This is a genomic window from Streptomyces sp. 2-1 (assembly GCF_048564895.1).
GTDB lineage: Bacteria > Actinomycetota > Actinomycetes > Streptomycetales > Streptomycetaceae > Streptomyces > Streptomyces phaeochromogenes.
Genome location: NZ_CP183383.1, coordinates 8,350,180 through 9,272,925 on the forward strand (window position 1 = coordinate 8,350,180; position 922,746 = coordinate 9,272,925).

General features: G+C 70.3%; 768 protein-coding genes, 2 tRNA genes, 10 pseudogenes and 1 riboswitch (2 of these 781 cut by a window edge). Of the genes and pseudogenes, 421 read left to right on the plus strand and 359 right to left on the minus strand.

Annotated elements, in window-relative coordinates:
• The 17 genes from ACN20J_RS36790 to ACN20J_RS36870 form a co-directional block, all read right to left on the minus strand.
• On the minus strand, nucleotides 1-275 hold the beginning of the coding sequence (locus ACN20J_RS36790; protein WP_266761180.1) for a hypothetical protein. The gene continues 1,228 nt to the left of window position 1, outside the view; 275 of the gene's 1,503 nt are visible here — the first part of the coding sequence; the start codon lies at nucleotides 273-275; its stop codon lies off the left edge, out of view.
• Between the two features lie 292 nt (nucleotides 276-567).
• Entirely contained in the window at nucleotides 568-1,407 is an 840-nt protein-coding gene (locus ACN20J_RS36795) for an SAM-dependent methyltransferase (protein ID WP_266761182.1), read from the minus strand.
• A gap of 1,080 nt (nucleotides 1,408-2,487) precedes the next feature.
• Nucleotides 2,488-3,279 (minus strand): 3-deoxy-manno-octulosonate cytidylyltransferase, encoded by a 792-nt coding sequence (locus tag ACN20J_RS36800; RefSeq protein ID WP_266761184.1) that lies wholly within the window; start codon nucleotides 3,277-3,279, stop codon nucleotides 2,488-2,490.
• Nucleotides 3,280-3,303: 24 nt separating this feature from the next.
• Nucleotides 3,304-3,870, minus strand: a complete 567-nt coding sequence (locus ACN20J_RS36805; protein ID WP_266761186.1) for an NUDIX hydrolase — start codon at nucleotides 3,868-3,870, stop codon at nucleotides 3,304-3,306.
• 4 nt (nucleotides 3,871-3,874) lie between these two features.
• Complete coding sequence (locus ACN20J_RS36810) at nucleotides 3,875-4,996, minus strand: adenosylhomocysteinase (protein ID WP_266761188.1); 1,122 nt, start codon at nucleotides 4,994-4,996, stop codon at nucleotides 3,875-3,877.
• A 28-nt stretch (nucleotides 4,997-5,024) separates the two neighbouring features.
• Complete coding sequence (locus tag ACN20J_RS36815) at nucleotides 5,025-6,023, minus strand: NAD-dependent epimerase/dehydratase family protein (protein ID WP_266761190.1); 999 nt, start codon at nucleotides 6,021-6,023, stop codon at nucleotides 5,025-5,027.
• Nucleotides 6,024-6,048: 25 nt separating this feature from the next.
• Complete coding sequence (locus tag ACN20J_RS36820; RefSeq protein WP_266761192.1) at nucleotides 6,049-6,888, minus strand: phosphotransferase; 840 nt, start codon at nucleotides 6,886-6,888, stop codon at nucleotides 6,049-6,051.
• Nucleotides 6,885-7,541, minus strand: a complete 657-nt coding sequence (locus ACN20J_RS36825) for a histidine phosphatase family protein (RefSeq protein ID WP_266761194.1) — start codon at nucleotides 7,539-7,541, stop codon at nucleotides 6,885-6,887. The genes ACN20J_RS36820 and ACN20J_RS36825 overlap by 4 nt, the downstream gene beginning before the upstream one ends.
• Nucleotides 7,538-8,296 (minus strand): phosphotransferase, encoded by a 759-nt coding sequence (locus ACN20J_RS36830; RefSeq protein ID WP_266761196.1) that lies wholly within the window; start codon nucleotides 8,294-8,296, stop codon nucleotides 7,538-7,540. Before ACN20J_RS36830 ends, ACN20J_RS36825 begins: the two co-directional genes overlap by 4 nt.
• The gene (locus ACN20J_RS36835; RefSeq protein WP_266761198.1) at nucleotides 8,293-9,135 is read right to left on the minus strand and encodes a class I SAM-dependent methyltransferase; all 843 of its coding nucleotides are present in this window, start codon (nucleotides 9,133-9,135) and stop codon (nucleotides 8,293-8,295) included. Before ACN20J_RS36835 ends, ACN20J_RS36830 begins: the two co-directional genes overlap by 4 nt.
• Nucleotides 9,136-9,166: 31 nt before the next feature.
• Nucleotides 9,167-9,679 carry a topology modulation protein gene (locus tag ACN20J_RS36840; RefSeq protein WP_266761200.1) on the minus strand — a complete coding sequence of 171 codons (513 nt, stop codon included), beginning with the start codon at nucleotides 9,677-9,679 and terminating at the stop codon, nucleotides 9,167-9,169.
• A 96-nt stretch (nucleotides 9,680-9,775) separates the two neighbouring features.
• Entirely contained in the window at nucleotides 9,776-10,840 is a 1,065-nt protein-coding gene (locus ACN20J_RS36845) for a glycosyltransferase family protein (protein ID WP_266761202.1), read from the minus strand.
• Nucleotides 10,825-12,543, minus strand: a complete 1,719-nt coding sequence (locus ACN20J_RS36850) for a carbamoyltransferase (protein ID WP_266761204.1) — start codon at nucleotides 12,541-12,543, stop codon at nucleotides 10,825-10,827. Before ACN20J_RS36850 ends, ACN20J_RS36845 begins: the two co-directional genes overlap by 16 nt.
• An 8-nt stretch (nucleotides 12,544-12,551) precedes the next feature.
• Nucleotides 12,552-13,508, minus strand: coding sequence for a thymidylate synthase (locus ACN20J_RS36855; RefSeq protein WP_266761205.1), 957 nt, complete (start codon nucleotides 13,506-13,508; stop codon nucleotides 12,552-12,554).
• On the minus strand, nucleotides 13,505-15,280 hold the full coding sequence (locus ACN20J_RS36860; protein ID WP_266761206.1) for a hypothetical protein: 1,776 nt from the start codon (nucleotides 15,278-15,280) through the stop codon (nucleotides 13,505-13,507). The genes ACN20J_RS36855 and ACN20J_RS36860 overlap by 4 nt, the downstream gene beginning before the upstream one ends.
• A 92-nt stretch (nucleotides 15,281-15,372) precedes the next feature.
• On the minus strand, nucleotides 15,373-16,056 hold the full coding sequence (locus tag ACN20J_RS36865) for an HAD family hydrolase (RefSeq protein ID WP_266761208.1): 684 nt from the start codon (nucleotides 16,054-16,056) through the stop codon (nucleotides 15,373-15,375).
• On the minus strand, nucleotides 16,056-16,859 hold the full coding sequence (locus tag ACN20J_RS36870; RefSeq protein WP_266761210.1) for a TauD/TfdA family dioxygenase: 804 nt from the start codon (nucleotides 16,857-16,859) through the stop codon (nucleotides 16,056-16,058). Before ACN20J_RS36870 ends, ACN20J_RS36865 begins: the two co-directional genes overlap by 1 nt.
• 201 nt (nucleotides 16,860-17,060) lie before the next feature.
• Here ACN20J_RS36870 and ACN20J_RS36875 point away from each other — a divergent pair, with 201 nt between their 5' ends.
• The 6 genes and pseudogenes from ACN20J_RS36875 (at nucleotide 17,061) to ACN20J_RS36900 (ending at nucleotide 21,723) form a co-directional block, all read left to right on the plus strand.
• Nucleotides 17,061-17,495, plus strand: coding sequence for an NUDIX hydrolase (locus ACN20J_RS36875; RefSeq protein WP_266761212.1), 435 nt, complete (start codon nucleotides 17,061-17,063; stop codon nucleotides 17,493-17,495).
• Nucleotides 17,496-18,698 carry a helix-turn-helix domain-containing protein gene (locus tag ACN20J_RS36880; protein ID WP_266761214.1) on the plus strand — a complete coding sequence of 401 codons (1,203 nt, stop codon included), beginning with the start codon at nucleotides 17,496-17,498 and terminating at the stop codon, nucleotides 18,696-18,698.
• Between the two features lie 210 nt (nucleotides 18,699-18,908).
• A pseudogene (locus ACN20J_RS36885) lies at nucleotides 18,909-19,088 on the plus strand (helix-turn-helix transcriptional regulator); the annotation flags it as partial.
• A gap of 105 nt (nucleotides 19,089-19,193) precedes the next feature.
• Complete coding sequence (locus tag ACN20J_RS36890; RefSeq protein ID WP_266761293.1) at nucleotides 19,194-20,069, plus strand: transcriptional regulator; 876 nt, start codon at nucleotides 19,194-19,196, stop codon at nucleotides 20,067-20,069.
• A gap of 17 nt (nucleotides 20,070-20,086) precedes the next feature.
• The gene (locus tag ACN20J_RS36895) at nucleotides 20,087-20,809 is read left to right on the plus strand and encodes a 5-formyltetrahydrofolate cyclo-ligase (RefSeq protein WP_266761216.1); all 723 of its coding nucleotides are present in this window, start codon (nucleotides 20,087-20,089) and stop codon (nucleotides 20,807-20,809) included.
• 539 nt (nucleotides 20,810-21,348) lie between these two features.
• Nucleotides 21,349-21,723: a hypothetical protein gene (locus tag ACN20J_RS36900; protein ID WP_266761218.1), complete on the plus strand. Its 375-nt coding sequence runs from the start codon at nucleotides 21,349-21,351 to the stop codon at nucleotides 21,721-21,723.
• Nucleotides 21,724-22,387: 664 nt separating this feature from the next.
• On the opposite strand, the gene ACN20J_RS36905 is transcribed toward ACN20J_RS36900, so the two are convergent.
• Complete coding sequence (locus tag ACN20J_RS36905) at nucleotides 22,388-22,561, minus strand: hypothetical protein (protein ID WP_266761220.1); 174 nt, start codon at nucleotides 22,559-22,561, stop codon at nucleotides 22,388-22,390.
• Nucleotides 22,562-23,064: 503 nt separating this feature from the next.
• Here ACN20J_RS36905 and ACN20J_RS36910 point away from each other — a divergent pair.
• The 9 genes from ACN20J_RS36910 (at nucleotide 23,065) to ACN20J_RS36950 (ending at nucleotide 29,295) form a co-directional block, all read left to right on the plus strand.
• On the plus strand, nucleotides 23,065-23,589 hold the full coding sequence (locus ACN20J_RS36910) for an SAF domain-containing protein (protein ID WP_266761222.1): 525 nt from the start codon (nucleotides 23,065-23,067) through the stop codon (nucleotides 23,587-23,589).
• A gap of 209 nt (nucleotides 23,590-23,798) precedes the next feature.
• Nucleotides 23,799-24,416, plus strand: coding sequence for a hypothetical protein (locus ACN20J_RS36915; RefSeq protein WP_266761224.1), 618 nt, complete (start codon nucleotides 23,799-23,801; stop codon nucleotides 24,414-24,416).
• Complete coding sequence (locus ACN20J_RS36920; protein ID WP_266761226.1) at nucleotides 24,413-25,846, plus strand: CpaF family protein; 1,434 nt, start codon at nucleotides 24,413-24,415, stop codon at nucleotides 25,844-25,846. Before ACN20J_RS36915 ends, ACN20J_RS36920 begins: the two co-directional genes overlap by 4 nt.
• Complete coding sequence (locus tag ACN20J_RS36925; protein ID WP_266761228.1) at nucleotides 25,843-26,748, plus strand: type II secretion system F family protein; 906 nt, start codon at nucleotides 25,843-25,845, stop codon at nucleotides 26,746-26,748. The genes ACN20J_RS36920 and ACN20J_RS36925 overlap by 4 nt, the downstream gene beginning before the upstream one ends.
• Complete coding sequence (locus tag ACN20J_RS36930; RefSeq protein WP_266761231.1) at nucleotides 26,749-27,642, plus strand: type II secretion system F family protein; 894 nt, start codon at nucleotides 26,749-26,751, stop codon at nucleotides 27,640-27,642.
• Nucleotides 27,643-27,681: 39 nt separating this feature from the next.
• Nucleotides 27,682-27,870: a hypothetical protein gene (locus ACN20J_RS36935; RefSeq protein WP_266761233.1), complete on the plus strand. Its 189-nt coding sequence runs from the start codon at nucleotides 27,682-27,684 to the stop codon at nucleotides 27,868-27,870.
• A 10-nt stretch (nucleotides 27,871-27,880) separates the two neighbouring features.
• Complete coding sequence (locus tag ACN20J_RS36940; protein ID WP_266761235.1) at nucleotides 27,881-28,348, plus strand: TadE/TadG family type IV pilus assembly protein; 468 nt, start codon at nucleotides 27,881-27,883, stop codon at nucleotides 28,346-28,348.
• Nucleotides 28,345-28,836, plus strand: coding sequence for a TadE/TadG family type IV pilus assembly protein (locus ACN20J_RS36945; protein ID WP_266761238.1), 492 nt, complete (start codon nucleotides 28,345-28,347; stop codon nucleotides 28,834-28,836). Before ACN20J_RS36940 ends, ACN20J_RS36945 begins: the two co-directional genes overlap by 4 nt.
• A gap of 6 nt (nucleotides 28,837-28,842) precedes the next feature.
• A complete protein-coding gene (locus ACN20J_RS36950) occupies nucleotides 28,843-29,295 on the plus strand; it encodes a pilus assembly protein TadG-related protein (RefSeq protein ID WP_266761240.1) in 453 nt (150 codons plus the stop codon).
• Nucleotides 29,296-30,648: 1,353 nt separating this feature from the next.
• Here ACN20J_RS36950 and ACN20J_RS36955 read toward each other — a convergent pair.
• Entirely contained in the window at nucleotides 30,649-30,927 is a 279-nt protein-coding gene (locus ACN20J_RS36955) for a hypothetical protein (protein ID WP_266761242.1), read from the minus strand.
• Nucleotides 30,928-31,575: 648 nt separating this feature from the next.
• Between ACN20J_RS36955 and ACN20J_RS36960 the strand changes: the two genes are divergently transcribed.
• Complete coding sequence (locus ACN20J_RS36960) at nucleotides 31,576-32,358, plus strand: AfsR/SARP family transcriptional regulator (protein WP_266761244.1); 783 nt, start codon at nucleotides 31,576-31,578, stop codon at nucleotides 32,356-32,358.
• Nucleotides 32,359-32,434: 76 nt separating this feature from the next.
• On the opposite strand, the gene ACN20J_RS36965 is transcribed toward ACN20J_RS36960, so the two are convergent.
• The 4 genes from ACN20J_RS36965 to ACN20J_RS36980 all read right to left on the minus strand — a co-directional run bounded on the left by ACN20J_RS36965 (nucleotide 32,435) and on the right by ACN20J_RS36980 (nucleotide 35,426).
• Nucleotides 32,435-32,845: a winged helix-turn-helix transcriptional regulator gene (locus ACN20J_RS36965; protein WP_353963677.1), complete on the minus strand. Its 411-nt coding sequence runs from the start codon at nucleotides 32,843-32,845 to the stop codon at nucleotides 32,435-32,437.
• A gap of 614 nt (nucleotides 32,846-33,459) precedes the next feature.
• Nucleotides 33,460-34,260 (minus strand): SAM-dependent methyltransferase, encoded by an 801-nt coding sequence (locus ACN20J_RS36970; RefSeq protein ID WP_266761246.1) that lies wholly within the window; start codon nucleotides 34,258-34,260, stop codon nucleotides 33,460-33,462.
• Nucleotides 34,261-34,335: 75 nt separating this feature from the next.
• The gene (locus tag ACN20J_RS36975) at nucleotides 34,336-34,566 is read right to left on the minus strand and encodes a DUF397 domain-containing protein (RefSeq protein ID WP_266761248.1); all 231 of its coding nucleotides are present in this window, start codon (nucleotides 34,564-34,566) and stop codon (nucleotides 34,336-34,338) included.
• Complete coding sequence (locus ACN20J_RS36980) at nucleotides 34,563-35,426, minus strand: helix-turn-helix domain-containing protein (RefSeq protein WP_266761250.1); 864 nt, start codon at nucleotides 35,424-35,426, stop codon at nucleotides 34,563-34,565. The genes ACN20J_RS36975 and ACN20J_RS36980 overlap by 4 nt, the downstream gene beginning before the upstream one ends.
• Nucleotides 35,427-35,834: 408 nt before the next feature.
• Between ACN20J_RS36980 and ACN20J_RS36985 the strand changes: the two genes are divergently transcribed.
• Nucleotides 35,835-36,290 (plus strand): ATP-binding protein, encoded by a 456-nt coding sequence (locus ACN20J_RS36985; RefSeq protein WP_266761252.1) that lies wholly within the window; start codon nucleotides 35,835-35,837, stop codon nucleotides 36,288-36,290.
• 97 nt (nucleotides 36,291-36,387) lie between these two features.
• On the opposite strand, the gene ACN20J_RS36990 is transcribed toward ACN20J_RS36985, so the two are convergent.
• Nucleotides 36,388-36,951, minus strand: coding sequence for a flavoprotein (locus tag ACN20J_RS36990; RefSeq protein WP_266761254.1), 564 nt, complete (start codon nucleotides 36,949-36,951; stop codon nucleotides 36,388-36,390).
• A 214-nt stretch (nucleotides 36,952-37,165) separates the two neighbouring features.
• On the opposite strand from ACN20J_RS36990, the gene ACN20J_RS36995 reads away from it, so the two are divergent.
• Both ACN20J_RS36995 and ACN20J_RS37000 read left to right on the plus strand, forming a co-directional pair.
• A complete protein-coding gene (locus ACN20J_RS36995; RefSeq protein WP_266761256.1) occupies nucleotides 37,166-38,278 on the plus strand; it encodes a hypothetical protein in 1,113 nt (370 codons plus the stop codon).
• 147 nt (nucleotides 38,279-38,425) lie between these two features.
• Nucleotides 38,426-39,229: a winged helix-turn-helix transcriptional regulator gene (locus tag ACN20J_RS37000; RefSeq protein ID WP_419667587.1), complete on the plus strand. Its 804-nt coding sequence runs from the start codon at nucleotides 38,426-38,428 to the stop codon at nucleotides 39,227-39,229.
• A 163-nt stretch (nucleotides 39,230-39,392) separates the two neighbouring features.
• Here ACN20J_RS37000 and ACN20J_RS37005 read toward each other — a convergent pair whose 3' ends face one another.
• From ACN20J_RS37005 to ACN20J_RS37015, 3 genes are all read right to left on the minus strand, one after another.
• Nucleotides 39,393-39,806 carry a hypothetical protein gene (locus tag ACN20J_RS37005; protein ID WP_266761260.1) on the minus strand — a complete coding sequence of 138 codons (414 nt, stop codon included), beginning with the start codon at nucleotides 39,804-39,806 and terminating at the stop codon, nucleotides 39,393-39,395.
• Nucleotides 39,799-40,467 carry a hypothetical protein gene (locus tag ACN20J_RS37010; RefSeq protein ID WP_266761262.1) on the minus strand — a complete coding sequence of 223 codons (669 nt, stop codon included), beginning with the start codon at nucleotides 40,465-40,467 and terminating at the stop codon, nucleotides 39,799-39,801. The genes ACN20J_RS37005 and ACN20J_RS37010 overlap by 8 nt, the downstream gene beginning before the upstream one ends.
• A 508-nt stretch (nucleotides 40,468-40,975) precedes the next feature.
• Nucleotides 40,976-41,107, minus strand: a complete 132-nt coding sequence (locus ACN20J_RS37015; protein ID WP_266761295.1) for a hypothetical protein — start codon at nucleotides 41,105-41,107, stop codon at nucleotides 40,976-40,978.
• Between the two features lie 609 nt (nucleotides 41,108-41,716).
• Between ACN20J_RS37015 and ACN20J_RS37020 the strand changes: the two genes are divergently transcribed.
• The 13 genes from ACN20J_RS37020 to ACN20J_RS37080 all read left to right on the plus strand — a co-directional run bounded on the left by ACN20J_RS37020 (nucleotide 41,717) and on the right by ACN20J_RS37080 (nucleotide 50,904).
• The gene (locus ACN20J_RS37020; protein ID WP_266763139.1) at nucleotides 41,717-42,535 is read left to right on the plus strand and encodes a hypothetical protein; all 819 of its coding nucleotides are present in this window, start codon (nucleotides 41,717-41,719) and stop codon (nucleotides 42,533-42,535) included.
• 725 nt (nucleotides 42,536-43,260) lie between these two features.
• Complete coding sequence (locus ACN20J_RS37025; RefSeq protein ID WP_266763137.1) at nucleotides 43,261-43,635, plus strand: hypothetical protein; 375 nt, start codon at nucleotides 43,261-43,263, stop codon at nucleotides 43,633-43,635.
• A 75-nt stretch (nucleotides 43,636-43,710) separates the two neighbouring features.
• Complete coding sequence (locus ACN20J_RS37030) at nucleotides 43,711-44,091, plus strand: hypothetical protein (RefSeq protein ID WP_266763135.1); 381 nt, start codon at nucleotides 43,711-43,713, stop codon at nucleotides 44,089-44,091.
• A gap of 94 nt (nucleotides 44,092-44,185) precedes the next feature.
• Entirely contained in the window at nucleotides 44,186-44,608 is a 423-nt protein-coding gene (locus tag ACN20J_RS37035; RefSeq protein ID WP_364185253.1) for a hypothetical protein, read from the plus strand.
• Between the two features lie 692 nt (nucleotides 44,609-45,300).
• Nucleotides 45,301-45,699, plus strand: coding sequence for a hypothetical protein (locus tag ACN20J_RS37040; RefSeq protein ID WP_266763131.1), 399 nt, complete (start codon nucleotides 45,301-45,303; stop codon nucleotides 45,697-45,699).
• A gap of 94 nt (nucleotides 45,700-45,793) precedes the next feature.
• Entirely contained in the window at nucleotides 45,794-46,099 is a 306-nt protein-coding gene (locus ACN20J_RS37045; RefSeq protein ID WP_266763129.1) for a hypothetical protein, read from the plus strand.
• 166 nt (nucleotides 46,100-46,265) lie between these two features.
• On the plus strand, nucleotides 46,266-46,514 hold the full coding sequence (locus tag ACN20J_RS37050) for a hypothetical protein (protein ID WP_266763127.1): 249 nt from the start codon (nucleotides 46,266-46,268) through the stop codon (nucleotides 46,512-46,514).
• Nucleotides 46,511-46,954: a hypothetical protein gene (locus tag ACN20J_RS37055; protein WP_266763126.1), complete on the plus strand. Its 444-nt coding sequence runs from the start codon at nucleotides 46,511-46,513 to the stop codon at nucleotides 46,952-46,954. The genes ACN20J_RS37050 and ACN20J_RS37055 overlap by 4 nt, the downstream gene beginning before the upstream one ends.
• A gap of 200 nt (nucleotides 46,955-47,154) precedes the next feature.
• On the plus strand, nucleotides 47,155-47,469 hold the full coding sequence (locus ACN20J_RS37060; protein ID WP_266763124.1) for a hypothetical protein: 315 nt from the start codon (nucleotides 47,155-47,157) through the stop codon (nucleotides 47,467-47,469).
• Nucleotides 47,470-47,671: 202 nt separating this feature from the next.
• On the plus strand, nucleotides 47,672-48,151 hold the full coding sequence (locus ACN20J_RS37065; RefSeq protein WP_266763122.1) for a hypothetical protein: 480 nt from the start codon (nucleotides 47,672-47,674) through the stop codon (nucleotides 48,149-48,151).
• 478 nt (nucleotides 48,152-48,629) lie between these two features.
• Entirely contained in the window at nucleotides 48,630-49,241 is a 612-nt protein-coding gene (locus ACN20J_RS37070) for a DUF7178 family protein (protein WP_266763119.1), read from the plus strand.
• A 283-nt stretch (nucleotides 49,242-49,524) separates the two neighbouring features.
• Nucleotides 49,525-49,600, plus strand: a tRNA-Ile gene (locus ACN20J_RS37075).
• 110 nt (nucleotides 49,601-49,710) lie between these two features.
• Nucleotides 49,711-50,904, plus strand: a complete 1,194-nt coding sequence (locus ACN20J_RS37080) for a DUF932 domain-containing protein (RefSeq protein WP_266763117.1) — start codon at nucleotides 49,711-49,713, stop codon at nucleotides 50,902-50,904.
• A gap of 17 nt (nucleotides 50,905-50,921) precedes the next feature.
• Here the strand turns inward: ACN20J_RS37080 and ACN20J_RS37085 are convergent, their stop codons facing one another.
• The gene (locus ACN20J_RS37085; protein ID WP_266763115.1) at nucleotides 50,922-51,113 is read right to left on the minus strand and encodes a hypothetical protein; all 192 of its coding nucleotides are present in this window, start codon (nucleotides 51,111-51,113) and stop codon (nucleotides 50,922-50,924) included.
• A gap of 316 nt (nucleotides 51,114-51,429) precedes the next feature.
• Here ACN20J_RS37085 and ACN20J_RS37090 point away from each other — a divergent pair, with 316 nt between their 5' ends.
• The 9 genes from ACN20J_RS37090 to ACN20J_RS37130 all read left to right on the plus strand — a co-directional run bounded on the left by ACN20J_RS37090 (nucleotide 51,430) and on the right by ACN20J_RS37130 (nucleotide 61,429).
• Nucleotides 51,430-52,116 carry a hypothetical protein gene (locus ACN20J_RS37090; RefSeq protein WP_266763113.1) on the plus strand — a complete coding sequence of 229 codons (687 nt, stop codon included), beginning with the start codon at nucleotides 51,430-51,432 and terminating at the stop codon, nucleotides 52,114-52,116.
• 594 nt (nucleotides 52,117-52,710) lie between these two features.
• Complete coding sequence (locus ACN20J_RS37095) at nucleotides 52,711-53,607, plus strand: hypothetical protein (protein WP_266763111.1); 897 nt, start codon at nucleotides 52,711-52,713, stop codon at nucleotides 53,605-53,607.
• A gap of 228 nt (nucleotides 53,608-53,835) precedes the next feature.
• Entirely contained in the window at nucleotides 53,836-54,315 is a 480-nt protein-coding gene (locus ACN20J_RS37100; protein WP_266763109.1) for a hypothetical protein, read from the plus strand.
• A 69-nt stretch (nucleotides 54,316-54,384) separates the two neighbouring features.
• The gene (locus ACN20J_RS37105; protein ID WP_266763107.1) at nucleotides 54,385-54,624 is read left to right on the plus strand and encodes a hypothetical protein; all 240 of its coding nucleotides are present in this window, start codon (nucleotides 54,385-54,387) and stop codon (nucleotides 54,622-54,624) included.
• Nucleotides 54,614-55,129, plus strand: a complete 516-nt coding sequence (locus tag ACN20J_RS37110; RefSeq protein ID WP_266763105.1) for a hypothetical protein — start codon at nucleotides 54,614-54,616, stop codon at nucleotides 55,127-55,129. Before ACN20J_RS37105 ends, ACN20J_RS37110 begins: the two co-directional genes overlap by 11 nt.
• Nucleotides 55,130-55,873: 744 nt before the next feature.
• Nucleotides 55,874-56,146, plus strand: a complete 273-nt coding sequence (locus tag ACN20J_RS37115) for a hypothetical protein (protein WP_266763103.1) — start codon at nucleotides 55,874-55,876, stop codon at nucleotides 56,144-56,146.
• Nucleotides 56,143-56,715, plus strand: coding sequence for an RNA polymerase sigma factor (locus tag ACN20J_RS37120; RefSeq protein ID WP_266763101.1), 573 nt, complete (start codon nucleotides 56,143-56,145; stop codon nucleotides 56,713-56,715). The genes ACN20J_RS37115 and ACN20J_RS37120 overlap by 4 nt, the downstream gene beginning before the upstream one ends.
• Nucleotides 56,712-59,855 carry an ATP-binding protein gene (locus ACN20J_RS37125; RefSeq protein ID WP_419667588.1) on the plus strand — a complete coding sequence of 1,048 codons (3,144 nt, stop codon included), beginning with the start codon at nucleotides 56,712-56,714 and terminating at the stop codon, nucleotides 59,853-59,855. Before ACN20J_RS37120 ends, ACN20J_RS37125 begins: the two co-directional genes overlap by 4 nt.
• 404 nt (nucleotides 59,856-60,259) lie before the next feature.
• The gene (locus ACN20J_RS37130) at nucleotides 60,260-61,429 is read left to right on the plus strand and encodes a hypothetical protein (protein WP_266754031.1); all 1,170 of its coding nucleotides are present in this window, start codon (nucleotides 60,260-60,262) and stop codon (nucleotides 61,427-61,429) included.
• A 199-nt stretch (nucleotides 61,430-61,628) separates the two neighbouring features.
• Here the strand turns inward: ACN20J_RS37130 and ACN20J_RS37135 are convergent, their stop codons facing one another.
• Both ACN20J_RS37135 and ACN20J_RS37140 read right to left on the minus strand, forming a co-directional pair.
• Nucleotides 61,629-61,841 carry a hypothetical protein gene (locus ACN20J_RS37135; RefSeq protein WP_266754030.1) on the minus strand — a complete coding sequence of 71 codons (213 nt, stop codon included), beginning with the start codon at nucleotides 61,839-61,841 and terminating at the stop codon, nucleotides 61,629-61,631.
• 69 nt (nucleotides 61,842-61,910) lie between these two features.
• On the minus strand, nucleotides 61,911-62,285 hold the full coding sequence (locus ACN20J_RS37140) for a DUF6233 domain-containing protein (RefSeq protein ID WP_266754029.1): 375 nt from the start codon (nucleotides 62,283-62,285) through the stop codon (nucleotides 61,911-61,913).
• A 92-nt stretch (nucleotides 62,286-62,377) separates the two neighbouring features.
• Here ACN20J_RS37140 and ACN20J_RS37145 point away from each other — a divergent pair, with 92 nt between their 5' ends.
• Together ACN20J_RS37145 and ACN20J_RS37150 are read left to right on the plus strand one after the other, a co-directional pair.
• Nucleotides 62,378-63,400, plus strand: a complete 1,023-nt coding sequence (locus tag ACN20J_RS37145; protein ID WP_266754028.1) for a DNA polymerase Y family protein — start codon at nucleotides 62,378-62,380, stop codon at nucleotides 63,398-63,400.
• A gap of 34 nt (nucleotides 63,401-63,434) precedes the next feature.
• Entirely contained in the window at nucleotides 63,435-63,884 is a 450-nt protein-coding gene (locus tag ACN20J_RS37150) for a DUF6292 family protein (protein ID WP_266754027.1), read from the plus strand.
• Nucleotides 63,885-64,039: 155 nt separating this feature from the next.
• Here the strand turns inward: ACN20J_RS37150 and ACN20J_RS37155 are convergent, their stop codons facing one another.
• From ACN20J_RS37155 to ACN20J_RS37180, 6 genes are all read right to left on the minus strand, one after another.
• Nucleotides 64,040-64,978 (minus strand): NlpC/P60 family protein, encoded by a 939-nt coding sequence (locus tag ACN20J_RS37155; RefSeq protein ID WP_266754026.1) that lies wholly within the window; start codon nucleotides 64,976-64,978, stop codon nucleotides 64,040-64,042.
• 6 nt (nucleotides 64,979-64,984) lie between these two features.
• Complete coding sequence (locus ACN20J_RS37160; protein WP_419667589.1) at nucleotides 64,985-66,031, minus strand: replication-relaxation family protein; 1,047 nt, start codon at nucleotides 66,029-66,031, stop codon at nucleotides 64,985-64,987.
• Between the two features lie 87 nt (nucleotides 66,032-66,118).
• Nucleotides 66,119-68,614: a TraM recognition domain-containing protein gene (locus ACN20J_RS37165; RefSeq protein ID WP_266754024.1), complete on the minus strand. Its 2,496-nt coding sequence runs from the start codon at nucleotides 68,612-68,614 to the stop codon at nucleotides 66,119-66,121.
• 36 nt (nucleotides 68,615-68,650) lie between these two features.
• Nucleotides 68,651-69,502, minus strand: coding sequence for a GP88 family protein (locus ACN20J_RS37170; protein ID WP_266754023.1), 852 nt, complete (start codon nucleotides 69,500-69,502; stop codon nucleotides 68,651-68,653).
• A 95-nt stretch (nucleotides 69,503-69,597) separates the two neighbouring features.
• Nucleotides 69,598-71,463: a VirB4 family type IV secretion system protein gene (locus ACN20J_RS37175; protein WP_266754022.1), complete on the minus strand. Its 1,866-nt coding sequence runs from the start codon at nucleotides 71,461-71,463 to the stop codon at nucleotides 69,598-69,600.
• A 35-nt stretch (nucleotides 71,464-71,498) separates the two neighbouring features.
• Entirely contained in the window at nucleotides 71,499-72,614 is a 1,116-nt protein-coding gene (locus ACN20J_RS37180) for a PrgI family protein (RefSeq protein WP_266754021.1), read from the minus strand.
• Between the two features lie 644 nt (nucleotides 72,615-73,258).
• On the opposite strand from ACN20J_RS37180, the gene ACN20J_RS37185 reads away from it, so the two are divergent.
• Nucleotides 73,259-73,792 (plus strand): hypothetical protein, encoded by a 534-nt coding sequence (locus ACN20J_RS37185; protein WP_266754020.1) that lies wholly within the window; start codon nucleotides 73,259-73,261, stop codon nucleotides 73,790-73,792.
• Nucleotides 73,793-74,060: 268 nt separating this feature from the next.
• A complete protein-coding gene (locus ACN20J_RS37190) occupies nucleotides 74,061-74,225 on the plus strand; it encodes a hypothetical protein (RefSeq protein ID WP_266754019.1) in 165 nt (54 codons plus the stop codon).
• Nucleotides 74,226-74,556: 331 nt separating this feature from the next.
• Here ACN20J_RS37190 and ACN20J_RS37195 read toward each other — a convergent pair whose 3' ends face one another.
• The gene (locus tag ACN20J_RS37195; protein WP_266754018.1) at nucleotides 74,557-74,865 is read right to left on the minus strand and encodes a pilin; all 309 of its coding nucleotides are present in this window, start codon (nucleotides 74,863-74,865) and stop codon (nucleotides 74,557-74,559) included.
• Nucleotides 74,866-74,996: 131 nt separating this feature from the next.
• On the minus strand, nucleotides 74,997-75,680 hold the full coding sequence (locus ACN20J_RS37200; RefSeq protein ID WP_266754017.1) for a hypothetical protein: 684 nt from the start codon (nucleotides 75,678-75,680) through the stop codon (nucleotides 74,997-74,999).
• A 1,852-nt stretch (nucleotides 75,681-77,532) separates the two neighbouring features.
• On the opposite strand from ACN20J_RS37200, the gene ACN20J_RS37205 reads away from it, so the two are divergent.
• From ACN20J_RS37205 to ACN20J_RS37220, 4 genes are all read left to right on the plus strand, one after another.
• Nucleotides 77,533-77,733 (plus strand): helix-turn-helix transcriptional regulator, encoded by a 201-nt coding sequence (locus ACN20J_RS37205; RefSeq protein WP_407706824.1) that lies wholly within the window; start codon nucleotides 77,533-77,535, stop codon nucleotides 77,731-77,733.
• Between the two features lie 42 nt (nucleotides 77,734-77,775).
• Nucleotides 77,776-79,086, plus strand: a complete 1,311-nt coding sequence (locus ACN20J_RS37210) for a site-specific integrase (RefSeq protein WP_266754016.1) — start codon at nucleotides 77,776-77,778, stop codon at nucleotides 79,084-79,086.
• A 248-nt stretch (nucleotides 79,087-79,334) separates the two neighbouring features.
• Complete coding sequence (locus ACN20J_RS37215; RefSeq protein ID WP_361920528.1) at nucleotides 79,335-80,816, plus strand: 3' terminal RNA ribose 2'-O-methyltransferase Hen1; 1,482 nt, start codon at nucleotides 79,335-79,337, stop codon at nucleotides 80,814-80,816.
• Nucleotides 80,813-83,356: a polynucleotide kinase-phosphatase gene (locus tag ACN20J_RS37220; protein ID WP_419667590.1), complete on the plus strand. Its 2,544-nt coding sequence runs from the start codon at nucleotides 80,813-80,815 to the stop codon at nucleotides 83,354-83,356. The genes ACN20J_RS37215 and ACN20J_RS37220 overlap by 4 nt, the downstream gene beginning before the upstream one ends.
• 76 nt (nucleotides 83,357-83,432) lie before the next feature.
• Here ACN20J_RS37220 and ACN20J_RS37225 read toward each other — a convergent pair whose 3' ends face one another.
• Together ACN20J_RS37225 and ACN20J_RS37230 are read right to left on the minus strand one after the other, a co-directional pair.
• Nucleotides 83,433-84,326: an NAD(+)/NADH kinase gene (locus ACN20J_RS37225; protein ID WP_189841212.1), complete on the minus strand. Its 894-nt coding sequence runs from the start codon at nucleotides 84,324-84,326 to the stop codon at nucleotides 83,433-83,435.
• Nucleotides 84,323-85,459 (minus strand): SPFH domain-containing protein, encoded by a 1,137-nt coding sequence (locus ACN20J_RS37230; protein WP_189841213.1) that lies wholly within the window; start codon nucleotides 85,457-85,459, stop codon nucleotides 84,323-84,325. Before ACN20J_RS37230 ends, ACN20J_RS37225 begins: the two co-directional genes overlap by 4 nt.
• Nucleotides 85,460-85,599: 140 nt before the next feature.
• Here ACN20J_RS37230 and ACN20J_RS37235 point away from each other — a divergent pair, with 140 nt between their 5' ends.
• Nucleotides 85,600-86,826: an arginine deiminase gene (locus tag ACN20J_RS37235; protein ID WP_189841214.1), complete on the plus strand. Its 1,227-nt coding sequence runs from the start codon at nucleotides 85,600-85,602 to the stop codon at nucleotides 86,824-86,826.
• A 155-nt stretch (nucleotides 86,827-86,981) separates the two neighbouring features.
• Nucleotides 86,982-87,989 carry an ornithine carbamoyltransferase gene (gene argF / locus ACN20J_RS37240; protein ID WP_189841215.1) on the plus strand — a complete coding sequence of 336 codons (1,008 nt, stop codon included), beginning with the start codon at nucleotides 86,982-86,984 and terminating at the stop codon, nucleotides 87,987-87,989.
• A gap of 45 nt (nucleotides 87,990-88,034) precedes the next feature.
• Here argF and ACN20J_RS37245 read toward each other — a convergent pair whose 3' ends face one another.
• The 9 genes from ACN20J_RS37245 to ACN20J_RS37285 all read right to left on the minus strand — a co-directional run bounded on the left by ACN20J_RS37245 (nucleotide 88,035) and on the right by ACN20J_RS37285 (nucleotide 95,575).
• Nucleotides 88,035-88,487 (minus strand): ATP-binding protein, encoded by a 453-nt coding sequence (locus ACN20J_RS37245; RefSeq protein ID WP_189841216.1) that lies wholly within the window; start codon nucleotides 88,485-88,487, stop codon nucleotides 88,035-88,037.
• 297 nt (nucleotides 88,488-88,784) lie between these two features.
• The gene (locus ACN20J_RS37250) at nucleotides 88,785-90,050 is read right to left on the minus strand and encodes a sulfate adenylyltransferase subunit 1 (protein WP_419667591.1); all 1,266 of its coding nucleotides are present in this window, start codon (nucleotides 90,048-90,050) and stop codon (nucleotides 88,785-88,787) included.
• Between the two features lie 2 nt (nucleotides 90,051-90,052).
• Nucleotides 90,053-90,931, minus strand: a complete 879-nt coding sequence (gene cysD, locus ACN20J_RS37255) for a sulfate adenylyltransferase subunit CysD (protein WP_419669021.1) — start codon at nucleotides 90,929-90,931, stop codon at nucleotides 90,053-90,055.
• A gap of 104 nt (nucleotides 90,932-91,035) precedes the next feature.
• Nucleotides 91,036-91,608 (minus strand): adenylyl-sulfate kinase, encoded by a 573-nt coding sequence (cysC, locus tag ACN20J_RS37260; RefSeq protein ID WP_189841217.1) that lies wholly within the window; start codon nucleotides 91,606-91,608, stop codon nucleotides 91,036-91,038.
• Nucleotides 91,605-92,879: a glycosyltransferase family 4 protein gene (locus tag ACN20J_RS37265; RefSeq protein WP_361993574.1), complete on the minus strand. Its 1,275-nt coding sequence runs from the start codon at nucleotides 92,877-92,879 to the stop codon at nucleotides 91,605-91,607. The genes cysC (ACN20J_RS37260) and ACN20J_RS37265 overlap by 4 nt, the downstream gene beginning before the upstream one ends.
• Complete coding sequence (locus ACN20J_RS37270) at nucleotides 92,876-93,319, minus strand: hypothetical protein (RefSeq protein WP_419667592.1); 444 nt, start codon at nucleotides 93,317-93,319, stop codon at nucleotides 92,876-92,878. Before ACN20J_RS37270 ends, ACN20J_RS37265 begins: the two co-directional genes overlap by 4 nt.
• Entirely contained in the window at nucleotides 93,316-94,209 is an 894-nt protein-coding gene (locus tag ACN20J_RS37275) for a sulfotransferase family protein (protein ID WP_419667593.1), read from the minus strand. Before ACN20J_RS37275 ends, ACN20J_RS37270 begins: the two co-directional genes overlap by 4 nt.
• An 83-nt stretch (nucleotides 94,210-94,292) precedes the next feature.
• The gene (locus ACN20J_RS37280; protein ID WP_190226879.1) at nucleotides 94,293-95,135 is read right to left on the minus strand and encodes a PaaX family transcriptional regulator C-terminal domain-containing protein; all 843 of its coding nucleotides are present in this window, start codon (nucleotides 95,133-95,135) and stop codon (nucleotides 94,293-94,295) included.
• A 227-nt stretch (nucleotides 95,136-95,362) separates the two neighbouring features.
• Entirely contained in the window at nucleotides 95,363-95,575 is a 213-nt protein-coding gene (locus ACN20J_RS37285; protein WP_055615133.1) for a DUF5999 family protein, read from the minus strand.
• Between the two features lie 235 nt (nucleotides 95,576-95,810).
• Here ACN20J_RS37285 and ACN20J_RS37290 point away from each other — a divergent pair, with 235 nt between their 5' ends.
• Complete coding sequence (locus ACN20J_RS37290) at nucleotides 95,811-96,263, plus strand: DUF6299 family protein (RefSeq protein WP_361920518.1); 453 nt, start codon at nucleotides 95,811-95,813, stop codon at nucleotides 96,261-96,263.
• An 83-nt stretch (nucleotides 96,264-96,346) separates the two neighbouring features.
• Here the strand turns inward: ACN20J_RS37290 and ACN20J_RS37295 are convergent, their stop codons facing one another.
• Entirely contained in the window at nucleotides 96,347-98,161 is a 1,815-nt protein-coding gene (locus ACN20J_RS37295; RefSeq protein WP_419667594.1) for a hypothetical protein, read from the minus strand.
• A 344-nt stretch (nucleotides 98,162-98,505) separates the two neighbouring features.
• Between ACN20J_RS37295 and ACN20J_RS37300 the strand changes: the two genes are divergently transcribed.
• The 8 genes from ACN20J_RS37300 (at nucleotide 98,506) to ACN20J_RS37335 (ending at nucleotide 108,801) form a co-directional block, all read left to right on the plus strand.
• Nucleotides 98,506-99,594, plus strand: a complete 1,089-nt coding sequence (locus ACN20J_RS37300) for a LacI family DNA-binding transcriptional regulator (protein WP_419667595.1) — start codon at nucleotides 98,506-98,508, stop codon at nucleotides 99,592-99,594.
• Between the two features lie 130 nt (nucleotides 99,595-99,724).
• Nucleotides 99,725-101,062: an ABC transporter substrate-binding protein gene (locus tag ACN20J_RS37305; protein WP_419667596.1), complete on the plus strand. Its 1,338-nt coding sequence runs from the start codon at nucleotides 99,725-99,727 to the stop codon at nucleotides 101,060-101,062.
• Between the two features lie 92 nt (nucleotides 101,063-101,154).
• Nucleotides 101,155-102,123 (plus strand): carbohydrate ABC transporter permease, encoded by a 969-nt coding sequence (locus ACN20J_RS37310; protein ID WP_189841226.1) that lies wholly within the window; start codon nucleotides 101,155-101,157, stop codon nucleotides 102,121-102,123.
• Nucleotides 102,120-103,043 carry a carbohydrate ABC transporter permease gene (locus ACN20J_RS37315; RefSeq protein WP_362297212.1) on the plus strand — a complete coding sequence of 308 codons (924 nt, stop codon included), beginning with the start codon at nucleotides 102,120-102,122 and terminating at the stop codon, nucleotides 103,041-103,043. Before ACN20J_RS37310 ends, ACN20J_RS37315 begins: the two co-directional genes overlap by 4 nt.
• 133 nt (nucleotides 103,044-103,176) lie before the next feature.
• Nucleotides 103,177-104,157: a hydroxyacid dehydrogenase gene (locus tag ACN20J_RS37320; RefSeq protein WP_419669022.1), complete on the plus strand. Its 981-nt coding sequence runs from the start codon at nucleotides 103,177-103,179 to the stop codon at nucleotides 104,155-104,157.
• Nucleotides 104,158-104,271: 114 nt separating this feature from the next.
• Nucleotides 104,272-106,233 carry a DUF2264 domain-containing protein gene (locus ACN20J_RS37325; RefSeq protein ID WP_419667597.1) on the plus strand — a complete coding sequence of 654 codons (1,962 nt, stop codon included), beginning with the start codon at nucleotides 104,272-104,274 and terminating at the stop codon, nucleotides 106,231-106,233.
• Nucleotides 106,230-107,000 (plus strand): sugar phosphate isomerase/epimerase family protein, encoded by a 771-nt coding sequence (locus ACN20J_RS37330; protein WP_419667598.1) that lies wholly within the window; start codon nucleotides 106,230-106,232, stop codon nucleotides 106,998-107,000. Before ACN20J_RS37325 ends, ACN20J_RS37330 begins: the two co-directional genes overlap by 4 nt.
• A gap of 619 nt (nucleotides 107,001-107,619) precedes the next feature.
• Nucleotides 107,620-108,801 (plus strand): aminotransferase class V-fold PLP-dependent enzyme, encoded by a 1,182-nt coding sequence (locus tag ACN20J_RS37335; protein WP_419667599.1) that lies wholly within the window; start codon nucleotides 107,620-107,622, stop codon nucleotides 108,799-108,801.
• Here the strand turns inward: ACN20J_RS37335 and ACN20J_RS37340 are convergent.
• Together ACN20J_RS37340 and ACN20J_RS37345 are read right to left on the minus strand one after the other, a co-directional pair.
• Nucleotides 108,732-110,279: an MFS transporter gene (locus tag ACN20J_RS37340; protein ID WP_419667600.1), complete on the minus strand. Its 1,548-nt coding sequence runs from the start codon at nucleotides 110,277-110,279 to the stop codon at nucleotides 108,732-108,734. The genes ACN20J_RS37335 and ACN20J_RS37340 overlap by 70 nt on opposite strands.
• A gap of 58 nt (nucleotides 110,280-110,337) precedes the next feature.
• Nucleotides 110,338-110,883, minus strand: coding sequence for a TetR/AcrR family transcriptional regulator (locus ACN20J_RS37345; protein ID WP_361920509.1), 546 nt, complete (start codon nucleotides 110,881-110,883; stop codon nucleotides 110,338-110,340).
• 159 nt (nucleotides 110,884-111,042) lie between these two features.
• Between ACN20J_RS37345 and ACN20J_RS37350 the strand changes: the two genes are divergently transcribed.
• On the plus strand, nucleotides 111,043-111,915 hold the full coding sequence (locus tag ACN20J_RS37350) for a SigB/SigF/SigG family RNA polymerase sigma factor (protein WP_189841232.1): 873 nt from the start codon (nucleotides 111,043-111,045) through the stop codon (nucleotides 111,913-111,915).
• A gap of 62 nt (nucleotides 111,916-111,977) precedes the next feature.
• Complete coding sequence (locus ACN20J_RS37355; protein ID WP_189841233.1) at nucleotides 111,978-112,409, plus strand: hypothetical protein; 432 nt, start codon at nucleotides 111,978-111,980, stop codon at nucleotides 112,407-112,409.
• A gap of 80 nt (nucleotides 112,410-112,489) precedes the next feature.
• Here ACN20J_RS37355 and ACN20J_RS37360 read toward each other — a convergent pair whose 3' ends face one another.
• Together ACN20J_RS37360 and ACN20J_RS37365 are read right to left on the minus strand one after the other, a co-directional pair.
• Complete coding sequence (locus tag ACN20J_RS37360) at nucleotides 112,490-113,143, minus strand: hypothetical protein (protein WP_189841234.1); 654 nt, start codon at nucleotides 113,141-113,143, stop codon at nucleotides 112,490-112,492.
• Entirely contained in the window at nucleotides 113,140-113,601 is a 462-nt protein-coding gene (locus ACN20J_RS37365; protein WP_190226888.1) for a hypothetical protein, read from the minus strand. The genes ACN20J_RS37360 and ACN20J_RS37365 overlap by 4 nt, the downstream gene beginning before the upstream one ends.
• Nucleotides 113,602-113,777: 176 nt before the next feature.
• On the opposite strand from ACN20J_RS37365, the gene ACN20J_RS37370 reads away from it, so the two are divergent.
• The 3 genes from ACN20J_RS37370 to ACN20J_RS37380 are packed head-to-tail and all read left to right on the plus strand — an operon-like array spanning nucleotide 113,778 to nucleotide 118,803.
• Nucleotides 113,778-117,470, plus strand: a complete 3,693-nt coding sequence (locus ACN20J_RS37370; RefSeq protein WP_419669023.1) for a CHAT domain-containing protein — start codon at nucleotides 113,778-113,780, stop codon at nucleotides 117,468-117,470.
• A complete protein-coding gene (locus tag ACN20J_RS37375; RefSeq protein WP_419667601.1) occupies nucleotides 117,467-118,132 on the plus strand; it encodes a hypothetical protein in 666 nt (221 codons plus the stop codon). The genes ACN20J_RS37370 and ACN20J_RS37375 overlap by 4 nt, the downstream gene beginning before the upstream one ends.
• A complete protein-coding gene (locus ACN20J_RS37380) occupies nucleotides 118,132-118,803 on the plus strand; it encodes an RES family NAD+ phosphorylase (protein WP_392785458.1) in 672 nt (223 codons plus the stop codon). Before ACN20J_RS37375 ends, ACN20J_RS37380 begins: the two co-directional genes overlap by 1 nt.
• Nucleotides 118,804-118,842: 39 nt before the next feature.
• On the opposite strand, the gene ACN20J_RS37385 is transcribed toward ACN20J_RS37380, so the two are convergent.
• The 4 genes from ACN20J_RS37385 to ACN20J_RS37400 form a co-directional block, all read right to left on the minus strand.
• Nucleotides 118,843-119,607, minus strand: a complete 765-nt coding sequence (locus ACN20J_RS37385) for an FHA domain-containing protein (RefSeq protein WP_419667602.1) — start codon at nucleotides 119,605-119,607, stop codon at nucleotides 118,843-118,845.
• Nucleotides 119,604-121,673, minus strand: a complete 2,070-nt coding sequence (locus ACN20J_RS37390; RefSeq protein ID WP_419667603.1) for an AAA family ATPase — start codon at nucleotides 121,671-121,673, stop codon at nucleotides 119,604-119,606. The genes ACN20J_RS37385 and ACN20J_RS37390 overlap by 4 nt, the downstream gene beginning before the upstream one ends.
• A 125-nt stretch (nucleotides 121,674-121,798) precedes the next feature.
• A complete protein-coding gene (locus ACN20J_RS37395) occupies nucleotides 121,799-123,451 on the minus strand; it encodes a hypothetical protein (protein WP_419667604.1) in 1,653 nt (550 codons plus the stop codon).
• Nucleotides 123,448-125,850 carry a protein kinase domain-containing protein gene (locus tag ACN20J_RS37400; protein ID WP_419667605.1) on the minus strand — a complete coding sequence of 801 codons (2,403 nt, stop codon included), beginning with the start codon at nucleotides 125,848-125,850 and terminating at the stop codon, nucleotides 123,448-123,450. The genes ACN20J_RS37395 and ACN20J_RS37400 overlap by 4 nt, the downstream gene beginning before the upstream one ends.
• Before the next feature lie 286 nt (nucleotides 125,851-126,136).
• Here ACN20J_RS37400 and ACN20J_RS37405 point away from each other — a divergent pair, with 286 nt between their 5' ends.
• Complete coding sequence (locus ACN20J_RS37405) at nucleotides 126,137-127,330, plus strand: macro domain-containing protein (RefSeq protein WP_361993515.1); 1,194 nt, start codon at nucleotides 126,137-126,139, stop codon at nucleotides 127,328-127,330.
• Between the two features lie 7 nt (nucleotides 127,331-127,337).
• Here ACN20J_RS37405 and ACN20J_RS37410 read toward each other — a convergent pair whose 3' ends face one another.
• Nucleotides 127,338-128,045 carry a 4Fe-4S single cluster domain-containing protein gene (locus ACN20J_RS37410; RefSeq protein ID WP_419667606.1) on the minus strand — a complete coding sequence of 236 codons (708 nt, stop codon included), beginning with the start codon at nucleotides 128,043-128,045 and terminating at the stop codon, nucleotides 127,338-127,340.
• Between the two features lie 294 nt (nucleotides 128,046-128,339).
• Between ACN20J_RS37410 and ACN20J_RS37415 the strand changes: the two genes are divergently transcribed.
• The 3 genes from ACN20J_RS37415 to ACN20J_RS37425 all read left to right on the plus strand — a co-directional run bounded on the left by ACN20J_RS37415 (nucleotide 128,340) and on the right by ACN20J_RS37425 (nucleotide 131,483).
• On the plus strand, nucleotides 128,340-128,969 hold the full coding sequence (locus ACN20J_RS37415) for a hypothetical protein (protein ID WP_190226897.1): 630 nt from the start codon (nucleotides 128,340-128,342) through the stop codon (nucleotides 128,967-128,969).
• A 218-nt stretch (nucleotides 128,970-129,187) separates the two neighbouring features.
• Nucleotides 129,188-129,931 carry a hypothetical protein gene (locus ACN20J_RS37420; protein ID WP_419667607.1) on the plus strand — a complete coding sequence of 248 codons (744 nt, stop codon included), beginning with the start codon at nucleotides 129,188-129,190 and terminating at the stop codon, nucleotides 129,929-129,931.
• Entirely contained in the window at nucleotides 129,909-131,483 is a 1,575-nt protein-coding gene (locus tag ACN20J_RS37425) for a hypothetical protein (protein ID WP_419667608.1), read from the plus strand. The genes ACN20J_RS37420 and ACN20J_RS37425 overlap by 23 nt, the downstream gene beginning before the upstream one ends.
• A gap of 107 nt (nucleotides 131,484-131,590) precedes the next feature.
• Here the strand turns inward: ACN20J_RS37425 and ACN20J_RS37430 are convergent, their stop codons facing one another.
• Entirely contained in the window at nucleotides 131,591-133,120 is a 1,530-nt protein-coding gene (locus ACN20J_RS37430; RefSeq protein ID WP_143638371.1) for a helix-turn-helix domain-containing protein, read from the minus strand.
• A gap of 63 nt (nucleotides 133,121-133,183) precedes the next feature.
• Nucleotides 133,184-133,387 carry a DUF4236 domain-containing protein gene (locus ACN20J_RS37435; RefSeq protein WP_055614328.1) on the minus strand — a complete coding sequence of 68 codons (204 nt, stop codon included), beginning with the start codon at nucleotides 133,385-133,387 and terminating at the stop codon, nucleotides 133,184-133,186.
• A gap of 390 nt (nucleotides 133,388-133,777) precedes the next feature.
• Between ACN20J_RS37435 and acnA the strand changes: the two genes are divergently transcribed.
• Complete coding sequence (gene acnA, locus ACN20J_RS37440) at nucleotides 133,778-136,495, plus strand: aconitate hydratase AcnA (RefSeq protein WP_419667609.1); 2,718 nt, start codon at nucleotides 133,778-133,780, stop codon at nucleotides 136,493-136,495.
• A 144-nt stretch (nucleotides 136,496-136,639) separates the two neighbouring features.
• Here acnA and ACN20J_RS37445 read toward each other — a convergent pair whose 3' ends face one another.
• Together ACN20J_RS37445 and ACN20J_RS37450 are read right to left on the minus strand one after the other, a co-directional pair.
• Complete coding sequence (locus tag ACN20J_RS37445) at nucleotides 136,640-137,656, minus strand: response regulator transcription factor (RefSeq protein ID WP_419667610.1); 1,017 nt, start codon at nucleotides 137,654-137,656, stop codon at nucleotides 136,640-136,642.
• A 59-nt stretch (nucleotides 137,657-137,715) separates the two neighbouring features.
• On the minus strand, nucleotides 137,716-141,399 hold the full coding sequence (locus tag ACN20J_RS37450) for a S8 family peptidase (protein ID WP_190226901.1): 3,684 nt from the start codon (nucleotides 141,397-141,399) through the stop codon (nucleotides 137,716-137,718).
• Nucleotides 141,400-141,658: 259 nt separating this feature from the next.
• Here ACN20J_RS37450 and ACN20J_RS37455 point away from each other — a divergent pair, with 259 nt between their 5' ends.
• The 5 genes from ACN20J_RS37455 (at nucleotide 141,659) to ACN20J_RS37475 (ending at nucleotide 150,311) form a co-directional block, all read left to right on the plus strand.
• Complete coding sequence (locus ACN20J_RS37455; RefSeq protein ID WP_190226902.1) at nucleotides 141,659-142,090, plus strand: hypothetical protein; 432 nt, start codon at nucleotides 141,659-141,661, stop codon at nucleotides 142,088-142,090.
• Nucleotides 142,087-143,799 carry a sensor histidine kinase gene (locus ACN20J_RS37460; RefSeq protein ID WP_419667611.1) on the plus strand — a complete coding sequence of 571 codons (1,713 nt, stop codon included), beginning with the start codon at nucleotides 142,087-142,089 and terminating at the stop codon, nucleotides 143,797-143,799. The genes ACN20J_RS37455 and ACN20J_RS37460 overlap by 4 nt, the downstream gene beginning before the upstream one ends.
• 293 nt (nucleotides 143,800-144,092) lie before the next feature.
• Nucleotides 144,093-145,193 carry a lytic polysaccharide monooxygenase auxiliary activity family 9 protein gene (locus ACN20J_RS37465; protein WP_189841253.1) on the plus strand — a complete coding sequence of 367 codons (1,101 nt, stop codon included), beginning with the start codon at nucleotides 144,093-144,095 and terminating at the stop codon, nucleotides 145,191-145,193.
• Nucleotides 145,194-145,556: 363 nt separating this feature from the next.
• Nucleotides 145,557-148,850 (plus strand): GH92 family glycosyl hydrolase, encoded by a 3,294-nt coding sequence (locus tag ACN20J_RS37470; protein WP_419667612.1) that lies wholly within the window; start codon nucleotides 145,557-145,559, stop codon nucleotides 148,848-148,850.
• Between the two features lie 96 nt (nucleotides 148,851-148,946).
• Nucleotides 148,947-150,311: a hypothetical protein gene (locus ACN20J_RS37475; RefSeq protein WP_419667613.1), complete on the plus strand. Its 1,365-nt coding sequence runs from the start codon at nucleotides 148,947-148,949 to the stop codon at nucleotides 150,309-150,311.
• A 46-nt stretch (nucleotides 150,312-150,357) separates the two neighbouring features.
• Here ACN20J_RS37475 and ACN20J_RS37480 read toward each other — a convergent pair whose 3' ends face one another.
• Nucleotides 150,358-154,197, minus strand: a complete 3,840-nt coding sequence (locus ACN20J_RS37480) for a GH92 family glycosyl hydrolase (protein ID WP_419667614.1) — start codon at nucleotides 154,195-154,197, stop codon at nucleotides 150,358-150,360.
• 515 nt (nucleotides 154,198-154,712) lie between these two features.
• Here ACN20J_RS37480 and ngcE point away from each other — a divergent pair.
• The 9 genes from ngcE to ACN20J_RS37525 all read left to right on the plus strand — a co-directional run bounded on the left by ngcE (nucleotide 154,713) and on the right by ACN20J_RS37525 (nucleotide 166,913).
• On the plus strand, nucleotides 154,713-156,158 hold the full coding sequence (gene ngcE, locus ACN20J_RS37485; protein ID WP_189841256.1) for an N-acetylglucosamine/diacetylchitobiose ABC transporter substrate-binding protein: 1,446 nt from the start codon (nucleotides 154,713-154,715) through the stop codon (nucleotides 156,156-156,158).
• Between the two features lie 94 nt (nucleotides 156,159-156,252).
• Nucleotides 156,253-157,182, plus strand: a complete 930-nt coding sequence (locus ACN20J_RS37490; protein WP_055614335.1) for a carbohydrate ABC transporter permease — start codon at nucleotides 156,253-156,255, stop codon at nucleotides 157,180-157,182.
• Between the two features lie 37 nt (nucleotides 157,183-157,219).
• Nucleotides 157,220-158,140 carry a carbohydrate ABC transporter permease gene (locus tag ACN20J_RS37495; protein ID WP_189841258.1) on the plus strand — a complete coding sequence of 307 codons (921 nt, stop codon included), beginning with the start codon at nucleotides 157,220-157,222 and terminating at the stop codon, nucleotides 158,138-158,140.
• Between the two features lie 195 nt (nucleotides 158,141-158,335).
• Nucleotides 158,336-159,535 carry an ROK family transcriptional regulator gene (locus ACN20J_RS37500; protein ID WP_055614337.1) on the plus strand — a complete coding sequence of 400 codons (1,200 nt, stop codon included), beginning with the start codon at nucleotides 158,336-158,338 and terminating at the stop codon, nucleotides 159,533-159,535.
• A gap of 133 nt (nucleotides 159,536-159,668) precedes the next feature.
• Complete coding sequence (locus ACN20J_RS37505) at nucleotides 159,669-160,772, plus strand: substrate-binding domain-containing protein (protein ID WP_189841367.1); 1,104 nt, start codon at nucleotides 159,669-159,671, stop codon at nucleotides 160,770-160,772.
• Between the two features lie 219 nt (nucleotides 160,773-160,991).
• Entirely contained in the window at nucleotides 160,992-161,783 is a 792-nt protein-coding gene (locus ACN20J_RS37510) for an ATP-binding cassette domain-containing protein (RefSeq protein ID WP_189841259.1), read from the plus strand.
• Entirely contained in the window at nucleotides 161,780-163,072 is a 1,293-nt protein-coding gene (locus ACN20J_RS37515) for a sugar ABC transporter permease (protein WP_189841260.1), read from the plus strand. Before ACN20J_RS37510 ends, ACN20J_RS37515 begins: the two co-directional genes overlap by 4 nt.
• A gap of 238 nt (nucleotides 163,073-163,310) precedes the next feature.
• On the plus strand, nucleotides 163,311-165,230 hold the full coding sequence (gene dxs / locus ACN20J_RS37520) for a 1-deoxy-D-xylulose-5-phosphate synthase (RefSeq protein WP_189841261.1): 1,920 nt from the start codon (nucleotides 163,311-163,313) through the stop codon (nucleotides 165,228-165,230).
• A gap of 159 nt (nucleotides 165,231-165,389) precedes the next feature.
• Entirely contained in the window at nucleotides 165,390-166,913 is a 1,524-nt protein-coding gene (locus tag ACN20J_RS37525; RefSeq protein ID WP_361920489.1) for an amino acid permease, read from the plus strand.
• 236 nt (nucleotides 166,914-167,149) lie between these two features.
• Here ACN20J_RS37525 and ACN20J_RS37530 read toward each other — a convergent pair whose 3' ends face one another.
• On the minus strand, nucleotides 167,150-167,524 hold the full coding sequence (locus ACN20J_RS37530; protein WP_189841263.1) for an NTP pyrophosphohydrolase: 375 nt from the start codon (nucleotides 167,522-167,524) through the stop codon (nucleotides 167,150-167,152).
• A gap of 69 nt (nucleotides 167,525-167,593) precedes the next feature.
• Here ACN20J_RS37530 and ACN20J_RS37535 point away from each other — a divergent pair, with 69 nt between their 5' ends.
• Nucleotides 167,594-168,613, plus strand: a complete 1,020-nt coding sequence (locus ACN20J_RS37535) for a hypothetical protein (protein WP_189841368.1) — start codon at nucleotides 167,594-167,596, stop codon at nucleotides 168,611-168,613.
• A gap of 271 nt (nucleotides 168,614-168,884) precedes the next feature.
• On the opposite strand, the gene ACN20J_RS37540 is transcribed toward ACN20J_RS37535, so the two are convergent.
• The 4 genes from ACN20J_RS37540 to ACN20J_RS37555 form a co-directional block, all read right to left on the minus strand.
• The gene (locus ACN20J_RS37540) at nucleotides 168,885-171,011 is read right to left on the minus strand and encodes a 3-hydroxyacyl-CoA dehydrogenase NAD-binding domain-containing protein (RefSeq protein WP_419667615.1); all 2,127 of its coding nucleotides are present in this window, start codon (nucleotides 171,009-171,011) and stop codon (nucleotides 168,885-168,887) included.
• The gene (locus ACN20J_RS37545) at nucleotides 171,008-172,234 is read right to left on the minus strand and encodes a thiolase family protein (RefSeq protein ID WP_055616739.1); all 1,227 of its coding nucleotides are present in this window, start codon (nucleotides 172,232-172,234) and stop codon (nucleotides 171,008-171,010) included. Before ACN20J_RS37545 ends, ACN20J_RS37540 begins: the two co-directional genes overlap by 4 nt.
• Before the next feature lie 277 nt (nucleotides 172,235-172,511).
• Nucleotides 172,512-173,552 carry a LacI family DNA-binding transcriptional regulator gene (locus tag ACN20J_RS37550; RefSeq protein WP_189841265.1) on the minus strand — a complete coding sequence of 347 codons (1,041 nt, stop codon included), beginning with the start codon at nucleotides 173,550-173,552 and terminating at the stop codon, nucleotides 172,512-172,514.
• A complete protein-coding gene (locus ACN20J_RS37555) occupies nucleotides 173,549-175,975 on the minus strand; it encodes a glycoside hydrolase family 2 protein (RefSeq protein ID WP_419667616.1) in 2,427 nt (808 codons plus the stop codon). The genes ACN20J_RS37550 and ACN20J_RS37555 overlap by 4 nt, the downstream gene beginning before the upstream one ends.
• 160 nt (nucleotides 175,976-176,135) lie before the next feature.
• On the opposite strand from ACN20J_RS37555, the gene ACN20J_RS37560 reads away from it, so the two are divergent.
• Genes ACN20J_RS37560 through ACN20J_RS37570 form a run of 3 tightly spaced genes read left to right on the plus strand, consistent with a single transcriptional unit; the run spans nucleotide 176,136 to nucleotide 179,238 of the window.
• The gene (locus ACN20J_RS37560) at nucleotides 176,136-177,452 is read left to right on the plus strand and encodes an ABC transporter substrate-binding protein (RefSeq protein WP_419667617.1); all 1,317 of its coding nucleotides are present in this window, start codon (nucleotides 176,136-176,138) and stop codon (nucleotides 177,450-177,452) included.
• Nucleotides 177,452-178,402: a carbohydrate ABC transporter permease gene (locus ACN20J_RS37565; protein WP_189841268.1), complete on the plus strand. Its 951-nt coding sequence runs from the start codon at nucleotides 177,452-177,454 to the stop codon at nucleotides 178,400-178,402. The genes ACN20J_RS37560 and ACN20J_RS37565 overlap by 1 nt, the downstream gene beginning before the upstream one ends.
• A 5-nt stretch (nucleotides 178,403-178,407) precedes the next feature.
• Nucleotides 178,408-179,238 carry a carbohydrate ABC transporter permease gene (locus ACN20J_RS37570; RefSeq protein WP_361993637.1) on the plus strand — a complete coding sequence of 277 codons (831 nt, stop codon included), beginning with the start codon at nucleotides 178,408-178,410 and terminating at the stop codon, nucleotides 179,236-179,238.
• 44 nt (nucleotides 179,239-179,282) lie between these two features.
• Here the strand turns inward: ACN20J_RS37570 and ACN20J_RS37575 are convergent, their stop codons facing one another.
• On the minus strand, nucleotides 179,283-180,569 hold the full coding sequence (locus tag ACN20J_RS37575; RefSeq protein WP_189841269.1) for a ribonuclease D: 1,287 nt from the start codon (nucleotides 180,567-180,569) through the stop codon (nucleotides 179,283-179,285).
• Nucleotides 180,570-180,685: 116 nt separating this feature from the next.
• Nucleotides 180,686-181,348, minus strand: coding sequence for a response regulator transcription factor (locus tag ACN20J_RS37580; RefSeq protein ID WP_055616736.1), 663 nt, complete (start codon nucleotides 181,346-181,348; stop codon nucleotides 180,686-180,688).
• Nucleotides 181,349-181,803: 455 nt separating this feature from the next.
• On the opposite strand from ACN20J_RS37580, the gene ACN20J_RS37585 reads away from it, so the two are divergent.
• Together ACN20J_RS37585 and hemE are read left to right on the plus strand one after the other, a co-directional pair.
• Nucleotides 181,804-182,430, plus strand: a complete 627-nt coding sequence (locus tag ACN20J_RS37585) for a DUF3000 domain-containing protein (RefSeq protein WP_055616735.1) — start codon at nucleotides 181,804-181,806, stop codon at nucleotides 182,428-182,430.
• 99 nt (nucleotides 182,431-182,529) lie between these two features.
• Complete coding sequence (gene hemE / locus ACN20J_RS37590; protein ID WP_189841270.1) at nucleotides 182,530-183,597, plus strand: uroporphyrinogen decarboxylase; 1,068 nt, start codon at nucleotides 182,530-182,532, stop codon at nucleotides 183,595-183,597.
• Between the two features lie 7 nt (nucleotides 183,598-183,604).
• On the opposite strand, the gene ACN20J_RS37595 is transcribed toward hemE, so the two are convergent.
• Nucleotides 183,605-184,423: a rhomboid family intramembrane serine protease gene (locus ACN20J_RS37595; protein WP_189841271.1), complete on the minus strand. Its 819-nt coding sequence runs from the start codon at nucleotides 184,421-184,423 to the stop codon at nucleotides 183,605-183,607.
• 103 nt (nucleotides 184,424-184,526) lie between these two features.
• Here ACN20J_RS37595 and ACN20J_RS37600 point away from each other — a divergent pair, with 103 nt between their 5' ends.
• A complete protein-coding gene (locus ACN20J_RS37600) occupies nucleotides 184,527-184,874 on the plus strand; it encodes a hypothetical protein (protein WP_189841272.1) in 348 nt (115 codons plus the stop codon).
• A 79-nt stretch (nucleotides 184,875-184,953) separates the two neighbouring features.
• On the opposite strand, the gene ACN20J_RS37605 is transcribed toward ACN20J_RS37600, so the two are convergent.
• Together ACN20J_RS37605 and ACN20J_RS37610 are read right to left on the minus strand one after the other, a co-directional pair.
• Nucleotides 184,954-186,357 (minus strand): FAD-dependent oxidoreductase, encoded by a 1,404-nt coding sequence (locus ACN20J_RS37605; RefSeq protein ID WP_419667618.1) that lies wholly within the window; start codon nucleotides 186,355-186,357, stop codon nucleotides 184,954-184,956.
• 67 nt (nucleotides 186,358-186,424) lie between these two features.
• On the minus strand, nucleotides 186,425-187,414 hold the full coding sequence (locus ACN20J_RS37610; protein ID WP_189841274.1) for a DUF4349 domain-containing protein: 990 nt from the start codon (nucleotides 187,412-187,414) through the stop codon (nucleotides 186,425-186,427).
• Between the two features lie 183 nt (nucleotides 187,415-187,597).
• Between ACN20J_RS37610 and hemG the strand changes: the two genes are divergently transcribed.
• Together hemG and hemQ are read left to right on the plus strand one after the other, a co-directional pair.
• The gene (gene hemG, locus ACN20J_RS37615) at nucleotides 187,598-189,082 is read left to right on the plus strand and encodes a protoporphyrinogen oxidase (protein ID WP_419667619.1); all 1,485 of its coding nucleotides are present in this window, start codon (nucleotides 187,598-187,600) and stop codon (nucleotides 189,080-189,082) included.
• 4 nt (nucleotides 189,083-189,086) lie between these two features.
• Nucleotides 189,087-189,818: a hydrogen peroxide-dependent heme synthase gene (gene hemQ, locus ACN20J_RS37620; RefSeq protein WP_055616729.1), complete on the plus strand. Its 732-nt coding sequence runs from the start codon at nucleotides 189,087-189,089 to the stop codon at nucleotides 189,816-189,818.
• Nucleotides 189,819-189,857: 39 nt separating this feature from the next.
• On the opposite strand, the gene ACN20J_RS37625 is transcribed toward hemQ, so the two are convergent.
• The 14 genes from ACN20J_RS37625 to ACN20J_RS37690 all read right to left on the minus strand — a co-directional run bounded on the left by ACN20J_RS37625 (nucleotide 189,858) and on the right by ACN20J_RS37690 (nucleotide 207,043).
• A complete protein-coding gene (locus ACN20J_RS37625; protein WP_419667620.1) occupies nucleotides 189,858-191,432 on the minus strand; it encodes an alpha/beta hydrolase in 1,575 nt (524 codons plus the stop codon).
• A 129-nt stretch (nucleotides 191,433-191,561) separates the two neighbouring features.
• Nucleotides 191,562-192,338, minus strand: coding sequence for a TIGR04222 domain-containing membrane protein (locus ACN20J_RS37630; RefSeq protein ID WP_189841277.1), 777 nt, complete (start codon nucleotides 192,336-192,338; stop codon nucleotides 191,562-191,564).
• 103 nt (nucleotides 192,339-192,441) lie between these two features.
• On the minus strand, nucleotides 192,442-193,314 hold the full coding sequence (locus ACN20J_RS37635; RefSeq protein ID WP_190226924.1) for a DUF4142 domain-containing protein: 873 nt from the start codon (nucleotides 193,312-193,314) through the stop codon (nucleotides 192,442-192,444).
• A gap of 423 nt (nucleotides 193,315-193,737) precedes the next feature.
• A complete protein-coding gene (locus ACN20J_RS37640) occupies nucleotides 193,738-195,153 on the minus strand; it encodes a DUF692 family multinuclear iron-containing protein (protein ID WP_419667621.1) in 1,416 nt (471 codons plus the stop codon).
• Nucleotides 195,154-195,340: 187 nt separating this feature from the next.
• Nucleotides 195,341-196,150, minus strand: coding sequence for a DUF4142 domain-containing protein (locus ACN20J_RS37645; RefSeq protein ID WP_361901141.1), 810 nt, complete (start codon nucleotides 196,148-196,150; stop codon nucleotides 195,341-195,343).
• 186 nt (nucleotides 196,151-196,336) lie between these two features.
• On the minus strand, nucleotides 196,337-197,533 hold the full coding sequence (locus ACN20J_RS37650) for a glycoside hydrolase family 64 protein (RefSeq protein ID WP_373310737.1): 1,197 nt from the start codon (nucleotides 197,531-197,533) through the stop codon (nucleotides 196,337-196,339).
• Between the two features lie 267 nt (nucleotides 197,534-197,800).
• Complete coding sequence (locus ACN20J_RS37655; RefSeq protein ID WP_419667622.1) at nucleotides 197,801-199,360, minus strand: amidohydrolase family protein; 1,560 nt, start codon at nucleotides 199,358-199,360, stop codon at nucleotides 197,801-197,803.
• Entirely contained in the window at nucleotides 199,357-200,010 is a 654-nt protein-coding gene (locus ACN20J_RS37660; RefSeq protein ID WP_246574876.1) for an FMN-binding negative transcriptional regulator, read from the minus strand. Before ACN20J_RS37660 ends, ACN20J_RS37655 begins: the two co-directional genes overlap by 4 nt.
• A gap of 18 nt (nucleotides 200,011-200,028) precedes the next feature.
• Nucleotides 200,029-201,057, minus strand: coding sequence for an ABC transporter ATP-binding protein (locus tag ACN20J_RS37665; protein WP_419667623.1), 1,029 nt, complete (start codon nucleotides 201,055-201,057; stop codon nucleotides 200,029-200,031).
• Nucleotides 201,047-202,084, minus strand: a complete 1,038-nt coding sequence (locus ACN20J_RS37670; RefSeq protein ID WP_246574877.1) for an ABC transporter ATP-binding protein — start codon at nucleotides 202,082-202,084, stop codon at nucleotides 201,047-201,049. The genes ACN20J_RS37665 and ACN20J_RS37670 overlap by 11 nt, the downstream gene beginning before the upstream one ends.
• A 7-nt stretch (nucleotides 202,085-202,091) precedes the next feature.
• Nucleotides 202,092-203,006: an ABC transporter permease gene (locus ACN20J_RS37675; RefSeq protein ID WP_364183345.1), complete on the minus strand. Its 915-nt coding sequence runs from the start codon at nucleotides 203,004-203,006 to the stop codon at nucleotides 202,092-202,094.
• Complete coding sequence (locus tag ACN20J_RS37680; protein ID WP_189841284.1) at nucleotides 202,999-203,922, minus strand: ABC transporter permease; 924 nt, start codon at nucleotides 203,920-203,922, stop codon at nucleotides 202,999-203,001. Before ACN20J_RS37680 ends, ACN20J_RS37675 begins: the two co-directional genes overlap by 8 nt.
• Nucleotides 203,919-205,355 (minus strand): M14 family zinc carboxypeptidase, encoded by a 1,437-nt coding sequence (locus tag ACN20J_RS37685; protein ID WP_419667624.1) that lies wholly within the window; start codon nucleotides 205,353-205,355, stop codon nucleotides 203,919-203,921. The genes ACN20J_RS37680 and ACN20J_RS37685 overlap by 4 nt, the downstream gene beginning before the upstream one ends.
• An 83-nt stretch (nucleotides 205,356-205,438) precedes the next feature.
• Nucleotides 205,439-207,043, minus strand: a complete 1,605-nt coding sequence (locus ACN20J_RS37690; protein ID WP_419667625.1) for a peptide ABC transporter substrate-binding protein — start codon at nucleotides 207,041-207,043, stop codon at nucleotides 205,439-205,441.
• A 316-nt stretch (nucleotides 207,044-207,359) separates the two neighbouring features.
• Between ACN20J_RS37690 and ACN20J_RS37695 the strand changes: the two are divergent.
• Both ACN20J_RS37695 and ACN20J_RS37700 read left to right on the plus strand, forming a co-directional pair.
• Nucleotides 207,360-207,506: pseudogene (locus ACN20J_RS37695) on the plus strand (MarR family transcriptional regulator); the annotation flags it as partial.
• 177 nt (nucleotides 207,507-207,683) lie between these two features.
• Nucleotides 207,684-208,140, plus strand: a pseudogene (locus tag ACN20J_RS37700) (transposase); the annotation flags it as partial.
• Between the two features lie 147 nt (nucleotides 208,141-208,287).
• Here ACN20J_RS37700 and ACN20J_RS37705 read toward each other — a convergent pair.
• The 5 genes from ACN20J_RS37705 to ACN20J_RS37725 all read right to left on the minus strand — a co-directional run bounded on the left by ACN20J_RS37705 (nucleotide 208,288) and on the right by ACN20J_RS37725 (nucleotide 214,541).
• The gene (locus tag ACN20J_RS37705; protein WP_419667626.1) at nucleotides 208,288-209,715 is read right to left on the minus strand and encodes a cellulose binding domain-containing protein; all 1,428 of its coding nucleotides are present in this window, start codon (nucleotides 209,713-209,715) and stop codon (nucleotides 208,288-208,290) included.
• Nucleotides 209,716-209,762: 47 nt separating this feature from the next.
• The gene (locus ACN20J_RS37710; RefSeq protein ID WP_419667627.1) at nucleotides 209,763-211,298 is read right to left on the minus strand and encodes a beta-N-acetylhexosaminidase; all 1,536 of its coding nucleotides are present in this window, start codon (nucleotides 211,296-211,298) and stop codon (nucleotides 209,763-209,765) included.
• A 66-nt stretch (nucleotides 211,299-211,364) separates the two neighbouring features.
• Nucleotides 211,365-212,207, minus strand: coding sequence for a carbohydrate ABC transporter permease (locus ACN20J_RS37715; protein ID WP_190226932.1), 843 nt, complete (start codon nucleotides 212,205-212,207; stop codon nucleotides 211,365-211,367).
• Nucleotides 212,204-213,193: a carbohydrate ABC transporter permease gene (locus tag ACN20J_RS37720; protein WP_419667628.1), complete on the minus strand. Its 990-nt coding sequence runs from the start codon at nucleotides 213,191-213,193 to the stop codon at nucleotides 212,204-212,206. The genes ACN20J_RS37715 and ACN20J_RS37720 overlap by 4 nt, the downstream gene beginning before the upstream one ends.
• Before the next feature lie 79 nt (nucleotides 213,194-213,272).
• Complete coding sequence (locus ACN20J_RS37725; protein WP_419667629.1) at nucleotides 213,273-214,541, minus strand: extracellular solute-binding protein; 1,269 nt, start codon at nucleotides 214,539-214,541, stop codon at nucleotides 213,273-213,275.
• Between the two features lie 261 nt (nucleotides 214,542-214,802).
• Between ACN20J_RS37725 and ACN20J_RS37730 the strand changes: the two genes are divergently transcribed.
• Nucleotides 214,803-215,642 carry a GntR family transcriptional regulator gene (locus ACN20J_RS37730; protein ID WP_189841291.1) on the plus strand — a complete coding sequence of 280 codons (840 nt, stop codon included), beginning with the start codon at nucleotides 214,803-214,805 and terminating at the stop codon, nucleotides 215,640-215,642.
• 25 nt (nucleotides 215,643-215,667) lie between these two features.
• On the opposite strand, the gene ACN20J_RS37735 is transcribed toward ACN20J_RS37730, so the two are convergent.
• On the minus strand, nucleotides 215,668-217,278 hold the full coding sequence (locus ACN20J_RS37735) for an MFS transporter (RefSeq protein WP_419667630.1): 1,611 nt from the start codon (nucleotides 217,276-217,278) through the stop codon (nucleotides 215,668-215,670).
• A 156-nt stretch (nucleotides 217,279-217,434) separates the two neighbouring features.
• Between ACN20J_RS37735 and ACN20J_RS37740 the strand changes: the two genes are divergently transcribed.
• Both ACN20J_RS37740 and ACN20J_RS37745 read left to right on the plus strand, forming a co-directional pair.
• Nucleotides 217,435-218,052 (plus strand): helix-turn-helix domain-containing protein, encoded by a 618-nt coding sequence (locus ACN20J_RS37740; protein WP_361901154.1) that lies wholly within the window; start codon nucleotides 217,435-217,437, stop codon nucleotides 218,050-218,052.
• 116 nt (nucleotides 218,053-218,168) lie between these two features.
• Entirely contained in the window at nucleotides 218,169-219,029 is an 861-nt protein-coding gene (locus tag ACN20J_RS37745) for a class I SAM-dependent methyltransferase (protein WP_419667631.1), read from the plus strand.
• A 29-nt stretch (nucleotides 219,030-219,058) separates the two neighbouring features.
• Here ACN20J_RS37745 and ACN20J_RS37750 read toward each other — a convergent pair whose 3' ends face one another.
• Nucleotides 219,059-219,802: a peptidyl-tRNA hydrolase gene (locus ACN20J_RS37750; protein WP_419669024.1), complete on the minus strand. Its 744-nt coding sequence runs from the start codon at nucleotides 219,800-219,802 to the stop codon at nucleotides 219,059-219,061.
• A 170-nt stretch (nucleotides 219,803-219,972) separates the two neighbouring features.
• On the opposite strand from ACN20J_RS37750, the gene ACN20J_RS37755 reads away from it, so the two are divergent.
• A complete protein-coding gene (locus ACN20J_RS37755; RefSeq protein ID WP_419667632.1) occupies nucleotides 219,973-220,938 on the plus strand; it encodes an ABC transporter ATP-binding protein in 966 nt (321 codons plus the stop codon).
• Nucleotides 220,935-221,603, plus strand: a complete 669-nt coding sequence (locus ACN20J_RS37760; protein WP_246574880.1) for an ABC transporter — start codon at nucleotides 220,935-220,937, stop codon at nucleotides 221,601-221,603. Before ACN20J_RS37755 ends, ACN20J_RS37760 begins: the two co-directional genes overlap by 4 nt.
• Nucleotides 221,604-221,626: 23 nt before the next feature.
• Here the strand turns inward: ACN20J_RS37760 and ACN20J_RS37765 are convergent, their stop codons facing one another.
• The 8 genes from ACN20J_RS37765 to zapE form a co-directional block, all read right to left on the minus strand.
• Complete coding sequence (locus ACN20J_RS37765) at nucleotides 221,627-221,812, minus strand: hypothetical protein (protein WP_189841295.1); 186 nt, start codon at nucleotides 221,810-221,812, stop codon at nucleotides 221,627-221,629.
• 25 nt (nucleotides 221,813-221,837) lie between these two features.
• Complete coding sequence (locus ACN20J_RS37770) at nucleotides 221,838-222,698, minus strand: aldo/keto reductase (protein WP_190226938.1); 861 nt, start codon at nucleotides 222,696-222,698, stop codon at nucleotides 221,838-221,840.
• A 202-nt stretch (nucleotides 222,699-222,900) separates the two neighbouring features.
• Nucleotides 222,901-224,298: a PhoX family protein gene (locus ACN20J_RS37775; RefSeq protein WP_189841297.1), complete on the minus strand. Its 1,398-nt coding sequence runs from the start codon at nucleotides 224,296-224,298 to the stop codon at nucleotides 222,901-222,903.
• Nucleotides 224,299-224,395: 97 nt separating this feature from the next.
• Nucleotides 224,396-225,211 carry a slipin family protein gene (locus tag ACN20J_RS37780; RefSeq protein WP_189841298.1) on the minus strand — a complete coding sequence of 272 codons (816 nt, stop codon included), beginning with the start codon at nucleotides 225,209-225,211 and terminating at the stop codon, nucleotides 224,396-224,398.
• A gap of 137 nt (nucleotides 225,212-225,348) precedes the next feature.
• Entirely contained in the window at nucleotides 225,349-226,800 is a 1,452-nt protein-coding gene (locus ACN20J_RS37785; protein WP_419667633.1) for a SulP family inorganic anion transporter, read from the minus strand.
• A 50-nt stretch (nucleotides 226,801-226,850) separates the two neighbouring features.
• Nucleotides 226,851-227,441: a carbonic anhydrase gene (locus tag ACN20J_RS37790; RefSeq protein WP_189841300.1), complete on the minus strand. Its 591-nt coding sequence runs from the start codon at nucleotides 227,439-227,441 to the stop codon at nucleotides 226,851-226,853.
• Between the two features lie 156 nt (nucleotides 227,442-227,597).
• Complete coding sequence (locus tag ACN20J_RS37795; RefSeq protein WP_189841301.1) at nucleotides 227,598-227,972, minus strand: hypothetical protein; 375 nt, start codon at nucleotides 227,970-227,972, stop codon at nucleotides 227,598-227,600.
• 214 nt (nucleotides 227,973-228,186) lie between these two features.
• Nucleotides 228,187-229,296, minus strand: coding sequence for a cell division protein ZapE (gene zapE, locus ACN20J_RS37800; RefSeq protein ID WP_189841302.1), 1,110 nt, complete (start codon nucleotides 229,294-229,296; stop codon nucleotides 228,187-228,189).
• A 215-nt stretch (nucleotides 229,297-229,511) separates the two neighbouring features.
• On the opposite strand from zapE, the gene ACN20J_RS37805 reads away from it, so the two are divergent.
• The 4 genes from ACN20J_RS37805 (at nucleotide 229,512) to msrB (ending at nucleotide 232,935) form a co-directional block, all read left to right on the plus strand.
• A complete protein-coding gene (locus tag ACN20J_RS37805) occupies nucleotides 229,512-230,339 on the plus strand; it encodes a pyrimidine reductase family protein (protein WP_362302081.1) in 828 nt (275 codons plus the stop codon).
• Nucleotides 230,340-230,473: 134 nt separating this feature from the next.
• Complete coding sequence (locus tag ACN20J_RS37810) at nucleotides 230,474-230,947, plus strand: indole-3-glycerol phosphate synthase (protein ID WP_190226942.1); 474 nt, start codon at nucleotides 230,474-230,476, stop codon at nucleotides 230,945-230,947.
• Nucleotides 230,948-231,110: 163 nt separating this feature from the next.
• Nucleotides 231,111-232,499, plus strand: a complete 1,389-nt coding sequence (murC, locus tag ACN20J_RS37815) for a UDP-N-acetylmuramate--L-alanine ligase (RefSeq protein ID WP_361901162.1) — start codon at nucleotides 231,111-231,113, stop codon at nucleotides 232,497-232,499.
• A gap of 28 nt (nucleotides 232,500-232,527) precedes the next feature.
• Nucleotides 232,528-232,935: a peptide-methionine (R)-S-oxide reductase MsrB gene (gene msrB / locus ACN20J_RS37820; protein ID WP_055617598.1), complete on the plus strand. Its 408-nt coding sequence runs from the start codon at nucleotides 232,528-232,530 to the stop codon at nucleotides 232,933-232,935.
• Between the two features lie 90 nt (nucleotides 232,936-233,025).
• Here the strand turns inward: msrB and ACN20J_RS37825 are convergent, their stop codons facing one another.
• The 10 genes from ACN20J_RS37825 to ACN20J_RS37870 form a co-directional block, all read right to left on the minus strand.
• Complete coding sequence (locus tag ACN20J_RS37825; protein WP_419667634.1) at nucleotides 233,026-236,805, minus strand: hypothetical protein; 3,780 nt, start codon at nucleotides 236,803-236,805, stop codon at nucleotides 233,026-233,028.
• Nucleotides 236,802-238,577: a TIR domain-containing protein gene (locus ACN20J_RS37830; protein WP_419667635.1), complete on the minus strand. Its 1,776-nt coding sequence runs from the start codon at nucleotides 238,575-238,577 to the stop codon at nucleotides 236,802-236,804. The genes ACN20J_RS37825 and ACN20J_RS37830 overlap by 4 nt, the downstream gene beginning before the upstream one ends.
• Nucleotides 238,574-240,460, minus strand: a complete 1,887-nt coding sequence (locus ACN20J_RS37835) for a hypothetical protein (RefSeq protein WP_419667636.1) — start codon at nucleotides 240,458-240,460, stop codon at nucleotides 238,574-238,576. The genes ACN20J_RS37830 and ACN20J_RS37835 overlap by 4 nt, the downstream gene beginning before the upstream one ends.
• A gap of 88 nt (nucleotides 240,461-240,548) precedes the next feature.
• Nucleotides 240,549-240,836 carry a hypothetical protein gene (locus ACN20J_RS37840; RefSeq protein WP_189841309.1) on the minus strand — a complete coding sequence of 96 codons (288 nt, stop codon included), beginning with the start codon at nucleotides 240,834-240,836 and terminating at the stop codon, nucleotides 240,549-240,551.
• A complete protein-coding gene (locus tag ACN20J_RS37845) occupies nucleotides 240,817-242,367 on the minus strand; it encodes a hypothetical protein (RefSeq protein WP_419667637.1) in 1,551 nt (516 codons plus the stop codon). Before ACN20J_RS37845 ends, ACN20J_RS37840 begins: the two co-directional genes overlap by 20 nt.
• Entirely contained in the window at nucleotides 242,364-243,869 is a 1,506-nt protein-coding gene (locus ACN20J_RS37850) for a hypothetical protein (protein ID WP_419667638.1), read from the minus strand. The genes ACN20J_RS37845 and ACN20J_RS37850 overlap by 4 nt, the downstream gene beginning before the upstream one ends.
• Entirely contained in the window at nucleotides 243,850-245,955 is a 2,106-nt protein-coding gene (locus tag ACN20J_RS37855) for an Hsp70 family protein (protein WP_419667639.1), read from the minus strand. The genes ACN20J_RS37850 and ACN20J_RS37855 overlap by 20 nt, the downstream gene beginning before the upstream one ends.
• 17 nt (nucleotides 245,956-245,972) lie before the next feature.
• Complete coding sequence (locus ACN20J_RS37860; RefSeq protein ID WP_055611531.1) at nucleotides 245,973-246,419, minus strand: hypothetical protein; 447 nt, start codon at nucleotides 246,417-246,419, stop codon at nucleotides 245,973-245,975.
• A gap of 265 nt (nucleotides 246,420-246,684) precedes the next feature.
• Nucleotides 246,685-247,182, minus strand: coding sequence for a hypothetical protein (locus ACN20J_RS37865; RefSeq protein WP_419667640.1), 498 nt, complete (start codon nucleotides 247,180-247,182; stop codon nucleotides 246,685-246,687).
• A 91-nt stretch (nucleotides 247,183-247,273) separates the two neighbouring features.
• Nucleotides 247,274-247,786 (minus strand): RipA family octameric membrane protein, encoded by a 513-nt coding sequence (locus tag ACN20J_RS37870; protein ID WP_107102323.1) that lies wholly within the window; start codon nucleotides 247,784-247,786, stop codon nucleotides 247,274-247,276.
• 66 nt (nucleotides 247,787-247,852) lie between these two features.
• On the opposite strand from ACN20J_RS37870, the gene ACN20J_RS37875 reads away from it, so the two are divergent.
• Nucleotides 247,853-248,308 carry an RpiB/LacA/LacB family sugar-phosphate isomerase gene (locus ACN20J_RS37875; RefSeq protein ID WP_362302106.1) on the plus strand — a complete coding sequence of 152 codons (456 nt, stop codon included), beginning with the start codon at nucleotides 247,853-247,855 and terminating at the stop codon, nucleotides 248,306-248,308.
• 48 nt (nucleotides 248,309-248,356) lie between these two features.
• Here the strand turns inward: ACN20J_RS37875 and ACN20J_RS37880 are convergent, their stop codons facing one another.
• The 11 genes from ACN20J_RS37880 to ACN20J_RS37930 all read right to left on the minus strand — a co-directional run bounded on the left by ACN20J_RS37880 (nucleotide 248,357) and on the right by ACN20J_RS37930 (nucleotide 261,685).
• Nucleotides 248,357-249,403, minus strand: a complete 1,047-nt coding sequence (locus tag ACN20J_RS37880) for a lysylphosphatidylglycerol synthase transmembrane domain-containing protein (RefSeq protein WP_419667641.1) — start codon at nucleotides 249,401-249,403, stop codon at nucleotides 248,357-248,359.
• 416 nt (nucleotides 249,404-249,819) lie between these two features.
• The gene (locus ACN20J_RS37885) at nucleotides 249,820-250,434 is read right to left on the minus strand and encodes a GTP-binding protein (protein ID WP_189841316.1); all 615 of its coding nucleotides are present in this window, start codon (nucleotides 250,432-250,434) and stop codon (nucleotides 249,820-249,822) included.
• A complete protein-coding gene (locus ACN20J_RS37890) occupies nucleotides 250,421-250,777 on the minus strand; it encodes a DUF742 domain-containing protein (RefSeq protein ID WP_189841317.1) in 357 nt (118 codons plus the stop codon). Before ACN20J_RS37890 ends, ACN20J_RS37885 begins: the two co-directional genes overlap by 14 nt.
• Nucleotide 250,778: 1 nt before the next feature.
• Nucleotides 250,779-251,207, minus strand: coding sequence for a roadblock/LC7 domain-containing protein (locus ACN20J_RS37895; protein ID WP_055617928.1), 429 nt, complete (start codon nucleotides 251,205-251,207; stop codon nucleotides 250,779-250,781).
• An 11-nt stretch (nucleotides 251,208-251,218) separates the two neighbouring features.
• The gene (locus tag ACN20J_RS37900) at nucleotides 251,219-253,690 is read right to left on the minus strand and encodes a nitrate- and nitrite sensing domain-containing protein (RefSeq protein ID WP_419667642.1); all 2,472 of its coding nucleotides are present in this window, start codon (nucleotides 253,688-253,690) and stop codon (nucleotides 251,219-251,221) included.
• A 226-nt stretch (nucleotides 253,691-253,916) separates the two neighbouring features.
• Nucleotides 253,917-254,945, minus strand: coding sequence for a substrate-binding domain-containing protein (locus tag ACN20J_RS37905; protein ID WP_190226954.1), 1,029 nt, complete (start codon nucleotides 254,943-254,945; stop codon nucleotides 253,917-253,919).
• 195 nt (nucleotides 254,946-255,140) lie between these two features.
• Nucleotides 255,141-256,085, minus strand: a complete 945-nt coding sequence (locus ACN20J_RS37910; protein WP_246574948.1) for an ROK family protein — start codon at nucleotides 256,083-256,085, stop codon at nucleotides 255,141-255,143.
• A gap of 104 nt (nucleotides 256,086-256,189) precedes the next feature.
• The gene (locus tag ACN20J_RS37915; RefSeq protein WP_190226956.1) at nucleotides 256,190-258,016 is read right to left on the minus strand and encodes a dipeptide ABC transporter ATP-binding protein; all 1,827 of its coding nucleotides are present in this window, start codon (nucleotides 258,014-258,016) and stop codon (nucleotides 256,190-256,192) included.
• Nucleotides 258,016-258,900 (minus strand): ABC transporter permease, encoded by an 885-nt coding sequence (locus ACN20J_RS37920; RefSeq protein WP_419667643.1) that lies wholly within the window; start codon nucleotides 258,898-258,900, stop codon nucleotides 258,016-258,018. Before ACN20J_RS37920 ends, ACN20J_RS37915 begins: the two co-directional genes overlap by 1 nt.
• The gene (locus ACN20J_RS37925) at nucleotides 258,897-259,856 is read right to left on the minus strand and encodes an ABC transporter permease (protein ID WP_361993382.1); all 960 of its coding nucleotides are present in this window, start codon (nucleotides 259,854-259,856) and stop codon (nucleotides 258,897-258,899) included. The genes ACN20J_RS37920 and ACN20J_RS37925 overlap by 4 nt, the downstream gene beginning before the upstream one ends.
• A gap of 35 nt (nucleotides 259,857-259,891) precedes the next feature.
• Entirely contained in the window at nucleotides 259,892-261,685 is a 1,794-nt protein-coding gene (locus tag ACN20J_RS37930; RefSeq protein WP_419667644.1) for a peptide ABC transporter substrate-binding protein, read from the minus strand.
• A 241-nt stretch (nucleotides 261,686-261,926) separates the two neighbouring features.
• On the opposite strand from ACN20J_RS37930, the gene ACN20J_RS37935 reads away from it, so the two are divergent.
• Together ACN20J_RS37935 and ACN20J_RS37940 are read left to right on the plus strand one after the other, a co-directional pair.
• The gene (locus ACN20J_RS37935) at nucleotides 261,927-263,132 is read left to right on the plus strand and encodes an ROK family transcriptional regulator (protein WP_189841325.1); all 1,206 of its coding nucleotides are present in this window, start codon (nucleotides 261,927-261,929) and stop codon (nucleotides 263,130-263,132) included.
• An 84-nt stretch (nucleotides 263,133-263,216) separates the two neighbouring features.
• Nucleotides 263,217-264,722, plus strand: coding sequence for a M81 family metallopeptidase (locus ACN20J_RS37940; protein ID WP_189841326.1), 1,506 nt, complete (start codon nucleotides 263,217-263,219; stop codon nucleotides 264,720-264,722).
• A gap of 68 nt (nucleotides 264,723-264,790) precedes the next feature.
• Here the strand turns inward: ACN20J_RS37940 and ACN20J_RS37945 are convergent, their stop codons facing one another.
• The 3 genes from ACN20J_RS37945 to ACN20J_RS37955 all read right to left on the minus strand — a co-directional run bounded on the left by ACN20J_RS37945 (nucleotide 264,791) and on the right by ACN20J_RS37955 (nucleotide 266,856).
• A complete protein-coding gene (locus ACN20J_RS37945) occupies nucleotides 264,791-265,606 on the minus strand; it encodes an SAM-dependent methyltransferase (protein ID WP_055617299.1) in 816 nt (271 codons plus the stop codon).
• A gap of 121 nt (nucleotides 265,607-265,727) precedes the next feature.
• Nucleotides 265,728-265,940, minus strand: a complete 213-nt coding sequence (locus tag ACN20J_RS37950; protein ID WP_055617307.1) for a DUF397 domain-containing protein — start codon at nucleotides 265,938-265,940, stop codon at nucleotides 265,728-265,730.
• Nucleotides 265,941-265,980: 40 nt separating this feature from the next.
• Nucleotides 265,981-266,856, minus strand: coding sequence for a helix-turn-helix domain-containing protein (locus ACN20J_RS37955; protein WP_189841327.1), 876 nt, complete (start codon nucleotides 266,854-266,856; stop codon nucleotides 265,981-265,983).
• A gap of 307 nt (nucleotides 266,857-267,163) precedes the next feature.
• On the opposite strand from ACN20J_RS37955, the gene ACN20J_RS37960 reads away from it, so the two are divergent.
• From ACN20J_RS37960 to ACN20J_RS37975, 4 genes are all read left to right on the plus strand, one after another.
• Nucleotides 267,164-267,826 carry an ATP-binding protein gene (locus ACN20J_RS37960; protein ID WP_055617297.1) on the plus strand — a complete coding sequence of 221 codons (663 nt, stop codon included), beginning with the start codon at nucleotides 267,164-267,166 and terminating at the stop codon, nucleotides 267,824-267,826.
• Entirely contained in the window at nucleotides 267,804-268,283 is a 480-nt protein-coding gene (locus ACN20J_RS37965) for a hypothetical protein (protein WP_189841328.1), read from the plus strand. The genes ACN20J_RS37960 and ACN20J_RS37965 overlap by 23 nt, the downstream gene beginning before the upstream one ends.
• Nucleotides 268,284-268,420: 137 nt before the next feature.
• Nucleotides 268,421-269,173, plus strand: a complete 753-nt coding sequence (locus tag ACN20J_RS37970; RefSeq protein WP_189841329.1) for a hypothetical protein — start codon at nucleotides 268,421-268,423, stop codon at nucleotides 269,171-269,173.
• Nucleotides 269,137-269,853 (plus strand): DUF1775 domain-containing protein, encoded by a 717-nt coding sequence (locus ACN20J_RS37975; protein WP_189841330.1) that lies wholly within the window; start codon nucleotides 269,137-269,139, stop codon nucleotides 269,851-269,853. Before ACN20J_RS37970 ends, ACN20J_RS37975 begins: the two co-directional genes overlap by 37 nt.
• A gap of 137 nt (nucleotides 269,854-269,990) precedes the next feature.
• Here ACN20J_RS37975 and ACN20J_RS37980 read toward each other — a convergent pair whose 3' ends face one another.
• Together ACN20J_RS37980 and ACN20J_RS37985 are read right to left on the minus strand one after the other, a co-directional pair.
• The gene (locus ACN20J_RS37980; protein ID WP_189841331.1) at nucleotides 269,991-270,443 is read right to left on the minus strand and encodes a MarR family winged helix-turn-helix transcriptional regulator; all 453 of its coding nucleotides are present in this window, start codon (nucleotides 270,441-270,443) and stop codon (nucleotides 269,991-269,993) included.
• Between the two features lie 133 nt (nucleotides 270,444-270,576).
• Nucleotides 270,577-271,638: a zinc-dependent alcohol dehydrogenase gene (locus tag ACN20J_RS37985; protein WP_361920374.1), complete on the minus strand. Its 1,062-nt coding sequence runs from the start codon at nucleotides 271,636-271,638 to the stop codon at nucleotides 270,577-270,579.
• Between the two features lie 145 nt (nucleotides 271,639-271,783).
• Here ACN20J_RS37985 and ACN20J_RS37990 point away from each other — a divergent pair, with 145 nt between their 5' ends.
• The 8 genes from ACN20J_RS37990 to ACN20J_RS38025 all read left to right on the plus strand — a co-directional run bounded on the left by ACN20J_RS37990 (nucleotide 271,784) and on the right by ACN20J_RS38025 (nucleotide 280,873).
• Nucleotides 271,784-272,326: a MarR family winged helix-turn-helix transcriptional regulator gene (locus ACN20J_RS37990; protein WP_361920376.1), complete on the plus strand. Its 543-nt coding sequence runs from the start codon at nucleotides 271,784-271,786 to the stop codon at nucleotides 272,324-272,326.
• A gap of 290 nt (nucleotides 272,327-272,616) precedes the next feature.
• A complete protein-coding gene (locus ACN20J_RS37995) occupies nucleotides 272,617-273,318 on the plus strand; it encodes a response regulator transcription factor (protein WP_419669025.1) in 702 nt (233 codons plus the stop codon).
• Between the two features lie 351 nt (nucleotides 273,319-273,669).
• Nucleotides 273,670-274,914 carry a cytochrome P450 gene (locus ACN20J_RS38000; RefSeq protein ID WP_419667645.1) on the plus strand — a complete coding sequence of 415 codons (1,245 nt, stop codon included), beginning with the start codon at nucleotides 273,670-273,672 and terminating at the stop codon, nucleotides 274,912-274,914.
• Nucleotides 274,915-274,972: 58 nt separating this feature from the next.
• Entirely contained in the window at nucleotides 274,973-275,170 is a 198-nt protein-coding gene (locus tag ACN20J_RS38005; RefSeq protein ID WP_189841334.1) for a ferredoxin, read from the plus strand.
• A complete protein-coding gene (locus ACN20J_RS38010) occupies nucleotides 275,167-276,387 on the plus strand; it encodes an NAD(P)/FAD-dependent oxidoreductase (RefSeq protein ID WP_419667646.1) in 1,221 nt (406 codons plus the stop codon). The genes ACN20J_RS38005 and ACN20J_RS38010 overlap by 4 nt, the downstream gene beginning before the upstream one ends.
• 58 nt (nucleotides 276,388-276,445) lie before the next feature.
• Nucleotides 276,446-277,288, plus strand: a complete 843-nt coding sequence (locus tag ACN20J_RS38015) for an SDR family oxidoreductase (protein ID WP_419667647.1) — start codon at nucleotides 276,446-276,448, stop codon at nucleotides 277,286-277,288.
• Nucleotides 277,289-277,334: 46 nt separating this feature from the next.
• Nucleotides 277,335-279,164 (plus strand): flavin-containing monooxygenase, encoded by a 1,830-nt coding sequence (locus ACN20J_RS38020; RefSeq protein ID WP_419667648.1) that lies wholly within the window; start codon nucleotides 277,335-277,337, stop codon nucleotides 279,162-279,164.
• Between the two features lie 83 nt (nucleotides 279,165-279,247).
• Complete coding sequence (locus ACN20J_RS38025) at nucleotides 279,248-280,873, plus strand: hypothetical protein (protein ID WP_419667649.1); 1,626 nt, start codon at nucleotides 279,248-279,250, stop codon at nucleotides 280,871-280,873.
• Nucleotides 280,874-280,941: 68 nt separating this feature from the next.
• Here ACN20J_RS38025 and ACN20J_RS38030 read toward each other — a convergent pair whose 3' ends face one another.
• Complete coding sequence (locus ACN20J_RS38030; RefSeq protein WP_189841339.1) at nucleotides 280,942-281,622, minus strand: TetR/AcrR family transcriptional regulator; 681 nt, start codon at nucleotides 281,620-281,622, stop codon at nucleotides 280,942-280,944.
• Nucleotides 281,623-281,812: 190 nt separating this feature from the next.
• Between ACN20J_RS38030 and ACN20J_RS38035 the strand changes: the two genes are divergently transcribed.
• Entirely contained in the window at nucleotides 281,813-283,606 is a 1,794-nt protein-coding gene (locus ACN20J_RS38035; protein ID WP_362302151.1) for an ABC transporter ATP-binding protein, read from the plus strand.
• A 66-nt stretch (nucleotides 283,607-283,672) separates the two neighbouring features.
• Here ACN20J_RS38035 and ACN20J_RS38040 read toward each other — a convergent pair whose 3' ends face one another.
• Nucleotides 283,673-284,740 (minus strand): ABC transporter substrate-binding protein, encoded by a 1,068-nt coding sequence (locus ACN20J_RS38040; RefSeq protein WP_419667650.1) that lies wholly within the window; start codon nucleotides 284,738-284,740, stop codon nucleotides 283,673-283,675.
• Between the two features lie 434 nt (nucleotides 284,741-285,174).
• Between ACN20J_RS38040 and ACN20J_RS38045 the strand changes: the two genes are divergently transcribed.
• Nucleotides 285,175-286,977 carry a S8 family peptidase gene (locus ACN20J_RS38045; protein ID WP_419667651.1) on the plus strand — a complete coding sequence of 601 codons (1,803 nt, stop codon included), beginning with the start codon at nucleotides 285,175-285,177 and terminating at the stop codon, nucleotides 286,975-286,977.
• A gap of 224 nt (nucleotides 286,978-287,201) precedes the next feature.
• Entirely contained in the window at nucleotides 287,202-287,879 is a 678-nt protein-coding gene (locus ACN20J_RS38050; protein ID WP_189841343.1) for an AIM24 family protein, read from the plus strand.
• Nucleotides 287,880-287,986: 107 nt separating this feature from the next.
• Here ACN20J_RS38050 and ACN20J_RS38055 read toward each other — a convergent pair whose 3' ends face one another.
• From ACN20J_RS38055 to ACN20J_RS38065, 3 genes are all read right to left on the minus strand, one after another.
• Nucleotides 287,987-289,459, minus strand: a complete 1,473-nt coding sequence (locus tag ACN20J_RS38055) for a hypothetical protein (RefSeq protein ID WP_189841344.1) — start codon at nucleotides 289,457-289,459, stop codon at nucleotides 287,987-287,989.
• 32 nt (nucleotides 289,460-289,491) lie between these two features.
• The gene (locus ACN20J_RS38060; protein ID WP_189841345.1) at nucleotides 289,492-290,049 is read right to left on the minus strand and encodes a hypothetical protein; all 558 of its coding nucleotides are present in this window, start codon (nucleotides 290,047-290,049) and stop codon (nucleotides 289,492-289,494) included.
• Nucleotides 290,050-290,157: 108 nt separating this feature from the next.
• The gene (locus ACN20J_RS38065; protein WP_419669026.1) at nucleotides 290,158-291,423 is read right to left on the minus strand and encodes a cytochrome P450; all 1,266 of its coding nucleotides are present in this window, start codon (nucleotides 291,421-291,423) and stop codon (nucleotides 290,158-290,160) included.
• 219 nt (nucleotides 291,424-291,642) lie between these two features.
• Between ACN20J_RS38065 and ACN20J_RS38070 the strand changes: the two genes are divergently transcribed.
• From ACN20J_RS38070 to ACN20J_RS38105, 8 genes are all read left to right on the plus strand, one after another.
• Entirely contained in the window at nucleotides 291,643-292,632 is a 990-nt protein-coding gene (locus ACN20J_RS38070) for an ABC transporter substrate-binding protein (protein ID WP_419667652.1), read from the plus strand.
• 23 nt (nucleotides 292,633-292,655) lie between these two features.
• Complete coding sequence (locus ACN20J_RS38075) at nucleotides 292,656-293,444, plus strand: ABC transporter permease (RefSeq protein ID WP_259333673.1); 789 nt, start codon at nucleotides 292,656-292,658, stop codon at nucleotides 293,442-293,444.
• Between the two features lie 258 nt (nucleotides 293,445-293,702).
• The gene (locus tag ACN20J_RS38080; RefSeq protein WP_419667653.1) at nucleotides 293,703-294,494 is read left to right on the plus strand and encodes an ABC transporter permease; all 792 of its coding nucleotides are present in this window, start codon (nucleotides 293,703-293,705) and stop codon (nucleotides 294,492-294,494) included.
• Entirely contained in the window at nucleotides 294,491-296,188 is a 1,698-nt protein-coding gene (mdlC, locus tag ACN20J_RS38085; protein WP_419667654.1) for a benzoylformate decarboxylase, read from the plus strand. The genes ACN20J_RS38080 and mdlC overlap by 4 nt, the downstream gene beginning before the upstream one ends.
• A 9-nt stretch (nucleotides 296,189-296,197) precedes the next feature.
• Nucleotides 296,198-296,944, plus strand: a complete 747-nt coding sequence (locus ACN20J_RS38090) for an ABC transporter ATP-binding protein (protein ID WP_189845548.1) — start codon at nucleotides 296,198-296,200, stop codon at nucleotides 296,942-296,944.
• 356 nt (nucleotides 296,945-297,300) lie between these two features.
• Entirely contained in the window at nucleotides 297,301-299,487 is a 2,187-nt protein-coding gene (gene cyc2 / locus ACN20J_RS38095) for a germacradienol/geosmin synthase Cyc2 (RefSeq protein WP_189845547.1), read from the plus strand.
• A 141-nt stretch (nucleotides 299,488-299,628) separates the two neighbouring features.
• Nucleotides 299,629-301,515, plus strand: coding sequence for an O-aminophenol oxidase PhsA (phsA, locus tag ACN20J_RS38100; protein WP_419667655.1), 1,887 nt, complete (start codon nucleotides 299,629-299,631; stop codon nucleotides 301,513-301,515).
• 249 nt (nucleotides 301,516-301,764) lie between these two features.
• On the plus strand, nucleotides 301,765-302,451 hold the full coding sequence (locus ACN20J_RS38105) for a PDZ domain-containing protein (RefSeq protein ID WP_419667656.1): 687 nt from the start codon (nucleotides 301,765-301,767) through the stop codon (nucleotides 302,449-302,451).
• A gap of 12 nt (nucleotides 302,452-302,463) precedes the next feature.
• Here ACN20J_RS38105 and ACN20J_RS38110 read toward each other — a convergent pair whose 3' ends face one another.
• Nucleotides 302,464-303,216: a phosphodiesterase gene (locus ACN20J_RS38110; protein ID WP_419667657.1), complete on the minus strand. Its 753-nt coding sequence runs from the start codon at nucleotides 303,214-303,216 to the stop codon at nucleotides 302,464-302,466.
• A 130-nt stretch (nucleotides 303,217-303,346) separates the two neighbouring features.
• Between ACN20J_RS38110 and ACN20J_RS38115 the strand changes: the two genes are divergently transcribed.
• The 3 genes from ACN20J_RS38115 (at nucleotide 303,347) to ACN20J_RS38125 (ending at nucleotide 306,178) form a co-directional block, all read left to right on the plus strand.
• Nucleotides 303,347-303,970: a LysE family translocator gene (locus ACN20J_RS38115; protein ID WP_190226982.1), complete on the plus strand. Its 624-nt coding sequence runs from the start codon at nucleotides 303,347-303,349 to the stop codon at nucleotides 303,968-303,970.
• 109 nt (nucleotides 303,971-304,079) lie between these two features.
• Entirely contained in the window at nucleotides 304,080-305,204 is a 1,125-nt protein-coding gene (locus ACN20J_RS38120; protein WP_419667658.1) for an aminopeptidase P family protein, read from the plus strand.
• Between the two features lie 44 nt (nucleotides 305,205-305,248).
• Complete coding sequence (locus tag ACN20J_RS38125) at nucleotides 305,249-306,178, plus strand: aminoglycoside phosphotransferase family protein (protein ID WP_189845541.1); 930 nt, start codon at nucleotides 305,249-305,251, stop codon at nucleotides 306,176-306,178.
• Nucleotides 306,179-306,300: 122 nt separating this feature from the next.
• Here the strand turns inward: ACN20J_RS38125 and treZ are convergent, their stop codons facing one another.
• A complete protein-coding gene (treZ, locus tag ACN20J_RS38130) occupies nucleotides 306,301-308,046 on the minus strand; it encodes a malto-oligosyltrehalose trehalohydrolase (protein WP_419667659.1) in 1,746 nt (581 codons plus the stop codon).
• A 543-nt stretch (nucleotides 308,047-308,589) separates the two neighbouring features.
• On the opposite strand from treZ, the gene ACN20J_RS38135 reads away from it, so the two are divergent.
• From ACN20J_RS38135 to ACN20J_RS38145, 3 genes are all read left to right on the plus strand, one after another.
• Nucleotides 308,590-309,147, plus strand: coding sequence for a DUF1707 and FHA domain-containing protein (locus ACN20J_RS38135; protein ID WP_189845539.1), 558 nt, complete (start codon nucleotides 308,590-308,592; stop codon nucleotides 309,145-309,147).
• A 163-nt stretch (nucleotides 309,148-309,310) separates the two neighbouring features.
• Nucleotides 309,311-310,714 (plus strand): M14 family zinc carboxypeptidase, encoded by a 1,404-nt coding sequence (locus ACN20J_RS38140; RefSeq protein ID WP_419667660.1) that lies wholly within the window; start codon nucleotides 309,311-309,313, stop codon nucleotides 310,712-310,714.
• Nucleotides 310,715-310,756: 42 nt separating this feature from the next.
• On the plus strand, nucleotides 310,757-311,182 hold the full coding sequence (locus ACN20J_RS38145) for an SSI family serine proteinase inhibitor (RefSeq protein WP_419667661.1): 426 nt from the start codon (nucleotides 310,757-310,759) through the stop codon (nucleotides 311,180-311,182).
• 95 nt (nucleotides 311,183-311,277) lie between these two features.
• Here the strand turns inward: ACN20J_RS38145 and ACN20J_RS38150 are convergent, their stop codons facing one another.
• The 3 genes from ACN20J_RS38150 to glgX all read right to left on the minus strand — a co-directional run bounded on the left by ACN20J_RS38150 (nucleotide 311,278) and on the right by glgX (nucleotide 317,435).
• Complete coding sequence (locus tag ACN20J_RS38150) at nucleotides 311,278-312,528, minus strand: M14 family zinc carboxypeptidase (RefSeq protein WP_189845537.1); 1,251 nt, start codon at nucleotides 312,526-312,528, stop codon at nucleotides 311,278-311,280.
• A gap of 192 nt (nucleotides 312,529-312,720) precedes the next feature.
• Nucleotides 312,721-315,126, minus strand: coding sequence for a malto-oligosyltrehalose synthase (gene treY / locus ACN20J_RS38155; RefSeq protein ID WP_419667662.1), 2,406 nt, complete (start codon nucleotides 315,124-315,126; stop codon nucleotides 312,721-312,723).
• A gap of 185 nt (nucleotides 315,127-315,311) precedes the next feature.
• Nucleotides 315,312-317,435, minus strand: coding sequence for a glycogen debranching protein GlgX (gene glgX / locus ACN20J_RS38160; RefSeq protein WP_361922305.1), 2,124 nt, complete (start codon nucleotides 317,433-317,435; stop codon nucleotides 315,312-315,314).
• 179 nt (nucleotides 317,436-317,614) lie between these two features.
• Here glgX and ACN20J_RS38165 point away from each other — a divergent pair, with 179 nt between their 5' ends.
• The 4 genes from ACN20J_RS38165 (at nucleotide 317,615) to ACN20J_RS38180 (ending at nucleotide 322,077) form a co-directional block, all read left to right on the plus strand.
• Nucleotides 317,615-318,430 carry a Tat pathway signal sequence domain protein gene (locus ACN20J_RS38165; protein WP_189845534.1) on the plus strand — a complete coding sequence of 272 codons (816 nt, stop codon included), beginning with the start codon at nucleotides 317,615-317,617 and terminating at the stop codon, nucleotides 318,428-318,430.
• 101 nt (nucleotides 318,431-318,531) lie between these two features.
• Nucleotides 318,532-319,851, plus strand: coding sequence for a copper amine oxidase (locus ACN20J_RS38170; protein ID WP_189845533.1), 1,320 nt, complete (start codon nucleotides 318,532-318,534; stop codon nucleotides 319,849-319,851).
• Between the two features lie 102 nt (nucleotides 319,852-319,953).
• On the plus strand, nucleotides 319,954-321,186 hold the full coding sequence (locus ACN20J_RS38175) for an SAV2148 family HEPN domain-containing protein (protein ID WP_055616093.1): 1,233 nt from the start codon (nucleotides 319,954-319,956) through the stop codon (nucleotides 321,184-321,186).
• Nucleotides 321,187-321,348: 162 nt separating this feature from the next.
• Complete coding sequence (locus ACN20J_RS38180; RefSeq protein ID WP_189845532.1) at nucleotides 321,349-322,077, plus strand: 3'-5' exonuclease; 729 nt, start codon at nucleotides 321,349-321,351, stop codon at nucleotides 322,075-322,077.
• A 9-nt stretch (nucleotides 322,078-322,086) separates the two neighbouring features.
• Here the strand turns inward: ACN20J_RS38180 and ACN20J_RS38185 are convergent, their stop codons facing one another.
• Nucleotides 322,087-323,091: a DMT family transporter gene (locus ACN20J_RS38185; protein WP_419667663.1), complete on the minus strand. Its 1,005-nt coding sequence runs from the start codon at nucleotides 323,089-323,091 to the stop codon at nucleotides 322,087-322,089.
• A 126-nt stretch (nucleotides 323,092-323,217) separates the two neighbouring features.
• Between ACN20J_RS38185 and ACN20J_RS38190 the strand changes: the two genes are divergently transcribed.
• Entirely contained in the window at nucleotides 323,218-324,120 is a 903-nt protein-coding gene (locus tag ACN20J_RS38190) for a LysR family transcriptional regulator (protein WP_419667664.1), read from the plus strand.
• Nucleotides 324,121-324,179: 59 nt separating this feature from the next.
• Here the strand turns inward: ACN20J_RS38190 and ACN20J_RS38195 are convergent, their stop codons facing one another.
• Nucleotides 324,180-325,031 (minus strand): phosphotransferase enzyme family protein, encoded by an 852-nt coding sequence (locus ACN20J_RS38195; protein WP_419667665.1) that lies wholly within the window; start codon nucleotides 325,029-325,031, stop codon nucleotides 324,180-324,182.
• A gap of 211 nt (nucleotides 325,032-325,242) precedes the next feature.
• On the opposite strand from ACN20J_RS38195, the gene ACN20J_RS38200 reads away from it, so the two are divergent.
• The 6 genes from ACN20J_RS38200 to ACN20J_RS38225 all read left to right on the plus strand — a co-directional run bounded on the left by ACN20J_RS38200 (nucleotide 325,243) and on the right by ACN20J_RS38225 (nucleotide 332,231).
• Nucleotides 325,243-326,208 (plus strand): carbohydrate ABC transporter permease, encoded by a 966-nt coding sequence (locus ACN20J_RS38200; protein ID WP_419667666.1) that lies wholly within the window; start codon nucleotides 325,243-325,245, stop codon nucleotides 326,206-326,208.
• Entirely contained in the window at nucleotides 326,205-327,038 is an 834-nt protein-coding gene (locus ACN20J_RS38205; protein WP_419667667.1) for a carbohydrate ABC transporter permease, read from the plus strand. The genes ACN20J_RS38200 and ACN20J_RS38205 overlap by 4 nt, the downstream gene beginning before the upstream one ends.
• Before the next feature lie 5 nt (nucleotides 327,039-327,043).
• Entirely contained in the window at nucleotides 327,044-328,339 is a 1,296-nt protein-coding gene (locus ACN20J_RS38210; RefSeq protein WP_419667668.1) for an ABC transporter substrate-binding protein, read from the plus strand.
• 490 nt (nucleotides 328,340-328,829) lie between these two features.
• A complete protein-coding gene (gene erm, locus ACN20J_RS38215; protein ID WP_361922292.1) occupies nucleotides 328,830-329,612 on the plus strand; it encodes an ErmE/ErmH/ErmO/ErmR family 23S rRNA (adenine(2058)-N(6))-methyltransferase in 783 nt (260 codons plus the stop codon).
• Complete coding sequence (mgt, locus tag ACN20J_RS38220; RefSeq protein ID WP_361922290.1) at nucleotides 329,609-330,892, plus strand: macrolide-inactivating glycosyltransferase; 1,284 nt, start codon at nucleotides 329,609-329,611, stop codon at nucleotides 330,890-330,892. Before erm ends, mgt begins: the two co-directional genes overlap by 4 nt.
• Nucleotides 330,893-331,223: 331 nt before the next feature.
• Complete coding sequence (locus tag ACN20J_RS38225) at nucleotides 331,224-332,231, plus strand: CDP-alcohol phosphatidyltransferase family protein (protein ID WP_364183147.1); 1,008 nt, start codon at nucleotides 331,224-331,226, stop codon at nucleotides 332,229-332,231.
• A 76-nt stretch (nucleotides 332,232-332,307) separates the two neighbouring features.
• Here the strand turns inward: ACN20J_RS38225 and ACN20J_RS38230 are convergent, their stop codons facing one another.
• Nucleotides 332,308-334,605: an MMPL family transporter gene (locus ACN20J_RS38230; RefSeq protein ID WP_419667669.1), complete on the minus strand. Its 2,298-nt coding sequence runs from the start codon at nucleotides 334,603-334,605 to the stop codon at nucleotides 332,308-332,310.
• A 474-nt stretch (nucleotides 334,606-335,079) separates the two neighbouring features.
• Here ACN20J_RS38230 and ACN20J_RS38235 point away from each other — a divergent pair, with 474 nt between their 5' ends.
• Together ACN20J_RS38235 and ACN20J_RS38240 are read left to right on the plus strand one after the other, a co-directional pair.
• Nucleotides 335,080-335,637 carry a DUF1697 domain-containing protein gene (locus ACN20J_RS38235; RefSeq protein ID WP_419667670.1) on the plus strand — a complete coding sequence of 186 codons (558 nt, stop codon included), beginning with the start codon at nucleotides 335,080-335,082 and terminating at the stop codon, nucleotides 335,635-335,637.
• Nucleotides 335,630-336,013, plus strand: coding sequence for a nuclear transport factor 2 family protein (locus ACN20J_RS38240; protein WP_361903714.1), 384 nt, complete (start codon nucleotides 335,630-335,632; stop codon nucleotides 336,011-336,013). The genes ACN20J_RS38235 and ACN20J_RS38240 overlap by 8 nt, the downstream gene beginning before the upstream one ends.
• On the opposite strand, the gene ACN20J_RS38245 is transcribed toward ACN20J_RS38240, so the two are convergent.
• Complete coding sequence (locus ACN20J_RS38245) at nucleotides 335,985-336,884, minus strand: transglutaminase-like domain-containing protein (protein WP_189845520.1); 900 nt, start codon at nucleotides 336,882-336,884, stop codon at nucleotides 335,985-335,987. The two genes, ACN20J_RS38240 and ACN20J_RS38245, sit on opposite strands and share 29 nt — an antisense overlap.
• A 64-nt stretch (nucleotides 336,885-336,948) precedes the next feature.
• Nucleotides 336,949-337,748 (minus strand): annotated as a pseudogene (locus ACN20J_RS38250) (aldo/keto reductase).
• A gap of 107 nt (nucleotides 337,749-337,855) precedes the next feature.
• Between ACN20J_RS38250 and ACN20J_RS38255 the strand changes: the two are divergent.
• The 3 genes from ACN20J_RS38255 to ACN20J_RS38265 all read left to right on the plus strand — a co-directional run bounded on the left by ACN20J_RS38255 (nucleotide 337,856) and on the right by ACN20J_RS38265 (nucleotide 340,468).
• A complete protein-coding gene (locus ACN20J_RS38255; protein ID WP_189845518.1) occupies nucleotides 337,856-338,893 on the plus strand; it encodes a ketopantoate reductase family protein in 1,038 nt (345 codons plus the stop codon).
• 79 nt (nucleotides 338,894-338,972) lie between these two features.
• Nucleotides 338,973-339,560, plus strand: coding sequence for a TIGR03086 family metal-binding protein (locus ACN20J_RS38260; protein ID WP_419669027.1), 588 nt, complete (start codon nucleotides 338,973-338,975; stop codon nucleotides 339,558-339,560).
• Nucleotides 339,561-339,835: 275 nt separating this feature from the next.
• Entirely contained in the window at nucleotides 339,836-340,468 is a 633-nt protein-coding gene (locus tag ACN20J_RS38265; RefSeq protein ID WP_364188760.1) for an SMI1/KNR4 family protein, read from the plus strand.
• A gap of 6 nt (nucleotides 340,469-340,474) precedes the next feature.
• On the opposite strand, the gene ACN20J_RS38270 is transcribed toward ACN20J_RS38265, so the two are convergent.
• From ACN20J_RS38270 to ACN20J_RS38365, 20 genes are all read right to left on the minus strand, one after another.
• The gene (locus ACN20J_RS38270; RefSeq protein WP_419667671.1) at nucleotides 340,475-341,212 is read right to left on the minus strand and encodes a sirohydrochlorin chelatase; all 738 of its coding nucleotides are present in this window, start codon (nucleotides 341,210-341,212) and stop codon (nucleotides 340,475-340,477) included.
• A gap of 6 nt (nucleotides 341,213-341,218) precedes the next feature.
• Entirely contained in the window at nucleotides 341,219-342,109 is an 891-nt protein-coding gene (locus tag ACN20J_RS38275; RefSeq protein ID WP_189845515.1) for an ABC transporter permease, read from the minus strand.
• Entirely contained in the window at nucleotides 342,096-342,884 is a 789-nt protein-coding gene (locus ACN20J_RS38280) for an ABC transporter ATP-binding protein (protein WP_419665116.1), read from the minus strand. The genes ACN20J_RS38275 and ACN20J_RS38280 overlap by 14 nt, the downstream gene beginning before the upstream one ends.
• A gap of 50 nt (nucleotides 342,885-342,934) precedes the next feature.
• Nucleotides 342,935-344,041, minus strand: coding sequence for an aliphatic sulfonate ABC transporter substrate-binding protein (locus ACN20J_RS38285; protein WP_419667672.1), 1,107 nt, complete (start codon nucleotides 344,039-344,041; stop codon nucleotides 342,935-342,937).
• 230 nt (nucleotides 344,042-344,271) lie between these two features.
• A complete protein-coding gene (locus ACN20J_RS38290; RefSeq protein WP_055616315.1) occupies nucleotides 344,272-345,627 on the minus strand; it encodes a sulfate adenylyltransferase subunit 1 in 1,356 nt (451 codons plus the stop codon).
• A gap of 2 nt (nucleotides 345,628-345,629) precedes the next feature.
• Nucleotides 345,630-346,571 carry a sulfate adenylyltransferase subunit CysD gene (gene cysD / locus ACN20J_RS38295; RefSeq protein WP_190227007.1) on the minus strand — a complete coding sequence of 314 codons (942 nt, stop codon included), beginning with the start codon at nucleotides 346,569-346,571 and terminating at the stop codon, nucleotides 345,630-345,632.
• The gene (cysC, locus tag ACN20J_RS38300) at nucleotides 346,568-347,125 is read right to left on the minus strand and encodes an adenylyl-sulfate kinase (RefSeq protein ID WP_361915254.1); all 558 of its coding nucleotides are present in this window, start codon (nucleotides 347,123-347,125) and stop codon (nucleotides 346,568-346,570) included. Before cysC (ACN20J_RS38300) ends, cysD (ACN20J_RS38295) begins: the two co-directional genes overlap by 4 nt.
• A 2-nt stretch (nucleotides 347,126-347,127) precedes the next feature.
• Nucleotides 347,128-347,883 carry a phosphoadenylyl-sulfate reductase gene (locus ACN20J_RS38305; protein ID WP_419667673.1) on the minus strand — a complete coding sequence of 252 codons (756 nt, stop codon included), beginning with the start codon at nucleotides 347,881-347,883 and terminating at the stop codon, nucleotides 347,128-347,130.
• A complete protein-coding gene (locus ACN20J_RS38310; protein ID WP_055616311.1) occupies nucleotides 347,880-348,059 on the minus strand; it encodes a hypothetical protein in 180 nt (59 codons plus the stop codon). Before ACN20J_RS38310 ends, ACN20J_RS38305 begins: the two co-directional genes overlap by 4 nt.
• Entirely contained in the window at nucleotides 348,056-349,753 is a 1,698-nt protein-coding gene (locus ACN20J_RS38315; protein ID WP_190227009.1) for a nitrite/sulfite reductase, read from the minus strand. Before ACN20J_RS38315 ends, ACN20J_RS38310 begins: the two co-directional genes overlap by 4 nt.
• A gap of 147 nt (nucleotides 349,754-349,900) precedes the next feature.
• Nucleotides 349,901-349,984: a putative leader peptide gene (locus ACN20J_RS38320; RefSeq protein ID WP_313904670.1), complete on the minus strand. Its 84-nt coding sequence runs from the start codon at nucleotides 349,982-349,984 to the stop codon at nucleotides 349,901-349,903.
• Nucleotides 349,985-350,123: 139 nt separating this feature from the next.
• Complete coding sequence (locus tag ACN20J_RS38325; protein ID WP_189840677.1) at nucleotides 350,124-350,693, minus strand: GNAT family N-acetyltransferase; 570 nt, start codon at nucleotides 350,691-350,693, stop codon at nucleotides 350,124-350,126.
• Nucleotides 350,694-350,771: 78 nt separating this feature from the next.
• Nucleotides 350,772-352,175, minus strand: a complete 1,404-nt coding sequence (locus tag ACN20J_RS38330) for a hypothetical protein (protein WP_419667674.1) — start codon at nucleotides 352,173-352,175, stop codon at nucleotides 350,772-350,774.
• A gap of 215 nt (nucleotides 352,176-352,390) precedes the next feature.
• Nucleotides 352,391-353,677, minus strand: a complete 1,287-nt coding sequence (locus ACN20J_RS38335; RefSeq protein ID WP_419667675.1) for a GAF domain-containing protein — start codon at nucleotides 353,675-353,677, stop codon at nucleotides 352,391-352,393.
• Nucleotides 353,678-353,999: 322 nt separating this feature from the next.
• The gene (locus tag ACN20J_RS38340; protein WP_361991044.1) at nucleotides 354,000-355,634 is read right to left on the minus strand and encodes an acyl-CoA dehydrogenase family protein; all 1,635 of its coding nucleotides are present in this window, start codon (nucleotides 355,632-355,634) and stop codon (nucleotides 354,000-354,002) included.
• Nucleotides 355,635-355,719: 85 nt separating this feature from the next.
• Complete coding sequence (gene sbnA / locus ACN20J_RS38345) at nucleotides 355,720-356,709, minus strand: 2,3-diaminopropionate biosynthesis protein SbnA (protein WP_189840681.1); 990 nt, start codon at nucleotides 356,707-356,709, stop codon at nucleotides 355,720-355,722.
• A 62-nt stretch (nucleotides 356,710-356,771) separates the two neighbouring features.
• Nucleotides 356,772-357,842 carry a 2,3-diaminopropionate biosynthesis protein SbnB gene (sbnB, locus tag ACN20J_RS38350; RefSeq protein WP_190227012.1) on the minus strand — a complete coding sequence of 357 codons (1,071 nt, stop codon included), beginning with the start codon at nucleotides 357,840-357,842 and terminating at the stop codon, nucleotides 356,772-356,774.
• Nucleotides 357,839-358,843: a TauD/TfdA family dioxygenase gene (locus tag ACN20J_RS38355; RefSeq protein WP_246574885.1), complete on the minus strand. Its 1,005-nt coding sequence runs from the start codon at nucleotides 358,841-358,843 to the stop codon at nucleotides 357,839-357,841. The genes sbnB and ACN20J_RS38355 overlap by 4 nt, the downstream gene beginning before the upstream one ends.
• 120 nt (nucleotides 358,844-358,963) lie before the next feature.
• A complete protein-coding gene (locus tag ACN20J_RS38360; protein WP_419667676.1) occupies nucleotides 358,964-361,294 on the minus strand; it encodes a non-ribosomal peptide synthetase in 2,331 nt (776 codons plus the stop codon).
• Between the two features lie 83 nt (nucleotides 361,295-361,377).
• On the minus strand, nucleotides 361,378-363,873 hold the full coding sequence (locus ACN20J_RS38365) for a Pls/PosA family non-ribosomal peptide synthetase (RefSeq protein ID WP_190227013.1): 2,496 nt from the start codon (nucleotides 363,871-363,873) through the stop codon (nucleotides 361,378-361,380).
• Nucleotides 363,874-364,675: 802 nt separating this feature from the next.
• Here ACN20J_RS38365 and ACN20J_RS38370 point away from each other — a divergent pair.
• Nucleotides 364,676-365,833: a YihY/virulence factor BrkB family protein gene (locus tag ACN20J_RS38370; protein WP_189840684.1), complete on the plus strand. Its 1,158-nt coding sequence runs from the start codon at nucleotides 364,676-364,678 to the stop codon at nucleotides 365,831-365,833.
• 79 nt (nucleotides 365,834-365,912) lie between these two features.
• Here ACN20J_RS38370 and ACN20J_RS38375 read toward each other — a convergent pair whose 3' ends face one another.
• Entirely contained in the window at nucleotides 365,913-366,749 is an 837-nt protein-coding gene (locus ACN20J_RS38375; protein ID WP_189840685.1) for an NAD(P)H-binding protein, read from the minus strand.
• An 80-nt stretch (nucleotides 366,750-366,829) separates the two neighbouring features.
• Here ACN20J_RS38375 and ACN20J_RS38380 point away from each other — a divergent pair, with 80 nt between their 5' ends.
• Both ACN20J_RS38380 and ACN20J_RS38385 read left to right on the plus strand, forming a co-directional pair.
• Nucleotides 366,830-367,765 carry an AraC family transcriptional regulator gene (locus ACN20J_RS38380; protein WP_189840686.1) on the plus strand — a complete coding sequence of 312 codons (936 nt, stop codon included), beginning with the start codon at nucleotides 366,830-366,832 and terminating at the stop codon, nucleotides 367,763-367,765.
• Between the two features lie 10 nt (nucleotides 367,766-367,775).
• On the plus strand, nucleotides 367,776-368,510 hold the full coding sequence (locus ACN20J_RS38385; RefSeq protein WP_419667677.1) for a helix-turn-helix domain-containing protein: 735 nt from the start codon (nucleotides 367,776-367,778) through the stop codon (nucleotides 368,508-368,510).
• A 102-nt stretch (nucleotides 368,511-368,612) separates the two neighbouring features.
• Here ACN20J_RS38385 and ACN20J_RS38390 read toward each other — a convergent pair whose 3' ends face one another.
• Both ACN20J_RS38390 and ACN20J_RS38395 read right to left on the minus strand, forming a co-directional pair.
• A complete protein-coding gene (locus ACN20J_RS38390) occupies nucleotides 368,613-369,014 on the minus strand; it encodes a VOC family protein (protein ID WP_190227015.1) in 402 nt (133 codons plus the stop codon).
• A gap of 93 nt (nucleotides 369,015-369,107) precedes the next feature.
• Nucleotides 369,108-369,971 (minus strand): LysR family transcriptional regulator, encoded by an 864-nt coding sequence (locus ACN20J_RS38395; RefSeq protein WP_419667678.1) that lies wholly within the window; start codon nucleotides 369,969-369,971, stop codon nucleotides 369,108-369,110.
• A gap of 93 nt (nucleotides 369,972-370,064) precedes the next feature.
• On the opposite strand from ACN20J_RS38395, the gene ACN20J_RS38400 reads away from it, so the two are divergent.
• On the plus strand, nucleotides 370,065-370,805 hold the full coding sequence (locus tag ACN20J_RS38400; RefSeq protein ID WP_419667679.1) for an SDR family oxidoreductase: 741 nt from the start codon (nucleotides 370,065-370,067) through the stop codon (nucleotides 370,803-370,805).
• On the opposite strand, the gene ACN20J_RS38405 is transcribed toward ACN20J_RS38400, so the two are convergent.
• Nucleotides 370,792-372,180, minus strand: coding sequence for an amino acid permease (locus ACN20J_RS38405; protein ID WP_190227016.1), 1,389 nt, complete (start codon nucleotides 372,178-372,180; stop codon nucleotides 370,792-370,794). The genes ACN20J_RS38400 and ACN20J_RS38405 overlap by 14 nt on opposite strands.
• Nucleotides 372,181-372,366: 186 nt before the next feature.
• Between ACN20J_RS38405 and mmuM the strand changes: the two genes are divergently transcribed.
• Nucleotides 372,367-373,323: a homocysteine S-methyltransferase gene (mmuM, locus tag ACN20J_RS38410; RefSeq protein ID WP_190227017.1), complete on the plus strand. Its 957-nt coding sequence runs from the start codon at nucleotides 372,367-372,369 to the stop codon at nucleotides 373,321-373,323.
• A gap of 29 nt (nucleotides 373,324-373,352) precedes the next feature.
• Here the strand turns inward: mmuM and ACN20J_RS38415 are convergent, their stop codons facing one another.
• Complete coding sequence (locus tag ACN20J_RS38415) at nucleotides 373,353-374,456, minus strand: LacI family DNA-binding transcriptional regulator (RefSeq protein ID WP_190227018.1); 1,104 nt, start codon at nucleotides 374,454-374,456, stop codon at nucleotides 373,353-373,355.
• A gap of 368 nt (nucleotides 374,457-374,824) precedes the next feature.
• Between ACN20J_RS38415 and ACN20J_RS38420 the strand changes: the two genes are divergently transcribed.
• Nucleotides 374,825-376,402 carry a carboxylesterase/lipase family protein gene (locus ACN20J_RS38420; RefSeq protein ID WP_419667680.1) on the plus strand — a complete coding sequence of 526 codons (1,578 nt, stop codon included), beginning with the start codon at nucleotides 374,825-374,827 and terminating at the stop codon, nucleotides 376,400-376,402.
• 22 nt (nucleotides 376,403-376,424) lie between these two features.
• On the opposite strand, the gene ACN20J_RS38425 is transcribed toward ACN20J_RS38420, so the two are convergent.
• The 3 genes from ACN20J_RS38425 to ACN20J_RS38435 form a co-directional block, all read right to left on the minus strand.
• On the minus strand, nucleotides 376,425-377,102 hold the full coding sequence (locus ACN20J_RS38425) for a ThuA domain-containing protein (RefSeq protein WP_419667681.1): 678 nt from the start codon (nucleotides 377,100-377,102) through the stop codon (nucleotides 376,425-376,427).
• 91 nt (nucleotides 377,103-377,193) lie between these two features.
• The gene (locus ACN20J_RS38430) at nucleotides 377,194-377,886 is read right to left on the minus strand and encodes a hypothetical protein (RefSeq protein ID WP_308437151.1); all 693 of its coding nucleotides are present in this window, start codon (nucleotides 377,884-377,886) and stop codon (nucleotides 377,194-377,196) included.
• A 101-nt stretch (nucleotides 377,887-377,987) separates the two neighbouring features.
• Nucleotides 377,988-379,160 (minus strand): endonuclease/exonuclease/phosphatase family protein, encoded by a 1,173-nt coding sequence (locus tag ACN20J_RS38435; RefSeq protein WP_189840696.1) that lies wholly within the window; start codon nucleotides 379,158-379,160, stop codon nucleotides 377,988-377,990.
• A gap of 164 nt (nucleotides 379,161-379,324) precedes the next feature.
• On the opposite strand from ACN20J_RS38435, the gene ACN20J_RS38440 reads away from it, so the two are divergent.
• Together ACN20J_RS38440 and ACN20J_RS38445 are read left to right on the plus strand one after the other, a co-directional pair.
• Nucleotides 379,325-380,068 (plus strand): response regulator transcription factor, encoded by a 744-nt coding sequence (locus tag ACN20J_RS38440; protein WP_189840697.1) that lies wholly within the window; start codon nucleotides 379,325-379,327, stop codon nucleotides 380,066-380,068.
• Nucleotides 380,061-381,167, plus strand: a complete 1,107-nt coding sequence (locus tag ACN20J_RS38445) for a sensor histidine kinase (protein WP_189840698.1) — start codon at nucleotides 380,061-380,063, stop codon at nucleotides 381,165-381,167. Before ACN20J_RS38440 ends, ACN20J_RS38445 begins: the two co-directional genes overlap by 8 nt.
• Before the next feature lie 14 nt (nucleotides 381,168-381,181).
• On the opposite strand, the gene thrS is transcribed toward ACN20J_RS38445, so the two are convergent.
• Nucleotides 381,182-382,453, minus strand: coding sequence for a threonine--tRNA ligase (thrS, locus tag ACN20J_RS38450; RefSeq protein ID WP_419667682.1), 1,272 nt, complete (start codon nucleotides 382,451-382,453; stop codon nucleotides 381,182-381,184).
• Nucleotides 382,454-382,735: 282 nt separating this feature from the next.
• On the opposite strand from thrS, the gene ACN20J_RS38455 reads away from it, so the two are divergent.
• Entirely contained in the window at nucleotides 382,736-383,863 is a 1,128-nt protein-coding gene (locus ACN20J_RS38455) for an aminoglycoside phosphotransferase (RefSeq protein WP_419667683.1), read from the plus strand.
• Nucleotides 383,864-383,929: 66 nt separating this feature from the next.
• Here ACN20J_RS38455 and ACN20J_RS38460 read toward each other — a convergent pair whose 3' ends face one another.
• Nucleotides 383,930-386,020: an autotransporter gene (locus ACN20J_RS38460; protein ID WP_419669028.1), complete on the minus strand. Its 2,091-nt coding sequence runs from the start codon at nucleotides 386,018-386,020 to the stop codon at nucleotides 383,930-383,932.
• A 269-nt stretch (nucleotides 386,021-386,289) separates the two neighbouring features.
• On the opposite strand from ACN20J_RS38460, the gene ACN20J_RS38465 reads away from it, so the two are divergent.
• The 4 genes from ACN20J_RS38465 to ACN20J_RS38480 all read left to right on the plus strand — a co-directional run bounded on the left by ACN20J_RS38465 (nucleotide 386,290) and on the right by ACN20J_RS38480 (nucleotide 391,702).
• Nucleotides 386,290-387,387 carry a family 43 glycosylhydrolase gene (locus ACN20J_RS38465; RefSeq protein WP_419667684.1) on the plus strand — a complete coding sequence of 366 codons (1,098 nt, stop codon included), beginning with the start codon at nucleotides 386,290-386,292 and terminating at the stop codon, nucleotides 387,385-387,387.
• Between the two features lies 1 nt (nucleotide 387,388).
• Nucleotides 387,389-388,801: an RICIN domain-containing protein gene (locus ACN20J_RS38470; RefSeq protein WP_419667685.1), complete on the plus strand. Its 1,413-nt coding sequence runs from the start codon at nucleotides 387,389-387,391 to the stop codon at nucleotides 388,799-388,801.
• Nucleotides 388,802-388,819: 18 nt separating this feature from the next.
• Nucleotides 388,820-389,863, plus strand: a complete 1,044-nt coding sequence (locus ACN20J_RS38475) for a rhamnogalacturonan acetylesterase (protein ID WP_189840703.1) — start codon at nucleotides 388,820-388,822, stop codon at nucleotides 389,861-389,863.
• An 84-nt stretch (nucleotides 389,864-389,947) separates the two neighbouring features.
• Nucleotides 389,948-391,702, plus strand: coding sequence for a DUF2264 domain-containing protein (locus ACN20J_RS38480; protein ID WP_419667686.1), 1,755 nt, complete (start codon nucleotides 389,948-389,950; stop codon nucleotides 391,700-391,702).
• 9 nt (nucleotides 391,703-391,711) lie between these two features.
• Here ACN20J_RS38480 and ACN20J_RS38485 read toward each other — a convergent pair whose 3' ends face one another.
• Entirely contained in the window at nucleotides 391,712-392,134 is a 423-nt protein-coding gene (locus ACN20J_RS38485) for a hypothetical protein (RefSeq protein ID WP_189840705.1), read from the minus strand.
• 282 nt (nucleotides 392,135-392,416) lie between these two features.
• Here ACN20J_RS38485 and ACN20J_RS38490 point away from each other — a divergent pair, with 282 nt between their 5' ends.
• The 3 genes from ACN20J_RS38490 (at nucleotide 392,417) to ACN20J_RS38500 (ending at nucleotide 394,188) form a co-directional block, all read left to right on the plus strand.
• Nucleotides 392,417-392,839 carry a hypothetical protein gene (locus tag ACN20J_RS38490; protein ID WP_419669029.1) on the plus strand — a complete coding sequence of 141 codons (423 nt, stop codon included), beginning with the start codon at nucleotides 392,417-392,419 and terminating at the stop codon, nucleotides 392,837-392,839.
• On the plus strand, nucleotides 392,836-393,687 hold the full coding sequence (locus tag ACN20J_RS38495; protein ID WP_419667687.1) for an isocitrate lyase/PEP mutase family protein: 852 nt from the start codon (nucleotides 392,836-392,838) through the stop codon (nucleotides 393,685-393,687). The genes ACN20J_RS38490 and ACN20J_RS38495 overlap by 4 nt, the downstream gene beginning before the upstream one ends.
• 78 nt (nucleotides 393,688-393,765) lie before the next feature.
• The gene (locus ACN20J_RS38500; RefSeq protein WP_190227032.1) at nucleotides 393,766-394,188 is read left to right on the plus strand and encodes an NUDIX hydrolase; all 423 of its coding nucleotides are present in this window, start codon (nucleotides 393,766-393,768) and stop codon (nucleotides 394,186-394,188) included.
• Here the strand turns inward: ACN20J_RS38500 and ACN20J_RS38505 are convergent.
• The 4 genes from ACN20J_RS38505 to ACN20J_RS38520 all read right to left on the minus strand — a co-directional run bounded on the left by ACN20J_RS38505 (nucleotide 394,175) and on the right by ACN20J_RS38520 (nucleotide 398,129).
• Complete coding sequence (locus ACN20J_RS38505) at nucleotides 394,175-394,900, minus strand: hypothetical protein (RefSeq protein WP_419667688.1); 726 nt, start codon at nucleotides 394,898-394,900, stop codon at nucleotides 394,175-394,177. The two genes, ACN20J_RS38500 and ACN20J_RS38505, sit on opposite strands and share 14 nt — an antisense overlap.
• A gap of 16 nt (nucleotides 394,901-394,916) precedes the next feature.
• Complete coding sequence (locus ACN20J_RS38510) at nucleotides 394,917-396,311, minus strand: hypothetical protein (RefSeq protein WP_259333596.1); 1,395 nt, start codon at nucleotides 396,309-396,311, stop codon at nucleotides 394,917-394,919.
• Nucleotides 396,312-396,456: 145 nt separating this feature from the next.
• Entirely contained in the window at nucleotides 396,457-397,050 is a 594-nt protein-coding gene (locus ACN20J_RS38515) for a TetR/AcrR family transcriptional regulator (RefSeq protein WP_361915279.1), read from the minus strand.
• A gap of 125 nt (nucleotides 397,051-397,175) precedes the next feature.
• Nucleotides 397,176-398,129, minus strand: a complete 954-nt coding sequence (locus ACN20J_RS38520; protein ID WP_419667689.1) for an alpha/beta hydrolase — start codon at nucleotides 398,127-398,129, stop codon at nucleotides 397,176-397,178.
• A 216-nt stretch (nucleotides 398,130-398,345) separates the two neighbouring features.
• Here ACN20J_RS38520 and ACN20J_RS38525 point away from each other — a divergent pair, with 216 nt between their 5' ends.
• Nucleotides 398,346-399,218: a helix-turn-helix domain-containing protein gene (locus ACN20J_RS38525; protein WP_419667690.1), complete on the plus strand. Its 873-nt coding sequence runs from the start codon at nucleotides 398,346-398,348 to the stop codon at nucleotides 399,216-399,218.
• 56 nt (nucleotides 399,219-399,274) lie between these two features.
• Here the strand turns inward: ACN20J_RS38525 and ACN20J_RS38530 are convergent, their stop codons facing one another.
• Nucleotides 399,275-399,766, minus strand: a complete 492-nt coding sequence (locus ACN20J_RS38530; RefSeq protein ID WP_419667691.1) for an FBP domain-containing protein — start codon at nucleotides 399,764-399,766, stop codon at nucleotides 399,275-399,277.
• A gap of 71 nt (nucleotides 399,767-399,837) precedes the next feature.
• Here ACN20J_RS38530 and ACN20J_RS38535 point away from each other — a divergent pair, with 71 nt between their 5' ends.
• The 4 genes and pseudogenes from ACN20J_RS38535 (at nucleotide 399,838) to ACN20J_RS38550 (ending at nucleotide 408,596) form a co-directional block, all read left to right on the plus strand.
• The gene (locus ACN20J_RS38535) at nucleotides 399,838-400,407 is read left to right on the plus strand and encodes a TetR/AcrR family transcriptional regulator (protein WP_189840712.1); all 570 of its coding nucleotides are present in this window, start codon (nucleotides 399,838-399,840) and stop codon (nucleotides 400,405-400,407) included.
• A 34-nt stretch (nucleotides 400,408-400,441) separates the two neighbouring features.
• Nucleotides 400,442-401,620 (plus strand): GDSL-type esterase/lipase family protein, encoded by a 1,179-nt coding sequence (locus ACN20J_RS38540; protein WP_419667692.1) that lies wholly within the window; start codon nucleotides 400,442-400,444, stop codon nucleotides 401,618-401,620.
• Nucleotides 401,621-401,920: 300 nt separating this feature from the next.
• A pseudogene (locus tag ACN20J_RS38545) lies at nucleotides 401,921-408,125 on the plus strand (DNRLRE domain-containing protein).
• 105 nt (nucleotides 408,126-408,230) lie between these two features.
• A complete protein-coding gene (locus tag ACN20J_RS38550) occupies nucleotides 408,231-408,596 on the plus strand; it encodes a hypothetical protein (protein WP_189840714.1) in 366 nt (121 codons plus the stop codon).
• Nucleotides 408,597-408,727: 131 nt separating this feature from the next.
• Here the strand turns inward: ACN20J_RS38550 and ACN20J_RS38555 are convergent, their stop codons facing one another.
• Nucleotides 408,728-410,053, minus strand: a complete 1,326-nt coding sequence (locus ACN20J_RS38555; protein WP_419667693.1) for a jacalin-like lectin — start codon at nucleotides 410,051-410,053, stop codon at nucleotides 408,728-408,730.
• 299 nt (nucleotides 410,054-410,352) lie between these two features.
• Between ACN20J_RS38555 and ACN20J_RS38560 the strand changes: the two genes are divergently transcribed.
• Together ACN20J_RS38560 and ACN20J_RS38565 are read left to right on the plus strand one after the other, a co-directional pair.
• Entirely contained in the window at nucleotides 410,353-412,065 is a 1,713-nt protein-coding gene (locus ACN20J_RS38560) for a PHP domain-containing protein (RefSeq protein WP_190227039.1), read from the plus strand.
• Complete coding sequence (locus ACN20J_RS38565; RefSeq protein ID WP_189840717.1) at nucleotides 412,062-412,562, plus strand: hypothetical protein; 501 nt, start codon at nucleotides 412,062-412,064, stop codon at nucleotides 412,560-412,562. The genes ACN20J_RS38560 and ACN20J_RS38565 overlap by 4 nt, the downstream gene beginning before the upstream one ends.
• Here ACN20J_RS38565 and ACN20J_RS38570 read toward each other — a convergent pair.
• Both ACN20J_RS38570 and ACN20J_RS38575 read right to left on the minus strand, forming a co-directional pair.
• A complete protein-coding gene (locus tag ACN20J_RS38570) occupies nucleotides 412,537-412,740 on the minus strand; it encodes a DUF397 domain-containing protein (RefSeq protein WP_055613112.1) in 204 nt (67 codons plus the stop codon). The two genes, ACN20J_RS38565 and ACN20J_RS38570, sit on opposite strands and share 26 nt — an antisense overlap.
• Complete coding sequence (locus ACN20J_RS38575; RefSeq protein WP_055613138.1) at nucleotides 412,737-413,573, minus strand: helix-turn-helix domain-containing protein; 837 nt, start codon at nucleotides 413,571-413,573, stop codon at nucleotides 412,737-412,739. The genes ACN20J_RS38570 and ACN20J_RS38575 overlap by 4 nt, the downstream gene beginning before the upstream one ends.
• A gap of 113 nt (nucleotides 413,574-413,686) precedes the next feature.
• Here ACN20J_RS38575 and ACN20J_RS38580 point away from each other — a divergent pair, with 113 nt between their 5' ends.
• Nucleotides 413,687-414,127: an ATP-binding protein gene (locus ACN20J_RS38580; RefSeq protein WP_190227043.1), complete on the plus strand. Its 441-nt coding sequence runs from the start codon at nucleotides 413,687-413,689 to the stop codon at nucleotides 414,125-414,127.
• Between the two features lie 306 nt (nucleotides 414,128-414,433).
• Complete coding sequence (locus ACN20J_RS38585; protein ID WP_419667694.1) at nucleotides 414,434-415,285, plus strand: helix-turn-helix domain-containing protein; 852 nt, start codon at nucleotides 414,434-414,436, stop codon at nucleotides 415,283-415,285.
• Between the two features lie 49 nt (nucleotides 415,286-415,334).
• Here the strand turns inward: ACN20J_RS38585 and ACN20J_RS38590 are convergent, their stop codons facing one another.
• Nucleotides 415,335-415,718, minus strand: coding sequence for a hypothetical protein (locus ACN20J_RS38590; protein ID WP_419667695.1), 384 nt, complete (start codon nucleotides 415,716-415,718; stop codon nucleotides 415,335-415,337).
• A gap of 198 nt (nucleotides 415,719-415,916) precedes the next feature.
• Here ACN20J_RS38590 and ACN20J_RS38595 point away from each other — a divergent pair, with 198 nt between their 5' ends.
• On the plus strand, nucleotides 415,917-416,303 hold the full coding sequence (locus tag ACN20J_RS38595) for a peptidase inhibitor family I36 protein (protein WP_361894894.1): 387 nt from the start codon (nucleotides 415,917-415,919) through the stop codon (nucleotides 416,301-416,303).
• Nucleotides 416,304-416,432: 129 nt separating this feature from the next.
• Here the strand turns inward: ACN20J_RS38595 and ACN20J_RS38600 are convergent, their stop codons facing one another.
• The 9 genes from ACN20J_RS38600 to ACN20J_RS38640 all read right to left on the minus strand — a co-directional run bounded on the left by ACN20J_RS38600 (nucleotide 416,433) and on the right by ACN20J_RS38640 (nucleotide 428,015).
• Nucleotides 416,433-417,233, minus strand: a complete 801-nt coding sequence (locus ACN20J_RS38600; protein ID WP_055613107.1) for an ABC transporter permease — start codon at nucleotides 417,231-417,233, stop codon at nucleotides 416,433-416,435.
• Nucleotide 417,234: 1 nt separating this feature from the next.
• Complete coding sequence (locus ACN20J_RS38605) at nucleotides 417,235-418,038, minus strand: ABC-2 family transporter protein (RefSeq protein WP_055613106.1); 804 nt, start codon at nucleotides 418,036-418,038, stop codon at nucleotides 417,235-417,237.
• A gap of 2 nt (nucleotides 418,039-418,040) precedes the next feature.
• Complete coding sequence (locus tag ACN20J_RS38610; protein ID WP_361894903.1) at nucleotides 418,041-419,036, minus strand: ABC transporter ATP-binding protein; 996 nt, start codon at nucleotides 419,034-419,036, stop codon at nucleotides 418,041-418,043.
• An 84-nt stretch (nucleotides 419,037-419,120) separates the two neighbouring features.
• Complete coding sequence (locus ACN20J_RS38615) at nucleotides 419,121-422,003, minus strand: glycoside hydrolase family 2 TIM barrel-domain containing protein (RefSeq protein WP_419667696.1); 2,883 nt, start codon at nucleotides 422,001-422,003, stop codon at nucleotides 419,121-419,123.
• 12 nt (nucleotides 422,004-422,015) lie between these two features.
• Nucleotides 422,016-422,834: a carbohydrate ABC transporter permease gene (locus ACN20J_RS38620; RefSeq protein WP_419669030.1), complete on the minus strand. Its 819-nt coding sequence runs from the start codon at nucleotides 422,832-422,834 to the stop codon at nucleotides 422,016-422,018.
• A gap of 74 nt (nucleotides 422,835-422,908) precedes the next feature.
• Nucleotides 422,909-423,871, minus strand: a complete 963-nt coding sequence (locus tag ACN20J_RS38625) for a carbohydrate ABC transporter permease (RefSeq protein ID WP_419667697.1) — start codon at nucleotides 423,869-423,871, stop codon at nucleotides 422,909-422,911.
• Between the two features lie 23 nt (nucleotides 423,872-423,894).
• A complete protein-coding gene (locus ACN20J_RS38630) occupies nucleotides 423,895-425,160 on the minus strand; it encodes an ABC transporter substrate-binding protein (RefSeq protein WP_189840727.1) in 1,266 nt (421 codons plus the stop codon).
• A gap of 168 nt (nucleotides 425,161-425,328) precedes the next feature.
• Nucleotides 425,329-426,630 (minus strand): ROK family transcriptional regulator, encoded by a 1,302-nt coding sequence (locus ACN20J_RS38635; RefSeq protein ID WP_419667698.1) that lies wholly within the window; start codon nucleotides 426,628-426,630, stop codon nucleotides 425,329-425,331.
• A 140-nt stretch (nucleotides 426,631-426,770) separates the two neighbouring features.
• Nucleotides 426,771-428,015 (minus strand): FAD-binding protein, encoded by a 1,245-nt coding sequence (locus tag ACN20J_RS38640; RefSeq protein WP_419667699.1) that lies wholly within the window; start codon nucleotides 428,013-428,015, stop codon nucleotides 426,771-426,773.
• A gap of 248 nt (nucleotides 428,016-428,263) precedes the next feature.
• Between ACN20J_RS38640 and ACN20J_RS38645 the strand changes: the two genes are divergently transcribed.
• The 7 genes from ACN20J_RS38645 (at nucleotide 428,264) to ACN20J_RS38675 (ending at nucleotide 440,265) form a co-directional block, all read left to right on the plus strand.
• The gene (locus ACN20J_RS38645; protein WP_190227051.1) at nucleotides 428,264-429,271 is read left to right on the plus strand and encodes a hydroxyacid dehydrogenase; all 1,008 of its coding nucleotides are present in this window, start codon (nucleotides 428,264-428,266) and stop codon (nucleotides 429,269-429,271) included.
• Nucleotides 429,268-430,899 carry a GH39 family glycosyl hydrolase gene (locus ACN20J_RS38650; RefSeq protein WP_190227052.1) on the plus strand — a complete coding sequence of 544 codons (1,632 nt, stop codon included), beginning with the start codon at nucleotides 429,268-429,270 and terminating at the stop codon, nucleotides 430,897-430,899. Before ACN20J_RS38645 ends, ACN20J_RS38650 begins: the two co-directional genes overlap by 4 nt.
• A 36-nt stretch (nucleotides 430,900-430,935) precedes the next feature.
• On the plus strand, nucleotides 430,936-432,000 hold the full coding sequence (locus tag ACN20J_RS38655) for a LacI family DNA-binding transcriptional regulator (RefSeq protein ID WP_372505462.1): 1,065 nt from the start codon (nucleotides 430,936-430,938) through the stop codon (nucleotides 431,998-432,000).
• Between the two features lie 446 nt (nucleotides 432,001-432,446).
• Nucleotides 432,447-433,787, plus strand: a complete 1,341-nt coding sequence (locus ACN20J_RS38660; RefSeq protein ID WP_419667700.1) for an ABC transporter substrate-binding protein — start codon at nucleotides 432,447-432,449, stop codon at nucleotides 433,785-433,787.
• A gap of 3 nt (nucleotides 433,788-433,790) precedes the next feature.
• Entirely contained in the window at nucleotides 433,791-434,723 is a 933-nt protein-coding gene (locus ACN20J_RS38665) for a carbohydrate ABC transporter permease (RefSeq protein ID WP_246574889.1), read from the plus strand.
• Nucleotides 434,720-435,655: a carbohydrate ABC transporter permease gene (locus ACN20J_RS38670; RefSeq protein WP_419667701.1), complete on the plus strand. Its 936-nt coding sequence runs from the start codon at nucleotides 434,720-434,722 to the stop codon at nucleotides 435,653-435,655. Before ACN20J_RS38665 ends, ACN20J_RS38670 begins: the two co-directional genes overlap by 4 nt.
• A 128-nt stretch (nucleotides 435,656-435,783) precedes the next feature.
• Nucleotides 435,784-440,265, plus strand: coding sequence for a Tat pathway signal protein (locus tag ACN20J_RS38675; protein WP_419667702.1), 4,482 nt, complete (start codon nucleotides 435,784-435,786; stop codon nucleotides 440,263-440,265).
• A 47-nt stretch (nucleotides 440,266-440,312) separates the two neighbouring features.
• Here the strand turns inward: ACN20J_RS38675 and ACN20J_RS38680 are convergent, their stop codons facing one another.
• Nucleotides 440,313-441,098 carry an alpha/beta fold hydrolase gene (locus ACN20J_RS38680; RefSeq protein WP_419667703.1) on the minus strand — a complete coding sequence of 262 codons (786 nt, stop codon included), beginning with the start codon at nucleotides 441,096-441,098 and terminating at the stop codon, nucleotides 440,313-440,315.
• Between the two features lie 122 nt (nucleotides 441,099-441,220).
• On the opposite strand from ACN20J_RS38680, the gene ACN20J_RS38685 reads away from it, so the two are divergent.
• From ACN20J_RS38685 to ACN20J_RS38705, 5 genes are all read left to right on the plus strand, one after another.
• A complete protein-coding gene (locus ACN20J_RS38685; protein WP_189840736.1) occupies nucleotides 441,221-442,552 on the plus strand; it encodes a radical SAM protein in 1,332 nt (443 codons plus the stop codon).
• Between the two features lie 275 nt (nucleotides 442,553-442,827).
• The gene (locus ACN20J_RS38690; RefSeq protein WP_189840737.1) at nucleotides 442,828-444,354 is read left to right on the plus strand and encodes a cellulose-binding domain-containing protein; all 1,527 of its coding nucleotides are present in this window, start codon (nucleotides 442,828-442,830) and stop codon (nucleotides 444,352-444,354) included.
• 265 nt (nucleotides 444,355-444,619) lie between these two features.
• On the plus strand, nucleotides 444,620-445,732 hold the full coding sequence (rsgA, locus tag ACN20J_RS38695; protein ID WP_190227057.1) for a ribosome small subunit-dependent GTPase A: 1,113 nt from the start codon (nucleotides 444,620-444,622) through the stop codon (nucleotides 445,730-445,732).
• Nucleotides 445,733-446,262: 530 nt separating this feature from the next.
• Nucleotides 446,263-447,675: a DNA-3-methyladenine glycosylase 2 family protein gene (locus ACN20J_RS38700; RefSeq protein ID WP_419669031.1), complete on the plus strand. Its 1,413-nt coding sequence runs from the start codon at nucleotides 446,263-446,265 to the stop codon at nucleotides 447,673-447,675.
• Entirely contained in the window at nucleotides 447,672-448,154 is a 483-nt protein-coding gene (locus ACN20J_RS38705; protein ID WP_364188949.1) for a methylated-DNA--[protein]-cysteine S-methyltransferase, read from the plus strand. Before ACN20J_RS38700 ends, ACN20J_RS38705 begins: the two co-directional genes overlap by 4 nt.
• A gap of 29 nt (nucleotides 448,155-448,183) precedes the next feature.
• Here the strand turns inward: ACN20J_RS38705 and ACN20J_RS38710 are convergent, their stop codons facing one another.
• Entirely contained in the window at nucleotides 448,184-448,555 is a 372-nt protein-coding gene (locus ACN20J_RS38710) for a PPOX class F420-dependent oxidoreductase (RefSeq protein ID WP_055618573.1), read from the minus strand.
• A 128-nt stretch (nucleotides 448,556-448,683) separates the two neighbouring features.
• Between ACN20J_RS38710 and ACN20J_RS38715 the strand changes: the two genes are divergently transcribed.
• A complete protein-coding gene (locus ACN20J_RS38715) occupies nucleotides 448,684-449,883 on the plus strand; it encodes an SGNH/GDSL hydrolase family protein (RefSeq protein WP_419667704.1) in 1,200 nt (399 codons plus the stop codon).
• 1 nt (nucleotide 449,884) lies between these two features.
• On the opposite strand, the gene ACN20J_RS38720 is transcribed toward ACN20J_RS38715, so the two are convergent.
• The 3 genes from ACN20J_RS38720 to ACN20J_RS38730 all read right to left on the minus strand — a co-directional run bounded on the left by ACN20J_RS38720 (nucleotide 449,885) and on the right by ACN20J_RS38730 (nucleotide 453,964).
• Complete coding sequence (locus tag ACN20J_RS38720; RefSeq protein ID WP_419667705.1) at nucleotides 449,885-452,233, minus strand: glycosyl hydrolase family 95 catalytic domain-containing protein; 2,349 nt, start codon at nucleotides 452,231-452,233, stop codon at nucleotides 449,885-449,887.
• Between the two features lie 201 nt (nucleotides 452,234-452,434).
• Entirely contained in the window at nucleotides 452,435-452,920 is a 486-nt protein-coding gene (locus ACN20J_RS38725; protein WP_419667706.1) for a DUF456 domain-containing protein, read from the minus strand.
• A gap of 36 nt (nucleotides 452,921-452,956) precedes the next feature.
• The gene (locus tag ACN20J_RS38730; protein WP_189840744.1) at nucleotides 452,957-453,964 is read right to left on the minus strand and encodes a helix-turn-helix transcriptional regulator; all 1,008 of its coding nucleotides are present in this window, start codon (nucleotides 453,962-453,964) and stop codon (nucleotides 452,957-452,959) included.
• 476 nt (nucleotides 453,965-454,440) lie between these two features.
• On the opposite strand from ACN20J_RS38730, the gene ACN20J_RS38735 reads away from it, so the two are divergent.
• Together ACN20J_RS38735 and ACN20J_RS38740 are read left to right on the plus strand one after the other, a co-directional pair.
• A complete protein-coding gene (locus ACN20J_RS38735; protein WP_419667707.1) occupies nucleotides 454,441-456,255 on the plus strand; it encodes a protein phosphatase 2C domain-containing protein in 1,815 nt (604 codons plus the stop codon).
• A gap of 120 nt (nucleotides 456,256-456,375) precedes the next feature.
• Nucleotides 456,376-458,118: a pyruvate dehydrogenase gene (locus tag ACN20J_RS38740; protein ID WP_189840746.1), complete on the plus strand. Its 1,743-nt coding sequence runs from the start codon at nucleotides 456,376-456,378 to the stop codon at nucleotides 458,116-458,118.
• A 24-nt stretch (nucleotides 458,119-458,142) separates the two neighbouring features.
• On the opposite strand, the gene ACN20J_RS38745 is transcribed toward ACN20J_RS38740, so the two are convergent.
• Nucleotides 458,143-459,603: a helix-turn-helix domain-containing protein gene (locus ACN20J_RS38745; protein ID WP_190227064.1), complete on the minus strand. Its 1,461-nt coding sequence runs from the start codon at nucleotides 459,601-459,603 to the stop codon at nucleotides 458,143-458,145.
• 320 nt (nucleotides 459,604-459,923) lie between these two features.
• Between ACN20J_RS38745 and ACN20J_RS38750 the strand changes: the two genes are divergently transcribed.
• From ACN20J_RS38750 to ACN20J_RS38760, 3 genes are all read left to right on the plus strand, one after another.
• Nucleotides 459,924-460,544 (plus strand): hypothetical protein, encoded by a 621-nt coding sequence (locus tag ACN20J_RS38750; RefSeq protein ID WP_190227065.1) that lies wholly within the window; start codon nucleotides 459,924-459,926, stop codon nucleotides 460,542-460,544.
• Between the two features lie 211 nt (nucleotides 460,545-460,755).
• A complete protein-coding gene (locus ACN20J_RS38755; RefSeq protein WP_189840749.1) occupies nucleotides 460,756-461,568 on the plus strand; it encodes a serine/threonine protein kinase in 813 nt (270 codons plus the stop codon).
• Between the two features lie 59 nt (nucleotides 461,569-461,627).
• Entirely contained in the window at nucleotides 461,628-463,157 is a 1,530-nt protein-coding gene (locus tag ACN20J_RS38760) for a serine/threonine-protein kinase (protein ID WP_190227066.1), read from the plus strand.
• A gap of 62 nt (nucleotides 463,158-463,219) precedes the next feature.
• On the opposite strand, the gene ACN20J_RS38765 is transcribed toward ACN20J_RS38760, so the two are convergent.
• A complete protein-coding gene (locus ACN20J_RS38765; protein ID WP_419667708.1) occupies nucleotides 463,220-464,422 on the minus strand; it encodes a hypothetical protein in 1,203 nt (400 codons plus the stop codon).
• Between the two features lie 689 nt (nucleotides 464,423-465,111).
• On the opposite strand from ACN20J_RS38765, the gene ACN20J_RS38770 reads away from it, so the two are divergent.
• The gene (locus ACN20J_RS38770) at nucleotides 465,112-465,612 is read left to right on the plus strand and encodes an ATP-binding protein (RefSeq protein ID WP_361990903.1); all 501 of its coding nucleotides are present in this window, start codon (nucleotides 465,112-465,114) and stop codon (nucleotides 465,610-465,612) included.
• Nucleotides 465,613-465,754: 142 nt separating this feature from the next.
• Here the strand turns inward: ACN20J_RS38770 and ACN20J_RS38775 are convergent, their stop codons facing one another.
• Both ACN20J_RS38775 and ACN20J_RS38780 read right to left on the minus strand, forming a co-directional pair.
• Entirely contained in the window at nucleotides 465,755-466,792 is a 1,038-nt protein-coding gene (locus tag ACN20J_RS38775; protein WP_055615044.1) for a DUF2637 domain-containing protein, read from the minus strand.
• A gap of 326 nt (nucleotides 466,793-467,118) precedes the next feature.
• Nucleotides 467,119-468,000, minus strand: coding sequence for a (2Fe-2S)-binding protein (locus tag ACN20J_RS38780; protein WP_361915086.1), 882 nt, complete (start codon nucleotides 467,998-468,000; stop codon nucleotides 467,119-467,121).
• A 697-nt stretch (nucleotides 468,001-468,697) separates the two neighbouring features.
• Here ACN20J_RS38780 and ACN20J_RS38785 point away from each other — a divergent pair.
• The gene (locus tag ACN20J_RS38785; RefSeq protein WP_419667709.1) at nucleotides 468,698-469,486 is read left to right on the plus strand and encodes a GntR family transcriptional regulator; all 789 of its coding nucleotides are present in this window, start codon (nucleotides 468,698-468,700) and stop codon (nucleotides 469,484-469,486) included.
• Nucleotides 469,487-469,545: 59 nt separating this feature from the next.
• Here the strand turns inward: ACN20J_RS38785 and ACN20J_RS38790 are convergent, their stop codons facing one another.
• Together ACN20J_RS38790 and ACN20J_RS38795 are read right to left on the minus strand one after the other, a co-directional pair.
• Complete coding sequence (locus tag ACN20J_RS38790; protein WP_189840753.1) at nucleotides 469,546-470,319, minus strand: hypothetical protein; 774 nt, start codon at nucleotides 470,317-470,319, stop codon at nucleotides 469,546-469,548.
• A gap of 164 nt (nucleotides 470,320-470,483) precedes the next feature.
• Complete coding sequence (locus tag ACN20J_RS38795) at nucleotides 470,484-472,190, minus strand: PucR family transcriptional regulator (RefSeq protein WP_190227068.1); 1,707 nt, start codon at nucleotides 472,188-472,190, stop codon at nucleotides 470,484-470,486.
• A gap of 429 nt (nucleotides 472,191-472,619) precedes the next feature.
• Here ACN20J_RS38795 and ACN20J_RS38800 point away from each other — a divergent pair, with 429 nt between their 5' ends.
• The 5 genes from ACN20J_RS38800 to ACN20J_RS38820 all read left to right on the plus strand — a co-directional run bounded on the left by ACN20J_RS38800 (nucleotide 472,620) and on the right by ACN20J_RS38820 (nucleotide 479,415).
• A complete protein-coding gene (locus ACN20J_RS38800; protein WP_190227069.1) occupies nucleotides 472,620-473,510 on the plus strand; it encodes an FAD binding domain-containing protein in 891 nt (296 codons plus the stop codon).
• Nucleotides 473,510-474,094 (plus strand): (2Fe-2S)-binding protein, encoded by a 585-nt coding sequence (locus ACN20J_RS38805; RefSeq protein WP_190227070.1) that lies wholly within the window; start codon nucleotides 473,510-473,512, stop codon nucleotides 474,092-474,094. The genes ACN20J_RS38800 and ACN20J_RS38805 overlap by 1 nt, the downstream gene beginning before the upstream one ends.
• Nucleotides 474,095-474,096: 2 nt before the next feature.
• Entirely contained in the window at nucleotides 474,097-476,496 is a 2,400-nt protein-coding gene (locus ACN20J_RS38810; protein ID WP_190227071.1) for a xanthine dehydrogenase family protein molybdopterin-binding subunit, read from the plus strand.
• Nucleotides 476,497-476,734: 238 nt separating this feature from the next.
• Nucleotides 476,735-478,192, plus strand: coding sequence for an NCS2 family permease (locus tag ACN20J_RS38815; protein WP_189840758.1), 1,458 nt, complete (start codon nucleotides 476,735-476,737; stop codon nucleotides 478,190-478,192).
• A 59-nt stretch (nucleotides 478,193-478,251) separates the two neighbouring features.
• The gene (locus ACN20J_RS38820; protein ID WP_189840759.1) at nucleotides 478,252-479,415 is read left to right on the plus strand and encodes an XdhC family protein; all 1,164 of its coding nucleotides are present in this window, start codon (nucleotides 478,252-478,254) and stop codon (nucleotides 479,413-479,415) included.
• Nucleotides 479,416-479,554: 139 nt separating this feature from the next.
• Here the strand turns inward: ACN20J_RS38820 and ACN20J_RS38825 are convergent, their stop codons facing one another.
• Nucleotides 479,555-480,214, minus strand: a complete 660-nt coding sequence (locus tag ACN20J_RS38825; protein WP_189840760.1) for an ATP-dependent endonuclease — start codon at nucleotides 480,212-480,214, stop codon at nucleotides 479,555-479,557.
• A gap of 201 nt (nucleotides 480,215-480,415) precedes the next feature.
• Nucleotides 480,416-480,856, minus strand: a complete 441-nt coding sequence (locus ACN20J_RS38830) for an SRPBCC family protein (protein WP_246574891.1) — start codon at nucleotides 480,854-480,856, stop codon at nucleotides 480,416-480,418.
• 253 nt (nucleotides 480,857-481,109) lie between these two features.
• On the opposite strand from ACN20J_RS38830, the gene ACN20J_RS38835 reads away from it, so the two are divergent.
• The 4 genes from ACN20J_RS38835 (at nucleotide 481,110) to ACN20J_RS38850 (ending at nucleotide 485,558) form a co-directional block, all read left to right on the plus strand.
• Nucleotides 481,110-481,685 carry a TetR family transcriptional regulator gene (locus tag ACN20J_RS38835; RefSeq protein WP_419667710.1) on the plus strand — a complete coding sequence of 192 codons (576 nt, stop codon included), beginning with the start codon at nucleotides 481,110-481,112 and terminating at the stop codon, nucleotides 481,683-481,685.
• 141 nt (nucleotides 481,686-481,826) lie between these two features.
• Nucleotides 481,827-482,438, plus strand: a complete 612-nt coding sequence (locus ACN20J_RS38840; protein ID WP_189840764.1) for a (2Fe-2S)-binding protein — start codon at nucleotides 481,827-481,829, stop codon at nucleotides 482,436-482,438.
• Between the two features lie 4 nt (nucleotides 482,439-482,442).
• Nucleotides 482,443-483,417, plus strand: coding sequence for an FAD binding domain-containing protein (locus ACN20J_RS38845; RefSeq protein WP_189840765.1), 975 nt, complete (start codon nucleotides 482,443-482,445; stop codon nucleotides 483,415-483,417).
• The gene (locus tag ACN20J_RS38850; protein WP_419667711.1) at nucleotides 483,417-485,558 is read left to right on the plus strand and encodes a xanthine dehydrogenase family protein molybdopterin-binding subunit; all 2,142 of its coding nucleotides are present in this window, start codon (nucleotides 483,417-483,419) and stop codon (nucleotides 485,556-485,558) included. The genes ACN20J_RS38845 and ACN20J_RS38850 overlap by 1 nt, the downstream gene beginning before the upstream one ends.
• Before the next feature lie 268 nt (nucleotides 485,559-485,826).
• On the opposite strand, the gene ACN20J_RS38855 is transcribed toward ACN20J_RS38850, so the two are convergent.
• The gene (locus tag ACN20J_RS38855; RefSeq protein WP_190227078.1) at nucleotides 485,827-487,296 is read right to left on the minus strand and encodes a Gfo/Idh/MocA family protein; all 1,470 of its coding nucleotides are present in this window, start codon (nucleotides 487,294-487,296) and stop codon (nucleotides 485,827-485,829) included.
• A gap of 66 nt (nucleotides 487,297-487,362) precedes the next feature.
• On the opposite strand from ACN20J_RS38855, the gene ACN20J_RS38860 reads away from it, so the two are divergent.
• The 12 genes from ACN20J_RS38860 (at nucleotide 487,363) to ACN20J_RS38915 (ending at nucleotide 498,570) form a co-directional block, all read left to right on the plus strand.
• A complete protein-coding gene (locus ACN20J_RS38860; RefSeq protein ID WP_419667712.1) occupies nucleotides 487,363-488,694 on the plus strand; it encodes an ABC transporter substrate-binding protein in 1,332 nt (443 codons plus the stop codon).
• A complete protein-coding gene (locus ACN20J_RS38865; protein WP_190227080.1) occupies nucleotides 488,691-489,632 on the plus strand; it encodes a carbohydrate ABC transporter permease in 942 nt (313 codons plus the stop codon). The genes ACN20J_RS38860 and ACN20J_RS38865 overlap by 4 nt, the downstream gene beginning before the upstream one ends.
• Nucleotides 489,633-489,717: 85 nt before the next feature.
• Nucleotides 489,718-490,494: a carbohydrate ABC transporter permease gene (locus ACN20J_RS38870; RefSeq protein WP_419667713.1), complete on the plus strand. Its 777-nt coding sequence runs from the start codon at nucleotides 489,718-489,720 to the stop codon at nucleotides 490,492-490,494.
• Entirely contained in the window at nucleotides 490,491-491,099 is a 609-nt protein-coding gene (locus ACN20J_RS38875) for a hypothetical protein (protein ID WP_419667714.1), read from the plus strand. Before ACN20J_RS38870 ends, ACN20J_RS38875 begins: the two co-directional genes overlap by 4 nt.
• Before the next feature lie 185 nt (nucleotides 491,100-491,284).
• Nucleotides 491,285-491,533 carry a hypothetical protein gene (locus ACN20J_RS38880; protein ID WP_190227083.1) on the plus strand — a complete coding sequence of 83 codons (249 nt, stop codon included), beginning with the start codon at nucleotides 491,285-491,287 and terminating at the stop codon, nucleotides 491,531-491,533.
• Nucleotides 491,530-493,797: a heavy metal translocating P-type ATPase gene (locus ACN20J_RS38885; RefSeq protein WP_419667715.1), complete on the plus strand. Its 2,268-nt coding sequence runs from the start codon at nucleotides 491,530-491,532 to the stop codon at nucleotides 493,795-493,797. Before ACN20J_RS38880 ends, ACN20J_RS38885 begins: the two co-directional genes overlap by 4 nt.
• Entirely contained in the window at nucleotides 493,794-494,333 is a 540-nt protein-coding gene (locus tag ACN20J_RS38890) for a copper chaperone PCu(A)C (RefSeq protein WP_419667716.1), read from the plus strand. The genes ACN20J_RS38885 and ACN20J_RS38890 overlap by 4 nt, the downstream gene beginning before the upstream one ends.
• 40 nt (nucleotides 494,334-494,373) lie before the next feature.
• A complete protein-coding gene (locus ACN20J_RS38895) occupies nucleotides 494,374-495,123 on the plus strand; it encodes a hypothetical protein (RefSeq protein ID WP_190227086.1) in 750 nt (249 codons plus the stop codon).
• A gap of 187 nt (nucleotides 495,124-495,310) precedes the next feature.
• Complete coding sequence (locus ACN20J_RS38900) at nucleotides 495,311-495,964, plus strand: sigma-70 family RNA polymerase sigma factor (RefSeq protein WP_190227087.1); 654 nt, start codon at nucleotides 495,311-495,313, stop codon at nucleotides 495,962-495,964.
• Nucleotides 495,965-496,120: 156 nt separating this feature from the next.
• On the plus strand, nucleotides 496,121-497,524 hold the full coding sequence (locus ACN20J_RS38905; RefSeq protein ID WP_419667717.1) for an MBL fold metallo-hydrolase: 1,404 nt from the start codon (nucleotides 496,121-496,123) through the stop codon (nucleotides 497,522-497,524).
• Nucleotides 497,525-497,686: 162 nt separating this feature from the next.
• A complete protein-coding gene (locus ACN20J_RS38910) occupies nucleotides 497,687-497,827 on the plus strand; it encodes a hypothetical protein (protein WP_419667718.1) in 141 nt (46 codons plus the stop codon).
• The gene (locus ACN20J_RS38915; protein ID WP_419667719.1) at nucleotides 497,824-498,570 is read left to right on the plus strand and encodes a sulfite exporter TauE/SafE family protein; all 747 of its coding nucleotides are present in this window, start codon (nucleotides 497,824-497,826) and stop codon (nucleotides 498,568-498,570) included. Before ACN20J_RS38910 ends, ACN20J_RS38915 begins: the two co-directional genes overlap by 4 nt.
• Nucleotides 498,571-498,705: 135 nt before the next feature.
• Here the strand turns inward: ACN20J_RS38915 and ACN20J_RS38920 are convergent, their stop codons facing one another.
• Nucleotides 498,706-499,509: a DUF2993 domain-containing protein gene (locus ACN20J_RS38920; protein ID WP_419667720.1), complete on the minus strand. Its 804-nt coding sequence runs from the start codon at nucleotides 499,507-499,509 to the stop codon at nucleotides 498,706-498,708.
• Nucleotides 499,510-499,567: 58 nt separating this feature from the next.
• A complete protein-coding gene (locus ACN20J_RS38925; protein ID WP_189840782.1) occupies nucleotides 499,568-500,212 on the minus strand; it encodes a TetR/AcrR family transcriptional regulator in 645 nt (214 codons plus the stop codon).
• 199 nt (nucleotides 500,213-500,411) lie between these two features.
• On the opposite strand from ACN20J_RS38925, the gene ACN20J_RS38930 reads away from it, so the two are divergent.
• Nucleotides 500,412-502,016 carry an MFS transporter gene (locus ACN20J_RS38930; RefSeq protein WP_419667721.1) on the plus strand — a complete coding sequence of 535 codons (1,605 nt, stop codon included), beginning with the start codon at nucleotides 500,412-500,414 and terminating at the stop codon, nucleotides 502,014-502,016.
• A gap of 145 nt (nucleotides 502,017-502,161) precedes the next feature.
• Here the strand turns inward: ACN20J_RS38930 and ACN20J_RS38935 are convergent, their stop codons facing one another.
• The 4 genes from ACN20J_RS38935 to ACN20J_RS38950 all read right to left on the minus strand — a co-directional run bounded on the left by ACN20J_RS38935 (nucleotide 502,162) and on the right by ACN20J_RS38950 (nucleotide 508,128).
• Nucleotides 502,162-504,177: an acetoacetate--CoA ligase gene (locus tag ACN20J_RS38935; protein ID WP_419667722.1), complete on the minus strand. Its 2,016-nt coding sequence runs from the start codon at nucleotides 504,175-504,177 to the stop codon at nucleotides 502,162-502,164.
• Nucleotides 504,174-505,877 carry a bifunctional 3-(3-hydroxy-phenyl)propionate/3-hydroxycinnamic acid hydroxylase gene (locus tag ACN20J_RS38940; RefSeq protein WP_419667723.1) on the minus strand — a complete coding sequence of 568 codons (1,704 nt, stop codon included), beginning with the start codon at nucleotides 505,875-505,877 and terminating at the stop codon, nucleotides 504,174-504,176. Before ACN20J_RS38940 ends, ACN20J_RS38935 begins: the two co-directional genes overlap by 4 nt.
• A 103-nt stretch (nucleotides 505,878-505,980) precedes the next feature.
• A complete protein-coding gene (locus ACN20J_RS38945; RefSeq protein ID WP_419667724.1) occupies nucleotides 505,981-506,931 on the minus strand; it encodes a fumarylacetoacetate hydrolase family protein in 951 nt (316 codons plus the stop codon).
• A 69-nt stretch (nucleotides 506,932-507,000) separates the two neighbouring features.
• Nucleotides 507,001-508,128: a VOC family protein gene (locus tag ACN20J_RS38950; RefSeq protein ID WP_419667725.1), complete on the minus strand. Its 1,128-nt coding sequence runs from the start codon at nucleotides 508,126-508,128 to the stop codon at nucleotides 507,001-507,003.
• A gap of 147 nt (nucleotides 508,129-508,275) precedes the next feature.
• On the opposite strand from ACN20J_RS38950, the gene ACN20J_RS38955 reads away from it, so the two are divergent.
• From ACN20J_RS38955 to bla, 3 genes are all read left to right on the plus strand, one after another.
• Nucleotides 508,276-508,911, plus strand: coding sequence for a TetR/AcrR family transcriptional regulator (locus ACN20J_RS38955; RefSeq protein WP_189840788.1), 636 nt, complete (start codon nucleotides 508,276-508,278; stop codon nucleotides 508,909-508,911).
• A gap of 91 nt (nucleotides 508,912-509,002) precedes the next feature.
• Nucleotides 509,003-509,656, plus strand: coding sequence for a TetR/AcrR family transcriptional regulator (locus ACN20J_RS38960; RefSeq protein WP_189840789.1), 654 nt, complete (start codon nucleotides 509,003-509,005; stop codon nucleotides 509,654-509,656).
• Between the two features lie 225 nt (nucleotides 509,657-509,881).
• A complete protein-coding gene (bla, locus tag ACN20J_RS38965; protein WP_419669032.1) occupies nucleotides 509,882-510,757 on the plus strand; it encodes a class A beta-lactamase in 876 nt (291 codons plus the stop codon).
• A 70-nt stretch (nucleotides 510,758-510,827) separates the two neighbouring features.
• On the opposite strand, the gene metE is transcribed toward bla, so the two are convergent.
• Nucleotides 510,828-513,149 carry a 5-methyltetrahydropteroyltriglutamate--homocysteine S-methyltransferase gene (gene metE / locus ACN20J_RS38970; RefSeq protein WP_419667726.1) on the minus strand — a complete coding sequence of 774 codons (2,322 nt, stop codon included), beginning with the start codon at nucleotides 513,147-513,149 and terminating at the stop codon, nucleotides 510,828-510,830.
• 161 nt (nucleotides 513,150-513,310) lie between these two features.
• A riboswitch (cobalamin riboswitch) is annotated at nucleotides 513,311-513,535 on the minus strand.
• A 68-nt stretch (nucleotides 513,536-513,603) separates the two neighbouring features.
• Between metE and ACN20J_RS38975 the strand changes: the two are divergent.
• A pseudogene (locus tag ACN20J_RS38975) lies at nucleotides 513,604-513,774 on the plus strand (short-chain fatty acyl-CoA regulator family protein); the annotation flags it as partial.
• Between the two features lie 41 nt (nucleotides 513,775-513,815).
• Here ACN20J_RS38975 and meaB read toward each other — a convergent pair.
• From meaB to ACN20J_RS39000, 5 genes are all read right to left on the minus strand, one after another.
• Nucleotides 513,816-514,802 (minus strand): methylmalonyl Co-A mutase-associated GTPase MeaB, encoded by a 987-nt coding sequence (gene meaB / locus ACN20J_RS38980; RefSeq protein WP_419667727.1) that lies wholly within the window; start codon nucleotides 514,800-514,802, stop codon nucleotides 513,816-513,818.
• Between the two features lie 5 nt (nucleotides 514,803-514,807).
• A complete protein-coding gene (gene scpA, locus ACN20J_RS38985; RefSeq protein ID WP_364189057.1) occupies nucleotides 514,808-516,994 on the minus strand; it encodes a methylmalonyl-CoA mutase in 2,187 nt (728 codons plus the stop codon).
• Nucleotides 516,994-518,799, minus strand: a complete 1,806-nt coding sequence (locus tag ACN20J_RS38990) for a methylmalonyl-CoA mutase family protein (protein ID WP_419667728.1) — start codon at nucleotides 518,797-518,799, stop codon at nucleotides 516,994-516,996. The genes scpA and ACN20J_RS38990 overlap by 1 nt, the downstream gene beginning before the upstream one ends.
• 145 nt (nucleotides 518,800-518,944) lie before the next feature.
• On the minus strand, nucleotides 518,945-520,225 hold the full coding sequence (locus tag ACN20J_RS38995) for a M20 family metallo-hydrolase (protein WP_419667729.1): 1,281 nt from the start codon (nucleotides 520,223-520,225) through the stop codon (nucleotides 518,945-518,947).
• Between the two features lie 52 nt (nucleotides 520,226-520,277).
• Nucleotides 520,278-521,615 (minus strand): MFS transporter, encoded by a 1,338-nt coding sequence (locus ACN20J_RS39000; protein ID WP_419667730.1) that lies wholly within the window; start codon nucleotides 521,613-521,615, stop codon nucleotides 520,278-520,280.
• Between the two features lie 149 nt (nucleotides 521,616-521,764).
• Between ACN20J_RS39000 and ACN20J_RS39005 the strand changes: the two genes are divergently transcribed.
• Entirely contained in the window at nucleotides 521,765-522,922 is a 1,158-nt protein-coding gene (locus tag ACN20J_RS39005; protein ID WP_419667731.1) for a PucR family transcriptional regulator, read from the plus strand.
• Nucleotides 522,923-523,172: 250 nt separating this feature from the next.
• Here ACN20J_RS39005 and ACN20J_RS39010 read toward each other — a convergent pair whose 3' ends face one another.
• The 3 genes from ACN20J_RS39010 to ACN20J_RS39020 form a co-directional block, all read right to left on the minus strand.
• Entirely contained in the window at nucleotides 523,173-523,808 is a 636-nt protein-coding gene (locus tag ACN20J_RS39010) for a PepSY domain-containing protein (RefSeq protein WP_419667732.1), read from the minus strand.
• Nucleotides 523,809-523,942: 134 nt separating this feature from the next.
• Nucleotides 523,943-525,286, minus strand: coding sequence for a sensor histidine kinase (locus tag ACN20J_RS39015; RefSeq protein WP_419667733.1), 1,344 nt, complete (start codon nucleotides 525,284-525,286; stop codon nucleotides 523,943-523,945).
• Complete coding sequence (locus tag ACN20J_RS39020; protein WP_189840799.1) at nucleotides 525,283-525,978, minus strand: response regulator transcription factor; 696 nt, start codon at nucleotides 525,976-525,978, stop codon at nucleotides 525,283-525,285. The genes ACN20J_RS39015 and ACN20J_RS39020 overlap by 4 nt, the downstream gene beginning before the upstream one ends.
• A gap of 103 nt (nucleotides 525,979-526,081) precedes the next feature.
• Here ACN20J_RS39020 and ACN20J_RS39025 point away from each other — a divergent pair, with 103 nt between their 5' ends.
• On the plus strand, nucleotides 526,082-526,621 hold the full coding sequence (locus tag ACN20J_RS39025; RefSeq protein ID WP_419667734.1) for a hypothetical protein: 540 nt from the start codon (nucleotides 526,082-526,084) through the stop codon (nucleotides 526,619-526,621).
• A gap of 19 nt (nucleotides 526,622-526,640) precedes the next feature.
• On the opposite strand, the gene ACN20J_RS39030 is transcribed toward ACN20J_RS39025, so the two are convergent.
• Both ACN20J_RS39030 and ACN20J_RS39035 read right to left on the minus strand, forming a co-directional pair.
• Complete coding sequence (locus tag ACN20J_RS39030) at nucleotides 526,641-527,870, minus strand: MFS transporter (protein WP_419667735.1); 1,230 nt, start codon at nucleotides 527,868-527,870, stop codon at nucleotides 526,641-526,643.
• Nucleotides 527,871-528,140: 270 nt separating this feature from the next.
• Nucleotides 528,141-529,310, minus strand: a complete 1,170-nt coding sequence (locus ACN20J_RS39035) for a magnesium and cobalt transport protein CorA (RefSeq protein WP_190227108.1) — start codon at nucleotides 529,308-529,310, stop codon at nucleotides 528,141-528,143.
• A 176-nt stretch (nucleotides 529,311-529,486) separates the two neighbouring features.
• On the opposite strand from ACN20J_RS39035, the gene ACN20J_RS39040 reads away from it, so the two are divergent.
• Complete coding sequence (locus tag ACN20J_RS39040; protein ID WP_419667736.1) at nucleotides 529,487-530,605, plus strand: winged helix DNA-binding domain-containing protein; 1,119 nt, start codon at nucleotides 529,487-529,489, stop codon at nucleotides 530,603-530,605.
• 58 nt (nucleotides 530,606-530,663) lie between these two features.
• On the opposite strand, the gene ACN20J_RS39045 is transcribed toward ACN20J_RS39040, so the two are convergent.
• From ACN20J_RS39045 to ACN20J_RS39060, 4 genes are all read right to left on the minus strand, one after another.
• A complete protein-coding gene (locus ACN20J_RS39045; protein WP_359847989.1) occupies nucleotides 530,664-531,311 on the minus strand; it encodes a LysE family translocator in 648 nt (215 codons plus the stop codon).
• Nucleotides 531,312-531,536: 225 nt separating this feature from the next.
• Nucleotides 531,537-532,328 carry a S1 family peptidase gene (locus ACN20J_RS39050; RefSeq protein WP_419667737.1) on the minus strand — a complete coding sequence of 264 codons (792 nt, stop codon included), beginning with the start codon at nucleotides 532,326-532,328 and terminating at the stop codon, nucleotides 531,537-531,539.
• A 590-nt stretch (nucleotides 532,329-532,918) separates the two neighbouring features.
• On the minus strand, nucleotides 532,919-535,771 hold the full coding sequence (locus tag ACN20J_RS39055) for a helix-turn-helix transcriptional regulator (protein ID WP_419667738.1): 2,853 nt from the start codon (nucleotides 535,769-535,771) through the stop codon (nucleotides 532,919-532,921).
• 178 nt (nucleotides 535,772-535,949) lie between these two features.
• Nucleotides 535,950-536,753: a response regulator transcription factor gene (locus ACN20J_RS39060; RefSeq protein WP_419669033.1), complete on the minus strand. Its 804-nt coding sequence runs from the start codon at nucleotides 536,751-536,753 to the stop codon at nucleotides 535,950-535,952.
• Between the two features lie 158 nt (nucleotides 536,754-536,911).
• On the opposite strand from ACN20J_RS39060, the gene ACN20J_RS39065 reads away from it, so the two are divergent.
• On the plus strand, nucleotides 536,912-538,597 hold the full coding sequence (locus ACN20J_RS39065; RefSeq protein ID WP_419667739.1) for an AMP-binding protein: 1,686 nt from the start codon (nucleotides 536,912-536,914) through the stop codon (nucleotides 538,595-538,597).
• On the plus strand, nucleotides 538,594-540,234 hold the full coding sequence (locus ACN20J_RS39070; protein ID WP_419667740.1) for an AMP-binding protein: 1,641 nt from the start codon (nucleotides 538,594-538,596) through the stop codon (nucleotides 540,232-540,234). The genes ACN20J_RS39065 and ACN20J_RS39070 overlap by 4 nt, the downstream gene beginning before the upstream one ends.
• A gap of 20 nt (nucleotides 540,235-540,254) precedes the next feature.
• Here ACN20J_RS39070 and ACN20J_RS39075 read toward each other — a convergent pair whose 3' ends face one another.
• Nucleotides 540,255-540,803 carry a GNAT family N-acetyltransferase gene (locus tag ACN20J_RS39075; RefSeq protein ID WP_419667741.1) on the minus strand — a complete coding sequence of 183 codons (549 nt, stop codon included), beginning with the start codon at nucleotides 540,801-540,803 and terminating at the stop codon, nucleotides 540,255-540,257.
• A 30-nt stretch (nucleotides 540,804-540,833) separates the two neighbouring features.
• Complete coding sequence (locus ACN20J_RS39080) at nucleotides 540,834-541,778, minus strand: hypothetical protein (RefSeq protein WP_189840809.1); 945 nt, start codon at nucleotides 541,776-541,778, stop codon at nucleotides 540,834-540,836.
• A 331-nt stretch (nucleotides 541,779-542,109) separates the two neighbouring features.
• Between ACN20J_RS39080 and gcl the strand changes: the two genes are divergently transcribed.
• Nucleotides 542,110-543,894: a glyoxylate carboligase gene (gene gcl / locus ACN20J_RS39085; protein WP_419667742.1), complete on the plus strand. Its 1,785-nt coding sequence runs from the start codon at nucleotides 542,110-542,112 to the stop codon at nucleotides 543,892-543,894.
• A 483-nt stretch (nucleotides 543,895-544,377) separates the two neighbouring features.
• Here the strand turns inward: gcl and ACN20J_RS39090 are convergent, their stop codons facing one another.
• The 4 genes from ACN20J_RS39090 to ACN20J_RS39105 all read right to left on the minus strand — a co-directional run bounded on the left by ACN20J_RS39090 (nucleotide 544,378) and on the right by ACN20J_RS39105 (nucleotide 548,451).
• Nucleotides 544,378-544,605, minus strand: a complete 228-nt coding sequence (locus ACN20J_RS39090; RefSeq protein ID WP_190227116.1) for a hypothetical protein — start codon at nucleotides 544,603-544,605, stop codon at nucleotides 544,378-544,380.
• A gap of 365 nt (nucleotides 544,606-544,970) precedes the next feature.
• Nucleotides 544,971-546,428 (minus strand): catalase, encoded by a 1,458-nt coding sequence (locus tag ACN20J_RS39095; protein ID WP_419667743.1) that lies wholly within the window; start codon nucleotides 546,426-546,428, stop codon nucleotides 544,971-544,973.
• 227 nt (nucleotides 546,429-546,655) lie between these two features.
• Nucleotides 546,656-547,549, minus strand: coding sequence for a 2-hydroxy-3-oxopropionate reductase (locus ACN20J_RS39100; RefSeq protein ID WP_419667744.1), 894 nt, complete (start codon nucleotides 547,547-547,549; stop codon nucleotides 546,656-546,658).
• Between the two features lie 44 nt (nucleotides 547,550-547,593).
• Nucleotides 547,594-548,451, minus strand: a complete 858-nt coding sequence (locus ACN20J_RS39105) for a TIM barrel protein (RefSeq protein WP_189840814.1) — start codon at nucleotides 548,449-548,451, stop codon at nucleotides 547,594-547,596.
• 289 nt (nucleotides 548,452-548,740) lie between these two features.
• Between ACN20J_RS39105 and ACN20J_RS39110 the strand changes: the two genes are divergently transcribed.
• From ACN20J_RS39110 to ACN20J_RS39140, 7 genes are all read left to right on the plus strand, one after another.
• Entirely contained in the window at nucleotides 548,741-548,992 is a 252-nt protein-coding gene (locus ACN20J_RS39110) for a hypothetical protein (protein WP_055614882.1), read from the plus strand.
• On the plus strand, nucleotides 548,989-549,357 hold the full coding sequence (locus ACN20J_RS39115) for a helix-turn-helix domain-containing protein (protein WP_143641961.1): 369 nt from the start codon (nucleotides 548,989-548,991) through the stop codon (nucleotides 549,355-549,357). The genes ACN20J_RS39110 and ACN20J_RS39115 overlap by 4 nt, the downstream gene beginning before the upstream one ends.
• A gap of 250 nt (nucleotides 549,358-549,607) precedes the next feature.
• Nucleotides 549,608-550,126: a 2-oxo-4-hydroxy-4-carboxy-5-ureidoimidazoline decarboxylase gene (gene uraD / locus ACN20J_RS39120; RefSeq protein WP_189840815.1), complete on the plus strand. Its 519-nt coding sequence runs from the start codon at nucleotides 549,608-549,610 to the stop codon at nucleotides 550,124-550,126.
• Complete coding sequence (gene uraH / locus ACN20J_RS39125; protein WP_189840816.1) at nucleotides 550,123-550,533, plus strand: hydroxyisourate hydrolase; 411 nt, start codon at nucleotides 550,123-550,125, stop codon at nucleotides 550,531-550,533. The genes uraD and uraH overlap by 4 nt, the downstream gene beginning before the upstream one ends.
• A gap of 4 nt (nucleotides 550,534-550,537) precedes the next feature.
• Nucleotides 550,538-551,485 (plus strand): factor-independent urate hydroxylase, encoded by a 948-nt coding sequence (gene pucL, locus ACN20J_RS39130; protein ID WP_189840817.1) that lies wholly within the window; start codon nucleotides 550,538-550,540, stop codon nucleotides 551,483-551,485.
• A 129-nt stretch (nucleotides 551,486-551,614) separates the two neighbouring features.
• Entirely contained in the window at nucleotides 551,615-552,994 is a 1,380-nt protein-coding gene (locus ACN20J_RS39135) for an 8-oxoguanine deaminase (protein WP_189840818.1), read from the plus strand.
• Nucleotides 552,995-553,339: 345 nt separating this feature from the next.
• Nucleotides 553,340-554,662 (plus strand): nucleobase:cation symporter-2 family protein, encoded by a 1,323-nt coding sequence (locus ACN20J_RS39140; RefSeq protein WP_259333624.1) that lies wholly within the window; start codon nucleotides 553,340-553,342, stop codon nucleotides 554,660-554,662.
• Nucleotides 554,663-554,757: 95 nt separating this feature from the next.
• Here the strand turns inward: ACN20J_RS39140 and ACN20J_RS39145 are convergent, their stop codons facing one another.
• The 3 genes from ACN20J_RS39145 to ACN20J_RS39155 form a co-directional block, all read right to left on the minus strand.
• On the minus strand, nucleotides 554,758-555,573 hold the full coding sequence (locus ACN20J_RS39145; protein WP_419667745.1) for a chitosanase: 816 nt from the start codon (nucleotides 555,571-555,573) through the stop codon (nucleotides 554,758-554,760).
• A gap of 149 nt (nucleotides 555,574-555,722) precedes the next feature.
• A complete protein-coding gene (locus ACN20J_RS39150; RefSeq protein WP_189840820.1) occupies nucleotides 555,723-557,993 on the minus strand; it encodes an alpha-N-acetylglucosaminidase in 2,271 nt (756 codons plus the stop codon).
• Between the two features lie 473 nt (nucleotides 557,994-558,466).
• Complete coding sequence (locus tag ACN20J_RS39155) at nucleotides 558,467-559,318, minus strand: helix-turn-helix domain-containing protein (protein ID WP_189840821.1); 852 nt, start codon at nucleotides 559,316-559,318, stop codon at nucleotides 558,467-558,469.
• 96 nt (nucleotides 559,319-559,414) lie between these two features.
• Between ACN20J_RS39155 and ACN20J_RS39160 the strand changes: the two genes are divergently transcribed.
• Complete coding sequence (locus ACN20J_RS39160; RefSeq protein ID WP_373310709.1) at nucleotides 559,415-560,323, plus strand: NAD(P)H-binding protein; 909 nt, start codon at nucleotides 559,415-559,417, stop codon at nucleotides 560,321-560,323.
• 71 nt (nucleotides 560,324-560,394) lie between these two features.
• On the opposite strand, the gene ACN20J_RS39165 is transcribed toward ACN20J_RS39160, so the two are convergent.
• A complete protein-coding gene (locus tag ACN20J_RS39165) occupies nucleotides 560,395-561,906 on the minus strand; it encodes an MFS transporter (RefSeq protein WP_259333601.1) in 1,512 nt (503 codons plus the stop codon).
• 102 nt (nucleotides 561,907-562,008) lie between these two features.
• Here ACN20J_RS39165 and ACN20J_RS39170 point away from each other — a divergent pair, with 102 nt between their 5' ends.
• Entirely contained in the window at nucleotides 562,009-562,413 is a 405-nt protein-coding gene (locus ACN20J_RS39170; protein WP_189840822.1) for a winged helix-turn-helix transcriptional regulator, read from the plus strand.
• A gap of 109 nt (nucleotides 562,414-562,522) precedes the next feature.
• Here the strand turns inward: ACN20J_RS39170 and ACN20J_RS39175 are convergent, their stop codons facing one another.
• The 3 genes from ACN20J_RS39175 to ACN20J_RS39185 form a co-directional block, all read right to left on the minus strand.
• Complete coding sequence (locus ACN20J_RS39175) at nucleotides 562,523-562,945, minus strand: acyl-CoA thioesterase (RefSeq protein WP_189840823.1); 423 nt, start codon at nucleotides 562,943-562,945, stop codon at nucleotides 562,523-562,525.
• Nucleotides 562,946-563,090: 145 nt separating this feature from the next.
• Nucleotides 563,091-563,741, minus strand: a complete 651-nt coding sequence (locus ACN20J_RS39180) for a hypothetical protein (protein WP_189840824.1) — start codon at nucleotides 563,739-563,741, stop codon at nucleotides 563,091-563,093.
• Nucleotides 563,742-563,878: 137 nt separating this feature from the next.
• Nucleotides 563,879-565,087 (minus strand): pyridoxal phosphate-dependent aminotransferase, encoded by a 1,209-nt coding sequence (locus tag ACN20J_RS39185; protein WP_055616123.1) that lies wholly within the window; start codon nucleotides 565,085-565,087, stop codon nucleotides 563,879-563,881.
• Nucleotides 565,088-565,174: 87 nt separating this feature from the next.
• Here ACN20J_RS39185 and ACN20J_RS39190 point away from each other — a divergent pair, with 87 nt between their 5' ends.
• On the plus strand, nucleotides 565,175-565,807 hold the full coding sequence (locus ACN20J_RS39190) for a winged helix-turn-helix transcriptional regulator (protein ID WP_189840825.1): 633 nt from the start codon (nucleotides 565,175-565,177) through the stop codon (nucleotides 565,805-565,807).
• A 106-nt stretch (nucleotides 565,808-565,913) separates the two neighbouring features.
• Here ACN20J_RS39190 and ACN20J_RS39195 read toward each other — a convergent pair whose 3' ends face one another.
• The 3 genes from ACN20J_RS39195 to ACN20J_RS39205 all read right to left on the minus strand — a co-directional run bounded on the left by ACN20J_RS39195 (nucleotide 565,914) and on the right by ACN20J_RS39205 (nucleotide 569,692).
• On the minus strand, nucleotides 565,914-566,798 hold the full coding sequence (locus ACN20J_RS39195) for a hypothetical protein (RefSeq protein WP_419667746.1): 885 nt from the start codon (nucleotides 566,796-566,798) through the stop codon (nucleotides 565,914-565,916).
• A complete protein-coding gene (locus ACN20J_RS39200) occupies nucleotides 566,798-568,078 on the minus strand; it encodes a VWA domain-containing protein (protein ID WP_266753524.1) in 1,281 nt (426 codons plus the stop codon). The genes ACN20J_RS39195 and ACN20J_RS39200 overlap by 1 nt, the downstream gene beginning before the upstream one ends.
• A 93-nt stretch (nucleotides 568,079-568,171) precedes the next feature.
• On the minus strand, nucleotides 568,172-569,692 hold the full coding sequence (locus ACN20J_RS39205; RefSeq protein ID WP_419667747.1) for an IucA/IucC family protein: 1,521 nt from the start codon (nucleotides 569,690-569,692) through the stop codon (nucleotides 568,172-568,174).
• A gap of 101 nt (nucleotides 569,693-569,793) precedes the next feature.
• On the opposite strand from ACN20J_RS39205, the gene ACN20J_RS39210 reads away from it, so the two are divergent.
• A complete protein-coding gene (locus ACN20J_RS39210; RefSeq protein WP_419667748.1) occupies nucleotides 569,794-571,347 on the plus strand; it encodes an IucA/IucC family protein in 1,554 nt (517 codons plus the stop codon).
• Between the two features lies 1 nt (nucleotide 571,348).
• On the opposite strand, the gene ACN20J_RS39215 is transcribed toward ACN20J_RS39210, so the two are convergent.
• Both ACN20J_RS39215 and ACN20J_RS39220 read right to left on the minus strand, forming a co-directional pair.
• Nucleotides 571,349-572,110, minus strand: a complete 762-nt coding sequence (locus ACN20J_RS39215) for a dienelactone hydrolase family protein (RefSeq protein WP_419667749.1) — start codon at nucleotides 572,108-572,110, stop codon at nucleotides 571,349-571,351.
• Between the two features lie 74 nt (nucleotides 572,111-572,184).
• Entirely contained in the window at nucleotides 572,185-572,808 is a 624-nt protein-coding gene (locus ACN20J_RS39220; protein ID WP_419667750.1) for a hypothetical protein, read from the minus strand.
• A gap of 317 nt (nucleotides 572,809-573,125) precedes the next feature.
• Here ACN20J_RS39220 and ACN20J_RS39225 point away from each other — a divergent pair, with 317 nt between their 5' ends.
• Nucleotides 573,126-576,182, plus strand: a complete 3,057-nt coding sequence (locus tag ACN20J_RS39225; protein WP_419667751.1) for a helix-turn-helix transcriptional regulator — start codon at nucleotides 573,126-573,128, stop codon at nucleotides 576,180-576,182.
• Between the two features lie 133 nt (nucleotides 576,183-576,315).
• On the opposite strand, the gene ACN20J_RS39230 is transcribed toward ACN20J_RS39225, so the two are convergent.
• Both ACN20J_RS39230 and ACN20J_RS39235 read right to left on the minus strand, forming a co-directional pair.
• A complete protein-coding gene (locus tag ACN20J_RS39230) occupies nucleotides 576,316-576,804 on the minus strand; it encodes a calcium-binding protein (protein ID WP_419669034.1) in 489 nt (162 codons plus the stop codon).
• Nucleotides 576,771-577,148, minus strand: a complete 378-nt coding sequence (locus tag ACN20J_RS39235) for a hypothetical protein (protein WP_419667752.1) — start codon at nucleotides 577,146-577,148, stop codon at nucleotides 576,771-576,773. The genes ACN20J_RS39230 and ACN20J_RS39235 overlap by 34 nt, the downstream gene beginning before the upstream one ends.
• A gap of 248 nt (nucleotides 577,149-577,396) precedes the next feature.
• Here ACN20J_RS39235 and ACN20J_RS39240 point away from each other — a divergent pair, with 248 nt between their 5' ends.
• Entirely contained in the window at nucleotides 577,397-578,311 is a 915-nt protein-coding gene (locus tag ACN20J_RS39240) for a HipA family kinase (protein WP_361895176.1), read from the plus strand.
• Nucleotides 578,312-578,388: 77 nt separating this feature from the next.
• Nucleotides 578,389-578,670 (plus strand): SelT/SelW/SelH family protein, encoded by a 282-nt coding sequence (locus ACN20J_RS39245; protein WP_189841019.1) that lies wholly within the window; start codon nucleotides 578,389-578,391, stop codon nucleotides 578,668-578,670.
• A gap of 21 nt (nucleotides 578,671-578,691) precedes the next feature.
• Here the strand turns inward: ACN20J_RS39245 and aceB are convergent, their stop codons facing one another.
• Together aceB and ACN20J_RS39255 are read right to left on the minus strand one after the other, a co-directional pair.
• Complete coding sequence (gene aceB / locus ACN20J_RS39250; RefSeq protein WP_361990736.1) at nucleotides 578,692-580,326, minus strand: malate synthase A; 1,635 nt, start codon at nucleotides 580,324-580,326, stop codon at nucleotides 578,692-578,694.
• A 202-nt stretch (nucleotides 580,327-580,528) separates the two neighbouring features.
• Nucleotides 580,529-581,128: a nucleotidyltransferase family protein gene (locus ACN20J_RS39255; RefSeq protein ID WP_190227134.1), complete on the minus strand. Its 600-nt coding sequence runs from the start codon at nucleotides 581,126-581,128 to the stop codon at nucleotides 580,529-580,531.
• 224 nt (nucleotides 581,129-581,352) lie between these two features.
• Here ACN20J_RS39255 and ACN20J_RS39260 point away from each other — a divergent pair, with 224 nt between their 5' ends.
• The gene (locus ACN20J_RS39260) at nucleotides 581,353-581,667 is read left to right on the plus strand and encodes a DUF5955 family protein (RefSeq protein WP_189840836.1); all 315 of its coding nucleotides are present in this window, start codon (nucleotides 581,353-581,355) and stop codon (nucleotides 581,665-581,667) included.
• A gap of 82 nt (nucleotides 581,668-581,749) precedes the next feature.
• Here the strand turns inward: ACN20J_RS39260 and ACN20J_RS39265 are convergent, their stop codons facing one another.
• Entirely contained in the window at nucleotides 581,750-582,550 is an 801-nt protein-coding gene (locus ACN20J_RS39265) for an IclR family transcriptional regulator (protein ID WP_189840837.1), read from the minus strand.
• A 296-nt stretch (nucleotides 582,551-582,846) separates the two neighbouring features.
• Here ACN20J_RS39265 and allB point away from each other — a divergent pair, with 296 nt between their 5' ends.
• Nucleotides 582,847-584,196, plus strand: coding sequence for an allantoinase AllB (gene allB / locus ACN20J_RS39270; RefSeq protein ID WP_419667753.1), 1,350 nt, complete (start codon nucleotides 582,847-582,849; stop codon nucleotides 584,194-584,196).
• 138 nt (nucleotides 584,197-584,334) lie between these two features.
• Nucleotides 584,335-585,465 (plus strand): allantoicase, encoded by a 1,131-nt coding sequence (alc, locus tag ACN20J_RS39275; protein ID WP_419669035.1) that lies wholly within the window; start codon nucleotides 584,335-584,337, stop codon nucleotides 585,463-585,465.
• A gap of 406 nt (nucleotides 585,466-585,871) precedes the next feature.
• Here the strand turns inward: alc and ACN20J_RS39280 are convergent, their stop codons facing one another.
• Nucleotides 585,872-586,621 carry an SDR family oxidoreductase gene (locus ACN20J_RS39280; RefSeq protein ID WP_419667754.1) on the minus strand — a complete coding sequence of 250 codons (750 nt, stop codon included), beginning with the start codon at nucleotides 586,619-586,621 and terminating at the stop codon, nucleotides 585,872-585,874.
• A 155-nt stretch (nucleotides 586,622-586,776) separates the two neighbouring features.
• On the opposite strand from ACN20J_RS39280, the gene ACN20J_RS39285 reads away from it, so the two are divergent.
• Both ACN20J_RS39285 and ACN20J_RS39290 read left to right on the plus strand, forming a co-directional pair.
• Nucleotides 586,777-587,619, plus strand: coding sequence for an AIM24 family protein (locus tag ACN20J_RS39285; RefSeq protein ID WP_419667755.1), 843 nt, complete (start codon nucleotides 586,777-586,779; stop codon nucleotides 587,617-587,619).
• Between the two features lie 161 nt (nucleotides 587,620-587,780).
• Nucleotides 587,781-588,410: a dihydrofolate reductase family protein gene (locus ACN20J_RS39290; protein WP_419667756.1), complete on the plus strand. Its 630-nt coding sequence runs from the start codon at nucleotides 587,781-587,783 to the stop codon at nucleotides 588,408-588,410.
• 417 nt (nucleotides 588,411-588,827) lie between these two features.
• On the opposite strand, the pseudogene ACN20J_RS39295 reads toward ACN20J_RS39290, so the two are convergent.
• A pseudogene (locus tag ACN20J_RS39295) lies at nucleotides 588,828-589,549 on the minus strand (DUF3626 domain-containing protein); the annotation flags it as partial.
• Nucleotides 589,550-590,089: 540 nt separating this feature from the next.
• Nucleotides 590,090-590,485, minus strand: a complete 396-nt coding sequence (locus ACN20J_RS39300; RefSeq protein ID WP_419667757.1) for a ribonuclease domain-containing protein — start codon at nucleotides 590,483-590,485, stop codon at nucleotides 590,090-590,092.
• Nucleotides 590,486-590,691: 206 nt separating this feature from the next.
• Here ACN20J_RS39300 and ACN20J_RS39305 point away from each other — a divergent pair, with 206 nt between their 5' ends.
• Complete coding sequence (locus tag ACN20J_RS39305; protein ID WP_362305748.1) at nucleotides 590,692-591,420, plus strand: DsbA family protein; 729 nt, start codon at nucleotides 590,692-590,694, stop codon at nucleotides 591,418-591,420.
• Between the two features lie 30 nt (nucleotides 591,421-591,450).
• On the opposite strand, the gene ACN20J_RS39310 is transcribed toward ACN20J_RS39305, so the two are convergent.
• The 3 genes from ACN20J_RS39310 to ACN20J_RS39320 form a co-directional block, all read right to left on the minus strand.
• Nucleotides 591,451-594,198 (minus strand): caspase, EACC1-associated type, encoded by a 2,748-nt coding sequence (locus ACN20J_RS39310; RefSeq protein ID WP_419667758.1) that lies wholly within the window; start codon nucleotides 594,196-594,198, stop codon nucleotides 591,451-591,453.
• A 5-nt stretch (nucleotides 594,199-594,203) separates the two neighbouring features.
• Complete coding sequence (locus ACN20J_RS39315) at nucleotides 594,204-594,566, minus strand: effector-associated constant component EACC1 (RefSeq protein ID WP_419667759.1); 363 nt, start codon at nucleotides 594,564-594,566, stop codon at nucleotides 594,204-594,206.
• Between the two features lie 616 nt (nucleotides 594,567-595,182).
• Entirely contained in the window at nucleotides 595,183-595,386 is a 204-nt protein-coding gene (locus tag ACN20J_RS39320; RefSeq protein WP_189840843.1) for a hypothetical protein, read from the minus strand.
• A gap of 179 nt (nucleotides 595,387-595,565) precedes the next feature.
• On the opposite strand from ACN20J_RS39320, the gene ACN20J_RS39325 reads away from it, so the two are divergent.
• The 3 genes from ACN20J_RS39325 to ACN20J_RS39335 all read left to right on the plus strand — a co-directional run bounded on the left by ACN20J_RS39325 (nucleotide 595,566) and on the right by ACN20J_RS39335 (nucleotide 598,852).
• Nucleotides 595,566-596,822 carry a sensor histidine kinase gene (locus tag ACN20J_RS39325; protein ID WP_419667760.1) on the plus strand — a complete coding sequence of 419 codons (1,257 nt, stop codon included), beginning with the start codon at nucleotides 595,566-595,568 and terminating at the stop codon, nucleotides 596,820-596,822.
• 129 nt (nucleotides 596,823-596,951) lie between these two features.
• A complete protein-coding gene (locus ACN20J_RS39330) occupies nucleotides 596,952-597,623 on the plus strand; it encodes a response regulator (RefSeq protein WP_419667761.1) in 672 nt (223 codons plus the stop codon).
• Between the two features lie 41 nt (nucleotides 597,624-597,664).
• The gene (locus ACN20J_RS39335) at nucleotides 597,665-598,852 is read left to right on the plus strand and encodes a cytochrome P450 family protein (RefSeq protein ID WP_419667762.1); all 1,188 of its coding nucleotides are present in this window, start codon (nucleotides 597,665-597,667) and stop codon (nucleotides 598,850-598,852) included.
• A gap of 261 nt (nucleotides 598,853-599,113) precedes the next feature.
• On the opposite strand, the gene ACN20J_RS39340 is transcribed toward ACN20J_RS39335, so the two are convergent.
• Nucleotides 599,114-600,127 (minus strand): Gfo/Idh/MocA family oxidoreductase, encoded by a 1,014-nt coding sequence (locus tag ACN20J_RS39340; protein ID WP_189840847.1) that lies wholly within the window; start codon nucleotides 600,125-600,127, stop codon nucleotides 599,114-599,116.
• A gap of 129 nt (nucleotides 600,128-600,256) precedes the next feature.
• Here ACN20J_RS39340 and ACN20J_RS39345 point away from each other — a divergent pair, with 129 nt between their 5' ends.
• From ACN20J_RS39345 to ACN20J_RS39395, 11 genes are all read left to right on the plus strand, one after another.
• Nucleotides 600,257-600,994, plus strand: a complete 738-nt coding sequence (locus ACN20J_RS39345) for a GntR family transcriptional regulator (RefSeq protein ID WP_361901914.1) — start codon at nucleotides 600,257-600,259, stop codon at nucleotides 600,992-600,994.
• A gap of 188 nt (nucleotides 600,995-601,182) precedes the next feature.
• Entirely contained in the window at nucleotides 601,183-602,187 is a 1,005-nt protein-coding gene (locus tag ACN20J_RS39350) for a sugar ABC transporter substrate-binding protein (RefSeq protein WP_419667763.1), read from the plus strand.
• Nucleotides 602,184-603,221: an ABC transporter permease gene (locus ACN20J_RS39355; RefSeq protein ID WP_419667764.1), complete on the plus strand. Its 1,038-nt coding sequence runs from the start codon at nucleotides 602,184-602,186 to the stop codon at nucleotides 603,219-603,221. Before ACN20J_RS39350 ends, ACN20J_RS39355 begins: the two co-directional genes overlap by 4 nt.
• Nucleotides 603,218-604,051 carry an ATP-binding cassette domain-containing protein gene (locus ACN20J_RS39360; protein ID WP_419667765.1) on the plus strand — a complete coding sequence of 278 codons (834 nt, stop codon included), beginning with the start codon at nucleotides 603,218-603,220 and terminating at the stop codon, nucleotides 604,049-604,051. Before ACN20J_RS39355 ends, ACN20J_RS39360 begins: the two co-directional genes overlap by 4 nt.
• Nucleotides 604,052-604,187: 136 nt before the next feature.
• Nucleotides 604,188-605,372 (plus strand): ROK family glucokinase, encoded by a 1,185-nt coding sequence (locus tag ACN20J_RS39365; RefSeq protein WP_055617781.1) that lies wholly within the window; start codon nucleotides 604,188-604,190, stop codon nucleotides 605,370-605,372.
• A complete protein-coding gene (locus ACN20J_RS39370; protein WP_361920722.1) occupies nucleotides 605,369-605,950 on the plus strand; it encodes a sugar kinase in 582 nt (193 codons plus the stop codon). The genes ACN20J_RS39365 and ACN20J_RS39370 overlap by 4 nt, the downstream gene beginning before the upstream one ends.
• A 109-nt stretch (nucleotides 605,951-606,059) precedes the next feature.
• Nucleotides 606,060-608,906 (plus strand): SNF2-related protein, encoded by a 2,847-nt coding sequence (locus tag ACN20J_RS39375; RefSeq protein ID WP_419667766.1) that lies wholly within the window; start codon nucleotides 606,060-606,062, stop codon nucleotides 608,904-608,906.
• A 1,304-nt stretch (nucleotides 608,907-610,210) separates the two neighbouring features.
• Nucleotides 610,211-612,109, plus strand: a complete 1,899-nt coding sequence (locus tag ACN20J_RS39380) for an SWIM zinc finger family protein (protein WP_419667767.1) — start codon at nucleotides 610,211-610,213, stop codon at nucleotides 612,107-612,109.
• 179 nt (nucleotides 612,110-612,288) lie between these two features.
• Nucleotides 612,289-613,578 carry a 4-carboxymuconolactone decarboxylase gene (pcaC, locus tag ACN20J_RS39385; protein WP_361999224.1) on the plus strand — a complete coding sequence of 430 codons (1,290 nt, stop codon included), beginning with the start codon at nucleotides 612,289-612,291 and terminating at the stop codon, nucleotides 613,576-613,578.
• 155 nt (nucleotides 613,579-613,733) lie between these two features.
• On the plus strand, nucleotides 613,734-614,369 hold the full coding sequence (locus tag ACN20J_RS39390) for an MBL fold metallo-hydrolase (protein WP_419667768.1): 636 nt from the start codon (nucleotides 613,734-613,736) through the stop codon (nucleotides 614,367-614,369).
• A gap of 30 nt (nucleotides 614,370-614,399) precedes the next feature.
• Complete coding sequence (locus tag ACN20J_RS39395) at nucleotides 614,400-615,179, plus strand: exodeoxyribonuclease III (RefSeq protein WP_189840854.1); 780 nt, start codon at nucleotides 614,400-614,402, stop codon at nucleotides 615,177-615,179.
• A gap of 82 nt (nucleotides 615,180-615,261) precedes the next feature.
• On the opposite strand, the gene ACN20J_RS39400 is transcribed toward ACN20J_RS39395, so the two are convergent.
• Nucleotides 615,262-617,079: an SGNH/GDSL hydrolase family protein gene (locus tag ACN20J_RS39400; RefSeq protein ID WP_419667769.1), complete on the minus strand. Its 1,818-nt coding sequence runs from the start codon at nucleotides 617,077-617,079 to the stop codon at nucleotides 615,262-615,264.
• A 209-nt stretch (nucleotides 617,080-617,288) separates the two neighbouring features.
• On the opposite strand from ACN20J_RS39400, the gene ACN20J_RS39405 reads away from it, so the two are divergent.
• The 3 genes from ACN20J_RS39405 to ACN20J_RS39415 all read left to right on the plus strand — a co-directional run bounded on the left by ACN20J_RS39405 (nucleotide 617,289) and on the right by ACN20J_RS39415 (nucleotide 618,838).
• Nucleotides 617,289-617,729: a DUF6278 family protein gene (locus ACN20J_RS39405; protein ID WP_189840856.1), complete on the plus strand. Its 441-nt coding sequence runs from the start codon at nucleotides 617,289-617,291 to the stop codon at nucleotides 617,727-617,729.
• Between the two features lie 127 nt (nucleotides 617,730-617,856).
• Nucleotides 617,857-618,600: an amino acid ABC transporter ATP-binding protein gene (locus ACN20J_RS39410; RefSeq protein WP_189840857.1), complete on the plus strand. Its 744-nt coding sequence runs from the start codon at nucleotides 617,857-617,859 to the stop codon at nucleotides 618,598-618,600.
• Nucleotides 618,601-618,616: 16 nt separating this feature from the next.
• Entirely contained in the window at nucleotides 618,617-618,838 is a 222-nt protein-coding gene (locus ACN20J_RS39415) for a hypothetical protein (RefSeq protein WP_190227141.1), read from the plus strand.
• A gap of 35 nt (nucleotides 618,839-618,873) precedes the next feature.
• On the opposite strand, the gene ACN20J_RS39420 is transcribed toward ACN20J_RS39415, so the two are convergent.
• Nucleotides 618,874-620,442, minus strand: coding sequence for an alpha/beta fold hydrolase (locus ACN20J_RS39420; protein ID WP_419667770.1), 1,569 nt, complete (start codon nucleotides 620,440-620,442; stop codon nucleotides 618,874-618,876).
• Between the two features lie 117 nt (nucleotides 620,443-620,559).
• Entirely contained in the window at nucleotides 620,560-621,309 is a 750-nt protein-coding gene (locus ACN20J_RS39425) for a hypothetical protein (RefSeq protein ID WP_189840860.1), read from the minus strand.
• 103 nt (nucleotides 621,310-621,412) lie between these two features.
• Here ACN20J_RS39425 and ggt point away from each other — a divergent pair, with 103 nt between their 5' ends.
• The gene (ggt, locus tag ACN20J_RS39430) at nucleotides 621,413-623,221 is read left to right on the plus strand and encodes a gamma-glutamyltransferase (RefSeq protein ID WP_419667771.1); all 1,809 of its coding nucleotides are present in this window, start codon (nucleotides 621,413-621,415) and stop codon (nucleotides 623,219-623,221) included.
• Between the two features lie 64 nt (nucleotides 623,222-623,285).
• On the opposite strand, the gene map is transcribed toward ggt, so the two are convergent.
• The gene (gene map / locus ACN20J_RS39435; RefSeq protein ID WP_189840862.1) at nucleotides 623,286-624,053 is read right to left on the minus strand and encodes a type I methionyl aminopeptidase; all 768 of its coding nucleotides are present in this window, start codon (nucleotides 624,051-624,053) and stop codon (nucleotides 623,286-623,288) included.
• An 83-nt stretch (nucleotides 624,054-624,136) separates the two neighbouring features.
• Here map and ACN20J_RS39440 point away from each other — a divergent pair, with 83 nt between their 5' ends.
• The 9 genes from ACN20J_RS39440 to ACN20J_RS39480 all read left to right on the plus strand — a co-directional run bounded on the left by ACN20J_RS39440 (nucleotide 624,137) and on the right by ACN20J_RS39480 (nucleotide 635,639).
• Entirely contained in the window at nucleotides 624,137-624,388 is a 252-nt protein-coding gene (locus ACN20J_RS39440; protein WP_055614860.1) for a helix-turn-helix domain-containing protein, read from the plus strand.
• Nucleotides 624,389-624,579: 191 nt separating this feature from the next.
• Entirely contained in the window at nucleotides 624,580-626,151 is a 1,572-nt protein-coding gene (locus ACN20J_RS39445) for a hypothetical protein (RefSeq protein ID WP_190227144.1), read from the plus strand.
• Between the two features lie 296 nt (nucleotides 626,152-626,447).
• Nucleotides 626,448-627,290, plus strand: a complete 843-nt coding sequence (locus ACN20J_RS39450) for a nitrilase-related carbon-nitrogen hydrolase (RefSeq protein WP_361999178.1) — start codon at nucleotides 626,448-626,450, stop codon at nucleotides 627,288-627,290.
• Nucleotides 627,287-628,612 carry an aspartate aminotransferase family protein gene (locus ACN20J_RS39455; RefSeq protein ID WP_259333610.1) on the plus strand — a complete coding sequence of 442 codons (1,326 nt, stop codon included), beginning with the start codon at nucleotides 627,287-627,289 and terminating at the stop codon, nucleotides 628,610-628,612. The genes ACN20J_RS39450 and ACN20J_RS39455 overlap by 4 nt, the downstream gene beginning before the upstream one ends.
• A gap of 53 nt (nucleotides 628,613-628,665) precedes the next feature.
• Nucleotides 628,666-630,243 carry a PucR family transcriptional regulator gene (locus ACN20J_RS39460; protein ID WP_419667773.1) on the plus strand — a complete coding sequence of 526 codons (1,578 nt, stop codon included), beginning with the start codon at nucleotides 628,666-628,668 and terminating at the stop codon, nucleotides 630,241-630,243.
• Between the two features lie 180 nt (nucleotides 630,244-630,423).
• A complete protein-coding gene (locus ACN20J_RS39465; RefSeq protein WP_419667774.1) occupies nucleotides 630,424-631,266 on the plus strand; it encodes a nitrilase-related carbon-nitrogen hydrolase in 843 nt (280 codons plus the stop codon).
• 136 nt (nucleotides 631,267-631,402) lie between these two features.
• Nucleotides 631,403-632,806 carry a dihydropyrimidinase gene (gene hydA, locus ACN20J_RS39470; protein ID WP_189840866.1) on the plus strand — a complete coding sequence of 468 codons (1,404 nt, stop codon included), beginning with the start codon at nucleotides 631,403-631,405 and terminating at the stop codon, nucleotides 632,804-632,806.
• 11 nt (nucleotides 632,807-632,817) lie between these two features.
• On the plus strand, nucleotides 632,818-633,837 hold the full coding sequence (locus ACN20J_RS39475) for a TIGR03842 family LLM class F420-dependent oxidoreductase (protein ID WP_189840867.1): 1,020 nt from the start codon (nucleotides 632,818-632,820) through the stop codon (nucleotides 633,835-633,837).
• A gap of 215 nt (nucleotides 633,838-634,052) precedes the next feature.
• Entirely contained in the window at nucleotides 634,053-635,639 is a 1,587-nt protein-coding gene (locus ACN20J_RS39480) for an NCS1 family nucleobase:cation symporter-1 (RefSeq protein ID WP_190227147.1), read from the plus strand.
• A 28-nt stretch (nucleotides 635,640-635,667) separates the two neighbouring features.
• Here ACN20J_RS39480 and ACN20J_RS39485 read toward each other — a convergent pair whose 3' ends face one another.
• Both ACN20J_RS39485 and ACN20J_RS39490 read right to left on the minus strand, forming a co-directional pair.
• Nucleotides 635,668-636,330: a hypothetical protein gene (locus ACN20J_RS39485; protein ID WP_189840869.1), complete on the minus strand. Its 663-nt coding sequence runs from the start codon at nucleotides 636,328-636,330 to the stop codon at nucleotides 635,668-635,670.
• A 111-nt stretch (nucleotides 636,331-636,441) separates the two neighbouring features.
• A complete protein-coding gene (locus tag ACN20J_RS39490) occupies nucleotides 636,442-637,467 on the minus strand; it encodes a carboxymuconolactone decarboxylase family protein (protein ID WP_419669036.1) in 1,026 nt (341 codons plus the stop codon).
• Between the two features lie 194 nt (nucleotides 637,468-637,661).
• Between ACN20J_RS39490 and ACN20J_RS39495 the strand changes: the two genes are divergently transcribed.
• The 11 genes from ACN20J_RS39495 (at nucleotide 637,662) to ACN20J_RS39545 (ending at nucleotide 660,467) form a co-directional block, all read left to right on the plus strand.
• Nucleotides 637,662-638,762, plus strand: coding sequence for a sensor histidine kinase (locus ACN20J_RS39495; RefSeq protein ID WP_419667775.1), 1,101 nt, complete (start codon nucleotides 637,662-637,664; stop codon nucleotides 638,760-638,762).
• Between the two features lie 5 nt (nucleotides 638,763-638,767).
• A complete protein-coding gene (locus tag ACN20J_RS39500; protein ID WP_419669037.1) occupies nucleotides 638,768-639,436 on the plus strand; it encodes a response regulator in 669 nt (222 codons plus the stop codon).
• A 79-nt stretch (nucleotides 639,437-639,515) separates the two neighbouring features.
• Complete coding sequence (locus tag ACN20J_RS39505) at nucleotides 639,516-640,157, plus strand: DUF4232 domain-containing protein (RefSeq protein WP_361999170.1); 642 nt, start codon at nucleotides 639,516-639,518, stop codon at nucleotides 640,155-640,157.
• A gap of 90 nt (nucleotides 640,158-640,247) precedes the next feature.
• Nucleotides 640,248-642,299 carry a gamma-glutamyltransferase family protein gene (locus ACN20J_RS39510; RefSeq protein ID WP_419667776.1) on the plus strand — a complete coding sequence of 684 codons (2,052 nt, stop codon included), beginning with the start codon at nucleotides 640,248-640,250 and terminating at the stop codon, nucleotides 642,297-642,299.
• A 154-nt stretch (nucleotides 642,300-642,453) separates the two neighbouring features.
• On the plus strand, nucleotides 642,454-643,299 hold the full coding sequence (locus tag ACN20J_RS39515) for an inositol monophosphatase family protein (RefSeq protein ID WP_190227152.1): 846 nt from the start codon (nucleotides 642,454-642,456) through the stop codon (nucleotides 643,297-643,299).
• A gap of 134 nt (nucleotides 643,300-643,433) precedes the next feature.
• Entirely contained in the window at nucleotides 643,434-644,843 is a 1,410-nt protein-coding gene (locus ACN20J_RS39520) for a phytoene desaturase family protein (protein ID WP_189841027.1), read from the plus strand.
• Complete coding sequence (locus ACN20J_RS39525; protein WP_189840874.1) at nucleotides 644,840-645,349, plus strand: O-acetyl-ADP-ribose deacetylase; 510 nt, start codon at nucleotides 644,840-644,842, stop codon at nucleotides 645,347-645,349. The genes ACN20J_RS39520 and ACN20J_RS39525 overlap by 4 nt, the downstream gene beginning before the upstream one ends.
• A gap of 286 nt (nucleotides 645,350-645,635) precedes the next feature.
• Entirely contained in the window at nucleotides 645,636-649,565 is a 3,930-nt protein-coding gene (locus tag ACN20J_RS39530) for a glycoside hydrolase family 2 TIM barrel-domain containing protein (protein WP_419667777.1), read from the plus strand.
• Nucleotides 649,566-649,734: 169 nt separating this feature from the next.
• Nucleotides 649,735-658,344, plus strand: coding sequence for a type I polyketide synthase (locus tag ACN20J_RS39535; protein WP_419667778.1), 8,610 nt, complete (start codon nucleotides 649,735-649,737; stop codon nucleotides 658,342-658,344).
• 126 nt (nucleotides 658,345-658,470) lie between these two features.
• A complete protein-coding gene (locus ACN20J_RS39540; RefSeq protein ID WP_419669038.1) occupies nucleotides 658,471-659,955 on the plus strand; it encodes an AlkA N-terminal domain-containing protein in 1,485 nt (494 codons plus the stop codon).
• Between the two features lie 20 nt (nucleotides 659,956-659,975).
• Nucleotides 659,976-660,467 (plus strand): methylated-DNA--[protein]-cysteine S-methyltransferase, encoded by a 492-nt coding sequence (locus ACN20J_RS39545; protein WP_419667779.1) that lies wholly within the window; start codon nucleotides 659,976-659,978, stop codon nucleotides 660,465-660,467.
• A 53-nt stretch (nucleotides 660,468-660,520) separates the two neighbouring features.
• Here the strand turns inward: ACN20J_RS39545 and ACN20J_RS39550 are convergent, their stop codons facing one another.
• From ACN20J_RS39550 to ACN20J_RS39580, 7 genes are all read right to left on the minus strand, one after another.
• Entirely contained in the window at nucleotides 660,521-661,246 is a 726-nt protein-coding gene (locus tag ACN20J_RS39550) for an SIR2 family NAD-dependent protein deacylase (protein ID WP_361901810.1), read from the minus strand.
• 109 nt (nucleotides 661,247-661,355) lie between these two features.
• The gene (locus ACN20J_RS39555; protein ID WP_419667780.1) at nucleotides 661,356-664,796 is read right to left on the minus strand and encodes an SAV_2336 N-terminal domain-related protein; all 3,441 of its coding nucleotides are present in this window, start codon (nucleotides 664,794-664,796) and stop codon (nucleotides 661,356-661,358) included.
• On the minus strand, nucleotides 664,797-665,747 hold the full coding sequence (locus tag ACN20J_RS39560) for an AAA family ATPase (protein WP_361999149.1): 951 nt from the start codon (nucleotides 665,745-665,747) through the stop codon (nucleotides 664,797-664,799). It abuts the gene before it with no gap.
• Nucleotides 665,744-667,966: a trypsin-like peptidase domain-containing protein gene (locus ACN20J_RS39565; RefSeq protein ID WP_362305682.1), complete on the minus strand. Its 2,223-nt coding sequence runs from the start codon at nucleotides 667,964-667,966 to the stop codon at nucleotides 665,744-665,746. Before ACN20J_RS39565 ends, ACN20J_RS39560 begins: the two co-directional genes overlap by 4 nt.
• Nucleotides 667,963-668,349, minus strand: coding sequence for a CU044_2847 family protein (locus ACN20J_RS39570; RefSeq protein ID WP_189840883.1), 387 nt, complete (start codon nucleotides 668,347-668,349; stop codon nucleotides 667,963-667,965). Before ACN20J_RS39570 ends, ACN20J_RS39565 begins: the two co-directional genes overlap by 4 nt.
• Before the next feature lie 59 nt (nucleotides 668,350-668,408).
• Nucleotides 668,409-668,900 (minus strand): NUDIX domain-containing protein, encoded by a 492-nt coding sequence (locus tag ACN20J_RS39575; protein WP_190227160.1) that lies wholly within the window; start codon nucleotides 668,898-668,900, stop codon nucleotides 668,409-668,411.
• Nucleotides 668,901-668,957: 57 nt separating this feature from the next.
• A complete protein-coding gene (locus tag ACN20J_RS39580) occupies nucleotides 668,958-670,052 on the minus strand; it encodes an ADP-ribosylglycohydrolase family protein (RefSeq protein ID WP_419667781.1) in 1,095 nt (364 codons plus the stop codon).
• 138 nt (nucleotides 670,053-670,190) lie between these two features.
• Here ACN20J_RS39580 and ACN20J_RS39585 point away from each other — a divergent pair, with 138 nt between their 5' ends.
• Together ACN20J_RS39585 and ACN20J_RS39590 are read left to right on the plus strand one after the other, a co-directional pair.
• Entirely contained in the window at nucleotides 670,191-670,445 is a 255-nt protein-coding gene (locus ACN20J_RS39585) for a hypothetical protein (RefSeq protein WP_055618550.1), read from the plus strand.
• Nucleotides 670,446-670,611: 166 nt separating this feature from the next.
• On the plus strand, nucleotides 670,612-671,733 hold the full coding sequence (locus ACN20J_RS39590) for a glycerate kinase (protein ID WP_189841028.1): 1,122 nt from the start codon (nucleotides 670,612-670,614) through the stop codon (nucleotides 671,731-671,733).
• Nucleotides 671,734-672,254: 521 nt separating this feature from the next.
• On the opposite strand, the gene ACN20J_RS39595 is transcribed toward ACN20J_RS39590, so the two are convergent.
• On the minus strand, nucleotides 672,255-673,451 hold the full coding sequence (locus ACN20J_RS39595) for a PucR family transcriptional regulator (RefSeq protein WP_419667782.1): 1,197 nt from the start codon (nucleotides 673,449-673,451) through the stop codon (nucleotides 672,255-672,257).
• Nucleotides 673,452-673,630: 179 nt separating this feature from the next.
• On the opposite strand from ACN20J_RS39595, the gene ACN20J_RS39600 reads away from it, so the two are divergent.
• The 5 genes from ACN20J_RS39600 (at nucleotide 673,631) to ACN20J_RS39620 (ending at nucleotide 678,779) form a co-directional block, all read left to right on the plus strand.
• Nucleotides 673,631-674,455 (plus strand): ABC transporter ATP-binding protein, encoded by an 825-nt coding sequence (locus tag ACN20J_RS39600; protein WP_361905237.1) that lies wholly within the window; start codon nucleotides 673,631-673,633, stop codon nucleotides 674,453-674,455.
• 257 nt (nucleotides 674,456-674,712) lie between these two features.
• Nucleotides 674,713-675,501, plus strand: a complete 789-nt coding sequence (locus tag ACN20J_RS39605; protein ID WP_189841029.1) for an ABC transporter ATP-binding protein — start codon at nucleotides 674,713-674,715, stop codon at nucleotides 675,499-675,501.
• The gene (locus ACN20J_RS39610) at nucleotides 675,498-676,388 is read left to right on the plus strand and encodes a branched-chain amino acid ABC transporter permease (protein ID WP_189840888.1); all 891 of its coding nucleotides are present in this window, start codon (nucleotides 675,498-675,500) and stop codon (nucleotides 676,386-676,388) included. Before ACN20J_RS39605 ends, ACN20J_RS39610 begins: the two co-directional genes overlap by 4 nt.
• Nucleotides 676,381-677,514 carry a branched-chain amino acid ABC transporter permease gene (locus ACN20J_RS39615; protein WP_419667783.1) on the plus strand — a complete coding sequence of 378 codons (1,134 nt, stop codon included), beginning with the start codon at nucleotides 676,381-676,383 and terminating at the stop codon, nucleotides 677,512-677,514. Before ACN20J_RS39610 ends, ACN20J_RS39615 begins: the two co-directional genes overlap by 8 nt.
• Nucleotides 677,511-678,779 (plus strand): ABC transporter substrate-binding protein, encoded by a 1,269-nt coding sequence (locus ACN20J_RS39620; RefSeq protein WP_419667784.1) that lies wholly within the window; start codon nucleotides 677,511-677,513, stop codon nucleotides 678,777-678,779. Before ACN20J_RS39615 ends, ACN20J_RS39620 begins: the two co-directional genes overlap by 4 nt.
• Nucleotides 678,780-678,892: 113 nt before the next feature.
• Here the strand turns inward: ACN20J_RS39620 and pssA are convergent, their stop codons facing one another.
• The 9 genes from pssA to ACN20J_RS39665 all read right to left on the minus strand — a co-directional run bounded on the left by pssA (nucleotide 678,893) and on the right by ACN20J_RS39665 (nucleotide 689,883).
• Nucleotides 678,893-679,711, minus strand: a complete 819-nt coding sequence (gene pssA, locus ACN20J_RS39625; protein WP_055612055.1) for a CDP-diacylglycerol--serine O-phosphatidyltransferase — start codon at nucleotides 679,709-679,711, stop codon at nucleotides 678,893-678,895.
• Between the two features lie 22 nt (nucleotides 679,712-679,733).
• The gene (locus tag ACN20J_RS39630) at nucleotides 679,734-680,390 is read right to left on the minus strand and encodes a phosphatidylserine decarboxylase (protein ID WP_055612050.1); all 657 of its coding nucleotides are present in this window, start codon (nucleotides 680,388-680,390) and stop codon (nucleotides 679,734-679,736) included.
• A 169-nt stretch (nucleotides 680,391-680,559) separates the two neighbouring features.
• Entirely contained in the window at nucleotides 680,560-681,765 is a 1,206-nt protein-coding gene (locus tag ACN20J_RS39635) for an acyl-CoA dehydrogenase family protein (RefSeq protein WP_055612051.1), read from the minus strand.
• A gap of 2 nt (nucleotides 681,766-681,767) precedes the next feature.
• Nucleotides 681,768-682,280, minus strand: a complete 513-nt coding sequence (locus ACN20J_RS39640; RefSeq protein ID WP_043687845.1) for a MaoC family dehydratase — start codon at nucleotides 682,278-682,280, stop codon at nucleotides 681,768-681,770.
• 4 nt (nucleotides 682,281-682,284) lie between these two features.
• Complete coding sequence (locus ACN20J_RS39645; protein ID WP_055612052.1) at nucleotides 682,285-683,250, minus strand: HpcH/HpaI aldolase/citrate lyase family protein; 966 nt, start codon at nucleotides 683,248-683,250, stop codon at nucleotides 682,285-682,287.
• Complete coding sequence (locus ACN20J_RS39650) at nucleotides 683,247-685,295, minus strand: protein meaA (protein ID WP_419667785.1); 2,049 nt, start codon at nucleotides 685,293-685,295, stop codon at nucleotides 683,247-683,249. The genes ACN20J_RS39645 and ACN20J_RS39650 overlap by 4 nt, the downstream gene beginning before the upstream one ends.
• A 9-nt stretch (nucleotides 685,296-685,304) precedes the next feature.
• The gene (gene ccrA / locus ACN20J_RS39655) at nucleotides 685,305-686,642 is read right to left on the minus strand and encodes a crotonyl-CoA carboxylase/reductase (protein ID WP_190227166.1); all 1,338 of its coding nucleotides are present in this window, start codon (nucleotides 686,640-686,642) and stop codon (nucleotides 685,305-685,307) included.
• A gap of 433 nt (nucleotides 686,643-687,075) precedes the next feature.
• On the minus strand, nucleotides 687,076-687,891 hold the full coding sequence (locus ACN20J_RS39660; RefSeq protein ID WP_189841030.1) for a TetR family transcriptional regulator: 816 nt from the start codon (nucleotides 687,889-687,891) through the stop codon (nucleotides 687,076-687,078).
• Nucleotides 687,892-688,065: 174 nt separating this feature from the next.
• The gene (locus ACN20J_RS39665; protein WP_189840892.1) at nucleotides 688,066-689,883 is read right to left on the minus strand and encodes a 3-hydroxyacyl-CoA dehydrogenase family protein; all 1,818 of its coding nucleotides are present in this window, start codon (nucleotides 689,881-689,883) and stop codon (nucleotides 688,066-688,068) included.
• A 357-nt stretch (nucleotides 689,884-690,240) separates the two neighbouring features.
• Between ACN20J_RS39665 and ACN20J_RS39670 the strand changes: the two genes are divergently transcribed.
• Nucleotides 690,241-690,834 carry an adenylosuccinate lyase gene (locus ACN20J_RS39670; RefSeq protein WP_189840893.1) on the plus strand — a complete coding sequence of 198 codons (594 nt, stop codon included), beginning with the start codon at nucleotides 690,241-690,243 and terminating at the stop codon, nucleotides 690,832-690,834.
• Nucleotides 690,835-691,142: 308 nt separating this feature from the next.
• Here ACN20J_RS39670 and ACN20J_RS39675 read toward each other — a convergent pair whose 3' ends face one another.
• Nucleotides 691,143-691,772: a response regulator gene (locus tag ACN20J_RS39675; RefSeq protein ID WP_189840894.1), complete on the minus strand. Its 630-nt coding sequence runs from the start codon at nucleotides 691,770-691,772 to the stop codon at nucleotides 691,143-691,145.
• Nucleotides 691,773-692,161: 389 nt separating this feature from the next.
• Here ACN20J_RS39675 and ACN20J_RS39680 point away from each other — a divergent pair, with 389 nt between their 5' ends.
• A complete protein-coding gene (locus ACN20J_RS39680; RefSeq protein ID WP_189840895.1) occupies nucleotides 692,162-693,178 on the plus strand; it encodes an ATP-binding protein in 1,017 nt (338 codons plus the stop codon).
• Here ACN20J_RS39680 and ACN20J_RS39685 read toward each other — a convergent pair.
• From ACN20J_RS39685 to ACN20J_RS39700, 4 genes are all read right to left on the minus strand, one after another.
• Entirely contained in the window at nucleotides 693,151-693,714 is a 564-nt protein-coding gene (locus tag ACN20J_RS39685) for an N-acetyltransferase family protein (protein WP_419667786.1), read from the minus strand. The genes ACN20J_RS39680 and ACN20J_RS39685 overlap by 28 nt on opposite strands.
• Nucleotides 693,715-693,841: 127 nt before the next feature.
• Nucleotides 693,842-694,240, minus strand: coding sequence for a RidA family protein (locus ACN20J_RS39690; protein WP_189840896.1), 399 nt, complete (start codon nucleotides 694,238-694,240; stop codon nucleotides 693,842-693,844).
• Between the two features lie 65 nt (nucleotides 694,241-694,305).
• Nucleotides 694,306-695,892 (minus strand): alpha/beta hydrolase, encoded by a 1,587-nt coding sequence (locus tag ACN20J_RS39695; protein ID WP_419667787.1) that lies wholly within the window; start codon nucleotides 695,890-695,892, stop codon nucleotides 694,306-694,308.
• A 282-nt stretch (nucleotides 695,893-696,174) separates the two neighbouring features.
• Nucleotides 696,175-697,209 carry an Rv2578c family radical SAM protein gene (locus ACN20J_RS39700; protein WP_189840898.1) on the minus strand — a complete coding sequence of 345 codons (1,035 nt, stop codon included), beginning with the start codon at nucleotides 697,207-697,209 and terminating at the stop codon, nucleotides 696,175-696,177.
• Nucleotides 697,210-697,393: 184 nt separating this feature from the next.
• On the opposite strand from ACN20J_RS39700, the gene ACN20J_RS39705 reads away from it, so the two are divergent.
• From ACN20J_RS39705 to ACN20J_RS39795, 19 genes are all read left to right on the plus strand, one after another.
• Nucleotides 697,394-697,837 (plus strand): SRPBCC family protein, encoded by a 444-nt coding sequence (locus tag ACN20J_RS39705; RefSeq protein WP_189840899.1) that lies wholly within the window; start codon nucleotides 697,394-697,396, stop codon nucleotides 697,835-697,837.
• Nucleotides 697,838-698,080: 243 nt separating this feature from the next.
• Nucleotides 698,081-700,477, plus strand: a complete 2,397-nt coding sequence (locus ACN20J_RS39710; RefSeq protein ID WP_189840900.1) for an MFS transporter — start codon at nucleotides 698,081-698,083, stop codon at nucleotides 700,475-700,477.
• 205 nt (nucleotides 700,478-700,682) lie between these two features.
• Nucleotides 700,683-703,136 (plus strand): SpoIIE family protein phosphatase, encoded by a 2,454-nt coding sequence (locus tag ACN20J_RS39715; RefSeq protein ID WP_189840901.1) that lies wholly within the window; start codon nucleotides 700,683-700,685, stop codon nucleotides 703,134-703,136.
• Between the two features lie 187 nt (nucleotides 703,137-703,323).
• The gene (locus ACN20J_RS39720) at nucleotides 703,324-704,046 is read left to right on the plus strand and encodes a class I SAM-dependent methyltransferase (RefSeq protein ID WP_189840902.1); all 723 of its coding nucleotides are present in this window, start codon (nucleotides 703,324-703,326) and stop codon (nucleotides 704,044-704,046) included.
• A gap of 183 nt (nucleotides 704,047-704,229) precedes the next feature.
• Entirely contained in the window at nucleotides 704,230-705,408 is a 1,179-nt protein-coding gene (locus tag ACN20J_RS39725; protein WP_189840903.1) for an NAD(P)/FAD-dependent oxidoreductase, read from the plus strand.
• On the plus strand, nucleotides 705,405-705,713 hold the full coding sequence (locus tag ACN20J_RS39730; protein WP_189840904.1) for a (2Fe-2S)-binding protein: 309 nt from the start codon (nucleotides 705,405-705,407) through the stop codon (nucleotides 705,711-705,713). Before ACN20J_RS39725 ends, ACN20J_RS39730 begins: the two co-directional genes overlap by 4 nt.
• Nucleotides 705,706-707,121, plus strand: a complete 1,416-nt coding sequence (locus tag ACN20J_RS39735) for an FAD-dependent oxidoreductase (protein WP_419667788.1) — start codon at nucleotides 705,706-705,708, stop codon at nucleotides 707,119-707,121. The genes ACN20J_RS39730 and ACN20J_RS39735 overlap by 8 nt, the downstream gene beginning before the upstream one ends.
• A 50-nt stretch (nucleotides 707,122-707,171) precedes the next feature.
• Nucleotides 707,172-708,077, plus strand: coding sequence for a dihydrodipicolinate synthase family protein (locus tag ACN20J_RS39740; RefSeq protein ID WP_189840906.1), 906 nt, complete (start codon nucleotides 707,172-707,174; stop codon nucleotides 708,075-708,077).
• A 94-nt stretch (nucleotides 708,078-708,171) separates the two neighbouring features.
• On the plus strand, nucleotides 708,172-709,173 hold the full coding sequence (locus ACN20J_RS39745; RefSeq protein WP_419667789.1) for a proline racemase family protein: 1,002 nt from the start codon (nucleotides 708,172-708,174) through the stop codon (nucleotides 709,171-709,173).
• 29 nt (nucleotides 709,174-709,202) lie between these two features.
• On the plus strand, nucleotides 709,203-709,880 hold the full coding sequence (locus ACN20J_RS39750; protein ID WP_361990330.1) for a GntR family transcriptional regulator: 678 nt from the start codon (nucleotides 709,203-709,205) through the stop codon (nucleotides 709,878-709,880).
• Nucleotides 709,881-709,971: 91 nt separating this feature from the next.
• Entirely contained in the window at nucleotides 709,972-711,786 is a 1,815-nt protein-coding gene (locus ACN20J_RS39755) for an immune inhibitor A domain-containing protein (RefSeq protein ID WP_419667790.1), read from the plus strand.
• Nucleotides 711,787-711,832: 46 nt separating this feature from the next.
• Nucleotides 711,833-712,669 (plus strand): M55 family metallopeptidase, encoded by an 837-nt coding sequence (locus tag ACN20J_RS39760; RefSeq protein WP_189840910.1) that lies wholly within the window; start codon nucleotides 711,833-711,835, stop codon nucleotides 712,667-712,669.
• Nucleotides 712,662-714,017, plus strand: a complete 1,356-nt coding sequence (locus ACN20J_RS39765) for a M20/M25/M40 family metallo-hydrolase (RefSeq protein WP_419667791.1) — start codon at nucleotides 712,662-712,664, stop codon at nucleotides 714,015-714,017. Before ACN20J_RS39760 ends, ACN20J_RS39765 begins: the two co-directional genes overlap by 8 nt.
• Nucleotides 714,018-714,024: 7 nt before the next feature.
• Nucleotides 714,025-716,004 carry a prolyl oligopeptidase family serine peptidase gene (locus ACN20J_RS39770; RefSeq protein WP_419667792.1) on the plus strand — a complete coding sequence of 660 codons (1,980 nt, stop codon included), beginning with the start codon at nucleotides 714,025-714,027 and terminating at the stop codon, nucleotides 716,002-716,004.
• Entirely contained in the window at nucleotides 716,001-716,924 is a 924-nt protein-coding gene (locus tag ACN20J_RS39775) for a S66 peptidase family protein (RefSeq protein WP_189840913.1), read from the plus strand. Before ACN20J_RS39770 ends, ACN20J_RS39775 begins: the two co-directional genes overlap by 4 nt.
• A 164-nt stretch (nucleotides 716,925-717,088) precedes the next feature.
• Entirely contained in the window at nucleotides 717,089-717,337 is a 249-nt protein-coding gene (locus ACN20J_RS39780; RefSeq protein WP_055617466.1) for a DUF1049 domain-containing protein, read from the plus strand.
• Between the two features lie 21 nt (nucleotides 717,338-717,358).
• Complete coding sequence (locus ACN20J_RS39785) at nucleotides 717,359-717,904, plus strand: GNAT family N-acetyltransferase (protein WP_189840914.1); 546 nt, start codon at nucleotides 717,359-717,361, stop codon at nucleotides 717,902-717,904.
• A 5-nt stretch (nucleotides 717,905-717,909) separates the two neighbouring features.
• On the plus strand, nucleotides 717,910-718,809 hold the full coding sequence (locus ACN20J_RS39790) for an arginase family protein (RefSeq protein ID WP_419669039.1): 900 nt from the start codon (nucleotides 717,910-717,912) through the stop codon (nucleotides 718,807-718,809).
• 40 nt (nucleotides 718,810-718,849) lie between these two features.
• Nucleotides 718,850-720,835: a DUF5107 domain-containing protein gene (locus ACN20J_RS39795; RefSeq protein ID WP_189840915.1), complete on the plus strand. Its 1,986-nt coding sequence runs from the start codon at nucleotides 718,850-718,852 to the stop codon at nucleotides 720,833-720,835.
• 22 nt (nucleotides 720,836-720,857) lie between these two features.
• Here the strand turns inward: ACN20J_RS39795 and ACN20J_RS39800 are convergent, their stop codons facing one another.
• On the minus strand, nucleotides 720,858-721,211 hold the full coding sequence (locus ACN20J_RS39800) for a VOC family protein (protein WP_189840916.1): 354 nt from the start codon (nucleotides 721,209-721,211) through the stop codon (nucleotides 720,858-720,860).
• A 147-nt stretch (nucleotides 721,212-721,358) separates the two neighbouring features.
• Between ACN20J_RS39800 and ACN20J_RS39805 the strand changes: the two genes are divergently transcribed.
• The 14 genes from ACN20J_RS39805 (at nucleotide 721,359) to ACN20J_RS39870 (ending at nucleotide 732,102) form a co-directional block, all read left to right on the plus strand.
• On the plus strand, nucleotides 721,359-721,937 hold the full coding sequence (locus tag ACN20J_RS39805; protein WP_189840917.1) for a phage holin family protein: 579 nt from the start codon (nucleotides 721,359-721,361) through the stop codon (nucleotides 721,935-721,937).
• A 291-nt stretch (nucleotides 721,938-722,228) separates the two neighbouring features.
• Nucleotides 722,229-723,698, plus strand: a complete 1,470-nt coding sequence (locus ACN20J_RS39810) for an NAD(P)/FAD-dependent oxidoreductase (protein ID WP_419667793.1) — start codon at nucleotides 722,229-722,231, stop codon at nucleotides 723,696-723,698.
• Nucleotides 723,695-725,542 (plus strand): transketolase, encoded by a 1,848-nt coding sequence (locus ACN20J_RS39815; protein WP_419667794.1) that lies wholly within the window; start codon nucleotides 723,695-723,697, stop codon nucleotides 725,540-725,542. Before ACN20J_RS39810 ends, ACN20J_RS39815 begins: the two co-directional genes overlap by 4 nt.
• 80 nt (nucleotides 725,543-725,622) lie before the next feature.
• Entirely contained in the window at nucleotides 725,623-726,552 is a 930-nt protein-coding gene (gene ligD / locus ACN20J_RS39820; RefSeq protein ID WP_189840920.1) for a non-homologous end-joining DNA ligase, read from the plus strand.
• A gap of 94 nt (nucleotides 726,553-726,646) precedes the next feature.
• The gene (locus tag ACN20J_RS39825; RefSeq protein WP_189840921.1) at nucleotides 726,647-727,003 is read left to right on the plus strand and encodes a gas vesicle protein; all 357 of its coding nucleotides are present in this window, start codon (nucleotides 726,647-726,649) and stop codon (nucleotides 727,001-727,003) included.
• Nucleotides 727,004-727,066: 63 nt separating this feature from the next.
• A complete protein-coding gene (locus ACN20J_RS39830; protein ID WP_189840922.1) occupies nucleotides 727,067-727,492 on the plus strand; it encodes a gas vesicle structural protein GvpA in 426 nt (141 codons plus the stop codon).
• Complete coding sequence (locus ACN20J_RS39835; RefSeq protein WP_190227186.1) at nucleotides 727,489-728,238, plus strand: GvpL/GvpF family gas vesicle protein; 750 nt, start codon at nucleotides 727,489-727,491, stop codon at nucleotides 728,236-728,238. The genes ACN20J_RS39830 and ACN20J_RS39835 overlap by 4 nt, the downstream gene beginning before the upstream one ends.
• Nucleotides 728,239-728,272: 34 nt before the next feature.
• Nucleotides 728,273-728,539 (plus strand): gas vesicle protein GvpG, encoded by a 267-nt coding sequence (locus ACN20J_RS39840; RefSeq protein ID WP_055615382.1) that lies wholly within the window; start codon nucleotides 728,273-728,275, stop codon nucleotides 728,537-728,539.
• Entirely contained in the window at nucleotides 728,536-729,261 is a 726-nt protein-coding gene (locus ACN20J_RS39845; protein ID WP_419667795.1) for a DNA primase, read from the plus strand. The genes ACN20J_RS39840 and ACN20J_RS39845 overlap by 4 nt, the downstream gene beginning before the upstream one ends.
• On the plus strand, nucleotides 729,254-730,417 hold the full coding sequence (locus ACN20J_RS39850; RefSeq protein WP_362298045.1) for an SRPBCC family protein: 1,164 nt from the start codon (nucleotides 729,254-729,256) through the stop codon (nucleotides 730,415-730,417). The genes ACN20J_RS39845 and ACN20J_RS39850 overlap by 8 nt, the downstream gene beginning before the upstream one ends.
• Nucleotides 730,414-730,776, plus strand: coding sequence for a gas vesicle protein (locus ACN20J_RS39855; protein ID WP_189840926.1), 363 nt, complete (start codon nucleotides 730,414-730,416; stop codon nucleotides 730,774-730,776). The genes ACN20J_RS39850 and ACN20J_RS39855 overlap by 4 nt, the downstream gene beginning before the upstream one ends.
• A complete protein-coding gene (locus ACN20J_RS39860) occupies nucleotides 730,773-731,600 on the plus strand; it encodes a GvpL/GvpF family gas vesicle protein (protein WP_190227189.1) in 828 nt (275 codons plus the stop codon). Before ACN20J_RS39855 ends, ACN20J_RS39860 begins: the two co-directional genes overlap by 4 nt.
• Entirely contained in the window at nucleotides 731,597-731,785 is a 189-nt protein-coding gene (locus ACN20J_RS39865) for a gas vesicle protein (protein WP_055615377.1), read from the plus strand. Before ACN20J_RS39860 ends, ACN20J_RS39865 begins: the two co-directional genes overlap by 4 nt.
• Before the next feature lie 5 nt (nucleotides 731,786-731,790).
• Entirely contained in the window at nucleotides 731,791-732,102 is a 312-nt protein-coding gene (locus ACN20J_RS39870) for a gas vesicle protein K (RefSeq protein WP_246574959.1), read from the plus strand.
• Between the two features lie 32 nt (nucleotides 732,103-732,134).
• On the opposite strand, the gene ACN20J_RS39875 is transcribed toward ACN20J_RS39870, so the two are convergent.
• The 3 genes from ACN20J_RS39875 to ACN20J_RS39885 form a co-directional block, all read right to left on the minus strand.
• On the minus strand, nucleotides 732,135-732,305 hold the full coding sequence (locus ACN20J_RS39875) for a hydrophobic protein (RefSeq protein ID WP_189840928.1): 171 nt from the start codon (nucleotides 732,303-732,305) through the stop codon (nucleotides 732,135-732,137).
• Nucleotides 732,306-732,348: 43 nt separating this feature from the next.
• Entirely contained in the window at nucleotides 732,349-733,164 is an 816-nt protein-coding gene (locus tag ACN20J_RS39880) for a class I SAM-dependent methyltransferase (RefSeq protein WP_419667796.1), read from the minus strand.
• Between the two features lie 167 nt (nucleotides 733,165-733,331).
• Entirely contained in the window at nucleotides 733,332-734,825 is a 1,494-nt protein-coding gene (locus ACN20J_RS39885; protein ID WP_419667797.1) for a bifunctional phosphatase PAP2/diacylglycerol kinase family protein, read from the minus strand.
• A gap of 201 nt (nucleotides 734,826-735,026) precedes the next feature.
• Here ACN20J_RS39885 and ACN20J_RS39890 point away from each other — a divergent pair, with 201 nt between their 5' ends.
• Nucleotides 735,027-736,646 carry an ABC-F family ATP-binding cassette domain-containing protein gene (locus ACN20J_RS39890; protein WP_419667798.1) on the plus strand — a complete coding sequence of 540 codons (1,620 nt, stop codon included), beginning with the start codon at nucleotides 735,027-735,029 and terminating at the stop codon, nucleotides 736,644-736,646.
• 130 nt (nucleotides 736,647-736,776) lie between these two features.
• On the plus strand, nucleotides 736,777-737,013 hold the full coding sequence (locus ACN20J_RS39895) for a DUF6158 family protein (RefSeq protein WP_189840931.1): 237 nt from the start codon (nucleotides 736,777-736,779) through the stop codon (nucleotides 737,011-737,013).
• 92 nt (nucleotides 737,014-737,105) lie between these two features.
• Here ACN20J_RS39895 and ACN20J_RS39900 read toward each other — a convergent pair whose 3' ends face one another.
• From ACN20J_RS39900 to ACN20J_RS39910, 3 genes are all read right to left on the minus strand, one after another.
• On the minus strand, nucleotides 737,106-737,645 hold the full coding sequence (locus ACN20J_RS39900; RefSeq protein WP_419667799.1) for a type 1 glutamine amidotransferase domain-containing protein: 540 nt from the start codon (nucleotides 737,643-737,645) through the stop codon (nucleotides 737,106-737,108).
• Between the two features lie 58 nt (nucleotides 737,646-737,703).
• Nucleotides 737,704-738,144, minus strand: coding sequence for a CBS domain-containing protein (locus ACN20J_RS39905; RefSeq protein WP_189840933.1), 441 nt, complete (start codon nucleotides 738,142-738,144; stop codon nucleotides 737,704-737,706).
• An 85-nt stretch (nucleotides 738,145-738,229) separates the two neighbouring features.
• Nucleotides 738,230-738,649, minus strand: coding sequence for a DUF2795 domain-containing protein (locus ACN20J_RS39910; RefSeq protein WP_419667800.1), 420 nt, complete (start codon nucleotides 738,647-738,649; stop codon nucleotides 738,230-738,232).
• Between the two features lie 184 nt (nucleotides 738,650-738,833).
• Between ACN20J_RS39910 and ACN20J_RS39915 the strand changes: the two genes are divergently transcribed.
• Both ACN20J_RS39915 and ACN20J_RS39920 read left to right on the plus strand, forming a co-directional pair.
• Nucleotides 738,834-738,998, plus strand: a complete 165-nt coding sequence (locus tag ACN20J_RS39915; RefSeq protein ID WP_189841045.1) for a hypothetical protein — start codon at nucleotides 738,834-738,836, stop codon at nucleotides 738,996-738,998.
• Nucleotides 738,999-739,186: 188 nt separating this feature from the next.
• Nucleotides 739,187-739,978 (plus strand): RNA polymerase sigma factor SigF, encoded by a 792-nt coding sequence (locus tag ACN20J_RS39920; protein ID WP_190227193.1) that lies wholly within the window; start codon nucleotides 739,187-739,189, stop codon nucleotides 739,976-739,978.
• 86 nt (nucleotides 739,979-740,064) lie between these two features.
• Here ACN20J_RS39920 and ACN20J_RS39925 read toward each other — a convergent pair whose 3' ends face one another.
• Nucleotides 740,065-741,195, minus strand: a complete 1,131-nt coding sequence (locus tag ACN20J_RS39925) for a PAS domain-containing protein (protein WP_419667801.1) — start codon at nucleotides 741,193-741,195, stop codon at nucleotides 740,065-740,067.
• A 111-nt stretch (nucleotides 741,196-741,306) separates the two neighbouring features.
• Between ACN20J_RS39925 and ACN20J_RS39930 the strand changes: the two genes are divergently transcribed.
• From ACN20J_RS39930 to ACN20J_RS39945, 4 genes are all read left to right on the plus strand, one after another.
• Entirely contained in the window at nucleotides 741,307-742,023 is a 717-nt protein-coding gene (locus ACN20J_RS39930; protein ID WP_189840937.1) for an ANTAR domain-containing response regulator, read from the plus strand.
• A 184-nt stretch (nucleotides 742,024-742,207) separates the two neighbouring features.
• The gene (locus tag ACN20J_RS39935; RefSeq protein WP_419667802.1) at nucleotides 742,208-742,951 is read left to right on the plus strand and encodes a hypothetical protein; all 744 of its coding nucleotides are present in this window, start codon (nucleotides 742,208-742,210) and stop codon (nucleotides 742,949-742,951) included.
• A 174-nt stretch (nucleotides 742,952-743,125) separates the two neighbouring features.
• Complete coding sequence (locus ACN20J_RS39940) at nucleotides 743,126-744,367, plus strand: aminotransferase class I/II-fold pyridoxal phosphate-dependent enzyme (protein ID WP_361990381.1); 1,242 nt, start codon at nucleotides 743,126-743,128, stop codon at nucleotides 744,365-744,367.
• Nucleotides 744,364-745,461, plus strand: a complete 1,098-nt coding sequence (locus tag ACN20J_RS39945; RefSeq protein ID WP_419667803.1) for an MBL fold metallo-hydrolase — start codon at nucleotides 744,364-744,366, stop codon at nucleotides 745,459-745,461. The genes ACN20J_RS39940 and ACN20J_RS39945 overlap by 4 nt, the downstream gene beginning before the upstream one ends.
• A gap of 13 nt (nucleotides 745,462-745,474) precedes the next feature.
• Here ACN20J_RS39945 and ACN20J_RS39950 read toward each other — a convergent pair whose 3' ends face one another.
• Both ACN20J_RS39950 and ACN20J_RS39955 read right to left on the minus strand, forming a co-directional pair.
• Nucleotides 745,475-746,101, minus strand: a complete 627-nt coding sequence (locus ACN20J_RS39950; protein WP_189840940.1) for a DedA family protein — start codon at nucleotides 746,099-746,101, stop codon at nucleotides 745,475-745,477.
• Between the two features lie 68 nt (nucleotides 746,102-746,169).
• A pseudogene (locus ACN20J_RS39955) lies at nucleotides 746,170-746,937 on the minus strand (MBL fold metallo-hydrolase); the annotation flags it as partial.
• Nucleotides 746,938-747,022: 85 nt separating this feature from the next.
• Between ACN20J_RS39955 and ACN20J_RS39960 the strand changes: the two are divergent.
• The 7 genes from ACN20J_RS39960 to dnaK all read left to right on the plus strand — a co-directional run bounded on the left by ACN20J_RS39960 (nucleotide 747,023) and on the right by dnaK (nucleotide 756,996).
• A complete protein-coding gene (locus ACN20J_RS39960; protein ID WP_143640931.1) occupies nucleotides 747,023-747,448 on the plus strand; it encodes a hypothetical protein in 426 nt (141 codons plus the stop codon).
• Nucleotides 747,449-747,622: 174 nt separating this feature from the next.
• Nucleotides 747,623-749,704: a phage holin family protein gene (locus ACN20J_RS39965; RefSeq protein WP_419667804.1), complete on the plus strand. Its 2,082-nt coding sequence runs from the start codon at nucleotides 747,623-747,625 to the stop codon at nucleotides 749,702-749,704.
• Nucleotides 749,705-749,828: 124 nt separating this feature from the next.
• On the plus strand, nucleotides 749,829-750,890 hold the full coding sequence (locus ACN20J_RS39970; RefSeq protein WP_189840942.1) for an ATP-binding protein: 1,062 nt from the start codon (nucleotides 749,829-749,831) through the stop codon (nucleotides 750,888-750,890).
• Nucleotides 750,891-751,140: 250 nt separating this feature from the next.
• Complete coding sequence (locus tag ACN20J_RS39975) at nucleotides 751,141-752,946, plus strand: DUF2201 family putative metallopeptidase (protein WP_419669041.1); 1,806 nt, start codon at nucleotides 751,141-751,143, stop codon at nucleotides 752,944-752,946.
• A gap of 64 nt (nucleotides 752,947-753,010) precedes the next feature.
• Nucleotides 753,011-753,439, plus strand: a complete 429-nt coding sequence (locus ACN20J_RS39980) for an OsmC family peroxiredoxin (protein ID WP_189840944.1) — start codon at nucleotides 753,011-753,013, stop codon at nucleotides 753,437-753,439.
• 244 nt (nucleotides 753,440-753,683) lie between these two features.
• A complete protein-coding gene (locus ACN20J_RS39985; protein WP_419667805.1) occupies nucleotides 753,684-754,898 on the plus strand; it encodes an esterase-like activity of phytase family protein in 1,215 nt (404 codons plus the stop codon).
• A 184-nt stretch (nucleotides 754,899-755,082) separates the two neighbouring features.
• A complete protein-coding gene (gene dnaK, locus ACN20J_RS39990) occupies nucleotides 755,083-756,996 on the plus strand; it encodes a molecular chaperone DnaK (RefSeq protein ID WP_419667806.1) in 1,914 nt (637 codons plus the stop codon).
• Nucleotides 756,997-757,238: 242 nt separating this feature from the next.
• Here the strand turns inward: dnaK and ACN20J_RS39995 are convergent, their stop codons facing one another.
• A complete protein-coding gene (locus ACN20J_RS39995; RefSeq protein ID WP_189840947.1) occupies nucleotides 757,239-758,102 on the minus strand; it encodes a helix-turn-helix domain-containing protein in 864 nt (287 codons plus the stop codon).
• Between the two features lie 213 nt (nucleotides 758,103-758,315).
• Here ACN20J_RS39995 and ACN20J_RS40000 point away from each other — a divergent pair, with 213 nt between their 5' ends.
• Nucleotides 758,316-758,750, plus strand: a complete 435-nt coding sequence (locus ACN20J_RS40000) for a hypothetical protein (RefSeq protein ID WP_419667807.1) — start codon at nucleotides 758,316-758,318, stop codon at nucleotides 758,748-758,750.
• Here ACN20J_RS40000 and ACN20J_RS40005 read toward each other — a convergent pair.
• Nucleotides 758,732-759,646: a helix-turn-helix domain-containing protein gene (locus tag ACN20J_RS40005; protein WP_189840949.1), complete on the minus strand. Its 915-nt coding sequence runs from the start codon at nucleotides 759,644-759,646 to the stop codon at nucleotides 758,732-758,734. The genes ACN20J_RS40000 and ACN20J_RS40005 overlap by 19 nt on opposite strands.
• A gap of 155 nt (nucleotides 759,647-759,801) precedes the next feature.
• On the opposite strand from ACN20J_RS40005, the gene ACN20J_RS40010 reads away from it, so the two are divergent.
• Entirely contained in the window at nucleotides 759,802-760,107 is a 306-nt protein-coding gene (locus ACN20J_RS40010; protein WP_189840950.1) for a 4a-hydroxytetrahydrobiopterin dehydratase, read from the plus strand.
• Between the two features lie 8 nt (nucleotides 760,108-760,115).
• On the plus strand, nucleotides 760,116-760,874 hold the full coding sequence (locus ACN20J_RS40015) for a class I SAM-dependent methyltransferase (RefSeq protein ID WP_419667808.1): 759 nt from the start codon (nucleotides 760,116-760,118) through the stop codon (nucleotides 760,872-760,874).
• On the opposite strand, the gene ACN20J_RS40020 is transcribed toward ACN20J_RS40015, so the two are convergent.
• Complete coding sequence (locus ACN20J_RS40020; RefSeq protein ID WP_419667809.1) at nucleotides 760,813-761,319, minus strand: hypothetical protein; 507 nt, start codon at nucleotides 761,317-761,319, stop codon at nucleotides 760,813-760,815. The genes ACN20J_RS40015 and ACN20J_RS40020 overlap by 62 nt on opposite strands.
• Entirely contained in the window at nucleotides 761,316-761,894 is a 579-nt protein-coding gene (locus ACN20J_RS40025) for a hypothetical protein (RefSeq protein WP_419667810.1), read from the minus strand. The genes ACN20J_RS40020 and ACN20J_RS40025 overlap by 4 nt, the downstream gene beginning before the upstream one ends.
• Before the next feature lie 63 nt (nucleotides 761,895-761,957).
• Between ACN20J_RS40025 and ACN20J_RS40030 the strand changes: the two genes are divergently transcribed.
• On the plus strand, nucleotides 761,958-762,947 hold the full coding sequence (locus ACN20J_RS40030) for a helix-turn-helix transcriptional regulator (RefSeq protein ID WP_419667811.1): 990 nt from the start codon (nucleotides 761,958-761,960) through the stop codon (nucleotides 762,945-762,947).
• 91 nt (nucleotides 762,948-763,038) lie between these two features.
• On the plus strand, nucleotides 763,039-764,913 hold the full coding sequence (locus ACN20J_RS40035; RefSeq protein WP_419667812.1) for a rhamnogalacturonan lyase: 1,875 nt from the start codon (nucleotides 763,039-763,041) through the stop codon (nucleotides 764,911-764,913).
• 129 nt (nucleotides 764,914-765,042) lie between these two features.
• On the opposite strand, the gene ACN20J_RS40040 is transcribed toward ACN20J_RS40035, so the two are convergent.
• The 3 genes from ACN20J_RS40040 to ACN20J_RS40050 form a co-directional block, all read right to left on the minus strand.
• Complete coding sequence (locus ACN20J_RS40040) at nucleotides 765,043-765,504, minus strand: hypothetical protein (protein ID WP_419667813.1); 462 nt, start codon at nucleotides 765,502-765,504, stop codon at nucleotides 765,043-765,045.
• Between the two features lie 92 nt (nucleotides 765,505-765,596).
• Nucleotides 765,597-768,269 (minus strand): cellulose binding domain-containing protein, encoded by a 2,673-nt coding sequence (locus ACN20J_RS40045; RefSeq protein ID WP_419667814.1) that lies wholly within the window; start codon nucleotides 768,267-768,269, stop codon nucleotides 765,597-765,599.
• Between the two features lie 227 nt (nucleotides 768,270-768,496).
• Nucleotides 768,497-771,412, minus strand: coding sequence for a glycoside hydrolase family 48 protein (locus tag ACN20J_RS40050; protein ID WP_361918593.1), 2,916 nt, complete (start codon nucleotides 771,410-771,412; stop codon nucleotides 768,497-768,499).
• 481 nt (nucleotides 771,413-771,893) lie between these two features.
• Between ACN20J_RS40050 and ACN20J_RS40055 the strand changes: the two genes are divergently transcribed.
• The 3 genes from ACN20J_RS40055 to ACN20J_RS40065 all read left to right on the plus strand — a co-directional run bounded on the left by ACN20J_RS40055 (nucleotide 771,894) and on the right by ACN20J_RS40065 (nucleotide 775,455).
• A complete protein-coding gene (locus tag ACN20J_RS40055; protein WP_419667815.1) occupies nucleotides 771,894-773,606 on the plus strand; it encodes a glycoside hydrolase family 6 protein in 1,713 nt (570 codons plus the stop codon).
• A 148-nt stretch (nucleotides 773,607-773,754) separates the two neighbouring features.
• Nucleotides 773,755-774,663, plus strand: a complete 909-nt coding sequence (locus ACN20J_RS40060) for a class I SAM-dependent methyltransferase (protein ID WP_189840958.1) — start codon at nucleotides 773,755-773,757, stop codon at nucleotides 774,661-774,663.
• A gap of 90 nt (nucleotides 774,664-774,753) precedes the next feature.
• Nucleotides 774,754-775,455, plus strand: coding sequence for an SDR family oxidoreductase (locus ACN20J_RS40065; RefSeq protein WP_189840959.1), 702 nt, complete (start codon nucleotides 774,754-774,756; stop codon nucleotides 775,453-775,455).
• Nucleotides 775,456-775,530: 75 nt separating this feature from the next.
• Here the strand turns inward: ACN20J_RS40065 and ACN20J_RS40070 are convergent, their stop codons facing one another.
• Nucleotides 775,531-776,235, minus strand: a complete 705-nt coding sequence (locus tag ACN20J_RS40070; protein WP_419667816.1) for a glycoside hydrolase family 75 protein — start codon at nucleotides 776,233-776,235, stop codon at nucleotides 775,531-775,533.
• A gap of 347 nt (nucleotides 776,236-776,582) precedes the next feature.
• The gene (locus tag ACN20J_RS40075; protein ID WP_190227634.1) at nucleotides 776,583-777,371 is read right to left on the minus strand and encodes an aldo/keto reductase; all 789 of its coding nucleotides are present in this window, start codon (nucleotides 777,369-777,371) and stop codon (nucleotides 776,583-776,585) included.
• A 289-nt stretch (nucleotides 777,372-777,660) separates the two neighbouring features.
• On the opposite strand from ACN20J_RS40075, the gene ACN20J_RS40080 reads away from it, so the two are divergent.
• Entirely contained in the window at nucleotides 777,661-778,449 is a 789-nt protein-coding gene (locus ACN20J_RS40080) for a heparin lyase I family protein (RefSeq protein WP_190227210.1), read from the plus strand.
• A gap of 30 nt (nucleotides 778,450-778,479) precedes the next feature.
• Here the strand turns inward: ACN20J_RS40080 and ACN20J_RS40085 are convergent, their stop codons facing one another.
• The 5 genes from ACN20J_RS40085 to ACN20J_RS40105 form a co-directional block, all read right to left on the minus strand.
• The gene (locus ACN20J_RS40085) at nucleotides 778,480-779,313 is read right to left on the minus strand and encodes an ABC transporter ATP-binding protein (RefSeq protein ID WP_419667817.1); all 834 of its coding nucleotides are present in this window, start codon (nucleotides 779,311-779,313) and stop codon (nucleotides 778,480-778,482) included.
• Complete coding sequence (locus ACN20J_RS40090; RefSeq protein ID WP_419667818.1) at nucleotides 779,310-782,219, minus strand: ABC transporter permease subunit; 2,910 nt, start codon at nucleotides 782,217-782,219, stop codon at nucleotides 779,310-779,312. The genes ACN20J_RS40085 and ACN20J_RS40090 overlap by 4 nt, the downstream gene beginning before the upstream one ends.
• Before the next feature lie 86 nt (nucleotides 782,220-782,305).
• On the minus strand, nucleotides 782,306-783,562 hold the full coding sequence (locus tag ACN20J_RS40095; RefSeq protein WP_419667819.1) for an ABC transporter substrate-binding protein: 1,257 nt from the start codon (nucleotides 783,560-783,562) through the stop codon (nucleotides 782,306-782,308).
• A gap of 109 nt (nucleotides 783,563-783,671) precedes the next feature.
• Nucleotides 783,672-785,498 (minus strand): AMP-dependent synthetase/ligase, encoded by a 1,827-nt coding sequence (locus ACN20J_RS40100; protein WP_189840965.1) that lies wholly within the window; start codon nucleotides 785,496-785,498, stop codon nucleotides 783,672-783,674.
• Nucleotides 785,499-785,719: 221 nt separating this feature from the next.
• Nucleotides 785,720-787,216: an MFS transporter gene (locus tag ACN20J_RS40105; RefSeq protein ID WP_419669042.1), complete on the minus strand. Its 1,497-nt coding sequence runs from the start codon at nucleotides 787,214-787,216 to the stop codon at nucleotides 785,720-785,722.
• 160 nt (nucleotides 787,217-787,376) lie between these two features.
• On the opposite strand from ACN20J_RS40105, the gene ACN20J_RS40110 reads away from it, so the two are divergent.
• Nucleotides 787,377-788,351: an Lrp/AsnC family transcriptional regulator gene (locus tag ACN20J_RS40110; RefSeq protein ID WP_364189914.1), complete on the plus strand. Its 975-nt coding sequence runs from the start codon at nucleotides 787,377-787,379 to the stop codon at nucleotides 788,349-788,351.
• Between the two features lie 98 nt (nucleotides 788,352-788,449).
• Here ACN20J_RS40110 and ACN20J_RS40115 read toward each other — a convergent pair whose 3' ends face one another.
• Nucleotides 788,450-789,319, minus strand: coding sequence for a LysR substrate-binding domain-containing protein (locus tag ACN20J_RS40115; protein ID WP_189840968.1), 870 nt, complete (start codon nucleotides 789,317-789,319; stop codon nucleotides 788,450-788,452).
• 160 nt (nucleotides 789,320-789,479) lie between these two features.
• Between ACN20J_RS40115 and ACN20J_RS40120 the strand changes: the two genes are divergently transcribed.
• Nucleotides 789,480-790,523, plus strand: a complete 1,044-nt coding sequence (locus tag ACN20J_RS40120) for a bile acid:sodium symporter family protein (RefSeq protein WP_419667820.1) — start codon at nucleotides 789,480-789,482, stop codon at nucleotides 790,521-790,523.
• Here the strand turns inward: ACN20J_RS40120 and ACN20J_RS40125 are convergent.
• The 4 genes from ACN20J_RS40125 to ACN20J_RS40140 form a co-directional block, all read right to left on the minus strand.
• Nucleotides 790,462-791,697 (minus strand): DUF4185 domain-containing protein, encoded by a 1,236-nt coding sequence (locus ACN20J_RS40125; RefSeq protein WP_419667821.1) that lies wholly within the window; start codon nucleotides 791,695-791,697, stop codon nucleotides 790,462-790,464. The genes ACN20J_RS40120 and ACN20J_RS40125 overlap by 62 nt on opposite strands.
• Before the next feature lie 10 nt (nucleotides 791,698-791,707).
• Entirely contained in the window at nucleotides 791,708-793,711 is a 2,004-nt protein-coding gene (locus tag ACN20J_RS40130) for an exo-alpha-sialidase (protein ID WP_419667822.1), read from the minus strand.
• A 329-nt stretch (nucleotides 793,712-794,040) separates the two neighbouring features.
• Complete coding sequence (locus ACN20J_RS40135) at nucleotides 794,041-794,802, minus strand: collagen-like protein (protein WP_419667823.1); 762 nt, start codon at nucleotides 794,800-794,802, stop codon at nucleotides 794,041-794,043.
• Nucleotides 794,799-795,071: a hypothetical protein gene (locus ACN20J_RS40140; protein WP_055616762.1), complete on the minus strand. Its 273-nt coding sequence runs from the start codon at nucleotides 795,069-795,071 to the stop codon at nucleotides 794,799-794,801. The genes ACN20J_RS40135 and ACN20J_RS40140 overlap by 4 nt, the downstream gene beginning before the upstream one ends.
• Nucleotides 795,072-795,329: 258 nt before the next feature.
• On the opposite strand from ACN20J_RS40140, the gene ACN20J_RS40145 reads away from it, so the two are divergent.
• Nucleotides 795,330-795,857 (plus strand): isochorismatase family protein, encoded by a 528-nt coding sequence (locus tag ACN20J_RS40145; protein ID WP_361892735.1) that lies wholly within the window; start codon nucleotides 795,330-795,332, stop codon nucleotides 795,855-795,857.
• Nucleotides 795,858-796,014: 157 nt separating this feature from the next.
• On the opposite strand, the gene fdhD is transcribed toward ACN20J_RS40145, so the two are convergent.
• From fdhD to ACN20J_RS40170, 5 genes are read right to left on the minus strand one after another with little or no spacing between them, the layout of a single operon-like run.
• Nucleotides 796,015-796,878 carry a formate dehydrogenase accessory sulfurtransferase FdhD gene (gene fdhD / locus ACN20J_RS40150; protein ID WP_361892538.1) on the minus strand — a complete coding sequence of 288 codons (864 nt, stop codon included), beginning with the start codon at nucleotides 796,876-796,878 and terminating at the stop codon, nucleotides 796,015-796,017.
• Between the two features lie 7 nt (nucleotides 796,879-796,885).
• Nucleotides 796,886-797,746 (minus strand): 2Fe-2S iron-sulfur cluster-binding protein, encoded by an 861-nt coding sequence (locus ACN20J_RS40155; RefSeq protein ID WP_189840974.1) that lies wholly within the window; start codon nucleotides 797,744-797,746, stop codon nucleotides 796,886-796,888.
• The gene (locus ACN20J_RS40160; protein ID WP_419669043.1) at nucleotides 797,743-799,575 is read right to left on the minus strand and encodes an NAD(P)H-dependent oxidoreductase subunit E; all 1,833 of its coding nucleotides are present in this window, start codon (nucleotides 799,573-799,575) and stop codon (nucleotides 797,743-797,745) included. Before ACN20J_RS40160 ends, ACN20J_RS40155 begins: the two co-directional genes overlap by 4 nt.
• A 6-nt stretch (nucleotides 799,576-799,581) precedes the next feature.
• Nucleotides 799,582-801,507: a molybdopterin oxidoreductase family protein gene (locus ACN20J_RS40165; RefSeq protein ID WP_419667824.1), complete on the minus strand. Its 1,926-nt coding sequence runs from the start codon at nucleotides 801,505-801,507 to the stop codon at nucleotides 799,582-799,584.
• 57 nt (nucleotides 801,508-801,564) lie between these two features.
• A complete protein-coding gene (locus ACN20J_RS40170) occupies nucleotides 801,565-802,536 on the minus strand; it encodes a 2-dehydropantoate 2-reductase (protein WP_419667825.1) in 972 nt (323 codons plus the stop codon).
• A gap of 361 nt (nucleotides 802,537-802,897) precedes the next feature.
• Here ACN20J_RS40170 and ACN20J_RS40175 point away from each other — a divergent pair, with 361 nt between their 5' ends.
• The 4 genes from ACN20J_RS40175 (at nucleotide 802,898) to ACN20J_RS40190 (ending at nucleotide 806,272) form a co-directional block, all read left to right on the plus strand.
• A complete protein-coding gene (locus ACN20J_RS40175; protein ID WP_361918639.1) occupies nucleotides 802,898-804,229 on the plus strand; it encodes an OFA family MFS transporter in 1,332 nt (443 codons plus the stop codon).
• Entirely contained in the window at nucleotides 804,201-804,347 is a 147-nt protein-coding gene (locus ACN20J_RS40180; protein ID WP_419667826.1) for an MFS transporter small subunit, read from the plus strand. Before ACN20J_RS40175 ends, ACN20J_RS40180 begins: the two co-directional genes overlap by 29 nt.
• Before the next feature lie 136 nt (nucleotides 804,348-804,483).
• Entirely contained in the window at nucleotides 804,484-805,422 is a 939-nt protein-coding gene (locus tag ACN20J_RS40185) for a beta-ketoacyl-ACP synthase III (protein ID WP_190227215.1), read from the plus strand.
• Between the two features lie 172 nt (nucleotides 805,423-805,594).
• A complete protein-coding gene (locus ACN20J_RS40190) occupies nucleotides 805,595-806,272 on the plus strand; it encodes a GntR family transcriptional regulator (protein WP_143640890.1) in 678 nt (225 codons plus the stop codon).
• A gap of 69 nt (nucleotides 806,273-806,341) precedes the next feature.
• Here the strand turns inward: ACN20J_RS40190 and ACN20J_RS40195 are convergent, their stop codons facing one another.
• Nucleotides 806,342-807,166: an NAD(P)H-binding protein gene (locus ACN20J_RS40195; RefSeq protein ID WP_419667827.1), complete on the minus strand. Its 825-nt coding sequence runs from the start codon at nucleotides 807,164-807,166 to the stop codon at nucleotides 806,342-806,344.
• A gap of 229 nt (nucleotides 807,167-807,395) precedes the next feature.
• Between ACN20J_RS40195 and ACN20J_RS40200 the strand changes: the two genes are divergently transcribed.
• From ACN20J_RS40200 to ACN20J_RS40275, 16 genes are all read left to right on the plus strand, one after another.
• Nucleotides 807,396-808,577 (plus strand): ROK family transcriptional regulator, encoded by a 1,182-nt coding sequence (locus tag ACN20J_RS40200; RefSeq protein ID WP_189841044.1) that lies wholly within the window; start codon nucleotides 807,396-807,398, stop codon nucleotides 808,575-808,577.
• A 189-nt stretch (nucleotides 808,578-808,766) separates the two neighbouring features.
• Nucleotides 808,767-810,284 carry a sugar ABC transporter ATP-binding protein gene (locus ACN20J_RS40205; RefSeq protein ID WP_419667828.1) on the plus strand — a complete coding sequence of 506 codons (1,518 nt, stop codon included), beginning with the start codon at nucleotides 808,767-808,769 and terminating at the stop codon, nucleotides 810,282-810,284.
• Nucleotides 810,281-811,300, plus strand: coding sequence for an ABC transporter permease (locus ACN20J_RS40210; RefSeq protein WP_055616775.1), 1,020 nt, complete (start codon nucleotides 810,281-810,283; stop codon nucleotides 811,298-811,300). The genes ACN20J_RS40205 and ACN20J_RS40210 overlap by 4 nt, the downstream gene beginning before the upstream one ends.
• A gap of 14 nt (nucleotides 811,301-811,314) precedes the next feature.
• Nucleotides 811,315-812,352 carry a substrate-binding domain-containing protein gene (locus ACN20J_RS40215; RefSeq protein WP_055616776.1) on the plus strand — a complete coding sequence of 346 codons (1,038 nt, stop codon included), beginning with the start codon at nucleotides 811,315-811,317 and terminating at the stop codon, nucleotides 812,350-812,352.
• Nucleotides 812,353-812,483: 131 nt separating this feature from the next.
• Nucleotides 812,484-813,704 (plus strand): Gfo/Idh/MocA family protein, encoded by a 1,221-nt coding sequence (locus ACN20J_RS40220; protein WP_190227218.1) that lies wholly within the window; start codon nucleotides 812,484-812,486, stop codon nucleotides 813,702-813,704.
• A gap of 13 nt (nucleotides 813,705-813,717) precedes the next feature.
• Nucleotides 813,718-814,722, plus strand: a complete 1,005-nt coding sequence (locus tag ACN20J_RS40225) for a sugar phosphate isomerase/epimerase family protein (RefSeq protein WP_361918647.1) — start codon at nucleotides 813,718-813,720, stop codon at nucleotides 814,720-814,722.
• A gap of 93 nt (nucleotides 814,723-814,815) precedes the next feature.
• A complete protein-coding gene (locus tag ACN20J_RS40230) occupies nucleotides 814,816-817,335 on the plus strand; it encodes a PQQ-dependent sugar dehydrogenase (RefSeq protein WP_419667829.1) in 2,520 nt (839 codons plus the stop codon).
• Nucleotides 817,336-817,347: 12 nt separating this feature from the next.
• A complete protein-coding gene (locus ACN20J_RS40235) occupies nucleotides 817,348-818,754 on the plus strand; it encodes a ThuA domain-containing protein (RefSeq protein ID WP_419667830.1) in 1,407 nt (468 codons plus the stop codon).
• 184 nt (nucleotides 818,755-818,938) lie between these two features.
• Nucleotides 818,939-820,159: an inositol-3-phosphate synthase gene (locus ACN20J_RS40240; RefSeq protein ID WP_419667832.1), complete on the plus strand. Its 1,221-nt coding sequence runs from the start codon at nucleotides 818,939-818,941 to the stop codon at nucleotides 820,157-820,159.
• Nucleotides 820,156-821,475: an SCO3242 family prenyltransferase gene (locus ACN20J_RS40245; protein ID WP_419667833.1), complete on the plus strand. Its 1,320-nt coding sequence runs from the start codon at nucleotides 820,156-820,158 to the stop codon at nucleotides 821,473-821,475. The genes ACN20J_RS40240 and ACN20J_RS40245 overlap by 4 nt, the downstream gene beginning before the upstream one ends.
• Nucleotides 821,472-822,482 carry a sugar phosphate isomerase/epimerase family protein gene (locus ACN20J_RS40250; protein ID WP_419667834.1) on the plus strand — a complete coding sequence of 337 codons (1,011 nt, stop codon included), beginning with the start codon at nucleotides 821,472-821,474 and terminating at the stop codon, nucleotides 822,480-822,482. Before ACN20J_RS40245 ends, ACN20J_RS40250 begins: the two co-directional genes overlap by 4 nt.
• Nucleotides 822,479-823,177, plus strand: a complete 699-nt coding sequence (locus ACN20J_RS40255) for an EboA domain-containing protein (RefSeq protein WP_419667835.1) — start codon at nucleotides 822,479-822,481, stop codon at nucleotides 823,175-823,177. Before ACN20J_RS40250 ends, ACN20J_RS40255 begins: the two co-directional genes overlap by 4 nt.
• Nucleotides 823,177-824,088 carry a TatD family hydrolase gene (locus ACN20J_RS40260; protein ID WP_189840991.1) on the plus strand — a complete coding sequence of 304 codons (912 nt, stop codon included), beginning with the start codon at nucleotides 823,177-823,179 and terminating at the stop codon, nucleotides 824,086-824,088. The genes ACN20J_RS40255 and ACN20J_RS40260 overlap by 1 nt, the downstream gene beginning before the upstream one ends.
• 3 nt (nucleotides 824,089-824,091) lie before the next feature.
• On the plus strand, nucleotides 824,092-825,261 hold the full coding sequence (eboE, locus tag ACN20J_RS40265; protein ID WP_189840992.1) for a metabolite traffic protein EboE: 1,170 nt from the start codon (nucleotides 824,092-824,094) through the stop codon (nucleotides 825,259-825,261).
• Nucleotides 825,258-826,682 carry a nucleotide pyrophosphatase/phosphodiesterase family protein gene (locus ACN20J_RS40270; RefSeq protein WP_190227226.1) on the plus strand — a complete coding sequence of 475 codons (1,425 nt, stop codon included), beginning with the start codon at nucleotides 825,258-825,260 and terminating at the stop codon, nucleotides 826,680-826,682. The genes eboE and ACN20J_RS40270 overlap by 4 nt, the downstream gene beginning before the upstream one ends.
• A 176-nt stretch (nucleotides 826,683-826,858) precedes the next feature.
• Nucleotides 826,859-828,028 (plus strand): sugar phosphate isomerase/epimerase family protein, encoded by a 1,170-nt coding sequence (locus ACN20J_RS40275; protein WP_419667837.1) that lies wholly within the window; start codon nucleotides 826,859-826,861, stop codon nucleotides 828,026-828,028.
• 197 nt (nucleotides 828,029-828,225) lie between these two features.
• Here ACN20J_RS40275 and ACN20J_RS40280 read toward each other — a convergent pair whose 3' ends face one another.
• The 4 genes from ACN20J_RS40280 to ACN20J_RS40295 all read right to left on the minus strand — a co-directional run bounded on the left by ACN20J_RS40280 (nucleotide 828,226) and on the right by ACN20J_RS40295 (nucleotide 834,889).
• Complete coding sequence (locus tag ACN20J_RS40280) at nucleotides 828,226-829,614, minus strand: OFA family MFS transporter (RefSeq protein ID WP_189840995.1); 1,389 nt, start codon at nucleotides 829,612-829,614, stop codon at nucleotides 828,226-828,228.
• Nucleotides 829,615-829,779: 165 nt separating this feature from the next.
• Entirely contained in the window at nucleotides 829,780-831,912 is a 2,133-nt protein-coding gene (locus tag ACN20J_RS40285) for an acetate--CoA ligase family protein (RefSeq protein WP_419667838.1), read from the minus strand.
• 3 nt (nucleotides 831,913-831,915) lie between these two features.
• On the minus strand, nucleotides 831,916-833,193 hold the full coding sequence (gene frc, locus ACN20J_RS40290) for a formyl-CoA transferase (RefSeq protein WP_361892480.1): 1,278 nt from the start codon (nucleotides 833,191-833,193) through the stop codon (nucleotides 831,916-831,918).
• Nucleotides 833,194-833,203: 10 nt separating this feature from the next.
• Entirely contained in the window at nucleotides 833,204-834,889 is a 1,686-nt protein-coding gene (locus ACN20J_RS40295) for a thiamine pyrophosphate-binding protein (protein WP_189840998.1), read from the minus strand.
• A gap of 187 nt (nucleotides 834,890-835,076) precedes the next feature.
• On the opposite strand from ACN20J_RS40295, the gene sucC reads away from it, so the two are divergent.
• The 3 genes from sucC (at nucleotide 835,077) to ACN20J_RS40310 (ending at nucleotide 838,832) form a co-directional block, all read left to right on the plus strand.
• Nucleotides 835,077-836,207, plus strand: a complete 1,131-nt coding sequence (gene sucC / locus ACN20J_RS40300) for an ADP-forming succinate--CoA ligase subunit beta (RefSeq protein ID WP_419667839.1) — start codon at nucleotides 835,077-835,079, stop codon at nucleotides 836,205-836,207.
• 11 nt (nucleotides 836,208-836,218) lie between these two features.
• Nucleotides 836,219-837,103 carry a succinate--CoA ligase subunit alpha gene (gene sucD / locus ACN20J_RS40305; RefSeq protein WP_190227230.1) on the plus strand — a complete coding sequence of 295 codons (885 nt, stop codon included), beginning with the start codon at nucleotides 836,219-836,221 and terminating at the stop codon, nucleotides 837,101-837,103.
• Nucleotides 837,104-837,290: 187 nt separating this feature from the next.
• Nucleotides 837,291-838,832: an aldehyde dehydrogenase family protein gene (locus tag ACN20J_RS40310; protein WP_419667840.1), complete on the plus strand. Its 1,542-nt coding sequence runs from the start codon at nucleotides 837,291-837,293 to the stop codon at nucleotides 838,830-838,832.
• Nucleotides 838,833-838,909: 77 nt separating this feature from the next.
• Here the strand turns inward: ACN20J_RS40310 and ACN20J_RS40315 are convergent, their stop codons facing one another.
• Nucleotides 838,910-840,325: a DUF2254 domain-containing protein gene (locus ACN20J_RS40315; protein ID WP_419667841.1), complete on the minus strand. Its 1,416-nt coding sequence runs from the start codon at nucleotides 840,323-840,325 to the stop codon at nucleotides 838,910-838,912.
• Nucleotides 840,326-840,466: 141 nt separating this feature from the next.
• Between ACN20J_RS40315 and ACN20J_RS40320 the strand changes: the two genes are divergently transcribed.
• Nucleotides 840,467-840,551, plus strand: a tRNA-Leu gene (locus tag ACN20J_RS40320).
• A gap of 407 nt (nucleotides 840,552-840,958) precedes the next feature.
• On the opposite strand, the gene ACN20J_RS40325 is transcribed toward ACN20J_RS40320, so the two are convergent.
• Entirely contained in the window at nucleotides 840,959-842,179 is a 1,221-nt protein-coding gene (locus ACN20J_RS40325) for a metallophosphoesterase (RefSeq protein ID WP_419667842.1), read from the minus strand.
• Nucleotides 842,180-842,516: 337 nt separating this feature from the next.
• Here ACN20J_RS40325 and ACN20J_RS40330 point away from each other — a divergent pair.
• From ACN20J_RS40330 to ACN20J_RS40340, 3 genes and pseudogenes are all read left to right on the plus strand, one after another.
• Nucleotides 842,517-842,777: pseudogene (locus tag ACN20J_RS40330) on the plus strand (pyridoxamine 5'-phosphate oxidase); the annotation flags it as partial.
• Nucleotides 842,768-842,869: pseudogene (locus ACN20J_RS40335) on the plus strand (aminopeptidase); the annotation flags it as partial. The pseudogenes ACN20J_RS40330 and ACN20J_RS40335, both read left to right, overlap by 10 nt.
• Before the next feature lie 48 nt (nucleotides 842,870-842,917).
• On the plus strand, nucleotides 842,918-843,184 hold the full coding sequence (locus tag ACN20J_RS40340; RefSeq protein WP_419667843.1) for a hypothetical protein: 267 nt from the start codon (nucleotides 842,918-842,920) through the stop codon (nucleotides 843,182-843,184).
• Nucleotides 843,185-843,414: 230 nt separating this feature from the next.
• Here ACN20J_RS40340 and ACN20J_RS40345 read toward each other — a convergent pair whose 3' ends face one another.
• The 7 genes from ACN20J_RS40345 to ACN20J_RS40375 form a co-directional block, all read right to left on the minus strand.
• Nucleotides 843,415-844,146: an alpha/beta fold hydrolase gene (locus ACN20J_RS40345; protein ID WP_419667844.1), complete on the minus strand. Its 732-nt coding sequence runs from the start codon at nucleotides 844,144-844,146 to the stop codon at nucleotides 843,415-843,417.
• 455 nt (nucleotides 844,147-844,601) lie between these two features.
• Nucleotides 844,602-845,282: a hypothetical protein gene (locus ACN20J_RS40350; protein WP_361990521.1), complete on the minus strand. Its 681-nt coding sequence runs from the start codon at nucleotides 845,280-845,282 to the stop codon at nucleotides 844,602-844,604.
• A 234-nt stretch (nucleotides 845,283-845,516) separates the two neighbouring features.
• Complete coding sequence (locus ACN20J_RS40355) at nucleotides 845,517-845,993, minus strand: DUF4333 domain-containing protein (protein ID WP_419667845.1); 477 nt, start codon at nucleotides 845,991-845,993, stop codon at nucleotides 845,517-845,519.
• 197 nt (nucleotides 845,994-846,190) lie between these two features.
• Complete coding sequence (locus ACN20J_RS40360; RefSeq protein ID WP_190227238.1) at nucleotides 846,191-846,634, minus strand: peptidoglycan-binding domain-containing protein; 444 nt, start codon at nucleotides 846,632-846,634, stop codon at nucleotides 846,191-846,193.
• A 100-nt stretch (nucleotides 846,635-846,734) separates the two neighbouring features.
• Entirely contained in the window at nucleotides 846,735-847,499 is a 765-nt protein-coding gene (locus tag ACN20J_RS40365; RefSeq protein ID WP_419667846.1) for a hypothetical protein, read from the minus strand.
• Nucleotides 847,500-847,660: 161 nt separating this feature from the next.
• On the minus strand, nucleotides 847,661-848,227 hold the full coding sequence (locus tag ACN20J_RS40370; protein WP_419667847.1) for a hypothetical protein: 567 nt from the start codon (nucleotides 848,225-848,227) through the stop codon (nucleotides 847,661-847,663).
• Nucleotides 848,206-848,673, minus strand: coding sequence for a peptidoglycan-binding domain-containing protein (locus ACN20J_RS40375; RefSeq protein WP_419667848.1), 468 nt, complete (start codon nucleotides 848,671-848,673; stop codon nucleotides 848,206-848,208). Before ACN20J_RS40375 ends, ACN20J_RS40370 begins: the two co-directional genes overlap by 22 nt.
• A gap of 261 nt (nucleotides 848,674-848,934) precedes the next feature.
• Here ACN20J_RS40375 and ACN20J_RS40380 point away from each other — a divergent pair, with 261 nt between their 5' ends.
• Nucleotides 848,935-851,370 carry a sensor histidine kinase gene (locus ACN20J_RS40380; RefSeq protein ID WP_419667849.1) on the plus strand — a complete coding sequence of 812 codons (2,436 nt, stop codon included), beginning with the start codon at nucleotides 848,935-848,937 and terminating at the stop codon, nucleotides 851,368-851,370.
• Complete coding sequence (locus tag ACN20J_RS40385; protein ID WP_190227241.1) at nucleotides 851,367-852,023, plus strand: response regulator transcription factor; 657 nt, start codon at nucleotides 851,367-851,369, stop codon at nucleotides 852,021-852,023. The genes ACN20J_RS40380 and ACN20J_RS40385 overlap by 4 nt, the downstream gene beginning before the upstream one ends.
• Nucleotides 852,024-852,055: 32 nt before the next feature.
• Here the strand turns inward: ACN20J_RS40385 and ACN20J_RS40390 are convergent, their stop codons facing one another.
• Together ACN20J_RS40390 and ACN20J_RS40395 are read right to left on the minus strand one after the other, a co-directional pair.
• Nucleotides 852,056-852,829, minus strand: a complete 774-nt coding sequence (locus ACN20J_RS40390) for a hypothetical protein (protein ID WP_419667850.1) — start codon at nucleotides 852,827-852,829, stop codon at nucleotides 852,056-852,058.
• Nucleotides 852,830-853,069: 240 nt separating this feature from the next.
• Nucleotides 853,070-856,519 (minus strand): CARDB domain-containing protein, encoded by a 3,450-nt coding sequence (locus ACN20J_RS40395; RefSeq protein ID WP_419667851.1) that lies wholly within the window; start codon nucleotides 856,517-856,519, stop codon nucleotides 853,070-853,072.
• A gap of 510 nt (nucleotides 856,520-857,029) precedes the next feature.
• Here ACN20J_RS40395 and ACN20J_RS40400 point away from each other — a divergent pair.
• The 6 genes from ACN20J_RS40400 to ACN20J_RS40425 all read left to right on the plus strand — a co-directional run bounded on the left by ACN20J_RS40400 (nucleotide 857,030) and on the right by ACN20J_RS40425 (nucleotide 867,853).
• Nucleotides 857,030-861,313 (plus strand): discoidin domain-containing protein, encoded by a 4,284-nt coding sequence (locus ACN20J_RS40400; RefSeq protein WP_419667852.1) that lies wholly within the window; start codon nucleotides 857,030-857,032, stop codon nucleotides 861,311-861,313.
• 100 nt (nucleotides 861,314-861,413) lie between these two features.
• Nucleotides 861,414-862,424 (plus strand): LacI family DNA-binding transcriptional regulator, encoded by a 1,011-nt coding sequence (locus ACN20J_RS40405; protein WP_189839711.1) that lies wholly within the window; start codon nucleotides 861,414-861,416, stop codon nucleotides 862,422-862,424.
• Between the two features lie 221 nt (nucleotides 862,425-862,645).
• On the plus strand, nucleotides 862,646-864,064 hold the full coding sequence (locus ACN20J_RS40410) for an ABC transporter substrate-binding protein (RefSeq protein WP_361922066.1): 1,419 nt from the start codon (nucleotides 862,646-862,648) through the stop codon (nucleotides 864,062-864,064).
• A gap of 146 nt (nucleotides 864,065-864,210) precedes the next feature.
• A complete protein-coding gene (locus ACN20J_RS40415; RefSeq protein ID WP_361892429.1) occupies nucleotides 864,211-865,173 on the plus strand; it encodes a carbohydrate ABC transporter permease in 963 nt (320 codons plus the stop codon).
• A 19-nt stretch (nucleotides 865,174-865,192) separates the two neighbouring features.
• Entirely contained in the window at nucleotides 865,193-866,068 is an 876-nt protein-coding gene (locus ACN20J_RS40420) for a carbohydrate ABC transporter permease (RefSeq protein WP_361990549.1), read from the plus strand.
• A 168-nt stretch (nucleotides 866,069-866,236) separates the two neighbouring features.
• Nucleotides 866,237-867,853, plus strand: a complete 1,617-nt coding sequence (locus tag ACN20J_RS40425; RefSeq protein ID WP_419667853.1) for a glycoside hydrolase family 13 protein — start codon at nucleotides 866,237-866,239, stop codon at nucleotides 867,851-867,853.
• A 63-nt stretch (nucleotides 867,854-867,916) separates the two neighbouring features.
• Here the strand turns inward: ACN20J_RS40425 and ACN20J_RS40430 are convergent, their stop codons facing one another.
• From ACN20J_RS40430 to ACN20J_RS40445, 4 genes are all read right to left on the minus strand, one after another.
• Nucleotides 867,917-868,408, minus strand: coding sequence for a nucleotidyltransferase domain-containing protein (locus ACN20J_RS40430; RefSeq protein WP_361892732.1), 492 nt, complete (start codon nucleotides 868,406-868,408; stop codon nucleotides 867,917-867,919).
• Between the two features lie 114 nt (nucleotides 868,409-868,522).
• Nucleotides 868,523-868,891 (minus strand): low affinity iron permease family protein, encoded by a 369-nt coding sequence (locus ACN20J_RS40435; RefSeq protein ID WP_190227248.1) that lies wholly within the window; start codon nucleotides 868,889-868,891, stop codon nucleotides 868,523-868,525.
• A gap of 165 nt (nucleotides 868,892-869,056) precedes the next feature.
• Nucleotides 869,057-870,124: a D-2-hydroxyacid dehydrogenase gene (locus ACN20J_RS40440; RefSeq protein WP_419667854.1), complete on the minus strand. Its 1,068-nt coding sequence runs from the start codon at nucleotides 870,122-870,124 to the stop codon at nucleotides 869,057-869,059.
• Entirely contained in the window at nucleotides 870,124-870,759 is a 636-nt protein-coding gene (locus tag ACN20J_RS40445) for an RraA family protein (protein WP_190227250.1), read from the minus strand. Before ACN20J_RS40445 ends, ACN20J_RS40440 begins: the two co-directional genes overlap by 1 nt.
• 561 nt (nucleotides 870,760-871,320) lie before the next feature.
• Here ACN20J_RS40445 and ACN20J_RS40450 point away from each other — a divergent pair.
• From ACN20J_RS40450 to ACN20J_RS40480, 7 genes are all read left to right on the plus strand, one after another.
• Nucleotides 871,321-872,700, plus strand: a complete 1,380-nt coding sequence (locus tag ACN20J_RS40450; protein WP_190227251.1) for an MFS transporter — start codon at nucleotides 871,321-871,323, stop codon at nucleotides 872,698-872,700.
• A gap of 23 nt (nucleotides 872,701-872,723) precedes the next feature.
• Nucleotides 872,724-873,530 (plus strand): LamB/YcsF family protein, encoded by an 807-nt coding sequence (locus tag ACN20J_RS40455; RefSeq protein WP_190227252.1) that lies wholly within the window; start codon nucleotides 872,724-872,726, stop codon nucleotides 873,528-873,530.
• 22 nt (nucleotides 873,531-873,552) lie between these two features.
• Nucleotides 873,553-874,284 (plus strand): 5-oxoprolinase subunit B family protein, encoded by a 732-nt coding sequence (locus tag ACN20J_RS40460; protein ID WP_419667855.1) that lies wholly within the window; start codon nucleotides 873,553-873,555, stop codon nucleotides 874,282-874,284.
• Nucleotides 874,281-875,336 carry a biotin-dependent carboxyltransferase family protein gene (locus tag ACN20J_RS40465; protein ID WP_419667856.1) on the plus strand — a complete coding sequence of 352 codons (1,056 nt, stop codon included), beginning with the start codon at nucleotides 874,281-874,283 and terminating at the stop codon, nucleotides 875,334-875,336. Before ACN20J_RS40460 ends, ACN20J_RS40465 begins: the two co-directional genes overlap by 4 nt.
• A gap of 75 nt (nucleotides 875,337-875,411) precedes the next feature.
• Complete coding sequence (locus tag ACN20J_RS40470; RefSeq protein ID WP_190227254.1) at nucleotides 875,412-876,209, plus strand: SDR family oxidoreductase; 798 nt, start codon at nucleotides 875,412-875,414, stop codon at nucleotides 876,207-876,209.
• 118 nt (nucleotides 876,210-876,327) lie between these two features.
• On the plus strand, nucleotides 876,328-877,497 hold the full coding sequence (locus ACN20J_RS40475; protein WP_419667857.1) for a pyridoxal phosphate-dependent aminotransferase: 1,170 nt from the start codon (nucleotides 876,328-876,330) through the stop codon (nucleotides 877,495-877,497).
• 32 nt (nucleotides 877,498-877,529) lie between these two features.
• Nucleotides 877,530-878,114: a TetR/AcrR family transcriptional regulator gene (locus tag ACN20J_RS40480; protein WP_361990570.1), complete on the plus strand. Its 585-nt coding sequence runs from the start codon at nucleotides 877,530-877,532 to the stop codon at nucleotides 878,112-878,114.
• A 102-nt stretch (nucleotides 878,115-878,216) separates the two neighbouring features.
• Here the strand turns inward: ACN20J_RS40480 and ACN20J_RS40485 are convergent, their stop codons facing one another.
• Complete coding sequence (locus tag ACN20J_RS40485; RefSeq protein ID WP_189839698.1) at nucleotides 878,217-879,242, minus strand: LacI family DNA-binding transcriptional regulator; 1,026 nt, start codon at nucleotides 879,240-879,242, stop codon at nucleotides 878,217-878,219.
• Nucleotides 879,243-879,578: 336 nt separating this feature from the next.
• Here ACN20J_RS40485 and ACN20J_RS40490 point away from each other — a divergent pair, with 336 nt between their 5' ends.
• The 5 genes from ACN20J_RS40490 to ACN20J_RS40510 all read left to right on the plus strand — a co-directional run bounded on the left by ACN20J_RS40490 (nucleotide 879,579) and on the right by ACN20J_RS40510 (nucleotide 885,704).
• Entirely contained in the window at nucleotides 879,579-880,952 is a 1,374-nt protein-coding gene (locus tag ACN20J_RS40490; protein ID WP_190227258.1) for an ABC transporter substrate-binding protein, read from the plus strand.
• A gap of 124 nt (nucleotides 880,953-881,076) precedes the next feature.
• Nucleotides 881,077-881,985, plus strand: coding sequence for a carbohydrate ABC transporter permease (locus ACN20J_RS40495; protein ID WP_189839696.1), 909 nt, complete (start codon nucleotides 881,077-881,079; stop codon nucleotides 881,983-881,985).
• A gap of 2 nt (nucleotides 881,986-881,987) precedes the next feature.
• The gene (locus tag ACN20J_RS40500; RefSeq protein ID WP_419667858.1) at nucleotides 881,988-882,878 is read left to right on the plus strand and encodes a carbohydrate ABC transporter permease; all 891 of its coding nucleotides are present in this window, start codon (nucleotides 881,988-881,990) and stop codon (nucleotides 882,876-882,878) included.
• A 52-nt stretch (nucleotides 882,879-882,930) separates the two neighbouring features.
• Entirely contained in the window at nucleotides 882,931-884,448 is a 1,518-nt protein-coding gene (locus ACN20J_RS40505) for an alpha-N-arabinofuranosidase (RefSeq protein ID WP_419667859.1), read from the plus strand.
• A gap of 59 nt (nucleotides 884,449-884,507) precedes the next feature.
• Nucleotides 884,508-885,704 carry a sialidase family protein gene (locus ACN20J_RS40510; protein ID WP_419667860.1) on the plus strand — a complete coding sequence of 399 codons (1,197 nt, stop codon included), beginning with the start codon at nucleotides 884,508-884,510 and terminating at the stop codon, nucleotides 885,702-885,704.
• 76 nt (nucleotides 885,705-885,780) lie between these two features.
• Here the strand turns inward: ACN20J_RS40510 and ACN20J_RS40515 are convergent, their stop codons facing one another.
• Complete coding sequence (locus ACN20J_RS40515) at nucleotides 885,781-886,785, minus strand: NADP-dependent oxidoreductase (RefSeq protein WP_419667861.1); 1,005 nt, start codon at nucleotides 886,783-886,785, stop codon at nucleotides 885,781-885,783.
• Between the two features lie 202 nt (nucleotides 886,786-886,987).
• Here ACN20J_RS40515 and ACN20J_RS40520 point away from each other — a divergent pair, with 202 nt between their 5' ends.
• A complete protein-coding gene (locus tag ACN20J_RS40520; RefSeq protein WP_419667862.1) occupies nucleotides 886,988-887,803 on the plus strand; it encodes an oxidoreductase in 816 nt (271 codons plus the stop codon).
• 78 nt (nucleotides 887,804-887,881) lie between these two features.
• Complete coding sequence (locus ACN20J_RS40525) at nucleotides 887,882-888,748, plus strand: alpha/beta fold hydrolase (RefSeq protein WP_361922096.1); 867 nt, start codon at nucleotides 887,882-887,884, stop codon at nucleotides 888,746-888,748.
• 37 nt (nucleotides 888,749-888,785) lie between these two features.
• Here ACN20J_RS40525 and ACN20J_RS40530 read toward each other — a convergent pair whose 3' ends face one another.
• Both ACN20J_RS40530 and ACN20J_RS40535 read right to left on the minus strand, forming a co-directional pair.
• Nucleotides 888,786-889,358: a TetR/AcrR family transcriptional regulator gene (locus ACN20J_RS40530; RefSeq protein WP_189839689.1), complete on the minus strand. Its 573-nt coding sequence runs from the start codon at nucleotides 889,356-889,358 to the stop codon at nucleotides 888,786-888,788.
• 123 nt (nucleotides 889,359-889,481) lie between these two features.
• Complete coding sequence (locus ACN20J_RS40535) at nucleotides 889,482-889,967, minus strand: carboxymuconolactone decarboxylase family protein (RefSeq protein WP_189839688.1); 486 nt, start codon at nucleotides 889,965-889,967, stop codon at nucleotides 889,482-889,484.
• A 195-nt stretch (nucleotides 889,968-890,162) separates the two neighbouring features.
• On the opposite strand from ACN20J_RS40535, the gene ACN20J_RS40540 reads away from it, so the two are divergent.
• Nucleotides 890,163-891,101, plus strand: a complete 939-nt coding sequence (locus ACN20J_RS40540) for an RNA polymerase sigma-70 factor (RefSeq protein WP_419667863.1) — start codon at nucleotides 890,163-890,165, stop codon at nucleotides 891,099-891,101.
• A gap of 96 nt (nucleotides 891,102-891,197) precedes the next feature.
• Here the strand turns inward: ACN20J_RS40540 and ACN20J_RS40545 are convergent, their stop codons facing one another.
• The gene (locus ACN20J_RS40545) at nucleotides 891,198-891,665 is read right to left on the minus strand and encodes a winged helix-turn-helix transcriptional regulator (RefSeq protein WP_189839686.1); all 468 of its coding nucleotides are present in this window, start codon (nucleotides 891,663-891,665) and stop codon (nucleotides 891,198-891,200) included.
• 93 nt (nucleotides 891,666-891,758) lie between these two features.
• On the opposite strand from ACN20J_RS40545, the gene ACN20J_RS40550 reads away from it, so the two are divergent.
• Nucleotides 891,759-892,259, plus strand: coding sequence for a PaaI family thioesterase (locus tag ACN20J_RS40550; RefSeq protein ID WP_189839685.1), 501 nt, complete (start codon nucleotides 891,759-891,761; stop codon nucleotides 892,257-892,259).
• An 82-nt stretch (nucleotides 892,260-892,341) separates the two neighbouring features.
• On the opposite strand, the gene ACN20J_RS40555 is transcribed toward ACN20J_RS40550, so the two are convergent.
• A complete protein-coding gene (locus ACN20J_RS40555) occupies nucleotides 892,342-893,214 on the minus strand; it encodes an SDR family oxidoreductase (protein ID WP_419667864.1) in 873 nt (290 codons plus the stop codon).
• A 90-nt stretch (nucleotides 893,215-893,304) separates the two neighbouring features.
• Between ACN20J_RS40555 and ACN20J_RS40560 the strand changes: the two genes are divergently transcribed.
• From ACN20J_RS40560 to ACN20J_RS40570, 3 genes are all read left to right on the plus strand, one after another.
• Nucleotides 893,305-894,099 carry a TetR/AcrR family transcriptional regulator gene (locus ACN20J_RS40560; RefSeq protein WP_419667865.1) on the plus strand — a complete coding sequence of 265 codons (795 nt, stop codon included), beginning with the start codon at nucleotides 893,305-893,307 and terminating at the stop codon, nucleotides 894,097-894,099.
• A 295-nt stretch (nucleotides 894,100-894,394) separates the two neighbouring features.
• Nucleotides 894,395-895,789: an amidohydrolase family protein gene (locus ACN20J_RS40565; protein ID WP_190227270.1), complete on the plus strand. Its 1,395-nt coding sequence runs from the start codon at nucleotides 894,395-894,397 to the stop codon at nucleotides 895,787-895,789.
• Nucleotides 895,790-895,943: 154 nt separating this feature from the next.
• Nucleotides 895,944-897,242, plus strand: coding sequence for an MFS transporter (locus tag ACN20J_RS40570; RefSeq protein ID WP_419667866.1), 1,299 nt, complete (start codon nucleotides 895,944-895,946; stop codon nucleotides 897,240-897,242).
• A gap of 195 nt (nucleotides 897,243-897,437) precedes the next feature.
• On the opposite strand, the gene ACN20J_RS40575 is transcribed toward ACN20J_RS40570, so the two are convergent.
• Nucleotides 897,438-898,217: an Atu4866 domain-containing protein gene (locus ACN20J_RS40575; protein ID WP_419667867.1), complete on the minus strand. Its 780-nt coding sequence runs from the start codon at nucleotides 898,215-898,217 to the stop codon at nucleotides 897,438-897,440.
• 471 nt (nucleotides 898,218-898,688) lie between these two features.
• Here ACN20J_RS40575 and ACN20J_RS40580 point away from each other — a divergent pair, with 471 nt between their 5' ends.
• Both ACN20J_RS40580 and ACN20J_RS40585 read left to right on the plus strand, forming a co-directional pair.
• A complete protein-coding gene (locus tag ACN20J_RS40580; protein WP_419667868.1) occupies nucleotides 898,689-899,213 on the plus strand; it encodes a GNAT family N-acetyltransferase in 525 nt (174 codons plus the stop codon).
• A gap of 482 nt (nucleotides 899,214-899,695) precedes the next feature.
• Nucleotides 899,696-902,602 (plus strand): MGH1-like glycoside hydrolase domain-containing protein, encoded by a 2,907-nt coding sequence (locus ACN20J_RS40585; RefSeq protein ID WP_419667869.1) that lies wholly within the window; start codon nucleotides 899,696-899,698, stop codon nucleotides 902,600-902,602.
• A gap of 80 nt (nucleotides 902,603-902,682) precedes the next feature.
• Here the strand turns inward: ACN20J_RS40585 and ACN20J_RS40590 are convergent, their stop codons facing one another.
• The 7 genes from ACN20J_RS40590 to ACN20J_RS40620 form a co-directional block, all read right to left on the minus strand.
• Nucleotides 902,683-903,018: a hypothetical protein gene (locus ACN20J_RS40590; protein ID WP_419667870.1), complete on the minus strand. Its 336-nt coding sequence runs from the start codon at nucleotides 903,016-903,018 to the stop codon at nucleotides 902,683-902,685.
• A 102-nt stretch (nucleotides 903,019-903,120) separates the two neighbouring features.
• Entirely contained in the window at nucleotides 903,121-905,067 is a 1,947-nt protein-coding gene (locus ACN20J_RS40595; RefSeq protein WP_419667871.1) for a glycoside hydrolase family 9 protein, read from the minus strand.
• Nucleotides 905,064-906,410, minus strand: coding sequence for a sensor histidine kinase (locus ACN20J_RS40600; protein ID WP_419667872.1), 1,347 nt, complete (start codon nucleotides 906,408-906,410; stop codon nucleotides 905,064-905,066). Before ACN20J_RS40600 ends, ACN20J_RS40595 begins: the two co-directional genes overlap by 4 nt.
• Nucleotides 906,411-906,475: 65 nt before the next feature.
• Nucleotides 906,476-907,147, minus strand: coding sequence for a winged helix-turn-helix domain-containing protein (locus ACN20J_RS40605; protein ID WP_419667873.1), 672 nt, complete (start codon nucleotides 907,145-907,147; stop codon nucleotides 906,476-906,478).
• 152 nt (nucleotides 907,148-907,299) lie between these two features.
• Nucleotides 907,300-908,082, minus strand: coding sequence for an SDR family oxidoreductase (locus ACN20J_RS40610; RefSeq protein ID WP_213089858.1), 783 nt, complete (start codon nucleotides 908,080-908,082; stop codon nucleotides 907,300-907,302).
• 108 nt (nucleotides 908,083-908,190) lie between these two features.
• Nucleotides 908,191-909,030 (minus strand): SDR family NAD(P)-dependent oxidoreductase, encoded by an 840-nt coding sequence (locus tag ACN20J_RS40615; RefSeq protein WP_361990620.1) that lies wholly within the window; start codon nucleotides 909,028-909,030, stop codon nucleotides 908,191-908,193.
• Nucleotides 909,031-909,167: 137 nt separating this feature from the next.
• Complete coding sequence (locus tag ACN20J_RS40620; protein ID WP_419667874.1) at nucleotides 909,168-910,043, minus strand: helix-turn-helix transcriptional regulator; 876 nt, start codon at nucleotides 910,041-910,043, stop codon at nucleotides 909,168-909,170.
• A 187-nt stretch (nucleotides 910,044-910,230) separates the two neighbouring features.
• Here ACN20J_RS40620 and ACN20J_RS40625 point away from each other — a divergent pair, with 187 nt between their 5' ends.
• Both ACN20J_RS40625 and ACN20J_RS40630 read left to right on the plus strand, forming a co-directional pair.
• The gene (locus ACN20J_RS40625) at nucleotides 910,231-911,103 is read left to right on the plus strand and encodes a helix-turn-helix transcriptional regulator (RefSeq protein WP_419667875.1); all 873 of its coding nucleotides are present in this window, start codon (nucleotides 910,231-910,233) and stop codon (nucleotides 911,101-911,103) included.
• A 184-nt stretch (nucleotides 911,104-911,287) separates the two neighbouring features.
• Nucleotides 911,288-911,854 carry a flavin reductase family protein gene (locus tag ACN20J_RS40630; RefSeq protein WP_419667876.1) on the plus strand — a complete coding sequence of 189 codons (567 nt, stop codon included), beginning with the start codon at nucleotides 911,288-911,290 and terminating at the stop codon, nucleotides 911,852-911,854.
• Here ACN20J_RS40630 and ACN20J_RS40635 read toward each other — a convergent pair.
• The gene (locus tag ACN20J_RS40635) at nucleotides 911,847-912,716 is read right to left on the minus strand and encodes a DUF2236 domain-containing protein (RefSeq protein ID WP_419667877.1); all 870 of its coding nucleotides are present in this window, start codon (nucleotides 912,714-912,716) and stop codon (nucleotides 911,847-911,849) included. The genes ACN20J_RS40630 and ACN20J_RS40635 overlap by 8 nt on opposite strands.
• A gap of 320 nt (nucleotides 912,717-913,036) precedes the next feature.
• On the opposite strand from ACN20J_RS40635, the gene ACN20J_RS40640 reads away from it, so the two are divergent.
• From ACN20J_RS40640 to ACN20J_RS40655, 4 genes are all read left to right on the plus strand, one after another.
• Nucleotides 913,037-913,294, plus strand: coding sequence for a hypothetical protein (locus tag ACN20J_RS40640; protein WP_189839670.1), 258 nt, complete (start codon nucleotides 913,037-913,039; stop codon nucleotides 913,292-913,294).
• 193 nt (nucleotides 913,295-913,487) lie between these two features.
• A complete protein-coding gene (locus tag ACN20J_RS40645) occupies nucleotides 913,488-913,970 on the plus strand; it encodes a molybdopterin-dependent oxidoreductase (protein ID WP_419667878.1) in 483 nt (160 codons plus the stop codon).
• Nucleotides 913,971-914,092: 122 nt separating this feature from the next.
• Nucleotides 914,093-915,022 carry a LysR substrate-binding domain-containing protein gene (locus tag ACN20J_RS40650; protein WP_419667879.1) on the plus strand — a complete coding sequence of 310 codons (930 nt, stop codon included), beginning with the start codon at nucleotides 914,093-914,095 and terminating at the stop codon, nucleotides 915,020-915,022.
• 130 nt (nucleotides 915,023-915,152) lie between these two features.
• Complete coding sequence (locus tag ACN20J_RS40655; RefSeq protein ID WP_189839667.1) at nucleotides 915,153-916,313, plus strand: NAD-dependent formate dehydrogenase; 1,161 nt, start codon at nucleotides 915,153-915,155, stop codon at nucleotides 916,311-916,313.
• A 77-nt stretch (nucleotides 916,314-916,390) separates the two neighbouring features.
• Here ACN20J_RS40655 and ACN20J_RS40660 read toward each other — a convergent pair whose 3' ends face one another.
• The 4 genes from ACN20J_RS40660 to ACN20J_RS40675 all read right to left on the minus strand — a co-directional run bounded on the left by ACN20J_RS40660 (nucleotide 916,391) and on the right by ACN20J_RS40675 (nucleotide 921,197).
• Entirely contained in the window at nucleotides 916,391-916,783 is a 393-nt protein-coding gene (locus ACN20J_RS40660) for a TOBE domain-containing protein (RefSeq protein WP_055613660.1), read from the minus strand.
• A gap of 18 nt (nucleotides 916,784-916,801) precedes the next feature.
• Nucleotides 916,802-919,207 (minus strand): excinuclease ABC subunit UvrA, encoded by a 2,406-nt coding sequence (locus tag ACN20J_RS40665; RefSeq protein WP_361921319.1) that lies wholly within the window; start codon nucleotides 919,205-919,207, stop codon nucleotides 916,802-916,804.
• Between the two features lie 185 nt (nucleotides 919,208-919,392).
• On the minus strand, nucleotides 919,393-919,908 hold the full coding sequence (locus ACN20J_RS40670; protein ID WP_189839665.1) for a pyridoxamine 5'-phosphate oxidase family protein: 516 nt from the start codon (nucleotides 919,906-919,908) through the stop codon (nucleotides 919,393-919,395).
• 236 nt (nucleotides 919,909-920,144) lie between these two features.
• The gene (locus tag ACN20J_RS40675; protein ID WP_361892309.1) at nucleotides 920,145-921,197 is read right to left on the minus strand and encodes a LacI family DNA-binding transcriptional regulator; all 1,053 of its coding nucleotides are present in this window, start codon (nucleotides 921,195-921,197) and stop codon (nucleotides 920,145-920,147) included.
• 260 nt (nucleotides 921,198-921,457) lie between these two features.
• Here ACN20J_RS40675 and ACN20J_RS40680 point away from each other — a divergent pair, with 260 nt between their 5' ends.
• The gene (locus ACN20J_RS40680; protein ID WP_190227286.1) at nucleotides 921,458-922,240 is read left to right on the plus strand and encodes a TIM barrel protein; all 783 of its coding nucleotides are present in this window, start codon (nucleotides 921,458-921,460) and stop codon (nucleotides 922,238-922,240) included.
• Nucleotides 922,241-922,366: 126 nt separating this feature from the next.
• Nucleotides 922,367-922,746, plus strand: the 5' portion of a protein-coding gene (locus ACN20J_RS40685; protein WP_419667880.1) for a Gfo/Idh/MocA family oxidoreductase. Its footprint extends 658 nt past the window's final position; 380 of the gene's 1,038 nt are visible here — the first part of the coding sequence; the start codon lies at nucleotides 922,367-922,369; the stop codon falls past the right edge of the window.

Genomic DNA, 922,746 nt, shown 5'->3' on the forward strand with positions numbered 1-922,746 from the left:
ACGAGTTCTCGCTCCGGTGCCGGCCCGAGGATTTCCTTGACGGTGTAGCCCAGCCAGAATTCGATGACCACTGCGGCTTCACCGCGCGGTTCTTGTGTACCAGACAGCCACCGCTGAAACGTGGTTTTGGTGACAGTCCTCACCCTGGCCAGACGTGGATTCTCATAGTGCTTTGCCGCCCGAGCGCCTGCATTGGCAAGCTGAGCCACGAAAACTTCGTAGCGCAGCCATCCTCGCTTTTCCAGCACGGCGTAGAGGAGCGTCGGGCGACGCATGACTCTCTTCTCCTTTGAATTATGAAGTGCTCGGGGCGATTTAAACGGCGATACCGGGATGGTCCCTACTATCGAGCCGAGGCTGTCGTCGGACGGCCTCTGGGCGCGTAGGGGATCGTCTGTGGCGAGTACATCAAGGCACTTCTACCGATCCCCAGTACAACTCTCACGATGTTGAGGTCGAGGACGGCGCTGGCGTTGCCCAGCTCTGAGCATGCGTTGATCATTGGGCGTGTGGATCGCGTGATGGGCGCGGCGATGCGCACCTTCCGGTCTCTGCGGTGGCGGGCGCTCATCGGCCGCTCTCCTTCCAGGCCATGCCCACGTACGACGCAGCCTCCTCGCCAACCGGGTGCTCCAGCGTCATTTCCTGAGGGGCTGCCAGGCCGGGTGCAGACAGTGCCCAGCCGTCGAACAAAGGCATGACCTCGTCGCGTGACCGCAGGTAGAGCGGGCAGCCAGCCTTTGCCATGAACTTGGCGGCTTTGCGTATCGGTTTTCCAGCGAAGTCTGCGGTCGCGTGGGTGATCACCAGGGCGCTGCCGGGTGCCGCGATCTCCTTGTATTGGTTGATGAGCACGGCCACGGGGTGAGCGGGAGTGTCTCTGATGTGGTGCAGTACGGACCCGAACAGCAGGATGACCGGCTCGTGCCAGTTGATTGTCTTCAGCACTTCAGGAGATGCCAGGACGGTTTGCGCGTCGCATACGTCCGCCTCCAAGTGCTCCAGGACAGCGGGTGCGGGGGCCTGGAGCAGCGCGCGACCATGGGCGTGGACAGTACGGTCTCTGTCGATGCAGACCACTCGTGCGTCTGGCTGGACGCGGGTGATCACCTCGACGGGCGAGGGGCGGTGAGGCAGCCCGCATCCGAAGTCGATGAGCTGTCGGACTCCGGCGATGGCCAGTGCCTGGATCATGGCTAGGACGTACTGCCGCTCGTAGTGAAAGGCATCCGTCAAGAACGGCGCCTTGGCGTTCATGCGTTCAGCCAACTCACGATCGCGCTCGTAGTAGTCACGCCCGCCGAGCAGATAGTTCTGGATCCGCGCGCTGGAGGTCCAAGCGGGAGAGTCGGTTGGGGCCGTCGAGCCGGAAGAGTGCGCCGGCACGGCCGCGTGGTCAAAGAGCATGGGAGGCCGTCTCGCTGTAGAGGGCGGTCATGGGAGGGAGGCACCAAAACGGACCGTTGGGCCTGCGGGACCAGAGCGGGTGCCTGGTCTCGGTCGCCACCGGCCCCAAGCGCTTCGGCGCTGGTTCACCGCGAGCCCACCCCTGCCTGGTGCTCTCCCCAGGAACAGAGCAGAGTTCGCATTGCCCCCACGTGTAGAAGGTGAGCCTGCCGCGCAAGAAGGTCACGGCGCGCGGCGTCGCGTCGTCAGTATGGATTCGCTTTCCGGTCTCGGCGTCCTGCGGGATGTCGCTGTGGAGCTTGTGCAACTGGAATTCCGGGTCCATGGGTCCGGCGAGGAACTGAGCACCCGAATGCAGGTAGTTCTGCGGATCGGTCATCGTTCCCGAGCCCCGGGGTGCCTCGTGAGGATCGACGTTCCACGCCGGCCCGGCCGGTCGGAGGGAGGTCAAATTGTGGTGCATCCATCCTCCTGATCTTCGATCGCGGATCCGGGTCACATTGCGGGAGAGATTTGCCGTGGTGCCGAGTGCACGTCGGAGGTAGCGATGTGGCGACCGTAGCGGCCACTCGGCGGACGAGTGGAACAGAATGTTCCAACTCGTTCAGAGATCCGCGACCTTGTACTTGGCGGACAGCGCGCCGTGTTGGCGTGCACGTATTCGGGAGTCAGTCTGAGGCGTCCGAACGATCCTCGGGCGCGTACCATCGTCGTGGTCCATCGTCTGACGCGCCGCAAGCCGGTTCTCAAGGGCTGCGAGGCAACATCGGGGCGTGCGCTTACGGTCATCACAACCACATCACCTCGCGATGTGAAGCGGGTCGCGTGGTACGCGAGTGGACCCTACGTCTATCGGCCCACTCCGTTCCGATTGCAAGGTGCGAACGTGGACCAACTTCAGAGTAGGATCGCCCAGTTGACCTATTCTTTACCGTGCGTCGCCCAGGCATCCGGATCCTTGCGGTGCACGTGGAGATCGTTCGTAGGGTTCGCGGCTTGGATCGGTGACTGATCGATGATCAGTATGGGGTTCCTTCGATGCTCTTGGTTGGCGATGGTTCTTGCTGCCTCGCTGAAGTGTCAATCACTGCTGCTGAGCGAAGTGAACTCTCCAGAGCCTTCCAGTAAAATCTCGTGGGCCCTCTTGAGATCCATTGGGGTGTCCACGGAGAGTCCACTCTCGGCGGACGGAACCATTCGCACCTGGTGGCCGTGCTCGATGAGTCGAAGCATTTCTATTCCCTCCGTCCGTTCAAGAGGCCCTCGACCGCATTGCCGAAAGATGTCAAGCCCTCGTCTCGTGAAGCCATAAAGGCCAAGCTGCCGCAAGTAGGTTGGGTACTCGTCTCGCGGGTATGGGATCGGCTGTCGGGAGAACATCAAGGCGCGGCCGCACTCGCCGATGACGACTTTGACGACGTTGTGGTCAAGTGCCGATGCAGCGTCGCTCAGCTTCGAGTACGCGTTGACCGCCACAAATTGATCGTCTAGGTGGGCGAGTGCTTCGGATACGGCGTCGATGGCGGCAGGGGTGATGAAGGGCTCGTCCCCTTGGACGTTGATATATGCGTCGGCCTCGAAGTGTTCTGCACATTGTGCGACACGGTCTGTCCCCGTGGGCTGGTCACTAGTCATCACGCAGCGGATTCCAAGCTGGTGGCAGGCGGCTTCTATGCGTTTGTCGTCGGTTGCAACGATCGCGTCGGCAATGAACCTTGCGTTTGTGCACTGTTGATGGACGTGCCACAGCAAGGGCATGTCGTCCAGAAGTGCCAGGGGCTTGCCGGGAAACCGTGAGGCTCCCCACCGACAGGGGATGATGGCGATGTGCCGGAGTCCTGCCGGGTGCGGTATCGCTGCGGTGGCAGCCATCGCGGTCTCCTTGCGATTGACGACTCAGGTGTGTGTGGTGGGTGTGAGGAGAGCGAGCTTGGCTCGAAGAGCCGGCGCGGCTGTCTGCTCAGCGGGTCGCCATTCGTAGCCTGTGGTCTCCTCCGAGCAATGGACCACTTGGTGCGTAGCGACGAGGCGAAAGACGAAGCGGAAGTCGATGTGCACATGGCCTGGTTCACCCTTGACCGGATTCGCGCCGATGCCGTGCACGTCGATGTCGAGCGGGACTGTCTCGAATCCGGGTAAGGGGGCGAGGGCCTCTCTGGGGATGCCGACTTCTTCGAAGAGTTCCCTCAATGCTGCGCTGGGGAGGTCCTGATCGCAGGGCTCGTTGTGTCCGCCCGGCGCTAGCGTCTTCCTTGTCGCTTTGTGGTGGATGTGCAGCACTGCGTTGTTCTGGTCGAGGACCACGGCGCTGCATGTCACATGGGCGGGCAGGGTTGCCCGATTGGTTGGGTCATCCGGGCCATCGAGGGCCTCGAAGAGGAGGGCGATTCCTGCCCGCTCGCCTGGGTTGCGGGCCAAGTACGCATCGGTGGTGTGGCGGATGTGGGATCGGGATGGGGGCATTTGATCACCTTGCGAAGTGGTCGAGCCAAACTGTTGCGATGGCGTCGCGGTCGGTTGCGGGGAGCTCGTGGAGTCCGGAGTCATAACGGTTGCCGCTGAGAGCGGCAGTGGCCGCGAGGATCTCGGCCTGGACGAGATGTATGTAGGAGCCGACGGCTGCCCCGTGCACGAAGTTGACAGCTCCGCCGTCGGCGAGCATGTAGAAGTAATGGCCGGTGGTCTCGTAGCGAGTCATCTGTTGCTCGACGGGAGTGCGCCGGTAGAGGCCGTCGAGGGAGCCGAGGTCGAGTTCGTCCTCGGAGGAGGTCACCGAGGCGACGTACGCGCCGTTGCGAAGGGCCTCGAAGTCGCGTTGCCGGAGTGCCATGTTGCCCGTGGCGCAGAGGACGAGTTCGGCGTCGCGGATCGCCTCTGCGCAGGACGCGGTTGCCCAGAAGCCTTGGGAGAGGGCTTGCACTCGTTTGACTGGATCTCGGTCGTACACGGTGACCCGCAGGTCATGGGCGCGCAGCGTCTGAGCAATGGCACGGCCGACCTTGCCGAAACCGATCACCACGGCGCCGCGGCTGGTGAGAATGTCTCCTCGGCTCCGCACCAGGGCGTCGGTCGAGAACACAATGGACCGGCCCACGAGGTGGTCCTCGCAGTCCTTCAGCGGGGAACGAGCCACGGAGATGACGGGGCAACGCAGTTGATCGAGTGCCGCATACCGCTGGTGTCCGTTCTCGGTGTCCTCGACAACACCTCGGATCCGGCCAGAGAACTTGTCGACGAGGATGTCGAGGCTGGGGGCGAAGTAGCCGCCGATGTCGAGTAGTACAACGTCTCGGCCGGGCACCGTGGTTTCAAGGTAGTCGAGGGCGCTGGTCGCGTCGGAGAACAGATCGCGGCTGAGATCGTGGACGGGGTAGGCGTGGCGGACTTCGGACAGTGCCGACTCTCTGACGGACCTGGGTTTGGGCAGTACGGCTGCGACCGTAGAGATGCGGGCCATCGCGGCGAGGAACGCGGGTCGTTCGGGGAGTAGGTGGGTGATGATCAGGGAGCTGATCTCGCCGTCTGTGGGGAATTGCTCGGTGATCCGGCGGAAGTAGGCTTGCAGCCGTGCTTTTTCGGGGCTCTCCACAGCAACTCCAGGACGGTCGTGAACGGGGTCAGGCGGCTGCGTTGTCGTAGGCGGACTGCGTCATAGTCCGCATTTGGGCGCGTAGGCCGTCGTGTAGATCGACTGCCGGACACCAGCCGAGGAGCTCGTTGGCACGGCGAGGATCGGCCCTGGTGACGGGTACGTCGCCGCCAAGTGCTTTGTCCGTGTGAATCTGGATGTCACGGCCGACCAAGCTCTCAGCGATGTTGATCACTTCCAGCAGGGAGACGTTGGAGCCGCCGCCCACGTTGATGATGCCCTGGGCATTGGGTGCAGCCGCGGTGGCCGCAGTCGCAGCGACCGCGTCGTCGATGTAGGTGAAATCCCGTCGCTGGTGCCCATCCCCGTACAGACGCAGCGGCTGTCCGGTGAGGGCGGCCTTGAGAGCGCGGTGAGCGAACATGTCGGAGCGCTGTCTCGGGCCATACACGCTGAAGTACCGCAAGGCGACCACGCTGATGGGACGGTCGCCCCGGGCGGCGTGAGCCAGACAGAGCTGCTCCTCGGCGAGCTTCGTGACCGCGTAGGGCGAAGCCGGCCGAGGCACGTCGTTCTCGCCGCTTGGGCCACCGCTGGTCGATCCGTAGATGCTGGAGGAGGACGCGACGACCAGTTGGGGCACATTCAAGCGCGTAGCGGCCTCGATCAGGCGCTGGGTGGCGAGGATATTGGAGCCCACGTAGTCGTTGAACTGCGGTCCCCACGATGGCCGTACGCCAGGAACCCCTGCCAGGTGGAATATGACGTCCGCGTCGAAGAGAACCGGGTCGATCGCGCAGGTGAGCAGATCGGCGGTGATGTGCATGTACTTCGGAAACCCGTGGAGGGACGCGAGGTTGGTGCCGGCAGTCTGATCGGTAGCGGGGTTGCGTCTGTCGACGCCGACCACGGTCGCGCCAGACTCCAGCAGCGCCTGGGCGAGGTGGGAGCCGATGAAGCCGGCGACGCCGGTCACCACGGCGCGCCGTGGGGTTTCGGTGACCAGGGAAGAAGGGCGTTCTGACACTGGATGCTCCTGGGTTCGGGGGCGGTTACTTCAGCCGGGAAAGGACGCTCCCGCCGTGGGCACGGAGGGCGATGTCGTCTTGCTCATGGCCGCGGACGAGCGCGGTGGCGGCCTCGATCGCGCCGAAGAGCTCCAGCAGTTGCTGCTCGGTCCCGGTCAGTTGAGCCCCATAGCCGTCGAAGAACGCCTCGCGTAGGTGGGGCATGGCCTGCCAGCGGCGGTACTCAAGCCGGGCGAAGTCCCGGACACGGGCATCCCGGCGTGTGTGCTCGAAGTCGCAGATCCAGAACCGCCCGGTAGCTACGAGCCAGTTTCTGGGCTGGTAGTCGAGATGGCAGATCGAGCTGTCCATGGAGCTGTCCGCCAGTCTGGTCGCGGAGTGAAGGAGCCATCGGCGCTCGCTCGTCGAGATGAGGTCGGCTTGGTCGGCCTTGGCAGTCCAGGAGCGGAGGCGCTGCGCCAGTTCCGAGCCGATCGCATTGCTGGTGCCCATCGAATTGGCGCGGTGGAGCGTGCCCAACACGAGTCCCGCAGCGTGGTGCGCTCGCTCCTCCTCGGCCGTGTCATGTTCCACGGCTGCGGCGCAGTCCCCGGGGAGGGCAGTGAACAGGAGCGTGTACGTGGAGTCCTGTCGGCCGATCAGCTGGGCGGTGTAGCCGCGGAGGAGTTGCTGCCACATCAGATAGGCCTGGGCCTCCTGGGCGTACCGGTCGTGCCGGGTGTGCTGTTTGGCGAGGTATGCCTGTCCACGGGTGTCCACGAGGCGCAGGAGACGCGGCGGAAGGGTGGGATCGGGGACGATCCGGATCGCTCCGACTGTCTTGCGCGCAAGTTCGAGACGCGGGTCGTCGAGTGCGGTGATCACGATGTAGTCCGCGGTGTCGGAACAGCCAAGTGGGCAGTGTCGTTGTGGCAGTTGAGCATCCATCGGCGCTGGCCGAACCGGTTGTGATGGTGTTGCCAGCGGGTGACGGACGCGTGGTCCACGGTGAATCCCGCAGGCATGCCCAGAGGGATCGCAAGCAGCAAGGTGTGCGCGACAATCACAGTCTCGCCGTGGGCGGCGACGAGAACGCGCTCGCCCTCGTACTGCTCGATGAGTTCGTGGAGGAAGGCGCCCGCGCGCTGCAGGTAGCCGTTCCAGGTGTCGGAGCCCGCCGCCCAAGGGGTGTCGGGATGGGCGTGCGGTCCGCCGCTGGCCGCTGTTTTCACCTCGGGCCAGGGCCTACCGTCGGCTGCACCGTGGATGGGGCCGTCGAGACCGGTCTCGGTGCGCAACGGTAGCCGCAGGGTCTGAGAGAGGATCTCGCCTGTCTGGTGTAGACGCAAGCGGGGGCCGGCGCAGAGCGCGGTGAACGGCTGGTCCCGGTGTTCGGCGGCCAGGCGAGCAGCGGCCTTCTCGACCTGTAGATAGCCGGCATCAGTGAGGCCGGTGCAGGTGGCAGGGCCACCGACGACACCGTCGACGTTGCATTGGGCTTCACCGTGACGGAGGAAGACGAGTTCGGTGGTGATCACGACAGGTCCTTGATGCGATCGGAGGGACGGGGGCGGCCGTAGCCGTGGCGTCCTACGTACGGGGCAGTCAGAACGGCGTGTAGAGCGAGGAAGTCGTCGAGGCAGTCGCGGTTCGTCGTACCGAGTTGTCCGTCGTGGCACGCGGCGGCTTCGTTGTAAGCGGCCAGGGCCTTGCCGACGCTCTCCTCGGGAAGCGGTCCGTACGTCAGGAGCAGTGACGTGATGAGCTTGGCCAGGTCGTACGCGAACGGGGCCAGCGTGAGGTCGTCGGGGTCGACGGCGAAGACCGTGTCGTCCTCGGTTATCAGGAAGTTCCTCAGGTTGCTGTCCTTGTAGAAGGCGGCTGGTCCCTCGGCCGTCGTCCTCAAGAGGGTCAGCATCGCGATCAGTGCGCTGTGAGTCGGGAGATAGCCCTGTCGGTGGCGCTGGCGCAGTGCTGCTTCACGTGGGTGGAGGTAATCGTCGAGACTCGCCCCGTCGCCGAAGTGGTGGGGCGTTTCCACATTGGCCTGGTGGAGATCGCTGACCCATGCGGCGCCGTGGGCGTCGCCCAGCAGTCCGGCCAGCGTTGTCAGGTCCTCCGCTGCGGCGTGACGGCCCTGGATCCGTTCGACCGTGAGACTGGTCGGGCCGATCACCCTCAGCGTCGGCTGCCTCAACGGCTTCGCATGAGCAGCGAGCCATGCATAGTGCTGTGCCGCGGCGGCGGCCTGCTCCGCGGTGCCGTAGAACTTGGTGAAGTAGGTGATCGTCACGGCCTGCCTCCCCGGGGCCCGGCGACCACGTACGTGATCGTGGAGTTGGTAGCGATCGGCCGATCCGGGAGGAATTCGTGCAGCGTCGCGGCGAGTGCGGCCGGCTTCCCGTACAGGCCGGGGGAGAGGTCGTACTTCGGATTGGTGGCCAGGTATTCCGCGATGTGGTCGTGCCCGTCGAACGTGAAGCTGTGCTCCTCGTGCTCGGTCGTAATGACGTCGAGTGACAGCTTCACCAGATCGGCGAGGTTGCGGCTGTGCGCGGAGACGTAGAGGCTCTCGTGGTGCGCGGCCCGGGCGTCGAGGCCGGAGGTCGCGACCAAGGTGTCCAGCTCCCGGTAACTGTCGCGACTCTTCGTGATGAGCACAGCTAAGCCCTCAGGTGCGAGGACACGGGCGATCTCTGCGATGACGTTCTCTGGACGGGGCGAGTGGTAGAGGCAGAAGGCAGCGACGGCCAGATCACATGCGGCGCTTGCCACGGGCAGCTGGTGGAAGTCTCCCTGGAGGAAGCTCACCCCTACGTCTGGGATGCGGCCGACTCGTCGGCGGGCCTGGGCGACGAGTGCTGGGGCCGCGTCCAGGCCGACGAGGCGGACCGGGCGGAGTCGCTCAGAGAGAACCTGGCTGCTCGTTCCGCGGCCACAACCGATATCCACGACGAGACCGAGGTTCTGGGCATGCCGGTGGTGCACCTTCACCAGCTGGACCATGACGTCGGGTACCGGCCGACCTGCGGTCTTGGCCCGCATCAACGCGCTTGACCGGCCGGCCAGCCGAGACGGATCACCGTACAGGTCGGCCTGACGGGCAGGATCTAGGAACGGGTTGTCGCTCATGCCGCCCACCCCACTCGGGGGCGAGGCTGGCTCAGCTGTGCTTGCCGGCGGCCTTCCGCAACCAGCTCCGCGTCTGCCGCCGGTTGGCCAGCAGCACCACTTCGGCTCGGCCGGCGGCGAACTGCTCGATCTTGGACATGACGCGAGGACGCATCTTCCTCCGGTACGTCGCCACGTACTTGATCACACCCCAGTGGATGCGGTTGTGTACGCCGTTCCCCTTGTGTCCAGCTCCGTGCCGGATCTGCCGAGAGAAGATCCCAAAGAGCGCCGCAATGGTCGACACGTCCATCAGGACCACCGTGTCGCACGCTTCGAGCCGGATCTGCAGGGTCGAGTTGTAGTTGCCGTCGATCACCCAACTCGGCTGCGCGACAAGTTCGCGCTGCAGCTCGGCGAACTTCTCCTTCGGCAGCTCGCTCCATTCGTCGTCGTAGAACGCGGCGTCCAGATGCGTCACCGGGGCATCCAAGATCTTCCCCAGCTCGCGCGCGACGTAGGACTTGCCGCTGCCTCCGCAGCCGACGATGGCGACCTTCCTCATGGTGCTCCACTCTAGGCGTGCTCAGGTGTCCGGACGGCTCGGCCGCCGGATCGCCTACGGATGACCCAGGCTCGGTGGCCTGGAGGGTCTGTTGCATCAGGCAGCTCCTTGCCGTGCCGTGTCAGTACTCGTGACCATCTCGAAGACGGCTTCCAGCGCATCGACTTGCCGACTGAGGCGAAAGAGATCCAGGTGGTTGAGACAGGTTGCGATCAGCTGTGCGTGCTGCTCGGTGCCGGCGATCGCTTGGAGGTGTCTGATCCTCTGGATCACCTGGCGGCCGGAGTGCACGATCAGGCCCTCGGGCACGAACCGGTTGACGTGGCGGATGTCGGAAGGAGCCAGTGGAAGGCAGCCGGCGAGCACCGCCTCGAAGATCCGCTGCGTCATCTGGCCGGACGTGGCGTATCGCTCCGGCAGCAGGAGCACGGTGGCCAGGGAACGGCTGTACAGATGCTTCACCTGTTCGAAGGGGATCCTTCCCAGGAAGGTGACGTGCGGCCAGCGGCTGGTTCGGGTCCATTTGCCGCCGACCTGGTGCTCGACGCACGCGGCGGCCGGGCTGACGAAGCGGTCGAAGGGCTCGTCACGGTCGTACTGGTTGCCGGCATAGCCGAGTGCGATGTCGCGTGGCTGAGTGGATAGGGCGATTGGATCTGCCTGTGCCAGAAGCCGGTCGTCGACGGGGAAGAGCAGTCGGTGGGCGTCTTGCGTGGGTTCCAAGGCCGCTTCGCACACGGCGGTCTTCGGGGCTCGGCGCCATGGGCTTTCGAGGCGCAGCTGCCGGTCCTTGTCCCAGATCACGGTGGGCAAGCCGCGCTGCGTCGAGTAGTGCTTGAGGAGATCGGCTTGGCGGTGCAAGTCGCAGGCGTGACCTTCCGTGCCGCATTGGGTCGTGTTGCGCCTCTCGATCGGCCAGCGCCATTCCAGGAAGAGGATGTCGATGTCAGGGAAGCCGCCGTCGAAGGCGTACGCGTCCCGAAGGTCTTCGCCGGCTTCGAGAAGATCGCGGTTGGACTGCAGGAAGACGACTTCGTGCCCGCGGTCGATGAGGGCGTTGATCAGCGGGAGGCGATGGCTGCGACCCCCGTCGGGAGTGTCGGTGATGCCGTTGCCGAGGAAGCCCCAAAAGCTGTACCCGATCCTCATCTTGTGACCCACCGGCCTTCCAACAGCAGGGCATCCAGCCCGGAGTTGGCGAGGCAGTCGATGGCCATGGCCGGGGTGCCGCAGATGGGCTTGCCCTTGACGTTGAGCGAGGTGTTGATCAGAACCGGGACACCGGTGCGGCGGGCGAAGGCTCGGAGGACCTCGTGCATGAACGGGTTCTGGGATGAGGTGACCGTCTGCAGACGCGAGGTGCCGTTGGCGTGGATGACGGCCGGTATGTGCTTGCGGGCGTTGTCTGTCACCCCGGAGGCCAAGGACATGTACGGCGCCTCCTGGCCGAGGGTGAAGAACTCTTCCGCGCGCTCGGCCAGGACCATGGGCGCGAAGGGCCGGAACGGCTCGCGGAACTTCACAGCATCGTTGAGCCGCTCCACGACGCCAGGCTGCAAAGGGGAGGCGAGGATCGAGCGGTTCCCCAGCGCGCGAGGGCCGGCCTCCACACGTCCCTGGAACACGCCGACAATCAGGCCGTGGGCGAGCTGGTCGGCGAGGAACTCCGCGACTTCAATGCTCAGGGTCTTCTGTTGGAGCCCCGGGTAGGGAGTGAGGTCGAGAGCTTGATCCGGGTAGGACGGCCCGAGGTAACAGGCGCGGGCGACCCCGGCCACGGGCTTCTGGCTACCGCTGTCGGTGTGCACAGCGACAGCGGCACCGATCGCGGTGCCGGCGTCGCCCGGCGCAGGCGGCACAAAGACCTCGTCGAAGATGTTTCCTTCGACGATCCGACCGATGCTCACGCAGTTCAGGGCCACTCCACCACCTACACATAGGTGTCGTGAGCCTGTGATCATCCGCGCACGCCGTGCCAGGTGCAGCATTACCTGCTCGGTGCGCTCCTGGAGCGCGGCGGCCAGGTCTTGGTGGACGTCCTGGAGAGGCTCGCTCAGGTGCCGCTCGGGGCAGGTCTCATCGATGAAGCGCCGAGAGGTTCGCGGGTAGCCGGAGGCGAGGACGCGTGGTGGGAAGTAGACGGGATCCACGGCGAAGCCCGTGGACGTCGTGGGAACAGCTCGGGCGAAGAGGTGTCGAAAGCGTGCTGGGTCGCCGAGAGCGGCGAGCGCCATGACGGTGCCCTCTTCGTCGCCGCGGTGCCAACCGAGGTGCTCGGTGACCGCCCCGTACACGTACCCCAGTGAGGCGGGGTCCTTGATCGATTCCACCGTGCGGATGATCGGGCGTGCGTCACGGTGAGCATGGGCGATAGTCGTGGTCTGGCGTTCGCCGAGACTGTCTACGACGAGCACCGCGGACTCGTTCCATCCGGAGGCGGCGAAGGCCGTCAGTTGATGGGCCCGATGATGCGGAATGGACGAGATGCCGGCTCCGGGGAAACTCCGGCCCAGTGCCTGGAGCCGTCGTTGAGTGCGGACGGCGACTCTCGCAAATCCAGCTGCCCTCGGCAGCGCTCGGTTACGTGTGGTCGCTGAGACCGCCAGGCCCAGTGCGGCCGGGGATTCCAAGAGATATTGGATGGGCCGGAAGTTGTACGCGACCGCGTCTACGTCGCCCGAGGCGAGCCCGGCCTCGTCGAGCAGCCAGTCGATGGCACGGCGGGGGTACTCATGGGTGTGCTTCTCCTGGGAGAGGCGCTCTTCCTCCACGAAACCGATCAGCTCCCCGTCGACCAGGAGTGCGGCGGCGGAGTCGTGGGTGTAGGAGCACAGGCCGAGGATGACGGAGGGGACGTGGTCCATGGCTGACGTCACCTCGTTCTGGCCGACGCGGGAGCGACCGAAGCCTTGTTGCGGCGAGCCAGTTCGCCGTACCAGCCGATCAACGCCTGGCCGAGTGGCCCGGCGATGGTGTCCGCCGCACGCCACGCTTGTTCGCGCAGCCCGCTCTTCCACAGCCGGTAGCTCCGCATCGTCTCTGCCATGGCGTCCCAGCCCGGGTGTCCGGTCGCGGCTCCGACTTCGACCTGGGAGAGGAGGTGGTCGAAGCCCTCCCACGGCGTGGTGAGTTCGGGCATGAGCGGGCTCGCGGTGATCTCGGTGAGCTCCTCGGCCTGGTTGATGTGGTGCTCGTAGATGTGCAGGGAGCTGACGTGGTGGTGGAAGTCGCCGAGATCCGCGTCGAGCCAGCCGGCGACCAGCTCGTGCAGGGTCGTGTAGAAGAACAGGTCGTACGGCAGCCCGATCCACACGTCCTGGCCGCGCATGCTCGTCGACATGTGTAGTCGGCCGGCGCGCAGGTGGAAGGAGAAGCCGAGGGTGCAGGGGACATCCTTGTGCCCGGCGGCATCCTGCGCCGGGTCGTAGAGCTGGATCACGGCTCGGCGAGAGTCGGGATCCGCCTTGAGGATCTCGACGACACGGTGGAGCTGATCCACATTCCCCGCCCAGTTCCGCATCCGTGGCCCGTACGCACCGCGGAGGACGCCTTCGTCGGCGAACTCCCGCAGCTTCGCGTTGTAGTCGAAGATCCAGGGAGCGTCCGAGCCGGATAGGTGCCAGACGGTCTCGCCCGCCGAGAACGCGGGGTTCAGGATCCGTGCAGGCGGCGCGTAGAGCAGCCGCGCCCGGGGCTGTGTCAGCCGCATGTGGACGTCGAGGACTTCACGGGTTGCCATGCCGCGGGGGCTGACTCTTTCGCCACTCTTGGCCAAGGTAGTGGCGCCGGTGAAGAGTTCGGCAACGGTGTCGGCGGTCAGGTTCGTCATCGGACAGGGACTCCCTCGCCCTGCGGCAGGCCAGGTGCGGTGCCGGGGGCATCGTGGCGGGTGTGGTCAAGCTGCGCGGCGTCGGTGCTGGCTCGTCCGACGATCAGCTGGGCGATTTCGGTGGCGCTGTTTCCACGCCACCGGCACACGGCGTCTGCCGCCGCTTGCGTGTGGGGTGGCTGCGGTGTGCGCAGTGCTGTCAGTGCGTCGGCGATGTCTTCGGCAGTGCTGCAGCGGCGTGCGATTCCGTGCTCGGCGAGTCTGAGCGTGCGTTCCCCGGGCAGACCGATCTCAAGAACCGGGATGTTGAGAAGTACGGCCTCGATGCCGCAGGTCGAGTGGGCGCTCGCCAGAGCGTCGGCGCCCGCGAGGCAGCCACGTGCTCCCACTCGGCGGTCGGCAACGGCCACGAGAGTCCTGCCGTTTCGTTGGGGCAGATCGTCGAAGACGTCGGTGCTCTGAACGGGGTGGGGCGTGATAACGAGTCCCCAGTCTTCTTCGACCCCCTCCAACCCGTCCAAGAGGAGCTCGGCTTGAGCCTGGAGGCGGTCAGGACCGAATGGCTGGCAAGCCCACACGAGGATGCGCTCAGGTCTGCGGCCGAGCCCCGTGGCCAGCAGCTTCTTGAGGTATTGCCGCTGCGGTTCACGCCTCAGTCCCGCGAGGGCGTCAAAGCGGGGTTGGCCCAAGACGTGCACCTCGGCGTCGGGATGGCGAGCCCACGCATTCGCCAGGACAGCATCGCGTTCGCCCATGACGACGATGTGGCGGCTGTGCAGAGCTGGCCACGCCACCGTCTCCTCTGTCCACGCGCCGTGCTGGAGGTGCACCGTGCTGATCCCGCGGCGTTCGGACGCGTGTACGGCCAGCGCGCCCAGTGGACTGGTGTCGTTGCTGACGATCACGGTGTGCGGGCGCGTGGAGTCGAGAACCCCCTCGAACCACCGCTCCACCATGGTCGTGGCCTGCCACGACGGCTGTGTGCATCCGCCGGCCATCGCTAGGAGTGCAGATGCCAGTTGCTCCACTCGTCGCAGTCGAACAGAGTGCGCGCCCAATCGGACTGTGGGTTCGGCCTCCTCGATCTCCTTGTCATCTAGAGACGGAGTCGAAGGGCCTCCAGAAACCGCGAACGCTTCAGCTGGAACCGGAAGCAGACTGATGCCGTCGGCCGTCGGGGCGGAGCACTGTTCCGTCGGATCGGTTGCCAGGTCGACGAGGACGCTTCGGTGTCCATCGCGAGCCAGTTCCTCCAGCACTGGTAAGAGGGACTGCCAATGCCGCGATGACCAGGACAGGGCTACGACCTCGGTCTTCGGGTGGATCTCGGACGTTGAGTCTGGGAACGGCTTGGCTTCCGGACTATGAGCTGAGAGCTTCCGCAGCCGAGCGGACTGCATGGGGTTGTACGGGGCCGATGCGCCCAGGATGTAGGCAACGCCGGACCAGGTGACTGTGTAGGGCCTGTATTCTCGCGAGCTCCTTTGCCGTACGTCGATCATCCCTTCGTACGGAGCGAGAGTCATGCGACCAGGAGCCTCGGCAAAGGGCGGCCAGGCATTGAGCGCCATCAGGTTGCGTACGAGCTGGGTGACGAGGCGCCGCACAGGAACGTGATGCACGTACAGCCAACTCGCGCCGCCAGGTGTCACTGCCCGATGGGCGCTGTACTGCTCCAGCGCCGACATCATGCTTTCGACGTGTGTGTTCAGCTCCTGCCGATCAAGTGGCAGAGCTTCAAGGCCGCTGGTGGTGATGTGTTCGGAGCGCACGCTAGCGAGGGCTCCTTCGCCGACGAGCGCCCAGATGGTTCCTCCATCGCCTTGGGTGCGTACAACCCCTAACCTGCTGTGCTTTGAAGCGCTCACAGCAGGCTCCCTGGTACGAAGGGAGCCGACTTGTTGCTCACGTCGAGCAGCTGCAGGAGATCACTGGGGGAGTGCGCGATTGCGGGCGTCGGAGTGCCAGGCCGCCCATATCCCCATCCGGCGTGGACGTACGGGACCCCGGCTCGACGGGCTGCCTCATGGTCGACCTCCATGTCCCCCACGTACGTCCCACATGCGGGGTCGGCGGCGAGATCAACCAGGGCGAGGAGGAGTGGATCCGGTGCCGGCTTGCCTCGCCCCGGTCCCCCAGGCGTGCGGACAGTGGCGAACGGGCAGCCAAGCTGGGCTATGAGTGGCGCGGCACGATTCAGCGGCTTGGACGTCACGATCCCGAGGCGCCAGTCAGCGGCAGCGAAGGCGTGCAGTACCTCCGTCATGCCGTTGAAGTGACGGGCCAGGTGAGAGGCAGCCTGCGACGCCTGCGAGTACGTCTCGTGAACCCGGCCAGCATCGGCGATTCCGAGCCGAGCCATGATGTCGTCGAAGGGACGGCCCAGGTGCTGCTCGTACGCCTCGAACGGCACGTCGATGCCGTGGGCCCTCGTGACCGAGTGCCATGCCTCTTCCATCACCGGTCGTGTGTCGACGAGAACGCCGTCCAGGTCGAGGAGCAGCACACGCTGCCGCACGGCTCCGTCATCCATGCTCGTGGGTGACATCAGACAGTCTCACTGGTCCTGGGCAGGAGCACGCCTGTGGAGTCCGGGGCAAAGCCCGCGGACAGGGAGATGCGGGGCTCGCCGAGCGCACGCAGATAGAGCCGGTCGCCGGAGAAGCCGTGACGGGCATGCAGCCAGCGTTGGTTGTTCACGATGTACCCCTGTCCGGTGCTGAGACGCAGTCGGCGTTGGCAGCCTGCGATCGCCCGGCGGAGCGTGGGGAGGTACGGCTGAACCATCGGGCTCCACCGAGCCAAACCGTCCTGCCGCAGTCGGATCGACACCCGCCCGTCGGCGTGGACGGTGAAGACCTGGGAGGCATGACCGGCCCCGGCGCCGTAGTACGCCGTGCGAGGTTTGGCGAGCATGAGGGCTGCCTCGCGGCCGTCACCGGACAGGCTGCCGAGTACGTCACGTCCATCGGCCAGGAGAACATCGCCCCCCTCGGCCGCGGGCCGCAGACAGACGAAGAACACCAAGCGCGGCGGATCCGGGACGCTGGCACGGTCGGTGTGTGCCTCCAACTCACCGCTGCCCAAGCCGGCGAATCCGGCGCGGTGGGCGTGAGCGCCGGTGTCGTGGATAGGGGTGAGGCCATCGGGTCCGCTGTGGGGATGGGACGTGATGGTCATGAACTGGGAGGCACAGGCACGGACCTCGGACCGGGACATGAGCCCGTCGACCGTGACCAGGCCGCTCTCGCGAAGCCGCTCAGCGATCGAGTCGGCAGCGTGTGGGGCCCGAACGTCGACGTAGTGGGACGCGAAGAGGGTCGCGGATCGTGTGGGGGCAGCAGCGGGCATCGCCGTACTCCTTCGAACGAGGTTGGTGAGGTCAGACTGGGAAGTCGCGGCCAGCGGGGTAAAGCGACTGATTGTCGACTCGGGCAATTCGCCCAGCTCGGCGGTGTGTTGCGGGAGCCGTGCTACGTTCCGAAAGCACGGCTCGCACACCGCAGGACGAGGACCGCGATGACGCATACACCGCCCCTTTGGCCCGTCTCCGTGAAGGGCGTTGCTCTCGATGCACAGGACCGAGTCCTGCTCCTGAAGAACGAGCGCGATGAGTGGGAGCTGCCCGGTGGGCGCCTGGAGATCGGTAGTTCGGGCGGGGCCGTACCAACCGACGCCAGCCCTGAATCGGCAGTGGAGCGGGAGATTCAGGAAGAGACCGGCTGGGAGGTGAAGGCCGGCCCGCTGATCGAGGGCGGCGTGTGGATCTACGAGCCCATCCCTGGTCGCAAGGTTCTGATCGTCACGTACGGCTGCACCGTGCTCACCCCTGACCAGACGCCGATCGTCAGCCACGAGCACAAGCAGCTCGGCATGTTCACCGCGGACGAAGTGACGGGGTTGAACATGCCCGAGGGCTACAAGCAGGCCATCGCCCTTTGGTACCGCCGCGACACCGCTGACCTGGACGACTACGAGCGGATGTAGATGACGATGGTCAGGGGAGAGATCGCGAAGAACGGAGACGGACGCCGACTGCTCGTGCCCCGGCCAGCGACACACCACGTGCAGTGGCACTGGGCCACCCCGCAGGCGGAACTTGTCCTCGCCGCAGGCGACTTGGCGAGCATCCTGCGCTTCTACCGCCGTGTGCACCGTCTGAACCAGACTGAACTCGGCGATCTCCTGGGCTACGACAAGACGTACATCTCCGCGCTCGAACTTGGAAAGCGCGCCCTGGATGATGTCGGCTCCCGGCGTCGCGTCTGCGAGTGCCTGCGCCTGCCACCGCACATCCTCGGTGTCACCGACATTGCTGACACCGATCACCGGGCGATGCTGCAATTCGGCGAGTCCACCGTGCGGCTTGCTGAAATTGCCCGCCAGTCCGGCCACGCAGCCGAGGCCGTCTCGGAACTGTGGCCCCTGGTCGCCCGTCTCGAAGCCCGCGTCGAGGAGGGGCACACGGAGCGGGATGTCCTTCACCTGCTCGCTCGCGCGCGCGTGGGTCTGGGCGTGGCGCTCGGCAACGTACTGCCGGAGGAACGGCTTAGCACCGCAGCGCGCTGGACAGCCAAGAGCCTGGATCTGGTCGAGCACTTCGAGGACCCGGCCTTGACCTCGTACGCGCTGCGCATGCACGGCAACGAGCTGCGCAAGGCACGCCTGCGGGGTGCTGCTGTGGAGCGTTTGTGCCGAGCGGTGGCCGTGGCTCCGGATGACGACGCACGTGCGGCCGCGCTTGCGCTGCTGGCCCGTGCGGCAGGCACGCTCGGCAACAGACAGTTGTTCGACAGCGTGATGCGCGAGAACGCTGACCTGCTGTCCTCCGTGGAGCACACCAGCCTGTTCAATCCGTTCTCTCTGCATGAGATCCGGCTGCGCGGCCTGGTTGCCACCGGCCGCACGGGCACCGCGATACGGCTGGTGGAGCAGAGTCCGACACCGACGACGGCCGTGGCACCGCAATGGCGTGTGATTGAACTCGTGACGGTCGCGCACGTGCAGCTGCTCGCCGACGACCGTAAGGGGGCCGCCGAATCCCTGGACACCGCCGTCGGGGAGGCGGTGATGCAGCGCCTTCCCCACCAGCTCCAACGGATCATGCGTACTGCCGGGATCCAACTGCCCGAGACCCGTGAGGCCGCCGCGCATGCACTGGACCGGATGCGCAGCGAGATGGCCGCCTAACTGCTCACCTTTTGGGGAGGCAGAAGCGAGTGTGTCCTGAACCATCGCTCGTGACCCTTCGCTGCGGGAGTACAGAACTCCACACAACCGAGCCAACTCCTGTGTTCCCAGGGCAGAATTGATGCGTCGGTGATGCATCCATGTGGCACCGGTGGGCGTGACCTGGACGTGTTCCCGTGCGAGTCAGAGAAGGAATTTGGGGGTCAGGTCATGGCACGCAGGCGGCCGAGACTTGCCGAGCGGCGCCAAGCCGTGGGCCTCACACAGGAAGCGCTTGCCGAGCGGCTGGACGTGGACCGCTCCACGGTCGTGCGCTGGGAGGCCGGCAACGTGGCCCCACAGCCATGGATGCGACCTCGAATTGCTGCCGAACTCAAGGTCAGCGCCGACCAATTGAACGACCTGCTCCATAGACCTGGTCCTGGGAGCTCTCATGCCACCGGGTACAAACGGATTCTCGATCAGGCCCACACTGACCTCAATAGCGTGGCTGGGTTGCGCAACGAGTTCGACGGGCTGGCCTCCCGGTACGACCAAGACCCCTCGGCCAGCCTCGTCGCCAAGGGCGGCGAGCAGCTGAACGTGATCACCTTCATGGCGCGGAGCGCTCCACGCGGGCGGGTCGAACGCGAGCTGCTCTCCCTGCAGGCTGACGCCTACACCCTCATGGGCCAACTCGTCTGGGATGCCTCACAGCGACGCGATCACGTGACGGCACGCAGCTACTACGACCTGAGCGTCACGCTTGCTCGACATCTACGGGACCAGAGGCTCGAAGGGCACGCCCTCCTACGGACCAGCTACGTCGCCCTCTACGGAGCCCAGGATCCACGTGCGGGTCTGGATCTCGCACTCCAAGCTGCTGACACCGCTCGCTCGACCAGCCCGGCCGTCACAGGACTCGCCCTCCTCCACGCCGGAGAGGCGCACGCCATGCTCGGCGAGGCGAAGTACTGCGAGCAGGCCCTCGAAGACGCCCAACGACAGCTGGAGCGATCAGACAGCATGGACGCCTCAGCCGATCTCGTATCCTCCACTCAGTTCGGCCGCCTCGCCGGATCCTGCTACTTGTCCCTCGGACAGTATCGACGCTCCCAGCACCTCCTGGAGACGACGGCCGCGGAACTGCATGATCGGCGAAAGTCCCGCGCAATCGTGTTGGGCAACCTCACGCTCGCCTACATCCGTCAACGCGAGGTCGACGCCGCCGTGAGCACGCTTATCGATGCCATCGCGGAGCTGGAACAGACCCGAGGTGGTGGAGGGCTGAACGTAGTGTTCAGCGCAGCCCGGGAACTGCGGCCCTGGCGGCAGGAGCCGACCGTCGCCGACGTCCATGACCGGCTGTTTGCGCTCATGGCAACGACGTAAGTGTGAGGAGAACCTGATTGTCCGCGACGCATGACGAGGCCAAGGAACGCGTAAGGGCTCAGGTTTGGGACGCCCTCGACGCGGCTGACGCGGTTTACGACGTCACAGCCCACGGCCGTATCCCCAACTTCAAAGGCTCCGAGGGTGCTGCCAACCGCCTAGCCGCACTCGATGCTTGGAAGCGCGCCAAGGTCGTCAAGGCGGTGCCGGACAAGGCCCAGCTCCCCGTGCGCGCCCGCGCTCTGGCGGAGGGCAAGCTCGTCTACATGGCCGTTCCGAAACTGGCCACGGCCAAGCCCTTCTACGTCCTTGACCCGGCCGTGTTGGAGGTGCCGCCACACGAGGCCGCGACCAGCCGCGTTGCGGCGACCGTCGCGCCCACCGCTGACGTTGACGCGCTCCGCCCCGTCGATGTGGTAGTACTCGGCAGCGTTGCGGTCAACCGCACTGGCGCCCGTATCGGCAAGGGAGCCGGGTACTCCGACATCGAGTTCGCACTGCTCACTGAAGCGGGGCTCGTGAATGCGGAGACCCTTGTGGTCACCACCGTCCACTCTCTGCAAGTGATCGATGTCCCGATTCCGACGACGGAACATGACGTGAACGTCGACCTGATCGTCACGCCCGACGAGGTCATCACCTGCACCACGCCGCACCGGCCCACGGGCATCTTCTGGGAGCGTCTCGACGTGGCGAAGATCGCCGCGATTCCAGCCCTGCAGGCGAGGAGGGGACTCTGAGGACGTCCAGCGGCTGGCAGGTGTCGCGCGAGGTCGCGGGGCCGGTGCCGAGCAACTAGAACAGCGACTTGTTCAACCCAATTACGCGACTGCGAACGCTGTTGCACCTCTGGGCTGCACTGGTAGGCGTGGGGATTCGAGAGCCTAGTTCGCACTTCAGAGTAAAGAATCAGTCAAGTGGTCGGTCTCACCTTGAAGTTAGTTCGTGTTCGCACCTTGCAGTAGGAACGAATGAGGGCTGTAGACCTGGAGTCCGCCCAGAATCGGGGCGGTTGGATCTGCATCGTTCGCGGGGTGATGTGACCATGGTGGTTGTACCGGCGTACTCATGCGTCGGCTGGCGGGCTGCCGGAACGGCCTGTAGCGCTGTAGCGCTGCTGTTGATCGCGAGCTGTAGCGCATCTGGTACGGCGAGTTCGGATCCCTCCCGGGTTGACAGAGCGGCTGTCTCTCCCGAGAGCAGGGCGATCTCTCCTCCGGGGTCTTCTGCGGCCCCGGCAGATGTCTCCCGGGCGCGGGCCAGGGCAGCGTATGTGGCTATGTGGCAGGACATGGCGGAAGCGGGGAAGACTGCGGACTGGAGGTCTCCGAAGCTGGCGGTGCACGCCACCGGCGATGCGTTGTCGGTGATGTCCCGCGTCCTGTACGCGGATCATCTCAACGGGCTCGTCAGCAAGGGTGCGCCGAAGAACTCTCCCGAGGTGACCTCGGTGGCCCCGTCGGCTCGGCCGACCACCGTGCTGATCGAGGACTGCGGAGACTCGACGGACTGGTTGCAGTACACGAAGGACACCGGCAAGCTCGCGGACGACAAGCCTGGCGGCCGACGTGCAATCACCGCTGAGGTTAAGCAACAGGCCGACGGCTTGTGGAAGGTGACACGCTTCGCGGTCGACGGGCTGGGATCATGCTGAGGCGACCAGCGGTGATCTTCGGTCTGTCGCTCGTCGTAGCGGTCGGGGGCGCGGGGACCGCGGTGGCTGGGGACCCATGGGGAGCAGCGGAGTGCTCCCAGAATCCGCTTCCAGGATGCGAGCTCGGCGCGGGGTCGGGTGGCCATGACCGTGCACCTCGGCCCGACAACGGCGGGCCTTCCTCGGGCAGCGGCAGTTCGGGTGGCAGTGGAAGCAGCCGCGGGGGCCAGGAAAGGCCGAAGAGCCGGAACCCGGATCTGAATCTGGCGGTCTGCTCCTATCAGCGCAGCGACTACCAGTCCCCGCCGACGGCGGTGCAAGCCGCGTACGTTGACCGGTCGGCCGGTGGCGTGGCGGTGGCCCAGGCGGCTCATTTCCCGAATGCGCGGGGCTCGGTGGTGCCGGCGGCGGATTCGCAGCCGGGGGAGTCCGGGGCGTGGTACGTGTACAAATGCACTGCCGGAGGGGTACGGGATGCCCTGTACCGGCCTCCTGTGTGGATTCCGGACGGGCCAGAGCAAGATGCTGAGGCTCCTCAGCCGACTCCGGCCCAGCTGGCGCAGACGGCACGTAACCAGTTGCGGTTGCCGTCGCCACAGATTGAGACGAACCCGGCGGGCGACCAACTGGTCAGCCTGCCGACCTGGTTGTGGCTGGACCGCAGTCAGTGGCATGCGGTGTCGGCCACGGCATCGGTGCCCGGGGTCTCGGTGACAGCCGTGGCCCGCCCGACGTTGGTGGTGTGGACGATGGGCGACGGCAGCTCGGTGACGTGCAACGGCCCTGGGACGCCGTACGGAACCGCTGGGCCGAGGGCTTCGGCTTCGGACAGGCCCAAGGGCGCTTCGCCGGATTGCGGCCATACCTACCGCTCGTCTTCGGCTGGGCAGCCGGACAGTGCGTATCCCGTATCGGCGACAGTGCACTGGACGGTGACCTGGGCAGGCGCTGGTCAGAGCGGCGTCTTCCCCGATCTGACGACCACGTCGACAGCGGCCTTCCGGGTCGCGGAGAGCCAGGCGCTGAACAACGGCGGATGACGCCGATGCCTCTTCCCCCTGGGATCCAGTGGGAAGAGGGGCTAACCCCCTAGGTGAATCCCGATCGCCGCGTCGTTTGGCGCGGTGCTGAGAAGTCCTGTCCCGGAGGAGGCCGTTGATGGGTACCCGTGCGCCCACACACTCAGATCTTGAGGTTGAGGGAGGTGGATCTTCGACTGGTCGGTGGACTGGTCGTCGCGATGACCAGAAGCCTGCTCGGGTGAGGGGTGTGTCGCGGCGCCGTAGCCTGCCGTACCTGTTGCTGGGTGTCCTCCTGGTCCTTGGCTGTGCGACCGGAGGCGTGGTGGTAGCCACGCAGCTCGGCCACCGAGAGGCCGTACTGGTCCTGGCCCGCCCCGTCACCGTAGGCCAGGAGCTGTCCGCGCAGGACGTGCGCGAGGTGAGTATCTCGGTGGACAGCAGCCTCGCGGTGATTCCCGCGCGCTCGCGGTCAGAGGTTCAGGGACGCGCCTTTGCCTACTCCCTGCCGGCGGGGACCCTGCTGACGCGGCACATACTGGGCGACGCGCGGATTCCTCCGCCCGGGCAGGCGGTGGCTGCGGTGGGGCTGAAGGTCGGCCAGTATCCCTCCGATCTGCAGGCAGGAAGCCGTGTCACGGTGGTGGCCGCGGCGAGTGACACATCCACCGGCTCCACGGCGTCCCGCTCCTCGGCATGGGATGCGACGGTGACGGGTGTCCACTCCAGTGCCAACGATCAAGTTGCTGCGGTGTCGCTGCAGATGGCCCGGGATGACGCGCGCCAGCTGGCCGCGGCGCCTGCCGGGCAGATCAGTGTCGTCGTGGTGCATGGAGGTGTGAGGTGACGCTGGTGGCACTGTGCAGTTTGAAGGGTTCCCCGGGGGTGACCACAGCAGCGCTGGGCCTGGCGGCACGGTGGCCTGCTGGAGAGCTTCCAGTAGTGGTGGAGTGCGATGCGGCCGGAGGCGACCTGCTCGCTCGCTTCCGCTTAGAGACTTCCCCGGGATTGGTGAGTCTGGCGGCTGCAGTGCGTCGAGGTGCGGGCCCCGGGCTGGTGTGGCAGCACACCCAGCGGCTGCCCGGCGGTCTACCGGTCGTGGCCGGCCCGGCCGGGGTGGAGCAGGCGCGCGCCGCGCTGACACAGATCACCAGCGCCGGTGCGGCAGTGCTCCGGCGCGCCGCGGACCGTCCCGGCACCGTGGTGGTTGCCGACTGCGGACAGGTCGGTCCGGGCGCCGCAACCCTGGGCATCCTTCACGCCGCGGATGTGGTGCTCCTGCTGGCCCGTTCACGCGATGACGACTTGTCCCATGTGGTCGCCAACCTGGATGCAGCTGCCCGTTGGTCGCGGCATGCCACCTTTGTGCTGGTCGGCGGTGGATATCCGACTGGCGAGGTCGCCTCGACGCTGGGCGTCGAGGTGATCGGCCGGCTTCCGGAGGACCGCCACGGTGCGGCGGTGCTGGGTGGAAGGCCCGGACGGCGTTCTGCACCGGCTCAATCACCACTGGGTCGGGCACTGGCCCGTATCGCTGCATTGGCTGCCTCCCGTGCCGCGACTACGCACCGGTGGAAGGAAGGGGTAGCGGAGCTCTCGGGAGCAGACCCCAGCATCCCGTCCGCCGGGAGGAACAGCAGTCTGCACAACTCTTGGGAAGGGGTGTCGCGATGAGCGAGCCGGGAAGGAGGCGCGTCTCGCTTCCCTACGGCGGAGTGATTCCCCCGCAGGAACCGGCACGGCGGGTGCCTGTGGCCGGGGGCGACGGCGCCGACATGGAGATCGGTTCCCCCGCGGAGTGGTTGCGACGCCGATTGCGACACGAGCTGCCGGCGCGGCTGACGGAACAGATCCACGCCAACGAAGCCGAGGGGCGTGGGCCGATGACGGAATCGCAACGCCGGGCACGGGTGGAGAAGATCCTCTCGGATGTCGCGGAGGAGCACGCCCAGGAGATGCTCAACCATGGCCAGAGTGTGGTGGCGCCAGACGTTGAGCAATTCGTCATCGCCTCCGTGCTGAATGAGGTGCTTGGACTGGGCGGTCTGGAACCTTTGCTGAGTGATCCGCAAATCGAAAACATCAATGTCAACGGCAGCCGGGTCTTTGTCCGATATGCAGACGGCCGCCGCAAGCAACTGCCGCCCGTGGTCGCCTCGGATGCCGACCTTGTCCAGCTCATTCGCCAATTGGCGGCACGCTCCGGGGTAGAGGAGCGCCGGTTCGACCGGGGTAGTCCGGGAGTGAACTTCCAACTGCCTGGCGGAGAGCGGGCGTTCGCGGTGATGGCGGTCACCGCCCGCCCAGCATTAGCGATCCGCCGGCACCGGTTTCAGCGCGCCACGCTTGCTGAACTATGCGAGAACGGCACTATCGACCCGGGACTTGAGTCCTTGCTCGGCGCCATGGTTCGTGCGCGAAAGAACATCCTGGTCACCGGTGGGACGGTGATGGGCAAGACCACTCTGCTGCGTGCCCTGGCCTCTCAGATCCCCGCGTGGGAACGGCTGATCACCATTGAGGACGTCTACGAACTCGGCCTCGGGTCAGACGCCGAGGCACACCCGGACGTGGTAGCCATGCAGGCGCGTGAGGCAAACATCGAAGGCAAGGCGGCGATCAGCCAGGCAGAGCTGGTGCGATGGGCCCTGCGCATGTCACCGGACCGGGTGATTGTCGGCGAGGTCCGCGGACCCGAAGTAATCCCGATGTGCAACGCCATGTCCCAGGGCAACGACGGCTCAATGGGCACTCTGCACGCCTCGACCAGCCGGGGTGCGTTCACCAAGCTGGCTGCCTATGCCGTCCAGGGCCCCGAACGATTGCCGCTGGAGGCTACCAACCTCTTGGTGGCCTCGGCGCTGGACTTCGTGGTCCACCTGGACCGGCCGCGCGCAGACCACGCCAAGCGCGTCGTGTCCTCCATTCGCGAGGTCGTCGACGCCGACGACAAGCAGATCGTCTCCAATGAAGTCTTCCGGCCCGGCCCGGACGGTGGCGCCGTTCCCGGAGTGCCGCTGCGCACCGAGACCCTGGAGGACCTGGCTGCTGCGGGCTACGACCCCGACGAGGCAGAGCGTGGGCAGAGGCGGTGGCAGGAGTGAACGAATACGTTGCCCTGCTCGGGCTGCTCGGACTGGGCGTTGGCGCCGGCCTGCTTGTCCTGGTGCGAGCCTGGTACGCCCCAGGTCGGGAGGTCTGGTCGATGTCGAGCAGGCGCGGCCTGCGGGATGTGCGCCGCCGAGATCACATCGTGCGCTGGCTGGCTGGCGCGAGCGCAACAGGCCTGCTGGTCGGGGCGATCACGGGCTGGGTGGTCGGAGGTCTGCTGGCGGCGATGGCCGTTTGGAGCCTGCCACGGATCCTTAGCGGCACGACCATCAAGACCGAGACTGCCCGTATCGAAGGCATCGCCGGGTGGACCGAGATGCTCCGCGACACTCTGGCCGCCGCGGCCGGCCTCGAACAGACCATCATGGCGACCGCCCACACCACCCCGAAGTCCATCCGGTCGCAGGTGCAGGGACTCGCTGTCCGCTTGGCGAGCGGCAAACGCCTCACCGCGTCACTCCGGCGGCTGGCGGACGACTTAGCCGACCCGATGGCCGACATGGTGATCGCTGCGCTGATGCTCGCCTCGGAGCACCAGGCCCGCCAACTCGCCCCACTGCTGGGGGAACTTGCGGCGACTGCCCGCGCCCAGGTCGAGATGCGCCAACGGATCGAGGCCAGCCGCGCCCGCACTCAAACCACCCTGCGGGTCGTGGTGATCACCACGCTCTCTTTCGCCAGCGGTCTGATCCTTCTCAACCCCGAATTCCTCGCCCCATACGACACCGTGACCGGGCAACTGGTCCTGCTCTCTATCGGAGCGTTGTTCACGGCCGCATTCGCCTGGCTGCGCCGGATGGCCCGCATTGAGGAGCCCGAACGCTTCTTCACAGGCTTCGAAGCCGCCACCAGCATGTCGGGAGCCTCCGCATTCACTCACCAGGAGGAGGCCTGAGTGATCACGTTGATGCTCCTGGCAGCCGGTGCAGGGATGGGGCTGTGGGCGCTGACGGTATGGCTGTTCCCGCCCAGAACTCCGCTGGCTGCCCTGATCTCCCGCCTGCAATCCCGGCCCGCACCACCCCCGATCCTCGTCACCAGTGACAGCGGCTGGGCCGCACGATTCGGCAGCCCCTTCAGCAGCCTGCTGCGCGACCTGGGCCTGCCCAGCCATGCACTGGGCCAGGACCTGGCCATCGTTGGCCGCTCAGTCGAAACCCACCTGGCGGAGAAGGCGGCGGTCGGTATCACGGGACTGCTGCTGCCTGCAGCCGTCGAGCTGGCGCTGGCTTTGGGTGGCCGCCCCCTTCCCTGGGCCGTACCCCTGGGTGGCTCCCTGCTCCTGGCGGTAGGCGGCTTCCTCCTGCCGGACATGACAGTACGGGCGGAGGCTGAACGGCGCCGGACCGCGTTCCGCCACGCGCTCAGCGCGTACTTGAATCTGATCCACATACTGCTCGCTGGGGGCGCCGGCGTGGACGGAGCTCTCACCGACGCGGCCGGCATCGGACAGGGCTGGTCCTTCCAGCAGCTGCGCCGTGCACTGGACACCGCACGCCTCACCCGCACTTCCCCCTGGACGGCGCTCGGACAGCTCGGCGAGGAACTGCAAGTCAGCGAGCTGACTGAGCTGGCCGCTTCCTTGTCCTTGGCCGGCACAGAAGGCGCCCAAGTACGCGCGTCGTTGGCTGCCAAGGCCACAGCCATGCGTCACCGCAACGGCGCTGAGGCGGAGGGAGACGCCAACGCGGCCACCGAGCGAATGGCTTTGCCCGGCATGCTCATGGCCTTTGGCTTCGTCCTCTTCGTCTTTTATCCCGCTCTCGCCCAGATAACTGCCGCCCTCTGAAAGGTCCGTGGGTCCGGCGAATACCGAAAGGAAACAGCCGTGTCTCTGTTCACATCGATCTGGTCCAGAACAGCCAACGTGCTGCAAAGCCATGCGTACAACGACCGAGGGGGTGTGACGCCGGAGCTTGTCATCTGGACAGCCTTCCTCGCCGGGCTCGCGCTGACGGTGACCGGGCTGTTCGGCCCGCAGATTCTGGCCGCCGCCCGCAACATCACCTTCAAGTAGGAGTACCTCCATGGTGCTCACCACAGACAGACAGAGTCGGGGACACCCCCTGACTCGTCCCTGCGTCGATGTACGCCTGCTGAGGCGGCTCTGCCGAGAGGACCGCGGCACCGTCACCGTGGAGATGGTCTACATCATTCCTGCCCTCTTCACTCTCGTGATGCTCCTCGCTCAGGCCACGCTCTGGTGGCACGCTGTCCACATTGCTCAGGCCACCACGGCTCACGCCCTGGCGGCCACGCGGGTCGAGGACGGCACCGCCGCGGACGGGCAGAACCAGGCGCAACGCGTACTCGACCAACTCGGCCGCGGCCCGCTGCGCGGGGTGCACGTCAATGTCACCCGCGGCGCCGAACGCGCCGACGTCCGCATCACCGGTACCGCCAGCAGTGTCATCCCTTTCCTGCATCTGCCAGTCCGCGCCCACGCAGCTGGCCCGGTCGAGCGGTTCCGCGCTGTCGCTGAGGTTGCGCCGTGAAGTGGTCTAGATGCTCACCCCACACACGCTCAGCAGCGTGTGAGCACGACCGCTGCGAGCGCACCAGGCCGCTGCGTGAAGCCGGGTCTGCCACGCTCGAACTGGTACTGAGCATCCCTGTGTTGATCTTGATGCTCGCGTTTCTGAGCTATTCCGGACGGATGCCCGGGGCTCGACTTCAGATCGAGGATGCGGCACATCAAGCGGCCCGCGCCGCCACCGTGAGCCGTAGCCCGTCAGCCGCCGCCGCGAACGCACGCTCCACCGCAGAGGCGGCCTTGAGTCAGGCTGGGGTGACCTGCCGCCCCGTCACCGTCACCGTCAGCGGCACCTTGCAACCCGGCTCCACTGCGAGCGTCGCCGTCTCCTGCACCGTCGACCTGCACGACCTGGCCTTGCTGCGTGTGCCCGGCACCACCACGCTCACCGCACGCTACGCCTCGCCGGTAGACCTCCACCGCAGCATCACTAACACCGCTGGAGGGTGACCGTTCGTGAGCCGACTCGCCGGTATCGCTGTCCGCCTACGCGTCCGAATCCGCGATGACGACGGTCAAGTGAACGCCTTCATCGTCGTCTTCGCCGTCGCCGTAGTGATGTTCGCTGGCCTGGTCCTGGACGGCGGCCTCGCTCTCGCAACGAAGGTCCGCGCCCTCGGCGAGGCCCAGGAAGCGGCCCGGGCCGGTGCCCAGGCCCTCGACCTGGCCGCTTACCGCGACCACAACATCGTTCGCCTCGTGCCGGACCGGGCTCGTACTCGGGCTCAGGAGTATCTCGCCGCCACCGACGACTCGGGCACAGTCGCAGTCACCGCGGACACGGTGACTGTGACTGTCACGGTTCAGCAGCGCACCCAACTGCTCGGCGTGCTCGGCATGGACTCCCTGACCGTGACCGGTACCGGTACCGCGCACCCCGTCCGCGGTGTCAATGCTCCCGAGCCCTGAGAAGGTCCAGCGATGGCCGCCCGCCACCCCGCACCTCGCCGTCTGCGGCTGATCCGGAGACGCACCGGACTGCTGCGAAGAAGCGCTCTGTTGCTACGTGGCCTGGTCGCCGTGATAGCCCTCACCACCCTGCTTGTGGGCATCCCCTGGGGGCTGATGAACTACATCGGCTGGCCGTTGCCCGGCCACATCCCCACCTGGTCCGATGCCCGAGCCACGTTGCTGGCTCCCATGAGTGTCCACTTCCTGCTGAACGCCTTAGCCTGCATCCTCTGGCCGGTCTGGGGGCTTTTCGCCCTCGATCTCGTTCGCGCCGCCGCGGCCGAGGTGCGCGCCGGTTCTCGATCCGCCCCACCTCACACCGGTCCACTCCAAGCGGCGGCAACAGTGCTCGTTGGGGCGATCGTCGTTTCTCTGCTGTCGATGCGCCCAATGGCACCCCCGCTCGCCGGCGTTCCCTCTGCTGCGGTGCGCGTGGTCCAGCCAGCCACCGTTCCACGGAGCGGACCTGCTCAGGAAGCCACGACAGTCAGCGAGTTCGACGCCGATGCGGCCGAACGTGGGCTGCAGCGCCCGACCGCGACTGTGGTGGTACGCCCCCCACGTGACGGCATCCACGACAGTTTGTGGCGCATCGCCGACCGCACCCTTGGAGACGGCCGCCGCTGGCCGCAGATCTATGGCCTCAACCGGGGACGAACACAGCGCGACGGACACGCTCTGACGAACCCCAACCTGATCCATCCCGGTTGGGTCCTCACCCTGCCCAGCCGCCCACCTCACGTCGGTCCTCCCCGCCACCAGGGCGAGCCCCCCAGCAGCGCGACGCCGTCCCCCTCAACGTCACCAAGCACGAGCACGGCCCCGAGCACACCTGCAGCCCCCGAAACAGATGGGCCGACCGCCACCCCGAGTGCTCCCTCGTACGGTTTCCCCACCCATGCCCCACAAGAAGGACCGAACCCCGGGATGAATCTGCCCACGGGCGCTTTCTTGAGCGCCGGGCTGGCGGCCCTCGTGGCAGGAATCGTGATGACAGTGAGGCGGCGGCGTAGACTCCGCTACCGGCCTGGCAGCGGTGACCGCAGCGATCTGGCCACTGCCCCTGTGGTACGGGCCCTGCTCCGCGACCGTGACCAGGCAGCCACCCCAGATGCCGACCACAGCGCCGACGCAGGGGGAACGGCGTCCGACGGCGCGTTCAGCGCACCCACAGCCGCCGAAGTGCCGCCGACGCTGTCTGCCAAGCACCAGGCCATCGGCGTCAGGGACGGCCAAGCCTTAGCCTGGGATCTCGCCCGAACGCGAGGCCTCGGCCTTGTCGGACCCGGCGCCTATGGCGCCATCCGTGCGCTACTGGTCGCCTTGCTCGCCGAAAGCCATCAGCCCGCCGCCCGACACGTAGAGATACTTGTCCCGGCTTCCGATGCGCGCCAGTTGTTCGGGCAGAGCTTCACTGACGAGCGAAGCCCGGACAGCTTGCGGATCGTAGCCGACCTGGACGCCGCGCTGGACACCTTGGAGCGCGAACTCCTCAGCCGTGCGCGACTCGCGCCCGAACCAACGCACGTCGGTGACAGCGATAGCACGCCCCACGCTGAACTGCTGCTCGTGGCAACGCCCGGTGTGCATGCCGAACGTCGGCTGCAGGCGATCCTGGACAATGGAGCCGCTCTCGGATTGGCCGGAGTGCTCCTTGGACAGTGGCGTCCTGGAGGAACCGTACGCGTGCGACAGGATGGCACCGTTGCGGCCGCCAGCGCGTCCGTCGCCGACAGGCTCGCTGCTGCCAGATTGTTCACCCTGCCGGCAAGCGACGGTCAGGCCCTGCTCGATCTTCTTCGTGACGCTGAACCGGCGCCGCAGACTTCAGCCTCACGCGTCCGAACGACGACAGCCCCGCCTGCCCCTGAACCCGAACTGCCGGGTTCGAAGGGCAGCTCAGGCATTCCCAGTCCAGCACAGATGCCACGCAGGCGCCTCCCGCAGAGCCCCGTGGCCAGTCGTGAACCGCCGCCGGGCGACGCTTCCGGCCAGACAGTGACCGACAGCGCCGAACGCCATGAACAGGGTCGAACCCAACCCAATCTACGAGGGCGACTCTCCCCGTCCAAAGAGCCTGCCGAGCAGGTGTTGGGTACCCCCGCTGTCTCCCGGGGTTCTGATGACGCACCCGTCAATCGCCGAGATCTGCCGCACCCTGAAACACGAACAACTACCCACTCCGGGGCCACCGCAGCACAGCCATCGGGACGGAACACGCCCATCGGATCACAGCCGTTGAGGCTGACCGTCCTGGGCAGGATGCGACTGACGCATCGGCAACACGACGGAGACAAGCATGCCGACCTCAGCGCCGCACTAGCTCCAAAGCAGCGCGAAGTCCTGGCTTACCTCGCAGCCCACAAGGATGGAGCTCGACGAGAATCGCTAACCACCACGATCTGGCCGGACGCTCCCAAGGATCGCCCCTACAACAGCTTCCACGCCACGCTGAGCCAACTGCGCCGAGCGCTGCGGACTGCCACCCACGGTGCACACAGCGACATCACCATCCACTCCGATGGCCACTACGCCCTTGACCGAAACCTGATCACGGTCGACCTATGGCAGCTCAGCGATGCCCTGCGGACAAGCCGCCACGCCAGCGACGACGAGCAGCGCCGCGCCGAGGTCGAACACGTCGTCGATCTCTACTCCGGCGACTTCGCCGCTGACCTCAGCGCCGAGTGGCTCGAAGGACCCCGCGAATCCCTCCGTCGCGACGTCTTGGATGCTGTGAGCGCCCTGGTACGAATCCTGCGCGGTGAACCCGAGCAGGCACTGGCTCTGTTGGAACGTGTTCGCGTCCTCGCCCCCTACAACGAGGCCATCTACCGCGACATTGCCCGCTTCCAAGTCCACCTTGGGCAACAAGACGCCGTCGCCCGTACGTTCGCCCTTCTCACAACCAAGCTCGCTGAGATCGACGAGCAGCCGAGTGAGGAGACTTCGGCTCTGTACGACCTACTCCAACGCTCGCGGTCGGCAGACCAGGGGACAAGCGATAGGAGGACCAGGTAACGGGTTCGCCTGCCGTACGAAGCCGTCCCGGTGACCCCGCCGGTAGCCGACGGGGTCACGAGGACGTCACCGGTCCTCAGCGGTTTGTGCCGTCCTCGGCATGCCGCCGTTGTCGAGCACGGTGCACAAGGTCAGTGTGGGTTTCGGCCCATGTGGCTAGCGGTGCCATTGCAGCGAGCAGCTCCCTTGCTGCGGGCGACAACTCGTAGGTCGCGTGATAGGGAAAGTTGATCTCCCGGTGACGTGTTATCAGCTCTCCCTGCTCAAGTCGTCGCAGTGTCCGGTTTAGAGGACTGTCCTGCAGCCAGCGGTGCCTCCTGCCAGGCCAGCCTGTATCGCTGTCTTGCGCACGGATGGAATCAAGGAGACTCGTGTACTGCATCGGCCCTCGATGAAGAGTTACGAGAACATCCCAAGCCCATTCGCCACTTACCAAATGGCGAATATCATGGACGCGTCGCACGAAACGACTGTCGCCCGGTGTCATGGCGGATAGCGGTGGCTGAGCGCGCTCGCCACCGTCACAGGTGGATGTTTCTTGATCACGATGGAAGTCGTGTCGCGACCCGCTGCTTATGTCATCGGGCACGGAAATCTCCCTCTGACGTCTCCCGTTGCCCCGGATCGCGCTGGCTGCAGGCTTGGTTGGGGCCTTCGTGAGCGCGGAATGGCCTGCGGGCGCCTCGAAAAGTGTAGGGCGGAGCACCCTGTCCCCGATGTGCGGATTAGAGTGTTGCCCTCCGGTCCTGGGCGCCTGTATTCAGCGCATGGATGATCGATTCGCGGTTTCAACGTTTCGCGCCGAGTGAAACCCTCATGGAGGGTGCGGGCGACAGGCATGGCACGACGAACTCCTTCTCCGACGGTGAGGTTCCGTGCCTGTTGCTGGCCAAAGCACCGACCATTGGCTGGCCAACTGGCTCAGCAACAGGAAAGTGAACCTGCGGGCAGTAACACTGCCTCTGGCATACACCAACGCACCGACGTAACTTCAAGGTCAGTACTCGGAGTTGACGCGTAGGAAAGTTGGTCGCAGCCGACAGGGACACCTCTGCGCTGACCACGTTGCCATGCAGGAAGCCTGCAACGGCAGCTGAAACTTCACACCTTGCGGGCAACTCCCACATACAGTGGCTGCTGGTCGCGAATTTGCATCTCAGAGTCGGGATGCCAGTGCGTAGAAATCACCACACCGGGGTCACATAGTTCGAGCCCTTCGAAGAACGAGGAAACCTCGCTGTGTGACCTGGCCCTGACTGGGGTTCCGCCCTGTCGGTAGATGGTGTCGATTTTTTCCCAGGTTTCAGGGTCGAATTCCCAGGGATGGGAAAGTATGAGGTAGCTGCCGGGAATCATCGGCTCTAGTAGCGTCCTGACGATTTGGTAGGGGTTCTGCTCGTCGATCACGAACTGCAACAGCGCGACTAGCGACAGCGCGATCGGCTGCTCAAAGTCGAGATGCTCTCTCGCGTACGAAATGATGGCTTCGGGCTCTCGGACGTCAGCATCTGCATACGCAGTGCTTCCTTCAGGCGTGCTCTGGAGAAGGGCCTCGGCGTGTCGGAGGACGATAGGGTCATTGTCTGCATACACCACGCGAGCGCTCGGCGTGATTTGCTGGACGATCTGATGCAGGTTCGGCTCCGTGGGGATACCGGTCCCTATGTCGAGGAATTGCTGGATTCCGCGGTTGGTGAGGAAACGGGCAGCGCGATGCATGAACTCTCGGTTGGCTCGTGCCGTTTCCTTGACGCCAGGGAAAATCTTGAGGATATCGGAGGCTGCTTCCCAGTCGGCGGGATAGTTGTCGTTGCCTCCGAGGAAGTAGTCGTACAGGCGGGCCGAGTGGGGTTTACTGGTGTCGATGTCTTCTGCGTTGAATCCGGTGTCCGCGTCTTTCACTTCAGTCCTCCGCTGCCGCATTGCGGCGTGGTAGTGAAGTTCTAGGTGGTTTCGGATGGCAGTCTGGATCAGGTTTCAAGCCAGGAGGAAGTCCGCTGCCCCGGCTTTGATCCCCGTGATGAATTCGGCGATATCTGACGATGCATAGATAAGGGCCGGGCCGTCAGGGTCCGTGGACTGCCTGAGAGCAACGCGTCCGCCGTCAAGCTTCTTCGCTTGGACACAGTTGCCACCGTTGGTGCCGCTCCAGGGTTTGCGCCAGCCTTCAGTTCCCAAGTCCTTGTCAGCGTTTATGGCGTGCTTCATTGGTCTAGCTCCTTGCGGATGTCTTCCAGGAATTTTCTGGTACGTCCCTTGGACATTGCTTGGGCACTCATCCGGTCCAGGACCGCACGGTGCTGTGCAACTTCGTCCCGATCCTCGCTGTACGTAGCACCGGTGAGGGTGTCGGTACATACGACGTCGGGGAAATCCTCCATCGGGAGACGGAAGTGTGTGAAAGGCCCGAACGCGCCCGGGTGGAGTCCAGCCGAGAACGCCAGCACCTGGAGAGTTACGTTCGGAAGGTCCATCGCCTCGATCAGGCGATCGACTTGGGCCTTCATGACCTCGGGCTCGCCGGCTGGGCGTCGAAGCATGAGCTCGTCCAAGATGATCCACAGTTGCGGCGGATCCGGCCGGGTCAACAGCCCCTGGCGCTCCATGCGCAGGGCTACGCGCCGCTTCAGTTCGTCGGATGTCGGGTGAGGTCGATTCAGACGCAGTACGGCCCGGGCGTAGTCCTCAGTCTGCAGAAGACCTGGGACAACATGGATTTCGTAGCCGCGGATCTGGCTCGCCGCGTCCTCCAGGCTGACGTGCACCGCAAACCACTTCGGCAGTGCGTCTCGGTAACTCTGCCACCAGCCGGGCTCGTTGGCCTCGTCCGTTAAGGCGCGAAACTCCCGTACCTCACCCTGCTCAACGCCGTAGAGCTCCAGCATCGCTTTGACCGCCGGCCACTTCAAGGCGATCTTGGCCTGCTCCATCCTGGTGACCGTGGACTGAGCCAAGCGCAGCTCATCACCGACGTCTTGCGCCGAAAACCCCTTGGCTCGCCGCAACTCCTGTAGCCGTCTGCCGAGCACGAGCAACAGGTACTTCGGGGCAGACCGCGGTGCGCTCACGTCGCATGCCTCCTCGTGTGCCCGTTCGCGAAGAAGTTTGCCATGAGCCTCGCATGACGGACAGAGCGCACAACCAAACTCTGCATCATGCAAAGTGAGGGGTTGCCAAGTTACGGATGAGGCGCGCATAGTGACGACGTGACCAAGCTCACCCGTGATCGACGGCAGGCGCTGGCCCTAGGTGGCCGGGGCGCCATGCCACCGGGTGGCCCGCCCCGGATGCTGCGCGCTGTGTGTCTCGTATGCGCCATGTCACTCTGCGCCCGCCAGCCTCAAACCCGTGGTTCACGTTGCGAGTTCGTGCTCACTGGGTGCCGGCACTCATCGATTCTCCGAGGACTCAGGTACCGACCCGGCCCTCGTGTTGCACGGTCGCCTCTGGCATCCGCCCCACGTTAGGAATCAGCCGTGGCTTTGACCGACGCCACCTCAACCACAGGCCCACCTCCCGCTCTTGGCAGCAGTGCACGCCGAGCCACCTTCGTCCTGTCGGCTGACGTCAGGGCCGTCGGTGAAGCCCGTTGCCGTGTGCTGGAGCACCTCAGTTCCTGGGGCGTCAATCGCGACGGCTGTGACATAGCGGTACTCGTGGTGAGCGAGCTGTTCACCAATTCCGTGGTTCACACAGCCAGTCGGATGATCACGTGCCATCTGGGTGCCACACCAGACAAGCTGCTGATCCAGGTGACGGACGAGGGCAGCTGCGAGTCCGCCCCCACGCCACAGAGAGCCAGTCTCCACGACGAAGCAGGCCGTGGGTTAATGCTCGTCAAAGCTGTGTCGAGGCGCTGGGGCGTAAGTCCAACCGAGGACGGTGACGGCCGGACTGCATGGGCGGAGTTACCGGCCCAGGTACGAGCGTGAAGGGCCCCTGGGTGACATGTGTGCCTCCCACGTTTCACGGCGTGACCGCCAGTTGGCTCCCCACGGGAGCGCTGGACGCCGCCGTGGTGTCTATTCCTCAACTCATGGCGTCGTCGCGTCGTACGGCGGCCAGCTCTTGATGGACCTCGTTCCAAGGGAAGGCCTTTGCGCCAGGCCGCCCCGACGCAGGCACGGGCAAGGTGTCTTGGTTGAGGATGAAGGTGACACCTTCGCCGCGCAGACTCTCGACGCTCCTCTGGAAAGGGAGCCGCCGCGCCAACACCCTGTTGGGCCAGGGCACCGCGATCACCCGCATGCCGGCGCCGATGGCTTCGTTCAGCAGGCCGAGCGCCAGCGTGTCCGAAATGCCGAGGGCCAACTTGTTGATTGTGTTGAAGGTCGCGGGTGCGATCAAAAAGACATCAGCCGACGGCAGCACATCGGGGTCGTTCGGCTGTTTGTAGTCGTACCGAACGGGGTGTCCGGTCAACTCGTGCAGTCGAGCTACATCGAGGAAATCCAGCCCCTTGGGTGTGGCAATCACACACACATCCCAATGATCGGCCACGGCCCGCTCCACCAGAGACGGCAGGTTCTCAGCCGGGTATCCGCCGCACGCCACGACGTACAGCACCGGCCTCTTGCCCTCCGTGCCACCCACGTTGCGTTCCCTGCTCTCCTCGAAGCGATGATCGCACCCAGTCACCTGCTGCGCGCCTCGCAAGTTCGGGCGACAGGCAGTGGGCCCAGATTGTGCCATGGGGGTGACTGCCATGCCGGAGCCGGCCGGTGACGATCTCGCCAGACTGATCGGAGAGCGGGTGGAGCGGCAGCGACGGAGGCGGGGGCTCTCGCGGAGCCAGCTTTCCCAGCTGGTGAACCGCACCGAGCGGTGGATGGGCTTTCTGGAGCAGGAAGGGCGAGGAGCACTGCGCCTGGACAATCTCATCGATTTAGCCCGGGCTATGCGGATCGACGATCTGAGTGCTCTCGTTGGTCGTCGTTTCACCGCTACGGCACTTGAGGTGCCGGAGCACCCGGCGGTCTCGGAGATCCGTCACGCGCTAACGCATTCACTTCTGGATCCAGTTTCGGATGCGCAGCGTTGTTCGCCAGCGCATTTGGAGTTCCGGATCCGGCATGCCTGGGACGCCTGGCATGTTTCGCGGACTCAGAACACTCAACTCGGCCTTCTACTTCCCGATCTCCTTCGCGATACCACAGCACTGACTCGGGCAACTACCGGCGCCCGACGTCGAATGGCGTACGCGATCGCGACGCGGGTTTACCTCATCGGTCAACGCTTCGCCTACGGTGTGCGAGCGCTAAACTTGGCCGTCCAATTCACCGACCGTGCTTTGCTGGCCGCAGACATGTCGGACGATCCCCGGCTCATGGCCCTAGCCGGATGGGGATCGGCTATGACCTCTCTAACGGCACAGGAACCTCTCGAAGCAGAGCAGACTGCTCTCGCTGCGTTGCGTCATGTCGCACGCCCTGCCTCGACCAGCGACGCATCAGTCCGCGGAGCCCTTCTGTTGTTCGCTGCCATGGGCGCCGCCGGCGACCGCCGAACAGTAGATGCCTGGCACCACTGGGAAGAAGCTGAGCGAGTCGCGACAGAGATCGGCAGACACGTAGATGTAGAAACGATGTTCAGCGCCGTAAATGTTGGAATTTACGCAGTAGCAGTGAATATGGAATGTGGCAGGACGTCCAACGCGGTTACCAGTGCCGCCGATTTGGACCCGAAGAGGATGCCCTCAAGTAATCGTCGGGCAACCCACTTTATTGACCTAGCGCGCACCTATGACAAGGCTGGCGATCGCGATGCGGCCCGGAGGGCGCTCCTGGACTCAGTGGAGGCTTCGACGGAAACAATCGTTTTTAACCCGGACGGAAGACGACTCGTCGCGAGCCTCGCTAGGGCTGGGATGGCTCCCAACGATGAGCTTGTCAATTTAGCAGACCTTCTAGGCTTGTTGTGAACACCAGCTGTCAGCTTCGCATCACCTATGGGAGCTGAAGCCTAGTCATTTCCTTTTCGTGAAAAACGCTTTGCGTGACCTTGAGCGAGTCGATACGGAGGTGCTTTCTCGATGGATGCGGAATTACGGCAGCTGCGGGGGACTGGCATGTCTCTTGAGCTACTCCGTAATCGTTGGACCTACCCGGTCCTCGTCGCCCTCCGAAGCGGCCCTCTCCGATCAGCCCAACTGCTTGACCTCATCAATGAAGGCAACGCGCGCAATGTGGATCTGGTGGGTGCCCGTGTTCTGCACGAGAGGACGCTCGTCACGACTCTGCACCGGATGGAGGCGGAAGGGCTCATCCTCCGCAAGATCGAAGTCTTAGCGAGTGGTGTCGCTCCATGGGAGTTGACCTTGATGAGTCGGGGGCTGCTCAATGCCATGGGCGGTATCGCCTCATGGGCACGCGACCATGTTGATCACCTCACCACTACGGTGCGGAAGCACCGAGGACTGCCTCAAGAGGAGGTTGATCCTGCAACTTCCGGGCTGCCTCCTCGGAGGCCGGAGCAAGACTACTGGCGCGGCGTTGGCATGGCCCTGGTGATCCTGCGTCTCAGATGGAGCTTTGCGGTTCTCTGCCAAATGAGCAGAGGGCCGCAGCACCCTACAGGCATCGCTGCCGCGATCAATGCAGGCATCGCAAGAAACCGAGACATCACGGGAAACCGAGCCCTTTCAGAGAAGGTTCTGTGGGACACCCTGCACCGGCTCGTCGACGGGGGCCTGATCAATCACCAGCCCCGTGCCGGCCAGTTCGCTTCGACCGCACGATGCACCCTCACCGCGTCCGGCTACGCCTTCCTCGCGGCCTTGGCCCCCGTTGGCACCTGGGCATCCAAGCATGAAGAGCACCTCACGGCGATCGTTCGCAGGCGCCGCGGCCTTGACGATTTCCGCGGACCTTAGGACGGTCGAAGGTATGGGTTGTCCCACAGCCTTTGGCCGCCGGTTCCCGAAGCCCTGCCTCACTTCGGAGCAGTTGCAACTCGTCGGTCCCTGACAGCCGACTGCCACGGGTTCCGCCTGGCTTTCAGCCAGCAAGCTTGCCAGCCGTCGCTGCGGGGGCAGGTCACTGAAGGGGAGGGGGGCCGCCAGGCTGCGAGATCACACCTAGGGTAGACCCGGCGGCCTTGAGGTCCGTCTTACCCGCCTTCCGTGTGATGAATAGCTTCATGATTGCAAAAACGCTCGGACCTAGCATGATGCCAGCCATCCAATAATCGTGGATCGCCCCAAAGTAGATCGCACTCCCCACGGACGCTGCCGAGACACCGAACGCCGCAATCAGCCCCATGACATCCAGACGATTTCGATTCTTCTCCTGCACCATCCGAAGTTCATGGTCGGCCGTCACGCGATCGTTCCAGAACTGTAGCGCCAACTTGAGATGCGATGGAGGTAGATCCTTCCAAGCATTCATTGTGGCAATTACGTCGTCGTCGCTGCGGTACCGAAGCAGGTCATCCCCGTCATGCTCAGCCACGGCGGCCTCCACTAGGGATACCCGCACCAGAGTCAGGAACTCCCCCGTCGCCCTCGTCAGGCGGCCCGGTAATTCCCGGTGGAGGAGGTCCGATCAATCGGAACACTTCCATAACACTGGAAGCCGTATAATTCATTGCATGACGGGATTCGGGATGAGTCGGATCGGGTGCGACTCTCTCCCCCTCAAGCAACTCACTTAGTTGCTCAATGCCTTCTTCTGTCTCTTCGTTCTCGATCTCCGATTGGGCAGCAGTTAAACGTTGTTGATAGCCTGCTGGGTCAGCGTTGAGGTATTCGCGGTATTCCGCCCTAGTCCTGGCATCGTTCGGATCTGCATTGCTGTCCTCCCATCTCCACTCCCACTTCTCATTTATCGAGAGACCAGAGGGCATGGCGGACCACAAGGGGGCCTCGGTAAGAGGCTCCCAGACTCCATCACGTCTCAGTCTGTACTCTCTGTATTCGCCACGGTAATTCCCCAAAATCCTGACATTCGCCCGCTTCTCGCGCCTGCGGTGCAACTCAAAGGAGATCAAAGAGGTTAGCATCCCGGCGAAAAGAAGTGCAGCGATCAGGTTCACCTGCCAGCGAATTCCTGTGAGCTGCGCCAACTTGACAACGCCGATGCCGATAACGGAACCCGTTGACGCGATTGCCAAGAACATAGGCCGTGATCGGCTCTCACTCGCACGCCGCGACACCCTAGAGGCCCCCCGAAAGATCATTATCCCACTCCCCGCGCACGCGTGTTCTGACGCATCTGCAGTCTGCGAAGCGACGCCCGCCCGAGAGTACTGCCAGCGAGCACAGTTCGGCACGACTACGTGACAGATCCTTGCGCGCCCAGCATTGATCAACCTCAAGCCCCCCAACTAGACCTTGGCCACGGCATGACGCAAACGGCGTGATCAAGCCTGATTGATCTTGGCTCCGGGAGCTCCAAGGATCACACTAGACAAAAGCTCTCCCGAGTGTAGAGGGGGTCTTTCGTCATCTCGGAACTCAGGCGCTTCTCGAACGCTTCCACTATCGCTTCGGCAAGTTGGTCCGCGCTGGTGCAGGGGGTTTCCCGCTTCCGCAGCAAGGTCAGGCCTTGTCGGCCCATCGCCTCCTCGAACAGTGGGAGTTGCCGCATCTGCGGGCCACGCAGGGCCGCGTGCAGGCGTGTTAGGTCTGCACGGAGCCGAAAAGTTCCAACGGCAGGAGTTGCCAGGCGACGCCCTGGTGAAGGACGTCGAAGCAGTAGTTGACCTGTACGTCGACGGTGCTGCTCGATTGGGAGGTTGCGGTATCGGCCACGAATATGCACCGGGATGATGCCGCCGGCGCCCTGGTAGCCCCCGTCTGCCCAGCAGGTCAAGCCAGTCTCGGCGAGTGCGTCGATGATCCGTAGCAAGCAAGATCCCGACTGCCGAACGTCTTCGCCAATAGGGGTTCCAATTTGAGTTCCAATACATCTCCCAATACATCTTCCTGCTAGGCCGGTAGCCCCCGCGCCTCTCCTTGGCGCAGGTGGTCGTGTTCTTGGCTCCTTCCAGGGATGTGCGCAACTGAGGGGGGGATAGGCATATCAACAGACGGAACGGTGAGTGGGGGCTGGCAGCGGATATGACGTGATGGAGTTTTAATTGATGTCTTGCATTGGCCTCATATTCATTACCCTTTCGCTCTATTCGGTTCTTGTCTTTTCTCTTTTGCTTGCCTTGTATTGAATGGCGGGCTATTTCCTTCCCCTCGCTTGGGTGGCCTCCTGTTTCTCTGTGATATTGATTTACTCGCCGGTCTGAGGGTCTGGCAAATGATAGGGAAATGTTCGCGGTGAGCCTTGAATTGAGGCGGAAATGCGCGAGAATGGAAGAGTAGGGACGCGATACAAAGGGTACGCGTCACGGTTGATCGGAGAGGATCGTGAACGATCTTCCCGCCAAGGGAATGCAGGCGAATAAGCCTGTGGGGGACGTCACGGCAGAGGATGTGAAGCGGGTGACGTCAGAGGACTTCACGGAATTACAGAGGATCGCGCGCGGATACTGCCGCACGGTCGATTCCACCCGGTCCCGCAAGCGGATGGACGGAAGCGCCACTGTGGCGCGTAGTGGGTCCGCACTGTACGGAACCGATGACGTAAGCGATGACGTCACTCAGGATGCAGTTTTGATCTTCGCGAAGCGGCTGCGCGAGATCATCGCAACCTGCGAGATCTCGGCTGTCTGGGTGGAAAACCGCGAAGCGTGCGCATGGCAGTATGTCCGCAGGGACGGGGAAACGATCATTGTGACCCGTAAGACCCTTCAATACTGGGCAGTCCGTGATGCTGCCGCGCGCAACGGGTACAGGCTGGACGTCAAACCGGAGTCGGTGGACGCTACTCCGGGCGCACAGATCACGCGCGGAATCCCGCACGCGGACAAGCTGTCCACGCTGGCAGTAACACCGTATCTGTCAGGACAGAGCGAAACGATTTTCCGGTCTGCGTGGGGTGACGGACGCGAATTCCCGGTTTTGAGCACGATTCTGGACATCGCGAAGCAAGCGGACGATCTCGGCCGTACCAGCGTGCTCGGACGGACCGCGCAAGAGCTGTACGGCGGGCCGCGTCACTCGTCGTCCAAGGTGCAGCGCACGCGTGACGCTGGGGTCAAGGAATGGCATGCATTGACGGCATCTCTTGACGCCGTGCGCGACGAACTGATCTACCGCAGTACCGAGCCGCCGCCCACCGCCTGACAGTGGGCAACCGTAACGGGTCTCCGGGCTTGAAAGCCCGGAGACCCTTCGCGTTGTCCTAAGCGGCAATCGTGGGCGGTATTGGGGGGCGGGGGGAGCCGCGTCCCGTACATGAGTGGCGACGTGCTACGACAGCAACTGATCGGCGCAACACCCGTGTGACTCCTTGGGTGCCGGACGGGCGGTAGGTTCGCCGTTTGGCCGTTTCCTTGCCTGTCGGAAGAATATTGAAATTATTCTCCATGATCGGTATTCGGGCGGTCCTGCGTCCCGTATATAGGTGAGAGTGCGTTACGGCGGAAGCCAAACGTGTGAATGCCAGTCTGCGGTTTCCCGGTCGCTTCTGGACGGGGAAACGGCAGATATAGTGGCTCTTGGCCGGAGCGGACAGCGAATACGTGTGTCCGCACCCAATGGGCCGCACCGTTTCACGCCTCAAAAGGGTCTCGAAAATTCTCTCCGTGATCGGTAATCGGAGAGTTTTGTGGCCCGTATTTAGGTGAGAGAGAAATTCGGTGCACGGTCAATGGTCTAGATTCCGCACCGTCCGCTCTCGGCGCGCATGTCTCGCCAAGGGTCACGCTTGATCGGCGATCAGGCGTTTCAGAATGGCGTATTTATGTGGGCGTTGCGTGCCAGTCCGGGACCCCGGAAATCCAGTGGCACGCTACTCCGTGCCGGTTTGGTGAGTTCGCCTATTCCTGGTCAGACGGGGAGAACTGATCATGAACGAAACTGCACTGGTCACCAGCGACTTAATCGACCTGTATGACGCTGTGTTTACGCACGGCGGCTTCACGGTCCGGTTCAACGCTGATGAAACCCTGACCCCGGCAGCATCGGGGTTTGCCGTGTCCGCGACCGACGAACAGTGGTCCGTCCCGTCCGCCGTGCCGTTTGCGGACTTCGCGGCGGCCATCGAGCGACTGCACGCCCTGTACCCCACCGCCAACGCCATGGGGGGATGGGTGGACGGCCAGCGGTTGTACCTGGACCCGGTCGAGATCATCGACGACCTGGCCAAGGCGGAGTTCCTCGGTCGTCTGCGGAATCAGATCGCGATCTACGATCTATCCGCCTCCGAAGAGATCAGGCTCTGAGCCTGCCCGTGATCAACGGTGCCTGCATGGGCCGTTGTTCGCGGGCAGGTCCAGAACCGATCTGGGGAGGCGGTCATGAAACTTGTCTCACGCGCCACCGGCCAGGAGGTCACTCCCGGCTCGACGCTGCACATGCAATCCGGCTCGGCTGCCGGACGGGCATGGCGCTTTGAGCACATCGTCGAGCGGCCGGACGGCAATCATCACGTGCACGTGACCCGCTTGAGCGGGAAGTTGGGGCGCACACCCCGGCAGTACCACCCCGATGTATTCGGGTGCGACATCACGATCGAGATCACCTGGCGCCAGAGCGTCCGCAACGCGGCGCATCACGCGTGGACCAAGGTCGACGACTACCTGCTGGCGGGGGCGTTTGCGCTGGTCCCGCTCGCGTTCTTCGAGCAGTACCACTTGGCCGAAACGATCACGTCGGCCTTGGGGTTCGGAGGTCACTGAGCTGCCGGAGCATCGGGCGCATCCCACCGGGGTGCGCCCGCTTGCTCTTACAGATGAGAGCACGTTCGTGCTGGCGGCATGCCGGTCCGGACGCATGGCCGAGGGCTTGAGGAGAGAGGACATGGAGGCTCAGCGAGTTGCCGACTTGATCAACCAGGTCAGTTTCCGCCCCGGATGGGAGTTCCGGGCGGACGTGATGGGTGAGGGAGTGCCGTATGTGATCGTCCAAGTACTCATCGAGACCGTCAACTCCGACCGCGAACAGGCGCTTCAGGGGTATCCCGAGCAGATCCTGCTCGTCCCTTCGGCGATCATCGACGCTGGCGACTACATGATCCCGGACGACCTGTACGCGGCCATGATGCAGTGGATCATCGACTTGGAGATCCACGAATGCCGCGAATTCTTCAGGGTCGGGCCGGACAAGGACGCCCCCTACCATCCTCATCGCCAAGACGGACAGAGGGCGTGGGACGAGATGACGGGCGCTCCGGTCAGCGAGTGGCTCCGATTGTGAGTCGTATCCCTGATCGCGTGTGGCAGGTGATCGGCTGGCTTGCCCTCAGCTGCGTCGTTCTGGTGAACGTGTCCCCAGGTCTCTTCGGCGTCCGCTGAGTCCCGCCCAGGCCCCGCCGCTGCAGTCGAGTGACCCCTTGCTTGAACCGAGACTCCCGTACCCCCTCAACTCCCCCCACCGCGGAGGGGGTACGGGGCCAGACTGGGGACGCTGCTCGCAGGGCAGCGTCCCCAGAGCTTGCACGGCACCAACGACATCCGTGACTTTGCGTTGTGGCCCAGGGCTCTGGTGGCCGCACTCGCCCTGACCAGCTCGCACACGTCGGGCCAGCGCCTCGGCGGTCTCTGCCGCCAGACAGGCTGGCGGAGTTCTCCGACTCTGGTCACCCATCCCACGGAGGAGACCCCCCAGGCGTCGCCTGCGAGGATGCCGCCGCGCAGCACTTGAGTCTCGGACACGGTGCCTGACGCCTTGGTGGCCCCCTCAATCCCGGTCTTGGAGAGGACAGGACCATGCCCAGGTTTGCCACCCAATCGTGGTCAGTGCGGAGAGCACTGGCTGCACGCGAGCCGTTCAACACCTAGGGTGCATTCCGCGCCACCAACGAGCGCAGCTACTGCGTAGGGCTGCTTCCGGAGCCGTGGGCCGACCGGTACCGTGCGGAGGCCGATGCCGGACGCATTGTCTACCAGGTGTACAGCTACAGCACCCCCATCGCGTGGGTGCTGGACGACGACACGGTCGTCATTCCGCACGTGCGCTACTCGCCTACCACCACCTCCCATCAGGGACTGCTGTACGCGCTGGACAAGGCCCCCGACACCTTTCCACAGGACGCTTCGTGCGAGCCTGCGGTCGCCTTCACTCAAGCGCCCGGCAGCTGGGACTGGCCTCGCGCCGACAGACACCCCGCAGGCGGAGAGGGTCGAAACGGTCGCGGCTGGGTATCGCGCCTCGACCGGTCGCAGAAGCCCGCTCGTGTGGACTTCGCGCCGGTGCGGATGGAGTACAGCGAGAGCTACAGCGTCCGCCAGGGCTGGGCCACTTCGTATGATGCTGGTCCTGCGTCCGGCGTGAAGCAGTCAGCGTGATCATGAGCTACACAATCGAGATCACCCGCCCCGTCGTGAGCTACCGCACTCGGCCAGGGTCACCCCGACCGGGGGCCAGTGCGGCAGCGTATGGATGGACGGTGATTCCCGTTCGATCGAGCGGCCGTTTACGACCTGCGAGACGTACGACGAGTACGACTCGGAATGGTGGGAGGGCGACATGCTCTCCTGGGGCGTCGGCAAGATCGACCGGACCGGAGTGACCGAGCCGTCTGCCTACCCCATCGGCGATGCCATACCCGAACACGCCTGGCTCGGCGGCCGGTTCGAGGGTCCCTACGAGGGCGACGGCAACGTCACCGAGAGATGCGTACGGCTCACCGGCGACTGGTCTCCGCAGCAGCGGGCGGAGGCCTTCCGCGCGGTCAGCCGCGTCTGACCCCCTCGGTCGGGTCCCGACACAGCGCGCTCAACGCGCTGAGGGACACAGACTCCCGCACCCCCTCAACTCCCCCGCTCCGGAGGGGGTGCGGGGCCATGCCAGGAGCGCCGCCATTCGGGCGGCGCCCCTGGCCCATCCATGGTCTGAAGGCGAGGACGAGATCGTGAACGCAGAGGAGATGACCGAGGTCAGGGTCGAGATGACGGTGACCGAAAAGGTGACGTACAACTTCCTGGTCAGCGTGGAAGTCCCCGCAGGCGTGGCCAATGCCCCGGAAGCCCTGACGGAACATCTCGCCGAAAACGAAGATCTGTGGCTCGACGATTTACCGATCACCGGCGGCATCAATGTCTCTCTGGCCGTGAACGAGCGAGACGTAGAGGGAGTCAGACTGCTTGACGAGGCGACGTGATCACTGTGACAGCGTTCGCCACGTTGGCGCCGGAGCGGTTCGAATCGCCTCTGCACGAACTGCCACAGGAGGAGTGGTCCGAGGAACCCCGGGACTACACCGTCACCGTGGCCGGACCAGAGCGCTACGACGGTGAGCAGCCCTTCACGTACGTGGTGCGGGACCACACCACCGAGCAGGCCTGGATCCAGGCCTTGACCTGGCACATGCGGGAGAACCAGACCCTAGATGCCCACGTGATCGCTGCCGAATCGCATACAGGGCTCCCGCCCACCGACACCGGATACCACTGGAACGACCGTCGGCCGGAAGCGCAGCACGCCGAGCTGATCAAGGTAGTCGAGCAGGCCCGGGACCTGATTGGCCCGTACGAGGCAGCCATCGCCCGTTTCCGCATTGAGGATGGCGACGACATCGTTCCCGAGTCGTTCGGCCCGTAGGACGAAACCTGCGCGGACTTCGCCCCAGGACGCCCTGGACCTGGTGAGCAGCCTCGTCACAGCGGCATGGGTCGTCACACCCCGCTGAGTAGGCGGGCCGGCGAACTGACGCAGCGTGTGTGATCACGGTTCGAGCCGCAGCCCGAACTCCGCTTCACAGCATCACTCATTGAGCCCGTCGCTGACCAAGGAGATAACGCATGCCACAGAACTCACCGACCACGACGCTAGAACAGTTCACCGTCTGGGACATTGCCCGCGCCGCCGCTGCGAAATTCGACGGGCAGTGGAGTACTGAACCCGGCCCCTGGTGGGTCAGCAGCAAGGTCGAGGACACCGCGGGCCACTCATTCACCGTAGGTGTGGATGACGAAGGAATCCTTTACGTCTGTCCCGAGGGCTACGTGTTCGACAGGAATACCGCCTTCATGTATCGCCTGACCAAGGAAGGCGGTCTCGCTGTGGCCGCTGAAGCGGTAGCTGACGCCATCCGCAAGCTCCTCCCTCTCACTTGACTGTCCGCGCTCGGCCCGGGGGTCCATCCGCTGGGCCGAGCGTCCAGGGGAGCGGACCTCATTCCCCTGTCGGTCGAGCAGGCAACGGCCCGGCAGTCCCGCAGAAGGGCAGGACAGATCAGCCGATGCTGCCAGCGCGTGGCAGCCGTAGGCCGCGCGCACGCCTCGAACCGCGTCCATCTGCCACCCGGAGGTATTCGCCGTGACCATTGCCAGCAGGGCAGCATCTGCCAACGACTACGTGCGGCGACACTCCACCCATCCACTGATATCCCGGCGGAAGGCTGCAGACATCGCCCGGGCGGCCGTACGCCTGGCCGCCTTGCTGGGCATCGACCCGGTGCACGTACAACCAGACCGCCGCTGGAGCTCCCTGTCTCTGCCGCTGGTTCCCCTCACTCTGCATGCGAGTGACCCGGATGACCCGCAGCAGATCTACAACTTCTCCTACAGCGATCCGCTCTACGACAGCGAGCCGTTCTACCTGCTTGGCCCTTGCCCGGCCTGTGAAGCCACGGTGCCGCTCGCCGAGATCCGTAGCTTGGCGGACCTCGGGGTCTTCATCGCCGACGGCCCGGCTCCCCTGCCCGACAACGGGATTCTGCCCAGCAGCTACCCAGACGAATTTGACCGGAACCCTTCCCATTCCTCCACCTGCCCGTTTTGGGATTCAGAGGGATAAGCCCGAATCGGTTGACAATTCTCCTCTCAAGATCGGTACTTGGGAACTTTCCGGAACCGTATTTGACTGAGCGGTGGCGCAAGGCCGTACGGAGAATAGGCGCCTGCGAACCTTCGTGTGGCAGGCAATCCGCTTCCGAAAACCACATCTCCGAGCGTGGACTGAGCCGACGTGCTCGCCGATCCCGTGCCGGGAATTAGCCATGCCGCGTTCCTGTCCGGGACGACCGCGTCCCCGTCCGCTCAGCCGGCGGGTGGTGCAGTCCCATGCCTCACACGCGGAACTTCCCCGCAGCAATCGCTCCCGTACCCCGGACGTCGGTTCATCGCCGCAGTCTCGCCGGAGGGCAGCAGTTCATCCCGGCAAGCCATGCCATCGCCGGGCCCCAGGGGCGCCGGGAGGCGTGGCCGGTCACGATCCGCCGGGCGCTGACGAGGACGCCCGATCTCACCCCACTCGCCTCGGAGGGAGGCACGTCATGATCTCTGTCGATGCGTCGGAGGAGACGCGTGAGCACTACGTACGCAACATCATCGCTATGTGGCGGGCCGCCACTCCGGAGCAAATGCAGCGTGGACGTACGTGGTACTGCACCGCTCACGACCTGGCATCGCTGATCACCAACGGCGACGCACGCACCGGTGCCGGTGTGATTGCTGCCCTGTCCGCGAACAAGTCCTGGTCGGAGAACAGCCGGTTAGCCCGTCAGGCATACGAAACCGGCGTTCCCTCCGGCCACTTTCAAGACGCGCTCACCAAGGTCGCCAAGATTATGGCGGGGGCAGACCCTGCGGAAGTGCTGCCCATGGAGCGTAAGACAGGAATGTTCTTCCGTTGCATCGCCAACCCGTCCGACCCCGATGCGGTAGTGATCGACCGTCACGCTCACGATGTCGCGGTGGGCGACACCTACGGACAACGTGACCGGGGCCTGGGAAGCGCTCGTCGGTACGCGCTGCTGGCGCACTGCTACCGCGAGGCCGCTCTGCGGCTAGGCGAACTGCCCAGCACGGTGCAGTCCGTCACCTGGGTCGTCCACACCGAACGCATCGCGGGCACCAGCACGCGCGGTCCCCGCCGGGCCCCGTGATTGGCCCCACCACCCGCTGCTCCGCACGTGACACGCCGAGCCTGGTATGGCCGGTTGGGTCCGAGGCGCCACGCAGTAGCGCTCTGGGCTCAAGGTGCCCGAAAGTCGGTGGCCGTATTTCGCTGAAGATCGGTATTCGGAGGCTTTCCTGCACCGTATCTAGGTGACCCTTCGGTGCTCAATTCCGCGCAGCGGTTACTGCTCGGCTCAGTAAAGGAAGAGCGCCGACAATGCCATTTTCACTTCCGCGCTCCGCACTTCTGCGGTGCGCGGTTACCTGCTCGGTTGCGTAGCTCAGTTGGTAGAGCGCCGGTCTTATAAGCCGTTGAGGTCGCTGGGTTCGAGTCCCGCCGCAACCACCCGAGAATCGGGATCTGCTTCTGGCGCACTGCCCACATCCGCCTGGCCAGGGGCGTTGAGGTGACACTCGGCAACCACATTCTCCAGTAGATCATGAAGGAGTCGAACCATGACGACTGACGTCAACACCGCGTTCGCGCAGGAGAAGGCGGCCCAGATCGAGGATTTACGCGAGGAGGCGCGGACGTTCCAGGAGCGCATCGATCGGGGCGAGATCGCCCCGATCGGCGGCGACCGCTACCGCGTCCTCACCGGCTGGGACGAAGGTGAGACTCTCACCGTGCGACGCAACACCGAGGGCCGGATCGAGCTGATCCTCGCCCAGCACGGGCTGGATACCACCACAGGCGGGGCCGCCCTCTACACAACCACCCCGGCCTGGCACGGCCTGGGTGCCGTGATCCCTGGCGGGACCACAGACATCGACGAAGTACTGAAGCTGGCTCGGATCGACTGGGAGGTCAACAAACAGCCCGTGCTGTACAAGTGGGACGACGCCATCCGCGACGCCGCCGACCGCTACGTCACCCTCCGCACGGACACAGGCGACGCCCTCGGCACCGTGGGCGAGCGGTACGAGGTCTTCCAGAATCGGCGTGTTTTCGAGTTCCTTCAGGACCTGGTGCAGCGCTATGACACGGTCTGGGAGTCGGCCGGCGCGCTGCGCGGCGGCCGGAAGGTCTTCGTTACCGTGCAGATCCCCCACTCGATCGTGATTGACCGCGGCGGTTTGAACGACGAGGTTGCCCTCTACCTCGCGGCGATCAACTCCCACGACGGGACGTCCTCGGCCGAGTCCGTCATCACGCCTTGGCGGATCGAGTGCGGCAACACTGAACGCTTCGCGACCCGGGACGCCGTGCACCGCTGGGGTATCCGGCACACCAAGGGTGGCCTGTCGGCTCTGGAAGAGGCCCGCCGCACGCTCGGCCTGACGCTCGACTACGCGAAGGCATTCGAGGTCGAGGAGAACCAACTCGTCCGCACTGATCTGCTCATCGACGACTTCCACAAGATGATCGACAGCCTGTGGACAGTCGACGAGGACGCCACCGACCGGCAGAAAAGCTTTGCACAGCAACGGCACGACGAGTTGGAAGGCATGTTCCACGAAGGGGCCCGGAAGCTGGGACACACCGCGTACGCGGCCGAGCGGACCATCACCGACTTCCTGGACCACCGGATGGGGGTCGTGCCCCGCAACCTCTCCGAGGACCTGGCGCGTGCACAGCGGTCGCTGGAGGGAACGAACGACGACCTGAAGTCGAAGGCCCACCGCAAGTTGCTGCTCCTGACGCAGTGACACCCCGCCCACCAGCCTCAGCGGGCCCGGCGCACACCCGATCCGTCTCGATCAAGAAGGGAGAAACCATGCTCGAAGAGCAGCAGATCGAGACCACCTTGATCGGCGAGATCGCTGATCACTTCGCCGTCTGCGGCGACGACCACGGCGCCCATGCCGGCCTGGAGATCGACCACGCCGACCAGCGGCAGGGAGAAACTGTCATCCACGGCTACGACCGAGAATCCCAGACCCGCTTCACAGCGACAGCCCACGTACACGTGACCCCGGAGCCTGCAGGCACCGCCCCGCTCTTCCCGCGGGAACACGAGGAACGGCAACGGTCCGTGGCGGACCCCTGCGTCAGTTGATCAGGACTCCGATGGTGGCTCCGATTGCATGCCATGCCGATGGTCGCGTCCTCTCTCAGCCGTTCGCATGGCCGAAGCGGCATCCCGTCGTGTGCAGGTTCACTGAAGGCCAGTCTCTGTGAGTGGGCGCAGGGGCTGGTCCTCTGGTGTGCCTACATAAGGAGGGGTTTCCCCGATGGAACTCCGTATCGACAAGTGGATCAAGGCACCCACGTCTGCTGAGGAACTCACCGAGTACATCGGCAAGCACATGGTGGCGCACATCCTCACTGCCGAGCCTCCGAACGACACTGCCGGGGGGCAGCTCATCGGCATCGACCCCGAGAAGAAGACGGCGTCGCTGCGCCGCTACGACAACGGCGAGGTGAGGGAATTCCGCTGGAGCACGACGCACTTCCGCTACACCACCTTCATCGAGTCACCCTTCACCGATCTGACGGTGGGGGAGGAGCGACGGTTCGAGTGGTTCGAGGACTCCAGGGGGATGCCCGTGGAGACTCCGGTGACCTTCACCGGCACGGTTCGACGGAGGACGCCGGAGGTCGCCTACCTGTGGGTTGCCGACCCTGAGTACCGGGCCGGCGGCTGGCAGGCCGAGATCAAGGCCGAGAACGCCGACCGTCACGCGCTGCGCCCTCTGAAACCTTCAGCAGAGCTCCGAACCGAGCATTGCATGGAGCCAGGGAGGATCGCCATTACCGACCTCAAACGGCATGATCCCGGATCACCAGCGGGTGCGTGCGCGGACTGTAACAAGCCACTCACTTGGGACCGTTCCGGCCAGCGAGCCCACGATGAATGGGGCGAGTACATCTGCTCAGCCACCCTCAGAACCCACCGGATCAGCGGGGGAAGCGTGTAGCACACCCCGACGCAGACGCGTGCCTCTCCTCATCGCCACGCCCCTCGCGAAACAAGATCGGCGCGAGGTCGGCTAATCGAGGCTGGCCGCGCCCCGTATTCCCACGAACGGCAACCGGGGAGCGATCGAGAACCTCATCGTCGACGTTGCAGGAGCTGGGGGACGCTGGACGTCGCACGGTTCTTGAGCCCGAAGTCGGGCGGCGTCGTGACTGTTGCCCGACAGGCCGGGCTAGACCCGATCGATCTGGTGGCTCGCGAGAACGCGACGCTCATCTGGCACCTCCGGCACGCACGAATTCAGTCGGGCCAGCGCAACACGTTCTCGGGCTCCGAGGCGAGGACAAAGCGTCGACCTTCGTACTCACCCCTACCGCGCCTACGAGCTTGCGCTCTGCGAGCCAAAGGCGGCGACGCCAGGCAGGTTGCTCACCACTCACACTGCCAACGCTCGCCTTCCGAGGTGTCGCCCCTGCTGACGGACTGAGATGAGCTGGGTCCTTCAGAAGAACTCGCGCGCCGGCTGAGCCCGGTCAGTCGTCCGCAAGACCTTGAAGTCATCCACGTACTCATTGACTGCGCACAGGAGACCAACATGGCGTACACCAAACAGCCCTCCATACGACACGACCTGCACCGTGAAATCGCGGGCACCATCGGCCTGCTCACCGACGAGCAGGACTTCACTGCAATGCGGCGCTACCGCACCTTCCAGTTCGAAGACCACGAGTCCTATCTACGGCAGGTGGAATCCCTGCTCCGGACCCGCGCATATGAAGGCAGCCACACTGCCGTCGCACTCTTCGACCCCGAGGAGTACGCCGAGTTCTGCGCCGAGGGCGGCCTCGACCCCGACGCCCCGGCCAGTCGCACCCGCTTCACCGCCGAACTCGCCTCCACTGGCCCCACCCTCTTCTATGAGGGACAGCCCCTCACCGAACTCGTCCCTGAACTCGTTGACAACGCTGTCCGCGAGGCCACTTGGGAGTATGCGTCCACCGTTCTTTCCGGCATAGACCCCTGTGCCAACTGCGGAGAAGACATCGGCAGGGCCGCCTTCGACCGCGCCTCGGAGCTGCTCCTGTGCATCCTCGATGCCGCGAGTACCGGCGAGTACCACCTCGTGTGCAGCGTCTCTGCCGAGCCCGAAACTCTCGTTGCCGTCCTGCATGCCGACTACAACGTCGAGGGCGGCAGCACACGACTCGACGAGACCGAAGCGCTGGAATTCACCACGGTCCTTGCCCTCGGCATCGCGACACACAGCGCCGGAGGCGTCGTAATGCGTACCAGCGCTCCCGGCACGAGTGACCGCGTCTACGGCTGGCGACTGCGTGGAGACGGGCTCCAGCCCCTTACCGCGGCCGAGGTGTTCGACGCCTACTGCACCGACGCCGAATCAGGAGACATCGTCTCCCCGGAATCAGGTGTCGACTACACCGCGCCACCCGACCTCGGCGATGAGGGGCAGGCGGGCGGACACACGCACTGAACGCGCGAGAGCCGCACCGCCTGCAGACGGAGCGCCCGTTGGATCATCCCGGCCGGCCGAGACCCTCGGGTTCGACCAGGACGGGCACTTGTCCACTGCCCTGCTGGGGGTTCATTGCGCGGCCGACCACTCGACCCTGCCCCGCCAGGCTCGCCTGTGATCTATACCGGCAGTACCGGCGCCGAGTGAGCCAACCCATCACCCCATCGCCACGGGAAGGAGAGCGCTGTGGACCCATTCGTGTTGCACGAGGAAGCGGCCCGTGCCTGGCTGACTGAACTCGTCGTCGCCTACGAAGTCGACGCGAGCTTTGGCGGCGACGCCTCTGTCCACAGCGCTGACTCCCCGCCGATCGGGATGGCCTGGGACCCCCAGCAACTGGGCGAGGAGGACGGAGTGTCCCTCCTGGTCAAGGCCGCCCAGGGCACTGGCATGGTCGGCAGGCCGGAGGGGATGACCGTCACCTTCGAGTTCGTGGGTGACGACGACGAGGGCGTCTACCGGTGGCTGCTGGACATCGTGGACCCTAGTCCGTTGAAGGTCGCGACACTGAGCGAGTCGATGGCGGTGCTGGGAGAACCGGATCTCCACCGGGCGGGGATCGAGGCCGCCGTCGCTATCCTGCGGGAGGCCGTCCAGGCAGCCAATCACCTTGTCCATCAATTGTCGGACTACGTCGAGGCCAGCATCGAGCGAGGCGGCAACTGACCTGCAGCGCCGGGCTCCACAAGCATCCCGAATGCGGGAGACTGCCAGGGGAGCCTGGAGGTAAGGACCGTGAAGATCGATTTGGCTCAAGCACGAGCCACAGTGAAAGAACTGGCCGAAGAGCTGGAAGCGCTGGACGGGACGGAAGTGATTCCAAGGCCGAGTCGCGCAGCACGTCGCCAGAACAGCCACACCAGCCGCACGCTGCTGCGACTGGCCCACCTCGGTGATCGCGTTTCCGTGGAAATCATGGGGGTTTACCACGACTTCAAGCTCCGGGACAGTCCGCCGGAGGAAAGTGACCACTGACGTGAACCAGGACAGCGAGAGCCTGCTGTTCGACGTTGTCGGCCGACTGGAGCGGGCGATCCTTGAGCGAAACTGCCCGGCGATGGTGGCGTTGCAAGGCGACCGGACTCTCGTGGTGTCCGACTACGACTACCTGCGCGATGAGCCCACCGCCGTGGCGTTCGAGCAACGCGCTGCCGAGAAAGCCCAGGAGATCCACATCTCCCGCTTCGTCTTCGCCGTCCCGCAGGTCTGGATCGACACGGGCGACAGCGTCCAGGCGCGCGCGGTGTCCAACCACTCACTGCGCGAGGGCGAACGGGAAGTGATCGCCTGGATGAGCTACGACACCCACGACGGCGTGGACTACGGATACGTTCCGTACGTTCGCCGACCCAATGGCGAGCCGATTTTCGCCGACCCTGAAGTCTTCTCCGCTGCCGTCCGGCCCCGTGAACAAGCGCCGGGCTGGACCCTGTTGCGCGCTCTGATGCAGGACGGCGCCGACCCGACTGACAGTACATAGCCGCCCGGACCCCTGCACGTCAGGCGGGCGATAGTCCACCCGTGAGACGCGGCACCCGAGGACAACCCTTCGCTTTCGTGAGCCTCCTTGCAGCCCGCAGCGGCGAGGGGGCTCATGTGTGCCCGGCCGAGGTCCGGATCAGCCGGGAATGACCCCGAGCTCAGTGTCCGGGTTGCAGTGCGTGCAGGGACTGGGCGGGTGGAGGTTGTCGTGGGCTCCCCTTCACGCTGATACACGGGAGGTGCGCGAGGTGGCCAGCAGGCGCAGCCAGGCGACTGGCGCCATCGCGCACGGGGGTGCGGGTGGGCGGCCGCGCCGAGGCTGTCGATGCCGTTCAGCCGCAGGCTAAGCAGTCCGAGCAGGGCGCGGGTGAGGGGGCAATCACCTGGATCGCGACACCCCTGTCGCATATTTCCTATCAGCGGCAGCGTGACGCGATATTGGGGCATGCCTGATTGCTGTACCTCATAGGTAATCCTCCCGGGGGAGTGAAAGCTGGCCACGCTGAACCCTCAAGGGTGCGGTACTCGGCTCTGATTCTGCGTGTTGTGATAGTAGGCCATGCTTCCGTGGACGCGTAGCACCACTAACTACCGCAGTTGCCCGTCAGATGTGGGGACTCACTATCTACGTCAGCATATGCGTTCGAATTTGATTGCACCCCGGGGTGAACCCTGCCGTAGCGCGTTCGCATGGCCGTTGACGTCGGCTAAACACTTCTGGTGGGGCGAGAGATGAACAGGCATGAACGCCATTACAACCCTGGTACAGGAGTGGGCAGTTGAGGGGGCAGGCTTCGTGCGGCACGTGTTGCCGTGGCAGTCCGCCTGCTGCGTCTTACTCATCGTTGGAGTGATGAAATCCCTTTCGGAGAGGTCGCGCCGCAAAACCCTGCTGGCCATCACCACGCAGGCGCCGCCCGGCACCGTAGTGACGCAGGAGCGTGGTGTGGGAGGCCCGAAAATGTTCATTCAGGTCGGAGTCGGTGCAGTGTCGATTTTGGAGCGGGACTCATGACGCCCCAAATCCCGCCGAAATACTGGGATGAGATTGCGGTCCGGTACAAACAGTTCCGCGACGGCATGGTCAAGTTCGCGGAACGGCTGCTTGGCAGCGATCGCCATATGGCTCACGACCTGGTTCAGGAGACATTCAAGGCCGCTGCCTTGCAGTGGGACACGGTGCGCACACGTAGCGAAAGCATTCAGCGGGCGTGGTTGTACCGGGTACTGAAGAACAAGGTATTCGACCACTGGGGAGCAGCCAGACGCTATGGAGAGAGCGTCAGCGGCCGGGACATGGTGACCGACCTGGATACGCCGCGGACCGCTATCTCCAATCTCCTTTTGCAGAAGTGTTGGAAGGTCATCGACAACATGCCTTGCGCCCAGCGACGGGTAGCACTCTTGAAATGGCAGGGCGGATGGACCAACCGTGAGATCGGCGCACACTTGGACATCGCTTCGAGCACAGTACGGGTCCATCTGAGAAACGCGCGGAACACTCTGGTCGCGGGACTGGGGGACGAGGTCGTCTTCCCATCCGAATGGAGGGACGACGATCCAGGAGAGGAGGCAGCAGGATGAGGAACGCCCACGACTGGCCAGACGTGCCCAACTCCCCGTCGACGTCCAGCCTGTCCGTCCGGGCCGACGACCTTCTCAAGCAACTCGACCGCATCGTGGATGCGCAGGTTCCGACGCAGGCTGCTGCTGAAGGCTTGAATGAGTTGAGGGAGTGGATGGCCGAGGAGAAGCCGTCCCCTCAGGAGCAATTCGAGCAGTCGGCGCTGCTTCCCGGGGATCAGCGACATGAAGCGGTTGGACACTTGGTGCATGAGCTGCGGCAACCCGCCACCGGGAACATCCTGTTGCTGGAGCGCCATCGTGAATTCCGCGCGATCGACGAAGCATTGGTGGAGCTGGGCAGAACCACCGACGGTGTGCGACGGCCGCGGCACACCGGGCTGCTCGCCTTCACCGGCTCGGCCGGGCTGGGCAAGACGGCGCTCATGACGGAGGCACGCGCCCGCGCCGTGGCCCACGGATTCACGGTGTTCTCGGGCAAGGGCGGAGAGAAGGAGCAGGAATTCGCCTTCCACGTGGTGCGACAGCTGGTGCAGCCCGCCCTGGCCGCGATGGACGAGCCCGAGCGGCGGGCCTTCCTGGGCAGTTGGTACGACATCGTCGCCGCCGCACTCGGACTCAAGGCACCAGACCCCGCTCGGGCACCGGACCCGACCGGGGTACGCGACGGACTCGACTGGGTCATGACGCGTCTCACGATGATGAAGGCGCCCGTCATCCTGCTCCTGGACGACATGCACTGGGCCGATGTCGAGTCCCTGAACTGGCTCGCCTCCTTCGCCCCACGGGCCGACGACCTCCCGCTGCTGATCGTCGCCGCCTACCGGCCCGACGAACTGCCGAACGAGGCGGCGGCCTTCCGTACCCTCGTCGAACGCCACCGGAACCGCCCCTACTCCCTCGCACCGCTCACGTGCACGGGCGTGGCACGCATCGTCAGGGACAAGCTGGGTCAAGGAGCCGAGGACGAGTTCTGCGAGGAGTGCTGGACGGCCACCGGCGGAAGCCCGTTCGAGGCCGTCGAGCTCGCCATCCGACTGGGCGAGCGCCGTATGAAGGGCACACCGGACGAGTTGCCCGCGATGCGCGACATCGCCTCGGCGATGAAGGGGCCCGGGCTGCTCGACCGGCTGCACCGGCTCGGCACGACCACCGTCCGCTTCGCGTGGGCCGCGGCCGTCCTCGGTACGTCCATCTCGCCGGAACTCGCCGCCACCATCGCGGTGGTCGGCAGCGAGGAAGCCGCCGAGGCGACCGAGAAGTTGCGCACCGCCCGGATCCTGAAGAACGCCCCAGGTCAGGGAGGCGGCCTGGAGTTCGTACACCCCCTGATCGCCACGGCGGTCTACCGGGACATCTCCGCGAGTCTGCGGGCCGGGCTGCACAACGCGGCGGCCGAGGCGGTCCACGCCGCGGGGTTCGGGCCCACCGCCGCTTCCCGGCATCTGCTGGAAGTCCCCGGCGAGGGCAGGCCCGAGGCGGTCGCATGCCTTCGGGAGGCCGCCCGCGAGTACCTCTGTGCCGGGGCCCCGGAGGCCGCCCGGCGCGTCCTGACCCGGGCCCTGCAGGAGCCGCCCCTCCCCGAGGACCGGGCGGCACTCCTCCACGAACTCGCCTGCTCGACCTCCCTGATCGAACCCACGGCCACCGTCAGCCACCTCCGGGCAGCTTTGGCCGAGCCCGGAGTCGACCCCGATCTGCGCGCCTCCATCGTGCATCGGCTGACCCAGGCGCTGGCCCACCTCGACCGGGTGGCCGAGGCCGCGGCCGTGGCCGCCGACGAGGCCCAGCAAGCCACCAATCCACGTATCCGACTGCGCATGCAGGCCGACCACTTCGCATGGAGCGCGTTCCGCACCGACGAGCCCGACTCGGCCGCCCGCTCGCGAAGGCTGGCACGGCTGGCCGAGCGGCTGACCGGCCGTGGTCTGGAGGAGCGGTACATCCTGGGCCTGCGCGCCTGGGACGCCATGATGCGCGGTGAGCCACGGCAGACCGTCCTCGAATGCGCCGAGGAGTCCCTGCGGGGCGGGCTGAGCTGGACCGCCGAGAACCGGGGCTTCGAGCTGCCCGTTTCCGTCGCCCTCGTCTTCATGTACTGCGACCAGCCACGACGGGCCGAGGAACTGTTCACCGAGGGGATCGCCGAGTGCGAGGCCAAAGGCTGGCGCGGCTCCCACCTGGCTGTCGGACAAGCCCTCTTGGCCTACATCCGCTACCGTCGCGGCTGCCTCACCGAGGCGGAGGAACTCGTACGTGAGGGACTGCGCACCGCCGAACGGGTGGAAGGAGCGGTGCCCGCCCAGTGGTTCGCCATCGGCATCCTCATCCAGACCCTCCTCGCCCGCGGCCGGACCGGAGAAGCGCGGCAGCTCGCCGACTTCTACCACTACGGCGAGGTGGTCCCGAACGCCGTCATCTACCCGGATCCCCGCACGGTGTACGCCGAACTACTCCTGGCCGAGGGCAGGCACTCCGAGGCCGAACACCTGTTGTCCGCGGTAGGCGAATGGCTGGAGTCACGATCCTGGCGCAACCCGACCTGGTGCCCCTGGCAACTGAATCTCGCGTCCGCCGTCGCCCACACCGCTCCCGACCGGGCGATCCGTCTCGCCCAGGACGCCGTCAAGCGGGCCCGGCACTTCGGTGCGGCCTCCGCGATCGGCCAGGCGCTCCACACCGAGGCCGAGGTGACGGGCGGACCCGCGGCGCTCGACATGTACGCGGAGGCTGTCGACCACCTGGAGCGGTCTCCCGCCTCGTACGAGCTGGCCCGGGTCCTGGTCGGATACGGCGCCGCCCTGTCCCGGAACGGTCAACTGCAAGAAGCTGCGGACCGCCTCTACCTGGGTCTGGAGGCCGCTGTTCACTGTGGCGCCGAGGCGCTGGCCGACCAGGCCAGAGAGGAACTCTCGGCGGCCGGACTGCGGCCGCTGCGTCGCGCGCAGAGAGACACACTCACCGCTCATGAACGACGCGTTGCCGAAATGACGGCTCAAGGTCTCCCAGCAGGGGTGGTCGCGAAGGCATTGCGCATCACCGAACAGGGTGTGAAGCGACTGCTCTCTTCCGTCTACCGCAAGATCGGCACCGACAGCACCGGTCTCGCCAGAGACCTCAATGCTCTCTCCCGCTTGTAACACTGCCGCGCAGCGCGCGTCAGCCCCATGGGCGGTTCCGAAGCCGAGCGCCGCGCGACTGGTGCCCGTAGTCCGAGCCGGTCGACCCACTCACTCAGCGGTCCCCTCTCGCCGGACGCGGGACTGGTGGGCGCCGGAGATTGCCGCCCGCATTCCGTCGGGGAACTGAGCACAGCCGCCGTCCCGGATGCCGATCCCCGAAATCGAAACGGGCACCCGTACTCGGCGTTGGCCGGACTTTCTCACACAGGCTCCTCACCTGCGGCCGTGGGATCCCCTCGTCACCGGGGCCGTCTGGGCGATTGAGGCGACCTTCCCGGAGCTGTCGGCGTGTGGTTGATCTTGAGAGGTGGGGAACGTGGCTTGCTTCCCAGGGGTGATCGCCCCCCTGACGAAGGAGCAGCATGTCCTGGAGACCGTTCGCAGCCGCGTCCGTGCGCGCTGATTCCACCTCCCCCTCCCGGCATCGTGGTCTTCGGGCCGCTGCGGTGGCGCTGGCCCTGACCGGTTCGCTGATGCCGCTGGGCATGGATGCCCCGGCCCGGGCGGCCGTAGAGAACAAGAAGGAGTTCCTGACGCCGGGCAAATACAACTGGCAGGTACCGGGTGGGGCTACGCAGGTCGTCGTCAACATCTATGGGGCCGGTGGCGGTGGTGGCGGCGGTGGCGGTGGGGCCGCCGGAGCGGGCGGCGGTGGCGGCGGTGGCGGTGGCCGGGTCGCCCTGCACAAGAACGCGGGCGGCGGAGGCGGAGGAGGCGGCGGCGGTGCTGGCGGTGCCCACCTGGAGTGCCTGCTCCAGACGAGTGTCAGATCCCTGACCGTCGTCGTCGGGAGGGGCGGCGCCGGTGCGGGCGGAGGAGCCGGCGGTATGGCGGGGGAGACCTGGGGCGAGGGCGGCAGTGGAACGCCCCTGGTTCCCGGTGGCGGCAGCAACGGGAAGAGCGGCGAAGCGGGACGGACGGCCACCGACACGCGGTCCACCGGGGAGTCCTCCTTTGTGAACAGGCTTGAGGCCAGAGGTGGCTCGGTCGGCAAGCCCGGCGCCGGTGGGCGCAGTGGCAGTGGCGGTGGAGGTGGCTACGGCGGGGAGAAGAGCGGGGGCGCCGGCGGGGGCGGCGGCGGTGCGACCGGCACCGGGCAGGGCGGGGGTGGCGGGGAGGGGCGCAACACCATCTACAACTACTTCGACTGCAAGAGCGCGTGGACGAGGGAGTACGGCCCCAACGGCAGCACTGGTGGTGTGGGGGCGGTCGGCGAGGCCGGGGAGGCCGGGAATCGGGGGCAAGGGATTCAGAACGGCAGGACGACTGGCGGCAGCGGCGGCAGCGGAGGTGCGGGCGGGGTGCCCGGCAAGGGCGCGGTGGCAACGTACGGCGCGGGTGGCGCCGGCGGCACTGGTGGCCGCGGCGGCTACGGCGGTTCTGGCGGTAGGGGAGGCTGCTACGACAACAACGCGGGAGCGGCGGCCGGTGACTGCATGGACGGTTCCACCGGCAGCTACGGCTCGGCGGGCGACAAGGGCAGCACAGGCGCCCAGGGCGCCGGCGGAGCCGTCATCATCACCTGGTCCTGAGAGCTGACCGACACCTCGGCCGGGGCCGGCCGGGCCGGACACTAGACCGGACCGGCGGCCCCGCAATCTTGCTCGCTGAACTTTCCCACGCGCTTCAAGGGCCGACCGTCTGAGGATCGAGAGCAGGGGTGGGGGAACCACGGGTTCTCATCAACCCCGGCCAGGGGCCGCCTCCCGGCAGTGGCGCTGATCGAAGGGGTCAGCTCGCCGGTGTGCGGGTGTTGTTGAAGCGGACGCCGGTGCCCCAGTTCTCCCGGGCGGTGGTCATGCACCAGTGGCACAGGGGCAGGCCTCCGCTGCCGTATCTGTGGGTGCTGCGCTGGCAGCCGGAGCAGGGTCCGACCAGGCTGCTGGAGCAGGTGAAGGTGGACGGGTCCGGCTCGCTGATCGGCGGCGGGAAAGAACTGGTCATCAGGGGCAGCCTGTTCTGGGGGAGGGGCGGGTGCGGTGCGGTGAACGTGACCGGAGGGGGCCGGGCCGGTCAGTGCATGGCTGTGGAGAGGGCCGGTCGGGCGGGTAAGTCGAGGATGTCCAGGGCGGTGTCGGGCTGGCAATGACTGCAGGCCCGTACTCCTGACGCGAGGAGCCGGCGGGCTTCGTCACGGCCGATCGGGCGCCGTCGTTTGCCCGCGGCGTAGCAGCCGCCCACGTGGACCTCGGCGGGCGGCCGTCCGTCACCTATGCCGAGCTCGACGAACCACTCGGGCTCCGCAGGCCGGACCTGCCGCCCGTGCTGCTGCTCGGCTTCCCGCTGCTGAAGGGCGGCGATCTTGTCGTCTATGCGCTGCAGCCACATGGCGTGCCAGACCCTCAGTGCGTTCAGTCGTCCCAGGTCAGGGGGTAGGTCGTCAAGCATGGTCCGTCCCGGGGATCTTCGACTGTAGGGACTGCATCTCTCGCGTGTTCGAATACTAGTTCGATACGGTGAGTCTAGTGGAGGTGGGTGCCATGGCGGCGGAAGCGCAGATGCGGGTGTCGGGAGATCAGCGGGTGTCGAGTGTGATGCATGTGCGCTGCCCGGACCGGCTGCGGGAGGACGTCTTCCGGCAGGTCCTGGAACTGCTCGCGGAGTTTTCCCCGGTCGTTCAGGCGCTGCCCCCGACGGCGGCCCTGGCGGAGCTGCGAGGTTCCCTTCGGTACCACGGCACCAGTACCCGGTATTTGGGAGAGGTGCTGCGGATACGGACCCTCTCCCGCCTGGGTGTCGACGTGCGTGTGGGCATCGGCCCGACGATCACGGTCGCGGCCACCGCCTCCGGCCAGATCGACGCCCCCGGCGGCGTCCTCGCCGTCGACCCCGACCAGGTCGTTGACTGGCTCGCTCCGCTGCCCGTCGAAGCCCTCCACGGCATCGGCCCGAAGCAGGCAGTGGCGCTGCGCGAGTTCGGCGTCCATTGCGTGGGCCTGCTCGCCGCGGTCCCGCCGGCCACCGTGCAGCGCCTGCTCGGCGGACGTGCCGGACGGATGGCCGCCGACCGAGCCCGCGGTATCGACCCCCGCCCCGTCGCTCCGCGCGCACTGCCTGCCACCACAACCGTGCGGCATAGCTTCGCCCAACACACCCTGGACGGCGCCGTGGTCCGCGCGGCCCTGCTCGACCTCGTCGTGCAGCTCGCCTACCAGCTGCGCCACCGCGGCCAGGTTGCCCGCGGCCTGACCTTGGTACTGCGGTTCGCCGGCGGGACGTCGTGGGAGAAGACGCGCCGTCTGCCGGAGGCCTCCGCGCACGACGACGACCTGCGCACGATGGCGTACCGGCTCATCGATGCCGCGGGTCTCCAGCGCGGCCGCCTGGCCGGACTGGTCCTCAGGGGTGAGGATCTGGTCGACGCGGATCAGGTTGCCCTGCAGATCAGCCTCGACCGCGTCCGCGAGAACCGTCTGGTCGCCGAAGCGGCCAGCGATCGCATCCGCGCGAAGTTCGGGCCCGGCGCGATCGGCCCGGCCGCCACATTCCTGCGCGTCTCATGACCCGGCATCCGGCCCGCAGGTGGAGGTGAGAGGGATGCTGCTCGATCCGCCCGGATGGCCAGGCTGTGCTCAAGGCCTGCCGCACTGGCCCTACCTCCAGGCCGTCGACCAAGCGCTCACCGATCGCGGGATCCCGCCGGGCGCGGTCTGCCTGGACCGGGCTGGCCGCGCACACGGCGACACCATGTCCATGGACCTGAGCTGGGACGTCAGCCGCACCGCCGGTCCGGGAGGCCTACGGTTCCACTGGGATGAGGACACCGGCTGGTCCTACGCCACGGTCCGCCTCATTCGCGACAGCGCGCTCCCACGCCGCCCCCTGGCCCCGCTCCACCGGGTGTTCGCGGTACCGGAGGCGGTAGCGGACACGGCGGAGAGCCTGGTGCGGTCCTGGCGTACACCCACCGGCGAGTACGGCGCGGAGTGGGACCAGGCCCGCGATGTGCGCATTGCGATCGACGCATTCCGGCAGTCGGCCCGTTAGCCAGCGACGCTGGCGGCCTTCTACTAGCGGTGGTGCTTGAGGGCCGGCATCGCCGCGTAATCGTTGGTGGCCATGGAAGCAAGGTTGGGCAGGTGTCGGCGGCCGTCGCACGAAAGGGTGGGTGTGCTGAAGAGGCAGTCGCAGGGCTGGCGAACTTAGGCTGGTCTGGTAGCGCCCGCGTAGTCGTCTCCCTGGTATCGGTACGGCTCGATCCTGATGGGTTTTCCGGGGCGGGGCGCATCGATCATCTGTCCGCCTCCGATGTAGAGGCCCACGTGGTGGATGCCACCGTGGGGACTGCCGTAGAAGACGAGATCTCCTGGCTTGGGCTGCTGCCCGGTGGGGACGCGGGGTCCGGCGTCGAATTGCTCCTGGGCGGTACGGGGCAGGGTGATTCCGGCTGCGGTGTAGGCGGCTTTGGTCAGGCCGGAGCAGTCGAATCCGGTGTCGCCGGTGCCGGGTCCGTTTCCGCCCCACTCATAGGGGAGTCCGAGCTGGCCTTGGGCGTAGTTGATCGCTTGCAGAGCAGCGGCAGTCGTGGCTGTGTCTGCACCGAAGCCTGCGCCGCTGGCGTATGCCTGGGCCTGAGTGAGGATTTTCGAGACGTACCAGTCGGCGTGGTTGTACGCGTAGATGGCGTCGGGGACGTTGCGGCCGTCGCGGGCGCCGGAGTCGCACAGGTATGCGGCGGCGGTGTAGATGGCGTCGTGGGCGTTGTATGGCGAGGGGGGAGTGGCTCCGCCCTTCGGTGGCGGATGCTTGGCGACGACACTCTGGAAGGTGGGTGGCAGGAACTGCATGGGGCCGCGGGCCCCGGCGTAGTTGGCGCCGTCGGTTACGCCAGGGAGCGTAGAGCGTCCGTGATCCGACTCAGCCTTGCCGACGGCGGCCAGGACGGACCAGTCCAGGCCGGGGCAGGTAGTGGCGGCGTCCACGTACAGGGCGAGGTAGCCGGACGGGATGTCGGCGAGTGCGGCCCTGCTGGGCTCGGTGCCGTTGCTGCCGAAAGCGGACAGCAGGCCGCCGGCCCCGGCGCTGGCGAGGACGGCAATCAGCAGCAGGAGTGCCAGGGCTGCGGCAGCGATCTTTCCCATTACCGATCACCGCTGTGGGCGACGGTCTGACGGGCCGGGTGGTAGCGGGGAAAGCGGGAGGAGGTCGCTGGCCACGGTACCGCTGGCCTGTGCGGGGTCATTTGAAGGATTACCCAGCGGCGACAGATACGGCCAGGCACGGGTCAGTTCGGCGAGACGGAGGCGCCGGGTGGAGGGCTGCCGGACGTCCAGTGGCTGCCAGCGGGCCGCCACGGGATCGTTGTCCTGGCCGTCGAGGAAGTCCGCGCTAGAGGTGGCCACCGGCACCAGCGCGGGGTCGTCGAGGTTTGCGCTGGCGGCTGTCAGGGCGCGGCGGACGGGGGCTTCCCGACGGGCAGTTGGCACCCAGACCAGGACGGGCGTGGTGATCCCGGTGGTGGCGGCCAGCTTGGCGTAGCCGGCGAGTTTGCGACCGAGGCGGTCCGGGCGTTCGGTGCCGAAGTCGAACTCCAGGAACCACTCGAACGCGCACGGCGTGGGGCTGTGTTCGTGCCAGAGGCCGTAGGCGTCGGGGCGGACGATATCGCCGAAGTGCCTGGCGCAGCGGGTCTCGGACCACCAGGCGGTGAGCTGGCCGGTGGTGTCCGGGTGGCGGGAGCGGGTGATGAGGGCGCTGAAGAAGCCGTTAGTGCCAACGGTGTGGGCCAGGTGCAGGGAGTAGGCGATGCCGGTCGCCCGGTCGTGCCGGTAGTTCAGGTCGCGCAGCTCAAGACCGTCCTCGCGAGCCAGCATGGAGGCTCCGGCGACATCGAGGACGTAGTGCATGGGGGCGGTGCCGTAGGTGACGAAGGGCTGGAACCGGTCGATCAGCCGCCACCGGTACAGCCGTAGCAGCCGCAGGTTGGCGGCCCGGACGGACGGCCAGGCCATTTCGACGATCTGGTGGGTGGTCAGGACTCGGTGTTCGTAGAACATGCGGGCCAGCCACCGGTCCCGCTCGGTGAGGCGGGTGGCGAGCTGGGCGACGTAGCCGCTGCTGATGGCGGTGCGATGGCTGGGGCGCTGGGGCTGGTGCCCGCGCAAGGAGCGCTGAGGTGTGGGATTGGTGATCAAGACGGTGCACCTCCGGAGAGAGGAGGGAACGGGTCGTGGAGTGGTGGCCGCCGCCCGTCGGGGGAGCCGAGCGGGAATCCGTGATGCTCAGGTGGGGCGGCGTGGGTCCGCCGCCTGCTCACCGGTCGCCGTGCGGGTCGAGGCCGGTCGGGGGCGGGCGTTGCGGCGGGCGGCGGCGCGGATTTGCTTGGCGCGGCCTGGGATCGCTGGCGGGAGAGGTTCAGTGATGGCGGTGAAGGCGGGGGCTTCGGCGCCGTGCAGCACGGGGCGGAGGACGGCGTGGAAGGCGTCGAGGTTCGACAGATCGTGCGCGGTCACCCGGGGTTCGGTGTGGCGGGCCAGGTGGCGGGCGTCTTCGGGCGAGGCGTTGAAGAAGATCTTGGTGCGGGCGTTGGTGCTGATGCCCTCCTCCAGTTCCTTGGGCAGCTGCCGCAGGTACTGGTGGGCGAGCGTCATCGACAGCCGGTAGCCGCGGGCCTCGGCGAGCATGTCCTCCAGCGCGTAGGGGAGGTTGAGGAAGTTGTGTGCCTCATCCAGGTACAACCCGGCGTCTTGGCGGCGGCTCTGGGTGATGTGGGCGCGGCGGGTGGCGGCCTGCCAGGTGCGGGCGACCACGATGGAGCCCATGAGGTGGGCGGTCTCGGTGCCCAGGGCGTCCTTGGCGATGCGGACCAGGCAGATACCCCCGTCAAGTACGGCGTCCATGTCGACGGTGGAGGTCCCTCCGGCGAGGGCGGCGCGGACGAAGGGGCGCAGCAGGAAACCGCGGAGCTTGTTCATCAAGGGCGCGGTCACCTGGGCACGGGCCGGGCCCGATAGGGCGTCGTACCAGGACCAGAAGCCCCGCAGGATGTCGTCATTGATCTGGTCGACGGCCCGCTGCCGAAATGAGGAGACTGCCAGCAGTTTGGGCAGGTCGGTCAGGACGGGAGTGCCGCCCTGCGCCCGCAGGGTGAGCAGCCCGGCGCGCAGGATGTCGTCGGTGCGCGGTCCCCAGGAGGAGGCGTAGACGCGGGAGAAGACCGACACCAGGTTGTCGACCGTGCGGGCCACGTCGTCGCCTTCGAGGGGATTGAGGATGGGTGGGTGGGACTTGCTGTCGGCGTCGAAGAGGACCACTTTGTCCGCAAGTTCTTCAGGCAGCCGCATTAGCACGTCGGTGATCAGGTCGCCCTTGGGGTCGATAGCCACCAGGCCGCGTCCGGCCTCGGCGTCGGCGAGGATCATCCGCGCCATGAGTTCGGACTTGCCGGAGCCGGTGGCGCCGAGGATGTGTAGGTGGTGGCGGGCGTCCGGCACGCGCAGGCCGACGGGGCGGGGGTGGCCGGTGTCGGTCAGCCCGATGGGCCGGACGGCCGGGCCGGTGGTGGCGACACCGGGCGGGGGTGGCACCGCGCGGGCGCCGGCACGTTGCAGACCGGGAATTGCTTCGTCCCACGGCAGGTGTGCCACCGCAGCCAGCTCCGGGATGGAGAGCAAGTCCCCTGGGCCCAGACGGCGTTCGGTGGTGTACGCCGCCGGACGGCGGAGCCTGGCGCGGCGATAGTAGTTGTGCTCGGTGAAGGCGGAGAACGCACTGGCAATGGCGTGGCCCCGGCCGCGCAGCCGCTCGCGGACTGCAGCGCGCCGCTCCGAACTCGCATCGGCGGGCACGGTCGCGGTGATCGCGTAGCGGATGCGGCTTTCATAGGGGGCGCCGCGCTGCTTTGCGACGATCACCTTGTCCTCGGCGGATGCCTCCAAAGCCGTTTGGCGGTCCGGTACCGGGGCGGTGCGGCGGGACCGCGGAGGATGGTAGCCCGGGGTGAGCACGTCGAGCAGGCGACTGATGGGGTGGACAGAGTGTCCGGCGCGTGCCCGCCGCGCTGCCCGGCGGGCCTTGGCGATCCGCCGCCCTGTGACGGGCCGGGCCAGAACCTGGACTACCGCCTGTTCGCCGGCGCCGAGACCGACCGGCGCGCCGAGCAGGGCGCGGATCGGGTCGGCGGGGAAGGTGGTGCGGATCGGCAGGGCCTCGGGCCGGGCCAGACGCAGCTCGCCCCCGGCGGTTTCGGCGTGCGGTCCGGCGCTCAGGGTGGGTGGCGCTGCGGGAGCAGTGCGGGCGCCGGGCCAGGCGGCCTCGATCGCGCGCTCGACCATGCCGGGCGGAACAACTCCGGGGACCCACAAGCGAATGCGGATGGTCTCGCGGTCGAAGGAGTACTCCCATGCCAGGTGTGGCTGGCCGGTCAGGCGGCGGCGCCAGGCGGGCCGCAGCAGCCCCAGCAGGTTCGCCCAGAGCGCTTCGGCGCCCGCCGGGTCGGCGGTGGGCGGTGGCAGCACGATGACGATCCGGGCGTCGGCATTCAGCATGCGGCGGCACCGGCGTCGCCACCACCAGCGTGCCCAGCCGAGTCCGGCGGCTGCGAACGCCAATGCGGGACCCGCGACGGGCCCCCAGATGGTGCCCCACTGGGCCACGTCGGTCAGTACGGCGCGCAGGGTGCCGCCGGGATCGCGCAGATAGGTGCCCAGCGGGGAGTCGGGACCGGACGGGGACGCAAGGAGGGCCGCCGGGGATGGCGGGAGGTGGCCGAGGAGCATGGCAAGGTCTCCAGAAGCGAGATCGCGAAGAGGACGTCAGGCGGCACGGCCGGGCCGCCTGACGGCGGGCACTTGGCCGGGTCCGGTCGACGCCGAGGGCCTGGGCTGGGTGTCGTCCGGCACGAGCCGCGGGCCGTCGCGCTGACGGCCGTGGGCGCGGCGTTCGGCGTCCACTTCGGCCTGCCAGGAGCGGAACGTGCGGCCGCCCAACCGTTTGAGGAAATGCGGGATGCGGTTGGCGGGAATGCCCACCAGGCGCGGGCCGAGGACGGCCAACAGGTCGCTGGCCTCCTGCGAATGCCATCCCGCGGCGGCGATGGCCTCTTCGTCGGGGAAGACATCCGCCACGCGGTCACGCTCGATGTCCAGCTTCGCGTCCTGAGTTCCGCCGAAGCTGTAGACCCAGAGGAAATTGGCCGGTGGGTCAGGCTCCACCAGAGCCCGGAAGCGGGCGACTTCCTTGGTGTAGGCGTAGAAATTCGTCTCCGGCTGGGCACGGATGACCCGCAGCCACGCCAGCAGGTAGGGGTCGGATAGGAAGTCACCCGAGTCGTGGATCCTCACCCAGGTTCCGCGGAATTTCCGCCTCCCGAGTTCGGAGGACATCGCCTCTTCCCAACCGGGTAGGTCGTCGAGGATGAAGCGAAGGTTGGCATGATGCTTGGCTTTCACCGTGGGCCAGGTGTACGTGCCGTGCCGCGCGTAGCAAACGTCACGGCAAATCCCGGCCGATGGGCAGGTGTTGTAGGTCTTCCCGTCCGGAAAGCGGCCGGCCCAAGCGGGCAGCGTCCAGTTCCAGGCGCCGATCGCGCGCATTTCACGGTTCTGGGTCAGCAGCCGTGCGGGCCGTCGGGGAACGAGAGTGGGCACCGATGCGTGAGACGACATGGATGGCCTCTCAGAAGAAGATCGGCTGAGACGCGACGGCCCCCTCTGTGTAGAGACCGGGCGCGCAAGTCGCAGGAGTGGTGATGGGGGACCGTTCAGTAGGCGTCGAGATCGACCTCGTTGCCGGAGACGGCGTCATAGGCGTCGTCAGGGGAATCGGCCGCTTCGGGATCCAGGAACGGGCCCTCGGCAGACGCAGCCTTGGTGTTGTCCGCATAGGCGGCCAGTTCTGCCGGATTCGTGGTCACCAGGTAGTGCTCCGTCGGCGAGGCCACGGATGCGAACGCGACCCGCTGGGTTCCGGCGGATAGCAGCCCTTGGCCGCGGTCGGCGGTCAGCAGGAACTGCCGCTCGCCCTCGGACAGATCGAACGTCCGAGTGATCTCGCCGATGGCCTGGGGTGCCTGACGCAGCAGGATCTGGGTCGCTGCGTTGGCCACGACCGCTTTACCCAAGTCGGAGCCGAGCACGTCACCGGTGTCCTGGGTAGCCACGGTCAGCCCGGCCCAGTGCTTGCGGGACGCCTTGGCCATCCGGAACAGGAACTGTGCCCCGGCGGGTTCCTTCATCAGGAGCCATGCCTCGTCCACGGTCACCAGCCGCGGTCGGCGCAGCGCCGGATTGGACACCCGCCGCCAGACCGCGTCCAGCGTCAACAGAGTCCCGATGCTTTTGAGCTCGTCCGGCAGGTCGCGCAGGGAGAACACCACCAGATGTCCGTCCGGCCGGGTGGTGGTGGGCCCGGCGAACAGCCCGGAGAACGCGCCGCTGGTGAAGGGGTGCAGCCGGGCCGACAAGTCCGTCGCGGTCTGGTCCTTCGAGGTGTGCAAGGTGGTGGTGAGGTCGGCCAGTAGTGGGGCGGGCCGGGTCCAGGTGCGTGTGTCCGCGGTGATGCCGGCCTGCTGGTACGTCGCGGCGATTGCTTGGTCCAGCACCGCCCTCTCCGCCGGTGCGAGCTGCGAGCCGAGCAGCACGGCCAGGACGGTGTGCAGAAACAGGGCGCGCCGGACCAGGGCGTCCTTGGGCGCGGTGCGGCGTCCGTCGGGCCGGGTGTGGATGGGCAGATCGAAGGGGTTGAGCCGGACGTCCTCGGCACCGAGATGCACATAGGTGCCGCCGACTGCGCGGGCGAGCCGGGCGTATTCGTCCTCGGGATCGATGACATAGTTCTCGATCCCGCGGTAAAGCGAGCGCAGCAGCTCCAGCTTGACCAGATAGGACTTGCCGGCTCCGGAACGGCCCAGGACGACGGAGTTGTGGTTGTCCAGGGCGAAGCGGTCCCAGTGGACCAGCCCTTGACTGCCGACGTTGTAGCCGTAGAGCACGCCGGACGGGGCGGCGACCGAGGTGGGATCGGGTGGGGGAAGGTCGGGGCTGGTGAACGGGAACGCGGCGGACAGCGCGGCGGTATCGAAGGTGCGGCGCATCGTCACCAGGTCGAGGCCCATCGGCAGGCAGGTGACCCAGCCCTGGAGGCTGCGGTATGTGGTGGGTTTGGCATCCAGCAGCAGGCTGGCGGCGAGCGCGCGTACCGCGGCGGCCTCGTTGGCCAACTCCTCGCGACTTACAGCGTGGACGGTCAGATACAGGCCGAGCCGGTAGAGCTTGCCCTCGCCACGGGCGACCCGGGCGGACAGGTCGTACGCGTCCTCGGTGGCCGCCTCCACCTGCGGGTCGATGAGTCGGCCGTGATCCTGTGTGTGGCGGCGGCCGGATTCGAGCTTGGCGAGTTGCCGCTTGAGCCGGTTGGCGGCCGTGACCGGGTCGATCGGCTCGATGTGCAGGCTGACGTCGACCCGGCCGGGGTAGGTCAGCAGCGGCTGTAGCCACCCGGGATGCACCTCGCGCGGGTAGCCGGTGATCGCGAAGGAGGCCACCCACTCATCCCCGACCGCCAGATGCCGCGGCGCGACAGCCAGGGAGTCCGGGGCAAACGCCCCGGCGTCTCCGGCAGGTGGCACGAATGCCGAGTGTTCCGTGTGCGTGCGGGAGCGGTTCACAGCGTGTCCCTGCCTTCGCGCTGGTCCCAGGACAGGGAGTCGTCCTGGGCGCTGGGCCAGTCCTCCTCGGTCGCAGCGGCGGTGGTGATGACGTCGTCGGCGCCGGCGAGCGTGGAGGTCGGCGGCAGAAGGCTGTCTGGGTTGCAAGCGGCGGCCAGCACGGCGGTGGCCTGCCCAGCGTCCAGCGGGGTGACGACGACACCGACGGGACCCAGGAGTTCGACGGCCTCGCCGATTCGGCGGACCAGGCGGGTTTCGGCGGCGCGCCGGACAGCATGATCTCCGACCCGGCCGCCAGACGGGGCGTTCCTGCGGTGGGCGAAAGCAGCCCAGGGTGAGCCGCCGCTCAAGGTGTCGGCAGGAGCGCCCGGACCGAGTGGCTCACGCAGGACGAGCAGGACCTGGCGGCACAACAGATTGCTGCTCTGGCCGAGTTGTGCAAGGTAGTCGGCGTGTTCGTGGGCGGCGGCTTCCAACGCCGGGTGCGGCAGCGACGGGGCGCGCTGGTGCAACTCGCCGATCTGCGCGGAAAGATCGAGGCGTTCGGTACGGATGAGGACCTGGACGGGGGCGGTGAGCGAGTGCAGGTACCGGCCGAACGTGGTCACCAGGGAGTCCTGTTCAGCCGGGGTGCGCAGAGCGAAGTTGACGGTGCTGCACACCGCCGCCACCGCGACCCCGTCACTGCCGAGGTCGATCACACCGGTCTCGCTCACGCCTTCGGCGGGCAACCGGAGCGCGGCTGGATCCACGCTGCTGGTCGGCGGCTCGGGTTCGGTGGCCTGCCGGGCGAGCCAGGCCGGTGCCGGATGGATGCCTTCGGGGGCGGCGACCTGGTGGCGCGGTGTCATGCGCTGGCGCAGGGCGGCGAGCATCAGCCGGTCCAGCGCCAGCCCGTCGCGCTTGCCCAGCGCTAGGAAGGCGGCGGTGGCCCCGATGGGGACCGCGGGGATCAGGAACACCGGCAGGGGCACGAATGCGCGAGAGAGGGACCACAGGCCGTACAGCACGATGCCGGTGACGGCCAGGATCATCAGCTGGCGGGCGGTCAGGTTGGCCAGGAGGGTGTCCTCGCGATCGACGTCGGCAGGGATGCGCACGGGCTGGGTCACGACGAGTCACCTCCTGAGCGTGTGCCGCCGGCACGGCGCCGGGGTGGGGAGCGCCTCGCGGGCGGGGGAGTAGACGATGGGGAGCTGAAGACGGCCGGAGGCGCGGAGCCCGTGCGCGGGTGCCGCGTCGAGGTGGTTCGGGACTCGGGAACCGCCGGCCGGAAGGAGACGGGTGCGGGTGGCCGTGTTGTCTGCCGGGGCGGGATGTAAGGCTGTGAAGTGGGCTGCTGGAACCGCGGCCGGGCCGGAACCGCGGACCTGCCTGCTGTCCTGAGCGGTTGAGTGGGGCCGTTGCTGCTCGGCGCCAGGAAGACCGGTGGGCCCGGCGGTCGAGCTGGCCGTGACAGCGGCGCGGCTGGCCCGACCGGGGAACCGCCAGGCCGGGGGCCTCCGGGAGCCCGGAACTCCGGCATTGGCGGCGGGCCGCTGGCTGGGCCGGTCGGCTGGTTCCGCTCGGGAACCATGGGAATCGGCTGGAGGAACTGCGGTGGCCCCGGGGAGCGCTGCGGGCCGCCCGTTGCCCGCCCTGGTCCGGCCGGTGAGTGATTCCCGCCGCCTCGGCGGCCCGCACCGCCAGAGGACGGTCCTGGGCCGGACGACCGGGGAGAGCGCGATGCTCCTGCGGAACCTGCGGAGGGCGGTGTGTGGCGCGCAACCCTACGGCCAGCGGCGCCCGTTCCACCTCCACCGCGCAGCAGCCCGAGCGTCTTGTACATCACGAAACCGCGGGCGACACTGCCGACGAACGAGCGTCCGCTGCCGAAGCGGATCGATCCCAGAATCCAGAACGGGATCTTGAAGACGACGTACATCAACGCCAGCGTGACCAGCACGTTGACCAGACCGTTGTCGTTGAGCCCGAACAAGCCGCCGGAGCCGAACCCGCCCGGGGTCAAGAACACTCGCACTCCCGTGATCAGGGCCAGGGACTGCACGACCTGGATGGCGAGCACGCCGCCGAAGGCTTTCCACCACCAGCGGGCGATGCCGTCGGTTTGCGGCAAGGTGTGGCAGATCAACGCCAAGGGCGCGGAGACGATCAGAATGATCGTCAAGGCCACACGGACGACGAAGGTCAGCAGCAAGGCGACCAGGACCCCGATGGCTACGAGCCACATCAAGACGAGGAAGATGCTCCCGCTGTCGGAATTGAAGGAGTTGAGCACGAAGTCCCGTAGAGCGGGTCCTGCGGTATCGGTGTTGGCTCCGCCGCCCATGGCGGCATGGGAGAGTGCGTTGGCCAGGTCGACGGCCTTGCCTGCGAGGAACAGTGACAGTGCGGCAGCGAGGAATCCCAGGGGAATCCGTGGCGCCATTTCCTTGATCGAGTAGCGGGTCTGCACTGTCTCGTGACTCATAACCACGACTCCGGCGATCATGATCAGTAGGGCGTAGCAGGCGAGGGCGATCTGCCAGGAGTTCGTCCACAGCTCGCCGACGCGCGGCATGGACGCGGGACTGGGCGTCGTCAGCAACGTGTCGCTGAGCAGTTCCAACAGTGGATTGAGCGCGAACTTGATCACCGATTTGAAGAAGCCCGTGATCGCGCTGCTGATGCCCTTGGCGATCCAGCCGGATATCCCGCCGGTGCCGTCGCCATCGGGAACCTGAGCCGGGGGCGTGGGGCCCGCCGTCGGCACCGGGGATGCTGACGCACCGGGCTGAGGGATGCAGTCCGGCGCCGAACACGAAGGCTCTGTCGCCGAGGGCGTCGGCGTGGGCTCGGCGGAGGCCGTTGGGGCCGGCGCCGGGCCTGGGCTCGGGCTCGGGTCGGCGTAGGCGGAAACCACCGAGGCGAGCACCGCCAACGCCACGATGCCGAGTACCAAGGCGCGGCGCCAGCTCCGCCACCGGCCGCGGCGGTTCTGATGCTCCGCCCGCTCGGCCCGGGGTCGGCCCGAGACAGCCGGACCCGGGAGCCGGTGTGGCAGGGCGGTGGCCATCAGGCCCCCACGATCCCTTTGAGGACCTCGACCACGAGCGGGGCCAGCGCAGCAAGCCCGTATCCCCAACCAGCGCTCTTGAAAGCGGTCTTGGCCTTCTCGACCTCACCCGGGTCGCCGTTAGCCATGACGTAGCGCACGCCGCCCAGCGACAAGAAGACCGTAGCCAGACCGGCCAGAATGCCCATGATCCAGTCACGGATGTTGTCCAGTACGGCATCGACCGACTCCGCCAGCGCCAGAACCTGGACTGGCTCGGCGGCGGCGTGTGCCCTAGTGACGACCACGCCGAGCACCAGCAGAGTCAAGCCGACGAGCAGCAGTCCTCGGCGTAACCCGGGGCTGCGGAAGCGGGACCGGGGTTCGTGGGCTGCCGCGCAGTTGGCGGCTCGGGCACGTCGAGAGGTGGGGGAGATCAGGCACATCGTGACACCTCCGATCACACGTCGGGCGCGAGCGCGGGTGTGGATTCCCCGCGTTCGAGAAGGCCGGAATCGGGGCTTGGATTGGACACCGCCGCTGCGGATTTCTGCGGCGGTCGCGTTCGGTCTCCCCGGGACAGCGGAGTGACACTGGGTAACCGCCGGGTGGTGCGGAGGGTCGGGGCTGCCGGAGCCAGAGCACTGACGGCCTGGGAGGCGACTGGATCATCCGGGTCGGTGGTTGCGGCCTGCTCGCGCAGGAACGCGACCAAGCGCCGCTCGGCGCGCCAGCGCGCCTTGTAGGTGGCTTCGGGGGTCATGCGGTTGCGGTCGGCCCAGTCGGCGACGAGGGTGTCTTCCAGTCGGGTGGCACCGATCAGGTCCGCTTCGGTCCGGGTCAGGACCGACTGCCGGACTGCCTCCGCCAGAACCAGGTCGGGGTGACCCCAAGGGGCCTTCGGCGGCGTGGACCGAAACGCCCCGGCCATGGGCATGGGGGCGTCCAGTGCCTCACACAGTGCCGCGAACCCAGCGCGGTAGGCGGCCCACCGCAGTCGCACCAGGACCCGTGGCCGGTCTAGGTCGATCGTCGCGAGGGCCCCGAGGAATCCGGAAAGTACCTCGGCATGTACGTCGAACACGTCGTCGGGGAACCGGGCGGCTAGCCACCCAGCGACCCCGGCCAGTGCAGGCAGCGCCATGCCGGCACACGCCAGCGTCCACGTAGCCCCATGCTCCCTGGACTGCCGCACCAAGTGAGCCCAGACCTCGTCGCGTGTACGCCGAGGACAGCGACGCCGCAGCATGCGGTCCCGCAGTTCGTCGAGGGGGACAGGCCGGTTGGGCAGTCCTGAGTAGCCTCGCCCGTCCACGGACAGGGGTTCCGGTCCCGTCACCAGCAGTAGGAAGCAGTTCCGTGCGGTATCCAGTGGCAGCGGCTGTCCCAAGGCACGGGTGCGTTGGGCATGATGCCTGTCGGGCATGTCAGGGACTCCTTCACGAGGCGGGAGAATGACGCCTCAAGGAAGGCAGACAGCCGACAAGAAAAGGCCAAGACGGCGGCAAGGTGACTTGTTGCGAAGGCTGTTGTCCTACTAGCGATTCCTTATTCAGCTTCCAACGACGTTGGTGCTTTGGTCTTGGCAGGACGTGGATGAATCTCTTCTGGGACGGAGCCGCAGGAGCGGTTTAGTAGCTCCTGACCTGCACTCTTAGTCATCCCGTAGTACCGCAGTGCCGGGCCACGCAGAAACATGACTTCAATTTTATGCGAACCGTCGTCGGCCGGGCCGCATTGTCCATCCCGCGTTGCTTCGGAATAGCTGCGCATTGAAGAAGAACGGCTTCTCGTCGCCAGGTCCGACCGTGGATGAACACTCCCACGAGCTTAGCGAGGGAACAGGCCCCACATCGCGGTGTCCAAAAGAGCTGCATATCCCGGCCTTTTGCGGTAGCAGCACACGAGTTGGCCCATCGACCTAGGAGAGTGGGCATGACACCACGACCGCGCCGGCCGCACGCGCGGCCCCGGCGTTCCCACCCGCACCGGCGCCCGGAGCTCTCAGGTTCGGTCTGGGCGGTTGCCCAGCGCTCCGCCCATCCTGATGCCCGACTGATCGAACCGCGTTGGATCGAGATGATCAACCGAACCGTTTTCATCTGCATCCGGGCCAGGCACTGCCTACCGATCCTTGCCCCTCCCAATGCCGACTCGGCCGGACCTAGCCCCCGGGCCAGCGGCGGTCCGTTGCCCGTTCCGACCGAAGCAGTCGGGTCCGCGAGCCGACTCCTCCGGACCATCGAGGTCCTCAGCGACCCCCTGGACACCGCCAATAGAAGTGCCGAGGACGCGCTGCTGTTCCTTGCCCAGTCGGTACCCGGATCGCCCTCAGAGTCCGTCGATGGCCCACGGACCGACTCTCGGCGACCCAAGCCCGGTCGGGGTCCGACCGCAGGCGGCGTCGACCGGTACGACGGGGCCATCGTTCCCGTGGGCTCGCGTCACTCGGACTGGCTTCTCGACGTTCGATGGGAAGACTTGCTGGCGCCACGAGGAGACTTGGTTGTTACCCATAGTGACAACCAGCAGGGCTGGTTGGCCAACCCGAGTGGCCTCGCGCCAGGCGCCGTCTGGAACGCCCGGCAGCTTCTGAGTGTCCGTGTGGCATTGCTCAAGATTCCCCGGCGCGGCGGCACCGTGACACGTGAGCCGGGGCCGTTGTCTGAACTCCCCTCGGCCGGCGCCCCGCCGGCGTCAGTGCCGAGGCACGCGCGTGCATCCGCGTCCGTGAACACGGCGAAACTCGCTGGAGACCCCACGCCTGGGTTCGTCGTCGAGGACAAGGAACGGTCCTCAAGAAGTGCAGATGCCCCCGGCGATACGGACTCTCGATACTTCAACTCGGGTCTTCCCGCGTCGATTCCGAACGTAACGAGGCTGCCGGGAAGCTTGTGCGACACCTCCCCATGGGGCGATGTGGCCAGCTTCGGTACCGCCCCATCGCTATGGCTCCTTGCCGCGGATGGATGGCTATCGCGTTGCGGAGTTCTGCGATGACGGAGTCCACAAGGCGGGACCACTGGCTGACCGCCCAGGAGGCTGCCGACCGTCTCCGCATCTCGCGCAAGACGCTCTACAACTGGGCGAGCACGTGGGAGGTGGAGCGGCGAGGTCCGGAGCCACTCCGCCTGGGCGGCAGAGCTCTGCGCTATCGGGCGTCCGACGTTGAACGGTGCGTAGAGGCAAGGCAGTAGGGGGCGCTGAGATGTCCCACGCGATTTCTAGGAGGTTTCCACATGGCGAAAGAGGAGGTGTACGACCGCTGGCACAAGTCCCGGCCGAAGAAGGGCGAGCCGGAGTGCTCGGAGCACCCGGGCTTTGTTCCGAGTGCTGACCACGGATGTGAACTGCGATGGCAGGCGCGCTGGAGGGACAAGGACGGCCGTCAGCGGTCGAAGAACTTCCCGAAGAACAGGAAACAGGCCGCTGCCGCCTTTCAGCGTGGTCAGCGCTCAGCAGTCGAGGAGGGCAGGGATCCCGCTCCATACCGCAGTCGGAGGAAGAGGAGTGGAATACCAACCATCGGCGAATACGCGGAGACGTTCCTGTCCAGGCACGAGGGCCGCCCGGGCACCATCCACGCCTACGAATCGCGCCTCCGCGCTCAGATCGTTCCAGTGCTGGGAAATCGCCAAGTGGATGAGGTGAAACGTGGTGACTATCGTGACTTCTTCACCAGGCTGAAGAAAGACGGGATGCCGGACATCACTCGGAGCGCAGTGAAGAAGACGTTGTCTGTGATGCTGGCGATGGCAGTGGAGGATGGCTATCTGGAGGGCAACCCGGTGGCTGGCATTCGCCTTCCTCAGGGAGGCAATAGAGGTGCGCGCCTTACGTGGAAACATGTGGTTGCTCTGTCGGAGGAGATTTATCCTCGATACGAATTGCTCATCTGGTACGGAGCTCTGCAGGCTCTCCGCTCCATGGAAGCAGTCGCCGTACGCCGAGACGACATGGAAGCTGTTCCCGGCAGGCTGGCGGTGGTGGAGCAGCGGCAGCAGGGGAAGACCGCACCCCTGAAGACGACCGCCAGTGAAGCCTCACTCACAGTCGGGTCCTTCCTGCTCGACAAGTACCAGGAACACATAGCGCGTTGGCGGGCGCCGCTGAAGGCTGCCGAGTTGCGGAAGCGGGAACGTCGAGGTCGGCCTCCCATCCCGCAGGAGTACTCCCATCTGGTCACTCTGACCAAATGGTGGACACCGGTGCGCGAAAGCACCCTGTGTTACGCATTCAATCAAGCGAAGGAACGGGTCCGAGCGCGGGGAGTAGACGTGCCGCAGGAGGCCACGTTCCGGGATCTGAGGCACTTCGCTGACGCGATCCTGATCGCTTCCGGGGTGGAGCCGCGCAAGGTCCAAGCCCGCATGCGCCATGCCCACCTGGCGGAGACGCTGGACACCTACGGCTACCTGGTTTGGGAGGTTGACTGGGAGAACGCTCCCGCCTCATTCGAAGAACTGTACGGAATTCCGGTGCCTCCCGGCCTGCCGGAGTCCGCCCTAGTACCAGCGGCCGAGCGGAGGTTGTGCCGTGAAAATACATGACTTTGTCCTCGTCGTCCGCTGTACGTTGTGCTGGCGCATCGAAGGAGAGGCGTTGCGTGGGCGGCTCACCGTGGCTCGGCGTTCTCACCGCTACGAGGTCGTGGAAGGGCCAGGAGCAGTGATCGCCGAGGCGCTCTCTCTCACCGCTGAGGTTCACAGGTGCCCGGCTGGTGTGCACGCGTTGTGCACGCGGGTTCTTCAGCCCATGTTTTTCCGCAGATCAGAAGATGTCTTGAGGTATTTTCACAGTGTTCCTGACGATCAGTACCACCGGCACCCCAGAGCGCCCCGCGACCGACCTCGGTTTCCTGCTGCACAAGCATCCCGACAAGGCGCAAGCGTTCTCCACCTCCTACGGCAAGGCGCATGTCGTCTACCCCGAGGCGAGCGTGGAGCGCTGCACGGCGGCGCTGTTGCTGGAGGTCGACGCGGTGGCACTGGTCCGGCGCGGCAAGGGCAAGGGCCGCGGCGGGGCCCCGGACGCGGCCCTCGCGCAGTACGTCAACGACCGGCCGTACGCCGCCTCGTCCCTGCTCGCCGTGGCGCTGAGCAGCGTGTTCTCCAGCGCGATGAAGGGCACCTGCCAGGCGAAGCCCGAGCTGCCCGCGCGTCCGCTGCCCCTGCGCGTCGAGGTGCCCGCACTGCCGGCCCGTGGCGGCGCCGATCTCGTACGGGCGCTGTTCGAGCCGCTCGGCTGGACGGTGAGTGCCGAACCCGTGGCGCTGGACACCGAGTTCCCCGAGTGGGGCGACTCGCGGTACGTGAGCCTCGTACTGGAGGGTGAGCAGCGGCTGGCCGACGCGCTGCGGCATCTGTACGTCCTGCTGCCGGTGCTCGACGACGCCAAGCACTACTGGGTGTCGTCCGACGAGGTCGACAAGCTGCTGCGGGCCGGGGAGGGCTGGCTGCCGGACCACCCGGAGCAGAAGCTGATCACCAGCCGCTATCTGTCCCGCCGTTGGTCGCTGACCCGGCAGGCCATGGAGCGTCTCGAACTCGTACGGCTCGCCGAGACGGACGACAGCGCGGTCGAGGAGATCGACAACGCCGTCGACGAGCAGACGGACACGGAGGAGAAGCCGGTACCGCTCGCCGTCCAGCGGCGGGACGCGATCGTCGGCGCGCTGAAGGCCACCGATGCCGCGAAGGTCCTCGATCTGGGCTGCGGGCAGGGCCAGTTGGTGCAGGAGCTGCTCAAGGACACGCGGTTCACCGAGATCGTCGGGGTCGATGTCTCGATGCGCGCCCTGACCATCGCCTCCCGGCGGCTCAAGCTGGACCGGATGGGAGAGCGGCAGTCCGAGCGCGTCAAGCTCGTCCAGGGCTCGCTGGCCTACACGGACAAGCGGCTCAAGGGGTACGACGCCGCCGTGCTGAGCGAGGTCATCGAGCACCTCGATCTGCCGCGGCTGCCCGCCCTGGAGTACGCGGTGTTCGGCTCGGCGCGCCCCAGGACCGTCATCGTGACGACGCCGAACGTCGAGTACAACGTCCGCTGGGAGACCCTCCCCGCCGGCCATGTCCGGCACGGCGACCACCGCTTCGAGTGGACGCGTGAGGAGTTCCGCGGCTGGGCGGGGACGGTGGCCGAACGGCACGGGTACGGAGTGGAGTTCGTGCCGGTCGGGCCCGACGACCCCGAGGTCGGACCGCCCACTCAGATGGCCGTCTTCACGGTGGGCGCCCAGAACACGAAGGACCAGAACACGAAGGAGGAGAAGGCCGCATGACCAGCACCGACAACAAGGTTCGTTCCCTGCCCGTCACCGACCTGTCCCTCGTCGTGCTGATCGGCGCGTCCGGTTCGGGCAAGTCCACCTTCGCCCGTAGGCACTTCAAGCCGACCGAGGTGATCTCGTCGGACTTCTGCCGGGGCCTCGTCGCCGACGACGAGAACGACCAGAGCGCCAGCGGCGACGCCTTCGACGTCCTGCACTACATCGCGGGCAAGCGGCTCGCGGCGGGTCGGCGCACGGTCGTCGACGCGACCAACGTGCAGCAGGAGAGCCGCAAGCAGCTCGTCGAGCTCGCCAGGAAGTACGACGTGCTGCCCATCGCCGTCGTGCTCGACGTGCCCGAGGAGGTGTGCGCCGAACGCAACTCCTCCCGCACCGACCGCGCCGACATGCCGCGCCGCGTCATCCAGCGCCACACCCGCGAACTCCGCCGCTCTCTGCGCCACTTGGAGCGCGAGGGGTTCAGGAAGGTGCACGTCCTGCGGGGCGTCGAGGAGATCGAGAGCGCCGAGGTCCGCACCGAGAAGCGGTTCAACGACCTGACCCACCTCACGGGACCGTTCGACATCATCGGCGACATCCACGGCTGCGCCTCCGAACTGGAGTCGCTGCTCGGCAAGTTGGGCTACGCGGACGGCGTGCACCCCGAGGGCCGTACGGCCGTGTTCGTCGGCGACCTCGTGGACCGCGGCCCCGACACCCCGGGCGTCCTGCGCCGGGTGATGTCCATGGTCGGCTCGGGCGCCGCCCTGTGCGTGCCGGGCAACCACGAGAACAAGTACGGCCGTTACCTCAAGGGCCGCAAGGTCCAGCACACCCACGGCCTCGCCGAGACCATCGAGCAGATGGAGGGCGAGAGCGACGAATTCAAGGGCCGGGTACGGGAGTTCGTGGACGGCCTCGTCAGCCACTACGTCCTCGACGGCGGCAGGCTCGTCGTCTGCCACGCCGGACTGCCCGAGAAGTACCACGGTCGTACGTCGGGCCGGGTGCGCTCGCACGCGCTGTACGGCGAAACCACCGGCGAGACCGACGAGTTCGGGCTGCCGGTGCGCTACCCGTGGGCCGAGGACTACCGGGGCAGGGCGGCCGTGGTCTACGGCCACACCCCGGTCCCGGAGGCCACCTGGCTGAACAACACCATCTGCCTGGACACCGGTGCCGTGTTCGGCGGCAAGCTCACCGCGCTGCGCTGGCCGGAGCGCGAACTCGTCGACGTACCGGCCGAGCGGGTCTGGTACGAGCCGGTCAAGCCGCTGGCCTCCGAGGCACCCGGCGGACACGAGGGGCGTCCGCTGGACCTCGCGGACGTGCATGGCCGCCGGGTCGTCGAGACCCGGCACGCCGGACGTGTCTCCGTACGCGAGGAGAACGCTGCCGCGGCGCTGGAGGTCATGAGCCGCTTCGCCGTGGACCCGCGGCTGATGCCGTATCTGCCGCCGACCATGGCGCCCACCGCCACCTCCAAGGTGGAGGGCTACCTGGAGCACCCGGTCGAGGCGTTCGAGCAGTACCGGGCCGACGGGGTCGCGCGGGTCGTGTGCGAGGAGAAGCACATGGGTTCGCGGGCGGTGGCGCTGGTGTGCCGGGACGAGGAGACCGCGCGCGAGCGGTTCGGCGCGAACGGGGTGTCGGGCGCGCTCTACACCCGCACCGGGCGCCCCTTCTTCGACGACTCCGCCGTCACCGAGGAGGTCCTCGGTCGGGTGCGGGCCGCCGTCACCGAGGCGGGTCTGTGGGAGGAGCTGGAGACGGACTGGGTGCTGCTCGACGCCGAGCTGCTGCCCTGGTCGCTCAAGGCCTCCGGGCTGCTGCGCTCGCAGTACGCCGCGGTGGGTGCGGCGGCCGGAGCCGTCTTCCCGGGAGCGGTGGCCGCGCTCGAAGGGGCGGCGGCGCGTGGTGTCGACGTCCAGGACCTGCTGGTCAAGCAGCGGGAACGGGCCGTCGACGCCGCCTCCTTCACCGACGCGTACCGGCGCTACTGCTGGACCACGTCCGGGCTCGACGGTGTCCGGCTCGCGCCCTTCCAGATCCTCGCCGTGCGCGGGCGGAGCCTCGCGGCTCTGCCGCACGAGGAGCAGCTCTCTCTGATCGACCGGCTGGTGGCGGACGACGCGTCCGGGCTTCTGCAGACCACCCGGCGCCTCTTCGTCGACACGGGTGATCCCGAGTCGGTGCGGGCCGGGGTCGACTGGTGGCTGGAGATGACCGGCCGCGGGGGCGAGGGCATGGTCGTCAAGCCCGACGGGGCCGTGGTGCGGGGCGGGAACGGGCGGCTGGTCCAGCCCGGGATCAAGTGCCGGGGGCGGGAGTACCTGCGGATCATCTACGGTCCCGAGTACACCCGGCCCGAGAACCTCGACCGTCTGCGTGGCCGCTTCCTCAACCACAAGCGGTCGCTGGCGCTGCGGGAGTACGCCCTGGGGCTGGAGGCCCTTGACCGGCTCGCCGAGGGGGAGCCGCTGTGGCGGGTGCACGAGGCTGTGTTCGGGGTGCTGGCGCTGGAGTCGGAACCGGTGGATCCGCGGTTGTAGGCATCAGCCGACGGTGGGGAGGCGGCGGGACGGCCTCCCCACCGGAAGCGCCGGAAGCGCCGGAAGTCCCGGCGTCTCAGCCCACCAACCGCAACCGTTCCCCGCACACCCCCACCCGCACGGTCTGCCCCCAGGTCAGCTCCACCGCATCCCCCTCCATCCCGTCCCCGAACGCGATCAGCCGTTCGGACTCGACGGTGAGGCTGAGGCGGGACGAGGCCGCGAGTTGGCCGGCGACCCGGGACGTGCCGGTCGCCGGTGACGGCCATGCCTCGCGGACGAACCACACCAGGCGGTCCTCCGTGGGGCGTGGCAGGGGCAGGGAGCTGCCCCGTTCCTGCCACACCGACCGGATCCATCCGGTCGCCCCGGTACCGGTTCCCACCAGCACCCCGGAGGATGCCTGGGCCTCGACGACATCCCCGTCGCCCTCCAGGCCCAGGCGGTATCTGGCCGTCTGATGTCCGACGGCGCCGAGATAGATCTCGTTGAGCGCGACCAGCCGCTGCGTGTCGTCGGCGACGGCCTCGACCATGGTGAGTTCGTCGACGGCGCTGGTGAGGACCGCCGGGAGCAGCGTCGGCACGTCCTTCGGCCGGTGCCGGACCAGGACACCGGGGTTGCGGCCGGGGTCGGCGTCGATGCCCAACACCGGCTGGCCGGTGAGGTACTTGGCGACGTTCGCCACCAGACCGTCCTGGCCGACCACGACCACCACGTCCTCCGGCGCGAACAGGAAACGGTCCAAGTCACGCCGTTCGACCAGCGTCTGACGCCAGGTCAGGGGAATCGCCGAGGTGACGTCGGTCAGTGCGCGCCGGGTTCGGTGATGGCGTTCGGCGATCTCCGCGATGTCCCGGCCGCGAGAGGAGAGGAAGAACGCGGCCTGCCCGTGCGTGCCGTGGTGGGCCACCAACTCGGTGTACTCCGTGGTCCGGTGGACCACCACGATCCGCGGTGCGAGACTCACGCCCGCTCTCCGGTCCCGAACCTGGCGAGCAGCCCGGTGAGCACGTCCGGCGACACCGTCACGCTCTCGATGTTCGGCAGGTTCTCCGCGAGCCGCGTCCCGGTGAGGGCGTGCAGGGTCGCCACGTCCACCTCGCCGTGCACCCGCAGCCACGCGGCCTGGGCCTGCGCCCGTGCCTCGCCCACCTCGCGCGCACCCTCGGCCTCCGCGCGAGCGAGCCGAACGGACCGGGCGGCCTCGGCATCGGCCAGTTTCACGGTGCGCGCCGCCTCGGCGTCGGTGAGCTTGACCGACCGCTCCGCTTCCGCCTCCGCCAGCTTGACCGACCGCTCGGCCTCCGCCTGGGCCAGCCGTACCGTCCGGGCCGCCTCCGCACCCGCCCGTACCGCGTCCGCAGCCGCGTGCTCCTCCGCCTCGCGACGGGCGTTCGTACCGCGCTGGTCGACCAACTGCTCCTCGCGGCGGGCGAGTTCGATCTGACTGTCCAGTTCGTTCTCGGCGATGGCCCGCTCCCGCTCGACGGCCACGGCCCGGCGCTCGTACGTGGCCCGGTCGGCCTCCTGCTGGATCAGTTCCCGGGCCGGCATGCGCAGGGCGCGCTCCACCTCGGGCTCCGGGCGCAGTGCCACCACGCGCACCGCGACCACCTCGATACCGGTGGCCGGCAGGCGGGGCTCCGCGCCCAGGCCGACGGCGACGCGCTCGCGGACCGCCGCCACCCCGTCGACCAGGGCCGCCGAGAGCGTCGTACGGGCGAGGACGTCGAGTGCGTGCTGCTGGGCCGTCTCCGTGAGGAGCGTGCCCAGCTGTTCCAGCGGCGCACCACGCCACACTCCGGTGTCCGGGTCGATGGAGAAGTCCAGCCGGGCGGCGGCGAGTGCCGGGTCGCTGACCCGGTAGGTGACCGTCGCCTGCACCGCCACGTCCTGGAAGTCGGACGTACGGGCGTGGAAGGTCATCGCCAACTCCCGGTCGTCGACCGGGACTTCGGAGAGTGCCGCGGTGAGCGCGCGGAACCAGAAGCTGAGTCCCGGCCCGTCGTGCAGCAGCTTGGTGCCCCGGTGGTGCCGGACGTGTGCCGTCGGCGCGCCGCGCAGATGGCGCCAGCCCAGGCGCCGGGTGATGTCGGCCATGTGTGTGCGACCCCCTCCATGTTTTTCGTCAGTGCGACGATAATCATCGCCCTCCCTAATCGTCAAGAGGACGAGAACAAGAAATCGCGGAAACGGTCGACCGGGGGGTGAAGACGGTCACCGGTGGTCAGGATGGAGGCATGGGATTCCATGTCGACTCCGAAGCCGGGCGGCTGCGCCGCGTCATCCTGCACCGGCCGGATCTAGAGCTCAAAAGGCTCACCCCCAGCAACAAGGACGCCCTGCTCTTCGACGACGTGCTGTGGGTGCGCAGGGCCCGCGCGGAGCACGACGGTTTCGCCGACGTGCTCCGCGACCGCGGAGTCACCGTCCATCTCTTCGGCGACCTGCTGACAGAGGCCCTGGCGATCCCGGCGGCCAGATCGCTCGTCCTGGACAGGGTCTTCGACGAGAAGGAGTACGGGCCGCTGGCCACCGACCACCTCAGAGCCTCCTTCGAGGCGCTGCCCGCGGGCGAGCTGGCGGAGGCGCTGGTCGGCGGGATGACCAAGCGGGAGTTCCTGGAGGCGCACCCGGAGCCGACCTCCGTGCGCTTCCACGTCATGGAACTCGACGACTTCCTCCTCGGTCCCCTCCCCAACCACCTCTTCACCCGCGACACCTCCGCCTGGATCTACGACGGCGTTTCCATCAACGCCATGCGCTGGCCCGCCCGCCAGCGCGAGACCGTGCACTTCGAGGCGATCTACCGGCACCATCCGCTGTTCCAGGACGAGGCGTTCCACGTGTGGTCCGAGGGGCAGGCCGACTACCCGTCCACCATCGAGGGCGGGGACGTCCTCGTCATCGGCAACGGCGCCGTGCTCATCGGGATGAGCGAGCGGACGACACCCCAGGCAGTGGAGATGCTTGCGCACAAGCTGTTCGCCACCGGCTCGGCGCAGACGATCGTCGCGCTCGACATGCCCAAGAAGCGCGCCCTCATGCACCTCGACACGGTCATGACGATGGTCGACGGCGACACCTTCACCCAGTACGCGGGGCTCGGCATGCTCCGGTCGTACACCATCGAACCGGGCGTCGGCGACAAGGAGCTCAAGGTCACCGACCATCCGCCGGAGCACATGCATCGCGCGATCGCCGCCGCGCTGGGGCTCGACCGGATCCGGGTGCTGACCGCCACGCAGGACGTGCACGCCGCCGAGCGCGAGCAGTGGGACGACGGCTGCAACGTCCTCGCGGTCGAGCCGGGCGTCGTCGTCGCGTACGAGCGGAACCAGACCACCAACACGCATCTGCGCAAGCAGGGCATCGAGGTGATCGAGATCCCGGGGAGCGAGCTGGGGCGGGGGAGGGGCGGGCCGCGGTGCATGAGCTGTCCGGTGGTACGGGATCCGGTCGGTTAGCGACAGGGCCGTTAGTGGCCGGACTGGTGGCGGTCGGGCCGGAGGTTCAGGGCCTCGAAAGTGAGTCCTACGTCTCGATAATGATTCCGTATAGAAATGTGGAGCATCGTATAGAATTCCAAGAGTCCCTGTTTACGTAACCCTGGAGCGCCCCCATGGCGACAGTCCCGTACGCCCTCGCCGGCCGCCACTTCCTGAAGGAGCTGGACTTCACGGAGGAGGAGTTCCGCGGCCTGATCGGGCTCGCCGCGGAGCTGAAGGCGGCGAAGAAGGCCGGGACGGAGATCCAGCACCTGCGGGGCCGGAACATCGCGCTGATCTTCGAGAAGACCTCGACGCGCACGCGCTGCGCGTTCGAGGTCGCCGCCGCGGACCAGGGGGCTTCCACCACCTACCTCGACCCGTCGGGCTCACAGATAGGGCACAAGGAGTCCGTGAAGGACACCGCACGGGTGCTCGGCCGGATGTTCCACGCGATCCAGTACCGCGGGGACAGCCAGGAGGGCATCGAGGAGCTGGCCACCCATGCGGGCGTGCCCGTCTACAACGGCCTGACGAACGCCTGGCACCCGACCCAGATGCTCGCCGACGTCCTCACCATGACCGAGCACACCACCAAGCCGCTGAACCGGATCGCCTTCGCCTATCTCGGCGACGCGCGCTTCAACATGGGCAACTCCTACCTGGTGACCGGCGCGCTGCTCGGCATGGACGTACGGATCGTCGCGCCCAAGGCCTACTGGCCCGCCGAGGAGATCGTCGACCGGGCGCGCGAGCTCGCCGTGCGCAGCGGGGCGCGGATCACGCTCACCGAGGACGTCGCGGAGGGGGTCGCGGGCGCCGACTTCGTCGCCACCGACGTCTGGGTGTCCATGGGTGAGCCCAAGGAGGTCTGGGACGAGCGCATCGTCGCCCTCGGCCCGTACGCGGTGACGATGGACGTCCTGCGCGCCACCGGCAACGCGGACGTCAAGTTCCTGCACTGTCTGCCGGCCTTCCACGACCTGGGTACCAAGGTCGGCCGCGACATCCACGAGCGGCACGGCCTGGACTCGCTGGAGGTCACCGACGAGGTCTTCGAGTCGGCCCACTCGGTCGTCTTCGACGAGGCGGAGAACCGGCTGCACACGATCAAGGCGGTGCTGGTCGCGACCCTCGCCTGAGCGCTGTGAGCGCTGTGGGTGACGCCGTCGCTGCAACGGGTTGAGCTACAGCGGGTTCCGCTGGTGCGGCACCGCCGGCAGCCTGAACCAGACCGCCTTCCCGGAGTCCGTGGGGCGGTGTCCGCACGACGAGCTGAGGGCGCGGATCAGCAGCAGCCCGCGGCCGTGCTCCTGCCAGGGGTCCGGCTCGCCCGACGGGTCGGGGATCGTGAGATCGCCCGGCGGGGCCGGGTCCGGGTCGTGCACCTCGACCTGGCAGCCGGTCGGCAGCAGCTCCACGACCAGCTCTATGGGCCTGTCGCCCTTGGTGTGCTCCACGGCGTTCGCCACCAGCTCGGCGGTGAGCAGTTCGGCGGTGTCGCTGTCGGCGGCGTGTTCCAGCTCGGCGAGCGCGGTACGGACCAGGGCGCGGGCGACCGGCACGGCCGCAGCGGTGTGCGGCAGAGCGATGCGCCAGGAGGCTGGAGCGTGGGGATCGTGCAAGGCGGGTCCGTTCATGGAGCAGGATGTCCTGCTTTCAACTTTAGGAATGGTACGACGCAACCGGGCAGAGGCGCTCGGCGGGCTTTTTTCGGGACGTTCGGCCCGGTATCGGGCTGCTTACCCAGGTGAACGCTCCGCATCCCGTGTTCTGCGCCTGTCGTTACCGGCCTATCGACGAGTCGTGACTCCGTGACCGAGTTGTCGTGCATTCATGACGGCAGTCACCAAAGCGCAACAGAGCCGTGGGGGCCAGGCATCGACGTGTGTGCCTGGCCCCCACGGCCCTGTTCTCTTTCGGCGTTCTCCCTCGGCTCACACGCGCGAGCCGGCCTCCCTCAGATCGACCATCCCCGCCGTCAGCGTCGCCCCGTCCGCCGGGTCGACCAGGATGAACGCCCCGGTGCGGCGCGAGTCCGCGTAGTCGTCGAGCGCCAGCGGCTCGGCGGTGCGCAGGGTGATCCGGCCAAGGTCGTTGGCGGTCAGCTCGGCGGCCCCGGCCAGATCCTTCACGATCGCCTTGACCGTACGGGTCGTGTGCCTGACCAGGACCCGGTCGCCGACCCGCAGCGGACGGTCGGCCAGATGGCAGACGGCGGCCCGGACGTCCCGCGTGAGCGCGGGCACGTCCGCCCCGGTCGTGATCATGTCGCCGCGCGAGACATCGCGCTGGTCGGCCAGGCGCAGGGTCAGCGACTGCGGGGCGTACGCCTCCCGCGCATCCTCGCCGAGTACGTCGATGCCGGTGATCGCGGACGTCTCGCCGGAGGGGTGGACCGTCACCCGGTCCCCGACGCGCAGCGAACCGGAGACCAACTGGCCCGCGTAGTAACGGATCTCGGCGTGCCGGATCACGTACTGGACGGGGAAGCGCGTGGGTTCGCCCGAGCGGTCGCCGCCGACCGGGACGGACTCCAGGTGCCGGAGCAGTGCCGGACCCTCGTACCAGTCCATACGCGTCGAGCGGTCCACCACGTTGTCGCCCGCCAGGGCCGACACGGGGATCGGTGTGAAACCGGGCAGGCCCAACTCCGCGGCGTGGCCCGCGAAGTCCTCGACGATCCGCTCGAACTCCTTCTCCTCGTATCCGACGAGGTCCATCTTGTTGACGGCCAGCACGATGTGCGGGACGCGCAGCAGCGCGGCGATCGCCGCGTGGCGCCGGGTCTGTTCGACGACGCCGTTGCGGGCGTCGACCAGGATGATCGCCAGTTCGGCCGTGGAGGCGCCGGTGACCATGTTGCGGGTGTACTGCACGTGTCCGGGGGTGTCGGCGAGGATGAACCGGCGCCGGGGCGTGGCGAAGTAGCGGTACGCCACGTCGATGGTGATGCCCTGCTCGCGCTCGGCCCGCAGGCCGTCGGTGAGCAGGGCCAGGTCCGGCGCGTCCTGGCCACGGCTCTGGGAGACGCGCTCCACGGCCTCCAGCTGGTCGGTGAGGACCGACTTGGAGTCGTGCAGCAGCCGGCCGACGAGGGTGGACTTGCCGTCGTCGACGGACCCGGCGGTCGCGAACCGCAGTGTGTCCACGGTGGTGCGGGACATGGCGACGGCAGCGGTGGTGGAGGTGGTGGCGGTCATCTCTAGAAGTACCCCTCGCGCTTGCGGTCTTCCATCGCGGCCTCGGACATTTTGTCGTCGGCGCGGGTGGCGCCCCGCTCGGTGAGCCGGGAGGCGGCGATCTCGGCGATGATCTGGTCGAGGGTCACCGCGTCCGAGTCGACGGCGCCGGTGCAGGACATGTCGCCCACGGTCCGGTAGCGGACCTGCCGCTTCTCGACCGTCTCGCTCTCCTTCGGGCCGCCCCACTCACCCGCGGTCAGCCACATACCGGCCCGCTGGAACACCTCACGCTCGTGCGCGAAGTAGATCTCCGGCAGTTCGATGCCCTCGCGGGCGATGTACTGCCACACATCCAGCTCGGTCCAGTTGGACAGCGGGAACACGCGGACGTGCTCGCCGGCCGCGTGCCGTCCGTTGTAGAGGTTCCACAGTTCCGGCCGTTGCCGACGCGGGTCCCACTGCGAGAACTCGTCGCGCAGCGAGAACACCCGCTCCTTGGCGCGGGCCTTCTCCTCGTCCCGGCGTCCGCCGCCGAAGACGGCGTCGAACCGCTCAGCCTGGATCTTCTCCGTCAGCGGCACCGTCTGCAGCGGGTTACGCGTCCCGTCGGGACGTTCCCGCAGCACACCTCGGTCGATGTAGTCCTGTACGGAGGCCACATGGAGCCGCAGCCCATGTGCGGCCACCACATGGTCCCTGTACTCAAGGACTTCCGGAAAGTTGTGTCCTGTGTCCACATGCAGCAGCGAGAACGGCACCGGAGCGGGCGCGAACGCCTTGAGCGCCAGGTGCAGCATGACGATGGAGTCCTTGCCGCCGGAGAACAGGATCACCGGCCGCTCGAACTCACCCGCCACCTCGCGGAAGATGTGCACCGCCTCGGACTCCAGAGCGTCCAGATGCGAGAGCGCGTGCCGGGGGAGCGCGAGCTGTGCGGGCGTCTGCTGCGGAGACGCCTGCTGTGGAGACGCGTGCGTACGGTCGGCGGTCGTCGGGCCCGGTGTCACACGAGCCCCCTGGCCGCCAGCACCGCGTGGACCGCGTCCGCCGACTCCTCGGGCGTCTGCGACTGCGTCGCCAGGGACAGCGCGGGGGCCGGCGGCGGCTCGTACGGGTCGTCGACCCCCGTCAGGCCGGTCAGCTGTCCCGCCGCCTGCCGCGCGTACAGGCCCTTCACGTCCCGCTCGCTGCACACCTCGACCGGAGTGGCGACATGCACCTCGATGTACGGCGTGCCGCTGGCCTCGTGCCGTTTGCGGACCGCCTCGCGGCTGTCGGCGTACGGGGCGATGACCGGAACCACCGCCAGCACCCCGTTGCGCGCGAGGACTTCGGCGACCAGGCCGATGCGCTGCACGTTGGTGTTGCGGTCCTCGCGGGAGAAGCCGAGTCCTGCGGAGAGGAAGCGGCGGATCTCGTCGCCGTCGAGGACCTCCACGCGGTGTCCCTCGGACCGCAGCCGGCCGGCGAGGAAGCGGGCGATGGTCGTCTTGCCCGCGCTCGGCAGCCCGGTGAGCCAGATGGTGGCTCCCTGGGCGGTGGGGGGCTTCTGACGGCCCCTGGCCGTGGTGGTCATGCGCGCTGTCCCTTCGAGGCGCCCGCGACGCGGTGCCGTTGATCGGAAAGTTCATGGAGGTCGTGGAGTTCACGAACCTCGTGGAGTTCGCGGAAGAGGGCCTCCCAGCGGGGGTGCACGGCGTCCGGTCCGTACGAGGCCGCCGTCAGTACGGCGGCGACGCCCATGTCCGCCCGCAGCGCCCGGTCGCCCATCAGCTTGGCCATGGCGTCGGCGAGCGCGTCGGGGTCCTCCGGTGCGACCAGCAGACCGTCGACTCCGTGGGTGAGCACGTCCGAGGGCCCGGTCGGGCAGTCGAAGCTCACCACCGGGAGCGAGTGGCTCATCGCCTCGATCATCACCATCGGCAGCCCCTCGAAGCGCGAACTGAGCACGTAGAAGGAGGCCTTGGCGAGTTCGTCGTCGAGCCGGTCCGTGTGGCCCATCAGGAACACGTGGTTGTAGAGGTGGTGCTCCTCGATGAGTTCCCGCAGCTCGGCCTTCTTCTCGCCGCTGCCGTAGATCCTCAACTGCCAGTCGGGGTACGTCTCGACGAGCTTCGCCCACGCCGGGATCAGCAGGTCGAAGCCCTTCTGCGGGAAGAGCCGCCCGGCCGCCACCGCGATCTTCGAGCGGTGGTCCGAGGGCACCTGGTCGAGGGAGTGCACGGCGTTGGGGATGCGTACGACCCGGGTGCCGGGCAGCAGTTGCTCGTACTCCTCGCGGTCCCGTTCCGTCAGGACGGCGACCGCGTCGAAGCGCGCGTAGGTCTCCCGGATGCGCTGCCGCACGTCCTGCTTGTGCGTGCCGTGGTTCATGTGCTCCTGCGCCACGCGCACCACGCCGCCCGTCGCGTGTTCCGCGGCGAGGAAGTTGAGCGCGGGCCGCGTGGTCACCAGGACCCCGTCGCGCAGCGAGGAGAGGTACGCGATCAGCCGCTGTTCCACGTACCGGTTGAAGTAGCGGTAGCCGAACTCGCCGCACGGGATGTGCCGCGCGGGCCGCTCGGTCAGTCGGCCGCGGCGCCAGTCCTGCCAGCGGCCGAGCATGCCCGACGGCGGGGTGTGGGCCTCCTCGCGCTGGTCGACGATCGTCGTGACCTTTACGCGCGGGTCGAGCGGGAACTGGAGGTCGTCTCGGCGGCGCAGCGCGCTCACCAGCTCGACCTGCCAGCCCGCCTGCACCAGGGAGTTGGCCTGGTTCATCACCGTGCGGATGGTGCCGCCGCGTCCGTACGCGTGCAGGAGCAGATAGCGGACCTTCGGCCGCCCTCCGATCTGATGGATCGTCATGTCGAGGCTCCTGTGCGGCACTCCAGCGAAAGGTTGTCCTTCACCGTGTAGTACGGACGCACGCCGGTGCCGCGTACCCGTTGCTCGGGAAAGACCATGATCTTTTTCTTGCCGTGGATGTCGTCGAGCCGCCGTCCGGCCCGCAACTCCACCTCGCCGTCGGTGAGATGGATGTCCCACTCCTCGACCCCGCCCTCGACCTCGGCCCCGATCCCGGCCTCGGCGGTGTCGGTCGCTGCCGCCAGGTCGGCGACGGGCAGTTCGCCCTCGAAACGGTCGCCCTTCACCTGCGCGGGATAGTCGAGGCGCTGTTCCGCGTGGCTCCGCCGGGTGAGCAGCAGCCGCCACTCGCCCTCGGCGGGGTGCCCGTGGATGTGTCCGACGAGTCTGACGCGCCCGTCGCGCGGCCAGACCTCGGCTATCTCGGCGTGCGGCTTCACGAGGTGTAGCCCCAGGCCGCGCACATCGGTCGCAGGATCGCCGGTATCTCGTCCTCGGCGGGCAGTGCCCGGCCGCTCTGCACCCGGCCGGTGCGGATCTTGTCCCGCCAGTCGCCGAGGCCCTTCACGACCTGTGTGTCGTCCTTCCTGCCGTAGTCGAGCATCGACGGCTCGAAGTCCACGTCCAGGAAGGCGCAGAGGCGGCGCATCTCCTTCTCGGGGCCGGCGGTGAGGTCCTCGTAGCGCAGGGTGTGACCGCCGGTGATCCCCTTGCGGGCGTTGTCGACGGCCTGCATGTAGCGCAGCGCGTCGGCGGCGGCCTCGTCGAAGGTCCGCTTGTCGGGATCGCCCTCGTGCCAGGACCGGGCGATGGACACCGGGTGGCGGAGCAGGAAGACGAAGCGGGCGTCCGGCCAGCAGTCTCGGATGCGCCGGTACACGAACGCGTTGCTGGGCGTCTTCTCGACGATGAAGTCCTTGCCGGACCTGACCAGTTCGCGGTGCATGACCCGGTCCCAGAGCAGATGCTCCAGATCGCCGCGCTCCAGGTCGAGGGCGCTCATCGCGCGCTGCGACAGCCTGCTGCCGAAGTCGACCTCCAGGCGGCGGATGTGCAGCTCGTGCGGGGAGTGGAACCGCGAGTGCGCGTTCAGGAGCATCCGCAGCAGGGTCGAGCCGGACCGCACCGGCGACATGATGAAGACCGGCTCCCGAAGCAGCCGGTCCGTCGCGAGGTCCACGGGCGCGGGACATCGGTACACCGGCGTGGGCCGCTTCCCGGGTTTCGCCGCCGTCTTCTTCGGCCCGGGCGGTGCGACGGCGGCGGCCCTACGCACCTGGAGGCCGGTGGTGGCGGAGAGCGCCCGGTTCAGACTGCGCATCAGACTCATGCGTCACGACGCTAGGTAAGGATTATGAGAAGAGGGACTGAGCAGCCTGAGCGTTGCCTTAGCGGTCCGAAGTGTGTCTGGCGTCACACGGTTTCGGGTTTGGGGCGGTTCTCCGGTACGCCCGCGAAGGCCGCCCCCGTGTCCCGCAGCCGTTCGTGCAGCGCCCGGAAGACGGCCGCCGAGCGGGCGCCCGGCCAGTCCTCGGGCAACAGCGCGGGAGGCAGCCCGGGGTCGGCGTACGGGAGGTGACGCCAGGTGTCCAGGGCGAGCAGATAGTCGCGGTACGCCTCCTCCTCGGGGGTGTCGTTCCGCGCCTCCCAGTCGTGCAGCACGCGCGCGTGGGTGTCGAGAAACGCCTCGTGCTGCTTGGCGATCGCGGCCAGGTCCCACCAGCGGGCGACCGCGTCGGCCGTCGCCGCGAAGCCCAGGTGCTCGCCGCGGAACAGTTCCACGTACGCGTCCAGACGCAGCCGTTCCAGCGTGTGGCGGGTCTCCTCGTAGAGGCGGGCGGGCGCGAGCCACACCCCGGGGGCGGCCGTCCCGAAACCGAGGCCGGACAGACGGGAACGCAGTACGTGACGTTTCTGCCGCTCGGACTCGGGCACCGAGAACACGGCGAGCACCCAGCTGTCGTCCTCGGGGGGTGAGGCCGCGTAGACCCGCCGGTCGCCGTCGTCGAGGAGCTGCCGCGCGTCCGGCGACAGTACGTACCCGGCCGCGCCCGACGCCGTGCGTGCCGGCACCAGCAGCCCACGGCGTTTGAGCCGGGACACCGACGAGCGCACGGAGGGCGCGTCCACGCCGACCGCGGCGAGAAGCCGGATGAGTTCGGCCACGGGTACCGGACCAGGGGCGAAGCGGCCGTACGCGCCGTAGAAGGTGACGATGAGGGACCGGGGAGTGTGCTGCTCGGACACGATGATCACTCTAGATCGTCACCATCACGCTTGATCACCTTCCGGGGGCACGGGATCACTTTCCCTCCGTACGGAACCGCCTTCCGTACGTGCCCGGTTGACGTCCGCCCGCAGCCGGAACCGCTGCGGCCTGCCAGGAGCGTATCGCCTTCGTGACGGCAGTCAATGGGCCGCGATAGTCGGTCCTTGCCGCCCGGCGGAGGCCGGGCCCGTCCCCGAGGGGATCCGGGGGAGTGTCAGGCCGCGATGGTCAGCTGCGCGGCCGGCACCCGGTGCGGGGCGACGATACGGCCGTCGGGCAGCAGCGCGCCGGTGTCGTCGAAGACGATCGCGCCGTCGCAGAGCAGGTACCAGCCCTGCTCGGGGTGCGCGGAGACGATGTGCGCGTCGTCGCGGTGGGAGCGCTCGGTGCGGTCGGCGGACGGGCACGAAGACTGGTGGGAACACATGGCGTACCTCCACGTGCGAAGGGTTCGGCGGCGTTGTCGTCGCCTCGTTGTGAATAGACCATCCTCCTGCCGCGAACTCATCGGAACAGTGGGAAGGGAAGCGTGACAACACGCGGACAACACTCGGACGTGCCCAGGACGGATGGTGCGGACTCGCCACCAAAGGGGTGATGATCACGCGCGCGAGCACACCGGGCCGGTACCTGTGGAGACCCCCACTCCAGGAGGTACTCCAATGCCATTGCGCCAGGTCATGGGCACCGCCGTCGGTGCCGCGCTGCTGCTGCTCGCCGCCCCGTCGTCCGCGCACGCCGTCGCCGACTCGCTCGAACTGTCCGAGCGGTCGGGGCCGTTCGAGACGGTGACGGTCGACCCGACGGGCCGTCTCGCCGCGGACGGCACGGTCACCCTCTCCGGCACCTACCGCTGCACGGGCGGCACGGGACCGGTCTTCGTGAGCTCCTCGCTCGGCCAGGGCGAGGGCAGGTCGCGGAAGGGAGTCGGGGGCACCAGCGCGGTCTGCGACGGCGCCGAGCACCGCTGGACGAACACCGACCGCACCGAGCCGGGACGGTTCAAGCCGGGTGCGGCCCGCGTCGAGGCCACGGTGATGGAGCTGCGTTCCGGCGGCCTGCCGCTGCCGTACTTCCACGCACGCCAGCAGCAGGACATCACGCTCGTCGGCTGACCGCCGACGAGCACGTACCGAACCGGGCCCGCCCGCCGCGTCCCAGGAGACCCGGCGGGCGGGCCCGGTCCGGTTTCACCGGCTCACTGCAGTCCCTGCCGGGAGCCGTCCTCGGCAGGCAGGCAACCGTCCTCGTCCGAGGGCCCGTCCACATAGCTGGAGTCCAGCCGGTACAGGCCCGCACGCTGCACGGTCAGCCGTGTCCAGGGGCCGTCCGGCCGTACGCAGGCTCCGGCGGCCCGCAGCCACGGCGAGTACCGGACGCGGACGGTCACGGTCCCGGGCCCCGGCACCCTCAGCACCACGGCCGCCTCGCCCGCCCGCACCACTTGCGCGGGCGCAGAGACGAGCGGCTCGGCGTCCCGGACGCGGTAGATCCTCCAGTACGCGTCGTGCCACACGGGCTCCAGCCAGTCCTGCCCGGAGGTGACGAGGGCCGCCTCGTGCTCGGCGGGGCCGTCGGGTGTCCCGTCGGGCACGACGACATAGCCGACGGCCCAGTGGCGCAGCCAGGCGTGGTAGCGCGGGGCGTCGAGCGCGCTCTCGTAGAACAGCCGCCCCCGCTCGACGTCCAACTGCCGGTTCCAGCCCCGCATCAGCTGCGCGTGCGGCGCGAAGAGGGTGGCCTCGCGGTGGTTGCGGGCAGGCACCACCTCGACCCGGTCGCGATCCGCGTCGAGCCGGTCGAGCTCGGCGAGCACCCCGGCGGTGTGCGTGGCCCAGGCCGGCACGGAGGTGGTGACCCGCAGGTCGTTGGCCGTCGTCGTGGTGGTCCAGGCGACCGACGCGGTGAGTGCGAGGGCGACCGGGGCGGCCCAGCGCGGGGAGGTCCGCCACCAGGAGGTCTGCCGCGCGGAGGCTCCCCGTCCGAAGGCACCCAGTCCGAAGGCCCGCCGTACGAAGGTCTTCCGCGTGAAGGCCCTCCGCAGGGCGGGCAGTGCGTCGCGCGACCCGGCCGCGCCCCGCAGGCACGCGAGCAGCACCGCGGGGGCGAAGAGCGCCGCGAGCCGTTCCACGTTGGTGCCGATGGGCGAGGGGACAAGACAGGTCAGTACGACTCCGACGGCGTACACGGCAGCCCCGCCCCGCAGCACCCGCCACGTCCGGGGAGCCGCCCACAGCACGGCGCCGGACAGCAGCAGGGGCAGCACCATGCGGACCGCGGGCATGGGCTGCTCGCCCTGGAAGGGGAACAGAAGTGCCGTCGACGCGCAGACGACGACGGGCGGCACGGAGAGGGCGAGGCACTTGGCGTACCGCCGGTCGAGCAGATACCCGGCACCGGCCACCAGCAGGAAGAGCCCGGCCACCGGACTGGCCAGGGTGGCCAGCAGCGCTCCCAGGGCGCCCGCGGTCAGCCGGTCCCGCCGCGCCGGACGGCCCGCCACGGCCAGCAGGCCGGCGAGTCCGAAGGCCAGCCCGAGGGCGAACGTGGTGCGCCCCGAGGCGACGTTGGCCCACAGCCCGAGAGCGCCGAGCAGCGCGGGCCACAGCGGCACCCTGGCGACGGTCCGCTCCAGCAGCGAGCCCAGCAGCCAGGTGGCGGCCAGCCCGGCCAGGACGGAGGCGGTCCGCACGCCCAGCATCGCCATCAACGGCGGGGACAGCACGCTGTAGTTGGCGGTGTGCGTGCCGCCGTACCAGAACAGTCCGTACACCGAGTCCGGGTTCCGGGCGAAGAAACCGGCCCAGGCGTACTGGGCCGCGAGATCGCCGCCGCCGGTCGCGAGAAGCGTTGCCCACACCCCGTACAGCGGGAGGACGGCGAGGACCGCGAGCACCGGGACGCGGCCCGCCCACAGCCGAAGCGGCCGGTACACGGACTTCCGGGGGACGTCGAGGACGGCGTCGGGTCCGGAGGGTGCCGGGGCGACCACGGAGAACGGCTGTACGCGCATGAAGACTGTTCCTGGGGCAGAGCGGGCGGGGCGGAAGGGACTGCTGGGGAGGTAGATGCGATTCCCTCCGTCGACGTTCATTTGACGTTCATTCTTCGATGTCCACGGAGAGCGCGAAGGATCAGCCCTACCAGGCCACACCTCCTGACCCCGGACGGCCCGGTAGGGCGCACACCGGAAACCGCCCGCCCGGTCCAGCGCCCGGTCCAACGAAACTCGGCCGTGGCCGTCACTTTGATCGATTGATCGCTACGATGGGGCCATCGTGCGAAACTCGATCGTGCGAACCGCCGCGTGGTGGTGGCCGGGCGGCGCGGCCGATGTGGGCGGGAGCGGTGGGGGACATGCGGGAGTCGGCGCGGACACGGCAGGACCGGATCGCGGAGACGGTGCGGGACCGGGGTGTCGCGCGCATCACCGATCTCGCCGACGAACTCGGCGTCTCCGTGGTCACGGTGCGCCGGGACGTCGAGGACCTGGCCCGGCGCGGGGAGGTGCGCCGCGGGCACGGGGTGGCGCGCTCACTGCGGCCGGTGCCCGAGGAGGCCCCCGTCGGCGGTGACGCGGTCGCCATGGTCGTACCGGAGAGCAACACGTATCTCACCGAGGCCGTGCAGGGCGCGCGGGAGGCCGCCGCCAAGGCCGGTCTGCGGCTGGCGCTGCACATCACCGCGGGTGACGGCGGGTCGGAGCGCGAGGCGGTGCGCCAGGCGGTGGACGCCGGCGCGCGCGGCCTGCTGCTGTCGCCGCACTGGCGCACCCGGGCGGAGGCCGAGGCGGACCACTCGTGGCTGGCCGCCCTGGACGTCCCCGCGGTGCTGGTGGAGCGGCGCCCCGCCCGGGCCGGCGGGATCTACTCGCTGGACTGTGTGCGTACGGACCACGCGTACGGCGTGCATCTGGCGCTCGGGCACCTGGTCGGTCTCGGACACCGGCGGATCGTGCTGGCGGCGCGCGACGACAGCCCCACCGCACGGGTCATCCGCGCCGAGTTCGCCGAACAGACCGCCGCCCGGGGGCTCGCGGAGGGATGCCCCACGATTCTCAGTTCGAGCACCGCCGGTCCCGATCCGCGCGTCGCCGACCCACGGGAGTCCGACCTGGTCGAGGCGGTCGGGAGGAGCGGCGCGACGGCGGTGCTGATCCACAGCGACATGGACGCGCTGATGCTGGTGCAACGCCTGCTTGCGGCGGGAATCGACGTGCCGGGACGCTGTTCGGTGGTCGCCTACAACGACGTGGTCGCCGACATGGGACCGGTCTCGCTGACGGCCGTCGCCCCGCCCAAGACGGAGCTCGGCCGGACCGGGGTCGAACTGCTGCTGCGACGGCTCGACACGGCGGGCGGCGGGCTGCGGCCCGGGGCCACCCGGCACGTGGAGCTGCTGCCGGGCCTGGTGATAAGGGAGTCCACGGCCGCGCCGGCGGTCTGACCCTGTCAAAAGTTGCTCGGCGCTCCGGATTGTTCGTTTGACCGCTTTAGTTTCTTCTGTTCGATGTATTGACGCCTTTTTCGTCTGCCGCTGAGGATGCCCATGACCCAGCAACGACGCGGGAGGGCCCATGCCTGGTCAACGCCCAGCAGTCAGACGCTCAGGTGCGGCCGTGACGGCACTGCTCACGATCTTCGCCATGCTGCTGGTGGCGGGCTGCTCCGGCGGCGGGAAGGGCGACAGCGCCGGAGACGGTCCGGTGCACATCACCTTCTGGTCGGCGCTGCGCGGCAGCCAGGAGGTCGTGGACGAGTACAACCGCACCCACACCAAAATCAAGGTCGACTTCGAGCAGGTCCCCTCCGGCGACCAGGGCGGCTGGGCCAAGCTCAGCAACGCCGCACGGGCGGGCAACGCCCCCGACGTCGCCACCATCGAGTATCCCCAGCTGCCCAGTTACGCCATCGACGGTGTGCCCCGCGACATCACCGACATGCTGCCCGACTCGGTGCGCCGCAAGATCATCCCGCAGGCGATGGACCTGACCACCTTCGAGGGGCGCACCTACGCCCTGCCGGTCGACATCGAACCGATGGTCTTCCTCTACCGCAAGGACCTGTTCACCAAGTACGACATCCCCGTCCCCAGGACCTGGGCGGAGTTCCAGAGTTCGGCCCGCAAGCTGAAGAAGGCCGAGCCCGACTCCCGTATCGCCTCTCTCTTCACCACCGGAGGCACGCTCGCCATGGCCGGCCTCGCCTGGCAGGCCGGCGCCCAGTGGTACGACACCTCCGACAAGTCCTGGACCGTCTCCATGGACGACGCCCCCACCCGCAAGGTCGCCGCGTACTGGCAGCGCCTGGTCGACGACGACCTGGTGCGGGTCGAGCCCTCGTCCAGCCAGCAGTGGCGGGCGCATCTGCAGAGCGGTGAGACGGCCGGCTGGCTGGCGGGCGCCTGGGCGGCGGGCTCGATGATGGCCTCCACCCCGGGCGGCAAGGGCAAATGGGCCATCGCGCCCTCCCCGCAGTGGGACCCGGAGAAGCCGTCACTGGGCACCCAGGGCGGCTCGACCTTCATGGTCACCAAGGACAGCACGCACCCCGAGGAAGCCCTGGAGTTCATCACCTGGATGGTCACCAGCCCGGACGCGCTGCGCGCCAAGCTCTCCAGCGGGGTCAGCAGCGCGTATCCGACCGTGACCGACCTGGTTCCGGTCGCCCGCAAGGAGATGGACACCAGCTACTACGGCGGCCAGGACATCTTCGGCCTCTTCCAGAGAGAGGCCGAGCTGATCTCCACCCGATGGAAGTGGGGGCCGCGCATGGTCTCGACGATCAGCTCCGGCGACGACGGGCTCGCGCGGGCCGGTGTCGGCAGCGGAACCATCCTGGAGGCCCTCCGGGAGGCACAGAGCAAGACCCTGCCCGACCTGAAGAGCCTCGGCCTGTCCGTCACCACCCGCTGACCGGCAGCCGTGCCACACCACACCGCCGCACACCACGCCGCCGCACACCACCCCTCCAGAGCCGCACATCAGGTTGGATCCGAGGTGCATCCGTGAGCACAGTGACGACTCCCAGAAAACGGGCGGGGACCACACCGCCACCGGCGGACCCCGTCCGCACCCGCAGAGCCGGACGCCGACAGCAGAGGTTCGCCTACGTCACGCTCCTCGCCCCGTTCACGGCACTGCTCGTCGCCGTGTTCCTCGTCCCCGTCGGCTACGCGATCTACCTCAGCTTCTTCTCCGAGGACCACGACGGCCTCGGCTTCGGCGGCGGTCGCACCATCTTCACCGGGCTGCGCAGCTACCTCGCCGTGCTGCAGGACCCGAGCTTCGTCTCCGGCTTCGGCTCCATCGCCCTCTACTGCGTGATCTTCGTCCCGCTCGTCGTCGCCGGCTCACTGGGGCTCGCCCTGCTGCTCGACTCCGGCCTGATCCGGCTGCGGCGCACCGCGCAGATGCTGCTCTACCTGCCGCACGCCGTGCCCGGCATCATCGCGGCGGTCATCTGGCTGTACCTCTACACACCGGGGCTCAGCCCGGTCGTCAAGCTCTTCGCCGAGGCCGACATCACCATCGACTTCCTGGGCCTGCACACCGTGCTCCCGTCGATCGTCAACATCGCCCTGTGGAGCGGCCTCGGCTACAACATGGTGATCTTCTACGCCGCCCTCCAGGCGCTGCCGCGCGAGGTGCTGGAAGCGGCCAGGATCGACGGGGCGGGAGGCGTGCGCACCGCGTTCCAGGTCAAGGTCCCCATCATCAGGGGGTCCGTCCTGATGGTGTGCATGTTCTCCCTCATCGCCGCGCTGCAGCTGTTCACCGAGCCCATGCTGATGAACCAGGCGACGCCGATGGTCAACTCCCGCTTCACACCGAACATGTACATCTACGACGCGGCCTTCCGCCGCAACAACTACGGACTCGCCTCCGCGGCCTCCGTCATCCTCCTCGTCGTCACCTGCGCCCTGTCGTTCGCCGTGACGCGCTGGGCAGGCCGCCGCGAACGGAGCGCGAAATGACCACGACGACTCCCATCACCCCGACGACCCCCACGACCCCGCCCGGCGGGTCACCCACCAGGCCACTCGGCCGCCCCTTCGGCAGGTCCGGACTCACCAGTCGCGGTGTCGCCAACGCCGTAGTCCTGATAGCCGCCCTCTACACGATGATGCCCGCCCTGTGGCTGCTGTTCGCGTCCACCAAGAACGCCGACGCCCTCTTCGGCAGCGACATCTTCTCCCTCGGCGACTTCTCCCTCTCCCGCAACCTCTCCGACCTCTTCGCCATGGACGGCGGCCTCTACGGCGAGTGGTACCTCAACAGCCTGCTGTACGCGGTCGGCGGCGCCCTGGTCGGCTCCCTCATCAGCGTCTCCGCCGGATACGCCTTCGACAAGTACGAGTTCCGGCACAAGGAGAAGCTGTTCGGCCTCGTCCTCACGGGCGTCATGGTCCCGCAGACCGTCCTCGCCCTCCCGCTCTATCTGGTGGCCTCCGAGATCGGCCTGGTCAACACCTTCTGGGCGGTCTTCGTCCCCGTCCTCTTCAACCCCTTCGGTGTCTACCTCGCCCGCCTGCTCAGCAGCGGCTACGTACCCAACGAGGTACTGGAGGCCTCCCGCGTGGACGGCGCCGGCGAACTGCAGACGTACGTACGCGTCAGTCTGCGCATGCTCGGCCCCGGGTTCGTCACCGTCTTCCTGTTCCAGCTCACCGCCATCTGGAACAACTTCTTCCTGCCGATGGTGATGCTCTCCGACCAGCACCTGTATCCGCTGAGCCTCGGGCTCTACACCTGGAACAGCTCCGCCACCGTCTCGCCCGAGTACTACCCGCTCGTCGTCATCGGCTCGCTGCTCGCCGTCGTGCCGCTGATCGTCGCGTTCGTCACGCTGCAGCGTTACTGGAAGTCCGGCCTGACCGCCGGAAGCGTCAAGTGATGTGCCGTCATGTGATGTTTCGTCAAGTGACGTGTCGTCAGGTGTTGTGCAAGAAGCCACAGTTGACTCGTAGGAGCGCCAAGTGACTCACGCCGACCTCCGGCCCCGTCCCCGCCCGCGTGCCGTGCTCGCCATGGCGCGGAGGACCGCGGATCAGGTCCTCGACCCGGATGTACGGGCCCGGCTGGCCGCCCTCACCGACATCGACCCGCACCTCGTACTGGACGATCTCACCACCCCCGCCGCCCACCACGCGCTCGCCGACGCCGAGTTGCTCGTCACCGGCTGGGGCTGCCCGCCCATCGACGCGGCGGTACTCGACGCCGCGCCCCGGCTGCGCGCGGTCGTGCACACCGCCGGGACCGTACGCCACCACATCACCGCCGCCTGTTGGGAGCGCGGCCTCACCGTGTCCTCTGCCGCCGCGGCCAACGCTGTACCGGTCGCCGAGTACACCCTCGCCATGATCCTGCTCGCCAACAAACGCGTCCTCGACACCGCCCGTACCTACCGCACCGAACGCCGCCGTATCGACTGGAACGCACGGCACCCCGACGCGGGCAACTACCGCCGGACCGTGGGCATCCTGAGCGCCTCGGTCATCGGACGCCGCGTCATCGACCTGCTCCGCCCGCACGACCTGAACGTGCTGCTCCACGACCCCTTCGTCACGGACACCGAGGCACGCGATCTCGGGGCGGAGCCGGTCTCCCTGCCCGATCTGTTCACGGTCAGCGACATCCTCAGCGTGCACACACCGCTGCTGCCCGAGACCCGCGGCCTGGTCAGCCGCGAACTCCTGGGCCGGCTCCGCACGGGCACCACGCTGATCAACACCGCGCGCGGCGCGGTCATCGACCAGACCGCTCTCACCAGTGAGGTGGTGTCCGGGCGGATCAACGCGGTCCTCGACGTCACCGAGCCGGAGGTACTGCCCGCCGACTCACCGCTGTGGGACTGCCCGAACGTCCTCATCACCCCGCACATCGCCGGCTCGAAGGGCGGCGAACTGCGCCGCCTCGCCGACCTGGCACTGGCCGAGATCGAGTCGTACGCCCTCGGCCGCCCCTTCGCCCACGCCGTCCGGCCCGAACACTTGGCGCGCCTCGCCTGACCTCCTTTGCCTGACCCGCCTCACCCGCCTGCCCATCGCAGCCGCTTTCGGAAGCCACCAGAACGGAACGGACCTTCGGAAACCGTCGGAACGAACAGGAGACGTGGCCCTTCCATGCCCCAACACCCCCTCCCCGCAGCCCCCGAGGAAGACCGCACCCTCAGCCCGCACACCGGCTACACCCGCGCCCACTGGGAAGCCACCGGCGACCGGCTGCTGGCCGCCGCCCTCCGCTATGCCACGCCCGGCCACGCCCTGATCGACCTGCCCGGCCCGCCCTCGCGGTCGGGGGTGCGCTCCGACGGTCTCGAAGGGTTCGCCCGTACGTTCCTGCTCGCCGCGTTCCGCACCTCCGGGGCGTCCGGCAAGGACCCGCACGGCTTCCTGGAGCGCTACACCGCCGGCCTCGCGCGCGGCACCCGCACCCCCGGCCGCGACGACGCCGAGTCCTGGCCGGAGATCGGCCACCACGGCATCCAGGGGCAGCCCATGGTGGAGTCGGCCTCCGTGGCGCTGGCCCTGCGGCTCACCGCGCCCTGGACCTGGGACACCCTCCCGGCCGACGACCAGGACCGCGTCGAGCAGTGGCTGCGCGGCGCGCTGCGGCACACGCCCGCGCCCAACAACTGGTACCTCTTCCCGCTGACCGTGGCCGGGTTCCTGGAGTCCGTGGGGCGGGGCGACGCCGAGACACGCGGGGCGATCGACCGCGCGCTCGGCCTGCTCGACGGCTGGTACCAGGGCCAGGGCTGGTACTCCGACGGCGACGGCCGCTCCTTCGACCACTACAACGGCTGGGCCCTCCACTTCTATCCGCTGCTCCACGCCCACCTCACCGGGGACCGGGAGCTGCTCGACCGACTCGGCCCGCGGCTGCGGGAGTTCCTGGACGGGTTCGCGCTGCTCTTCGATGCGAACGGCGCGCCGATTCACCACGGGCGCTCGCTGACCTACCGCTTCGCGGCCGTCACCGCCGTGGCGCTCGGCGCGCTCACCGGTGAGACACCGCTCGACCCGGGCGTCAGCCGCCGCATCCTCAGCGGGGGGCTGCGGCACTTCCTCGACCGGGGCGTGCCGACCGCGGACGGGCTGCTCGGACTTGGCTGGTACGGGCCGCACGAGGCCACTCTCCAGCGGTACTCCGGGCCCGGGTCCCCGTACTGGGCCTCCAAGGGGTTCCTGTCGTTGTTGATCCCGGCCGAGGATCCGGTGTGGACGGCCACGGAGGAGCGGGCGCCGGTGGAGGGGGCCGACCGTGTGCTCGCCCTTCCCGCGCCCGGGCTGCTCATCCAGACGACGGGCGGGGACGGGCTGTCGCGCCTGCACAACCACGGCAGCTACAAGCTCGACTCGCGGGAGCCGGAGCGGGCGCCGGGAGATCCGTTGTACGCCCGGTTCGCGTACTCCACCCGTACCGGTCCGACCAGCGCGGCCAACGCTGCCGACAATCATGTCGCGCTGTCGGCCCGTGGACTGCGGAGTGCCCGTGTACGCATTCATCCGCTGGGTGCCGGGCGTGACTGGCTTGCCTCGTGGCATCGGCCGGTGTTCCCCGAGGGCGGCCCCGTGCTTCCGTCGGCGCGGATCGAGAGTCTGACGCTGGCCCGCGGTCGGCTCGAACTGCGAGTTCATCGCATGGTGGGTGTGCCGGTGGGGACGCCCGTCCATCACAGCGGGTGGGCTGTTGCGGTGCCGCCGGGGACCGTTCCCGAGGTCCAACAGGGTTCGGAGGTACGGCTCGATGGGCCGGAGGTGACGAGTCAGCTGGTCGGGCTGTACGGGTGGGACGACCAGTGTGTGGTGCGGGCGCCGCAGGGGACGGCGTACGGGCCTTGGGCTCTTCTGCCCGAACTCACCGGAGTTGTTGGGGCGGGGGAGGAGGGGACGGTGTTCGTTGCGCTGGCGTCGCTGACCGGGGAAGTGGGCGCGGCGCCGATTGGCGGGCAGGTCGGTGTTGAGGTGAGCGGGCTTGCTGTCGCTGTTCGCTGGGGCGATGGGGTGCGTACGGTCGTGGACCTCGGTGTTGGTGGTGCGGGTGGTGCGGGTGGCCCCTCGGTCACCGAGGAGTTGGGGTGAACCGGGTGGCGCCGCGGCTGGGGCTGTGTTCCGTCACTCTGCGGCACCTTGATGTGGGCGGGGTTCTCGCGGCGGCGGTCGAGGCGGAGCTTGAGTGTGTGGAGTGGGGTGCCGACGTCCATGTGCCGGCGGGTGACGAGGCCGCGGCCGTGCGGGTTCGCGGGGCCACCGAGGAGGCTGGGCTCGCGGTGGCCTCGTACGGCTCGTACTACCGCGCCGGGCGTACCGACCCTGCGGAGTTCGACGGGGTTCTTCGGTCCGCCGTGCTGCTCGGGGCGCCACGTATTCGGATCTGGGCGGGGGCGAAGGGGACGGAGGAGGCTTCGGCGGAGGAGCGGGCGGCGGTTGTCGCGGACACTCGGCGTGCGGCGGAGCTTGCGGCCGATGTGGGGGTGTATCTCGCCTACGAGTTCCATCGCAACACGCTGACCGATGGGGCGGATCGTGTTCTGCGGTTGCTGGAGGAGGTGGGGCGGCCTGACGTTCTTACGTACTGGCAGCCGCCGCTCGATGTGGACGACTCGGATGCGCTTGTCGGGCTCGACTCGGTGATTGACGGTGTTGCCGCCGTGCATGCGTTCTCTTGGTGGCCGGGGACTACTCGGCGTCCGCTCTCCGCGCGGGGCGGGTTGTGGGGTGGGGTGTTTGCTCGGTTGCGGGCGGGGGGTGGGGGTGGGGCGATGGATGTTCTGTTGGAGTTCGTGCCGGGGGATGACGAGGGGGTGCTTGCGCGGGAGGCTCGGGTGCTTCGGGGGTTGGGGGAGTAGGTGGGGGTTCGTTTTCGGCTGCGGGTGGGGTGGGGCCTGGTTGCGCAGTTCCCCGCGCCCCTAAAAGACTGCGCAGTTCCCCGCGCCCCTGGGTGGGTGGGGGTTGCGGCACGCCTTCTGGGTGCGGGGCCGCGTCGGAATGTCCGCCCGCAGCGGAAGACACAAGCCGAGTTTGCCCCGGTGGCCGCCTCCCCGTGTCCTCGTAAGCTGCGGCCACACATCCCGCCACGTCCCCGCCGGCCGTCCCCCGTCACGGGCGCGGGGTACGACCGGAGGCCACGTGACGGACGGGCCTCGGGCCTTTAGGGGCGCGGGGAACTGCGCGGGCAACTCAGACCGACCCGCACATGGTGAACGGGCCTCGGGTCTTCAGGGGCGCGGGGAACTGCGCGAGCAACTCAGGCCGACCCGCACGTGGTGAACGGACCTCGGCCATGGGTCTTTAGGGGCGCGGGGAACTGCGCGCCCAGCTCAAACTGAGCCGCACCGGACAGAAACCCCGGACAGAAACCCCGGACAGAAACCCCGGACAGAAACCCCGGGCGGAGCCCCGCGTGGTGGCTGGGTCGGTTGGGAAGGGAAGGCTGAGGCGTCCGACCGCAGAAGACGGGGGTAGGGAATGGACATCGAAGAGATCCGCCGGGAAACCCCGGGCACCGCGAACCGCGTTCACCTGAACAACGCGGGCGCCGCGCTCCTCTCGCGGAGGACCCTTCGGACCATGACGGCCCATCTGGAGCTGGAAGCCGCCATCGGCGGATACGAGGCCGCGGACCGGGAACGGGCCCGGATCGACGCCACGTACGCCAACATCGCCCGCCTCGTCGGCGGCCGACCCGACGAGGTCGCGCTGTTCGACAACTCCACGCACGCCTGGAACGCCGCATTCTACTCCATGACGTTCGCGCCGGGCGACCGCATCCTCACCGGCCGGGCGGAGTACGGCAGCAACGTCCTCGCCTATCTGCAGATCGCCCGGCGCACCGGCGCCGAGGTCGTCGTCGTTCCCAATGACGAGTCCGGGCAGCTCGACACCGCGGCCCTGGCGGAGCTGATCGACGACCGGACCAGGCTGGTCGGTGTCAGCCATGTCCCCACCAGCGGCGGCCTGGTCAACCCCGCGGCCGAGATCGGTCGCGTCTGCCGGGCCGCGGGTGTGCCCTTCCTGCTCGATGCCACCCAGTCGGTCGGCCAGTTCCCGGTCGATGTCGCCGAGCTCGGATGCGACATGCTCACCGCCACGGGCAGGAAGTTCCTGCGCGGCCCCCGCGGTACGGGATTTCTGTGGGTGCGCCGGGAAGCACTGGACCACCTGGAGCCGTACGTCAGTGAGATCGCCTCGGCCACCTGGGACGGGAAGCGGGGTTTCACCTGGCGCGACGGTGCCCGGCGCTTCGAGACCTGGGAGGTGAGCTACGCCAACGCCCTCGGTCTGAGCGCCGCCGTCGAGCAGGCTCTGGAGATCGGTATGGAGGGCATCGGCCGGCGTGCCGTCGGGCTCGGGGAGCTGTTGCGCGACCGGCTGGACGCCCTGCCCGGTGTCACGACGTACGACCTCGGTCTGCAGCGGTGCGCGATCGTCACCGCGAAGGTCGACGGCGTGTCCACCGAGGACGTTGCCGCCGCTCTTCGCGGGCGCGGTGTCAATGTCACCACCACCGTGGCGGCGCACACCCAGTTCGACACCGAGGACCGAGGTGTCCATCCGCTGGTGCGGCTGTCGCCGCACTACTACAACACCGAGGCCGAACTCGACTCCGCCGTCGAGGTGTTCGCCGAGTTGGCGGCACGCCCCAGGTAGCGGTAGGTGAAGAGGGAGCCGGCGGCCAGGAGGGCGGTGGCTATGACCAGGGTCGTGTTGTAGCCGTTGTCGAAGGCTGAGGTGGCGGCGTCCAGCAGGGGGCGCCCCTGTTCGGCGGGCAGGTGGTCGGCGGTGGCGCGGGCCTCGTCCAGGCTGTCGGCCGCGGTGTCGGGGGCACCTGCGGGCAGGGTGACGGTGCCGGTGTAGACCGCCGTCAGCACGCTGCCGAGGACGGCGACACCGGTGAGACTGCCCAGTTCGTACGAGACCTCCTCCACCGAGGAGGCCATACCGGCGCGGTGGGGCGGGGCGCCGCCGATGATCGCGGCGGAGGCGGCGGTCATCGTGGTGCCCAGACCCGCCCCGGCCAGGATCAGACCGGGGACGACCCAGCCGGAGCTCTGCGCGGAGTCGAGGAGGGGCACCGCGCCGGGGGTGAGCAGGAGGGTGAGCAGGATGCCCAGCGCGCTCGTGGCGAGGCCGCCGCCGATCAGTGTGCGCACGCTGATGCGGTGCACCAGGCCGCCGACCACGACCCCGGCCACCAGGGCGCCCAGCGCGCACGCGGCCACGAGCAGGCCCGCGCCGAGCGGGGTGTGGCCGATGACCAGTTGGAGGCGCTGGGCCAGTACGAGCTGGATGCCCGCCGTGGCGAACATCGCGAGGGCGGCGCCCAGCACGCCGACGAGCAGGGGCCGGTTGCGGAAGAGCGCGAAGTCGATCAGTGGGTAGGTCTGGGTGCGCTGGCGGCGCAGGAAGGCCCGGAAGCCGAGGAAGGACACCAGGAGTGCCCCGACTATGTGCAGGGGTGCGGGATCGGGCCTGGTGGTCTCCTTGATCGCGTAGACCAGGCCGACGAGGCCGACCATGACGTACACGGAGGCGACCGGGTCCCAGGGCCGGTCCGCGCGGCCGGATCCGCCCGGCGCGAGGAACACCGCCGCGACCAGGGCCAGCAGGACGACGGGCACGTTGACCAGGAACACCGAACCCCACCAGAAGTGCTCCAGCAGGAAGCCGCCGAGGACCGGTCCGAGTGCGGTGCCGACCACCGACGTCGTGCCCCAGATGCCGATCGCCACCCCGCGTTCCCGCTCGTCCTCGAAGGTGATCCGGATCAGCGCCAGTGTCGAGGGCATCATCGTCGCCGCGCCCACCGCCAGGAAGGCGCGCGCGGTGATCAGCATCCCGGGGGAGGACGCGAAGGCGGCCATCGTCGACGCCGCGCCGAAGACGACCAGGCCGGCCAGGAAGAGCCGCTTGTGTCCCACCCGGTCGCCCAGCGTGCCGGTGCCCAGCAGCAGGCCGGCCGACACCAGCGGATAGGCGTTGATGATCCAGAGCTTCTGCGAGGCGTCGGCGTGCAGGTCGTTGGTCAGGGTGGGCAGGGCGGTGTAGAGCACCGTCATGTCCACCGATATCAGCAACAGCCCCGCCGAGACGGTCAACAGGACCCACCAACGTCGTGCCTTGTTCATCCCGTACCTCGGATCTGCTGGATTCGACGGTGCGCCGGAAGGGCGCCGGGCCGGTGGGTCACGGCGCGGAGGCCGATTCGGTGAGCGCGGCGATCCGCTGCCGCAGGGCATCCTTCACCGCGGGCGTGAGTCTTGTCCCGGTGGTCGCCTCGAACAGCCACAGCCCGTCCGCGGCCATCCGGGCCAGGAACAGCTCCAGTTGGGCCGGATCGGGCTCGGACGGGACCGGCACCCAGCGGTCCACCAACGAGTTCCACACCTGTGCCAGCTCCGGGTCGGACGCCGACTCGACCATGAACGCCAGGTCCGCCTTGCGCGGCTCGCTCTCCACGTCCATCAGCGTGTAGGCGATCGCCCGTTCGGCCGCCGTCGCCTCCGCGAAGGCTTTGCCGAGCCGCGCCTCCAACTGCTTCTCCCATCCCTCGGTCAGATGCCGCTGGATCGCCAGCAGCAGCTCCTCGCGGGTACGGAAGTGGTACAGCAGGCCCCCCTTGGTCAGTCCGGCCTCCACGGCCACGGACTCCAGGGTCAGGCTCGTGATCCCCTCCTTCTCGGTCACACGGATCGCGGCTTCCAGGATCTGGGTTCTCGAACTCGGTCGCATAATTCGTAACTGTACCATCCGGAAGGTACAGTTACGCAGGTGGGGGAGTTGGCCCGATTCAGAGATCCAGGTCGCGGGCAATCCGAACGAATGTCCGTACATGCATCGCCCCTGAGCGGGCAGGAGACATCCATCCTGCTTTCCAACTAAGGCGGCACCGTGACCACTTCCGTGAACGTCCGCCAAGGAACCGCTGTCAGCACGGGAACTTCGGAGGCCGCTGAGGACCTGCCGTGGATCGAGGACGGCGGCAAGGTCGCCCCCAAGGACGCGCGCGTGCTCACCAGGCTGTTCCTCGACCGCCTTCAGGTCCTGGAGGAGGGCACCCGGGAGTACCAGTACGCCCGCAACACGCTGATCGAGATGAACCTGTCCCTGGTGACCTTCGCGGCCCGCCGCTTCCGCAACCGGGGCAGCGGCGACATGGAGGACATAGTCCAGGTCGGCACCATCGGTCTGATCAAGGCCATCGACCGGTTCGACCTGTCCCGGGAGGTCGAGTTCACCTCCTTCGCGATTCCCTACATCGCGGGTGAGATCAAGCGCTTCTTCCGCGACACCAGTTGGGCCGTGCACGTCCCCCGGCGCCTGCAGGAACTGCGCGTCGACATCGCGAAGAGCAAGGAAGTCCTGACCACGAAGCTGGGCCGCGCCCCCACGGTGAAGGACCTCTCCGCCCACCTCGAACTGACCGAGGACGAGGTCATAGAAGGTCTGGTGGCCGCGAACGGCTACGTGGCCGGTTCCATCGACACCCCGGGCGGCGACGACGACGCCGGCGACGGCGGACAGGCGTACGCGGACACCCTGGGAGAGCTCGATCCCGCACTGGACCTCTTCGAAGACCTGCATGCGCTCGCCCCGTTGCTGCAGGAGCTCGGCGAGCGGGAGCGGACCATCATCGAGATGCGGTTCGGCCAGGAGATGACCCAGGCGGAGATCGGCGGCGAACTGAATCTTTCGCAGATGCACATCTCCCGTCTGCTCTCCCGCACCCTCACCAAGCTCCGCACCGGCCTCCTGCCCACCTGAGACTCCCGTGGTCCGAAACGTTCGCGAAGTTCGCGCGCGCAGCATCGAGAGGACCGCCGGGTATGAGTGCTGAGCACGACCCCCTCCACCAGCCGTCCGCACCGGTCGTGACCGAGCCGGTGCCGGACGTCCAACTGCAGATGCTGGTACGGCTGATCGGAGTGGACACCGAGGTCGCCCTGCCGGTCACTCTCGTCGTCGGGGGCGCCTTCCTCCACGGCGACCTGATCTCCCACGAGGCATGGGCGGCCGGTTGGGCATCGACCCTGCGCGGTGTCGACGGGCCGGGCGCGCGGCTGCTGGAGCGGTTTCCCGAGCAGGTGGACCAGGCGGTCGTCGACAAGCAGGGGAACCACGTTCCGCAACGGCTGCCGCAGTGGATCCACCTGCGTGACGCCACCGGAGTCACCGGAACGAACGGGACCGTGGCCATGCCCCTGTGGCGCGGCCGGCTCGCGGACGTGTCCGGCTGGTCCCTGGGCAAGCCCGGGTAGCCATCGCAAGCGGGGCCCGGACAGGCGGCAGACAGACCGCCGTGACGTTCGTCGCCGGGGCGTGTCGCCGCGCGGGCGGCTCAACCGGTCGTGCCGGGACCCGGACAGGACCCCACCGCGCGGACGGTGAGGGCCTCGTCGAGGCGGACCCTCACCTCGCCGGCCGGGGTGCGCAGCAGCAGCCGGCCGTCGGTGACGCCGCGCGGACGGCCGCAGAAACCGCCGTCCGGTGTGACCACCTCCAGCCGCGGCTCGGACTTGTCGGGCCCGTACCAGGTCACGGCCACCGTCGCGGTCAGCGCGGCGGCGCACAGCACCGTCAGCACCACACCCCGCGTCAGGGCCTTCGCCGCGCGCAGGGTCTCCTGGTGGTCGAGCGCCTCCTCACCCCACACGAGCACACCGGGCGGTGTCTGCTGCACGACGGTGGCCGCGGGCCTGCCGTGTGCGGCGCGCAGCAGCAGTACGGCACCCAGCGTCCCGGTCGCCAGCGTCAGCAGGAGCAGACAGCCCACCACGACGTCGTACGGCGGGGCCAGTTCGCGGATGTCGCTGCGGCCCTTGATCAGGCCGAAGCCGACCATGCCGACGAGCAGCGCGGCCAGCCCCGTGCGCCAGGCCGCCGCGGCCTCGCGGACCCGGGGCAGTTCCTGGCGCACCAGTTGCCGGCGGTGGCGGGCGGCGGCGCGGTCCGCGGGTGTGGCGGCCGGTCCGGGCGACGCCTGCCACCTCACCGGCCGTTCCGCTGCAGCAGCAGGATCCAGTAGGCGCCGCAGCCTTCGTCGTCGGCCGGCCGGCCGGGATGCTCCTCCTTGCAGACACAGGCCACCTGGACGGAGTAGGTGTCGCCGGACCGAGGCGGCCGCAGCCCCCGGAACCCGGCCATGGGGTGGACGAACTGGAAGGGGTGCTCGCAGCGGGGACAGACGCCGCTGAGCACGGCCTCGTGGCGGCTGCCCTCGATCCGCAGCCCGGCGAGGTGCGCCGCGGCGTAGGTGGGACGGGTGATCTCCTCGAAGGGGTGGGGACGTCGGGGCATCGGCATCTCCTGCACGTACGGCGCGCGTCCGCCCGCCTCCAGGAGCCGATGGTGCCAGCAGGTGAGGGCCGGGATCGCACCCATGGGCCCGCAGCGCTCGTCGCTGTCCTGCTCGTGGCCTCTTGCGCGCAGGTCGGGACGGGTTCGGTCCAAAGCCGGTCGCATTCTGGTCGTACGCCGCAAAGTCCTCGCCCGTACGGGTGGGCCGGAGCATCATGACGCCGTGACCGTGCGGCAGGGGGCCGTGTGGTCGGCCAGGGGTCGGTACCGCACGGGGGAGCGGTACCGGCCCGGGGACGGAACTGAACGGAACGGGGCGGCAGTTGACGGTGGACGAGGGACTCGGAGCGGACTCGGACGGGGAGCGGGTGCGACGGTTCCTCAGCCGCGCCGTCGGCGCCGGGGTGACGTACACGGGGAAAGAACTGGCCCCGGCCGGCCCGGACAAGGCCACCCGGGACGTGCTGATCGCCGAACTCGAGAAGTGCGGCGGGGAGACGGCGTCCGGACCGGGGGCCGAGCTCACCGCCCGGCTCGGGGCGCTGGTCGCGGCCCGGTGGGCGGACGGGCGGGACCCCGACGACCGCACACGGGCCGTCGAACTGCTCCGCGAGGCGCGGCGGATGCCCGATCTGGACCCCGGTCTCCGTCGCGACGCCGCCCGTGACCTGGCCGTCCTGCTGCTGGCTCCGCTGCTGGACATCTCCCCGGCCGACAGCGGGGCGAACGCGCTGCCACCCGGCCTGGCCCGGTACCTTCCCATCGGCCTGCCGGCCGCCGTGCAGGGCATGAACGCGCTGGAGGTGCTGCCCGAAGTCGTCGAACTGGGACGGGAGGTGGCGGGCGAGGGGGTGCCGCTGCCACCTCATATCGAGGGCATCGCCACCATGGTGCCGCTGCTGCGGGCCGCCGGGGACGGGAACACCGGCGCGCTGAACGACATCATGGACGCGCTGCCCGGCATGCTGCCCGACAGCGGTTCACTGGGCGGGCTGGCACAGGCGCTGCCATACATGGCGAAGGCGTTCGACGTACCGCCCACGGACGGTGCCCCGGACGACGCCCCGGTGGACGCGGCGCCCTCCGCACAGCAGGCCGGGCCTCCCGGGCCCGAGGAGATGGAGGAGATGGCGCGCTCACTGGACGCGCCCACCATCCTCACCGAGATCATCAGCCCCGGCTTCATCACGCTCGACGACCTGCGCGTGCTGAACGAGCGGATGCTGGCCGCGGCCGGCTCCGACGGCGGCCGGGCCCACGCCCTCGCGGCGCTCTCCTGCCTGGCCCTCGGGATGCGTACGGGCGAACAGGACCACTTCGCGAAGGCGTTGGAGCTGCTGGCACAGATCCGGGAGGCGGACGGGCCCGTCGACCACGAGACGGAGTGGCTGCTCCAGGCGACCGTGCCCGCGGTGCTGGTCGGCTCCCACATGATGGGGCACAGCCTCCAGGACGGGCAGACCGCGCAGGAACTGATCGACGCCGGCCTGACTCCCGGGGGACTGCTCGCCGAGGGCGCCCCCAACCGGCCCGGCGCCCCCGGCCTGCTGCTCATGAACCGCTGTCTCCAGGCCCAGTTCGCCCTCGAACGGGCCCAACGCGAGCGTGACGTCGATGCGTTGGGCGAGGTACGGGACGAACTCCTCGCCCTGATCGCGCAGGAGACCGACGACGACAGCGAGTGGAGCGGGCTGCCCCGGATCATCCTCTGCGGCCTCGAACTCGTCCGGGTGCAGCTGACTGCCGACCTGACCGCGCTGCGCAGCGCGGTCGACCAGCATGCAGCCGCCCTGGCGCACACCGGCACGCTCCCCTTCGCCCGCCCGCTGCTCGCCGCGATGGAAGCCCCCCTGCTCGCGCTCGCCACCCACCTCGAACCGGACTCCGAGCGAATGCGGCGCTCCCTCGAATCGGCACGGGCCGCGCTGGACGCGCCCGCCTCCGTGTCCGGGCAGCGCCCCCGCAACCGGGTGGCCATCGCACTCGCCCTGCGCGCCCTGCACAGCCGCGAGGGCGACCCGGCCCTCCTCGACGACGCCATCGCCGAACTGGAGCGGGCCGAGGCCGACCTGAGCGCCGAGAGCAGCCGGGCCAGGACCGACGCGGCCGATCTCGTGGTGCCGCTGCACGAGCAGCTGGCCACTGCCCTCGCACAGCGGGCCGGCTCCGGCGACCCCGCCCACGACGACGCCCTGCGGGACCGGCTGACCCGGGCGCTCGCCCACGCCAGGTCAGCCCTGCGCGCCTCGGCCGACGACGTACTGCTCCAGCTCGGCGCCGAGCACGGACTGCGCGCCGCCCGGGCGGCCGGCAGCCTCGGCGTCCGTGCGGCGGGCTGGGCCGTACGCCTGGGCCGGCCCGAGGAGGCGGTCGCCTGTCTGGAGGCCGGGCGCGCCCTGGTCCTGCACGCCGCCGCGGCCGGCACCACGGTGGCCGACCGGCTGGAGGCACTGGGCGCCTACGAGACGGCGGAGGCATGGCGGCAGGCCACGGTGACCACCGGCGCCACCGGACCCGCGGTCCTCGACGAGGTGCTCCACCCGGACGCGACGGGAGTGCCGCGGCTGCCCAGCGCGCTGCGCCGAGAGGCGTTGGAGCTGGTGCGCACGGCCCCAGGCGCCGCGAGCGCTGCATCTGGGCCGCCGCCCACACCGGTTCTCGGCGCGACGCTGGTCCGCTGCCGGGCCGACGCGCTGGTCTATCTCGTGCCGGGCACCGACGACGACACGGGTGCCGCGCTGCTCCTGCGGCCCGGAATCGGAGTACGGGTGGTGGAGTTGCCGGGGCTGTCGACCGCGGATCGCGGGCCGCTGGAGGAGTTCGTGCGGGCCGGGGTCGAACTGCGGCGCAGCCGGGGCACGGACGCGACCGGCATCGACGCGATTCCCGCGGTCCGTCGCGCGTCGGGCAAGTGGCAGCGGTCCCTGGAGCAGTTGTGCGACTGGGCGGGCGGGTCGGTCATGGCACCGGTGCTGGACGCACTGGGCCTGTGGCAGCGCGCGCTGGCCGAGAGCGGGCTGCGGCCGGACGGCGCCGACGCGTCCCCGGAACCGGTCCGGCTGGTGCTCGTGCCCTGCGGCGACCTGGGCGCCGTACCGTGGCAGGCCGCACGACTGCCGCTGCCCCTGGAGGACTCCGACGACGGCAGCGAGGGGACCGACGCCCCCTCGACCGCCCACCTCTGTGAACTCGCGGTCGTGACCTTCGCCGCGTCCGGCTCCGAACTGGTCCATGGGACACGGCGGTCGAGGCTGCCGATCGCGGGTGGACAGGTGCTGGTCGCGGAGCCCAGGGACCTGTACTACGCCGAGGACGAGATCCAGGCGCTGAGCCGGGCCTACTACGGCGACGCCCGCGTCCTGCACGGCGACACCGAGACCGGCCCCGACCTCCCCACGCCGTTCGCCGTCCTGAAGGCGCTCGGCGCCGAGCCGTCCGCGCTCCTCAAGGTGCTCGGCTCCGAGCCGTTCGCCACGGCCGCCCGCGCCGCGATGGTGCACCTGGCGTGCCATGGGACCGCCGGCACCGACCCCACCCGCTCCGCGCTGCACCTGTGGTACGCGGAAGGCGCTCCCCCCGAGACCGGTCATCTCACCGTGACCACCCTGCTGGACACCCCGTCGGTCGGGGACCGCAGCGGACCCCTCGTGGTACTCAGCGCGTGCGAGACCGACGTGAGCGAGGCGGACCACGACGAGGCCCTGACCCTCACCACCGCGCTCGTGCACCGGCTGGCCACGGATGTCATCGGTTCCCGCTGGGCCGTGTCGGACGGTGTCACCCCGGCCCTGATGACGGTCCTGCACCACCATCTCAACGCCGGTCTCGCCCCGCCGGACGCCCTGCGGGCCACCCAGCGCCACGCCCTCACCCCGGCCGAACACCGTTGTCCCGTCAAGGGGTTGAGCCTGCTGGACGAGTTCCTCGCGCAGCAGGACATCGGCGAACTCCAGAACTGGGCCGCCTTCATCCACCAGGGCAATCCCGCCCCCGAGCCTCCCCGGAGGGACCCGGCCCGATGACCCCCGACCAGCTGATCGCTCTGCTGCACCGCCACTGGGCCCAGACACTCGCCGAACTGGGCTCGGACGAGCGGGCCCAGTTGCTGCGCCGGGTCACCGAGCTCGGCGACGCCGTCGGCCGCGGCCCCACCCGGCGAGCCGCACGGGAAGTGGGCCGGATGCTGCGTGTGATGCCCGAGCACCACCCCGTCGGCGCGGCGCTGCGCGACGGCGTACGGTACGCCGAACGCGACCCGAGCGGCGGTGTCGTCGTCGACCGGGACCGCCTCGGTGACCTGCTCGGCTTCCTGGCCGGCCCGCCACCGACGGCCGAGGAGCTCCTGGACACCACCCGGCAGCGGCTGCTGCACGCCCCGGCGCGGGGCGCGGACTCGGTGATCGCGGCCGTGACGGACGCGGCGGCCGACGACCTGATCCGGCTGCACGACCCCGAACTCGGCGACCGCTACCCGCAGTTCCAGTTCGTACCCGCCACCGGTGAGCTGCGTCCGGTGGTGCGCGCGGTGAACCGGCTGCTGCTCGCCGGCCAGGACCCGTGGGGCGCCGCCGACTGGTGGCTGGGGGACAACGAATGGCTGGACGGCGTCCCGGCCGAACTGCTGGACGTGGCACCGGACGAGCTCGTTCTCGCCGCCGCCCGCGCCCTCCTGGAGGACGACTGATGGCCGGCCACGCCCCGCCCGAGGGGGCCCGCATGGAGCCGCTGGTCCGGGTGCTGCCCGTCGGCACGGAGCTGTACCGCTGCCACCGCGAGACGCGTCCGCCCGACTCGTTCAACCCCAGCCGCCAGCACGCCTTCTTCGACGGCGACCGCTTCGGCGCCACCGAACAGGACCCGTTCCCCTATCTGTACGCGGCACTCGATCCCGTCACCGCGCTCAGCGAGGTGCTCCTGCGGTCGGTGCGGTTCGACGGGCCGTGGGCCCAGCGCCGTATCCCCAGGGCACTCGCGAGCAAGTACCGCCTGTCCGTGCTGCGCACCACCACCGACCTCGCCCTCGTGGACCTGATGAGCGCGGAGGGGCTGGCCGCGGTGTGGCAGGACTCCTGGCTCGTCGACGCGGAGCGGGACGACTACGCCAAGACCCGGTACTGGGTGCGACTGATCAGGGAGCACGCCCCCGGCATACAGGGGCTGTTGTGGCAGTCCAAGCGCCACCGGCCGCGCGAGGCACTCCAGTTGTTCGGCGACCGCTGCGGCAAGGGTCCGCTGGAGCCGGTGCCCGAGCGCACGGTGTCCCTGAGTACGCCGGAGGGAGCGGCCGAGGCGCGGCGGCTGCTGAGCCCGGTCCGTGCGACGGTCTCGGACGCGGAGCCCGCGGCGGGACGCTGACGCGGGTCCGCTCGGGCTCCCGCGCTCAGACGCCCGCGCTCAGACTCCCGCCTCGGCGGACGAGTCCTCGCCCTGAGCGCACAGCGACACGGTCGCCTCGGAATGGAGCCCCAGGACGAGGCGGTCGCCGTCGGCCAACTGCCGTGGCACGGCCGGGAGAAGGTACTCACCGTTGACGCGTGTGCCGTGGGTGGTGCCGTCCCGGTACTCCGTCACCCACAGGGTGCCGTCCGGTCGCAGGGCCACTTCCGCGTGGCGACGGGACACCGACCGCTCGTCCGCGAACCCGCGGGCCGTCAGGGGCGCCCACTCCCGGTCCCGGCCGAGGTTGCGTACGTCCCCGGGGCGCAGACGCACCTGCACCAGACCGCCGGAGAACCGCAGTGCCGCGGACGCGGAGCCGTCTTCGATGGGGTCCTGGTCCGCGATCGGGGATGCACAGACGGGACAACTCGCCACGCGCGGAGGGACCTTGCGCCCGCATCCCGTACATCGCACCAGCCGGGGCGGCGGCGCCCCGGGGGACGGGGCCTCGCCGGGACGCCGGGGTGACAACGTCTCCGGCGGGTCGTCGTCAGGAGCGGCGCGACGCCCGTCCGCGCGGCGGGGCGAGAGCCTCTCCGGCGGATCGTCGTCCCTCTCCGCCTCGCCGTCCTCGCCCTCTTCGCCGTTCTTGTCGTCCTCGTCGTCCTCGTCGTCCTTGTCGGGGCCCGGCGGGGGTGACGCGGCGGTCGGCGGGCGGGGCGCGCCCGGGCGGCGGGGGGTCAGTTCCTCGAAGGGGTCGTCGTCCTCCTCGTCGGTCATCCACGGTCCCTGTCGTGTTCGACCCGCAGGTCGACGGAGCCGTCCGGATCCTCCGTCACGTCCGTCACCCGGAGCGTGCCGCGCAGCGACTGCGGGCGGATCTCGAAGATCGAGCGGGCCAGGGGGTTGATCAGGTGCGTCTCCAGGGCCATGCCGATGCCCCGCCCCCCGGCGTACGGGTCCCGCAGACAGTACTTGCCGAGCTGCCCCCGGGCCCGTGGGCTGATCTCCAGCCGGATGTCCTGGCTCTCCCACAGGGCGGCGGCGATGTTGTCGAGCGACAGGTCGAGGACCTCTTCCGCGGGCGGGCCGCTGATGAAGCCGAACACGACCACATTGCCGCCGAAGCGGTTCATCAGCTCCGGACGTCCCACCTCGGACTCGAAGTGATGGCGGATGTTCTGCTTCACCCTCTTCGCGAGGTCGGAGTAGTCGTCCTTGGGGTGTACGTCCCACACGCGCTTCTCGGTCTTCGGGTCCGTGTGCTGCACCCCGAGGTTGGAGGTGAAGATGAGCACGCACTCGCTGAAGTAGGTGGTGACGCCCTGTCCGTCGGTGAGCCGGCCGTCCTCCAGGAGCTGGAGGAACTTGTCCATCACCCCTTGGTGCGCCTTCTCGATCTCGTCGAAGAGGATGACCCGGAAGGGGTCCGCGCGTACGGCACGGGTGAGTTCACCGCCCGCCTCGTAGCCCACGTAACCGGGCGGCGCCCCCACCAGCCGGTCGGCGGCGTGCGCGGCGGAGAACTCGCTCATGTCGAACCTGAGGTAGGCCTCCTCGCTGTCGAACAGCAACTGCGCGACGGTCTTGGCCATTTCGGTCTTCCCCGTGCCCGTCGGACCGGCGAAGAAGAGCACCCCGCGCGGCCGGTGCCCGGCGGACGTGGCCTGCGCGCCGGACAGCCCGAGGGCCGCGCGCTTGAGAATGTCGAGCGTCATCGTGACCGCGGGCTCCTGGCCGCGCACCCGGCGGGTGAGGGCCTCACGACCGCCGGCGATCCGCTCGCGGATCGCCCAGGAACGCCAGGGGTCCTTCTCCACGCCGAGCCGGTAGATGCGTACCGCGTCGGGCATCGCCTCGAACGGCATGCCCCGGGACAGGGCGAGCCGGTGGCTCTGCCGCATCGCGTCCAGGGACAGACCGGCCGCCGCCTTGGCGAACGCGGTGACCGGGTCCAGCCGCGACCGTCCGTACGGCCCTTCCTGTTCGGTTCCGGTGCCGTCCTGGGGTGCGGATTCGACGTCGGCCTTGCCGGGCCGGTGCTCCGAGGCCAGCAGCTCGGCCATACGTCCGCGCTCGTCGGCGTCCGGCCCGGGGACCGCGACCGCGCGGATGCGCTCGGAGCCGCTCACCAGCCAGTGCGGCAGGTCGCGGTCGCTGTCCGCGAGCCAGATGACCGGGTTGAACAGTTCCCCGCTGCCCGCGGGGTCGCGCGGAGGCAGATGGGCGCCGGGAGCCAACGGCTCCGCCTGCTGGGCGAGTTGGACGCAGGCCAGAAAGAAGTCCTTCTCGGCGTCGCTGAGCCGGGTGACGTCGGTGCTCAGCCGGGAGGAGTAGTCGATCAGCAGCGCCAGCCGCAGCGGTTCGGCCTCGCGTCCGTCCCGGCGCTGCCCGGTACGGCGTTCCTGGAATCCGGTGACGATCTCCCTCAGCAGCGGTTCCGCCTCCAGGAGTTGGGGAGTACGGCCGCCGGTCTGTCCGCTGCGCGGGCTGCGCAGCGCGTCGTTGAGCAACTCGACCACGGTGTCCTGGTCGGGTCCGATCAGGGTGATGAAGCCGGTGATCTGGTCGTAGCTCAGCAGTGCGCCGTAGCCGAGACGGCGCAGCCCGTCCCACAGCGACTCGGGCAGGCTGCGATCGGTCTCGACCAGCTCTCCGCCGCGTCGGTGCTGGGCCAGGTACCGGTCGCGGATGTTGCCGTGCAGCACGAACTGGCTGTGCACCGAGAGCGTGCCGAGGATCTCGTCGACGAAGGGGGGTGCCGACCGCTGGGGGTTCGCGGCGGCGTGGCGCGGTCCTGCGTGCTTGGTGAGACGGCTCTGGGTCGATCCGCTGGACAGACTCACTGCGTGTTCCTCTCTGGACGGTGGAGCGGGCACCGGCCGGCGGCAGCCGGAACCGTGGGCAGGGGTAAGGGCTGGGGCAGGGGACAGCGGTCGGTGGGCAGTTGACGTCGGCGTCGGCGTCCGGCTCATCGCCGGTCTTCGCGGCCCTCGCGGTCGTCCGTGGGATCGATCCGCCGGTGTCGTGGCCCGTCGTGCCGGCGCCGCGGGTCGTCCTGGGCACGCCGCCCGGAGCGCAGATGCTCACGCTCGAACGGTCCCGAATCGGCCGCGGCCCCTTCGTCCGGTGTGCCCGGTGCGACGACCTCCGAGGTGAAGCGGAAGTCGCAGTCCAGCCCCAGGCCCACGAGGGCGTGCTCGAAGTCGGCCGCCCACCGTTTCGCCTCCGCGCAGCGTTCCGCGTCCCGGGGCGAGGGCGGCCCGGCCCGGTGCGTCGCCAGGTCGATGCCGTCCCTGCGGACGGTGACCCTGATCCAGTGATCCGGTTCCCAGCCCGGCGGCACATGGTCGGTGTACCGGGTGCCGGTCCCGCTCTCGTGCCAGCCGTTCGCCCCGCCGCTCAGGGCGCCGAGCAGCTGCTCCGTGCCGCGCTGGAGGCAGCGGTGTTCGAGGTGTTCGAGCCGTTCGTCCACGGCCGCGCGCACCTGGTCCCGATCGGCCGCGCCGAGGGGACGCCCCTCCTCGACGGCCCTGCGCAGCAACGCGACGACGTCGTCCGAGGGCGGCTTCGGCTCGACGTCCGAGGGGACTTCGGTGGTGAGGAAGTCGAGCTGGGCCGCCGCCTGGGTCAGTGCCTCGACGCGCAGCCGGACGCGCCGGCCCGCCTCGGCGGCGAAGATGTGCGCCTCCTCCACGTGTTCCGAGGCGCCGCTGCCGTCACCCGCCCGCGCGCATATCAGCGCGTAGTGCAGGGCGGTGACGACGGGTTCGGTGTCCTCGGCGGTCGCCTCCGTGGGCAGGCCGGCGAGCAACTCGGTGGAGACGGCGGTCACCTCGTCCGCGCCGGGTCCCCTGGCCCCGGCGACGGGGGCGGGCCGCTCGGGCCTCTCAGCGGACCCGGTGGACGGGGCGGATGCGGCGCTCCGGCGGCGCACGGTCCGCCGCCGCTCGGCGAGGACCTTCTGCCACGCGGTGTCCCGCGGGTCCGCGGCGTCGGCCACGGCGGTCGCGCACTCCCACGCCGCCAGCTCGGCCTGAGCCCCGTCGATGGCCCGTTCCGCCTCGGCCACCGCTTTCCGGGTGGCGTCCAGACGGCAGCCCTCAGGTCGGACGGGCGGCGGCAGTACAGGGGCGGGCGGTGGGGGTGAGCCCGGCGGGGTGCCGCGGGACGCCCGGGCGAGCCGTCCCGCGAGGACGGCGCGGCGGGCGTTGACGCGGGTCGCGGCGAACGCCGCGCTCTCCCACTGCTGGGCGGCGTTGCGGGAGATGTCCTGCTGCCGCAGCAGACAGCGCTGTTCCTCGGCGGCGCGGACCGCCGCGTGCGCCAGTATCCCGGTGGCTGCCATGGCGGCCCGCCCGGCCAGCAGCGCGCCGCTCATGGCGCCGAGCGCGATGGCCGCCGGTTCCACCATTTCGTGCAGTACATGGACCAGGCTCTGCGCGAAGTGGTCCACGGTGCCGGAGACATCGGGGACGGACATGTGCGGGAGCTGGCTCGTGACGTCGGGCATGGAGACGGGCGTGACGTCGGGCGTGGAGACGGGCGTGGAGAGGGGAGGCGTCTCGTACCCGTAGGTCGGCCATACGTCCTGTACGCCGGCGAGCCCGTTCGCGGAGCTCATGCGGTCCTCCCTCCGGCCGTGGCGGGCAGGGTGCGTCCGCAGCGGACGGCGGCCTGGACGGCCCGCTGCCGACGCAGTTCCCGGCGCCAGGCCCGGTCGCGTCGCACGGTCCACACGGCGAGTGCGGCGACGGTTCCCACGGGCCACAGCCACGGCGCCCACAGCAGGACGTACGGCAGGACGCCGAGGAACAGGACCAGCATCAGCAGCGCGGAGACCAGCCGGCCCCCGAGGCTGCGGAGAGCGAACCGGCTCGGCCGTTCGGCGGTGCCGATGACGAGTCCGGCCAGCGACTGCGAGGGGTGGTAGCCCGGTGGCCCGATGCGGACCGCGATCCACAGTTCGAGGGCGTGTACGACGAACGCGGCGGGCATCGCCAGCAGCCAGCCAGTGACGACGGCGGACTGGGGAGCCAGATTCGCGGCGTCGGAGAGCGAGATGACGAAGCCCCACGGGGCGCAGACCAGGACGGCACCCAGGACCGCCCAGCCGAGGTTCGGCAGCATGTCGAGGCGGCGCATCGCCACGTCGAGTCCGTCGCGCGCGGCCGCCAGGGCGACGGCGGCCTCCTGCCGGCTGCGCTCCTCCAGATGCGCGTACGCCCGCCCCGCGTCGTGCTGGGCCAGCCGCGCGAGCCGCACCGCGGCCAGTGCGCGCAGCGGCTCGTCGGCCTCGTCGAGCAGCCGCTCGAACCAGGGGACGCGGACGGCGAGCCGCCGTGCCTCCGCGCCGGCCTGCCGGCTCCAGACGCCGGCGGTCTGGGGCAGCCGGGCCAGGTGCAGCAGCCGGGCGTCGACGGCGGTGTCCCGGGCGAGCGCCGCTCGTACGGCACGCCTGCGCAGCAGGGGGTGCCGCAGGGCTAGTTCGTCGGTCTGCGCGTCCCAGGCGTCACGCAGCCGCCGCCACTGCTCCTCGGTGGCGGCGAGCTGTTCGCCGCCCGGGCGGACGGCGAGGGCGGTGAGGAGTCCGGGGCGGCGGAGCGCCTCGACGAGGTCGCGGGCGTCCCGGTCTCCGGCCACCGCTCTTTCGAGCGGGACCGGCAGTTGGTCGCCTTCGAGGCTGATGCCGTGCCAGGTGACGGGCAGATGGGGGCCGAGCCGGTTCAGCAGTTCGGCGAGGGTGACGGGGTCGGGCTCGTCGGCCAGCCGAGTGCGCAGGTCCTCCAGCGGGTCGGCGGGACCGGCGGGCGCGGTGCGGCCGACGGCGGGGCCGGCCGACACGAACTGGCCGAGCCACTCGACCAGTTCCTTGCGCCGGGGCGTGGAGGACAGCAGCCGCGCCGCGACCGGATGGCAGCGGTCGAGTACCTCGGCGAGTTCCTCCAGGTCGCTGTAGTCCTGCCCCATGAACGAGAAGGGCCGCACGCGCGAGCCGGGCGCGGGGGCGGTTCCGGGGGAGGGCGCGGTACCCCGTGTGAGCGGTACGGGGTCTGCCTGGTCCGGATCGATCCACTGGCCGACCTCCGCGGCACCCCAGCGGTGCTTCAGGGACCGGGTGAGCAGTCCCTCGCACAGGGCACGCAGCCGGGTGTCGGCGATGCCGCTCAGGTCCACGTCCTCGGTGCTGAGCCGCTTCAGGACCAGACTGCGCTCCCGCAGCCGGATCGGGTGGGCGCCGAGGGCGAGTTCGGCGACGACCATGCCCATGGACCACCAGTCCCCGGACGGGGCGACGTTCTGGACGACGGTGGCGGCCTCCGGCGCAAGGTAGAGCGGCTTGCCCGCCCAGTGCCGCACCGGGCGGGACGGCGACGGCGACGACTGCAGGGCGGCGCCGAAGTCGACGAGCACCAACTCGGGCTCCCCGTGCGGGCCTTCGCGGACGACGATGTTGTCCGGAGCGACGTCGCGGTGCACGATTCCGCGCCCGTGCACCGCGGTCAGCGCCCGGTGGAGCTGCTCGATCACACACCGGACGTGCTCGGTCGCCAGGGGAGCACCCTCCCGTGCCTGGTGGCGCGCGCGGTACTCGGCGAGGGTGGCCTCGCCCACCGAGGGGCAGACCTCCCACACCATTCCGGTCGCGATGCCGTGGTCGAGGACCTGGACGACGTGCCGGTCGACGGGGTCGCCGAGGATCTCGTGGACCCGGCGCTCGGGTACGTAGAAGTGGTGGTAGCCCTTCCAGACGAGCGGGACACCCGCCGGCCTGAGTTTGGGTTCGCGTTCCACGACGCGCAGCACCACGGCCTGGTGAGGGCGTGGTCCGCCGGCGCGTTCGGTGCCGAGTTCGGCGAGCCGCTCGAAGCGCCCGCGCAGTTCCTCGGGCAGGTCGTGCAGATGCGGCCGGGCCTCGCGGCCCCGCGCCGGGTCGGCCTCGACGTCCGGGAAATGGTCGGTGGGCGGAACGGCGTTCCCCGCCGTATCCGGGTCGCCCCCCAATGGTTCCGCGGTGCTCATGTGAATACCCCCGCCCGGTGCTGAAGTACGGCCTCCGGAATATCCCTCGGCCGGAGGTGGACGGATACTACGCGAAAATATGACCCCGTCCGCGCCCGTCGATCATCTGTCACTTTCCGGCTTTTCTCGATCAAAGAAAATCAACCCTCATGATCGGGTGTGAAAAAATAATAGAAAAAGTCGAAAGGGAATCGACTACGTCGGAGCCGGGCCCGTTTTCGCCCGCACCGTGCCCGATCACGCGGAACCCTCCCCACCCCCGGGAACGCGGTCCTATCGTGCTGGCATGCGTCTGGTACACGGCCCCGCAGATCCTTCGGAACTTCCCCCGCACCACCAACTCGTCGCCGAACTGCGTGCCTTGCGCAAGGTCGGCCTCTCCCGAGTACGGCAGATATCGCACCCCGGTCTTGCCGCGGCGGCGTCCGCCGCGGGCCTGCCCACAGGGCCGGAGGAGCCCGCCGCGGGGATCGAACGCCTGTTGCGGGCGGCTATCCACTGGCTCGACGGTTCCGTGCCGTCGCCCGCGGGCCACCTGATCCCGGACCCCGCCGCCGCCGGTCCTGTCGGTGAACTCGCCCGCGCGGCGGCCCATTCGTTCGGACTCGTCGGCGCGGCCTCCCAGATAGCCGGCGAGCGGCGCAAGGCGGCGGCCGCGGTGTTCGGCGTCACCACGGAGAGCTTCCGGCACCGCCAGGAGCGCCAGGTCATCGACCGCCTGGCCGACGCGGTGCTGGGCCTGGCCGGCGCGGGCGCTCCGCCGGAGGGAAACCCTCTCCCGCAGGCCACGCCCTCGGACGTCCCGCACGCGGTGGCCCGGATGACCGGTCCACCGGTGCACTACGACACGACCCCCGGAGCGGTGGCCGCCCACCCGGACATCCAGGTGCACCTCTCTCCCATCGAGCTGCTGCGCGACATCGACGTCCTGGTCTCGTCCGAGAACACGTACCTGGAGATGTCGAAGATCTTCCGCAACACCGTCTCCGGGGCGCTGCGCCGCGCGGCGGCCACCCGGGACGAGACCAACGCGGTCATCGACGACCCCCTCGCCCGTGAGCTGCGCGACTGGATGGCCAGGCACGGCCGCAGCGGCCTCCAGGTGCCGCCCGGCACGGTCGTCCCCACCGGCCCGGGCGCGCTGGCGCGGCGCGGCGTCCGCCGGGTCCTGCACGCGGCGGTCGCGGTGCCCCGGCGCACCGGCAACGGCTACGAGGCGTGCGAGAGCACGGTGGTCGAAGCCGTGTCCGCCGCCTTCCGGGTGGCCGCCGGTGAACGGGAGGCGCACGAACCCCCGTTGGCGTCCCTGTGCTTCCCCGTGCTCGGTGCCGGACGCGGCGGTCTGCAGCCCGAGCGGGCCGCCCGCTGGCTGCGCTGGGCCGTGGAGGAGGAACTGCGTGCGGACCCCCGCTGGACGGTCCACCTGGTCACCCGCACCCCAGCCCTGATCCCCGTGCTGCGGGGCGCCGAGCAGGGCTGACAGGAGGTCAGGGGCGCCAGCTGGGCGCCGAGAGCGGCAGTCCACGGCGGGCCCCCTCCCTCTCCAGGGCGGTCAGGTCGCCGGGGCGCGGAATGCCGAACAAGCGCACCGGCCACGTCCCGTCCTCGGTCCGCCGGTCCACGACGACCTGGAGTCCGACGTCCCGAGGGTCCCGGGTGCGCGTGAGGTGGGGGCCGTAGCGAAGGCGGCCCAACTCCGTTCGTGGGGACATCCGTTGGTTGGCCGAGCCGCGCCAGACGAGGTCCGTCGGTTCGGTGACGCGGAACCGGCCGGTGACCACGGCGTCCGCCGGCCCAAGCGCCGCCCGCTGCTCGGTGGTGAGTTCGTCCTCCTCGTACCCGGTGTAGACGAGCAGGTCGGGCGCCCCGCCGTCGGGCGTCGGCCGTACGGACGGGGCGCGGCGCAGGTCGTGCGCGCCCTTGAGGAGCGCGCCGAGTCCGGCCGGCTGGTCGCACGGCTCCCCACCGCTGACGGTCAGACCCGACGCGCCCCGCTCCAGGGCCGCTCTCCACAGTGCGAGCAGGTCGGCCACCGGAACGCGGGTGCCGCCCGCGGGGTCCCAGGTGTGCCGTGACATACAGCCCGGGCAGGCCAGTACGCAGCCCTGCACCCAGACGCCGAGCCGCGCTCCGGGCCCAAGGGTCAGCAGTGGCAGGTGGGTGCCGCTGATATCCAGCCGTGCCGTGGTTCCCAAGGTGTTCCCTCCCCTGTGTACGAGGAGAAAAGTATTCGCCCCGGCCCGTGCGCGCGGCAATCCCGATGTGGTTCCGTTCCGGATCGGAACCGGTCGGAATTCGGACCGGAAACGGTCGGTATCCGGTTCCGATCCGGGTGCGGATTTTTTCGCTCCTCATATCTGTTTCTCATCACATATTCCGCTACTCTCATTCGTCCCGGCTTTCTCATTCCACGCCGCCGAGCTGCGGACGGTACGGAAAGCCGGGCTTCCGTGCCATGGGGAAGGCACACGCACATAGGGGGACCACTGATGGACACCAGACACAGCGTCACGCGCTGCCTGCGTGAGTGCGGGCTCGATCTCCGCAGCGCGGTGCGCAGCCGCCGGCGCGGACGGCTCGACGCGGCCCGGCTGCGGATGGCGGCCTCCGCGTACGACCCGGATTCGTCCGAACTGATCACCCCGTACGTCGAGGAGGTACGGCTGATCGCGGGGCGCGCGGCCATCGAGTTGCGCGGCCGACTGATCGAGGACAAGCACGCCCTCGTGGCACACATCCACTCCGGCGCCGTCGCGGTGGTCACCCAGTACGAGGTGCGCCACGACCCCTCGCCCGCACTGCTCGACCGATGGGGCGGCAAGGTCGCCGAATGGCGCACGGCCGCGGCGCTGTGCCGCACCCGCGCGGAGTCGATCGCCGGCGGGGCGAACCTGCGGCTGGCGCACTACTGGGACGCCGTATGGCAGCGGCAGTCCGCCGGGGACGAGGCCCCGCGGACACGCCCGCAGGACTGGCTGCCGGGCAGGATCACCCTCGACGCCGACTGGCACGAGCCCGACTCCTGGCTCACCGCGGCCCCCGGGGCCGCGTCGGTGCTGACGACGGCGTTGAGGGTGCTCGACTCGGGACACGCCCGCGCGGGACGGCCCGCGGCCTAGTCCGTTGCCCGTCGACCCACTGCCCATCGGTCCATGGATCCATCGATCCATCAGGCGTGCTCGGGCACCTGCCTGCCTGTCTGCCTGTCGCGGGTCAACAGGTCATCGATTCACCCCACCACCGCTCCACCACTGCTGTGAAAGCGAGTCACATGAACGCACTCCTTCCCGTGCGCAGATCTCGGGCCGCCGGCCCGGCGCGCGGGCACCGTGCTCCGGTGCGCACCTGTACGGCGCTGGTCGCCGCGCTCACACTGGGCCTCGCGGGCTGCTCCGGTACGCCCTGGAGTTCCGACGACAAGGGCACCGAGAAGGCGTCCTGCGGCCTCGTCGTGGACGGCTCCGGTTCCGGGACCAGCGACGACACCGGCGTCGACGTCAAGAAGAAGCTCCAGGAGACGCTCCTGCCGTTCCTGGACGAGCACCACTGCTCCTCACTCGCCTACGCTCCCGTGACGGCCTCCTCCTGGAACTCGTCGTGCCGTCACTCGCCGGTCGACCTCGATCCGGAGCCGCGGACGAGCACGGAGGACCGGGACGTACTGCGGCAGCGTGCCCGCAACGGCGCGGCCGCCGCGTCGATCGAGATGCTCAACTGCGCCCGGGAGCAGAACGGTTCGGACGTGCTCGGCGCGCTCGGCCGTATCGCCCAGACCCTGCGCGAGACACGGGACGACACGGGCGGGGACATGGTCGTCCTCGCGGTCAGCGACTTCGAACAGACCGACCCGGAGTTCCGGATCTCCAAGGAACCCCTGACGACCAAGGCCGAGCGCACGAAGGCGGTCGACAAGCTCCTGACCGGCCGGAAACTCCCCGCGCTGAAGGGGATGGACCTCTACACGGTCGGCTACGGCAAGAACCCGACCCGCAAGCCCTCCACCTACGAGGGCTTCGACCAGTTCTGGACCGACATCCTCACGACACGGGCGAAGGCACATGTCCATCACGACGACGAGTAATCATCCCGACGAGCCCACCCCGCGGCGTTCCATGGCGGACCGCGCACGGCGCCGCGGGGACGGCTCGCGACGCCGGGTCTTCGCGGCGTTCGGCCGGCAGCCCCGGACCGACGTACGGCGCACGCCCCTGGTCCTGAGCGACCGCGCGCAGCGACAGCTCCTGAAAAAGGCGGAGGAGCAGGGCAGGCGGGACGGTGGCGGCAAGGCGCTCGACGTCGTCGTCCTGTCCAGCGGCATCCTGCCGCCGTACGCGGCCGAACTGGCCGCCCGCCGCGGTCTCGTGCGGGAACTGACCGAGGAGGAGGCCGCCGACCGGGAGACCCGGGCCTCGAGGGAGGACGCGGAGGCCCGCAACCGCATCCGGTGGGAGGAGGAGGGGGTCACCCTCGCCCAGACCAGGCTCGTCGAGGCGGAGCACGACGTACGCCGTGCCCGCGAGCAGCTCGATCTGCTGGCCCACCGGTCGATGCGCTGGCAACGGCTGCGCGACGCGGTCCGTGAACGCTTCGAACGGGCGGGTGCGAGGGCGGGGTCGGGCGGCGGAGCGCGGCCGGACACCCCGGACCGCACCACCCCGGCGGGCGACCTCGACCCGTCGTCGACGCCGGCCGACCCCGACGACGGATACCAGTCCCTCAACCCCGTACCGGCCGACCCGCACCAGGCCGCGATACCCACGCCCGCGCAGGGCGCGGTCGCCGCGTCCGTCGAGGGCTGGGAGGGGCTGCGGGCCAGGGCCGCGATGCCGGACAGGCTGGTCCTGTTCATGCTCGCCCTGGTCTTCGCGGTCGAGGTGCCCATCTACTGGGTGGCGTTCGAACCGCTGCACGGCGTGGGCACGTCCAGTTCCCGTGCGCTCAACGCGACGCTGGCGATCTCCGTGGGCATACTCATGCTCGCGGTGCCACATCTCGTCGGCCGCGCGATGCGGGAGCGCGGAGCGACGGGCGCCAGCCGCCCGGCCGGACCCGCGGCCCTGCTGTTCCTCGGCTTCTGGGCGGCCTGCACGGTCGCCCTGGGCATCCTGCGCGCGAAGTCGATCCTGGCCGAGCCGCCGGTCGAGGCGGCCACGGGTGCGGCCGGCGTGTTCGAGGGCGCGGAGACGGGCGCGGTTCCGTCCCTGGTGGACCGTCTGGACCTCCAGTCGGAGACGGTCTACTGGATGTTCATCTCGCTCCTGCTGCTCTCCGGAGGCATCGGCTTCCTGGCAGGGCTGCTGCGCGAGCACCCGTACGTCGACAGTTTCCGCTCGGCGCTCGAACGCCGCCAGGAGCGCGGACACGAACTCGCCTCCGCGTACACCCGGTTGGCGGCCGCACGCGCCTGGGTCGACTCGGCGGGCGACCGTACCGAGCAGCGCCGCCGCGGGGTGGAGGCGCGGCTGCGTGCGGCGGACGAACTCTACGAAACGGCGGCGGAGGCCCATCGCCGTGGCTTCACGTCGACGGCGAACGACCCGGCGATCACGGAGGCCGCCCACAAACGCACCGAATCAGGAACTCCGCTCCTGCCCCCGTCCACGACCCGCCGCCCACCGGCACCGCGCCGCTGAGGCAACCCCCTGGGGCGGTGTGCACCAGGGAAGTCCCACAGCTGCCGTCGCACCCCCTCGTGACCCGCTTCATCGCGGGTCGGGCGGGGTGCGACGGCATTCGCGTATTAAATATCCCGGAAGGTCTCGATCTGCGCCCCCACCGAGTTGAGCCGCTCGGCCAGGTCCTCGTAGCCGCGGTTGATGACGTACACGTTCCGCAGGACGGAGGTGCCCTCGGCCGCCATCATCGCCAGCAGGACGACGACGGCGGGGCGCAGGGCGGGCGGGCACATCATCTCGGCGGCGCGCCAGCGGGTCGGGCCCTCGACGAGCACCCGGTGCGGGTCGAGGAGCTGGAGGCGGCCACCGAGGCGGTTCAGGTCCGTGAGGTAGATCGCGCGGTTGTCGTAGACCCAGTCGTGGATGAGGGTCTTGCCCTGCGCGGAGGCCGCGATGGCCGCGAAGAACGGCACGTTGTCGATGTTCAGGCCCGGGAACGGCATCGGGTGGATCTTGTCGATCGGCGCCTCCAGCTTGGAGGGCCGGACGGTCAGGTCCACCAGGCGCGTACGGCCGTTGTCCGCGAAGTACTCCGGCGTGCGGTCGTGGTCGAGGCCCATCTCCTCCAGGACCGCCAGCTCGATCTCCAGGAACTCGATCGGCACCCGGCGCACGGTCAGCTCGGACTCGGTGACGACCGCCGCGGCCAGCAGGCTCATGGCCTCGACCGGGTCTTCGGAGGGGGAGTAGTCGACGTCCACGTCGATGGTGGGTACGCCGTGCACGGTGAGCGTGGTGGTGCCGATGCCCTCGACGCGTACGCCCAGTGCCTCCAGGAAGAAGCAGAGGTCCTGGACCATGTAGTTGGAGGAGGCGTTGCGGATGACGGTCGTGCCGTCGTGGCGTGCGGCTGCGAGCAGGGCGTTCTCGGTCACCGTGTCGCCGCGCTCGGTCAGCACGATGGGGCGGCCCGGGGTCACCTTGCGATCCACCTGTGCGTGGTAGAGGCCCTCGGTGGCCGCGATGTCCAGGCCGAAGCGGCGCAGTGCGATCATGTGCGGCTCGATCGTCCGTGTGCCCAGGTCGCAGCCGCCCGCGTAGGGCAGCGTGAAGCTGTCCATGCGGTGCAGGAGCGGGCCGAGGAACATGATGATCGAGCGGGTGCGACGGGCCGCCGCCGCGTCCATGGCGCCCATGTCCAGCTCGGCGGGCGGCACGATCTCCAGGTCGACGCCACCGTTGATCCACCGGGTGCGTACGCCGATGGAGCCGAGCACCTCCAGAAGGCGGTACACCTCCTCGATGCGCGCGACGCGGCGCAGCACTGTGCGGCCCCGGTTGAGGAGGGTCGCGCAGAGCAGCGCCACGCACGCGTTCTTGCTGGTCTTCACGTCGATGGAGCCGGAGAGCCGACGGCCGCCGACCACCCGTAGATGCATCGGACCCGCGTAGCCGAGCGAGACGATCTCGCTGTCCAGCGCTTCACCGATTCGGGCGATCATCTCAAGGCTGATGTTTTGGTTGCCGCGTTCGATGCGGTTCACCGCACTCTGACTGGTGCCGAGCGCCTCGGCCAGCTGCGTCTGTGTCCAGCCCCGGTGCTGACGGGCGTCACGGATGAGCTTGCCGATGCGTACGAGGTAGTCGTCTGCCATGGCGGCAGGCTATCTCACATATGAGATGCGGCATCTCGGGGGGTCCGAGTGGGTGACGGTCCCTCAGCCGCGCTTGGGGCGCTTGGTCGTGGTGCGCCGCCAGCCGAAGGGGCCCGGCAGGTCCATCGAGGTGGTCCGGCGGCCCGTGCTGCTGTGTGTGCGCCGCGGCCCGTTCTTGCCGCCGCTGGTGATGGACCACGAGCGACGGTTGATGTTCAGTCGTACCCCGGGCAGGATCCGGAAGCTCTTACGGAATGTGAGGGGCATGCGTGCCTCCTTGGCGTCCGTCGCCGGGTACCCCGGATGCCGGTCGATACGCCGAACGCGCTTGCTCCCGGGCCTGGTTCGGGTCCGAGTCCGCGTCCGGGGCCGCGCCGGACCCGTGTTCGCGGCGGTCCTGTGGCGCGGTTTCGGTCGTCTTGAGATGCCTTCCGGAGCAGGTCGGCGGGCACGCGCGTGCAACAGGACACACCCTCCGGGCATGACCGTCCAGCGGTCATGTACTAGAGTTATCTCGACATCGAGATATCTGCCGAGGCGTGCCGCAGCCGCCCGGACCGGTAAGGGTTACCTAACTTAGCCTTACCTTAGCGGATCGGCCAAGAGGGCGTGGCGGCAGGATGCGGTGGTACGCGCACATGAATGAAGGAGACTGTCGTGTCGGCGAACAGCTTCGACGCCCGTAGCACGCTCAGCGTGGGCGACGAGTCGTACGAGATCTTCCGGCTGGACAAGGTGGAAGGCTCGGCCCGCCTTCCGTACAGCCTCAAGGTCCTGCTGGAGAACCTGCTCCGTACCGAGGACGGCGCGAACATCACCGCCGACCACATCCGTGCTCTTGGCGGCTGGGACTCGCAGGCCCAGCCCAGCCAGGAGATCCAGTTCACGCCGGCCCGCGTGATCATGCAGGACTTCACCGGTGTGCCCTGTGTCGTGGACCTCGCGACCATGCGTGAGGCCGTGAAGGAGCTGGGCGGCGACGCGGCGAAGATCAACCCGCTGGCCCCCGCCGAGCTGGTCATCGACCACTCCGTCATCGCGGACAAGTTCGGCACCAACGAGGCGTTCGCCCAGAACGTCGAGCTGGAGTACGGCCGCAACCGCGAGCGCTACCAGTTCCTGCGCTGGGGCCAGACCGCGTTCGACGAGTTCAAGGTCGTCCCGCCGGGCACCGGCATCGTCCACCAGGTCAACATCGAGCACCTGGCCCGGACCGTCATGGTCCGCAACGGCCAGGCGTACCCCGACACCCTCGTCGGTACGGACTCGCACACCACCATGGTCAACGGCCTGGGTGTACTGGGCTGGGGCGTCGGCGGTATCGAGGCCGAGGCCGCGATGCTCGGCCAGCCGGTCTCGATGCTCATCCCGCGCGTCGTCGGCTTCAAGCTCACCGGTGAGCTCACGCCCGGCACCACCGCCACCGACCTCGTGCTCACGATCACCGAGATGCTCCGCAAGCACGGTGTCGTCGGCAAGTTCGTCGAGTTCTACGGCGAGGGTGTGGCGGCCACGAGCCTCGCCAACCGCGCCACCATCGGCAACATGTCGCCGGAGTTCGGCTCCACCGCCGCGATCTTCCCGATCGACGACGAGACGCTGAAGTACCTGCGTCTGACCGGTCGTGACGCCCAGCAGGTCGCCCTCGTCGAGGCGTACGCCAAGGAGCAGGGCCTCTGGCTCGACCCGGCCGCCGAGCCCGACTTCTCCGAGAAGCTTGAGCTGGACCTCTCCACGGTCGTCCCGTCGATCGCCGGTCCGAAGCGCCCGCAGGACCGGATCGTCCTCGCCAACGCCGCCGAGCAGTTCAAGAGCGACGTCCGCAACTACGTCGACACCGCCGACGAGGCCGGCAAGGAGTCCTTCCCGGCCTCCGACGCCCCGGCCAACCACCCCAACGGCGCCCCGTCCAACCCGGTCACCGTGACCGCCGCCGACGGCTCCACGTACGAGATCGACCACGGTGCGGTGACGGTCGCGGCCATCACCTCCTGCACCAACACCTCGAACCCGTACGTCATGGTCGCCGCCGCGCTCGTCGCGAAGAAGGCCGTGGAGAAGGGGCTCACGCGCAAGCCCTGGGTGAAGACCACCCTCGCGCCCGGCTCCAAGGTCGTCACCGACTACTTCGACAAGGCGGGGCTCACCCCCTACCTCGACAAGGTCGGCTTCAACCTCGTCGGCTACGGCTGCACCACCTGCATCGGCAACTCCGGCCCGCTGCCGGAGGAGGTCTCCAAGGCCGTCAACGACCACGACCTGGCCGTGACCTCGGTGCTCTCCGGCAACCGTAACTTCGAGGGCCGGATCAACCCCGACGTCAAGATGAACTACCTGGCCTCCCCGCCGCTGGTCGTCGCGTACGCCCTCGCGGGATCCATGAAGGTGGACATCACGCGCGACGCGCTCGGTGTCGACCAGGAGGGCAAGCCGGTCTTCCTGACCGACATCTGGCCCACCGAGGCCGAGGTCAACGACGTCGTGGCGAACGCCATCGGCGAGGACATGTTCAACAAGTCCTACCAGGACGTCTTCGCGGGCGACGCCCAGTGGCAGGCGCTGCCGATCCCGACCGGCAACACCTTCGAGTGGGACCCGCAGTCCACCTACGTGCGCAAGCCCCCGTACTTCGAGGGCATGACGATGGAGACCACCCCGGTCTCCGACATCTCCGGCGCGCGCGTGCTGGCGAAGCTGGGCGACTCGGTCACCACCGACCACATCTCGCCCGCCGGTGCCATCAAGGCCGACACCCCGGCCGGCAAGTACCTCACCGAGCACGGCATCGAGCGGCGTGACTTCAACTCCTACGGCTCGCGCCGGGGCAACCACGAGGTCATGATCCGCGGCACGTTCGCCAACATCCGCCTGCGCAACCAGATCGCGCCGGGCACCGAGGGCGGCTACACCCGCGACTTCACCGTCGACGGCGGCCCGGTCTCCTTCATCTACGACGCCTCGCGCAACTACATCGAGCAGGGCACCCCGCTGGTCATCCTGGCCGGCAAGGAGTACGGCTCGGGCTCGTCCCGCGACTGGGCGGCCAAGGGCACCGCGCTCCTCGGCGTCAAGGCCGTCGTGGCGGAGTCCTACGAGCGCATCCACCGCTCCAACCTCATCGGTATGGGCGTCATCCCGCTGCAGTACCCGGAGGGCCAGTCCGCCGAGAGCCTCGGCCTGACCGGCGAGGAGGCCTTCTCCATCGCCGGCATCACCGAGCTGAACGACGGCACCACCCCCCGTACGGTCAAGGTCACCACCGACACCGGTGTGGAGTTCGACGCGGTCGTCCGCATCGACACCCCCGGCGAGGCCGACTACTACCGCAACGGCGGCATCCTGCAGTACGTGCTGCGCAGCCTGATCCGCAAGTAGCCGGGCCACCGCGAGTACGCGGTCCGGTACGGCAGTCGAGGGCCGCACTCCCGGAGACGGGGGTGCGGCCCTCTGCCGTGCGGAGGGCCGCCGGCGTGGGCGGGGGGGGCGACACGTGCGGTGGGTGGCTCGGGTGCGCGGTCGCTACACCCAGTCCCGCTGGGCGGCCCGTACCCCCAGCTGGAATCTGCTCGCCGCGCCCAGCCGTTCCTGGAGCTCGCTCACCCGGCGTCGCAGGGTTCTGAGGCTCACGCCCAGATGGCGGGCCACCGCCTCGTCCTTCATGCCGGCCGCCAGCAGCCGGATCAACACCCGCTCGCCCTCGGGGAGTTCACCGTTGGCTGCCGTCTGGCCGAGCGGGGTCGCCTGCTGCCAGGCCAGGTCGAAGAGCTTCTGCAGGGCCTCGGTGACCGCCGAGTGCCACACCACGACGGCGCAGTAACCGCCCGCCGCCGAGGCGGTCAGCGGCAGCATCGCCCGGCACCCGTCGACCACCAGCAGCTTGAGGGGCACGGACGGCAACACCCGGGCCTGCTCGCCGAGTTCCACCATCCTCCAGGTACGGGACAGTATTTTCGGGTCCTCCAGGGCCGTCGCCGCGTACACCCCGCGAGAGACGATCCCGCGGCGCAGCAGATCGGCCTGGAGAGCCGCCTGCGGTGCGGGCGGGGCGAGATACGGCGGTGTGTCGAAGAGGCACACCTCACGCTCGGCGCGTGCGTACATCTCCTCCAGACGTGCCGCGATGGCGCCCTCGCCGGAGGCGACCTCGATCAGCCGGGACGGTTCCTCCCGCAGCAGCCCGGCCTCGTACGCGGTGCCCATCTCCTCGACGGTGGCGGCGAGCAGTTCGGACTCCGTCTCGCGCCGCCGGATCAGCCCGCGCACCGCGACCCGTGGATCGACCGCCCGTAACCCGCCCATGGAGTCCGGCGGCTGGAGCAGCCCGAGCCCGAGCAGTTGGTTGCAGGCCTCGCGCACCTGGGTCGGGGAGGCGCCGGTCAGCAGGGCCCAGCCGGCCGCACCGGCGTCGGGCTGATGGAGGATCGCCTGGTACACCCGCTCCTCGAAGGCGGACACCCCCACCGCGGCCCAAGGGCTCGCGGCAGGGGCGCGTCCTGCCGTGTTCTGTCCCGCCGTGCCATATGCCGTGTTCACCATGGCTCGGCACGGTAGGCGATCTTTGTTAACTCTGCTGTCGTGCCGGTCCGGGTCGCCGTCTACTTCAGGCCGAAGGCCCGCACCACGGTCTGGTCGACCGCGTTGCCCTCCCGGTCGGCAGCCCGTACGCGCAGGGACACGAACTCGGCGCCCTTCGGGTGCTTGAGTTCCGTCTTGCCGCCCCGGACCTTGACCTCCTTCCAGGACGCGCCGTCGTCGTACGACACCCAGGTCTTCAGCTCACGGGCCGTGATGCTCGACTTCTGGTCCCGGACGGAGAGTTCGAGCGTCGACTTCCGCTTGGACTCCGCCCGGTTGAGGAGGTCGAGCCCGTCGAGGTCGTAGTCGAGGGAGAGCAGCGGCAGCGCGGTCTGCTGGTTCGTGTGCGCCGACGCGAAGGACCATTCGGTGTGGGTGCTGGTGGAGTACGTGGCCCAGTCGGCCGTGCGCTGCGCGTCGAGCACGAAGCGGTACGAGGCCTTCGCCGCCGGGACGTCGAAGGTGCCGTTGCCGCCGAGCGCGCTGTTGCCGACCGGCTTCCCGTCCGCGTACAGCGTGCCCTTCGCGGTGTCCTGGGCGCCGTCCACGCTTGCGTAGTGACCCGGTGTCGCGTCGCTCAACTCCGGAACCCTGAGGGCGAGTTTGTCACCGGTGCGCTGGGAGAGACCGTACCGCTCGCTGGTCGCCGGGCGGACGACCTGCCGCAGCCACTCCTCAGTGGGCACCTTGCCCGCCTTGTCGAAGGTCCGCAGGTCGTTCCACTGGCCCCTGCCGGTCTGCCAGTTCGGGGTGACGGTGTTCCAGATGCGGGTGCCGGCATCCACGTTGTAGTACTCGGTGCGTGTCGTGCCGAGGGGGACGTACTGGCTGGTCTCGATGGCTGCGCCCTGCCACGGGCGGTACCGGTAGACGGCGTCCTTGCCGACGTCACCGGCCCGGCTCCCGTGGTAACGGACCTTCTGCCGCACGGTGTTGGAGCTGTTCAGCGAGTACGTCTGGTTCTTCGAGACGGCGCCGGTCTGCGGGAACATCACGTTGTAGACGTACGGGCTGACCGCGGTGCCGTCCAGCTTCAGTGTGACCTTCTTCCCGCTCTTCAGCAGCGCGCCGAGCTTCGCGCCGTCCTCGCCGGTGGCGACCATCAGCGGGATCGTCGTGCTGTCCACCCACGAGATCCAGTACCCCGGCTTCTCCTGGTACGCGATGACGTAACCGGCCCCGGCCCTGGTCGCGTTGGCCAGCGCCTCGTCCGCCGTCTTCCCAGCGGCCACCCGGACCACCGCTACCTTGCCCTTGACGTCGAGCCCCTGGAAGTCGGCCGCGGTGCCACTTCCGGCGTCCACCGCCCGCACCGTGCGCTTTCCGCTGAACTTCACCGGAAGGGTGTCGCTCACCTGCGAGTAGTCCAGAGGCAGCGCGTACTTCTCCGGGCTGCTGACGCTCGCGGTCAGCTCCTTCTCGTACAGCCGGAACTTGGGGGTGAACTCGAACATGCCCTCGGTGACCTTCTCGGTCGGGGCGACATAGATGCGGTCGGTCCACCAGTTCTGGGCGTAGGTCGCCCCGAAGGCGGTCCCGGGCCCTTCCCGGTGCCAGTTGGTGCTGAAGCCCTGGAACTCGGAGTTCTCCTTCGTCCTCGGCTTGATCTCGACGGCCTTGCGGGCGTCGAAGACGACCTCGGTGTCCTTGTCGACCTTGATCTCCGGATCACCGACGACGGAGGTGGCGACCTCCAGCCCGGCCGCGTCCCGCTCCGGGATCCAGGTCGCCATGGAGTACGTACCGGCCGGCACCTTGAACGTGTAGCCGCTGCCGAGGAACCCGTGCGTGTCCGGGTATGCGCCGTTCAGCTCCTGCAGCACGAAGATCGACGCCGAGGTGGACGGCTTGCCGCTCCGGTTCACCAGCGAGACCTTCAGGTCGTAGGTCTTCGGCAGCTTCTCGAAGCCGACGGCCGTGGTGACCCGGATGCCGTCGGCGCTCGCGGTGACATGGCCCGTGTACCGGCCCTCGGCCTCCTCGGCCGGGTCGACCGTGACCGCGACGGTGGCGGTGCCCTTCGCAGGGACGGTCACGACGTCCGTGCCCAGCGCGGCCTCGGCGAGCGACGACGCCAGCTTCAACTCCACCGCCTTGTCGGTGGTGTTGGTGAAAGTGATGTCCTTGCTCGTGGCCTCGGCTCCGTCGGCCTCGTACTGGCCGAAGCTGAGCGCCGGGGTGGCGAAGACGCCCTGACCGACGGCCCGTACGGCGTCGACGCGGCCGTCGCCCTGCTCGAACACAGAGGCGTCGGGGCTGGTCTTGGCCGTGGTGGCGAGGGCCTGCTTGATCTGCTGCCCCGTCCAGTCGGGGTGCGCCTGCGCGACCAGCGCCGCGGTGCCCGAGACATGCGGGGTCGCCATCGACGTGCCGCTCACCCTCGTGTAACTGTCGCCGACAGGCGTGCTGCCGGGCATGTTGGTTCCCGAGGCACGGGCCGCCGCGATTCCCACGCCCGGCGCGGTGATCTCCGGCTTGATGGCGGAGTCGCCGAGCCGTGGCCCGCGGCTGGAGAACGAGGCCAGCTTGTCGGACTTGTCAACCGCGCCCACGGTCAGCGCGGAGTCCGCGATACCCGGGGTGCCGAGGGTCTGCTCGGACGGGCCGGAGTTACCGGCCGCGATCACGAAGAGAGCACCGGTGGACGCGGACAGCTCGTCCACGGTCTCACTCAGCACGTCGGAGGGGCCGGACGCGTCACCGCCCAGCGACATCGAGACGATCTTCGCACCGGAGCGCGCGGCCCAGTCCATGCCGTCGAGGATCCAGGAGGTCTGACCGCGGCCGTCGTTCGCCAGCACCTTGCCGACCAGCAGCTCCGCACCGGGTGCCACGCCCTTGAGCCTGCCGTCCGAAGCCGCGCCCGAGCCGGCGATCGTGGACGCCACATGGGTGCCGTGGCCGTGACCGTCCTGCACGGCCTCGGTCGGTACGAAGCTCTTCGTCTCCGCGAGCTTCCCCGCCAGATCCGGGTGGCCGGTGTCCACGCCCGTGTCCAGGACGGCGACCTTGACGCCCTTGCCGTCGTAGCCCGACTGCCACACCTCGGGCGCGCCGATCTGCGGGACGCTCGTGTCGAGGGACACCTTCACCTTGGCGTCGAGCCAGATCTTCTTGATGCCGTCGCCGAGTTGCCGCGCGGCCTTCGTGGTGGGTCCGGTGCCGAGCGCGGGGGCGATGTCCGCCCAGAAGGCGGTGGACTTCCTCGCGCTCAGCGCGGCGCCGTCGATCCCGGGCAGCGCGAGCGTCCGGCGCGCTCCGTCGGGCGTCGCGCTGCCCTTGGTGTAGGTGGCGATGAGCGGGGTGGTGCCGGTCGTGGAGTCGGTGTACCCCTGCTTCACCAGCTGGGTGATGTTGAACAGGGCCGGGTCGAGGCGGCCCGCCTGTACCAGCGGGAGCGCGTCCGCCGGCAGCACGCTGATCTCGCCGTCGCGTTCGGTGGACAGGAAGGTGGCGGCCTCACGGCCCTTGCCGCGCCGGACGTCGACGGCGTACTTGCCGTCCGGTCCTGCGGTGAGCGACACCGTGTCGCCGGTGAGGAGGGTGACGGTCTGCGTGGTCCCGGCGCGGGTTTCCGCGCCGGGCCTCGTGGTCGGGTCGGACTTGGTGGCCGGGCCGCCGGGACCGGCCGTCGCGGGCGTGACTGCCCCCGCGAGCAGTCCGGCCGCTCCGGCCACGGCCCAGAGGGCGTGGAGTCTTCGCATGGGTGGGCGTCCTCCCCTGAACGCTGACAAACGCTTCCGGCCTGGTGGGCGGAAGCCAGTGATCAGAGTGGGTGCCGCGTGGCAGGGGGCTCAAGGGGTTCCCGTGGCCGAGGAATGCCAATGCCCCTTTCGGCCAACGGAGTTGGCGGGCGCACTACACCCGGGGGCGGGTCGCCGTCTGCCCCGGCCCACCGGGTCGCACGGCTGCGGCTCAGGCGGAACACAGGCTTCTGCCAGCCAACCGGGACAGGATCAAGACATGTCTGGCATCCGAGGGGAGCACGTCCGCGTGCTGAACGTCGACGACGAAACCGGCCACACGGGACCGCGCTCCGCGGCCGGCACGGGGTCCGTCACCGAGGCCGATGGGCGGTCGTGCCGGGTGGCGGACGGTGCGCCCCTGCCGCGCGTCGCGAACAACGGCAGCGCGCACGGCGGCAGAGCGCACATCGGCATCGCGCGCAACGGCATTGCGCGCAACGGCATCGCGCACAGCCGCATCGCCCGCGGCGGCGTCCCGCATGCCGACGTCCTCGACGGAACGCGACACGACACACCCGGGCCGGAGCACCGCACGGCCCGGCAGGAACCCCGCCCGGACGGACTCACTTCGGCGTCGGCGCCGGCGCCGACGACCCGCTCCGGGCGAGGTGCCGCGAATGCCGGCAGACCGACGGAGGCCGGGAGATGAGTTCGCGGCAGCGGCAGCGGCCCCAGCTCCGGCTGCGGCTCCGGCCGCACGGGCGGTCGCAGCGGGACCGTCCCCCGCGCGGGCGCTCCCTGCGGTCCCGCCTCCCGCTGTTCGTCGGAGTCACCCTCGTCGCCGTGTGTGCGGTGACGGCGCTAACCGTCTTCCTCGTCCAACGCGCCTATCTGCTCGGTGACTTGGACCAACGCGTCACCAACACCGCCGAGCGCGTTCAGGGCGGGACCCACGGCACCACCGAGGCCGGGCCGGACGCCGACACGGACCTGGCGTTCCTCGACCAGCGGGGTCAGGCCGTCGGCACGATCGGGGGCACGCTCGACGTCGACGGATACGTATCGGCCGCCCGGGTCGTCCCCCAGGACGGCGACCCGCGAAATCTCAGCGCCGCCCAACGCGCCGCCCTCGACGGCATCGAGGCCGACGGCTCCCTGCACACCCGGACTGTGCCCGGCCTCGGCACCTACCGGGTCACCGCCCTCGCCGACAGCGGGCAGGCCGTCCTCACCGGCCTGCCGATGGACGGCGTACGGGACATGATCCGGGACCTGGTCGTGGTCGAGGCCGTGGTCGGCGGCGTCGGTCTCGCCGCCGCGGGGTGCGTCTGTGCCGTCGTCATCCGGCGTCAGCTGAGGCCGCTGGGCCGGGTCGCCGCAGCCGCCGTCGAGGTCTCCCGCTCTGCCCTGGACCGGGGCGAGGCAACCGGCCCCACCCCCGTATCCGGCCGGACCCCCGCATCCGGCCTCACCCGGGTATCCGAACAGGACACCGACCCCGGCAGCGAGGCGGGTCAGGTCGGCGCCGCGCTCAACCGCATGATCGACCACGTGGAGTCCTCGCTCGCGGAGCGGCAGCGCGGCGAGGAGGAGATCCGCCGCAGCGAGGAACGCACACGCCGCCTGCTCGCCGACGCCAGCCACGAACTCCGTACGCCGCTCGCGGCCATCGCCGGATACGCGGAACTGATGAACCGCGGCGCGGGCATGATCGAGCCCACCCTGGCCTGGCGGAGGGTCTCCGCCGAGTCGGCGCGCATGACCGGCCTCGTGGAGGACCTGATGCTGCTCGCCCGACTCGACGAGGGACGGCTGCCGCACCCCGCCGAGGCGGACCTCGCGGCCCTGGTCGCCGACGCGGTGTGGGACGCGCGGGCCACCGGGGACGACCACGACTGGCAACTCGGGCTGCTCCTCGACACCCCGGCGCTCGTCACCGGCGACGAGGCCCGACTGCACCAGGTGGTGGCCAACCTGTTGGCCAACGCGCGTATGCACACACCTGTGGGCACGACCGTCGTCACCTCGGTCGAGGTCACGGACGAGCGCCGCGTCATCCGCGTACGCGACAACGGCCCCGGCATCCCACCGACCCTGCTCCCCAGGGTCTTCGAACGCTTCACCCGCGCCGACGCGTCGCGCTCCCGCCCGGACGCCAGGTCCGGCGGCTCCGGTCTGGGTCTCGCCATCGCGGCGGCGATCACGCACGCGCACGGAGGCCGGATCGGCGTGGAGAGCGAGCCGGGGCGCACGGAGTTCACCATCGAGTTGCCCGCCATCGGGATGCCCCGGCTGCTCCCCGTGGACACGGTCTCGGCTCCCTCGACGCCGACGCCCACATCACCGCCACCCACATCACTGCACCCCGCCTCGGCCCCGACCCGGGCCCCGGACATCGCCTCCTCGTCCATCAGCTGACGGCGACCGGTTTCCCAACCGTCGCGAAGGTCGCACCCACCCAGGTGCAACCCCCTTGCGCCAGCCGTTTACAGGTGTACAGGTCCGCGCTAGCTTCAGAACCACGTGGGATGGGAGCGCTCCCACATCCGGTGGACCGGAACCCGCCCAGGGTTCGCTCCCATCTCGCGCATCCGCACACGGACGCACGGAGGTCCACGGCACATGGACGTCCACCGCACGCGGACACCAACCGCACACGGACACCAACGGACACCCCACGCCCCCTGAACGAAGGGACGGTCAGATCTGTCATGATCCTGACAACCCCATCGCCCGTGCCCACCCCACGACGCCCACGCCGATTACCGCTCCCCGTCCGCGGCAGAGCCTTCCTTCTCATCCTGCTGGCCCTGGTCGTCACCATCCCGGCGCTCGGTCTGGTCGTCTCGGCCGGCGGCGAGGCGAAGGCCCACGGCACCCCCATGAAGCCCGGCAGCCGCACCTTCCTGTGCTGGCAGGACGGGCTCACCTCCACCGGTGAGATCAAGCCGATCAACCCGGCCTGCAAGAAGGCACAGCAAGTCAGCGGCACGACCCCGTTCTACAACTGGTTCTCGGTGCTCCGCTCCGACGGAGCGGGCCGCACCCGCGGCTTCGTGCCGGACGGAGAGCTGTGCAGCGGTGGCAACACCAACTTCACGGGATTCAACTCGCCCAGCGCCGACTGGCCGTTGACCCATCTCACCTCGGGCGCGACCGTCGATTTCTCCTACAACGCCTGGGCCGCGCACCCGGGTTGGTTCTACGTCTACATCTCCAAGGACGGCTTCGACCCGACCAGGTCGCTCACCTGGAACGACATGGAGGAACAGCCGTTCCTGAGCGTCGACCACCCGCAGCTCAACGGCTCCCCGGGCACGGTCGAGGCGAACTACTCCTGGTCCGGCCGGCTCCCCTCGGGCAAGTCGGGCCGCCATCTCATCTACATGGTCTGGCAGCGCTCGGACAGCGCGGAGACCTTCTACTCCTGCTCCGACGTCGTCTTCGACGGCGGCAACGGAGAGGTGACGGGCATCCACGACCCGGGCAACCCGACCGAGCCCCCGCCCGGCGCCTGCTCCGCCACCCGCCGTACGACGGGCAGTTGGTCCGGCGGCTACCAGTCCGAGGTCACCGTCACCAACACCGGTGAGGTGCCGATGCTCGGCTGGATGGTCGACTGGACACTGCCGGGCGGCCAGTCCGTCGCCAGCCTCTGGAGCGGCAACGCCACGTACAGCGGCCAGAACGTGATGGTCCACAACGCCGACTGGAACGGGTCGCTCGATCCGGGCGAGAGCGCCTCGTTCGGGTACGTCGTCCAGGGGTCGGGGGGTGATGCGGCGACCGCCCTCGCCTGTCGGCCGGGCTGAGCAGGACCGGGCCGGCGAACCTGTGACTCCACCTGCCCGGTCACCATCTGCTCAGGGCGGACCCGGTGGCCGTAATCCACCGGGTCCGCGAGCCGGGCAGGTTCGGGGGAAGGTCTGCCCGGATGGAACGTGGCTTGTGTGGACCAGTGGACGCGACAACGTTGTCGAATGGTCTGGCCGAGACTCTACTCCTCCAACGGACAACGCTGTCAAACCTGTTGGGCCTTGAGCCGTCCGAGTGTCGGCCGCGCGCGCCCCTCGAAGGGCGGGCGCTCTTCCGTGGTACAGGTGCGGCACGCTACTGTCCCTGCGGCTTGTGCGACCCGTGGTGCGCGACCCGTCCGAAGGAGGAGGGGCCGCGTCATGCGTTTCCGTCCGTCATCCGTGCTTCTCGCCGTTGCTCTTGCCGCCGCCATGGCCGTCGGCGCCGGAGCCACCCCCGCCTTGAGTGCACCCGCACCGGGACCGGCACTCGTCCAGGACCCCACCCAGTACGTCGACCCGCTCATCGGCACCAGGAACGGCGGCAATGTCTTCCCGGGCGCCGTCGTTCCCTTCGGCATGCTCTCCTGGAGCCCCGAGAACACCCGCGGCGACGCCACCCGCACGGCCGCGCCCGGTGGCTACCAGTACGACGCGACCCGTATCCGCGGCTTCAGCCTTACGCACATGTCCGGCACGGGCTGTGCGGGCGGCAGCGGTGACATCCCGTTCTTCCCGTACGCGGGCGAGGTCGCCTCGTCCCCGGCGAGCGACACCAAGGACGAGGTGTACGCGGCGGACTTCGAGCACGCCGACGAGACCGCCGAACCCGGCCACTACAAGGTCGGCCTCTCCTCCGGTGTCACCGCGGACCTCACGGCGACCGCCCGCACGGGCTCGGGCCGCTTCACCTACCCCGCCGACAAGCCGGCCTCGCTGCTGATCCGTACCGCCAACTCCGAGGTGGGCTCGACGACTTCGGACGTCCGCATCGACCCCGAGACCCGTACGGTCTCCGGTTCGGTGACGTCCGGCAACTTCTGCGGCTACCTCGACCCCGAGGGCCAACGCGACTACTACACGCTCCACTTCACCGCCCGCTTCGACCGCGCCTTCAAGGCCACCGGTACCTGGCAGGACGACAAGCTGAGCCCCGGCGCCACCGAAGCGAGCGGCGGTACCGGCGGATTCGGCACGAACGGCCGGCCGGTCGCGGGCAAGGGCGCGGGCGGATACGTGGAGTTCGAGCCCGGCACCGGCCCGGTGAACGTCAAGGTCGGTATCTCGTACGTCAGCCGGGCCGGCGCCGAGGCCAACCTCGCCGCCGAGAACCCGCCCCGCCGCTCCTTCGACGGCGTCCAGGACGCCGCCCGCAAGGCCTGGCGCGACCGCCTCTCCGCCGTCAAGGTCGGCGGCGGCACCGACGACGAGCGCACCACCTTCTACACCGCGCTCTACCACGCCCTCCTGCACCCGAACGTCATCAGCGACGCCGACCGCAGATACAGAGGCGCCGACGGCAAGGTGCACCGGGTGGGCGGGGGCCACCGGGCCCAGTACGGCACCTACTCCGGCTGGGACGTCTACCGCTCCCAGGTCCAGCTGCTCACCCTGCTCGACCCGCGCACCGGCTCCGACATCGCGCAGTCGCTGCTCGAACTGGCCCGCCAGAACGGCGGCGTCTGGGACCGCTGGCTGCACGGTGCGAGTGGCACCCACGTCATGAACGGCGACCCGGCACCGGCGACCCTGGCGGGCATCAGGGCCTTCGGTGGCCGGGACTTCGACCTGCGCGGCGCGCTCGACTCGCTCGTGAAGGCGGCCACCGTACCGACCGATCTCGACCTGAGCCCGGCCGGGAAGCCCATCATGTCCGTCGGCCAACGCCCGTCCCTCGACAAGTACTTGGCGAAGCACTACATGCCGTCCGTGTCCAACGCCTGGGGCGGCGCCGCCGAGACCCTGGAGATGTCGGGCGCCGACTTCGCCCTCGCCCAACTCGCCACCGCGGCGGGGGAGAAGAAGACCGCCGAGACCTTCACCCGGCGCGCCCAGTGGTGGCAGAACAACTTCAACATCGCGGCCGACCCCACCGGCGGCTACATCGCCAACCGCAAGGCGGACGGCAGCTGGGTCACCGGCTTCACCCCGGCCACCGGCAACGGGTTCGTCGAGGGCACGGCCGCCCAGTACACCTGGATGGTCCAGCACAACCCGGCGGGCCTCTTCGCCGCAATGGGTGGTCAGGACAAGGCGGTTGAGCGCCTGGACTCCTTCTTCCACAACGCCGACGGCAGTTGGGCCTTCACCGGCAGCGGCGGCGACAAGTCCGAACTGGACAACGAGCCGTCCATCAACGTGCCCTACCTGTACGCCTATGCGGGCGCGCCCCACAAGACCCAGGAGACCGTCCGGGCCGCGATGGGCAAGCTGTGGTCCATCGAGCCCGCCGGGATCCCCGGCAACGACGACCTCGGCGCGATGTCGTCCTGGTACGTCTTCTCCGCGCTCGGTATGTATCCGCAGGTGCCGTCGCGGGCCGAACTCGTCCTGGGCTCACCGGTGTTCCCGAGGGCCCACATCTCCCGCCCGAACGGCAACGACATCGACATCAAGGCGGCGGGCGCGGCGGCGGACTCGCCGTACGTCCAGTCGCTGAAGGTCAACAGCCGTACCAGCGACCGGGCTTGGCTGCCCGCCTCCTTCGTGCGTGACGGCGGCACGCTCGACTACACCCTCGCCGGCACCCCGAACCGCGCCTGGGGGAGCGGCGCCGAGGACGCCCCGCCGTCCTTCCGCGACGGGGAGCAGCCCTACCAGATCGGTGTCGGCCCGACCACGGCGACGGTCGCCCCCGGCGGCAGCACGAAGCTCGACATCCGCGCGCTCGCACTGAGCGGCGGCACCGGTCCCGAGGTGCGCTTCCGCGTCGAGACCCCCGAGGGTGTTCGGGCGACTCCCGCCGAGGGCACGGTCACGGACGGGGCCCAGGAGATCACGCTGGCCGCGGACGAGGACGCCGAGCAGGGCTTCTACGACGTCAGGGTCAGCGTGACGTCAGGCGACAGCGACACCTCGTACGACCAGCCCGTCGCCCTCACCGTCGCGGCGCCCGGCTCGCTGCTCGCCGCGTACAACAACACCGGGGCCACGGACGACACCGGCGACCACGCCGAGGGCGACTACGACGGTGGCGGCTGGAGCTACTCCCGTCAGGCCCTCGCCGCCGCCGGTCTCACCCCGGGTGGGCAGGGTTCGGTGAACGGTCTCGACTACACCTGGCCGAACTCCCCGGCGGGCCGCCCGGACAACGCCTCGGCGACCGGCCAGACCATCGAACTCCCCACACCGGCAGCCAAGTTGAGCTTCCTCGGCAGCGCGGTCAACGGCAACCAGCAGACGCGGGCGACCGTCACGTACGACGACGGCACCACCGATTCCATCGACCTCTCCTTCACCGACTGGACCGTCGGCGGCGGAGGCGGCACCGTCCAGTACGGCAACGAGGTCGTCGCCCGGACCGCGTACCGGAACGTCGCGGGCGCCGACAAGGACCCGGTCGCCACATACGTCTTCGCCACGAAGCCGTTCGAGGCGCCGGCGGGCAGAACGATCAAGAGCGTGAAGCTGCCGGACAACGCCGACCTGCACGTGTTCACCGTCGCAGTGAGCTGAACTCCCGGTCCGGGCAGCCAGTCCGCCTCCGTCGGTGCTCCAACCGGCGGAGGCGGTAGCGTGTGCGATTCCGACGATCGCCCCGGGGGACGAGCCATGCGCACGCGAGAGACAGTGCTGCGGCCCGCGGTCGTCTGTCTGGCCCTGGTGATGTCGCTGGGCGGACTCGCCGGGTGCGGCTCGGGCGTCGGCGCCGCCAAGAAGTCGTGGATCGCGGTGCCGGAACAGTTCTATCTCCGGCCGCCCGGGGACAAGTCCGGTCCGACGAACAAGGTGCCCTTCCACGTCCAGGCCGAGGACGTGAAGGCCAGGAGCCGCGTCGGAACGCAGGACCACCGGCTCACCGTGGACGTCACCGGGTCCGAGGGGGCCGTACGGCTCAAGATCTCGGACATCCGCAAGAAGAACCCCAGGTGCGCCGGGACCGACACCCGGGTCGTCTGCAAGGTGAGCGGCGCCTACAACAGCTGGTCCGACATCGACCGCGTCTATCCGTACGCCGCCCCGGGCAGCAAGCCCGGCGACAGCGGAACGGTCCGCTTCAGCTTCACCACCGAGAAGGGGAAGAAGCTCAGCGCCCGCACCCGGGTCGTCGTCGGCGAGCCCGTGGTGAAGGTGCGGACGACGAAGGTGTTCAAGGACGTCGGGCCCGGCACCGTCCTCAGCACGCCCGTCGTGGTCCGCAACACCGGGGAGGTGCCCGTGCGCGGCGTCGGCCTGCAACTCTCCGTCGGCACGGGCCTGCGCTTCAAGCAGCAGTACGGCAACTGCCGTTACCCGGAGCCGCAGAAGGGCTCCCTCGCGATGTGCGAGTTCCCCGGCGTGCGCATACCGCCCGGGCAGGCGGTCGTCCTGCGCCCGGCCCTGGCACTGGACGTCGCCAAAACGGAGATGTACTCCTCGTTCCGCCAGCAGGCGTGGGCGCTGGACATGGGCCCCGCCAAGTACAGCGTGGTGCCCGAGGGTGGCGACCGCGGCGACGGCCCCCGGCTGACGCCTGCGACCGCGAAGAGCTCAGACCTGAAGGGGACGTTCGCCGGCGGCGAGGTGTGGAGTGACGTGCAGGTGGACACGTACGCCGACTTCGAGGTCTTCGCCGTCGAGGTGAGCGGTGAGCGCGGCAGCGAGCACACCGTGCGCCTGAAGGTCCGCAACAACGGGCCCGCCAACCCCGGGAGCACGACACTGCTGTTCACCCCGCCGGAGAGCGCCACCGTGGTGAAGCAGCCCATGGAGGCCATCGACGAGGACGTGTACGAGCCCTACTGCGACCTCGACAAGGGCACGTACTCCTGCTCCGTGGGAAGCGGGCTCCAAGCGGGCAAGACGCGCACCTTCGACTTCAGGCTCCGCCTCGGCGGACCGGGCGAGGGCAGCGTGCGGGTGACGGACGCCTCCGACTCCGACCGCCGGGACCCCGACCCCGCCAACGACACGGCACCGGTTACCGTCCTGCCGTAACCGGTGCCGTGTACGCCGTGCGCGTGCTGTCGAGCCGTGCCGAGCGTCAGCTCAGCAGTTCCACCTCCGCCAGCGTCGCCTCACCGTCGAGGACCAGCCGGTACTTGGTGTACGACCCGGGCGCCGAGACCGAGAACGCCCGTGTCTGCCGGTCCCAGGTGAAGGACTGGCCGGACCGCTTGTCGAGGTCCTTCCACGTGGTCCCGTCGGACGAGCCCTGGAGGACCCAGCCCTGGGGGGCCTTGGAGCGTTCGGCCGAAGTCAGCGTGTACTGAACGGCCTTGGCCCGGTCGGCGGTCGGCAGGTCCACCGACTCGACAGTCGCGTTCGTCGCCGAGGTGTTGTCGAACAACTCGCCCTCGCCCTTGATGACATCGCCGCGGGGCGACGGCACCTTGTCGTCCTCGGTGATCGAGACGGGCGCCGCGTTCTTCCCGGTGCCCCACGAGGACGGCTTGGACCCCATGTCGAACTCCAGCACGCCACCACGGGAGATGATCGAGTGGGGGAGCGAAGTCTTCGTCCAGGCCTTGCTGTTGACCTTCAGGCCCTGCACGTAGACGTTCTTCGCGCTGTTCTTCGGCGCCTTCACGACCAGCTTCTTGCCGTTCTCCAGGTGCACGGTCGCCTTGGTGAACAGCGGTGAGCCGACGGCGTATTCGCCGCTGCCCATCACCAGCGGGTAGAAGCCGAGCGAGGAGAAGAGGAACCAGGCCGACTGCTCGCCGTTGTCCTCGTCGCCGTGGTAGCCCTGCCCGATCTCGCTGCCGGTGTAGAGCCGGGACAGCACCTCGCGGACGTTCTTCTGCGTCTTCCAGGGCTGACTCGCCGCGTTGTACATGTAGTTGACATGGTGGGCGACCTGGTTGGAGTGCCCGTACATGCCCATCCGTACGTCACGCGCCTCGGTCATCTCGTGGATGACGCCCCCGTACGACCCGACGAACTCGGGCGAGGCGGTCTCTGGCGTCGCGAAGTACGTGTCGAGCTTCTCCGCGAGCCCGGAGCGTCCGCCGTACAGGTTGGCGAGGCCGCGGGAGTCCTGGGGCGCGGTGAAGGCGTAGCCCCAGCCGTTCGTCTCGGTGTAGTCGTAACCCCACACCCTCGGGTCGAACTTGGACGACTCGACCCGCCAGTCACCCTTGGCGTCACGGCCCTGGAAGAAGCCGGCCTTGTCGTCGAAGAGGTTGACGTAGTCCTGGGCGCGGTTGAGGAAGTACTCGGCCTCCTCCTTGTAGCGCTTCTCGCCCGTCTTCCTGTAGAGGGCCTGGCCCATCTTCGAGATGCCGTAGTCGTTGAGGTAGCCCTCAAGTGCCCACGACAGGCCCTCGTGCGTGTCGGTGCTCGTGTAGCCGAGGAACGGCGAGGTCGCCATGCCCTTGCGGCCCACGCCCGAGGAAGGCGGCACGACGGTGGCGTTCTTGACCGCCGCGTCGTACGCCGACTTCGCGTCGAAGTCGACCCCCTTCACGTACGCGTCCGCGAACGCCACGTCGGAGGAGGTGCCGGTCATCAGGTCCGCGTAGCCGGGCGAGGACCAGCGCGAGGTCCAGCCGCCGTCCTTGTACTGCTGCACGAACCCGTCGACCATCTCACCCGCCTGACCGGGCGTCAGGAGCGAGTAGGCCGGCCAGGTCGTCCGATAGGTGTCCCAGAAACCGTTGTTGACGTACACCTTGCCGTCGACGATCTTCGCGCCGGTGTGCGTCGGGGTGTCCGGTCCTGGCATCGGCGAGAACGGCGAGGCGTACTGGTACTTCCCACCGACCTTCTCGAAGCCGGAGTTGGGGTACAGGTACAGCCGGTAGAGGCTGGAGTACAGGGTCGTCAGCTGGTCCGGTGTCGCGCCCTCGACCTCGACCTTGCCGAGGATCTTGTCCCACTGCTTCTGGGCGCTCGACTTGACCGCGTCGAAGGACGTGCCGTCCGGGATTTCCTGACGGAGGTTGTCCTTGGCCTGGTCGATGCTGATCAGGGACGTGGCCAGGCGGAGCGTGACCGTGCGGTCCTCGCCCGCCTTGAACTTCAGATAGCCCTTCACACCGGCCGAGCTGCCCTCGGCGACCTCGGCGTCGAAGACTCCGTACACGAAGAGGCGGGTGGCGCCCGTCGACAGGCCGGACTTCACGTCCGAGTAGCCCGTGAAGGTCCCGTTCTCCTTGTCGAGGGTGAGGCCCGCCTGGTCGGTGACGTTGTCGAAGACGACGCTCGCGTCGTCGCCGGGGTAGGTGAAGCGCATGGCTGCCGCGTGGTCCGTCGGCGCCATCTCCGTCTTCAGCCCGTTCTCGAACCGCACCCCGTAGTAGTACGGGCGTGCCGTCTCGTTCTCGTGCTTGAAGGGCAGCGCGCGGGCGGTGCGGCCCGTCTCCGGGGTGCCGGACGCGGCCGACGGCATCACCTGGAAGGTCTGCCGGTCACCCATCCACGGGCTCGGCTCATGGCTCGCGCTGAACGCCTGTATGGTCGGCAGATTGTCCGCGTTGTTCGCGCGCGCGTAGTCGTAGAGCCAGCTGAGCGAACCCGCGTTCGTCACCGGCGTCCAGAAGTTGAAGCCGTGCGGCACGGCCGTCGCCGGGAAGTTGTTGCCGCGGGAGAAGCCGCCGCTGGAGTTGGTGCCGCGCGTGGTGGACGCGTAGTCCGAGAGGTGCGCCTTCGGCTTCTCGGGCTTCTGCACGCTCAGCTTCACGTCGTCCAGCCAGCCGCGGAACTTCGCGGGCCCCTTCGGGGAGTCGTACGCGACCAGGATCCGGTCGACCGTCCGGCCGGCCGCGACCGAGCCGATCCGCGACACGACGTTGTTCCACTGGTTGACGTACAGCACCTTCGAGGCGCCCTGGCCCTGCGGAGTCAGCGGGAAGCCGTGCTGGTCCTGGGCGCGCAGGTCACTCAGATAGGTGCCGTCCGTGAAGGCCAGGTCCACCGACACGTTCGTGGCGTCGTAGTCCCGGTCGCCGTCCGCCATCGACGGGAAGACCCGGTAGGCCAGCTCGGTGTCGCGGCCCACGGCCACGTTCACGTCGAAGACCTTGTTGTACGAGTAGGCGCGGCCGTCCGCCTTGTGGGTGCCCGCGTACCGGAGGGCCTTCTTGCCCGTGAAGCCCGCGCCGGACTTCGCGGTCGGGGAGCCGCTCGGGCCGCGGTCCACCAGCGACAGCATGTCCTTGGGCGTCGGCTCCGCGCCGCCGCCCGTCGAGAACTGCACGTCGGCGAGTTGAGTGGCGTCCGAAGCGCCGTTGTTCTTGGTGATGTCGAGCCGGAAGTGCTGGTACTCCGCGGGCTCCGCGAGGTCGTACGACTTCGTCTGGAAGCGCTCGCCGAAGGACTCGCCGGAGCGGGTGTCGAGGGTCTTCCAGTCCTTGCCGTCCGTGGACCCCTGGAAGGTCCAGTCGACCGGGTCGCGCTCGTCGTGGTCGTTGGCCGACGTGAGCGCGTACGTCACCAGCTTCACCGGGGCGTCCAGCTCGAACTCCACCCAGCCGGTGGGCGCGAAGGTCAGCCATTTGGTGCCGGGCTCGACGTCGACGAGGTTCTCCTTCACCTCGCCCGAGCCCGAGTTCTCGCCGCTCGCACTGACGTCCGTGACGTGCTCGGTCACATTGCCGGGAATGCCCGTGCTGAAGCCGCCGTCGACACCCGACGAACGCTTCGAACCATCGGCCGCGGTGTCGACCGTATTCAGCCAGTCGGGTGCTGGTTCACCCGCCTCGAAGGAGGAACCGAACTCGCGGTCCGCGGCGGCGGCTTCGGCCGGACGGGCGATCGCGGCGCCCTGCGAGGCCACCACCAGCGCGAGGGCGGTCGCTCCGAGGACCGCCGTGGAACCCCATCCGTGCCGTGCCCTGATCCGAGATCTGTGCGGAGATCCTTGCCGAGATCTGTGGTGCATGCGCCAGCACCCTCCCTGTCACGTGCGCCTGGACAACGTTGTCATATTTGCTGCGCAGGTCCAGTAGGGAGTCAAGTGGTCAGGGATGTCAAGGGTGTTGGACGTGGCGTATGGGGGTATTGGTCGCGCCTGACCCAATGGTCTGCCGGAGGGCTCGCCTGTCGGCTTCCTGTTCGGGCGCTGATCGTCCCCTGATCGCTCACTGTGGCGGCGGACCTGCGGGCAGCTGATATTTCCGCGAGGTCTCACTTCGGGAAAGAGTGTCGGCCAACCGTGCATTCGATCTTGCTCAGCTGGCGGGAAGTGGACTATACCTGTCGGCGTCCGCCCAGTCGTTCGACGGGCCGCGGACAGATGAATGGCCACGGGGAAGAGGGGGCGCGGCGCATGCCGGGCGTCGTGCATTCCCGCTGATCCCGGTGCTTGACAAGCGCACGACCCCAGCTTCAACAACCCGCGGTGCCGGGGAGGGTCCGGTTCACCGCCTGAGTCCTGATGAAGGCGAGGACTTGAGCATGGGATCCACTTCCGCCAACAACCGTGAGGGTATCGGCCGCCGCGATCTGATCAAGCGGTCCGCTGCGCTCGGCCTGATTTCCGTACCCACGATGAGTTTTCTGTCGGCGTGTGCCAGCAGTGACAGTGGCAGCGACGAAAAGGTCGACAAGGGCAAGAAGACCAAGGAGAACCCGCTCGCCGTCAATGAGACCGCACCGTTGGAGATCGTCATCTTCGACGGCGGTTTCGGCACGAAATACGCCGAGGACGCCAAGGCGGTCTACGAGAAGAACTTCCCGAAGGCGAAGGTCAAGTTCTCCTCGACCCAGAAGATCCAGTCGGTCCTGCAGCCGCGCTTCAACCAGGGAACCCCGCCGGACCTGATCGACAACTCAGGTGCCGAGCAGATGGACATGGGCGTCCTCGTGGGCAAGAAGCAGCTCGCGGACCTCACGCCCCTGCTGGACGCGGCCTCCGTCGACGACCCGAGCAAGAAGGTCCGCGACACGCTGCGCCCCGGCATCGTCGAGATGGGCCAGTTCGACGGCGACCCGGTCTGGATCATGTACTACGCGTACACCGTCTACGGCGTGTGGTACTCCCAGAAGGCGCTGGACTCCCTCGACGCCACGTACCCGGAGACCTGGGACGAGATGCTCGCGGTCTGCGCGAAGGCGAAGAAGAAGGGCATGGCGGGCTGGACATACGCGGGCAAGCACCCGTACTACCTCCCCTTCTCGCTCTACCCGATGATCGCCAAGGTCGGCGGCACCGAGGTCCTCGACGCCATCGACAACCTCGAGCCGAACGCCTGGAAGAACCCGGCGGTCAAGACCTGTTTCGAGGCGTACTACGAGCTGTACAAGAAGGGCTACATCCTCAAGGGCACGCCGGGCCTGGACCACATCCAGTCCCAGACCGCCTGGACCGAGGGCAAGGCGCTCTTCATCCCGAACGGCTCCTGGGTGGAGAACGAGGCGGCGAAGACGATGCCGAAGGACTTCAACCTCGCGGTGTCCGCGCCCACCGGCATCGACAGCTCGGACAAGATGCCCTTCGGCACCATCTGGGCGTCCGGCGGCGAGCCCTTCATCGTCCCCGCCAAGGCCAAGAACACCGACGGCGGCATGGAGCAGCTGCGCATCATGCTCAGCGAGGCCTCGTCGAAGAACTTCACCGAGTCCGTCAAGTCGCTGACCGCGTTCAACGGTGGCACCGACGGCATCGACCTGACCCCGGGCCTCAAGTCCGGTGTCGCGGCCCTGGAGAAGGCCGGCGACAACGTGGTCAACCCGCGCATCCAGGACTGGTACGTGGCGCTGCAGAAGGAGAAGATCGGCGTCGGCGGCCTCGGCGAGATGATGGCGGGTCGGCTCACCCCGGCCGAGGCCATCAAGAAGATCCAGGGTTACGCCGACGAAGCGGCCAAGGACGACTCCATCCAGCACTACAAGCACCAGTGAGCTCGGCCGGGGGCCCCGGGCGGTGACCGGGGTCCCCGGCTCTCGATGCGTGGCATCGGCGGCGGTTCCCGCGGGAAGATCGGGTCGGTAGGAAATGCAACACGGTAAATACCGTTTCATCGTGGGGTTCTTGGCGACCCCCCTGGGCATCTACGCCCTGTTCGTGATCTGGCCCTTCATCCAGTCCATCTACTATTCGTTCACGGACTGGAGCGGTCTGAGTCCGGAATTCAAGATGGTGGGCTTCAAGAACTACAGCAGAATTCTCGACGACGAGGTCTTCTGGAAGTCCTTCCAGCACAGCGTGACGTTCGTCCTGCTGCTGCCGTTGGTGACGCTCACCCTGGCGTTGTTCTTCGCCTTCATGCTCAATGTCGGCGGACGGCGCCGGAAGAACGCGGCGATCGCGGGCGTCCGTGGGTCCTCGTTCTACAAGATCGTCTATTTCTTTCCGCAGGTGCTGTCGATCGCGATCGTCGCCCTGCTGTTCCAGTTCGCCTACAACCCCAACAGCGGCGCACTCAATTCCGCTTTGAAGGCGGTGGGCCTGGACAGTGTCCAGCCCGACTGGCTCGGCGATCCGGACCTCGCCCTGTGGTGCGTTTTCGCCGTTCTCGTCTGGTCCACCGTCGGCTTCTTCGTGGTGCTGTTCTCCGCCGGAATGGCCTCAATTCCCAAGGACTACTACGAAGCCGCACTGCTGGACGGCGCGAACCGCATCACGACATTCTTCAAGATCACCCTGCCGCTGCTCTGGGACACCGTGCAGTCCGGCTGGGCCTATATGGGCATTCTGGCGCTCGGAGCCGAGTCCTTCGCGGTCGTGCAGATCATGACCGTGGGGCCGAACGGCGGAGGCCCCGACTATTCGACGACCGTCCTGCCGCTGTACGTCTACCAGAAGGCGTTCCGTGACGGCCAGGCCGCCTACGCGACGACGATCGGTGTCGCCCTGCTCGTCCTGACGCTGCTCTTCGTGGCCGTCGTGATGAGGCTCGGCCGACGTGAGCGGCTGGAGTACTGATGCGGACCGAGCTGACCGAGCCGCGAGGAGGACACGAGTGAAGACGACCGAGACGCCTCCCGTCGACACCGCCGGGGAGCGACCGCCCGTCACCGAGGTGACGGTCGCACGCACGCCGCCGGCGAAGGCCACCGAGGGCAGGGTCCTCAACTTCTTCTCGCACGGCATGCTCATCCTCTGGGCGTTCATGGTCGTCCTGCCGCTGCTGTGGGCGGTGATGACCTCGTTCAAGACGGACCGGGACATCTTCAGCTCGCCCTGGGCGCTGCCCGACAGGCTGCACTTCGAGAACTGGTCGCGCGCCTGGACCTCGGCGAACATGAGCGACTACTTCCTCAACACGGTGATCGTGGTGGGCTTCTCGCTCCTCGGCACCATGCTCCTGGGCTCCATGGCGGCGTACGTCCTCGCGCGCTTCGACTTCCCCGGGAACCGCTTCATCTACTTCCTCTTCATCGGAGGAATGAGCTTCCCGATCATCCTGGCGCTGGTCCCGCTGTTCTACGTCATGCAGAACCTGTCGCTGCTGAACACGCTGCCCGGACTGATCCTGGTCTACATCGCGTACTCGCTGCCGTTCACCGTGTTCTTCATGACGGCCTTCTTCCGTACGCTGCCGAGCTCGGTGGCCGAGGCGGCCTTCGTGGACGGCGCCTCGCACACCAGGACGTTCTTCCAGGTGATGCTGCCGATGGCCAAGCCCGGTCTGATCAGCGTCGGCATCTTCAACTTCCTGGGGCAGTGGAACCAGTACATGCTGCCGACGGTGCTCAACACCGAACCGGACCGGAAGGTGCTCACCCAGGGCCTCGTCCAGCTGGCCGTCAGCCAGGGCTACAAGGGTGACTGGTCCGGCCTCTTCGCAGGCCTCGTGATGGCGATGCTGCCGGTGCTCGCCGCGTACATCGTCTTCCAGCGCCAGGTCGTCCAAGGACTCACCGCGGGCGCGCTCAAGTAACGGTTCGGCCGTCGGTTCGGTTTGCGAGGGTGGTCCCGGATTGGAGCCGGGGCCACCCTGGTGTGTGCGGGCGCGGGCGCGCCCCTCTCTTGCTCAACCTCTTGACGGGAGGCAACCCCAACGGCTCAGCTTAGAGTTCACTAGTTGGACATAGACGGGGTCTCACTGAGGCGACCCCGTACGCAGGAGGTCGTCGTGGAGACTCCGGGGTCGCAGTCGTCGCTGCACCGAGCCAATCTCGAACGGGTCGTACGTGCGGTGCGCCTGGCCGGGTCGCTCACGCAGGCCGAGATCGCGAGGACGACGGGCCTGTCCGCGGCCACGGTCTCCAATATCGTTCGGGAGCTGAAGGACGGCGGGACGGTCGAGGTCACCCCGACCTCGGCGGGCGGCCGAAGGGCCCGCAGCGTCAGTCTCAGCGGAGATGCCGGCATCGTGATCGGCGTCGACTTCGGGCACACGCATCTGCGCGTCGCGGTCGGCAACCTCGCCCATCAGGTGCTCGCCGAGGAGTCCGAGCCACTCGATGTGGACGCCTCCGCCGCACAGGGCTTCGACCGGGCGGAACAGCTGGTCAACCGCCTGATCGCGGCCACCGGCGTGGACCGTACGAAGATCGCGGGCGTCGGTCTCGGCGTGCCGGGGCCGATCGACGTGGAGTCCGGGACGCTCGGCTCCACCGCGATCCTGCCGGGCTGGACCGGCACCAAACCCGCCGAGGAGCTGGGCGGACGGCTGGGCGTGCCCGTGCACGTCGACAACGACGCCAACCTGGGAGCCCTCGGCGAACTCGTCTGGGGCAGCGGCAGGGGCGTACGGGACCTGGCGTACATCAAGGTCGCGAGCGGTGTCGGCGCCGGACTCGTGATCAGCGGCAAGATCTACCGTGGCCCGGGTGGCACAGCGGGAGAAATCGGGCATATTACTCTTGATGAGTCCGGCCCGGTCTGTCGCTGCGGCAACCGGGGCTGCCTGGAGACCTTCGCGGCGGCGCGCTACGTGCTGCCGCTCCTGCAGTCCAGCCACGGCACGGACCTGACCATGGAAGGTGTCGTACGACTGGCGAGGGACGGAGACCCTGGCTGCCGTCGGGTGATCGCCGACGTCGGCCGACACATCGGCAGTGGAGTCGCCAATCTCTGCAACTTGCTCAACCCGAGCCGGGTGGTTCTCGGCGGTGATCTCGCCGAGGCCGGAGAGCTCGTGCTCGGACCCATAAGGGAGTCCGTCGGCCGCTATGCGATCCCCAGTGCGGCACGTCAACTATCCGTTCTGCCAGGGGCACTTGGCGGCCGGGCGGAAGTCCTAGGGGCGCTCGCTCTCGCACTCAGCGAGATGGGCGATTCGACCCTTTTGGACGGTTCGCTCACCACCGCCACGCCTGCCTTCACTTAGAGAACGGATGGCACCGTTGCCATCTCGTTAAGGATTTACTTCTTGACGTCGCACTTGTGGCCGAGTTGACTTCCAGCCACCTCGGCCGCAACGTCGCGGCCTCGTCAGGGAGGTTTCTGAAGTGAATACGCGTATGCGTCGCGCCGCCTTTGCTGTTGCCGCAGGTGCGATGGCTGTCTCGCTGGCTGCCTGTGGCAGTGCCGACGAGGCAAGCGACAGTGACAGCACGAAGTCCGCGGCCAAGGGTGACGCCATCAAGGTCGGCCTCCTCCTTCCGGAGAACCAGACCGCTCGGTACGAGAAGTTCGACAAGCCCCTGATCGAGAAGAAGGTCAAGGAGCTCACGAACAACAAGGGCGAGATCGTCTACGCCAACGCCAAGCAGGACGCCACCACGCAGTCCCAGCAGGTCGACACGATGATCACCAACAAGGTGGACGTGCTGATCGTGGACGCGGTGGACTCCAAGGCCATCGCCAACGGCGTGAAGAAGGCCAAGGACGCCGGCATCCCCGTCGTCGCGTACGACCGTCTGGCCGAGGGCCCGATCGACGCCTACACCTCCTTCGACAACGAAGAGGTCGGCCGCGTCCAGGGCAAGGCGCTTCTGACGGCCCTGGGCGACAAGGCGAAGCCCTCCGCGAAGATCGTCATGATGAACGGCGCGGTCACCGACCCGAACGCCGCCCTCTTCAAGAAGGGCGCGCTGTCCGAGCTCGAGGGCAAGGTCGACATCGCGAAGTCGTACGACACCAAGGAGTGGAAGCCGGAGAACGCCAACGCCAACATGGAAGGCGCGATCTCCGCGATCGGCAAGACCAAGATCGTCGGCGTCTACTCCGCCAACGACGGCATGGCGGGCGGCATCATCACCGCCCTGAAGGCCGCGGGCGTCACCCCGCTGCCGCCGGTCACCGGTCAGGACGCCGAGCTCGCCGGTGTGCAGCGCATCGTCTCGGGCGAGCAGTACATGAGCGTCTACAAGCCCTACCCGCAGGAGGCGGACGTCGCCGCGGAGATGGCCGTCGCCCTCGCCAAGGGCGAGAAGCTCGACTCCATCGCCAAGGACTCGGTCGACAGCCCGACCACCAAGGGCGTCCCGTCGGTGCTCGTCCCCGTCGTGTCGCTGACCAAGGACAACATCAACGACACCGTCATCAAGGACGGCATCTACACCCTCGACGAGATCTGCACGGCGAAGTTCAAGGCCGCCTGCACCAAGATCGGTCTCGAGTAGTCACACGCAAGTCCCTTGCCCCGTACGGGAATTCGCCAACGGATTCCCGTACGAGGCTTGATTCCCGCAAGGAATCCATTCCGGGACTCGCGCACCAGAAGCTCCTCCGGCGCCCCGCAACCACCAGCCCCGCAAGCTAGGGCGGGGCGCCGGACGGAATCCTTCCTCCCTCCCCCAATTCTTCTGCACAACCTCCCGCCGGGTCAGGCGGCGAAGGAGATGGTTAACGTGTCCGCTACGCCTGTCCTGGCGTTGCGCGGGGTCTCGAAGCGGTTCGGTGCCGTCCAGGCGCTCACCGACGTAGAGCTCGAGGTCCACGCCGGCGAGGTGGTCGCCCTGGTCGGCGACAACGGCGCCGGAAAATCCACGCTGGTGAAGACGATCGCCGGCGTGCACCCCATCGATGAGGGCGTCATCGAATGGGACGGCAAGACCGTCCAGATCAACAAGCCGCACGACGCCCAGAACCTGGGCATCGCGACCGTCTACCAGGACCTCGCGCTGTGCGACAACATCGACGTCGTCGGGAACCTCTATCTGGGCCGCGAGCTGCAGAAGCGCGGCGTCCTGGACGAGGTCGAGATGGAGCGCCGCTCCCGCGAGCTGCTCCAGACGCTGTCGATCCGCATCCCCAGCGTGCGCATCCCGATCGCCTCGCTCTCCGGCGGTCAGCGCCAGACGGTGGCCATCGCCCGCTCCATGCTCGGCGCGCCCAAGCTGGTCATCCTCGACGAGCCCACCGCGGCCCTCGGTGTCGAGCAGACCGCCCAGGTCCTCGACCTGGTCGAGCGGCTGCGCGAGCGCGGCCACGCGGTCCTGCTCATCAGCCACAACATGGCCGACGTCAAGGCCGTCGCCGACAAGGTGGCCGTGCTCCGGCTCGGCCGCAACAACGGCGTGTTCGAGGTCAAGACCACCTCGCAGGAAGAGATCATCTCCGCCATCACCGGTGCCACGGACAACGCCGTGACCCGTCGTGCGGCGCGCAGCAACGGGGAGGCTCAGAAGTGAGCATCGACAAGACCTCCGCCACTCCCGAGGACCACGTCGTCGAGAACCCCGAGGCCGCCGCCGGCGCCGATGTCGCCGTCGACCCCCGGCTGCTGGTGCGCGAGCGGGGCTTCGCCGGTTACTTCGACGAGTTCAAGCGGAAGATGCGTGCCGGTGACCTGGGCTCGATCCCGGTCGTCGTCGGTCTGATCGTCATCTGCGTCATCTTCCAGAGCCTCAACTCGGCCTTCCTCTCGGCCGAGAACCTCAACAACATCGCCGTCGCGATGGTCGCCACCGGCATGATGTCCGTCGGCATCATCTTCGTGCTGCTGCTCGGCGAGATCGACCTGTCGGTCGGCTCGGTCAGCGGTGTGGCGGGTGCCATCACCGCGGTGCTCAGCGTCACGCACGGCGTGAACGAGTGGCTGTCGGTCCTCATCGCTCTCGCGAGCGGTGCGGCCATCGGCGCGATCCACGGCTTCTTCTTCGCCAGGATCGGCGCGCCCGCGTTCGCGGTCACCCTGGCCGGCCTGCTGTTCTGGCTCGGCTTCATGCTCCAGATCCTGGGCGAGAACGGCACGATCAACCTCGACGGCGACGGCGTGGTCGGCAAGCTGACCACGTACTACTTCTCGGACGTCGCGGCCGCCTACGGGCTCGCGGTGGTCGCGGTGGTGCTCTTCTTCGTCACCTCGTTCCTGGACAGCCGCCGTCGTGAGGCGGCGGGCATCCCGGCCCGGCCGCTCATCGACATCGTGGTGCGCACGGCGATCCTCGCGGTCGTCGCCTTCGCCGCGGCGATCATGTTCAACCAGTACAAGGGTCTGCCCCTGGCGCTGCTGCTCTTCGTCCTGGTCCTGGTGATCACGGACTTCGTGCTGCGCCGCACGACCTACGGCCGCAAGATCTTCGCGCTCGGCGGCAGCGTCGAGGCGTCCCGTCGTGCCGGTATCAACGTCACGGCGGTACGGGTCTCGGTCTTCGCCATCGCGGGCTTCTTCGCCGCGGTGGGCGGTCTGTTCTGGTCCTCGAAGATCGCGGCGGCCAACCAGAGCGCCGGTGCGGGTGACCTTCTGATGAACGTCATCGCGGCGGCGGTCATCGGTGGCACCAGCCTCTTCGGTGGGCGCGGGCGTACGTGGAACGCGCTGCTCGGTGTCATGGTGATCACGTCGATCCAGTACGGGCTGGCCCTCGAGGGCATCGCCACGCCGGTTCAGTACATGATCACCGGGGGTGTGCTTCTGGCCACGGTCGTCATCGACTCGATCACCCGGAAGACCCAGAAGACGGCGGGCCGCGCGTAGCGGTTCATGGTCTGACGGTCGTGGGGCGAAGCCCCCTTCGGACAAGTGCCCGACACCAATGGCGGTGTCGGGCACTTTCGTCTGTCCGTGTGCGTTTGGTGGCGGGAGCCGTGGGCGAGATGTTTTACGGCCGAACGCGTGACGTACGACGCACAGCCCGGCCGCCGCCGTGAAAGGCGGAACATTAGACTCGACAGACCCGGCAAAGCTCGATCAGCTCTACTGCAAGGAGGCACGGGTGCCGCTGCTGACCCGCATCAGGGGACCGCGCGATCTGGACCGGCTCAGCCTGGAGCAGCTGGACCAGCTGGCAGGCGAGATCCGGACCTTCCTCGTCGAAGAGGTCTCCAAGACCGGCGGCCACCTCGGCCCGAACCTCGGTGTCGTGGAGCTCACCATCGCGCTGCACCGCGTCTTCGAGTCCCCGAAGGACAGAATCCTCTGGGACACCGGGCACCAGTCCTATGTGCACAAGCTGCTCACGGGCCGCCAGGACTTCTCGAAGCTGAAGATGAAGGGCGGCCTGTCCGGCTACCCCTCGCAGGCGGAGTCCGAGCACGACGTCATCGAGAACTCGCACGCCTCCACGGTCCTCGGCTGGGCCGACGGCCTCGCGAAAGCCAACGAGGTCCTCCGAAAAGAGGACCACGTCGTCGCCGTCATCGGCGACGGAGCCCTCACCGGCGGCATGGCCTGGGAGGCGCTCAACAACATCGCCGACGCCAAGGACCGCCCCCTCGTCATCGTCGTCAACGACAACGAGCGGTCGTACGCCCCCACGATCGGCGGCCTCGCCAACCACCTGGCGACCCTGCGCACCACCGACGGCTACGAGCGGTTCCTGGCCCGCGGCAAGGACATCCTGGAGCGCACGCCCGTCGTCGGGAAGCCGCTCTACGAGACCCTGCACGGCGCCAAGAAGGGCCTCAAGGACTTCATCGCCCCGCAGGGCATGTTCGAGGACCTGGGCCTGAAGTACGTCGGCCCCATCGACGGCCACGACATCGAGGCACTGGAGTCGGCGCTCGTCCGCGCCAAGCGCTTCGGCGGCCCCGTCATCGTGCACTGCCTCACCGAGAAGGGCCGCGGCTACCAGCCCGCCCTCCAGGACGAGGCGGACCGTTTCCACGCCGTCGGCAAGATCCACCCCGACACGGGCCTGCCGATCGCGTCCTCCGGCGCCGACTGGACGTCCGTCTTCGGCGAGGAGATGGTCAAGCTCGGCAAGGAGCGCCAGGACGTCGTCGCCATCACGGCCGCCATGCTCCAGCCGGTCGGCCTCGACAAGTTCGCCAAGGCCTTCCCGGACCGGGTGTACGACGTCGGCATCGCCGAGCAGCACGCGGCCGTCTCGGCGGCCGGCCTCGCCACCGGCGGCCTGCACCCCGTCTTCGCCGTCTACGCGACGTTCCTCAACCGCGCCTTCGACCAGGTCCTGATGGACGTGGCGCTGCACAAGTGCGGGGTCACCTTCGTCCTCGACCGGGCCGGCATCACCGGCACCGACGGCGCCTCCCACAACGGCATGTGGGACATGTCGATCCTCCAGGTCGTCCCCGGGCTGCGGCTGGCCGCCCCGCGCGACGCCGACCAGGTCCGCGCGCAGCTCCGCGAGGCAGTCGAGGTCACCGACGCGCCGACCGTGGTCCGCTTCTCCAAGGGCGCGGTCGGCCCCGCCGTACCCGCGGTGGGCCGGATCGGCGGCATGGACGTCCTGCGCGAGCCGGGCACCGACGCCCCGGACGTGCTGCTCGTCTCCGTCGGCGCCCTCGCGCCGATGTGCCTGGAGATCGCCGGCCTCCTCGACAAGCAGGGCATCTCCACGACCGTCGTCGACCCGCGCTGGGTCAAGCCCGTCGACGAGGCCATGGCCCCGCTCGCCGAGCAGCACCGCGTGGTCGTCACCGTCGAGGACAACTCCCGGGTCGGCGGTGTCGGTTCGGCCGTCGCCCAGGCCCTGCGCGACGCGGGCGTGGACGTACCGCTGCGCGACTTCGGCATCCCGCCCCGCTTCCTCGACCACGCCTCCCGCAAGGAGGTGCTGGCCGAGATCGGGCTGACCGCACCGGACATCGCCCGGCAGGTCACCGGCCTCGTCTCCAAGCTCGACGGCCGGTTCGAGCAGCCCCACGCCACGGTGGAGTCCGCCCGCGACTGACACGCCCGGTCGCACGCGACCGACACGGCCGAGTGGGCCGGTTTCCACACCCTTTACGGTGGTGAAACCGGCCCATTAGCGTGAAACCTGCCGCGCCGGGGCATACGGACCACGCCCCCTCTCGATCATGTCGAGGACGACAAGCGTGGGAGGTACGCCGTGAGCAGCACCCTCTTCAGGACGAAGAAGGTCGAACAGTCCATCCTCGATACCGAGGAGCCAGAGCACGCGCTCAAGAAATCCTTGTCCGCGCTGGATCTGACCGTCTTCGGCGTCGGTGTCATCATCGGCACCGGCATCTTCGTCCTGACCGGCACGGTCGCCAAGAACAACGCCGGTCCCGCCGTAGCCCTGGCCTTCGTCGTCGCCGGGGTCGTCTGCGCGCTCGCCGCGCTCTGCTACGCCGAGTTCGCCTCCACCGTCCCGGTGGCCGGCTCGGCATACACGTTCTCGTACGCCTCGCTCGGGGAACTGCCCGCCTGGATCATCGGCTGGGACCTCGTGCTGGAGTTCGCGCTCGGCACGGCGGTGGTCGCCGTCGGCTGGTCCGGCTACATCGCCTCGCTGCTGGACAACGCGGGCTGGCACCTGCCGGCCTCCCTCACCGGGAGGGAGGGGGCCGACGGCTTCGGCTTCGACATCCTCGCCGCCGCCCTCGTGCTGGTCCTCACCGGCATCCTCGTGATCGGCATGAAGCTCTCCGCCCGGATCACCGCGGTCGTCGTCGCCATCAAGGTCACCGTCGTCCTCGTCGTCATCATCGCCGGTGCCTTCTTCATCACGAGCGACAACTACGACCCGTTCATCCCGAAGGCACAGGAGGTGCCGGCGGGCGGCGATCTCCAGTCCCCGCTCATCCAGCTGATGTTCGGCTGGGCCCCCTCCAACTTCGGCGTGATGGGCATCTTCACCGCCGCCTCCGTCGTCTTCTTCGCCTTCATCGGCTTCGACGTCGTGGCCACGGCCGCCGAGGAGACCCGTAACCCACAGCGGGACATGCCGCGCGGCATCCTCGGCTCACTGATCATCTGCACCACGCTGTACGTCGCGGTGGCGATCGTCGTGACCGGTATGCAGCACTACACAAAGCTCTCCGTGGACGCCCCGCTCGCCGACGCGTTCAAGGCCACCGGGCATCCCTGGTTCGCGGGCTTCATCAGCTTCGGCGCCGCCGTCGGCCTCACGACGGTCTGCATGATCCTGCTCCTCGGCCAGACCCGGGTCTTCTTCGCGATGAGCCGCGACGGACTGCTGCCGCGCTTCTTCTCGCACGTCCACCCGCGCTTCAAGACCCCGCACCGGCCGACCATCCTGCTCGGCGTGATCATCGCCATCCTCGCGGGCTTCACCAGCCTCAGCGAGCTCGCCGAACTGGTCAACATCGGCACGCTGTTCGCGTTCGTCGTCGTCGCGATCGGCGTGATCATCCTCCGCCGCACCCGTCCCGAACTGCCCCGCTCCTTCCGCACCCCCCTGGTGCCGTTCCTGCCGATCGTCTCCGTCCTCGCCTCGCTGTGGCTGATGCTCAACCTGCCGGCCGAGACCTGGCTGCGGTTCGGCATCTGGATGGCGATCGGCTTCCTCGTGTACTTCCTGTACGGCCGCTCTCACAGCCGTCTCGGACGCGGCGAGGAGGCCGTGGCCGTCGATACCGTCAAGCCGCAGCGCGGAGACACCGAGTAACCGACCTTCGCGTTCGACCGACCCTCGCGATCAACCGGCCCCGTACGTCCCGCTCCGGCGTGGACTGCGGGGCCGGACCGCGTGCGGTGGGCTCGCTGACTGCCGTTGCCACGGCGGCTCCTGACGGCACGGTACGAGCAAGTGGGCATGGTTGGGCGAGGCGGTGCTGCACGCGCGTGTGAGGTGGCTCCCAGGGGCTGGGCGGGGGTGCGGGCGAGTGGGGGCCGTGTGCGGTGTTAGGGGCGGACCGTGCGTGGGCCCGTGACCTCCGCGCCCAACTCGGTCACCCGGCGGCGCAGTTCACGGTCGGCCGTGACCACCAGGCGTGGGCGGTCCGCGGCTTCGGCGGTCACTTCCACGATGCGGTCGTCGCCGCTGCCGGGCGCCTCGTCGACCCGTACGCCCGGGACGGAGGCGATGCCGCGAGCGCCTCCCTCGACCACGAGGACCAGCTCAAGGGGGCCCGGGCGCCCCGGCAGCCCGTCGGTGGCGTACGGGACGAGCAGGTCCCGCAGGCGCTCTGCGGCGCCCCGGCGGTCGCGCCACCAGCCGTCGGGCACGGATCCGACCACATTGGCGGCGTCGACGATCACGAGCAGCGGGGCGTCCATGTGGCCAGGGTCGCACGGAGGGGGATCACACGACCCGATTAGAGTGGGGGAGTGTCAATGGTCCGCACAGTGAACGGTGACTGGCTCATACGCGGCCGGGACGGCAGACTCGGCGCCTACGCTCCGCGTGAGGAAGCGGTGTGGTGCTGGGCCGAGCAGCACCCGGGCGGCGCCTGGTCGGCGCCCCGTACGGTCGGCGGCGAGCAGCGTGTCCACCCCGCGCTCGCCGTGGGGCAGGGCACCGACGGTTACGCCCATCTGGTGTCCTGGCGTCCCACCGGCGGGCAGGAGTCGGGGCTCGTCCACGCCACGCACTTCCGGCCCCATCTCGCGGCCCTCGACTGGAATCCCCTCGGGCATCCCAACAAGAAGGGCGAGGCGACCGGCGTACCGGCCGTCACGGTCGACGCCCAGGGCCGCGCCCATGTCTTCGTACCCAACAGGGGTGGCGGCGTCAGCATGCGCGGCCAGAAGGAACGCGGCGGGTGGGGCCCGTGGCGCGACCTCAAGGGCCGTGAGGTCGAGGGCGAACTGGCCGCCGTGACCCGGGCGTCGGGGCTCGTCGAGCTGTACGCGGCCTCGCCCGCGGGCATCCTGCGCTGGACCCAGCTGGGCCCCGGCCACATCCCCGCGCTCGACGAGGAGCCGCTCAAGGTGGCGGCGCGGCCGGGCACGTTGCGGGCGCTCACCACCTCCGAAGAGCACGTGACTCTCTTCTTCACGGACGAGACGGACACGGTGTGTGCGTGGCGGGCCGGGAGTGAGCCCGTGGCGCTTCTGACCTGTGCCGGGCCGGGGCCGGTGTCCGCGATTCGCTGCACGCTCGACGGGGTCGACTGTACGTTGCTCGCCCAGCGGTCCCTGAGCGGCCGGGTCGCCTTCGCCGCCTATCCGACCGAGCAGGAGTCGGCGGGGGCCTGGTGGACCGAGTCGGGCCCTCAGCTCCCGGCGGACGTCCAACTGTCCCTGAGCCGGGACCACGAGGACCGCATCACGGCGGCCACCCTCCAGCCGTCCACCGGCCAACTCCTCCTGACCCGCCGCAAGGAGGAGCCAGGCTTGGCCCTGGAGGCCTGGCACACCATTTGATCCGCCCCCGCCGCCCCTACCCATTCCCGTCCCTTGGGGGCTGCCGCCCCCAAACCCCCGCATCACGCTGAACGCGCTCGTCCTCAAACGCCGGACGGGCTGAAATTCAGCCTCTCCGGCGTTTGAGGAGCGGGGGTTCGGGGGCTGGCCCCTGAAAAGGGACGGGAATGGGTAGGGGCGGCGGGGGCGAAAAACGTCTGGCCAGGGATGGACGCCGAATGCCCCGCGCGCCAAGGAGGCGGGCGGGGCACTCGCAAGCGCAGCGCAGCGGTTACGCCGGGACGCTCGCCACACCCCGCGCCAGGAACGGCTTCCCGTTGACCCGCTCGGAGACACCCTCACGGTCCAGGTAGGGAGTGATCCCACCCAGGTGGAAGGGCCAGCCGGCACCAGTGATCAGGCACAGGTCGACATCCTGGGCCTCGGCCACGACACCCTCGTCGAGCATGAGCCCGATCTCCTGGGCAACCGCGTCGAGGACCCGCTCGCGCACCTGCTCCTCGGTCAGCACGACCTCGCCCTGCTTCAGCAGCGCCGCGACCTCCGGGTCCAACTCCGGCTTCCCGGAGTCGTACACGTAGAAGCCCCGCTTGCCCGCCTTGACGACGGCCGCAAGGTTCGGGGAGACAGTGAACCGCTCCGGGAAGGCCCGGTTCAGCGTCTCGGAGACGTGCAGACCGATCGCCGGACCGACCAGCTCAAGGAGGACGAGAGGAGACATCGGCAGACCCAGCGGCTCCACCGCCTTCTCCGCGACCTCGACGGACGTGCCCTCGTCGATGACGTTCTGGATCTCGCCCATGAAGCGCGTGAGGATGCGGTTCACGACGAACGCCGGGGCGTCCTTCACCAGAACCGCGGTCTTCTTCAGCTTCTTGGCGACGGCGAAGGCCGTGGCCAGGGAGGCGTCGTCCGTGGCCTCGCCCCGCACGATCTCAAGCAGCGGCAGGATCGCGACCGGGTTGAAGAAGTGGAAGCCCACGACCCGCTCGGGGTTCTTCAGCTTCGACGCCATCTCGGTGACCGACAGCGAGGACGTGTTGGTGGCGAGGATCGCGTGCGCCGGGGCGACCGCCTCGACCTCCGCGAACACCTGCTGCTTGACGCCGATCTCCTCGAAGACGGCCTCGATGATGAAGTCGGCGTCGGAGAAGCCCTCGGCCTTGTCCAGCACACCGGTGACCAGGGCCTTCAGGCGGTTGGCCTTGTCCTGGTTGATCCGGCCCTTGCCGAGCAGCTTCTCGATCTCGGCGTGGACGTACCCCACACCCTTGTCGACGCGCTCCTGGTCGATGTCGGTCAGCACGACCGGCACTTCGAGGCGGCGCAGGAAGAGCAGGGCGAGCTGTGAGGCCATCAGACCGGCGCCCACGACACCGACCTTGGTGACCGGACGCGCCAGCGACTTGTCCGGGGCACCCGCGGGACGCTTGCCGCGCTTCTGCACGAGGTTGAACGCGTAGATGCCGGCGCGCAGTTCGCCACCCATGATCAGGTCGGCGAGGGCCACGTCCTCGGCGTCGTAACCCTGCTGCAGGTCACCGTTCTTCGCCGCGGCGATGATGTCCAGCGCGCGGTACGCGGCCGGGGCCGCCCCGTGCACCTTGCTGTCCGCGACGAAGCGGCCCTTGGCGACGGCCTGGTCCCAGGACTCGCCGCGGTCGATCGCCGGACGCTCGACCTTGACGTCACCCTTCAGCACCTGGGCGGTCCAGATCAGCGACTGCTCCAGGAAGTCCGCACCCTCGAAGAGGGCGTCGGCGATGCCCAGGTCGAAGACCTGCTGGCCCTTGAGCTGCTTGTTCTGGTTGAGCGAGTTCTCGATGATCACGCTCACCGCGCGCTCGGCGCCGATGAGGTTCGGGAGCAGCGTGCAGCCGCCCCAGCCCGGGACCAGGCCCAGGAACACCTCGGGCAGCGAGAAGGCCGGCAGGGCCTTCGAGACGGTCCGGTAGGTGCAGTGCAGACCGACCTCGACACCGCCGCCCATGGCCGCGCCGTTGTAGTACGCGAAGGTCGGGACCGAGAGGGCCGAGAGACGCTTGAAGACCTCGTGGCCGCCCTTGCCGATGGCCAGCGCGTCCTTGTGGTCCTTCAGGAGCTCGACGCCCTTGAGGTCCGCGCCGACCGCGAAGATGAACGGCTTGCCGGTGACACCGACGCCGATGATCTCGCCGGCCGCGGCCTCCTTCTCGACCTGGTCGATCGCGGCGTCGAGGTTCGCCAGCGAGGCCGGGCCGAAGGTGGTCGGCTTGGTGTGGTCGAGGCCGTTGTCGAGCGTGACGAGCGCGAAGCGCCCGGCGCCGAACGGCAGGTCGAGGTGGCGTACGTGCGCCGACGTCACGACCTCGTCGGGGAACAGCTCGGCCGCGCCCTTCAGGAGTTCAGTGGTGCTCACTTGTCGCCTCCGGCGTCCTTGTGGTGCGGGTTCTCCCAGATCACCGTGGCGCCCATGCCGAAGCCGACGCACATGGTGGTGAGGCCGTAACGGACCTCCGGCTGCTCCTCGAACTGGCGGGCCAGCTGAGTCATCAGCCGGACGCCGGAGGAGGCCAGCGGGTGGCCGTACGCGATGGCGCCGCCGTACTGGTTGACGCGCGCGTCGTCGTCGGCGATGCCGTAGTGGTCGAGGAACGCGAGGACCTGGATGGCGAAGGCCTCGTTGATCTCGAAGAGGTTGATGTCCTCGATGGAGAGACCGGCCTTGGCCAGCGCCTTCTCCGTGGCCGGGATCGGGCCGTAGCCCATCACCTCGGGCTCGACGCCCACGAAGGCGTACGAGACCAGGCGCATCTTGACCGGCAGGTTGTTCTCGCGGGCGAAGTCCTCGGACGCGATGATCGAGGCGGTGGCGCCGTCGTTCAGACCGGCCGCGTTACCGGCGGTGACCCGCCCGTGCACACGGAACGGCGTCTTCAGACCGGCCAGGTTCTCCAGGGTGGTCCCCGGGCGCATCGGCTCGTCGGCGGTGACCAGGCCCCAGCCCGTCTCACCGGCCTCCGCGTTCGTACGGCGTACGGAGATCGGGACCAGGTCGGCCTGGATCTTGCCGTCCGCGTAGGCCTTGGCCGCCTTCTCCTGCGAGCGCACGGCGTACTCGTCGGTGCGCTGCTTGGTGATGTGCGGGTAGCGGTCGTGCAGGTTCTCGGCGGTCATGCCCATGAACAGGGCGGACTCGTCGACCAGCTTCTCGCTGACGAACCGCGGGTTCGGGTCCACGCCCTCGCCCATGGGGTGGCGGCCCATGTGCTCGACACCACCGGCGATGACGGCGTCGTACGCGCCGAACGCGATGGAGCCGGCGGTCGAGGTGACCGCGGTCAGCGCACCGGCACACATGCGGTCGATCGAGTAACCCGGCACGGACTGCGGCAGCCCGGCCAGGATTCCGGCCGTGCGGCCCAGCGTCAGGCCCTGGTCGCCGATCTGCGTGGTCGCGGCGATGGCGACCTCGTCGATCTTCTTCGGGTCGAGACCGGGGTTGCGGCGCAGCAGCTCCCGGATCGCCTTCACGACGAGGTCGTCGGCACGGGTCTCGTGGTAGATGCCCTTCGGGCCCGCCTTGCCGAACGGGGTGCGGACGCCGTCGACGAAGACGACGTCCCTGACGGTACGAGGCACGATGGCTCTCCTCCAGATGCGGGATGGCACTGCTGCGCGACACACACGCCCTGAGCGCGCGCTCACCTCCCATGCTACTTGCGGGTAACCACCCTGCCCAGTCCCACAGCGGGGAGCGGCGAAGGTCACACGGCTTTCAGCGGCTCGGCGGGTGCGTGGTGGCTGCTCGCGCGGTTCCCCGCGCCCCTGAAAGCGGGCTGCGCCCCTGCTTTTGTCTTTTGGGGGCGCGGGGAACTGCGCAACAACCCACGACGCACCCGCACCCCCATACGAACCCCTACCGCGGCGGCGCCGTGGACCCCCGGGGCGTCAGTACGGGTGTGGGCACCGGATGCGACCCCCCACCCTCCGCCCCCGTGGCCCCCGTGACAACGTCGAACAACGTCCGCGCCACCTCCGCCCCGAACCCATGCACGTCATGGCTCATCGCGGACAGCGTCGGATGCGTCAGCCGGCACAGCTGGGAGTCGTCCCAGGCGAGCAGCGAGACATCTCCGGGCACGCTCAGCCCCATCTCCGCGGCCACCGAAAGACCGGCCACCGCCATGATGTCGTTGTCGTACACGATCGCCGTAGGCCGATCGCCGACCGCGGCGGTCAGCAGCGACCGCGTCGCCCTCGCCCCCGCGTCCCCCGAGAAATCCGTGGCGACCTGCTGGGCCCCGGCCAGCTCAAGGACCCGGGCCGCCTCGTCGAACGCGGCCGTACGGATCGCCGTGTGGCCGAGCGCCGCCGCGCCGCCGACCCGGGCGACCCGCCGATGCCCGAGCGCCGCGAGATACCGCACGGCCTCGGTGACGGCGGTCGCGTCGTCGGTCCACACGGAGGTGAGCCCGCCGGTGAGCGAGGGGTGCCCGACGGCCACGACAGGCATGCCGAGCCGCTCGACGGCGGGCACGCGCGGATCGTCGGCCCGGAAGTCGACCAGGATCGACCCGCTGATCTGCTTGCCCCGCCACCAGGAGTCCTGGAGCCCGACCTCCTCCTCCACCGTGCGTACGAGCCGCAGCAGCAGGGAGCAGGAGTGCTCGGTCAGCACGCTCTCCACGCCCGAGATGAACTCCATGTAGAACGGTTCGAGCCCGAGCAGCTTCGCCGGCCGGCAGATGGCGAGGCCGATCACGTCCACGCGCCGGTTGGAGAGCGACCGGGCGGCGAGGTTCGGCGCCCACCCCAGTTCGCGCGCCGCCTCGAAGATCCGGTCCCGGGTCGCGTCGGCGAGCCCCGGCTTGTGGTTGAAGGCGAGCGACACGGCTCCCTTGGACACCCCGGCGCGGGCCGCGACGTCCTTGATGGTGACGCGGGGTGGTGTCGTCATCGTGCGGGCTCCACGCAGTACAGGGCGGATCGTGCGGTCTCCGCGTCCAGATCGTCCAGAGTCTCCCAGCCGCGCACACCGATGGTCACCCGTTCCCCGGGGAGCAGGGTCACCAGACCCCGGTCGGCCGACGCGCGCGGGTCCAGCCGGTCGGCCTGCAGCAGCAGATCCCGTACGAGCGTATGGGCCGTGACGGTCACCAGGTCGCCGCCCGGAGAGACCGAGACGTCGAACCGCGGCCGGGGGTACGGGACTTCACGGTCGGGCACGGGAAAGTGCAGCGCCCGCAGCCTGCCCCCGTCCCCATCGTCCCCACCCCCGTCCACGTCCGCCACCAGGAACTCCTTGGGCCCGGCGGGCTCCAGCTCCCTCGGCACACGCACATCGGCGACGGCCCGCGCCCCGGCATCGAACCCCACACTCTCCTCGGCCACGGCACCACCCTCCACCGACATCCGACGCAACGTCAGACGGCCCTTCCAGGGCTCGGCGGCCTGGTTGATCACCGCCAACACCAGCCCATCACCCTGTGGTTGGAGCGTGAGCAGCCGGTCCGCGTACAGCCTCTTCAGCTCGTGGTAGAGCGGCTTCTCGCGGCCGTCGCCGTCGATCGCGGCCCAGGAGGTCACCGGCCAGCAGTCGTTGAGCTGCCAGACGATCGTGCCTGCGCACACCGGCCAGTGCGAGCGCCAGTGCTCGATCCCGGCGGCGACGGCCCGGGCCTGGTTGACCTGGGTGAGGTAGTGCCACCGGTCGAAGTCGCCCTCGGAGAAGCCCTGTTCGGGCACGGGGAAGTGCCGCGCGAGCCCGCGCAGCAGCTTGCCGTTGCCGTCGTCGGCCTTCTGGTGGTGCAGCATGCCGGGGGAGTCGGGCGCGAGTTCCTCGTCGGGCAGGGCGCGCCGCAGCGTGGCGTACGCGGGCGGTGCCTGCCAGCCGAACTCGGCCACGAAACGGGGGACATGGAGCCGGTAGTCCGCGTAGTCCTCCCGGTTCCACACCTCCCACGAGTGGTGCGTGCCGTGCGCCGGGTCGTTCGGGTGGCGGTCCCAGGAACCGGACCAGGGGCTGCCCGGCGTGTACGGCCGTGTCGGGTCCAACTCGGCGACGACACGCGGCAGTAGACCCAGGTAGTAGCCCTCGCCCCACGAGTCCCCGGCCAGCCGCTGTTCCCAGCCCCAGTCCTTGAAGCCCCACAGGTTCTCGTTGTTGCCGTTCCACAGCACGAGCGAGGGGTGCGGCATCAGCCGTACGACGTTCTCGCGTGCCTCGGCCTCCACCTCGCCCCGCAGCGGCTGTTCCTCGGGGTAGGCGGCGCAGGCGAAGGGAAAGTCCTGCCAGACCAGCAGGCCCAACTCGTCGCAGGCGTCGTAGAAGTCCTCGCTCTCGTAGATGCCGCCGCCCCAGACGCGGACGAGATCCACGCCCGCGTCGGCCGCCCGGGTCAGCCGGGTGCGGTACCGCTCGCGGGTGATCCGGGACGGGAGGACGTCGTCCGGGATCCAGTTGACGCCCCGGGCGAAGAGCCGCTCGCCGTTCACGACGAAGGTGAAGCTCGACCCGTGCTCGTCGTTCCCGCGGTCCAGCTCGACGGTCCTGAAGCCGATCCGGCGCCGCCAGATGTCCAGCAGCCCCTCGTGGCTGAGCCACAACTCGACGTCGTACAGCGGCTGTTCGCCGTATCCGCGCGGCCACCACAGGTCGACGTCCGGCACTTCGAGGCGTACGACCCCGCTGGTGCCGTCGACCGTCGCCTCGGCCCGGACGCCGCCGATCCTCGCGCCGAGGGTGAGCCCCGCCTCGACCCTGGTCCGTTCGACGTCGACGTACAACTCGACCCGCCCCACGCCCTGTTCGACCGTCACGACCGGACGCACCCGGGCGATCCGTGCCGTCGACCAGTGCTCCAGGCGCACCCGCTTCCAGATGCCGGCCGTCACCAGCGTCGGTCCCCAGTCCCAGCCGAAGGAGCAGGCCATCTTGCGGATGTACTGGAAGGGCTCGGGATAGGCGTTCGGCCGCTCGCCGAGCCGTCCGCGCACCGCCTCCGCCTCGCCGTAGGCCGAGCGGAAATTCACCGAGAGCCGGCCGCTCAGCCCCGTGATGTCGAAGCGGTGGGAGCGGTGCATGTTCCTTACCGAGCCCAGGAGTTGACCCTCGAGCCGGATCTCCGCCGCGGTGTCGAGACCGTCGAAGACTAGGTCCGTCTGCTCGTGCCCGCCCGGGATCGGGGTGAGCGTCGTCTCGTACGTCCAGTCGCGCCGGCCCACCCACGCCACGTCGGTCTCGTTCCGACCGAGGAACGGGTCCGGGATGATCCCCGCCGCCAGCAGATCCGTGTGCACACAGCCCGGCACCGAGGCGGGGAGCGCGGCCCCGTCGTGCCGCAGGATCCATCCCTCGTCGATCGGTGTGACGTCCAGCATGCGCACTCCTAAACCGGTATAGGCCATTGCTGACCAGGGCTGGTACACACTCGTGAATCGTTGGCCGAAATAAGGACTTTACCGGTTTAGTGACGGCTGTCAGAGTGCGGAACCAGCCATCCCACTCGTGCTCATCCGTCCCTGAACGGAGCTGGTGCAAATGAACCGCCGCACGAAACTCGCCGGAAGTCTTTTCGCCGCCGCACTGCTGGCCGCGGGCTGTACCGGAAGCGGAGGCACGTCGAAGGGCGCGGACGCCAAGGCACCCGTCGACCCCGACAAGGTGTCCGGCACGATCACGGTCCTCACGCACCGGACCGACCTGGTGCAGGACGGCACGATGAAGAAGTACGCCGCCGAGTTCAACAAGACCTACCCGAAGGTCAAGGTCGAGTTCGACGCCCTCACGGACTACGAGGGCGAGGTCAAGATCCGGATGAACACCGAGAACTACGGCGATGTGCTGATGATCCCCGCCGTGATCAAGAAGAGCGACTACCCCAAGTTCTTCGCCTCCCTCGGCACCGGGACCGAGCGCGCGAAGAAGTACCTGTTCACCGACTTCACCACGGTCGACGGCAAGGTGTACGGGCAGAGCCCGATGGGAGCGCTCCCCGGCTTCCTCTACAACAAGCGGGTCTGGAAGGAGGCCGGGATCACCGACTGGCCCACCACACCGGCCCAGTTCATCGACGGTCTCAAGGCCGTCAAGGCCAGGACCGACGCGATCCCGTACTACACGAACTTCAAGGACATGTGGCCGCTGACGAGCTGGACATACGTCGACGGCGCCGTCAGCTGTGACCCGAAGGCGACGAGCAGGCTCGCCGAGGGCGACCCCTGGGCCGAGGGTGAGGACCTGCGCGTCGGCGACACCATGCTGTACGACATCGTGCGCGGCGGGCTGATCGAGAAGGACCCCACGACCACCAACTGGGAAGCCTCCAAGCCCAAGTTGGCCAAGGGCGACATCGCCACGATGTGGCTCGGCTCCTGGGCGATCACCCAGTTCCAGGCCGCCGCGAAGCAGGCCGGCGCGAACCCGGACGACATCGGCTTCATGCCCTTCCCCGCCCAGAAGGACGGGAAGTTCTGCGCCACCATGTCGCCGGACTACAACCAGGCCGTCAACGTCAACTCCGACCACAAGGAAGCGGCCCGCGCCTGGATCGACTGGTTCACCGACAAGTCCGGCTACGCGGCCGACAACCTGACCCTCTCCCCGGTCAAGGGCGCCCCGCTGCCGGAGGTGCTGCAGCCGTACGAGGACGCGGGCGTGAAGCTCATCGAGCTCGACGACGCCAAGGGCGCGGCGGTCAAGGAGATCGACAACCAGTCCGAGGTCGGCATCTACAAGCCCGACTATCGCCAGGACCTCGTCGACCTCGCCCGCGGCGCCAGGAAGGGCAGCCTCGACGACTTCCTGGGCGACCTGGGCAAGCGCTGGGAAGAGGCGCGGAAGTCCTCGGGGTCCTGATGACGGACACCACCGAGAAGGCGGCGCGGCCGAAGGAGGCCGCGTCCGCCGCCCGCACGGCACGCGCCCGGGCCCCGCGCCGTCTGCGCCTGAGGAGGGGCCTGACCCCGTGGCTCTTCCTCGCCGCTCCGCTGGTCCTGCTGATCACCTTCACGTACGCACCGGTCGCCAACATGGTCGCGTACAGCTTCACCGACTGGGACGGCGTCAGCCCCGAGCTGAGCTACACGGGCGCCGACAACTACGTCGAACTCTTCACCCGCCCCGAGCTGTTCGAGGTCTTCTTCGTCAGCGGCTACTACCTGGCCGCGTCCGTGATCCAGATAGTCGCCGCGCTCTACTTCGCGACGGTCCTCAGCTTCAACGTCCGCTTCCGGAACTTCTTCAAGGGAATCCTCTTCTTCCCGTACCTGATCAACGGGGTCGCGATCGGGTTCGTCTTCCTCTACTTCTTCCAGGACGGCGGCACGCTCGACTCGGTGCTGAGCCTCTTCGGCGTCCACTCCGACCGCGCCTGGCTGGGCACCCCGGTCTCCGCGAACGTCTCGCTGGCCGGCGTCTCCGTCTGGCGCTACATGGGCCTGAACTTCGTCCTGTTCCTCGGCGCCATCCAGTCCATCCCGGGGGAGTTGTACGAGGCCGCCGAGCTGGACGGGGCGAACCGCTGGCACCAGTTCCGGTACATCATCGCGCCCGGCATCAGGCCCGTACTCAGCCTGACCGTCATCCTCTCCATCTCCGGCTCGCTGTCGGCCTTCGAGGTGCCGTTCATCATGACCGGCGGCGCGACCGGCACCGAGACCTTCGTGATCCAGACGGTGAAGCTGGCCTTCCAGTTCAACAAGACGGGGCTCGCCTCGGCTGCCGCGGTCGTGCTCCTGCTGATCATCCTGGCGGTGACCTGGGTGCAGCGCCGCCTCGTCCCGGACGACAAGGTGGACCTCGTATGAGCCCCATGTCCCGCAGGGGGATCGCCCGGACCCTCACCTACCTGTCCCTGGTCGTCGCGAGCGTGGTCGTCCTGCTCCCGCTCCTCGTCGTCCTCCTCACCTCCCTCAAGTCCGAGAAGGAGATGGCGAACGACAGCGGGGCGCTCCAACTCCCAGACGACCTGCTGAACTTCGACAACTACGTGACGGCGTTCCAGGACGGCCGGATGCTCTCCGCGTTCGGGAACACCGCGTTCATCCTGCTGTTCTCCGTCACCGGCACGGTGATCATCGGGTCGATGGCGGCGTACGCGATCGACCGCTACACCTTCCGCTTCAGAAAGCTGGTCGTCGCGCTGTTCCTCGTCGCCACGCTCGTACCCGGCGTGACCACCCAGGTGGCGACCTTCCAGATCGTCGACAGCTTCGGCATGTTCGACAGCCGCTGGGCGCCGATCGTGCTCTACATGGGCACGGACATCGTCTCGATCTACATCTTCCTGCAGTTCGTCCGGTCGATCCCGATCTCGCTCGACGAGTCCGCCCGGCTCGACGGCGCGAGCGCCTTCACGATCTACCGGAAGATCATCCTGCCGCTGCTGAAGCCCGCGATCGCGACGGTGGTCATCGTCAAGGGGATCACCGTCTACAACGACTTCTACATCCCGTTCCTCTACATGCCGTCCGAGGATCTTGGCGTGATCTCAACGTCCCTGTTCCGCTTCAAGGGCCCCTTCGGAGCGCACTGGGAGACGATCGCGGCAGGAGCGATCCTCGTGATCCTGCCGACCCTGATCGTCTTCCTGTTCCTGCAGCGCTACATCTACAACGGCTTCACGAGGGGCGCGACGAAGTAGACCGCCGGGCCGCCGCCCCGCCACGGCGGTCCGGCGAACCTCACCTACTCCTTGGGCTTGGCCTTGACGGCCAGAGCCACCACCAACACCGGCGTGACCTGCTCGACCTGCCAGGGCCGAGCCCCGTACCCGGCCAGCGCGGCCGCAACCGACTCGGCGTCCGCGGAAGCGGGCGGCTCCCAGCAGACCCGCCGGACCGTGTCCGGAGTGATCAGGTTCTCCTGAGGCATGTTCAGCGTCTCCGCCAGCGCGGAGACGGCGGCCCGCGCCGCGGACAGCCGGGCCGCGGCCACCGGGTCCTTCTCCGCCCAGGCCCGCGGCGGCGGAGGCCCGGTCACCGGCTGCCCGGGCTGCGGCAGCTCGGCGTCCGGCAGCTCCTTCGCACGGTCGACGGCGGCCTGCCACTGCTCCAGCTGACGTCGTCCCATCCGGTGCCCGAATCCGTTGAGCGCGGCGAGCGCGTGCACGTTGGCCGGAAGTGAGAGGGCGGCTTCCACGATGGCCGCGTCCCCGAGCACCTTGCCGGGCGAGATGTCCCTGCGCTGCGCGACCCGGTCCCGGGTCTCCCACAGCTCCCGTACGACCGCCATCTGGCGACGGCGGCGCACCTTGTGCATGCCCGACGTACGGCGCCACGGGTCCTTGCGGGGCTCGGGCGGCGGTGCCGAGGCGATCGCGTCGAACTCCTGGCGGGCCCAGTCCAGCTTGCCCTGCCGGTCGAGCTCCTTCTCCAGCGCGTCCCGCAGATCGACGAGCAGCTCCACGTCGAGCGCGGCGTAGCGCAGCCACGGCTCGGGGAGCGGACGCGTCGACCAGTCGACCGCGGAGTGCCCCTTCTCCAGTACGAAGCCCAGGACGCCCTCGACCATCGCGCCGAGGCCGACCCGCGGGAACCCGGCCAGCCGTCCGGCCAGCTCGGTGTCGAACAGGAGGCTGGGGACCATGCCTATCTCGCGCAGACACGGCAGATCCTGGGTGGCCGCGTGCAGTACCCACTCCACCCCGGAGAGCGCCTCGCCGAGGCCCGACAGGTCGGGGCAGGCGACGGGATCGATGAGTGCGGTGCCCGCGCCCTCGCGGCGCAGCTGCACCAGATACGCGCGCTGGCCGTAGCGATAGCCGGACGCCCGCTCGGCGTCCACGGCGACGGGGCCGCTGCCGGCCTCGAACGCGGCGATCACCTCGGCGAGCGAGGCCTCGTCGGCGATGACGGGCGGAATTCCGTCGCGGGGCTCCAGCAAGGGGATCGGCGCCGGTTCGACGTCGTCCGGAGGAGCGCCTCCGGTGGTTCGCAGTGAACTGTCTGCTGCGGTCTCTTGGGCGTCGGTCACCTGTCAAGGGTATCTGTGTATGGACGACGCCCGTCGACGGAACGTTCCGTCGACGGGCGTCTGAGGGTCGTAAACCAGTCAGGTCAGTGAATCCTGAATCATCAGAGAATCCGGAATCAGTGGATGATCCCCGTCCGCAGGGCCACCGCGACCATTCCGGCGCGGTCGCCGGTGCCGAGCTTGCGGGCGATACGGGCGAGGTGGCTCTTCACGGTCAGCGCGGACAGACCCATCGAGACGCCGATGGCCTTGTTCGACTGGCCCTCCGCCACCAGCCGGAGCACCTCGACCTCACGGCCGGACAACTCGCGGTAACCGCCCGGGTGGCTCGGGGAGCCCGGGGGACGGCGGTGCATACGGGCGGCGGCGGAGCCGATGGGAGCGGCGCCTGGCCGGGTGGGAAGCCCGAGGTTCGTACGGGTGCCGGTGACCACATAGCCCTTGACGCCGCCCGCGAGGGCGTTGCGTACGGCGCCGATGTCGTCGGCGGCGGACAGGGCCAGGCCGTTCGGCCAGCCGGCGGCCCGGGTTTCGGACAGGAGGGTGAGGCCGGAGCCGTCGGGGAGATGGACGTCTGCGACACAGATGTCGCGGGGGTTGCCGATGCGGGGACGAGCCTCCGCGACGGACGAGGCCTCGATCACGTCGCGAACACCGAGCGCCCACAGGTGGCGGGTGACGGTGGAGCGCACACGGGGATCGGCCACGACCACCATCGCGGTCGGCTTGTTCGGGCGGTAGGCGACCAGGCTTGCGGGCTGCTCGAGGAGAACGGACACCAGGCCTCCTGGGGTGGGGGACGGGGCACCGGCTGTGGGGATGAAGCCGGGACGAACCGTGCTTTCAAGGTCACAGAGGTCTTCGGCACCAAACCCGTCCGCCTTTAGAGAATGATCACGATTTGGTGAGTAACAATGCGTGCAATTCGGACGGGCGATCGATCATCCGAAGATCGAAACGAGTTCGCTCCGCTTCGTTACGCGGCCGAAAGTGGTCGTATCGACAAAAGGTCAGAAGCTTTCGCGCACCGGCCAGGAGGCTCCGGAGACGGCCCGAGCCCGCAAAACCCCAAGAACCCGAGCCCCAAACCCCAAGAAAAAGTGCCGTGTTCGCGCGATGTGATCCGGACAGTGGTCCCACGCACGGGTGTCTCTCCCTGCGCGAAGGCTCTGTTCCCCTTAATCTTCCCCGCATGGCTGCGGCTCAGGGACGACTGTCGGACGGCGCTGGCGGAATGGACGACCCGAAGGAGGGGGAGCGGGATGCGATGGAGGCGGCTCCGCTGCCTTTCCGGGCCGCTGTCGACGCGTTGAGGGCCGCGCGGCTGCGGCCGCAGATCGAGATCGACCCGACGAAACCGCCGCAGCGGCTCGCCCCCTTCACCTACGCGCTGGAGGCCACCGTCGTCGACGGCGACGAGGATCTGGCGGACGGCCGGCTCGTCCTGCTCCACGACCCGGCCGGTCACGACGCCTGGCAGGGCTCGTTCCGCCTGGTGACCCTGGTCCGCGCGGAGCTGGAGGCCGAGATGGCCACCGACCCGCTGCTCCCCGAGGTCTGCTGGTCCTGGCTGACCGGCGCGCTCCAGGCCCGCGGCCTCTCCTACGGCGAACCCAGTGGCACCGTCACCCGGGCCGGCTCCCACTACTTCGGCGGGCTCGCGGACCGGCCGGCCAACTCCCAGATCGAGATCCGCGCCTCCTGGACACCCCGCGAAGGCCTCGGCGGTGTGCCCGACACGGCCTCCCATCTGGCGTCCTGGTGCGACCTCCTCGCCCAGATCGCCGGCCTGCCCCCGGCCGCCCCGGGCGACGCCTCCATCGTCAGCCTCCCGCAGCGCCGGGGCCCCCAGTCCCGCTGACCCGGACCGCCGCGCCCCTCTCCCGCGCCCATGCGCGGGTCCGGGGCCCGGGCCGTACCCGGGATCGGGGGCCGCGCCGACCGTGGGAGACTTTTCGGCGTGAGCGCCATTGACCGCCCCAAGGGCCAGCAGCCGACAGCGACGTACGACTCCACCTTCCTCAAGGCGTGCCGACGCGAGCCCGTGCCGCACACGCCCGTGTGGTTCATGCGGCAGGCGGGGCGGTCACTGCCCGAGTACCTGAAGGTGCGCGAGGGCATCCCCATGCTGGAGTCCTGCACGCGGCCCGAGCTGGTCACCGAGATCACGCTCCAGCCGGTACGGCGGCACAACGTGGACGCGGCGATCTACTTCAGCGACATCGTCGTACCCCTGAAGGCCATCGGTGTCGACCTCGACATCAAGCCCGGTGTGGGTCCGGTCGTCGAGAAGCCGATCCGCTCCCGCGCCGACCTCGCCCAGCTGCGCGACCTGACGCCGGACGACGTCTCGTACGTCACCGAGGCGATCGGAATGCTCACGAGCGAACTCGGCCCGAAGCCTCTCATCGGTTTCGCCGGTGCGCCCTTCACGCTCGCCAGCTACCTCGTGGAGGGCGGGCCGTCCCGCAACCACGAGCACACCAAGGCGCTCATGTACGGTGACCCGCAGCTCTGGGCCGACCTGCTCGACCGGCTCGCGGACATCACGGCCGCCTTCCTCCGGGTGCAGATCGAGGCGGGGGCCAGCGCCGTCCAGCTCTTCGACTCCTGGGTCGGCGCGCTCGCACCCGCCGACTACCGGCGCTCGGTGATGCCCGCCTCCACGAAGGTGTTCAAGGCCGTCGAGGAGTACGGCGTCCCGCGCATCCACTTCGGTGTCGGTACGGGTGAGCTGCTCGGGTTGATGGGCGAGGCCGGGGCGGATGTTGTCGGCGTCGACTGGCGGGTGCCGCTCGACGAGGCCGCCCGGCGCGTCGGGCCCGGCAAGGCGCTGCAGGGCAACCTCGACCCCGCGGTCCTCTTCGCCCCGACCGAGGCCGTCGAGGAGAAGACCCAGGAGGTTCTCGACGCGGCGGCGGGTCTGGAGGGGCATGTCTTCAACCTCGGGCACGGTGTGCTGCCGTCGATGGACCCGGACTCGCTGACCCGGCTCGTCGAGTACGTCCACACACGTACCGCGCGCTAGTTCACCCTCACCAGCGCGGGTGCGCTCGTCTGCCCCACAGGAGCCCTCGGGGTTCCGGTGGGGGAGGGGTGCCGGGGCGCAGCGGCCAGGCCAGGAGCATGCCTGCCAGGAAGCCGACGACGTGGGCCACGTACGCCACGGTGCCGGCCGCCGAGACGCCGGTGCCGGACGAGTAAAGCGCCTGGAGGACGAACCAGGAGCCCAGCACGATCCACGCGGGCAGGCGCAGCGGCAGGAAGATCAGGAACGGGACGAGGACCCAGACCCTGGCTCTCGGGTAGAGCACCAGATACGCGCCCAGGACGCCGGCGATCGCGCCCGACGCACCGATCAGCGGGTCGCCGGAATCGGCGTTGACGAGGGCGAAGCCGTACGCCGCCGCGTAGCCGCAGACCACGTAGAACAGCACGTAGCGGATGTGGCCGAGGCGGTCCTCGATGTTGTTGCCGAAGATCATCAGGAACAGCATGTTGCCGAGCAGGTGCAGCCAGCTGCTGTGCAGGAACATCGCCGTGAGGACCGACACCGGGGGCGACTTGTCGTAGCCCGGCGGGCCGACGAGGCAGCCCACGCCCTGCGGTCCCACACCCACGTCACCGGTCGGGACGGTCGTCGGCGTCTGGCCGTGGATCAGCTCCCGGGGCACCGCCGCCCAGTGGTCCAGGAACGCCTGGAGGTGGCACAGCTGGGCCGGGCCGCTCTCGCCGGTGATCGAGCTCGCCACACCCGGAGTGGCCAGGAACACCACGAAGTTGGCGGCGATCAGCGCGTACGTCACATACGGCGTGCGACGGACCGGGTTCACGTCATGGACGGGTATGACCACGGGGAAATTCTGCCCGGGTTCGGGGGACTCTGAACGGGACCGCGGGCGTGTGCGTATGTCTCGGCAACCGTCGTGATCCAAGCAACACGTGAGGAACAGGTCAATGAACGACCGAGTCACTCAGCCCCTGATCGCCACGCCGGACGGAGAGGCGGAGCTTGCCCTCGTGGTCAGGCTGTCGTGGGAGGACGTGGCCGCGCTCGGCCAGGAGGCCGGTCGGTTGTCCGCCAGCATGCAGCGGCCCGTGACGTTGGACGAGGCGGTGAGCCACCGGCTGCGGAACCGGCAGGCGGGGTCGCACGCGCGGCCTCAGCAGGCGCCGCCGATGCCGCCGTCGGCGGTGTCCGCGCCCGCGGTGTCGACGGTCTCGTCGTTGCCGCGGTCGCCCGGTGAGCAGGCCCGGCAGGCCATAGAGAAGATCAACGGGAACGGGTCGGCGCAAGGCGCTTGAGCGGGGTTGTCGGCTTCGGGTTCGCCATGGCCGGCCGCGCCCACGCGGCGGAGTCGCGGATGTCGCAGCCCCGCGCCTCTTATGAGGCGCTCCCTGCCCGCACCGCCGTCACCGCCTTGCGGGCCGCCACCAGGATGGGGTCCCAGACCGGGGAGAACGGTGGGGCGTAGCCGAGGTCCAGGGCCGTCATCTGTTCGACCGTCATGCAGGCGGTGAGGGCGACCGCGGCGATGTCGACGCGTTTGGCGGCGCCTTCCCGGCCGACGATCTGGACGCCGAGGAGGCGGCCGGTGCGGCGTTCCGCGAGCATCTTGACCTTCATGGGGTCGGCGCCCGGGTAGTAGCCCGCGCGGCTCGTCGACTCGATGATGACCGTCTCGAACCGGAGGCCCGCCCGGCGGGCGTCCTTCTCGCGCAGGCCGGTACGGGCGATCTCCAGATCGCAGACCTTGCTGACCGCCGTGCCGACGACGCCGGGGAACGTGGCGTAACCGCCACCGACGTTCGCGCCGATCACCTGGCCGTGCTTGTTGGCGTGGGTGCCCAGGGCGATGTGGCGTTCGCGGCCCGAGACCAGGTCGAGGACCTCGACGCAGTCGCCGCCCGCCCAGATGTTCTCGTGCCCTCGCACCCGCATCGCCAGATCGGTCAGCAGCCCCTTGTGGTCGCCGAGCGGCAGCCCCGCGGCCTCGGCGAGCGCGGTCTCGGGACGTACGCCGATGCCGAGGACCACCACGTCCGCCGGATACTCGGCGTCCTCCGTCGCCACCGCCCGGACCCGGCCGTCCTCACCGGTCAGGATCTTGGTGACCTCGGCGTCGTTCACCATCGTGATGCCCAGGCCCTCCATGGCCTCGTGCACCAGCCGCCCCATGTCCGGGTCGAGCGTCGACATGGGCTCCTGGCCGCGGTTGACGACCGTCACCTCGTACCCGCGGTTGATCAGCGCCTCGGCCATCTCCACGCCGATGTAGCCCGCGCCGATCACCACCGCGCGGCGGCCCGCCGTACGGGCCAGTGTGTCGAGGAGGGCCTGCCCGTCGTCGAGGGTCTGCACGCCGTGCACGCCAGGCGCGTCGATGCCGGGCAGTGACGGCCGCATCGGATGGGCGCCCGTCGCGAGCACGAGCTTGTCGTACGACGTCCACGCCTCGGCGCCCGATTCCAGGTCCCGGGAGCGTACGCGCCCGCCCTCGACGTCGAGTTCAGTGACCTCCGTACGCATCCGCAGGTCGATCCCGCGCGCCCGGTGCTCCTCAGGAGAGCGCGCGATCAACTGGTCCCGGTCCTCGACGTCACCGCCCACCCAGTAGGGGATGCCGCACGCCGAGTAGGAGGTGAAGTGGCCCCGCTCGAACGCCACGATCTCCAGCTTGTCGGGGCCCTTCAGACGGCGTGCCTGGGACGCGGCGGACATGCCCGCCGCGTCCCCTCCGACGACCACCAGGCGCTCTTGGGAACGGCTCGCACGGCTCATGCTCATACGAACACGCTACGGGTGTCCCGCATTTCGGTCCTGCTCAGGATCGCGCCGAATCGGTCGGATCCGCTCAGTCCTTGTCGTCGCCCTCTGACCGGATCGGCGGGGCGACCGGCAGCGAACCCGTGCCCGCGCCGCTCGGCGCCGCCGCGACCGGGCGGGCCGGCGTCCGGCCGCGCAGGAAACGCACCCACAGGAACAGCAGCAGCGCCGCGCCCACCAGGAAGGGCAGGACCGCCCCCAGAGCCAGCGCGATCCAGCGGAACATGGTGACGAACGCGTCCCAGCCGCCCCCGAGCGCGTCCGCGAACCCCGGGTCGTCGTCCTTCGCGACCTTCTTCACCGGCGTCTCGGACAGCGACAGGGTGATCGTCGCCAGGCTCGTACGGTCCTTCAGGGACGTCTGCTGGGCCAGCAGCGACTCCAGGTCGGCCTGACGGGTGCTCAACTCGCCCTCGAGGGTGACCACATCGCTCAGCTTGGTCGCCTGGTCCATCAGCTCGCGGATCCGCACCACACTGGCGCGCTGCGACTTGATCCGGCTCTCCACGTCGACGACCTGCTCGGTGACGTCCTCGGCCTTGGCCCTGCGGTCGATGAGCTTGCCCGAGCCCTCCAGCTCCGTGAGGACCTCCTCGTACTTGTCCGAGGGCACCCGCAGGACGACACGGGAGCGCTCGCGGCCCTCGGAGTCGCGGTCCGTGGTCTCGTTGCCGACCATGCCGCCCGCGTTCTCCACCACCGTGCGGGCCTCGTCGAGGGACTTCGGCACGTCCTTGACCTGCACGGTCAGGGACGCGGTGTGGATGATGTGGGCGGTCAGTTTCGGTGCTTCGGCGGCCTGCTCCTTCTTGCCGCCGCTCGCGTCGCTGTCGGCCGCGCCCGCGCCCGCCTCGTTCGCACCCGGGGCGCCGGCCTTGGCATCCGAGCTCGCGCTCCCGCCGTCGTCCGCGCCCGTGCACCCTGTCAGGGCGAGGGCCGCGGCGAGGCACAGTGCCGAGAGGAGCTGGACAGGTCGTGCGGATCGGTGCCTGGTCGTGCCACTGCCACGTGTCTGCATATCGGCTTACCCCCGAGGGTGTCGTGATGACTGACGCTCCTACGACGCAGAGCCCTTGTGAGACGTTGGCCGAATCCGGTCCCGAAGCGGTCACGGTCCGGACTCGTCATGGACACCCTCACCGGCACGTTCACCGGCACCGGGGCCCGCGGGACTGTCGGTGGGGTCTGGGACAGTGGAGGCATGCACGCAGACACACGTACGGGCACCGGTCATGTCGTCGTCATCGGGGGTGGTGTCGCCGGTCTGGCCGCCGCCCACCGGCTGCTGGACGGCGGGGCGCGCGTGACCGTGCTCGAGGCCACGGACCGGCTCGGCGGCAAGCTGCTGCCCGGGGAGATCGCCGGCGTCCGGGTCGACCTCGGCGCCGAGTCGATGCTCGCCCGGCGGCCCGAGGCGGTGGCGCTCGCCCGCGAGGTGGGCCTCGCCGACCGGCTGCAGCCGCCCGCGACGGCCGGCGCCTCGATCTGGATGCGCGGGGCACTGCGGCCCATGCCCAAGGGGCACGTCATGGGCGTCCCCGGAGACGCGGCAGCCCTCTCCGGAGTCCTCTCGGAGGAGGGCCTGCGCCGGATCGAGCGCGACCGCGCACTGCCGCGCACGGAGGTCGGCGACGACGTGGCGGTGGGGGAGTTCGTCGCCGCGCGCCTAGGCCGCGAGGTCGTCGACCGCCTCGTCGAGCCCCTCCTCGGCGGTGTCTACGCGGGCGACGCGTACCGCATCTCGATGCGCTCGGCCGTCCCCCAGCTCTTCGAAGCGGCCCGCACCCACACGTCGTTGACGGAGGCCGTCCGCGAGATCCAGGCCAGGGCGGCCAAGAACCAGCAGACAGGCCCGGTCTTCACCGGCATCGAGGGCGGCGTCGGCGGGCTCCCGCTCGCCGTCGCGGAGTCGGTCCGCGCCCGGGGCGGCGAGATCGTCACGGGGGCACCGGTGACGGAGCTGCGGCGGGTCGAGGGCGGGGCGGCCGGGGCGGACGGCGGCGGGCGCTGGCGTGTCGTCGCCGGTGGTGACGTCCTCCATGCCGACGCCGTCGTCGTGGCGGTGCCCGCCGGTGCCGCGGCCGGGCTGCTAGGCGCCGAGGCCCCGGCCGCCGCGGCCGAGCTCGCGACCGTCGAGTACGCCTCCATGGCACTGATCACCCTCGCCTACCGCCGCGACGAGATCGCCCTCCCCGAAGGGAGCGGTTTTCTGGTGCCGCCTGTTGACGGGCGCACCATCAAGGCCTCGACGTTCGCCTCCCAGAAGTGGGGGTGGATCGCGGAGGAGGACCCGGACATCGTGGTCCTGCGCACGTCCGTCGGGCGCTACGGAGAGACGGAGATCCTCGGCCGGGACGACGCCGGCCTTGTCGACGTCTCACGGCACGACCTGCGCGAGGCCACCGGCCTGCACGCCGAGCCCGTCGAGACCCGGGTGACCCGCTGGACCGACGGCCTGCCCCAGTACCCGGTCGGGCACCACGCGCGCGTGGCCCGCATCCGCGAGCACGTCGGCAAGCTGCCCGGTCTCGCCGTCTGCGGAGCGGCGTACGACGGTGTCGGCATCCCGGCCTGCATCGCGAGTGCGAACGCGGCCGTGGACAAGCTGACCGGCGACCGCGCGGGACTGACGGACGCCCTGATCACGAACCCGGTGCAGAGCCTGCACGGCGGAGCGGGAGAATAGCCCCATGAGTGACGACGCCCCCACCACCGGCCAGGCCAGGATCCCGAACGCCGGCAAGAAGGCCAAGGACCTGAACGAGGTCATCCGCTACACCCTCTGGTCCGTGTTCAAACTGCGCGACGTCCTGCCTGTGGACCGCGCCGGGTACGCGGACGAGGTCCAGGAGCTCTTCGACCAGCTCGACGCCAAGGACGTCACGATCCGCGGCACGTACGACGTGTCGGGGCTGCGCGCCGACGCCGACCTCATGATCTGGTGGCACGCCGAGACGGCCGACCAGCTCCAGGAGGCGTACAACCTCTTCCGCCGTACGAAGCTGGGCCGCGCGCTGGAGCCGGTCTGGTCGAACATGGCGCTGCACCGGCCGGCGGAGTTCAACCGCTCGCACATCCCGGCGTTCCTCGCCGACGAGACGCCGCGCAACTACATCAGCGTGTACCCCTTCGTGCGCTCCTACGACTGGTACCTGCTGCCGGACGAGGACCGTCGCCGGATGCTCGCGGACCACGGCAAGATGGCCCGCGGCTACCCGGACGTGCGCGCCAACACGGTCGCCTCGTTCTCGCTCGGCGACTACGAGTGGATGCTCGCGTTCGAGGCCGATGAGCTGTATCGGATCGTGGACCTCATGCGGCACCTGCGGGCGTCCGAGGCGCGGATGCATGTCCGGGAAGAGGTGCCGTTCTACACCGGGCGGCGGAAGTCTGTCGCCGAGCTGGTTGCCGGGCTCGCGTAGCCGTACAGGTACACAGCCCCGCGCCCCTGAAGGGCGCCCCTAAAGGGGCGGGACCGGGGTCGGCTCCTTGTGCGGCGCGCAGGTCGCGCTCCGTACCGGGAGCCTGCCCTCCAGCAAGTACGCGTCCAGGTAGGCGTTGACGCAGGCGTTGGAGCCGCCGCCGATGCCGTGTGTGCCCGATGCCCGCTCGGTCACCAGAACCGAGCCGGACAGGCGCTGGTGCAGTTCCAGGGCACCGGCGTACGGCGTCGCCGCGTCCCGTTCCGCCGCCAGGATCAGCGTCGGCGGCAGCTCGCCGGGTGATGTCCGTACGTCGATCGGCCGTTGACGCGGCAGCGGCCAGTACGCGCAGGGCAGGTTCATCCAGACGTTGTCCCAGGTCTCGAACGGGGCCACGCGGGCGAGCCGGGTGTTGTCGCGGTCCCAGGTGTGCCAGGCCCGGGGCCAGGGAGCGTCGTTGCACTCGGTGGCGATGTAGACCGCCTTGCTGTTCTCCTGCTCCTCCACCGCGTCCGGGTTCGGCCCCGCCTGCCGGATCAGGGGCTGCGGGTCGCCCTTCAGATAGGCGGAGAGCGCCAGCGCGCGCTGCGGCCAGTAGTCGTCGTAGTACCCGGCCTGCAGGAACGTGCTCTGGAGCTGACCCGGGCCGACCTTGCCGCCCGCCGGTTCGGCGGCGAGCCGCGCCCGGGCCTTCTCGTAACTGCGCAGCACCTCCTCAGGCGTGCGGCCCAGCCCGTACACCTTGTGGTGCTTGGCCATCCACGCGCGGAAGTCGGCCCAGCGGCCCTCGAAGGCGACCGACTGGTCGAGGTTGTTCCGGTACCAGACCTTCTCCGGGTCCGGGTTCACGGCCGAGTCGAAGACCATCCGGCGTACGTGCGAGGGGAACAGCGTCGCGTACAGCGAGGCGAAGTACGTGCCGTACGAGGCACCCATGAAGGTCAGCTTCCGTTCGCCGAGGGCGGCGCGCAGGACGTCCAGGTCGCGGGCGTTGTTGAGCGAGGAGAAGTGCCGGATCTCGCGCCCCGACCGCTCGACGCAGCCGCGCGCGAACGCTTTGGCCCGCGCGACGCGCTCCTTCTTGTACGACTCCGAGGGGTACGTCGGCGACTGCGTGGGGCCCTTCAGGAGCCGCTTCGGGTCCTGGCAGGAGAGCGGCGCCGAGCGGCCGACCCCGCGCGGGGCGTAGCCGACGAGGTCGTACGCCCCGGCGATGCGCTTCCACTCGGGGATCATGCCGATCAGCGGAAAGTACATGCCGGAGGCGCCGGGACCGCCCGGGTTGAAGACCAGCGCGCCCTGCCGCGCCACCGGCCGCTTGCCGTCCTTGCCGGTGGCCTTCACCCGGCTGACGGTCAGCTTGATCTTCTTGCCCTCGGGGTGCGCGTAGTCGAGCGGCACCTCCACCGTCCCGCACTGCAGGCTGCCCGGGGTGTCCTGCTCCTCCGAGCAGTTGCCGAACCGGATGCCCTCGGCGGCGGCGCGCTGGGCGGCGACCGCCGTGCCGTGCAGTTCGGTCCAACCGAGGGGGGTCTGGGCGCTGCCCGCGGGGGCGGCGACGACGGCGGTCAGAACCAGGGACCCGGCCGTTCCGTAGAGGGCGGCAGCTCGCATCGCGTTCCCTTCAGTGCACGGCAACAACAAAAGGGATATTTCGTTTGGTACTTGGCGAAGTAAAGCACCGGCCCGCCGGTGTCGGCCCAATGACCCCGATGCGCGTCCGGCGTGCGTCCCCGGCGCGCTCTAGGCGTGCGGTTCGCGGTGCGCGAAGGCCGCGCGCAGGTCCGGCTCGCCGATCGCGCGGATGCCGCGCACGGCCACGGTGGTGAGGTACGTACGGTCGTCGCTGCCGGTGTCCGCGCGGCGGGCCAGGGCGCTGAGCAGGTGCTGGCCGGCCGGGGACGCCCAGCGCGTGTAGGGGTGGACCTCGATCCGGGCTATGGCGAGGCAGCTCAGGGTGAGGATGAGCGGGAGCGTGAACCAGATGGCCACCAGGGCCCGGTTCTCCTGCGCCTGAGGAGGCATCAGCAGGGCGACCGAGCCCAGCACCAACACGGCCACCGCCGCGGCCCGCACCTGGCGGACGGCGCCCGCGACGGTGGTGCGGGCACCGTCCGGCACGGCGAGGCCCGCCGCGACGAGGCGGTCGGCGAGGACACGTACGGACTCCGCGGCGGCGGCGGTCGTACGGACCGGCGCGATCCGCGACTGTCCGTCCGGGCCTATCGCGCCCAGCACCGAGCGCTCCATCTCGTCCCGGCCGCGCGGGTCCACGACGGTCGCCCAGCCCGTGTGGGCGAGCAGCAGACGGCGCTGGCGGGCCATCGACACCAGCGTCAGATCGGCGACCCGCGCGGGGCCGCCCGACAGGAACGCCGCCTCGTACAGCGTGAGGCCGCGGCCTTGGAACCGGTCCGTCTCGTCGACGACGGCGGCGGCGCGGACGGAGGCCAGGCACAGACGCGTACACGTGGTGCCGGCCGCGGCCCAGGCCAGGAGCAGGAGGAGGACCCAGAGCATGCGGGATTTCTATGCGACGGAGGCCCGGGTGCGCCACGGCTTGTTCACAATTTGGACGGAGCGTCGTCACAGTGTGACGTTTCGCTTCGGTGCGTTCCGGTTGTCAGGACTTCTTGTCCTCGGACTTGTCCCCGCCGTTGTCCCCGCCCTTCGAGGACTCGGACTTCTTGGGCTCGTTGGATTCCTTCGGTTCGTCGTCCTCCGGCGGGCGGCTCGTCGCGGGCGGCGGCAGCGTGTACGTCGGTGAGGAGGAGGGGGAGGCCGGGGACGGCGAGACGGGGACGGGCGGGCTCGGGGAGTCCGTCGGACCGGGCGGGGCCGGGGAGTTGGTGAGCGGCGGCGGGCTCGCGGTGGCCGCGTCCCGGGCCAGGGCGTCGAAGTCGACGAGACCGGTGGCCTCCAGGACCGTGATGTGGTCCAGGACCGTGGTGTTCGCGTCGTCGGCGAGGCCGCGGACCAGCGAGTTACGGGTGCTCGCGCGGACCTGGGCGACCAGGCCGAAGACCTTGCCGTGCGCCTTGCGCAGGATGTTCGCGAACTGTACGTCGTATTCCTCGCCCCGTGCCGCGCTCAGCGTGCCGAGCCACGCCTGCTGCTGCTCGTTGGGCTGGTTGGGCAGCTGGAGCCCGAGCCGCGAGGCCACCTCGCGCACCCGCTCGTCCAGGAACGTGTGCCCCTCCACGAGGTGCTGGCCGGCGGTCTTGACCGCCTGTGTCGTGCCGCGTTCCCCGGCCTGCTGGCCGGCGGGCAGCTCCCACAGGCCCGCGAGCCGCACCTTGGTGACGAACTCGCGGTCCAGCGCGGACAGCGGACCGTACCTCGTCGACAAGGTCTGGGCGTTGAGCGTGTCCACACCGGTGCCCGACCGGTCCGAGTACGACCAGATCGGGAAGATCATCGCCACGAGGGTCGCCGCCAGGCCCGTGACGATGAGCCCGGTGCCGCTGAACAGTCTGCGGCTGTTGATGGATCGCATGGTGCCTCCTGTTGCGGCACCGCACGTTAGTGCGCTTCGGGTTGGGTCTGGCATATTACTGCGCGGTGTACGTCAACTGAGGTACGGGTTCGGACGGTTGCCGCACGAAACCGGACAGACGGCCTCAGGAGGGGTGTTTTCGCAGGTGGAGGCGGTGCGGCGGCGCGCGTCCGGCGGCGGGCGGGCTTCCGCGCACCACGCGCACGCGCGGGGTGCGCCCGGCGTCGGCCGGATGCGAGCCCGCGCGCCCGCCCCTCGGGGCACGGGCACTGAGCAGGCAAGCGGCCCGCGGCTCTGTACAGATCCGGCGCCCGTGTCGCCCGGTGAGCGATGTCACGCGGTGCCGAAGGCCTCTACGCCCGGCGTCGACTTGTTCTCGACGCCCCGGCGGCACCATCCGTCACCGCGTCGGCAGGACGCGCCTCATCGCCTCAGCAGTACCCGCCGCGTGGCGCGCGCCAGCCGGGCCGCCGGGTGCTGCGAAAGGGGCGCGGGGCCCGAGCGCTCCAGCCACCAGTCGCTCACCTGCCGCCGTACGTCCGGGTCCTCCAGGCGTCCGCCCAGCAGCAGATGCTCGGCGAAGTCCAGCGCGTCCCGCCGGTAGCCGCCGGTCATCGGGTGGACGTGCGCGTACGCGACGAACGACTTGCGATACGCCTCCGCCAGAATCTCCGGCAGCTCGGGCGCGACCTTGGCCACGACATCGGCCCGCTTGCCGGCCAGCGCCCGGGCCTGCACGGACAGCCGGGTCCCATCGAAGCCCTCCGGCACGGGCGTCCCGGCGACCAGCGCGGACAACAGGGCCGCCTGCGCCAGGGCCAGCCGCTGGCGGGCGGGGTCGGTGGAGGGCGATGCCTTGTGTGCGTCACCGGATGCCTGCTCGGCGGCGGGGCTCGTGGCGGTCTCGTCCGGGACCTCCGTCGGCTCCGGTGCTTCCGATGCCGCCGGAACAACCGCGTCCGATACCTCCGGAGCCGATACCTCCGGAGCCGATACCTCCGGAACCATCGAGATGGACGCCTTCTCCACCGTCTCCCGGATCGCCGTCAGCTCTCGCTCCAGCTCGGCCGGGGCGGGGAAGTTCTCGTCGCGCTCCAGGAGTACGCCCGGCGGGCGGACCCGGGAGGACAGGTCGGCGAGGATCGCGAGGACGGCCGGCGGGACGGCGTGGGCGTGGCTGTCGTGCCAGACCCCGTCGCGCTCGAAGCCTCCGGCGACATGGACGTACGCGATCGCCTCGACGGGCAGTTCGTCCAGGGCCTTGGCGGGGTCCTCGCCGCGGTTGACGTGGTTGGTGTGGAGGTTGGCCACGTCGATGAGGAGGCGTACGCCGGTGCGGTCGGCCAGGTCGTACAGGAATTGGCCCTCGGTCATCTCCTCGCCCGGCCAGGAGATCAGCGCCGCGATGTTCTCCACCGCGAGCGGCACGGGCAGCGCGTCCTGGGCGATGCGGATGTTCTCGCAGAGGACATCGAGGGCGTCCCGGGTGCGGGGGACGGGCAGCAGGTGCCCGGCCTCCAGGACGGGCGAGGCGGTGAGGGCCCCGCCCGCGCGGACGAACGCGATGTGCTCGGTGATCAGCGGGGAGCCGAGGGCCTCGGCGGCCGCCGCGAGATCGGCGAGCTTTCCCCCGTCGGGACGGTCGGCGCCGCCGAGGCCGAGCGACACCCCGTGCGGAACCACCGTGACGCCGCGCTCGCGCAGCCGCACCAGCGACTCGGGGAGATGCCCCGGGCACACGTTCTCCGCGACGGCCTCGACCCAGTCGATGCCGGGCATGCCCTCCACCGCCGCCGCGATCTCCGGCCGCCACCCGATTCCCGTACCCAAGTGCTTCATCTCGTCCCCCTCCTTCACCACGGCTTCACCAGGACCTGTGTCGTCTCCTTCGACGGACCTGTTGTTCCGGCGTGACGGGGTCATGGCCCCGGGAAGCGGGGCCGAACCCATCGGCGGGGACGTTCAGAGCAACATTTGAGCTTCGGAGCTATGTGAACTTCGGGACTCGGGCGGCGGTCATGCCCCGCTACGGCGCGGACGAGGTCTGAGTCGAGACCGGCTTGTCCGGGTCCTCGGCCTCCGGCCGGTTCGTGTTGACCGTGCCCGGCGCACCCGGTGAGGGCCGTGAGGTGGTCTGGATGTCGCCTGTGGCCTCCGCGGGCGGCGCCGCGGGCGGAGCCACGCCCGAGACCGGCGGCGGCGGACCACTCGGGCTGGCCGTCGATCCGGCCACCGAGTCGTTGGCGATCGCGTCGAAGTCGATCGCGCCGGTCTTCTCCAGGACCGTGATGTGATCCAGCACGGTCTGGTTGGTGTCCGAGGCGAGCTGACGCACCAGCGTGTTGCGCGTCTGGTTACGGACCGTGCCGATCACCGGGAAGATCTTGCCGTGCGCGGACCGGAGCAGGTTCGCCCACACCTTCACGTAGTCCTCGTCCGACGCAGCGGACATCTGGTTCAGCCAGCCCTGCTGCTGCTCGTTGGGCTGGTTCGGCAGTTCGACACCGAGATCCCGGGCGACGCTGCGTGCGCGCTTGTCGAGGTCGGTGTGACCGACGATCAGGTGGTCGGCCGCCTCCCGTACCGGACCGTTCGGGAAGCGTTCGGCAGCCTGCTGCCCCGCCGGCAGCTCCCACAGACCAGCCAGTCGCACGCGGACGATCAGGTCGCGGTCGTTGGCGGTCAGCGGCCCCCAGCGCGTCGGTACGGTTCCGGAGGCGAGGTTCGCCTGCCCCGTGCCGGCGCGGTCGGCGTACGACCACACCGGGAACGCGAGCGCGCCGAGTGTGCCGACGAGTGCCACTATGACGAGGGCCGTGCCGTTGATACGCCGCAAAGGTGCCTCCCGGGATATGCCAACTGGTCGTTGGGAATCTGTACTTGGCCAGCGCAGGGAGATACGTGTGGGGCGGTCGGTGTGTTCAACAGTCGATGTTTGCTGAGTCACTTTTGTTGTTCGGGCGTGTCGCGAGGGCCGGGCAGACCTGCCCGGCCCTCGCGACACGCTGTCGGAACGGCTCGCTCAGCTGAACGGGTCCAGCGTGATGTACGCCGTCTGCGGGTTGTTGTCGTTGACGAGCGACTCGTGGGCGCCGACGTCGTCGAAGGCGAAGCCGTAGGCCTTGCCGTCGACCATCTGGGCGTGGATCTTCCGCGAGTAGTGGTTGGTCACGGCGTCCTGGTAGAAGCCCGCGGAACTCGTGTCGGGCTGGTTGGGGTTGGTCAGGAGCGTGGAGCGGTTGAAGCCCGCGCACAGGGTGCGCGAGATCGGGCCGCGTACCAGGTCGTTCGGCGCGTCCAGCAGCTTGTAGCAGCCGAAGATGCTGTCGGAGTCGGGCTTCTGGAAGCTGGTCACGACGGCGCCGGAGCCGTTGGTGAAGTTCATGACGTTGCCGGAGACTCTGCCGTAGTACTTGGTGCCCGGCTGGTCGGCGAACGGGGTCACCGTCAGCGTGGAGGTGGAGTACTTGGACCACACCCGGTTGATGTAGTCGTTCATGACGGTGCTCGGCAGGGCGCCCGCCTCGATGCCGTGGCCGGGTGCGAGGGCGCGCAGGACGGTCCCGTCGGACCGGGTCCTGATGAGGTTGGCCCAGCCGCCGGGCTGGCCCCTCAGCGCGTTGAAGAAGCCGTTGTAGCCGCCCGGCTTCAGGTGACCGGTGTTCTTGGTGGCGCCGGCGGTGTTCTTGACGCCGACCGCGTACGGGGCCGAGAACATGTCGACCTGTGTGCTGTTGATCCACAGTCCGGCGTCGTTGAGCGTGTACTCGGTCCAGTTGAAGAGGATGTTCACGTTCGGGTCGGACGGGTTCTGCACGGCGGGCTGTACGAGACCGCCGGTGGTCAGCTTGAAGACGAGTTTCTGGCCGTAGGAGAAGTAGACCCGGCCGGAGAACTTGGGCATTCGGATCGTCTTGGTCTGGCCGTTGGCCGGTCCGGCGATCGACGCGTCGGGGGCGGGGGTCGGCGGGTTGCCGCCGGCGGGCCAGGCGTGGAACGTGCCGTTCGCGTCGGCCCAGCCCTGCTGGCCGGTCGAGAGCAGGGTCCCGATGTTGTAGATGTACACCTGATCGCCGCGCCCGGAGGTGTTCTTGATCTCCAGCGGGATGGTCGTGGGCACCGCGGCTTCGGCGCGGGGTGCGGGGCCCACCGTCGTGAGTCCCGCGGTGACGGTTGCCGCGGCGACCAGGGCCACCAGCGCTTTCCGTAGGGCAAGCACGCTCGTCCTCCTGCCAGGTGGGCTTCTCCCACCGGAGTCGAAATGCGACGGACGGATGGTCGGGGGCCGCGTCCCGTGATGGGGAGGCAAGGGCGGCGCGGCCCCTTCCGGTCGTATTGAGAGCGCTCTCAGAGTGGTCCTCATGAGTGGGACACGTCAAGGTCTAGACCAAGATGGTCATCGTCGGACCGGAACAGGCCACGGCGAAGGGGTGCCGCGAACGGGTCGCAGCGGACAGGCCGCGGCGAACGGGCCGCGGCGAACCGGTCACATCGACGGGCCGTGGGTCCAGGCGCCGGCGAGGAGCGTGGCGTGCACCGGCATCTCGCGCAGGGTCCCGGCGTCCGCGGTGAGCGGATCGGCGTCGGTGATCACCAGGTCCGCCCGGTCGCCGACCCGGATCAGCCGCTGCCCCCGGGACGAGCCGGCCAGGGCGGCCGCCACCGGGATCCGCTGCTCCGGGTGCCACGGCGGGCGCTCGTCGCCGGTCCGGGTCACGGCGGACGCCATGGTCAGCCAGGGGTCGAGCGGTGCGACGGGAGCGTCGGAGCCCAGCGCCAGGACGGCCCCGGCGTCGAGCAGGTCGGCGAAGGCGTACGCCCGGTGGGTCCGGCCCGCCCAGTGCCGGTCGGCGACGTCCCGGTCGTCCACCGCGTGGGTGGGCTGGACGCTCACGGTGACGCCCAGTTCGGCGAAGCGCGGGATGTCCTTGAGGGCGAGCAACTGGCCGTGCTCGACGCGGCCGTGGCAGCGCACCGCCTCGAAGGCGTCGAGGGTCATCTCGTTGGCGCGGTCCCCGATCGCGTGGATCGCGGGCTCGATCCCGTGGGAGGAGGCGTGGCGCAGCAGGGACACCAGCTCCTGCGGGGGCACTTGCTCCAGTCCGTGGGAGCCGGGCTCGCCGGGGACCGCGCCCGGGTACGCCTCGTGGCACAGCGCGGTACGGGTGTTGAGCGAGCCGTCGGTGAGCAGCTTGAACGGCCCGACCTCCAGCAGCCCGCCGGGGGTGTCCAGGGTCTGGCCGGTGCGGAGCCCGCGCCCGATCGCCGCCTCCAGCTGCGGGGACCAGATGGACGCGGCCACGCGGAGGGGCACCGGGGCGCTGTTCATCCGGCGGGTCCAGTCCGCGATGTTGTCGGCGTACTCGAAGTCGACGATGCCGGTGATCCCGCGCGCGGCGGCGGCGACGCAGGCGTCCTGTACCCACTGGTCCGTCAACTCCACCGGGGCGGTGGGGAGTTCGGCCATGGCCCGCATGCACTCGTCCTCGCGCAGCAGTCCGGTGGGGTGGTCGCCGCGGTCCACCAGGGCGAGTGCGGGCGAGTTGAGCCAGGCGCAGTGCAGATCCATGCTGATCAGCACGGTGGGGCGGTCCGGGACGAGGGCGTCGAGCAGGTCCTTGTGGGGCGCGTCCGGCCACAGTCCGTCGCGGAAGCCGTGGCCGATCATGGGCTCCCCGGGTGGCAGCGTGGCCGCCTGCCGACCTGTGGCGTCCGCGGCTTCCCTCGCCGACCTGGCGCCGGACACGTCGAGCCGGCGGCGCAGGCCCGCCCACTGGACCATGTGTACGTGCGAGTCCCACAGCCCCGGCAGCAGCGTACGGCCGTCGAGGTCGAGGCTCCGGCCGTCCGCGTGCGGGGATTCGCCCGCCGGGAAGACGGCCCTGACGAGGCCGGACTCGATACGGACATCGCTCAGCGGTCCGCCCGCGCCGAGGTGGACGCGGCGCAGGGTGAGCGGCTCGGCGGTGGCCGAGGGGGTGCCGGGTGCTGCGGTGTTCGGGCCGGTCGCGGCGTTCGGACCGGTCACGGTGTTGGGGTGGGTCACGGCTTCCTCCGGATGTCGCGCATGGCGCGGGCGAGTTCGGGAACGGCGTACGGCCGGCCGGATTCGAGGGCCCCGGCGAGGCGGAGGACGATCTCCTCGCGCTCGTCCTGACTGAGTTTCGCCTTGGCCGTCACCTTCGTGGCGGGCAGCCGGAATCCGGTGACGGCGGCGGCGATCCGGTGGGCGTAACTCTCCACGCGGGCCAGCCGCCATGGCTCGGGCAAGCGGTCCTCGAAGTGGTCGACGGTGGCGGACAGCACGTCGTAGGTGTCCGCCGGGTCCAGGACCTCGGGGCGGCCGTGGACGTGCAGGACCGTGAAGTTCCAGGTCGGGACGTGGGGTGTCTCCTCGTACCAGCTCGGCGAGATGTAGCCGTGCGGTCCCTGGATCACGACGACGACCTCGTGGGAGCCGAGTTCGTGCTTCCTGGCGTCGGTCCTGGCGAGGTGGCCGAGGAGCGTGCAGCCGGCGTCCGGGGTGTCCCCGGCGTCCTCGGTGTTCTGGCCTGAGTCGTCGACCAGGACCGGCAGGTGGGAGACGACCAGTCCGCGGTCGGGAGTGTGGCTGATCAGGGTGGCCCAGGGGTGGGCTCTCGCGAGATCACGGATCCGTCCGGGGTCGGTGACCCGGAAGATCTCCTGTTCCAGCATGTGCGCTGTTCCGTCCTGTCAGTTCTCGGGGAAGTGGCAGGAGACCTGCCGCCGTCCGACGGTCGACTCCGGGACCGGAACAGGCTGTTGAGCCACGCAGATCTCCTCGCTCTTCCAGCAGCGCGTGTGGAAGGCGCAGCCGGTGGGTGGCCGGGTCGGGCTGGGCGGGTCGCCCTGCAGCACTATGCGGCCGGTGGCGCCCCGCCCGCGCGGGTCCGGATCGGGGACGGCCGAGAGCAGCGCCCGGGTGTACGGATGCGCGGGGCGGGAGTAGACGGTGTCGCGGTCGCCGTGCTCGACGATCCGCCCCAGATACATGACGGCGACCTCGTCGGCGACATGCCTGACGACCGCAAGATCGTGCGCGATGAACACGTAACTGAGCCCGAACTCCCGCTGCAGCTCCTTGAAGAGGTTGATCACCTGCGCCTGCACGGACACGTCGAGCGCCGACACCGGCTCGTCGCAGACCAGGATCTTCGGGCGCAGCGCGAGTGCGCGGGCGATGCCGAGGCGCTGGCGCTGTCCGCCGGAGAACTGGTGGGGGTGGCGGTGCGCGTGCCCGGGGTCGAGCCCGACCATGTGCAGCAACTCGTGGGCCCAGGACGCGCGTTCCTTCTTCGGCATCAGGTCGCGGTGGATGTCGAGCGGCTCGCGGACGATCTCCAGGGCCGTCATCCGGGGATCGAGGGAGGTGTACGGGTCCTGCATGACCAGCTGGATGTCCCGCCTGCGGCGGCGGAGTTCGGCCGACGGCAGGGCGAGCAGGTCCCGGCCCTCGACGAGCACGGTGCCGGAGGTGGGCCGGTCCAGCGCCATCAGCAGGCGGGTGAGGGTCGACTTGCCGCAGCCGGACTCGCCCACGAGGCCGAGGGTCGAGCCCCGCCGCAGGGTCAGGTCGACGCCGTCGACGGCCTTGACCGTGGCCCGGCGCCGGCCACCGAGGGGCAGCCCGCCGGACCGGTAGTGCTTGACCAGGCCGCGGGCATCGAGGAGCGGGGCGCCGGTCTCAACGAGCGGGGCACCGGTCGGGACGTCATCGGGCACCGGAGACCTCCAGCGGGTAGTGGCAGGCGACGAGGCGCGCGGGCGGGTCGGGGAGGGCCGGGAGCAGCATCGGCTCCTGTGTCGCGCAGCGTTCGCCGACGTCGGGGCAGCGCGGATGGAAGGCGCAGCCGGCGGGCAGCAGGCCGGGGCCCGGCGGGCTGCCCGGGATCGGGTTGAGGTCGTCGGTGCCTCCGGCGAGGCGGGGCACGGCGGCGAGCAGGCCCCGGGTGTAGGGGTGTGCGGGCCGGTCGTACAGCTCCTGGACCGGGGCCTGTTCCAGGATCCGCCCGGCGTACATGATGGCGACCCGGTCGGCGGTGCCCGCCGCGAGTCCCAGGTCGTGGGTGATCAGCAGCAGGGCGGAGCCGGTCTCCTCGCGGAGTTCGGCGAGCAGTTCCATGATCTGGGCCTGCACGGTGACGTCCAGGGCGGTGGTGGGTTCGTCGGCGATGAGGACGTCGGGGCTGAGCGCCACCGCCATCGCGATCATGATGCGTTGGCGCATGCCGCCGGAGAACTGGTGCGGATGGTCGCGGTAGCGGCGGGCCGGGTCGGGGATGCGGACCCGGGCCATCAGCTCGACGGCCCTGGCGCGGGCCTCGCGGCGGCCGACGCCCTCGTGGGCCCGGATGGTCTCGGCGATCTGGAAGCCCACGGTGAGCGTGGGGTTGAGGGCGGACAGGGCGTCCTGGAAGACCATCGCGATGCGCCTGCCGCGCAGCGCGCGGAACTGGTCCTCGGGCAGGGTCAGCAGATCCGTGCCCCGGTGCCGGGCGCTGCCGCCGACCCGGGCCGTGGTGGCCGGGAGCAGGCCCATCACGGCCATCGCGGAGATGCTCTTGCCGGACCCGGACTCGCCGATGAGGGCGAGCGTCTCCTCTTCTTGGAGGGTGAACGAGACTCCGTGGACGACCCGTTGGGCGGCGCCCGACCGGGACAGCACGTCGACGGTGAGGTCCTGGACGTCCAACAGCGGGTCGTTCAGCGGGGCTTTGACGGTCGTGTGGCCCATGTTCGTGTGGTCCATGAGGAGGTCACCGGCCTCTCGGATCCAGGGCGTCACGCACGGTGTCGCCGAAGGTGATGAGCACGAAGACGGTGAAGGAGAGGAAGAGCCCGGGGAAGATCAGCAGGTGCGGGTGGGTCTGGAAGGAGTTCTGGGCTCCCGCGAGCTGAAGTCCCCAGGAGATAGAGGGGGGTTGGAGCCCGACACCGAGAAACGTCAGCGCCGCCTCGGCGACGATCACTCCGCCGACCGTGATGGTGGCGAGGACGAGGACCGGGGTGAGGGCGTTCGGCAGGACGTGTCTGCGCACGATGTGCCACTGGCTCGCGCCGAGGCTGCGGGCCATCACCACGTAGTCGGCCTCGCGCACCGACCGAACCGACGCCCGTACCACCCGAGTCATGGTCGGCCAGCCGAAGAGCGCCAGCACTCCGGCCACGGTCGGCACGTCCCGGGTGGTGAAGCTGTTGAGGACGACGATCGCGCCGAGCAGGAACGGGAAGCCGAGGAAGACGTCGGTGATCCGGGCGATCACGCTGTCGACGATCCGCCCCGCCATCCCGGCGAGGCAGCCGAGGACCAGTGCGACGGCGAGCCCGAGACCGGTGGCGAGCAGTCCGACGCCGAGCGAGGCGCCCGCTCCGTGGATGACGTTGGCGTACAGGTCGCAGCCCTGGACGTCGTATCCGAAGGGGTGCCCGGGGGCCGGGCCCTCGGCGCTGTGGCCCAGTTCGCAGACGGTCGGGTCGCCGTGGCCGAACCAGCCCGCGAAGAGCCCCGGCGCGGCGGCGAGCAGGAGGAGCAGCAGCGCGCAACCGCCGGTGAGGAGGAACACCGGCCTGCGGCGCAGCTCGTGCCAGGTGCCCTGTGGGGCCTGGTACGAAGCCTCGGGCGAAGTCCCGGGTGCCCCGAGCTTTTCAGGGGAGAGAGCGGCGTCAGTCATGGCGGATCCTCGGGTCCAGGAGGCTGTTGAGGAGGTCGACCAGGACGCTCGCGGCCAGGAAGATCAGGATCAGAGCGGTCGACACCCCCACCACCGTCGGTCCGGCGTGGGCGCGGATGGCCTGGAAGAGCAGCTGGCCGATGCCGGGGAGGTTGAAGACGCCCTCGATGATCACGGTGCCGCCGAGCAGGTAGCCGAGGTCGATGGCGAGATAGGTGACGGCCGGGATGAGGGAGTTGCGCAGCACGTGGACGCCGACCACCCGGCGCCGGGTGAGGCCCTTGGCGACGGCGGTGCGTACGTAGTCGGCGCGCAGGTTCTCGATCACCTCGGCCCTGACCAGCCGGGACACCGACGCCAGTCCGAAGGCCGCGACGCACAGCGCGGGCAGCAGATAGCTCGTCGGCCAGCCGTCGGTGTTGCCGGCAACCGGGAACCACCCGAGCTGTACGCCGAGGACGACCTGCGCGGTGTACGCGAGCACGAACACCGGCACGGAGGTGGCGCCGATCGTGAACGCGAGCACCGTACGGTCCGTCCAGGTCCCCTGGCGCAGGGCGGCGAGCACCCCGAGTCCGATGCCGACGACCGCCTCGATGCCCCAGGCGGTCAGCGCCAGTTTCAGCGTGACCGGCCAGCGGTCGGCCATCTGCTCGGCGACCGAGCGTCCGCTGAAGTCGGTCCCGAGATCGCCGTGGAAGAGCCCGGCCAGATAGTGGCCGTACTGGACCAGCAACGGATCGTCGAGGTGGTGCTGTTCGCGCAGGGCCCGTGCCACGCTCGGGGCGAGCGGCCGGTCGCCGGCGAGTGCGGCGATGGGGTCGCCCGGCAGGACGTACGTCATCGCGTAGATGACCAGGCTGATGCCGAAGAAGACGAGCAGCGCCTCCAGCAGGCGGCGTATGAGGTACGTCATCCGGGGTCCCTCGTGAGATCTCTGTCGCGGGCGTGGTCCGCGGCGGCCAGCAGCGCCCCGTACTGGATCCCGGCCAGCGTGGAGATCGCGATCGGGTCGCCAGTGGCCGGGCCGGCCTCGCGCTCCCACGTCTCGTACGTCTCCAGCAACTCTCGGTGGCAGCGGCGCACTTCGGGGGTGGCGGTGCCCGCGACCACCTCCGCGTTCAGGGCGCGCAGCAGCATGCCCCCGAAGCGGACGCGGAGACTGTGCACACCGGCCTCGCAGTCGAAGCGTTCGGAGACCGTGGCGGCCCGGTCGGGCAGTCCGTCCGCGCGGGCCGACTCCATGGTGGCGAGTTCGGCCAGCGACGGTACGAATTCGCGGACCGCCCGCAGGAACGGGGACTGGATGGTCAGGTGCGGGTTCGCCGCGTCGAGGATGCCGCCGAGGAAGGTCCCGGCCTCGCCCAGCGCCCGCGCCCGGCCCCGGACCACGTCGGCGTGGCGCTGCTCGATGGGCGTGTTGTCGTCGGCGTCGGGATGGCTCCAGTGCGGCACCTCGGTGACGAAGTAGAAGGTGCCGTAGCGCTCGGCGTACGCGGCGCTCGACGAGCCCGCGATCTTCGCTGCGGCGTCGACGCCGAGCCCTTCGAGATAGTCGTACGCGTCCTTCATGTCGATGCAGCCGTAGACGGCGGGGGAGTAGACCGGGGCGTGGGCGGCCTCGGGTTCGCCGGTCGCCAGCGGCATGCCGAGGGAGGCCGGTATCTCGGTCAGGACTCCGTACAGCTCCGGGGCCGGACGGTTCATGTAGTAATAGACGCCGCCCGCCTCGCAGTTGTGCAGGGTGGTCAGGAAGCGAGGCCGGGTGGCGTCCAACAGCCGCATCAGCGCCAGGGTTTCGGGCAGTACCCGGTCGAACCACGCCTTCTTGTAGGCGAACGGGAAGGTCCACTCGACCTGTTCGTTGCCGGCAGGCCGGTAGAAGTGGCGCCCGTAGTTGCGCTTGTCGGTCGGGGTGGCGAACCAGCCCTCGTTGAGGCGGGCCCCGTCCGGGTCGATGCAGGGCACGATGTGCCAGGCCCCGCCGAAGTGCCCGCGCAGTTCCGGGCTTTCGCACAGGGCCCTGGCCAGGTGCAGGGCGGTCACCGCGCCGACCGGCTCGTTGGGGTGCACCCCGCCGACGACGACGTATCCGCCGTCCCCGTCCGTCGTGAGGCTCGCGGGTCCTTCGCCCACCGTGAAGCAGTACAGGGGTTCGCCGAGGGTGGAGGTGCCGATCCGGCTCTCGGTCACCAGGCCGGGATGGGCCTTCGCCAACTGCCTGAAGGAGGCGAGGAGTTCGTCCACGGCCGGGTAGGCGTGGGTCTCGGGGACGGTCGCCGCGTGCCGTACCCAGTTCCCGGGGGACGGCATGGCGGGGGCGGACTGCTCGGATGTCGCGGCGGTCATGCTGGTGCGGATCTCCGGGGTGTCGGGGGTACGGGGGTGCGGGTGCCGTCGTACGCGGACGCGTACAACGGGGAGCGGGACGGTCAGCCGACGACGGATATCCGGCTGAGCTCGACGTCGGCCGGGCCCACGGTCACCCCGGTCACCTTGGGGGTGCTGGCGTAGATGTAGCTGCCGTAGAAGAGCGGGATCACCGGGAAGTCCTGGAGGATGCGCTTCTGCGCCTCGTTGTAGAGCTTCGCCGCCGCGGTGGTGTCGGCCGCGCTGTCCGCCTGCTGGAGCAGCTTGTCGACGTCGCCGTCGCTGTAGTGGCTGCACACCTGGCAGCCGCCGGCCTTGGTGAAGATGCCGCGCAGGGTCGCCTGCATGCTCGGGTAGAGGGCGCCCCAGTGCGCGTGGTTGAGGCCGGTGATCTTCCCGCCGAACGCCTTCTCGCTGAACTCGGCCCAGTCGGCGGTCGGTTGGGCCCTGACGTCGGGGATGTCCAGGTTCTGCCTGAGCTGGTTGGCGACCGCCTTGTAGAGCTCGTCGAGGCCGAGCCCGCCCGGGTAGGTGATCGTCAGCTTCCCGGACCAGCCGCCCGCCTCCTTGAGGAGCTTCTTCGCCGCGGCCGGGTCGAAGGCGCAGGCGTCGCAGATGTCCGTCTCGGCGCCGACCTCGGAGGACGGGGTGAGGGAGGTGGCCGGGGTGTAGAGGCCGCCGTAGATGGCCTTGTTGACCGCGGACCGGTCGATCGCCATGGACAGCGCCTTGCGCAGCCGGACGTCGTCGAACTTCCTGTCCTGCAGCGGCAGGCCCATGAACTCCAGCGACGGCGCGTCGTACGTGTGCAGCCGGTCCCCGAAGTCGGCCTTGGCCTGGCCGTACTTGCTGACCGGCACATAGGCGAGGTCGATGTTGCCCGCCTGGACGTCGGTGTACGCGGTGTTGAGGTCGGCGTAGCTCTTGAAGGTGATCTCGGACGACTTGGGCTTCGGCCCCCGGTACGCCGCGTAGGCGCTGACCGTGGTGCCCTCGTCGGCCTTCCACGCGGAGGTCATCCGGAACGGGCCGTTGCCGATCGGCTTCCTGTCGTAGCCCTTGGGGTCAGTGAACGCGGCCTTCGGCATCGGGTAGAAGCCGAGCTGGCTCGGGGTGAGCTGGAGCGGGAACTGGCTGTCCGGGCTGGTGAGCGTGACGTCCAGGGTCGTGGCGTCGACGACCTTCACGCCCGAGAGCGTCTTGGTCTTCGGCTTGCCCTTGGCCGGGTTCAGCGCCGCGTAGCCCTCGATGCCGGTGAGCTGGCCGTTGCCCGCCCAGCCGTTGGGGGCGTAGGCGGTGGCGTTCCAGGCGTCGGCGTAGCTCTGGGCGGTGACCGCCTCGCCGTTGTGGAACTTCCAGCCGGAGCGGAGCTTGATGGTCCAGTGCCGGGCGTCGGTGGAGGTCACCGACTTCGCCTGCACGTAACTGATCCCGCCCTTGGCGTCGACCTTGACCAGCGGGGCGAAGAGCACGCGCAGCTGGTCCCAGCCGACCGTGCTGCGGCCCGGGGTGAGATGGTCGGGTTCGGCGACGGCGACCGAGAATCCGCCGGTCCCCGACGAACCGCCGCTGTCCTTCGTGCCGCCGGAGCAACCGGAACAGGCGAGGGCGAGAACCAGGCCCAGCGATAGGCTCGCCGGGGCTGTGAACATGGGTGATCTGGGCACGACGACTCCATGGGAGAGCAGGGGCGCGCCATGGCCCGGCCTCAGGAAAAGGGCCTGGGCTGCCGGGTGCTCACCAGGGCGCGTACCGGGATACTGGGCGTCGCTGAGATGCCATGTCAATGCAAAGCTGCGAAACTTTTAAGATGAGATGAAAGTTTACGAGGAGGAATCAATGCCGGGCGAGGCGCCAGCCAGCACCACGTACGACAGCTCCGGACATCTCGACGGCTCCGGACACCAGGACAGTGGCGGCTGGAGCCGGGAGTCGTTCGTGGAGGAGGTCGGGCTGGTCTGGGAGGCGGCCGGGAGCAGCCGGATGGACGGCCGCATCATCGCCTACCTGCTCATCACGGATGTTCCGTACGTCTCGTCGGCTGCGCTCGCCCGTGCCCTGCGGGTCAGCGCGGGTTCCGTCTCGCTGGCGACCCGGCGCCTGGTCGAGGCCGGGTTCATCAGACGGCACGCGGTGCCGGGGGAACGCAGTCACTACTTCCGCGTCGACGACGACGTGTGGGGCAGCTTCCTGGCCGGTGAGCGCCGCTATCTGGACCGGCAGGAACAGCTCGCCGAGCGGGCCATGGAGCTGCTCGGCCCGGAGGAGGAGGCGCCTCGCCGCCGCCTGGGCAACATGCGCGACTACATGCGCTGGGTCCGGGGCAGCCACCAGGACCTGCTGACCCAGTGGCGTACGTACCGGTCCCAGGCCGCCGACCAGGCGGCGGACCGGCCGGCGGACCGGCCCACGGACGAGAGCGCGGCCCCGGCGGCCGGACTCCAGGAGAAGGGCGGCCCGGTAGCCGGGGAACCGACGTCGACACCCGCGCCGGCGGACGACGAGGAGATCCGCGAGCACCTCTCCGCCACACTGAGCCCGGTCCTGGCACGGCATCTCGTACCGGACGCGCTCTGGGCCGCCGCCGAACCGCTGCTGGCCTCCGGGTCTGCCTCCAGCTCCGCGAACGAACGCGCGGCGTTCACCGCCGTCGTCTACGTGCTCACCTCGGGCTGCAGCTGGCAGCAGCTTCCGGCGCAGTTCGGGATCTCGCACTCCACCGCGCACCGCCGCTTCACCGCGTGGAGCAGGGCCGACCTCTGGCAGCGCTGGCTCGACGCCCTGTCCGCGGCGCCCGTGGACGCCGCTGACCTCGCGTGGTGCTCGACGATCGTCACGTCGGCCGCGAGCCGCAGGGCCGGCAGCGGAGGGTGACCGGCCTGGGGACGGCCCCGGGCCGGTCAGGGTCCGGTCAGACGCCGGGGACGGTGTCCTCGAACCGGGTGCCCGCGCTGCGGTACGCGTTCAGCTTGGCGGTGACCTGGGCCGGCGTGAGGACCTGGTCCTTGACGTGCATGACGTAGTCGACCTGCTGGTCGTACGCCCGCGCGGTGGTGCTGGTCTGGCCCGCGAGGTCGATCAGCCACTGGTTGAAGTTGATCGACATCGGCCGCTCCGGCAGGTACTGGGCGCCGTGGGTGCCGAAGAGCTGTCCGTCGATGTAGTACTTGATGGTGCTGTTGTCGATGGTCAGCACCAGGTCGTGCCAGCCGCTGAAGCTCTGGCGGGCCTCGGTGTGCTGGTTGACCGCCACCCACGGGTCGGCCTGGTAGGTCTCCCAGGACGTCGTGTAGAGGATGTTGGCCGGCTCGCCCCAGCCGCCGTTGGGCAGGTACTCGAAGTCGTACTCGGCGTAGTTGTCCGCCATCGGTGCCTGGAGGTCGTTGATGGTGAAGAACGTCTGGACGAGGCGGTCGCCGTCCGGGCCGTACTTGGGCGCGTCGTTGAACCTGACGCGGGCCGCGTAGGTGCCGTTCTTGAACTTCGTCGACCTGGTGAGGATCTCGGTCTGCTCGGTGCTCGCCGCGGTGCCGGCGGTCGAGGTCTCCAGGTTCATGATGGAGTTGCCGCCGGTGGTGGCGAAGGTGACGTTCTCGGGCGCCCAGGTGGCGCCGGGCACGCCGGGGCCACCGGAGTTGGAGCGCACGTTCCAGCCGTTCGCCGAGATCCTCGGGTCGGTGTGGCCGGTGTAGTTGAAGTCGTCGAACAGCGAGGCGCCCTCGGCCGGAGGATCGGTCGGCGGGTCGGTGGGCGGATCCGTCGGCCCGTTGCCCGCCGGGGCCTGACCCCACAGCAGCGTGCCGGCCAGCTGGGCCGTGACCTTGGTCCAGTCGCCGTACGACGTCCGGGAGGCGCCGAAGGAGTAGTCGTCGCTCTGGTTCAGCGACGCCCAGTTCGACTGGTAGAAGCGCAGTTGCAGGTCTCCGGTGTCGGCGCCCGGGGCGAGCGAACCGGCACCGGAGGTGAAGCCGATCTCCAGGTAACGGTCGGCCGTGGCGGTCGGGTTGGCGAGGGTGCCGAAGGTGCCCGTGACGTTGGCGCAGCCCTTGACCGCCCAGGAACAGGCGAAGCGGTAGGTCGCGCTCGCCGAGTCGGCCTTGAAGTAGTAGCGGACCTTGACACCGCTCAACTGCACTGTGCCGGAACCGGTGTTCGTCACCTTGAACCAGGGTTCGGCCTGGTCGGCGGCGGCTCCCGTGGCGCTCGTACGGTACTGGACGCTCAGCCCGTCGGCGGCCGCGCTCGCGGTGGTGGGGAGTGCCGTGAGCGCGGCTGCGCCCATGGCCACGGCGACGGCGGTGTGTGCGGTGGCGCGCAGCCTCTTCTTGGCGAATCTCATCGTTGTTCCTCTCCAGAAAGGTGGGGGTGATTCCCGGAACGGACAGGTCAGGGGTGGCGGTGGATGCCGAGCGCGTCCAGCCGGGCGGTGTGCTCGCCGAGCCGGGCACGGAAGTCGGCCCAGTCGGTCGCGCCGCTCCAGCCGCGGTCGGCGAGGGCGCACAGCCGCGGGTAGGTGAGGTACTCGATGTGGGCGGGTGTCGTGACGAACTCGGTCCACAGCTGGGTCTGGGTGCCGAGCACCCGCCCGGCCGCCTCGGCGTCCGCGTCCTCGGGTACGGGGTCGTGGGCGTGGACCGCGCGCAGATCGACGACGGTGCCGGGCTGGGCCGGCGGCTCGTGGGGGCCGTCGGACTGGGCGTAGTCGAGGTACGTGGCCCGGTGGTACGCGTTGATCACGGAGTGGCCGCGGCGCGCCGCCGTCAGGGTGTGGGACGGGTCGCGCCAGGTCATCACGGTGAAGTCCAGGGGCAGTTCGGCGCCGGTCTCGGCCCAGCCGACCGGCCGGCGTCCGCGGCGGACGAGGAAGTCGCCGATCTGCCCGAGGAACCAGCCGTGCAGCGCCTCGGGGGTCGACAGCCCCTCCGCCGCCGCCCGTTGGCGCGCGGTGGCGCTGTGCGTCCACTCGGTGGTGGGGCACTCCTCGCCGCCGAGGTGGATGTACGGCGACGGGAAGACGTCCATGACCTCTTCGAGGACCGTGCGGCAGAAGTCGAGGACCTCGTCGTGGACACCGAGGACGGTGTCGCACACACCCCAGCGCGTCCAGACGTCGAGGCCGCGCTCCGGGTGGTTGCCCAGCGAGGGATAGGCGGCGAGGGCGGCGCGTACGTGCCCCGGCATCTCGATCTCCGGCATGACGGTGACGCCGCGAGCGGCCGCGTACCGCACCAGACCGGTGAGTTCGGCCCGCGTGTACGCCCCGCCGTGCGGGACGCCGTCGTACGTGCCGCTGCCGGCCGGGCCGGTCTGGGACTCGGCGCGATGGCCGCCGATCTCGGTGAGCTTGGGGCGGGCGGCGACCGGCATGCGCCAGCCCTGGTCGTCGGTGAGATGCAGATGGAACACGTTGATCTTGTGCAGGGCCAGCACGTCGACGTACCGGCGCAGATAGGAGACGGGCTGGAAGTGGCGGGCCACGTCCAGCATCGCGCCGCGCCAGGGGTGACGGGGGTGGTCGGTGATCTCGGAGCAGGGCAGCAGCCACGGGGTGTCGCCCTGCGGAGTCTCCGCCAGGGCCTGTGGGGGCAGGAGTTGACGGATCGTCTGGATACCGCGCAGCAGACCGGTGAGGTGCGCGGCGCGCAGCAGCACGGCGTACGGGGCGACCGTGAGGACGTATCCCTCGCCGCCCAGACTGCCGCCGAGACCGGAGTCGATGGCCAGCTTCAACTGCCCGCTCGGGGACGGTGGCAGGGCCAGTCCGGTGGCGGGGGCGAGCAGGGTGCGCAGCAGCTCCGCGGCCTGTTCGGTGCCTGCGCCGATGTTCAGGGCGGTGTCGTCGTCCAGCGTGAAGTACCCCGGCCGCAGCACGGTCCTGGTGGGGCGGGGGACGAGGGTGATGGGGGACGGCTGTGCGGGCACGGATCGCCTCCGGAACGAAGCTCGCGGGGGACTGCGGGGGGTGTGTGCGGGGGGACTGTGCGGGGGTCAGCCCTTGACCGCGCCGGCGGCGAAGCCCGAGGTGACATGGCGCTGGAGCACCAGGAACACCACGAGTGCCGGGGCGGCGAAGAGGGTCGAGGCGGCCATGGTGGCGCCCCAGTCGGTGCCGAACACGTTCTGGAACGAGGACAGCCACACGGGCAGGGTTCGGTTGTCCTGCTGCTTGATGATCAGGAAGTTGGCGTACGTGAACTCGTTCCAGGCGGTGATGTAGCCGAACAGCGAGGTGGCCATCAGACCCGGGGCGAGGAGCGGGAACGCGATGTGCCGGAACGCGCCCATCCGGGTGCAGCCGTCGACCTGCGCCGACTCCTCCAGCTCCGGGGGGATCGTGTCGATGAAGCCGCGCAGGACGATCAGGGTGAACGGCAGCGTCATCATGAAGTAGACGAGCGTCAGGGTCGGCAGCCGGTCGAGCATGTCCGTGTCACGGGAGATGATGTAGACCGGGATGATCAGCGACTCCCAGGGCGCCATCTGGGCGATGAAGACCATGAGCACGAACTGCCGGCGCCCCTTCCACCTCATCCGGGCGACCGCGTAGGCGGCCCCGAGCGCGATGACGAGCGCGAGCAGGACGGCGCTCAGCGTGACGAGGACGCTGTTGCGCCAGAACAGACCGAAGCCGTCGGCGCCGACGGCCGTGCGGAAGTGGTCGAGCGTCCAGCTCTCCGGCAGGATCCGGGGGTTGTCGGACTGGATGTCGCGGGTCGGGGTGAACGCGGTGGCGACCATCCAGTAGACCGGGAACAGGCACACCACGACCGTGACCACGGCGGCGGCGTTCAGGGGCAGTCGGCGGACGCGGAGCCGGGTGGTGGTGCTCATGAGAGCTCGTCCTCCTGGCGGAACATCTGGCGGAAGTAGAGGACGAGCACGCCCGACATCAGCACGACGGTGACCATGGAGGCCGCCGAGCCGAGGTCGTAACGCTGGCTCGACAGGGCGGTCTGCACCGCGTACACGGGCAGGATCGTGGTCGAGTCGCCGGGCCCGCCGTTGGTCATCACCCAGATCTGGACGAACGCCTTGAAGGTCCAGATCACTTCGAGCGAGAGCACGAGCATGAAGATCGGCCGGACGATCGGATAGGTGATGGACCGGAAGATCCGCGGCCCCGACGCCCCGTCGAGCCGCGCCGACTCGTACAGCTCGGTGGGGACGGTGGTGAGGGCCGAGTAGAGGGTGATCGCCGCGAACGGCACGGACTGCCACACGATGAGGGCGACCAGGATGGCGAAGGCGGCCGGTCCGTGCGCGAACCAGGGGTAGCGGTCGAAGGACTCGAACCCAAGATCCGTCAGGACCGCGTTGACGATGCCGAACTCCGAGTGGAACAGCCACTGGAAGACGGTGGTCGCCGCGATAACGGGCATCGCCCAGGTCAGCACCAGCGCGCTGAGGACCGCGATTCGGCCGAACCGGCCCAGCCGCTCGATCATCAGCGCCACCAGCGTGGACAGCACCATGATCAGTACGACGTTGACCGCCATGAAGAGGAACGTGCGGCGCACGACCTCCCAGAAGCGGCTGTCGCCGAGCAGCGTCTCGTAGTTCTTGAGCCCGACGAAACGCGCGTCGCCCAGGATGAGTTGGCGCAGTCCGAAGTCCTGCAGCGAGATCACGACAGCGCGGACCAGGGGATAGACGAGCAGGTAGAGCGTGCCGAGTACGGCGGGTGCGATCAGGACGTACGGCCAGATCCCGCGGCCGCCGTCCTTCGACGGGCCGCGCCCTCCTGAGCGGGTGGTGCGCCGGGGTCGGGGGGTGCTCGGTGGGGGGTGGGGCGCGGTCTGCTCTCGGACGGCCGACACGGCACTCCTCCTCCGGTGCGTTGGCGGTTCCGGTGTGTTGGCGGTTCCGGTGCGTGAACGGTTCCGATGTTCTGGCTGGTCAGGAGCCGGAGTTCATCGCCGTGGTGATGGCGTCGGACGCGGTGGCGGCTTCCTTCTCGGCGTCGCCGCCGGTGAGAACGGCCGTCATGTAGTCCTTGATCGGGTTCTTGGCCTCGACGGCGGCCCAGCCCGGTGTGTTGGGCGTGGCATGGCCTTCGGCGGCGCCGACCGCCATGGCCGAGGCGCCCGGGTCGGAGGCGACCGCGCCGGCCAGGGTGGTCTTGTTCGGGACGTAGCTCATGGCGACGGCGAGCTTCTTCTGCCAGGCGTCGCCGGTGAGTTCCTTGATGAACGTGTAGGCCGCGTCCTGCTTGGCGGAGGCCGTCGGGATGACGAGGTCGGAGCCGCCGGTGAAGACCGCACCCGGTGTCCCGGCGGTCTTCCCCGGGATCGGGAAGAAGCCGAGCTTGCCCTTCAGTTCGGGGTTGTTCTCGACGATGACGTTGGCGCCGCCGGGAGTCGAGATGACCTGGGCGACCTTCCCCTTGGCCATGACGTCCGCCTGCGGAGGGCTGTCCTCGTCTGAGTCCTTGGGGCCCTTGCCGAGTGCCTGGAGCTTCTCGTAGAACTCCATGCCGCGGATCGCCTCGGGGGTGTCGAGGCCGCCCTGCCACTTGCCGCCCGACTCGGTGGCGAGGTCGCCGCCCTCGTCCCAGACGAAGCCCGCGAGGGCGTACCACATCTGACCGGGCAGATAGATGCCTTGCGTGTCACCGGAGTTGAGCTTCTTGGTGGCGGCGATCCACTGGTCGCGGGTCTTGATCGCGGCCGGGTCGACACCCGCCTCCTTGAAGAGGTCGGTGCGGTAGATGACGACGCGGTTGGCGGCGTAGTACGGGATGCCGTACTGCTTGCCCGCGTACGCGCCGGGCTCGGCGAGGCCCTTGAGCCAGTCCTTGCCCCCGAGTTCGTCGGTCTTGTCGCTGAGGTCGAGCAGGCCCCCGCTCTGTGCGAACTGGGCGACCTGGGTGTTGCCGGTCTCGATCACGTCCGGTGCGTCACTGCTGGCGAGGGCCGCCGTGACCTTCTCGCCGATGCCGTCCCACTCCTGGATCTGCACCTTGACGTCGATGTCCGGGTGAGCGGCCTCGAAGCCCTTGACGAAGTCCTTCTGGAACTCGGCCGAGACGCTGTCGCGCATCAGCCAGACATCGATGGTGGTGCTCCCGCCGGAACTGCCGTCGGAGTCGTCGGAGGAACTGCTGCAGGCACTCAGCCCGGCGGTCATCACAAGCACGGACACACCGGCAAACAAGCGGAGCTTCACGGTTCACCTCTGGAGGACATGACCCAACCACCTGACCAGTGAAGCCCACTGGACAGCTCACCTCTTGATGCGGGGATGAAACTGGCATAGACCAATGTGTGGCGTCAACCCCCTGCGTCCACTGGGTTATTGACGACTTGGCCGGTCGGGAGCTGGGCGATCACCGTTCGGCAGCGGTTACACTTCGCCCCACCAGGAGGGCAGTTGCGCGCGACCACTGGTCAACTGGTAAAGCAGCTGGCGCGCATGAGGGGGCACGGCATGAAGGAAGACGCACCAGGTGCGGTCCTCAAACGGGAGCGGGTCCGCGACTTCATCCTCGAACTCGTCGAGTCGCAGCGCCCGGGTGACGCGATCCCCTCCGAGCGCGCCCTCTGTGCCCAGCTGGGTGTGTCCCGCCCGACCCTGCGCGCGGCTGTCGACGAACTCGTCGCCGCGGGGCTCCTGGTGCGGGAGCACGGCCGAGGCATGTTCGTGGCACCCGAGAAGATCACCCAGGAACTCGTCTCCGGCCAGCAGACCATGACGGCGCCCCCGGCCTCCGGGGCCTGGTCGAGCCGCCTCCTGGAGTTCACCACCTTCGCGGCCGGCGCCCGCGTGGGCCGCAAGCTGCGCATCTCGCCCGCCGCCGAGATCGTGTACGTGGCACGGCTGCGCCTGGTCGACGGAGCCCCGATGGCCATCGAGCATCTGCACATCAGGGCCGATCTCGTCCCCACCCTGTCCGCCGAGGAGTTGGAGGCCGGCGACCTGTACGAGCACCTGCGCGAACAGCACGGCGTGTACGTCCAGGAGGCCGTGCAGGCGATCGAGCCGACCGTCGTCACCAGGGCCGAGGCCGAACTGCTCGACGTTCCCGAGCTGTCTCCGGCGCTCCTCTTCGAGCGGCTCACCTCGGACACCACGGGGCGGCCCGTCGAATACGTCCACTCGATCTACCGCGGCGACCGCTACCGCATCGTCTCCCGGCTCACCCTCGACCCCTCGGCGACGGCGCAGCCGGCCCGGCTGGGACACCACCCCGGCATCCCGCCGGGCGACTTCGCACACCGCGACACCATCGCGTCCTCCACGCGGGGGGACATCCAGTCGGCACCGTGAGCGGGCTTCTCGTCGTGGTCGGGGGTTACGGAGCGATCGCGTCGGCCGCCGGTTCCGGCCGGTTTGCCGGTGTGCCCGTGGACTGCTGCGGCCCGCGGGCGAGGACGTAGACGAAGAGGGCGGCCATGACGGCGACCCCCGCCCACATGGCGTTCTGCCAGCCGTCGACGAACGACTCCTGGGCGGCGCGGACCAGCGACCGCGCATGGGCGCCGGCCTGGGGCGCGACGTCGAGCGCGTTGGCGACACCTTCGCGCGCGGTGTCTGCCGGCCCCTCGGGAACGCCCGCGAGCCGGGAGTCGATGGCGCCCCGGTAGCCGGCGGACAGGAGAGCCCCGAGCAGAGCCACGCCGAGCGCGGTCCCGAACTCGCGGGTGACGTCGTTGAGCGCGGACGCGACGCCCTGGCGCTCCCGGGGGAGGGCACTGGTGATGGCCTCGGTGGAGGGCGTCATCGACAGCCCCATGCCGACGCCCATGGCGAGCATCCCGGGAAGGACGGACGGATAGCCGCCGTCGACGGAGACGACGGCGGCCATGAGCGCCAGACCGGCACCGGCCAGGAGGATGCCGGTGGCCATGGTCGCCCGGGGGCCGACGCGTGAAGCCAGCTGAGGGGCGAGCCCGGAGGCCGTCATCATCGCCAGGGCCATGGGCATCAGCGCCAGGGTGGACAACAGCCCCGACCAGCCGAGAACGGCCTGGAAGAACGGGAAGAGGACCACGAAGATGCCCGCCTGGACCCCGAAGACCACCAGCAGCGTGATCGAGCCCCCGGCCAGACCACGCTCACGGAACAGGCGTACGTCCAGGAGCGCGGCGTCCCGACGACGCAGTTCCCAGGTTACGAAGCCGATGGCCGCGATGGTCCCGACGGCCAGGCCGGCCAGGGTCGCGGGGGCGGTCCAGCCCCGCTCGGGGCCTTCCTGGAGCACGAAGATGAGCCCGACCACCGCGACGACGGACGTCAGCGCGCCGACGGTGTCGAAGGCGTGCCCGGACCGCTCGCGGGAGTTGGGGACGGACCGCAGCGTCATGGCGAGGGCGACCACGACGAGTGCGATGGGCAGGACGAACAGCCACCGCCAGCTCACCGCGTCGACCAGGGCGGCCGAGAGGAACATGCCCAGGACGCCACCACCGCCCGCCACACCGGTCCACACGCCGATCGCCCGTCCCCGCTCCTCCTTGGGGAAGGTCGAGGTGATCACGGCGAGGGTGATCGGCATGATCATGGCCGCGCCCACTCCGCTCAGCAGCCGGGCGGCGAGCATGACCTCGGTCGACGGGGCCAGACCCGCCACCGCACTGGCGACGCCGAACACGGTCAGACCGGTGAGCAGCATGGGCTTGCGGCCGAAGCGGTCGCCGATCGCGCCCAGCGGCAACAGGAGCGCGGCCAGGCTCAGCGTGTAGATGTTGATGATCCACAGGACCGTGCTCTGCGAGGCGTCGAAGGCGACGGCGAGGTCGGGCTGGGCGACGTTGAGCCCGGACACCGAGGCGATGACGGCCATCAGCGCGATGCAGACGGCGATCAGGATCGTGCGACGTTGACGCGCGTCGGGCCCGCCTTCGCCCGGGGCGCCGACGCCGCTTGGGGCGGGGCTCTCTTCCGGAGCCTGGTTCGTACTCATGGATTCCTCGGGATTCCTCTCAAGAGGGCATGCGGACATCGGCGCCGGAGCGCAAAGGGTGATGGGTGACAGGAGTGGGCCCGGTCCTTGCGGACTGCGGGGCCGGACAAGAACGACGCTAAGCGCTTCTTGCCGCGTGGGCATACGATGTTGCCTATGACGCAAGACAATGGCGAGCTGGACAGCCTGGTACGCAAACGCATCCGTGCCCTCCGCGTGGCCCAGGGCTGGTCCCTGGAGGAGCTGGCCACCCGCGCCCAGGTCAGCCAGTCCACGCTCAGCCGCATCGAGACCGGTCAGCGCCGACTGGCCCTGGACCAGCTCGTCACCCTGGCCCGCGCCCTGGACACCTCCCTCGACCAGCTGGTCGAGACCGGCACGGACGACGTCATCTCCAACCCGATGATCGACGCGTCCCACGGGCTGATGCGCTGGCCCATCAAGGCGGAGCCCGGCATGACGGTCGTACGGCAGCGCATGACCGATCCGCCGCCCGACAACCCCGCGCGGATGCGCGCCCACCCGGGCCGAGAATGGCTCGTCGTCCTCTCCGGCACCGCGGTCCTGCTCCTGGGCAACCGGCGTCTGCGGATCGAGACCAACCAGGCGGCGGAGTTCACCACGATGCTTCCGCACGCCATCGGGGCCGAGGGCGGGCCGTGCGAGATCCTCGGCATCTTCGACCGAGATGCCCGCCGGGGCCACCAGCGCGGTGAGGACGCGGGGAAGGCGAGCCGCCCGTCGCCGTCGCCATCTCCGTCGCCATTTTCGTAGCCGTCTGCGTCCCCGTGACTGCGACCGCTTGCGTGTCCCGCAGCTCAGCCGGTCATCGTCTTGCGCATTCCGGAAGCCACCAGGTCACACGCGATGGGCCCGCCTAGCTTGGCCGCATGAACCACGCCTTCCCGCACACAGCGCGCCATGTTCACGAGCATGAGCATGAGCACGACGCAGGCGACCACTCGGAGATCCTCGACCTGGACGCGGACGTGCTCGCCGAACACATCGCGTCCATCACCGCCTGGCTGCCCGTCGGGGCCGGCCCCCGCCGCATCGTGGATCTGGGCTGCGGGACCGGAGCCGGCAGCCTCGCTCTGCTCGACCGCTTTCCCGGGGCGGAGGTGACGGCGGTCGACGTCTCGGCCGCCCATCTGCACCGCCTCCAGGAGAAGGCGGCCGGAGCGGCGGACCGTCTGCGCATCGTGCGGGCCGACCTCGACGCGAAGGCGTGGCCCGACCTCGGCACGCCGGAGCTGGTCTGGGCATCGGCCTCCATGCACCACATGTCCGACCCCGACCGCACCCTGCGCCAGGTCCACGACCTGCTGGCACCGGGCGGACTGTTCGCCGTGGTCGAGCTGGCCGGCTTCCCCCGGTTCCTGCCCGTCGGCGCCCCGGAAGAGGCTCCTGGCCTTGAGGAGCGCTGCCATGCGGCGCTCGACCACCACCAGGCCGAGCAGGTACCCCACCGAGGCGCCGACTGGGGTACCAAGCTCACGGAAGCCGGCTTCACGGTCGAGGTCGAGCGCACCGTCACGGTCGACATCGGTCCGCCCCACACCGACTCGGTGGGCCGGTACGCGCTCAGTAGTCTGCGCCGCCTGCGCGGCAGCGCCGCGTCCGCCCTGACGGCCGAGGACCGGACCGCCCTCGATCGGCTCCTCGACACCGACAGCCCGCACAGCGTCCTGCGCCGCACCGACCTCGGTGTGCGCACCGAGCGCACGGTGTGGGCGGCGCGCCGCACCTGACCCCTACTGTCCGTGGGGACGCGAGTGTTCTAGTCGGCCGACCGGCGCACGTGGTCCGGCCGGAGAGCGCGGACACGGTCGTACCCCTCGACGGCGACCGTCGTCCCCGGCGCGATCTCCGTGAAGCCCGCGTCGCGCACCAACGGCAGTCCGCTCGTGGTGAGTTCGGTCCACCGGGCGGGGGCGGCGGTGCGGACCGTGAGGGGGAAGCCCGCCTCGCGCCAGGCCGTGCGGTCCTCGTCCGACAGCTCCCACCAGGCCAGTTGGGCGCCGTGGCCCGCCTGGGCCATCGACTTGCCCGCCGACATCTCCAGGTCCGGGTTCATCCAGAGCACGGGCGCCGCCGGGTCGGCGTCCCCCGGCGGCTCCGGGTCGTCCAGGTCCGTGCCGGAGACCTGGAGACGTGCCAGGTCCTTGGGCCAGCCGTCGAGCGGGACCGGCGGGAAGACCCGGACCTCGGCCGACTTTCCGGTGACGGTGATGCCGGGCAGCGCCTCGGCCCGCCGCCACTCGGCGCCGCGCGCCCGCCGGACGACCTTGCGGATCCGGGCGTCCTGCCAGTCCCGCATCGCCTGCGCCCACTCCCCGTCCCCCAACGACCGCTCGTCGCCGAGCATCACCAGGACGGCACGGGCCGCGGTCTCCAGCGCGTCCGTACGCCCCGGCGGTTCGTTCCGCTCGATACGGACGACCAGGGGCAGCACATACTGCGGTGCCTCGTCGCGGGCGGTCCGCTCGTGCCGGAAGGGGCTGTCCTGCGGGGTGCCGTCCAGGGAGTCCTGCGGGGTGTCCCCGGCGTCGGCACCGGAGGTGCTGGTCTGGTCGCTGCTCACGCTCCCCAGTCTGCCAGGCGGAAGATCGGTTCCCTTGACCAGTTCCTTTGACCGGTTCCTCTGGCCGGTTCCTATGCGCCCACGCGAACGTCCGCGCGAGGATGGGGCGCATGAATCGCGAGTTGCTGCTGGAGGGCGTCGGGCGCCGGTACGGTCTCGGCGGCGCCCCATGGGTGCTGCGCGGCGTCGACCTCACGCTGGCCCCGGGCACCCTGACGCGGATCGAGGGTGCCAACGGCACGGGAAAGTCGACCCTGTTGCGGCTGCTCGCCGGGATCGACGCCCCCACCGAGGGCCGTATCACGGGCCGCCCCCGCACCGCGTACGTCCCCGAACGCTTCCCGGCCGCCCTTCCCTTCACCGCGGCCGGCTATCTGATCCACCTGGGCAGCGTCCACGGCCTGTCCCGTGGGGAGGCCGCCGGGGCCGCCGTCGAGTGGCTGGAACGCCTGGGCGCCTCCGAGTACGCCCGTACGCCGATGTCGGAGCTGTCCAAGGGCAGCAGCCAGAAGGTCGCGGTCGCCCAGGCCCTGCTCGCCGAACCGGAACTCCTCGTCCTCGACGAGGCCTGGACCGGCCTCGACACGGCCGCCCGTACGGAGCTGGAGCGGGCGGTGCTGGAACGCAGGGCCGCGGGCGGCACGGTGGTGTTCGTCGACCACGACCCGCGACGGCTGGCCGGCGCACCGGACGTGACGTACGCGGTCGTGGACGGCAACGTCCGTACGGTCACGGGGAGTTCGGTGCCGGGGGAGGAGGCTTACGTGGTGGTCGAGGTGCAGGGGCCGCCGGGAGCCGAGCCGTCCGCCGAGGCGACGCGCCTGGCCGTCTCCGTCGAGGAGCCCGGCCCCGGTCCCGTGCCTGGAAGGCTCCGCCTCACGGTCCCCGAGACGCATTCCGACACCCTGCTCAGGACCCTGCTGACGGCCCACCCGCCGTGGCATGTGGTGAGCGTGGGGGAGGGGCCACCCGCGACCCGCATACAGCCAAGAGCCGCTGCCGCAGCGGCTGTTGATGCCGATACAGGTGCCGATACGGATGCCGACGCCGAAGTCGACGCCGAGGTCCGCTCATGATCGCGCTCCTCCGCTATCAGGCCGCGCTCCTGCTCCGCTCCCAGCGCTGGCTGCCGCCGGTCATCCTGTACGCGGCCGTTCTGGGGATCGGCGTCCAGACGGGACAGCCGGTGCTGGACTCGCTCGGTTACGCGGCTGCCGCGGTGCTCCCCGTCGCGGCCTGGCTCGTACGCATCTGCGCCACCAACGAGCCGCCCGCCGCCCGGAGTTGTGTGAGTGCGGCTGCCGGGCCCGCGCGGGCGCATCTGGCCTGTCTGCTCGTCGCGTTCGGGGCGGCGGCGCTGCTCGGGGTGGCGGCGACGGTCGTCGTGACCGTGGTCAGCGATCCGGCGAGCACCGACCACCGGACGCCCGTACCCGTCGTAGCGGCGGGCGGCGCCGGGCTGCTCGCCGCGCTCGCCTGCGCCCTGCTCGGCACGGCCGTCGGAGCGCTCACGACCAGGCCGCTGCTGCGGTCGACCGGGCGGGCGGTCCCGGCGATGCTGCTCGCGGCGGTGCTGGCGCTGGTGGTGACGGGGTCACCGGCCCGTGTGGCGGTCAGCGACCTGGTGACGGGGTCGCAGGCGGGGGTCGTACCGGCGCCGGTGTTGCCGCTGTTCGTCGCCGGGGCGTTGGCTGCGGCGGCCGTCGCGGTGGCCTGCGCGCTCACCGCCCGCCGGGGCTGATCCACCGGCCGGATCGATCGGCCTCATCCGGAGCAGGCTGTGCGCTGTGCCTCCTGCCACTCGCAGACGGGGCACAGGGTGATGCCCTTGTGGGACTCCGGGTACTCGGTGGGCTTCTGGCAGAGCACGCACTCGGCGAAGCCGCCCGATGCCACAGCCCCGCGCCCCTCAGGGGGCGCGGGGTGCTCGGGACCGTAACTGTCACTCATGCTTTCAGGGTAGGCCGGAGCCCTCTCACGCCGCGTCGAGGCGTGCCTGCTCCTCCGCGGACAGCTTCAGCTCTGCCGCCGCGACCGAGTCGCGGATCGTCTCGGGGCGGGAGGAACCCGGGATCGGGATCACCACCGGTGCCTTCGCGAGCATCCAGGCCAGGCAGACCTGCTGGGGACTCACGCCGTGGGCCTGGGCCACGTCCGCGAACGCGGCGTACCGCGAACCCAGCGCGCCGGCGTTCGAGATGCCGCCCAGCGGGCTCCACGGCAGGAACGCGATGCCCAGTTCCGCGCAGAGCTCCAACTCCGGCTCGCTGGAACGGAAGGCGGGCGAGAACTGGTTCTGCACGCTCACCAGCCGGCCGCCGAGGATCTCGTTGGCCAGCCGGATCCGGTCGGGACTGGCGTTGGAGATGCCCGCGAAGCGGATCTTGCCCGCGTCGAGCAGATCGCGGATCGCCCCGACCGACTCCTCGTAGGGGACGCGCGGGTCGGGCCGGTGGAACTGGTAGAGCCCGATGGCCTCGACGCCGAGCCGCTCCAGCGACGCGTCGCAGGCCTTCTTCAGGTACTCCGGCGAGCCGTTCAGCGTCCACGAGCCGTCGCCCGGACGCAGGTGGCCGCCCTTCGTCGCGATCAGCACGTCCGAGGTGTCGCCGCCGTACTCGGCCACCGCGCGGGCGATCAACGACTCGTTGTGACCGACCTCGTCGGCGTCCCGGTGATAGGCGTCCGCGGTGTCGATCAGCGTCACGCCGGCCTCCAGCGCGGCGTGGACGGTCGCGACCGAACGCTGCTCGTCGGGGCGTCCCTCGATGGACATCGGCATACCGCCCAGACCGATCGCTCCGACCTGGACGTCACCGACGGTGCGTGTCTGCATGGAGGTTCCTCCTGGGGATTCATTCGGTACGCCCCAGCCTCCACCGTGACCTTTTAGCCGTCCAACAAGAGAATCCGATCGCTTTCAGCGGTGACAGCGATGAATCCGGAGTCGGAGCCGCCGAGGGCCGGGGTGGGACCCGTTGCCCGCGTCCCACCCCTCCCCTCGGCCGAGGCTCGTCTCCTGTTCGGCCGGCGCGGAGCTACCTCCGCCAGGGGCCCGTCACCGCGAACGTCGTCCCGGGGGTGTAGCAGTTCACGTACATCGTCCTGCCGTCGGGCGAGAAGGTGACGCCCGCGAACTCGCCCCACTCCGGCTCCTCCGGCGTGCCGATGTTCTGCCGGTTGCGGGCCATCGCGTAGACCTCGCCGCGTCGCGTCACGCCGTACACGTGCTGGACGCCCCCGCCGTCCTCGCAGACCATCAGGCCGCCGCTGGGGGCGAGGCAGATGTTGTCGGGGGATTCGCCGGGCAGCTGCACGTCGGTGTCCGGGCCGAAGACGATCACCAGGGTGAGCCGGCGGGCGTCGGGGTCGTACCGCCAGATCTGGCCGAAGTGGTCGGCGGCCGAACCCTGGCTGCTGTGCGCGAAGGACGAGACGAAGTAGACGGACTTGCCGCCCCAGTAGCAGCCTTCCAGCTTCTGGGCGTGGGTGATGCCCTTGGGGCCGAAGTCCTGGAAGCGGATGGCGGTTTGGGCGGCGAGCGGGTCTGGGACGTCCACCCACTCGATACGGTCGAAGCTCGCTCCCGTCTCCTGGATCGAGGAGAGATCCGGTACGCCCGGCACGCGCATCGCCTGGAGCCGGCCGCCCGCGCGGAGCGAACCACGGCCGCCCTCGGGCTTGTTGGGCAGGAAACGGTAGAAGAGACCGAAGGGCCTCTCGAAGGCGTCCTCGGTCTCGTAGACGATGCCGCGCTTCGGGTCGACCGCGATCGCCTCGTGCTGGAAGCGGCCCATCGCGGTGAGGGGGACCGCGCCCGTGCGGTGCGGATGCGCCGGGTCGACCTCGAAGATGAAGCCGTGGTCCTTGGTGTAGCCGTTCGTGCCGGCCTTGTCCTCGGTCTCCTCGCAGGTGAGCCAGGTGCCCCAAGGGGTCGGCCCGCCGGCGCAGTTGACGGCCGTACCGGCGATCGCGACCCGCTCGTCGAGTACGTTCCCGCGCTCGTCGACCGTCAGCGACGTACAGCCGCCCTTGCCCATCGGGTCGTAGGTGAGGCCCTCGATGGTCGGGACCGGGATACGGCCGGTGTTGCGGTTCTCGTGGTTGCGGACCAGGTGGACGACCCGGCCGTGTCTGTCGCCGGAGCCGGACCGCCCGGCGAACGCGGCCATGCCGTCGTGGTTGCTCGGCACCCGGCCCTCGCCGGAGCGCAGTTGGTCGCCCTCGCGGGAGAGCACCCGGTAGCGGAAACCTTTGGGCAGATCCAGCAGACCGTCCGGGTCGGGGACCAGGGGGCCGTATCCGGTGTGGCCCAGCGCGGTGGCCGTGCCGGTGAAGAGCTCGGACATGGCGCCTGTGAACGCGATGCCCACTCCCAGGGCACCGGAGCGGGCGAGCACCTCGCGTCGTGTCGCGGGCGTGCGGGAAACAGACATGGGAACAAGCCTTCCTGTTGGCGGACAGGAGAATGTGACCCGCCTGTGTGTATCACGCAGCACCGGACACGTGAACCACGCGCGTAGCGTGGCGTTCTCACGCAGCGTCAGATGACCCGGATGGCGGGGGAGTTGGGGCCTGGAGTTCATTGGGCTGCTGTGCCCGTTCCAGGAACCGCAAGAGCTCCACCGGGAAGGGCAGCACGAGCGTCGAGTTCTTCTCGGCGGCGACCGCCACCACGGTCTGCAGCAGCCGGAGTTGGAGCGCGGCGGGCTGCTCGGACATCACTCCGGCGGCCTCCGCCAGTTTCTTCGACGCCTGGAGTTCCGCGTCGGCGTTGATGATCCGCGCCCGGCGCTCACGGTCGGCCTCGGCCTGCCGGGCCATCGACCGTTTCATCGTCTCCGGCAGCGACACGTCCTTGATCTCGACGCGGTCGATGGACACGCCCCAGTCCACGGCCGGGCTGTCGATCATCAGCTCCAGGCCCTGGTTGAGCTTCTCGCGGTTCGACAGGAGGTCGTCGAGGTCGCTCTTGCCGATGATCGAGCGCAGTGACGTCTGCGCCATCTGCGAGACCGCGAAGCGGTAGTCCTCGACCCGGATGATCGCGTGCGCCGCGTCGACCACCTTGAAGTAGACGACCGCGTCCACGCGCACCGTGACGTTGTCCCGCGTGATGCCCTCCTGCGCGGGCACGGGCATCGTCACGATCTGCATGTTCACCTTGTGCAGGTGGTCGACCCCGGGGACCACCAGCGTGAAGCCCGGAGGGCGAGGCTCTCCGCGCAGGCGCCCGAGCCGGAGGACCACTCCGCGTTCGTACTGCTTGACGATCCGTGCCGCCGCCGCGACGTACACGACCCCGACGGACGCGACCGTCGCCGCCGCGACCAGGAGTTCTTCGACCATGACGACCCCTGCCCTCCGAGCCTTCCGCCGAACGAGTCGCCGCTTATGTGGCTAATTCAACGATACGCCCGGGTTCCGGCAACGGAACGGCCCGGGGCTCGACAGAGCCTCGGGCCGTTCCTGCCTGCTCAGAGGGGCTACGGGGTCGTGACCTTGACCGGCTCCGTGCCCGTCGCGCTGTGCCGCTCGGCCCAGTTCTCCAGGGCCGTCCGGCACGCGTGGTCCAGGTGGTGCAGCCCCGACAGGTCCAGCTCGACCGGCCGGTCCTGGGGCAGCGCCTCCAGGTTGTCGAGGATCTTCGGCAGCCGCAGGAAGGTGGCGTTGCCCGACAGGTAGGCCTGCACGGGGCCCGCTCCCTTGTCGATGACCTCCAGCTTGAGGTGCGAGGCCTCCCAGGCCGTCTTGGCGACCGCGAGGGCGAGCCCGATCAGGACACCCTCGAACATGCTGATCGCGACGATCGACACGGCCGTGACGATCAGGATCAGCGCCTCGCCCCGGTGCTCGCGCCACAGCGACACGATCCCGCGCAGCGGAATCAGCTTCCAGCCCGCGTGCACCAGGATGCCCGCGAGGGCCGGCAGCGGAATGTAGGCGAGCACGGCAGGCAGCAGCGCCGCGAACAGCAGCAGCCACACACCGTGCATGACCCGGGACGCCTTCGTCCGCGCGCCCGCCTGCACGTTCGCCGCGCTGCGCACGATCACCGCGGTCATCGGCAGCGCGCCGAGCAGCCCGCAGACCGTGTTGCCCGCGCCCTGCGCCATCAGCTCCTTGTCGTACTCGGTACGCGGTCCGTCGTGCAGCCGGTCCACGGCGGCGGCGCTGAACAGCGACTCCGCCGAGGCGATCAGCACGAAGGCCACCACCGTGCCGAGCACGCCCAGACTCGCCAGCTCGCCGACGGTCTCGAAGCCCGGCAGCTGGATCGAGCCGAGCAGGCCCTTCACCTCGACGGTCGCCACCGGCAGGCTGAACGCCAGCGACACGAGTGTCGCCAGCGCGACCGCGCCGAGCGCCCCCGGCACCGTACGCACCTTCTTCGGCAGGTGCTTCCACAGCACCAGTACGGCGACGGTGCCGGCCCCGAGTCCGAACGAGGCCAGTGCCTCGGTGGACCCGGCGGAGTCGACGATCAGTCCCGGCAGTCCGGCCAGCTTGCCCAGACCCGAGGCGGGAGCCTCCGCGCCCGCCACCGAGTAGAGCTGCCCGGCGATCAGGACGAGCCCGATACCGGCCAGCATGCCCTCGACGACGGCCACCGAGATGGCCCGGAAGTAGCGCCCCAACTTCAGGGCGCCCATGGCGACTTGGATCAGACCCGTGGCCAGCACGATGACTCCGAGCACGGGCAGTCCGTACTCCTGCACCGCCTCGAAGACCAGCACGGTCAGACCCGCGGCCGGGCCCGAGACCTGGAGGCTGCTGCCGGGCAGCAGACCGGTGACCAGGCCGCCCACGATGCCGGTGACCAGGCCGAGTTCGGCGGGCACGCCCGACGCCACCGCCACGCCCACGCACAACGGCAGGGCGACGAGGAAGACGACGAGCGAGGAGGCGAAGTCCTGCCGCAGATGAGGGAACTTCATTCGGTTGCTTGTACTCGTTCGGTTGCTTGTGGGGGTGCCCATCGCGTTGCTCACAGCTCCTCGAAGGCGTCGGAGTGCACGTCGTGCGCCAGTACGGAGCCGGTGTGCACCTCGTAGAACCAGCCGTGCAGCCGGAGTTGACCACTCGTCAGACGCCGTGCCACGCACGGGTAGGAGCGCAGTCGCAGCAGCTGGGTGAGTACGTGGCTCTGCACGGCCTCGGTGACGGTCGGGTCCTCGACGGCGCCTTCGGGACGAGGAGTGGAGTGCGCGAGCCAGTCGCGCACGGCGGGTACGGCGGTCAGGTCGTCGCCGCGTACCAGCGCGCCGACGGCACCGCAGTGGGAGTGGCCGCAGACGACGATGTCCGCGACGCCGAGCACCTCCACCGCGTACTCGATGGTGGCCGCCTCGCTGGTGGGCTGCGAGGAGGTGTGCGGGGGGACGATGTTGCCCGCCGTGCGCAGTTCGAAGAGCTCACCGGGCCGGGCTCCGGTGATCAGGGCCGGGACGACCCGGGAGTCGGAGCAGGTGATGAACAGGACCTGCGGGGACTGGCCTTCGGCGAGACGGGCGAACTCCTCCGGGCGGTCCTCGGACTGCTTGCGGAAGGAGCGTGCGTGATCGATGAGGGGCTGCATGTGTCAGTTCCTCCTGGCGCGCCACAGAGCGCGTCGGTGTACAAAACGGAGCGCATGCGGGTACGGCGACATGACCCCACGTCGACGCGCTCGGCGGACGTGGCGTGGTGAGGGTGGGTCAGGTCGGAGTCGCTTCGTGCCCGGTGGGGGGTCGGGTCAGCAGCGGAACACTTGAAGTGCCGCCGCGGAATGGGCTGTCGACGATCTCGTCGTACGGTGGTGCGCCGCCGGAGCGGCGATGTGCGACGGGTCGTCGTGGTAGGTCGCGGGGTCCTTGCAGAGCAGTGGACGCGCGGGTGACTGGGGGACGTGGTCCGCGACGCGGATCCGGTCACGGGTCCGCAGGGGACCCGTCGGGCTGCCCGGATGCAGGGCCTCGCCACAGGTGACGAACTCGGCCTTGCTCTTGGGGCCCGTGACAGGTGTCGCGTGCGCGGAAGCGAACGCCGAAGCAGGCGCTGAGAGTTGCAGGGCGAGCAGGACGGCGGCGAGAACGGTGAACAGGGTCCGGGCCGTCGTACCTCGTAACATGCGCCTCCTCTCGGCCGGCTTCAGGTCAAGTGCTCTCACGTCAACATGAACGTTAACGGGTGAAGTTGTTTGCAGGGTTAACTTAACGTTTCACCCTGAAGAGAGCCTGAAGTGGGCTGAAGAGCATCGGAAGCAGGCCGGAAACCGGCTGATGAACGGTGGTTCGGGCGTTGGTTCGGGCGGTGGCTCGGGCGGCGGTTCGGACGGCCCTTCGCTAGGCCTTTCGCGTCCCGACGAGGTCCTTCGCGTCCCGCGCCAGCGCCGTGAGCCGGGAGATCGCGCGGAAGTACTTCTTGCGGTAGCCGCCGTTCAGCATCTCCTCGCTGAACAGCCGGTCGAAGGGCATCCCCGAGGCGAGTACCGGCACCTCGCGGTCGTACAGCCGGTCGGCGAGGACGACGAGCCGCAGCGCGGTCGACTGGTCCGGGACCGGCTGGACGTCCGTGAGGCAGACCGCCGTGATCCCGTCGGTCAGCGCGCCGTACCGGCTGGGGTGGACCCGGGCCAGGTGGTCGAGCAGGTGCGGGAAGTCGTCGAGCGAGGCGCCCGGCGTGGCGTACGCGGCCTTCGTGACCTGCTCGTCGGAGTACGGGGCCGGGGCCTCGGGCAGCCCGCGGTGGCGGTAGTCCTCGCCGTCGATGCGCAGCGACCGGAAGTGCGCCGACAGGCCCTGGATCTCGCGCAGGAAGTCGACCGACGCGAACCGGCCCTCGCCGAGCTTGCCCGGCAGCGTGTTGGAGGTCGCGGCGAGCGCCACGCCCGCCTCGACCAGCCGGGCGAGCAGGCTGGACACCAGGACGGTGTCGCCCGGGTCGTCGAGCTCGAACTCGTCGATGCAGAGCAGCCGGTGACCGCTCAGCGTCTGCACGGTCTGCTGGAAGCCGAGGGCGCCGACCAGGTTCGTCAGCTCCACGAACGTGCCGAAGGCCTTGAGGGAGGGCTCGGCGGGGGTCGCGTGCCACAGAGAGGCGAGCAGGTGTGTCTTGCCGACGCCGTAACCACCGTCGAGGTAGACACCGCGAGGGCCGGCCGGCGCCTTCGCGGCCTTCTTGCCGAACCCGAGAAAGCCCCGCTTGCCGGAGCCGGCGGCCTGCGCCCCGCCCAGACCCGCCGCGAAGGCGTCCAGCACATGGACGGCCTCGGTCTGGCTGGGCTGGTTCGGGTCCGGAATGTACGTATCGAAGCGGACCGAGTCGAACCGCGGCGGCGGCACCATCTCGGCGACCAGCCGATCCGCGGGAACACGCGGCTCCCGGGCACAGAGGGACGACGGGGCCGCATCGGCTATGGAACCGAGACCGGAGGCAGAGGGGGAGGTTGACACGGTTCCCCACTCTAGGGCCTGTCGTCAAAGGTGGCGTCGTCCGCCCGAAGGGCGGGCCTCGCGGCGTCTGGTGCGTGCGATCGCAAGGCGCCGGAGTGTCCTCGTAGCGGAGCTACTAGGGCATTTCGGCAACGCCACGAGCGTGCGTGCCAGACGCCGCGAGGCAGACGCCACCTTTGACGAAAGGCCCTGAGGGCCGTGCCAGACTGCAGGACATGCGACGCCTGTTCCCTGTGACCGATGAAACAGCAGCCCGGGACTCGGGTGGGGGCCCTGATACGGCCGGTCGGGCCGGTGCGGAGGGGGCCGACCGGGAGTGGGGGCTGGAGGAGCTGGCGGCGGCGTACGCCTATCCGTCCGGCTCGGGTCCCGCGGGGCCGGAGCCGTGGCTGCGGGCCAACATGGTGTCCACGCTCGACGGGGCCGCCCAGCACGACGGGCGTTCACAGCCCATTTCCAGCGCCGCCGACATGCGGATCTTCGGCACATTGCGGGCGCTCGCGGACGCCGTGGTGGTCGGTGCGGAAACGGTACGCCAGGAGGGTTACCGCCCGGCACGGGCGCGGGAGGACTTCGCCGCGCTCCGAGCGGCGGCGGGGCAGGGCCCGGCCCCGGCGATCGCGGTGGTCAGCGCGAGCCTGGACCTGGACTTCTCGCTGCCGCTCTTCACCTCGCCCCTGGTCCCCACCCTCGTGCTGACGGGCGCCGCGGCGGCCCCCGACAGGATCGCCGCCGCCGAGAAGGCGGGCGCACAGATCGTGATCGCCGGGGACGGCATGGGCGTGGACCCCGCCAGGGCCGTACGCGCGCTCGCCGACCGGGGCCTGTACCGGCTCCTGACCGAGGGCGGGCCCCGGCTGCTCGGCCAGTTCGTCGCCGCCGGGGTGCTCGACGAGCTCTGTCTGACGGTGTCCCCGATGCTCACCGCGGGCGACGCCCAACGCATCGCCGGCGGCCCTCCGGTGGCCGTGCCGAGGCGCTTCGAGCTGACGTCTCTGCTGGAGGAGGCCGGGTTCCTGTTCAGCCGTTACCGTCGGACCTGACCAAATAGACGGAATCACCCGTTCCGTTTGACTTTCCCTGGGCACACTAAATCTCGCAGTACCCGTGCGGTTACGGGGCAGGATGGTTTCCGCAGGGGCCTACGGACGGCCCACGGATGAGAAGGGCGCCTGTCGTGTTCACAAGCGTACTGATGATCGAGAAGGCCCTGACGTCCGCGGACGTGGAGTTCGTCACCAGCTTGCACGGTGACGAGGACGTCGCCTTCCATGTGCTGCTCCAGCCCCGCGGCGACCAGGCCGACCGGTTGCTGCGGGCCATCGACGACGTGGCGCTCGGCGAGCTGGACGAAGCGGCCCGCGAGAACGAGACACCCGAGGGCGAGGAGGCCGTCGGCCAGGGGCAGAAGGCCCTGGAGGTGTCGCTGGTGGCCTTGCGGGCGGCGGGGAGCGCGGCGGAGGGGCGGCTGATCGAGGATCATCCGCTGGACGCGCTGAAGGGGCTCGTGGACGAGATCGACGCCGATGAGGTCATCGTGCTGACCGATCCTCACTACGTGGAGGAGTTCTTCCACCGGGACTGGGCCTCGCGGGCCCGGCACAAGGTGGGGGTGCCGGTTCTGAAGCTGTTCTCGCACAGCAAGTCGTGAGGGGGCTCCCGCCGGGTGTGTGAGCTTCGCCCGCGGGTGCGTGGGGGCTGTTGCGCAGTTCCCCGCGCCCCTTACGGGCCGCAGGCCCTTGCGGGGCGGCCGGTGCCGTACCGAATAAGCTGGGCGCGCTCACCGTCCCACCCGAGTCCTGGGAGTAACACGTATGGCACCCGGTCTTCCCACCGCCATGGACCGACCGCACTTCATCGGCATCGGCGGTGCCGGGATGTCGGGGATCGCGAAGATCCTCGCGCAGCGCGGGGCGAAGGTCGCGGGCAGTGACGCGAAGGAGTCCGCGACCGCGGAGGCCCTGCGCGCGCTGGGGGCGACGGTGCACATCGGCCACGCGGCCGGGCACCTCGCCGACGACGCGACCTGCGTGGTCGTGTCCTCCGCGATCCGCGCCGACAACCCGGAGCTGGCCCGCGCCGCCGAGCTGGGCATCCCGGTCGTCCACCGCTCGGACGCCCTCGCCCGACTGATGGACGGCCTGCGGCCGATCGCGGTCGCGGGCACCCACGGCAAGACGACCACGACGTCGATGCTGGCCGTGTCCCTGTCGACCCTGGGCCTGAACCCCTCGTACGCGATCGGCGGAGACCTCGACGCCCCCGGTTCCAACGCCCTGCACGGCGAGGGCGACATCTTCGTCGCCGAGGCCGACGAGTCGGACCGCAGCTTCCACAAGTACGCGCCCGAGGTGGCGATCGTGCTGAACGTGGAGCTGGACCACCACGCCAACTACGCCTCCATGGACGAGATCTACGAGTCCTTCGAGACGTTCGCGGACAAGATCGTGCCCGGCGGCACCCTGGTGATCACCGCGGACCACGAGGGCGCCCGAGAACTGACCCGGCGGCTGTCGGACGACGTCAAGGTGGTGACGTACGGCGAGTCCGAGGACGCGGACGTACGGGTCCTGTCCGTGGTCGCCCAGGGACTGAAGAGCGAGGTGACCGTCGAGCTGGACGGCTCGCCGCTCACCTTCACGGTCTCGGTCCCGGGCCGCCACTACGCGCACAACGCGGTGGCGGCGCTGGCGGCGGGCGCGGCCCTCGGCATCCCGGCGGCTGAGCTGGCCCCGGCGATCGCCTCGTACACGGGCGTGAAGCGGCGGCTCCAGCTGAAGGGCGAGGCGGCGGGCGTGCAGGTCATCGACTCGTACGCGCACCACCCGACGGAGATGACCGCCGACCTGGAGGCGATGCGGGCGGCTGCCGGCGACGCGCGCATCCTGGTCGTCTTCCAGCCGCACCTGTTCTCCCGCACCCAGGAGCTGGGCAAGGAGATGGGCGAGTCCCTGGCCCTGGCGGACGCCTCGGTCGTGCTGGACATCTACCCGGCCCGCGAGGACCCGATCCCGGGCGTCACCAGCGAGCTGATCATCGAGGCGGCCCGGGCCGCGGGTGCGGACGTGACACCGGCGAAGGACAAGGCGGACGTGCCCGCGCTCGTGGCGGGAATGGCGAAGCCCGGTGATCTCGTTCTCACCATGGGCGCGGGTGACGTGACGGACCTCGGACCCGAGATCCTGACCCGCCTGTCGAAGTAGCCGTACCTGTAGTGAGGGGTTGAGCTTCATGTCGTACGACATCGAAAAGCCGGACGAGCAGTGGCGCGCGGAGCTGAACCCGGCCGAGTACGCGGTCCTGCGCAAGGCCGGCACCGAGCCGGCGTTCACCGGCGAGTACACCGACACCAAGACGAAGGGCGTGTACTCCTGTCGCGCCTGCGGTGCCGAGCTCTTCACCTCCACCGAGAAGTTCGAGTCGCACTGCGGCTGGCCGTCCTTCTACGACCCGAAGGAGTCCGACGCGGTCGAGCTGATCGCGGACCGGTCGCACGGGATGGTGCGCACGGAGGTGCGGTGCGCCCGCTGCGGGTCGCATCTCGGGCATGTGTTCGAGGGTGAGGGGTATGCGACCCCGACCGACCAGCGGTACTGCATCAACAGCGTCTCGTTGCGGCTTACGCCGGACGAGAAGTGACCTGACTGAAGCAGCCCGACGGGAAGTGACCCGACGGGAAGTGCGGTGAACCGGCTCCGGGGGAGCCGGTTCTTCCGCTTTCTCCGGGCCTCACGAGGCCGCCGGGCGCACCGCGCGGAGGATCTCCCAGACCTTGTCGCGGCGCTGCTCGTCGGTGAGAGTGCCGGGAGCGGAGTCGGGGGTCTGCCCAGCCGTATCGGACGTGTCCGAGCCGGTCCCGGACCGGGCTCCGGGGCCCAGTAGCTCGACGGCGCACTCCTCGCACTCGGCGCGGGCGGCGGCGAGCTGCTCGCTCAGGGTCCGGCGCTGTTGGCCCGCGGCGGAGCGGATCTGCTCGCGGACCTCCCACGCCCACCCGTACAGGGCGACGACCAGGTGGTAGCGGGCCTCCACATTGCCCGGGTCCAGCACGCACAGCTCGCGCAGGTCGGCCGCGAGAGCGCCGGCCCGGGGCCCCTCCTGGCGGTCCCGGTGCAGGGCCATGGTCGCGGACACGACCAGCATCCGGCGGTTCTGGACCGTCTCGGCATCCGTCCACCGCGCGAAGTCCTCGGTGATACGCCAGGCGGTGGGCACACGTTTTCCGGAGCCGATCCAACGGTTGTACGCATCGGCGAGCAGCCTGCGCAGCTGCTCGCTGTCGGAGTCGGTCTCCAGCAGGGTCCGCAGTCGCTGCACGGCCTCGGCGAACTCGCCTCGGCCGATGTCGAGACGGACGAAGGACACGGCGAGTCTCTCCCGCCCCCGCGCACTGAAGGCCTCGCGCTCGGCCCTGGACAGCACCTCCAGCACCTCGTCGTGCCGGTCGAGGCTGCCGAGCAGGCGGGCCAGCGCGCGGGCGGGGCCGGTGGCTCCGGGCAGGCGTTCCACCCAGCGCTCCAGACCGGTCACGGCGGCCTCGACGACGGCGCGCTCCCGGTCGTCGCCGGGGACACCGGACTTCGCCAGGATCGCGAACGCCGATCTGGCGGACGGGTGGTAGAGGCGCTCGGGATCGTCGAGGTGGTCGGCGTACTCGTCGGGAATGGCGTCCGCGTTGCGTCCCCAGGAGCGGCAGGTGCGCCGGAACCGGTCGGGGAAGTGGCGGGTGGCGGTGCCGGACGCCGTCTCCTCGGCCGCGGCGAAGATCTGCCCCAGCGCGAACCGCCCGGCGAGATCGGAGAGCTGGTTGTGCCGCTCGACGAACTCCTTGGGGTCGCCCTGGACACCCAGCTGGTGGACGCTGCGCAGCAGCACCTCGTCGGCCGGGTCCAGGGGCAGCTCGTCGATGAGGCGCAGGTTCGCGATCACATCGCCCGAGTACTCGGTGAGTGGCCAGTCGGCGTCCGCGCCCATGACGGCCTTGGCGATCCGCAGCTTCCACAGGATCCGCCCGCGCGTCCACTCCAGGTGCGCCCGTTCCTCGGCCTCGTCGCCGGGTCTGCGGGTACGTCCTTGAGTCTCCGACGCCTCGCGGTGGGCCTCGTCGATCATGCGGCGGCACTGCTTCTCGAAGGGCCCCCGCACCCTCGCCGGCAGCGCTTGTACGGCGGTTTCGACGGCGGCCGTGCGGCGGTCCCGGGCAGCGTCCAGCTCGGCCTCCCCGACGGAGCGGCCGACGCCGAGCAGGAGGGTCGGGCCGCGCTGGGAGAGCGTGTGGTTGAGCTCTTCGAGCCGTAGGTGCGTGACGGCGATCTCGACCTTGCCCGCCGCGGCCAGCACGGGTGCCATCTGCCGCAGGTCTCCGTCCAGTTCGCCGTCGGGCGCGGAGCTCGCGCAGAGCGGGGCCGTGCCGAAGGAGCCCGCCAGGACGCGGTGCACCTCGGCGCGCTCGGCGGCGCCGCGGCGGATGTCTCCGTTGAGCAGGTCCCTCAGATACAGCGCTTCGAGATAGCGGCTCCACGTCTGTGCGGCCGGGCCCAGGTCACCCGAAGTGGTGTGCGCCACCGCGAGATTGCGCAGTACGGCGGGGTGCAGGGGATCGTCGGTGAGCATGGCGCCCCAGCCCCGCCGGGCGGCCGTCGTCCGGCCCAGCCGCAGCTCGGCCTCCGCCTGTTGCCCGCCGAGATACGCGCGCAGCAGGGAGACCGCCTCCCGGTGCTTCGCCTCGGCCGGATAGACGTCCAGCGTCTGCCAGGCCTCGACGAAATTGGCGTCGAGCGCGCGCTCGGCGACGGCGAGTGCGTGGGCGACCCGCTCGCGGGGGTTGGCGTCGGCGGGCAGCGCGGGCAGCGGTGGCGGGGGAGAGGGGCGTCGGCCGGAGGCCGCGGAGTCGGCGGTCACGGAGTCGGCGCTCACGGAACTGCCGGACACCGTCTGGGCGTTGGCGATCCCCTGGCCGTCCGGTGTCTCCGGGCCCCCGGCCGAACCGGCCGACGGCTCCTGTCCCTCCCCCTCCATGGCGGACAACTGCCCCTGGAGCGCCAGCACATGATCCGACGGCGCGGCCGGAGTCGTCCCGAACTCCTTCTGCCTCGGGGCCAGTTTGCGGCCGACCTTCTTGTTCAGGATGGTCCGCAGACTGCCCGGGGACTGCTGGAAGAGGGCCTCGCACTCCTCCAGCCGCTGGTGGAAGACCTCGAACGGCATGACCAGACCGGCCGGTTCGAGGGCCTTGAACCGCTGCAGCGTCTCCAGCCGGGCCAGGCGCAGGGCCTCCAGACGGTCCACCATCCCCGCCAGGGTCTCCTTGTCACCCAGCACCCGCGCGTAGTCGGCCGCGTCTGCCACCGCGCCCTTGGACAGTGCCTTGGCGTGGGTCTGCGCGTCGTCGATGAGGCCGTTCAGCCGGGCCGCCGCCGCCTCGAACCCCACCAGCCGCTCGTCGGGACCGACCGCGTCGGGCTCGTCGGCGTCCGAGGTGACCGGGACGTCCGCCATCGGCTCCGGCGGCTCGGCGCCGAGCGCCCGCGACGCCGACCGCAGGGCCTTCTCGTGCCGGGCCGGGTCCCCGTCGGTGAACTCCCTGGCCGCCGCGTGGGCGCCCAGGTCGGGGAACCGGAGCGGACGCCAGAACAGCCGCCGCCGGTGGATCAGCGCGATGAGCACATCGGGCAGCGAACGTTCGGTCAGACAGTCCGCGAGCCGGGCCGGCAGCTCGGCGCGATCGGTCTCGAAGAGGTCGCAGACCAGGTGCAGCAGACGCGTCGCCGGCCCGTCGTCCGGCGGAAGCCGCTTCGCCAGCCGGCGTACGGTCGCGGTCGGGTAGCCGTACACCATCCACTGCACGGCGAGGACGGTGAACGCGGCCGTCCCGCCCCGGCGTTGGTCCGCGAGCTCGGCGATGCTCTCCAGCTCGGCGGCGAGTGCGTCCCTCGTCCGCTCGGCCGTCCTGCCGCGCAGCCGGCCGTCGGCCTGCATGTCGTGGATTCCGGTCCACCGGCATTCGCCGGGCCGCAGCAGCGGCAGCGCGGGCTCGGCGGCGTCCGGGTCGAAGTCGTCGCGGCCTTCGCGGACCGTGGCGGCGATCGCCTCGGCGCGGGCCTTGGGGTCCCCGTTGTCGTCGGCACCCGGCCCCCGCTCGTCGATCCCCTTGAGCGCGCTGCTCAGATGCGCCCAGATCCGGTGGTTGGCGGGGGAGAGGGAGGCCGCGGCCGTCAGCCAGCGGACGGCCGCCGACGGCCGCCCGTGCCGCAGATAGAGCAGCCCGACGTGGTAGGGGTGCTTGGGGTTCTGGCTGTCCAGCCGGTGGGCGCGCGCCAGCAGGACCAGCGCGGTCGCCGGCTCGGTGCCCGGATGGACCCCGATCCGGAAACAGGCCTCGACGAGGGCCTCCGACTGCCCCTCGGTGAGCGCCTCCCCCTCCTCGACACGCGACCACAGCCAGCTGACCCTGCGCCACAGCACGTCCGGCCGGTTCTCCAGCACCGAACGCGTCGTACGGGATGTCACGAGTGCCGTCCCTCCCCCGGATCCGTGCTGCCGTCGTCCTCCGGCGCCGCCCGGCCGCCGCCGCCCAGTTCCTCGGTCGCCAGGATCAGCAGGCGCTGTCCGTCCGACACCGCCGCCCGGCTCCCGTCCGGGGAGACGGTCATCGGGTGGCCCGAGACGTAGGTGGTACGGCCGTCGCGCACCAGCGCGTGCGAGCCGTCGGGGTACTCCAGGACCAGCAGCCGCCCGCCCCTGCCGGAGCCCACCGGCCGGGCGCCCGGCACCGTGTGGAAGCCGACGCGCACCGCCAACTCGGCGTCGAAGGAGACACCTTGGCCCTCCGCGTCGACGATCGCCGTCAGCTCGTCGCCCGGCAGGGTCCCGGTGATCGTCGTCACGGGCTGCGTGACCTGCAACAGCCGCCCACCGGCCGGGTCCAGCCGGTGGATGCGGTGTTCGCCGACGATCAGTGCGAAGCCCCGTACCCGTGCGACGGCGAGAAGCAGTGGTTCCAGGGTGTGTTCCGCCCCGGCCCGGCCGCTCGTGTACTCGGTGAGTCTTCCGTCGAGGCCGCCGACCAGCAGATCATGGCCGTCGGCCGCCAACACCTGGACACCGGCCCGGTGTTCGAGCACCCGCTCCGGTTCCTCGGCGTCGAGGGACAGGGACCAGACGGCACCGCCCCACATGCCGACGTACAGCTTGTCCCCGTCGAAGGACAGCGCGCCCGGCACGTTGAACCGCTCGCCCCGTGGCGCCGGGAGGTCCACGACCCGGACCCGTCCGTCCGGGGCCGCCAGGACCACCCGCCCCGACCAGTCGGCGACGGCCAGGCAGTGCTGCCCGCGCGCCCACAGCCGGGGCTGCTCCCTGAGCTCCGCCGTGCCGGCGGTCTCGTACGCCGCCGTGAGGACCGTCAGTGTCCTGCCGTCGCGTACGGCCAGTGCCCGGCCGTCGGGGAAGAACACCGGGTGGCCGGGCGCGGGCAGGACGGGTCGGTCGCCGGCGTCCCAGGACGGCTGTTCGTCGGGCGCCCGTACCGGGAAGAGCGGTGTCACGGCCGGTTCGCAGCCCGGGGCGGTCGCCACCAGCCGCACCTCGGCCGTGGCCGTCCGGAACGCGAGGTCGCCGAAGACGGCCGAGCCCCGGGTGACCGGCGCGCCCAGGGTGCCGGTCAGCCCGGCGGAGGGCGGCTCCGCGGCCAGGGTGACCGTCGCCCCGGGAGACGACAGAGGTGTGCCGTCCGGTGCCGAGCCGGTCACGGTCAGGGGCGGCAGCGTGTGACCGGCGACCGCACCCGTGACGGGTTCGTCGAAGCGGAGGGAGGGGCGCGTCTCGGCCACGCGCAGCTGAAGGGCGCCGCGCACTTCGTCGATCCAGTGCGGCCTGGAGGTCGGGATCCAGTTGATGCGGTTCACGACATAGGGCACCTTCTTGGCGGCCCCGGGATCGATGAGCAGCGGGATGAGCCGGCCGCCCTCCGGCGTGTTCAGCTTGTACGCCTCGTGCAGCTCCCACTGGCAGACGGGCTTGTCGAAGTACGTCTGCGAATAGAGCGCCACGATGTAGCGGCTGCGGGGGAGGGCCTCCTCCAGGAAGCTCTGCCAGTCCGCTCCGCCGGGCGTGCCGGTGCGGGACACGTCGAGGTAGATCCTGGGCGCCCCGCCTGCGGCGGTCACACACTCGCTCAGCGCGTCGAGCAGGTCCTTGGCCTGGATGTAGTCCTCGCGGGCGTAACTGATGAACACGTCCCACTGCTCGGCGGCGGGCGTCGCCGCCTCGGCCGTCGTCATCGCAGCGTCCTGGAGATCGTGCCGATCAACTCGTCGAGCAGCTTCCGGTCCCGGGCGTCGAACGAGCCCTTGGCGTTACGGCGCAGCTGCTGCGCGTCCCCGAGGATGCCGGAGAGCTGCCCACGCACCACGTACGGATCCCTGGGCCGCGACGGCGAGTTGGGGCCCGAGTGCTGTTCGGCCAGCTGGTTGAAGCGCCGTACGAGATCGGACACCTGCACGGACGTCTTCACCCGCGAGACCTCCGCGCGGCGGTCGGACACCAGCTTCGCGAGGTCGTCGAGCTGACTGCTCGTACTGCCCTTCCCCGCGTTCTTGCGCGTGGTCTTGATCTCCTGTGTCAGCCCGTCGAGCGAACCGGCGAGCCGGTCCGCCGCCCGCGCGTCGGAGACACCGCCCTTGGCGGTCGACATGACGCGGTCGTACTTCTCGTAGAGGCCGCCCACGACCATCGCGTCGGCGACCTCCCTGAGCCGCTGCGCGATCGCCGTCTTGAGTTCCTGGACGACCTGTACGCCCTGTTCGCTCCGCGCCGCCGCCTTCAGGACGGGGAGCCTGCGCTCCAGAGCGGAGAGCCGGTGCCGCAGCGTCGCCAGCCGGTCGACGGACACGCCGTCGCGGACCGACTCCATCGCGTCGACGTACTCCTTCACCGCCGGGTTGATGACCGTGGCCTCCTGCCAGCCCCTGATGGCCTCCAGCAGTTCGGCGGCCTGCGCGAGACCGGGATCCCGTACGGCGGCCTCGGCGCATTCCGCGGCACGGTCCGGATCGCGGCCCAGACGGTAGAGACAGGCCGCGTAGAGGAAGTTGAGCCACGGGAAGCGCGGCACCAGCGACAGGACGTGGGCCAGCAGCCGCTCGGCCTGTTCGGCACGGCCGGTCTGCATCAGCAGCGCGGCCTGCTGCCCGTCGGTCTCCGCGATCAGCGAGTAGAGATCCTCGGTGCGGTCGGGCGGCAACTTCGGTGCGGGCAGCGGGATCTGGCGCGGCAGCTCGATCAGGAGGGCGAGGAACGCGTCGAAGTCGTCGAGGACGGTGTTCCTGCGCCACCGGGGGTCCATGCCCAGCAGCGCGTGGCGGGCGCGGTGGAGATTGCCCGCCTTGAACTCCGACACGGCCGGCGCGGCCACCGGGGCGAGCTGCGCGAGCAGCAGCCTGCGCGCCAGTGCCCTCACCGGCTCCTGGTCGACGTCCGCCTCGGCCGCGCCCCGGTTCGCGGTGTCGAGGGCCAGCTCCAGATCGCCGTCGCGCGCCTGGCCGACCGCGAGGAGGTAGGACAACGTGCCCTCTTCCGGGGCCAGTTCCAGGAACGCCTCGACGCGGGCCAGCGCCCCCGCGGGATCGGTCCGCACCGTCTCGGTGTACGCGGTGACTTCGAGCGGGGTGAGACGGCGGCGCAGCTCGCCGCGGAGGTCACGGATCCGTTCGCGCAGTTCGGCCTCCACCCGCTCGTCGCGCAGGGGCCGCAGGATCCGCAGGGCCTTCACCTGGTCAGGGCCGCCCAGCTGGAACAGACAGTAGGCGCGCAGATAGCGGGCCTCCTGGTGGTCGGGGGCGTTCTGCAGGTACTCGGCCAGCTGGTCCAGGGCCAGTTGGTACTCACCGGCGCCCGCGTTGGCCCGGGCGTCCTCCAGCAGTTCCTCGCCGTCGGGGCCCAGGTCCAGGGACATCTCGGTGAGCGTGGCGACCGGGGGCGCCAGGACCAGCGCGGTCTGCGAGGCGGCAGCGGCTGCCGCGTCCCGGGCCAACTCCTCCAGCCGCCGGTCGTGTTCGGCGAAGTCCCCGTGTCCCCGGACCTCCGTGAACTCGAACGTGGGCGTCCGCAGCGCCTGGACCGGGCGGATCTCCTGAAAAGCATTGTCACGGCCTGTGCCGGTCACAGGTGTCCCTTCCGATTGCGGGTGGCTGAGGGAGAACGCGAGGGTGCGGGAACGGGGGAGCACGGTGCGAGAGAGGGCACCGGCGCTCTCAGTCGGGCGACTCGCCCGGCTCGGGCACGCTGCCGAGCGCGTGCTCGGCCAGCTCCCTGCAGAGCAGGTACTCGGCCTCCTGGTCGACCTTCACCATCAGGAGCAACACCCGGGCCAGCGAGGCCTGTTCGAAGAGCTGGTCCTCGTCCGGCGCGGGCCGGTGCACCACGGGCGCGAGCCTGTCGAGCAGCCCGGCGTGGTCCGCCGTACGGCGCCGTCCGGGCACGAGTCGGGCCAGGCGCCCGGGTGTGGCCCCGGTCCGCCGGCTAGGCACGATGCTGGTCATCGGTCTCCTCGGGCAGCAGGATCTGTCCGGTGCTGGTGATGAGCTTGCGCTCGGCGCCGTGCAGCACCTCGGCGCCCTCGGCGTACACCGCGGAGGCCTGTTCGAGCTGGGCCAGCTGCTCGCGCACGGCGTGCTTGGCGGGGTCGTCGTCGGGGAGGTCGCGCAGCCGCGTGTAGAGGATCAGCTCGATACGGCGGCGCAGTGCCTCCGAGCGTCGCCGGTGATCCTCCAGCGGGGCGCGCTGATGGGGTACGGCTCCCTCCTCCAGGTCGCCGGCGTCGCCGAACGGCGTGAACTTCGCCTTGAGGCGCCGGTACAGGGCCTGGTCCTCCTGGGACCGTTCGGGATCCTCCAGGTACTCCCCGACGAGGACGAGGTAGCGGGAGATCGCGTCCCCCTCCCCGCCGAGGGCCCGTTCACGCTCCATGAGGTCCAGCACCTCGGGCAGCATGATGCCCTTGGCCAGGCCGGTGCCGCCGTTCAGCACGGCGAGGGCCCGCTCGCGCTCGGGCTGGCTCGCGGAGAAGTAGTACCGGACAAGACCGTCCACCAGGGCCGCGTCACCGAGCTCGGGGTCGGTCTCGCGCAGCGCGTCCGCACGCCGTCCGAACTCCTCGAAGTCGTCCGCCGACGGCGCCCCGGACAGCGCGGGCCGCAGCAGCCACTCCCGCAGAAGCGCGAGCAGCCTCAACAGCGCGATGCCGGTCAGCAGTTGTGGGCCCGAGCCGTCCTCGGGCGGCCGGCGCTCCACCTGTTCGGCCAGCTGCGCCAGCCAGTCGCCCAGCTGATGGGGATCACCGTCCGCCCAGTCACAGACGAGAAGCCCCAACTCGGCCTCGACGGTGGGCAGATCCCGCTCCGCGGACCGCTTCCGCGCGTCACCGAACGCGTCCCGGGCCTCGTCGGCCCGTCCGTCGAACACCGCCTGTACGCCCTTGACGAGCTGAAGGTCGTTCACCTCGGGCGGGATCCGCTCGGTGAGCTCGCCGAGCTCGCGGACCCGGTCGAAGTGGTGCAGGGCCCCGTCGGTCTCCCGCCGCCGCCAGTGCCCGGCGGCCAGTTGGAGGTGCGAGATGGCGGCGATCCGGCGGCTCTGCGGCCGGGCGTCCAGCAGCGCCCGGTGCTCCGCGTAGAGATCGGTGACGCGGTCGTGGTTCTCCAGCCGCGCCTGCACCCACAGCTCCAGGTAGGCGGTGTCCTTCGTGCGGCTCTCGGCGGTGACCAGCTCGTCGAGCACGGTCGCTGCGGCGGAGTAGCGGGCCGGTTCGTACGTCCCCAGCATCGCCCGCACATAGGCCTGCGCGAAACGGATCCGGTTCAGCCCCCGCCCCCGGGGCCCGGCGTTGACCGCCTGCCCGAGCAGCCGGTCGGCCCGCTCCAGCTCGTCGCGGTCGTCGCTGTCCAGCAGGGCCAGGGACTCCTCGTACGGCCGTCGCCAGCGGCTCGGCAGGACCAGGAGGAAGTACGAGCCGCTGGCCACCGTCGACAGGAACAGCAGCGGCAGGACGACCGCCAGCAGAATCGTGGTCACGCGCGCTTCTCCTCGCCCCGTGCCTCGTGCAGTCTTCGGACGAAGTCCGCGAGGCGCATGCCGTGTTCATGGATGTCGTCGCGGTCCATCTGGCCGCTCTCCCGGACCCGGCGCAGCCCGTCCTTGACCTGCTCGGCGACCGACCCGGCCGAGTCGAGCCGGCCCAGTCGCAGGAAGGTCTCGCCGTAGTCGAGCATCAGGTCGAAGCGCCACCACATCAGCGTCGTCCCGTCGTGCAGCCAGCGGTACACGAAGTCGTTCGCCTCCCGCAGTTCGCCCAGGCCGATGAGACAGCCCGCGAAGTCGTGGGCGTGCTCCCGGCGCAGTTCGGGCGGCAGCCGGTCGAACGCCGTACGGGCCGTCGTGTGGAGCCGGTCGGCGAACGAGGCGTCGATGGCCCCGGCGAGCCGGCCCTGGACGACGGACCACAGGCCGCCGATGATCGACAGCTGCGCCGCGTACGCCTCACCGCGCTCGGGGTCCGTCTGCACCGCCCGCTCCAGCAGCGACAGCGCCTCCAGCGGCTCCTTGAGATCCCGGCGGGCGATGTCGGCCGCCAGGAGCAGGAGTTCATGGCCGGGCCGGTCGACCAGCGCCGCGTGGGCGAGCCCGACGGCCTTGCGCGGCTCGCCCGCCTCGCGCAGGGCACGTACCGCCGCCAGCGGGTCCATCGCGTGCCGAGCCCGGTCGATGGCCTTGGCGAGGAGCTGCGGATCCGCGTCGACGAGCCCCGCGGACTGGACACCGGTGAGGCCGAGCAGCTGCGCCCGTGCGGCCCGTACGGACTCCACGCGCCGCATCCACGGCGGCAGCCGGCTGTCGTGCCGCTGGTCGGTGAAGACGGCGGCGCAGGCGGCCCGTTGGAGGAGTCGCCCCGTGTCGCCGGACGGCAGTGTGTCGAAGCAGCGCAGGGCCGCCACGCCCAGGGCGTGCAGATCGGGGGCCCGGCCCCCGGGCGGCAGTCCGCGTGCCGCCTCGGGGGTCAGATGGGCGATCCGCTCCGGCTCTTCGAAGACCTCGCCCAGGGACGGCGGGCCCCAGGCCGGCAGCGGCAACAGCAGCGGGCGGTCTCCCACCAGCACGATGTCGGCGGGCAGCGGCACCAGCCCGGGGCCGACCGACTCGCGCCAGCCCGGCAGCGCGTGGAGCGCGGCGGCCACGGACGCGAGCCGGTGGGCCGGTTCCCGGTCGGCCACGGCGTCGGCGAGACTGCGTCCCGCGTCGGTCTCGTAGCAGACGACCTGGAACCAGCGGCCGGCGAACTGCCGCTGCTCGCCCCGCTCTCCGGGCACCACGGGAACCAGGTCCTGGCGGCGCGGCCGGGTCTGCCACGCCAGCAGTTCGGACCGCTGCTCCCCGCTGATCTCCTCCACCGGGATGAGCCGGTACCAGCGGCGCCGGCGCGGCGCGCGATAGAGCGAGCCCCACCAGCCGACCCCCGCGTACTCGGCGTCGAGTTCCTCCTCGACGACCTCGGTACGGTCACCGACGGCTGTCGTCATATGCGTCCTCTAGCGCGTCGGCGAGCTCGTCCAGCGTGTCCTCGTCCGCGCCGGTGCCCACGGCGTCCATGAAGGCGCGCAGGGCGTCGGTGAGAGCGGGCGGCGCCTGGCCGTCCCGGGCCGCCCTGATCGCCTTCTTGGCCATGCGCCGGTACTCCGCGGGTACGTCGGCGGGGTCGAACTCGGCGGCGGGTGCCTGGGCGGGCACGGGGGCCGGAACGGATGCCTGTACCGGCGCCGGTACCGGTGGCGGTACGGCTTCCGGGCCCGGTGCGGGGGCCGGGGACGAGACGGGCCCCGGGATCGAGACGGATCCGGATCCGGGAGACGGGACGCTTTCCGGAGCGGAGGCGCCCACCGGCGCAGGGATCGTGAACTTCGGTGATCCGGAGCCCGGTTGCCCCGCGTCCGGCTGGCCCGCGCTGCCCGGCCGCGGCGCGGTCCGGGCCCCGGCCGGTGCGACCGTCGCGTGCAGCTTCAGCAACGCCGCGCGCCGCTCCGCCAGTTCGTCGATCTTGCCGATCGTGGTGCTCTGGTCGAAGGTCGCCTGGTACTCGCGCCCGGTGTTGGCGTGGGTGACCTGGACGCCCAGCAGTCCGTTCACGTCGAGGGAGAACTCGACCTCGAACTGGTGGTATCCCTCCGGCCGGGGCTCGATGTCGTCGAGGTGGATCGTGCCGATCAGGGTGTTGTCGTAGATGTACTCGCCCTCGCCCTGATAGATGGCCGCCTCGATGCGCGCCGCCTGCTCCGGGTTCGTGTACGTCTTGACCTGGCGGGCCGGGATCTTGGTGCCCCGCTTGATCAGCGCGTTGAACTTCCCCTGCTGGACGCCGACGCCCAGGGTGTGTTCGGTGATCAGGGTGACGGAGTAGTCCTGGTCCTCCGCGGACCGCTCGCCGGTCGGCCGGGTCCCGAGGTCGAAGGCGGGCGTCGGCTCGAACCGGTGGGCCACGATCGCCGCGCCCCGGGCGACCAGGGTGTCGGGGTTGGCGTCGCCGCGCACGAACCCCTCGTCCTGGTCGAAGTAGTCGAGCAGCATCCGCTTGACCTGCGGGATACGGGTCGAACCGCCCACGAGCAGCACCGCGTTGATGTCCTCGCGCTGGACGCCCTTCTCGCTCCTGGCGAAGCTCAGGGCCTCTCCGACCTGGCTCAGGGAGCGGTCGAGGATCGGCTGGATCAGCGCCTCGAAGGTGGCCCGGTCGAGTTCCAGCGGAGCGGTCGTGCCGCCCAGGTCGATGGAGGCCGTGCCGCGCAGGGACAGTTCGCGCTTCGCGGCCTCCGCCGCCGCCTTGATCCGGAGCCGCTCGGTGTCCCGCGGCAGCGTCTCGCCGAGTTCCCGGACGATCCACTCGGCGACCGCGTCGTCGAAGTCGCCGCCGCCCAGCCGCTGGTCGCCCGCGGTGGCGATGACCTCGATCTCGTCGTCCTCGGTCTGGATGATCGACACGTCGAAGGTGCCGCCGCCCAGGTCGAAGACCAGGTAGATCTGCTTCTCGGACTCCGCCCGGTCGACTCCGTAGGCGATGGCGGCCGCGGTGGGCTCGGGGATGAGCTGGCGGGGGTAGAGACCGGCCAGCAGCGCCGCTTCCTCCGTGGCCTTCTTCTGCCGCTCCATGAAGTAGGCGGGCACGGTGACCACCGCGTCGTGGATGTCCCCGCCCAGCGTCTGCTCGGCGATCCGCTTCATCCGCATCAGCACCAGGGCGCTGATCTCCTGCGGGCGCAGCCATTCGCCGCCGAGCCTGGCCCGTACGGGATCGCCCTCGGCGAAGACGCCGGTCGCGCCGAAGTGGGTGAGCAGTTCCGGGGTGAACACGGCGCCCATCTCGCGCTTGATCTCCACGAGCGTGTCGTCGGCACCCGGTCCGGCGCTGATGGCCGCCTTGGCGTCGTGCCCGACGACGAGCGTGCCGGTGCCCGGTTCGAGCCGGACGACCGAGGGGGTGGCGACGGCGGCGGCCCCCTCGTGCTCGGGGTCGGCGAGGATCTTCGGGGCGAAGTCGTCGGGGTGGTAGGCCGAGACGGCCGAATAGGTGGTGCCGAGGTCGATGCCGACGACCCGGTGCAACTCATCTTCCATGGGGAGACCTCCGGGGTTCACTCGTCGGCGAAGCCGTCGAGCAGATGCGTGCGGGTGAAGTCGCCGCTGAAATCCGTACGGGTCGTGTCCGAGGGGTGGTGCACAGGTTCACCGGCGGCCGTCAGGAAGGCCTCGATCTCCCTGCGCAGCACCGTCAGACCGGCGTCCCGCTCGTCGAGTACCGGCTCCCAGGTCGGTTCAAGGCGCAGCAGTGGGAGCGGCGGATACCGTGCGTCGTGCGCGGCCCGGGCCTCGGCGCTCTCCAGGCTGACGGCGTGCGCGGCGGCGATCTCCTCCTCGCTCGCACCGCGTGCCTGGAGCCGCGCGTCGTACCGGGCGGCTGCCGCCCGGATCTCGTCGGCCGTCGCCTCGGGCGGTACACCGAGGCGCGTGTACTCGGTGGATCGGGGCACGACCAACGGCAACGCGAACAACGCCCCGCTGGTGATGTCGCCACCGGGCATGGAAAAGCCCCCGTTCACACACGCGTAGCACCGAGGGATGAGCCTGACGGCAGCCCCTGCTCGACGCGGTCTTCATTGGCGCAGCACGACCGTGTGCGGTCGCGACGTTGCGCCGATTCTAGGGGCGTGCCGATCAACTCGCGGCTGATCCGGCCGAGTTGATGCCTCTTCCATCGACATGGCCGGAAATGATCCATCGAGGTGCCGCCATGCGCGCCGTGCTGATCCGGGGCCGGGCGGCCGGGCGGGCCGGTCTCAGGTCTTCTCAGGTCTGTGCGCCGGTTCTTCGGGCGCCGGAGGGCCACACCACGTCGACCGCCATTCCGGCCGCCCGCGCGAGTGCCACCGTGTCCGCGGTGCCGCCGCCCCGGCCCGACGGCGCAGCGCCGTCCCACACCGCCACCAGCCGGTGCGCCTGCTGCAGGAGACGGTCGTTGGCCGCCTCGTAGGCCTCGCGCCCCGCATGCTCGTACGGCATCACGGTCACGTCCTCGGCGGCGTCCCGCAGGGCGTCGAAGCGCGCCAGGTCCTCCGGGCGTACCACCGCCTCCCGGTAGTCCCGGGACGGGAGGATCACCGACAGCCGGCCGCCGAGCGCGAGGATCTCCTCGGCGAACAGGGAGTCGGCGCCGACGGCCAGGCACGAGCGCCCCACCAGCGTGTCACCGCGGAATTCCGCCAACAGCGCGCGGAGAGCGGCGCGTACCGGCCCGGTGGCCTCCTCGGCCAGGTCCATGTGTCCGGTGACGGCGATCGTGGTCATGCGACAACTCCCTTCCGGGCGGGGGAACGTATCTGCCGCATCGCCCAACACCCGGCGCGGGGCGGGGAGTCGGGCACGGTCACGGTGCGGTTCACAGGGCCAGGGCGGCGAAGCCCAGGAGGTAGGTGCCGGCGAAGATGAGGGGAACCCACCGTTCGACGTGGGTCAGCGGCAGATAGACGCGCCAGTCCTGGCCCTCGTCGAGCGCCTTCCACTCGGCGGCCGAGAACGCGCGGGTCGGCAGCCGCTCCTCAAGGGCCCCGATCACCTTCCACTTCCCGTCGTTCAACTGCTGGTAGGAGCGGACGGTGAACCACCAGGCGACGCAGATGGCCAGCAGGACCAGGAGCCCCGCCAGCAGGAGGAGCACCGAGAGGCCGCGCCGCTGCGGCTGGGACAGCCACGCGCCGAGGAAGGCGACCAGACCGCTGTTGAGCGTGAGGAAGAACGTGTTGGCCAGATTGCGTCGGGCGCTGACCCGGTCGGCCATCTCCACGCACAGCTTGTACTGCTCGAAGACCGCCGCCTGGTACGGAGCGGTCTCCTCGCGGTAGTGGGACGCCGTGATGTCGTCGTTCCACAGCGAGTTGCTGATCTCGGCCATGGCCGCATCATCCCCCAGCCGTCGCCCTCCCCACCAGCGGAAGGAGGGGGCGGTAGGCTCCGGGACATGCGGATCTCCGTCTCCTCCGACATGGACGAACCCGTCGCCCGTGCCCTGCTCGAAGAGTTGCGTGGGCGTGGTCACGAGGTGCTGGCGTACGGGGCGTTGAGCCCCGGGGACGATCCGCAGTGGGCGGTGTGCTCGGAAACGGCGGCTCGTCGGGTCGCTGCCGGGGACGCGGACCAGGCGGTCGTGTGCTGCTGGACCGGGACCGGTGCGTCGATCGCCGCGAACAAGGTGCCCGGGGTGCGGGCCGCGCTGTGCACGGACGCGTACACCGCCCAGGGCGCGCGGCGGTGGAACGACGCCAATGTGCTGGCGCTCAGTCTTCGGCTGACGTCCGAGCCGTTGCTCAAGGAGATCCTCGACGCGTGGTTCGGCGCGGAGGCCAGCGAGGACGCCGAGGACCGGGGGAACGTGGCCCACGTCGGGCGGCTCGATCTCGGGAGAGGCGAGGCGTAACCTCCTGCGGTCCAGTGGCCCGTGGCGGCGCCCGTCGTCCGGTGCGGCTCACAGCACCTTGCGGTGTACCAGGATCGACAGGACCAGTGCGCCGGGCAGCAGGGGTACCCAGACCGTCAGGACGCGGTAGCCGATGACGGTCGCCGCGGCGATGCCGACCGGTGCGCCGAACGCGACCATCGTGAACACCAGGGCCGCGTCGACCGGCCCGATGCCGCCGGGCGCGGGCACGGCTCCGACCGCCGTACTGGCGAGGAGCAGCGCGAGGATCACCTGCGCCCAGGACAGCGGCAGCCCGAGCGAGAACCCGACCGTGGCGATCACGCTGCCCTGGAGCAGCGGGGTCACGGCCGAACCGCCCCAGAGGGCGAGGATCCGGGCCGGCCGGGTGTGCAGCACGCGGACGTCGGTCAGGGCGGTGCGTACGCAGTCGAGGGCCGGGCGGCGCAGCGGACGCACGGTGGTCACCAGCAGCGCGGCCGAGCCGAACCCGAGGGTCACGGCACCGGCGACCAGGAGCATGGTCCGTACGTCCGGGACGAGTTCACCGAGGTGCAGCAACTCCGGGAAGGCCACCATGAAGACAAGGAGCACCAGCGTCTTCGCGATCGGCTTGACCAGTGAGTACAGGGCGAGCGAGGCGGTGGCCCTGGCCAGGGGGATGCCGCGGCCCTGAAGGAAGCGCAGGGTGACGGCGTGGGCGCCGATGCTCGCCGGGAGTACGTGGTTCGCGGTACCCGCGGCGACCTGGGAGGCCAGCAGCAGTCCCGGCGGCAGCCGGTCCGGGATGGCGCCCTGCCGCACACACGCGGCGGCCACCCAGCCCAGGCAGGTGAACAGGGCCGCGGCCAGCAGCCACCAGGGGTCTGCGGAGGCCAGCCGGGCGGCGCCGTCACGGACGGCACGCCAGTCGAGCACCGCCCACACCCCGATGAGGAGGAGCGGGAGCAGGCTCAGCGTCCAGCGGGTCAGGCGCGCGGCGGCGGAGAAGCGGGAGCGGGAAGGGGAAGGTGAGGGGGACGGGGATGCAGAGGGGGCGGGGGCGGGCGTGGGGAGCGCCCGGGGGACGGTGGTGTCGAGCGGCAGCAGGGACACGGCGCACGTCGTCCTTCCGCGTCACACCCGCGCGGGGAGCGGGGCGGACGGATACAGGGCGAGACAGGAGGGGACGACCGAAACGTGCCCGCCCGGTGTGACGCGACGGTGTCCGGGAGCGGAAGGGGCGCGGGCGGGCGGGCGACGCGGGCCACCCTCCACGGAGTACGGGCCGTGCGGAGTGTGGGTCGTGCGGAGGAGGGGCCGGGGGGCGCCCTGTGGGGGGTACGGCCCGGTCACTGGTCCCGGCGCTCGTTCGTTCCCGCCACGACGGCCTGACGGCTGCTGCGGCGGACGTGTCCGCGCATCACGCGCTCCGCGCCGACGCGGCGGGGCATTCCTGATGGATCATCAAGTCGGGCAGGGTGGCGCCCAGTTCCGGTGCCGCCCCGCCCCGGCCGTCCCTCCAAGGGGCCTCACACCCGCCCGCTCGGCCGTCCGCTTCCGTTGCTCTGTGCCGACGTGGCTATCAACTGGTCTATCAGCGCTATCAGTACGTCCCGGCACGACTCCCGGTCCCGGGCGTCGCAGAGCAGTACGTGGGTGTGTTCCGGCAGGGCCAGGGCGTCCCGGATCTCGTCCGCTGCGTACGGATGCTCGCCGTGGAAGCCGTTGACGCCGACGACGAAGGGGATGTCGCGCCGCTCGAAGAAGTCGATGGCGGCGAAGCTGGACTCCGGGCGGCGGACGTCGACGAGGACGACGGCGCCCAGGGCACCGATGGCCAGGTCGTTCCACATGAACCAGAACCGCTGCTGCCCCGGCGTGCCGAAGAGATACAGCACGAGTTCCTGGCTGAGCGTGATCCGGCCGAAGTCCAGGGCCACCGTCGTGGCGTGCTTCTCCGGGATGCCGTTGAGGTCGTCGACGCCCAGGCCGGCCGAGGTCAGCGGTTCCTCGGTGCGCAGCGGCACGATCTCGCTGACCGCGCCGACCATGGTGGTCTTGCCGACGCCGAATCCCCCGGCGATCAGGATCTTGACCGTGTCGGGTGCTGAGGTCCCCTGGATGACGGGGTCAGAGCCGGCCAAGGCCGTCCCTCACTTTCTGCAGCAGGTCCATGTCCGAGGTTCGGGAGATCTGGCGTGGGGCGTGGGCGACGATCCGGCCCGCCTCCAGCAGGTCGCAGAGCATGATGCACACCACGCTGACGGGCAGGTCGAGCTGGGCGGCGAGCTCCGCGACCACGACCGGCTTCGCACACAGCCGCAGGATCCGCGCGTGCTCGGGCTGCGGCCGCGCGGCCCGGTCGGGCGGCGGGTCCACCGTGGTGACCGACGTGATGAGGGTGAAGTCGGTGCGGCTGGGCCGGGTACGGCCGCCGGTCAGCGTGAACGGCCGCACCAGACGGCCGCTCGCGTCGCCTCCGTTCACTTCACTCGCCGTTGTCGGTGACGGCGACGCCCGCCCGCGGTGCCGCGCTGAGGTGTTCGCCGATCTTCTTCACCAGCATGTTCATCTGGTACGCGACCACGCCGACGTCCGCACCCTGGCTGGTGAGCACGGCCAGATGGGCGCCCGGCCCGGCCGTGCTGAGTATCAGGTAACTGTTGGCCATCTCGATGAGCGCCTGGCGCACGGGGCCGCCGCGGAAGTCCATGCTGACGCCCTTGCTGAGGCTCATCAGACCGGACGCGGTCGCCGCGAGGCGCTCGGCGTCATCACGTAGGAACCCCGTCGACCTGCTGACGACCAGTCCGTCCTCGGAGAGCACGACGGCGTGGTTCACCTCGGCGACCCGGTCCACCAGTCCGGTGAGCAGCTGGTCGAGCTGGCTGTGCGTGGCGGGGATGGGGCGTGTCATTTCTCTGTCCTTCATGAGCGGTCTGCGGGCGGAGTCGAGGTGACGGATGCGCCTTCGGGTGCTGGTTCTTCCCCTTGGTCGTACGCCGTATCCGTGTCGTTGTCACGCGCCTGGAGCGTTCCGCGCTGGAAACCGGAGAGGGAGGAGGCCGCGCGCTCCGCGGTGAAGTCCGCGAAGGGGTCGTCGGCCTCGGCGGACGCGGCCGGCGGCACGTCCTCCCGCAGCTCGGCGGCCAGGCTGGTCTGCGGCACCCGGCGCGGCAGCGGGGCGATGCCGCCGGACCCCGCCGCGGCCGTACCGGAGCGGGCCGTACCGGCGGCGACCCGGGCCTCGGCCGCCTGAGGTGTCCGCGCCCGGGCGACGGGCTGCGCCTCCCGCGAGCGCTCGTGGGTCTGCCGGTCCGTGCCCGGGATCCGGTCCGCCGAACTCTTCGCGGCGACGCCGACCGGCTCCGCCACCGGCCCGTCGGCCTGCTCCCCGCCCTGCTCCCGGGCGGCCGGCAGGGCCCCGTTCGCGTTCTCCGCGTCGGCGGAGGGTGGTTCGAATTCGAGGGCCTCGCGCACCACGATCTCGTGCGGGATCAGCACGATCGCGGTGGTGCCCCCGTACGGCGAGGACCGCAGTGTGACGGCGATGCCGTGCCGGGTGGCGAGCCGGGCGACGACGAACATGCCGAGCCGCAGGTCGTCGGCGAGCGCCACCACGTCGAACTGCGGGGCTGTCGTCAACTGGGCGTTGAACGACGCGTAGTCCTCGTCGGACATGCCGAGACCGCGGTCCTCGATCTCGACGGCCAGCCCCTTGGCGACCATCCCGGCCCGCACCCCGACCGGGCTGGGCGCGGGGGAGTACGCGGTCGCGTTGTCGATGAGTTCGGCCAGCAGGTGGATGACGTCCGCCACCGCCGGCGGGGTGAGGAACACCTCCTCGTCGGTGTTCACCTCCACCCGCTGGTACTCGGCGACCTCACCGACGGCGCTGCGCAGGATGTCGATCAGCGCGACCGGTTCGGTCCAGCTGCGGCGCGGCTGCTCGCCGCTGATGATGACGAGGTTCTCCTCGTAGCGGCGCAACTGGCTCGCGGTGGAGTCCAGTTCGTACAGGCCCTTGAGGATCTCCGGGTCCTGGTGCTGGCGTTCCAGCGCGTCCAGCTTGGTGAGCTGGAGGTTGACCAGGTTCTGGCTCTGCCGGGCGATGCCCAGGATGACCTTCTGGAACCCGCGCCTGGTGTCGGCGAGTTCGACCGCGGTGTGGACGGCTGTGCGCTGTGCTGCGTTGAACGCCTGGGCCACCTGCCCGAGTTCGTCGCGGCCGTAGTCCAGCGGTGGCGTGGCCGACTCCACGTCGACCTTCTCGCCGCGGTTGAGACGTGCCACCACGTCGGGCAGCCGCTCCTCGGCCAGGCTGAGGGTGGCGATACGCAGCCCGCGCAGCCGCCGGGAGAGGGAGCGGGTGATCCGCCAGGACATCAGGACGCACACCAGCAGGGCGACGAAGCCGCCGGTGCTCAGCGCGGCCGCCTTGATCAGCAGGTCCTCGGCCCTGTCGTCACTGCGTTCCAGCAGCGCCGCCGTCTCCTGGCGGATCAGGGCGGTGTACTGGTCGCCGAGCTTGTCGAACGCGGGGCTCCACCGCTTCTGCGCGTCCGGCAGGGTGATCTTCCGGCCGTCGGTGAGGCCCTTCGCGCGGGCCGCGACGACCTGGTCCTCGACGCCCTCCAGCGCCTTCCACTCCGGACCCTGGAGGATCCGCTCGGTCTGTGTCTTCACCGAGCCGCGCAGCGAGGGCACCAACTGGTCCTCGACGAGCCAGCGCTTCGTGTTGACCAGCTGGACGTAGTGGTTCCACGCGTTCTCGTCGAGCTTCCCGGACGGCCAGGCCAGGTGCAGCTGGGCGTCCTCCTGGGAGACCAGCTCGGCCGAGTGCTCCAGGGCGACCAGCGGGCCCGCCTGCGAGGTGAGTTCGCCGTCGTCGACCTGGGAGAGCTCCTGGAAGGCGTGGATCTGGTCGTCGATGATCGAGGTGTACTGGTCCAGCGCCTGGTCGGGAGTGATGTCGGTGGGGTTGTCCACCTGGCCCCGGTAGTACTCCAGGCTGCCCACCGACGCGATGACCGAGTACATCCGGTCGCTGATCCGCTCGGGGGCCTTCTGGATCGCGTCGGACTGGCCGACGAGTGTCGCGACCGCCTTGTCGGTACGGGCCCGCTGCTCGTCCAGGGCCGTACGCGAACTGCCCGGCCTGGCCAGCAGTACGGCCGACAGACTGCGCTCCCGCTGCAGCGCGAGCGTCGCCTCGGTGCCCATGGCCCCGGTCGACTTGCTGAGCTCCGTCTGGTCCCGCAGCCGCAGACCCTCCGAGAACATCTGGATCGTCGTCACGCCCCACATGGCGGCGAGGGTGACGCTGGGCACCAGAGCCAGCAGGATCAGTGAGAGACGTATGGAGCCGAGACGGCGGCGGGAGCCTGTCCGTGGAGACATCGTCGTCCTAGAGCGATCAGCGGTGAGCGGAGGGGGTCTTGGCGGAAGTCGGGTGGTCAGCAGGGGTGAGAGAGGGGACAAGGGCGGCTGGTGACCGCGTGTCCGATACAGCACAGGGGATGCGCAGGATGCTATCCGTACAAGTGACCGTACGCACCGTGAGTACCCCAAACCTTGGCGACGCTGTTACCTGACGGCGCCGGATCGACGGGTCCGGCGCGGCGGTTCACCGTGTTCCGTTGGCCGCGAACTTGGAGACCGCGGCGACGTTCTGCTTGGTGACGAAGGCCGGTCCGGTGAGCACGGGCTCCTCTCCGCCGCCGCTGAAGTTGCCGTTGGTCTTGTACAGCCAGAACGCGTCCACGGCGAGGTAGCCCTGCAGATAGGGCTGTTGGTCCACGGCGAACTGCACGTCCCCGCTGCGCACGGCCTTCACCAGGTCCTTGTTCAGGTCGAAGGTGGCGACCTCGGCCTTGCTGCCCGCCTTCTTCACCGACTTCACGGCCGCGAGCGCGAACTCCGCGCCGTTCATGACGACTTCGTCGATGGTCCGGTCCTGTCGCAGGGCGGCGGCCACGGAGTCGGTCACGGCGTCCATGTCGGTGCCGTCCACGTAGTGCATCTCGGTCCGGCCGGCGAACGTCTTCTTCACCCCGGCGCAGCGGGCCTCCACGGCGACGTTGCCCCGTTCGTGGATGACGCACAGGGCGTGCTTGGCGCGCAGGGAATCCAGTTTGTCGCCGACCGCCTGGCCCGCGACGCTCTCGTCCTGGCCGAAGTACTGCAGCAGACCCCCGGACTTCCAGGCGTCGATACCGGAGTTGAGGCCGACCACGGGGATGCCCGCCGCCCTGGCCGCGGCGACCGCGCTCTTCATGGCCTCCGGCTTGGCCAGGGTCACCGCTATCCCGTCGACCCGGTCGGCGATCGCCTCCCGCACCAGATCGGCCTGGCCCTTGGAGTCGGGGTTGCTCTCGTACGTCAGGGCGATGCCGTCCTTGGCGGCAGCCGCCTGCGCGCCCTTCTTCACCAGCTCCCAGAAGGCGTCGTTGGGGGCGCCGTGGGTGATCAGGGCGACCTTGATCCCGCCGGCGCTCGCCTTGCCCGTCGCGTCGGCGTCCGAGCCCGCGTCCGCGTCCGATCCTCCGGAACCGGAACAGCCGGACGCGAGCAGACAGACGGCCGCGACGGCGGCGGCCAGAGCGGTGCCGCGGGCGGATCCTGCGGGGACGGGACCTGAGGGAGTGGTGTTCATGGGGGTATGGCACCTCGCTGTGCGGCCGGGCAAGCGGAAGGGGAGCGTGAAGTCGGTGTGACCGTCGGCGGATCATGTGTGCCGACTGTCGGACTTTTGCTGGCCGGAGCCAATCGTGTGTGACGCCTGGTAGTCAAGTGAGCGCCCAGATGGCCGGAGTTGTCTTTTTTGATCATGAGGTGGAGTGAGAAGCGGTCAACCACTCTTGAAAGTGGCCGAGTTGGTGCCTTCGGAGAGGGGCCGGAGCGGAGCGAGAGGTTCCCTGGATTCCGTACGCGCGCGGGAGGCCGCCCCGACCGCGACGGCCGCGCTGCCGAGGCCGGCCCGTACGACCCTGAGCGGGTGGCCGCTGACGGGGGGTTCGGCGGTGAGCGCGGCCCGGATCGACGGCTCCAGGAGCGTCCACGCGCCGCTGACCCCGCCGCCGATCACGAAGGTGGCGACGTCCAGCATGCCCGCGGTGATCAGGATCGCGCGGGCGACCGCGGCGCCGGCGGCCTCGTACACGGCGAGCGCGTCCGGGTCGCCGCGCTCCGCCGCCTCGGCGACGGCGCGGGCGCTGCGGTCGAGCCCGGTCCGTTCGCCGTACCGGGCGGTGATGGACCGGCCGGAGGCCAGGGTCTCCAGATGGCCGTGGCCGCCGCAGGTGCACGGGAGGTCTCCGAAGCCCGGGATGTGGCCCGTCTCGCCCGCCGCGCCCCGCGGCCCCTCGTACAGCGCCCCGTCCAGCCACAGCGCGCCGCCGACCCCCGTGCCGAGCGTCATGCCGAGGACATGCTGCTCGCCAGCGACGGCGCCCCGGGCCACCTCGCCGCGCAGGAACGCGTTGACGTCGTTGTCGAGGAAGACCGGTACGCCGAGCGCGGCCTCCATCGTCGCCGTCACCTCGAACCCGGCCCAGGCGTGGAACGAGTCGCTGGCCACCAGGACGCGTCCGGCGCGGGCGTCGACCACACCCGCCGCGCCCACCCCGACCGCGCGCAGCCGGGCCGGTGTGCGCGCCAGGAGCAGTCCCAGGGCGTCGAGTGCCGCGCCGACCATCGCCGTGCCGCCCTCCGCGGCCGGGGTGGGCACCTCGTGGTTGTCCACGACGTCGAGTTCGGGCGTGCAGAGCACGACCTGAGTGGTCGTGCCGCCGATGTCGACACCGGCGAATACCTCGGGCGTGGAGGCGGGCGGAGAGCCGGGGGCGTGTGGACGTCGCTCGGGTTGACGCGGGTGGGGTGGACGCGGCTGGGGTGCGGTCACGCCCCGCCCTCCGTTCCGGCGGCGGCGAGCGCGGCCTGTCGGTCGGTACGGCGCACACGTTGGAGCACCGGGTCGGGTACGGGCACGGCGGCGATGAGCCGGCGGGTGTAGTCCGTCTCCGGGTGGGTGAGGGTGGTCGCCGTGGCGCCCTCCTCCTCGACCCGGCCCGCCCGCATCACGACGACCCGGCGCGCGAACTGCTGGACGACCGCGAGGTCGTGGGAGACGAAGAGGCAGGCGAAGCCGAGCTCGTCCTGCAGCTCGGCGATCACGTCGAGGACGGTCTGCTGCACGCTGACGTCGAGCGCGCTCGTCGGCTCGTCGGCGACCAGCAGCCGGGGTTCGAGCACCAGCGCCCGGGCGAGACTCACCCGCTGCCGTTGCCCGCCGGACAGCTCGCGCGGCCCGCGGCCCGCCAACTCCCTGGGCAGCCGCACGCGTTCGAGCACCTCCGCGACCCGCTCCCGGCGCTCGGCCGCCGCCATCCCCCGGCGGTGCACCCGCAACGGCTCGGCGACACACTCCGCCACGCTCATCCGCGCGTCCAACGAGGCCACCGGGTCCTGCAACACCACACCGACCCCGGAGAGCAGAGCCCGGCGAGCACGCCCCCTGGCCCGCCGAAGATCGGCACCGAACAACGACACCGACCCGGAGGAGGGCCCCACCAGCCCGAGCGCGACCCGCGCCGCCGTCGACTTGCCCGACCCGGACTCCCCGACGAGCCCGAGGGTTTCCCCGGGCCACACGGTCAGCGATACGTCATCCAGTGCCTGCACGGCCCGCGGCCCACGGCCGAACCGCACGGAGACGCCGTGCAGTTGGACGACTGGGGGGCCGGAGGGGTCGTCGGGCTTGGCTGCGGGTTCCGGGCTGTGGCGGTGGGACGCGACGACAGCGGGCGGGGGCAGCGCGGCGCCGTCAGCCGCCTTGCCAATGACCGCCGCGTCGCCGCCCGGCGGAGACCCAGCCACGGCCGAGCCACCCACCCCCGCCACAGTCAACCGCGGCACAGCCGCCAGCAACCGCTTCGTGTACTCGTGCGTCGGCCGCAGCAGGACCTCTTCCACGGGGCCGGTCTCCACGATCTCGCCGGCCAGCATCACCGCGACGCGGTCGGCGAAGTCCGCGACGACGCCCATGTTGTGGGTGACGAGGAGGACGCCGGTGCCGGAGTCCGCCGCGAGGGCGCGGAGCAGGTCGAGGATCTCGGCCTGGACGGTGACGTCGAGCGCGGTGGTCGGCTCGTCGGCGATCAGGAGGCTCGGGGAGTTCGCGATCGCCATGGCGATGACCACGCGTTGGCGCTGTCCGCCGGACAGCTGGAAGGGGTACGCGGACGCCCGCTTCTCCGGATCCGGGATACCGACCCGGCGCAGTAGTCCGACCGCCTCTCCGGCGGCTTCGCGCGCGGAGACCGGCCGGTGGTTGCGTACGACTTCCGCGATCTGCGCCCCGATCCGGGTCAGCGGATCGAGGGCGGTCGCGGGCTCCTGGAACACCATCGACACCGTGCGCCCCCGCAAACCCATGAGGTCGGTCTCGGCGGCGTCGACGACGTCCGTGCCGTCGACCGAGGCCCGGCCCGACGCCCGCGCGTTCCCCGGCAGCAGCCCCATCGCGGCGAGCGCGACCGTCGACTTCCCGGACCCGGACTCGCCGACCAGCGCCAGTGTCTCCCCGGGCCGTACGTGCAGCGACACCCCGCGCACGGCGGGCACGTCACCCGTCTCCGTGGAGAAGGTCACCCCGAGGTCCTCGACCTCCAGGATGCCGCCAGTGCCGCCCTTACTGCCCACACCGCTCGTCTCCGTCGTCCCCATCACGCCCGCCCCTTCACGTCGAACGCGTCCCGCAGCCCGTCCCCGACCGCGTTGAACGCGCACACGACGAGGATGATCGCGAGGCCCGGCGGCACGATGAGCCACCAGCGCCCGGAGTACGCGGCCGTCAGCCCGGCCGACAGCATTCCGCCCCAGTCGGTCGAGGGCGGCTGGACACCGAGTCCGAGGTACGAGACGTACGCGACGAGCAGGATCGCGTCGGCGACCTGGAACGTCGCCGCGACCACGATCGTCGAGACCGAGTTCGGCAGGATGTGCCGGAAGATCGCCCGGCCGTGGGTCCCGCCGATCGCGCGGAGCGTCAGCACGTAGTCGCGGCTCTTCAGCGTGAGTGTCTCCGCCCGTACGAGCCGGGACGGGACGAGCCAGGACACGAACCCCAGGATGAGGATCAGCCCGAGCGAGTCCGGGGTCGTGATCGCCGAGACGACGAGCAGGATGAAGAGCGCCGGGATGGCGATCCCGGCGTCCACGACCCGCATCATGACCGCGTCGACCCAGCCGCCCGCGTACCCGGCGACCGCGCCCCACAGCGTCCCGATGACCGTCGCGAGGAGCCCGGCCGCGAGTCCGACGAGGAGCGACACCTTCCCGCCGAACATCAGCCGCCCCAGCTCGTCGTGCCCGACCGCGTCGGTGCCGAGCCAGTGCGCACCGCTCGGCGCGAGATTCACCTGGGTGAGGTCGGTGTGGGTCTGGTCGGTCGAGTACACCAACGGGCCCACGAAGCAGAACAACAGGAAGAGGAGGACCACCAACAGCCCTGCCACCGCTAGCCTGTTGCGCGCGAACCGCCGCACGGAGAGGCGGTATCCGGTGGCCAACTCCCGTGTGGCCGCCTCGGTCTGGAGTACGGCACTCATGTCCGGCCCGCCTTCACACGAGGGTCGATGATCCGCTGGACGACGTCGGCGAGCAGCGTGCCGACGACGGTCGCGACGGAGATGACGAGCACACAGCCGAGCAGCACCGGATAGTCGGAGGACTGTGCCGCGCTCCAGAACAGCAGCCCCATTCCCGGGTAGTTGAAGAGCTGCTCGACGACGAGCGCACCGCCGAAGAGCACGGGCACGTAGTAGCCGAGCATCGCGACGACGGGCGTGAGCGAGTTGCGGAAGACGTGCCGCCACAGGATCGCGCGGGGCCGCGAACCGCCGGCCCGCGCGGTCCGTACGTAGTCCTCCTGGAGGTTCTCCAGCGTCGCCGCCCGCATGTACCGGCTGAACACGGCGACCATCGACGCGGCCCCCGCGACCACCGGCAGCACCAGGGCGCCCGGCTGCGCGAACACGTCCGCGAGCGTCTCGCCCTGGGGCGCCTGCGAGGGGAACCAGTTCAGCCACTGGGTGAACACGAGCACGAGCACAAGTCCCAGGAAGTACACGGGAGTCGCGTACGCCACGAAGCTCAGCGTGGTGATGACGTAGTCCACCGGCCTGTTGCGCCGCACCGCCTGCCACATGCCGAGCGGGATCGCCAGCAGCAGCCCGACGAGCGCGGACAGCACGGTCAGGACGAGCGTCTTGGGCAGCCGCTGCTCGATGAGCTGGAAGACCCCCTCGTTGAGCGTGTACGAGGTGCCGAGGTCACCCTGGACCAGCGTGCGCAGGTAGTAGAGGTACTGGACGGGGAGCGAACGGTCCAGGCCCTGCTCGTGGTTGAAGGCCGCGATCTGCTGGGCCGTGGCCTGCGGGCCGAGGATCCCGCGTGCGGGACCCCCGGGCAGCGCGTGCAGCAGACAGAAGACCACGACCGTGACGATGAGGATCACCACGAGGGCCTGGAGGACCCGCCGGGTCAAGTAAGCGAAGGTATCCATGAGTTGGGTCCCGGGCTCTCAGTCGGTCCGGGTCCTCACTTGGTCCACTTCCACTGCGCCGGGTGGAAGTTGGCGAGCGAGTCCTGGGAGAAGCCGCCGAGGCCGTTCTTGACGACGGAGATCTGGTAGTCCGGCGCCGGGAGCCAGATGACCGGCAGGTCCTTCGCGAGGGCCGCGCTGTAGTCCTGGACCTCCTGCGAGGAACTCGACGTCGTGGACGCGGTGATCAGCTTGTCGACGTCGGGGTTCGAGTAGTTGCCGAAGTTCGAGCCGCCCTTGGTCTGGAAGAGCGAGTCGCCGGTCGGGAAGGCGTTGAAGTACCAGCTGCCCGCGGTGCCGAAGAACGACAGCTGCCACTTGCAGATCGGCTGGCCCGAGGTGCACTGCGGGGTCTGCGAGAGCACCGAGTTGACGGGCGCGGTCTTGATCGAGAACTTGATGCCGGTCTTCTCCAGCGAGGACTGGATCGAGCTCATCATGTTGTCGGTCACGGCCGAGCCGGACTGCGACAGCACCTGCATCTCGAACTTCGTGCCCTCGGCGACGCCTTCACCGCACTGCGTGTCCCCGGTCCCCGGGTCCGTACAGACCATGACCCCGCCCTTCTCCTGCCAACCATGGCCGGTCAGAAGGGACTTGGCCTCCGAGGTCGAGAACGGGTACGGGTTGTCCTTCTGCACCTGCGAGACGAAGTCGGACGCCTGCGCCTGCGGGACCGGGCCGTACCCGGGCACGGCCGTGCCGTTGAAGATGACCTTCGCCAGGCTCGTCTGGTCGATCGACCGCTGGACCGCCTGACGCGCGTACAGCTGCTTGAACACCGCGCCCATGGCGGGGTTGTTGAAGTTGTACGGCATGTAGGTGATCGCCCAGCCGGACCACGGCTTGACCGTGTATCCCTGCGCCGTGAACCGGTCCTTCTGGTCGAGGTCGGTGGCCTCGATGTAGCCGTAGTCGACGCTGCCGGAGCGCAGCGCGTTCTTCTCGGCGTCCGCCGTCGTGAAGGGGAGCAGGTTCACCGTCGCGATGTTCGCCTTCTCACCGCCGTCGTACTTCTTGTTGGCGGCCAGCACGACCTTGCCGGACGTGGAGAACGACTTGACCGCGTACGGGCCGCTGATGGTCTTCCACAGCGTGTCCTTGTCGTAGCGGGAGATGTTCTTCGCGGCCGAGTTCAGATACGTCCAGACTTTCTTCGCGCCGGCGGCGGTCCGGTCGGCGTCGGACACCTGGGCGGACGCGTCGGTCTTGTCCCACACGTGCTGCGGCAGCGGAGTGATCTCGCTGAACTGATTCGCCAGCATCCACTGGGAGTTGTACGCCTTGTCGAAGGTGATCGTGAAGTGCCGGTCGTCGACGGTCTTGAACGAGGTCCAGTTGTCCGGCGCCTTGCCCGGGTTGTAGCCCGCCCACTCCGCCTTGTTCGCCTTGATGAGGTTGAACCAGAACTCGACATCGCGCGAGGTGACCGGCTTACCGTCGCTCCAACTGCGGTCGCCCAGCGTGAACTTGACGCTCTTGCCGTCGGCCGCGAAGTCGGCGGCCGTGGCGATGGACGCCTTCTTGTTCCAGGCGATCTTGCCGGTGGAGCCGTCGTAGGCGACGAGCCGCTCCCACAGACTGTCGGCGATGGACCGGTTGTTGGTGTTGAGGTGCGCGGCCGTACCGATCGGCAGGATCCAGTTCGGTGTGAAGTTCGCGGGCAGCGCGTAGTTGATGGAGTCGGGGGACGCGGACGACGTGTCGTTCGTCCCGGAGCAGCCCGCGAGCAGCAGTGTGCCCGCCGAGACGACGGCACAGGCGACGAGCGTCGTGCGAGCAGGGGACATGGCTCTCCTCAGGTGAACAAGGGCTCAGGGTGCGCGAGGCCGGACGCGGGGCCGGAGATGAACGGCGGCGTTCGGCGGAGCCAGTCAACGACCGGAAGGTTCGAAGAAACAGGCGGCCCGCTGTAAAAAGTCTGTTACTGCTGTTCTGGAAAAAGTCGCGTGAGGGACATACGGGCATACGCTCGTCGCCCCGGCCTCCGGATTTCCCCGGCTTTCCCCAACCCTGGGAGTTACTTCGTCCATGTCTGAAAAAAGTGCGGGACACCGGAGGGGCGTCACGGGCGTCTCCTCGCTGGCCGAGCGCGTCCTCGAACTCCTCGCCTCCGGGCAGGCGTCGACCCGCACGGAACTCGCCGGTCTGCTCGGTGCCGCACCCTCGACGATCTCGCTCACGGTCGGCCAGCTGGTGGCGCACGGGCTGGTCGCCGAGCAGGGCACGCGGTCCTCGACCGGCGGGCGCCCGCGCAAGGTGCTGCGCCTGGGCGGGAGCGAGGGGTTCGCCGTCGCGGCCGACCTCGGCGGACGGCATGCGCGCGTCGGGGTCGTCCTGCCCGGCGGCGGGTTCACCGAGGTCTCCACCGTGCCGTTCGCGACCGCCGAGGGGCCCGAGACCGCGCTTCCCGCACTCGCCGAGACCCTGGAGACCCTCGCCGGGCGGCGCGGCCGGGAACTGCTGCGCGGCGTCGGCCTGTGCCTCCCGGGCCCGGTCGACGTCGTACCGGGCGTCGTCACCCTCCCCTCGCGCATGCCCGGCTGGAACCGCTTCCCCGTCCGGGACTGGCTGGAGGAGCGGTTCGGCGTACCGGCCGCGATCGAGAACGACGCCAACTGCATGGCGGTGGGCGAGCACAGCGTCCAGCCCGCCGAGCGCCGCCAGTCGATCATGGTGAAGATGGGCTCGGCGATCGGCGCGGGGGTCATCGCCGACGGGAAGCTGTACCGCGGCGCGACCGGTGCCGCCGGCGAGATCACCCACGTACGGGTCGAGGCGGGCCACGACATCCCCTGCTCCTGCGGCAACACCGGCTGCCTGGAGACCGTCGCCTCGGGCGCCGCGCTCGTCCGGATCCTGCGCGAGCGGGGCCTGGACGTCGCGTCCATCGAGGACGTCGTACGCCTCGCCTCCGACGCCGACCCGGAGGCCACCCGAGCCGTCCGCCAGGCCGGCCGCTACCTCGGCATGGTCCTGTCGGCGAACGTCAACTTCTTCAACCCCGACGCCGTGTACCTGGGTGGCCTCCTCTCGACGCTCGAACCGTTCGTCGCCGCCGTCCGCAGTCAGCTGTACGAGGGATGCCACCCGCTGGTGACCAAGCACCTGGTGATCGAGCGGGCCAGCCTCGGCGCGGACGCGGGCCTCGTCGGCGCGGGCCAGTTCGCGCTCCAACGGGCCCTGGCGAACGCCCTCCAGGCCGTCACCGGCGCCGTCGCCCCCGCCCACCACTGACCACCGACACCCACCACCGCGCGAGTCACCCGACACCCATCACCGTGCGAGCCACCGACGACACCCACCACCGTGCGAGGAGCCATGCCACAACCGCGTACCCCCGTCGCCCGTCCCGTGATCGCGATCGCTGGGCTCGGCATCGAGTCGTCGACGTTCTCGCCGGCCCGGACCGAGGCCCCCGCCTTCCACCCGCAGCGCGGCACGGATGTCCTGACGCGCTATCAGTTCCTCGCACCCGGGACGCCGTTGAGGAACGCCGCCGAGTGGCGCGGCGCGCTGGTCGGCAAGGCGCTGCCCGGCGGTACGGTGACGGCGGCCGCGTACGCCGAACTCTCCGACGAACTCATCACGAGGCTGGGCGAGTTGGGGCACCTCGACGGCCTCTGGTTCGACATCCACGGGGCCATGACGGTCGAGGGCCTCGACGACGCCGAGGCGGACCTGCTGGCCCGCGTCCGGGAGACGGTCGGCCCGGACGTCATCGTGTCCACCTCCATGGACCTGCACGGCAACGTCTCGCGCGAACTCGCCCACCTGAGCGACCTGATCACCTGCTACCGCATGGCCCCGCACGAGGACGCCATGGAGACGAAGGAACGGGCGGCCCGCAACCTCGTGGACCTCCTCACCACCGGCGCGCCCCGCCCGGTCAAGGCCTGGATCCCGGTTCCCGTGCTCCTGGCGGGCGAGCAGACCTCGACCCGTATCGAACCCGCGAAGAGCGTGTACGCGGCCGTCGAGGAGGTCGAGGCCACCGAGGGCGTCACGGACGCCGCGATCTGGGTCGGCTACGCCTGGGCGGACGAGCCGCGCAACCGGGCGGCGGTCGTCGTCACGGGCCCGTCGCAGGAGGCCGTCACAACCGGCGCCGAACGCCTGGCGCGCGGCTTCTGGGAGGCCCGGCACGACTTCGCCTTCGTAGCCCCGACGGGCACGCTGGACGACTGTCTGGACGAGGCACTGGCCGCCACCGAGGAGAACCGGCCCTACTTCATCAGCGACACCGGCGACAACCCGACGGCGGGCGGCGCGGGCGACGTCACCTGGGGGCTCGAACGGGTGCTGTCCAGGCCCGAGTTCAAGGACCCGTCAGGACCGACGGTCGTCTACGCCTCGCTCCCCGGCCCCGCCGCCGTGGAGACGGCTGTCCGGGCGGGCGTCGGAGCGACCGTCACCGTCACGGCGGGCGCGGAGGTCGACGACCGCCACGCAGGGCCGCTCACCATGACCGGCGTGGTCCACGCGATCCGCCACGGCGACCCGCACGCCCAGGTGGAGGTGGTGCTGCGCGTCGGCAGTGTGCACGTCATCCTCACCGCGCTGCGCAAGCCCTACCACCACGAACACGACTTCACCGACCTGGAGTTGTCACCCCGCAAGGCCGACATCGTCCTCGTCAAGATCGGCTACCTGGAACCCGAACTCTTCACCATGGCGGCCGACTGGAAGATGGCCCTCACCCCCGGCGGAGTCGACCAGAACCTCCTGCGCCTGGGCCACCACCGCATCAACCGCCCGATGTACCCGTTCGACGCAGAGATGCCGACCCCGGACCTGACGGCGAGAGTCATCCCCGCGCCCCGATAGGGGCGCGGGGAACTGCGCAACCCAGTCACAACCGACCCGCACGTATCAAACGGTCAACCAGCGGAGCGCTACGGCTTGCGGGCCACGGCCCCGTACATCGCGATGTCCTCGTCCCGGATGCCCTCGCCACTCGTGGCGTCCGGGTGCCACTTGTGCACCTGCACGATGCCGGGTTCGACGAGTTCGAGACCCTCGAAGAACTCGTCGGCCTCGTCGATCGTGCGCAACCGCATGGGCATGTTCCGCGCCGCGTACTCGCGGGCGACCCGCCCCACGTCCTCGGGCGCGAACTCGGCGGTGCCGATGGACATCGCGAGGTAGCTGCCGGAGGGGAGGGGCTCCAGGAGGCGGCGCACGATGCCGACCGCGTCGTCCTCGTCCAGGACGAAGTGGACGATCGCGATCACGGTCAGCGCGACCGGCTTGTCCAGGTCGAGCGTCTCGCGGAACTCGGGAGAGTCGAGCACCGCCTCCGGGTGCTGGAAGTCGGCCTCGATGTACGCCGTCCTGCCCTCGGGGCTGCTGGCCAGCAGCCCCTGGGAGAGGGTGAGGACGATCGGGTCGTTGTCGACGTAGACGACCCGTGACTCGGGGGCCACCGACTGGACGATCTCGTGGAGGTTCGGCGAGGTGGGGATGCCGGTGCCGATGTCCAGGAACTGGCGTACCCCCGCCTCCTTCGCCAGCCACGCCACCGCGCGGTTCATCCAGTCGCGGTTGGCCTTCATGTGGATCGGCAGGGCGGGCCACTCCGACGCCATGGCGTCGCCCGCCTCCTTGTCGGCCGGGTAGTAGTCCTTACCGCCGAGGATGTAGTCGTAGATGCGCGCCGAGTGGGCGTTCTCGGTGTCGATGCGGTCGGCCGGCCATCCGTTTTCGGGCAAAGCCGCCCCTCCTGTCAAGTCGTCGGGTTCGAAGTCAACGCTCAGGAAAATCAAGGGTGTTGATCAAAGCAGGAGTGTTCAGGAAACCAGGGAAGTCTGTGCGCGGGAACAAGGGGGTGCCTCAGAACAGGAAGTCGGCGGCACCCGCCTTCACACCCGCCAGGAAACTCGTCATCTCGCGGGGCGTGAAGACCAGCGCGGGGCCGTCGGGGTCGGTCGACTGGCGCAGCGCGACCCGGCCGTCGCCGAGCTTCTTCGCCTCGACGCAGGCGCCGCCCGCGTCGTCGCTCCACGGCTTGTACCAGCCGCGTGTGCCGAGTTCCCGGGACGGCATGCCGTTGCGTATGTGTCCGTCGCGTATGTGGTGGTGCACGTCAGAGCTCCTTGCGAATCGCACCGAGGAGAGCCTCGGTCTTTCTGGCGGGCGTCGCCTGCGCGCCCAGCCGGTCCAGAGCCTCGCGATAGACCAGGACGTCGTCGTCCTTGTCCAGATAGACAGCGCCCACCAGACCGTTCAGGTAGACGATGTCCGGCAGTTCGCGTGCCCGGAACCGGAAGAGATGGAAAGCCCCCGCCCGCATCGCCGGATGCGGCCCGTTCTTGAACGGCATGATCTGCAATGTCACTTGGGGTAGCGAGTTGACAGCGATCAGATGGTCGATCTGGGCGCGCATCACCTCGGCTCCGCCGACCGGCCAGCGCAGCACGGTCTCGTCCATCACGATCCACACGCGCGGCGGCGAGGGCCGGGTCAGCAGCTCCTGGCGCCGCATCCGCAGCGCGACCCTGCGCTCCGTGGCCTCGGTCGCGGCGTGCGGATTCCCGGCACCCAGCAGGGCCCGGGCGTACTCCTCGGTCTGCAGCAGACCGTGCACGAACTGGGCCTCGTACGCGCGGATCTGCAGCGCCGCCTGCTCCAGGCTCAGATAGGCCGCGAACCAGTCCGGCAGCACGTCACGGTAGGTGTGCCACCAGCCGCGCTTGTTCGCCTCACGGACCGATTTCAGGAAGGTGTCGATCTCCTGCTGGTCCGTCACGCCGTACACCTGGAGCAGTTTCTCGGCGTCCGGGAGCCTGAGCCGGGCCACCTTGGCGGCCTCCATGCGGCGGATCGTGGAGTGGCTCACCCCGATCGCCGCACCCGCCTGCTCGAACGTCAGTCCGGCGCGATTGCGCAGCTCCTCCAGTTGCCTGCCGAGGATCATGCGCAGGACGGAGGGCGCGCCGCCCCAGTCGGTTTCAGCGGTCACGGCTTACCCCCTCACAGCGGGTTCGAGGTCGCAGTCTGTCACGATCATCCGTTCGACGGGGGAAGCATGCACCGTGCGAATTGCAATTTTCAACTTGTCGGTTGCGGGGTGTTGTTGGCAGGTGTCACAGTGGGGCGTACCGTCCTGGTCCGGTGAACGGCGAGACGACGCAGCCAAGTTGGGGGAGAACGGGCTGCGCTTCGTCACCGTGCGCATCGGGTTGTACGCGCCTCGCGGCGGAACCGGATCAAGCGGTACCGGCACTGGTCCGACCCCCGGTGCGAAGGCAGACGAAAGGCGAACGGCGATGGCTCCGCCCTCCCTCCCCAAGCCATTGGGCCGACTGCCCGCGAGCGAACACCCGCACAGAGCGGGCGTGTTCGGACTCTCCCCGACTCCCGCCTCGGTGGGCGTGGCCCGCAGGAACGTGCGCGAACTGCTGAGTGAATGGGGCGCGAGCCCCGAAACTTGCGACAACGCTGTCCTGGTGACCTCCGAGCTGGTCACCAACGCGCTGACGCACACGGCGAGCGAGTGGATCGTCTGCAGACTGCGCACCGCGGGCGGCCGGCTCCACATCGAGGTCGAGGACCAGAACCGCGGCCTGACACTCCCCGCACAGCGCAGTGCGGGGCCCGACGACCAGGGCGGCCGTGGACTGATGCTCGTCGGCATGGTCAGCAGCGACTGGGGTGTCAAGGACAGCGCGAACGGTTCCGGGCGCGTCGTCTGGGCCGTGCTGCCCTCCCAGCCGGTGCCGTCACCGCCGGCCTCCTCCCCGCCGGTGTCGCTGCGGTCGGTGCCGCCGCAGCCGACGTCGTCGGAGTCACGAGAACCCGCCTCCGCCGGGCGCGCACCCCTCACGCACGAAGCCGTCTCCACCGGGCGCGCGCCCAGCACGCACCTCACCCGGCCCAACCCCCACTCGGCCGAAGGACACCTGCCTCATGGAACTCCAGCACGCCCCTGAACCGCGACCGCGCACGTACGGCTCGCGGCTGCGCCCCTCCGCCACCTTCCCCGCCGGAAACCCTGGCCGTCTGGTCATCCCCGCCCAGCTGCGCGCCGGGCTGGGCTGCGACGCCGTGACCACGTCCCGGGAGCACGGCGAACGCATCATGGACTCCCTGCCCCGCGTGGGCTGTGTCTTCGCCGACGACTTCGAGGGCGAGGAGCGCTGGTGGTGGATCGTCCCCTCCGGCTCCCACATAGGCGTCACCTGGCCGCCCTCCACGACGTACACCGTCGGCGCGCACCTGGCCGACCCGTCCTGGACACGCGCCCGCCGCGGCCCCTGGGCCGACCGGCCCCGGCTGATCCACAGCCCCGCGGGAGGCTCGCCCTACACCCCGCCGATACCCCTGTACTTCCTCACCTGCCGCCTCGCGGGCAGCGTCCCGAGCTGGTCCCTGGGCGCGGCGGACTGAACCACTCCCGCCCTTCCGGATGCCCGCACGTCACTCCTCGTACGACCCCGGGTGAACGGCCTCCTCACCTCTGACGTAGACGTATGCGACAAGGTGAATGCGGCGGAGGATGATGGGCGACCGTGCCAGGTGACCGTGTGACGCAGCGCGACGGCCGGGGCCCGGGCTCCCGGCCGAGCCGCGCGGGCGCCCGGGTCCGGGCCGTGACGTTCGCCCTCGTCGGCAGTGTGCTCGCCGCCGTCGGCCATCACGCGGTCGAGGGCGGGCAGGTGCCCTGGCGGCTCGTGGCCGCCTTCGCCGTCGCGCAGTTCGCCGTCGTACGGCCCTTCGCCCGCCGCCGCCCCGGACTGCTCGCGGTCGGCGGATGCACCCTGGCCGCCCAGGCCGCGATGCATCTCGCGCTCACGACGGCCGGCGGACACCGCGCCGGCATGGGACACATGGCCCACGCCGGGCACGACGCCATGACGAGCGGCGCCGGCGGACACCCCTGGCAGCACGCCTCCGAAACGGCCATGACGACCGCGCACGTCGTCGCCGCCCTCGTCGTCGCCTGGCTGCTCCACCGGGCCGACACGGCGGTCACGGCGGCACTGGCCACCGGCCGTACGCTGCGCGCGGTCGCGGCGGCGGTCATGGCCCGGTTCCTGCCGGGCGCGGTCGTCGCCACCGCCCACCGGCCAGGGCCCGTACCGCTCGCCGGCTCCTTCGAACTCCCGGCAGGAGCACGGACCCGGACCCTGGAACACGCGCTGGTGCGCAGGGGACCCCCGGGACGGACACCCGTCCCCGTCGTCCCCTCCACTCGGGCTCGGCCTCGGCCCGCCCGGTTCCATCAGCAAGGAGTTCCACCATGTCCCTGTCCATCAACGGGCGTCGTGTCGCACTGACCGGCGCCGCCGCGCTCACGGCCGTCCTCGCGCTGGCCGGTCCCGCCTCGGCGCACACGGAGGTCGAGGCCGACAAGGCGCAGGCCCTCGCCGAGAACGTCACCCTCACCGTCGTCTGCGAGGCGGAGTCCGCCACCGCGGGCTTCCGCGAGGTGCGCGTCGTGCTGCCCGAGGGGATCGCACCGGCCGACGTCACGCTCGTCGAGGCCCCCAAGGGCTGGCAGTTGAAGGCCACCGACGACGGTTACGTCGTGGGCGGCACCCCTCTCAAGACCGGCGTCGACGCCGAGTACAAGGTCAAGATCCGCCAGCTCCCGGACGTCGAGGAAGTGGCGTTCAAGACCATCGACACCTACAGCGACGGGAAGGTCTCGCGCTGGATCGAGCTGCCCAAGGGCGGCGAGGAGCCCGAACAGCCCGCCCCGATCCTGAAGTTGAAGGCCGCGGCACCGGGCGCGAAGCCGATCGCTCCCAGCCCGACCGCGAGCCCGACGCCCAGCCCGACTCCGTCGGTCACCGCGACGCCGTCCGAGTCCGAGGCCACGGCCGCCGCGGCCGACACGAAGAAGGACGACGACGGAACGCCCATGAGCCTCGTCGTCGGCGGGGTGGCCGCGGCGGTGCTGGTCCTCGGCGCCGGAGGATGGTGGCTGACGAAGCGCCGCGCCACCGGCAGCTGACCGCGACCGGCCCGTGGGACGCGCACGTCCCACGGGCCGGACCAGGACGCGGGCGCCCGGCTTCGTCGTCGCGCGATGCACGTGCGTACGTATCGAGCGATGCGGGTGCGTGCGTACGTACGGTCAGGGGCTCCCGGTCAGGGGCGGGGCCAGGGCCTCTCGTCGAGGTTCTCGATGTCCGTGTTGAACCGCTTGAGGTACGCGGCGAAGGTGGTGACCTCCTCGGGGTCCCAGTCGGCCATCACCTTCTCCAGCCCCTGGATGGCCTCCGCGCGATGCGTGTCGAGGCGGTGCTCGCCCTCGTCGGTGATGCGGAACTTGCGGGCCATGCCCCCGTCGGGGTCGGGAATGCGCTCGACGAGACCGCCGCGCAGCATGGCGGCGGTCTGCCGGTTGAGCGTGGAGGCGTCGAGCCCGAAGGCGTCGCTGAGCTGCCCGATGGACATCGGGCCCTCCATACGGATGCGGCTCAGCAGAATGTAGGCGCTGCGCTCGAGGCGACCGCCGGTCCGGGCCCGGGGCGAGTTCAGATAGAGGTGCCGCCCGAGCAGCATCGCTTCGAACTCGATCAAATGCGTGGGCTTGTCCATGCCGCCGGTCCTTCCCCAGATCTCGACTCTCGCCCCGAAACCTGAGCCTGGGCCTGAGGTCAGGGCAGGAGCCATGACATCAAATATGCACCACGCACCTAATGTGTACGATGCATGCCCCCAGGTCCGCCGCTCAGTCCTGGTCGCCGAGCGTGTCCTGGCCGTCGAAGGTGACGACGATCTTCTCGGCGGCGCCGGGGGTGAGGGCCAGCCCGAAGGCGTGCTCGACGTCGGTGAAGGGCACGCGGTGGCTGATGAGCTTGGCGAAGCGCTCGTGGTGCTCGACCAGTTCCGGGGTGACCTCGAAGATCTCGGTGGGGTAGCCCTGGGAGGCGATGAGGGTGAGCTCGCTGCGGAGCATGCCGCCGAGGTCGATGGCGTCGGACTTCTTCTGGACGGCGACCATGACGAGCTTGGCGCCCCATCTGGCGTTGTCGACGGTGGCCTGGAAGACGGCGGGGGCGCCGGCCGCGTCGATGTAGATGTCCGTGCCCGGGCGGGGCTGGCCCAGGGCGTTGGCGGCTTGGCCGTGCAGGTCGGTGAGGACGGCGGTGAGGTCGTCGGTGGCGGAGTTGACGACCGCGTCGGCGCCGACGGCGAGGGCGGTCTCCAGCCGTTCGGGCAGGACGTCGGCGACCACGACGTGCTGGACCCCGCGGAGCTTGAGCCAGATGGTGGCGCCCAGACCGATGGGCCCGGCGCCGAAGACGACGACCTTGTCGGTGGGCCCGGCCCCGGAACGGTTGACGCAGTGCCGGGCGACGGCCATCGGCTCGTTCAGGGCGGCCACGTCGAAGGGCACGGTGTCGGGGAAGACGCTGAGGTTGGTGCCCGGTTCGGCGTTCTCGATGAGCAGGTACTCGCTCATGGCGCCGTGCGCTCCACCGCAGCCGATGATGCCGGAGGGCACACCCTGCGGGTTGACGACGACCCGGTCGCCCACCTTCAGGCCGGTGACCTCGGCGCCGGTTTCCACGATCTCGCCGGCGGGTTCGTGGCCCAGAGGGAGCGGCACCATGGAACCGCCGGGACCCATGGGGGTACCGCCGAGGTGCAGGAAGAACGTGTCGGTGCCGCAGATGCCGCAGGCGCGGATCCTGAGCAGGGCGTCCTTGGGGCCGGGGACGGGGCGCTCCACGTCGACGACCTCGATCTCGCCGACGGGGCCGGTGCGGACGGACTTCATGGTGGCCATGGTGCTGCTCTCTTCCTCGGTGATGCGGTGGCTCGGCGCCCCCGACCGACTTACTTGAGTTAGTCAAGCGTATGTGGCTTACTTGAGTAAAGCAATCTAATTCTGAATTTACTTGAGTTAGGCAAGTAGCTGCTAAGGTGGCCCCATGCCCACGCCATCACCCGCACACACCCCCGACCCTCTGTCCGGAGCCGCGTCCGCCCCCGTCTCCGACGAGGTGACCGAGATCGAGCGAGCCCTCAACCGCATCGTCTATCTGACCGGTCGGGTCAGGCAGCACGACCGCCTCATGGCCCTGGCCGGGGTGTCGCTGGACCGGGCCGCGGTGGCGCTGCTGCGACAGATCGCCGAATCGGAGCCCATGCGCCCCGGCGAGCTGGCGGGACGGCTGGCCGTGGAGGCGTCACACGTCACCCGGCAGGTGCAGCAGCTGGAGAAGGGCGGTTACGTGACCCGGGTCCCGGACCCGGACGACCGCCGCGCCCAGCGCATCCAGCTGACCCCCGTCGGCCAGGACGCGATCGACCGTATCCGCGTCGCGAGTTGCCGGGGCATGGAGCTCGCGCTGTCCCACTGGTCGCCGGAGGAACTGCGGCAACTCTCCACGCTGTTCCATCGGATGGTCGACGACTTCCTGGACACCGAGGTCACGCTGGAGGGTGAGGACGCCTCGCCGCGCCGGGCCTGACCGGGGGCGGCCGGGGCCGGTCGACGGCACGGTCGGCTCGTGCTCTCGTGCTCTCGTGGTCGGTGCCCCGGGGTGCGAGGGTTTTCTCCGGTGCCGTTCGGCGCGACCGCCGTTCGTGCGTGACGCGTGAGCCGGCACGAGGTGGTGTCGCCGCCGCCCGCCTCCTACTCATGAACGAGGTGCATGCGATGGACGGGACGGATGGGGTGGACCGGGTGCACGGAGTGGACCGCGTCGTCGGGGTGGACCGGGTACACGAGATGGACGGCGCCGGTGTCGGTGTCGGCGGGGTGCGCGGGAGTGGCGCGGAGATGTCCGCGCCCGCCCGTGGGAGCGGGCAGCACGTCCTGGTCGTCGTCCACGACTCCACGGTCGCCGAACTGCTCACGACCACACTGGAGTTGGCGGACTACCGGGTGACCGCGGCACGCACCGGCGCCCAGGGGATGGCACGGCTCGCCGAGCACCGGTTCGACCTCGTCGTCATGGATGTGTCGGTCCCGGACATCGAGGAGCTGGGTGAGGGGCGCCGCTTCCGCCCGGCCGACCGGCCTCCGGTGCTCTTCCTCGCCGAGTACGAGAAGCTGGGCCTCCTCGTCCCCGAACTCGGCCTGGGTGAATCGGACTACGTCACCGTGCCGTTCCGGATCTCCGAAGTCCTCACCAGGGCCCACGTGTTACTGCGTGGCCGCGGCTCGATGGAGCAGGGGCCGTGCTACGGGGACCTCGTCCTCGACGACGCCACCTGTCAGGCGCGGCGCGGCCGACGGGCCCTCGACCTCACCCCGGCCGAGTACCGGCTGCTGCGGCATCTGCTCGTCAATGCCGAGCGGGTGCTGTCGAAGGAACAGATCTGCCGGCATGTCTGGGGCGAGACCCGGGCGGGCAACGCGATCGAGAAACTCGTCTCCCGCCTCCGCCACAAGGTGGACCAGGAGCAGCCCCCGCTGATCCACACGCGCCGGGGTTTCGGGTACCGGCTCGGTCGCTGAACCTGACATCGCCCGCGTCCTCAACTCTTCAGCCCTCGCGCCCCCAATTCGCCACGCCTCACACCTCCAACTCCCGTACCCCCACACCCTTTTAGCTCTCCACCTCGGCGGCCGTGCGTCTCTCGCGCCGGCCGCTTCGTCGTGTCCGCAGGGCGCGGTCGCGGTGTGAGGTGGCGCGAAAGTGTGCCCAGGTGGCCGACCCGCTACGGGTCGAATCTGTGATCTGGGTCACGTCAGCTTTATGTCAGGCAACTGACCGGAAGCCGTCAGTCCGCTCCGCTTGCATGTGGTCCAGAGGTCTCCAACCCTTCCCCGTTCTCCGCCCCGGCGGAGCCCCCACCGAGGAGTCAGATGGCCGAGACACTGGCCGGAGCCGCGTCCGACGCGGCCGAGGCGATGCCCGAGTTCCCGATGCCGAGGGCGGAAGGCTGTCCGTTCGCCCCGCCGCCGGCCGTGGAGGAGCTGCGCGAGCAGAACCCGATCAGCAAGGTCCGGATCTGGGACGGCAGTACGCCCTGGATGATCACCGGGCACGCCCTGCAGCGGGCCCTGCTGACCGACCCCCGCGTCAGCGCCAACGACAAGAGCCCCGGCAACTTCCCGTTCGTGACGGCGTACCGGCAGCAGATCGCCGAGTACACCCCGGAGCTCATCGTCAACACGGACGCCCCCGAGCACACCCGGCTGCGCCGGATGGTCAACGGGCCGTTCCTCGTCAAACGGATCGAGGCCATGCGGGCCCCGATCCAGAAGATCGTCGACGGTCTGATCGACGACATGCTGGCCGGGCCGAACCCGGCCGACCTCCTGACGGCGCTCGCGCTGCCCGTGCCCTCGCTGGTGATCAGCGAACTGCTCGGAGTGCCGTACGCGGACCACGAGTTCTTCCAGGAGAACAGCAGCCTCGCGCTCGACCGGGCCGCCGCGCCCGAGGACTCCCGGGCGGCGAGCACCGCGCTCTCCACCTACCTCGACGACCTGCTCGGCAAGAAGCTCACCGACCCCGGTGACGACGTGCTGTCCGAGATGGCGGGGCGGGTCACGGCCGGCGAGATGAGCCGCAGCGAGGCCGTCCACATGGGCGTGGCGATGCTCATCGCCGGCCACGAGACCACCGCGACGATGATCAGCCTCGGCACGCTGGTCCTGCTGGAGAACCCGGAGCAACTCGCCCTGGTGCGCGACTCCGAGGACCCCAAGGTCGTCGCCGGCGCGGTGGAGGAACTGCTGCGCTATCTGAGCATCGTCCAGGTCGGTCTGCGCCGCGTCGCCACCGAGGACATCGAGATCGGCGGCCAGGTCATCCGCGCGGGCGACGGCCTGATCGTGGATCTGCACGCCGCCAACTGGGACCCCGAGGCGTTCCCCGGCCCCGACCAGGTGGACGTCACCCGGCCCGCGCGCAAGCACAACGCCTTCGGCTACGGCCCCCACCAGTGCCTGGGCCAGTCCCTCGCCCGCCTGGAGCTCCAGATCGTCTACAGCACCCTCTACCGGCGCGTCCCCACGCTGCGCCTGGCCACCAGCGTCGAGGAGTTGGAGTTCGACCACAGCGGCACCACGTACGGCGTCGCCTCCCTGCCCGTCACCTGGTGACCGGCCCGCACCGTTGAACGCAGTGGGTGAACGTACCGAAGGAGCAAGGAAGAAGACCATGCGTGTGGAACTGGACGAACCGAAATGTGTGGCGGCGGGTCAGTGTGTGATGGCCTCCCCGGAGGTCTTCGACCAGCGTGACGACGACGGGGTGGCGATCCTGCTGGAGGAGGAGCCCGCCGACGAACTCCTCGACGGGGTGCGCGAAGCCGTGGCGATCTGCCCGGCGGCGGCGATCCGGCTGGTCGACCAGTGAGGCGGATTCTCGTCGTGGGTGCCTCGGCGGCCGGACTCTCGGCCGTCGAGACGCTGCGCCGGGAGGGGTACGACGGCACGCTCACCCTGGTCGGTGACGAGCCGCACCCGCCGTACGACCGGCCGCCGTTGTCCAAGCAGATCCTGGCGTCCGAGTGGGAGCACGACCGGCTGACGCTGCGCTCGGCCGGTGAACTCGACGCCCTGAAGCTGGACTTGAGACTCGGCAGTGCGGCCACGGGCCTCGACCTCGACGGGCGTGCGGTGCTGCTCGCCGACGGGACGCGGGTCGCGTACGACGGGCTGGTCGTGGCCACCGGGGTGCGTCCGCGGCGGCTGCCCGGGGACGGGCACGCGCATGTGCTGCGTACCCTGGACGACGCGCTCGCGCTGCGGGACCGGCTGGGGGAGGGGCGGCGGCTCGTGGTCGTCGGCGCCGGGTTCCTGGGCGCCGAGGCCGCCGCCGTGGCCCGGGGCCTGGGCGCCGAGGTCACTCTCCTGGAACCGGCGCCCGTTCCGCTCGGCCACGCCGTCGGCGACGAGGTCGGGCGGGTGCTGTCGGCCGCCCATCTGGAGCACGGGGTGGACCTGCGCACCGGGGTCACCGTCCGCGAGGTGACCGAGGGCGGCGTGCGGCTGGCCGACGGTGAACTGGTCGAGGGCGACGAGGTGTTGGTCGCCGTCGGCTCGCTGCCCAACACCGAGTGGCTGGCGGACAGCGGCCTCACCGTGGGCGACGGACTGGTCTGCGACGAGTACTGCGAGGCGGTCCGCGAGTCCCCCGGGCCGACCAAGTCCCCTGGGACGACCACCGGGAGCGTGTACGCGGCCGGTGACGTCGCCCGCTGGCACAACCCGCTGTTCGGGGCGTCGATGCGCATCGAGCACCGTACGAACGCCGCGGAGCAGGGCATGGCCGCCGCCCGGAACCTCCTCCACCCGCAGGCGCGCAAGCCGTTCGCGCCGGTGCCGTACTTCTGGTCGGACCAGTACGGCATGAAGGTCCAGGCGTTCGGCTATCTGCGCGGCCACGACGAAGTCGCCGTGGTGGAGGGGGACTTGGCCGAGCGCCGGTTCCTGGTCGCCTACCGCAGGGGCGACCACCTGGCCGGGGTTCTCGCGGTCGGTATGCCGCCGAAGGCGATCCGCGGCTGGCGGCAGGCCGTCGCCGTGCGTTCCACGTGGCGCGACGCCGTACCGGCCACTGGCGTGTTGTAGCCCTCGCGCCCAACCGGGCGTCGGTGAAGGGTAGTTCGAACGATCAGGGAGGTTGTTCATGGTCGACCGTCCGAACGAGGAGCGTCGTGACGTGGTCGTGGTCACGGGGGCGGGAGGGATGGGCGTCGCGGTCGCGCGCCGGCTGGGCAACGGGCGGAACGTGCTCCTCGCCGACGCGTCCAGCCAGGGGCTCGACCGGGCCGTCACCGCGCTCACCGACGAGGGCTACGCGGTGCGGGGCATGGTGACCGACGTGTCCGACCGCGGGGCGGTGCACAAGCTCGCGGAGGCGTCGGCCGCCGAGGGCCGGGTTGCCGCGATCGTGCACACCGCGGGAGTCTCGCCCGCGACCGGGCCGGCGAAGACGATCGTCGACGTCAACCTGCTGGGCACGGCCCATGTCATCGACGCGTTCGAGACGGTCGCCACCCGCGGTACGGCCCTGGTGGTGATCTCCAGCATGGCCGGCCATGTCGCGTCCCTGAGCCGCGAGGAGGAGGCCGCCCTCGCGACGACCGCCACCGAGGACCTCCGCGGCCTCGACGTCGTCACCGCCATCGGCGACGACGCCCAGACCGCGTACATCGTGACCAAGCGGGCCAACCATCTACGGGTGCAGGCCGCCGCGCTCGCCTGGAACCTGCGGGGCGCCCGGGTCAACAGCGTCAGCCCGGGCGTCATCGCCACCGCGATGTCCCGGGCGGAGGCCGCTTCGCCGTCCGGGGCCCACATGATGCAGATGCTGGACGCGAGCGGATCGGGCCGCGTCGGGACGCCCGGGGAGATCGCCGACGCCGTGGCGTTCCTGACCGGCCCCGAGTCGTCGTACATCACCGGGACCGACCTTCTCGTCGACGGCGGCCAGGCCGCCTGGCTCCGCCTCCACTTCCGCCCGCAGTAGCGACCGGGCGACGACCGCACCCCTCTCAACAACAGAAGGGACACGCATGACCACCCCCCACACCCCGTCCGCCGCGCCCGACTTCGACCCGGAGGAGCTCGGGTTCGACCCCGAGGCGCTGCGCGCTCGCTACCGGGCCGAGCGCGACCGGCGGATCCGCCCCGACGGCAACGCCCAATACCACCGCGTCGCCGGTGAGTTCGGCTACTACGCCGACGATCCGTACGTGGAGGAGCCGGAGTTCACCAGGGAGCCGCTGACCGACCGGGTGGAAGTGGTCGTCGTAGGCGGCGGGTTCGGCGGTCTGCTGGCCGGGGCGCGCCTGCGGCAGGCGGGGGTGCGGGGCATCCGGGTCATCGAGCAGGCCGGGGACTTCGGAGGGACCTGGTACTGGAACCGGTACCCGGGAATCCACTGCGACATCGAGTCGTACGTCTACCTGCCGCTCCTCGAAGAGATCGGCTACGTCCCCGAGTGGAAGTACGCGCCCGGCGAGGAGATCCGGCAGCACGCGCGGGCGATCGGGCGCCACTTCGGCCTGTACGAGGACGCCTGCTTCCGGACCCGGGCGACCGAACTCCGTTGGGACGACACCGATTTGGAGTGGATCGTCACCACCGACCGCGGCGACCGCATCCGGGCCCGCTATGTGGTGGTCTCCAGCGGCACGCTCAGCCAGGCGAAACTCCCCGGTATCCCCGGCATCGAGAACTTCAAGGGCCACACCTTCCACACCAGCCGCTGGGACTACGCGTACACCGGGGGCGACGCGAACGGAAACCTGCACCGGCTCGCCGACAAGCACGTGGCCGTGATCGGCACCGGAGCGACCGCCATCCAGGTCGTGCCGCACCTCGGCCGCGACGCCGAGCGCCTGTACGTGTTCCAGCGCACGCCCTCCTCGGTCGACGTACGCGGCCAGCGCCCCACGGACCCGGGGTGGGCCGAGTCGTTGGAACCGGGCTGGCAGCGGCGCCGCAGGGAGAACTTCCTCAGGACCGTCACCGGGACCCAAGCGGACGAGGACCTGGTGAACGACGGCTGGACCAGCAGCGCCCGGCTGCTCCAGAACCTCATCCCGACCAACAACTACGCGGACCTCCCGCCCGAGGAACGCGACCGCCTCAACGAACTCGCCGACTTCCAGAAGATGAACGAGATCCGCGCCCGCGTGAACACCGTCGTCGAGGATCCCTCGACAGCCGAGGCGCTCAAGCCCTGGTACCGCTACATGTGCAAGCGGCCCACGTTCAGCGACCACTACCTGGACACGTTCAACCGGCCCAACGTGACACTCGTCGACACGGCCGACCACGGGGGCGTCGAGCGCATCACCGAGGACGCCGTCGTCGTCGGCGGGGCCGAGTACGAGGTCGACTGCGTCATCTTCGCCACCGGATTCGAGGTGGGCGTCTCGGGCATCCTGTCCGGCCAACTCCCCGTGTACGGAAGGGAAGGCGCCACCCTGCCGGGGGCCTGGATGCAGAGCGGCCCGAAGACACTCCACGGCTTCTACAGCCACGGATTCCCGAACCTCTTCCAGCTCGGCCCGCTGCAGAACGCCAGTGCCGTGAACTACGTCCACATCCTCGACGAACAGGCCGGCCATGTCGCCGAAGTGGTCGCCGAGGCACGGGAGCGCCGGGCCCGGTACGTGGAGCCGTCCCCCGAGGCCGAGGACGCCTGGGTCGCGACGATCCGTCAGAAGGCCGCGGACCTCTACAAGTTCCAGGCCGAGTGCACCCCCGGCTACTACAACAACGAGGGCAGGCCCAGGAAGCGCAGCGAGTCGTACGGCGACGGACCCGTCGCGTTCCACGAACTGCTCAGGCGCTGGCGCGCGGACGGCGGCATGAACGACGTCATCGTCGAGTGATCGGCCCGGGGCGCCGACCACGGGGGTGTGGGCGCCCCGACCGTACGACCGACCATCACCGAACCCAGGGACGGGGAACGACGATGCGGCCCAGCCGATTCGACGACACCGGCAACACGCCTTCCACGAGCGGTAGTTGGGACCTGCACAGACTCAACCCCCCGAACCGCCTGTGGGGTTCGAACGGCGTCACCTTCGGACCCGACGGACGGCTGTACGTGGCACAGTTCCTCGCCGGGCAGATCAGCGCCGTCGACACGGCCACGGGGGACGTCGACGTCGTGGTGCCACTGGACGGTCCGGTGCAGGCGCCCGACGACCTCGCCTTCGGGGCGGACGGTTCCATGTACATCGCCGACCTGACACCGGGGCGGGTCTGGCGGCGCAGCCCCCAGGGCGCGTACAGCCTCGTCTCCGACCAGGTGCAGGTGCCCAACGGCATCACCTGTGTCGGGGACCGGCTCTTCGTCAACGAGATGAAGATGAACGGCCGCCTGCTGGAGCTGTTCCCGGACGGCGGCGACCCGGTGGTGCTGACCGACGGGCTGGCCCTCGGCAACGCGATGCAGCTCGGCCCGGACGGCTGTCTGTACTACCCGCACATGATCGGCAACCAGGTCTGGCGGATCCCGCCGGACGGCGGCACCCCCGAACTGTTCGCCGAGGAGGTGGACGACCCGGTCGCGGTCCGGTTCGACAAGGGAGGCGTCCTCGTCGTCCTGTCACGGGGCCCGGCCGGCATCGTGACCCGCATCGATCTCGCCACCGGGGCGCGGTCGGTGGTCGTCAGCGGCGTCCTCGGGCTGGACAACGCGGCCTTCGACGCGGAGAACCGCATGTACGTCTCCAGCTTCGGCAGCGGCGGCGTCACGGAGATGCGCGAGGACGGCCGCACCCGGGAGATCGTTCCCCGAGGACTCAGCGGCCCCTTCGGGGTCACCGTCGACCTCCGGGGCACGGTCTACGCGGCGGACCACTACCGCCTGGCGAGCCCCGGCGACTCCGGGGAGCACGACTCCAGCGGCGTGATCACCCACGAACTGCAGCCCTTCGTCCACGGCATCACCGCGGACGACGGACTTCTCCACTTCGCCTCCGAGTACGGCGACGTCCGTACGTACGATCCCGTCCGCAGGACCACGCGGGTACGGGTGCAGGGGCTGAACGAGCCCACCGGCATCGAGCGCTCGCCCGACGGAGCCCTCGTCGTGGCCGAGTCGGGCGCCGGCCGCGTCGTACGGATCGACGAGCGGATCGACGGGACGGACACCGTCACCGTGCTCGCGGAAGGGCTCCGGCACCCCGTCGACATCGCCTTCGACGCCGAAGGGCGCTGCTACGTCAGCGACGACGAACTCGGGGCCGTTCTCCGGATCGACGACGACGGCGAGACGGTGACCGTCGCGGACGGCCTCGGCGCACCGCAGGGGCTGGCCGTCCGCGGGGACGAACTGTTCACGGTGGACGTCGAGCACCGGTGCCTGCGCGCGGTGTCCCTCACGACGGGGGAGACCCGCATCGACGCCGAGAACCTCGCGGTCGGCCTGCCCCCGGGCATCACCCGCACCGAACCCGCCCTGTTCGCCGCGGGCATGCCCGGTTCCCCGCACCCGTTCGCGGGCCTGGCAGTGGCCCCGGACGGCACCCTCCTCCTCTCGGCGAACGGCGAGGGGAGTGTGCTGCGCCTGTCGGCACGCGCGCCCTTTTAGGGGCGCGGGGAACTGCGCACCCAGCCGCTACGGACCCGCAGATGAAGCAGGCCCTTCCACCGGAGCGCTTAGGCCGTGGCGGGCCTGCCCGCTGTCGGAGGGGGGCCGGAGATGCCGCCCAGGCAGAACCGCCAGACCTCCTCGGAGCTGACCGGCTCGGCGCGGCCGTCGGCAGACGCACCGTGGGCCTGCGCGGCGAACATGACGGTCTGCAGGACGAGCGCGGCCTGACGGCGGGGCCGCCCGGCCGCGATGACACCCGCGTCGGCGGCCCGCTCGATGAGCTCCGCGAACACCATGAGCAGCGGCCGGTGGGCGGCAGCCACCTGCGAGGGGTGCTTCACCAGCAGTTGCAGGGCGAAGCCGCCGAACAGCTGCCGCGGCACGTCGGGGCCCGGCTGCGCCCGCTCGTGGAGCAGCTCCACGGCCAGGCGCAGCGCCCGGAGCGGATCGCTCTTCGACGAGGCGGCTTCCCTGATCTCGTCCGCGGACTTGGCGAGCGTGTCCTCGAACAGGGCGAGCAGCAACTCGTGCTTCCCGTCGAAGTACTGGTAGAAGCTGCGCAGCGACTGCTTCGAGCGGTTGACGACCTCCTGGACGGTGAAGTCCGTCGTGCCCTTCTCGGCGATCAGCTCGTAGGCCGAGTCCAGAAACCTCTGTACGCGTTCCTCCGCGCGCAGCTTCGCGGCCCGGGTGGATCGCTCGACGGCACGCCGGCGCCACGCCGGTTGTTCGGGGGAAGCGGTCATTCATCGAACGTTACTCGACGGGCCCGTTCGGATACCGCCGGTCGAAATCCCCTACGGCACTGTCAGTGGCATCGGCGATACTTCCATCGATCCCCCTTGCTCCGGACGAGGCCCCGGACCGAACTCCGGACCGGACCGCGGACGGGACTCCGGCCGAGAGCGGGAGGGGAGCCGATCGAGGGGGAGCACCGTGCCGCAGCCCGACCCGTCCGACACACCGTCCACGCCACCGTGGCGGCTCCTGCTCGGGTACGTACGCCCGTACCGCTGGACGCTGTTGCTCGGAGCCGTGCTGTCGCTGCTGACCGGCGCCGCCGGGCTCGCGCTGCCGCTGGTCGCCCGAACGCTCATCGACGACCTCGGGCACGACCGGTCGATCACCGGCGCGCTGCTGGCCATGTCGGGTCTGGTGGTCGCCAACGCGGCGATCGGGGCGCTGGGCGGGTACGTGCTGCGGTACACCGCCGAGTCCGTGGTGCTCGGGGCCCGGCGGGGCCTGGTGTCGCACCTGCTGCGGCTGCGCATATCCGCCGTCGATCGGAGCGAGCCCGGGGACCTGATGGCCCGGATCACCTCGGACACCACGCTGCTCAGGGAAGTCACCACCGACTCGTTGGTCGGCCTCGGCACGGGCGGGCTCACCCTGGTGGCCACGCTCGCGATGATGGGGTTCGTCGACCCGGTGCTGACGGGCGTCACCCTGGGCGTGGTGCTGGCCGCGGGCACGGTGATCGGCGTGATCGTGCCGCGGATCAACCGCGCCAGCAAGCGCGCGCAGGACGCGGTCGGAGCGATGGGCGCCTCGCTGGAGCGGACCCTCGGCGCGCTCCGGACCATCAAGGCGTCCGGCGCCGAGCACCGCGAGGAGCGGGCCGTGCACGCGGCGGCCGAGGAGTCGTGGCGCCAGAGCGTACGGGCCGCCAAGTGGTCCGCGCTGGCCGGGAACACGGCCGGCCTCTCGATGCAGGTCGCCTTCATCACCGTCCTCGCCGTGGGCGGCGCACGGGTCGCGACCGGCGCCATCGACATCGGCACCCTCGTCGCGTTCCTGCTGTACGTCTTCTACTTGATGGCGCCGATCCAGCAGGTCGTCGGAGCCGTCGCCCAGTACCAGACCGGCTCGGCCGCCCTCGCCCGGATCGAGGAGGCCCGGCTGCTGCCCGCCGAACCGGCCGCCGAGCCCTCGCCGCTGCCCCAGCCCGGCGCCGAGCCCGCCTCGATCGCCTTCGAGGACGTCCGCTTCCGCTACGACGACGACCTTCCGTACGTGCACCACGGTGTGACCTTCGCCGTCCCGCCGCGCGGTATGACCGCCTTTGTCGGACCGTCCGGCGCCGGGAAGACCACGGTGTTCTCGCTCATCGAGCGGTTCTACGACCCGGAGCAGGGGACCATCGCGCTGGACGGCCGCGACCTCACCGACTGGGAGGTCTCCGCGCTCCGGTCCGCCATCGGCTATGTGGAGCAGGACGCGCCCGTCCTCTCCGGCAGCCTCCGCGACAACCTCCTGCTCGGCAATCCCGACGCGGACGACGGCGAGGTGCTCCGGGCACTGAAGACCACCCGCCTCGACTCCCTCGTCGACCGGCTGCCGAAGGGGCTCGACACCCTCGTCGGCCACCGCGGCACCAAGCTCTCCGGCGGTGAACGCCAGCGCGTCGCCATCGCCCGCGCCCTGCTCAGGCGGCCCCGGCTGCTGCTCCTCGACGAGGCCACCAGCCAGCTCGACGCGGTCAACGAGGCCGCGCTGCGCGACACCGTCGCCGATGTCGCCCGCACCACCACGGTCCTGGTCGTCGCCCACCGGCTGTCCACCGTCACCATGGCCGACCGGATCGTCGTCATGGACGCGGGGCAGGTACGGGCGGTCGGCACCCATCGCGAACTCGTGGCCGGCGACCCGCTGTACGCCGAGCTTGCGGCCACGCAGTTCCTCGCGGCCACGGACGACGGCCTGACGGTGCCCGAGACGGTCGACAGCTGAGCCCGACGACTGGGCCTGACGGCGACTGGGCCTGACAGCGGCTGAGTACCGCCCCTGGAGAGCCGGTTACGAGGTCACGGGCTCCGACTGCCCCAGTGCCGCCGCCAGTTGCTCGATGCGCGGTGCGTACCCGGCGTGGCTGTATCGCTCCTCTGCGGCCCACGGGAACGTCAGGTCCGCCCGGACGGCGGGCAGCCGGGCCCAGGTCGGCTTGGTCTTCTTCAGGTCGGCCGGCTGGAGGTTGCCTTCTCGGTCGTCGACGAGGATCAGGTCGGCCTCGTACATGTCGGCGTTCTCCCAGCCGAGTTCCTGCCAGAAGCCGCCCGCGCCCGTCTTCGAGGGCGTCACGAACTCGACGCCGAGCGACTCGTAGTAGCGCAGGTCCGTGAAGGCGTCCGGGGCGGCGACGTACAGGATGTCGGCCGAGGCGGAGACCACCATGACCTTCAGGCCGCCACTGCCCTTCGCGCGGGCCGCTCCGGCCGCCCGACGCAAGTTGGCCGAGGCCGACTTGAAGCGCTTCTCCGCGGAGGTGACCGGGTCGGCGGTCAGGTCCGCGCCGAGCGACTTGGCGAGGTCGGCGAAGCGGTCGATGACATGGGTGAGTGAGCTCTTCGTGGTGAGGATGCCGACGCTGGGGGCGAGCGACTCGATCTTCTCGGCCGACTCCTCGGGGACGTACCAGAGCGCCGGCGGATCGGTCATCTGGGCGATCAGGAGGTCGGGCCGAAGTCCGGCGTACCGCTCGACGTTGAATTGGGGATAGGTGTTGCCGAGGATCGTCACCTTGTCCACGTCGATCCCGCCGGCCCGGGGATCGGGCCTGCCGTTCTTGAGCTTCGTCGGTCCGAAGACGCCCGTGCACTCGATGCCGAGGTCGTGCAGCGCGGCAGCCGCGCCGACGAAGGCGACCAGGCGCTTCGGTGCCCGGTCCGCCTCGACCGTCGTGCCCCGGTCGTCCTTGAAACGCCATGTTCCCCCGCCGGCCGACGAGTTGGCGGAGCTGCCGCCGTCACTGTCCTTGTCTCCGTCGCTGCCGCACGCCGAGAGCAGACCGCCCAGGCCCAGGGCTCCCACCGCGGTGAGGACGCTACGACGGGAGAGCGCAGGGGCGGCGGGGCGCGGGGCGTGCATGGGCGACTCCTTGGGCGGGAGACAGGGCGGCGGGAGACCAACGAAGAGGAAAGTAAGGCTAACCTAACTTCTTACCCGGCGGCAGCCCCTCCCGCCTCGTCCGCATCCCTTGTCGACGAGACAGGACTGAACGTCCGGAAAGGGTGCTTTCTCGCCAACTGGGCGGTCCCCATAGGGGGTTCTCGGCCATGGATCGAGGGTTTTCCCCGTATCCGCGGGATAAAGGCTCCGCCTATTGTTCGACCACAGCCGAACCACAGGTAACCCCTGACTGGAGGCTCGCGCACGGCCGGCCTCGCGCCTTCTCGATTGCACCCCCCGCCGCTTCGACGACGAAGCGAATCGAACCGCTGCTCCGCACCGCACGGCACCGCATGCACCGCATCGCACCGCCTGTTCCGCGCTGCCCGGAGCCGGCCACGAAAGGCACTCACTTGCGTACTCCTCGACCCGCGAGACGGAAGCTGATATCCGTCGCCGCGATCTCCGCGACACTCCTGGCCGGGAGCGCCACGTCCCTCGCGCTGGCCGGTCCCGCCACCGCCAAGGTCCCCGCCGAGCAGACCGCGAAGTCCGCCGCCGCTGCTGTGTCCGCCCCGGCCGAGCGGCTGATCGTCGGCTACAAGTCGGGCGCCACCGAGGCCAGGTCGAACAAGGCCGCCTCCGCCGACGCCGAGGCCAAGGGCAAGGAGGCCGGCGAGAGCCTGGACTTCCAGCGCCGCCTCGGCACCGGCGCCGCGCTGGTCGACCTCGGCGAGCAGCTGAGCAAGGCCGATGTCGCCGACGTCGTCGCCGAGTACCAGGCCGACCCGCAGGTCGCGTACGTCGTGCCGGACCGCCTCAACAAGCCGCAGGCCGACCCGAACGACACCGAGTACAGCAAGCAGTGGGACCTCTTCGAGACCACCGCGGGCATGCGTGTGCCCGGCGCCTGGGACACCGCGACCGGCAGCGGCGTGACCGTCGCCGTCATCGACACCGGCTACGTCACCCACTCCGACCTCGCCGCCAACATCGTCGCGGGCTACGACTTCATCTCCGACACCGCGGTCTCGGTCGACGGCAACGGCCGTGACAGCAACCCGGCCGACCCGGGCGACTGGTACTCCGCCGGCGAGTGCGAGCAGACCACGGGCAGCTCCTCCTCCTGGCACGGCACGCACGTCGCGGGCACCATCGCGGCCGTCACCAACAACAGCAAGGGCGTCGCGGGCATCGCGTACAACGCGAAGATCTCCCCGCTGCGCGTCCTCGGCAAGTGCGGCGGCTACGACTCCGACATCATCGACGCCATCACCTGGGCGTCAGGCGGTACGGTCTCCGGCGTCCCGGCCAACGCCAACGTCGCCAAGGTCATCAACATGAGCCTGGGCGGTGGCGGCGCCTGCACCACGGCCACCCAGACCGCCATCAACGGCGCGGTCGGCCGGGGCACCACGGTCGTCGTCGCGGCGGGCAACAGCAACGCCAACGCGGCCAACTACTCGCCGGCCAGCTGCAGCAACGTCATCTCGGTCGCCGCGCTCAACCGCACCGGCGCCAAGGCCAGTTACTCCAACTTCGGCTCGGTCGTCGACATCGCGGCACCCGGTGGCCAGACCAGCACCGGCACCGCCAACGGCATCCTGTCCACGCTGAACTCCGGTACGCAGGGCCCGGGTTCGGAGTCGTACGCCTACTACCAGGGCACCAGCATGGCCGCCCCGCACATCGCGGGTCTCGCCGCGCTCGCCAAGTCGGCGAACTCCGCGCTGACCCCGGCCCAGATCGAGTCCGCGATCAAGACCAACTCGCGTGCTCTGCCCGGTGCTTGCTCGGGCGGCTGTGGCGCGGGTCTCGCGGACGCGGCCAAGACGGTGCAGGCGGTGAGCGGGTCGGGAGGCTCCACGGGGGGCACCACCTTCACCAGCAGCACGGCCGTCTCCATCCCGGACGCCGGCTCGGCCGTCGAGTCCTCGATCGCCGTCAGCGGCCGGACCGGCAACGCGCCCTCGGCCCTCCAGGTCGGCGTCGACATCACCCACACCTACCGCGGTGACCTGGTGATCGACCTGGTCGCCCCGGACGGCACGGCCTACCGGCTGAAGTCCTCGGGCTCGGACTCGGCCGACAACGTCAACACGACCTACACCGTGGACGCGTCCAGCGAGACCGCAAACGGCACCTGGAAGCTGCGCGTCCAGGACGTGGCCTCGGCGGACACCGGCACGATCAACAGCTGGAAGCTCACCTTCTGACCGTCGAGCGGCCGTCGGACGACTGTTGAACCGGGCGGACGGCGGCTGATCGACGACTGACGAACCACCCCCCACAGGGTGGGGCCGAAAGGCCCCCGCAGGGGCGGCCGACGCGAGCGGGCGTCGGCCGCCCCGCCTTTCGTTCCGCGGACATATACCTTCGTCGCCGCCTTTCATCCCGCCGTTGGATGGTGGAACCCGCGCCTCCGGGACAGGATGCCCGCATGAAGGGTGATCTGTTTTCCAGCGAGTACATGGTGCAGCCGGCCACTGCGGCGGGCATGAGCGTCGAGAACGCCAAGTCGATCAAGTACGCCGTCAACGGCGAGATGCTCGCCCGGCAGGGCGCGATGATCGCCTACCGGGGCAGTCTGCAGTTCGAGCGCAAGGGCCAGGGCGTCGGCGGCATGCTCAAACGGGCCGTCACGGGCGAGGGGCTGGCGCTCATGGCGGTGCGCGGGCAGGGGGAGGCCTGGTTCGCGCACGAGGCGCAGAACTGCTTCATCGTCGACATCGACCCCGGTGACGTCTTCACCGTCAACGGCCGCAACGTCCTGTGCTTCGACGCCTCGCTGAAGTACGAGATCAAGACGGTCAAGGGCGCGGGCATCACCGGCGGCGGGCTGTTCAACAGCGTCTTCACCGGACACGGCAGGCTCGGCCTCGTCTGCGAGGGCAACCCGCTGGTCATCCCGGTCTCGCCGCAGTGGCCGGTGTACGTCGACACGGACGCGATCGTCGGCTGGACGGCCAACCTCCAGACCTCACTGCACCGTTCGCAGTCCATAGGCTCGATGATCCGCGGCGGCTCCGGCGAGGCCGTGCAGTTGATGCTCCAGGGCGAGGGATACGTCGTCGTACGGCCGAGCGAGGCGACACCGCAGAAGGCCCAACAGCACTGATACGGGCCCTTGTCGGGGCCGCTCGTGGCTGTTGGACCTTCCGGGGTGGGGGTCGGTTGGGCGCCTGTTCCTTCACGGCCCGGGAGCCGGCCGGTCCACCGGCCGGCCTACGTCGTGGCCCGTCGGCGGCGCCACAGCACCGCGGCGGTGCCGGTGGCGAGCAGCGCGGCGGTGCCGGCCGCGGCGGGCAGGAGCACATCGGTGCCAGTCGAGGCGAGCGACCCGTCGCCGGTGGTGTCGAGCGAGCCGCCACCGGTCGTGGTCTGCGCGCCACCGCCTCCCGTGCCACCCGCGCTGTCTCCGTCGGCGCTCGGACCGTCGACGGGAACGGTGGTGCCGGAGGAGCTCGGGTTGGCGCCCGGGTCGGAGTCACTGGGTGACGGCTCGGGCGTTCCGTCCGAAGGGCTGGGCGAGGCCGGGTCCGAGGGCGAAGGCGACTCCGGGTCGGACGGTGTCGGCGACTCGGAGGGCGAGGGTGGCACCGGCGCGCGGAACACGGTGAGCGAGGCGTCGGACGGGCTGCCGACGAACACCGAGTCGCCGCCCGGCGTCACCGCGACGGACGAGCTGCCCAACTGGCCGTTGACGCCCGGCAGTTCGGCGCCCATGTCGAGGTCCTTGAGCGTCGCCGTGTCGTACACCGCGAGCTGCCCCACGCCGTCCCCCTCCTCCGGCGGGTTGCCCCAGTCCTGCCACACCGCGAACGCCCGGTCGGAGCGCGGGTCCACGGCGACGTCCGCGATGGTGTCACCGGGCTTCGCGTCGAAGGAGGCGGCCAGTTTGCCGGAGGCGATGTCGTACGCCTCCAGCACCGTGCCGCGCCCCGCCCACAGCACTCCGCGCCCGGTGTCCCACTCCAGGAAGGACACCGCGGCACCGGCGCCGAGCGGGATCTCCTTGCCGTCCGGCGTGAAGTCGGCCGAACTCACCCTGCGCAGCACGCTGTTGGTGTTGTCGGTGACCCAGATCTGCCCGGCGGAGGTGTCCACGGCGAGCGGACCGCCGACGGCCGGCAGGGTCAGCGAGCGCTCCACGGCCACCGAGGTCTCGCCGACGGTGACCTCCTCCAGTTTCGTCCCGCGTACGACCACGACCGTGCCGGCCTTCGCACCGGCCTTGGCCTGCGTGATCGTCGTGCCGGTGAGCCAGCCACCGCGGCCCGCCGCGTCGCCGTCCTTCACGGCGGCGATCCCGCGCAGCCCGACCAGGTAGTGCACCCCGTCGCCCGGCAGCGGCCCGGCGAGCCGTTTGCCCGGAAGCTGGGCGGGCGCGCCGGTACTGCCGGGGGAGGTCTTCACCCAGTTCAGTACGTTCCCGGCGGCCGGGTCGACGACATAGACGCCGGCCAGGCTCCCGCCCGTCGTACCGGCGACCGTGTCGGACCCGACGTACAGCTTCCCCGACTCGGGGTGTACCAGCAGGTCGAGCGGTTTGCCGACGGTCGTGAGGCGGGCCGTCTGCTCGTACCCGTCCGTGCCCGGCGGGTCGTCGGCGCCGACGGCGGGTGTGCTGACGACGACGGCGGTGAGGACCACCGCCGTGATGCCCACGAGGGCGCCCGCCGCCCGGGGGCGGAGCACATCACTCCGCCCCCGGGTTCTGAGAGGCGCGGTCACGAGAAGGTGACCGGGATGTAGACGTCGTACGAGCGGGTGCCGCTCGCCGTGTGGTCGGCGCGCGTCACGATGGCGCAGTCGACGTCCGTGCCGCAGACCTGGCCGGTGGCGATGTTCGGGTTCACGTGCACGCTGACGTTGAAGGAGCCGCCGGAACCGTAGGTGGAGCTGTTCGCGACCGTGCCGCCGCCGAAGTTCGACACCCAGTGCGAGGCACCCGTCGTGCCGGACTGGTCCGCGCCGCCCAGGCAGGGGGTCGGCCGGGAGGTGTACGTCGACGGGTCGCCGGGCACGACGCCCTCGGGTATCACGCACAGGCCGACGTATACGCCCTGGATGGCGTTGTAGCCGCTGCCGGAGACGGTGATGTTCTGCCCGGCGGCCGACAGGGCGTCGGGGGCCGTCAGTGACAGGTTGTACGTCGTTCCGCTCACCGTCACGGACCGCGTGGCGGTGGCTGCCGAGGCGGAGGTGGCGAGCCCGACCGTCAGCGCGGCGGCGGTGGCACCGACGGCGGCGATTCGGGTGGCGCGGGCGAACACGGCGGATCTCATGGGTAGTTGGCCTTTCGGAGGCGAAAACCACTTAGGTAAGGCAAACCTAAGTTGCAGGTCAATGGATCGTCAACCCGCACCTCATGGAGTTCAGCCGAACCGGCCGGCTCAGGCCACGTGCAGCGGCAGCGACTTCAGGCCGTTGATGAAGTTGGAGACGAGCCGCCGGGGAGGCCCGGCGACGCGCGGCGGCCCGGGCAGGGCGCGCAGCGCCTCCTCGTACAGCACCCGCAGCTGCAGCCGGGCGAAGTGCGCGCCCAGGCAGACATGCGGTCCGTCCCCGAAGGAGACGTGCGGATTCGGCGTACGGGCCAGGTCCAGCCGGTGCGGCTCGGCGAACACCCGCTCGTCGTGGTTGGCGGAGGCGTGGAAGACCACCACCTTGTCCCCGGCGCGGACCGGCGTCCCGGCCAGCTCGGTGTCGTGCACGGCCGTGCGGCGGAAGGTGAGCACCGGCGGGTGCCACCGCAGGAGTTCGTCGACGGCCGACTCCAAGTCGACGGCACCGGCGCGCAGTTGGACGTACGCTTCCGGATGCCCGGCCAGCGCCAGCAGTCCGCCGGGAGCCGCGCCGCGTACCGTGTCGTTGCCCGCGACCGTCAGCAGGAAGAAGAACATCTCCAGTTCCGCGGTGGCGAGTTCACCGTCGGCGGCGAGCACGGTCATGACGTCGTCACCGGGATGCCGCCGCTTGTGGCCGGCCAGCTCACGGGCGTACGCGAACATGTCCCGCAGCGCCGCCGGTGAGCGCGGGTTGACCGGTCTGCCCACGGCGTCGAGCACGGGCGGGCCCGCCTCGTCCGGGTCCTGGTAGCCGATGACCCGCTGGGTCCAGTGCAGCAGCAGCCCGCGGTCGCTCTCCGGCACACCGAGCAGATCCGCCAGGTTGAGCAGCGCGTAGTCGTCGGTGACATCGGTGATGAGGTCGCACGTGCCGTCGTTCTTACGGGCGGTCGCCACCGCCTGCTCGAAGAGCGAGCGGGCCCGGGTGCGGGCGACCGACGCGAAGTGGTCGACGCGGCGCGGGGTGAACGCCCGGCTGACGAGACGCCTCAACCTCCCGTGTCCCGGCGGATCCTGATTGAGCATCATCCGCCGGATGAACGGCAGGTCGTCCGGATCCGGATCCCGGATCTGGGTCGCCCCGAGATACGAGGAGTACGTCTCCGAGTCCTTCAGGACCCGCACCACATCGGCGTGCCGGGTGACCGCCCAGAAGCCGGGCCCGGCCGGCCAACCGAGCACCTCGTGCTCCTGCTGCCAGGCCACGGGATGGTGGTCGCGCAGGACGCGGTAGGCGGCGTGGGGGACACCGGCGGCGTACTGCCGGGGGTCGAAGACGTCGGGAACGGCGTCGGGGATGGCATTGGCGATGGCATCGGGGACGGTGTCCGGGCCGGGTTCCCCGGCGGGTGGCGGCGTCGCTCGTGAGGTCACGCCACCACGGTGACCGGGCCGTGGCGGCGCGGCAAGGGCGTGCGAAGCGACTCTCCCCGGCCGGCGGCGCGAATGTGCTTTCGCACTCTCCCGAGGGCCGCCGGAACGGCGCATAAGTGTGTGGTGATCACGTCAAGTCGGGGGCATCATGCGCGCATGCCGACGCGCCGAGCCCCCTTCCGTACGGGAAAACCGACCGTTGTCGCGATCGCCCTGGTGATGACTCTGGCGGCCTGCGGCGGCGACTCCGACGACTCCGATTCCGGTAACGCCGGGGGCAACGGGCTGGAGAGGTCGAGCATCACCGTCGCCGCGCTCCCGCTGGCCGACGACGCCCCCCTCTACATCGCGCAGGACCGGGGCCTGTTCAAGAAGGAGGGCCTGGACGTGCGCATCCAGCCCGTCCAGCAGAGCATCCAGGCACTGCCCGCGCTGTCGAAGGGGCAGGTCGACGTGATCGCGAGCGCGAACTACGTCACCTTCCTCCAGGCCCACGAGAAGGGCACCCTCGACCTCCGCATCCTCGCCGAGGGGGCGCGGGTCGCACCGCACATGATGGACGTCCTCGTGCCCCAGGACTCGGACATCAGGAGCATCGCCGACCTCAAGGGCAAGAAGGTCGCCGTCAACATCCTCAACAACATCCAGTCACTGACCCTGAACGCGATCCTCGACCAACAGGGCGCCGGCCGCCCCGAGTACCGGCAGATCGCCTTCCCCCAGATGGGACCCGCCCTGGAGAAGGGACAGGTCGACGCCGTCCACGCGGCCGAGCCCTTCAACAGCGCCATCCAGAACGACCTCAACGCCCGCGTCCTCGTCGACGGCGGCTCCGCGCCCGTGGAGTCCATACCGATCAGCGGCTACGTCACGACCCGCGGCTACGCCTCCGAGAACCCCAAGACCGCGGCGGCCTTCAAGCGGGCCATCGCGGAGGCCGCGCAGATCGCCACGCAGGACCAGAGCGCCGTACGCGAGGAGTTGCCCAAGTACGCCAAGGTGACCGCCGACCAGGCCGAGTCGATCCGCCTGCCTTCCTACCCGACGACGACGGACGTCACCCAGCTGAGCCGCCTCACCGAACTCATGAGGAAACAGGGCCTGTTGAAGAAGGCGATCGATCCAGGAACGTTGCTCGTCAAGTGAGCCAAGTGAGCCAAGTGAGCCAAGTGAGTCGAGCGGGGAGGCGTCGTCAGGATCTGCTGCTCGGTGCGCTCGGCGTGCTGCTCGCCTTCGGAGTGTGCGAGGCGGTCGGCCGGGCCGGTCTTGTGCGTCGCAGCTATCTGCCGCCCGCGTCCGAAGTCCTGGTGCGGGCCGTGGAGTTGGCGGGCGATCCGGTCTTCCTGGACGGGGTCGGAGCCACGGTCCGGGCCTGGGCCCTCGGTCTCGGCCTGGCCTGCGTGATCGCCGTTCCGCTGGGTCTGCTGCTCGGCAGCGTGCCCGTGGTCGACGAAGCCGTGCGAGCGATCGTCGAGTTCCTGCGGCCCATGCCGTCCGTAGCGCTGATCCCGCTGGTGTCCCTGCTCCTGGGTTCCGGTACCGAGACGAAGGTCGCCCTCATCACGTACGCCTCCGTCTGGCCCATCCTCTTCAACACCGTCTACGGCCTCGGCGAGACCGATCCCCTGGCCAAGGACACGTTGCGTGCCTTCGGCTTCGGGCGTCTCTCGGTGCTCCTGCGGGTCGAACTCCCCGCCACCGCGCCCTTCATCGCCGCCGGACTCCGCATCTCCGCCGCCATCGCCCTGATCCTCGCCGTCGCCACCGAGATCCTCGCGGGCTTCGGCGAGGGCCTCGGCATCTTCATCGCCCAGTCCGGCCTGTCGACGGACGGCACGCGGGACGTGCTCGCGGGGGTGGTGTGGGCCGGGGCCCTGGGGCTGGTCATCAACAGCGTGCTGGTGTGGGGGGAGAGGAGGCTGTTTCCTTGGACGCCGGAGCGTCGGGGGGTGCGGTGAGGGGGGCGGGCTTTTCCTCGCCCCCGCCGCCCCTACCCATTCCCGTCCCTTTCTGGGGGCTGCCGCCCCCAGACCCCCGCATCGCGCTACCGCGCTCGTCCTCAAACGCCGGACGGGCTGAGTGTGTCGGCCCGGGCTGCGGAAAATCCAGCCCCTCCGGCGTTTGAGGAGCGGGGGTTCGGGGGCGGAGCCCCTGAGTAAGGGACGGGAATGGGTAGGGGCGGCGGGGGCGAAATCCAAGGACGGTGAGGTCGGTCGATGAGGGGCGGTAAGGCGGCGCGCAGCGCACTGCTCCGGTGGGGCGTGCTCGCCGCAGCAATCGGCGCCTGGCAACTCGCCACCCGCACACACCCCACCGTCTACTTCCCGCCACCCACAGAAATCGCCCGCCACACCCACAACCTGTGGTTCTCGGGCCCACCCACCCACGCCTTCCTCACCCCGGAGGCAACGGAAAACATCCTCCCCAGCCTCGCCCGCATGACAACAGGCTTCGCCCTCGCCGCAGCCGCAGGAATAGCGATAGGCACAGCCCTGGGCCGCTCCCACCGCGCCTACGCCCTCTGCAACCCGGCCCTCCAGTTCGCCCGAGCGATCCCACCCCCGGCCCTGGTCCCCGTCTTCGTCGTGATCTTCGACTTCGGCACCCAGATGCAACTCGCGTCGATCGTCTTCAGCGCCATCTGGCCCGTACTGATCAACACTGCGGAGGGAGCCCGCAACACAGACCCCCTACGCATCGACGTGGCAGCCGTCCTGCACCTGACCACAGCGCAACGACTCTGGCTCCTGTTCCTGCCCTCGGCCCTCCCACGCATCTTCGCGGGCCTGCGCCTGAGCCTCTCCCTCTCCCTCATCCTGATGGTCTTCTCGGAGCTGCTGCCCGGCACGGCGAACGGCATCGGCTTCACACTCACCGACGCCCAGTCGCGCTCCGACCTGCTGACCGTGTGGGCCGCGCTGGTGCTGCTCGGCGCACTCGGATACGTACTCAACACCGGCCTGTTGGCGGTCGAGAAACGACTGCTGGGCAAAGGGAGGCCTGCATGAACCCGAACCCGAACCCGAACCCGAAGTCGATGCCCGGTCCCGGTCCCCTGCCCGTGCCGGACACGGGATCGGCCCGCTCGGTAGAGACCGTCACCGTCCTTGAAGCCGTCATCCGGTTCTGCCGCGACACCGGCATGACCACCGTCTTCGGCAACCCGGGCTCCACGGAACTACGCATGTTCCGCGACTGGCCGGACGACTTCACCTATGTGTTGGGACTACAGGAATCCGTGGCCGTGGGCATGGCCGCAGGACACGCACTGGGCACGGGCCGCGCCGCCCTCGTGAGCCTCCACTCGGCGGGCGGAGTGGGCCACGCCCTGGGCGCCGTCTTCAACGCGTACCGCGACCGCGTGCCCCTCGTGATCCTGGCCGGCCAGCAGTCGCGTGCCCTGACCCAGCTGAGGCCGTTCCTGGGAGCAGACGACCCCGTACAGTTCCCGCGCCCGTACGTGAAGTCGAGTCGCCAGCCGGACCGCGCGGCCGACGTACCCGCAGTGCTCGCCGAGGCCCACCGCCTCGCCATGTCGCACCCGCGCGGCCCCGTCTTCGTGTCCGTCCCCGAGGACGACTGGGACCGGCCGGCCGCGCACGTCGAACCGCGTACGCTGCACGGCGGGTTCACCGCCGACGCGGGCGCCCTGTCCGCCCTGGCCGCGCGCCTGGACACCTGCGAGCGGCCCGCGCTGGTCGTCGGCCCCGGCGTCGACGACGAGCACGCGACCGCCGAGGTCCGCGCCCTCGCCGAACGCACCCGCGCCGCCGTCTGGATCAGCCCGATGTCCGGCCGCTCCGGCTTCCCCGAATCGCACCCGCTCTTCCAGGGGTTTCTGCCACCCGCGGCCGACCGGTTGGCGGCCTGCCTGGAGGCGTACGACGTGGTGGTGGCCCTGGGCGCGCCCCTGTTCACGTACCACTTCCACACGGAGAGTCCGCCGCTGTCCGCGCGTACCGAGCTCTTCCACCTCGACTGCGACCCCGGGCAGGCGGTCTGGCTGCCGACGGGCACGAGCATCGTCACGACGCTGAAACCGGCCGTCGGCCAACTGGCCGCGCTGGTACGGGAGTCGGACCGCAAACCACCGCCGTCCCGCCCGGCCCCTCTGCCCGCCCGTGCTCCCGGCCTAGGCCCGATCACCCCGGAGCTCGTACTCGACCTGCTCCAGGAGCGACTGCCTCGCGACCGTGTCCTCGTGGAGGAGACACCCAGCCATCGCGAAGCGCTCCACGCGCGCGTGCGCATCGAATCGGCGGGCGGGTTCCTCACCACCGGCAGCGGTGCGCTCGGCTGGGGACTGCCGCTCGCCGTGGGGCGCGCGCTGGCCGACCGGCGGCGGGTGGTGTGCCTGGTCGGTGACGGCTCGGCGCTGTACTCCGTGCAGGCCCTGTGGACCGCCGCGCGCCATCGGGTGCCCGTCACCTACGTCCTCCTCGACAACGGCGGATACGCCGCCGTACGCGCCCTCGGCCGCCGCATCGACATCGCACCCGTGCCCGGCACGGACATCGGGGACATCGATTTCGCCCGGGTCGCGACCGGCTTCGGCTGCCCGGCGGCGTACGTGGAGGAGTCCGCCGACCTCCCCGCCGCACTCGACCGTGCGCTGGCCGGACACGGTGACGACGACGGGCCCTTCCTGCTCCATGTCCGGGTCGACGACGGCGTGTTCGACTCCGACTCCAGGGACAGGTGACCGCCCCGCATGCTCCGTCTCGACTCGCTCGGCCAGCGGTACGGCGATCATCCCGTCCTGCACGACATCACGCTCACCGTCCCCGACGGCCAACTCCTGTGTGTCGTCGGGCCGTCCGGGTGCGGCAAGTCGACGCTGCTCCGCACCATCGCGGGGTTGCAGCCCGTGGGGGAGGGCTCCGTCAGCGTCGACGGGGAGCCCGTCACCGGTGTGCCCGACCGGCTCGCCGTCGTCTTCCAGGACTACGGGCGGTCGCTCTTCCCCTGGCTCTCCGTCCGGGAGAACGTCGCCCTTCCCCTGCGGCGGCGGGGCCTCGGACGGGCCGAGCGGCGGGACGAGGCCGAGCGGATGCTGGAACGGGTGGGGCTCCCCGGTGTGGGGCGCCGCCACCCCTGGCAGCTCTCCGGCGGGATGCAACAACGTGTCGCGATCGCCCGCGCTCTCGTCTGCCGCCCGTCCCTCCTCCTCATGGACGAGCCCTTCGGCTCCCTCGACGCCCAGACCCGCGAGGACCTTGAGGACCTGCTCCTCGAAGTGCACCAGACCGAGGGTCCGACGATCGTGTTCGTCACCCACGACATCGACGAGAGCGTGTACGTCGGCGACCGCGTCGTCGTCCTGTCCTCCGGCCCCGCCTCCCGGATCGTCCTCGACCTCCCCGTCACCTTGCCCGGCAAACGCGACCAGATCGCGACGCGGGGGTTGCCGGAGTTCGTGGGGTTGCGGGCGGAGGTGGGGAGGGCGGTACGGGGGTGAGGGGGCAGACCTTTCTTCGCCCCCGCCGCCCCTACCCGTCCCGTCCCTGGGGGCTGCCGCCCCCAGACCCCCGCTATCGGCCTGAACGGCCTCGTCCTCAAACGCCGGACGGGCTGAAGGTGTCGGCCCGGGCCGCAAGGTATTCAGCCTCTCCGGCGTTTGAGGAGCGGGGGTTCGGGGGCGGAGCCCCCGAGTAAGGGACGGGAATGGGTAGGGGCGGCGGGGGCGAAGAAGAAGGCCCCAAGCAACAGCACACCTTTCCCCGAACCGCCCCCAGACACTCACCCGTTCACGCGATGGTGCGATCATGTGCCGCCGTACGGATGCCCGTAGGAGGCCGCGGGTAGGGCCGGGCCATGACGCAGCCGTTCGAACTCCCGCACTTCTACATGCCGTACCCCGCCCGACTGAACCCACATCTCGACGAGGCGCGAGCCCATTCGAGCGAGTGGGCGCGCGGAATGGGCATGCTGGAGGGCTCCGGCATCTGGGAGCAGTCCGACCTCGACGCACACGACTACGGCCTGCTGTGCGCGTACACGCATCCGGAGTGCGACGGCCCGGCCCTCTCGCTCATCACCGACTGGTACGTGTGGGTCTTCTTCTTCGACGACCACTTCCTGGAGACCTTCAAGCGCAGCCAGGACCGCTCCGGCGGCAAGGACTACCTGGACCGGCTCCCGCTCTTCATGCCGCTCGACCTGTCGACCCCGGTGCCGGAGCCGCAGAATCCGGTGGAGGCCGGACTCGCCGACCTCTGGGCGCGCACGGTCCCCTCGATGTCCCTGGGCTGGCGCAAGCGGTTCGCCGAGTCCACCGAGCATCTGCTCAACGAGTCGATGTGGGAGCTGTCCAACATCAACGAGGGGCGGATCGCCAACCCCGTCGAGTACATCGAGATGCGCCGCAAGGTCGGCGGCGCCCCCTGGTCCGCGGGGCTCGTGGAGTTCGCGACGGCGGAGATCCCCGAACCGGTCGCCGGTTCGCGGCCGTTGCGCGTGCTCATGGAGACCTTCTCGGACGCCGTGCACCTGCGCAACGACCTCTTCTCCTACCAGCGGGAGGTCGAGGACGAGGGCGAGTTGAGCAATGGCGTGCTCGTCCTGGAGACCTTCTTCGGCTGCACCACCCAGCAGGCCGCCGACACGGTCAACGACATCCTCACCTCGCGGCTGCACCAGTTCGAGCACACGGCGCTCACCGAAGTGCCCGCGCTGGCCCTGGACAAGGGCCTCACGCCGGACGAGGTACGGGCGATCGGCGCGTACGCGCAGGGGCTGCAGGACTGGCAGTCGGGCGGCCACGAGTGGCATCTGCGGTCGAGCCGCTACATGAACGAGGGGGCTCTCGCGACCTCACCGCTCAGCGGCCTCACGGGTCCCGGCACCTCCGCAGCCGACGTCGGGGCGCTGCTGGCATCGGCCGGTGCCGAGCGGCTGCGCGCGTACACCCATGTGCCGTACCAGAAGGTGGGACCCTCCCAACTCCCCGATTTCTACATGCCGTTCCAGGTCCGGCTGAACGCCGATCTGGACGGGGCCCGGCAGCGCATCACGCCGTGGGCCCACAGCATGGGCATCCTGGAGGAGGGCGTCTGGGACGAGGACAAGCTCGCCGCCTACGACCTGCCGCTGTGCTCGGCGGGCCTCGACCCGGACGGTACGCCGGAGGCCCTGGACCTCAGCGCGCAGTGGCTCGTGTGGGGGACGTACGGCGACGACTACTACCCGATGGTGTTCGGGAACCGGCGTGACGTGGCCGCGGCGAAGCTGTGCACCGAGCGGCTCTCCGCCTGCATGCCCCTCGCGGGCGAGGAGATCCCGCCCCCGGCCAACGCGATGGAGCGCGCCCTCGCCGACCTGTGGCGGCGTACGACGGCCACGATGCCCCTGGAGGCGCGCCGCACCTTCCGGGCCTCGGTGGACGTGATGACCGAGAGCTGGGTGTGGGAGCTGTCCAACCAGCTCCAGCACCGCATCCCCGACCCCGTCGACTTCCTGGAGATGCGTCGCGCCACCTTCGGCTCCGACCTCACCAAGAGCCTGTGCCGTCTGGGCCACGGCCCGGCGGTGCCTCCCGAGGTCTACCGCAGCGGTCCGGTCCGTTCGCTGGAGAACGCCGCGATCGACTACGGGATGCTCATCAACGACGTCTTCTCGTACCAGAAGGAGATCGAGTACGAGGGAGAGGTGCACAACCTGATCCTCGTCGTGCAGAACTTCTTCGGCTGCGACTACCCGACGGGACTCGGCGTCGTCCATGACCTGATGACCCAGCGCATGAAGCAGTTCCAGCATGTCGCCGCCAACGAGTTCCCTCTCCTCTACGAGGACTTCCAGCTCTCCGACGAGGCCCGCGCGATCTTGGAGGGCTATGTCGTCGAGCTGCAGAACTGGATGGCCGGCATTTTGAAGTGGCACTACGACTGCCGCCGTTACGGGGCCGCCGACCTGGCCCGCCGCGCCCACGGCTTCGTACCGGGACAGCTCCCGGGCCTGCCGTTCGCCACCACCTGGCAGCGTGGCTCGACCGCGGTCCTGTGACGGCACAGAAGAACCTTCACCTTCCGTATCCGGTTTCCGAAACTTCTCGTACGGAACGGGGCATTCAGGCAACTATCGGTGCGATGCCGGGAGTCTTCCGGGGTGAGGGAACAGACCACGGGACACGGGGGTGTTCGAACGTTGACCGACATCATTGAAAGGGTCACCGAGGAGCTCGTGAGCGAGGGGGATGCGGTACGGGCCGCGGGGGAACTGGAGCCGTACGTAAGCCTGTTACCGGTGCCGCCGGTGCTGCGGCCCGCCTCGGGGGACGTCCTCCAGGAGACCGAGATCGCGCTGAGGCCGACCTGGGTGAGGCTGCACCCGCAGCTGCCGCCGACGCTGATGTGGGGGTACGGCGGTTCGGTGCCGGGCCCGACCATCGAGGTCCGCAGGGGGCAGCGGGTCCGGATCGCCTGGACGAACCGCATTCCCAGGGAGAGCGAGTACCCGGTCACGGCCGTCGAGGTGCCGCTCCGCCCGCCGGGCACGCCGCCCGCCACCACCGAGCCGGGCCGTGGGGGCGTCGAGCCCAACAAGGACGTCGCCGCGCTGCCCGCCTGGTCGGTGACCCACCTGCACGGCGCACAGACGGGCGGCGGCAACGACGGCTGGGCGGACAACGCCGTGGGCCACGGAGACGCCCAGCTCTCCGAGTACCCGAACGACCACCAGGCGGTCCAGTGGTGGTACCACGACCACGCGATGAACATCACGCGGTGGAACGTCTACGCGGGGCTGTACGGCACGTACCTCGTCCGCGACGACGAGGAGGACGCGCTCCGTCTCCCCTCCGGGGAGCGGGAGATACCGCTCCTGCTGGCGGACCGGAACCTCGACACGGACGAGGACGGCAGGCTCAACGGCCGCCTGCTGCACAAGACCGTGATCGTCCAGGAGAAGAACCCCGAGACGGGCAAGCCGGTCTCGATCCCCTTCTCCGGCCCGTACACCACGGTCAACGGCCGCATCTGGCCCTACGCGGACGTGGACGCCGCCTGGTACCGCTTCCGCCTGGTCAACGCGTCGAACTCGCGCGTCTACGACCTCGTCCTGGTCGACGAGGACAACAACCCGGTGCCGGGCGTCATGCACCAGATCGGCAGCGACGGCGGGCTGCTGCCGCGCCCCGTGCCGGTCGACTTCGACGAGTCGCTGCCCACGCTGACCGCCGCTCCGGCCGAGCGGTTCGATCTGCTCGTCGACTTCCGGGCCCTCGCGGGCCGGAAGCTGCGCCTCGTCAACAAGGGGCCCCGGCAGGAACCCGGGGTGCCGGACCCGGAGGGCAACGTCCGCTATCCGGCGGTCATGGAGTTCCGGGTGCGCGAGTGCGGCGACGAGCCCGGCGCGGACACCTTCGAACTGCCCGAAGTGCTCTCGGGGTCCTTCCGTCGGCTGACGCACGGCATCGAGCACGGACACCGGCTCATCGTGCTCACCCCGCCGTCCACCAAGGGCGGCGGCGGACATCCCGAGATCTGGGAGATGGCCGAGGTCGAGGACCCGGGCGACGTCCAGGTCCCCACGGAGGGCGTCATCCAGCTGACCGGCCAGGACGGGAGGACGAAGACCTACCGCCGTACGGCACGGACGTTCAACGACGGGCTCGGCTTCACCATCGCCGAGGGCAGCCACGAGCAGTGGAGCTTCCTCAACCTCTTCCCGATCGTCCACCCCATGCACATCCACCTGGCCGACTTCCAGCTGCTCGGCCGCGACGCGTACGACGTGTCGGGCTTCGACCCCGCGATCGGCGGCACACGCGCGCCGATCGCGTTCGACCCCGACACACAGATACCGCTCGCGCCCAACGAGCGCGGCTACAAGGACGTGTTCCGGGTGCCCGGCGGACAGATCCTTCGGGTGATGGGCCGGTTCGACGGGGCGTACGGCAGGTTCATGTATCACTGCCATCTTCTCGAGCACGAGGACATGGGCATGATGCGGCCCTTCGTCGTCATGCCGAAGGAGGCGCTGAAGTTCGACCACGGCGCGGGGCACGGCGGCCACGGGGGCCACACGGGCTGACTCCACGTCCTCGCGCCGACCCCGGTACGGCCCGGTGCGGGCGCGCCAGCCGCTGCCATGCGGCTCGCGCGCCCTCGGGCGCTCAGAAAGCGCGGCTCGGCGCGGCCGTCATCACGAGCGTCGTGGCGAACGCCCACTGGTGGACAGGTCGGTGGACAAGCCGGTCGAGCGGGGATGGAAGGCGTCACCCGTTCGAGGATCGTCGCGCGCCGGTGCGGAGGGTAGGGCTCTGGCCGGAGGCGATGACCAATGGAACAGACCGCGTTGCGTCCCAAGCCGATGCCGGGCCGGGAGCCGGGCCAGGAGTCGGGCGGCGGCCGTCCGCCCGGCACGGTCCGCCGTCCGCACGCCGCGCGCCGGCGTGGGCGACGGCTCATGACCCTGCTGTTCAGCGTGTTCGTCGGGGCGGTCCTCGTGCTGTCGGGGATCGGCCTCGGCACCGTGGGCGCCACGGTGATCGGGATGAGCAAGCTGGCCGATCTGCAGAGGGAGGCGGGTGAAGCGGGCGGTGCGCCGGGGGCGTCCGGCCCGGCGCAGGGGACGGCGGAGGAGGGCCCGGGCCAGGGATCGGCGCAGGGGCCGGGCGGCTCCAAGTCGGCCCCGGGCGCGGGGAGTTCAGCCTCGCCGGAGAATCCGTCCCGGGATCCTCGGAGTGACACGGCCGAAGAGCGGCAAACCCTCGGCGTGGAGGCCGTCGACGCCCCCAACGGCCCGGGCGCGCTCCTCGTCGGCGTGCATGTCCCCGGACCCGGCCACACCGCGGGTCTCGTACGAGGCGACGTCCTGCTCACCTTCGGCAGGACCCGCGTCGACTCGGCCGCCGACCTCGCACGGGCCGTCGCCGCCGCGCGCCCCGGCACCGCGGTCACGCTCACGCTGCGGCACACGAGCGGCGGCTACCAGCAGCTGTCGGTGACCCCCGGCGTCGTCACCTGACGGGACCCGGCGTCACACGGCCACCCTGAAGTGGCTCGTCAGCCGGCCCTCGTCGTCCAGCACATGAAAGGCGAAGCCGGGAGGCGCCTCCCGGTCCGCCGCCCCCTCGCCCTCCCACGGCAGCCGCAGCGTCCAGGTCACTCCGGGCCCGACAACGAGCGGCAGCCCGCCGAACGTCGTGGCCGCGGGCGTGTGGGCGTGCCCGGTGATGATCCCGGCGACCTCGCTCCTGCGCTCCAGCAACGCGGCCAGCGCCGACGGCCGGCGCAACCGGTACGCGTCCGGCAGCGGATGATGCAGCGCCACCGGCGGATGGTGGAAGGCGAGCAGTGCAGGCAGTCCGTCGAGTCCGTCGAGCGTCTCCTCGATCCAGGCGTACGTCTCCTCGTCCAGCTCACCCTCGTCGCTGCCCGGCACGCTGGAGTCGCACATCAGGACGGCCGCGTCGTCGAAGACCCGCACGCTGTTGACCGGCCCGTCGCCCACCGGTTCGCCGAGCAGCGCCTTGCGGTAGGGCGCGCGGCTGTCGTGGTTGCCCGGACAGGTCAGTACGGGGAAGGGGGCGCTGCCGTCGCGCAGCCCCAGGATGCGCGCGGCCTCCTCGTACTCGGCCTCCGTCCCGTGGTCCGCGATGTCCCCGGTGACCAGCAGGGCGTCCACCGGGCCCGGCAGCTCCCACAGCCGGTCCCGCACCCGCTCGGCGCGCTCCGTCGCCCGCTCGGTCCCGTCGAGATGCAGGTCGCTGATGTGCGCGAGCACGAGCATGGTGGATTCCGCCTCCCCTAGTGGCCAACTAATGGCTTAGGCGTATCCAAGCATTAGAACTAATGGTTGGGCAATCGGGGATCGTTAAATGTCTTGGCCGGGCCCCCTCCACCGGGCCACGATGGGCCCCATGCTGAGCACCCTTCTCGCCTTCCTCGGCGCCTGCACCCTGATCGCCGCCTCGCCCGGACCGAGCACGGTGCTGATCATCAGGCAGTCCCTGCAGAGCAGGCGTGCCGGATTCCTGACGGTGCTGGGCAACGAGACCGGCGTCTTCGTATGGGGAGTCGTCGCCGCGTTCGGCCTCACCGCACTGCTCGCCGCCTCCGAGATGGCGTACGACGTGATGCGCGTCGTGGGAGCCGTCGTGCTGGTCGTCTTCGGCGTGCAGATGCTGTGGCAGGCGCGGCGCGCCAAGGGGGTGGCGGACGACGGCCTGGGCGAGGGCGGCGGGAAGAGTGGCTGGGCCTCCTACCGGACCGGGCTGCTGATCAACCTCGCCAACCCCAAGGCGGCGATCTTCGCGATGTCCTTCCTCCCGCAGTTCGTGCCGGAGGGCGCCCCGCACCTGCCCACCATGGTCGGGCTCGCCGCCCTCTGGGCGGTCTACGAGATCGGCTACTACAGCCTGTACGTCTGGTTCGTCGGCCGTATGAAGACCGTGCTCTCCCGGGCCGGCGTGCGCCGCAGGCTGGAACAGGTCTCCGGAGGCGTGCTGCTGCTCCTCGGCGCCCGCCTCGCCCTGGAGAGCTGATGCCGTCACCGCGAGATGGTGTCGCGAAAGTAGTGGTGACCGGCTCGCGCAGCCCCCGCTGTCCGGGCAGGATGCTGCCCGTAGCCCCTTTTGAACCACGGAGGCCCGGATGACCGGCACGCCCGCGCCCTTCACCGCCGACGACTACCAGGCACGGATGGAGCGCGCCGCACGGGCCGCCGCCGACGCGGGACTCGCCGGGGTGCTGGTCGCGCCAGGCCCCGACCTCGTCTGGCTCACCGGCTACGCGCCGCCCGCGGCCACCGAGCGGCTCACCCTGCTGGTGCTCGCCGCCGGACAGGACCCCGTACTCGTCGTGCCCACCCTGGAGGCCCCGGACGCCGAGAAGGCGGCGGGCGCGCCCGCGCTGACCCTGCGCGACTGGACCGACGGCAAGGACCCGTACGCGACGACGGCCCCGCTCCTCGACGCCGGGGGCCGCTTCGGGGTCAGCGACAATGCCTGGGCGCTCCACCTGCTCGGCCTCCAGAAGGCACTGCCCGGCACCTCGTACGTCTCCCTCACCGAGGGCCTGCCGATGCTCCGGGCCGTCAAGGACGCGGCGGAACTGGAACGTCTGGCGGCAGCGGGAGAGGCCGCGGACGCGACGTACGAGGAGATCCTCAAGGTTGCCTTCGCCGGCCGCCGCGAGTCGCAGGTCGCCGGCGATCTCGCCGACCTGCTGCGGCGGTTCGGGCACTCACAGGTGGACTTCACGGTCGTCGGGTCGGGACCGAACGGCGCCAACCCGCACCACGAGGCGGGCGAACGCGTCATCGAGAACGGCGACATGGTCGTCCTCGACTTCGGCGGACTGAAGCACGGCTACGGCTCCGACACCTCCCGCACCGTGCACGTCGGCGAGCCGAGCGCCGAGGAGCGGCGGGTCCACGACGTCGTCCGCGAGGCCCAGGAGGCGGCGTTCCGGGCCGTACGGCCGGGCATCGCCTGCCAGGACGTCGACCGGGTCGCCCGCGCGCACATCACCGAGGCCGGGTACGGCGACCGCTTCATCCATCGCACCGGGCACGGCATCGGTGTCACCACCCATGAACCGCCCTACATGATCGAGGGCGAGGAACAGCCGCTCGTGCCCGGGATGTGCTTCTCCGTAGAGCCCGGAATCTATCTGCCGGGCCGTTTCGGCGTACGCATAGAGGACATCGTGACGGTCACCGAGGACGGCGGACGCCGCCTCAACAACACCTCCCGCGAGATGGCCGTCGTGCACTGACCACCCCCAGGAGACCCGGACCCCGAACGGCAGACGGCGCGACCATGACCCAGGCAGCGACACCCACCGCGGACACCGTGCGACGCCTCGTCCGCTCCCTCCTCCCGGACGGCGGCGGGCCCGAGATCCGGCCCGTCGCCGAGGGCGGCGAGCACTCCACCTGGTTCGTGGGCGCACGCCATGTACTGCGGCTCGCCCCGGACCGCGAGGCCACCCTGCGCCAGCGGCGCGAACTGCGGCTGCGCGACCTGGTCCGCCCGCACATCGGCGTCTCCGTGCCGGTGAGCATCGCGCACGGCGAGTGGGCGAGCGGGCTGACGTACACGCTCGACACGCTGATCCCGGGCGGCTCCGGCGAGCGGCAGGACGTCTCCGCCGTGGGCGAGGCCGATCTGGCGGGGCTGCTCACCGGGCTGCGCGAGGTGCCGGTGCGCCAGGCCGAGGCGTTCGGAGTGCCCAGGGCCGCGCCCCGGTCCCTCGAAGTGCTCCGGACCGCCGCCGAGCGCGCCGCCGAACAGCTCGCCGCGGCCGACGAGTTCGACCCCGCCCGGCTCCAGCAGCTGACCGCGCCCGCCGCCGGGCAGCTCGCCGCGCAGCCCGGCGCCGCCTTCCTCGTCCACCACGACCTCAAGGGCGAACACCTCGTGGTCAGCGCCGACGGGCGCGTACGTGGTGTCCTCGACTGGACCGACGCGGTGGTCGGCGACCCGGCCGAGGACATCGCGGGCCTCGCCCTCGCCGTCGGCGCGCCCGCCGCCGTCCGCGCGGCCACCCTCGCCGGCTACGGCGCCCGCCCCTGTCTGCGCGGCCTGTGGCTCGCCCGCTGCGACACCCTCACCCGCCTCGCAGACCGCCTCCGGAACGACGACAAGGGCCCCTTGCCGCTCCTCCGCTCCCAACTGCGTCGCTCCTGGGAGGCGATCCTGCTGGAACGGGTCACGGAACTGCGGGACGAGACGGACGAGACGCTTTAGGGGGAGGGGGAGTTCGAACCGTGGGCCGAGGGCCGCGCGCATAAACGCTTGCGCAAGCGTTTACGCGCACGCGGCGCCGGGCGACACCAGCCACGCCGACACCCCGGCCCACCGCAGCCCTGTCACCCCTGCAGCAGCACCACACACGACTCGCCCGGCAGGCTCAGTACCCCGTCCGCCCCCGGAACCTCCACCGGCTCCCACGCCGCCAGTACGCGGGCCGGGCGGGTGCCGAGGGGGATCGCCGCCGGGTCCTTGCCGAGGTTCACGGCCACCCGGACGTCACCGCGGCGGAAGGCGAGCCAGCGGGTGCGCTCGTCGAAGGCGACCTTGACGTCCGCGAGGTCGGGATCGGAGAGGTCCGGCTGGGTGTGCCGCAGGGCGATGAGTTCGCGGTACCAGTCGAGCACGCGCGCGTGGAGCCCGTTCTCCGGCTCGGACCAGTCCAGGCAGGAGCGGTCACGAGTGGCGGGGTCCTGCGGATCCGGGACGTCCTCCTCGGCCCACCCGTGCGCCGCGAACTCCCGCCGCCGGCCCCGGCGTACGGCCTCCGCGAGCTCGGGATCGGTGTGGTCCGTGAAGAACTGCCAGGGCGTGCCCGCCGCCCACTCCTCGCCCATGAACAGCATCGGCGTGAACGGCCCGGTCAGCGTCAGCGCGGCGGCGCAGGCCAGCAGGCCCGGGGAGAGGGAGGCCGAGAGCCGGTCGCCCTGGGCGCGGTTGCCGATCTGGTCGTGGGTCTGCGCATACCCCAGGAGGCGGTGCGCGGAGACCTTCGTGAGGTCCAGCGGGCGGCCGTGCCGGCGACCGCGGAAACTCGAGTACGTACCGTCGTGGAAGAAGCCCGATGTCAGCGTCTTGGCGACCGAGGCGAGCGGGGACCTGCCGAAGTCCGCGTAGTAGCCCTGCGCCTCACCGGTCAGCGCGGTGTGCAGCGCGTGATGGAAGTCGTCGTTCCACTGGGCGTGCAGCCCGAGCCCGTTCTCCTTGCGGGGCGTGATGATCCGCGGGTCCGCCAGGTCAGACTCGGCGATGAGGAACAGCGGCCGGCCCTGCTCCTCGGCGAACGCGTCCACAGCGGCCGACAGCTCCTCCAGGAAGTGGCACGCGCGCGTGTCGCGCAGCGCGTGCACGGCGTCCAGCCGCAGCCCGTCGAACCGGTAGTCGCGCAGCCACGCCAGCGCGCTGCCGAGGAGGAACGCCCGCACCTCGTCCGAACCGGGCGCGTCCAGGTTCACGGCCGCGCCCCAGGGCGTGTGGTGCGTCTCCGTGAAGTACGGGCCGAAGGCGGGCAGATAGTTGCCGGACGGCCCCAGGTGGTTGTGCACGACGTCCAGGACGACACCGAGGCCCAGCTCGTGCGCCCGGTCGACAAAGCGCTTCAGCGCCTCGGGACCGCCGTACGGCTCGTGCACGGCCCACAGCGACACCCCCTCGTACCCCCAGCCGTGCCGCCCCGGGAACGGGCACAGCGGCATCAACTCGACGTGCGTCACGCCCAGTTCCACCAGATGCCCGAGCCGCTCGGTCGCCGCGTCCAGGGTTCCCTCGCGCGTGTACGTGCCCACGTGCAGCTCGTACAGCACGGCGCCCGGCAGCCCGCGCCCTGCCCACTCCGTACGCCACGTGTACCCCTCGTGGTCGACGACCGCGCTCAGCCCGTCGGGCCCGTCCGGCTGCCGGCGCGAGCGCGGATCGGGCAGCACGGGGCCGTCGTCCACCGCGAACCCGTACCGCGTCCCGTCCTGCGCCTCGGCCTCTCCCGTCCACCACCCCACGCGCTCCGGATCGGGCTCCAGCGCGCGCGTGGTGTCCGCGCAGTGGAGCGTCATGCGGTCGGCCTGTGGTGCCCACACCTCGAACTGCACGGACGGTTCTCCCTCGTCTGCTCACCGTGACGTCGCCGGTCCCATGGTGCGTCAAACGAGATCAATTCACCTTCGAATCCTCCGGATCGAACGACTTGAAAGGACCGGATCCGACGTAGGTAGGGGGGGGGGGGGGGGGGGGGGGGGGGGGGGGGGGGGGGGGGGGGGGGGGGGGGGGGGGGGGGGGGGGGGGGGGGGGGGGGGGGGGGGGGGGGGGGGGGGGGGGGGGGGGGGGGGGGGGGGGGGGGGGGGGGGGGGGGGGGGGGGGGGGGGGGGGGGGGGGGGGGGGGGGGGGGGGGGGGGGGGGGGGGGGGGGGGGGGGGGGGGGGGGGGGGGGGGGGGGGGGGGGGGGGGGGGGGGGGGGGGGGGGGGGGGGGGGGGGGGGGGGGGGGGGGGGGGGGGGGGGGGGGGGGGGGGGGGGGGGGGGGGGGGGGGGGGGGGGGGGGGGGGGGGGGGGGGGGGGGGGGGGGGGGGGGGGGGGGGGGGGCTCTGAAGTGCTGCGTTTTCTGGACACTCCGGCCGTGCTGCCAGACAATCGGCTGCGTGACGTCGTCCTCCGAGTTCCACACCTATCCCGCTCCCGCGCGGTTGTCGGACGCCGAGCGCGACCGGGCGCTGAGGGTGCTGCGGGAGGGCGTCGCCCAGGGAAGGCTCTCGCACGACACGTTCGTACTGCGGATGGAACTCGCCTTCGCCGCCCGCACCTTGGACGAACTCGCCGCGCTCACCGCCGACCTGCGGACGGAGAACCGTTGGTCGCGGATGCTGTTCGGCGCGGTCGAGGCGGTCTCCGGTTTCACCGTGCGGCTGCGCAGGGCGTGGCAGGCCGAGCGGCTGCCCAAGCTGCTGCTGCCCCGGCCGGAGAACCGGTATCCGCTGCGCATCGGGCGCGACCCGGCCAGCGGTCTGCGGCTCAGCCACGAGACGGTGTCCCGTGTGCACGCCGAGCTCACCCGCCAGGGCGGTATGTGGGTGCTGCGGGATCTGGGCTCGACGAACGGCACGTCCGTGAACGGGCGGCGGGTGATCGGGGCCGCCGTCGTCCAGGTCGGGGACCAGGTCAGTTTCGGGCGGATGGCGTTCCGCCTCGCCGCGGACTGAACGGCTCGCCTCGTCGCGGACTGAGCGGACCGAACGGCTCGCCCCGCCGAGTGGAACCGGACCCTCCGCCGCGCGGCCCTGCTGACGTGAACGTTCCGGGTGTGCCGTGGTGTTGACGTACCTCCGTAGTCGTGACTCACTGTGCGTACGTCATGCACAACAAGTGAACCGATGGCTCTTCACAGCGGAGGTCAAGACGCTGCCGCCAGTCCTCCGCTATCTGTCCGTCGACGAGCTTGGCGTGCGGGCCGCCGCGCTCGTCGCCCGCCGCCCACGGGACGCCCGGCTGCGCCAAGTGGGCACGTCACGGGCCGGACTGCCCCTGTTGCTGCTGTCCGTCGGACACGGCAGCCGCCAGGCCCTGATCGTCGCGGGACCCCACGCCAACGAGCCGGTCGGCGGCGCCACCGCGCTGCGACTGGCCGAACGGGCCCTCGCCGACCCCCGGTTGTGCGACGGCGCCGACGTGACCTGGAACCTGCTGCTGTGCCTCGACCCCGACGGCGCCCGCCGCAACGAGGGCTGGCTGTCGGGCCCGTACACCCTCGGCCACTACTTCCGGCACTTCTTCCGCCCCGGCTTCCTCGAACAGCCCGAGTGGCTGCCCGACGGCGCGGCGTCGGCCGCCCTGCCGGAGACCCGCGCCCTGCTCGCCCTCCAGGACGAACTGCGGCCCTTCTTCCAGTGCTCCCTGCACGGCGTCGACGTGGGCGGCGGCTTCGTCGAGCTGACCCGCGACCTGCCCGGACTCGCGCCGCGCCTCGCACACATCGCGGGGCGCCTGGGCATCCCGCTGGAACTCGGCCCGTACGACACGCTGTACTGGCCCAGCCTCGGGCCCGCGGTCTACCGGATCCCGCCCCCGCGGCGCGGCGGCCTGGCCGCGGCCATCACGGAGGCGGCGGTCGAGTCCACCTGGTTCCACCCGCACCCGTACGGCACGGTGACCGCCGTCGTCGAGGCGCCCATGTGGGGTGTGGCGGCCGTGGGGGACTCCTCGGCGCCCGCGGACACCGACGGGGCCCTGCGGGCCGTCAGCCGCACGCTGCGGCGCGACACGGCCCTTCTGAAGGCCCTGTTGGCCCGTATCCGCCCCTCCCTGGGCACGGCTCCGGACGCGGACCGTCTCCTCGCACCGGTCGACGACTATTTACTGGTCTGCCCCGGCCTCGCCGACTCCTGGGACCCGGACACCGGTCCGGACACCGACGCGGACGGCGGCGCGCGCCCGCTGCCGCCGCTCGACACGGCCCGGCTGACCGCGCTGCGCATCTCCGGGCGGCGGATAGCGCTGCGCACGGCGGGGCTGCTGCGCCAGTTGGTGACCGCCGCCGGGCAGGACCCGTCCGGCGCGACGGCCGACCTCGACCGGCTCATCGACGTGTGGTGCGCGGACTACCACGACGGCCACGGGGCCCGCTGGATCCCGGTGTCGAGGCAGGTCGAGTACCACGCGCGCGTGGTACTCGCCGCGTTCGACCTGGCGCGGCAGCGGGAGCCCGGCGCGCCTCCCGGCGCGAGTCCGCTCGGTACGCCCCCGAGGAGGGCCGAAGTGCCGTTCGAGTGAGTCGGGGTGGGCCTGGGGGCCCGGTGTGCCGATGCACAGGCAATGACGAACACTCACAAAGCGACGGCAGCCGTACGGGCCTGTCTGCTGACCGTCTGCGCCCTCCTCTTCGCGGGCTCGGCGCCCGCCCGGGCGGCGGCGCCCCCGGAGTGGCTCGCGGGCAACTGGCTCTACGTCACCGTCACCCACGGCGACGCCCGCTCCAGCGACACACGCGGCACCCTGCTGCTGTGCGACCCGCCCCAGGGCCACGCGCACGCGGCACGTGCCTGCGAGGAACTCCGCGCCGCGGGCGGCGACATCGGCCGCATCCCGCCCAAGGAGGTCTACTGCCCGATGATCTACGCCCCGGTGATCACCTCCGCGCGCGGCGAGTGGGGAGGCCGCGCCGTCACCTACAAGGAGACGCACTCCAACTCCTGCGTGATGGCGGCACGGACGGGCTCGGTGTTCGCCCTGTCGAACTGAGCCACGCGCAGCGAACCACCGGGCACGCGTGCGTGCGGCACAGAACGGCCCCCACGCGCGCGTGCCGCATCGAACGGCCTCCACGCGCGCGTGCCTCAAGCCGCCCGGTCCCTGGCGTGCCGTGCCGCCGCCACCACCGTGCGGCTCTGGTGTTCGACCTGGTGCTCCAGCGGCACCCAGCGTGCCCGGAAGCGCTCGGCGAACGCCTCGCTCCAGGACGCGACCAGGCGCTCCAGAGGGGGCGCGGCGCGGTCGTCGGCCTCCTGGAGGACCCGCAGGAGCATCGCCGCGGCCCGCAGCGGGAGCCGTCGGCCGAAGGCGTCCACGCTGCCCACGTACGCCATCGTCGAGTCCGCGGGCGGTGTCCGCGCCCAGTCGCCCGCCAGCCCCGGCACCAGCTCCAGCGCCCACTTGGCGGCGCGCAGCAACGGACCGTCCGGCCCGGGAAGGCGCGGCAGCACCTCGGCGAGGACGCTCTCGACCTGGACCGCGTCCTGGAGGAGGCGACGCGCCAGACGCCGCATGGCCGCCGCCGGGGCGGGATGCGGCGCGGGATCGTCGACCAGGTCGCTCGCCCACATCGGTACCTCGACGACCGCGGTCAGCCCGCCGTACCGGTGGGCGTGGTGCCAGGTGCTGTGCCGGGCGTCGTCCGGCATGCTCGGGTACGCCAGGTCGGAGCCCGGGGCGGGCATCACATGCACACCCGGCCCGGAGGCGGGCCAGCCGGCGGCGTCCGAGGCGCCCGTCTCCACCGGGATGTTCAGCTCCGCCGCGGACTTGGCGAACGGCTCGGCGAGCCCCGGGATGTCCTTGGTCAACTGCACCCAGGAGCCGCCGAGATCCGTTCCGTGGAGGGTCGCCTGGAGGTAGGGGCGCAGCTCGTCGATGACCCGGGTCAGGGCCCGCGTCTCGGGTGGCAGCCGGTCGGGCGGCAGCACGGACGGCGACCACTCGGGCTGCTCGGGCCCCGCCGGACGGAAGAACCCGAGGTGGTAGTCGAGCAGGGTGCGCGGCGCCGGCGTCACATGGAGGCTGGCGCCGTCCGGGTCCGCGCAGAGCAGGAAGTGCCAGGAGGTGTCGGCCCGCAACTCCCGGTCGCGCAGCACCCGTTCGGCCAGCGAGAGCAGGGTGGAGCCGCCCGTGGGCTCGTTGGCGTGGGCGCCCGCGACGACCAGCACCGAGCGCGCGGCGTGGCCCACGGAGAGCAGCTGCAGGGGCCGGCCGGCGCGCGAGGAACCGACCTGTCTGAGCGAACACAGGCCCGGCCGGTGGGCCGCCAGCGCCCGGGCCGAGCAAACGATTTCGGTCACACTGGGGTAGCGCAGCTCCGGCAGGAGACTCACCCCCGACTAGGTCCGCTCCGGCGTCGCAATCCGCAGTACTCCACGGACCGGATGAACTGTCAAGGACGTGAAGGGGCGCCACCGGGGAGCGCCCAGCAGCATTTACCGGTAGCCGGGGGACAATTCACCCCCGGACGGCGGGCGCGTCCCGTGCCATCCGCCGGGCGCCGCCGGGCGCCTTCGGTCACCCGCTCACCCGGAGCCGGCGTCCGAGTCGTTGCCGACCCGCTCCAGCAGCACCACGGGCAACGGTCCGAAAAGCTCCTCCACGCGTGCGTGCCCCGTGAACTCCCGCCCCGGAGCGAGCACGTCCGCCCACCGCCCCGCGGGCAGCGCCAGCAGCGTGTCGCGCCAGCCGCCCGCCTCCTCCAGGCGCAGCGACAGCCGGGTGACGGCCGTGACCACCTCCCCGGAGCGTACGAACGCCACACAGTGCGCGGCGCCCGGACCCTCCGCGGGAAGCGGAGCGTAGGTCGCCGACTCGCCGAAGACGGCGGGCCGCCGCCCGCGCAGCCGCAGCGCGCCCCCGGTGAGCGCCGCCTTCTCGGCGGACAGGCCGACCGGGTCGACCGGCGGGAAGTCCGCGGGCCGCCGGTTGTCCGGGTCCACCAGCGCCCGGTACTCGACCTCCGTGCCCTGGTAGAGGTCCGGCACGCCCGGCATCGTCAGATGGACCAGTGCGGCCCCCAGGACGTTCGCCCGCACATGTGGCTCGACGGAGCTCCTGAACGCGGCCACCAGCTGCCCGGGCGTCCCGCACGGCCCCGCCTTGAGGAACTCCGCCACGGCGGCCTCGTACGCGGGATCCTGCTCGGTCCACGAGGTGCCGAGGCCCGCCTCGCGGACGTGCTTCAGCAGCGCGCCCTGGAGCCGCTCCCCGGCCGCGGGACCGAGCCCGACCGCGGTCTGCCACGCGGCCCAGGCCACCTGCGGATCCGGCGCGCCGATCCCTTCGGCCGCCGTCCACCCGGTCACCTCGGCCAGCAGGTCGGCCCAGCGCGACGGCATCTGCGTGAGCACCGAGATCGCCGCCCGTACGTCGGCGCTGCGCTTGGTGTCGTGCGTGGACAGGACGGTGCCGGTGGCGGGCCAGTCGCGCTGCACGCGCGCGCAGTACGCGTGGAAGTCCTCCGGGGACACGGCCGGGGACCCCGGTTCGCCGCCCACCTCGGTCGCCGACAGCAGCGGAACGTACCGGTAGAACGCGGTGTCCTCCACGGACTTGGCCCGCAGCGCCGACGCGGTCTGCGCGAACCGCGCCCGGAACGCCTCGTACTCGGGCCCTTCACCGGCCCTGCCGAGCACCAGATCCCGTACGAGATCGACGGCCTGGGCCTCCTCGGGCACCTTGAAGGCCAGGCGCGCCTCGTCGGCGGCCTCCTCGGTGACGACCGACGCGGCGTCCCCGGAGGTGTAGGGCCGGTAGACCTCCATGCGGACGAGGAGCTCCCGCAGCGCGGTCCGCAGGGCCCAGGGGGCGCGGTCGCGCAGCGCGGGGTCGGGCGAGGTGCGGCACAGGCGGTCGGCCTCGCGCGTGAGCCGGTCGACCTCGGCGGCCAGCTCGTGATGGACCACCTTGTACGCGGCCCGCCGCACTGTCGCCTCCCAGACGCCCCCACGGTCGGGCTGTGGGGCCGCGAACCGCCGGTACTGGCCGAGGAGTTCCCCCGCGCCCGCCGGGTCCGTGAAGAGGCCGTCCACGTGCCGCAGCGCGTCGTAGCCGGTGGTGCCCGCGACCGGCCAGGCGGCGGGCAGCGGCTCGCCGTCCGCGAGGATCTTCTCGACGACCGTCCAGCGCCCGCCCGTCGCCTCGTTCAGACGGCGGAGGTACGCGTCGGGGTCGGCGAGGCCGTCCGGGTGGTCGATCCGCAGCCCGTCGACCACACCCTCGTCCAGCAGCTGAAGGATCTTCCCGTGCGTGGCCGCGAACACCTCCGGGTCCTCCACGCGCACCCCGATGAGCTCCGAGATGCTGAAGAACCGCCGGTAGTTGAGCTCGGTACGGGCCAGCCGCCACCACCCCAGCCGGTACCACTGCGCGTCCAGCAGCCGGGGCAGCGGCAGCTTCTCCGTGCCGGCCCGCAGCGGGAACACGTGGTCGTAGTAGCGCAGGACGTCCCCGTCGACCTCCAGGGCCCCGCTCTCCGCGCCGAGCGGCTGCCCCAGCACGGGCAGCAGCATCCGCCCCTCGTGGGCCCGCCAGTCGATGTCGAACCAGCGCGCGTACGGCGAGTCCGGACCCTCGCGCAGCACCTCCCACAGGGCGTGGTTGTGGCGCGGGGCCATCGCCATGTGGTTCGGCACGATGTCCACCACGAGGCCCAGACCGTGCTCCCGCGCGGTGCGCGACAGGGACCGCAGCCCCGTCTCGCCGCCCAGTTCGTCGCGCACGCGCGCGTGGTCCACGACGTCGTAGCCGTGCCCCGAACCCGGAACCGACTCCAGGACCGGCGACAGATGCAGATGCGAGACGCCGAGCGAGGCCAGATACGGGACGGCCGCCTCGGCCGCCCCGAAGGGGAACTCCGGTTGCAGCTGGAGCCGGTAGGTGGCGGTCGGCGCGGCGGGGGCGGCCGGGTCGGGACGCTCAGGTGTCATGGGAACCTACGTACCCGCCTGGGGGCGGTTTGTGCCATCGACACGCCTGCGCTCCGCGGGGGGCGCCGATTGAAGGTGCGGGTTCGCCGTGGCTGGGGTGCGCAGTTCCCCGCGCCCCTAAAGGCGGCGGCGGTGGTACCTCGCGCCTCAAAGGGCGCGAGGTACCACCGCCGCCAGTGATCCGTCTACGCCGGTCGCTGCAGCACCATCATGCTTCTGTCCACCAATGACAGGCGGTCGCCCGCCTGGACCTTCGCGCCTGTGCCTCGTTCCAGGCCGGTCGGCCGGGCCGTGTCGACGACTACCTGCCACTGGCGGCCGTGGTTGACCGGTACCACGAACTCCAGGGTCTTCGGAGAGGCGTTGAACATCAGCAGGAAGGAGTCGTCGCTGATGCGCTCTCCGCGTGGTCCCGGTTCCGAGATCGCGTTGCCGTTGAGGAACACGGACAGGGCCCGCGCCTGTGTGGAGTCCCAGTCGCGCTGGGTCATCTCCTCGCCCTCGGGGGTGAACCAGGCGATGTCCGACAGATCGTCGTGGGTGCCCTCCACGGGCCGGCCGTGGAAGAAGCGGCGCCGCCGGAACACCGGATGGTCGCGGCGCAGCCACACCATCGCGCGCGTGAACTCCAGCAGCTCGGCGTCGCCCTCACCCTCGGTGTTCTCGGGCCACGGCACCCAGGACAGCTCGTTGTCCTGGCAGTACGCGTTGTTGTTGCCGCTCTGCGTGCGCCCGAACTCGTCGCCGTGGCTCAGCATCGGCACGCCCTGGGAGAGCAACAGCGTCGCGGTGAAGTTGCGCATCTGACGCGCCCGCAGCTCCAGGACCTGCGGGTCGTCGGTGTCGCCCTCGGCGCCGCAGTTCCACGACCGGTTGTGGCTCTCGCCGTCGCGGTTGTCCTCGCCGTTCGCGTCGTTGCGTTTCTCGTTGTACGACACCAGGTCGTGCAGGGTGAAGCCGTCGTGACAGGTGACGAAGTTGATGGACGCCAGCGGGCGCCGCCCGTCGTCCTGGTAGAGGTCCGAGGAGCCGGTCAGCCGCGACGCGAACTCGGCGAGCGTCTGCGGCTCGCCGCGCCACATGTCCCGTACGGTGTCGCGGTACTTTCCGTTCCACTCGGTCCACAGGGGTGGGAAGTTGCCCACCTGGTAGCCGCCCTCGCCGACGTCCCAGGGCTCGGCGATCAGCTTCACCTGGGAGACCACGGGGTCCTGCTGCACCAGGTCGAAGAACGACGACAGCCGGTCCACCTCGTGGAACTGCCGGGCCAGGGTCGCCGCCAGGTCGAAGCGGAACCCGTCGACGTGCATCTCGGTGACCCAGTAGCGCAGCGAGTCCATGATCAGCTGGAGGACGTGCGGGGAGCGCATGAGCAGCGAGTTGCCCGTCCCCGTGGTGTCCATGTAGTAGCGGGGATCGTCCGTCAGGCGGTAGTACGAGGCGTTGTCGAGGCCCTTGAAGGACAGCGTCGGCCCCAGGTGGTTGCCCTCGGCGGTGTGGTTGTAGACCACGTCGAGGATGACCTCGATACCGGCCTCGTGCAGTGCCCGTACGGCCGACTTGAACTCCAGGACCTGCTGTCCGCGGTCGCCCCAGGAGGCGTACGCGTTGTGCGGGGCGAAGAAGCCGATGGTGTTGTAGCCCCAGTAGTTGTTGAGGCCCATGTCGACCAGACGGTGGTCGTTCACGAACTGGTGAACGGGCATCAGTTCCAGTGCCGTGACGCCCAGTTCGGTCAGGTGTTCGATGATGGCCGGGTGGGCGAGGGCCGCGTACGTGCCGCGCAGCTCGTCGGGCAGCCCCGGGTGCCGCATCGTCAGGCCCTTCACATGGGCCTCGTACAGGAGCGTGTGGTGGTACTCGGTGCGCGGGCGCCGGTCGTCGCCCCAGTCGAAGTACGGGTTGACCACCACGGAACTCATCGTGTGGGGCGCCGAGTCCAGGTCGTTGCGCTTGCCCGGTGACCCGAAGTGGTAGCCGTACACCTCCTCGCCCCATTCGATGCCACCGCTTATGGCCTTCGCGTAGGGGTCGAGCAGCAGCTTCGCGGAGTTGCAGCGCTGACCCCTCTCGGGCGCGTACGGACCGTGCACACGGAAGCCGTACCGCTGGCCCGGCATGATGCCGGGCAGGTACGCGTGCCGTACGAACGCGTCGGTCTCGCGCAGCTCTATCGCCGTCTCCGAGCCGTCGTCGTGCAGCAGACACAGCTCGATCCGGTCGGCGGCCTCCGAGAAGACCGCGAAGTTGGTGCCGGCGCCGTCGTACGTGGCACCGAGTGGGTACGCCTGTCCAGGCCAGACCTGCATGGATGCAACTCTTCCAGTTGTGCGGCGTCGCCGGGGGCGACTCCCGCCCGAGTCTCCCCGAAAGTGATGGAACCACCTATGACTTACGTCCCTCTTACCGAGCGACCAGTGCATACGCGGTATGCCGAACCAGTGGGACTCGAGCGACTCCTAGAGATTCAGGGGGAGTAGGGGGAAATGTGCGCACGATAGTGCACCGCCATCTGGGCAAGATGGTGGCGGGTGCGGCCATCGCGGTCGCCGGGACCGCCGTCATGGTCGGGATCACCCTGCCGGGCTCGGCGGGCGCCGACGACTCCGGTGGCGGCAACGGGGCGGGCCAGACCTCACAGCAGGCCGGACAGGGCCAGGACCAGGCTCAGGGGGCCGTGCAGCCCGGCGTCGTCGAAGAGGCCCCGGCCGAGGGCGACAAGGGCAAGGGGCGCGACCCGCTCACCGACGACGAGACCGAGCGGGTCGAGAAGCTCGCCCTCGACCGGCAGCTCTTCCGCTCCAGCGAGAACGTCGAGGGCGACAAGGGTCCCCAGCGGATCACCGTCGACCTCGCGGAACCCGACGAGAGCGAACTGGACGACCCGAACGCGCCGCGCCGCGCCGAGGTGTCGTTCTACGACTACAAGGACGACTCGCTCGTCACCAAGACCGTGAACCTCGACACCGGCAAGGTCGAGGGGACGGACACCCAGCACGGCGTCCAGCCGCCGCTCAGCCGTGCCGAGACCGTCGAGGCCGCACAGCTCCTGATCGCCGACCGGCTCGGCGCCGGCCTGAAGGCCGACTTCAAGGACTCCACAGGCAAGGAGCTGACCTCTCCCGACCAGCTGATGCTCAACAGCATGGTCTACCGGGCGAACGCCGGCACGCCCGCGGCACTCGCCGACTGCGGCAAGCACCGCTGCCTGCGGCTCTTCGTGAAGGCCAAGAACGGCCCCTGGATCGACAGCCGTGACCTGGTCGTCGATCTGAGCGCCCGGAAGATCGCCAAGGTCGGCTGACCTTCCGTTCCGTTCAGCCTCTCGCGTTCACCGGCCTCGGAGCACCGGGGGGTCGGTTCACCTTTCCAACTTTCCTGCTTGTGCAAGGGAGTCACTTCTTCATGCGCGTGAACAGCATCAACCGCGCCCGCAGGCGGACGGCGGTGGGCCTCTCGGTGGCCGCCCTGACCGTCGGCGCCACCACGGCCGCGGGACCGGCCGTCGCCCAGCCCAAGGCCGCCCCCGCGGCCGCCGCCGACTGCAGTGCGGCGTACAAGATCGAGCAGACGCTCACCACCGGCACCAAGTGGTCGATGTGCTGGCACTACGAGAGCGAGGCCGGGCTCGTCCTGGAGAACATCTCGTACCAGCCCAAGGGCGAAGCGGCCCCCATACGTGTCCTGACAAGTGCGAAGCTCGCCCAGATCCACGTCCCCTACGACGACGGCTCGGTCGAGTACGACGACCTCACCGGCGCCGGATTCGGCCAGGGCCTGATGAACATGGCCCCCGGCGAGTGCCCCGGCGGCACCATCAAGACGGTCAAGGTGCCGGACTCCTGGGACCCGGAGCACCCGGACGTCAAGGGCCTGTGCACCACGACCCGTTCGCGCGGTCACGCCTACCGCATGCAGGGCGACTCGGCGAGCAAGGTCTTCCAGCAGCAGGGCAAGGACCTGCTCGTCTACACCGTCAACCAGGTCGGCTGGTACGAGTACATCACCGAGTGGCGCTTCTCGGACGACGGCGCGATCAACATGAACGTCGGCGCCACCGGCAGCCTCTCGCCCGGTGACTACGACGCCGGTGACGGCCGCGGCTGGCCGATCGGCAAGGGCGCCAAGGCGTACGCGACCAGCCACAGCCACAACGTCTTCTGGCGGCTCAACTTCGGCCTCGACGGCAACTCCAAGAACAAGGTCGAGCAGTACGACTCCGTGGTCAGCCCGCCCGCCGCCAACGGCGAGGCACCGCGCAACAAGACCACCCGCAAGGCGATCACCAAGGAACTCGCGGGCGACGCCAAGAACATGCGCTGGTGGCGCGTGGTCAGCACGACCGGCAAGAACAAGGACGAGCACGCCCGCTCGTACGAACTCGTCCCGGGCGCCACCTCCAAGTACCCGGGCCGCAGTTTCACCAAGCACGACGTCTATTTCACCCAGTACAAGAAGTGCGAGCAGTTCGCCAGCAACAACCTGCGCAACTGCGGTACCGGAGCCGGTAAGTCCGTCGACAAGTGGGTCAACGGACAGAACCTCACGCACCCCGTGGCCTGGGTGAACATCGGCTTCCACCACGTCGCCCGGGACGAGGACCAGCAGCCCATGCCGGTCCACTGGCAGGGCTTCTCCATCGCCCCGCGCGACGTCACCGCTATGAATCCGCTCACTCCGCCGGAGCTGGCCGATCAGAACGGCAGGCCGGACAACGGTAGTTGAGAAACGACCTGTCCATCCGGCTGCACCGTCGGCCGCTCCCGGAGTACCCTTCCTTGATCGTTGGCTGGGGGAGTGCTCGGGGGAGCGGAAGGCGGTGCGCGGGTGGGGTCCGGAGGGCTGGAGTTGCCCCCTGGTGACGGCGGTCACGAGGGGAGCTCCACGGATGCCCCACCGGGCGCGGTGTCCCTGGCGCGACCGATGGAAATCGGAGCGGAGCTCGACTGGGGCGCCGACGCCTGGCGCGAGGTGCGTACGCGCGCCCAGCGGGCCGGCCGGGCCTACATCTGGCTGAACCTCGTCGAACAGCGGCTGCGCGCGGTCGTGGCCGCTGTTCTGCGCCCGATCTACGAACCCGTCCACGGCGAGGACGACTGGGTGGTCGCCGCCGCCGGACCCGCCGGGCAGGAGTGGGTGCAGCGCGCCGTCGCCGTACGCGAAGTCAGCCGCCGCAAGGGCTACTTGCTCGACCCCGCCGACGACAACGTCCTGAGCTTCCTCACGTTGCCCCAGCTGCGCGAGCTGATGGTGCAGCACTGGCCGTGCTTCGAGCCGTACTTCGACGAGCGCCGGGACGTCGAACTCGCCCTGGACGAACTGGAAGTCACCCGCAACGTCGTCTCGCGCAACAGGGCGCTGTCCGAGGCCGTCCTCGCCCAGGCCGAGCGCGCCTCCGCCAAGCTCCTGGAGATACTCGGCGCGGGCAGCGACGTACCGTCCGCGCGCCGGCTCCCCGTCGACGCGGTCGAGAACCTGGTCGGCGACCGGTACGCGGACGTGGTGGGCGTGCACTCGGACCGGGTGCGGCTGATGCGGCAGTTCCCCGCCGAGGACATCTTCGGCGGAGCGCGCCGCCTCGACGCCATCGGCATCGGCCTCAACCTCCTCGTGCAGAACTTCTCCGGACGGCGGCTCGTCAGACTGGCCGAGTCCGGCTGCCGGGTGCGGCTGCTGTTCCTGAACCCCGCCTCCAGCGCGGTCAAGCGCCGCGAGCGTGAACTGGGCATCAAGCGGGGCGAGTTGAGCCGCTCCGTCGAGATGAACATCCTGCACATGCGCCGGGTCCGGGCCCGGCTGCGCGATCCCGGCGCCTTCGAGATCCAGGTCTACGACGAGACGCCCCGCTTCACGGCGTACCTCGTCGACGGGGACGGCTCGGACGGCATAGCGGTCGTGCAGTCGTATCTGCGGCGGACGCGCGGGATGGAGGCACCGGTGCTCGTGCTGCGCGGCGGGGGGCGGGTGTTGAAGCCGGACGAGGTCGGCGAAGAAGGGCTTTTCGGGACGTATCGCGAGGAGTTCGAGGTGGCTTGGGCCGATTCGCGGCCTGTGTCCTGACGGTTCCCGTCACGGGCTTGTGTCCGGCTTCGCGGCCGGCCCGGTGGCAGGCCTGGTGACGGGGCCTGATGAGCGTCAAGCGGAATGCGGTCGTCGGATTGTCAGTGGCCCATGGGATCGTGGAGGTCATTGGGGGATCGCACCACGAAGAAGGGGGCCGGCATGGGTTGGCACGGGGAATTGCTGGTCGGCTTCGACCTGGAGACGACCGGGACGGATCCGCGCGAGGCGCGCATCGTCACCGGGGCCGTGATCGAGGTCAGGGGGACGGAGCCGGTCGGGCACCGAGAATGGCTCGCCGACCCGGGAGTCGAGATCCCGGCGGACGCGGTGGCGGTGCACGGGATCAGCAACGAAAGGGCGACGGCCGACGGCAGGCCCGCCGACCAGGTGGCCGACGCGATCGCCTCGGTCCTCGTCTCGTACTGGCAGTCGGGCGTCCCGGTCGTGGCGTACAACGCGGCCTTCGACCTGACGCTGCTCTCCGCCGAACTGCGGCGGTATGGACTGCCGTCACTGCGCGACCGGCTCGGCGGGGTCGATCCGGCGCCGGTCATCGATCCGTACACGATCGACCGCTCGGTGGACCGCTACCGCCGCGGCAAGCGGAATCTCGAAGCGGTCTGCGCGGAGTACGGGATCGCGCTCGACTCCGCCCACGACGCCTCGGCGGACGCCCTGGCGGCGGCCCGCCTCGCCGGCGCGATAGCCGCCCGCCATCCCAAGGTCGCGGCGCTCGGCCCGGCGGAGCTGCACCGCCGCCAGATCGAGTGGTACGCGGAATGGGCGGCCGACTTCCAGGCCTTCCTGCGCCGCAAGGGGGACGCGACGGCGGTGGTCGACGGGGTGTGGCCGCTGCGGGACTTGGCGGACGCGGACGAGCGGGTCTGAACCGGTCGTTCACACCGGCCGTTGGGCCTCCTCGGCGTCCTGGCGCTGCGCCGGGAGAGCCTGCGGGATGAGGGTGTCCTTGAACTGCGGGTCCGCTGTGGCTGGTCGCGCAGTTCCCCGCGCCCCTGACGGGGCTTTGGCCCGGTGGGCGCGTTCGATCGCCTGGCCCCAGTAGGTTCCCGTGACCAACAGGGTCGCGCCGAGGGCGGTGACCGGGGTGAAGTGGTCGCCTGCGAGGGCGATGCCGACCGCGGCGGCCCAGATCGGTTCGGTGCCGAGGAGGAGGCTGGCGCGGCTCGCCGAGGTGCGCTGGACGGCCCAGGTCTGCGCGAGGAACGCGAACACGCTGCAGAACAGGGCGAGATAGAGCAGCTGCGCCCAGCCCGCGACGCCGATGTGGGCGAGCGTGGACAGTTCGCCGGACGCGGGCAGCAGGAACAGCGCCGAGCCGACGAGGGTCTGCACGGTGGTCAGCCGCAGCGGGCGGATCGCACGGTTCACGGTGAGCCGTCCCACGAGTGCCACATGCACCGCCCGGATCAGCGCCGCGGCGAGCATCAGCAGATCGCCGAGGCGGGGCGCGTGGAAGCCGTTGCCCGACATGAGCAGGCCGACGGCCAGCAGACACACGCCGGCCGCCGCGTAGAAGGACAGCGGGAGGCCGCCGCGGTGGCCCGAGCGGTCCAGGAGGGGAGTGATCACGATGGTCAGGCTGATGATGAGCCCCGCGTTCGCGGCACTCGTGTGGGCGACGCCGTACGTCTCCACGACCAGGACGGCCGCCTGGGTGACCCCCAGAGGCACGCCGATCCGGAGCTCGTCGCGGGTCCACCTGCCGGACTTCCGGTCGGCGGCGACCAGACCGAGACAGGCGAGCGCGGACAGGGCGTACCGCGCGAACAGCACGACCAGGACTGGCAGTACGGCGGTGGCGGTCTGGGCGGACAGATAGCTGGAACCCCAGACGAGGGCGACAAGGAGGAGTACCGCATCGGTACGGCGGGCATCGGGCACGCGCTCACCCTGCACCGTCCACGTCCCTGTAGCCCAGAGCCAACTTCTTAAACGATCCTTTAGCATCCCTACATCGGAAGCCATCGGGAACGACGCGATCCCTGGGACGAGGACTGGGACTAGGACATGGACGAACGGCAGCTGAGGATCCTGCGTGAGCTGGGCGAACTCGGCAGCGTCACCGCGGTCGCCGAGGCGCTGCTCGTGACGCCCTCGGCGATCTCCCAGCAACTGCGGCTGCTGCAGCGCGCGATCCCCGTCCCGCTCACCGAGCGCCAGGGGCGGCGGCTCGTACTCACCGACGCCGGCCAGGCGCTGGCCGGGGCGGCGATCGAGGTGGAGACGGCGCTGGAGCGCGCCCGGCACACCGTCGCGGAGTTCGTCGACCGGCCGGACGGCGAGGTGTCGGTGGCGGCTTTCCACAGCGCGGCCTCGGCGTTCTTCCCGCTGCTGCTCCAGGCGCTCGCCGCGCCCGGCGGGCCACAGCTGTCCCTCGCCGACGCGGATGTCACACAGGACGACTTCCCGCCGCTGACCAGGGAGTACGACCTCGTGCTCGCCCACCGCCTCGAACACACCCCGGGCTGGCCGCGCACGGTCACGGCCACCACCCTCCTGCGCGAACCGCTCGACGTGGCGATGCCCGCCGACCACCGGCTGGCCGTCAAGCGTCGGCTCACCCCGCGCGACGTGGCCGACGAGCCCTGGATCACGGCACACGACGGCTTCCCGGTGGTGGCGACCATCGACGCCATCGCCACGGCCGCGGGCCGTCGCGTCCGCCTCGCCCACCGCATCAACGAGTTCGCGGTGGTCGCCGAGGTCGTGGCCGCCGGCGGGGGCCTCGCCCTGATGCCCCGCTGGACGACACGCCCGCACTCCGCGCTGGTGCTCAAACCCCTCAGCGGCGTCCAGGCCCGGCGCCACATCGACGCGCTCCACCGCCCCGAACGCACGGCCCGCAAGGCCGTACGGACGGTACTCGCCGAACTGCACCGGACGGCCGAGACGATCCGCGACCGCAGCTGACGCGCCCATTTTGGGCTCGGTTCGCCTCCGGGGCGCCACAACCGGTGTCGGGAGCGGCCTCAGAAGGGATACCAGCGAACCGTTTCGTCGCCGTCCCGCAGTGACGCCACCCGGCGCTCGAACTCCGCCAGCGCCTTCGGATTGGTCGGTGCGTGCTGGGAGACCCAGGCACAGCTGGCCGTCTCGCGGGCCCCACGCAGCACCCCGCAGCCGTCCCACTCGCGTACGTCCCAGCCGTACGTCCGGGTGAACGCGTCGTACGCCTCGGCGGGCAGCCCGTACCGGTCGCGGGACAGCGCCATGACCACGAGGTCGTGTTCGCGCAGGTCGGTTGAGAAGGTCTCCAGGTCGACCAGGACCGGCCCGTCGGGACCGATGTGGACGTTGCGGGGCAGCGCGTCCCCGTGGATCGGGCCCGGCGGCAGATGCGGGGAGAGCGCGGCGGCGGCCGTGGCGAAGCCGTCGCGCCGGTCCCGCAGGAACGCGGCGTCCGTCGGGTCGATCGCGTCGCCCGCGAGCCGCAGCCACCGCTCGACGCCGCCCAGCAGCTCGCGGCGCGGCAGCGGGAAGGCGGGGGAGGGCAGCGCGTGCACCATGCGCAGCAGCCCGGCGAGATCGCCGGGTTCGGCGGGACGTACGGGAGCGGGCAGCCGGTGCCACACGGTCACCGGGTGACCGGTCACGGACCGCGCCTCGGACTCGGCGGCCCGCACCGCGGGGACGCCCGCCTCGGCGAGCCAGACGGCGATGGCCAGTTCCCGCCGCGCCCGGTCGAGCAGCTCGGCGTCGCGGCCCACCTTGACCACCAGGTCACCGGCGGCGAACACGGCGTTCTCGCCCAGCGCGAGCAGCTCCGCGCCCCGCTCGAACCCCGCCTCGGCGAGCACGTCCCGCGCCTGAGCCTCGTCCATCACTCGCCTCCCGTGGAGTCCGTGTTTCCCGTGGGTCTCGTCGCGTCGGCGGTCGAGATCACGCCATACGCCGCCCAGTGTCGCATTCACACTGGTGAGAGCCCTCGGGAGGGTGTGTGCGCTGTCTTGACGGCGTGTCAGTACGTCAGCACGATGACGGGGGCCGCCGGGACGGCCAGACCCGCACGAGCCGCCCAGAGGAGCTGATTCCGTGACATCGGCGACCGTGAGGAAGCGGTCAGTGAAACGGTCGGCGAGGGCTGCGCCGGGCGGAGGCAGAGGCGGAGGCGGCGGCGCGCGGGACCGTCTCGTCGACCACGGCGCGTGGTTCCTGGTGCTGCCCGCGCTGATCCCGATCCTGGTGCTCAGCGTCGGACCGCTCCTCTACGGCATCGCGCTGGCGTTCACCGACTCCCAGTCGGGCCGCACCGAGCCCACACAGTGGATCGGCACCCTCAACTTCCAGGACCTGCTGCACGACACCCTGTTCTGGGACTCGTTCCGGATCGGCCTGTTGTGGGCGGTGGGGGTCACGGTCCCGCAGTTCCTCCTCGCCCTCGGCCTCGCCCTGCTGCTCAACGAGAACCTCCGCTTCCGCTGGCTGGCACGGTCCCTCGCGATCATCCCGTGGGCGATGCCCGAGGTGGTCGTCGGCATCATGTGGCGGCTCGTCTACAACCCGGACGCGGGCATCCTCAACGAGACGATCCGCGACCTGGGCCTGGGCGACGGCCGCGACTGGCTGAGCGGGCTGGCCACCGCCCTGCCCGCGGTGATCGTGGTCGGCGTCTGGGCGGGCATGCCCCAGACGACGGTCGCCCTGCTCGCCGGACTGCAGAACACACCGCGCGAACTGCACGAAGCCGCCGCGATGGACGGCGCGGGCGCCTGGCGCCGCTTCCGCACGGTGACCTGGCCCGCCCTCAAACCGGTCGCCCTCGCCATCACCGCGCTCAACTTCATCTGGAACTTCAATTCCTTCGCCCTGGTGTACGTCCTCACCAACGGCGGACCCGGCGGGCGCACCCGGCTGCCGATGCTGTTCGCGTACGAAGAGGCCTTCCGCTACGGGCAGTTCGGGTACGCGGCGGCGATGGGGTGTGTGATGGTCGCGGTGATCTCGGTGATCCTCGCCCTCCATCTGGTCGGCCGGCTGAGGGGAGGCGAGGACACGTGAGGACTCGGAAATCGGCGCGCGCGGGCCAGTACCTCGCGCTCCTCGCCTATCTCGTCTTTCTCGCCTTCCCGTTCCTCTGGCTGATCTCCACCGCCTTCAAACCGCCGCGCGAACTGGGCAGTCTGCATCCGACCTGGATCCCCAAGGATCCGACCCTCGCCAACTTCCGGCAGGCCTTCGACGAACAGCCGCTGCTGGAAGCCGCGTCGAACTCCCTGACCGCGGCGGTCGGCGCGGCGGTGATCTCCGTACTGATCGCGACCCCGATGGCGTACGTCATGGCCCGGCACCGCACACGGCTCGCGAGGGCCGCGACCGGCTGGGTCGTGGTCAGCCAGGCGTTCCCGTTCGTGCTGGTGATCATCCCGCTGTTCCTGGTCCTGAAGAACCTTCGGCTGATCAACTCCGTACCGGGCCTGATCATGGTGTACGTCGTGTGGGCGCTGCCGTTCGCACTGTGGATGCTCGTCGGGTACGTACGGGCCGTGCCGACCGAGCTGGAGGAGGCCGCGGCCGTGGACGGGGCCGGCAGGCTGCGGACGCTGGTCTCGATCACCGCGCCGCTGCTCGCGCCGGGGATCGTCGCCACGGCGCTGTTCGCGTTCATCAGCGCGTGGAACGAGTTCTTCTTCGCGCTGGTGCTCCTCAAGACCCCGGAGAAACAGACCCTTCCGGTCGTCCTCACGCACTTCATCGGCGCGGAGGGCGTGGCGGACCTCGGGCCCCTCGCGGCCGCCGCGTTCCTGGCGACCCTGCCCTCGCTGGTCGTCTTCGCGGTCATCCAGAAACGGATCACGGGCGGGATGCTCGCCGGGGCGGTGAAGAGCTGATGGGGATGAAGCGGACGAAACGGCTCGTCGCGATGGTGGTGATGCTGCTGCTCATGGGCAGTGCGGCCTGCACCGGCGATGACGGCGGTTCGGAGGACGGCAGGATCACCCTCCGCTTCCAGTCCCTCGCCTGGCAGGAGGAGTCCGTCGACGTCAACAAGGAACTGGTGAAGGAGTGGAACGCCACCCATCCCGACGTCAAGGTCGAGTACGTACAGGGGAGTTGGGACAGCGTCCACGACCAGCTGCTCACCTCCTTCGAGGGCGGTGAGGCGCCGGACATCATCCATGACGCCTCGGACGACCTCGCGGACTTCGCGTACGGCGGTTATCTCGCGGATCTGCGTGACCTGCTGCCCGAGCGGCTCAAGTCCGACATCCCGCAGCGGAGTTGGGAGACCGTGACTTTCGGCGACGGGGTCTATGGCGTGCCGTTCCTCCAGGAGCCGCGGGTTCTGATCGCCAACGCCAAGTGGCTTCGGGAGTCGGGGGTACGGATTCCCACGCCTGAAAAGCCGTGGAGCTGGGACGAGTTCCGGGCGATCACCGATGAACTCGGGGGTGAGGAGGGGAAGTACGGTGTGGCCTGGCCGTTGAAAGAGCCTGTGTCCGCCACGCTCAACCTGTCGCTCTCGACCGGCGGGCAGCTGTTCCACCGGGGCTCGGACGGCAAGGTGCGGATCCGGTTCGGGGCGGGTGACGAGGTGGTGCCCCGGACCATTCACGACCAGGTCAACACCGATGGCAGCGCGTCGAGTTCTACGCTCGGCAGCGGTGGGTCCGACACGCTGCCCGGCTTCTTCGGCGGCAAGTACGCGATGGTTCCGCTCGGGTTCTCCTACCGGCAGCAGATCGTGCAGCAGGCGCCGAAGGGCTTCGAATGGCAGGTGCTGCCCGCGCCTGCCGGTGCGGATGGGCTCACTCAGGGGGTGAGCCCTCAGACTCTGTCCGTCGCGGAGGACAGTCCGCACAAGGAGGAGGCCGCCGCGTTCATCGACTTCCTGCTCCAGCCGCGGAACATGGTGCGGCTTGCGCTCGGCGACTGGATGTTGCCGACCGGTACGGGGGCGCTCCGGGATCCGGCGCTGCGTGTCGAGAAGGACGGGTGGGCGATCGGGGCGGGGCTTGCGCGGTATCTGCGGTCGGCGCCGGCGCAGTCCGTGCGGGGGTATCCGGAGTGGAAGGACAAGGTGGCTACGCCTGCGTTTCAGGAGTACTACAGCGGGGCCATTGGGCTTGGGGAGTTGCGTGAGCGGTTGGTGGGGGACGGGAATCTTGTGCTTGCGCGGTATCAGCGGTGACGGTTCGCTGCGGCTGGGCTTGGGGGTCAGGGGGGCTTGGTGGGTGCGGGTGGGTGGGTGTGGCTGGTTGCGCAGTTCCCCGCGCCCCTAAAGACGGCGGGTCACCTGGCCCTTGGATAGAAGTGCGGGGTGTCTCTGGGAGGTGCGCGGTTCCTCGCGCCCCTGAGTGGGGCACCGGGGTGAAAATTGGTTGGCCTCGGCCGGAGCGGGCGTCTAGCGTGCCGGGTGTGGGTATCAATGCGATTTTTTCTTCCGGTCTTGGCCGGGGTTGTGCGTACGCCATTCGGATGCGTCGTGCCCCCGGTGCCCTGACCGGACCGGGGAGCTGCGCTCGCTGACGGCTTTTGCCGCAGGGGTGCCCCCTCTTACGTACGCCTTGAAGCAGGTGCGCGGCTGACGCGTGCCCGTCTGCGCGCGTCCTTTTCTTGCCTTCCGGTCGGGGCCTTCGTCTGCCCGTTTTCGCCTTTACGGAAGACAAGGACCGCAGGCCATGGCCCGCCCCACCCACGTTTCGCGCGCGCTCTCGCAGAACTTCCTCACCGACCGCGCCACCGCAGACCGCTTCGCCCGGATCGCCGTACCGAGGCCGCACCGTCAGCCCCTGCTGCTCGAAGTGGGCGCGGGCAAAGGCGCGCTGACCGAGGTGCTCGCGCCCCGCTGCCGGGAGTTGCTCGCCTACGAGATCGACCCACGGCTCGTGCCCGCCCTGCGCGCCCGTTTCTCCGGGACGCCTCAAGTGCGGGTGATCGGCGGTGACTTCCTCGCCGCACGGCCACCGGGCGGCCCCTTCTCCGTCGCCGGGAACGTGCCCTTCTCGCGTACCGCGGACGTCGTCGACTGGTGTCTGCGCGCTCCCGGTCTGATGGATGCCACGCTCCTGACCCAGCTCGAGTACGCCCGCAAACGCACCGGGGACTACGGGAGTTGGACCCTGCTCACCATCCGCACCTGGCCGCGCCACGAGTGGCGGTTCCTCGGGCGGGTCACCCGGACCAGGTTCCGGCCGGTGCCCCGGGTCGACGCAGGAATCGTACGCATCGAGCGACGCCGTACCCCGCTGCTCGACCCGACCGCCTACGAGGACTGGCGGCACCTGGTCGAGCTGGGCTTCTCGGGGGTCGGTGGTTCGCTGCATGCCTCGCTGCGCAGGGCCCACCCGAGGCGCCGGGTGGATGCCGCGTTCCGGGCCGCGTGTCTCGACCCTCGTGCGCTCGTCGGGGAGGTGCCGCCCGAGCAGTGGCTGGGGCTCCACGACGTGCTGGGGGCGCGATGAGCCGCGTACGAGAGGAGGCCGCAATTGAGTTGTACGAGACGTCTCGTCTTGTTTATGGTCGGCGCATGCCCACCCCACACCCCGCGCACATCGCCATGTTCTCCATCGCCGCCCACGGGCACGTGAACCCGAGCCTCGAGGTGATCCGGGAGCTCGTCGCCCGCGGGCACCGGGTCACGTACGCGATTCCGCCCGCCTTCGCCGAGAAGGTCGCGGAGACGGGCGCCGAGCCGAAGCTCTGGAACTCGACCCTGCCGTCCCCCGACGACGACCCCTCGGCATGGGGAACCACGCTCCTGGACAACGTGGAGCCCTTCCTGGCCGACGCGATCCAGGCGCTTCCGCAGCTCATCGAGGCGTACGAGGGCGACGAGCCGGACCTCGTACTGCACGACATCTCCTCGTACCCGGCCCGTGTCCTCGCGCACCGCTGGGGCGTCCCGGCCGTCTCGCTCTCGCCGAACCTCGTCGCCTGGGAGGGGTACGAGGAGGAGGTCGCCGAGCCCATGTGGGCCGAGCCGAAGAAGACCGAGCGGGGCAGGGCGTACTACGCGCGCTTCCAGGCGTGGCTGGACGAGAACGGGGTCGCCCAGGACCCCGACTCGTTCGGCGGCCACCCTGCCCGCTCCATCGTCCTGATCCCGAAGGCCCTCCAGCCGAACGCCGACCGGGTCGACGAGTCGGTGTACACCTTCGTCGGCGCCTGCCAGGGCGACCGTTCCGCCCAGGGGGAGTGGCGGCGGCCCGACGGCGCCGAGCGCGTCCTCCTCGTGTCCCTGGGTTCCTCCTTCACCAAGCAGCCAGCCTTCTACCGCGAGTGCGTGAAGGCGTTCGGTGATCTGCCGGGCTGGCACATGGTGCTGCAGGTCGGCAAGCACGTCGAGGCCGCGGAGCTCGGCGAGGTCCCGGGGAACGTCGAAGTGCGGGACTGGGTACCGCAGTTGGCGATCCTCAAGCAGGCCGACGCCTTCGTCACGCACGCGGGCGCCGGCGGCAGCCAGGAAGGGCTGGCCACCGCCACGCCGATGGTGTGCGTGCCCCAGGCCGTCGACCAGTTCGGCAACGCGGACATGCTTCAGGCGCTCGGCGTCGCCCGGCACCTGCCGATGGAGGAGGCGACGGCCGAGACCCTGCGCGAGGCCGTACTCACGCTCACCGGAGACCCGGACGTCGCACGGCGGCTCAAGGAGATCCAGGCGGGAATGGCGACGGAGGGCGGCACCGCACGCGCGGCCGATCTGATCGAGGCGGAAATCCCCAAGAGCGCGACGGGCGCATGACCGAATCTTTACCGAGATTGGAAGGGGCGTGATCACGTCACCGTCAGCGAAATCGGGTGACCGTCCGCGAACCGCCGTGACCGTGCGCGAAATCGGAATTCCCACGGGTCACGGTTGTACGCCAACGGTGAAGCCATGGCGCCCATTGGATAACGGGACGGTCATTCGGTAACGCTCGGATAACGCCGCATCCGCCGGATCGGGGCATCGACCGGGTTATGGAGTTGGACGGCTACCCCCTGTCAAAGGTTGCACAGGGCACTTCTTGTTCCTTGTCTGAACACCTTCTTAGCGTGAGGTGAACTCACTACGAACGCTGGGAAGTTGATCTATGCGCCGAGACATACCGCCCCTCGCCGAGGTGCGTCGCATCACCGAGAAGAAGCGTGACGCGTGGTGGACCGTGCTGCTCGTCGACCCGGTGGCCACACCGCTGGTGAGGCTCACCGCGATGCGCACGAGGATCACGCCGAACCAGATCACCTGGGGGGCGTTCTTGCTCGGCCTGGTCTCGGCGGCCTGCTTCGCCTTCGGCGACTGGCGGTGGCTGATCGCCGGCGCCCTCGTCTACCACCTGAGTTTCATCCTCGACTGCATGGACGGGAAGGTGGCCCGGCTGACCGGCCAGGGCTCCGTCTTCGGGGCCTGGCTGGACTTCGTCTTCGACCGGATCCGGGTGGCGCTGTGCGGGGTCGCGCTGATGGCCGGGCAGTACGACCGCACCGGTGACACGGTCTACATCTGGCTGGCGCTCGCGGTCGTCGGCCTCGACACGCTGCGGTACATCAACTCCCTGGAGATCTTCAAGATCCGCTACAACATGCGCAAGCAGATCAAGGCGCGGGTACGGGAGGCCCGCCGCGCGGAGAACTCCGCCGAAGTCGCCTTCATGGAAGACCTGTTGCGCAACAATCCCTCGGCGGACATCGAACACGACATCCGCAAGACGTCGAACGTGTCCGCAGCGGGTTCCGAAGCAGGCTCCGAGCCGGGTTCCGAACCGGGTTCCGAAGAAGCCACCGACGTTTCCCAGAAGCCCCAGGGCCAGGTCATCGACCTCCAGCAGGAGTTCCGCCACCGATTCCCGGTCTATCTCCGGATGCGGTCCTACCTCCTGCGCCACCGGATTCGTACGCACCTGGTGAGCGGCATCGAATTCCAGATGGGCGTCTTCATCGTCGGCCCGCTCCTCGACGCGGTCATCGAGGCGACCCTGGTCTCCGGCGCCCTGCTTCTCGTCTTCGAACTCGCCATCATCTACAAGCTGTTGCTCTCCACCCGCGACTTCACCCGCACCATCGACTCCTTCGACCGGGACGAGGTGGCCACGGCGGCCTGATCCGGCGGGCCGCACACGACGGCGTGGCCGGGGCGAGTGCCCCGGCCACGCCGTTGCTGTGCGGTGGTTCAGGTCGTCAGACCCCGACCCTCTCCCCTTCGACCGCCGGAGGCGGCGGCGAGGCCGCGGCCTCGGGGGACTCGTCGTGGCTGAGGTCCGGCAGGCGGTTCAGCCACTTCGGGAAGTACCAGTTGCGCTCGCCGAGGAGGGCCATGACCGCCGGGAGCAGTACACCGCGGATGATCGTCGCGTCGATGAGGACCGCTGCCGCGAGGCCGACGCCCATCTGCTTCATGGACTGCATGGACAGGGTGCCGAAGATCGCGAAGACGGCGACCATGATGACGGCGGCGCTGGTGATGACACCGGCCGTGGTGACCACCCCGTGCTGGATGGCGTCCCGGGTCGTCAGCCCCCGCATCCGCGCTTCACGGATACGCGAGACGACGAACACGTGGTAGTCCATCGAGAGCCCGAAGAGGATCACGAAGAGGAACAGCGGCAGCCAGGTGATGATGGCGCCCACACCCTCCGCGCCCACCAGGGACGCGCCCCAGCCGTGCTGGAAGACGGCGACCAGGATGCCGTAGGCCGCCCCCACCGAGAGGAGGTTGAGGACGATCGAGGTGATCGCGATCGTCAGCGAGCGGAACGACAGGAGCATCAGCAGGAAGGCGAAGACCACGACGAACGCGAACACCGGCGCCACCGCGCTGACGAGCTGGTCGTTGAAGTCCTTCGAACCCGCCACCTGACCGGTCACCGGCGCCTCGACCCCGTCGACCTTGCCGAACGTCGCCGGACGGACCTCGTCGCGGATGATCTCCAGGCTCTTCTCGGCCTTGTCGAGGTTCGAACCGCCCACCAGCGGTACGTACACGAAGGCGACGTTCTGCGAATCGTGCACCGTGACCTCGACCGGACCGCGCGAGGCACCCGAACTGACCGCCTGCTCACGGAAGTCGGCGATCGCGGACTTCACCTCGGCGGAGTTGATGTCGGCGGCCTTGACGACCACCTCGGCCGGGTCGGAACCACCCGGGAAGGCCTCGTTCACCCGCTCGTACGTCGCCACGATCGGCAGCGAGTCGCCGAACTCCTGGTCCAGCGTGAGGTTCTGGGTCTTCATGCCGAGTGCAGGGGCCGCGATGGCCAGCAGCGCACCGGCCGCGACGACCAGTGAGATCGCCGGCTTGGACAGCACCACCCGCAGGACGCTCGTCCAGAACCGGCTTCCGTTGTCGCCCGAACGGCCGTTGCCCGAAGTGCCGTTGTTGGAACCGCCGTTGCTCTTGCGGCGCTTGTCCGGGTGCAGGAACGGGATGCGCCCCTTCTCGACCCGCGTACCGAGCAGCGAGAGGACCGCGGGCAGCACCGTCACCGAGCCGACCATGGCGACCGCCACGACCATCAGAGAGGCCAGACCCATCGCCTTGAAGGTGGCGATTCCGGTGAACAGCATGCCCGCCATCGCCACGCACACCGTGACACCGGAGACGATGATGGCGCGACCGCTGGTCGCCGCGGCGATCCGCAGCGCGGTCTCGGGATCCCGGCCCGCCGCGCGCTCCTCGCGCTCACGCCGCAGATAGAACAGGCAGTAGTCGACGCCGACCGCGAGGCCCACGAGCAGCATCACGGAGCTCGATGTGTCGTCCATCGGCTGGATGTGGCTGACGAGCATCATCAGGCCCATCGTGGCCACGATCGCGGTGATCGCGAGCAGGACCGGCACCAGGGCCGCCACCAGCGCGCCGAACGCGACCAGCAGGATGCCGAGGGCCACGGGGACGGCGGAGTACTCGGCCTGCTTGAAGTCGTTGCCGAACGCGTCGTCGAACGTCTTGTTCATGCTGGCGCCGCCGATCTCCTCGATCAGCACCGACCCATGATCCTTCTGCACCCCCTCGACGGCCTTCAGCACGGGCTCCACCCGTTCGCCCGCCGTCTCCGCCTCGCCGCGCATGTCGAACTGCACGAGGGCGCTGCGGCCGTCCTTGGAGATCGTGTCCGTGTCGTACGGCGACGTCACGTTGGTCACCTTGCCGGTGCCCTCGACCGCCTTCATCACGGCGTCGACGGCGGCGCGAAACTCGGTGCTCGTCGCCTTGACGCCCGCGTCCCTGCCCTGGACGAGCACGGTCTCCCCGGCCGGCTCGTCGATCCCCGCTTCCTCCGCGATGGCCGCGGCCCGGCCGGTCTCGCCGCTGAGCTGGTCGCTGTCCTTGAGTTCGACCGTGCCCGCCGCAGAGCCGAGCCCCATCGCCAGAACGACGAACAGCACCCAGATTCCGACGGCCGCCCAGCGGTGCCGGGCACTCCAGCCGCCGGCCCGGGCCGCTATGCCCCGTACCCGCGTGTCTCTGTTACCCATGACGGGCTTGCCCCCTCGTCTCCGGTGCCGGCCCCCTGCCGGCACCTTCTGATTCGAAGGTATGGCGCGGATAAGGATCTCTCGTCGTGCTGCCCGGTGAGGTGCGGGGGGCCCGAGTCCTCCCCTCGGACCCCGTGACCTCAGCACTGAGGAGGATGAAAGCCCCTTACATGTAAAGCGGCATGTCGGGGGTCGTGATCAGGGTGTCCGGTCTGTGCCCGGTCGTTCCTCGGCCTGTGTCCGTCCTGTCCCTGGCCCGTCCCTCCGCCGGGTCCGATCTGCCGGGGAAGATCCTCTTTGGTGTTACGAAAGTTTGTTGAACAAGTCACAGCTGTGTGCGGGGGTTGAACTGAGCGCGCCCATCGGCCAGGGTTTTGAGCCAACCGACCGGTAACTTTCAGTGTCCGGCGGCCCGGAAGCCGCGGCCGTCGTGCCCACCCCCACGGGGCACGACGGCCGCTTTATGGTGTGCGGATGACTCAGGGCATGACGACGTACGCGGCACTGCTGCGCGGGATCAACGTGGGCGGCAGCAGGAAGGTGCCGATGGCCGAGCTGCGCACCCTCATGGAGGGCCTCGGGTACGACGGTGTCCGTACGTACCTCCAGAGCGGGAACGCCGTCTTCTCCAGCGACCACGGCGACGAGGACGCGCTCGCCGTGGAGCTGTCGGGGGCGCTGGAGAAGCACTTCGGCTTCACGGTCGACGTCCTGGTGCGCGACCACGCCTATCTGCGGGCCGTCCTCGACGACTGTCCGTTCCCGGCCGCCGACCTGGAGGCCAAGCAACTGCACGCCACCTACTTCTCCGAGCCGGTCGACGCCGAGCGCTTCGCGTCCATCGACCAACAGGCCTTCCTGCCCGAGGAGTTCCGTCTCGGCGACCGGGTCCTCTACCTGTACGCCCCCGACGGCCTCGGCCGTTCCAAACTGGGGGAGAACCTGTCGAAGCCCCGGATGACGAAGGGCGTCATCGCCACCAGCCGGAACTGGAACACCGTCACCAAACTCGTGGAGCTGACCAGTGGCTGACCACGGCCCCGCCGTCGAGGCGGCCATCGAGGGCGAACTGCGCCTCCTCGACCCGGAAATCCGCCGCTCGCCCGAACTCCTCGGGGCGCTGCTGCACCCCGACTTCCACGAGTTCGGTGTCTCCGGGCGGCACTGGGACCGGGCCTCGATCATCGGCTCGCTGGCCACGTCGAAGGAGCCGGGAATCGGCCCGGGCATCACCTCCCGGGTGAAGGGCGTCGAGCTCGCCCCCGACCTGGTCCACCTCACCTTCGACACGGAGCACAACGGCCGTCACGCGCACCGCAGTTCGCTGTGGCGGCGGACGGGGGAGGAATGGCTGCTGTACTTCCACCAGGGAACGCCGTTCAGCCCCGAAGGCTCTCGGGAAGCCTGACCTGGCGGACGCCGAGGTAGGTCGTGTGCGAGGTGATCTCCGCCGGGACGGTGAGGCGGGGGTCCGCGTACAGCCGCCGGATCTCCTCGGGTGACACGGCCTCCGTGGCCGTCGCCGCGGCCACCGCGTCGAGCAGCGCGAGATCGTCCGCGGTCACCTCCGGCTCGTCCTTCGCCGCCAGCCCCCACGCGTCCCACGGCAGCACCTCGACACCGCCGAGCGCCGCGAGATCCCGTACGACGTTGCAGCGTACGAACCACAGACCTTGCAGGGTGCCCGTGGGGAGGGGGATCCCGAAGGCGTCCGGGTCCGCGTCGCCCGCCCGGCACGCCTGCCAGGCGGCTCCGGCGACGAGGAACTGGTCCCGCGGGACGTCCAGCGGATCGAAGGGCACGTCGTACGCCCCGTCCGCCACCTGGGCGTCCGCGAGCCGCCAACTGCCGTCCGGCAGACGGTATTCGGTGACCCAGTGGTCCCCGTGGGTCACGGGGGAGGAGCCGTCCTCGAAGTACGTGGCGAAGCCGCACCGGGCGCGTGCGGGGGTGCCCGTCGCCCTCAGGAACGCGCACATCAGCAGCGCGAAGTCCCGGCACGTACCGGCGAACCGCTCGCCCAGCTCCCGGTGTTCGGTGAGCGGAGCCCGTGAGCGCTCGCGCAGGATCCGCAGGATCTCGCTCACGTACCGGGCCTCGGCGTCCTCGCGACGGCGCTCCTCGGGCATCGCGTACCCGAAGTGGCCGCCCTCCTCCCGGTGGATGAGCAAGTTCCGTACGAGGGCGGCGAGTTCACGCGGGTCGGCGGGCAGTTCGGCCGGTACGGCTCCGGGGTCGCTGTACGGGCTCTGCTTGAGGTGGAAGTCGTTGGAGTCCATGCCGCGGAGCGTGGAGTCTGCCCCAGGGGCAAGGTCAAGCACGGTGGGGCGAGGTAGGGCGAGGTCAACTGAGGGCGTCGAGGCGGGACATGTCCTCCGCGCCGAGCCGTACGGCGACCGCGCCGAGGTTCTCCTCCAGATGCGCGAGGGAGCTCGTGCCGGGGGTCGGGCAGAGCACGGGGGAGCGGTGCAGCAGCCAGGCCAGGGCGATCTGCCCGGGCGACACTCCGTGCGCGGCGGCTATGTCCGCGGACACGCCGTGAGCCGCGGCGAGGTCCGTGCCCGCCCGGTCCGTGGTCAACGAGCCGTTGCCCAGCGGGAACCAGGGCAGGAACGCGATGCCGTGCGCCTCGCACAACTTCAGCAACGGCTCCGAGGCGCGGTCGGTGAGGTTGTACCGGTTCTGCACGGACGCGATGTCCGTCAACTCCCTTGCGGCTTCGAGCTGTTCGGAGGTCACGGAGTCGAGCCCGATGTGCCGGATCTTGCCCTCCCGGCGCAACTCGTCGAGCGCGCCCAGCTGTTCGGCCATCGGCACGTCCGGGTCCAGCCGGTGCAGCTGGTACAGGTCGATCGTGTCGAGACGCAGCCGCCGCAGACTCGCCTCGCACATCGCCCGCAGCCGCTCGGGCCGCCCTCGATGTGCCAGGCGTCCGGACCGGTGCGTACGACACCGCCCTTCGTGGCGATCACCAGGCCGGCCGGATACGGGTACAGGGCCTCGGCGACGAGCTCCTCGGCGACCGACGGGCCGTAGTTGTCCGCCGTGTCGATCAGCGTGACCCCGCGCTCGACAGCCCGCCGCAGAACGGCCACCGCGTCCCGGGCCTCACCGCGCGGCCCCCAGTAGCCGGGACCGGCCAACTGGGCGGTGCCGTAACCGAGGCGGCGTACGGGCAGCTGTCCGGCGAGCGCGAAGATTTCCGGAATCATTGATGGAGCGTACACACGCTTGTGGCAGGCTCGGACGTATGCGCTACATCATCATCGGAGCAGGGGCTGTGGGCGGGGCCATCGGCGGTCGCCTCGCCGAGTCGGGACACGACGTGGTGCTGGTCGCGCGGGGCGCGCAGTACGAGGCGCTGCGCGAGCGGGGGCTGCGCCTGGTGACGCCCGACGGGCCGCACACCCATCGGCCGCCCGTCGTGGACGGGCCGCACGCGCTCGGCGAACTGGGCGCCGACGACGTGCTCGTACTCGCCGTCAAGACGCAGGACAGCGAGGCGGCGCTGGAGGCGTGGGGGCCCGTGCCCGTCGCGGGCGGGGGTACGGCGGCCGAGCGGCTGCCGCTGGTCTGCGCGCAGAACGGCGTGGAGAGCCAGCGGCTCGCGCTGCGCCGATTCCGGCGGGTGTACGGGGTGTGCGTGTGGCTGCCCGCGACATTCGTCGAGCCGGGAGTGGTGTCCGCCGCGGGCACGCCGCTCACCGGGATCCTGCACCTCGGACGTTATCCGCACGGCACGGACGAGACGGTGCGTACCATCGCCGCCGACCTGTCCGCGTCCCGCTTCGAGGCGCCGGTCGTGGCCGATGTTGCGCGCTGGCAGTACGCCAAGCTCCTCGGCAACCTCGCCAACTCGATCGAGGCGGTCAGCGGGGTGCTCACCAGTGAGGAGGGCATCGCGCTCTACGGCCGGGTACGGGCCGAGGGCGAGGCCGTTCTCGCCGCGGCGGGCATCCCGTACGCCTCCGAGGAGGAACAGAAGGAGGCCCGCGCCGACAAGATCCGCTTCGAGCCCTTCGACGGGTCCGAGCGGGGTGCCGGGTCCTCCTGGCAGTCGCTGAACCGTGGCACGGGGACGATCGAGGCGGACTATCTCAACGGCGAGATCGCCCTGCTGGGCCGGCTGCACGGCGTACCGACACCGCTCAACGATCTGCTGCAAAGGCTCGCCAACGACTTCGCCCGTGAGCGGCGGGAGGCCGGTTCGATGCCGGTGGACGAGCTCGTACGGCTGGCCGGGGACGCTGTCGCGTTTGTTCAAGAGGGTGCGGGGCCGCGTCCCTAGCGTGGGACGCATGAACAAGGACGCGAACACGAAGGCGGGCAAGAGCTCGGATCAGGAGAGCGTGAAAGCGCCCTACACGATGGAGAGCCTGTACCCGTCCATGGTCGAATGCGCCGCCGAGGCCGCACGGGTCGCGCGCGGGGTCACCGCGGAGCAGCTCGCCGGGACCACCCACTGTCCGGGCTGGGACGTGCGGGCTCTGGTCAACCACTGGGTGCTCTACACCTCTCACGGCCTGGAGCACCGGGCGCTGCGCAAGCCGCTGCCCGAGTCGCTGACCGAGCGGGACTTCGCCGCCGAGCCCGGGTGGGCGTCGGCGTACGCCGCCCAGCTGGACCGGGCGGTTGCCGTGTGGGCGGATCCGGTGGTGTGGGAGGGGGAGGTGGATTTCGGCGCGGGATCCATGGCGGCTCCCGAGCTGGCCTCGGTGATCGTGAAGGAGATGGCGGTGCACGGGTGGGATGTCGCCGCGGCGACCGGCCAGGAGTACCGCATCTCCGACGCGGCGGCCCGCATCATCCTGGACGTCGTCGTCACCCACGGCGGCCTCTACCGCCAGTACGACGGCTTCGCCCCCGCGGTCCCGGTGCCGTCCGACGCCCCCATCTTCACCCAGGCCGTCGCTTTGAGCGGCCGGGACCCCCGCTTGTCCCGGGCGGCCTCCTGAACGAACTTCTTCTCGCCCCCGCCGCCCCTACCCATTCCCATCCCTGCCTCAGGGGCTCCGCCCCCGAACCCCCGTATCGCGCTGAACGCGCTCATCCCCAAACGCCGCACGGGCTGGGTGGGTGGGCGGGGCTGAGGGGAGTGGGCGGGTGGGGAAATCGGCCTGGCAGCCTCGTCCTCAAACGCCGGACGGGCTGCGTTGGTGAGCGGGGCTGAGGGGAGTGGGTGGGTGGAGGTTGGCGACGGTGTGTCAGTGTCGGCCGCTAGTCTCCCGCGGTGGGCGAGATACAGAACCAGGACGATGGGCTGTCCTTTGGGTGGCGGGATCTGCTGCAGCGCTGGAGCGACGAGTGGCTCGATCCGGTGCTGCAAGAGCAGGAACGCTCTGAACCGTTCCCCGACGAGGCACGCAGGGCCCGTTGGCTGGGTGCCGCCGGGGCCACCTGCGAGGAAGTCGGCGCCCTGGAGGACCGCCTTGGCGCCACGCTGCCGATGAGCTACCGCCAGTTCCTGCTGACGAGCAACGGTTGGCTCAACACCACCCACGGCATAGACAGGATCCTGGCGGCCCAAGAAGTGGGATGGACCCGGGACCTCGATTCCGACCTAGTCACCGACTGGACCGGCGGACACGGTGATGCCGACTTCCGGGTTGATGACGACCAATACTTCGTCTACGGCGAAGCCCAGGACCCGGTCTCGATCCGGCCCGAGTACCTGCCGCACACGTTGAAGATCAGTCATACGCCGGACGCCACGGACGTCTACCTGCTCAACCCGGGCGTGGTCACCCCGGATGGTGAGTGGGAGGCCTGGTATCTCGCCCACTGGCTGCCCGGCGCGGTCCGCTACCGGTCTTTCTGGGACCTGATGAACGACGAGTACAGGAACTTCCGCGACGAGCGGTAGCCCGAGTCAGGCGCCGATCGCAGTCAAAGCCGGGGTTCGGGCCGCGTCGTAGCGCTGCAGCAGGACTTGGGCCACCTCCGGGGACGCGCCCAGGACGTCGGACAGGATGTCCGCCTCGGCTGCGCCGCGGGCGATTCGGTCCGGGAGGAAGCCGGGGGCCAGGACGTACGGGGCGACGGCCACGCGTTCGCAGCCGAGGGCGCGCAGCTCCCGTACCGCGTCCTCCGTGCGCGGCAACGACGCGGAGGCGAACGCAGGTCGCACGGCGCACCAACCGGTCCGCCGCCACTCCCGCGCGATTTCTGCGATCACTGCGATCGCCTCCGGGTCCGTGGACCCCGCCGAGGCCAGTACGACCCCGGTCGAGGACTTGTCGGCGGGGGACAACCCCGCCTCGTACAACCGCCGTTCGAGCGCGGCGGTCAACAGTGGCGACGGGCCGAGCACCTCGGCCTGCCGGATCCTCAGCCTGGCCGGAGCCTCGCTCAGCACCGCCGGGATGTCCGACTTCGCGTGGAAGGCGCGGGTCAGGAGGAGAGGAAGCGCCACTACGTCTCGTACGCCCTCCGCCGCCAGTGACTCCAACACCCCCGAGACCGAAGGGATGTTGAAGTCCAGGAAGCCGGTCTCCACGCGCACGCCCGGGCGCAGGGCCCGTACGCGTCGCACCAGGGCGTGCACGGTCGCGGCATGGCGCGGGTCGCGGCTGCCGTGGGCGATGACGAGAAGTACCGGTCGGGGCATGGGCGTTCAGCTCTTCACGAGGAGACCGCGGCTGCGCAGCACCCACCGCTCCAGCGGACTGAAGATGAGCAGGTCGATGGCGATTCCGACGATCAGGATGAGGAGGATGGCGAGGAAGACCATGGACATGCTGTTGGCGGTGCGGCCGTTCTCCAGGAGTTGGCCGAGGCCGATGCCGAGGTCGGGTGAGGAGGCGATGATTTCGGCGGCCATCAGGGAGCGCCAGGAGAAGGCCCAGCCCTGCTTGAGTCCGGCGAGGTAGCCGGGCAGGGCGGCCGGGATCACGATGTGCCAGGTGCCGCGCAGGCCCGTGGCGCCGAGGGTGCGGCCGGCCCGCAGGTAGAGCGGGGGTACCTGGTCGACGCCGGAGACAAGCCCGTTGGCGATGGACGGGACCGCGCCGAGCAGGATCACCGCGTACATCATCGAGTCGTTCAGCCCGAGCCACAGGACCGCCGGCGGCACCCACGCCACCGACGGCAGCGACTGCAGTCCGGACAGGATCGGGCCGATCGCCGCGCGGACGAACTTCACCCGGGCGACCAGCAGACCCAGCGGCGTGCCGATCACCAGGGCCATGAGGAAGCCGAGCAGGCCGCGCGAGACGCTGGTCCAGATGTACTCCAGGAGCGTGCCCTGGACCCAGGCCTCGCTGACCTCGTCCCAGACCGCGGACGGCGCGGGCAGCTTGTAGCTGTCGGTGACCTTCGCCCAGACCAGGACCTGCCAGACCACCAGCACCAGCGCCACGGCGACGATCGGGGGGAAGATCTTCTCCACGAAGGTCCTGCGGAACGGGGCCCGCCCGGTCTGGACGGTCTCCAGCGCGTCCAGACCCGCTTCGAGTCCGGCGAGATCGTTGCCGTCCTTGACGGCTTTCGTCTCAGTGCTGGCCATGGCGGCGGATCTCCCCACGCAGTTGTTCGGTGATCTCGACGGACAGTTCCGCGACGGCGGAGTCCTCGATACGGCGTGGCTGCGGGATGTCGACCGTCCACTCGTGGGCGATACGCCCCGGGCGGGAGGACAGCAGCACCACGCGCTCGGCCAGTCGTACGGCTTCGCGGACGTTGTGGGTGACGAACAGCACCGACACGCTGGTCTCGCGCCAGATGCGGGTCAGTTCGTCGTGCAGCACGTCGCGGGTGATGGCATCGAGGGCGGCGAACGGCTCGTCCATCAGGAGGAGTTTGCTGTCCTGGGCGAGCGCGCGGGCCAGCGCGACCCGCTGGCGCATGCCGCCGGACAGCTCGTGCACCCGCTTGCCGTAGGCGCCCGCCAGCCGGACGAGCGCCAGCAGTTCCTCGGCCTTCTCCCGGCGCTCGGCCTTGGCCACGCCGCGTAGTTTCAGGGCGAGTTCGATGTTCTTGCCCGCGGTGAGCCAGGGGAACAGGGCGTGTTCCTGGAACATCAGGGCGGGGCGGCCATCGGTGCTGATGCCGCCTGCGGTGGGCTGGTCGAGGCCGGCGACGAGGTTGAGCAGGGTGGACTTGCCGCAGCCGGAGGCTCCCAGGAGGGTGACGAACTCGCCGGGGGCGACATCGAGGGTGATGTCGTCCAGGACGAGCTGGCGGCCGGCGGGGGTGGTGAAGGACTTCGAGACGTGCTCGATCCGCGCGGCGTACTCCACCGACGTAGTGGCGTCGGCGGCCTTGGCGAGGGCGGTTGCCATGGTCGTCACCTCCTGGGAACTCATGCGGACAAAGGGGCGGGTGTGCGGGGTTACTTGACGCCGAGTCCGGCGTCGTCGACCGTGCTCTTGCCCTCGGCCGTCAGGACCTTGTTCAGCGGGGCGAGGTCGTAGATGCCGTCCAGCTTCGGCTTCTTGAGCAGGCCCGCCTTGACCGCGTGGTCGGCCTCGGTGTTCAGGGTCGAGGCCAGCGGGTCGTCGGTGAACTGGATCGACTTCCACGCCGGGTCCAGCACGTCGGCCGGCAGCGGCTTGCCGGACAGCTCCTGCAGCTTCTCGTTCGCGGCCGCCTTGGCCTTGTCGGGGTTGGCGTTGATCCACGTGTTGGTCTTCACCGAGCCCCGCAGCACCGCCTGCACCACATCCGGGTGAGCGGCAAGGAACTTCTGCGACACGATGATGTTGGTGATCACGAACTTCTTGTCGGGCCACAGGTCGGCCTCGTCCAGGAGGACCTTGCCGCCCTCGGCGACCAGCTTGGACGCGGTCGGCTCGGGCACCCACGCACCGTCGATGGACCCCGACTTGTAGGCATCCGGGGTGATCTTGTTGTCGGTGCGGACCACCGACACATCACCCTTGCCGCTCTGCGCGTCGACCTTCCAGCCCTGCTCGGCGATCCAGTTGAGGAACGCCACGTCCTGGGTGTTGCCCAGCTGCGGGGTGGCGATCTTCTTGCCCTTGACGTCCTTCAGGGACTTGACCTTGTCCGGGTTGACGACGAGCTTCACACCGCCGGACGCGGAGCCGCCGATGATCCGCAGGCCCTTGCCGTCGGTGGTGCTGTAACCGTTGATCGCGGGCGAGGGGCCGATCCAGCCGATGTCGATCGAACCGGAGTTCAACGCCTCGATCTCCGCGGGGCCCGCGTTGAACTGGGAGTAGGTGGCCTTAGTGCCGCCGAGTTCCTTCTGCAGGAGGCCCTCCTGGTCGCCGACCAGGGCGGTGGCGTGCGTCAGGTTCGGGAAGTAGCCGATCCGCACGGTGTCCGCGGAGAGCTTCTTGCCCTCGGCCGCCACCTTCGAGGTGTCGTTGTCCTTCGACTCGGACCCGTAACCGCAGGCAGCAAGCGTGAGCAGGGGAAGCGCGGCCACGGCCGCGAGGGTTCGCCGGAAGATGGTCGAGCGAGTGGCAGGCACGGGAGGGGTTCCTCTCGTTGGCCCGGCGGTCACGTCTCTCAGGTCGTGGCCGGGAGGTCGGCAGGTCTTCGTCGTATCCGCGACGGCGGGCGGGGGGACGGGGCGCGCAGGCAGTGCGCGTACGTCATTCCGCACATCGCGCCACCCCGCCCTGTCCGCTGCCCAGGGCGCCGCTGCCGACGCGGCCGCCCTCCTTCGCGAACGTGGAGTAGAAGTCGTGGGAGGTCATGTCAGAAGTCCCAACCGTCGTCGTCCGCCTCGGCCTTGACCGGCTCCGGGGAGGCGAAGGACTCGCCGACCATGCCCGCGGTGAGCGTCGTGCCGTCGGACGGGTCGATCAGGATGAACGAACCGGTGCGCCGGGAGTCGGCGTACGAGTCGACGGGCAGCGGCTCGGCCGTACGGATCTTGACGCGGCCGATGTCGTTGGCGTCCAGGTGGCCCGGGTGCGGGTGCAGCGAGAGGTCGTCGAGCGTCAGCCGGGACGGGATGTCCTTGACCAGTGCCTTGACCGTGCGGGTGCCGTGCTTGAGCAGCACGCGGTGGCCGATCGTCAGTGGCGCGTCGGCGACGTGGCAGACGGTCGCCTCGATGTCCTGCGTGGTCGCGGGCGCGTCCTTGGTCGGCACGAGCAGGTCGCCGCGCGAGATGTCGACGTCGTCCTCCAGGAGGACGGTCACCGACTGCGTCGTCCAGGCCACGTCGACCGGCTCGCCGAGCAGGTCGATCGCGGAGATCCGCGACGTACGGCCGGAGGGCAGCACGGTGACCGACTCGCCCACGCGGAAGGCGCCGGCCGCGATCTGGCCCGCGTACCCCCGGTAGTCCGGGTGCTCGGCGGTCTGCGGGCGGATCACGTACTGCACGGGCAGCCGCGCGTGGCAGGTCGTGAGGTCGTGGCTGACCGGGACCGTCTCCAGGTGCTCAAGGAAGGTCGGGCCGCCGTACCAGTCCATGTTCGCGGACGGGTCCACCACGTTGTCTCCGGCGAGCGCGGAGATCGGGATCGCGGTGATCTCGGGGACTCCCAGCTCGGAGGCGTACGCCGTGAACTCCTCGGCGATCGCCGCGAAGACGGACTCCTTGTACTCGACGAGGTCCATCTTGTTGACCGCCAGCACGACGTGCGGGACGCGCAGCAGCGCGGCGATCGCCGCGTGGCGCCGGGTCTGCTCGACGACGCCGTTGCGGGCGTCGACGAGGACCACCGTCAGCTCGGCCGTGGAGGCACCCGTCACCATGTTGCGGGTGTACTGCACGTGTCCGGGCGTGTCGGCGAGGATGAACCGGCGCCGGGCCGTGGCGAAGTAGCGGTACGCCACGTCGATCGTGATGCCCTGCTCCCGCTCGGCCCGCAGACCGTCGGTGAGCAGCGCGAGGTCGGGGGTGTCCTGACCGCGGTTGCGCGAGGCGTGCTCCACGGCCTCCAGCTGGTCGGTGAGGACCGACTTGGAGTCGTGCAGCAGCCGGCCGACGAGGGTGGACTTGCCGTCGTCGACGGACCCCGCGGTCGCGAAGCGCAGCAGGGTCGTCGCGGACAGCTGCTCGACCGACAGCGGCACGGTGGGTTCAGTGGTGCTGGTCATCTCTAGAAGTACCCCTCGCGCTTGCGGTCTTCCATCGCGGCCTCGGACATCTTGTCGTCGGCGCGGGTGGCGCCCCGCTCGGTGAGCCGGGAGGCGGCGATCTCGGTGATCACGGCGTCCAGCGTGGTGGCGTCCGAGTCGACGGCACCCGTGCAGGACATGTCACCGACGGTCCGGTAGCGGACGAGACGGGTCTCGACGCTCTCGCTCTCCTTCGGGCCGCCCCACTCGCCCGCGGTCAGCCACATGCCGGCCCGCTGGAACACCTCACGCTCGTGCGCGAAGTAGATCTCCGGCAGTTCGATGCCCTCGCGGGCGATGTACTGCCAGACGTCCAGCTCGGTCCAGTTGGACAGCGGGAAGACGCGGACGTGCTCGCCGGCCGCGTGCCTCCCGTTGTAGAGGTTCCACAGTTCGGGGCGCTGGCGGCGCGGGTCCCACTGCGAGAACTCGTCGCGCAGCGAGAACACCCGCTCCTTGGCGCGGGCCTTCTCCTCGTCCCGGCGTCCGCCGCCGAAGACGGCGTCGAACCGCTCGGCCTGGATCTTCTCCGTCAGCGGCACCGTCTGCAGCGGGTTGCGCGTCCCGTCCGGGCGCTCCTTGAGGGCGCCGCGGTCGATGTACTCCTGCACGGAGGCGACGTGCAGCCGCAGCCCGTGCTTCTTCACCGTGCGGTCGCGGTACTCCAGGACCTCCGGGAAGTTGTGCCCGGTGTCCACGTGCAGCAGCGAGAACGGCACCGCGGCGGGCGCGAACGCCTTGAGCGCCAGGTGCAGCATGACGATGGAGTCCTTGCCGCCGGAGAACAGGATCACCGGCCGCTCGAACTCACCCGCCACCTCGCGGAAGATGTGCACCGCCTCGGACTCCAGAGCGTCCAGATGCGAGAGCGCGTACGGGCTGTCGGTCCCCTCCTCGGAGACGTCGGCAACGGTCGTCGTCATGCGAGACCCCTCTCGGCGAGCAGCGCGTGGAGCGCCGCCGCGGACTCCTGCACGGACTGGGTGTGCGACTCGATGCGCAGATCGGGCGACTCGGGCTCCTCGTACGGGTCGTCGACCCCGGTGAGCCCCGAGATCTCGCCCGCCGCCTGCTTGGCGTACAGGCCCTTCACGTCCCGCTCGCTGCACACCTCGACCGGAGTGGCGACATGCACCTCGATGTACGCGGCCCCGCTCGCCTGGTGGCGCTTGCGGACCGCCTCGCGGCTGTCGGCGTACGGGGCGATGACCGGCACGAGCGTCTTGACGCCGTTGCGGGCCAGCAGGTCGGCGAGGAATCCGATGCGCTGGACGTTCGTGTGCCGGTCCTCGCGGCTGAAGCCGAGGCCCGCCGTCAGGAACGTACGGATCTCGTCGCCGTCGAGCACCTCGACGCGGTGGCCCTCCTCGCGCAGCCGTCCGGCCAGTTCGTACGCGATGGTGGTCTTGCCGGCGCTCGGCAGACCCGTGAGCCAGATGGTGGCTCCGGTCACTTGGTTCTCCTGAATCGTCGTCATGGTCAGCCGTGCAGCCCGCACTCGGTCTTCGCGCGGCCCGCCCAGCGGCCGGCGCGCGCGTCCTCGCCCTCGAGCACCCGGCGGGTGCAGGGGGCGCAGCCGACGGACGCGTAGCCGTCCATCAGCAGGGGGTTGGTGAGTACGCCGTGCTCGGTGACGTACGCGTCGACGTCGTCCTGCGTCCAGCGGGCGATCGGCGAGATCTTGACCTTGCGGCGCTTCTCGTCCCAGCCGACGACCGGGGTGTTCGCCCGGGTCGGGGACTCGTCGCGGCGCAGGCCCGTCGCCCAGGCGCTGTACTTGGTGAGCCCCTCTTCCAGGGGCTTGACCTTCCGCAGCGCGCAGCACAGGTCGGGGTTGCGGTCGTGCAGCTTCGGCCCGTACTCGGCGTCCTGCTCGGCCACGGTCTGGCGCGGGGTGAGCGTGATGACGTTGACGTCCATCACGGCCTCGACCGCGTCCCGGGTGCCGATGGTCTCCTCGAAGTGGTAGCCGGTGTCGAGGAAGACGACGTCCACGCCGGGCCTCGCGCGGGAGGCGAGGTGGGCGACCACCGCGTCCTCCATCGAGGAGGTAACGCAGAACTGCTTGCCGAAGGTGTCCACCGCCCACTGGAGGATCTCCAGGGCGGAGGCGTCCTCCAGGTCGCGGCCGGCCTGCTCGGCGAGTGCCTTGAGCTCGGCGTCCCGGCCGCTCTCGAGGTCGGTCTGTTTCTCGGAATCGGTATTGGTGTCGGTATCGGTCTGAACGGTCGTCATATCTCGTCCCCTCCACCGTCGTTGCGCTGAACCCCCCGGGACAGGAGCCCCAGGAACTTCAGTTGGAAGGCTCGATTGCATGCCGCGCATTCCCACGCGCCGTGCCCCTGCTCGCTGGGACGCAGGTCCTCGTCACCGCAGTAGGGGCAGTAGAAGGGCGCCGCACGCTCGCTCATGTCAGCGACTCCTCGGAGGCACGGGTCGCCCAGGTGGCGAAGCGCTCGCCGTCCTCGCGCTCCGCCTCGAAACGCTTCAGCACACGCTCGACGTAGTCGGGCAGCTCGTCCGAAGTGACCTTCAGGCCACGGACCTTGCGGCCGAACCCGGCCTCGAGGCCGAGCGCGCCGCCCAGGTGCACCTGGAAGCCCTCGACCTGCTCGCCCTGGTCGTTCAGCATCAACTGGCCCTTGAGACCGATGTCCGCGACCTGGATACGGGCGCAGGCGTTCGGGCAGCCGTTGATGTTGATGGTGATGGGCTCTTCGAACTCGGGGATGCGGCGCTCCAGTTCGTCGATCAGGGAGGCGCCGCGGGCCTTGGTCTCGACGATGGCGAGCTTGCAGTACTCGATGCCGGTGCAGGCCATCGTGCCGCGCCGGAACGGCGACGGCTTCGCGGTCAGGTCGAGCGACTCCAGGCCCTCGACCAGCGAGTCGATCTGGTCCTGCTCCACGTCGAGCACGATCATCTTCTGCTCGACGGTGGTGCGCAGCCGGCCCGAGCCGTGCGCCTCGGCCAGCTCGGCGATCTTGGTGAGGGTCGCGCCGTCCACGCGGCCCACGCGCGGGGCGAAGCCCACGTAGTAGCGGCCGTCCTGCTGCTGGTGCACACCGACGTGGTCGCGCCAGCGGGCGACCGGCTGGTCGGGGGCCGGACCGTCGACGAGCTTGCGCTTCAGGTACTCGTCCTCAAGGATCTGGCGGAACTTCTCGACGCCCCAGTCGGCGACCAGGAACTTCAGGCGGGCGCGGGTGCGCAGCCGCCGGTAGCCGTAGTCACGGAAGATCGAGATGACGCCCTCGTAGACGTCCGGGACCTCGTCCAGCGGGACCCAGGCGCCGAGGCGCTGGCCGATCTTGGGGTTGGTGGAGAGGCCGCCGCCGACCCAGAGGTCGAAGCCGGGGCCGTGCTCCGGGTGGTTCACGCCGACGAAGGCGATGTCGTTGATCTCGTGGGCCACGTCCAGCAGCGGCGAGCCGGAGACCGCGGACTTGAACTTGCGGGGCAGGTTCGAGAAGTCCTTGTTGCCGATGATCCGGCGGTGGATCTCGTCGATGGCCGGGGTGCCGTCGATGATCTCGTCCACGGCGATCCCGGCGACGGGCGAGCCGAGGATCACACGGGGCGTGTCACCGCAGGCCTCGGTCGTGGACAGCCCGACGGCCTCCAGGCGCTCCCAGATCTCCGGGACGTCCTCGATGCGGATCCAGTGGTACTGGACGTTCTGTCGGTCGGTGAGGTCGGCGGTGCCGCGCGCGAACTCCTGCGAGATCTCGCCGATGACCCGCAGCTGCTGGGTGGTGAGGCGTCCGCCGTCGATCCGCACCCGCAGCATGAAGTACTTGTCGTCCAGCTCCTCGGGCTCCAGGATCGCGGTCTTGCCGCCGTCGATCCCGGGCTTGCGCTGGGTGTAGAGGCCCCACCAGCGCATACGTCCGCGCAGGTCGTTGGGGTCGATCGAGTCGAAGCCCCGCTTGGAGTAGATCGTCTCAATGCGTGTCCGCACGTTGAGACCGTCGTCGTCTTTCTTGAACTGTTCGTTGCCGTTGAGCGGGGTGTAGTGACCAACGGCCCACTGACCCTCGCCGCGGTGACGGCTCACCTTGCGGCGGGGCGTTGCGGCAGCTGGATCCTGTGGGGTGGCGGCCATGGTTCTACGTCCTTCGGGACAGGCGGATGCGGCTTCGACCTGCGTGTATGCGCGCGTACGGGCATACGTGCGCGTCTTTGCGCAAGGCGAGACAAAGGGGATGTCGGCAGTGCTGGGCGCGGGGTCAGAGGCCCCCGGTGCCTTGTGTCAGCAGGCCGGACAGATGGCGCTGGACATGCGGCCGAGGTCGACGTGCCGCCGACTCACCAAGGCAATTCCAGTTCCAGACATGACGGAAGCGTGTCACGGCGTTCTGGACACAGTCCAGCTTCGTCCACGATGCGGACACCCTTGTCCCGAGATGTGAGACAAGGGTGGTGGCGGTCACATGGCCGGGCACTTGGCCGGGATCCGGCCACGTCGTGCCAGGTCAGTCGCTGTGCGCCCCCGGCCAGGGCCCGGGCGCCGTCACGTCCGGCTCCTCCTCGACCTTGGTGTCGAAGAGCTTGAAGCCGCGGCGCAGGTAGTTGTCCATCGCGTGCTCCCCGTCCTTGCTGCATGTATGCAACCAGACGCGCTTCGTCTGCGCCCGCCCGGGCCAGCGGTCGGCCAGGTCCCAGGCCCGTGCCACGCCGTGGGAGAGGAGGTGCCCGCCGATGCGCCGGCCCCGGAAGGCGGGGATCAGCCCGAAGTAGACGATCTCCACGACACCGTCGTCCTGCGGCTCCAGCTGTACGTACCCGGCGGGCGTCCCGCGGTCGTACGCGACCCAGGTCTCGGCGCCCGGCCGGTCCAGGTCCTCCTGCCACTGGGCGTACGTCCAGCCGAGCCGGTCCGTCCAGCGGATGTCGCCGCCGACCGCCGCGTACAGATAGCGGCTGAACTCGGGGGAGGGCACCTCGGCGCGGACGATCCGGACGTCACCGTCGGGGGCGGCGGCGGGCAGCTGCTCGGCCGGGGAGACCTGCTCCAGGGACCAAGTGGTCACAGCGATGCTCATGCGGGCCAGAGAACCACGAAGGCGGGCCCCGCTCCAAAGCGGGGCCCGCCTCCACGGATGCTCACGTTGACGTCCGGATCACTCCACCGAGCCGTCGACCTCCGACAGCGGGACCGCGTACAGGACGCGCTCCGGGATGACGGGCGGCTCCCACTCGTTGTCCTTGTTCGCCGCCCACTCGGTGAGGGTCCACAGCTCGCCGGTCTCCTGCCAGTACGACAGCGACTCGGTGTGCTGGCCCCAGCAGGCGTACGACCCGCCGCCCCCGCACTTCGCGGCCTTGGCGGTGCTCTCGTTCTGCCGCCAGAGCGTGCCGTGCCGGTCGCGGGTGCCCGGCGCGTACCCCGTGTACCAGTCGGCCTTGCTCGCGCCGCTCGGTTTGTGGGAGAGGACGCCCTGCAGCCCGACGGCCTTGGTCTCGTACGCCTCGTCGGCGTTCACGTTGTCACTGGCGTTGCTGCCGAGCAGGCCCGTGCGGTCGCTCGCGGTGCTGTAGTAGTAGCGCCACACGCGGGCCGGCTCGCTGCCGCCCGAGCTGAACCACTCGTTCGCGACCAGGCTGTCCGGTGTCGACGTACGGTCCAGGGAGATCGAGCCGAAGCAGGGGACCGCGTTGTTGTTGCTCGCGGAACAGGCCCCGCCGGTGAGGTTGTACGAGCCGATGGCCGGCAGCACGTACTGGTAGCCGCGTGCCGACCAGCCGCCGCTCACCTTGCCGATCTCGGTGCTGTTGACGTCGGCCTGCAGGATGCGGTTCATGTCGAAGACGAACAGCGCGTTGTTGTGGTCGGCGCCGTTCTTCGCGGTGACGATCAGCTTGTCCTGGTACCAGACCATGCCGCCGACGTGGGAGCGGACCGCTCCGAAGTCCTTGCCGCCGGAGAGCGGGGCGACCAGCAGGACCCAGCGGTACTTGAGGTCGTTCGGGTCGTTCGCGTCGATGAACGCAATCCGGGCGAGGCCCTTGTCGTCGGCGGGCTCGCCGGCCTTGTGGTCGTTGTGCGTCCAGCCGGCGAGGATGACCCGGTCGTTGCCCCACTTGCCGTCGTTGTCGGCGTCCCCGGAGGTGGTGACGGACTGCGGCAGCCACTTCTGTGTCGTCGCGTCCCCGCTGTCCCAGCAGTAGGCGCGACTGGCGGTCGGCTCGACGGGCAGGGCGGCCGACTCGGTGGCGTCGCAGTCGGCCTTGTTCCGCATCGGGTGGTTGGCGCTCTGGAGGACGGCGTCGACCCCGACGTTCCCGCCCATTCCGCTCTGGAGCGTGTCGAGCGTCGTGCCGCTGACCAGGTTCTCGTGCAGCTGGAGTTTGTTGACCTCGGAGGACGAGGTGATCGACGTCAGCGGGCCGGGGTTGTCGCTTCCGGCGGCCTGCGAGGTGCTGATGATGGTGGCGGCGGCGGTGAGGGCGAGGGCGGTCCCGGACAGTGTGGCCCGCAGGACACGCCCCTTCGTCCGGCGGCGGTGTCTGCCTCGGTACGTCATAGGTCCTCCCGTCGTCGGCCAACTGCCTCCTGCGATCCGGCGGTTGAGTGCTGGAGGGGACAGATGTGGGGGGCCGTGGGAAGGATGGTACGTCAGGGTGTGGCGAGTCCGGTCGAATACCCCGGAATAGGTCGAGGACGTTGTGTGTTGAGCCCCGGCCGGTGGAGGCTGGTCGCGCCCACACGGCGGAGCCGCCCACGCCACGCCCCACGCCTCTAAGGGGCGGCCCGCCTTGCCCTCAGCACTCCCGGTGCCGTCGAGTGGGGGAGCAGGTCCAGGGGGTCCGGCGGCAGGAGCGTCTGGACCTCCGCCGATTCGCAGAAACGATACGGCCGGTGGTCCAGGACCGCCCCCAGATATCGGCGTACGCGCGACATCTCGGCGCGTACGGTCACCGTGCGGGCGGGGTCGCCGAACAGGTCGTCGGCCAGGGCGGCGGCGCCGAGGCCGGTGCGGTGCAGGGCCAGGAGGTAGAGCAACTCGGCGTGCCGCGGGCTCAGTTCGTGGGTCCAGGTGCCGGTGACGCCCGTCACGGTCACCGACCAGCGGCGGCGCTGCGACAGGTCGAGGGCGATCCGGGTGGCGCCGCGGGGCGCGGGCTCCTCGTCCGAGGCGCGCACCAGCCAGCCGCCGGGCAGCGGTTCCACCGAGCACAGGCCGATCGTGGGCAGCCAGATCCGGTCCGTACCGATCGTGCTGGGCAGCGCGAGCCTTTCCACGTACGGCATACCGGTGATCGCGGCCGTCCAGCCGTCCTTGTCGACGGCGAGCGCGCGGCCGGTGACCCGGGCGAGCACCGGCGCGGCCACCGCGCGCAGCCGGTCGAGCGCGGTCAGGTGCTGCTCCCGCAGCCGCGCCTCGGCGAGTTTGGCCACCGAGTCGACCCAGGCGAGCGTCGCCGGGTGCATGGTCTCCCAGGGCCCGCTGATGTCCACGACCCCGATCATCCGGCCGTCGCGCGGGTCGGTGATGGGCGCACCCGTGCAGGTCCAGGCGGAGTGGGTGCGTACGAAGTGCTCGGCGGCGAAGACCTGGACGGGGCGGCGGGCGACGGCGGGCGTGCCGACACCGTTCGTGCCGACGACCTCCTCGCGCCAGTCCGCGCCGATCTCGAAGCCGAACCCGTCGGCCTTGCGCAGCACCGACCGGCTGCCCTCGCGCCACAGCACCCGGCTCTGCGCGTCCGCCACGACCATGATGTGCTGGGTGGTGTCCGCGACCGACAGCAGTCCCTGCCGCAGTACGGGAAGGACGTGCCGCAGCGGGGAGTCGCGCCGGCGCCGCTCGATCTCGTCGGGACCGAGCACCCCGGCCCGGAAGTCGTGGTCGGGATCGACGCCGGAGCGCAGCATCCGCCCCCAGGACTCCCCGATGACCGGCCGAGGGTCGAGCCGGGCGCGCTCTCCGGCCAGCGTCGCGTGGCGCACCTCGTCGAGCACCCGTGCCGCCTGCGCTGCGTCCACCGCGGCGAGCCGCGTCACGTCCATCGGCGAGTACACCACTGGGTCCTCCCGGAGAGCCTGAGCGGGCAACCGGCCCCGGCCGCCCGGCCGTGGGACCAGAAACCCGTACTGACTGCACGTCTCATAGTGCCGTCTGTCCGTCGCGGAGGGCGACACTCCGGACACGAGGGGGAGATTTCACGCAGGGTGCGGAGAGGTTGCAACCCCCTGCAACCCTGGTGAACTTCCGCCGTGTGTCCAAAAATTGGCGCAACGCCGCCTCGCGCGGTGTGCGTGCTCCGCTCAACGGGGCCATGGAACGGGGGTGGTGCCGTGTCGGCGCAGCACCACCCCCGTGCCCCGTACGTCAGTTGACGGCGGCTCAGGAAACGGGCCGCGCCCGCTCCACCACCGACCCGAGGTCCAGGGTGTGCGGCAGGGTCCCGAACGACGCTCCCCAGTCCCCGCCGAGGCGTGAGGCGCAGAACGCGTCGGCGACCTCCGAGGGCGCGAACCGGACCAGCAGCGAGCCCTGGAGGACCACCGCGATCCGCTCGACGAGCCGCCGGGCGCGTCCCTCGATGCCGTCCAGGTCGGCGAGTTCGGTCAGCAGGTTCTTGATCGCGCCGTCCAGCCGGTGGTCGGCGCCGCGGGCCTTGCCGACCTCCTGCAAGTAGGCGTTGAGGGCGGCCGGTTCGCGTTGCAGGGCGCGCAGGACGTCCAGCGCCTGGATGTTGCCCGCGCCCTCCCACACGGAGTTGAGCGGCGACTCGCGCAGCAGCCGCGGCATGCCCGACTCCTCCACGTAACCATTGCCGCCCAGGCACTCCAGCGCCTCCACCGCGACCGGCGTGCACCGCTTCGTCACCCAGTACTTCGCCGCCGGTACCGCGATCCGCAGGAACGCCCGCTCCTGCTCGCCCCCGTCGTCGTACGCGGCGGCCAACCGCAGCCCGAGCGTCGTCGCGGCCTCCGACTCCAGGGCCAGGTCCGCCAGGACGTTCCGCATCAGCGGCTTGTCGATCAGCCTGCCGCCGAACGCCTCGCGGTACGTGGAGTGGTGGACCGCCTGCGCGACGGCCTGCCGCATGAGCCCCGCCGAGCCGAGCACGCAGTCAAGGCGGGTCGCCGCGACCATCCCGATGATGGTGCGCACCCCGCGTCCCTCGTCGCCGACCCGGCGCGCCCATGTGCCGTCGAACTCGACCTCGGCCGACGCGTTCGACCGGTTGCCCAGCTTGTCCTTGAGCCGCTGGATGCGGAACACGTTCCGGGTGCCGTCCGCGAGGACCCGCGGCACCAGGAAACACGTCAGCCCGCCGGGAGCCTGCGCAAGGACCAGGAAGCCGTCCGACATCGGCGCCGAGCAGAACCACTTGTGGCCCGTCAGCTCGTACGTCCCGTCCTCGGCCAGCGCCCGCGCGGTCGTCGTGTTCGCGCGTACGTCGCTGCCGCCCTGCTTCTCCGTCATGCCCATCCCGAAGAGCACGCCGGCCTTCTGCCCGGCGGGCCGCGGATCCTGGTCGTAGACCATGGACGTGAGCCGGGGCTCCCACTCGGCGGCGAGCGCCGGGTCGGTGCGCAGCGCGGGCACCGCCGCGTGCGTCATCGACAGCGGGCAACCGTTCCCCGCCTCGACCTGCGTCCAGACCACGAAGGCGGCGGCGCGCCGCACATGCCCGCCCGGCCGTGACCACGCAGCGGTCAGGCCCGCCGAGACCCCCTTGCCGAGCAGCCGGTGCCAGGACGGATGGAAGTCGACCTCGTCGACCCGGTTGCCGTAGCGGTCGTGCGTGCGCAGCTTCGGCGGGTTCTCGTTGGCCAGCGCCCCCCACGCCTGGACCTGAGCCGATCCGGAGGTCAGCCCGAGGGCCGACAGATCGCCGTGCGCCTCGTCGAGCAGCTGTGGGTCGAGGTGCCGGTCGACCGCCTCGACGAGGGCACGGTCGGCGTTGAAGACGTCGTACGAGACCAGTGGCGGAGCCTGGTTGGTCACGGTGTGGGTGCTGGCTGCCATGTCTGCGAACCTACCCCTCGGTACGGCGGTCGTCACCAAACTCCCGCCGCACCGGAGCGCGCCCCTTTGCGCCCAGCCGTACAGGTCAGGCGGGATGTGACAGGGCGGCCAGTTCGCCGGAGCCGCCGAGCGTGTCCTCGCCGTGCACGTTCACCCCCCAGCCCGGGCGGTGGACCGTGTCGAGGTAGCGCTCGCCGAGGTCCGGGGCGATCGCCACCGCGGTGAGGTTGCGCCGTCCGTAGCGGGCCAGCCAGTCGGTCGCGCCGCTGACCACCGTGCCGGTGGAGCCGCCGAACAGGAAGCCCCGGGCGGCCAGCCGGCGGCAGGCACGCAGGGTGTCCGGCTCCGGAACGTGCACCACGTCGTCCACGTAGGACTCGTCGAGCAGCGGCGGACGGACGGCCATGCCCAGACCGGGGATCATCCGGGGAGCGGGCGGCCCCCCGAACGTGACAGAGCCGACGGTGTCCACGGCCACGATCCGCACCCGGCGCCGCTGCTGCCAGAACCAGCGCGCGCAGCCCATCAGGGTGCCGGTGGTGCCGGCCCCGACGAACAGCACGTCCAGATGCGGGAAACGGCGGGCGATGGCCGGTGCCGTGGTGCGGTAGTGCGCGCGCCAGTTGCCCTCGTTGGCGTACTGGTTGAGCCAGACGTACCGGTCGTCCGAGGCGCACACCGCGCTCACGTACGCGATCCGCGCGCCCAGGAAGCCGCCGTGCAGATCGGGTTCGTCGATCACATGGACGACGCTCCCCAGCGCCTCCATCATCCGCCGCGTCGCCGGATTGCAGCGTGAGTCGGTCACGCACAGGAACCCGTAGCCACGGCTCGCCGCGATCATGCTCAGCGCCACGCCGAGGTTCCCGGACGACGACTCGACCATGACGGACCCCGGTCGCAGGGTGCCCTCGCGCTCGGCCGCGTTGACCATCTCGGTCGCGGCCTTCAGTTTGACCGACCCGGCGAAGTTGAACCCCTCGCACTTCAGGAAGAGCGGCAGCCCCAGTGCCGCCCGCAGGTCGACGTAGAGGTCGTCCTCGTTGAACTGTGTGGGCTCGGATATGACGGGCATGATGTCCCCCCTCTTTCATGCGGCACCGCGCTCCGCTCCTCGCGTGGCGCGGTGCCCGCCGGTCAGCCGTACCGGCGCAGTTCGTGGAAGAAGCCGTCGACGACGTGCGGCTCGCCCCTTCGGGCCACCTCGTCGTGGACGAACTTGCCGACCGCGAGGTCGAGGACCCCGAGGCCGAAGGGCGAGAACACCACCGTCCGGTCCGCCGGTACGGTCACCCGCCCGCAGAGCACGTCGTCCAGCGTGCCGTCGAGGAAGTCGCGGCCACCGGTGAGCTGTTCGGCCAGATGCGGTGACGTGTCCGCCTTGAGGCAGTGCTCGACGTCGTCCACGAAGTTGGCCGAGTCGAGCAGGATCTCCGGCGCCAGGTCGCGCAGCGACACATGCAGTACGAGCGGGGCGTGGGAGAACCACGCCGGGTCGTGGATGTGCGGCTTGGCCGCGACGGTGGCGAAGACCAGCAGGTCGCTGGAGCGGACCAGCGACTCGGCACTGTCGTGCACGGTGATCCGGCCCTTGGTGCCCGACCGCTCCAGATAGCCGCTGAAGCCGGCCGCGCTGTCCGCGGACAGGTCGAACACCCCGGTCTCCTCGAACGACCAGCCGGTGGCGGCCAGATGGGTGTGGATGTAGCGGGCGATCAGGCCCGTCCCGACGAACCCGACCCGGGTGGGCCGGACGCGGTCGCGGCTGAGCCGGTCGGCCGCGAGGGCCGCCGAGGCCGCCGTCCGGGTGGCGCTGATGATCGAGCTCTCCAGGCACGCGAACGGATAGCCCGTGTCGTGGTCGTTGAGGATCAGCACGGCCGAGGCGCGTGGCAGACCGCTCGCCGTGTTCCCGGGGAAGCTGGAGACCCATTTCAGGCCGTCCACCCCCACCGGCCCGCCGATCGAGGCGGGCAGCGCGATGATCCGGGACGACGGACGGTCCGGGAAGCGCAGGAAGTACGACGGCGGGTTCACCGAGTCGCCCTCGCCGTGCAGCCGGTACACGGCCTCCACGAGGTCGACGATCTCGGACTCCCGCCCGTGCAGGGCCTCGTGGACCTGGGTGCCGGAGATGACGGAGAACGGGGGAGGCGTCAGCGCCCCCGGTTCCGTGGCGGTCGTGCCGTTCTCGTCCGTGGTGGTCATGCGGCCCTCACTTCGATGGTCGGTGCGCAGTCGGTCAGCCGGACCGGGTCGCCCAGGGCGGCGAGCACCTCACGGGGCCCCTCGAAGGGCTCCCTGCTGTGCGCCGTGCGGATGTTGTCGACGAGCAGCAGGTCACCGGAGTGCCACGGCTCGCGTGCGGTGTGGGCCCCGTACACCTCGTTGATGATCAGTACGACGTCCTCGTCGACCGGATCGCCGTTGCCGTAGCGGGTGTTGAAGGGGAGTCCGTCGGAGCCGTAGACGTCCACCAGGTACTCGCGCACCTCCGGGTCCATGGTCCACTCGTTGAGGAACGCGATCTGGTTGAACCAGCAGCGCCGCCCGGTGACCGGGTGGCGGACCACGGCGCTGCGGCGCTGGCGGGTGCGCAGGGAGCCGTCGCTCTGCCAGGCGAACTCGATGGCCTGCGCCCGGCAGTAGTGCTCGACGGCCGCGCGGTCCTCGGTGCCGAAGGCCTCGGAGAGGCTCGCCCCGATCTCGTCGTTGTACGTCCGGGTGAGCAGCCAGCCCTCCCGCTCGAACCGGGCGGTGAGCGAGGCGGGCAGCGCGTCGAGCACGGCCGGCGCGTCGGCGACCGCGGTGGCGCCGCCCTGGTCGGGGGCGTCGAGGCAGGCGTAGAGCATCAGGCCGGGGAACTCCAGCGCGTAGCTCAGCTCGTGGTGCATGCACATCTGCTGGTTCGGCGGCCACTTGGACGAGGAGTAGACACCGTCCTCGTAGGTCCGCCGTGGCGCGAAGGACTCCCGGTCGGGCATCAGGGTGGTCGCCAGCCGGCGGAAGACGGCCGCGGTCGTGTCCGGGTCGCGCAGCCCCAGGCCGCGGACCAGCAGGCTGCCGTGCTCGGCGACGACGGCCCGCAGCGCGTCACGGTGTTCGGCCGCCCAGCCCGCGGTGTCGCCCGCGGCGTCGGCGCGCAGGATCGGAGGGCTGCCGGGGCGCAGGTCGACGTCCGGTAGCAACGTCGGAGATGAAGACGACATCAGGTGCTTCCTTTCGGCCTTGCGGTGTTCGGTCGTGCGGGTGTGCGGTGTTCCGGTCATGGGTGTCGTCGGTGCCTTCGGTTCCGTCTCTTCCGTGTGGTCGGCGTGGTCGGCCGTGGTTCAGGAGGGGGCGGGGGTGTCCAGGAGCCCCGCCAGGTCCGCGAGGACGGGATGACGTGTGACGTCCTTGAGGGTGATCGCCCGGTCCAGGGCGATCGCGAGCTTCACCGCCGCGAGCGAGGTGCCGCCGCGGTCGAAGAAGTGGTCCCGGCGGTCGATCCGGTCGCCGGGGATGCCGAGCACCTGGGCCCAGGCCGCCGCCACCCGGCGCTCGCTCGCGGTGCCGGGCGCGTGCGTGCCCCGACCGGCGCCCGAACCGTTCCCGGAGGCGTCGAGCTCACCGGCGAGCCCGGTCAGCGTCTTCCGGTCGGTCTTGCCGTTGGCGGTCAGCGGCAGGCTCTCCCGCCAGTGGACGGCCGAGGGGACCATGTACGCGGGCAGCGACACGGCGAGCCGCTCCCGCACGGCCCCGGAGTCGAACCGGGCGGACCCGGCGCAGAACGCCACAAGCCGCGTGCCGCCCACGACCACCACGGCGCCGTCCCGGACCCCGGGCACCCGCAGCAGCGCGTTCTCGATCTCGCCGATCTCGATACGGAATCCGCGGATCTTGACCTGGCTGTCCCGTCGGCCCAGGAACTCCAGCTTGCCGTCGGGCAGCCAGCGCCCGTGGTCACCGCTGCGGTAGAGCCGCTCACCCGGGCGGTACGGGTCGGTGGTGAACGCCGCCCTGGTCCGATCCGGGTCGTTGACGTACCCGCGGCCCACACAGACACCGGAGAAGACGATCTCGCCGGGTGCCCCGAGGGGTACGGGGGACAGGTCCTCGTCGACGACGTACACCCGCACGTTGGCGACCGGCCGCCCGAGCGGGACGCGGTCCTGGTCCGGCACCCGGGACATGACCTCGTGGTTGGTGTCGTCCGAGGTCTCGGTCAGCCCGTACGCGTTGACCAGCCGGATGCCGGGCTCGGCCGCGAACCAGCGCTCGACGAGCTCCTTCTTCACCGCCTCCCCGGTGACCGACACGCAGTGCAGGTCCGGCAGTTCGCGCGGGCGCTGCTCCAGCTCGGCGAGCACGGCCTCCAGATACGACGGGACCACCTGGAGGACGTTGACCCGGCCGCCGGTGATGGTGTCCACGAACCGCGGGACGTCCAGGATCACCTCCTGTGCGACCAGCAGCGTCCGGCCGCCGACCAGGAGTGCGGAGACCAGCTGCCACAGCGAGATGTCGAAGCACTGGGGCGCGGTCTGGGCGACCACCTGGCCCTCGCCGACGCCCAGGTCGTCGAGCTTGGCGTGGACGTGGTTGAGGAACCCGGCGTGCTCGCACATCGCGCCCTTGGGCTCGCCGGTGGAGCCGGACGTGAAGTAGATGTAGGCGAGTTGGTCCGCGGCGACGGGGACGCCGAGGTCGCTGTCGGGGTGGTTCTCCGCGTAGGCCGTGTCGACGTGCAGGACGCGGGCGTCGGTGTCGGCCCCGTCCAGGGTGGTGGTGCTGCCGTCTTCCGTCAGGACGAGTTCGCAGCCGGCGCGCGCCAGGGTGGCCGCGATGCGCTCGGCGGGGAAGTGCGGCTCGATGGGCAGATACACGCCGCCCGCCTTCAGGACGGCGAGGACGGCGGCCATCCAGTCCAGGTCGCGCTCCATGACCACGGCGACGACGTCCTCGCGCCGCAGTCCGCGGGTCAGCAGGGCCCGACCGAGCTGGTTCGCCCGGGAGTTGAGCTCCTGGTACGTCCACTCCTGGTCGCCCTGCACGGCCGCGACGGCGTCGGGGTGGGCCAACACCCTTGCCTCGAACAGCTCGTGGACCCGGCGGTCCGGCAGCTCGCGGTGCGGGCCCGCCAACCCGTCGAGCTGGAAGCGGAGTTCGTCGTCCGACAGCAGACTCTGCCGGCCGGGCTCGGCGTCCGGGTCGGCGGCGAGCTGGGTGAGCGCGGTGAGGTGGTAGCCGGAGATCCGGGCGGCGGCGTTCGCGTCGAGGACGTCGGTGCGGTAACGCAGGCGCAGGGTGTGCTCCTCGAACGCCACGTTCAGCACGGTGTCCTCGGGGCCCCGCCCGCCGTGCGGATCGAGCACGGTCTCGAAGGCGGCCGGTTCGTCTTCCGCCCCCTGCGCGGCCAGGTCCGCCCCGGCCTCGCGTATCTGGTCCAGCAGGTCGTGCCAGGAGCCGGTGCCGACGGTCAGCGGGCACGGCCTCGGCCGCTCGCCCTTCGCCGCCACGTATCCGACCGTCACCTCGCGCTCGCCGGACAGCGCGGCGAGGACCCGTGCGTGTGCGGCCAGAAGAGCGCTGGGTTCCCGCGACAGCCCGTCGGGCAGCGGGACTTCGTACTCCGCGGTGCCCGGCACCGGGTCGAGCGTCCACTTCGGGATCGTTTCCATGGTCTTGCTTCCCCCTGTTGTCCTTCTTGTCCGTGCCGCTGAGCTCGTCCGTGCCACTCAGCTCGTCCGGTGCCGCGGAGCTGTCAGGAGCGCCGCCGAGCGACCGCCGGGTTCCCGCCCCAGTGGGCCCCCGCGGGCACTTCCTCGCCCTTCATCAGGAAGGAGTCGGCGGCGAGTACGGCGCCGTCGCCCATCGACGCCCCGTAGTGCACGAGCGCGCCGACGCCGAGCGTCACGCCGGCGCCGATCTCGATGTGGTCGGACTTGAACGTGCCGTCCTCCTGCGAGTGCGACTGCACCTTGCTGTGCGCGCCGAGCGTGCTGTCGCTGCCGATGGCGGTGAGCGTCCGCTCGGTGATGTAGGCCCCGTCGTCGAAGACCCGGCGGCCGATACGGACCCCGAGCAGCTTCCAGAGCAGGTTCTTGAACGGGGTGCCGTTGTAGATGGCGATGTGTGTGTCGGGGATCTTCCAGAGCCGCTCGTGGCGCCAGAAGAGCGGGTCGTAGATGGAGTGCAGCCGGGGCTCCAGCGGACGGAACCGGCAGATCAGCCGCTCCACCAGCACGTAGTAGCCGGTGGTGAAGGCGAGGCCGACGATCAGGGACGCGCCGATCAGCAGACCGCCCGCGGTGCCGAGATCCCCGTACAGGTCGAAGGCGGCGAAGCCGAGGACCGTGAGCGCGAACCAGTCGAACCACCGGATGAACAGGAACAGGCCCATGGTGCGCAGGTTGTGCCGGTTCTTCGCGGCCAGACGGCGGCGCAGCTCGTCGCCCTCACGGAGGTGGTCGAAGCGGGTGTCGCGCTCCACGGTCCGCGGGATCTCGAAGGGCGGCGAGCCCAGCAGGCCGACCCCCTCACGGATCTCGCCGTCGAGCGGGACCATCACCTTCGTCGCGAGCAGGCAGTTCTCGCCCGTGCGGCCCCCGGCGGGATAGGCGATGTGGTTGCCGAGGAAGTTGCGCGCCCCGATCGACGTCCGCGAGACGCGGAACGACGTGCCGGAGAACTCGGCGTTCATGATCGACAGCCCGTCGGCGACCATCGTGCCGCTGCCGACCGTGGCCAGGTACGGCGTCTCGTGCCCCACCTCCGTGCCGAAGTTGGAGCCGGTCTGCTCGACGTGCGAGAGGTCGTATCCGAGCGCCCGCAGGTAGTGGACGATGTACGAGCTGTCCCCGCACAGCCACTTGAAGAACTTCACGTTGGTCAGGCGCGCGACGGCCCGCTGCACCGAGTAGTGGAAGCCGTAGAGCGGATAGACCCGGTCCGGTTCGAGGACCAGGTTCAGCAGCCGCGGCAGTACGGACACGGTGGCGAAGCCGATCAGGATGAAGCCCACGAAGAGCGCCAGCGACAGACCGAGCGCCTCGGCGTAGAACCGCGCCGACGTGATGTGCTGCGACTCCCGGTCGAGCAGCACCTCAAGCGAGGGCGCCACCGTCAGCAGCATGTACGTACCCCCGACGAGGAACGGAACGTAGAGGAACAGCGTCTGCAGCACGGTGGCCAGTCCGTAGCCCACCCGCCGCGCGGTGCCGCAGTCCGCGGGCGCGACCCGTACGTGGTCGACGTCCGTGCGCTGGGCGGGGGAGCCGTGCCAGTGCTGCCCGTCCGGCACCGATGCGCCGCCGTACAGCGCGGACGAGTGGCCGAGCTGGGAGCCGTCCCCCATGGAGGTGCCGATGTCGAGGACGGTCTTCTCGCCGACGAAGACGTCCCGGCCCAGGGTGACCGGGCCGGTGCGTATCCGGCCGGCGTGCGCCTGGTAGCAGAGGAAGTAGGAGTCCTTGCGGATGACGGTGCCCGCGCCGACGGTGAACAGGTCGGTGCAGACCGGGACCGAGGGGGAGAGGATCGTGACGCCCTTGCCGATCTTCGCGCCGAGCGCCCGCAGATAGAGCACGTAGAGCGGGTTGCCGGCGAACAGGACCATCGGGTTGGCGTGCAGCAGCACCTTGACGGTCCAGAAGCGCAGATAGGCCAGGCTCCAGACGGGGAACTCGGTCTCCTTCCAGCGGCCGACCAGCACCCACTTGGCCACCACCGGCAGCGCGCACACCCCGACGAAGACGGCACCGCCGAAGAGGGCCGACCGCAGGTAGACGTCCACCACGCCGTCGCCGGCCGAGACCCAGTCGTACCCCTGAGCGGTGACGAGCCCGGAGAGCAGGCAGTACGCCGCGAAGGCCAGGAACTGGAGTGCTCCGCACAGGACGTACCGTGCGGTGCTGCCCGGCGGGGGCGGCTCGGCCGGTTCGGGCTCGGGCGCCGGCGGCTCGTCCGGGACCACGGCGAGCGCCGCCGCGAGCCCCCGGATCGTCGGGTGGCCGTAGACGTCGCGCATCGACACGGCCGGCAGGTCGGGGTGCTTCCTGACCCGGGCGCAGAAGTGGGCCATCACCAGGGAGTTGGCGCCGAGGTCGTCGAAGAAGTGGCTGTCGACGGGGACCCGCTCGACGCGTACGACACCGGCGAGCACCTCCGCGAGGACGTGTTCGGTGCCGTTCGCCGGGGCGTGGGTGGTCAGGGAGCCGGCCGGAGCGGCGGTCGTGATCTCACCCGGATTTACCACCACTTGATCTCCTTGCTGATGATTGCTGCTACTTGTTGGCTGTTCGGAGTGATTGGTCCTCCGGATGGGAATACGAAGGAATCACGCCCGCAGTTTCATCGGGAAGCCGAATTGGCTATGCCTGAGGCGTGGGTGAACCAGGGTGATTCCGATGTGATTCCGGTGTGCCGGAAGGAAGAGTTGTTCCGGAAGAAAGGCTCGGGCCGGAAGGAAGAATTGTGCTCAATGAAAATGGGATGGCAGACGAGTGGATATTGTTCGTCGAGTTTGCCGGAGTGTCTGGAGTGGCCGCGTGAAAAGGTGCAGAGCAGCACGGCATGATCCGCGTGGTTCCCACGCGGATCACGGGTAACGCGGCTGTGTCGGGCCCTGGTCCAGGCCTTTCTGAGTCCCCCGTGTCGTGGTGCACTGAGCCGTCCCCACGTGCCCAGCGGAATGCAATCCGAATTGTTTCTGTGTGCTCATGAACGGGTCAAGGGCGTTTCGCCCTATGGCGCTTTCTCGCCGTTCGAACCTTCATTGATTTCACCCTTGAGCCGTCCCCTCCGTACGCGCGACCGGGGAACTCACTTTATGGATGGCGTATATACTGCTGCGCGTTCCGTTTCTGGAGGGCGACTGATTCGGCCAACGCGGTCATGACAGAAAGCCGGTTCGATTTTCCTTTACGATTTCTGTCGGGTTGCTGCCGCTTTTCTTTCGTATGACGGAACCGGGAGGGGCGGGAGCGTGCCGCCGGGCACCTAGGACCCGGTCGTGGTACCGCGGGATGAGTGCGACCTCGCACGGCGGATACCTTTAGGGCGTGCAGCCAGCAAGTGAACCCCCTCAGAGCGCGTCCGGCCGTCTCCATCGGGCCCGTGCCCTCTATCGGAACGTCTCCAAGCGCAGGACCGCCTGGCTGCTGATCAAGGACACCGTCAACTCGTGCATCGAGTACCGGATCCTCGGACTCGCGGCGGAGGCGGCGTTCTTCACGCTGCTGTCCGTGCCGCCGCTGCTGCTCAGCATGCTCGGCCTGCTCGTCTACGTGGACGACTGGACCGGCGCCGACACCATCGCCAGCGTGGAGACCAACCTCCTGGAGGCGTCCCGCACGATCCTCACCGACAAGGGCGTCACACAGATCGCCGAGCCCGTCCTCCACGACGTCATGGAGGGCGGCCGCCCCGACGTCATCTCCCTCGGCTTCCTGTTCGCCCTGTGGTCGGGCTCGCGCGCCGTGAACGTCTTCATCGACACCATCACCGTGATGTACGGCCTCGACGGAGTACGCGGCATCGTCAAGACCCGGCTCGTGGCCTTCGCGCTGTTCCTCGCGGCACTGCTCATCGGCTCCATCGTGCTGCCGCTGGTCGTCGCGGGCCCGGACGCCGTGGTGAACGTCGTCCCCTGGTCGGAGAACGTCGTACAGGGTTTGTACTGGCCCGTCGTCATCGTGCTGTCCATCGCCTTCCTGACGACGCTGTACCACGTGTCGGTACCGGTGCGTTCGCCCTGGGTCGAGGACGTGCCGGGCGCCCTGGTCGCCCTCGCCATGTGGGTGCTGGGCAGCTTCCTGCTGCGCATCTACCTGACCAACACGGTCGAGGGCCCCAGCATCTACGGTTCCCTGGCCGCGCCCGTCGCCGTGCTGCTGTGGATCGGGGTCTCCGCCTTCGCGGTCCTCGTCGGCGCCGCCGTCAACGCGGCAATCGACCGGGTCTGGCCGGCCGCGGCCACCGCCGCCGCGCGTGCCGTCAACGAGCGGCTGCGCGCCGAGCAGGCCGCCGACCTCGTCGCCCGCGCCGCGGCGGCCCGGGCCCACCTCGCCGACGACCCGGACGACCCCGACATGCCCTCCGAGTTCCCGGAGCGCTGGTCCCGCTTCCTCCCCCCGGAGGACGTGACCTCCCGGCTGCGGTCGCACGCGAAGACCACACCCAAGAACGGCGACGAGGCACCCCCGCCCCAGTCACCGTGACGCGACGCCCCCGCCGCAGTGACCGCGACGGGGGCGCCAGGGGGAGCCTTCTGAACTTTCGGAGGTACGCGGGCGGCCCTCAGGCCTTCCACACGCCGGTCGCCGCGAGCTCGCGCGCGAAGTCCGTGAAATCGCGCGGCGCGCGCCCCAGAACCTGCCGGACGGTCTCGGTCGACCGGGCGTTGCCGCCGTCGAGCAGCCCGTCGAAGACCTCCTCCATGAACGCGACCTCCTCGGGCGGCAGCCCGAACCCGGCCAGGATCGCCCCGTACTCCTTCGTCGACACCGGCAGATAGCGGATGTCCCGGCCCGCCGCGGCGGAGATCTCCGCCATGGCCTCCCGGAAGGTGAGCAGCCGCGCCCCCGTGATCTCCAGGGTCCGGCCCGCGTACGAGGAGTCCGTCAGCGCCTTCACGACGACGTCCGCGAGGTCCCGGGTGTCGATGAACGGCACCTTCACCTCACCGGCGGGGAACACGAACTCGCCGCTCTGCACGCCCTCCAGCAGCAGGCCCTCGCTGAAGTTCTGGAAGAACCAGTCGGCCTGCACGACCGTCCACTCGGCACCCGACTCCCGCAGCGCCCGCTCGGCCGGCTCCGCCTGCCGCTCGCCGCGCGCCGACAGCATCACCAGACGACGTACGCCGAGCTCCTGGGCCAGCCGCGCGAGGGCCGCGATGTTCTCCGCGGCACCCGGGGCGCCGATGTCCGGCGTGTACGCCAGATACGCAGCGTCCGCGCCGCGCAGCGCCTCCGCCCAGGTCGAGGAGTCGTACCAGTCGAAGCGCACCTCGCTGCTGCGCGAAGCGGCCCGTACATCGAACCCGGCGGCCTTCGCGGACTCCGCCACCTGACGCCCCGTCTTGCCCGAGGCCCCCGTCACCAACACCGTCTCGTTCCGCGTGTTTTCCGTCATGAGCCCAGTCAACGGCCCCGCGCCGAAAGGGAACATCGCTGAAGCTCTCGTTCCCATAAGGGCGCGTCTACCCTGAGGACATGGACGCACTCGCAGGCCTTCTGGAAGGTCCACGCGCGCGTGGCGCCTTCATGATCCGAGCGTGTTTCGAGCCGCCCTGGTCCCTGCGCATCGAGGACCGTGCCCCGCTCACCGTCATGCTCATGGTGCGCGGGCACGCCTGGATCATGCCCGAGGAGGGGGAGCGGGTGCGGCTGCGGGCCGGTGACCTCGCCATCGCGCGCGGACCTGACCCGTACACCTGCGCCGACGACCCGTCGACCGCGCCCCAGGCGGTGATCCTGCCGAACCAGGTGTGCACGTACCCGGACGGCCGTTCCCTGAAGGGCCGGATGGACCTGGGCGTCCGCACCTGGGGCGCGCGGATCGACGGCTCGATGGTGATGCTGATCGGGACGTATCCGATGCACGGCGAGGTCAGCGGGCGGCTGCTCGACGCGCTGCCGGCGCTCCTGACCCTCCCCTCCGACGTGTGGGAGTGCCCGCTCACCCCGCTGATCATGGAAGAGATCGTGCGGGACGAGCCCGGCCAGGAGGTCGTCCTCGACCGGCTGCTCGACCTCCTGGTCATCGCCGCACTGCGGGCCTGGTTCTCCCGCCCCGAGGCCGAGGCGCCCGCCTGGTACCAGGCGCTGGCCGACCCCGTCGTGGGCCGGGTCCTGCGCCTCCTCCAGGACGACCCGGCGCACCCCTGGACGGTCGCCTCCCTCGCCGCGAAGGCAGGCGTCTCACGGGCCGCGCTCGCCCGCCGCTTCAGCGAACTCGTGGGCGAGCCCCCTATGACATACCTGACCGGCTGGCGCCTCGCCCTCGCCGCCGACCGGCTGCGCGGCACCGAGGACACCCTGGAGGCGATCGCCCGCCACGTCGGCTACGGCAGCGCCTTCGCCCTGTCCAGCGCCTTCAAGCGGGTCTACGGGGTCAGCCCCCAGGAACACCGGACGAGGGCGGCGTAGCGTTTTGCCTGTGGCGGAGCCGTACGTGGACGAGTCGGAAGTGGCTGTGTCGCCGGACCCGTACCGGGAGTGGGCGGCGCGGCTTCCGGGCGCGGTCGTGTGGACCCGTACCGCCGTGCCGGGCGACTCGGCGCCGGTGCTGCCCGACGGGTGCATGGACCTGTTGTGGACCGAGGGGCGGCTCTTCGTCGCCGGGCCCGACACCCGCGCGTACGTGAGCGTGGCGCCCGGCGGCACCCGGTTCGCGGGCGTCCGGTTCTTCCCCGGGACGGCGCCCGCCTATCTCGGCGTCCCGGCCCACGAACTGCGCGACCGGCGGGTTGACCTCGCCGATCTGTGGGGCGCGGGGGCCGTCCGGCGGCTGACCGAGCGGGTGGACGCGGCGGCCGATCCCGCCGCCGCGCTGGAGGCCCTGGCCGTGGCACGGGCGGGCGATGTCGATCCGCCCGAACCGTGGGTGCGGGGCGCTGTGGCGGCGCTGTCCGCGGGACGGTCCGTCGCCGCGGTCGCGGATGCGGTGGGGTGGAGCGAGCGGCAGTTGCACCGGCGGGCGAGGGACGCCTTCGGCTATGGCCCGAAGACGCTGGCTCGGGTGCTTCGCCTGCAGCGGGCACTGGGGCTGGCGCGGGACGGGGTGCCTCTGGCGGACACCGCCGTGCGGGCCGGGTTCGCCGATCAGGCTCACCTGGCGCGTGACGTACGGGAGTTGGCGGGGGCGCCGTTGGGGGAGTTGCTGCGGCGTTGAGGTTGTGGGGTTTGGGGTGGGTGGATGGGTGCGGGTCGGGTGGGTGCCGGTCGCGCCCGCGGCGGAGCCGCACATGTCACAGCCCCGCGCCCCTATGGGGCGCTACGTCGTGCTGCTCAGCGGAGCGAACAGGTCCACGCCGTTGCCGTCCGGGTCGCGTACAACTGCGTAGCGCATGCCCCAGTCGGCGTTCCAGGGCTTGAGTTCGGACTCGTAGCCGGCCGCCACCAGCTCCTCGTAGGTGGCGTCCACGTCCGCGGGGCTGTCGCACGCGAAGGCCAGGCCGACCCTTCCCTCGCCCGTCGGCGGCTGCCAGCCGGGGTGGAAGGAGCGGATCGTGTCCTCCGTGTCGAGGGCGAAACGCAGGCCGCCGGGCAGGTCCGCCTCGACGTGCGGCTGCTTCTCGGAGCCCTCCGGGAATTCGAGTCCCAGGCGGCGGTAGAAGGTCAGGGAGGCGGCCATGTCGGAGACGACGAGGCCGATGAGGTCGAATCGTGGAGTCATGGGGCCACCGTAGGGAGGGCGGCGGACGGCGGTCTTGAACGAATCGGACAGGGCCCTGTGCGACAGCAGCACGGTTTCAGGACGACGTGCAGGTCATAGCCGCGTGGCCGTGCGGATCAGGCCGGCGAGGGCCAGGGAGCGGCTGTGGGCGGGCCAGGCGATGTGGGTGACGACCGGGGGCGCGTCGGTCAGGGGGACGGCGGTGTGTTCGGACCAGAGCCAGGCGCGGGCGGAGTCGGGGAAGACGGCCACCGTGCGGCCGAGGGCGATCAGTTGGGCCAGCTGCGTCTGGTCCTGGATCTCGGGGCCCGGGCCGGGTGCGTACGTGCCGTGGCGGGACCAGCGGGCGAGCGGAAGGTCGGGGATGTCGCTGACTTCGGCCAGGGTGAGGGTCCGGCGCGCGGCCAGGGCGTGGCCGGCCGGGAGGACGGCGATCTGGCCCTCGGTCAGCAGTTCCTCGCTGTCGAACCCGGCCAGGGAGTTGAACGGGGCGTGCATGAGTGCCACGTCGGCTCGGCCGTCGCGCAGCATCGCCTCCTGGTCACATGTGCCGCTCGGCAGCACCTCGATCTCGGCGGCGTCGGGCTCGGCCGCGTAGGCGGCGAGGAGTTTCTGCAGCAGTTCGTGTGACGCGGCTGCCTTCACCGCCAGCACCAGGCGGTTGCGGGGGCCGCCCGGACCGTCGGCGCCACCTGCGCGGCGGGTGCGGCGAGCGGCGGCGGTGGTCGCGTCGAGGGCCGCACGGCCCTCCTGGAGCAGTACCTCCCCGGCACTGGTGAGGCTGACGCCGCGGCGGTTGCGTACAAGGAGGGAGACGCCGAGGCGCCGCTCCAGCTGCTGGATCGCCCGGGACAGCGGCGGCTGGGCCATGCCGAGGCGCTCGGCGGCGCGGCCGAAGTGCAGTTCCTCGGCGACGGCGACGAAGTACCTCAACTCCCGGGTCTCCAAGGTGTCCACGGCCACAGCGTAGCCCGGTGATACCCGCCGGGTATGACAGGACGCCGGATCGGTGTTGGATGCGCCGGTCGTCCGCGAGCGAGCATCAACGGCATGAGCGAAACGAAGATCGCGCTGGTCACCGGCGCGAACAAGGGAATCGGGTACGAGATCGCGACCGGTCTGGGCACCCTCGGCTACCGAGTGGGCGTGGGGGCCCGCGACGAGGTCCGGCGCGAGAGTGCCGTCGAGAAGCTGCGCGCCGCCGGGGTGGACGCGTTCGGGGTTCCGCTGGACGTGACAGCCGACCTGAGCGTCACCGAGGCCGCGGAACTGGTCGAACGGCGGGCCGGGCGTCTGGACGTCCTGGTCAACAACGCCGGCATCTCGGGACCGCCGACGGGTCAGGGGTGGGCGCAGGACCCGACCGCGCTCGACCTGGACGTGGTCCGTACGGTCGTGGAGACCAACGTCATCGGTGTCATCCGGGTGACCAACGCGATGCTGCCGCTGCTGCGTCGCTCGACGTCGCCACGGATCGTCAACGTGTCCAGTTCCGTCGCGTCCCTGACCCGGCAGGCGGACCCGGACATCGAGATCGGCCCCGTCATGGCGGCCTACTCGCCGTCGAAGTCGTTCCTCAACGCAGTCACCGTGCAGTACGCCCGGCAGCTCGCCGACACGAACATCCTGATCAACGCCGCCTGCCCGGGCCTGGTCGCGACCGACTTCACCGGCTTCCAAGGACCCCGCACCCCCGAGCAGGGCGCGGCCACGGCGATCCGCCTCGCCACGCTGCCCGACGGCGGCCCGACCGGTTCGTTCTTCGAGGACGACGGCGTCATCCCTTGGTGACCCCGGACGACCGCCCGCCCTCGGACCGCCCCCGCAGCCACACGTACACGGGGATCCCGGCGAACAGGAACAACACTCCCTGGTAGACGGCCGCATACCCGGCGCCCGCGATCAGCCAGAACGAGAAGGCGAAGGAGAGGGCGGCGACGATCAGATCGCGTGCCAGGCCCGCGGGGCGGACGCGTTCGCGGGTGCCCTGGGCGAGCCAGTACAGCTGGGCCGCGGCCGACAGGAGATACGGCACGCACCCGGTGAAGGTGGTGATGAGGACGAGTACGCGGAACGTGGTGTCGGGTCCCGCCGTGTAGTTGAGGCCGATCAGGACCGTGCCGAGCGAAGCGCAGGCAAGGACACCGAACCCGGGGACACCGCCCTTGCCCACGCGGGCGAACCTCGCCGGGAACAGCCCGTCGCGGGCGGCGGCGTATGGCATCTGGGCGCTCATCAGGATCCACCCGTTGAGGCAGCCGACCATCGAGGCGACGGCGACGACCGCGATGAGTGTGCCGCCCCAGTGGCCGCCGGTCATCGCGTCGACGGCGTCGGCGAACGGCGCTCCGGACTCGGCGAGTTGGCCGTGCGGGACGAGCCCGAAGACCGCGACTGTACCGAGGAGGTAGACGAGTGCCGAGCCGAGCGTGCCCAGCACGCTCGCGCGGCCGACCGTGCGCTCCGGGTCGCGGACCTCGCCCGCGCTCATCGCTGCCGACTCGACGCCCAGGAAGCTGTAGAGGAGCAGCGCGGCGGAGGCGGCGAGCGCGCCGGACACGCTGTCGCCGGAGGCGTTGAACGGGCCGAAGTTGTCGGTGTCGATGAAGAAGAGCCCGACGGTGGCGACCAGGAGCAGCGGCACGAACTTCAGGATCGTCGACACGATCTGCACCCCGCCGACCCAGCGGGTGCCCGCGAAGTTCGCGGCGGCGGGCAGCCACAGCGCGCCCGCCGCCACGGCCGCCTCCAGGGCACGGTTGCCGTCCAGCGGCAGCAGCACATCGGCGTATCCGACGGTCGCCACCGCGAGCGCGGCGATGCTGACCCAGGTCATGGTCCAGTACGACCAGGCCGACAGAAAGCCCGCGAACTCGCCGAACGCGTCCCGCGGATAGACGTAGAGGCCGCCGGTGACCGGGCTGCGGCGCGCGAGTTTCCCGAAGAGCAGGGCCAGCAGTACCGCGCCTATGGACAGGACGACGAAGGCGAGCAGGCTGACCGTGCCGTACGGGGCGACGGTGGCGGGCAGCACGAAGATGCCGCCCCCGATGATGTTGCCCATGACGAGGGCGGTGGCGGCGGCGAGGCCGAAGGTGCGGCGGGGCGCGGCCGGGGCAGGACCGGGGCGTGTTCCACCGGCCTCGGTGGTGCTGGGGGCAGTCATGGCACTTCCGGATTCCGTGGGGACGCGCCGCATCGCGTCCGGCGGCCACGGCGACGCCGGTCGACGCACTGCGGCGTACGGGGGTGGGGAGGCCGTGATCGTAACCCCGTATCCCACATGGTGGGCAATCTGTTCACACGCTGGACACGCTGGGGCATCCGCCACGCCTTCGACTAGCGTCGTGACATGAGCAGCCACACCGACCGCGACACCACCCGCGACTCCTCTCCCACCGCCCCGCGCACCCTCGCCGAGGCGCTCGCCACCGGCACCGTCGTCCTGGACGGCGGTATGTCCAACCAGCTCGAATCGGCCGGGCACGACCTGAGTGACGAGTTGTGGTCGGCGCGGCTGCTCGCCGAGCGGCCCGAGGCGATCACCGAGGCGCATCTGGCGTACTTCGAGGCCGGCGCGAACGTGGCGATCACCTCCAGCTACCAGGCGACCTTCGAGGGCTTCGCGGGGCGCGGCATCTCCCGCGAGCGCGCGGCCGAACTGCTCGGACTGAGCGTCGAACTCGCCCGCGAGGCGGCCCGGCAGGCCGGGGCGAAGGGCGTGCGCGAACCGCTGTGGGTGGCGGCGTCGGTGGGCCCGTACGGGGCGATGCTCGCGGACGGTTCGGAGTACCGGGGCAGGTACGGGCTGAGCGTCGCCGAACTGGAGGCGTTCCACCGGCCCCGCATTGAGGTGCTGGCCGAGGCCGGTCCTGACGTCCTGGCCCTTGAGACCGTGCCCGACGCCGACGAGGCACGGGCGCTGCTGCGAGCCGTGCGCGGGCTCGGCGTACCGGCGTGGCTGTCGTACAGCGTCGCGGGGGGCCGGACCCGGGCCGGGCAGCCGCTGGAGGAGGCCTTCGCGCTCGCCGCCGACGCCGACGAGGTGATCGCGGTCGGCGTCAACTGCTGCGCCCCCGACGACGTGGACGCCGCGGTGGAGACCGCCGCCCGCGTCACCGGCAAGCCGGTCGTCGTCTACCCGAACAGCGGCGAGACCTGGGACGCCGAGGCACGCGCCTGGACCGGCCGCTCCACCTTCACCCCCGAACAGGTCGGCGGCTGGGAGCGGGCCGGGGCCCGGCTGATCGGCGGGTGCTGTCGGGTCGGGCCGACGGCGATCACCGGGATCGCGGAGGCAGTCGGCTGACTCGACTCAGCTCGCTCAGCTCACTGGGCTCACTCGATTCGCCCAACGCGCCCAACGCGCCCGACTCCCTCGATTCGCTCGACCCCGCGCGAGGGCGGGGCGGGTCGGCGGGGTGCCGTGCTCGCCCGTACCACCAGCCGCGTGGACAACTCCGTACGCGTCCCCTCCGGCTGCTCGCCCGCCATCATCCGCACCAGCAGGCGCAGTGCCGTCGCCGCCATCTCGGCGAGCGGCTGGCGGACGGTCGTGAGGGCCGGTGAGGCCCAGTGGGCCTCGGGCAGATCGTCGAAGCCCACCACGCTGACGTCGTCCGGGACGGACAGCCCCCGCTCGGCCAGCGCCCGGTACGCGCCGAGGGCCATGCGGTCCGAGCAGACGAAGACGGCCGTGGGCGGCTCCGGCAGGTCGAGGAGTTCCAGCATCCGCCGGTGCGCGGCGCTCTCGTCGAAGTTGCCGTAGCGCAGGTACTCGGGTCGGTGGCGCAGTCCGGCCGCCGCGAGGGCCGAGCGGTAGCCGGCGACGCGCGCGGTGCTGCACATCTTGCGGCGGTAGCCGGCGATGACGGCGACGCGTTCGTGGCCGAGGGAGAGCAGATGCTCGGTGGCGGTCACCCCGCCGTGCCAGTTGGCCGCGCCCACCGAGACGACTCCGGGCGGCGGCTCCAGCACCGGATCGATCAGCACGAACGGGATGCGGTGCTGGTCCAGCCAGGCGTACTGGGACGCGGTCAGCTCGGAGAGGTTGAACAGCACCCCGGAGGAGCCCCGCGTGGACAGCTTGTCCAGCCAGCCGCGCTCCGGCCGCCCGCCCCGGGTCCGGGTCAGGCCCGCCGAGACCACCACCTCAAGGCCCGCGTCGTGCGCCGCCTCCTCCACGCCGTGCAGGATCGAGCCCGACCAGGAGTTCTCCAGAGAGTGGACGACGAGGTCGACCAGACCGGGCGACTTCACGGCGTCGAACCGGGGTCTGCGGACGTAGCCGAGCCGGTCGAGCGCCTCCGTCACCCGGCGGCGGGTCTCCGGCGCCACGTCCTCCCGGCCGTTGACGACCTTGGAGGCCGTCGGTACGGAAACGCCCGCCTCGCGTGCCACGACCGCGAGGGTCGGCCCGGCCACGCTTCCGGTACGCACCATGGAAGCCCACCTCTCCAGGCCCCGTCCCGAGGGCCGTCGAAAGTTTCGGGTAGAAAGCGCTTCCTACAGTAAGGCCGCGGTGACACGCCGTGGAAGAGCCGGTATTCAACGGAATCCCGCGGAGCCGAAACTTTCGAAATGTCGAACACGCAGGTCCTGGGCGGGTTGGCCGTGTCGCCGGCCCTGCCGGACGGACGGCCGCACGGCGGATTTCGCGCTTCAGGGGACCGTCCTGAACTGGCCGGAAGCAGCTCTGGGGCTGCACCGGGACAGCTCCGGGACCGCCCTGGGGCTGCGTGACACAGGGGATGTGTGATGCGCTGAGGGGGCAGGCCCTGTGGTTCCCGCTCAGGTGAGGAGATGGTCGAATGACCGAGGGTCCGGTGGTCAGCACCCCGTACGGTGCCGTCCGAGGCCGTTACGAGAACGGTCTCGCCGTGTTCCGAGGCATCCCCTACGCCGCCCCTCCCTTCGGCCCCCGCCGCTTCCGGCCGCCCGTCCCGCCCGAGCCGTGGGACGGCGTGCGCGACGCGGGTGAGTTCGGGCCGACGCCGCCCAAGCCCCCGTACTCCGAGGCCTTCGCGAAGCTGCTCGCCGACCCGGTCGTGCCGGGCGACGACATCCTCAACCTGAACGTGTGGACGCCCGAGCCCGGCCCGGGCGCCCGCCTGCCCGTCATGGTGTGGATCCACGGCGGGGCGCTGACCCGCGGCTCGTCGGCGGTCCCGGTGTACGACGGCCGGTCCTTCGCCCGCGACGGCCTGGTGTTCGTCTCCCTCAACTACCGCCTGGGCGTGGAGGGTTACGGCCTCTTCCCGGACGCCCCCGCCAACCCGGGCCTGCGCGACCAGCTCGCCGCGCTGGAGTGGGTGCGGGACGCGATCGCCGAGTTCGGCGGTGATCCGGACCGCGTGACGGTCTTCGGCGAGTCGGCGGGCGCGATCAGCATCGGTGCGCTGCTGGCGAGCCCGCACGCCCAGGGGCTGTTCCGGCGGGCCGCGCTGCAGAGCGGCCCGCCCGAGGTGACGGAACGGGACAAGGTGCGGCGCCTGGTACGGCGGATGGCCACGCGGCTGAAGATCCCCGCGACCGCCGAGGCGTTCGCCGCAGTCGACCGGGCCGCCCTGGCCGAGGCGCAGGCCGAGGTCGGCCGCCGTGCCAGCCCGGTCCTCGGGGGTCCCGCGTTCGGCATCGTCGTCGACGGCGACCTCGTGTCACGCGACCCGTTGGAGGCGCTGCTCGACGGCGGCGCGGCCCGGGACGTCGACCTGCTGCTGGGCTGGACCAGCGAGGAGTACCGGCTGTGGCTCGCGCCCACCGGCCTCCTGGAACGCATCGACCGGCTCGGCCCGGTCGCCCTGGCCGGCGCGATGGCCCGCTGCCGCTGCGGCCCCGAGGTCCCGCGCGGCTACCGGCTCGCCCATCCCGACGCGAGCACCGCCGACCTGGTGGGCCAGCTGGTCACCGACCATCTGCTCCGCGTACCACTGCACCGCCTGGCCGACGCCCACCCCGCACCCTCGTACGTCTACGAGTTCGCCTGGCCCTCCAACGTCCCCGGCCTAGGCGCCTGCCACGCCCTGGAGCTCGGCTTCGTCTTCGACACGGCCGACGTGCCCGAGGCGGCGAAGCTCGCGGGGCCCGGGGCGCCGCAGTCTCTCGCGGATGACATGCACTCGGCGTGGGTGCGGTTCGCCGTCGAGGGGGATCCGGGGTGGCCGATGTGGGACGACACGCATCCGGTACGGGTCTTCGGGGCGGGGGAGCCCGCGGTCGTGCACGGGCCGCGGGATCGCGAACTCGCCTTGTGGGAGGCCGAGTTCGCCGCCTCGGAGATCACGGCCGACCCTGCCGACCCAACCGACCGGAAGACGCATAGGCCGGGCGCGGTGCCGTTGTCGGTCGTGCGGCGGCTTCGGCGGCCGGGAGGCGTGCGGCGGGGGTGACGACCGAGGGGCCGCTCGCCCCTCACGGAGTGCGGATTCGCCCCGCCCAGCCGATTCCGCCGAGCAGGTGCTGCCGGAAGTCCGGGTCCTCGTAGGCCTCCGAGGCATGGCCGAGGGCGGTGTAGAAGACCCGGCCGGCGCCTTGTTCGCGGCACCACACGAGCGGATGGTCGGCGCCCATGCCGCCTCCCTCGTACGAGGATTCGTCGGCGGAGACGAGCACGCGCACCGAACCTCGCGGGTTCGTGCGGAAGTCGTACCACTCGTCGGTGAACTCCCAGACGGCGGGCAGATGTCGGGTGGCGGGGTGACCCCGGTCCTCCACCACCGCCTTGCCCGGCTGGTGCTCGGGGTGCCGCGCGAACCTGGCCCCGAGCAACTCGCCGTAGTAGGGCCAGTCGTACTCGGTACAGGCCGCCGCGTGCACCCCGACGAAGCCGCCGCCCGCCTCGACGTACGCGGCGAGGTGCTCCCGGCCGACGGGCGTCAGGATGTCGCCGCTGGTGGAGAGGAAGACGACGGCGGCGTACGGGCCGACGGGGGCGTCGAAGAAGTCGGGGGCCTCCGTCGCGTGGACGGTGAAGCCGTGCGCGGCCCCGAGCGACCGTACGGCGGCGATGCCGTCGGGTATCGACTCGTGGCGGTAGTCCGTGGTGCGGGTGTGGACGAGGACACGGGGTTCGAGGTGCTGCGCTGCCATGGGGCCCGACTCTATGGCGCGCCGGCGCGCGGGGCGGAGGGCCGGGGGAGCGGGCGGGACTTCGAAATTTTCGGTCCGGCGGGCCGGTCGCTCAACCCGACGCGCCCACCTCGTTGTTGGGTGCCCCGTCGCCGACCGGCGGCAGGTCCCCGCGCTCGACCGGCTCGGTGGCGGTGCCCTCGGGCGCCGGTGGCAGGAGGGCGGTCAGTTCGGCGGCGTCCGGGTGGTGGGTCGCCTTTGCGGCCTTGCGCAGCACGGCGCGGTCCAGCCGCTTGGCGTCACCGACGAGCCGGATCACATGGCCGTCGCGGGGTACGGCGTACTCGTGCCGGCCACCGGCCTTCCGGTACCAGGCGTCCCCGTCCCGCTCACAGGCGACCGACTCGTCCGACCCCTGGCCCACTTGGGTCTGCGGGCAGTTCTCCGCGGTCAACGTGCCCCGGTCCACGTAGAGTTCGAGCTGGGCGTGGGTCTTCTGGGAGAAGTACGCGGCATGGAACCCGTCGCCTCCGAGCACCCCGACCGACTGCTCGGCCACGGCGAACCCCGGGGCCTCGGTGACATAGACGAGTTCCGGCGCGATCCCCAAGGCCCCTGCACGGGCGGCGAGTTCGTCGGGATCAGCGGGATCGGCCGAGCTGCCCGTGCCCTTGTCGGCACCTGCCTTGCCCGTGCCGGTATCGGCCGTGCTGCCAGTGTCGGCACCGGCCCCCGCCTCCTCCGTACCGCAGGAAACGAGCAGCAGGGGCAGGAGCAGCAGCGGCAGGACACGTACGGCACGCACGGCACGAATCATGGGAGCCATCCTGCCGCACGGGTGTTCCCCTCCGGTGCGATTGGCGGCTGTAGTACGGGCTCAGGTGGAGTTGGAGGGGTACGCGGTGTTCACCAGCTGATCCTGGCCGCCACCGGCAGGTGGTCGCTGCCGGTGTCCGGCAGTACCCATGAGCTCTGGGGCTCCACGCCGCGGACCAGGATCTGGTCGATCCGTACGACCGGGAAGCCCGCCGGCCAGCTGAAGCCGAAGCCGTCCCCGGCCGTCTCCTGGGCCGAGCGCAGCTGTGAGGTGAGGCCGGCGAACGCGCGGTCGTCCGTCGTGCCGTTCAGGTCGCCGAGCAGCACCACCCGCTCGTTCGGTTCGGCGGCGACGGCCTCGCCGAGCTTCTGCGCGCCGTCGTCCCGCTGGCTCGTCGACAGGCCCGCCTTGGGATTGACGCGTACGGACCCGAGGTGGGCCACGTACACCGCGAGCGGCCCCTGGTCCGTGGCCACCGTGGTGCGCAGCGCCCGGGGTGTGGCCGCCTTCTCCTCGGCCGACAGGTTCCTCGCCAGCGGCCCGGCCATGCCCAGCATCGCGACGTCGACCGTCCGGGTGTCCGACAGCGGGCGCTTGCTCCACAGCCCGACCGTGCCCTTCACCGCGTGGTACGGGTACGCCTTCGCCAGGCCCTTCTCGTACGCGCCCCGGGCCTGCCCGGTCAACTCCTCCAGCGCCAGCACGTCCGCCCCGGAGGCGGCCAGGTCGCGGGCGGTGCCGGCCGGGTCGGGGTTGCCGGCGCCGACGTTGTGGCTGACCACGGTGAGGTCGCCGCCCGGGTGGGACTTGTCGCTGAGCACGCCGCCGAAGAGGGCCACCCACACCGTGACCGGCAGCAGCAGCGCGACCACCGCGGAGGCCGAGCGGCGCCACAGCGCCCCGGCCAGCAGCACGGGGACGAACAGTCCGAACCACGGCAGGAAGGTCTCCACCAGGCTGCCGACGTTCTTCAGCCCGTCCGGGATCCGCGCGTGCAGCAGCATGAGCAGGCCGAGGAGCAGCGCGAGCGCCGCGAGGACCGGGCCGCGCTTCCAGGGCTCAGGCCGGGAGACGGCGCGGATCGCCCGGCGGATGCCCGCGCGCCAGCCACCGGAGTCGCCGTCCTGGGAGTCGCCATATCGGGAGTCGTCACGCCGGGAGTCGCCGTCCCGGGAGTCGGCGCCGCCCTGACCGACCTCCGCCGTGTCCCGCGCGTCGGCGGTCACGGGTTCCTGAGTGTCCTGCTGGGGGGTGGTCGTCATCGCGTGGAGGCTCCCGGTCGACGGGGCCGAAGCCGGCCACGGCCGGTTCCTGTTCCTGCTGGTTCGCTGCTGGACATGCCCCCAGTCAAGGCAGTGTGGTGTTGCGGGCACGTATGCGGTTTTCGATATGTCGGCGATATGCGTCGGCTCGTAGCATCGGGCGTATGCGTGTGCTGATCGTCGAGGACGAGCCCTTTCTGGCGGAAGCCATCCGCGACGGCCTGCGCCTGGAGGCGATCGCGGCCGACCTCGCGGGTGACGGCGACACCGCTCTGGAACTGCTCAGCATCAACACGTACGACATCGCCGTCCTCGACCGCGACATCCCCGGCCCCTCCGGTGACGAGATCGCCAAACGCATCGTCGCCTCCGGCAGCGGCATGCCGATCCTGATGCTCACCGCCGCCGACCGGCTCGACGACAAGGCCTCCGGGTTCGAGCTCGGCGCCGACGACTACCTCACGAAACCTTTCGAACTCCGGGAACTCGCGCTCAGGCTCAGAGCACTCGACCGCAGGCGCGCCCACAACAGGCCGCCCGTGCTGGAGATCGCGGGTCTGCGCCTGGACCCGTTCCGCAGAGAGGTCTACCGCGACGACCGCTACGTCGCGCTGACGCGGAAGCAGTTCGCCGTGCTCGAAGTCCTCGTCGCAGCCGAAGGCGGCACCGTCAGCGCCGAAGAACTCCTGGAACGCGCGTGGGACGAGAACGCAGACCCGTTCACCAACGCCGTGCGCATCACAGTCTCGGCCCTGCGCAAGCGGCTCGGCGAACCCTGGATCATCGCCACCGTGCCGGGCGTCGGCTACCGCATCGACACGCAACCGGAGGCCGGGCAGGGGGCCGGGCACGAGACCGGACACGGGCCCGGACAAAGGCCCGGACACGGGGGAGGTGACCGTGGATAGGCGGCCCGGTGTGAGCGTCCGCCTCAAACTCACCCTCAGCTACGCCGGATTCCTCATGATCGCCGGCGTCCTGCTGCTCGGGGCGGTGTGGGTGTTCCTCCTGCGTTACGTCCCCGATCGGGCCATGCTCAAGAACCCCGACGACAGGCCCGACGGTGTCTTTCCCATCCGGTCCGTCCTCCTGGACGTCTTCGCTCCGAGGGCGGCAGCGGTACTGGTGTTCCTTCTCTTCTTCGGTCTCCTGGGAGGGTGGATCCTCGCCGGCCGCATGCTCGCCCCGCTGACCCGCATCACGGACGCCACCCGCACCGCCACGAAGGGATCGCTCTCCCACCGGATCCGGCTGCCGGGCCGCAAGGACGAGTTCCGCGAGCTCGCCGACGCCTTCGACGCGATGCTCGCCCGGCTCGAAGCGCACGTCGCCGAACAGCAGAGATTCGCGGCCAACGCCTCGCACGAGCTGCGCACCCCGCTGGCGGTCTCGAAGGCGCTCCTCGACGTGGCGCGCGCCGATCCGGACCAGGACCCCGGCGAGGTCATCGACCGCCTCCACGCCGTCAACACCCGGGCGATCGACCTCACCGAAGCACTGCTCCTGCTCAGCCACGCCGACCAGCGGTCCTTCACCCGGGAACGCGTCGACCTGTCCCTCCTGGCGGAAGAGGCCATCGAGACACTCCTCCCCCTCGCCGAGAAGCGTGGCGTCACCTTCGAAACCTCCGGCGACATCACGCCCACCCTCGGATCGCACGCGCTCCTGCTGCAGCTGACCACGAACCTCGTACACAACGCGATCGTCCACAACCTGCCCGAACAGGGCACGGTGTGGGTCGACACCGGCGCCCGCCCCGACACCGTGGTGCTCACCGTCGAGAACACCGGCGAGAAACTCACCCCACAGCAGGCATCGACCCTCACCGAACGATTCCAGCGCGGCACCGAACGCGTACACACCGACCACGCGGGCGTCGGCCTCGGCCTGGCCATCGTCAAGACCATCACCCACGCCCACGACGGAACACTCACCCTCACCCCGCGCCCCGACGGCGGGATCCGCATCACGGTGGAACTACCGGCCGCGGCCTCCGGAGCGACCTGACCCAAAGGCCCTGGTCAGGCCGAGCCGTCCCACAGTTCGGCGCTGTGTGCCCCGGTCAGTGCCGCGACCCGGTCGACGACCTCCTCGGCCGGTCGCGGGTCGAGACGGCGGCCGTCGCGCAGACGGAGTGCCACCCGGTCGTCCACGGCCTCCTTCGCACCGATCACCGCCTGGTACGGGACCAGACGGGACTCCCGGATGCGGGCACCCAGGCTGCCGCTCTCCGGGCCGACGACCTCGGCCCGCAGCCCCCGTTCGGCGCAGCGGCGAGCGAAGGCGGCGGCGTTCGGGAGCTCCGCGTCCGAGATCGGCAGGATCACCAGCTGGGTCGGCGCGAGCCAGGGCGGGAAGGCCCCGCCGTGCTGCTCGACGAGGTGCGCCACGGCACGCTCCACGCTGCCGATGATGCTGCGGTGGACCATGACCGGCCGGTGCTTGGCGCCGTCCGCGCCGATGTAGTGCAGGCCGAACCGCTCGGGCTGGTGGAAGTCGACCTGCACGGTGGAGAGGGTCGACTCCCGGCCCGCGCCGTCGGCGACCTGGACGTCGATCTTCGGACCGTAGAACGCGGCCTCGCCCTCGGCCGCCTCGTACGGCAGCCCCGAGCGGTCCAGGACCTCGGTCAGCAGCGCGGTGGACCGTTGCCACAGCTCGGGGGCGGCGACGTACTTGCCGCCGGGGCCGGGCAGCGAGAGCCGGTAGCGGACCGGGTCGATCCCGAGCGCCTCGTAGGCCCGGCGGATCATTTCCAGCGCCGCCCCCGCCTCGTCGGCCACCTGGTCCAGGGTGCAGAAGATGTGCGCGTCGTTGAGCTGGATCGCCCGTACGCGGGTGAGGCCGCCGAGTACGCCGGACAGCTCGGAGCGGTACATGCCGCCCAACTCCGCTATTCTGAAAGGGAGTTCACGGTAGCTGTGCGGTCGGGAGCGGTAGATGACCGCGTGGTGGGGACACAGGCTCGGGCGCAGCACGACCTGCTCCGAGCCCAGTTCCATCGGCGGGAACATGTCCTCGCTGTAGTGCGACCAGTGCCCCGAGATCTCGTACAGTTCGCGCTTGCCGAGCACCGGCGAGTACACGTGCCGGTAGCCAGCCCGCCGCTCCTCCCCGCGGATGTACTCCTCCAGGGTGTGCCGCACGGTCGCGCCGTCGGGCAGCCAGTACGGCAGCCCCGCCCCGATCAGCGGATCGGTGTCGAACAGGTCCAGCTCACGGCCGAGTCTGCGGTGGTCGTGACGGTTGCCGTGGTCCTGGCCGGGGCCGCTGTCGGTGATGTTGTCGTTCATGGTGGTGGTCTCCTCGTGGACGGGAAGATGTCCGGGCGAGTGACCGGGAACGCCGAAGCCCCGGGGCACTCGCCCCGGGGCTTCGGACTGGCTCATGAGTCAGCGCGCCGGGACACTCTCCGGCGTCGTCGTCATATGGGCGCGCTTCATGACGGGGACGGTAGCAAGGGGACGGGGGAGTGCGCGCGGGGTTTTTCTCCGCGCACCGGCCGGGGCTCGTCCTCCCGGCCGCCGGGTGCCGTCCTCCCGGCCCCGGCCCGCCCGGCCTTTTAGGATCACCGCATGAGTGACGCCGCACCGCTCACCCCGCAGCTCGCCGACGAGGTCCGCGATGTCTTCCAACTCCCGCCCGAACAGGCCGAGTTCACGCCCCTCACGCACAACCCCAGGAACGGCGTCACGGCCGGCGTCTGGCGCGTCGCCGCCGGCGGGCGCTCCGCCGTCCTGAAGTTGCTGACGCGCGCCAAGGACACCACCGAGACCTGGGCGGCCTCGGAGGACCCGCGCCACTGGAACTTCTGGCGGCGCGAGGCCCATGTGTACGAGGAGGGGGTCGCTCGGGTCTGGCAGCCGTGGGGCATCACCGCGCCCGACCTGCTGGCGTCTGTCGAACGGCCCAACGGAGAAGTGGCGTTGTGGTTGGAGGACGTACGCGAAGGCGAACCCGCCACGTCATGGCCGGTCGCGCGGCACGCCCGGCACGCCGAGCGGCTCGGCGCCGCCCACGGCAGGGCACTGGCGGACGGCGTGGTCCTCGACCGGCCCTGGCTCAGCCGCCGCTTCCTGCGGGACTACACCTCCGGCCAGACGGTGGGCCGGGAGCTGCTCGACGACGACACGGCATGGCAACAGCCCCTCGTACGCGACCACTTCCCCGACGGACTGCGCGAGCGGATGGTGCGGCTGCACCGCGAACGCGAGTGGTTCCTGCGGACCATGGAGTCACTGCCCCGGGTCTTCAGCCACCTCGACCAGTGGCCCGCCAACCTCGTCTCGCGCCAGGGCGAAAGCGTCCTGCTGGACTGGGCGTTCGCCGGTGACGGCGCGCTCGGCGAGGACATCGGCAACTACATCCCGGACACGGTCTTCGACCTGTTCCTGCCCGCGGCCCGGCTCCCCGAGCTGGCGACCGCCGTGTACGAGGCCTATGTACGCGGCCTGCGTGCGGGCGGCTGGCAGGGCGACGAGCGTCTGGTCCGCCTCGGTGTGTGCGCCTCCGCCGTCAAGTACGACTGGCTCACCGCCCTGATGCTGTCCCGCGCGAGCGACGAGCGGCAGCTCGACTACGGCGGCGGCCGTACCGTCGAGGCCGAGCGCCGCTACCGGGAACGCGGAGTGGTGCTGGCGTTCCTGGCGGACTGGGCGGACGAGGCGCGGCGGCTCGCGGACGACCTGGGTTTCCCCCGCTGAACACGGTCGCCCGCCGAGCCTCACGAGCTCTGGAACGGGTGTCCCCTCCCCGCGAATCACCGCGGATCACCGCGCCGACGCGTGCCGTCCGCCCTTCCCACGCGCCCGCCGACGCCTGGTCACCGGGATCATCAGCGTGGCCAGCAGCCCCAGCGCGGCGGCGATCAACCACCACGCATGCGGTATGGGGCTCTCGTCGGCAGCGTTCTGCGTACGCGCGGCCTTCGGTACGGCCGACTCCGCGGCGGCGCGGGCGGTCGCGGACGGGCTCGCGGTGGTGGCGGCGGTCAGTACGACGTCGTTGCCGTCACCGCCCCGGTAGCTGATCCGGTACTTGGCCTTGCCGACCTCGACCGCGGCGCCTTCCTTGAGCCCGGTGAACGTGCCGGTCGTCTTCGCTTTGCCCGAGTGGTCGATCAGCGTGACCGTGTTCGTCTTTGTCTTGGCGTCGGCCTTCGTATTCGCGTCGGCCTTCGCCTTGGAGGGAGTGGCCGAGCGGGCGTCCAGCTTCCCCGCCAACGCGACCTTGCCCCCGACCCTCAACGCCCCACCCCCTACGACGAGTTGACCACCCGCCCGCTGCCTGTAGTCCCCGGTCACCGTCACCCCGCCCGAGACCTTGCCCGTACTCGTCACAGAGCCGACGACCGTGCCCTTGCCGGACAGGGAGGTGGTCAGGTTCAGCGCCGCGCCGGGTGCCTTGCGGACGTCGAGCCGTGCGCCGGCGGCCGTGAGGCGGATCGCCCTGCTGCGGGCCAGGCCCGTCCCGTCGAGAGCGAGCGTGCCCTTCGTGACGGTCGTCGTCCCGGTGTACGTCACCGCCGGGCCCGTCAGTGTGGTCGTGGCCGCACCCGACTGCGTGAGGGACCCGCTGCCGCTGATCCGGGACAGAGCCGGCGACTTGGAGGTGTTGCGGAGCACCAGCGACCCGTCGTTGACGACCTTGTACAGATCGCCCTTGGTGTAGAGCCCGCCGTCGCCGCCCGCCTTCCCGCTGCCCAGCCGCAGAACCGCGCCCTTCTGGACGGTCGTGGAGCCGTCGTAGAACTGGACGGCGGCGAAGGTGACGTCGTTGCCCTTGGTTCCCTTGATGACGACGTCCCCGGCGCCGGGCGCGGACAGCGTGTCGTGGAACCGGCCGCCGCCGATGGGCGCGCCGAGCGTCACGGGTCCGTTGTAGTCGAAGGTGAGCAGTGAACGGGCCCTGGCGGCAAGCAGGTTGATGTAGACGGTCTCGGCCGTCCCCGGCATGAAGATCTTGTTCGTGGTCCCGTCGCCCCACTGGACGTTGGCACCCTTGATGTTGGTGCCGCGCTTGTTGACGTTCTTCGTCGCGGGCCGCCAGTTGAGCGCCGGGTCGCTGAGCGAGGGGTTGGTGTCGCCGCCCTGGTTCGACCAGCTGTACTGGCCGGTGAGTACGACCTTGCTGCCGGGCCGCGACTGGACGTTGATGTCGCTGCCGTACTCCCGCTGGTAGAAGTTCTGCCGCAGGGTGACCGTCTGGCCGAGCGGGGTGTCGACGGTCCAGGTGCCCTGGTTGAGGACGGCGCGGGCGTTCGGCAGGGACACCGGGTACTCGGACTTGCCCGCGTCCATGGCGGTGCCGTTGTCGATCACCCCGGTGAACGGGTGCGTACCCGCGATGTCGAGCTTGCCCCACATGAACCGCGGCTGGCTGACCAGCCCCGAGCCGCTGATCGTGCCGAGGTTGAAGGTCCGTACGAGGGAGAGCCGCAGGGTTCCGTCGACCCTGACGTTGAGCTGGTTCAGTTGGTAGCCGGGGGTGTTGTACGGGAAGTGCCCGATCAGACCCGTGCCGCCGCCCGTGCCGTACTGGAGGGTCGCCCCGCGCTCGACGGTGATCGCGGGCGGGTCCGGGTTGCTCACGGTGGTGTACGGGTGGTTGCCGCCCTGGGTGGCGACCCGCTGCCGCTGCCGGGACTTGGGCAGCGTGAAGTCGCTGTCCTTGGTGAGGACCAGGGTGCCGGAGCCGCGCACGGTGAGCGTGCCCTCGCCCCGGAACACCCCGTCGTACGTGGTCTCCCCGGCCGGCACGGTCACCACGGTGTCGCCGCTCAGCGTCACGTCCCGGTCGGCGAGCACCGCCGCGGTGACGTCCTTCGCCCCGGCGGGTGCCGCGACCGCGCCCGGTGCCATGACTCCTGTCGCGACGACGACGGCGAGCGCTCCGCCGACTCCCGCCGCCCGTACGCGAATCCCTGCCGCCGGTACGCGGATGTTCTTGTTCACGTCCGTGGAGACGGGCGTGGCCCGGGGCGGATAACAGAAACTTCGGTCGCAAAAGTTTCGCTCCCCGGTTCTCTCCCGAACCGTTGACCTCCCCGGAACGGACCCTTACGGTTTCGGCGTTTCTTAATGTCAGATGTTGTTCGAAATTGTGAACCTGAGCGTGGAGGGGCACACGCATGAGCCGCAATGACGACGTCGACCCGTCCGAAGTCCCCAGCCGCAGACTCCTCCTGAAGGGCGCCCTGGCCGCGGGCGCCCTCACGGCCGTCCCCGGGGCCGGGGTCGCAGCCGCCGAGGCCGCCACGAACGGGGCCGGATCCGGCGGCCGGTATGTCAACCCGCTCGTCCGCAACCGAGCCGACCCGCACATCCACCGACACCGGGACGGCCACTACTACTTCACGGCCACGGCCCCCGAGTACGACCGGATCATCCTGCGCCGCTCCCGCACCCTGCGCGGGCTGACCGGCGCCGCCGAGTCGGTGATCTGGACGAAGCATGCGAGCGGTGACATGGGCGCGCACATCTGGGCGCCGGAGATCCACCACATCGACGGCAAGTGGTATGTCTACTTCGCCGCCGCGCCCGCGAACGACATCTGGGCCATCCGTATCTGGGTGCTGGAGAACGCGAGCCGCGACCCCTTCCGCGGGGAGTGGGTCGAGAAGGGCCAGTTGAAGACGGCGTGGGAGACCTTCTCCCTCGACGCCACCACCTTCACCCACCGGGGCACCCGCTACCTCGCCTGGGCGCAGCACGAGCCCGGCATGGACAACAACACCGCCGTCTGGCTGTCTGAGATGGCGAGCCCCTGGACCCTGACAGGTCCTCAAGTTCGGCTCACTACACCCGAGTTGCCGTGGGAAGTGATCGGCTTCAAGGTCAACGAAGGGCCGTCGGTCATCAAGCGCAACGGCCGCGTCTTCATGTCGTACTCGGCGAGCGCCACCGACTTCAACTACTGCATGGGTCTGCTGACCGCCGACGCCCACAGCGACCTCATGGACCCCGCGAACTGGTCCAAGTCGCCCACCCCCGTCTTCACGAGCAACGACACCACCAAGCAGTACGGCCCGGGCCACAACAGCTTCACCGTCGCCGAGGACGGCCGCACCGACGTCCTCGTCTACCACGCCCGCCAGTACAAGGACATCGTCGGCGACCCGCTGAACGACCCCAACCGGCACACCCGCATTCAACGGCTCGGCTGGAAGCCCGACGGCACCCCCGACTTCGGCATCCCCGTGGCCGACACCTCGAAGGAGAGTGTCTGAGATGAGACGTGCGTACGCGGTACTCCTGGCCCTCTGTCTGGCGCTGGCCGGCGCCCTCGCCACGGCCGGTCCGGCCCAGGCGGCACCCCAGACCGTCACCAACGGCACCCAGTTCACCGACACCAGCGGCAACCCCCTGCACGCACACGGCGGCGGGGTCATCAAGGTCGGCTCGTACTACTACTGGTTCGGCGAGAACCGGAACACCGACAACACGTTCCGGTACGTGGACGCCTACCGCTCGACGGACCTGAAGAACTGGGAGTTCCGCAACCACGTCCTCACCGAGGCGAGCGACCCGGAACTGGCGACCGCGAACATCGAGCGGCCGAAGGTCATGTACAACGCGTCCACCGGCAAGTTCGTGATGTGGATGCACAAGGAGAACGGCGTCGACTACGGCGAGGCCCGCGCGGCGGTCGCCGTGTCGGACACCGTGGACGGCAACTACACCTGGCAGGGCAGCTTCCGGCCGCTCGGCACGCACATGTCCCGTGACATCACGGTGTTCGTGGACACGGACGGCGCCGGCTACATGATCTCCGCGGCCCGCGAGAACTACGACCTCCAGATCTACCGCCTGACCGCCGACTACACGGGCATCGCGAGCCTGGTCGCGGACCCCTGGCACGGCGGCCACCGCGAGGCCCCGGCGCTCTTCAAGCGCAACGGCGTCTACTTCATGCTGACTTCGGGCGCGACCGGCTGGAACCCCAACCAGCAGCAGTACGCCACCGCCACCAGCATCGCCGGTCCGTGGACGGCCATGACGAACGTCGGCGACTCGACGACCTACGGCTCACAGACCGCGTACGTCCTTCCTGTACAAGGGAGTTCGGGCACCTCGTACCTCTACATGGGCGACCGCTGGGGCAACGCGTTCGGCGGCACGGTCAACGACTCCCGTTACGTGTGGCTGCCGTTGACCTTCCCGAGCTCGACGACGATGTCCATGTCCTGGTCCCCGGAGGTCACCGTCGACGCGACCGCCGGGACCGTCACCGGAACCAGCGCCACCTACAACACACTGATCGCCCGCCACTCCGCCAAGTGCGCCGACGTGACCAGCCAGTCGCTGTGGGCGGGCGCCCAGATCAAGCAGTACACCTGCAACGGCGGCAACAACCAGAAGTACTGGTTCAAGTCCCTGGGCAGCGGCTACTACCAGCTGAACGTGCGGGGCAGTTCCCTGTGCGTACAGGAGAACGCCAACACCGTCACCCAGGAGAACTGCAGCTCCTCGGCGACCAACCAGCAGTGGTCGCTCACCACCAGCGGCTCCTACGTGACCATCACCTCCCGCGCGAGCGGCGAGTGCCTGGACGTGAACGGCGCTTCCACGGCCGACTCCGCCGCGATCATCACGTACACGTGCAGCGGAGCGACCAACCAGCAGTGGACCCGAGGGACTTGACGGAATCGAGGAGTCGCGTTGAGACGCACGACGATCACCTTCCTGGCCACGCTGACCATCGCCACGGCCCTCTCCGCCGTCCCGGCCCACGCACACGGCCGCGGGTCGGGCATGGGGATGGAGAACTGCACCGCGACCGCATGCCACTTCGACGTGGCGCCCGGCACGTACGACGTACGCGTCCGGCTCGGCGGTGACACCGCGGCGAGCACCGGCATCACGGGCGAGACGCGGCGCACCCTGCTCGCCGAGACGCCCACCGGGGCGGGCGAGCCGGTGACCCGCACCTTCACCGTGAACGTCCGCACACCCGAGGGCGAACCCACCGGCGTCGAGGGCACGCCCGGCCTCGACCTGGTCGTCGGCGGCTCGGCGCCCGCGCTCGCCGACATCAGGGTCACTCCGGCCGCCGTCCGGCACACCCGCCAGATCTTCCTCGTCGGCGACTCCACGGTCTGCGACCAGCCGGGCGACCCCTACTCCGGCTGGGGCCAGCAACTCCCGCAGTACCTCCGCAAGGGCGTCTCGGTCGCCAACTACGGGGATTCCGGGGAGAGTACGGTCACCTATCTCGCCGACCCGCGGCTCTTCGCGACCGTCCAGCCGCTGATACGCAAGGGCGACCTCGTCCTCATCCAGCTCGCCCACAACGACAAGCAGACCGACGAGGCGACGTACCGCGCGAACCTCGAAGCGCTCGTCGCGGGCGTACGGGACAAGGGTGGCCGACCGGTTCTGGTCACCCCGATCGTCCGCCGCTGGTTCAACAGCGACGGCACTCTCAACAACGGCACGGCCCTGCTGGTGAACGGCCTCGGCGTCGACCATCCGGCCGTCACCCGCTCGGTCGCCGCAGCGCATGACGTGCAGCTCATCGACCTCACGGCCAGGACGAAGGCCCTGGTCGAGTCGCTGGGTGTCGAGGGCTCCAAGGCGCTCTACCTCTACAACGAGAAAAGGGACAACACACACACCTCCGCGTACGGAGCGACGGCGTACGCGGAACTTGTCCGCGACGAACTACTTGCCCAACACCTGGTGCCCGAGCGCCTGGTGAGGTGAGCTGGACTCCTGGGGCGTCCCGTCCGGAACCGGGGCGTCCCAGGTATCGCCCGTTCCACCCGAGCGAGACAGGAAGCCCGACCGATGTCCGCAGGCTCCTCAAGCCCCGCAGGCCCCGCCTGCCCCGCCGGAATCCCCGAGGACCGCGCCCTCAGCCCGTACACCGGCTACACGCGCGCGCATTGGGAGGCGGCGGCCGACTCCCTGCTCGCGGCCGTGGAACCGTACGCGACCGAGGACCGCGCCCTCTACCACCTGCCCGGCGAACACACGAGCTGGTCGGGCCGCCTCTCCGACGGCCTGGAGGGATACGCCCGTACGCTGATGCTGGCGGCCTTCCGCCGCGACGAGAAGGCCCTGGAGCGGTACGCCGAGGGTCTCGCCGCCGGAACGGCCGGTATCTGGCCGCGCATCGAGGACCGCAGCCAGCCCCTCGTCGAGGCCGCCTCCATTGCCCTAGCCCTCCGCCTCACCCGGCCCCTCCTATGGGACCGCCTCGACGACGGCGTACGGCAGCGGGCCGCGGCCTGGCTCGGTGACGCGCTGACGGCCGAACCATGGCCCTGCAACTGGGAGTTGTTCCCGGTGACGGTCGGCGGCTTCCTGGAGGAGATCGGGTACGAGCCCACGCTGTCCCGTGCCGCGATCGACCGGGGCCTCGACCGCATCGAGCAGTGGTACGTCGGCGACGGCTGGTACACCGACGGCGACGGGCGCGCCTTCGACTACTACAACGGCTGGGCGATGCACTTGTACTCGGTGCTGCACGCCTGGCTGGCCGACGACGAGCGGCTGCTGGACCTCTACGGAGGCCGCCTCTCGGCCCATCTCACCGACTACGCCCGCCTGTTCGGCGGCGACGGCGCACCGATGCACCAGGGCCGCTCACTGACCTACCGCTTCGCGACGACCGCCCCCCTCTGGCTGGGCGCGTTCACCGGCCGTACGCCCCTGTCGCCGGGCGAGACGCGGCGGCTGGCGTCCGGCGCGCTGAAGTACTTCCTCGACCGGGGAGCCGTCGACGACCGCGGCCTGCTCACCCTCGGCTGGCACGGCCCCAACTCGGCTGTCCTGCAAGGCTATTCGGGCCCCGCCTCCCCGTACTGGGCGAGCAAGGGCTTCCTCGGCCTGCTGCTCCCGCCGGACCACGAGGTGTGGACGGCGACCGAGGAGCCCCGACCGACGGACCGGGCCGACGAGTCCCGCCCGATCGGCCCGCCCAACTGGCTTCTTCAGTCGACGAGTTCGGACGGCCTGGTCCGCCTCCACAACCACGGCAGCGAGGACGTCCGTTACGACCCGTACTACACGCGCCTCGCGTACTCGACGGTGACGACGCCCTCACCGTCGTACGACAACAGCGTGATCGTCGGAGACGACCCGAGCCGCACCGGCATCGAGCCGTTGGGCGTGGGTGAGGGCTGGGCGGCCTCCCGGCACACGACGGCCTCCGGTGCCCGCGTGACGAGCCTCGTGCTGGCCGAGGGCGCGGTGGAGGTACGCGCGTTCCGGGTGTCGGGCGCGCCCGAGGGAACGGCGGTACGGGTTACAGGATGGGCGGCGGGGGAGAGCGGCGCGCGTGCCGAACTCCAGCCAGTCCAGGGACTGTTGAGCGCGTCCGACGGCTTGACCGGCGTCACGTCCGCCGCCGACACCGTCTTCGTCGCGCTCGCCCGTCTCACCGCCGAGCCGGCCCCCGTTCCGCTGGGGGAGTCGGTGACCGTGACCGTCGTGGACGGGACGAACGAGCTCCACGTCCGCTGGCGCGGTGGGCGCGAGGTGCGGGCCCGGCTGGACGACGGGGCGGTCGCGGTCAGGACCACCCGACCGGGTGCCTGAGCGTGCGGATCACAGGCGTGGGTTCTGCGGCAGCCGTGTGATCCCGACGAACATGGCCACGAACACCGCCGTCGCCGGAGCGAAGACGGCGAACTCGCCCCAGTGGGAATCGTCGAGACCCGGCTCCATCGTGGACAGCAGCCGGGCGAGACCCCAGCAGGCCGCTCCCGAGATCAGGAAGGCCGGCCAGCGGTGCCGCACACCCTTGCCCACGTCGTCGAGCGTGCCCACCCAGACGACCACCGTCATGATCGACGGCGTCAGGACGTCGTCGTCCGGAGTGAACACCGCGAAGAGGGCCCCGACAGCCAACGCGAACAGCCACGCCCGTACCAGGGGCAGCGCCGCGGCCGGACGACGTGGCATGTCCCGGGGCAGCCAGAAGAACCGGCGCACGCTCCGGACGAAACCGTGCTTCCCCTTGTCGGCCATCGCGCCGTCCTCCCCCGTACTGAGCACGCAGGGGTGCCCGGCGCTGGTTGAGACGCCCGAGTCCTGGCCGGGGTTGCACGGAGGGATGGGGTCCGCCTCAGGGTCCCGGACTGTTCGGCGGGCGCCGAAGCGTTCCGCCCCTAGCGTTGCCGTATGACCACGTCCGAAGCACACCCAGTACCCGGAGCGGCTGAAGCCCCCGCAGCCCCGACAGCACCTGCGGCGCCGGTGGAGGATGCCCCGGCCACCGACGACCGCGACCCCGCGCAAGCCCTCACCGCCATGGTCGACCACGTCCTGGCCCTGGCCGCGACCTGGACCGTCTGGGACGGGACGCCCGCCCACGTCGACGACCGTGTCTACACCCCGCACAAGGCCGTCCGCAGGGTCGCCGACCACCTGGTCGATCACCTCGCCGAACTGGAGGCCCGGCTCGTCGGCGAGCGCCCGCTGCCCGACCACTGGCACGCCTCCGCGACGACCACACCGGCCGATCTCGCGCCCTTCACGCAGGAGGACCTGGACGAGGCCCGCAGCAGGCTCGGCCGGTTGGCCCGGATGTGGGCGAACCGGTTGTCCGTGCTCACCGAGGAACAGCTCGACCACTCGCCCGGCGAGGGCTGGACCTTCCGCCAACTCGCCTTCCACCTCACGGGATCCACCTACTACGCCGACGCCGTAGGTGACTTGGGCGGCACGCCGTGACCGCCTTCGCCGCACTCCACCACGCCGACACCCCGCTGCTGCTCCCCAACGCCTGGGACCACGCCTCGGCGGCAGCGCTGGCCGCCCAGGGCTTCGCGGCGGTCGGCACGACCAGCCTGGGAGTGGCCGCGGCCGTCGGACTGCCCGACGGGACGGCGGCGACCCGCGACGCGACGCTGAACCTGGCCCTGGCACTGGGCAGCGGCCCGTTCCTCCTCTCGGTCGACGCCGAGGGCGGCTTCAGCGACGACCCGGACGAGGTCGCCGGGGTGGCCCGCGAACTGGCCGCCGTAGGAGCCGCGGGCATCAACCTGGAGGACGGCCGCCCCGACGGCACCCTGGCACCCGTCGAACTCCACGCGGCGAAGATCGCGGCGGTGAAGTCCGCCGTACCGGGCCTGTTCGTGAACGCCCGGACCGACACCCACTGGCTGGGCAACGGGGGTGACAGCGATGGCAGCGATGCCATGAGCGGTGTCATGAGCGATGTCGGTGGTGACATGGACGACACGAGCCGCCGCCTCGACGCCTACCAACAGGCGGGCGCCGACGGCGTGTTCGTCCCGGGCCTCTCCGAACCGTCCCGGATCACCGCCCTGTTGAAGACCCTGGACGTTCCCCTCAACATCCTCTACTCGCCGACGGGTCCGACCGTGCCCGCTCTCGCCGACCTGGGCGTACGCCGTATCAGCCTCGGCTCGCTCCTCTACCGCAGGGCGCTGGGCGCGGCGGTGGAGACGGCGGCCCTGATCCGGGCGGGCCGGTCCGTCGAGGGGCCGGCACCGACGTACGACGAGGTGCAGGCGTTCGTACGGCCCGCCTCCCAACGGCCGGACACCCTTGGGTGACCCTGGTAGCGTTGATGTTTTCGTGGGTATAGAACCCTGTGGACTCCGACCGGCGAGGAACCGAGGGACCGAGGAACCATGGACATGGAGATCCCCGGCGACAAGCGACTGGCGGCTGCCGTCGTGATGCACGAAGGCTGTGTGCTGTTGGTGCGCCGCAGTGAGACCGAGCGGTTCCTGCCCCTGGTGTGGGGCGTTCCCTGCGGAAAGCTGGAGCCCGGCGAGAGTCCCGAGGACGGGGTGCTGCGGGAGCTCAAGGAAGAGACGGGCCTGCTCGGCGAGGTCGTCCGGAAGGTCGGCGAATCGTCGTTCGTGAGCGAGTACCAGGGGCACGAGATCAAGAATTGGCAGGACAACTTCCTGGTCAGGCCCCTCTCCTGGCACATCACCCTCCAGAAGCCGGATCAGAAGTACGTCTGGCTGAGCCCCGCCGAGCTGCACAGCGTCGACATCGACGCGTACAACCTGGACATCGTCCGACAGGCCCTCACGAGCTTCTGAGCAACTCCGCCAGTGCGTCGAGTTCGGCCAGATAGTCGGCCACGTCGAGCGGCACCTTCGGCACTGCCTCCGGATGCGGACCCGCCGCCGTGAACACGTCGGTGTGCTGCCGCCGTCCGTTCCCCGTCTCCAGGAAGAGCGTCACCGTCGGCTCGGCCGTGTCGCACCAGGCCCGGTGCAGGGTGTGCGCCGGCAGGGCGTAGGTGCTGCCCGCCGCGTACTCCGCGACCTGCGTGAGGTGCAGCCGGGCCGGGCCCGTCGGCTCCAGCAGCCAGTCGGCCGACTCCTCCGCCAAGGACTCCCGGTAGCGGTCCGCCTCCACGCTGCCGCCCTCCCGGGGCGCGTACAGCTCCATCGCCAGCCGCCCCCGTACGACATAAGAGGCAAGCGGGGAACGGTGGTTGTGGATGTCCTCCTTGCCGATGGCCCCGCGCCCCGCGTGCCACAGATGGGCGCGCAGCATGTGGTGCGGGCCGCCGTCGATGAGCAGGAGCTTGTCGAAGCCGAGGACATGGCGGTACGAGTACCGGGCGCAGCCGTCCGGATCGCCCTCGCCGGAGGCGAGTTCGGCGGTCAGCTCCAACAGGCGGTCGGGGGAGCCCAGTTCGGCGACGACCGCGCGGGCCGCCAACACCCGTTCGTGTTCGGGCAGTTCGCCGTCCAGTGCCTCGGCGAGCAGCCTCCGCGCCGCCAGGACCTGCCGACCACCCATGCACGCTTCTCCTGTCTCAGCCATTCGGTTGGTATACCCATACGGCATGCGCCCGCAGCGCCGATAGACCCTGATAGGTCATCCACATGGGGCGACGCAGCTCGCTGGTGTCGTCGCGGACCCAGGTCCATATGCCGTCCGTCTGTCCCGCCCACACCGCGCTCACCGCGCCGCTCAGGCGTTCCCGCCACTCCTCTTCCAGGCCGTCCTCGCGCGCGATGTCCCGGGCGCCGGGGGTGAGCAGGGCGCGGACGACCCAGGAGGCGGTGAAGTGCCGTACGTTCAGGACCTCGTGGCGGGACGGGTCGTCGGTGCGGGGCCTGCGCACCTCCTCGCGGAGGTTGGCCAGATCCAGGCAGGCGTCGTGCGGGGCGTCCGGGCAGGCCAGCAGCCAGCGCACGCCGTCCTCACGGGCCGCGCGGCCGTTGGCGCTCTCGCCGCCCAGCACCCGGGCCGCACGGTCCAGGGCGACCACGGCCTGTGCGGTGTGCAGCGGCGACGGCGGGCCGTGGAAGGGCGCGAGCCGGTAGCCCCAGCAGCGGCGGTGCTGGCGACGCGGATCGGTGACCGCGCCCTCGATGAGCGCGTCCCGCAGCAGCGGCAGGGCGTCCGAATCCGGCGCGGCACGCAGCAGACCGCGCAGCACGGTCGTCACCACATGCGTCAACTCTCGCCCCGTACGGTCCAGTTCATGGGTGAAGCCCGCCTCGCAGACCGCCACCTCGGCGGCCAGCCGCTCCCGCGAGGCGCCCGCCCGGGCCAGCGCGCCCAGCACCAGGGCGGTCACCTCCGGGCGGGCCTGGGAGCCCTGCGAGCGCGCCGACCAGCCGCCGTCGGGCAGCCGCAGCCGCCACAGCGTGTCCACCAGGTCGCCCGCGCCGATCCGGCCCTCGGGCATCCCGAGGTCGAGCATGATGTGCAGGCCGTACGCGGTACCCACCGAGGTCGGCCGGCCGGGACCGCTCTCGCCGAGGGAGTGCGACCACCCGGTGAGCCGCCCTCGGACCGGGTCGTCGACCACGCAGACCTGTTCGGCGAGGGTGTCGTACGCGGCGGAGAAGAGCGCGGAGAGCGGTCCCGGCCCCGAAAGGGCGGAGCCGGTGCCCGTCAACTGCCCTGTCAATGCAGGGGTGTTGTCCGAGTCCGCGTACCGGGACCGGAGCAGCGCCGCCGACAGCCAGGCCGCGACGGCCGTCGCGAGCCCGCTCACCACGGCGATCGCGTACCGCGCGGACTCCCCGTCGATACTGCCCGGCAGCACCCCGACCAGGGACTGGAACACCGCGTAACCGGCCGCCGCGCAGCCCAGGCCGCCCAGCCAGCGCACGATTCGCGCGGGGCGCGGGCCGTGGGGCAGATGCGGATCGGGATCCGGCCTGGACGGGCCGCGTCGGAGCTGCTGTTGGGACACTGCGCGCTCCCTCCCCCAGGGCGGCACCTGAAACCGGCGAAGTTTCCAGTCTAAGTGGTCAGGGGGGCACCTGGGGTAGGGCAGGTCAAGGGCAACTCACGGGCAACTCACGGGTGAAAGGCGCGAGTTCATCGTGGCAGGTCAGTCAGTTGTCCTCGCCACTACGGGCGTTCGTCGTCGGCCAGTTCTCCAGCAGCACATGGAGCGCGTCGATCGTCCGGTTCCAGGACGCCTGTACGTCACGGGGCGCGCCGAAGCCGCCGGAGGCCTCCAGGGCGCAGTAGCCGTGGAACGTGCTCCTCAACAGGCGGACGGCGTCGGTGAGATCGGGTTCGTCGAGGCCGTACGCGCGGAGCATCCCGTACGTGACCTCGGCGGTCCGGGCGAAGGCGGGGGACGCGGCGACGAGGGACTGGTCGATACGGATCTGGGTGGCCGCGTACCGGCCCGGCCGCTCCAGCGCGTACGCACGGTAGGCGTCGGCGAAGGCGGCCAGGGCGTCCTTGCCCGCCCGTCCGGCCACCGCCGTGGAGATCCGGTCGATCATCTCGCCACCCGCGAGGAGCGCCACCCGGGTGCGCAGGTCGTGCAGGCTCCTGACGTGCGAGTACAGGCTCGCGTCCTTCACACCGAACCGGCGGGCCAGCGCGGACAGCGTGACGCTCTCGAAGCCGACCTCGTCCGCGAGATCGGCGGCGGCCTCGACGAGCCGGTCGGCCGTGATCCCGGCACGGGCCATCATCAACCATCTCCTAAGGGTTCTAGCCAGAAACCTGGAGATGGTAGCAAGCGAGGCGGCGGGTCCCGGCCTTGGATCCCGGCCTTGGATCCCGGCCTTGGATTCCGGTCTCGGATCGCGGGCGGTCAGCCGGCCAGGTGCTTGCCGAAGAACTCGGTGAGCCTGGCGACGGCGGGGGTGACGTACTCGTCCCTGTCGTACAGGTCGATGTGGGTGGCGCCATCGATGACGAACAGTTCCTTGGGCTCGGCCGCCCGCTCGATCGCCTCCCGGCTGAAGTAGGCGGTCTCCGCCTCCGAACCGGCGATCATCAGCAGGGGCCGGGGCGAGATGAGCCGGATCAGCGCGTACGAGTCGTACTGGGCGAGCAGGTCGACGCTGCGCAGCACCCACCCCTGGATGGCGCGGGGGTGGTGGCCGCGCGGGGTGCGGTAGAAGTCGTACGTCTCCCGGAACTGCCTGGTGGCCGTCTCCAGCAACTCCTCGGCGTTGTCGGGAATCCACGCCTCCAACTGCGGGGCCGCGCCGCGCGCTTCCGCGGTGCGCAGGGCACCGGCCCGGTCGAGCATGGCAGCGAGGACCGCCGGGTCCTGTGTGCGGCCCAGTCCCTCACGGATCACCGAGCCCATGTCCGTGGCGCTGACCGTGGCGACGCTCCTGATGCGGTGGTCGGTCTGCGCCGCGTAGGGGACGTAGCCGCCGGACGCGCAGATGCCCAGAGCCCCGATGCGGTCCGGGTCGATGTCGTCGCGGGTGGTCAGGTAGGACACGGCTGACTTGATGTCCTCGGCCCGCTGGAACGGGTTCTCCAGACCGCGCGGCTCGCCCTCGCTCTCGCCCTGGTGGGCGGCGTCGAAGACGAGCGCGGCGAACCCGGCAGCGGCCAGCCGCTCGGCGTAGATGCTCGGGCTCTGCTCCTTCACGCCGCCTCCGGGATGGGAGATGACGACGGCGGGCAACCGGCCGCCGACGTGGCCATCGGGAGTACCGGGAGCACCGGGAGAATCGGGAGAATCGGGAGTGAAGAGAATCCCGGCGAGGGTGAGGTTGTTGCTGGGGAAGGTGACGTCGGCCTTCATGTTCCTGTGTCTCCTGGGTGCGGGTGCGGGTGCGGGTGCGGGTGCGGGTGCCGAATTGCCGTGACGGCTTCGGGGAGGTCCGTCCGCCGGTCACGTCATCGACACTCGCACCCGGTGCGCAGGCGGATAAGGGGCGACTTCTGTCCTCGGACAGCCCTGTCCTGGGACACGTCAGGCCCCCTGTCACAGGCATGGCCGTCTGTAAGACTCGTACCTATGAGCAGCGGCAACGCGCACCACAGTGAGCTGGGTGCCTTCCTCAAGGCGCGGCGCATGGAGCTGAGCCCGGCCCAGGTCGGGCTGCCCGATTCGCCGGGCGGCAGGCGCAGGGTCAAGGGGCTGCGCCGGGAGGAAGTGGCCCTGCTGGCGTCGATCAGCGCCGACTACTACACGCGCCTGGAACAGGGCCGCCGCCAGGCCTCCGAACCGGTGTTGGACACCCTCGCGCGTGTTCTCCGGCTCGACGACAGCGAGCGCGCCTACCTGTTCGAGCTGTCGGGCAAGGACGCGGCCCGGCCCCGCCGACGGACCACGCAGAAGGTCGAGCCGCAGCTACGGCGTCTGCTGGACGACCTGGCCACCACACCGGCCGTCGTCCTGGGCCGGCGCACGGACATCCTCGCCTGGAACCCCATGGCCGCCGCCCTGTTCACCGACTTCGCGCGGATCCCCGAGAACAAGCGCAACTTCGTACGGCTGGTCTTCCGCGACCCGGCCATCAGGGCGCTGTACCCGGACTGGGACTGGGTGGCACAGACGAGCCTGGCGCAGCTGCGCATGGAGGCCGCCCGTGACCCGCAGGATCCACGGCTGGTCGAGTTGGTTGGTGAACTGTCGCTCCAGGACCCCGACTTCAGGCGGTGGTGGGGTGCCCATCGCGTCGCGGTCCAGGGCACGGGCACGAAGGTCCTGAACCATCCGATCGTGGGGGAGCTCACCCTCGACTGGTCGTTCCTCACCTCCACCGCCGATCCCGACCAGCAGCTCATCACCCTGACCGCCGAGCCCGGCACCCCCAGCCACGACCGGCTGCGCATCCTCGCCTCCTGGGCCGCGCAGACAGCCGGCCAAACCGCGGCGGACCACTAGACGCCGGGTCGGCCTTGCCCGGCGCCGGCTGCTTCACGCGGTGACTGTCGGCTGGTTCACGCGGTGACCTTGGCGATGAACGCGCCGAGGTTCGCGACGGTCCGCTCGATCTTCTCCTCCAGGGTGAGCGACTCGGGGAGCCGCGCGCCGACGCCCGCGTCCTTCTTGCCCCGCACATACAGCGGGCAGGCGAGGTCGCTGCACATGTAGGCGCCCACGGAGTTGCCCTGCTGCCCCGCCTTGCCGGCCTTCGCGGCGACGAGGAGCGAGACGCCACCGGTGTGGGTGGTCAGGCATATCGAGCACATGCTGCGCCGCGTCTGCCAGGAAGCGGCGCCGGCGCCGCGCAGCGCTAGCGCCACCGGGCGGCCGTCCAGCTCGGTGGCGAGGTAGGCGCGGTCGGGGGCCTGGGGATCGCGCCAGCCGAGGAAGTCCAGCTCGTCCCAGGGCCGTTCGGCCAGGTCGCGGGGGATGGACAGGCGCTTCGACTCGCCCTTGGTGCAGTTCACGAACGCGGTACGGATCTCTTGCTCGGTCAGCGGCTTCATAAGAGCCAGGCTAATTTGCCTAAAGGTGTTAGGCAAATGCATAATGGTTGTCGGCAAGAGGGAGGATGGTTATGGTTCGAGTGGGGCTGACCACGGAGCGTCTGACCTGGGCGGGGGCGGAGCTGGCCGACGAGGTCGGTTTCGACCAGGTGACCGTCTCGGCGCTCGCCCGGCGGTTCGACGTCAAGGTCGCGAGTCTGTACTCGCACGTGAGGAACTCGCACGACCTCAAGACCCGGATCGCCCTGCTCGCGCTGGAGGAACTCGCCGACCGGGTCGCCGCCGCCGTGGCCGGCCGGGCCGGCAGGGACGCCTTGGCCGCCTTCGCGGACGCCTACCGCGACTACGCCCGGGCGCACCCTGGCCGCTACGACGCCGCCCGGCTCAGGCTCGACCCCGAGACTGCGGCCGCGAGTGCCGCGGTGCGGCACTCGCAGATGACGCGGGCGATCCTGCGCGGCTACGACCTGACGGAGCCGGACCAGACGCACGCGGTCCGGATGCTGGGCAGCGTCTTCCACGGCTACGTGAGCCTGGAGATGGCCGGGGCCTTCAGTCACACCGCCGTCCCCTCGCAGGAGTCCTGGGCCTGGACCCTGGACTCCCTCGACACGCTGCTGCGCACCTGGACCACGACCTGAGGCTGAGGCAACGAACGAGACAGTGAGCGAGACGATGAACACCGAACACGACTGGATCAACACACCCGTCACCGCGGACATGCTGCGCGGCTTCCTGGACCTGGAACAGACCCCGCACGGCCTGCTGCCCCACCGCCTGCCCGCCCGGGCCCGCCGCCAGATCCCCGACGACCGACTCGCCGTGGCCGAGGCCCAGCCCTCCGGCGTGCGGTTGGTCTTCCGCACCCGGGCCACCGTCGTCGAACTGGACACGCTGCCCACCAGGCGGGTCTACCGAGGTTTCCCGGCCCCGGCGGACGGCGTGTACGACCTCCTGGTCGACGGGCGTCTCGCCGCGCAGGCCACGGTGGCCGGCGGCAACGTACGCACGATCGTCGACATGGTCACGCAGTCCGCCGAGCTGACCGAGGGGCCCGCCGGCACGGCCCGGTTCGCCGAACTGCCCGCGGGTGACAAGGACATCGAGATCTGGCTTCCGCACACGGAGGTCACCGAGCTGATCGCCCTGCGCACCGACGCCCCCGTCGAGCCGGCGCCCGACAGTGGCCGCAAGGTGTGGCTGCACCACGGCAGTTCCATCAGCCACGGCTCCAACGCCGCCCACCCGACCGCCATTTGGCCGGCCCTGGCCGCAAGTCGGGGTGGCGTTGAGCTGGTCAACCTGGGGTTCGGCGGCAGTGCGCTGCTCGACCCGTTCACCGCGCGTGCGATGCGGGACGCCCCCGCGGACCTGATCAGCCTCAAGATCGGCATCAACGTCGTCAACGCCGACGCGATGCGCCTGCGCGCCTTCACCCCCGCGGTCCACGGCTTTCTGGACACCATCCGCGAGGGGCATCCGGCCACGCCGCTGCTGGTCGTGTCCCCCGTGCTGTGTCCGATCCAGGAGGACACCCCCGGCCCCCTCGCACCCGACGTCGACGGCGGAACCCTGCGCTTCAAGGCCACGGGCGATCCCGCCGAACGCGCCGCCGGGCGTCTGACGCTCAACGTCATCCGTGACGAACTCGCCCGGGTCGTCGAACAGCGGGCGGCCGACGACCCGAACCTGTACTACCTCGACGGCCGCGACCTCTACGGCGAGAAGGACTACGCCGAGTTCCCGCTGCCCGACGAGGTCCACCCCGATCCCGCGGGACACCGCCGTATCGGCGAGAACTTCGCACGGCTCGTCTTCGGTGACGGCGGCCCCTTCGCCACCGGGACCGGCTGACCGGCCAGTTCAGGGCGCCGGAGACCACTTCCGGTCACCACTCAATGGATCAAGCCAAAGATCAACCGAAGTCCGCCATGGATCTTCACCTTTCCTTTTCAAATGTCCAAGATCAACGCTAAGTTCCCCCTTTGCTTGACGCATCCGCGTCAAGACATCGGCCGGCCATTGATCGGCAGGCCGAACTAGGGGAGGACAGTGAACATCCACAGATCCGGGGGCGGTCCCAGACGTACTGGGCTGATACACCCGAGCGGCAGACGCACCCTGCGCCGCATAGCGATCGGCCTGGCGGTCGTCATGTCGACGTCCGCGATGTACGGGGCCGAAGGGGCCCTGGCCGCCCCGCGGCAGCCCGTCGCGCCGGTCGAGAAGCCGAAGAAGCCCGCCGCGACCACGGCACCCGACCTCGCCTCCGCGCGGGTCGCGGCCCGTCTGAACGACAAGCGCGTCGAGGCCCTGTCCGAGCGCACCGAGACCTCCACGACCTGGGCCAACCCCGACGGCAGCCTGACCAGCGAACTGTCCGCCGGTCCCGTCCGCTTCCGTGACGCCGGCGACTGGCGCGACGTGGACCTGTCCCTCGTGAAGGACGCCGACGGCTCGGTCGCGCCCAAGGCGCATCCGCGAGGGCTCGAACTCGGCGAGAAGGGCGGCACGAAGCTCTCCGCCCTGGCCGACAACAGCAAGGCCGCCGCCCGCGACCTGGTCACCCTCGGCGAGGGCGACCAACAGGTCCGGCTGCAGTGGCGCGGCGGTCTGCCCGAGCCGAAGCTCGACGGCAACCGCGCGACCTACACGAACGCGGTGCCCGGCGGCGACGTGGTCGTCGAGGCGACCCGCACCGGTTTCGAGCAGTACGTCGAGGTCAGGGAACGGCCCGCGGAGAAGCGGTACTCCTACACGCTGCCGCTGAAGGTGAAGGGCCTCAAGGTCAAGCACCTCAAGGACGGCAGCCTGCTCTTCACCGACAGGAAGAACAAGAAGCGGGCCGTGATGCCCGCTCCGGTGATGTGGGACGCCGCCGTCGACAAACGCTCCGGCGAGCACACCCGACAGTCCAAGGTCGGCATGAAGGTCGTCAGCACCAAGAACGGTGTCGACCTGGTCCTGACCCCGGACGCGAAGTTCCTCGCGGACCCGAAGACCACGTACCCGGTCACGGTCGACCTCCTCGCTGAGCAACGTCTTCGACACCTACGTGCAGCAGGGCGAGACGGTCGACCTCTCGACGGACACCGAACTCGACCTCGGTAACCCCGGCACCACGAACGCCGACGGCACCCCGCGCACCGCCCAGTCCTTCATCAGCTGGAACAGCACGCCGATCCAGGACGCCCTGGTCACCAACGCCAAGCTGAGCCTGTGGAACTTCCACTCGGCCAACACCGACTGCAAGGCGTACCCGTGGGAGGTCTGGGCCTCCCCGGCGGCGTCGACCTCCAGCAGGTGGTCGAACCGGCCGGCGATGACCGCGAAGAAGGCCACCTCCACGGAGACGACCGGCAACACGGCCTGCACCTCGCAGCCCGACGGCTGGATCAACGCCGACGTGACCACCCTCGTCCAGGAGTGGGCGTCCGCGAAGACCACCCGCGGCCACCTGGGCCTGCGCGCCGCCGACGAGTCCGTCGTCTCGCAGTGGAAGCGCGTCAACTCCGCCAACGCGGCCGCCAATCCGCCCAAGCTGGTCGTCAACTACAACTACCGGCCGCGCACCGGCACCAAGCAGGAGGCCGGCCCGCCGTTCTTCTCCTACGGCGGTTCGTACATGGTCAACTCGACCACGCCGACGCTGCGGGACACCTTCGTCGACGCCGACGGCGACAAGGTCAACGGCACCTTCCAGATCTTCGACAGCGCCACGGACACCCAGGCCGGTGAGCTTCTGGTGTCCAAGTACGTGCCGTCCGGGCAGGCCGCCCAGGTGACCGTGCCCGCGGGCGTGCTGACCGACGGCAAGACGTACAAGTTCCGTACGTCGCCGTACGACGGGACGCACTTCAACACCGGCTGGTCGGCGTGGAAGACGCTCACCGTCGACACCAAGGCGCCCTCCGCACCGACGAAGGTCGCCTCCACCGACTACCCGGCGGACAAGTGGGTCAAGGGAGCGGGCCAGGCCGGTGTCTTCACCGTCACCCCGCCCGGCACCGACCACAACTGGCTGGAGTGGTCGCTCGACGGCGTGACCTGGACCAAGGTCGCCACCGGCGGCGCCGCCGCGGCCAAGAACATCTCCGTCACCCCGGACCGCAACGGCACCCACACCCTCCAGGTGCGGTCGGTCGACAAGGCCGACAACAAGTCCGAGGCGATCGAGTACACCTTCCACGCCGGAGCCGGCGGCTTCGTACAGCCCGCCGACGGTGAGCGCACCGCACGCCGCCTGCCGCTGCTCGCCGAGGCCGAGGCCGGCAAGTACGACAAGGTCTCCTTCTCCTGGCGCCGCTCCGAGGCGGACAACTGGGCCGTGATCCCGGCCGCGCACGTCACCTCCGGCGGCACGGCGCTCACCGCCTGGCCGGTACCGCTGGTGAACGGCAAGAACGCCGCACTGGTCTGGAACGCCACGGAGACGGTCGACCCGGACGGCACGGTAGAGCTCAAGGCCGACTTCACCGGCCCGAGTTCGGCCGCCACCAGCACCGCCCCGCTCTCCGTCGTGGTGGACAGGACCGCCGAGGGAGCGGCCGCCACCGAGATCGGTCCCGGCAACCTGAACCTGCTCACCGGCGACTACACCCTCTCGGCGACCGACGCGTCGTTCTTCAACATGACCGTGTCCCGCACCGCCGCCTCCCGCACCCCGGGACGCGGCGGCCAGCAGGCCGGCCAGGCGGCGATCTTCGGCAAGGAGTGGGTGTCCGGCACCGCCTTCGGGCAGACGGACGCCGACTACACGTACATACGCAGGACCTCCGACACCGCGGTCGACGTCGTCCTGGAGGACGGCGACGCCATCCACTTCACCGCGAACACCGCCAAGACCGCCTGGATCGCGGAACCGGGCGCGGAGGACCTGACCCTCACCGGCAGCGTCGCCGACAGCTTCACGCTGACCGACTCCGAGGGCACGGCGACCAAGTTCACCAAGCCCACGGGCGCCACGACCTGGCAGGCGACCAGCTCGCTCATCGACGGTCTGTCGAACTCCACGACCACGGTCGTCCCCGAGACGGCGAACGGCCTCTCGCGGCCGCAGCGCATCATCGCGCCGACCTCGGCCGTCACCGCCGCCACCTGCACCACGGCACCCGAGACCAAGGGCTGCCGCTCCCTGCAGTTCGTGTACGCCACCTCGACCACCGCCACCGACAGCGCCTTCGGCGACTTCACCGGCCAGGTCAAGGAGATCCGGCTGTGGTCCACGGCCCCGGGCGCGGCCACCGCGACCTCCAAGTCCGTGCAGATGTTCCTGTACGACGGCAGCGGACGCCTGCGCCAGGCCTGGCACCCGCAGATCAGCCCGTCCCTGAAGACCGAGTACGCATACGACACGGCCGGCCGCGTCACCAAGTACACCTCGGCCGGTGAACTCCCCTGGACGTTCATCTACGGCAAGGCCGGAACCGCCGCCACCGCAGGCGACGGCATGCTCCTCAAGGCCACCAGGCCGGGGCTGAAGCAGGGCACGAAGGACGTCACCGAGGGCGAGGCCGCCACGAGCGTCGTCTACGGAGTGCCGCTCACCGGCACCACGGCGCCGCACAAGATGGGCGCCTCGGACGTGAAGACGTGGGGCCAGCTCAGCGGCCCCACCGACGCGACAGCGGTGTTCCCCGCCGACTCCGTCCCGACGTCCAACGTCGGCAGCGCCCTCGCGGCGACCGAGTACAAGCGGGCCGACATCCACTACCTCGGCGTCTCGGGCCGCGAGATCAACTCCGCCGTACCCGGCGGGCACATCTCCATGACCGAGTACGACCGCTTCGGCAACACGGTCCGCACCCTGAGCCCCGCCAACCGGGCGCTCGCCCTGGGTACGACCGCCGCCCAGAAGGCGACCCTGACCGATCTCGGCATCATCGACCGGGCCGCCTCCGAGCGCGCCGAGTGGCTCTCCTCCGTGTCGCTGTTCGACGCGAAGGGCACCCGGGAGCTGGAGGAGTTCGGGCCGCTGCGCCGGGTCGACCTGACCGAGGACCTCAAGGACGGATCCACCGTCCTGGTCGAGGCCGGCACCTCGGTGCCCGCCCGGTCCTGGTCCGTGTACGAGTACGACGGCGGACGTCCCACGGACGGCACGGCGTCGGTCCGGGACCAGGTGACCATGGAGATCAAGGGCGCCCGGGTCCGCGACTACTACTCCGTCATGGGGGAGAAGCGCGTCACCGAGACCCAGTACGACTGGGTCAAGGGACTGCCCAAGCTGACCATCCGTGACTCCGGCGGTCTCAACCTGAAGACCACCACCGGGTACGACGCCCAGGGCCGGGTCACCGACCTGGTCCCGCCGGGCGGCACCGGCAACGACGCGGCCAGCACCGTCACCGACTACTGGGACGCGGACGGCACCGGCATGTGCAAGGGCCGTCCCGAATGGGCCGACCAGGTCTGCTGGACCGGACCGGCCGGAGCCATCACCGGAGGCGGCACCCAGCCCGCCCGGGTACCCGACAGCACCACCGAGTACGACTACTGGGGCAACCCCGCCAAGGTCGTCGAGACCGGGAACGGCGCGTCCCGCACCACCACGACCACGTACGACGCGGCCGGCCGCAAGACCAAAGTCGCCGTCACGGGCACCGTCGGCACGGCGATCCCGGAGATCACCACCACGTACGACGCGGCCAACGGCCAGATCGCCACGACCACCTCGGCGACGGCGGGCACGATCACCAAGGAGTACGACAAGCTGGGCCGCCAGACGTCCTACACGGACGCGGACGGCGGAAAGACCACGACGGAGTACGACCTCCTCGACCGCCAGGTCAAGGTCTCCGACACAGCGCCCTCCACCGTGACGTACACCTACGACCACACCGCGGAACCGCGCGGTCTGGCCACCGGTACGAACGACTCTGTGGCGGGCACGTTCTCGGCGACCTACGACGCGGACGGCTCGGTCGACTCGGAGAAGCTGCCCGGCGGTTACACGCTGGACGTCACCGAGGACACCACCGGCGCGGTGACGGCCCGGTCCTACACCCGCACCAGCGACGGCACCGCCGTCTACGCGGACACCGTCAGCGAGTCCGTGCACGGCCAGGCCACCCGCCACTCCGGATGGTCCGGCCAGACCTACCGCTACGACAAGGTCGGGCGGATGTCCACGGTCGAGGACACCATCGGCCAGGCGTGCACCCGCCGCGCCTACGTCTTCGACGAGCGCAGCAACCGCAAGTCCCTGACCACCGCGGCCTCGGACGCCGGCGCCGCCTGCCCCACCACCGGAGGAACCACCCAGAGCCACACCTACGACAGCGCGGACCGGATCACCGACTCCGGCTACACCTACGACGCCCTCGGCCGCACCACCGCCCTGCCGGGCACCACGGCCGAGTACTACACCAACGACCTTGTCCGCACGCTCACTTCGGGCGGCAAGCGCCAGACGTGGCAGCTCGACTCGTCGCTGCGCTTCAGGAGCTGGACGTCCGAGACGGGCAGCGGAACCACCTGGACGCAGACCGACTCCAAGCTCAACCACTACGGCAACGACAGCGACAACCCCCGCTGGATCGTGGAGGACACGGCGAGCGGCGCCCTGAGCCGGAACGTCTCCTCGGCGTCGGGCGACTTCGCCGCCACCACCGCCAAGAGCGGCTCGACCGTGCTGCAACTCAGCTCGGTGCACGGCGACATCGCCCTGCAGCTGCCGCTCGACACCAGTGTCGCCCCCACGGCCTTCGACGCGGACGAATACGGAATTCCGCGCGACGGCCAGGAACCGGCCCGTTACGGCTGGCTCGGCGGCGAACAGCGGTCCGCGGAAACACCTTCCGGAATCACCCTCATGGGATCGCGCCTCTACAACCCGGAATCCGGCAGATTCCTCTCGCGCGACCCCGTTCCGGGCGGTAATGCCAACCCGTACGAGTACTGCTCGGGTGATCCGGTCAACTGCTACGATCTGAGCGGCAATTACGCCATCGGCGGTCTGCTTCCCGAAGCCGCTATCTGCGCGCTCTTCATCCTGTGGTGCGCGGACATGATCTACATCACCCACTGGGCACTCAAAGAGGCCAAGCGCGCCTACAAGAACGGCCCGAAGCAGAACGCGTACCGGCATTGCATCTGGCAGGCCCTGCTCACCTGGGCCGTGGGATCGAATTTGGCCAAGTCTCTCGGCTGGGCCCACGAAAAGGCCGCGGGCAGTTCCGCCGCCGCCAAACGCGATTCCAAGGCCGACAAATACAACAACACCGTCGGAAGGAAGATCGGTGGCCAGATCACGGCCTGGACCTATGGCGGGGCCAAGAAAGCGGCCTGCAACCGTTGCAAGAAGGCCGTGAAGAACCACAAACTGAAGTCCAACGCAAAGGGCAAGAACTGGGTGTGACCAGCCCACGGCCCAACTGATCCAAAAGGCGGGGCCGACCGGAATACCCGGTCGGCCCCGCCGTCACCGCCACCCCTCACATCCCCCACGTCCCCGAAAGCGACCATGCTGCTGTCACACCTCCCGGAAGGGCTCCGGGCGCGCCTCGTCCCCGTCGAAGCCGCCGCCACGCTCTTCTGCGCCCTGTGTTGGAAGATCCTCGCCTTCGCGATGTACGCGGAGGGCTACGACCTCGATTCCAGCGCCCCGGTCCAGCCCGTCGGCGACGACCAGATCGAACTGCTCGCCCTGCTCTTCGCCTGCTCGGTCCCGGTCACCTGGCTCCTCGGCCGGGTCGCCCCGCCCGGGCTGCGCACCGCCCTGGACAACGTCATCGTCGTGCGCCTCGCCGTGGCCCTGGCCCTCTCCCTCGTGATGTTCCTGGGCCTGCTCACCGGGGTGCGCATCCCCCTGCTGGGCTGGAGGATCTGAACCGGCCATCACCACGGGCCGAGCCCCTGAACGGCCCGGCCTCCCGAACAGCCCGCACACACAGCCGCCCGGACAGGCAGTACAACACCTGTCCGGGCGGAGGTTTGTCAGTAGGGGTGGCGCCGACGGGGTCAGCCGATCGGCGCGTACACCACACCCAGCTTGTCGATCTCGTCGCCGGAGCGGCCGGTGAAGCCGACTATCTGCCAGCCGGCCGGAGCCGTGTAGGTCACCGCGTCGGAGGTGGCCGAACCGGCCTTCACCGTACGGGACTTGTCGGTGGTGAAGGCCGCCGAGAAGACCCGGGTCCGGCCGTCCTTCTGGCCCCGGGTGAGCTTGACCGAGGTGAGGTGCTCACCGGAGGCGAGGGTGAGCGAGGCGGCCGTACCGCCCGTGCCGCCGTGCGTCAGGGACGTACCGCCGTCGAGCGTGAGCGACACCGAGTCCAGACGGGAGGCACCGCGCAGCGTCAGCGTGCGCGGCGAGGGAGTGGCCGGAAGGTCGTCCGAGTCGTTGAACGCCGTGCCGTGCGGGCCGCCGAACGTGTCGCTCGCCCGGAGCTCGGCGGGCAGCGTCCAGGAGAAGTCGACCGTGTGCGGGAAGTGGTCGGAGAGGTTGCCGCCCGCCGAGTCCAGGAACTTCGCCCACTCGTTGTTGTAGCGGGAGGCGGACAGGTTCACCAGGTCGCTGCCCCGGTAGAGGACCTTGTCCACGACCTCGCAGGCGTTCGTCGGCGCGGTGGTCGGGCAGACGATCGCGTCGCTGCCTTGGGCCGGGGCGCTGCCGCCGCGCACCAGCTGGACCCACGCGTCCGTGAGACCGTTCGCGGTCGACAGCAGGCGGATGTTGTCGCCCGCGCGCGTGTAGCGGGTGTTGGTGTCGCCCATGACGATCACCGCGTTGCCCGCGGAGTTCGCGGTAATGAAGGACGAGAGCTGCGCGACGTTGGCTCGGCGGGCGGCGTGGGCCTCGGCCGTGTCGTCCGCGTTCGTGTGCACGTTGTAGAGGTCGACGAAGACGCCCTCGGCCAGCCGGACCCGCGCGAGCGAAAAGCCCTTGGGGGTAAGGCAGTTGGTGCCCGTGCAGTCGTTCCACTGCACCCGCTCGAAGTCGTCGAACGTGTAGTCCGAGAGGGTGTTGAGTCCGTCGCCGAAGGGCACACCGCCGCTGGTCGCCGTGCGGTACGGGTGGTTGTCGCCCGCGTACAGCGCCGCGTGGTAGTTGAAGTCCTCCTGCACGTTGACTATGTCGTACGCCCCGAGGCGCGGGGCGAGCAGCGGGGTGTTGACTTCCGGGTTCCCGGAGCTCAGCAGCTCCGGGAGGCCCGCCACGTTGTACGTGAGGACGTTGAAGGTGCCGGAGGAGGGGGCGGCGGCAGCGGCGGGGGTCGAGGCGGCGGCGGTGAGCCCGGCGAGGGCCAGCGCGCCGGCCATCAGGGAGCCGATGAGTCGTTTCATGGTGGGGGCGTCTCCAGTCGGAGGAAACAGGGAGCGGAGCGGGGGTCGCGCAATTCGGTGGATCGGGGCCGATCGGGGCGATCGGGGAGATCCGTGCGGTCGAAAGAAAGTTGAACGCTGTTCAGGTTCGAGGTCAACCAGTGTGACGGACAAGGGCAGTTGGGGGAACAGTGAGAGGCGAGGTGACCTGCCGTGTCGGTGTCGCCCTGCGATCACCGTGGCGTTGACCAAAGTTCATGTTTCGCATCGAGTCTCCATACGCGCGTCCGCACCGGCGGCGCCGGACTCAGGAGGCCGACATGGGGCACAGCCACGGGCATGGACACGGGCACCACCATCACGACCACGACCACGCTCACGAGGGCGGTACGAGCCTTCCGGCCGCCTTCGACACCTCCGTGCCCGACGAGGCCCTGACGCCCGACCAGCGGTCGCGCCGCTCCATGCTGCGCCGCGCGGGTCTGCTCGGCGCGGGCCTGGCGACCGCTGGAGTCCTCGGCGGGGCGACGAGCGGGACGGCCGCCGCCGCCCAGCCGGCGTCCGGTGGCCGGAGAAAGAAGGGCTTCTTGTGGCTGGCCGGTGACCACCACATCCACACGCAGTACAGCAGCGATGGCAAGTACGCCGTCGTCGACCAGGTCCGCCAGGGTGCCAAGCACGGCATGGACTGGCTGGTCATCACCGACCACGGCAGCGCGGCGCACGCCAAGATCGGTGTGGACAAGGTCAACCCGGACATCAAGGCGGCCCGTGACGCCTACGAGGACACCCTCGTCTTCCAGGGCCTTGAGTGGAACATCCCGGGCGCCGAGCACGGCACGGTCTTCGTGCACCCCGGCAAGAACGAGGTCTCCGTCCTCAAGCAGTTCGAGACCGACTACGACGGCAGCGTCAAGAACGCGTCCAGCTCCTCGCCCGCCAACGAGGCCCTCGCCATCGCGGGTCTCGCCTTCCTCGGCGAGCAGGTCAAGCGCCGCAAGGTCAAGGACGCGCTGATGCTCGCCAACCACCCGGCGCGTCGCGGTGTCGACTCCCCGCACGAGATCCGCGCCTGGCGCGACGCGACGCCCGCGAGCCACCAGATAGCCGTCGGCTTCGAGGGCGCGCCCGGCCACCAGGCGGCCGGTCTGCCCGCGCCCCTCGGCATGGGCCGGGCCCGGGGCATCTACGACAACAACCCGAGCGTCGACTCCTTCGCCGGTTACCCGCCGGAGAGCTACCGCACCTGGGGCGGCTTCGACTGGATGACCGCCACCGTCGGCGGCCTGTGGGACAGCCTCCTCGCCGAGGGCAAGGCCTGGTGGATCAGTGCCAACTCCGACTCGCACCAGGTCTACGCGGACACGGCCGCGCGCGGCGGCGGCGACTTCAACGCCAACGGCCGTTACGACGACCCGGTCTACGGCGGCAAGATCGACATCACCCAGGGCGACTACTGGCCCGGCCAGTACAGCCGCACCCACGTCGGCTCCGACGGCTTCTCGTACGCCGCCGTCATGGACGGCATCCGCGCCGGCCGCGTCTGGGTCGACCACGGCCAGCTCCTCAGCGGCCTCGACGTCCGCCTCTCCGGCGGCAGCCGCTGGGCCACCCTTGGCGGCGCGCTCCACGTCAAGAAGGGCACGAACGTCACCCTGACCGTGGACATTGCCCTCGCCGACGGCCCCAACTGGGCCGGTTTCGTACCGAAGTTGGCCCGCGTGGACGTCATCCAGGGTGACGTCACCGGCCCGGTCGCGGACAAGGACACCTTCACCGCGCCGACCGCCAAGGTCGTCAAGTCGTACGAGGTCAACAAGTCCACCGGCACGGCCCGGATCACGTACTCCCTCGGCCGCGTCGACCGCCCGCTCTACGTCCGCCTGCGCGGCTCCGACGGCAAGCGGTCCGCCGTCGGCTCGCGCGGTGCGGCCGTCGACCCCGCGGGCCCCGCGATCGACGTCGTCGGCGACGCCGACCCGTGGAACGACCTGTGGTTCTACTCGAACCCCGTGTGGGTCCTGCCCGCGTGAACCAGCACGTCATCACGGTCGACACCGACGTACGCGACCTGCGTGCGGCCGACCACCTGCTGCTGGCTCTGGCAGCCGAACTCGCCCTCGCGGAGGGCGGGTTCGGCTGTACCCACCTGGTACGCGGGGAGCGGCCGAGGGTGGTGCTGTCGTTCACGACGGTGTCCGGGGAGGCCGCGAGTCTGCTCACGGCCAAGGGGTACGAGGTCACGACCGGCGTGCCCGACGAGGTGGGCCGGGCCGTCGTCTACCCCGGGTCGGCCGCCCTGACCGGCACGGTGACGGTCGCGGAGCTGCTGTCCGGCTCCGCGATCGACCGCGTCACGGTACTGGGGTCGGCGGGTGAACCCCCGCCGGGGCAGGGGGTGGTGACGAGGGATCACGTCCGGCCGCAGTGGCAGGCCGGCGAACTCGTCCTGACCCTGATGCCCGCGGTGGGAGGGGTACTGGTTCCGTTCGAGGTCCCGGACCCTACGCCGTGCTGCGCGGACCACTGACCGACGAGATGAAGCCCGCCCAGGCGTCGGGGGAGAGGGCGAGCTGAGGCCCGCGGCTGTTCTTGGAGTCGCGGACGTGGATGGCGGCGGGGGAGGCGGCGACTTCGACGCAGTCGTCGCCCTCTGAGCCGCTGTAACTGCTTTTGAACCAGGCAAGTTCGGTCGTGCTGGTGCTCATAGCGCCCCTCGCAGTTGCTGGAGCAGGCTCACCGTGTCGTCTGGAGTGAGAGCCTGTGAGCGCATCTTGGCATAACGCTGCTGGAGCACGCTGATTGCTTGTCGGTCACTGATGAGGTGGCCGGTCTTCTGGCCTTCTGCGTAGGCGAGCCATTCGTTCTCCGGGGTCTCCAGCAAGCGCACGGGTCCGTCGAGACCCGCGTGCACCGGTTGCCGAAGTGGCATCAGCTGGATCTCAACGTTCCAGTGCTGGGCATTCACCTGAAGCAGGTGGTTGATCAGCTCCCGTGTCACTTCCTCGCCGCCCGTATGCCGTTCCAGGACTGCCTGTTCGACGATGAAGCTGAATGCCGTGGGTCGCTCCCGGCTCGTGCTGAGCAGCTCCTGCCGCGCGAATCGCGCGGCGACGCGCTGCTCGACCTGCTCGTCGGTCGGCCGTTGCGGCACGTTCCACATCACCGCTCGTGCATACGCGTCTGTCTGCAACAAGCCTGGGACCACCCGGCATTCGTACGTGTAGAGGCTGATCGCCTGCTCTTCCAGGTCCGCCCACTTGTGAAACCACGACGCCAACCCTGGGCCCCGCGTAGCGTATTTCGCAGCCGCCCGCAGCACCCCGAACGCGTCCAGCACCTCCTCCGCCCGCTCCACATACACCCGCGGAGGTAAGCGTCGCCCCTGCTCGATCGACGCCACCGTCGACGGCTGGTACCGCACCAGCGGCGCGAACTCCTCCTGCGTCAGACCCGCCCGCTTGCGGAAAGCCTTGTGGACCAGCCCGAACGTCTTCAAACTGTCCGACGGCTCGGGCTCGTTCGTCGTGCTGTTGGTCATTCCGACATGGTCACGGAACGTCACCCGTACTGTCCACAGCGTGAACTCGTACGGCGTGCAGCGTACGAGTGGCGGAGCTGGTCGACGGCCCCTCGCGCCGGGACCGTTGACCCATGCAAGGAGACATCCGGGTCCAAGTACCCGACACCGTACGTACGTTCACGCAGCTCTTCAGCTGCACCCCGCGAGGGGCCCGGCTCGCGCGGCGGCTGGTCGCGAACCGGATGGACGTGTGGGGGTTCGCCTACGACAGCGAGGCGAGTGAGTCCGTGACCCTGGTCGTCGCCGAGCTCGCGGCGAACGCGGTGCGGCACGGGCGGGTGAGGGGCCGCGACTTCCGCGTACGGCTGGTGCTGCGAGACGCCGCGGACGTCGTACGCGTGGAGGTGGCCGACGGGCGGACCGAGCGGCGGCCCGTGCTCCAGGAGCCGTCGGACGAGGGCGGGCGCGGGCTGCTGATCGTGGCCGCGCTGGCCGAGAAGTGGGGCACGGACCTGTGCCTGGGCGGGACGTACAAGGTGGTGTGGGCGGAGGTCCGGGTGCCGTGCCGGTGACGCCGGTGGTGGAGCAGCCGGCTGGAACTGTGGTGAGGGTCCCAGCCGACGTCGCTCCCCCAAGAAGAAGGTACGGAAGCGCAGGCGTGGCGAGTCTCCACTTCCCGCCCGGCCCGTCGCCGATTCGCGCCCGGAAACCGGGTAACTCTCAAGTGAGCCAATCGATATACCGATAAATGCCCGGGCAAGTCAGGGAGCGGTTCGATGAGCGGTGGCGCCTTACACGTCCACCAGGCCACTGTCGGCGAGTTACAGACGGCCGCGTCCACGGTCCTCGCCCCACTAGCGGTGACGGCACCAAGAGCGTTGACCAGTACGGGGGTTGAGGCGGGCGCGTTCCGGGCCGACATCGACGCGGCGGTCGTCGGACGGGCGGCGGTGGCGCGGATCCGTGGCTCGGGGCATCTGGTCCAGCGGTCGGCGCGCGCGATCTCGTCGACCGACCCCGAGCTGCTGAAGATCACCCTGCACAGGTCTCCCGAGCCCGCCGCGGCGGACCAGGGCGGCACCCAATCCCGGGCGCAGAGCGGCGACTTCGTGGTCTTCGACATGACACGCCCGTACCGATTAGCCGTCGCCGACGGCTGTGACGTCATGGCCGTCGGCATCTCGCGCACCGAACTCGGGCGGCACGCCGACACCGTGGCAGGTCGGGCGGCTCGTCGCCTGCCCGCCGACTCCGGTGCGCAGGCGGTGCTCGCCACGTTCCTCCAGGGCCTCGGCAGCCACCTCGACGAACTGGCGGGCCCGGCGCAAGCGCACGCGGGAGACGCCCTGGTGTCCCTCCTCCTGGCGGCCTTCACGGAGACCGAGCCGGGCCGGATGGACACGGCCACCGAACTGGTCGACCGCATCCGCGTCTACGTACTGGCGAACCTCTCCGACCCGTCCCTGTGCGTCGACTCGGTCGCGGCGGCCCACGGCATCTCGGCCCGCCAGCTCCACCGCCTCTTCCACCACACCGGCATCCCCTTCGCGGCCTGGCTGCGTGGCGAACGCCTCGGCCGCGTCCGCCGCGACCTCCTGGACCCCGCCCAGGACGGCCGTACGACAGCCGCCGTAGCCGCCCGCTGGGGCCTGCACGACCCACGCCACCTGGCCCGTGCCCTCAAGTCCCAGTACGGCACGACGGCCCGTGACCTTCGACGGGAGCGGTGACCGGGATCCAGGGTCTGTCTGACAGGCCCCGGGGCCCCTCTGACAGACCCTAGATCGCGCAGCCGTTCGAGCCGGGCACGCCGTCGATCCAGTTGGTGTTGTTCTCCACGTAGTAGCTGGAGATGATCCCGTACTTGTCCCAGCCCCGCGGCGCGACCATGACCCAGTACGGGTTGCCGCCGACTGTCTGGCCCGGGATCTGGCAGTACACCAGCACCTCGTCCCACGAGTTGATCTGGCCGATGACGCTGGGGCAGTTGGAGGTGCTCGGCGAGTGGATGCAGTTGCCCTCGTTGATGTCGCGGACGTTGACCCCGTCCGCCCACACGCCGTACCAGCCGCGGCCGTGCCCATCGGCTGCGGCGCTCTGGGCGGTGGTGAACATGAGGGCGAATGCTCCGGCGGCGGCGAGTGCCGCGGTCATCTTGCGCATGACGTTCCTTTCGATGCCGTGGCGGGTCGGACTGTGGGTTGGTTCCGTACTCGTCGCCCCGCACTGTAGGCAGACCCGGGAGGCTCTGGTCCCTGACATCTGTCAGGGACCAGAGCCTTGGAACAGGAGCAATGCTTGGCCACTTGGAAGCGGCCGGACGGCAACAGCCGCCCGGCAGTGACTGAGACGGAGGAAACTTTGAAGGCACGGTTTCGCAAGAAGGCGGGCGTGGGCGTAGCGGCACTGCTGATGACGGCCGGCATGGGTGTGGCCTCGGCGCCACCGGCGTCGGCCGCCCCGGCGGACTGTCCCCGGGGATACGTCTGCGTCTGGAACAACGACGTGGCGTGGGGCGCGCCGACGTGGATGTCGCAGGGGAACCTGTACAACCTGCACTCGGACCACGGGATGTACATCCTCAACAACGGTGTGCGGTTCCCGGGCGCGGACCACATCCGGTTCAACCTCACCGCCCAGGCGGGCGGCAACTTCCAGGGATGCCTGCACTACCCGAACGACCCCAACGTCGACATCTTCCTGGGCCCCGTCACCCTGCACAGCGCGGAGTGGGGCGGCGAGTGCTGAGCTGATCGCCGGCCCTCGGGCGACGCGGCCCTGAGCGGCCATCTGCACAGGTCACGGGGGTGCCTGTGCCAGGGCCGTCAGGGCCGCGTCGCCCCGGAAGGCCCATGGCAGGACACCGGGGCGGGCGCCTCAGCCGTTCACACCCGTGTAGTGCCGAAGGCTCCACCTCCACAGCAGCCGCGACCCCAGATAGGCCGCCGCCCCGAGCAGGGGTGACACGGCCGCCAGCCAGTACGGAACAGCCGTGTCGTGCCCGGTCAGCACCGCCGCCGGGAAGTACGCGACGAACGCCAGCGGCAGCCCGAACGTGAGGAAGCCGCCCACCGCCTTGGGCAGCACGTTCAGCGGATAGCTGCCGAACGTGCCCAGCAGTTCCTCCAGCCAGCGACCCCAGTAGTCGGCGGCCGGGAAGCGCAGCGAGGCGCACGCGACCGCCGTGAACATGGCCGCTTCCAGGAGCATTCCGCCGAGCACGCAGACGACGAGATACGTGATCCGCGTCGCCGTCCAGTCCAGGTCGCTGCGGCTCAGGGCGCCCGCCATCAGACCGGCCGCCACGGTCAGGTCACCGATCGCGTTGGTGGGGAAGTAGGACAGTTGGAGCTGGCGGTAGACCGGCATCGGGCGGACCAGATACGTGTCGATGACCCCCTCCTGGATGTGCCGCGCCAGACCGTGCACCCGTCCCAGGAACAGCACGAACAGGCCGTGCGCGAGCATGCGCGTGGCCGGGATCAGCAGGACGTCCGAGCTGTCCCAGCCGCCCATCCCGCTGAACCGGGTGAGCAGCACGGTCGCGAACACGATCACCGACACCTGCCAGACCGCGCCGATCGCGATCATCATCAGGAACTCGGAGCGATACTCCAGCTGGGCACGGAAGTTGAGCCGGGTGATGCGCCAGACGACACGAAGAGCCTTGGTCGACATGTCAGCCTCCCTGCGAGATCACGCGCCGGGCGGCCCGCCGCCACAGCAGCCGGGTGAGCAGGGCGAGGGCCACCACCCAGGCGGCCTGTACGGCCAACTGCGGGCCCGCGTCGGACAGTTCGATGCGGCCGACGTACAGCGACAGCGGCACGCTCAGCGTCGCCTGGAACGGGAGGAAGCCGCTCATGGTGATGAACCAGTCCGGGAAGAACCACAACGGCGCGTACACCCCGGACAGCAGGTTCTGCGCGAAGATCAGGATCAGCATCGCGGCGCCGTTGCGGAGCGTCCAGAAGCACAGCTGGTCGATGGCGAGCATCACGTAGTAGAGAACCCACTGCCCCAGGAACGCGCTGACCGCGAACACCCCGGCCACGGCAGCCGACTTGGGCGGGTCCACGACCCCGGCGGCCAGACAGATCACGTATCCGGCGAGCACCCACACCAGCCCGTACAGCTGCTCGCCGAGCGCCCGCAGCGCGTAGTAGCGCTGGGGCGGGAGCGGGCGCAGGTACCAGTAGATGATCGTGCCGAAGTGCATGTGCTGGAGCACGGTGTCCCGGCCCGCGTACTGGTCCAACTCCCTTATTCGGGTGGCCAGTACGGCCAGTACGGCATACGTGACCGCCTGGTCCTCGGTCAGGCCGGCGGTCGTGCCCGTGGCCGAGTACAGGCCGTGCCACAGTGAGGCGACCAGCACCACCTGCACGGTGAGCCGGAGCAGTGCGGCGGTCATGCGTGGCGGGGTGTGGAGTTCGCCGAGCGGGGTGACTCGGGCGGCCCGCCAGCCCTGGAGGACGGCCATGGTCACTCGCCCCCCGCCTGGACGTACGCGGCACGCATCACGTCCTCCAGGTCGGCCTCGTCCAGGGCGATGTCGGTCACCTCGTACCGCTCGATGACCTGCTTCAGCGCCTGGTGCATGGCCGGAGCCGTGGGTCCGTCCGGTCCGAAGACCACCTGTGGGCCTTCGCGCCGCACCAGCACCATGCCCGGCAGCGCCTCGACGGGCGTGTGCGGGTCGGCGAGCGTCACCCGCACCTGCCAGGTCGAGCCGAACTTCCGCCGGATCTCGTCCAGCGTGCCGTCCAGGACGAGCCGCCCGTGGTTGATCAGGACGACCCGCTCGGCGAGCCGCTCGACCTCCGTCATGTCGTGCGTGGTGAGCAGCACCGTCCGCCCGCGCTGTTCCACCTGGTACCGGAGGAACTCGCGGACCTGCTCCTTGACCACCACGTCCATGCCGATGGTGGGTTCGTCGAGGAACACCACCCGCGGATCGTGCAGCAGAGCCGCGGCCAGGTCGGAGCGCACGCGCTGGCCCAGCGAGAGGTGCCGTACGCGGGTGTCCCAGAAGGAGGACAGGTCGAGCAGCTCGTCGAACTCCCGCAGTCGCGTGCGGTGTTCGTCCTCGGGAACGTCGTAGATGTCGCGCAGGATCGCGAAGGACTCCCGCACCGGAAGGTCCCACCACAACTGGGTGCGCTGCCCGAACACGGCCCCGATGTTGCGCGCGTTGCGCTCGCGCTCCTGGTACGGGACCACGCCCGCGACCCGGGCCTCGCCGGACGTGGGGGTGAGGATGCCGGTGAGCATCTTGATGGTGGTGGACTTGCCCGCGCCGTTCGGCCCGAGCAGGGCGAGGAGTTCGCCGGGGGCGACGTCGAAGGTGATGTCGGAGACGGCGTCCTTGGCGACCCGTTCCGGATTGACGAGAGACCTGACGGCGCCCATGAAACCGGGGCGGCGCACGGTGGTGTGAAAGGTCCGGGACAGGCCACGGACCTCGATGGAACCGATCACGCGGGGAACCTCCGGGGGAGCGGGAGACACACGAACACGACCGTCCGGCTGGGGAACCGGACGGTCATGTGACCGGTAACATTGTCAGTCGTCGACCGTGGAGAACACAAAGGAGAATTCAGCCGGTCGAACCCGCAGCCGGTACCGCGGCAGCACCCCGGGACCGCACGACTGCGAGCCGATGCCCTGCTGACCGTGGTCGAGGTTGACCCACACGGTGTCGCCCGGCGTGAGGTCTGTCAGATGCCGGGCCGCGTCCAGCTGCTCGGTCGTCCACCGCCGCGCGGTGAACCAGAACTCCGGGTCGCCCTCGATCCGCAGGTCTCCGACCTCGGCCCAGCGGACGTCGGCGCGGGCGCCGTTCTCCTGCGGGCGCACGTACGGCGTCTGCAGGTCGTCGACGTTCGCGTCCCACAAGAGCGCCTTCGCCGCGGCCCTGGTGTCCGGGTACGCCTCGCCACCACTGCCGAACCACGTCACGTTCTCCCCGGACGACGCCGGCAGCCCCAGCCGGATGCCGAGCCTGGGCAGCGGCACCGTCCAGTCGCCCTCGGGACCAACCGAGACGGTCAGGCGCAGCCGTGTCCCGTCGGACGTCCACCGGTACACGGTGCGCAGGCCCACCTCCCGGCCGGCCGGTGCCACCCGGGTCCGTACGGTCAGCGCGTCGTCCGCCAACTCCACCGCGTCCAGCCGGTGTCGCATGCGGTGCAGGCCCAGCTTGCGCCACACCTCGCCGTCGCGGACGTCGTCCTGCCAGGACGCGCCGTCGTCGTTGTCGGTGGTGGCGCGCCACACGTCCAGGCGCAGGCCGGTGACCTCCGTCGTGCCGATGGTCCGCAGGGCGCCGGTGCGGGCGTCGAAGGAGGCCGGGCCGAGGGTGATCCGGTCGCTGTCGGCCGAGGGTCGCGCTCCGGTGGCCGCCGGAACGGGCCCGCGCGGCGTGACGGTCTGCTGCGCCCACGCCACCTCGTGGCTGCGGCCCGCCCAGGAGGTGTCCTCGGCGAGCAGCGCGCGGACCGTCCACTGGACCTCCTCGCCCTGCCCGTCGGGCGCGGTCGCGGGCAGCTTGACCTCGGCCGACTCCCCTGGTGCGAGCGGCGGCACGGTGAGCCGGTGCGCACCTGTGGGAAATCCGTCCACCTGGTACGAGAACTCGAACTCCAGGTGCGAGAGGTCGGCGAAGTCGTACGCGTTCGTCACCCGTACCGTGCCGTTCGTGCCGTCGCCCTCTATACGGACCGGCTCGATGACTTTCTTGTACTCGATGAGCCCCGGCGAGGGCCTGCGGTCCGGGAAGAGCAGCCCGTCGCAGACGAAGTTCCCGTCGTGCAGCTCCTCCCCGAAGTCACCGCCGTACGCGAAGCCGTACCGTTCGTCCTTGACGCCGTGGTCGATCCACTCCCAGATGAAGCCGCCCTGGATCCGGTCGTGCGCCTCGAAGATCCGCTGGTAGTCGGCGAGTCCGCCCGGACCGTTGCCCATGGCGTGCCCGTACTCGCACTGGATGAACGGGAGTTGGCGTCGCTTGAGCGGCCCGCCGTCCAGGCCCTTGCCGATCCGCTCGACCTCGGCGTGGTCCGCGTACATCCGCGAGTACATGTCCGTGTCGCGGCAGTTCCAGTCGCCCTCGTAGTGGATGAGCCGTGAGCGGTCACGGCCACGGATCCACTCGGCCATCGCGGTCAGCCCGCGCCCGGTGCCCGCCTCGTTGCCCAGCGACCAGATGACGATCGACGGGTGGTTCTTGTCGCGCTCGACCATCCGGGACGCCCGGTCCAGGAGCGCCGGCGTCCAGCGCTCGTCGTCCACCGGATTGTCCCGCCAGCCCTGCTCGGTGAAGCCGTGGGTCTCCAGGTCGCACTCGTCGACGACCCACAGCCCGTACTCGTCGCACAGGTCGAGGAAGGCCGGGTGCGGCGGATAGTGGGAGGTGCGCACGGCGTTGATGTTGTGCCGCTTCATCAGCAGCACGTCCTCGCGCATGGTCTCCAGATCGAGGGCGCGGCCCCTCTCCGGGTGCCACTCGTGCCGGTTGACGCCCTTGAACAGGACCGCCGTACCGTTCACCTTGATCAGGCCGTCCGCCAGCACGACCGTACGGAAACCGATCCTGAGCGGCACCCGCTCGCCCTCGGTGACCAGCGTCCCGTCGTACAACCGGGGCGTCTCGGCGGTCCACGGCCGGACCGGCACGGTCACCGACTCGCCCGTCGCGACATCGATGTCCAGCTCGGGCACGGTCACCCGCCCGTCGACATCGGAGTCGACGCGCAGGGTCCCGGTGCCTTCGAGATGGTCGTACGAGGCGTGCACGAAGAAGTCGAGCGCGCTGCCCGCCGGCCGGTGCAGCAGCGTGACGTCCCGGAAGATGCCGGGCAGCCACCACTGGTCCTGGTCCTCCAGGTACGAGCCCGCCGACCACTGGTGCACCCGGACGGCGAGCACGTTCCCCGACTCCTTCAGGAGGTGCCCGACCGCGAACTCGTGCGCCAGCCGGGACCCCTTGAACTCACCGATGTCCGTCCCGTTCAGCCACACCCGGGCACACGACTCCACCCCGTCGAAACGGAGCACGGCCCCACCGTCCGCCGGCCAGCCGTCCGGCAGGTCGAAGACCCGCAGATGGTCGCCGGTCGGATTCTCGGTCGGCACCCGCGGCGGGTCCACCGGGAACGGATAGAGGTGGTTGGTGTAGATCGGCGCGCCGAAGCCCCCGTCACCCTGGAGGACCCAGTGCCCGGGGACCCGCACCTCGGGCCAGTCCCCGGCGTCGAACCCCTCGGCGGCGAACGACTCGTCCTCGGCATCGGCCGTCGCCGACAGCCGGAAACGCCAACTTCCGTTCAGGGAAAGGGAATCGGCGTCCGAGGTGGCGTACCACGCCCGGGGCGGCAGCGCGCCGCTCCCGGGCGAGACGTCCTCGACGTAGTCGACGCCGGCGGAATGGGTGGTGCGCAAAGACATCGGTCTCCTAGGTCAGCCCTTGATGCCCGTCTGCGCGACCCCCTGCACCAGCCAGCGCTGGAGGAACAGGAACACGAGAACCAGGGGCAGGATCGAGATGGCGGTGGCCATGAAGATCAGGTGGAAATTGACGGTCTGGTTGGTCATGTACGAGGAGAGCGCCACCTGCACGGTCCACGCCTCCTGGTCCTGGCCGATGACCAGCGGCCACAGGAAGGCGTTCCAGCCGCTGATGAAGGTGATCGTGGCGATCGCGGCGAAGAAGTTCAGCGAGTTGGGCACGACGATGCGCCAGTACGCACCCCAGTACCCGAGCCCGTCCACGCGCGCCGCCTCCTCCAGCTCTTTGGGGAACCCCAGGAAGTACTGCCGGAACAGGAAGCAGGTGAAACCACTGAACAGCCCCGGAACGATGAGACCTTGCATACTCGACACCCAGCCGAGCGACGAGACCAGCACGAAGCTCGGTACGAAGGTGACGGCGGCCGGGACCATCAGGGTCACCAGGACCGCGTAGAAGATCTTGTTGGCGTGCTTGTAGGGGATGCGGGCGAGGCCGTAGCCCGCCAGCGAGCAGACCAGCAGGGTGCCGACGGTGTGCAGGACGCCCACGACCGTCGAGTTCCACAGGGACCGGGCGAACGGGACCGTCGGGTCGTCGAACAGCTCGGTGACGTTGCCCCACTGGATGTCGGTCGGGAACCACTTCCAGTTCTCACCGGTGATCTCGGCGTCCGTGGACAGGGCGTTGCGGACGATCAGGTAGAAGGGGATGAGGAAGAGCAGGGCGCAGACGGCGGTGGCGATGTAGAGGCCGGCGGAGCCGAGCACGCCACGCCGGTCGCGCCTGCGCTCGCGCCGCTTCGGGGGCTCGGGATCGGCCTTGCGGGTTTCGATGACGGTCGTCACTTGGAGCCGTCCCCCCTTCCGAAGCCCAGGAACCTGCCCTGGAGCATGGTCACCATGCAGATCAGCAGGGTCAGGATGACCGCGCCCGCGCTGCCCGCGCCGTAGTCCTGGTCGTCGCCCAGGGCCGTGTAGTACAGCTCGACTAGCGGCGGGCGGCCCCAGGTCGTCTTCGACAGCAGGTTGAAGAACTCGTCGAACGCCTGGTACGCGGCCACGAGCAGCAGCAGGATCACCGCCGTCGAGGTGGCCCTCAGCTGGGGCAGCGTGATGTACCTGAAGGTCTGCCAGCCCGGCTTGGCGCCGTCGATAGCGGCGGCCTCGTACAGCTCCGGTGGGATGTTCTGCAGGGCCGCCAGGAACAGGATCATGTAGAACCCGGCCTGGAGCCACAGCCGTACGGTCACGATGACCAGCCAGTACCAGGGCGGGTTCGGGTCGGCCAGCCAGGCGATGTTCTCGACGCCGAACCAGCTGAGAACGGTGTTCATCATGCCGAAGCGGACGCCGCTGAAGATGGACATCTTCCAGATCAGCGAGGCGGCGACGAAGCTGCACGCCGTCGGCAGGAAGAAGACGGACCGGAAGAACGCCTTCATGAAGCGCAGCCGGTGCACCATCAGTGCCAGCCCGAGCGACAGCGCCCAGGTGACCGGCACGATGATCACGGCGAACACGGTGAACGTGACGAGCGCCTTGGTGAAGTCGCCGTTCGTCAGCATCAACTTGTAGTTGTCGAAGCCGATGAACTTGTCGGGCGTGACCGTGTAGCGCGCCTCGAAGAAGCTGAGCCAGGCGCTCCAGCCGATGGGTATGTAGACGAAGATCACCAGGCCGATGAGGAACGGACCGGTGAAGAGCCAGAAGTTGAACGTGCTGCCGCCCATGCCCCGCCGCGGCTTGGTCTTGGAGACCTTGGCCGGGGCGGGGCGCGTGGCGTCACGCGTCGTGGTGGTCGACATGTCGCTACCTGTTGTCCGTCGGCCTATCCGAAGAGCTTCTTGAGTTCGAGGTTGACCTTCTTGTCGGCGGCGTCCAGGGCCTTCTCCGGGTCCATGCCCTTGCGGACGGAGTTGGCGATCACTTCTTCGAGCGCGGTGATCATCGCCTGGGTCCAGGAGATGTTGTCGAAGCGCCCGTAGTCGGTGAAGAGCTTGACGCCCTCAGCGGGCAGGCCCGACTTGAGCTTGGTGGCGGACTCGGCGATCGAGGTGCGCGGCGGGATGTGGAAGCCGTAGCTGAGCGCCCAGTCCTCCTGGTACTTCTTCTGGTCGATCCAGAGCCACTTCACGTACTCCTTGGCCAGGTCGACGTTCTTGCCCTTGGCGTTGACGAACATGGACCAACCGCCGTTGTAGACCGCGGGCTTGGCACCGGAGGCAGCCGAGGGGAAGGGGAATATGCCCAGGTCGTCGCCGAGGGCCTTCTGCATCACGGGCATGGCCCACATGCCGCACCACTGGATGGCGGTCAGACCCTGGACCAGCGCGGACGGGTCCCAGTAGTCGGCGGGGGCGTCCAGGAGCAGGTGGCCGCTGGTGAACATCTTGCGGTACACCTTCAGCGCCGCGGCCACGTCGTCGGTGTGGTAGGCGATCTCGTTCTTGGCGTTGAGCTGGTCGGCGCCGGCCGCCCAGACCAGGGCGTAGTTGGTCGACACCATGTTGTTGCCGAGGAACAGGCCCTTGACCTTGTCGGTGGTGAGCTTCTCGGCGGCCTCGGCGAGCTCTTCGAGGGTCTGGGGCACCCCCACACCCGCCTTCTCCAGTACCGACTTCCGGTAGTAGAAGAACTGCGGGTCGTCGATCATCCGGACGCCGTAGACCTTGCCGTCGACCGTGTGGGACTTGATGTCGGCCGGATTGAAGTCGTCCTTGACCGGGGCGATGATGTCGTCCAGCGGCGCCACCTGGCCGCTCTTGATCATCTGAAGCTGCGGGTGGAACTCGAAGACGTCGGGCGCGTTGTCGGTGAGCAGCGCCGAGAACAGCTTGCTCTCGAAGTTGTTGCCCGTGATCCACTGGGTGGTCACGCGGGCCTCGTCGTAGGCCTTCGCGTACCGCTTGATGGCCTCCTGCGTCCCGGCCTCCCCGTACGCGTGGAAGTACTGCACCAGTCCCTTGCCCGAACTGCCGCCGCCCTCACGGCCGGTGTTGCCGCCGCAGGCGGCCAGCGGACCCAGTGCGGCGAGGCCCGCCGCGGCTCGCAGTACGGATCGACGGTCCCAGTTGCTGCTGCTCAGTGCCGACATTCTGACGTCCTTGTCTCGAGTACGGCTGCGGCTCGAAATCGCTGTGCGGTGGCGGGACGTTAACCTTCGGCTAATGCTTCGGCAAGGGGTTGGACGAAGTCTGTTCGAAGCGTTGCCCATCGTCCGGGATACCGGACATGGCGGGGCGTCGACGTCAAGAAGACGGCATCAAGAAGACGGCGCTGTACGGCTCTTGACGGAGGAGGCACGACGCGAAGCGGCGGTCGTCCTGCCGCTCGCGGGTCTCAGTCCCACCGAGCTGAGGGCACCCTCCAGCGCGAACGTCGCCGCGCCCAGGCACACCGGGTCCGTGGGAATGGGGGAGAGGACGATCTCGGTACTGGCCAGCGGCCGTCGCAGCGCATGCCGGGCCACGGCCTCGCGGACCTCGTACAGCAGCGGCTCACCGAGGGTGGCCGCGACCCAGCTGCTCAGCACGACCACCTCGGGGTTGAGGAGGTTCACCAGGTCGGCGATGGAGGCACCGAGATAACGCGCGGTGTCCCGCACCACCTTGGTCGCCACCGGGTCATGCGCGGCGACCCCGCGGGCGAGCGCGTTGATCGTCGCGGTCTGGTCCTCGGGATGCAGAAGCGTGCTGTCGGGGCTCGACTCCCGCAGGTTCAGCATGATTCCGGGCGCCCCGACATACGTCTCCACGCACCCGTGGTTGCCGCAGTGGCACGGCCGCCCGTCCAGTACGAGCGTGGTGTGCCCCCACTCGCCGGCGCTGTTGCTGACCCCCCGGTGCAGCCCGCCGCCCAGCACGAGCCCGGCGCCGACGCCCGTCCCCAGGTTCACCACCACGGCGTCCCCGCGCCCGCGTGCCGCCCCGAACCACAGCTCGGCGACCGCGCAGGCACGCAGCGGATTGTCCAGATACAGCGGATACGCGATGTGCTCGGCGAGCAGGTCGAGCAGCGGCACGTCGTGCCAGTCCCAGTTCGGTGCGTACTCCGAGACACCCGCCTCCCGGTCCACCTGACCCGGCACGCTGACCCCGACGCCGAGCACCCGGGCGCCCTCGATACCGGCCTGCGCGACCACCGAGCCGACGGCCGAGGCGACATGCCCGACGACCTGCTCCGGACGGATCTCACCGGGGCGCATGTCCTCGTCGGCACGGGCCAGCACGCCCAGCGCCAGGTCGAACAGCTCGACCCGGACGTACGTCTCCGCGATGTCGACGCCGATCAACGCGCCCCCCGACGCGTTGACGGCCACGAGACCCCGCGGGCGGCCACCCGCGGAGTCCTCGAACCCGACCTCCGTCAGCATCCCCAGGTCGAGCAGCTCCCCGACCAGCGTGGCGATCGTCGCGAGACTCAGCCCGGTGGCGGCGGCCAGCTCCTGGCGGGACGTGGGCGAATGGGCGATGATCTGGCGCAGCACCCCATAGCGGTTCGCGGTGCGGATGTCGCGTGATGTGCGCTTCACCAGAATGTGCCCCCTCGGTCCCCGCCGGGCCATGGCGATCCCCGACGGCCCCGGCGCGGCGCAAGGCTATGACCGCCCGAGGACTTTCGACAAGGGGTTAGGAAAGGGGCTGTACAAAGTCCCTGCCGCTCACAGTGGGCAGAGTGGGGATCGAGCCGTCCGGCCCCGGTCCGTCACCCGCCCAGCACCTCACCGACGAACGCGTTGCGGAACGTCCCCGTCGGGTCCAGCTCCCCGGCCAGCTTCCTGAACTCCGCCATCTGCGGATAGCGCCCGCGCACCACAAGCGCCGCCATCGTGAACACCTTGCCCCAGTGCGGACGCGGATCGAACGGCGTGAGCGCCTCCTCCACCCGCCGCACCACGGGCAGCACGGCCGCCGTGTCCTCGACCCAGGTGAAGTGGAGGGCCACCGTGTCCCGCCCGTACGCCGGACTCAGCCACTGCCGGTCGGCCGCGACCGTACGCACCTCGCAGACCTGCAGCACCGGCGCGATCCTCTCCCGGATCGCGTCGAGCGCGCGCAGGGCACCCGTGGCGTGCGGACGCGGCAGCAGGTACTCCGACTGGAGCTCCGCACCGCTGCTAGGCGTGAACTCCGGCCGGAAATGCGGCAGTCGCTCGTGCCACGGGCCGGGCACCCCGAACTGCTGCGTGCAGTTCCCGGCGGGCATTCCCGGCACCGGGTGCATCGCCTCCGTGGCCGGCTCGGCCCACGGAAACCCGTCCCACGGAACATCCGTACGCCGCTTGACCCACGCCTGGACGAAGCCCGACCGCCGCCAGTCGGTGAACAGACTCACGCTGTACGCCGACGCCGACACCGTCTCGAAGTCCAGTTCCGCCAGCGACAGCCGGCCGAACACATGCTGGGCGACCTCGAAGTCCGGCTCCAGGTCGAGCGTGAGCGCGGTGACGACACCGAGCGCGCCCAGCGAGGTCACGGCCCCGCTGAAACGGGGGTCGCCCCGGCCGATCGTCAGCGCCGAACCGTCGGCGAGGACCAGCTCGACCTCCCGTACGGGCGAGGCCAGCGAGCCGTTCGCGTTCCCCGAGCCGTGCGTGCCGGTCGCCACCGAACCCGCCACCGAGATGTGCGGCAACGAGGCCATGTTGGGCAGCGCGAACCCCCGCTCGTGCACCGCCCGGGCCAGTTCCGCGTACCGCACCCCGCCCGCCACCCGGACCGTACGGGCTTCGGCGTCCACCTCGACCGACGGCGGCAGCCCCGTCAGCGAGAGGAGCACACCCTCACTGCCCGGGTCGGCGATCTCGTTGAACGAGTGCCCGCTGCCGAGAACCCGCACACGGTCGGCACGCGAGACAAGGGCCCGCAGCGCGTCGAGCGAGTGCGGCTGCTGCAGCTCCTTGGCGGAGTAGGTGATGTTGCCCGCCCAGTTGGTCAGAGCCTCTGCCATCCGTGGTCCTCCCGGAAAGTTTTTGTCGACCGGCGAAACGGCCACCCTTCGAACCTACCCGCCCCTGTCCCACCCCAGGGGCGCGGGGAACCGCACGCCCAGCCCCGGCCGACCCGCACCCACCCAGTCACAGTCGGACCCCCGTCCACTCACCACCGGGCCCCGTCCATTGACCCTCTCGCTCCGCGAGACCTACCGTAGAGACCGGTTGCTATAAACGCGTCACCGACCCGGAAGGCCACCCCACCTTGCGCCCACGCCCCGCCGCACTTTTCGCCATGACAGCCGAGAACGTGCCCCACATCTTCCCTCCGGACGTGCTGGCCCGCCTGGGCAACGCGGTAGAAATCGATCCCACTCTGACGGCCGAGAACTTCACCGACCCCCGAGTCCGGGACGCACTCGCCGACACGGAGATCCTGATCACCGGCTGGGGCTGCCCCCACATCGACGAGGCGGTCCTGGCCGCCGCACCCAGGCTGCGGGCGATCCTCCACGCGGCCGGCTCGGTCAAGGGACTCACCTCGCCCGCGGTCTGGGAACGCGGCATCACCGTCTCCTCCGCGGCCGGCGCGAACGCCCTCCCCGTGGCCGAGTACACGCTCGCCATGATCCTCCTGGCGGGCAAGGACCTCTTCGCCCAGCGCGACCGCCTGCGCGCCCAACGCGCCTTCCCCTACGGGGAGATCATGCCGGGCATCGGCAACTTCGGCCGGCGCGTGGGCGTCGTCGGCGCCTCCCGGATCGGCCGCCGCCTCATCGAACTGCTGCGCCCCTTCGACCTGCGGGTCACCCTCGCCGACCCGTACGTCGACGCGACGGAGGCCGCCGCCCTCGGCGTACCCCTGCTGCCGCTCGACGAACTGCTGCGCACCAGCGACATCGTCACCGTCCACGCCCCGCAGACCCCCGAGACCCTCCACCTCATCGGCCGCCGCGAACTCGCCCTCATGCCGACGGGGTCCGTGCTCGTCAACACGGCCCGCGGCGCCCTCCTCGACCACGACGCCCTCGTCGAAGAGCTGCGCGCGAACCGGCTCAGTGCGATCCTCGACGTCACCGACCCGGAACCGCTGCCCGTCGACTCGCCGCTCTTCGACCTGCCGAACGCGTTCATCACCCCGCATCTCGCGGGCTCGCAGGGCAACGAGGTGGCCCGGCTCGGTCTCGCCGTCACGGAGGAGGCCGAACGCCTGCTGTCCGGACGGGAGTTGGCCCACGCGATCGACCACGCCGTACTGGAGCGCACCGCATGACCTCGATCCTGACCCCGCGGGCCGACGCCGCCGCCGCGGGCGAGCCCCTGCACCACTTCTGGTCCGTCTGTGCCGGCGCGGGCCGCGCGGCCGAGGGCCTGCGCGCCTCCTGGCAGGAGCAGTTGCGCCAGGTCGCGGAGGGCTGCGGCTTCAGATACGTACGCTTCCACGGCCTCTTCCACGACGACATGTTCGTGTACCGGCTCGGCGGGGACGGACAGGCCGTCCTCAACTTCCAGTACGTGGACGACCTGTTCGACCGGATCCTCGACGCGGGCGTGCGCCCGTTCGTCGAACTCGGCTTCAGCCCAGGAGACTTGGCCCGCGAGAAGGGCACCATCTTCTGGTGGGGCGCCCACGGTTCCCCGCCCACCGACCTGGTGGCCTGGGCGAGCCTGGTCTCCGCGACCGTCCGCCACTGGGTCGCCCGGTACGGGATCGACGAGGTCCGCCAGTGGTACTTCGAGGTGTGGAACGAGCCCAACCTCGACCCGTTCTTCCGCGGCACCCGGGCCGAGTACTACGACCTGTACGCGGCAACGGCCCACGCCCTCAAGGCAATTGACCCCGACCTGCGCGTCGGCGGCCCGGCCACCAGCAACTTCGTGCCGGACGCCCGCTTCGACGGCGACACCGAGGACAAGAGCGGCCACGTCACGGTCACCGCAGACAACCTCGACGCCCTGGAGTGGCGGCCCGTCTGGCTGGAGCACTTCCTCGACCACTGCTCCCGCGAACGGCTGCCCGTCGACTTCGTCTCCTGCCACCCGTACCCCACGGACTGGGCGCTCGACGACCACGGTGAGGGCGCCCACTACACCCGCGGCGCCGACGCCACCCGCAGGGACCTCGCGACGGTCCGGGACATCGTCGGCAAGAGCCCGTTCCCGGACGCCGAGATCCACCTCACCGAGTGGAGCTCGACCCCCTCCTCCCGGGACCACACCCACGACCACCCGCAGGCCGCGACCTTCGTCGTCCGGGCCAACCTGGAGTCGATCGGCCTCGTCGACTCGCTCGCTTACTGGACGTTCACGGACGTCTTCGAGGAGATGGGCGCCGGGGACACCGCCTTCCACGGCGGCTTCGGACTCCTCAACCAGCAGGGCATACCCAAGCCGACGTACCACGCCTACCGGTTCCTGCACGCGCTAGGCGACGAACTCCTCCTCCACGAACCGGGCACGGTCGTCACCAGGGAGGCGGCCACCGGCCGGATCATCGCCCTCACCTACCACTACCCGCCCGAGATGCCGCTCGCCGTGCCCCTCTCGACCCCGGACCGCACGGTCGCCGAGCGGACGCTGGCGCTGGGCACCCCGGCCCCGTACACCCTGAGCCTCACCGGACTGCCGTCCGGCGCCGCCTTCACCGTGGAGATCCTGGAGCCCGGCAGCGCGTCCGGCGGCGACACCCTCGCCGCCTGGCGCGAGCGCGGCGCACCCGACCCGCTCTCCCGCGAGGACATCGCCGCCCTGCGTCGGACGGCCCCGCGCACGGAGACCGTACGGGCCGACGCGGCGGGCGAGCTGACGTACGAACGGCGGCTCGCGCCCTGGTCGGTGGTGCTCGTGCGGCAGGACGACGGGGGCCCGACCAGCGCGGACGAGAACCCGGCCACCCCATAGGGTGACCGGTACAGAGCAGGGGAGGGGAGCCCACCGGTGGCCAAGAAGACGGAGCCCGTGATGGGCAATGACGCCTCCACGGTCCGGGACGTCGCCGCACGGGCCGGGGTCTCCGCCTCGACCGTCTCCCGGGTCCTGGGCGGCACCTACCCGGTCGCCGCGAGCACCCGCGCCCGGGTGCTCAAGGCGATGCGCGAGCTCGACTACGTGGTCAACGCGCACGCCCGCGCGCTCGGCGGCTCCACCAACAAGACGGTGGCGTTCGTCGTCGACGACGTCACCGGCCCCTTCTACGCCCACATCGCACGCGGTGTGGAGGAGCAGGCGTCCGCCGAGGGCAGGCTCTGCATGCTGTGCACCACGCACGGCGATCCGCAGCGCGTCCTCGCCGTCGTCGAGACCATGCGCGAACAGCGGGCCGATGCCGTGATCGTCGTCGGCGGTGCCTGGGAGGACAAGGCCTACCAGGACCGTATGACGCACTTCGCGCACGCCCTGGACCGGGTGGGTTCCCGGCTCGTGCTGGTCGGCAGGCCGCCGCTCGGCCCGGGCGTGCCCGCCACGGTCGTCGAGTACGACAACGAGGGCGGCGCCTTCGCGATGACCACCCACCTGCTCACCTCGGGCCACCAGCGCATCGCCTACCTCGGCCGGGTGCCGGGCCTGTCCACCAGCGATCAGCGCCTCAGCGGCTTCCGGCGCGCACACGAACTGCTTGGGCTGGCCCCGGACCCGAAGCTGATCCTGGACGGTACGTTCAGCCGCTCGCACGGCTATCAAGGGGCGCGCCAACTCCTCGCGTCCGGCGCCGACTTCACGGCCGTGTTCGCGGGCACCGACATGGTCGCGGCGGGCGCGCTGCAGGCGCTGCGCGAAGCGGGCGTGAGTGTCCCCGACGACGTGTCCGTCGTCGGCTACGACGACGTGCCACTGGCCCTGGACCTCTTCCCGGCCCTCACCACCGTCAACGTCCCGCACGAGGAACTGGGCCGCGCGGCGGTCCGGTTGGCCCTGCACCGCGAGGAACTCCCGGGCAGCCAACACCTGGTGCTCGGTACCCACATCGTCCTGCGGGACTCGACACGGCGACCGGGGCACTGACTTTTCCCGGCTGGCATGGGGTTCCGGGCACTGACTTTTCCCGACCGGCATGGGCCCGGGCGCTGACCTTCCCCGGCGGAAGCTGGCCGGCGGCCCTCAGCGGCCCTCAGCGGCCCTCAACGACCCTCGGGGATCCGGGCCGACTTCCCTGCCCCGCCCCTGACTTCCCCCTTCCACCCCCTCTCCGAGGCAGCCTCGACGCTTCCCTGGACAACCGGTCTCTAGAGAACCAGCTGTCCGGTAGGCACCCATTTTCCGGTTACTCGTTCGAAATCCCGTTCAACGCCGGGCGAGTTGGCCCGGTTCCCCAGTTTTCTCTGCCCGATGTCTTGCCGACGTCCGGGACCGGTTCTAGCTTCCATAGAGACCGATTTCTATGGCGCCCTCGGACGGCAGAACCCGAGCGGCGGACGGTCCCCCCTGTTCCAGTCCCCTCAGGAGCCGCCATGCCCCAGCCCCGTGTCCCGCACCGCGCGACCCTGTCCGCCGCCGCGCTCGCCACCGTGCTCGCCCTCACCGCGACCGCCTGCGGCGGCTCCGACGACTCCTCGGACCAGTCGAAGGGGCCGGTCACGCTGGAGTACTGGAGCTGGTCGGAGACGAAGAACGTCGACCCCGTGGTGGCCAAGTTCAACGCCACGCACACCGGCATCAAGCTCAAGTTCGTCAAGCAGGCCGACAACCCGGGCACGGCACAGAACCTGCGCAACGCGGTCGCCGCCAAGAAGGACGTCCCCTGCCTGGTGCAGAACTTCGGCGAGGTGCCGAGCCTCGTCGGTGAGGGCCTGCTGAGCAGCGTCGACAAGGAACTCAAGCCGTACCTCGGCCGGTTCAACCCGGCGGCCCTGCCCAGCGTCCAGGCGGGCGGCACCTACTACGCCGTCCCGACCGGCTTCAACCCGACCTTCATGATGATCAACCGCTCGGTGTACGACAAGTACGGCGTCGACGTCCCCAAGACCTGGGACGACGTGATCGCCGCGGGCAAGAAGCTCAAGAAGCACGGCGTGTACGTCATGAACCTGGCCGGCGAGGACCCGTCCACCCTGGTCAACCTGGTTCAGCAGGCGGGCGGCACCTGGTACGAGCAGAAGGGCGACAGCTGGAAGATCGACTTCCTGTCACCGGAGTCCCTCAAGGCAGCCGACATAGTGCAGCAACTGGTCGACGGCGGCCTGGTCGCCAACCAGACCTACCAGGACCGGCCCGCCCTGATCAGCTACTTCGACTCCGGGAAGATGGTCTCGCTGCCCACCCAGACCTGGCAGCTGCAGAACTACGAACTGAACTACAAGAAGTCCCTCGGCGACTGGCAGCCCATCGACCTGCCCCAGTTCGCCGACGCCACGGAGTTCACCACCCCCTCCTACAGCGCCAACAACGGCGTACTCGTCCCCAAGGGCTGCGAGCACGTCAAGGAGGCCGTCGAGGCGGCGGTGTGGATGAAGACCGACAAGACCGGCATCGACTCCACCTACCAGAAGGACACCAAGCAGTACGAGTGGCCGGGCGCCGTCAAGGACGTCACCCCCTGGGTCGACTCGGTGGTCACCGACAAGCTCTTCGGCACCCACAAGTCCGAGGCGCGCGGCGTGATCCTCAAGTCCGTCGAGCACGCGAAGAGCAACTGGACGGTCGGCCCCAACTACACAGGTCTCTTCGCCGAGTTGCAGGACCAGTGGGCGAAGATCGTCACCAAGAAGATGACGGTGAAGCAGGCCCTTGAGCACCTCCAGGAGTTCACGGTCGACGACCTGAAGTCCAAGAACATCAACGTCGAGGGCTGACCCATGGCAGCCGTCACCGAGTCGCCGTCCCGGGCCGCGCGCCTGGGATGGCGGCGGATCATGGCCCTCAAGGGCGCCTCGTTCACGGTCCCCTTCTTCCTCGGGTTCCTCCTGTTCACCGTGACCCCGCTCGTCATGGCGCTCAAGGAGAGCCTCTACAGCGAGAAGGGCTCCGGGCTCGGATTCGGCGAGAAGACCGTCGAGTTCGTCGGCCTCGACAACTTCGTCGAGGGCTTCGGCGACGGCCGCTTCTGGGCCTCGATGCTCCGCGTCGGCCTCTTCGCGGTCATCAGCATCCCGGTCATCCAGGTCGCCAGCGTTGGTCTCGCCCTGCTCCTCGACGCGGCCTCGCAGCGCGTCGCCGACCGGTTCCGTATCCCGCTGCTGATCCCGTACATGATCCCGGGCATCGTCGCGACCCTGATCTGGATCTACCTCTACAGCCCGGTCGTCGGACCGCTCACCCCGTTCTTCGACCTCTTCGGCATCGACGCCAACTTCTACGGCGGCGAACTCATCTGGGTGTCCATCGGCAACCTGATGGCGTGGAGCGGGATCGGCTTCAACATGCTGATCGTGTACTCGGCGCTGCGGTCGGTGGACGCGAACGTGTACGACGCCGCCCGCATCGACGGGGCCTCCGAGTGGCGGATCGCCTGGTCGATCAAGGTGCCGCTGGTCCGCCGCTCCCTGGTCCTCACCACCGTGCTCAGCATCATCGGCACGCTGCAGATCTTCAGCGACACGATGCTCTTCAAGTCCATGGCACCGGAGACGGTCACCCGCGACTTCACCCCGATCATGGCGATCTACGACTGGGCCTTCCAGCAGGGCAACTTCAACTACGCCTCCGCCCTCTCGATCATCCTGGCCCTGGTCGTCGGCACCGCGTCCGCACTGTTCTACCGACTCACGAACAAGGCGCCCACCTCATGACCGTGACCATCGGCCCTTCCTCGTCGACGACCACCCCGGGGCCCCCGCGCCCGAAGCGGAGCGCCGCGTCCCGCGCCAAAACCGGCCCCGTCCGGCACTCCCGGCGGACCAAGGCCCTGGTCCTCGGCGGAGTCGTGTTCTTCACCCTCTACTCGCTGGCCCCCGTGTGGTGGCTGATCGTCTCGGCGACCAAGAACCAGTCCGACCTCTACACCACCAACGGCCTGTGGTTCTCCGACCTGCACTTCACCGACAACCTGAAGGCGCTGTTCACCTACCAGGACGGCATCTTCCTCAAGTGGCTGTGGAACACGCTCTATTACGGATTCGTCGGCACCGCCGGCATGACCCTGGTCTGCGTCGCCTGCGGCTACGGCCTCGCGATGTACCAGTTCCGCGGCCGGGGCGTACTGATGGGCTGCATCATCGGCTCCTTCCTCGTCCCGCACGCACTGCTCACCATCCCGTCCTTCCTCCTCTTCACGGACCTGCGGATGGTCGACACCCCGTCGGCGATCATCGTGCCGAGCCTGTTCAACGCCTTCTCCGTCTACCTCGCCAAGGTGTACGCGGAGGGAGCCATCCCGCCCGAACTCCTCGAAGCGGCCCGCATCGACGGCGCGGGGGAGTACCGCATCTTCTTCACGGTCGGAGCCCGCCTGATGTCCACGGGCGCGGCGACGATCTTCCTGCTCGGCTTCGTCGGCTCCTGGAACTCGTTCTTCGGACCCCTGGTGTTCCTGCGTACGCCGGAGAAGTGGACCGTGATGGTCGGCCTCTACTCCTGGCTGAAGGTCAAGGTCGACACGTCCGCCGACCTGACCGGCATGGTGGTCGTGGGCTCGCTGCTCTCCCTCATCCCCATGGTCATCCTGATGATCTCGATGCAGCGCTTCTGGCGCTCCGGAGTCACGCTGGGCTCCCTCAAGTAGCCCGAGCACCACGCGGCCGGTCGTAGCCGACGCGGAGCGGCCCGCGGCCCCTCCCCTCCCCTCCCCATCTCTCCCCTTTCCTCCTCCTTCTTCTTCCTGGTCACCCTTCGCCGCCGTGAGGATCCCGCATGTCCGTCACCAGAAGATCCGTCCTGGCCGGTACCGCCGCCGGCACCGGTGCTCTCGCGCTGACCGGCTGGTCCTGGACCGCCGCCGAGCAGGCGTCCGCCGCAGCGGCCGAGGAGGCCGACGGCGCGAGACGCCTCGACCTCGTCGACTTCGGCGACCCCGACTCCGAGTCCGCGCACGGCCTCCAGGCCCCCGGCTCGGCCGCCGTCGAGGGAAACGCGGGCGACCGGGCCCGAGTGGCCAAACCCCTGGTCACGCCCGACATCAAGACCGGCGACCTCCGCTTCACGATGCGGGTCGACCCGCTCCACCAGAACTACCTGACGGTCAAGTTCTGGGGCGGCGACACCTCCCCGTACAAGACGATCGCGTACATCAACGGCGAGCAGATCGGTTACCGCCGCTCCGGCGACTACGAGGCGCTGAACACCGGCACGGTTCGCCCGCTGCCGGGCCGCTTCTTCTACGCCACGGTGATGCTGCCGCTGGAACACACGAAGGGCCGGGAGCAGGCCGAGATCACCCTGCGCACCTACGACTCGGCGTTCACCGCCAAGGTCACCGCCGACTCCCGGGGCTACTACCGCGCGTACACCCACACCGGCGCGTACCTCGACGTGAGCGACGACCCGCAGGCCGATTTCACACCGCCCACGGACACGGTCGCGGACCTGTCGGAGCCGCAGAAGCAGGCACTTGTCGACGGCTATGTGGCCGGCCAGGTGAAGCTGTTCAACGACCACTCGGCGAAGATCGACGCATCGGCGACGGCCAGGCTCAGCATCGTCCGCTACGAGGACGAACTCCGCTTCTACGCCTCGGCGTTGACGCAGTCCAGCTGGTGCCCAGCACGGACCACGGCCGAGCGGAGGTCAGCCCTCCAGCGGGTCTTCAAATGCGTGGACAACCACACCAAGGACTACTACGCCGACACGAGACTCCTGGCCCGCGGCGGCCACCAGGGAGACTGGGGCGGCTACTACGGAGCACTCGGCGAGGCTCTCTACATCGTCGAGAACCTCATAGCGGACAAGGACGTCCTCGGCCGCGAGGCCTTCGAGGCATTCCTGGACGAACCCTTCACCACAGGCACCAGCGAGGGGAAGACCTCCCTCAAGGACGTCGACTTCGACGGCTCACCACTGACCCGCCGGGCCGCCTGGGGCCGCGTCCTGAAGGCCAACTTCGACTACGCCCGCTCGCGGCTCTCGTACATCTACAACCAGGTGATGTACACGTACGAGGGCGCCTGGGAGGCCCATGAGGGGCTGCGGGTCATCGACTCGGAGTTCTACGAGGGCAAGGCGCGCAGCCACCGCATCGCGGGCGAGGCGCTCGGCTGGCTGCCCTTCCTCGGCGAGGAGGTCCTCGTCGGCCCGGACGGCCAGGACCTGGACCTCTTCCACTCGCTCTTCTACCACGACACCACGGCCCGCTGGACCGACGACTACATCAAGTACGTCATCAAGGGCCTGGCCAAGTCCAAGCTGGACAAGGCCGGCAACCTGGTACGCCGCCTGCCCCTGGGCAAGCACTACACCACCATCACCGAGGCGGGCCACACCCGCGAGAACGGCTACGTCGCCAACTACGGCGAGGCCACCAACTACCTGCCCGAGTGGTTCCACCGCACCTGGGGCCACAAGGGCGACGAGGACCTGAACGACCGCATCCTGGAGATCGCGCTGCGCAACCTGCACGCCCGCTCCCTGGCCCGGATGACCGACCTCGACGACAACCTCAAGCGCACGATGCGCATGGAGATGGTGATCGACGAGCGCAACACCAACTACCCGGGCTTTCCAGGCTACGTACTGCGCATCTCCGAGGGCCGCATCCTCAACTACGTCTCCCTGGCCCGGCACATGGCCGAACACACCGACCGGTACACCGGAAGCCGCTGGGCGACCACGCGCGTGTACGCCCGTGAGGCGGTCGGCTTCGCCCAGCAACAGCTGGCCGACCACCAGTACTTCAGCTCCTTCGCCTCGGTCACAGGCAAGAACAAGTACGACCTGACACTCGGTGAGACCTACGCCTACCTGAAGGCCCACGAGCCGACCGGAGTCGTCCACCCGCACACGGACTTCGCCCACTACGCGCCCGCGGAACTGACCGCACTGGCGGTGAACCGTGCCGACTACGAGCGCTTCGCCTGGGTCGACGTGGACTGCATGTTCGTCTCCCTCAGGGACGGCGACCTCCACCTGTGGGCCCAACTCAACGAACGCCAGCGGGGGTTCGCCCGCAACGGACGCCTGCACGTCCGACAGGCGAACCGCGACCACATCGTGCAGATCAACACCAACGCACGCTTCCAGTACGAGGACTACTGGGCCCGCATGGACAACATCGACGTCGACTTCATGGAGGACCAGCAGACGGGCGACTCAACAGCCCTCCAGGCCCTGGCGGGCGAAATCGCACCGATCACCTTCCAACCGGGCGTCGGCACGGTCCACCGCGAGAACTTCGAGGCGGACCATGCCTATTCGGGCTACCCGGACCTGCTGACCGCCCGCTACGGCCGCTACTTCTTCGTCTTCAACACGACCCGCAAGGCGTACGGGAACGAGAGGTCGTACGAGGTGGAGGTGCCGCGGGCCACCGGCCGAACGGGCTCGACGGTCCTGGACCTGGTGAGCGGAAAGGAGCTCCCGGTGCGCGGCGGCAAGGTGAAGGTCCCGCCCAGGACGGGCCTGGTACTGAAGCTGCCGACTGCCCTGGAGGCCGAACTCCCGCCCGCACACGTCGACTTCGTGCACACCCTCCCCGGCGACGGAGCGGTCACGGTGACCTGGCAGACGACCGCGGGCGCCGCGCACTACGAGGTACGGCGGGCGACCCGACAGCAGGGCCCGTACAAGGTCCTCGCGGCGAAGGAGAAGGGCCGCCACTTCACGGACACCTCCGCGCGCGCCGGCGAGACGTACTTCTACACGGTCACCGCAGTCAACGACCAAGGCCCAGGCTGGACTTCACACACCATCCGAACCGAACTCCCGAAGCCTGCCTCACCCGGCCTCAGAAACTCGGGCTGGCGGGACGACGCCCTGCGCAAGGCGAGACCGGGCAGCACGGCGGTACGAGGCGCGACGATACGGGTGCTCGGCGCACGCGGAGACGGATTCGGCGAGGGCGACGACTACAAGGTGCCCTCCCGCGACATAGAGGACCAACTCCACTACGTAAGCCGCCCGTTGGCCGGAAGCTTCACCCTCACCACGCGTGTCACCGGGTCGCGCGGACCGCTGACAGGACTGATGCTCCGAGACCGGATCGCCGCCGACACCCGCCACCTGTTCTTCGGCGCGGACAAGGACGGACAGCTCGTCTTCCACAACCGCACCCGCGACAGCCGCCATGACTGGCAGGACGACCTGCGCTCACCCATCACCCGCCGCCTCGAAGGCCAGACCCTGGCCGCGACGCCGTACCTGCGGATCGTCAGGGACGCCGGCAGCCACCGAGTGCACGGCCAGGTGTCGGTGGACGGCACCACCTGGCTGACGGTCGCGACACTCTTCACACCCTTCCCGTACGCGGTCCACGCGGGCTTCGCGGCGACGGGCGACGCGGAGTTCACGAAGGTGGCTGTGGACGCCCTAGGCGCGAACGCGCTCATGCTCTCCGTAGAGCGCGACGCCGACACCGCCACCGTCCGCTGGAACAAGCCGGACGACGCCCTGACCTTCACACTCTCTCGCTCAACGGGCAATGAACAGTGGGAAGTTCTGAAGGAGGACACACGCACGTACGCCTACGAGGACAAGGCCCTGCGCCACGGCACCCGCTTCTACAAGGTGGCGGCGGCCCTGGTCGGCGGCGGCACCCGCGACTCCGCGGTGGCCGTGGCGGTCGCCGAGACCTTCGCCCAGGTCCTGGCCCGGGCACGGAAGACGAACGCCTCCGACTGGACGAAGAAGTCGTACGCGGCTTTCACCACCGAACTGGACCGCATCGAAAAGGCGACCGACGACCCGGAGTCCGCCCGCGTGGACGCCGTCTACGCGGCCCATGAACTCCTGATCTCCATCGACACTCTGCTGCGGAAGTTCCAGGTCACCCCGTCCATGGTGGTGGCCTCCACCACCCAATGGCCCGGCACGGGAACCAAGGAGGCCGCGGGCTGGCGGGCCTTCGACGGAAACACCGCCACCTACACCGACACGACGGCTGCCGAGAGCTGGATCGACATCGCCGCGGGCGCCGCGGGCCCGATCACCGTCGACCGCATCCGTCTCTACCCTCGCGCCGATCAGCTGAGCCGGGCCAACGGCACGGTGTTCCGCGGCTCCGACGAGGCCGGGGCCGACTGGACCGACTTCCACACGGTCAGCGGGGTCGACACGGCCAGGTGGTACGAGTTCCGGCTCGCCGAGCGGGTGTCGTACGAGCGGATCCGTGTCTATGACGGGCACAACGGGCGGTGCAATGTGGGGGAGATCGAGTTCTGGTACCAACTGCCGGACGAGGACTGAGATCTGCGGGTTCGCTGCTGTGCTGGTCGCGCAGTTCCCCGCGCCCCTTACGGGGCAAGGGGGCTGGCCCATTCCTCTACGAGGGAGACCAGTTCCCGGGGGCGCTCCTCGTGCAGGTAGTGGCCGCAGCCCTCGAAGACCTCGACCCGGGAGCCCGGTCGGGTGAGCGTGTTGCGCTCGAAGTCGGCGGCGGAGGTGGTGGCGTACACGCCGAGCACGGGACAGTCGCGGCGGGCCAGATACGCGCGGGTTGCAGGTCGCAGACCGAAGGCGTCCGGAGCCAGGTACATGCCGTCGCGGCACTGAGCCAGCACCTCCGGGTCCATGCGGGCCATCAACTCCCGCTGTCGGTCGCGCAGTTGGTCATGCACGCCAGACCGGAAGGCACTGTCCACGAATCGGGCGGCCCACTCGGCACCCTCCCTCCGTAGCTCCTCCTGCTCCCGGGGAATGCGCAAGGCCTCCGACTCATCCGCCCCGTAAGCCGAGTCGACGACCACCAATGCCCGTACGAACTGCGGGTGTTCCACCGCGAGTGCCGTGACCGCCTGGGCGCCCATCGAGTGGCCGACGGCGATCACCGGACCCGGGTCCAGCCGTCCCAGCAGGGCAGCCAGGTCGGCGGCGAAGTCGCGCGGGCCGTAGCCGCTCGGTGGCTTGGGGGAGCGGCCGTGGCCCCGCAGGTCGGGGACGATCACGCGGTGCCGCCAGTACGGGAGGGTGGGCGCCCAGTCGTCGCCGTCGCCGCCCCAGCCGTGGACCAGGAGGAGGGCCGGGCCGGGGCCGGGGTGGTCCGTGTGATGGAGGGCTACGGGTGGGGAGGTGGTGGTCACGGAGGTGACTCTAGGCGCGGCCCCGCCACCAGGAGGGACCCGGCACCACGGGCCCGGGAGGAGGGGCATACCGTGAGGAGTCGAGCACAGCAGCCGGGAGCACCGGGAGCTAGGAGGACGGGATGGGCAGCCGTACCGCGCTGGTCGAGGACCTGATGGAGAGGTTCCCGCACGTACCGCGGGAAGCCGTCTTCAAGGAGGACCTGCTCCGTGGGGGTGTGGCCTTCGACGACTCCGCGCTCAGCGACAACGAGGACGGGGACGTCAAACCGAAGTCGTACTTCATCTTCTCCTTCGACCACGGCACCCTGCCCGAGCTGGGCGAGGCCGCGCTGCGCCGCCCGCCGGAGGAGATCATCCTCACCGGCGGCCCGTACGACCTGCGCCGGACCGTGGTGTCCGTGCGGGTGAACCCGTCCTCGCCGTACCGTGTGGCCGCGAACGAGGACGGCGTGCTGGGCCTCTACCTCGACGGGAAGCGGATCTCGGACGTCGGGGTGCCGCCGATGCCGGAGTACTACCGGCACAAGCTCTCCAACGGGAAGTCCGTCATGGAGGTGGCCCCGACGATCCAGTGGGGCTACCTGATCTACCTGACCGTGTTCCGGGTGTGCCAGTACTTCGGCGCCAAGGAGGAGTGCCAGTACTGCGACATCAACCACAACTGGCGCCAGCACAAGGCGGCCGGGCGGCCCTACACCGGTGTCAAGGACGTCGACGAGGTCCTCGAAGCCCTGGAGATCATCGACCGCTACGACACGGCGAAGGCGTCCACCGCCTACACGCTCACCGGCGGCGCGATCACCTCCAAGCTGCAGGGCCGTGACGAGGCCGACTTCTACGGGATGTACGCCAAGGCCATCGAGGAGCACTTCCCGGGCCGCTGGATCGGCAAGGTCGTCGCGCAGGCACTCCCGCGGGACGACGTGCAGCGCTTCAAGGACTACGGCGTGCAGATCTACCACCCCAACTACGAGGTGTGGGACGAGTACCTGTTCAAGATGTACTGCCCGGGCAAGGAGCGGTACGTAGGCCGCGACGAGTGGCACAAGCGGATCCTCGACTCGGCGGAGATCTTCGGCGCGCGCAATGTGATCCCCAACTTCGTGGCGGGGGTGGAGATGGCGGAGCCCTTCGGCTTCACCACCGTGGACGAGGCCATCGCGTCGACCACCGAGGGCCTGCGCTTCTTCATGTCGCAGGGCATCACGCCCCGCTTCACCACGTGGTGCCCGGAGCCGACGACCCCGCTGGGCAAGGCGAATCCGCACGGCGCGCCACTGGAGTACCACATCCGACTCCTTGAGGCGTACCGCTCCACGATGGAGGACTTCGGGCTCTCCTCGCCGCCCGGATACGGTCCGCCCGGGCCGGGCAACGCGGTCTTCTCGGTGAGCTCGTTCATGGACAGCCTGCCGGCGAACGAGGTGACGGAAGAGGTGCCCGCAGTCTGAGGGGACGGGGCGGATGGGGACGTACGGCAGTTCCAAGGACAGTCGGTTGAGTCATTTGGGGCTGCCGGGACGTACAACTGGTGTACGACTTAAGCACGGCTGAGGCTGCGGGGCCTGGTGGGACGTGCGACCCGCGGTAACCGGATGTGCAAGTGCCGCTTGTCAGTTGTGCAGGAACCGTGAAAAACTCTGGTCCCGTCGCAGACGTCCCCCTCAACTCCCGTAATACCCAGGTGAGTTGACCCCGCTTGTGGATGCAGGTGAAGTCCCCACCCATGCCAGACCTGCCGACCCCTCAGGACGCCGCCGAGGCCACTCTGTTCTCGGAGTGCTGGGACGCGGTCCTTTCGTACGCCGATCTCTGTACCGGCGCCTCCACCCATGCCCGCCAACTGGCCTCCGAGGCGTTCTCGCTCGGCATACGCGAAGCGCGTGCCGCGGAGTCCGAGTCCAGCGGCAGGAACTTCGGGCGCCGGGCCCGCACACCCCGGCTGCCCCGAATACCGCTCCTCCTGACCGCCGTACGCCAGACGACCGCCATCTGGGAAGCGAGGGGACAGGGCGATCGCCTCGACCCCGAACTTCGCCTGTGGCTCAACTCCGAGAAGGCCGCCCGCTTTTCGGGACCGCCCCTGCACCGGCCGCTCGCCCTGCGCGGGCTGCGGGACATGCAGGAACCGGATGCCGCGCTGCTGTGGCTGGCGGAGGTCGAGGCGCTGCCGGTCACCTCCGTGGCCCGCCGGCTCGGCCTGGACCCGGAGGGCGCGGCCGAGGAACTGCACCAGGTGCGCGGGGTGTTCCGCGACCGCTGCCACCGCAACCACCTCGACACACCGCTCTCCGAGGAGTGCCGCAGCTACGCCCGGCTCCTCGACGCGGTCACCCGCTCACCGGCCGCCGAGGTGCCGGACGACCTGTCGTGGCACCTCGCGCGCTGCGTCGAATGTGCCGAGGCCGCCGCCTGTCTGCGGCTGGCCGGCGGAGGACTGCCCGCCGCGCTCGCGGGCGGGGTCATCGGCTGGGGCGGACTCGCCTACCTCGAACGACGCCGCAGGGCAGTCGAGTCGGGGCTCAGCCGCGGCGCGGCCGACGACGACCCGGACGCGCCGGACGCCGACGCGGCGGAAGGACGCCGCGCTCGAATAGGACGGGTCGGACTGATCGCCGCCGCCGTGGGCGTCTCTCTCCTGGCACTGGCGGTCACGCTGGCGCCGTTCGGCGAGGACGAGGGTTCCGGCTCCCTGGAAGGAACGGCGGGCCGGGAGCCCGTGGGCCAGCAGGTCCCCTCGCTCGACCCCGCGCCATCGGCATCGGGGATCGGCTCGAACGCTTCCTCCACGTCCTCCCCGCAGGTGTCCGAATCGAACACCGAGAAGACCGACGAGAACGCCGGCACGGGCTCCGCATCGGAGAAGGAGCCCCAGGGCGACTCCACGTCCTCGGCCGAGGAGGAAGGCGCCGACCCCAACCCCAGCGAACCCGCCGTCTGCCACGCCCGGTACGAACTGGTCAACGAGTGGCCCGACGGCTTCCAGGCCACCGTCACCGTCAAGTCCGACTACGCCCTCAACAACTGGCGCGTCAGCTGGACCTTCCCCGACGGCCAGAAGGTGACCCAGATGTGGGACGGCAACTTCGACCAGGACGGCTCCCGGGTGACCGCGAGCGCCGCCGACTACAACAAGTCGGTGGCCGCGGGCGGATCGTTCGCCGTTGGTTTCCTGGGCTCCTGGAAGCCCGGCAACGGCAACGCGGAGCCGGGCGAGTTCATGCTGAACGGCCGCAGCTGTACGCACAGCTGAGCAGGGCCGGCCCCGGTCGGGCTCGGGCGATAAATCGGTTGGCTGGAGCCGAGGAGCGGGCTAAGGTCTGACCGTTCTCGCGGTGGATCTCCACCGCCGACGTCGTGCTGATGTGATCAAGGAGGTGTGATCGATGACTGTCATCGAGCTGGGCGCTGCCCGCATCCGGAAGTTCATCGAATCCACCTCCGTGGTCACCGGCTGACAACCTCCTTCTCCGCGCCCGAGCGCGCGCGGCCGGGGCCACCCTTCGAAGGGTCACCCCTTGTCTTCCTCTTCTTCTCCACTGCTTTCCTCCGCCCACCCGCTCGCGCCCTACGGCTGGGACGACGAGTGGGCGGCAGAATTCGCCCCCCATCTTGAACGGGGCCTCGTCCCGGGCCGAGTCGTACGGGTCGACCGCGGCCAGTGCGACGTGATCACCCCCGACGGACTGGTCCGGGTCGACACGGAGTTCGTGACGCCGCACGACCCACTGCGCGTGATCTGCACCGGCGACTGGGCCGTCGTCGACGCAGGCGGGGACCCGCGCTACGTACAGCAGTACCTCCCACGCCGTACCGCCTTCGTCCGGTCGACCTCCTCCAAGCGCTCGGAAGGGCAGATCCTCGCCGCCAACGTCGACTTCGCGATCATCGCGGTCTCCTTGGCGGTGGAACTGGACCTCGGCCGGATCGAACGGTTCCTGGCGCTGGCCTGGGAATCCGGAGCACAGCCCCTGGTCGTACTCACCAAGGCGGACCTGGTACCGGACGCGGTGGGCCTCTCCTACCTCGTCCAGGACGTCGAGACGACAGCACCGGGCGTACAGGTACTCGCCGTCAGCTCCACCTACGGCGACGGGCTCGACGTCCTGGGCGCCGTCGTGTCCGGCGGGACGTCCGTGCTCCTCGGACAGTCGGGCGCCGGCAAGTCGACGCTCGCGAACGCGCTCCTCGGCGAGGACGTGATGGCCGTCCAGTCGGCACGCGACGTGGACGGCAAGGGCCGCCACACGACCACCACCCGAAACCTGCTCGTCCTCCCGGGCGGGGGCGTACTGATCGACACACCGGGGCTGCGCGGGGTCGGACTCTTCGACGCCGAGACCGGCGTCGGCCAGGTGTTCTCCGAGATCGAGGAGCTCGCCGCCTCCTGCCGATTCCAGGACTGCGCACACGAGGCCGAGCCCGGCTGCGCGGTGCTCGCCGCGGCGGACTCCGGGGTCCTGCCCGAGCGGCGGCTGGAGAGCTACCGGAAGCTGCTTCGGGAGAACCAGCGGATCGTGGCCAAGACCGATGCGCGGGTCCGAGCGGAGCTTCGGAAGGAGTGGAAGCGGCGGGGTGCGGAGGGGAGGGCTGCGATGGACGTGAAGCGGGGTGTGCAGGGGCGGCGCTGATTGTCGTCTGCGGGCGTGCGGGGGCTGGGTGCGCAGTTCCCCGCGCCCCTGGGTGGGTGGGGGCTGAGGTTGGTGTGATTCTGCGGGTTCGCTGTGGCGGAGTGCGCGGTTCCTCGCGCCCCTGGGTGGGTGAGGGCTGAGGTCGGTGTGTTCTGCGGGTTTGTAGTGGCTGGGTGCGCGGTTCCTCGCGCCCCTGGGGGGTGGGTGGGAGTTGGGGTCGGTGTGATTCTGCGGGTTCGCTGTGGCGGAGTGCGCGGTTCCTCGCGCCCCTGAGGGGTGGGAGGGGCTGGGGCTGGCCATTTTCTGCGGGCCGCAGACGCCGGCGCGGCTGGGGCGGGGTCGTGTCGGTGTGTCAACGTTCGCGACGTACAGTTCCCGCTGGAAACGGTCACTGATGAAACTCAGGGCCGTATGCCCAGCAGTCGCGAACGTGACACACCGGCGCGGCCCCGCCCCACCCACGGACGTCGAGCGTCACGTCCGATTTCCGCCAGTCGACCACCACGGCGGTGGCGCAGACTGGAGGGGTGATTGACGAAGAGACCAGGTACGGAGCCGTGCGCAGCAGGGACGCCCGGTTCGACGGGGAGTTCTTCTTCGCGGTGGAAACGACGGGGATCTACTGCCGACCGAGCTGCCCCGCGGTGACTCCGAAGCGGGAGAACGTCCGCTTCTACGCGACAGCAGCCGCCGCCCAGAGCTCCGGGTTCCGGGCATGCCGAAGGTGCCGCCCGGACGCCGCACCGGGTTCCGCCGAGTGGAACGTACGCGCGGACGTCGTAGGACGCGCGATGCGGATGATCGGCGACGGCGTCGTGGACCGCGAGGGAGTCGCCGGACTCGCCATACGGCTCGGCTACAGCGCCCGCCAGGTTCAGCGCCAGCTCACCGCAGAGGTGGGCGCAGGCCCGGTGGCCCTGGCACGCGCCCAGCGGGCCCACACCGCAAGGGTGCTGCTCCAGACCACAGAGCTGCCGATCACAGAGATCGCGTTCGCAGCCGGGTTCGCAAGCGTGCGGCAGTTCAACGACACGATCCGGACGGTGTACGCCTCGACCCCGACCGAGCTGCGCGCAGCCGCACCCCGCCGCGGCGCCGCCTCGCGTCGCGCGGCCACTCCGTCGGCGGGGATCCCGTTGAGGCTGGCCTACCGCGGCCCGTACCAGTCCGCCGAGGTCTTCGACCTGCTGGCCGCAGAGGCGGTCGCCGGTGTTGAAGAAGTGACCGGTGACGCGGGACTCCGTACCTATCGCCGGACCTTGCGCCTGCCGTACGGCACGGGCATCGTGGCCGTCGGCGAGCACCCGACCGGAGCCTCCGCCCACGCAGGCGGCTGGCTCGAAGCCAGGCTGCACCTCACCGACCTGCGCGATCTGACCACCGCGGTGCAGCGCCTGCGGCGGCTTCTCGACCTGGATTCCGATCCGTACGCCGTGGACGAGCGGCTGGGAGCCGACGAGCGCCTGGCACCCCTGGTGGCAGCCAGGCCCGGCCTCCGTTCCCCCGGAACCGCCGACCCGGAGGAACTGGCCGTAAGGGCCCTGCTCGGCCGGGACGAGGCCGAGCGCCTCGTGCGGGAGTACGGAAAGAGCCTCGACGCCCCCTGCGGAACGCTCACGCACGTCTTCCCCGAGCCGGCCGCACTAGCGGAGACGGGCGGCACGCTCGGCGCCCTCGCCACAGCGCTCGCCGACGGCAGCCTGAGGCTCGACCCGGGTGCCGACCGCGAAGAGGCGCAGGCCGCGCTGCTCGCCCTGCCCGGCATGGATCCACAGACCGTGGCGGTCATCCGCACCCGCGCCCTCGGCGACCCGGACGTGGCACCCCCGCACGAAAACGTCCCCGACGCCTGGCGCCCCTGGCGCTCCTACGCCCTGCACCACCTGAGGGCGGCCGGCCAGACCCCACCCACCACGAGCGAGCTGGAAGAGCACCGATCATGACGAACGTCCACTACACCCAGCTCGACAGCCCCGTAGGCCAACTCCTGCTCACAGCGGACGAGTCCGGGTCCCTGACCTCCCTCTCGGTCCCAGGACAGAAAGGCGGCCGCACAGTCCAGCCGGACTGGCGCCCCGCACCCGAACTCTTCAGGGACGCCCAAGAACAGCTCGCGGCCTACTTCGCCGGTGAACTAAAGGAGTTCCAGCTGGAGTTGAAGGCGAGCGGTACCGCGTTCCGCAGCCAGGTCTGGGACGCGCTCGACTCGGTCCCGTACGGGGCGACCACCACGTACGGGGAGATCGCCGCACGGATCGGCGCATCGCGCGCCGCAGTGCGTGCCGTAGGCGGAGCGATCGGCGCCAACCCGCTGCTGATCGTCCGCCCGTGCCATCGAGTGATCGGCGCGGACGGATCGCTAACGGGCTACGCGGGCGGCCTGGAACGAAAGCTCCAGCTGCTGAGGCTGGAAGGACGATAGGCGACCCGCCCAGTCCTCAGCCCTCAGCCTCAGTCCTCCTCCAACCCCCAACTGTGGATCCGCCGAGGATGAATCCGGATCAGCTCCTCACTGAAATGCGGCCCCAACTCATGGGGCCCCGTGAGGAGTTCGGCCTCACCCCGGATGTCCACGCCACGCACCTTCCAGGGCCGGAGGCTGACGATGTCGTCGACGACGAGGGCGACCTTGGGGTTCTTCTGGAGGTTGCGCCACTTCTTGGTGGTGCCCATGGCGTATCCGCCGACGAGGATCGTGCCGTCGTCCTGCGGAAAGAAGCCCACAGGGTTGGCCTGCGGCTGCCCATGCTGATCGACGGTGGCCAGCCGCCCAAGCCGCTGGGACTTTAGGTACACCCGTTCGGCTTCACTGAATGCGGTCATAGCTGCACCCAAACACGGAATTCACGCCCCGCGCATCGGATCCTGGCCCTAGGTCCGGAGACCCGCACCTGTGGCCGGGCTCCGTCGGCGGAAGGCAGTGACGCATGGTCAGACAGACGCTGGTTGCCATGGCCGGAGCGCTGACGCTCACGCTGATGGGCACGGGGGTCGCCCACGGAGGCAGGGAGCCCCTCGCGCGAACCGCCCCCGCGCACTGGACGGGCACTTGGGAGGGCTCGGCCTCCGGTACCGCACCCGCCCTCCCCGGCGCCTCGATCCGCAACGTCGTCCACACGAGCGTCGGCGGCACGGCAGTCCGCGTAAGGATCTCGAACCGCCTCGGCACTCTCCCCCTGGCCCTCGGCGGAGCCACCCTCGCCCGGCAGGTGCGAAACGCCCCCAAGAGCCCGGACGCCCTCCCCGGCACGATGCGCACGCTCACGTTCGGCGGCCGGAAGAAGGTCACCGTGCCGGTGGGCAGAGACGCGGTGAGCGACACCGTGACGCTGACGGTCCCGGCAGCGACCAACCTCCTCGTCACCCTCCACACACCCGCGAACTCAGGCCCCGCCACATACCACCGAGACGCCCTGCAGACGAACTTCATCGCCCCGAAGGGCAATCGCGTCGCCGACACGAGAGGTACGGCGTTCACGGCGACGACACGCTCCTGGTACTACGTGACAGGAGTCGACGTACGGCGCCCGGAGCCCACAGGAAGCGTGGTCGCGCTGGGAGACTCCCTCACCGACGGCTCCGGCTCGACACCGAGTACCAACAGACGCTGGCCCGACCGCCTGGCAGAGCGCCTCCGCACCCAGCCCGCGCACCGTCAACAGGGCGTCCTGAACGCGGGAGTAGCCGGAAACAGGCTGCTCCTCGAAGGCAGGGGCCCCAGCGCCCTGGCCCGGTTCGACGCCGACGTCCTCTCCCGCACAGGCGTGCGCACGCTGATCGTGATGGAGGGCATCAACGACATCAAGAGCGCACCGAACCAGACCGACCCGGCAGCCCTCACCGCCGCGTACCGAGAGATCGTGCGGCGCGCCCACGCCCGAGGCATCCGCGTCATCGGTGCCACGCTCACCCCGTTCGGCGGCTACGGCGGATACACGGACAAGCGGGAGCGCGTACGGCAGGAGGTCAACCGGCTCATCCGCGGCGGCGGCCTGTTCGACGCGGTCGCGGACTTCGACGCCGTGGTCCGCGACCCGTCCCGGCCGTCCCGCATGCTGGCCGCCTACGACCCCGGCGACCACCTCCACTTCAACGACGCGGGCATGCGGGCGCTCGCCGACAGCATCGACCTGAAGACCCTGGCGGGATAGCTCACGGAGCGGAGGCGGCCGGCAGCCCCCACCGCGGGGCTTCCTCGTTCGGCTCGACAGGACTGATCCGCAGATCCGGCCGGTCACCCTTCCCGGTAATGAGGACCGACTCGCCCTTGCGCAGCGGGACTTGGACGACCCCATCACCCACGGCCTCGTACCGCAGAGGCCGTCCACGCCCGTCCCGCACCTCGATCGCGCCCGCGATCCCATGCCGTACGACGCAGGGGGCGCCCGCCTCGCTGACCAGCCGCACCCAGCGGGTCCTCCCGCCCTCCCGCACCGCGCTGAGCAGGAAGGCACCCTGGGTACGGAAGTCGTGCACCGTCAGGTCGGCCCAGGCGGCGGGCACGGCGGGGAAGACGCGGATGACGTCGCCCCAGGACTGGCAGACCATGTCGTGGACCGACTGGGCGGCGGAGAGCGGGGTCTCTATGACCGGGCCCGACTCCTTGTACATGGTGTTGGGCTGGATGAAGCGGGCCATCAGCTGGCCCAGATACGAGAGCGCGTCCTCGCCCTTCCCGAGCAGCGCCGACATCGAGGCCGCGCCCGTGAACGTATAGCCCTGAAGGGCGCCCTCGAAGCCGACCCAATGGGCCAACGACTTCTCGATCAGGGCCTTTTCGTCCGGGGTGTCGCCCGTCAGCTCGTACAGCGGGTAGACGGCGAGGAGGTGGGAGTAGTGGCGGTGCGACTTCGCGAAGGGGATGTCCGCACCGATCATGAAGCCGTTCGCGTCGGTCGGATAGGCGACCCGCTTGGCCAGGACCTCGCGCCAGCGGGGCACCAACTTGTCGTCGATGCCGAGGAGTTCGGCGGAATCGAGGAGGGTGCGACAGCCCCAGGTGAGCAGCATCAGGTCGTAGTTGCAGTCCCGGGAGTTGCCGCCGTACTCGGGTGAGAAGGTCGCCGGGAGGTGCAACTTGCCGTCCGCGCCCGGCTCCAGGAAGTGCAGGTAGTAGTTGACCGCCTTGCGCAGGAGCGGGAAGAGGACGTCCCGGAGGATCGACTTGTCCATGGTGTGGCGGTAGCTGAGCCAGACGTTGTGCAGGGCCCAGGTGAGGTTGCCGACCTCGGGAGTCGGCGGGTCCTGGCCGGGAATGCCGACGCCGTAGCCGAGTACGGGGTCCGTGGCGCCGCCGTTGACCAGCGAGGCGTCGGTGGTGCGCGGGATGCCCAGTGAGTCGGAGCGGTAGGCGGGCGCCATCTCGGCCTTGAGGTGGTCGCGGAACTCGCTCAACGACCGTGTCACGGCGTCGAGTTCGAGGTGGTTGGAGCCGTGGATCAGCCAGTACTCCAGCTGCACGTTCAGGTTCCACCAGGTCGCGGGCCAGGGCGTGGGCTCAAGCCAGGGGCCGCTCGTGGCCATCGCGGGAGCGTCACGACGGGCCGCGGACGCCGTCTTGTAGAGCTGGATCCAGTAGAAGCGCTGGATGCGCGCGTCCGGGAGGGAGAGGAAGCCCTTGCGGTAGAAGGCGTGCCACCAGGCGCGATGCGCCAACGCCAGTGCGTCGTACGGCAGGAGGGCGGTGGCGCGGACAGCGGCCAGCGCCTGCTTCAGCGCAGTCGACTTCGGGTAGGAGTGCGCGACATTGACGTACAAGGTCCGCCGGGAGCCCAGTGCCCGCTCCCGCCACGCGGTGACGTGCTGGCCGCCGGAGAGGAGTGGCTGGACGGCCGCGGACACGCCGTCGTGCCGCTCGATCTCGGCGGGCGGGTTGCCCGTGTATCCCGGCGGGACCGGCTTGAAGGCGGCACGGGGGCTGATCGCGTCCGCCGGGTGGAACACCCACCGGAAGTCGCGCTCGCCCTTGCTCGGGGTCACCTCGACGGCGAGTACGGAGCGGGTGGTGTGGATCAGGGCGCGGATCGTGAGGGTGCCACGGTCCGTGGTGAGCGTGCCGGTCAACTCGGCGTCACGCAGCCCGAGTCGCCAGTCGAGACCGGTGATCGCGCCCACCGGCTCCAGGGTGAAGTGGCCTATGGGAAGCCGCGCGAGACCGAAGAGGGAGCCGAACTGCGGCCGGTGGTCCTGCACTTCGGAGTGCTGGATGTTGAAGCGGACGGCCTCGGTCTCCCGGCCCGGTTCGGCGTAGATCCCGGAGCCCAGGAAGCCGTTGCCGAGGTACGGGCCCTCGTACCAGGTCTTCGGCATCCGCTCCCAGACCAGGTCGGCGTCGTCGAGGACGGTGCGCCAGGGGTCGGAGGACGTGGAGGGGGCGTACGCGTCGGAGGGGGCGCTTTCCTGGTCGGCCGCGCTCGCCTGGGCCGGGAGGCCGCCGGCGAGAAGTGTCCCGCCGAGAGCGGATCCGGTGGCGAGCACGGTTCGTCTGGACGGGCTGGGCATCGCGCCTCCTGGCGGCTCGTTCCACTGCGTACGTTCCACTGCGTGCGCTCCGGTGCGTGCGTACCGGAGATTCATCGGAGCTATCCCAAGGCGCAACGTAGAGAAGGTGCAGGATGCCGTCAATATGAAAGAAGAGATCCGATGTGTGGGACGTGAATGCGAGTGGAGGAGTGTGCGGGTGGAAGAGCGCGCGGCACGGGATCAAGATCCCCAGATCACAGCTCCCAGCCACGCCCCCGCGATCAGCAGGCAGGCGAACAGCTCCACCAGCACGCTGGTCCCGCCCGCCCGCATCACCGAGCGGACCGACGCCTTCGCCTCCCCGTGGCCGCCGAGCCGCAGCCGCTCGGCGAGATAGGCGCCGCCGATATAGCCGGGTATCGCGCCCAGCACGGGCAGGAGGAAGAAGCCGAGCAGGGCCCCGACGCCCGCGTACGCCGCCATGCGCGGGGTGGCGCCGCTCGCGCGCAGCCGGCGCGGCGGCAGCCGCCAGCGGATCGCCTGGGCGAGGAACAGGACGGCCGTGGCGCCCACGAGCACGCCCCAGGAGAGCGCTCGCGGATCCTCGAACGCCCACCACAGGACCGCGGCCCACACCAGCCACGACCCCGGCGCGCCGGGTACCAGCACTCCGCTCAGGCCGAGCAGCAGCACCACACCGACCAGCAGGAGTTCCCACGCTCCCATCTGTCCAGAGTGCGGGAGAGTGGGCGAAACCGCAGGTCAGTCCTGTCGCTCCCGGGCCACCCAGCCCTTCTCGTACGTGTGCCAGCCCAGCTGGAGCCTGGTCGTCACGCCCGTCAGCTCCATCAGCCGCTTCACCCGGCGCTGCACGGTGCGCAGGCCCAGGTCGAGCTGCTTGGCGACGCTCGCGTCGGTCAGCCCGGCGAGGAGCAGGGAGAGGATCTCCAGGTCGGTGCCGTCCGGCCCGTCCCGCTCCTCCTCGGTGAACGTGCCCGGCGCGCCCAGACGCAGCGGCAGCGCGTCCCGCCACACCGCCTCGAACAGGCCCGACAGCGATTCCAGCAGCCCGCTCGCGTGGACGACCAGGGCCGCGGGCTCCAGGGTCCGCGAGGTCAGCGGCACCATGGCCAGGGCCCGGTCGGCGATCACCAGCTTGGTCGGGACCGTGTCCACGACCCGTACCTGCTCGTCGCGGCCGAGCGCGGCCGACAGCTCGGCGATGCCGTTCGGCAGGTGCAGCACCGACCGCTCGACGACCACGCGGTAGCGGACACCGCGGTCGGCGGCCTGCTCCTCCGCGTCGTTGTCGGTGCCGGAGACGACGACCGGGTTCCCGGTGACCAGGGCGCACACCTCCTCGCTCGCGCCGAGCTGGAGCTGCAGGAACCGCTGGGCGACCGCCGCCGCGCCGGTCACCACCTCGACCAGGTCGTGCGCGGCGGGTTCGACGGCCCGGGCGCGGTACTCCTCGGCGAGCAGCGCGGCGGCCAGTTCCGCCTGGTCCAGCTCGTGGCGCCGCTGGGTGAGCAGCGCGCCGATCGCGACACCGGGCGGCGCCGCGACCCAGCGGCCCGGCCGGGCCGAGGACTGGGCGGCGAGACCGTGCCGCTCCAGCCGGCGCAGCGCGCGCTCGGTGTCGTGCTCGCCGAGCGTGAGCCGCCTCGCGAGATCGGGCACGTCGGCGGCGCCCACCGACACCAGCGCCCGGTAGGCCGACTCGTGTGTCTCGTCCAGCCCTATCGCTGCCAGACCTGTCGCTCCCAGCATGCGGCGACGCCCCTCCCCGAAGACCCGGCCGTGGCGGAAAACGGCCACGGCGTAAAACCGCCTCGGCACATCATCCCCGTACCCTCCGTCTCTCTGCCAAGGTGGCGCCACCGCTGCATTACGCGCGGTCCGTGGCGAGGACCCGCCAGGGACCGGTCGGGCCGAGCACGCGGTGGGTGGGCGACGGGCGGCGGACGGGCCGTGACCGCCGGGCACAGCTGCCCCTCAGGGAAGCGCGTCACACTCAGGGCCGAACCGGGTGACTCCCAGGAGAACTGGGGAACTCGGCCGTTCAGACCGTGACCCGGGCGTACGGCGTGCGCCGGGCCCGCGGTCAAACAGGCGCCGCCGGGCGGTTCTCCCGTGGGGGGTGGGATCGCCCGGCGGTTTCGTATCGCCGTTCGACGCCCAACCCCGTGGCCGGTTTTTCCGGATGCACCGTTTTCATCCGGCCTCCGCGGTGGACAATTAGGGGCATGAGCCAGCAGGGGGAGAAGCCCACCGGTCAAGAGGACGACTGGTGGGGGCAGCTGTACGACGACTCCACGGGGGACACGGGGCCCGCGCCCGCGGCCGACTCCCTCGACGACCGCTTCGCCTCGGCGTCGGACACCGTGGGCGCCCCGGACGCCGCGCCCCCGCCCACGCCCGTCACGGGCCCCGGAATCCCGCCACCCCGAACCCGAACACCGGCCGAACGCCGCCGCCACCTCGGCAGCGGCTCGGACCCGGCCGATCCGGCGAACGACACCCCCGCTGACGAGGTGCCCAGGCCCGACGGCCCAGCGGTCACCGGCTTCGGCACCGGTTGGCCGGTGGCCGGCTGGGGCCCCAGCGAACGCCAACCACCGGAGGCGACCGGCGGTCCACTTCCTGGCGGGCCGGAGAATGACCCACTGCGGCGCAGCGGGCTTCAGCGACAGCGGGCGCCCTGGGAGGCCCCGCCTCCCGTATTCAAGCCGGTGGCTCCTCATGCTCCGGAGCCCGAACCTGAAAGTTCCCCGCCCGCATACAAGCCAGCGGCTCCTCGTGCACCGGAGCCCGAGCCTGAGAGTTCCCTGCCCGTATTCCAGCAGGCGGCTCCTCGTGCGCCGGAGCCCGACGCGGCGGTGCCCCGCAGTGGTACGTCCCCGGAGGTGCCCGGGGCAGGGACACCCACGTCACGGACCCCCTCGGACGCCTCGCCGCCCCCGTCCGACGCATCACCGCCGCCCGCCACCGCCTCCCCGTACGCCCCGCCCGCCACCCTCATCGACGCTCCGTCCGGCCAGGCCCCCGCACAGACACCCGTGCAAGCCTCCGTGCAGGCCCCCGACCTCCCCACCCCCGTCGACTACGTCGGCTCCGGGCCGCCCACCTACGACGCCGAGCCGACCGCGCTGCCTCCCGCCGACGTGGACGAGCTCGACGATCTCGTGGCGGACACCGTGCTGGACGGGGCGGCGTACGGGACGTCCACGCTGCGGGCGGTGTCCGTGCGCGGGGACTCGGCGCGCTACCGGGGCGAGCCGCGCAGGGACTCCCTGCTCACGGCCCGTTTCGGTGTCGGGGACGGCGCCCTCGTGCTGGTCGCGATGGCGACCGGGGCCCGCGCCACCCCGGGCGCGCACCGGGCCGCCGCCGAGGCGTGCCAGTGGATCGGGCGGGCCGTCGGCCGCAGCCACGCACGCCTGGCCGAGGACATCAGGGCCGCCCGGCGCGGCGACCTCAAGTCGGGCCTGCACCGGCTCACCGACCGCAGCCTCGGCAAACTGCGGGCCAGCGCCGCCGAGCAGGGCATCGAACCGGAGGAGTACACAGCGAGCCTGCGCTGTCTCCTGCTCCCCGCCGACCCCGAGTGCCGCACGCGCGTCTTCTTCGGCGTCGGAGCGGGCGGTCTCTTCCGGTTGCGCGACGGCGAGTGGCAGGACATCGAGCCGCACGTCGCCGACACCGCGGGCGAGGCCGTCGTCGGCTTCGGATCGCTGCCGCACGAGACCCCCGACGGCGACCGGCTCACCATGGACCTCGGCATCACCACACCCCCGAGCCCGTACGAACCGGTCCCCGAGCCGCCGCCCCGCGACCCGTTCCGCTTCCGCGCCTCCGTCGCCCGCCCGGGCGACACCCTCCTGCTGTGCACCAGCGGCCTCGCCGAACCCCTGCGCGGCGAACCCGCCCTGGCCGAACACCTCACCTCCCGCTGGTCGGACGGCGATCCGCCCGGCCTCGCGGCGTTCCTCGCGGACACCCTGGTACGGGTCAAGGGTTACGCCGACGACCGGACGGCCGCTGCCGTTTGGGAGGCGTAACCGCGCCCGCTGTGAATTCATGGGACATGAAAGGGCACCTGTGACAGCGGAAGCCGGCCGAAGGCGGAGTCAGCCGAAGGCGGGATGCCGGCTGAAGACAGCTGAAGGGGCGCGTGACTCATGGCCAAGCAGAACGTCGCCGAGCAGTTCATCGACATCCTCGTCCGCGCGGGCGTGAAACGCCTGTACGGAGTCGTGGGCGACAGCCTCAACCCGGTGGTCGACGCCATCCGACGCAACTCGGCCATCGACTGGATCCATGTCCGCCACGAGGAGACGGCCGCCTTCGCCGCGGGCGCGGAGGCCCAGATCACGGGCCGGCTCGCCGCCTGCGCCGGCTCCTGCGGCCCGGGCAACCTGCACCTCATCAACGGCCTCTACGACGCCCACCGCTCCATGGCCCCGGTCCTCGCCCTCGCCTCGCACATCCCCTCCAGCGAGATCGGCCTCGGGTACTTCCAGGAGACGCATCCCGACCAGCTGTTCCGCGAGTGCAGCCACTACAGCGAGATGATCTCCAACCCGAAGCAGATGCCCCGGCTGCTCCAGACCGCCATCCAGCACGCGGTCGGACAGAGCGGCGTGAGCGTCGTGACGCTGCCGGGCGACATCGCCGACCAGCCCGCCCCCGACAAGCCCGTCGAGACCGCCCTCGTCACCTCCCGCCCCAGCGTCCGCCCCGGCGACACCGAGATCGACAGGCTCGCCGCGATGATCGACGAGGCCGACAAGGTCACCCTCTTCTGCGGCAGCGGCACAGCGGGCGCGCACGCCGAGGTCATGCAGTTCGCCGAGAAGATCAAGTCCCCGGTGGGGCACGCCCTGCGCGGCAAGGAATGGATCCAGTACGACAACCCGTACGACGTCGGAATGAGCGGACTCCTCGGGTACGGCGCCGCCTACGAGGCCACCCACGAGTGCGACCTGCTGATCCTGCTGGGCACCGACTTCCCGTACAACGCCTTCCTGCCCGACGACGTCAAGATCGCCCAGATCGACGTACGGCCCGAACGCCTGGGCCGGCGCTCGAAGTTGGACCTCGCGGTGTGGGGCGACGTGAAGGAGACCCTGCGCTGTCTCACCCCGAAGGTGAGCCCCAAGAGCAACCGCCGCTTCCTCGACAAGATGCTGAAGAAGCACGCCGACGCGCTCGAAGGTGTCGTGAAGGCGTACACGCGCAAGGTCGAGAAGCACGTCCCGGTCCACCCCGAGTACGTCGCCTCCGTCCTCGACGAACTCGCCGACGAGGACGCCGTGTTCACGGTCGACACCGGCATGTGCAACGTATGGGCGGCCCGCTACATCACCCCCAACGGCCGCCGCCGCATCATCGGTTCGTTCTCGCACGGCTCGATGGCGAACGCGCTGCCGCAGGCCATCGGCGCGCAGTTCACCGACCGGGAGCGTCAGGTCGTCTCGATGTCCGGCGACGGCGGATTCTCCATGCTGATGGGCGACTTCCTCACCCTCGTCCAGTACGACCTGCCGGTGAAGGTCGTCCTCTTCAACAACTCCTCCCTGGGCATGGTCGAGTTGGAGATGCTGGTCGCCGGCCTTCCTTCGTACGGGACCTCCAACAAGAACCCCGACTTCGCCGCCGTCGCCCGCGCCTGCGGTGCCTACGGCGTACGTGTCGAGAAGCCCAAGCAGCTCGCGGGCGCGCTGAAGGACGCCTTCAGGCACAAGGGCCCGGCGCTCGTCGACGTCGTCACCGACCCCAACGCCCTGTCGATCCCGCCGAAGATCAGTGCGGAGATGGTGACCGGGTTCGCGTTGTCGGCGTCGAAGATGGTGCTGGACGGGGGAGTCGGCCGGATGGTGCAGATGGCCCGCTCCAACCTGCGCAACGTGCCGCGGCCGTAAGCCCCTTCCTCGGGGCGCCGGCGCTCAGTCGGTGCGGGGGACCCACTGGCGCTCCGAACCGACCGAGCCGTACCAGTAGCGCGGGAGACCCTTGACGCCGCTGGTGCGGAACGGCTTGCCGTGATCGTCGACACGGATCGTGCCGGTGCGTCCCTGGGACGACCAGTCGAGCTCCAGGTACCAGCGGCAGTCGCAGGAGTTCGTCCGGGCGTTGACGAGCAGCACCTCCGGGTCCTCGGCGGACACCCGGTAGGGCATGCGCATCGCGGGGATCGGCCCGTCGACGTCACCGCCCGCGACCGCGCGTGCGATGGGCCGGTCCTTGTCCAGGTCGACGGCGAAGGAGCGCGGGGTGATCGCGCCTCCGCAGCCCTCGTCCATGGAGTAGCCGGCGCCCTTCAGCTGGGTCGAGCGCCCGACGACCCGTACCCGGAGGGCCTCCAGGACGACGGCGGTGGACGACTTTCCCTGTACGGAGATCTTCACGATCGTCTCGCGCCCGTGCACCGCGTTCTGGCTGGCCGCCCACCGTGCGGCGTCCTGCGTGATCGGAGGCGGTGGTACCTCTTCCGGCTTCCTGTCGACGACGTACTCGTGGCCGCAGTCGAACGTCCAGCCGTGCGAGTTCGCGGTCCAGGTCAGCGGGAGGCCGGTGGAGCCGGAACCGTTCGGCCGGCCGGCGTTCCCCGACGGCTTGCCGCCCTTGCCGGGGGGCTTGGACGTCTTTCCCTTGCCGTCGGGCGACGGCGAGGACGACGACGGTCCGGAGGACTTGGGCGACGGGCTCGTGGACCGGCGGTCACGTGGGTCACCGGTGTCCGTCGGGGTCGGGCCCTCGCTCGGGCCGACGTTCTGGGAGGCGTCGTCGGACCGACGGTCGTCCGACAGCGCGGAGAGGCTGCCCAGCGTGACGAGCAGTACGGTCACCACGGCGGCGGTGACCGCGACCCGCCGCCGGTACCAGGCCCGGCGGGGGCGCGGACCCGAGCCGCCGGAGGAACTGGAAACGGTCGGCATGCTCGCTACGGGTTCGGCCTCCGCCGTGTCCGAAGACCCTGACTCCGACTCGTCGCTGTCTTCGGACCCGTGGCTTCCGTCGGGGCCGCCGACTCCCTCCGGCCCGTCGCCTGCCACGGGCTCGGCGTCCACCGCGTCGGACACCGGAACCGGGGCCGGATCCGGAGTCGGCCCCGACTCCGGACTCTCCTGCGCCCCCGACGCCCGCGGTCTCTGCCGCGCCGCCACCGCCTGGATCCAGAGGCGGTGGAGTTCGAGCCGCTCGGCCGGTGTCGCCCCGCACAGTGCGGCGAACCGCTCCACGGGGGCGAAGTCGAGCGGCACCGCGTCACCGGCGCAGTAGCGGTGCAGCGTCGAGGTGTTCATGTTCACCCGGCGCGCGAGGGCGCCGTAACTGCGGTCAGTGCGCGCCTTCAGGCGCCTCAGCAGTGCCGCGAACTCCTCGACGTCGTCGTCCCGAGTCGACACCGTGCCCCCGTGCTTCTCGTCGTGGCCCCCTGGTCGAGGGGGCGGTTCCCGTCCCGGGAGGGCATCCCAGGCACTCCATGTACCTGCACGTCAGATGGCCTGGGATGGTTCCACCGTCGCGGATACGGCGCTGTCTGTTGCGCAGGCCCCGAGTGACGGCTGATGCTCTTGGTGTCGCACCGACCGCCGCCGGACCGACCACCCGGTGGCAGCCCACGACCGGGACCGGCGTCGACACCCGTGCACACGGATCCTTCCCGTGTGCACCCCACTTCACCGACCAGCGCGGATCAGTCATGCACTCATACACAGGGGGACCCATGTCCAAGCGCACCCGAGCGGCCTCGCTCACCACCTTCGTCGCCGCGAGCGTCGCTCTCGGTGCGGTGCTCGCCGGCCCGGCCGACGCCACCGGGAAGACGAGCGCGTCGCCGAAGTTCCTGTCGGCCTCGCAGCTGCCCCCGCACCCCACGTCCGCCTGGACGGCGGGCAAGGTCACGGACGGCGTGCCGGACGAGCTCCGGTTCTGCATCCAGGACACTCTGCCGGGCTACGACTCCCGATACCGCGACTTCCGGACCGACCTCGAGACCAACGCCCAGCAGCTCACCATTGTCGTCGGCAGCAGCGCCAAGGCCAAGGCCCTGGCCACGCGGCTGAACAAGGACATCCGGGCGTGCGCGACGCGCATCGAGCAGTCCGACCCGGAGACCGAGGCCGCGCTGAAGGACTACGGCAAGCTGTCGGTCGAGGAGGGCGCCCACGCCTACGGCCTGCACACCGAGACGTCCTGGGGTGCCACGGACATCAACCTCTACTCGGTCGGCAGGGACGGGCGGGCCGTGACCCTCGTGCGCTGGGCGCAGATGGGTGACTTCTCGGACGCGCCGGTGAAGGCGTTCAAGAAGACGACGACCACGGCGGTCAACAAGCTCTACTGACCGCTGCCGGGGGGAAAGTGCTGGAGCCGCCCTCCCGCCACGGGGGTGTGAGAGGGCGGCTCCTCCACACGAGCATCACCGAGCGACATCGAGCGGTACCGACCGACAACGACCGACACCCGGTGGGGGCGAGGCGAGAACCGGCCGCCGCCGGTGCTCGTGGTTGATCTGCGCACTACAATCCTCGCGACCTCATCGGGGGAGAGCCGTCGTGGAAACGATCATTGTCCAATTACCGGGTCCGTCGTGGGCGGACGGCGAGCACGACCGACGCGAAGGCGGTCCCGGACCAGGACTGCTGCACCTGGGGCCCGGCGACATGGCCGACTTCGGGCGCGGCGGGCAGGGTGCCGCGGACCTCGCGGTCGTCCTGGCCGACCCGGGCGTCTCACGGCGCGCCGGGCGGCTGGAGGCCGCCGAGGACTACTGGCGGCTGTCCAACTTCAGCCGGACCGCCGGTTATGTGGTGGAGAACCTGGAGGGCGCCGGCGAGTACATCACGGTGGCCCCCGGCCGCCTCGGCGCGCCGGTCCCCTTCGAGTTCTCCCGCGTCGTGCTGCCCGCGCTGAACGGCACCGTCGACTTCAAGGTGTTCGCTCCGCAGCACGCCTACCTCGACGAGCGGTCCCTGCCAGGCGCCGGTGACCAGACCGTCAACCCCTTCGCCCTCGACCAGACGTCGAAGTACTTCCTCGTCCTGGTGGCGCTGTGCGAGCCGCGGTTGCGCGACCCCTCGGACACGACGCTCCCCGGCGCGGGAGAGATCGCGGAACGGCTGCGTCCACTGGACTCCTGCCGCGATCTGTCCCGCTCGGCGGTCAACTACCACATCGACTACCTGTCCTTCGCGAAACTGCGCCTTGACCAGGGAGACATGGACGGGGAGCAGGGCGGCCGCACCGGTGCCAAGCGCGCCCGCCTGGTGGCGTCGGCGCTCCGGTTCGGCCTGGTACGCGAGGAGCACCTCGCCCTGCTCCCGCGCCGTACGGCGAGCCGCCGCCCCGTACAGGAAGCTCCCGCGTGACACCGTCGTCCAGTGCGGAAGGCTCCCACCGGCCTCCGCCCCTCGAAGAAGGCCCCGCATTGACCCCCCGCACAGGCCCCTCAGCACACCTCCCTGTCGGCTTCCGCATCGACGGCTGGGAGCTCGGCGCACCCATCGGATCCGGCGCCTGGGGCACCGTCCACGAGGCCCGTTCCGTCGCCGACGGCACCCCGGTCGCGGTGAAGGTGCTGCCCACCGACGCCCTGGCCCCGGGACAGCGGGCCGCCCTCGGTGAACTCGTCCAGCGCGAAGTGCGGTTCAGCCGGGAGGCGGACCACCCCAACCTCGTACGGACCCATGCCGTGTGCACCGTAGAGGCGCCCGACCATCCCGATCTGGACGGTGCGATCGCCCTGGTCATGGACCGTGCCGAGCGCAGCCTCCAGGACGTGCTCGACGCCACCGAGGCCGGCCGTCCGGTCCCCGACGCGGATCGCATCCTGCGCTCGGTGGCCGCAGGTCTCGCGCACATGCACGGCGCCGGATGGGTGCACGGAGATCTGAAACCGGCCAACATCCTGTTGAGCGCGGACGGCGATGTCTGGCTCGCGGACTTCGGGGTCGCCGCGGAACTCGAGGGCACCCACGCCCATATGCCGCCGCTCGGCACGCTCGACCATCTGCCGCCCGAGTGGTGGTCGCAGCGCACCGACTCGCGGGGCACGGTCGTCCGGACGACCGCCGACATCTGGGCCTTCGGCGTCCTCGCCCACCAGGTGCTCACGGGCGGGCTGCACCCGTTCCCGGGAGCCACCGCCAGGGCCCGCTCCCTCGCCGCCCAGGCCTACGCGCGCGGGACCGCACAACTGCGCCTGGACGCTGACATCGAGGAGAGCAGACGACGGCTGATCGCCGACTGTCTGTCACCGGACCACGCCACGCGCCTCCAGTACACCGCCGACGTCCTCAAGGCCCGCGTCGACGAACTCTCCGGCGCGCCCCGCCGTCGCAGGCGGCTGGTGCCGGCCGTCGCGGCCGTCCTGGCGGTCGCCGCCGCCGTGACCGGTGCGCTCCTGCTGCCGGACGACGGCGGTGCCGACGCCGCGGGTGGCCCCGGCACCTCCGCCACGCCCACGGCCACCGGCAGTCCGGTGGCGGTGGCCGCGGGGGAGATCCCGCCGGACTCCGACGTGCCCAAGGCACTGCGCCCGGTCATCGTGAAGGCCGCCCACCGCTGTACCGACAAGGAGATCACCCCCATCGTGCTCGCCGCCATGCTCAAGGCGGAGAGCGGGTTCGACGCGAAGGCGGCCCGCCCGGCCTCCGAGGAGTTCGGCATCGCGATGTGGACACCCTCGGTGTTCCGGGCCTGGGCCGTGGACGGGGACGGCGACGGCGACAAGGACCACATGTCGCCGCCCGACGCGATCTCGACGATGAGCCTGTACGTGTGCTGGCTCGACCAGCGTTTCAAGGAGGCCGGGCTGCCGGAGAAGGACCTCGTCAAGCTCGTCGTGGCCGGCTACCGCACGAGTGACCGCACGATCATCGAGGAGCGCGGTGTCCCGGAGCGCGTACGGCCGCACGTGGACAAGGTGATGCGCTATCTCGCCGACTACGAGCGGTGAGCCGGGACCCGGCAGGCGACCGGGTCCCGGCCCACTCACTCACGCGCTCACTCACGCCTCGGCTACGACGCGGCGCAGTTCGGCACGTCCGGCAGTCGGTTGTCGGGCGAGCTGATGTAGATGTTGGAGATGTAGCCGCCGTACTGGGGCAGATACGCCCACCAGTCGTTGGTGTACGGCGGCACGCTGACGGTCTGGCCCTGCTTCTGGCAGCCCACCAACACCTCGACGCCGGCGGGCAGTTGGGTCATCGGCGGGTTGGCGGTGGACGGGTCCCGGCGGACGTTCACATGCTCGCTCCAGGTTCCGTACCACTTGCCCGTCGGCCGTACCCCGCCGGGCACGTTCAGGGAGCGGGTCAGCCGGCCGATGTCGGTGTAGGCCTTGCCGTAGGACGTGCCGTCCGGATGGAGCGTCAGGACGGCCACGATGGTGCGGTCGTTCGGGCCCACGGTGCCGGTGGTGTGCAGCGCCGGGCGGGTGAGGTTCACGGCGTCGGCGGCGCGGTCCCCCGGAACGGCGGCGGTCGGCTTGCCGGTGGCAGCAGGCGTGGCGGCGGCCGTGTCCGGCGGGCCGCACGTGCCCTTCGGGTACGACGAGCCCGCCCAGCCCTGCTTCACGGCCCAGGGGCGGTCGAACGCACCGGCGATGCCGAAGTGCTGGTCGAACTTGTCCGAGGCGCAGCGCGTGGACTGGCGCAGGTTGCCCATGACGAACTCGCGCACGGGGGCCGGTGCCGTGTCCAGGATGTAGCGGTAGATCTTCACGGTGTCGCGGGCCGACAGGGCGGTGTAGCCCCAGTAGCCCTCGTAACCGGCGGGCGGTGGGGCGGTGTCGGTCAGGCTGAGCTCGCGGACCATCCGGTTGATGATCGCCGAACCGCCGTACGTGGACCAGTAGTAGTTGGCCGCGTCGTCGTTGCTGCTGCGCAGCATGGGCTCAAGACGGGCCCGGTCGGCGGCCGGGATGGAGTAGGACGGCCCGCGGTTCCACAGGAAGTCCAGGGTCAGCAGCAGCTTGACGACGGAGGCGGACCGGAAGGGCGTATCGGCGTTGACCTGTTCGGTGAAGGTTCCCGCCTCCCGGTCGAAGACGGCGACCCCGGCGGTGACGCCGTCGGGGATCTGGACGGCGGCGGGTGCCTGGACGGCGGCGGTGGCCGGTGTGGCCGCGCCGGAGGTCAGGATCAGAAGTGCGGCGGCGGACGCGAGAAGTGTTCTCCACACGTGTCCGGCCGGTCCGCGTAGGCGCGCGGTGCGGTGCATGCTGGTTGTCTCCCCCTGGAGGCACGGCGCGGCCCCGACGACTGCCGGGACCGCATCGGCCGGGTTTCGAGTGGCGGACGGTGAAGGCCGGGTCGGTCCAGGTGCGGCCTGAGGACGATCGAGTTGATCGGCGTGAGGTCGGCGTACACGCCCGTTCCGAGGTGGTCCGAGTTGCTCGAACCCTAGGAAGAGAAGCGCGCGACCGGTCCTGACGAATGTCAGGTTGACTGCGACCGGATCGACAGCACGGCATCGGTAGTTGGGCCGAGTGCGGGTGGTCGTACGGACCCCGGGGCCGTAGTCGCGACAGGGTTCGGCACGGCCGGGTCGGCCGTCGGAGCCACGGGCAGATGTACTGGCCTGTCTCATCGCGAGTGAGGACGCGTGGACCAGGTGCGATCGCGCGGATCAGCCCTGAAGGGGCACTCGAAACGGCGTACGGCAGCCCCTTCACCTTGTGGCCCTCCGCTCCCGGGGCGTCCGGGCCGCCACCCGTGATCGTCCGCTGGGTGGTGGCGGCTCGGGAGGCCGGGTCGGCGTGCGACTTTTCCGGACGGCAGCAGGGCATCTCCGGACGTATCAGGGGTGGTTGACGATTCGACATGAGTGTCGTGATCCGGGCCGGGGCATGCATTCCGTGAACGTGTTCGAGCTGGAGGGGAATCGACAGCGGCGTGCGGGCGGGGGTCATGAAGAGGCAGGCACGAGGAGGCGGTCCCGTCGTATCCGGGGCCTTCTCGGCGAAGACGGTACAGACGACCACGACGGCGGGGGACCCAGCGGACGGAACGACCGACCAGCACGGCGTTCCGCAACTCAGGCTCAGGCTCGGGCGCTGCGACCTCCGGGCGGTGCCCCAGGTCCGCAGGGCGCTGCGGGACCTGCTCGCTCACTGGGGGCGGCCCGGCCGATCCGAGATAGCGGAGTTACTGACCAGCGAACTCGTCACCAACGCCCTCGTCCACACCAACCATGACGCGCTGCTGACAGCCACCGTCGGTCCGCGCGGACTCCGGGTGGAGGTGAGGGACTTCGTGGGACACAGGCCGAGACTGCGGGTACCGACCGCCGACGACGGTACGCACGGCAGAGGCCTGATCCTGGTCCAGTCCCTCGCGGACGCGTGGGGCGTCCGGGTCCACGGGGTGGGGAAGGTGGTGTGGTTCGAGCTGGACGGGGGAGTGACGTGAATCCGGACGGGGCGCCGACCTGACACCGGCCAGGGCCGGCACGTGAGACCGGACCGGTCCCGGACATGAAACTGGACGGGGGCGCGGCATCAACTGCCGTGCCCCCGTCCAGAGTTGAGGCCTCGGGCGGCCCCGGTCCGGATCAGCCGAACTGCTGCTCCAGGTCCTTCAGCTTGCGCTCAAGGGAGTCGAGTCGAGGGAGCGCCATTGTGTCGTCCTCCGCGGTGAGATCGACCGTCGAGGACTCAGTCCCTCGGCGGACGGGCTGCAACGAGGGTCGGGCGGCGCGTGCGGGTAGTTCCGGCGTTGCTATGGCAGGCTCCGCGGCGACCTGGGTGGCCGCCGGGGCCGGCTGGAGTTCCGCCTGACGGCCGCCACCGCGTCCGATCATTCCGCGGTGGCCACGGGTGATCGCCTTGATGCGGGCACGGTCCAGCTTCTCCTGGTCGCGCCGACGCAGACGGTTCTGCTCCTTCTCCCGCTTGTCCTCACGGACTTCCTCGACGGCCTCGTCCAGGCTGCGCACGTTCTCGAGCAGCATCAGCGACCAGGCGCCGTAGGTCTCACGAGGGGCACGCAGCCACCGAACGATCCGGATCTGCGGCAGCGGCCGGGGCACCAGGCCCTGCTCGCGCAGGGCGGCGCGGCGGGTCTGCTTCAGCGCGCGGTCGAACAGGACGGCGGCCGACAGGGACATGCCGGCGAAGAAGTGCGGGGCGCCCGCGTGGCCGAGACCCCGGGGGGCGTGCACCCAGTTGAACCAGGCAGCGGCGGCCGCGAACGTCCACACGAGTATCCGGGAGCCGAGGGCCGCGTCACCGTGGCTGGCCTCGCGCACCGCGAGTACGGAGCAGAACATGGCCGCGCCGTCCAGACCGAACGGCACCAGGTACTGCCAGCCGCCGGACAGGTTCAGATTCTGCTCGCCGAAGCCGACCAGGCCATGGAAGGAGAGTGCGGCCGCGACCGCGGCACAGCAGAAGAGCAGTACATAGGAGGCGGTGCCGTAGACGGCCTCCTTGCGCCTGCGGCGCTCTTCCGTGCGCTCCCACGAATCGTCGGCGTGGGTCTTCTCCCCGGCGCGCTTGCCACGCGCGAGCACCGCAACCGCCGCCAGCAGGCCCAGGAGCAGCACGGCGCCGGGAAGCAGCCAGTTCAGCGATATGTCGGTCAGTCTCATCTGGGGTCCCTTGCATTGGGATAGGGCGTAACGCCCGCCATAGTGGCCCAATCCCGTGCGTCCTCAGAGGGTTTCGGGGCAAGAGGCCGCCAAGGGAGTGCAAGGGTATGCGCGAGGACGGCATTCTCCTCGAACTGCCGCTTGAGGAGCGGGAGTTGAGTTCGAGTTAGATTACCCTTACGGGTGGTTCCACGGAAAGTTCTTGCGGCAAGTGAGGACTTTGTGAATCGACTGTAACCAAAGGGCTCTGTCGGGCAGCCGTGAAGACGCCTGGTCCAGTGCCGAGTTGATCTTACGTGACGTGGAGTCAGCCCCTTGCCACGGGGTCAGCCCGCCGCGGCGGCCTCGGCCGTCAGCTTCGCGATGCGGACCGCCTCGGAGTTGCGCGGGCAGTTGGCGCAGGTGTCCTCGGCGTCGAGGGTGTAGTAGAAGCAGCAGCTCGCCCGGTCCCGGGTGGACAGGCACTCGCCGTTCGAACCGGTCACCTCGCGGAAGCCGGCCGTGCCGACGTACGGCCGGGTCGTGCCGGGGAACAGCCGCTCCAGCTCGTCCTTCGCGCGCCGCTGCTCACCCAGGAGCCCGGCCACGTACCAGAGGCTCTCGACGACCTCGTCCGTCGCCATGCCCCACAGGGCGCGGCCCCGGCGGCGCGTCCGGGGGCCGAACGCGTCCAGGACCGGCTCCAGGTGCTCGGCCACCGCGGCCCGTACCGCCGCGCGCAGGGCCTCCTCGTCGGGGACGACCCGGGCGCCGGGCAGCGTGGCCGCCGGGTCGTCCGGCAGACAGGCGAACTCACCGACGCGTACGGCGATGCTGCCGGGCATGCGCTGGAAGGTGACGTGCTCCACGGGGAAGCGGGGCACCCTGCGCAGCAGGAACCACGGCACCGTGATCAGCAGACAGGCCGGCCAGGCGTACCGGTGCAGACCGAAGCTGGCGATCACATCCGGACGGCCGCGCCGCCCGTGGTCCGTGAACACCTGGTTGTCGTCCCACGCGAGGAAGGCGTCGAGCTCGGCCCCACCCTCCGCGAGCCCGGCGACGGCGATCCGCCCGTCGCCCGTCGGGGCCGGTTCGTGCGGTGCGAGTTCCATGACGCCCAGGGACGGGAGCACCTCGGTCATCCGCGTGTACGCCGCTGTGAGGGCCGAGCCGACCGGGCGTACTTCCGCGCCGGGTGAGGTCTCGGCCGGGGCGGGAGCGGACATGCGGGGGCCCCGTTCCGTGATCAGTTGCAGGTAAGGCTTACCTTACCCGATACGATCGAGGTTTACCCTGTTCTGTCGGGGTCGCTCCGGACCCCGACCGAAATACTCACCACCACTGCCCGTCCTGGAGGAGGCTCCCGTGGAGAAGGCCGGTTCGCGCGAGGCGTACGGCTCCGCAGGAGACCCTTCGGAGACCACCCCCGGCGCCGGAGCGCCACGGGTGCCCCAGCAGCAGACCCGGGCGGCGGGCGAAGGCCGCGAGCGCGCGGCCGGCCGGGCACCCCGCGAAGACACCCCCCGGGACACCGCCGCACCCGCCACTCCGGCTTCAGCCCCCGCCGCCGCTCCTGCTTCCGCTCCGGTCGAGCACACCGCCCGCGGGGAGCACACGCACAGCGAGACGCCGATTCCGCAGCCGAGGGTGACGCGGGAGGGGCTCCCGGCCTCGACGGACGCGCCGGGAACCGGTGCGCGCCGGACTTCGACGGCTGCCCCCGGCCGTCCGGGCACACCGGAGGCCTTCGGAGACCCGTGGCACCACGGCGCCTCAGGAGCCCCCGCCGCCCCTGCCGCTCCCGTCGGTTTCGGGGGACCTGGAAGCCACGGCACGCCCGGAGGGCTCGGAACACCGAGCGCACCGGCGGCACCCGGCGGCCCCGGCGTGCGCGATGGATCGGGTGCACGTGATGGATCCGGCGTGCGCGATGGATCAGGCGCGCGTGCCAGCTCAGGCGTACGTGACGGCTCAGGCGTACGGGACGGCTCAGGCGTACGTGATGGATCCGGCTCGCGGGGCATCCCCGCCGCCCGTCCGTCTTCCGCGGCCCCTTCTCCCTCCCCGACCCAGTCCCCGTCTCCCCGCCCCGCGATTCAGCGAGCCTCCGTCCGCGGGCAGATCCTCGACGCGCTGCGGGCCGCCCTCGTGGCCGGTGAACTCGCCCCCGGTGAGGTCTACTCGGCCCCCGCGCTCGGCGAAAGCTTCGGCGTCTCGGCGACGCCCGTGCGCGAGGCCATGCAGCAGCTCGCCACCGAGGGCGCCGTCGAGGTCGTACCGAACCGGGGCTTCCGCGTCGTCGAGCGCGGTGCCCGCGAGCTGGCCGAACTCGCGGAGATCCGCGGGCTGATCGAGGCGCCCGTGATGCTGCGCCTGGCCCGTGCCCTGCCGGCCGACGACTGGGAGGACCTGCGCCCCCTCGCGGAGGAGACGGCCCGGGCGGCGGCCGTCGGCTGCCGGGCGACGTACGCCGAGGCCGACCGCGCCTTCCACCGGGCCATCCTCGCCCTCGCGGGCAACGAGCAGCTCGTACGCATCGCGGACGAACTTCACCGGCGTGCGCAGTGGCCCCTCGGCGGCAGCCCCACCGCTCGCGCCCGCCTTGAGCTGATGGCGGACGCGGCGCAGCACCTTGCCCTTCTGGACGCCCTGTCCGCGCAGGACCTGTCGGCGGTCGACGCGCTGCTGCGGGAGCACTTCGTCAGTATGTGAGCCGCGCCCAGCCACAGCGGACCGGCACACGACCCACGGACCGGCGGCAGCCGAGCCGCTCAGGCCGTGGCCGCCGGTGGCGTCAACTGGTCCGCCAGCCACGTCGGTACGCCGCCCAGCAGCCGGAACAGACGCCCCGCCTCGGCGCGCAGCCGCGAGGCCTCCGGTTCGGTCTCCGCGTCGGCGAGGGAGGCCAACGCCGGGGCCGTGCCCACCAGATAGCCCAACTCCTCCCGGATGCGCAGGGATTCACCGAAGCCGTGCCGGGCCTCCACCAACTCGCCCTCGCGCAGGGCGAGTCCGGCGAGATGGCGCCAGGTGAAGGAGAGCAGCAGGGGGTCGTCCTGGGCGGTGGCGCCGGCGTGGGCGCGGCGATAGGCGGCGCGCGCGGACTGCGGGGAATGGGCGAGGTTCTCGGCGAGCAGCCCGCGCCGGAAGTCGAGCAGAGCGCGACCAGGGGCGCCCGGTGCGATCAGAGCCGCCGCCCGGCCGAGCGCGGCCCGCGCCTCGTCGGCCCGGTCGCGGACGGCGAGCAGCGTGGAGGCGTACGCGAGCTGCCCGCGCTCGCACGCCGCGGCGCCCCGCTCGTCGTCGGACTGGGCCAGCGCCTCCGCCGTACGCAGCGCGTCCTCCGCCTCCGCCCAGCCCTGCTCGGTGTAGAGGCACCGCTCGACGAGGAGCGACGCCCGCTGGAGCGCGGCCGATGCCGTGTGCGGTTCGAGGAGCGCCGCCGCGTCGGCCCAGCAGGCGCGCGAGCGCAGCCGCCACACCGCGGTCTGGAGTGGATCGTCCCCTGCAGTCGTCCCGTAACCAGACATGGCGGTATGCGCCACGTTGCCCTCCCCGAGCACGCCATTGAGCTGTTGAGTGGTGGCGGCATCTCAGCACGAATGCACTCGCCCGGCCAAGGGGGTGGGTGAAGGATTTCACAAAGTCGTGGGACAAGGGGTGCGGCGGCGAAGGCACTTGGTGCCACCGGCCGCACACGCTTGTGACCTCAGCTCATCCGCAACGCCAGGAAGAAGTCGAGCTTGTCCTCCAGGCGGGAAAGATCGCGACTCGTCAACTGCTCGATGCGTCCCACCCGGTAGCGCAGCGTGTTGACGTGCAGGTGCAGACGGGCCGCGCACCGGGTCCAGGAGCCGTCGCAGTCGAGGAACGCCTCAAGGGTCGGGATCAGCTCGGCGCGGTGGCGCCGGTCGTAGTCGCGGAGGGGATCGAGGAGCCGCGCCGTGAAGGCGCGACGCACGTCGTCCGGCACGAAGGGCAGGAGCAGGACGTGCGACGCCAGCTCCTGGTGCCCGGCCGCACACACCCGCCCGGCCCGCGCCGCGGCCACCCGGCGCGCGTGCCGGGCCTCCTCCAGGGCGCCGCGCAGCCCCTCCGCCGAGTGCACGGAGGCGCTGACGCCGAGCGTGAGCCGCCCGTCGTCGTCGAGGCCCGCCGACAGCGGATCCCGTACGGCCGCCAGGAGGGTGTCCGCGTGCAGCCCGGCCTCCGAGCCGTCGTGCTCCGAGGAAACCGCCGGAAGCGGTACGAGCGCGATGGCCTCGTCACCCGTATGGGCGACCGCGATCCGGTCGGACGGTTCGGGGCCCGACGACAGTGGGTCGACGAGGATCTCCTCGAGGAGCGCCTGCGCCACCGCACCGCCCTCGATCTCCCCGCCGTCCCACTCGACGCGGGCGACCACGACCTGCCAGTGCGGGGCCGCGCCGAGCCCCGGCAGCAGCACGGGCGCCGCGACCCGCAGCCGTGCCGCGATCTCACCGGGGGCGGCACCGGTCTGCACCAGTTCGAGGACCTCCTGCGCGAGCCGCCGCCGTACCGTGCGTGCCGCGTCCCGCCGGTCCCGCTCCACGGAGATCAGCTGGGTCACGCCCTCCAGCAGGTCGAGCCGCTCCGCCGGCCAGTCCCCGGCGTCGGCCTCGACCGCGAGCAGCCAGTCCGACAGGACCGTCTCGCGGACGTCCCGCGAGCCCGGTGCGCCCGTCGTGCCCGCCGCGCCCGCCGTGCCCGTGCCCCGGCCGCTGCTGCGGATCGGGAAGAGCGAGTACGTCGTGCCGCCCACCGCCACCCGGTACGGCCCGCGCCGCCCGGTGCGGACCGCCGCCAGGTGTTCGCCGGCCAGTGCCGCGCACACCACGGAGGGCAGCCCCGGCTCGGCATCGGGGGAGCCCGCGATGAGGCGTCCGGCGGGGGAGAGCACCCAGGCCCGCAGGTCCAGGTCGGAGCCGAGCAGGTCCAGGACCACGTCCGGGCCGCCGCCCGCGGGGCCCGAGGTCATCATCCGGCGGTGCCGGTCCACGACGGCCGCCAGATCCCCGGCGCGCTCGCCCGACACCTGCCGTACGACGTGCTCGGTGATCGTCGCGAAGGCCACCGACTCGTTGACGGCGAACAACGGCAGCCGGTGCCGCGCACAGGCCGCCACCAGGTCCTCCGGGATGGGGCCGAGCTCGGCCTCACCGGCGGCCAGCGCGGTGACCCCGGCGCTCGCGAGGATCCGTACGAAGGGCTCCGAATCGGAGGCGTCGCGGCGCCAGGCGAGCCCCGTGAGCACCAGCTCGCCGCCCGAGAGATAGCGGCTGGGGTCCCGCAGGTCCGTGGTCATCACGCCACGGACCGTGCGGTCCAGCTCGTCCTCGCCGCCGAGCAGCCGCAGGCCCAGCGCGTCCGTGTCCAGCAGTGCGCGCAGCCGCATTCTCGTCGCCGCCGTTCTGTCTCGAAAACTACGATGGATCTGGATGGTTCCGGAGGGACCCGGGGATGGATGCCCCGTGCACGGGATCCCGGGCTTCGCAGAGGGGGCCCGAGGGGTCCGGTGGACGGTGGTTCCGGCCCTCATGGCCCGTGTCCTGGGCTTTCGCGACAGGTGGTCGCTCATTCCCGAGGCTGCGTGTGGTGTTTCCGGAGGAAAACAAGGAGGTTGCTGATGCCCTCCATTCATACGAATCTACAAGATGCGCGCCCTGGCCAGCGAACTCCTTCATGGTTTCGGTGACTGACCCAGGTGCGGGACGGCGCTGTGTACTGATTTCAATCCACGTGAACAACGTATGAACGAGCCGGACCCGCCGCACACGAACTGGCTTGATCAGAACCATCCACGAGACGAAGAAGAGAGCCGGTCATGGACTTCCTTCGCCCCGCCAGCTGGGAGGAGGCGCTCGCCGCGAAGGCCGAGCACCCCACCGCTGTGCCGATTGCGGGTGGCACCGATGTGATGGTCGAGATCAACTTCGACCACCGCCGGCCCGAGTACCTGCTGGACCTGAACCGCATCGGCGAACTGGGTGAGTGGGAGGTCGGCGAGGAGTCCGTCCGCCTCGGCGCCTCGGTCCCGTACACGGCGATCATGGAGCAGCTGCGCGGCGAGCTGCCCGGCCTGGCCCTCGCCTCCCACACGGTGGCCTCCCCGCAGATCCGCAACCGCGGCGGCGTCGGCGGCAACCTCGGCACCGCCTCCCCGGCCGGCGACGCCCACCCCGCCCTCCTCGCGGCGGGCGCGGAGGTCGAGGCCGAGTCCGTACGGGGCACGCGCCTGATCCCGATCGACGCCTTCTACACCGGCGTGAAGCGCAACGCGCTCGCTCCCGACGAGCTCATCAGGGCCGTCCACATCAAGAAGGCCGACGGCCCGCAGCAGTACTCGAAGGTCGGCACCCGCAACGCCATGGTGATCGCGGTCTGCGCCTTCGGCCTGGCTCTGCACCCCGACACCCGCACGGTCCGCACCGGCATCGGCTCGGCCGCGCCCACGCCCGTACGGGCCAAGGCCGCCGAGGAGTTCCTGAACGCGGCGCTCGACGAGGGCGGCTTCTGGGACAACGGCAGGATCATCACCCCGTCGGTCGCCAAGCAGTTCGCCGAGCTGTGCTCGGCCGCCTGCAACCCGATCGACGACGTCCGGGGCACGGCGAGCTACCGCCGCCACGCGGTCGGCATCATGGCCCGCCGCACGCTGACCTGGACGTGGGAGTCGTACCGCGGCACCGCCGCCCATTCGGAGGGAGTCGCGTAATGCGCGTCAATTTCACGGTCAACGGCCGTCCGCAGGAAGCCGACGACGTCTGGGAGGGCGAGAGCCTGCTCTACGTCCTGCGTGAGCGCATGGGTCTTCCCGGCTCCAAGAACGCCTGCGAGCAGGGCGAGTGCGGCTCCTGCACGGTCCGCCTGGACGGCGTGCCGGTGTGTTCGTGTCTGGTCGCGGCCGGCCAGGTCGAGGGCCGCGAGGTCGTCACGGTCGAGGGCCTCGCCGACTTCGCCAAACAGCGCACGGAGCACGGGGGTTGCGCCTCCGGAGCCTGCGGTACGCCCCTGGACGCGGCCAAGCGGTGGGAGGCCAGGCCCTCCGACTCGCAGGCCGGCGAGGGCACCGAACTCTCCCCGATCCAGCAGGCGTTCATCGACGCCGGTGCCGTCCAGTGCGGCTTCTGCACGCCCGGCCTGCTGGTCGCCGCCGACGAGATGCTGGAGCGCAACCCGACCCCGAGCGACGCGGACATCCGCGAGGCGCTCTCGGGCAACCTCTGCCGCTGCACCGGCTACGAGAAGATCATGGACGCGGTCCGCCTGGCGGCCGCCCGACAGGGAGAGGCGGTCTGACGATGGCCGGCAAAAGCGCTCCCCTCGGGACGCCCACCAAGGTCACCCAGGGTTCCCGCACCAAGGGCGGCATCGGCGAGTCCACGCTCCGCCCGGACGGCATCCTCAAGGTCACCGGCGAATTCGCATACTCCTCGGACATGTGGCACGAGGACATGCTCTGGGGCCAGATCCTGCGCTCCACGGTCGCGCACGCCGAGATCGTCTCCATCGACACGGTCGAGGCGCTGAAGACCCCGGGCGTCTACGCCGTCATGACGTACGACGACCTGCCGACCGACGTGAAGAACTACGGCTTGGAGATCCAGGACACCCCGGTGCTCGCGCACGGCAAGGTCCGCCACCACGGCGAGCCGGTCGCGATCGTCGCCGCCGACCACCCGGAGACAGCCCGCCGAGCCGCCGCCAAGATCAAGGTCGAGTACCGCGAACTCCCGGTCATCACGGACGAGGCGTCCGCGACCGCACCCGACGCGATCCTCGTCCACGAGGGCCGCGACGACCACCACATCGGCCACGTCCCGCACCCGAACATCGTGCACCGCCAGCCGATCATTCGCGGTGATGTCGAGTCGGCCCGCGAGCGCGCCGACTTCATCGTCGAGGGCGAGTACACCTTCGGCATGCAGGACCAGGCCTTCCTCGGCCCCGAGTCCGGACTCGCCGTGCCCGCCGAGGACGGTGGCGTCGACCTCTACATCGCCACCCAGTGGCTGCACTCGGACCTCAAGCAGATCGCACCCGTCCTCGGCCTCCCCGAGGACAAGGTCCGTATGACGCTCTCCGGCGTCGGCGGCGCGTTCGGCGGTCGCGAGGACCTGTCGATGCAGATCCACGCCTGCCTGCTGGCCCTGCGCACCGGCAAGCCGGTCAAGATCGTCTACAACCGCTTCGAGTCCTTCTTCGGCCACGTCCACCGCCACCCCGCGAAGCTCCACTACGAGCACGGGGCGACCAAGGACGGCAAGCTCACGCACATGAAGTGCCGGATCGTCCTGGACGGCGGCGCCTACGCCTCCGCGTCCCCGGCGGTCGTCGGCAACGCGGCGTCCCTCGCGGTCGGCCCGTACGTGCTCGAGGACGTCGACATCGAATCGATCGCCCTCTACTCCAACAACCCGCCCTGCGGCGCCATGCGCGGCTTCGGCGCGGTCCAGGCGTGCTTCGCCTACGAGGCGCAGATGGACAAACTCGCCGACAAGGTGGGCATGGACCGGGTCGAGTTCCGCCAGCTCAACGCGATGTCGCAGGGCACGATCATGCCGACCGGCCAGCCGGTCGACTCCCCGGCCCCGGTCGCCGAACTCCTGCGCCGCGTCAAGGCGATGCCCCTGCCGCCGGAGCAGCAGTGGCTCGCGGCCGGCGAGGCGGCGGACGTCCGTCAACTGCCCGGCGGCCTCTCCAACACCACCCACGGCGAAGGCGTCGTACGAGGCATCGGCTACGCGGTCGGCATCAAGAACGTCGGCTTCTCCGAGGGCTTCGACGACTACTCGACGGCCAAGGTCCGTATGGAAGTTGTCGGCGGCGAGCCGGTGGCCACCGTCCACACCGCGATGGCTGAGGTCGGCCAGGGCGGCGTCACCGTCCACGCGCAGATCGCCCGCACCGAGCTGGGCGTCGCCCAGGTGACGATCCACCCGGCCGACACCCAGGTGGGCTCGGCCGGTTCGACCTCCGCGTCCCGTCAGACGTACGTCACCGGCGGCGCCGTCAAGAACTCCTGCGAGCTGGTCCGCGAGAAGGTCCTGGAGATCGGCCGCCGCAAGTTCGGTACGTACCACCCCGCCTGGGCCACCGCCGAACTGCTCCTGGAGGGCGGCAAGGTCGTCACCGACGGCGGCGAGGTACTGGCCGACCTGGTGGACGTACTCGAAGGCGAGGCCGTCGAGGTCGAGGAGGAGTGGCGGCACCGGCCGACCGAGCCCTTCGACCTCCGTACGGGCCAGGGCTTCGGCCATGTCCAGTACTCCTTCGCCGCCCACCGTGCGGTCGTAGAGGTGGACACCGAACTGGGCCTGGTGAAGGTCATCGAACTGGCCTGTGCCCAGGACGTCGGCAAGGCGCTCAACCCGCTGTCCGTCATCGGCCAGATCCAGGGCGGTACGACCCAGGGCCTGGGCATCGCGGTCATGGAGGAGATCATCGTCGACCCCAAGACGGCGAAGGTCAGGAACCCCTCCTTCACCGACTACCTCATCCCCACGATCCTCGACACGCCGACCATCCCCGTCGACGTGCTCGAACTCGCCGACGACCACGCGCCGTACGGGCTCCGTGGCATCGGCGAGGCACCGACTCTGTCGTCGACTCCGGCCGTGCTAGCGGCAATCCGGAACGCGACGGGCTTGGAGCTCAACAGGACGCCGGTCCGACCGGAACATCTCACCGGTACGGCATAGCGCCCCGCCGTTGTTGTGGGCAGGCGTTCCGCAGGGCGGAACGGGTGGGCACAACAACGGCACCCCCGGCACCGGGTGACCGTACGTCCAACGGCACCCCGGTACCGGTCCATGTGCAGCACCACGATTCGTTCGTCTCGGGCCGTCCCCCGGGTCGTGCGGCCGAAGCACCTTCCCAAATCCCGCACACGCCGAAGGCGACAGCGGGTGCCCCTGTGAACCTTGGGAGTAGGCCCACATGACCCAGCAGTCACTGGAGCCGAGGACCACCGCCGACGATGCGGGTGAAGGAACCCGTATCCCGGCCGGCAGGTCCTGGCTCGACCGGTACTTTCACATATCCAAGCGAGGAAGCTCGGTCGCGCGTGAGGTGCGCGGCGGCGTCACCACCTTCATGGCGATGGCGTACATCCTGCTGCTCAACCCCCTGATCCTGTCCGGCAAGGACGCGGCGGGGGACACGCTCGGCCAGAAGGCACTGATCACCGCGACCGCGTTCGCGGCGGCCTTCACCACGCTCCTGATGGGCTTCTTCGGCAAGGTGCCGCTCGCCCTGGCCGCCGGACTCTCCGTCTCCGGTGTCCTCTCCTCGCAGGTCGCACCCCAGATGACCTGGCCGCAGGCCATGGGCATGTGTGTGATGTACGGCGTCGTGATCATGCTCCTGGTGGTCACCGGGCTGCGCGAGATGATCATGAACGCGATCCCGCTGGCGCTGAAGCACGCGATCACCATGGGCATCGGCCTGTTCGTCGCCCTGATCGGCCTGGTGAAGGCGGGCTTCGTCCACCAGGGCAAGGCGACCCCGCTCTCCCTCGGCGCGACCGGCGAACTCGCCGGCTGGCCGGTCCTGCTCTTCGCCGTCACCCTGCTCGCCATCTTCATGCTCCAGGCACGCGGCATCCCCGGCGCGATCCTGATCGGCATCGTCGGCGGCACCGTACTCGCCGTCGTCCTCAACGCACTTGACGTCATCGACGCCAAGCAGTGGGCCAGCGGCGCGCCCGAGCTGCACGGCAGCGCGGTGTCCATGCCGGACTTCTCGATCTTCGGAGACGTGGAGTTCGGCGGCTGGAGCCAGGTCGGCGCGATGACGGTCGGCATGATCGTCTTCACGCTGGTCCTCGCCGGCTTCTTCGACGCGATGGCCACCATCATCGGCGTCGGCACCGAGGCCAAGCTGGCCGACGACAAGGGCCGGATGCCGGGCCTGTCCAAGGCGCTGTTCATCGACGGCGCGGGCGGTGCGATCGGCGGCGTCTCGGGCGCCTCGGGCCAGACGGTGTTCGTGGAGTCCGCGACGGGGGTCGGCGAAGGCGCCCGTACGGGCCTGTCCTCCGTCATCACGGGCCTGTTCTTCGCGGCCTGTCTCTTCTTCACCCCGCTGACGGCGATCGTGCCCGGCGAGGTCGCGGCCGCGGCCCTGGTCGTCATCGGCGCCATGATGATGATGAACGCCCGGCACGTCGACTGGGCCGACCGCGCCACCGCGATCCCCGTCTTCCTGACGGTCGTCATCATGCCGTTCACGTACTCCATCACCGCGGGCGTCGCGGCCGGAGTGATCAGTTACGTCGCCATCAAGGTCGCCCAGAGCAGGGCCCGGGAGATCGGGGCGTTCATGTGGGGCCTGACGGCAATCTTCATCGTCTACTTTGCCCTGAACCCGATCGAGAGCTGGATGGGCGTCCACTAGGCACCCGGTCACCCACGCACCCGCAGCCCTCCCCACAACCACCGTAAGGAGACCGAGACATGCTGGACATCGCCGAAGAGCTCCACCGGTGGGTCGAGCAGGGGCGCGACTTCGCCGTGGCCACCGTGGTGGCCGTCGGCGGCAGCGCACCTCGCCAGCCCGGTGCCGCCCTCGCGGTGGACACCGACGGCACGGCGATCGGCTCGGTCTCCGGCGGCTGTGTGGAGGGCGCGGTGTACGAGCTGTGCCAACAGGCGTTGGCGGACGGGAAACCGGTCCTCGAACGCTTCGGCTACAGCGACGAGGACGCTTTCGCGGTGGGCCTGACGTGCGGCGGGATCATCGACATCCTGGTGACCCCGGTGCGTACCTCGGACCCCTCCCGGGAGATCTTCGCCTCGGCCCTCGCCGCCGCCGCGTGTGGGGAGGCGGCGGCGGTGGCCCGCGTGGTGTCAGGCCCGACGGAACTCCTGGGCCGAGCCCTGCTGGTCCGCCCGGACGGCTCGTACGAGGGCGGATTCGGCGCCCACCCGGAACTGGACCGGACGGCCGTGGACGAGGCGCGCGCCTTCCTGGACGCGGGCCGCACGGGCACCCTGGAGATCGGTGACGGAGAGCAGGGCTCTCGCTGCGGAGCACCGCTCACACTCCTCATCGAATCATCGGTTCCGCCACCCAGGATGATCGTCTTCGGAGCGATCGACTTCGCCTCAGCCCTGGTCCGTATCGGCAAGTTCCTGAACTACCGCGTCACGGTGTGCGACGCCCGCCCGGTCTTCGCGACCTCGGCCCGCTTCCCGGAGGCGGACGAGATCGTGGTCGACTGGCCGCACCGCTACCTGGAGCACACCCAGGTGGACGCCCGCACGGTCCTGTGCGTCCTGACCCACGACGCCAAGTTCGACGTACCCCTCCTCCAACTGGCCCTCCGCCTCCCCGTGGCGTACGTCGGCGCGATGGGCTCCCGCCGTACCCACCTGGACCGCAACGAACGCCTCCGCGAAGTCGGCGTCACCGAGCTGGAGTTGACCCGGCTCAGGTCTCCCATCGGGCTGGACCTGGGTGCCCGTACGCCCGAGGAGACGGCCCTGTCCATCGCCTCGGAGATCGTCGCCAACAGGCGAGGCGGCACCGGAGTCTCACTGACCGGCGCCCACACGCCCATCCACCACGACGTGTCGTCGACACCGAAGCCCACCGCGAGGATCGGCTCGGTGGCCTGACACACGCCCACGCCCACGCGCACCAGCCCTGGTCGAGGTGCGAAACGCATCCGCTCGGACATGGGCGAGAGCGAGACGTGGATGAGAGTCAGACGTGGGTGGGAGCCAGACACGGGCGAGAGCCAGGCGTGGGTGGGAGTCAGACGTGGGCGAGGAGCCGTTCCAACGGCCGAGGTGTCCGCTCCAGATCCAGGCTCTCGACCATCCCGCGCGCGTACTGGGCCTTGCGACCACTGTGCGTCCCCAGGAACCTCCGCAGCTGCTGCTCCACGGTTCGCTCCCGCTGCGCGGGCTGATTCCGGAAGGTGCGGAACGGCCGTGATTCCCCCTGGTCCACCACGACCTGCTGTACGACCTCGACGCCCAGGGACCGGATCAACTCGTCCTCCAGATCCACGTCGCACACGTAGAAGCCGAGCGGTTCCAGCCCCTCGGGCGGGATGTCGGAACCGAGTCCGGCCCGCTCCAACGCCCGCCGGAAGAAGCGCTCCTCCCCGACGTCGCACAGGCCGGCCAGCCGCACGCCGAGCCCCTGGGGCCCGCACAGATCCACGAACCTGCCGACACTGGTCGCACCCCCGAGCGGCACGACCGACACACCCTCACTGTCCAGATCCCGCCCACGCCGCGCGGCCAAGGCCTCGACCGCGGCCTGATCACTGCCCCCTTCGACGAGCACGACCGTACGCAGTCCGACCCCGACCGCCAGCTCCCGCGCACTCTCCCCGGCAGCCGACGCCCCCACCCCGCCGGCCGCCCACTCGACAACGGCCCGACGGAATCGCTCCATGTCGCTCATGGGTCCCAGTCTCGCAACTCCACTCGGCCGCGTTCCACAGACTTTTCCTCAGCTCAGGGTCCGGGCGGCGTACGGGAGCGTGGCCGGTCGACCCGGACTCGCCGGGACCGCGCTGTTGGTGGGGGCTGGGATGGTGCCCCGTGAGCGAACTGGTTGAAGAACTGGGCGTCTGCGCGCCGGTATGAGCCCCCCCGCAGGACGTCAGGGCCGTGCCAGCAGCCGACGTACCGCCCGCCCGAACACCCGCCGTGCCACCCATCCCACCAAGGGATCAAAAATCCGGGGCACCCCCCAAACCCTCAACTCCTCCCGCCACACCACCCGTGAACCACCGCCCGCCCCCGGACGCACCTCGATCTCGGCCCACCCGGTGACAAAGTTGCCCCGTTTGACGAGCCGACAGAACCCGGCCCGCTCTCCCAGAGGTGGCCGCCACACGGCAACCTCCATGGGGTCATCAAAGGCAAGGGCCCCGACCCCGGACCGGGCAACGAACACGGTGCCCACGCCACCCCCCGCTGCCTCGACGACAGTGATCCGGGTCAGCGGCACCACATCCGCATGCCGCTCCCACACGGTGAGCCGCCGCCACGCCTCGCTGGTACCCAGCACGCTGTCCCGCCGCACAACAAAGAGAGCCACACCAGGACGGTATGCCTGCCGACCGGCGAGCGGGATGAGGTGGGTCGTCCGAGCCGGGTCGTCCGAGGCGGGCCGTCCTAGACGAGACCCGGGCGTGCCGAAGGGCGCAGGCCCCCACCCGCATGTGGCGCGGCTCGACCCCGAGCTCGGGAGGCGTGCATCTCGTCCATCTGCGCGGCTGACTGCGCCGACAGGCCCCGCCGCCATCACCGTAAATCCGATGACATTGAGTGTCATCACTAGGATGAGTGACATGGGTCGATGGATGCCGGACGCAGCGGGCCGACTGTCGCGGGCCGCGCTTGAGCTGTACGAGGAGCGTGGCTTCGAGGACACCACGGTCGCCGAGATCGCCGAGCGGGCAGGTCTGACGAAGCGGACGTTCTTCCGTCACTTCCCCGACAAGCGCGAGGTGCTGTTCCCGCTCTCGGCCCGGATCCACCAGGTGATCGTCGACGCCATGGCCGCCGCCCCGGCCGACCTCTCGCCGCTCGCCGTCGTCCTGGAGGGGTACGGCGCCGCCGTGGACATGGTGAACACGGGGCATGCGCAGGCCCGCCGTCGCCGAGCCGTCATCGTGGCCAACCCGGAGCTTCGGGAACGAGAGCTGACCAAGTTCGCGGGCACCAGTGCGGCCGTGACCGAGGCGTTGTGCGAGCGCGGTGTCGCGCCGCAGGCCGCCTTCCTGACCGCCGCCGCGGGTGCCGCCGCTTGGAGAGCCGCGCGCGAACGCTGGATCGAGGGTCCGGAGACACAGGACCTGCACGCCCTGCTGCGTGAATCCGTGGAGGAGCTCAGGGCCGCGGTCGCGGCCCCGCTCGCACCGTAGGACACAGACACAGCCGCAGGTGCCGGTACAGGCGCGCCTCTCCCTTCGCTCTCGTCATCCATGACACCTGGTGTCATCACTGTTACGATGACACCAGGTGTCATCACATGCCACGTGTTCGACCGGGAGGGTGCATCGCGCATGTCGGAAACGTTCGACGAAGCAACCACGCTCAAACGACGAACCTTCGTCGCGGCTTCGACAGCGGTGGCCGGTCTGCCTCTGCTGACCTCGGATCGCCTGCCCACAGTGACAGCCGCAGCCGCACCCGCGCCGGCCGACCGACTCTCCACCGTCCGTCTCACGGTCAACGGCGAGCAGCGCACCGCCCAGGTCGACAACCGCACCTCACTCCTCGACCTCCTCCGCGAGCACCTGGACCTCCCCGGTACGAAGAAGGGCTGCGACCAGGGCGCCTGCGGAGCCTGCACGGTGCTCGTGGACGACCGGCGGGCGAACGCCTGTCTCACCCTCGCCGTGATGCATCAGGGCGCGCGCGTCACCACGATCGAAGGGCTCGCCCGAGGCCGGGGCGAGCAACTGCACCCGCTGCAACAGGCGTTCATCGACCACGACGGCCTCCAGTGCGGCTACTGCACGCCGGGGCAGGTCATGTCCGGCGTCGCCTGTATCGCCGAGGGCCACACCGGCTCCCGGGCGGAGATCCGCGAGTGGATGAGCGGCAACCTCTGCCGGTGCGGGGCGTACACGAACATCGTCTCCGCCATCGAGCAGACCGCCAGGGAGGCCTGACCGCATGCATCCCTTCGCCTTCAGCCGCGCCTCCACCATCACCGCCGCGCTCAACGCCGGTGCCCGCGACGGCCGTTACATCGCAGGCGGGACCACACTGATCGACCTCATGCGGGAGACCGTCGAGCGCCCCGCGCACGTGGTCGACATCAACGCGCTGCCGTACAAGGACATCACCGTCACCCGACAAGGGCTGCACGTCGGTTCCCTGGTCCGGATGAGCGAGCTCGCCGCGCATCCGGAGGTGCGCGACACCTACCCGCTCCTCTCACAGGCCCTCGAACTCGGCGCCTCGGCCCAGCTGCGCAACATGGCCTCCATCGGGGGCAACATCATGCAGCGGCCCCGCTGTCCGTACTTCCGGGACGTCCACTCCGCGTGCAACCGCCGTGACCCGGGCTCGGGCTGCGACGCCCGGCACGGAGACAACCGTATGCAGGCGATCCTGGGGACAAGCTCCCACTGCGTGGCAACTCACCCCTCCGACCTGGCAGTTGCCCTCGTGGCGCTGGACGCGGTGATCCACGTACGGAGCCTCGACGGCACCCGCTCCATCCCGGTCCAGGACTTCTTCCTCCGCCCCGGAGACACACCGCAGAAGGAACACTCGCTCAGGTCCGGCGAACTCATCACCTCCCTCACCGTCCCCGCGGGAGCGCACACCCGCCGCTCGGGCTATCTGAAGGTCCGCGACCGACAGTCGTACGAGTTCGCCCTCGCGTCCGCGGCGGTGGCGCTGGACATCAGGGGCGGCGTGGTGCGGGGCGCCAGGGTGGCCGTCGGCGGTGTGGGGACCGTGCCGTGGCGGCTGCCCAAGGTGGAGCAGGAGCTCGTCGGCAAGCGGCCGGGGCGCCGGACGTGGACGGCTGCCGCGGCCCACGCGGCCGAGGGCGCCGTACCGCTGTCGGAGAACGCCTTCAAGGTGAGGCTGGTCGAACGGACAGTGCGCCGCCAGCTCATGACGATCGGAGGACAGTGATGGCGACGACCGCCGTCGGGCAGCCGCTCTCCCGCGTCGACGCCCGCCGCAAGGTGACCGGCACGGCCACCTACTCGGCCGAGCACCGCATCGAGGGCTTGTTGTACGGCGTGATCGTCAACGGCACGGTGGCCCGCGGCACGGTGAGCCGGATCTCGGTGGACGCGGCGCTCGGCCACCCGGGCGTCCTGCGGGTCCTGACCGACTTCGGCAAGCTGCAGCTGGCTCACCCGGTCGACCGACTCGCCTTCTACGGCCAGCCCATCGCGGTCGTCGTCGCGGAGACCCTGGAGGCGGCGACCCATGGCGCCTCGCTGGTCGAGGCGACATACGAACGGCAGGACGCGGTAACCGACTTCGACGACCCTGACATCCCCTCGCAGACACCCGAGGACGAGCCCGACTACAGCCGAGGCGACCCGGCGGGCGCGCTGGCTTCGGCGCAGGTGAAGGTGGACCTGGAACTCACCAGCGCCCGCGAGAACCACAACCCCATCGAACTGCCCTCGACCATCGCCCGGTGGCAGGACGGACGGCTGACACTCTGGGACAAGACCCAGTGGTCACAGGGCGCCGCGCGCACGGTGGCCGGCGCGCTCGGCATCGCCGTCACCGACGTACGCGTGCACAACGAGTTCCTGGGCGGAGGCTTCGGCAGCGGAATCCAGACCTACGACCACGTCGTCCTGGCCGCGTTCGCCGCGCGTGAGGTCAACCGGCCCGTCAAGGTGGTGCTGACCAGGCGTCAGTTCTATTACGGCACCGGGTTCCGGCCGGCCAGTCGGCACCGGATGGCCCTCGGCAGCACTGCGGCCGGGCGCGTCAGCGCTCTCGTCTACGAGGTCCGTATCGAGAACGCGCGCTACCGGACCTACACGGACGGCCTGACCGACCTGCCGAAGTTCCTCTACGGCGTCCCCAACACCAGTACCGCTTACCGGATCACGCCCATCGACGTCCACTCTCCGGCCTCCATGCGAGGCCCAGGCGTGGTGCTCGGCAACTTCGCCCTGGAAACGGCGATGGACCAGCTCGCGCACGAACTGGCCGTGGATCCGGTCGAGTTGCGGCTGCGCAACGAGCCGACCCAGGACGAGGTCTCCCAACTCCCCTTCTCCACCCGGAAGCTACGCGAGTGCTACCAGACGGGCGCACGCCGCTTCGGCTGGTCCCGCAGGCGCGCCAAGCCGGGTTCGCGCACTGAAGGCGACCTGCTCATCGGCATGGGGATGGCCACCGCGAGCTATCACAACAACCGACGCGACTCCAGCGCAAGGGCCCGGATCCACGCCGACGGCACCGCCGAAGTCTTCGCGGCCTCCGCGGACATGGGCCCCGGCACCACCACCTCGGTCATGCAGGTCGCCGCGGACGCCCTGGGACTGCCCGCCTCGGCGGTCACCGTCCGGCTGGGCGACTCCAGCTACCCCACCGCACCCCTGCACGCGGCGGCCTGCACCATGGCGAGCGTGGGCTCGGCCGCGCACACCACCTGCAACGCGCTGAAGGCGGAGTTCATCCGCAGGGCGGTGGCGGACCCCAACTCCCCTCTCCACGGCGCGAATCCGGCGGACGTGCAGGTGCGCGACGGCCAACTGGAGACATCCGGTGCTCGCGACACCTACCGGGACATCCTGCGCCGAGCCGGCCTGCCCAGCCTCGACATCACCGGCAACTGGGGCCCGGGCGACGCCGATTCAAGGATCTCCACCTACGGCTACGGTGCCGTCTTCGCCGAGGTCTCCGTCGACCCCCTCCTCGGCCTCGTCCGCGTACGACGGATCTTCGCGGCATACGACGTAGGACGGGTGATCAGCCCCAAGCTCGCCCACAGCCAGGCCATCGGCGGCATGGTCGGCGGCATCGGCATGGCCCTCCTCGAAGGCACCGTCACCGACCACCGCGACGGCCGCATCGTCAACGCGAGCCTCGCCGACTATCTGGTGCCAGTGAACGCGGACGTCCTCGACCTCGACGCCGCCTTCATCAACACCGAGGACCCGCAGGCCGACCCGATCGGTGTGAAGGGACTCGGCGAGATCACCATCGTCGGGGTGGCACCCGCCATCGGCAACGCGGTCTTCAACGCGACGGGCAAACGCCTGACGGACCTACCGATCCGTCCTGAAGCACTACTCTGACCCACCAACTTTGACGCACATGGAAACCGCCTGAACCAGTGAAGGGCCGTACCTAGGGCCGTACCTACAGCGCAGCCCTCCGCCGCACCAACCCACCCGGGGGCGGGGCCGTGCCGGTGTGTCACGTTCGCGACGTACGGCTCCCGCTGGAAACCTCACCTCGAAACTCAGGGCAGTACGCCCGGAGGTCGCGAACGGACACACCGGCACGGCCCCGCCCCCGCCCCGCCACCCACCGGACCGGAAGCGCCCGACCCTGATCCACCGCTCACACGTCCAACAGATCCCGCACCCGAACAGGCAGCCCGGTCTCGAACGACTCATTGGCGGCCAGCCCGGTGACCAAAGACCGCGCCCCGTCAACCGCGTCGGCCGCCCGCCCCAAGGCATCCCCACCGGACCGGGGCCCGAACAGATCGGCCAGCATCCGCACATCCCCACCCCCATGCCCGCCCTCGGCGGCACCCTCCCCGCCCCCGACCTTCACCTCACGAGGCCGCTCCCAGAACCGCCGCAACAACAACTCCGTACGCCCGGCGTCGTCCCCGACAGCCGACCCATGCATGACAGGACTCGCCCCGTCGTCGCGTACATCGGGCCGCGTCCACGTCGACTCCTCCACCAACAACTCCAGCCGCCCCTCGCTCCCGTTGAAGGCGACGCGATACCCCTCCCAGGGGGAGTAGGCGGTCAAGTGATACGTCAGGGACGCCCCGGACGCGTACCGCACCAGCACAGCCATGTCGTCCTCGATGCTCACCCCGGACCCGAACACGTTCTGGTCCCGGTGATACCCGTCCTCGGCCTCCGCCTCCAGGTAGAGCGCACGCAGCACGTCCGAGTCCGCAAGCCGCACCGCAAACGGATCGCCCTCCGCAGCGGCAGACCCATGAGCCCGGGCATAGGGCCGGGCAAGCCCCCGCCGCTTCCCGGCCTCCTCGCCGTAGAAGAACAGCCCGCCCTGCGCGAACACGGTCTCCGGCTCCGTACCCAACCACCAGTTGACCAGGTCGAAGTGATGTGTGGCCTTGTGCACCATCAGCCCGCCGGAGTTGGCCTTGTCCCGGTGCCAGCGCCGGAAGTAGTCGGCACCGTGCCGCAGATCGAGCAGCCACTCGAAGTGCACCGACCCGACCTCACCGATCTCCCCGGCCGCGATGACTTCACGTACGGCCGAATGCACCGGGTTGTAGCGGTAGTTGAAGGCCACCCGCACATCACCCCCGCTCCGCCGCCGAGCATCGAGAATGCGGCGGGCCTTGTCGGCGTCCGTGGTCATCGGCTTCTCCGTGACGACGTCGCACCCCGCCTCCAGCGCCCGCACGATGTAGTCGTCATGGGTGCGGTCGACACTGCACACCACAACGAGATCCACCCGCTCGCGCCGCAGCATCACCTCGAAGTCCTCGGCGGCGTAAGCGGGCACGGGCCCCCGCCCGGGATGATCGGTCGCGATCCACCCGTTGTGGACGGCCATACGACGGGCATTGACGTCACAGAAACCCACCAACTCGATCCGGTCCGAGTACGGCCCGGTGAGCGCCTCGGTGAACATCCGCGCCCGGGCCCCCAGCCCCACCACGGCACAACGACGACGCCTCCCCGCGACGGACGAGGCGGAAGCGGTGGACGAGGCGGAAACGGCGGACGAGGCGAAAGAGCCGGTCGCGACGGACGCGGCGGACGAGCCGGAAGAGCCGGTCGCGACAGAAGCGATGCACGGGTCTTGTTCTGACATCAGGACCTTCCCTAGGGTCGCATCAGGGGGGTGGAAGCGCTTTCTAGCGAAAGAGGTGACCCACTCATGCCCGGAAACAGGACAAGGAAGTCCTGGCCGCCCCGCAGGACCGCCAAGTCCCGGCCGTCCCGCACGGCGGCGGCGGTCCTGGCGCTTTGCGCGACGGCGGCGGCGCTCGCCGGCTGCTCGGACACGGGCGAGTCGACCAGCGCGGGCGGCACGGTCTCGCTGCGCTACACCTGGTGGGGCAACCCGGACAGGGCGGCCCGAACCCAGGAGGCCGTCGACCTCTTCGAGAAGAAACATCCGGGCATAGAGGTGCAAACCTCCTTCGCCGGATACGAACCGTACAAGCAGAAGCTCGCCACGCAGGCGGCCGGCGGTGACGCCCCCGACGTGATGCAGCTCGACTACCGGATGATCGACCAGTACGCGTCCGGCGGTGTCCTCCTCGACCTCGGCGAGCAGCGGTCCGTCCTCAAGACGGGGGAGTTCGAGCCGGGTCTGCTGGCCACCGGCAAGGTGGACGGAAAGCTGTACGCCATCCCGCAGGGCCGCGGCACCGAGACGATGGTGTACGACACCACGAAGTGGAAGGCCGCCGGACTCGAACCGCCCGAGCAGGGCTGGACCTGGACCGACTGGGCCGACGCCATGCGCGAGCTGGCCGAGAAGACCGGCGAGCCCGGCGGCACCGACCCCGGGCAGAGCGAGGACGCCTTCGAGATCTGGCTGCGCGGCCAGGGCAAGTCCCTCTACACGGAGGACAATCGCCTCGGCTTCACCGCCGACGACCTCACACGCTGGTGGACGTTCACCGACAAGCTGCGGCGCGAGGGCGCGGTCTCGTCCGCCGAGCAGACGACACAGCTCGACGGGTCGGTCGAGAACACCCCGCTGGGCCGCGGCACGGCCGTCTCCGAGATGAACTGGGACGCCCCGGCGAGCGGTTACCTCGTCCTCGTCCCGGACGGGATCTCGCTCGCCCCCATGCCGTCGAACGAGGACGGTACGCCCGGCCAGTACTTCAAGCCCTCCATGTTCATGGGCGTCGCCGCCGACACGGGCCACCCCAAGGAATCCGCCCAGCTCGTCGACTTCATGCTCAACGACAGGGAGGCGGCGAAGATCGTCGGCGCGAGCCGCGGCATCCCGGTCAACGAGTCGATCCGCGACGAGATCTCCTCGGACCTGAAGGACTTCGACAAGACCATCTACGAGTACCAGGCGCCCTTCGAAGGCAAGCTCAACGCCCCGCCCCAGGCGCCCCCTTCGGGAGACAGCGCCCTGCAGACCACCTTCCAGCGGGACTACGACCAGGTGTCGTACGAGCGGCTGTCGCCCCGCGAGGCGGCCGAGGACTACATCACCGAGGCGAAGGCGGAGCTGAGGTCATGACCACTACCGAGATACCGGCGGCCGCCCGCACAGGGAAGCCCTCCGCACCACCGAAGCGACCCGGAAAGCGCCAACGCGAGGGCGCCGCCTGGGTGTTCCTCTCCCCGTGGGTCCTGGGCGCCGCCGTACTGACCCTGCTCCCGATGGCCGTCTCGCTCTATCTCTCCTTCACGGACTACGACTTGTTCAACCCGCCCCAGTGGGTGGGCCTGCGCAACTACACGCAGATGTTCACCGAGGACCCGCGCTACTGGCGCTCGGTGGTCGCGACCCTGACGTACGTGGTCATCGCCGTCCCCCTGCAACTGGGCCTGGCCCTCGTCGTGGCGCTCGCCCTGAAGAGCATGAGGCGCGGCAAGGGCTTCTACCGCTCCGCCTTCTACGCGCCCTCGCTGCTCGGCACCTCGATGTCCATCGCCCTTGTGTGGCGGGCCATCTTCAACGACGGCGGTACGGTCGACAACCTCCTCGGCACCGGTGGCTGGGTCAACAAGCCCGGCTGGGCACTCTTCACGGTCGCCCTGCTGACGGTGTGGCAGTTCGGCGCCCCCATGGTCATCTTCCTCGCCGGACTCCAGCAGATCCCCACGGAGCTGTACGAGGCGGCGGCCGTGGACGGGGCGAGCCGCTGGCGCCAGTTCCTGTCCATCACCGTCCCCATGCTCTCCCCGGTGATCTTCTTCAACCTGGTGCTCCAGACCATCCAGGCCTTCCAGGTCTTCACTCCGGCGTTCGCGGTGAGCGCGGGCAAGGGCGGCCCCGCCGACTCGACGCTCTTCTACACCCTCTACCTCTACGACCGCGGCTTCGTCGCCTCCCACATGGGCTACGCCTCCGCGATGGCCTGGACCCTGCTCCTCGTCATCGGCGCGGTCACCGCCGTGCTGTTCCGGACCTCGCGCTCCTGGGTCTTCTACGCGTCCGAGGGGGACCGATGACCACCTCAACCGTCGTCGTGTACGCAAGCCCGTTGCCTGGCGCCGCGTCGCCCTGCACCTCGGCTGCCTGGCCGCGCTGCTCGTGATGCTGTACCCGCTGGCCTGGCTGCTCGCGACCTCGCTCAAGCCCGCCGACGAGGTCATCGCCAGCCTCGACCTGCTGCCCAGCAGCCTGGAATGGTCCAACTACACGACCGCCCTCGACGGCGTGAACGACGTCTCCGTGTGGCAGCTGCTCGGCAACTCGCTGTTCATCGCGGGCGGCGCGGTCGTCGGGAACGTACTGAGCTGCTCACTGGCCGCGTACGCCTTCGCCCGGCTGCGATTCCGCTTCCGCGGCCCGCTCTTCGCGTTCATGATCGCGACGATCATGCTGCCGCACCACGCCGTGCTGATCCCGCAGTACATCATCTTCAACCAGCTCGGCATGGTGAACACCTACTGGCCGCTGATCCTGCCCAAGTTCCTTGCCACGGAGGCCTTTTTCGTCTTCCTCATCGTGCAGTTCATGCGCGGGCTGCCGCGCGAACTGGAGGAGGCGGCGCGGATCGACGGCTGCGGCCCGTTCAGGAGCTTCTTCCTGGTGATCCTCCCGCTGACCCGTCCGGCACTCATCACCACCGCGATCTTCACCTTCATCTGGACCTGGAACGACTTCTTCACCCAGCTGATCTACCTCTTCTCGCCGGAGAAGTTCACGCTCACGCTGGCGCTCAGGTCGTTCGTGGACGCGTCCAGCCAGTCCGCGTTCGGTCCGATGTTCGCCATGTCGGTGATCGCCCTCCTCCCGATCGTCCTGTTCTTCCTCGCCTTCCAGCGGTTCCTGGTCGAGGGCATGGCGAACTCCGGGATCAAGGGATGAGCGCCGGACAGGCCCGCGAGACGGGCGAGATCTTCGGTCCGCGCATGACGCTGTTCGCGGACGTCCTGAGCGTCGGCGTCTGTACCGCCCTCGTGTCGCTGCCGGTCGTCACCATCCCGGCGGCACTCTCCACGGCGTGCGCGGTCCTGCGCGGCGCCCGCGAGGACCAACCGGCCACGGCGGGGCGGTACTTGGCGATGCTACGGCGACGCCTGCGCGTCGGGGACCTCGCAGCCGGGGCGCTGTCCCTGGCCGGCGCCCTGCTGCTCTGGGCGGACCTCGCGCTGGCCCGCGCCGGACTGCCGGGTGCCCCACTGTTCGCGATCGTCGCCGCCGCCATCGGTGCGTACGCGGCCGTCGTGGGCCTTCGCGCCTGCGGGCGCCCCGAGTCGCTCACCGACTGGCGGGCGGCCGTGACCGGGGCCGCCCGGGACTCCGTACGGGACGTGGGCGGCAGCGTGCTCGCCGTCGCGGCGGCCGTGTTGTGCGCGTGGATGATGCTGCCGCTGGCGTTCCTGGCGCCGGGACCGCTGGCGCTGGCGCTCACGGCGGTCGACGTACGGATGCAGCACCGGCCAGGAGGGACGACAGCACTGCCCGAGTGACGTACGCCACAGGGCCGCGCCGGAACTCACAGGGGCGCGCGCCCGACTTCTGGACCGTCACGGCCCGGACCGGCCGACGCCGTGCGATCTGGAGAACCGGAATGGGCGAGCCCCGACAATCCTCCCCGAGCGCGGGTGCGAGTGAGAGTGCCGGCGCGGGCACAGGTACAGACGCGGGCGCTGGCGTGGCCGCGGTCGCGGTCGCGGCGCTGCGGAAGCTGGTGCCCCCGCCCGCGCTGTGCGGCTTCCTGCTGCTGCTCGCGCTCATGTTCGTGGCGTCGTACGCGGCCGGTGCCGCCGTCGGTCCCGTGGCGCCGGGCATGCACGAGACCGGCACGAGCCGTGACGGAGACGGGGGCGGTGGCGGCGAAGACGGCGGCGGGGGCGGCATGGACATGGACATGGGAGACACGCACGGGAGCGACGGCCGATGAGTGCCGAACCGGTGGCCGTCGTCGTGACGACCGACCTGACCGTCGGCGGGATGACCTGCGCGGCCTGCGTGAACCGTGTCGAGAAGAAGCTCGCCAAGCTGGACGGCGTCACCGCGACCGTCAACCTGGCCACCGGGCGGGCCCGGGTGAGCCATCCCGCCCATGTCCCTCCCGAGGAACTCGTCGCCACGGTCGAGAAGGCCGGCTATACGGCCACCCTCCCCGCTCCTCCCGAGCAGCCGGAAGGCGGGGACGAGGACGAGCCCGAGTCCGAGTCCGTGGACGCCCGGCGGGAGCGAGAGCGGCTGATGATCACGGCGCTGCTCGCGGTGCCGGTGCTCGTCCTGTCGATGGTGCCCGCCTGGCAGTTCCGCAACTGGCAGTGGCTGTGCTTCGTGCTGGCCGCCCCGGTCGCGGTGTGGAGCTCCTGGCCGTTTCACGTACGGGCGTTGCGCGGGCTGCGACACTCGACGGCGACCATGGACACGCTGGTCTCCCTGGGCGTGCTCGCGTCCTTCTCCTGGTCGGCGTACGCGCTGTTCCTCGGCGGCGCGGGCGAGCCCGGGATGCGGATGCCGTTCAGCCTGCTGCCCTCGGCGTCGGAGGGCACCGCGCACATCTATCTCGAAGCGGCCGTGGGAGTACCGCTGTTCGTGCTGGCCGGGCGTTTCCTGGAGGCACGGGCCCGGCACGGGACGGGGGCCGCACTGCGGTCGCTCGCCCAACTCGGCGCCAAGGAGGTCTCGGTACGCGAGGGTGGCACTGAACGGCTGGTGCCCGTTGAGCAGTTGAGGACCGGGCACGTCTTCGTCGTACGTCCCGGGGAGCGGGTCGCCACCGACGGGGAGGTGACGGAGGGCAGTTCCGCCGTGGATCTGTCCCTGGTCACCGGCGAGAGCGAGCCGGTCGAGGTCGGCCCGGGCTCGGCGGTGGTGGGCGGGGCCGTCAACGCCGGCGGGCTGCTGCTCGTACGGGCCACGGCGGTCGGCGCTGACACGCAACTCGCCCGTATTACGAAGCTGGTGACGGATGCTCAGGCTGGCAAGGCGCGGGCTCAGCGGCTGGCCGACGCGGTGGCCGGGGTGTTCGTGCCGGTGGTGCTGGCGCTCGCCGTGACCGTGCTCGGGTTCTGGCTCGGTGCCGGGGCCGATCCGCAGGCGGCGGTCACCGCGTGTGTGGCGGTACTGGTCGTGGCCTGTCCGTGTGCGCTGGGTCTGGCGACACCGACCGCGCTCATGGCCGCCACCGGGCGCGGCGCCCAACTGGGCGTCCTGGTCGGCGGACCGCAGGCCCTGGAGTCGCTCCAGCACATCGACACGGTCGTACTCGACAAGACCGGCACCCTCACCTCCGGCCACATGAGCGTCGCCCGGGTCACCGTCGTGCCCGGCGGACTCGGGCGGGAGACGGTGCTGCGGCTGGCCGGTGCGGTGGAGCAGGGTTCCGAGCATCCGCTGGGGCGCGCGATCGTCTCGTACGCACAACGAGCCGTTCCCGAGCGGCCGTTGCCGGACGTGGGGGAGTTCAGCGCCGAGGCGGGCCGCGGTGTCCGGGGCCGGGTCGAAGGCAGGCTGGTCGAAGTCCTCGCGCCGGACGACGAGTTGCCCCCGGCACTCGCGGACGCGCTGTCGGTGGCGGAGGCCGCCGCGTACACGCCCGTCGTCGCCCTGGTGGACGGTGTGCCCGAGGCGCTGATCGAGATCGGTGATGTCGTGCGGCCCGGGAGCTACCGGGCGGTCGACCGGCTCCGGAGGCTGGGGGTGCGGCCGGTGCTCGCCACCGGGGACCGGGAGGCCCCGGCCCGGGCCGTCGCGTCCGCGCTCGGCATCGAGGAGGTGCACGCCCGCTGCACGCCCGAGGAAAAGGCTGCCCTCGTACGGGAGTTGAGAGAGGAGGGCCTACGGGTCGCGGTTGTCGGCGACGGGGTGAACGACGCCGCCGCGCTGGCCGGTGCCGACCTGGGGATCGCCATGGGGAGCGGGACGGACGCGGCCATCGGAGCCGCCGACGTGACGCTCGTTCGCGGTGACATCGAGGCCCTGGGAGACGCCGTACGACTCGCCCGGCGCACCCTCGGCACCATCAGGGTCAACCTCCTGTGGGCCTTCGGCTACAACGCCGTGACCGTGCCGCTCGCCATGGTGGGACTGCTCAATCCGATGGTGGCCGCGGCGGCCATGTCGGTGAGTTCGCTGCTCGTGGTCGGCAACAGCCTGCGGCTGCGCGCCTGGCAGCCGACGCGAACCCGGAGCCTCACACGATGACGCGGACGACCGACCCGCATCCGTGGCGTCCGACCCGGCGCCGCCTCACCGACACCCTGCTCACCGCGCTCGCGCCCGTCGCCGCGTGCAGCGTCGCGCTCGGAGCCCTGACCACCTGGGTCGCCACCGGCCGAGCGGGCGACCCGGCGCGGATCGAGGTCACCGCCGGACGCGTATTCCTGCCGTACGGCGACACCCGGGACACCGCCGCGTTCTTCCGGATCACCAACTCCGGGGACGCGGACGACCGGCTCGTCCGCGTCGAGTCGCCCGGCGTCGGCGGTGAGGTCACGCTCGGGCGTCACCGCACCACGGGCGGCGGCGCCGCCGCGTACCGGGACCCGGTTGACTCGGCGTCCGTCCCCGCCCACGGCAGCCTCACCATGTCCCCGCACGGCCTCGATGTGATCCTGCGGGCGGGCGCGCGGTGGGAACTCGGCGATCCGGTCCCGTTCACGCTGCACTTCCGGCGCAGCGGGCCGGTCACGGTGGAGGCGATCGTGGTCAGCCCGGGCGACGTACGTGCTTCACCGTGACGACCGGCCTGCGGATGCGAGGCCGAGGACGAGGCCTGTCATGACCGCGGGGTGGGGGATACGCACGGTACGGGCCGCGGTGTTCGCGGCCGTCTGCGTGGTGCTCGCCGCCCTCGGGCACGTGATGATGTCCGGCTCCCCGGTGCCGTGGTGGACGATGGCCGCCGGGGGTGTCGTTACGGGCGGCGCGGGCTGGTGCCTGGCCGCCCGTGAACGCGGACTGCCGCTGATCGTGACCGTGGTGGTCGTCGCCCAGGGGCTGCTCCACACCGGGTTCTCGCTCGCCCAGTCGGCCGGGCCGCCGGTGGGCCGGAGTTCGGTCGACAGGGGCTCCACGCCGATGGGCTCCGCCGGGCGCGACATGGCTTCCGCGCCCATGGGCTCTGCGCGCATGGATTCCGGACACATGGGCTCCGCACCCATGGGGTCCACGCACACGGGTTCCACGGACGCCATGGACGTGGGGCACATGGGTCCCGGACATATGGGCCACCAGGCGCACGACATGGACGGCATGTCGTCGCTCGGCATGCTCGCCGCCCATCTGCTGGCCGCGCTGCTCTGCGGTCTGTGGCTCGCGTACGGCGAGCGCGCGGCCTTTCGCATCCTGCGGGCCGTGGCCGGCCGACTCGCCGCACCGCTGCGGCTGCTGTTGCACGCCAGGCCCGCACCGCCGCACCGGCCGCGCGTCCGCGTTCCCCGCCGCTCCCCGGACCGCTCGCCGAGGCGGCTCCTTCTCGTCCACGCGATCACTTCACGGGGTCCGCCCGTCGGGACCGCTGTCGCCTGAGACAGCCGGATCCCCGAGGCGCCTCCCCGCGCCTCGGGCACCGGCCGTACCCACCCGTACGGCCGGCCGCACCCCACGCGCCGGACCGATGCGCCAACCGTCAACGCGCCCACGCGGAACCAACGCGCCCACGCGCCCATGGCCCACGTGTGCACGTACTCACGCGCGCCCTCGGTCCGGATCCCGGATGACCCGAGAAGGACCACTGGTGATCACTCCAGCCCTGCCCGCTTCGCACGACAGAAGCGACGAGTCGATAACCGCCTGGGCGCTGGCCGCCCGTGGCGGCGACCCGGACGCCGTCGAGCGTTTCGTCCGCGCCCTGCACCGCGACGTCGTGCGCTATGTCGCCCATCTCTCCGCCGACCCCCAGGCCGCCGACGACCTCGCCCAGGACACGTTCCTGCGGGCGCTCGGCAGCCTGCACCGGTTCGAGGGGCGTTGTTCGGCCCGTACGTGGCTGCTGTCCATCGCGCGCCGCGCGGTGATCGACAGCTTCCGGTACGCCGCAGCCCGGCCGCGCCTTTCCGACGTACAGGACTGGCGGCTGGCGGTCGAACACGCCCAGCCGCACGGTCTGCCCGGCTTCGACGACGGGGTCGCGCTCCTCGATCTGCTGGCCGCGCTGCCCGACGAGCGGCGTGAGGCGTTCGTGCTCACCCAGCTGATGGGGCTGCCGTACGCCGAGGCCGCCGAGCTCAGCGACTGCCCCGTCGGAACCGTCCGTTCCCGGGTGGCCCGCGCCCGTGCCACCCTCGTAAACCTGCTCGCCGAGGCCGACGCGCCGGCCGCACGAGGGCACGCGGATCCGGCGTTCGAGCCGCGCGACCGGGCTGCCTGACCCGCCCGTTCCTCGACCTCTTCCTCGACCTCTTCCGCGGCCTCTTCCTCGGTCTTTCGAAGGCCTTTCGAACAGCTTTCAAATACCCCCGGGGGTACATGCTAGTGTCCCTCATATACCCCGGGGGGTAATTTCCGTTCGGAAGGAGTGCCCGACGTGTTCTTCGTTGACACCATCGAGGTGGCGGGGCTCGGCAACCGCAGCTACCTGGCGGGCGGCGGGCGGGAGGCCGTGGTGGTCGACCCGCCGCGTGACGTCGACCGGGTGATCGCGGCGGCGGCCCGGCGAGGCGTACGGATATCGCATGTGGTCGAGACACATGTGCACAACGACTACGTCACCGGCGGTCCGGAGCTGGCCCGGCTCACGGGCGCGGCGTACCTCGTTCCGGCCGGAGCCCGAGTCTCCTTCGAGCGGACACCGGTGCGCGACGGGGACAGCACGGTCTTCGACGCCGATGCAGGTCTGACCCTGCGTGCGCTCGCGACCCCCGGCCATACTCCGCACCACACCTCCTACGTGCTGGAGGAGGGCGGGTCGGCGGTCGCCGTCTTCACTGGTGGGTCGCTGCTGATCGGCACGGTCGGGCGCCCCGACCTCGTCGAGCCGCGCCTTACCGAGGACCTCGCCCGCGCTCAGCACGCCTCCGCCCGTCGGCTCGCGGACGAACTCCCCGACGAGACAGCGGTGTTGCCCACCCATGGCTTCGGCAGCTTCTGCTCCGCCGGCCGGGCCGAGGGCGGTGCCACCACCATCGGCAAGGAAAAGTCGGCCAACGAGGCGCTCACCCGGGACGCGGACACCTTCGTCGCCGACCTGCTGGCGGGGCTGGACGAAGTCCCCGCCTACTACGCGCACATGGGTCCGGCCAACGCCGCGGGGCCCGCGCCCGTCGACCTCACTCCACCGGCCGTGGCCGACGCCGATGAGATCGCCGCCCGGCTGGCCGCGGGGGAGTGGGTGGTCGATCTGCGCAACCGGGTCGCGTTCGCCGAAGGGCATGTCGCGGGCTCGTTCAACTTCGAGGCCGAGGGTCAACTGGCCATCTATCTGGCCTGGTTGATCCCCTGGGGCAGGCCGGTGACACTGCTCGCCGAATCGGCCGGGCAACTGGCAGCCGCCCAGCGCGAGTTGGTCCGGGTCGGCGTCGACCGCCCGGCCGCCGCGGCAACCGGTGAACCGTCGGCGTGGGTGCGCGAGGGCGAGCCTCTGGCGGCCTTCCGCCGGGCCACGTTCGCCGACCTCGCCAGTCGCGCCGACCTCGCTGATCCAGCTGGCCGCGCCGCTCGGCACCCCGGTGACGGCCTCGTCGTACTGGACGTCCGGCGGTCGTCCGAACGTGCCGGCGGCTTCATTGAGGGCTCGGTCCACATCCCGGTCCACGCCCTTCACGGGCGGCTCGACGAGATTCCTGCGGGCGAGGTGTGGGTGCACTGCGCGGGCGGCATGCGCGCCGCGATCGCCGCCTCCCTGCTGGACGCGGCGGGCCGTGAAGTCGTCGCTGTGGACGACGCGTTCACCGCGGCGGAGAAGTCCGGCCTCACCGTCCGGACCGCCTGAACGCACATCGGTACGAGGGTCTGCCCTCACCTGGGATCGGCCCTGGTCCGGGATCGGCCGTCGCCCGGAATCGACCCTCACCCGGGTTCGGTCCTGACCTGGAATCGGCCCGAGCCCTCGCGCGGCATCGTCCCCCCCCCGCCACCGGAAGGAAGCAAGACCGTGCCGACGTACCCCCTCCTCATACCCCGTGCTCCCGGCCGCCAGGTCACCGCGCACCACGCGGCGGCCTCCGTCAGGCACAGCCCCGTCGGCGCGGAGGGCGGCGGCGGGGGCGGCGATGAGAACGGCACGATGGCGTGAGCCCTCTCATACTCGCCCTGACGGCCGGTGCCGTCATCGGGCTGGCGCTCGGTGCGCTCGGGGGCGGTGGCAGTGTGCTGGCCGTTCCCGCCCTGATCTATCTGCTTGGTTTCACCCCGGTCGCGGCCAGCACCGCGAGCCTCCTCATCGTGACCGCGACCTCGGCCACGGCACTGTCCGGCCACGCACGCGACGGCCAGGTCCGCTGGCGTACGGGAGCGCTGTTCGCGGCGGCGGGCATCGGCCCGGCGCTGCTGGGCGGCGCGGTCGCGGGAAGACTGCCGGACGCCACGTTGACCGGGGCCTTCGCCGTGGTCGCGGCGGTGGCGGCGGTACGTATGCTGCGCGCCCGGAAGAGTTCGGACGACGCCCGGCCGGTCCGGTCCGCGCGGGCCGCAGCGGCCGGTGGCGGGCTCGGCGCGGTCACCGGCGTACTCGGAGTCGGCGGCGGCTTCCTCGCGGTACCGGCACTCGTGGGCGTACTCGGCCTGCGGATGAGGGAGGCGGTGGGCACCAGCCTGCTCGTCATCACCGTCAACTCGCTCGCCGCGCTCATGATGCGCGCCGGTACGGCCGACGGCCTGGACTGGGCTGTCATCGCCCCCTTCGCCGGGGCCGCGATCCTCGGCGCGTGGGACGGCAAACGCCTCGCCGCGAAGGTGTCAGGCCCCACGCTCCAACGGGTCTTCGCCCTGGTGCTGTTGTCGGTGGCCGCCCTCATGCTCATCGACACGGCGGTGTGACGGGCTCCGGCCACTCGATCACTCCAGGACCTGTACGCCTCGGGTCATCTGGTCGGCGAGACCACGCCGGCCGCTGCTCTGCGCAGCCGCCGAGCGGGCGAGGGCGGTCATCGCCTCCTTGCGCTGCGCGTTCCGCTACACCTGATTTCCCCGCTCCGAGTCGCCCTGAGAGGCGCCGCTCTGTGCCGCGTCGTCGGGGCGGAAGGTGACCGACTTGCCCGAGAAGTGGGCGGTGAGGCCGTCGGCCGTGGTGGTGACCGAGCGAAGACTCAGGCCGTCGGGGATGTTCCGCAGCTGGATCGGCTCCTCGAAGACCTTGTCGAGCAGTGCCTCACCGGCGTCGGGCAGTACACCGCTCGTCACCCGGAAGTCCTCGAAGGCGATGCGGTTGCCGGAGACCGCCGACACCTTCACCGTCACGGTGATCCCGTCGCCGAACGGCATCGCGATCCTCGCGCTGATCCGGCCGGGCCGGTCGCCCTGGGACACCTCGAGACCGAGGGCGTTGGACACGTCGGTGTACGACAGACGGGCGGTCGCTTCGGCGCTGCGCGCCCGGGCCGCGCTGCCGTCGTCCGACTTCCGCAAGTCGTCGAGCCTCAGGTCGAGTTCGGTCACCGGGAGCGGGCGGGCGGCCTCGTCGGCGGGTATGTCGCGAGCGGTGATGTCCACGTGCCGCAGAGTGCCGGACGCCACCTGGGTCAGCACGGGGAAACCGCGCACATGGACCTCGGGCCGAGTGGCAGTACCCATGCCCTCCTGGAACGCCTCGGCCGTACCCGACTCCACCCGCGCCGCCGCGACGCGGTCGACCACCACGGGGACGATGATCAGCGCGCACAGGGCGGTGAGGGCGATGACGAGCGGCAGCCGGTGCGTCCGTGCGGCGTCCGACCGGTGGTCGAAGTCGTCGCGGTATTCGGCATGGGGGCGGTACATGGGTTCTCCTGTCGTGTTGTACGGGGTCGATGGGCGCCCGAGTCACCTTGTTTCCGGGCTAGTTGGCATCGCGGAGGCTGCGAACCGTCGAGGCCGCGACATCGCGGTCGGCGCCCGCGGCGATCAGAGTGGTGGTGGCGGCGCCCGTGCCGTCGTCGGCCCAGATCCCGCAGTTGACGCTGTCGAGCAGGGCCAGAATGTGCGCTTCGAGGGCTCTGCTGAGCGGGCCGGGCGGGACGCCGGTGCGGAAGACGCCCTGTCGTTGGCCGCGGGCGAGGATCCCGGCGACCGTGTCGCGGACGGGAGCCAGGAGCCCGCTGAACCCGTTGGCCCCCAGGTCCTGGCGGGTCAGCCCGATGAGCGTGCGATAGCGGTCACCGACCGGCCAGAGGGTGAGGACGACCCGCGCCAGGGCACTCGCGGCATCCGGGGCCGGACCCCGGCTCGGGGCTGACGCGTCGATGACGTTGATCGCGACGCGGATCGCCTCCCCGGCGTCCGCCGCGAGCCCCCCGACGAGTGCGGCCCGCCCCGCGAAGTGCGCGTACACGGTCCGACGCGCCACCCCCGCGGCCTTGGCGATGTCACCGAGGCTGCTGTCGGCGTTGCGCCCCAGTTCCCGCCGAGCCGCTTCCAGGATGCGCGTGCGGGTGGCGCGGGCCGTACGGCTGAGGGGTTCGTGCGTCGCTGACGGGCTGGTCACATCGGCACCTCGGCAGACAACAGGCAGCAGGGAGAAGACAGCAGCAAGCAGGACAGCAGGCAGGCAAATGGGCAGGTGAGCGGGCGGGGGCAGGGAGGGCTGCCGCAATATTTGCACATGGACGGGCAATAAACTAGTCTGCACATCAGTGGGCAATTAAGTCGCCCCGCTCGTCCCGCTCACCCCCTGGGAGCCTCCGATGCCGCTCATCGCCAACACACCCGTCGAGAAGATGGCAGGGCCGTACTCACGGCGCTGGCTCGCCCTGCTGGTGCTGTGTCTGAGTCTGCTGATCGTGGTCATGGCGAACACGTCACTGATCGTGGCGGCGCCGGACATGACCCAGGACCTGGGCCTGAGCAGCAGCGACCTGCAGTGGGTCATCGACGGCTACACCGTTCCGTACGCCGCGCTGATGCTGGTCCTCGGCTCGATCGGCGACAAGTACAGCCGTCGGGGCGCGCTCGTCGCGGGCCTGGTGATCTTCGCGGGCGGTTCCGTGATGGGCAGCCTGGTCGACGCGACGGGCCTGGTGATCGCGGCCCGCGCGATCATGGGCGTCGGCGCGGCGGTGGTCATGCCTGCCACGCTGTCCCTGCTGGTCGCGGTCTTCCCGAAGCGGGAGCGGGCCAAGGCCATCACGGCCTGGACCGCCACCTCCGGCCTCGCCATCGCGGTCGGCCCGCTGGTCGCCGGCTGGCTCCTGGAGGACCACGCCTGGGGCTCGACCTTCCTGATCAACGTCCCCATCGCCGTCGTCGCCGTGATCGGCGCGCTGGTCCTGGTGCCGCCGTCGAAGGCGGCGAACGCGGGCCGGATCGACTACGTGGGCGGACTGCTGTCGATCGTCTCGGTCGGCGCGCTGGTCTACGCGATCATCGAGGGCCCGCACTTCGGCTGGGGCACCGGCCCGGTCGCCGCCGCGGTGATCGCGGGCGTGGGCCTGCCGGCCTTCGTGCTCTGGGAGCTGCGCCACCCGCACCCGATGCTGGACGTGCGCAGGTTCGCCCAGCGTCCCTTCAGCGGCTCGATGCTGGCGGTGCTGTTCTTCTTCTTCGGCACCTTCGGGGCGATCTACTACTCCACCCAGTTCCTGCAGTTCGTCCTCGGCTACAACGCGCTGGAGACCGGCGTCCGTCTGCTGCCGCTGGCCGGCGCGGTGTTCGTCGGCGCCGCGGCCACCGGGCGGCTGACGCCGAAGCTGGGCATGAAGACGATGGTGGTGTCCGGCATGGTGATCGGCACCGCGGGCGTCCTCCTGCTCACCCTGATCGACACGGGCTCCACGTACGCCGACTTCCTGGCGCCGATGATGATGCTCGGGTTCGCGATCGGTCTGAGTGTGTCCCCGGCCACCGACACCATCATGGGCTCGTTCCCGGAGAGCGAGCTGGGCGTCGGCGGCGGCGCCAACGACACCGCGCTGGAACTCGGCGGCTCCCTCGGCATCGCCGTACTGGGCTCGCTGCTGGCCACCGCCTACAAGGACCGGCTGGCCGACCTGGTCGGCGGGCAGCTGCCGGCCTCCGCGCTGGAGACGGCCAAGGACTCGGTCGGCGGCGGTCTGGCGGTCGCCGAGCAGATCGCGAAGACCCCCTCCGCCGGACCCCAGCAGGCCCAGGCCCTGATCGACGCGGTGCACGAGTCCTTCGCCCACGGTGTCGCCCACACCAGCCTGATCGGCGGGATCATCATGGCCGCCGGAACCATGATCGTCCTCGCGGTCCTGCCCGGCCGCAAGGCCGCGAAGCGCGACCAGGACGAGCTGGAGGAGAGCACCAAGGAGCGCGTGGACGTCGGCTGAGGACGCACACGCGGGTCGGTTCCGGACGGAGCCGGTCACCAGGAGGCCGGACCTCAGGTCCGGCCTTCCTCCACCCCTGACGGGTCGTGCCCGAGCGGCGCACGGCCCGGGCGGTGCCGGGACGGGACGCCCGGCACCGCCCGTCTCATGAACGGGCGGGATCGATGCCGGTCCGCGCGCGGCGTTCGGCTCCCAATCGGGCGTAGTAGTCGATGAGTTCGGGCGCGTCCACGGTGGCCGGGTGGACGACCTGCTCGGCGGGCGCGCCCTGGAGCAGCCGCTTGACGGGGACTTCGAGCTTCTTGCCCGTGCGGGTGTGCGGGACGGCCGGGACTTCGAGGATCTCGTCGGGGACGTGGCGCGGCGAGACACCGGCGCGGATCGCCTCACGGATGCGGTCGCGGAGCGCGTCGTCGAGGACCGCCCCGGCCGCCGGGACCACGAACAGCGGCATCCAGTAGCCGCCGTCCGGCTCCTCCGCCCCGATGACCAGGGCCTCGGTGATCTCCGGAAGCCGTTCTACGACGTCGTGGATGTCCGCGCTCCCGAGCCGTACGCCGTTGCGGTTGAGGGTGGAGTCGGAGCGGCCGTGCACGATGACCGAACCGTGCCCCGTGAAGGTGATCCAGTCGCCGTGCCGCCACACGCCGGGGTACGTGGAGAAGTACGCGTCGCGATAGCGGGTGCCGTCGGGGTCGTTCCAGAAGTGCAGCGGCATCGACGGCATGGGGCGGGTGACCACCAGCTCACCGACCTGGTCGACGACCGGGTGCCCCTCGGCGTCGTACGCGGCCAGCGCCACGCCCAGGTGGGGAGCCGACAGTTCCCCCGCCCGGACAGGCGTCGTGGGCGCGCTGCCTGCGAAGCCGGAGACGACGTCCGTGCCGCCGCTGATGGAGGCGAGCAGGACGCGGTCGCCGACGTGGTCGTGGACCCAGGGGTAGGCGGAGGCCGGCAGCGCGGAGCCGGTGCAGCCGACCACGCGGACGGACGACAGGTCGTGCACGGACGGGTCGATGCCGAACTTGGCCATCCCCAGCAGGTATTGGGGACTCGTGCCGAAGACGGTGACCCGGTGCCGGGCGGCCAGCTCCCACAGGAGGTCGGGCCGGGCGAGCGGTGCCGGGCTGCCGTCGTACGTACAGGTCGTGGCGCCCGTCAGCAGGGTGGACGCGACCAGGTTCCACATCATCCAGTGGGTGGTGGTGTACCAGAGGAGCCGGTCTCCGGGGCCGAGGTCGGAGTGCAGGCCCAGGGTCTTCAGGTGCTCCAGCAGGACTCCGCCGTGGCCGTGCACGATGCCCTTGGGCAGGCCGGTGGTGCCGGAGGAGAAGACGACCCACAGCGGATGGTCGAACGGCACCGGCGTACAGGCGAGTTGCTCCGTGCGGGTGGCCGCGTCCTCCCACGGTACGGCCAGGGACGGGAAGTTGTGGGGCAGTCGCGGCAGGCCCACGTGGTCGACGAGCAGGGTGGCCTTCAACGTCGGTAGCGCACGGGCCAGTTCGAGGACCGCTTCGCGGCGGTCGTGGGTTGTCCCGTTGAAGAGGTAGCCGTCGGCGGAGATCAGGACGGTGGGTTCGAGCTGGGCGAAGCGGTCGGCGGCTGCCTTCGGCGCGTAGTCCTGGCCGCACACCGACCAGACGGCGCCGAGGCTCGCGGCGGCGAGGAACGCCACGATGGCGTGCGGGGTGTTGGGGAGGTAGCCGACGACCCGGTCGCCCATGCCCACGCCGAGGTCGCGCAGGGTCGCGGCGACGGAGGCGACCTCGGCACGCAGTTGACCGGCACCGACCGGGCGGGCCGAACCGGTCTCGTCCAGCGCGATGACCGCGGGCCGGTCGGGGCTCAGCCCGCGCAGGGCGTGGTGGGTGTAGTTGAGGGTCGCGCCGGGGAACCAGCGGGCACCCGGCATGGTCTCCTCGGCCAGCACCCGCTCGTACGGACGGTCCGCGTCGATGTCGAAGTACTCCCACACCGCACCCCAGAAGCCCTCCAGGTCCGTGACGGACCAGCGGTGCAGCGCGGCGTAGTCGGTGTGGTCGGCGCCCGCCCCCACGCCCCGGTACCGGGCGGACCGGCGGGCGAAGTCCACGATGCGACTGGACGCCGCGGCCTGCGGATCGGGAGTCATGAAGGGGTCCGGGTACGGCCTGGTCATCGTGTGGCACTCCTCAACAGGCTTGTGTCGGTGGTCTGTTGGGCTGGGAGAGGCTTCCGTGCGCTGTGCAGCAGGGGCGCCCAGCCAGCGATGTCGGTGAAGTCGGCGGCGCCGGACGGGACTTCGTCCATGACGACGCGGTCGGGACGCAGCAGTACGGCGTCCGCCCGGCCCGCGCGCAGCCAGGCGGAGAGCCGGCCGTCGTCGCCGAGGTCGGTCACGGGGACGGTCCGCGCGCCGAGTCCGTCGGCGACCGCCCGCAGCGAGGGCGAGGGCGGCGAGGCGGTCAGTACGGCGAAGGAGTCGCCGAGCAGCTCGTCGAGACGTACGCGCCACCCGTCGGCCGTCACCCACGGCTGCGGGCAGATTCCACCCACGAGACCGCGACCGCCCCAGCGGGTCCGCCGGAGGGCGCGTCGGCGCACGAGCGGCCCCGCGGCAAGGGCCGGGCTGAGGTCGCGGGCGGCTGCCGCGGGCAGGCCGGGGATACGGAAGGCCGCGCCCAGGACGCCGCGGCGGAGGGCGGCGGCACCGTCCTGGCCGCCGGTCATGGCCCAGCCCATCGTGACCGCGAGCCGGATCGCATGCCGGGTGTGCGGCTTGCGTTCGCTCTCGTAGGTCTCCAACAGCCGTTCGTCCGCGCCCTGTTGGAGGACACGGGCCAGCTTCCACGTCAGGTTGTGGGCGTCACGCATCCCCGCGCCCAACCCCTGCCCGATGAACGGCGGGGTGAGGTGGGCGGCGTCGCCGAGCAGGAAGACCCGTCCCCGGCGCCAGCGGTCGGCGATCCGGGCCCGGAAGGTGTACTGCGCCTGCCGCACCACCTCCAGGTCGGCGCCGTACGAGGGATCCACCCAGGGAGCGATCAGCTCGCGCAGCCGCTCGTGATCCGGTTCCGGCTCGTCCCGCAGACGGAACTCCCAGCGGTAACGGTCCTCGCCGACGCGCATGAAGGTCGCCGGCCGGTCGGGATCACAGATCTGCTCGACGCCCTCCCAGCAGCGGACCGGGGCGCTCGTGCGCACGTCGACGACCGTCCAGCGCTCCTCGAAGCGCAGGTCCTGCCATCCGGCGCCGACCGCGTCGCGGGTGAGGCTGCCCGCGCCGTCGCAGCCGAGGACGGCGTCCGCCCACAGGTGCTCCTCGACGCCGTCACGACGGAAGGTCACCCGGACGGGGCCGTTCCCGTCCTGGCCCCCGTCGACGCCCACACCCCCGCCGATGCCCACCCCCGGGCCGACAGCCACGCCGACACTTATGCCGACGACCTCCACCCCGGTCCGCAGATCGCACTCCGGGCGGCGGGCCAGGGCGTCACGCAGCAGCCGCTCCAGCTCCGGCTGGTCGAACATGCTGGTCTGCGGGAACCCGTGCGCCCCCTGCGTGGCGCGCGGGAACTCGGCCATCACTCGGTGCTGGCCGTCCAGCATCCGGAGCCCCTGCGCGGGGCGGGCGATCGCGGCGAACTCGTCTCCGACCCCGGCGGCCTGGAGGATCCTGCGCACCTCGTCGTCGGCGGCGACGGCACGCGGCAGCGGGTAGATGTCGTGGTGGCGTTCGAGGACGACGGCCCGTACGCCGCGCCGGGCGAGCAGGAGGGCGGCGGTCACGCCCACCGGCCCGGCTCCGACGATCACCACGGGTACGTGTGCCGACCTGGGCGCGGTGTCCCGTGCCCCGGCGGCCTGGTCGACGGTCATGTGCGGCTCACTTCTGCTCTCGGTTCGCGACGGTCGGGGCGCGTCTGTCACCGCGCGGTGGTCGTTGCGCGGTGTTCAGGGCACGTAGGGCAGGGCGAGTGGGTCATTGGGCATCGGTCACGGTGGTGCGCTGCTCGCCGAGGTCGATCCGCCCGTCCGGTGTGGCGATCGCCGCGGTGATCAGGTCGCCGTCGCGCAGGTAGTGCGGATTCCGGGCCTGGCTCCTGAAGAACGCCTTCCACTTCAGGGCGGGCGGCAGGAGCGCCCCGACCTTCTCGACGGCTTTGGGCGGGGCCTTGAGAGCGGTGCCGCCCGGGGTGCCGGTGAGCAGCAGGTCGCCGGGGTCCAGGGTCTGGAAGCGCGCGAGCAGGGTCAGCGCCTGCGCCGGGCGGACGATCATGTCGGCCAGGGTGCGGTCCTGGCGCAGGTCGCCGTTGACGGTCAACTTCAGCCGCAGATCCAGGAGATGGGCGAACTCCTCCGGCTCCAGCAGACTGAGGAAGGGCCCGGTCGGCGTGAAGGTCGGGTACGACTTGCTCTCGTAGAACTGCGTCTTGGTCAGCTGTACGTCACGGGCGCTGACGTCGTTGGTGACCACGAGCCCGGCGACGTACGAGGGCAGGTCCTGCTCGGTGACGACGGTGCCCACCGGCAGGGGTGCGCCCATCACCAGGCCGAGCTCGATCTCGTAGTCGAGGAACTGCACGTGCGACGGGCGGACGATCGCCTCACCCGGGCCGCTCACCGAGCCGGACGCCTTGCGGAAGAAGGTGGGCGGGATGTCACCGGTGAAGCCCGAATCGCGGGCGTGGCTGCGGTAGTTGACCATCTGGGCGACCACCCGGCAGGGCGTCGTGACGGGGGAGAGCGCCACCAGGTCGGCGACGGCCGTGCCGGTGTCGCCGGAGGCGGCGGCCTCCCGGACGGTTTCCCGTACGGCGGCGAGGTCCGCCAGCAGGTCGGCGGTGGTGACGGCCTTGGTCTCGATGCGGACGGCGCGCGTGTCGCGCACCACCCACCAGCCGTCGGCGGTGCGGAGGACGTTGGTGCTCATGTCATTGCCTTCATCAGGGGGTGGGGAGGGCAGGGGATCGGGAGTCGGGGGATTCAGGAGTCGAGGGATTCAGGAGTTCACGGCTTTGAGCAGGCCCAGCAGGCGCGCCGGGTCCACTTCGTTGTCGCCGCGCAGGGCCTGGACGATGTCGCGGATCCGGGCGGGGGAGGGGCTCGCGCCGAGGAAGTCGCGGGTGGCGGGCGGGCCCCACTGGGCGAGGCCGCTCGTCGACATGGGCGCCCAGCCGGGTTCGAGGTCGCAGGAGAACAGGTCGCCGTCGGCGAAGTGCTCCAGCATGAAGCGGTCGGGGTCGCGCCAGTAGTCGAAGAGCTGGCTGCCCTGGATGTGCCGCCCGATGCCCCAACTGCGCTTGTAGCCACGCTCGTTGAGGTACTCCCCGCCCGCGGCGATCGAGTCCAGGTCGGTCACCTGGTACGCGGAGTGCACATAGCCGTTGCCGGGGCCCAGGTGCATGGCCAGGGTGTGGTGGTCGACGGCCAGGCCGCCCCGGTCGCAGCGGATGAACGCCATCGTCGGGCCACGGTCGCGCTGCCCGTCCAGGAAGAGGAAGTCGCTGACGATCATGCCGAGCGTGTCGAGATACCAGTCCAGCGCACGGCCGAACACCCTTGTCTCCAGGACCACATGGCCGAGGCGCTGGATGCGGGACGGCTCGCGGGGCGGGCGCTGCGTGGCGTTCGTGCGAGGGTGGTCGGTGCCGAAGTTGAGGAGCAGCGGCCCCTGTTCGGGCAGCGCGGGCAGATCCTCGCCGCAGTGCACCACGCGCACCGGGAAGCCCGAGGGGTCGAGGAGGTCCACGGCGCTGCCGCCGTCGGGGGCGCCCGCTCGGTCGAGGTCCCGTACGTCGGAGCCGGTGGCGCGGGCCAGCCGGTCGAGATCGGCCCGCTCGGCCGCGCGGAACGCCGGTCCGACGAAGCGGGACGTACGCCCCTCGCGGATCACCATGCAGGGCGAGCCGGCGAGGGTGCCGCGCAGCCACAGCTCGTGCTCGGTGCGGGCGGCGACACCGAAACCGAAGTCGCGGGCGAAGACCTCGGCGCGGTCCAGATCGGGCTTCTCGAACTCGAGCCAGGCCAGGTCGGCCACCTTGATCACGGGGTTTCGGGAGCGTCCGGGGTGCTCGCCCCGCAGGGCGCCCTGCTCGCTGTGGAGGTCCTGGTGGGCTGTCCTGGTCATCGTCTTCTCCAAGCAACATCGCCGTAATGATGAAATCATCAAGTTTGACGATGTCCCCCGTCAAGGGGTCCGGAGTGTTAATTGATGAATCCATCAGAACTGTGATCGGCGTCTGATGTGTGTCCATGGCGTGACTAGACTCTGCGCATGCCTACGAAAGCCCCGCCCGGCAACCGGTTCGAACGGCGTCGCGCCGAGACGCGCCAGGCGCTCGTGCGCGCGGCCCGGCGGATCCTCGCCGAGAACGGTGACACCGGCGTGAGCATCCAGGCGATCGCGGAGCGCGCCGACGTGGGGTTCGGCTCCTTCTACAACCACTTCGCGTCGAAGGCGGAGCTGTTCGACGCGGCCGTCGTGGACGCCCTGGAGGAGTTCGGCCAGACCTTCGACGAGCGCCTGAGCGGGATCGACGACCCGGCGGAACTCGTCGCGGCGGGCTTCAGGCTCAGCGCCAGAATGGCCGACTCGCATCCGGAGCTGATGCAGATCCTGCGCCGCCGGGGCCTTGAGCACCTCCACTCCGACCGCGGCCTCGCTCCCCGCGCCCTGCGCGACCTGGAGATCGGCGTCGCCTCCGGCCGGTTCTCCCCCGTCGATCCGACCGTCGCGCTCTCCGCGCTGGGCGGGACCCTGCTGTCCCTGGTGGAGCTGAGGTTCACCCGCCCCGACATGGACGGCGACGAGGCCGCCGTGAACCTGGCCGAGATGGTCCTGCGCATGCTGGGCGTCCCGGCCGACGACGCCCACGACGTCGCCCGGCGGCCACTCCCCGACCTCGCCTGACGGACGGGTCCGGGCGGGCCCAGGAGCCGTGGCCCGCCTCCGTGGGAGAATCGGAGAGCCCTTCCACCCCCTGTATCCGCGAGGACGTGCCGTGCCCAAGCCCGTGGTCCGTGAGCCGTTGCGAAGGAATTCGCGTTCCAACCGGGCCCGCATCCTCGCCACCGCCCGCCAGGAGCTCGGGCGGAACCCCGACGTCACCCTGGAGGAGATCGCGCGGGCGGCCGGCGTGGTCCGCCGTACGCTCTTCGGGCACTTCCCGGGGCGTGCGGCCCTGCTGGACGCTCTTGCCGAGGAGGCGTCCGAGGCCCTGCGCGGCGTCGTGGCCCGTTTGCCGGACGAGGCCGAGGCGCCCGATCGTGCGTTCGCGCGGTTCGTCCTGTCGATCTGGTCGGTGGGGGACCGGTACCGGCTGCTCCTGGCACTCGCCCGCCAGGATCTGGGCGTGGAGCGGGTGTCCGAGGTGCTGGCCCCGGCCCGGGACGTGGCGACGGCCGTCCTCGAACGAGGGCAGCGCGCGGGTGTGTTCCACGAGCACCTGCCGGCGGTGGTCCTCAGCTCCGGCCTGGAGGCCCTGACCATCTCCCTGCTCGAAAGCGTCAACACAGGGGCATGGGAGGACGACGGGACACGGACCGCCATCGCCACGCTGGTCGCGGCGGGCGTACCGGAGAAGGAGGCGTCCGCGGTCGTCGAGAGCGTGGCGTCGGAGGAACGGGCCGAGGCCGCCGAGGCCACCGACGCGTAGAGGCGTATGTGGCGTAAGGGGCGTATGGGGTGTGAGGCAACCGGTTCGTCGTGTCGTGGCGTCTTGATCATCGGAAGGAACGTCCCGCCCGCACGAACAGGAAGTACGGCCTTGGACACCACAGGATCCCGCTCCGGTCCCAGCTCCAGTTCCAGTTCCAGCTCCAGTTTTGGTCCCGGCTCTCGTGCCGCCCGCTTCAGCTCGCGTCCGAGCCGTCGTACGGCGCTGGCCCTGGGCGCCGGAGCGGCACTGGCGGTCACCGTGCCGACGGCGGCGCACGCTTCGGCCCCCGGCGGAGAGGGCCTCGCCGGACAGCTGGGTGACCTGGAGCGGGAGTACTCCGCGCGCCTGGGGATCTTCGCCCACGACACGGCCACCGGCCGGACCGTGGCCTACCGAGCCGACGAGCGCTTCCCGATGTGCTCGGTGTTCAAGATGCTCACGGCCGCGGCCGTCCTGAGGGACCTCGACCGCGACGGCGAGTTCCTGGCCCGGCGCATCCGGTACACCAAGGAGTACGTCACGGCCGCGGGCTACGCCCCGATCACGAGCACGGACGAGAACGTAGCGAACGGCATGACGGTCGAGGCGCTGTGCTCCGCCGCCGTCTCCCAGAGCGACAACGGCGCCGCGAACCTCCTCCTGCGCGAGCTGGGCGGACCGACCGCGATCACCCGGTTCGCCCGCTCGACCGGGGACAGGATCACCCGGCTCGACCGGTGGGAGCCCGAGCTGAACTCGGCGGAACCCTGGCGGAAGTCCGACACCACCAGCCCGCGCGCCATCGGGCAGACCGGCGCGCGGCTCGTGATCGGCAGGGCGCTCCCGGCCGAGGACCGCGAACGGCTGACCGGGTGGCTGATCGCCAACACCACCAACACCGAGCGCTTCCGCGCCGGCCTGCCCAGCGACTGGATCCTCGCGGACAAGACCGGCGGCGGCTCGTCGTACGGGGTCGCCAACGACGTCGGCGTCGTATGGCCTCCCGGCCGTCCGCCCCTGGTGCTGTCCGTCCTGTCGACCAAGCACGCCGCCGAAGGACCCACGGAGAACCCGCTGGTTGCCAGGGCGGCAGCGCTGGTGGCGGCGGAACTCACCTGACGGGACAGGGCGCCTGCGACACAGCGGCCGGGGACATCCGTGTCCCGGCCGCCACGTCGGAGGTATCGGATCAGTCGGCGGTGGGCAGTTCGGCGCGTACCGCGTGGGCGGCGGCGACCAGGTTGTCCAGGGACGCCCGGGTCTCGGGCCAGCCGCGGGTCTTCAGGCCGCAGTCGGGGTTGACCCAGAGCCGTTCGGCCGGGATGGCCTCAAGTCCCTTGCGCAGCAGGGCGGCTGCCTCGTCAGCGCTGGGCACGCGCGGGGAGTGGATGTCGTAGACGCCTGGTCCGGCCTCGCGCGGATAGCCGTGGGCGGCCAGTTCGCGGGCGACCTGCATATGGGAGCGGGCGGCTTCCAGGCTGATGACGTCCGCGTCGAGGTCGTCGATCGCCTGGACGATGTCGCCGAACTCGGCGTAGCACATGTGGGTGTGGATCTGGGTGTCCGGCCGGACCCCGGCGGTGGTGAGGCGGAACGCCTCGGTGGCCCACGCCAGATAGCCGGGGCGGTCGGCGGCGCGCAGTGGCAGGGTCTCGCGCAGCGCGGGTTCGTCGACCTGGATGACCGAAGTCCCGGCCGTCTCAAGGTCGTTGACCTCGTCGCGCAGGGCGAGGGCGACCTGTCGGGCGGTGTCGCCGAGCGGCTGGTCGTCGCGGACGAAGGACCAGGCGAGCATGGTGACCGGCCCCGTGAGCATGCCCTTGACCGGGCGCGGGGTCAGGGACTGGGCGTACGTCGTCCAGCGCACCGTCATCGGCTCGGGGCGGGAGATGTCGCCGGCCAGGATCGGCGGACGGACGTAACGGGTGCCGTAGGACTGCACCCAGCCGTGCTGCGTGGCGAGATAGCCGGTGAGCTGCTCGGCGAAGTACTGGACCATGTCGTTGCGTTCGGCCTCGCCGTGCACCAGGACGTCCAGGCCGGTCTTCTCCTGGAAGGAGATCACCTCCTGGATCTCGGCCTTGATGCGCTCCTCGTAGCCTGCCGTGTCGATGCGCCCGGCCCGCAGGTCGGCGCGGGCGACGCGCAGTTCGGCGGTCTGCGGGAAGGAGCCGATGGTGGTGGTCGGGAGGAGGGGCAGGCCCAGGTGGGCGCGCTGTGCGGCGGCTCGTTCGCCGTACGGCTGGGAGCGGCGGGCGTCGGTGTCCGTGACCGCGCCGACCCGCGTCCGTACGGCCGGGTCGCGGGTGATGGGTGAGTTCGCGCGGGAGGCCAGGGCGGCCCGGTTGGCGGCGAGTTCGCCGGTGATCGATCCCGTGCCCTGGGCGAGCCCCTTGGCGAGGGTGACGATCTCGGCCGTCTTCTGCCGGGCGAAGGCGAGCCAGCGCAGGATCTGCGGCTCGATGTCCCGTTCGGTGGTGGCGTCGAGCGGCACGTGGAGCAGTGAGCAGGACGCGGCCACGTCGACCCGGTCGGCCAGCCCCAGCAGGGTGCCGAGCGTGGCGAGGGACTTCGTGAGGTCGTTGACCCAGATGTTGCGGCCGTTGACGACACCGGCGATCAGGCGCTTGCCGGGCAGCCCGCCCACGGCGGCGAGCGCGTCCAGGTTGGCGGCGGCGGCCTCGGTGAAGTCGAGGGCGAGACCCTCGACCGGAGCCTTGGCCAGCACCGGCAGGGCGTCGCCGAGCCGGTCGAAGTAGGAGGCGACCAGCAGCTTCGGACGGTCGGTGGGCGCGCCGAGGTCGCGGTAGGCGCGCGTGGCCGCGTTGAGTTCGGCGGGCGTACGGTCCTGGACCAGGGCCGGTTCGTCGAGCTGCACCCACTCCGCGCCCGCCGCCCGCAGATCGGAGAGGACCTCGGCGTACACCGGCAGCAGTCGGTCGAGCAGGGTCAGCGGGTCGAAGTCGGCGGCCACACCGGGCGCGGGCTTGGCGAGCAGCAGATACGTGACGGGGCCGACGAGGACCGGCCGGGCGGTGAGGCCGAGCGCGAGGGCTTCGCGGAGCTCGGCGACCTGCTTGGCGGAGTCGGCCGTGAAGACGGTGTCCGGGCCCAACTCCGGCACCAGATAGTGGTAGTTGGTGTCGAACCACTTCGTCATCTCCAGCGGCGCCACGTCCTGGGTGCCACGGGCCATCGCGAAGTAGCCGTCGAGTACGTCGGCCTCGACCGCGGCGCGGTGGCGCCCGGGGATCGCGCCGACCATGACGCTGGTGTCCAGGACATGGTCGTAGTACGAGAAGTCGCCGGTCGGCACTTCCTGGATGCCGGCCTCGGCCAGCTGCCGCCAGTTGGCGCGGCGCAGTTCGGCGGCGGTGGCCCGGAGGGCGTCGGCGTCGACGCGACCCTTCCAGTACCCCTCGATCGCCTTCTTCAGTTCCCGGCCCCTGCCCTGACGGGGGTAGCCGTACACGGTGGCCCGTGCCGCCGCGGCTGCGGACTTCGATGTCACGGAACTCTCCTTCGCGAGATGTCTCCCTGAGATCCCGGGACGGACGTGAGCGCGAAGGGGTGACGCACCCGGCGGAGACACCTCGCGCGGCAAGGCGCGGTCGTCCACCGGATATGTACGCCGACCCGCCCACGAGGTCACCGGGATGTCCGTACGCGATCGGTCACGTACGGGCAGATGGCAGGTCTTCGGACTCGCGAGCACGCCCTCCGTACGGAGGACACCTACTGGCCGTCGCTTCCCAGGTCCCGCTTCTCGGGGCCCAGTGCGTATGACGGCGGTCGTTCCCGCTCACCGCTGCGGGGCAGTCCCGGATTCCCACCGGGTTCCCTCTTGCGACGCATCCCGCCTGGCGGACGGGGCGAACCAGCTGCACAGGCCAGCCTATGCCCTGCCGTCAACTGCCTGGCTGCCGGACGGCGTCGTACACGTGGAACCCGCGGCCCGCCTTACGGCCCTCGACCTCGACAGCGCCTCCGCCGCCACCCCCATCGGTATGGGCTGCCGCGTCTGCGAACGCCTCGACTGCCCCCAGCGTGCCGCACCGCCCCTGGGCCGCCCGCTGCGGATCGACCAGAACAGCAGCACGTTCGTCCCGTACCCGGTGGCGCACCGACCGGAGTGAACACGCGTGACTCGGCGCCGCGCGGTCGGCCGCGCTCCGGCTCAGTCCGTCTCGCCGCCGAACGCCCGCAGAATGCGCTCGGCGGCGAGTGTGGCCGTCAACTCGCCGTCCCTGACCTGCTGTTCGAGACCGGGTCCGAGGGAGCGTACGGCGGGGTCGGCGTGCAGGCGGCCGAGAAGTTCGTCGCGCACCATCGTCCAGGTCCAGTCGACCTGCTGGTCACGGCGTTTGGCGGCGAGGCGGCCGGTCGAGTCGAGGAGTGCGCGGTGCTGTTCGAGGCGCTCCCAGACCGTGTCCAGGCCGGTCGACTCACGGGCGCTGCAACTCAGCACCGGTGGCGTCCAGGCGGCGTCGGCGGGATGCATCAGCCGCAGTGCGCCCGCCAACTCCCTTGCCGCGCCCCGGGCTTCGCGCTCGTGCGGTCCGTCCGCCTTGTTGACGGCGATCACGTCGGCCAGCTCCAGGACACCCTTCTTGATGCCCTGCAACTGGTCCCCGGTACGGGCGAGGGTGAGGAGCAGGAAGGAGTCGACCATGTTCGCGACGGCGGTCTCGGACTGGCCGACGCCGACCGTCTCCACGAGTACGACGTCGTAGCCGGCCGCCTCCATCACCACGATCGACTCCCGGGTGGCCTTCGCGACTCCGCCGAGTGTGCCGGCGGTCGGGGAGGGCCGGATGAAGGCCGCCGGATCGACGGCCAGCCGTTCCATGCGCGTCTTGTCACCCAGGATGGATCCGCCCGTCCGGCTCGACGACGGGTCGACGGCGAGCACCGCGACCCGGTACCCGAGCGAGGTGAGCAGCGTGCCGAACGCGTCGATGAACGTCGACTTGCCCACGCCCGGCACACCGCTGATGCCGATCCGCCGCGCCTTCCCGCTGTGCGGCAGCAGCTCGGTCAGCAACTCCTGTGCCATCGCGCGGTGTTGGGGCCTCGTCGACTCGACGAGCGTGATGGCACGCGCCACCAGCGCCCGCTTCCCGTCGAGCACGCCCTTCACATAGCTGTCGAGGTCGATCGCCATGGGGCTCAGAGGCCGTGGCCGAGGTCGGTGGTCAGGCGCTCGACCAGGTCGTACGCCGCGTCCGGGATCACCGTCCCGGGCGGGAAGACGGCCGCCGCGCCCATCTCGATCAGCGTGGGCACGTCCTGCGGCGGAATCACCCCGCCGACCACGATCATGATGTCCTCGCGCCCCTCCTCCGCGAGCTGCTCCCGCAACGCCGGTACGAGGGTCAGGTGCCCGGCGGCCAGCGAGGAGACGCCCACGATGTGCACGTCCGCCTCGACGGCCTGGCGGGCCACCTCGCCGGGGGTCTGGAACAGCGGGCCGACGTCCACGTCGAAGCCGAGGTCGGCGAAGGCAGTCGCGATCACCTTCTGGCCGCGGTCGTGGCCGTCCTGGCCCATCTTGGCGACCAGGATGCGCGGACGGCGCCCCTCGGCCTCCTCGAAGGACTCCACCAGCGTGCGCGTGCGCTCGACGGACGGGGACGCTCCGGCTTCGTTGCGGTACACACCGGAGATCGTACGGATCTGGCTCGCGTGCCGCCCGTACACCTTCTCCAGGGCGTCGGAGATCTCCCCGACGGTGGCCTTCGCGCGGGCCGCGTTCACGGCGAGCTCCAGCAGGTTGCCCTCACCGCCAGCGGCCCGGGTCAGGGCGTCCAGCGAGTCCTGGCAGGCCCGCTCGTCGCGCTCCGCGCGCAGCCGCCGCAGCTTCTCGATCTGCTGGGTGCGTACGGAGGAGTTGTCGACCTTGAGGACGTCGATCTGCTCGTCGGTCTCCACGCGGTACTTGTTCACGCCGATGACCGGCTGGCGCCCGGAGTCGATGCGGGCCTGGGTGCGGGCCGCGGCCTCCTCGATGCGCAGCTTGGGGATGCCCGCGTCGATGGCCTTGGCCATACCGCCCGCCGCCTCGACCTCCTCGATGTGCTGCCAGGCCCGGCGCGCCAGGTCGTACGTCAGCTTCTCGATGTACGCGCTGCCGCCCCACGGGTCGATCACCCGGGTGGTGCCGGACTCCTGCTGGATCAGCAGCTGGGTGTTGCGGGCGATGCGCGCGGAGAAGTCGGTGGGCAGGGCGAGCGCCTCGTCGAGGGCGTTGGTGTGCAGCGACTGGGTGTGGCCCTGGGTGGCGGCCATTGCCTCCACGCACGTACGCGTCACGTTGTTGAAGACGTCCTGCGCGGTCAGCGACCAGCCCGAGGTCTGTGAATGGGTGCGCAGGGAAAGGGACTTGGCGTTCTGCGGATCGAACTGCTTGACCAGCTTGGCCCAGAGCAGCCGCGCTGCCCGCATCTTCGCGATCTCCATGAAGAAGTTCATGCCGATCGCCCAGAAGAAGGACAGCCGGGGCGCGAACGCGTCCACGTCCATCCCCGCGTCCCGGCCCGCCCGGATGTACTCCACGCCGTCCGCGAGGGTGTACGCCAGCTCCAAGTCGGCCGTCGCGCCCGCCTCTTGGATGTGGTAGCCGGAGATGGAGATGGAGTTGTAGCGCGGCATCCGCTGCGAGGTGAAGGCGAAGATGTCGGAGATGATCCGCATCGACGGCTTCGGCGGATAGATGTAGGTGTTGCGGACCATGAACTCCTTGAGGATGTCGTTCTGGATGGTCCCGGCCAACTTCTCGGGCGGTACGCCCTGTTCCTCCGCGGCGACGATGTAGAGCGCCAGCACCGGCAGCACGGCACCGTTCATCGTCATCGACACGGTCATCTTGTCGAGGGGGATCCCGTCGAACAACTGCCGCATGTCGTAGATGGAGTCGATGGCGACACCCGCCATGCCGACGTCACCGGTCACGCGCGGGTGGTCGCTGTCGTAACCCCGGTGCGTGGGCAGGTCGAAGGCGACGGACAGACCCTTCTGACCGGCCGCGAGGTTGCGGCGGTAGAAGGCGTTGGACTCCTCGGCCGTGGAGAAGCCCGCGTACTGCCGGATCGTCCAGGGCTGGTTGACGTACATCGTCGGGTACGGGCCGCGCAGATACGGGGCGACACCCGGGTACGTACCCAGGAAGTCCAGGCCCTCCAGGTCCTGCCCGGTGTAGAGCGGCTTGACCGCGATGCCCTCCGGGGTCTCCCAGAGGAGGTCGTCGCCGCCGGCCGCCTTCTTGACGGCGTCACTCCACTCGTCGGGGCCGCCGTCCACGGCCGGGACCCCCAGCTCGATCCCGGAGAAATCGGGGATCGGTCCCGTCGGTTTCATCAGGACACTCCCATGCGGTCGAGGGTGGCGGAGAGCACGGCTACGGCGTCGCAGCCCGCGAAGACGTAGGCGTCGACACCGGGGTACTGCCCAGGACGCCCGGCGAGGAACACCTGCGCGGCGCCCGCCGACTTGAGGGACGTGGTGACCTCGGCGGCCTGCTCCTCGTACAGCGCGTCACTGGAGCACAGACAGGCCTCGGTGGCCCCGCTGTCCTCGAACGTGCCGTCGGTGACGGGTTCGATGCCGCCCGCCTGGAACAGGTTGGCGGCGAAGGTGAGGCGGGCGGTGTGCGCGGCGGCCGGGCCGAGGGCGGCCAGGAAGATCCGCGGCCGGGTGCCGGTCGCCGCCAGGTGTGCGTCGGAGCGGGCGCGCAGGGCCTCGTACGCCTCGTCGCGGCGCACCCGGGGGAGTCCGCCGGACGGCGGCTCGGGTGCGGGCTCGCGTGCCACCGACCGCTCGGCGAGGTTCGGGAACTCGCTGACCCCGGTGACGGGTTCGCGCCGCTTGGCCAGCTTCGCGCTGCGGGCCGCCCAGGTGGCGGCCAGCTCCTCGCCGACCCGACCCGACCGCAGGGCCGCCGCCTGGCCGCCCTCCTGCTCGATCCGCTGGAAGAACTCCCAGCCCGCGTGGGCGAGTTCGTCGGTGAGCCGCTCCACGTACCAGGAGCCGCCCGCCGGGTCGATGACCCGGGCGAGATGCGACTCCTCGACCAGGATCGTCGAGGTGTTGCGGGCGATCCGGCGCGCGAACGCGTCCGGCAGGCCGATGGCGTGGTCGAAGGGCAGCACGGTGACGGACTCGGCGCCGCCCACTCCGGCGGCCAGCGTCGCGACCGTGGCGCGCAGCATGTTCACCCACGGGTCCCGGCGGCTCATCATCACCGGCGAGGTCACCGCGTGCTGCACCTGCCCGCCCGGCGCCCCGCAGACCTCGGCGACCCGGGCCCAGAGCCTGCGCGCCGCGCGCAGCTTGGCGATGGTCAGGAACTGGTCCGCGGTGGCCGCGTACCTGAACTCCAGCTGGGCGGCGGCCTGTTCGACGCTCAGCCCCGCCCCGGTCAGCTCCCTCAGATAGGCGACCCCGGTCGCCAGCGAGGAGCCCAGCTCCTGCGCGGCGGACCCGCCGGCCTCGTGGTACGGCAGCGCGTCGACCGTCAGCGCCCGCAGCCCCGGGTACTCCTCGGCGCACAGCCGCGCGAGAGCGGCGACGGGCGTGAAGTCGAACCCGTCGTCCCCCGTACGGGCCTCATGGCCCAGCGGATCGGCGCCGAGGTTGCCACGGGCGGCGTCGCGTGCGACACCCCGCTCCTCGTAGATCCGCAGCAACTCCCTTGCGGCGGGCTCGACTTCACGCCCCGCTTCAAGGACAACCGGTGCCAGGTCGAGGTAGACGCCGTCGAGGACCGGGCCCAGCGACGACACGGGGAAGCCGCCCGCGCCGACGGCCAGCCACAGCGAGGCGACCCCGTTCTCCAGGTCGGCGAGGACCGCGCCGTTGTCGGCGGCCGTGTGCCGCTGCCGTACGTCCCAGCCGCCGAGGGTGTTGCCCTCGGCGCGGCCACCTCTCACGAAGGGGGCGAAACCGGGCAGGCCGGGATCCGGCGCGGAGTCGAGTGCGCTGTAGAGGGGCCGGGCGCGCAGCCCGTCCTCGAGCGTGGTGGACAGGGCGTCCTCAGCTGCGTCGTCCGAGACTTCCTTGCCCGACTTGCGCAGTACGCCCGCCACGAGGCGTTGCCACTGCTCATGGGTCGCGTCAGGGAACTCGGCGGCCAGCGAGAGCCCGTCGTCAGGCAGGACCGTCATGCTCGGATGCTAGGTCAGATCCACAGGTGAGCAGCAGAGGGACCCGCTGTGACCTTGACCTCCCAGGGGTCCCCTTGATCCGCGGGCAGGGTCGTACTACGGACCACGACAGCGCAGGCCGGCCGAGCACCGGCCGGCCGCCGCGTCATCGCGAACTGTCCAGCGCGCCCGACATCAGCCGGTGGAGAACCTCGGCCAGCAGATCGGTGCCGGCGCAGGTCTCCCGGTCCTGTGTGAACTCGCCCTCGTTGTGGGAGACGCCCTCGACACTGGGCACGAAGAGCATGATCGAGGGGGCGATGTCCTTCATGTTCACGGAGTCGTGGCCCGCGATGGTCATGACGGTCCGGTGGCTCAGCCCCAGGTCGTCGGCCGCCTGGGCGGCGAGTTCGACCCCGGCCGCCGGGAACGGCGCCACGGCCCATCCGTGCGTCTGGACCTGCTCGATGGTGACCGAGGCGCGGTCCTCGATGCCGGGGATCGACTCGGCCAGCTTCTTGGCCGCCGCGTCGAGAAGAGCCTCGTCGGGGGAGCGCAGGTCCACGTGCATACGTACCTCGCGCGCCACCACCACAGGAGAGTTGGGCAGGACGGTCATCTCGCTCACCGAGGTGTGCAGCGGTGTGTCCGTGCTCTGCTCGGCCAGCTCCCGCACGGCCACGACCAGCAGCGAGGCGCCGAAGAGGGCGTCACGACGGTCCGCCATGATCGTGGAGCCGGTGTGGGACTGCTCACCGCGGACCACCACCTGGTACTTGCGGGCCGCCCAGGTCGAGCCCACCAGCCCGATCGTGGTCCCCGAGTTCTCCAGGTCACGGCCCTGCTCGATGTGGATCTCGGCGTACGAGGCCACGTCCGGCCCGGGGTGGTCGCCGATGGTGCCGATCTCGCGGAGGGCTGCCTCGACGGTGATGCCCGTGGGATCGGTGGTCGTGAGGGCCGTCTCAGCGGGCAGCTTCCCCGTGAACACGGCGCTGCCCATCATGCTCGGCTTGAAGCGCGAGCCTTCCTCGTTGAACCAGTTGACGACGGCCACGTTGTGGCGCGGTGTCTCGTCCGAGGCGTTCCACCGCTGGACGGCCCGGTGCGCGGCATGGGCCGAGGCGAGGACGCCGTACGCCCCGTCGTAACGGCCGCCCAGCGGCTGGCTGTCCAGGTGCGATCCGCTGAGGACGTACGGCGCGCCAGGGGTGAAGGTGAAGAGGCCGAACTGGTTGCCCACCCCGTCGTAGTGGACCTCGAAACCCCGGTCGGTGAGCCACTGGTGCAGCCAGGCACGCTGCTCGCCGTCGGCGGCGGTGGCGGCCTGCCGCTCGACGCCTCCGCCGGGCGTCGCCCCGAACGCCGAGAGGGTCGCGAAGTCCTCCAGAAAGGCAGTGTCGTACGCGTGCTTGTCCGAAGACGTACGGGAGTTGCTCATGGTCATGCCTGACTCCTGTTGGGCGGTGGGTTGGGCGGATGGCGCACCTCGGTGCGCCTCAGTGCTTGAGGCCGGCCTCGGTGACGCTGTACCGGGGCGCCAGCAGGCCACCGGCGAGAGCGATCAGTCCGATCAGCGTGAGGATGACCGCGCTGGGCCACAGGGTGTCGCCGGTCTCGGTCAGGATGGCCGTCGCGATCAGCGGGACGCAGCCGCTGAGGAGGCCGGCGAAGTTGGCGGATATCGCGACGCCGCTGTAGCGCACCTGAGCAGGGAAGAGGCTGGTGAGGACCGCTCCGGCGACGGCGTAGGGGTAGGAGACGGCGGCGACGCCTACGGTCATGGCTACGACGACGATGACCGGGTTCGCCGTCCCGATCGCCCAGAAGACGGGGAAGGCCAGGGCGATGGTGGCCAGCGCCCCGCCGATCACGACGCGGCTGGATCCGTAGCGCTGTCCGAGGCGCCCGCCCGAGACGATGACCGGGATCTCGACGACGGCCGCGATGACGGTGGCGAGCAGGAGCAGCGAGGAGCTCAGGCCCAGAACCCGTTGGCCGTAACTGATGACGAAGGTGGTGACGAGGTAGAAGCCGCCGGCTCCGACGAACATCACCGCGGCGCCGATGAGCAGCTGCCGCCAGTCACGGCGGAAGACCTGCCGCAGGGGAGCCTCGGCGACCGTGGCCTCCTTCTGGAGGGCCGTGAAGACGGGGGACTCCTCCAGCTGCCTGCGGATCAGGACCGAGATGGCGAGCATGGGCAGGGCCAGCAGGAAGGGGACGCGCCATCCCCACGCGTCGAAGTTGTCCTTCGTGAGCAGCACCGAGCAGAGGAAGAACGCGCCCGAGGAGAGGATCGTGCCGACGGGCGAGCCGAGCTGGGGGACGCTGGCGTAGACGGCACGGGAGGAGGCGGGGGCGTTCTCCGCGGCGATGGTGACCGCCCCGCCCCACTCGCCGCCGACGCAGAGTCCTTGCAGCACGCGCAGGACGGCGAGGATGACGGGGGCGGCGATGCCGATGGAGGCGTACGTCGGCAGCAGGCCGATGAGCACCGTGGCCACCCCGATGCCGATGATCGTCGTCATCAGCACCGTCTTGCGGCCGACCCGGTCACCGAGCCAGCCGAAGAGCAGGGCGCCCAGCGGGCGGGCCACGAAACCGACGGCGAGGGTGGCGAACGACGCCATGGTCGCGGTGAGGGCGTTGTCGGAGACGAAGTACTGCACGTTGAACACGACCGCCGCGGCCGTCGTGAACAGGAAGAAGTCGTACCACTCCATGGCGGTGCCGACGAGCGCGGCAACGGCCACGCGACGCGCGACGGCGCGGTCGGTGGCCGTGATATCTGTCGGCTCGGAGGCGGAAACGGCGGCTATTGCTGAGTCGCTCACGGTGAACTCCGGGGGAAGGCGGGCCGAACGTCGGGGAGACATCCATTCGACCCGAGACCGGACCCCCCCGAACATCGCAGACTGCCTCTGATATCAACAAGATGGTTGTGCACATGCACAACCTGGGGGCATTGCCGTGGGAGCTTCCTATGAAGGATCTGGCCGATCGCAGGCGGGAGTCCCTGCCGCGCTGGCGAGAGCTCGTCTCCGCCATGACCGATGAGGTCGACGCCCTGGTGGCGACCTTTCTGGAAAGGGTGGACGACATCGCCGGGTACCGGGCGGGCCCGGTGAGCGAGGAGCAGCTGCAGGAGTCGGCGCACAGCTCGCTGGCGCTGATCCTCAGCGCGGTCGCGACCGACTCCACGACCACCCAGCTGAGCTCGCTCCCCGGCGAGCTGGGACGGCTCAGGGCACGCCAGGGGGTGCCCGGGGAGGATCTCGTCGCCGCGGTGCAGCTCGACTTCGGGGTGATCTGGTCGGCGATGCTGTCCCGGGCCCGGGACAGCGACATGGCCGTACTGGCCCTGCACGTCGAGAACCTGTGGTCGGTGGTCGACGACTACGCCCGTGCCGTCCAGCAGAGCTACCTGGAAGAGCGGGCCCTGATGGCCGCCGCCACGCGGGACGAGCAGCTCACCTACCTCGCGGAGCTCCTCGGCCCGGCCGGCCGCTCGCCCCGGAACGTGCAGAACATCGCCCGCGCCCTGGGCGTCGACGCCGATGCCGCCTTCAGCGTGGTCGTCGCCGACGCGGCGGCCTCCCATCAGGCCCACCGCGCCGCCGCGCAGCTCAGCACGCTCGGAGAGCAGCTCTTCGTTCTGAACCAGCCCGGACGCGTGGTCGTCATGTGGCCCGCCTCCCGGCCGGGTGGACAGCCCGACCCGCAGCTGCGGCAGCTGCAGGGGATGGCCGGTGGCCTGGTGCCGGACGTCGCGGGGCTCGGTGCCGTGCCGGGGGCCGCGGCGACGGCCTTCGAGGTCTGCCGGACCCTACGGCCCGACGAGAACGAGCTGGTCACCCTGGCACAGGCATGGACCCGCGTGACAAAGAGCCAGCTCGACGAACGCCACGGTTTCTCGGACGCGCTGCTGGCCGGCCTCGGCACGGTGCCCGAGCCGGAACGGGAGGTGATCGTGGAGACGGTCCGCGCCTACCTGGCGACGGGCAGCCTGTCGGCGAGCGCCGAGCGGCTGTACTGCCACCGCAACACCGTGCTCAACCGCCTCGGACGCTTCCAGAAACTGACCGGCCTCGATGTCACGGTCCCCGACCAGGCGGCTGTGGCGTTGGTGGCGTTGGCCTAGAGGGCATCGGGCGCACCACCGCAACCATCGGACGGGACGGGGGCACCTGAACTGCCGGAGGACGAGCCCGAGTTACGGGGCCGAGGTACGCGCCTGCCCCTTCGTCCGACGAATGCGTCCGACGAACGCGCGCGAAGAATGCCTCAGACGGGAGCCGCCCGGCCGAAGGGCCCTCCGCGCGGCAGCCCCCGCCGACGAGCGGCGAGCGGGCCGGAGCGCTGCCCCGTGTCCCGCGCGCCCCCGGGCACCCTCAGTCGTGGTGGCGCCCGTGGCGGTCGCCGTCCTCGTCGTCACCGCCGCGATGGTGGTCGTCGCCCGTGCCGTCGTCGTCGTGGTGCCCGCCCCGGTCGTCGTTCCCGGAGCGGTCGTCGCGACCGCTTCCCCTGTCGTCCCGGCGGTCGTCGTCGGCCTTGGCCCTCGACCGCGTGACCTCACCGCTGTTCCGGTCGACGTGAACCTCGTACCGGCTGCCGTTCTTGACGATCTTCACGCTCCACACCGCGCGGCCGTGCTCCGTTTCCGCCTCGACCTCGGTGATCGTCCCGCCGCCCACGTGCGAGCGCGCGATCTGCCCGGCGCGCATGCTGCCCACCGCCGTGCCCGCGCCCGAGGGAGCGGTCGTGGTCGAGGTCGGAGCGGCCGTGTCGTCGGCTGACGGATCCGTCGTCGCCGAGTTGGACGGGGACTCGGACTGCGATTCGGACGGCGACTCGGTCGGTATACCGGGCGTCGACGTCGGCGCTGACGATGCTGAGGCCGAGGCCGTGGTCGAGGACGCGCTTCGGGCGGCGGGTGACGTGTCGTCGCTGCCGCCCGCGAGAGCGGTGCCGGTGATCGCGGCGACCAGTGCTCCCGAAGCGAGCAGGACGACCGATGTGCGCTTCATGGCGAACCTCCTGTGAATGCCCTGTGATGGAGAGAGGTTCGCGCGCGCCGGGATAGGGCCGCGCTGCGGCAGTGCTAAGAGCGGGCTAAGGCGGTCACGGCAGGACCGGGGCGCTCACGGCGGGACCGGAGCGGTCACGGCAGGGCCGGAGGGGAGGCGGGAGGTCCCAGTTCCAGCGTCACCCGGGCGCCGCCGTCCGGGCCCGTCGACAGGTCCATGCGCCCGCCGCTGGACCGGGCGACACGGCGGGCGATGTCCATGCCGAGACCGGTGGACCCGCCGAGACTGGCCCCACGCTGCACCAGGTCAGTAGACAGACCGGGCCCGTCGTCGGCCACCGTGAGCACGGCTCCGCCGCCCGTCCGGGGCGCCAGGGTGACGGAGAAGGCGGTGCCGTCGGGGGTGTGGGCGAACACGTTGCCCAGCAACGCGTCCACCGCGGCGGCGAGTTCGTCGGCGGGCACGCCGACCGGCAGAGTGCCGCCCGCTGTGCCGTCTGCCGTGCCGCCAGCTGTGCCGCTCGCCGTGCCGTCTGCCGTGATGTCCAGAGTGACCGCACGGCCGGTGTCCTCGGCCAGTACGGTCCAGAACGCCACCCGCTCGCGGACCGCGGAGGTCGCCTCGCACACCGCGTGCGCGTCGGGCTCCCGGCGGTGGCGGGCCTGGCTGATGAGGCCGGTGACCGCTCGTTCCATCGCGTCCACGCGCGCACCGATCCGGGCCGCGTCGGGGCCGGCCAGCGATTCGGCCTCCAGCCGCAGGGAGGTCAGGGGCGCGCGGAGGCGGTGGGAGAGGTCCGCGACCTGCTCGCGCTCCTCGCGCAGCAGTTCCTGGATCCGGTCGGCGAGGTGATTGAGGGCCCCGGCGACCTCGCGCAGCTCCGGCGGTCCGTCCGGGCGGGCCCGGGCCGTGAGGTCGGCCCGCGCGAGCCGGTGGGACACCGTGGACAGCTCGGTGATGGGGCTGACCAGGGCCCGGCTGAGCCGGTCGGCGACCAGCAGACCGAGCAGCAGGAGCGCGACACCCAGGCCGGCGAGCACCAGCCAGGCCCGCGCGACCCCGCGGGTCAGTTCGGCGGCGGGCACGAAGGCGCGGATGACGGCGGTGCCGTCCGGGCGGCCGAGCACGGCCACCACGATCTCGCGTCCGTCGGGCCGCTCCACGGTCCGGCTGACTCCCGCCAGCGCCGCGAGCCGCACGGCACTGGTCCGAGGCGCCCGGGTGCCGAGGACCGACCCGTCGGCGAGGAAGACGGTGAGCGGGGCCCGGGAGTCGGCGGCCATGTGCTCGACGCTGGTACGCAGACTGACCGGGTCCGCGGTCCCCACCAGTGGGACGAGGCTCTGCGCGTCGGCACCCGCGGTGGTGGTGGCACGGTCCTGAGCGACCGTACGCAGCAACAGGGCCAGCGGCACGACGAACGCGAGCAGCGCCAGGCACATGGTGGCCGCGACCAGCAGGGTCAGACGGCGCCTCATGAAGGGTCCGCGGGCGCGCTCAGCCGCACACCGACACCTCGTACGGTGTGCAGGTAGCGGGGCTGCTGCGCACTCTCGCCGAGCTTGCGGCGCAGCCAGGACAGGTGCACGTCCACGGTCTTGTCGGCGCTTCCGTACGGCACCTGCCACACCTCGGTGAGCAGTTCCCGCTTGGTGACGACCTGTCCGGCCCGACCGGCGAGGTGGTGGAGCAGGTCGAACTCGCGGGGCGTGAGGTCGAGGACGGTTCCGGCCAGGCTCGCCTCACGGGTGCCCGGGTCGATGCGCAGGTCACCGACGACGGTGGCGGCCGGGGCCCCCTGGGAGTTGGCGCTGCCGCGCCGCAGCACCGCCCTGACCCGGGCGTCCAGTTGGGCGGCGGTGAACGGCTTCACCACGTAGTCGTCGGCACCGGCGTCGAGCCCTCGTACGATCTCCGCCTCGTCGTCCCGGGCCGTCGCGATGATCACCGGTACCGGACTGACCGCCCGCAGCATGCGGAGCAGTTCGATGCCGTCGAGATCCGGCAGGCCGAGGTCGAGGACCACGAGATCCGGACGCTCGTCCAGCGCGGTCTGCAACCCGCTCATCGCGGTGTGCGCGGCGGCGACGGCGTGTCCGCGCTCACGCAGGGCACGGATCAGCGGCGTCCGTATCGTGGGGTCGTCCTCGACTATCAGCAGATGCACCACAGCAGGCACGTTAGCCGAGCGGTCCAGCCCGCCAGAGCCCGTTAACCGTCCCTTAGGTTTCCCCGGTGCTCGCCTTATCGACGGCCGGTGCATAGTCGTACGCATGCCTTCCCGTACGTTCCTCGCCCTGGCCGGCTGGACGGCCGCAGCCGTGGCCGCCACGCTCACCGGCCTGGCCGCCGTCGAGATCATCGGCGACGGGATCACCGGGTCCACGGACGGCAAGGCGATCAGCTCGAAGCAGGCCGAGCAGCAACTCGACGCGGCGAAGGGCTCGCTGTCTCCCGATCCCGGCCAGAGTCAGGGCCAGGGCGAGGGGCAGAACACGGGCCAGGGCACGGCGACGCCGACCGCGCCCCCTGATACCGGTACACCCACTCCCACTACATCCCCTACCGCAACCGCAACCGCGGTGAGGAAGACGTTCTCCACCCCGGGCGGGACAGCCATCGCCGTATGCGAGGGCCCGACGGTACGGCTGCTGTCGTGGGCCCCTGCCCAGGGGTACGGAGTCGACAGCGCCGACCCGGGCCCCGACGACGAACACGTCGAGGTGAAGTTCGAGGGTTCGGCGGGAAAGGTCGAACTCCGCGTCCGCTGCGTGAACGGCCGACCCAGCGGATCGTGGAAGCAGGACGACTGAGACGCGGCGCCCTCGAACTTCACCCCGGCGGGATCGTGGTTTCCGTGGTCGCGGACGACTTCGGCGGCACGGCCGCTGACGAGCCCCGCAGACCGCCGAGCGCCAGCACCGTCATCACCGCCGCGGCCCCCGCAGCCACGCCGAAACCGCCGTGCGCGCCGCCCGCGTCCACCACTCGCCCGGCGACCGCCGCGGCACCCGCCGATCCCGCCGCGCTCGCGGAGTTGCCCCAGGTGAACGCCTGGGTGAGGACGGCGCGTGGGACCGACGAGTCTGTGAGGACGGAGGTGAGGATCAGCAGGACCGGCACGGCGAGTCCGGTCAGGGCGAGGGTGGCACCGACCGCGAGGGGCGCGTCGAGGAAGGTCAGCGGAAGGCTCGCGAGGGTGAGGCAGGCGGCGGCCGTGGCCTGGCGGCGCCGGGGTGAGCCGCCGTGGCACCAGACTCCGTAGGCCCAACCGCCCACCAGATTGGTGCAGTTGGCGGCGAGATAGAGCAGCGCCGCCGCGTCCGGCGTACCGCGTCCGACGGCGTACGCGGCGACGGACACCTGCATCGCGCCGAAGAACACCCCGAGCGCGAGGCCGAGCGCGACCTGCCGCAGGAACGCGGAGCGCAGCAGGGCGCGTCCGGCGTGCCGGCGTTCGGCGCGGCCGGTGAGGGGCGGCATGGTGCGGCGTTGGGCGGCGAGGGCGAGCCCGCCGCCGACCACGAGCGCGGCGGCGAGCAGCACCCCGGTGCCCGGGTGGCCCGCCGCGCCGAGGACGCTCACCAGGGCGGGGCCGGCCAGGTAGGACACGCCGTTGGCGAGGGCCTCCAGGGCGAAGGCGGTGGGCAGCGCGGCAGCCCGTTCGCCGGACAGCAGGGCGGACCAGCGAGCGGCGGACAGGGCACTGAGCTGGGGCAGCGTCGCCCCGACGAGCACTCCGGCGACGAGGTCCGCAACGGCGCCGGCGAGCAGCAGCGCCACGGCCCCGGCATGTGCGGCCAGCGCGTACGGAAGCACCCGCGCCTGCCCGAACCGGTCCGTGAGACGCCCGAGTTGGGGCCCGGCGACCGCGTCCGCGACAGCGAACCCGCCGGTGACGAGACCCGCGGCGGCATACGACCCGGTGCGGGCGTGCACCAGCCAGACGATGCCGATCCCCGTCATGGCGATGCCCAGCCGCCCGACAGCGGCCGGAAGGAAGAAGGCCGCGGCACCCGAAGTGCGCAGCAGAGTGCGGTAGTTCGCCGTAGCCGAAGGCACGACGCATCCCTTTCGCCGCCCGGCGGGACGCGCCACACCTCGGTCGTCGGCGTCCGGATGTGCCGACCCGTGGCTGCGCCTGAAGCCGTCCAGTGGTGACGTGGAGCGGGGACGCGCACCCCACGCCGACTCCGTCACCGGGCAGATGTCATGCGGTAATTGATGACCTCCTCGATCGTAGAGGAACGCCACGCAGAAACGAACAGGGGAGCAATTGCCGCGGATCCGGCCGGCGGGGGACCTGGCAGGCGGGCCCCTCACCAGGATCGCTCAGAGCCAGTCCCGCCGCTTGAAGATGAAGTAGAGGCTCACGCACACCACGCCCATCAGGCCGATCGCGAAGGGGTATCCGAAGGTCCAGCCCAGTTCCGGCATGTCGTCGAAGTTCATGCCGTAGATCGTCCCGACCAGGGTGGGGGCGAAGAGGATGGCGGCCCACGACGAGATCTTCTTGATCTCCTCGTTCTGTTCGAAGCCCGCCTCGGCCAGGGCCCGCATCTCCGCGTTCTGCTGCTGGGTGACCAGGGTCGCGTTCACCGTGAGGATGTCGGTGAGGGCCTGGCGGAAGCCGTCGACGCGTTCGCTGGTGTGGGTGACGTGGTCGGCGACGTCGCGGAGGTAGCGCTGGAGTTCCTCGTCGGTGCCGTACTTGGCGAAGCCGGCCATCAGGCCGTGCAGCATGCCGACCAGGGGGCGGGTGGCGCGCTGGAACTCGACCATCTCGCGGGAGAGTTCGTAGATACGGCGGGACACCCAGGGGTCGCCGCCGAAGACCTCGGTCTCGATCTCGTCGATGTCGTTCTGGACACCGGCGACGACCGGGGCGTAACCGTCCACGACGGCGTCGAGGATCGCGTACAGGACCGCCTCGGGGCCGAGCTTCAGCAGCTCCGGCGTCTCCTCCATGCGGCGGCGCACGGCCGAGAGGTCGGGGGCGGCGCCGTGCCGGACCGTGATCAGGAAGTCGGGGCCGATGAAGACGTGCAGCTCGCCGAAGTCGACCTCCTCCGACGCGTCGAGATACCGCGCGGCGCGCAGCACGACGAAGAGCGTCTCGCCGTAACGCTCCAGCTTCGGCCGCTGATGGGCCTCCATCGCGTCCTCGACCGCGAGCGGGTGGAGGTCGAACTCGGCGGCCAGGGAAAGGATTTCCTCCTCCGTCGGACGGGCCAGGCCGATCCACGCCATGCCGTCCGGCTGCTCGCGCAGCTCCCGGAACGTGTCCGCGAGGGTCGCGGGGTTCGCGACCCGCGTCCCGTCGCGGTAGAGCGCCGCCTGTACGACGCTGCCTTCCTCCGTGGGAGCCGGCTCGGCCGGGGTCGGACGCGGCGCCGGGGGATCCGCCGGCGGTGGCGTCGCCTCGGGCACGGCGCGCCGCCACACCGGCTTCCGGCCGCCCCCCGAGGGCGGCACCGGGCGGCGGGCTCGGCGGTCTGACATCGCGGCAGCCTCCCTGATGATGCCGATGGGTCGCATCTGTCGGACGTGTCGAACGTCCGTCTTGGCGATCACCGAGCAGGATATACGGGTCAAATGGCGTGAGCGGGTGTGCGGGGTAGGGGATCGGCAAGGGTTGCGGACCGAACTTGTCCGCAAGCCCCGATAGCGTGCGGAGCATGACGAAGACGACCTCGACCGCCCCCGTGCTGAGCGCCCGTGAGCTGAACCGCGCGACCCTCGACCGGCAACTGCTCCTGCGCCGGGCCACCATGGCCGCGACGGACGCCGTCGAACACCTCGTCGGCCTCCAGGCGCAGAACGTGAAGCCTCCGTACTACGCCCTCGCCGCACGCCTGGAGGGATTCGCGCCCGAGGAACTCTCGGCCGCCATGGAGTCGCGCGAGGTCGTACGCATCGTGACCATGCGCTCCACCATCCACACCCACACCGCCGACGACTGCCTCACCCTGCGGCCGCTCGTGCAGGCCGCACGCGAGCGCGAGCTGTACGGCTTCCGCCACGGACTCGCCGGCGTCGACCTCGACCGGCTCACCGCGATCAGCCGGGAACTCGTCGAGACCGAGCCGCGCACCATGAAGCAGCTGCGCGAGGCACTGCTCGTCGAATGGCCCGACGCGGACCCGCTGGCCCTCGCCATCGCGGCCCGCTGCCGGCTGCCCCTCGTCCAGGTCACCCCGCGCGGCCTGTGGGGCCGCAGCGGCCAGGTCGCGCTCACCACCGCCGAGCACTGGCTCGGCCGGCCCACGGAGCCCGCCCCCGCCCCCGACGCCACCGTCCTGCGCTATCTCGCCGCCTTCGGCCCCGCCTCCGTCAAGGACATGCAGGCCTGGGCCGGGCTGACCCGGCTGCGTGAGGTCTTCGAACGGCTGCGGCCCCAACTGGTCACCTTCCGCGACGAGCACGGCGTCGAGCTCTTCGACCTGCCGGACGCGCCCCGCCCGGACGCGGACACACCGGCCCCGCCGAGGCTCCTGCCCGAGTTCGACAATCTCCTCCTCTCGCACGCCGACCGTTCCCGGGTGGTCGCCGCCGACTACAAGGGCCGTTCCTGGCAGGGCAACCAGGCCTACTGCACGCTTCTCGTCGACGGTTTCCTGGAGGGTATTTGGCGTCTTGAGGAGTCCCCCGACGAGGCCGTGATCACCATCGAGCCCTTCGGTACGCTCAGCAAGCGGCAGCGGGAGGAAGTGGCCGAGGAAGCCACGCGGATGCTGTCGGTGCTGAGCACGGCGTCCTCGTACGACATCCGGTTCGGGACCGTCGTACGGGGCTGACCGCGGCGACGGGACCGGCCCGGGAGGAGACCGGTGCGGGGGCGGGAGCGTTTGGCGGTCAGTCCGCTCGGCCCGTTGTCGCTACCGTCACCCCGAGGCCGACCATCGTGAGGCCGCCCGCGCCGCCGATCATCGACAGGCGGCGGTCCGAGCGGGCGAACCAGCTGCGGGCTGTGGCCGCGGTCAGACCCCACAAGGTGTCCGTGACCAGGCCGATGGTTATCGGGATCAGACCCAACACCAGCATCTGCAGGGGCACTTGACCGGCCGAGTGGTCGACGAACTGGGGGAGTACCGCGGCGAAGAAGACGATGCCCTTCGGGTTGGTGACGCCGACGAGGGCGCCGTCCAGGACCGTCCGCAGATCGCCTCGCGCGGGCGCGTCGGCCCGCTCCGTGATGTCCGACGCCCGCATCTCCTTGCGGTGCCGGAACGCCTGGACGCCGAGGAAGACCAGATAGGCGGCCCCCGCCAGCTTCACCGCCATGTAGACGGTCACCGATCGCTCCACTATCGAGCCGACGCCCACGGCGACCGCCACGACCAGCAGATACGAACCGAAGACGTTCCCCAGCGCCGTCGCCACCGCCGTGCGCCGGCCGTGGGCGAGAGCCCTGCCGATTACGAACAGCACGCTCGGCCCCGGGATCATGACCACCAGCAGCGACATCGCCGCGAAGGCCAGGAACCGATCCGTCGACACCATGCCCGTCCCCCCTCACGCATTGCCCAGCACCCATGACCCGCACCTGAATCCATTGAAACAGGCGCCACCGACAACGCACCCGGACCGGTCCGGGCGCAAACGCACCCCGGACCGGTCCCGGCACATGGATAGGGGGCGTTGCGGGCCGCTCGTGGAGGCCCGCAACGCCCCCTGGCTCAACCTGAGTCATGCTCAGGAAGTCATCGGGACGGCACTACGTCAGTGCTAGGAGTTGACCTGCGTCGTCACCAGGCTGGAGAAGGTGGTCAGGCGGGTGTAGACGCCCGGGTACTCGGCGTCCGCGCAGCCGTAGCCCCACGAGGTGATGCCGGCGAGCTTGCCGCCGATGATGAGCGGGCCGCCGCTGTCGCCCTGGCAGGTGTCCACGCCGCCGGAGGTGTAGCCGGCGCAGACCATGTCGGAGGAGATGTAGGACGAGCCGTACGCCGTGGAGCAGGTGGCGTTCGAGACGGTCGGGACCGTGGCGGTGCGCAGCTGGTTGGAGGAGGAGCCGCCCGAGCTGGTGGTGCCCCAGCCGAGGATGCGGGCGGTGGTGCCGGCCGCGTACACGCTGGTCTCGGAGGAGGAGACGTAGCTGATGGGGGTGTACGGCATGGAGGTCGACAGGGTCAGGACGGCGACGTCGTCACCCTGCTCGGCGTCCACGTAGCTCGGGTTGATCCATATCTTGCTGACCCGGCTGACCGTGCCGTTGGTGCCGTTGCGGTAGGTACGGCCGCCGACGACTCTGACGCTGCTCGTGGTCTCACCGACCATGCAGTGGGCGGCGGTGACGACCTTGGTCGCCGACACCAGGGTGCCGCCGCAGAACTGGTTCTGCGAGGAGTCCGTGATCTGCATGACGTACGGGTACGCGGCCGCCGTGGTCGTCGAGCCGCCGACGATGGGCTGGGGAGCGGCGCTCGCTGTGGTCGCGCCGAGCAGACAGGTCGTCGCGGCGGCGGCGACCGCCGCGGTGACGGCGGCGGCCTTCTTGGCAAGGGTGAGCCCGAACATGGTTCTCCTCAGGAGTGCCGGTGGGGGGTGCACTGTGGGGGTGGAGCGACAGCCTGCGGGGCGGGTCCCACGCTAGAAGCGGACCGGCTCTCTCCCCAATGAGGGAACTCCCTGCGGGAGTTGACGAGGGAAAACCCTCGGTCGTGCCCCTACCTGCCCCTCCGGGCCGCGGGACAGGGGCAGTTGGCGGGGCGCGGCTGTGCCACCGAAGCGCGACGATGCCCCGCGAGCCGCGAGCCGCGAGCCGCGAGCCGCCAGCCGCCACGGCGTCCGGCGCCCTGGGGCCCTGGGGCCCGGCGAGCATCACCGGGCTTCCGTTCACCGGCGAGCATCTCCCGGCTTCCGCCGCCCAGCGGGCATCTGCCGACTTCAGCCGTCCGGCGACGGTCGCCGCCCGGGCAAGTACCTGCGGGCGGCGTCTGTCGCCCGGCGGGCACCGTTGACCAGAGGCCACCCGCACCCCGCGGGCACCGCGTCCCAGTAGCACCCTGCCCCTGGCGGCCACCACGCCCCGGCAACACCCACGCCCGGCTCAGCCCACCGGCCTCAACCTCGACGGCCGACCCAACCCCCGCCCAAGAACAGCGAGTTCACTCCCCCCGCCGCTGCCCCGCAGCCAACCGCACGATGTCGACCCGTGACCGGATCCCCAACTTCCGGTACACCCGGGTGAGGGTCGCCTCGACCGTCTTCACGCTGATGAAGAGACGCGCGGCGATCTCGCGATTCGTGGCGCCCTCCAGGACGAGTCCCGCGACCTGGCGTTCCGTGGAGGCCAGTCGGTCGAGGTGTGGCAGGAGGGACTCGGGGGCCATCGTGGAGGGGTCGGCGGGAGTGGGGGCGGTCGTGGAGGCCGTCTCCAACTGCCGTAGCCAGGGCAGCGCCTTGCAGCGGCGGAACAGCCGGGCCGCCTCGTCGTAGGAACCCCGCCCCGACTGCTCCGCCCGCAGCCGGGCCAGCGCGAGGGCGGCGCGGGCCTCCTCCAGTCCGTAGCCGAGCTGGGCCAGCCGGTCCTGTGCCGAGGTCAACTGCTGGGCGGCTGCCTCGTACTGACCGGCCGCGGCCTTCACCAGGGCCTCGGCGCGGTCCAGTACGGCGAGGACGCTCGCCCGCCGGAGCCGTACCGCGTGTTCGCGTGTGGCGGTGATGACCTCCTGCGCCTCCGCCGGTTCGCCGACCAGGACGAGCGCCTCGGCGAGGTCGCCGTGCCAGCGGCCCCGCGCGGGGTCGGAGATGCCGAGGCCCTGCTCCAACTCCCGTGCCCTGCGCAGGGATTGGACCGTCCCGGCGGCGTCACCGGCGACGAGCTGGGCATGTCCGAGCGCGCCCAACGCACGGGAGAGGTAGATCAGGTCGCCGTCGTCCTCGGCGCGGCGCACCGCGTCGCCGGCCAGGACGAGCGCCCGGTGCACGTCCCCGCCCGCGGCCTCGGCGAGCGAGGTGAACATGTTGCCCGCGGCCTCGCCGATACCGGTGTCCCGGGCCAGCCGCAGGCTCTCGTGGGCGAGGTCCAGGGCGCGGGCGCAGTGCCCGGAGCGCAGCTCGGTCTCGGCGAGCCCGCGCAGGAAGTGCACCTCGCTCTCGACCATGCCGCGCCGCCGCACCTCGCCGAGGAGCCGGGTGATCGTCGTACGGGCGTCGGTGAGCTGGTCGCTCATGATCTGCCAGCGGAACCGGGTGGCCCCCGCGCCGTTGTGGTCGCACGCCACCCGCAGGTCCTGCGGTTCCGCGAGGGCCTTCTCCAGGGTCGCCGGGGCCGCGGGGTGACCCATCAGGGTCTCCATCTGGGCCTGGAAGGACAGGGCCATCAGCTCGGTGCTCCGGTCGCCGGCGACGGCGGCGAGCCGGGCCGCGTGTGCGGCCTCCTCGCGTCCCTTGCCCATCTCGCCCTCCACGAGCAGCGCCCGCCAGGCCAGTTGGTAGCGGACCAGGGCGAGCAGCCGCGGGTCCTCGCCCGCGTCCGCGAGGGCCTGCGGGAACACGGCCTCGACGTCGGCCATCGCCTGCCCCGCCGAGTCGATCACCACCATCCAGGCCCGTACCCGGACCGCCGGGTCGGTCGCCCGGTCCAGGACGTCCCGGGCCACCTCGCGGGCGAGGTCGATCTCGCCCGAGGTCAGCGCGTCCTCGGCGGACCGCAACCGTCGCTCGTCCGCGCCGGGCCCGCCGTCCGGCGGGGTGTGCCGGGCGGCGAGCAGCCCGAGCTGGGCCGCGACCGAGGGCGCGCCACGGTCCCGGGCCAGCGCCGCCGCCTCGGAGAGCCGCGCGGCGACCCGCTCGTCGGTGCCGGTGGTGGCCAGCGCTAGATGGCGGGCCCGCTCGATCGGGTCGGAGGCCACCGTGGACAGCGCGGCGTGGGCGGCCCGCCGCTCCTGGGGCGTCGCCTGTGCGTAGAGCGCGGCCGAGACGAGCGGGTGCGCGAAACGGACCGCGCCCTCCTGCCCGTCCGGGCCCTGGCCTTCGGGGCCCGGGGCCGCCACCAGACCGAGCGAGGCCGCGAGCGCGATCTCCGCCTCCGCGTTCGTACGGCCCGCGGACCCCAGCAGGGTCTGCGTGGGACGCGCTCCCGCGCTCGCGACCAGCAGGGTCTGCCGGGCCTCGGCGGACAGCAGCTCCAGGCGGCTGAGGACGAGGGCACGCAGCGAGGTCGGCACCGGCAGTGGCTCGCCGGGGCGGGGCGGTGTCGGGCTCTCGGCCAGGGCGCGGGCGAGCTCCAGCGCGAACAGCGGGTTGCCGCCGCTGGTGTGGTGGATGTCCCGCAGAGTCGAGCGGCCCAGACCGGTGTAACCGCGGGTGACCAGCAGCTCGGACACGTGCGGCCGGGACAGCGGGGTCAGCCGCAGGGCCAGCGCGTCCGGCGGATACGCGCGTAGATACGGGTCGTGTTCTTGCTCCTTCGGTTCGGTGCCGGTACGCACCGCGCCGAGCATCCGCACCGGCATCCCACCGAGGCGGCGGGCCGCGAAACCGAGCAGCTCGGCGCTGGGCGCGTCCAGCCACTGCAGGTCGTCGGCGACGAGGAGGACGGGACCTTTGGCCGCCAGCGCGCGCAGCACCGACAGCACCGCGAGCCGCAGCGCGAGTCCGTCCTGGTGCAGGGACGATTCGGCGCGGCCGGTGAGCGCCGCTTCGAGCGCGGCCTGCTGCGGGGCGGGCAGCGCGTCGGCGACCTCGTCGGCGACCAGGCCGAGCAGATCGACCAGAGCGAGGAACGGGAGATGGGATTCGGACTCGGTCGCGGAACAACGCAACACAGTCCGGGCGGATTCGGCATATTCCGCAGCCATTGCCCGCAGGACGGTCGACTTTCCTATTCCGGGCGGACCGTGCAAGAGAAGGCTGCCCCCTCGGGAGAGCTGCTCACGGGCTCGCCTGAGCACCTCGTCCCGCCCGACGACCTGCTCGGAACGGGGTCTGACAGGCTCCTCGAAATCCCGTCGCACGCGCACCGCTCCCCTCAGTCGTGTTCGGCTCAATATTAAGCAAAGAGCCCTTGAATTTCGGAGGGTTGCGCCGTGAGGGAAATAACAGAGATCCGGTATACGGGATTTCAGCGTGCCCGTGCATGTATAGAGCGCCGGGGGAGGTATGGACCTTCGGGGCGGCAGGCAAGGGCGGATCTCAGGGCAGCAGCCCCGCCCGCCGTGCCGCCACCACCGCCTCCAGCCGCGTGTGCGCGCCCAGTTTGCGCATCGCCGAGCGCAGATAGGCCTTCACCGTCTCCGGACGCAGCCCGAGCCGGTCCCCGGCGCTCGCGTTGGTCGTACCGACCGACACACAGGCAAGAACGTCCAGCTCACGCGGGGTGAGCCGGACCCGCCGGGCCGCCGGCACCGGGCCGGGCGAGGGGGCCAGCGTGGCGCAGACGGCCAGGAGCTCCGCCCGCAGCGCCGGGTCCACGACGCGCGGCGCCAGCGCGCGCAGCGCCCCGTGCGCCTCCCGGACCCGCTCCCAAGCCGCGCCCTCGGTGACGTCCGGCGTCCCCTCCGGCTCACGCGCCGCCGCCAGCAGGCCATGCGCCTCGTCCCGTACGACCAATGACTGCTCCACGTCACGCGCCGCCTCCACGGCCGCGGTCAGCGTGCGGTCGCCGAGGGGCTGGGCCGTGCGCAGGGCCCCGTACAGGACACCGCGCACCCGGCGGCGTACGACGACCGGCACCGCGAGGATGGCCCGCAGCCCCTCCGCGGCGACCGCGGCGTCGTACTCGTGGCTGATCTGCCGGGAGGACGGGTAGTCCATGACGGCGCACGGCCGGGCGAGGGCGACCGCCTTGCCGCCGAGACCGTTGCCCGACGACACCGCGAGCGCGCTGAGCGCCGCCGTCGCCGTACCGCTGAGCTCGCTGATCCGCACCTGATGGCGGCCCGGCTCGACCAGGCCGCCGAAGGCCACGGGCAGCCCCGTCGTCCGCCGCAGCCGCATCAGCGCGCCGCGCAGCTCCACCGCTTCGGTAGCGCCAGTTGCCACGTGCTCGTCCCTTCGCCGCGGCGCACCCCCCGTTCGGGGGTGGTGAGACCCGCATCACGGATTACACGATGTGAGGGAGCCGCCCGGCAATGGTCCGGGTCCGAGGAGGACAGATGACTACGCCGCCGACGACGCCGACGGAGCACTTCCGCAGCGCGCGGGACTTCCTGCTGGAGCACCGCGAGGACTACGCCACGGCCTACGAGGGATTCGTCTGGCCCCGCCCCGAGCACTTCAACTGGGCCCTCGACTGGTTCGACCCCATCGCCCACGGCAACGCCAGGACCGCGTTGCACATCGTCGAGGAGGACGGCCGCGAGACCAAGCTGTCCTTCGGCGAGCTGTCCGTACGCTCCGACGAGGTCGCGGGCTGGCTGCGCGAGCTGGGCGTACGCGCCGGGGACCGCATCCTCGTCATGCTCGGCAACCAGGCCGAGCTGTGGGTGACGGCGCTCGCCGCGATGAAACTGCGCGCCGTGGTCATCCCGGCCACCCCGCTGCTCGGCCCCGCCGACCTGCGCGACCGCGTCGAACGGGGCCGGGTCCGGCACGTGATCGTGCGCGCCGAGGACACCGGCAAGTTCGACGAGGTGCCCGGCGACTACACCCGCGTCGTGGTCGGCGGCGAACACCCGGGCTGGCAGTCGTACGAGGACGTCTACGACCGTGCCTCGGACGTCTTCCTGCCCGACGGCCCGACCCGGGCCGACGACCCGCTGATGCTCTACTTCACCTCGGGCACCACCGCCCGCCCCAAGCTCGTCGAGCACACCCACACGTCGTACCCGATCGGCCACCTGGCGACCATGTACTGGATCGGCCTCAAGCCCGGTGACGTGCACCTGAACATCTCCTCACCCGGCTGGGCCAAGCACGCCTGGTCGAACCTCTTCGCGCCCTGGAACGCCGAGGCGACCGTCTTCCTGCACAACTACACGCGCTTCGACGCGCCCCGTCTGATGGCCGAGATGGACCGCGCCGGAGTGACGACGTTCTGCGCCCCGCCCACCGTCTGGCGCATGCTCATCCAGGCCGACCTGACCCAGCTGCGCACGCCCCCGCGCGAGGCCGTCGCCGCGGGCGAGCCACTGAACCCCGAGGTCATCGAGCAGGTGCGGCGCGCCTGGGGCGTCACGATCCGCGACGGCTTCGGACAGACCGAGACGGCCGTGCAGGTGTCCAACAGCCCAGGCCAGCCGCTGAAGACGGGCTCCATGGGACGGCCGAGCCCAGGCTTCAAGGTCGAACTCCTCGACCCGGTCACGGGCGCACCCGGCGCCACGGAGGGCGAGATCGCGCTCGACCTGTCCGCGCGACCGGTGGGCCTGATGACCGGCTACCACGGCGACCCCGACCGTACGGCCGAGGCGATGGCCGACGGCTACTACCGCACCGGCGACATCGGCTCGCGCGACGCCGAGGGCTACATCACGTACGTGGGGCGGAGCGACGACGTTTTTAAGGCCAGTGATTACAAGATCAGTCCCTTCGAGCTGGAGAGCGTGCTCCTGGAGCACGAGGCCGTCGCCGAGGCGGCCGTCGTACCCGCGCCGGACGAGCTGCGGCTCGCCGTTCCGAAGGCGTACGTCGTCCTGGCGGAGGGATGGGAGCCGGGGCCCGACACCGCGAAGGTCCTCTTCGAGCACTCGCGTACGGCCCTCGCCCCGTACAAGCGCATTCGCCGCCTGGAGTTCGGCGACCTGCCCAAGACGGTGTCCGGCAAGATCCGCCGCATCGAACTGCGCGAGGCGACGGCCGCGGGCTCGGACGCCGAGTACCGCGAGGAGGACTTCCGGTGAGTGAGGTGGCTGAGGTGAGTGAGCTGGGCGAGACGGGCGAACTGTCGTACGCGCATGGGGTGAGCGGGACTTCACTGCTCGGCGACACCATCGGCGCCAACCTGGACCGGGCCGTCGCGGCCTGGCCGGACCGCGAGGCGCTCGTCGACGTACCGTCCGGGCGGCGCTGGACGTACGACCAATTCGCCGCGGATGTCGACGAGTTGGCCCGCGCGCTGCTCGCCGGCGGGGTCGCCAAGGGCGAACGGGTGGGCATCTGGGCGGTCAACTGCCCGGAGTGGGTGCTCGTCCAGTACGCCACCGCCCGCATCGGCGCGGTCATGGTGAACATCAACCCGGCCTACCGCACCCACGAGGTCGAGTACGTCCTCAAACAGGCGGGCATCTCGGTGCTGTTCGCCTCGCTGAGCCACAAGACGAGCGACTACCGGGCCATGGTCGAGCAAGTGCGGGGTAAATGCCCGCAGTTGAGGGAGACCGTCTATATCGGCGACCCGAGCTGGGACACGCTGGTCGCGCGGGGTGCGACCGACCTGGACGAGGAGTTCCGGACGCGCCGGAGCGAGCTGTCCTGCGACGACCCGATCAACGTCCAGTACACCTCGGGCACCACCGGGTTCCCCAAGGGCGCGACCCTCTCCCACCACAACATCCTCAACAACGGCTATTTCGTGGGGGAGTTGATCGCCTACACCGAGCAGGACCGGATCTGCGTACCCGTGCCCTTCTACCACTGCTTCGGCATGGTCATGGGTAACCTCGCCGCGACCTCGCACGGCGCGTGCATCGTGATCCCGGCCCCGTCCTTCGACCCGACGGCGACACTGCGAGCGGTCCAGGACGAGCGCTGCACGTCCCTCTACGGCGTACCGACCATGTTCATCGCGGAGTTGGGCCTCCCCGACTTCGCGACGTACGACCTGTCCTCCCTGCGGACCGGCATCATGGCGGGCTCGCCCTGCCCGGTCGAGGTGATGAAACGGGTGGTCTCCGAGATGCACATGGCGGAGGTCTCCATCTGCTACGGCATGACCGAGACCTCGCCCGTGTCCCTCCAGACCCGTCGCGACGACGACCTGGAGCACCGCACCGGCACGGTCGGACGCGTCCTGCCGCACATCGAGGTCAAGGTCGTCGACCCGGCGACCGGCACGACCCTGCCGCGCGGCTCGGCGGGCGAGCTGTGCACCCGCGGCTACAGCGTGATGCTCGGCTACTGGGACGAGCCCGAGAAGACCGCCGAGGCTGTCGACGCCGGGCGGTGGATGCACACCGGCGACCTGGCCGTGATGCTCGACGACGGCTACGTACAGATCGTCGGCCGGATCAAGGACATGATCATCCGGGGTGGCGAGAACATCTACCCGCGCGAGATCGAGGAGTTCCTGTACGCGCACCCGAAGATCGCCGATGTACAGGTGGTGGGTGTGCCGCACGAACGGTACGGCGAGGAGGTGCTCGCCTGTGTCATCCCGCGCGATGCCGGGGATCCGCCGACGCTGGAGGAGGTGCGGGCCTTCTGCGAGGGGCGGTTGGCGCACTACAAGGTGCCGAGTCGGGTGCGGGTCATGGAGGCGTTCCCGATGACGGTGTCCGGGAAGGTGCGGAAGGTCGAGTTGCGGGAGGGGGGTGCGTGAGCCCGCCCCTTACGGGCCGCTCAAGTCACAGTCCTGTGCATGCAGACCCGGGGCCAGCGGTCCAGGCCGTGTTCCGCCTCCGTGGCGCGGATCTTGCGTAGGCCCGGGGTGAGTTCGGGGTCGGTCAGGGGGCGGAAGCCGATCCGTTCGTAGTAGGGCGCGTTCCAGGGGACCTCCGTGAAGGTGGTCAGTGTGAGACCGGTCAGGCCCTGGTCGCGTGCGCGGTCGGCGGCGTACGCGATCAGGGCCCGGCCCACGCCCCGGTGTGCGGCGTCCGGGTGGACGGAGACCTGCTCGACGTGGAAGGCGCCGTCCACGGGCTCGCCGATCAGATACGCGACGGGACGGCCGGCGTCACCGTCACCCTCGGCCTCGCCACCCTCGGATTCCTCACCATCGGCTTCGGCGATCCACGCGTGGCCCGCCTTCCGGAAGCGCTCCAGCAGATCGAGCGCGGGCGGCTCGTCGTCGGCGATCTCCGTCATGCCCAGGGTGCGGAAGGGCTCGCCCGCGGCCCGCTCGATGTCCTGGAGCAGCGGGAGTCGCCGGTCTGATGCGCATGACGTCAAGTATGTGGTCGTTCGGGGGAGTTGGACTACTCAGTCGCCCGTGGCTATCAGGTCGTCGGCGAGGCTGTTCACCGGCTGTGGGGTGCCTGTGAGATCCAGTACGAACAGGGGGATGCCGAGGGAGTCGGCGCAGACGCGGGCGTCCTCCTCGTAGCCCGCCAGCGAGAAGTACACGCAGCCCGCCGACTCCGTCATCGCCGTCAGCCACAGGCACTCCACGTCCCGCAGGGAGGCCGGTCGCACGGTCGGGTCGACCTGGGCCACGATCCCGCGGGCCGCCAGACCTATCCCGGAAGGTGGCCGCTGGTCGGCCCGCCGGATGTCCCGGTACCCGAGCCAGCGCAGATACAGCGCGGCGGCGGTCACCGCGTCCCGGGCCGTGCGGATGACCACCGGCTGGAACGCGGGGCGGGGAACCGGGGCGGTACGGGGGAGGGGGATGGCGGCGGCGGGGAGACGGCCGGCCCGGTCGCCCCGGGGCTTCCTGGGCGGGCGGCCGGAGTGCTCGCGCGAGCCTTCGTACGGGCCCCCGCGCGACCCCTCGTGCGAGCCTTGAAATGAACCCTCGTGCGACCCCTCGTGCGAGCCTTGAAATGAACCCTCGTGCGAGCCCTCATGGGAGCCGCCCTCGGGGCTCTCGCCGGTGTCCGCGCCCGAGGAGTGCGCCGCGTCGGCGCCCGAGGCCTCTGCGGCCCCCGCGGCGTCGGCCGTTCCCGGCTCGGTCACCGGTATCCGTAACAGCACCCCGCAGGGGCATCCCAGCTCGGGCCGGGGCCAGTGGTCCGCCCGCCCGCAGGACTCGCAGCGGATCGTCACCCAGCCCTCGTCCCAGGTGTGGTGCGTGACGGGCTCCGGGAGCGTGCTCCGGTCGAGGACGGGCGCGACAGGCGCGCCGCACACGCACGGGTACGACGGCGCCGCATAGACATGCTCGCGCCGACAGGCCGGACACCTCACCGGCACGCTCTCGGACATGACCCTCTCCAGAACACCGCGACACCACAACGCCACACGGGGACAGCGCCTCCATCGTCCTCCGGAACCCCCTCCTCCGGCAGCGAAACGATCCGACGTCCCGTGATTCCCCCCGCCCGCCGAAGATTGCCGACCGGCTGCCGACCGGACGCCGACCGGTCGTCGACTGGTATCCGGCGGCCTTCCGACCGCCCTCCGACCCTTGACGCCACCTGGCCGTCCACCTACATTGCTTCCAGATAGTAGAAGTTAGTTTCCGTAATACGGAATTTGAAGCTCTCCGCGGGGCGCGACGGGAGCCCGAATCCGACGGCCGAAGCAGGAGTACGCAATGGCTCGTATGACCGCTGCCCGCGCGGCAGTTGAGATCCTCAAGCGTGAGGGCGTCACCAGCGCGTTCGGTGTCCCGGGCGCGGCGATCAACCCCTTCTACGCGGCGCTCAAGGCCTCCGGCGGAATCAGCCACACCCTCGCCCGCCATGTCGAGGGCGCCTCCCACATGGCGGAGGGCTACACCCGCACCGCACCCGGCAACATCGGCGTCTGCATCGGTACGTCAGGGCCCGCGGGCACCGACATGATCACCGGTCTGTACTCCGCGACCGGCGACTCCATCCCGATCCTGTGCATCACGGGCCAGGCACCGACCGCCGTGATCCACAAGGAGGACTTCCAAGCCGTCGACATCGCCTCGATCGCCAAGCCGGTCGCCAAGATGGCGGTCACCGTGCTGGAGGCCGCGCAGGTCCCGGGCGTCTTCCAGCAGGCCTTCCACCTGATGCGCTCGGCCCGCCCGGGCCCGGTCCTCATCGACCTCCCCATCGACGTCCAGCTGACGGAGATCGAGTTCGACCCGGACACGTACGAGCCGCTGCCGGTCTACAAGCCGTCCGCGACCCGCGCCCAGGTCGAGAAGGCGATCACGCTCCTGAACGAGTCGGAGCGCCCGCTGATCGTCGCGGGCGGCGGCGTCATCAACGCCGACGCCTCCGAACTCCTCGTGGAGTTCGCCGAGTTGACCGGCACGCCCGTCGTCCCGACCCTCATGGGCTGGGGCATCCTGCCCGACGACCACGAGCTGAACGCCGGCATGGTCGGCCTGCAGACCTCGCACCGCTACGGCAACGCGACCTTCCTGGAGTCCGACTTCGTCCTCGGCATCGGCAACCGCTGGGCCAACCGCCACACCGGCAAACTGGACGTCTACACGGCGGGCCGGAAGTTCGTGCACGTCGACATCGAGCCCACCCAGATCGGCAAGATCTTCGCCCCGGACTACGGGATCGCCTCCGACGCGAAGGCCGCCCTCGAACTGTTCGTCGAGGTGGCACGGGAGTTGAAGGCCGCGGGCCGGCTGCCCGACCGCTCCGCTTGGGCGCAGGCCGCCCAGGACAAGAAGGCGACCCTCCAGCGCCGTACGCACTTCGACGACATCCCCATCAAGCCGCAGCGCGTCTACGAGGAGATGAACAAGGCCTTCGGCCCCGAGACCCGGTACGTCACCACCATCGGCCTCTCGCAGATCGCCGGCGCCCAGATGCTGCACGTCTACCGGCCGCGGCACTGGATCAACTGCGGTCAGGCGGGCCCCCTCGGCTGGACCGTCCCGGCCGCGCTCGGTGTCGCCAAGGCCGACCCGGAGGCGCAGGTGGTCGCGCTCTCCGGCGACTACGACTTCCAGTTCATGATCGAGGAACTGGCCGTCGGGGCCCAGCACCGGATCCCGTACGTCCATGTGCTGGTGAACAACTCCTATCTGGGCCTGATCCGTCAGGCGCAGCGGGCGTTCGACATCGACTTCCAGGTCAACCTGGAGTTCGAGAACCTCAACTCGCCCGAGCTGGGCGTCTACGGCGTCGACCACGTCAAGGTCGTCGAGGGCCTCGGCTGCAAGGCGATCCGGGTCACCGACCCGAGCGAGCTGGGCGCCGCCCTCGAACAGGCGAAGAAGCTCGCGGTCGAGTTCCGGGTCCCGGTCGTCGTCGAGGCGATCCTGGAGCGCGTCACCAACATCTCGATGTCCACGACCAACGACATCAGCAACGTCGTGGAGTTCGAGGAAGTCGCGACCGTACCGGGCCACGCACCCACGTCCATCAAGACCCTGAAGGTCTGACGAGAAGGTCTGGCAAGAGGGTCTGGCAAGAAGGTCTGACAAGACCTGGCTGAGAGCGGCTCAAGAGGCAGAACCGAGGCCCCCGTCCTGAGGATCCAGGGCGGGGGCCTCTCGGCGTGTTCAGTTCGAGCGGCCCCCGCCGCCACCCGAACGGGACCCGCCGCCCCCGTGCTTCCCCCCGTCTCCGGACGCCCCCGACGCCCGAAGTACCGTGCCGGACCGGCCGGACCGGGAGACGCCCCGGAGCGGCGACAACGCGAAGTTCTCTCGCCCAGGCGTTGCAATCAACATGCTCATACGTCTCACCTCCGTCTCAGGCCAAGCCCGCTGTTCCCCGTATGGGGCCCGCCGCCCCCGTGCCGGCGGGCCCCATGTGCTGAGAATGTGCCCTGAAGCACAGTGAGTTGAAGCCCCCGGAGGCATATTCAGAGGTTGATTTGAGGGTTCCGTAGCCCATGTACGCACACGGACGTACGTACGACGTCACTCGGCCGCGTGGTGCTCCGACAGGCCCGGCCAGTCGTCGGGGCCGCCGCCCTGCCAGTCGATGATGTCGCTCTCCTCCACCTCGATCACGTCCAGGTCGGCGAGGCGCAGGATCTCGACGACGTCGTCGAGGTGGTAGGCGATGCCGAGGGTCTCGCTGCCCGCGGTGACCCGGCGCGAGCCGTCCAGCGCCGGAGGGTGCACGACGATGCGGGGAAGGTCCATGTATCCAGGCTGCTGCGCGGCCGGGGAATCCGCACCCCGAAGGGGCCGGGCATGCGCGGACGGCGAAGAGCGCCGGGTACGGGACCGTCCGTACCCGGCGCTCTTCGCCGTCTGGATCAAGCGTGTCGATCAAGGTGTCGTCCGAGGACCGCGGCGGTCGTGACGGGCCGGGGCCGTCCTTCCCTCTGGTCGAGAAGGGGGCTCCGGGTCCTTCACCACCGCACTGGCTCACGTACCGCCGCGGTCCTCGGCCGGCCCGGTCCGCCCGTCGACAACCCCTCATCCGGGTCCACGGGCTTCGCGGGCGACGCGCCTGGGGTCCGACCTCCCGTCAGACCCGGGGCGCAGCTTGGGAGTTGAGAGGGTCAGTCCTCGCGCAGGGCGAGGACCGCCTCCTCCACGCGCCTGCCGTACTCGGGGTCGGCGGCGTGGAAATGGGCGAGGTTCTTCTCGACCACGTCGTCGCGGGAGACCTGGGAGAGCCCGCCGGCGATGTTGGCGACCAGCCGGGACCTCTCCTCCTCCGACATCAGGCGGTACAGCTCGCCCGCCTGGAAGAAGTGGTCGTCCTTGGTGTGGAGCGGAGTCTCGTACGTGCCGGTGTGGCCGCTCACCGCGAGCGGCGCCGACAGGGGGCGGCCGGTCTCCGTCGGGCCGCCGTACGAGTTCGGCTCGTAGTTCCTCGCCGCGCGGCCCTGGGCGTTGGCGGCCATCAGACCGTCCCGGCCGTAGTTGCTCGCCACCGTCGCCCTGGGGGCGTTGACCGCCAGCAGGGTGTGGTTGACGCCCAGCCGGTAGCGGTGGGCGTCCGCGTACGCGAACAGGCGGCCCTGGAGCATCTTGTCCGGCGAAGGGCCGATGCCGGGAACGAAGTTGTTCGGGGAGAACGCGGCCTGCTCGACCTCCGCGAACACGTTGTCCGGGTTGCGGTCCAGGACCAGCCGGCCCACCCGCTGGAGCGGATAGTCCTCGTGCGGCCAGACCTTCGTCAGGTCGAACGGGTTGAAGCGGTAGCCGTCAGCCTCGGCCGTCGGCATGACCTGGACGTACAGCGTCCACGACGGGCGCACCCCGCGCTCGATGGCCTGGAGCAGGTCCGTCTGGTGCGAGTTGGGGTCCTTGCCCGCGATCTCGGTGGCCTGCTCGGAGGACAGGGAGCGGATGCCCTGGTTCGTCTTGAAGTGGTACTTGACGAAGAAGGCCTCGCCCTCGGCGTTCGTCCACTGGTAGGTGTGCGAGCCGTAGCCGTTCATGTGGCGGTACGAGGCCGGGATGCCGCGGTCCCCCATCAGCCAGGTGATCTGGTGCGTGGCCTCGGGGGCGTGAGCCCAGAAGTCCCAGACGTTGTCCGGCTCCTGACGGCCCGTGAAGGGATCCCGCTTCTGCGAGTGGATGAAGTCCGGGAACTTGATCGGGTCCTTGATGAAGAACACCGGGGTGTTGTTCCCGACGAGGTCGTAATTCCCCTGCTCCGTATAGAACTTGACCGCGAAGCCGCGCGGGTCGCGCACCGCGTCCGCGCCGCCCAGGTTGTCCGCCACCGTCGAGAAGCGCAGGAAGACCTCGGTGCGCCTGCCGACCGTGCTCAGGAAGTCCGCGTGCGTGAAGCCGGTGACATCGTCGGTCACCTCGAAGTGGCCGTACGCGCCCGAGCCGCGGGCGTGCACCACGCGCTCCGGGATGCGCTCGCGGTTGAACCGGGCGAGCTTCTCAAGGAGGTGCTGGTCCTGGAGGAGGAGCGGGCCGCCGACGCCGGCGGAGGCGGAGTTCTGGTTGTCGGCGACCGGGGCGCCGGACTCTGTCGTGAGCACGCGCTTCGACATCGTGACCTTCCGTACGAGGGGCAGCGGAATTCTTCGGAGGTTGTTTTCCGCTTTGTGGAGCCTAGGTTTGGGGTGATCCGGACGTCAACAGTTTGTTGAAGTTCTCCGGTGGGGGGTGGAGGAGGGATGGAGTGATGGGTGATGGGTTCCGGGCGGCGCCACCGCTTGGGCGCGACAGGACAGGTGTCAGCGGCGGCGCCGCCCGGAGATCTATGGGGGCCGGACCGTCAGATCTGCGCGCCGGAGAGGCGCTCGACCGCGCGCAGCAGCGCGGAGTGGTCCAGGCCGCCGTCGCCCTGGGCCCGCAGCGAGGCGACGAGCTGGGCGACCACGGCACCGACGGGCAGCGCGGCACCGACGTTGCGGGCGGCGTCCGTGACGATGCCCATGTCCTTGTGGTGCAGGTCGATACGGAAGCCCGGCTTGAAGTCGCGGTTCAGGAAGTTGTCCTTCTTGCGCGTCAGGACGGTCGAGCCGGCGAGGCCGCCGTTCAGGACGTCGAGGGCCGCCTTCAGGTCGACGCCCGACTTCTCCAGGAAGACCACGGCCTCGGCGCACGCCTGGATGTTCACGGCGACGATGAGCTGGTTCGCGGCCTTCACGGTCTGGCCGGAGCCGTGCGGACCGCACAGCACGATCGTCTTGCCCAGCGCCTCGAAGATCGGCTCGGCCTGGTCGAAGTCGGCCTGCTCGCCGCCGACCATGATGGACAGAACGGCCTCGACCGCCCCGGCCTCACCGCCGGACACCGGTGCGTCCAGGACCCGTATGCCCTTGTCCTGCGCGGCCTTGGCCAGGTCCACGGAGGTCTGCGGGGTGATGGAGGACATGTCGATCAGGAGCGCGCCGGACCTCGCGTTCTCCAGGATGCCGTCCGGCCCGTACGCGATGGCCTCGACCTGCGGGGAGGCGGGCACCATCGTGATCACCACGTCGGCGTCCCGCACGGCCTCGGCGATCGAGCCGGCCGCGGTGCCACCGGCGGCGGTCAGCCGGTCCAGCTTGTCCTGCTCCAGGGTGAACCCGGTGACGTCGTAACCGGCCTTGATCAGGTTCTCGGACATGGGGGAGCCCATGATGCCGAGGCCGACCCAGGCGACCTTGGGGTGTGTGCTGCTCATGAGGGTGCCTCTCTGGAAACTTTCGTACGTCGGTGAGTTGGCGCTCAGCGCGCCGCGCGGGCCTCGGCGGGCAGCCACTCGAAGGCCTCGGCACTGGGGCGGTCGCCCGGCTTGTACTCCAGGCCGACCCAGCCCTCGTACCCCTGCTTGCGGAGCCGTCCGAGCAACTCCTCCAGGGGGAGCGAGCCGGTGCCCGGGGCGCCGCGGCCCGGGTTGTCGGCGATCTGGACGTGGCCCGTCTTCGCCGCGTACCGGTCGATCACCGACGGCAGGTCCTCGCCGTTCATGGACAGGTGGTAGAGGTCCATCAGGAACTTGGCGTTGCCGAGCCCGGTCGCCTCGTTGACCTTGTCGACGACCGCGATCCCGGCCGGGGCGGTCACCAGCGGATAGAGCGGCGACTCCGGCTTGTTGAGGGTCTCGATCAGCAGGACCGCACTGATGCGGTCGGCCGCGCGGGCCGCCAACACCAGGTTCTCCAGGGCGAGTTCGTCCTGCACGGCCGGGTCCACGCCCTCGACGCGGTTGCCGTACAGCGCGTTGAGCGCCCCGCAGCCCAGCGACTGTGCGAAGTCCGCGGCCACGTCGATGTTCGCGCGGAACCGCTCGGACTCCTCGCCGGGGATCGACAGCGCGCCCCGGTCCGGACCCGGCAGCTGCCCGGCGTAGAAGTTCAGGCCCGTGAGCTGTACGCCCGCGTCCTCGATCGCCTTCTTCAGGGCGTCGAGCTCGGCGCGCTCGGGGGTGGGGGAGTCGACCCAGGGCCACCACAGCTCGACCGCGGTGAAGCCCGCCGCGGCGGCGGCCGCGGGGCGCTCCAGAAGCGGGAGCTCCGTGAAGAGGATCGACAGGTTGACGTTGAAGCGCTGCTCAGCGGCTGCATCCATCGAGAAACCGGGCATGTGGGTCGGCGCTCCCTTCCGTGTCGAGTAGTTCCGTATTGCGGAAGTTAGTTTCTGCTTGATGGAAAGGCTGCCCGCGTCGGGGAACCTTGTCAAGAGGGGTTGCCCGGAAAAGCCCCCGGGGTGCGGGAGGCTCCGGGTGGATTCGCCCGGGTGGCACCGCCGCCGTTCGATCGGGTGTTCCTCACGGGTGGCGTGCGGGTCGGCTAGGGTCGCTTGCGCGCCCGACAGTCCCCGCGTCACGTGGGCCGGGGAACGACCAGGTCGGAGTCGATGCCATGGGGGTACAGTGCGATTGAGAGTGGAGTTCACGACCGAGCCCTTCGATCTCGACGAGGCACCGCGGCACGCGCTGGTCGCCCGCGAGGTCATCGAGGCGGCCGAACTGGACGCCGTGGACGTCGGCCCGTTCGGCAACACCGCGGAGGGCGGCGCGGACTCGGTACTCACCGCGGTCGACGCGCTGCTGCGCCAGGCCCTGGAGGCCGGCGCCACCCGCGTCTCGCTCCAGGTCAACGTGATCGGGGAGGAGGGCGAGTGACCGGCATCGGGGACGACCCCTTCGTCACGGCCGTCAAGCCGCTGGTCGACGCCATGGGTGGCGAGATGCTCCCGCCGGGTCAGGCAGGACCCGACGATGTCGTGCTCTCCTGGGAGGGCGCCGACGTCGTCGCCGTACGTCTGCCCCAGCTCGCCGACTCGCTGGACCACATCCTGGCCGCCCTGGAGCGCAAGCGCGGCAAGCCCCTGGCCGAGCTGGACCGCAAGGCCAAGCAGGAGGTCGTACGGATACTCGAGGCGCGCGGCGCCTTCTCCGTGCGGCACGGCGTGGAGACCGTCGCGGGCGCGCTCGGCGTCAGCCGGTTCACGGTCTACAACTACTTGAACCGCGAGAAGGACGCCTGAGTCGTCGCCCATCGGTGGCGTGTTGCCGAAAGGCCTCTGACCTGGTGTGACGCGGTCGCGGACGGCCGGCCGGGGTGCCCGTGGCGCACGGCCGGGAGGCTCCTGCCCGCCACCGCCGTCCGGCATGCGGGCGGCGGTTTCCGCTTCCCGGTATTTGTTACCCGGATTTTTCAACAAAGTGTTGACGTGGTGTTTCCGAGGGCGTTAGCTAATCGGCAGCCCGTCCAGCACAAGGCCACGGAGGCTTCCCGTGACTTCGAGTACGACATCCGGCGGCCTCGCCCGTTTCAACGCACTGGAGGAGCACGCCGCCTACGCCGCCCTCCATGAGGTCTGCGCCTCGGCGGCCTGGGCGAACCGGCTGCTCGCCCGCCGCCCGTACACCACCACCGACGAACTCTTCGCGGAGAGCGACGCCGCCACGGCCGGCCTGCTCGACGCGGACCTCGACGAGGCGATGGCGGGCCACCCGCCGATCGGACGCCCCAAGCCCGGGGACCCGACCTCCTCGCGCGAACAGCGCGGCATGGCCGGTGCCTCCGATGAGCTGAAGGCGGAGATGCTCGAACTGAACCTGGCCTATCAGGAGAAGTTCGGCCATGTCTTCCTGATCTGCGCGACCGGCCGCACCGGCGAGCAGATGCGCGACGCGGTCAGGGAACGGATCGGCAACGCACCCGGCCAGGAGCGCGAGATCGTGCGCATCGAACTGGGAAAGATCAACCGCATCCGGCTCGCCCGACTCGTCGAAGAGGACGCACCCGCATGAGCACCGAGACCACCGCTTCCGTGTCCACGCACATCCTGGACACCAGCGTCGGCCGCCCCGCGGAGGGAGTCGCCGTCCAGTTGGCGGCCCGCATTGGCCGTGGCGCGGACTGGCAGGCACTCGGCGGCTCCGCGACCGACGCGGACGGCCGGTGCAAGGACCTGCCGGCGCTGCCGGAGGGCACCACACACGTACGGCTCGACTTCGCGGTCGAGGCGTATTTCGAGAACAACGCCGAGAAGAAGCAAGCCGATGCGCAGCAGGACGCCCCCGCGAACCGGGACAGCGGCAGCGTAGGAGCGTTCTTCCCGGAGGTGGCGATCACGTTCGCCGTCGTGCCGGGCGAGCACTTCCACGTACCGCTGCTGCTCAACCCGTTCGGCTACTCCGTTTACCGAGGGAGCTAGCTAAATGACCGTCAATTCCCGCCCTGCCCGCCCGGTCATGCTGGGACAGAACCAGTACGGCAAGGCCGAGAACCGAGTCGTCAAGATCACGCGGGACGGCGCCACCCACCACATCAAGGACCTGAACGTCTCCGTCGCGCTCTCCGGCGACATGGACGAGGTCCACCTCTCCGGCTCGAACGCCAACGTGCTGCCGACGGACACCACCAAGAACACGGTGTACGCCTTCGCCAAGGAGCACGGCATCGAGTCCGCCGAGCAGTTCGGCATCCACCTCGCCCGGCACTTCGTCACCAGCCAGGAGCCGATCAGGACGGCGCGGATCCGCATCGAGGAGTACGCCTGGGAGCGCATCGCGACCTCTGACGCCAACTCCAAGTTCATCGGCGCCGACGAGGTCAAGCACTCCTTCGTCCGCCAGGGCCAGGAGACCCGCGTCACGCAGATCACGTACGACGGTGATTCCTGGGAGGTCATTTCCGGCCTCAAGGACCTCGTCGTGATGAACTCGACCAACTCCGAGTTCTGGGGCTACGTCAAGGACAAGTACACGACGCTCCCCGAGGCGTACGACCGCATCCTCGCCACCCAGGTCTCCGCGCGCTGGCGCTTCAACTGGGCCGACGACGAGCAGAAGGCGCCCAACTGGGAGAAGTCCTACGAGCAGGTGAAGAAGCACATGCTCCAGGCCTTCGCCGAGACGTACTCGCTGTCGCTCCAGCAGACCCTGTACCAGATGGGTTCGCGGATCATCGAGAACCGCGGCGAGATCGACGAGGTCCGCTTCTCGCTGCCGAACAAGCACCACTTCCTGGTCGATCTGGAGCCGTTCGGCCTCAAGAACGACAATGAGGTGTACTTCGCCGCCGACCGGCCTTACGGCCTGATCGAGGCCACGATCCTGCGGGACGGCTGCGAGCCGAAGATCCCGGTGGACCTCACCAACCTCTGAACCAGCCTCCGACGCCCCCCCATTTCGGCACCCGCGGCCCGTCCCCGGCCGGGCCGCGGCACTCAAACCTCCCAGGGTCCTGCCGTGCCCACTCCAACTCAGCGATTCCTCAGCGAAGAAGGACGAACCATGGCAGCAGACCCGCGCATCGTCATCGAGAACTGTGCGATCGCGACCGTGGACGCCGACGACACCGAGTACGCGTCCGGTCATCTGGTCCTGGCGGGCAACCGCATCGAGTCGCTCGGCACGGGCAGGGCCCCCGAGGGCCTGGAGAACGTCGTACGCCGTATCGACGCGACCGGCCACCTCGTGACCCCGGGCCTGGTCAACACGCATCACCACTTCTATCAGTGGATCACCCGCGGCCTCGCCACGGACCACAACCTCTTCAACTGGCTCGTCGCCCTGTACCCGACCTGGGCGCGCATCGACGAGCGTATGACGTACGCGGCGGCCCAGGGCTCGCTCGGCATGATGGCCCGCGGCGGAGTCACCACCGCCATGGACCACCACTACGTCTTCCCGCAGGGCTCCGGCGACCTGTCCGGCTCGATCATCCGGGCCGCGCGCGAGATGGGCGTCCGCTTCACCCTCGCCCGCGGCTCCATGGACCGCAGCGAGAAGGACGGCGGCCTGCCCCCGGACTTCGCCGTCGAGACCCTCGAAGGGGCCCTCGCCGCCACCGAGGCGACGGTCGACGAACACCACGACGCGTCCTTCGGCGCGATGACACAGGTGGCCGTGGCCCCCTGCTCACCCTTCTCCGTGTCGACCGAACTCCTCAAGCAGGGCGCCGAGTTGGCGCGCCGCAAGGGCGTCCGCCTGCACACCCACGGCTCGGAGACGGTCGAGGAGGAGCAGTTCTGCAAGGAGCTGTTCGGGATGGGCCCGACCGACTACTTCGAGTCGACCGGCTGGCTCGGCGAGGACGTGTGGATGGCGCACTGCGTCCACATGAACGACTCCGACATCGCCGCCTTCGCCCGTACGAGGACCGGTGTGGCCCACTGCCCGTCCTCCAACGCCCGTCTGGCGGCCGGGATCGCGCGCGTCCCCGACATGCTGGCGGCCGGCGTCCCGGTCGGACTCGGCGTCGACGGCACCGCGTCGAACGAGTCCGGTGAACTCCACACCGAGCTGCGCAACGCCCTGCTCATCAACCGCCTCGGCGCCCATCGCGAGGCCGCGCTCAACGCCCGGCAGGCGCTGCGGCTCGGCACGTACGGCGGAGCCCAAGTCCTGGGCAGGGCAGGGGAGATCGGCTCGCTCGAAGCCGGCAAGCTCGCGGACCTCGTGCTGTGGAACCTGGACACCCTGGCCCACGCGTCGATCGCCGATCCGGTCACCGCCCTCGTCTTCGGCGCCGCGGCGCCGGTCACCGCCTCCTTCGTCAACGGAGAGCAGATCGTCGAGAACGGCCGACTGCTGCACGTCGACGAGGACGCCATCGCCCGCTCCACGCGGACCGAGGCCCAGCGTCTCGCACGGATCGCCGCGCAGGCCTGACGCCTCCCTGCATCTCCCTGCACCTTCTGACACCTGAAGATCTCCGGCTGAGGGGGACGGCCCTCGGCCGGTGGCCGTGGACCCGAGCAGGGCCCACGGCGACCGTCTCCGGGGCACGCGCATGGACGTGCGCGCGCCCCGGAACGGTCTACCCGCCACGCCCCGTGACGGGCATCGTCCCGGTCCCGCACGACCGCGCCCCACCTCCCTGAAACCCACGTCGACGCCGACGTGCAACCGACCGGAGGAGCCGCCGTGGCCGCCCAGCCCACGTCCAGCAGTACGGACGCAGACTCAACTCACCTGCACAAACACCCGGTTGACGAGAGACTCCCCGCCCTGAAGATGGCGACCAGCGGTCTGCAGCACGTGGCCGCCATGTACGCGGGAGTCGTCGCCCCGCCCCTGATCGTCGGAGCGGCCGTGGGCCTGACCCCGACCGAACTGACCTTCCTCACCGGCGCCTGCCTGTTCACCGCGGGCCTCGCCACCTTCCTCCAGACCCTCGGGATCTGGAAGATCGGCGCCCGGCTGCCCTTCGTCAACGGCGTCACCTTCGCCGGGGTCGCCCCGATGATCGCCGTCGTCAACTCCACCGACGACAAGAGCGACGCGCTGCCGGTCATCTTCGGCGCGGTCATCGTCGCCGGCGTACTCGGCTTCTTCGCCGCCCCGTTCTTCAGCAAGGCGGTCCGCTTCTTCCCGCCCGTCGTCACCGGCACGGTCATCACGCTCATCGGCATATCCCTGATGCCGGTCGCCTTCGGCTGGGCGCAGGGCCCCAACCCCGCGGCGGACGACTACGGTTCCACCACCAACCTGGGCCTGGCGGGCGCGACGCTCGTCGTCGTCCTGCTCCTGCGCCGCTTCACCCGCGGTTTCGTCAAACAGATCGCCGTGCTGCTCGGCCTGGTCGTCGGCACGCTCTTCGCCATCCCCTTCGGCGCCACCGACTTCGGCCCGGTGGCCGACGCGGCCGTCGTCGGCTTCCCCACGCCGTTCCACTTCGGCGCCCCGCAGTTCCAGCTCGCCGCGATCCTGTCCATGTGCGTGGTGATGGTGGTCTCGATGACCGAATCGACCGCGGACATGCTGGCGTTGGGCGAGATCGTCGAGCGCCCCGCCGACGAGAAGACGATCGCGGCGGGCCTGCGCGCCGACACCCTCGGCTCCGCCCTCAGCCCGCTCTTCAACGGCTTCATGTGCAGCGCCTTCGCCCAGAACATCGGCCTGGTCGCCATGACGAGGATCCGCAGCCGGTACGTCGTCGCCACGGGCGGCGGCTTCCTCGTCCTGATGGGCCTGTGCCCGATGGCCGCCTCGCTCATCGCCGTCGTACCCCGCCCCGTGCTCGGCGGCGCGGGCGTGGTGCTGTTCGGCTCGGTCGCCGCGAGCGGCATCCAGACCCTCGTCAAGGCGGGCCTGGAGAAGGACAACAACGTCCTGATCGTGGCGGTCTCGCTGGCCGTCGGCATCATCCCGATCACGGCGCCGGAGTTCTACCACGCGTTCCCTGAGACCGCAAAGATCATCCTGGACTCGGGGATCTCGACGGGGTGCGTGGCGGCGGTCGCCCTGAACCTCGTCTTCAACCACCTCGGCGGGGGACGAGCGGCGGACGACGAGGTGACGTCACCGATGGATCCGCAACCGGCCTCGGTCCACTGACCCATCCGGACGGGCAGGGCGCGGCACGTCACGCGTGCCGCGCCCTTGGGTGTTCAGTCGGGCTTGGGTGGCCAGTCAGGCACCGAGCCGGATGCTCAGCCGATGTGGTAACTGTCCCCGTAGACCTGCCAGTCCAGGGGCGGATCCAGGTTCAGGTTCCGGTTCCTGAGGAAGACGCGCTGGGCGGTGTCCACCCGGCTGGTGTCCTCGTGGGCCTCCTCCTGCTTCATCGCCCACACCCGGGCGTCGAGGAAGGCGTTGAGGTACGTCACCTCGTCGCCGCCCTGCGCCGGGGGCCTCGCCTGGTCGAGGGCCCGCCTGCGGATGCTGCTGAAACTCGTGCTGTCGCCGCCGTCGCCGTGCATCACGATGGCGTCGTAGTACGCGAACTGGCCGAGCGTGCCGATGCCGTCGGCCTTGCCCCGACCGACCGCGGGGTTGAAGTAGACGCGGTCGCGCTCGTCGTTCTGGGCCTGCCGGAACGCCTCGTCCTGGGCGGCCCGGCGCCAGGCGTCCGGGTATCCGGGGTCGAGGCCCTCGTGGGAGTCGGTGCCGTCGACGCGACGCAGGGCCGGCAGATATCCGGCCAGTTCGTTGCCCGGCCTGCGCTGCGCGTACAGCTCGACGAGGTCGAGCATGTCGCCCGTACCGGAGCAGAAGCCGATGATCCCGGCCGTGTAGCCACGGCCGTCGCCGATGTCCTCGATGTACCGGTACTGCGCCTTCCAGTCCAGCGAGGAGTTCTCCGCGCTGGAGACCAGCTGCATGGCGATCTCCTTCTTCGCCGGATCGTCGAGGCCGGCCGGCGCGGCGCTCGCGGACCTGGTGGCGATGAGGGGACCTGCCACCAGGGATGCTCCGATCAACGCGAGAAGAGTTCGTCGCGGGGAGCGTATGTGGGGGGTGTGCACGGGACCTCCAGTGGGGGTGGGAGTCGCTCTTCCGTACTGTTAGGAAAGTTTCCTACCAGAGATTCGGAGTGACGTATACCCGTCAAGGAGGTGTGTGTTGTGGAGGAGTCGAGGTCGTAGTCCGGGGCCGGGCGGTGGCGAGGGGCCGGCTAGCGGGTCGTGACCAGCACTTCTCGTACGCGGACGGCGGCTTCGTACGTGTCACCGGTGGGCCGGGTGGCGAGATGCCCCGGCCGGCGTGTCCAGCGCTCCTCCAGGGCGAACCAGTCGACGGCCTCCGGCTCCCGGTCGTCCGCCATCGCGGCCCGCAGCTCGGTGAAGTACGTCGACCAGCGCAGCCGGTAGAGCCCGCCGACCAGACCCGCCCACTCGCGGTTGGCGTAGTCGCGCAGCCCGGCGTCCGCGCCCTGCCGGGTGCCCCACACCGTCAGCAGCGACAGATTGTCGTACGCCAGCCGGTCCCGCTCCGCCGCGTCCGCGCCCCAGGCCCGCGCGTCGGCGACCCAACGCCCCAGCAGATGCCGGGAGTCGGTGGCCAGCAGGGTCTCCAGCGCGTCCATCAGGGCGAGCCAGTCGCCGGTCAGCCGGTCGAAGCAGGGCGTGTCCCCGGCCTCGTACGCCTCTCTGATGCGGGGGAGGAGGACGCGGCTGCGGTTGGAGACGGCCTGGCGGGCCACGTCCAGTAGATCGCGGCGGTACGCGGAGGAGTTCCGGAGGTTCGCACGCACCCGGAGCAGCTCGCCGAGCGCGGGCTCGAACTCCTCGGCGCTGTACCGGAGTTGCTTGGGCGACCATTTGGCGGCCGACTTCGCGGTGAGCGTGGGGCGGGCGCCGAACAGCCCGTCCGCGCCCTCGCTCCACGAGTCGGCGCGTGTCGTGCCGTACGCGGTGCGGCGCAGGATGTCCCAGGCGGTCTCGGCGCGCGGATCGCGGGCGCCGTAGCGGGAGAGGGCCCAGTCCTTGAACCAGACGGTGAGATCCAACTCGCCCTCCTCCCAGGCGAGTTCGGAGAAGAGCTCGAAGGCGGCGGGGTTGTTGTCGGCCGCCTCGGGCAGCAGGGCGACACCGCGCAGGGTGCTGCCCGGCTTGGTGCGCCACTTGTTGAACAGGGTTGCCCAGTCGGGGGTGTTGGCGCCCAGGGTCGTATGGCCGCCGAAGTTCCAGATCGACCCGAAGGCGTACGGGGTGTCGCCCCAGTCGGCCTCGCGGTCCTTCACCTTCGGGAAGCGGTCGGAGAGCCCGTCGATGACGAGCATGTGGGCCTTGTCCACGGCGTCGACGATGGCCCGCGGCGGGTTGCGCTGCCAGCCGAGGATGACCCAGATCGCGTCCGGGTGCGCGGTGAGCAGCGCCTTCTCGACGCCCTTCGCCGCGTCGGCGACCGGGACGTCACCCGGGTCCCCGCCCTCGTGCAGCAGGTCCATCTTGTAGAGCGTCGAAGGGCCGCCGAACAGCTCGTCCTGGGCGCGGTAGAAGGCCGCAGCGACGCGCGCGAAGTGCTCGGTGCGAGGGTCCAGCCAGTCGGGGCGCCGGAGCCCCATCCAGGTGCCCTGGGGAACGGTGCGCGCCCCTTCGTTCCTTTCCGTGAAGCCCGGCGGGACGGTGCCGAAGTAGCCCGGGAACACGGGCGTCATGCCCAACTCCCTTACCCGGTCGGTGATTCGGCGCCCCAGCGCGGCGCGCGCGTCGAGGAGCTGCCGCGACACGGGATCTGGGAAGGCGGCGAGATTCTGCATCAGCCACCACGGCTGATGGGCGGGCCCCGCGATCCACTGCCGCAGCTCCTCGTCCGTGTACCCGAACCCCCGGAACACCCGGTGGTACAGCGCGTCCGCGCCCGCGTACACCAGCACCTCGTTGTACCCGTGCAGCGCCAGCACGTCGAGTTCGCGCTCCCAGTACGGCCAGTCGTTGTACGCCCCCGTGTAGCCGTCGTTCGTGTCGTTCAGGGCGAACCGGTGCGGGACGGTGGCCGTTCGGGTGACCGGGTCGGCGAGGCCCGGCAGGTCCGTGGGGAGGTCGAGCTGCTCGCCCGCCCAGCTGATGTTGGCGTGGGCGATGTGCTTCAAGTACCAGCGAAGGCCGGTTAGTTGGGTGGCTGCGGTGTCGCCGGTGATGGTGATGCGGCCGGGGCCGCCGGAGACGCCGAATGTGTCGGTTCTGGTTCTGGTTCCGGTCCTGCTTCCGGCTCCGGGCCCGGTCCTGGTCCTGGTGTCGGTGCTCGTCGTCTCGAATCGCAGCTGCCGCCAGTGGTGGGGGAGGAGCCGCCGGGCCGCCCTCGTTGCCGCCGCTGCTGCCGCCTCCGTCACGGGTGCCTCCTTGGCCGGGGTGCCGTCCGAGTGCGCGGGTGCGTGAGAACAAGCGACGGTACCGGCTGCGCCGGCGACGGCTGTGAGGAACGCGCGACGGGCTAGCGGCATGGGTGGGTCTCCGGGGTCGCGGTGGTGGCGGTGGGGGTGCCGTGGGAGGGATACCCCCGGTGGGGGGTTCTGGGCACGGCGGCTGGGCCACATGGGGGAGAACCGGCGGTGAACTGGCCGAGAGGTTTGTTTTCGCCCCCGCCGCCCCTACCCATTCCCGTCCCTTTTCAGGGGCTCCGCCCCCGAACCCCTGCTCCTCAAACGCCGGAGGGGCTGGAGGACGGGGTGGTTGCTTGATTGACGTTGGGTGCGGGTTGGTTGTGGCTGGGTGCGCAGTTCCCCGCGCCCCTAACGGGGCGCCCTTGTTCGTCTGCGCCTTGCGACCCGGTCCATGTAGCCCGGTCCCGCATCACTCAGCCCGTCCGGCGTTTGAGGACGAGCGCGTTCAGCGCGATGCGGGGGTTCGGGGGCGGAGCCCCTGAGTAAGGGACGGGAATGGGTAGGGGCGGCGGGGGCGAAGAAAGGCCTTCGGGTCACACCCGGCTCAGGGACTCACAAGGCTGCGCCACCGGCAGCCGCCCGGTGAAGAAGGACCGGGGCGGAACGCCCATAAGCGTGCGGAAGTCGGCCGTCATATGCGACTGGTCGTAGTACCCGGTGGCCGCGGCAAGCTCGGCCCACCCCACCTCCCCACCGCGACCGCGCGCCAGCACATGCCGAACCCGCCCGATCCGAGCAAAGTGCTTGGGAGAAACCCCCACCCCCTCGGCAAACAGATTCCGCAACTGCCGCTCACTCACGGCCAACCGCCGAGCCAACTCCCGCACCGGCGAAGGAACACGCCCCGCATCCGTCGACAACGCCTCAACAGCAGCCCGCAGGACCTCCCGCCGAGCCCGCCCCGCCCCGTCGTCGTCACCCGCAAGCCTCCCCGGCAGCACCTCCATCAGCCGCCCCACCGCATCCTCACCCTCCAACCACCGCAACTCATCGGCGAGTTGACGAGCGGACGCACCGGGAAGGTCCCCGAGCCGCACCACCCGCCCGACAAGCTCGACCGCCGCGACACCGAGCAACGGCCGCGCCGTACCCGGCCCGAGCCGCACCTGCACACACGACGCGAGCTGCTTGTTCGTGTGATAGGTGGCCCGGGTGCGCGGCCCGACGACGAGCGTGTCCCGGTGACCGTTCTCGTCGACCCGGACGACGACTTTCGTCGCGGTGTCCGGAACCCGGGTGAACGGTTCACGCGACGCACCACCGCCGTGGCCGTGGCCGTGGTCGCCGTCGCTGCTGTCGACCGGCACCCCGATCTCGATGCCGTCGATCCACGGCCGCAACGCGTCAGGGGCGGAAAGGGTGCGCTCGGCAACGTCGTTGGTCACCTGTCCACCGTAGACGCGCCGGACAGCCGCACGGCCTGCCGAACCGTGCCGGAATTTCCTAGAGCTTCCGGCCGCCCGCTCGACACGCTGGTGCCCATGATCCTCATCACCGGTGCCACGGGCACCATCGGCAGCGAAGTCGTACGACAGCTCGCACAGCGCGGGGAGAAGGTCCGTGCCCTGACCCGCGACCCGTCCAAGGCCCATGCCCAGGCCCGAGCCCGGGTGCCCGACGGGACAGCGACAGGGGCAGGGCAGGAGGCGGAGGCGGAGGTCGAGGTGGTACGAGGGGACTACCTCGACCCCGCGTCCGTGGACGCGGCCATGGCCGGCGCCTCGGCCGTGTTCCTCGTCGGCGTACTGGGCCCGGACGACGCGGACCGCGACCGTGCCCTGGTCGAACAGGCCCGCGCGGCGGGCGTACGCCGTGTCGTGAAGCTGTCGGCGATCGGCACCGGCGACCCCGCGGTCGGCAGGGTCGGCTCCTGGCACCTCCCGGGTGAACAGGCCGTACGGGAAAGCGAGTTGGAGTGGACGATCCTGCGTCCCTCGGCCTTCGCCTCGAACACCCTGAGCTGGGCCGAGCCCATCCGCGCCGGCGAACCCGTACCGAACATGACCGGCGACGGGCTGCAGGGCGTCATCGACCCGCGTGACGTCTCCGCGGTCGCCGTGGAGGCCTTGCTCTCCGCACGGCACGCGGGCCGCACCTACACGCTCACCGGCACCGAGTTGCTGAGCGTCCCCGGTCAGGCAGCAGTACTCGCCGACGTCCTCGGCCGCCCGGTCGCCACCGAGGACCTCACTCCGGACGAGTCCCGCGCCCGGCTGACCGAGTGGGGCATGAGCGCGGAGTACGTGGAGGGTGTGCTGGCCGGCAGCGCGTACGTACGCGGTGGTCGCAACGCCGTCGTCACGGAGGAGGTGCGGCAGGTGCTGGGCCGGCCGCCGCGTACGTACCGGGAGTGGGCGGTGGACCACAGGGTGGCGTTCGGCGAGAGCTGACTCGCGGGAGCGCGGCTGTGGGGAACCGTTCCTTCCCCACAGCCGCGCTCCGGGCATGAGCCCCTACCTCGCTACCTCTGCCGCACAGGCTCCTGAGCCTGAGTCTCGGCCTTCACCGGTTCCGAGGCCGACTCGCGCCCCGGCCGCAGCACTCCCGCCGCGAGCGCCAGCCCCGCCAGCGCGATCCCCGTACCGACCGCGAACGCCAGCCGGTACCCGTCCGCGGTGGCCGTGGCGAGCGCCGTGCCGCCGTCCACGAGACCGTCCGTGCGGCTCGCCGCGAGGGTCGTGAGGGCGGCGAGGCCCAGGGAACCGCCCACCACCTGGGTGGTGCTGAAGAGGCCGGACGCCAGGCCCGCGTCCTCCTCCAGGGCGCCGGACATGGCGAGCCCGGTCACCGCGGGCATCGCCGCCGCGAACCCGGTGGACAGGAGCAGCATCGCGGGCAGCACGTCGACGACGTACGAACCGTCGGCCGGTACCCGGGCCAGGAGCGCCATCCCGGCGGTGATGAGCACGAGCCCGGCGAGCAGCACGCGGTACGGGCCGAAGCGGCCGATCGTCCGCGCGGACAGGCCCAGCATCAGCACCCCGATCAGGACGGGCGCGGGCAGGAACGCCGTACCGGTCATCAACTCGCCGAAGCCCAGCACGCGTTGGAGGTACAGCGCCCCGATGTACTGGAAGCCGTACATCGCCGCGACCATCAGGATCTGCACCCCGTTCGCGCCGGCGAGCAGGCGTGAACGGAACAGCCTCAGACGCAGCAGCGGACGGGCGGCCCGCGCCTGCCGCAGGGTGAAGGCGACGAAGAGGGCGACGGAGACGGCCCCCAGCGCGAGCGTGGTGCTCAGCCCGCGTTCGCCGGCGCCCACGATCGCGTACACCGTGAGCATCAGCGCGCTGGTAACCAGTGCGGCACCTGGGTAGTCGGCGCCCTTGCCGAGCCCTGCACCGCGGTCGGGGGCGAGGATGCGAAGGGCCGCGATCCAGGCGACGATCCCGATCGGCAGGTTGATCAGGAAGATCCAGTGCCAGTTGAGCGCCTGGGTGAGCGCCCCGCCGAGGAAGGTGCCGAGCGCGCCGCCCGCCGCGCCGACCGCGCTGAACACGGCGATCGCCTTGGCCTGTTCGCGCGGCTCGGGGAAGAGCGCGACCAGCATGCCCAGCACCACGGCCGAGGTCATCGCCCCGCCGACGCCCTGCAGCGCCCGCGCCGCGATCAGCATGCCCTGGCTCGTGGCGACCCCGCACAGCACGGACGCCACGGTGAACACGACGAGCCCCGCCACGAACATCCGCTTCCGGCCGACCAGATCACCGAGCCGCCCCACGAGCAGCAACAGCCCGCCGAACGGGATCAGGTACGCGTTCACGACCCAGGCCAGTCCCGGCGCCGAGAAGCCGAGGTCGCTCTGGATCGCGGGCATCGCGACGGTCACGATGTTGCCGTCCAGGATCGTCATCAGCGTGCCCGCGCAGAGCACGACGAGGGACGCCCAACGGGAGTACGTTCGCTGCGCCGGACTCCGTTCCGGGTGCGGCGCGGTTCGCTCTGTGGGTGACCCGTTCCGGGACGACATGGCCTTGGCCCTCCGTATCGCTGCAGGTTGTTCCATAGGTGCACGACTTGTAACGGGGGATATCGTGGGTGACCATGGAGACCGGCGTAAGGAGGCACTTCAATGTCCCAGGGGAACACCGGTGTTACGTCGCAGGTCGTGCACGCGGAGGGCTGCCCGGTCCGGGAAGTTCTTGACAGGGTCGCGGGCAAATGGAGCGTGATGATCATCGTGGCCGCCGCTCACGGCCCGATCCGTTTCACCGAGCTGGAGCGCAGCATCGAGGGCATCAGCCGCCGCATGCTCACGCTGACCCTGCGCAATCTGGAGCGCGACGGACTCGTCACGCGCACCGTCCACCCGACGGTCCCGCCGAAGGTGGAGTACGAACTCACGCCGGTGGCCCGTGAGTTGCACGCCAGCCTGATCGGTCTGACCGACTGGGCGGAGCGGCATCGCGTCACGATCGCCGAGGCGCGTGCGGCGTACGACGCCGAGCACCGGCCGGAGCTGGGCGCTCCGCTGTAAGGCGAGCCGGGTGTGTGGCGTGGTGTGTGTTGGTGTGTGTCGTCTGCGGGTCCGTTGTGGCTGGTTGCGCAGTTCCCCGCGCCCCTAAGGGCGCGCGCCCCCAGTTGCCTCAGAGGCCGAACCGCCCGGGATCGGACGCCAGTGCGCGGAAGTAGTCCCTCGGGTCCGCCACCAGCTTTCGTTCCTTGAGGTCCATCAGGCCGCCGACCCCCGTGATCTCGGCGGCGACAGTTCCGTCGGACTTGCGGATCGTCTGCTCGACCCGGAACGTCTTGCCCTGGCCCCAGATGAAATCGCAGGTCACCTCGACCTCGTCGCCCGCCCGGAGCTCCCGCCGGTAGCGGACGGTCATCTCCAGTGACACCGGGCCCACGCCCTTGGCCGCCAGACCGGCCTGGCTGATCCCCGCGGCCTGCAGCAACGACCAGCGGGCGTGCTCCGCGTAGTTCACGTACACGGCCTGGTTCACGTGCCCCTGGACATCGGTCTCGTACCCACGCACGGTCACCGGGACGGAAAACGGCTCGGCCATGACTTCTCCTTCAACGGCTGCGACAGCTGCGGCGGTTGCAACGGCCTCTGCGTGTTCGACGGCAAACAGCAGAACGGGCGCAAGCGTACTGAGCGGTTGCTCAAGGCCGTCAACCGTTGAATGCCGTACGGCATTCAGGGGGCTGTCATATCCGTCGCGGCGAGGCCAGCAGATACCGCGCACCCGTCCGCGGCTCCGTGTGCTCGCCCACCTGCCAGCCTGCCTGCTCCAGCGTCGCCGCGCACTCCCGCAGGGCCCCGGCGTCAGGGCCGCGCACGGCGACGGCCTCCGGCTGCGGCGTCGCCCGCACCCGGTACCCCTCGGTGTCCGCGCCCGCCGGCCGGTGCCCCGCCGCCTCCAGCGCGAGCGCGGCGGCCTGCACCAGATGCGTACGCTCCCATGCGCACGGCCGGTCCACGACCCCGTGCGGATTGGTCATGCGGCGCAGTTCGAGCAGCCCCTGCCAGGCGCTGTGCACCTCACGTATGCGCGACGGGCCGGAGTCGATGCCCTCCTCGCCACCGATCCGGGCGGCGAACACCCCGGAGGACTCCCGGGCAGGCTCCCGGGCGGGCTCGGCGGCTTCCGGAGCGCTCGCCGCAGGGGTGGCCGTCTCCTCGCGGATCCGATGCCCGGCGGGCGTCAGGAAGTGATCGTGCGGCGGACGCGGATGCCGGAACGCGAGCTCTCGCTTCACCAGCGCCGCGAGCTGGCTCTCCGTACCTCTGAGCCGCCCGGTCACGGGATCGGCCGCGTCGATGACGCGCCGCTGCGCGGCGGTCGGCGGTCGTGTCATGGCGCGCTCCTTCCCGGTCCGTCGACGAGGGGGCCCACGCGATGATCCAGGCGATCAGCGGGCCCATTCGAAGACTACGACCCGGGTCTGACATCGCCGCTTCGCAGGCCCAGGAGCACAACGTCCGCCTGGAGCCGCTACTGCCGATAGCCGCTCAGGAACCGTCCGATCCGGCTGATCGCCGCGTCCAGGTCGTCGGCGTGCGGGAGGGTGAGGATGCGGAAGTGGTCGGGGGTCGGCCAGTTGAAGCCGGTGCCCTGGACGACCTGGATCTTCTCCCGGAGCAGTAGGTCCAGGACGAACTTCTCGTCGTCGTGGATCTTGTGGACCTTGGGGTCGAGGCGCGGGAACGCGTACAGCGAGCCCTTCGGTTTCACGCAGGACACGCCGGGGATCTCGTTGAGCTTCTCCCAGGCCACGGTGCGCTGTTCGTGCAGACGCCCGCCGGGAGCGGTCAGTTCGTGGATGGACTGCCGGCCGCCGAGCGCGGCCTGGATGGCGTACTGCGCGGGCGCGTTGGCGCACAGCCGCATGGAGGCCAGCATGGTGAGGCCCTCGATGTAGTTCTTCGCGTGCTGCTTCGGACCGGTGATCACCAGCCAGCCCGAGCGGAAGCCGGCCACCCGGTACGTCTTCGACAGGCCGCAGAACGTCAGCACCACCAGATCGGGGGCGAGTGCGGCGACGGAGTGGTGCACGGCGTCGTCGTACAGGATCTGGTCGTAGATCTCGTCGGCGAAGACCATCAGGCCGTGTCGGCGGGCGAGGTCGAGGATGCCCTCGATGATCTCCTTCGGATAGACCGCGCCGGTGGGGTTGTTCGGGTTGATGATGACCACGGCCTTGGTGCGGTCCGTGATCTTCGACGCCATGTCGTCCAGGTCCGGGTACCAGTCGGCCTGTTCGTCGCAGAGGTAGTGGACCGCCTTGCCGCCCGCGAGGGTCGTGACGGCCGTCCAGAGGGGGAAGTCCGGGGCGGGGATGAGGATTTCGTCGCCGTCCTCTACCAGCGCCTGTACGGACATCGAGATCAGCTCGGAGATGCCGTTGCCGAGGAAGACGTCGTCGACGCCGACCTCCAGGCCCAGCGTCTGATAGCGCCCCGCCACGGCCCGGCGGGCCGAGAGGATGCCGCGCGAGTCCGTGTACCCGTGCGCCTGGGGCAGCATCCGGATCATGTCCTGGAGGATCTCCTCCGGCGCCTCGAAGCCGAAGAGCGCGGGGTTGCCGGTGTTCAGGCGCAGCACACTGTGGCCTGCCTTCTCCAGCGCGTCGGCGTGCTCGATCACCGGGCCCCGGATCTCGTAGCAGACCTCGCTGAGCTTGTTCGACTGCCGGAACTCCATGCGCGCTCGCCCCTCCGGTTTCGTGTGTTGCTTGGTTTTACCAAGTACGAGCTTGGAAAGTCCAACAAGTTGTCTAGACTGCGTCGCATGTCACCTCGCCGAAGCTACGACCAGTACTGTTCCGCTGCCCGGGCCCTCGACGCCCTCGGTGACCGCTGGACCCTCCTGATCGTCCGCGAGCTGCTGGCCGGTCCGCGCCGCTACACCGACCTGCACGCGGATCTGCCCGGCGTGAGCACGGACGTCCTCGCCTCCCGGCTCAAGGACATGGAGCGGGACGGCCTGGCGACCCGGCGTAGGCTGCCACCGCCGGGAGCTGCGAACGTGTACGAACTCACCGCACGTGGGCGCGAGTTGCTGCCCGTCCTCCAGGCGCTCGGCGAGTGGGGCGCACCCCTGCTGTCGGAACGCCGCCCCACCGACGCGGTACGCGCCCACTGGTTCGCGCTCCCGTTGCTGCGCTCCCTGGAGGGACTTGGCGACGGCGTCGTCCAAGTCCGGCTCGACGAAGGGGAGTTCTACGTACGACTGGGCGCGCCTGACGGCCCGGTCTACGGGGAGGGCCCGGCTCCCGAGGAACCCGACGCCGGCCTTTCCCTCGACGCCGAGGCATGTACAGCACTCGCGAAAGGCGACCTCGCCCTCCTCGACGCGGTACGGGACGGCCGCATCACGGTGACAGGCGAAAGCCCTCTGGCCAAGACACTCCGGGACGCCTGACCCCCTGCCCCCTGCCCCCTGGCCCGGGACACCAAAAGGCCCGCCGCACCATGGAGTTGGCGCGACGGGCCTGTCCGTGCCCCGTCAGGGGCACAGGGCTGTGCACTCAGGCGCCCGGCGGAACCCCCCGAGGCCGCCCCGCTCCCCGCGTGAGCGAGTACCCGCCAACTCCCGCGAGCGCAGCCAGCACACCACCCACGCCGGTCCACACCCAACGGTCGGACCACCAGCCGGAGGCCCATCCGTCATCGGGCTCGATGCTGGACAGCACGGCGACCGAGGTCTCGGAGTCCTCGTCGCTGTCGTCGCCCTTGGCCGCCACGGCGACCCCGGGAACGAGCGGCTCGGCCAGCGAGCCGTCCACCGCGGCGGCCCCGCCGATGTCCTTCGAGTCGATCTGGACCTCGGCGCTCACCGGCAGCCCGAGGTCGGCCGCCTTGAGGCCGACGGTGGTCAGCCGGACGTAGTACGTGCCGGGCAACGGGTCGTCGGCCCACGGTTCGGACCAGGCACGGACCGTACGCAGCGTGCAGGACAGCTCCACGGAGGCCGCGTCCTGGGCTGCCGTCCGCGTCTGCGCTCCGTACTGGCACGCCTGGCGGCGCCGCAGACCGTCGTACACGTCGACCTGCCAGGTCGCGGAGGCATGCGCGTCGGGCAGCTTCACCGTCGCCTTCACGGTGGGCCGTTGCCCGGCGTCGGCGGGGAACGACCAGTACAGGTAGTCGCCCATGGACGCGCTCGCGGTCGCCATCTGCCCCTGGTCGACCTCGGCCGCCGTACGGAACGACGTACCGGCCGAGGTGGGCCCGGCGCCGTCGTCCGACGGGCTCGCGGAGGGGGAGGAGTCGGCGACCGCGGGGGACGCGGCGGCCCCCAGCACCAGCAGCCCCGCACCCACCGCACGGACGACACGGCCTGCCCGCCCAGCACCGCCTGCGCGGACGCCAGGCAGAACACGGAAACTACTCAACACACGAGTGGTACGCATCAGTTGGTCCTCCAGACCGCGACCCGCCAGCGTGAGACCCAGCCCCACAGCACACCCGCGAGGAAGCCGGTGAGCACCAGGGCGCCGAGCAGCCACCAGCCGCGACCGAGGCCGAAGGAGGCCACGTCGCTCGACGTGTCAGGAGCGTCGACGACGTCCACGGTCAGTTCGAGCGGCAGTCCGGGCGTGGTCTTGACGCCGGAGGCCGCCGAGAAGGAGTTCGCGACTTGCAGGCAAACGGCCTCGGCTGCGGGCTTGCTGTCGGAATCGTCGTCGTCCTCGCTCTCCGCCTTCGGGTAGCGCAGACCGGCGGACATCACGTCGGTCCGGCCGGAGCCGGTCGACTCGCCGCGCACGATCTCGCGCCCGCTCGCGGTCACCGCCCGCAGCGACACCCCGTAGTCGCGGTTGACCTGACGGTCGGCCGCCACGCTCACCGACGCGCGCAGCTCGAAGCCCGCCGGGACGTCCACGCGGTACCAGCGGTGCTGCCCGAACTCCTCGCGGTCGGTGTAGAGCCCGGACTTGAGCGTGGGCGCCTGCGCGCACGCGTCCGCGCCGTCCACGGCGACCGGCGTGACCACCGGGTCGGCGGCCCGGTCCACCAACTGGTTGACCTTGTCGGTGAGTTCGTCGGTGTGCTCGATCGACGTGTACGTGCCGCCGGTCGCCTCCGCGATACAGCTCAGCTGCTGCCGCAGTTTGGTGTTCGGCACCAGACCGAGCGTGTCGATGGTGAGGCCGATCCCCTTGGCGGCGATCTCCCGGGCCACCTCGCACGGGTCCAGCGGGGCGCAGGTGTCCTCGCCGTCACTGATGAGGACGATGCGGCGGGAGCCCTCGCCGCCCTCCAGATCGTCGGCCGCCTTGAGGAGCGCCGGGCCGATCGGGGTCCAGCCGGTGGGCGCGAGGGTCGCGACGGCGGTCTTCGCCTCCGTACGGTCCAACGGCCCGACGGGGTAGAGCTGTTCGGTGTCCTTGCAGCCCGTCTTGCGGTCGTCGCCGGGGTAGTTGGCGCCGAGTGTCCGTATGCCGAGCTGGACCTCCTCGGGGGTCGCGTCGAGGACCTCGTTGAAGGCCTGCTTCGCCGCGGCCATCCGCGTCTGTCCGTCGATGTCCCGCGCGCGCATCGAACCGCTGACGTCGAGGACGAGGTCGACCTTGGGTGCTGCGTCACCCGTGGGTTCGCCGGCGACGGCTCCGGCAGGGAGGGCGATCCCGGCCGTCAGGGCGGCGAGCAGGGCGCAGGCGCCCACCGCCAGCCGTTGTCTTGTGATCATCGCCGGATCCTATTGATCAATGGCGTCGCGCAACAAAACGAGAGCGGGGCGAGGGCCGGCGCGAGGGCCGGCGCGAGGGCCGGCGCGAGGTGGTCAGGAGCCGACGAGCGGGTTCGGCAGCCGCGCCCAGATGTCCCCCGGCCGCTCGGGCGACAGCCGCATCGTCGTCAACGCCTTGGCGGGCAGCGGCTCTTCGAGCAGTGCCGCGAGATCCGGGGTGCGCGGCAGATCCCGTACGGCCGCGGACAGCGCCTCTCGCAGCGCGGACGTCGAACCTGCCGTTGCCGCCAGTGCGCCCGCGACGAGCGAGCCGAAGAGCTTGGCGCGCAGGACGGACTCGTCGTCCGTGACGATACGGCCCGTCAGTGCCGGGGCCGGAATGCTGTGGCGGGCCAGTCGCGCCGGGCTGATCCGGATGTCGGCCAGGTCGCGGTAGACGAGCCGCAGCGGGGCGCCCGCGGGCGAGAGCACCACCAGCAGGTTCTGGCCGTGCGCCTCCAGGGCCACTCCCAGGTCGAGCAGACGCAGCCCGACGGTGAGCGCGAGCCGGCTGAACTCGGCGAGCCAGGCCGGGGACTGGGGCAGCACGGTCGTGGCGAGAGCGGCGACCGGGACGACCCGCTCGCCCGCCCCCGCGTACACGTCCGGGGACTCGCGCAACACCGCTGCCAGATCAGGGGTGTTGGCGGTGACCGCGCCGAGCGTGCGGGTGATGTGCAGCATCCCGTCCAGCCGCCCGGCCATCGCCTCCATGAACGCCGACACGGCCGCCGCCGACTCGATCGAGTACACCGAGATGTCCCGCACGGAGGAGGTTAGCCGGGCGCTGAGCGCGGTTTTGACGTGCGGTCCGTCCGGGAGAGCCAGGGTCCGCAGGGACATCAGCGGATGCGCGGCCAGGCCCTCCCCGGCGACACCTTCCCCGACCGCCCGCTCGTCCTTCAGCACATGCCGCGCCTGCCACGGATGTACGGGGATCAGCACGCGCCCCGCCTCCCGGTACGGCCACTCCCCGCCCACCAGGCAGCCACCCTCCGGCACGGCCACCGACCCCAGCTCGACCTCCGCCCGGTGCTCCGGCGCGTACGCCAGCTGCTCGGCCACCGAAAAGCCGGGCCGGGAACGGCAGTTGGGGTGGAACGGATGCCCGTCCACGACCCGCTGCTCCCACCCCCAGGACGTGAAAGGAGAGCTCATCGCCGGCTGGTTGGCGCGGGAGAGGGCCAACGAGGCGACGCTGTGCCCGAGTTCGACGGCGAAGGCGTGCCCGTGCGGCAGCCCGAGTGCCGCCATGAGAGCGGCCGGATGGCGGTACGCCGTCCCGTCCAGCTCGACCTCCCTGACGGTGGCGGCCGTCGCGTACGCGTCCGAGACCGGGCCGTGCAGACGACGCCCGTCGGCCAGCCGCAGCACCAGCCCGTCACGCCCCGCAGGCTCCCGGCTCGTGACCCAGGGCAGCGGCTCATGGACGAGCCCGCGCCACAGCCGTGTCAGCACGGCCGAGCGGGCACCGGGGAGTTCGACCGCGTACGGGGACAGCAGGGCGGGGCGTGCCGTGCGCAGCTCGGCGGCGAGAACGGCCTCGGTCCCGACCGGGGGGCGGGGAGGGTGCACAGAGGGCTCCTAGAGTGTGGGGACGGCGTCGCGGCCGGGTACAACACCGGACATACTGAGCGCCAGGGCACCGTACGCAACGAACGGATCGCGTGGACCTCATGCACCCCATGCCACCCATCCACCCCGGGGACGGCATCGGCGAAGCAGCCGATGCGTACGCGGCGGCGCCGCTGCTCAATTGTCTGCTCCGGGAACTCGGCGAGCCCGCACCGGGGCCCGGGGAGCCCGCCGACCGGCGCGTGTACCGGCTGCCGGCCGGGGGACGGCTCCTACGGGTGCGCGCCGGACGCCGCCCCGCCGAGCCGGAGGTGTACGCGGCCGGTGCCTGGCAGCGCCTGACCCACGCGGAACTGGTCAAACTCACCGCCGAGGTCCTCCGCGGGCACACCGGCCTGTCCAACCCCGAACTGCCCATCGAGATGATCGACAGCCGGGACGCGGTGGCGGCGATCCTGACCGCCAGGGAGGGGACGACCCCGCCCGACGACCTGTACCGGCGTTCCGAACAGTCCCTGATCACCGGACATCCCTACCATCCCGCCCCCAAGGCCCGTGGTGGGGGCCCTGTCTCCGGCTGGATTCCGTACGCCCCCGAGGCGTACACCCGCTTTCCGCTGGTGCTCCTGGGGCTGAGGGAGGACGTGTGCGTGGAGGACGGTGACACGGGCGCGCTCGACGCGCTGGGCGAGGCACCGCCCGGCTATCGCCTCCTGCCCGTCCACCCCTGGCAGCTCGACCTCGTCGGCGCCCGCCCGGAGATCCGCGAGGCCTTCGCGGACGGCCGCCTCGTACGGCTCGGCTCCTCCTCGTGGACGGCTTGGCCCACGGCGGCCATTCGCACGCTGTACGTCCCCGACACCGACCTCTTCCTGAAGTTCAGCCTCGACGTCCGCATCACGAACGACATCCGCCGTCTCTGGCGCCACGACCTCCTCCGGCTGCGCCGCACGGACACGGCGGTGACCTCGGCCTTCGACGCCACGGACACTCCCGCGGCATGGCTGAGCGACCGCGGCTACCGCACCGCGGACTTCGCCTTCGAGGAGCTCGCCGTCCTCGTACGCGACGGGCTGCGCGCGCATGTGGCTCCTGGAGCGACCCCGATTCTGGCGGCTGCGCTGACGGAGGGGACGCCCGGCACGGAGGGCGCGCAGGGCATCGAGGCCTTCGAGGGCAACCCCCTCGACGGCCTCGCCGACCCGGCCGCCTGGTGGACGGCGTATCTGCGTCAAGTCGTCTCGCCCGCCCTGGAGTTGTTCGCCCGGCACGGGGTCGTACTCGAAGCGCATCTGCAGAACACGGTGATCGCTCTGGACAGTGACGGGCTGCCGATGCAGGCGCTGTTCCGCGACGCGGAGGGCGTGAAACTGCTGCCCGAGGTGACGCGTGCGGCCGGGTGGGAGCGGCTGGTGTACTGCCTGGTCGTCAACAACCTCCTGGAGATCGCGGAGGCGCTGGGGGAGCGGTACCCGGGCATGGAGCTCTGGGACGCCGTGCGACGAGAGCTGACGCGGTACGACGCGGAGCTGCCCGAGGTGGCCGAACTGCTCCGGGCCCCGACCCTGCCCGGCAAGACGAACCTGCTGCTGCGCTGGACCGGCGCGGACGGCGCCGACGCACGCTATCTGCCGGTCCCGAACCCCTTCGGGTGAGTCAGCCCTTCCGGTCTTCCGCCTTGAGGTGCGTGGCGAAGAAGCCGTCGATGCGCCGCCACGCGTCGACGGCCGACTCCGGATGCGGCCTGATTCCGGCGACTCGCATCAGCGGACGCAGCGCGCGCGGCCCGATCTCGGCGTCGTTGAGGAACGAATGCCCGGCCTCCGGGTACTCCTTGACGTCGTGGACGATGCCGAGCCGGTCGAGGGATGCCTCCAGCCTGCGGGCCGCGCCCGGCAGCGTACGGTCGCGGGCCCCGTAACTCGCCACCACGGGGCAGGAATCGGCGAGCGCCCCGTCGAGCTCCTTCGGCAGACGGCCGTAGTTGACGGAGGCGGCGTCGAACTCTCCGTCGTTCACGGCGAGGAGGGCGAAGGAACCGCCCATGCAGAAGCCGATGATGCCGATCCGCCCGGTGCAGTCGGGATCCTCGGCGAGGCGGGTGCGGGCCGCCTCGATGTCGCGGAAGGCACGGCCGTGTCCGGACAGGGCGGCCCGGAAAGTCGGCACCAGGCAGCGGACGGTCCCGCCGTCGGTGAACAGGTCCGGCATGACGACCAAGTACCCGGCTCTCGCCAGCCGTTCCGTCTGACGGTGCATCACATCGTTGACGCCCAGTGCCTCATGGACCACGACGACACCGGGCCAGGGGCCCGCCCCCACGGGCCGGGTGAGATGGCCGGTGAGCCGACGGGAGCCACCGCGGGCGACGCTGAGCTCGGTCAGATCGACGGCGGTGGTGGTGGTCGTGTCGGGCATGCTGTCCTCCGGGGGGAGAGGCGACGGGGACGGCCGAGCTGAAGGCGACGGGCGGGACGGCCGAGGGGAGAAGGCTAGGGCGCGATGAAGGGCTGTACGCGCTTGCGGTAGTCCTTCGGCCGCACTTCGTTGTAGTACTTGTCCTTGTCCTCGCCCTCCGAGGTGAAGATGTACATCGGGCACTCGTCGGACTTGGCCTCACCCGTGTACTTGTACAACTCCTTGCCCGTGCGCGCCTCGACGACCTTCAGGCGGTACGAGGTGTTGTACGTGCTGACGGTGAACGGTTTGCCGTCGTCGCTCTCCATGTCGCACTTCTTGCCGGTAGGGCTCGCCTTGGTGCGTTCGACGCAGACGACCAGCTCGGCGTCGGCCGGCTTGCCCACGTAACCGAGGATCCAGCCCTTGGGGAAGTCACCGGCGGGCGGCTCGAACTGGGACCAGCTGTCGCCGGGGTTGTTCATGAGCATCGCCGGGTGCACGGTCTTCTTCGTACGGTCGTAGGCGGGCATCCCCGAATAGCCGAGCCCGTCCGTGCACACCCGCTCCAGGTCCAGCGCGGTCGCCGGTACCTCCGGTGCGTCCGGGCTGTCCGCCGCCGAACTCGTCGACGACGCCCCGTCGTTGTCGCCTCCCGCGCTTCCTCCCGTGCCGTCGGCCGTGCTTCCGGTGAGCGACGAACACCCGCACAGGGCCACGCTCAGAAACCCCGCGGTGATCCATACGCGGGCACGCGACGCCGACCGCGTTGACCGCGTTGACGGTGTTGAAGACATGTGGCGACCCCCATCGAAGAACGAACAGCAGGCAGGGCATGTCCCCCGGGCCATGCCCTGTCCCCCCTGCCCTGCTGGAGAAGAGCCTGCCGCCCGCCCGCCACCGTGGACATCGGGGAACGGCCCCCATGTAGTTGTGCGGCCCCTGTGACTCGTGGGTACTACGCTGTGCGGACTCGAAGGAGCTTTCGAAGGGTGCCGGTGGGGGGTATCCCGGAAGAGGGCGCAGGGGGGCCTGAGTGTCGTCGTTGTCGTCATCGGTACTGGTCGGCAGAGAACCGGAGCGGGATCTTCTGACCTCGGCCGTCCGATCGGCGGGCGAGGGGCGGGGCTCCTCGGTATTCGTGCTGGGCGAGCCGGGCATCGGCAAGTCACGCCTCGTCGAGGAGGCCGCGGACGCCGCCGTACGCGCCGGGTTACGGGTGCTGCGCGGGCGGGCCGCGTCCGCCGGGCGCGCGGTGCCGCTGCGCCCGCTGGCGGAGGCCGTGTTCTCCGGACTGCGCGGCGAAGGGGCGCCCGCCGACGGGGACTTGGGCCCGTACGAGCCGCTGCTGTCGCGACTGTGCGGGCTGGCGCCGCAGGACGGCGCGCCGCTGGTGGGCTATGCCGAGGCGGTGCTGCGGCTGCTGGGGGCCCTCGGACGCAGCGGCGGCTGTGTCCTGGTGCTGGAGGACCTGCACGACGCGGACGCCGACACGCTCACCATCGTCGACTACCTCACGGACAACCTTCCCGGCCAGCGGGCCGTCCTGCTGGCCACACTGCGCGGTGGGCCCGGACCGGCCCTCGACCTCGCCGAGGCCGCCGCGTCCCGCCGGACGGCCCGCACCCTGCGCCTCGCCCGCCTCGGCCCCGCCCACACCGCGGAGTTGGCCGCCCGTTGTCTGGGCCACGGCGACGCGGGCCACGTACCGGCAGCCGTACTCGACCGGCTGCACGCCGTCTCCGAAGGTGTCCCGTTCGTCGTGGAGGAACTGCTGACCGCCATGGTCGACAGCGGCGACCTCGTTCAGCGGAAGGGCGACGGCTGGACGGTGACCGGCTCGCTGAACGCCCACGTGCCCGCGACGGTCGCCGCCGCCGTCCTTCAGCGCGTGGACCACCTGGAACCGCCCGGTGTCGCGTTCCTGGAGGCGGCGGCCGTCCTGGGCAGGCGCTTCCCCGTGGACATCGCCGCCCGTGTCGCCGGGCTCGACAGGGTGACGGCACTGCGCCAGCTGCGCTACGCGGCACGCGCCCAACTGGTCACGGACGGCGCCACCGCGGAGGAGCCCGGCTGGCACACGTTCCGCCACGCCCTGACCGCCGACGCCATCACCCACCGGCTGCTGCCCGTGGAGCGGGCGGCACTCTGTCTCGCCGCGGCCGACGCGATCGAGTCCGCCGGCGTGATCGAGTCCGCCGACGCCATCGAGGGCGACGACGCGGCTGGGCCGGAGCCGCGTGACGCGGGCCGTCCCGCCCGGCGGGCCGGGGAGCCGCACGGTCTGATCGGCGGTGACTCGGGTGACGACCTGTACCGCCTGGCCGCGGAGCTGTGTGTCGCCGGCGGGCAGCGGGCGCGGGCGGCCGTGCTGCTCACCCGGGCCGGCCGGCAGGCGGTCCTGCGGGGCGCGCTGCTGACCGCGGTGGAACTCCTCGACCGGGGGCTGGAGTTGACCTCCGGCGCCGCGGACGCCCCGCCCGAGGCGGTGGCCGGACTGCTGGAGGAGTTACTGGGGACACTCGTCCTCACGGGCGACGTCCAGCGCGTGCCGGAGCTCGGCGACCGGCTGGACGACGTCCTGACCGTGTGGGGCGCGCCGCCCGCCCGCCGCGCCGCCGGTTTCCTGACCCGGGCCAGAGCCGCCGCCACCGCGCAGCAGTGGGAGGAGGGCCTGACCGCCGTGCGGCGGGCACGGGAGTTGCTCGGAGCCGAGCCCGACCCCGCGTCCCGCGCCGCCCTGGACTCGGTCGCCGCGCACCTGGTGCTCAACTCGCGGCGCCCGGACCGGCTGGAGAGCGCCAGGGCCCTGGCCGAAGGGGCCGTGGCGACCGCCGAGGCGGTCGGACTGCCGGAGGTCAGCTGCAAGGCGCTGAACATGCTCGGGTACTGCCTGCGGCCCCAGGACCTGACCGAGGCGGAAAAGGTGTTCGAACGCCTGGTGGCCACGGCCGAGACCCACGCACTGCCGGTCTGGCGGATACGAGGCCTGCTGGAACTCGGCGTCCTCGACCGCATCCGGACCACCGGAACCGATCGGCTGCTGGCCGCGCGCAAGGCGGCCGAGGAGACCGGTGCGGTGCTCATGACGGCCTGGGCCGACATGCATCTGGCACAGGCTCATGTGCTGCGCGACGAGCACGACAGAGCCCTGGAGTCCGCCACGCGGCTCCGGACGACGGCCCACCGGCTGCGGCTGCGCGAGGTGCAGCTGATCGGCGTCGGAGTGGACGCCATCATCGCCGCCTCACGCGGGGACCGGCAGAAACTCCAGGCCGCGCTGCACGTCATGGAGAGCGCACTGGCCGGACGGAGCGCCGGAGCGCTCTGGGGCTACGCCGACACCTCCGTGTGGGGCTGGGCCCACGGCATCTGCTCCCTGCTGCGGGAGGAACCCGACCGCGCGATGGCCGAGTTCACGGAGGCGGACCAGGCCATGCGCGCACTGCCCAGCACGCGCGGAGTCACCGGTTTCCTGGGCCCCTATCTGCTCCTGCGGACCGTGCGGGGCGCGGCCGGCTGGGCGGAGGTGGACGGGGCCGTCGCGGACCGGCTCACCCAGGTCCACTGGGACCGGCCGTTCGCGGGGTGGTCCCGGGCCGTGCTGCTGGGCCGCGAGGGCCGTGCCGCCGAGGCCGCCAAGGCAGCGGAGGAAGCGCTGGCCGGGACCGACGCCATACCCCTGGCCCGCCACCTGTGTCTGCGCCTGGGCGCTTCCGCGGCGCTCGCCGACGGCTGGGGACAGCCCGTCGAGTGGCTGCGCGCCGCCGAGCAGTTCTTCCACGACCGGGGTACGGCACGGGTGTCGGCCGCCTGCCGCGCCCTGCTGCGGGAAGCGGGCTCTCCCGTGGCCCGCCGCCGCGAGGGCCACGACACGATTCCGCAGGAGCTGCGGCGGGCGGGGGTGACCGCGAGGGAGTACGAGGTGCTGCGCCTGCTCGGCCGGGGGCTCGGCAACCAGGAGATCGCCGAGCAGCTCTTCCTCTCGCCACGCACCGTCGAGAAGCACCTCGCGAGTCTCCGGAACCGTACCGACCAGAGCGGCCGGGCCGCCCTGATCACCCTGGCACGCCGGTACGCGGACGGGCACTGACTCCACCGCCCGTGCGGCACCGCTGCCCTGGACTGGCGCTGGAGCGCCTGGCGCGAGCGGTGGAACCGGGCTCGCGGCAGACGCTCCAGAGTGACGAGACGACAACGGCTGCGGATTCAGCGGACGCGGGTGGTCAGGCCTCGCAGGCGGTCTTCGTGTCGCTCGTGTCGGCGGTGCAGGTGTCGGTGTTGGCGCCCCCGTTGAGGGAGTCGTTGCCGGACACGCCGTCGACAGCGTCGAGGGTGTCGTTGCCTGCGCCGCCGTTGTGGGTGTCGCTGCCGGCACCGCCGACCAGGGTGTCGTTGCCCGCGCCGCCCAGCAGGAGGTCGTTGCCTCCGAAGCCGGAGAGGATGTCGCCCGCCGCGCCCCCGGTGAGCGTGTCGCCGAACTGGCTGCCGTAGACGAACTCGACGTCGGTGAGGACGTTGTCGCCCTCTCCGCCGATGCCGTCGTCGGCGGCGTTGTCGATGTCGACGAACACGCCGGCGGTGCTGTCCAGGTAGCTGACGAGGTCGCTGGTGCCACCCCCGCCGCTGAGCCGGTCGGCACCGGGGCCGCCGATGAGGAGGTCGAAGGTGACGCCGCCGTTCAGGGTGTCGGTGCCCGAGCCGCCGTTGAGGATGTTGCTGCCGGGGCTGGGCCGCCGTTGACGACATCGTTGCCCGACTCGCCCTTGAGGTCACCGCGGACGTTGCCGGTCTTGGTGATGACGTCGTTGCCGTCCCCGGCGTTGACCACGACCGTGTCGGAGTTGACCGCCACCGGGCAGGCCACCGTGCCGTTGACCAGGAGGGTGCAGTTGAGCCCGGCGGTCAGGGTGTCGGCGGTGTCCTGGATGATGACGAAGCTCCCGGACAGGCTGACCGTGATGTTGTTCGCGCGGCCCTGCGCCGCGTTCACGACGATGTTGGTCCCGCTCTTGAACACCCCGGTGGCCGCGCTCGCCGGCCCTCCGGTCAAGGTCACCGCGGAACCCGCCATCGCCGCGACCACCAAGACCCGGAGTAACGCTTTTCTGCCCATGGGGATCCCTCTCGGTTGTGTGAATCGACCTGCTCACAGTGGCCGCGGGACCCGGGAGGCACATGGGGGAACGCCCCCCAATTACTGGCACTCGATTACTATGCTCACTTCACGCCGGGCACTTTCCGCTGTTTGACAGCTCCAAGGTCGTCCATGGATTGCAAGGTCAATGAAGCAGGTGGCCCGAGAAAATGCTGAGGAAAGTTAGCGCGACCCGTTACATCGAACCCCTCCGGGCGGGCGGCTCCGTCCCCGGGATCGTCGAAGCGGACGACCTGGGCACCTACGTCGTGAAGTTCACGGGCTCGGCGCAGGGGCGCAAGGCGCTGGTCGCCGAGGTCATCGTGGGGGAGCTGGCGCGCGCCCTCGGGCTGCGGTTCCCCGAGCTGGTGCTGGTGGACTTCGACCCGGCGATCGGCGCGCACGAGCCCCACCAGGAGGTCCAGGACCTGCTCCGGGCCAGCGCGGGCCTGAATCTCGGCATGGACTACCTGTCCGGCGCCAAGGACTTCACCCCGGAGGTCGCTCAGACGTTCCCCGTCGACCCGCTGGAGGCGGGCAGGATCATCTGGCTGGACGCCCTCACGGTCAACGTGGACCGTACGACGCACAGTTCGAACCTGATGATCTGGCCCACGCTCGGCGTCGCGCCCCCGCGGCTGTGGCTGATCGACCACGGCGCGGCCCTGGTCTTCCACCACCGCTGGGACGCCTCCGAGCCGGAGAAGGCGTACGACTTCCGGCGCCACGCGCTCGGCGGCCAGACCCCCGACACCCGCGCGGCGGACGCCGAGCTCGCGCCCAGGGTGACGGAGGAACTGCTGCGCGCGATCACGGCGGAGGTGCCCGACGCCTGGCTCGCCGACGAGCCCGGTTTCGCGACCCCGGACGAGGCCCGTGAGGCGTACGTCGGCTATCTCCTCGCCCGCGCCAGGGCCTCCGCGGCCTGGCTGCCCACGGACTTCCCCACTCGCGAGCAGCTGGCCGCCGAGGACGCGGACCGCGCGGCGAAGACCCGGCGGGGGCGGCCGGACTGGCTCAAGCAGGTCCCCGACCTGCACGGCAAGCCGGCGGTGGAACACGACGGGTCGGTACACCTCGGATGACCGCCGAGAATGGTCACGTGACTACCGAGAACGTGACCACCGAGAACGCGACTACTGAGAACGCGACTACGGACATCGTGACCACTGAGAACACGCACCGCGTTCAGATCGAGTACTGCACCCAGTGCCGCTGGCTGCCCCGCGCCGCCTGGCTCGCCCAGGAACTCCTCACCACCTTCGAGCAGGAGCTGACGGAGCTCGCGCTCAAGCCCGGCACCGGTGGCGTCTTCGTCGTACGGGTCGACGACGAGGTGGTCTGGGACCGCCGCGAGCAGGGTTTCCCGGAGCCGACGGCCGTCAAGCGCCTCGTACGCGACCGAGTGGCCCCGGAAAAGTCCCTGGGCCACTCGGAGAAGTGAGGCGTCCGCGGCTGGGGCGGCTCAGCCGGCCAGTTGCTCGTAGGCGGGCAGGGTCAGGAAGTCCGCGTAGTCCTCGTCGAGGGCGACCGTGAGCAGCAGGTCGTGGGCCCGCTGCCAGTTGCCGGCCGCGAAGGCCTCCTCGCCGATCTCGGCGCGGATGTCGGCGAGTTCCTGAGCGGCGACCTCGCGGGCCAGCTCGGGCGTGGCCTTCACCATGTTCCCGTCGTGCTCGAACTCGACGCCCGCGTTGATCCACTGCCAGATCTGCGAGCGGGAGATCTCGGCCGTCGCCGCGTCCTCCATCAGGTTGAAGATCGCGACGGCGCCGAGACCGCGCAGCCAGGCCTCGATGTAACGGATGCCGACCTGCACGGCGTTGACGAGTCCGTCGTACGTGGGCCGCGCGTCGAGGCTGTCGACGGCGATGAGGTCGGCGGCCTTCACGTCGACGTCCTCGCGGAGCCGGTCCTTCTGGTTCGGCCGGTCGCCGAGCACGGCGTCGAAGGACGCCATCGCGATCGGCACGAGGTCCGGGTGGGCCACCCAGGATCCGTCGAAGCCGTCGCCCGCCTCACGGTCCTTGTCGGCCTTGACCTTCTCGAAGGCGACCTTGTTGACCTCTTCGTCGCGCCGCGAGGGGATGAACGCGGCCATGCCGCCGATCGCGTGCGCGCCGCGCTTGTGGCAGGTGCGGACGAGGAGTTCGGTGTACGCGCGCATGAACGGGGCCGTCATCGTCACCGCGTTGCGGTCCGGCAGGACGAACTTCTGCCCGCCGTCACGGAAGTTCTTGACGATGGAGAAGAGGTAGTCCCAGCGGCCCGCGTTCAACCCCGAGGCGTGGTCGCGGAGTTCGTAGAGGATCTCGTCCATCTCGTACGCCGCCGTGATCGTCTCGATCAGGACGGTCGCGCGGACGGTGCCCTGCGGGATGCCGACGTAGTCCTGCGCGAAGACGAACACTTCGTTCCAGAGCCGGGCCTCCAGGTGCGACTCCGTCTTCGGGAGGTAGAAGTACGGGCCCTTGCCGAGGTCGAGGAGGCGCTGGGCGTTGTGGAAGAAGTACAGGCCGAAGTCCACGAGCGCGCCCGGGACCTGGGTGCCGTCGGCGTCGACGAGATGACGCTCGTTCAGATGCCAGCCGCGCGGGCGCATGACGACGGTCGCCAGCTCCTCGGGGGCCTTCAGGGCGTACGACTTGCCGGTGCGCTCGTCGGTGAAGTCGATGCTGCGGGTGTACGCGGCGGCCATGTTCACCTGGCCGGTGACCACGTTCTCCCAGGTGGGCGCGGAGGCGTCCTCGAAGTCCGCGAGCCACACCTTGGCGCCCGAGTTGAGGGCGTTGATGGTCATCTTGCGGTCGGTGGGGCCGGTGATCTCGACGCGGCGGTCGTTCAGGGCCTCGGGCGACGGGGCCACCCGCCAGGAGTCGTCCGCGCGGATCGCGGCGGTCTCCGGGAGGAAGTCGAGGGTGGAGGTGCGGGCGATCTCGGCGCGGCGCTCGGCACGGCGGGCGAGGAGCTCGTCACGCCGGGGCGTGAACCGCCGGTGCAGCTCGGCCACGAAGGCGAGGGCCGCGTCGGTGAGGACCTCTTCCTGCCGGGGCAGGGGCTCGGCGTCGACGATGGCCAGCGGGGACGGCGCTGGTGCGGACATGAACTGTCACTTCCTTCAGCGAGCTGACGTGAGTACGCCGCGGCACCGGGTGCCAGCGGAACCTGAAGCGGCCGACGGGATCCGGAGGAGAGTCGGACGCTTCTGAACAGTGGATAGTAGTTTCCTCATGGTGGAAGTTCAATAATTTGTTGACGTCGAGATTCTCCGCTTCGAGGGAATGTGGCGCTCGGTGCCACCCCGTTCACTCAAGGTGGACCAGGTCGCTCTCCGTGTCGATGTCGAAGGGCTGCGCCACGTCCCCGCACTCGACGAGCACGATCTCGTCCTCGTGTGCCTTCAGATAGGCGCGCGCCCCCCGGTCCCCGGTCGCGGTCGCGGCGATCCCCGCCCAGTGCCGGGCGCCGAACAGCACCGGGTGACCCCTTTTCCCGTCGTACGAGGCCGCCGCGAGCGTCTCGTCCGACTCGTACGCAGCGTGTACCCGGGCCACGGCTTCCGGCCCGATCCCCGGCTGGTCCACCAGTGACACCAGCACGGCCCTGACGCCCGTACCGGCCAGCGAGTCCAGGCCGGCCCGCAGCGAGGAACCCATGCCCTGCGCCCATTCGGGGTTGTCCACGAGCACGCAGCCGGGCAGCAGGGCCCGCTCGCGGACGGTGTCCGCGGCGGCGCCGAGCACCACATGGATCCGGGTGCAGCCGCCCGCCCGCAGTGTTCCGACCGCGTGTTCGACGAGCGGGTGTCCTTGGTGGGTCAGCAGCGCCTTGGGGCGCCCGCCGAGACGCCGGCCCCCGCCGGCGGCCAGCAGCAGCCCGGCGACCTGCTCGTTGTTCTCCGTCATTCCCCCTGCATACCGGACCGGGGGCGGGCGCGCCCCGAAACCCCCGCGGGCCTCGCGGTGTCCGGGGACTGAATTTCGGTCCTCGTGGTGGCGCCCACCGCATCGGGTGGCGTTTACTGTCCCGCGTCCCTGGGCGCCTGACCAACGCCGCGGGGCGGTTTTGGGCGGGCGGCGCGGAGCGGGTACGACGAATCGCGCACAAAGACGTGCGAGGGGGGAGAGCTGTGTTGCGGAGCTTGGGACAGAGGCCAGTGACCGGCAGCGACGAGGATCCGAGAGTGGCGGAGTTGCGGACCGCGGTGTCCAGGCTGCGCCGCGAACTCGCCGCGCATCCGGCCGAGTTCCCGGACCGCGGCATCGCGGAGGACGAGCTCGCGGCGCTCGCCGCGATGGCCGTCACCGGGATGCCGGAGGTGCCCCGGCTGCGCCGCTCACTGCTCCTGATCGCCGGTTCCATCGGCTCGGTCAGCGCACTGGCCGCCGGACTCGCGGGCGTACGCACCGCGGTGGAACTCTTCGGGGAGCCACCCCGGCGCTGAGGCCGGTCAAGTGGCCGATCCCGGCCGGGAGTTCAGGTCGCCGAGCCCCCACCGGCGCTCAGTCGCCGACCCCGAACCGGCCTCAGGTCGCCGATCCCGAGCTGGCCAGGGCCTCCGACAGCTCCACCGCGACCTGCTGGAGCACGGGCACGATCCGCTCCGTCGCCGTCTCGGTGACACGGCCGGCCGGACCGGAGATCGAAATCGCCGCGGCGGTGGGGGAGTTGGGCACGGAGACGGCGAGGCAGCGGACTCCGATCTCCTGCTCGTTGTCGTCCACCGCGTACCCGGCGCTCCGTACCTCTTCGAGCGCGCTGAGGAACTCGTCCGGGGTCGTGATCGTCTTGTCCGTCGCCGCGGGCATGCCCGTACGGGACAGGAGGGCGCGCACCTCGTCCGCCGGGACGTGCGCGAGCAGGGCCTTGCCGACACCCGTGGAGTGCGGCAGCACCCGGCGGCCCACCTCGGTGAACATCCGCATCGAGTGCTTGGACGGCACCTGTGCCACGTACACGATCTCGTCGCCGTCGAGCAGCGCCATGTTCGCCGTCTCGCCGGTCTCCTCGACCAGCCGCGCCAGATAGGGGCGGGCCCAGGTGCCGAGCAGCCGGGACGCGGACTCGCCGAGCCGGATCAGACGCGGGCCGAGCGCATAGCGCCGGTTGGCCTGCTGGCGTACATATCCGCAGGCCACGAGCGTGCGCATGAGACGGTGGATGGTGGGCAGCGGCAACCCGCTGCTCGCGGACAACTCGCTCAGTCCGACCTCACCGCCCGCGTCCGCCATCCGCTCCAGCAGATCGAAGGCGCGCTCAAGAGACTGGACGCCACCGGAGGCGGCGGCTGGCTTGGCGTCGGTGGTGCTGGCGCTGGACGTCGGCACGGGCGCGGTCCTTTCAGGCGGGCAGGGAGGCAGCCTACCCGGCAGTTGGTTGACTGCACGGCTCGGTGTGGTTACGTTCTGCGTGGTGGAAGTGTAATTCCGCTTTGTGGAAACGTCCAGGGTTTTCGCCTGCGACGGCCGGTCGAGAAGCCGACTCTTGACGGCATGGAGTGGGGAGTGAAGACTCCTTCAACAGAACGTTGAATTCCGTTACGTGGAAGTAAACGGCGGAAGGCGACGGGCGGCACAGAGACATGTGCGGCGTGGAGAGACGTGCGGCATGGAGAGGGGTCCGGGTGTCCGACGACGGATGGGACGAATTGATCCTGCGCTCGACGCGCGTGATCACCCCCGAAGGGACGCGGGCCGCTTCGGTCGCCGTCTCCGGGGGGAAGATCACGGCCGTGCTCGCGCACGACGCCGAGGTGCCGGCCGGAGCCCGGCTGGAGGACTTCGGTGACGACGTCCTGCTGCCCGGCCTCGTCGACACCCACGTGCACGTCAACGACCCGGGCCGCACGGAGTGGGAGGGCTTCTGGACCGCCACGCGGGCCGCGGCGGCCGGCGGCATCACGACCCTCGTCGACATGCCCCTCAACTCCCTGCCGCCGACCACGACGGTCGACCACCTCCGCACCAAGAAGGACGTCGCCCGCTCCAAGGCGCACATCGACGTCGGCTTCTGGGGCGGCGCCCTGCCCGACAACGTCAAGGACCTGCGGCTCCTGCATGACGCGGGCGTCTTCGGCTTCAAGGCGTTCCTGTCGCCCTCCGGGGTCGACGAGTTCCCCGAGCTGGACCAGGAGCAACTCGCCCTGTCCCTCGCGGAGATCGCCGGATTCGATGGTCTGCTGATCGTGCACGCCGAGGACCCGCACCACCTCGCGGCGGCCCCGCAGAAGAGCGGCCAGAAGTACGCCGACTTCCTCGCCTCGCGACCGCGCGACGCCGAGAACACCGCCATCACGAACCTCATCGCCCAGGCCAAGCGCCTCAACGCCCGCGTCCACGTGCTGCACCTGTCGTCCAGCGACGCGCTGCCGCTGATCGCCGCCGCCAAGGCCGAGGGCGTACGCATCACGGTCGAGACCTGCCCCCACTATCTGACCCTGACGGCCGAGGAAGTCCCGGACGGGGCAAGCGAGTTCAAGTGCTGCCCGCCCATCCGTGAGGCCGCCAACCAGGACCTGCTGTGGCAGGCGCTGGCCGACGGCACGATCGACTGCGTGGTCACCGACCACTCCCCGTCGACGGCCGACCTCAAGACCGACGACTTCGCGACCGCGTGGGGCGGCATCTCCGGCCTCCAGCTCAGCCTCTCCGCCGTCTGGACCGCGGCCCGGGGGCGCGGGTACGGCCTGGAGGACGTGGTTCGCTGGATGTCCTCGCGCACGGCCCGACTGGTCGGCCTCGACGGCCGCAAGGGTGCCATAGCGGTCGGCCACGACGCCGACTTCGCGGTCCTCGCACCCGACGAGACGTTCACCGTCGACCCCGCCGCGCTCCAACACCGCAACCGGGTCACCGCGTACGCGGGACGGACGCTGCACGGAGTCGTGAGATCCACGTGGCTGCGCGGCGAACGCATCGTGGCGGAGGGGGAGTTCGCTGAACCGAGGGGCCAACTCCTGTCCAGGCGCCCGTAGTCAGCCCCCTCCAATAGATCTACATAGATCTACATAAAGCCCACTGAAAGAGGAATGAAGAGCCGGTACCCGTACCAGCGATTCGCGCACGAACCCGCACCCGCAGCGGCCGACTCCCGAAAGGCAGACCTGATCACTGTGACGGCGCAGCACCAATCCCCCCTGGCCCGTTTCACCGGCGACGCGAACCCCTACGGAGGCGGCGACCCGTACGCGGACCACCGCAGCGCCGACTTCCCCTTCACCCAGTACGCCAACCTCGCCGACCGGCAGCTCGGGGCCGGGGTCATCGCCGCCAACGACGAGTTCTTCGCCCAGCGCGAGAACCTGCTCCTGCCCGAGCGGGCCGAGTTCGACCCCGAGCACTTCGGGCACAAGGGCAAGATCATGGACGGCTGGGAGACCCGGCGCCGGCGCGGTGCCTCCGCCGAGCACCCGTGGCCCACGGCCGACGACCACGACTGGGCGCTCGTACGTCTCGGTGCGCCCGGTGTCGTACGGGGCATCGTCATCGACACCGCCCACTTCCGCGGCAACTACCCGCAGGCGGTGTCGGTCGAGGGTGCCTCGGTGCCCGGCTCCCCGTCCCCCGAGGAGCTCCTCGCGGATGACGTGAAGTGGACAACTCTCGTACCCCGTACGGCGGTTGGTGGCCACGCGGCCAACGGCTTCGCCGTCGACGTGGAGCAGCGCATCACCCACCTCCGCGTCAACCAGCACCCGGACGGTGGGATCGCGCGCCTTCGCGTGTACGGCGAGGTCGTCCCCGACCCGCGGTGGCTGTCGGTCCTCGGCACCTTCGACGTCGTCGCCCTGGAGAACGGCGGGCAGGTCGAGGACGCGTCCAACCTCTTCTACTCGCCCGCCACCAACACCATCCAGCCGGGGCGGTCCCGCAAGATGGACGACGGGTGGGAGACGCGGCGGCGGCGGGATCAGGGGCACGACTGGATTCGCTACCAGCTGGTGGCCCGGTCGGAGGTCCGCGCGATCGAGATCGATACGGCGTATCTGAAGGGCAACTCGGCCGGGTGGGCGTCCGTTTCCGTGCGGGACGGTGTGGACGGGGAGTGGGTCGAGGTCCTGCCCCGCACCCGCCTCCAGCCCGACACGAACCACCGGTTCGTCCTCGCGGGCCCGTCCGTCGGCACGCACGCGCGCGTCGACATCTTCCCTGACGGGGGCATCTCGCGGCTTCGACTGTTCGGTTCCTTGACGGAGGAGGGCGCGGCACGGCTCGCAGCCCGCCACCAGGAACTCGGCGGCTGACCCGGAGAGCAGTTCCTCGCCCCCGCCGCCCCTACCCATTCCCGTCCCTTTCTGGGGGCTCCGCCCCCAGACCCCCGCTATCGCGCTGAAACGCGCTCGTCCTCAAACGCCGGACGTGCTGGGTGGGTGGGCGGGGCTGATGGGGGTGGGTGGGTTGACCGGGGTGGGTGGGGGATCGGCCTGGACGGCCTCGTCCTCAAACGCCGGACGGGCTGGGTGGGCGGGGGCTTGCGGGGTGGGATGCGTGCGGGTGAGTCGTGGCTGGGCTGCGCAGTTCCCCGCGCCCCTAAAGACCTAGGGGCGCGGGGAACTGCGCAATCTTTTGGGGGTTCGGGGGCGGAGCCCCTGAGTAAGGGACGGGAATGGGTAAGGGCGGCGGGGGCGAGAAAACCCCTCCCCGCCGAAGTCAGGCCGCGTGCCCCCCATCCACCGAGAACTCCGCCCCGGTGACATACCCCGCCTCCACCCCCGCCAGATAAGCCACCGCCGAGGCAACCTCCTCAACCGTCCCGAACCGCCCCACCGCGGTCATCGCAGCCTGACCCCCCGCATAAGGCCCACCCGCCGGATTCATATCCGTGTCGATCGGCCCAGGATGCACGATGTTCGCAGTGATCCCCCGCTCACCCAACTCCCTGGCCAACGCCTTGGTCAGCCCGACCAGGGCGGACTTCCCGGTGGCGTAGAGCGTGCCACCGGGCCCAGGCACCCGCTGCGTCATACACGTACCGATGGTGATGATCCGCCCGCCACGCTCCATACGCGAGGCCGCCGCCTGGGAGGCGAGGAAGACGCCGCGCACGTTCACGGCGAGGACCCGGTCGACGTCCGCGAGGGAGAGGCTGTCGAGGGGCCCGAGCACCCCGACGCCCGCGTTGTTGACGAGGACGTCGAGACGCCCGAGCCCCTCCGCAGCACGCTCCACGGCCCCGGCGGCCTCCTCCGCGTCGGCGGCATCCGCGCGGAGGGCGAGGGCCCGCCGCCCCAGCGCCCGGATCCGGTCCACGACGTTGCAGGCGGCCTCCTTGTCGCGTACGTAGGTCAGGGCGACATCCGCGCCCTCCCGGGCGAGCCGCACGGCGGTCGCGGCCCCGATCCCGCGGCTGCCGCCGGTCACGAGGGCCACGGTTCCGTTCATGGTTGCTTGTGAGGTCATGGGTCCATCCCAGCGGCCGGCAAGGCGAAACGCTGGCGGCGTACGGACACCGAGGTCACCCGAGCCGAGACTCGACGTCACCCGCACCCGGACACGACGTCACCCATGCGGGGGCCACCCGGAACTCTCCCCTCCGCTTCAAGCGTTCTCCCGTCGTGACTCTTCAGCAAGAAATCGTCGGCACCGCCATGCAGATGGCGGTCGTCAGCCTGCAGCCCGGTCAGACGGTGTACTGCGAGGCGGGAAAGTTCCTGTTCAAGACGGCGAACGTGACCATGGAGACACGGCTCTCCGGGCCTTCGGGCGGCGGCGGCCAGGCCCAGGCCGGCGCGGCCGGAGCGGGAGGCGAGGGCGGCCCCGGCGGCGGCATGGGCGGAATGCTGCGGCAGGCCATGGGCACGGCCATGCAGGTCGGCCAGCGCGCGCTCGCGGGCGAGTCGCTGGCGTTCCAGTACTTCACGTCGACCGACGGCGAGGGCACCGTCGGCTTCGCGGGTGTGCTGCCGGGTGAGATGCGGGCCCTGGAGCTGGACGGCACGCGCGCGTGGTTCGCGGAGAAGGACGCCTTCGTCGCGGCCGAGTCCACCGTCGAGTTCGGCATCGCCTTCCAGGGCGGCAGGACCGGCCGCAGCGGCGGCGAGGGCTTCGTCCTGGAGAAGTTCACCGGCCGGGGCACCGTGATCATCGCGGGCGCGGGCAACTTCATCGACCTGAACCCCGCCGACTTCGGCGGCCGTGTCGACGTGGACACGGGCTGTGTCGTGGCCTTCGAGGAGGGCATCCGGTACGGGGTGCAGCGCGTCGGCGGGCTCAACCGGCAGGGCGTGATGAACGCCGTCTTCGGAGGCGAGGGCCTCTCCCTCGCCACCCTGGAGGGCAACGGCAGCGTGATCCTCCAGTCGCTGACCATCGAAAGCCTGGCCAACGCCCTCAGAAAGGCCCAGGGCGGCGACAAGCAGGGCCCGACGGGCGGCCTGTTCTCGACGAACGCGGGCTAGTCCCGAAGGCCCGCGGGTCGGATCCGCGCACGTTCGCGGGGGTCAGATCCATCGGCGGGCGGGTCGGATCCATCGGCGGGCGGCCGATGAACCGATGAGTTGCGGGTGCCAAGAGGGTCTGAGCTGATGACAGGACATCCCGCTCCGGAAGAAGGCACGCCATGGGCAAGCTCACTCTCACCGCTTTCGTCACCCTCGACGGCGTCCACCATGCCCCGGGCGGCCGGGAGGAGGACCGCCGTGACGGGTTCGAGCACGGCGGCTGGAGTTTCCCGTACGACGACGAGGACTTCGGGCAGTTCATCACCGAGGTCTTCGGCCGCGCGGGCGCCTTCCTGCTCGGCCGCCACACGTACGAGATCTTCGCGGGGTTCTGGCCGAAGGTGACCGACCCGGCCGACCCGGTCGCGGGGAAGCTCAACGCCCTGCCGAAGTACGTCGTCTCGTCGAGCATCACGCGGCCCGAATGGGCGGGCACAACGGTGATCAGCGGCGATCTCGCCAAGGAGGTCACCGCGATCAAGGAGAACACCGAGGGGGAACTACAGGTCCACGGCAGCGCCGCCCTCGCCCAGTCCCTCCTCGCGCTCGACCTCGTCGACACCGTGCACCTGCTGTCCTTCCCGGTCGTACTCGGCACGGGCCGCCGTCTCTTCGCCGAGGGCGCCGTACCGACCGCGTTCAAGCACGCCGGCGCGCGGCTCACGAGCAAGGGCGTCGCCATCCACACGTACGACCTGGCAGGACGCCCGGAGTACGGCACGTACGAGCTGCCGGAGGGGGTTGCGTAGAGGCCGGGGTGCTCCCGTGCGGGGTCTCGTGTCGCTGGTCGACGCCTGGAAGACTCATGCGACTTGTGGGTCGAACTCAGCCCAGGCCGCAGCGATCGAGTGCGGCACGAACATGGTTGAGCCCCTCCACTCTCCAGTGGCCCCGGTCAGGCATCTGATCGTCCCGGCGCCAGCGCCAGGCCGAGAACATCGCCCAGTTCAGAGCGCGGCACCGGTGAATCAGGTCGTGGTCGGCCCCCGCGTAGCGCTTTGCCATGCCGTGCAACAGCTGGTCGCCGGCCTGCTCGGCGCTGATCGCGGCGCTCAGTGAGCGATGAGCCCGCAGGATACGAACGTGCAGGACACGAACGCGGGCCGCGTGTGCGGGGCGGCCGGGCGAAGGTCCGGCGAGATCGACGAACCGGTCGTCCCGCGCCTTTACGCCGCGGGTGGTGACGCCTGGGTGCGGCGGACTGCACCGGCCTGCGTAGCGACCGGCACGCGGGTCAAGAACGAACGCTGGGTGCGTGCCGTGCCCGCCCCCTCGGGCGCCCCGAAACGGGCAAGGGTGTGCCACACCTGTTCCAGATCCTGCCGTGCGTGGCGGCAGGTGCGGGCGGCGTCGCCGATGATGCGCGGGTCGATCAGGTCGCCCTCGGCTATGCGGGCATATTGGTCTGCGAACTCGGGGCCGCGGTAGTCGCCGTGGCGACGCAGTCGCTCGACGGTGAGCCGGTAGCCGGGATGCCACTCCACGGGACAGGGCAGCATGCGGGCCGCGGTCTCGACGGGTGTGCCGCGGTAACTTTCGTTGAGAACGAGCGCCTCCACGTCCCTCGTCAGCAGGACCGCACCGTGCACTTGGGCCTCGATGTAGTCGTCGACGGCGTCGTGCTCGTCCGATTCGGCCAGTGCGATGAGGGCCATGCCGACGGCGACCCCGAAGTCGGTCGGCTCGAACGCGCTGTCGGGGTAGTTGAACGTGGCCGGGTGAGGGCGGCGCTGGTGAGTCGGAAGTGCTTGGAGTCGAACAGCGGGACGGCGCCGACGACTTGGCCTCGGAAGTCGAGCGCGCCGTACACGGGCCGCTCGGCCGCGGGAGCGTCGTCGTACGCCCCGGCGAAGATCCGGCACTCCCGGAGCCAGGGGCCCCCGCCGGGGCCGAGAGAGTGGGCCGGCTCGTCGGTGTTGCCCTGGGCCTTTCGGCGGCCCGGAGCACACTTCTGCACCGCAGCATGTGCTCGCTGCGTCCGCCGCCCATCCGTGCAGCCCAATCCTGCCGTCCCCTGCCCTGCGCAGGTGTCCTTCGAGCGGGAGGGAGAGGGGGAGGGTGGCCTGCCGTGGCTCCGTCCTCGCGGAGCGGGCCCCTCCTGGGCCGCGTTGTGCACGGGGGCACCGCGGTCCTCACCACACGGGCCGTCCGACCTCGACGTCATCCGGACGTGCCTCGCCCCGCGGCCGATGGTGTGGGGGGTCCGCGGGGCGAGGGTCCTTGTACGAAGCAGGTGCTGGAGCCGCCCGGTGTGATCGTCCTCGTTCAGGGCGTGGCCGACCTGGTGCACGGGCTCACCGGTCGCCGGCGCGGCTGGTGCTGTCGTTCGTGCTGTTCGCGGCCCGCCGAGAGCCGGAAGCCCGGATGGATGTGCATGAACCGGGCTTCCGGCCAACCAGGTGTTCCGTGGATCGCTCGTACGTGCCGGTCAGCAGCTGTAGTTGACCAGCTTGAACGAGGCGTAGTGGTCGGAGGTGTAGTAGTCCTCCCGGGTTTCCTCGCCGGTGACGATGCGCCGTGCACCGCGGGTCGAGGAACCGGGCGTGATCACCGTGTACTCGTGGTAATAGCCGGTGGACTGGCTGGGCAGGATGCCTTCCCGGTTCTGGAAGACGCTGCCGTCCTGCGAGTAGGGGTAGGGGCCGCCCTGCTCGATGAGGTCGAGCGTGTCGTGTGCCTGGGACGGCAGGCTGCCGTAGCAGATGCTGCCGACTGCCGCGGCGGACGTGTCAGCGGCGTTGGCGGTGACGGTGCCGCCGATGAGGAGGGCGGACAGGACGGCGGCTGCGGCGCCGATGCGAGTGATTCGTGGGGGGAATCTCATGCCTTCATGATGACGCGCGTAGATAGTGGCATGTCAATGTCAAGTTCGAAGATTTTCCCGTCAAGTCCGATGAGTTTTCCGGAAGTTAACTTCGGGATCCGCCCGGCGCCGGACCGCCTGTCGGGGCTGGCTGAGGGCGGCCAGAACTGTGTGTTCGTTGTGGTGATGGTCTAAGGTCACGCTGTTCTCTGGGGAGGGGATGACGCATGGTGCGTGGGGGTCGGTTGGCCGTGTTGTGCGTGGCGATGCTGGTGCTGGCGGGGTGTGGGCAGCGGTTGGTCGAGCCGGGGCCCGGGTTCGAGAGCGTGGCGGATCTTCCGGAGAAGCTCGGAAAGGACGGCACCAGCATCTTGGTGGGCGATCCGGACGCGAGGCTGACGGTGCGTCTGTACGAGGATCCGCGCTGTCCGTACTGCGAGGACTTCGAAACTGACGGCGGCAGCGGGCCGTTGAGGGAAGCGATGCTCGACCGGAAGGCACGAACCGAGTACACAATGGCCTCGTTCCTGGACGACCGGCTCGGCGGCAGTGGGTCGAAGAAGGCGGTCAACGCCTTGCGGGCCGCGCTGGGCGAGGGCAAGTTCGTGGAGTACCACGAGGTGCTGTACGCCAACCAGCCCGACGAGAGCATTGACGGCTACACCACCACCGCTCTGCTGGAGCTGGCCGGTGAGGTGGAAGGACTGCGCGGTCCCGCGTTCGACGCGGCCGTGAAGACAATGAAGTACCGCTCCTTCGTGACCGCGTCCGAGGAGGCCTACGAGCGTGCGGGGGGAGCCAAGGAGCCCGAAGGGCCGGGAACGCCCACCGCTGTGCTCAACGGCAACCGGATCCCCCTGGAGTTCAACAGCATGCTCTTTGACAGCCACAGTTTCGGCGAACTGCTGCAGCAGATCTACGACAACCCTGAGAAGTGGGAAGACTTCACGTTCTGAGCCGCGCCCCACCGGAACGGCACTGGAGTTTCACCGGGCTCGGTGAATCCGGTGCAGAATGTCCCAGCCTTTGTGCGTGATCCGTGTTTTGTCATCGGGGTGATTTTCGTCGCTCAGGAGATGGACGGAGTTGAACCAGGCTACGGCCTTGCAGGTCAACGGCCCGTAGTTGTCGCTCTCCGGGACGTCTGCGGAGAGATACCCGGCAGACCGCAGAAGGCTCTGCAACACCCGGACGTCGGAGTGGCTCCGCCCGGGCCGAAGTCTGCCGGGAAAGCGCGGGACCATGAACCGGCCGCTGCCCGACTGCAGGGGGACGCTGAGGTACTGCCCGTGGTGCAGCTCGTACGGCCACGCGAGGGTGTTCCCTTCGATGATTCCGGCGTCCCGCACACCGAAACGCTTGGCGACTGAACGAACTGTCTCGTCGGCTGTCTGGACGAGGTACTCGGTGTGCGTGTATTGCGAGGCCTCGTAGTTGCTGCGGTTTGAGCGCCACCACGGCCAGAAGGGCTGGTCCTGACTCGACTTGTCGCGCATCGCGCTGAGAACGTCGTCGAATCCCTTGGAGTGGGTGGCTTGCTCCACCAGATACTCGGCGCACCCCACTTGAGAGTGTCCTTCGAGTGCGATCACCAGACGTGCTTGTCTGTCGTGGCTCCAACTCTGTGCGACGGAAATGAGAATCCTGTTGGACAGAGTATTGGGAATTCCCTTCTCCAGACTGTCGACCAGCCCGGTCACGTGGTGGACAGTGAGGCCGGTGACGTCGAGGAGAAGGTCTGTCTTCTCGGACAGGACCCGTTCAAGGGCGATGGCGAACTTGGCCACCAGGTGGGGGGCATTGCCACGGCACAGATCGCGGATCGTGCCGTCGGTGAGGAACCGGGACTGCTCTTCTGCCAGGTGCTGCAGCGTAGTGGCTGCGTGGCCAAGGGGTCGCGACAGACTGAGCCAGAAAATCTCTTCCGCGGCATTGCAGTTCCCGACGGCATCCAGCCGCGTGATCAGATAGGCCGCCTCATCGGGCCGACACGTGCGCCCGGCGTCGTTTAGAAGTCTGCTCACCTCGTGAGCTCTGAAGTTCGTCAGCTGCTCAGCGATAGCGCCGAATTCTCCGACGCTCCTCGTGCCGGCCGTGTTCATCGCCGCGGCGAGAGCATGGCGCTGCTGCCCGACCACGAGGAGGTGAGCGATGAACTCGGAGATGTACTGCACCGGCCAGGTCCGAACGGCCAAGACCCGTGTGTCCGCAGCTTCCTGGAACAGCCGTGCGGACTGTAGCGCGGCGACGAGTTCGGCCATGAATTTCGGATCACGTGCTGATAGCCCGGTCTCGACCATCCGCCGGGCGACCTGCGTGAGACCCGCTTGTCCGGACGCCGAGATCAGCACGGCCGTCTCGGCGGCGTTTCGGTGCCGCACTGCGGTGAGGCAGAGTAGTTCCTGCGCGTGCGGCACCTCTTCCAGGCTCAAGCGGTGGAAGAACTGCGTGACGTCGGTGACCGGACGTCGCGTGGCCACCGCGCATATGACTGTCTCGAGAGCCTGGGTGGATTCGCGCTGCGAGATGAGGCGGATCAGGTCGATGGTCTCTTCGATCTCCCGTGTTACGGCGAAGCTGGTGAGAACGACCAGGGCGTGTTCGGACAGGCCGGCCATGTCCAGTTCGGCGGCGAAAGCCGTGGCGTCGTGGGCCGGATGCAGTTGTGCGGACAGCCGCAGCAAGCTGACAACACACTCGTCTGCGGACGACATGTCCAGCATGTCGACCAGATGGGCGGTCTCCTTGATGGGACGGGCCAACAGCATGGCGGGCAGCGCACTTTCCGTCGACGCTTTCAGCCCTGCCGCGTACAGGGCACTCAGGAGGGGGGCGAGTTCGGCGATGGCGCGTACCTGGAGGGCAGTGCGGACGATGTCGGTGGCGGTCGCCGACCGCTGCCCGTGGAGCATGCTCACGGAGCTGACCAGTTGAGCCACCGTCGCGGTGCGGGGTGTGGATTCCAGCAGCTGGATCATGTTGTGGCCGTCGTGCTCGGGCTGCACGGCTGGTATGTAGGCGTTGTTGCGGATGAACAGGGTGGCGCCCAGGCTGTTGCGGTCCAGATCCAGGGGCACAGGCCGCCGCTTGGCCTTCAGCCGGCCCTGCAGGTGCCCAAAGATGACCTTGAGGTCGAGCAGTTCGGCTGCACCTGGCACGCCGTCCTGGAGTGTCGTCAGGAGTTCGGCTGTGAAGGCGGTGTAGGTCTCGCCCGGCGGGGCAAGGGCAACCGCAGTTTCGCCGGCCGCTGCCATGACGTAGGTTCCGTCGACCTCGGCGACATCGATGACTGACTCGGACTGTGCACCGAAAGCCCGTGCGCTGTAGCAGGAGTCGAGGATGACGATGCGCCGACCGGCCCTGGTCGTACTGATCGCCCGTCTGATCCAGTCGTAGGGAAGGGAGGTGTCATGAACGGAGGTGTGATCGCTGTCGGGGATTGCCAGATGCAGTTCCCCTTTGTCGTCCAGGAGGCCGTGGCCCGCGTAGTAGATGAGCAGGGTGTCGGTAGCTTCCCTGGCGGCCTGCCGGATGGCTGTGGACACCTCACGCGTGGAGGCGGGGTCGATGAGGGAGCCACAGTGCCCGGTGAGGAACGGGCCGCCTGGACCGGTGAGCAGGGACCGCAGGGCCGGCAGATTGGCCTGCACCGCGGGCAGGTCCTCGAGCAGGTGGAAGGTGCTGGCACCGACGAGGACGGCGCGGGAGCCCTCGGGGCAGGGTAACTGGCTCACCGAGGCTATTCCGGATCTCGCATGAGTTCTTCCAGCAGACGAACGGTCTCGGCCGATGAGCCGTCGCTGATGGTGATCGTCGTGCCGTCCGGGCGTTGCACCGTCAGTACCGGCCGGCGCGGCCGGGTGGTCCGCCAGCTCATGATCGTCCCAGCGAGGGACGCTGCGCTGAAAGACGCACTGACCACCAGCGACACTATGTCGATCACCTGTCCCTGCGCGCCCGCAACTGGTGCAGTGGCCGTCCCCAGTTCAGGGGCCGCGTGGCGGATCGCCTGCCGGTCCGCCTTCAGCCAGGCGTACAACGACCTCAGTTCCAACTCCGCGATCTCACACGGCACTTCTGCCACACCGACATGTACCTGCATGCGCATCCTCCCGCGTTGCCCACTCGTCATGCTCCACAGACGAACGGGAGGCGCACCGCAGTTCCGAGCCTGGCAGACTGTCGCTTGAGAACAAGGGGCTGAAGAGCTCTTCGCCGCAAGAACTCCTGGTAACTCGCCGCGGTCGCCTCCCAATCCACCTCGGACGGACTGCAGCACCTGCGGGCCAAGGGCCGCTGGGAGCTCGACGAGCTCCGCAGCACGGCGAGAACCTCGTACACGAGGTGGCACGAGTCCGGCACTCTCGTACCGCTGACCGCAGCCATAGCGCTGGCCCGGGCCCGGCGGATGCGGTCCATGGCACGTTTCAGCCCGGAGCGCAGGGTGACGGGCCGGGGGCGCCCACCTTCGTGCTCGGGGTGTACCAGCAGTCGGGCGAGGAGGCCAACGGCGCCGTCGGCGCGGGCCGCATGTCAGGAGCTGGCCGCCGTGATCCCGTGTCCATGGTCGGCAGCGCCCCGGCGCTCCTAACGGAGAATCGGGGTTCGGCCGTCGGGAGAGGCTCGGTCGGCCATGTGGGCGAGCGGATCGTTCGAGCGGGGTCGACGACAGCTGCTGACCAGGACGAGTAGTCCGCCGGAAGCCCGGTCCCTGCTCGTCAGGGCTTCCGGCTCTCGGCCGCCGCGAACAGTGCGAACGCCAGCACGAGCAGTGCGACGCTCCCGTAGATCTCGCGGCCGTCGAGGAAGTCGAGCCGTTGTACGAGGCCCCAGCCGCGCAGCCAGCCGGTGAACTCGTACACCAGGCCCGCCACGCCCTGAACGAGGGCGATCACACCGAGAAACTCCAGCACCTGCTTCATACAAGGATCCTCGCCCCGCGGACCCCCCACTCTCATCGGCCGCGGGGCGAGGTACGTCCGACGGAAGTCGCCGACCGGTTCGCCGCGGCTGCGTCCAAAGTCGCTCGTGCGACTACTTTGGTCGGTGATCAGGCGGCAGGGGCGGTGCGAACGGACAACGATGCGTAGATTTGTCGACTGTGAGTGATGCCGCGCCACTGCCGAAGCCCCCGCCCGACCCCGGGCGCCGGTGGTTTCTGCCGTCGGCGGTCACCGCCGAACTCGACCCCGACCAGTCCGGCCGGAAGAGGCGTCCCAAGCGCACCGCTCGCGACTGGCTCGTCGACTTCGCCTGCTTCCTGATCGCCGTCGCGGTGGGACTGATCGGCGCGGACGAGATGTCCGGGAACACCGACATCCCGTACGCCCTGCAGGCCGTGGACCAGTGGCTCGGCGCGTTCGCCTGCGCGGCGGTCTGGCTCCGGCGGCGCTGGCCGGTCGGCCTGGCCGTGGCGATGGTCCCGGTCTGCTTCATCTCGAACACCGCGGGCGGCGCGGGCCTGGTCGCCCTGTTCACGGTCGCCGTGCACCGGCCCTTCAAGTACGCCGCCTGGACGGGCGGCGCCTCCGCCGCACTGCTTCCCCTCTTCTACTGGCTGCGCCCCGATCCCGAGGTCCCGTACGTCCTGATCGTCGCCCTCGGCTGGCTGCTGACCGCCACGGTGGTCGGCTGGGGCACCCTCGCGCGCTCCAAGCGCCAGCTCATGCTGAGCCTGCGGGACCGGGCGCGGCGGGCCGAGACCGAGTCGGCGCTACGGGCCGAGCAGGCCCAGCGGCTGGCCCGGGAGGCGATCGCGCGCGAGATGCACGACGTCCTGGCCCACCGGCTGACCCTGCTCAGCGTGCACGCCGGGGCGCTGGAGTTCCGCCCGGACGCGCCCCGGGTCGAGGTGGAGCGGGCCGCCGGGGTGATCCGGGAGAGCGCGCACGAGGCGCTGCAGGATCTGCGGGAGATCATCGGCGTACTGCGGGCCTCCGGTGACGGCGCGGAGGAGTCCGGGCGGCCGCAGCCGACCCTTGAAGCCCTGGAGGGGCTGGTCTCCGAGAGCCGTGAGGCCGGCATGAAGGTCACGCTGGACAACCGCGTCACGGACGCCGGCACGGTCCCCGCCTCCGTCGGCCGCACCGCCTACCGCATCGCCCAGGAGGGGCTGACCAACGCCCGTAAGCACGCCCCGGGCGCGGAGGTCACGGTCACGGTGGCCGGCGAGCCGGGCGACGGTCTCACCATCTCCGTACGCAATCCGCCGCCACCCGGCGACGTGCCCCACGTCCCCGGCTCCGGCCAGGGGCTCATCGGTCTCACCGAGCGGGCCACGCTCGCGGGCGGGCGCTTCGAACACGGGCACGGGGAGGACGGCGGCTTCCAGGTGAGCGCGTGGCTGCCCTGGGGGTGAGCGCGGACCCGGTCCGCGCCGGAGCGCGAGCCGGGCGCACGGCCATGTCGGCTGAGTGAGGGGGCAATTCCGCGGATGAGCTGGGGAAAAGCAGAAGGTCGGGCGGAGAAGGGTCACTACGGTAAGCCCATGACTCCGATCCGTCTGCTCCTCGTCGACGACGACCCACTGGTCAGGGCCGGCCTCTCCTTCATGATGGGCGGCGCCGAGGACCTGGAGATCGTGGGCGAGGCCGCCGACGGCAGCGAGGTCGAGGCGCTGGTCGACCGCACCCGCCCGGACGTCGTCCTCATGGACATCCGCATGCCCACGGTGGACGGCCTCACGGCCACCGAACGCCTCCGGATCCGCAAGGACGCCCCGCAGATCATCGTCCTGACCACCTTTCACGCCGACGAACAGGTACTGCGGGCACTGCGCGCGGGCGCGGCGGGCTTCGTCCTCAAGGACACCCCGCCCGCGGAGATCCTCGACGCGGTACGCAGGGTCGCGGCCGGCGATCCCGTGCTCTCGCCCACCGTGACCCGGCAGTTGATGGCCCACGCCGCGGGCACCTCCGCCGACACCCGGCGCACGAGCGCCCGTACGCGCGTCGCCACGCTCAACGACCGTGAGCGCGAGGTCGCCGTCGCCGTCGGCCAGGGCCGCTCGAACGCCGAGATCGCGGCCGAACTGTTCATGAGCGTCGCCACCGTCAAGACGCACGTCTCCCGCATCCTCGCCAAGCTCGACCTCAACAACCGTGTGCAGATCGCCCTGTTGACGTACGACGCCGGACTTCTGGAGGAGGACGGGCACTAGCCGACGGCCGTGGCCGTTGGAGTGGACGGAGGGGGAAGCACATGGTGGACGTGATCGATCTCGGGAAATACGGTCCGGCTTTCACGGAGGACCCGCATCCGGTGTACGCGGAACTGCGCGCGCTCGGACCGGTCCACCGGGTGCGGCTGCCGGCCCCCGACGCGCACCACGAGACCTGGCTGATCGTCGGGTACGAGGAGGCACGGGCCGCGCTCGCCGACCCCCGCCTCGCCAAGGACGGCCAGAAGATCGGCGTGACGTTCCTCGACGAGCAGCTGATCGGGAAGTACCTGCTGGTCGCCGACCCGCCGCAGCACACCCGGCTGCGGTCCCTCATCGCCCGTGAGTTCACCGGGCGCCGGGTGGAGAAGCTCAGGCCGCGCGTCCAGGAGATCACGGACACCCTGCTCGACGAGATGCTGCCGCGTGGCCGCGCCGACTTCGTGGAGTCCTTCGCCTACCCACTGCCCCTCACCGTCATCTGCGAACTGCTCGGGGTGCCGGAGATCGACCGGGCGGCGTTCCGCGCGATCTCGTCGGAGGCCGTCGCGCCGACCAGCGGAGAGAGTGAGTACGAGGCGTTCGTCCAACTCGCCGCGTATCTCAACGACCTGATCGAGTACAAGCAGCGCGCCGGGCCCGCCGACGACCTGCTCAGCAGCCTCATCCGCACGACCGCCGAGGACGGCGACCGGCTCTCGCCGCAGGAGCTGCGCGGCATGGCGTTCGTACTGCTCATCGCCGGCCACGAGACGACGGTCAACCTTCTCGCCGGGGGTGTCCACGCGCTCCTCACCCATCCCGACCAACTCGCCGCGCTGCGCGCCGACATGACGCTGCTCGACGGTGCCGTGGAGGAGATGCTGCGGTACGAGGGGCCGGTGGAGAACGCGACGTTCCGGTACGCGGCCGAGGCGTTGGAGATCGCCGGTACGGCCGTCGGGGCGGGGGAGGCGGTGATGGTCGGGCTCACCGCGGCCGATCGCGACGGGGTCCGTTTTCCGGCCCCCGACCGCTTCGACATCCGGCGTGACGCCCGTGGGCATGTCGCCTTCGGGCATGGGATCCACTACTGCCTGGGCGCGCCGCTGGCCCGCCTCGAAGCGCGGGTGGCGCTTCGCGCCTTGTTGGATCGTTGCCCCGACCTGGCCCTCGACGGGCCGGCGGGCGGTTGGCTGCCGGGGATGCTGATGCGGGGGGTGCGAACCTTGCCACTCCGCTGGGGATGATTCTCGCCCCCGCCGCCCTTACCCGTCCCGTCCCTGGGGGCTGCCGCCCCCAGACCCCCGCATCGGCCTGAACGGCCTCGTCCTCAAACGCCGGACGGGCTGAGATGTGCTGGCCTGGGCTATAGAAATTCAGCCCAGTCCCCGAAGTCTTCAGCCCGGGCCGCGAAATCTTCAGCCCCTCCGGCGTTTGAGGAGCGGGGGTTCGGGGGCTGGCCCCCGAAAAGGGACGGGAATGGGTAGGGGCGGCGGGGGCGAAACCCCTCAGTCCCGCACCCCCGCGATCTCCCCCAGCCGCACCACTCGGCGCTCGCGCCGAGACAACTCGCATGCCTCGGCGATCCGCAACGCCTGCAACGCCTCCCGCCCGTCACACGGGTTGGCCCGCTCCCCCCGCACGACCTCGACGAACGCATGCAGCTCCGCCTCGTACGCGGGCCCGAACCGCTCAAGGAACCCGGTCCACGGCTTCGTAGCGGCAGGCGGCCCGGCCGGCTCCGTGGAGGCGATCGGCGTGCGGTCGTCGAGCCCGACCCCGATCTGGTCGAGCTCACCGGCCAGCTCCATGCGGACGTCGTACCCGGCGCCGTTGAGCCGGGTCGCCGTGGCGGAGCAGAGCGTGCCGTCGTCCAGGGTGAGGACGGCCGCGGCCGTGTCGATGTCGCCCGCGTCGCGGAACATCGAGGGCCCGGCGTCCGAGCCCATCGCGCACACCTCGGTGACCTCGCGGCCCGTCACCCAGCGGAGCATGTCGAAGTCGTGCACGAGCGTGTCCCGGTACAGCCCGCCGGACTGCGGCAGGTAGGCGACCGGCGGCGGAGACTGGTCGGAGGTCATGGCGCGCACGGTGTGCAGCCGCCCGAGCGAGCCGGAGCGCACCGCCTCCCGCGCGGCCGTGTACCCGGAGTCGAAACGCCGCTGGAACCCCATCTGCAGGATCGTTCCCGCAGTCTCGACCTCCGCGATCGCCGTTAACGTGCCCTGCAGGTCGAGGGCGATGGGCTTCTCGCAGAACACCGGAAGCCCGGCCCGTGCTGCCCGACCGATCAGTTCGCCGTGTGCTGAGGTGGCAGCCGTGATCACCACGGCGTCCACGCCCCAGGTGAAGATCTCGTCCACGCCGGGCGCCGCCGTGGCGCCCAAGCGGTCCGCGAGCCGACGGGCGCGTGCGGTGTCCGCGTCCGTGACGATGAGAGAGCCGCCGACCTCGCGGTGCCGGCTGAGGGCGGTCGCGTGAAATGTACCAATTCGACCCGTCCCGATGAGTCCGATGCGCATGGGACCAAACTGAGGGCGGACCCTACACCCTGTCAACGCTTTGTCCGGACAATCGAACCTCACAACTTCCCGTCATCATCCCCCGGAGCTACGCTCGGCCCCGTGCCCAAACCAGACGTGGACCCGACCGTGCCGCTCCAGCTCAGCGTCGACCGGAACAGCCCGGTGCCGCTGTACTTCCAGCTCGCCCAGCAGCTCGAAGCCGCGATCGAGCACGGCGCCCTGACTCCGGGCAGCCTGCTGGGCAACGAGATCGAGCTCGCCGGACGCCTGGGCCTGTCCCGGCCCACGGTCCGCCAGGCCATCCAGTCACTGGTGGACAAGGGCCTCCTCGTACGTCGTCGAGGCGTCGGCACCCAGGTCGTGCACAGCCAGGTCAAGCGACCGCTGGAGCTGAGCAGCCTCTACGACGACCTGGAGGCTGCCGGTCAGCGCCCGGCGACCCATGTCCTCGTCAACACCGTCGTCCCGGCGTCGGCCGAGGTCGCCGCCGCCCTCTCGGTGGCCGAGGGCAGCGACGTACACAGGGTGGAGCGGTTGCGGCTGGCCCACAACGAGCCGATGGCGTATCTGTGCAACTTCATGCCGCCCGGTCTCCTCGACCTGGACAGCTCGCAGCTGGAGGCCACCGGTCTGTACCGGATGATGCGCGCCGCGGGCATCACCCTGCACAGCGCCCGCCAGTCCGTCGGCGCCCGCGCCGCCACGGCCGTGGAGGCCGAGCGCCTCGGCGAGCCCGAGGGGGCCCCGCTGCTCACCATGCAGCGCACCACCTTCGACGACACGGGCCGAGCCGTCGAGTTCGGCACCCACACCTACCGCGCCTCGCGCTATTCCTTCGAGTTCCAGCTGCTCGTACGCCCCTGACCGCGCACCCTCCAGCCCGCGCACGCCCCTGACCGCATACGCCCCTGACCTCGTACGACTCGGTGGGTGCCGCAGGCGCGCCCCGGGTCGCCGTGATGTGCTCGCGCGGTACCCGCCGTCCGAATGAGTGATCGCCGTGTCCGATACTTGGTATCTCCATGTATCGGATTCAAGAAGGGCACGGCTTCGTGGCACGGTTTCGGACCTGGGTCGGCATCGCGGTGGCAGGGGCGCTCGGCGTGTCCCTGGCCGGGTGCAGCAGTACCGGCGGCAAACGCGCCGAGGACGCCCGCAAGGCGGCGTCCGCCCAGGGCAGGGCCGCGGTGGACACGCCCCGCTGGACCTTCGCGATGATCACCCACTCGGGCGACGGCGACACGTTCTGGGACATCGTCCAGAACGGCGCCGAGCAGGCCGCGGTCAAGGACAACATCAAGTTCCTGTACTCGCACGACGACGAGGCCCAGCAGCAGGCGCAGCTCGTGGACGCCGCCGTGGACAAGGGCGTCGACGGCATCATCGTCACGCTCGCCAAGCCCGACGCCATGAAGGCCGCCCTCGCGCGCGCCGAGAAGGCCGGCATACCCGTGATCACCGTGAACTCCGGCTCCGCGGAGTCGAAGGCGTTCGGCGCGCTCACCCACATCGGCCAGGACGAGACTATCGCCGGAGAGGCCGTCGGCGAGGAGCTCAACCGCCGTGGCCGGAAAAAGACCCTCTGCGTCCTCCACGAACAGGGCAACGTCGGCCACGAGCAGCGCTGCGCGGGGGTCAGGAAGACCTTCGACGGCACCGTGCGGAACCTGTACGTCGAGGGCACCGACATGTCCGCCGTACAGGCCTCCATCGGCGCCAAGCTCCAGGCCGACCGGTCCGTGGACGCGGTCGTCACCCTCGGCGCCCCCTACGCCGACACCGCCGTGAAGGCCCGGCAGGACGCGGGCAGCGAGGCCGAGATAGACACCTTCGACCTCAACGCCAAGGTGGCGGCCTCGCTCAAGGACGGCACCCTCGGCTTCGCCGTCGACCAGCAGCCGTACCTCCAGGGGTACGAGGCCGTCGACCTGCTCTGGCTGCACAAGTACAACGCCGACACGCTCGGCGGCGGCAGGCCCGTCCTCACCGGACCGCAGATCATCACCGAGGACCAGGCCGCCGAACTGGAGCAGTACGCGGAGCGGGGGACCCGATGACCGCGACGGCCCTCACGGTGGACGAACGGCTCCTGCGGACCTCGCCGCTGCGCAGGCTGCTCGGCCGCCCCGAACTCGGCTCGGTGGTCGGCGCGCTCGCCGTCTTCCTGTTCTTCGCGCTGGTCGCCGACAGCTTCGTACGGGCGGCCGGGCTGAGCACTGTCTTGTACGCGGCCTCCACGATCGGCATCATGGCGGTGCCCGTGGCGCTGCTGATGATCGGCGGCGAGTTCGACCTGTCCGCGGGCGTCATGGTGACGTCGGCCGCGCTGATCTCCTCGATGTTCAGCTACCAGATGACCGCGAACGTCTGGGTCGGCGTCGGCGTCTCGCTCCTGGTCACCCTTGCCATCGGCTTCTTCAACGGCTTCATGCTGACCCGCACCGGGCTGCCCAGCTTCATCATCACGCTCGGCACCTTCCTGATGCTGACCGGGATGAACCTCGGCTTCACCAAGCTCATCAGCGGCACGGTCTCCACGAAGACGATCGCCGACATGGAGGGCTTCGCGTCCGCCAGGGCCGTCTTCGCCTCCGTCCTCACGGTCGGCGGCGTCGACTTCAAGGTCACCATCCTGTGGTGGCTCGGTCTGGTGGCCCTCGCCTCCTGGATCCTGCTGCGCACCCGCGTCGGCAACTGGATCTTCGCGGTCGGTGGCGGAAAAGACGCGGCCCGCGCGGTCGGCGTCCCGGTCGACAGGACCAGAATCGGCCTCTACATGGGGGTCTCCCTCGCCGCCTGGATCGCCGGACAGCACCTGCTCTTCTCGTTCGACGTCGTCCAGTCCGGAGAGGGCGTCGGCAAGGAGCTGACGTACATCATCGCGGCCGTCATCGGCGGCTGTCTGATCACCGGCGGCTACGGCTCCGCCATCGGCTCGGCGGTCGGCGCGCTGATCTTCGGCATGACCGACAAGGGCATCGTGTTCGCCGAGTGGAACCCCGACTGGTTCAAGTTCTTCCTCGGAGCGATGCTGCTCCTCGCGACCCTGCTGAACGCCTGGGTCCGCAAGCGCGCGGAGGCCACGAAATGACGCGGATCAGCGAGACGGACGAGGCCGCCGGGACGACACGTACCACCGGGCGCACGGCCCTCGTCGAGCTCGACGACGTCAGTAAGTACTACGGCAATGTCCGCGCCCTGGAGGGTGTCTCGCTGGAGGTCCACGCGGGCGAGATCACCTGTGTCCTCGGCGACAACGGCGCCGGCAAGTCGACCCTGATCAAGATCATCGCTGGGCTGCACCAGCACGACGCGGGCACCTTCCGCATCCACGGCGAGGACGCCCGCCCGGCGTCCCCGCGCGAGGCCCTGGACCGCGGGATCGCCACGGTCTACCAGGACCTCGCCGTCGTGCCCCTGATGCCGGTCTGGCGCAACTTCTTCCTCGGCTCCGAGCCGCGGAAGGGCAGGGGCCCCTTCAAGCGCCTGGACGTCGACCTCATGCGCAGGACGACCCACGCGGAACTCCTGCGGATGGGCATCGACCTGCGCGACGTCGACCAGCCCATCGGCACCCTCTCGGGCGGCGAGCGCCAGTGCGTGGCCATCGCCCGCGCCGTGCACTTCGGCGCCAAGGTCCTCGTCCTCGACGAGCCGACCGCCGCCCTCGGGGTGAAGCAGTCCGGCATGGTCCTCAAATATGTGGCCGCCGCACGTGACGCGGGCCTCGGCGTTGTCCTGATCACCCACAACCCCCATCACGCCTACCTCGTGGGCAACCGTTTCGTCCTCCTCAAGCGCGGCACGATGACCGGCAGCCACACACGCGACGAGATCACCCTGGACGAACTGACCCGCCAAATGGCGGGAGGCAGCGAGCTGGACGACCTCCGCCACGAGCTGGCGGGCGGCGCCCCATGACGGGCGCGGGGAACCGCACGACCAGCCACGACGAACCCGCGGCTCACGGACGACCGCGGCTCCCCGGGGGCGGTCCCAAACCTCGCGAGGGACGCCGCCGTGCAGCCAAACCCCCACGTGCGGCAGAATCGGCGCGATGAGCACCTACCGCGACCTCGCACTCCCCAGGGCGCTCGGCTCCGCCAGAGCCGCGGGCGCCCCCATCGGCTCCCGCCGGGCCACCGTCCTGCGCACCGTGGGCACACGCGAGCGCCGTTCACACCTGACGGCGCCGCGCGTCCCGACCGTCGGCATCGACATCGGCGGTACGAAGGTGATGGCGGGAGTCGTCGACGCGGACGGCAACATCCTGGAGAAGGTCCGCACCGAGACCCCCGACAAGTCCAAGAGCCCCCGGGTTGTCGAGGACACCATCGTCGAGCTGGTCCTGGACCTCTCCGACCGGCACGACGTGCACGCGGTCGGCATCGGCGCGGCCGGCTGGGTCGACGCGGACCGCAACCGCGTCCTGTTCGCGCCCCACCTGTCGTGGCGCAACGAGCCCCTGAGGGACCGCATCTCGGGCCGCCTCGCCGTGCCCGTCCTGGTGGACAACGACGCCAACACCGCCGCCTGGGCCGAGTGGCGCTTCGGCGCCGGCCGCGGCGAGGACCACCTCGTCATGATCACGCTGGGCACCGGGATCGGCGGCGCGATCCTGGAGGACGGCCAGGTCAAGCGGGGCAAGTTCGGCGTCGCCGGCGAGTTCGGCCATATGCAGGTCGTGCCCGGCGGCCACCGCTGCCCCTGCGGCAACCGCGGCTGCTGGGAGCAGTACAGCTCCGGCAACGCGCTGGTCCGCGAGGCCCGCGAGCTCGCCGCCGCCGACTCCCCGGTGGCGTACGGGATCATCGAGCACGTCAAGGGCGACATCTCCGAGATCACCGGCCCGATGATCACCGAGCTGGCCCGCGAGGGCGACGCCATGTGCATCGAGCTCCTCCAGGACATCGGCCAGTGGCTCGGCGTCGGCATCGCGAACCTCGCAGCCGCCCTCGACCCCTCCTGCTTCGTCATCGGCGGCGGCGTCAGCGCGGCCGACGACCTGCTGATCGGCCCGGCCCGCGACGCCTTCCGACGCCACCTGACCGGCCGCGGCTACCGCCCCGAGGCCCGGATCGCCCGCGCCCAGCTCGGCCCCGAGGCCGGCATGGTCGGCGCCGCGGACCTCGCCCGGCTCGTCGCCCGCCGCTTCCGGCGCGCCAACCGGCGCCGGGTGGAGCGCTACGAGCGGTACGAGCGCTACGCCGAGTCGCGCCGCTCCGCACAGGACACGCTGTGACGGCCTCGCTGCCGCGCCAGGCCTCGCCCCCGGACGAGCCACCGCGGCCGGCCGAGGACCGCGGCCACATGATCCGCCGCCGCTCCCTGACCCTGCTGATCATCGGGCTGCTCATCGGTGTCCCGGCCGGCTACCTGGTGATCTCCGCCAACCAGAGCCGTGACAGCGGCAAGGACAAGGAGGAGAAGTACTCGGCGACCGGCCTCACCCCGGGCTGGCCCTCCCGCGTCCAGCGCCGCCTCTACCGGATCCCCATCCCGGGGTCCTCGGCCGAGGTCGCGTACTACGAGACGAACAACTGGAAGACCAGCCGCCTCTACGTCCAGTTCCTCACCAGCGACAAGGGCCTCGACAAGTTCCTCAAGACCATCGGCACCAGCCGCGGCGCCCTGAAGAAGAACGATGTCGCCATCGGTGCCCGCGACCGGCGGGTCGTCGGCTGGGAGTTCACCGGCTCCGGTCCCTGGTCGGGCCTCAGCCACACCCACAAGAATCCGACGCCCACCCAGGACATCGTCGTGAACTGGTCGAAGCCCGGTCACCCCATGGTCTACGTGGTCTCCAGAACGACACCCTGATCCGCCCCGCTCCGCCGCCGAGCCGCAGTGTCAGACCCGGCCCGTAGAGTCGAAGACGAGTGATCCGACCAGGGCGGGCCGGACCGGGGCGAGAGGGGTGACCGGGAGCATGAGCGTGGCGGAGACGCGTGCCGCTGTCGGCACCGAGCCCGAGGTGTCCGTGCGGCTGGCCGCCGTCTTCCTGCCCGCCGCCCTGCCACGCGACGGCCGGATCGCCTTCTGGGACCCGGAGGCGGACGCACCGCTCCTCGGCCCGGACACCGAGCTCACGGTCGTACGAAGGCACGGCGCGGGCGTCCGAAGGGGATCGGTGCCCGCGCTGACGCTGCCGGTCGTCGAGGCACTGCCGCTGCTGGTGCGGGCCCGGCGGGACCCCGCCGCACACCCCGCCACGGTCTGCTGGGGCGCCGCCGCACTGCACGCCCTGCGCCTCGTCGCCCGCGGGCGGCTGCTGCCCGGCCTCACACCGGACGGATTCGACGCTTGGCGGGCCGGCCCCCTGGATCCGGACGACATCGCCCACCTGAGGGCGGTGGCCGCCTCCCTTCCGTACGAGGGACACGCCGTACCCCTGCCGGGCCGGGGCCCGCTCCAGCTGCCCGACCGGGAAGCGCTGATGCGCGCCTTCGTGGACGCGGTCGCCGACGCACTGCCCCGCACCGCCGCCGCGCCGTACGCCACCGGCAAACCCTTCGCCGCCGCCGGGCCCCAGCGGCTGCCGGGCGCCCAGGACTGGGCGGCGGAGGTCGCCGCGGGCATGGACGCGGGGGTACGGATCTCGCTGCGCCTGGACCTGTCCGCGTACGAGCTCTTCGACGACAGCGAGGACGCGCGGCGCGCGGGCGCGGCCGTCGTCCAGGTGCACAGCCTCGCCGACCCCACCCTCGTCGTCGACGCAGCGGCACTGTGGTCGGGCGCCGCCGACACGGCGTTCGGACCGCGTGCCCGTGTCGACGCGGCGCTGGCCGTGCGCCGCGCGGCCCGCGTCTGGCCGCCCCTGGACCGGCTGTCCGGGCAGGACGTGCCGGACGTACTGGCGCTGTCCGAGGACGAGTTGTCGGACCTGCTCGGCGTCGCCGCGACCCGCCTCGGCGCGGCCGGGGTCGCCGTGCACTGGCCCCGCGACCTCGCCCAGGACCTGAGCGCGGCGGCGGTCGTCCGCCCCGCGCCGGGCTCGGCCACGGACGGCACGGGCTTCTTCGAGAGCGAGGAACTGCTCCAGTTCCGCTGGCAGTTGGCGCTCGGCGGCGACCCGCTCTCCGAGGCCGAGATGGACGCGCTCGCCGAGGCACACCGCCCCGTCGTGCGGCTGAGGGACCAGTGGGTGCTCGTCGACCCGGCCCTCGTCCGCAAGGCGCGCAAGCGCGAACTGGGCTTGCTCGACCCGGTGGACGCCCTCTCCGTGGCGCTCACCGGCAGCGCGGAGGTCGACGGGGAGACGGTCGAGGCGGTACCGGTCGGCGCGCTGGCCGCACTGCGCAACCGGCTGACGGCCGGACTGCGCCCCGCCGAACCGCCCCCAGCCCTGAAAGCCACCCTCCGGGACTACCAACTCCGCGGACTGGCCTGGCTCGACCTCATGACCTCGCTCGGCCTCGGCGGCTGCCTCGCCGACGACATGGGCCTCGGCAAGACCGTCACCCTCATCGCGCTGCACCTGAAGCGGGCGCGCACCGAACCGACCCTCGTCGTCTGCCCCGCCTCGCTGCTCGGCAACTGGCAGCGGGAGATCGAGCGGTTCGCGCCGGGCGTGCCCGTGCGCCGCTACCACGGCCCCGGCCGATCCCTGGAGTCCCTGGAAAACACGGCCGGCTTCGTCCTCACCACCTACGGGACGATGCGGTCGACGGCCCCCCAGCTCGCCCGCGAGAAGTGGGGCATGGTCGTCGCGGACGAGGCCCAGCACGTCAAGAACCCGTACTCGGCCACGGCCAAGGCCCTGCGGACGATCCCCGCACCGGCCAGGGTCGCCCTGAGCGGCACCCCCGTGGAGAACAACCTCTCCGAACTGTGGGCCCTGCTCGACTGGACGACTCCGGGACTGCTCGGCCCCCTGAAGTCCTTCCGCGCCCGGCACGCGCGCGCGGTGGAGAACGGCGAGGACGAGGAGGCCGTGACCCGCCTCGCCCGGCTGATCCGCCCCTTCCTCCTCCGCCGCAAGAAGTCCGACCCCGGCATCGTGCCCGAACTGCCTCCCAAGACGGAGACGGACCATCCCGTCCCCCTCACCCGCGAACAGGCCTCCCTGTACGAGGCCGTGGTCCGCGAGTCGATGCTGGCGATCGAGAGCGTCGACGGCATCGCCCGGCGCGGCCTGGTCCTCAAGCTCCTCACCGCGCTCAAGCAGATCTGCGACCACCCCGCGCTGTATCTGAAGGAGGACACCGGAGGGCACCCCGGCGGCGGAGGGGCCTCCCGTCAGGCCGCCCGCTCCGGCAAACTCGCCCTCCTGGACGAGCTGTTGGACACGCTGCTCGCCGAGGACGGCTCGGCGCTCGTCTTCACGCAGTACGTGGGGATGGCCAAGCTCATCACCGACCACCTCGCGGCGCGCGCGGTCCCCGTGGAGCTCCTGCACGGGGGTACGCCGGTGGCCGAGCGCGAGCACATGGTGGACCGGTTCCAGAGCGGGGCGACGCCGATCCTGGTCCTCTCCCTCAGGGCGGCCGGCACGGGCCTCAACCTCACGCGCGCGGGGCATGTCGTCCACTTCGACCGCTGGTGGAACCCCGCCGTGGAGGAGCAGGCCACCGACCGCGCCTACCGCATCGGCCAGACCCAGCCCGTCCAGGTCCACCGCCTCATCACCGAGGGCACGGTCGAGGACCGCATCGCCGAAATGCTCGCCTCCAAGCGAGCCCTGGCCGACGCGATCCTCGGCTCCGGCGAGGCATCCCTGACAGAACTGACCGACCGTGAACTGTCCGACCTGGTCTCGCTGAGGAGGTCGACGTGATGTCTTCGACGGGGCGGCCGGATCGGCGGGACGAGCTGGAACAGCGGGATTGGCCGGAGCAGCCCGATCATTCGGGCCAGCCGGATCAGCGGGATCGGTCGGGCCAGCCGGATCAGCGGGATCGGTCGGGCCAGCTGGATCGGCGGGACCAGTCGGGTCCGTGGGAACAGCCGGATCGGCCGGAGCAGTCGGGTCGGCCCGATCATTCGGGCCAGCCGGATCAGCGGGATCGGTCGGACCAGCGGGATCGGTCGGACCAGCCGGGTCCGCAGGACCGGCCGGAGCAGTCGGGCTGGCCGGGCCACCTGGATCGGCGGGACCAGTCGGGTCCGTGGGAGCAGCCGGATCGGCCGGAGCAGCCGAGTCGGCCGGGCCAGCCCGATCAGCCGGACCGGTCGGACCAGCTGGGCCAGCCCGATCAGCCGGGCCAGCGGGATCGGCCGGACCACCTGGACCAGCCGGGCCAGCCGGGCCAGTGGGACCAGCCGGACCAGCCGGGTCGGCCGGGTCGGCCGGACCAGCCGGATCGGCCGGACGAGCGGGAACAACTACACCAGCCGGAACAGGCGGACTCGCCCGGCTCCGAGACGTCTCCGGCAAGCGGGACGCTCTCGGCCGGTGACGCGCCCTCAGCCGGTGAGGCCCTCCAGGTCAGTGAGTCCCGGCCCGCCGACGCCGCTCGGCGTGCCTTGCGGGCGGCTCGGCGGGGAGATGGTGGAGGGCCGGGGGCCGGCGCGAGGGACTCCATCAAGGCGGACGCGCGCCCTGCGGAGCCCAGAAAGGCCGGGGGAGCCGCCCAAGGGACCGCATCGTCGGGGCCCAGGCCGGGTGACAAGGCGCGCGAGGCGCTGCGGCGTGCGGCCGGTCGCATGGGTGGCGGTACTGCCCCGCGGGCGGAGGAGACGCGGACTGAGGGGGCGCGGACTGAGGGGGCGCGGTCGGAGGGGGCGCAGGGCAGGCCGGATGCGCCAGGCGTGCAGAGGACGCCAGGCGTATCCGGGACACCCGGCGCGCAGGGGGAGCCGGACACTCAGCTGCCCTCGAACGTGCAAGGGTCGCCGGACGCGCATGGCGCACCGGACGCTGGTGGCGGCAAGGGTTCCGAGCCGGACGTCGAGTCGTCGCCGCCCGGGCGACCCGACGCGGCGGCAGGATCCCCACGCCCCGGTGACGTGGCCCGTGAGGCGTTGCGTGCCGCGAGGATTGAGGCGGAGCGGGAACGAACTGCCGCCCGGGACAAGGGAGTCGAAGGCCGCAGGCGGCGTGGAGGTGCCGAGTCCAGCGCTCCAGCGTCCCGTCCGACCATGGCGAACCGCCGCGCCGCGGCACAGGTCCGGGAGCTGGCCGACCGGTTGGGCGACGCCTTCGACCTGACGGCCCGGCTGGAGAGGGAGGAGTCCGAAGAGCGACCGACGCGACCCGACGCCGCACCGGGCAGCACGTCTCCAGGCGCCGTTCCCACCCCCGAAGACCGGCCCGCGGGTCGGCCCGCCGGTCGGCCGACCCCGGCCGCCACAGGGCCCGTTGACACGGACACCGCCACCGCGGCGCCCGACACCGCCCAGGTCTCGGTCGACGACCAGCCGCCGTCCACCGAGCCGAAGCGGGGACAGGAGCCGGAGCCGGATCCGGAGCAGCCCGGGCTCGGGCCGGCGCCGAGGTCGGAGCCCAGGCGCGGGCCCGCCCCCGCTCCTGCCCGCGAGCCCGCACCCACCCCCACCTCCGATCGCACTCCCACCCCCACCTCCTCCAACGCGGCAGCAGCCCCCGTCGGCGGCTCGATCGCCGACACCGTGCGGGCGGCCATGGCCAGGGCGGCCCGCAGCCCTCACGCCGAGCCCGAACTCGACCCCAGCACCACCGCCACCCCCACACCCGCACCCCACGCCGGTGTCACCCCCGCCCCCACCCAACTCCCCGTCGCAGCGCCCCCGCGCTCCATGGCCGCCCCGGGCCGCGACGGCGAGCTGCGCCGGACCTTCCCCGCGCTCCCCGCGCGGCCACAGGGCGCGGACGGGTTCGCCGAGACGTGGTGGGGCAACGCGTGGGTGGCCGCGCTGGAGGACGTGGCGTTGGACGCGGCACGGCTAGGACGGGGCAAGGCGTACGCGCGGGCGGGGCACGTGGACGCCATCACCGTCACACCCGGGCTCGTACTCGCGTACGTGCACGGGAGCCGACCGCGGCCGTACCGCGTGCAGATCCGGATGCGGACGCTCTCGGACGACGACTGGGAGCGGTTCCTGGACGCCGCGGCCGAACGGCCGGGGCACATCGCGGCGTTGCTCGACAAGGACCTGCCCCAGTCACTCGCCGACAGCGGAGTGGGCCTGCTCCCCGGCCCGGGGGACCTCGTACCGCAGTGCAGTTGCCCCGACTCCGGCCACCCCTGCAAACACGCGGCGGCGCTCTGCTACCAGACGGCGCGGCTGCTGGACGAGGACCCCTTCGTCCTCCTCCTGTCCCGCGGCCGGGGCGAACGCGAGCTGCTGGACGCGCTGTCCCGCCGCAGCGCCACCCTGGCGGCACGCTCGGCCCGCGCCGAGCAGGAACCGGCACTCCCCGGCGTACGAGCCGCAGAAGCCCTCGCGCCCCGCACACTGCCGCCGCTCCCGGCCCCGCTGCCGCCGCCCGCGCATCCCGAGCAGCCCCCGGTCTACCCGGCGTCGCCGGGAGGCCCGGACCCGTTCGCACTGGACCAGTTGGCCACCGACGCGGCGGCCCGCGCGCACGCGATGCTCACGACGGGCCGTGACCCCGTGGCGGAGCTGACCCTCTGGCAGGACGCAGTCCGCCTCGCGGCCACCCGCCCCGGCTCCGGCCTCACCGCCACGACCCGCGCCCTGTACGCGTCCCTGGCGACCGCCGCGGGCCGTACCCCGGCGGAGTTGGCGCGGGCGGTCGCCGCCTGGCGGCAGGGCGGACTGGAAGGGCTCGCCGTCCTCGAAGAGCCCTGGGACCCGCCGGCCGGCCGTTTCGACCGGGCCCGCCCGCTCCTCCTGGCCGCGGACTTCCCCGCCTTCCGCCCCTGGCACAACCACCTCACCCACCCCCGCGGCCACATACAGCTCCGACTGGGGCACGACGGCCTCTGGTACGCCTACGAGTCGGAACCGGGCCACGACGACTGGTGGCCCAGGGGCACCCCCGACCTCGACCCGGTCGGCGCCCTCACGGGCCTCGGCTCCCCGACCGACCTGTAGCGCGAACCGTTTCGCGCGCCCCCAACTTTTTTTCCGAGCCTTCGGAGGGCGGCAACGCTCCGCTGACCTGCCCTCCGGCCCGGCGTACGACATGTGGCGGCTCCGTGCAGGCCGCGTGGACAAATCGGGCTCGTTTCCGTGACCACAGGTGCGGAAGTTAGCGTGGAGCGGTGAGTGAGATGAAGTCCCCAGCCCTCCAGTACCGCTTCGACGGCCCGGAAGACGCCCCCGTGCTCATCCTCGGTCCCTCGCTCGGTACGACCTGGCACATGTGGGACCGGCAGGTCCCGGAGCTGGCCAAGCAATGGCGGGTCTTCCGCTTCGACCTGCCGGGACACGGCGGCGCGCCCGCCTACCCGGCCGGTTCCGTCACCGAGCTCGCCGAGCGGCTGCTCGCCACGCTCGACGGGCTCGGCGTCCAGCGGTTCGGGTACGCGGGCTGCGCGCTCGGCGGTGCCATCGGAGCCGAACTGGCGCTGCGCCGCCCGGAGCGCCTCGCCTCGCTCACGCTGATCGCGGCCTCACCGCGCTTCGGCACGGCGGACGAGTTCCGGCAGCGCGGCGTGATCGTACGGTCGAACGGTCTGGACCCGATCGCGCGGACGTCCCCGGAGCGCTGGTTCACGCAGGGCTTCGCCGCGGCGCAGCCCGCGATCACCGAGTGGGCCGTGCAGATGGTGCGCACCACGGACCCGGGCTGCTACATCGCCGCGTGCGAGGCGCTCGCCTCCTTCGACATCCATGGCGAACTGGGCCGGATCGGGGTGCCGACGCTCGTCCTGGTCGGCTCCGACGACCAGGTCACCGGCCCCGCCGAGGCCCGCACCCTGGTCGCCGGAATACCGGACGCCCGCCTCGCCGTCGTACCCGGCGCCTCGCACCTGGTCCCCGTGGAACAGCCCGCAGCCGTCACGGACCTTCTCGTACGGCACTTCTCCACCGCCTGGCAGCAGCCCGCCTACGACTCGTCCACCGGACAGATGGCGGTCGTGGTGCCCCAGGCGAGCCCGGTCGTGGCCGCGCCGCAGCAGATGTCGCCCGTCGCCGAGATCGCCCCCGCTGCGCAGCCCGAGGCGGTCCTGGGCAGACCCGACCCGTACGACGCGGGCATCAAGGTCCGCCGGGAGGTGCTCGGGGACGCGCACGTGGACCGCGCGCTGGCGCAGGCCGACGAGTTCTCCGGGGACTTCCAGGAGTTCATCACCCGCTATGCGTGGGGCGAGATCTGGGACCGGCCCGGCCTCGACCGGCGCTCGCGCAGCTGTGTCACGCTCACCGCCCTGGTCGCGGGCGGCCACCTCGACGAGCTCGCCTTCCACACCCGGGCCGCCCTCCGCAACGGCCTCACCCCGGTCGAGATCAAGGAGGTGCTCCTCCAGGCGGCCGTCTACTGCGGCGTACCGGCCGCCAACAGCGCCTTCAAGGTGGCCCAGCAGGTCATCCGCGAGGAGACCACACCCCAGGAGTGAGCACGAGGAGCGAGCCCCTCGAGCCGGCCTCCAGAGGCCGGTTCCAGAAGCCGGCGCCAGGAGCGGAGCGCCCGGGATGAGAAGCAGGTGTGAGAATCCGGGAGCGCGCCCCCTGGAGTGAGCCCGCGCCCCCGCCCGGAGGCAGGATGGGAACCATGAAGCTCACCAAGAAGTCGCACGCCTGCGTCCGCCTGGAGAAGGACGGCCGCTCGCTCGTCATCGATCCCGGCGTCTTCAGCGAGGAGGACGCCGCGGTCGGTGTGGACGCGATCCTCGTCACCCACGAGCACCCGGACCACTTCAGCGAGGGGCATCTGCGGGCGGGTCTCGCGGCCAACCCGGACGCGGAGATCTGGACTCTGAAGTCCGTCGCCGACGAGCTCTCGGCCGCGTTCCCGGGCCGCGTCCACACCGTCGGCCACGGCGACACCTTCACCGCCGCGGGCTTCGACGTACAGGTCCACGGCGAACTGCACGCCGTGATCCACCCGGACATCCCGCGCATCACGAACGTCGGCTACCTCGTCGACGGAGGCCGCGTCTTCCACCCCGGCGACGCCCTCACCGTCCCGGACCACCCGGTCGAGACGCTGATGCTCCCCGTCATGGCCCCCTGGAGCAAGATCTCCGAGGTCATCGACTACGTCCGCGAGGTCGAGCCACAGCGCGCGTACGACATCCACGACGCCCTGCTGACCGACCTCGCGCGCCCCATCTACGACCGCCAGATCGGCGCTCTGGGCGGCTCCGAGCACTTGCGGCTGGCACCGGGGGAGACCGCCGACCTCTGAGTGTCAGAGGCGCCCGGTAGGTTGTGTGGCATGCGTATCGCGACCTGGAACGTGAACTCGATCACCGCCCGCCTCCCGAGGCTGCTGGCCTGGCTGGAGAGCAGCGGCACGGACGTGCTGTGCCTCCAGGAGGCCAAGGTCGCCGCCGAGAAGTTCCCGGTCACCGAGCTGCGCGAGCTGGGCTACGAGGCGGCGGTCCATGCGACCGGGCGGTGGAACGGCGTCGCGGTGATCTCCCGCGTAGGCCTCGAAGACGTCGTCAAGGGCCTGCCCGGCGACCCCGGCTACGACGGCGCCGAGGAGCCCCGAGCGGTCTCCGCGACCTGCGGCCCGGTCCGCGTCTGGTCGGTCTACGTGCCGAACGGCCGCGAGGTGGACCACGCCCACTACGCGTACAAGCTCCAGTGGTTCGAGGCCCTGAAGGCGGCCGTCGCGGGCGATGCGACCGGCAGCCGCCCGTTCGCGGTGCTGGGCGACTACAACGTGGCCCCGACGGACGACGACGTCTACGACGTGGCCGCCTTCGAGGGCCTCACCCACGTCACCCCGGCCGAGCGCGCCGCCCTCACCTCCCTGCGCGAGGCCGGCCTCTCGGACGTCGTCCCGCGCCCCCTCAAGTACGACCACCCGTACACGTACTGGGACTACCGCCAGCTCGCCTTCCCCAAGAACCGCGGTATGCGCATCGACCTCGTCTACGGCAACGAGCCCTTCGCCAAGGCGGTCACCGACTCGTACGTGGACCGAGAGGAACGGAAGGGCAAGGGCGCCTCGGACCACGCGCCTGTTGTGGTCGACCTGGACGTGTAGACCCTTCAGGGGCGCGGGGAACTGCGGGCCCGGCCACAGACGGCCCGCACTCAGCTACGACCTGCAGCGAAGTGCCAGGCACTTACAGCAGCTTCAGGTCCACAGACTCCGCGAGCGCGGCCAACCCCACATCCCCCGGATGCAGATGATCCCCGCTGTCATAGGCGGGAAGCATCCGCGCGGGATGCGCAGGATCCCGCAACACCTCATCGAAGTCGAGCACCCCGTCGAACCCGGACCCGGCCCCGGACCGGATCCACTGGTTCACGGCGACACGCTGGGCGTCAACGGCAGCCGTACACCGCGCCTCCCCCTCACAGGGCGCGATCGTCGCGACCAGCACCCGCAGCCCGCGCCCACGCGCCCGCTCGGAGATCTCCCGCAGCCCGGCCACGACCTGCTCCGCACTCGCTCCCCAGCGGACGTCGTTGACCCCCTGGAAGACGACGACGGTACGTGCCGACGTCTGGGCGAGGACGTCCCGGTCCAGGCGGTGCAGCGCGCTCACACCACCCGTGTCCGTGGAGACCCCGTCGCCGGTGTAGCGGTCACTCGCCACACGGTTCGCCGAGATCCCATGGTTGAGGACCCCATAGCGCGGGACCACATTCTGGTTCAGCAGCCGCGCGGCGAGCACATTGGGCCAGCGCCGGTTCGCGTCCCGCGTCGACTTCTCGCCGTCCGTGATCGAGTCGCCGAGCAGCACGACGGATCCGGGCCCGCCGCCCACGTCGACACCGGTCAGCAGTGGCCAGGTGGTGATCGTCGAGGTGTAGGCGTCCGGGCCGCCGTCCCCGGCATGGTCGCCCGGCGTGCTGACGTACGACGTCTGGACGGCCAGGCTGTGCACGGGCGCCGCCGTCACCGTCCCGGGCAGATGGAAGCTCACGAGGAGATTGGCGTCCGCGGGCACGTCGAAGGCCAGCGGATCGCTGAACGCCTGTGCTCCCGCCGGGATCTCGGTGCCCGCCGCACCCCGGAACGACAGCGGCACGGGCGCGCTGCGCGGACTCGCGCCGGACGCCTGCACGGCCACCGTCGCGCTGCCGATCCGTACGGGCGTGGCGGCGAAGGTGTTGTCGAGCCGGATCCGCACCCGCGGCCCGCCCGTCGAGGTGTGCACCACGAGCCGCAGCGTCCGGTCCGTCCACTGCCCGACCGCCGTGTAGCCGGAGGCCGACGCGGCCCAACTCCCGGTCCAGCCACGGGAGTCGGTGCGCACCGAGAGTGCGAACACATGCAGGTCGGCGTTGCGCGGCAGCTCCACCGAAGCCACCTCGCGCCCCTGGACGATCGGCACGGTGACGACGTACAGCCTTGCCTTCTCGGCGAGTTGGCCGCCGGGGGTGTTGATGTGCGGCAGGGCCACGGCCTTGGTGGCGAGCGGTCCGCCGCGCCAGTCGGACGCGGTCAGCCGGTACGAGGAGCGCGAGCCGTTCGCGTACCGCACCACGCCCGTACCGCTCTCCTCGCCGCCGCCCGTGCCCGCCACCAGGAAGGCGAGCGCGTCGCCACGGCCTGCGACCCGTACGGACTGGCCGTCGGCGCGTACGTTGTCGGGCTCGCCCGCGGTCCGGCGGGGCCAGGTCAGCTGGGCGCCCTGGACCGTCAGCGAGCGCCCGGGCGTCCAGCCCGCGGCGGTCAGGTCCTGCGCCGACAGGGAGCCGCCCGAGCCGTCGAAGTCCGCCTCGCCGGGCCGCGCGTCGTCGCTGACGGCGGTGTTGTCGAAGTGCCGCTCCAGCGGCAACGGCCTCTCCTTGGCGGGCGCAGCGGGCAGCGCGGCCACCTCGGACCCTGCGGGCGACTCGGCCGTGGCAGCCGTGGCGGCCGTCGCGGGAACCGTCACCGCCGCCGACAGCAGAGCGAGAACGACGGCCGTACCCCAGACACGTCGGCGCACACCGACTCCTCCCACTGACGACTCACGGACCAACGGCTCACGAACCGCTCGGGCACGGTTCGCCGACGAGGTGACAGATGCACCGTGAAGCTAAAGAGGCGGCAGGGACTCGTCAATGATCCGGGCGCGAACTCGGCGCGAACTCCCTGGGAACAGGCGTTCCGCGTGCCCTGTGGTGCGCCGGGCGATAGGGATGACAGGCTGGGTGTATGAACATCCCTTTCCTGGGCAACTGGCGCAAGAAGCGGGGCCCTGCCGGAGGAGTCGCGGTCTTCTCCGACAGTGAGAGCGACCGCGAGGGGGTGGCCGAACTGCTCTCCGAGTGCGAGCTGCTGCGCTCCCAGGCACATCAGGCGGGGGTCGAACTCGACGACTCCGCAGCCTCGTTGGAGGCGCTGGACCAGTTGGTGCCGCGCTGGCGGGACGACGAGGAGAGCCTGCCCTGGCTGGGCAACGACGCCGGCCTCTATCTCGGCACGGTCATCGTGCGCACGGTCCCCGGCGCCGTCTGGGAGATCTGGCCGGGCGGCGAGCCGGTCGTACGACTGGCCTCCGGCCGTGAGTTCGACGTGGTGTCCATCGGTCACGAGTGGGCGGCCAGCGGTGCGCCCGAACTCTCACAGCTGTACGCCGAGGTCGCGGAAGCGTAAGGTTCAGGCCCCGGCTATCGCCTTAAATACGGCTAATGCCCGAAAAGTGCGTGTCGGGTATTAACTCCACTCTTGTGTGGATAGCTTGCGGGAATCGCGACACAGCTGAGAGTGGGTAGGGCTGAGGATGGCCGTCGATCCGTTGATCGAGCTGCGTGACGTCAACAAGTACTTCGGGGAGCTGCATGTCCTACAGGACATCAACCTCACCGTCGGCAAGGGGGAGGTGGTCGTGGTCATCGGCCCTTCGGGGTCGGGGAAATCGACTCTGTGCAGGGCCATCAACAGGCTGGAGACGATCCGTTCCGGGGAGATCAAGCTCGACGGGAAGCTGCTGCCGGAGGAGGGCAAGGACCTCGCCACGCTCCGCGCCGAGGTCGGGATGGTCTTCCAGGCGTTCAACCTCTTCGCGCACAAGACGGTGCTGCAGAACGTCTCGCTCGGTCAGATCAAGGTGCGTGGCCGCAAGAAGGCCGAGGCCGACAAGCGCTCGCTCGAACTCCTGGACCGCGTGGGCCTCGTCTCGCAGGCGCCCAAGTACCCCGCTCAGCTCTCCGGCGGCCAGCAGCAGCGCGTGGCCATCGCCCGCGCCCTCGCCATGGACCCCAAGGCGCTCCTCTTCGACGAGCCGACCTCGGCACTCGACCCGGAGATGATCAACGAGGTCCTGGAGGTCATGCAGCAACTCGCGCGCGAGGGCATGACCATGGTGGTCGTCACCCACGAGATGGGCTTCGCCCGCTCGGCCGCGAACCGTGTCGTCTTCATGTCCGACGGCCGCATCGTCGAGGACCGCACCCCCGAGGAGTTCTTCACCAACCCGCGCAGCGACCGCGCCAAGGACTTCCTCTCGAAGATCCTCAAGCACTGAGCGGGGGAGCGAGATCATGATCACATTCCCGCCGCCACTCTCGTTCCCGTCCCAACTCCACGTCCACGGAACGGAGTTGATTCCGGCGCCCGGATCCGGTGCGAAGTCCCTCCGGGGCGACGGGCCGACCACGCCGAACCTCGACTACGATATGCCGTTCACTGCCGTGGTGATGGGGACAGAGGCCGTGGACACCACCCCGGCCGAACCAGGGACGCTGCTGCCGGGCACGCGGTAGCGAGGGGCAATGGCCCGCCCGGCAGCAGCCGGAGATCACTGCTCGCGCAGCGGTACCGACACGTACGACTGGTCGGCCGCGGGCGAGGAGAAGGTCAGCTGCGCGCCGGTCGGGTTGTGCTCGATGTAGAGCGGGTCGACCGTGTCGACCACCAGGGCGAGTCGATGCCCTGCCGGGACGTCGTAGGCCGTGGAGAACAACTCCAGGTCGACGCCGAACGGCTTGCCGGGCGTCTGCCCGTGGAAGGTGTACGGCGCGTTGCTGACCAGCTTGCCGAGGCCGAGCGGGCCCACGTCGTAGAGGTACGCGACGAGGGTGCCGCTCTCCTTGGTGCTCGTGAGGGTTGTGTGCAATTTCGTGGTGCCGCGCACCCGTTGGGCGCTCGCGTACTTCTCCGACTGCCAGACCGCGGCGTACCGGCGGGGCAGCAGCGGGATCGAGGCCACCGGTGGCAGCTGTGCGAGCTGGTCGAGGATGCTGGAGAGGAAGATGATCCCGCCGTCCGCGCCCGAGTTGACGTTCGCGCGGATCGTGGTGGAGCCCGAGAGGGCGATCTTCTTGCGTGTCGCGCCGACCGACTTCCAGTCCGGGTAGCCCTCGTAGCCGCCGGTGGAGCGGGACTTGAGTTGGACCGGCTGCTCACGGTCGATGCCGTTGTCCACGCCCTTGAGGTAGTGGTCGAACCAGCGGCTCGTGTCCGTCCACACGTCGTTGGGGAGCCCGAACAGGCCGGTCACCTCGGCGGTGGCGTGGTCGCCGGGCCGGTACTCCAGTCGCTTCGGGCCGGTCAACCGCTCGTAGAACTTGGCATATTGGTTGGGCGGGAAGATCGTGTCGCCCCAGCCGTTGGCGAGCAGGATCGCCGCGCCGTTCTTGTTGAGCTGGTCGACGTAGGTCGAGGGGGAACGTTTCTTCCCCCAGGCGATCAGCTCGTGCTCCTTGTCGAGATTGGATGCGAAGAAGTCCTTGAAGATCTGCTGGAGTTCGGCGCTGGGGCGGCCGGTGATCTGGCCCGCGCCGTTGAGCAGGGCAGCGGCCTGGGAGTGCTGGGTGCGGCCCGAGTAGATCGAGTCGATGAGGTCGGCCCAGCCGCTGAGGGACGCGACGGCCTTGACGCGCTTGTCGTGCGCGGCGGCGAGCAGGCTGATGCCGGCGCCGTACGAGACGCCCGCCATGCCGATGTTCCGGGCGTCGGACGGGGTGTTGGCGAGCGCCCAGTCGATGACCTTCGAGGCGTCGGCTATGTCGGGTGGACCTGCTACTTCTATTTCTCCGCCCGACTGCCAGAAGCCGCGCACGTTGTAACTGACCACGACATAGCCGGAGTCGGCGAGTTTCTGGGCCTGGGCGAGGTACTCGACCTGGGGCAGGCCCCAGCTCGTGGGCAGCACGATGAGCGGGTAGGCGCGGGAGGCGTCGGCGTTCGCGGGCATGACGACATTGGCTTTGAGGACGGTTCCGCCGTCCCCTGTGATGTCCACGAACCTGACAGCGGCGGGCGCCGCCTGCGCGGCGGGGGCGAGCCCGAGAGCCGTGCCGGCGATCAGTGTCGCCGAGACGGCGCCTACGGCGGTGGTACGCAGGGCCTTGCGCGGGTGTCCCACAGGTCACTCCTCACACGTGTAAGTGCCAAAGTGACCCGACGGTAACCTCGTTGCCTTACCGCAAGTAACCCGTCGGTAAGTTACGCACGAGTAACGATTGTTGAAATGTGCTGGAACCTAGGAGGCGCGGTGCGTGCTCCGTGCGGGAACCGCAGGCAGTGGGGTCTGTGAGGCGCGAGTGACGTCCGCGACGAGCTCGACGACATCCGGCCCGTACGCCTGGGAGTTCACGACCTTCAGGAGGATCACGAAGGAGTTGTTGCCGTGCTTGCGGGCCAGCCGTTCGTGGTTGCGGGCGACATAGCGGGTCGCCGCCTGGTTGGTGATCGCTCGCTGGCCGCAGAAGAGGAAGACGGGCCGTGCCGTGTTGCCCGCCGTGAGCCGGGCGAGGATCACGTACTCGCCCTTGCCGGGCTCCAGCCGGTAGCGCTCGCTGCCTATCTGGAACGCACCGCGGTCCGGGCCCGGTTCGGGGTCGACGTTGACGCGGATCCCCGGCAGCAGCGAGTGCAGATGCGCGGCCATGCGCCGGTTCGACGACGGCCCGCCCACGCAGAACTCCGTGCGCTCCCCGAAGCCCTGCTGCGCCGCGTCGTGCGCGACGACCTGGGCGTGGGCGCCGCAGTCCTTGATCAGGGCGGAGAGTTCGAGCAGCGCGAAGACGTCATGGCGCATCACCGAGAGTTCCGCGCCGCCGGCCTCGCGGTTGACCACCAGGAGCGACTCGGAGTTGTCGGGCAGGCCGAAGAAGGCCTGCTTGCGGCGCAGCTTGCGCTTCCACAGGTACGTACGGGCGAGCCAGCCCAGCGCGGCGCTGAGGCCGGCGGCGACCACGCCGAGGACGATGTTGCGCACGTCGTCATTCATGGGCGCGCATGCTAGCGGGCACCTGCACCGGTGTTCGAGAGGGACCTGACGCGGCCATGTCCAGGAGTTACGCTGCGCAGACGGTCGTTAACTGGAGGTACGGATGGGGCGCTCGGGCGCGCGGAGTCTGGCTGTGGTGGCGGTTTCGGCAGCGGTGATGTCGGTGGGGGCGGCGCCGCCCTCTTCGGGACCTTCCGGGGGCTCCGGCCCGGCCGAGAAGGTGCCGGTGGCCGTCGGGTACGGCGGGGCCGTCGCGAGCGTGGACGCGGACGCCTCGGCCGCCGGGATCGAGATCCTCCGCAAGGGCGGCAACGCGGTGGACGCGGCCGTCGCCACGGCGGCGGCGCTCGGCGTCACCGAGCCGTACTCGTCGGGCATCGGCGGGGGCGGCTACTTTGTCTACTACGACGCCAAGTCCCGTACGGTGCGGACCATCGACGGCCGTGAGACGGCGCCCCTGACGGCCGACTCGGGGCTCTTCCTGGAGAACGGCCAGCCGATCCCGTTCGCCGACGCCGTGACCAGCGGACTGGGCGTGGGCACGCCCGGGACGCCCGCCACCTGGCAGAAGGCGCTGGACAGCTGGGGCAGCAAGCGGCTCGGCTCGCTGCTGAAGCCCGCGGAGCGGCTCGCGCGCGACGGGTTCACCGTCGACGCCACGTTCCGCTCGCAGACCCAGTCCAACGAGGCGCGGTTCCGGAACTTCCCCGACACGGCCGAGCTGTTCCTGCCGGGCGGCTCGCTGCCGGTGGTCGGCTCGACGTTCAAGAACCCCGATCTGGCCCGTACGTACGAGGAGTTGGGCCGCAAGGGCGTGGACGCGCTATATCGAGGCAAGCTGGCCAAGGACATCGTCGACACGGTGAACAAGCCGCCGGTGGACCCGGGTTCGGGCTACAACGCGCGCCCCGGCGAGCTGTCCCTGAAGGACCTGGCGAAGTACGAGGCGAAGCGGCAGGCGCCCACGAAGACCTCGTACCGCGGACTGGGCGTCTACTCGATCGCGCCCTCGTCCTCCGGCGGCACCACGGTCGGTGAGGCCCTCAACATCCTTGAGAACACCGACCTTTCGAAGGCCACGGACGTCCAGTACCTGCACCGCTACATCGAGGCGAGCCGGATCGCCTTCGCGGACCGGGGCCGCTGGGTGGGCGACCCCGCCTTCGAGGACGTACCGACGAAGGAACTCCTCTCACAGAAGTACGCCGACTCGCGCGAGTGCCTCATCAAGGACGACGCGGTGCTGACCAGCCCGCTGGCGCCCGGGGATCCGCGCGATCCGGCGGCGTGCTCGGCCGGTGGCACGGCCGCGCCGACGACGTACGAGGGCGAGAACACGACGCATCTGACGGCGGCCGACAAGTGGGGCAACGTCGTCGCCTACACCCTCACCATCGAGCAGACCGGCGGCAGCGGGATCACCGTCCCGGACCGGGGCTTCATCCTCAACAACGAGCTGACGGACTTCTCCTTCGCACCGGCGAGCCCGGCCGTGCACGACCCGAACCTGCCCGGGCCGGGCAAGCGTCCGCGCTCGTCGATCTCGCCGACCATCGTCCTCGACGCCCACGCCAAGCCGGTGGTGGCACTGGGCTCGCCCGGCGGCGCGACCATCGTGACGACGGTCCTGCAGACGCTGACCGGGTTCGTCGACCGGGGCCTCCCGCTCGTCGACGCGATCGCCGCCCCGCGTGCCAGCCAGCGCAACCAGACGACCACCGAGCTCGAACCGGGCCTGTGGAACAGCCCGTTGAGGGCCCAGCTGGAGTCTCTGGGTCACGGCTTCCGGCAGAACCCGGAGATCGGCGCGGCGACCGGCGTCCAGCGCCTGCCGAACGGCAAGTGGCTGGCGGCGGCCGAGACCGTACGCCGGGGCGGTGGGTCGGCGATGGTGGTGCGGCCGGCGCCGTAGACCGCAGCGGTTGGATCCGTGAGGGGTCGGGTCCGTGAGGCGTCGGCAGGAGGTCAGAAGGTGGTCAGCGGGCCGTGAGGATGCGCGGCCCCGCGTCCGTGATGGCCACCGTGTGTTCCGCGTGGGCCGCTCGGGTGCCGTCGTTCGTGCGGAGGGTCCAGCCGTCGGCGGCGGCGTGGTACTCGTCGGTGCCGCCGGCGATGAGCATGGGCTCGATGGCGAGGGCCATGCCGTGCCGCAGCGGCAGGCCGCGGCCGGGCCGCCCCTCGTTCGGCACGGGCGGGTCCTCGTGCATGCGGCGGCCTATTCCGTGGCCGCCGAAGCCGTCCGGGATGCCGTACCCCGCCTCGCGGCACACCGTGCCGATCGCGTGCGCGATGTCGCCGATGCGGTTGCCGACGACGGCCGCCTCGATGCCCGCGGCGAGGGCCCGCTCGGCGGTCTCGACGAGGTGCAGGTCGGCGGGGCGCGGTGTGCCGACCACGAAGCTGATCGCCGAGTCGCCCACCCAGCCGCCGAGCTCGGCGCCGAAGTCGATCGAGACCAGGTCGCCGTCGCGCAGCCGGTAGCCGGTCGGGATGCCGTGCACGATCGCGTCGTTCACGGAGGCGCAGATCACGGCCGGGAAGGGCACGGGGGCGAAGGAGGGCCGGTAGCCGAGGAAGGGCGAGCCTGCGCCCGCGTCCCGCAGGACCTGGTGCGCGACCTCGTCCAGCTCCAGGAGCGAGACACCCACGCCGGCGGCCTCCCGTACCGCCGTGAGGGCGCGGGCCACGACCTGGCCCGCTTCGTACATCGCGTCGATAGACGTGTCCGTCTTCAGTTCCACCATGCCAATTACTATACCGGTCGAGGTGTGGGCGCCGGCCTCCACCCTCCTATTCAAATAACGGTCGCCGGTATTAGGGTGGGCGCATGGTGCGAACCCCGCTGACCCCCGAAGAGCACGAACGCGGCGAGCGGCTCGGCAAGCTGCTGCGTGAGGCCCGCGGTGGCCGCAGCATGGTGGAGATCGCCGCGAGCGCGGGCATCTCCGCCGAGACCCTCCGCAAGATCGAGACCGGCCGCGCGCCGACCCCCGCCTTCTTCACGGTGGCCGCGCTGGCGCGGGTGCTGGGCCTCTCGATGGACGAGATCGCGGGCACTTGTGCACTCGCCCCGGCGTGACGCACAGATGACGCCCCGTCAAGTCCTGGGCTTTTTACGTCGGAATCCCTCGTGTTGGGGCCCCTCACGTCACAGTCCGGGTCAGTAACCGCACTCTGCGTCCGGGTCGAAAACTCGTTGTAGCCATTCCGTAACACGAACGGTGTTTTCTATCGAACCGGAGTACTCCAGTCTGGCGTGGGGTGAAGGCAATGGCGGTGGAACAACTCCCGGGCCAGGTGCGGGAGTTCGCGCAATATCTCAATGGTCTGCTGTCCCGGCTCGACCAGGGCGGCGGCTGGTGCGGCGTGTTCTGGCAGCGCGACCCCGAGGGGATGCGGGCCTGTCTGGACGGTACGGAGGTGCCGCCCTGGGACGTCGTACAGGCACTCCTCCAGGACGTCGCCGCCGAGTTCGGCGACCGGGCCGCCGCCCAGGAGTCCGACCGGGCGCGGGCACTGCACGGCGCGTCGCTGGCCGCGTACGACGGGCGGCCCGGTGGCCGTGACGCCCTCAGCGACCGCCTCGACGTCATGCTCCGCGAACAGCGCTACGCCGCCGAGCGGCTCTCCGAACTCGGCCGCTCACTGCGTACGGCCACCGGCCCGGAAGAGGCCGAGTCCTACCGCATCGACCTCGCCTGGGCCCGCGACGACCACGACCGCGCGACCGCCCGCTGTGCCGAACTCCGCTCCCGCATGGACGAGTTGGACCGACGCGCGGTCGGCGGCCGGGCGCAGGGAGCGCTGACCATCCCGCCCGGCGAGATCGGTACGGACGTCTTCTGGGACGAGGAGCCCCGGACCGGCCGGAGCGCCGGCGGGAGCGATGGGCCGTCCACGGGACGCGGGGGCCCGCAGCGCCCCGCGCCGGAGGAGGACGACTGGCCGGACCTCTGGCGCGACGCGTCCGCGGACCGGGCCGCCGGGGAGGCCGCCAGACAGGCGGCCGAGAGCGGCTGGCAGGCCGCCGCACCCGCCCCCGAGGCCGCCCCGCACCCCACGGCCGCCCAGGAGGACGAGGCGGCGGCCCCCGAGCCTCCCGAGCCCGCCAAGGCCCGCGCCCCCAAGCAGCGCTCGAAGCGCCGTGCGCGTGGCAGCGCCCGGTTCGCCGGAATGATGGACGAGGACGCCGCCGCTGCCGTACCGGCCATGCCCGTGCCGTCCACCGCGGAGCCCACGCTGCGCGGGGCCCGCTTCGCCGGAGTCGCCGAGGAGCCCGCGCGACCGAAGGCGCGGCGAGAGCCGCTGGACGACGAGGCGCGCCGGACCACCGTCCAGACCGTCGAGCGGCTCGTCCGGCTGCGGCGGGAGGGCCACAGCGGTGAGGCCCACGCCGTACTGGTCGAGGCCGCGTACTGGCCCGCCGCCCGTTTCCCGCTCCTCGCCGCCGAGCTCCACCGCGCGGGCCTCGGCGCCGACTGGGCCACCCTCCTCTGGGAGGCCGCCTCCCTGCCCGCCGACCGCCTGGTCGCCGCCGCCGACGCACTCGCGGTGGCGGGACGCACCGCGGACGGCGACCAGATGCTCCGCCAGGGCGTCGTACGCCCCGCCCCGGAAATAGGCGAGGCCGTACTGGGCCTGGTCGGGGAGGACCGTCACCGCGAGGTCCGGGCCCTCCTGGATGCGTACGTCCGCATCCGCACCCCCGAAGAGGCCGCCCGCAGCGTCGAGACCGACCCGCCCCGCCTCATCCCCCTCCTCCTCGAAGCGGCCCGCCGCGTCTCACAGCAACGCCACTGGGACCTGATCCACGCCCTGAGGGTGGCGGGCTACACGGCGTGAGCCGACCCGGACCGGGGAAGGGTTCACCTCCGAGGCCCCGGCCCGCCTGCAAAGGGGGCGCGGGGGACTGCGCGACCGGCCCACGACGACCCGCACCCGCCCACGACCCGCACCATCCACCCCGGTAGGCGCTCCAAACCGCCGGAGGCTAACCCACAGGGGTAGGAAACAAGATCGACTCAGCCGGTTAACGACGATGGTCTTGCCCAGCGCAGCGCCTCCGCTTACTTTCGGGGCTCTACGCCCATCATCTACGGGCGTAGAAGCTCTCTGACGTCCCGTCGAAGGAGCAGCTCATGGCCAACGTCGTACGCGCCGCTCTGGTCCAGGCCACCTGGACCGGCGACACCGCATCCATGGTCGCCAAGCACGAGGAGCACGCCCGCGAGGCGGCCCGTCAGGGTGCGAAGATCATCGGATTCCAGGAAGTCTTCAACGCCCCCTACTTCTGCCAGGTCCAGGAGCCGGAGCACTACCGCTGGGCCGAACCGGTACCGGACGGGCCCACCGTCACCCGTATGCAGGAGCTAGCCCGCGAGACCGGCATGGTGATCGTGGTCCCGGTCTTCGAGGTCGAACAGTCCGGCTTCTACTTCAACACGGCCGCGGTGATCGACGCCGACGGCTCGTACCTCGGCAAGTACCGCAAGCACCACATCCCCCAGGTCAAGGGCTTCTGGGAGAAGTACTACTTCAAACCGGGCAACCTCGGCTGGCCCGTCTTCGACACCGCGGTCGGCAAGGTCGGCGTCTACATCTGCTACGACCGGCACTTCCCGGAGGGCTGGCGCCAGCTCGGTCTGAACGGCGCGCAGCTCGTCTACAACCCGTCGGCGACCTCCCGCGGTCTGTCCGCCCACCTCTGGCAGCTGGAACAGCCGGCCGCGGCCGTCGCCAACGAGTACTTCATCGCCGCGATCAACCGGGTCGGCGAGGAGGAGTACGGGGACAACGACTTCTACGGGACGTCGTACTTCGTCGACCCGCGCGGCCAGTTCGTCGGTGAGACCGCGAGCGACAAGAGCGAGGAACTCGTCGTCCGCGACCTCGACTTCGACCTGGTCGAGGAGGTCCGCCAGCAGTGGGCCTTCTACCGGGACCGCCGCCCCGACGCGTACGAAGGGCTGGTGCAGCCGTGACGACCGACGCACCCCAGGGCCAGGCACACGGCTCGGCCAAGCACCTGTACCAGCGCCACCAGTCCGTCCTCCCCGACTGGCTGGCCGTCTACTACGCCGACCCGATCGAGCTCACCCACGGCGAGGGCCGCCACGTCTGGGACGCCGAGGGCAACAAGTACCTCGACTTCTTCGGCGGCATCCTCACCACGATGACCGCGCACGCCCTGCCCGAGGTGACGAAGGCCGTCAGCGAGCAGGCCGGCCGGATCATCCACTCCTCCACGCTGTACCTGAACCGGCCGATGGTGGACCTGGCCGAGCGGATCGCCAAGTTGTCGGGCATCCCGGACGCGCGCGTGTTCTTCACGACCTCCGGCACCGAGGCCAACGACACGGCCCTGCTGCTGGCCACCGCGTACCGCCGCAGCAACCAGATCCTGGCGATGCGCAACAGCTACCACGGCCGTTCGTTCACCTCGGTCGGCATCACCGGCAACAAGGGCTGGTCACCGACCAGCCTCTCGCCCCTCCAGACGCTGTACGTGCACGGCGGCGTCCGCACCCGCGGCCCGTACGCCGATCTCGACGACGCCGGCTTCATCGCGGCCTGTGTCGCCGACCTGGAGGACCTGCTCGGCCATGTCCGCCCGCCCGCGGCCCTGATCGCCGAACCCGTCCAGGGAGTCGGCGGCTTCACCGCACCGCCGGACGGCCTGTACGCGGCCTTCCGCGAAGTCCTCCACGAGCGCGGCATCCTGTGGATCGCCGACGAGGTGCAGACCGGCTGGGGCAGGACCGGCGACAACTTCTGGGGCTGGCAGGCGCACGGCCAGAACGGCCCGCCGGACATACTCACCTTCGCCAAGGGCATCGGCAACGGCATGTCCATCGGCGGTGTCGTCGCCCGCGCCGAGGTCATGAACTGCCTGGACTCCAACTCCATCTCGACGTTCGGCGGCACCCAGATCACCATGGCCGCGGGCCTCGCCAACCTCACGTACCTCCTGGAACACGACCTCCAGGGCAACGCCCGCCGGGTCGGCGGCCTGCTCATCGAGCGGCTGCGGGCCATCGCGGCGCAACTGCCGGGGGTACGGGAGGTCCGGGGCCGGGGTCTCATGATCGGTATCGAGCTGGTGAAGCCCGGCACCGACCAGGCCGATCCGGACGCGGCGGCCGCCGTGCTCGAAGCTGCCCGCGAGGGAGGCCTGTTGATCGGCAAGGGCGGTGGCCACAACACCAGCGTCCTGCGCATCGCCCCACCGCTGTCGCTCACCGTCGCGGAGGCCGAGGAGGGCGCCGCGATCCTGGAGCGCGCTCTGCGGGGCAGCCAGTTCTGACGAGGCGTCGGCCCTGAGGAGCGTTCAGCAACGCAAGATTGAAGGTTCGCCGCATGACCACCGCCTTGGAACCCGCCCTGTCGGTCCGCCAGGTCCTCGCCCTGGAGCGGGTGCTCGCCGGGGAGCCCGAGGTGGTGGCCGGCGCGGGCCAGCTCGACCGGCCCGTGCGCTGGGTGCACGTCGCCGAGGCCGCCGACGTCGGCGTGATGCTCAGCGGCGGCGAGATGGTCCTCACCACCGGGGTGCTGCTCGCGGGCGACCCGGAGGCCCAGGCCGAGTACATCCGCTCACTGCACCGCGCGGAGGCCTCGGCCGTCGTCCTCGGACTCGGCCGGGCCTTCCCGACCCCGCCCGAGGTGATGCGCCGGGCGGCCGAGCGGTGCGGGCTGCCGATGGTGGTGCTCCACCGCCCGTTCCCCTTCGCGGAGTTGACCGAAGAGGTCCAATCCAGGCTCGTACGGCGGAAGTTCGCGGCCGTCAGCCTGTCGGAGTCCGTCCGGACGGCGCTGACCGGGCTCATCACGGCGGGCGCCCCGCTGCAGCGGATGCTCGACGAGATCGCCTCGCACAGCGCGTGCCCCGTCGTCGTCACCAACCTCGCCCACCGCGTCCTCGCCACGGCGGGGGAGCGGTCCGCGGTCGACGACGTGCTGCGCGACTGGGAGCGCATCGCGCGGCAGGCCGGCGGCAGCGAGGGCGACGGCTGGGTCCGTGCCGAACTCGGCGGACGCGGCGAGCGCTGGGGCCGCATCGTGCTGTGCGGCTACCGCGGCGACGCCGCCACCGGACGGCTGCTCGCCGACCGCGGGGCCGAGGCCCTGGTCCTGCACCGCATGCTCGGCGGCACCGTGCACTCCTGGGAGGAGCAGTCCGCCGAGAGCCTGCTCACCGACCTCGTCTCCGGAGTCGTACCCGCCCGCCAACTGCTGCCCCGGGCCCGGGCGGCCGGGCTTCCGGTCAACCGCCGGACGTTCGTCCCCCTGGTCGTACGGGACGCGGAGGCGGCCCAACTCGACCGCGTACTGCGCCTGTTGGGGCTGCCCGGGCTCGTCGCCGAGCTGGCCGACGGGGTCATCGCCGTACTACTGAGCCTGGCCAGGGACCAGGACGCCGAGGCCCTCGCCGCCCACTTCGCCACCCGGCTGCGTACGGAGGCGGGCGGTGGTGCGGACGGCGACTGCAAGGCGGTCGTCGTCGCCGCGGCGGACGCGCGGACCGGGTGGGACGACGTGCCCGCCGGGCTGCGGGAAGCCCGGCACGTGGCCGACGCCGTCGCCGAGAGCCCCGCCGGGCTCGACCTGCCGGTCGTGGTGCGGCTGCGGGACGTCCATCTGCGCGGGCTGGTCCGGCTGCTGCGGGACGACCCGCACGTCCAGTCCTTCGCCGAGCGGGAGCTGGACGGGCTGCTGTGCGGGGCCGACGCCGAGTCGGAGCTGCTGCCTGTGCTGCGGACGTATCTCGCCACCGGCCGCAACAAGTCGCGCACCGCACAGCTCCACCATGTCTCGCGGCCCGCGCTGTACCGGCGGCTGGAGGCGATAGAGGCGCGGCTCCGGGTCGATCTCGACGACTTCGAGCAGGCGGCCTCCGTGCACATCGCCCTCCTCGCGCACGACGCGCAACAGGGCTGAGACCCCCGACGCGCAACAGCTCCGAAACACAGAAGGACCTGGGAAAACGGTGGTGAAACATGGGCCTTGGCAAGGGTGACACCGTGGAACGCCACACGCCCTCAGACGTGACACGCTGCAACTCAAAGACGACTTCCGGACTTCCTAGGCTCGCCGCACACCGAGCGACCGGAGGTCCCGATGAGCAGAGTGATCCGCGCCGCCGTCTTCCAGACCGCATGGACGGGCGACAAGGAATCGATGATCCAGGTCCACGAGCAGGCGGCCCGCGACGCGGCCGCACAGGGTGCTCAGGTCCTGTGCTTCCAGGAACTGTTCTACGGGCCCTATTTCTGCCAGGTCCAGGACAAGGCGTTCTACGAGTACGCCGAACAGATCCCCGAGGGCCCGATCGTCCAGCGCTTCCAGGCGCTCGCCAGGGAACTGGGCATCGTCCTCGTGCTGCCGATGTACGAGGAGGAGCAGCCCGGCGTCCTCTACAACACGGCCGCGGTGATCGACGCCGACGGCTCGTACCTCGGCAAGTACCGCAAGCACCACATCCCGCAGGTCGAGGGCTTCTGGGAGAAGTTCTACTTCCGCCCCGGCAACGCCGGTTGGCCGATCTTCGACACCGCGGTCGGCAGGATCGGCGTCTACATCTGCTACGACCGGCACTTCCCGGAGGGCTGGCGCGCGCTGGGTCTCGCCGGGGCCGAGATCGTCTTCAACCCGTCCGCCACCTCACGCGGACTGTCCGCCTACCTCTGGCAGTTGGAGCAGCCGGCCGCGGCCGTCGCCAACGAGTACTTCGTGGGCGCCATCAACCGCGTCGGCGTGGAGGAGCTGGGCTCCAACGACTTCTACGGCACCTCGTACTTCGTGGACCCGGAGGCCCAGTTCGTCGGGGAGGTGGCGAGCGACAAGGAGACCGAACTCGTCGTCCGCGACCTGGACATGGCCAAACTCCGCGCGGTACGCGACCGCTGGCAGTTCTACCGCGACCGCCGCCCGGAGGCGTACGAGCCGCTGACGTCTCCCTGACCCGGGGGGGGGTACGTCGGAGGCTCCCCGCGCCCCGGGGTTATAGGGGCGCGGGGAACTGCGCAACCAGCCACGACGCACCCGCACGTACCCAACGACCGCATTCCACCGGGGTGCCACGACAGGAGAGGAAACCATGAGCAGCCGTACAGTCATCCGCGGTGGCCTAGTGATCACCGCGTCGGACGAACTCCACGCGGACGTCCTGGTGGAGGACGGCCGCATCGCCGCCCTCGCCGCGAGCGGCACCCCCGCCGCCGAGGCATGGACGGCCGAGCGGACCATCGACGCGACCGGGAAGTACGTGATCCCGGGCGGAGTCGACGCCCACACCCACATGGAGCTGCCGTTCGGCGGCACCTTCGCCTCCGACTCCTTCGAGACCGGCACCCGGGCCGCGGCCTGGGGCGGCACGACCACGATCGTCGACTTCGCGGTGCAGAGCGTCGGCCACTCGCTGCGCGAGGGCCTCGACGCCTGGAACGCCAAGGCCGACGGCAAGTGCGCCATCGACTACGCCTTCCACATGATCGTCTCCGACGTGAACCAGGACACGCTCAAGGAGATGGACCTGCTGGTCGAGGAGGGCGTCACCTCCTTCAAGCAGTTCATGGCCTACCCCGGCGTCTTCTACAGCGACGACGGCCAGATCCTGCGCGCCATGCAGCGCTCCGCCGAGAACGGCGGCCTGATCATGATGCACGCGGAGAACGGCATCGCGATCGACGTGCTGGTGGAGCAGGCGCTGGCCAGGGGCGAGACCGACCCCCGGTACCACGGAGAGGTCCGCAAGGCCCTCCTCGAAGCCGAGGCCACCCACCGCGCCATCAAGCTCGCCCAGGTGGCCGGAGCGCCGCTGTACGTCGTGCACGTCTCGGCGCAGCAGGCGGTCGCCGAGCTGGCACGGGCGCGCGACGAGGGCCTGAACGTCTTCGGCGAGACCTGCCCGCAGTACCTGTTCCTGTCGACCGACAACCTCGCGGAGCCCGACTTCGAGGGCGCCAAGTACGTGTGCTCGACACCGCTGCGGCCCAAGGAGCACCAGGCCGCCCTGTGGCGGGGCCTGCGGACCAACGACCTCCAGGTCGTCTCCACCGACCACTGCCCCTTCTGCTTCGTCGGTCAGAAGGAGCTGGGCCGCGGCAACTTCTCGAAGATCCCCAACGGGCTCCCGGGCGTCGAGAACCGCATGGACCTGCTCCACCAGGCCGTCGTCGACGGACACATCACGCGCCGCCGCTGGATCGAGATCGCCTGCGCCACCCCGGCCCGGATGTTCGGCCTGTACCCGAAGAAGGGCACGATCGCGCCGGGCGCCGACGCGGACGTCGTCATCTACGACCCGCACGCCGAGCAGATCATGTCCGCCGAGACGCACCACATGAACGTCGACTACTCGGCATACGAGGGCAAGCGCACCACCGGCCGCGTCGAGACGGTCCTCTCGCGGGGCGAACTCGTCATCACCGAGCGGGAGTTCACCGGGCGCGCCGGGCACGGCGTCTACACCCCCCGCTCCACCTGTCAGTACCTGAACTAGGAGTGGCGCACATGGACTTCGGACTTGTCCTGCAGACCGACCCACCTGCCTCCCGCGTCATCAGCCTGATGAAGCGGGCCGAGCGCAACGGCTTCACGTACGGCTGGACGTTCGACTCCGCCGTGCTCTGGCAGGAGCCGTTCGTGATCTACAGCCAGATCCTCTCCAACACCACGAAGCTGAAGGTCGGCCCGATGGTGACGAACCCGGGCACCCGCACCTGGGAGGTCACCGCCTCGACCTTCGCCACGCTCAACGACATGTTCGGCAACCGCACGGTCTGCGGTATCGGGCGCGGCGACTCGGCGATGCGCGTGGCCGGCCGCAAGCCCAACACGCTCGCCCGGATCAGCGAGGCCATGAAGGTCATCCGCGCGCTGGGCCGCGGCGACGAGGCGGACCTCGGCGGCACGGTCATCAAGTTCCCGTGGATCAAGCCCGGCGCCGAACTCCCCGTCTGGATGGCCGCGTACGGCCCGAAGGCGCTGAAGATGACCGGTGAGGAGGCCGACGGCTTCATCCTCCAGCTCGCCGACCTCTACCTGACCGAGTACATGGTCAAGGCCGTGAAGACCGCGGCAGCCGAGGCCGGACGTGACCCCGACGAGGTCAAGATCTGTGTCGCCGCGCCCGCCTATGTCACCGAGGACGACTCGCCCGAGGCGCTCGCCCACGCGCGTGAGCAGTGCCGCTGGTTCGGCGGGATGGTCGGCAACCACGTCGCCGACCTCGTCTCGAAGTACGGCGAGCACTCCGCCGCCGTACCCGACGAACTCACCGACTACATCAAGTCCCGTGAGGGCTACGACTACTCGCACCACGGACGCAGCGGCAACCCCGACACCCAGTTCGTGCCCGACGAGATCGTCGACCGGTTCTGTCTGATCGGGTCGGCCGAGAAGCACATCGAGAAGCTGAACGCGCTGCGCGAACTGGGTGTTGACCAGTTCGCTCTGTACGACATGCATGACGCTCAAGAGGCGGTCATCGAGGCGTATGGATCAACGGTCATTCCTGCCGTCAACGGTTGAGGGCCGGCCGCGGCCGTTGACGACCTGTCCCAATGGTTGATGGTCGACCCATCCATCAACCATTGACGGCATCCGCTCCACCCTGCTCCACCCACTCAAGTCGTCCCCTTCCCACCTCCCCGGGAAGGGGACCGCACCACCGAATCACCGCACCACCACCCCCACGTCGCCACCCGCACGGCCTTTCCCGTCCCGCCTCATCGATTGGCCTGCCCATGACCGAAACCGTCCCCACGGGGCCGCCGATATCCCAGTCCGCCGACACCGACGGCCGGATCGAACTCAGCCCCGGGGCCTTCCCCGCCGACAGTCCCTTCGCCAACGAGGACCTGCGTCCCGTCCCCGTCTCCGAGCGCAAGTGGACGACGTACAACTTCGCGGCGCTGTGGATATCCATGGCCCACTGCATCCCCAGCTGGACCCTGGCCTCCGGCCTGGTCGCCCTCGGCATGGACTGGAAGCAGGCCGTCTTCACCATCGCCCTGGCCAACATCATCGTGCTGCTGCCGATGCTGGCCACCGGTCACGCGGGACCCAAGTACGGCATCCCGTTCCCCGTGCTCGCCCGCGCCTCGTTCGGGCTTCGCGGTGCCAACATCCCGGCGCTGATCCGCGCCGCCGTGGCCTGTGGCTGGTTCGGCATCCAGACCTGGATCGGCGGCAGCGGCATCTTCGCCCTGGGCTCCAAGCTCACCGGCGGTGAGTGGGAGAACGCGGGGAAGATCGCGGGCAACCCGTGGCCGCTGTGGCTCTGTTTCCTCCTCTTCTGGGCCCTGCAGATCGCGATCATCTACCGCGGTATGGACTTCCTGCGGCACTTCGAGAACTGGGCCGCGCCCGTCGTGATCGTCGGCGCGTTCGCGCTGCTCATCTGGATCGCGGTCAAGGCCGACGGCTTCGGCGCGCTCCTCGACCAGCCCTCCAAGCTTGGCTGGGGCGCGGACTTCTGGCCGGTCTTCTTCCCGTCGCTGATGGGCATGATCGGCTTCTGGGCGACCCTGTCCCTCAACATCCCGGACTTCACGCGCTTCGGCGCCAGCCAGAAGGCGCAGACCTGGGGGCAGTCCCTCGGTCTGCCCACGACGATGACGCTCTTCGCGATCCTCGCCGTGCTGGTCACGTCAGGCTCCGAGGCCGTCTACGGAGAGGCGATCTGGGACCCGGTGGCCCTCGCGGCCAAGACGGACAACGCCTTCGGTCTGCTCTTCGCGCTCTTCATCGTGTTGATCGCCACGATCTCCGTCAACATCGCGGCGAACGTGGTGTCCCCTGCCTACGACCTGTCCAACCTGGCCCCGAAGTTCATCAACTTCCGTACGGGCGCGCTGATCACGGGTGTCATCGGCATCCTGATCTTCCCGTGGAAGCTGATCTCCACGCCCGAGTTCTACATCTTCACCTGGCTCGGTGTGGTCGGCGGTCTGCTCGGCACGGTCGCGGGCATCCTGATCGCCGACTACTGGATCATCCGCCGTACGGTCCTGCACCTCGCCGACCTCTACACGCCCGGCGGGCGCTACTGGTACTCGAACGGCTGGAACTGGCGGGCGGTGCTGGCCTTCGTGGTCGGCGGTGTCCTGGCGGTCGGCGGCTCGTACTCCAACGTCGACGCCAAGGGCGCGAAGCTCGGCCCGTTCCCGACGGACGGACTCATCCCGTTCCTCAAGCCGCTCGCGGACTACGGCTGGGCGATCGGCCTCGCCTCGTCGCTCGTCCTGTACGTCGCGTTGATGGCGCCGTTCGCACGGGCGGAGAGCGCGGAGCGCGAGGGGCGCACGGTGAAGGCCGACCAGGTCGTCTGACGACGGCGGGCCGCGTTGGGAGCCTCTCTTACTGAGCGGCCTCCAGCGCGGCCATCGCCTCCTTGGCGGCCTTGATGGCGCCCTTGTTGATCTCGTCCGTACTGGGCGCCTTCTTCGACTCGAAGTCACTGCCGTTGTACGTGATGACGACCATGGCGTTGGAGGCCTGGACGAACACCTGGCCCTCGCGCGTCTGCTGTTTGTCCTCGGTGGTGAGGTTCACCACCGAGTAGGCCGCGTCCCCGAGACCGGGAACGACCCCTCCGCCGCTCTTCTCCGTCGTGCGCTGCTTGTAGGCGGCCTGGGCGGCCTGGTCCGATTTCTTGATTTCGTACGAAATGTCGAGCCAGCGGTAATCGAAGCCCTTGAGCGCGTTCCACGAACAGGTGCGCCGCAGCGACTCGTCGGTCGACGGGATCTCCTTGCCGGCCGTCTTGGCGTCCGGCACCAGCGAGGACACCGTCTTCTTCGACACACCGGTGCAGGGCGCGGGCGAGGTGCGGTACGTGCGGCTCGCCGCGGCGGTCGACGGCGCGGACGGTGACGACCCGCCGTCGGGGGCCGCCTTCTTCTCCGCGGCCGGGGTCGCGGCGAACGGCCCGGACGACAACGACCAGCCCGCCAGGGCGAGCACGACAACCGGCAGCAGACGCGCGGTCAGAGCGAGAGGAAGAGAACGCACGGCGCACATTTCGTGGGGGACGGTGCGGAGGGTCCGCACAGCGGACGGGACGCCAGTGTCACATGCCTGCCTGTGGGGCGGTAGTACAAACTCGCTCCGTGCCCGCGTGGTGACACTGGCTCACCCTTGACGGTCCATGACCCCGTGCGATATCGGGGCACCGAGGGGCAGAGCCCGCTCGATGCGGTCAACGGCGGCGAACGCACCGTACGCGACGAGCCGGACCAGACAGCGGTCCGTGTACGGCGGCTGCTTCCACGCCGCCACATCCTCGTCGGTGATCCGGTACGGAGCCAGCGCGGCCAGTATCGCCAGCCGCGCCCCGGGCCTGTTCCTCCGGTCCGGCAGGGCGTCCCACACCAACGGCTGATGCGTACCGTCCCACGCCGCGACGACGTTTCGTACGAGGTCCTGGTCGGCCTCGGTCAGCAGGTCGGCGCCTGCCAGGGCGGCCGTCCGCAGTGCCGCGTAGGCCGGGGCGACCGTCGTGCCGGCCGCCCAGGACGGGCCGGGGCCCGGGTCGCCGTCGAGGAGGGCGAGGCTCGTGCCCGGGGTGAGACGCCAGCGCAGCGTCTTCGCCAGGGAACGGCCGGCGAGGCTGCGGACCGGCCTGAACCGCTGGGTGTTGCCCGGCAGCAGGTTCTCCGTCAGCAGGGCCGAGACGATCCGGTTGATGAAGTGGAAGGACAGGGCGGTCCCCACGTACGCGGCCGTGTGCCGGGCGAAGAACGGCAGCGGGGTGAGATCCGGGTGGCCCGGGACCCGCGTCGCCTCGCCCCAGGCGACCATGCGTGCCTGCACCTCCTTCTCCGGGGTCCCCCCGCGGGCCAGACGCTCCGCGAGGGCGTGGTCGCCGGTGGCGTGGAGCAGGACGGTGTGCGCGTCCACGCAGAACGGACACCTGTTGGCGCGGGACACCCCGAGCGCGGCCAGCTCCTTGCCGGTGCGGCTGCCGTCGCCCGCGAGCAGCGACTCACGCATCAGGGCCCAGGTGGCGGCGAGGAGTTCGGGCGCGGACGACAGGACGACGAAGGTGACGGCGCCGTCGATCCCGAAGTCCTCGGAGAGCTGTGAGTAGACCTCGGCGGTCCGGCCGGTGGCGGACCTGGGCGGCGGAGGCTGCGTGTAGCGAAAGGGCGTGGTCACGAACGGGTAGCTGAAGGGTGTGGTCATACCGAGAACCCTCGCTCCCGGAGGTGCCCCCAGGCGTCGTACGGCCGAAGGCAGTTGGCGGTGCTCCGACGCGACCGCGCCGGGCACCGCACTACTGCGCCAGGAGTAGTCGCGGGGCCGTCCACAGGGCTGACGACCCTGTCGGCACGGCGGTCTACCGTACGGACATGGACGCGGACCAGGCCACTCTCAAGCGGCTCGCCGACGTGGCGCTCGCCGTCGTGATCGGCGCGATCGTCGTGTCCGTGGCGGCCTTCGACAAGGACACCGCGCCGGTCGACTACGCGCTGATCGTGACCGGTTCGCTCGCGCTGGCCGCGTACCGGAAGGCGCCTCGCCTGGTGCTCGCCGTCACCACGACCGCGCTGGCCGGCTATGTGCTGCACACCGAACCAGGGCTGGTGGCCGCCCTCCCGGTGATGGCCGCGGTCCATACGGCGGCACAGGCCGGGCACCGGAGCGCGGGCGCTGCCGCGGGCGGGGTGTTCCTCGGGGCGTGGCTCGCGACGGGAGTCACCTCCCAGGACACCGTCGAGCAGACCGCGTTGCTCGCGGGCTGGTTCCTGTGCGCCGTCGTGACCGGTCTTGCGGGCCGCAACTGGCAGGCGTATCTGCGCCAGACGGAACAACGCGCGCTGGAGGCCGAACGCACCCGCGAGGAGGCGGCACTGCGCAGGGCGGGTGAGGAACGCCTGCGCATCGCCCGTGAGTTGCACGACTCCCTCACGCACAGCATCTCGATCGTCAAGCTCCAGGCGGGAGTCGCCGTCCACCTCGCGCGCAAGCGCGGCGAGGAGATATCCCCGGCCCTGCTTGCCATCCAGGAGGCGAGCGGCGAGGCCATGCGCGAACTGCGCGCCACCCTCGAGGTGTTGCGCACCGACGAGCCGACCGGCACCCCTGCCCTGCTCGTGGAGCGCGCCCGGGCCGCGGGCCTCGCCGTCGACCTGACCGTGACCGGCCACGAGCGCCCTCTGACGGCGACCGTGGACCGCGCCACGTACCGCATCGTCCAGGAGGCCCTGACGAACGCCGCCCGGCACGCAGGGCCCGCCAAGGTGGCCGTCCAACTGGAGTACGAGGAAAGCGAGTTGACGATACGCGTCGACGACGACGGCACCGCCGAACCGTCCCGGCCGTGCGCCGAGGGCATCGGACTCACCGGCATGCGCGAACGCGTCACGGCCCTCGGCGGCACCCTGCACGCCGCCCCGCGCGCGGAGGGCGGCTTCTCGGTACGGGCCCGAGTGCCGTTGGACCTGCCGTGAGCGGTCTGATCAGGGTCGCGCTGATCGACGACCAGGCCCTGATGCGCGCCGGGTTCCGGGCCCTCCTGGACGCCGAGGACGGCATCGAGGTGGTCGGTGAGGCCGCCGACGGGGAACAGGGCCTGGCGCTGGTGCGCGCACAGGTCCCGGACATCGCCCTCGTCGACGTCCAGATGCCGGTGATGACGGGCATCGAGGCGACCCGCCGCATCGCCGCCGACCCGGACCTGGCCGGCGTACGCGTGGTGATGCTGACCAACTACGGCCTGGACGAGTACGTCTTCGAGGCGCTGCGGGCCGGTGCCAGCGGCTTCCTGCTCAAGGACACCGAGCCCGCCGACCTGCTCCAGGCCATCGAGGTCGTCGCGCGCGGCGAGGCCCTGCTGTCGCCGTCCGTCACCCGCACGCTGATCGGCGAGTTCGTGGCCCGGCCCCCGGACCGGGCCAGCGCCCCCGGCCTGGAGTGCCTCACCCGCCGCGAGCGCGAGGTCACCGCGCTCGCCGCCCGCGGCCTCACCAACGAGGAGATCGCCGCCCACATGGTCATCAGTCCCTTCACGGTCAAGACCCATGTCAGCCGCGCGATGACCAAGCTGGCCGCACGGGACCGCGCCCAACTGGTCGTGTTCGCCTACGAGTCGGGGCTGGTCGCGGCGCGGGGGACTGTGGAGTGAGGGGCACCGGGGGAGCGGGATGAGGGCGCCGGGGAGCGGAGTGACGGCTTCCGGCGGGGGCTCGTGTGATGATCGGCACGTGATCGCGATACGTCCGAGATCGGTCCGCAGCGTCGCCCTCGCCTGTCTGCTGGTGCTGGGGGTGAGCGGCTGCGGGCTCTCCGCCGAACTGGACCGGGAGAGCAACCCCGAACGCAAGCCCACGCCCACGCCGACACCGGCTGTGGAAGTGCCGACCCGGGCCGCGAATCCGCCCCCGTCCGGGATCCCCACGCACTCTCCGTCCGTACCCGTCCAGGAGGGGCAGGGCTGTCCGCCGTCCGGCCTGCGCTTCCGGGCCGACGAGGGCGACGCGGCCATGGGGCTGCGCGCCATGGGCCTCGACGTCATCAACTGCGGTGATCGCCCATACAAGTTGAACGGCTACCCGTCCGTCACCGTCCTCGACGCCTCGGGCGACGCCTTCCCGGGCGTACGTACCGTCGAAGGCACGGACAAGGTGTTCATGGCGCCGGAGGACCCCGGACCCCGGGCGCTGACCCTCGACCCCGGCGAGAGCGCACACGCGGCGTTGTACTGGCGGATGCACAACCAGGACGGCGTGTATCTGCGCGTGGCCGTGAAGAAGGGGGACGACACCGTGACCGTGCGGCCTCCGTATGCGCTGGACATCGGCCCGGAGAACATCCTGGGGACGTCGGCCTGGCAGCCCTCGGCGTAGCCCTCCGAGTAGGGCGGCGCGGCGGGCTGCGTACGATCGCCGGACGTCTGCCGCAGTCCGGATGCCCGCGCCGCAGTGAGGAGTTCCTCCGTGTTCACGACCCGACCCACGCTCCAGGGCACCTTCGGGATGGTGTCCTCCACGCACTGGCTCGCCTCGCAGTCGGCGATGGCCGTGCTGGAGGACGGCGGCAACGCGTACGACGCCGCCGTCGCCGCCGGATTCGTGCTGCACGTCGTCGAGCCGCACCTCAACGGGCCCGCTGGCGAGGTGCCGATCATCCTCGCCCCGGCGGGTGGCGAGGTACGGGTGCTGTGCGGACAGGGCGTCGCACCGGCCGGGGCCACGATCGCCCACTACAGGGGGCTGGGTTTGGATCTCGTACCCGGTACCGGGCCCCTCGCGGCAGCGGTGCCCGGGGCCTTCGACGCGTGGATGCTGCTTCTGCGCGACCACGGCACGAAGTCCCTGGCGGACGTCCTGAAGTACGCCATCGGGTACGCCGAGGACGGGCACGCGCCCGTGGAGCGCGTCGGCGAGACCGTCGAGACGGTACGGGAGCTCTTCGAGACCGAGTGGACGTCCTCGGCCGACGTGTACCTGTCGGACGGGCAGCCCCCGCGGCCGGGCGAGCTGTTCCGGAATCCGGCGCTGGCCGCGACGTGGAGGCGGTTGGTCGCGGAAGCTGCGGAAGCTGCGGAGGCCGCGGAGGAGGCGGGGGCTCGGGGGGAGGCCGATGCCGGTCGGGAGCCCGGAGCTGCTCAGGAGCCCGGGGCGCGGGACGGCGGCGAGCGGGTCGCCGAGATCGAGGCGGCGCGGCGGATCTGGCGCGAGGGCTTCATCGCGGAGGCGCTGGTACGGCAGGCGGCCCGGCCCACCATGGACACCAGCGGTGAGCGGCACTCCGGCACGCTGACGGCGGCCGACCTGGCCGGCTGGTCCGCGTCCTACGAGGCGCCGGCCACGTACGACTGGCGCGGCTGGACCCTGTGCAAGGCCGGCCCCTGGAGCCAGGGCCCGGTGCTCCTCCAGCAGCTGGCCCTGCTGCCGCCGGAGCTGCCGCGGTACGGCTCCGCCGAGTACGTGCACCTGCTGATCGAGGGCTGCAAGCTCGCGATGGCCGACCGGGAGGCGTGGTACGGGGACGCGGGCGAGGTCCCCCTGGAGGAGCTGCTGTCGGAGGAGTACAACGCCGGCCGGCGGGCGCTGATCGGGGAGAAGGCCTCCTACGAGCTGCGGCCGGGCAGCCCCGGCGGACGGGCCCCACGGCTCAGCGGGCACGCGCGCGTGGTGGCCGCGGGGGAGGACGGCTTCGACGCGCTCGGGGTGCCGGGGGCGGGGGAGCCGACGGTGGCGCAGGCAAGCGGTGCGGCGGGCGCCGGGGAGCCGACGGTGGCTGGAGCTGGAGCTGGAGCTGGAGCTGGGCACTCGGGTGTGGGCGCCCGCCCGGCAGGTGCGGGCCTGGGAGCGCCGACCGTCGCCGAGCCGCCGGCCTCGTCCGTGTCCGGGGAGCCCGACGTCTCCGCCGACGGGGCGACCCGGGGCGACACCTGCCACCTCGACATCGTCGACCGCTGGGGCAACATGGTCGCGGCCACGCCCAGCGGTGGCTGGCTGCAGTCCAACCCGGTCGTGCCCGAGCTGGGCTTCCCGCTCGGCACCCGGCTCCAGATGGCCTGGCTGGACGAGGGGCTGCCCAACTCCCTGACCCCGGGCCGCCGCCCGCGTACGACGCTCACCCCCTCGCTCGCGCTGCGGGACGGGGTGCCGGTCATGGCCTTCGGTACGCCGGGCGGCGATCAGCAGGACCAGTGGCAGCTGCACTTCTTCCTGGCCGTCGCCCTGCGCGCGGAGGTACGCGGCGGCCTGGACCTCCAGGGCGCCATCGACGCCCCGAACTGGCACAACGACAGCTTCCCCGGTTCCTTCTACCCGCGCGGAATGCGCCCCGGCAGCGTCACGGTCGAGTCCCGCACCGACCCGGAGGTGGTGGAGGAGCTGCGCCGCCGCGGCCACGACGTCCAGGTCGGCGACGCCTGGTCCGAGGGCCGGCTGTGCGCGGTGGCGCGGGACCCGCGGACCGGAGTGCTGTCGGCGGCAGCGAACCCGCGGGGGATGCAGGGGTACGCGGTCGGACGCTGAGGCCGGCGCTGACGCGGGCCCTGCTCCCGGCACCGGGGCCCGCCCGGCACGACTCACGCGCCGCTGATCTCGTAACACTCGTTGTTCATGGTGATTCCACCCGGGATACACCGGGCGGGTGTGGATTGTCAGTGGCGCGTGCTCTCATGGAGACATGATCCAGGACATCGAAACCATCGACGAGTTTCTCGCACACCGCACAGCCGACGTGGAAGAGGCCGTCCGTACGGCGGCCGCCACGGAGATCATGCCGCGCTTCCGGCAGCTCGCCGCGCACGAGATAGACGAGAAGAGCGGCCCGCACGACCTGGTCACGGACGCCGACCGCAAGGCCGAGGAGTTTCTCACCGAGGCGCTGGTCAAGCTGCTGCCCGGCTCGGTCGTCGTGGGCGAGGAGGCGGTCCACGCCAACCCCGCGACGTACGAGGCGATCAAGGGCGAGGCGCCGGTCTGGATCGTCGACCCGGTGGACGGCACCCGCCAGTTCGTCCACGGCGACCCCGGCTTCTGCACCCTGGTCGCGCTCGCCCACCGCGGAGTCCTGCTGGCGTCCTGGACGTACGCACCGGCCCGCGACCAACTCGCCGTCGCCGTCCGGGGCAGGGGCGCCCTCCTCGACGGCGAACCCCTCCGCGCCGGCTCGCCCGCCCCCGGCCGTGACCTCGAAGTGGCCACGTCCCACCCGGACTACACGACGGACGACCAGAAGCGCGCGCTCCTCGGCCTCTGGACGGAAGGCGTCAGCCCGCGCGCGTGCGGCTCGGCAGGACTCGAGTACCTCGCCGTCGCCCGGGGCGAGTTGGACGCCACCGCGTTCTCCTGGGAGGCCGCCTGGGACCATGCGGCGGGCCTCCTGCTCGTCGAGGAGGCGGGCGGCGCGCACCTGACGCTCGCGGGGGAGCCCTTCCGTATAACCGGCGGCAACGCGCTCCCGTTCACGGCGGCTCGGGACGCGGCCACGGCCCGCCGGGTCCTCGGGCTGCTGTCGGGCGGCGCCTGACCCGTGACGGCCCGGGGCCGAGACGGGCCAGGGCTGACACGGGCCGTGGCGGGCCGGGGCGGGGCTCTCGGGGGCCCGGCATATCCTGATCCCCAGTGGCCGTCGGCTGACAAAGGAGTCCGAAGGTGCCGTCGATGCTCGATGCCGTCGTGGTGGGTGCGGGGCCGAACGGACTGACGGCTGCCGTGGAGCTGGCCCGGCGCGGCTATTCCGTGGCCGTCTTCGAAGCGCGCGACACGGTCGGGGGAGGCGCCCGCACCGAGGAGCTGACCCTGCCCGGCTTCCGGCACGACCCGTGCTCCGCCGCGCATCCCCTGGGCATCAACTCGCCCGCGTTCCGCGCGATGCCGCTGGCGAGGTACGGCCTGGAGTGGCTGCAGCCCGAACTGCCCATGGCGCACCCCTTCCTGGACGGCACGGCCGCCGTGCTGTCCCGCTCCGTGGCGGAGACGGCCGCCTCGTTCGGACCGCGTGACGCGGGCACGTACCGCAGACTCGTCGAGCCGTTCACGCACACCTGGGACACCCTGGCGCGTGACTTCATGTCCCTGCCGCTCACCGCGCTGCCGCGCGACCCGGTCACCCTCGCCCGGTTCGGTCTGGCCGGACTGCCGCCCTCGACATGGATGATGCGCCGGTTCCGTGACGACCGGGCCAGGGCCCTGTTCGCCGGCCTGGTCGCGCACGTCATGGCCCCGCTGGGCGGGATCGCCACCGGCGCGGTCGGCCTGGTCTTCGCGCTGGCCGCCCACGCCCGGGGCTGGCCCGTCGCCCGCGGCGGCTCCCAGTCGATCTCCGACGCGCTGACCGCGTACCTGAAGGACCTCGGGGGCGCGGTCCACACCGACTACGAGGTCAAGCGTCTCGACGACCTGCCGCCCGCGCGCGCGTACATCTTCGACACCTCGCCCACCGCGCTGGCCCGTATCGCGGGCTTCGGGCGGTACTACGAGCGGTTCCGGTACGGGGCGGGCGTCTTCAAGGTCGACTACGCCCTCGACGGACCGGTGCCGTGGACCGCGAAGGAAGCCCGGGCCGCCGGCACGGTCCAGATCGGCGCGAGCAGCAAGGAGATCGGAACCGCCCTGCGCGCGGCCTCCCGGGAGGGCCGTGCCCCGGATGCGCCGTTCCTGATCACCGTGCAGCCGAGCGTCGTCGACCCGTCCAGGGCACCGGCCGGAAAGCACGTGTTCTGGGCGTACGGCCATGTGCCGAACGGCTGGACCGGGGACCTGACGGACGCGATGGAGCGCCAGCTGGAGCGGTTCGCGCCCGGTTTCCGGGACCGCGTCCTCGCCCGCGCCACGGCGGGCCCGCCCGAACTCGCCGCGCGCAACGCCAACTACGTGGGCGGCGACATCGCCTGCGGCGCGGCCTCCGGCCTCCAGCTGATGCTGCGCCCCAAGCTGTCCCTGTTCCCGTACAGCACCCCGCACCCGGCCGTGTTCATCTGCTCCTCGGCCACCCCGCCGGGCGCCGGCGTGCACGGCATGTCGGGGCACAACGCGGCCAAGGCCGTGTGGAGGAGACTGCGCCAGTCATGACCGCCATCGAGTTCGTCCAGGGCGACATCACCCGGCAGAGCGTGGACGCGATCGTCAACGCGGCGAACTCCTCCCTGCTGGGCGGCGGGGGCGTGGACGGCGCCATCCACCGGCGCGGCGGCCCCGAGATCCTCGCCGAGTGCCGCAAGCTCCGCGCCGGCCACTACGGCAAGGGCCTGCGTACGGGCCAGGCCGTCGCCACCACGGCGGGCAGGCTGGACGCGCGCTGGGTGATCCACACGGTCGGCCCCGTCTTCAGCCCGAGCGAGGACCGCTCGGAGCTGCTGGCCTCCTGCTACCGGGAGTCGCTGCGGGTCGCCGACGAACTGGGCGCGCGGACCGTCGCGTTCCCGGCCGTCTCCGCCGGTATCTACGGCTGGCCGATGGACGACGCCGCCCGCATCGCGGTCGGGACGGTACGGGACACCGAGACGGCGGTCACCGAGGCCAGGTTCGTCCTCTTCGACGAGCGGGCGTACGAGGCATTCACCGCGCAGGCTCGCTGACCTGCCCTGAGGGTCCGAGGGCCGCCGCCGGGCTTCTTGCCCGTCAGCCCGCGGGCCAACTCATGACCCGTCAGCCCTCAGGATCACACAAAGTCCGACAGGGTCATTGCTCCGATTGTGTTCGGGTCTTAGGGTTTTCTGTGGCTCAGTACGTGTCTTTGTCCTCAGCGGTCGCATTCTGTCCTGACATCAACTTCCGTCTGTCAGTCGCTTCGACCAGCTCGACAGAGCTGACGCTCCCTCAGTTCGCGCACCCCCACATGTCGTACCGAGGAAGGCCACAGTCATGCCGCACCCGCACGCCCAGATGCCCCCCGTCAGCCGCCGTCGACTGCTTGAGGGAGGGGCCGCCGTCCTCGGTGTGCTCGCCCTGCCCGCGTCGTCAGCCCCGACGCACGCCGCCGAAAGGCCCGGGGCCGCAGCCGGCACACCGGAGTGGAACGGCGCCATCGACGTCTTCCGGGTGGGGACCGAGCCGCCCCACACCACACTCACCCCGTACGCGGACGTCGGACAGGCGCTGGCCGGCGACCGTACGCGCTCGCCGTACCGGATGAGCCTCGACGGTAAGTGGAAGTTCGCCTACGCCGACCGCCCCGACGACCGGGACACCGACTTCCACCGCACGGACGTCGACGACAGCTCCTGGGACACCATCCCGGTCCCCTCCGCGTGGCAGGTGCACGGCTACGACTTCCCGATCTACATCAACATCACGTATCCCTACTGGGGCCCCAACGGCCTGGGCGAGGAGCCGCAGCCGCCGGCCGCCCCGACCCGCTACAACCCCGTGGGCCAGTACCGGCGCACCTTCACCGTCCCCGAGGGATGGGACGGGCGGCGGACGTTTCTGCACTTCGAGGGCGTGAAGTCCGCCCACTACGTGTGGATCAACGGCGAGTTGGTGGGCTACAGCGAGGACTCCTACGTCCCCGCCGAGTACGACATCACCCCGCACCTCAAGCGCGGCACCAACCAGATCGCGGTGGAGGTGTACCGCTACTCCGACGGCGACTGGCTGGAGGACCAGGACATGATCCGGCTGAGCGGCATCTTCCGCTCGGTCCATCTGTACTCCACGCCGGCCGTGCACCTGCGCGACTTCAAGCTGGACACCCCGCTGAGCGACGACTACAAGGCCGCCGAATTGTCGGTCACCGCGAGCGTGCGCGCCTACGGAGACGCCAAGGGCAAGGCCGGCGGTGGCGGCAGTGGGCGGTACTCCGTCGAGACGCAGCTCTACGACGCGCGCGGGCACGCCGTCTGGTCCCGTCCGCTGCAGCAGACCGTCGACCTCGGCTCGGCCCCGGCCGGCGAGGACGTGACCGTACAGGCCGCCAGGGCCGTGCCCGCGCCGAAGCTGTGGTCGGCCGAGGACCCGTACCTCTACACGGCCGTGCTGCGGCTGCGCGATCCGGCGGGCAAGGTCGTCGAGACGCTCTCGCACCGGGTCGGCCTGCGCGAGTTCGCGCTCAAGGGCGGGCTGATGCGCATCAACGGCAGACCCGTCTCCTTCCGGGGCACCAACCGGCACGAGATGCACCCCGACCGCGGCACCGCGCTCACCAGGGCGGACCTCGTCAGGGACATGGAGATCGTCAAGCGGTTGAACATCAACACGGTCCGCACCTCGCACTACCCCAACAACACGCTCTGGTACGAACTCGCCGACGAGTACGGCCTGTACCTCGTCGACGAGACCAACCTCGAGACCCACGGCATCCGCGGCGAGTACCCGGGCAACCACGCCGACTGGAGCAGGGCGTGTGTGTCCCGCGCCCAGAACATGGTCCACCGGGACAAGAACCACGCTTCCGTCGTCATCTGGTCCCTCGGCAACGAGGCGGGCGGCGGCAGCACGTTCGTCGCCATGCACGACTGGATCCGCTCCTACGATCCGACACGTGTCATCCAGTACGAGGGCGACGACCGCCCGGGGATCAGCGACATCCGCTCGGAGATGTACGACAGCCCCGCGCGCGTCGAGCAGCGGGCGAAGGACACCGCCGACACTCGCCCGTACGTCATGATCGAGTACTCCCACTCGATGGGGAACTCGACGGGCAACTTCCAGAAGTACTGGGACCTCATCCGCCGCCACGACGTCCTCCAGGGCGGCTGGATCTGGGACTTCGTCGACCAGTCACTGAGCTGGCCGACCCCGAGGCGGGTGCTGTTCACCGAGGCCGGGCCCGGCAGGGTGCGCGGTGAGATCCAGGCGGGCAGCGCGACCTTCGACCGCGAGAAGGGCCTGTCCGGCAGTACCGTCTTCGCCCGTGACACCGGCCTGGACATCACCGGCTCGCTGACGCTGGAGGCCTGGGTCACCCCGTCCGTGACCGGCTATCACCAGCCGCTCATCGCCAAGGGCGACACCCAGTACGCCCTGAAGCAGTCGGACAGGACCCTGGAGTTCTTCATCCACGGCGGCGGCCAGTGGATCACCGCGAACTGGGCGCTGCCGGACGACTGGACCGGCAAGGAACACCACGTCGCGGGTGTCTTCGACGCGGACGCGGGCGCGTTGACCCTCTACGTCGACGGCGCGGCGAAGGCCACCAGGACCACCACCCGGCGGCCCGCAAACAACACCGCACCACTGTCGCTCGCCACCGACGTCGACAACCCGACCCGGGAGTTCAGCGGCACGATCCGGCGGGCGCGCGTGTACGCCCGCGCCCTGTCCGCGACCGAACTCGCCTCGGACGGGCGCGGACCCGGCGACGACGGGGTGCGGTTCTGGTTCGACGCGGCCACCGTCAAGGTCACCGAGAAACGGCCGAAGGAGCGCACGTTCTTCGCGTACGGCGGCGACTGGGGCGACCACCCCAACGACGGGGCCTTCGTCGCGGACGGCATCGTCACCGCCGACCGCGGACACACGGGCAAGGCCGCGGAGGTCAAGCAGGTCTACCAGGCGATCAACGCTGCACCGGCGTCCGGCAAATCCCTCGCCGCCGGAGCCGCGGTCACCCTCACCAACGAGTACCTGTTCACCAACCTCCGTGAATTCGACGGAAGTTGGAGCCTGGTCGAAGACGGCGAGGTCGTACGGCGCGGGAAGCTGAGCCGCGCCCAGCTGGACGTTCCGCCGCTCAGCAGCAAGGACGTCACCGTGCCCTTCAGGCTGCCGGCCGACCCGGCGCCCGGCGCGGAGTACTTCCTGCACCTGTCCTTCACCACCAAGGAACGCACGAAGTGGGCGAAGGCCGGCTTCGAGGTGGCCAAGAAGCAGCTCCCGGTCGACGCCGACAGCCCGGCCGTACGGCCCGTTCCGCTGGAGCGCGTCCCCGCCCTGAGCCACCAGGACGGCGAACGGTCCATCGTGGTGAAGGGCAAGTCCTTCTCCGTCACCGTCGACAAGCGCACGGGCGTCATCACGTCGTACGAGGCCCGCGGCACCCGACTGATCACCTCCGGGCCCGTGCCGAACTTCTGGCGGGCGCCGATCGACAACGACAGGGGCAACGGCCAGCATGTCCGCAACCAGACCTGGCGCGACGCGGGGACCCTGCGGAAGGTGACGGACGTCAGCGTGCGAGCCCTGCGCGACCGGGCCGTCGAGATCAAGGTCGCCGGGACCCTGCCCACGACCACCGAATCGACGTACACCACCACGTACACGGTCTTCGGCAACGGCGAGATCAGGGTCGACAACACCCTGCACCCCGGTGCGGCGAACCTGCCGTACATCCCGGAGGTCGGCACCCTGCTGTTCCTGCCGGGCCGGCTGGAGCGCCTGCACTACTACGGCCGCGGCCCCGAGGAGAACCACTGGGACCGCAACACCGGCACCGACGTGGGCCTCTACTCCGGGACCGTCTCCGGGCAGTGGACGTCCTACATCCGCCCGCAGGAGAACGGCAACAAGACCGACGTCCGCTGGGCCGCCCTGACCGACCGCGGCGGCGCCGGACTGCTCGTCTCCGGCGAACCTCTCCTTGAAGTCAACGCCTCGCACTTCACACCCGAGGACCTGTCGGTCGGCACGCGCCACGACTACCAGCTGACCCCGCGCGACGAGGTCGTACTCCGCCTGAACCACCGGCAGATGGGGGTGGGCGGCGACAACAGCTGGGGCGCGCACACGCACGACGAGTACAAGCTCTTCGCCGACCGGGACTACTCCTATACGTACCGGTTGCGGCCGTTGACTGACGTCGACATGGCGATGGCGGCGTCGCGGCGGCCCACGGCGGGGGAGTTCTCCGGGTAGTGCGGCGGGGAGTTCTCCGGGTAGTACGGCGCGGAGTTCTCCGACGAAGTTCTCCGAGGAGCGGCGACACGCCCACCGTCCGGTCTCCGATGCTTTCGATCTTGTGTTTGGTGAGACGTAGGCTCGCCACAGCAGGGGAGAACGGCTCGGGGACCGTACGGGGTGGGGCATGGTGCACGACTACGAACTGATCCGGCCGGTGCCGGAGTTGCTCAAGCGGCATGCGGGTAGGGCGGGTGACCGGGTCGCGTTCTCGGACTCCGTGCGTGGTGTGACGTACGGGGAACTGGAGCGGCGCACCGGGAAGTTGGCCGGTCACCTGGCGGGGGCGGGGCTCCGCCGGGGTGACCGGGTCGCGGTTCTGCTGGGCAACTGCGTTGAGCTGGTGGAGAGTTGCCTTGCCGTGACGCGAGCAAGTGGGGTCGGTGTCCTGCTGAATCCCCGCTCTTCCGACGCGGAGCTCGCGCACCTGCTGGCGGACAGTGGCGCTTCGGTGATCGTCACGGATCGGGCGCACCTTGGCCAACTGGCGAGACTGGGTGGGGAGTTCGCTCGTCTCCGGGTGCTGATCACCGGGGTGGGGCCGGTTCCAGCGGAGGCCCCCGACGGGACCGTACTCCTCGATACGGCGATGGCGGGCGAGGGCGCCGGACCGCCGCGGGACGATCTCGGACTCGACGAGCCGGCCTGGCTGCTCTACACCTCAGGAACCACCCACCGGCCCAAGGGAGTTGTGTCCACGCAGCGCACTGCGCTCTGGTCGGCGCAGGCCTGTTACGCGCCGATCATCGGGCTCTCGCCCGGGGATCGGCTGCTGTGGCCGCTCCCGCTGTTCCACAGTTTCGGGCACTCGCTCGCCGTGATGGGCGTCATCGCCACCGGTGCGAGCGCGCACATCACTGGGGAACTCCTCCCGCCCGGTGGGCTGTTGCGCGTACTCGACGAGGCGCATGGGGTGCACGATCGGTCCGAGGGACGCTTCACGTTGATGGCCGGTGTCCCCGCGACCTACCACCGGCTGGTGTCCGCGGCCGGAGAGAGCGCCGGACCCGCCCGCACCGGGCTGCGGCACTGCGTCGTCGCGGGCGCGCCCAGTCCGCCGTCGCTCGCCCGGGCCGTCGAGGAGGTGCTCGGGGCACCGCTGCTGGACGCGTACGGCAGCACCGAGACGTGCGGGATGATCGCCGTGAACCGGCCGGACGGGCCCAGGGTCGACGGCTCGTGCGGGCTTCCGGTGCCCGGCATGGACGTACGGCTCGTCGATCCCCGCTCCGGGCAGGAGGTCGCGGACGGCGACGAGGGCGAGGTGTGGGTGCGCGGACCCGGGCTCATGACCGGCTACCACAACCAGCCCGAGGCGACGGCCGCCGCGCTCAAGGACGGCTGGTACCGCACCGGGGACCTGGCCCGCCGGGTCGAGCACGGCCATCTCGCCCTCACCGGCCGGGTCAGCGAACTGATCATCACCGGCGGCGAGAACATCCACCCCACCGAGATCGAACAGGCCCTGCTCAGCTGCCCCGGAGTGGCCGACGCCGTCGTCGTGGGCGCCCCGCACGACGTCCTCGGCGAGGTCCCGGTCGCCTTCGTCGTGCCCGGTCCCGGTGGGCTCGACCCGCAGCGCGTGCTGAGGACGTGCCGCACGCTGCTGTCCGAACACAAGGTGCCCGCGGAGATCCACGAGATCGCCGCGGTGCCGCGTACGGCGTCCGGCAAGATCGCGCGCCGCGCGGTTGTTCCGGGTCTGGCGCGGCCCGCACCCGACCTTCGTTTCCAGCCCGGTACACCTGAAACACCCGAGACGGCCGGGGTGTCCGCAGCCGAAGTACCTGAAAAGCCGGGCCTGTTGAGCGCCTCGGCCTCGGCGCTGCGCGAGCGGCTGGCCCCGCTCTCCCAGGAGGAACGCGAGCGCGTGCTGCGCGAGACCGTGCTCTCCGTGACGGCGGAGGTCCGCGGCGAGCAGCCGTACGAACGGCGGGACGCGGAGCGCCCTTTCATCGAGTTGGGGCTCACTTCCCTGGGCGCCGTCACGCTGATCGAACGGCTGGGCACGGCGACCGGGCTGCGGCTGCCGACCACGCTCGTCTACGACTCCCCGACGCCCGCCGAGGTGGCGCGGCACCTGCGGACCGTCCTCTTCGCCCCGGGGGCAGCGGGTGCCGATAGCTCCGCGGCCGGACCCGGCGAGGACGACGACCCGGTGGTCGTCGTCGCCATGGGCTGCCGCTACCCCGGTGACGTCGAGTCGCCGGAGGACCTGTGGCGGCTGGTCTCCGAAGGCAGGGACGCCGTCTCGGAGTTCCCCGCCGACCGGGGCTGGGACCTGGCCGCCCTGTACGACCCCGATCCGGACCGCCTCGGGACGTCGTACGCGCGCAGTGGCGGATTCCTGCACCGGGCCGCCGAGTTCGACGCGGGCCTGTTCGGGATCTCGCCGCGCGAGGCGCTGGCCATGGACCCGCAGCAGCGACTGCTCCTTGAGACCTCGTGGGAGGTCTGGGAGCGCGCCGGGATCGACCCGGCGTCCCTGCGCGACAGCGACACGGGCGTGTTCGTCGGCGTGATGTACGCCGACTACGCCGACCGATTCGGCACCGAGCCCCACGAGTTGGAGGCGCACCTCGGTCTGGGCTCGGCCGGGAGCGTCGCCTCCGGGCGGATCGCCTACACGTACGGGTTGCGCGGCCCGGCGATCACCCTCGACACCGCGTGCTCGGCCTCGTTGGTGTCGCTGCACTGGGCGGCGCGTGCGCTGCGCGCGGGCGAGTGCTCGATGGCCCTGGCGGGCGGTGTCACGGTGATGGCGACACCGAGGTCGTTCACCATGTTCAGCAGGCAGCGCGGGCTGTCGCCCGACGGCCGCTGCAAGTCGTTCTCCTCGTCGGCGGACGGCACCGGCTGGGGCGAGGGCGTCGGGCTCGTCCTGCTGGAGCGGCTGTCCGACGCGCGGCGCAACGGACATCCGGTGCTGGCCGTGCTGCGGGGTTCCGCCGTCAACTCCGACGGGGCGTCCAACGGGCTCACCGCGCCCAACGGCCAGGCTCAGCGGCAGCTCATCGCCCGCGCACTCGCCGACGCCGGGCTCCGCGGGAGCGACGTCGACGCGGTGGAGGGGCACGGCACCGGCACGAAGCTCGGCGATCCGATCGAGGCGAGCGCCCTGCTGGCCACGTACGGACAGGACCGCGCCCCGGAGCAGCCGCCGCTCTGGCTGGGCTCGGTCAAGTCCAACCTCGGGCACACCCAGGCCGCCGCCGGGGTCGCCGGAGTCATCAAGATGGTGCAGGCCATGCGGCACGAGGAGCTGCCCGCGACACTGCACGCCGAGACGCCGTCCCCGCACGTCGACTGGTCCTCGGGCCGGGTGGAGCTGCTGACCGCTGCCAGGCCCTGGCCGTCGTCGCCCGACCGGCCGCGCCGGGCGGGCGTGTCGGCGTTCGGGATCGGCGGGACCAACGCCCACGTGATCCTCGAAGAGGCGCCGGCGGGGCAGGAAATGGCGTTGGCGGTGCGGGAAGCGGCGCCGGCGGTCCGGGAAGTGCCGCTCGCACCGCCCACGGGCCGACGGCAGCCCGCTCGATCGGCCGAGCGCGCTGAGACGGCCGAGCACGCTGAGCCGGCTGGGGTGGCGGACACGGCCGGTGTGACGGACCCGGCTGGTACGACGCCACTGCCCCGGTTGCCCCGCCTGCCCTGGCTGCTCTCCGGAGCCGACGAGCAGGCCCTGCGCGGCCAAGCACGACGACTGGCCGCCGAGTTGACCGCCAGGCCCGCCGCGCTCACCTCCGCCGACTCGGCCGACATCGCCCTTTCGCTCGCCGTGTCGAGGTCGGCGCTGACGCATCGCGCCGCCATCGCCCCGGGGGAGGGGGAGTTGGCAGGACTCCGGGCCCTCGCGGAGGGTGAGCGTGCCCCAGGAAACGTGCAGGGCATCGCCGACCCCGGCATCCGCACCGCATTCCTGTTCACCGGGCAGGGCGCCCAACGCATCGGGATGGGAAGGGAGTTGGCGGACTCCTTCCCTGCCTTCGCGACCGCCTTCGACGAGGTGTGCAAGGAACTCGACGGACGGCTCGAACGTCCGCTGCACACGGTGGTGTTCGCGCAGGACGGTTCACCGGACGCCGCGCTCCTCGACCGTACGGACTTCACCCAGGCCGCTCTGTTCGCCTTCGAGGTGGCGCTGTTCCGGCTGCTGGAATCCTGGGGCGTACGGCCCGACTTCCTGGTCGGACACTCAGTCGGCGAACTGGCCGCGGCGCATGTCGCCGGGGTGCTGGACCTGCCGGACGCCGCCGCCCTCGTCGCCGCCCGAGGCCGCCTGATGCAGGCGCTGCCTGAGGGCGGGGCGATGGTCGCCCTGTACGCGGCCGAGGACGAGGTCGGCCCCGTGCTGACCGACCTCGGTCTCACGGACCGGGTCGCGATCGCCTCCGTGAACGGGCCGCGCTCCGTGGTGATCTCCGGCGTACGCGAAGCCGTGCTCGCCGTCGCCGACGTGTTCGCGGAGCGTGGGCGGAGGACCGTACGGCTGCGGGTGAGCCATGCCTTCCACTCGCCGCTGGTGGAGCCGATGCTCGACGAATTCCGGCGCGTGGCCGAGGAGTTGACGTACCGATCCCCGCGGATTCCGGTGGTCTCCACCGTGTCGGGTCGTCCGGCCGACGCCGAGGCCGGGGAACTCTGCTCGGCGGAGTACTGGGTACGGCATGCCCGTCTGCCGGTGCGGTTCGCGGACGCCGTGCGGTGGCTCGGCGAGAACGAGGACGTCGGGGCCCTCCTGGAGGTCGGTCCCGGACCCGTGCTCACCGCGGCGGCCGAGGGTGTGCTGTCGCGTCCCGGCATCGACGGCGGTGCCGAATTCGGCGCGGCCGTGGGGCAGTTGTCGGGCGAGTCCGGCTTGCGGGAAGCCGAGTCGCTGCTGTCGGCCGTGGCCCGGCTGCATGTGCGCGGTGCGGGAGTCGACTGGGCCGCCGTGTTCGCCGATTCGGGGGCGCGGCGGGTCGATCTGCCGACGTACGCCTTCCAGCGGCGGCGGTACTGGCTGGACGCTCCCCGTGCGGGTGCGGGTGCGGGTGCTGGTGTCGGGGCCCGGTCCGACGCGCATGGGCATCCGCTGCTCGGCCCGGCGTTCACTGTGCCGGACACGGACCGGACGGTACTGTCCGGGCGGCTCTCGACGGTGGCCCAGCCCTGGCTCGGCGACCACGTGGTCGCGGGGAGGGTCCTCGTCCCCGCGACGGCCTTCGTGGAGATGGCCGTACGCGCCGGAGACGAGGTCGGTTGCGCCCGCCTGGACGAACTCGTGGTCGTGGCGCCGCTCGTGCTGTCCGGCGGTGCGGGGGTGCAGGTCCAGGTGGTGGTCGGGCCGTTGGACGACTCCGGGCGGCGTTCCGTCGACGTGTACTCGCGGCCGGACGAGCTGGGTGAGTCGGACGAGCCGGGTGGGTCGGAGGATGCGGAAGAGGGCTGGACCCGGCATGTCACAGGGGCGATGAGCGGGGCGCCGTCGGCAACGGCAGACCCGTCGGAGAGCGACCTGAAGGTGTGGCCTCCTGAAGGCGCCGTAGAGGTACAACTCACCGACGCCTACGAGACGTTGGGGGACGGTGAACTCGGCTACGGGCCCGCGTTCCAGGGCGTCCGTGCCATGTGGCGGCGGGGAGCGGAACTCTTCGCGGAGGTCCGACTCCCCGAGGAACAGACCCCGGACGCGGCCCGCTTCGGCATACATCCGGCCCTGCTGGACGCGGCGGTGCACAGCATGCTGCTCGCCGGGCCCGGCTCAGAGGCTGGATTCGACTCCGAGCCAGGCTCGGGTTCCGTACGGCTGCCATTCGCGTGGAGTGGTGTGCAGTTGTACGCCGATGGGGCGTCCGAGGTACGGGTTCGGCTGACGCCGACGAGTCCGGGGGCCGTCACGGTGACCCTCGCCGACACGGCGGGGCGGCCGGTGGCCGGAGTCGAGTCACTGGTCACCCGAGAACTGCCCGGCGGCCAGCTGGATTCGGCGGACGACGTGGTGCGGCGGGCGTTGCTGCGGCCCGACTGGACGCCGGTCGTCCCGGTTGCCCCGGCCCCGGTCGCTAACCCGTCTGCCGACTCCGATGGCGGGGCCTGGACGGTGCTCGGGCCGGACGAGTTGGGGCTCGCCGTGTACGTTCCGTCGGCGGGGAAGCCTTCTGCGTCCGACGTCGTAGTGCTCACGGCCCTCACCCCCGCCGCGACCCCCGACCCCGTCTCCGCAACCCACCAACTGACCGCCAGAGTCCTGGAAGCACTGCGGACCTGGCAGGCCAATCCACAGGCGGCTGGTTCACGGCTGCTCGTCGTCACCCGGGACGCCACCGCACCGGTCCCGGACCTGGCCGGAGCCGCGGCATGGGGCCTCGTCCGCACAGCCCAGTCGGAGATGCCGGGCAGTGTCGTCCTGGTCGACGTGGACGGACGGCCGGAGTCCCTGCGGATGCTGTCCGAGGCGGTGGCTACCGGTGAACCCCAACTCTCCATCCAATCCGGTCGGTTGATGGCACCGCGGCTCGTCGCGGCCTCCGCCGGACCGCTTCGAGCGACCTCCGCCGCCGGACGGCTGGAAACCGGAGCCTTCGGACCACACGGCACCGTGCTGATCACCGGCGGCACGGGCGCGCTCGGCGCGGAGCTGGCCCGGCATCTGGTCACCGATCACGGCGTACGGCACCTGCTCCTCACCGGGCGACGCGGCCCGAAGGCGCCGGGCGCGGCCGAACTGCGTACGGAGTTGCGGGAGTTGGGCGCCGAGGTGCGCGTGGTCGCGTGCGACGCGGCCGACCGTTCCGCCCTGGCCGAGGTGATCGGGCTCTGCGAGCCTCCGTTGAGCGCCGTGGTCCACGCGGCGGGGGTGCTCGACGACGGCGTACTGGACTCGCTCACGCCGGAGCGGATGGCGGCGGTGCTGCGGCCCAAGGTGGACGCGGCCTGGCACCTTCATGAGCTGACCCGTGATCTGGACCTGTCGGCGTTCGTGCTGTTCTCCTCGGCGTCGGGGCTGCTCGGCAGGCCCGGCCAGGGCAACTACGCGGCGGCGAACTCCTTCCTGGACGCCCTCGCCCACCACCGCCTCTCGCTGGGGCTGCCCGCCGTCTCCCTCGCGTGGGGGCTGTGGGAGCACGACGGCGGCATGGCGGGCCGGCACCGCGAGGCAACGGGCCGGGACCTGGTCCGGGCGATCTCCCCGGAGCAGGGCATGGCGCTGTTCGACGCGGCGCTGCGCACCGACGAGCCCGTCCTCGCGCCCGTCCTGCTGGACCGGGCCGTACTCCGGGCCGCCGACGGGCCCGTACCACCGCTGTTGCGGGGGCTCGTACGCACGGGACGGCCGTCGGTCACCTCCGGAACCGGAACCGGAACCGGAGCCGGAATCGGAACCGGCGTTGGTGTCGGCGGCGGCACGCAGGTCGCGGCGGAGCAGGGCGCATGGCGCGAGCGGTTGGCGGGGCTGCCCGACGAGGAACGCGAGGGCGCGCTCGCAGCGCTGGTGCGTGACACGGTCGCCGTGGTCCTCGGATACCCCGACGGCGACGCGCTCCCCGTCGGCAAGCCCCTCGCCGACCTCGGCTTCGACTCCCTGATGGCGGTCCAGCTCCGCAACGGGCTCACCACGGCCACGGGGCTCTGGCTGCCCGCCACGGTGGTGTTCGACCACCCCACGGCGGACGCGCTCGCCAGGCATCTGCTCGACTTGATCAGCGGCGAAACGCCCGAGGCACCGGAGCCGAATCAGGAACAGGCGCAGGCGCAGGCGCAGGAACGGGTGCCGGATCCGGAGCCGAGGCAGACGCCGTGGCCGGACGAGAGCCCAGTTCACGGCCCGCATCCGAAGAGGCAGCCCGCTCCCGCGCCCACCCCTGCGCCCGCCCCCACCGCCACGCGCACCGACCTCGTGCCCCGCCCCTCCCAGACCCTCGCCGCCCTCTACCGCACGCTCTGCGCGAAGGGCGAGGTGACCGCGGGCATGCACATGCTGGTCTCGGCGTCCCGCGCGCTGCCGACGTTCGGCGCGGACGAGAGCCGGGCGCACGCCCTCCCACCCGTCCGCCGGGCCGAGGGCCCCGCCCGTCCCGTGCTCGTCTTCCTTGCCGGACACCATCCGCCCTTCGCCGTACCGGGAGGAGAGTTCGCCGACTTCCATCGCTGTTTCGACGGCGAACGGGACGTACTGGAACTCCCGCACCCGGGCCTCGGCACGGGCGCCGCCGTGCCCGTCGACCGGGAGGCGCTGGCGCGCACCCACGCCGAGACGGTGCTGCGGCACGTCGGCGACCGCCCCTTCGTGCTCGTGGGAGCGTCAACGGGGGGTGCCGCAGCCCACGCCTTGACCCGGGAGCTCGAACGGCTCGGGACGCCTCCGGCGGGCCAGATCCTGCTCGACACGTACCTCATCGACGAAGAGAACAGCCGCAAGGACTGGCTGCTCGCCCTGCCCGCCGCCGTCGCACCCCGCCTGTATGAGGACACCGGCGTCGCCGCCATGGGGGCGTACACGCGGATCTTCATGGACTGGGACCCGGAACCGGTCGAGACGCCGACCCTGCTGGTCCGGGCCACGCACTCCACGCCGGAGATGGCGGCGGGACCGGACGCGGACCGCTGGCGGACCTCGTGGCCGCTGCCGCACGAGAGTGTGGACGTCCCGGGCGACCATCTGACCCTCCTCCGGGAACACGCCCGTACGACGGCGTCCGCGGTCCGCACCTGGATCGGCACCCTCGGTGGGGCGAAGGGAGGCCTCCTTGAGTAGCGGAGGGAGACGTCCTCAGGTAGCAGAGGCAGGTGTCTGGCGGAGACAGGCGCCCTCAGGTAGATGTCGGATTCTCGCCAGCCAGTGCCATGACCATGGCCGATGCTGGGAGGTATGCAGAACGGGATGCACACCGACGCCGAGCGCTGCGTACGCGCCGTCCAGTCGAAGGACGCCCGCTTCGACGGGTGGTTCTTCACTGCGGTGCTGACCACGCGGATCTACTGCCGACCGAGTTGCCCCGTCGTGCCGCCGAAGCCGGAGAACATGACGTTCCACCCGAGTGCCGCCGCCTGCCAGCAGGCCGGGTTCCGGGCCTGCAAGCGGTGCCGCCCCGACACGAGCCCCGGCTCGCCCGAGTGGAACCAGCGCGCCGACCTCGTGGCCCGCGCGATGCGGCTGATCGGCGACGGGATCGTGGACCGCGAGGGCGTGCCGGGCCTGGCGACCCGGCTCGGCTACAGCACCCGGCAGATCGAACGGCAGCTCCTTGCCGAACTGGGCGCCGGACCGCTGGCCCTCGCCCGCGCGCAGCGGGCCCAGACGGCACGGCTGCTCATCGAGACGACCCCGCTCCCGATGGCCGACATCGCCTTCGCGGCGGGCTTCTCCTCCATCCGCACCTTCAACGACACGGTCCGCGAGGTCTTCGCCCTCTCACCGAGCGAGCTACGCACCAGAGTCCCGAAGAACCGGGCGAACCACGCCAACTCGGCAGGCACGCCAGGGGTGTTGAGCCTCCGCCTGCCCTTCCGGTCACCGCTCAACCCCGACAACCTTTTCGGCCACCTCGCCGCCACCGCCGTACCCGGCGTCGAGGAGTGGCGCGACGGCGCGTACCGGCGCACCCTGCGGCTGCCGTACGGTCACGGTGTCGTCGCGCTCACCCCGACGGCCGACCACATCGGCTGCCGGCTCACCCTCAGCGACATGCGCGACCTGACCGTCGCCATCAGCCGCTGCCGCCGCATGCTCGACCTGGACGCCGACCCGGTCGCGGTCGACGACCAGCTGCGTACGGACCCACTGCTGGCCCCGCTCGTCGACAAGGCGCCGGGCCGCCGGGTGCCGCGTACGGTCGACGAGGCCGAGTTCGCCGTACGGGCCGTGCTGGGACAGCAGGTCTCCACGGCCGCGGCCCGTACGCACGCGGCCCGTCTGGTCGCGGCTCACGGCGAGGCGGTCGACGACCCCGAAGGCGGGCTCACCCACCTCTTCCCGCCCGCCGAGTCGCTGGCGGCCCTCGACCCCGAGGCCCTCGCCATGCCGGCCACCCGCCGGGCCACCCTCACCACCCTGGTCCGCCAACTGGCCGACGGAACACTCCACTTGGGTGTGGAGAGCGACTGGGCGGAGAGCCGGGCCCGGCTGCTCGCGCTGCCCGGCTTCGGGCCGTGGACCGTCGAGGTCATCGCCATGCGCGCCTTCGGCGACCCCGACGCGTTCCTGCCCACCGACCTCGGAGTCCGGCGCGCAGCCCAGGAGTTGGGCCTGCCGTCCACCCCCGCCGCGCTCACGGCACGTGCCGCGGACTGGCGGCCCTGGCGCGCGTACGCCGTCCAGTACCTGTGGGCGACCGACAGCCACCCGATCAACTTCCTTCCCGCATGACTCCGGCCCGAGGACCTTCAGTGAAACAGCACACCGTGATCGACAGCCCCTACGGCCCGCTCACCCTCGTCGCCACCGACGGCGTCCTGTCCGGCCTCTACATGACCGACCAGCGCCACCGTCCGCCCGAGGAGACCTTCGGCGACCCGGACGACACACCCTTCACGGAGACGATCGACGAGCTACGGGCCTATTTCGCGGGTGAGTTGAAGGAGTTCACTGTCCAACTCCACCTGGACGGAACCCCGTTCCAACGCTCCGTCTGGGCACAGCTCCAGAAGATCCCGTACGGCGAGACCCGTTCGTACGGCGAACTCGCCGACGCCCTCGGCAACCCGAACGCATCCCGCGCGGTCGGCCTCGCCAACGGCAAGAACCCGCTCGGGATCATCGTGCCCTGCCACCGGGTCGTCGGCGCCAACGGCAGCCTGACCGGCTACGGCGGCGGCCTGGAACGCAAGCGGCAGCTTCTGGACTTCGAGCGGGGAGAGGCAGACACCGCACTGTTCTGAGCGGGGTGACTGCCCCTGCTCCCCGTTCCCTCCGTTCTCCGGTCCGCCGCCGATCAGTCGGCCAGGCCCCGCAGCAGCCGGGGCAGGGCCGTGCCGATCGGCTCCCGGACGACTTCGTCGGCGCGGTCGTCGTACGGGGTCGGCTCGGCGTTGACGATGACGAGCCGGGCGTCGTGGTCGGCGGCGATTCCGGCGAGGCCGGCGGCGGGCTGGACCTGGAGGCTGGTGCCGACGGCGATGAAGACGTGGCACGCTTTGGTGATGGCGACGGCCTCGCCGAGGACGACGGGGTCGAGCCGCTCGCCGAAGAACACCGTCGCCGACTTCAGGATCCCGCCGCACTCCAGGCACGGCGGATCCTCCTCCCCCGCCTCGACCCGGGCGAGGGCGTCCTCCATCGGCCCGCGCGCATGACACTTCGTACACACGAAACTCCGTGCGCTGCCGTGCAGTTCGAGCACCTTGCGCGCGGGCATCCCGGCCAGCTGGTGCAGCCCGTCCACGTTCTGCGTGATCACCCTGACCGGCACCCCGGCCCGCTCCAGTTCGGCCACGGCCAGGTGCGCGGCGTTCGGCTCCGCCTGCAGCGTGCGGTTCTTCCGCCGCATCTGCCAGGACCGGCGCCGGATCTCCGGATCACCCATGTAGTACTCGTACGTCACGAGCTTCTGCGCCTCGGGATCCCGCTGCCACAGCCCGTTGGGGCCGCGGTAGTCGGGGATCCCGGAGTCGGTGGACACACCTGCGCCACTGAGCAGGGCGACGAGCGGCTTGTTCATGGGCCGAGGGTAGGTCGCGTGTGCATGTAGGGCGAGCGGATATCGGAGCGGGTCCGTCTCCGTCAGGGAACATCCGTCGGTCTCCGTCAAGGAGCACCCGGCACGTCCGTCAGGGGAACACCGGGCGCGGTCCGAGGAGCAGGGCCGCGAGGCGGAGGTATGCCTTGTAGACGTCCGGGGTCAGCCAGGACAGTTCGACGGTGCTGCCCATGGTGAGGTGACCGTCGCGGGGCACCGTGACCACGCCGCGGCAGCGGGAGCGCAGGCCGCGGATGCTGCCCGGGTCGAGGGTCCAGCCGGCGGCCGGCCGGCTGTGGTTGAGCACGACCACGGACTCGCGGATCAGGTCCGGCATGTCGAGGGTGACGAGGCGGTCCATGGCCTGCTGGGCCTGTGTCACGCCCGCGGGGTCGGCCCGCGAGACGATGACCACGCGGTCCGCCTGTTCGAGGAGCACCGGCAGGAACTTGTCGGTGTCGATGAGCGTGAGGTCGAAGTACTTCTGTGTCGCCTGTGCGACGCGGCGGAAGTCGACGTCCGTGTACTGGCCGATGGCCGAAGGGTGGGACAAGGAGTCGTTGGCCAGCACCTGGAGTCCCGAGCGGTGCGGGGACAGGAACAGCTGCAGATCCTCGAACCGCCGCACCTCGTCCAGGGATCCGGCCAGGTCGGACAGGTTGGCCAGGGTGTTGCGGAAGACGCGGCTGCCGATGCGGACATGGCGGCCCATGTGCCGGTCGGCGTCGATCGCGAGCACCCGCTCCTGCCGCTGATCGGCCAGGACGGCGCCCAGCATCATCGTGGTCGTGGTGCAGCCCACGCCGTCCCTGACGCCGAGGAGCGCGATCCGAAGAGGGCGTTCGAGCGGAGTTCGCACGGTCCGCGTCCACTGCTCGCTGTCGTCCTCCCGCCCTCCGGTGTCATCCGGTTCGCCGGGATCCCCCTCGTCCTCGTCGCCGAGGTGCTCCCACTCCGCGCCGCCCGGCAGCAGCTCGCCGAGGACGTCCGCGACCTCACGGGCCGTCGGCCGTCCCTCCGGCTCGGGCAGAAGACACCGCAGCAGCAACTCGGCCACGTTCGCGTCGAGTTCGGCGAACTCCGGGTTCGCCATCAGGGCGTCGCGCTCGTACCAGCGCCAGGACCGGCCCGTCGCGGCCTGCACCAGGATCGACCCGAGCGAGTACACGTCGCCCGCCGCGATCCGGGACTCGCCCCAGTACGTCACCTCAGGTGCGCGGTAGGGGGAGTTGGCCGGCATGGACGACATCGACGTGTTCCAGGCACCGTCGATCCGGGCCGACGTCCAGCTGATGACGTGCACGGTCGATTCGGTCACCAGGACCGTGCCCGGCGTCAACGAGCCGTGCACGACGCCCTTGTGGTGACAGCGGCTCAGGGCCCGCGCCAGATTCCAGCCCAGCCAGACGAACAGCGGGGTGCCGGGCAGCGGACCGGCGGCGTCGAGCACCGCCCGGAGCGTCGGAGCGGGCAGACCGTTGCTCAGGGTGTCAAGACGCAGCGCCAGCCAGGGCGTGGGCAGCCCCTCCAGATCGCTGGCCATCAGGGCGGGCGCGTACACCCCGTCCATCCGGCGCAGCGCGCGCCGCTCGACCTCCAGCAACTCCTGGGCCACCGGCGAGGCGAACGACGAGGACACCCGCAGCAGCACCTGCTGTCCGTCCTCGTCCTCGCCGATGTACGCGGTGGGCCTGCCGCTGATCCCGTCCCGCTGCAGGAGTGCGTACGGGCCGAGGGAGTGCAGGTCCTGCAGCCGCAGGGGAAGCCAGGACGGGGCGGTCTCCAGCCCCGACGGCAGACTCACCTGCTCGTAGCCCGTGGTCCGCGGCGGCGCCGGAGCCATCGGCCGGGCGCCCAGGTGGGTCAGGAGCCGGTCCTCCAGCCAGGCGAACGGGCGGGTCCCGGGCAGGAGTTCACCCGTTCCCGAAGGGTGCGCCAGCCAGGCGGGGAAGTCGGGGGAGCGGCCCACGAGGGTGCGCAGGCGTTCCGTGACGGCCCTGGTGGTCCGCAGCAGATCGATCGGGGACGCCGTGTCGAGCAGGATCTCCTGGGCGTCGCTGGGGAAGCCGAACCTGCGGTGCTGGACCGGAAGCCCCTCGTCGACCGGCTCGACCTGGCGCATCAGCCCGCCGAGGAACACCTCGGCGAGATGCGCGGTGTCGGCCTGCCACGGCACGGCCGCCTGGACGAGACGCATCACGGGCACCGTCAGCGGCGACACCGCGGCGAGATGGGCGGCGAGCCGGTAGGCCTGCGGCGAAGCGGCGTCCCGGAACCTGAGGACGGCGTCCGAGGCCTCCGCGGCGCGGGTGCCGGCGCGTCCCCGGGGCCCCTTCGTGTGCAGGGGCGCCAGCAGCGGCAGCTGCGCACTGGCACCGGGTGAGGCAACAAGCCGCGCCCAGGCGGCGATGGCCGGCGGATACGGTTCGAGCACGGGCACCGGGACACCGTTGAAGTCCTCGCCGAGCCCGGGCGGCAGCAGCGGGTCGGTCACCTCCCAGGTGTCGTTGGCGGCACCGCGCCGCCGGGTCGTCACCAGCCACGGTTCCGAGCGGATCGCGGACCCGTCCCACAGGTGCGCCGGAAGGGCGTGCATGATCGCCGTCGGGCCCTGGCGCGCCCAGCGTTCGAGGGCCGCCCTCAGCCGTCCGTCCCTCCAGCAGGCGCCGACGCCGTCGCTGATCACCAGCACGAGCGTGCCGCCCGAGGGGTCGGCCACCGAGGCGGGGGACAGCAGGGGCGCGTGCGGGTCGAAGGGGCGGGCCCGCAGCAGGGGAGCCGTCGCGGACCTGGTGTCGAGACCGTGCACCCGGATGTCGCGGAACGCGCCCAGGCGTTCGAGCAGGGCCCGCAGCTCCGAGGCGAGACGCCGCCACAGCAGCATCGAGATGCCGTCGTCGATGAGCAGCGTCAGATCGAGCCAGCGCTGCCGGGCCGGCCGGGTGACCACGTCGGGCAGCCCCGTCTCGGCCATCGCCTCCGCTGTGGCGTCCTCGTCGAACTCCCGCTTCAGCGGCCCTGGTTGGGGCTGCTTGAGCAGGCGGAGGGCACGGCCGATGCGGAGTTCGTCCTGCCCGAGCGCCTTCTCCTCGGGAACCCGTACGGGAAGCGCGCCGTCGCCGAGCGCACCGCGCCGGCCGTCCGCGCCGAGCTCGGCGAACTCCGGTGCGCTGCGGGCCGCGGCGGCCGCGTGCAGCGCCCCCAGGAGCTGGGCGGGCGGAGGGGGCTGGGGCGCGGACTGCGGCGTCGGCGCGGAGTGCACCGGGGCGTCCGGTCCGGTCGTACCCGGCGCGGCCCCCGAGCCGTCCCGTGCGCCGGGACCGGCTCGGCGGGCGGAGTCCGGCGACAGGGCACGCGCGAGCGGCGCCGTACCGTCCGCGGGGAGCCGGGCAGCCAGCCACAGGACGTCGAGGAGTTCATGGATGGACAGGTTCTGGCCCGCGAGCCGCCCGAGCTCGCCGAGGGGAGGCGGCGGCTCGGTGCCGCCGCGCGGCCCGTCCGGGGCACGAGGGCCCTGCCCGTCGCGCGACACCTAGATCGTCCCGCCGAGGCGGTGCAGCACGGCGTCCAGAAGCCCCTCCGCGTTCAGATCGACTCCGCCCCTGCGCAGGAACACGGCGTTGAGCAGCTGGTCCGTGGCGAGTTCGCCCGGAGCGCGGCGGTTGAGGAAGGCGTAGAGGAGGTCGTCCACACCGGACAGCGCCTCCTCGCCCAGATGCGCGGCGACGATGTCCCGCAGCCGCGCCTCGTCCGGGTCCGGCAGATCGAGCCGTACGCAGCGGCGCATGAAGGCGGGCGGAAAGTCCCGTTCGCCGTTGCTGGTGATCACGACGACGGGGAACTCCCGACAGCGCACCAGGCCGCGCGTCACCGTGACCCGCTCACCGTCCGAGCCGTGCGTGAGCACCTGGATCTCGGACCGCGCGTCCGGCAGCCGGGACAGCTCCGGTATCTCGAACTCGCCCTCCTCGAACACGGTCAGCAGGTCGTTGGGCAGGTCCACATCGCCCTTGTCGAGCTCGTCCACCAGCAGCATGCGCGGCCGGTCGTGCGGCACCAGGGCCGTACCCAGCGGGCCGAGCCGCACATACGTACCGATGTCGGGTTCGGGGTCGCCGCGCTCCTGCCGCAGATGCGTCTCGCGGAGCCTGCCGATCGCGTCGTAACCGTAGAGGGCGTCCTTCAGGACGGACCGGCTGTTGACGGGCCACTGCAGAACCGGGCCCAGCGACAACTCGTGCGCGATGGCGTGCGCGAGGGAGGACTTGCCGGTGCCGGGGTGCCCGGTGACGAGGAGCGGACGGCGCAGATGCAGCGCCGCGCTCACCACGTCGGCCTCCGTGCGGCCGATGAGATATGGGCGGTGCCGCGGCCGGGTGTCCGTCCCGTCCGAGAACTGCCGCCAGGGCGGCGCCTCGGGGAACTCCACCTGCCGGGCCACGCGGTCGCCGCGGAACAGCCGCCACTCCTCGTTCTCCGTCATATCGCCTGCTCCGTTCCGTCCGAAGGGTCGGCCAGCTGCAACTCGTCGGGCAGGGGCAACTCCGCGTCCTCCCACACCAGCGTGGGCCGCACCGCGGCCGCCCCGTCCGCGTACGCACGGACCCTGAAGTGCCGTACGCGTTCCGGGAGTCCGTCCACCGGACCCTCCGGAACCATCTCCGCGAGCCGGTTGCTGCCCCCTGGACCCGAGGCCCCGCGGTCCCAGAGCACGATGGGCACCCCCATCACGAGACAGACGGGCAGCAACTCGCCGCGGTGCTCGGCGGATCCATGCAGAAGGACGCGGGCGGTGTCCCGATGGGTTGTCTTCAGGAGCCCGATCAGCCCGGCCCTGCCGCCCGTCCTGTGATCCGCGTGCAGGGTGTCGCTCTCGTTGCGCGAGTTCCAGCGCCGGTTGAGATCACCGGCCCCCGTGCGGGACCGGCGCCGCAGCTTCGGACAGCGCAGAACGAGATGGAAGTCCTCGCCGAGGGGTGCCGGGATGTACTCGTCGGCGCTCGCCCCGTCCCACTCGTCCACCGACAGCTCCAGCGCGTCCGGCGGCACGGACACGGCGACCAGTGCGACCCCGTCCTCCGCCCCTTCCGCGCCGCCCGCGACCTCCCGTACGAGACGCGCGATCTCCCGTCCCGTACGCGGCCGGTCGGACTCCGTGACGGCCCGTGCGGCGGTGCCGTCGCCCCGCAGCCGCCACACCGAGCAGCGGTAGTGGCCGGCCGGGTCCTTGGCGTAGCGGTCGAGTTCCACCAGGACGCGGGCGCCGGTGACGGTCGTCCGCGCGGACCAGCGGGCGGCGTCCGCCCGCCGTTCCCGCAGCGCCGAAGCGTGGATGCCGAGCCGGGCGGCGACCCGGCCGCTCCACTCCTGGAGCACCCGGCACGCGAGGCCCCCGGTCTCCGCCGCCACGTACTCGACGACCCGCAGCAGCGCCGGAAGGCGCGGCGTCTCGTCGGGCACGGGCGACCCGTCGCCGTACCAGTTCTCCAGCTCGCGCAGCACCGCGGGCACGGCGTGCGGGGCGAGCCGGGCCGCCTGCAACGACTGCGGCAGATCGGTGTACGGCAGAGCGGCGGTCGCGGCCCGGGGCAGCAGCCCCGGATCGTGCTGCGCGAGATGGTCCAACTTCCCCAGCAGCACCCGGTGTTCGGCCACCGACAGCAGTCGGGCGGTCTCGGTGAGCCGGCCCAGGGCCAGCAGCCGGTCGAGCTCGGTCCGCCCGCGCGGGTCGTCCACCGTGGGCGCGAGCGACTCGGTCAGGGTCGGCAGCGCCCGTTCCGTACCGACGAGCAGACGGGCCAGCTCCTCCACCGTGGGAGCCGTGCCGTCGACCGGGGCCCGCAGGCCGAGCTCGGCCGCCAGCGCCGTCGCGTGGGCGGCCCGCGCCGTGGGGTCGCCGAGCAGTGTGTGCAGCGGGCCGACCATCATGTCCCGCACCGACTCGTCCTCGGCGGACACCGACACGGACGCCGACCGGGCCCGCAGATCCACCAGGTACGGCTCGGGAACCGCGCCGGCCTGTGCCAGTTCCCGCAGCACCGACTGCCAGCCGAGACCCCAGCTGCGCCGCACGGTGTGCTGGGCCGACAGCGGTTCGTCGGGGGCGGTGATCCGCCCCATGACCAGACCGACGGCCGCCCCGTCGGCCACCGACCACAGCATTCCGCCGCTGTAGCCCTCGTCGACCGCGGCGCCCGACAGATGACCGTCGAGATAGCCGATACCGCCGTCGTAGGCGCCCACCCGGACATCCGCGTACGAGAACGGCTGGCCGCCGCCGTACCACGCCCTGACCTGCTGGCCCCGCTCCATCTCCAGCCAGCGGACCGGGCCCACGGGAGGCGGTGGCTCCTCGTCGAGCTCCAGTACGGCCAGATCGCCGTCCCACTCCAGGGAGCCGTCGGCCACCGGTCCGTACTGGTGGGAGCGCGGCGGTATCCAGGCCACCAGGCGGGCTCTTCGGGCGCCGGCCGCGGAGAGCACCGGGAAGGCGACGTCGAGTGCGACCTTTCCCGGGTCGTGCGGGCTGAGGCTGCGCAGCCCGAGCGCCACGTTGACGACATGGGCGCAGGTCAGGAGTCTGCGGCCGGAGAGGTACACGCCGGCGCCCGCGGTCCGTGCGTGGTCCGTGGACAGGACCCGCACCAGCGCTCCGCGGGCATCGGCGGAGCGGCCGTCGCGCGACGGCCCGAACCACGTCACGGCTCGGTCCTGCGGGGGAGCTGCCAGGTCGCCGAAATGGTCATGCTGGCCTGGCCGTTGGCCCCGACAATGCCGATCCTGAGGTCCTGGCCTATCTGTATCCCGAAGTCGACCGATATCTCGTCCGGCGGGTCGGGGATGCCCCGTACGGAGTCGTGCACCTGCTGGAGCACGGGGCCCAGCGGGCTCAGCACGGTCCGCAGGGCGTCCGTGGCGAGCGCGCCGACCCGTGCGCCCCGCCCAACCGGAGTCGCTCCGGCGATCCCGTCCGGCAGATCGGGCCCGCCCGTGCTGTCCGGCCGGGGCTCGCCCGCGGCTGCCAGCTCGAAGCGGACCTGCGCTCCGTCATCGAGCGTGAACTCCATGTAGTCGTAGTGCGGCACAGGATGCATTGTGCCGATCAATGAGCCGTACAGGTAGGGAAGTTGAGGAATCCAGAGACTCAGGCCACGGGACGCCCATTCTCCAGTTCCACGGTCCCCGCACCCGTCGCGAGCACGTCCAGTGAGGCGAGCACCCGGCCGATCAGGGAACCCGAGATGTGCTCGGGGAGTTCCTCGGGGGCCACGAGGCGCCAGGACAGGAGTTCCTCCTCCTGGAGCCGGATCGCCTTGAACTGGTCCTCCGACAGGACGCCTCCGTCGTACAGGTACGCCACGATCGGGGGCCGCGTGGTGGCGGGCACCCAGTCGACGGCGAGCAGCCGGCCGATCTCCAGGTCCAGGCCGATCTCCTCCAGCGTCTCGCGGCGGGCGCCCTGCCGCGGGGTCTCGCCGTCGTCGGACTCGACGGTTCCGCCGGGCAGCGCCCAGCCCTCGCGGTAGTTGGGCTCGACGAGCAGCACACGGCCCTCGGCGTCACGGAAGAGCGCGGCGGCGCCGACGAGGACACGGGGGAGCCCCGCGATGTACGTGGCGTAGTCAGGAGTCGTCATTGGGGCAGCGTAACCAGGCCGACCCGGAGGGCGGGCAAGATCACTCGGGAGTAATCCTTACGAGGTCACCGCCCCGGCCGGCAGACCGGCGCTCACCGCCAACCGCACTGTCCGCTCCGCCAGTTCACTGATCCGTACGCCGTCGAAGCCGAACACCGCGCTGTGCACGGTGTCCTCCAGCGGCACCGTCCACTGCGGCGGAATCGCGGCGGCTCCGCCCAGCACACCCGTGACGGAACCCGCGGTCGCGCCGTTCGAGTCGGTGTCCAGGCCGCCGCGGACCGTGAGGGCGATGGAGCGGGTGAAGTCGCCCTCGCCGTACAGGAGTCCGGCCGTCAGGACGGCGGCGTTCGGGATCGTGTGGATCCAGCCGAGGCCCGCCGTCTCCTCCGCGACCGTGTCGAGCGTGGCCTCCCAGCTCAGCCCGGTCTCGTGGAGCGTCATCGCCCGGCGCACGGTACGCGCCAGGCGGCTGCTCGCCGGGATCACCGTGAGCGCGGTCTCCAGGGCGTCCCGCACGGTCGGCGCGGTGAACGCGGCGGCCACCAGCGCGGCTGCCCACATCGCCCCGTACACACCGTTCCCGGTATGAGAAAGGACCGCGTCCCGGCGGGCAAGCGAGGCCGCGCGTCGTGGCTGACCCGGGCTGGTCCAGCCATAGACGTCGGCGCGGATGAGGGCACCGATCCACTCCTGGTACGGGTTGTCGTAGGTCGCCGTCAGCGGCGGCTTCAGCCCGTTCGCGAGGTTCCGGTACGCCGCGCGCTCCGCCGTGAACGTCTGCAGATACGGCAGCCGCAGCAGCCACAGGTCGCCCACCTGCTCCGTACTGAAGCCGAAACCGTGCGTCTCCAGGAGGTGCAGACCGAGGATCGCGTAGTCCACGTCGTCGTCCCGGCAGCTGCCGTGGATCCGGCCGCGTACGCACCTGCGCCACTCCGGCCGCAGTACGAACTCCTCGCTCGGGCCGAGCGGCTCCGGCAGGTAGTCGGTGAGCGGCAGGGCGTCGGCCTGCCGCAGGTAGCGGTCGATGCGGTCCCGCGTCCAGTAGTCGCCCCGCTCCACCGGTTTGCCGAGCATGTTGCCCGCGATCCGGCCGAGCCAGCCGCCGAGGACGCGGTCCGCGAGATCGTCAACGCCCACAGGGGTCATACACCCGGTGTACCGAATTCCCGCCGGTCCTGCCCGATGTACGTAAATCAGGCACCGCACCACATGAGAGGCTCGTCAGGTTTTAGTCGTATTGCGGTTGGGGGCCCGTGATCAGGGGCCCCGAGAACTGGGAGACCCATGAAGTCGATGAGCCGTACGACCGTCCTGGCGGCCGGTGCCGCCGCCGCGGTCGTCGCCGTCCTGTCCGTCACCGGCGCGGCGCCCGCGCAGGCGGCCCCCGCCGAGCCTCTGGTGAACACCGGGGACGTCGGGGTGCGGACCGGGGACGTCGATGCCCTGGAGGACGTGCTGGAGCACATCAGCGTGCCGTTCGGGGGCAGTGGGACCCTGACGCATCAGCTGTACGACTCCCGCGGCACCGACGCCGGCTGACCCGCGGCCGCTGTCCGGGACGTGAGAACCGCCCTGGGCAGCGGCCCCCTCCTCCGGTTAGGGTCGCAGCGGCGCGACTGCCTTGACGTGTGCAAGGCCCGAAGAGCAAGGGGAATGCAAGGTGGCGGACGCTGCAGTGAATCGGAGCCGGGGCCGGAACCAGCGGGTGCTCATCGCCGCGGACAAGTTCAAGGGCTCGCTCACGGCCGTGCAGGTGGCCGAGCGGGTGACGGCCGGACTGCGCAGGGTCGCGCCGCGGGTCGAGGTCGAGGCGCTGCCGGTCGCCGACGGCGGCGACGGCACGGTCGACGCGGCGGTCGCCGCCGGGTTCGAGCGCCGTGAGGTACGGGTCGCCGGGCCGCTCGGTCACGAGATCACCGCCGCGTTCGCGCTGCGCGACGACACCGCCGTCGTGGAGATGGCCGAGGCCAGCGGCCTGCAGCGGCTGCCCGCCGGGTCCTTCGCGCCGCTCACGTCGTCCACGTACGGGTCCGGGGAGCTGCTCCTGGCCGCGCTGGACGCCGGGGCGCGGACCATCGTGTTCGGCGTCGGCGGCAGCGCCACCACGGACGGCGGGGCCGGGATGCTGGCCGCGCTCGGGGCGCGCTTCCTCGACGAGGACGGCGAGCCGGTGCCTCCCGGGGGCGGCTCCCTGGGGCTCCTCGCCACCGCTGACCTGTCCGGCCTGGACCCCCGCCTCTCCTCCGTCGACGTCGTCCTCGCCAGTGACGTGGACAATCCGCTGACCGGGCCCAAGGGGGCGCCGGCGGTGTACGGGCCCCAGAAGGGGGCCTCGCCCGACGACGTGGCGGTGCTGGACGCGGGGCTCGCGCACTTCGCCGCGGTGCTGGAGAAGGCGATCGGGTCCAAGGCTGCCGAGTACGCCGTCGCGCCCGGGGCCGGGGCGGCGGGCGGTATCGGGTACGGGGCCCTTGTGGGCCTCGGTGCGAGCTTCCGCCCAGGCATCGAGGTCATGCTCGACGTCCTCGGCTTCGCCCCCGCGCTGGAGCGGGCCACGCTGGTGATCACCGGTGAGGGGTCCCTGGACGAGCAGACCCTCCACGGGAAGGCTCCCGCCGGGGTCGCGGCCGCCGCCCGGGCCGCCGACAAGGAGGTCATCGCCGTCTGCGGTCGCCTAGCCCTCCCGCCGGAGGCCCTCGGCCGGGCCGGGATCCGCCGCGCCTATCCCCTCACGGACGTCGAGCCCGACGTCTCCCGCTGCATCGCGGAGGCGGGCCCGATCCTGGAGACCGTCGGCGAACGCATCGCCGAGGACTTCCTGATCTGACGGGTTGCCGCCACCCACTGCCTTTCCTCGCCCCCGCCGCCCCTACCCATTCCCGTCCCCTGGGGGCTGCGCCCCCAGACCCCCGCTATCGGCCTGAACGGCCTCGTCCTCAAACGCCGGACGGGCTGAGTGGGTGGGCGGGGCTGATGGGGGTGGGTGGGACATCGACCTGGAGGGCCCTGTCCTCAGGCGCCGGACAGGCTGGGTGGACGGGCCCGGGCTGATGGGGGCGGGCGGGGGTTGCTGGGGTGGGTGCGTTGACTGTGGGTCGGTGGGAGATCGGCCTGAACAGCCTTGTCCTCAAACGCCGGACGGGCTGATGATGCTGGCCCGGGCTACATGGGCGTGCCCCGTTAGGGGCGCGGGGAACTGCGCACCCAGCCACGACCAACCCGCACCCAACGTCAATCAAGCAACCACCCCGTCCTCCAGCCCCTCCGGCGTTTGAGGAGCGGGGGTTCGGGGGCGGAGCCCCCGAGTAAGGGACGGGAATGGGTAGGGGCGGCGGGGGCGAAAAACCCCTAGCTCAAGCGATACGCATCCAACGCCAACGTCATCTCAATCAAATCCCGAGGCCGAGCCAACGACCGCGACGTCAACTGCTCCAACCGCCGCAAGCGGTTGAAGACAGTGTTCCGGTGGCAGTACAGCCGCCCGGCCGCCCGCCCCGCAGACCCCTCACACGCGAGCCAGACATCCAGCGTCTCCAACAACACCGCCCGATCGGCCGGTTCGAGTTCGAGGAGTGACCCGAAGACGTCGGACACGAGCCGCCCCGCCAACTCGGGCTGGCTCACGACGAGCGCGGTCGGCATCCGCTGATCGAGCCGCACGACGGCCGTCGCGTCGGGCGGACACGTACGAAGGGCAAGCTCGGCCAGCCGCCGGGCCCGCCCGAGTTCGGCGAGCCCGGCGACGACGGGACTGATCCCACCGGGACCGGAACAACGGCCGTCCAAGGCGCGCGCGACCCCGTCGAGCCCCTGCCCGTCCGCAAGGGCCACCACCCCCACCTCGCAATCGGCCCGCATCCGCCAGATGAACCGGAACCCCGCCCCCTCCACGGGCCGCCGATACGACTCCCGTTCCCGTCGCTCGGAGCGCAGCACGACCACCGCATACGGTCCCCGCTCGGGAAGATCGAGCCCGGCGGCGGCCCGAGCCGCGAGCCCGGGCGCCTCCTGCCCTTCGAGGAGGGCGTCGAGCAAGGCCTGAAGCCGCTCGTCGGTACGCCGCCGAAGCTCCATCTCGGTCGCCCGGTACGCCTCGGTGGCGACGGCGGCCTGCGCGTCCACGGCGGACCACACCATGGTCGCCGAACGCATCAGCACCACGAGCCGCTGAGGCTCCTGCCCGGCCGCCGCCCCCTCCTCCATCAACGCGTCCCACACCAGATACCCCGCGGCGCGATACGCGTGCACGAGCAACTCAAGCGGCAACCCCTGCTGGGCCCGCCGCCGCCCCGCCTCCTCCGCGTACTCCAGGTCACGGCGAGGTGAGTCCCGGGGCGCGGAGATCGTCTGGATCCCGATCCGCATCGCCTCCTCGGCCTCCCGCCACTGCTGGTCGTACGGCAGGAACTCCCCGTAGACGGAGGAGTGTTCGGTCAGCTGCCGCATGTGCTCGTCGACGAGCTCGGGCAACCGTTCCAGCAGCGCTGTGCAGGACTCGGTGAGCAGCTTCCATTCATGACCGGTACGCCTTCTGCGGGCTCCCATGGCCGGAGGATGCCACCGGTGGGCCGCCCCGCACAGGCCCCTGACACGCGGTGTTGTGCGCGCGCACAACGCACGGCCATGCCCGCTGGTCACCCGCAGCGATTCGCCCGCGCCCCGTGGACGGACGCCCCCGCCGGTGCTGTGGTGAGCGCCACACGGGGCGAGAACAGGGGGAGTCGATGGGTGGTTCGGAGGGTTCGGGCGGTTCCGGGCTGGTCGTTCACGACCTGTCGGTCGGATACGGGCCCGTACGCGCACTGCGCCAGGTGTCCCTGGAGGTGCCCGAGGGGACCGTGGTCACCGTCCTCGGCGGCAACGGCGCGGGCAAGTCGACCCTGCTCCGGGCGGTCTGCCGGACGCTGTCCTTCCATGGCGGCGCGGTCACCGGCGGCACGGTGAGCCTCAACGGCCGCCGGCTCGACGGGCTGTCGCCGGACCGCGTCGTCGCCGCGGGAGTGTCCCAAATACCGGAAGGGCGGCGGGTGTTCGCCCGGATGACCGTCGCCGACAACCTCCGCGCCGGAGCCCTCGGCGCCACCGGGGGCCGGACCGGCAGGGCCGCCGCCCTGCGCCGCGTCCACGAACTGTTCCCCGTCCTCGCCGACCGCGCCCAGCAGCGCGCCGGCCTGCTGTCGGGCGGAGAACAGCAGATGCTCGCGGTCGGCCGCGGCCTGATGGCCACCCCGCGCATCCTGCTCCTCGACGAGCCGTCCCTCGGACTCGCCCCGCTGATGGCCGAGCGGATCGCCGACACCGTGCGGGAGATCAACGCCCAGGGCACCTCGATCCTGCTCGTCGAACAGAACGCCGCCCTCGCCCTGCGCCTCGCCTCCCGCGCGTACGTCCTCGAGGTCGGCGAAGTCACCCTGTCGGGGCCGGCGGACGAACTGGCCGCCTCCGACGAGGTGCGCCGCCGCTATCTGGGCGTCGTCGACGAGGACGCGGCGGCCGACGCCGAGGGGGCCCGCACCACGCATCCGGCACTGACCCGCTGGAAGGGGTGAACACCGACATGCCGAGCGAACCCACGCCCAGCGACGGCACACCGGGCGACGACGAACCGGACCCCGTCCGGCCGGACGACCGACGGGACCCGACCACCAGACCGGACCACCCCCGGTCCGACGACACGCGGTCGGACCACCCCCGGTCGGACCCCAGCCGATCCAACCCCAGCCGATCCGACCCCACCTGGCCGGACTCCCCACCGCCGCAGCCCACTTCACCCGCTCCCGACGTCCCGCCGCTCCACGTAAGGGAGTTGACCGTCCGGTTCGCGGGTCTCACCGCCCTGGACTCCGTCGACTTCACCGTGCGCCCCGGCACCGTGCACGCCCTCATCGGCCCCAACGGCGCCGGAAAGTCCACCTGTTTCAACGTCCTGTCCGGGGTCTACCGCGCCACCGCCGGCAGCGTCCTCTTCGGCGAGCACGAACTGACCGGCATGCCTCCGCACCGCATAGCCGATCTGGGCGTCGCCCGCATCTTCCAGAACCTCGCGCTGCCCCCGCTCGCCACGGTCGAGGACAGCCTGCTCCTCGGCCGCCACCGGCTCACCCGAACCGGATTCCTGTCAGCGGGACTTCGCCTCCCGGCGGCGGCCCGCGAGGAGCGCCGGCACCGTGAACGCGTGCGCGAGATCGCCGAGTTCGTCGGCATCGCGCCCTACCTCGGCCGCCCGGCGGGCTCCCTCCCGTACGGGCAGCAGAAGCTCGCCGAACTCGCCCGCGCCCTCTGCATGGAGCCGCGTCTGCTGCTCCTGGATGAGCCGGTCGCGGGCATGACCGCCGACGAGCGTCGCCGAACCTCCGCCGTGATAGCGGGAGTTCGCGACAGCCTCGGCATCTCGATCGTCCTGGTGGAACACGACATGGGGGTGGTGATGCGGCTCGCTGACGCGGTGACCGTACTCGACTTCGGGCGCCTGATCGCGGACGGCGCCCCCGCCGACGTACAGAACGATCCGGCGGTCGTACGCGCCTACCTGGGGGAGCGCCCCGAGGGAGCCGACGGACCCGACGGACTCCGTGGAGAGGAGACCGCCTCGTGAGCACCTTCGCCGAACTCCTCCTCAACGGCGTGTCGATGGGATCGGTCTACGCCCTCATCGCCCTCGGCTTCGTGGTCATCTTCCGGGCCACCGAGGTCGTCAACTTCGCCCATGCGTCACTGCTGTTGGCGGGCGGGTACGTCACCGCGACGCTCCACGACGACATCGGCTTCTGGCCCGCGCTGGCGGTTGGCATCGCGGGGGCCGCGGTGGTCGGCGCGGCCGTGGAGTTCCTGGTGATGCGCCGCTACCGGGGGTCCGACCACAGCGTCCTCGCCATCGTCACGATCGGCGTCGACATCCTGCTCACCACCGAACTGACCCGCCGCATCGGCACGGACGTCCTGCCCCTCGGCGACCCGTGGGGCGACGCCGTGCTCACCCTCGGCCCCATCTCCCTGGCCCACACGCGCATCGCCGCCTTCGTGGCCGCGGCCCTGCTGATCACCGTGTTCCTGCTCGCGTTCCGCTATACCTCCTGGGGCGTCGCGATGCGGGCCGCCGCCGAGAGTCCGGAGACGGCCGCGCTGATGGGTGTACGGCTCGGCAGGGTGTCGCTCGGGGCCTGGGCCGTGGCCGGCGGCCTCGCGGCCGTGGCCGCGCTGTTCCTGACCGTCTTCCCGACGCCGGGTCTGGAGAGAGCCACCTCGCTCGCCGCCCTGAAGGCATTTCCCGCCGCGATCCTCGGCGGCCTCGACTCCACGACGGGCGCGCTCGTCGGCGGACTGCTCGTGGGCGTCACCGAATCCCTGGCCACCGGCTACCAGAGCGAACTGACCTTCCTGGGCCGGGGGTTGGGCGACCTCGCCCCCTACCTCGTGATGACGGTGATCCTGCTCATCCGGCCCGCCGGGCTGTTCGGCACGAAGGAGCTGGCCCGTGTCTGAGGTTCTCACGCGTGACGCGGCGGCCGACAAGCCACGGCCCGCCCGCCGCAGGCCTGCCCTGCCCACCCACGCGCGTCCGTACGCCTGGGCCGCCGGAGCCGTCCTCCTGCTCGCCCTGCCCTTCTACGTGGACCGGTTCTGGCTCCAGGCCGGGCTGTTCGCGATGGCCGCCGCGATCGGGGCGATCGGCATCAACCTCCTCACCGGCTCCACGGGCCAGCTCTCCATGGGCCACGCCTTCTTCCTCGCGGTCGGCGCGTACGGCTACTGCGTGTTCGCCGCCGAGGGCGGCGACGGGCTGACCGGCCTCGGACTGCCGACCTGGCTCGCGGCCGTCCTCGCCGTCCTCGTCGCGGGCCTGGCGGGCGGCCTCTTCAGCCCCATCGCGGGTCGGCTGCGCGGCGCCTACCTGGGCATCGCCACACTCGCGCTGATCTTCATCGGCCAGCACGTGCTGTTCAACGCCCGCGACCTCACCGGCGGCTTCAACGGACGTGACGTACCGCCCCTGAGCCTCTTCGGACTCACCTTCGACGACCGTGAACTCGTTGTCGCCGCCGTGCCGTTCGGCTCGGCGGAGAAGCTCTGGTACGCGGGACTCGTCCTCCTCCTCGGCTGCGCGCTCTTCGCCCGCGGGGTGCTGCGCGGACGCCCCGGACGCGCCATGAACGCGATCCGGGACCACCGCATAGCCGCCGGGGTCATCGGCGTGCCCGTCGCCCGCTACCGGGCGGCCGTCTTCGTCCTGTCCTCGATGTACGCGGGCCTCGCGGGCGTCCTGCTCGCCCTGGTCTTCCAGCGGACGGTGCCGGACTACTTCGGCATCACGCTGTCGCTCGAATACCTCGCCATGATCGTCATCGGCGGGCTCGGTTCGGTCTCCGGGGCGGTGGTCGGGGCCGCGTTCGTCTCCCTGCTGCCGCAGCTGCTGACCCGCTACAGCGATGCGCTGCCCCTGGTCTCCGCCCCCGGTACGGGCGGGATCGCACCGGGCGAGGCATCCCGGTACCTCTACGGCGCCGCCGTCGTCGCGGTGGTGCTCTTCCTGCCTGGCGGCCTGGTCAGGGTGGCCGCCGGGCGTCGTGTCAGGACCGGTCCACGGTCCATCCCAGGGGAGGAACGATGAGGACGACATACGCGGCCCAGGTGACCGCAGGCGCGCTCGCCGCGCTGCTCGTGCTGGCCGGGTGCAGCTCAAAGGCCAAGGACGACGACAGCAAGGACAAGGGGACGGCCGCGGGCGAGGTGAAGACCGGCGACGGCATCTCCGGCAAGACCATCACGCTCGGCGTCCTCACCGACATGACCGGCGTGTACGCGACCCTCGGCAAGAGCGTCACCCAGGCCCAGCAGCTCTATGTGAAGCAGCTGAACGCCGACGGCGGTGTGTGCGGCTACGAGGTCGAGCTCACCGTCCGTGACCACGGCTACGACCCGCAGAAGGCTCTCGCCGGGTACACCGAGCTGGAGCCGAAGGTGCTCGGCTTCACGCAGTTCATCGGCTCCCCGTTCGTCGCCGCGGTCAAGCAGCGCATCGACGGCCAGGACAAGGGCCTGGTCCTGCCGCAGGCCTGGTCGGCGACGCTGCTCGGCAGCCCGTACATCCGGGTCATCGGATCCACGTACGACATCGAGACGATCAACGCCGTCGACTTCCTGATGAAGGAGAAGGGCATCAAGAAGGGCGACAAGATCGGGCACGTCTACTTCGAGGGCGACTACGGCGAGAGCGCGCTGGTCGGTTCGAAGCACATCGCGAAGGAGGCCGGTCTGGCCGTCGTCGAGCAGAAGATCAAGCCGACCGACAACGACATGACCGCCCAGGTCGCCGCCCTGAAGAAGGCCGGCGTCAAGGCGGTCGTGATCAGCGCGGGCCCGCGTCAGGCGGCCTCGCTGGTCGGTGTCGCCGCGGCGGGCGGCTTCGACGTCCCGATCATCGGCAACAACTCGGCCTTCGCCCCGCAGCTCCTGGCCACCCAGGCGGGCCCGGCCCTGATGAAGAACTACTACGTGGCCTCGCCCTCACTGCCCATCGGCGCGGACACCCCGCAGGCCCAGAAACTGGTCGCCGACTACAAGAAGGCGTACCCGAAGGACTCCCTCGACAACGGCGTGGTCGCCGGCTGGACCGCGGTCTACGCCTTCGGCGAGGCCCTGAAGAAGGCCTGCGCGTCCAAGGACCTGACCCGCGAGGGCGTCGACAAGGCCCTCCTCACCATCAACTCCCTCGACACGGGCTTCGGCATCCCCCAGGACTTCACCGACCCGAACGCCCCCTCCTCCAAGCAGAGCGTCATCCTCCAGCCCGACAAGACGGTGACGGGCGGCATGAAGGTGGTGAGGGACGCGGAGGCCTCGGACGTGGCGGCGGCATACACACCCGCCACCTGAGAGACGACCTCGGCTTTTAGGGGCGCGGGGAACTGCGCAATCTTTTGACCCCACACGAAGAGCCCCGAACCAATTGGTTCGGGGCCCTTCGACGTCGTACACCGACGAAACCGCTACGGCAGCTGTGCCGCCCGCGCCTCACGCCTGTTGTCCCTGAAGTTGTTCACCCTCCGAGCCGTGGCGAAGAGGGGAATCACCGCTCCGGTCACCAGCTGCAGCGCACACCCGGTCTGGAGCAGAAGCTGCCCACCGGGCGCGTCGAACGCCCAGGCGGCCAGCAGCGCCATGCTCGTGACGATCCAGGAGAGCATCGCCACGGCGAGCCGCCCCCGCGGCTTCGGGTACTCGACCCGGCTCACCATCAGCCACGCGGTGCCGATGATCGCCATGAGCGTGGCGACGAACGGCAGCTCGAGCAGCACGATGGAGACGACGGTCAGCGCGCCGAACGGCGAGGGCATGCCCTGGAAGGTGCCGTCCTTGACCGTGACGCAGGAGAATCTGGCGAGTCGGAGCACGACCGCCAGCAGGACCACGATGGCCCCCACCGCCGCCACCCGCTGGTGCGCGTCGTCGGCGACCATGCCGTAGACCAGCACGAAGTACGCCGGCGCCAGACCGAAGCTGATCAGGTCGGAGAGGTTGTCCAGCTCCGCGCCCATGGGGGAGGAGCGCAGCTTGCGGGCGACCAGTCCGTCGAACAGGTCGAAGACCGCTGCGCACAGCATCAGGATCACGGCGGTCGCGGCACTGTGCCGCGCCATGCCCGTCTCCTGGCTGCCCGTGAGGTGCGGGATCAGGATGCCCGTGGTGGTGAAGTACACCGCCATGAATCCGCACGTGGCGTTACCGAGTGTGAGGGTGTCCGCTATTGAGAGGCGGAGAGAGAGGGGCATCTCCTCCTCGTCGTCCAGCTCATCGGCCTCCGGCACCCAGCCGGCCTGTGTCTCGGGATCAATCACGGTCAATGCGAGTCACCCCCGCCACGGTCTTCTGGCCGACCTCCACGTCGACCTCGACACCCTCGGGGAGGTAGATGTCGACGCGCGACCCGAAGCGGATCAGCCCGATCCGGTCGCCCTGCTCGACCTTCGTGCCCTGAGGGATGTACGGCACGATACGCCGCGCGACCGCACCGGCGATCTGGATCATCTCGATGTCGCCGAGCTCGGTGTCGAAGTGCCAGACAACGCGCTCGTTGTTCTCGCTCTCCTTGTTGAACGCCGGAACGAAACCGCCGGGGATGTGCTCGACGGACGTCACCGTGCCGGAGAGAGGCGCGCGGTTGACGTGGACGTTCAGCGGGCTCATGAAGATCGCGACGCGGGTGCGACCGTCCTTCCACGGCATGATGCTCTGCACCACGCCGTCGGCCGGGGAGATGACCCGGCCCGGGGCGATCTCACGCTCGGGGTCGCGGAAGAACCACAGCATGCCCGCCGCCAGCGCGGTGGCGGGCACGGCGACGGCCTTGGCGGCGCCGGACTTGCGCGCGCGTACCAGGCTGAGTGCTGCGGTGGCGACGGTCGGGAGGAGCCACGGCGATGCTCCGCGCGCAATACGTACGCCTGCCAGGCTGTCGCGTGGTGCAGAGGTTTGGCTGTGGGGCATGGATGACCTTCGTAGCGGATGATGCCGCGCTGTAACGGGGGACGGCGGCTTTCCCGGGATCGTACCGGTCGCGGGCCACAACTGGGCAAGCCAGGAAGCCGAGTCGGCGGCTGAAGAGCGTTGACGGGGTGTGACCTTCTTCTCGATGAAACACCCCGAATCGGTATATCTAGCCCTGGAACCGATACTCTTCGAGCAGCCTGCGCCCGATGATCATTTTCTGGATCTCGGCGGTACCTTCACCGATGAGCAGCATCGGGGCCTCACGGTAGAGGCGCTCGATCTCGTACTCCTTGGAGAAGCCGTAACCGCCGTGGATCCGGAAGGCGTCTTCGACGACCTCTTTGCAGTACTCGGAGGCGAGGTACTTCGCCATCCCTGCTTCGAGGTCGTTTCGCTCCCCGGAGTCCTTTTTGCGTGCCGCATTCACCATCATCGCATGGGCGGCCTCGACCTTGGTAGCCATCTCGGCCAGCTTGAACTGGATCGCCTGGTGCTGGGCGATCGGTTTGCCGAAAGTGTGACGCTGCTGGGCATAGGAGACGCCCAGTTCGAACGCACGCTGAGCTACACCGCAACCACGCGCCGCCACGTTGACGCGGCCGACCTCGACGCCGTCCATCATTTGGTAAAACCCTCGGCCGGTGGCCCCGCCGAGCACGCGATTGGCCGGAATCCGCAGGCCATCCATGATCAGCTCGGTGGTGTCGACACCCTTGTACCCCATCTTGTCGATCTTCCCGGGGATGGTCAGGCCGGGGCGGACCTCACCGAAGCCGGGCTCCTTCTCCACCAGGAAGGTCGTCATCGACTTGTGGGGCGCCGTGCCCTCGGGGTGGCCTTCGTCACTCTTCACCAGAACGGCCACGAGCGTCGACGTTCCGCCGTTCGTCAGCCACATCTTCTGACCGTTCAGGACGTACTCGTCGCCGTCCTTGACCGCTTTCGACGTGATCGCCGAGACGTCCGAGCCGAGTGCCGGTTCCGACATGGAGAACGCGCCGCGCACCTCGCCCGCCGCCATGCGGGGCAGGAAGTACTCCCGCTGCTCCTGCGTGCCGTGCTGCTTGAGCATGTACGCCACGATGAAGTGCGTGTTGATGATGCCGGACACGGACATCCAGCCGCGCGCGATCTCCTCCACGCACAGCGCGTAGGTGAGGAGCGACTCGCCCAGACCCCCGTACTCCTCGGGGATCATGAGGCCGAAGAGGCCCAACTCCTTGAGCCCGTCGACGATCTGCTGCGGGTACTCGTCGCGGTGCTCCAGCTCGGTCGCGACCGGGATGATCTCCTTGTCCACGAAGTCCCGGACTGTGGACAGGATCTCCTGCTGGATGTCGGTGAGACCGGCGGTCTGGGCGAGTCGCGCCATGGCTACTTCTCCTGCTCCTTGAGCTGGGGCCGGCCGGGCTGTTCGCCGCCGCGCTCCTTGATGTACGTCTCGGTGGGGACCATCACCTTGCGGCGGAACACACAGACCAGCGTGCCGTCCTGCTTGTAGCCCTTGGTCTCGACGTAGACGATTCCGCGGTCGTTCTTGGACTTCGACGGGGTCTTGTCGAGGACCGTGGTCTCGCCGTAGATCGTGTCGCCGTGGAAGGTCGGCGCCACGTGCTTCAGCGACTCGACCTCCAGGTTGGCGATCGCCTTGCCCGACACGTCCGGCACCGACATGCCCAGCAGCAGCGAGTAGATGTAGTTGCCGACCACCACGTTCTTGCCGAAGTCCGTCGTGTTCTCGGCGTAGTTGGCGTCCATGTGGAGCGGGTGGTGGTTCATCGTCAGGAGACAGAAGAGGTGGTCGTCGTACTCGGTGACCGTTTTTCCGGGCCAGTGCTTGTAGACCGCGCCGACCTCGAACTCCTCGTAGGTGCGTCCGAACTGCATGTGCTCAGGCCTCCGGGGCTTCGAACTTGGACGTGCGCTGCATGCCGGCGGCCCGGCCCTTGCCGGAGATGACGAGCGCCATCTTGCGGCTCGCCTCGTCGATCATCTCGTCGCCGAGCATCGCGGAGCCCTTCTTGCCGCCCGCCTCGGACGTGTAGAAGTCGTACGCGTCCAGGATCAGCTCGGCGTGGTCGAAGTCCTCCTGGGAGGGCGAGAAGATCTCGTTGGACGCCTCGACCTGGCCCGGGTGCAGCACCCACTTGCCGTCGAAACCGAGCGCGGCGGCGCGTCCGGCGACCTCGCGGTAGCCGTCGATGTTGCGGATCTGCAGGTAGGGGCCGTCGATCGCCTGGAGGTTGTTGGCGCGGGCGGCCATCAGGATCTTCATCAGGATGTAGTGGTAGGCGTCCGCCGGGTAGCCGGGCGGCTGCTCGCCCACGACCAGCGACTTCATGTTGATCGACGCCATGAAGTCGGCCGGGCCGAAGATGATCGTCTCGACGCGCTGGGAGGCCGTCGCGATCTCGTTGACGTTGTTCAGACCCTGGGCGTTCTCGATCTGCGCCTCGATGCCGATCTTGCCGACCTCGAAGCCCATCGTCTTCTCGATCTGCGTCAGCAGGAGGTCGAGGGCCACGATCTGCTGGGCGTCCTGGACCTTCGGCAGCATGATGCAGTCGAGGTTCGGGCCCGCGCCCTCGACCACCGTCACGACATCGCGGTACGTCCACTCGGTCGTCCAGTCGTTGACCCGCACGACCCGCGTCTTGCCCGTCCAGTCACCCTCGTTGAGGAACTTGACGATGGTGTGCCGCGCCTCGGGCTTGGCCAGCGGCGCGCACGCGTCCTCCAGGTCCAGGAAGACCTGGTCGGCCGGGAGGCCCTGCGCCTTCTCCAGGAAGCGGGGGTTGCTCCCCGGTACCGCGAGGCAGGAGCGACGCGGGCGCAGACGGTTGACGGGGCTGGTCATGCGGGGACCTCCAGTGGGTCGAGCTTGTTCGCTTTCCGGATCTCGTCGACGATCCGGCCGATGATTCCGGTGATGTCGAAATCCTTCGGAGTGAAGACCGCGGCCACTCCCGCGGCCCGCAGGTCTTCGGCGTCGCCATTCGGGATGATGCCACCGGCGATCACCGGGATGTCTGTGGCACCGGCCACACGCAGGCGTTCCAGCACGTCAGGGACCAGTTGGGCGTGCGAACCGGAGAGGATCGACAGGCCCACCGCGTGCACGTCCTCGGCGACGGCCGCGGTCACGATCTCCTCGGGCGTGAGCCGGATGCCCTGGTAGACCACCTCGAAGCCGGCGTCACGGGCCCGTACGGCGATCTGCTCGGCGCCGTTGGAGTGCCCGTCCAGGCCCGGCTTGCCCACCAGGAAGCGGAGCTTGCCGACGCCCATGTCCTTCGCGGTCAGCTCCACCTTGCGGCGGACCTCCGACATGGCCGAGCCCTCCTCGGCGGTCACCGCGACGGGCGCGGACGACACACCGGTGGGGGCGCGGAACTCCCCGAACACCTCGCGCAGGGCACCGGCCCACTCGCCGGTCGTGACCCCGGCCCGGGCGCACTCCAGGGTGGCCTCCATGAGGTTGCCGGTGCCCTTCGCGGCCTCCTTCAGCCGCTCCAGCGCCTTGCAGGGGCGCGGGTGGTTGAAGGGGGGCTGGTAGCGGGTGTCCCGCCAGTCCTTGAGGGCGGCGGTCACGCCGGCCTCGACCGCCGGGTCGACCGTCATGATCGCGGCGTCCAGATCGGCCGTGAGCGGGTTCGGCTCGGTCGACTCGAAGATGTTGACGCCGACGATCTTCTCGTCACCGGACTCGATACGGGCCCGGCGCTCGGCGTGCGACGAGACGAGCTGCGACTTCAGATAGCCCGACTCGACGGCCGCCATCGCGCCGCCCATCTCCTGGATCCGGTCGATCTCGGCGAACGAGTCCTCGACCAGCTGGGCGACCTTCGCCTCGATGACGTGCGAGCCCTCGAAGATGTCCGCGTACTCCAGCAGGTCGCTCTCGTACGCGAGCACCTGCTGCATGCGCAGGGACCACTGCTGGTCCCAGGGGCGGGGCAGGCCCAACGCCTCGTTCCAGGCCGGGAGTTGGACGGCACGCGCGCGTGCGTCCTTCGAGAGGGTCACCGCCAGCATCTCCAGCACGATCCGCTGGATGTTGTTCTCCGGCTGGGCCTCGGTCAGACCGAGCGAGTTGACCTGGACCCCGTACCGGAAGCGGCGGTGCTTGGGGTTCTCGATGCCGTACCGCTCGCGCGTGATGCTGTCCCAGATGCGGCCGAACGCCCGCATCTTGCACATCTCCTCGACGAAGCGGACGCCCGCGTTCACGAAGAAGGAGATGCGCGCGACCACGTCACCCTTCTGCTCCTCCGCGATCTGTCCGGAAGCGAACACCGCGTCCAGGACGGCGATCGCGGTGGACATCGCGTACGCGATCTCCTGGACCGGGGTGGCTCCCGCCTCCTGCAGGTGGTAGCTGCAGATGTTGATCGGGTTCCACTTGGGGATGTTGTTGACCGTGTAGCAGATCATGTCGGTCGTCAGACGGAGCGAGGGCACCGGCGGGAAGACGTGCGTCCCCCGTGACAGGTACTCCTTCACGATGTCGTTCTGGGTCGTGCCCTGGAGCTTGGTGATGTCGACGCCCTGCTCCTCGGCGACGACCTGGTAGAGCGCCAGCAGCCACATGGCGGTGGCGTTGATGGTCATCGAGGTGTTCATCTGGTCCAGGGGGATGTCCTGGAACAGCCGGCGCATGTCACCGAGGTGCGAGACGGGCACGCCCACCCGGCCGACCTCGCCGCGGGCGAGGATGTGGTCGGGGTCGTAGCCGGTCTGTGTCGGCAGGTCGAAGGCGACCGACAGACCCGTCTGGCCCTTGGCGAGGTTGCGCCGGTACAGCTCGTTGGACGCCTCGGCCGTGGAGTGACCGGCGTAGGTGCGCATGAGCCACGGCCGGTCCCTTTCGTTCTTCGCCTGCGGCGTCTGGCGCTCAGTCATGGGTGGCCCTCAGATGTTCCGGAAGCGGTTGATGGCGTCGACGTGCTGGGCACGCTTCTCCTCGTCGCGTACGCCGAGGCCCTCGGTGGGCGCCAGCGCCAGGACTCCGACCTTGCCCTGATGGAGGTTGCGGTGCACGTCGTACGCGGCCTGCCCGGTCTCCTCCAGCGAGTACACCCGGGAGAGCGTGGGGTGGATCTTGCCCTTGGCGATGAGCCGGTTGGCCTCCCACGCCTCGCGGTAGTTCGCGAAGTGTGAGCCGATGATCCGCTTCAGGGACATCCACAGGTAGCGGTTGTCGTACTCGTGGTTGTAGCCCGAGGTCGAGGCACAGGTGACGATCGTGCCGCCCTTGCGGGTGACATACACGCTCGCGCCGAAGGTCTCGCGGCCCGGGTGCTCGAAGACGATGTCGACGTCCTCGCCGCCGGTGAGCTCACGGATGCGCTTGCCGAAGCGCTTCCACTCGCGCGGGTCCTGGTTGTGCTCGTCCTTCCAGAACCTGTAGTCCTCGGCGTTGCGGTCGATGATCGCCTCGGCGCCCATCGCACGGCAGATGTCCGCCTTCTGCGGGCTGCTCACCACGCAGATGGGGTTGGCGCCGCCGGCGAGCGCGAACTGGGTGGCGTACGAGCCGAGTCCACCGCTCGCGCCCCAGATCAGGACGTTGTCGCCCTGCTTCATGCCCGCGCCGTTGCGCGAGACCAACTGCCGGTAGGCGGTGGAGTTCACCAGCCCGGGGGCGGCGGCCTCCTCCCAGCTCAGATGGTCGGGCTTGGGCATCAGCTGGTTGGACTTCACGAGGGCGATCTCGGCGAGGCCGCCGAAGTTCGTCTCGAAGCCCCAGATGCGCTGCTCGGGGTCGAGCATCGTGTCGTTGTGCCCGTCGCTGGACTCCAGCTCGACGGACAGGCAGTGCGCGACGACCTCGTCACCGGGCCGCCAGGCGTTCACGCCCGGCCCGGTGCGCAGCACGACGCCCGCCAGGTCGGAGCCGATGATGTGGTACGGCAGGTCATGGCGCTTGGTGAGGTCGCTGAGCTTGCCGTAGCGCTCCAGGAACCCGAAGGTCGCCATGGGCTCGAAGATCGAGGTCCACACGGAGTTGTAGTTGACCGAGGAGGCCATCACGGCCACCAGGGCCTCACCGGGGCCGAGTTCCGGCACCGGCACGTCGTCCAGGTGGATCGACTTGCGGGGGTCCTTGTCGCGGGTGGCGAGTCCGGTGAACATCTCCGTCTCGTCCTTGTGCACGGTGATCGCGCGGTACGACTCGGGGAGCGGCAGTGCGGCGAAGTCGGCGGACGTGGCGGTCCGCGACTGAATCGCGTCCAGGATTTCCTTCACGGTGGTGCCTCCGGCGATGAGCGTCTGAGGGGAACGCTGAGGGTTACGTCGGGGTGATTGCTGCTGGTGTGAGGCAGTGCCGTCGGTTCGGCGGGGGTGGTGCTCGGCAGCGCGTTGTGGCGCGGAAGGTTGCCTGTGACGCAGGCGTCCGGGCGCGCAGACCAGTGGTTTGCGGGGACAGCCGGCGTACGAAGGATCTCTGCACGCCGGCCGCCCGGACAACTTCAACGTATGGCACGCCGTGTCACGCCGCAAGGCACGGAGTGCCAGAAGTTGCGCTCAGGTGAAATCTTTACGTAACACGTGAGCGATGATCGATCAGACTGGGCCGGGAAACGCCTGAATCTGGGCAAAAAAGGCGCCGGACGAGCTCATTGAGCTCGTCCGGCGATTGGCGAGGGTGGCGGCTGGGCCGCGGTTCCGCTGAGTGCTGCTACGGCCGTTCCTTGAGCGCCTGCTCGATCGTGCGCATCACCTGGTCCAGCGGAGCGTCCACGCGGGCCACGGTCACCAGCACCTCGCCCTCCACGGACGCGGTGGAGGAGGGTGCCGAGAGCGGCGCGGTCTCCCGTCCCGCCCCGATCCCCGTACCGAAGGTCTTCCGGACGATCGCGAAGGCGTGGTCCAGCTGGCTCTCGACGTCTCCCTGGCCGCCCGCCCGCAGCCAGCGCCGCAGTACGTGGTTGTGGGCCGTGACCACGGCGGACGCGGCGACCTCCGCGAGCAGCGGGTCGTCGTTGGCGTCGTCGTCATGGGCGTGCTCGTCGAAGTGGCCCAGCAGATAGCGGGTGAACAGCCGCTCGTAGCGGGCCACCGACGCGATCTCCGCCTCCCGCAGGGTCGGTACCTCGCGGGTGAGCTTGTAGCGCGACACCGAGATCTCCGGCCTCGCCGCGTACATCTTCATGACTTCCTTGATGCCCCGGCACACCGTGTCGAGCGGATGCTCGTGCGCCGGCGCCGCGTTGAGCACCGCCTCGGCCCGGATCAACGTGTCGTCGTGGTCCGGGAAGATCGCCTCTTCCTTGGAGCGGAAGTGCCGGAAGAAGGTGCGCCGGGCGACCCCGGCCGCGGCCGCGATCTCGTCGACGGTCGTCGCCTCGTACCCCTTGGTCGCGAACAGCTCCATCGCGGCGGCCGCGAGTTCGCGGCGCATCTTGAGCCGCTGCGCGGCCGCACGACTGCCCGCGGCACTCTCCGGAGCGTCGGACGTGGCTGGGGTACGGGAGGACTTGGCGGGCTGGGACATGCCCCGAACGTACTGCATGTACGCGGCGGAGCGCTCATGACCGGGGCTTTCGCCGACCGGGACGGGGACGGGGGCGGCGGCCGGATCGAGCAGCCCGCCCCAGTCCGCGGGGCCGTCTCCGGGCCGGAGGCCGGCCCGGAGGTCGGGTGTCTCGGCGCCGTGCATACGCGTGGCTCAGCGCCTTGCGTACTCGCGGAAGCCGCGGCCCGTCTTGCGGCCGAGGCAGCCCGCGGCCACCAGGTGCTCCAGGAGGGGCGCGGGAGCGAGGCCCGGGTCGCGGAACTCGCGGTGCAGGACCTTCTCGATGGCCAGCGAGACGTCCAGACCGACCACGTCGAGGAGTTCGAAGGGGCCCATCGGATAGCCGCCGCCGAGCTTCATCGCGGCGTCGATGTCGTCGAGCGTCGCGTAGTGCTCCTGGACCATCTTGATCGCGTTGTTCAGGTACGGGAACAGCAGCGCGTTCACGATGAATCCGGCCCGGTCGCCGCAGTCCACCGGGTGCTTGCGGACCTTCGCGCAGACCTCCCGGACCGTGGCGTGCACGTCGTCGGCCGTCAGGACCGTGCGCACGACCTCGACCAGCTTCATCGCCGGGGCCGGGTTGAAGAAGTGCATGCCGACCACGTCCTGGGGCCGCGAGGTGGCGCGGGCGCAGGCCACGACGGGCAGCGACGAGGTCGTGGTGGCCAGGATCGCGCCCGGCTTGCAGACCTTGTCGAACACCGCGAACAGCTGCTGCTTGATCTCCAGGTCCTCGGCGACCGCCTCCAGCGCCAGATCGACGTCCGCGAAGGCGTCGTACGAGCCCGCCGGGGTGATCCGCTCCAGCGTCTCGGCGGCGACTTCGGCGGTCATCCGGCCCTTGTCGACGGAGCGTGAGAGCGACTTGCCGATACGGGCCTTGGCGGTCTGCGCCTTCTCCTCGGTGCGGGCGGCGAGCACGACCTCGTACCCGGCCTTCGCGAAGACCTCGGCGATACCGGACGCCATGGTGCCGGAGCCCGCGACGCCGACCGAGCGCACGGTACGGCCGGGCACCAGGGAAGCGCCCTCCGGGGGAGTGAGCGCGTCCCGCACGACGGTCGCGCTGCCCGGGGCGTCGTACGTGTAGAAGCCGCGCCCCGACTTGCGGCCGGTCAGGCCCGCCTCGCTGAGCTGCTTGAGGATGGGCGAGGGCGCGTGCAGCCGGTCGTGCGACTCGGCGTACATGGCCTCCAGGACCGTACGCGCGGTGTCGACGCCGATCAGGTCCAGCAGGGCCAGCGGGCCCATGGGCAGGCCGCAGCCCAGCTTCATGGCGGCGTCGATGTCCTCGCGGCTCGCGTACTTCGCCTCGTACATCGCGGCGGCCTGGTTGAGGTAGCCGAAGAGCAGCCCGTCGGCGACGAAGCCGGGGCGGTCGCCGACCGCGACGGGCTCCTTGCCGAGTTCCAGGGCGAGGTCCGTGACGGCCGCGACGGCGGTCGGGGCGGTCAGCACGGACGAGACCACCTCGACCAGCTTCATCGCCGGGGCCGGGTTGAAGAAGTGCAGGCCGAGGACCCGCTCGGGGCGGGCCGAGTCGGCGGCAAGCCGCGTGACGGACAGGGCGTTGGTGCCGGTCGCCAGGATCGTCTCCGGGCGCACGATGCCGTCCAGCTCCCGGAAGATCTGGTGCTTGATGTCGTACGACTCCGGAGCCACCTCGATCACCAGGTCGGCGTCGGCCGCGGCCCGCAGGTCCGTCGACGTGACGAAGCGGGCGAGGGCGTCGTCGCGCTCCTGCTCGGTGAGGCGCCCGCGCTGCACGGCACGGGCGGTCGAGGACTCCAGGGCGGCGGTGGCCTGCGCGGCGCTGGCCTCGCTGATGTCGATGCCCACGACCTCGCGGCCGGCCTTGGCCAGGATCTCGGCGATACCGGTCCCCATCGTGCCGAGGCCGACGACGGCGACGGTCTTGAGCGGGGACGCGGAGAGCGACAGGGAAGGGTCGGACAGGGGAGTGGCCATCGCGGGACTCCAGGATGAGTGACGACTGAGGGACGCACCCGGATACGCCGACGGGCGCACACGGTGCGGAGGTTGCGGGTGATGCCGGGCTACGAAGCGCACACGCCCGGCGCCGTGAGTGGGTGAGACTGCGAACCCACCAAACGGTGAGGAAGACCCGACCGGCCCTGTCCCGGAGCCGTGTCGTACAGAGGTACATGAAGTACCGAACCGACCAGCACCCGCGGCGGCTGCGTCACCAGGCCACCACGAGCAAGTCAGCGAGTGGGTAACTCGCTCGATTGAGCTTAACTGGTGGGTAACGAGCACGCCAGTCCCCGGTGAATGTGACGTACGTCGCCGATAGGCTTCGGCGATATGGACGAAGAGTTGCGATCGCTCACCCAGCGCTTACGGCACGAGGCGGGCGCGGCTTCCTCGTACTCGTACGAACGACTGGCCTCGACCGGCGACCTCGACGAACTGGCCGACGTGCTCATCGCGCCCGAACAGCGGCTCTGGGCAAGGGAGTTGGCCGCGTTCCGGCTCGGGCTCGCCGGGGACCGGCGGGCCTTCGAGGCACTCGTCCTGCTGCTCAACCACCGCGATCCACAGCGCTGCGCGTCCGCGGCGCACGCCCTGGCCCGGCTCGGCGACCCGCGCACCGCCCGCGCGGCGGCGGCCCTGGCCACCAACGAGCTGCGCGTCGCCTACGCGCTCCATCCGGTACGGCTCCTGGTCGAGCTGCGCGCTCCCGAGTCCGTACCCGCACTGATCACGACCCTGGCCCGCAGGTTCCGCCCGCACGACCCGTACCGCCGAGTCGCCATCGCGTGCGTGGACGGGCTCGGCGCCCTGGGCGACGAACGGGCCCGCCCCGTCCTGAACGAGGCCCTCGCCCATCCGCCACTGGCCCAGGCGGCGGCCGGCGCGCTGAAGAGGCTGCCGGCGCAGCGGGCGCCGCGCGACTAGGTGTCGATGGGCGTTCACGGGAGGCTTGGGAACAGAGGGGTGCCGAGTGTCCCTGGAGAAGGCGGGGTCGCCGGGGGTTCGCCCGGCGGGAGACGGGCGACCGGCAGGCGGACGAACGTCGCGGGATCCGACCTGCCGTCATCTCCGCGCATCTGGCCCGGGTCCTGCTCCCCGACGGCCCCAGTCGACGGGGCCGCACTTTTCGCACGATAGGCAGTGGGTGGGGGACCGGGCATCCCCCAGGCGGGGCGAACGGCCCCCTCAGATGGGCTGATTCACCGTTCCACGGTCGGACCTCGTGGACCTTGTCATGCGGTCGGGCGCGGCAGGATGCCCAGGCGCGTCGCCGTGACCACGGCCTCCAGCTGACTGTGGGCGCCCAGCTTCACCAGGACGCTCTTCACATGCCCGCGCACCGTGTGCCTGCTGAGTACGAGCCGGTCCGCGATCACCTTGAGCCCGTGCCCCTGGGCGAGCAGGGCCAGCACCTCGTGCTCCCGGCGGGTCAGCCCGCTCCGTTCCCACCGCTGCTCGGGCAGCCGCGCCGCCAGGGTCGACTCCTCCACCAGGAGCTTGCCGTCGGCCGTTGTCCGGATCGCGGTGAGGATGTCCCCGAAGGCACTGTGCTTGGCGAGGAAGGCCGAGGCGCCCGCAGTCACCGCCCGGGCCAGCTGGTCGGGGGTCGCGTCCGCGGTCAGGACGACCACCCGGGTCGAGGGATGCGCGGCCTTCAGCAGCCGGGTGCCCTCGATGCCGTCCTTGCCCGGCAGATGGATGTCCATCAGCACCACGGCGGGTGGCCGACGGGCCGCCTCCCGCAACGCCTCGTCGACCGTGCCCACCGCGTCACCGCAGTCCAGGTCGGGCTGCGCCGCGATGGCGATGGCCAGGGCGTCGGCCAGCGCGCGCTGGTCCTCGACCACGAGCACGCGGATCATCCCGGATCCTCCCCCTCCGGATGGCCGGCTCTCCCTGGGCCGGTTGTGGCGGTGCGCTTTCGAGCGTAGTGCCGTACGGCGTTGTCAGTACCTGGGTGTACTCGGAAATGTGTTTCCCGTGTCTGGCCCAACGGCGTTGTGTCGGTCCAGAGTTGAGGTGGAAGCGTGGTTCTTCGCCCCCGCCGCCCCTACCCATTCCCGTCCCCTGGGGGCTGCGCCCCCAGACCCCCGCTATCGGCCTGAACGGCCTCGTCCTCAAACGCCGGACGGGCTGAGTGTGTCGGCCCGGGCTGCGAAATCTTCAGCCCCTCCGGCGTTTGAGGAGCGGGGGTTCGGGGGCTGGCCCCCGAAAGGGACGGGAATGGGTAGGGGCGGCGGGGGCGAAATGAATGACTGACGACGGTCCGCGGAACCTGTACGAGGCCATGGCGCTGGCAGCCCCGGACGGCATCGTCGCGGTGGACGCCGACGGCCGCGTACGGGCCTGCAACCCGGCCGCGGCCACACTGCTGGAACGCCCCGCGGACGAATTGATCGGCTCGGTGTTCGGCTTCCCGCTGGTCCACGGCGAGGCCACCGAGGTCACACTGACCCTGCCGAACGGCCGCAGCAAGGTCGTCGAGATGCGAGTCACCCTGGCCCGACACGACGACCGCCGGCTGTACGTGGCCGTCCTGCGCGACGGAACCCGCCGACGGCAGGCGGACCACGTCCTCCAGTCCGCCCTCGAACACCAGAGCGTGGTCGCCGCGGTGGCCGCGCACCAACTGCACAACCCGCTCGCCGCCCTGGGCGCCCTGGTGCACGTACTGAAGGAGCCGCCGCCCGATCTGACGGACGAGGGGCGGGCGGCACTGGTCGAGCGGATCGCCGAGCGCACGGACCGACTGCAGTCGCTCGTCCGCAAGCTGCTCACCGCCGCCCGCATCGACGGGGCGTGGCAGCAGGGCGTGCCGGAGGCGGTGGCGGTGCTGGGCTTCCTCCTGGAACGGCTCGCCGAGTCCGCGGCCCGCGGCCGTGATCTGCGCCTCGCCGTCCCGGCGCATCTGGTGGCCCGCGTCGACCGGGTCGGCTTCGCCGAGATCCTCACCAACTACCTGGAGAACGCCCTCGCCTACGGCCGGGAGCCCGTGGAGATCACGGCGCGCGCCACCGACGGACACATCGAACTGTCCGTCGCGGACCACGGCCCCGGTGTGCCCGAGTCCTTCGTCCCGCACCTCTTCGAGCGCTACCGCCGCGACCCCGCCACGGCGGCGGCCACCGAGGGCACCGGCCTCGGACTGTGGATCGCCCGCAGCCTGGCCCGCGCGAACGGCGGCGACGCCTGGTACGAGCCCGGCCGGCCGAGCGGCGCGGTGTTCTGCGTGAGCCTGCCTCAGGAGCCGCCCAGCACACGGGCGTAACGCACCTCCGGCACCTCGACACCGTCCACCTCGAAGGGCTCCTCCGCGCCGTCCGCCGCGAAGCCGGCCTTCTCGTAGAAGCGGCGCGCGTTCGTGTTCTCCCGGAGCACCCACAGCAGCATCCGGCCGTGTCCTGCGGCCGTGCAGCGGGCGACGGACTCCTGGAGCAGGGCGCGGCCCACACCGCGCGCGAGCCGGTCGGGGGCCACGTAGATCGCGTACAACTCGGCTTCCGCGGTGCGGACTTCGCCCTCCCGGTACGGGCCGTGGCACGCCCAGCCGACGACTTCGCCGTCCCACTCCGCGACCAGGCTCATCACGCCCTCACCGGCCCCTTCGAAGCGGGCCCGCAGCCGCACGACGTCCTCCGCCGGGTCGAGCCCGTCGAGGTACGCCTGCGGCATCATCCCCCGGTACGCCGTCTGCCAGCCGCGCACCCGGATCTCGGCCACGCGGGGACAGTCCGCCAGGGCCATCTCCCGAACGCGAAGGGTGGGAGTGGGAGAGGGAGAGGGGGCGTGGAGGCGTTCGTCCATGGCGGCACCCTAGGCGGCCGTGGAGGACGGGTCCCGTGAATTTCGGCGGGCCCGCGGATCGCCGCCGGGGTGGCACACGCTACTCACTCGGGCGGCACCCGTGACTCACGCGAGTGACACCCTCGGCTCACTGGGGCAGCAGCGCGAACGCCTCGATCTCCATCAGGAAGTCCGGGCTCACCAGGGCGGCGACCTGCACGGCCGAGGCGGCCGGGAGGCGGCCTGGGGATATGTGCTCGTCCCGGGCCGCGCGGACGGCCGGCATGTACGCCATGTCCGTGACGAAGAAGGTCAGTTTGACCACGTCGTCGAAGGTGGCCCCGGCCGAGGCCAGACAGCGCCGCAGGTTCTCGAAGACCTGACGGGCCTGCGCAGCCGGGTCGCCCTGCCCGACGAGCTTGCCGTCCTCGTCGAGCGCGAGCTGGCCCGAGACCGCCACGAAGCGGCCCGTGCCCATGACGACGTGGGTGTACGCGGCGGCGGGGGCGACCCCGTCGGGGGCGGAGATGCGCGTCAGTTCGGCCATGGATCAATCCTGCACCACGCCACTGACAACGCCCCCGACGGGCGCCGCCGCTCACCTTCCGGGGCTCAGCCCCGGGACCCGAGCAGCCCGTGCAGCGTCGTGCCGCGCGAGGCCGAGGCCTTCTTGCTCAGCGGCTTGGGGTCGGGCAGCGGCTTGCACACCGCGTCGACCTCACCGCCACTGCGCGGCACCCTGCCGTCGGCCAGATACGTGGCCAGGTGCTTGTCCAGGCAGGCGTTCCCGCTCAGTGTGATGCCGTGGTTGCCGCCGCTCTGCTCGACCACCAGGCTGGAGCCGTCCAGCAGATGATGGAGCATGACACCGCCCTCGTACGGGGTGGCCGCGTCGTTCGTCGCCTGGAACAGCAGCACCGGCGGCACCGATTCGTTGGAGACGTCCACGGGCTCCAGGGAGTCCGTCGGCCAGAACGCGCACGGCGCGTTGTACCAGGCGTTGCTCCAGGTCATGAAGGGCGCTTTCTCGTACACCTCCCAGTTGTCCTCGCGCCACTTCTCCCAGTCGCGCGGCCAGGACGCGTCACGGCACTGCACCGAGGTGTAGACGCTGTAGCTGTTGTCGCCCGCGGGGTCGACGGCACCGAAGTTCTCGTACGCCTCGACCAGCAGGTCGTCGTCCTTGTCGTTCACGAAGGCGGCGAACGCCTCGGCGAGATACGGCCAGTAGCCGTTGTAGTAGCCGCCGGGGACGAACGTGTCCTCCAGTTCGGAGGCGCCCACCGTCTTGTCCGCGGGCTTCTTCGCCAGGGCCGCCCTCATCGCGTACCACTTGGTCTCGATCTTCTCCGGATCGGTGCCGAGCCTGTACTTCGCGTTGTGCTTGGCGACCCAGGCCATGAAGGCCCGGTGACGGTCGTTGAAGGCGTGGTCCTGCGCGAGGTTGTCCTCGTACCAGACACCGGTCGGGTCGACGATGGAGTCGAGCACCATGCGCCGGACGCGGTCCGGGTGGAGCCTCGCGTAGACGGCGCCCAGGTAGGTGCCGTACGAGTACCCGAAGTAGTTGATCTTCTTGGCGCCGAGTGCGTGCCGGATCACGTCCATGTCCTGGACCGCGCTCACGGTGTCGAGGTACGGCAGGAGCTTGCCGTACTTGGTGCCGCACGCCTTCGCGAAGGCCTTGACCCGGTCGAGGTTGGCCTTCTCCAGGGCGGGGGTGCTCGGCAGCGAGTCGGGGCGTACGGGCTTGAAGTGCCCCGGTTTGCAGTTCGGGGCGGGCTTGCTGGCGCCCACGCCGCGCGGGTCGAAGCCGATGACGTCGTACTGCGAGGCCACCGCCTTCGGCAGTGTGGCCGCGACGAACCCGGCGAGCGTGAGACCGCTGCCGCCGGGGCCGCCCGGGTTCACCAGGAGCGGTCCCTGGGACTTCTTCGCGGTGTGCGGGACCCGTGACAGCGCGAGCGTGATGCGCTCGCCGTGCGGGTCCGTGTGGTCGAGCGGCACCTTCAGTGACGCGCACTGGAGCGTCGGGTAGGAGGTGGTGCCGCACTTCTTCCAGGTGAGCTTCGCCTGGTCGGCGGAGGGAGTGGTGCGCGGTGCGGTCGCGGAGTCCGCGCTCGCGCCGGCCGGGATCGCGGTGATCAGTCCGGCCACCACGGCAGCGGCACCGCACAGAGCAACTGCGCGTCGGTTCACGATGAATCGCCTCGCATCGATGTTCCGGGCAGGGATTCTGGCCTGATGCTCGGGCCGGGGGCCGGGGATCGTCCCCCGGGGAGGTGCAGCATCGGACCTCCCAGGACGGAGGGTGTGGGCCGTGCACGCCACGGCCTTCGCCGTATCGTCCCGGGGTGGGCGCCCGGAAGAACCGGTTCCGACAGGAGTTTGACCCGATCGGGCCGCGCGATGCGCCCGGATGCAGCTGAGAAGCGCTGGTCGGAGCGGGTGGCGGTACCGGTCGGAGAGAGGCGGTGCCGGTTAGAGAAGGGTGAGCTGGGTCGGCTCCGGGAGGGCCGGTTCGGCGGGTGCCGGGATCCTGCGCGGCATCCCCGCGCGCGTGGGGCCTATCCCGTACTCCTCGGCCAGTTCGTGGACCTGACGGGTGATCCGGCGCTGGTACCACTTCGGGGCGTAGGCACCCTCCGCGTACAGCCGCTCGTAACGGCGCACCAGATACGGGTGGTGGTGTGCCAGCCAGCTCATGAACCACTCGCGCGCCCCCGGCCGCAGATGCAGCACGAGCGGGGTGACCGAGGTGGCGCCGGAGGCCGCGATCGCCCGTACCGTCGCGCGCAGCTGGGACGGGTCGTCGCCCAGGAAGGGGATCACCGGGGCCATCAGGACCCCGCAGTCGATGCCGTGCTCGCTCAGCGTGCGGACGGCGTCGAGGCGGCGCTCCGGGGCGGGCGTGCCCGGCTCCACGGTCCGCCACAGCTCGTGGTCGGTGAAGCCCACCGAGACGGAGATCCCGACCTCGGTCACCGAGGCGGCCTGCTTCAGGAGGTCGAGGTCACGCAGGATCAGCGTGCCCTTGGTGAGGATGGAGAAGGGGTTCGCGTGGTCGCGCAGGGCCGCGATGATGCCGGGCATCAGCTGGTAGCGGCCCTCGGCGCGCTGGTAGCAGTCCACGTTCGTGCCCATCGCTATGTGATCGCCGAGCCAGCGCCGCGAGCCGAGATGCCGTCGCAGCAGGTCGGGGGCGTTCACCTTCACCACGATCTGGCTGTCGAAGCCGAGGCCCGTGTCGAGGTCCAGATAGCTGTGGGTCTTGCGGGCGAAACAGTAGACACACGCGTGCGTGCACCCCCGATAGGGGTTGACCGTCCACTCGAAGGGCATGCGCGAGGCGCCCGGCACCCGGTTCACGATCGACTTGGCCCGGATCTCGTGGAACGTGATTCCACGGAACTCCGGGGTGTCGAACGTACGTGTGGTCACCGCGTCCGCGCCGAACAGCGCGGCGTCCTTCGGCAGGTTGCCGCCGGACTCCATTGTGAGGTTCTCCCAGCGCATGACGCCTCCTCGGTAGCACTGGACACAGAATAGAACACATGTTCCCTTGATCGTGCGAACTCATATTCGACGGGCGTGTCGTCCGAGGCTCCAGGGCCCTGAGGGGACCCCGATTTGGGCGGCTCGACCGCCTGATGGTTGGCTGAGCGCTGACCCCCGAGATCCCGAGTGCTGGAGGAACGCAATGGCGCAGGTCGAGGCCACCACTGAGCGAGTCGTAGCGGCTCAGCCCGACGACGTGTTCGACGCGCTGGCCGACTACACCGGCACGCGTCCGAAGGTCCTGAGCGAGCACTTCAGCGAGTACGAGGTGCGCGAGGGCGGTGACGGAGAGGGCAGCCTCGTCCACTGGAAGCTCCAGGCCACGAGCAAGCGTGTCCGCGACTGCCTGCTCGAGGTGAGCGAGCCCACCGACGGCGAACTCGTCGAGAAGGACCGCAACTCCTCGATGGTGACGACCTGGCGGGTCACCCCGGCCGGCGAGGGCAAGTCCCGCGTCGTCGTGACCTCGGTGTGGAACGGCGCCGGCGGCATCGGCGGCTTCTTCGAGAAGACCTTCGCGCCCAAGGGTCTCGGGCGGATCTACGACGAGGTGCTGGCGAAGCTCGCCACCGAGGTGGAGAAGTAGCCCTCACGGACAGCCCCGGGGCGGCCCCGGACGGTCCCGGTCGGGCGCGCGGAGGCGCTCGGCCGGGCGATTCTCACGCTCACCGTTTCGAGTGGTTTTCGGTATGGCTCCGTCGTACGCCGTAGGGCTCCCACCGGCGGTTACGCCCGCTGAGCTCCACTGACGGGCGACTCGTCGCGCTTGCTCCCAGTTGTCGCGTAATGCGAGAAATGGGCCGCGCAGGCGCGACGAGGGGAGCAGCACGTGGGCGGGACGACTCTGGCGGCGGGCGAACGCGGCGTTTCGGCCCCGGCCCCTGACACACCCCAAGGGCCGCCGGGACCACCGAAGTTCGAGGAGCTCAGCCCGGCCCGCGTGCGGATGGTGTTCTTCGCGCTGATGCTGGCGCTGCTGCTCGCCGCGCTGGAGCAGATGATCGTCGCCACTGCTCTCCCGAAGATCGTCGGGGAGCTGCACGGCCTGGACAAGATGTCCTGGGCGATCACCGCGTATCTGCTCACGGCCACCGTAGGACTGCCCGTCTACGGCAAGTTCGGCGATCTCTACGGCCGCAAGGGCGTCTTCCAGTTCGCGATCGTCGTCTTCGTGATCGGCTCCGCGCTGGCCGGATGGTCGCGCACCATGGACCAGTTGATCGCCTTCCGCGCGCTCCAGGGCGTCGGCGCCGGCGGACTCATGATCGGCGTGCAGGCGATCATCGCGGACATCGTGCCGCCTCGGGAACGCGGCCGTTTCATGGGCCTGATCGGCGCCGCCTTCGGCCTCGCGTCGGTCGCCGGCCCGCTGCTCGGCGGCTACTTCACCGACCACCTCTCCTGGCGCTGGTGCTTCTACATCAACGTGCCCTTCGGCCTGGTCACGCTCGTCGTCGTCGCGGTCGTGCTCAAACTGCCCAAGCCGACCGCCCGGCGCCGCCTCGACGTCCTCGGCGCCCTGCTGCTCGCCGCCGCCTCGACCTGCCTGGTCCTGCTGACCAGTTGGGGCGGAACGGAGTACGCGTGGGGCTCGCGCGTCATTCTCGGGCTCGGAGCGGGAGCCGTCGCCTCGACGGCCCTGTTCCTCGTCGTCGAGCACTTCGCCGTCGAACCCCTCATCCCCCTGCGGCTGTTCCGCGACGGCGTCTTCAACGTCACCGCTCTGGTGGGCGTGATCGTCGGGGTCGCCCTCTTCGGAGCGGCCAGCTATCTGCCCACGTATCTGCAGATGGTCGACGGCGCCACCGCCACCGAGTCCGGCCTGCTCATGCTCCCGATGATGGCCGGCATCGTCGGCGCCTCGGTCGTCTCGGGCCAACTCATCAGCCGCAGCGGCCACTACAAGATCTACCCGATCCTCGGCGGCTTCCTCTCCGTCCTCGGCATGTGGCTCCTGTCGCGGCTGGAGGTCGACACGCCCCGGCTGCACTACAGCATCTGGATGGCCGTACTCGGCGCCGGGATCGGCCTCGTCATGCCCGTACTCATCCTCGCCGTGCAGAACTCCGTGGAGCCCCACGACCTCGGCACCGCCACCAGTGCCAACAACTACTTCCGGCAGATCGGCGGCAGCGTCGGCGCCGCGATCTTCGGCACGCTCTTCGCCGACCGGCTCGCCGACTCCCTCGCCGAACGGCTGCCCACCGGGGCCGGCCTGCCCGACCCCGAGTCCATCACCCCGCAGCTCGTCCACGCACTGCCCGCCGAGCTCCGCGACGGCTACATCGCGGCCTACGCCGACGCCATGCCGCGGATCTTCCTCTACCTCGTGCCGGTGCTCGTCCTGGGCCTGCTCGTCGCCTTCTTCCTCAAGGAGAAACCGCTGGTGTCCCACCACACCTCTGCCGCCCCCGAGACCACCGCGTCCTACAACTCCTCGGTCCCGCAGGCGCGTTCGTCGTACGCCGCCGGGGTGCCCGTCTGCGGCACCGTCCAGCATCCCGACGGCACCGTCGTGCCCCGAGCCGCGCTCACCCTCATCGACGTCGCGGGACAGCAGATCGGCCGGGGCGCGAGCGGGGACGACGGACGGTACGCGCTGTCGACGCCCGGGTCGGGGTCGTACGTCCTCATCGCCGCGGCCGGCGGGCATCAGCCGCAGGCCGTCAGTGTCACCGTCGGGGAGCGGCCGGTCGAGCTGGACGTCGTGCTCGGCGGCGCCGGACGGCTGGCCGGGAGCGTGGTGACGGCGGACGGGACGCCCGTACGGGACGCGACCGTCACGCTCACCAATGTGCACGGTGAGGTCGTCGCCACGACGCGCAGTGGGCGTGAAGGGGGGTACGTCATCACGGAGTTGGTGGCGGGGGAGTACACGCTGGCGGGTAGCGCGCCGGCCTTTCGGCCCGCTGCCCTGCCGGTGAGCGTGCAGGCCGCCCGGGAGACCCGGCAGGATGTCGAGCTTGCCGGTGGGGCGGTGCTTCGGGGGACCGTGCGGGCCAGTGGGGGGCGGCCCGTCGAGGATGCGCGGGTGACGCTGCTGGACGCCGCGGGGAACGTGGTGGACACGTTGACCACCGGGGGTGACGGAACGTTCCGGTTCGTTGATCTTTCCTCGGGGGAGTACACGGTGATCGCCGCCGGATACCCGCCGGTGGCCACGGTTTTGCAGGTGGCCGGGGGTGGGAGGACCGAGCGGGATCTTCAGTTGGGGCATGAGGACTGAATACCGGGGTGAGGGGGCGTTGTTGGGCGCGGGTCCGTCGGGGCTGGGCGCGCAGTTCCCCGCGCCCCTTGAAACACGCCCCTCACGGGGCGCTGGTGTGCGCCGGAGTTATTTAGGTCAATGCCACACATGGCAACCAGGCGCGGACGTACCGTGGTTGTGACGGTACAGATCTTGCGGACCGTGGGGAGAGAGGGCCTGGGCCATGGACCGTGGCACCGAGAGGGGCACAGCTCACGGCCGTGCGGGCGGGAACGGGGTCGCGGCGGGCCGGATTCCGCTGGCCGTGGTGGTCGTCGACCGTGAGGGCCTGGTCTCGCACTGGAGCCGGGGCGCCCGGCGGCTGTTCGGGGCCGTCAAGGACGAGGCGGTCGGACGGCCCGCAGTCGATCTGCTGCCCGTGTCCGGTGCCCTGCCCGATGACGACGAGGTCGCTCCCTACGGGGCGTACTCGCCCTACGACGGCCTCGGGCCCGACCTGGAGTCGTCCCTCGACGGACGGCTGTCCTATCCGGCGGCCGGGCGCGCGCGGTTGTCGGCGTCCGACGGTGATCGCGACCGGATCGATGTGCTGTGGTGGGCGTATCCGCTGGTCGGGCCGGGCCCGGAGCGGCTGCTGGTGCTCGCCGCCGACGCGGCCGGACTGCGCCACGAGGACACCGGCGCGGGGCTGACCATGGAGCGCATCGCACCCGGGTTCGCGCTGCACACCGACTTCCCCGGCGCCGAGGAACTGGCCCGCAGGCTGCCCGAGATCCTGCCCAGCATGAGCGTCGGCGAGAGCGCCCGCATCGTCGCCCAGGTCCTCGAACTGGGTTATCCCGTCCTGGAGTTCAGCCAGAACGACCGGGTGCCCGTCACTCCCGACTGGGGCGTGCCCCGGCGCGCCGAGCGCAAGGCACGCCAGGAACGGGCCGCCGCGGCGGTCGCATCCGGCGCGCCCCTGCCGCAGGACGCACCCGACGAGGGCGAAGACCTCGAATACGCCGCCGTCCGTGAGCGCCTGGAGTTCCTGAACGAGGTCAGCGGACGGATCGGCACCTCGCTCGACCTGTCCCGCACCATCGTCGAGGTCAGCCGGGCCGTCGTCCCGCGCTTCACCGACGTGGCCGGCACCTACCTCCGCGAACAGGTCGTCGCAGGTGAGGGCTTCCCCGAGGGCGTGCCCGACACGACCACCATGTGGCACCGGGTCGCCCTGGAGCACACGGACGAGCCGGGCCGCTGGGACGACGTCGTGCCGGTCGGCGAGGCCATGCCGTTCCCGGCCCACACCCCGTTCTTCCAGTGCATGACCACCGGCGACCCCGTCCTCGTGCCCCGCATCAGCGAGCAGATGGGGCACATGATCGCCGCGCAGTTCGAGAAGCGCGACATCCGGCCCCTGATCACGGGCCGTTCCATGCTGGTCGTGCCCCTCAAGGCCCGCAACGTGGTCCTCGGCTTCATGATCCTGCTGCGGCACCCCGAGCGCGTCGAGTTCAACGACATGGACCGCGTCACCGGCGCCGAACTCGCCGCCCGCGCAGGGCTCGTACTCGACAACGCCCGGATGTACACCTACCAGGAGAGCGTCGCCGAGACCCTCCAGGACAGCATGCTGCCGCACATCGAGCCGCGCATGGCGGGCTGCGACATCGCGACCCGCTATCTGCCGGGCACGCTGCTGGGACGGGTCGGCGGCGACTGGTTCGACTCGGTCAAACTGCCCGGGTCACGGACCGCGCTCGTCGTCGGTGACGTCATGGGTCACGGGCTCAACTCGGCCGCGATGATGGGTCAGTTGCGCACCGCCGTACAGACCATGGCGGCCCTCGACCTGCCGCCCGCCCAACTCCTGCGCAACCTCGACGACTTGGCACAGCGCCTCGGCGAGCACTACCTCGCGACCTGCCTGTACGCGGTGTACGACCCGATCAAGAGCGAGTTGCAGATAGCCAACGCGGGCCATATTCCACCGGTGTTGGTTCGCGCCGAGGACGGCCACAGCGATCTGCTCGACCTGCCCACGGGCGCGCCCATCGGCGTCGGCGGCGTGCCCTTCGAGTCCGTAGTGGTCCGGGTGGCACCCGGCGACCGGCTCGTGATGTGCACCGACGGCCTGGTCGAGGTCCGCGGTGAGGACATCGGTGTCGGACTCGCCACGCTCTGCGAGTCCGCCGCGCACCCGGCCGCCTCCATGGACGACGCCTGCGACACCATCATCCGCGCCCTCAACACCCGTGGCGGGCGCAAGGACGACGTGGCGCTCCTGATGGCCCGGCTCAACGGCATCGAACCCGAGGACGTCGCCCGGTGGCGGATCGGCCACGACCGGAAGGAAGTCGGCAGGGCACGAGCCGTGGTCCGCGAACAGCTCCATGTGTGGGGGCTCGACTCCCTTGTGGATTCGACCGAGTTGATGGTCAGCGAGCTCGTCACCAACGCCGTACGGCACTCCCACAGCCGGCCCATCGAGCTGCGGCTCGTCCGGGGCGAGACGCTGCTGTGCGAGGTGGACGACGACGACCACACCCTGCCGACGCTGCTCAGCGCGCGCACGCTCGACGAGTTCGGGCGCGGGATGCGTGTCGTCAGCACGCTGGCGCGGCAGTGGGGGACCAGCCGGACGAGCTCCGGCAAGACGGTGTGGTTCGAGTTGACCCTGCCGCGTCGCTAGCTCCTGTCTGCCATGCCTCGCCACCCGATTCTTGGGGAGAGAGGGGCACGAGGGGCGCACATCGGCGTGCGGCTGCCGAATGAGCGGTGAAGGTGTGCGCCGCCTGCTTGTCGCTTCGCGCCGGGCGCGATAAACCGGACTGCCCGTCACTTTTCGGCGGTCCGCCGTTGCGTCCTGGGGAGCTGGCATGAGTGTGACGACTCGGTACAGAGAGGCCTGGGAGGGCTTCTGGCGTGAGGCCCCCGGCGAGCAGGGGGCCGTCTTCTGGGACGCCGAGCCCGCGGTCACGGCGGGGATCCACCTCGCGCTGTTCGAACCGCAACTGGCGGCGCCCGGCCTGCCTCTCGTGGACCTCGGGTGCGGCAACGGGACCCAGACGCGGTTCCTCGCCGACCGCTACCCGCATGTCATCGGTGCCGACCTCTCGGCTGCCGCCCTCGATCACGCCCGGCTCGCCGACCCGGCCGGTCAGGCCTCCTACCGGCTGTTCGACGCGGCCGAGAAGGTCGAGGCCGAGACGCTGCACGCGGAGCTCGGCGACGCGAACGTGTATATGCGGGGTGTCCTGCATCAGTGCGAGCCGGATGATCGGCAGCTGGTGGTGGATGGGCTCGCCACGCTCGTGGGTGACCGGGGGCGTGCCTTTCTCGTCGAGCTCGCGGAGGCGGCGGGGGTGATCCTGCGGGGGCTTGCGCAGGGGCCCGGTGGGCCGCCGGCCAAGCTGGCGCCCGTGTTCCGGCATGGGATCGCGCCGGGGGAGGTGGCTGATGCCGCTGTTCCTGAGTATCTGCGGGCCGCGGGGCTCGCTGTGCTGGCCAGTGGGGAGTTGCCGCTCGTGACTACGGAGTACTCGGCGGACGGTACGCGGATCGAGTTGCCGTCGAAGTGGGTTGTGGTGGGGCGGGGCTGACGGGTCGGGGTTCTGTGTCAGGTGCGGGTGTGTGGGGGCTGGGTGCGCAGTTCCCCGCGCCCCTAAAGGGGCGCAGGTTGCCGCACACCTGAAGGGGCGCCGGTGATCGGAGCATCGCGGCGCGCGCTGGATCCAAGCTGGCGCACCCTTGGCCCGTCCAGAGGTATGTGACATAGTACTGGCGTGACCAAGTCGCTGACCTGCGATGTTGTGGTCGTCGGGGCCGGGATGGTCGGGGCGGCCAGTGCTTTGTACGCGGTTCGGGCGGGGTTGAGTGTCGTCCTGGTGGACCGGGGGCCGGTGGCCGGGGGTACGACCGGGGCAGGTGAGGGGAATCTGCTCGTCTCGGACAAGGAGCCGGGGCCCGAGCTCGAACTCGCCCTGCTTTCCGGGCGGTTGTGGGTCGATCTTGCCGCCGAGACCGGAGTGGCCGGGGCCGTCGAGTACGAGGCCAAGGGCGGGGTCGTCGTGGCGTCCGCACCCGAGGGGCTCGCCGCGTTGGAGCGGTTTGCCGTCGGGCAGCGCTCCGCCGGTGTCGAGGCCGTGTCCGTCTCCGCCGGTGAACTCCCTGATCTGGAGCCCTACTTGGCGAAGGGGCTCGCGGGCGGGGTCCTCTATCCGCAGGACGCCCAGGTGATGCCGACACTGGCCGCCGCCCATCTCGTACGGCTCGCCCGTGCGGCCGGTGCCTCGCTGCGGACCGGGTGGACGGTCACGGAGGTGCTTCGCACTGAGGCGGGGGCGGTGCGTGGAGTCCGTACATCTCATGGTGATGTGCACGCGCCCGCCGTCGTCAACGCCGCCGGGACCTGGGGCGGGGAGCTGGCCGCAATGGCTGGGGTGTCCCTGCCCGTGCTGCCCCGGCGCGGCTTCGTCCTGGTCACCGAGCCGCTGCCCCGCCGGGTGCGGCACAAGGTGTACGCCGCGGACTACGTGGCCGACGTGGCCAGCGACTCGGCCGCGTTGCAGACCTCCCCGGTGGTCGAGGGCACGGCGGCGGGACCGGTGCTGATCGGGGCCAGCCGGGAACGGGTCGGCTTCGACCGCTCCTTCTCCCTGCCCGTCGCCCGGGCGCTCGCGGCGGGGGCGACCCGGCTGTTCCCCTTCCTGGCGGAGGTCAGGGCCATGCGCAGCTACCTCGGGTTCCGTCCGTACATGCCCGACCATCTGCCCGCGATCGGGCCGGACGCGCGCGTGCCCGGGCTCTTCCACGCCTGCGGGCACGAGGGCGCGGGCATCGGACTCGCCACCGGCACCGGCCACTTGATTGCCCAGGTGCTGGCGGAGAAGGCCCCCGATCTGGACCTCGCGTCGTTCCGCCCCGACCGCTTTCCCGATCCGGTGACCGAGGAGGCCCCGTGACGCCCCGCACTCCGCTCGACCTGGTCGACGCCCGGCCCGGGCCCGCCTTCACCGTCATCTTTGACGGCCGGGAGATCACTGTTCTGCCCGGTCAGACGATCGCCTCCGCACTCTGGTCGGCGGGCATCACGTCCTGGCGTACGACCCGGGGGAGCGGCGAGCCGCGCGGTGTCTTCTGTGGCATCGGGGTGTGCTTCGACTGTTTGGTGAGCGTCAACGGGCGGGTGAACCAACGGGCTTGTCTGGTCCCGGCCGAGGCCGGAGACGTGATCCGAACGCAGGAAGGGACCGGTCACCATGACTGAACGACGCCGTCTTGTGGTGATCGGCGCGGGTCCCGGCGGGCTCACGGCTGCCCTCGCCGCCGCGGCTCGCGGTGTGCGGGTCACCTTGGTCGACTCCGCCCCGCAGGCGGGCGGGCAGTTCTATCGCCAGACCGCGCCGGGGCTCGGGGCCCGCCGCCCTCAGGCCCTGCACCACCAGTGGCGTACCTGGGAACGGCTTCGGGACGGACTCGCGGCGCACATCGCGGCGGGCCGTGTCACCCACCTGACGGATCATCATGTGTGGTTCGTGGAGCGGGAGTCCGGCACCACCGACAGAGCCCCCGCTTCCTTCACCGTCCACGCTCTCCTCGGGCCCGAGCAGGAAGAGCCCGTCACCGTTCACGCGGACGCCGTGCTGCTCGCCACCGGTGGGTACGAGATGGTGCTCCCGTTTCCCGGCTGGACCCTTCCTGGAGTGGTCACCGCGGGTGGGGCGCAGGCCATGCTCAAGGGCGGGCTCGTGCTGCCGGGGCGTACCGCCGTGGTGGCCGGGACCGGGCCGTTGCTGCTGCCCGTGGCCGTCGGGCTCGCCTCGGCCGGGGCGAAGGTCGCGGCCCTCGTGGAGTCCGCCGACCCACGGAACCTCGCCCGGCAGGCCCGCGTGCTCGCTGCTCATCCCGCGAAACTCGCCGAAGGCGCCCGGTACGCGGCCGAGTTGGCACGTCACCGCGTCAGAACCCAGGTCCGCAGCACGGTCGTCGCCGCACACGGCACCGGCCGGCTCGAAGCCGTCACCGTCGCCGCCCTCGACGGTGACGGACGGGTCCGGCCGGGAACCGAGCGACGCATCCCCTGCGACACCCTCGCCGTCGGCCACGGCATGCTCCCGCACACCGACCTCGCCGAGGCGCTCGGCTGCCGTCTCGACGGGGTCGCCGTCGCCGTGGACGACGAACAGCGCACCGATGTGCCCGGCGTCTGGGCCGCCGGTGAGGCCACGGGGATCGGCGGCGCGGCGCTCGCGTCGGCCGAGGGCAGGATCGCCGGACTGTCCATCGCGGCGCGGCTCGACTCCCGTACGCCCGACAGGAGTTCGTACGCGTCGGCCGCCAAAGTGCGTGCCGGGCTGCGGGAGTTCTTCGCCGCCGTCGACACGGTCTGTGCCTCGCCCGCCCGTTGGACCGAGCGGGTCACCGACGACACCGTCGTGTGCCGGTGCGAGGAGGTGCCCGCCTCCGCGATCCGGGAGGCCGTCGACGAGCTCGGCGCCGGGGACGTACGCACCGTGAAACTGCTGACCAGGGCCGGGATGGGCTGGTGTCAGGGACGGATGTGCGGGCCTGCCGTGGCGGGGCTCGCGCGCTGTCCGGAGACACCCTCCCGACGGCCGTTCGCCCGGCCCGTGCCCCTCGGGGTGCTGGCTCGCGAGCCCGGCGAACCCTCATGACACGTCACCCTCCACCGAAAACCGTCTACCGAAACCGGATGGGACCCCTCATGACCGACGACAACGTCACCGACAACCGGCCCTGGCGTGGCGTCCTCGTCGCCACCGCTCTCCCGCTGAACGACGACCTCTCCGTCAACCTCGACAAGTACGCGGAGCACTGCACCTGGCTCGTCGAGAACGGCTGTGACGGGGTCGTACCGAACGGCTCGCTCGGCGAGTACCAGGTGCTCACCCCCGAGGAGCGGGCCAAGGTCGTCGAGACCGCGGTGGCAGCGATCGGCGGGCGGCGCGTGATGCCGGGCGTGGCCGCGTACGGATCCGCCGAGGCCCGCCGCTGGGCCGAGCAGGCACGCGACGCGGGCTGCGCCTCCGTGATGCTGCTGCCCCCCAACGCCTACCGCGCCGACGAGCGCTCGGTCCTCGCCCACTACGCGGAGGTGGCGAAGGCGGGCGTGCCGGTCGTCGCGTACAACAACCCCATCGACACCAAGGTCGACCTCGTGCCCGAGCTGCTCGCGAAGCTGCACGGCGAGGGGTACATCCACGGGGTCAAGGAGTTCTCCGGTGACGTACGCCGCGCCTACCGCATCGCCGAACTCGCCCCGGAACTCGACCTGTTGATCGGCGCCGACGACGTACTGCTGGAACTGGCGGTCGCGGGGGCCAAGGGCTGGGTGGCCGGCTACCCGAACGCGCTGCCGTCCGCGTCCGTCGCGCTGTACCGTGCCGCCGTCGCGGGAGACCTGGACACCGCGGGCAAGCTCTACCGCCAGCTGCACCCCTTGCTGCGCTGGGACTCGAAGGTCGAGTTCGTGCAGGCCATCAAGTTGTCGATGGACATCGTGGGGCGGCACGGCGGTCCGGTACGGGCGCCTCGCGTGCCGCTCCTTCCCGAGCAGGAGCAGGCCGTGCGCGAGGCCACCGAGAGGGCCGTCGCGGCCGGGCTCGCCTGAGCCGCAGTCCCGCAGTCCCGGACGCCCGCCCGAAGGCACGCGGCCACGATCTCGATCTCTGCCTCGCAGGAGACCTCACCCCCCAGGGAGCCCCATGCGCAGCAAACTCGTCCTGCACGCCGTCGACTCGCACACCGAGGGCATGCCGACCCGGGTGATCACCGGAGGCATCGGTACGGTCCCGGGTGCGACCATGAACGAGCGGCGGCTGTACTTCCGTGAACACCGCGACGACATCAAGCAGTTGCTGATGAACGAGCCGCGCGGGCACGCGGCGATGAGCGGCGCGATCCTCCAGCCGCCGAGCCGTCCCGACTGCGACTACGGCGTCATCTACATCGAGGTGTCGGGCTATCTCCCGATGTGCGGGCACGGGACGATCGGGGTCGCGACCGTCCTCGTGGAGACCGGCATGGTCGAGGTCGTCGAGCCGGTGACCACCATCCGCCTCGACACCCCGGCGGGGCTCGTCGTCGCCGAGGTGGCGGTGGAGGACGGGGCGGCCAAGGCGGTCACGCTCAAGAACGTGCCGTCCTTCTCCGTCGCCCTGGACCGCAAGATCCAGCTCGCCGACGGGCGGACGGTGACCTACGACCTGGCGTACGGCGGAAACTTCTACGCGATCCTGCCGCTCGACCAGTTCGGGCTGCCCTTCGACCGGGCCCGCAAGGACGACATCCTCGCGGCCGGGCTTTCGCTGATGGACGCCATCAACGCCGAGGGGGAACCCGTTCACCCCGAGGATCCGTCCATCCGGGGCTGTCATCATGTGCAGCTCACCGCGCCGGGCTCGACGGCACGGCACTCGCGGCACGCGATGGCCATCCACCCCGGCTGGTTCGACCGCTCGCCCTGCGGTACGGGCACCTCCGCGCGCATGGCGCAGCTGCACGCCCGCGGCGAACTCCCCCTGAACACCGAGTTCTTGAACGAGTCCTTCATCGGGACCCACTTCACCGGGCGGCTCCTCGACACCACCGAGGTCGCCGGGATCCCGGCCGTCCTGCCAAGCTTCACCGGGCGGGCCTGGGTGACCGGCACGGCCCAGTATCTGCTCGACCCCACCGACCCGTTCCCGGCGGGCTTCGTCCTCTGAAGCCCACGACCACGACAAGGAAATCCCCGATGCCCGCCCAGCGCGCCAGCGCCCCCGACCTGCCCTCGCTGGGCGGCAAGAAGCCCAGCTACCGCGAGCGAGTCGCGGACGCGCTGCGGGCCGCCCTCATCGCCGGGGAACTGCGTCCGGGCGAGGTGTACTCCGCGCCGGGCCTCGCCGCCCGCTTCGGTGTCTCGGCCACGCCCGTCCGCGAGGCCATGCTCGACCTCGCCAAGGAGGGCCTGGTCGACACCGTGCCGAACAAGGGCTTCCGGGTCACCGCCGTGTCCGAGAAGCAGCTCGACGAGTACACACACATCCGCTCGCTCATCGAGATCCCCACCACCGTGTCGCTCGCCGCCACCGCCGACCCCGTCGCCCTGGAGGCACTGCGCCCGGCCGCCCAGGAGAGCGTCACGGCGGCCGCGACCGGTGACCTGATCGCCCACGTCGAGGCGGACATGCGCTTCCACCTCGGCCTCCTCGCCCTCGCGGGCAACGACCACCTGGTCGAGGTGGTCCGCGACCTCCGCAAGCGCTCCCGCCTCTACGGCCTGCACGCGCTGGTGAAGGCGGGCCGCCTGGAGGCCTCCGCCGCCGAGCACCTGGACATCCTCGACGCGCTCATCGCCCGCGACGAGGAGGCGGTACGGGCCGTCATGACCCGCCACCTCGGACACGTACGGGGGTTGTGGGCGGCCGAGTGACCTCGGCGGCGACACGCTGCCGGGCAACCCGCCTCATCCGCACCTCCATGCTCTCCTGAGTGCGCCCCGGCAGCCGCGAGAAGGACGCACGTTGAGCAAGCGCATCCGCAGGTCTCCGCTCCTCCGCAGATCCCCGCGCCTCCGCGGACCCCTGGTCGCCGCCGTCGCCACTGTCGCCGCCCTGGCCGTCCACGCCTCGGGCGCCTCCGCCGCGGTCGCTGCCAACCCCGTCTCTGCCGACCCGGTCGTTGTCACCGCCCCGGAGACAGGGACCGCCGCCGAGGCCCCCGACCACGATCTGCTGAGCAAGAGAGGCGAGCGGACCCAGCGTGCCCAGACGCTCGCCGTCGCCAAGGTCGCCGCCGGGCAGGCGACGCCCGAGACGCGCGGCTCCTCGCAGCGCATCGAGTACCGCGAGGGCTTTTACGCGGAGACGGCCCGTACCGCGGACCGGATCTTCGTGCTGCCGGTGGAGTTCAGCGACTACACGCACAACCGGATCCCCGAGCCCGACCGTGCCACCGACAACGCCACGGTGTGGACCCGGGACTACAGCCGCGCCTACTACCAGCGGCAGATCTTCGGCACGGCGGACGAGACCGCGGGCGACACCCTCAAGTCGTACTTCCAGCGCCAGTCCAGTGGCGTCTACTCGATCACGGGCACCGTCCAGGACTGGACCCGCGTCGACCACCCCCTGGCGCACTACGGCACCGACACCTGCCGGAAGAACGGCGTGGCCATCTCGACGTACTACTGCAACGAGCAGCTCGTCACCGACGGCCTCGACAAGTGGTACGAGGACCAGCGCGCGACGGGCCGGACCGTGGCCTCGCTGGCCAAGTACCTTGCCACGTACGACACCTGGGACCGCAACGACCACGACCGGGACGGGATCTTCAACGAACCCGACGGCTATCTCGACCGCGTGATGCTGATGTTCGCGGGGGAGTCGCAGGCCAACGGCGGCGGCGTCAACGGCACCGACGCCATCGGCTCCCACCGCGGCTCCGTCAGCTATCTCCAGTCCGGTGCGGGCAAGTTGGGGCCCGCGAACGGAAACCGGGACGGCGGCAGTCAGGTCGGCGACTCGGGCGTCTGGGTCAACGACTACACGATGACCAACGAGAACAGGGGACTTGGCACGCTGGCCCACGAGTACGGCCACGACCTGGGTCTGCCCGATCTGTACGACACCTCCGGCGGCGAGAACTCGACCGGCTTCTGGTCGGTCATGTCACACGGCTCACTGCTCTCGAACGAGGCCGAACTCTCCGCCCATCCCGCCGACTTGGGCGCCTGGGCCAAACTGCGGCTCGGCTGGCTCGACCACGCGACGGCGCAGGCCGGCACCTCCTCGACCGTCGTCCTGAACCCGCTGTCGGTCCACTCCTCCACGCAGGGCAAGGAAGCCCTCCTGGTGAAGCTCCCCGCGGACGCCGACGGCAACGCGCGCTACTACGTCGTCGAGAACAGGCAGTACGTCGGCGAGGACACGTACCTCAAGTCCGGTCCGTTCCAACTGGGTTGGCGCTCCACACTGCCCAAACTCAAGGAGCGGCTGCACTACGAGAGCGGCACGCTGATCTGGTACTGGGACACCAAGTACCGGGACAACAGGACCAAGGCGAACGGCGGCCACGGTCAGATCCTGCCGGTCGACGCACACGGCGAGCCCGCCCTGGACACCTCCGGGGTCGTCATCCGGAGCCGCCTCCAGACGTACGACGCTCCCTTCGGCCGCCGGCCCACCCTTCCGCTCACCTTCCACCAGAACGGCGTGGAGACGACGATCCGGTCCCGGCCAGGCGTCCCGGTCCTCGCGGGACCCGACGGCACCACGATCAGCGTGGACGAGGAGTACGCCGACGGCCGAGTGAAGGTTTCGGTCGGTTCGTCCGGCTGACCGCCCTCCCCTGTGGGGCTCATCCGGACTGCGATACAACTGGAGCATGGCAAAGATCCTCATCAGCGCCGACATGGAGGGCGCCACCGGGGTGACCTGGCCGGCCGACGTCCTGCCGGGCACACCGCAGTGGGAGCGGTGCCGGTCGATGTTCACCTCGGACGTGAACGCGGCCGTCCTCGGCTTCCTCGACGGCGGCGCCGACGAGGTCCTCATCAACGAGGCCCACTGGACCATGCGCAACCTGCTCCTGGAGCAGCTGGACGAACGGGCACAGATGCTCACCGGGCGGCACAAATCGCTGTCCATGGTGGAGGGCGTGCAGCACGGTGACGTCGACGGCATCGCCTTCGTCGGCTACCACGCGGGAGCGGGCATGGAGGGCGTCCTCGCCCACACCTACCTCGCCAACTCGATCACCGGCGTCTGGATCAACGACGTACGCGCCAGCGAGGGCCTGCTCAACGCGCATGTCGTCGCCGAGTACGGCGTCCCCGTCGTCCTCGTCACCGGCGACGACGTGGCCTGCGAGGACGCGCTCGGCTACGCCCCCGAGGCGCTGAAGGTCGCCGTCAAGGACCATGTCTCGCGGTACGCGGCCGTGTGCCGCACACCGGCGCGTACGGCATCGGACATCCGCGCCGCCGCCAAGGAGGCCACACGGCTCGCCGTGCGGCACGAGCCCGTGGACGGCGGCCCGTTCACCGTGGCCCTGGAGTTCGACGCCGAGCACCTCGCGATGGCCGCCACCGTCGTCCCGGGCGTCGAGCGCATCGGGGAGCGGAAGGTCGCGTACACCAGCCCGACCATGTACGAGGGGATTCGTACCTTCAAGGCGGTCACCACGATCGTCTCGGCCGCCGTGGAGGAGACCTATGGCTGACAGCAGGAGCGCGACCGACGGGCAGCAGGCGGTCAAGGAGGGGGCGGTCGACGGGCAGGCCCTCGACGAGGTCGTCCGGTTCACCTCCGATCTCATCCGGATCGACACGACCAACCGCGGCGGCGGGGACTGCCAGGAGCGGCCGGCCGCCGAGTACGCGGCCGCGCTGCTCGCCGAGGCGGGCCTGGAGCCGACGCTCCTGGAGCGCACGAAGGGGCGGGCGAACGTCGTCGCGCGCCTGGAGGGCACCGACCCGTCCGCCGACGCGCTGCTCGTCCACGGTCACCTGGACGTCGTACCGGCGCAGGCGGAGGACTGGAGCGTGCACCCGTTCTCCGGGGAGGTCCGCGACGGGGTCGTCTGGGGCCGGGGCGCGGTCGACATGAAGAACATGGACGCGATGATCCTCGCGGTCGTACGGCAGTGGGCCCGCGCGGGCGTGCGCCCCCGGCGCGACATCGTGATCGCCTTCACCGCGGACGAGGAGGCGAGCGCCGAGGACGGCTCGGGCTTCCTCGCCGACGAGCACCCGGGGCTCTTCGAGGGGTGCACCGAGGGCATCAGCGAGTCCGGCGCCTTCACCTTCCACGACGGCTCCGGCCGCGAGCTGTACCCCGTCGCGGCGGGCGAGCGCGGCACCGGCTGGCTGAAGCTCACCGCACGCGGCCGCGCCGGTCACGGCTCCAAGGTGAACCGGGAGAACTCGGTCACCCGGCTCGCCGCCGCGATCGCGCGGATAGGCGCCCACGAGTGGCCCGTACGGCTCACCCCGACGGTCCGCGCCGCACTCACCGAGATGGCCGCGGTGTACGGCATCGAGCCCGACTTCGACGATGTCGACGCCCTGCTGCACAAGCTCGGTCCCGCCGCCTCGCTCGTCGAGTCCACCGTGCGCAACAGCGCCAACCCGACCATGCTGAACGCCGGTTACAAGGTCAACGTCATCCCCGGGGAGGCCGTCGCCCACGTGGACGGACGCTATCTGCCCGGCACCGAGGACGAGTTCCGCGCGACCCTTGACCATCTCACCGGTCCGGACGTGGAGTGGGAGTTCCACCACCGTGAGGTGGCCCTGCAGGCACCGGTGGACTCGACGACGTACGCCAACATGCGTGCCGCCGTGGAGGAGTTCGCGCCCGAGGGGCATGTCGTGCCGTACTGCATGTCGGGCGGCACGGACGCCAAGCAGTTCTCGCGCCTCGGCATCACCGGATACGGATTCGCGCCGCTGAAGCTCCCGCCGGGCTTCGACTACCAGGCCCTCTTCCACGGGGTCGACGAACGCGTGCCCGTCGAGGCGCTGCATTTCGGCGTCCGGGTACTCGACCGCTTTCTGCGCACGGCCTAGGGAAAAAATGGGGGACATCGTGCAGACCCTGGCCTACGGTTCCTGGCCCTCGCCCATCGACGCGTCGCTCGCCGCCGCGCACGACGGACACCCCGACTTCATCGGCTTCGTCGGCGACGAGGTCTGGTGGACCGAACCCCGGCCCACCGAGGCCGGCCGCCGCACCCTGGTGCGCCGCCGCGTCGACGGCACCGAGGAATCGGTCCTGCCCGCCCCGTGGAACGTGCGCAGCCGTGTCATGGAGTACGGCGGGCACCCCTGGGCCGGGGCGGTCGGCAACGACGGCCCGCTGGTGGTGTTCGTCAACTTCGCCGACCAGCGGCTGTACGCGTACGAGCCCGCCGGCCCCGACAAGGAGCCGCGCCCCCTGACCCCCGTGTCGCCGGTGGGCGGCGGACTGCGGTGGGTGGACGCGCAGATGCATCTCGAACTCGGCGAAGTCTGGTGCGTACTGGAGGAGTTCACCGGCGACGGACCGACCGACGTGCGCCGGGTCGTCGCCGCGGTGCCGCTGGACGGGTCGGCCGCGCGGAACAGGGACGCGGTACGTGAACTCACCGACGGGCAGCACCGGTTCGTCACCGGGCCGCGCATCTCGCCCGACGGGCGGCGCGCGGTCTGGCTGGGCTGGGACCACCCGCGGATGCCCTGGGACGGGACCGAGCTGATGGTGGCCGACGTCGGCCCCGACGGCACGCTGCGGGGGACCCGGAAGGCCGCCGGAGGCCCGGACGAGTCGATCGCCCAGGCCGACTGGTGCGCCGACGGCACCCTGCTGTACGCGAGCGACCGCTCCGGCTGGTGGAACCTCTACCGCGACGGCGAGGCGATCTGCACGCGCGAGGAGGAGTTCGCCGGGCCGCTGTGGACGGTCGGGCGACGCTGGTTCGCGCCGCTGGACAGCGGACTCATCGCCGTCGTGCACGGCCGGGGCGCCACCGCGCTCGGCATCCTCGACCCGGAGACCGGCGAGGTCGTCGACGCGGCCGGACCCTGGACCGAGTACGCGGCCACGCTCGCCGCCGACGGCAGCCGGATCGCCGCCGTCGCGGCCAGCCCGCGCAGCGCCTACGAGGTCGTCGAACTGGACGCCCGCACCGGCCGGGCACGGGTCATCGGCGCCCCGCACGACGACCCGGTCGACCCCGCCTACTACCCGGAACCCCAGATCCGCACCTTCAGCGGGCCCGCCGGGCGCGAGATCCACGCGCACATCTACCCACCGCACCACCCCGGCCACGTCGCCCCCGGCGACGAACTCCCGCCGTACGTCGTCTGGGCGCACGGCGGCCCCACCGGCCGCGCCCCGCTCGTCCTCGACCTGCAGATCGCGTACTTCACCTCGCGCGGCATCGGGGTCGCCGAGGTCAACTACGGCGGATCCACCGGGTACGGCCGGGAGTACCGCAACCGGCTGCGCGAGCAGTGGGGTGTCGTGGACGTCGAGGACTGCGCCGCCGTCGCGCTCGCCCTCGCCGAGGAGGGCACCGCCGACCGCGACCGGCTCGCCGTCCGCGGCGGCAGCGCGGGCGGCTGGACGACGGCCGCGTCCCTGGTGAGCACCGACGTGTACGCCTGCGGGACGATCATCTACCCCATCCTCGACCTGGCGGGCTGGGGCACGGGCGAGACCCACGACTTCGAGTCCCAGTACCTGGAGACCCTGGTCGGACCGCTCGCCGAGGTACCCGGCCGGTACGCCGAGCGCTCGCCCACCGAGCACGCCGACCGCGTCACCGTGCCCTTCCTGCTCCTCCAGGGCCTCGACGACGTCATCTGCCCGCCCGCGCAGTGCGAGCGGTTCCTGGCCAGGATGGAGGAACGGGCACGGCCGCTGCCGCACGCCTACATCGCCTTCGAGGGCGAGGGCCACGGCTTCCGGCGGGCCGACACGATGGTGCGCGCCCTGGAGTCCGAACTCTCCCTGTACGCCCAGGTGTTCGGCCTGAACCCGCCCGGCGTCCCGACCCTGGAGCTCGCCAAGTGAAGGCACTTGTGCGACCTCGGCGGCTGGCTCCCGGAGCCCGAGTCGCCGTCGTCGCGCCGAGCGGTCCCGTGCCCGAGGAGCGGCTGCAGGCGGGCCTCGACATCCTGCGCGGCTGGGACCTGGAACCGGTCGTGGCACCCCATGTCCTCGACCGGCACGGCACGTTCGACTACCTGGCGGGCACCGACGCCGACCGGGCCGCCGACCTCCAGGCCGCCTGGTGCGACCCGAGCGTGGACGCCGTGCTGTGCGCCCGCGGCGGCTACGGCGTGCAGCGCATGACCGAGCTGCTCGACTGGGACGCACTGCTGGCCGCGGGCCCCAAGGTGTTCCTGGGCTTCAGCGACATCACGGCCCTGCACGAGGCCTTCGCGACCCGGCTGGGGCTCGTGACACTGCACGGACCGATGGCCGCGGGCATCGACTTCATCAAGAACGCCCGTGCCCAGGAGCATCTGCGGGCGACGCTCTTCGAACCGGAGTCGGTGCGGACCCTCACCTCGTCCGGAGGGGCGCTGGTGCCGGGGCGGGCCAGGGGCGTCCTCCTCGGCGGCTGCCTCAGCCTGCTCGCCGCCGACCTCGGCACACCCCACGCCCGGCCCTCGGCGCGCGGCGGCCTCCTCTGCCTGGAGGACGTGAACGAGGAGACCTACCGCCTGGACCGCTATCTCACCCAACTCCTGCGCGCAGGCTGGCTCGACGGCGTCACCGGGATCCTGCTCGGCTCCTGGGAGCGGTGCGACCCGTACCACCGGATCAGGGACCTCGTCCTCGACCGGCTCGGCGGGCTCGGGGTGCCGATCGCCGAGGAGTTCGGCTTCGGGCACTGCGAGGGGGCGCTGACGGTCCCGTTCGGGGTGCCGGCGGAGCTGGACGCCGAGGCCGGGACGCTGACACTGGACGTGCCCGCGCTGGCCTGACGTGGCCTGACGCCGGTGAGGGCCGTGTCGTGATGCTGGAGACGCCGGTGACGGCCGTGAGGGCCATGACGGTCCGGCGGTCGAGTCACCCCTGTGGCCCCCCCGCCTCACCCGGAGGAACCTCTCACCGTGCGTGACCCCCGCTCCCCGCCCATCCTGGGCGCATGAGCCCGAAGACCTCGGAGAGCAGCGGTGGCGGCGGCAAGGCAGGCGGCGGGAACCTGATGACGCCCGGGCGGGTGTCCGTCATCGCGCTGGCCGTGCTCGCGCTGATCTTCATCTTCGAGAACACCCGAGCCACCAAGATCCGCCTGCTGATCCCCGAGGTCACCATGCCCCTGTGGATGGCACTGCTGGGCACGACGGTGATCGGCGCGCTGTGCGGGGCGTATTTCATGAAGCGCCGAAGCTGACCGGCCGCGTACCGTTGCGGGATGCATGGCGTTACCGAATACCTCGCCGAAGGCTCCCGTGTGGGCATACGTCACTACACCCACGAGGACGGCGCCGAGTTCGTCGCCCGGGCGCGCGAGAGCAAGGCGCTGCACCAGCCCTGGCTGTTCCCGCCGGCCAACGCGACCGCCTACGCCTCGTACGCGGGACGGCTCATCGAGGACCCGACGAAGGCCGGGTTCCTGGTCTGTGAGAGGGACGGCGGAGGGATCGCCGGGTTCATCAACATCAACAACATCGTCGAGGGCGCCTTCCAGTGCGGGGCGCTCGGCTACGGGGCCTTCGCGCACGCGGCCGGACGCGGGCTGATGGGGGAGGGGCTCGACCTGGTGGTGCGGTACGCGTTCGGCGGGCTCGGACTGCACCGGCTGGAGATCAACGTCCAGCCGGACAACGCCGCCTCGATCGCGCTGGCCCGCCGCTGCGGCTTCCGTCTCGAGGGCTTCTCGCCGGACTTCCTCTTCATCGACGGGGCCTGGCGCGACCACGAACGATGGGCCATCACCGCCGATATGATTCGAACATGAGTCCTATGCGGAATCTCGTCGTCCTGGACGCCCCGTCGAACCTCGGCCTTCGGCCACCGGCTCCGGGCACCGTCCCCGGCTGTTACAAGCTCGCCGGAGCCCTGCGCGAGCAGCGGATCGTGCAGCGGCTGCACGCCCTGGAGGGCGGGGTGGTCGTACCGCCGCGCTACGACCGGGGCGACTGGCAGGAGGGCGACGGCGTCTTCAACGCCGCGGCGATCGCCACCTACACCCGTACGCTCGCCGACCGCATCGAAGGGCACGTACGGGCCGGGGAGCTGCCCGTCGTCCTCGGCGGCGACTGCTCCATCCAGCTCGGCGCCTCGCTCGCGCTGCGGCGGATCGGCCGGTACGGGCTCGTGGCGGTCGACGCCTCCCACGACTTCCGGCACCCGGGCAACTCCGAGAGCGTCGGCGCGGCGGGCGGCGAGGGGGTGGCCCTGGCGACGGGGCGCGGGCAGGACGACCTGACGGACCTGGAGGGGCTGAAGCCCTATCTGCGGGACGAGGACGTGCGGTTCTTCGGCATCCGGGACGAGTTCGAGGAGGACCGGGCCGAACTCGCCGCGCTGAAGATCCCGACGGTGACCGTCGGCGATGTGCGCGAGTGGGGCGCCGACGCCCTGGCCCGGGCCACCGCCCAGGCCTTCGACGTGCCGGAACTGGACGGCTTCTGGGTGCACCTCGACGCCGACGTGCTCGACCCGTCCGTGATGCCCGCCGTCGACAGTCCCGACCCCGGCGGACTGCTGCCCGACGAACTCACCGCGCTGCTGCGGCCGTTGGTGAACTCCCCGCACTGCGTCGGCTTCAACGTCACCATCTACGACCCCGACCTGGACCCCGACGGAACCGCCGGAGCCCTGCTCGCCGACATCGTCGTCGCGGCCTTTGCGCAATCCTGACCGGGAGTGCCCCTGGTCGGCTCGCCGTCCACGCTGTTCCATGGTCGACGTGACGACCATCCGACGTGACGTACTGACGCTGCCGGCCGCGGAGTTGGGCCCCAGCAACCCACTCCCTCCGTTGCGTCCGCTCGACGAGACGCACCACGTGGACGAGCGGGAACGCGAGGGCCTGCCCCGCGACATGGCCCGCCAGATCGGCTACGAGCCGCTGCGCAGCCTCCTGCCCGAACGCGTCCGCGACGGATACGGCAGAACGCGGGCGCCCCGCGAGGTCGACGCGCTCGTCATCGAGAACGACCGGCTGAGCGCGACCGTGCTGCCCGGCTACGGCGGCCGTGTCGTGTCCCTCTTCCACAAGCCGTCCGACCGTGAACTCCTCTACCGAAACCCGGTGTTGCAGCCCGCCGACTTCGCGCTCAACGGCGCCTGGTTCTCCGGCGGCATCGAATGGAACATCGGCGCCACCGGCCACTCGACCCTCGCCTGCGCACCCCTGCACGCGGCCCGCGTCACCGCGCCCGACGGCGGCGAGATGCTGCGCCTGTGGGAGTGGGAACGGCTGCGCGACCTGCCGTTCCAGGTGGACCTGTGGCTGCCCGAGGGCTCCGACTTCCTGTACGTCGGCGTACGCGTCCGCAATCCCCACGAGAAGGCCGCGCCGCTGTACTGGTGGTCCAACACCGCCGTCCCCGAGGAGCGCAGGGTGCTCGCGCCCGCCGAGGAGGCCTGGCACTTCGGCTACGAGCGGCGGCTGCGCCGAGTGCCGGTTCCGGAGTGCGAGGGCGCCGACCGGACGTACCCGCTGCGAGGCGAGTACCCGGCCGACTACTTCTACGAGGTGCCCGACGGACAGCGGCGCTGGATCGCCGCCCTGGACGAGACGGGACAGGGACTCGTGCAGACGTCCACCGACGTGCTCCGCGGGCGCAAGCTCTTCGTGTGGGGGTCGGGCACCGGCGGCCGGCGCTGGCAGGAGTGGCTCACCGAGCCCGGCACCGGCGGCTACTGCGAGATCCAGGCAGGCCTCGCCCGCACCCAGTTGGAGCACCTCCGCCTCGACGCCGAGAGCGAGGTGGCGTGGCTGGAGGCGTACGGACCGCTGACCGCCGACGCGGAGACCGTGCACGGCACCGACTGGGCCGCGGCCCGCTCCGGAGTCGAGGAACGGCTCCAACAGGCCCTGCCACGCGGGGAGTTCGAGACGGCGTACGAGAACTGGCGGGCCTCCGCCGACACCGAACCCGGTGAGGTGCTGGCCGTCGGATCCGGCTGGGGCGCCCTCGAAGTCCTGCGCGGCGACCTCAAGTTGCCCGGCACGCCCTTCGAGGAGGACACGCTCGGGGACGCGCAGATGCCCTGGGCGGAGCTGCTCCGGTCCGGGGCCTTCCCAGAGCCGCGCCGGGTGGGACCGCCCGGGGAGACGCTCGTCGCCCGGCACTGGCGGGACATGCTGGAGACGGCACCCGCGAAGCCGCTCACCGAGTACCACCTGGGCGTCGCCCAGTGGCACGCCGACGACCGGGCACAGGCCGTACGCAGCTGGGAGCGGGCCCTGGAACTCGCCCCGTCCCTCTGGCCGTTGCTGCGCTGCCTCGCCGTCGCCGACCAGGACGCGGGCAACCGCGAACGGGCCGCCGACCGGTACGCGGAGGCCTTCGACGACCTGTGCCGGGAGCGGCGCGACGACGGGGAGGCCTGGACGGCCGCCACGGCCGCGCTCGGGCGGGAGGCCATCGCCGCGCTCCTCGCGGTACGGCGGACGGCGGACGCGCGCTCCGTCTGGGAGCGGCTGCGCCCGGCGACCCGCGAACGCGGCCGGTTCCGGCTGATCGAGGCGGAGTTGCTGCTCGCCGAGGGCGACAGGGACGCGGCACGCGCCGTCTTCGACGCGGGCTTCGAGGTGGCCGACCTGCGTGAGGGCGCCGAGGCGATCGGCCTGGCCTGGTCCCGCATCGCCGACGAACCGCTGCCGGAGCGCTACGACTTCCGGATGCGGCCGCCCGGCACCGACGGCGCGGGGTGACTCGGGCGTGGGCGCGGGCGGCCTACTCGGCCGCGCGGCGGTCCGCGTACTCGTAGATGTAGCCGTCCGGGTGCATCGCGATCAGGTTGCGGCCGCCCGGTGTCGCCACCGGGCCCGCAACGACGTGGGCACCCGAGTCGGTGAGCACCCGGTGGGCTTCGTCGACGTCCGTCACGGCGATGGTCGCCGAGACCTTGCGGAGCACCTCCAACTCCGACTCCGGTCCGCTCATCAACAAGAAGCAGCCGACGGCGGCGACGGAGACCCCGCCGCGCTCGAAGCGGAGCGCCGGAGCGCCCGCCAGCTTCTCGTAGAAGGGGACCGCAGTCTCCAGGTCGTCGACGCAGATGCGCAGCGTGGCTCCCAGAATGTCCATGCGGACGAGCCTAGTTGGGGCCGGCCGGGAACGAGATCGTTTCGTACGGATCCCGGGTCGCGGGCCGGGGTGGCCGGGGTCCTGCCGGGCGAACGGGCCCGGAGGCGCCCGGCGTTACGGGCGAAGGGGCGCGGGTACCCGGCCGCCATGGACCGCATCGAACACATGGAACATCTGGACAAACACCTGGTCGACGAACTGGCCCAGGTGGCCCGCGACGCCGTACGCGAGGAACTGCGGGAGCAGACCCTCAAGCAGCGCCGTACGGCCTCGCTGTACGCAGCCTCCGGCGCCGTCGCCCTGTACGCGGGCGCGGCCCTCGCGCTGACCGTCGGCCTCGTCCTCGCGCTCGGGCTGCCCGACTGGGTGGCCGCGCTGATCACCGCCGTCCTGCTCGGAGCCGGGGCCTACGCCCTGCGCAACGCGGCGAGGCCGACGGCACCCCGGCCCGCACCGACGCAGGCCGCCGAGGGAAGCACCGCCGCCGAGGGACGGACCGAAGCAGGACGGACCGCCGCGGCGCAGGCCGCCGAGGAGCAGAGTGCGCGGGTCGCCGCGAGCACGGCTCCCGGCACGCCGCCCGGCGGGCTCGCCGGGCCCTCCGCCCCGCCGATTCCGCCCGTCGCCCCCGGCGGCGTCAGCGCGGCGCCCGGACCCTCCGGTGCGGGCACGCCCCCGGTAGCGGGCGCGACGGATCCCGAAGGGCCGCATCACCCGGCCCGGTGAACCCACGGAAGCGTACCGAACCGGTGCGCCTCCGTCGCGTGGGATGCGGTGACGGGCCGCGCCCAGGACAATCGGGGGAAGACACCGTCCGCGGATCCGCACGGCCGGAACCGAGCACGAACGAGCCCGAACGAGTCGGAACGAGCCCGAACGAGCCCCATCGGTTCCGCCGGGTTTCCGGTGTCCCCGGCGCCCGGCGCGTACCGCCGTCGCGCGGGGACCTCGACGTTTGGGCGTCCCGGCCGGGGGGACGCGGAAGGCCCCGAAGGATGACTCCGCCGGAGGCGCCCCATGAGCCGACCTCGTGTCGTGATCGTCGGAGCAGGATTCGCCGGGTACCAGACGGCGCGCACCCTCTCCCGGCTGACCCGGAACAAGGCCGACATCGTCCTGCTGAACCCCACGGACTACTTTCTCTACCTTCCCCTGCTGCCCCAGGTCGCCGCCGGTGTCCTGGAGCCGCGCCGCGTCACCGTCTCGCTGACGGGCACCCTGCCGGGCGTGCGGCTGGTGCTGGGCGAGGCCGACGACATCGACCTCGAAGCGCGGACCGTGCACTACACCGGCCCCGAGGGCGACGGAGGCACCCTGTCGTACGACCGGCTCGTCCTGGCCGTCGGCAGCGTCAACAAACTGCTGCCCGTGCCCGGTGTCGCCGAGCACGCGCACGGCTTCCGGGGGCTGCCCGAGGCGCTGTACCTGCGTGACCACGTGACCCGGCAGATCGAACTCGCCGCCTCCGCGGACGACTTCAAGGACTGTTCCGCGCGCTGCACCTTCGTGGTGGTCGGCGCGGGATACACCGGTTCCGAAGTCGCCGCGCAGGGGCAGCTGTTCACCGACCAGCTGGTGCGCAGGAAGCCGCTCAGGGAGGGGCTCCGGCCGCGGTGGCTGCTCCTCGACATCGCCCCGCGCGTGCTGCCCGAACTCGACGAACGGCTGTCGAGCACAGCCGACCGAGTGCTGCGCCAGCGCGGTGTCGACGTGCGCACCGGGACGTCCGTCGAGGAGGCAACGTCGACCGGAGTGCGGCTGAGCGACGGGGAGTTCGTCGACACCCGGACCCTTGTGTGGTGCGTGGGCGTGCGGCCCGATCCGCTGGTGGCAGGGGTCGGGCGGCCGATGGAGCGCGGCCGGCTGCTCGTCGACCCGTACCTCCAAGTGCCGGGCCACCCCGAGGTGTTCGCCTGCGGTGACGCGGCAGCCGTGCCCGATCTGGAGAAGCCCGGGGAGTACACGGCGATGACCGCGCAGCACGCCTGGCGGCACGGCAAGGTCGCGGGCCACAACGTCGCCGCCTCGTTCGGCATCGGCACCCGGCGTGTCTACCGCCACCGCGACCTGGGCTTCGTCGTCGACCTCGGCGGGGTGAAGGCCGCCGCCAACCCGCTCGGCATCCCGCTGTCCGGGCCGCTCGCCGGAGTCGTCACCCGCGGCTACCACCTCGCCGCGATGCCCGGCAACCGCGTCCGGGTCGCCGCCGACTGGCTCCTGGACGCCGTACTCCCGCGCCAGGGCGTCCAGTTGGGCCTGGTCCGCTCCTGGTCGGTACCGCTGGAGTCCGCTTCACCGGAGCTGGCGAGGGTGGCGGGCGGCCCGGAGAAGCGAGCCGCTGTCGCCGCGTCCGCGGCCAAGACGTCCGCCGTACGAGACCCGGGCAACCGCCCGGCCCCCACATCCGACGACCACGCGGTCCCGGATCCGAACAAGCCTGCCGCCCCTGCCCCTGCCCCCGTACGCCCTGTCGAAGGAGAGTCATGAAAACCCGTCAACTCACCGAACTGGGGCAGCAGTTGCGAGTGGACAGTGTCCGCGCCGCCGACGCGGCGGGATCCGGGCATCCCACGTCCTCGATGTCCGCCGCCGACCTGCTGGCGGTCCTGTTCGCCAACCATCTGCGCTACGACTTCGACCGCCCCGCCCACCCCGGCAACGACCGCTTCATCCTGTCCAAGGGACATGCCTCGCCGCTGATGTACGCCGCGTACAAGGCGGCCGGGGCGATCAACGACACCGAGCTGATGACGTTCCGCAGGCTCGGCAGCCGGCTCGAAGGGCATCCGACACCGCGCCGGCTGCCGTGGGTCGAGACGGCCACCGGATCGCTCGGGCAGGGTCTGCCCGTCGGCGTGGGCATCGCGCTGTCCGGCAAGCGGCTCGACCGGGTCGGCTACCGGGTGTGGGTGCTGTGCGGCGACAGCGAGCTGGCCGAGGGCTCCGTCTGGGAGGCGGCCGAGCACGCCGGATACGAGCACCTCGACAACCTCACCGCGATCGTGGACGTCAACCGGCTCGGCCAGCGCGGCCCCACCCGGCACGGCCACGACCTCGACGCGTACGCCCGCCGCTTCCAGGCCTTCGGCTGGCACACCGTCGAGGTCGACGGCCATGACGTGGACGCGATCGACCGCGCGTACCGCGAGGCGGTCGCCACCGTCGGACAGCCGACCGCGATCATCGCCCGCACCCTCAAGGGCAAGGGCGTCGCGTCCGTCCAGGACCGCGAGGGTCTGCACGGCAAGCCGCTGCCCGACGCCGAAGAGGCGATCGCGGAACTCGGCGGGGTGCGCGACCTGCGCGTCGAGGTCCGGCAGCCGCCCGCCGCCCGCATGCTCCACGCCGTACGCGCCGGGCACCTGGAACTGCCGCGCTACGAGACGGGTGACGCGGTCGCCACCCGCAACGCCTACGGGCAGGCGCTCGCCGCGCTGGGCACCGCGCGCGGAGACGTCGTCGCCCTCGACGGCGAGGTGAGCGACTCGACGCGCGCCGAGTTCTTCGCGAAGGAGCACCCCGACCGGTTCTTCGAGTGCTACATCGCCGAACAGCAGCTGGTCGCGGCGGCCGTGGGGCTCGCCGCGCGCGGCTGGGTGCCGTACGTGTCGACCTTCGCCGCCTTCCTCACGCGCGCCCACGACTTCGTCCGGATGGCGTCCGTGAGTGGGGCGGGCATCAACCTCGTCGGCTCCCACGCGGGCGTCGCGATCGGGCAGGACGGGCCCTCGCAGATGGGTCTCGAGGACCTGGCGATGTTCCGGGCGGTGCACGGCTCGACCGTGCTCTATCCGTGCGACGGCAACCAGACCGCCAAGCTCGTCGCCGAGATGGCGGGCTGCGAGGGCGTCCGCTATCTGCGCACCTCGCGCGGTGAGATGCCGGTCCTGTACGGCCCCAACGAGGAGTTCCCGGTCGGGGGCAGCAAGGTGCTGCGGGCCTCCCCGCAGGACCGGCTCACCGTCGTCGCCGCCGGAGTGACCGTGCACGAGGCGCTGAAGGCCGCGGACGTGCTGGCCGCCGACGGTATCTCCGTGCAGGTCATCGACCTGTACTCGGTCAAGCCCGTCGACCGCCGGGCCCTGCGCGAGGCCGCCGAGCGCACCGGCTGCCTGCTCACCGTGGAGGACCACCACGAGGAGGGCGGCCTCGGCGACGCGGTCCTCGACGCCTTCCTCGACGGGCGCCCCGTGCCCCGGCTGGTCCGGCTCGCGGTGCGCACCATGCCCGGCTCGGCCTCGCCCGAGGAGCAGCTGCACGACGCCGGCATCGACGCCGAGTCGATCGCGGCCTCGGCGAAGCTGCTGGTGGAGAACGCCATCGTGCGATAGCCCGTGCCGCCGCCCGGTACGTACGGGACTCGGGACGTGGGACTCGGGGACACGGACACGGACGTCCGGAAGGAGTGACCATGGCCGGCACATGGTCCGTACGGGCCGGGCGGCGGACCGTCGAGGTCCACCGGCCCGACAAGGTGCTGTTCCCCGGCGACGGGTCGGCGAAGGAGTACACGAAGGCCGACCTGGTCGCGTACTACCGGGAGGTCGCCCCGTACATGCTGCCGCACCTGCGGGGACGGCCGCTGATGCTGGAGCGGTACCCGGACGGGCTCGGTGGGCCCCGGTTCATGCAGAAGAACGTCCAGGACCACGACCCGGAGTGGATCAGGCGGGTCGAGGTGGCCAAGGAGGGCGGCACGGTCGTCCACCCCGTGTGCGACGACACCGCGACCCTGGTCTACCTCGCGGACAAGGCCTGTCTGACCCTGCACCGATGGCTGTCGCGGATCTCGCCGGACGGCCGGGTCGACCGTCCCGACCGGCTGGTCTTCGACCTGGACCCCTCCGGCGACGACTTCGAGCCGGTGCGCGAGGCGGCCCGGCTGGTCGGCGAACTGCTCGACGAAATCCGGCTGCCGTCCGCCCTGATGACCACCGGGTCCCGCGGACTGCACGTCGTCGTACCGCTCGACGGACGGCACGACTTCGACGAGGTACGCGAGTTCGCCAAGGCAGTCGCCGACACCCTCACCGAGGCACACCCCGAGCGGCTCACCACCGCCGCCCGCAAGAAGGACCGCGGCGACCGCCTCTACCTGGACATCCAGCGCAACGCCTACGCCCAGACCTCGGTCGCCCCCTTCAGCGTCCGCGCCAAGCCGGGCGCCCCGGTCGCGACACCCCTCACCTGGGAACAACTCGACGACCCCGGACTCGGCCCGCGCCGCTGGACCGTCGCCGACGCCGTCGAGCAGGCCCGCACCAATCCCTGGGAGGGGCTGCTGCGCAGAGGGCGCGCGCTCGGTCCGGCCCGGCGCCGGCTGAACGCGCTGCGCGGCTGAGGTCCGTACCGGCCGGGGACGAACAACCGGCCGAGGAACGTACCGTTGGAGGTTTGGCCAACGTCCGCCTGGCCACTCGGAGTCCGAGGTGGCCATGTCGAACACATCCAACACATCAGGTTCACAGAGTTCATCGAACTCATCCAAGAGCAAGGCGACAAACACGGCGGACGAGGACGTACCGAGCCCCATGGAGGTGCTGCGCAACGCGCGCGCCCAGCTCTCGGAGCTGACCGGAATGGTGGCCGAGTCCGTCTCGTCCTTCGAACGCACCGAGGACGGCTGGACGTTGCAGATCGAGGTCCTGGAACTGCTCAGGGTCCCCGACACGATGAGCCTGCTCGCCAGTTACGAGGCGACCTGCGACCTCCAGGGCGAGCTCACCGGCTATCGGCGTGTCCGCCGTTACGAACGCGGGAGGTCCGACTCCAACAGGCCCGGCGGCCGGTAGGCCACGGCCCCTTTCTCCCGCTTCGCTCACACACCCGACAACAGACAAGGAGGCGCGGTCGGCATGACCGTTGTCCCGGCACAACAGAGTGGCGGTGGAGGCGGCAGCAGCGGCCTCTACGACGTCCTGGAACTCGTCCTGGACCGAGGGATCGTCATCGACGCCTTCATCCGGGTCTCCGTCATCGGTATCGAGATCCTGAAGATCGACGTGCGTGTCGTCATCGCCAGCGTCGACACGTATCTGCGCTTCGCGGAGGCGTGCAACCGGCTCGACCTGGAGGCCGGATCCAAGAGCAGCCCCGGACTCCCCGACCTGGTCGGCGAGATCACCGAGTCCGGCGCGCGAGGCAAGTCGAAGGGGGCGCTGTCCGGCGCCGCCGAGACGATCTCCGGTGCCTTCAAGGAGGCCCGCGAGGACGGCCAGGCCGAGTCCAGGCCGCGCGCCCGCAAGTCCACCGCGGCACGCCGGAAGGAGGAGCAGGAGTGAGTACGTACGTCTACGGCATCACGACCGGATCGCATCCCTCGCTCCCCGACGGCATGGAAGGCGTCGGCGAGCCGGCCCGGCAGGTGCGCATCATCAAGGAGGGCGACCTCGCCGCGGTCGTCAGCGACGCGCCCGAAGGGCTGCGGCCCAAGCGCAGGGACCTGCTCGCCCACCAGAACGTGCTGGCCGAGACCGGCGCGGCCGCCTCGGTGCTGCCCATGCGGTTCGGCAGCGTCTCACCGGACGACGAGGCCGTGGCCAGCGTGCTCGCCGAGCGCGCCGACCACTTCAAGGAGCGCCTGGAGGCGCTGTCGGGCAAGGTCGAGTACAACGTCAAGGCCACCCACGACGAAGAGGCCGTACTGCACCGGGTGATGTCCGAGAACCCGGAGGTCCGGTCGCTCACCGAGGCCAACCGGCAGGCGGGCGGCGGAAGTTACGACGACAAGCTGCGGCTCGGCGAGGTGGTGGTCGCCGCCGTGCAGCACCGCGAGGTGGAGGACGCCGCCGAACTTCAGCGCGCCCTGGAACCGGTTGCCGCCGCGGTGAGCGTCGGACCGGAGTCCACCGGGTGGCTGGCCAACCTGTCGTTCCTCGTGGAGCGCGCGTCGGCCGAGGACTTCATCGCCGCGGTCGAAGAGGTCCGCAAGGCGCAACCGCATCTGGAGGTGCGGCTCCATGGGCCGCTGCCGCCCTACAGCTTCGTCGAACCCGGGCCGTCCGAGCCCGCCGAGACACACCACTGAGAGCCCAGAGAGCCGAGACAGAGGAGCCGAGGACATGGGGCTGATCGGAGAGGTCCTGATGCTGCCGTTCGCCCCCGTTCGCGGCAGCCTCTGGGCCATGCAACAGGTAGTGGCGGAGGCAGAGCGCCAGTACTACGACCCGGCGGCGGTCCGCGCCGAACTGGCTCGCCTCGAGCAGCGCCTTGAGGCCGGCGAGATCGACGACGCGGAGTTCGACCGACTGGAAGACGAGCTTCTGGACAGGCTGGAGATCGCCATGACCAGGGGCACCGGAACAGGCAACAACGGGACGACACGATGAATCGACTGGGACTGGGCCTCGCTGTAGGGGCCGGATACGTCCTCGGGCGTACCAAGAAGATGAAACTCGCGTTCGCGATCGGCACGATGGTGGCCGGCAAACGGATGCACCTGAGCCCGCGGGCGCTCGCGGACCTGGTGTCCGGGCAGCTGCAGAACAACCCGCAGTTCAAGGAGATCGGGGACCAACTGCGCGAAGACCTGCGAGGCGTGGGCAAGGCCGCCTCCGGAGCTCTCGTCGAGCGGCAGATCGAGGGTCTCGCCGACCGGCTGCACGGACGCACCGCACAGGTACGGGACCAGCTCTCGGGCGTGGTTCCGGATGTGCCCGGCGTCGGCGGCAAGGCGCGCGGCGACCGGGAGGACGAGCCCGAGGACGAGTACGAGTACGAGGACTCCGACGAGTACGACGAACGCGACCCGGACGTCTCGGACTCCGAGGACGACGACGTCGCGGAGCGGGAGTCCGCCGAAGACGCCGAGAGCGCCGAGGACGAGGAACGGCCACGGCCGCGTAAGAGGGCCCCGGCCAAGAAGGCCGCGAAGAAGGCGCCCGCCAAGAAGGCCGCCGAGAAGCGGAGCCCCCGCAAGGAGGCCCCGGCCAGGAAGACGGCGGCCAGGGCCGCGAAGAAGGCTCCCGCGAAGAAGACGGCCGCGGCGAAGACCGCCGGGCGCAGCGCCTCGCGGGGCCGGCTGCCGAGGGGAGGCGGAGACAATGACTGACACCCTCGGATCCGCGACCAAGCACGCGACCAAGCACGCGAAGGACAACCCGGTCACCTCGGTCGCCCAGAGCGCGGCGGCCGACCGGCTCAAGGCGGAGGTCCAGGCGTATCTGGGCGCCCAGGCGCAGAAGCTGCTGGTCGGCGTCGGGCACAAGCTCGGTGCGACGACGGGCAAGCTCAACGACATCGCCGAGGGCAACAGCCCGGGCTTCGCCAAGCTGGCCCTCGACGGTGGCCGCAAGCTGGCCGAGGGCAAGGGGCCGCTGAGGTCCGCCGTGGAACTCGGCGCGGGCCGGGCCAAGGACAGCGTCGTCGGCGCGTTCAAGAACCTGACCGGCGGCAAGGGCAAGCGCAAGGGCGGCGCGGGCAAGAAGCCCACGGTCATCCTCGAGTACGTCGACGTCGGCGTGCCGCTGCGTACGGCCTACGACCAGTGGACCCAGTTCCAGGACTTCAGCACCTTCGCGAAGGGCGTCAAGAGCGCGAACCGCGGCGACGACACCACCTCCGACTGGCAGATGAAGATCTTCTGGTCCAACCGGAGCTGGAAGGCGAAGACCACCGACCAGGTGCCCGACGACCGCATCTCCTGGACGTCCGAGGGCGCCAAGGGCACGACGAAGGGTGTCGTCTCCTTCCACTCCCTCGCCGAGAACCTCACCCGGGTCCTGCTGATCGTCGAGTACTACCCCAAGGGCCTGTTCGAGAAGACCGGCAACATCTGGCGCGCCCAGGGCCGCAGGGTCCGGCTCGACCTCAAGAACTTCGCCCGCTTCATCACGCTCAAGGGCGAGGCGAGCGACAGCTGGCGCGGCGAGATCCGCGACGGCGAAGTGGTCGTCACCCACGAGGACGCGCTCGCGGAGGAAGAGGAGGAGGCCGAGGACACCGAGGCGTCCGACGAGCTCGACGACGGCGAGGAGACGGAAGCCGCCGACGAGACCGAGGCGGCCGACGAGACCGACGAACTCGACGAGGACGAGGAGATCCCCGAGGACGAGGAGGCTCCGGAGGGCGAGTACGAGGAGGAGGACGAGGAGGCGTACGACGACGAGCACGACGAGCACGACGTGTACGCCGAGGACGAGGAAGTGCCCGAGGACGAAGTGGACGAAGAGGAGGCCGAGGCCGCCGAGCCCCGGAGCCGCCGATGACCACGGCCCAGCGCTTCCCCGACGCCTACGGCCAGCAGGGCAGCAGTGCCAACCTCGCCGACATCCTCGAACGGGTGCTCGACAAGGGCATCGTGATCGCGGGCGACATCCGCATCAACCTGCTCGACATCGAGCTGGTCACCATCAAACTGAGGCTCATCGTGTGCTCCGTCGACAAGGCGAAGGAGATGGGCATCGACTGGTGGGAGTCCGACCCGGAGCTGTCCTCGAACGCGCGCCGCAACGAACTCTCACGGGAGAACGCCGAACTGCGCGCGCACGTCGCCGAACTGGAACGCGGTCGTGAGGCCGCCCCGGTGCGCGAGCGCGAACCCACGGAGGAGGAAGCTCAGGGATGAGTGGTCTGCGCTACGTCTACGCCGTCTGCCGCCCCTTCGGCACACCGCTGTCGGCCCAGCTGACGGGCGTCGCGGGTGTCCCGCCCAAGCAGTTGACCCACCACGGCCTGGTCGCCGTGGTGGGTCATGTGCCGGAGGAGGACTTCGCCGAGGGGCCATTGCGGGCCCATCTGGAGGACCTGGACTGGCTCAGTGCGACCGCGCGGGCGCACCAGAACGTGATCGACGCGCTCACCGTCGTCACCTCGCCGCTGCCGCTCCGGCTCGCGACCGTGTTCCTGGACGACAGCGGCGTCCGCACGATGATGGAACAGCGTGAGGAGGCCTTCCTGCGGACGCTCGACCGGCTCGACGGGCGCGTCGAATGGGGAGTGAAGGTCTACGCGGAGTCCCCGGAGTCTCCGGAACCGTCTGGACCCTCGGGATCCCCGGAAACTTCCGGGAGCACGGAATCCTCCGGGAATCCGGATTCCCGGCCGGCGCCCTCTCCCGTCAAACCCGTTTCGGGGCGCGACTATCTGCGGCAGCGGCGCGGTCAGCGCAGGGCGCACGAGGAGAAATGGGAACAGGCCGAGGAATTCTCGCGCAGGCTGCACGAAACCCTTTCCGGGTACGCGGAGGAAACCCGGATCCACGCGCCGCAGAACGCGGCACTCTCCCAGGCGCCCGGCCGGAACGTGCTCAACGCCGCCTATCTGGTGCCGCGTTCGGAATCCGAGGCGTTCGTGGAACTGGTGGACCGTACGAAGGACGACTCTCCCGGACTGCGTGTCGAACTCACCGGGCCGTGGGCGGCCTACTCGTTCAGCGGGGAGGACTCGTGACCGTCGTGGAACGCCGGGAGATAGCTCTCGTCGACCTGCTCGACCGGCTGCTCGCGGGCGGGGTCGTCATCAGCGGCGACCTCACGCTGCGGATCGCGGACGTCGATCTCGTACGCATCGACCTGAACGCGCTCATCAGCTCGGTCAACGAACAAGTCCCCTCGCCCTGGGGGGAGTTGGAGTGAGCGACTTGAGTGACTTGAGCGGCGACACCGCCGGGAAGGCCCCGCGGAATCGGCTGGACCTCGATCCGGACACCGTGGAGAAGGACCTGGTCAAACTGGTGCTGACCGTGGTCGAGCTGCTGCGGCAGCTGATGGAGCGGCAGGCGCTGCGCCGGTTCGACACGGGGGACCTCACGGAGGACCAGGAGGAGCGGATCGGTCTCACGCTGATGCTCCTGGACGACCGTATGGCCGAACTGCGCGACCGATACGGGTTGCGGCCCGAGGACCTGAATCTGGACCTCGGGCCGCTCGGACCGCTACTGCCAAGGGAGTAGAACCACCGGTGGTTACGGAAATACCGGTGGAACTACCAGCGATACCAGCGGCCCCTGGAACCGCTCGCGCTCGTGCCGCGCACCAGGAATCCCAGTAGCCACAGCACGATAACTATCAGTGCGATCCACCAGAGAATTTTCACCGCGAAGCCGGCGCCGAAAAGGATGAGCGCCAGAAGCAGTACCAGCAGGATGGGAACCATAGTTTATTACCTCCTACTGGCCGGGTTTCCCGGATCAAGGAAATCAGGCCGGTTTCCGGCAGAGAATTTCTCCGTGCAGGACGGAGAACCAGGCGTCCTCCTGCCGGCCCCAGTCCCGCCATGCCTCCGAGACCGCGTTCAGCTGCTCCGCCGTCGCGTGGCCGCCCTCCGTGGCGCGGTCCGCGTACGCGGAGGCGACCGTACGGTCCGCCCACAGGCCGCTCCACCAGGCGCGCTCCTCGGCGGTGGCGTAGCACCAGGTGCTCGACGAGCTGGTGATGTCGGTGAAGCCGACCGTCAGCGCCCAGGATCTCAGCCGCCGCCCGGCGTCCGGCTCGCCGCCGTTCGCGCGGGCCACGCGCCGGTAGAGGTCCAGCCAGTCGTCCATGCCCTGTGACAGCGGGTACCAGGTCATCGCCGCGTAGTCCGAGTCCCGGACGGCCACGAATCCGCCCGGTTTCGTGACCCGGTACATCTCGCGCAGCGCCTGCACCGGGTCGCCCACGTGCTGCAGCACCTGGTGCGCGTGGACGACGCAGAAGGTGTCGTCCGGATACTCCAGCGCGTGCACGTCCGCGACCGCGAACTCGACGTTCCCCAGGCCCCGTTCGGCCGCCGTGGCCCTGGCCTGGTCCAGGATGCCCGGCGCGTGGTCGACGGCGGTGACGTGCCCGTCCGGGACCAGTTCCGCCAGGTCGGCGGTGATGGTCCCGGGCCCGCAGCCGATGTCCAGGATCTTCATGTGCGGCTTCAGCGAGGGGAGGAGGTAGGCCGCCGAGTTCACGGCTGTGCGCCAGGTGTGCGAGCGCAGCACGGACTCGTGGTGGCCGTGCGTGTAGACGGCGGTCTCCTTCGACATGGCGTCCCCATTCCCTCGTAACCCTCGTACCGGGCCTGCGGAGCTGCTCCGCGAGCGATACGTGTCACCGTACGCCGCCATGTCGAATGTTGAGACCCGTGTCTTGAGATATGGACTGGGTGACGGATGGTGGAAATGGTGGATGACGGGAAACGGGTGGCGGGTGGTCAGCGTCGCTGCTGGAGCGGGCGGTACACCGTCAAAGCCTCCGGGAGCTTCCGCAGTGTCACCTCGCCCTCCACGGTGGTGACCTCGCCGTCGTACGCCAGCAGGGTGCCGGGCTCGACGCCCTCCACGCGGAGCGCGCCGACGCGGACCGCCGCGTGCGCGGGGGAGCGGGTGAGCGGCCCGGCGACGGCCGCGGCGAGGAGGCGTACGGCAGGGAAGCGGCCTCCGTGCACGACCCGGACGTCCAGGCGGCCGTCCGCGAGGTCGTAGCGGCGGGCCGGCACCGGACCCATCCGGTGGTACGTGCCGTTTCCGGCGAACAGGAGCCACAACGGGTGCTCCTTGCCGCCGAGTTCGGCCTTCAGGGGGTGCCGGTCGGCGCGCAGCACGCGCAGGGTCGCGACCACTCCGGCCGGCCAGCCGCCGATCCGCTTCGACCAGCGGTCCCGCTCGCGCACCAGCTCCGGATAGACGCCGAGGCTGCACGTGTTGAGGAAGTAGCCCTCCGTGCCGTCGGCGGAGAACAGGCCCACGTCGACCCGTACGGCGTCGCCTTCCTGCAGGGCCTGGCTCAGATCGCGTACGTCCTCCACGCCCAGGTCCTGCGCGAAGTGGTTGAGCGTGCCGCCGGGCAGCACGGCGAGCGGGAGGCGGTGGCGCAGGGCCACCGTGGCGGCGGCGTTCACGGTGCCGTCGCCGCCGCAGACGCCCAGCACCTCGGCGCGGGCCGCCGCCTTCTCCAACTCGGCCCGCAGATCGGCCGGTTCGCACTCCACGAGCTCGGCGCGCGGCAGTGCGTCGCCGAGGGCGCGGACGCGGTCCGAGCTGCCCGCCGCCTTGTTGACCACCATGACCAGGCCCTCGCCGTCGGGCAGCGCGGGCGCGTCCGCGCGCGGACGGCCGGGCGGGGGCAGCTGGTCGCGGGTCGGCACCAGTCCGCGCACGGCGAAGGCGGCGCCCACCCCGAACGCCGCCCCGACGAGCACGTCGCTCGGGAAGTGCGCGCCCGTGTAGATACGGGAGAGGGCCACCGCGGCGGCCACCGGGGCCACCACCGCGCCCAGGGGACGGGACTCAAGGGCGACACCGGTCGCGAAGGCCGCCGCCGACGCCGAGTGCCCCGACGGGAACGAGGTGGTGATCGGCTGGCGCTTCAGCTGCCGGACCCTCGGTACCGAGTCCAGCAGGGGGCGCGGGCGGCGCACCGAGCGCTTGCCGAGGGTGTTGATCGTGGCCGAGGCCAGGGCCAGCGAGGCGACACCGCGGACGGCCGCGCGGCGGGCCCGCGGCGAACGCGTCGCCGCGAGCGCCGCCGCCGTGCCGAACCACAGCAGGCCGTGGTTCGCACTGCGGCTCAGCTTCGGCAGCAGCGGGTCGGCGCCCGGCCAGTGCCGGGCCGCCACGGCCTCGAAGATACGGAAGTCGAGGGCCAGCAGCCGGTCGCGCAGGGCGTGGCCGGGTGCGGTGACGGTGAGATCCAGGTCTGCGGTCATGCACCATCGTGTACCCAGACAGGGCTCTGCCGCGCATGCCGGTTCGACGAGATCAGGTTGTGTGACCTGTCCGTCCTCCGGCCGCCGCGACGGTCCGCCGCTCCGTCCGCCGCTTCGACCGCGGCTCCGGTCGGCCGCTCGGTCCGCCGGTCACGTAACCCGTTTGCCGCGCGCCCCGCCCACCCCGGACAATGCCCAACCATGGGACATCTGGAAGCCGCGCACCTGGAGTACTACCTTCCCGACGGGAGGGCGCTGCTCGGCGATGTGTCGTTCCGGGTGGGCGAAGGGGCCGCGGTCGCGCTGGTCGGGCCCAACGGAGCCGGGAAGACGACACTGCTGCGGCTGATCTCCGGCGAGCTGAAGCCGCACGCCGGCACCGTCACGGTGAGCGGCGGGCTCGGCGTGATGCGCCAGTTCGTGGGATCCGTACGGGACGAGTCGACCGTACGGGACCTGCTCGTGTCGGTCGCCCAGCCGCGGATCCGCGAGGCCGCCGAGGCCGTCGACCGCGCCGAGCACCTCATCATGACCGTCGACGACGAGGCCGCGCAGATGAGCTACGCGCAGGCGCTCTCCGACTGGGCGGAGGTACAGGGGTACGAGGCCGAGACCCTCTGGGACATGTGCACCACGGCCGCGCTCGGCATCCCGTACGACAAGGCGCAGTTCCGCGAGGTGCGCACGCTCTCCGGCGGTGAGCAGAAGCGGCTCGTCCTGGAGGCGCTGCTGCGCGGCACCGACGAGGTGCTGCTGCTCGACGAGCCGGACAACTACCTCGACGTCCCCGGCAAGCGCTGGCTGGAGGAGCGGCTGCGGGAGACCCGCAAGACGGTCCTGTTCGTCTCCCACGACCGGGAGCTGCTCGCCCGCTCCGCCGAGAAGATCGTGAGCGTCGAGCCCGGGCCCGCCGGCGCCGACGCCTGGGTGCACGGCGGCGGCTTCGACACGTACCACGAGGCACGCCGGGAGCGCTTCGCGCGCTTCGAGGAGCTGCGGCGGCGCTGGGACGAGAAGCACGCCCAGCTGAAGAAGCTGGTGCTCAACCTGCGGCAGGCGGCCTCCATCAGCCATGAGCTGGCCTCCCGCTACCAGGCCGCGCAGACCAGGCTCCGCAAGTTCGAGGAGGCGGGACCGCCGCCCGAGCCGCCGCGAGAGCAGGACATCACCATGCGCCTGCACGGCGGCCGTACCGGGGTACGGGCCGTGACCTGCAAGGGCCTCGAACTCACCGGGCTGATGAAACCCTTCGACCTGGAGGTCTTCTACGGCGAGCGGGTCGCCGTGCTCGGCTCGAACGGCTCCGGCAAGTCGCACTTCCTGCGGCTCCTCGCGGGCGGCGACGTCACGCACACGGGGGAGTGGAAGCTCGGCGCGCGTGTCGTGCCGGGCCACTTCGCGCAGACCCACGCCCACCCCGAGCTGGAGGGGCGCACGCTGCTCGACATCCTGTGGTCCGAGCACTCCCAGGACCGCGGGGCCGCCGCGTCCCGGCTGCGGCGCTACGAGCTGACCGCCCAGGCCGAGCAGCGCTTCGACCGGCTCTCCGGCGGGCAGCAGGCCCGCGTCCAGATCCTCCTCCTGGAGCTGGAGGGCTGTACGGCGCTGCTTCTGGACGAGCCCACGGACAACCTCGACCTGGAGTCGGCCGAGGCGCTCCAGGAGGGGCTGGAGGCCTTCCAGGGCACGGTTCTCGCGGTCACGCACGACCGCTGGTTCGCTCGTTCGTTCGATCGGTATCTGGTGTTCGGCAGTGATGGGCGCGTGCGGGAGTCGGCGGAGCCGGTGTGGGACGAGCGGCGGGTGGAGCGGGTTCGCTAGGCGACTGGGGGGTCGTTCGTTGTCTGCGGGTCGGATGGGGCCGGTCGCGCAGTTCCCCGCGCCCCTTTGGGGCGCGCTGTGGCCCGGGTGTTCGTAGTGTGGAGAGAGACACGACGATCGGGGTAGCGCCATGACCGGAGTCGACCCGGGCAGCCTGGACGATCAGCAGCTGATGAAAGAGCTGGAGACGATCCACCGCACCCGCCACGACACGCTGCTGCACGGCTCGAACGACGCGCTGCGCACGCACAACGTCCGGATGGCGGAACTGGAGGGCGAGTATCTCCGCCGGAACCCGCGCCGCCCGGTCGCCCTGGGCCGGACGCGGGCGGGCGCGCGGGAGCGGCATCCGGACGCGAGCAGGTGACGCCTGCGGCCGGCCTTGCTGAGAGATGGCGGCCTCGCTGAAAGGGTGCCGTCCCTGCTGAACGAGCGTCGGCCCTGCTCTACGGGCCGTGGTCAGCGCCGTTTCAGGAACTCCGGCAGGAACGCCTCGGAGAAGGCCTTGAGGTCGTCCGGTCTGCGGCTGGTGACGAGTGTCGCGGGTCCGGCCTCGCAGACGACCACCTGTTCGTCGACCCACGTGCCGCCCGCGTTGCGGATGTCCGTACGCAGGCTCGGCCACGAGGTGAGGGTGCGGCCGCGGACCACGTCGGCCTCGATGAGCGTCCACGGGGCATGACAGATCGCGGCGACCGGACGGCCCTGCTCGAAGAAGTCCCGGACGAACGACACGGCCTGCTCGTCCATGCGCAGCGCGTCCGGATTGGCCACGCCGCCCGGCAGCACCAGACCGGCGAAGGAGTCGGCCGAAGCGTCGCCCACCACCTCCTGCACAGGGAACACGTCCGCCTTGTCGAGGTGGTCGTACGCCTGGATCCGCCCCGGCCTCGTCGACAGCAGCACGGGTTCGCCGCCCGCGTCGTGTACGGCGTGCCAGGGGTCGGTGAGTTCGATCTGCTCGACGCCCTCCGGCGCCATCAGGAACGCGATGCGCATGGGTCTTCCACTTCCTTTCCGGTCGCGGGATTTGTGCAGGTCACGTGGTCTGTTCGGGTCACGCGTGGGCCCTGCCCGGGTGGCCGTCCGGGGCGGCGCGGCTGATCTCCGCCAGGGCCGAGTCCGGGTTCTCGGAGATGGCCAGGTCGCCCAGGCTGACCATGCCGACCGCCCGGCCGTTCTCGACGACCGGGAGCCGGCGCACGGCGTGGTCGCGCATCAGCGCGACCGCCGCCGCCACTCCGTCGTCCGGGCCCACCACGACCGGATCGGGCGTGCACACGGACTGCGCGCTCACCGTCAGCGGATCGACACCGTTGGCGACCGCGCGCAGCGCGATGTCGCGGTCGGTCAGGACGCCGATGAGAGCGTGGTCGCCCGCCACCAGGACATCGCCGATGTCCTGGGCCCGCATGAGCTGGGCGGCTTCGACGAGCGAGGCGTCCGGGCGGACCGAGACGACGCCTGGCGTCATGACTTCCCTTACGAAAACAGCCATGGCTGTGGGCCTTTCCTGCGCTCCCCGGCGAAGGGGTACGGCTACGTCGGCCTGATGTCGCCCGCAGTACCCCTGGGACGGCCGGCTAAGCGTCCGGCGCGCGCTCTTCGGGCGCCTCGGCCCCGCTCTCCGCGGAGCGCACGACGGCCTCGGCCAGTTCCTGCACGTTCGCGTAGCGCGCGCCGCCCGGCAGCGGCTCCAGCGCTTCGACGAGCGCGTCCGGCGCGTACTGGGCCCGCAGGACGCCGCTCAGCTCACGGGGACCCGCGGGGAACGACGTACGTCCCAGGTGGCGCGCCAGATCCAGGCGGACGGCGGCCACCGAGCCCCGGTCCGAGCCAGGAGTCACCGGGCCGCCGGCGACCGGCGGATCGTCGTCGGCGATCGGCTCCGGATCGTGCCACTCTTCCACCCGCGTCGGACGGCCGGACCTCAGCAGGCCCTGCAGTTCGTGCTTCATCCCCTCGTCCCGGTGGACGCTGAGGCGGTTGCTGCCTCGCTCCATGTGTCCCTCCAGATGTTCGCGGTGGAGCCTCGCGTACCCGTCTCCCGAACATCGACACGGACGGTTTGCACCGGGGGTTTGCAGTGGCGCGGGCACCGGCCTGTGCGCAGGAGGTTTGTCCGCCCGCGACCTGGAGACCCGGTCTCCGCCCTCCACTGCGATCCCCTCGGGGAAGGACAGGACCATGGCGGTGCTCGCTGTGATCATTCCGGTCCTGATGCTCGGCGTCGTCCTGGCACTCGGCCGCTACGAGGAATGGCTGCTCCCGAACGAGGACTGGCCGCTGCCGGTTCCGCCCGCGCCCGCCCGGTCGCCCGGCGCGACCGACGGCGCCACGCTGAGCCACTGAGCCACTGACTGAGCCGGGCAAGTCGCGTTTGCCCGGGGAGTCGAGGGGCAGGCGAAGACACAGTGCTTCGGACAGGAGGCACGTCCGTGGGAGCGGTGTATCCCACCACGGGTGTGCCCGTCCGGCTCGGGGTGCGCTCCCACGGTGACCGCCCGACCAAGGCACCCCTCAAGGGAGTTGCACGCACCATGCGAACTCACGCGAGCGCCAAGCACCCACATGACGACGCCCCGGACACCGCGGAGGACTTCCGCAGGCTCGCTTCGTTGCCTCCGGGCCCGCTGCGCGAATCTCTCCGAGAACAGATCATCGAGGCCTGGCTGCCCATGGCGAACCGCCTGGCAGGCCGTTTCCGCAACCGTGGCGAGAGCTACGACGACCTGCGGCAGGTCGCGGCCATGGGCCTGGTCAAGGCCGTCGACCGCTACGACCCCGAACTCGGCAACGCCTTCGAGAGCTACGCCGTACCGACCATCACGGGTGAGGTCAAGCGGCACTTCCGTGACCATATGTGGACCCTGCACGTGCCGCGCCGGGTCCAGGACCTGCGCAACCGCGTCCGCTTCGCCGGCCAGGACCTCTCCCAGACCATCCCGGGCCGCCGGCCCACGGTCGCCGAGATCGCCGAGCACGCGCAGATGAGCGAAGAGGACGTACGCGCCGGTCTGGAGGCCCTGGAGAGCTTCACCGCGCTCTCACTGGACGCCGAACTCCCGGGCAGCGAGGACGGATACTCGCTGAGCGACGCGCTCGGCTCGGCCGATCCGGCGCTGGACGTCGTCATCGACCGTGAGGCGGTCAAGCCGCGGCTGCAGGCGCTGCCCGAGCGTGAACGGGCCATCCTCTACATGCGGTTCTTCGCGGACATGACGCAGAGTCGGATCGCGGAGCAGCTCGGGATCTCGCAGATGCATGTCTCCCGGCTGATCAGCCGGTGTTGCAGCCGGTTGCGGGAGCAGGTTCTGCAAGACGCCGCGTAGGCCTCCGGCGGTTTGGGGGGCCTACGTGCGGGGTGTGGATGGGTGCGGGTCCGCTGTGGTTGCCCGCGCAGTTCCCCGCGCCCCTTTCAGGGGCGCCCCAAGTTGCCCAGCGTCAGGGCGATGTGACGGGACATCATGTCCATCGCCTGGGCCTCCGCCATGGAGAAGGCCAGGCGGGGGCCCGTGCGGAAGAGGGTGAGTACGCCCTGGACCGCGCCGTCGAGGGTGAGGGGGACGCAGAGGAGGGACGTGACGTTCGCGCGGACCAGGACGGGGGCGTCGGAGGCGTCGCGGCCGAAGGCGTCCGGGTCCTCGGGGCGTACCTGGAGCGCCGTGGAACCGCCGCGTGCCGCCTCGACGACGAGCGGGCACGCGGCAGGGTCCTGCGCCTCCAGGTCCTCGGCTCGTACGTCCCGTTGGTCCGCCGGTCCGAGGACGGTCGTACGGCGCAGCCGTGCGGCCCCCTCGTCGGCCACCACCCAGTCCGCGAACCGCCCGTGCAGCACCCGGGCCGCCCGCTCCAGCACCGCGGCCCGGGTCCTGGCGGGCTCGCTCAGCAGCGCCGTCGTCATCGCGTCCAGGAGATCCATCAGCGCCGCGTGCCGTGTCGTCTCGCCGAGGTCCGGCACGGGGCCCGGCCCGCCCTCGGCCGACGGCGCCCGCGCGTCGGCGGACTGGAGCACCACGAGTACGGCGGTACGCGGCTCACCGCTCGGCCGCAGCGCGGTGAGCGTCGCGCGTACGGGAACGGCCGGGCGCTGCTGGAGATGGACCGTGAGACTGCGGTCGCCGTCACCGCGCGCCACCGCCGCCGTCTGAGAGCGGAACGCGGCCCGGTCCGGGTGCGCGAGGAAGCCGGAGAACGGGCGGCCCGTCGCGTAACCCGCCCTGACACCAGTGAAGTTGGTCGCCGCGAAGTTCAGTCTGCGGACCACCGTCTCACGGTCCATCAACGCGACGGGCAGCGGCAGCCGTTGGAAGATTCCCTTCAGAAGCTGCTGCTCCTGACGGTCGGCGGAGGACGTGCCCGCCGTGCCGGTGGCCGTCAGCCGCTCGTACCACGGCCACAACTGGCCGGCCACATGGTCGAGTTCGAAGATCGCCGTGTCCAGCACGGTGGGCAGGTCGTCGTGCGGCACGGATCGTGCCGCCTTCAACTCCGCGACACGGCGCACGAAATCCGCAAGTTCCTCACCGAATTCCTCCGTCTGCGCCATCCGACGAAAGTAGCCGCTCACCCCCGCGTCCGGGGAGGCCGTTACGGGACGCCTCCATCCCGTTTTCTCCGCAGGTGACCGGGAAGGCGGAGGAAAGAGGAGGCGCGACGTATGCCGGATACGGAACATCTCGGCCCCCGGAGGGCGGCATCCCCGGAATCTGCACTTCCGGGTCGACGGCTGTCGGAACTCGCCGAGCAGGCCGTCCGCTGCACCACCGACTGCTGCGGCGCCGGCACCACGGTCTCCGACGGTGGCACGGAGCGGCCGGCCGCGGTGACCCATCCGGACCTCGCCGCCCTCGTCTCGATGCAGCTCCGCACCGGGGAGGGACCGATCCCCGCGGCACTGGAGCGCGGTGAGCCGGTCGAGTCGGGCGACCTGCTGCGCGAGGAGCGCTGGCCGCAGTACCGGGCCATGGCGCTCGACTCGGGCGTGCGCTCCAGCGTCACCATTCCCTTCCGCCGGGCGGGCCTGACGGTCACCCTCAGCCTCTACAGCTTCCGTGCGGGCGGCCTGGAGGATGCCCCGCACGGACCGGCCCGCGCCCTCGGTGATCTCGCCGCGACCTGTCTCGTCCGGGACCGCTCCTACCGCGCCGCGCTCACCGAGCTCGACCAGCTCGGCGCCGCGCTGCGCACCCGCCCGGTCGTCGACCAGGCGTGCGGCATCGTCATGCATGTGCTGGCGTGCGACGCGGACGCGGCCTTCAAGGTCCTGCGCCGCATCTCGCAGGGAACCAACCGCAAGCTGTCCGAGGTCGCCTCGGCCCTCGTGGACTCACGGGGCCGCGGCCTGGAACGGGAACTGGTCTCCCTGTCGAACTGAGACGGTACGGCGTCCGTCGGTGTCACCCGCTCGGGCGTCCCCATGGCACGAATGGTGTCCGGCCGCGCGCGCCCCGGCGGCGGCCGGGCTCTGATGGGCTGCGGGGCATGTCGGTCGTGCCCCGCCTCCGCCGCCGTCCATGGGCGTGGGGGTCCCCAGCCGCCGGCCGAAGGAGCCCGAGCCCATGCGCATGCGCCGTACCGTCCGCGCCCTGTCCGCCACCGCCCTCACCGCCGTCGCCCTGGGCACCACCGTGGCGGCGGCCGAGAACCCGGGGGCGGAGGTCAGCCCCCGTACCGTGGCTCCAGGCGGCACGGTCACCGTCTCCGTGGCCTGCGAACCGACGGGCGGACCGGCGCCCGAGACCATCGACGCCACCTCGCAGGCCTTCGAGCACGGCACCGTCCAGCTGCACAAGGCCGCGGGCGAGGAGGACGCCGCGGGCGGCCCGGCCTACAGCGGCACGGCCCGTATCGCGCCCGCCGCGAACGCCGAGGAGGGCGGGCCCGACAGGGTCGACACGGACGACGCGGTCGGAAAGGACGACGCCGCCGGCAAGGACTCCGACTGGAGCGTCGACGGCACCTGCCCGGCCGCGCCCGGTGGCCAGGGAAAGCAGTGGAGCGCGTCCTTCACGGCGTCCCGCGAGGCCTCCCGCGACGGCTCCGAGGGCTCCCGCGACGACGGTTCCCGTGAGGAGGGATCTCGTAAGGAGGAGTCTCGTGACGAGGGATCTCATGAGGAGGTACCCCGTGACGGCGGATCGCGTGACGACGGTGCCGCGGTCCAGCGCGGCGTGCACGCGGGTGAGGGAGGCGCCTTCACCGACTCCACCCTCGCCCTGGTCACGGGCGGTGTCCTCATCGCGGGCGCGGCCGGTGCCGCCGTCCACAGACTGCGCCGCCGGGAGTCGTCCTCGAAAGGCTGAGTTGGCCACGCGATCCACTGGGTACGCAGAGCCTTGGGTACTCGAAGCACAGGGGCACGACAGGCACCGTGGGAACCACGACGGACCACGGACCGGCGTCCACGGATCCGCGATCCACGGAGGCCCGGTCCACGGAACGACGGCCGGTCCACGGATCACTGCGCGGAGGCACGTATGCGGCAGACCGATCCGGAAGGCCACGGCCCCGTCCGCTACGGCCCACCGCTCCCCGGCCAGGACCTGCCGGTACCGCCCGGACTCGCCGCCGCCGCGACGGGCGCGCACACCGAACCGACCGGCGGGGGACCCGCGCTCCTGGACGCCGCCCTCGCCTACTGGGCCCGGCGCGGACTGTCCGCCGACCGCCACCGGACGGCCGCTTCGCCCGGCGCCCCCGCACTGCTCCTCGCGCTGACCGCCGCGCTCGGCGGTGATGTTCTCGTGCCGCGCCCCTGCGCGGCCTGGTGGGCGCCGCAGGCACGCCTGTTGGGCAGATCCGTCTTCCACGTGGGGACACCCGCCGAGTGCGGCGGCGTCCCGGACCCGTACGCCCTCCTGGAGACAGTGCGCCGAGTACGCGCCGAGGGCGGCGACCCGCGGCTGCTCGTCCTGTCCGTCGCCGACGACCCCACCGCCACCGTCGCGCCGCCCGAGGTGGTCCACGAGGCCATCGAGGCGGCCGTGGGTGAGGGGCTGCACGTGGTCAGCGACGAGACCTGGCGCGACACCCTGCACGAACCGCACGACACCGTGTTCCTGAGCCCCGCCGAGATGCTGCCGGAGCACGTCACGGTCCTGACCGACCTCGCCGGCCCCTTCCTGCCGCCCGGCTGGCCCGCCGCGATCGCCCGCTTCCCCGCCAACGACACCGGCACCCGGCTGCGCGACCGCGTCCTCGACGTACTGACCGCGCTCGACGCCCGGATCGCGGCCCCGGTCGCCGCGGCCGCCGCGTACGCGCTCGCCGAGCCCGACGACATCACGCACCGCCTCGCCGCGTCGGTACGCCTGCACGCGCGCGTGGCCACCGCCGCGCACCACACCCTCGTGGCCGCGGGCGCCCTCGCCCGGCCCCCGCGCGCGGGCCGCCATGTGTACGCGGACCTCGGCCCGCTGCGCCCCGCGCTCACCGCGCGCGGTGTCGGCGACGCCCAGGAACTGGAGGACTTCCTCACCGACCGCCTCGGCATGCCCGTGCCCGGCGGCCACCGCTTCGGCGACGACCTCGGCGCCCTGCGCGTACGCCTGGCCACCGGCCCGTTCCTCGGCACAACCCACGAGGAACGGACGGCGTCTCTCTCGTCACCGGAACCTCTGGAATTGCCGCATGTGGAACGCGCGTTGAGTCTGCTGGGCTCGGCACTCGCCGAACTCCGCGATGACGATGACGCTCGGCGACGGGAGTCCCCTCGATGACGCAGCAGTCCGAGTCGACCACGACCACCACGACCACGGACGCCGAAGACCCGGCGTCGACCTCCCCCCTGGCCCCGCCCCTCTCCTCCCCGCTGCCTTCGACCGCGTTCGCGCCCGCCGTCGGAACCCCGCTCGCCGAACCCCGGCCGCTCGGCGAACGCCGTGTCTGGCCCCGCTCGTTCGCGGACCGGCTGACCGCCCCGCTGCCTGGCCTGAGCGGCTTCGCGCGGTTCGCCCGCGAGGGTGCCCTGCGACCAGGGCCCGAGGGGCTCGCCGACATTCCCCGACTTCCGTACGAGCCGGGCCCGTTGCCCCGGGTGGACGCGCGCACCATCGCCGTCTCCTGGGCGGGGCACGCCAGTTGGGTGGTCCGGATCGGTGGTCTCACCGTGCTCACCGACCCGGTGTGGTCCCGCAAGATCCTCGGAACCCCCGCCCGGGTCACGCCCGTCGGCGTGGCCTGGAGCGCACTGCCGCGCATCGACGCGGTCGTCATCAGCCACAACCACTACGACCACCTGGACGCGCCGACCCTGCGCCGACTCCCGCGCGACACCCCGGTGTTCGTCCCGGCCGGGCTCGGCAGCTGGTTCAGGCGCCGCCGCTTCTCGCACGTCACCGAGCTGGACTGGTGGGAGGCGGCCGAACTGGGCGGGGTCCGCTTCGACTTCGTACCGGCCCACCACTGGTCCAAGCGCAGCCTTCACGACACCTGCCGCACCCTGTGGGGCGGCTGGGTCCTGACCGCGTCCGACGGCCGACGCGTGTACTTCGCGGGCGACACGGGATACGGCCACTGGTTCTCCCGTATCGGCGCCCGCTACCCCGGTATCGACCTCGCCCTTCTCCCCATCGGCGCGTACAACCCCCGCTGGTGGCTCAGCGACGTCCACTGCGACCCCGAGGACGCGGTCCGAGCCGCCCAGGACCTGGGCGCCCACCGCATGGCCCCCATGCACTGGGCCACCTTCGTCCTCTCGGCGGAACCGGTCCTGGAACCCCTGACCCGGGTGCGTACGGCATGGGAGAAGGCGGGCTTGGCGAGGGAGAACCTGTGGGACCTGCCGGTGGGCGCTTCAAGGGTGCTCGACTGAGGGCCCCGTCCACCTACTGCGGAGCGCCACGCAAACGTCGCCAGAGTCCGGGCGCCACGCTGATCACGACGGTCAGAACGACCACCGCCACCACACCCTCCCAGGGCTCCTTGAACAAGGAACCCCCGGCCACCCCGATGAGCTGATACGTCGCGGCCCACGCAAGGCACGCCGGGACATCCCCCCGGGCGAACCGCCGCAACGGCCACTTGGCCATCAAGCAGGCCAGCATCACCGGAATACGCCCGGCCGGCACCAGCCGCGACAACACCAGCACAGCCACGCCATGCTCGGCGAGCTTCTCCTGCGCCTGCGCCAGCCGATCCTCCGGCGCACGATCGCGTATCGCGGCCAGCCAACGCGAGCCGTTCTTCGACTTCATGCCACGGCGCCCGAGCCAGTACAGCGCGACATCCCCGAGGAACGCCGCGAACGCCGCCACCACGAAGACCAGCACCATCGAGAACGGCGCGGTCTGGTGGAACGCCACCACCGCCGCCGAACTCACCAGGGCACCCGTCGGCACGACGGGCACCAGCGCCCCGATCAGCACCAGCAGGAACAGCGACGGATAGCCGAGCGCCTGCTGGGTGGACTCGGTCGGCACGGTCGTGACCGCGGCGGCGAGCACATCCCTCACCGGGCTTCGCCCTCCCGCTCGTCGTCGCCCCGGCCGGCCGGCGCGTCCCTCGGGGATGACCGGTACCCCGCGACCCGGGGCCGCACACGCTGTCCGTGGTCCAGAAGGTGCACCGCCACCTCGGGCGCACGCTCGGCGGCCAGGCGCACGAACTCCTCGCCCGGCGCGTGGAATTCATGGGGGCGCACGGCATCCATCCCGATCGGCCAGTACGTGCCGTAGTGCACCGGCACCGCGCTCCCCGGCTGCAAGCGGGCCAGCGCCTCGGCCGCCCGCCCGGCGTCCAGGTGTCCCTCGCCCAGATACGGACCCCATCCGCCGACCGGCAGCAGCGCCACGTCGACCGGTCCGACCTCCTTGGCCATCGACTCGAAGAGGCCCGTGTCACCGGCGAAGTACGTCCGTGCCTCGCCCTCGATCACATAGCCGAGGGCGGGCGCGCGGTGCGGCCCGACCGGCAGCCGCCGCCCGTCGTGCCGCGCCGGAACGGCCTGTACGACCAGGTCACCGACCTTCGTACGGTCGCCGCTCGCCATCTCGGTGACCCGCAGATGACTGAGCCTGCGCAGCCCGGGGACGGCCCGCGGGGCGCCCTTCGGCACCAGCAGCCGGGTGCCGGGGGCGAGCCGCGCCAGCGACGGGACGTGCAGATGATCGGCGTGCAGATGGGACACCAGGGCCACGTCCGCCACCGCGGCCTCGGGCGGGGGCGGCGCGCCCCGGCGCCTGCGCAGATGCGCGAGCCGGCGCGTGAAGAGCGGGTCCGTGAGCACGCGCGCGCCCGAGTCCTCGACGGTGCAGGTGGCGTGCCCCCACCAAGTGATCTCCACCGGCACTCCTTTGCCTCCTTCGCGCGACTCCCCCCGAGCGTACGGGCAGGAGTAGGGTCGGCGACGAAACCCGGAGGTGAGGGGGGACGCCATGGGAGACACACGCCGTGCCTCCGGCATGCTTCGCGTGACGACGATCGCGAGTCTGACGCCGTTGGAGGAGCTGGAGGCGGACCCCTTCCTGGTGGACTCGCGCAGCCAGCACGCCATGTGCGCGCGCTGGGCGGCCGAACGCGGCTATGTCGTCACCCGCGAACTGCTCGTACGGGGGCTGCGGCCCGACCACTGCGCGCTCTGGGAGGACGTCGAGGCGGGCCTCGTGGACCTGTTCGTGGCGCCCAGCCGCCGGGTCCTGGAGCGGGCGCTCGCCTCCGTCGACGAGTTCACCGCCGAGTGTGCCCGCCGCGGAGTACGGGTCGAGACGGTCGGCCACGCGGAACCCGCGTACGACGCCCAGATGAAGGCCCATGTCCACCGCCGTCTGTCGATGCCGACGGCGGGCTACGACGGCCGCTGACACCTCCGGCGCTGCCGAGCCCGGGCCGAGCAGAGGCAACCCTGTGCGATGGCCCGCGGTCACCCTGTGTGTGCGTGAGGAGCAACCGTCGTGCCCTTGTGCGCCGCCGAAACGGCTTGCGTGCTTGTGACAGGGTTGGGGCAGGTCTGAGAGCGGGGTGGAGGTGGGCGTGGCGTGAGCGGCGCGAGATGGCGGCGGCTGGTGAGCGCGCTCTGGCGGAGCGTTGCCGTGTGGGCCGTGTCCACGGTCACCATGCTGGCGCTGGCCGGGATCCTGCCGGACTTCAGAATCCAGTCCGCCGACGGCGACAGCGCGACCAGGATCGCCGTCACGGCCGCACTCGGCGCCGGGGCGTTCGGCATCCTCTCCTCTGTCGTCTGGCCGCTCCTCGTCCGGGCCCTGCTCCTCGTCCCCGCACTCGTCCTCGGCCTGCTGGTCTTCTTCCTCAACGGCTCGCTCCTGTGGCTGGCCCTGCGGATCATCCCGTCGGGAGAGAGCGAGGCCGCGCCGGAGACGGCCGTGGTGGTCGCCGCGGTGATGTCGGCCGTCGCCTCCGCCACCGGCGGTGCCCTCGCCGTCCGGGACGACGACGCGTACAGGCGCAGGCTCTACCGGCTCTCCGACCGGCGGCGGGCCGAGCTGGAGCCGGGCTCCGGCCCGTCCATCCCCGGCGTGGTCTTCCTCCAGCTCGACGGCGTCGGTCACGACGTACTCCTGGAGGCGGTCGGACGCGGTCTGATGCCCACCGTCGCCGCCTGGCTCGGTGACGGCGGGGGAGCCCGCACCACCCACCGGCTCACCCCCTGGCGCACCGACTGGTCCAGCCAGACCGGCGCCAGCCAGCTGGGCATCCTGCACGGCTCCAACCACGACATCCCCGCCTTCCGCTGGTACGAGAAGGACACCCGGGAGGTCATGGTCTGCAACCGCCCCACCAGCGCCGCAGAACTCCAGCGCCGTGCCATCGCGCACACCGGCGACGGCGGTCTGCTCACCATGGACGGCGCCAGCCGGGGCAACCTCTTCAGCGGCGGCGCCGACCAGCTCGCCCTGGTGCTCTCGGTGGCCGCCAGGAGGGGCCGGAAGAACCGCTCGCGGGCCGGCTACTTCGCGTACTTCTCCGACCCCGCCAACTCCGTCCGTACCGCCATGTCCTTCGTCGCCGAGGTCGGCCGCGAGATCGGCGAGTCCACCTGGGCCCGCCTCAAGAGGCGGCGCCCGCGGGTCGGCCGCGGCGGCCTCTACCCGTTCATCCGGGCCTTCGCGACCGTCATCGAGCGGGACGTCGTAGTCGCCGCGGTGATCGGGGACATGCTCGCCGGACGCTCCTCGGTCTACGCGGACCTGGTGGCGTACGACGAGGTGGCGCACCACTCCGGCCCGCGCAGCCGCGACACGGAGAAGGTCCTGGCCCGCCTGGACCGCTCACTGGCCCTGATCGCACAGGTCGCCGAGCACGCCCCGCGCGCGTACCGAATCGTCCTGCTGTCCGACCACGGCCAGAGCCCCGGCGAGACGTTCCGTGCCCGCTACGGACTCGGCCTCGGCGAGCTGGTCCGGGCGGGCTGCGGGCTGCCCGTGCCCCGCAAGGCGCGCCGCACCCACAGCGGCGCCGAGGCCAGGTCCGCCGTACGGGCGGCGCTGCGCAGGCCCGTCGAGGAGGGCCACGAGCAGTACCGCCCCTCCAGCCGCCACTCGGAGCCGCTCGTACTGGCCTCCGGCAACCTCGGTCTCGTGTCCTTCCCGGACGTACCGCACCGGATGAGCCGCGAGGAGATCGACGCCCGCCACCCGGCCCTGCTGACCACGCTCGCCAACCACCCCGGCGTCGGCTTCGTCCTCGTGCGCAGCGAGGAGCACGGCGGCCTGGTGCTCGGCGCGAACGGCGCCGAGATCCCGCTGGACGAACTGGACGAGAACCCGGGCCCGCTCGCCGACTTCGGCCCGGGCGCCGCCGACGCCGTACGCCGCACGCACTCGTTCCCGCACACCGCGGACATCATGGTCAACTCCTCGTACGACCCGCAGGAGGGCGAAGTCCTCGCGTTCGAGGAGCAGATCGGCTCGCACGGCGGCCTCGGGGGAGCTCAGGGGCGGCCCTTCCTGATGTCGCCGCTCACGTTCTCCGCGCCCGTCGAGGACGGGGAGGAACTGGTCGGCGCCGAGCAGGTGCACCACGTACTGCGGCGCTGGCTGCGCGAGTGCGACGGCCCGCAGGTGCCCGTCGAGACCGAGCCCGAGCGGCGGGTCGCGTAGGCCCCCGCGCTTCTCAAGGGCCCCGTAAATGGGCTGCGGTGCGGGGGAGGGGCCGCGCACACTGTCCGCATCGGACATCGCGCACAGGCGCGCCCCGCTCGAACACCCACCCTGGAGCCACTGCGTGCAGGCAGCCGTCACCGTCACTCCCGCCCGGATACCTGAACTGCTGCTCGGTCTCGCGACCGTGCGGCCGGTCTTCATCTGGGGCGCCCCCGGCATCGGAAAGTCCTCCCTGGTCAGGGAGTTCGCCGAGTCACTGGGTCTTGAGTGCGTGAGTCTGCTGGGTACGCAGCTGGCGCCGGAGGACCTGATCGGCGTACCGCAGATCCGCGACGGCCGCTCGGTCTTCTGCCCGCCCGAGGCGATCGCCCGCGACGAGCCGTACTGCCTGTTCCTGGACGAGCTGAACGCGGCGACGCCGGACGTCCAGAAGGCGTTCTACTCGCTGATCCTGGACCGGCGCATCGGCAACTACGAGCTGCCGGCGGGCTCGATCGTCATCGGCGCGGGCAACCGCGCGACGGACAACGCGCTCGCCCGCCCGATCGCGTCCGCGCTGGTCAACCGGCTCGCGCACGTGCACCTCGAAGCGTCCCCGAAGGACTGGCTGGTGTGGGCCGGGGCGAACGGCATCCACCCGTGGGTGCTCGATCACCTCATCGACCGCCCCGACCACCTGTGGTCCAAGCCGCCGAAGACCGAGGAGCCCTTCTCGACGCCCCGCTCCTGGCACATGCTCTCCGACGCCCTGCACTCCTTCGGACCGACGCTCGACGAGCCCACGCTGAAGGTGATCGCACACGGCACGCTGACGCCCGCGCACGCGGTCGCCTTCTGCGGCTACGTGAAGATCGTGCGCAGCCGGTTCGGCATCGAGGCCATCATGAAGGGCGAGGCCCGCTGGCCGAACCGCGTCGAGGACCGCGACCTCCTGTACTACCTCGCGGAGTCCTTCCGGGGCCGCCTCGTCAAGGAACTCCCCGCCAGCAAGGAACACGCCTCGGCGACCGGCCGCCAGACCGCCTACCGCGCGAAGTCCCTGCTCGTGCAGCTCGCCGAGATCTCCGTCGAGGTCGCCCAGAGCGTCATCGCCGCGGACGAGGACGGCAACCCCGTACTGCCCGCCTGGTTCCTGGTGGAGGCGGCCCGCGACATGCCGCGGCTGGTGGAGGCGCGCCGGTGAGCGCGTCGCCTGGGACGGCGGGCGCGTCGAGCCGGACGACCGCGGGCGAGCCGCGCGGGGTGGTGAGTGCTCCGCGCGGGACGGGGAGCACGCCGAGCGGGACCGGCAGCGCGTCTTGCGGGATCGGGACCGGGAGCGCGCCGGCGCCGGGCGGGAAGGAGGCCGCCGGGTCCGGCCCGTCGCCGTGGCCCGCGGCCCGCTGCCGGACCTCGGTGCCCGCCCCGTCCGCCCCACGGCAGGCGGCCCCGCGATGAGCCGTACGCGCAATCAGGAGCAGCCCAAGAAGAAGGACCTGGCCGCGGAGGCGTTCGCCGAGGGGATGCGGCTCGTGCGGGCCAATCGCGCGCTGGCCGCCATCGGGTTCAGCACCTGCCGTCAGGAGGACTGCGAGGAGGCGCCGGACGACGGACTCGTGCGCGTCGACTCGGACGGCGTGCTGCACGTCCACCCCAAGCGCCGGGCCGACCCCGTCGAGTGGGCCTGGGCGGTCGCGCACAGCGCCCTGCACCTCGGCTTCGGCCATGTCACGGCGGCGACCGGCCTGCGCGCCCAGCCCGACCGGTTCGACATCGCCGCCCGCTGCGTCGTCGTCAACCGCTTCCTGCTCGGCTTCCCGATCGGCCAGACCCCGGCCGACCTGCCGATGTCGTATCCCGACGGCGACGAGGAACAGCTCGCCGCGCGCTGGCGCCGCGACGGCATCCCGCCCATGTACGAGCGCTCCGGCACGGCGGGCCCCGAGCCGGACCAGCTGCTCGTGCCGTGGGACAGCTGGCTCGGCGGCCGGCCGCCGGACTGGCAGCTCGCCTTCGCCCACGCGCTGACCCGCACGGTGGCCACCGCGATGGACATGGCGGGCGGCCGGCGCGACTCGATGCGCGGCGGTGTCACCCCGCGGCAGCCGTGGGAGCGGGCGCTGAGCTGGTTCGTCTCCTCCTACCCCCTCCTCGGTGGCATCGCGGCGGGCATCACGATCGTCGCGGACGCCGAACTGGCCCGCGCGCACGGCATCTCCGTCGCCGCGGTCGACGCGGGGGCGGCCGAGATCTACATCAACCCGCTGCTCCAACTCGACGACGAGGAATGGCGGTTCGTCCTCGCGCACGAGATGCTGCATGCCGCGCTGCGCCACGGCGACCGCTGCGGCGCCCGCGACCCGTATCTCTTCAATGTCGCCTGCGACTACGTCATCAACGCCTGGCTGGTCGAGATGCAGGTCGGCACGATGCCCGAAGGGCTGCTGTACGACCAGGAGTTGAAGGACCTCTCCGCCGAGGAGGTCTACGACCGGCTCGCCACCGACCTGCGCCGCATGCGACGGCTCGCCACCCTGCGCGGCAAGGGCGTCGGCGACATCCTCGGCGGCCCGCTCGGCTCGCCGCGCGACTACGTGGACCTCGACGAGTTCTACCGCCGAGGCCTCGCCAACGGCCTCGACATGCACCAGCAGCAGAGCCGCGGCTTCCTGCCCGGCGGACTGGTGGAGGAGATCCGCGCGCTCAGCCACCCGCCGCTGCCCTGGGACGCTCAACTCGCCCGCTGGTTCGACGAGTTCGTACCGCGCCCCGAGCCGGTACGGACCTACGCGCGCCCCGCCCGCCGCCAGGCGGCCACCCCCGACATCCCGCGCGCCGGACGCTACTTCCCGCCCGAGGAGATCGCCCGCTGCACCTTCGGCGTCGTCCTCGACACCTCCGGCTCCATGGACCGCACCCTCCTCGGCAAGGCACTGGGCGCCATCGCTTCGTACGCCGAGGCCCGTGACGTACCGGCCGCCCGGGTCGTCTTCTGCGACGCGGCCCCGCACGACGCGGGCTTCCTCCCCGTCACGGAGATCGCCGGCCGGGTACGTGTCCACGGTCGCGGCGGCACGATCCTCCAGCCCGGCATCGACCTGTTGCACCGCGCGGAGGACTTCCCGCCGGGCGCCCCGATCCTGGTCATCACGGACGGCTGGTGCGACGTCCTGCGTGTCCGGCGCGAGCACGCCTATCTGATCCCGCAGGGTTCTTCCCTGCCGTTCACCGCACGTGGGCCCGTCTTTCGCGTGCGCTGAGCCCGAGTGTGATCGGATAGTGCTACGGACCCCAAAACCGGGACCTGATCGAAAGGGAATCATCGTGGCAACCACGCGCTCCGCACACACCGTCTGGGAAGGCAACCTGCTTGAGGGCAACGGAGTTGTCAGCTTCGACTCCTCCGGCGCCATCGCCGAGCAGCCCGTGACTTGGGCGTCGCGTTCCCAGGACGCGAACGGCAAGACCAGCCCCGAGGAGCTGATCGCCGCCGCGCACTCCAGCTGCTTCTCCATGGCGTTCTCGCACGCCCTGGCCGGGGCCGGCACGCCGGCCACCAAGCTCACCACCTCCGCCGACGTCACGTTCCAGCCGGGCGAGGGCATCACGGGCATCCACCTCACGGTGGAGGGCACGGTTCCCGACATCGCGGAGGAGGCGTTCGTCGCGGCCGCCGAGGACGCCAAGAAGAACTGCCCCGTCAGCCAGGCGCTGACCGGCACGACGATCACGCTGTCGGCGAAGCTCGCCTGACCTGCGATTCTGCGCCTGGTCGGGTTGTCTGAGGCAACTCGGAGAGGTTGCCGGGCAAGCTGCTCCAACGACAGGAGCTTGCCCGGCGGCCGGACCGGGACCCGGCTGCGAGCACGACCTGACCGCGAGCGCGAGCGTGAACTCGAAGGGCGATGCCGCCCGACATCCCCGCGGCCCGCATCACCATGGTCCGCGTCGTCCTGTGTTCGGCCGCCCGTCACCCGGGCTCCCTAATGTGCGGGCCATGAAGAGACTTTCGATCACGGCCGGCGTTGTCGCGCTGACCGTCGGACTCGCGTCGCCCGCCGTGGCCGACCGCGACTCCAAGGACCACGGTCGGGCCACCACGGCCTTCGGCCAGGCCAAGCTGACCGGTTTCGCCTCGCTCCCCGCCGAGACGTTCGTCCCGAACAGCGAGCCGTCCGGCTCGGCCATCGGAGCGGGCCCGTTCAACGGCATCACCGGCCCGTTCGCGGACCAGCCCGTCCAGGGCTTCAGCGGCGCCGTCAACCGTCACGACGGCAGCTACGACGTGCTGTCCGACAACGGCTACGGCGGCAAGGCCAACAGCGCCGACTTCCTGCTGCGCGTGCACCGCGTCGAGCCGGACACGAAGACCGGCAAGGTCGAGGTCCTGGGCGGCTTCGACCTCAGCGACCCGTACCGCAAGGTGCCGTTCCCGCTCACCCGGGCCGACCGGGTACTGACCGGCGCCGACTTCGACGTCGAGTCGATCGTGCGGGCGTACGACGGCTCGTACTGGCTGGGCGACGAGTTCGGCCCGTTCCTGCTGCACTTCTCGCCGACCGGCAAGCTCCTCGAAGCCCCGATCTCCCTCGACGGAGTACAGGCGCCGGAGAACCCGTACCTGAACGGCGCCCAGCCCACCATCGGTGGCAGCAAGGGCTTCGAGGGCATGGTCCGCTCGGTCGACGGCCGTCGGCTCTACCCGCTCCTCGAAGGCACGGTCAACGGTGACACCCCCGGTGACCTGCGTTTCAGCGAGTTCGACCTGAAGAGCCGGGACTACACGGGGAAGCGTTTCACCTACCGTCTGGAGTCTCCCTCCAACGCCATCGGTGACGCCATCGCCGTCGACAGGACCCGCTTCCTGGTCATCGAGCGCGACGGCGGCCAGGGCGCCGACGCCAAGTTCAAGCGGATCTACCTCGCCGACACCCGCGACCGCAACGACGACGGGGTCATGGACAAGACCCTCGTGGCCGACCTGATGAACATCGCGAACCCGAAGGGCCTCGGCGGCTTCGGCGAGACGTTCACCTTCCCGTTCACCACGATCGAGGACGTGGTCCTCCTCGACGACCGGACGCTGGCCGTCCTGAACGACAACAACTTCCCGTTCTCCTCCGGCCGTATGCCGGGCAAGGCGGACAACAACGAGTTCATCACCATCCGGCTCTCGCAGAGCCTGAAGGCGGACAAGCGCGCGCTCCGCTAGGGCCCCGGCCCAGGCCCCGCCGCCGATGCCGCGGCCCGAACTGCTTCGGGCCGCGGCATCGGCATGTCCGGGAGCCGTCGTACGGGGGCGTCTTCCGGTTCCGTCCGGGGTACCCGCCCCATTGACAGGGAGGCACTCAAGTTTTGTGATGGTAGGCGTTAAGCCCGGGCGGAAGGGGACGGACATGGCACGTGCGGTCGGGATCGATCTCGGTACCACCAACTCGGTGGTGGCTGTTCTGGAAGGGGGTGACCCCACGGTCGTCGCCAACGCCGAGGGCGCGCGCACCACCCCCTCGGTGGTGGCTTTCGCCAAGAACAGCGAGGTCCTCGTGGGTGAGGTCGCCAAACGGCAGGCCGTGACGAACGTCGAGCGCACCGCGCGCTCCGTCAAACGCCATATGGGCGAACCGAGTTGGCGGTTCCCCGACAGCGGCACGATCGACGGCACCCGCTACCGCGCGCAGGAACTGTCCGCGCGCGTGCTCCAGAAACTGAAGCGGGACGCCGAGGCGTATCTCGGCGAGGACGTCACCGACGCGGTGATCACCGTGCCCGCCTACTTCGACGACACCCAGCGTCAGGCCACCAAGGAGGCCGGCGAGATCGCGGGCCTGAAGGTCCTGCGGATCATCAACGAACCGACGGCCGCGGCCCTCGCGTACGGACTCGACCGCGGCGAGGAGCAGACCGTCCTCGTCTTCGACCTGGGCGGCGGGACCTTCGACGTCTCGCTCCTGGAGATCGGCGACGGCGTCATCGAGGTCAAGGCCACCAACGGCGACACCCAACTGGGCGGCGACGACTGGGACCACCGGATCGTCGAGCACCTCGTCAAACGCTTCAAGGGCTCGTACGGCATCGACCTCGGCCAGGACAAGATGGCGCTCCAGCGGCTGCGCGAGGGCGCGGAGAAGGCCAAGATCGAGCTGTCCTCGTCCACCGAGACGTCCATCAACCTGCCCTACATCACCGCCTCCGCCGAGGGCCCGCTGCACCTCGACGAGAAACTGACGCGCGCTCAGTTCCAGGAGCTCACCGCCGACTTGCTCGACCGCTGCAAGAACCCCTTCCACCAGGCGGTCAAGGACGCGGGCGTGAAGCTCTCCGCGGTCGACCACGTCATCCTCGTCGGCGGCTCCACCCGGATGCCCGCGGTGACCGAGCTGGTGAAGGAACTCACCGGCAAGGACCCGCACAAGGGCGTCAACCCGGACGAGGTCGTGGCCCTCGGCGCGGCCCTCCAGGCGGGCGTCATCCGCGGCGACGTGAAGGACGTCCTGCTCCTCGACGTCACCCCGCTGTCCCTGGGCATCGAGACCAAGGGCGGCATCATGACGAAGCTCATCGAGCGCAACACGACCATTCCCACGAGGCGTTCGGAGATCTTCACCACCGCCACGGACAACCAGCCCTCGGTCGGCATCCAGGTCTTCCAGGGCGAGCGTGAGATCGCCGCCTACAACAAGAAGTTGGGCGTCTTCGACCTCACCGGGCTGCCGCCCTCGCCCCGCGGGGTCCCGCAGATCGAGGTCGCCTTCGACATCGACGCCAACGGCATCATGCACGTCTCGGCGAAGGACCTCGCGACCGGCCGCGAACAGAAGATGACCGTCACGGGCGGCTCGGCGCTCCCCAAGGACGACATCGACCGCATGATGCGCGAGGCCGAGCAGTACGCCGACGAGGACCGCGGGCGCCGCGAGGCCGCGGAGACCCGCAACCAGGCCGAGCAACTCGTGTACCAGACCGAGAAGTTCATCCGCGAGAACGAAGAGCGCATCCCGTCCGACGACACGAAGACCGAGGTCGAGTCCGCGATCGCCGAACTGAAGGCCCTCCTGGAACAACGGGAGACCACGGACACGAACACCCTGCGCACCGGCGTCGAGAAACTGGCCACCGTCAGCCAGAAGATGGGCCAGGCCATGTACGCCCAGGCCCAGCAGTCACCCCCACAGGACCAGCCCCCCACCGAACAGCCCCCACCGAACGACGAGGAGGGCGTGGTCGACGCGGAAATCGTCGACGACGAGAAGGACCCCAACGAGAACAAGCCGAGCGAGCCCGGCAACACCACCAAGGACAACCCAACCTGAGGGGTCCACCCCCACCAGCCCCCCCCAGGGGCGCGGGGAACCGCGCACGAAGCCACGGACGGCCGTCACCTAACAACCAACGGCAGCCCCAACCCCCCTCAGGGGCGCGGGGAACTGCGCACGAAGCCACGGACGGCCGTCCCCCAACAACCAACGGCAACCCCCACCCCCTAGGGGCGCGGGGAACTGCGCAACCACCCCACGACGGCCGTCACCCAACAACCAACAACGAGCCGAACACCCTAGAAATCGGCCCGCCGGGCCCGAATCAACTCCGCGGTCCGCCGCGCACCGGCCGCCCCGGTGGTCATATGGTCCAGCACCTCCAAGTGCGCGGCCACCTCGTTGCGGGAGTCGAGATACAGCGCCCCGGTCAGATACTCGGTGTAAACCATGTCGGGAAGCTCCGGCTCCGCGAAGCGGAACAGCACGAACGGCGCGTACGTCCCCGGATGCGGCCCGGCCGCGAACTCGGCGATCTGCAGGGTGATGTGGTCGTTCTCGACGGCCTCCAGCAGATGGTCGAGCTGGTCGGCCATCACCTCGGAGCGGATACTGACCGGCCGCCGCAGGACCGTTTCCTCCATGATCACCCAGAGGTGCGGCGGCCGGTCCCCGGTCAGCAGCTTCTGCCGGGCCATCCGCAGGGACACATGGCGCTCGATCTCCTCGGGCCCGGTCTGCCCGACCGTGCCGGCCTCAAGGACCGCACGCGCGTAGTCCTCGGTCTGCAGCAGCCCGGGCACGAAGTGCGGCTCGTACGACCGGATGATCGAGGCCGCGCCCTCCAGGCTCACATGCATGCTGAACCAGTCAGGCAGGACGTCGTGGAAGCGCTGCCACCAGCCCGGCTGGTTCGCCTCCTCGGTCAGCCGGACGAACGCCGCGATCTCCTCGTCGGGCACGCCGTACGTCGACAGGAGCACCTGGACGTACGGAATCTTCAGCGAGACCTCGGCCATCTCCATGCGGCGGATGGTCGCGCCCGTGACCCGCAGGATCCGCGCGGCCTCGTCCCGTCTCAGACCGGACGCCTCGCGCAACTCCTGCAGCCGTCTACCCAGCACCACCTGCCCCACGGTCGGCGCAGGACGCCTTTCACTCACGCCACGCCTCCCCAAGCGCCGAGCATGGCCAGAAGTGTGCCATGTTCCCGCTCAACCCTCACCTGATCCGGAGCGTTGTCATTACCTCAGCGGTAATCGACCGTCACCCGGGGCGCACGTCATGGTGGATGTACCGGTTTCCGGGCCGGCGCACTCCGGTCCGGGAACCGGGTCCCACTATTCCGCCATGACCTCGACGGAGGGTGATCCGCCATGTCCGCAACCCAGTTCGCCACCCTGGCCCGCACCACCGAGCCGCAGACCATGCTCCGCCGCTTCCTGGCGCTCGACGCGGCGGTGACCGGCGTGAACGGCGTCGCCTACCTCGCCGCGTCCGGACCGCTGGGGCGGCTGCTCGACATCGACTCAGGGCTGTTGCTGGCCCTCGGCCTGGTTCTCACGGTGTACGCGGCGGGCGTCGCCTGGCTGTCCTCGCGCCGACAGCCGCCGGTCCTCCCGGTACGGGCCGTGATCGAGATCAACCTCGCCTGGGCGGTGTTGAGTTTCGTCGCGCTCGCCGTCTGGCTGTCGCCGAGCACCGCGGGAGCGGTGTGGATTCCCTTGCAGGCACTGACCGTTGCGGGATTCGCGCTGGCGCAGTACGTGGCGCTGCGAGCGCTGACTGTCCCTCAGGACATCAGCGACTGAAGGTACTTGACCGTCGCAGGGTCGGCCGGGAGCAGTGTCTCGATGGCCAGCTCGGCGACGGTCACGTCCATGGGCGTGTTGAACGTCGAGATGGACGAGATGAAGGACAGCACCCGTCCGTCGTGCTCGATCTGCATCGGCAGGGCGAAGTAGGGGACGGCCTCCCCGGGCCCCTCGTCGCTCTCGTTACCGCTTCCGTTATCGCTCTCGTTCTCGCTCCTGGGAGAGCCCTCGGCGGGACACGGATACGCCGCCACCTCCTCGTACAGCGCACGCAGCGGCTCGGAACGGCGCAGGGCGATGTCGCGCTCCATCTGGGCCAGCAGATGGCCGCGCCACTCCCGCAGATTGCGGATCCTCGGTGCCAGACCCTCCGGGTGCAGTGTCAGCCGCATCGCGTTCAGCGGCGGGGCGAGGAGGTGTTCGGGCACGGTGTCGAGCAGCATGGCGATGCCCCGGTTGGCGGCGACCACGTTGTACGTCGCGTCCACCACGAACGCCGGATAGGGCTCGTAGCCCTGGATCAGCCGCTCCACGCCCTCGCGCAACGCGTCCAGCGCCGGATCGTCGAGCGGCGTCTCGGGATAGCGGGGCGCGTAACCGGCCGCCAGCAGAAGGGCGTTGCGGTCCCGCACGGGTACGTCCAGGTGCTCGGCCAGCCGCAGCACCATCTCCTCGCTCGGGCGGGAGCGGCCCGTCTCGACGAAGCTGATGTGCCGCGCCGACGACCCGGCCCGCAGGGCCAGCTCCAGCTGGCTGACCCGACGCTGCTCCCGCCAGCCGCGCAGCAGCGGACCGACACCTTTGTCGACCGCGGAGGCGCCGGTGGACGTGGCAGCGGACGTGGGAGTGGACCTGGCAGCGGACGGGGAGGCGGACGCGGCGGCGGCGGTCATGCACCGACCGTAGTCGATCCGCACCCCGGGAGTCGATGAGCCGCCGAGCGGCCGAATGCCTACCCCGCCCTTGCGCCGGACGCGCCTGACCAGGGACGGGACGCCCGGACTGTGGCACGCTGAAGAGATCCGGACGTCATGGAAGGAGCGCGATCATGCCCCCTGCACCGCTGTCGCAGAAGGAGATCGAGGACCGGCTCGCGGAGCTGCCAGGCTGGTCCCTGGACGGAGACCGGATCGCCCGCTCCTACCAGCTCGGCTCGCACTTCGCGGCGGCCGCGCTGGTCGTGCACATCGCCCAGGTGCAGGACGAGCTGGACCACCACTCCGACCTCACGCTCGGTTACCACACGGTCTCCCTCACCGTGAACACGCACAGCGTGGGCGGAGCCGTCACCGAGCTGGACTTCGACCTGGCCCGCCGGGTCGAGGACCTCGCCGCCGGGCACGGCGCGCATTGAGCCCGCTGGTGTTCGACTACGACAAGGAAGCCGAGCGGTACGACGTGTCCCGCGGCGGCGAAGCCCGTGCCGCCGCGGCAGCGAGTGCCGTACTCGGACTGATCCCCGAGGGCACGGGCAACCTCCTGGACATCGCCTGCGGCACCGGAATCGTGACGCGCAGGCTCGCGGCGGCCGGTCTCGATGTGGCGGGCGCCGACGCGGCGTACGGCATGCTGCGGCGGGCCGCCGAGCGCGTACCCGGCCGTGTGGTCCTCGCGGACACCCGCCAACTCCCTTTTCCCGACGCCTCGTTCGGTGCCGTAACGGCCGTCTGGCTGTTGCATCTGCTGGACGACGCGGAGCGGGTCGTCGCCGAGGCGGCCCGGGTGCTGCGGCCCGGCGGTGTCTTCGTCACGACCGTCGACAAGGCCGCCTCGCACGACGTCCGCAGCGACATCGACGCGGTGATGGCCCCGCGCCCGCGCCGCGCGGCCCGGGACCGCGACGACCTCGTGGGGTCCTTCGCCGCCCGGCACGCCCTGATCCCGGCGGGCCGGGCGTGCTTCCGAGGCTACGGCCAGGGCCGGGCTCCGGCACGGGCCGCCGCCGACGTACGGCGCGGCTGGTACACGCTGCTGCCCCCGGGCGCGCCCCTCACCGAGAAGCTCGCGCAACGCCTGGAACAGTTACCGGACCAGCAAGTCCCGCGCCCTGACCCGAAGTTCAAGCTGCGGGCGTTCCGAAAGCCGGGGCAGCACCTCGGCCCGCCGCGTGCCGGCGCGTGAAGTCCATGACCCAGTTGGTCACCCACGTCTTCTCGCCGTCCACGGAGAACGCCTGCTCCCAGCGGGCCGTGGTCGCCGAGATCCCCGACCACACGTACCGGACACGCACGTCCTTGCCGTCGTGTGTGTCGTCGCCGTAGAACTCGCCCCGCCCGTCCGTGAATCGGCCGATCACGGGCGGGAACAGCCGGCCGCTGCGACTGCTGGACCAGTTCAGCGACCACTGCCCGGTCTCCCGGTCGCGCAGCCGCAGGGTCAGCCCCTTCCACCCCTGGCCGGGCACCTCCATCTCGTCGATGTTGCCTGCCCCGTCGAACAGGCTCCAGCAGCGATTCGTGGCCGGGAACTCCTCCCAGCCGCTCCCGGCGTCCAGGAAGTCGGTGCGGCGGCGGTGGGCCACGTCCCACTCGCCGACGAAGAAGTCGAAGTCGTGCGGCGTGCTCATGAACGGTCTCCAGTCGTGCCCTCGGACAGGCAGTCGGCCATGTAGGCGTCGAGGTCGGGGGCGTCGGGCGCGAGCATGTGCCGTACCCAGGCGTCGCGTTCGTGCAGGATCGGCGGCAGCTCCCAGACACAGCCGATCCACGGCAGGTCGGGCGCGATGAAGTGCGTCGGGTCCCGGTCCGGACAGCCGAGCACCGGCTGACCCGCCGAGGCACCCTTGAAGTGCAGGACGTTGTCCCACACCCAGCTGTACGCGTTCAGATAGGCACCGTCGTCGGCGCCCCGGTGCAGCACGACGAACGTCGCGGGCGGCGTGCCGTCCGCTTCCGGCAGCAGCTTGGGCAGCATCGCGTACGCCGCCTCCTGCACGTCGGGCGCGATCCCCGCGGGGTCGGCGGTCACGTGGTAGCGCTTGATCCGCCGCCCTGCCACCTCGATGGGCGGCGGCACGGTCAGCAGCTTCTCCGCGAAGTTCTTCGAGGTCACGGAGGTCACGGAGGTCAGGGAGGCCGCGGAGGTCTCGGAGGCCTTGGAGCCCTTGGGGGTCGCGGAGGTCTTGGAGGTCTTGGAAGCCATGAAGAGGACGCTATGGCCGCTTCACTGACATCTCCTGTCAGTGAAGCCTGGCATTCTGGGGAGGTGAAATCAGCCCGCCTCGTCTCGATCCTCCTGCTCCTCCAGACCCGGGGCCGGATGACCGCCGCCGACCTCGCCGAGGAGCTGGAGGTCTCGGTGCGCACGGTCTACCGGGACGTCGAGGCACTGAGCGAGGCAGGCGTCCCGCTGTACGGCGACGCGGGACACGCGGGCGGTTACCGCCTGCTCGACGGCTACCGCACCCGGCTGACCGGCCTCACCGCGGGCGAGGCGGAGGCCCTGTTCCTCGCGGGCGCGCCCGGACCCGCCGCCGAGCTGGGCCTCGGCCCGGTCCTCGCCGCCGCCCAGCTCAAGGTGCGCGCCGCCCTCCCACGCGAGCTGCGCGAGCACGCCGACCGCATCAGTGGCCGCTTCCACCTGGACGCACCCGGCTGGTACGCCGACACCGACAGCGGGGGAGCCCCGTACCTCCCCGCCGTCGCCGACGCGGTCTGGAACAGCCGCGTTCTGAACGTCCTGTACCGCCGCTGGCGCGAGCCCACCGACGTGGAACGCCGCCTCGAACCGTACGGCCTCGTCCTCAAGGCGGGCCGTTGGTACGTCGTCGCGGGGCCCGGACCGCGTACGTTCCGGGTCGACCAGATCCTCGAACTGGCCGCGTCCGGCGAGGAGTTCACCCGCCCCGACGACTTCGACCTCGCCGCGTACTGGACGTCGTACCAGCGGGACTTCCACGACCGGCTGCATCGGGGCGAGGCGGTGATCCGGCTCGCCCCGGGAGCCCGTCTCACCGGACCGGCGGGTGACGCTGTACGGGCCAACGGCCGTACGGACAAGGACGGTTGGACCCAAGTCACCGTCCCCATCGAGTCCGTCGACCACGCACACGGCGAGTTCCTCCGCCTCGGCACGGACGTCGAGGTACTGGAACCGGCCGAGTTGCGCGACCGCATCGCCGGGACGGTCGCCGCACTGTCCCGCACGTACGACGTATCCCGCACGTACAAGGCAACCCCCACGCAGGACGTATAGAGAGCGCTTGCCGAATCGCGGCAACTCCCGTGCCCCCAGCGGCAACTGAGGTAGCAGAACCCGTCTGCCCCCTCTCAGGAGGTACGTCACCGTGCAGCACCCGCAACGCAGACGCAGCAGCAGGACCAGGCTTCTCCTCACCACCGTCGTCGCAGGCGCCCTCGCCGCCGCAGGTCTCACCTCGCTCACCGCGACTCCGGCGCATGCCGCGACCGCGCGCCAGGTCGAGAAGCTGGACCGGGGTGTGGTCAGCGTCCACACCGATGCCGGCAACCTCGTCACCTGGCGCTGGCTCGGCACCGACCCGAACGACGTGTCGTTCAACGTCTACCGGGCGGGTACGAAGGTCAACTCGACCCCGGTCACCGGCTCGACGAACTACTTCCACGCGGGCGCGCCCTCCCAGGCCGACTACACGGTCCGCGCGATCGTGGGCGGCGTCGAGCAGGGCGACTCGGTGCACGCGATCCAGTTCCGTACCGGATACAAGGACGTACCCATCAGCCCGCCCGCCGGTGGCACGACCCCCGACGGCGTCGCGTACACCTACGAGGCCAACGACGCCTCGGTCGGCGACCTCGACGGCGACGGCGCGCTCGACTTCGTCCTCAAGTGGCAGCCCACCAACGCCAAGGACAACTCCCAGTCCGGCTACACCGGCAACACGATCATCGACGGCGTCAAGCTCGACGGCACCCGGCTGTGGCGCATCGACCTGGGGCGCAACATCCGCTCGGGCGCGCACTACACCCAGTTCCAGGTGTACGACTACGACGGCGACGGCAAGGCCGAGGTGGCCGCGAAGACCGCCGACGCCACGGTCGACGGAACGGGCGCGGTCATCGGCAGCTCCTCCGCCGACCACCGCAACTCCAGCGGATACGTTCTCGCCGGACCCGAGTACCTGACCATGTTCAACGGCCAGACGGGCAGGGCGATGCAGAGCGTCGACTACGTCCCGGCGCGCGGCACGGTCTCGTCGTGGGGCGACTCGTACGGCAACCGTGTGGACCGCTTCCTCGCCGGTACCGCCTATCTGGACGGCGCCCGGCCCTCGCTCATCATGGCCCGCGGCTACTACACGCGTTCGGTGATCGCGGCCTGGGACTGGCGCAACGGGGCGTTCACGCGGCGCTGGACCTTCGACACCAACTCCTCGACCAACACCGGCAAGGGCTTCGACGGCCAGGGCTCGCACAGCCTCTCCGTCGGCGACGTCGACAACGACGGCAAGGACGAGATCGTCTACGGGGCGATGGCCGTCGACGACAACGGCAACGGCCTGTGGACCACGAGGACCGGCCACGGCGACGCCCAGCACCTGGGTGACCTGGACCCGGGGACGTCGGGCCTTGAGTACTTCAAGGTCTCCGAATCCACCTCCCAGCCCGCCGAGTTGTACATCAACCCCGCCAACGGCGCGATCCGCTGGCAGCTCGCCGCCTGCTGCGACAACGGCCGGGGAGTGGCGGGGGACATCTACGCCGGCAACGACGGCGCCGAGATGTGGTCCGCCTCCGACACGAACATCCGCGACGAGTCCGGCGCAACCAAAGGCCGCGAGCCGTCCTCCGTCAACTTCCTGTCCTGGTGGGACGGAGACACCACCCGCGAACTCCTGGACGCCACCCGCATCGACAAGTACGGCACATCCGGCGAGACCCGCCTGCTGACCGGCGCCTCGGTCCACTCCAACAACGGCACGAAGGCGACCCCGGCGCTGTCCGGCGACCTCTTCGGCGACTGGCGCGAGGAGGTCGTCTGGGCCACCAGCGACAACACGGCCCTGCGCATCTACTCCACCCCGAACGAGACCACCACGAAGATCACGACCCTCCTCCACGACCCGATGTACCGCACGGGCATCGCGTGGCAGAACACCGCCTACAACCAGCCCCCGCACCCGAGCTTCTTCATCGGCAACGGCATGCCGACGGCCCCCAGGCCGACGGTCTACACGCCGTGACCTGCTGAAACGGGTTCCGGTGGTGAGATGAGGGGCGGCCATCCGAGCTCGTGGGGTGGCCGCCACTCTCTTGAGCCGCCAAAGCTGGGGAGCGTTCGGGGAGATCTGTTTCAGATCGCGTACCGCCCGTCAGCCGACCTTCTTCCACGTCTGGCATCCGGTGGACTGGAACGCCCCGTCGCTGCTGGAGATGGTGACCGTGGTGGGGCCCTTGACGTTGCCGTTGGTGATGATGTCCTCGAAGTCGCCCGACGTGCCCTTCAGCCGCGCCCAGTAGCAGTTCGGGATCACCGAATCCTCGGCGCCCGCCGTCTTGTAGGTGCCTGCCTTGATGTCGTCTCCGACGACGAAGGTTCCGTCGCCGGGGATGGTGGCGACCTTCGGCGCGGGCTTCTTCGACGGCTTCGCCGTGACGGTCTCCGTTTCGGTGACCGTGACCTCCGGTGCCGGTTCGGCGTCGGCTTTCAGCTCGGCGGGGCTGGCGGTCACGGTGACGGTCGGCCGCGCGGACGCCCCCTTGCCGGAGTCCTCCCCGCCGGACGCTCCGATGCCGGCCCCGACGAGCAATAGGACGAATGCCGCGGGGATCACGCTGCGCTTGCGCGCCCACCTGAACCAAGGTGGACGGAGGGAGAGCGCGAGCCTCATCCGGCCCGCGCCCTCCCGTTCGTCCGGCCCGGTTGTCAGGTCACCGTGCAGGACTGGTCGCCGAGCTTGAATGCCGTCGGTTTTCCGTTCGTTCCCGACCAGCTGCCCGTGAAGCCGAAGCTCACCGATGAACCGGCCGCGACATTCGCGTTCCAGCCCAGGTTCTTCATGGTGACCGTCGCTCCGGACTGGGTGTGCTCCGCGTTCCACACCTGGGTGACACCCTGGCCGTTGGGGAAGGACCAGCCAAGTGCCCAGCCTTTCCAGGGACTTGAGCCGGTGTTGCTGAGCTGGACGTCCGCCTGGAAGCCGCCCGACCACTGGTTCGTGATCTTGTACGTCACCGCGCAGGCGCCGGTCGGTGTCGGGTCCGTTCCACCGCCCCCGCCTCCGCCGTCCGCGTCGGACGAGTCGCCGTAGATGACACCCCGGCCGTTCGTCGACACGTACACACGCCCGTAGACGCGCGGATCACCGGTGATGGCCGCGCCGGTCCAACCCCACTGGTGTGCGTCGTCGTTGATGCGGGTCCAGGTCGTGCCCTTGTCCGTGGAGCGGAAGATGCCGCGTACGCCACCGATCTTCGCGCTCGTGTAGAGGGTCTGGTAGGAGGCGCCGGCCGCCGCCTTGCCGAAGCCGATCGTGTCGGCCTGCTCGACGCCCGACAGCTTGGTGAAGGTCGCGCCGCCGTCCGTGGAGTGCCACAGCCCGTACGCGCCGTCGCTCGCGCCGCCCGCCAGCCACACGTCACCCTTCGTACCGGGCAGCGCCTTGAACCGTACGCTGTCGCCGCTCGGCAGCCCGGTCGCGGACGAGGCCGTGAAGGAGACTCCGCCGTCCGAACTGACGTAGAACTTGCCGGACTTGAAGCCGTAGAAGGTCTTCGGGTCGACCCGGTCCGACTCGACGATCGCACCGGCCGGGATGCCGGTCGAGGCCGACCACGAGGTGCCGAAGCCCGTCGCGTAGTGGACGCCCGCGCCCTCCGGACTCCACACGAATCGGCTGCCGTCGGACGCCGCCGCGACCGTGCCGCCGCCACTCACACCCGAAGGGTCCGTCCCCGCGAACCAGTTGGCGCCGTTGTCCGTCGAGAAAGCCACATGCGGGCCCGAGTCGAGATTGCCGGCCCGCACCACCGTGCCCGGGTTGGACTCCGCGAAGTCGAGGCTCGTCGTCGTGGTGAAGTTCGGCGAAGTGAACATCATCGAGGGGACCTTGGTGAGGTCCGTGTGCCGGAAGCCGCCGATGTCGCCCAGCGCGCTGAGGAGTTGGGCCCCGCCGGACGGGGGAGCGGCCAGGTCGTTCACGGCCGTCTCCTCCAGCCCCTGGACCATCGGCTTGATGGTGAACTGGCCGCCGCTGTCCCACTGGCCGAGGTTCTCGGTGCCGTAGACCGTCGCGCCCGTCCCGTACATCATCCGGGCCGAGTTGAACGGATCGATCTCCAACGCCTCGGTCATCCAGCCCAGTTTGGGCGCCTGCTCGGGCGGCGACGGATTGGCGCCCCAGCTCAGCCACGGCGAGGAGGAGACGTCCATCGTGTAGCGGTTCGAGCGGTTGGGGTACGAGGTGTAGTCCCAGGCCTTCGTCCAGGTTCCGCCGCTGTCCGTGGAACGGAAGATCTGCGTGTCCGGCCACCAGGAGCTGTACGCGGTCGCCATGACCGTGCCCGGCTTCTGCCGGTCGACCGTCAGCCCGCTGAAGCCGTAGTAGGTGTCGGCCTCCGCGACCGGGCTGATGTTCGTCCACGTGCCGGTGGCCGTCGCGTACCGCCACAGCTGCCCCTTGCCGCCGTCGTACGGGCCGCCCTTGTCGCTGTATGCGAGATAGAGGTAGCCGTTCGTCGCGTCCAGGACCCCCTTGTGGGCCAGGTATCCCGTGGGCTGCCCGGCGAGCCGGGACCAGGTCGCGCCCGCGTCGGTGGAGCGGTAGACGGCGTTGTCCTTGTCGGCGACACCGACGTAGATGGTCCCGGTGGCGTTCGTGCCCGTGCCCGTCGACTCGTCGAAGGTCACCCAGGCGATGCCCTGGTTGTCGGAGGCGTACCCGCTCGTGTCGGTCGGATCCTGCACGTAGTTGCCGACGTTCGGGAAGTTCGTCACCTGCGACCAGGTGGCACCCGAGTCAGTGGACCGCCACAGTCCCTTGCCGCTCGGGGCTCCCAGGTACAGCACGCTGTTCTTGTGGGGGTCGACAGCGAGCCGTTCACCCATGCCGCGCCCGGGCATGTTGCCGCCCAGCTTGAACGGCAGATCGGCCTTCTGCCAGGTCGCGCCCCGGTCGGAGGACCTGAGCACGGCCCCGTTCCCGGGGTCCCAGCTGTTCGTGTACGTCCCGACGGCCGCGTACACCTTGCTCGGCGCGACCGCGTCCGAGGCCAGGCTCACGACTCCGGTGTGGCCCCAGCGGTCCCAGCCCACCGAGTCGAGCAGCGGGGTCCAGCTCTTCGACGACTCCTGCCAGCGGTAGGCGCCACCGATGTCGGTCCTGGCGTACGCGAGGTTCTTCTCGGACCGGTTGAAGACGATGCCGGGAACGAACCCGCCGCCGTCGATGCGCGCGTTCTTCCAGGTGTACGTGTCGGCGGCGATGGACACCGAAGGCGCGGCTTTCTCGACGGGCTGCGCGGCCAGCGCGGGCGGCGTACCCGCAAGCAGCCCGGCCGCCAGCCCGAGCACGGCGGTGAGGACGGGGGTTCTTCGCACGGTGACCCTTTCCTTGCGTGGGGGACTTGCGTGGGGGGACGAAGAAGCGAAAGGCGCGTGTGGACCGGACGGCCCCCGTTGGGGTGGGGGACCGTCCGGCCCGGCGCACGCGAAGCTCTGGGCGCCCCGCGCCCCTCAGGGGCGCGGGGAACTGCGCGACCAGCCACATCAGGCCCGCTGCCTTCGTACCGCCCAACCCGCGGAGCGCCACGCGGAGATCGACGGGGCTATTCGAGAAGCTCCGCGTACGAGCCCATGGCAAGGGCGATATCCGCCTGGGCCCAGAACCGGTGATACGTGAACGAGGGCGCGGCCCCGCCCGCCAGATACGCCTCGATCTTCGACCAGGCCGGATCGTCCTCGTAGAACGAGCGGATCGAGTCGAAGGTCGACGACGAGTTGATGGTGTCGCCGTTCGGCATCTTTCCGGTCCAGCCGCTCGGGACGTACACGCCGTCGTCGAAGCGGTTGTAGTCGGCGCGGGTCTCCGGGACCGCGATGCCCAGCGCGTCCTGGTTGTTGTCCCACATGCCGTCGAGCAGCGCCTTGGCCGTGGTCGCCGCCTGCGTGTCACCGGAGCGGTCGGCGTAGTACGTCAGGGTCTTGGCGTACGCGGCCGCCACGCCGACGTCGTCCGTGTAGTCGGCGACGGTGACGTGAAGTCCCGTGTTCCCACCGGGACTTGACGCGTTCCAGGTGTCGGGCTTGCCCGACCACTGGAGGGTGTTGGGGATGCGGAAGGAGCCGTCCGGGTTGACCGTGGTCTTGGACAGCGCCCAGTCGACCCACTTGTCGAGGACGACCTTGGCGTCCGCGTCACCCGTCTGCTGGTAGTACTCGGCGACCCGCTCCATCGACCACGCCTGGAAGCCGAACCACTGGTTGGACGGCGGGTCGTGGTAGACGGGCTTCTCGTCGTAGAACATGCCGTAGAAGGTCGGCGTGCCGGAGGGAGGCGTCGCGTACCGCCCCTGCCAGCTGTTGGTCGCGCCGCCCGCGATGGCCCCCTCGCTGGACTGCAGCCAGCGGTAGAACTCCAGCTGCCGGTCGAGGGACTTGGCCCAATCCGCCTGCCCTGTCGCCGACTTGGGCTTCAGATCGGCGTACGAGCTGAGCGCGTACGCCGCCAGGGGGTTCTGGTAGCCGCCGTGGGTGTGGCTGGAGCCGATGCGCCAGGCCCAGCCCGCCGAGGCGTCGGTGGCGCCGCCCCACGCGTAGTACCAGTTCAGGAGGTAGTGCGAGGCGTCCTTGCCGGTGCCGGCCGGGCAGGTCGACGGTCCCACGCAGTTGCCGATTTTCTTGAAGTACTTGTCGTACATGGAGTAGCGGAGATAGTCGCCCATCTTCGCGGCCTTGCCGACGGTCGCCGTGACGGCGGAGCCGTTGCCCTGCTGCTTGGCCCAGATGTCGGCCCAGTACGCGGCCTGCACGGCCCGTGCGTCCGCGTCCGGGGCGTTGGTGAACTTCCACTGCTTGGCGTACGAGGCGTCCTTGGTGAACAGGTCCAAGTACCCGTTCGTACCGCCGTACTTGAAGGCGTCGCACGTCGGCTGCGGCACGGTCTCCCACACCGACTCCTGCGACCCTCGCTGGAAGGTGTTGATGTACGAGGGACCGGTGTCCGTCGGACCCGCCTCGCACTTGCCGGGCGAGTTGCCGTACCCGTAGACGTTGTCGACGTCCTGCAGCCAGTGCATGCCGTAGATGTCGTCCGTGCCGTACGCGCTCTTCAGCTCGGCGGCGATCGGGTCGGGGCCGACCGACACACCGGTGTCGAGCTGCGCCGGATACTCGTTCGGGGTGTCGTGCTCGGGCGCGTAGGTCGCCGGCTTCGAGGCGTTGTAGAAGGAGTTCGTCGGCTGGTCGGCCTTCGTGGGGATCATGAACTTCTCCATGATCTCCCAGGCCCCGTTGAACCTGGACCAGTCGCCGGTCACCTTGCCGTACATGGCCTGGAGCCACAGCAGATAGCTGTACGCCTCCGACGTCGTCTCATGGCCGTGGTCGGGCGCCTCGACGATCAGTGTCTCCACCGAGTGGTACGGGATGCCCTCCGGCGAGAAGTAGCCGTTCGCCGGGTTGGTGATCTTCCCGTAGAGCTCCAGGAAGCGGGCGTCGTACTCCTTCGACGCGGCGAGCTGCGTGACGGTGACCGCGCCCTTCGCGTGCCCGGTGGCCGTCGACTCGAAGGTCGCCGAACCGGTGCCCGAGGCGGCGGCCGTGACGGTCACCTTCTGGGCGGTGTTCCAGTTCGACGGCGTGAAGGTGAGCGACGCCCCGCCGGTGACGGACAGGCCCGTGTTGCCGCTCGCCCGGGCGGTCGCCACGGTCACGTTCGCCGACGGCTGGGTCGAGAGCTTCACGTCGTACGTTCCCGACTTGCCCTGCTGGACGCCCAGTTGGGTCGGCGAGACCACCACGGCGGGACCCGAGGCGACCGTGATGCCGACCGGTGTGGACTCCGCCGACGCGCCCAGGCTGTCGTACGCCTTCGCGAGCAGCGAATGACTGCCCACGGTCAGGCTGTTGACCGAGAGCGAGTACGGCGAGCTGGTGTCGGTGCCCAGCAGTGTCGTGTTGTCGTAGAACTCGACCTTGCTGATCGTCGCGTTGTCCGCCGCCGCGGCGGTCGCGGCGAGCGGGACCGCCGCGCCCTGGGAGTACACGGCACCCGCGGTGGGACTGGTCAGCACGGTGATCGGCGGCTGGTGGGCGCCGGTGCAGGCCGTACCGTTGATGGCGAAGGACGTGGGCGCGGCGTTGGTGCCGCTGTACGTGAACTGGGCGCCGGTCGTCACCGCGGCACCCACCCCGATCGTCCCGTTCCAGGACGCGTTCCTCGCGGTGACCGTCCTGCCGGACTGTGACCACGTACCGCTCCAGCCGCTGCTGAGCTGCTGGTTGCCCGCGTAGTCGTACGTCAGCGTCCAGCCGCTGATCGCCTCCGTGCCGCGGTTGGTGAGGGTGAGCTCGGCGGTGAAGCCGGAGCCCCAGTCGTTCGTCTTGTAGTCGACGCTGCACTGAACGGCCGCCGCCTGAGCGGGGGTCGCGCCGGTCGCCAGTGTGGTCAGCGGAAGGGCGAGGGCCGCCACCACGGCGGTCCACATCCGCCGCGCGAGGCGGCGTCTGCGTCTGGGTGCCATGTTCTGGTTCCTCTCCATGCGGCTCGGAGATGGGGGGAGGGGCAACAAGCCTTGAACCAGTGGGAGCGCTCCCATAGTGGGGATGAGGGTCGAAGGGGTCAAGGTGCTTGAAGAGTCGAAATGATTCGATAGATCAAGAGTGCAACTCCTCTGTCCTTTACCAACACTTGGCGCTACCTTCTTCGGCACCAGTGGGAGCGGTTCCATCAGTCGACACGTCCGTCACGGCGTGTCAGAGCTGCAAGGAGTCGCTCATGCGACATCCCCCGCGTTCATCTCTTTTAGTGGCCTGTGCTGCGGATCTATGTCATGCGCACCGCAAGCACATCGGTCGTGCCACGGCTACGGGAGTCGCGCCCGCCTGCCCGGTGGAGTGCTCCGAGCTCGCCCTCATCCCCATGGCGACGGCACTCCCATGCCGTCGTACGGCATCGGGCTGCGCGATCGTCCGCGCTCCCAAGACGGATAGGACACCCCGCACATGAGCCGTACCAGAACAGCAATCCTCGCGGCGGTGGCGCTGGTCGCCGGCACCGCGGGCGCCGCCGTCGCGGCGATACCCCCGGACGTCGGCGTGGCCGCCATTCCCTGCACCGTCGACTACAAGGTGCAGAACCAGTGGGACTCCGGCTTCACCGCCGCGGTCACCGTCACCAACAACAGTGCGGCCAAGTCGAGTTGGGCCGTGAAGTGGTCGTACGCCGGAAACCAGAAGGTCACCAGCGGCTGGAACGCGAAGCTCAGCCAGAGCGGCACCGCCGTCACCGCGGCCAACGAGAGCTACAACGGCACGCTGGGGACCGGGAGTTCGGTCAGCTTCGGCTTCAACGGCACCTACAGCGGCACCAACGCGCTGCCCACCACGTTCACCCTGGACGGCGTGACCTGCAACGTCGACGACGGTGGCGGCGGCCCCGGACCCACGGACCCGCCGGGCCCGGGCACCAAGGTCGACAACCCGTACGCGGGCGCCAAGGTGTACGTGAACCCGGAGTGGAAGGCGAAGGCCACCGCGGAGACCGGGGGCAGCCGGATCGCCAACCAGCCGACGGGCGTCTGGCTCGACCGGATCGCCGCCATCAACGGCGTGAACGGCGGCATGGGCCTGCGCGCCCACCTGGACGCGGCGCTGGCGCAGAAGGGCTCCGACCAATTGGTCGTCCAGCTGGTCATCTACAACCTGCCGGGCCGTGACTGCGCGGCCCTCGCCTCCAACGGCGAACTCGGCCCGACGGAGATCGACAAGTACAGGACCCAGTACATCGACCCGATCGCGGCGATCCTCGCCGACAGCAAGTACGCCGGTCTGCGGATCGTCACGACCGTCGAGATCGACTCGCTGCCGAACCTCGTCACGAACGTCTCGCCGCGCGTCACCGCCACCGCCAACTGCGACACGATGAAGGCGAACGGCAACTACGTGAAGGGCGTCGGCTACGCGCTGAACAAGCTCGGCGACGTGCCCAACGTCTACAACTACGTGGACGCCGGACACCACGGCTGGCTCGGCTGGGACGACAACTTCGCGCCCTCCGCAGCCCTGTTCAAGGAGGCGGCCACCGCCGAGGGCGCGACCGTCGCCGATGTGCACGGCTTCATCGTGAACACCGCCAACTACAGCGCGCTGAAGGAGAATCACTTCACGATCAACGACTCCGTGAACGGCGCGTCGGTCCGTACGTCGAAGTGGATCGACTGGAACCGGTACGTCGACGAGCAGTCGTACGCACAGGCCATGCGCACCCAGTTGGTCTCGATCGGCTTCCCGTCCGGGATCGGCATGCTGATCGACACCTCCCGCAACGGCTGGGGCGGCACGGCCAGGCCCACCGGTCCCGGGGCGACGACCAACGTCGACACCTACGTCGACGGAGGCCGCTACGACCGGCGCATCCACCTCGGCAACTGGTGCAACCAGTCGGGCGCCGGCCTCGGCGAACGCCCGCAGGCCTCACCGGCGACCGGCATCGACGCGTACGTGTGGATGAAGCCGCCGGGTGAGTCGGACGGGTCGAGCACCGCCATCCCCAACGACGAGGGCAAGGGCTTCGACCGGATGTGCGACCCGACGTACACCGGCAACCCCCGGAACAACAACAACATGTCCGGCGCACTGGCGAACGCGCCGCTGTCCGGGCACTGGTTCTCGGCGCAGTTCCAGGAGCTCATGAAGAACGCGTATCCGGCACTGTGACCTTCCGCTGAGTGCGGGGTCGCGTTGCGCGGTTCCCCGCGCCCCTGGCAAGGGGCGCGGGGAACTCTTTGCTGTTTCCGCAAGGCGAGTAGCTGTTTTGGGGAGGTGGTAGCACGCTGTCCGTATCCCGGACGAGAGGCTTGGAACCATGGCACACGACCACGGGCAGCACGGTGAACACGGTCACGAACACGGCCAGGGTCACGCTCACACGCACACCCACATCGACTTCGCCGAGATGCTTCCGATGCTGGAGCAGGAGGCCGAGCTGTTCACGCCGCTCTACGCGGAGGCGGCGGGCTGGCTGCGGGAGCGGCAGCCGGAGCCCGAGATGATCGTGGACGCGGGCAGCGGTCCCGGTGTCATCTCCTGTCTGCTGGCCGACACGTTCCCCAAGGCGCGGGTCGTCGCCGTGGACGGTGCCGGGCCCCTCCTGGAGGCGGCCAGCGCCCGTGCCGCCCGCCTCGGGTTCGCCGACCGCTTCAGCACACTGGAGGCCGAACTCGGCGACGGGCTCGGCGACTTGGAGTACCCCGCCGATCTTCTCTGGGCCAGCCGGTCCCTGCACCACGTCGGCGACCAGCGGGCCACCCTCGCCGGGTTCGCCGAGCGGCTCGCGCCCGGCGGGGTCCTCGCCCTGCTGGAGGGCGGCCTGCCCTCGCGCTACCTTCCGCGCGACATCGGCATCGGCCGGCCCGGTCTGCAGGCCCGACTGGACGCGGTCGAGCAGGAGTGGTTCACGCGGATGCGGCGTGAGCTGCCGGGGGCGGCCGAGGAGACCGAGGACTGGGCCGGCCTCCTGACGGCCGTCGGCCTGCGGCATGCGGCGACCCGTACGTTCCTGCTCGATCTGCCCGCGCCGCTGTCGGAGGAAGGCCGCGCCTTCGTCGCCACCAGCCTCGGCCACCGCCGGACCGGGCTCGCGGAGGGCCTCGAGCCCGATGATCTCGCCCTGCTCGACCGCCTTCTCGACGCGGACGACAAGGCGAGCGTGTATCACCGGCCGGATGTGTTCGTGCTTGCCGCGATGACTGTGTATGTCGGCGTGAAGGCCTAGTTGACATCGAGTGCTCTCCAAGTGATGGACTCCGGGCACTTCGTGACGGACACGGCACGGAGATGACGCGAGTACGGCTTGGGGGAACGTATGACTGACTCACCAGTGGCGCTGATCACCGGCGGCGGCAGCGGGATCGGTGCGGCGGTGGCGCGGCAGCTGCTCGACGCCGGGCACCGGGTGACGGTGACGGGGCGCGGGGAGGAGCGGCTGCGCGGGTTCGCCGAACAACTCGGCAAGCCCGAGGGGCTGTTGACGATCAGGGGTGACGCGGCCGACTACGACCACGTCCAGGCGGCCGTCGAGGCGACGGTGAAGGAGTTCGGACGGCTCGACACCGTCGTCGCCAACGCCGGGTACGCCACGCACGACACCGTCGCCGAGGGCGATCCGGCCGGGTGGCGGGACATGGTGCTGACCAATGTGCTCGGCCCCGCGCTGCTCATCCGGGCGTCGATCGACCAGTTGAAGGAGACGCGGGGGCGGATCGTGCTCGTCGGCAGCGTGGCGGGCCACATCCACGGGCCCGGCAACATCTACGGAGCGACGAAGTGGGCCGTGACCGGGCTCGCCGAGAACACCCGGCGGCAGGTCACCGAGTACGGCGTGGGCGTGACCCTGATCTCGCCCGGCCGGGTGGAGACACCGTTCTGGGACGGCCTCGGCAGCCTGCCGCCCGGGCATCTGCTCACCTCGGACCAGATCGCGGAGTCGGTCGTCTGGGCGATCCGGCAGCCGACCGGGGTGGACGTGAACACCGTCGTCGTACGGCCGATCGGCCAGCCGGTCTGAGGCGGTCTGAGCCGGGGGACATGGGAGGCCGGTCGGGCCGCGGCGGGATCCGCGGCCCGACCGGCCTTGGTGAGCTCACTGGTCGGTCGCTTCTCCGTTGTCCTCAAGGAACTGCTCCGCAAGCGCCTCGCCGAGGGACGCCGTCGCTTCCTGGTCCTCGATGGGGGAGACCCGGGAGCCGGTGAAGACGATGTACGTCACTCCCGAGGCCGCGCCGCCGGTCGCCGGGTCGGGGTTGATGCCGAGGGCGCGCGCGGCGGCGTACGAGGCCTCGCCGATGATCTTCGTGGGGCCGGTGTCACCGACGACCGCGTACTGGACCTCGTCGCCGTGGATCACCGCCGCCACGCTGCCGCCCCTGATGCCGGAGTCCGTGTAGTTCCAGATGCCGCTGGGGCCGGGCACCACGACGTACGGGAGTTCCTCGGAGTTCAGCGGTCTGCCGTCGGACTGGTGGAAGGCCGTCTGGTCCTGGAACCACGGATCGGTGCGCTTGTTGCACTCGGCGGTGACCTGGCCGTCGCAGTCGATGTCCATGTCGGCCTTCCAGAAGACCGCGCCGTTCAGGCCGCACACGGGGACGGTGGCCGGTGCCCCCACGTCGAGGCTGTACTTGCCGTTCGAGATCTGCGAGCAGGACGTCATCTCGGCGAGGAGGTCGGCGGCGGTGACCGTACCCTCCGGAGCCTGCACGGGGGCGGCGCCCGCAGGGAGAGCCGCGGCGGCGAGGAGCGCGGTGCCGACGGCTGCGGCGGCGAGGGTCAGTGTTCGAGTGCGCACTGTGGGAGGACCCTTCTGGGCCTTGGGGACGTCACGCGGCGGGGCGACGTGCATCCGACGTGTAGGGGGACATCGACGGGGACATATGTGTGTTCGCTGAACGGGTACTCGGGCGAGCCTGACCGATCCCCCTCCCATCGGCGAGGATGCCGCGCCTTGTCTCACCCGCCCGCCGCATCCACGACACCGTGTCGGCCCCGAACACACCGAACACATGACGAAGCCGCCGCCCGAGTGTGTCGGGCGACGGCTTGAGGTGCTGCAGGTCGTGCGGCTCTGTCGTACGACCGCGTCGTGCGGCCATGCCATGCGGCCACGTCGTGCGGCCACGTCGTGCAGTCGTACGGTCAGTCGTTGACGTTCGCCGGGTTCGAGCCGACCCGGCGGTCCTCGTTGAGCGCGCTGATCGCGGCGATGTCCTCGGTGTCGAGGGAGAAGTCGAAGACGTCGATGTTCTCCTTGATCCGGGACGGGGTCACGGACTTGGGGATCACCACGTTCCCGAGCTGGATGTGCCAGCGCAGGACGATCTGGGCCGGTGTGCGGTTGTGCTTCTGGGCGATGGCCACGATCGCCGGGACCTCCAGCAGGCCCTTGCCCGAACCGAGCGGCGACCAGGCCTCCGTGGCGATGCCCTGCTCCGCGTGGTACTCGCGGGACGCGTGTTGCTGGAGGTGCGGGTGCAGCTCGATCTGGTTGACGGCCGGAATGACGGACGTCGCGTCGATCAGCTTCTCCAGGTGCTCCGGAAGGAAGTTGGAGACACCGATCGCCTTGGTACGGCCGTCCGCGTAGAGCTTCTCGAAGGCCTTGTACGTGTCGATGTACTTGTCCTTGGCCGGCATCGGCCAGTGGATGAGGTACAGGTCGACGTAGTCGAGGCCGAGCTTCTCCAGAGACGCGTCGAACGCGCGCAGCGTCGAGTCGTATCCCTGGTCGGCGTTCCAGAGCTTGGTGGTGACGAAGAGATCCTTGCGGGCGACGCCGGAGGAGGCGAGGCCCCTGCCGGTGCCCTTTTCGTTGCCGTAGATCGCCGCGGTGTCGATGCTGCGGTACCCGGCCTCCAGCGCGGTGGCGACGGCCCGCTCCGCCTCGTCGTCCGGCACCTGCCAGACCCCGAAGCCCAGCTGGGGCATCTCGACGCCGTTGTTCAGGATGATCGGGGGGACCTTGCTCACGAGCTCTCGATCCTTCAGTCGTCGGGTGGGACTCCCATCGTCAACGATCACGGGCCGTCGCGCATTCCTGTGCTGTTTTTCGGTCTTTTCGGTCCCGTGCCCGCGCCGGACGAATCGGAGATTGGCCGGAAACCTACCCGGGTTCATAGGTCCGAACCATTGACCGCGTCCTGTCATGCCGAGGACTCTTTGCATGTTGGTGAACGGGGTGCACGTATATGAACCCGACGACGAGGATGAGGGACCCATGACCCCCACACGTAGGAACCTGCTCGGCGCGGCACTGGGCGGCGTGGCCGCCGCGGCCGTCGGTTCACCCGCTCTCGCGGCACCCGCCGCGTCCTGGCAGCTCAAGTGGTCCCCGTCGGCGCGCACCAACGGGCTCGGCGCCTTCGAGACCCTGGAGGACGACCGGGCGGACTCGCACCCCGCGGCCTCCCCGCACATCTACGCCACGGGCGACAACTGGCGCTTCAACATGCACACCGTCGACCGCGACACGTCGACGGACCGCCAACGGCACGAGGTCACCGGCCTGCGCAACGGCTCCGGCAGCAACTACCTCAAGTGGACCGAGGGCCAGACCTGGCGGGTGACGTACTCGATGTACATCCCCAGCTCGCTGAAGGCGACCACCACCTTCACCCACATCATGCAGATGAAGCAGCCCGGCACCGGCAGCTCGCCGATCGTCGTGCAGTCGCTCCGGCGGGTGAACGGCGTGCAGACCATCGAGCTCAAGCTCTTCGAGAGCGACACCCTCGTCGGCCGCACGAACCTCGAACCCCTGCACAACAAATGGATCGACGTCGACTTCCAGATCAAGGTCGGCAACGGCTCGGCCGGTTCGGTCCGCTGGATCCTGAAGAACGGCTCGACGACGGTCGTCGACGCGTCACGCACGGGCGTGGACACGTTTCTGGCCGACCGCGTACGCCCCAAGTGGGGCATCTACCGCTCCCTCGGCGACACGTCCGGCTCCCTCCAGGACTGCTATCTGCTGCTCTCGAACATGCGGGGCTACCAGCTGGTGTGAGCCGCTGGTCCGGGTGGAGTGCGTGGGCCGTCAGTCCGAGGTCGTGCCCAGGTACGCGTCCCGCACCCGCCGGTCGGCGTGGACCTCCGCGGGGGTGCCCTCGGCGAGGACACGGCCCAGGTCCAGTACGACGACCCGGGCCGACAGCTCCATGACGAAGGCGACGTTGTGCTCGACGAGGAGGACGGCACAGCCCTCCTCCTCGGAGAGCCGGCGGATGACGGACGACAGGTGACGGCGTTCGTCGGCCGTCATCCCGGACGCGGGCTCGTCCAGCAGCAGCACCCTGGGCGGGTCCGCCACCGCCCGCGCCAGCTCGACCATGCGGGCCCGGCCCACCGGCAGGGCACCGGCGTAGGTCCCACCGAGGTCGTCGAGCCCGCAGGCGCGCAGGACGGTTGCCGCCCGGGCGCGGCGGTCCCGTTCGTACGTACGTCGTGTCGGGGACGCCAGCAGATCGGCCGCGAGTCCGCCTCCGCCGCCGCGCCACTCCTGGGCCACCACCAGGTTGTCGGCCACGGTGAGCTGGCCGAACAGCTGCTGCCGCTGGAAGGTGCGGCGCATACCGTGGCGGGCCCGCCACACGGGGGAGCGGCGGGTGACGTCCGTTCCGTCGAGACGGACCCGGCCCTCGTCGGGGCGCCGGATGCCGGAGAGCACGTCGAAGAGGGTCGTCTTTCCGGCGCCGTTGGGGCCGATGAGCCCGCAGATCTCCCCGGGACGGAGAGTCAGGCTCACGTCGTCGAGCGCCCGGATGCCACCGAAGCGGACGCCGATGTTGGTGGCTTGGAGGGCGGGGGGTGCGGTGGGTTCGGCGGGCACGGAGGGTTCGGATGGTACGGGGAGCTCCGGGGTGTTGCTCATGGCCGGACCCCTCCCCGGGTCTGGGACGGGATGGTCGGGTTCTTGGGGGACGCGGGGCCTGGATCGGAATCCAGGTCGGCACCTGTATCCGCCTCGGGCGTGGCCGCCAGGCCCAGATACGCCTCCGTCAGCCGGGCCGTCTCCACGGATGCCCGGGGGCCGCACCACGTCACCCGCCCCTGGGCGAGGTACGCGACCGTGTCCGCGACCCCGAGCGCCTCGGTCGCCTTCTCCTCGACGAGGAGCAACGCCGTTCCGGTGTCGCGGAGTTCGGTGAGGAGGCGGAACACCTCCTCGACGATGCGGGGGGCGAGGCCGAGGGACGGTTCGTCGGCGATCAGGACCTTCGGGGGGCGTTGGAGGAGCGGGGCGAGGGCGAGCATCTGCTGTTCGCCGCCGGAGAGGGATCCTGCGGGCACGCCACGCCGTCCGGCGAGGCCGGGGAACCGTTCGTACACGGCCTCGCGCTGGTCCTTCTCCCTCAGGTACAGGGCTAGGTTCTCCTCGATGGTGAGTGCAGGGAAGATGCCCCGTCCCTCCGGTGCCAGGACCACCCCGGCGCGCGACCGGCGTACGGCTCCCTCGCGGGTGGCGTCGCGACCGGCCACGTACACCTGACCGCCGAGCGGACCGAGCAGGCCCGCCGCGACACGGCAAGTCGTCGACTTTCCGGCCCCGTTCGGGCCGAGGAGCGCGACGATCTCGCCGGGGTGTACGGCGAGGTCCACCCCGTGCAGGACAGGGGCGCCGTCGTATCCGGCCCGCACGGCGCGGAGTTCGAGGGCGGGCGGTTCGGCGGGGGAGGAGGATGCGGTCGGCGGGGCACCACCGGCTTGGGTGACGCCGGCCGGCCCCTCGCTCGGGGCCTGGGACGCGCCGACTGGGCTCTCGCTCGGCACGCGCAACGTGTTGGCCGGGCTCCCACTCGGCACGCGCAACGCGTCGGCCGGGCTCCCGCTCGATGCCCCAGACGCCCCGCCCCCAGCCGACCCCCCACCCGCCAACCGCCTCCGATGCACCCGCACGGACACCGCCGCGCAGTACCCGTCCGGGTCGTTCGCCAGGGCGAGGCCCGCCAGGCCGAAGAGGATCACGGGGAGGTGGACGGACTCGGTGACGTAGTCGGAGAGGAGGTGCGGTACGAGGGCGTAGACGAGGCCTGCGACGACCGCGAACTGCGGGCGGCGCAGGCCCGCCGCGACGACCACCGCGAGCCAGATCAGTCCTGTCATCGCGGTGAAGTCGGTAGCGGTGACACGGGTGTTGTAGGACGCGTACATCACGCCGCCGAAGCCAGCGAGCCCGGCCGACAGGGTGAACAGCACCAGCTTGGTGCGGACGACCGACACCCCGGAGGCCATCGCCGCCGCGGGCGCCGAGCGCACCGCGAGCATGGCCCGCCCGGACGGCGAACCGCGCAGCGCGCTGAGCGCGGCGACGGCGGCGGTGACCAGCAAAAGCAGTGCGACACCGAACGCCCGGTCGTCGTTGAGGTCCACCGGACCGAAGACCGGCCGGGGGATCGACCACCCCGTGTCACCGTTCCTCAACCAGCCGATCTGGAACAGGACTTGGTCCGCCAGGAAGGCGAGCGCGAGGGTCGCGAGGGCGAGCGATCGGCCGCCGAGCCGCAGCGCGGGAAGCGCCACCAGGGCACCGAGTACAGCCGCCGCACACGTCCCCACGGCGGCTGCGGCCACGAAAGGCCAGCCATGACTCATCAGCAGCCCTGCCACGAGCGCCGCCCCGGTCACGAAGGTCGCCTGTGCCAGCGACACCATCGCGCCGAGCCCCGTGACCACCGTGAAGGAGACGAACACCAGGGACAGGGCGAGCCCTTGGGTGAGGATGCCGCTCCAGAAGGGGGTCGTCACCGTGTAGAAGGCCGCGGCGAGCAGCACGGCGGCCACCGCCCACGGTCCCCACCGCCGAAGCCGGGACCGGCCCGCCAGATAGTCCACCGGCGGCGCGTCCACGGCCGCCGTCCCCGCCGTACGGCTGCGCCGGGTGAGCAGCAGCAGCCCCGCGAACAGGATCAGGAACGGTACGGCGGTACGGAAGCCGGTGATCCGCTCGGCGAAATTCGCGTACCCGGCGACCAGGTTCTGCAGCACCCCCAGCCCGAGTCCGCCCGCGAAGGCCAACGGGATGGAGACGAAGCGGCCGAGGACCGCCGCCGTCGCCGAGACGAAGAGGAAGAGCGTGAAGTCGTGGGCCGACAGGCCGAGTAGAGGGGTGGCGAGGACGCCCGCGAGGCCCGCGAGGGCCGACGACAGCATCCACGCGATGGACGACAGCCGGTCCGCGCTCAGCCCGCGCAGCTCCACCAGCGAGCGGTCGTCGACGGCCGCCCGGAGCTTCAGCCCCAGCGGGGTGTGCCGCATCAGGATCCAGAGGCCGACGGCCACCACCGCCGTCGCGACCCAGGTGATCAGCTGGTCCGAGTCGATGCCGACACCGTCCGTCAGCTGCCAGGACCTGGCCGGACTCGGGCCGACACCGGGCAGCCCGAACTGGTTCTCGGCCGGTTTCACCGACGCGCCCGCGTCCTCCAGCAGCTCGACGATCCACAGCCCGAGCGCGGGCAACGCCACCAACAGCCCGATGGTGGCGACGATCTGGGCCGTCTCACCGACCCGCGCCAGCTTGCGGAACATCAGCCGGTCGAGTCCCCAGCCCAGCGCGGGTGCCGCCACGCACACCAGCAGGACGGCCGTCGGTACGGCGGGCCAGCCGAAGCCCGAGTGCAGCTCGTAGAAGGCGAGCGCGCACAGGTAGGCGGTGGCGCCGTGGGCGAAGTTGAAGAGGCCCGAGGCCGAGTAGGAGAGCACCAGACCGGTGGCGAGCAGCGCGTACAGCGCACCCGACACCAGTCCGCTCAGTACGAATCCGAGAAGGTCAGCCATGCCGAGTCCCCAAATCCCCAAAACTCCAGGTCGTCAAGTCACCTTCGGCCGCGCCTGCTTGAAGCCGTGTCTGCCTGAAATCGCGCCTACTTGAAGGGGATCGGCGGATAGCACTCGAACGGCGACGACACGACGTACTTCCCGTCCTTGAGCTGGACGAGCGCCCCGCAGCCGAACGACTCCTTCTGCCCCTTGGGCTCCGCCCGGTCGCCGACCATCGTGCCGGTGTCCGAGAACCCGTCCGCCGCCTTCTGGAAGGACGCCACCGTCAGGTCCTTGCCGGCCTTCTCGGCGATGGCGAGGAAGAGGTCGGCCGACATATAGCCCGTCATCATGTGCATGTTCAGGGGTACGTCCTTGCCGGCCGCCTTCCCGATGTCCTCCTTGAACTGCGTCATCGCCGCGCTGTCCTGCTCGAACGGCTGGAACGACAGCAGGACATGGACCCCGTCGAGTGCCTTCTTCGTCGCGCTCTTCGCGAGCAGCCCGGGGTCGTAGTCGGTCGGATCGGTGAGCAGCCCGGTGTACCCGGCGCGCTTGATCGCCGTGAACAGGCCGATGTTGTACGGGGTCTGCATGACCGAGACGACCGCGTCCGGCGCCTTGCCGCCGTTGCTCCGCAGGATCTCCTTCGTGTACGCCGACCAGTCGTTCGGCACGGAGGTCGCGGGCACCGACGGCTTCGCGAACGTCACCTTGAATCCGGCCGACGCGAAGCTCTGCTTGTACGTGCGGATGGCGAACGTCCCGGCGTCACTGTCGTTGGCGAGGATCGCCACGCTCTTGCCGGTCGAGCCGCCCAGCACCTTCTTCAGGCCCTCGGGCCAGGTCTGCGAGATGGTGCCGCCGGGCATCGGCACCATGCAGCCGCCGAAGCCGTAGATGTACGTGGGCCCGCAGAAGGACGGCAGCGTGCCCCAGCCGAAGGTGGGGACCTTCTGCTTCTGCAGGAAGTCCGCGCCGGAGAACGTCGTCGAACTCATCGGCGCGATCGCGAACACCTTGTCCTGCTGGACGAGTTTGCGGGCCGCCGTGAGGTTCTTCGCCGGATCCTGGCCGTCGTCCTCGGCGCCCAGGTAGTCGATCTTCCGCCCGTTCACCCCGCCTTCGGCGTTGGCGCGGTCGAAGCGGGCTTTCGCCCCGAGGTCGGTGTCCTTCTTCGAGTACCCGCTGGCGGTGGTCATCGAGACGATGCCGCCCACCTTGACGGAGGTGTCGGACACTCCGCGTACGGAGTCCTCGGCCTCCGAACTCCCCGTGGTCGAGGCGGAGTTGCAGGCGCTCACCAGCAGAAGTGCGGTCGTGGCCACCGCGGCGGCGATGGTACGGGTCGGTCGCGACACGGTCGGGTCCCCCTCCGTCGGGTGACCGAAATGATCCGTGCGATCTGACGATGCGTCAATATCTGACGCATCGGTATGTGATGAACCGTCAGGTACCTCACCGGGCGCGCTACGCGCGATACAGGGCTTCGACCTCCGCGCCGTACGCGTTCTCGATCGCCTTGCGCTTCAGTTTCAGGGACGGCGTCAGCAGCCCGTGTTCCTCGGTGAACTGGTGGGCCAGTATCCGGAACGTGCGGATGGACTCGGCCTGGGAGACGAGGGTGTTCGCGGCGACGACGGCGCGGCGCACCTCGGTCTCCAGGTCGGGGTCCCGGACCAGCTCCGACGGAGTCAGCTGGGGCTTGTCCCGCATCTGCAGCCAGTGGTCGACGGCCTCCCCGTCGAGGGTGACGAGCGCCGCGATGTACGGCCGGTCGTTGCCGACGACGATGCACTGTGCGACCAGCGGATGGTCGCGCACCCGCTCCTCCAGGATCCCCGGCGAGACGCTCTTGCCACCGGAGGTCACCAGGATCTCCTTCTTGCGCCCGGTGATGGTGAGGTAGCCGTCCTCGTCGAGCGCGCCCAGGTCACCGGTGGCGAGCCAGCCGTCGTGCAGCGACGCGTCGGTGGCCTTCGGGTCGTTGAGATAGCCCTGGAAGACGTTGGCACCGCTCAGCCAGATCTCGCCGTCGTCCGCGATGTGCACGGTCGTACCCGGGATGGGCTGCCCGACGGTGCCGTACCGGGTGCGCTCGGGCGGGTTGGCGGTCGCGGCCGCCGTGGACTCGGTGAGCCCGTACCCCTCGTAGATCTGCACGCCGGCGCCCGCGAAGAACAGCCCGAGCCGCCGGTCCATCGCCGAGCCGCCGGACATCGCGTGCTTCACACGACCGCCCATCGCGGCACGGATCTTGGAGTAGACGAGCTTGTCGAACAGCTGGTGCTGCACCCGGAGCGCCGCCGAGGGGCCGGGGCCGATGCCCCACGCCTTGGCCTCCGCCGCGTCCGCGTAGCGCACGGCGACCTCGACGGCCTTCTCGAACGGGCCCGCCCTGCCCTCCCGCTCCGCCTTCCTGCGCGCCGCGTTGAAGACCTTCTCGAAGATGTACGGCACCGCGAGGAAGAACGTCGGCTGGAAAGCCGCCAGATCCGGCAGCAGGGCCGCCGCGTTCAGCTGCGGCTGATGGCCGAATTTGACCCGCCCGCGGATCGCCGCGACCTGCACCATCCGCCCGAAGACGTGCGCGAGCGGCAGGAACAGCAGGGTGGCCGCCTGGTCGCCCCGCTTGGAGTGGAACAGCGGCTCCCAGCGCTCGGTGACCGTGTCCGACTCGAACATGAAGTTCGCGTGGGAGAGGACGCAGCCCTTCGGACGGCCGGTCGTGCCGGACGTGTAGATGATCGTCGCCGTCGACTCGGGCGTGACCGCCCGCCGGTGCCGGTGCACCACCTCGTCGTCGATGTGGCCGCCGGCCTCGTACAGCTCCTGCACCGCGCCCGTGTCCAGCTGCCACAGCTTGTGCAGTGTCGGAAGCCGGTCGATGACCGTGGCGATGGTCATCGCGTGGTCCTCGTGCTCCACCATCGCGGCCGACACCTGGGCGTCATGCAGCATCCAGAAGACCTGCTCGGCCGACGAGGTGGGGTAGATGGGCACGACCTGCGCGCCGATCGACCACAGCGCGAAGTCGAAGAGGGTCCACTCGTAGCGCGTACGGGACATGATCGCGACCCGGTCGCCGAACCGGATGCCGTGCGCCAGCAAACCCTTGGCGAGCGCCAGGACCTCGTCCCGGAACTCGGCGGACGTCACATCGCGCCACTGGCCCTCGTCGTCCTTGCGGCCGAGTGCGATGTAGAGCGGATCCTCCTGGGCATGTTCGAACACGGCATCGGCCAGGCCGCCCACCGGCGGTGCCGACGCCAGGGGAGGGTTGGTGAACTCGCGCAATCCCCGCTCCTTGTGGTGCTCCACAGCGCCGTGAAAGCTACCCCACCATGCTCCTCGGCGGGAGGGGCGCCGAATCCGTGTGAGGGCGGGCGTACGCACTGGTCAACAGTTGAAATACGGCCACAATGGTGCTGGCCGGGACAGAATCCTTACTCTTACGTAAGTTTCGGACCCGTAATCTCCACGGAATCTGTACGTCCCACTTACGACGCCCCGCGCCCCTACGGGCGCGGTGCCGGAACCCTCTCCTCCGGGGCCGGGCTGTCGAGCGGCGGGGTCTGCCGGGGCGGGCGAGGTGCGCGCACCAGCCCCAGGATCAGTGCGCCTGCCAGCGTTCCCGTCACACCTGCCACCACGGCTGCCGTGTTCAGGCCCGAGGCGAAGGCCGCGTGGAGGGTGTGGGAGGAGAAGGTGCCCCGCAGTGCCTCCGCGCCGCCGCCCGCGAGGGTGTGGGCGGCCTCGTGCGGGAGGGTGTCCCGCATCCGGGACGTGAGGACCGTGCCGAAGACGGCGACGCCGAGCGCGTACCCGAGCTGCCGGGAGGTGTTGACCGCGCCGCCCGCCATGCCCGCGCGTTCGGGCCGTACGGTGGCCAGCGCGGCGCCCGCGAGCGTCGGCGCCACCAGACCCGTACCGAGGCCCACCAGGACCAGACCCGGCACGAGGACCGTCCAGATGGTGCCCGCGTCGAGCACGGCCTGGCAGAACATGCCGGCCCCGATGAGCAGCAGCCCGCCGCCGACGGTGATCCGCGCCGGGACGCCGTGCAGCAGCTTGCCGACCAGCACCGACGCGACGACCGAGGCCCCGGTCAGCGGCAGCAGCACAAGACCGCCCTGCACCGGGCTCATCCCCTCCAGCGTCTGCAGCCAGATCGAGAGATACGGGATCACGCCGAAGGCCGCCGCGTTGAAGGCCAGCGCGCCCAGCATCACGCCCACGAACGCCGGCCTGCGCAGCAGCGCGAGATCCAGCAGCGGATGGGCCGCCCGCCGCTCGGCGAGGACGAAGCAGAGCAGCGAGAACGCCGCGAGTCCGTACGACACGAGGGTGGGCGTCGACGTCCAGCCGTCCGATCCCGCCCGCACCGTCGCGTACGTCGTCGCCCCCGCGAAGCACGCGAACGTCGCCGTACCCGCCCAGTCCACCCGCATCTCCCGCGGGCCGCGCGACTCGGGCACCACCCGCAGGGTCAGCCACACCGAGGCCACGCTCACCGGCAGGTTGACGAAGAAGATCCACCGCCAGCCGGGCCCCTCGGCGAGCAGCCCGCCGACCAGCGGCCCGACCGCGGCCGCGGAACCGCTCACCGCGCCCCACACGCCGAGCGCGGCCGACCGCTGCCGTCCCTGGTACACCGAGCCAAGGAGCGGCAGCGTCGTCGCGAACATCGCGGCCGCGCCCACCCCCTGCACCCCGCGCGCCGCCATCAGCATCCCCGGCCCGGAGGCGAGCCCGCACCACAGCGAGGCCGCCGCGAACAGCACGACACCAGCCACATGTACCCGGCGCCGGCCCAGCACGTCGGCCGCCGCGCCCGCCGCGAGCAGCAGCGCGGCCAGCGCCAGCGCGTACCCGTCGACGACCCACTGCAGATCGCTCAGCGAGGCGTCCAGCGCCCGCGCGATGTCGGGCAGCGCCACGATCACGATCGTCACGTCCAGCAGCAGCATGAACGTGCCCAGACAGACCGCCGTCAGCGGTCCCCATGTACGCATCCTCAACAACTCCTCGTCGTCCCACGGCACGCGCCGGGCGAGCCGCGCCCCGCGTTCCTCGTACGCGCCGTGCTTCCTCGTACGATGGAACGCCGCCGGACGATCCAGGTGACCGGCGACGAAATGACGGCAGATACCGACACGGAAACGCGGTCCACCGATGGAATCCCCCACCTTCGACACGCTCGACTTGGAACTCCTCCACGCGCTGGAGATCGACGCCCGCGCCCCCTTCAGCCGCATCGCCGCCGTCCTCGGCGTCTCGGACCAGACCGTGGCCCGCCGCTTCCGCAGGCTGCTCTCCGACGGCGGGCTGCGGGTCGTCGCCGTACGCAACAACAGGAAGCTCGGCCGGGAGGACTGGATTCTCCGGCTGCGCTGCGCGCCGGACGGCGCCGAGACCATCGCCAACGCCCTGGCGCGCCGCCCCGACACGGCCTGGATCGGCCTCACCTCGGGCGGCACGGAGGTCGTCTGCATGACCCGGCCGCGTACCGCGGGCGACCAGGACGACCTGCTGCTCGGCAAGCTTCCGCGGACGCCGCACATCGTGGAGATCCGGGCCTTCCAACTGCTGCACACGTTCTTCGGCGGCCCGGTGGGCTGGCTGGCCAAGCACGGGCCGCTCACCGGTGAGCAGGTCGCCGCGCTGCGGCCGGCGCCGGTTCCCGATGCCGGGCCCGCGAGGATCACTCCCGAGGACGAGCCGCTGGTCGCCGCCCTCGAACGGGACGGCCGTGCCACGTACCCGGAGTTGCAGCGGGCCACCGGGCGGTCGGAGTCCGCCGTCAAGCGGCGGCTCGGTCAACTGCTCGGCTCCGGCGCGCTGTTCGTCGACATCGAGTACGACACCGCCCTGGTCGGGTTCTCCGTCGGGGCCATCCTGTGGATCACGGCGGCGCCGGGGGCGATGGACGAGGTGGGGAGTGCGCTGGCCGAGCACGAGGAGATCGCCCATGCGGCGGCGACCGCCGGTCCGTCCAATCTGGTCGCCTCGGTCGTGGCGCGGGACACCGCCGCGCTCTACGCGTATGTGAGTGGGAAGCTCGGGCGGCTCGAGGGCGTGCAGCATGTGGAGACGTCGCCGTTCCTGCGGCGGGTCAAGCAGCTGACGTATCAGCAGCGGACGCGGTAGCGCTCCGCTTGGGGCGCGTGTGATCCGCGGGTCGGTGGGGGCTGCTCGCGCCCACGCGGCGAAGCCCATGATGTGACGGCCCGGCGCCCCCCAAGCGGCTAAGCGGCGCCCCTGTACAGGCGGTCGCCGCCCGCCAGGATCGACGTCGCCAACGCGTCCGCCGCCCCCTTCGCCGCCGTGTGGCGTTTGGCGTGTACGAGGACGAAGTCGACCTCGCCCAGTTCGGGGAGGCCGGCGCGGTCGGGGACGCGGACGAGCCCCGGTGGGATGAGGCCGCGGGAGTGGGCCATGACGCCGAGGCCCGCCCGGGCGGCCGCGATGAGGCCGTTGAGGCTGCCGCTGGTGCAGGCGATGCGCCAGGCCCGGCCCTGCCGTTCCAGCGCCTCCAGGGCCAGGGCGCGGGTGATGCCCGGCGGCGGGTACACGATCAGCGGGACCGGACGCTCGGGGTCCAGGCGGAGCCGCTCCGCGCCGATCCAGACCAGGCGGTCGTGCCAGACCAGTTCGCCGCGCGGGTCCTCGGGGCGGCGCTTGGCCAGCACCAGGTCGAGCTTTCCGTCGGCCAGTTGCTCGTGCAGGGTGCCCGAGAGCTCGACCGTCAGCTCCAGGTCGACCTCCGGATGGTCGTGACGGAAGCCCTCCAGGATCTCGGTGAGGCGGGTGAGGACGAAGTCCTCCGAGGCGCCGAAGCGCAGCCGGCCACGCAGCCGCGTCCCCGTGAAGAACGCCGCCGCCTGCTCGTGCGCCTCCAGGATCCGGCGCGCGAAACCGAGCATCGCCTCGCCGTCCTCCGTCAGCTCCACGGAGTGGGTGTCCCGCGTGAACAGCTGCCGCCCGGCGGTGTCCTCCAGACGCCGCACATGCTGGCTGACCGTGGACTGGCGCAGCCCGAGCCGCCGGGCCGCCTGCGTGAAGCTCAGCGTCTGGGCCACCGCCAGGAACGTACGCAGCTGCGAAGGGTCGTACACACCCACAGGCTATCGCGATTCGTGATGACAGTCAGAGTGGTATGCCGGATTCCCGATCAAGGGTCCGCGGAGGACGATGGAGAGGGCACGAGCTGGCACTGAACCGCCGGCAGCGCACCGCCGGCATTGAACCGACTGATCGACTGAGCAACGGAGCACCGTGAAACGCCTGAAGTGGCCGTCCTGGCTGCCGATCGACCCGTACATCCTGCTACTGCTCGGGACGGTGGGGCTCGCCGCCCTTCTGCCTGCCCGGGGGACCGGAGCCGAGGTCGCGTCCGGCGCCTCCACCGCGGCGATCGCCTTCCTCTTCTTCCTTTACGGGGCCCGCCTGTCCACCCGCGAGGCGATGGACGGCGTACGGCACTGGCGGCTCCACATCACGGTCCTGGCCTGCACGTTCGTGCTGTTCCCGCTGCTCGGGCTGGCGGCCCGCGGCCTCGAACCGGTGATCCTGAACCACTCGCTCTACACCGGTCTGCTCTTCCTCACCCTGGTCCCGTCCACGGTCCAGTCCTCGATCGCCTTCACCTCGATGGCGCGCGGAAACGTTCCCGCCGCGATCTGCGCGGGCTCCTTCTCCTCCCTCGTGGGCATCGTGCTCACCCCGCTGCTCGCCGCGGCCCTTCTCGGCAGCAGCGGGGGCGGGTTCAGCGCCGACTCGCTGCTCAAGATCGTGCTCCAGCTGCTGGTGCCGTTCCTGGCCGGGCAGTTGCTGCGGCGCTGGATCGGCGGCTTCATCACGCGACACAAGAAGGTCCTCGGATACGTCGACCGCGGCTCGATCCTGCTCGTCGTCTATACAGCGTTCAGCGAGGGCATGGTGCAGGGCATCTGGCACCAGGTCAGCCCGCTGCGCCTGGGCGGTCTGCTCGCGGTCGAGGCCGTGCTGCTCGCCGTGATGCTGGCGCTCACCTGGTACGGCTCGAAGGCGCTCGGCTTCAACCGCGAGGACCGCATCGCCATCCAGTTCGCCGGGTCGAAGAAGTCCCTGGCGTCCGGACTGCCCATGGCGAGCGTGCTGTTCGGCGCCCACGCCTCGCTGGCCGTCCTGCCGCTGATGCTCTTCCATCAGATGCAGCTCATGGTCTGCGCGGTCATCGCCAAACGCCGCTCCCGCGACCCCGAGGCGGAGCAGCCCGTCAGCCCGGTCCCAGCCGCAGAGTCACGAATCGCGGTCGGTACAGGGACACGTTCCGGCTGAGGTTCGCCTGCGCCGCGACACCGCCGTTCGCGTCCAGCCAGTTGACGTCGTAGCTGAGCACGAGCCTGCCCCGGCTCACCGTCGGATGGAGCTGCGGGTTGTACGCGGCCACGCCCGCCCGCTGCTCCGGCAGCGGCGGGCTGAAACCCTTGCCGGGCCCGTGCCAGGGCCCGGTGGGGGAGCACGCCCAGTACGAGGTGATGGTCGTCAGCCCCTCGGCGCCCGCCGCCATCGTGAACAGCACATAGGTGCCCCCGTCCCGGGCGACCGTGAAGGCACTGCCCACCCCCTTGCGTCCGCCGTCGCCCAGCACGGGCTTCATGAGCGAGGGGATGGTCCACCGCTCGCCGTCCCAGTACCGCCACGCGCCGGGATCCGCCAGGCGGCCCCGGGGCACCCGTGCGACGTACGCCTTCGACGCGGGCTGGGCAGCGGCCCGCGCGTCGTCGCCGCCGAAGACGTACGTCCAGTCCCCGTCGTCGGTCAGCGCGGTCGTGCCGAACAGCACCCGCTGCGCCGGGTCCTGGACCCGCTGCTGGTCGAGGACCCGCACAATGCCTTCGAGCCGCAGGTCGGGCAGCGAGAGCGTGGCCACCTCGGTGGCCGTCGGCACCCCGTAGATCCAGGGGTACGTGCCGGTCGTACGCGTCCACAGCACGACCCGTACGACCTGCTCGGACGAGCCGGGGGAGCGGGGCTCGACGCGGGCGGCCACCGGCCAGCGCCACTGGCCCGGGGCCGGGTCCGCGAACAGCGGTGCGGGCAGCGTGCGTTGGAGACGGCCGTCCTCCATGACCACGGCCGAGTTGCGCACCAGGGGCGCGGTCGTGTCCCGCCACGCGTAGGACTCGCCCGCCGGGTTCGGCGGCCGGTACACCTGGCCGAGATACGTGTCCGAGAACAGCCACAGCACCCGGCCGTCCGGCAGCCGCACCGAGTGCGTGCCGTCGCCGCCGGTCCAGTCGTCGGCCCGCGAGGCGTCGTCCCCGTACCGCGCGAACTCGCCCGTGAGGTCCCGGTCCGCGGCCCAGGAGGCGACCGTACGGGCCCGGCAGGCGCCCTCCCGGTCGTCGTCCTCCGGGAGGGCGGTGAGCAGCACGGCGCCGAGGACCAGGGCCAGGAGCAGGCCCAGCCCGGTCCCCGTTCGCTGTCGTGCTCGTGCGTCGTCGGGCACGCCCGGGACGTTAGTGGCTGCCGCCCACCCGGTCCATGGGCAGCCACAGCACGGTGTCCCGGGTCACAGGCGCGTTCGTCGTGCGGACGCCGGTCAACTCGGCGTCGCTCAGCGCCCGGTCGTAGACCCGGACGTCGTCGATCGCGCCGGTGAAGTGCGCCCGGCTGTCCAGCTTCTGACCGATGTGCACTCCGAACGGCGAGTTGCGGCTCACGGAACCCGGCACGTCCGCTGTGCTGATCGCGGTCCCGTCGATGAACAGCGTGAGCTGTCCTCCGCCGCGCCGCAGCGCCAGATGGTGCCACTGCCCGTCGTTGTACGCGCCGGTCGTGCGCACGGACGCGGACCGCGGGGCGCTCGCGCCGTCCCGCACCGTGATCAGGCCCTGGAGGCGCCCGCTCGCGGGTTCGCCGCGCAGCCACACCTGCGGCTGGGTGCCGCCGACCCCGCCCATCCACAGCAGGGGCTGCTCACCGGTGGTGGCGGTGTAGCGGAACCACAGCGACGCGGTGAAGTCCTTCGTCCCGAGCGGCAGTTGGTCACGGTAGGGCAGGCGTACGGCGTCGTCGGTGCCGTCGAACTCGAGGGCGCCGCCGAACACGCCGTCCGTCTCCCCGGCCCCGCCGAGGACCGCTGCGCGGGCTGCGTGCGGGGCACGGTCGGCGGTGGTCGGGTCCGGGCCGCGGCGGGGCTGCAACCAGTCCTCGGTGAACCGCGCGAACCGGATCTCGTCGCGCGCGTCCACGGCGCCGCCCTCGTACATCAGGCCCACCGTGCTGCCACCGATGCCCACCATGTCCGAGTAGCCGGACCAGTCCGTGGTGACGACCGTGCCCCGGTCCACGCTGTCCCAGGTGCGCCCGCCGTCGTAGGAGGAGCGGACCATCATCGTGCGGCGGCGGTCCGGGTCACCGGGGCAGGCGAGCAGGATCCGGTTGCCCAACCGCAGTGTGGAGCCCTGCACCTGGGGCGTGTAGAGGTCCGGGAGCGCACGGAAGGGCGAGGTGAAGCTGTCGCCGCCGTCGCGGCTGAACGCCTGCGTGCGGTGCCCGAGATCGGTGCCGTCCTGCTCGCGGCCGCTGACGAGGATCGTCCCGTCGGCGCCCTCGGTCATCGTCATCTCGGACGGCTTCTGCCGGAACGTGCCGTCGTCCGCGATCGGCCACGAGTCGCTCGCCCCGATCCGCCAGTGGTCGCCGCCGTCGTCGCTGACGATGAGCGCGGCGTGGTTGGCGCTCACCCGACTGCCGTTCCACGTCTCGGTGTTGACCCCGAAGACCAGCCGGCCCGCGTGCCTGCCCCGGGTCAGCTGGATGCCGTGGACGGGACCGGTCGCGTACCAGGAGTTCCAGTGGGCGGGCAGGATCTCGTCGCTGAGGTCGCGCGGCTCGGACCAGGTGCGGCCGTCGTCGTCGCTGTGCTGCATGTGCGGGGTGCGGTCGCACGGCACATCGCAGTTGCGGCCGTCCGTACGGCCCGTGTTGTACGTCTCCGCCAGTACGACGCGGCCGGTCTCGCGGTCCACGATCGGGGCGGGGTTGCCGTGCGTGTCGCCCGCGCCCTCGTTGACGACCTGGAGGGGGCCCCAGGTGCGACCGCCGTCGGTGGAGCGCTTGAGCACGATGTCTATGTCACCGGCGTCGCTGCAGTCGTTCACCCGGCCCTCGGCGAACGCGAGGAGCGTCCCCTTCGTGGTCTTCACGACGGCCGGGATGCGGTAGCAGGCGTAACCGGGATCCTGGGAGGCCTTGAAGAGCACCTGTTGCTCGAACCCGGTGGCCGCCGATGACGCGGAGGCCACCGAGGCCGATGACGTGGAGGACAGGGAAGACGCGCCGGACCTCGTGGATTCGGCGGGCCCGGCGGCCGGTTGGGCGTGCGCGGTGCCCGGCAGCCCGAGCAGCGCGGTCGAGACGAGGACCGCTGTCAGGGTGGCGCCGAGGCGTGTGCGAGCGGTGGGATCGAGGCCTGCGCGAGCAGTGGATCTGAGACGTGCGCGAATGCTTGACGGCATGGTGCGACCTGCCCTTCATGCGTCTGGACATCTGGATACGTCAGGACATCAAGATAGGTCTGGACATCTGGACATCCCACGTCCAACGTGCGCGCCACAGACGCTACTTGGGCTCTCAGGCACCCCACAAGAAGCGTGCACGGGTCGTGCCGGGGGAAGTTGGCGCACGGCGGACGAGGGATCGGTGCCGCTTGGTGGTGCGCGCCTCCCCTCGGCGGTCGGGCGGTTCGCGTTCCGGCGGTCGGGCGGGTTCCGTTCCGTGGTCCTCGGAGCCCGCCCGGAGACTGTGGAACACCCGCTGCCGCGGTCGGGTGACCACGCGGGCCGGGCTAGGCGAGTTCCCTCCGTCGGAGCAGCGGCGGTGGCACCGGGAGAAGTCCCGCGGGTTCGGGGGCTGGGGCGGCCCCGCCGCCTCGGCGGCAGACCAGCGCGTCCGGGTCGCCGGCGGGGGCCTGGAGGCTGTAGCCGTCCGGGCACGGGGCCCCGGGGTCGCCCGGCTCCCCCTTCTCGCCCTTGGGGCCGGGATCACCCTTCGGCCCCTGATAGCCCTGCGAGCCGTCGGAACCGGGCGGCCCGGCAGGCCCTCCTGCTCCGTCCGTGCCGTTCGCCCCGTTCAGGCCGTCGACGCCCGCGGGACCCGGCTCGCCGGGCTCTCCGGAGGGCCCGGCAGGGCCCGGCGAGCCCGACGGTCCGGGCGGCCCGCTCTCGCCGCGCGGTCCGCGCTGACCGCCGGGACCGGGTGCACCGCCCGCTCCGGTCGCGCCCCGGTCGCCCTTGGCGCCGGGCGAGCCGGGGGCGGCGGCCGGCACACGCACCCGGTCGAGCAGGTCGTCCACGGCGTCGGACGGATCGGGTGCGGCCGGGGTGCCGCCGCCGGCCTCGACCTGGGCGCGCAGATCGCGTACGTCCTGCGCCAGCGTCGACACGGCCTCGCCGCGCCGGTCCGCCTCGGCGCGCAGATCGTCGGCCCTGCGGTCACCGGCGTCGATCCGGGCCCACAGGATGACCGCGATGCCGCACAGCGCGATCAGCACGCAGACGAGGAAGATGCTGCGCCAGCGCGGGGCAAGCAGCCGCTGGAACCGGGTCACGGCGCTCCTCCCAGTCGGTGGATGTCGAGTCGCAGACGGGCGATCTCCGACTGGTCGGCGGTGTGCATCGTCGACAACTCGTCGATGCGCGTGTCACGTTCGGCGATCTGGCGCTCCAGCCGGTCGCGCTCGGACTGGAGCTTCTCGGTCAGGCTCGAGTAACCGTTCAGGGCGTTCTCGCCCCGCTTCCCCAAATACGCCACGACGGCCGCGCCCAGCACGCCCGCGCAGGCAAGTAACGAGCCGAGCAGGGTGGTGCCGGCATCCAAGTAACTGCCTCCTACCTGGACGACGGGCCGTGCGTACGGGGCCCGTTCGAGGTTGTCCGGAGCAACGAGGCAAGTGCCTCCGGGGTACGCGCCCGCCCCGGTCGTACCTCCGGACGGGTGCTGACGGAGCGTCATACCCGGCTGTACCACCGGTTGGCGGGGAAGGGGTCCAACCCGAGCAGTTCACGGGCCTGTTGATCCGGATTTCCGGTACGGACGGCTGATGCGGGCTAACGTTCCGTCATGAACGCACCGGACATGGAACCCCGCCTGGCCCTCGACCCCGCACACACCGCCCTCGTGCTGGTCGATCTGATGGACCGCATCGTCGGACTGCCCCTGGAGCCCCACAAGGGGACCGAAGTCCTCGCCGTCGCCGAGGAGTTGGCGTCCGCCTTCCGGCAGGTGGGCGCGCTCGTCGTCCTCGTGCGTGTGGAGCGGCCCGGTGTCCACGAGCAGCCGCCCGGCAGCGGTCTGGTCGCGGGGCTCGCGGCGGAGGGTGACATCGAGATCGTGAAGCGGACCATCGGCGGCTTCCAGGGCACGGGGCTGCACGAGCGGCTCCGCGAACACGGCATCTCCACACTGGTGTTCGGCGGAATCGCCACCAACCTCGGCGTCGAGTCCACCGCCCGCGCCGCAGGCGACCTCGGCTACGACCTCGTCTTCGTCGAGAACGCCATGGCCGCCCTCACGGGCCCCGAACACGAGGCCTCGGTGAAGCTGGACTTCCCGCGCCTGGGCACGGTCGTTGCGGCTTCCGAGGTGCGGTTCGCCGGGGCGTGAACGGGGTGCGGGCCGGCTGCTCGCCCGCGAGTGGGCTCTCGGTACAGGCTTCGCGCCCCGGAGGCGAACCGAGCGCCGATGAACAGCGGGCCCCCTCCGGCGCAGGGGGCGCTCCCCGCCGGATGGGGGCCCCGCCGCCGTGCAGCGGGGAGACCGGTCAGCCCTGGGAGGCCGTGGCCCGCAGGGCGATGCGGTGCTCGCCCGCGTACACGTTCATGGAGGTGCCCCGCAGGAAGCCGACCAGCGTCAGGTTCGACTCGGCGGCCAGGTCCACCGCGAGCGAGGACGGCGCCGAGACGGCCGCGAGGAACGGGATGCCCGCCATCACGGCCTTCTGGGCCAGCTCGAAGGAGGCCCGGCCCGAGACGAGCAGGATCGTGCGGGAGAGCGGCAGCGAGCCGTTCTGGAGGGCGCGGCCGACCAGCTTGTCGACCGCGTTGTGCCGGCCCACGTCCTCCCGGATGTCGACGAGTTCGCCGTCCTCCGTGAACAGCGCCGCCGCGTGCAGACCCCCGGTCCGGTCGAACACGCGCTGCGCCGCGCGCAGCCGGTCGGGGAGGCTCGCGAGCAGTTCGGGTTCGAGCCGCACCGGGGGAGCCGTGTCGCCCGCCGTGTCGTCGATCGACCAGCGGGCGGTCGTACGGACCGCGTCCAGGCTCGCCTTGCCGCACAGGCCGCAGGACGAGGTCGTGTACACGTTGCGTTCGAGGGTGATGTCGGGGATGACGACGCCGGGCGCGGTCCGCACGTCGACGATGTTGTACGTGTTCGAGCCGTCCACCGTGGCGCCCGCGCAGTAGACGATGTTCTGCAGCTCCTCGGCCGCGCCCAGCACCCCCTCGCTGACCAGGAAGCCCGCCGCGAGCGCGAAGTCGTCGCCCGGGGTGCGCATCGTGATCGCGAGGGGTTTGCCGTTGAGGCGGATCTCCAGTGGCTCCTCGGCGACGAGCGTGTCCGGGCGGGTGGAGACCGCCCCGTCCCGGATGCGGATCACCTTGCGTCGTTCCGTGACTCGTCCCATGTCCTGATCAGTCCCGGTTCTGTACGTGCTGGTAGCCGAAGCGGCCCTTGATGCAGAGGTTGCCGTGGGTCACCGGGTTGTCGTGCGGCGAGGTGACCTTCACGATCTCATTGTCCTGCACGTGCAGGGTGAGGTTGCAGCCCACTCCGCAGTAGGCGCACACCGTGGTCGTCTCGGTCTGCGCCGGCTCGTCCCACGTACCCGCCGCCCGCATGTCGAACTCCGACTTGAACGACAGCGCGCCCGTCGGGCACACCTCGATGCAGTTGCCGCAGTACACGCACGCCGAGTCGGTGAGCGGCGCGTCGTGCTCGACGGCGATCCGGGCGTCGAAGCCGCGCCCGGTGACCGAGATCGCGAAGGTGTTCTGCCACTGGTCGCCGCAGGCGTCCACGCACTTGTAGCAGAGGATGCACTTGTCGTAGTCGCGCACGTACAGGTCGTTGTCGACCTTCGGCTCCTCGTTGAGACGGGCCGCGTCCGGGCCGAAGCGGTCGGGCTTCGCCTCGTACTCCTTGAGCCACCCGGCGACCTCCGGTGTGGTCGACAGGTCGACCGAGGACGCGAGGAGTTCGAGGACGATCTTGCGGCTGTGCCGGGCGCGCTCGCTGTCCGTCCGCACCTGCATGCCCGCCTCGGCCTTTCGGGAGCACGCCGGGACGAGGGTGCGTGCGCCCTCGACCTCGACGACGCAGACGCGGCACGCGTTCTTGGGGGTGAGCGTGTCCCCTTGGCAGAGGGTCGGGACGTCCTTGCCCACCGACCGGCAGGCGTCGAGGATCGTCGACCCCTCCGGGGCCCGCACGGGCTCACCGTCGATCGTGAACTCCAGCAGACGGCGGGGGATCCCCAGCGGTATCAAGGTCATTCGTACGCCCCCAGGCGGTCGATGGCGGATTCCACGGCGTTCCACGCGGTCTGCCCGAGACCGCAGATCGAGGCGTCCTTCATGGCGCGGCCCACCTCGCGGAGCAGGGCGATGTCGGACGCCGCGTCCGCGCCCGTCCGCTCGACGATGCGGTGCAGCGCCTCCTCCTGGCGCACGGTCCCGACCCGGCACGGCACGCACTGCCCGCAGGACTCGTCGCGGAAGAACTCGGCGATCCGCAGCAGCAGACGCGGCAGCGGCACGGTGTCGTCGAAGGCCAGCACGACCCCGGAGCCGAGCGTCGCGCCCGCCTCCCGCGTCCCCTCGAAGGTGAGCGGGATGTCCAGCTCGTCGGGCCGTACGAAACCACCGGCAGCGCCGCCCAGCAGCACCGCGCGCAAACGTTTACGTACGCCCGCGAGGTCCAGCAGCTCGCCGAGCGTCGCGCCGAACGGCAGCTCGTAGATGCCGGGCCGGTCCACGCTGCCCGACACACAGAACAGCTTCGGTCCCGTGGATTTCCCGGTGCCGATCGCCGCGTACGCCTGCGACCCCATCGTGAGGATGGGCAGCACGTTGACCAGCGTCTCGACGTTGTTCTCGGCAGTGGGTTTGCCGAACAAACCCTTCTCTACGGGGAAGGGCGGTTTCGACCGGGGCTCTCCTCTGTACCCCTCTATGGAGTTGAAGAGAGCGGTCTCCTCGCCGCAGATGTACGCGCCCGCGCCGCGCCGGATCTCGATGTCGAAGGCGTACCCCTGGCCGAGGACGTCGTCGCCGAGCAGCCCACGCGCGCGTGCCTGCCCGATGGCGTGCTCCATGCGTTCCAGTGCCCGCGGGTACTCGCCGCGCAGATACAGATAGCCCTTGTGCGCCCCGACCGCGTAGCCCGCGATCGTCATCGCCTCCACGAGGGAGTACGGGTCGCCCTCCATGACCACGCGGTCCTTGAAGGTGCCCGGCTCGGACTCGTCGGCGTTGCAGACGAGGTAGTGCGGATGGTCGGGCTGCGACGCCGTGGCCTGCCATTTGCGGCCGGTGGGGAAGGCGGCGCCGCCGCGCCCGACCAGGCCCGCGTCGGTGACCTCGCGGATGACCCCGGCGGGGCCGATCGCGAAGGCCTGCCGCAGGGCCGTGTAGCCGCCGTGCGCCCGGTAGTCGTCCAGCGAGGCCGGGTCGACCACGCCGACGCGGCTCAGCAGCACGAGCTCCTCACGGCCCGCCCGGCCCGCCTGGGGTACCGCCAGGGCCGCCGGCGGCTCCTCTGGCGCCGAGTCGGGCGCGCTCGCCGCGAGCACGGCCCGCTCGACGGTCGCGGGCGCCGACACGGCCGTACGCACCGGATCCCCGGCCTTGATCGCCAGCGCGGCCGGAGCCCGCTCGCACAGACCGAGGCACGGGCTGCGCTCGACGCTCACGCCGCTGCCCAGGCCGAGCCTGGCCTCGACGCCCGCGCACAGTTCCGATGCCCCCGCCGCCGCGCACGCGAGGTCCGTGCACACGTGCAGGACCGTCGCGGGCCGCGGCTTGACCGAGAACATCGCGTAGAAGGTGGCGACCCCGTAGGCCTCCGCCGGCGGCACGGTCAGCCGTCGGCAGAGGTAGTCGAGGGCGCCCTCGCTGATCCAGCCGATCCGGTCGTTGACGGCGTGCAGCCCCGGCAACAGCAGGTCACGGCGTTCCCGGGCCTCACGCCCGCCGCGTGCCCACCTCAGGTCGGCGTCGGAACGGTCGGCGCCCTCCCACGAAGACTCCGGAGGACCGAGCAGTGCGTCGACCGCCGCCCGCTCCTCGTCCGTCGGTTTGCTGTCACCGAAGCGCAGGTCCACCACACATCACCTCACTTGAATAGCAACCGGCAGCTTGTCGATCCGGATCGCCGACGCCTTGAACTCCGCCGTCCCCGCGATCGGGCAATTGGCCTCGATCGTCAGCTGGTTCGTGTCCACCTCGTCGGGAAAGTGCATGGTCATGAACGCGAGCCCGGGCCGCAGCGCGGTGTCGACCCACACCGGCGCCACCACCGCCCCGCGCCGCGAGGAGATCCGGACCTCCTCGCCGACCACCACGCCGTAGCGCTCCGCGTCCTCCGGGCACAGCTCCACGTACTCACCGCGCCGCAGCGGCGAAGCGAAACCGCCGCTCTGCACCCCGGTGTTGTACGAGTCGAGCCGTCGCCCGGTGGTCAGGCGGATCGGGTACTGCTCGTCCGTCAGGTCGACGGGCGGGTCGTGCTGGACCAGCCCGAAAGGCGCGAGCCGGCCGCGCTCGGCCGGGTCGGACGCCCACAACCGCCCGTGCAGATAGGTCGGTTCGAGCCGGTCCGTCTCCGGGCACGGCCACTGGATGCCCTGGTGCTCCTCCAGCCGCTCGTACGTCATCCCGAAGTGGTCAGGGGACACCGACCGCAGCTCGTTCCACACGGCCTCGGAGTCCGCGTACTTCCACTCGTGGCCCATTCGGGAGGCGAGGTCGCAGAGGATGTCGATGTCCTCGCGGGCCTCACCGGGCGGGACCACCGCCCGGCGCACCCGCTGAACGCGCCGCTCGCTGTTGGTGGTCGTGCCCTCGGTCTCTGCCCAGCCGGCCGTCGCGGGCAGGACGACGTCCGCGAGCTCGGCCGTCTTCGTCAGGAAGATGTCCTGGACGACGAGGAAGTCGAGGGCCCGCATACGCCGTATCGCCTGCTCGCTGTCGGCCTCCGACTGCGCCGGGTTCTCCCCGATGCAGTAGACGGCCTTGAGCGCGCCCTCCTCCATGGCCTCGAACATCTCGGTGAGGTTCATCCCGTAGTGGGGCTGGATGACGGTGTCCCAGGCGGACTCGAACTTCAGCCGGGTGTCCGGGTCGAGGATGTCCTGGAAGCCGGGCAGCCGGTTCGGGATGGCGCCCATGTCGCCGCCGCCCTGCACGTTGTTCTGCCCGCGCAGGGGCTGCAGCCCGGAGCCGAACCGGCCCACATGGCCCGTCAGGAGCGACAGGTTGATGAGCGCGCGGACGTTGTCCGTGCCGTTGTGGTGCTCGGTGATGCCGAGCGTCCAGCACAGCTGGGCTCGCTCGGCGCGGGCGTAGGCGTGCGCCAACTCCCTTATCGCGGCGGCCGGTACGCCCGTCACCTTCTCGGCGAGGGACAGCGTCCAGGGCTCTACGAGTTGCTTGTACTCCTCGAAGCCGGTGGTCGCCCGCTCGATGAACGCGTCGTTGGCCAGCCCCGCCCGGATGATCTCGCGGCCGATCGCGTGCGCCATCGGGATGTCCGTGCCGACGTTCAGCCCGAGCCAGCTCTCCGCCCACTCGGCCGTGGACGTGCGGCGCGGGTCGACCGCGTACATCCGGGCGCCGTTCCTGATGCCCTTCAGGACGTGATGGAAGAAGATCGGGTGCGCGAAACGGGCGTTGGAACCCCACATCACGATGAGGTCGCTGTGCTCGACCTCGGCGTACGAGGAGGTGCCGCCGCCGGATCCGAAGGCGGCCGACAGGCCCGCCACGCTGGGCGCGTGGCAGGTCCGGTTGCAGGAGTCGACGTTGTTGGTGCCCATGACCACGCGGGCGAACTTCTGGGCCACGTAGTTCATCTCGTTGGTCGCGCGGGCGCAGGAGAACATGCCGAACGCGTCGCGTGCCGCGCCGAGGCCACGGGCGGCGCGGTCCAGGGCCTCGTCCCAACTCGCCCTGCGGAAGGGCTCGTCGCGCGAGTCGCGGACCAGCGGATACTCGAGTCGGGTGTAGGTCTTGGGAGTTCGGTCGCGCTTCCTCATGCGGTGGTCCTCACGGTCCTCATGCGGGTGCTGATGGCGGTCCTCATGCGGCTGTCCTCATGCGGCTGTCCTCAGGGCGAGGAGGTCCGAGATGGCGTGGACGGTACGGAGCGTGGGCACCGGGACGTCGGTGATCTCCGCGAGTTCGACGACGGCGGCGAGCAGCACGTCGAGTTCGAGCGGTTTGCCGCGTTCCAGGTCCTGGAGCGTCGAGGTGCGGTGGTCGCCGACGCGCTCCGCGCCGGCCAGCCGCCGTTCGATGGAGACGCCCACCTCGCAGCCCAGCGCCTCGGCGACCGCGAGCGTCTCGGTCATCATGATCTCGATGACCCGGCGCGTACCGCCGTGCAGGCACATCTGCCGCATGGTCGCGCGGGCCAGGGCGCTGATGGGGTTGAAGGAGATGTTGCCGAGCAGCTTGAGCCAGATGTCGTTGCGCAGGTCCGGCTCGACGGGGCACTTGAGTCCGCCCGCGACCATGGCCTCGCTGAACGCCGCACAGCGCGTCGAGACCGAGCGGTCGGGCTCCCCGATGGAGAACCGGGTGCCTTCCAAGTGGCGGACGACTCCCGGTCCTTCCAGCTCGGTCGCCGCGTAGACGACGCAGCCGATGGCCCGTTCGGGCGCGATCACCGCACTGACCGCGCCGCCCGGGTCCACGCTCTCGACCCGGTGGCCGTCGTGCGGGCCGCCGTGCCGGTGGAAGTACCACCAGGGGATGCCGTTCTGAGCGGCGATCACCGCTGTCGTGTCGTTCAGGAGAGGCTCGATGAGCGGCCCGCACGCCGCGTACAAGTTGGCCTTCAGGCCCAGGAAGACGAAGTCGACCGGGCCGACCTCGGCCGGGTCGTCGGTGGCGTGCGTCCGCGAGGTGAAGTCGCCGCGCGGGCTGAGCACTCGCACTCCGTGCTGCCTCATGGCCGCGAGATGCGGTCCACGGGCGATGAGGTGCACATCGGCACCCGCGCGATGCAGCGCGGCACCGACGTAGGCGCCGATAGCACCGGCGCCGAGAACTGCCACTTTCACTTGGGGGCTCCGTTCGGTCGAGGGTACCGAGGAGACGCTGAACAGCGTTGAACCATGTCGACTGAATATTGTCTACAGTATGGGAGTTGGGGCAGCAAGGGTTCGCGCAGCACCTGCGACAGGCTCGGGGGCTCCACCGGGTATCGCCGAACACGGCCCGGGGGTTCGCTGAGCGTCGCGCCCCGAACACCCTTGGTGGAGCAGTCGAGTTCGGCCACGTTCCGATGGCGCGGCGCCCGAATGCCGTTCGTCGGACCGAACCGACCGTTCGTCGCGCACGGCATACCGTTCACCGCACACGGGATACGCGTTCGTGTGGCCGTCTTCCCAACCGGCCGACCGGTTCCTATCGTCCGGGATCATGAGTCCCCCTGTAGCCCCACCGGGCTGGAGCCGCTGGCTGGTCCCGCCCGCGGCCCTGTCGGTCCACCTCTCCATCGGACAGGCCTACGCCTGGTCCGTGTTCAAGCCGTCCCTGGAGTCCGCGCTCGACCTCAGCGGCACCCAGAGCGCCCTGCCCTTCCAGCTCGGCATCGTGATGCTCGGCCTGTCCGCCGCGTTCGGCGGCACACTCGTCGAGCGCAACGGGCCGCGCTGGGCGATGACGGTCGCCCTGATCTGCTTCTCGTCGGGCTTCCTGATCTCCGCGCTCGGCGCCGCCACCGAGCAGTACTGGCTGATCGTCTTCGGCTACGGCTTCGTCGGCGGCATCGGCCTGGGCATCGGCTACATCTCGCCCGTCTCCACGCTCATCAAGTGGTTCCCGGACAGGCCCGGCATGGCCACCGGCATCGCCATCATGGGCTTCGGCGGCGGCGCGCTCATCGCCTCGCCGTGGTCAGCGCAGATGCTGGAGTCCTTCGGCTCCGACAGCTCCGGCATCGCCCAGGCCTTCCTCGTGCACGGACTGACGTACGCCCTCTTCATGTCCCTCGGCGTGTTCCTGGTCCGCGTGCCGCGCCCCACGAAGACCGCTGCCGACGGCACTCCGGCGCCACTCCAGGGCGTACAGGTCTCCGCGAACAGCGCCATACGCACCCCGCAGTTCTGGTGCCTGTGGGTGGTGCTCTGCATGAACGTGACCGCGGGCATCGGCATCCTGGAGAAGGCCGCCCCGATGATCACGGACTTCTTCTCGGACACCTCCACACCCGTCTCGGTGTCGGCGGCGGCCGGGTTCGTCGCGCTGCTCTCGGCGGCGAACATGGCGGGCCGTATCGGCTGGTCGTCGACGTCCGACCTGATCGGGCGCAAGAACATCTACCGCGTCTACCTGGGTGTCGGCGCGCTGATGTACGCCCTCATCGCCTGGGTCGGGGACTCCTCGAAGCCGCTGTTCATCTGCTGCGCCCTGGTGATCCTCTCCTTCTACGGAGGCGGCTTCGCGACCATCCCCGCCTACCTCAAGGACCTCTTCGGGACCTACCAGGTCGGCGCGATCCACGGGCGGCTGCTCACCGCCTGGTCGACCGCCGGAGTCCTCGGACCACTCATCGTCAACTGGATCGCGGACCGGCAGGAGGAAGCCGGCAAATCCGGAGCGTCCCTCTACGGAGTGTCACTGATCATCATGATCGGGCTGCTCGTGGTCGGCTTCGTCGCCAACGAACTCGTCCGCCCGGTCAACGCCCGCCATCACATCCCCGCCCAGAGGGAGGCCCCCGATGTCCACGAGCGACAGCAGTCCGCCTGAGGGCAGCGCGCCAGACCGTCGTCCGTTGATCGCCTTCGCCTGGCTCTGGGTGGGCGCTCCGCTGGCCTATGGTCTGTACGAGCTGGTGCAGAAGGCCACCCAATTGTTCACAGGGTAGGTGTTCGGGTGTCCGAGGGCCTGACAGAAGCCGACAAGGGTGGCACACCAATCCTGTGGCATTACGTGCCCTCGTACCCGTGAGTACCTGATCAGACTGGTGAGTCCCGTTACCCAGGCAACCAAGGGGACCGCCCATGAACGGCTCACGCATCGCCGCTGTCGGCCACTACCAGCCCGCCAGGATCCTCACCAACGAGGACCTGGCGGAACTGGTCGACACCAGCGACGAGTGGATCACGAGCCGGGTGGGCATCCGTACGCGGCACATCGCGGGCCCCGACGAACCGGTCGACGAGCTGGCCGCGCACGCGGCGGCCAAGGCCCTGGCGGCCGCCGGCCTCGCCCCCGACGACATCGACTTCGTCCTGGTGGCCACCTCCACCGCCGTCGACAAGTCGCCGAACATGGCCGCCCGGGTCGCCGCCCGCCTCGGCATCCCGTCGCCCGCCGCCATGGACGTCAACGTCGTCTGCGCGGGCTTCACGCACGCACTGGCCACCGCCGACCATGCCGTACGCGCGGGTGCCGCGACCCGGGTGCTGGTCATCGGCGCCGACAAGATGTCCGACGTGGCCGACTGGACGGACCGTACGACCTGTGTGCTCGTCGGGGACGGGGCGGGCGCCGCCGTCGTCGAGGCCGCCGAGGAGCCCGCCATCGGGCCCGTGCTGTGGGGCTCGGTGCCCGAGATGGGGCACGCGGTCCGCATCGAGGGCACCCCCTCGCGGTTCGCGCAGGAGGGCCAGAGCGTCTACCGCTGGGCGACCACCAAGCTCCCGTCCCTCGCGCGCGCGGCCTGCGAGCGCGCCGGTCTGACCCCCGAGGACCTTGCCGCGGTCGTGCTTCACCAGGCCAACCTGCGCATCATCGAGCCCCTCGCCGCGAAGATCGGCGCCGTGAACGCGGTCGTCGCGCGCGATGTCACCGAGTCGGGCAACACCTCCGCCGCCAGCATCCCGATCGCCCTGTCCAAGCTCGTCGAACGAGGCGAGATCTCCACCGGCGACCCGGTCCTGCTCTTCGGCTTCGGCGGCAACCTCTCGTACGCGGGACAGGTCATCCGCTGCCCGTGACGTGCGCGTACGCCGTCGAACGAGCCCCTCGCGACGGGCGTGTGACGAGGCCAACTCCCCTCCGGCCTGGCCATTGTGCGCCGTAGACTGTAGACGAAAGACAATTGATACTGGCTTTGAGGCTGCCGTGCTGCCGGCGCGCACGCCGCCGCTGCCCAGGAGGGGGACCGCGATGTTGTCGACCGGACTGCCGCAGGGGTCGGTGCCCAAGCTCGAACGGCCCGGTCCGCTCCGGGACCGTGTCTACGAAGCGCTGCTCGAACTGATCACGACACGTGCCCTGCAGCCCGGCCAGCATCTGGTCGAGAGCGAGTTGGCGGGGCACCTCGGGGTCTCCCGGCAGCCCGTGCGCGAGGCGCTGCAGCGGCTGAACACCGAGGGATGGGTCGATCTGCGGCCCGCCCAGGGCGCCTTCGTGCACGAGCCGACGGAGGCCGAGGCGGACCAACTCCTCACGGTGCGCACGCTGTTGGAGGCCGAGGCCGCCCGGCTCGCGGCGGCCAACACGGGCACGGCGGGCATCGCCGCCCTCGAGGAGCTGTGCGCCCAGGGCGAGGAAGCGGTCGGCGCCGACGACGTGGACGGGGCCGTCGCGATGAACGCCCGCTTCCACGCGAAGGTCATGGAGCTCGCCGGCAACACGGTCCTCGCCGAACTGGCCGCCCAGGTCGACCGGCGGGTCCGCTGGTACTACACGCCGGTCGCCCGGCAGCGCGGCCACCAGTCCTGGATCGAGCACCGCGACCTGATCGCCGCGATCGCCGCCCGTGACGAGCAGCGCGCGACCGAGGTCATGCGCACCCACACGGAGCACACGCGCCGGACCTACCACGCCCGCCCTCGCGACTGAGTGCCCACTGGAGGCGGCGTGGCCTTGCGCGCAGTTCCCCGCGCCCTTTGCGGGGCCGGAGCCTGCCCGTCAGAACGCGTTCGCGTGTTCCGTCGCCCACTGGCGGAACGTGCGTGGTGGTTGGCCCGTGACCTCCTCGACCGTGGGCAGGACCTGTGACTCGTCCAGGATCCCGTCGGCGAAGAAGCGGAGGAACGCCTGGGCGTACGGAGCCGGGAAGGCCGCCCCCAGCGCCTCGCGGGCCTCCTCGTCGGTGAGTCCGACGGTACGCAGCTCGCGGCCCAGCACCTCACCGAGGACGGCGATCTTGTCGGCGGGCAGCAGCGACTGAGGCCCCGTCAGGGTGTAGGCGTGGCCCGCGTGTTCGGGCGACAGGAGAGCCCGGGCGGCGACCTGGGCTATGTCGTACGGATCGATGTCCGCCGTACGGACATCGGGGAACGGCACGTGCACCTCGTCGCCCTTGCGTATCTGGTCGGCGAGCGACACCGCGTTGGACATGAAGCTCACGGGCCGCAGTAAGGTCCAGGCGAGCCCGGACTCGCGCACCCCGTCCTCCGCCGCCCGCAGATAGCGGGTGACCGCGTTGCCGTCGTCGACCGCCGCCGACTTTCCGGACAGCAGCACGACCCGCTCGACACCTGCCGCCCGCGCGTCGGCGAGGACGGCCCGCTGCCCCTCGTACCCGGGCATCAGGAACAGGGCCCGCACCCCGTCGAGAGCCTCCCGTACGGTCTCCGGGCGGTTCAGATCGCCGGCCACCCCCTCGGCGCCCTGGGGCAGCCCGGCCCCCTCGCCCGAACGGCTCATCGCCCGCACCGGCTCACCCGCGGCGGCCACCGCTCGCACCACACCGGCGCCGACGTTCCCCGTGGCACCCGTCACCAGGATCATGAGTTTCCCCCTCTCCCGCCCCGGGCCACGGCAGCCCGGAGCACAGGGTGCCCATCCTGCTGTGTCCTTCCGCGCGTGGCCACCGCTCCAACTCGCTTTGTCCTCTGAGTGGAAGAAGTAGTCAGCAATTCGTGCGCAACTTCTTCCCAGCTTCGGCAGCCGCTGCTACGTTCCACTCGAAAGCCAACGACGGCGGTGCCGATGAGGCGGGGAGGGGCTCGTGAGACGCATGACGGCGCGACCCGGAAACGCCCACCAGGCGCGGCTGCTCAGGCTGTTGCGTGACGGGGGTCCCAACTCGCGGGCCCAGCTGGGCGATCAGGTGGACCTCTCGCGGTCCAAACTGGCCGTCGAGGTCGAACGGCTGCTGGAAACGGGCCTTGTCGTGGCCGACGGACTCGCCGCCTCGCGCGGTGGCCGCCGCTCCCACAACATCCGGCTCGCTCCCGCGCTGCGCTTCCTCGGGGTCGACATCGGCGCCACCTCGGTCGATGTTGCCGTCACCAACGCGGAGCTCGAGGTGCTGGGGCACATCAACCAGCCCATGGACGTACGCGAGGGCCCGGTCGCGGTCTTCGAGCAAGTCCTGTCCATGGCAGCGAAGTTGAGGGCCTCGGGGCTCGCGGAGGGGTTCGACGGCGCCGGTATCGGCGTACCCGGGCCGGTCCGTTTCCCCGAGGGTGTTCCGGTCGCCCCGCCGATCATGCCGGGCTGGGACGGGTTCCCGGTCCGCGAGGCGCTGAGTCAGGACCTCGGCTGCCCCGTCATGGTCGACAACGACGTGAACCTGATGGCGATGGGGGAGCAGCACGCGGGCGTGGCCCGTTCCGTGGGCGACTTCCTCTGCGTCAAGATCGGTACCGGTATCGGCTGCGGGATCGTCGTCGGCGGTGAGGTCTATCGCGGTACGACGGGCAGCGCGGGCGACATCGGCCACATCCAGGCCGTGCCGGACGGCCGCCCGTGCGCGTGCGGCAACCGGGGCTGCCTGGAGGCCCACTTCAGCGGCGCCGCGCTCGCCCGCGACGCCACGGAAGCCGCCCAGCAGGGGCTTTCCCAGGAACTGGCGGCACGGCTGGAGGCGGCGGGCGCCCTGAGCGCCGTCGACGTCGCCGCCGCGGCTGCCGCGGGCGACGCCACCGCGCTCGATCTGATCCGCGAGGGCGGCAACCGCACCGGCCAGGTCATCGCCGGACTTGTCAGCTTCTTCAATCCGGGCCTGGTGGTGATCGGCGGCGGTGTGACCGGACTCGGCCACACCCTGCTCGCCGCGATCCGCACCCAGGTCTACCGCCAGTCGCTGCCCTTGGCGACCGGCAACCTCCCGATCGTGCTAGGGGAGTTGGGCCCCACCGCCGGAGTCATCGGCGCGGCCCGGCTCATCAGCGATCACCTCTTCTCACCCGCGTAACTCCTGCTTCCAGAGCCGCAAGAGCGTCACTTCTCCACGAGCCGCAAGAGCGCCACTTTTCGCCGAGCCGCACGAGCGGCACCTCCTTCTCAGGCGGTGCCGCACCACACACCTCACCACACACCCTGCTTCGCCCTGCCCTCACTCCGCCCTGCCCTGAGACCGGCCCGCACGCCGAGGGGAACCGTCATGGCTCCAGAACCATCCCTGCTCACCATGTCCGGAATCACCAAGTCGTTCCCCGGTGTCCGGGCCCTCGACGGCGTCGACCTCGACGTCCAGACCGGCGAAGTGCACTGCCTGCTCGGCCAGAACGGCGCGGGGAAGTCCACGCTCATCAAGGTCCTGGCCGGCGCCCACCAGCCGGACGACGGCACGATCACCTGGCGTGGCGAACAGGTCACCCTGCGCTCGCCCATCGCCGCCATGCGCCTCGGCATCGCCACCATCTACCAGGAACTCGACCTGGTGGAGCATCTGTCGGTGGCCGAGAACGTCTACCTCGGCCATGAGCCGACGACCGCCGGTTTCGTCGTACGCGGCAAGGATGCCAAGGCGTCAACTGCCGCTCTGCTCAAGCGACTTGGGCACTCTGAGGTCGATCCCGCGCGGCTCGTCGGTGACCTGTCCGCCGCCCAGCAGCAGATCGTCTCCATGGCACGGGCGCTCTCCCACGACGTACGGCTCATCGTCATGGACGAACCGTCCGCGGCCCTGGACCCCGACGAGGTCGACAACCTCTTCCGTATCGTCGGCGACCTGACCGCGGAGGGAGTCGCCGTCGTCTACATCTCGCACCGGCTGGAGGAGATCCGCCGCATCGGCGACCGGGTCACGGTCCTGAAGGACGGCCGGGCGGTGGCGGGCGGACTGCCCGCGAAGTCGACGCCGACCCGCGAGGTCGTCGCGCTGATGACCGGGCGGAACGTCGAGTACGTCTTCCCCGAGCGGCCCACGCACCAGGCGCTGCCCGATCCCGTGCTGGAGGTCCAAGGCCTCGCCCGGGACGGTGAGTTCGCCTCGCTCGACCTCACCCTGCGGCCCGGCGAGATCGTCGGCCTCGCGGGACTCGTCGGCTCCGGCCGCTCCGAGATCCTGGAGACCATCTACGGCGCCCGCAAGCCGTCCACCGGCCAAGTCCTCGTCGACGGCAAGCGGTTGAAGCCCGGCAGCGTACGCGCCGCCGTCCGCGCCGGACTCGGCCTCGCCCCCGAGGAGCGCAAGGCACAGGCCCTGCTGATGCTGGAGTCCGTCACCCGGAACGTGTCGGTGTCCTCCATGTCCCGCTTCTCGTACGGGGGTTGGCTCGACCGGAGTGCCGAGCGGAACGCGGCGCAGAAGGCGACCCGCGAGCTGTCGCTGCGCCCCGACAACCCGTCCGCCCCCGTGCGCACCCTCTCCGGCGGCAACCAGCAGAAGGCGGTCCTCGCCCGCTGGCTGCTGCGCGGCTGCCGGGTGCTGCTGCTCGACGAACCGACCCGCGGCGTCGACGTCGGCGCCCGCGCCGAGCTGTACGCCGTCATCCGCCGCCTCGCCGACGAAGGCCTGGCCGTGCTCATGGTCTCCAGTGAAGTACCCGAGGTCCTCGGCCTCGCCGACCGCGTCCTGGTGCTCCGCGAGGGCCGGGTCGTGCACACGGCGCCCGCCCAGGAGCTCGACGAACACCGCGTACTCGACCTCGTCATGGAAGGAAGCCCGGCGTCATGACGCAGCCCGTGTCCCCGCCCCGGGACGAAATCCCGAAGCTGTCACCACAGGTGGAACCCAGTCCGTGGCGGGCGGTGGTGGCCCGTGCCGACGTCCGCACGCTCTCGCTGCTCGGTGTGCTCGCCGCCCTGATCCTCATCGGAGGCATCACCAAGCCGGACGAGTTCCTCGACACCCGCAACCTCCAACTCGTCCTCACCCAGGCCTCGGTGATCGGGGTCGTCACGGTCGGCATGACCTTCGTCATCATCTCCGGCGGCATCGACCTGTCCGTCGGCGCGATCGTCGCGCTCGCCTCGGTATGGGCGACGACCGTCGCCACCCAGGACTTCGGCTTCGTCGGCATCTTCTTCACGGCGGTGATCGTCGGCGTCGGCTGCGGCCTCGTCAACGGGGTGCTGATCGCGTACGGCACCATGGTGCCGTTCATCGCGACCCTGGCCATGCTCGCCTCGGCCCGCGGGCTCGCCCTCCAGATAACCGACGGCAACACCCAGGTCGTCACCGTCGACGGCATCCTCGACCTCGGTGAGCGCGACTCCTACGTCCTGGGCGTCCCGCCGCTCGTCATGGTGTTCGCGGTCGTGACGATCATCGGCTGGCTCGTGCTCAACCGCACCACCTTCGGCCGCCGCACGGTCGCCGTCGGCGGCAACGCGGAGGCGGCCCGGCTCGCCGGCATCGACGTACGCCGCCAGCGCCTCTACCTCTACCTGCTGTCCGGACTGTGCTGCGGCATCGCGGCCTTCCTGCTGATCATCCTGTCCGGCTCGGGCCAGAACACCAACGGCAACCTCTACGAACTCGACGCCATCGCCGCCGCGATCATCGGCGGCACCCTGCTCACCGGGGGACGCGGCACCATCGTCGGCTCGGTGCTCGGAGTCCTGATCTTCACCACGATCACCAACATTTTCGCCCTGAACAACCTGCAGAGCGACGTCCAGCAGATCGCCAAGGGCGCGATCATCGTCGCCGCCGTGCTCGTCCAGCGCCGTACCGCCAGCACGACCTGAGGAAAGGGTTCGCCATGCCAGAGATCACGAGCCGCAGAGGACTGCTCTTCGGCACCGCCGCCGTCTCGGCCGGTGTCCTCCTCGCCGGTTGCACCAGCAACGAGTCCAAGGACGAGCCGGCCTCCAACGACCAGCCCGCCGCCGACGACAAGCCCGGCAAGCAGGTCACCATCGGCTTCGCCGGCCCGCAGGCCGACCACGGCTGGCTCAACGCGATCAACGACAACGCCAAGAGCCGCGCCAAGAAGTACAAGGACGTGACGCTGGAGATCACGGAGGGCTCCAACGACACCGCCCAGCAGATCGGCCAGATCGAGACGCTGATCAACAAGAAGGTCGACGTCCTGGTGGTGCTGCCCGCCGACGGCAAGGCGCTCACCCAGGTCGGCCTACAGGCCATGCGCGCGGGCATCCCGGTCGTCAACCTCGACCGGATCTTCAACTCCCCGCAGGCGTACCGCTGCTGGATAGGCGGCGACAACTACGGCATGGGCCTCAACGCCGGCCACTACATCGGCGAGCAGCTCAAGGACAAGAAGGGCGCCCGGGTCATCGAGCTCGCGGGCCTCGACAACCTGGAGCTGACGAAGCAGCGCACGCAGGGCTTCGACGCGGCCCTGAAGAACTACCCGAACATCAAGAAGGTCGCCCGCCAGGCCGCCGAGTTCACCGTCGAGTCGGGACAGGCCAAGATGTCCCAGCTCCTGCAGGCCCAGTCGAACTTCGACGCCCTGTGGAACCACGACGACGACCAGGGGGTCGGCGCCCTGCGCGCCATCGAGCAAGCCGGACGCGACGACTTCCTGATGGTCGGCGGCGCGGGCGCCCTGTCCGCCATGCAGGCCATCGAGTCGGACAACAGCGTTCTCAAGGCCACCGTCCTCTACCCGCCCACCATGGCCGCGTCCGCGATCGACCTCGCCCGCGCCCTCGGCCAGAGCAAGGGCATCGGCGGCCTCGCCGAGTTCGAGATCCCCTCGTCCCTGACGCTCTACTCGGCAGTCGTCGACAAGGAGAACGTCAAGACGTACCTGCCCACGGGCTTCAAGTAGGCCGGGCCGCTCCAGGGGCGCGGGGAACTGCGCAAACGGCCACAACGGAGCCGCAGCCTTCACACCGCGCCAAGCGGAGCGCCCCTGCGCAACACCCCCCACCGCGCCACGACGAAGAGGAGGACCTCCGCATGGGACAGCCGCAGCAGCCCGACGAGGCACAGGCCGGGGCAGCGGCCGGAAGGCCGCCCCTGGGCGTGGGCATGGTCGGATACGCGTTCATGGGCGCCGCCCACTCACAGGGCTGGCGCACCGTGGGCCGTGTCTTCGACCTGCCACGCCGACCGGTCCTCGCCGCCGTCTGCGGCCGTGACGCGGGAGCCGTACGAGCGGCGGCCGACCGGCTCGGCTGGGCCGCCGCCGAGACCGACTGGCGGGCGCTGATCTCCCGCGAGGACGTCGACGTGGTCGACATCTGCACCCCTGGTGACAGCCACGCCGAGATCGCCGTCGCCGCGCTCGCCGCCGGCAAGCACGTGCTGTGCGAGAAGCCCCTCGCCAACACGGTCGAGGAGGCCGAGGCGATGGCCGAGGCCGCCCGAGCCGCCGCCGAGCGCGGCCAGGTGGCGATGGTCGGCTTCAACTACCGCCGGGTGCCCGCCACTTCACTCGCCCGGAAGATGGTCGCCGAGGGGCGCCTCGGCACCCTGCGGCACGTCCGGGTGACCTACCTTCAGGACTGGCTGGTGGACCGGGAGTTCCCGCTCACCTGGCGGCTCCGCAAGGAGACGGCGGGCTCGGGAGCACTGGGCGACCTCGGCGCGCACATCGTCGACCTCGCCCAGTACCTGGCGGGCGAGCCGGTCGTGGGAGTGTCCGCGCTCACCGAGACCTTCGTACGGGAGAGGCCGCTGCTGTCCGGATCCTCCAGCGGTCTCTCGGCGGCCGGGGGCAGCGACCGCGGGGCCGTCACGGTCGACGACGCCGCCCTGTTCACCGGACGGTTCGCCTCGGGCGCCCTCGCGTCCTTCGAGGCCACCCGGTTCGCCACCGGCCGCAAGAACTCCCTGCGCATCGAACTCAACGGCGAGAACGGCTCGTTGGCCTTCGACCTGGAGCGCCTCAACGAACTCTCGTACCACGACGGCACGGAGCCCGGCACCCACGCAGGCTTCCGCCGCATCCTCGTCACCGAACCCGACCACCCCTACCTGGAGGCCTGGTGGCCGCCGGGCCACGGCCTCGGCTACGAGCACACCTTCACCCACCAGGCCCGCGACCTCGTGCACGCGATCGCGGACGGCGCGCAGCCGCTGCCCTCCTTCGCCGACGGGCTGCAGGTGCAGCGCGTCCTCGCGGCGGTCGAGGAGAGCGCCGAGAAGAACTCCGTCTACACCCCCATCGCGAGCTGAGGAAGGCCAGTCCATGCCGCGCAACTTCACGCTGTTCACCGGCCAGTGGGCCGACCTGCCGCTCGAAGAGGTCTGCCGGCTCGCCCGCGACTTCGGCTACGAGGGGCTCGAACTCGCCTGCTGGGGCGACCACTTCGAGGTCGACAAGGCCCTCGCGGACTCCACCTACCTCGACTCGCGCAGGGAACTGCTCGACAAGTACGGCCTCAAGTGCTGGGCCATCTCCAACCACCTGGTCGGCCAGGCCGTCTGCGACGCCATCATCGACGAACGCCACCAGGCGATCCTGCCCTCCCGTATCTGGGGAGACGGCGAGGCGGAGGGCGTACGGCAGCGGGCGGCGGCCGAGATCGCCGACACCGCGCGAGCCGCGGCGGCCTTCGGCGTCGACACGGTCATCGGCTTCACCGGGTCCTCGATCTGGCACCTGGTCGCGATGTTCCCGCCCGCCCCCGAGTCGATGATCGAGCGCGGCTACGAGGACTTCGCCATGCGCTGGAACCCCATCCTCGACGTCTTCGACACCGAGGGCGTCCGGTTCGCGCACGAGGTTCACCCGAGCGAGATCGCGTACGACTACTGGACAACTCAGCGTGCCCTTGAGGCAGTTGACCACCGGCCGGCCTTCGGGCTGAACTTCGACCCCTCGCACTTCGTCTGGCAGGACCTCGACCCGGTCGGCTTCCTGTGGGACTTCCGCGACCGGATCTACCACGTGGACTGCAAGGAGGCCCGCAAGCGGCTCGACGGCCGCAACGGACGCCTCGGCTCCCACCTGCCGTGGGGCGACCCGCGCCGCGGCTGGGACTTCGTGTCCGCGGGCCACGGCGACGTCCCCTGGGAGGACGTGTTCCGGATGCTGCGCTCCATCGACTACAAGGGCCCCATCTCGGTCGAGTGGGAGGACGCGGGAATGGACCGCCTCCAGGGCGCACCCGAGGCACTCACCCGGCTGAAGGCCTTCGACTTCGAACCTCCGACGGCGTCCTTCGACGCGGCGTTCGGCGGCAACGACTGACCCACCCCCCTCACAGAGTTCCGCTCCGGGGTGACGGCGCACCCCGGCGTATCGCACCCGCATGTACAACCAGCCCCACTCTGGAGGCATTCCGTGCACGGGAACGACCACATAAGCACCACCAGAACCGAGAGCCACAGACGACGCCCGAGATTGCGACTGCGCAAGGCGCTCGCCCTGTTCACCGGAGCGCTCCTCGCGGGTGCCTCGCTCACCCTGGCCACACCGCCGGCGGGCGCCGCCGTCGCCGACCCGGCCGCCGCGCCGGCCGCGCCCGCGGCCGCCGAGGACTTCCAGCAGGTCACCCTCGCCAAGGGTGAGCCCGAGGTCGGCGAGCCCATGTCGCTGGCCGTCCTCCCGGACCGCTCGGTCCTGCACACCTCGCGCGACGGCGAGCTGCGGATCACCGACAGCGCCGGAAACACCAAGCTGGCGGGCAAGCTCGCCGTCTACTCGCACGACGAGGAAGGCCTGCAGGGCGTCGGCATCGACCCCGGCTTCGCCGACAACCGCTTCATCTACCTCTACTACGCCCCGCCGCTCGACACCCCGGCGGGCGACGCCCCCGAGACGGGCACCGCGGCCGACTTCGCGCCCTTCGACGGCGTCAACCGGCTCTCGCGCTTCGTCCTGAACGCGGACGGCACCCTCGACAACGCCAGCGAGAAGAAGATCCTCGACGTCCCGGCGACCCGCGGCATCTGCTGCCACGTGGGCGGGGACATCGACTTCGACGCGGCCGGGAACCTCTACCTGTCGACCGGTGACGACTCCAACCCGTTCCAGTCGGACGGCTACGCGCCCATCGACGAGCGCGCCAACCGCAACCCCGTCTTCGACGCGCAGCGCACCTCCGGCAACACCAACGACCTGCGCGGCAAGATCCTGCGCATCAAGGTGAACGCCGACGGCTCGTACACGGTCCCCGACGGCAACCTCTTCGCGCCCGGCACGGAAAAGACGAAGCCCGAGATCTACGCGATGGGCTTCCGCAACCCGTTCCGCTTCAGCGTCGACAAGAAGACCGGCATCCTCTACGTCGGCGACTACGGCCCGGACGCCGGTGCCGCCGATCCCGCGCGCGGCCCGGCCGGCCAGGTCGAGTTCGCCCGCGTCACCGAGCCCGGCAACTTCGGCTGGCCCTACTGCACGGGCAACAACGACGCCTACGTGGACTACGACTTCGGCACCGGCGCGTCGGGGGCCTCCTTCGACTGCTCCGCGCCCAAGAACACCTCGCCCAACAACACCGGTCTGACGGATCTGCCCCCGGCCCAGGTCGCGTGGATCCCCTACGACGGCGGATCCGTGCCCGAGTTCGGCACCGGCTCCGAGTCCCCGATGGGCGGCCCGGTCTACGACTACGACGCCTCGCTCGACTCCCCGGTCAAGTTCCCGGAGGCGTACGACGGCGACTTCTTCGCCGGCGAGTTCGGCCGCCGCTGGATCAAGCGGATCGCGTCCGACGACAGCGGCACCGTGCAGTCCATCAACGACGTGCCGTGGACCGGCACCCAGGTGATGGACATGGCCTTCGGACCGGACGGCGCACTGTACGTCCTCGACTACGGCCTCGCGTGGTTCGGCGGCGACGAGAACTCGGCCCTGTACCGGATCGAGAACGCGACCGACGGCCACTCGCCCGTGGCACAGGCCGCGGCCGACCGCACCTCGGGACAGGCGAAGCTGAAGGTCAAGTTCTCCTCGGCCGGCACCACGGACGCCGACGGTGACGCCCTCACGTACAGCTGGGACTTCGGCGACGGCGGCAAGTCGACGGCGGCGAACCCGACGTACACGTACAAGAAGAACGGCACCTACACGGCGACGCTGACCGCGAAGGACACCACCGGGCGGACCGGCAGCGCCAGCGTACGGATCGTCGTCGGCAACACCGCGCCGAAGGTGACCCTCCAACTCCCCGAGGACGGACAGCTGTTCAGCTTCGGTGACGCCGTGCCCTTCAAGGTGAAGGTGACCGACCCGGAGGACGGCAGGTCGATCGACTGCGCCAAGGTGAAGGTCAGCTTCGTCCTCGGTCACGACAGCCACGGTCACCCGCTGACCACCGCGAACGGCTGCTCCGGCACCATCCAGACCAGCGCCGACGGCGGCCACGACGAGGACGCGAACATCTTCGGTGTCTTCGACGCGGAGTACACCGACAACGGAGGCGGCGGCCAGGAGGCGCTCACCACGCACGACCAGAACGTCGTCCAGCCCAGGCACCGGCAGGCCGAGCACTACGGCAAGTCGGAGGGCGTCACGATCCAGACCAAGGCCACCGCACACGGCGGACGGACCGTCGGTGACATCAACAACCGTGACTGGATCTCCTTCGAGCCGTACGTCCTGAGCAACGCCACGAAGATCACGGCCCGCATCTCCTCCGGCGGCACCGGCGGCAAGCTGGAGGTCCGCGCGGGTTCGCCCACCGGCCGCCTGCTCGGCACCGCGACCGTCCCGGTGACCGGCGGCTGGGAGAACTTCCAGGACGTCAGCGCCAACCTGACGAAGGCGCCGCGCGGCACCACCACGCTCTACCTCGTCTTCAAGGGGAGCGGTACCGGGTCCCTGTACGACGTGGACGACTTCACCTTCACAACTCGCTGAGGGAGGTGCGCCATGCGAGCAACTGGCCGAACAGTGACCGCTGTCGTCGGCGCCGCCCTGCTCATCGGGTGTGTGTCGGGCCCGGCGGCGTCGAAGGGATCCTCCTCCGACTCGTCGGCACCGTCCGGGACTTCGGCGTCGAAGAAGCCCTCGAAGGGTGACCGGGTCCTGGTGTTCTCCAAGACCGCCGGGTTCCGGCACGACTCGATCCCCGAAGGGGTCGCCGCGGTGAAGAGCCTCGGCGCCGAGAACGGGTTCAGGGTGGACGCCACCGAGGATGCGGGAGCCTTCTCCTCCCGCAACCTCTCCCGGTACGACGCCGTGGTGTTCCTCTCCACGACCGGAGACGTCCTCAACGGGGCCCAACAGCGGGCCTTCGAGGGCTACATCAAGCGCGGCGGCGGCTACGTGGGCATCCACGCGGCAGCCGACACCGAGTACGACTGGGAGTTCTACGGTGGCCTCGCCGGCGCCTACTTCCAGTCGCACCCGGCGATCCAGCCCGCGCGGATCGAGGTCGAGGACCGGGCACACCCGGCCACCTCGCACCTCGGGGAGTCCTGGAACCGTACGGACGAGTGGTACAACTACCGCTCCAATCCCCGGGACCGGGCCCACATCCTGGCCTCGCTCGACGAGTCGTCGTACAGCGGCGGCACGATGAGCGGCGACCATCCGATCGCCTGGTGCCAGGAGTACCGGGGCGGCCGTGCCTTCTACACCGGCAGCGGTCACACCAAGGAGTCGTACGCCGATCCCGCCTTCCGGCAGCATCTGCTGGGCGGCATCCGGTGGGCCGTCGGCGCCGCGGAGGCCGACTGCCGCCCGGAGAAGGGGTATTCACCCCTCTTCGACGGGACCGCCGAGTCACTGGCGGACTGGAAGCAGGCCGGACCGGGCTCGTTCTCGCTCTCGGACGACGGCACACTCACGTCGTCCGGCGGCCTGGGCATGCTCTGGTACGCGGACCTCGGCCTCGGCTCGTACTCGCTGAAGCTCGACTGGAAGATGGCGAGTGCCTCCGGGGATGACAACTCCGGTGTGTTCGTGGGCTTCCCGGCCTCCGACGACCCCTGGTCGGCCGTCAACAACGGCTACGAGGTCCAGATCGACGCGTCCGACGCCCCCGACCGCACCACCGGGGCCGTGTACAGCTTCCAGTCCGCCGACATCAGGCAGCGCGACCGTGCGCTGAACCCGCCGGGGGAGTGGAACACGTACGAGATCCGCGTGGAGGGCGAACGACTCCGCGTCTGGCTCAACGGCGTGAAGATCAACGATTTCACCAACACCGATCCGGCGCGCAGCCTGCGTGACGGTCATGTCGGGATCCAGAACCACGGAGCCGAGGACCAGGTGTCCTTCCGTGACATCCGGATCAAGGAACTGCCGGCGCGATCCGGCGCGCAGGGCGATTGAGCGGCGGCGGGCGGAGGACGCCGGACCTCCGCCCGCCGTCTTGTCCCTTCTCTTCTTGTGCCGTCTGTCCCCTCTGCGGCAGCTGATCTCCCCGGCTGCCGATTTCGGCTCGTGTTTCCGGCCTGCGTTTCCGGCTCGCGTTTCCGGCTTGCGAACGACCTCACGTACGACAAGGAGGCTGCCCATGTCCGCCGAATCCTCCGTCTCCCCGCCGCGGGTGGGAGTGTGGCTGATCGGAGCACGTGGCTCTGTCGCCACCACGGCCGTCACGGGGTGCGCCGCGGTGACCGCGGGGCTGCACCCACCGACGGGCATGGTCACCGAGACCCCCGCGTTCGCCGACTGCGGACTGCCCCCGCTGTCGTCCCTCGTCTTCGGCGGTCACGACATGGTGGACTGCCCCCTGCCCAAGCGGGCGGAGGCGCTCGCCGCCGGGGGTGTGCTGCCGCCCGGACTTCCGGCGGCCGTCACCGCCGAACTCGCTGCCGCCGACCGGGAGATCAGGCTCGGCGGCCCGCTGTCCGGCGAGACGCGCGACGAGGACGAACTGGTCGAGGCCCTGGCCTCCGACATCCGTGACTTCATGACCCGGTGCGATCTGGACCGCACGGTCGTGGTCAACGTGGCCTCCACGGAACCCGTGCCCACCGGCACGGAACTCCCGGCCAGCTCCCTGTACGCGGCAGCCGCACTGCGGGCGGGCTGCCCGTACGTCAACTTCACCCCGTCCATGGGCCTGCACCACCCGGCACTGGCGTCCGCGGCCTCGGAGTCCGGCCTGCCGTACGCGGGCCGCGACGGCAAGACCGGCCAGACCCTGCTGCGGTCGGTCCTCGGCCCGATGTTCGCGCAGCGCGCGCTGGCGGTCCGCGCCTGGTCCGGTACGAACCTGCTGGGCGGCGGTGACGGCGCGGCCCTCGCCGACCCGGGCGCCGCGGCGGCGAAGAACGCGGGCAAGGAACGCGTCCTGGCCGACACCCTCGGCGGGGTGCCCGAGGGCGAGACCCACATCGACGACGTACCGTCCCTCGGCGACTGGAAGACCGCCTGGGACCACATCGCCTTCGACGGCTTCCTCGGCACCCGGATGGTCCTCCAGACCACCTGGCAGGGCTGCGACTCCTCCCTCGCGGCCCCGCTGATCCTCGACCTGGCCCGCCTGGTCGCCCGCGCCCACGAGACCGGCCTGTCCGGCCCCCTCTCCGAACTCGGCTTCTACTTCAAGGACCCGCTGGGCGAGGGCCCCGCGGCCCTGGGCGAGCAGTACGCGGAACTGGTGGGGTTCGCGGGGCGGTTGCGGGGGGCCGGGGATCCGCAAGGGACTTCGGGGGAGCGACCTGGCACTTCGGGCGAACGGCCTGGCCCTTCGGGCGAGCGGCGGGGACTTTCGGGGGAGCGGCGATGAGCGGGGGGCGGGCGTCGCAGGACGCGAGCCCGAACGGACTGCACGCGAGCTCCAACGGGCTGCACGCGAGCTCCAACGGGCTGCACGTGAGCCCTAGCGAGCTGCGCCAGAGCCCCGACGGGCTGCACGTGAGCCCGAGCGAGTCGCACGCGAACCCGGCGGCACTGGTGGAGGCGGGCCCCGCGGAGCAGCAGGCGAGTCCCGGCGCGCGAGGCGTGAGCCCGACGCCACAGGACGCCGCGAGCACGACATCACCACGGTCCGCGAGGCAGGGAGCGAACGTGCACGCCTGGGTGGAACTCCTGCGCCTCCCCGCCCTCTTCACCGTCCCCGGCGACGCGCTCGCGGGCGCCGCCGCGGCCGGGGCGCGCCCGAACCCCCGAACCCTGGTGGCCATCGCCTCCTCCCTCTGCCTGTACGAGGCCGGTATGGCCCTCAACGACTGGGCCGACCGCGCGGAGGACGCCGTGGACCGCCCACACCGCCCCCTGCCCTCGGGCCGCATCAGTCCGACCGCGGCCCTTGCGGCGGCCGGCGGCCTGACGGCGGCGGGCCTGGCCCTGGCGTCCACAGCGGGCCGCCGACCCCTCTCGGTCGCCGGCGCGCTGGCCGCCACGGTCTGGTCGTACGACCTGGTCCTCAAGCGCACGCCCGCGGGCCCCGTGGCGATGGCGGCGGCCCGGTCCCTGGACCTCCTGCTCGGCGGGGTGGCCGCCAACGGCGACATCCGCAGGGCACTGCCCTCCGCACTGGCCCTGGGCACCCACACCCTGGCCGTCACCACGGTCTCCCGCCACGAGACCCAGGGCGGTTCACCGTGGGCCCCCTTGAGCGGATTGGCCACGACGGCCGCGCTGGCCTGGTCCATCACCCGCGACGGCACGGAACGGGACCGGCAGCCGGGACGGGACCGGCGGCTAGAACGGGACCTTCACGCGGGACAGGACCTTCACGCGGGACAGGACCTTCACGCGGGAGGGGCCCGGATGGAGGGACGGGACCGGAAGCCGGGACGGGACTGGCAGCCAGAAGGGGCCCGGCCACCAGGTCGCGCGGCGGCAACCGCCGCGAACCTCGTGTCCCTGCGCGGAGCACTCGCCGCCGTCTACGCGGCGACCGCCGCCCGCCCCCTCTTCCACGCCGCCCTGAACCCGTCCCCCCAACTCACCCAACGAGCCGTCGGCGGCGGCATCCGAGCCATGATCCCGCTGCAGGCCGCCCTCGCGGCCCGCTCCGGCGCGCCCGTCACCGCCCTGCTGACGGCGGCGCTCGCTCCGGCCGCCCGCCGGTTCGGCCGGAAGGTGAGCATGACATGAGCCTCCGGCCGAGCCCCCTCCCCACCGGACACCACCTCCGCTACTCCTACGGCACCAACGGCCTGACCGACCTCCGTCTGGACGACGCCCTCTCCCTCCTCGCCGACCTCGGCTACGACGGCGTCGGCCTGACGCTCGACCACATGCACCTGGACCCGCTCGCCCCCGACCTCGCGGCCCGTACCCACAAACTCGCCCGCAGACTGGACGAACTAGGCCTGGGCGTCACCATCGAGACCGGCGCCCGCTACGTACTCGACCCGAGGCGCAAGCACGGCCCGTCCCTCCTCGACCCGGACCCGTCCCAACGCGCCCGCCGCGCCGACCTGCTCGTCAGAGCCGTCCAGATCGCGACCGACCTCGGCGCCCACGCGGTCCACTGCTTCAGCGGCATCCTCCCGAAGGACACGGCCGGAGACGCGGACACCGGAGCAGCGGACACCGGAGCGGGCACCGAAGGGCAGGCTGTCGCGGCCGAGGACGCCGCCTGGAAGCGCCTCGCCGAAACCCTCACCCCCGTCCTGGACGTCGCCACCGCCGCCGGAATCCCCCTCGCCGTCGAACCCGAACCCGGTCACCTCCTCGCCACCCTCGACGACTTCCACCGCCTGCGTACCGACCTCGGCAGCCCCGACACCCTCGGCCTCACCCTCGACATCGGCCACTGCCAGTGCCTCGAACCCCTCTCACCCGCCGACTGTGTACGCGCCGCCGCCCCCTGGCTGCGCCACGTCCAGATCGAGGACATGCGGCGCGGCGTCCACGAACACCTCCCCTTCGGCGACGGGGAGATCGACTTCCCGCCCGTACTCGAAGCCCTCTCCGCCGTCGGCTACCAGGGCCTGGTCTCCGTCGAACTGCCCCGTCACTCCCACGCCGGTCCCCAACTCGCCCAGCAGTCCCTCCCGTTCCTCCACCACGCGGCCGCCGTCTCCACACCCCCGGACGCCGACCGGCCGCCGAACCCCGGTGAGGGCCACACCGACTCCGACGGGAGAACCCCGTGAACCACCTCCACGACGCCCTCGGCACCCCGACGGACGTCGCCCCGCCGGCCCTCGCCACCCTGCACACCTGCCTGAACGGCCGGCTCGACGGCGCCGCCCGCGCCTGGCTGGACCGGGCCCTCGACGAGGCAGCCGCGCACCCCGGCACCCACGGGCCCATCTCCGTCTGGGAGTTGCGGATCGCCGAGGCCGGCCGCCGCTGCGGCCCCGACCACGCGGAGGCGGCCCGCGTCCTCCTCCTGCACGCGGCCCGCGCCGACGCGACCACCCTCGACCGCGTCTACCGCCAGGGCACCGCCGACGAACGCCGCGCCGTCCTCCAGGCCCTGCCCCACCTCGTGCCGGGCCCCGACGCGCTGCCGATCGTCGAGGACGCCCTGCGCACCAACGACACCCGGCTCGTGGCCGCCGCCGTCGGCCCGTACGCCGCCCTGCACCTGGACGCCCACAACTGGCGGCACGCCGTGCTCAAGTGCCTGTTCACCGGTGTCCCCGTCGAGGCGGTGGCCGACCTGCCCCGCCGCGCCCGCGCCGACGCCGAACTCGCCCGCATGCTCGCCGACTACGCCGACGAGCGCACCGCCGCGGGCCGTCCCGTACCCCAGGACCTGCACGACGTCCTGGCCCTGACCGAGCACCCGGCCACCCCGCCCGGCACCGACGCCCCCCACGGCAGCGACGGCAAGGAGTCCTGATGCGCATCTTCGACCCCCACATCCACATGACGTCACGGACCACCGACGACTACGAGGCCATGCACGCGGCCGGTGTCAGAGCCGTCGTCGAACCCGCCTTCTGGCTCGGCCAGCCCCGCACCTCGGTCGCCTCCTTCCTCGACTACTTCGACTCCCTCCTCGGCTGGGAACCCTTCCGCGCCGCCCAGTACGGCATCGCCCACCACTGCACGCTCGCCCTCAACCCCAAAGAGGCCAACGACCCCCGCTGCGTGCCCGTCCTCGACGAACTGCCCCGGTATCTCGTCAAGGACCACGTCGTGGCCGTCGGCGAGATCGGCTACGACTCGATGACCCCCGCCGAGGACACCGCCCTGGCCACCCAGCTCCAGCTCGCCGCCACCTACGAGCTGCCCGCGCTCGTCCACACCCCGCACCGCGACAAGCTGGCCGGTCTGCGCCGCACCCTCGACGTGGTCCGGGAGTCCGCACTGCCCCCGGACCACGTCCTGATCGACCACCTCAACGAGACCACGGTCAAGGAGGCCAAGGACGGTGGCTGCTGGCTCGGCTTCTCCGTCTATCCGGACACCAAGATGGACGAGGAACGGATGGTCGCGGTCCTGCAGGAGTACGGACCGGAGAAGGTCCTGGTCAACTCCGCGGCCGACTGGGGCAAGAGCGACCCGCTGAAGACCCGCAAGGTCGCGGACGCCCTGCTGAAGGCCGGGTTCACCGAGGACGACGTCGACCAGGTGCTGTGGCGCAACCCCGTCGCCTTCTACGGACTCAGCGGACGCCTCGACCTGGACGTCGCCGGCACGGACGCCACCCACGAGGGCAACTCCATCCTCCGCGGCGTCCCGAAAACCGTCCCGGACACAGACCCGGACACCGCCCCGGCCCCCGTCCCGACGACGACGGAGGCGTGACCCATGCGCTTCCGCCACCCCGACGGCTCCACCGTCCACCTCGCCTACTGCACCAACGTCCACCCCGCCGAGACCCTCGACGGCGTCCTCGCCCAGCTCCGCGACCACTGCGAACCCGTACGCAAACGCCTCGGCCGCGACCGCCTCGGCATCGGCCTGTGGCTCGCCAAGGACGCCGCGCACGCCCTCGTCACCGACCCGTCCGCCCTGCGCGGGCTGCGCACGGAGCTCGACCTCCGCGGCCTCGAAGTCGTCACCCTCAACGGCTTCCCTTACGAGGGATTCGGCGCCGAGGAGGTCAAGTACCGCGTCTACAAGCCGGACTGGGCCGACCCCGAGCGGCTCGAACACACCACGGCCCTCGCCCGCGTCCTCGCCGGTCTCCTCCCCGACGACGTCACCGAAGGCACCATCTCCACCCTGCCGCTCGCCTGGCGCACGGTGTACGACGACGACCGCGCCGCCCGGGCCCACGCGGCCCTGACCACCCTCGCCGAACGCCTCGACGCGCTGGAGGAGCTGACCGGCCGCTCCATCCGTATCGGCCTGGAGCCGGAGCCGGGCTGCACCGTCGAGACCACGGCCGACGCCATCGCCCCGCTCACCGCGATCGGCCACCCCCGCATCGGAATCTGCGTCGACACCTGCCACCTCGCCACCTCCTTCGAAGATCCGAACACCGCCCTGGACGCCCTGGCCGCCGCCCGCGTCCCCGTCGTCAAGTCCCAGCTCTCAGCCGCCCTGCACGCCGAACACCCCCACCTCCCCGAAGTCCGCGAGGCACTCGCCGCCTTCGACGAACCCCGCTTCCTGCACCAGACCCGCACCCTCACCGCCGCCGGACTCCGCGGGACCGACGACCTCGGCGAGGCCGTCAAGGAGGACGCCCTGCCCGACGCCTCCCCGTGGCGCGCCCACTTCCACGTCCCGCTGCACGCGTCCCCCGACGCGCCCCTCACCTCCACGCTCCCCGTACTCAAGGACACGCTGACCCGACTGGTCGGCGGCCCGCACCCGCTGACCAGCCACCTCGAGGTCGAGACCTACACCTGGCAGGCACTCCCGCCCGAGCTGCGCCCCCGCGCCCGCGCCCAGCTCGCCGACGGCATCGCCGCTGAACTCACCCTCGCCCGAGACCTGTTGACGGACCTCGGCCTGAAGGAACTCCCATGAGCACCCACGAGACCCCGGCAACGCAGGCCGGCACCGACGGCTCCACGACCCCCACCCCGCTCCTCGTCCTCGACGTCGTCGGCCTCACCCCCCGTCTCCTCGACCACATGCCCCACCTCAAGACCCTCGCCCAGTCCGGCTCGCAGGCCACCCTCGGCACGGTCCTGCCCGCCGTCACCTGCGCCGCCCAGTCGACGTTCCTCACCGGCACCCACCCGTCCGAGCACGGCATCGTCGGCAACGGCTGGTACTTCCGCGACCTCGGCGACGTACTGCTGTGGCGCCAGCACAACGGCCTGGTGTCCGGCGACAAACTGTGGGACGCCGCCCGGCGCGCGCACCCCGGCTACACGGTCGCCAATATCTGCTGGTGGTACGCCATGGGCGCCGACACCGACATCACCATCACCCCTCGTCCGATCTACTACGCCGACGGCCGCAAGGAACCCGACTGCTACACGCGGCCCCCGGCCCTGCACGACGAACTCACCGAGAAACTCGGCACGTTCCCGCTCTTCCACTTCTGGGGTCCCGGCGCCGACCTCGTCTCCAGCCGCTGGATCATCGACGCCACCCGGCACATCATCCGCACCCGCCACCCGGACCTGACCCTCTGCTACCTCCCCCATCTCGACTACGACCTGCAGCGCTTCGGCCCCGACGACCCGCGCTCCCTGAAAGCGGCCGCCGACCTCGACGCGGCCATGGCCCCCCTCCTCGACGACGCGCGAGCCGAGGGCCGCACCGTCGTCGCCCTGTCCGAGTACGGCATCACCCGCGCGGACCGTCCCGTCGACATCAACCGCGCACTGCGCCGCGCCGGACTCCTCGAGGTGCACACGCAGGACGGCATGGAGTACCTCGACCCGATGGCCTCACGTGCCTTCGCCGTCGCCGACCACCAGATCGCCCACGTCTACGTACGCCGCCCCGAGGACATGGAGGCCACGAAAGCGGCGCTCGCCGATTTGCCCGGCATCGAGCAACTCCTCGACGACGAGGGCAAGAAGACCCACCACCTCGACCATCCGCGCTCCGGCGAACTCGTCGCCGTCGCGGAGCCGGACGCCTGGTTCACGTACTACTACTGGCTCGACGACGCCCGCGCGCCCGACTTCGCACAGCTCGTCGAGATCCACCGCAAACCCGGCTACGACCCGGTCGAGCTCTTCATGGATCCGCTCGACCCGTACGTCAAGGTCAAGGCCGCGGGCGCGCTGGCCCGCAAGAAGCTCGGCATGCGCTACCGCATGGCGGTCGTGCCCCTCGATCCCTCACCTATTCGAGGCAGCCACGGCCGCCTCCCTCTGAGCGACGACGAAGGTCCGCTCATCATCTGCTCCACCCCCCGCGCTGTCGGCGACCGCGTCGCGGCCACCGATGTGAAATCCCTGTTGCTCGACCTGGCCGGCCTCGGGTGACAGCACCCGGGAACGACCGGACGAGCGATTACGAAAAGTGAAACACACGGCACCGACAGTGCGTTCGGCCTGTGGATAACCGGCATACCGCACGGCACCCGTCACAGCCGGACCTCTGACGAACATGGCTGGGCCCCTGCCGAACACCAAGGGCCCCTACCCGAAAGAGAGACACCGTGACCGCGTTCAACGACGAATCCGGAACCGGCGACGCCCTGCGTCGCGCGCTCGGAGTCAACCGCCGCCGCTTCCTCAGCACCTGCACCGCCGTCGCCGCCGGGGCGATCGCCGCCCCGGTGGTGGGCGCCTCACCAGCCCTGGCCCAGGACCGGGGCAGAGGCCACGACCACGACCACGGTCGCGGTCACGTCCTCGTTCCGCCGGGCAAGCGCGGCATCATCCTCTACACCGTCCGCGACGCCACGGCCCGCGACCCGCTCGCCTCGGACCTGCCCTCCGGCTTCCGCGAGGTGTTCAAGCAACTGGCCCGCCACGGATACCGCCAGGTGGAGTTCGCCGGCTACGGCCAGCACGCCAACGCGCCGGGCGGCGCCAACCTCGGTACCGTGGCGGGCGCCAAGCTGCTGCGCTCCTGGCTCGACGACTACGGCCTGCGCGCCCAGGGCAACCACGGCTTCATACCGCCCTCCTGGCCGCTGACCAGCGCCGACGTGGACACCTTCAAGCTGAACCTGGAGATCGCCAACATCCTGGGCATGGACCACATGGGCACCGGCGGCGACCCCACCGGCAGCGCCTACCCGGCCGACTGGGACGTGGCGGCCGACAAGTGGAACGCGCTGGGCAGGATCGCCCGCCGCGAGGGCATCAAGCTGTACACGCACAACCACGACTCCGCCTACGGCTTCCTGCTGGACGGAGGTCCGCTGGACGCGCAGGGCCGGCCCACCCGCAGCTCCGGGATCCGCAAGCTGGAGTACTTCCTGAAGGCCACCGACCCGAAGCTGGTCTGGCTGGAGATGGACATCTTCTGGGCGCACGTGGCCCAGTACAAGTTCCACACCTACACCGCCCACGACGGCTCCACCCGTGAGAAGGTCTTCGACCCGGCGGGGCTCGTCGCCCGCAACAACAAGCGCTACCCGCTGTTCCACGCCAAGGACGGTGTCGTGAGCACCACCAACGGCATGGGCTACGACATGGTGCCCTTCGGAACGGGCGTCATCGACTACACCACGTTCTTCTCACGGGTCGGGGAGCGGAACTACCACAACCCGATGGTCGAGGACGACAACTCGCCCAGCGCCACCGACCCCGCACAGTCGCTGCGCGAGGCCAAGATCAGTTACGACAACCTCGCGGCCCTCCGCGCAAGGCGCCGCTGACCCCCGACACACACAGCGAACGGTCCTCCCCACGCGGTGCCGTGGGGAGGACCGTCGGCGTTTCCAAGGACAGAAGCGGTTCGTGGAAGTTCTAGAGCGTCGGGGACGTGTGCGGCGGACACGGTGCGGGAGGGTTCCGCACCGAAGGGTTCATGAGGGGCCATCCCCTCACCGGCTCGATGCGGCTCCTCACCGGTTCAGGCCATCTCCTCACCGATCGGGTGCGGGTTGGGCACGATGCGCTTGGCCGCAGGACGCCCAGGAGCGCGCAGGAAGAGCGCGAGGACCGCGGAACCGAGACCGATGCTGCCGGCCAGTGCGAAGGCGCCTCCGTAGCCCCAGGCGCTCACGACGACGGCTCCCACGCCGGAGCCGACGAGACCGGAGATGAGCTTGGAGCTGTAGACCATGCCGTAGTTGGAGGCGTTGTTGTTCTCACCGAAGTAGTCCGCCGTCATGGCCGCGAACAGCGGGAAGATCGCGCCGCCGCCGAAACCCGAGATCATCGAGCAGACCAGGAAGAACGGCATCGAGCCCATGTTCCCGGAGAGGAACACGCCGAACTGCGAACAGCCGAGGACGACACAGACGATGACCAGTGTGTTCCGGCGGCCGTAGCGGTCCGAGATCCAGCCGATGACACCACGTCCGGTGCCGTTGACGATCGCCTTGAGTGACATCGCGGTGGCCACGATGCCGCCCGCGAACCCCATCTCCTTTCCGAACGGCACCTGCATGGCGATGCCGAAGATGTTGATACCGGCCGTGCACAACAGGCAGAACCACATCATCCACAGGACGGGCGTCCTGGCGGCCTCCCGCGGTGTGTACTGCTTGACCGCCGGCGGGTTCTTCGCCAGTGCCCGCACGACCCGGGGGTCGTCGGAGGTCTTCAGCGGGTCGACGTGCGCGGGCCACCAGTTCTTCGGCGGGTCCTTGAAGAACCAGCCGGCGACGGCGACGACCGTGCAGCAGATGACGCCGACCATGACCAGTACGGTCTCGTAGTTGGACAGGTCCATGTACGAGGTGAACAGGAACACGAAGGGCACGGAGCCGTAGGCGAAACCGCCGTTGACCATGCCGGTCTTGCCGCCCTTGCGCTCCGGATACCACTTGCCGACCATGTTCACGCAGGTCGCGTAGACGAGGCCGGCGCCGATGCCGCTGAACATGCCGAAACCTATGTAGGCGACGATCACGTGCGGCGCGTACGCCAGAGAGATGTATCCCAGGATCGTGCCGAGTGCGCCGAGCATCATGGCGTACCGCGCGGGCAGCTTTCCGCTCTCGCGCAGCTGGCCGGCCGGGAAGGCCACGGCTGCCTGGAAGAAGATCCAGACGCCCATCAGCCAGAAGATGTGCCCACTGTCCCAGAGGTGGGCCTCGTGCAGGGTGTCCTCGGCGGATGTGAACGCGTACTCCGAGGAGCTGATGCCCATCATGCCCATCCACGGGAAGAGCACCATGGTCCAGCGTGGTCGCCCCATGATGTCCCGGTCGGTCTCGCCGATCCGGTACAGGCGGCCGTTGCGGTCCGTCACCTCCCTGTAGGGGACGGGTGTCGTGAAGTCGGTGGTTGTCATGTCGCGTAGCACCCCTTGCGTCGAAAGATCTGGCCAGCGCCCCCTGTCCAATTCCTTTCGTGTGCGCACGGGTCCCGGGGCGGGCCGACGCGCACCGTCGGCCCGCCCCTTCGCCGGGTCAAGTCATGAACCGCCCCCCAACAGCGCCCGCGGCGCGCAGCCGCGTCACAACAGCCCTGCCGCACGCGCCCAGCGGTATTTCGCGCCGAGGACGGCCACCGGCTTCTCGGTCGTGTACGGGTATGCCACGACCCCGCGCTCGTAGAGGTACTGGCAGGCCTCCTCGACCTCGACGTCGCCCGCGAGCGACGCCACGACGGGCTTCTCGATCCCGCGCTCCCGGAATTCGGCCACCACGCGCGCGGTGAGCTCGGCGAAGACCATGGGAGGGGTCACGATGGTGTGCCAGTAGCCGAGGACCAGCGAGTGGATCCGGGGGTCCTCGAGACCGAGCCGGATCGTCGCCTCGTACGTCGACGGCGGCTCGCCGCCCGTGATGTCCACCGGGTTGCCGGCCGCTCCGAAGGGCGGGATGAACTTCCGGAAGGACGCGTCCAGGTCCGGCGGGATCTCCATCAGGGAGAGGCCGTTGTCGGTCACCGCGTCGGACAGCAGTACGCCACTGCCGCCCGCGCCCGTGATGATCACGATGTTGTCGCCCTGGGGAGTCGGCAGTACCGGCAACCCGCGCGCGTACTCCAGCATTTCGTTCAGACCGGGCGCCCTGATGACACCGGCCTGCTTCAGGATGTCCTCGTACACGGCGTCGTCGCCCGCGAGGGCGCCCGTGTGCGAGCCCGCGGCCTTGGCGCCGGCCGCCGTACGGCCCGCCTTGAGGACGACCACCGGCTTCTTGGGGACGGTCGCCCGCGCGGCCTCCACGAAGGCGCGTCCGTCCTTGAGGTCCTCCAAGTGCATGGCGATGCACTTGGTGTTGGGGTCCTCGCCGAACCAGGTCAGCAGGTCGTCCTCGTCCAGGTCCGACTTGTTGCCGAGCCCCACGATCGCGGAAACACCTGTCTTCGTAGTGCGCGCGAAGCCCAGGATGGCCATCCCTATGCCACCGGACTGCGAGGTGAGCGCGACTCCGCCCTTGACGTCGTACGGCGTGCAGAACGTGGCGCACAGGTCCTGCCACGTCGAGTAGTAGCCGTAGATGTTCGGGCCGAGCAGCCGGACTCCGTAGCGCTCGCCGATCGCCACGATCTCGTCCTGCAGCTCGTGCTCACCGGTCTCCGCGAACCCCGAGGGGATCAGGACGGCATTGGGGATCCCCTTGCGTCCCACCTCCTCCAGGGCCGAGGCCACGAACTTGGCGGGAATAGCGAAGACCGCCACATCCACCTCACCGGGAGCGTCCGTGACACTCTTGTACGCCTTGCGGCCCAGAATGTCATCGGCCTTGGGGTTCACCGGGTGGATCTCCCCGGAGAAGCCGCCGTCGATGAGGTTGCGCATGACCGAATTGCCGATCTTGCCCTGCTCGTTGGAGGCACCGATCACGGCCACCGACGACGGCTGCATCAACCGGCGCATGGTGGTGAGGATCTCCTCGCGTGTGTACTTCCGTCGTGGCTTGGCCACTTCCTCGGCGAGGATGACCCGGATGTCAGCGGCCACCGCGCCCTCCGGGGTGGCGATCACCGGGTTGAGGTCCACCTCGGCGATCTCCGGGAAGTCCGCGACGAGTTCGGAGACCCGGCGGATCTGCTCGGCGATCGCCCACCGGTCCACGGCCGGGGCGCCCCGAACGCCGCGCAGGATCTCCGCGGCCCGGATCGAGTCCAGCATTGACAGCGCCTCGTCGGCGTCCACGGGCGCCAGCCGGAACGTGACGTCCTTGAGGACCTCGACCAGCACACCGCCGAGCCCGAAGGCCACGACCTTCCCGAACGTCGGATCGGTCACCGCGCCGACGATGACCTCCTGCCCCTTGGGGAGCAGTTCCTGGACCTGTACGCCCTCGATACGGGCCTGGGCGTCGTACGCTCGGGCGTTTTCGATGATCTTGTGGAAGGCGGCGCGTACGTCCGTCGCGCCCTCCACACCTACGATCACGCCGCCGGCGTCGGTCTTGTGGAGGATGTCGGGGGAGACGATCTTCATCACGACGGGCCCGCCGAAGCGCGCCGCGTAGGAGACCGCCTCGTCGACGTCGGTCGCCAGTTCCTCGCCGGGTACGGCGATCGCGTACGCGTCGGCGATCACCTTGCCCTCGGGCGCGGTCAGCGCGCTCCGCCCCTCGGCCCGCACGGCTTCGAGGAGCGTACGCACCCTCAGCACGCGGTCTTCGGCCATCAATCAGATCACTCCGTTCGACTTGAGCAGGCGCAGCTCCTCGTCGCCGAGACCGAGCTCGCCGACGTACACCTCTTCGTTGTGCTCGCCCAGCAGCGGCGAACTGGTCACGTCCACGGGGGAGTCGGAGAGCTTCAGCGGGCTGCCCACGGTCACGAAGTCGCCCCGCTCGGGATGCGGCACCGTCACGACCATCTCGTTGGCGACCAGCGACTCGTCCTCGATGATCTCCTTGGTGGAGAGGATCGGACCGCACGGGATGTTGTGGGCGTTGAGCTGCTCGAGGACCTGCCACTTGGGGAGCGTGGACGACCACTCCTCGATGAGCTGGAACATCTTGGTGAGCTGGGGGAGGCGGGCCTCCGGGGTCGCCCACTCGGGGGCGTCCGCGAGTTCGGGGCGCCCGATGAGCTCGGTGATGGGCTTCCAGCCGACGGGCTGCACGATGACGTACACGTAGTCGTTCGGGCCGCCCGGCGCGCACTTGACCGCCCAGCCGGGCTGGCCTCCGCCGGACGCGTTGCCCGACCTGGGAACCTCGTCGCCGAAGTCGTCGTTGGGATATTCAGCCAGCGGTCCATGCCCGAGGCGCTGCTGGTCCCGCAGTTTGACCCGGCACAGATTCAGCACGGCGTGCTGCATCGCCACGTTCACGCGCTGCCCGCGCCCCGTGTTCTCCCGCTGGAACAGGGCGGCGAGGATCGCCGCCACCGCGTGGATGCCCGTGCCCGAGTCACCGATCTGGGCTCCCGTCGCCAGCGGCGGCCCGTCCTCGAAACCGGTGGTCGACATCGACCCGCCCATGGCCTGAGCGACGACCTCGTACGCCTTGAAGTTGGTGTACGGGCCGTCCCCGAACCCCTTGATGGAGGCATAGACGATCCGCGGATTGATCTCCTGGATGCGGTCCCAGGTGAAGCCCATGCGGTCGACCGCGCCCGGTCCGAAGTTCTCGACCATGACGTCGGAGCGCCGGATCAGCTCGGTGAGGATCTCCTTGCCGCGCTCGGTCTTGGTGTTGAGGGTGATGCTCCGCTTGTTGCAGTTGAGCATCGTGAAGTAGAGGGAGTCGACGTCCGGGAGGTCACGCAACTGCTTGCGCGTGATGTCACCGGTCGGTGCCTCCAGCTTGACGACGTCCGCGCCGAGCCAGGCGAGCAGCTGGGTGGCGGAGGGACCGGACTGGACGTGCGTCATGTCGAGGACGCGGATGCCTTCGAGAGCCTTGGTCGAGGTCGTCGGCGATGCTTCTGTGACTGAGGTCGCTGTCGTTGCTGTCATCGGGGCCGCCTCACTTGTACATCGTCTGGTTCATGGTTCCGGGGGCGTACGCGTCCGGGTCGACCCAGACGTTGATCAGTGACGGCTTGCCCGACTCGCGGGCGCGCTGGAGGGCGGGGGCGATGTCGGCGGGGTCGCGGACCTCTTCGCCGTAACCGCCCAGCATCTGGGCGAACTTGTCGTAGTGGACGTCGCCGAGGGTGTTGCCGACCCGCTCGCGCTCCAGGCCGTACTTGGCGGCCTGGCCGTAGCGGATCTGGTTCATGGAGGAGTTGTTGCCGACGATGCCGACGAACGGGAGGTTGTAGCGGACGAGGGTCTCGAAGTCCCAGCCGGTGAGCGAGAAGGCGCCGTCTCCGAAGAGGGCGACGACCTCCTTGTCGGGCCGTGCCTTCTTGGCGGCGAGCACGAAGGGAACGCCGACGCCGAGCGTGCCGAGCGGTCCCGGGTCCATCCAGTGCCCGGGCGACTTGGGCTGCACGACCTGACCGGAGAAGGTGACGATGTCGCCGCCGTCGCCGATGTAGATGGAATCCTCGGTGAGGAAGTCGTTGATCTCGCTGACCAGGCGGTACGGGTGGATCGGCGAGGCGTCCGACTTCAGGTTCGGCAGCCGCTTCTCGATGGCGGTCTGCTCGGCGGCACGCAGCTCGTCGAGCCACTCCTTGCGCTTCGACGCGCCCCCGTTGATGCGCCCGGAAGCGGCCTCGGTGACCGACTTCAGGACCAGACCCGCGTCACCGACGATCCCGAGGTCGATGTCCCGGTTCTTGCCGACGGTCCGGTAGTCGAGGTCGATCTGTACGACGGTCGCGTCCTGCGACAGCCGCTTCCCGTAGCCCATGCGGAAGTCGAAGGGCGTACCGACGATGACGATGACGTCGGCGTTGGAGAAGGCGTACCGGCGCGACAACTGGAAGTGGTGCGGGTCCCCGGGCGGCAGCGTGCCGCGCCCGGCGCCGTTCATGTACGCGGGGATGTTGAGAGCGCGTACGAGCTCGATGGCGGACTCGGTGCCACGGGTGGTCCACACCTGGCTGCCCAGCAGGATCGCGGGCTTCTCGGCGTGCACGAGGAGGTCGGCGAGCTTCTCGATGGCCTCGGGGTCACCGGCCGAGCGGGTCGAGGCCCGGTACTGGCCGGCGGCGGGGACCCGGGCCTTCTCGACCGGCACCTTGGCGTCGAGGACATCGCGCGGGATCTCCAGGAAGGACGGGCCGGGCGCCCCGTGATAGCACTCGCGGAACGCCATCGACACCATGTCGGCGGCCCGCGCGGTGTCCGGCACGGTCGCCGCGAACTTGGTGATCGGCGTCATCATGTCGACGTGCGGCAGGTCCTGCAGGGACCCCATCTTGTGCTGGGTGTGGGCCCCCTGGCCGCCGATCAGCAGCATCGGGGACTCCGCGCGGAAGGCGTTGGCGACACCCGTCACGGCGTCGGTCGTGCCGGGCCCCGCGGTGACGACGGCGCAGCCGGGCTTGCCGGTGATGCGTGCGTAACCGTCGGCGGCGTGGGCGGCGACCTGTTCGTGGCGTACGTCGACGACCTCGATGCCTTCGTCGACGCAGCCGTCGTAGATGTCGATGATGTGGCCGCCGCAGAGCGTGTAGATGACCTCCACACCCTCCGCTTTGAGTGCCTTGGCGACCAGGTGCCCACCGGATATGAGGTTCTGGCTGTTGTCGTCGGGCATTGCGAAGTCCTGTCCCTTCGTAGGGGATTGGGCGCGCGGAAGTGCAGCTCAGACGTGGTGCGCGCACTGTTCGTGGATGCCGTCGCGGTACATTGCATACAGTCGACGAATACTGTATGAAGCTTGTTATCCCGCATCCAGTGGGTGGTGTCCAGGGGGCGTGCGGCACTTTTAAGAGGGAGCCGAGATGGACCTGTTCGAGCACCAGGCAAGGGAACTCTTCGAGGAACACGGCATCTTGGTGCCGAGGGCGGAGGTCACGGACTCGCCCAAGGAGGCACGCGAGATCGCCCGCAGGCTCGGTGGCCGCGTCGTCGTCAAGGCACAGGTGAAGACCGGCGGACGCGGCAAGGCGGGCGGCGTGAAACTCGCCGCGGACCCCGCCGCCACCGAACTGACGGCACGCCAGATCCTCGGTATGGACATCAAGGGCCACACCGTCGGCAAGGTGATGCTGGCCCAACCGGTCGACATCGAGAGCGAGTTCTACGTCAGTTACGTACTCGACCGCGCCGCCGGCCGGTTCCTCGCCATCGCCTCGGCCGAGGGCGGCATGGACATCGAGGAGGTCGCCGCCACCCGGCCGGACGCCGTGGCGCGCGTCCACATCGACCCCGCCGAGGGCGTCACCTCGGCGAAGGCGGCCGAGATCGCCGACGCCGCGGGCCTGCCCCCGCAGACCGTCGACGTCCTGGTCAGGCTCTGGGACGTACTGATCCGCGAGGACGCCGTGCTCGTCGAGGTCAACCCCCTCGTCCGTACCGCCCAGGGGCAGATCCTCGCCCTCGACGGCAAGGTCACTCTCGACGACAACGCCCGCTTCCGGCAGGCCCGTTGGGGCGACCAGGAGTCCACGCACGACGACCCGCTGGAGGCTGCCGCCGCCGCCAAGAACCTCAACTACGTGAAGCTGGACGGCGAGGTCGGCATCATCGGCAACGGCGCCGGGCTCGTCATGTCGACCCTCGACGTGGTCGCCGGCTGCGGTGCGCGCCCCGCCAACTTCCTCGACATCGGCGGCGGAGCATCCGCCCAGATCATGGCCGACGGACTCTCCGTCATCCTCTCCGACCCGGCGGTGAAGTCCGTCTTCGTCAACGTCTTCGGCGGCATCACCGCCTGCGACGCGGTCGCCGACGGCATCGTGCAGGCTCTGGAATCAGTCCACTTGACCAAGCCGCTGGTCGTCCGCCTCGACGGCAACAACGCCGTACGCGGCCGAGCGATCCTCGACGACCGCGCACACCCGCTGGTCCAGCAGGCCACCACCATGGACGGCGCCGCGCGCCGTGCCGCCCGACTCGCCAACGCCAGCTGAAGGAGCGGGACATGGCCATCTACCTCACCAAGGAGAGCAAGGTCCTCGTCCAGGGCATGACCGGCGGCGAGGGCATGAAGCACACCCGGCGCATGCTCGCGGCCGGCACCGACGTCGTCGGCGGCGTCAACCCGCGCAAGGCCGGGCAGAGCGTCGACTTCGACGACCGCGCCGTGCCCGTCTTCGGCTCCGTGCGCGAAGGCATCGAGGCCACCGGAGCCGACGTCAGTGTCGTCTTCGTCCCACCCGCCTTCTCCAAGGCGGCAGTTGTGGAAGCCGCCGACGCCGGCATCGAGCTCGCCGTCGTCATCACCGAGGGCATCCCCGTCCACGACTCGGTCGCCTTCACCGCGTACGCGAGGTCGAAGGGCACGCGGATCATCGGCCCCAACTGCCCCGGCCTGATCACCCCCGGCCAGTCCAACGCGGGCATCATCCCGGCCGACATCACCAAGTCGGGACGCATCGGCCTCGTCTCCAAGTCGGGCACGCTCACCTACCAACTCATGTACGAACTCCGCGACATCGGCTTCTCGACCTGCGTCGGCATCGGCGGCGACCCCGTCGTCGGCACCACCCACATCGACTGCCTGGCCGCCTTCCAGGACGACCCCGACACCGAACTCATCGTCCTCATCGGGGAGATCGGCGGCGACGCCGAGGAACGCGCGGCCGCGTACGTCCGCGACCACGTCACCAAACCCGTCATCGGCTACATCGCCGGTTTCACCGCACCCGAGGGCAAGACGATGGGCCACGCGGGCGCGATCGTCTCCGGCTCGTCCGGCACGGCCCAGGCGAAGAAGGAAGCCCTGGAGGCGGCCGGCGTACGGGTGGGCGACACCCCGACCGAGACGGCCCGGCTGGTCCTCGCCGCGCTGGGCGAGTCCGGATGAAGGAGCGTGATGTCACTCATAGTTGACATCACGTCACTTTCCGAGGTCGAGACGGATCGCTAGCGTCCTTCGTACGACGTCTCCGTACGCGAGCACTCCGAGTGCGACATGTACGCCAAGTGCTCCCGTACGGGAGACGAGCCATGCACTACCGCCCCCGACTGTGCACCGAGAGCGGAGCAACCGAATGGCACCCACCCTCACCCTCAAGTCCCACACCTCCTGGACCGACGCCTGGCAACGCTGCCTCGCCGTGGCGCCGGAAGCCTTCCGGGACGACCGTGTCCTCAACCTCTGGGGCGCCGCCTGGCAGGCGGACGGCAGGGCGCTGCCCGCCACCAGCCCCGTGGACGGCAGCCCCATCGCGGGCCCGCCGCGCCTGGACGGCGTAACGGCCCACCAGGCCGTACGCGCCTCACTGGACCACCACCGCGCCTGGCGGCACGTGCCCCTGGACGAACGCCGGGCGCGCGTCGCGGCCACGCTCGACGCGCTCACCGAACACCGCGAACTGCTCGCCCTCCTCCTCGTCTGGGAGATCGGCAAGCCCTGGCGCCTCGCGCAGGCCGACGTCGACCGGGCCATCGACGGCGTGCGCTGGTACGTCGACGGAATCGAGCCCATGGTCGAGGGCCGGACCCCGCTCGACGGGCCCGTGTCCAACATCGCGAGCTGGAACTACCCGATGAGCGTGCTCGTTCACGCAATGCTGATACAGGCATTGGCAGGCAACGCGGTCATCGCCAAGACCCCGACCGACGGCGGCGTCGCGTGTCTCACGCTGGCCTGCGCACTCGCCGCACGCGAGGGGATTCCCGTCACCCTCGTCAGCGGCAGCGGGCGCGAGCTGTCGGAGGCGCTCGTGCGCGCGCCCGAGATCGGCTGCGTCTCCTTCGTCGGCGGCCGGGACACGGGCGCCGCGGTGGCCACGGCCGTCGCCGACCTCGGCAAACGACACGTACTGGAACAGGAGGGCCTGAACACCTGGGGCATCTGGAACCACACGGACTGGGACACGCTGACGGCAGTGATCCCCAAGCTCTTCGACTACGGCAAGCAGCGCTGCACCGCCTACCCGCGCTTCGTCGTCCAGCGTGAGCTGTTCGACGAATTCCTGGCGGCGTACCTGCCGGCGGTCCGTACGCTGCGCGTCGGCCACCCGCTGGCCGTCGAGCACCCGGACGACCCGTATCCGCAGCTGGACTTCGGTCCGGTGATCAACGCCGCCAAGGCCAAGGACCTCCACGACCAGGTCGCCGAGGCGATCGACCGGGGCGCGGTCCCGCTGCACCGCGGCCGGCTCGCCGACGCGCGCTTCCTGCCCGGCCAGGACACGGCGGCGTACGTCCAACCGGTCACGCTCCTCAACCCGCCCCCGTCCTCGCCCCTCCACCACGCGGAACCCTTCGGCCCGGTCGACACCATCGTCCTGGTCGACACCGAGGCCGAGCTGCTCGCCGCCATGAACGCGTCGAACGGCGCGCTCGTCGCGACCCTGTCGACGGACGACGAGGCCACCTACGACCGACTGGCCCCGCAGATCCGCGCCTTCAAGGTCGGCCACGGCAAGCCCCGCTCGCGCGGCGACCGCGACGAGCTCTTCGGCGGCTTCGGCGCGTCCTGGCGGGGCGCGTTCGTGGGCGGCGAGCTGCTGATCCGCGCGGTGACACGAGGACCGGCGGGGGAGCGGTTGCCGGGCAACTTCCCGGAGTACCACCTCATGCCGTGACCGCGAGTGGGCGGCGCCGTGCGGGGCGCCGCCCACTGGCTTCGAGGAGCGGCGGCCACCGACTGGGGGCGTCGCGGCTAGCCGATGCCCTGCCGGTCCGGGTGGAGGGCGAACGCGCGGTCCGCGGCTTCCGGCACGGCCCGTTCCACGGCCTGGGTCAGCAGCGTGCGATGGCGGACCAACGGCTCCCGACGGTCCTCGGCAACGGCACCGAGAAGATCATCCAGCCCGGCCAGCAGACGGCGGGTGACCTGAGGGCTGGCCACGGCGCACCCCCGGATCTCGGAGAAGGCGAGGTCGACCAACTCGGCCCAGCCGGGCACGGGTTGCACCAGCCGTACGGTGCCTCGCCGGTCCCGGTGCAACAGGACTCCGAGCGGGCGCTGCGCCACCGAGGACAGGAACTGCACGATCCGGTCCACGGCCTGAACCGCCGTGGTGGGGTCGTTCACGGCGGGTGACAGAGCACGCAACGCGATGTCCGACAACTGCCGCAGCCCGAACCCCAGATCCTGATGGAACGTCCGCTCGGCACCCACGGACACCTGAAAACTCAGCGCCCGCAATCCCTTCGTGGCGGGCCCGCCGTGTACGGCGAACACCGGCGTGCCCGGCACGACGAAGTCCCCGATCCGCGGGACGAGCCGCAGCACGACACCGCTCTGCCGCGCCATCCGGACGAGCCGCGCGATGTCGACGTCCCGCAGCACGCCCGCGCGGCCGTGATGGGCGATACGGGCGGTCTCGGGACCGAGGTCGGGGCCGGAGCCGGGGCCTGGACCGGAGCTGGCGCCGGGGCCGGGGCCGCGGCTGGAGCCGGTGCCGGCGCTGGTGTCGCCGACGGGCTCCTCCGCGGAGACGTCGAGGGGCATGTTCGCGACGACCCGCAGCGCCTCCCTGGTGATCAGGTCGACGACGTGCGCGACCCGCATCAGCCGCAGCGTCGAGTTCACGTACATCACGAACAGGACGACGCTCAGCCCCACCAGGATCAGCGTGAGGACGGACTGGACGAGCGGGATCGAGGCCACCAGCGAGGGATCACGCTGGCTGTCGTACGAGGTGAGGACGAGCAGGGACTGGACGAAGGTGGCCAGAAACACCGCGAAGGTGGCCTTGGTGATCCGGCTCCGCACGAAGATCCGTACGACGCGGGGGCTGAACTGCCCGGCGGCCATCTGTACGGCGACCAGCGAGATGCTGAAGACGACGCCGATGAAGGTCATCATGGCCGCGCTGATCGTGGTGACCACGGTCTTCGCGTCCTCGGCGATCCCCAGCAGATCACCGACCGCGTCCTCGTCGCCCGCGTCGCGCAGCGCGGTCAGGATCGCGTCGTCCGCCGCCGTCGCCGCGGACCACACCACGAACACCAGGACCAGGGCCGCGGTCGGAGCGAACCAGAACGTGTCCCGCAGATGCTCCCGCAACGGCGACAAAGCCCGGTGCCGCCGTCTCCGCGGCAGCCCGTCCGTAGTCTTCCAGTCACCCATGGTGAGACTGTAGGCGCACCCTACGCACCTGTCGGGAACCCCCGCCGGGGCGAGGAAACGCAGGTGAAAGCCACTCCGAAAGCTTGGTATTGTTGTCCATGTCGCCACGGGGAACACCCCCGTCCAGGCGGCAGACACCTAGTCCGGGTGGCGGAATGGCAGACGCGCTAGCTTGAGGTGCTAGTGCCCTTTATCGGGCGTGGGGGTTCAAGTCCCCCCTCGGACACAACATTGCCCCACGGGCCCCGTTTCACGGGCAGGGGAACCTGGCACCCGCCTCCGGCTTCTGGCCGGGCGCGGGTGCTTTGTCGTTCCGGCGGTCTACTGGCCTCTCCTCCCTTCTTGGGTCTGGTCAGCCGATGGCGATCCCGGAGGTGGGGCAGGACGTGACTGGGGGGCTGCCTTGGCGGACGGAGGCTGTGGTTCGAGGTGTCTAGGCGATCCGCCCAGGCCGAATTGGCACGCATGTGGCCGCGAACCAGCAAGCTGCTCAAGGGGCTTGCGGAGTCGCACGAATCTGACGCCCGGCGGGAGGACCATGAGGCAGAGCGACGGCACCAGGGCCTGGAGTAGGCCATACCGCTAGCTGTCGTGCACCGCGGGGGCGAGCCGAATGTGGTGGCACGCCCAGTGCTACGGCGAGGTGGGCGGTTGCGGGGAGCGGAGTACGAGCAGGGTGATCTCGCTGGGGGCGAAGACGCGGAACGGCGGGCCCCAGAAGCCGGTGCCGCGGCTGGTGTAGAGGAGGGTGCGGGTGCCGTGGTGGCTCAGGCCGGCGAGGGCGGGCTGGTCGAGGCGGACCAGGTGGTGGAAGGGCCAGATCTGGCCGCCGTGGGTGTGGCCGGAGAGCTGGAGGTCGATGCCGGCGGCTGCCGCCCGGTCGATGAACTTGGGCTGGTGTGCCAGGAGCAGGACGGGCAGGTCGGGGTCGGTGTCGTCCAGGGCTCCGGCGAGGTGGGCGCGGTGGCCCGGCAGGCCGGAGGATTCGGCGGTGACGTCGTCCACGCCGGCGACCACGAGGGTGTCGCCTCCGCGTTCGAGCAGCAGATGGCGGTTGCGCAGCGGCTCCCAGCCCAGCTCGCCCATCAGGTCGACCCAGCCCTGGGCCTCGCTGTAGTACTCGTGGTTGCCGGTGACGTAGACCCGGGCGTGGGTGGCCCGCACGGTACCGAGCGGGGTGGCCTGGGCGCGGCGGCGTTCGGCGGTGCCGTCGGCGATGTCGCCGGTGTGGCAGACCAGGTCGGCTTCGAGGCTGTTCACGGTCTCGCACACCCGCTCCGACCAGCGGGCGCGGTCGAGTGGGCCGTAGTGGGTGTCGGTGATGAGGGCGACGCGAGTGCCGTCCAACCCGGCACCCAGGCGCGGGAGTTGGACGTCGAGGCGGCGCACGCGGGGCGCGCGGCGGGCTTCGGCGTAGCCCCAGGCGAGCAGTACCGCGGTTGTACCGAGGACCGCCCACGTGACGATGCGGGCCCGGTCCTGGCCCTCACCGACGCCGGCCACGGTCAGGCCGAGCCGCAGGAGGACGCCGAGCAGAACGGACCAGGTGAACAGAACCCAGCTGGCGCCCAGCAGGGTGTCACCGATGATCGCCGCCCAGTCCTGCTGGCGCCGGCCGTGGCCGCGCCCCATCGCCAGTGGCATGGCCACGAGGCCGAGGACGAACAGGGCGGTGCCGACCAGCGCGACGGGCAGTGGCCAGTGCTGGCCGGTGTACAGGAGCACCCAGCAGGGCACGGCCCACAGCAGGACGGGGGCGATCAGGGGGAGGTGGCGCATCAGGCGGTGCAGAAGGCTCTGCCGCGGAGCTTGCACTTCGCTGTCGGCGGGTCGGGTGTTGCTGGTGTCGGTCACGCTTCCCCTCTCTGGCCAGGCTGCCGTCTCGCGCACTGTATCCGGTCGTCCGCGGGCTGGCCGGACGAGCTTTCGATGCGCCCGGATGGGTCTGAGCCCCGGGCAGACGGTTGTCGACCTGGGGTGCGGCACCGGACGGGTGCTGCCCGGGCTGCGTGTAGGTATCGGTGACAAGGGTGTGGTTCTCGGGCTGGATGTCACTTCGGCGATGCTCGGCGCCGCCGTCCGGTACGGCCGCAAGGATGTTGCGGCGTTGGCAACGAGTCGACCAGCGCGCGGCAGCTCGATGGACCGGACCATTCCAACTGCCGCAGGTCGGCTCGTTAGGGCCGCAGGCATGACGACACCCCTTGCCGGCAGTGCCTTCGACTCGCTCCGTCTGGACGCCGTGTCCGACCCGGAGGCGTTGCGCCGGGTCTATGACCTCCCCAGCGACGCGGCCGTGCGCAAGGAGATGACCGAACTCACGGAGCACACTCGGCGGTTGATCGACTGATCATCGCTGGTCCTGGTCGCCGGCGCGGACGCCGAGGGCAACTGCGACGTCTCGCCGCGCGCCGGCCCCGCCGGGTTCGATGCAGTCCTGGACGCACGGACGAGGCGGGGCAGCGCCTTCACTGGATCCTGGAGATCCATCTCGTCGACCAGGAACGCGGGTTCGGCGGCTTCTACGAGGAACTGCTGGACCTCGGGAGCTTCGCCATCGCCGCCTACAACAGCGGCCACTACGCGGGCACCATGACATGGAACGCCGATCCCGGGTGTTGCGGCATCCCCGGCGACGCGTTCCAGGTGGTGGACGTGTATGGCGACGGGTGGGGCATGGAGGCTTCCATGATCTCTCCGGTGACCGGGCGCGTCGCCACCACGCACGGGCATTCGGCCACCTACTACAGCGACTGGAACAGCGGCAATCTGGCAGAAGGCACCACGGTCTACATTCAGCTCTGCGCGGCCAAGGGCACAACCGAGGACTGCAGTGCCGCATACAGCGGCCACGCGTGACAGGACGTTGACCGCAGGATGTCGCCCACGGGCTCTTCCGTGCCCTGACGTTGCGTGCTGGCTGGTTCTGGCCGTGGTTGCGTGGGAGGTCGGCTCCACGCGGTAGGCGTCTACGACGCGTCGGCCGTGGTGCTCACGGAAGCGCGGTCACAATTCGCGACGTGGCCAGGCTGAGCGTTTGCCGGTGCCGCTGTGCTGGGGCATCCCTGATGGATCCGGCTCTGGCGCGCTCAGCTACGAGGAGGTAGGTGTTGGGCGAAGCGGCGAACGGCATCCGTGAAGGCAGCTGGATCGTCGAAATTCGCGAGATGCCTTGCCCGTGGGATCAATTCGATACGGGCGTTCGGATGCGCGCGGGCGAAATCCCCCTCGCCTGACCGGAAGACGGTGTCCTTCTCGCCGTTCAGGATGAGAACGGGAGCCGCCACATGACGCATCGACCCCGCGTCGAAGCGGCCCAGTACCTCGCCCCAGGCGGTCGGCAGAGTGTGGAAGGCGTAGCCCGAGCGGATGGTCGCCCCGACCACCTCGGGGGGATAGTGCCGGCGCAGCAACCGGTCGTTCCAGCGGGCCAACCGGTCCGCCGGTAGTCGAGGGACGAGCCCGGCGACCCACCGATAGGGAGTTGCCCACGGGCCACGAGTTGAGGCACTGGCCCCCGCGAGGACCAGCCCGCGCAACTGCTTCGGGCATCGTCGCGCGAACTCCAGCGAGGCGTATCCGCCGAGCGAGTGCCCGACGACCAGAGCCGGCCCGCGGTCGAGAGAGTCCACCGCGGAAGCGATGATCTCGGTCGCCGCGCTCAGACTCCAGGGCTGGGCCGAGCGGGTGCCGTGGCCCGGTAGGTCAACGGCGACCACTGGGAAGTCCTCTTGGAGAGCGGTGACTTGTGAACTCCACTGTCCTGCGCTGAACCGCGTCCCATGCACGAAGACGATGGGTGGTGCATCCGCTTCAGTCACACGTCCCCCAGATCGGCGCTCCCCTCGGACCAACGCTACCGGCGGGGGCCACCTCCGGTGCCGAGAGGCGGAGGGGCCAGCTGAACGTGATGCCCGGACGGGCCGACTGCCAACTGCAGCGCGTTGAACTGAGCTTGGCCTCAAGCGTCCTGCTGAGGGGCCGCCACTTGTAGCGTGCGTCCTTGGGGTCGAGATCGTGACGCTCCGTCTCCGTCACATAGGACACCGACGGAGACGATGTGCCATGCCGGCTGCGTCGCCGGCTTCAGGCGCCAGCGCTGCCGGGACCGTCGGCGGTGGACATGCACAGGCTGCCCATCCGTCTTGGCCGGTGCTCCGGCTGTGGCTGCGGGCGTCCCACTCGGATTCGCTTGTGGTTCCGGCGCTTCCCGTTCCTTGTTGGCGGTGGCGGTGAAGCAGGAGGCGTCGTGCAGGTCGAGAATCTCTTCGCGGATTCACTTCTTCCTGGCGTCCCACGGGCCGGCGCCGAAAGTGTGCAGCAGGACGATCAGGGTGGCCCCAAGCCGCCAGTCCAATCCCGGCGCGTGCACATGCAGCTTGTCGCCGCGGGATCTGAACTCCAGCGGGACCTGGCCACCCGCGCGCCACTTGATGCGGCGGGGGCCGCGCGCGACACCACCCTCATTGCCGGGGACACTGTCGAAAACGCTGAACACGAGGATCAGCAGCTGCATGGGAAACGACAGCCACCACATGAACCACCAGAAGATGCGGCCCTTGAAGCCCACAGCCTCAGGGCCGCCGGGCTGAGTCACGGTCCAGCGGGTGCGCAGGCCCCTGCCACGGAGCGCCTTCTCGCGTACGAGCGTGCCGATGAGCTCGCCGTGCGCTCCGAGCGCCTGAAACGTCGCGACACCGCCGGTGGCCGACAGGGTCACCAGGGTGGCCACCCGCTCCCGGCGGTGCTCGTCGGCCCACAGGACGAAGGAGCGGGCGCCGCTGCGGCGGGCCGCGAGGTATGCGGGGATGCCGCCCTGCGGCAACTCGCGCTCCACGTACGCGACCACCCGGGACGGTTCCGATCCGTCGGAGAAGTCGACCCAGTCCTTGACCGGCGCCGGAGCGCCGTCGCGGACTCTCTCCCGGGAGGCCCTCATGGCCAGTACCTTGCTCACCCGAAATGCTCCTTCGTGCTTGGGCAGGTGCGGCGCCAGTAGCGCCTGCTCAACATCCGTCAGACAACTTCGCACCGGTCGACTCCGGACCAGGCCGAACTGGCCCAGCAGCTCCACGACGCCCGCGAGAAGACCGTGCCCAACCCAACAGGCAAAGAGGTTCGCCGAGTTGAAGCGGCGGCTGGAGATGGACTCGACCGATGCCGATCAGCCGCCGTCCAGCGAACCACCGGTTCACTTGACGCTGTCGTCGACCTTGAAGTTGTAGTTGACCTGTTTGCCGTTGACCGCGGTGGCGGTGACGGCGACCCCGAGGGTGTCGCTGCCGGCAGTGAGTTCGCAGCGGATCGTGGCGCCGACCCGGGCCGGGAGGTGCTCAGGGCAGGTGACCCTGTCGGGACGCTTGCCGGTGTCCGTAGCGAGCTTGTCGGAGATCGTCTGCGCGACTCGGGCCTTGTGGACGGCCCCGCCCTCGTTGACGCCCGTGTTCTCGGGCTCCGCGGGATCATCACCGACCGGCCGTTCCTCGGTCGTCGGCTGCTCCTCGGCCGTCGGCCGCTCCTCGACGGCGGCTGCGCTCTCGCCGGCCGTCGCCTCGCTCTTCTTCTTCGCGTCGCCAATGCTGAAGGAGCATCCGGTGGCGAGAAGCACCGTCAGCGCGCCCAGCGCCGCCGCGGTCGCAATCCTCTTGTTACGCCCCGCGTTCTGCATTCCGTCCCCGTGTTTGTAGGTGATGAGACAAAGATTCAGGACTGCGAAATCGACTGAATCGGTTCTGAGTACGAAAGAGGTGCGGTCGCCCTTGATGCGGCGAACGCACCTCCCGTTACGCTGAAGTTCCCGAGACTTGTCGCCGGCATCCCGGCGGTTCGTGCATATCGGGGACCGGGCTATGGATCAGCTGTTCGTCAGTTACAGCTGATCCGCGCCCCGGTTTCCACGCTGTAGTTGGCCCACACCATCGCATCCCGCGTCTTGGGTCCGTAGTCGCCGTCCGCCGCGACACCAACCTTCTTCTGGACGGAGACGAGTGCCGACTCGGTTAGGCCTCCGAAGACACCGTCCGTCGCCAGCTTGTATCCGTAGCAGGAATTCAGGTTCTTCTGTAGGGCGCGGACTGCCGTATTGCTCATTCCCCGGTCCAGCCAGCAATCGGACCAGTCGCCGGTGACGTAGGGGACGTACTTGTAAGAGGTGGGGTTGGTGACTTTGTTGTAGACGTAACCCCCGTAGCTGCAAGGGGAGTTGGCCGCTGATGCGGACGGCGCGCCGACGAGAGCGCCGCCGAGGAGTCCGGCCAGAAGGGCTCCAGTGGCCATTGCCGACTTGGTGCGCCCGCTTCGGATTTTCATCAATTCTGCTCCACCATTCGATTTTCGGACGGATTGCCCGAGTTCCTACAGGACGGGACTGCGGTTCCGAGACGGCCGCTCTGGTTGATCCAGCCGGCGGTCAGTCGGCGCTGGCGCTGGTGACCTCGACGGCGGTACCGAGGTTCGGCGCCGCCCTCCTCGCGAGTTCGCCGGCACGGTCCCGATCCACGCCCTTCGCCACGACGATGCTGACCGCCGATCCGGACATGGCATCGCGGCGCAGAGTCGCTCCGACGACCGGGTATTGAGCAAGCACCGCCTCGTACGCAGCGATCGCCTCGGCGGGGAAACCGTCGTTGAAGTCGCTCTCCACAAAGAGCCCCGGCCCTCTGACCCTCAGGACCATCACTCCGGCAAGTGGCCGGTGCCGGTCGCCCTTGGCGTACATGTCCTTGAACACCGTCAACGCGCCGGTGGCATCGACCGCGGTGACCTCGATCCGCCAGCGGTCGGTTGCCCCTTTCCAGGGCGCGTCATTGATGTCGGCGTCCGACACCCGGTCGTCGGCCGTCAGCGATCGCCACAACGCCAGGACCTCGCCGGTGCGGCCCTCGTCCGCGACGACGGTGAAGGTGATGCCGTCCGCCGCGATCCGACCGGTGGTCTTGTCGTGGCGGGCGACGAACTCCCTCATCTCGCCCACCAGTTTGGTCACGCGGTCGGCCGAAGTGCCGTCCTTGAGGATCAGCGTGCCGGTCGACGTTCCCTTGAAGGGCAGCGTGTTGTTCTTGGTGGTGCGGATTTTCGCCACGTCCGGCGTGCCAGCCCAGTTCTCTTCGAAGTCCGCTGCGAGTGCCGTGCCCTTGTCGATGGCGCAGCCGGTCAACGAGGGCAGGCCCAGCACGAACGCGATGATCAGTGCGGGCCACCTCAGGGCACGTGTTCTCAGTGTCGTCTCCTTGAAAGTGGGTGAGTACGCCAGGGTGGAGGCCGGAGTGCGTCGGCTGGTTCGCCGTTGGGTGAGCGGGCGGGGTGGCCGCCTCTGACGGAGACCGTCCGGGACTGTCAGTTCCTGGCGTCCGGCCTTGGCCGACCGTTGTGGCGCAGCCGGAGCCGGCGCCGGGGGTTCGAGCGCAGCACCGGATGGAGGTTCCAGCCCCGCTCCGAGGCGACGCGCAGGACGTAACCGGCCCCGGCGCCCCGGAAGTAGTGTGTTCCGAGTTCCAGGTCGCGGTGGTACTCGCGACGGTGCCGGGAGGTCTCCACTCGCCGGGTCTGCTTCTCTACGCGCCGGTCCACTCGCGCCTGGTAGTACGCCGTGTCGCCCTCCCGTACCAATGCCACCGGGGTCACGCACCAGAGCGGGACGAACGGCACCCGGCCCAGCGTGGCGTCGAGCACTCGTATCGCGCCGTTCTCGGCACGCGGCACCATGTGGACGATCAGCTCGGCCACCGGAGCCACGCAGTAGAGGCAGACGGCGATGAAGACCCACACCACCCACCACAGCGGCAGGAACACCAGGGTCAGGGGGAGCAGTAACAGCCAGCGCAGTGCGGCCGGGCGGGCGGGGAGCGGTCCCCAGGCGGGGTCGTCGTAGTCATGGGCAGTTAGAAGTCGCGGCTGGCACAACCGTTGCGCGTCCCATCCTGCTTGTACCTGGCCCACTTGAGGTTCTCGAACACCTGCTCGCCGTACAGGCCGTCAGCGGTGATTCCCTCTTTGCCCTGGGCGTATTTGAGGGCGTCTCGTGTGGCCGGGCCGAATTCGCCGTCGACGGCGATGGGTTGCCCATAGCACGACTTGAGGGCGAGCTGGAGAGTCTCGACGCCGACTCCGTCGCTGCCGTAGTCCATCCAGCAGCGCACGTTGTAGTACCCCTCGTACCACACGTCCGGGATCTTGATGACCTGTGAGGAGGTGGTGTTGTAGATGATCTTGTGGCTGGTCGAGCACTCCCCGACGTACGGCCACGCCGCCGCCGAAGGAGCGACGGCAACGGCGCTGCCGAGGAGGCCGGCGGTAAGGGCGCCGGTCGCCAGAAGGGATCTGGATCGCTTGCCGAGACGAATGGACATGGTTGTACCTCTCTTGAGGGGAGGAAGTGAACTGACCGTGCGTCAGGCGCGCACTCGCACCCGCCTGGACGCGGGCCCGCCGCGGACGGTGTCAGCCCCGTACGACGGGACGTTAGCCCGGCCCGGTCGATGGGTGTGCCGGTCGTTCGCCCCACAAGAAGCGGCCGCCGCAGGCACCGGAGGCGAATGGGCGCTCTGCCTTGATCGTGGGGCAACTACCCTTGTTTCCATGCGGCATGGGGGATGCGAGGGGGAACAGGGATGGCCGCTGAGCCGATAGAGGGGCCCAGGTCCAGCGAGCGCCTGTTGATCCTGGCCCTTGAGCGGTTCGGGGTGTGGCTCCGGTCCATCGTGGTCTGCCTGTGTGGTGTGCTGGGTGTCGTCTCGGCGGATGCGGCGGAGGTTCCCCTGGCGTTGTCTCTGCTGGTGCCCGCTTTCCTCGCCTGTGGTGTGCGCCTCTACTCACTGCGCCGCCCGAGTCTGTTGCCGCTCGCCCTGCTGTGGACGCTGGACGCGGCCGTGGTGGTGCTGACGGGGCTGTCTCAGCCGGTGATCGGTGGCGAGGCCGCGAACGTGATGGTGGAGGCGATGGTCGGCATCAGCGTCGTCGCCTTCCAGTACGAGTGGGCGACGCGACCGGTGGCCGGGGCCGCCCTGGCCGCGTTGGGGGCCGGCGTCAGCGTGCTGGGTGACGTCCTCTCCTCGCCCGGGCAGGGCCCCGACGTGGTGCCCTTGGTGCGCATGCTGATCCAGGTGGGCCTGTCGAGGGCCGCGTACCTCATCGTCCGGGGGCTGGCCAGGGCGGCCGACCGGTCGGCCGCGGTCAGGGCGGAGGCGCGCCGGGAGATGGAGGTCGCCGCCGCACGGAGGGCGACCGAGCGCGAGTACCTGGCGACCCTGCACGACACGGCGAGCGCGACGCTGCTGATGGTCTCCCAGGGCGACGGCCGGGACTGGTCGTGGCTGCCTCCGCGGGCCAGACAGGATCTGGAGGCCATGTCCGCCGTGCCCGGATTCGAGACGGGGAGCGTCGACCTCGCGGCTCTTCTCGGCTGTGTGCCCGAGGGTGAGGGACAGGCCAGGGTGCGCCTCAAGACGCGTATCGACGGTCCGCTCGCGATTCCGTCAGGACCTGGGCTCGCGATATTCAACGGGGTCCGCGAGGCCGTCACCAATGTGGCCCGCCATGCCGGGGTGCGGGAGGCGGAGCTCAGGGCATGGACGGAGGGGGACGGCGCCGTCGTCGAACTGTCCGACGCGGGACGGGGTTTCGACCCGGAGTCCGTCCCCGCGCGGCGACGGGGCATCAACGGTTCCATCGTCGGCAGGATGCACGCGGTCGGAGGCTCCGCCACGGTCACCTCCCGTCCGGACACCGGGACCCGCGTGCAGTGGCGCTGGCACGGCCCGGCCCGGGCGTCGCAGGCAGGGGACAGTGCGCAGGCGACCGGCATACCGCGCCCGTCACACGTGACCGGCGTTCCGCGCCAGTCACAGGCGACCGGCGTACCGCGCCCGCCCCGCGCCCAGGTACAGCACACGGCCGACGTCCGCTTCATCCGCGGGCGGCTCCTCTACGGGACCCAACTGGCCGTGCTGCTGATCAGCCTGGTGTGGCAGTTCACCATCTCGCTGCGCCGGCTCGTGGTCCACCAGGACATGTACCGCCCCGCATGGGCACAGACGGCTGCCTTCGTCTGCCTTGCCGCCGTCGCCGTGATCGGGGGTGCCTATCTGCTGCGTGGCAGGCGGATCCCGCCGAGGGTGCGCTGGTTGAGCCTGGGCTCGGTGCTGGCCGTCTCGGCGGTGTGCGCGTTCACGCTCCCGCCGGAGCAGTCGACGGGTGCGCCGGACTGGGCGTTCGGAGTGGTCGGCTGGCACGCGCTGTTCCTGCTGGCAGACCTGCGGGTCAGGGTGTACGCGGCGTTCCTCGCGGCGCATGTGGGGCTCAACGCGACCGCTGTGTTCCTGTCCGGGGAGCCGACCGTCGCCCAGTGGGCCATCATGGGGATCTCCACGATTGGCAGCTGCGGCTTCCAGCTCTCCGTCGGTGTGCTGATGACGTACCTGCTCCACGGTACGGCGCCGGCCGCGGGGACCGCGGCCGCACGGGAGGAAGAACTGCGTACCCGGGAACGCATCCACGAGGACATGCAGCGTGATCACAAGGAGCGCTATCGCGCGCTGACGGCGACGACCGTGCCGCTGCTCGTGGGCCTCGGCCATGGTGTGCTGAGCCCGCACGACGAGGAGGTCAGGCTGCGGTGCGGAGTCGAAGCCGCCCGTATGCGCCGCCTGTTCGCGGAGAGCGACGCCGTCCTGGACCCGCTGCTCAACGAGTTGCGGGCGTGCGTTGAAGTGGCCGAGCATCAAGGGGTGACCGTGAGCCTGGCAGTACGGGGCCGGCCGGGTGAGGTGCCTGTGGAGGTGCGGAGGGAGCTGATCGACCCGGTGGCGGTGATTCTGGGCCGTACCCGCTCGACCGCGCGGGTGACTGTCGTGTGGACACCCCGCGCGGTACGCGTGAGCGTGGTCAGCGAGGACTGCGCCGGCGGCCGGGACACGGACGAGGCCGCGCAGGCACCCGGCCTTGCCACGAACGCGCAGGTGGCCGTGGAGCGAACAACGCGCGGTGGAAGTGTGTGGGTGGAAGCCGGCTGGAGAAGACCGGCGGCCTCCGGAGTTGACCTCACATGAGTGACAACGCACCGGTCAGCGTGGTCGTCGTCGACGACCATCCCGCCATCCTCTCGGGCATAGAGGCGTGGTACGCCGCAGCACGGCGACCCATCACCGTGGTCGCGGCCGGAGACTCCGTACGGGAAGCCTGGACCGAGCCGGGCAGCACGGCCGACGTCGTCGTCCTGGATCTGCAACTGGCCGAAGGCGGCCCCGCGTTCAGCAGCCTCCGAAGACTCGTCGACGCCGGGCGGCAGGTGGTCGTCTACTCGATGCGGGACGACGAGAAGACAGCGCTCAACTGCCTGGACCTGGGAGCCGCGACCTATCTGACCAAGAGCGAGGGCCGGGACCACCTGGTCGAGGCGACGCTGGCAGCGGCGGACGAGCGGCCCTACATGCCGCCCGCGCTGGCCGGCGCGCTGGGAACGAACACCCGCGCCGACCGTCCCCAGCTCTCCGTCCGCGAGGAGAACGTGCTCATCGAGTGGTTCCAGTCGGAGTCCAAGGAGTTGGTCGCGCAGCGTCTCGGGATCTCCGTACGAACGGTCAACTCGTATCTGGACCGGGTGCGCATCAAGTACGCGAACGTCGGCCGACCCGCGCGGACCAAGGCAAGCCTGGTCGCCCGGGCCATCCAGGACGGGCTGGTCGACGTGGACGACCTCTGACCGGGGTCGCTCAGCCAACAGACCGTCATCCGCTACTTGCCCCTGCCCTCGCACAAGCCGGCCTCGCCCACCTGCTCCTCGAAGACCGCGATGTTGCCGATCCCCTGACCGATCGGATTCTCCATGGTGGCCTTGGGCAGAGGCGCGCGTTCATCCAGACCGGTCGACGTCCGAGTCCAATCGTTGCCGTTGCTGTCGATGAAGTACATGAACTCGGCGGCCCAGCGATAGTCAGGATCGGAGAGCTTGGGCCGCTCATCTCGGGGCATGTCGGCCGTGCCCAGCAGCAGACTGGGCGCCGGGTACACGATGTCGGCGCATGGGGGCACGTTGCTCAACTGCATGAACGCCGGGCGGTCGTTGACGTGAAGCATCAGCCGGACTCCGGAGACCGGATCAGGTGACCTGTTCAGAACATGGATCTTGACGTTCTCGCGACGTCCCCACGGGTTCTGGACCCAGTAGGTCACGTTCGACGCTTGATCTCGTCTTTGGAGGGCGCTTTCCTCTTTGGACTGGGCCAGCTGATCCCTTGCCGTCTGCTGGCTCCAGTACGACGCGACGGCTTGGGCCCAGAGCCCTCCGATGGCCGCGACGGCAGCGAGAGCCGTCCCGGTGACCGTGATGATGTGCGCCCAGTTGTCCCGCCGTATGCGTTGCCAGACCCTTCGCGCCCGCGAGGCCTCGGGGCCAGGAGCCGGCTCCGGTCCCGGTGGCTCCTCACGGAACCGTGCCCGGACGTGGTTCGGCGCCGGCCGATGCCGTGCGAGACGTAATCGGGCCCGTCTCTGCGGTGCGCTGGTCACTCGTCCTCCTCGGCCCGGCAGGGGGCGTTGATGCTCGCGCGCGACTCCCGCAGATCACTTGCTGAGTCTCCGCTCGTCGACACACAGTGTCGACCAGATGGACGGCCCCCGGAGTGTGCCAGTGCCGGTGCCCCGCACTCCTCTCGGAGTGCGGGGCACCGGCGTTTTGAGTGGGTGGTCGGGACAAGGGCGTATCGGCGGGTCTCCGGAACCCGTCGCCGGTGGCCGGAGACCCCTGGCTCAGCGGTTCATGCGGGCGGCGGACGCCCCGGTCGGCGTGCCGGTGATGGTGAACTGTGAGCCCGGCTCGATCAGTACGCTCCCTTCGGCCGAGTTCGTGATCGTGACGTTCGTCAGGGCGGCGCTGCCGCGGGCCCCGCTCATCGCGAGGATGCCGGAGCCGTTGCTGGACCCGTCGATCTTCACGTCGGTGATCTTCACGCCCGGCATCGCGCCGCCACCCGTCTTGAACTGGATGCCGTCGTACGTCGAGTCGAAGATCTCGGTGTCCCGGATGGTCACGCCCGGGATGTCCTGGCCCTGTGCGAAGAGGGTGATGGCGCCGAACTCCTGGTCCTCGTTCCAGAACGCGCCGCCCGTACGGTGCAGGGCGTTGCCCGCGATGAGGGTCTGCCCGGTGAACGGGAGCGGGTCGTGGTCGGTGGCGAGCATGATGCCGGGGTAGTTCATCGTGTCGGCGATGACGTTGTTCTCGATGGTGTTGCCGTAACCGCCGTACACCGCGATGCCGTTGGCCCGCCACGGCAGCTGGATCGTGTTGTTGCGGAAGTGGTTGTCGTGGCCGATGTCCACCGAGGTGTCCTTCACGTACTTGCTGGCCCACACGGCGAGCGCGTCGTCGCCGGTGTTGCGGAAGGACGAGTTGTAGACGGTGGAGTTGCGGGTGCCGTTGGCGAAGTTGATGCCGTCGGCGTAGGTGTTGCGGATGCGTACGCCCGAGAACTCCAACTCGTCGCCGGGGCCCCACAGTTCGGGGATGTTGGAGTAGTCGCGGCCGGCCCACACGCCGACGTTGGCGTGCTCGATCCACACGTTGGTGATCTTCGTGCCCTTGCCGAAGCGGCCGTTCAGTCCCACGCCGCCCTCGTGGTTGCCGTCGCCGCCGCGGATGGTGCCCGAGCCGAAGATGGCGATGTCGGAGATCTGGGTGTTGTGGTCGATGTCGAAGCCGAAGTTGCCCTCGTGCGGGTGGTTGATGCCGCCGGCCTGGTGGGGCGGGGTGAGGGTGTAGAGCTGGGAGTGCCACATGCCCGCGCCGCGGATGGTGACGTCCCGGATGCCGACCTGGTTGTACTGGCCCCGGTTCAGCGGGTCGTCGGTGAGGATCTTCTGTTCCTGGCGCCACTGCCCGGCCGGGATCCACACGCAGGAGATCTGGCCGTTCTGGTCGGCGGTGACCGCCCGCTGGATGGCGTCGGTGTCGTCGAGTCCGTCGCCCGGGACGGCCCCGTACTCGGTGATCGAGGTGCAGTTCGCGGGCTTGGTGGCCGCGGGCGCGACCTGTTCGAGGTCGACGAGGTCGATGACGTAGAACGCGGCCGTGTCGCCCGCGTCCCGCTGGAGGCGGAACTTGGTGCCCACCGGGTAGCTCTGCGACAGCAGCGCGTGGGACTCGTCGAACAGCCGACGGGCGTCGCTGCCGGGCGAGTTGGTCAGTCCCTCGGGATCGTCGGTGGTCCCGTACAGCCAGCTGTGCTTCGACGACAGGTTGAGCTTCTGTACGAAGGTGCCGTTGGCGTACAGGCTGATCGTGGCCTGTGCTCCGCCGCCGCCCGAGGCGTCCGGGATGGAGTTGCGCACCACGATCGAGTTGGAGGGAGTCGTCGAGGTGAACTCGACGAACTGGCCTGTGGAGTTGAGCCTGACGGACTTGCGGCCCGAGGACTCGGTGGCGAAGTTGGTGTGTCCGAAGGTCCGCTTGGCGTCGGCGGTGAGCAGGGTGCCCTCGTAACGGCCGTCCTCCGCCTCCAGTTCGGCGTACGGGACGGCGGCGCCACGGCCGACGACCAGGGACTTGGCGAGCACGTTGTTGTTCTCGTTGGTCTCGTCGAGGACCCCGGTGGCGTCGGCGGTGGCCGTGAGGGTCGCCCCGCCGCTGGTCGCCGTCCACGTTCCGTTGATCGCCACGTTTGCCGTGGCTCCGGATGCCACCTGGCCGGTCGTGCCGTTGAGCGTGGTGGAGCCGACCTGGAGCCTGGTCACGGAGCCGGCCGTCGCCGTGGTGGTGCCGCGGTTGTGCACGGCGACGGTGAAGGAGACGGACGAGCCGACGGCCGGGTTGGCCGGGCTGGTGGTGATGCCGCGTACTTCGAGGTCCGGGCCGGGGGCCTGGCCCACGACCAGCCGGTTCGCGGCGGTGCGGCTGTTGTTGCTGTCGTCGAGTTCGGCGACCGTGTTGCGCGGGTCGACCACGGCGGAGACGCCGTAGTTGCCCGCGGGACGGGTACCGGCGGCGACGGCCACCGTGGCGGACGCGCCCGGGTCGAGCGCGGGTACGGTTCCGCTGCCGGCGACCGTTCCCTCCAGGCCGACCTCGGCGGTCGTGGCGGCCGAGCGTGCCGTCCCCGCGTTGCGGACCGTGGCGTTCACGGTCACCGCGTCCCGCTCGGAGGGGGCGGCAGGTGTCCAGTCCAGCCCTGTGACGGTCAGGTCGGGTGCGGGTGCGGCGGTCCCGACGACCTGGAACTCGGCGACCTGGCCGCCCGGTGCCCCGGTGTTGGAGAAGAAGCGCAGCCGCAGGTCGGACCAGCGGCCGGTGACCGGGATGGTCACCGAGTTGTTGTCCCGGGAGGGACTGAAGGCGTAGTCGGCACGGTCGCGCAACGAGGTGAAGCCGCTCGCGGAGTGCTCACGGCCCAGCACCTGGATGCTCTGGGTCCTGGCCGCCCACACCTGGTCCGGGTTGAGCTTGACCACCACGGCGTCGACGTCGGCGTTGGCCCCGAGCTTGACGGTGAGGTCGGAGGGGTGGCCCGCGGCTTCCCAGTAGGTGGAGGTGGAGTCGTCGGTGGCGTTCGCGGCGACGAAGTTGTGGACCGAGGAGGTGGCCTCGACGGGCTTGTTGCGGGCCAGGTTGGTGCCGGTCGGCGGAGGCGTGGTGCCGCCGTCGTCGCCGTACACCTCCAGCTCGGAGAGCTGAGCGGCGTTCCAGCCGGTGTTCCCGGTGATGTGCACGCGGACGTAGCGCGCCTCGGCGGGGGAGGTGAGGCCGAGGGGGACGGTGTTGGCCTGCGCGGGGTTGAACGCGCGGCCGGCCGAGGCCGCGAGGGTACGGAAGGTGGAGCCGTCGGTGCTGGCCTGCAGGGACAGCGTCTGGTTACGGCTCTCCCAGGTGGCGGGCAGCTTGAGCACCACCTCGTCGACGGTCCGGGTCGCGCCGAGGTCGACCTGGACCCACTGCGGGAAGGAGCCGCCCGGCCCCTCCCAGTAGGAGGCCTGGGTGCCGTCGGTGACGTTCCCGGCGGTGTAGGGGCCGTTCGAGCCGCCCGCGCTGGCCGGACGTCCGAGCGCGAGGTTGACGTCGGCCGCCGCCTTCGCGCGTTCGGTGCCGACCGGGGCGGTGGCGGCCCGGGCGCTCGACGTGACGGCCAGCGGTATCAGCCCGGCCGTCATGAGCGCGGCTATGACGGCGCCGGTCAGTGACCGGCGGCCGAGGGGTCTCCATCTCATGGGGTCCTCTGTTCCGTGGGGGAGGCGGAAGCGCGACTGACGGGCCGGGCACGCCGGGGCAGGCACAGGGGAGTTCAGAGGGGGAGTGAAGTGTCCGTCGAGGAATGCACCGGCCTTGCGCGCTAATTGAGCTGCTCAGTCGATTCTTTGCGGAAACTACGTCCACAGGTTTCTAGTCCGTCTCCGCTTTGTCAACGGTCCCGGTATCACCGGTAGTTGACGTGGAAGCGGCTTGCGTCGCTTGCGTACCCGCTTGCGCTTTTCCGACAGCCCGCGCGAAAGTCGCTGGCCCGGTGGTGTGGCAGGTGGGAGGGGCTCGCAGGGCCCGTGTTTCGGGCATGCTCACGCCATAGACGTACCGTCAGGCGTCTGCAACTCTCGGATCGATTGACGCAAAAGAGAGTGCGCGCCACCGCACATCGAAGCACGACGCACACCCCCCACGGACACCCACCCACACAGCCGCCCCGGGGCCGCCCACATCCGGTTCGGGTCGGAGATCGGGGACACATGAGACCGCAACGCCGGGGATGGCGGGGGATCGCCGCCGTCCTGACGACCGCTCTGCTCCTGCTGGGCCTGCCGTCGCTGACCGCCGCCGCGGCGGCTGCCGGGCCCAACCTCGCCGCCGGACGGCCCGCCACCGCCAGTAGCGCCCACGCCGAGTACGCCGCACGCAACATCACCGACGGCGACCAGGGAACGTACTGGCAGAGCGCGGGGAGCAGCCTCCCCCAGTGGATCCAGACGGACCTGGGCGCCACCGCCCGCGTGGACGAGGTCGTGCTGAGGCTGCCGTCGGGCTGGGAGAGCCGCAATCAGACCCTGTCCGTCCAGGGCAGCGCCGACGGCACGAGCTTCACCACCCTGAAGACCTCCGCGTCCTACGCCTTCAGCCCCGGCAGCGCCAACACCGTGACGGTGACCTTCCCCGCCGCCCAGGCCCGGTACGTGCGGCTCGACATCACCGCCAACTCCGGGTGGCAGGCCGCGCAGCTCTCCGAGCTGGAGGTCCGCGAGTCCGGTGACTCCTCGGCGAACCTGGCGCGGGGCCGCACGCTCACCGCCGCCAGTCACCACGAGACCTACGTGCCGGCCAACGCGGCCGACGGCAACAAGGCCACCTACTGGGAGAGCCGCAACAACGACCTGCCGCAGTGGATCCAGGCGGACCTGGGTTCCTCCCTGCGCGTCGACCGGGTGGTGCTGCGCCTGCCTGACGGCTGGGGAGCCCGCAGCCAGACCCTGAAGATCCAGGGCAGCGCCAACGGGAGTGACTTCTCCGACCTGACCGCCCCCAAGGCCTACGCCTTCGCGCCGGGCGACGGCAACTCGGTGACGATCTCCTTCGACCCGACGACCACCCGGTACGTGCGGGTGCTGGTCACCGCCAACACCGGTCAGCCCGCCGCCCAGTTGTCCGAGCTCGAGGTCTACGGCCCGGCGAGCGGCGACACTCAGGCGCCGGACGCCCCCGCGGACCTCGCCTACACCGAGCCCGCCACCGGCCAGATCCGGCTGGCCTGGAAGGCGTCCGACGACAACACCGGCGTGACCGGTTACGACGTGTACGCCAACAACGAGCTGCTCACCAGCGTCGCGGGCACGGTCACCACGTACACCGACAACCGTCCCGCGAGTGCCACGGTCTCCTACTTCGTGCGGGCCAGGGACGCCGCCGGGAACGTCTCAGGCAACAGCAACACCGTCACCCGCCGCGGCGAGAACGGTGACACCCAGGCACCCACCGTGCCCGCGAACCTGGCCCTCACCGAACCGGCCGCCGGGCAGATCAGGCTCGCCTGGAACGCCTCCAGCGACAACACCGGCGTGACCGGCTACGACGTGTACGCCAACAACAGCCTGCTCACCACGGTCGCCGGTACCGTCACCACGTACACCGACAACCGCTCCGCGAGTGCCACGGTCTCCTACTTCGTACGGGCCAAGGACGCCGCCGGAAACGTGTCCGGCGACAGCAACACCGTGACGCGCAACGGGACTTCGGGCCCCGGCTCCAACCTCTCGGTGGGCAAGCCGATCACGGCCTCCTCGACCGTGCACACCTTCGTCGCCGAGAACGCCAACGACAACAGCACCTCCACCTACTGGGAGGGCTCCGGCCATCCGGCCACCCTCACCGTGAAGCTCGGAGCCAACGCCGACGTCTCCTCGCTCGTCCTCAAGCTCAACCCGGACAACGCCTGGGGCGCCCGGACCCAGAACATCCAGGTCCTCGGCCGCGAGCAGGACGCCACCGGCTACACCGGCCTGGTCGCCGCGAAGGACTACGCCTTCAACCCGTCCAGCGGCAACAGCGTGACCGTGCCCCTCACTGCACGGGTGGCCGACGTGCAGCTGCGCTTCACCTCCAACACGGGCGCCCCGGCCGGACAGATCGCCGAGTTCCAGGTGATCGGAACCGCCGCACCCAACCCGGACCTCGAGGTCACCGCGCTGACCGCCTCGCCGGCCTCACCGGTCGAGTCCGACGAGATCACCCTCACGGCCACCGTCCGCAACAGCGGCGAGGCCGCCGCACCGGCCAGCGCCGTCGCACTGCGCCTGAGCGGCACCAAGGTCGCCACGGCGGCCGTCGGCGCCCTCGCGGCCGGAGCACAACGCACCGTCACCGCCTCCATCGGGGCACGCGACGCGGGCACCTACCAGCTCAGTGCCGTCGCCGACGAGGCCGGTGCGGTCATCGAGCAGAACGAGACCAACAACACCTACACCAGCCCCGGTTCACTCGTCGTGCGCCCGGTCAGCAGCTCCGACCTCGTGCCGGTACTGACCACGTCACCCTCCGGCCCGGCGGACGGCGACACCGTCACCTTCAAGGTCGCCCTGCGCAACCAGGGCACCATCGGCTCGGCGGGCGGCGCGCACGGCATCACCGTCGCACTGGTCGACTCCAAGGGTGCCACCGTGCGGACCCTGACCGGCTCGTATGACGGCACGATCGCGGCCGGTGCCACCACCGGCGCCGTCACGGTGGGCACCTGGACCGCGGCCAACGGCTCGTACACGGTGCGTACGACCGTCGCCGCCGACGCCAACGAACTGCCCGTCAAACGGGAGAACAACAGCGCCACCCAGTCCCTGTTCGTCGGACGCGGCGCCAACATGCCCTTCGACATGTACGAGGCGGAGGACGGCGCGACCGGCGGCGGAGCGGCGACCGTCGGGCCCAACCGGACCGTCGGCGACCTCGCCGGAGAAGCGTCGGGCCGCAAGGCGGTCACCCTCAACAGCACCGGTGAATACGTGGAGTTCACCACCAAGGCGGCCACCAACACACTGGTCACCCGCTTCTCCATCCCGGACTCCGCGGGCGGCGGCGGCATCGACGCCACCCTCAACGTCTACGTCGACGGCACCTTCCGCAAGGTGCTGCCGCTCACCTCGAAGTACGCCTGGCTGTACGGGGCGGAGGCAGGTCCGGGCAACTCCCCGTCCGCGGGGGCCCCGCGCCACATCTACGACGAGGCGCACCTGATGCTGGGCGAGACCGTCCCGGCGGGGGCGAAGATCCGGTTGCAGAAGGACACGGCCAACACCTCCCGGTACGCGATCGACTTCGTCAGCCTGGAACAGGTCGCGCCGATCGCCAACCCGGACCCGGCCGCGTACGCCGTCCCGACCGGCTTCGGCCACCAGGACGTACAGAACGCCCTGGACCGGGTCCGCATGGACACCACCGGCAGGCTCACCGGTGTCTACCTCCCGCCGGGCGACTACCAGACGTCGAGCAAGTTCCAGGTGTACGGCAAGGCCGTGCAGGTGGTCGGCGCCGGGCCCTGGTACACGCAGTTCCACGCCCCGTCGGGCCAGGACAACACCGACGTCGGCTTCCGGGCCGAGAACTCCGCGAAGGGGTCCTCGTTCAGGAACTTCGCCTACTTCGGCAACTACACCTCGCGCATCGACGGTCCCGGCAAGGTGTTCGACTTCGCGAACGTGTCGGACATCGTCATCGACAACACCTGGACCGAGCACATGGTCTGCCTCTACTGGGGCGCCAACACGGACCGGGTGACGATCAGCGACTCGCGCATCCGCAACACGTTCGCCGACGCCGTCAACATGACCAACGGCTCGACGGACAACCACGTCGTCAACAACGAGTCCCGGGCCTCCGGCGACGACAGCTTCGCGCTGTTCTCCGCGATCGACGCGGGCGGCGCCGACATGAAGGACAACCTCTACGAGAACCTGACCTCGATCCTCACCTGGCGGGCCGCGGGCATCGCCGTCTACGGCGGCTACGACAACACCTTCCGCAACATCCACATCGCCGACACCCTGGTCTACTCGGGCATCACGATCAGCTCGCTGGACTTCGGCTATCCGATGAACGGGTTCGGCACCGAGCCGACGACCGTGGAGAACGTCTCGGTGGTCCGCTCCGGCGGCCATTTCTGGGGCAGTCAGACCTTCCCCGGAATCTGGCTGTTCTCCGCCTCGAAGGTCTTCCAGGGCATCCGCGTCAACGACGTGGACATCGTGGATCCGACCTACCACGGGATCATGTTCCAGACCCAGTACCTGGGCGGGCAGCCGGTGAACCCGATCAAGGACACGATTCTCACCGACATCTCGATCACGGGTGCGCGCAAGAGCGGTGACGCCTACGACGCGAAGTCCGGGTTCGGACTGTGGGCCAACGAGATGCCGGAACCGGAGCAGGGTCCGGCGGTCGGTGAGGTCACCTTCAACGGCCTGCGCCTCAACGGCAACGCCGTGGACATCCGCAACACCACCTCCACCTTCAGGATCAACATCAATCCCTGACCTGTCCGCCGAAAGGCGTCCACCGGTCCCTCACGGAGACGGAACGGAGGCACAAAGGCTGGCGCAAGCCGTTTGCGCGGCTTGCGCTAGCCTTGCGCTCATGACGCGACGACTTGCTCAGGTAGCCAAGAAGGTAGGTGTCAGCGAGGCCACGGTCAGCCGAGTCCTCAACGGCAAGCCCGGAGTCTCGGACACCACCCGGCAGTCCGTGCTCACCGCGCTGGACGTTCTCGGCTACGAGCGTCCCACCCAGCTGCGCGGCGAGCGGGCGCGTCTGGTCGGCCTGGTCCTGCCCGAGCTGCAGAACCCGATCTTCCCCCTGCTCGCCGAAGTCATCGGCGGTGCGCTCGCCCAGCAGGGGCTCACACCGGTGCTGTGCACCCAGACCAAGGGCGGCGTCTCCGAGGCGGACTACGTCGACCTGCTGCTCCAGCAGCACGTGTCCGGAGTGGTCTTCGCCGGCGGCCTGTTCGCCCAGGCCGACGCCCCGCACGACCACTACCGGCAGCTCGCCGAACGGCGCATCCCGGTCGTGCTGATCAACGCCCCGGTCGAGGAACTGGACTTCCCCTGTGTCTCCTGCGACGACGCCGTCGCGGTCGAGCAGGCGTGGCGCCACCTGACCCTGCTGGGGCACGAGCGCATCGGCGTGGTCCTCGGACCGGCCGACCACATCCCCTCCCGGCGCAAGCTGGCCGCCGCGCGGGCCGGCGCCGAGGCGGCCGGCAGGTCCCTGCCCGACGACTGCGTGGAGCGGTCGATGTTCTCCCTGGAGGGCGGCCAGGCGGCGACCACCCGCCTGCTGGCCAGGGGCGTCACCGGCATCATCTGTGCCAGTGACCCGCTCGCCCTCGGTGCCATCCGCGCGGCCCGGCGGCGCGGCCTCTCGGTGCCCGAGCAGGTCTCCGTCGTCGGCTTCGACGACTCCGCCTTCATGAACTGCACCGAACCCCCGCTGACCACCGTGCGCCAGCCCATCGAGGCCATGGGACGGGCCGCCGTGGACCTGCTCTGCACCCAGATCCAGGGCGGTGAGGTCCAGCCCGGTGAGCTCCTGTTCGAGCCGGAGCTGGTGGTCCGCGGCTCGACGACACAGGCCCCTCGGGGCTAGTACGTAAGACCGAAGCGCGGTGAGGCCGGACCTGGCCCACCGCGCTTTGGTTTGCGCGCACAAGCCTCCTTGAGATCAACCGTATACATCCTTCTGTCAAACATTTACGAAGCATGCGCGAGATATTGCGGTCACTTGTTCGTGGTGGTTGAGTGTGCGGCGCCCCACATCGCACCGGCGATGAGGGCGCCTTCCACGTTCATGCCCGAAGGGGACCACCCATGAGAAGAGCTCGGTTCCGCCGCACCCGCCGCGCCGGCGCGGTCACCCTCGCCTCCGCGCTCACGCTGACCGCACTCGCCGCCTGCGGCACGAGCAGCAGCGACGACGACGGCGACAACGGCTCAGGCAACAGTGCGAAAGCCGACCCCGCCGCACCGCTGGACCCGAAGACCAAGGTGTCCATCACCATCGACTGCATGCCCCCCGCGGCGAAGGCGGCCGAGCTCAGGCAGTGGAACGAGGACGTCAAGGAGTTCAACAAGAAGTACCCGGGCGTCACCATCAAGGGCCGCTCCACGCCGGGCCAGTGTCTGGAACCGCCGCGCTTCACCGCGATGCTCAAGGCGAAGTCCCAACCCGACGTCTTCTACACGTACTTCACCGACCTGCCCCAGGTCCTCGACAACGACGGCGCCCAGGACATCACCGCGTACGTCAACGACAAGAGCGTCCCGCTGCTCAAGGACATCGACCCCGACGTCCTCAGCTCGCTGAAGAAGGACGGGAAGCTCTACGGCCTGCCCACCAGCAACTACCGCATGGGCCTGCTCATCAACCGCAAGCTGTTCAAGGAAGCCGGCCTCGACCCGGACACCCCGCCGGCGACCTGGGAGGAAGTCCGCACCGCGGCCAAGAAGATCGCGGACCTCGGCGGCGGTGTCGCCGGATTCGGCGAGTACAGCGCGGCCAACACCGGTGGCTGGCACTTCACCGCGCAGATGTACAGCCTCGGCGGCGACGTCGTCGACGCCAGTGGCAAGAAGGCCGCCTTCAACGACGCGACCGGCAAGCAGGTCGCCGAGAACCTCCACGCCATGCGCTGGGACGACGACTCCATGGGCAAGACCCAACTGCTGAAGTGGGGCGACCTCCAGAAGCAGATCGCCACCGACAAGCTGGGCATGTTCCTCGCCGCGCCCGACGACGTCACGTACATGGTCCAGCAACTCGGCGCCAAGTACGAGAACTTCGGCATGGGGCCGATCCCGGGCGGCGAGAACACACTCGCCGGCGGCAACAACTACATGATCAAGCAGGGCATTTCGGCCGACAAGGTCAAGGCCGCCATCGCCTGGCTGAACTTCAAGTTCACCACGGTCGGCAAGGGCCAGTACGACTGGAAGCGGTCCAAGGCCGACGCCCTGCCCGTGGGGCTCCCGCAGCCCAACCTGTGGCTGAACGGCTCCAAGACCAAGGACGACGCCGCCCGCCAGGAGTTCGCCACCATGCCGGTGGAGAACTTCAAGGCCTTCACCGACAACGCGGTCCCGGGCAAGGCCGAACCGCCGAAGGCCCAGGAGATCTACAAGGTCCTCGACAACGTCATGTCGGGCATCCTCACCAACAAGGACGCCGACATCGACAAGCTCCTGTCCACCGCCGAGTCCCAGGTCAACAAGGTCCTCGCCACCCAGTGACCACGCGGCGGCCGGGCGGTGTCACCACCGTCCGGCCCGCCCGCGCGCCGCCGTTCACCGGCGGCGCGGGCGAGAGCCCGACCTCCCACGGCATGTGCCCGGAACCCGACCCGTCCGACGGCACCGCAGTACGTCAAGGAGCGACCATGTCGGCCCCCATCCTCACCAAGGACCCGGTGGTCAAGGACCGCCGCCCCCGCAGGCCCCGCGCCGGTGCCCCGCACCTGCCGGGCGGCGAGTTCGGCAAGAACCTGCGCCGCAACATCACCGCCCACGGCTTCCTCATCGGCGCGGTGCTCTGCTTCGCCTTCTTCTCCTGGTATCCGATCGTCCGGGAGTTCCTCCTCGCCTTCCAGAAGACCGAGGACGGCAACGTCAGCTGGGTGGGCTGGGACAACTTCGTCACCGTCTGGAACGACCCGGCCTTCGGCCAGGCCTGGCGCAACACCCTGTGGTTCACCGTGCTGGCGCTGATCCTCGGCTTCGTCGTACCGTTCGTCACCGCCCTGATCATCAACGAATTCCGGCACGGCCAGGGCTACTTGAGGCTGCTGGTCTACCTGCCGGTGATGCTCCCGCCGACGGCGTCGGTCCTGCTCTTCAAGTACCTGTACGACCCCGGGTACGGCATGTTCAACGAGATACTCGGCGTCTTCGGCGTCCCCGCCCAGCAATGGCTGCAGGACCCCGACACCGCGATGCTCTCCGTGGTGGTCGCCTCGACCTGGATGAACATGGGCGGCGCGACACTGATCTACCTCGCGGCCCTCCAGGGCGTGCCCGGTGAGCTGTACGAGGCCGCCGAACTGGACGGCGCGGGACTGCTCCGCAAGGTGTGGCACGTCACCGTGCCGCAGACCAGGCTCATCCTGCTGCTGATGCTCCTCATGCAGATCATCGCCACCATGCAGGTCTTCATCGAGCCGTTCCTGCTCACCGGCGGCGCCGGACCCGAAGGGTCCACCACCACCATCGTGTACCTGATCTACCAGTACGCCTTCAACTTCAACAACTACGGCGCCGCGGCGGCGCTCGGCCTGCTCCTGCTCGTGCTGCTGGCCGGCTTCTCGGCCGCGTACACCAAACTCAACCGCGCCGAGCAGGACTAGGACCGGGGGAGACACGGACATGTCCACTCGCACACTCATCTCACCCGCCCAACTGGCCCGCCCGCGCGGCAAGGTCCTGTACTGGGTGTGCTTCGCCCTGGTCGTCGTCCTGTTCACGCTGGCCTTCCTCGGCCCGCTGTACTGGATGGTGTCCGGCGGGCTCAAGACCACCCAGGAAGCCGTCCAGACCCCGCCCACCTGGGTGCCGGGCTCCGTCCACGCGGAGAACTACCAGCGGGCCTGGGAGGTCATGGACCTGGCGAAACTCCTGATGAACACCCTCTACTACGCCTTCGGCGCGCTCGCCTTCCAGCTGGTGCTCGACGTCGCCGCCGCGTACTCGCTGTCCAAACTGCGGCCCGTACTCGGCAAGGCGATCCTGGGCCTGATGCTCGCCACTCTGATGATCCCGGCGACCGTCCTCGTCGTACCGCAGTACCTCACCGTGCTGGACGTGCCGATCGTCGAACGCAACCTGCTCAACTCGCCCTGGGCGATCTGGCTCCCGTCGGTCACCAACGCCTTCAACATCTTCCTGCTCAAGCGGTTCTTCGACTCCATTCCCAAGGAACTGCTCGACGCGGCGTCGATGGACGGCGCCGGCCCCCTGCGCGTCCTGTGGTCCATCGTGCTGCCGGTCTCCCGGCCCATCCTCGGTGTGGTGTCCATCTTCGCCGTCGTCGGCGTCTGGAAGGACTTCCTCTGGCCGATGCTCGTCCTGCCCGACCCGTCGAAGCAGACCCTCGCCGTCGGCATCTACTCGCTCGCCACCAGCGTGCCCGAGAACGTGCTGATCGCCTCCCTGACCATCGCGTCCCTGCCCACGCTGATCCTCTTCCTCGTCTTCCAGCGCAACATCATGAGCGGCCTGACGGCGGGCGGCCTCAAGGGCTGACCTGGCACACGCCGTACGGACACCACCCGCGGTCACCCGCAGTCCGGGCACCACCCGCAGCGAACACCACGCAGGTGCCCCCACCGATCCTCCGCCGCCGCCCCGTTCCCGACGCCTCGCTGTCCGGGGCGGCGGCGGAGACCACCCCTGCCCCGAAAGGACCGACACGTGGCAGCCCCTCAGCCCGGTAAGACCCCCGGCCACACCGACGACTGGTGGCGCGGTGCCGCCATCTACCAGGTGTACCCGCGCAGCTTCGCCGACGGCGACGGCGACGGCACCGGGGACCTCGCGGGCGTACGGTCGAGATTGCCCCACCTCGCCGAACTGGGCGTCGACGCGATCTGGTTCACCCCCTGGTACCTGTCCCCGCTCGCCGACGGGGGCTACGACGTCGCCGACTACCGCACCATCGACCCCGCCTTCGGCGACCTCGGCGAGGCCGAGCGACTGATCACCGAGGCCCGCGAGCTGGGCATCCGCACCATCGTGGACATCGTGCCCAACCATGTCTCCGACCAGCACCCCTGGTTCCGCGCCGCGCTCGCCGCCGGACCGGGCAGCCCCGAACGCAAGCTCTTCCACTTCCGCCCCGGCCGCGGCGAACACGGCGAACTCCCGCCCAACAACTGGCCGTCACAGTTCTCCGGCCGCACCTGGACCAGGGTCGAGGACGGCGAGTGGTACCTCCACCTGTTCACGCCGGAGCAGCCGGACCTCAACTGGGCCCACCCCGCGGTGCGGGAGGAACACGAAGAGGTGCTGCGGTTCTGGTTCGAGCGCGGGGTGGCGGGCGTACGCATCGACTCCGCGGCGCTGCCCGCCAAGGACCCCGACCTGCCCGACTTCGTGGAGGGGCGCGACCCCCACCCGTACATCGACCGGGACGACCTGCACGAGATCTACCGCTCCTGGCGGCGGATCGCCGACGAGTACGACGGCGTCTTCGTCGGCGAGGTGTGGCTGCCGGACTCCGAACGGTTCGCCCGCTACCTGCGCCCCGACGAACTGCACACCGCGTTCAACTTCTCCTTCCTGTCGTGCCCGTGGGAGGCCGCCCGGCTGCGCGCCGCCATCGACGACACCCTCGCCGAACACGCCCCGGTCGGTGCGCCGGCCACCTGGGTGCTGTGCAACCACGACGTGACCCGCACGGTCACCCGTTACGGGCGGCAGGACACCGGTTTCGACTTCGCGACCAAGGCCTTCGGCACCCCGGCCGACCTGCGGCTCGGCACCCGCAGGGCGCGTGCCGCCGCGCTTCTCACCCTCGCTCTGCCCGGCTCCGTCTACATCTACCAGGGCGAGGAACTGGGCCTGCCCGAAGCGGAGATCCCCCGGGACCGCATCCAGGACCCGATGCACTTCCGCTCCGGTGGCACCGACCCGGGCCGCGACGGCTGCCGTGTCCCGCTGCCGTGGACGGCCGACGCCCCGTACGCCGGTTTCGGCTCACGCACAGAACCCTGGCTGCCACAGCCCGACGGCTGGTCCGCCTACGCGGCCGACCGCCAGGGCGACGACCCCGACTCCATGCTCAACCTCTACCGCGCCGCACTGGGCCTGCGCCGCGCCGACCCGGCCCTGGGCGACGGCCCGCTGCAATGGCTGCCCTCTTCCGACGGCGTCCTCACCTTCCGCCGCTCCCCGGACCTGATCTGCGTCACGAACCTGGCCGACACCCCGGCCGCCCTGCCGGACCATACGGAGATCCTGCTCTCCAGCGGACCACTGGACACCGACGGCAGGCTGCCCTCCGACACGGCGGTGTGGTTGCGCGATTGAGGGCACCAGAACGTGGCCTAGCCGTGGCCACGCAGGGCTTCCCCGACGCCCTGCGGCGCCCGGTCAGAAGTGGGTGGTGACGCCGAAGACCCGGCGGAGCTGAGCCATGTCGTGGCGGTCGTGGTCGGCCGGTTCGTACCCCTGATGGAAGTAGACCTGCTGCTCGGCCGACAGACAGGGGACGGCGGTCCCCAGGATCGTGCCGCTGACGAAGCACGGGGCGGGATAGACGAACGGGCGGTGCGGGTCGGGGGAGGCCTGCACCGCGGACCCGTCCGCCGCGAAGACCAACGGGTGCAGATCGATCTCGCGACCGCGCGGGTCCGTGACCACGAATCGCACGGGACGCCCGTCGAACGTCTCGACGAACCCGGCCTCCGCGAGAGCCGCCACGACGGCCGGCTCCTGGTCCTCCCGGTGCATCAGGTCCAGGTCGCGGTGCCGCCGCGTCTGCTCCCCGACCAGCGTGTCGATGCCCCACCCGCCGCCCACCCAGACCTCGACATCAGCGGCACGCAGCAGGGCGAGAACGGACAGCACGTCGTCGGCGGTCATCACGCGGGCACGGTAGCGGTCCGGCGGCCGGGCGGGCGAGCGGATTTGTGGTGGCGCCGAGCAGCGGGACCGGGGTGGCGACGAGGGGGATGGGCCGGGCCGTACCTGGGACGGTCAGATCTGCTTCTCCATACTGATGGCCTCGCGGAGTTCCTCGCTCGCGGTGCCCGGTTCGTCCTGCCGGATCTCCAGCAACGCGGCGGCGATGGCGTCGAGTTTGCGCTGGATGGCGTGCTCGGCGCGCCGCTCGGAGTTCTTCAGCAGTGCCAGGAGCAGCAGCGATACGGCGGACATCGCCTCGCCCACCACCAGCAGCCACTGCGTGGGCAGCTTCAGTGCGTGCGCGGTGATCGAGCCGGCGACCAGAACGAGGCACACGCCGAAGAAGCCGGGGGAGCTGGTGAAGTTCGAGGCGTGCTCCGCCAGTCGCGTGAACCGGCCCGGTCGGTCGCCGTCCCGGTGGGCGGGGTGCTGAGGTGCCATGAGATCACCGTCCCTTCTCACGAGGCCCGAGCGGAATTCCGCCTCTGACCAGGGGTCGCCGAGCGGGCAGGTGTCCGCCCGGCCACTGGTTCGGGTGAGACACATGTGCCCGTTCACGGCGCCACTATGTGACGGAGGTGATCGCACACCTCCGATACCTCGTCGTCAGTAGAACTCCACCGTGTCCACGCGGTTCACCAGGCTCTCTCCGTCGAGGAGCCGGGTGGCGTTGCTGGCGAAGAGTTCGGCGATGAGGCGGTCCTCGGCGGTGCTGAGGGCGGCGGTGTGGGGGCTCACCAGCACATGGTCGTGGTTCCAGAGGGGGCTGTGGGACGGGAGTGGTTCCGTCTCGAAGACGTCCAGTGCCGCGAAGCCGACTCTGCCGGAGTCGAGGGCCTCGATCAGGGCGGCCTCGTCGACGACGCTTCCGCGGCCGACGTTCACGAGGGTCGCGCCGGGCCGCAGGGCGTCGAAGAACCGCTTGTCGAGCAGGTGCTCGGTCGCCGCGGTGCCGGGGAGCGTGTTCACGACGGCGTCCACCGTCGGTGCGACCTCGGCGATCCGGTCGAGGGGTACGACCTCGTGGACCCCGGGAACTCCGGTTCCGCGCCTGCTCGTTCCGATGACCCTGGCGCCCAGCGCGTGCAGCTTCTGGGCGACGACCCGGCCGATGCCGCCGAGGCCGAGCACCAGGATCGTCTGCTCGCTGACCTGCCCCATGGTCCAACGGCCGCCCCACTCGTGATCGCGTTGCCCTCGGATCAGGCGGGGGAGACCCTTGGCTCCGGCGAGCACGCCGAAGACGGCGAACTCTGCGAGCGGCTGCCCGTGCACTCCGGCGGAGGTGGTGAACAGGACCCGTTCGAGCTCGTCGGCGGTGAGCCGCGCGGCCTTCACCTGGCTGCCGCCGCCCGCGGCCATCGTGTGCACCCAGCGCAGCCCCCGGTTGGCGCGGACCGTTCGTGCCAGGGCGGCCGGGTCCACGTCGGGGATGCCGTAGAGCGCGTCGGCCGAGTCGAGGGCCGCGTCGTAGGCCTGTTGCTGTGCCGGCGTGCGGTGCCAGGACGGGTCACCGGCGAAGTCGGCGGGCCACCGCATCGGCGGGAGCAGGGCCTGGTCGACGACGAGGTCGATCCGTGGTTCAAGCGCGAGGATCCGCGCGCGGTTCTCCTCCGACAGCGGTGCGGCGACCGCGACCCGGAGCCTGCCGGGGTCTCGTTCCTCGGTTCCCATCAGGCGATTCGACTCCGCAGTTCCGCGACCTCGGCGTCGAGGTCTGCCTCGCGGGCGACGATCGCCTCGACCGCCGTCAGCGCTTCCTCGGCGCGATGGGGCGGGATGACGATGACGCCGTCGTCGTCGGCGACGACGATGTCGCCGGGGTTCACCACGACGCCGCCGAGCGCGACGGGTTCGCCGATCGTGCCCGGCCCGTTCTTGAAGGGGCCGGCAGGCGTGAGCCCGCGTGCGAAGACGGGCACGCCGAGCTTCTCGATGATCGCGCCGTCACGGACGTAGCCGTCGACGACCGCGCCGACGGCGCCGAACACGTCGAAGCGCTGGGCGAGGTTGTCGCCGATGACGGCCCGGCCGTCGTAGCCCGAGGCGTTGATGACCAGGATGTCCCCGGGGCGGATGTGGTCGAGCGCGGCGATCACCGCCTTGTTGTCGCCGGCGACGGTGAGTACGGGCAGCGCGGTGCCGACCGCCTTCGCTCCGTGCCAGACCGGCGAGATCCCGCCGTCCACGATGTTCAGCCGGTCCAGGGCGTCGCCGAGATTGGCCACGGAGTGCTCACGGAACCGCTGGAGCACCTGCTGGTCCGGGCGGTCCCAGGCAGGGGCCACACGCACGTTGTCTTGGGTCATCACGGTCTCCTGCGACTGATGGGAAATGCGAAAGGTTTCGCGTTTCGCGAGAGTCAGTGTGCATCCATCCGTGCCGCGAGACAAGGGTGGGCCGGGGAGGTGGTGCGGCCCCGCGGGTGGCTGTCAAGGGGCCGGCGGGCGGCCGCCGGGTCGCCGTCCGTCCGGTGAAGTTCCGGTGGCCGAGGCCGGAATCACGCCCGAACCGCAAGTTTTACCTGGCGGCAACTTCCATCCTTGACCACCCCAACTTGCGAATCTATTCTCATTCGAGATTCGAGTCGCAACTTGGCTCGGATGTGCCCCTACGGTCCGCTCCAGGACGTGCTCCACTGGCGCGAACGGGGCGGGGTGGGGGCGTCACCAGCCGTCCACCGACACCTCCAGACATCCTCCGACGACACCGACGCCGCTTGCCCGCCGAGGTGTCGACGTCGCCTTCCCACGAGGATCCGGAACGCAGGCGGAACACCCCGGCACATGGGCGACCGCCGGCAGCGACGACGTTCAGCGTACGACTGTTCAGGACACCGTCCCCGGGGTCCACGACCTGAAGGTGAACGCATGACAACGTCAGATCGGCTCGACACGACGTCGGACCGTCACGAGGCATCGTCGGACCCGCTCGACGCGACCACGGCCGGTGTGGTCACCGCGGACGGCAAGGTGGTCCGCAAGGCCACCGTCGCCGGAGCCATAGGCTCCTTCGTCGAGTGGTACGACTACGGCATCTACGGCCTGCTCGTCACCTACCTCGCGATCAACATCATGGGCGAGGCGGAAGCCGGCGGGCTCTTCCTCACCAACGTCGGCTTCCTGGTCAGCTTTGTCGCGCGGCCCTTCGGCAGCGTCATCTGCGGGTACCTGGGAGACAGGCTCGGGCGGAAGAGACTGCTGGCCACCCTGCTGGTGCTGATCTCCGCAGCCACGGCGGCGATCGGTCTCATCCCCTCCCACGCCGCCATCGGCGTCGCCGCGCCCGTTCTGCTGGTCGCGCTCCGGGTGCTGCAGGGCTTCTCGGCCGGTGGCGAGGTGGCGGGCGCCATGTCGTTCGTCGGCGAATACGCCCCGGACGCCCGCCGCAACTACATGATGAGCTTCATCGCCGTCGGCTCGTTCATCGCGCTCATGGTCGGCAGCGCCTTCTCGGCCGTCCTCATCTCCACGCTCGGCGACGACGCCATGGCCTCCTGGGCCTGGCGGATCCCCTTCCTCGTCGCCGTCCCGCTCGGCTACGTCGGCTTCTACATCCGACGCCAGCTGGAGGAGACCCCGCACTTCACGGCACTGCGTGAGCGCAACACCGTCGTACGCAACCCCCTTAAGGACGCGCTCACTTCGCCGCGGCACCTGAAGGCGATCGTGCTCACGATCTTCCTGCCCGCGCTCAACGGCCCCGGCTACTACCTGCTGTTCGTCTACATGCCGACCTATCTCAAGACCTCGCTCGGCGACGACAACAACTTCTCCATGCTGCGGGCGCTCACCGTCACGGCGTTCAGCCTGGTCGCCATCGCCGTCTGCATCCCCCTCATGGCCCGGCTGTCGGACCGTATCGGCCGCAAACCCGTGCTGGTGATCTCGGCCGTCGCGATGGCCGTCGTGTCCTACCCGATGTTCCTGCTCATCACCACCGGTGAGTTCGGGCTGGCGTGCATCGGCACCACCGTGCTCGCGATCGCCTTCTCCGGCCACGCCGCCGTGGTGCACACCGTGCTCGCCGAGATGTTCCCGACCACGGTCCGCTACTCCGCCTACAGCATCGGGTTCAGCATCTCGACGATCATCTTCGGCGGCAGTGCTCCGCTGCTGATGACCGAGCTCATCGAATCGACCGGGTCCAACCTGGTCCCGGCCTTCGCCGCCATCATCACCGCCCTGATCACCCTGGTCAGCATCGCGTTCGTACGCGAGACCAAGGGTCGTCCACTGGCATCCCACTGAGCCGCCAACACCCGGGAGACACCATGGGAATCAACTCGGTAGCCGTCGTCGCCGACCTCGGCGAGAGCTTCGGCAACTACACGATCGGGGACGACGACGCCCTGCTCGGCCTCGTCACCGCGTCGAACATCGCCTGCGGCTTCCACGCCGGTGACCCGCGCGTCATGGACAAGACCGTCGCCGACTGCGTGGAGCGCGGCATCGAACTCGGCGCGCACCCCGGATACCCCGACCTCGTCGGGTTCGGCCGCCGGCTCATCGAGGCGTCGGAGGAGGAGATCCGCACCGACGTCCTCTACCAGCTCGGGGCGCTCGACGCCTTCGCGCGGGTGCACGGCGGCACGATCACCCACGTGGCGCCCCACGGCCGGATGGGATCGATCGCGCAGACCGACGCCAAGCACGCCCGCGCCATCACGGACGCGATCGCCGCGTACAACACGGACTACGTCGTGATCTGTCAACGCGGCCTGCTCGCCGAGGAGTCGCGCAAGCGCGGCCTCGAGGTCGGTTACGTGTTCCTGGCCGACCGTGGCTACGGCGACGACGGCATGCCCGTCGCGCGGTCGCACGAAAAGGGCCTGATCCACGACCCCGAGCTCATCGGCGAACGCTCCGTCCAGGTCGTACAGGAGGGCACTGTGCGCTCGGTCGACGGCAACGTCGTACCGCTGGGCCACGACGCCGACGTACTGCTCCTGCACGGGGACCACCCGACCGTCCTGCAGAACGGCATCGCGCTGCGGGCCGCGCTCGACAAGGCGGACGTGCGTGTCGCGGGTCTGCGGGACGTCCTGAAGGAGAAGTCCGAGGTCGCGCTCGCCCGTTGAGGCAGCGCGCGGGAGTCAGCCGATGACCACTGCACCGTTCGGTACCGTCGCCGTCGAGCCCTTCGGGGACTCGGCGGTGATGGTGACCGTCCCCCACGCCGAACAGGCGGTCCGCAGGTCCGCGATCGTCGCCTTCCGCGACCGGTTCCTCGCGCACCGCCCCTACGGCGTGCTCGATGTCGTCTCCGGTCTGGAGTCCCTGCTCATCGAGTTCGATCCGCTGCGGACCGCGCCGGAGCACGTGGAGTACGCGGTCCGGCTGCTGGCCCGATGGGCGCCGGGCGACGGTCCGGAACTCCCGCGTGCGGTACGGGAGTTCGCCGTCCCGGTCGTCTTCGACGAGGAGGCCGGTCCCGATCTGGTGTCCGTCGCCGAGGAAGTGTGCCTGGAACCAGCCGAGTTGGTCGAGGCGATCGCGAAGTCCACCTTCACGGTCGCCCTGTTGGGTGCGGCGATGGCCCCGATGATGGACGGGCTCGAACTGCCCGGGCCGGTACGCCGACGCGCCGAGCCGCGTACGGACGTCGCTCCCGGAGCGATCATGATCGCCGGTGACAACGCGATCATCCAGCCGTTCCCCGGCCCGACCGGCTGGCGCGTGGTCGGGCGCACCCCGCACACCATCGTCGACATCTCCCGCCCCGACCCCGTCTCGTTCGGCCCCGGCGACGTCATGCGCTTCGTCCCCGTCACCCGGGACGAGGCGGCGGCGCTGGACGCAGGCTTCCTGCTGCCGGTGGAGGTGTCCCTGTGACAACCGCGACGACGAGGACGACGGCGACGAAGGCGACGGCGACGAAGGCGATGAAGACCGTGGCGCTCGAATTCACCGGCACGGGATGGACGACCACCTTCCAGGACCTGGGCCGCCGCGACACGGAACGGCGCGGTGTCCCGACCGGCGGGGCCGCCGACCAGCACTCCGCGGTCGTCGCCAACCTTCTTGTGGGCAACCCCCGTTGCGCGACCCTGATCGAGAACCTCGGCGGCGAGTTGGCCCTCGTTCCCGACACAGACGTCCTGCTTGCCGTGACCGGCGCCCCCGCCCGCGTCACGGTCGGCGGCGCCCCCGTCGAGACCTGGACACCGCTCGTGGTGCCGAAGGGACATGAGGTACGGGTCCACGCCGACGTCGGCCGAGGAACCCGCACCTATCTCGCCGTGAACGGCACGCTCGCCGCGGAGACCCTGCTGGGCAGCGCCGCCCCGGACGCCCGGATGGGGTTCGGGCAACTCGTCACCCGGGGCTCACGGGTCCTGCTGGACACGGAGTTCCAGGGGTTCCGGCGCCGGCTGTTCGAGCCGCCGTTGTTCCGGCTGCCCGTCCCCGTCCCGCGTTTCGACGAAGGGCCCTGGGTCGTCGATGTCGTCGCGAGCCACGGAATCCACGCGATCCCCGGCATCCGCGAGGTGATCGAGGAGGCGGAGTACGTCGTGACCCCTCGCTCCAATCACGTGGGGCTGCGGCTCGAAGGGCCGGTGCTCCACCCGGACACCGACGTCGAGATCGTGTCGCACGGGGTTCCCGTCGGCGCGCTGCAGATCCCGCACGCGGACGAGCTCATCGTGCTCGGCAGATACCGGAGCCTGACGGCGGGCTATCCGATCGTCGGCGTCGCCTCGCGGGCCTGTCTGCCGTTGCTCGGGCAGGCCGGTCCGGGGCGGCGGCTGCGGTTCCGCTGGACCGACCGCGAGAGTTCGCTCCGCCGGTTCGCGCGGCGCGAGGCGGAGGTGTGCGCGCTGGAGCACGCGGTCGCGGAGGCGTTCGCCGCGCTCGGCTTCGAGACGTCCTTGCCCGGACAATAGTTGAGAAGATATTCTCATTTGAAGCTAGAGTCTCATATCGATCACGCCAAGCATGCTGATCATGGAGGAGGAACGGTGACGACGTCGGCCGGCAGGACCGCGCTCATCACAGGGGCCGGCAGTGGGATGGGGCTCGAAATCGCGCGGCTCCTCGCCCGGGACGGCGCCACCGTCGTGCTCGTCGGCCGCAGGCAGGAGGCGCTCGACGAGGTCGCGGCCACGATCCGCGGCGAGGGCGGCACCGCCCTCGCGCTCGCCGCGGACATCACCCGCCCGGACGACCTGACACGGGTCCTCGACCGGGTCCACGCCGACCTCGGTCCGGTCGACATCCTGGTCAACAACGCGGGCAGCGCGTCGACGGTGCTCAACCCGCAGTGGCTGCCGCACGACGAGTGGCGCCAGGTCCTCGACGTGAACCTCACGGCCGTCTTCCAGCTCACCCAGGCCGTGCTCCCCGACATGCTCGGCCGCGGCACCGGAACCATCGTCACCGTCTCGTCGCTCGCCGCCGTCAATCCCAACCTCCTCGGAGGCGCTGCCTACGGGGCCGCCAAGGCCGGGGTGCGCAACTTCATGACCTTCCTGCACAACACGTTCCGCAACCAGGGGCTGCGGGCCATCACCGTGCTGCCCGGCGAGGCGGACACGCCCATCCTCGACAATCGCGCGCGACCGCCGGCCGCCGAGGAACGCGCCCACATGCTGCAGCCCGAGGACGTGGCGGAGGCGGTCCGCCTGGCTGTCGCTCTGCCCCAGCGGGTCGTCCTCCAGGAGATCGTCGTCGCCCCGACCCGACAGCGGGACACCTCCGCCGACCTGGAGATCAGCCGCTGGGCGGGCGCCCCCGCCGACGCTTCACCACAGCCCTGACCACCCCGCCTCCAGCCAGTCCCGTCTCCGGCCCCCGTCTCCAGCACCCGCACCGAGCCCCCGCATCAAACGCCCGCACCGAGCACCCGCTTCAGCACCTCGCTTCCAGGAGGAGCGCATGCCGTCCACCGTCTCCACGTACCCGCCCCGGTTCGCCACCGCCGAGGCCGTCGCCCGGATAGCCGCCGCCTCCCGCCGGACGCAGCAGCCGCAGTCCAAGGGCGACCTCGTCTCCCTCGCCATGGGTGAGCCCGACTTCGACACCCCCCAGCAGGTGACCGAGGCGGCCGACGCCTCGCTGCGCGCCGGACGTACCCACTACTCACCGCTGCTCGGCGAACCCGAGCTGCGCGAGGCGCTCGCCGAGAAGCTGCACGGCATCGCCGGAGCGCCGGTCTCCGCCGCCGACGTCCTCATCACCCAGGGCGGCACCGCCGGCCTCGCCGCGTCGATCCTGTCCATCGTCGACCCCGGCGACAAGGTGGTCATTCCCGACCCCACCTACTCCCTCTACGCAGACCTCGTCAGCATGGCCGGCGGCATCGTCGTACCCGTCCCGCTCGCCCCGGACCTGCACTGGGACCTGGAGCGGCTCGCCGACGCCCTCGTGGGCGCGAAGCTCTTCGTCTTCTGCAACCCGGGCAACCCGACCGGCATCGTGCACAGCCGCGCCGAACTCGACGCGCTGGCCGACCTGTTGGACGGCACCTCCACGATCGTCATCTCCGACGAGGCGTACTCCGACCTCGACTACACCGGCCGCCCCTTCACCTCGGCGATCTCCCTCGACGGACTGCGCGACCGTACGGTCTACTGCCAGACCTTCTCCAAGAGCTACGCGATGACCGGCTGGCGCGTCGGCTACCTCTGGGGCCCCGCGCCGCTGATCCAGGCGGCCGCGCGCATCCACAACACCTTCAACGGCTCGGTGAACACCTTCATCCAGGACGCCGCCCTCGTCGCGGTGCGGACCTGCGACGCGGACATCGCGAGGATGCGCGCCGCCTACGAGGAGCGCGGCGCGATCATGCGCGCGGGGCTCGCCGAGATCCCGGGCCTCACACTGAGCGCGTCGGAGGGGGCGTTCTACCAGTTCCCGCGCTACGACCTCGACCTGCCCGCCGTGGAGGTCGTGGCGGCACTGCGCACGCACGGCGTCGCGGTCCGGCCGGGGAGCGAGTTCGGCGCCCGGGGCGAGGGGCACCTGCGGCTGTCGTACGCTGCCAGCCCGGAATCCATCTCCGAGGGTGTCCGCCGGCTGGCGTACGGCCTCTCGGTCCTTCAGTGAACGCCGTTCCGCAGCAACGGGAGAGTCGACCCATGCGCAGTGACACCGAACGCAACCGCAGGTACCTCATCAAGGCCGCCGCGCTGCTGTTCGAGAACTCGCCGACGCCCGTGAGCCTGGCCGAGATCGCCAAGCAGGCGGAGGTGTCGACCGCCACGGCGTACCGGCACTTCTCGTCCGTCGAGGAGATCCTGCACGCCTTCCGGGCCCAAGTCGGCTCGGAACTGCGTGACTTCAGCAGGCGGCAGACCACCCGTGGCATGGAGAGGCTGGAGGCGGTGTCCCGCTGCTGGGTGTCGCTCGTCCTCGAACACGGCGGCGCGATGGCACAGATGCGCTCGCACCGCGGCTACCTGGAGCGGCTGCGCGAGGGCACCGGCTATCTCGCCCCGCAGGCCGAGGCGCTCGCCGAACCGCTGCGGCAGACCACCGAGGAACTCGGTCTCGGCGACATGGGCGACGAGGCCCTGTTCCTGTGGAACCTGCTGTTCGACCCCCGCGACATCCTCGACCTCATCAAGAGCGGCCACACCGAGGACGAGGCCGCCACCCGCCTGGTGGCGGCACTGCGCGGCGCCCTCGTCGGGTGGTCCGCGGCGGCGGACGGGAACCGCTGACGCCGCTCCGGAGCAGGGACGATCCGGGGGACCGGGGGACCGGGGGGGACCGGGGGACGGGGAGCGGGAGACGATGGGCGGGGCCTCGCGTGCAGCCGTCCGTCACCCCGGCGGCGAATCCGGCTGCGTGCTCTCCCGTACCACCAGCGAATACCCCGCGGTGAGTCTCGTATGGGGGGCCTCCGCGTCGGCGGTGATTCTCTGCAGCACCGCGTCCACCGCCAGTTCGGCGATCTCTCGCTTGTTGGGCGACACGGTGGTCAGTGACGGCACGCTGTAGCCGGTCTCCTGGATGTCGTCGAAGCCCACGACCGCCAGGTCGCGCGGCACCCGCAGGCCGTGCTCGTGCGCCGCGCGCACCGCGCCGGAGGCGAGCAGGTCGCTGAAGCAGAAGACCGCGTCCGGTGGCTCGTCCAGACCGAGCAGGACCCGCATGGCGGAGGCGCCGTCGGCACGGGTGAACGCCACGGTGTCCGGGGCCAGCCTGGGGTCGTGCGGCACACCCGCGGCGTGCAGCGCGGTCAGGAAGCCGTGCATGCGCTGCACCGTCGTCGCATGGGCCCGGTCCGACGGCTGGCCGATGACTGCGATGCGCCGGCGGCCGAGCCGGAGCAGGTGCTCGGTCGCCTCTTGTGCCGCCGCGGAGTTGTCGATCAGTACATGGTCCGCCGGGATCCTGTACGACTGCTCTCCCAGGAGTACGAGGGGCACGCGGCGCTCGCGAGTGGCGAGCATCGCCTCGTCGAGGCTGAGCGGGCTGAGCAGCACACCGTCGATGAGCGGGTCGCTCAGGCCGCAGGCGATACGCAGTTCCTCCGCGGGATCCCCGCCGGTGTCCTCGATGAGCACGGTGCAGCCGCGCTTCTTGGCGGCCGCGATGACCTCCGCGGCCAGCTCCGCGAAGTACGGCGCGACCAGCTCGGGGACGGCCAGCGCGATGATCCCGCTGCGGCCGGTGCGCAAGTGGCGTGCGGAGGCGTTGGGCTGGTAGTCGAGCTCGGCGATCGCGCGCAGTACCCGCTCCCGGGTCTGCTCCGCGACACGGATCTCGCCCCGGACGACGTTCGACACCGTCTTGATCGACACACCCGCGCGTTCCGCGACGTCCTTGAGGCGTGCACCTGCCATGACGCTCGCCCTCCCTCCCCGGCATTCCTCCGGCCGCCCTCGTCGTCGACGCACCACGAGAGCCGATGCCGGTGTGCCGACCAGCGTAATCCATGTTGCAACGTTGTAAGAGGATCGCGTCCCACGTATGAGATTCACGCCCCCGTGTGGGCGATATGCCCCGATCGGGAGTCCGTTCCCTGACGGGCAACCAGTTTTCGCGCAGGTGTTGACGTCGAATTTCCGCAGGGATACAACGTTGTAACCGCCTCCGTGCATCGATCGAGCCGTTCGAATCTGTCACTCATTCCAACGTTGTACTCGTTGGGTCTCCCTGCCGTGGAAGGACGCCTGCCCATGCGGGACCGCACACCGCACGCCTCCCCGCCTCCACCCCCACCGTCCCGGCGCGCACTGCTGCGCGGCACCCTGTCGCTCGGCGCCGTCGCGGCCTCGTCCGTCGCCCTCGGCGGCTGCGGCAGCACGTTCGCGCAGGGGTTCACCGGAGGGTCGCCCGCACCGACACGGCTGAACTTCTGGAATCCCTTCACCGGCGGTGACGGCGAACGGCTGCTGGCCATGGAGGACGTCTACCGGGCCCGGCACCGGGCCACGGACCTCAAGTCGGCGACCTTCGTCTGGGGCAGCCCGTACTACACCAAGCTCACCCTGGCGACGCTCGGCGAGCGGCCCCCACAGGTCGCCGTCACCCATCTGTCGAAGGTGCCCACGCTCGCCGAGGCGGGACTGCTCACCGAACTGCGGACGTCCGACCTTGCCCAACACGGGCTCACCGAGGACAAGTTCGACCCGCGCCCATGGAAGAAGTCCCAGGTGGACGGGAAGCTGTACGCCGTCCCGCTCGACACCCACCCCTTCGTGCTCTACTTCCGGACCGACATCGCCGAGAAGGCCGGACTGCTCGACGGACAGGGCCGGTTGACGGACGTGGACGGGCCCGACGCGTTCATCGACGCCCTGCGCGCCGCGAAGGAGGTGACCGGGGCCTGGGGCGGCTCGGTCGCCTCGGTGAAGGACGCCTCGACGCAGTTCCGGCTCTTCTGGTCGTTCTACCGGCAGCTGGGCGGCGGCGACCTCGTCGCCGACCAGGGCAAGAAGGTCGTCATCGACACGGCGGCCGCGGCCGAGGCCCTCGCGTACATCCGCCGCCTCACCCAGGAGAAGGTCGTCCCCACGAGCACCGACAGCCCGGGCGCCATCACGATGCTCACCACCGGCAAGGCAGGCTTCCTGATGGACGGCGTCTGGCAGGTCCTCACCGTCCAGGGCGCCAAGGTGAAGTTCGACGTACGGCCGCTGCCGAGGGTCTTCCACGACGCGCCCTACGCCTGCGCCGCCGACTCGCACTCCCTGGTCCTGCCCAAGGCGCCCTCCGCCGCGGCACAACGCCTGGATCTCTCCCTGGGGTTCGTCGCCGCCCTGCTCAACTCCAGCAAGCTGTGGGCGGAGGGCGGACACGTCCCCGCGTGGCTGCCCACCCAGCAGTCACCCGCTTACCGGGACCTCGCACCGCAGTCCCACTACGCCGCTGCCGCCGACGGCGCGGCCTACGACCCTGCCGCCTGGTACAGCGGCGCGGGCAGCACGTTGCAGGTCGTCGTCGGCAACGCCGTGACGTCCGTGTTCACCGGTGCCACCAGCCCCACCGCCGGAGCCGCACGTATGCGCCGCGAGCTGCGCGAACTCGCAAGCAGGCCCGCGCCCCTGTAAGCCGCGTCCCCGTACTCCGCGCCGCTGCAGGCCGCCCTGCCCGGCCGCCGACTGCCGCTGTCACGGCCCGCATCGGGCCCCGCACGTCTGAGATTCCGCATGTCCTGACTGAAAGGGCCGTCCCATGGCCACGACAACCGCACCGACCAAGGCCCCCGGCAGAGGTGACCGCTGGGCCGGTCCGGGGATGCTGTTGCCCTTCGCCCTGTTCTACCTGGTCTTTCTGGTGGGACCGCTGATCTATACGGTCGTGGCCGGCTTCTTCGACGCCAGCCTGCTCAAGAAGGGCCTCGGCGACTTCGCCGGGCTGTCCAACTACACGGCCGTGCTGGGCGACGACGAGTTCTGGCGCACGCTGAAGAACACGCTGTGGTTCACCGTGCTGACCACCGTTCCGCTCGTGCTGCTCAGCCTGGTGCTCGCGATTCTCGCCGACCGCTTCGTACGCGGACGCTGGTTCTTCCGCTTCGCCTTCTTCGCGCCGTTCGTGCTGCCCTCGGCGGTCATCTCGCTGATCTTCACGTTCATCTACGCCGATCAGGTGGGCCTCGCCCAGCAGGCCGCGAAGTGGATCGGCGTGGACACCCCGCCGTCCTGGCTGGGCGATCCGGACTGGGCGATGATCTCCATCGCCGCCGCCACCGTGTGGTGGACGATCGGGTTCAACTTCGTTCTGTACCTGGCCGGTCTGCAGGACATCCCGCGTTCCGTGCACGAGGCCGCGGCCATCGACGGGGCCGGACCCTGGCAGCGCATCCGTCATGTCATCGTGCCGATGCTCGGCCGCACCACGACCCTCGTGACGGTCCTCCAGGCGGTCGCCTCCCTGAAGGTCTTCGACCAGATCTACATGCTGACCATGGGCGGTCCCGACGGGAGCACCCGCCCCTCCCTCCAACTCATCTACGACACGGGCTTCGTCGAGGGCCGCGTCGGCTACGCGTCGACCGTCTCGCTGCTGCTCTTCGTGGTGATCCTGCTGGTCTCGCTCGTCTGGTTCGCACTCGTCCGCCGCGCCGAGAAGGAGCGCTGATCATGACCGCCGTCGCCACACCGCCCGTGACCGAGCAGAGGACGACCACAGCCGGGCCTCCTCGCAGGTATGACGCCGAGCGCCTGTTCAACCGGGTGGCCCTCGGCGCCCTCATCGCCTTCGCGCTGCTGTGGCTGGTGCCCCTGGCCTGGGCACTCGCCACCTCCGTACGGCCCGCGCAGGAAGTCGTCACCGACCCGACCAACTGGTTCACCGCACACCCCACCCTCTCGGCGTACGGCGACATCTTCGACGCGGGGAAGCTGCCCTACTGGTACGCGAACAGCTTCATCACGTCGATCCTCACCACCGCGCTCACCGTGGTCGCCGCGTCGCTCGCCGCCTTCGCCCTCTCCCAGACCCGCTTCAGGACGCGCCGTGCCGCGTTCGTGGTGCTCCTCGCCGGGATCATGATTCCGGGGCAGGTCCTCATGATCCCCCAGTTCCTGGCGCTCCAGTCGGTGGGCCTCCTGCTCAACACCTACTGGGGAGTCGTGCTGCCCCAAGTCCCCAACGTCGTCGCCGTGTTCGTCTTCAAGCAGTTCTTCGACGGCATCCCCAGGGAGCTGATCGACGCGGCACGCGCGGACGGCGCGGGCTGGCTGCGTACGTACCGGCAGATCGTCATGCCCATCTCGCGTCCGGTGATCTCCGCGGTGACGATCTTCGTGTTCGTCGGGGTCTGGAACAACTTCCTGTGGCCCCTCCTGGTCGTCACCGACCCGGAAATGATGACCCTCCCGGTCGGACTGACCTCGGTCCAGGACGTCTTCGGCGTGCCCTACGCCCAGTTGATGGCCTCCGCCGTACTCGGCGCCGTCCCGCTCCTCGCCGTGTTCCTGCTGTTCCAGCGCCGCATCGTCGAGGGCATCGCCGGAACCGGTCTCAAGTAACCATCCCCGGCTGCCAGTTCACACCCTTCGCCATACCGAGAAAGGCTCCAGCATGCCGCACACCGCACGGTTCACCGTCGACCCCGAGTTCACCATCGGGGAGGTGGACCCGCGCCTGTACGGAACGTTCGTCGAGCACATGGGCCGCTGCGTCTACACCGGTATCCACGAGCCCGGCCATCCCTCGGCGGACGCCGCCGGATTCCGGACCGACGTCGCGGACCTCGTACGAGAACTCGGCACCGGCCTGGTCCGCTACCCCGGAGGCAACTTCGTCTCCGGCTACCACTGGGAGGACGGGGTCGGCCCCGCCTCCGAGCGGCCGCGCCGGCTCGACCTGGCATGGCGCTCCATCGAGACCAACCAGGTGGGCACCAACGAGTTCCTCACCTGGGCCCGGCAGCTCGGTCTCGACCCGATGATGGCGGTCAACCTCGGCACCCGCGGAATCGACGCGGCCCGCGCCCTGGTGGAGTACTGCAACCAGCCCGGCGGCACCGCCTGGTCCGATCTGCGGATCAAGCACGGCGTCCCCGAACCCCACGACGTCAAACTGTGGTGCCTGGGCAACGAGATGGACGGCCCCTGGCAGACCGGCCACAAGACGGCCACCGAGTACGGACGGCTCGCGGCCGAGACCGGCAAGGCGATGCGCCAGGTCGACCCGTCCATCGAACTGGTCGCCTGCGGCAGCTCCAACGCGGCCATGCCGACCTTCGGCACCTGGGAGCGCGAGGTCCTGGAGCAGACGTACGACGAGGTCGACTACCTCTCCCTGCACGCCTATTACGAGGAGTTCGACGGCGACCGTGCCAGCTTCCTGGCGTCCGGGGCGCACATGGACCAGTACATCCGCGACGTGGTCGCCACCGCCGACCACGTACGGGCCGCGCGCCGCGCCAAGAAGCACATCAGGCTCTCGTTCGACGAGTGGAACGTCTGGTACGCCGCCCGCTTTGTCGGGGAACGCAACCTGGAGACCGCCGAGACACCCCGCCTGATCGAGGACACGTACAGCGTGACCGACGCCGTCGTCGTCGGCTCGCTGCTCATCACGCTCCTGCGCAACGCGGACCGGGTCGCCATCGCGTGTCTCGCCCAGCTGGTCAACGTCATCGCCCCGATCCGCAGCGAACCGGGAGGTGCCAGCTGGCGGCAGACCACCTTCCACCCGTTCGCCCAGGCGGCCCGGTTCGCCACCGGGAAGGTGCTGCGTACCGAGATCACCGGGTCCCGCATCGACACGGCGCGGCACGGAGACGTATCGGCGCTCGACACGGTGGTGACGTACGAGGAGGAGAGCGGCGCGCTCACGGTCCTCGCCGTCAACCGTGGCCAGGAGCAACCCCTGCGCCTGCGGGCCGAGTTGCGCGGCGCACTGTCGGGATACCGGGTGCTGGAGCACCTCGTACTCGCCGCCCGGGACCCGGACGCCGTCAACACCCAGGCCGAGCCGGAGCGCGTGACGCCGCGCAGCGGGGGCGGAGCCCAGGTCACCGCCGACGGGGCTCTTGAGGCGGAGCTGGCTCCGGTGTCCTGGAACGTCATCCGCCTGGCCCCTGCCGAGTGATGTCACGCCGGACGTCACCGTCCGAACAGATCCAGCCCGCACCCCGATGGGAGAATCTGATGTCGGCAAGACCCCGTACGCCGTTTCATCCGCTCCAACTGGCTGCCCTTGTCACCGGGTTGATCGCCCTCCTGGCCGCTCTGCTCACCGCCCAGTCCGGAACCGCGGACGCCGCGACCGGCACCGCACTGCGCAACGACACCGGCCTGTACCCCCGGGCCGTCCGCCTCGCGCACAACGCGGGCGCCAACGGCCGCGTCCTGTCGTCGGTGGTCACCTTCTCCGGCAACAACGGACTCGGGGCCGTCTACGAGAGCACCGACTCCGGCGCGTCCTTCCGTCAGGTCGGCACCGTCACCGACCCGGAGGCGGCCGGTGGGCAGGGACTGTGCTGCTCCACTCTCTTCGAACTCCCGCAGAGAGTCGGCGAGTTGCCCGCCGGCACGCTGCTGTGGTCGGCCTCGGTCGGCCAGGACGAGACGAACCGCCGCATGGCCCTGCGCGTCTTCAAGAGCAACGACGTGGGACGCACCTGGAGTTACCTGTCCACCATCGCGACCGCGGGCAGCACCGGAGGCCTGTGGGAGCCCGAGTTCTCCGTCGACGCCACCGGCCGACTGGTCGCCCACTACTCGGACGAGACCGACTCCGCACACAGCCAGAAGCTCATGGCCGCCCGCACCTCGAACGGCGTGACCTGGACCGGACATCGCGCCACCGTCATCAGCCCGCTCGCCACCGACCGCCCGGGCATGGCAGTCGTCCGCAAGCTCGGCAACGGCACCTACTTCATGTCGTACGAGATCTGCGCCGCCCCCGGGCAGTACCAGTGCGTCGTGCACTACCGGACCTCGGCCGACGGCTGGGACTGGTCGAGCGGTCCGTTCCTCGGCCACCGGCCCGAGACGGCCGACGGCAAGTACTTCAAGCACGCCCCGACCGTCGCCTGGGCTCCAGAGGCGGGCAATCCGCTGGGCCGGCTCTTCCTCATCGGCCAGGTTCTCTACAACAAGGACGGCACCCGGGCCGCCGGCAGCGGACGGACAGTCTGGGTCAACAGCGCGGGCGGCAGCGGAACTTGGCGGGAGATCCCGGCGCCCGTCACCGTCGACTCGACGGTCGTCGACTACTGCCCCAACTACAGCTCCGCCCTGCTGCCGTCGACGGACGGCAACAGCCTGCTGGAGATCGCCACCGACTGGGTCGGCGGAGTCTGCAAGCCGTACTTCGCCACGAAGCCCGTGCCGTCGTCCTGAGTCACCTGCGCCGGGCATGACGCTGTGGGCACCACCCGGTCTCGTGGTGGTGCCCACAGAGTCATGCCCATGGCCCTCACGTCATCCTGACGACGACTTTGCCGGCCTTCGCACGCCCGGCTTCGACGTACTCCAGTGCTTCTCGGGCGGACTCGAACGGGAACACGGTGTCGACGACGGGGCGGATCCTGCCCGCCTCGATGAGAGGGGTGAGTTCGCGCAGTTGGTCGCCGCTGGCCCTCATGAACAGGAACGAGTACGTCACGCCGCGGCGCCGGGCGGCTCGTCGGGTCCGGAGACTCAGTGCGGACATCGCCAGCCGGACGACCGGGTTCGCTCCCAGCTCTCTGCCGAAAGCGGCGTCCGGAGGGCCCGCGACGCTGATGACCTTTCCACCGGGCCTGAGCACGTCCAGGGACTTCTTGAGGGTCTCGCCGCCGAGCGAGTCGAGGACGACGTCGTAGTCGCGCAGCACCGTCTCGAACGCCTGCTTCTTGTAGTCGACGACGACGTCCGCGCCCAGCCGCTTCACCAGGTCCACGTTGGCCGTGCTCGTGGTGGTGGCCACGTACGCGCCCAACTGCTTGGCCAGCTGGACGGCGATGGTGCCGAGGCCGCCCGAACCCGCGTGGACGAGGACCTTCTGGCCCGGCTGAACGTGCGCCCGCTCGACCAGCGCCTGCCATGAGGTCAGGGCGACCAGGGGAAGGGACGCCGCCTCCTCCATGGTCAGCGTGGTGGGCTTGACCGCCACGTCGTCCTGGTGCACCGCGATGCGTTCGGCGAACGTACCGATCCGGTTCTTGTCGGGCCGCGCGAAGACCTCGTCGCCCACCGCGAACCGCGTGACGGCCGCGCCCACCTCGACCACGACTCCGGCCAGGTCGTTGCCCAGGACGAACGGGACCTTGTACGGCAGGATCGTCTTCATCTCGCCGTCCCGGATCATGCGGTCGAGCGGGTTGACGCTCGCGGCCACGATCCGGACCAGCACGTCGTCCGCGCCCACGTCCGGCTCCGGCACGTCGCCGACACGCACTCCGTCCTTGCTGCCGTAGCGCTCCACCGTGAAGGCCCTCATCGTCGTCTCCTTGTCCCGTCCGCAGGTGGACAGGGTTGCCGTGGTTTATTAAATTACGGTCATAATGCTATGCTGCGGGTCGGTAGTCCGCAAATGGACTCGCTGGTGCGGACTCGCTGCTCCCGGGACTGCCGTGGCGCACCGCCGGCGTCCCGAATCCCTGTAGAGCGCATGAGCATCATCAATTCCTCAAGGACTCCTCATGACGACATCACGGCCGGTGGCACTCGTGACGGGTGCGTCCTCCGGCATCGGAAGAGCAGCCGCTCTCGCGCTCGTCGAAGCGGGCTTCGAGGTGGTCGGAACCGGCCGGAAGACCTCGGAGGTCACCCCGCTCGACGGCGTCACCTTCCTCGACCTCGACGTGACCGGTGACGCGTCCGTCACCGCCCTGGTCCGGCAGGTCACCGACCGGTTCGGCCGGATCGACGTCCTGGTCAACAACGCCGGCATCGGCTCGACAGGCGCCGCCGAGGAAAGCTCCCTGGCGCAGGACCAGCGCGTCTTCGACATCAACGTGTTCGGCCTCATCCGCATGACGAAGGCCGTCCTGCCGCACATGCGCGCCCAGGGCCGCGGACGCGTCATCAACACGTCGTCGATCTACGGTTTCATCCCCCAGCCCTACATGGCCGTGTACGTCGCGTCCAAGCACGCGGTCGAGGGTTACTCCGAATCCCTGGACCACGAGGTCCGCGAGCACGGCGTCCGGATCCTGCTGGTCGAGCCCGGCGCGACCAGCACCGCGTTCGAAGGGAACATCGTGCAGCCCGATACGCCGCTGGCGGTCTACGCGGAGCAGCGGCGTATCGCAGAACGGCTGGTCGCGGAGGCGGTCAGGGGCGGCGATGCCCCCGCCGTCGTCGCCAAGGCGATCGTCGCGGCCGCCACCGATCCGACGCCGAAGCTGCGCTACACCGCCGGCCCGCTGGCCGGACGCCTCAGCGTGCTGCGCCGCATCGTTCCCGCCCGGGCTTTCGACAAGCAGATCCGCAAGTTCAACAAGCTGGCCGGCTGACACCAGGGCCGGTTCGCGATTCCGGCAGGGAGAGGCCGGCGCGCGCTCACAGAAACCCCCACACCGAAGGGCAGGACCATGAACGACTCACAGGATGTACGAGGCCATGAGGTGACGTCGTACAAGAACGCACCGACCCGCACCATCACCGCCGGGGGAGTGACCTTCGCCTATCGCGAGCTCGGTCCCCGGTCCGGTGTCCCGGTTGTCTTTCTCACCCACCTCGCCGCGGTCCTCGACAACTGGGACCCCCGGGTCGTCGACGGCATCGCGGCCGAGCGGAGGGTCGTCACGTTCGACAACAGAGGTGTCGGCGCATCCACCGGTTCGACACCCCGCACCATCCAGGCGATGGCGAAGGACGCCGTCACCTTCATTCGGGCGCTCGGGTTCGACCACGTCGACCTGCATGGCTTCTCGATGGGCGGCATGATCGCCCAGGTGATCGCGCAGACCGATCCGGATCTCGTCCGCAAACTCATCCTCACGGGTACCGGTCCCGCCGGCGGCGAGGGCATCAAGAACGTGACCCGGCTGTCCCATCTCGACACCGTCCGAGGGCTGTTCACCCTTCAGGATCCGAAGCAGTTTCTCTTCTTCACACGCACCGCGGGCGGGCGCCGGGCCGGGAAGGAGTTCCTGGCCCGCCTCAAGGAGCGCACCCAGGACCGGGACAAGGCGATCTCCCCGATTTCGTACAGCAACCAGCTCAAGGCCATTCACCGCTGGGGGCTGGAGCGGCCCCAGGATCTCTCCGTCATCCGGCAGCCCGTGCTCGTCGCGAACGGTGAGAGCGACAGGATGGTTCCGTCGCAGAACTCGTACGACCTGGCGCGGCGGGTGCCGGACGGCGAGCTGGTGATCTACCCCGACGCCGGCCACGGCGGCATCTTCCAGTTTCACCGGGAGTTCGTGGCCACGGCTGTCGAGTTCCTCCAACGGTAGTGGCCGGCAGGCGCCGAGTGCGGCCGCGCGCCCTCCCTCAGCGCATGAACGCGAGGGCGTTCTCGATTCCCTGCTCAAGGACCTCGTCGGAGAACTTCCGGTCGGACAGGGCGCGGGACAGCTGCAACGTCCCCACCACCATGGTGAAGAGCCCGATGGCCCTGCCGCGGGCGGACCGCGGATCCTCGGGTGCCAGACGGGCGGCCATCTCCTCCACGATGTCCCGCGCGCCGTCGGTGTAGGCCTGCTTGGTCTCGTCCCCGCAGCGGCCGATCTCGTCGAGCAGGGCGGCGGAGGGGCACCCGAGGCCGGGGTGGTCCCGGTGCTCGGGCGAGAGGTATTCGCGAACGAAGTCCTCGAGCCCCGGACGGCCGGGCCGCAGCGTGCCGTATCTCGCGACCTGCGTGCGCAGTTCCTCGGCCACGACATGGGCGACGAGGTCGTCCTTGGACGCGAAGTGGGCGTAGAAGGCTCCGTTGGTGAGCCCGGCGTCCGACATCAGTGTGGAGATGCCCGAGCCGTCGATGCCGTCCTGCTTGAACCGATGGCCGGCCTTCTCGATGATGCGCTGCCGCGTCACCTGCTTGTGCTCCTTGGCGTAGCGCACCACGAGCTTCCTCCGTTCGCTCCGTGAGACCGTTGCCCCGCACCCAAGCCTAGGTCATGAGCTGACGTACGTAATACTACGGTCGGCGGGCGGGCCGGCAGGAGGCACCCCGGCTGCGGCTGTCGGTCAGTCGAACGCGGCGGCGAACATGCCGGGCTCGTAGGAGCCGCCCCGCTGGTGCACGATCACGGCGAGCCGGTTGGCCGCGTTGATCAGGGCGACCAGGCAGACCAGTGCGGCGATCTGGTCGTCGTCGTAGTGCTTGCGTGCCTGGGCCCAGGTCTCGTCGGACACGCCTTCGTGGGCGTCGGCGAGCCGGGTGCCCTCTTCGGCGAGTGCCAGCGCGGCCCGCTCGGGCTCGGTGAACACGGTGGACTCGCGCCAGGCGGCGACCAGGTTGAGCCGGACCGCGGTCTCGCCGGCGGCCGCGGCCTCCTTGGTGTGCATGTCGATGCACCAGCCGCAGCCGTTGATCTGGCTGGCGCGCAGCGACACCAGCTCCTGCGTGGACTTGGGCAGCGGCGACTGCTGGATCACCAGGCCTGCGCCTGCGAACCGCTTGGCGAACCTGCCGGCGATCTCGTTGTCGAACAGGTTGAATCGGGCGTCCATGGCTTCGTCCTCACTCGTGGTGTCGCACTGGACTCGTGGTGTTGCACTGGCCGAACACGAGACGCCGGCGCCTCGCTCCCTGTGACGGGGCGGTCGTGTGACGTGCGCCACCGCTCATGGATGTCACAGAGCGGCGGCGACCGGCGTCTTGTGCGCGTGAGACCGTCGACAGCGAACAGGCAGGAGCAGCCGGTGATGAGCGAGCACGGTGAGCGCGCAGAGGGCACGGCCGGGCAACTCGCCGACGGCGGACGCACGGACCCCGCCACCGAGGCGTTCGTCGCCCATCGGAACCTGCTGTTCACCGTCGCCTACGAGATGCTCGGCTCGGCCGCCGACGCCGAGGACGTCCTCCAGGAGACCTGGCTGCGCTGGGCGGGCGTCGACCTCGGCACCGTGCGGGACCACCGCGCGTACCTGGTCCGGATCACCACGCGCCAGGCGCTGAGCCGGCTCCGTACGCTCGGCCGCCGCAAGGAGTCCTACGTCGGATCCTGGCTGCCCGAACCGCTGCTCACTACGCCCGACGTGGCCGAGGACGTCGAGCTGGCCGACAGTGTCTCGATGGCGATGCTGCTGGTGCTTGAGACGCTGCAGCCGACCGAGCGGGCGGTGTTCGTGCTGCGCGAGGTGTTCGACCTCGGGTACGACGAGATCGCCGAGGCCGTCGACAAGAACCCGGCCGCCGTCCGCCAGATCGCGCACCGGGCACGGGCGCACGTCGCGGCGCGTCGGCCGCGCGGGGTCGTTTCCCAGGCCGAGACCCGCGACGCGCTCGAAGCGTTCCAACGGGCAGTGAACACGGGCGATCTGCAGAGCCTGCTCGACACCCTCGCGCCGGATGTCGTCCTGCTCGGTGACGGCGGCGGAGTCAAGCAGGCCGTGCTGCGTCCCATCGTCGGGGCCGACAAGGTGGCCCGCCTGCTGGTCGGGGGGCTCGGCAGGGTCGCCGACGCGGTGTCGATGCGGCCCGCGCAGGTCAATGGCCACCCGGCGCTGATCGTCCGGCTCGACGGCGAGCTCGACACCGTCGTGGCGGTGCGCATCGACGACGGCCTGATCACCGGCCTCTATGCCGTACGCAATCCCGAGAAGCTGTCACACATGGAGCGGGAGACGGCCCTGCGCCGCTGAGCCCGGGCCTCCCGGAAACCATCCCGAGCCTCTCGGAAGCCATCTTGAGCGGGCCCGCGAGGCTCGGACCGGGGGTTCACGATCGAGAGTGGGGGTTCACGATCGAGGGCGGGCGCCGGATCCCAGTCGGGCGGTGACCTCCCTGGGGGTGAGCGTGGAGTGCTCCGCGGAGCACTCCACGACGACGCGGACCGGCGCGTCGCAGTCGGTGTGACGGACGTCCAGTACCGGGCCCTCGGCGCCGAGGGCGTACGTCTCGCCCCACTGGCTCAGCGCCATCAGGACGGGCCACAGGTCCCAGCCCTTGCGGGTCAGGCGGTACTCGTTGCGGGAGCGGCTGCCCGCCTCCTGGTAGGGGACGGTCTTGAGGATGTCGGCCGAGACCAGCTTTCGGAGGCGGTCGCTGAGGACAGCCTCCGACAGGCCGATGTGGCGGTGGAAGTCGTCGAAGCGGCGGACTCCGTTGACGGCGTCACGCAGGATCAGCAGCGTCCATTTCTCCCCGACCACGTCGAGCGTCCGCTGGACGGGGCAGTTCTCCGTGCTCGCCTCAAGCCACTCCATTCCGCCATCGTAGAGGCCTGGCTTCGTCATTGACAGTCAGGTGAGCCGGAAGCTAGCTTCTTTTGCAAAAGTCAGACGGGAAGGCGTTGGATCGTGGGACGAACGCGTACGTATCAGTGGGAGGACCCCGCGATCCTGGCGGAGGCCGCCGGGCGCATGGCCGGTATCGACTTCTTGCGCGAGGTGCAGGCCGGGCGACTGCCACCGCCACCCATCGGTGCCAGCATGGACTTCGCCCTGGACGAGGTGGAGCCCGGCAGGGCGGTGTTCTCTCTGATGCCGGGGGAGGAGCACTACAACCCGATCGGCAGCGTGCACGGCGGAATCTTCGCCACCCTGCTCGACTCGGCGGCGGGTTGCGCCGTCCAGTCCACCCTCCCGCAGGGCATGGCGTACACCTCGCTCGACCTGACGGTGAAGTTCCTGCGGCGGATCACCGTGGACACGGGCAGGGTGCGAGCCATCGGTACGGTGGTCAACCAGGGCCGTCAAACCGCCCTCGCCCAGGCGCAGTTGGTCGACGTGAAGGACCGTCTGCTCGCCCATGCCACCAGCAGCTGCCTGCTCTTTCCGGTGCCGCCCGCTCAGCGGTGAGACTTGGCCTTCGCCTTGGGCTTCGTCTTGGCTTCCGTTTTGGCCTTCGCCTCCGCGGGTGCCGGTCCGTGCAGCCGGTCGGTCAGTGCCCGTCGTTGTCGGAGAGTTCCTTGCGCAGGACCGTGCTCAGGGTGATGGGTTCGCGGCCGAGCAGGGTGGTCAACGTCGGGTCGACGGCGGCGAATTCGCCGGCGCGGCTCGCTGCGAAGATGCCGAGCAGCTGGTCCGCGGCCTCGGAGGGGACGCCGCGGCCCACCAACTGCTGCTGGAACCGGTCGTCGGGTGCGGTGCTCCTTGTGATGGTGCGGCCGGTGACGGCGGTGGCGATGCGCGCGATGTCGTCGAAGGTCAGCGCCTGTGCGGCGGTGAGCGGGGGTGTCGGGCCGTCGAAGCGGCCTTCGTCGGCCAGGATGACGGCTGCCGCCTCGGCGAGGTCGGCGTGGGCGGTCCAGCTGACGGGTCCGTCCGCGGGGAGCGCGACCTCGCCGGACCCCATGGCGTGGCCGAGGAACTGCACCGCGCTGGCGGCGTAGAAGCCGTTGCGCAGTGACGTGAACGGTACGCCGGAGGCGCGCAGCGCGTCCTCGGTGGCGGCGTGGTCGCGGCAGGGCTGGAAACGCGACGAGGCACCGGCGCCCATGTGGCTGGTGTAGAGGATGCGGCGGGCGCCGGCCGCGACGGCACCGTCGATCGCGGCGCGGTGCTGCCGCACGGCCTCTTCGCCCATCTTGTCGACGGAGACGACGAGCACTTGGGAGGCGCCCTCGAAGGCGTGGGCGAGGCTCGCGGCGTCCGTGAAGCTGCCTTGTCGCACCCGTATCCCCTGGTCGGCGAAGACTTGCGCCTTCTGTGGGTCGCGGACGCTGACGCCGACCTGGTCCGCGGGCACGCGGGTCAGCAGTCGTTCGACGATCTGGCGTCCGAGCTGTCCGGTGGCTCCGGTCACGATGATCATGTTGCGCTCCAGGGGTCTGGTTCCAGTGGAAACAGAAGGAGCGTATCACTGATATTAACGACGGAAACGCGTGTGCGGTATCGTTGATATATGCCACCACGTTCGCGCGCCAGGGACGGTGCTGCCGCCGTCGCTTCCGGCTCCGCTTCCGGTTCCGGTCCCGACTCCAGCTCCGATTCCGGCTCCGATTCCGCAGTCGTCGGCCGTGAGCGGACCCGGCAACGCGTCATCGAGGCCGCCGCCGACCTGCTGGCGCGCGAGGGCCGCGATGCCGTCACCACCCGCGCGGTCGCGGTCGCGGCAGGGTTGCAACCACCCGCCATCTACCGGCTGTTCGGGGACAAGGACGGGCTGCTCGAAGCGGTGGCCGAACACGGCTTCGCCACGTTTCTCGCGGCCAAGCACGTAGACCCGGACCCGCAGGACCTCATCGAGGACCTGCGAGCCGGCTGGGACCTGGCGGTCGAGTTCGGTCTGGCCAATCCCGCGCTCTACACGTTGATGTACAGCGAGCCCACCAGAGTTGCCTCGCCCGCCTTCAAGGCCGGCATGGAGATCCTGATGGGTCGTATCCGCCGTCTGGCCGCCGGTGGCCGGCTCCGCGTCGACGAGGAACTCGCGGCCACGCTCATCCACGCCACGGCACGCGGCGCTGTGCTCACTTGGCTGTCCCTGCCCGAAGACCGGCGCAACCCGGCCCTGTTGACCATTCTTCGGGAGTCCATGGTCGCCGCCGTGACCAACGAGGAGCCGGCCGTGCAGGACGCGGGCCCGGCCGGTGCCGCCCGCGCCCTGCGCGCCACGCTGCCCGAACAGACGACCCTCAGCGGCGCGGAGCAGCATTTGCTGAGGGAGTGGCTGGACCGGCTCGCCTCGGAGGGCTGAGGCTCTCGCCTACGGAGGCTGAGGCTCTCGCTTACGGAGGGCTGAGGCGCCGTGGCGTGTGTCCGGTCTCGGGGTGCGCCGAGGCGGGTTCCTCAGGCGTAGTCCGTCGGTCGATCGCCACCCCTCGACGGCGGAGCCCCTGCCGCCGCGGGCTGTCCTGGGTGCGTCGCACCTAGGGAAACGGCGGCCTGGTTGCCGTGCGGGCGCGGATCGAGTCTTGGCCCATAGGGGCCACTCGGCCCAGACTCGGCGCCTTCCGCGGCGCCTGCGAAGAGCCACCCGAAAGGGGCCCGCCATGAGCACCGACGACACCACCAGCGCCAGCCTTCTCGAACAACTGCGACGCCAGTCCGCCGACCCGCGTCGGCGCATCCTGTTCACCGGCGCCACCATCGTCACGATGGACCCGGAACTGGGCATCCTGCACGACAGCGACCTGCTCGTCGAGGGCGACGCCATCGCGGCGATCGGGCAGAACCTGACCGCGGACGGTGCCGTGGTCGTCGACGCGTCCGGCACGATCCTGGCCCCCGGTTTCGTCGACACCCACCGGCACGCCTGGGAGGCCCAGCTGCGCCGGATCATGCCGGACGTCGACGACCTCGGCGGCTACGTGATGTCCACACTCGCCGGATACGCCACGGTCTACCGCCCGCAGGACATGTACGTCGGCACCAGGCTGGCGGCGCTGACCGCGATCGACAGCGGCATCACCACCATGCTCGACTTCTCCCACAACTCCCGTACCCGTGAACACTCCGACGCGGCGATCGAAGCGCTGCGGGACACCGGAATCCGCGGGGTGCACGCCTCGATGGGGCCGCACTTCGGGGAGTGGGACCGCCAGTGGCCGGCCGACCTGACCCGCCTCAAGGACCAGTACTTCAGCAGCGACGACCAGCTGCTCACGCTCCGCATGGCGACCCTGGCCACCGACGAGATCGCCGGCCCCGTCCTCGCGTACGGTCCCGAACTCGCCCGTACCGCAGCCGACTTGGGCATCGGCGTCAGCGTCGACGCCGTCTTCGGTACGTCCTCCTCGGAGGCCGTGCTGTCCTGGGCCGAGCAGGGCATCCTCGGCCCCGATGTCACCCTGATCCATGCCACCGGTCTGACCTCCGAAGCCTGGAAGGCGATGGGGGAGTCCGGCACGACGGTCGCCCTCGCGCCCACCTCGGACGCGCAGATCGGACTGGAGACGGCCATCCCCGCCGTGGACGAGGCGCTCGCCGTCGGCATCCGTCCCGGCCTGAGCATCGACGTCGAAGTCGCCCTCGCCAGCGACATGTTCACCCAGATGCGGGCCCTGCTCGCGATCCAGCGGATGCGCGCGGTCAACGCCGCCTACGGAACCGGCGGCGACCTCTCCCGCATCACCACGCACGACGTCCTGGACTTCGCCACCCTCCAGGGCGCGCGGACCAACGGCCTCGGCGACGTCACCGGCTCGCTCACTCCCGGCAAGAAGGCCGACCTGCTGGTCGTCCAGGCCGAGGACCTCAACAACATGCCCCTCAACGACCCCATCGGCACACTGGTGTTGGGCTCCGACGCCCGCAACATCACAGGCGTCCTGGTGGGCGGCCAACCCCGCAAGTGGAACGGCCAGGTCCTCGACGTGGACCTCGCGGCCCTGCGGAGCGAGGTCAGCGCATCGCGCACGTACGTGCTCAACACACCGGCGAGCTGACCGGAGTTCGGGGGCGTTCCTCGGCTCGGCCGAGCCGAGGAACGCCCCCGTCAGACAAGGCCCGGCAACTCAACTCAGCACGAGCGCCAGTACCAGCATCAGCACCAACATTCATAATCCAGCGCCACTGACGTGCGCGCACAACGGAGTCCCCATGTCCCGCCTCAACATCCTCCGCCGATCGCCGTCGCCCACCGCGGCAGACGGATCCGCGTCACCCGAAGCATCGGACTGGCTCGCAGTGGACCGGCTCGCGGCAGACCCACCCCCGCCGACCGGGAGCCGTACGGCCTCCACGGCCCCTACCGTGGCCCTGCTGACCGCACTCGGTGTCCTCGTCGTGGGCCAGATGTACACCGTCCTGGCCATGCTGACCCCCATGGCCGACTCCTTCGCCACCACCCCGAAGCAGACGACGTGGACGGCGACCGCGTTCGGGTTCGCCTACGCGGCGGGGTTCCTGATCGCCGGACCGCTGTCCGACCGCTACGGCCCTCGGACGGTGATCACGGGCGGACTGGTGGGGGCCACCGCCACCACACTGGCGGTGAGCGCCGCTCCCAGCCTCACCTGGGCCGTCGTACTGCGCATCGCGCAGGGGCTCACCGCGGCGACGTTCGCGCCCTCGGCGTTCTCGTACATCGCCGGCCACCTCGCGCCCCACCGCCGAGGCATCGCCCTCACCTGTGTCACGAGCGGGATGCTGGCGTCCGCTGTGCTCATGCAGATCGGTGCTCAGATCGTCGCGGCCGGACTCGGCTGGCGGACGGTCTTCGTCCTCAGCGCCGCCCTCATGGCACTGAGTCTTTGGCCGGTCCGGCACATCCTGCGCCCCACGGCGGCACAGGGCTCAGGCCCCAGTCTGCTCCAGGCATTCGTCGCCGTACCGCGTCTCCTGCGCAAGCCGCGCCTCGTCGCCCTGTACCTCGCCACGGCCACGGTCATGGCTTCCTTCGTGGCCGTCTACACGGCGGTCGTGGTCGCCGGACCTCCTGGCGTGGCAGGCGACAACGCCGCCCTGCTCGCCCTACGGGCCAGCGCCCTGCCCGCCCTCGTCGCCGTACCGCTCCTCACGTCCGCCCTGCATCGCCTGGCAGCGCCGGTACGCGTCGTACTGGCGATGTCCGTGGCAGCCGGAGCGGTCGCGGCGGGCTCCGCGCTGGGCGGCGATGTCCGCGTCCTCGCGCTGGTGTTGCTCGTGTTCGTGGCAGCGGTGGCGACGGCCGCTCCCGCCGTCGTCGAGATCGTGCACACCATGGCGTCCCACGCCCGGGGCGCGGGCGTCGCCCTCTACGCCTGCAGCATGTTCCTCGGCGCCAGCCTGGGCCCCCAATTGGCCGGTGCCCTTTCCGGGCAGGGCTTCGGCGGCATCCTCCGCGCCGTCGCGGTACTGCTGGTGGTGGGCACGCTGCTCTCCCTGCCTGCCTTGGCCGGCCGTCGGCGCGACCGGTGAAACCTGGCGGAGTACTGCTTGGATCCGCTCCCGACGTACCTCCGTCACGGACAAACCAGTGAGCTCCAGCCCCTGCTCGCCATCAGGCGGAGGGGCTGGAGCTCACTGGTTCGTTCAACGCCGGTACGGGGCAAGGCCGGTCAAGGCCGGAACAGGCCAACGCCGGTACGGGCAGGGCCCGTACCGGCAAAGGCGTCAGCCGAGTCGCATGGCGTACCCCGCGTGGTGCAACTCCTCGCCCTGGAACTCGCCGAAGGCCCAGAAGCCGAGGTCGTCCAGGTAGTCGATGCGGTCGCCGTCGATCCAGTACCGGCCCTCGTAGGCGTGCGGGCGGCCGCCCCGCGTCTCGTCGTAGCGGCCGTCGGTGGTGAGTTCCTGGTGCAGGAAGTCGTTCTTGTCGATCCAGACGCCGACGCGCGGGCTGCCGGTCATGTCCCCGGCGGCCGGGATACCGGCCTCGGGCGCGGTGGGGCGGTCGGGGGCGTCGGTGCCGGCCCACAGGACGGGCCTGCCGGCCGCGACCAGGGCGCGGACCTGGTTCGGGCGGGTCAGGAGGGTGGCCTGTGCGCTCGCCACGTCGGCGGCGCACTCGTCGGGGACGACGAGCAGGTCGCCGGCGTTCCCCGGGGTCAGCGTCGCGACGTACTCCGAGCGGTGGCCGCGTCCGCCGACCAGGGCGACCGTGTCCACGACCGCCGGTACGACGGTCATGCCCGTGCAGTCGACGACGATGGCGTTGTCGTCCTGTGCCGCCGTGATGATGCCCGGGCCGACGCCCACGAGCAGGGCGCCCACGAGCAGGACGTCGGCGCCGGTCATGGTCCCGATCAGCGGGTCCATCGTCAGGACCCGGGCGTTGGTGAACAGGACGGGACGTCCCGCGTCGTTCGAGACGATCTCGTCGAAGGCCTTGCTGTTCCAGCGCACGGTGCCCGTTCCCGTGCCCGTTTCCGTGTGCGTTGCGGTGTCGCTCATCGCCGGCTCCTCAGGTGAGTGGTTCCGTCGGCCTGTGGATTGCGTCGAGCGCGTTCGCGCCGGCCGAGACGGGTCGGCAGCTCCTTGCGGCTGCCCTACGGCCAGCCTGATCGCGGCCACGCAACGGAACCAGGCCGCCGTTTACCCAGGTGTTCGGCACCCACCCTGGGCGCAGGTTCGCACGCGGCGGCACGTCCTGCGACGGTCCCTCCTGGCCGTGGCGCAGTCAGTGCGCGGCCACGCACGGCTGACGTCCGGCCAGTGCGCGAAGTCCCACCTCCTCGGCCTCCCTCAACTGCAACTGGTAGCTGCCCACGCCGTGGGATGGTCCACTGACAGCCGGTGCTTCCTCCTGAACTTGCTCTGGACCCGGTTTCGGCACCGCCGAAACCGATCGAGTGCGCGATCCCGACCGTGATACCACTTCGTGATTCGTAAGATGATCACGAGACGCGCAAGGGGTCGGCGAGCATGGCGCTTGGAGAACTGGTGAAACTGCGGGCGATGGGTCCCGCGGACGCCGACGCACTGTGGCGCTGGAACCACGACCCTCAGGTCATGCGGTGGATGGACGACACGTATGCCCAGCCGGTGGAGCGCGTCCGCAAGTGGCTGGAAGAGCGCCCCCGCAATGCCTATGGCGACTTGCTCCTTGGCATTGAGGCGCTGGCCGACGGCCAGCTCATCGGCCTGGTCATGCTGCATGACGCTGACCCGGAGAAGGGCGTCGCGAAGCTCGATATCTACCTGGGTGAGAAGGCGTACTGGGGCCGCGGATACGCCACCGACGCGGTGCGGACGATCTGCCGCTACGGCTTCGAGGACATGCGCCTCCACAAGGTGACGCTGACCGTGGTTACCGAGAACCATGCCGCGCGCAGGGTCTACGAGAAGGTCGGCTTCGTTGAGGAAGGCCGCCTTCGTCAGGTCTTCCGCCGTGACGGCAAGTGGTACGACATGTTCACGATGGGGCTGCTGGCGGGCGAGCTCTGCTGAGACCGGGGTGGGATGGGAGACGGCCTACGGCCTGTTCTGACGCTGGCAACGCAACGGCACCTGAAAGCACACAGCACTTTCAAAACACGCCCCACGGCGCCGGCCCGGGTGCGCCGGTCGCTCGGGTCGGGCCCACACCGGCCCGTACCGCCGCCGGCCCCGTTTCGCCACAGGCCCCGAACCACCGCCTCGCTCACCCGTCGGCCTCGCCCCCCCAGCCGGGAATCGCGCACTGGTCCATACCTGTCCCGGGGCAGTGAATCGTTTTGGCGAGTCCCTGTCAATGACTCAAAGGGGCAGCATTTTCAGTGGAGTTCAGGAGGGGCGCGATGGGTTGACAGCCCATTTCCGGGCGCCCATCATCGGTGCAACTTCGGCGAGGCGCCTCGCAGACCCACTGTTCCATGAGTCCCAGGCCTTCGTGGGCGATCGATTTGAATCGATTCAGGCAACTTGTTTCCGCACCGATCCGGGAGGTACTCATGCGGCGCCGCCGTCTCCTGCTCCACCGAACGCCCTTTCCGGGAAGCCTGGTCGGCCTCGCCATGGTCGTGGCCTCCGCGCTGACCGTGGCTCCCGCGCCGTCCGCCGACGCGTCCGCTCCCGCGTCCGTGACGACGGCGAAAGAGCCAACCGTCGCGCCCAGAGCGGCCGTTGACCCCCTGAACTACTCGCCGACCTCACGCACCCTCAAGCCGACCGCCGTCCACAAGACGTCCGGTAGTGTCGCCAACCCGCAGAACGTCCTCAGCGGGCAGCCGACGAGGATCTCCGGCTCGCAGTCGGCCATCACGCTCGACTTCGGCAAAGAGGTCGGCGGTGTGACAACGTTGTCTTTCGGCAGTACCAGCAGCGGTAGCCAACGGGTCGGTCTGGCGTACAGCGAGTCGTCCCTGTACGTGGGCAACAACAGCGACCGGAGCAGCGGTCGCGACGGCGAGGACGGGGCCCTCTACGCCACGGCCTTCGCCAACGGCACCTACACGGTGCCCACCGCGAAGCAGCGGGGCGGCTTCCGCTACCTGACCGTCTTCCTCGACACCTCGGGCTGGGTGGACCTCAAGGGCGTGAGCCTCGACTTCACGGCGGCTCCGGGGAAGAGCAACCCCGCCGACTACGCCAACTACTTCCACTCCAACGACGAACTGCTCAACCGCATCTGGTACGCCGGGGCGTACACCGTGCAGCTCAACACGATCGCCTCGAACCAGGGCCGCGCCTGGCCCCCGCCGGCCTCGGAGTGGGACAACGGCGCCACCATCGGGGTGGGTGACTCCATCCTGGTCGACGGGGCCAAGCGCGACCGTACGGTGTGGCCCGGCGACCTGGGCATCGCCGTACCCAGTCAGTACGCGTACTCGGGCGACCTCACCTCGACCCGCAACGCGCTCACCACGATGTTCGACGCGCAGTCCGCCGAGGGTGAAATCCCGTGGTCGGGGCCGCCGTTCAACCTCAAGGGCTCGGACACCTACCACACCTGGACGCTGCTGGGCACGTCGACGTACTACACGTACACGGCCGACCGGGCGTGGCTGGACTCCCAATGGGCCGACTACAAGCGTGGGATGGCCTTCATCATCAACAAGATCGGCAGCAGCAACCTGCTCAATGTGACCCGCACACAGGACTGGGCCCGGTCCGGCCAGGGCGGCGAGAACATCTCCGCCAACGCGCTGCTGTACGCCGCGCTCAGGGGCGGCGCCACCCTGGCCACGGTCGAGGGCGACAGCGCGCTCGCCGCGAGCTGGAACAGCAGGGCGGCGGCCCTCAAGACGGCGGCCAACTCCCGTCTGTGGGACGCCTCGAAGGGGATGTACAAGGACAACCCGACCAGCGGCCTGTACCCGCAGGACGGCAACTCGCTCGCCGTCTGGTACGGGCTCACCGACTCCGCGGCCAAGTCGAAGAGCGTCATCGCGGGGCTCGGCACGCGCTGGGGCACCTACGGCCCGACCACTCCCGAGTGGGGCGGCAACGTCTCGCCGTTCGTGGGCGGCATGGAGCTGAACGCCCGCTTCACCGCCAACGACGACCACGGCGCCCTGGACCAGATCCGCCGTACCTGGGGTCACATGCTGAACAGCGACATCGGCACCAAGAGCACCTTCTGGGAGGGAATCAAGGCCGACGGCGGCCTCGCCTACGGCGGCTCGTTCATGAGCCTGGCCCACGGCTGGTCCAGCGCGCCGACCTCCACGCTCACCTTCGACGTGCTCGGCACCGCACCGGAGTCGGCGACCGGCGCGTACCGCTTCGTCCCGCACCCCGGAGATCTGACCAGCGCAGAGGGCCGCATCACCATGCCCCAGGGTGCCGTCAACGCGAACTGGTCCCGCGACCCCGCGGCCGGCACCTACTCGGCGCACCTCACCAGCCCGTCCGGCACCAACGGCCGTATCGGAGTCCCGAAGTTCGGCGGCGGCAACGTCACGGTGTCCGTGAACGGCAGCGTCGTCTGGCGCAACGGAACCTTCACGCCCACCTCCGGCATCACCGGCGGCAGCCAGGACGACACCTACGTCTACCTCACCGGTGTCGCCCCGGGCGGCTACACCGTGACCGCCACCGGACTGGGCAACCCCGCTCCACCCGCCGAGCCGGGCACCGGCGCCCTGCGCGCGGGCTTCACCCGGTGCGCGGGCGAGGGCGGTACGTGTTCCTTCAGCGGCACCCGCTCGGTGGCCTACGGGGCCGGGACGTACAGGTACAAGACGGTGACCGACAGCACCGCGTGCACCAACACCGCCTTCGGCGGCGACCCGGCGTCGGATCTCGTCAAGTCCTGCTACGTCGCCGACGCGGGTGGCCCGCCCGGATACACCGTCTGCGCCGCCGAGGGCGCCAACTGCTCCGTTCCCGGCTACAACCGTGACGTGGCGTACGGCGCCAACGGCAACTTCGCCCACCAGGTCACCAACGGCTCCGTCGCCTGCACCAACGCCCACTTCGGCGACCCCATCGACGGCGTGGCCAAGTCCTGCTATCTGCCGCCGGCCGGGGGACCACCCGGTGGCTGGACCAAGTGCGCCGACCAGAACGGCACTTGCCCGGCTGCCGCCGGACAGCCGGTGATGTACGGAGCCTTCGGCGCGTTCGCCACCGCCACGGCCACCGGTAACACCCCGTGCACCGACGCCACGTTCGGCGACCCGATCTCCGGGGAGTCGAAGTCCTGCTACACCGCCACCGGCGGCCCGCCCGGCTATGCAACGGCCTGCTCCGCCGAAGGCGGCACGTGCTCCTTCAGCGGACAGCGGACCGTCGCCTACGGCGCACGCGGCAGCTTCCTGTACAAGTCGTCCACCGGCGGCACGGGTTGCACGACGGCGGCGTTCGGCACCGATCCGCTGCCGGGCGTGAGCAAGTCCTGCTACCTCACGTCCTGAGCGGTAGGACCTACCTCATGTCCTGAGCGGTACGACACGTCCGGCAGCCCTCGCCTCCCCGCGGTTCGGGGGCTGCCGGATCACTCCGGGTTGGCCTCTGCGTCCTTCTGCAGCTGCACTGCCGCGAGCAGGCTCAGCTGGGGCTCCGCCTGGCGCAGTGCCTTCACCGCTTCGACCGAGGTGATGTCCCCGGTGAAGCCGGTGTCGGCCAGCCGGGAGCGGACCCAGCGGGCGCGCAGCTGGGTTTCGGTGGCGGCGGCGGTGGACTCGACGAGGGCTGCGGCGCGTTCCAGGCCCGGGCGCTCCTCCGGCGAGGCTTCGGCCAGTGCCTGGCGCAGGGCCGCCGCGACCACGTCCGTGTCCCGGATGGTCAGCACGAAGTTGTTCTTCTTGCTCAGTCCCATGATTCCTGTCATGGGGGTCAGCCTGGCCGTCATGATCCGTGTGTGCCAAGCGACTTGAGGAGGCTCAGAGGCTACCGGCTGCCCGGCTACTGGCTGCCTCCTGCCGGACACCGGCTACCGGCCGTCGGCCTCTGCCGTCAGTGCGAAGGCCAGCAACGCCGTCGTGGTGAAGTCGAGGGCGGGCTCCACGGTCTGCCAGGCGCCCACGTCGTCCACGTACCGCGCGCCCTTGCCGTCGAAGTCGGTCCAGGCTCCTGTCGGCGGGGCGGCCGTGCACTTCTTCATGGTCGGGAAGCCGTTCAACTCCTCAAGCTTCGAAGCCTCGTTGGGGCCGTTGACCACCGCGCCCCGCAGGATGGCGCCCTTTCCGTCGTGGCTGCCGCGGAGGTTGGCCAACTGGTGTTCCGGGCAGTGCGGGTAGACCTCGCCCGCACCGATCATGAAGCTGGTTCCCCAGGCGTTGGCGCCGAGGGCCCAGCCCCGCTGCTGCCCGGCGAAGGCCGTGTAACGGGTGTCCCCGGTGGCCTTGGCGTACAGGCGGGCGGTGGCGACCAGCCCGAAAGTGTGTGGTACGGCGTCGAAGTCGTCGTAGACGGCACCGGCGCGGAACGGGTCGTGCCCGGCACGGTCGACACCGTCGTCCAACTGGCGGCGCAGATCCTCGTACAGCTCCTCGTCCCCGACGCCGTTCGTCCGGGTGCCGTTCAAGGCGGTGGCCAGGTCCACATGGGCCAGGGCGCTGACGTCCGCGACGTTGAGGGTTCCCTTGACGTCGGAGTCCAGGTAGGCGCGCGCCCAGCGGGCCGAGTCGGCCGTCCAGTCGCCCTCCCGGTCGTCGCCCAACGTCCCTGCCGCCAGAGCCAGTTCGGCGCCCGCGAACTCCATGTCGTCCTGCCAGGAGTCCTCGGGATAGAAGGCGCTCGGGAAGGCGGTGAAGAGCGGCACGTCGGGGTCCGGGTCGGTGTCGGCCAGGTCGTAGACGGCGGCGGCCTTGTCCAGCCACTCCTGCGCCTCGTCGGGGTCGGTGTCGGCCGCGCGCTGTGCGGCGAGGGCGAAGACCGCGGCCACGCGTCCCGCCAGGCTGGGGGTGATCGGCTCGCCCGGGTCGTTCGCGCGGAAGACCGGCCGGTGCTTGATCGTGTAGTCAGGGTCACCGGGTGACACGTCGAGCCGGTCGTCGGCCTCGGGCAGCCGCCACACGTCGTGATCCGTCCGTACGTTCTCGTTGCCCGCGCCGATGCCGACCTGGGCGTAGAGCGTCTCACTGTCCTCGTCCCACATCTTGTCCAGCCAGTCCAGCCCGTGTGTGGCCTCGGCGGACAGTTCCTTCACGTGCGGCAAGTCCCGCTGGGCGATGAGGAGTTCGGCGACCGAGTAGGAGCTGGTTCCGGTGAACTTGAGGAAGTCTCCCGCGTCGAACCAGCCGCCCGAGACGTCGGCCCGGTCATCGGTCGGAGTAAGCCGCTCGTCGAGCAGCTCGTTGCCCTCCTCGTCGTACTCCGGATCGGCGTAGACGGTCGCGTCCTCGTCGGCGAGATGGGACGGGCCGTGCTTGAGGGCGCCAGCGGGAAGCGCACCGGCGGGAAGCACGTCGGCTCCGTCGCGCTGGGCCTGGAGGAAGCGGACGTTGTCCCGGACGAGCGGGGTCATCAGCTCGCGGGCGTCGGCGACGCGGAAGGCGGGCGAGCGGCCGGCGGCGGTACCGGTCAGGACGATGCGGTAGGTGCCGGGGGTGTTCAGCGCGGACAGGTCGGCGGTGTGTACCGAGGGGTACTTGGCGTTCCAGCGGCCGGTGACGGCTCCGAGCCTGCCCGCCGTCACCGCCTTGCCTTTGGCGTCGACGACCTTGAAGCGTGCTCCGGCGAGTGCCGCCGAGGGCCCCATGACGTAGGCCTGTTTCTTCTCGCCTCGCACATAGCCGACCTGGTCGACCCGCACGGCCACCTCGGGAACAGACGGCGCGGAGACCCCGCCGTACAGGTTCATGGCGACGAGCACGGCTCCGAGGCTTGCGGCGGTGGTGGCGGTGACCAGCAGCGCGGGGCTGCGCAATACGTTCATGCGCCCACGGTGCCGGGACCTTCATGAGATGAGGATGAGGACGCCGGGGGCACGTCCGTGGGCAGTCGCAGTTCGGCGAGCAGGCCGCCGCCGGGAGCGTCCGCGAGGCGGGCGGTGCCGTGATGCAGTCCGGCGATCCAGCGGACGATGGCGAGGCCTGCCCCTGTTCCCGAGGCGGCCCCCCTTCCTGTGGCGGCCCTCGATTGCGAGGCGGCTCCCGCGCTTGAGGAAGCCCCCGTGACACCCCGGCCGAAGACCCGCTCCCGGTCCGCGGGTGGCACACCCGCCCCGTGGTCGCGGACCGTGACGAGGCCCGGTGTGACGGTGACCTCTACCGGCGATCCGGCCGGACCGCCGTGACGCTGAGCGTTCTCCACCAGGTTCCGTACGGCCTGGGCCAGCAGGTCCGGGTCCCCGAGCACCACCACCGGCTCGGAGCTCACCGTGACGCTCTCGTGGTCCGGCAGCCCCTCGACCGTGGTCTCCACCAGCTGGTCGAGGCGCAGGGGCACCAGCTCGGCGCGCTGGGCACCGGACTCAAGCCGGGCCCTTGCGAGCAGCCCGGTGACCAGCCGACTGAGCCGGTCCACCAGCCGCAGGGCCTCGTCGGAAGCACCCGAAGCACCCGAAGCACCCGGAGCACCAGATGAGCCCGAAATCCCCGAAGCACCGGATGAGGAACTCCGCTCCACCACAAGCCGCAACGTCGCCAGCGGCGTACGCAACTCGTGTGCCGCTTCGGCCAGGAACTGTTCCTGCTGGGCCAGTCCGCGCAGGGCGGGACGCATGGCCCGGCCGGACAGCAGGTGGCCGACGGCCGCGGCGCAGCACACCAGAGCCGTACAGCCGAGGGCCAGCCAGCGCACCAGGAGGTCGTGATCGCGTTCGCTGCGTGCCAGTTCCGTGCCGACCAGTACGGCCGCCCCGATCCGGTCCCCGTCCCAGACCGGAGCCGCCGCCCACCTCAGCCGCCCGCCCCCGGCGGCGGGTGCGCTGACGAGGACCGTCCCCTGCTCGTCCAGGACACTCCGCCAGACCTCGTCCAGGCGGTCCCGCCCGGGCAGCGACGAGCGCCCGGGTACGACGTTCCGCACCTTCGGAGTCTGGCCCGGCGCCGCCTGCAGAACGGCCAACACCTGCGCGCCCTGGGCGAGTTCGTCCTCCCTCAGCGGCTCCAGGTGGAGCACCCCCGTGTCGAACCAGACCGCCCGCGACAGGCCGACGGCGCGGCTGCCGACCTCGTGGTCGAGGCCGGAGCGGCGGGACTGGGAGTCGATACGTACGGCGACAACGGCGAGTACGACGAGACAGGCCGCCGTCGTCGAGGCGAACAGGAGCGTCATCAACCGACGGGTACGCCGCAGCCGGGCCACGGCGGGCGACAGGGACGACGTTGTGGTCCGGCGGATCACGCCGACGCCCCGTCGCCCAGCCGGTAGCCGACGCCGCGCACCGTCCCGATCGGATCGGGCGGCCCGAGCCGTCGCCGCAGCTGGCCGATGAGGACGTCCACCACATTGGACATCGGCTCGCTCGCCTCGTCCCAGCAGCTCTCGATCAGCTCGGTGCGTGTCACCACCTCGCCCGCGCGCAGCATCAGCAGTTCGAGGACCGCGAACTCCTTGGCCGACAGGCTGAGCAGCACCCCGGCCCGGGACACGCGGCGTCGCGGGAGGTCGACGTCCAGGTCACCCACCCGCAGAATCGGAGGCCGCGCCGGCTGCTCCCTGCGGCACAACGCCCGTACCCGTACGACGAGTTCGGCGAAGGCGAAGGGCTTGACCAGATAGTCGTCGGCCCCGTGCTCGAAGCCGGCCACCCGGTCGCTCACCGCGTCCAGCGCCGTCAGGAGGAGAAAGGGCAGCACGGATCCCGCCCGCCGGTGTGCGGCGAGCAGCGTGAGCGAGTCACCGTCCGGGACCGAGCGGTCGGCCACGACACAGTCGTAGCTGTTGACGGAGAGCTTGAGATCCGCTTCGGCGAGAGTCCGCGAGAGGTCCACCGCGAAACCCGAATCCCGCAGCTGAGCAGCGACGACGGGCCCCAGCTCGGGATCGTCCTCCAAGACCAATACGCGCATGGCCCGGAGCTTAGACGGTGCGGTCGCCGGGGCCCGATGGCCCGGAGCTCGGTGGTCGCCCGGTCGTGCGGGGGCCGTCATGTCCGCCGACGCGTCATGGCGGGGGAGGAACAGCCGAACGCTGTTCCTCCCCCGCCATGACGGGCCGGACTTCAGACGACCTGGGCCGTGGGCAGGATGGTGATCTCGGTGAGGTTGACGTGACGCGGGACGGCGGCCATGAAGGCGACGGTCTCGGCGACATCGGCGCTCTGGAGAACGTCGATGTCGTGGATGAGGTCGGCCATCAGCTTGGACGCGTCGGGGTCGGTGACATGGTCGGGCAGTTCGGTGTCGACCATGCCCGGCTCGATGGTGGCGACGCGAACCATCTTGGGACCGAGCTCGACGCGGAGCAGCCGGGTGAGGTGGCTGATGTACGCCTTGGTGCCGGAGTAGATGGAGAACTTCGCCAGGATGCGGGTGGCCGCGATGGACGAGGTGTTGATCAGGTCGGCGGGCCTGCCCTGGGCGGCGGAGTCCGTCAGGTGGGGCAGGAACGCGGCGATGACGTTCATCAGGCCGCTGATGTTGAGGTCGATCTGGCGCTGCCAGTCGTCGACCTTCAGCTCCTCGATGCCGGAGATGAGCTGGACACCGGCGTTGTTGAACACGAGGTCGGCCTTGCCGAAACGGGCGGCTACCTGGTCGGCGGCGGTCTGGACGGCCGCGCGGTCGGTGACGTCGACGGCCAGGGCGAACGCCGTGCCGCCGGCGGCCTCGATGTTCTTGACCAGGCTGTCGAGACGCTCCTTGCGCCGGGCCAGCACGACCACGGTGGCGCCGAGTTCGGCGAGGCGTTCGGCGGTGACGGCACCCATGCCGCTGGAGGCGCCGGAGACGACGGCGACACGGCCGGCCAGGGGAGTGCCCGTGAGCAGAGCAGCAGACATCACAAAACCTCAATCTGATTGATCGGGAGGTGGGGAGAGCTGATCGGGAGGTGTGGAGAGCTCTTTGATCGGAGGGTGGGGAGAGCCGAAGGTGGGGAGTCGGCTGGTGGGTCAGGCGGCGTCCTCGTGCCCGGTGGCGGCGGACTTCTCGCGCCATGGGGCGAGGTCGTCCTGCACCTGCTGGTACTTGACGTCGAGCCGCTCAAGGGTGTCGCGCCCCAGGTAGAGGTGCGTGGGCAGCTTCTCGGCGGAAGCGACCTCGACGATGAGGGCGGCGCCCTTGACGGGGTCGCCGAGCTGGGCGTGGTTGGCCCGGTCGATCCAGTCCAGCGTCACGTGCGCGGGGGTGTCGTCGTAGTCGGTGATGCGGTTCGCAGCCACGGAGAGCGAGCTGGAGTCGAGGAAGTCGGTGCGGAAGACACCCGGCTCGACGACCACCGACTGGATTCCGAACGGGGCCATCTCGGCGGAGAGCGCTTCGCTGATACCGGCGACCGCGAACTTCGACGCGCAGTACAGGCTGACACCGGGCTCGCCCTCGAAGCCCGAACGGGAGCCGATGTGCACGAGCTTGCCCGAGCCCTGCTTGCGCATGACGGGCAGCACCGCGCGGGTGACGTTGATCAGACCGAAGACGTTGAGGTCGAACAGCGACCGGGCCTCCGCGTCGGTGATCTCCTCCAGCGCGCCGAGCAGCCCGCGACCGGCGTTGTTCACCAGGACGTCGATGCCACCGAACCGCTCCACCGCGGCGTCGACCGCCCGCGGGATGCTGTCGTTGTCCGTGACGTCCAGGGCGACCGCGAATACCCGGTCGGAATCCTTCAGATCGGCCGGCACCCGCTCCGGGTTCCTTACGGCAACCACGACATTGTTACCGCCCGCCAGAGCGGCCCGAGCGATTTCAGCACCGATTCCGCGGGAAGCGCCGGTGACAAACCACGTAGCCATGGGAAAAACCTCTTTCGTCGTTTCCCCTTTTCGGGGATTTCCTGTTGACGTATTCGAGTCTGCCCATGGGCCGAGGTGCGATGAAGGCTGTGCTTTTCCTGGGAGTCCCATACCTAGGAAGAGGAGGCGAACGTGGCTCAGGCGCCCTGTGCGGGATTCTGCTGGTGAGGTACTTCGGGCGCGCTGATGGAACCCAGGAGGGAAAGCCGGTCCGCGGACGGTGAACCCGGCTCCGCCTGAAGGATGACCAGCTGCTGTCCCGGCGCGCTGCGGATGCTGAGGGCCTCGTGCCTCAACTCCAGGTCTCCCACGCCGGAGTGGTACATCTGCTTGACCTCGTACGGCGGGACCCGGGTGTACTCCCGTGCCCACAGGGAGCGGAACTCCCCGCTGCGCACGGACAGTTCACCGACGAGCTCCAGGATGCGGGGATCCTCGGGGGTGCTCGCGGCGGTCTGCTGAAGGTCGGCGACCGCGCGGTTCTTGGCCCGTTCCGCGTTCCGGTAGAAGGTCTTCGCCGCGGGGTCCAGGAAGAGCATGCGCAGTACGTTGTCGTGCTGTGCGAAGTCGCGGTAGAGGGCGTCGGCCAGTGCGTTGGTGGCCAGCAGGTCCTGGGCGTGGCCGATGATGAAGGCCGGGGTCCTGGTCCAGCCCTCGATCAACTGCCGCAGATGCGGGCGGACACGCTCGACCCGGAAGGGAGACTTCGTACGGCGGGTCGCCGGCCGGGCCAGCCGGAAGAGTTCCTTCTTGTCCTCCTCCCCGAGGTGCAGCACGCGGGCCATGGCCTCCAGAACCCGCGGCGAGGGGCTGAGTTCACGGCCCTGCTCCAGCCGGCTGTAGTAGCTCAGGCTGACACCCGCCAGCGCCGCGACCTCGTCGCGCCGCAGTCCGGGCACCCTTCGCCGGCCGGCGCCGGGCAGCCCCGCGTCCGCGGGGGTGAGGCGTTCCCTGTGGGACCGGAGAAACTGACCCAGCCCTTCCACCAGGTCGGAGCGCGTGTCGTTGTCCATGCTTTCGAGGCTAGGCGGAGAACGCCCGGAAATGGTGCGCGGACGGTGGGTGCGTTACACCCAGGATTGAGGCTGCGCTTCGCTCTGCGACTACTGAGCGACTACTCTGCGTGTACGTTCCTGTCGCCCGGCGTCATATTGCGAACTCGGGACTTCTGATCGGCCGGAAACCATCTAGGCTTGCCGCATGAGCAATGGGACACCTTTGGGTGATTTCCTCAGAGCCCGTCGAGAGGCCCTCAAGCCGCACGATGTCGGTCTTCCCGAATACGGGCGACGTCGGGTGCCGGGTCTGCGCAGAGAGGAAGTCGCGCTCCTCGCAGGAGTCAGCTCCGACTACTACATCAGGCTGGAACAGGGGCGTGAAAGCAGCCCCTCCGCCCAGGTGGTCGAGGCCGTGGCACTCGCGCTGAAACTGGACGCGGAAGCCGCCGACCACCTCAACCGCCTCTGCCTCACCGCCTCGCAGCGCCCGCGCGACTGGGGCGAGGCGGAGGTCAGCCGGCAACTGTTGCAGCTGATGGACGGGTGGGAGCACACCCCGGCCTTCGTGGTCGGTCCGGCCCTCGACATCATGGCGGGCAACTCCCTCGCCACGGCTCTCCACAGCGGGTTCGACCAGTTCGACAACCTCGCCCGCATGGTGTTCGTCGACCCGGCGGGGCGTGAGTTCTACCAGGAATGGGAGCGGGCCGCGCACTCCTGCGTCGCCGAGATCAGGGCCGCCTACGGTCATGATCCCGAATCGGCCCGTATCGCCGAGGTCGTCGCGGAACTGTCGGCCCAGAGCGAGGAGTTCGCCGCGCTCTGGAAGATGCACGAGGTCAAGAGCAAGTCCCAGGAAGGCAAGCATCTCAAGCATCCTGAGGTCGGAGACCTGAACATCAAGTTCGCCGCCTTCACGGTCAATGGGGCCCCGCATCAGCAACTGGTCGTCTACCAGGCCGAACCCGCCAGCCCGACGGCGACCGCCTTCGAGGCGCTGAGGGCCATGGCGGTCGCGCCGAAGCAGGCCCAGGCAGCCCGGCCCGTGGCCGACCTCGCCGGCAAGGAGCAGTAGCGGCGGGGAACGGGATCATGTGCGCCGGAGCGAGGCCGGCCCTCCCGCACCCAGGAACCTGGTCCTGCCGCACCCAGGAAAAACGTGGCCTTCATGGCGGTGCGCCCGTCTGTCGACACTCGATGCGACAGACAGTGCGCCGGCCCGGTGCCGGCGCCCGGATCGCACGGCGCCAGGAGCAGACATGATCACCGTGAAGGACCTTCGGCCCCACCCCTTGGACCAGGTTCACCGACTCATCGAACCCGGCCCCGTCATCCTGGTCACCACCAGGCACCGCGGCATCCTGAACGTGATGACCAACGGGTTCAACATGATGGTGCGCCACGCCCCACCGCTGATCGCGTGCACGATCGGCCCCTGGGACCACAGCTATCAGGCGCTGGTCGAGACCGGCGAGTGCGTCGTCTCGGTCCCGACGGCGGACATGGCCGCCACCGTGGTCGACATCGGCAACTGCTCGGGCGCCGACGTGGACAAGTTCGAGGAGTTCGACCTGACCGCCGTGACCGGTGAGCAGGTCCAGGCGCCGCTCGTGGCCGAGTGCTTCGCCAACATCGAGTGCAGGGTCGCCGACACCAGCCTCGTGGCCGACTACAGCCTCTTCCTCCTCGAACCCGTCAGGGCGTGGACCGACCCCTCGCAGCCCCAGCCGCAGCTGTTCCACCACCGCGGAGACGGAACCTTCACCCTGGACGGACCGACCGTCGATCTGAAGGACCGCATGACCAAGTGGCAGTACCTCACGTAGTACCGGCGGCCCGGTACGGCTCGAGCTCCTTGAGCTGTGCGTTGGTGCGCCGGTTCCGTCGGAGGCGTACCGGAAGCGGAGTGCAGGAGTCCGGCAGCAGGCGCTGGGCGCGGAACGCGGACTTCAGGAAGACCCGGACGAGACGTTCGCGGCGGGGGCTGATCCAGCCGATCCGATGGAGCCGGCAGACCCGCTCACCCGCGAGGTAGCGGGTCAGGTCGCTGCCGAACGACCTTAAGGGGGCGGGGAACCAGCGCTCCGCGAAGAAGTCCATCATGGCGGTCGCCACGCGATGGCCCGACTCCGTCGGCTCGTACGGCCTGGACTCGAACTCGACGGCGAACGCGGTCATTGCGTCCCAGTCCTCGGGAAAGGCCTCGTCGGACAGCGGGCCGGACTCGCGTTCCAGGAGGCGGAAGAGGGCCTGCGCCCATCGGTGCCAGGCGGTCTTCATGGGTCCGCTCGTGCCGGGCAGACCCAGCGAGGTCTGGAGACGGTCGCCGAACGTGGCCAGCAGCACCAGTGGATAGACGAAGTCGTCGGGGTCGTCGAAGTTGCCGGGTAAGTGCGGGGTCCCGCGGGCGACGGCCAGGTGGATACGGTTCAGCCGCGCGGCGGCCCCGCGGCCCGCCGTACTGGACGGGCCGTCCACCATCCAGGCCATCAGGAAGTCGTTCCCGTCCTGGAAACGCCGGTGGGGCGTCTTCTCCAGCTTCGAGGTGTGGGCCAGCGTGGCGGCCCCGAAACCCGGCTGCATCATGCGCATGGTGCCCGGATAGACCATCATCGCCAGGGCGAACTCCGGGACGCGGTGGCCGACATAGAGCGAGACCATCCGCTCCCAGTCGGTCTCAGGGTCCATCCGGGACAGTTCACGGTCCACCCACTTGTATCCGCGGCGCAACGTCGGTTCCCCCTGTCCCCGACCATGCGCTGTGGCGTACCGGCCGCACGTCCGTCGGCTTCGCCCGCAGGACGGCGCATGATCCCCGTGGGGGAGAGGACGTCCCTGCTCCTCCTCCCGCTGCGACGGCTCGCTGTGACTTGCGCCATATGGCCGGCGCCCTGCGAAGCAACCCTTCCGGGGGTGCGGCCGTCTTACCCGGCGTCGTGTCCGGAGGATCAGGATCTGGATCAGCCTCCGTCCACGCGTACCGGCAGTCGACTGAAAGGGCGCAGTCCATGGAGCTCGATCCCGACCTCTGCCTGGATGTTCCGGAGGGGTTCGACGACTCGGATGCCGAGAGCCAGGTGCATCCCATAGCCAGGAAACTGTTCCCCGCCACAACCGCCGCGGAAGCCTTCGGGAAAGCCCAGGAGTGGGTGGGGGAGAACCAGGTCTTCCTGATCGATGTCTCATGGGACTTCGCCTACGACGAGGACGAGCCCTACACCCTGAGCGTCTACTTCACCTTCGAGCTGGAACCTGAAGACGCCTGACCGCCTGACGCTCGGCTGCAGAGTCCGGCGGCGCCCCGGTCCGGCAGGTTCGCATGCGCCGATTGTTGTTCCGCAGATGCAAGGCTCAGATCCAATCTCCCTTTGCATCCGCTGGAGCTGCCACTTGCATGGGTGGCATGTGCGTTTGTGTGAGGCCGGTGTCCGGGTACGGTCATGCGGGAGGTGGTAGCCCGTGAGTCAGTCCCTCGCAGCTGCCCGTACAGCCGCCGGTCCCGTGGCGGAGCTGGTGCTCGCCGGTGATCTGGACCGCCCGGCCCGGATGACCGTGCCCGATCTGCTCGCCTGGCCGCAGCACGAGGCCGAGGTCAGCTTCGAGTGCGCCACCAGCGGCATCCGGCACCACCGCTTCACCGGACCGCTCCTGCACGACGTGCTGACGGCCGCCGGCCCAGCCTTCGACCCCGCCCGCCGCAAGGACCGGCTGCGCTTCCTTATCGCCGTGTCCAGCAGGGACGGCCACCACGCGCTGCTGTCCTGGGCCGAGATCGACCCCGACTTCGGCCGCGCGCCGGTCCTGCTCGCGGTCGGCATCGACGACACCCCGCTCGACCGCCAGGGACCCCAACTCGTGCTGCCCCAGGACCGTTGCGGAGCCCGGCACATCAGCGGCATCGACACGATCCGCGTGGACGGCGGCTACACCCCGTGGACGTGACACCGGCCGGCAGGTGACGGCAGCCGACGCGGTCGGCTTCCCCGGAGGCTCGCCGCTCGGCCCATGCTGTACGTCGGCACACCGGCACCCGGCCCCGGGGCCCCCTCGCGCGGAGGTCACGCATGCAACTGCGTCAGCTGGAATACCTGGTCGCCCTCGCCCGCGAGCGCCACTTCGCCCGCGCGGCGGCTGCCTGCTACGTCTCCCAGCCGTCGCTGTCCGCCGCGATCCGCCGCCTCGAACACGAACTGCACGTCCCGATCGTGCGACGGGGGAGACGGTACGAGGGTCTCACCCCGGAGGGCGAGGTGGTCCTGGCCTGGGCGCACCGCATGCTCGCCGAACGCGACGCGCTCCGCCAGGAGTTGTCCGCCCTGGGCGACGGCCTCACCGGCACGCTCCGGCTCGGGGTGGTCCCCACGGCGCTGCCCGCCGCCTCCCTGCTGACCACCCCCTTCTGCGACCGTCACCCGCGCGCCCGCGTCAGCATCGAGTCCCTGTCCTCGGTCGACATCACCCACGGACTCGCCGAGTTCGAGCTGGACGCGGCGATGACGTACCTCGACGACGACTCGCTGCGCCGACTGCCGCTGTACGAGGAGCGGTACGTCCTGCTCACCCCCACCGACGGTCCCCTCGCCTCCGCCTCCACGGCCCGCTGGGCCCAGGCCGCCGCCCTCCCGCTGTGTCTGCTCGGCCCGCGCATGCGCAACCGCCGCATCATCGACGAGTGCTTCGCGGCCGACGGCGCGAAGGCCGCCCCCGCGATCGAGTCGGACAGCGTGGCAGGGCTGTACGCGCACCTCCCCGGAGGCCGCTGGTCCAGCGTGATCTCGCACGCGTGGCTGCACATGTTCGGCGTACCGGACGGGATGCGGGTGGTACCGCTGGAGGGGCCCGCCCATGGACCGAGGGTGGGACTGGTGACCGGCCCGGACGACCCTCCCTCCGTGCTGGCCGCGGCGCTGGTGGCGGTGGCGCGGGAGGCGGGCGTACGGGAGGCGTTGGACGAACGGCTGCGGACGTACCTGGAAACCGCGGATCCGGGTTGATAGCCGTCGGCTATACGGGCATAGCGAAGTTCGCTTTGACCTGCGCGTTCGACCCGGAGGATCGTGAAATCCACCTTCCCGCACGGGAGTTGAGCCGAACTCCCGGACCCCGGAGTCGAGGAGCTACGACATGGCCAAGGTGCTCTGCGTCCTGTACGACGACCCCACCGACGGATACCCGACCTCGTACGCCCGTGACGACCTCCCCGCGATCGACCACTACCCCGGCGGGCAGACCACCCCGACCCCGTCCGAGGTCGACTTCACTCCGGGCCACCTCCTCGGCAGCGTCTCCGGTGAACTCGGCCTGCGCCGCTTCCTGGAGGCCGCCGGGCACACCCTCGTCGTAACCTCCGACAAGGACGGCGACGGCTCGGTCTTCGACCGCGAACTGCCCGACGCGGACGTGGTGATCTCCCAGCCGTTCTGGCCGGCGTACCTGACCCCGGAACGCGTCGCCGCCGCGAAGAACCTCAAGCTGGCGGTCACCGCCGGCATCGGCTCCGACCATGTCGACCTCGACGCGGCCATCGCCCACGGTGTGACGGTCGCGGAGGTGACGTACTGCAACAGCATCAGCGTCGCCGAACACGTGGTGATGATGACGCTGTCGCTCGTCCGCAACTACCTGCCGTCCCACCAGGTGGTGCTCGACGGCGGCTGGAACATCGCCGACTGCGTGGCCCGTTCGTACGACCTGGAGGGCATGCATGTCGGCACGGTGGCCGCCGGGCGCATCGGCCTGGCGGTGCTGCGCCGCCTCGCGCCCTTCGACGTCAAGCTGCACTACACCGACCGCCACCGCCTGCCCGAGGACATCGAGCGGGAGTTGGGCCTGACCTTCCACGAGACGGCCGCCGACATGGTGCCGCACTGTGACGTCGTCACGATCAACGCGCCTCTGCACCCCGAGACGGAGGGGCTGTTCGGCGACAAACTGCTGGGACAGATGAAGCGCGGCGCGTACCTCATCAACACCGCGCGAGCGAAGATCGCCGACCGGGACGCCGTCGACCGGGCCCTGCGCAGCGGCCAGTTGGCGGGCTACGCGGGCGACGTCTGGTACCCGCAGCCCGCCCCGGCCGACCACCCCTGGCGGACCATGCCGCACCACGGCATGACCCCGCACATCTCCGGCTCGTCCCTCTCGGCCCAGGCCCGTTACGCGGCGGGCACCCGGGAGATCCTGGAGGCCTTCTTCGCCGGGAAGCCGATCCGCGACGAGTACCTGATCGTCGACGGCGGCGCACTGGCGGGAACGGGCGCGCACTCGTACTCGGTCAGCAAGTGACCGAATACCGGTACCCGGTCACCAAGTGACCGGTCTCCAGGCCGAGTTGTGACCGGCGGAGGCCACCCCCCTTCCCCTCAGGCGCGGTCGATGTGCACGTTCGTCGACTTCACCCGGGCGGTGGCCTCCACCCCGACCTCAAGACCCAGCTCCTCCACGGCCTCCCGGGTCAGCAGCGACACCAGCCGGTGCGGACCGGCCTGGATCTCCACCTGGGCCGCGACGTCGCCGAGCTTCACGGCGGTGACGATGCCGGGAAAGGCGTTGCGGACGGACGTGTACGAGACGTCCTCCTCGCTGCCGCTCTTCGCCAGCTCGACGGAGAAGGCAGCCAGGTCCCGCCCGTCGACGAGGCGCCGCCCGCCCTCGTCCCGGTGCGTGGCCACCCGGCCCGCGTCCGCCCACCGCCGGGCGGTGTCCGGACTGACTCCGAGCAGCCGCGCTGCCTGGCCGATCGTGTAGGACTGCATACGCGTCAAGATAGGCGATCAAGCGCCGACGTACGCCGCCAGGTGCTCGCCGGTGAGGGTGGAACGGTCGGCGACGAGGTCGGCCGGGGTCCCCTCGAACACGATCTTGCCGCCGTCGTGGCCGGCGCCGGGACCGAGGTCGATGATCCAGTCGGCGTGCGCCATGACCGCCTGGTGGTGCTCGATGACGATGACCGACTTGCCGGAGTCGACGAGCCGGTCGAGCAGGCCGAGCAGCTGCTCGACGTCGGCGAGGTGGAGGCCGGTCGTCGGCTCGTCCAGGACGTACACACCGCCCTTGTCGCCCATGTGGGTCGCCAGCTTGAGGCGCTGCCGCTCGCCGCCGGACAGCGTGGTGAGCGGCTGGCCGATGGTGAGATAGCCGAGCCCGACGTCGGCGAGCCGCTGGAGGATCCGGTGCGCGGCAGGCGTGTGCGCCTCGCCGCCGCCGAAGAACTCCTCGGCCTCGGTCACCGGCATCGCCAGCACCTCGCTGATGTCGCGCCCGCCGAGGCGGTATTCGAGCACCGACGCGTCGAACCGCTTCCCGCCGCAGTCCTCGCAGGTGGTGGAGGTGCCGGCCATGATCCCCAGGTCGCTGTAGATGACTCCGGCGCCGTTGCAGGTGGGGCAGGCACCCTCGGAGTTGGCGCTGAACAGCGCGGGCTTCACGTCGTTGGCCTTGGCGAAGGCCTTGCGGATCGGGTCGAGCAGTCCGGTGTACGTCGCCGGGTTGCTGCGCCGCGAGCCGCGGATCGGGCTCTGGTCGATCGACACCACACCCTCGGCCCCTGCCTGTCGGGCCATCGACCCGTGCACGAGCGAGCTCTTGCCGGAGCCCGCGACGCCGGTGATGACGCTGAGCACCCCGAGCGGGATGTCGACGTCGACGCCTTGCAGGTTGTTCGCCGTCGCGCCGCGGACCTCCAGCGCACCGGTGGGCTTGCGGACCTCCTCCTTGAGGGAGGCCCGGTCGTCGAGGTGACGTCCGGTGATGGTGTCGCCGGCCTTCAGCCCCTCGACGGTGCCCTCGAAGCAGACCGTGCCACCCGCCGTGCCGGCACCGGGGCCGAGGTCGACGACATGGTCGGCGATCGCGATCACCTCCGGCTTGTGCTCCACGACGAGCACGGTGTTGCCCTTGTCCCGCAGCTGCAGCAGCAGGTTGTTCATCCGCTGGATGTCGTGCGGGTGCAGGCCAGCGGTCGGCTCGTCGAAGACGTACGTGACATCGGTGAGCGAGGAGCCGAGGTGGCGGATCATCTTGACGCGCTGCGCCTCACCGCCGGACAGTGTGCCCGAAGCCCGGTCCAGCGAGAGGTAGCCGAGACCGATCTGCACGAACGAGTCGAGGGTCTGCTGGAGCGCGGTGAGCAGCGGCGCCACCGACGGATCCTTGACGCCGCGGACCCACTCGGCCAGGTCCCTGATCTCCATCGCGCAGGCGTCGGCGATGCTCTTCCGGTTGATCTTCGACGACCTGGCCCCCTCGGTCAGTCGCGTGCCGTCGCACTCGGGGCAGGTGGCGAAGGTGACCGCCCGCTCCACGAACGCCCGGATGTGCGGCTGCATCGCTTCCTTGTCCTTGGACAGGAACGACTTCTGGATCTTGGGGATCAGGCCCTCGTAGGTGAGGTTGACGCCGTTGACCTTCACCTTGGTCGGCTCGCCGTAGAGGAAGGCCTGCATCTCCTTCTTGGTGAAGCTGCGGATCGGCTTGTTCGGGTCGAGGAAGCCCGACTGGGCGTAGAGCCCCACGGTCCACTGGCTGTCCGACTTCCAGCCGGGGATGGTGAACGCGCCCTCGGCGAGCGACTTGGAGTCGTCGTACAGCTGGGTGAGGTCGATGTCGGAGACCTTGCCCCGGCCCTCGCAGCGCGTACACATGCCGCCGGTGCGGTTGAAGGTCGCCTTCACGGTCTTGGTCTTCTCGGCACCGCGCTCTACGGTGATCCCGCCGCTCGCCCGGACCGAGGCCGTGTTGAAGGAGTACGCGCTGGGCGGGCCGATGTGCGGCTTGCCGAGCCGGCTGAAGAGGATGCGCAGCATCGCGTTGGCGTCGGTGGCCGTACCGACCGTGGAGCGGGGGTCGCCGCCCATCCGCTGCTGGTCGACGGTGATCGCGGTCGTCAGCCCGTCGAGCACGTCCACCTCCGGCCGCGCCATCGTCGGCATGAAGCCCTGCAGGAAGGCGCTGTACGTCTCGTTGATCAGCCGTTTCGACTCCGCCGCGATCGTGTCGAACACCAGGGAGCTCTTGCCCGAGCCGGAGACACCGGTGAACACCGTCAGCCGCCGCTTGGGGATCTCGATGCTGACGTCCTTGAGATTGTTCTCGCGCGCCCCGTGCACGCGGATCATGTCGTGGCTGTCGGCATCGTGCGTCGCAGGCGACTGCGCGTCCGTCCTCGTGGTCCTGCTCATCGTGTCTCCCTCCGTGGGACGGGCCCGCTCCCGCGGTTCTCCGTCGGCGTCGCCTGGCTCGATCCGACCGGCTTCGAGCAGCATGTCTGGTTCTACGTTGTCCGCGCCGGTCGCGGCAACGGGACGCCGTCATTCCTGATCGGCGGTGCCGGCCGGGGTGTCCCGGCCCTCGCCAGGCCGAGGCGTCAGACCGACCAGCGGCCGTCGCGCATCAGCTCACGGTCGTCCAGTTCGTTCACTTCACGCCAGGCCTGGATACGGCGCGGAGAGATCCGGAACCAGCGGTACGGCGTGGCCAGTGTCCGCGGATCGAAGTCGGTGTGCGCGGCGAACCGGTCACCCCGCTCCTTCGGCAGCTCATCGATCTCCAGGACCTCGACCTCGCCATCGATCATGACCACGTCCCGGGTCGGGCCAAGACCCAGCCGTACGGTCCTGGTGGCGGCCAGGTTCCTGCCGGTGGGGCTGTTCGCCGGCGTGGCCACCAGCAGCGTCTCGCCGTCCCAGTCGAAGGACAGCGGTACGAGATAGGGCGTACCGTCCGCCGAGGCGCTGGCCACCCACAGATCGACGTCGTGGGCGAGCCGGTGCTCGGTGTCGCGACGACGCCGGTCGCGGGAGCGGGGAGCGGCGGTCGCCTCGGCCGGCTTCGCCTCGGCGTCCGGCACGGTCGTGACTCCCTGTGCGGCAGAGCCGGTCATGGTCACTCCTGAATCGGTCGTGTCGTGAGGGGAGGCCGGGGACGCGCCCGGGGACGCGCCCGGGGACGCGTTCGTGTCGTCGCGCGGCGGGAATCCTGGCTGACTCGTGAAGCACATGCCGGTCACGCTAGCCGCGGCCCAGGGGCAGCGCTTCTCGATTCCTGACCGATGCGTTCAGGCACTTCACCAGGTACGACCGGCTCGGTTGCTGCACCAGGTACGAGCGACGCGGCCTCTCAGCCGCGTACGCCCGGCCGGACGCCGTCCGGTGGTGCCGCAGTGGTGCCGCGGGTCACGAGATGCGGGGCGATGACGGTCTCCGTGCCGGACCGCTCCTCGCCCTCCAGCCGTGCGACGGCCCGGCCGACGGCGAGTTCGGCGAGGCGGGAGGCGTCCTGGCCGACGGTGGTGAGGTCGATGTGGGCGAGGCGGGCGAGGTGGCTGTTGTCGAAGCCGACCACGGAGATCTCGTCGGGAACGGGCACCCGGGCGCGGAGGAACGCGTCGAGTACGCCCGTGGCGCAGCGGTCGTTGAAGGCGAGGACGGCGGTGGGCCGCGGCCGGGCGTCGAGGAGCGCGCGGGCGGCCGTGGCACCGTCCTCCTCGGTCAGCCCGCCGGGCAGGACGCGCGCACGGTCGGCGAGGCCGTGGCGGTTCATGGCGGTCCGGTAGCCACGGCGCCGGTCGGCGGCGCCCGGTGCCTTTCCGCCGTCGATGTGGGCGATGTCGCGATGCCCGAGGGCCACCAGATGGTCGACGGCCTGACGCGCACCCTCGTCGTCGGCGGTGCGTACGACGTCAACACCGGCGGCGGGCGGGCGCAGCCGCCGCACCACGGAGACCACCGGCAGGTGCGCCGACAGCTCGGCCAGCCGTGCGGCGGGGGCCTGCGGGCCGAGCAGGATCAGGGCCTCGCAGCGGTCGCCGAGCAGTGTCTCCACCGCCTGCCGCTCACTGCGGCTGGGGGCGACGGCACTGAGGGCGACCTGGTAGCCGGCGGACTCGGCCGCCGCGTAGATGCCCTCCACGAGGTCGGTGTGGAAGGGGTGCTGGAGACCGAACTGCACTCCGAGCAGACGCGAGCGGCTGCTGCGCAGCAACCGGGCCCGGGAGTCCGGCCGGTAGCCGATCTCCCGCGCCGCCTCGAGCACCCGCTCGCGGGTGGCCGCGCCGGCGCCCTTGGCCTCCCGCATCACGATGGAGACCAGCGCCGTGGACACACCGGCCCGGGCCGCCACGTCGGCGAGGGTCGGCCGCTTTCCGTCCGGGACCGCGGGGGTCGCTGGCACCGCCGGCCTCCCTGGTCGAGGTGTGTGACTCGGTCGAGGGCCGTGCCCCGCCGAGGTGTCTGCTTCCGCCGACGATCGTAGACCGACGATCGTAGACCAGGAACGAACGCACTGGTCGGAGAGAACTGCAACGTTCTAGCTCCGGGCCCTCCCGGACCTTGACAGGACGCCCCGGCGGCTGGCGTACTGCTGCTCACGGCCGATTCTAGAACGTTCTAGTCGGACGGGTCCCGTGGCGAACCGAGAGAGGGCGAACAGCGATGTTCACGTTGGCGGTCTGTGCCGAGATGGTCTTCCGGGACCTGCCGATACCCGAGCGGGCTCGGCGCGTTCACGACGCCGGATTCCAGGTCGAGATCTGGGACTGGACCCGGCACGATCTCGACGCCCTGGCCCGGACCCCGGCCGAGTTCTCCTCTATGACCGGCTACATCCGCGGCAGCCTCACCGACGAGGACGGGGCCGCCGAACTCCTGCGCACCGCCGAGGAGTCGGTGCGGGCGGCCGAGCGACTGGTCTGCCCCCGGCTGAACCTCCACGGCACCGGCCTGGACGGCGAGGGCCTGCCCGTGGTGCCGGTGACCGGCGAGCCCACCGGGGAGATGTGGATCGCCGCCCACCGCACGCTCACCCGCCTCGCCGAGCTGGGCGAGAGCGCCGGGATCACCTTCACCCTGGAGAACCTCAACACCGCCGTGGACCACCCCGGGGTGCCGTTCGCCAAGGCCGCCGACACCCTGGCCCTGGTCGCGGCCGTGGACCGCCCCGGGCTGCGGATGAACCTCGACCTCTACCACGCGCAGATCGGCGAGGGGAACCTCGTCGAACTGGTCCGCCGGGCCCACGGTCTCGGCCTGATCGGCGAGATCCAGGTCGCCGACGTACCCGGCCGCTGCGAGCCGGGCACGGGGGAGATCAACTACCCGGCCGTCGCAAGCGCCTTGGTGGACCTGGGCTATGAGGGCACCGTCGCCATGGAGGCCTGGGCCTCCACCGACAGCGACCTCGCCATGGAGCGGTTCCGCTCGGCCTTCACGCCCTGAGGGCGCCGCAACCTCGGATGGCGCCGCGTTCCACACGGCACCGCACTCCACACGGCACCGCGTTCCACACGTACCCCTTCCCGCCGCCGCCGGCGCCGCCCGCCCGCAGACATACGGAGAACCCGGATGACCACACCCCAGCCCCTCGCCGTCGGCCTCATCGGTGCCGGACGGATGGGCTCCTTCCACGCCGAGACGCTCGCCCGCCGCCTCCCCGGTGTCCGCCTCGCCGCGGTCGCCGACCCGGCGCCGGGCGCCGCGAACCAGCTGGCGGACCGGCTCGCGGACCACCTCGGCCGTCCCACGGCGTACACCGAGATCGCCGAACTCCTCGCCGACCCGGGGATCGAGGCGGTGGTGATCTCCACCCCGGCCCGCACCCACGCCGACCTGGTCGTGGCCGCGGCCCGGGCGGGCAAGGCGGTCTACTGCGAGAAGCCGATGGCCGTCACCCTCGCGGAGGCCGACCTGGCCATCGCCGCGGCTCGTGACGCGGGCGTACCGCT

Coding starts and splice junctions, on each gene's coding strand:
- ACN20J_RS36795 (WP_266761182.1), bottom strand. CDS start 1,407: ATGCTCTTTGACCACGCGGCCGTGCCGGCGCACTCTTCCGGCTCGACG.
- ACN20J_RS36800 (WP_266761184.1), bottom strand. CDS start 3,279: ATGGCTGCCACCGCAGCGATACCGCACCCGGCAGGACTCCGGCACATC.
- ACN20J_RS36805 (WP_266761186.1), bottom strand. CDS start 3,870: ATGCCCCCATCCCGATCCCACATCCGCCACACCACCGATGCGTACTTG.
- ACN20J_RS36835 (WP_266761198.1), bottom strand. CDS start 9,135: ATGAGCGACAACCCGTTCCTAGATCCTGCCCGTCAGGCCGACCTGTAC.
- ACN20J_RS36840 (WP_266761200.1), bottom strand. CDS start 9,679: ATGAGGAAGGTCGCCATCGTCGGCTGCGGAGGCAGCGGCAAGTCCTAC.
- ACN20J_RS36850 (WP_266761204.1), bottom strand. CDS start 12,543: ATGGACCACGTCCCCTCCGTCATCCTCGGCCTGTGCTCCTACACCCAC.
- ACN20J_RS36855 (WP_266761205.1), bottom strand. CDS start 13,508: ATGACGAACCTGACCGCCGACACCGTTGCCGAACTCTTCACCGGCGCC.
- ACN20J_RS36865 (WP_266761208.1), bottom strand. CDS start 16,056: ATGTCACCCACGAGCATGGATGACGGAGCCGTGCGGCAGCGTGTGCTG.
- ACN20J_RS36870 (WP_266761210.1), bottom strand. CDS start 16,859: ATGCCCGCTGCTGCCCCCACACGATCCGCGACCCTCTTCGCGTCCCAC.
- ACN20J_RS36880 (WP_266761214.1), top strand. CDS start 17,496: ATGACGATGGTCAGGGGAGAGATCGCGAAGAACGGAGACGGACGCCGA.
- ACN20J_RS36900 (WP_266761218.1), top strand. CDS start 21,349: ATGTGGCAGGACATGGCGGAAGCGGGGAAGACTGCGGACTGGAGGTCT.
- ACN20J_RS36920 (WP_266761226.1), top strand. CDS start 24,413: ATGAGCGAGCCGGGAAGGAGGCGCGTCTCGCTTCCCTACGGCGGAGTG.
- ACN20J_RS36940 (WP_266761235.1), top strand. CDS start 27,881: ATGGTGCTCACCACAGACAGACAGAGTCGGGGACACCCCCTGACTCGT.
- ACN20J_RS36955 (WP_266761242.1), bottom strand. CDS start 30,927: ATGCACACCGGGCGTTGCCACGAGCAGCAGTTCAGCGTGGGGCGTGCT.
- ACN20J_RS36965 (WP_353963677.1), bottom strand. CDS start 32,845: ATGACACCGGGCGACAGTCGTTTCGTGCGACGCGTCCATGATATTCGC.
- ACN20J_RS36975 (WP_266761248.1), bottom strand. CDS start 34,566: ATGAAGCACGCCATAAACGCTGACAAGGACTTGGGAACTGAAGGCTGG.
- ACN20J_RS37000 (WP_419667587.1), top strand. CDS start 38,426: ATGTCTCTTGAGCTACTCCGTAATCGTTGGACCTACCCGGTCCTCGTC.
- ACN20J_RS37025 (WP_266763137.1), top strand. CDS start 43,261: ATGAACGAAACTGCACTGGTCACCAGCGACTTAATCGACCTGTATGAC.
- ACN20J_RS37030 (WP_266763135.1), top strand. CDS start 43,711: ATGAAACTTGTCTCACGCGCCACCGGCCAGGAGGTCACTCCCGGCTCG.
- ACN20J_RS37035 (WP_364185253.1), top strand. CDS start 44,186: ATGGCCGAGGGCTTGAGGAGAGAGGACATGGAGGCTCAGCGAGTTGCC.
- ACN20J_RS37045 (WP_266763129.1), top strand. CDS start 45,794: ATGGACGGTGATTCCCGTTCGATCGAGCGGCCGTTTACGACCTGCGAG.
- ACN20J_RS37060 (WP_266763124.1), top strand. CDS start 47,155: ATGCCACAGAACTCACCGACCACGACGCTAGAACAGTTCACCGTCTGG.
- ACN20J_RS37070 (WP_266763119.1), top strand. CDS start 48,630: ATGATCTCTGTCGATGCGTCGGAGGAGACGCGTGAGCACTACGTACGC.
- ACN20J_RS37080 (WP_266763117.1), top strand. CDS start 49,711: ATGACGACTGACGTCAACACCGCGTTCGCGCAGGAGAAGGCGGCCCAG.
- ACN20J_RS37090 (WP_266763113.1), top strand. CDS start 51,430: ATGGAACTCCGTATCGACAAGTGGATCAAGGCACCCACGTCTGCTGAG.
- ACN20J_RS37095 (WP_266763111.1), top strand. CDS start 52,711: ATGGCGTACACCAAACAGCCCTCCATACGACACGACCTGCACCGTGAA.
- ACN20J_RS37115 (WP_266763103.1), top strand. CDS start 55,874: ATGAACGCCATTACAACCCTGGTACAGGAGTGGGCAGTTGAGGGGGCA.
- ACN20J_RS37120 (WP_266763101.1), top strand. CDS start 56,143: ATGACGCCCCAAATCCCGCCGAAATACTGGGATGAGATTGCGGTCCGG.
- ACN20J_RS37125 (WP_419667588.1), top strand. CDS start 56,712: ATGAGGAACGCCCACGACTGGCCAGACGTGCCCAACTCCCCGTCGACG.
- ACN20J_RS37130 (WP_266754031.1), top strand. CDS start 60,260: ATGTCCTGGAGACCGTTCGCAGCCGCGTCCGTGCGCGCTGATTCCACC.
- ACN20J_RS37135 (WP_266754030.1), bottom strand. CDS start 61,841: ATGACCAGTTCTTTCCCGCCGCCGATCAGCGAGCCGGACCCGTCCACC.
- ACN20J_RS37140 (WP_266754029.1), bottom strand. CDS start 62,285: ATGCTTGACGACCTACCCCCTGACCTGGGACGACTGAACGCACTGAGG.
- ACN20J_RS37145 (WP_266754028.1), top strand. CDS start 62,378: ATGGCGGCGGAAGCGCAGATGCGGGTGTCGGGAGATCAGCGGGTGTCG.
- ACN20J_RS37150 (WP_266754027.1), top strand. CDS start 63,435: ATGCTGCTCGATCCGCCCGGATGGCCAGGCTGTGCTCAAGGCCTGCCG.
- ACN20J_RS37155 (WP_266754026.1), bottom strand. CDS start 64,978: ATGGGAAAGATCGCTGCCGCAGCCCTGGCACTCCTGCTGCTGATTGCC.
- ACN20J_RS37165 (WP_266754024.1), bottom strand. CDS start 68,614: ATGCTCCTCGGCCACCTCCCGCCATCCCCGGCGGCCCTCCTTGCGTCC.
- ACN20J_RS37170 (WP_266754023.1), bottom strand. CDS start 69,502: ATGTCGTCTCACGCATCGGTGCCCACTCTCGTTCCCCGACGGCCCGCA.
- ACN20J_RS37190 (WP_266754019.1), top strand. CDS start 74,061: ATGGACGCGGGACTGGGCGTCGTCAGCAACGTGTCGCTGAGCAGTTCC.
- ACN20J_RS37200 (WP_266754017.1), bottom strand. CDS start 75,680: ATGGCGCTGCCTGCACTGGCCGGGGTCGCTGGGTGGCTAGCCGCCCGG.
- ACN20J_RS37205 (WP_407706824.1), top strand. CDS start 77,533: ATGACGGAGTCCACAAGGCGGGACCACTGGCTGACCGCCCAGGAGGCT.
- ACN20J_RS37210 (WP_266754016.1), top strand. CDS start 77,776: ATGGCGAAAGAGGAGGTGTACGACCGCTGGCACAAGTCCCGGCCGAAG.
- ACN20J_RS37220 (WP_419667590.1), top strand. CDS start 80,813: ATGACCAGCACCGACAACAAGGTTCGTTCCCTGCCCGTCACCGACCTG.
- ACN20J_RS37230 (WP_189841213.1), bottom strand. CDS start 85,459: ATGGCCGACATCACCCGGCGCCTGGGCTGGCGCCATCTGCGCGGCGCG.
- ACN20J_RS37235 (WP_189841214.1), top strand. CDS start 85,600: ATGGGATTCCATGTCGACTCCGAAGCCGGGCGGCTGCGCCGCGTCATC.
- argF (WP_189841215.1), top strand. CDS start 86,982: ATGGCGACAGTCCCGTACGCCCTCGCCGGCCGCCACTTCCTGAAGGAG.
- ACN20J_RS37245 (WP_189841216.1), bottom strand. CDS start 88,487: ATGAACGGACCCGCCTTGCACGATCCCCACGCTCCAGCCTCCTGGCGC.
- ACN20J_RS37250 (WP_419667591.1), bottom strand. CDS start 90,050: ATGACCGCCACCACCTCCACCACCGCTGCCGTCGCCATGTCCCGCACC.
- cysC (WP_189841217.1), bottom strand. CDS start 91,608: ATGACCACCACGGCCAGGGGCCGTCAGAAGCCCCCCACCGCCCAGGGA.
- ACN20J_RS37265 (WP_361993574.1), bottom strand. CDS start 92,879: ATGACGATCCATCAGATCGGAGGGCGGCCGAAGGTCCGCTATCTGCTC.
- ACN20J_RS37275 (WP_419667593.1), bottom strand. CDS start 94,209: ATGAGTCTGATGCGCAGTCTGAACCGGGCGCTCTCCGCCACCACCGGC.
- ACN20J_RS37285 (WP_055615133.1), bottom strand. CDS start 95,575: ATGTGTTCCCACCAGTCTTCGTGCCCGTCCGCCGACCGCACCGAGCGC.
- ACN20J_RS37290 (WP_361920518.1), top strand. CDS start 95,811: ATGCCATTGCGCCAGGTCATGGGCACCGCCGTCGGTGCCGCGCTGCTG.
- ACN20J_RS37295 (WP_419667594.1), bottom strand. CDS start 98,161: ATGCGCGTACAGCCGTTCTCCGTGGTCGCCCCGGCACCCTCCGGACCC.
- ACN20J_RS37300 (WP_419667595.1), top strand. CDS start 98,506: ATGCGGGAGTCGGCGCGGACACGGCAGGACCGGATCGCGGAGACGGTG.
- ACN20J_RS37305 (WP_419667596.1), top strand. CDS start 99,725: ATGCCTGGTCAACGCCCAGCAGTCAGACGCTCAGGTGCGGCCGTGACG.
- ACN20J_RS37315 (WP_362297212.1), top strand. CDS start 102,120: ATGACCACGACGACTCCCATCACCCCGACGACCCCCACGACCCCGCCC.
- ACN20J_RS37320 (WP_419669022.1), top strand. CDS start 103,177: ATGGCGCGGAGGACCGCGGATCAGGTCCTCGACCCGGATGTACGGGCC.
- ACN20J_RS37325 (WP_419667597.1), top strand. CDS start 104,272: ATGCCCCAACACCCCCTCCCCGCAGCCCCCGAGGAAGACCGCACCCTC.
- ACN20J_RS37335 (WP_419667599.1), top strand. CDS start 107,620: ATGGACATCGAAGAGATCCGCCGGGAAACCCCGGGCACCGCGAACCGC.
- ACN20J_RS37340 (WP_419667600.1), bottom strand. CDS start 110,279: ATGAACAAGGCACGACGTTGGTGGGTCCTGTTGACCGTCTCGGCGGGG.
- ACN20J_RS37345 (WP_361920509.1), bottom strand. CDS start 110,883: ATGCGACCGAGTTCGAGAACCCAGATCCTGGAAGCCGCGATCCGTGTG.
- ACN20J_RS37355 (WP_189841233.1), top strand. CDS start 111,978: ATGAGTGCTGAGCACGACCCCCTCCACCAGCCGTCCGCACCGGTCGTG.
- ACN20J_RS37375 (WP_419667601.1), top strand. CDS start 117,467: ATGACCCCCGACCAGCTGATCGCTCTGCTGCACCGCCACTGGGCCCAG.
- ACN20J_RS37380 (WP_392785458.1), top strand. CDS start 118,132: ATGGCCGGCCACGCCCCGCCCGAGGGGGCCCGCATGGAGCCGCTGGTC.
- ACN20J_RS37385 (WP_419667602.1), bottom strand. CDS start 119,607: ATGACCGACGAGGAGGACGACGACCCCTTCGAGGAACTGACCCCCCGC.
- ACN20J_RS37395 (WP_419667604.1), bottom strand. CDS start 123,451: ATGAGCTCCGCGAACGGGCTCGCCGGCGTACAGGACGTATGGCCGACC.
- ACN20J_RS37400 (WP_419667605.1), bottom strand. CDS start 125,850: ATGAGCACCGCGGAACCATTGGGGGGCGACCCGGATACGGCGGGGAAC.
- ACN20J_RS37405 (WP_361993515.1), top strand. CDS start 126,137: ATGCGTCTGGTACACGGCCCCGCAGATCCTTCGGAACTTCCCCCGCAC.
- ACN20J_RS37415 (WP_190226897.1), top strand. CDS start 128,340: ATGGACACCAGACACAGCGTCACGCGCTGCCTGCGTGAGTGCGGGCTC.
- ACN20J_RS37425 (WP_419667608.1), top strand. CDS start 129,909: ATGTCCATCACGACGACGAGTAATCATCCCGACGAGCCCACCCCGCGG.
- ACN20J_RS37430 (WP_143638371.1), bottom strand. CDS start 133,120: ATGGCAGACGACTACCTCGTACGCATCGGCAAGCTCATCCGTGACGCC.
- ACN20J_RS37435 (WP_055614328.1), bottom strand. CDS start 133,387: ATGCCCCTCACATTCCGTAAGAGCTTCCGGATCCTGCCCGGGGTACGA.
- ACN20J_RS37445 (WP_419667610.1), bottom strand. CDS start 137,656: ATGGTGAACACGGCATATGGCACGGCGGGACAGAACACGGCAGGACGC.
- ACN20J_RS37450 (WP_190226901.1), bottom strand. CDS start 141,399: ATGCGAAGACTCCACGCCCTCTGGGCCGTGGCCGGAGCGGCCGGACTG.
- ACN20J_RS37455 (WP_190226902.1), top strand. CDS start 141,659: ATGTCTGGCATCCGAGGGGAGCACGTCCGCGTGCTGAACGTCGACGAC.
- ACN20J_RS37460 (WP_419667611.1), top strand. CDS start 142,087: ATGAGTTCGCGGCAGCGGCAGCGGCCCCAGCTCCGGCTGCGGCTCCGG.
- ACN20J_RS37465 (WP_189841253.1), top strand. CDS start 144,093: ATGATCCTGACAACCCCATCGCCCGTGCCCACCCCACGACGCCCACGC.
- ACN20J_RS37470 (WP_419667612.1), top strand. CDS start 145,557: ATGCGTTTCCGTCCGTCATCCGTGCTTCTCGCCGTTGCTCTTGCCGCC.
- ACN20J_RS37475 (WP_419667613.1), top strand. CDS start 148,947: ATGCGCACGCGAGAGACAGTGCTGCGGCCCGCGGTCGTCTGTCTGGCC.
- ACN20J_RS37480 (WP_419667614.1), bottom strand. CDS start 154,197: ATGCACCACAGATCTCGGCAAGGATCTCCGCACAGATCTCGGATCAGG.
- ngcE (WP_189841256.1), top strand. CDS start 154,713: ATGGGATCCACTTCCGCCAACAACCGTGAGGGTATCGGCCGCCGCGAT.
- ACN20J_RS37490 (WP_055614335.1), top strand. CDS start 156,253: ATGCAACACGGTAAATACCGTTTCATCGTGGGGTTCTTGGCGACCCCC.
- ACN20J_RS37505 (WP_189841367.1), top strand. CDS start 159,669: ATGCGTCGCGCCGCCTTTGCTGTTGCCGCAGGTGCGATGGCTGTCTCG.
- ACN20J_RS37510 (WP_189841259.1), top strand. CDS start 160,992: ATGGTTAACGTGTCCGCTACGCCTGTCCTGGCGTTGCGCGGGGTCTCG.
- ACN20J_RS37530 (WP_189841263.1), bottom strand. CDS start 167,524: ATGGACGCCCCGCTGCTCGTGATCGTCGACGCCGCCAATGTGGTCGGA.
- ACN20J_RS37550 (WP_189841265.1), bottom strand. CDS start 173,552: ATGACGACACCACCCCGCGTCACCATCAAGGACGTCGCGGCCCGCGCC.
- ACN20J_RS37555 (WP_419667616.1), bottom strand. CDS start 175,975: ATGCTGGACGTCACACCGATCGACGAGGGATGGATCCTGCGGCACGAC.
- ACN20J_RS37560 (WP_419667617.1), top strand. CDS start 176,136: ATGAACCGCCGCACGAAACTCGCCGGAAGTCTTTTCGCCGCCGCACTG.
- ACN20J_RS37565 (WP_189841268.1), top strand. CDS start 177,452: ATGACGGACACCACCGAGAAGGCGGCGCGGCCGAAGGAGGCCGCGTCC.
- ACN20J_RS37570 (WP_361993637.1), top strand. CDS start 178,408: ATGTCCCGCAGGGGGATCGCCCGGACCCTCACCTACCTGTCCCTGGTC.
- ACN20J_RS37585 (WP_055616735.1), top strand. CDS start 181,804: ATGGACGACCCGAAGGAGGGGGAGCGGGATGCGATGGAGGCGGCTCCG.
- ACN20J_RS37600 (WP_189841272.1), top strand. CDS start 184,527: ATGAACGACCGAGTCACTCAGCCCCTGATCGCCACGCCGGACGGAGAG.
- ACN20J_RS37605 (WP_419667618.1), bottom strand. CDS start 186,357: ATGAGCATGAGCCGTGCGAGCCGTTCCCAAGAGCGCCTGGTGGTCGTC.
- ACN20J_RS37610 (WP_189841274.1), bottom strand. CDS start 187,414: ATGCAGACACGTGGCAGTGGCACGACCAGGCACCGATCCGCACGACCT.
- hemG (WP_419667619.1), top strand. CDS start 187,598: ATGCACGCAGACACACGTACGGGCACCGGTCATGTCGTCGTCATCGGG.
- hemQ (WP_055616729.1), top strand. CDS start 189,087: ATGAGTGACGACGCCCCCACCACCGGCCAGGCCAGGATCCCGAACGCC.
- ACN20J_RS37625 (WP_419667620.1), bottom strand. CDS start 191,432: ATGCGAGCTGCCGCCCTCTACGGAACGGCCGGGTCCCTGGTTCTGACC.
- ACN20J_RS37630 (WP_189841277.1), bottom strand. CDS start 192,338: ATGCTCTGGGTCCTCCTCCTGCTCCTGGCCTGGGCCGCGGCCGGCACC.
- ACN20J_RS37635 (WP_190226924.1), bottom strand. CDS start 193,314: ATGCGATCCATCAACAGCCGCAGACTGTTCAGCGGCACCGGGCTCATC.
- ACN20J_RS37640 (WP_419667621.1), bottom strand. CDS start 195,153: ATGAAGCACTTGGGTACGGGAATCGGGTGGCGGCCGGAGATCGCGGCG.
- ACN20J_RS37660 (WP_246574876.1), bottom strand. CDS start 200,010: ATGCTGGAACAGGAGATCTTCCGGGTCACCGACCCCGGACGGATCCGT.
- ACN20J_RS37670 (WP_246574877.1), bottom strand. CDS start 202,084: ATGGACCACACGAACATGGGCCACACGACCGTCAAAGCCCCGCTGAAC.
- ACN20J_RS37675 (WP_364183345.1), bottom strand. CDS start 203,006: ATGACTGACGCCGCTCTCTCCCCTGAAAAGCTCGGGGCACCCGGGACT.
- ACN20J_RS37680 (WP_189841284.1), bottom strand. CDS start 203,922: ATGACGTACCTCATACGCCGCCTGCTGGAGGCGCTGCTCGTCTTCTTC.
- ACN20J_RS37685 (WP_419667624.1), bottom strand. CDS start 205,355: ATGACCGCCGCGACATCCGAGCAGTCCGCCCCCGCCATGCCGTCCCCC.
- ACN20J_RS37705 (WP_419667626.1), bottom strand. CDS start 209,715: ATGAGATTCGCCAAGAAGAGGCTGCGCGCCACCGCACACACCGCCGTC.
- ACN20J_RS37715 (WP_190226932.1), bottom strand. CDS start 212,207: ATGAGCACCACCACCCGGCTCCGCGTCCGCCGACTGCCCCTGAACGCC.
- ACN20J_RS37730 (WP_189841291.1), top strand. CDS start 214,803: ATGAAGGAAGACGCACCAGGTGCGGTCCTCAAACGGGAGCGGGTCCGC.
- ACN20J_RS37735 (WP_419667630.1), bottom strand. CDS start 217,278: ATGAGTACGAACCAGGCTCCGGAAGAGAGCCCCGCCCCAAGCGGCGTC.
- ACN20J_RS37740 (WP_361901154.1), top strand. CDS start 217,435: ATGACGCAAGACAATGGCGAGCTGGACAGCCTGGTACGCAAACGCATC.
- ACN20J_RS37745 (WP_419667631.1), top strand. CDS start 218,169: ATGAACCACGCCTTCCCGCACACAGCGCGCCATGTTCACGAGCATGAG.
- ACN20J_RS37755 (WP_419667632.1), top strand. CDS start 219,973: ATGAATCGCGAGTTGCTGCTGGAGGGCGTCGGGCGCCGGTACGGTCTC.
- ACN20J_RS37760 (WP_246574880.1), top strand. CDS start 220,935: ATGATCGCGCTCCTCCGCTATCAGGCCGCGCTCCTGCTCCGCTCCCAG.
- ACN20J_RS37765 (WP_189841295.1), bottom strand. CDS start 221,812: ATGAGTGACAGTTACGGTCCCGAGCACCCCGCGCCCCCTGAGGGGCGC.
- ACN20J_RS37770 (WP_190226938.1), bottom strand. CDS start 222,698: ATGCAGACACGCACCGTCGGTGACGTCCAGGTCGGAGCGATCGGTCTG.
- ACN20J_RS37775 (WP_189841297.1), bottom strand. CDS start 224,298: ATGTCTGTTTCCCGCACGCCCGCGACACGACGCGAGGTGCTCGCCCGC.
- ACN20J_RS37780 (WP_189841298.1), bottom strand. CDS start 225,211: ATGGTCGAAGAACTCCTGGTCGCGGCGGCGACGGTCGCGTCCGTCGGG.
- ACN20J_RS37785 (WP_419667633.1), bottom strand. CDS start 226,800: ATGAAGTTCCCTCATCTGCGGCAGGACTTCGCCTCCTCGCTCGTCGTC.
- ACN20J_RS37790 (WP_189841300.1), bottom strand. CDS start 227,441: ATGCAGCCCCTCATCGATCACGCACGCTCCTTCCGCAAGCAGTCCGAG.
- ACN20J_RS37795 (WP_189841301.1), bottom strand. CDS start 227,972: ATGTTACGAGGTACGACGGCCCGGACCCTGTTCACCGTTCTCGCCGCC.
- ACN20J_RS37805 (WP_362302081.1), top strand. CDS start 229,512: ATGCGACGCCTGTTCCCTGTGACCGATGAAACAGCAGCCCGGGACTCG.
- murC (WP_361901162.1), top strand. CDS start 231,111: ATGGCACCCGGTCTTCCCACCGCCATGGACCGACCGCACTTCATCGGC.
- msrB (WP_055617598.1), top strand. CDS start 232,528: ATGTCGTACGACATCGAAAAGCCGGACGAGCAGTGGCGCGCGGAGCTG.
- ACN20J_RS37830 (WP_419667635.1), bottom strand. CDS start 238,577: ATGACGACGGCCGAGGCGGCGACGCCCGCCGCCGAGCAGTGGGACGTG.
- ACN20J_RS37840 (WP_189841309.1), bottom strand. CDS start 240,836: ATGACCAGCATCGTGCCTAGCCGGCGGACCGGGGCCACACCCGGGCGC.
- ACN20J_RS37850 (WP_419667638.1), bottom strand. CDS start 243,869: ATGACGACAGCCGTCGGTGACCGTACCGAGGTCGTCGAGGAGGAACTC.
- ACN20J_RS37855 (WP_419667639.1), bottom strand. CDS start 245,955: ATGGAAGATGAGTTGCACCGGGTCGTCGGCATCGACCTCGGCACCACC.
- ACN20J_RS37860 (WP_055611531.1), bottom strand. CDS start 246,419: ATGCCCGGTGGCGACATCACCAGCGGGGCGTTGTTCGCGTTGCCGTTG.
- ACN20J_RS37865 (WP_419667640.1), bottom strand. CDS start 247,182: ATGACCACGATCGCCGTCACCGGACACATGGACCTGGCCGAGGAGGCC.
- ACN20J_RS37870 (WP_107102323.1), bottom strand. CDS start 247,786: ATGGCCGAGATCAGCAACTCGCTGTGGAACGACGACATCACGGCGTCC.
- ACN20J_RS37875 (WP_362302106.1), top strand. CDS start 247,853: ATGCGGATCTCCGTCTCCTCCGACATGGACGAACCCGTCGCCCGTGCC.
- ACN20J_RS37895 (WP_055617928.1), bottom strand. CDS start 251,207: ATGACACGCCCCATCCCCGCCACGCACAGCCAGCTCGACCAGCTGCTC.
- ACN20J_RS37900 (WP_419667642.1), bottom strand. CDS start 253,690: ATGTCTCCACGGACAGGCTCCCGCCGCCGTCTCGGCTCCATACGTCTC.
- ACN20J_RS37905 (WP_190226954.1), bottom strand. CDS start 254,945: ATGAACACCACTCCCTCAGGTCCCGTCCCCGCAGGATCCGCCCGCGGC.
- ACN20J_RS37915 (WP_190226956.1), bottom strand. CDS start 258,016: ATGGGGACGACGGAGACGAGCGGTGTGGGCAGTAAGGGCGGCACTGGC.
- ACN20J_RS37920 (WP_419667643.1), bottom strand. CDS start 258,900: ATGAGTGCCGTACTCCAGACCGAGGCGGCCACACGGGAGTTGGCCACC.
- ACN20J_RS37925 (WP_361993382.1), bottom strand. CDS start 259,856: ATGGATACCTTCGCTTACTTGACCCGGCGGGTCCTCCAGGCCCTCGTG.
- ACN20J_RS37930 (WP_419667644.1), bottom strand. CDS start 261,685: ATGTCCCCTGCTCGCACGACGCTCGTCGCCTGTGCCGTCGTCTCGGCG.
- ACN20J_RS37935 (WP_189841325.1), top strand. CDS start 261,927: ATGTCTGAAAAAAGTGCGGGACACCGGAGGGGCGTCACGGGCGTCTCC.
- ACN20J_RS37940 (WP_189841326.1), top strand. CDS start 263,217: ATGCCACAACCGCGTACCCCCGTCGCCCGTCCCGTGATCGCGATCGCT.
- ACN20J_RS37950 (WP_055617307.1), bottom strand. CDS start 265,940: ATGCCGTCCCGGGAACTCGGCACACGCGGCTGGTACAAGCCGTGGAGC.
- ACN20J_RS37960 (WP_055617297.1), top strand. CDS start 267,164: ATGGCTCCGCCCTCCCTCCCCAAGCCATTGGGCCGACTGCCCGCGAGC.
- ACN20J_RS37965 (WP_189841328.1), top strand. CDS start 267,804: ATGGAACTCCAGCACGCCCCTGAACCGCGACCGCGCACGTACGGCTCG.
- ACN20J_RS37975 (WP_189841330.1), top strand. CDS start 269,137: ATGTCCCTGTCCATCAACGGGCGTCGTGTCGCACTGACCGGCGCCGCC.
- ACN20J_RS37980 (WP_189841331.1), bottom strand. CDS start 270,443: ATGGACAAGCCCACGCATTTGATCGAGTTCGAAGCGATGCTGCTCGGG.
- ACN20J_RS37985 (WP_361920374.1), bottom strand. CDS start 271,638: ATGGCCACCATGAAGTCCGTCCGCACCGGCCCCGTCGGCGAGATCGAG.
- ACN20J_RS37990 (WP_361920376.1), top strand. CDS start 271,784: ATGCCCACGCCATCACCCGCACACACCCCCGACCCTCTGTCCGGAGCC.
- ACN20J_RS38000 (WP_419667645.1), top strand. CDS start 273,670: ATGGCCGAGACACTGGCCGGAGCCGCGTCCGACGCGGCCGAGGCGATG.
- ACN20J_RS38005 (WP_189841334.1), top strand. CDS start 274,973: ATGCGTGTGGAACTGGACGAACCGAAATGTGTGGCGGCGGGTCAGTGT.
- ACN20J_RS38015 (WP_419667647.1), top strand. CDS start 276,446: ATGGTCGACCGTCCGAACGAGGAGCGTCGTGACGTGGTCGTGGTCACG.
- ACN20J_RS38020 (WP_419667648.1), top strand. CDS start 277,335: ATGACCACCCCCCACACCCCGTCCGCCGCGCCCGACTTCGACCCGGAG.
- ACN20J_RS38025 (WP_419667649.1), top strand. CDS start 279,248: ATGCGGCCCAGCCGATTCGACGACACCGGCAACACGCCTTCCACGAGC.
- ACN20J_RS38030 (WP_189841339.1), bottom strand. CDS start 281,622: ATGACCGCTTCCCCCGAACAACCGGCGTGGCGCCGGCGTGCCGTCGAG.
- ACN20J_RS38040 (WP_419667650.1), bottom strand. CDS start 284,740: ATGCACGCCCCGCGCCCCGCCGCCCCTGCGCTCTCCCGTCGTAGCGTC.
- ACN20J_RS38050 (WP_189841343.1), top strand. CDS start 287,202: ATGAAGGGTGATCTGTTTTCCAGCGAGTACATGGTGCAGCCGGCCACT.
- ACN20J_RS38060 (WP_189841345.1), bottom strand. CDS start 290,049: ATGAGATCCGCCGTGTTCGCCCGCGCCACCCGAATCGCCGCCGTCGGT.
- ACN20J_RS38070 (WP_419667652.1), top strand. CDS start 291,643: ATGCCGACGCGCCGAGCCCCCTTCCGTACGGGAAAACCGACCGTTGTC.
- ACN20J_RS38080 (WP_419667653.1), top strand. CDS start 293,703: ATGAGGGGCGGTAAGGCGGCGCGCAGCGCACTGCTCCGGTGGGGCGTG.
- mdlC (WP_419667654.1), top strand. CDS start 294,491: ATGAACCCGAACCCGAACCCGAACCCGAAGTCGATGCCCGGTCCCGGT.
- ACN20J_RS38090 (WP_189845548.1), top strand. CDS start 296,198: ATGCTCCGTCTCGACTCGCTCGGCCAGCGGTACGGCGATCATCCCGTC.
- cyc2 (WP_189845547.1), top strand. CDS start 297,301: ATGACGCAGCCGTTCGAACTCCCGCACTTCTACATGCCGTACCCCGCC.
- ACN20J_RS38105 (WP_419667656.1), top strand. CDS start 301,765: ATGGAACAGACCGCGTTGCGTCCCAAGCCGATGCCGGGCCGGGAGCCG.
- ACN20J_RS38110 (WP_419667657.1), bottom strand. CDS start 303,216: ATGCTCGTGCTCGCGCACATCAGCGACCTGCATCTCGACGGGACCGAG.
- ACN20J_RS38115 (WP_190226982.1), top strand. CDS start 303,347: ATGCTGAGCACCCTTCTCGCCTTCCTCGGCGCCTGCACCCTGATCGCC.
- ACN20J_RS38120 (WP_419667658.1), top strand. CDS start 304,080: ATGACCGGCACGCCCGCGCCCTTCACCGCCGACGACTACCAGGCACGG.
- ACN20J_RS38125 (WP_189845541.1), top strand. CDS start 305,249: ATGACCCAGGCAGCGACACCCACCGCGGACACCGTGCGACGCCTCGTC.
- ACN20J_RS38145 (WP_419667661.1), top strand. CDS start 310,757: ATGACGAACACTCACAAAGCGACGGCAGCCGTACGGGCCTGTCTGCTG.
- treY (WP_419667662.1), bottom strand. CDS start 315,126: ATGACACCTGAGCGTCCCGACCCGGCCGCCCCCGCCGCGCCGACCGCC.
- glgX (WP_361922305.1), bottom strand. CDS start 317,435: ATGCAGGTCTGGCCTGGACAGGCGTACCCACTCGGTGCCACGTACGAC.
- ACN20J_RS38170 (WP_189845533.1), top strand. CDS start 318,532: ATGCGCGTGAACAGCATCAACCGCGCCCGCAGGCGGACGGCGGTGGGC.
- ACN20J_RS38180 (WP_189845532.1), top strand. CDS start 321,349: ATGGGTTGGCACGGGGAATTGCTGGTCGGCTTCGACCTGGAGACGACC.
- ACN20J_RS38190 (WP_419667664.1), top strand. CDS start 323,218: ATGGACGAACGGCAGCTGAGGATCCTGCGTGAGCTGGGCGAACTCGGC.
- ACN20J_RS38195 (WP_419667665.1), bottom strand. CDS start 325,031: ATGGACGAGGCTCAGGCGCGGGACGTGCTCGCCGAGGCGGGGTTCGAG.
- ACN20J_RS38210 (WP_419667668.1), top strand. CDS start 327,044: ATGAAGCGGACGAAACGGCTCGTCGCGATGGTGGTGATGCTGCTGCTC.
- erm (WP_361922292.1), top strand. CDS start 328,830: ATGGCCCGCCCCACCCACGTTTCGCGCGCGCTCTCGCAGAACTTCCTC.
- mgt (WP_361922290.1), top strand. CDS start 329,609: ATGAGCCGCGTACGAGAGGAGGCCGCAATTGAGTTGTACGAGACGTCT.
- ACN20J_RS38225 (WP_364183147.1), top strand. CDS start 331,224: ATGCGCCGAGACATACCGCCCCTCGCCGAGGTGCGTCGCATCACCGAG.
- ACN20J_RS38230 (WP_419667669.1), bottom strand. CDS start 334,605: ATGGGTAACAGAGACACGCGGGTACGGGGCATAGCGGCCCGGGCCGGC.
- ACN20J_RS38235 (WP_419667670.1), top strand. CDS start 335,080: ATGACTCAGGGCATGACGACGTACGCGGCACTGCTGCGCGGGATCAAC.
- ACN20J_RS38245 (WP_189845520.1), bottom strand. CDS start 336,884: ATGGACTCCAACGACTTCCACCTCAAGCAGAGCCCGTACAGCGACCCC.
- ACN20J_RS38255 (WP_189845518.1), top strand. CDS start 337,856: ATGCGCTACATCATCATCGGAGCAGGGGCTGTGGGCGGGGCCATCGGC.
- ACN20J_RS38260 (WP_419669027.1), top strand. CDS start 338,973: ATGGAGAGCCTGTACCCGTCCATGGTCGAATGCGCCGCCGAGGCCGCA.
- ACN20J_RS38270 (WP_419667671.1), bottom strand. CDS start 341,212: ATGCCCCGACCGGTACTTCTCGTCATCGCCCACGGCAGCCGCGACCCG.
- ACN20J_RS38275 (WP_189845515.1), bottom strand. CDS start 342,109: ATGGCCAGCACTGAGACGAAAGCCGTCAAGGACGGCAACGATCTCGCC.
- ACN20J_RS38280 (WP_419665116.1), bottom strand. CDS start 342,884: ATGGCAACCGCCCTCGCCAAGGCCGCCGACGCCACTACGTCGGTGGAG.
- ACN20J_RS38290 (WP_055616315.1), bottom strand. CDS start 345,627: ATGACCAGCACCACTGAACCCACCGTGCCGCTGTCGGTCGAGCAGCTG.
- cysD (WP_190227007.1), bottom strand. CDS start 346,571: ATGACGACGACCGTTGCCGACGTCTCCGAGGAGGGGACCGACAGCCCG.
- cysC (WP_361915254.1), bottom strand. CDS start 347,125: ATGACGACGATTCAGGAGAACCAAGTGACCGGAGCCACCATCTGGCTC.
- ACN20J_RS38305 (WP_419667673.1), bottom strand. CDS start 347,883: ATGACGACCGTTCAGACCGATACCGACACCAATACCGATTCCGAGAAA.
- ACN20J_RS38310 (WP_055616311.1), bottom strand. CDS start 348,059: ATGAGCGAGCGTGCGGCGCCCTTCTACTGCCCCTACTGCGGTGACGAG.
- ACN20J_RS38315 (WP_190227009.1), bottom strand. CDS start 349,753: ATGGCCGCCACCCCACAGGATCCAGCTGCCGCAACGCCCCGCCGCAAG.
- ACN20J_RS38320 (WP_313904670.1), bottom strand. CDS start 349,984: ATGTCTGGAACTGGAATTGCCTTGGTGAGTCGGCGGCACGTCGACCTC.
- ACN20J_RS38325 (WP_189840677.1), bottom strand. CDS start 350,693: ATGAGCATCGCTGTGACCACTTGGTCCCTGGAGCAGGTCTCCCCGGCC.
- ACN20J_RS38330 (WP_419667674.1), bottom strand. CDS start 352,175: ATGACGTACCGAGGCAGACACCGCCGCCGGACGAAGGGGCGTGTCCTG.
- ACN20J_RS38340 (WP_361991044.1), bottom strand. CDS start 355,634: ATGGCAGCCAGCACCCACACCGTGACCAACCAGGCTCCGCCACTGGTC.
- sbnA (WP_189840681.1), bottom strand. CDS start 356,709: ATGCCCGTCATATCCGAGCCCACACAGTTCAACGAGGACGACCTCTAC.
- sbnB (WP_190227012.1), bottom strand. CDS start 357,842: ATGACCACCACGGACGAGAACGGCACGACCGCCACGGAACCGGGGGCG.
- ACN20J_RS38355 (WP_246574885.1), bottom strand. CDS start 358,843: ATGTCGTCTTCATCTCCGACGTTGCTACCGGACGTCGACCTGCGCCCC.
- ACN20J_RS38360 (WP_419667676.1), bottom strand. CDS start 361,294: ATGGAAACGATCCCGAAGTGGACGCTCGACCCGGTGCCGGGCACCGCG.
- ACN20J_RS38375 (WP_189840685.1), bottom strand. CDS start 366,749: ATGACGGAAAACACGCGGAACGAGACGGTGTTGGTGACGGGGGCCTCG.
- ACN20J_RS38380 (WP_189840686.1), top strand. CDS start 366,830: ATGGACGCACTCGCAGGCCTTCTGGAAGGTCCACGCGCGCGTGGCGCC.
- ACN20J_RS38390 (WP_190227015.1), bottom strand. CDS start 369,014: ATGACTCCACGATTCGACCTCATCGGCCTCGTCGTCTCCGACATGGCC.
- ACN20J_RS38400 (WP_419667679.1), top strand. CDS start 370,065: ATGAGCGAAACGAAGATCGCGCTGGTCACCGGCGCGAACAAGGGAATC.
- ACN20J_RS38405 (WP_190227016.1), bottom strand. CDS start 372,180: ATGACTGCCCCCAGCACCACCGAGGCCGGTGGAACACGCCCCGGTCCT.
- mmuM (WP_190227017.1), top strand. CDS start 372,367: ATGAGCAGCCACACCGACCGCGACACCACCCGCGACTCCTCTCCCACC.
- ACN20J_RS38415 (WP_190227018.1), bottom strand. CDS start 374,456: ATGGTGCGTACCGGAAGCGTGGCCGGGCCGACCCTCGCGGTCGTGGCA.
- ACN20J_RS38420 (WP_419667680.1), top strand. CDS start 374,825: ATGACCGAGGGTCCGGTGGTCAGCACCCCGTACGGTGCCGTCCGAGGC.
- ACN20J_RS38425 (WP_419667681.1), bottom strand. CDS start 377,102: ATGGCAGCGCAGCACCTCGAACCCCGTGTCCTCGTCCACACCCGCACC.
- ACN20J_RS38435 (WP_189840696.1), bottom strand. CDS start 379,160: ATGACGACCACCCCCCAGCAGGACACTCAGGAACCCGTGACCGCCGAC.
- ACN20J_RS38440 (WP_189840697.1), top strand. CDS start 379,325: ATGCGTGTGCTGATCGTCGAGGACGAGCCCTTTCTGGCGGAAGCCATC.
- thrS (WP_419667682.1), bottom strand. CDS start 382,453: ATGAACGACAACATCACCGACAGCGGCCCCGGCCAGGACCACGGCAAC.
- ACN20J_RS38455 (WP_419667683.1), top strand. CDS start 382,736: ATGAGTGACGCCGCACCGCTCACCCCGCAGCTCGCCGACGAGGTCCGC.
- ACN20J_RS38460 (WP_419669028.1), bottom strand. CDS start 386,020: ATGGCACCGGGCGCGGTCGCGGCACCCGCCGGGGCGAAGGACGTCACC.
- ACN20J_RS38465 (WP_419667684.1), top strand. CDS start 386,290: ATGAGCCGCAATGACGACGTCGACCCGTCCGAAGTCCCCAGCCGCAGA.
- ACN20J_RS38470 (WP_419667685.1), top strand. CDS start 387,389: ATGAGACGTGCGTACGCGGTACTCCTGGCCCTCTGTCTGGCGCTGGCC.
- ACN20J_RS38480 (WP_419667686.1), top strand. CDS start 389,948: ATGTCCGCAGGCTCCTCAAGCCCCGCAGGCCCCGCCTGCCCCGCCGGA.
- ACN20J_RS38485 (WP_189840705.1), bottom strand. CDS start 392,134: ATGGCCGACAAGGGGAAGCACGGTTTCGTCCGGAGCGTGCGCCGGTTC.
- ACN20J_RS38490 (WP_419669029.1), top strand. CDS start 392,417: ATGGTCGACCACGTCCTGGCCCTGGCCGCGACCTGGACCGTCTGGGAC.
- ACN20J_RS38500 (WP_190227032.1), top strand. CDS start 393,766: ATGGACATGGAGATCCCCGGCGACAAGCGACTGGCGGCTGCCGTCGTG.
- ACN20J_RS38505 (WP_419667688.1), bottom strand. CDS start 394,900: ATGGGTGGTCGGCAGGTCCTGGCGGCGCGGAGGCTGCTCGCCGAGGCA.
- ACN20J_RS38515 (WP_361915279.1), bottom strand. CDS start 397,050: ATGGCCCGTGCCGGGATCACGGCCGACCGGCTCGTCGAGGCCGCCGCC.
- ACN20J_RS38520 (WP_419667689.1), bottom strand. CDS start 398,129: ATGAAGGCCGACGTCACCTTCCCCAGCAACAACCTCACCCTCGCCGGG.
- ACN20J_RS38525 (WP_419667690.1), top strand. CDS start 398,346: ATGAGCAGCGGCAACGCGCACCACAGTGAGCTGGGTGCCTTCCTCAAG.
- ACN20J_RS38530 (WP_419667691.1), bottom strand. CDS start 399,766: ATGAAGCCGCTGACCGAGCAAGAGATCCGTACCGCGTTCGTGAACTGC.
- ACN20J_RS38535 (WP_189840712.1), top strand. CDS start 399,838: ATGGTTCGAGTGGGGCTGACCACGGAGCGTCTGACCTGGGCGGGGGCG.
- ACN20J_RS38540 (WP_419667692.1), top strand. CDS start 400,442: ATGAACACCGAACACGACTGGATCAACACACCCGTCACCGCGGACATG.
- ACN20J_RS38550 (WP_189840714.1), top strand. CDS start 408,231: ATGCTGCTGTCACACCTCCCGGAAGGGCTCCGGGCGCGCCTCGTCCCC.
- ACN20J_RS38555 (WP_419667693.1), bottom strand. CDS start 410,053: ATGAAACGACTCATCGGCTCCCTGATGGCCGGCGCGCTGGCCCTCGCC.
- ACN20J_RS38560 (WP_190227039.1), top strand. CDS start 410,353: ATGGGGCACAGCCACGGGCATGGACACGGGCACCACCATCACGACCAC.
- ACN20J_RS38570 (WP_055613112.1), bottom strand. CDS start 412,740: ATGAGCACCAGCACGACCGAACTTGCCTGGTTCAAAAGCAGTTACAGC.
- ACN20J_RS38575 (WP_055613138.1), bottom strand. CDS start 413,573: ATGACCAACAGCACGACGAACGAGCCCGAGCCGTCGGACAGTTTGAAG.
- ACN20J_RS38580 (WP_190227043.1), top strand. CDS start 413,687: ATGCAAGGAGACATCCGGGTCCAAGTACCCGACACCGTACGTACGTTC.
- ACN20J_RS38590 (WP_419667695.1), bottom strand. CDS start 415,718: ATGCGCAAGATGACCGCGGCACTCGCCGCCGCCGGAGCATTCGCCCTC.
- ACN20J_RS38600 (WP_055613107.1), bottom strand. CDS start 417,233: ATGTCGACCAAGGCTCTTCGTGTCGTCTGGCGCATCACCCGGCTCAAC.
- ACN20J_RS38605 (WP_055613106.1), bottom strand. CDS start 418,038: ATGGCCGTCCTCCAGGGCTGGCGGGCCGCCCGAGTCACCCCGCTCGGC.
- ACN20J_RS38615 (WP_419667696.1), bottom strand. CDS start 422,003: ATGTCTTTGCGCACCACCCATTCCGCCGGCGTCGACTACGTCGAGGAC.
- ACN20J_RS38625 (WP_419667697.1), bottom strand. CDS start 423,871: ATGTCGACCACCACGACGCGTGACGCCACGCGCCCCGCCCCGGCCAAG.
- ACN20J_RS38630 (WP_189840727.1), bottom strand. CDS start 425,160: ATGTCGGCACTGAGCAGCAGCAACTGGGACCGTCGATCCGTACTGCGA.
- ACN20J_RS38635 (WP_419667698.1), bottom strand. CDS start 426,630: ATGGCCCGGCGGGGACCGAGGGGGCACATTCTGGTGAAGCGCACATCA.
- ACN20J_RS38640 (WP_419667699.1), bottom strand. CDS start 428,015: ATGGCAGAGGCTCTGACCAACTGGGCGGGCAACATCACCTACTCCGCC.
- ACN20J_RS38650 (WP_190227052.1), top strand. CDS start 429,268: ATGACCTCGATCCTGACCCCGCGGGCCGACGCCGCCGCCGCGGGCGAG.
- ACN20J_RS38660 (WP_419667700.1), top strand. CDS start 432,447: ATGCCCCAGCCCCGTGTCCCGCACCGCGCGACCCTGTCCGCCGCCGCG.
- ACN20J_RS38665 (WP_246574889.1), top strand. CDS start 433,791: ATGGCAGCCGTCACCGAGTCGCCGTCCCGGGCCGCGCGCCTGGGATGG.
- ACN20J_RS38670 (WP_419667701.1), top strand. CDS start 434,720: ATGACCGTGACCATCGGCCCTTCCTCGTCGACGACCACCCCGGGGCCC.
- ACN20J_RS38675 (WP_419667702.1), top strand. CDS start 435,784: ATGTCCGTCACCAGAAGATCCGTCCTGGCCGGTACCGCCGCCGGCACC.
- ACN20J_RS38685 (WP_189840736.1), top strand. CDS start 441,221: ATGGGCAGCCGTACCGCGCTGGTCGAGGACCTGATGGAGAGGTTCCCG.
- ACN20J_RS38690 (WP_189840737.1), top strand. CDS start 442,828: ATGCCAGACCTGCCGACCCCTCAGGACGCCGCCGAGGCCACTCTGTTC.
- ACN20J_RS38705 (WP_364188949.1), top strand. CDS start 447,672: ATGACGAACGTCCACTACACCCAGCTCGACAGCCCCGTAGGCCAACTC.
- ACN20J_RS38710 (WP_055618573.1), bottom strand. CDS start 448,555: ATGACCGCATTCAGTGAAGCCGAACGGGTGTACCTAAAGTCCCAGCGG.
- ACN20J_RS38715 (WP_419667704.1), top strand. CDS start 448,684: ATGGCCGGAGCGCTGACGCTCACGCTGATGGGCACGGGGGTCGCCCAC.
- ACN20J_RS38720 (WP_419667705.1), bottom strand. CDS start 452,233: ATGCCCAGCCCGTCCAGACGAACCGTGCTCGCCACCGGATCCGCTCTC.
- ACN20J_RS38725 (WP_419667706.1), bottom strand. CDS start 452,920: ATGGGAGCGTGGGAACTCCTGCTGGTCGGTGTGGTGCTGCTGCTCGGC.
- ACN20J_RS38730 (WP_189840744.1), bottom strand. CDS start 453,964: ATGCTGGGAGCGACAGGTCTGGCAGCGATAGGGCTGGACGAGACACAC.
- ACN20J_RS38735 (WP_419667707.1), top strand. CDS start 454,441: ATGAGCCAGCAGGGGGAGAAGCCCACCGGTCAAGAGGACGACTGGTGG.
- ACN20J_RS38740 (WP_189840746.1), top strand. CDS start 456,376: ATGGCCAAGCAGAACGTCGCCGAGCAGTTCATCGACATCCTCGTCCGC.
- ACN20J_RS38750 (WP_190227065.1), top strand. CDS start 459,924: ATGTCCAAGCGCACCCGAGCGGCCTCGCTCACCACCTTCGTCGCCGCG.
- ACN20J_RS38765 (WP_419667708.1), bottom strand. CDS start 464,422: ATGCACCGCACCGCGCGCCTACGCGGACCGGCCGGACACGTGTGGAGA.
- ACN20J_RS38770 (WP_361990903.1), top strand. CDS start 465,112: ATGAAGAGGCAGGCACGAGGAGGCGGTCCCGTCGTATCCGGGGCCTTC.
- ACN20J_RS38775 (WP_055615044.1), bottom strand. CDS start 466,792: ATGAGACTGACCGACATATCGCTGAACTGGCTGCTTCCCGGCGCCGTG.
- ACN20J_RS38780 (WP_361915086.1), bottom strand. CDS start 468,000: ATGTCCGCTCCCGCCCCGGCCGAGACCTCACCCGGCGCGGAAGTACGC.
- ACN20J_RS38795 (WP_190227068.1), bottom strand. CDS start 472,190: ATGCGGCTGCGCGCACTGCTGGACACGGACGCGCTGGGCCTGCGGCTG.
- ACN20J_RS38800 (WP_190227069.1), top strand. CDS start 472,620: ATGGACTTCCTTCGCCCCGCCAGCTGGGAGGAGGCGCTCGCCGCGAAG.
- ACN20J_RS38805 (WP_190227070.1), top strand. CDS start 473,510: ATGCGCGTCAATTTCACGGTCAACGGCCGTCCGCAGGAAGCCGACGAC.
- ACN20J_RS38810 (WP_190227071.1), top strand. CDS start 474,097: ATGGCCGGCAAAAGCGCTCCCCTCGGGACGCCCACCAAGGTCACCCAG.
- ACN20J_RS38815 (WP_189840758.1), top strand. CDS start 476,735: ATGACCCAGCAGTCACTGGAGCCGAGGACCACCGCCGACGATGCGGGT.
- ACN20J_RS38820 (WP_189840759.1), top strand. CDS start 478,252: ATGCTGGACATCGCCGAAGAGCTCCACCGGTGGGTCGAGCAGGGGCGC.
- ACN20J_RS38825 (WP_189840760.1), bottom strand. CDS start 480,214: ATGAGCGACATGGAGCGATTCCGTCGGGCCGTTGTCGAGTGGGCGGCC.
- ACN20J_RS38835 (WP_419667710.1), top strand. CDS start 481,110: ATGGGTCGATGGATGCCGGACGCAGCGGGCCGACTGTCGCGGGCCGCG.
- ACN20J_RS38840 (WP_189840764.1), top strand. CDS start 481,827: ATGTCGGAAACGTTCGACGAAGCAACCACGCTCAAACGACGAACCTTC.
- ACN20J_RS38845 (WP_189840765.1), top strand. CDS start 482,443: ATGCATCCCTTCGCCTTCAGCCGCGCCTCCACCATCACCGCCGCGCTC.
- ACN20J_RS38850 (WP_419667711.1), top strand. CDS start 483,417: ATGGCGACGACCGCCGTCGGGCAGCCGCTCTCCCGCGTCGACGCCCGC.
- ACN20J_RS38855 (WP_190227078.1), bottom strand. CDS start 487,296: ATGTCAGAACAAGACCCGTGCATCGCTTCTGTCGCGACCGGCTCTTCC.
- ACN20J_RS38860 (WP_419667712.1), top strand. CDS start 487,363: ATGCCCGGAAACAGGACAAGGAAGTCCTGGCCGCCCCGCAGGACCGCC.
- ACN20J_RS38865 (WP_190227080.1), top strand. CDS start 488,691: ATGACCACTACCGAGATACCGGCGGCCGCCCGCACAGGGAAGCCCTCC.
- ACN20J_RS38870 (WP_419667713.1), top strand. CDS start 489,718: ATGCTGTACCCGCTGGCCTGGCTGCTCGCGACCTCGCTCAAGCCCGCC.
- ACN20J_RS38875 (WP_419667714.1), top strand. CDS start 490,491: ATGAGCGCCGGACAGGCCCGCGAGACGGGCGAGATCTTCGGTCCGCGC.
- ACN20J_RS38885 (WP_419667715.1), top strand. CDS start 491,530: ATGAGTGCCGAACCGGTGGCCGTCGTCGTGACGACCGACCTGACCGTC.
- ACN20J_RS38890 (WP_419667716.1), top strand. CDS start 493,794: ATGACGCGGACGACCGACCCGCATCCGTGGCGTCCGACCCGGCGCCGC.
- ACN20J_RS38895 (WP_190227086.1), top strand. CDS start 494,374: ATGACCGCGGGGTGGGGGATACGCACGGTACGGGCCGCGGTGTTCGCG.
- ACN20J_RS38900 (WP_190227087.1), top strand. CDS start 495,311: ATGACCCGAGAAGGACCACTGGTGATCACTCCAGCCCTGCCCGCTTCG.
- ACN20J_RS38920 (WP_419667720.1), bottom strand. CDS start 499,509: ATGTACCGCCCCCATGCCGAATACCGCGACGACTTCGACCACCGGTCG.
- ACN20J_RS38930 (WP_419667721.1), top strand. CDS start 500,412: ATGCCGCTCATCGCCAACACACCCGTCGAGAAGATGGCAGGGCCGTAC.
- ACN20J_RS38935 (WP_419667722.1), bottom strand. CDS start 504,177: ATGACCAGGCCGTACCCGGACCCCTTCATGACTCCCGATCCGCAGGCC.
- ACN20J_RS38940 (WP_419667723.1), bottom strand. CDS start 505,877: ATGACCGTCGACCAGGCCGCCGGGGCACGGGACACCGCGCCCAGGTCG.
- ACN20J_RS38945 (WP_419667724.1), bottom strand. CDS start 506,931: ATGAGCACCAACGTCCTCCGCACCGCCGACGGCTGGTGGGTGGTGCGC.
- ACN20J_RS38950 (WP_419667725.1), bottom strand. CDS start 508,128: ATGACCAGGACAGCCCACCAGGACCTCCACAGCGAGCAGGGCGCCCTG.
- ACN20J_RS38955 (WP_189840788.1), top strand. CDS start 508,276: ATGCCTACGAAAGCCCCGCCCGGCAACCGGTTCGAACGGCGTCGCGCC.
- meaB (WP_419667727.1), bottom strand. CDS start 514,802: ATGGCGATCGACCTCGACAGCTATGTGAAGGGCGTGCTCGACGGGAAG.
- scpA (WP_364189057.1), bottom strand. CDS start 516,994: ATGAAACCGACGGGACCGATCCCCGATTTCTCCGGGATCGAGCTGGGG.
- ACN20J_RS38990 (WP_419667728.1), bottom strand. CDS start 518,799: ATGACGGTCCTGCCTGACGACGGGCTCTCGCTGGCCGCCGAGTTCCCT.
- ACN20J_RS38995 (WP_419667729.1), bottom strand. CDS start 520,225: ATGACCATGAGCAACTCCCGTACGTCTTCGGACAAGCACGCGTACGAC.
- ACN20J_RS39005 (WP_419667731.1), top strand. CDS start 521,765: ATGAAGGATCTGGCCGATCGCAGGCGGGAGTCCCTGCCGCGCTGGCGA.
- ACN20J_RS39010 (WP_419667732.1), bottom strand. CDS start 523,808: ATGAAGCGCACATCGGTCGTCCTGCTCGCTTCGGGAGCACTGGTCGCC.
- ACN20J_RS39015 (WP_419667733.1), bottom strand. CDS start 525,286: ATGAGGCGCCGTCTGACCCTGCTGGTCGCGGCCACCATGTGCCTGGCG.
- ACN20J_RS39025 (WP_419667734.1), top strand. CDS start 526,082: ATGCCTTCCCGTACGTTCCTCGCCCTGGCCGGCTGGACGGCCGCAGCC.
- ACN20J_RS39035 (WP_190227108.1), bottom strand. CDS start 529,310: ATGTCAGACCGCCGAGCCCGCCGCCCGGTGCCGCCCTCGGGGGGCGGC.
- ACN20J_RS39040 (WP_419667736.1), top strand. CDS start 529,487: ATGACGAAGACGACCTCGACCGCCCCCGTGCTGAGCGCCCGTGAGCTG.
- ACN20J_RS39045 (WP_359847989.1), bottom strand. CDS start 531,311: ATGGTGTCGACGGATCGGTTCCTGGCCTTCGCGGCGATGTCGCTGCTG.
- ACN20J_RS39050 (WP_419667737.1), bottom strand. CDS start 532,328: ATGTTCGGGCTCACCCTTGCCAAGAAGGCCGCCGCCGTCACCGCGGCG.
- ACN20J_RS39060 (WP_419669033.1), bottom strand. CDS start 536,753: ATGCGGCTGCGGCGGACGACGGGGCTGCCCGTGGCCTTCGGCGGCCTG.
- ACN20J_RS39065 (WP_419667739.1), top strand. CDS start 536,912: ATGACTACGCCGCCGACGACGCCGACGGAGCACTTCCGCAGCGCGCGG.
- ACN20J_RS39080 (WP_189840809.1), bottom strand. CDS start 541,778: ATGTCCGAGAGCGTGCCGGTGAGGTGTCCGGCCTGTCGGCGCGAGCAT.
- gcl (WP_419667742.1), top strand. CDS start 542,110: ATGGCTCGTATGACCGCTGCCCGCGCGGCAGTTGAGATCCTCAAGCGT.
- ACN20J_RS39090 (WP_190227116.1), bottom strand. CDS start 544,605: ATGGACCTTCCCCGCATCGTCGTGCACCCTCCGGCGCTGGACGGCTCG.
- ACN20J_RS39095 (WP_419667743.1), bottom strand. CDS start 546,428: ATGTCGAAGCGCGTGCTCACGACAGAGTCCGGCGCCCCGGTCGCCGAC.
- ACN20J_RS39100 (WP_419667744.1), bottom strand. CDS start 547,549: ATGAGCAGCACACACCCCAAGGTCGCCTGGGTCGGCCTCGGCATCATG.
- ACN20J_RS39105 (WP_189840814.1), bottom strand. CDS start 548,451: ATGCCCGGTTTCTCGATGGATGCAGCCGCTGAGCAGCGCTTCAACGTC.
- uraH (WP_189840816.1), top strand. CDS start 550,123: ATGAGCACCGAGACCACCGCTTCCGTGTCCACGCACATCCTGGACACC.
- pucL (WP_189840817.1), top strand. CDS start 550,538: ATGACCGTCAATTCCCGCCCTGCCCGCCCGGTCATGCTGGGACAGAAC.
- ACN20J_RS39135 (WP_189840818.1), top strand. CDS start 551,615: ATGGCAGCAGACCCGCGCATCGTCATCGAGAACTGTGCGATCGCGACC.
- ACN20J_RS39140 (WP_259333624.1), top strand. CDS start 553,340: ATGGCGACCAGCGGTCTGCAGCACGTGGCCGCCATGTACGCGGGAGTC.
- ACN20J_RS39150 (WP_189840820.1), bottom strand. CDS start 557,993: ATGCCGCTAGCCCGTCGCGCGTTCCTCACAGCCGTCGCCGGCGCAGCC.
- ACN20J_RS39160 (WP_373310709.1), top strand. CDS start 559,415: ATGATCCTCATCACCGGTGCCACGGGCACCATCGGCAGCGAAGTCGTA.
- ACN20J_RS39165 (WP_259333601.1), bottom strand. CDS start 561,906: ATGTCGTCCCGGAACGGGTCACCCACAGAGCGAACCGCGCCGCACCCG.
- ACN20J_RS39170 (WP_189840822.1), top strand. CDS start 562,009: ATGTCCCAGGGGAACACCGGTGTTACGTCGCAGGTCGTGCACGCGGAG.
- ACN20J_RS39175 (WP_189840823.1), bottom strand. CDS start 562,945: ATGGCCGAGCCGTTTTCCGTCCCGGTGACCGTGCGTGGGTACGAGACC.
- ACN20J_RS39180 (WP_189840824.1), bottom strand. CDS start 563,741: ATGACACGACCGCCGACCGCCGCGCAGCGGCGCGTCATCGACGCGGCC.
- ACN20J_RS39185 (WP_055616123.1), bottom strand. CDS start 565,087: ATGGAGTTCCGGCAGTCGAACAAGCTCAGCGAGGTCTGCTACGAGATC.
- ACN20J_RS39190 (WP_189840825.1), top strand. CDS start 565,175: ATGTCACCTCGCCGAAGCTACGACCAGTACTGTTCCGCTGCCCGGGCC.
- ACN20J_RS39195 (WP_419667746.1), bottom strand. CDS start 566,798: ATGCGTACCACTCGTGTGTTGAGTAGTTTCCGTGTTCTGCCTGGCGTC.
- ACN20J_RS39200 (WP_266753524.1), bottom strand. CDS start 568,078: ATGATCACAAGACAACGGCTGGCGGTGGGCGCCTGCGCCCTGCTCGCC.
- ACN20J_RS39210 (WP_419667748.1), top strand. CDS start 569,794: ATGCACCCCATGCCACCCATCCACCCCGGGGACGGCATCGGCGAAGCA.
- ACN20J_RS39215 (WP_419667749.1), bottom strand. CDS start 572,110: ATGCCCGACACGACCACCACCACCGCCGTCGATCTGACCGAGCTCAGC.
- ACN20J_RS39240 (WP_361895176.1), top strand. CDS start 577,397: ATGCTGAGGAAAGTTAGCGCGACCCGTTACATCGAACCCCTCCGGGCG.
- aceB (WP_361990736.1), bottom strand. CDS start 580,326: ATGTCCGCACCAGCGCCGTCCCCGCTGGCCATCGTCGACGCCGAGCCC.
- ACN20J_RS39255 (WP_190227134.1), bottom strand. CDS start 581,128: ATGACGGAGAACAACGAGCAGGTCGCCGGGCTGCTGCTGGCCGCCGGC.
- ACN20J_RS39280 (WP_419667754.1), bottom strand. CDS start 586,621: ATGACCTCACAAGCAACCATGAACGGAACCGTGGCCCTCGTGACCGGC.
- ACN20J_RS39290 (WP_419667756.1), top strand. CDS start 587,781: ATGGGCAAGCTCACTCTCACCGCTTTCGTCACCCTCGACGGCGTCCAC.
- ACN20J_RS39300 (WP_419667757.1), bottom strand. CDS start 590,485: ATGAGATTCCCCCCACGAATCACTCGCATCGGCGCCGCAGCCGCCGTC.
- ACN20J_RS39305 (WP_362305748.1), top strand. CDS start 590,692: ATGGTGCGTGGGGGTCGGTTGGCCGTGTTGTGCGTGGCGATGCTGGTG.
- ACN20J_RS39315 (WP_419667759.1), bottom strand. CDS start 594,566: ATGCAGGTACATGTCGGTGTGGCAGAAGTGCCGTGTGAGATCGCGGAG.
- ACN20J_RS39320 (WP_189840843.1), bottom strand. CDS start 595,386: ATGAAGCAGGTGCTGGAGTTTCTCGGTGTGATCGCCCTCGTTCAGGGC.
- ACN20J_RS39330 (WP_419667761.1), top strand. CDS start 596,952: ATGACTCCGATCCGTCTGCTCCTCGTCGACGACGACCCACTGGTCAGG.
- ACN20J_RS39335 (WP_419667762.1), top strand. CDS start 597,665: ATGGTGGACGTGATCGATCTCGGGAAATACGGTCCGGCTTTCACGGAG.
- ACN20J_RS39340 (WP_189840847.1), bottom strand. CDS start 600,127: ATGCGCATCGGACTCATCGGGACGGGTCGAATTGGTACATTTCACGCG.
- ACN20J_RS39355 (WP_419667764.1), top strand. CDS start 602,184: ATGACCGCGACGGCCCTCACGGTGGACGAACGGCTCCTGCGGACCTCG.
- ACN20J_RS39360 (WP_419667765.1), top strand. CDS start 603,218: ATGACGCGGATCAGCGAGACGGACGAGGCCGCCGGGACGACACGTACC.
- ACN20J_RS39365 (WP_055617781.1), top strand. CDS start 604,188: ATGAGCACCTACCGCGACCTCGCACTCCCCAGGGCGCTCGGCTCCGCC.
- ACN20J_RS39375 (WP_419667766.1), top strand. CDS start 606,060: ATGAGCGTGGCGGAGACGCGTGCCGCTGTCGGCACCGAGCCCGAGGTG.
- ACN20J_RS39380 (WP_419667767.1), top strand. CDS start 610,211: ATGGCGAACCGCCGCGCCGCGGCACAGGTCCGGGAGCTGGCCGACCGG.
- pcaC (WP_361999224.1), top strand. CDS start 612,289: ATGAAGTCCCCAGCCCTCCAGTACCGCTTCGACGGCCCGGAAGACGCC.
- ACN20J_RS39390 (WP_419667768.1), top strand. CDS start 613,734: ATGAAGCTCACCAAGAAGTCGCACGCCTGCGTCCGCCTGGAGAAGGAC.
- ACN20J_RS39395 (WP_189840854.1), top strand. CDS start 614,400: ATGCGTATCGCGACCTGGAACGTGAACTCGATCACCGCCCGCCTCCCG.
- ACN20J_RS39405 (WP_189840856.1), top strand. CDS start 617,289: ATGAACATCCCTTTCCTGGGCAACTGGCGCAAGAAGCGGGGCCCTGCC.
- ACN20J_RS39410 (WP_189840857.1), top strand. CDS start 617,857: ATGGCCGTCGATCCGTTGATCGAGCTGCGTGACGTCAACAAGTACTTC.
- ACN20J_RS39415 (WP_190227141.1), top strand. CDS start 618,617: ATGATCACATTCCCGCCGCCACTCTCGTTCCCGTCCCAACTCCACGTC.
- ACN20J_RS39425 (WP_189840860.1), bottom strand. CDS start 621,309: ATGAATGACGACGTGCGCAACATCGTCCTCGGCGTGGTCGCCGCCGGC.
- ggt (WP_419667771.1), top strand. CDS start 621,413: ATGGGGCGCTCGGGCGCGCGGAGTCTGGCTGTGGTGGCGGTTTCGGCA.
- map (WP_189840862.1), bottom strand. CDS start 624,053: ATGGTGGAACTGAAGACGGACACGTCTATCGACGCGATGTACGAAGCG.
- ACN20J_RS39440 (WP_055614860.1), top strand. CDS start 624,137: ATGGTGCGAACCCCGCTGACCCCCGAAGAGCACGAACGCGGCGAGCGG.
- ACN20J_RS39445 (WP_190227144.1), top strand. CDS start 624,580: ATGGCGGTGGAACAACTCCCGGGCCAGGTGCGGGAGTTCGCGCAATAT.
- ACN20J_RS39450 (WP_361999178.1), top strand. CDS start 626,448: ATGGCCAACGTCGTACGCGCCGCTCTGGTCCAGGCCACCTGGACCGGC.
- ACN20J_RS39460 (WP_419667773.1), top strand. CDS start 628,666: ATGACCACCGCCTTGGAACCCGCCCTGTCGGTCCGCCAGGTCCTCGCC.
- ACN20J_RS39465 (WP_419667774.1), top strand. CDS start 630,424: ATGAGCAGAGTGATCCGCGCCGCCGTCTTCCAGACCGCATGGACGGGC.
- hydA (WP_189840866.1), top strand. CDS start 631,403: ATGAGCAGCCGTACAGTCATCCGCGGTGGCCTAGTGATCACCGCGTCG.
- ACN20J_RS39475 (WP_189840867.1), top strand. CDS start 632,818: ATGGACTTCGGACTTGTCCTGCAGACCGACCCACCTGCCTCCCGCGTC.
- ACN20J_RS39480 (WP_190227147.1), top strand. CDS start 634,053: ATGACCGAAACCGTCCCCACGGGGCCGCCGATATCCCAGTCCGCCGAC.
- ACN20J_RS39485 (WP_189840869.1), bottom strand. CDS start 636,330: ATGTGCGCCGTGCGTTCTCTTCCTCTCGCTCTGACCGCGCGTCTGCTG.
- ACN20J_RS39495 (WP_419667775.1), top strand. CDS start 637,662: ATGGACGCGGACCAGGCCACTCTCAAGCGGCTCGCCGACGTGGCGCTC.
- ACN20J_RS39515 (WP_190227152.1), top strand. CDS start 642,454: ATGATCCAGGACATCGAAACCATCGACGAGTTTCTCGCACACCGCACA.
- ACN20J_RS39520 (WP_189841027.1), top strand. CDS start 643,434: ATGCTCGATGCCGTCGTGGTGGGTGCGGGGCCGAACGGACTGACGGCT.
- ACN20J_RS39525 (WP_189840874.1), top strand. CDS start 644,840: ATGACCGCCATCGAGTTCGTCCAGGGCGACATCACCCGGCAGAGCGTG.
- ACN20J_RS39530 (WP_419667777.1), top strand. CDS start 645,636: ATGCCGCACCCGCACGCCCAGATGCCCCCCGTCAGCCGCCGTCGACTG.
- ACN20J_RS39535 (WP_419667778.1), top strand. CDS start 649,735: ATGGTGCACGACTACGAACTGATCCGGCCGGTGCCGGAGTTGCTCAAG.
- ACN20J_RS39540 (WP_419669038.1), top strand. CDS start 658,471: ATGCACACCGACGCCGAGCGCTGCGTACGCGCCGTCCAGTCGAAGGAC.
- ACN20J_RS39550 (WP_361901810.1), bottom strand. CDS start 661,246: ATGAACAAGCCGCTCGTCGCCCTGCTCAGTGGCGCAGGTGTGTCCACC.
- ACN20J_RS39560 (WP_361999149.1), bottom strand. CDS start 665,747: ATGACGGAGAACGAGGAGTGGCGGCTGTTCCGCGGCGACCGCGTGGCC.
- ACN20J_RS39575 (WP_190227160.1), bottom strand. CDS start 668,900: ATGACGACTCCTGACTACGCCACGTACATCGCGGGGCTCCCCCGTGTC.
- ACN20J_RS39580 (WP_419667781.1), bottom strand. CDS start 670,052: ATGACCCCTGTGGGCGTTGACGATCTCGCGGACCGCGTCCTCGGCGGC.
- ACN20J_RS39585 (WP_055618550.1), top strand. CDS start 670,191: ATGAAGTCGATGAGCCGTACGACCGTCCTGGCGGCCGGTGCCGCCGCC.
- ACN20J_RS39595 (WP_419667782.1), bottom strand. CDS start 673,451: ATGGGAGCCCGCAGAAGGCGTACCGGTCATGAATGGAAGCTGCTCACC.
- ACN20J_RS39600 (WP_361905237.1), top strand. CDS start 673,631: ATGGGTGGTTCGGAGGGTTCGGGCGGTTCCGGGCTGGTCGTTCACGAC.
- ACN20J_RS39620 (WP_419667784.1), top strand. CDS start 677,511: ATGAGGACGACATACGCGGCCCAGGTGACCGCAGGCGCGCTCGCCGCG.
- ACN20J_RS39630 (WP_055612050.1), bottom strand. CDS start 680,390: ATGCCCCACAGCCAAACCTCTGCACCACGCGACAGCCTGGCAGGCGTA.
- ACN20J_RS39635 (WP_055612051.1), bottom strand. CDS start 681,765: ATGGCGCGACTCGCCCAGACCGCCGGTCTCACCGACATCCAGCAGGAG.
- ACN20J_RS39640 (WP_043687845.1), bottom strand. CDS start 682,280: ATGCAGTTCGGACGCACCTACGAGGAGTTCGAGGTCGGCGCGGTCTAC.
- ACN20J_RS39645 (WP_055612052.1), bottom strand. CDS start 683,250: ATGACCAGCCCCGTCAACCGTCTGCGCCCGCGTCGCTCCTGCCTCGCG.
- ACN20J_RS39650 (WP_419667785.1), bottom strand. CDS start 685,295: ATGACTGAGCGCCAGACGCCGCAGGCGAAGAACGAAAGGGACCGGCCG.
- ACN20J_RS39660 (WP_189841030.1), bottom strand. CDS start 687,891: ATGTCCCAGCCCGCCAAGTCCTCCCGTACCCCAGCCACGTCCGACGCT.
- ACN20J_RS39665 (WP_189840892.1), bottom strand. CDS start 689,883: ATGGCCACTCCCCTGTCCGACCCTTCCCTGTCGCTCTCCGCGTCCCCG.
- ACN20J_RS39670 (WP_189840893.1), top strand. CDS start 690,241: ATGGACGAAGAGTTGCGATCGCTCACCCAGCGCTTACGGCACGAGGCG.
- ACN20J_RS39675 (WP_189840894.1), bottom strand. CDS start 691,772: ATGATCCGCGTGCTCGTGGTCGAGGACCAGCGCGCGCTGGCCGACGCC.
- ACN20J_RS39680 (WP_189840895.1), top strand. CDS start 692,162: ATGACTGACGACGGTCCGCGGAACCTGTACGAGGCCATGGCGCTGGCA.
- ACN20J_RS39685 (WP_419667786.1), bottom strand. CDS start 693,714: ATGGACGAACGCCTCCACGCCCCCTCTCCCTCTCCCACTCCCACCCTT.
- ACN20J_RS39690 (WP_189840896.1), bottom strand. CDS start 694,240: ATGGCCGAACTGACGCGCATCTCCGCCCCCGACGGGGTCGCCCCCGCC.
- ACN20J_RS39700 (WP_189840898.1), bottom strand. CDS start 697,209: ATGCGCTGGGAGAACCTCACAATGGAGTCCGGCGGCAACCTGCCGAAG.
- ACN20J_RS39705 (WP_189840899.1), top strand. CDS start 697,394: ATGGCGCAGGTCGAGGCCACCACTGAGCGAGTCGTAGCGGCTCAGCCC.
- ACN20J_RS39715 (WP_189840901.1), top strand. CDS start 700,683: ATGGACCGTGGCACCGAGAGGGGCACAGCTCACGGCCGTGCGGGCGGG.
- ACN20J_RS39720 (WP_189840902.1), top strand. CDS start 703,324: ATGAGTGTGACGACTCGGTACAGAGAGGCCTGGGAGGGCTTCTGGCGT.
- ACN20J_RS39735 (WP_419667788.1), top strand. CDS start 705,706: ATGACTGAACGACGCCGTCTTGTGGTGATCGGCGCGGGTCCCGGCGGG.
- ACN20J_RS39740 (WP_189840906.1), top strand. CDS start 707,172: ATGACCGACGACAACGTCACCGACAACCGGCCCTGGCGTGGCGTCCTC.
- ACN20J_RS39745 (WP_419667789.1), top strand. CDS start 708,172: ATGCGCAGCAAACTCGTCCTGCACGCCGTCGACTCGCACACCGAGGGC.
- ACN20J_RS39750 (WP_361990330.1), top strand. CDS start 709,203: ATGCCCGCCCAGCGCGCCAGCGCCCCCGACCTGCCCTCGCTGGGCGGC.
- ACN20J_RS39760 (WP_189840910.1), top strand. CDS start 711,833: ATGGCAAAGATCCTCATCAGCGCCGACATGGAGGGCGCCACCGGGGTG.
- ACN20J_RS39765 (WP_419667791.1), top strand. CDS start 712,662: ATGGCTGACAGCAGGAGCGCGACCGACGGGCAGCAGGCGGTCAAGGAG.
- ACN20J_RS39770 (WP_419667792.1), top strand. CDS start 714,025: ATGGGGGACATCGTGCAGACCCTGGCCTACGGTTCCTGGCCCTCGCCC.
- ACN20J_RS39780 (WP_055617466.1), top strand. CDS start 717,089: ATGAGCCCGAAGACCTCGGAGAGCAGCGGTGGCGGCGGCAAGGCAGGC.
- ACN20J_RS39785 (WP_189840914.1), top strand. CDS start 717,359: ATGCATGGCGTTACCGAATACCTCGCCGAAGGCTCCCGTGTGGGCATA.
- ACN20J_RS39790 (WP_419669039.1), top strand. CDS start 717,910: ATGCGGAATCTCGTCGTCCTGGACGCCCCGTCGAACCTCGGCCTTCGG.
- ACN20J_RS39795 (WP_189840915.1), top strand. CDS start 718,850: ATGGTCGACGTGACGACCATCCGACGTGACGTACTGACGCTGCCGGCC.
- ACN20J_RS39800 (WP_189840916.1), bottom strand. CDS start 721,211: ATGGACATTCTGGGAGCCACGCTGCGCATCTGCGTCGACGACCTGGAG.
- ACN20J_RS39805 (WP_189840917.1), top strand. CDS start 721,359: ATGGACCGCATCGAACACATGGAACATCTGGACAAACACCTGGTCGAC.
- ACN20J_RS39810 (WP_419667793.1), top strand. CDS start 722,229: ATGAGCCGACCTCGTGTCGTGATCGTCGGAGCAGGATTCGCCGGGTAC.
- ACN20J_RS39815 (WP_419667794.1), top strand. CDS start 723,695: ATGAAAACCCGTCAACTCACCGAACTGGGGCAGCAGTTGCGAGTGGAC.
- ligD (WP_189840920.1), top strand. CDS start 725,623: ATGGCCGGCACATGGTCCGTACGGGCCGGGCGGCGGACCGTCGAGGTC.
- ACN20J_RS39825 (WP_189840921.1), top strand. CDS start 726,647: ATGTCGAACACATCCAACACATCAGGTTCACAGAGTTCATCGAACTCA.
- ACN20J_RS39830 (WP_189840922.1), top strand. CDS start 727,067: ATGACCGTTGTCCCGGCACAACAGAGTGGCGGTGGAGGCGGCAGCAGC.
- ACN20J_RS39840 (WP_055615382.1), top strand. CDS start 728,273: ATGGGGCTGATCGGAGAGGTCCTGATGCTGCCGTTCGCCCCCGTTCGC.
- ACN20J_RS39845 (WP_419667795.1), top strand. CDS start 728,536: ATGAATCGACTGGGACTGGGCCTCGCTGTAGGGGCCGGATACGTCCTC.
- ACN20J_RS39850 (WP_362298045.1), top strand. CDS start 729,254: ATGACTGACACCCTCGGATCCGCGACCAAGCACGCGACCAAGCACGCG.
- ACN20J_RS39855 (WP_189840926.1), top strand. CDS start 730,414: ATGACCACGGCCCAGCGCTTCCCCGACGCCTACGGCCAGCAGGGCAGC.
- ACN20J_RS39860 (WP_190227189.1), top strand. CDS start 730,773: ATGAGTGGTCTGCGCTACGTCTACGCCGTCTGCCGCCCCTTCGGCACA.
- ACN20J_RS39875 (WP_189840928.1), bottom strand. CDS start 732,305: ATGGTTCCCATCCTGCTGGTACTGCTTCTGGCGCTCATCCTTTTCGGC.
- ACN20J_RS39880 (WP_419667796.1), bottom strand. CDS start 733,164: ATGTCGAAGGAGACCGCCGTCTACACGCACGGCCACCACGAGTCCGTG.
- ACN20J_RS39885 (WP_419667797.1), bottom strand. CDS start 734,825: ATGACCGCAGACCTGGATCTCACCGTCACCGCACCCGGCCACGCCCTG.
- ACN20J_RS39890 (WP_419667798.1), top strand. CDS start 735,027: ATGGGACATCTGGAAGCCGCGCACCTGGAGTACTACCTTCCCGACGGG.
- ACN20J_RS39895 (WP_189840931.1), top strand. CDS start 736,777: ATGACCGGAGTCGACCCGGGCAGCCTGGACGATCAGCAGCTGATGAAA.
- ACN20J_RS39900 (WP_419667799.1), bottom strand. CDS start 737,645: ATGCGCATCGCGTTCCTGATGGCGCCGGAGGGCGTCGAGCAGATCGAA.
- ACN20J_RS39905 (WP_189840933.1), bottom strand. CDS start 738,144: ATGGCTGTTTTCGTAAGGGAAGTCATGACGCCAGGCGTCGTCTCGGTC.
- ACN20J_RS39910 (WP_419667800.1), bottom strand. CDS start 738,649: ATGGAGCGAGGCAGCAACCGCCTCAGCGTCCACCGGGACGAGGGGATG.
- ACN20J_RS39915 (WP_189841045.1), top strand. CDS start 738,834: ATGGCGGTGCTCGCTGTGATCATTCCGGTCCTGATGCTCGGCGTCGTC.
- ACN20J_RS39920 (WP_190227193.1), top strand. CDS start 739,187: ATGCGAACTCACGCGAGCGCCAAGCACCCACATGACGACGCCCCGGAC.
- ACN20J_RS39925 (WP_419667801.1), bottom strand. CDS start 741,195: ATGGCGCAGACGGAGGAATTCGGTGAGGAACTTGCGGATTTCGTGCGC.
- ACN20J_RS39930 (WP_189840937.1), top strand. CDS start 741,307: ATGCCGGATACGGAACATCTCGGCCCCCGGAGGGCGGCATCCCCGGAA.
- ACN20J_RS39935 (WP_419667802.1), top strand. CDS start 742,208: ATGCGCATGCGCCGTACCGTCCGCGCCCTGTCCGCCACCGCCCTCACC.
- ACN20J_RS39940 (WP_361990381.1), top strand. CDS start 743,126: ATGCGGCAGACCGATCCGGAAGGCCACGGCCCCGTCCGCTACGGCCCA.
- ACN20J_RS39945 (WP_419667803.1), top strand. CDS start 744,364: ATGACGCAGCAGTCCGAGTCGACCACGACCACCACGACCACGGACGCC.
- ACN20J_RS39960 (WP_143640931.1), top strand. CDS start 747,023: ATGGGAGACACACGCCGTGCCTCCGGCATGCTTCGCGTGACGACGATC.
- ACN20J_RS39975 (WP_419669041.1), top strand. CDS start 751,141: ATGAGCCGTACGCGCAATCAGGAGCAGCCCAAGAAGAAGGACCTGGCC.
- ACN20J_RS39985 (WP_419667805.1), top strand. CDS start 753,684: ATGAAGAGACTTTCGATCACGGCCGGCGTTGTCGCGCTGACCGTCGGA.
- dnaK (WP_419667806.1), top strand. CDS start 755,083: ATGGCACGTGCGGTCGGGATCGATCTCGGTACCACCAACTCGGTGGTG.
- ACN20J_RS40000 (WP_419667807.1), top strand. CDS start 758,316: ATGTCCGCAACCCAGTTCGCCACCCTGGCCCGCACCACCGAGCCGCAG.
- ACN20J_RS40005 (WP_189840949.1), bottom strand. CDS start 759,646: ATGACCGCCGCCGCCGCGTCCGCCTCCCCGTCCGCTGCCAGGTCCACT.
- ACN20J_RS40010 (WP_189840950.1), top strand. CDS start 759,802: ATGCCCCCTGCACCGCTGTCGCAGAAGGAGATCGAGGACCGGCTCGCG.
- ACN20J_RS40020 (WP_419667809.1), bottom strand. CDS start 761,319: ATGAGCACGCCGCACGACTTCGACTTCTTCGTCGGCGAGTGGGACGTG.
- ACN20J_RS40025 (WP_419667810.1), bottom strand. CDS start 761,894: ATGGCTTCCAAGACCTCCAAGACCTCCGCGACCCCCAAGGGCTCCAAG.
- ACN20J_RS40050 (WP_361918593.1), bottom strand. CDS start 771,412: ATGGCACCCAGACGCAGACGCCGCCTCGCGCGGCGGATGTGGACCGCC.
- ACN20J_RS40055 (WP_419667815.1), top strand. CDS start 771,894: ATGAGCCGTACCAGAACAGCAATCCTCGCGGCGGTGGCGCTGGTCGCC.
- ACN20J_RS40060 (WP_189840958.1), top strand. CDS start 773,755: ATGGCACACGACCACGGGCAGCACGGTGAACACGGTCACGAACACGGC.
- ACN20J_RS40065 (WP_189840959.1), top strand. CDS start 774,754: ATGACTGACTCACCAGTGGCGCTGATCACCGGCGGCGGCAGCGGGATC.
- ACN20J_RS40075 (WP_190227634.1), bottom strand. CDS start 777,371: ATGCCCCAGCTGGGCTTCGGGGTCTGGCAGGTGCCGGACGACGAGGCG.
- ACN20J_RS40080 (WP_190227210.1), top strand. CDS start 777,661: ATGACCCCCACACGTAGGAACCTGCTCGGCGCGGCACTGGGCGGCGTG.
- ACN20J_RS40085 (WP_419667817.1), bottom strand. CDS start 779,313: ATGAGCAACACCCCGGAGCTCCCCGTACCATCCGAACCCTCCGTGCCC.
- ACN20J_RS40090 (WP_419667818.1), bottom strand. CDS start 782,219: ATGGCTGACCTTCTCGGATTCGTACTGAGCGGACTGGTGTCGGGTGCG.
- ACN20J_RS40105 (WP_419669042.1), bottom strand. CDS start 787,216: ATGCGTACATGGGGACCGCTGACGGCGGTCTGTCTGGGCACGTTCATG.
- ACN20J_RS40110 (WP_364189914.1), top strand. CDS start 787,377: ATGGAATCCCCCACCTTCGACACGCTCGACTTGGAACTCCTCCACGCG.
- ACN20J_RS40130 (WP_419667822.1), bottom strand. CDS start 793,711: ATGCCGTCAAGCATTCGCGCACGTCTCAGATCCACTGCTCGCGCAGGC.
- ACN20J_RS40145 (WP_361892735.1), top strand. CDS start 795,330: ATGGAACCCCGCCTGGCCCTCGACCCCGCACACACCGCCCTCGTGCTG.
- fdhD (WP_361892538.1), bottom strand. CDS start 796,878: ATGGGACGAGTCACGGAACGACGCAAGGTGATCCGCATCCGGGACGGG.
- ACN20J_RS40155 (WP_189840974.1), bottom strand. CDS start 797,746: ATGACCTTGATACCGCTGGGGATCCCCCGCCGTCTGCTGGAGTTCACG.
- ACN20J_RS40165 (WP_419667824.1), bottom strand. CDS start 801,507: ATGAGGAAGCGCGACCGAACTCCCAAGACCTACACCCGACTCGAGTAT.
- ACN20J_RS40175 (WP_361918639.1), top strand. CDS start 802,898: ATGAGTCCCCCTGTAGCCCCACCGGGCTGGAGCCGCTGGCTGGTCCCG.
- ACN20J_RS40180 (WP_419667826.1), top strand. CDS start 804,201: ATGTCCACGAGCGACAGCAGTCCGCCTGAGGGCAGCGCGCCAGACCGT.
- ACN20J_RS40185 (WP_190227215.1), top strand. CDS start 804,484: ATGAACGGCTCACGCATCGCCGCTGTCGGCCACTACCAGCCCGCCAGG.
- ACN20J_RS40190 (WP_143640890.1), top strand. CDS start 805,595: ATGTTGTCGACCGGACTGCCGCAGGGGTCGGTGCCCAAGCTCGAACGG.
- ACN20J_RS40195 (WP_419667827.1), bottom strand. CDS start 807,166: ATGATCCTGGTGACGGGTGCCACGGGGAACGTCGGCGCCGGTGTGGTG.
- ACN20J_RS40200 (WP_189841044.1), top strand. CDS start 807,396: ATGACGGCGCGACCCGGAAACGCCCACCAGGCGCGGCTGCTCAGGCTG.
- ACN20J_RS40205 (WP_419667828.1), top strand. CDS start 808,767: ATGGCTCCAGAACCATCCCTGCTCACCATGTCCGGAATCACCAAGTCG.
- ACN20J_RS40210 (WP_055616775.1), top strand. CDS start 810,281: ATGACGCAGCCCGTGTCCCCGCCCCGGGACGAAATCCCGAAGCTGTCA.
- ACN20J_RS40215 (WP_055616776.1), top strand. CDS start 811,315: ATGCCAGAGATCACGAGCCGCAGAGGACTGCTCTTCGGCACCGCCGCC.
- ACN20J_RS40220 (WP_190227218.1), top strand. CDS start 812,484: ATGGGACAGCCGCAGCAGCCCGACGAGGCACAGGCCGGGGCAGCGGCC.
- ACN20J_RS40225 (WP_361918647.1), top strand. CDS start 813,718: ATGCCGCGCAACTTCACGCTGTTCACCGGCCAGTGGGCCGACCTGCCG.
- ACN20J_RS40235 (WP_419667830.1), top strand. CDS start 817,348: ATGCGAGCAACTGGCCGAACAGTGACCGCTGTCGTCGGCGCCGCCCTG.
- ACN20J_RS40240 (WP_419667832.1), top strand. CDS start 818,939: ATGTCCGCCGAATCCTCCGTCTCCCCGCCGCGGGTGGGAGTGTGGCTG.
- ACN20J_RS40245 (WP_419667833.1), top strand. CDS start 820,156: ATGAGCGGGGGGCGGGCGTCGCAGGACGCGAGCCCGAACGGACTGCAC.
- ACN20J_RS40250 (WP_419667834.1), top strand. CDS start 821,472: ATGAGCCTCCGGCCGAGCCCCCTCCCCACCGGACACCACCTCCGCTAC.
- ACN20J_RS40260 (WP_189840991.1), top strand. CDS start 823,177: ATGCGCATCTTCGACCCCCACATCCACATGACGTCACGGACCACCGAC.
- eboE (WP_189840992.1), top strand. CDS start 824,092: ATGCGCTTCCGCCACCCCGACGGCTCCACCGTCCACCTCGCCTACTGC.
- ACN20J_RS40270 (WP_190227226.1), top strand. CDS start 825,258: ATGAGCACCCACGAGACCCCGGCAACGCAGGCCGGCACCGACGGCTCC.
- ACN20J_RS40280 (WP_189840995.1), bottom strand. CDS start 829,614: ATGACAACCACCGACTTCACGACACCCGTCCCCTACAGGGAGGTGACG.
- ACN20J_RS40285 (WP_419667838.1), bottom strand. CDS start 831,912: ATGGCCGAAGACCGCGTGCTGAGGGTGCGTACGCTCCTCGAAGCCGTG.
- frc (WP_361892480.1), bottom strand. CDS start 833,193: ATGACAGCAACGACAGCGACCTCAGTCACAGAAGCATCGCCGACGACC.
- ACN20J_RS40295 (WP_189840998.1), bottom strand. CDS start 834,889: ATGCCCGACGACAACAGCCAGAACCTCATATCCGGTGGGCACCTGGTC.
- sucC (WP_419667839.1), top strand. CDS start 835,077: ATGGACCTGTTCGAGCACCAGGCAAGGGAACTCTTCGAGGAACACGGC.
- sucD (WP_190227230.1), top strand. CDS start 836,219: ATGGCCATCTACCTCACCAAGGAGAGCAAGGTCCTCGTCCAGGGCATG.
- ACN20J_RS40310 (WP_419667840.1), top strand. CDS start 837,291: ATGGCACCCACCCTCACCCTCAAGTCCCACACCTCCTGGACCGACGCC.
- ACN20J_RS40315 (WP_419667841.1), bottom strand. CDS start 840,325: ATGGGTGACTGGAAGACTACGGACGGGCTGCCGCGGAGACGGCGGCAC.
- ACN20J_RS40340 (WP_419667843.1), top strand. CDS start 842,918: ATGACATGGAACGCCGATCCCGGGTGTTGCGGCATCCCCGGCGACGCG.
- ACN20J_RS40355 (WP_419667845.1), bottom strand. CDS start 845,993: ATGCAGAACGCGGGGCGTAACAAGAGGATTGCGACCGCGGCGGCGCTG.
- ACN20J_RS40360 (WP_190227238.1), bottom strand. CDS start 846,634: ATGAAAATCCGAAGCGGGCGCACCAAGTCGGCAATGGCCACTGGAGCC.
- ACN20J_RS40375 (WP_419667848.1), bottom strand. CDS start 848,673: ATGTCCATTCGTCTCGGCAAGCGATCCAGATCCCTTCTGGCGACCGGC.
- ACN20J_RS40380 (WP_419667849.1), top strand. CDS start 848,935: ATGGCCGCTGAGCCGATAGAGGGGCCCAGGTCCAGCGAGCGCCTGTTG.
- ACN20J_RS40385 (WP_190227241.1), top strand. CDS start 851,367: ATGAGTGACAACGCACCGGTCAGCGTGGTCGTCGTCGACGACCATCCC.
- ACN20J_RS40395 (WP_419667851.1), bottom strand. CDS start 856,519: ATGAGATGGAGACCCCTCGGCCGCCGGTCACTGACCGGCGCCGTCATA.
- ACN20J_RS40400 (WP_419667852.1), top strand. CDS start 857,030: ATGAGACCGCAACGCCGGGGATGGCGGGGGATCGCCGCCGTCCTGACG.
- ACN20J_RS40405 (WP_189839711.1), top strand. CDS start 861,414: ATGACGCGACGACTTGCTCAGGTAGCCAAGAAGGTAGGTGTCAGCGAG.
- ACN20J_RS40410 (WP_361922066.1), top strand. CDS start 862,646: ATGAGAAGAGCTCGGTTCCGCCGCACCCGCCGCGCCGGCGCGGTCACC.
- ACN20J_RS40415 (WP_361892429.1), top strand. CDS start 864,211: ATGTCGGCCCCCATCCTCACCAAGGACCCGGTGGTCAAGGACCGCCGC.
- ACN20J_RS40420 (WP_361990549.1), top strand. CDS start 865,193: ATGTCCACTCGCACACTCATCTCACCCGCCCAACTGGCCCGCCCGCGC.
- ACN20J_RS40430 (WP_361892732.1), bottom strand. CDS start 868,408: ATGACCGCCGACGACGTGCTGTCCGTTCTCGCCCTGCTGCGTGCCGCT.
- ACN20J_RS40435 (WP_190227248.1), bottom strand. CDS start 868,891: ATGGCACCTCAGCACCCCGCCCACCGGGACGGCGACCGACCGGGCCGG.
- ACN20J_RS40440 (WP_419667854.1), bottom strand. CDS start 870,124: ATGGGAACCGAGGAACGAGACCCCGGCAGGCTCCGGGTCGCGGTCGCC.
- ACN20J_RS40445 (WP_190227250.1), bottom strand. CDS start 870,759: ATGACCCAAGACAACGTGCGTGTGGCCCCTGCCTGGGACCGCCCGGAC.
- ACN20J_RS40450 (WP_190227251.1), top strand. CDS start 871,321: ATGACAACGTCAGATCGGCTCGACACGACGTCGGACCGTCACGAGGCA.
- ACN20J_RS40455 (WP_190227252.1), top strand. CDS start 872,724: ATGGGAATCAACTCGGTAGCCGTCGTCGCCGACCTCGGCGAGAGCTTC.
- ACN20J_RS40460 (WP_419667855.1), top strand. CDS start 873,553: ATGACCACTGCACCGTTCGGTACCGTCGCCGTCGAGCCCTTCGGGGAC.
- ACN20J_RS40475 (WP_419667857.1), top strand. CDS start 876,328: ATGCCGTCCACCGTCTCCACGTACCCGCCCCGGTTCGCCACCGCCGAG.
- ACN20J_RS40480 (WP_361990570.1), top strand. CDS start 877,530: ATGCGCAGTGACACCGAACGCAACCGCAGGTACCTCATCAAGGCCGCC.
- ACN20J_RS40485 (WP_189839698.1), bottom strand. CDS start 879,242: ATGGCAGGTGCACGCCTCAAGGACGTCGCGGAACGCGCGGGTGTGTCG.
- ACN20J_RS40490 (WP_190227258.1), top strand. CDS start 879,579: ATGCGGGACCGCACACCGCACGCCTCCCCGCCTCCACCCCCACCGTCC.
- ACN20J_RS40495 (WP_189839696.1), top strand. CDS start 881,077: ATGGCCACGACAACCGCACCGACCAAGGCCCCCGGCAGAGGTGACCGC.
- ACN20J_RS40500 (WP_419667858.1), top strand. CDS start 881,988: ATGACCGCCGTCGCCACACCGCCCGTGACCGAGCAGAGGACGACCACA.
- ACN20J_RS40505 (WP_419667859.1), top strand. CDS start 882,931: ATGCCGCACACCGCACGGTTCACCGTCGACCCCGAGTTCACCATCGGG.
- ACN20J_RS40510 (WP_419667860.1), top strand. CDS start 884,508: ATGTCGGCAAGACCCCGTACGCCGTTTCATCCGCTCCAACTGGCTGCC.
- ACN20J_RS40515 (WP_419667861.1), bottom strand. CDS start 886,785: ATGAGGGCCTTCACGGTGGAGCGCTACGGCAGCAAGGACGGAGTGCGT.
- ACN20J_RS40520 (WP_419667862.1), top strand. CDS start 886,988: ATGACGACATCACGGCCGGTGGCACTCGTGACGGGTGCGTCCTCCGGC.
- ACN20J_RS40525 (WP_361922096.1), top strand. CDS start 887,882: ATGAACGACTCACAGGATGTACGAGGCCATGAGGTGACGTCGTACAAG.
- ACN20J_RS40535 (WP_189839688.1), bottom strand. CDS start 889,967: ATGGACGCCCGATTCAACCTGTTCGACAACGAGATCGCCGGCAGGTTC.
- ACN20J_RS40540 (WP_419667863.1), top strand. CDS start 890,163: ATGAGCGAGCACGGTGAGCGCGCAGAGGGCACGGCCGGGCAACTCGCC.
- ACN20J_RS40545 (WP_189839686.1), bottom strand. CDS start 891,665: ATGGAGTGGCTTGAGGCGAGCACGGAGAACTGCCCCGTCCAGCGGACG.
- ACN20J_RS40555 (WP_419667864.1), bottom strand. CDS start 893,214: ATGATCATCGTGACCGGAGCCACCGGACAGCTCGGACGCCAGATCGTC.
- ACN20J_RS40560 (WP_419667865.1), top strand. CDS start 893,305: ATGCCACCACGTTCGCGCGCCAGGGACGGTGCTGCCGCCGTCGCTTCC.
- ACN20J_RS40565 (WP_190227270.1), top strand. CDS start 894,395: ATGAGCACCGACGACACCACCAGCGCCAGCCTTCTCGAACAACTGCGA.
- ACN20J_RS40570 (WP_419667866.1), top strand. CDS start 895,944: ATGTCCCGCCTCAACATCCTCCGCCGATCGCCGTCGCCCACCGCGGCA.
- ACN20J_RS40575 (WP_419667867.1), bottom strand. CDS start 898,217: ATGAGCGACACCGCAACGCACACGGAAACGGGCACGGGAACGGGCACC.
- ACN20J_RS40580 (WP_419667868.1), top strand. CDS start 898,689: ATGGCGCTTGGAGAACTGGTGAAACTGCGGGCGATGGGTCCCGCGGAC.
- ACN20J_RS40585 (WP_419667869.1), top strand. CDS start 899,696: ATGCGGCGCCGCCGTCTCCTGCTCCACCGAACGCCCTTTCCGGGAAGC.
- ACN20J_RS40590 (WP_419667870.1), bottom strand. CDS start 903,018: ATGACAGGAATCATGGGACTGAGCAAGAAGAACAACTTCGTGCTGACC.
- ACN20J_RS40595 (WP_419667871.1), bottom strand. CDS start 905,067: ATGAACGTATTGCGCAGCCCCGCGCTGCTGGTCACCGCCACCACCGCC.
- ACN20J_RS40600 (WP_419667872.1), bottom strand. CDS start 906,410: ATGACGCTCCTGTTCGCCTCGACGACGGCGGCCTGTCTCGTCGTACTC.
- ACN20J_RS40605 (WP_419667873.1), bottom strand. CDS start 907,147: ATGCGCGTATTGGTCTTGGAGGACGATCCCGAGCTGGGGCCCGTCGTC.
- ACN20J_RS40615 (WP_361990620.1), bottom strand. CDS start 909,030: ATGGCTACGTGGTTTGTCACCGGCGCTTCCCGCGGAATCGGTGCTGAA.
- ACN20J_RS40620 (WP_419667874.1), bottom strand. CDS start 910,043: ATGGACAACGACACGCGCTCCGACCTGGTGGAAGGGCTGGGTCAGTTT.
- ACN20J_RS40625 (WP_419667875.1), top strand. CDS start 910,231: ATGAGCAATGGGACACCTTTGGGTGATTTCCTCAGAGCCCGTCGAGAG.
- ACN20J_RS40630 (WP_419667876.1), top strand. CDS start 911,288: ATGATCACCGTGAAGGACCTTCGGCCCCACCCCTTGGACCAGGTTCAC.
- ACN20J_RS40635 (WP_419667877.1), bottom strand. CDS start 912,716: ATGGACCCTGAGACCGACTGGGAGCGGATGGTCTCGCTCTATGTCGGC.
- ACN20J_RS40640 (WP_189839670.1), top strand. CDS start 913,037: ATGGAGCTCGATCCCGACCTCTGCCTGGATGTTCCGGAGGGGTTCGAC.
- ACN20J_RS40650 (WP_419667879.1), top strand. CDS start 914,093: ATGCAACTGCGTCAGCTGGAATACCTGGTCGCCCTCGCCCGCGAGCGC.
- ACN20J_RS40655 (WP_189839667.1), top strand. CDS start 915,153: ATGGCCAAGGTGCTCTGCGTCCTGTACGACGACCCCACCGACGGATAC.
- ACN20J_RS40660 (WP_055613660.1), bottom strand. CDS start 916,783: ATGCAGTCCTACACGATCGGCCAGGCAGCGCGGCTGCTCGGAGTCAGT.
- ACN20J_RS40665 (WP_361921319.1), bottom strand. CDS start 919,207: ATGAGCAGGACCACGAGGACGGACGCGCAGTCGCCTGCGACGCACGAT.
- ACN20J_RS40670 (WP_189839665.1), bottom strand. CDS start 919,908: ATGACCGGCTCTGCCGCACAGGGAGTCACGACCGTGCCGGACGCCGAG.
- ACN20J_RS40680 (WP_190227286.1), top strand. CDS start 921,458: ATGTTCACGTTGGCGGTCTGTGCCGAGATGGTCTTCCGGGACCTGCCG.